The 911,147-nt window shown below is 67.9% G+C and carries 803 protein-coding genes, 8 tRNA genes, 1 other RNA gene, 8 pseudogenes and 2 riboswitches (2 of these 822 only partly in view); of the genes and pseudogenes, 399 read left to right on the forward strand and 421 right to left on the reverse strand.

Going from position 1 to position 911,147, the window contains the following annotated elements; all coding sequences use genetic code 11:
- Window positions 1-1,143: the 3' portion of an NAD(P)/FAD-dependent oxidoreductase gene (locus OU996_RS01045; RefSeq protein WP_267583835.1), read on the forward strand. It extends 165 nt beyond the left edge of the window; only the last 1,143 of its 1,308 coding nucleotides appear in the window; its start codon lies beyond the left edge, outside the window; its stop codon occupies window positions 1,141-1,143.
- A 332-nt stretch (window positions 1,144-1,475) separates the two neighbouring features.
- On the opposite strand, the gene OU996_RS01050 is transcribed toward OU996_RS01045, so the two are convergent.
- The 3 genes from OU996_RS01050 to OU996_RS01060 form a co-directional block, all read right to left on the reverse strand.
- Window positions 1,476-2,660, reverse strand: coding sequence for a M20 aminoacylase family protein (locus tag OU996_RS01050; protein WP_267583836.1), 1,185 nt, complete (start codon window positions 2,658-2,660; stop codon window positions 1,476-1,478).
- A 232-nt stretch (window positions 2,661-2,892) separates the two neighbouring features.
- Window positions 2,893-3,804: an NAD-dependent epimerase/dehydratase family protein gene (locus OU996_RS01055; RefSeq protein WP_267583837.1), complete on the reverse strand. Its 912-nt coding sequence runs from the start codon at window positions 3,802-3,804 to the stop codon at window positions 2,893-2,895.
- Complete coding sequence (locus tag OU996_RS01060) at window positions 3,801-4,697, reverse strand: polysaccharide deacetylase family protein (RefSeq protein WP_267583838.1); 897 nt, start codon at window positions 4,695-4,697, stop codon at window positions 3,801-3,803. The genes OU996_RS01055 and OU996_RS01060 overlap by 4 nt, the downstream gene beginning before the upstream one ends.
- A gap of 97 nt (window positions 4,698-4,794) precedes the next feature.
- Between OU996_RS01060 and OU996_RS01065 the strand changes: the two genes are divergently transcribed.
- Window positions 4,795-6,258, forward strand: coding sequence for a 4-hydroxyphenylacetate 3-hydroxylase family protein (locus tag OU996_RS01065; protein WP_267583839.1), 1,464 nt, complete (start codon window positions 4,795-4,797; stop codon window positions 6,256-6,258).
- On the opposite strand, the gene OU996_RS01070 is transcribed toward OU996_RS01065, so the two are convergent.
- A complete protein-coding gene (locus OU996_RS01070) occupies window positions 6,255-6,791 on the reverse strand; it encodes a MarR family winged helix-turn-helix transcriptional regulator (RefSeq protein ID WP_267583840.1) in 537 nt (178 codons plus the stop codon). The two genes, OU996_RS01065 and OU996_RS01070, sit on opposite strands and share 4 nt — an antisense overlap.
- 159 nt (window positions 6,792-6,950) lie before the next feature.
- Here OU996_RS01070 and OU996_RS01075 point away from each other — a divergent pair, with 159 nt between their 5' ends.
- The 4 genes from OU996_RS01075 (at window position 6,951) to OU996_RS21370 (ending at window position 12,431) form a co-directional block, all read left to right on the forward strand.
- Entirely contained in the window at window positions 6,951-8,450 is a 1,500-nt protein-coding gene (locus OU996_RS01075; RefSeq protein ID WP_267583841.1) for a 4-hydroxyphenylacetate 3-hydroxylase family protein, read from the forward strand.
- A gap of 9 nt (window positions 8,451-8,459) precedes the next feature.
- Window positions 8,460-9,455, forward strand: coding sequence for a succinylglutamate desuccinylase/aspartoacylase family protein (locus tag OU996_RS01080; protein ID WP_267583842.1), 996 nt, complete (start codon window positions 8,460-8,462; stop codon window positions 9,453-9,455).
- A 234-nt stretch (window positions 9,456-9,689) separates the two neighbouring features.
- The gene (locus OU996_RS01085; protein ID WP_267583843.1) at window positions 9,690-10,556 is read left to right on the forward strand and encodes an ABC transporter substrate-binding protein; all 867 of its coding nucleotides are present in this window, start codon (window positions 9,690-9,692) and stop codon (window positions 10,554-10,556) included.
- A gap of 117 nt (window positions 10,557-10,673) precedes the next feature.
- On the forward strand, window positions 10,674-12,431 hold the full coding sequence (locus OU996_RS21370; RefSeq protein WP_324290718.1) for an amino acid ABC transporter permease/ATP-binding protein: 1,758 nt from the start codon (window positions 10,674-10,676) through the stop codon (window positions 12,429-12,431).
- A gap of 16 nt (window positions 12,432-12,447) precedes the next feature.
- Here OU996_RS21370 and OU996_RS01100 read toward each other — a convergent pair whose 3' ends face one another.
- Entirely contained in the window at window positions 12,448-13,038 is a 591-nt protein-coding gene (locus OU996_RS01100) for a helix-turn-helix domain-containing protein (protein ID WP_267583844.1), read from the reverse strand.
- A gap of 225 nt (window positions 13,039-13,263) precedes the next feature.
- Here OU996_RS01100 and OU996_RS01105 point away from each other — a divergent pair, with 225 nt between their 5' ends.
- Genes OU996_RS01105 through OU996_RS01120 form a run of 4 tightly spaced genes read left to right on the forward strand, consistent with a single transcriptional unit; the run spans window position 13,264 to window position 19,103 of the window.
- Window positions 13,264-15,324 (forward strand): hydantoinase/oxoprolinase family protein, encoded by a 2,061-nt coding sequence (locus tag OU996_RS01105; protein WP_267583845.1) that lies wholly within the window; start codon window positions 13,264-13,266, stop codon window positions 15,322-15,324.
- Between the two features lie 9 nt (window positions 15,325-15,333).
- Window positions 15,334-17,112, forward strand: a complete 1,779-nt coding sequence (locus OU996_RS01110; RefSeq protein WP_267583846.1) for a hydantoinase B/oxoprolinase family protein — start codon at window positions 15,334-15,336, stop codon at window positions 17,110-17,112.
- 15 nt (window positions 17,113-17,127) lie between these two features.
- A complete protein-coding gene (locus OU996_RS01115) occupies window positions 17,128-18,360 on the forward strand; it encodes a M20/M25/M40 family metallo-hydrolase (protein WP_267583847.1) in 1,233 nt (410 codons plus the stop codon).
- 11 nt (window positions 18,361-18,371) lie between these two features.
- Window positions 18,372-19,103, forward strand: a complete 732-nt coding sequence (locus OU996_RS01120; RefSeq protein WP_267583848.1) for an SDR family NAD(P)-dependent oxidoreductase — start codon at window positions 18,372-18,374, stop codon at window positions 19,101-19,103.
- Window positions 19,104-20,404: 1,301 nt separating this feature from the next.
- Here the strand turns inward: OU996_RS01120 and OU996_RS01125 are convergent.
- Entirely contained in the window at window positions 20,405-20,626 is a 222-nt protein-coding gene (locus tag OU996_RS01125) for a hypothetical protein (RefSeq protein WP_267583849.1), read from the reverse strand.
- A gap of 18 nt (window positions 20,627-20,644) precedes the next feature.
- Window positions 20,645-22,279 (reverse strand): histidine--tRNA ligase, encoded by a 1,635-nt coding sequence (hisS, locus tag OU996_RS01130; RefSeq protein ID WP_267583850.1) that lies wholly within the window; start codon window positions 22,277-22,279, stop codon window positions 20,645-20,647.
- 148 nt (window positions 22,280-22,427) lie between these two features.
- Between hisS and OU996_RS01135 the strand changes: the two genes are divergently transcribed.
- Together OU996_RS01135 and OU996_RS01140 are read left to right on the forward strand one after the other, a co-directional pair.
- The gene (locus OU996_RS01135; RefSeq protein ID WP_267583851.1) at window positions 22,428-25,853 is read left to right on the forward strand and encodes an acyl-[ACP]--phospholipid O-acyltransferase; all 3,426 of its coding nucleotides are present in this window, start codon (window positions 22,428-22,430) and stop codon (window positions 25,851-25,853) included.
- Window positions 25,850-26,476 carry a TetR/AcrR family transcriptional regulator gene (locus OU996_RS01140; protein ID WP_267583852.1) on the forward strand — a complete coding sequence of 209 codons (627 nt, stop codon included), beginning with the start codon at window positions 25,850-25,852 and terminating at the stop codon, window positions 26,474-26,476. The genes OU996_RS01135 and OU996_RS01140 overlap by 4 nt, the downstream gene beginning before the upstream one ends.
- 65 nt (window positions 26,477-26,541) lie before the next feature.
- On the opposite strand, the gene OU996_RS01145 is transcribed toward OU996_RS01140, so the two are convergent.
- The 5 genes and pseudogenes from OU996_RS01145 to pip all read right to left on the reverse strand — a co-directional run bounded on the left by OU996_RS01145 (window position 26,542) and on the right by pip (window position 30,278).
- Entirely contained in the window at window positions 26,542-26,862 is a 321-nt protein-coding gene (locus OU996_RS01145; RefSeq protein ID WP_267583853.1) for a YbaB/EbfC family nucleoid-associated protein, read from the reverse strand.
- 12 nt (window positions 26,863-26,874) lie between these two features.
- Window positions 26,875-28,802, reverse strand: a pseudogene (locus OU996_RS01150) (DNA polymerase III subunit gamma/tau).
- Window positions 28,803-28,907: 105 nt separating this feature from the next.
- Window positions 28,908-29,123, reverse strand: a complete 216-nt coding sequence (locus OU996_RS01155; protein WP_267583854.1) for a hypothetical protein — start codon at window positions 29,121-29,123, stop codon at window positions 28,908-28,910.
- A 26-nt stretch (window positions 29,124-29,149) separates the two neighbouring features.
- Window positions 29,150-29,248: signal recognition particle sRNA small type (ffs, locus tag OU996_RS01160), an RNA gene on the reverse strand.
- 76 nt (window positions 29,249-29,324) lie between these two features.
- Window positions 29,325-30,278: a prolyl aminopeptidase gene (gene pip / locus OU996_RS01165; RefSeq protein WP_267583855.1), complete on the reverse strand. Its 954-nt coding sequence runs from the start codon at window positions 30,276-30,278 to the stop codon at window positions 29,325-29,327.
- A gap of 203 nt (window positions 30,279-30,481) precedes the next feature.
- Between pip and OU996_RS01170 the strand changes: the two genes are divergently transcribed.
- Together OU996_RS01170 and nudC are read left to right on the forward strand one after the other, a co-directional pair.
- Window positions 30,482-30,904: an HIT domain-containing protein gene (locus OU996_RS01170; RefSeq protein WP_267583856.1), complete on the forward strand. Its 423-nt coding sequence runs from the start codon at window positions 30,482-30,484 to the stop codon at window positions 30,902-30,904.
- Entirely contained in the window at window positions 30,904-31,866 is a 963-nt protein-coding gene (nudC, locus tag OU996_RS01175) for an NAD(+) diphosphatase (protein WP_267583857.1), read from the forward strand. Before OU996_RS01170 ends, nudC begins: the two co-directional genes overlap by 1 nt.
- Window positions 31,867-32,078: 212 nt before the next feature.
- Here the strand turns inward: nudC and OU996_RS01180 are convergent, their stop codons facing one another.
- Genes OU996_RS01180 through dsbD form a run of 3 tightly spaced genes read right to left on the reverse strand, consistent with a single transcriptional unit; the run spans window position 32,079 to window position 35,124 of the window.
- On the reverse strand, window positions 32,079-32,756 hold the full coding sequence (locus OU996_RS01180) for a L,D-transpeptidase (RefSeq protein WP_267583858.1): 678 nt from the start codon (window positions 32,754-32,756) through the stop codon (window positions 32,079-32,081).
- Between the two features lie 4 nt (window positions 32,757-32,760).
- On the reverse strand, window positions 32,761-33,378 hold the full coding sequence (locus OU996_RS01185; protein ID WP_267583859.1) for a DsbA family protein: 618 nt from the start codon (window positions 33,376-33,378) through the stop codon (window positions 32,761-32,763).
- A 36-nt stretch (window positions 33,379-33,414) separates the two neighbouring features.
- Window positions 33,415-35,124: a protein-disulfide reductase DsbD gene (gene dsbD, locus OU996_RS01190; RefSeq protein ID WP_420712667.1), complete on the reverse strand. Its 1,710-nt coding sequence runs from the start codon at window positions 35,122-35,124 to the stop codon at window positions 33,415-33,417.
- A 256-nt stretch (window positions 35,125-35,380) separates the two neighbouring features.
- Between dsbD and OU996_RS01195 the strand changes: the two genes are divergently transcribed.
- The 3 genes and pseudogenes from OU996_RS01195 to OU996_RS01205 form a co-directional block, all read left to right on the forward strand.
- The gene (locus OU996_RS01195) at window positions 35,381-36,043 is read left to right on the forward strand and encodes a response regulator transcription factor (RefSeq protein ID WP_267585546.1); all 663 of its coding nucleotides are present in this window, start codon (window positions 35,381-35,383) and stop codon (window positions 36,041-36,043) included.
- Entirely contained in the window at window positions 36,040-37,422 is a 1,383-nt protein-coding gene (locus tag OU996_RS01200; RefSeq protein ID WP_267583861.1) for an ATP-binding protein, read from the forward strand. Before OU996_RS01195 ends, OU996_RS01200 begins: the two co-directional genes overlap by 4 nt.
- 189 nt (window positions 37,423-37,611) lie before the next feature.
- Window positions 37,612-37,896: pseudogene (locus OU996_RS01205) on the forward strand (IS3 family transposase); the annotation flags it as partial.
- A gap of 437 nt (window positions 37,897-38,333) precedes the next feature.
- Here OU996_RS01205 and OU996_RS01210 read toward each other — a convergent pair.
- The gene (locus OU996_RS01210; RefSeq protein WP_267583862.1) at window positions 38,334-39,452 is read right to left on the reverse strand and encodes a 2'-deoxycytidine 5'-triphosphate deaminase; all 1,119 of its coding nucleotides are present in this window, start codon (window positions 39,450-39,452) and stop codon (window positions 38,334-38,336) included.
- A gap of 103 nt (window positions 39,453-39,555) precedes the next feature.
- A riboswitch (SAM riboswitch) is annotated at window positions 39,556-39,636 on the forward strand.
- Between the two features lie 48 nt (window positions 39,637-39,684).
- Here OU996_RS01210 and OU996_RS01215 point away from each other — a divergent pair.
- The 4 genes from OU996_RS01215 to argE all read left to right on the forward strand — a co-directional run bounded on the left by OU996_RS01215 (window position 39,685) and on the right by argE (window position 44,211).
- The gene (locus OU996_RS01215; protein ID WP_267583863.1) at window positions 39,685-40,893 is read left to right on the forward strand and encodes an O-succinylhomoserine sulfhydrylase; all 1,209 of its coding nucleotides are present in this window, start codon (window positions 39,685-39,687) and stop codon (window positions 40,891-40,893) included.
- A 102-nt stretch (window positions 40,894-40,995) separates the two neighbouring features.
- Complete coding sequence (apaG, locus tag OU996_RS01220; RefSeq protein WP_267583864.1) at window positions 40,996-41,388, forward strand: Co2+/Mg2+ efflux protein ApaG; 393 nt, start codon at window positions 40,996-40,998, stop codon at window positions 41,386-41,388.
- Between the two features lie 148 nt (window positions 41,389-41,536).
- Complete coding sequence (locus OU996_RS01225) at window positions 41,537-42,988, forward strand: TrkH family potassium uptake protein (protein ID WP_267583865.1); 1,452 nt, start codon at window positions 41,537-41,539, stop codon at window positions 42,986-42,988.
- 59 nt (window positions 42,989-43,047) lie between these two features.
- Window positions 43,048-44,211, forward strand: coding sequence for an acetylornithine deacetylase (argE, locus tag OU996_RS01230; RefSeq protein WP_267583866.1), 1,164 nt, complete (start codon window positions 43,048-43,050; stop codon window positions 44,209-44,211).
- A 254-nt stretch (window positions 44,212-44,465) separates the two neighbouring features.
- Here argE and OU996_RS01235 read toward each other — a convergent pair whose 3' ends face one another.
- From OU996_RS01235 to OU996_RS01250, 4 genes are read right to left on the reverse strand one after another with little or no spacing between them, the layout of a single operon-like run.
- Window positions 44,466-45,464 carry a biotin-dependent carboxyltransferase family protein gene (locus OU996_RS01235; protein WP_267583867.1) on the reverse strand — a complete coding sequence of 333 codons (999 nt, stop codon included), beginning with the start codon at window positions 45,462-45,464 and terminating at the stop codon, window positions 44,466-44,468.
- Complete coding sequence (locus OU996_RS01240; RefSeq protein WP_267583868.1) at window positions 45,457-46,326, reverse strand: 5-oxoprolinase subunit B family protein; 870 nt, start codon at window positions 46,324-46,326, stop codon at window positions 45,457-45,459. Before OU996_RS01240 ends, OU996_RS01235 begins: the two co-directional genes overlap by 8 nt.
- 13 nt (window positions 46,327-46,339) lie before the next feature.
- On the reverse strand, window positions 46,340-47,731 hold the full coding sequence (locus OU996_RS01245) for an acetyl-CoA carboxylase biotin carboxylase subunit (RefSeq protein WP_267583869.1): 1,392 nt from the start codon (window positions 47,729-47,731) through the stop codon (window positions 46,340-46,342).
- A 2-nt stretch (window positions 47,732-47,733) separates the two neighbouring features.
- Window positions 47,734-47,973, reverse strand: coding sequence for an acetyl-CoA carboxylase (locus tag OU996_RS01250; RefSeq protein WP_267583870.1), 240 nt, complete (start codon window positions 47,971-47,973; stop codon window positions 47,734-47,736).
- Between the two features lie 150 nt (window positions 47,974-48,123).
- Between OU996_RS01250 and OU996_RS01255 the strand changes: the two genes are divergently transcribed.
- From OU996_RS01255 to OU996_RS01315, 13 genes are all read left to right on the forward strand, one after another.
- Complete coding sequence (locus OU996_RS01255) at window positions 48,124-49,086, forward strand: LysR family transcriptional regulator (RefSeq protein ID WP_267583871.1); 963 nt, start codon at window positions 48,124-48,126, stop codon at window positions 49,084-49,086.
- A gap of 87 nt (window positions 49,087-49,173) precedes the next feature.
- Window positions 49,174-49,899 carry a LamB/YcsF family protein gene (locus OU996_RS01260; protein ID WP_267583872.1) on the forward strand — a complete coding sequence of 242 codons (726 nt, stop codon included), beginning with the start codon at window positions 49,174-49,176 and terminating at the stop codon, window positions 49,897-49,899.
- A gap of 118 nt (window positions 49,900-50,017) precedes the next feature.
- On the forward strand, window positions 50,018-50,977 hold the full coding sequence (locus OU996_RS01265; RefSeq protein ID WP_267583873.1) for a helix-turn-helix domain-containing protein: 960 nt from the start codon (window positions 50,018-50,020) through the stop codon (window positions 50,975-50,977).
- A 43-nt stretch (window positions 50,978-51,020) separates the two neighbouring features.
- A complete protein-coding gene (locus tag OU996_RS01270) occupies window positions 51,021-52,400 on the forward strand; it encodes an aspartate aminotransferase family protein (protein WP_267583874.1) in 1,380 nt (459 codons plus the stop codon).
- 388 nt (window positions 52,401-52,788) lie between these two features.
- Window positions 52,789-54,813 (forward strand): hydantoinase/oxoprolinase family protein, encoded by a 2,025-nt coding sequence (locus tag OU996_RS01275; RefSeq protein WP_267583875.1) that lies wholly within the window; start codon window positions 52,789-52,791, stop codon window positions 54,811-54,813.
- A 4-nt stretch (window positions 54,814-54,817) separates the two neighbouring features.
- Window positions 54,818-56,767, forward strand: a complete 1,950-nt coding sequence (locus OU996_RS01280; RefSeq protein WP_267583876.1) for a hydantoinase B/oxoprolinase family protein — start codon at window positions 54,818-54,820, stop codon at window positions 56,765-56,767.
- A gap of 128 nt (window positions 56,768-56,895) precedes the next feature.
- Entirely contained in the window at window positions 56,896-57,999 is a 1,104-nt protein-coding gene (gene torT, locus OU996_RS01285) for a TMAO reductase system periplasmic protein TorT (RefSeq protein WP_267583877.1), read from the forward strand.
- 144 nt (window positions 58,000-58,143) lie between these two features.
- Complete coding sequence (locus OU996_RS01290) at window positions 58,144-59,694, forward strand: sugar ABC transporter ATP-binding protein (RefSeq protein ID WP_267583878.1); 1,551 nt, start codon at window positions 58,144-58,146, stop codon at window positions 59,692-59,694.
- Window positions 59,691-60,728, forward strand: coding sequence for an ABC transporter permease (locus OU996_RS01295; RefSeq protein ID WP_267583879.1), 1,038 nt, complete (start codon window positions 59,691-59,693; stop codon window positions 60,726-60,728). Before OU996_RS01290 ends, OU996_RS01295 begins: the two co-directional genes overlap by 4 nt.
- Window positions 60,721-61,734 (forward strand): ABC transporter permease, encoded by a 1,014-nt coding sequence (locus OU996_RS01300; RefSeq protein ID WP_267583880.1) that lies wholly within the window; start codon window positions 60,721-60,723, stop codon window positions 61,732-61,734. Before OU996_RS01295 ends, OU996_RS01300 begins: the two co-directional genes overlap by 8 nt.
- Entirely contained in the window at window positions 61,734-62,615 is an 882-nt protein-coding gene (locus OU996_RS01305) for an FAD binding domain-containing protein (protein WP_267583881.1), read from the forward strand. Before OU996_RS01300 ends, OU996_RS01305 begins: the two co-directional genes overlap by 1 nt.
- 18 nt (window positions 62,616-62,633) lie before the next feature.
- Window positions 62,634-63,107, forward strand: coding sequence for a (2Fe-2S)-binding protein (locus tag OU996_RS01310; protein ID WP_267583882.1), 474 nt, complete (start codon window positions 62,634-62,636; stop codon window positions 63,105-63,107).
- A gap of 14 nt (window positions 63,108-63,121) precedes the next feature.
- The gene (locus tag OU996_RS01315; protein WP_267585547.1) at window positions 63,122-65,461 is read left to right on the forward strand and encodes a xanthine dehydrogenase family protein molybdopterin-binding subunit; all 2,340 of its coding nucleotides are present in this window, start codon (window positions 63,122-63,124) and stop codon (window positions 65,459-65,461) included.
- A 195-nt stretch (window positions 65,462-65,656) separates the two neighbouring features.
- On the opposite strand, the gene rbsK is transcribed toward OU996_RS01315, so the two are convergent.
- The 7 genes from rbsK to deoC form a co-directional block, all read right to left on the reverse strand.
- Complete coding sequence (rbsK, locus tag OU996_RS01320; protein ID WP_267583883.1) at window positions 65,657-66,574, reverse strand: ribokinase; 918 nt, start codon at window positions 66,572-66,574, stop codon at window positions 65,657-65,659.
- A 44-nt stretch (window positions 66,575-66,618) separates the two neighbouring features.
- Window positions 66,619-67,695 carry an aldose 1-epimerase family protein gene (locus OU996_RS01325; protein WP_267583884.1) on the reverse strand — a complete coding sequence of 359 codons (1,077 nt, stop codon included), beginning with the start codon at window positions 67,693-67,695 and terminating at the stop codon, window positions 66,619-66,621.
- Window positions 67,692-68,687, reverse strand: a complete 996-nt coding sequence (locus OU996_RS01330) for an ABC transporter permease (RefSeq protein WP_267583885.1) — start codon at window positions 68,685-68,687, stop codon at window positions 67,692-67,694. The genes OU996_RS01325 and OU996_RS01330 overlap by 4 nt, the downstream gene beginning before the upstream one ends.
- Before the next feature lie 14 nt (window positions 68,688-68,701).
- Window positions 68,702-69,652, reverse strand: a complete 951-nt coding sequence (locus OU996_RS01335) for an ABC transporter permease (protein ID WP_420712737.1) — start codon at window positions 69,650-69,652, stop codon at window positions 68,702-68,704.
- Window positions 69,653-69,672: 20 nt separating this feature from the next.
- Window positions 69,673-71,169: a sugar ABC transporter ATP-binding protein gene (locus OU996_RS01340; protein ID WP_267583887.1), complete on the reverse strand. Its 1,497-nt coding sequence runs from the start codon at window positions 71,167-71,169 to the stop codon at window positions 69,673-69,675.
- A gap of 138 nt (window positions 71,170-71,307) precedes the next feature.
- Window positions 71,308-72,354, reverse strand: coding sequence for an autoinducer 2 ABC transporter substrate-binding protein (locus tag OU996_RS01345; protein ID WP_267583888.1), 1,047 nt, complete (start codon window positions 72,352-72,354; stop codon window positions 71,308-71,310).
- A gap of 78 nt (window positions 72,355-72,432) precedes the next feature.
- Window positions 72,433-73,131 (reverse strand): deoxyribose-phosphate aldolase, encoded by a 699-nt coding sequence (gene deoC / locus OU996_RS01350; protein ID WP_267583889.1) that lies wholly within the window; start codon window positions 73,129-73,131, stop codon window positions 72,433-72,435.
- Between the two features lie 120 nt (window positions 73,132-73,251).
- Between deoC and OU996_RS01355 the strand changes: the two genes are divergently transcribed.
- From OU996_RS01355 to hisG, 3 genes are all read left to right on the forward strand, one after another.
- Window positions 73,252-73,947 carry a DeoR/GlpR family DNA-binding transcription regulator gene (locus tag OU996_RS01355; protein ID WP_267583890.1) on the forward strand — a complete coding sequence of 232 codons (696 nt, stop codon included), beginning with the start codon at window positions 73,252-73,254 and terminating at the stop codon, window positions 73,945-73,947.
- A 137-nt stretch (window positions 73,948-74,084) separates the two neighbouring features.
- Window positions 74,085-75,203 (forward strand): ATP phosphoribosyltransferase regulatory subunit, encoded by a 1,119-nt coding sequence (locus OU996_RS01360; protein WP_267583891.1) that lies wholly within the window; start codon window positions 74,085-74,087, stop codon window positions 75,201-75,203.
- The gene (hisG, locus tag OU996_RS01365; RefSeq protein WP_267583892.1) at window positions 75,200-76,174 is read left to right on the forward strand and encodes an ATP phosphoribosyltransferase; all 975 of its coding nucleotides are present in this window, start codon (window positions 75,200-75,202) and stop codon (window positions 76,172-76,174) included. Before OU996_RS01360 ends, hisG begins: the two co-directional genes overlap by 4 nt.
- A gap of 120 nt (window positions 76,175-76,294) precedes the next feature.
- Here the strand turns inward: hisG and cysG are convergent, their stop codons facing one another.
- The 5 genes from cysG to OU996_RS01390 all read right to left on the reverse strand — a co-directional run bounded on the left by cysG (window position 76,295) and on the right by OU996_RS01390 (window position 80,418).
- On the reverse strand, window positions 76,295-77,794 hold the full coding sequence (gene cysG, locus OU996_RS01370; RefSeq protein ID WP_267583893.1) for a siroheme synthase CysG: 1,500 nt from the start codon (window positions 77,792-77,794) through the stop codon (window positions 76,295-76,297).
- A gap of 90 nt (window positions 77,795-77,884) precedes the next feature.
- Window positions 77,885-78,382, reverse strand: coding sequence for a TIGR00645 family protein (locus OU996_RS01375; protein WP_267583894.1), 498 nt, complete (start codon window positions 78,380-78,382; stop codon window positions 77,885-77,887).
- Between the two features lie 120 nt (window positions 78,383-78,502).
- Window positions 78,503-79,234, reverse strand: a complete 732-nt coding sequence (locus OU996_RS01380; RefSeq protein ID WP_267583895.1) for a hypothetical protein — start codon at window positions 79,232-79,234, stop codon at window positions 78,503-78,505.
- A gap of 141 nt (window positions 79,235-79,375) precedes the next feature.
- Entirely contained in the window at window positions 79,376-80,029 is a 654-nt protein-coding gene (gene msrA, locus OU996_RS01385; RefSeq protein WP_267583896.1) for a peptide-methionine (S)-S-oxide reductase MsrA, read from the reverse strand.
- An 89-nt stretch (window positions 80,030-80,118) separates the two neighbouring features.
- Window positions 80,119-80,418, reverse strand: a complete 300-nt coding sequence (locus tag OU996_RS01390; RefSeq protein ID WP_267585548.1) for a hypothetical protein — start codon at window positions 80,416-80,418, stop codon at window positions 80,119-80,121.
- A 285-nt stretch (window positions 80,419-80,703) separates the two neighbouring features.
- Here OU996_RS01390 and ccoN point away from each other — a divergent pair, with 285 nt between their 5' ends.
- From ccoN to OU996_RS01430, 8 genes are all read left to right on the forward strand, one after another.
- Window positions 80,704-82,380, forward strand: a complete 1,677-nt coding sequence (ccoN, locus tag OU996_RS01395) for a cytochrome-c oxidase, cbb3-type subunit I (RefSeq protein ID WP_267583897.1) — start codon at window positions 80,704-80,706, stop codon at window positions 82,378-82,380.
- A 10-nt stretch (window positions 82,381-82,390) separates the two neighbouring features.
- Window positions 82,391-83,149, forward strand: a complete 759-nt coding sequence (ccoO, locus tag OU996_RS01400; protein ID WP_267583898.1) for a cytochrome-c oxidase, cbb3-type subunit II — start codon at window positions 82,391-82,393, stop codon at window positions 83,147-83,149.
- Window positions 83,150-83,160: 11 nt separating this feature from the next.
- Complete coding sequence (locus tag OU996_RS01405; RefSeq protein WP_267583899.1) at window positions 83,161-83,316, forward strand: cbb3-type cytochrome c oxidase subunit 3; 156 nt, start codon at window positions 83,161-83,163, stop codon at window positions 83,314-83,316.
- 4 nt (window positions 83,317-83,320) lie between these two features.
- Entirely contained in the window at window positions 83,321-84,205 is an 885-nt protein-coding gene (gene ccoP, locus OU996_RS01410; protein WP_267583900.1) for a cytochrome-c oxidase, cbb3-type subunit III, read from the forward strand.
- Between the two features lie 241 nt (window positions 84,206-84,446).
- A complete protein-coding gene (ccoG, locus tag OU996_RS01415; RefSeq protein WP_267583901.1) occupies window positions 84,447-85,907 on the forward strand; it encodes a cytochrome c oxidase accessory protein CcoG in 1,461 nt (486 codons plus the stop codon).
- A gap of 11 nt (window positions 85,908-85,918) precedes the next feature.
- On the forward strand, window positions 85,919-86,416 hold the full coding sequence (locus OU996_RS01420; RefSeq protein ID WP_267583902.1) for a FixH family protein: 498 nt from the start codon (window positions 85,919-85,921) through the stop codon (window positions 86,414-86,416).
- A gap of 9 nt (window positions 86,417-86,425) precedes the next feature.
- Window positions 86,426-88,867, forward strand: coding sequence for a cbb3-type cytochrome oxidase assembly protein CcoS (gene ccoS, locus OU996_RS01425; protein WP_267583903.1), 2,442 nt, complete (start codon window positions 86,426-86,428; stop codon window positions 88,865-88,867).
- Window positions 88,864-90,045: a hypothetical protein gene (locus OU996_RS01430; protein WP_267583904.1), complete on the forward strand. Its 1,182-nt coding sequence runs from the start codon at window positions 88,864-88,866 to the stop codon at window positions 90,043-90,045. The genes ccoS and OU996_RS01430 overlap by 4 nt, the downstream gene beginning before the upstream one ends.
- A 3-nt stretch (window positions 90,046-90,048) precedes the next feature.
- Here the strand turns inward: OU996_RS01430 and phnX are convergent, their stop codons facing one another.
- From phnX to OU996_RS01445, 3 genes are all read right to left on the reverse strand, one after another.
- A complete protein-coding gene (gene phnX / locus OU996_RS01435) occupies window positions 90,049-90,846 on the reverse strand; it encodes a phosphonoacetaldehyde hydrolase (RefSeq protein ID WP_267583905.1) in 798 nt (265 codons plus the stop codon).
- A 26-nt stretch (window positions 90,847-90,872) separates the two neighbouring features.
- Window positions 90,873-91,988 carry a TIGR03364 family FAD-dependent oxidoreductase gene (locus OU996_RS01440; RefSeq protein WP_267583906.1) on the reverse strand — a complete coding sequence of 372 codons (1,116 nt, stop codon included), beginning with the start codon at window positions 91,986-91,988 and terminating at the stop codon, window positions 90,873-90,875.
- 121 nt (window positions 91,989-92,109) lie between these two features.
- Window positions 92,110-94,038 (reverse strand): hypothetical protein, encoded by a 1,929-nt coding sequence (locus OU996_RS01445; protein WP_267583907.1) that lies wholly within the window; start codon window positions 94,036-94,038, stop codon window positions 92,110-92,112.
- Between the two features lie 323 nt (window positions 94,039-94,361).
- On the opposite strand from OU996_RS01445, the gene OU996_RS01450 reads away from it, so the two are divergent.
- From OU996_RS01450 to OU996_RS01460, 3 genes are all read left to right on the forward strand, one after another.
- Window positions 94,362-95,708 carry an aspartate aminotransferase family protein gene (locus OU996_RS01450; RefSeq protein WP_267583908.1) on the forward strand — a complete coding sequence of 449 codons (1,347 nt, stop codon included), beginning with the start codon at window positions 94,362-94,364 and terminating at the stop codon, window positions 95,706-95,708.
- Between the two features lie 194 nt (window positions 95,709-95,902).
- Window positions 95,903-98,392 carry an ATP-dependent helicase HrpB gene (gene hrpB / locus OU996_RS01455; RefSeq protein ID WP_267583909.1) on the forward strand — a complete coding sequence of 830 codons (2,490 nt, stop codon included), beginning with the start codon at window positions 95,903-95,905 and terminating at the stop codon, window positions 98,390-98,392.
- Window positions 98,393-98,607: 215 nt separating this feature from the next.
- Window positions 98,608-98,820: a hypothetical protein gene (locus OU996_RS01460; protein ID WP_267583910.1), complete on the forward strand. Its 213-nt coding sequence runs from the start codon at window positions 98,608-98,610 to the stop codon at window positions 98,818-98,820.
- A gap of 4 nt (window positions 98,821-98,824) precedes the next feature.
- Here the strand turns inward: OU996_RS01460 and OU996_RS01465 are convergent, their stop codons facing one another.
- Window positions 98,825-100,144, reverse strand: a complete 1,320-nt coding sequence (locus OU996_RS01465; RefSeq protein ID WP_267583911.1) for a hemolysin family protein — start codon at window positions 100,142-100,144, stop codon at window positions 98,825-98,827.
- A 163-nt stretch (window positions 100,145-100,307) separates the two neighbouring features.
- Here OU996_RS01465 and aroC point away from each other — a divergent pair, with 163 nt between their 5' ends.
- From aroC to OU996_RS01480, 3 genes are all read left to right on the forward strand, one after another.
- Entirely contained in the window at window positions 100,308-101,420 is a 1,113-nt protein-coding gene (gene aroC / locus OU996_RS01470; protein ID WP_267583912.1) for a chorismate synthase, read from the forward strand.
- 81 nt (window positions 101,421-101,501) lie between these two features.
- A complete protein-coding gene (ribB, locus tag OU996_RS01475) occupies window positions 101,502-102,809 on the forward strand; it encodes a 3,4-dihydroxy-2-butanone-4-phosphate synthase (RefSeq protein WP_267583913.1) in 1,308 nt (435 codons plus the stop codon).
- A 134-nt stretch (window positions 102,810-102,943) separates the two neighbouring features.
- Complete coding sequence (locus OU996_RS01480; protein ID WP_267583914.1) at window positions 102,944-103,762, forward strand: DUF1194 domain-containing protein; 819 nt, start codon at window positions 102,944-102,946, stop codon at window positions 103,760-103,762.
- Between the two features lie 15 nt (window positions 103,763-103,777).
- On the opposite strand, the gene OU996_RS01485 is transcribed toward OU996_RS01480, so the two are convergent.
- From OU996_RS01485 to dxs, 3 genes are read right to left on the reverse strand one after another with little or no spacing between them, the layout of a single operon-like run.
- On the reverse strand, window positions 103,778-105,094 hold the full coding sequence (locus OU996_RS01485; RefSeq protein ID WP_267583915.1) for a class I SAM-dependent RNA methyltransferase: 1,317 nt from the start codon (window positions 105,092-105,094) through the stop codon (window positions 103,778-103,780).
- A gap of 3 nt (window positions 105,095-105,097) precedes the next feature.
- Window positions 105,098-105,904, reverse strand: coding sequence for a TlyA family RNA methyltransferase (locus OU996_RS01490; RefSeq protein ID WP_267583916.1), 807 nt, complete (start codon window positions 105,902-105,904; stop codon window positions 105,098-105,100).
- Between the two features lie 6 nt (window positions 105,905-105,910).
- Window positions 105,911-107,851, reverse strand: coding sequence for a 1-deoxy-D-xylulose-5-phosphate synthase (gene dxs, locus OU996_RS01495; protein WP_267583917.1), 1,941 nt, complete (start codon window positions 107,849-107,851; stop codon window positions 105,911-105,913).
- A gap of 265 nt (window positions 107,852-108,116) precedes the next feature.
- On the opposite strand from dxs, the gene OU996_RS01500 reads away from it, so the two are divergent.
- From OU996_RS01500 to OU996_RS01510, 3 genes are read left to right on the forward strand one after another with little or no spacing between them, the layout of a single operon-like run.
- Window positions 108,117-109,424 carry a hypothetical protein gene (locus OU996_RS01500; RefSeq protein ID WP_267583918.1) on the forward strand — a complete coding sequence of 436 codons (1,308 nt, stop codon included), beginning with the start codon at window positions 108,117-108,119 and terminating at the stop codon, window positions 109,422-109,424.
- Between the two features lie 14 nt (window positions 109,425-109,438).
- Complete coding sequence (locus OU996_RS01505) at window positions 109,439-110,026, forward strand: protein-S-isoprenylcysteine O-methyltransferase (RefSeq protein ID WP_267583919.1); 588 nt, start codon at window positions 109,439-109,441, stop codon at window positions 110,024-110,026.
- Between the two features lie 13 nt (window positions 110,027-110,039).
- On the forward strand, window positions 110,040-110,291 hold the full coding sequence (locus OU996_RS01510) for a DUF1272 domain-containing protein (RefSeq protein ID WP_267583920.1): 252 nt from the start codon (window positions 110,040-110,042) through the stop codon (window positions 110,289-110,291).
- On the opposite strand, the gene OU996_RS01515 is transcribed toward OU996_RS01510, so the two are convergent.
- The 3 genes from OU996_RS01515 to OU996_RS01525 all read right to left on the reverse strand — a co-directional run bounded on the left by OU996_RS01515 (window position 110,288) and on the right by OU996_RS01525 (window position 112,046).
- Window positions 110,288-110,713: a DUF1284 domain-containing protein gene (locus OU996_RS01515; protein WP_267583921.1), complete on the reverse strand. Its 426-nt coding sequence runs from the start codon at window positions 110,711-110,713 to the stop codon at window positions 110,288-110,290. The genes OU996_RS01510 and OU996_RS01515 overlap by 4 nt on opposite strands.
- A 25-nt stretch (window positions 110,714-110,738) precedes the next feature.
- A complete protein-coding gene (locus tag OU996_RS01520) occupies window positions 110,739-110,999 on the reverse strand; it encodes an exodeoxyribonuclease VII small subunit (RefSeq protein ID WP_267583922.1) in 261 nt (86 codons plus the stop codon).
- A gap of 117 nt (window positions 111,000-111,116) precedes the next feature.
- On the reverse strand, window positions 111,117-112,046 hold the full coding sequence (locus OU996_RS01525; protein WP_267583923.1) for a histone deacetylase family protein: 930 nt from the start codon (window positions 112,044-112,046) through the stop codon (window positions 111,117-111,119).
- Between the two features lie 264 nt (window positions 112,047-112,310).
- Between OU996_RS01525 and OU996_RS01530 the strand changes: the two genes are divergently transcribed.
- The 3 genes from OU996_RS01530 to OU996_RS01540 all read left to right on the forward strand — a co-directional run bounded on the left by OU996_RS01530 (window position 112,311) and on the right by OU996_RS01540 (window position 115,751).
- Entirely contained in the window at window positions 112,311-113,300 is a 990-nt protein-coding gene (locus OU996_RS01530; protein WP_267583924.1) for an L-threonylcarbamoyladenylate synthase, read from the forward strand.
- A gap of 147 nt (window positions 113,301-113,447) precedes the next feature.
- Window positions 113,448-114,848 carry a cell wall hydrolase gene (locus tag OU996_RS01535; protein WP_267583925.1) on the forward strand — a complete coding sequence of 467 codons (1,401 nt, stop codon included), beginning with the start codon at window positions 113,448-113,450 and terminating at the stop codon, window positions 114,846-114,848.
- A gap of 156 nt (window positions 114,849-115,004) precedes the next feature.
- Window positions 115,005-115,751, forward strand: a complete 747-nt coding sequence (locus OU996_RS01540; protein ID WP_267583926.1) for a carbonic anhydrase — start codon at window positions 115,005-115,007, stop codon at window positions 115,749-115,751.
- 118 nt (window positions 115,752-115,869) lie between these two features.
- Here the strand turns inward: OU996_RS01540 and OU996_RS01545 are convergent, their stop codons facing one another.
- From OU996_RS01545 to OU996_RS01570, 6 genes are all read right to left on the reverse strand, one after another.
- Window positions 115,870-116,352 carry an ATP F0F1 synthase subunit B gene (locus OU996_RS01545; protein WP_267583927.1) on the reverse strand — a complete coding sequence of 161 codons (483 nt, stop codon included), beginning with the start codon at window positions 116,350-116,352 and terminating at the stop codon, window positions 115,870-115,872.
- A 10-nt stretch (window positions 116,353-116,362) separates the two neighbouring features.
- The gene (locus tag OU996_RS01550; RefSeq protein ID WP_267583928.1) at window positions 116,363-116,977 is read right to left on the reverse strand and encodes a F0F1 ATP synthase subunit B; all 615 of its coding nucleotides are present in this window, start codon (window positions 116,975-116,977) and stop codon (window positions 116,363-116,365) included.
- Window positions 116,978-117,049: 72 nt separating this feature from the next.
- Window positions 117,050-117,277: a F0F1 ATP synthase subunit C gene (locus OU996_RS01555; RefSeq protein WP_013169186.1), complete on the reverse strand. Its 228-nt coding sequence runs from the start codon at window positions 117,275-117,277 to the stop codon at window positions 117,050-117,052.
- 65 nt (window positions 117,278-117,342) lie between these two features.
- Window positions 117,343-118,092, reverse strand: coding sequence for a F0F1 ATP synthase subunit A (locus tag OU996_RS01560; RefSeq protein ID WP_267585549.1), 750 nt, complete (start codon window positions 118,090-118,092; stop codon window positions 117,343-117,345).
- 141 nt (window positions 118,093-118,233) lie between these two features.
- The gene (locus OU996_RS01565; protein ID WP_267583929.1) at window positions 118,234-118,611 is read right to left on the reverse strand and encodes an AtpZ/AtpI family protein; all 378 of its coding nucleotides are present in this window, start codon (window positions 118,609-118,611) and stop codon (window positions 118,234-118,236) included.
- A 286-nt stretch (window positions 118,612-118,897) separates the two neighbouring features.
- Window positions 118,898-122,350 (reverse strand): chromosome segregation SMC family protein, encoded by a 3,453-nt coding sequence (locus OU996_RS01570; protein ID WP_267583930.1) that lies wholly within the window; start codon window positions 122,348-122,350, stop codon window positions 118,898-118,900.
- Between the two features lie 299 nt (window positions 122,351-122,649).
- Here OU996_RS01570 and OU996_RS01575 point away from each other — a divergent pair, with 299 nt between their 5' ends.
- The 3 genes from OU996_RS01575 to OU996_RS01585 all read left to right on the forward strand — a co-directional run bounded on the left by OU996_RS01575 (window position 122,650) and on the right by OU996_RS01585 (window position 125,041).
- The gene (locus OU996_RS01575; protein ID WP_267583931.1) at window positions 122,650-123,201 is read left to right on the forward strand and encodes an Lrp/AsnC family transcriptional regulator; all 552 of its coding nucleotides are present in this window, start codon (window positions 122,650-122,652) and stop codon (window positions 123,199-123,201) included.
- A 118-nt stretch (window positions 123,202-123,319) separates the two neighbouring features.
- A complete protein-coding gene (locus tag OU996_RS01580; protein ID WP_267583932.1) occupies window positions 123,320-124,318 on the forward strand; it encodes a DMT family transporter in 999 nt (332 codons plus the stop codon).
- A 78-nt stretch (window positions 124,319-124,396) separates the two neighbouring features.
- Window positions 124,397-125,041 (forward strand): methyltransferase family protein, encoded by a 645-nt coding sequence (locus OU996_RS01585; RefSeq protein WP_267583933.1) that lies wholly within the window; start codon window positions 124,397-124,399, stop codon window positions 125,039-125,041.
- Here OU996_RS01585 and OU996_RS01590 read toward each other — a convergent pair.
- Entirely contained in the window at window positions 125,038-126,105 is a 1,068-nt protein-coding gene (locus tag OU996_RS01590; RefSeq protein ID WP_267583934.1) for an FUSC family protein, read from the reverse strand. The genes OU996_RS01585 and OU996_RS01590 overlap by 4 nt on opposite strands.
- A 144-nt stretch (window positions 126,106-126,249) precedes the next feature.
- On the opposite strand from OU996_RS01590, the gene OU996_RS01595 reads away from it, so the two are divergent.
- A complete protein-coding gene (locus OU996_RS01595) occupies window positions 126,250-127,437 on the forward strand; it encodes a site-specific DNA-methyltransferase (RefSeq protein ID WP_267583935.1) in 1,188 nt (395 codons plus the stop codon).
- Between the two features lie 5 nt (window positions 127,438-127,442).
- Window positions 127,443-128,048, forward strand: a complete 606-nt coding sequence (locus OU996_RS01600; protein ID WP_267583936.1) for a glutathione S-transferase family protein — start codon at window positions 127,443-127,445, stop codon at window positions 128,046-128,048.
- A 57-nt stretch (window positions 128,049-128,105) separates the two neighbouring features.
- On the opposite strand, the gene OU996_RS01605 is transcribed toward OU996_RS01600, so the two are convergent.
- Both OU996_RS01605 and mutY read right to left on the reverse strand, forming a co-directional pair.
- Window positions 128,106-128,294 carry a CsbD family protein gene (locus OU996_RS01605; RefSeq protein ID WP_267583937.1) on the reverse strand — a complete coding sequence of 63 codons (189 nt, stop codon included), beginning with the start codon at window positions 128,292-128,294 and terminating at the stop codon, window positions 128,106-128,108.
- Window positions 128,295-128,395: 101 nt separating this feature from the next.
- Entirely contained in the window at window positions 128,396-129,493 is a 1,098-nt protein-coding gene (gene mutY / locus OU996_RS01610) for an A/G-specific adenine glycosylase (RefSeq protein ID WP_267583938.1), read from the reverse strand.
- Between the two features lie 115 nt (window positions 129,494-129,608).
- Here mutY and OU996_RS01615 point away from each other — a divergent pair, with 115 nt between their 5' ends.
- Both OU996_RS01615 and OU996_RS01620 read left to right on the forward strand, forming a co-directional pair.
- Entirely contained in the window at window positions 129,609-130,136 is a 528-nt protein-coding gene (locus tag OU996_RS01615; protein WP_267583939.1) for a DUF721 domain-containing protein, read from the forward strand.
- 103 nt (window positions 130,137-130,239) lie between these two features.
- Entirely contained in the window at window positions 130,240-130,923 is a 684-nt protein-coding gene (locus tag OU996_RS01620) for a DsbA family protein (protein ID WP_267583940.1), read from the forward strand.
- Window positions 130,924-131,231: 308 nt separating this feature from the next.
- Here the strand turns inward: OU996_RS01620 and OU996_RS01625 are convergent, their stop codons facing one another.
- Complete coding sequence (locus tag OU996_RS01625) at window positions 131,232-131,750, reverse strand: VOC family protein (RefSeq protein WP_267583941.1); 519 nt, start codon at window positions 131,748-131,750, stop codon at window positions 131,232-131,234.
- Window positions 131,747-133,042: a PA0069 family radical SAM protein gene (locus OU996_RS01630; protein ID WP_267583942.1), complete on the reverse strand. Its 1,296-nt coding sequence runs from the start codon at window positions 133,040-133,042 to the stop codon at window positions 131,747-131,749. Before OU996_RS01630 ends, OU996_RS01625 begins: the two co-directional genes overlap by 4 nt.
- Before the next feature lie 118 nt (window positions 133,043-133,160).
- Here OU996_RS01630 and OU996_RS01635 point away from each other — a divergent pair, with 118 nt between their 5' ends.
- Window positions 133,161-133,787 carry a glycosyl transferase gene (locus OU996_RS01635; RefSeq protein ID WP_267583943.1) on the forward strand — a complete coding sequence of 209 codons (627 nt, stop codon included), beginning with the start codon at window positions 133,161-133,163 and terminating at the stop codon, window positions 133,785-133,787.
- Between the two features lie 15 nt (window positions 133,788-133,802).
- On the opposite strand, the gene moaB is transcribed toward OU996_RS01635, so the two are convergent.
- The 4 genes from moaB to OU996_RS01655 form a co-directional block, all read right to left on the reverse strand.
- A complete protein-coding gene (gene moaB, locus OU996_RS01640; RefSeq protein WP_267583944.1) occupies window positions 133,803-134,381 on the reverse strand; it encodes a molybdenum cofactor biosynthesis protein B in 579 nt (192 codons plus the stop codon).
- Window positions 134,382-134,393: 12 nt separating this feature from the next.
- Window positions 134,394-135,287: a neutral zinc metallopeptidase gene (locus tag OU996_RS01645; protein WP_267583945.1), complete on the reverse strand. Its 894-nt coding sequence runs from the start codon at window positions 135,285-135,287 to the stop codon at window positions 134,394-134,396.
- A gap of 109 nt (window positions 135,288-135,396) precedes the next feature.
- Window positions 135,397-136,059, reverse strand: coding sequence for an alpha/beta hydrolase (locus tag OU996_RS01650; protein ID WP_267583946.1), 663 nt, complete (start codon window positions 136,057-136,059; stop codon window positions 135,397-135,399).
- Between the two features lie 62 nt (window positions 136,060-136,121).
- Complete coding sequence (locus OU996_RS01655) at window positions 136,122-137,054, reverse strand: ring-cleaving dioxygenase (RefSeq protein ID WP_267583947.1); 933 nt, start codon at window positions 137,052-137,054, stop codon at window positions 136,122-136,124.
- 203 nt (window positions 137,055-137,257) lie between these two features.
- Here OU996_RS01655 and OU996_RS01660 point away from each other — a divergent pair, with 203 nt between their 5' ends.
- Window positions 137,258-138,211 (forward strand): LysR family transcriptional regulator, encoded by a 954-nt coding sequence (locus tag OU996_RS01660; RefSeq protein ID WP_267583948.1) that lies wholly within the window; start codon window positions 137,258-137,260, stop codon window positions 138,209-138,211.
- Here the strand turns inward: OU996_RS01660 and OU996_RS01665 are convergent.
- A complete protein-coding gene (locus OU996_RS01665) occupies window positions 138,201-138,647 on the reverse strand; it encodes a MarR family winged helix-turn-helix transcriptional regulator (protein ID WP_267583949.1) in 447 nt (148 codons plus the stop codon). The two genes, OU996_RS01660 and OU996_RS01665, sit on opposite strands and share 11 nt — an antisense overlap.
- Before the next feature lie 178 nt (window positions 138,648-138,825).
- Here OU996_RS01665 and OU996_RS01670 point away from each other — a divergent pair, with 178 nt between their 5' ends.
- Together OU996_RS01670 and OU996_RS01675 are read left to right on the forward strand one after the other, a co-directional pair.
- A complete protein-coding gene (locus tag OU996_RS01670; RefSeq protein ID WP_267583950.1) occupies window positions 138,826-139,845 on the forward strand; it encodes a sugar-binding transcriptional regulator in 1,020 nt (339 codons plus the stop codon).
- A 152-nt stretch (window positions 139,846-139,997) separates the two neighbouring features.
- On the forward strand, window positions 139,998-141,332 hold the full coding sequence (locus OU996_RS01675; RefSeq protein ID WP_267583951.1) for an NAD(P)H-dependent oxidoreductase: 1,335 nt from the start codon (window positions 139,998-140,000) through the stop codon (window positions 141,330-141,332).
- Between the two features lie 24 nt (window positions 141,333-141,356).
- Here the strand turns inward: OU996_RS01675 and OU996_RS01680 are convergent, their stop codons facing one another.
- From OU996_RS01680 to OU996_RS01695, 4 genes are all read right to left on the reverse strand, one after another.
- Window positions 141,357-141,638 (reverse strand): hypothetical protein, encoded by a 282-nt coding sequence (locus tag OU996_RS01680; RefSeq protein WP_267583952.1) that lies wholly within the window; start codon window positions 141,636-141,638, stop codon window positions 141,357-141,359.
- Window positions 141,639-141,749: 111 nt separating this feature from the next.
- Window positions 141,750-142,199 (reverse strand): GtrA family protein, encoded by a 450-nt coding sequence (locus tag OU996_RS01685; protein WP_267583953.1) that lies wholly within the window; start codon window positions 142,197-142,199, stop codon window positions 141,750-141,752.
- Window positions 142,196-143,938 (reverse strand): ArnT family glycosyltransferase, encoded by a 1,743-nt coding sequence (locus OU996_RS01690; RefSeq protein WP_267583954.1) that lies wholly within the window; start codon window positions 143,936-143,938, stop codon window positions 142,196-142,198. The genes OU996_RS01685 and OU996_RS01690 overlap by 4 nt, the downstream gene beginning before the upstream one ends.
- A 53-nt stretch (window positions 143,939-143,991) precedes the next feature.
- Window positions 143,992-145,053, reverse strand: a complete 1,062-nt coding sequence (locus OU996_RS01695; RefSeq protein ID WP_267583955.1) for a glycosyltransferase family 2 protein — start codon at window positions 145,051-145,053, stop codon at window positions 143,992-143,994.
- A 136-nt stretch (window positions 145,054-145,189) separates the two neighbouring features.
- Here OU996_RS01695 and OU996_RS01700 point away from each other — a divergent pair, with 136 nt between their 5' ends.
- Window positions 145,190-146,056: a ChbG/HpnK family deacetylase gene (locus OU996_RS01700; RefSeq protein ID WP_420712671.1), complete on the forward strand. Its 867-nt coding sequence runs from the start codon at window positions 145,190-145,192 to the stop codon at window positions 146,054-146,056.
- Window positions 146,057-146,059: 3 nt separating this feature from the next.
- Here the strand turns inward: OU996_RS01700 and OU996_RS01705 are convergent, their stop codons facing one another.
- The gene (locus OU996_RS01705) at window positions 146,060-146,485 is read right to left on the reverse strand and encodes a DUF983 domain-containing protein (protein WP_267583956.1); all 426 of its coding nucleotides are present in this window, start codon (window positions 146,483-146,485) and stop codon (window positions 146,060-146,062) included.
- A gap of 228 nt (window positions 146,486-146,713) precedes the next feature.
- Between OU996_RS01705 and OU996_RS01710 the strand changes: the two genes are divergently transcribed.
- The gene (locus OU996_RS01710; protein ID WP_267583957.1) at window positions 146,714-146,923 is read left to right on the forward strand and encodes a hypothetical protein; all 210 of its coding nucleotides are present in this window, start codon (window positions 146,714-146,716) and stop codon (window positions 146,921-146,923) included.
- A gap of 6 nt (window positions 146,924-146,929) precedes the next feature.
- On the opposite strand, the gene OU996_RS01715 is transcribed toward OU996_RS01710, so the two are convergent.
- The gene (locus OU996_RS01715; protein WP_420712738.1) at window positions 146,930-147,583 is read right to left on the reverse strand and encodes an exopolysaccharide biosynthesis protein; all 654 of its coding nucleotides are present in this window, start codon (window positions 147,581-147,583) and stop codon (window positions 146,930-146,932) included.
- Between the two features lie 373 nt (window positions 147,584-147,956).
- Here OU996_RS01715 and OU996_RS01720 point away from each other — a divergent pair, with 373 nt between their 5' ends.
- Entirely contained in the window at window positions 147,957-149,228 is a 1,272-nt protein-coding gene (locus tag OU996_RS01720) for an Hsp70 family protein (RefSeq protein WP_267583959.1), read from the forward strand.
- Here the strand turns inward: OU996_RS01720 and OU996_RS01725 are convergent.
- Window positions 149,205-150,593 (reverse strand): aldehyde dehydrogenase family protein, encoded by a 1,389-nt coding sequence (locus OU996_RS01725; protein ID WP_267583960.1) that lies wholly within the window; start codon window positions 150,591-150,593, stop codon window positions 149,205-149,207. The genes OU996_RS01720 and OU996_RS01725 overlap by 24 nt on opposite strands.
- Window positions 150,594-150,800: 207 nt before the next feature.
- Here OU996_RS01725 and OU996_RS01730 point away from each other — a divergent pair, with 207 nt between their 5' ends.
- On the forward strand, window positions 150,801-152,276 hold the full coding sequence (locus OU996_RS01730; protein ID WP_420712672.1) for a diguanylate cyclase domain-containing protein: 1,476 nt from the start codon (window positions 150,801-150,803) through the stop codon (window positions 152,274-152,276).
- A gap of 9 nt (window positions 152,277-152,285) precedes the next feature.
- Here the strand turns inward: OU996_RS01730 and OU996_RS01735 are convergent, their stop codons facing one another.
- Window positions 152,286-152,705 (reverse strand): VOC family protein, encoded by a 420-nt coding sequence (locus OU996_RS01735; RefSeq protein ID WP_267583961.1) that lies wholly within the window; start codon window positions 152,703-152,705, stop codon window positions 152,286-152,288.
- A gap of 179 nt (window positions 152,706-152,884) precedes the next feature.
- Between OU996_RS01735 and OU996_RS01740 the strand changes: the two genes are divergently transcribed.
- Window positions 152,885-153,658 carry a ferredoxin--NADP reductase gene (locus OU996_RS01740; protein ID WP_267583962.1) on the forward strand — a complete coding sequence of 258 codons (774 nt, stop codon included), beginning with the start codon at window positions 152,885-152,887 and terminating at the stop codon, window positions 153,656-153,658.
- 37 nt (window positions 153,659-153,695) lie between these two features.
- Here OU996_RS01740 and OU996_RS01745 read toward each other — a convergent pair whose 3' ends face one another.
- Window positions 153,696-154,001 (reverse strand): hypothetical protein, encoded by a 306-nt coding sequence (locus OU996_RS01745; protein WP_267583963.1) that lies wholly within the window; start codon window positions 153,999-154,001, stop codon window positions 153,696-153,698.
- Window positions 154,002-154,161: 160 nt separating this feature from the next.
- Between OU996_RS01745 and OU996_RS01750 the strand changes: the two genes are divergently transcribed.
- Together OU996_RS01750 and OU996_RS01755 are read left to right on the forward strand one after the other, a co-directional pair.
- Window positions 154,162-154,650: a GNAT family N-acetyltransferase gene (locus OU996_RS01750; RefSeq protein ID WP_267585552.1), complete on the forward strand. Its 489-nt coding sequence runs from the start codon at window positions 154,162-154,164 to the stop codon at window positions 154,648-154,650.
- An 82-nt stretch (window positions 154,651-154,732) separates the two neighbouring features.
- The gene (locus tag OU996_RS01755) at window positions 154,733-156,271 is read left to right on the forward strand and encodes a hypothetical protein (protein WP_267583964.1); all 1,539 of its coding nucleotides are present in this window, start codon (window positions 154,733-154,735) and stop codon (window positions 156,269-156,271) included.
- Between the two features lie 49 nt (window positions 156,272-156,320).
- On the opposite strand, the gene ahcY is transcribed toward OU996_RS01755, so the two are convergent.
- From ahcY to OU996_RS01785, 6 genes are all read right to left on the reverse strand, one after another.
- Entirely contained in the window at window positions 156,321-157,727 is a 1,407-nt protein-coding gene (ahcY, locus tag OU996_RS01760) for an adenosylhomocysteinase (protein ID WP_267583965.1), read from the reverse strand.
- Between the two features lie 219 nt (window positions 157,728-157,946).
- Window positions 157,947-158,234 carry an HPr family phosphocarrier protein gene (locus tag OU996_RS01765; RefSeq protein WP_267583966.1) on the reverse strand — a complete coding sequence of 96 codons (288 nt, stop codon included), beginning with the start codon at window positions 158,232-158,234 and terminating at the stop codon, window positions 157,947-157,949.
- Window positions 158,231-158,632: a PTS sugar transporter subunit IIA gene (locus tag OU996_RS01770; protein ID WP_267583967.1), complete on the reverse strand. Its 402-nt coding sequence runs from the start codon at window positions 158,630-158,632 to the stop codon at window positions 158,231-158,233. Before OU996_RS01770 ends, OU996_RS01765 begins: the two co-directional genes overlap by 4 nt.
- 165 nt (window positions 158,633-158,797) lie before the next feature.
- Window positions 158,798-159,247: an HPr kinase/phosphorylase gene (locus OU996_RS01775; RefSeq protein ID WP_267583968.1), complete on the reverse strand. Its 450-nt coding sequence runs from the start codon at window positions 159,245-159,247 to the stop codon at window positions 158,798-158,800.
- A 2-nt stretch (window positions 159,248-159,249) separates the two neighbouring features.
- Window positions 159,250-161,127, reverse strand: a complete 1,878-nt coding sequence (locus OU996_RS01780) for a sensor histidine kinase (RefSeq protein WP_324290719.1) — start codon at window positions 161,125-161,127, stop codon at window positions 159,250-159,252.
- 7 nt (window positions 161,128-161,134) lie between these two features.
- Complete coding sequence (locus OU996_RS01785; RefSeq protein ID WP_267583969.1) at window positions 161,135-161,833, reverse strand: response regulator transcription factor; 699 nt, start codon at window positions 161,831-161,833, stop codon at window positions 161,135-161,137.
- Window positions 161,834-162,085: 252 nt separating this feature from the next.
- Here OU996_RS01785 and OU996_RS01790 point away from each other — a divergent pair, with 252 nt between their 5' ends.
- From OU996_RS01790 to OU996_RS01800, 3 genes are all read left to right on the forward strand, one after another.
- Window positions 162,086-162,871 (forward strand): HugZ family protein, encoded by a 786-nt coding sequence (locus OU996_RS01790; RefSeq protein ID WP_267583970.1) that lies wholly within the window; start codon window positions 162,086-162,088, stop codon window positions 162,869-162,871.
- A 140-nt stretch (window positions 162,872-163,011) separates the two neighbouring features.
- The gene (locus tag OU996_RS01795; RefSeq protein WP_267583971.1) at window positions 163,012-164,604 is read left to right on the forward strand and encodes a phosphoenolpyruvate carboxykinase (ATP); all 1,593 of its coding nucleotides are present in this window, start codon (window positions 163,012-163,014) and stop codon (window positions 164,602-164,604) included.
- A 34-nt stretch (window positions 164,605-164,638) separates the two neighbouring features.
- Entirely contained in the window at window positions 164,639-165,148 is a 510-nt protein-coding gene (locus OU996_RS01800; protein ID WP_267583972.1) for a DUF3016 domain-containing protein, read from the forward strand.
- An 18-nt stretch (window positions 165,149-165,166) separates the two neighbouring features.
- Here the strand turns inward: OU996_RS01800 and OU996_RS01805 are convergent, their stop codons facing one another.
- On the reverse strand, window positions 165,167-166,603 hold the full coding sequence (locus OU996_RS01805; protein ID WP_267583973.1) for a sodium:proton antiporter: 1,437 nt from the start codon (window positions 166,601-166,603) through the stop codon (window positions 165,167-165,169).
- A 223-nt stretch (window positions 166,604-166,826) separates the two neighbouring features.
- On the opposite strand from OU996_RS01805, the gene recR reads away from it, so the two are divergent.
- Complete coding sequence (recR, locus tag OU996_RS01810) at window positions 166,827-167,432, forward strand: recombination mediator RecR (protein ID WP_267583974.1); 606 nt, start codon at window positions 166,827-166,829, stop codon at window positions 167,430-167,432.
- Here recR and OU996_RS01815 read toward each other — a convergent pair.
- From OU996_RS01815 to OU996_RS01840, 6 genes are all read right to left on the reverse strand, one after another.
- Window positions 167,429-168,805, reverse strand: a complete 1,377-nt coding sequence (locus tag OU996_RS01815) for an AmpG family muropeptide MFS transporter (protein WP_267583975.1) — start codon at window positions 168,803-168,805, stop codon at window positions 167,429-167,431. The genes recR and OU996_RS01815 overlap by 4 nt on opposite strands.
- 88 nt (window positions 168,806-168,893) lie before the next feature.
- The gene (locus OU996_RS01820) at window positions 168,894-169,814 is read right to left on the reverse strand and encodes a transglutaminase family protein (protein ID WP_267583976.1); all 921 of its coding nucleotides are present in this window, start codon (window positions 169,812-169,814) and stop codon (window positions 168,894-168,896) included.
- 9 nt (window positions 169,815-169,823) lie between these two features.
- Entirely contained in the window at window positions 169,824-172,328 is a 2,505-nt protein-coding gene (locus OU996_RS01825) for a circularly permuted type 2 ATP-grasp protein (RefSeq protein WP_267583977.1), read from the reverse strand.
- A 107-nt stretch (window positions 172,329-172,435) separates the two neighbouring features.
- Window positions 172,436-175,747: a DUF2126 domain-containing protein gene (locus tag OU996_RS01830; RefSeq protein WP_267583978.1), complete on the reverse strand. Its 3,312-nt coding sequence runs from the start codon at window positions 175,745-175,747 to the stop codon at window positions 172,436-172,438.
- Window positions 175,748-176,005: 258 nt separating this feature from the next.
- On the reverse strand, window positions 176,006-179,197 hold the full coding sequence (locus OU996_RS01835; RefSeq protein ID WP_267583979.1) for an efflux RND transporter permease subunit: 3,192 nt from the start codon (window positions 179,195-179,197) through the stop codon (window positions 176,006-176,008).
- Window positions 179,198-179,302: 105 nt separating this feature from the next.
- Window positions 179,303-180,592 (reverse strand): efflux RND transporter periplasmic adaptor subunit, encoded by a 1,290-nt coding sequence (locus OU996_RS01840; protein WP_267583980.1) that lies wholly within the window; start codon window positions 180,590-180,592, stop codon window positions 179,303-179,305.
- Between the two features lie 400 nt (window positions 180,593-180,992).
- On the opposite strand from OU996_RS01840, the gene OU996_RS01845 reads away from it, so the two are divergent.
- Both OU996_RS01845 and OU996_RS01850 read left to right on the forward strand, forming a co-directional pair.
- Window positions 180,993-181,352 (forward strand): hypothetical protein, encoded by a 360-nt coding sequence (locus OU996_RS01845; protein WP_267583981.1) that lies wholly within the window; start codon window positions 180,993-180,995, stop codon window positions 181,350-181,352.
- Between the two features lie 223 nt (window positions 181,353-181,575).
- Window positions 181,576-181,665: transfer RNA gene (locus tag OU996_RS01850), tRNA-Ser, on the forward strand.
- A gap of 180 nt (window positions 181,666-181,845) precedes the next feature.
- Here OU996_RS01850 and OU996_RS01855 read toward each other — a convergent pair.
- The 6 genes from OU996_RS01855 to OU996_RS01880 form a co-directional block, all read right to left on the reverse strand.
- Window positions 181,846-182,409: a terminase small subunit gene (locus OU996_RS01855; RefSeq protein ID WP_267583982.1), complete on the reverse strand. Its 564-nt coding sequence runs from the start codon at window positions 182,407-182,409 to the stop codon at window positions 181,846-181,848.
- Between the two features lie 161 nt (window positions 182,410-182,570).
- A complete protein-coding gene (locus OU996_RS01860; protein WP_267583983.1) occupies window positions 182,571-186,044 on the reverse strand; it encodes a DUF927 domain-containing protein in 3,474 nt (1,157 codons plus the stop codon).
- Window positions 186,045-186,145: 101 nt separating this feature from the next.
- A complete protein-coding gene (locus OU996_RS01865; RefSeq protein ID WP_267583984.1) occupies window positions 186,146-186,616 on the reverse strand; it encodes a hypothetical protein in 471 nt (156 codons plus the stop codon).
- A gap of 108 nt (window positions 186,617-186,724) precedes the next feature.
- Window positions 186,725-186,907 carry a helix-turn-helix domain-containing protein gene (locus OU996_RS01870; RefSeq protein WP_267583985.1) on the reverse strand — a complete coding sequence of 61 codons (183 nt, stop codon included), beginning with the start codon at window positions 186,905-186,907 and terminating at the stop codon, window positions 186,725-186,727.
- A gap of 107 nt (window positions 186,908-187,014) precedes the next feature.
- Complete coding sequence (locus OU996_RS01875; RefSeq protein WP_267583986.1) at window positions 187,015-187,674, reverse strand: hypothetical protein; 660 nt, start codon at window positions 187,672-187,674, stop codon at window positions 187,015-187,017.
- 342 nt (window positions 187,675-188,016) lie between these two features.
- On the reverse strand, window positions 188,017-188,235 hold the full coding sequence (locus OU996_RS01880) for a hypothetical protein (protein ID WP_267585786.1): 219 nt from the start codon (window positions 188,233-188,235) through the stop codon (window positions 188,017-188,019).
- Window positions 188,236-188,243: 8 nt separating this feature from the next.
- Between OU996_RS01880 and OU996_RS01885 the strand changes: the two are divergent.
- A pseudogene (locus tag OU996_RS01885) lies at window positions 188,244-188,537 on the forward strand (ATP-binding protein); the annotation flags it as partial.
- Between the two features lie 38 nt (window positions 188,538-188,575).
- Here OU996_RS01885 and OU996_RS01890 read toward each other — a convergent pair.
- Window positions 188,576-189,358, reverse strand: a complete 783-nt coding sequence (locus OU996_RS01890) for a LuxR C-terminal-related transcriptional regulator (protein WP_267583987.1) — start codon at window positions 189,356-189,358, stop codon at window positions 188,576-188,578.
- Window positions 189,359-189,490: 132 nt separating this feature from the next.
- On the opposite strand from OU996_RS01890, the gene OU996_RS01895 reads away from it, so the two are divergent.
- Both OU996_RS01895 and OU996_RS01900 read left to right on the forward strand, forming a co-directional pair.
- Window positions 189,491-190,093, forward strand: coding sequence for an acyl-homoserine-lactone synthase (locus OU996_RS01895; RefSeq protein WP_267583988.1), 603 nt, complete (start codon window positions 189,491-189,493; stop codon window positions 190,091-190,093).
- The gene (locus OU996_RS01900; RefSeq protein WP_267583989.1) at window positions 190,053-191,345 is read left to right on the forward strand and encodes a cytochrome P450; all 1,293 of its coding nucleotides are present in this window, start codon (window positions 190,053-190,055) and stop codon (window positions 191,343-191,345) included. Before OU996_RS01895 ends, OU996_RS01900 begins: the two co-directional genes overlap by 41 nt.
- 162 nt (window positions 191,346-191,507) lie before the next feature.
- Here OU996_RS01900 and OU996_RS01905 read toward each other — a convergent pair whose 3' ends face one another.
- From OU996_RS01905 to OU996_RS01920, 4 genes are all read right to left on the reverse strand, one after another.
- On the reverse strand, window positions 191,508-191,756 hold the full coding sequence (locus tag OU996_RS01905; protein WP_267583990.1) for a hypothetical protein: 249 nt from the start codon (window positions 191,754-191,756) through the stop codon (window positions 191,508-191,510).
- Window positions 191,757-192,496: 740 nt separating this feature from the next.
- Entirely contained in the window at window positions 192,497-193,312 is an 816-nt protein-coding gene (locus OU996_RS01910; RefSeq protein WP_267583991.1) for an oxidoreductase, read from the reverse strand.
- 114 nt (window positions 193,313-193,426) lie between these two features.
- Window positions 193,427-194,428, reverse strand: coding sequence for an NADP-dependent oxidoreductase (locus tag OU996_RS01915; protein WP_267583992.1), 1,002 nt, complete (start codon window positions 194,426-194,428; stop codon window positions 193,427-193,429).
- A 93-nt stretch (window positions 194,429-194,521) separates the two neighbouring features.
- On the reverse strand, window positions 194,522-195,310 hold the full coding sequence (locus OU996_RS01920) for an SDR family NAD(P)-dependent oxidoreductase (RefSeq protein ID WP_267585554.1): 789 nt from the start codon (window positions 195,308-195,310) through the stop codon (window positions 194,522-194,524).
- A 110-nt stretch (window positions 195,311-195,420) separates the two neighbouring features.
- Between OU996_RS01920 and OU996_RS01925 the strand changes: the two genes are divergently transcribed.
- Together OU996_RS01925 and OU996_RS01930 are read left to right on the forward strand one after the other, a co-directional pair.
- Entirely contained in the window at window positions 195,421-195,984 is a 564-nt protein-coding gene (locus tag OU996_RS01925) for a TetR/AcrR family transcriptional regulator (RefSeq protein ID WP_267583993.1), read from the forward strand.
- 181 nt (window positions 195,985-196,165) lie between these two features.
- Window positions 196,166-196,922 (forward strand): annotated as a pseudogene (locus OU996_RS01930) (IS5 family transposase).
- Window positions 196,923-197,404: 482 nt separating this feature from the next.
- On the opposite strand, the gene OU996_RS01935 reads toward OU996_RS01930, so the two are convergent.
- The 5 genes from OU996_RS01935 to OU996_RS01955 all read right to left on the reverse strand — a co-directional run bounded on the left by OU996_RS01935 (window position 197,405) and on the right by OU996_RS01955 (window position 202,401).
- Window positions 197,405-198,733 (reverse strand): LLM class flavin-dependent oxidoreductase, encoded by a 1,329-nt coding sequence (locus OU996_RS01935; RefSeq protein ID WP_267583995.1) that lies wholly within the window; start codon window positions 198,731-198,733, stop codon window positions 197,405-197,407.
- 88 nt (window positions 198,734-198,821) lie between these two features.
- Window positions 198,822-199,112, reverse strand: coding sequence for a hypothetical protein (locus OU996_RS01940; RefSeq protein ID WP_267583996.1), 291 nt, complete (start codon window positions 199,110-199,112; stop codon window positions 198,822-198,824).
- Window positions 199,113-199,180: 68 nt separating this feature from the next.
- Window positions 199,181-200,656, reverse strand: coding sequence for a sodium:solute symporter family transporter (locus OU996_RS01945; protein WP_267583997.1), 1,476 nt, complete (start codon window positions 200,654-200,656; stop codon window positions 199,181-199,183).
- Between the two features lie 43 nt (window positions 200,657-200,699).
- Entirely contained in the window at window positions 200,700-201,200 is a 501-nt protein-coding gene (locus OU996_RS01950; RefSeq protein WP_267583998.1) for a flavin reductase family protein, read from the reverse strand.
- 142 nt (window positions 201,201-201,342) lie between these two features.
- Window positions 201,343-202,401 carry an LLM class flavin-dependent oxidoreductase gene (locus OU996_RS01955; protein ID WP_267583999.1) on the reverse strand — a complete coding sequence of 353 codons (1,059 nt, stop codon included), beginning with the start codon at window positions 202,399-202,401 and terminating at the stop codon, window positions 201,343-201,345.
- A 451-nt stretch (window positions 202,402-202,852) separates the two neighbouring features.
- Here OU996_RS01955 and OU996_RS01960 point away from each other — a divergent pair, with 451 nt between their 5' ends.
- Together OU996_RS01960 and OU996_RS01965 are read left to right on the forward strand one after the other, a co-directional pair.
- On the forward strand, window positions 202,853-203,719 hold the full coding sequence (locus OU996_RS01960; RefSeq protein ID WP_267584000.1) for a LysR family transcriptional regulator: 867 nt from the start codon (window positions 202,853-202,855) through the stop codon (window positions 203,717-203,719).
- A gap of 254 nt (window positions 203,720-203,973) precedes the next feature.
- Window positions 203,974-204,606 carry a tyrosine-type recombinase/integrase gene (locus OU996_RS01965; protein ID WP_267584001.1) on the forward strand — a complete coding sequence of 211 codons (633 nt, stop codon included), beginning with the start codon at window positions 203,974-203,976 and terminating at the stop codon, window positions 204,604-204,606.
- 104 nt (window positions 204,607-204,710) lie between these two features.
- Here OU996_RS01965 and OU996_RS01970 read toward each other — a convergent pair whose 3' ends face one another.
- The 3 genes from OU996_RS01970 to OU996_RS01980 form a co-directional block, all read right to left on the reverse strand.
- Window positions 204,711-207,188 (reverse strand): hypothetical protein, encoded by a 2,478-nt coding sequence (locus tag OU996_RS01970; RefSeq protein WP_267584002.1) that lies wholly within the window; start codon window positions 207,186-207,188, stop codon window positions 204,711-204,713.
- Window positions 207,189-207,350: 162 nt separating this feature from the next.
- Window positions 207,351-208,829 carry a hypothetical protein gene (locus tag OU996_RS01975; RefSeq protein WP_267584003.1) on the reverse strand — a complete coding sequence of 493 codons (1,479 nt, stop codon included), beginning with the start codon at window positions 208,827-208,829 and terminating at the stop codon, window positions 207,351-207,353.
- Between the two features lie 339 nt (window positions 208,830-209,168).
- On the reverse strand, window positions 209,169-210,182 hold the full coding sequence (locus tag OU996_RS01980; protein ID WP_267584004.1) for a hypothetical protein: 1,014 nt from the start codon (window positions 210,180-210,182) through the stop codon (window positions 209,169-209,171).
- Between the two features lie 488 nt (window positions 210,183-210,670).
- On the opposite strand from OU996_RS01980, the gene OU996_RS01985 reads away from it, so the two are divergent.
- From OU996_RS01985 to OU996_RS01995, 3 genes are all read left to right on the forward strand, one after another.
- Window positions 210,671-211,051: a hypothetical protein gene (locus OU996_RS01985; protein ID WP_267584005.1), complete on the forward strand. Its 381-nt coding sequence runs from the start codon at window positions 210,671-210,673 to the stop codon at window positions 211,049-211,051.
- A 7-nt stretch (window positions 211,052-211,058) separates the two neighbouring features.
- On the forward strand, window positions 211,059-211,799 hold the full coding sequence (locus OU996_RS01990; RefSeq protein WP_267584006.1) for a hypothetical protein: 741 nt from the start codon (window positions 211,059-211,061) through the stop codon (window positions 211,797-211,799).
- A gap of 605 nt (window positions 211,800-212,404) precedes the next feature.
- Window positions 212,405-213,466: a hypothetical protein gene (locus tag OU996_RS01995; RefSeq protein WP_267584007.1), complete on the forward strand. Its 1,062-nt coding sequence runs from the start codon at window positions 212,405-212,407 to the stop codon at window positions 213,464-213,466.
- 117 nt (window positions 213,467-213,583) lie between these two features.
- Here OU996_RS01995 and OU996_RS02000 read toward each other — a convergent pair whose 3' ends face one another.
- The 6 genes from OU996_RS02000 to OU996_RS02025 form a co-directional block, all read right to left on the reverse strand.
- A complete protein-coding gene (locus OU996_RS02000; RefSeq protein ID WP_267584008.1) occupies window positions 213,584-213,970 on the reverse strand; it encodes an Ivy family c-type lysozyme inhibitor in 387 nt (128 codons plus the stop codon).
- A gap of 744 nt (window positions 213,971-214,714) precedes the next feature.
- Entirely contained in the window at window positions 214,715-215,752 is a 1,038-nt protein-coding gene (locus OU996_RS02005; RefSeq protein WP_267584009.1) for a hypothetical protein, read from the reverse strand.
- Window positions 215,753-215,769: 17 nt separating this feature from the next.
- A complete protein-coding gene (locus OU996_RS02010; RefSeq protein ID WP_267584010.1) occupies window positions 215,770-218,025 on the reverse strand; it encodes a S8 family serine peptidase in 2,256 nt (751 codons plus the stop codon).
- A 44-nt stretch (window positions 218,026-218,069) separates the two neighbouring features.
- Window positions 218,070-218,759, reverse strand: coding sequence for an N-acetylmuramoyl-L-alanine amidase (locus OU996_RS02015; RefSeq protein WP_267584011.1), 690 nt, complete (start codon window positions 218,757-218,759; stop codon window positions 218,070-218,072).
- Between the two features lie 498 nt (window positions 218,760-219,257).
- On the reverse strand, window positions 219,258-222,149 hold the full coding sequence (locus OU996_RS02020; protein ID WP_267584012.1) for an N-acetylmuramoyl-L-alanine amidase: 2,892 nt from the start codon (window positions 222,147-222,149) through the stop codon (window positions 219,258-219,260).
- Window positions 222,150-222,181: 32 nt separating this feature from the next.
- Window positions 222,182-222,886, reverse strand: coding sequence for a hypothetical protein (locus OU996_RS02025; RefSeq protein ID WP_267584013.1), 705 nt, complete (start codon window positions 222,884-222,886; stop codon window positions 222,182-222,184).
- A gap of 851 nt (window positions 222,887-223,737) precedes the next feature.
- Here OU996_RS02025 and OU996_RS02030 point away from each other — a divergent pair.
- From OU996_RS02030 to OU996_RS02055, 6 genes are all read left to right on the forward strand, one after another.
- On the forward strand, window positions 223,738-224,226 hold the full coding sequence (locus OU996_RS02030) for a hypothetical protein (RefSeq protein WP_267584014.1): 489 nt from the start codon (window positions 223,738-223,740) through the stop codon (window positions 224,224-224,226).
- A 49-nt stretch (window positions 224,227-224,275) separates the two neighbouring features.
- On the forward strand, window positions 224,276-225,055 hold the full coding sequence (locus OU996_RS02035) for a S1 family peptidase (protein ID WP_267584015.1): 780 nt from the start codon (window positions 224,276-224,278) through the stop codon (window positions 225,053-225,055).
- On the forward strand, window positions 225,048-227,210 hold the full coding sequence (locus OU996_RS02040; protein ID WP_267584016.1) for a S8 family serine peptidase: 2,163 nt from the start codon (window positions 225,048-225,050) through the stop codon (window positions 227,208-227,210). The genes OU996_RS02035 and OU996_RS02040 overlap by 8 nt, the downstream gene beginning before the upstream one ends.
- Window positions 227,211-227,381: 171 nt before the next feature.
- Window positions 227,382-228,650, forward strand: a complete 1,269-nt coding sequence (locus OU996_RS02045; protein WP_267584017.1) for an endonuclease/exonuclease/phosphatase family protein — start codon at window positions 227,382-227,384, stop codon at window positions 228,648-228,650.
- Between the two features lie 277 nt (window positions 228,651-228,927).
- Complete coding sequence (locus OU996_RS02050; RefSeq protein ID WP_324290721.1) at window positions 228,928-229,533, forward strand: ArdC family protein; 606 nt, start codon at window positions 228,928-228,930, stop codon at window positions 229,531-229,533.
- 171 nt (window positions 229,534-229,704) lie between these two features.
- A complete protein-coding gene (locus tag OU996_RS02055) occupies window positions 229,705-231,255 on the forward strand; it encodes a hypothetical protein (protein WP_267584018.1) in 1,551 nt (516 codons plus the stop codon).
- A 257-nt stretch (window positions 231,256-231,512) separates the two neighbouring features.
- On the opposite strand, the gene OU996_RS02060 is transcribed toward OU996_RS02055, so the two are convergent.
- Window positions 231,513-232,568, reverse strand: coding sequence for a hypothetical protein (locus OU996_RS02060; protein WP_267584019.1), 1,056 nt, complete (start codon window positions 232,566-232,568; stop codon window positions 231,513-231,515).
- 836 nt (window positions 232,569-233,404) lie between these two features.
- Here OU996_RS02060 and OU996_RS02065 point away from each other — a divergent pair.
- The gene (locus tag OU996_RS02065) at window positions 233,405-233,836 is read left to right on the forward strand and encodes a hypothetical protein (RefSeq protein WP_267584020.1); all 432 of its coding nucleotides are present in this window, start codon (window positions 233,405-233,407) and stop codon (window positions 233,834-233,836) included.
- Between the two features lie 910 nt (window positions 233,837-234,746).
- Window positions 234,747-234,932 carry a LexA family protein gene (locus OU996_RS02070; protein ID WP_267584021.1) on the forward strand — a complete coding sequence of 62 codons (186 nt, stop codon included), beginning with the start codon at window positions 234,747-234,749 and terminating at the stop codon, window positions 234,930-234,932.
- 698 nt (window positions 234,933-235,630) lie between these two features.
- Here OU996_RS02070 and OU996_RS02075 read toward each other — a convergent pair.
- Complete coding sequence (locus OU996_RS02075) at window positions 235,631-236,644, reverse strand: DUF5681 domain-containing protein (RefSeq protein ID WP_267584022.1); 1,014 nt, start codon at window positions 236,642-236,644, stop codon at window positions 235,631-235,633.
- Window positions 236,637-237,989 carry a site-specific DNA-methyltransferase gene (locus OU996_RS02080; protein WP_267585555.1) on the reverse strand — a complete coding sequence of 451 codons (1,353 nt, stop codon included), beginning with the start codon at window positions 237,987-237,989 and terminating at the stop codon, window positions 236,637-236,639. Before OU996_RS02080 ends, OU996_RS02075 begins: the two co-directional genes overlap by 8 nt.
- A 454-nt stretch (window positions 237,990-238,443) precedes the next feature.
- Between OU996_RS02080 and OU996_RS02085 the strand changes: the two genes are divergently transcribed.
- On the forward strand, window positions 238,444-239,031 hold the full coding sequence (locus OU996_RS02085) for a hypothetical protein (protein ID WP_267584023.1): 588 nt from the start codon (window positions 238,444-238,446) through the stop codon (window positions 239,029-239,031).
- A gap of 526 nt (window positions 239,032-239,557) precedes the next feature.
- On the opposite strand, the gene OU996_RS02090 is transcribed toward OU996_RS02085, so the two are convergent.
- From OU996_RS02090 to pxpB, 3 genes are read right to left on the reverse strand one after another with little or no spacing between them, the layout of a single operon-like run.
- Complete coding sequence (locus OU996_RS02090) at window positions 239,558-240,328, reverse strand: LamB/YcsF family protein (protein WP_267584024.1); 771 nt, start codon at window positions 240,326-240,328, stop codon at window positions 239,558-239,560.
- Window positions 240,329-240,340: 12 nt separating this feature from the next.
- Entirely contained in the window at window positions 240,341-241,372 is a 1,032-nt protein-coding gene (locus tag OU996_RS02095; protein ID WP_267584025.1) for a biotin-dependent carboxyltransferase family protein, read from the reverse strand.
- Window positions 241,372-242,121, reverse strand: coding sequence for a 5-oxoprolinase subunit PxpB (gene pxpB, locus OU996_RS02100; protein WP_420712739.1), 750 nt, complete (start codon window positions 242,119-242,121; stop codon window positions 241,372-241,374). Before pxpB ends, OU996_RS02095 begins: the two co-directional genes overlap by 1 nt.
- A 327-nt stretch (window positions 242,122-242,448) precedes the next feature.
- On the opposite strand from pxpB, the gene OU996_RS02105 reads away from it, so the two are divergent.
- From OU996_RS02105 to OU996_RS02150, 10 genes are all read left to right on the forward strand, one after another.
- Window positions 242,449-243,093 (forward strand): urea carboxylase-associated family protein, encoded by a 645-nt coding sequence (locus OU996_RS02105; protein ID WP_267584027.1) that lies wholly within the window; start codon window positions 242,449-242,451, stop codon window positions 243,091-243,093.
- Window positions 243,093-243,902: an amino acid ABC transporter ATP-binding protein gene (locus OU996_RS02110; RefSeq protein ID WP_267584028.1), complete on the forward strand. Its 810-nt coding sequence runs from the start codon at window positions 243,093-243,095 to the stop codon at window positions 243,900-243,902. Before OU996_RS02105 ends, OU996_RS02110 begins: the two co-directional genes overlap by 1 nt.
- Window positions 243,899-244,558: an amino acid ABC transporter permease gene (locus OU996_RS02115; RefSeq protein WP_267584029.1), complete on the forward strand. Its 660-nt coding sequence runs from the start codon at window positions 243,899-243,901 to the stop codon at window positions 244,556-244,558. Before OU996_RS02110 ends, OU996_RS02115 begins: the two co-directional genes overlap by 4 nt.
- Before the next feature lie 13 nt (window positions 244,559-244,571).
- Complete coding sequence (gene speB / locus OU996_RS02120) at window positions 244,572-245,522, forward strand: agmatinase (protein WP_267584030.1); 951 nt, start codon at window positions 244,572-244,574, stop codon at window positions 245,520-245,522.
- A gap of 101 nt (window positions 245,523-245,623) precedes the next feature.
- Window positions 245,624-246,424: a transporter substrate-binding domain-containing protein gene (locus tag OU996_RS02125; protein WP_267584031.1), complete on the forward strand. Its 801-nt coding sequence runs from the start codon at window positions 245,624-245,626 to the stop codon at window positions 246,422-246,424.
- Between the two features lie 85 nt (window positions 246,425-246,509).
- The gene (locus OU996_RS02130) at window positions 246,510-247,181 is read left to right on the forward strand and encodes a GntR family transcriptional regulator (RefSeq protein ID WP_267584032.1); all 672 of its coding nucleotides are present in this window, start codon (window positions 246,510-246,512) and stop codon (window positions 247,179-247,181) included.
- Window positions 247,182-247,190: 9 nt separating this feature from the next.
- Window positions 247,191-248,123 (forward strand): dihydrodipicolinate synthase family protein, encoded by a 933-nt coding sequence (locus OU996_RS02135; protein WP_267584033.1) that lies wholly within the window; start codon window positions 247,191-247,193, stop codon window positions 248,121-248,123.
- Window positions 248,124-248,136: 13 nt separating this feature from the next.
- Complete coding sequence (locus OU996_RS02140; RefSeq protein ID WP_267584034.1) at window positions 248,137-248,916, forward strand: SDR family oxidoreductase; 780 nt, start codon at window positions 248,137-248,139, stop codon at window positions 248,914-248,916.
- A 27-nt stretch (window positions 248,917-248,943) separates the two neighbouring features.
- Complete coding sequence (locus tag OU996_RS02145; protein ID WP_267584035.1) at window positions 248,944-249,930, forward strand: hydroxyacid dehydrogenase; 987 nt, start codon at window positions 248,944-248,946, stop codon at window positions 249,928-249,930.
- A complete protein-coding gene (locus OU996_RS02150; RefSeq protein ID WP_267584036.1) occupies window positions 249,927-251,177 on the forward strand; it encodes a Zn-dependent hydrolase in 1,251 nt (416 codons plus the stop codon). Before OU996_RS02145 ends, OU996_RS02150 begins: the two co-directional genes overlap by 4 nt.
- 18 nt (window positions 251,178-251,195) lie before the next feature.
- Here OU996_RS02150 and OU996_RS02155 read toward each other — a convergent pair whose 3' ends face one another.
- From OU996_RS02155 to OU996_RS02165, 3 genes are read right to left on the reverse strand one after another with little or no spacing between them, the layout of a single operon-like run.
- On the reverse strand, window positions 251,196-251,855 hold the full coding sequence (locus tag OU996_RS02155; protein WP_267584037.1) for a flavin reductase family protein: 660 nt from the start codon (window positions 251,853-251,855) through the stop codon (window positions 251,196-251,198).
- Window positions 251,856-251,912: 57 nt separating this feature from the next.
- On the reverse strand, window positions 251,913-253,274 hold the full coding sequence (locus OU996_RS02160; RefSeq protein ID WP_267584038.1) for a sigma-54-dependent transcriptional regulator: 1,362 nt from the start codon (window positions 253,272-253,274) through the stop codon (window positions 251,913-251,915).
- A complete protein-coding gene (locus tag OU996_RS02165; protein WP_267584039.1) occupies window positions 253,274-255,121 on the reverse strand; it encodes a sensor histidine kinase in 1,848 nt (615 codons plus the stop codon). Before OU996_RS02165 ends, OU996_RS02160 begins: the two co-directional genes overlap by 1 nt.
- 206 nt (window positions 255,122-255,327) lie before the next feature.
- Here OU996_RS02165 and OU996_RS02170 point away from each other — a divergent pair, with 206 nt between their 5' ends.
- From OU996_RS02170 to OU996_RS02185, 4 genes are all read left to right on the forward strand, one after another.
- Entirely contained in the window at window positions 255,328-256,710 is a 1,383-nt protein-coding gene (locus tag OU996_RS02170; protein ID WP_267584040.1) for a dicarboxylate/amino acid:cation symporter, read from the forward strand.
- 206 nt (window positions 256,711-256,916) lie between these two features.
- Window positions 256,917-258,692 (forward strand): N-acetylglutaminylglutamine amidotransferase, encoded by a 1,776-nt coding sequence (locus tag OU996_RS02175; RefSeq protein ID WP_267584041.1) that lies wholly within the window; start codon window positions 256,917-256,919, stop codon window positions 258,690-258,692.
- A 37-nt stretch (window positions 258,693-258,729) separates the two neighbouring features.
- Complete coding sequence (gene ngg, locus OU996_RS02180; protein WP_420712740.1) at window positions 258,730-260,466, forward strand: N-acetylglutaminylglutamine synthetase; 1,737 nt, start codon at window positions 258,730-258,732, stop codon at window positions 260,464-260,466.
- Window positions 260,466-261,626 carry an osmoprotectant NAGGN system M42 family peptidase gene (locus tag OU996_RS02185; RefSeq protein WP_267584042.1) on the forward strand — a complete coding sequence of 387 codons (1,161 nt, stop codon included), beginning with the start codon at window positions 260,466-260,468 and terminating at the stop codon, window positions 261,624-261,626. The genes ngg and OU996_RS02185 overlap by 1 nt, the downstream gene beginning before the upstream one ends.
- 15 nt (window positions 261,627-261,641) lie before the next feature.
- On the opposite strand, the gene OU996_RS02190 is transcribed toward OU996_RS02185, so the two are convergent.
- From OU996_RS02190 to OU996_RS02200, 3 genes and pseudogenes are all read right to left on the reverse strand, one after another.
- Window positions 261,642-264,605 (reverse strand): DUF3443 family protein, encoded by a 2,964-nt coding sequence (locus OU996_RS02190; protein ID WP_267584043.1) that lies wholly within the window; start codon window positions 264,603-264,605, stop codon window positions 261,642-261,644.
- 128 nt (window positions 264,606-264,733) lie between these two features.
- A pseudogene (locus OU996_RS02195) lies at window positions 264,734-264,886 on the reverse strand (carboxymuconolactone decarboxylase family protein); the annotation flags it as partial.
- A gap of 42 nt (window positions 264,887-264,928) precedes the next feature.
- Window positions 264,929-265,411: a hypothetical protein gene (locus OU996_RS02200; RefSeq protein WP_267584044.1), complete on the reverse strand. Its 483-nt coding sequence runs from the start codon at window positions 265,409-265,411 to the stop codon at window positions 264,929-264,931.
- Window positions 265,412-265,497: 86 nt separating this feature from the next.
- Between OU996_RS02200 and OU996_RS02205 the strand changes: the two genes are divergently transcribed.
- Window positions 265,498-267,120 (forward strand): ABC-F family ATP-binding cassette domain-containing protein, encoded by a 1,623-nt coding sequence (locus OU996_RS02205; protein ID WP_267584045.1) that lies wholly within the window; start codon window positions 265,498-265,500, stop codon window positions 267,118-267,120.
- Here OU996_RS02205 and OU996_RS02210 read toward each other — a convergent pair.
- A complete protein-coding gene (locus tag OU996_RS02210) occupies window positions 267,117-268,493 on the reverse strand; it encodes a PQQ-dependent sugar dehydrogenase (protein WP_267584046.1) in 1,377 nt (458 codons plus the stop codon). The two genes, OU996_RS02205 and OU996_RS02210, sit on opposite strands and share 4 nt — an antisense overlap.
- 230 nt (window positions 268,494-268,723) lie before the next feature.
- Between OU996_RS02210 and OU996_RS02215 the strand changes: the two genes are divergently transcribed.
- The gene (locus OU996_RS02215) at window positions 268,724-269,200 is read left to right on the forward strand and encodes a hypothetical protein (RefSeq protein WP_267584047.1); all 477 of its coding nucleotides are present in this window, start codon (window positions 268,724-268,726) and stop codon (window positions 269,198-269,200) included.
- Between the two features lie 97 nt (window positions 269,201-269,297).
- The gene (locus tag OU996_RS02220; RefSeq protein ID WP_267584048.1) at window positions 269,298-271,556 is read left to right on the forward strand and encodes a putative bifunctional diguanylate cyclase/phosphodiesterase; all 2,259 of its coding nucleotides are present in this window, start codon (window positions 269,298-269,300) and stop codon (window positions 271,554-271,556) included.
- A gap of 37 nt (window positions 271,557-271,593) precedes the next feature.
- Here the strand turns inward: OU996_RS02220 and OU996_RS02225 are convergent, their stop codons facing one another.
- The 3 genes from OU996_RS02225 to OU996_RS02235 form a co-directional block, all read right to left on the reverse strand.
- Entirely contained in the window at window positions 271,594-273,177 is a 1,584-nt protein-coding gene (locus OU996_RS02225) for an efflux transporter outer membrane subunit (RefSeq protein WP_267584049.1), read from the reverse strand.
- 103 nt (window positions 273,178-273,280) lie between these two features.
- Window positions 273,281-276,460, reverse strand: coding sequence for an efflux RND transporter permease subunit (locus OU996_RS02230; protein ID WP_267584050.1), 3,180 nt, complete (start codon window positions 276,458-276,460; stop codon window positions 273,281-273,283).
- Between the two features lie 11 nt (window positions 276,461-276,471).
- The gene (locus tag OU996_RS02235) at window positions 276,472-277,728 is read right to left on the reverse strand and encodes an efflux RND transporter periplasmic adaptor subunit (RefSeq protein WP_267585557.1); all 1,257 of its coding nucleotides are present in this window, start codon (window positions 277,726-277,728) and stop codon (window positions 276,472-276,474) included.
- Between the two features lie 198 nt (window positions 277,729-277,926).
- Between OU996_RS02235 and OU996_RS02240 the strand changes: the two genes are divergently transcribed.
- Window positions 277,927-278,577 carry a TetR/AcrR family transcriptional regulator gene (locus OU996_RS02240; RefSeq protein WP_267584051.1) on the forward strand — a complete coding sequence of 217 codons (651 nt, stop codon included), beginning with the start codon at window positions 277,927-277,929 and terminating at the stop codon, window positions 278,575-278,577.
- 4 nt (window positions 278,578-278,581) lie between these two features.
- Here OU996_RS02240 and OU996_RS02245 read toward each other — a convergent pair whose 3' ends face one another.
- The 10 genes from OU996_RS02245 to OU996_RS02290 all read right to left on the reverse strand — a co-directional run bounded on the left by OU996_RS02245 (window position 278,582) and on the right by OU996_RS02290 (window position 288,505).
- Window positions 278,582-279,616 carry an Ldh family oxidoreductase gene (locus tag OU996_RS02245; protein WP_267584052.1) on the reverse strand — a complete coding sequence of 345 codons (1,035 nt, stop codon included), beginning with the start codon at window positions 279,614-279,616 and terminating at the stop codon, window positions 278,582-278,584.
- A 4-nt stretch (window positions 279,617-279,620) separates the two neighbouring features.
- A complete protein-coding gene (locus tag OU996_RS02250; RefSeq protein WP_267584053.1) occupies window positions 279,621-280,658 on the reverse strand; it encodes a trans-3-hydroxy-L-proline dehydratase in 1,038 nt (345 codons plus the stop codon).
- Between the two features lie 195 nt (window positions 280,659-280,853).
- A complete protein-coding gene (locus OU996_RS02255) occupies window positions 280,854-281,954 on the reverse strand; it encodes a cis-3-hydroxy-L-proline dehydratase (protein WP_267584054.1) in 1,101 nt (366 codons plus the stop codon).
- A 150-nt stretch (window positions 281,955-282,104) separates the two neighbouring features.
- Window positions 282,105-283,106, reverse strand: coding sequence for a 4-hydroxyproline epimerase (locus OU996_RS02260; RefSeq protein ID WP_267584055.1), 1,002 nt, complete (start codon window positions 283,104-283,106; stop codon window positions 282,105-282,107).
- A 10-nt stretch (window positions 283,107-283,116) separates the two neighbouring features.
- Complete coding sequence (locus tag OU996_RS02265; RefSeq protein ID WP_267585558.1) at window positions 283,117-284,355, reverse strand: NAD(P)/FAD-dependent oxidoreductase; 1,239 nt, start codon at window positions 284,353-284,355, stop codon at window positions 283,117-283,119.
- 208 nt (window positions 284,356-284,563) lie between these two features.
- Window positions 284,564-285,460, reverse strand: a complete 897-nt coding sequence (locus OU996_RS02270) for a dihydrodipicolinate synthase family protein (RefSeq protein ID WP_267584056.1) — start codon at window positions 285,458-285,460, stop codon at window positions 284,564-284,566.
- A 41-nt stretch (window positions 285,461-285,501) separates the two neighbouring features.
- On the reverse strand, window positions 285,502-286,227 hold the full coding sequence (locus OU996_RS02275) for an amino acid ABC transporter ATP-binding protein (protein ID WP_267584057.1): 726 nt from the start codon (window positions 286,225-286,227) through the stop codon (window positions 285,502-285,504).
- Between the two features lie 8 nt (window positions 286,228-286,235).
- Window positions 286,236-286,889, reverse strand: a complete 654-nt coding sequence (locus OU996_RS02280; RefSeq protein ID WP_267585559.1) for an amino acid ABC transporter permease — start codon at window positions 286,887-286,889, stop codon at window positions 286,236-286,238.
- A gap of 45 nt (window positions 286,890-286,934) precedes the next feature.
- A complete protein-coding gene (locus OU996_RS02285; protein ID WP_267584058.1) occupies window positions 286,935-287,597 on the reverse strand; it encodes an amino acid ABC transporter permease in 663 nt (220 codons plus the stop codon).
- Window positions 287,598-287,689: 92 nt separating this feature from the next.
- Window positions 287,690-288,505: a transporter substrate-binding domain-containing protein gene (locus OU996_RS02290; RefSeq protein ID WP_267584059.1), complete on the reverse strand. Its 816-nt coding sequence runs from the start codon at window positions 288,503-288,505 to the stop codon at window positions 287,690-287,692.
- 324 nt (window positions 288,506-288,829) lie between these two features.
- Between OU996_RS02290 and OU996_RS02295 the strand changes: the two genes are divergently transcribed.
- From OU996_RS02295 to mdoH, 6 genes are all read left to right on the forward strand, one after another.
- Window positions 288,830-289,516, forward strand: a complete 687-nt coding sequence (locus OU996_RS02295; protein WP_267584060.1) for a GntR family transcriptional regulator — start codon at window positions 288,830-288,832, stop codon at window positions 289,514-289,516.
- A gap of 106 nt (window positions 289,517-289,622) precedes the next feature.
- The gene (gene glgX, locus OU996_RS02300; protein ID WP_267584061.1) at window positions 289,623-291,686 is read left to right on the forward strand and encodes a glycogen debranching protein GlgX; all 2,064 of its coding nucleotides are present in this window, start codon (window positions 289,623-289,625) and stop codon (window positions 291,684-291,686) included.
- On the forward strand, window positions 291,683-293,458 hold the full coding sequence (gene treZ, locus OU996_RS02305; protein ID WP_267584062.1) for a malto-oligosyltrehalose trehalohydrolase: 1,776 nt from the start codon (window positions 291,683-291,685) through the stop codon (window positions 293,456-293,458). The genes glgX and treZ overlap by 4 nt, the downstream gene beginning before the upstream one ends.
- On the forward strand, window positions 293,458-296,088 hold the full coding sequence (gene treY / locus OU996_RS02310) for a malto-oligosyltrehalose synthase (protein ID WP_267584063.1): 2,631 nt from the start codon (window positions 293,458-293,460) through the stop codon (window positions 296,086-296,088). Before treZ ends, treY begins: the two co-directional genes overlap by 1 nt.
- A 126-nt stretch (window positions 296,089-296,214) precedes the next feature.
- Window positions 296,215-297,741, forward strand: a complete 1,527-nt coding sequence (locus tag OU996_RS02315) for a glucan biosynthesis protein (protein ID WP_267584064.1) — start codon at window positions 296,215-296,217, stop codon at window positions 297,739-297,741.
- On the forward strand, window positions 297,729-299,879 hold the full coding sequence (mdoH, locus tag OU996_RS02320) for a glucans biosynthesis glucosyltransferase MdoH (RefSeq protein ID WP_267584065.1): 2,151 nt from the start codon (window positions 297,729-297,731) through the stop codon (window positions 299,877-299,879). Before OU996_RS02315 ends, mdoH begins: the two co-directional genes overlap by 13 nt.
- An 82-nt stretch (window positions 299,880-299,961) precedes the next feature.
- On the opposite strand, the gene OU996_RS02325 is transcribed toward mdoH, so the two are convergent.
- Together OU996_RS02325 and poxB are read right to left on the reverse strand one after the other, a co-directional pair.
- The gene (locus OU996_RS02325; RefSeq protein ID WP_267584066.1) at window positions 299,962-300,228 is read right to left on the reverse strand and encodes a DUF2188 domain-containing protein; all 267 of its coding nucleotides are present in this window, start codon (window positions 300,226-300,228) and stop codon (window positions 299,962-299,964) included.
- Window positions 300,229-300,286: 58 nt separating this feature from the next.
- On the reverse strand, window positions 300,287-302,020 hold the full coding sequence (gene poxB / locus OU996_RS02330; RefSeq protein WP_267584067.1) for a ubiquinone-dependent pyruvate dehydrogenase: 1,734 nt from the start codon (window positions 302,018-302,020) through the stop codon (window positions 300,287-300,289).
- Window positions 302,021-302,271: 251 nt separating this feature from the next.
- On the opposite strand from poxB, the gene OU996_RS02335 reads away from it, so the two are divergent.
- The 7 genes from OU996_RS02335 (at window position 302,272) to OU996_RS02365 (ending at window position 308,786) form a co-directional block, all read left to right on the forward strand.
- Window positions 302,272-303,711 (forward strand): sensor histidine kinase, encoded by a 1,440-nt coding sequence (locus OU996_RS02335; RefSeq protein ID WP_267584068.1) that lies wholly within the window; start codon window positions 302,272-302,274, stop codon window positions 303,709-303,711.
- Between the two features lie 2 nt (window positions 303,712-303,713).
- Entirely contained in the window at window positions 303,714-304,367 is a 654-nt protein-coding gene (locus tag OU996_RS02340) for a response regulator transcription factor (protein ID WP_267585560.1), read from the forward strand.
- A 123-nt stretch (window positions 304,368-304,490) separates the two neighbouring features.
- Window positions 304,491-304,847: a response regulator transcription factor gene (locus OU996_RS02345; protein WP_267585561.1), complete on the forward strand. Its 357-nt coding sequence runs from the start codon at window positions 304,491-304,493 to the stop codon at window positions 304,845-304,847.
- Window positions 304,848-305,058: 211 nt separating this feature from the next.
- Entirely contained in the window at window positions 305,059-305,574 is a 516-nt protein-coding gene (locus tag OU996_RS02350) for a Dps family protein (RefSeq protein WP_267584069.1), read from the forward strand.
- Window positions 305,575-305,683: 109 nt separating this feature from the next.
- Window positions 305,684-306,190 carry a redoxin domain-containing protein gene (locus tag OU996_RS02355; protein ID WP_267584070.1) on the forward strand — a complete coding sequence of 169 codons (507 nt, stop codon included), beginning with the start codon at window positions 305,684-305,686 and terminating at the stop codon, window positions 306,188-306,190.
- A complete protein-coding gene (locus tag OU996_RS02360; RefSeq protein ID WP_267584071.1) occupies window positions 306,187-306,741 on the forward strand; it encodes a DsbA family protein in 555 nt (184 codons plus the stop codon). Before OU996_RS02355 ends, OU996_RS02360 begins: the two co-directional genes overlap by 4 nt.
- A gap of 134 nt (window positions 306,742-306,875) precedes the next feature.
- Entirely contained in the window at window positions 306,876-308,786 is a 1,911-nt protein-coding gene (locus OU996_RS02365; RefSeq protein ID WP_267584072.1) for a PAS domain-containing sensor histidine kinase, read from the forward strand.
- A gap of 30 nt (window positions 308,787-308,816) precedes the next feature.
- Here the strand turns inward: OU996_RS02365 and OU996_RS02370 are convergent, their stop codons facing one another.
- Window positions 308,817-309,701, reverse strand: a complete 885-nt coding sequence (locus OU996_RS02370) for a LysR family transcriptional regulator (protein ID WP_267584073.1) — start codon at window positions 309,699-309,701, stop codon at window positions 308,817-308,819.
- 186 nt (window positions 309,702-309,887) lie between these two features.
- On the opposite strand from OU996_RS02370, the gene OU996_RS02375 reads away from it, so the two are divergent.
- From OU996_RS02375 to OU996_RS02395, 5 genes are all read left to right on the forward strand, one after another.
- Window positions 309,888-311,075 (forward strand): MFS transporter, encoded by a 1,188-nt coding sequence (locus tag OU996_RS02375; RefSeq protein ID WP_267585562.1) that lies wholly within the window; start codon window positions 309,888-309,890, stop codon window positions 311,073-311,075.
- A gap of 131 nt (window positions 311,076-311,206) precedes the next feature.
- Entirely contained in the window at window positions 311,207-312,349 is a 1,143-nt protein-coding gene (locus tag OU996_RS02380) for an HlyD family secretion protein (protein ID WP_267584074.1), read from the forward strand.
- Window positions 312,346-313,980, forward strand: a complete 1,635-nt coding sequence (locus OU996_RS02385) for an MFS transporter (protein ID WP_267584075.1) — start codon at window positions 312,346-312,348, stop codon at window positions 313,978-313,980. Before OU996_RS02380 ends, OU996_RS02385 begins: the two co-directional genes overlap by 4 nt.
- 145 nt (window positions 313,981-314,125) lie before the next feature.
- Entirely contained in the window at window positions 314,126-314,956 is an 831-nt protein-coding gene (locus OU996_RS02390; protein ID WP_267584076.1) for a helix-turn-helix domain-containing protein, read from the forward strand.
- Between the two features lie 307 nt (window positions 314,957-315,263).
- Window positions 315,264-316,106: an alpha/beta fold hydrolase gene (locus OU996_RS02395; RefSeq protein WP_267585563.1), complete on the forward strand. Its 843-nt coding sequence runs from the start codon at window positions 315,264-315,266 to the stop codon at window positions 316,104-316,106.
- A 53-nt stretch (window positions 316,107-316,159) separates the two neighbouring features.
- Here OU996_RS02395 and OU996_RS02400 read toward each other — a convergent pair whose 3' ends face one another.
- The gene (locus OU996_RS02400; protein WP_267584077.1) at window positions 316,160-316,795 is read right to left on the reverse strand and encodes a DUF1109 domain-containing protein; all 636 of its coding nucleotides are present in this window, start codon (window positions 316,793-316,795) and stop codon (window positions 316,160-316,162) included.
- Window positions 316,792-317,349 carry a sigma-70 family RNA polymerase sigma factor gene (locus OU996_RS02405; RefSeq protein WP_267584078.1) on the reverse strand — a complete coding sequence of 186 codons (558 nt, stop codon included), beginning with the start codon at window positions 317,347-317,349 and terminating at the stop codon, window positions 316,792-316,794. Before OU996_RS02405 ends, OU996_RS02400 begins: the two co-directional genes overlap by 4 nt.
- A 209-nt stretch (window positions 317,350-317,558) precedes the next feature.
- On the opposite strand from OU996_RS02405, the gene OU996_RS02410 reads away from it, so the two are divergent.
- The 4 genes from OU996_RS02410 (at window position 317,559) to OU996_RS02425 (ending at window position 320,008) form a co-directional block, all read left to right on the forward strand.
- Window positions 317,559-317,843 carry a DUF2282 domain-containing protein gene (locus OU996_RS02410; protein ID WP_267584079.1) on the forward strand — a complete coding sequence of 95 codons (285 nt, stop codon included), beginning with the start codon at window positions 317,559-317,561 and terminating at the stop codon, window positions 317,841-317,843.
- Between the two features lie 84 nt (window positions 317,844-317,927).
- Entirely contained in the window at window positions 317,928-318,779 is an 852-nt protein-coding gene (locus OU996_RS02415; protein ID WP_267584080.1) for a DUF692 domain-containing protein, read from the forward strand.
- Between the two features lie 7 nt (window positions 318,780-318,786).
- Window positions 318,787-319,557 carry a DNA-binding domain-containing protein gene (locus tag OU996_RS02420; RefSeq protein ID WP_267584081.1) on the forward strand — a complete coding sequence of 257 codons (771 nt, stop codon included), beginning with the start codon at window positions 318,787-318,789 and terminating at the stop codon, window positions 319,555-319,557.
- Window positions 319,550-320,008 (forward strand): DoxX family protein, encoded by a 459-nt coding sequence (locus OU996_RS02425; protein ID WP_267584082.1) that lies wholly within the window; start codon window positions 319,550-319,552, stop codon window positions 320,006-320,008. The genes OU996_RS02420 and OU996_RS02425 overlap by 8 nt, the downstream gene beginning before the upstream one ends.
- 8 nt (window positions 320,009-320,016) lie before the next feature.
- Here OU996_RS02425 and OU996_RS02430 read toward each other — a convergent pair whose 3' ends face one another.
- Entirely contained in the window at window positions 320,017-320,862 is an 846-nt protein-coding gene (locus OU996_RS02430) for a fumarylacetoacetate hydrolase family protein (protein WP_267584083.1), read from the reverse strand.
- 332 nt (window positions 320,863-321,194) lie between these two features.
- On the opposite strand from OU996_RS02430, the gene OU996_RS02435 reads away from it, so the two are divergent.
- The 4 genes from OU996_RS02435 to OU996_RS02450 all read left to right on the forward strand — a co-directional run bounded on the left by OU996_RS02435 (window position 321,195) and on the right by OU996_RS02450 (window position 326,864).
- Window positions 321,195-322,469, forward strand: coding sequence for a glycosyltransferase family protein (locus tag OU996_RS02435; protein ID WP_267584084.1), 1,275 nt, complete (start codon window positions 321,195-321,197; stop codon window positions 322,467-322,469).
- A 94-nt stretch (window positions 322,470-322,563) separates the two neighbouring features.
- Window positions 322,564-323,805: a glycosyltransferase gene (locus tag OU996_RS02440; protein WP_267585564.1), complete on the forward strand. Its 1,242-nt coding sequence runs from the start codon at window positions 322,564-322,566 to the stop codon at window positions 323,803-323,805.
- A 3-nt stretch (window positions 323,806-323,808) separates the two neighbouring features.
- Window positions 323,809-324,927, forward strand: a complete 1,119-nt coding sequence (locus OU996_RS02445) for a glycosyltransferase family 4 protein (protein ID WP_267584085.1) — start codon at window positions 323,809-323,811, stop codon at window positions 324,925-324,927.
- The gene (locus OU996_RS02450) at window positions 324,924-326,864 is read left to right on the forward strand and encodes a glycosyltransferase (RefSeq protein ID WP_267584086.1); all 1,941 of its coding nucleotides are present in this window, start codon (window positions 324,924-324,926) and stop codon (window positions 326,862-326,864) included. Before OU996_RS02445 ends, OU996_RS02450 begins: the two co-directional genes overlap by 4 nt.
- Here OU996_RS02450 and OU996_RS02455 read toward each other — a convergent pair.
- From OU996_RS02455 to OU996_RS02490, 8 genes are read right to left on the reverse strand one after another with little or no spacing between them, the layout of a single operon-like run.
- Entirely contained in the window at window positions 326,840-327,361 is a 522-nt protein-coding gene (locus OU996_RS02455) for a class I SAM-dependent methyltransferase (protein WP_267584087.1), read from the reverse strand. The genes OU996_RS02450 and OU996_RS02455 overlap by 25 nt on opposite strands.
- Before the next feature lie 15 nt (window positions 327,362-327,376).
- On the reverse strand, window positions 327,377-328,576 hold the full coding sequence (locus tag OU996_RS02460; protein WP_267584088.1) for an ABC transporter permease: 1,200 nt from the start codon (window positions 328,574-328,576) through the stop codon (window positions 327,377-327,379).
- Window positions 328,573-329,571: an ABC transporter permease gene (locus OU996_RS02465; protein WP_267585565.1), complete on the reverse strand. Its 999-nt coding sequence runs from the start codon at window positions 329,569-329,571 to the stop codon at window positions 328,573-328,575. Before OU996_RS02465 ends, OU996_RS02460 begins: the two co-directional genes overlap by 4 nt.
- A 6-nt stretch (window positions 329,572-329,577) precedes the next feature.
- Window positions 329,578-331,521: an ABC transporter substrate-binding protein gene (locus tag OU996_RS02470; protein WP_267584089.1), complete on the reverse strand. Its 1,944-nt coding sequence runs from the start codon at window positions 331,519-331,521 to the stop codon at window positions 329,578-329,580.
- A gap of 7 nt (window positions 331,522-331,528) precedes the next feature.
- Window positions 331,529-333,403 (reverse strand): ABC transporter ATP-binding protein, encoded by a 1,875-nt coding sequence (locus tag OU996_RS02475; protein ID WP_267585566.1) that lies wholly within the window; start codon window positions 333,401-333,403, stop codon window positions 331,529-331,531.
- A 31-nt stretch (window positions 333,404-333,434) separates the two neighbouring features.
- A complete protein-coding gene (locus OU996_RS02480) occupies window positions 333,435-335,174 on the reverse strand; it encodes a 2Fe-2S iron-sulfur cluster-binding protein (RefSeq protein ID WP_267584090.1) in 1,740 nt (579 codons plus the stop codon).
- Window positions 335,175-335,181: 7 nt separating this feature from the next.
- Window positions 335,182-335,697: a cyclic nucleotide-binding domain-containing protein gene (locus OU996_RS02485; RefSeq protein ID WP_267584091.1), complete on the reverse strand. Its 516-nt coding sequence runs from the start codon at window positions 335,695-335,697 to the stop codon at window positions 335,182-335,184.
- The gene (locus OU996_RS02490; RefSeq protein WP_267584092.1) at window positions 335,694-338,426 is read right to left on the reverse strand and encodes an ABC transporter transmembrane domain-containing protein; all 2,733 of its coding nucleotides are present in this window, start codon (window positions 338,424-338,426) and stop codon (window positions 335,694-335,696) included. The genes OU996_RS02485 and OU996_RS02490 overlap by 4 nt, the downstream gene beginning before the upstream one ends.
- Before the next feature lie 103 nt (window positions 338,427-338,529).
- Here OU996_RS02490 and OU996_RS02495 point away from each other — a divergent pair, with 103 nt between their 5' ends.
- Entirely contained in the window at window positions 338,530-339,543 is a 1,014-nt protein-coding gene (locus OU996_RS02495) for a polysaccharide lyase (RefSeq protein ID WP_267584093.1), read from the forward strand.
- 26 nt (window positions 339,544-339,569) lie between these two features.
- Here OU996_RS02495 and OU996_RS02500 read toward each other — a convergent pair whose 3' ends face one another.
- The 3 genes from OU996_RS02500 to OU996_RS02510 form a co-directional block, all read right to left on the reverse strand.
- Window positions 339,570-340,922 (reverse strand): nucleotide sugar dehydrogenase, encoded by a 1,353-nt coding sequence (locus OU996_RS02500; RefSeq protein WP_267584094.1) that lies wholly within the window; start codon window positions 340,920-340,922, stop codon window positions 339,570-339,572.
- 101 nt (window positions 340,923-341,023) lie between these two features.
- Entirely contained in the window at window positions 341,024-342,280 is a 1,257-nt protein-coding gene (locus OU996_RS02505; RefSeq protein WP_267584095.1) for an ATP-binding protein, read from the reverse strand.
- The gene (locus OU996_RS02510) at window positions 342,277-343,032 is read right to left on the reverse strand and encodes a response regulator (protein ID WP_267584096.1); all 756 of its coding nucleotides are present in this window, start codon (window positions 343,030-343,032) and stop codon (window positions 342,277-342,279) included. The genes OU996_RS02505 and OU996_RS02510 overlap by 4 nt, the downstream gene beginning before the upstream one ends.
- Window positions 343,033-343,233: 201 nt before the next feature.
- Between OU996_RS02510 and OU996_RS02515 the strand changes: the two genes are divergently transcribed.
- Window positions 343,234-344,457 (forward strand): efflux RND transporter periplasmic adaptor subunit, encoded by a 1,224-nt coding sequence (locus OU996_RS02515; RefSeq protein WP_267584097.1) that lies wholly within the window; start codon window positions 343,234-343,236, stop codon window positions 344,455-344,457.
- A 7-nt stretch (window positions 344,458-344,464) separates the two neighbouring features.
- Entirely contained in the window at window positions 344,465-346,471 is a 2,007-nt protein-coding gene (locus tag OU996_RS02520) for a MacB family efflux pump subunit (protein ID WP_267584098.1), read from the forward strand.
- Window positions 346,472-346,477: 6 nt separating this feature from the next.
- Here OU996_RS02520 and glyA read toward each other — a convergent pair whose 3' ends face one another.
- The 3 genes from glyA to OU996_RS02535 all read right to left on the reverse strand — a co-directional run bounded on the left by glyA (window position 346,478) and on the right by OU996_RS02535 (window position 349,937).
- Entirely contained in the window at window positions 346,478-347,737 is a 1,260-nt protein-coding gene (glyA, locus tag OU996_RS02525) for a serine hydroxymethyltransferase (protein WP_267584099.1), read from the reverse strand.
- 33 nt (window positions 347,738-347,770) lie between these two features.
- Window positions 347,771-348,745 carry an aminotransferase class IV gene (locus OU996_RS02530; RefSeq protein ID WP_267584100.1) on the reverse strand — a complete coding sequence of 325 codons (975 nt, stop codon included), beginning with the start codon at window positions 348,743-348,745 and terminating at the stop codon, window positions 347,771-347,773.
- Window positions 348,746-348,905: 160 nt separating this feature from the next.
- On the reverse strand, window positions 348,906-349,937 hold the full coding sequence (locus tag OU996_RS02535; RefSeq protein ID WP_267584101.1) for a DUF2778 domain-containing protein: 1,032 nt from the start codon (window positions 349,935-349,937) through the stop codon (window positions 348,906-348,908).
- Window positions 349,938-350,392: 455 nt separating this feature from the next.
- On the opposite strand from OU996_RS02535, the gene OU996_RS02540 reads away from it, so the two are divergent.
- From OU996_RS02540 to OU996_RS02550, 3 genes are all read left to right on the forward strand, one after another.
- Window positions 350,393-350,812 (forward strand): Hsp20/alpha crystallin family protein, encoded by a 420-nt coding sequence (locus OU996_RS02540; protein WP_267584102.1) that lies wholly within the window; start codon window positions 350,393-350,395, stop codon window positions 350,810-350,812.
- 14 nt (window positions 350,813-350,826) lie between these two features.
- Window positions 350,827-353,289 carry an endopeptidase La gene (gene lon / locus OU996_RS02545; protein ID WP_267584103.1) on the forward strand — a complete coding sequence of 821 codons (2,463 nt, stop codon included), beginning with the start codon at window positions 350,827-350,829 and terminating at the stop codon, window positions 353,287-353,289.
- 129 nt (window positions 353,290-353,418) lie between these two features.
- Window positions 353,419-354,852, forward strand: a complete 1,434-nt coding sequence (locus OU996_RS02550; RefSeq protein ID WP_267584104.1) for a phospholipase D-like domain-containing protein — start codon at window positions 353,419-353,421, stop codon at window positions 354,850-354,852.
- Between the two features lie 178 nt (window positions 354,853-355,030).
- Here OU996_RS02550 and OU996_RS02555 read toward each other — a convergent pair whose 3' ends face one another.
- Window positions 355,031-356,065, reverse strand: a complete 1,035-nt coding sequence (locus OU996_RS02555; RefSeq protein ID WP_267584105.1) for a glutamine synthetase beta-grasp domain-containing protein — start codon at window positions 356,063-356,065, stop codon at window positions 355,031-355,033.
- A gap of 460 nt (window positions 356,066-356,525) precedes the next feature.
- On the opposite strand from OU996_RS02555, the gene OU996_RS02560 reads away from it, so the two are divergent.
- On the forward strand, window positions 356,526-356,711 hold the full coding sequence (locus OU996_RS02560; protein WP_267584106.1) for a DUF2735 domain-containing protein: 186 nt from the start codon (window positions 356,526-356,528) through the stop codon (window positions 356,709-356,711).
- Window positions 356,712-356,847: 136 nt separating this feature from the next.
- On the opposite strand, the gene OU996_RS02565 is transcribed toward OU996_RS02560, so the two are convergent.
- From OU996_RS02565 to glpD, 9 genes are all read right to left on the reverse strand, one after another.
- A complete protein-coding gene (locus tag OU996_RS02565) occupies window positions 356,848-357,774 on the reverse strand; it encodes a glutaminase (RefSeq protein WP_267584107.1) in 927 nt (308 codons plus the stop codon).
- A gap of 211 nt (window positions 357,775-357,985) precedes the next feature.
- Window positions 357,986-359,491, reverse strand: a complete 1,506-nt coding sequence (gene glpK / locus OU996_RS02570; RefSeq protein WP_267584108.1) for a glycerol kinase GlpK — start codon at window positions 359,489-359,491, stop codon at window positions 357,986-357,988.
- A 192-nt stretch (window positions 359,492-359,683) separates the two neighbouring features.
- Window positions 359,684-361,432 (reverse strand): ABC transporter substrate-binding protein, encoded by a 1,749-nt coding sequence (locus OU996_RS02575; RefSeq protein WP_420712741.1) that lies wholly within the window; start codon window positions 361,430-361,432, stop codon window positions 359,684-359,686.
- Window positions 361,433-361,495: 63 nt separating this feature from the next.
- Window positions 361,496-361,801, reverse strand: coding sequence for a DUF2160 domain-containing protein (locus OU996_RS02580; RefSeq protein WP_267584110.1), 306 nt, complete (start codon window positions 361,799-361,801; stop codon window positions 361,496-361,498).
- Between the two features lie 10 nt (window positions 361,802-361,811).
- Window positions 361,812-362,588 carry a carbohydrate ABC transporter permease gene (locus OU996_RS02585; protein WP_267585567.1) on the reverse strand — a complete coding sequence of 259 codons (777 nt, stop codon included), beginning with the start codon at window positions 362,586-362,588 and terminating at the stop codon, window positions 361,812-361,814.
- Window positions 362,589-362,617: 29 nt separating this feature from the next.
- Window positions 362,618-363,520: a carbohydrate ABC transporter permease gene (locus OU996_RS02590; protein WP_267585568.1), complete on the reverse strand. Its 903-nt coding sequence runs from the start codon at window positions 363,518-363,520 to the stop codon at window positions 362,618-362,620.
- A complete protein-coding gene (locus OU996_RS02595; protein WP_267584111.1) occupies window positions 363,520-364,617 on the reverse strand; it encodes an ABC transporter ATP-binding protein in 1,098 nt (365 codons plus the stop codon). Before OU996_RS02595 ends, OU996_RS02590 begins: the two co-directional genes overlap by 1 nt.
- 12 nt (window positions 364,618-364,629) lie before the next feature.
- Window positions 364,630-365,703, reverse strand: coding sequence for an ABC transporter ATP-binding protein (locus tag OU996_RS02600; RefSeq protein ID WP_267585569.1), 1,074 nt, complete (start codon window positions 365,701-365,703; stop codon window positions 364,630-364,632).
- The gene (gene glpD, locus OU996_RS02605) at window positions 365,600-367,300 is read right to left on the reverse strand and encodes a glycerol-3-phosphate dehydrogenase (RefSeq protein WP_267584112.1); all 1,701 of its coding nucleotides are present in this window, start codon (window positions 367,298-367,300) and stop codon (window positions 365,600-365,602) included. The genes OU996_RS02600 and glpD overlap by 104 nt, the downstream gene beginning before the upstream one ends.
- Window positions 367,301-367,631: 331 nt before the next feature.
- On the opposite strand from glpD, the gene OU996_RS02610 reads away from it, so the two are divergent.
- Together OU996_RS02610 and OU996_RS02615 are read left to right on the forward strand one after the other, a co-directional pair.
- Window positions 367,632-368,846, forward strand: coding sequence for a M24 family metallopeptidase (locus OU996_RS02610; protein WP_267584113.1), 1,215 nt, complete (start codon window positions 367,632-367,634; stop codon window positions 368,844-368,846).
- A gap of 121 nt (window positions 368,847-368,967) precedes the next feature.
- Window positions 368,968-369,885: a LysR substrate-binding domain-containing protein gene (locus OU996_RS02615; protein ID WP_267584114.1), complete on the forward strand. Its 918-nt coding sequence runs from the start codon at window positions 368,968-368,970 to the stop codon at window positions 369,883-369,885.
- Between the two features lie 640 nt (window positions 369,886-370,525).
- Here the strand turns inward: OU996_RS02615 and OU996_RS02620 are convergent.
- From OU996_RS02620 to OU996_RS02650, 7 genes are all read right to left on the reverse strand, one after another.
- Complete coding sequence (locus OU996_RS02620; RefSeq protein WP_267585570.1) at window positions 370,526-371,722, reverse strand: carboxymuconolactone decarboxylase family protein; 1,197 nt, start codon at window positions 371,720-371,722, stop codon at window positions 370,526-370,528.
- Between the two features lie 86 nt (window positions 371,723-371,808).
- Complete coding sequence (locus OU996_RS02625; RefSeq protein ID WP_267584115.1) at window positions 371,809-374,007, reverse strand: xanthine dehydrogenase family protein molybdopterin-binding subunit; 2,199 nt, start codon at window positions 374,005-374,007, stop codon at window positions 371,809-371,811.
- Window positions 374,008-374,020: 13 nt separating this feature from the next.
- Window positions 374,021-374,488 (reverse strand): (2Fe-2S)-binding protein, encoded by a 468-nt coding sequence (locus tag OU996_RS02630; protein WP_267584116.1) that lies wholly within the window; start codon window positions 374,486-374,488, stop codon window positions 374,021-374,023.
- A gap of 31 nt (window positions 374,489-374,519) precedes the next feature.
- Window positions 374,520-374,906: a c-type cytochrome gene (locus OU996_RS02635; protein ID WP_267584117.1), complete on the reverse strand. Its 387-nt coding sequence runs from the start codon at window positions 374,904-374,906 to the stop codon at window positions 374,520-374,522.
- A gap of 228 nt (window positions 374,907-375,134) precedes the next feature.
- A complete protein-coding gene (locus OU996_RS02640) occupies window positions 375,135-376,376 on the reverse strand; it encodes a flavin monoamine oxidase family protein (RefSeq protein WP_267584118.1) in 1,242 nt (413 codons plus the stop codon).
- 108 nt (window positions 376,377-376,484) lie between these two features.
- Entirely contained in the window at window positions 376,485-377,180 is a 696-nt protein-coding gene (locus OU996_RS02645; protein ID WP_267584119.1) for a RibD family protein, read from the reverse strand.
- Between the two features lie 61 nt (window positions 377,181-377,241).
- Window positions 377,242-378,309, reverse strand: coding sequence for an NAD(P)-dependent alcohol dehydrogenase (locus tag OU996_RS02650; RefSeq protein ID WP_267584120.1), 1,068 nt, complete (start codon window positions 378,307-378,309; stop codon window positions 377,242-377,244).
- A gap of 322 nt (window positions 378,310-378,631) precedes the next feature.
- Between OU996_RS02650 and OU996_RS02655 the strand changes: the two genes are divergently transcribed.
- Entirely contained in the window at window positions 378,632-379,840 is a 1,209-nt protein-coding gene (locus OU996_RS02655; RefSeq protein ID WP_267584121.1) for an MFS transporter, read from the forward strand.
- A 111-nt stretch (window positions 379,841-379,951) separates the two neighbouring features.
- Here the strand turns inward: OU996_RS02655 and OU996_RS02660 are convergent, their stop codons facing one another.
- The 4 genes from OU996_RS02660 to OU996_RS02675 form a co-directional block, all read right to left on the reverse strand.
- The gene (locus tag OU996_RS02660; protein ID WP_420712679.1) at window positions 379,952-382,201 is read right to left on the reverse strand and encodes a molybdopterin cofactor-binding domain-containing protein; all 2,250 of its coding nucleotides are present in this window, start codon (window positions 382,199-382,201) and stop codon (window positions 379,952-379,954) included.
- A gap of 11 nt (window positions 382,202-382,212) precedes the next feature.
- Entirely contained in the window at window positions 382,213-382,659 is a 447-nt protein-coding gene (locus OU996_RS02665) for a (2Fe-2S)-binding protein (RefSeq protein ID WP_324290723.1), read from the reverse strand.
- Window positions 382,660-382,843: 184 nt separating this feature from the next.
- Window positions 382,844-383,152 carry a hypothetical protein gene (locus OU996_RS02670; protein ID WP_267584123.1) on the reverse strand — a complete coding sequence of 103 codons (309 nt, stop codon included), beginning with the start codon at window positions 383,150-383,152 and terminating at the stop codon, window positions 382,844-382,846.
- A gap of 113 nt (window positions 383,153-383,265) precedes the next feature.
- Window positions 383,266-383,724 carry a cyclophilin-like fold protein gene (locus OU996_RS02675; protein WP_420712680.1) on the reverse strand — a complete coding sequence of 153 codons (459 nt, stop codon included), beginning with the start codon at window positions 383,722-383,724 and terminating at the stop codon, window positions 383,266-383,268.
- Between the two features lie 292 nt (window positions 383,725-384,016).
- On the opposite strand from OU996_RS02675, the gene OU996_RS02680 reads away from it, so the two are divergent.
- From OU996_RS02680 to OU996_RS02695, 4 genes are all read left to right on the forward strand, one after another.
- On the forward strand, window positions 384,017-384,910 hold the full coding sequence (locus OU996_RS02680) for a LysR family transcriptional regulator (RefSeq protein ID WP_267584124.1): 894 nt from the start codon (window positions 384,017-384,019) through the stop codon (window positions 384,908-384,910).
- A 164-nt stretch (window positions 384,911-385,074) separates the two neighbouring features.
- On the forward strand, window positions 385,075-386,193 hold the full coding sequence (locus tag OU996_RS02685; protein WP_267584125.1) for an alpha/beta hydrolase: 1,119 nt from the start codon (window positions 385,075-385,077) through the stop codon (window positions 386,191-386,193).
- A 113-nt stretch (window positions 386,194-386,306) separates the two neighbouring features.
- Entirely contained in the window at window positions 386,307-386,501 is a 195-nt protein-coding gene (locus OU996_RS02690; RefSeq protein ID WP_267584126.1) for a hypothetical protein, read from the forward strand.
- 79 nt (window positions 386,502-386,580) lie between these two features.
- Window positions 386,581-387,138, forward strand: coding sequence for a flavodoxin family protein (locus tag OU996_RS02695; protein ID WP_267584127.1), 558 nt, complete (start codon window positions 386,581-386,583; stop codon window positions 387,136-387,138).
- Window positions 387,139-387,226: 88 nt separating this feature from the next.
- Here the strand turns inward: OU996_RS02695 and OU996_RS02700 are convergent, their stop codons facing one another.
- Complete coding sequence (locus OU996_RS02700; protein WP_267584128.1) at window positions 387,227-387,820, reverse strand: TetR/AcrR family transcriptional regulator; 594 nt, start codon at window positions 387,818-387,820, stop codon at window positions 387,227-387,229.
- A gap of 85 nt (window positions 387,821-387,905) precedes the next feature.
- Here OU996_RS02700 and OU996_RS02705 point away from each other — a divergent pair, with 85 nt between their 5' ends.
- From OU996_RS02705 to OU996_RS02720, 4 genes and pseudogenes are all read left to right on the forward strand, one after another.
- Window positions 387,906-389,024 carry an efflux RND transporter periplasmic adaptor subunit gene (locus OU996_RS02705; RefSeq protein WP_267584129.1) on the forward strand — a complete coding sequence of 373 codons (1,119 nt, stop codon included), beginning with the start codon at window positions 387,906-387,908 and terminating at the stop codon, window positions 389,022-389,024.
- Window positions 389,021-392,185 carry an efflux RND transporter permease subunit gene (locus OU996_RS02710; protein ID WP_267584130.1) on the forward strand — a complete coding sequence of 1,055 codons (3,165 nt, stop codon included), beginning with the start codon at window positions 389,021-389,023 and terminating at the stop codon, window positions 392,183-392,185. Before OU996_RS02705 ends, OU996_RS02710 begins: the two co-directional genes overlap by 4 nt.
- Before the next feature lie 368 nt (window positions 392,186-392,553).
- A pseudogene (locus OU996_RS02715) lies at window positions 392,554-392,916 on the forward strand (Mu transposase domain-containing protein); the annotation flags it as partial.
- Window positions 392,867-393,196 (forward strand): hypothetical protein, encoded by a 330-nt coding sequence (locus tag OU996_RS02720; protein ID WP_267584131.1) that lies wholly within the window; start codon window positions 392,867-392,869, stop codon window positions 393,194-393,196. The pseudogene OU996_RS02715 and the gene OU996_RS02720, both read left to right, overlap by 50 nt.
- Here the strand turns inward: OU996_RS02720 and OU996_RS02725 are convergent.
- The 3 genes from OU996_RS02725 to OU996_RS02735 form a co-directional block, all read right to left on the reverse strand.
- Window positions 393,167-393,243, reverse strand: a tRNA-Arg gene (locus tag OU996_RS02725). The genes OU996_RS02720 and OU996_RS02725 overlap by 30 nt on opposite strands.
- 115 nt (window positions 393,244-393,358) lie before the next feature.
- Window positions 393,359-394,699 (reverse strand): glycoside hydrolase family 2 TIM barrel-domain containing protein, encoded by a 1,341-nt coding sequence (locus tag OU996_RS02730; protein ID WP_267584132.1) that lies wholly within the window; start codon window positions 394,697-394,699, stop codon window positions 393,359-393,361.
- The gene (locus OU996_RS02735; RefSeq protein WP_420712681.1) at window positions 394,692-396,245 is read right to left on the reverse strand and encodes a sensor histidine kinase; all 1,554 of its coding nucleotides are present in this window, start codon (window positions 396,243-396,245) and stop codon (window positions 394,692-394,694) included. Before OU996_RS02735 ends, OU996_RS02730 begins: the two co-directional genes overlap by 8 nt.
- A 678-nt stretch (window positions 396,246-396,923) precedes the next feature.
- Here OU996_RS02735 and rpmH point away from each other — a divergent pair.
- From rpmH to OU996_RS02765, 6 genes are all read left to right on the forward strand, one after another.
- Window positions 396,924-397,058, forward strand: a complete 135-nt coding sequence (gene rpmH, locus OU996_RS02740) for a 50S ribosomal protein L34 (RefSeq protein WP_013165198.1) — start codon at window positions 396,924-396,926, stop codon at window positions 397,056-397,058.
- 63 nt (window positions 397,059-397,121) lie between these two features.
- Window positions 397,122-397,532, forward strand: a complete 411-nt coding sequence (gene rnpA, locus OU996_RS02745) for a ribonuclease P protein component (protein ID WP_267584133.1) — start codon at window positions 397,122-397,124, stop codon at window positions 397,530-397,532.
- Window positions 397,522-399,339, forward strand: a complete 1,818-nt coding sequence (gene yidC, locus OU996_RS02750; protein ID WP_267584134.1) for a membrane protein insertase YidC — start codon at window positions 397,522-397,524, stop codon at window positions 399,337-399,339. Before rnpA ends, yidC begins: the two co-directional genes overlap by 11 nt.
- A 9-nt stretch (window positions 399,340-399,348) precedes the next feature.
- On the forward strand, window positions 399,349-400,023 hold the full coding sequence (gene yihA, locus OU996_RS02755; protein WP_420712742.1) for a ribosome biogenesis GTP-binding protein YihA/YsxC: 675 nt from the start codon (window positions 399,349-399,351) through the stop codon (window positions 400,021-400,023).
- 180 nt (window positions 400,024-400,203) lie between these two features.
- Window positions 400,204-401,277, forward strand: a complete 1,074-nt coding sequence (locus tag OU996_RS02760; RefSeq protein ID WP_267584136.1) for an NAD(P)-dependent alcohol dehydrogenase — start codon at window positions 400,204-400,206, stop codon at window positions 401,275-401,277.
- 194 nt (window positions 401,278-401,471) lie between these two features.
- Complete coding sequence (locus tag OU996_RS02765; RefSeq protein ID WP_267584137.1) at window positions 401,472-401,906, forward strand: hypothetical protein; 435 nt, start codon at window positions 401,472-401,474, stop codon at window positions 401,904-401,906.
- Window positions 401,907-402,143: 237 nt separating this feature from the next.
- On the opposite strand, the gene OU996_RS02770 is transcribed toward OU996_RS02765, so the two are convergent.
- The 10 genes from OU996_RS02770 to OU996_RS02815 all read right to left on the reverse strand — a co-directional run bounded on the left by OU996_RS02770 (window position 402,144) and on the right by OU996_RS02815 (window position 411,303).
- Window positions 402,144-402,470, reverse strand: a complete 327-nt coding sequence (locus OU996_RS02770; RefSeq protein WP_267584138.1) for a helix-turn-helix domain-containing protein — start codon at window positions 402,468-402,470, stop codon at window positions 402,144-402,146.
- A 172-nt stretch (window positions 402,471-402,642) separates the two neighbouring features.
- On the reverse strand, window positions 402,643-403,107 hold the full coding sequence (ptsN, locus tag OU996_RS02775; protein ID WP_267584139.1) for a PTS IIA-like nitrogen regulatory protein PtsN: 465 nt from the start codon (window positions 403,105-403,107) through the stop codon (window positions 402,643-402,645).
- Between the two features lie 73 nt (window positions 403,108-403,180).
- A complete protein-coding gene (hpf, locus tag OU996_RS02780; protein ID WP_267584140.1) occupies window positions 403,181-403,813 on the reverse strand; it encodes a ribosome hibernation-promoting factor, HPF/YfiA family in 633 nt (210 codons plus the stop codon).
- 468 nt (window positions 403,814-404,281) lie between these two features.
- A complete protein-coding gene (gene rpoN / locus OU996_RS02785) occupies window positions 404,282-405,853 on the reverse strand; it encodes an RNA polymerase factor sigma-54 (RefSeq protein WP_267584141.1) in 1,572 nt (523 codons plus the stop codon).
- A gap of 75 nt (window positions 405,854-405,928) precedes the next feature.
- Entirely contained in the window at window positions 405,929-406,870 is a 942-nt protein-coding gene (gene lptB / locus OU996_RS02790; RefSeq protein ID WP_267584142.1) for an LPS export ABC transporter ATP-binding protein, read from the reverse strand.
- 171 nt (window positions 406,871-407,041) lie between these two features.
- Window positions 407,042-407,761 carry an LptA/OstA family protein gene (locus tag OU996_RS02795; RefSeq protein ID WP_267584143.1) on the reverse strand — a complete coding sequence of 240 codons (720 nt, stop codon included), beginning with the start codon at window positions 407,759-407,761 and terminating at the stop codon, window positions 407,042-407,044.
- Window positions 407,762-407,854: 93 nt separating this feature from the next.
- Window positions 407,855-408,670, reverse strand: coding sequence for an LPS export ABC transporter periplasmic protein LptC (lptC, locus tag OU996_RS02800; protein ID WP_267584144.1), 816 nt, complete (start codon window positions 408,668-408,670; stop codon window positions 407,855-407,857).
- Window positions 408,671-408,836: 166 nt separating this feature from the next.
- Window positions 408,837-409,469, reverse strand: a complete 633-nt coding sequence (locus tag OU996_RS02805; RefSeq protein ID WP_267584145.1) for a ribonuclease D — start codon at window positions 409,467-409,469, stop codon at window positions 408,837-408,839.
- Window positions 409,470-409,529: 60 nt separating this feature from the next.
- Complete coding sequence (gene ubiA / locus OU996_RS02810) at window positions 409,530-410,480, reverse strand: 4-hydroxybenzoate octaprenyltransferase (protein ID WP_267584146.1); 951 nt, start codon at window positions 410,478-410,480, stop codon at window positions 409,530-409,532.
- Window positions 410,481-410,514: 34 nt separating this feature from the next.
- On the reverse strand, window positions 410,515-411,303 hold the full coding sequence (locus OU996_RS02815; RefSeq protein WP_267584147.1) for a hypothetical protein: 789 nt from the start codon (window positions 411,301-411,303) through the stop codon (window positions 410,515-410,517).
- 163 nt (window positions 411,304-411,466) lie between these two features.
- Between OU996_RS02815 and OU996_RS02820 the strand changes: the two genes are divergently transcribed.
- From OU996_RS02820 to OU996_RS02830, 3 genes are all read left to right on the forward strand, one after another.
- Window positions 411,467-412,240: a 16S rRNA (uracil(1498)-N(3))-methyltransferase gene (locus OU996_RS02820; RefSeq protein ID WP_267584148.1), complete on the forward strand. Its 774-nt coding sequence runs from the start codon at window positions 411,467-411,469 to the stop codon at window positions 412,238-412,240.
- Window positions 412,241-412,467: 227 nt separating this feature from the next.
- Window positions 412,468-413,589, forward strand: coding sequence for a carboxylate-amine ligase (locus tag OU996_RS02825; protein WP_267584149.1), 1,122 nt, complete (start codon window positions 412,468-412,470; stop codon window positions 413,587-413,589).
- A gap of 201 nt (window positions 413,590-413,790) precedes the next feature.
- Window positions 413,791-415,161 (forward strand): glutamate--cysteine ligase, encoded by a 1,371-nt coding sequence (locus tag OU996_RS02830; RefSeq protein ID WP_267584150.1) that lies wholly within the window; start codon window positions 413,791-413,793, stop codon window positions 415,159-415,161.
- Between the two features lie 617 nt (window positions 415,162-415,778).
- Here the strand turns inward: OU996_RS02830 and OU996_RS02835 are convergent.
- Entirely contained in the window at window positions 415,779-416,663 is an 885-nt protein-coding gene (locus OU996_RS02835; RefSeq protein ID WP_267584151.1) for a LysR substrate-binding domain-containing protein, read from the reverse strand.
- 122 nt (window positions 416,664-416,785) lie between these two features.
- On the opposite strand from OU996_RS02835, the gene OU996_RS02840 reads away from it, so the two are divergent.
- Window positions 416,786-417,205 (forward strand): DUF1127 domain-containing protein, encoded by a 420-nt coding sequence (locus OU996_RS02840; protein WP_267584152.1) that lies wholly within the window; start codon window positions 416,786-416,788, stop codon window positions 417,203-417,205.
- 206 nt (window positions 417,206-417,411) lie between these two features.
- Complete coding sequence (locus OU996_RS02845; protein ID WP_267584153.1) at window positions 417,412-418,473, forward strand: LLM class flavin-dependent oxidoreductase; 1,062 nt, start codon at window positions 417,412-417,414, stop codon at window positions 418,471-418,473.
- A gap of 238 nt (window positions 418,474-418,711) precedes the next feature.
- Here the strand turns inward: OU996_RS02845 and OU996_RS02850 are convergent, their stop codons facing one another.
- Complete coding sequence (locus OU996_RS02850; RefSeq protein WP_267584154.1) at window positions 418,712-420,112, reverse strand: glutamine synthetase family protein; 1,401 nt, start codon at window positions 420,110-420,112, stop codon at window positions 418,712-418,714.
- A gap of 204 nt (window positions 420,113-420,316) precedes the next feature.
- Here OU996_RS02850 and OU996_RS02855 point away from each other — a divergent pair, with 204 nt between their 5' ends.
- The 10 genes from OU996_RS02855 (at window position 420,317) to OU996_RS02900 (ending at window position 431,004) form a co-directional block, all read left to right on the forward strand.
- Window positions 420,317-421,492: an ABC transporter ATP-binding protein gene (locus OU996_RS02855; protein WP_267584155.1), complete on the forward strand. Its 1,176-nt coding sequence runs from the start codon at window positions 420,317-420,319 to the stop codon at window positions 421,490-421,492.
- Between the two features lie 10 nt (window positions 421,493-421,502).
- Window positions 421,503-422,408: an ABC transporter permease gene (locus OU996_RS02860; protein ID WP_267584156.1), complete on the forward strand. Its 906-nt coding sequence runs from the start codon at window positions 421,503-421,505 to the stop codon at window positions 422,406-422,408.
- Entirely contained in the window at window positions 422,408-423,226 is an 819-nt protein-coding gene (locus tag OU996_RS02865; RefSeq protein ID WP_267584157.1) for an ABC transporter permease subunit, read from the forward strand. Before OU996_RS02860 ends, OU996_RS02865 begins: the two co-directional genes overlap by 1 nt.
- Window positions 423,227-423,379: 153 nt before the next feature.
- Window positions 423,380-423,592, forward strand: a riboswitch (cobalamin riboswitch).
- Window positions 423,593-423,698: 106 nt separating this feature from the next.
- Window positions 423,699-424,748, forward strand: coding sequence for an ABC transporter substrate-binding protein (locus OU996_RS02870; RefSeq protein WP_267584158.1), 1,050 nt, complete (start codon window positions 423,699-423,701; stop codon window positions 424,746-424,748).
- A complete protein-coding gene (locus OU996_RS02875; protein WP_267584159.1) occupies window positions 424,745-425,782 on the forward strand; it encodes a FecCD family ABC transporter permease in 1,038 nt (345 codons plus the stop codon). Before OU996_RS02870 ends, OU996_RS02875 begins: the two co-directional genes overlap by 4 nt.
- A complete protein-coding gene (locus tag OU996_RS02880) occupies window positions 425,779-426,561 on the forward strand; it encodes an ABC transporter ATP-binding protein (RefSeq protein WP_267584160.1) in 783 nt (260 codons plus the stop codon). The genes OU996_RS02875 and OU996_RS02880 overlap by 4 nt, the downstream gene beginning before the upstream one ends.
- A gap of 122 nt (window positions 426,562-426,683) precedes the next feature.
- Window positions 426,684-428,534, forward strand: coding sequence for a DNA mismatch repair endonuclease MutL (gene mutL, locus OU996_RS02885; RefSeq protein WP_267584161.1), 1,851 nt, complete (start codon window positions 426,684-426,686; stop codon window positions 428,532-428,534).
- A gap of 23 nt (window positions 428,535-428,557) precedes the next feature.
- The gene (locus OU996_RS02890; RefSeq protein ID WP_267584162.1) at window positions 428,558-429,856 is read left to right on the forward strand and encodes an NAD(P)/FAD-dependent oxidoreductase; all 1,299 of its coding nucleotides are present in this window, start codon (window positions 428,558-428,560) and stop codon (window positions 429,854-429,856) included.
- Between the two features lie 8 nt (window positions 429,857-429,864).
- Entirely contained in the window at window positions 429,865-430,389 is a 525-nt protein-coding gene (locus tag OU996_RS02895) for a DedA family protein (protein WP_267584163.1), read from the forward strand.
- 96 nt (window positions 430,390-430,485) lie between these two features.
- Window positions 430,486-431,004 carry a macro domain-containing protein gene (locus OU996_RS02900; RefSeq protein WP_267584164.1) on the forward strand — a complete coding sequence of 173 codons (519 nt, stop codon included), beginning with the start codon at window positions 430,486-430,488 and terminating at the stop codon, window positions 431,002-431,004.
- Between the two features lie 82 nt (window positions 431,005-431,086).
- Here OU996_RS02900 and OU996_RS02905 read toward each other — a convergent pair whose 3' ends face one another.
- From OU996_RS02905 to OU996_RS02940, 8 genes are all read right to left on the reverse strand, one after another.
- The gene (locus OU996_RS02905) at window positions 431,087-431,506 is read right to left on the reverse strand and encodes a mannan-binding lectin (RefSeq protein WP_267584165.1); all 420 of its coding nucleotides are present in this window, start codon (window positions 431,504-431,506) and stop codon (window positions 431,087-431,089) included.
- A gap of 484 nt (window positions 431,507-431,990) precedes the next feature.
- Window positions 431,991-432,179: a hypothetical protein gene (locus tag OU996_RS02910; RefSeq protein ID WP_267584166.1), complete on the reverse strand. Its 189-nt coding sequence runs from the start codon at window positions 432,177-432,179 to the stop codon at window positions 431,991-431,993.
- 4 nt (window positions 432,180-432,183) lie between these two features.
- The gene (locus OU996_RS02915) at window positions 432,184-432,474 is read right to left on the reverse strand and encodes a BrnT family toxin (protein WP_267584167.1); all 291 of its coding nucleotides are present in this window, start codon (window positions 432,472-432,474) and stop codon (window positions 432,184-432,186) included.
- Between the two features lie 75 nt (window positions 432,475-432,549).
- Window positions 432,550-433,569, reverse strand: coding sequence for a ketol-acid reductoisomerase (gene ilvC / locus OU996_RS02920; RefSeq protein WP_267584168.1), 1,020 nt, complete (start codon window positions 433,567-433,569; stop codon window positions 432,550-432,552).
- Window positions 433,570-433,583: 14 nt separating this feature from the next.
- Entirely contained in the window at window positions 433,584-434,243 is a 660-nt protein-coding gene (locus tag OU996_RS02925) for a TetR/AcrR family transcriptional regulator C-terminal domain-containing protein (RefSeq protein WP_267584169.1), read from the reverse strand.
- Between the two features lie 94 nt (window positions 434,244-434,337).
- Window positions 434,338-435,282: a DMT family transporter gene (locus OU996_RS02930; RefSeq protein ID WP_267584170.1), complete on the reverse strand. Its 945-nt coding sequence runs from the start codon at window positions 435,280-435,282 to the stop codon at window positions 434,338-434,340.
- Window positions 435,283-435,370: 88 nt separating this feature from the next.
- Window positions 435,371-435,886 carry an acetolactate synthase small subunit gene (gene ilvN, locus OU996_RS02935; RefSeq protein WP_267584171.1) on the reverse strand — a complete coding sequence of 172 codons (516 nt, stop codon included), beginning with the start codon at window positions 435,884-435,886 and terminating at the stop codon, window positions 435,371-435,373.
- Between the two features lie 172 nt (window positions 435,887-436,058).
- Complete coding sequence (locus OU996_RS02940) at window positions 436,059-437,819, reverse strand: acetolactate synthase 3 large subunit (protein WP_267584172.1); 1,761 nt, start codon at window positions 437,817-437,819, stop codon at window positions 436,059-436,061.
- A gap of 336 nt (window positions 437,820-438,155) precedes the next feature.
- Between OU996_RS02940 and dapB the strand changes: the two genes are divergently transcribed.
- The 3 genes from dapB to OU996_RS02955 all read left to right on the forward strand — a co-directional run bounded on the left by dapB (window position 438,156) and on the right by OU996_RS02955 (window position 440,001).
- Window positions 438,156-438,962, forward strand: a complete 807-nt coding sequence (gene dapB, locus OU996_RS02945) for a 4-hydroxy-tetrahydrodipicolinate reductase (RefSeq protein WP_267585575.1) — start codon at window positions 438,156-438,158, stop codon at window positions 438,960-438,962.
- Window positions 438,963-439,032: 70 nt separating this feature from the next.
- The gene (locus OU996_RS02950; protein ID WP_267584173.1) at window positions 439,033-439,656 is read left to right on the forward strand and encodes a 2,3-bisphosphoglycerate-dependent phosphoglycerate mutase; all 624 of its coding nucleotides are present in this window, start codon (window positions 439,033-439,035) and stop codon (window positions 439,654-439,656) included.
- A gap of 27 nt (window positions 439,657-439,683) precedes the next feature.
- Window positions 439,684-440,001, forward strand: a complete 318-nt coding sequence (locus OU996_RS02955) for an SMR family transporter (RefSeq protein WP_420712743.1) — start codon at window positions 439,684-439,686, stop codon at window positions 439,999-440,001.
- Between the two features lie 23 nt (window positions 440,002-440,024).
- Here the strand turns inward: OU996_RS02955 and OU996_RS02960 are convergent, their stop codons facing one another.
- Window positions 440,025-440,915 carry a bifunctional helix-turn-helix domain-containing protein/methylated-DNA--[protein]-cysteine S-methyltransferase gene (locus OU996_RS02960; protein WP_267584175.1) on the reverse strand — a complete coding sequence of 297 codons (891 nt, stop codon included), beginning with the start codon at window positions 440,913-440,915 and terminating at the stop codon, window positions 440,025-440,027.
- A gap of 73 nt (window positions 440,916-440,988) precedes the next feature.
- A complete protein-coding gene (locus OU996_RS02965; protein ID WP_267584176.1) occupies window positions 440,989-441,531 on the reverse strand; it encodes a DUF2244 domain-containing protein in 543 nt (180 codons plus the stop codon).
- A gap of 154 nt (window positions 441,532-441,685) precedes the next feature.
- Here OU996_RS02965 and nth point away from each other — a divergent pair, with 154 nt between their 5' ends.
- Entirely contained in the window at window positions 441,686-442,489 is an 804-nt protein-coding gene (gene nth, locus OU996_RS02970) for an endonuclease III (RefSeq protein WP_420712744.1), read from the forward strand.
- A gap of 7 nt (window positions 442,490-442,496) precedes the next feature.
- Here the strand turns inward: nth and OU996_RS02975 are convergent, their stop codons facing one another.
- Complete coding sequence (locus OU996_RS02975) at window positions 442,497-443,174, reverse strand: sulfate transporter family protein (RefSeq protein WP_267584178.1); 678 nt, start codon at window positions 443,172-443,174, stop codon at window positions 442,497-442,499.
- A 262-nt stretch (window positions 443,175-443,436) separates the two neighbouring features.
- Between OU996_RS02975 and OU996_RS02980 the strand changes: the two genes are divergently transcribed.
- Complete coding sequence (locus tag OU996_RS02980; RefSeq protein ID WP_267584179.1) at window positions 443,437-444,792, forward strand: flavin monoamine oxidase family protein; 1,356 nt, start codon at window positions 443,437-443,439, stop codon at window positions 444,790-444,792.
- Window positions 444,793-445,106: 314 nt separating this feature from the next.
- On the opposite strand, the gene pheT is transcribed toward OU996_RS02980, so the two are convergent.
- From pheT to OU996_RS03015, 7 genes are all read right to left on the reverse strand, one after another.
- Window positions 445,107-447,512: a phenylalanine--tRNA ligase subunit beta gene (gene pheT, locus OU996_RS02985; protein WP_267584180.1), complete on the reverse strand. Its 2,406-nt coding sequence runs from the start codon at window positions 447,510-447,512 to the stop codon at window positions 445,107-445,109.
- Window positions 447,513-447,533: 21 nt separating this feature from the next.
- Entirely contained in the window at window positions 447,534-448,094 is a 561-nt protein-coding gene (locus tag OU996_RS02990) for a hypothetical protein (RefSeq protein WP_267584181.1), read from the reverse strand.
- Window positions 448,095-448,158: 64 nt separating this feature from the next.
- Window positions 448,159-448,704: a hypothetical protein gene (locus OU996_RS02995; protein ID WP_267584182.1), complete on the reverse strand. Its 546-nt coding sequence runs from the start codon at window positions 448,702-448,704 to the stop codon at window positions 448,159-448,161.
- Window positions 448,701-449,801, reverse strand: a complete 1,101-nt coding sequence (gene pheS / locus OU996_RS03000) for a phenylalanine--tRNA ligase subunit alpha (RefSeq protein ID WP_267584183.1) — start codon at window positions 449,799-449,801, stop codon at window positions 448,701-448,703. Before pheS ends, OU996_RS02995 begins: the two co-directional genes overlap by 4 nt.
- 256 nt (window positions 449,802-450,057) lie before the next feature.
- Entirely contained in the window at window positions 450,058-450,426 is a 369-nt protein-coding gene (gene rplT, locus OU996_RS03005; protein ID WP_013165152.1) for a 50S ribosomal protein L20, read from the reverse strand.
- Between the two features lie 33 nt (window positions 450,427-450,459).
- Entirely contained in the window at window positions 450,460-450,660 is a 201-nt protein-coding gene (gene rpmI, locus OU996_RS03010; RefSeq protein ID WP_152304301.1) for a 50S ribosomal protein L35, read from the reverse strand.
- A gap of 244 nt (window positions 450,661-450,904) precedes the next feature.
- Window positions 450,905-451,747 (reverse strand): SH3 domain-containing protein, encoded by an 843-nt coding sequence (locus OU996_RS03015; RefSeq protein WP_267584184.1) that lies wholly within the window; start codon window positions 451,745-451,747, stop codon window positions 450,905-450,907.
- Between the two features lie 285 nt (window positions 451,748-452,032).
- Between OU996_RS03015 and OU996_RS03020 the strand changes: the two genes are divergently transcribed.
- Window positions 452,033-452,839 carry an undecaprenyl-diphosphate phosphatase gene (locus tag OU996_RS03020; protein ID WP_267585576.1) on the forward strand — a complete coding sequence of 269 codons (807 nt, stop codon included), beginning with the start codon at window positions 452,033-452,035 and terminating at the stop codon, window positions 452,837-452,839.
- A gap of 81 nt (window positions 452,840-452,920) precedes the next feature.
- Here the strand turns inward: OU996_RS03020 and OU996_RS03025 are convergent, their stop codons facing one another.
- The gene (locus OU996_RS03025; RefSeq protein ID WP_420712745.1) at window positions 452,921-453,877 is read right to left on the reverse strand and encodes a complex I NDUFA9 subunit family protein; all 957 of its coding nucleotides are present in this window, start codon (window positions 453,875-453,877) and stop codon (window positions 452,921-452,923) included.
- 435 nt (window positions 453,878-454,312) lie between these two features.
- On the opposite strand from OU996_RS03025, the gene OU996_RS03030 reads away from it, so the two are divergent.
- The 11 genes from OU996_RS03030 (at window position 454,313) to OU996_RS03080 (ending at window position 466,784) form a co-directional block, all read left to right on the forward strand.
- A tRNA-Leu gene (locus OU996_RS03030) sits at window positions 454,313-454,397 on the forward strand.
- 163 nt (window positions 454,398-454,560) lie between these two features.
- Window positions 454,561-455,763, forward strand: a complete 1,203-nt coding sequence (locus OU996_RS03035) for a tyrosine-type recombinase/integrase (RefSeq protein ID WP_267584186.1) — start codon at window positions 454,561-454,563, stop codon at window positions 455,761-455,763.
- A 93-nt stretch (window positions 455,764-455,856) separates the two neighbouring features.
- Window positions 455,857-456,543: a hypothetical protein gene (locus OU996_RS03040; protein ID WP_267584187.1), complete on the forward strand. Its 687-nt coding sequence runs from the start codon at window positions 455,857-455,859 to the stop codon at window positions 456,541-456,543.
- A gap of 133 nt (window positions 456,544-456,676) precedes the next feature.
- A complete protein-coding gene (locus tag OU996_RS03045) occupies window positions 456,677-456,904 on the forward strand; it encodes a helix-turn-helix transcriptional regulator (protein ID WP_267584188.1) in 228 nt (75 codons plus the stop codon).
- A 16-nt stretch (window positions 456,905-456,920) separates the two neighbouring features.
- Entirely contained in the window at window positions 456,921-457,400 is a 480-nt protein-coding gene (locus OU996_RS03050) for a helix-turn-helix domain-containing protein (RefSeq protein ID WP_267584189.1), read from the forward strand.
- Between the two features lie 3 nt (window positions 457,401-457,403).
- Window positions 457,404-458,507, forward strand: a complete 1,104-nt coding sequence (locus tag OU996_RS03055; RefSeq protein ID WP_267584190.1) for a tyrosine-type recombinase/integrase — start codon at window positions 457,404-457,406, stop codon at window positions 458,505-458,507.
- Window positions 458,508-458,611: 104 nt separating this feature from the next.
- Window positions 458,612-460,444, forward strand: coding sequence for a type I restriction-modification system subunit M (locus OU996_RS03060; RefSeq protein ID WP_267584191.1), 1,833 nt, complete (start codon window positions 458,612-458,614; stop codon window positions 460,442-460,444).
- Complete coding sequence (locus OU996_RS03065) at window positions 460,441-461,823, forward strand: restriction endonuclease subunit S (protein ID WP_267584192.1); 1,383 nt, start codon at window positions 460,441-460,443, stop codon at window positions 461,821-461,823. The genes OU996_RS03060 and OU996_RS03065 overlap by 4 nt, the downstream gene beginning before the upstream one ends.
- Window positions 461,820-462,938, forward strand: coding sequence for a Fic family protein (locus tag OU996_RS03070; protein ID WP_267584193.1), 1,119 nt, complete (start codon window positions 461,820-461,822; stop codon window positions 462,936-462,938). Before OU996_RS03065 ends, OU996_RS03070 begins: the two co-directional genes overlap by 4 nt.
- 120 nt (window positions 462,939-463,058) lie before the next feature.
- Window positions 463,059-466,292: a type I restriction endonuclease subunit R gene (locus OU996_RS03075; RefSeq protein WP_267584194.1), complete on the forward strand. Its 3,234-nt coding sequence runs from the start codon at window positions 463,059-463,061 to the stop codon at window positions 466,290-466,292.
- Window positions 466,293-466,379: 87 nt separating this feature from the next.
- Entirely contained in the window at window positions 466,380-466,784 is a 405-nt protein-coding gene (locus OU996_RS03080) for an Arm DNA-binding domain-containing protein (RefSeq protein ID WP_267584195.1), read from the forward strand.
- On the opposite strand, the gene OU996_RS03085 is transcribed toward OU996_RS03080, so the two are convergent.
- The 4 genes from OU996_RS03085 to OU996_RS03100 all read right to left on the reverse strand — a co-directional run bounded on the left by OU996_RS03085 (window position 466,781) and on the right by OU996_RS03100 (window position 473,726).
- Window positions 466,781-467,920, reverse strand: coding sequence for an acyltransferase family protein (locus tag OU996_RS03085; RefSeq protein WP_267584196.1), 1,140 nt, complete (start codon window positions 467,918-467,920; stop codon window positions 466,781-466,783). The two genes, OU996_RS03080 and OU996_RS03085, sit on opposite strands and share 4 nt — an antisense overlap.
- A 151-nt stretch (window positions 467,921-468,071) precedes the next feature.
- Window positions 468,072-471,395 (reverse strand): error-prone DNA polymerase, encoded by a 3,324-nt coding sequence (locus OU996_RS03090; RefSeq protein WP_267584197.1) that lies wholly within the window; start codon window positions 471,393-471,395, stop codon window positions 468,072-468,074.
- Between the two features lie 38 nt (window positions 471,396-471,433).
- Window positions 471,434-472,900, reverse strand: coding sequence for a Y-family DNA polymerase (locus OU996_RS03095; protein WP_267584198.1), 1,467 nt, complete (start codon window positions 472,898-472,900; stop codon window positions 471,434-471,436).
- On the reverse strand, window positions 472,872-473,726 hold the full coding sequence (locus tag OU996_RS03100) for an ImuA family protein (protein ID WP_267584199.1): 855 nt from the start codon (window positions 473,724-473,726) through the stop codon (window positions 472,872-472,874). The genes OU996_RS03095 and OU996_RS03100 overlap by 29 nt, the downstream gene beginning before the upstream one ends.
- Window positions 473,727-474,071: 345 nt before the next feature.
- On the opposite strand from OU996_RS03100, the gene OU996_RS03105 reads away from it, so the two are divergent.
- The 3 genes from OU996_RS03105 to OU996_RS03115 all read left to right on the forward strand — a co-directional run bounded on the left by OU996_RS03105 (window position 474,072) and on the right by OU996_RS03115 (window position 477,957).
- Complete coding sequence (locus OU996_RS03105; protein WP_267584200.1) at window positions 474,072-476,129, forward strand: DEAD/DEAH box helicase; 2,058 nt, start codon at window positions 474,072-474,074, stop codon at window positions 476,127-476,129.
- A gap of 326 nt (window positions 476,130-476,455) precedes the next feature.
- On the forward strand, window positions 476,456-477,508 hold the full coding sequence (locus OU996_RS03110; RefSeq protein ID WP_267584201.1) for a sensor histidine kinase: 1,053 nt from the start codon (window positions 476,456-476,458) through the stop codon (window positions 477,506-477,508).
- Between the two features lie 71 nt (window positions 477,509-477,579).
- The gene (locus tag OU996_RS03115; RefSeq protein ID WP_267584202.1) at window positions 477,580-477,957 is read left to right on the forward strand and encodes a response regulator; all 378 of its coding nucleotides are present in this window, start codon (window positions 477,580-477,582) and stop codon (window positions 477,955-477,957) included.
- A 46-nt stretch (window positions 477,958-478,003) separates the two neighbouring features.
- Here the strand turns inward: OU996_RS03115 and OU996_RS03120 are convergent, their stop codons facing one another.
- The 3 genes from OU996_RS03120 to OU996_RS03130 all read right to left on the reverse strand — a co-directional run bounded on the left by OU996_RS03120 (window position 478,004) and on the right by OU996_RS03130 (window position 484,435).
- A complete protein-coding gene (locus OU996_RS03120) occupies window positions 478,004-481,096 on the reverse strand; it encodes an autotransporter outer membrane beta-barrel domain-containing protein (RefSeq protein ID WP_267584203.1) in 3,093 nt (1,030 codons plus the stop codon).
- Between the two features lie 926 nt (window positions 481,097-482,022).
- Window positions 482,023-483,429, reverse strand: coding sequence for an aminotransferase (locus OU996_RS03125; RefSeq protein ID WP_267584204.1), 1,407 nt, complete (start codon window positions 483,427-483,429; stop codon window positions 482,023-482,025).
- 307 nt (window positions 483,430-483,736) lie between these two features.
- Window positions 483,737-484,435, reverse strand: a complete 699-nt coding sequence (locus OU996_RS03130) for a GntR family transcriptional regulator (protein WP_267584205.1) — start codon at window positions 484,433-484,435, stop codon at window positions 483,737-483,739.
- Between the two features lie 227 nt (window positions 484,436-484,662).
- Between OU996_RS03130 and OU996_RS03135 the strand changes: the two genes are divergently transcribed.
- Window positions 484,663-486,075: an FAD-binding oxidoreductase gene (locus tag OU996_RS03135; RefSeq protein WP_267584206.1), complete on the forward strand. Its 1,413-nt coding sequence runs from the start codon at window positions 484,663-484,665 to the stop codon at window positions 486,073-486,075.
- A gap of 25 nt (window positions 486,076-486,100) precedes the next feature.
- Here the strand turns inward: OU996_RS03135 and mqo are convergent, their stop codons facing one another.
- Genes mqo through fumC form a run of 3 tightly spaced genes read right to left on the reverse strand, consistent with a single transcriptional unit; the run spans window position 486,101 to window position 489,501 of the window.
- Complete coding sequence (mqo, locus tag OU996_RS03140) at window positions 486,101-487,612, reverse strand: malate dehydrogenase (quinone) (protein ID WP_267584207.1); 1,512 nt, start codon at window positions 487,610-487,612, stop codon at window positions 486,101-486,103.
- Window positions 487,613-487,626: 14 nt separating this feature from the next.
- Entirely contained in the window at window positions 487,627-488,004 is a 378-nt protein-coding gene (locus OU996_RS03145) for a hypothetical protein (protein WP_324290752.1), read from the reverse strand.
- Window positions 488,005-488,040: 36 nt separating this feature from the next.
- A complete protein-coding gene (fumC, locus tag OU996_RS03150) occupies window positions 488,041-489,501 on the reverse strand; it encodes a class II fumarate hydratase (RefSeq protein WP_267584209.1) in 1,461 nt (486 codons plus the stop codon).
- 481 nt (window positions 489,502-489,982) lie between these two features.
- Here fumC and OU996_RS03155 point away from each other — a divergent pair, with 481 nt between their 5' ends.
- Complete coding sequence (locus tag OU996_RS03155; RefSeq protein WP_267584210.1) at window positions 489,983-492,865, forward strand: autotransporter outer membrane beta-barrel domain-containing protein; 2,883 nt, start codon at window positions 489,983-489,985, stop codon at window positions 492,863-492,865.
- A 127-nt stretch (window positions 492,866-492,992) separates the two neighbouring features.
- Here the strand turns inward: OU996_RS03155 and OU996_RS03160 are convergent, their stop codons facing one another.
- The 3 genes from OU996_RS03160 to OU996_RS03170 form a co-directional block, all read right to left on the reverse strand.
- Entirely contained in the window at window positions 492,993-495,188 is a 2,196-nt protein-coding gene (locus OU996_RS03160) for a methyl-accepting chemotaxis protein (RefSeq protein WP_267584211.1), read from the reverse strand.
- Window positions 495,189-495,350: 162 nt separating this feature from the next.
- Window positions 495,351-496,820, reverse strand: a complete 1,470-nt coding sequence (hydA, locus tag OU996_RS03165; RefSeq protein ID WP_267584212.1) for a dihydropyrimidinase — start codon at window positions 496,818-496,820, stop codon at window positions 495,351-495,353.
- A 27-nt stretch (window positions 496,821-496,847) separates the two neighbouring features.
- Window positions 496,848-498,119: a Zn-dependent hydrolase gene (locus tag OU996_RS03170; protein WP_420712684.1), complete on the reverse strand. Its 1,272-nt coding sequence runs from the start codon at window positions 498,117-498,119 to the stop codon at window positions 496,848-496,850.
- Between the two features lie 423 nt (window positions 498,120-498,542).
- Here OU996_RS03170 and OU996_RS03175 point away from each other — a divergent pair, with 423 nt between their 5' ends.
- The 11 genes from OU996_RS03175 to mmsB all read left to right on the forward strand — a co-directional run bounded on the left by OU996_RS03175 (window position 498,543) and on the right by mmsB (window position 511,400).
- The gene (locus OU996_RS03175; protein ID WP_267584213.1) at window positions 498,543-499,277 is read left to right on the forward strand and encodes a FadR/GntR family transcriptional regulator; all 735 of its coding nucleotides are present in this window, start codon (window positions 498,543-498,545) and stop codon (window positions 499,275-499,277) included.
- A gap of 11 nt (window positions 499,278-499,288) precedes the next feature.
- Window positions 499,289-501,055, forward strand: coding sequence for an IlvD/Edd family dehydratase (locus OU996_RS03180; RefSeq protein WP_267584214.1), 1,767 nt, complete (start codon window positions 499,289-499,291; stop codon window positions 501,053-501,055).
- Between the two features lie 20 nt (window positions 501,056-501,075).
- Entirely contained in the window at window positions 501,076-501,999 is a 924-nt protein-coding gene (locus OU996_RS03185) for a dihydrodipicolinate synthase family protein (protein WP_267584215.1), read from the forward strand.
- Between the two features lie 106 nt (window positions 502,000-502,105).
- Window positions 502,106-503,032, forward strand: coding sequence for a Gfo/Idh/MocA family protein (locus OU996_RS03190; protein WP_267584216.1), 927 nt, complete (start codon window positions 502,106-502,108; stop codon window positions 503,030-503,032).
- 12 nt (window positions 503,033-503,044) lie between these two features.
- Window positions 503,045-504,850, forward strand: coding sequence for an IlvD/Edd family dehydratase (locus tag OU996_RS03195; RefSeq protein ID WP_267584217.1), 1,806 nt, complete (start codon window positions 503,045-503,047; stop codon window positions 504,848-504,850).
- Complete coding sequence (locus tag OU996_RS03200; protein WP_267584218.1) at window positions 504,837-505,760, forward strand: SMP-30/gluconolactonase/LRE family protein; 924 nt, start codon at window positions 504,837-504,839, stop codon at window positions 505,758-505,760. The genes OU996_RS03195 and OU996_RS03200 overlap by 14 nt, the downstream gene beginning before the upstream one ends.
- Window positions 505,760-506,683: a 2-dehydro-3-deoxygalactonokinase gene (locus tag OU996_RS03205; protein WP_267584219.1), complete on the forward strand. Its 924-nt coding sequence runs from the start codon at window positions 505,760-505,762 to the stop codon at window positions 506,681-506,683. The genes OU996_RS03200 and OU996_RS03205 overlap by 1 nt, the downstream gene beginning before the upstream one ends.
- Window positions 506,680-507,345, forward strand: a complete 666-nt coding sequence (locus tag OU996_RS03210; RefSeq protein ID WP_267584220.1) for a 2-dehydro-3-deoxy-6-phosphogalactonate aldolase — start codon at window positions 506,680-506,682, stop codon at window positions 507,343-507,345. Before OU996_RS03205 ends, OU996_RS03210 begins: the two co-directional genes overlap by 4 nt.
- A gap of 88 nt (window positions 507,346-507,433) precedes the next feature.
- Complete coding sequence (chvE, locus tag OU996_RS03215; RefSeq protein ID WP_267584221.1) at window positions 507,434-508,531, forward strand: multiple monosaccharide ABC transporter substrate-binding protein; 1,098 nt, start codon at window positions 507,434-507,436, stop codon at window positions 508,529-508,531.
- 68 nt (window positions 508,532-508,599) lie between these two features.
- Window positions 508,600-510,216, forward strand: coding sequence for a multiple monosaccharide ABC transporter ATP-binding protein (gene mmsA / locus OU996_RS03220; RefSeq protein WP_324290725.1), 1,617 nt, complete (start codon window positions 508,600-508,602; stop codon window positions 510,214-510,216).
- Complete coding sequence (gene mmsB / locus OU996_RS03225) at window positions 510,213-511,400, forward strand: multiple monosaccharide ABC transporter permease (RefSeq protein WP_267584222.1); 1,188 nt, start codon at window positions 510,213-510,215, stop codon at window positions 511,398-511,400. The genes mmsA and mmsB overlap by 4 nt, the downstream gene beginning before the upstream one ends.
- A gap of 174 nt (window positions 511,401-511,574) precedes the next feature.
- Here mmsB and OU996_RS03230 read toward each other — a convergent pair whose 3' ends face one another.
- The 18 genes from OU996_RS03230 to OU996_RS03315 all read right to left on the reverse strand — a co-directional run bounded on the left by OU996_RS03230 (window position 511,575) and on the right by OU996_RS03315 (window position 533,893).
- Window positions 511,575-511,940 carry a thiol-disulfide oxidoreductase DCC family protein gene (locus OU996_RS03230; protein ID WP_267584223.1) on the reverse strand — a complete coding sequence of 122 codons (366 nt, stop codon included), beginning with the start codon at window positions 511,938-511,940 and terminating at the stop codon, window positions 511,575-511,577.
- A complete protein-coding gene (locus OU996_RS03235) occupies window positions 511,937-512,926 on the reverse strand; it encodes an NAD(P)/FAD-dependent oxidoreductase (RefSeq protein WP_267584224.1) in 990 nt (329 codons plus the stop codon). Before OU996_RS03235 ends, OU996_RS03230 begins: the two co-directional genes overlap by 4 nt.
- Window positions 512,923-513,387: a DUF3429 domain-containing protein gene (locus tag OU996_RS03240; RefSeq protein ID WP_267584225.1), complete on the reverse strand. Its 465-nt coding sequence runs from the start codon at window positions 513,385-513,387 to the stop codon at window positions 512,923-512,925. The genes OU996_RS03235 and OU996_RS03240 overlap by 4 nt, the downstream gene beginning before the upstream one ends.
- Before the next feature lie 197 nt (window positions 513,388-513,584).
- A complete protein-coding gene (trxA, locus tag OU996_RS03245) occupies window positions 513,585-513,905 on the reverse strand; it encodes a thioredoxin (RefSeq protein ID WP_267584226.1) in 321 nt (106 codons plus the stop codon).
- 75 nt (window positions 513,906-513,980) lie between these two features.
- Window positions 513,981-517,415 (reverse strand): double-strand break repair helicase AddA, encoded by a 3,435-nt coding sequence (gene addA, locus OU996_RS03250; protein ID WP_267584227.1) that lies wholly within the window; start codon window positions 517,413-517,415, stop codon window positions 513,981-513,983.
- On the reverse strand, window positions 517,412-520,465 hold the full coding sequence (gene addB / locus OU996_RS03255; RefSeq protein WP_267584228.1) for a double-strand break repair protein AddB: 3,054 nt from the start codon (window positions 520,463-520,465) through the stop codon (window positions 517,412-517,414). The genes addA and addB overlap by 4 nt, the downstream gene beginning before the upstream one ends.
- Before the next feature lie 22 nt (window positions 520,466-520,487).
- On the reverse strand, window positions 520,488-521,222 hold the full coding sequence (locus tag OU996_RS03260) for a nucleotidyltransferase family protein (RefSeq protein ID WP_267584229.1): 735 nt from the start codon (window positions 521,220-521,222) through the stop codon (window positions 520,488-520,490).
- Window positions 521,219-523,060, reverse strand: a complete 1,842-nt coding sequence (gene tsaE / locus OU996_RS03265; RefSeq protein WP_324290726.1) for a tRNA (adenosine(37)-N6)-threonylcarbamoyltransferase complex ATPase subunit type 1 TsaE — start codon at window positions 523,058-523,060, stop codon at window positions 521,219-521,221. Before tsaE ends, OU996_RS03260 begins: the two co-directional genes overlap by 4 nt.
- Window positions 523,061-523,064: 4 nt before the next feature.
- Window positions 523,065-525,683: a sensor histidine kinase gene (locus OU996_RS03270; RefSeq protein WP_267584230.1), complete on the reverse strand. Its 2,619-nt coding sequence runs from the start codon at window positions 525,681-525,683 to the stop codon at window positions 523,065-523,067.
- A gap of 189 nt (window positions 525,684-525,872) precedes the next feature.
- Window positions 525,873-526,850: a cysteine synthase A gene (cysK, locus tag OU996_RS03275; protein ID WP_267584231.1), complete on the reverse strand. Its 978-nt coding sequence runs from the start codon at window positions 526,848-526,850 to the stop codon at window positions 525,873-525,875.
- A gap of 160 nt (window positions 526,851-527,010) precedes the next feature.
- Window positions 527,011-527,454: an RrF2 family transcriptional regulator gene (locus OU996_RS03280; RefSeq protein WP_267584232.1), complete on the reverse strand. Its 444-nt coding sequence runs from the start codon at window positions 527,452-527,454 to the stop codon at window positions 527,011-527,013.
- 67 nt (window positions 527,455-527,521) lie between these two features.
- Window positions 527,522-528,007, reverse strand: a complete 486-nt coding sequence (gene dut / locus OU996_RS03285) for a dUTP diphosphatase (RefSeq protein WP_267584233.1) — start codon at window positions 528,005-528,007, stop codon at window positions 527,522-527,524.
- Window positions 528,007-529,236 carry a bifunctional phosphopantothenoylcysteine decarboxylase/phosphopantothenate--cysteine ligase CoaBC gene (gene coaBC, locus OU996_RS03290; RefSeq protein WP_267584234.1) on the reverse strand — a complete coding sequence of 410 codons (1,230 nt, stop codon included), beginning with the start codon at window positions 529,234-529,236 and terminating at the stop codon, window positions 528,007-528,009. The genes dut and coaBC overlap by 1 nt, the downstream gene beginning before the upstream one ends.
- A gap of 239 nt (window positions 529,237-529,475) precedes the next feature.
- Window positions 529,476-529,697 carry an amino acid transporter gene (locus OU996_RS03295; protein WP_267584235.1) on the reverse strand — a complete coding sequence of 74 codons (222 nt, stop codon included), beginning with the start codon at window positions 529,695-529,697 and terminating at the stop codon, window positions 529,476-529,478.
- Window positions 529,698-529,709: 12 nt separating this feature from the next.
- Window positions 529,710-531,278 (reverse strand): 2-polyprenylphenol 6-hydroxylase, encoded by a 1,569-nt coding sequence (gene ubiB, locus OU996_RS03300; RefSeq protein ID WP_267584236.1) that lies wholly within the window; start codon window positions 531,276-531,278, stop codon window positions 529,710-529,712.
- Between the two features lie 4 nt (window positions 531,279-531,282).
- Complete coding sequence (ubiE, locus tag OU996_RS03305) at window positions 531,283-532,056, reverse strand: bifunctional demethylmenaquinone methyltransferase/2-methoxy-6-polyprenyl-1,4-benzoquinol methylase UbiE (RefSeq protein WP_267584237.1); 774 nt, start codon at window positions 532,054-532,056, stop codon at window positions 531,283-531,285.
- Between the two features lie 138 nt (window positions 532,057-532,194).
- Window positions 532,195-533,220, reverse strand: a complete 1,026-nt coding sequence (locus OU996_RS03310; protein ID WP_267584238.1) for a L,D-transpeptidase — start codon at window positions 533,218-533,220, stop codon at window positions 532,195-532,197.
- Between the two features lie 145 nt (window positions 533,221-533,365).
- On the reverse strand, window positions 533,366-533,893 hold the full coding sequence (locus OU996_RS03315) for a hypothetical protein (RefSeq protein ID WP_267584239.1): 528 nt from the start codon (window positions 533,891-533,893) through the stop codon (window positions 533,366-533,368).
- Window positions 533,894-534,092: 199 nt separating this feature from the next.
- On the opposite strand from OU996_RS03315, the gene OU996_RS03320 reads away from it, so the two are divergent.
- From OU996_RS03320 to OU996_RS03350, 7 genes are all read left to right on the forward strand, one after another.
- Complete coding sequence (locus OU996_RS03320) at window positions 534,093-534,635, forward strand: GNAT family N-acetyltransferase (protein ID WP_267584240.1); 543 nt, start codon at window positions 534,093-534,095, stop codon at window positions 534,633-534,635.
- A gap of 3 nt (window positions 534,636-534,638) precedes the next feature.
- On the forward strand, window positions 534,639-535,556 hold the full coding sequence (locus OU996_RS03325; RefSeq protein ID WP_267584241.1) for a DMT family transporter: 918 nt from the start codon (window positions 534,639-534,641) through the stop codon (window positions 535,554-535,556).
- Between the two features lie 97 nt (window positions 535,557-535,653).
- A complete protein-coding gene (locus OU996_RS03330) occupies window positions 535,654-536,871 on the forward strand; it encodes an ABC transporter substrate-binding protein (protein WP_267584242.1) in 1,218 nt (405 codons plus the stop codon).
- 50 nt (window positions 536,872-536,921) lie between these two features.
- A complete protein-coding gene (locus OU996_RS03335) occupies window positions 536,922-538,844 on the forward strand; it encodes an ABC transporter permease (protein ID WP_267584243.1) in 1,923 nt (640 codons plus the stop codon).
- On the forward strand, window positions 538,841-539,596 hold the full coding sequence (locus OU996_RS03340; protein WP_267584244.1) for an ABC transporter ATP-binding protein: 756 nt from the start codon (window positions 538,841-538,843) through the stop codon (window positions 539,594-539,596). Before OU996_RS03335 ends, OU996_RS03340 begins: the two co-directional genes overlap by 4 nt.
- A complete protein-coding gene (locus tag OU996_RS03345) occupies window positions 539,593-540,291 on the forward strand; it encodes an ABC transporter ATP-binding protein (protein ID WP_267584245.1) in 699 nt (232 codons plus the stop codon). The genes OU996_RS03340 and OU996_RS03345 overlap by 4 nt, the downstream gene beginning before the upstream one ends.
- 149 nt (window positions 540,292-540,440) lie before the next feature.
- Window positions 540,441-540,854, forward strand: coding sequence for a MarR family winged helix-turn-helix transcriptional regulator (locus OU996_RS03350; protein ID WP_267584246.1), 414 nt, complete (start codon window positions 540,441-540,443; stop codon window positions 540,852-540,854).
- A gap of 16 nt (window positions 540,855-540,870) precedes the next feature.
- Here the strand turns inward: OU996_RS03350 and OU996_RS03355 are convergent, their stop codons facing one another.
- Window positions 540,871-541,620 carry an aspartate/glutamate racemase family protein gene (locus OU996_RS03355; protein WP_267584247.1) on the reverse strand — a complete coding sequence of 250 codons (750 nt, stop codon included), beginning with the start codon at window positions 541,618-541,620 and terminating at the stop codon, window positions 540,871-540,873.
- A 194-nt stretch (window positions 541,621-541,814) separates the two neighbouring features.
- Between OU996_RS03355 and OU996_RS03360 the strand changes: the two genes are divergently transcribed.
- Window positions 541,815-542,507 (forward strand): hypothetical protein, encoded by a 693-nt coding sequence (locus tag OU996_RS03360; RefSeq protein WP_420712685.1) that lies wholly within the window; start codon window positions 541,815-541,817, stop codon window positions 542,505-542,507.
- 13 nt (window positions 542,508-542,520) lie between these two features.
- Here the strand turns inward: OU996_RS03360 and OU996_RS03365 are convergent.
- A tRNA-Gln gene (locus OU996_RS03365) sits at window positions 542,521-542,595 on the reverse strand.
- Window positions 542,596-542,751: 156 nt separating this feature from the next.
- Between OU996_RS03365 and OU996_RS03370 the strand changes: the two genes are divergently transcribed.
- Window positions 542,752-542,828: transfer RNA gene (locus OU996_RS03370), tRNA-Pro, on the forward strand.
- A 212-nt stretch (window positions 542,829-543,040) separates the two neighbouring features.
- Here the strand turns inward: OU996_RS03370 and OU996_RS03375 are convergent.
- Entirely contained in the window at window positions 543,041-546,568 is a 3,528-nt protein-coding gene (locus tag OU996_RS03375) for a glycosyltransferase (protein WP_267584248.1), read from the reverse strand.
- A 495-nt stretch (window positions 546,569-547,063) separates the two neighbouring features.
- Here OU996_RS03375 and OU996_RS03380 point away from each other — a divergent pair, with 495 nt between their 5' ends.
- Window positions 547,064-547,996 (forward strand): amidoligase family protein, encoded by a 933-nt coding sequence (locus OU996_RS03380; protein ID WP_267584249.1) that lies wholly within the window; start codon window positions 547,064-547,066, stop codon window positions 547,994-547,996.
- Window positions 547,997-547,999: 3 nt separating this feature from the next.
- Here the strand turns inward: OU996_RS03380 and OU996_RS03385 are convergent, their stop codons facing one another.
- Window positions 548,000-548,539: a ferritin-like domain-containing protein gene (locus tag OU996_RS03385; RefSeq protein ID WP_267584250.1), complete on the reverse strand. Its 540-nt coding sequence runs from the start codon at window positions 548,537-548,539 to the stop codon at window positions 548,000-548,002.
- A gap of 100 nt (window positions 548,540-548,639) precedes the next feature.
- Window positions 548,640-549,260: a carbonic anhydrase gene (locus OU996_RS03390; RefSeq protein WP_279315235.1), complete on the reverse strand. Its 621-nt coding sequence runs from the start codon at window positions 549,258-549,260 to the stop codon at window positions 548,640-548,642.
- A 171-nt stretch (window positions 549,261-549,431) separates the two neighbouring features.
- Between OU996_RS03390 and OU996_RS03395 the strand changes: the two genes are divergently transcribed.
- Window positions 549,432-550,343, forward strand: a complete 912-nt coding sequence (locus OU996_RS03395; protein WP_267584251.1) for an MBL fold metallo-hydrolase — start codon at window positions 549,432-549,434, stop codon at window positions 550,341-550,343.
- Between the two features lie 17 nt (window positions 550,344-550,360).
- Here the strand turns inward: OU996_RS03395 and OU996_RS03400 are convergent, their stop codons facing one another.
- Window positions 550,361-551,146, reverse strand: coding sequence for a DUF1499 domain-containing protein (locus OU996_RS03400; RefSeq protein ID WP_267584252.1), 786 nt, complete (start codon window positions 551,144-551,146; stop codon window positions 550,361-550,363).
- 10 nt (window positions 551,147-551,156) lie between these two features.
- Entirely contained in the window at window positions 551,157-551,864 is a 708-nt protein-coding gene (locus OU996_RS03405; RefSeq protein ID WP_267584253.1) for an HAD family hydrolase, read from the reverse strand.
- A gap of 46 nt (window positions 551,865-551,910) precedes the next feature.
- On the opposite strand from OU996_RS03405, the gene OU996_RS03410 reads away from it, so the two are divergent.
- Window positions 551,911-553,296, forward strand: a complete 1,386-nt coding sequence (locus tag OU996_RS03410) for an extensin family protein (protein WP_267584254.1) — start codon at window positions 551,911-551,913, stop codon at window positions 553,294-553,296.
- 101 nt (window positions 553,297-553,397) lie between these two features.
- Window positions 553,398-554,780, forward strand: a complete 1,383-nt coding sequence (locus OU996_RS03415; RefSeq protein ID WP_267584255.1) for an aminotransferase — start codon at window positions 553,398-553,400, stop codon at window positions 554,778-554,780.
- A gap of 250 nt (window positions 554,781-555,030) precedes the next feature.
- On the opposite strand, the gene OU996_RS03420 is transcribed toward OU996_RS03415, so the two are convergent.
- Window positions 555,031-555,633, reverse strand: coding sequence for a L,D-transpeptidase (locus OU996_RS03420; protein WP_267584256.1), 603 nt, complete (start codon window positions 555,631-555,633; stop codon window positions 555,031-555,033).
- A 294-nt stretch (window positions 555,634-555,927) separates the two neighbouring features.
- Between OU996_RS03420 and OU996_RS03425 the strand changes: the two genes are divergently transcribed.
- Together OU996_RS03425 and corA are read left to right on the forward strand one after the other, a co-directional pair.
- A complete protein-coding gene (locus tag OU996_RS03425; protein WP_267584257.1) occupies window positions 555,928-556,158 on the forward strand; it encodes a hypothetical protein in 231 nt (76 codons plus the stop codon).
- Window positions 556,159-556,377: 219 nt separating this feature from the next.
- Window positions 556,378-557,352 carry a magnesium/cobalt transporter CorA gene (gene corA / locus OU996_RS03430; RefSeq protein WP_267584258.1) on the forward strand — a complete coding sequence of 325 codons (975 nt, stop codon included), beginning with the start codon at window positions 556,378-556,380 and terminating at the stop codon, window positions 557,350-557,352.
- Between the two features lie 18 nt (window positions 557,353-557,370).
- Here the strand turns inward: corA and OU996_RS03435 are convergent, their stop codons facing one another.
- On the reverse strand, window positions 557,371-558,120 hold the full coding sequence (locus tag OU996_RS03435; protein WP_267584259.1) for an SDR family NAD(P)-dependent oxidoreductase: 750 nt from the start codon (window positions 558,118-558,120) through the stop codon (window positions 557,371-557,373).
- 100 nt (window positions 558,121-558,220) lie between these two features.
- Window positions 558,221-558,847 (reverse strand): pyridoxamine 5'-phosphate oxidase, encoded by a 627-nt coding sequence (gene pdxH, locus OU996_RS03440; protein ID WP_267584260.1) that lies wholly within the window; start codon window positions 558,845-558,847, stop codon window positions 558,221-558,223.
- Window positions 558,848-558,920: 73 nt separating this feature from the next.
- Between pdxH and OU996_RS03445 the strand changes: the two genes are divergently transcribed.
- The 8 genes from OU996_RS03445 (at window position 558,921) to OU996_RS03480 (ending at window position 565,387) form a co-directional block, all read left to right on the forward strand.
- Window positions 558,921-559,382, forward strand: a complete 462-nt coding sequence (locus tag OU996_RS03445) for an RT0821/Lpp0805 family surface protein (RefSeq protein ID WP_267584261.1) — start codon at window positions 558,921-558,923, stop codon at window positions 559,380-559,382.
- Between the two features lie 111 nt (window positions 559,383-559,493).
- Window positions 559,494-560,459, forward strand: coding sequence for a J domain-containing protein (locus OU996_RS03450; protein ID WP_267584262.1), 966 nt, complete (start codon window positions 559,494-559,496; stop codon window positions 560,457-560,459).
- Between the two features lie 163 nt (window positions 560,460-560,622).
- Window positions 560,623-561,438 (forward strand): enoyl-ACP reductase FabI, encoded by an 816-nt coding sequence (gene fabI, locus OU996_RS03455; protein ID WP_267584263.1) that lies wholly within the window; start codon window positions 560,623-560,625, stop codon window positions 561,436-561,438.
- 39 nt (window positions 561,439-561,477) lie between these two features.
- Window positions 561,478-562,068 carry a hypothetical protein gene (locus tag OU996_RS03460; RefSeq protein WP_267584264.1) on the forward strand — a complete coding sequence of 197 codons (591 nt, stop codon included), beginning with the start codon at window positions 561,478-561,480 and terminating at the stop codon, window positions 562,066-562,068.
- Window positions 562,065-562,655 (forward strand): histidine phosphatase family protein, encoded by a 591-nt coding sequence (locus tag OU996_RS03465; protein ID WP_267584265.1) that lies wholly within the window; start codon window positions 562,065-562,067, stop codon window positions 562,653-562,655. The genes OU996_RS03460 and OU996_RS03465 overlap by 4 nt, the downstream gene beginning before the upstream one ends.
- Window positions 562,656-562,682: 27 nt before the next feature.
- Window positions 562,683-564,062: a leucyl aminopeptidase family protein gene (locus OU996_RS03470; RefSeq protein WP_267584266.1), complete on the forward strand. Its 1,380-nt coding sequence runs from the start codon at window positions 562,683-562,685 to the stop codon at window positions 564,060-564,062.
- Window positions 564,063-564,146: 84 nt separating this feature from the next.
- Complete coding sequence (locus OU996_RS03475) at window positions 564,147-564,494, forward strand: MarR family transcriptional regulator (RefSeq protein ID WP_267584267.1); 348 nt, start codon at window positions 564,147-564,149, stop codon at window positions 564,492-564,494.
- Between the two features lie 41 nt (window positions 564,495-564,535).
- The gene (locus tag OU996_RS03480; protein WP_267584268.1) at window positions 564,536-565,387 is read left to right on the forward strand and encodes a C40 family peptidase; all 852 of its coding nucleotides are present in this window, start codon (window positions 564,536-564,538) and stop codon (window positions 565,385-565,387) included.
- Window positions 565,388-565,390: 3 nt separating this feature from the next.
- On the opposite strand, the gene OU996_RS03485 is transcribed toward OU996_RS03480, so the two are convergent.
- The 5 genes from OU996_RS03485 to OU996_RS03505 form a co-directional block, all read right to left on the reverse strand.
- Window positions 565,391-568,084 carry an HAD-IC family P-type ATPase gene (locus OU996_RS03485; protein ID WP_267584269.1) on the reverse strand — a complete coding sequence of 898 codons (2,694 nt, stop codon included), beginning with the start codon at window positions 568,082-568,084 and terminating at the stop codon, window positions 565,391-565,393.
- A gap of 254 nt (window positions 568,085-568,338) precedes the next feature.
- Window positions 568,339-569,130, reverse strand: coding sequence for a DUF2076 domain-containing protein (locus tag OU996_RS03490; protein WP_267584270.1), 792 nt, complete (start codon window positions 569,128-569,130; stop codon window positions 568,339-568,341).
- A gap of 26 nt (window positions 569,131-569,156) precedes the next feature.
- Window positions 569,157-569,879 carry a Bax inhibitor-1/YccA family protein gene (locus tag OU996_RS03495; RefSeq protein ID WP_267584271.1) on the reverse strand — a complete coding sequence of 241 codons (723 nt, stop codon included), beginning with the start codon at window positions 569,877-569,879 and terminating at the stop codon, window positions 569,157-569,159.
- Between the two features lie 33 nt (window positions 569,880-569,912).
- Window positions 569,913-570,701, reverse strand: coding sequence for an anti-sigma factor family protein (locus OU996_RS03500; protein ID WP_267584272.1), 789 nt, complete (start codon window positions 570,699-570,701; stop codon window positions 569,913-569,915).
- On the reverse strand, window positions 570,685-571,239 hold the full coding sequence (locus OU996_RS03505; RefSeq protein WP_267584273.1) for a sigma-70 family RNA polymerase sigma factor: 555 nt from the start codon (window positions 571,237-571,239) through the stop codon (window positions 570,685-570,687). Before OU996_RS03505 ends, OU996_RS03500 begins: the two co-directional genes overlap by 17 nt.
- 134 nt (window positions 571,240-571,373) lie before the next feature.
- Here OU996_RS03505 and OU996_RS03510 point away from each other — a divergent pair, with 134 nt between their 5' ends.
- Complete coding sequence (locus OU996_RS03510) at window positions 571,374-572,504, forward strand: ROK family protein (protein ID WP_267585581.1); 1,131 nt, start codon at window positions 571,374-571,376, stop codon at window positions 572,502-572,504.
- Between the two features lie 53 nt (window positions 572,505-572,557).
- Here the strand turns inward: OU996_RS03510 and OU996_RS03515 are convergent, their stop codons facing one another.
- The 6 genes from OU996_RS03515 to OU996_RS03540 all read right to left on the reverse strand — a co-directional run bounded on the left by OU996_RS03515 (window position 572,558) and on the right by OU996_RS03540 (window position 578,272).
- On the reverse strand, window positions 572,558-572,992 hold the full coding sequence (locus OU996_RS03515) for a low affinity iron permease family protein (RefSeq protein WP_267584274.1): 435 nt from the start codon (window positions 572,990-572,992) through the stop codon (window positions 572,558-572,560).
- 85 nt (window positions 572,993-573,077) lie between these two features.
- Entirely contained in the window at window positions 573,078-573,938 is an 861-nt protein-coding gene (locus tag OU996_RS03520; protein ID WP_267584275.1) for a glucose 1-dehydrogenase, read from the reverse strand.
- Window positions 573,939-573,972: 34 nt separating this feature from the next.
- Entirely contained in the window at window positions 573,973-574,167 is a 195-nt protein-coding gene (locus tag OU996_RS03525) for a DUF3008 family protein (RefSeq protein ID WP_267584276.1), read from the reverse strand.
- 92 nt (window positions 574,168-574,259) lie between these two features.
- Window positions 574,260-574,766 (reverse strand): ferritin-like domain-containing protein, encoded by a 507-nt coding sequence (locus tag OU996_RS03530; protein ID WP_267584277.1) that lies wholly within the window; start codon window positions 574,764-574,766, stop codon window positions 574,260-574,262.
- 399 nt (window positions 574,767-575,165) lie between these two features.
- Window positions 575,166-576,086, reverse strand: a complete 921-nt coding sequence (locus OU996_RS03535; protein ID WP_267584278.1) for an endonuclease/exonuclease/phosphatase family protein — start codon at window positions 576,084-576,086, stop codon at window positions 575,166-575,168.
- Entirely contained in the window at window positions 576,083-578,272 is a 2,190-nt protein-coding gene (locus OU996_RS03540) for a VTT domain-containing protein (RefSeq protein ID WP_267584279.1), read from the reverse strand. Before OU996_RS03540 ends, OU996_RS03535 begins: the two co-directional genes overlap by 4 nt.
- A 199-nt stretch (window positions 578,273-578,471) precedes the next feature.
- Between OU996_RS03540 and OU996_RS03545 the strand changes: the two genes are divergently transcribed.
- Window positions 578,472-579,659, forward strand: coding sequence for a M20 aminoacylase family protein (locus OU996_RS03545; protein WP_267584280.1), 1,188 nt, complete (start codon window positions 578,472-578,474; stop codon window positions 579,657-579,659).
- Between the two features lie 14 nt (window positions 579,660-579,673).
- A complete protein-coding gene (locus tag OU996_RS03550) occupies window positions 579,674-580,909 on the forward strand; it encodes an MFS transporter (RefSeq protein WP_267584281.1) in 1,236 nt (411 codons plus the stop codon).
- Here the strand turns inward: OU996_RS03550 and OU996_RS03555 are convergent.
- Window positions 580,906-581,664, reverse strand: coding sequence for a sulfite exporter TauE/SafE family protein (locus OU996_RS03555; RefSeq protein WP_267584282.1), 759 nt, complete (start codon window positions 581,662-581,664; stop codon window positions 580,906-580,908). The two genes, OU996_RS03550 and OU996_RS03555, sit on opposite strands and share 4 nt — an antisense overlap.
- A gap of 120 nt (window positions 581,665-581,784) precedes the next feature.
- Window positions 581,785-582,756, reverse strand: coding sequence for a transaldolase (gene tal, locus OU996_RS03560; protein WP_267584283.1), 972 nt, complete (start codon window positions 582,754-582,756; stop codon window positions 581,785-581,787).
- 303 nt (window positions 582,757-583,059) lie between these two features.
- Here tal and OU996_RS03565 point away from each other — a divergent pair, with 303 nt between their 5' ends.
- The 3 genes from OU996_RS03565 to OU996_RS03575 are packed head-to-tail and all read left to right on the forward strand — an operon-like array spanning window position 583,060 to window position 585,042.
- Window positions 583,060-583,899 carry a hypothetical protein gene (locus tag OU996_RS03565; protein WP_267584284.1) on the forward strand — a complete coding sequence of 280 codons (840 nt, stop codon included), beginning with the start codon at window positions 583,060-583,062 and terminating at the stop codon, window positions 583,897-583,899.
- A gap of 10 nt (window positions 583,900-583,909) precedes the next feature.
- Window positions 583,910-584,521 (forward strand): chromate transporter, encoded by a 612-nt coding sequence (locus OU996_RS03570; protein ID WP_267584285.1) that lies wholly within the window; start codon window positions 583,910-583,912, stop codon window positions 584,519-584,521.
- Complete coding sequence (locus OU996_RS03575) at window positions 584,518-585,042, forward strand: chromate transporter (protein WP_213755003.1); 525 nt, start codon at window positions 584,518-584,520, stop codon at window positions 585,040-585,042. The genes OU996_RS03570 and OU996_RS03575 overlap by 4 nt, the downstream gene beginning before the upstream one ends.
- An 18-nt stretch (window positions 585,043-585,060) precedes the next feature.
- Here OU996_RS03575 and OU996_RS03580 read toward each other — a convergent pair whose 3' ends face one another.
- The gene (locus OU996_RS03580) at window positions 585,061-585,762 is read right to left on the reverse strand and encodes a TIGR00266 family protein (RefSeq protein ID WP_267584286.1); all 702 of its coding nucleotides are present in this window, start codon (window positions 585,760-585,762) and stop codon (window positions 585,061-585,063) included.
- A gap of 185 nt (window positions 585,763-585,947) precedes the next feature.
- On the opposite strand from OU996_RS03580, the gene OU996_RS03585 reads away from it, so the two are divergent.
- Both OU996_RS03585 and OU996_RS03590 read left to right on the forward strand, forming a co-directional pair.
- Complete coding sequence (locus OU996_RS03585; RefSeq protein WP_267584287.1) at window positions 585,948-586,274, forward strand: hypothetical protein; 327 nt, start codon at window positions 585,948-585,950, stop codon at window positions 586,272-586,274.
- Between the two features lie 182 nt (window positions 586,275-586,456).
- Window positions 586,457-587,131 (forward strand): YoaK family protein, encoded by a 675-nt coding sequence (locus OU996_RS03590; RefSeq protein ID WP_267584288.1) that lies wholly within the window; start codon window positions 586,457-586,459, stop codon window positions 587,129-587,131.
- Window positions 587,132-587,152: 21 nt separating this feature from the next.
- On the opposite strand, the gene OU996_RS03595 is transcribed toward OU996_RS03590, so the two are convergent.
- Together OU996_RS03595 and OU996_RS03600 are read right to left on the reverse strand one after the other, a co-directional pair.
- Window positions 587,153-587,500: a hypothetical protein gene (locus OU996_RS03595; RefSeq protein WP_267584289.1), complete on the reverse strand. Its 348-nt coding sequence runs from the start codon at window positions 587,498-587,500 to the stop codon at window positions 587,153-587,155.
- Window positions 587,501-587,634: 134 nt separating this feature from the next.
- Window positions 587,635-588,228: a DUF6101 family protein gene (locus OU996_RS03600; protein WP_267584290.1), complete on the reverse strand. Its 594-nt coding sequence runs from the start codon at window positions 588,226-588,228 to the stop codon at window positions 587,635-587,637.
- 220 nt (window positions 588,229-588,448) lie between these two features.
- Here OU996_RS03600 and OU996_RS03605 point away from each other — a divergent pair, with 220 nt between their 5' ends.
- The 5 genes from OU996_RS03605 to lpxK all read left to right on the forward strand — a co-directional run bounded on the left by OU996_RS03605 (window position 588,449) and on the right by lpxK (window position 592,635).
- On the forward strand, window positions 588,449-589,276 hold the full coding sequence (locus tag OU996_RS03605; protein WP_267584291.1) for a 3'(2'),5'-bisphosphate nucleotidase CysQ: 828 nt from the start codon (window positions 588,449-588,451) through the stop codon (window positions 589,274-589,276).
- 68 nt (window positions 589,277-589,344) lie between these two features.
- Complete coding sequence (locus OU996_RS03610; RefSeq protein ID WP_267584292.1) at window positions 589,345-589,581, forward strand: DUF4170 domain-containing protein; 237 nt, start codon at window positions 589,345-589,347, stop codon at window positions 589,579-589,581.
- 17 nt (window positions 589,582-589,598) lie between these two features.
- On the forward strand, window positions 589,599-590,333 hold the full coding sequence (locus OU996_RS03615) for a lysophospholipid acyltransferase family protein (RefSeq protein WP_267584293.1): 735 nt from the start codon (window positions 589,599-589,601) through the stop codon (window positions 590,331-590,333).
- Window positions 590,326-591,621 carry a 3-deoxy-D-manno-octulosonic acid transferase gene (locus OU996_RS03620; protein ID WP_267584294.1) on the forward strand — a complete coding sequence of 432 codons (1,296 nt, stop codon included), beginning with the start codon at window positions 590,326-590,328 and terminating at the stop codon, window positions 591,619-591,621. Before OU996_RS03615 ends, OU996_RS03620 begins: the two co-directional genes overlap by 8 nt.
- 3 nt (window positions 591,622-591,624) lie before the next feature.
- The gene (gene lpxK / locus OU996_RS03625; protein WP_267584295.1) at window positions 591,625-592,635 is read left to right on the forward strand and encodes a tetraacyldisaccharide 4'-kinase; all 1,011 of its coding nucleotides are present in this window, start codon (window positions 591,625-591,627) and stop codon (window positions 592,633-592,635) included.
- Window positions 592,636-592,653: 18 nt separating this feature from the next.
- Here the strand turns inward: lpxK and OU996_RS03630 are convergent, their stop codons facing one another.
- Both OU996_RS03630 and xseA read right to left on the reverse strand, forming a co-directional pair.
- Complete coding sequence (locus OU996_RS03630; protein WP_267584296.1) at window positions 592,654-592,878, reverse strand: DUF2093 domain-containing protein; 225 nt, start codon at window positions 592,876-592,878, stop codon at window positions 592,654-592,656.
- Window positions 592,879-592,967: 89 nt separating this feature from the next.
- Window positions 592,968-594,584 (reverse strand): exodeoxyribonuclease VII large subunit, encoded by a 1,617-nt coding sequence (xseA, locus tag OU996_RS03635; protein ID WP_267584297.1) that lies wholly within the window; start codon window positions 594,582-594,584, stop codon window positions 592,968-592,970.
- Window positions 594,585-594,838: 254 nt separating this feature from the next.
- Here xseA and OU996_RS03640 point away from each other — a divergent pair, with 254 nt between their 5' ends.
- From OU996_RS03640 to OU996_RS03655, 4 genes are all read left to right on the forward strand, one after another.
- Entirely contained in the window at window positions 594,839-595,783 is a 945-nt protein-coding gene (locus OU996_RS03640; protein ID WP_267584298.1) for a glycine--tRNA ligase subunit alpha, read from the forward strand.
- A gap of 32 nt (window positions 595,784-595,815) precedes the next feature.
- On the forward strand, window positions 595,816-597,135 hold the full coding sequence (locus tag OU996_RS03645; RefSeq protein WP_267584299.1) for an MFS transporter: 1,320 nt from the start codon (window positions 595,816-595,818) through the stop codon (window positions 597,133-597,135).
- Window positions 597,136-597,239: 104 nt separating this feature from the next.
- A complete protein-coding gene (gene glyS, locus OU996_RS03650) occupies window positions 597,240-599,510 on the forward strand; it encodes a glycine--tRNA ligase subunit beta (protein WP_267584300.1) in 2,271 nt (756 codons plus the stop codon).
- Between the two features lie 396 nt (window positions 599,511-599,906).
- Window positions 599,907-600,071: a DUF3096 domain-containing protein gene (locus OU996_RS03655; protein WP_267584301.1), complete on the forward strand. Its 165-nt coding sequence runs from the start codon at window positions 599,907-599,909 to the stop codon at window positions 600,069-600,071.
- 68 nt (window positions 600,072-600,139) lie between these two features.
- Here OU996_RS03655 and OU996_RS03660 read toward each other — a convergent pair whose 3' ends face one another.
- Complete coding sequence (locus tag OU996_RS03660; protein ID WP_267584302.1) at window positions 600,140-600,532, reverse strand: DoxX family protein; 393 nt, start codon at window positions 600,530-600,532, stop codon at window positions 600,140-600,142.
- A 294-nt stretch (window positions 600,533-600,826) separates the two neighbouring features.
- Here OU996_RS03660 and ppdK point away from each other — a divergent pair, with 294 nt between their 5' ends.
- From ppdK to OU996_RS03685, 5 genes are all read left to right on the forward strand, one after another.
- On the forward strand, window positions 600,827-603,505 hold the full coding sequence (gene ppdK / locus OU996_RS03665) for a pyruvate, phosphate dikinase (RefSeq protein WP_267584303.1): 2,679 nt from the start codon (window positions 600,827-600,829) through the stop codon (window positions 603,503-603,505).
- A 132-nt stretch (window positions 603,506-603,637) separates the two neighbouring features.
- Window positions 603,638-604,066, forward strand: a complete 429-nt coding sequence (locus OU996_RS03670) for a MerR family transcriptional regulator (protein ID WP_267584304.1) — start codon at window positions 603,638-603,640, stop codon at window positions 604,064-604,066.
- Window positions 604,002-604,415 carry a carboxymuconolactone decarboxylase family protein gene (locus tag OU996_RS03675; RefSeq protein WP_267585582.1) on the forward strand — a complete coding sequence of 138 codons (414 nt, stop codon included), beginning with the start codon at window positions 604,002-604,004 and terminating at the stop codon, window positions 604,413-604,415. The genes OU996_RS03670 and OU996_RS03675 overlap by 65 nt, the downstream gene beginning before the upstream one ends.
- A gap of 128 nt (window positions 604,416-604,543) precedes the next feature.
- Window positions 604,544-605,098: a cysteine hydrolase family protein gene (locus OU996_RS03680; protein ID WP_267584305.1), complete on the forward strand. Its 555-nt coding sequence runs from the start codon at window positions 604,544-604,546 to the stop codon at window positions 605,096-605,098.
- A gap of 69 nt (window positions 605,099-605,167) precedes the next feature.
- Window positions 605,168-605,503 (forward strand): GIY-YIG nuclease family protein, encoded by a 336-nt coding sequence (locus tag OU996_RS03685; protein ID WP_267584306.1) that lies wholly within the window; start codon window positions 605,168-605,170, stop codon window positions 605,501-605,503.
- A gap of 178 nt (window positions 605,504-605,681) precedes the next feature.
- Here OU996_RS03685 and mutS read toward each other — a convergent pair whose 3' ends face one another.
- Window positions 605,682-608,426 carry a DNA mismatch repair protein MutS gene (gene mutS, locus OU996_RS03690; RefSeq protein ID WP_267584307.1) on the reverse strand — a complete coding sequence of 915 codons (2,745 nt, stop codon included), beginning with the start codon at window positions 608,424-608,426 and terminating at the stop codon, window positions 605,682-605,684.
- Window positions 608,427-608,515: 89 nt separating this feature from the next.
- The gene (locus OU996_RS03695) at window positions 608,516-609,019 is read right to left on the reverse strand and encodes an MmcB family DNA repair protein (RefSeq protein WP_267584308.1); all 504 of its coding nucleotides are present in this window, start codon (window positions 609,017-609,019) and stop codon (window positions 608,516-608,518) included.
- Window positions 609,020-609,177: 158 nt separating this feature from the next.
- On the opposite strand from OU996_RS03695, the gene OU996_RS03700 reads away from it, so the two are divergent.
- Together OU996_RS03700 and OU996_RS03705 are read left to right on the forward strand one after the other, a co-directional pair.
- Window positions 609,178-609,783 (forward strand): chromate transporter, encoded by a 606-nt coding sequence (locus tag OU996_RS03700; protein WP_267584309.1) that lies wholly within the window; start codon window positions 609,178-609,180, stop codon window positions 609,781-609,783.
- Entirely contained in the window at window positions 609,780-610,310 is a 531-nt protein-coding gene (locus tag OU996_RS03705) for a chromate transporter (RefSeq protein ID WP_267584310.1), read from the forward strand. Before OU996_RS03700 ends, OU996_RS03705 begins: the two co-directional genes overlap by 4 nt.
- 5 nt (window positions 610,311-610,315) lie before the next feature.
- On the opposite strand, the gene OU996_RS03710 is transcribed toward OU996_RS03705, so the two are convergent.
- Window positions 610,316-611,773, reverse strand: a complete 1,458-nt coding sequence (locus OU996_RS03710) for an MATE family efflux transporter (RefSeq protein WP_267584311.1) — start codon at window positions 611,771-611,773, stop codon at window positions 610,316-610,318.
- Between the two features lie 209 nt (window positions 611,774-611,982).
- On the opposite strand from OU996_RS03710, the gene argB reads away from it, so the two are divergent.
- The 4 genes from argB to dapE all read left to right on the forward strand — a co-directional run bounded on the left by argB (window position 611,983) and on the right by dapE (window position 616,150).
- On the forward strand, window positions 611,983-612,873 hold the full coding sequence (gene argB / locus OU996_RS03715; RefSeq protein WP_267584312.1) for an acetylglutamate kinase: 891 nt from the start codon (window positions 611,983-611,985) through the stop codon (window positions 612,871-612,873).
- A 161-nt stretch (window positions 612,874-613,034) separates the two neighbouring features.
- Window positions 613,035-613,751 carry a pyrimidine 5'-nucleotidase gene (locus tag OU996_RS03720; RefSeq protein WP_267584313.1) on the forward strand — a complete coding sequence of 239 codons (717 nt, stop codon included), beginning with the start codon at window positions 613,035-613,037 and terminating at the stop codon, window positions 613,749-613,751.
- Between the two features lie 81 nt (window positions 613,752-613,832).
- Entirely contained in the window at window positions 613,833-614,675 is an 843-nt protein-coding gene (gene dapD / locus OU996_RS03725; protein ID WP_267584314.1) for a 2,3,4,5-tetrahydropyridine-2,6-dicarboxylate N-succinyltransferase, read from the forward strand.
- Window positions 614,676-614,923: 248 nt separating this feature from the next.
- Window positions 614,924-616,150, forward strand: coding sequence for a succinyl-diaminopimelate desuccinylase (dapE, locus tag OU996_RS03730; RefSeq protein ID WP_267584315.1), 1,227 nt, complete (start codon window positions 614,924-614,926; stop codon window positions 616,148-616,150).
- 4 nt (window positions 616,151-616,154) lie between these two features.
- On the opposite strand, the gene OU996_RS03735 is transcribed toward dapE, so the two are convergent.
- Window positions 616,155-616,496 (reverse strand): porin, encoded by a 342-nt coding sequence (locus tag OU996_RS03735; RefSeq protein ID WP_267584316.1) that lies wholly within the window; start codon window positions 616,494-616,496, stop codon window positions 616,155-616,157.
- Window positions 616,497-616,633: 137 nt separating this feature from the next.
- Between OU996_RS03735 and OU996_RS03740 the strand changes: the two genes are divergently transcribed.
- The 3 genes from OU996_RS03740 to OU996_RS03750 all read left to right on the forward strand — a co-directional run bounded on the left by OU996_RS03740 (window position 616,634) and on the right by OU996_RS03750 (window position 617,942).
- Window positions 616,634-617,092 (forward strand): NUDIX hydrolase, encoded by a 459-nt coding sequence (locus tag OU996_RS03740; RefSeq protein WP_267584317.1) that lies wholly within the window; start codon window positions 616,634-616,636, stop codon window positions 617,090-617,092.
- A 43-nt stretch (window positions 617,093-617,135) separates the two neighbouring features.
- A complete protein-coding gene (locus tag OU996_RS03745) occupies window positions 617,136-617,519 on the forward strand; it encodes a TIGR02301 family protein (RefSeq protein ID WP_267584318.1) in 384 nt (127 codons plus the stop codon).
- 144 nt (window positions 617,520-617,663) lie between these two features.
- Window positions 617,664-617,942, forward strand: a complete 279-nt coding sequence (locus tag OU996_RS03750) for a hypothetical protein (protein WP_420712688.1) — start codon at window positions 617,664-617,666, stop codon at window positions 617,940-617,942.
- A 3-nt stretch (window positions 617,943-617,945) separates the two neighbouring features.
- Here OU996_RS03750 and OU996_RS03755 read toward each other — a convergent pair whose 3' ends face one another.
- From OU996_RS03755 to OU996_RS03815, 12 genes are all read right to left on the reverse strand, one after another.
- Window positions 617,946-618,422 carry a GNAT family N-acetyltransferase gene (locus tag OU996_RS03755; protein ID WP_267584320.1) on the reverse strand — a complete coding sequence of 159 codons (477 nt, stop codon included), beginning with the start codon at window positions 618,420-618,422 and terminating at the stop codon, window positions 617,946-617,948.
- A gap of 101 nt (window positions 618,423-618,523) precedes the next feature.
- Window positions 618,524-618,763, reverse strand: coding sequence for a 30S ribosomal protein S21 (gene rpsU, locus OU996_RS03760; RefSeq protein ID WP_213755039.1), 240 nt, complete (start codon window positions 618,761-618,763; stop codon window positions 618,524-618,526).
- A 210-nt stretch (window positions 618,764-618,973) separates the two neighbouring features.
- A complete protein-coding gene (locus tag OU996_RS21375) occupies window positions 618,974-619,594 on the reverse strand; it encodes a DUF1330 domain-containing protein (RefSeq protein WP_324290727.1) in 621 nt (206 codons plus the stop codon).
- A gap of 22 nt (window positions 619,595-619,616) precedes the next feature.
- Window positions 619,617-620,336 (reverse strand): orotidine-5'-phosphate decarboxylase, encoded by a 720-nt coding sequence (gene pyrF / locus OU996_RS03775; RefSeq protein ID WP_267584321.1) that lies wholly within the window; start codon window positions 620,334-620,336, stop codon window positions 619,617-619,619.
- 19 nt (window positions 620,337-620,355) lie between these two features.
- Window positions 620,356-620,937 carry an NADPH-dependent FMN reductase gene (locus OU996_RS03780; protein ID WP_267584322.1) on the reverse strand — a complete coding sequence of 194 codons (582 nt, stop codon included), beginning with the start codon at window positions 620,935-620,937 and terminating at the stop codon, window positions 620,356-620,358.
- A 70-nt stretch (window positions 620,938-621,007) separates the two neighbouring features.
- Window positions 621,008-621,763, reverse strand: a complete 756-nt coding sequence (locus OU996_RS03785; RefSeq protein ID WP_267584323.1) for a class I SAM-dependent methyltransferase — start codon at window positions 621,761-621,763, stop codon at window positions 621,008-621,010.
- Between the two features lie 125 nt (window positions 621,764-621,888).
- Window positions 621,889-623,028 (reverse strand): molecular chaperone DnaJ, encoded by a 1,140-nt coding sequence (gene dnaJ / locus OU996_RS03790; RefSeq protein ID WP_267584324.1) that lies wholly within the window; start codon window positions 623,026-623,028, stop codon window positions 621,889-621,891.
- Between the two features lie 199 nt (window positions 623,029-623,227).
- On the reverse strand, window positions 623,228-625,123 hold the full coding sequence (gene dnaK, locus OU996_RS03795) for a molecular chaperone DnaK (protein WP_267584325.1): 1,896 nt from the start codon (window positions 625,121-625,123) through the stop codon (window positions 623,228-623,230).
- A gap of 226 nt (window positions 625,124-625,349) precedes the next feature.
- The gene (locus tag OU996_RS03800; RefSeq protein WP_267584326.1) at window positions 625,350-626,582 is read right to left on the reverse strand and encodes an HlyD family secretion protein; all 1,233 of its coding nucleotides are present in this window, start codon (window positions 626,580-626,582) and stop codon (window positions 625,350-625,352) included.
- Window positions 626,575-626,988, reverse strand: coding sequence for a hypothetical protein (locus tag OU996_RS03805; protein ID WP_267584327.1), 414 nt, complete (start codon window positions 626,986-626,988; stop codon window positions 626,575-626,577). The genes OU996_RS03800 and OU996_RS03805 overlap by 8 nt, the downstream gene beginning before the upstream one ends.
- Window positions 626,989-627,076: 88 nt before the next feature.
- A complete protein-coding gene (locus tag OU996_RS03810; protein ID WP_267584328.1) occupies window positions 627,077-628,003 on the reverse strand; it encodes a sugar phosphate isomerase/epimerase family protein in 927 nt (308 codons plus the stop codon).
- Window positions 628,004-628,166: 163 nt separating this feature from the next.
- Entirely contained in the window at window positions 628,167-628,553 is a 387-nt protein-coding gene (locus tag OU996_RS03815; protein WP_267584329.1) for a VOC family protein, read from the reverse strand.
- Between the two features lie 249 nt (window positions 628,554-628,802).
- Here OU996_RS03815 and OU996_RS03820 point away from each other — a divergent pair, with 249 nt between their 5' ends.
- From OU996_RS03820 to OU996_RS03830, 3 genes are read left to right on the forward strand one after another with little or no spacing between them, the layout of a single operon-like run.
- Complete coding sequence (locus OU996_RS03820) at window positions 628,803-629,492, forward strand: glutathione S-transferase family protein (RefSeq protein WP_267584330.1); 690 nt, start codon at window positions 628,803-628,805, stop codon at window positions 629,490-629,492.
- On the forward strand, window positions 629,468-630,634 hold the full coding sequence (gene queG / locus OU996_RS03825) for a tRNA epoxyqueuosine(34) reductase QueG (RefSeq protein WP_267584331.1): 1,167 nt from the start codon (window positions 629,468-629,470) through the stop codon (window positions 630,632-630,634). The genes OU996_RS03820 and queG overlap by 25 nt, the downstream gene beginning before the upstream one ends.
- Before the next feature lie 11 nt (window positions 630,635-630,645).
- Window positions 630,646-631,527 (forward strand): NAD-dependent epimerase/dehydratase family protein, encoded by an 882-nt coding sequence (locus tag OU996_RS03830; protein WP_267584332.1) that lies wholly within the window; start codon window positions 630,646-630,648, stop codon window positions 631,525-631,527.
- Here OU996_RS03830 and OU996_RS03835 read toward each other — a convergent pair.
- Window positions 631,515-632,198 carry a TetR/AcrR family transcriptional regulator gene (locus OU996_RS03835; protein ID WP_267584333.1) on the reverse strand — a complete coding sequence of 228 codons (684 nt, stop codon included), beginning with the start codon at window positions 632,196-632,198 and terminating at the stop codon, window positions 631,515-631,517. The two genes, OU996_RS03830 and OU996_RS03835, sit on opposite strands and share 13 nt — an antisense overlap.
- A 558-nt stretch (window positions 632,199-632,756) precedes the next feature.
- Between OU996_RS03835 and OU996_RS03840 the strand changes: the two genes are divergently transcribed.
- Complete coding sequence (locus tag OU996_RS03840; RefSeq protein WP_267584334.1) at window positions 632,757-634,640, forward strand: potassium transporter Kup; 1,884 nt, start codon at window positions 632,757-632,759, stop codon at window positions 634,638-634,640.
- Between the two features lie 262 nt (window positions 634,641-634,902).
- The gene (locus OU996_RS03845; protein WP_267584335.1) at window positions 634,903-635,976 is read left to right on the forward strand and encodes a UPF0104 family protein; all 1,074 of its coding nucleotides are present in this window, start codon (window positions 634,903-634,905) and stop codon (window positions 635,974-635,976) included.
- A 9-nt stretch (window positions 635,977-635,985) separates the two neighbouring features.
- Here the strand turns inward: OU996_RS03845 and OU996_RS03850 are convergent, their stop codons facing one another.
- The gene (locus tag OU996_RS03850; RefSeq protein WP_267584336.1) at window positions 635,986-636,690 is read right to left on the reverse strand and encodes a hypothetical protein; all 705 of its coding nucleotides are present in this window, start codon (window positions 636,688-636,690) and stop codon (window positions 635,986-635,988) included.
- Between the two features lie 36 nt (window positions 636,691-636,726).
- Window positions 636,727-637,731, reverse strand: coding sequence for a polyphosphate kinase 2 (gene ppk2 / locus OU996_RS03855; RefSeq protein ID WP_267584337.1), 1,005 nt, complete (start codon window positions 637,729-637,731; stop codon window positions 636,727-636,729).
- A 115-nt stretch (window positions 637,732-637,846) separates the two neighbouring features.
- On the opposite strand from ppk2, the gene OU996_RS03860 reads away from it, so the two are divergent.
- From OU996_RS03860 to OU996_RS03895, 8 genes are all read left to right on the forward strand, one after another.
- Entirely contained in the window at window positions 637,847-639,196 is a 1,350-nt protein-coding gene (locus OU996_RS03860) for an ATP-binding protein (RefSeq protein WP_267584338.1), read from the forward strand.
- Between the two features lie 148 nt (window positions 639,197-639,344).
- The gene (pstS, locus tag OU996_RS03865) at window positions 639,345-640,382 is read left to right on the forward strand and encodes a phosphate ABC transporter substrate-binding protein PstS (protein ID WP_267584339.1); all 1,038 of its coding nucleotides are present in this window, start codon (window positions 639,345-639,347) and stop codon (window positions 640,380-640,382) included.
- 239 nt (window positions 640,383-640,621) lie between these two features.
- Complete coding sequence (gene pstC, locus OU996_RS03870) at window positions 640,622-641,593, forward strand: phosphate ABC transporter permease subunit PstC (RefSeq protein WP_267584340.1); 972 nt, start codon at window positions 640,622-640,624, stop codon at window positions 641,591-641,593.
- Window positions 641,594-641,602: 9 nt separating this feature from the next.
- The gene (gene pstA, locus OU996_RS03875) at window positions 641,603-642,436 is read left to right on the forward strand and encodes a phosphate ABC transporter permease PstA (RefSeq protein WP_267584341.1); all 834 of its coding nucleotides are present in this window, start codon (window positions 641,603-641,605) and stop codon (window positions 642,434-642,436) included.
- Window positions 642,437-642,444: 8 nt separating this feature from the next.
- Window positions 642,445-643,266, forward strand: coding sequence for a phosphate ABC transporter ATP-binding protein PstB (pstB, locus tag OU996_RS03880; RefSeq protein ID WP_267584342.1), 822 nt, complete (start codon window positions 642,445-642,447; stop codon window positions 643,264-643,266).
- 19 nt (window positions 643,267-643,285) lie between these two features.
- Window positions 643,286-643,999 carry a phosphate signaling complex protein PhoU gene (phoU, locus tag OU996_RS03885; protein WP_267584343.1) on the forward strand — a complete coding sequence of 238 codons (714 nt, stop codon included), beginning with the start codon at window positions 643,286-643,288 and terminating at the stop codon, window positions 643,997-643,999.
- 31 nt (window positions 644,000-644,030) lie between these two features.
- The gene (gene phoB, locus OU996_RS03890) at window positions 644,031-644,732 is read left to right on the forward strand and encodes a phosphate regulon transcriptional regulator PhoB (protein ID WP_267584344.1); all 702 of its coding nucleotides are present in this window, start codon (window positions 644,031-644,033) and stop codon (window positions 644,730-644,732) included.
- A 251-nt stretch (window positions 644,733-644,983) separates the two neighbouring features.
- On the forward strand, window positions 644,984-646,387 hold the full coding sequence (locus OU996_RS03895; protein WP_267584345.1) for a hypothetical protein: 1,404 nt from the start codon (window positions 644,984-644,986) through the stop codon (window positions 646,385-646,387).
- A gap of 21 nt (window positions 646,388-646,408) precedes the next feature.
- Here OU996_RS03895 and OU996_RS03900 read toward each other — a convergent pair whose 3' ends face one another.
- Together OU996_RS03900 and OU996_RS03905 are read right to left on the reverse strand one after the other, a co-directional pair.
- Window positions 646,409-647,506 carry a bifunctional transcriptional activator/DNA repair enzyme AdaA gene (locus OU996_RS03900; RefSeq protein WP_267584346.1) on the reverse strand — a complete coding sequence of 366 codons (1,098 nt, stop codon included), beginning with the start codon at window positions 647,504-647,506 and terminating at the stop codon, window positions 646,409-646,411.
- 92 nt (window positions 647,507-647,598) lie between these two features.
- Window positions 647,599-648,363 carry an SDR family oxidoreductase gene (locus tag OU996_RS03905; RefSeq protein WP_267584347.1) on the reverse strand — a complete coding sequence of 255 codons (765 nt, stop codon included), beginning with the start codon at window positions 648,361-648,363 and terminating at the stop codon, window positions 647,599-647,601.
- A 134-nt stretch (window positions 648,364-648,497) separates the two neighbouring features.
- Here OU996_RS03905 and OU996_RS03910 point away from each other — a divergent pair, with 134 nt between their 5' ends.
- Complete coding sequence (locus tag OU996_RS03910) at window positions 648,498-649,418, forward strand: LysR family transcriptional regulator (RefSeq protein WP_267584348.1); 921 nt, start codon at window positions 648,498-648,500, stop codon at window positions 649,416-649,418.
- Window positions 649,419-649,442: 24 nt separating this feature from the next.
- Here OU996_RS03910 and OU996_RS03915 read toward each other — a convergent pair whose 3' ends face one another.
- The gene (locus OU996_RS03915; protein WP_324290729.1) at window positions 649,443-650,810 is read right to left on the reverse strand and encodes a polyhydroxyalkanoate depolymerase; all 1,368 of its coding nucleotides are present in this window, start codon (window positions 650,808-650,810) and stop codon (window positions 649,443-649,445) included.
- A gap of 159 nt (window positions 650,811-650,969) precedes the next feature.
- Here OU996_RS03915 and OU996_RS03920 point away from each other — a divergent pair, with 159 nt between their 5' ends.
- Window positions 650,970-652,367 carry an ActS/PrrB/RegB family redox-sensitive histidine kinase gene (locus tag OU996_RS03920; RefSeq protein ID WP_267584349.1) on the forward strand — a complete coding sequence of 466 codons (1,398 nt, stop codon included), beginning with the start codon at window positions 650,970-650,972 and terminating at the stop codon, window positions 652,365-652,367.
- A gap of 117 nt (window positions 652,368-652,484) precedes the next feature.
- A complete protein-coding gene (locus OU996_RS03925) occupies window positions 652,485-653,033 on the forward strand; it encodes an ActR/PrrA/RegA family redox response regulator transcription factor (protein ID WP_267584350.1) in 549 nt (182 codons plus the stop codon).
- 49 nt (window positions 653,034-653,082) lie between these two features.
- Here OU996_RS03925 and OU996_RS03930 read toward each other — a convergent pair whose 3' ends face one another.
- Both OU996_RS03930 and OU996_RS03935 read right to left on the reverse strand, forming a co-directional pair.
- Entirely contained in the window at window positions 653,083-653,922 is an 840-nt protein-coding gene (locus tag OU996_RS03930) for a class I SAM-dependent methyltransferase (RefSeq protein ID WP_267584351.1), read from the reverse strand.
- An 84-nt stretch (window positions 653,923-654,006) separates the two neighbouring features.
- Complete coding sequence (locus OU996_RS03935) at window positions 654,007-655,005, reverse strand: adenosine kinase (RefSeq protein ID WP_267584352.1); 999 nt, start codon at window positions 655,003-655,005, stop codon at window positions 654,007-654,009.
- A gap of 174 nt (window positions 655,006-655,179) precedes the next feature.
- On the opposite strand from OU996_RS03935, the gene OU996_RS03940 reads away from it, so the two are divergent.
- The 6 genes from OU996_RS03940 (at window position 655,180) to OU996_RS03965 (ending at window position 662,458) form a co-directional block, all read left to right on the forward strand.
- Window positions 655,180-656,730 (forward strand): lipid II flippase MurJ, encoded by a 1,551-nt coding sequence (locus OU996_RS03940; protein ID WP_267584353.1) that lies wholly within the window; start codon window positions 655,180-655,182, stop codon window positions 656,728-656,730.
- 125 nt (window positions 656,731-656,855) lie between these two features.
- Complete coding sequence (trpS, locus tag OU996_RS03945; protein ID WP_267584354.1) at window positions 656,856-657,887, forward strand: tryptophan--tRNA ligase; 1,032 nt, start codon at window positions 656,856-656,858, stop codon at window positions 657,885-657,887.
- A gap of 155 nt (window positions 657,888-658,042) precedes the next feature.
- Window positions 658,043-658,537, forward strand: coding sequence for a universal stress protein (locus tag OU996_RS03950; protein ID WP_267584355.1), 495 nt, complete (start codon window positions 658,043-658,045; stop codon window positions 658,535-658,537).
- Window positions 658,538-659,844: 1,307 nt separating this feature from the next.
- Window positions 659,845-661,077 carry an MFS transporter gene (locus OU996_RS03955; protein ID WP_267584356.1) on the forward strand — a complete coding sequence of 411 codons (1,233 nt, stop codon included), beginning with the start codon at window positions 659,845-659,847 and terminating at the stop codon, window positions 661,075-661,077.
- Between the two features lie 205 nt (window positions 661,078-661,282).
- Window positions 661,283-661,819, forward strand: a complete 537-nt coding sequence (locus tag OU996_RS03960; RefSeq protein ID WP_267584357.1) for a hypothetical protein — start codon at window positions 661,283-661,285, stop codon at window positions 661,817-661,819.
- Between the two features lie 213 nt (window positions 661,820-662,032).
- Entirely contained in the window at window positions 662,033-662,458 is a 426-nt protein-coding gene (locus tag OU996_RS03965; protein ID WP_267584358.1) for a DoxX family protein, read from the forward strand.
- Window positions 662,459-662,523: 65 nt separating this feature from the next.
- On the opposite strand, the gene OU996_RS03970 is transcribed toward OU996_RS03965, so the two are convergent.
- From OU996_RS03970 to OU996_RS04055, 18 genes are all read right to left on the reverse strand, one after another.
- Window positions 662,524-664,359, reverse strand: coding sequence for a tetratricopeptide repeat protein (locus tag OU996_RS03970; protein ID WP_267584359.1), 1,836 nt, complete (start codon window positions 664,357-664,359; stop codon window positions 662,524-662,526).
- A 147-nt stretch (window positions 664,360-664,506) separates the two neighbouring features.
- The gene (locus OU996_RS03975; RefSeq protein ID WP_267584360.1) at window positions 664,507-664,935 is read right to left on the reverse strand and encodes a phage holin family protein; all 429 of its coding nucleotides are present in this window, start codon (window positions 664,933-664,935) and stop codon (window positions 664,507-664,509) included.
- Window positions 664,935-665,282 (reverse strand): hypothetical protein, encoded by a 348-nt coding sequence (locus tag OU996_RS03980; protein WP_267584361.1) that lies wholly within the window; start codon window positions 665,280-665,282, stop codon window positions 664,935-664,937. The genes OU996_RS03975 and OU996_RS03980 overlap by 1 nt, the downstream gene beginning before the upstream one ends.
- 79 nt (window positions 665,283-665,361) lie before the next feature.
- Window positions 665,362-666,099 (reverse strand): tRNA (guanine(46)-N(7))-methyltransferase TrmB, encoded by a 738-nt coding sequence (gene trmB / locus OU996_RS03985; protein ID WP_267584362.1) that lies wholly within the window; start codon window positions 666,097-666,099, stop codon window positions 665,362-665,364.
- An 86-nt stretch (window positions 666,100-666,185) separates the two neighbouring features.
- Window positions 666,186-667,379: a methionine adenosyltransferase gene (metK, locus tag OU996_RS03990; RefSeq protein WP_267584363.1), complete on the reverse strand. Its 1,194-nt coding sequence runs from the start codon at window positions 667,377-667,379 to the stop codon at window positions 666,186-666,188.
- A 125-nt stretch (window positions 667,380-667,504) separates the two neighbouring features.
- Entirely contained in the window at window positions 667,505-667,912 is a 408-nt protein-coding gene (locus OU996_RS03995; protein WP_267584364.1) for a helix-turn-helix domain-containing protein, read from the reverse strand.
- Between the two features lie 107 nt (window positions 667,913-668,019).
- Window positions 668,020-669,630 carry an apolipoprotein N-acyltransferase gene (gene lnt / locus OU996_RS04000; protein ID WP_267584365.1) on the reverse strand — a complete coding sequence of 537 codons (1,611 nt, stop codon included), beginning with the start codon at window positions 669,628-669,630 and terminating at the stop codon, window positions 668,020-668,022.
- Window positions 669,631-670,863: a transporter associated domain-containing protein gene (locus OU996_RS04005; protein WP_267584366.1), complete on the reverse strand. Its 1,233-nt coding sequence runs from the start codon at window positions 670,861-670,863 to the stop codon at window positions 669,631-669,633.
- Window positions 670,864-670,870: 7 nt separating this feature from the next.
- The gene (gene ybeY / locus OU996_RS04010; protein WP_267584367.1) at window positions 670,871-671,389 is read right to left on the reverse strand and encodes an rRNA maturation RNase YbeY; all 519 of its coding nucleotides are present in this window, start codon (window positions 671,387-671,389) and stop codon (window positions 670,871-670,873) included.
- Window positions 671,386-672,543, reverse strand: coding sequence for a PhoH family protein (locus tag OU996_RS04015; protein WP_420712691.1), 1,158 nt, complete (start codon window positions 672,541-672,543; stop codon window positions 671,386-671,388). The genes ybeY and OU996_RS04015 overlap by 4 nt, the downstream gene beginning before the upstream one ends.
- A gap of 35 nt (window positions 672,544-672,578) precedes the next feature.
- Window positions 672,579-674,003: a tRNA (N6-isopentenyl adenosine(37)-C2)-methylthiotransferase MiaB gene (gene miaB, locus OU996_RS04020; protein ID WP_267584368.1), complete on the reverse strand. Its 1,425-nt coding sequence runs from the start codon at window positions 674,001-674,003 to the stop codon at window positions 672,579-672,581.
- A 226-nt stretch (window positions 674,004-674,229) separates the two neighbouring features.
- Complete coding sequence (locus tag OU996_RS04025; protein WP_267584369.1) at window positions 674,230-675,012, reverse strand: lysophospholipid acyltransferase family protein; 783 nt, start codon at window positions 675,010-675,012, stop codon at window positions 674,230-674,232.
- A gap of 9 nt (window positions 675,013-675,021) precedes the next feature.
- The gene (locus tag OU996_RS04030) at window positions 675,022-675,450 is read right to left on the reverse strand and encodes a Fur family transcriptional regulator (protein ID WP_267584370.1); all 429 of its coding nucleotides are present in this window, start codon (window positions 675,448-675,450) and stop codon (window positions 675,022-675,024) included.
- Window positions 675,451-675,524: 74 nt separating this feature from the next.
- Window positions 675,525-676,016 (reverse strand): ribosomal protein S18-alanine N-acetyltransferase, encoded by a 492-nt coding sequence (rimI, locus tag OU996_RS04035; protein ID WP_267584371.1) that lies wholly within the window; start codon window positions 676,014-676,016, stop codon window positions 675,525-675,527.
- Window positions 676,013-676,696 carry a tRNA (adenosine(37)-N6)-threonylcarbamoyltransferase complex dimerization subunit type 1 TsaB gene (gene tsaB / locus OU996_RS04040; RefSeq protein ID WP_267584372.1) on the reverse strand — a complete coding sequence of 228 codons (684 nt, stop codon included), beginning with the start codon at window positions 676,694-676,696 and terminating at the stop codon, window positions 676,013-676,015. The genes rimI and tsaB overlap by 4 nt, the downstream gene beginning before the upstream one ends.
- Window positions 676,697-676,960: 264 nt before the next feature.
- Window positions 676,961-677,515, reverse strand: a complete 555-nt coding sequence (locus OU996_RS04045) for a NifU family protein (RefSeq protein WP_267584373.1) — start codon at window positions 677,513-677,515, stop codon at window positions 676,961-676,963.
- A 328-nt stretch (window positions 677,516-677,843) separates the two neighbouring features.
- Window positions 677,844-678,263 (reverse strand): ASCH domain-containing protein, encoded by a 420-nt coding sequence (locus OU996_RS04050; RefSeq protein ID WP_267584374.1) that lies wholly within the window; start codon window positions 678,261-678,263, stop codon window positions 677,844-677,846.
- Complete coding sequence (locus tag OU996_RS04055) at window positions 678,241-679,296, reverse strand: GNAT family N-acetyltransferase (protein ID WP_267584375.1); 1,056 nt, start codon at window positions 679,294-679,296, stop codon at window positions 678,241-678,243. The genes OU996_RS04050 and OU996_RS04055 overlap by 23 nt, the downstream gene beginning before the upstream one ends.
- A gap of 756 nt (window positions 679,297-680,052) precedes the next feature.
- On the opposite strand from OU996_RS04055, the gene OU996_RS04060 reads away from it, so the two are divergent.
- Both OU996_RS04060 and OU996_RS04065 read left to right on the forward strand, forming a co-directional pair.
- Window positions 680,053-681,183, forward strand: a complete 1,131-nt coding sequence (locus tag OU996_RS04060; protein ID WP_267584376.1) for a type III PLP-dependent enzyme — start codon at window positions 680,053-680,055, stop codon at window positions 681,181-681,183.
- Window positions 681,184-681,307: 124 nt separating this feature from the next.
- The gene (locus tag OU996_RS04065; RefSeq protein ID WP_267584377.1) at window positions 681,308-681,901 is read left to right on the forward strand and encodes a GNAT family N-acetyltransferase; all 594 of its coding nucleotides are present in this window, start codon (window positions 681,308-681,310) and stop codon (window positions 681,899-681,901) included.
- Between the two features lie 273 nt (window positions 681,902-682,174).
- Here OU996_RS04065 and OU996_RS04070 read toward each other — a convergent pair whose 3' ends face one another.
- Window positions 682,175-682,948 (reverse strand): glutathione S-transferase, encoded by a 774-nt coding sequence (locus OU996_RS04070; RefSeq protein WP_267584378.1) that lies wholly within the window; start codon window positions 682,946-682,948, stop codon window positions 682,175-682,177.
- A 349-nt stretch (window positions 682,949-683,297) separates the two neighbouring features.
- On the opposite strand from OU996_RS04070, the gene OU996_RS04075 reads away from it, so the two are divergent.
- A complete protein-coding gene (locus tag OU996_RS04075) occupies window positions 683,298-684,524 on the forward strand; it encodes a polyhydroxyalkanoate depolymerase (RefSeq protein WP_267584379.1) in 1,227 nt (408 codons plus the stop codon).
- A gap of 233 nt (window positions 684,525-684,757) precedes the next feature.
- Complete coding sequence (locus OU996_RS04080) at window positions 684,758-686,185, forward strand: homospermidine synthase (protein WP_267584380.1); 1,428 nt, start codon at window positions 684,758-684,760, stop codon at window positions 686,183-686,185.
- Between the two features lie 63 nt (window positions 686,186-686,248).
- Here the strand turns inward: OU996_RS04080 and OU996_RS04085 are convergent, their stop codons facing one another.
- Window positions 686,249-686,494, reverse strand: a complete 246-nt coding sequence (locus OU996_RS04085; RefSeq protein ID WP_420712692.1) for a hypothetical protein — start codon at window positions 686,492-686,494, stop codon at window positions 686,249-686,251.
- 80 nt (window positions 686,495-686,574) lie between these two features.
- Here OU996_RS04085 and OU996_RS04090 point away from each other — a divergent pair, with 80 nt between their 5' ends.
- Together OU996_RS04090 and OU996_RS04095 are read left to right on the forward strand one after the other, a co-directional pair.
- Entirely contained in the window at window positions 686,575-688,188 is a 1,614-nt protein-coding gene (locus OU996_RS04090) for a gamma-glutamyltransferase family protein (RefSeq protein ID WP_267584381.1), read from the forward strand.
- Window positions 688,189-688,432: 244 nt separating this feature from the next.
- Window positions 688,433-689,110, forward strand: a complete 678-nt coding sequence (locus OU996_RS04095; protein ID WP_267584382.1) for a L,D-transpeptidase — start codon at window positions 688,433-688,435, stop codon at window positions 689,108-689,110.
- Between the two features lie 244 nt (window positions 689,111-689,354).
- On the opposite strand, the gene OU996_RS04100 is transcribed toward OU996_RS04095, so the two are convergent.
- The 4 genes from OU996_RS04100 to OU996_RS04115 are packed head-to-tail and all read right to left on the reverse strand — an operon-like array spanning window position 689,355 to window position 691,992.
- A complete protein-coding gene (locus OU996_RS04100) occupies window positions 689,355-689,861 on the reverse strand; it encodes a tyrosine phosphatase family protein (RefSeq protein ID WP_267584383.1) in 507 nt (168 codons plus the stop codon).
- A complete protein-coding gene (locus OU996_RS04105) occupies window positions 689,858-690,550 on the reverse strand; it encodes an HD family hydrolase (protein WP_267584384.1) in 693 nt (230 codons plus the stop codon). Before OU996_RS04105 ends, OU996_RS04100 begins: the two co-directional genes overlap by 4 nt.
- A 9-nt stretch (window positions 690,551-690,559) precedes the next feature.
- Window positions 690,560-691,144 (reverse strand): DNA-3-methyladenine glycosylase I, encoded by a 585-nt coding sequence (locus tag OU996_RS04110; RefSeq protein ID WP_267584385.1) that lies wholly within the window; start codon window positions 691,142-691,144, stop codon window positions 690,560-690,562.
- Entirely contained in the window at window positions 691,141-691,992 is an 852-nt protein-coding gene (locus tag OU996_RS04115) for a YgfZ/GcvT domain-containing protein (RefSeq protein ID WP_267584386.1), read from the reverse strand. The genes OU996_RS04110 and OU996_RS04115 overlap by 4 nt, the downstream gene beginning before the upstream one ends.
- 227 nt (window positions 691,993-692,219) lie before the next feature.
- Here OU996_RS04115 and OU996_RS04120 point away from each other — a divergent pair, with 227 nt between their 5' ends.
- The 8 genes from OU996_RS04120 (at window position 692,220) to OU996_RS04155 (ending at window position 698,295) form a co-directional block, all read left to right on the forward strand.
- Window positions 692,220-692,636: an Ohr family peroxiredoxin gene (locus OU996_RS04120; protein ID WP_267584387.1), complete on the forward strand. Its 417-nt coding sequence runs from the start codon at window positions 692,220-692,222 to the stop codon at window positions 692,634-692,636.
- Between the two features lie 352 nt (window positions 692,637-692,988).
- Entirely contained in the window at window positions 692,989-694,131 is a 1,143-nt protein-coding gene (locus tag OU996_RS04125; protein ID WP_267584388.1) for an alpha-D-ribose 1-methylphosphonate 5-triphosphate diphosphatase, read from the forward strand.
- 5 nt (window positions 694,132-694,136) lie between these two features.
- Window positions 694,137-694,829 (forward strand): DUF1045 domain-containing protein, encoded by a 693-nt coding sequence (locus OU996_RS04130; protein ID WP_267584389.1) that lies wholly within the window; start codon window positions 694,137-694,139, stop codon window positions 694,827-694,829.
- 3 nt (window positions 694,830-694,832) lie between these two features.
- Complete coding sequence (locus tag OU996_RS04135) at window positions 694,833-695,447, forward strand: DapH/DapD/GlmU-related protein (RefSeq protein WP_267584390.1); 615 nt, start codon at window positions 694,833-694,835, stop codon at window positions 695,445-695,447.
- A 107-nt stretch (window positions 695,448-695,554) separates the two neighbouring features.
- Window positions 695,555-696,535: a signal peptide peptidase SppA gene (gene sppA, locus OU996_RS04140; RefSeq protein WP_267584391.1), complete on the forward strand. Its 981-nt coding sequence runs from the start codon at window positions 695,555-695,557 to the stop codon at window positions 696,533-696,535.
- A 76-nt stretch (window positions 696,536-696,611) separates the two neighbouring features.
- Window positions 696,612-696,905, forward strand: coding sequence for an integration host factor subunit beta (gene ihfB, locus OU996_RS04145; protein WP_183188827.1), 294 nt, complete (start codon window positions 696,612-696,614; stop codon window positions 696,903-696,905).
- A gap of 33 nt (window positions 696,906-696,938) precedes the next feature.
- Window positions 696,939-697,325: a LapA family protein gene (locus tag OU996_RS04150; protein ID WP_267584392.1), complete on the forward strand. Its 387-nt coding sequence runs from the start codon at window positions 696,939-696,941 to the stop codon at window positions 697,323-697,325.
- Between the two features lie 10 nt (window positions 697,326-697,335).
- On the forward strand, window positions 697,336-698,295 hold the full coding sequence (locus OU996_RS04155; protein WP_267584393.1) for an ornithine cyclodeaminase family protein: 960 nt from the start codon (window positions 697,336-697,338) through the stop codon (window positions 698,293-698,295).
- A 395-nt stretch (window positions 698,296-698,690) separates the two neighbouring features.
- Here OU996_RS04155 and cysW read toward each other — a convergent pair whose 3' ends face one another.
- The 3 genes from cysW to cysP form a co-directional block, all read right to left on the reverse strand.
- Window positions 698,691-699,596 (reverse strand): sulfate ABC transporter permease subunit CysW, encoded by a 906-nt coding sequence (gene cysW, locus OU996_RS04160; protein WP_267584394.1) that lies wholly within the window; start codon window positions 699,594-699,596, stop codon window positions 698,691-698,693.
- 2 nt (window positions 699,597-699,598) lie between these two features.
- Window positions 699,599-700,420 (reverse strand): sulfate ABC transporter permease subunit CysT, encoded by an 822-nt coding sequence (gene cysT / locus OU996_RS04165; protein ID WP_267584395.1) that lies wholly within the window; start codon window positions 700,418-700,420, stop codon window positions 699,599-699,601.
- A gap of 121 nt (window positions 700,421-700,541) precedes the next feature.
- Window positions 700,542-701,567 (reverse strand): thiosulfate ABC transporter substrate-binding protein CysP, encoded by a 1,026-nt coding sequence (cysP, locus tag OU996_RS04170; RefSeq protein ID WP_267584396.1) that lies wholly within the window; start codon window positions 701,565-701,567, stop codon window positions 700,542-700,544.
- A 243-nt stretch (window positions 701,568-701,810) separates the two neighbouring features.
- On the opposite strand from cysP, the gene OU996_RS04175 reads away from it, so the two are divergent.
- The 5 genes from OU996_RS04175 (at window position 701,811) to OU996_RS04195 (ending at window position 707,069) form a co-directional block, all read left to right on the forward strand.
- Window positions 701,811-702,545, forward strand: a complete 735-nt coding sequence (locus OU996_RS04175) for a phosphoribosylanthranilate isomerase (RefSeq protein ID WP_267584397.1) — start codon at window positions 701,811-701,813, stop codon at window positions 702,543-702,545.
- Window positions 702,542-703,774, forward strand: coding sequence for a tryptophan synthase subunit beta (gene trpB / locus OU996_RS04180; protein ID WP_267584398.1), 1,233 nt, complete (start codon window positions 702,542-702,544; stop codon window positions 703,772-703,774). Before OU996_RS04175 ends, trpB begins: the two co-directional genes overlap by 4 nt.
- Window positions 703,771-704,622, forward strand: a complete 852-nt coding sequence (gene trpA, locus OU996_RS04185; RefSeq protein WP_267584399.1) for a tryptophan synthase subunit alpha — start codon at window positions 703,771-703,773, stop codon at window positions 704,620-704,622. The genes trpB and trpA overlap by 4 nt, the downstream gene beginning before the upstream one ends.
- Before the next feature lie 138 nt (window positions 704,623-704,760).
- Window positions 704,761-705,699 (forward strand): acetyl-CoA carboxylase, carboxyltransferase subunit beta, encoded by a 939-nt coding sequence (gene accD, locus OU996_RS04190; protein WP_267584400.1) that lies wholly within the window; start codon window positions 704,761-704,763, stop codon window positions 705,697-705,699.
- 8 nt (window positions 705,700-705,707) lie between these two features.
- Window positions 705,708-707,069, forward strand: a complete 1,362-nt coding sequence (locus OU996_RS04195; protein WP_267584401.1) for a bifunctional folylpolyglutamate synthase/dihydrofolate synthase — start codon at window positions 705,708-705,710, stop codon at window positions 707,067-707,069.
- A gap of 151 nt (window positions 707,070-707,220) precedes the next feature.
- On the opposite strand, the gene infC is transcribed toward OU996_RS04195, so the two are convergent.
- The gene (infC, locus tag OU996_RS04200; RefSeq protein ID WP_267585587.1) at window positions 707,221-707,757 is read right to left on the reverse strand and encodes a translation initiation factor IF-3; all 537 of its coding nucleotides are present in this window, start codon (window positions 707,755-707,757) and stop codon (window positions 707,221-707,223) included.
- 321 nt (window positions 707,758-708,078) lie between these two features.
- Here infC and OU996_RS04205 point away from each other — a divergent pair, with 321 nt between their 5' ends.
- On the forward strand, window positions 708,079-708,858 hold the full coding sequence (locus OU996_RS04205) for an alpha/beta hydrolase (protein ID WP_267584402.1): 780 nt from the start codon (window positions 708,079-708,081) through the stop codon (window positions 708,856-708,858).
- A 17-nt stretch (window positions 708,859-708,875) separates the two neighbouring features.
- Here OU996_RS04205 and rsmD read toward each other — a convergent pair whose 3' ends face one another.
- Together rsmD and OU996_RS04215 are read right to left on the reverse strand one after the other, a co-directional pair.
- A complete protein-coding gene (rsmD, locus tag OU996_RS04210) occupies window positions 708,876-709,433 on the reverse strand; it encodes a 16S rRNA (guanine(966)-N(2))-methyltransferase RsmD (protein WP_267584403.1) in 558 nt (185 codons plus the stop codon).
- A 16-nt stretch (window positions 709,434-709,449) separates the two neighbouring features.
- Window positions 709,450-711,723, reverse strand: a complete 2,274-nt coding sequence (locus tag OU996_RS04215; protein ID WP_267584404.1) for a pseudouridine synthase — start codon at window positions 711,721-711,723, stop codon at window positions 709,450-709,452.
- Between the two features lie 150 nt (window positions 711,724-711,873).
- On the opposite strand from OU996_RS04215, the gene OU996_RS04220 reads away from it, so the two are divergent.
- Window positions 711,874-712,302 carry a nucleoside deaminase gene (locus OU996_RS04220; protein ID WP_267584405.1) on the forward strand — a complete coding sequence of 143 codons (429 nt, stop codon included), beginning with the start codon at window positions 711,874-711,876 and terminating at the stop codon, window positions 712,300-712,302.
- 24 nt (window positions 712,303-712,326) lie between these two features.
- On the opposite strand, the gene OU996_RS04225 is transcribed toward OU996_RS04220, so the two are convergent.
- A complete protein-coding gene (locus tag OU996_RS04225) occupies window positions 712,327-713,349 on the reverse strand; it encodes a polyprenyl synthetase family protein (protein WP_267584406.1) in 1,023 nt (340 codons plus the stop codon).
- Window positions 713,350-713,591: 242 nt separating this feature from the next.
- Between OU996_RS04225 and OU996_RS04230 the strand changes: the two genes are divergently transcribed.
- The 8 genes from OU996_RS04230 to OU996_RS04265 all read left to right on the forward strand — a co-directional run bounded on the left by OU996_RS04230 (window position 713,592) and on the right by OU996_RS04265 (window position 721,717).
- On the forward strand, window positions 713,592-713,816 hold the full coding sequence (locus tag OU996_RS04230; protein ID WP_267584407.1) for a DUF2007 domain-containing protein: 225 nt from the start codon (window positions 713,592-713,594) through the stop codon (window positions 713,814-713,816).
- A gap of 14 nt (window positions 713,817-713,830) precedes the next feature.
- Window positions 713,831-714,625 carry a tRNA1(Val) (adenine(37)-N6)-methyltransferase gene (locus tag OU996_RS04235; protein WP_267585588.1) on the forward strand — a complete coding sequence of 265 codons (795 nt, stop codon included), beginning with the start codon at window positions 713,831-713,833 and terminating at the stop codon, window positions 714,623-714,625.
- Between the two features lie 108 nt (window positions 714,626-714,733).
- Window positions 714,734-715,627, forward strand: coding sequence for a S49 family peptidase (locus OU996_RS04240; RefSeq protein ID WP_267584408.1), 894 nt, complete (start codon window positions 714,734-714,736; stop codon window positions 715,625-715,627).
- 24 nt (window positions 715,628-715,651) lie between these two features.
- Window positions 715,652-715,843 carry a hypothetical protein gene (locus tag OU996_RS04245; RefSeq protein WP_267584409.1) on the forward strand — a complete coding sequence of 64 codons (192 nt, stop codon included), beginning with the start codon at window positions 715,652-715,654 and terminating at the stop codon, window positions 715,841-715,843.
- A 143-nt stretch (window positions 715,844-715,986) separates the two neighbouring features.
- A complete protein-coding gene (locus tag OU996_RS04250; protein ID WP_267584410.1) occupies window positions 715,987-717,192 on the forward strand; it encodes an efflux RND transporter periplasmic adaptor subunit in 1,206 nt (401 codons plus the stop codon).
- Between the two features lie 109 nt (window positions 717,193-717,301).
- On the forward strand, window positions 717,302-719,239 hold the full coding sequence (locus OU996_RS04255; RefSeq protein ID WP_324290753.1) for a MacB family efflux pump subunit: 1,938 nt from the start codon (window positions 717,302-717,304) through the stop codon (window positions 719,237-719,239).
- A 196-nt stretch (window positions 719,240-719,435) separates the two neighbouring features.
- Complete coding sequence (gene purD, locus OU996_RS04260; RefSeq protein WP_267584411.1) at window positions 719,436-720,707, forward strand: phosphoribosylamine--glycine ligase; 1,272 nt, start codon at window positions 719,436-719,438, stop codon at window positions 720,705-720,707.
- 56 nt (window positions 720,708-720,763) lie between these two features.
- Window positions 720,764-721,717 (forward strand): patatin-like phospholipase family protein, encoded by a 954-nt coding sequence (locus tag OU996_RS04265; protein WP_267584412.1) that lies wholly within the window; start codon window positions 720,764-720,766, stop codon window positions 721,715-721,717.
- A 4-nt stretch (window positions 721,718-721,721) separates the two neighbouring features.
- Here the strand turns inward: OU996_RS04265 and OU996_RS04270 are convergent, their stop codons facing one another.
- Window positions 721,722-722,060, reverse strand: a complete 339-nt coding sequence (locus OU996_RS04270) for a YnfA family protein (protein WP_267584413.1) — start codon at window positions 722,058-722,060, stop codon at window positions 721,722-721,724.
- A 14-nt stretch (window positions 722,061-722,074) separates the two neighbouring features.
- On the reverse strand, window positions 722,075-722,965 hold the full coding sequence (locus OU996_RS04275) for a 4-(cytidine 5'-diphospho)-2-C-methyl-D-erythritol kinase (RefSeq protein ID WP_267584414.1): 891 nt from the start codon (window positions 722,963-722,965) through the stop codon (window positions 722,075-722,077).
- A gap of 194 nt (window positions 722,966-723,159) precedes the next feature.
- On the opposite strand from OU996_RS04275, the gene rimP reads away from it, so the two are divergent.
- The 9 genes and pseudogenes from rimP (at window position 723,160) to pnp (ending at window position 734,241) form a co-directional block, all read left to right on the forward strand.
- Window positions 723,160-724,011: a ribosome maturation factor RimP gene (rimP, locus tag OU996_RS04280; protein ID WP_267584415.1), complete on the forward strand. Its 852-nt coding sequence runs from the start codon at window positions 723,160-723,162 to the stop codon at window positions 724,009-724,011.
- Window positions 724,011-725,630: a transcription termination factor NusA gene (gene nusA / locus OU996_RS04285; RefSeq protein ID WP_267584416.1), complete on the forward strand. Its 1,620-nt coding sequence runs from the start codon at window positions 724,011-724,013 to the stop codon at window positions 725,628-725,630. Before rimP ends, nusA begins: the two co-directional genes overlap by 1 nt.
- 42 nt (window positions 725,631-725,672) lie before the next feature.
- Window positions 725,673-726,452, forward strand: a complete 780-nt coding sequence (locus tag OU996_RS04290; protein WP_267584417.1) for an RNA-binding protein — start codon at window positions 725,673-725,675, stop codon at window positions 726,450-726,452.
- A gap of 66 nt (window positions 726,453-726,518) precedes the next feature.
- Window positions 726,519-729,287 (forward strand): translation initiation factor IF-2, encoded by a 2,769-nt coding sequence (gene infB / locus OU996_RS04295; RefSeq protein ID WP_267584418.1) that lies wholly within the window; start codon window positions 726,519-726,521, stop codon window positions 729,285-729,287.
- Window positions 729,288-729,436: 149 nt separating this feature from the next.
- Entirely contained in the window at window positions 729,437-729,856 is a 420-nt protein-coding gene (gene rbfA / locus OU996_RS04300) for a 30S ribosome-binding factor RbfA (protein WP_267584419.1), read from the forward strand.
- Window positions 729,853-730,917: a tRNA pseudouridine(55) synthase TruB gene (truB, locus tag OU996_RS04305; RefSeq protein ID WP_267584420.1), complete on the forward strand. Its 1,065-nt coding sequence runs from the start codon at window positions 729,853-729,855 to the stop codon at window positions 730,915-730,917. The genes rbfA and truB overlap by 4 nt, the downstream gene beginning before the upstream one ends.
- A 138-nt stretch (window positions 730,918-731,055) precedes the next feature.
- Window positions 731,056-731,349 carry a TM2 domain-containing protein gene (locus OU996_RS04310; RefSeq protein WP_267584421.1) on the forward strand — a complete coding sequence of 98 codons (294 nt, stop codon included), beginning with the start codon at window positions 731,056-731,058 and terminating at the stop codon, window positions 731,347-731,349.
- A gap of 234 nt (window positions 731,350-731,583) precedes the next feature.
- A complete protein-coding gene (rpsO, locus tag OU996_RS04315) occupies window positions 731,584-731,853 on the forward strand; it encodes a 30S ribosomal protein S15 (RefSeq protein WP_267584422.1) in 270 nt (89 codons plus the stop codon).
- A 241-nt stretch (window positions 731,854-732,094) separates the two neighbouring features.
- A pseudogene (gene pnp / locus OU996_RS04320) lies at window positions 732,095-734,241 on the forward strand (polyribonucleotide nucleotidyltransferase).
- A gap of 112 nt (window positions 734,242-734,353) precedes the next feature.
- Here pnp and OU996_RS04325 read toward each other — a convergent pair.
- A complete protein-coding gene (locus tag OU996_RS04325) occupies window positions 734,354-736,369 on the reverse strand; it encodes a methyl-accepting chemotaxis protein (RefSeq protein WP_267584423.1) in 2,016 nt (671 codons plus the stop codon).
- Between the two features lie 174 nt (window positions 736,370-736,543).
- Here OU996_RS04325 and mbfA point away from each other — a divergent pair, with 174 nt between their 5' ends.
- Window positions 736,544-737,500, forward strand: a complete 957-nt coding sequence (mbfA, locus tag OU996_RS04330) for an iron exporter MbfA (protein WP_267584424.1) — start codon at window positions 736,544-736,546, stop codon at window positions 737,498-737,500.
- Window positions 737,501-737,506: 6 nt separating this feature from the next.
- Here mbfA and OU996_RS04335 read toward each other — a convergent pair whose 3' ends face one another.
- From OU996_RS04335 to OU996_RS04360, 6 genes and pseudogenes are all read right to left on the reverse strand, one after another.
- Window positions 737,507-738,508, reverse strand: a complete 1,002-nt coding sequence (locus OU996_RS04335) for an asparaginase (protein ID WP_267584425.1) — start codon at window positions 738,506-738,508, stop codon at window positions 737,507-737,509.
- Between the two features lie 67 nt (window positions 738,509-738,575).
- The gene (locus OU996_RS04340; protein ID WP_267584426.1) at window positions 738,576-738,929 is read right to left on the reverse strand and encodes an antibiotic biosynthesis monooxygenase family protein; all 354 of its coding nucleotides are present in this window, start codon (window positions 738,927-738,929) and stop codon (window positions 738,576-738,578) included.
- Window positions 738,930-738,933: 4 nt separating this feature from the next.
- Window positions 738,934-740,259, reverse strand: a complete 1,326-nt coding sequence (gene glcF / locus OU996_RS04345; protein ID WP_267584427.1) for a glycolate oxidase subunit GlcF — start codon at window positions 740,257-740,259, stop codon at window positions 738,934-738,936.
- 3 nt (window positions 740,260-740,262) lie between these two features.
- Window positions 740,263-741,522: an FAD-binding protein gene (locus OU996_RS04350; protein ID WP_267584428.1), complete on the reverse strand. Its 1,260-nt coding sequence runs from the start codon at window positions 741,520-741,522 to the stop codon at window positions 740,263-740,265.
- Between the two features lie 3 nt (window positions 741,523-741,525).
- Window positions 741,526-742,941 (reverse strand): 8-oxoguanine deaminase, encoded by a 1,416-nt coding sequence (locus OU996_RS04355; protein WP_267584429.1) that lies wholly within the window; start codon window positions 742,939-742,941, stop codon window positions 741,526-741,528.
- A 139-nt stretch (window positions 742,942-743,080) separates the two neighbouring features.
- A pseudogene (locus OU996_RS04360) lies at window positions 743,081-744,578 on the reverse strand (FAD-linked oxidase C-terminal domain-containing protein).
- A 249-nt stretch (window positions 744,579-744,827) separates the two neighbouring features.
- Between OU996_RS04360 and OU996_RS04365 the strand changes: the two are divergent.
- Window positions 744,828-745,226: a hypothetical protein gene (locus OU996_RS04365; RefSeq protein ID WP_267584430.1), complete on the forward strand. Its 399-nt coding sequence runs from the start codon at window positions 744,828-744,830 to the stop codon at window positions 745,224-745,226.
- 19 nt (window positions 745,227-745,245) lie between these two features.
- On the opposite strand, the gene OU996_RS04370 is transcribed toward OU996_RS04365, so the two are convergent.
- Window positions 745,246-745,944 carry a hypothetical protein gene (locus OU996_RS04370; protein ID WP_267584431.1) on the reverse strand — a complete coding sequence of 233 codons (699 nt, stop codon included), beginning with the start codon at window positions 745,942-745,944 and terminating at the stop codon, window positions 745,246-745,248.
- Between the two features lie 373 nt (window positions 745,945-746,317).
- Here OU996_RS04370 and OU996_RS04375 point away from each other — a divergent pair, with 373 nt between their 5' ends.
- Window positions 746,318-747,625, forward strand: coding sequence for a DUF3422 family protein (locus OU996_RS04375; protein ID WP_267585591.1), 1,308 nt, complete (start codon window positions 746,318-746,320; stop codon window positions 747,623-747,625).
- A 237-nt stretch (window positions 747,626-747,862) separates the two neighbouring features.
- Here OU996_RS04375 and OU996_RS04380 read toward each other — a convergent pair whose 3' ends face one another.
- From OU996_RS04380 to ileS, 6 genes are all read right to left on the reverse strand, one after another.
- Window positions 747,863-748,837 (reverse strand): hypothetical protein, encoded by a 975-nt coding sequence (locus OU996_RS04380; protein WP_267584432.1) that lies wholly within the window; start codon window positions 748,835-748,837, stop codon window positions 747,863-747,865.
- A 257-nt stretch (window positions 748,838-749,094) separates the two neighbouring features.
- The gene (locus OU996_RS04385) at window positions 749,095-750,495 is read right to left on the reverse strand and encodes a M16 family metallopeptidase (protein WP_267584433.1); all 1,401 of its coding nucleotides are present in this window, start codon (window positions 750,493-750,495) and stop codon (window positions 749,095-749,097) included.
- Complete coding sequence (locus OU996_RS04390; RefSeq protein ID WP_267584434.1) at window positions 750,492-751,856, reverse strand: M16 family metallopeptidase; 1,365 nt, start codon at window positions 751,854-751,856, stop codon at window positions 750,492-750,494. Before OU996_RS04390 ends, OU996_RS04385 begins: the two co-directional genes overlap by 4 nt.
- Window positions 751,857-752,135: 279 nt before the next feature.
- On the reverse strand, window positions 752,136-752,798 hold the full coding sequence (locus OU996_RS04395; RefSeq protein ID WP_267584435.1) for a hypothetical protein: 663 nt from the start codon (window positions 752,796-752,798) through the stop codon (window positions 752,136-752,138).
- Window positions 752,799-752,889: 91 nt separating this feature from the next.
- A complete protein-coding gene (gene lspA, locus OU996_RS04400) occupies window positions 752,890-753,378 on the reverse strand; it encodes a signal peptidase II (protein ID WP_267584436.1) in 489 nt (162 codons plus the stop codon).
- A gap of 22 nt (window positions 753,379-753,400) precedes the next feature.
- The gene (ileS, locus tag OU996_RS04405) at window positions 753,401-756,475 is read right to left on the reverse strand and encodes an isoleucine--tRNA ligase (protein ID WP_267584437.1); all 3,075 of its coding nucleotides are present in this window, start codon (window positions 756,473-756,475) and stop codon (window positions 753,401-753,403) included.
- 133 nt (window positions 756,476-756,608) lie between these two features.
- Between ileS and OU996_RS04410 the strand changes: the two genes are divergently transcribed.
- Window positions 756,609-757,073 carry a hypothetical protein gene (locus OU996_RS04410; protein WP_267584438.1) on the forward strand — a complete coding sequence of 155 codons (465 nt, stop codon included), beginning with the start codon at window positions 756,609-756,611 and terminating at the stop codon, window positions 757,071-757,073.
- 95 nt (window positions 757,074-757,168) lie between these two features.
- Here OU996_RS04410 and OU996_RS04415 read toward each other — a convergent pair whose 3' ends face one another.
- A complete protein-coding gene (locus OU996_RS04415) occupies window positions 757,169-758,230 on the reverse strand; it encodes a zinc-dependent alcohol dehydrogenase family protein (protein WP_420712695.1) in 1,062 nt (353 codons plus the stop codon).
- 114 nt (window positions 758,231-758,344) lie between these two features.
- Between OU996_RS04415 and OU996_RS04420 the strand changes: the two genes are divergently transcribed.
- Window positions 758,345-759,256: a LysR family transcriptional regulator gene (locus OU996_RS04420; protein ID WP_267584439.1), complete on the forward strand. Its 912-nt coding sequence runs from the start codon at window positions 758,345-758,347 to the stop codon at window positions 759,254-759,256.
- Here OU996_RS04420 and OU996_RS04425 read toward each other — a convergent pair.
- From OU996_RS04425 to OU996_RS04435, 3 genes are all read right to left on the reverse strand, one after another.
- The gene (locus tag OU996_RS04425; RefSeq protein ID WP_267584440.1) at window positions 759,253-760,203 is read right to left on the reverse strand and encodes a bifunctional riboflavin kinase/FAD synthetase; all 951 of its coding nucleotides are present in this window, start codon (window positions 760,201-760,203) and stop codon (window positions 759,253-759,255) included. The two genes, OU996_RS04420 and OU996_RS04425, sit on opposite strands and share 4 nt — an antisense overlap.
- 59 nt (window positions 760,204-760,262) lie before the next feature.
- Window positions 760,263-761,141, reverse strand: a complete 879-nt coding sequence (locus OU996_RS04430; protein WP_267584441.1) for a TIGR01459 family HAD-type hydrolase — start codon at window positions 761,139-761,141, stop codon at window positions 760,263-760,265.
- A gap of 105 nt (window positions 761,142-761,246) precedes the next feature.
- Entirely contained in the window at window positions 761,247-762,065 is an 819-nt protein-coding gene (locus OU996_RS04435; RefSeq protein ID WP_267584442.1) for a Crp/Fnr family transcriptional regulator, read from the reverse strand.
- 225 nt (window positions 762,066-762,290) lie between these two features.
- Here OU996_RS04435 and OU996_RS04440 point away from each other — a divergent pair, with 225 nt between their 5' ends.
- From OU996_RS04440 to OU996_RS04450, 3 genes are all read left to right on the forward strand, one after another.
- Entirely contained in the window at window positions 762,291-763,346 is a 1,056-nt protein-coding gene (locus OU996_RS04440) for a sensor histidine kinase (protein WP_267584443.1), read from the forward strand.
- A 144-nt stretch (window positions 763,347-763,490) separates the two neighbouring features.
- Entirely contained in the window at window positions 763,491-764,864 is a 1,374-nt protein-coding gene (locus OU996_RS04445) for a dihydroorotase (RefSeq protein ID WP_267584444.1), read from the forward strand.
- A gap of 73 nt (window positions 764,865-764,937) precedes the next feature.
- Entirely contained in the window at window positions 764,938-765,249 is a 312-nt protein-coding gene (locus OU996_RS04450) for a hypothetical protein (protein WP_267584445.1), read from the forward strand.
- A gap of 10 nt (window positions 765,250-765,259) precedes the next feature.
- Here OU996_RS04450 and truA read toward each other — a convergent pair whose 3' ends face one another.
- From truA to rpsA, 3 genes are all read right to left on the reverse strand, one after another.
- Window positions 765,260-766,012, reverse strand: a complete 753-nt coding sequence (gene truA, locus OU996_RS04455) for a tRNA pseudouridine(38-40) synthase TruA (RefSeq protein WP_267584446.1) — start codon at window positions 766,010-766,012, stop codon at window positions 765,260-765,262.
- Between the two features lie 186 nt (window positions 766,013-766,198).
- Window positions 766,199-769,138, reverse strand: coding sequence for a DNA polymerase I (polA, locus tag OU996_RS04460; protein ID WP_267584447.1), 2,940 nt, complete (start codon window positions 769,136-769,138; stop codon window positions 766,199-766,201).
- Between the two features lie 806 nt (window positions 769,139-769,944).
- The gene (rpsA, locus tag OU996_RS04465) at window positions 769,945-771,651 is read right to left on the reverse strand and encodes a 30S ribosomal protein S1 (protein WP_267584448.1); all 1,707 of its coding nucleotides are present in this window, start codon (window positions 771,649-771,651) and stop codon (window positions 769,945-769,947) included.
- A gap of 781 nt (window positions 771,652-772,432) precedes the next feature.
- Here rpsA and OU996_RS04470 point away from each other — a divergent pair.
- A complete protein-coding gene (locus tag OU996_RS04470) occupies window positions 772,433-774,019 on the forward strand; it encodes an EAL domain-containing protein (RefSeq protein ID WP_267584449.1) in 1,587 nt (528 codons plus the stop codon).
- Between the two features lie 4 nt (window positions 774,020-774,023).
- Here OU996_RS04470 and OU996_RS04475 read toward each other — a convergent pair whose 3' ends face one another.
- The 5 genes from OU996_RS04475 to aroA all read right to left on the reverse strand — a co-directional run bounded on the left by OU996_RS04475 (window position 774,024) and on the right by aroA (window position 779,853).
- The gene (locus tag OU996_RS04475) at window positions 774,024-776,369 is read right to left on the reverse strand and encodes an SIR2 family protein (RefSeq protein ID WP_267584450.1); all 2,346 of its coding nucleotides are present in this window, start codon (window positions 776,367-776,369) and stop codon (window positions 774,024-774,026) included.
- Between the two features lie 163 nt (window positions 776,370-776,532).
- On the reverse strand, window positions 776,533-777,345 hold the full coding sequence (cobF, locus tag OU996_RS04480) for a precorrin-6A synthase (deacetylating) (protein WP_267584451.1): 813 nt from the start codon (window positions 777,343-777,345) through the stop codon (window positions 776,533-776,535).
- A gap of 3 nt (window positions 777,346-777,348) precedes the next feature.
- On the reverse strand, window positions 777,349-777,867 hold the full coding sequence (locus tag OU996_RS04485) for a carboxymuconolactone decarboxylase family protein (RefSeq protein ID WP_267584452.1): 519 nt from the start codon (window positions 777,865-777,867) through the stop codon (window positions 777,349-777,351).
- Between the two features lie 13 nt (window positions 777,868-777,880).
- A complete protein-coding gene (cmk, locus tag OU996_RS04490; protein ID WP_267584453.1) occupies window positions 777,881-778,507 on the reverse strand; it encodes a (d)CMP kinase in 627 nt (208 codons plus the stop codon).
- Window positions 778,504-779,853, reverse strand: coding sequence for a 3-phosphoshikimate 1-carboxyvinyltransferase (gene aroA, locus OU996_RS04495; RefSeq protein WP_267584454.1), 1,350 nt, complete (start codon window positions 779,851-779,853; stop codon window positions 778,504-778,506). The genes cmk and aroA overlap by 4 nt, the downstream gene beginning before the upstream one ends.
- A 186-nt stretch (window positions 779,854-780,039) precedes the next feature.
- Here aroA and OU996_RS04500 point away from each other — a divergent pair, with 186 nt between their 5' ends.
- From OU996_RS04500 to OU996_RS04510, 3 genes are all read left to right on the forward strand, one after another.
- A complete protein-coding gene (locus tag OU996_RS04500; RefSeq protein ID WP_267584455.1) occupies window positions 780,040-780,432 on the forward strand; it encodes a TIGR02300 family protein in 393 nt (130 codons plus the stop codon).
- A gap of 156 nt (window positions 780,433-780,588) precedes the next feature.
- Window positions 780,589-780,664, forward strand: a tRNA-Ala gene (locus OU996_RS04505).
- Window positions 780,665-780,799: 135 nt separating this feature from the next.
- Window positions 780,800-781,216: a DUF2177 family protein gene (locus tag OU996_RS04510; protein WP_267584456.1), complete on the forward strand. Its 417-nt coding sequence runs from the start codon at window positions 780,800-780,802 to the stop codon at window positions 781,214-781,216.
- 4 nt (window positions 781,217-781,220) lie between these two features.
- Here OU996_RS04510 and OU996_RS04515 read toward each other — a convergent pair whose 3' ends face one another.
- The 3 genes from OU996_RS04515 to OU996_RS04525 are packed head-to-tail and all read right to left on the reverse strand — an operon-like array spanning window position 781,221 to window position 783,263.
- The gene (locus OU996_RS04515) at window positions 781,221-782,042 is read right to left on the reverse strand and encodes a DUF1295 domain-containing protein (protein WP_267584457.1); all 822 of its coding nucleotides are present in this window, start codon (window positions 782,040-782,042) and stop codon (window positions 781,221-781,223) included.
- 16 nt (window positions 782,043-782,058) lie between these two features.
- Window positions 782,059-782,715, reverse strand: a complete 657-nt coding sequence (locus OU996_RS04520) for a ChrR family anti-sigma-E factor (protein WP_267584458.1) — start codon at window positions 782,713-782,715, stop codon at window positions 782,059-782,061.
- Window positions 782,712-783,263 carry a sigma-70 family RNA polymerase sigma factor gene (locus tag OU996_RS04525; protein ID WP_267584459.1) on the reverse strand — a complete coding sequence of 184 codons (552 nt, stop codon included), beginning with the start codon at window positions 783,261-783,263 and terminating at the stop codon, window positions 782,712-782,714. Before OU996_RS04525 ends, OU996_RS04520 begins: the two co-directional genes overlap by 4 nt.
- Before the next feature lie 219 nt (window positions 783,264-783,482).
- Here OU996_RS04525 and OU996_RS04530 point away from each other — a divergent pair, with 219 nt between their 5' ends.
- From OU996_RS04530 to OU996_RS04540, 3 genes are read left to right on the forward strand one after another with little or no spacing between them, the layout of a single operon-like run.
- On the forward strand, window positions 783,483-784,844 hold the full coding sequence (locus tag OU996_RS04530; RefSeq protein WP_267584460.1) for an NAD(P)/FAD-dependent oxidoreductase: 1,362 nt from the start codon (window positions 783,483-783,485) through the stop codon (window positions 784,842-784,844).
- Window positions 784,841-785,746, forward strand: a complete 906-nt coding sequence (locus OU996_RS04535) for a DUF1365 domain-containing protein (protein ID WP_267584461.1) — start codon at window positions 784,841-784,843, stop codon at window positions 785,744-785,746. Before OU996_RS04530 ends, OU996_RS04535 begins: the two co-directional genes overlap by 4 nt.
- Window positions 785,736-786,956 (forward strand): class I SAM-dependent methyltransferase, encoded by a 1,221-nt coding sequence (locus OU996_RS04540; protein WP_420712696.1) that lies wholly within the window; start codon window positions 785,736-785,738, stop codon window positions 786,954-786,956. The genes OU996_RS04535 and OU996_RS04540 overlap by 11 nt, the downstream gene beginning before the upstream one ends.
- Before the next feature lie 68 nt (window positions 786,957-787,024).
- On the opposite strand, the gene OU996_RS04545 is transcribed toward OU996_RS04540, so the two are convergent.
- Together OU996_RS04545 and OU996_RS04550 are read right to left on the reverse strand one after the other, a co-directional pair.
- On the reverse strand, window positions 787,025-790,723 hold the full coding sequence (locus OU996_RS04545; RefSeq protein WP_267584462.1) for an autotransporter domain-containing protein: 3,699 nt from the start codon (window positions 790,721-790,723) through the stop codon (window positions 787,025-787,027).
- Window positions 790,724-790,886: 163 nt separating this feature from the next.
- The gene (locus OU996_RS04550) at window positions 790,887-791,105 is read right to left on the reverse strand and encodes a hypothetical protein (protein WP_267584463.1); all 219 of its coding nucleotides are present in this window, start codon (window positions 791,103-791,105) and stop codon (window positions 790,887-790,889) included.
- A gap of 224 nt (window positions 791,106-791,329) precedes the next feature.
- Here OU996_RS04550 and gnd point away from each other — a divergent pair, with 224 nt between their 5' ends.
- Genes gnd through OU996_RS04565 form a run of 3 tightly spaced genes read left to right on the forward strand, consistent with a single transcriptional unit; the run spans window position 791,330 to window position 794,704 of the window.
- Entirely contained in the window at window positions 791,330-792,310 is a 981-nt protein-coding gene (gene gnd / locus OU996_RS04555) for a phosphogluconate dehydrogenase (NAD(+)-dependent, decarboxylating) (protein WP_267584464.1), read from the forward strand.
- A 13-nt stretch (window positions 792,311-792,323) separates the two neighbouring features.
- Window positions 792,324-793,865, forward strand: coding sequence for a glucose-6-phosphate dehydrogenase (gene zwf, locus OU996_RS04560; protein ID WP_267584465.1), 1,542 nt, complete (start codon window positions 792,324-792,326; stop codon window positions 793,863-793,865).
- A complete protein-coding gene (locus OU996_RS04565) occupies window positions 793,862-794,704 on the forward strand; it encodes a Cof-type HAD-IIB family hydrolase (protein WP_267584466.1) in 843 nt (280 codons plus the stop codon). Before zwf ends, OU996_RS04565 begins: the two co-directional genes overlap by 4 nt.
- A 51-nt stretch (window positions 794,705-794,755) precedes the next feature.
- Here OU996_RS04565 and OU996_RS04570 read toward each other — a convergent pair whose 3' ends face one another.
- The 6 genes from OU996_RS04570 to OU996_RS04595 form a co-directional block, all read right to left on the reverse strand.
- On the reverse strand, window positions 794,756-796,591 hold the full coding sequence (locus OU996_RS04570; protein ID WP_267584467.1) for a monovalent cation:proton antiporter-2 (CPA2) family protein: 1,836 nt from the start codon (window positions 796,589-796,591) through the stop codon (window positions 794,756-794,758).
- Between the two features lie 279 nt (window positions 796,592-796,870).
- Window positions 796,871-797,161 carry a formate dehydrogenase subunit delta gene (locus OU996_RS04575; RefSeq protein WP_267584468.1) on the reverse strand — a complete coding sequence of 97 codons (291 nt, stop codon included), beginning with the start codon at window positions 797,159-797,161 and terminating at the stop codon, window positions 796,871-796,873.
- On the reverse strand, window positions 797,151-797,999 hold the full coding sequence (gene fdhD, locus OU996_RS04580) for a formate dehydrogenase accessory sulfurtransferase FdhD (protein WP_267584469.1): 849 nt from the start codon (window positions 797,997-797,999) through the stop codon (window positions 797,151-797,153). The genes OU996_RS04575 and fdhD overlap by 11 nt, the downstream gene beginning before the upstream one ends.
- Before the next feature lie 13 nt (window positions 798,000-798,012).
- Window positions 798,013-800,868 (reverse strand): formate dehydrogenase subunit alpha, encoded by a 2,856-nt coding sequence (fdhF, locus tag OU996_RS04585; protein ID WP_267584470.1) that lies wholly within the window; start codon window positions 800,866-800,868, stop codon window positions 798,013-798,015.
- 11 nt (window positions 800,869-800,879) lie between these two features.
- Window positions 800,880-802,436, reverse strand: coding sequence for a formate dehydrogenase beta subunit (locus OU996_RS04590; protein ID WP_267584471.1), 1,557 nt, complete (start codon window positions 802,434-802,436; stop codon window positions 800,880-800,882).
- Entirely contained in the window at window positions 802,433-802,906 is a 474-nt protein-coding gene (locus OU996_RS04595) for a formate dehydrogenase subunit gamma (RefSeq protein WP_267584472.1), read from the reverse strand. Before OU996_RS04595 ends, OU996_RS04590 begins: the two co-directional genes overlap by 4 nt.
- A 238-nt stretch (window positions 802,907-803,144) precedes the next feature.
- Between OU996_RS04595 and OU996_RS04600 the strand changes: the two genes are divergently transcribed.
- From OU996_RS04600 to OU996_RS04615, 4 genes are all read left to right on the forward strand, one after another.
- Window positions 803,145-804,677 carry a YifB family Mg chelatase-like AAA ATPase gene (locus OU996_RS04600; RefSeq protein WP_267584473.1) on the forward strand — a complete coding sequence of 511 codons (1,533 nt, stop codon included), beginning with the start codon at window positions 803,145-803,147 and terminating at the stop codon, window positions 804,675-804,677.
- Window positions 804,678-806,307: 1,630 nt separating this feature from the next.
- Complete coding sequence (locus OU996_RS04605; RefSeq protein WP_420712746.1) at window positions 806,308-807,180, forward strand: GNAT family N-acetyltransferase; 873 nt, start codon at window positions 806,308-806,310, stop codon at window positions 807,178-807,180.
- Between the two features lie 201 nt (window positions 807,181-807,381).
- Window positions 807,382-807,804, forward strand: a complete 423-nt coding sequence (locus tag OU996_RS04610; RefSeq protein WP_267584475.1) for an Hsp20 family protein — start codon at window positions 807,382-807,384, stop codon at window positions 807,802-807,804.
- Window positions 807,805-807,850: 46 nt separating this feature from the next.
- Window positions 807,851-808,135 (forward strand): DUF1150 domain-containing protein, encoded by a 285-nt coding sequence (locus OU996_RS04615; RefSeq protein ID WP_267584476.1) that lies wholly within the window; start codon window positions 807,851-807,853, stop codon window positions 808,133-808,135.
- A gap of 111 nt (window positions 808,136-808,246) precedes the next feature.
- Here the strand turns inward: OU996_RS04615 and gshB are convergent, their stop codons facing one another.
- The 3 genes from gshB to rsmI form a co-directional block, all read right to left on the reverse strand.
- Window positions 808,247-809,188: a glutathione synthase gene (gshB, locus tag OU996_RS04620; protein WP_267584477.1), complete on the reverse strand. Its 942-nt coding sequence runs from the start codon at window positions 809,186-809,188 to the stop codon at window positions 808,247-808,249.
- Window positions 809,189-809,293: 105 nt separating this feature from the next.
- Window positions 809,294-809,695 (reverse strand): YraN family protein, encoded by a 402-nt coding sequence (locus OU996_RS04625; RefSeq protein ID WP_267584478.1) that lies wholly within the window; start codon window positions 809,693-809,695, stop codon window positions 809,294-809,296.
- The gene (gene rsmI / locus OU996_RS04630) at window positions 809,661-810,563 is read right to left on the reverse strand and encodes a 16S rRNA (cytidine(1402)-2'-O)-methyltransferase (RefSeq protein ID WP_267585594.1); all 903 of its coding nucleotides are present in this window, start codon (window positions 810,561-810,563) and stop codon (window positions 809,661-809,663) included. Before rsmI ends, OU996_RS04625 begins: the two co-directional genes overlap by 35 nt.
- Before the next feature lie 194 nt (window positions 810,564-810,757).
- Between rsmI and OU996_RS04635 the strand changes: the two genes are divergently transcribed.
- The gene (locus OU996_RS04635) at window positions 810,758-811,981 is read left to right on the forward strand and encodes a penicillin-binding protein activator (RefSeq protein WP_420712747.1); all 1,224 of its coding nucleotides are present in this window, start codon (window positions 810,758-810,760) and stop codon (window positions 811,979-811,981) included.
- Here the strand turns inward: OU996_RS04635 and hemW are convergent, their stop codons facing one another.
- Genes hemW through rph form a run of 3 tightly spaced genes read right to left on the reverse strand, consistent with a single transcriptional unit; the run spans window position 811,982 to window position 814,516 of the window.
- Complete coding sequence (gene hemW, locus OU996_RS04640; protein WP_267584480.1) at window positions 811,982-813,157, reverse strand: radical SAM family heme chaperone HemW; 1,176 nt, start codon at window positions 813,155-813,157, stop codon at window positions 811,982-811,984.
- Window positions 813,150-813,800: an RdgB/HAM1 family non-canonical purine NTP pyrophosphatase gene (rdgB, locus tag OU996_RS04645; protein WP_267584481.1), complete on the reverse strand. Its 651-nt coding sequence runs from the start codon at window positions 813,798-813,800 to the stop codon at window positions 813,150-813,152. The genes hemW and rdgB overlap by 8 nt, the downstream gene beginning before the upstream one ends.
- Window positions 813,801-813,802: 2 nt before the next feature.
- A complete protein-coding gene (gene rph, locus OU996_RS04650; RefSeq protein ID WP_267584482.1) occupies window positions 813,803-814,516 on the reverse strand; it encodes a ribonuclease PH in 714 nt (237 codons plus the stop codon).
- Window positions 814,517-814,664: 148 nt separating this feature from the next.
- On the opposite strand from rph, the gene hrcA reads away from it, so the two are divergent.
- Both hrcA and grpE read left to right on the forward strand, forming a co-directional pair.
- A complete protein-coding gene (gene hrcA / locus OU996_RS04655; RefSeq protein ID WP_267584483.1) occupies window positions 814,665-815,765 on the forward strand; it encodes a heat-inducible transcriptional repressor HrcA in 1,101 nt (366 codons plus the stop codon).
- A gap of 79 nt (window positions 815,766-815,844) precedes the next feature.
- Window positions 815,845-816,453, forward strand: a complete 609-nt coding sequence (gene grpE, locus OU996_RS04660; RefSeq protein WP_267585595.1) for a nucleotide exchange factor GrpE — start codon at window positions 815,845-815,847, stop codon at window positions 816,451-816,453.
- A gap of 7 nt (window positions 816,454-816,460) precedes the next feature.
- On the opposite strand, the gene OU996_RS04665 is transcribed toward grpE, so the two are convergent.
- The 9 genes from OU996_RS04665 to hisB form a co-directional block, all read right to left on the reverse strand.
- Window positions 816,461-817,423 carry a hypothetical protein gene (locus OU996_RS04665; RefSeq protein ID WP_267584484.1) on the reverse strand — a complete coding sequence of 321 codons (963 nt, stop codon included), beginning with the start codon at window positions 817,421-817,423 and terminating at the stop codon, window positions 816,461-816,463.
- Window positions 817,424-817,531: 108 nt separating this feature from the next.
- The gene (locus OU996_RS04670) at window positions 817,532-818,176 is read right to left on the reverse strand and encodes an alpha-ketoglutarate-dependent dioxygenase AlkB family protein (RefSeq protein WP_267584485.1); all 645 of its coding nucleotides are present in this window, start codon (window positions 818,174-818,176) and stop codon (window positions 817,532-817,534) included.
- A 1-nt stretch (window position 818,177) separates the two neighbouring features.
- Entirely contained in the window at window positions 818,178-819,137 is a 960-nt protein-coding gene (gene coaA / locus OU996_RS04675) for a type I pantothenate kinase (protein WP_267584486.1), read from the reverse strand.
- A gap of 132 nt (window positions 819,138-819,269) precedes the next feature.
- A complete protein-coding gene (locus tag OU996_RS04680) occupies window positions 819,270-819,605 on the reverse strand; it encodes a phosphoribosyl-ATP diphosphatase (protein WP_267584487.1) in 336 nt (111 codons plus the stop codon).
- A complete protein-coding gene (gene hisF, locus OU996_RS04685) occupies window positions 819,602-820,396 on the reverse strand; it encodes an imidazole glycerol phosphate synthase subunit HisF (protein ID WP_267585596.1) in 795 nt (264 codons plus the stop codon). Before hisF ends, OU996_RS04680 begins: the two co-directional genes overlap by 4 nt.
- A 26-nt stretch (window positions 820,397-820,422) precedes the next feature.
- Window positions 820,423-821,157, reverse strand: coding sequence for a 1-(5-phosphoribosyl)-5-[(5-phosphoribosylamino)methylideneamino]imidazole-4-carboxamide isomerase (gene hisA, locus OU996_RS04690; RefSeq protein WP_267584488.1), 735 nt, complete (start codon window positions 821,155-821,157; stop codon window positions 820,423-820,425).
- On the reverse strand, window positions 821,154-821,813 hold the full coding sequence (gene hisH, locus OU996_RS04695) for an imidazole glycerol phosphate synthase subunit HisH (protein WP_267584489.1): 660 nt from the start codon (window positions 821,811-821,813) through the stop codon (window positions 821,154-821,156). Before hisH ends, hisA begins: the two co-directional genes overlap by 4 nt.
- Window positions 821,813-822,295: a DUF2628 domain-containing protein gene (locus OU996_RS04700; protein ID WP_267584490.1), complete on the reverse strand. Its 483-nt coding sequence runs from the start codon at window positions 822,293-822,295 to the stop codon at window positions 821,813-821,815. The genes hisH and OU996_RS04700 overlap by 1 nt, the downstream gene beginning before the upstream one ends.
- 2 nt (window positions 822,296-822,297) lie before the next feature.
- A complete protein-coding gene (gene hisB, locus OU996_RS04705; protein ID WP_267584491.1) occupies window positions 822,298-822,891 on the reverse strand; it encodes an imidazoleglycerol-phosphate dehydratase HisB in 594 nt (197 codons plus the stop codon).
- Between the two features lie 130 nt (window positions 822,892-823,021).
- On the opposite strand from hisB, the gene hslV reads away from it, so the two are divergent.
- Together hslV and hslU are read left to right on the forward strand one after the other, a co-directional pair.
- On the forward strand, window positions 823,022-823,570 hold the full coding sequence (gene hslV, locus OU996_RS04710) for an ATP-dependent protease subunit HslV (protein ID WP_267584492.1): 549 nt from the start codon (window positions 823,022-823,024) through the stop codon (window positions 823,568-823,570).
- Between the two features lie 140 nt (window positions 823,571-823,710).
- Window positions 823,711-825,021 carry an ATP-dependent protease ATPase subunit HslU gene (hslU, locus tag OU996_RS04715; RefSeq protein ID WP_267584493.1) on the forward strand — a complete coding sequence of 437 codons (1,311 nt, stop codon included), beginning with the start codon at window positions 823,711-823,713 and terminating at the stop codon, window positions 825,019-825,021.
- 72 nt (window positions 825,022-825,093) lie between these two features.
- Here hslU and OU996_RS04720 read toward each other — a convergent pair whose 3' ends face one another.
- The 4 genes from OU996_RS04720 to OU996_RS04735 are packed head-to-tail and all read right to left on the reverse strand — an operon-like array spanning window position 825,094 to window position 828,115.
- Entirely contained in the window at window positions 825,094-825,459 is a 366-nt protein-coding gene (locus tag OU996_RS04720) for a helix-turn-helix domain-containing protein (RefSeq protein WP_267584494.1), read from the reverse strand.
- On the reverse strand, window positions 825,456-826,106 hold the full coding sequence (locus OU996_RS04725) for a Smr/MutS family protein (protein ID WP_267584495.1): 651 nt from the start codon (window positions 826,104-826,106) through the stop codon (window positions 825,456-825,458). The genes OU996_RS04720 and OU996_RS04725 overlap by 4 nt, the downstream gene beginning before the upstream one ends.
- Window positions 826,103-827,380 (reverse strand): murein transglycosylase A, encoded by a 1,278-nt coding sequence (locus tag OU996_RS04730; RefSeq protein WP_267584496.1) that lies wholly within the window; start codon window positions 827,378-827,380, stop codon window positions 826,103-826,105. The genes OU996_RS04725 and OU996_RS04730 overlap by 4 nt, the downstream gene beginning before the upstream one ends.
- A gap of 12 nt (window positions 827,381-827,392) precedes the next feature.
- Window positions 827,393-828,115 (reverse strand): Tim44/TimA family putative adaptor protein, encoded by a 723-nt coding sequence (locus OU996_RS04735; RefSeq protein WP_267584497.1) that lies wholly within the window; start codon window positions 828,113-828,115, stop codon window positions 827,393-827,395.
- A gap of 373 nt (window positions 828,116-828,488) precedes the next feature.
- Here OU996_RS04735 and secB point away from each other — a divergent pair, with 373 nt between their 5' ends.
- The gene (gene secB / locus OU996_RS04740) at window positions 828,489-828,956 is read left to right on the forward strand and encodes a protein-export chaperone SecB (protein WP_267584498.1); all 468 of its coding nucleotides are present in this window, start codon (window positions 828,489-828,491) and stop codon (window positions 828,954-828,956) included.
- Between the two features lie 14 nt (window positions 828,957-828,970).
- Here secB and dnaQ read toward each other — a convergent pair whose 3' ends face one another.
- Genes dnaQ through OU996_RS04765 form a run of 5 tightly spaced genes read right to left on the reverse strand, consistent with a single transcriptional unit; the run spans window position 828,971 to window position 832,638 of the window.
- The gene (gene dnaQ, locus OU996_RS04745) at window positions 828,971-829,687 is read right to left on the reverse strand and encodes a DNA polymerase III subunit epsilon (protein ID WP_267584499.1); all 717 of its coding nucleotides are present in this window, start codon (window positions 829,685-829,687) and stop codon (window positions 828,971-828,973) included.
- Window positions 829,680-830,291 carry a dephospho-CoA kinase gene (gene coaE, locus OU996_RS04750; RefSeq protein ID WP_267584500.1) on the reverse strand — a complete coding sequence of 204 codons (612 nt, stop codon included), beginning with the start codon at window positions 830,289-830,291 and terminating at the stop codon, window positions 829,680-829,682. The genes dnaQ and coaE overlap by 8 nt, the downstream gene beginning before the upstream one ends.
- Window positions 830,288-831,133 carry a shikimate dehydrogenase gene (locus OU996_RS04755; protein WP_267584501.1) on the reverse strand — a complete coding sequence of 282 codons (846 nt, stop codon included), beginning with the start codon at window positions 831,131-831,133 and terminating at the stop codon, window positions 830,288-830,290. The genes coaE and OU996_RS04755 overlap by 4 nt, the downstream gene beginning before the upstream one ends.
- The gene (locus OU996_RS04760; RefSeq protein ID WP_267584502.1) at window positions 831,130-831,750 is read right to left on the reverse strand and encodes a Maf family protein; all 621 of its coding nucleotides are present in this window, start codon (window positions 831,748-831,750) and stop codon (window positions 831,130-831,132) included. The genes OU996_RS04755 and OU996_RS04760 overlap by 4 nt, the downstream gene beginning before the upstream one ends.
- An 18-nt stretch (window positions 831,751-831,768) precedes the next feature.
- Window positions 831,769-832,638, reverse strand: coding sequence for a pyruvate, water dikinase regulatory protein (locus OU996_RS04765; RefSeq protein ID WP_267584503.1), 870 nt, complete (start codon window positions 832,636-832,638; stop codon window positions 831,769-831,771).
- Between the two features lie 322 nt (window positions 832,639-832,960).
- Here OU996_RS04765 and hemE point away from each other — a divergent pair, with 322 nt between their 5' ends.
- The 4 genes from hemE (at window position 832,961) to OU996_RS04785 (ending at window position 836,466) form a co-directional block, all read left to right on the forward strand.
- Window positions 832,961-833,989 carry a uroporphyrinogen decarboxylase gene (gene hemE, locus OU996_RS04770; RefSeq protein ID WP_267584504.1) on the forward strand — a complete coding sequence of 343 codons (1,029 nt, stop codon included), beginning with the start codon at window positions 832,961-832,963 and terminating at the stop codon, window positions 833,987-833,989.
- Between the two features lie 13 nt (window positions 833,990-834,002).
- Entirely contained in the window at window positions 834,003-834,428 is a 426-nt protein-coding gene (hemJ, locus tag OU996_RS04775; protein ID WP_267584505.1) for a protoporphyrinogen oxidase HemJ, read from the forward strand.
- A 249-nt stretch (window positions 834,429-834,677) separates the two neighbouring features.
- Window positions 834,678-835,943 (forward strand): transcription termination factor Rho, encoded by a 1,266-nt coding sequence (rho, locus tag OU996_RS04780; RefSeq protein ID WP_267584506.1) that lies wholly within the window; start codon window positions 834,678-834,680, stop codon window positions 835,941-835,943.
- Between the two features lie 58 nt (window positions 835,944-836,001).
- Window positions 836,002-836,466 carry a hypothetical protein gene (locus OU996_RS04785; RefSeq protein WP_267584507.1) on the forward strand — a complete coding sequence of 155 codons (465 nt, stop codon included), beginning with the start codon at window positions 836,002-836,004 and terminating at the stop codon, window positions 836,464-836,466.
- Between the two features lie 330 nt (window positions 836,467-836,796).
- On the opposite strand, the gene OU996_RS04790 is transcribed toward OU996_RS04785, so the two are convergent.
- Complete coding sequence (locus OU996_RS04790) at window positions 836,797-838,815, reverse strand: thioredoxin domain-containing protein (RefSeq protein ID WP_267584508.1); 2,019 nt, start codon at window positions 838,813-838,815, stop codon at window positions 836,797-836,799.
- 73 nt (window positions 838,816-838,888) lie between these two features.
- Here OU996_RS04790 and mnmE point away from each other — a divergent pair, with 73 nt between their 5' ends.
- The 5 genes from mnmE (at window position 838,889) to OU996_RS04815 (ending at window position 844,826) form a co-directional block, all read left to right on the forward strand.
- The gene (gene mnmE, locus OU996_RS04795; RefSeq protein WP_267584509.1) at window positions 838,889-840,259 is read left to right on the forward strand and encodes a tRNA uridine-5-carboxymethylaminomethyl(34) synthesis GTPase MnmE; all 1,371 of its coding nucleotides are present in this window, start codon (window positions 838,889-838,891) and stop codon (window positions 840,257-840,259) included.
- A 202-nt stretch (window positions 840,260-840,461) separates the two neighbouring features.
- Window positions 840,462-842,318 carry a tRNA uridine-5-carboxymethylaminomethyl(34) synthesis enzyme MnmG gene (gene mnmG, locus OU996_RS04800; protein WP_267584510.1) on the forward strand — a complete coding sequence of 619 codons (1,857 nt, stop codon included), beginning with the start codon at window positions 840,462-840,464 and terminating at the stop codon, window positions 842,316-842,318.
- Window positions 842,319-842,365: 47 nt separating this feature from the next.
- On the forward strand, window positions 842,366-843,019 hold the full coding sequence (gene rsmG / locus OU996_RS04805) for a 16S rRNA (guanine(527)-N(7))-methyltransferase RsmG (protein ID WP_267584511.1): 654 nt from the start codon (window positions 842,366-842,368) through the stop codon (window positions 843,017-843,019).
- A 31-nt stretch (window positions 843,020-843,050) separates the two neighbouring features.
- Window positions 843,051-843,896, forward strand: a complete 846-nt coding sequence (locus OU996_RS04810) for a ParA family protein (protein ID WP_267584512.1) — start codon at window positions 843,051-843,053, stop codon at window positions 843,894-843,896.
- A gap of 12 nt (window positions 843,897-843,908) precedes the next feature.
- Window positions 843,909-844,826 carry a ParB/RepB/Spo0J family partition protein gene (locus OU996_RS04815; protein WP_267584513.1) on the forward strand — a complete coding sequence of 306 codons (918 nt, stop codon included), beginning with the start codon at window positions 843,909-843,911 and terminating at the stop codon, window positions 844,824-844,826.
- Between the two features lie 23 nt (window positions 844,827-844,849).
- On the opposite strand, the gene holA is transcribed toward OU996_RS04815, so the two are convergent.
- From holA to OU996_RS04835, 4 genes are all read right to left on the reverse strand, one after another.
- Complete coding sequence (gene holA / locus OU996_RS04820; protein WP_267584514.1) at window positions 844,850-845,875, reverse strand: DNA polymerase III subunit delta; 1,026 nt, start codon at window positions 845,873-845,875, stop codon at window positions 844,850-844,852.
- Window positions 845,876-845,879: 4 nt separating this feature from the next.
- Window positions 845,880-846,455, reverse strand: coding sequence for an LPS assembly lipoprotein LptE (locus tag OU996_RS04825; RefSeq protein ID WP_267584515.1), 576 nt, complete (start codon window positions 846,453-846,455; stop codon window positions 845,880-845,882).
- Window positions 846,442-849,054: a leucine--tRNA ligase gene (gene leuS, locus OU996_RS04830; protein WP_267584516.1), complete on the reverse strand. Its 2,613-nt coding sequence runs from the start codon at window positions 849,052-849,054 to the stop codon at window positions 846,442-846,444. Before leuS ends, OU996_RS04825 begins: the two co-directional genes overlap by 14 nt.
- Before the next feature lie 118 nt (window positions 849,055-849,172).
- Entirely contained in the window at window positions 849,173-850,960 is a 1,788-nt protein-coding gene (locus OU996_RS04835) for a sensor domain-containing diguanylate cyclase (RefSeq protein ID WP_267584517.1), read from the reverse strand.
- A gap of 155 nt (window positions 850,961-851,115) precedes the next feature.
- Here OU996_RS04835 and OU996_RS04840 point away from each other — a divergent pair, with 155 nt between their 5' ends.
- A complete protein-coding gene (locus OU996_RS04840; protein WP_267584518.1) occupies window positions 851,116-851,796 on the forward strand; it encodes a YggS family pyridoxal phosphate-dependent enzyme in 681 nt (226 codons plus the stop codon).
- Window positions 851,797-851,799: 3 nt separating this feature from the next.
- Here the strand turns inward: OU996_RS04840 and OU996_RS04845 are convergent, their stop codons facing one another.
- A complete protein-coding gene (locus OU996_RS04845; RefSeq protein ID WP_267584519.1) occupies window positions 851,800-852,366 on the reverse strand; it encodes a L,D-transpeptidase family protein in 567 nt (188 codons plus the stop codon).
- A 181-nt stretch (window positions 852,367-852,547) separates the two neighbouring features.
- Between OU996_RS04845 and OU996_RS04850 the strand changes: the two genes are divergently transcribed.
- From OU996_RS04850 to arfB, 3 genes are all read left to right on the forward strand, one after another.
- On the forward strand, window positions 852,548-853,234 hold the full coding sequence (locus OU996_RS04850) for a response regulator transcription factor (protein ID WP_267584520.1): 687 nt from the start codon (window positions 852,548-852,550) through the stop codon (window positions 853,232-853,234).
- A gap of 69 nt (window positions 853,235-853,303) precedes the next feature.
- On the forward strand, window positions 853,304-853,795 hold the full coding sequence (locus OU996_RS04855) for a cyclic nucleotide-binding domain-containing protein (protein WP_267584521.1): 492 nt from the start codon (window positions 853,304-853,306) through the stop codon (window positions 853,793-853,795).
- A gap of 20 nt (window positions 853,796-853,815) precedes the next feature.
- On the forward strand, window positions 853,816-854,247 hold the full coding sequence (gene arfB, locus OU996_RS04860; RefSeq protein ID WP_267584522.1) for an alternative ribosome rescue aminoacyl-tRNA hydrolase ArfB: 432 nt from the start codon (window positions 853,816-853,818) through the stop codon (window positions 854,245-854,247).
- 19 nt (window positions 854,248-854,266) lie between these two features.
- On the opposite strand, the gene OU996_RS04865 is transcribed toward arfB, so the two are convergent.
- Window positions 854,267-854,491 (reverse strand): DUF1674 domain-containing protein, encoded by a 225-nt coding sequence (locus tag OU996_RS04865; RefSeq protein ID WP_267584523.1) that lies wholly within the window; start codon window positions 854,489-854,491, stop codon window positions 854,267-854,269.
- 168 nt (window positions 854,492-854,659) lie between these two features.
- Between OU996_RS04865 and htpX the strand changes: the two genes are divergently transcribed.
- Window positions 854,660-855,658 (forward strand): zinc metalloprotease HtpX, encoded by a 999-nt coding sequence (gene htpX, locus OU996_RS04870; RefSeq protein ID WP_267584524.1) that lies wholly within the window; start codon window positions 854,660-854,662, stop codon window positions 855,656-855,658.
- Between the two features lie 136 nt (window positions 855,659-855,794).
- Window positions 855,795-855,870 (forward strand) — tRNA-Thr (locus OU996_RS04875).
- A 109-nt stretch (window positions 855,871-855,979) separates the two neighbouring features.
- Here OU996_RS04875 and OU996_RS04880 read toward each other — a convergent pair.
- Both OU996_RS04880 and OU996_RS04885 read right to left on the reverse strand, forming a co-directional pair.
- Window positions 855,980-856,324, reverse strand: a complete 345-nt coding sequence (locus OU996_RS04880) for a hypothetical protein (protein WP_267584525.1) — start codon at window positions 856,322-856,324, stop codon at window positions 855,980-855,982.
- A 112-nt stretch (window positions 856,325-856,436) separates the two neighbouring features.
- Complete coding sequence (locus tag OU996_RS04885) at window positions 856,437-857,357, reverse strand: diguanylate cyclase domain-containing protein (RefSeq protein ID WP_267584526.1); 921 nt, start codon at window positions 857,355-857,357, stop codon at window positions 856,437-856,439.
- 166 nt (window positions 857,358-857,523) lie between these two features.
- On the opposite strand from OU996_RS04885, the gene OU996_RS04890 reads away from it, so the two are divergent.
- The 3 genes from OU996_RS04890 (at window position 857,524) to OU996_RS04900 (ending at window position 858,472) form a co-directional block, all read left to right on the forward strand.
- Window positions 857,524-857,805: a hypothetical protein gene (locus tag OU996_RS04890; protein ID WP_267584527.1), complete on the forward strand. Its 282-nt coding sequence runs from the start codon at window positions 857,524-857,526 to the stop codon at window positions 857,803-857,805.
- Window positions 857,806-857,846: 41 nt separating this feature from the next.
- The gene (locus tag OU996_RS04895; protein ID WP_267584528.1) at window positions 857,847-858,314 is read left to right on the forward strand and encodes a hypothetical protein; all 468 of its coding nucleotides are present in this window, start codon (window positions 857,847-857,849) and stop codon (window positions 858,312-858,314) included.
- A 71-nt stretch (window positions 858,315-858,385) separates the two neighbouring features.
- Window positions 858,386-858,472: transfer RNA gene (locus OU996_RS04900), tRNA-Leu, on the forward strand.
- 52 nt (window positions 858,473-858,524) lie between these two features.
- Here the strand turns inward: OU996_RS04900 and OU996_RS04905 are convergent.
- From OU996_RS04905 to OU996_RS04945, 9 genes are all read right to left on the reverse strand, one after another.
- Window positions 858,525-859,598: an ABC transporter ATP-binding protein gene (locus OU996_RS04905; protein ID WP_267584529.1), complete on the reverse strand. Its 1,074-nt coding sequence runs from the start codon at window positions 859,596-859,598 to the stop codon at window positions 858,525-858,527.
- Complete coding sequence (locus OU996_RS04910) at window positions 859,595-860,395, reverse strand: ABC transporter permease (protein ID WP_267584530.1); 801 nt, start codon at window positions 860,393-860,395, stop codon at window positions 859,595-859,597. The genes OU996_RS04905 and OU996_RS04910 overlap by 4 nt, the downstream gene beginning before the upstream one ends.
- Before the next feature lie 4 nt (window positions 860,396-860,399).
- Window positions 860,400-861,278, reverse strand: a complete 879-nt coding sequence (locus tag OU996_RS04915; RefSeq protein WP_267584531.1) for an ABC transporter permease — start codon at window positions 861,276-861,278, stop codon at window positions 860,400-860,402.
- 229 nt (window positions 861,279-861,507) lie between these two features.
- Entirely contained in the window at window positions 861,508-862,467 is a 960-nt protein-coding gene (locus OU996_RS04920; RefSeq protein WP_267585597.1) for an ABC transporter substrate-binding protein, read from the reverse strand.
- 448 nt (window positions 862,468-862,915) lie between these two features.
- Window positions 862,916-863,230 (reverse strand): NIPSNAP family protein, encoded by a 315-nt coding sequence (locus tag OU996_RS04925; RefSeq protein WP_267584532.1) that lies wholly within the window; start codon window positions 863,228-863,230, stop codon window positions 862,916-862,918.
- Between the two features lie 7 nt (window positions 863,231-863,237).
- Window positions 863,238-864,722, reverse strand: coding sequence for an aldehyde dehydrogenase (locus tag OU996_RS04930; RefSeq protein WP_267584533.1), 1,485 nt, complete (start codon window positions 864,720-864,722; stop codon window positions 863,238-863,240).
- A 10-nt stretch (window positions 864,723-864,732) separates the two neighbouring features.
- On the reverse strand, window positions 864,733-865,791 hold the full coding sequence (locus tag OU996_RS04935; RefSeq protein WP_267584534.1) for an LLM class flavin-dependent oxidoreductase: 1,059 nt from the start codon (window positions 865,789-865,791) through the stop codon (window positions 864,733-864,735).
- Between the two features lie 21 nt (window positions 865,792-865,812).
- Window positions 865,813-867,627, reverse strand: coding sequence for an alpha/beta fold hydrolase (locus OU996_RS04940; RefSeq protein WP_267584535.1), 1,815 nt, complete (start codon window positions 867,625-867,627; stop codon window positions 865,813-865,815).
- Window positions 867,620-868,225, reverse strand: a complete 606-nt coding sequence (locus OU996_RS04945) for an amino acid synthesis family protein (RefSeq protein ID WP_267584536.1) — start codon at window positions 868,223-868,225, stop codon at window positions 867,620-867,622. Before OU996_RS04945 ends, OU996_RS04940 begins: the two co-directional genes overlap by 8 nt.
- A gap of 147 nt (window positions 868,226-868,372) precedes the next feature.
- Between OU996_RS04945 and OU996_RS04950 the strand changes: the two genes are divergently transcribed.
- Window positions 868,373-869,068: a GntR family transcriptional regulator gene (locus OU996_RS04950; RefSeq protein ID WP_267584537.1), complete on the forward strand. Its 696-nt coding sequence runs from the start codon at window positions 868,373-868,375 to the stop codon at window positions 869,066-869,068.
- A 152-nt stretch (window positions 869,069-869,220) separates the two neighbouring features.
- Complete coding sequence (locus tag OU996_RS04955; RefSeq protein ID WP_267584538.1) at window positions 869,221-870,261, forward strand: SDR family oxidoreductase; 1,041 nt, start codon at window positions 869,221-869,223, stop codon at window positions 870,259-870,261.
- Between the two features lie 15 nt (window positions 870,262-870,276).
- Here OU996_RS04955 and aguA read toward each other — a convergent pair whose 3' ends face one another.
- From aguA to OU996_RS04980, 5 genes are all read right to left on the reverse strand, one after another.
- Complete coding sequence (aguA, locus tag OU996_RS04960) at window positions 870,277-871,368, reverse strand: agmatine deiminase (protein WP_267584539.1); 1,092 nt, start codon at window positions 871,366-871,368, stop codon at window positions 870,277-870,279.
- A 3-nt stretch (window positions 871,369-871,371) separates the two neighbouring features.
- Entirely contained in the window at window positions 871,372-872,262 is an 891-nt protein-coding gene (gene aguB / locus OU996_RS04965; RefSeq protein WP_267584540.1) for an N-carbamoylputrescine amidase, read from the reverse strand.
- 37 nt (window positions 872,263-872,299) lie between these two features.
- The gene (locus OU996_RS04970) at window positions 872,300-872,638 is read right to left on the reverse strand and encodes a DUF2794 domain-containing protein (RefSeq protein WP_267584541.1); all 339 of its coding nucleotides are present in this window, start codon (window positions 872,636-872,638) and stop codon (window positions 872,300-872,302) included.
- Between the two features lie 662 nt (window positions 872,639-873,300).
- Entirely contained in the window at window positions 873,301-874,389 is a 1,089-nt protein-coding gene (gene hemH / locus OU996_RS04975) for a ferrochelatase (RefSeq protein ID WP_267584542.1), read from the reverse strand.
- Between the two features lie 121 nt (window positions 874,390-874,510).
- Complete coding sequence (locus OU996_RS04980; protein WP_267584543.1) at window positions 874,511-875,215, reverse strand: glutathione S-transferase N-terminal domain-containing protein; 705 nt, start codon at window positions 875,213-875,215, stop codon at window positions 874,511-874,513.
- Window positions 875,216-875,751: 536 nt separating this feature from the next.
- Here OU996_RS04980 and OU996_RS04985 point away from each other — a divergent pair.
- Window positions 875,752-876,561: a pyrroline-5-carboxylate reductase family protein gene (locus OU996_RS04985; RefSeq protein WP_267584544.1), complete on the forward strand. Its 810-nt coding sequence runs from the start codon at window positions 875,752-875,754 to the stop codon at window positions 876,559-876,561.
- A 502-nt stretch (window positions 876,562-877,063) separates the two neighbouring features.
- Here the strand turns inward: OU996_RS04985 and OU996_RS04990 are convergent.
- Both OU996_RS04990 and acnA read right to left on the reverse strand, forming a co-directional pair.
- A complete protein-coding gene (locus OU996_RS04990) occupies window positions 877,064-878,002 on the reverse strand; it encodes a DUF1223 domain-containing protein (protein ID WP_267584545.1) in 939 nt (312 codons plus the stop codon).
- A 254-nt stretch (window positions 878,003-878,256) separates the two neighbouring features.
- The gene (gene acnA, locus OU996_RS04995) at window positions 878,257-880,941 is read right to left on the reverse strand and encodes an aconitate hydratase AcnA (protein ID WP_267584546.1); all 2,685 of its coding nucleotides are present in this window, start codon (window positions 880,939-880,941) and stop codon (window positions 878,257-878,259) included.
- A 216-nt stretch (window positions 880,942-881,157) separates the two neighbouring features.
- On the opposite strand from acnA, the gene ccmA reads away from it, so the two are divergent.
- From ccmA to OU996_RS05040, 9 genes are all read left to right on the forward strand, one after another.
- Window positions 881,158-881,805, forward strand: a complete 648-nt coding sequence (gene ccmA / locus OU996_RS05000) for a heme ABC exporter ATP-binding protein CcmA (protein WP_267584547.1) — start codon at window positions 881,158-881,160, stop codon at window positions 881,803-881,805.
- On the forward strand, window positions 881,805-882,476 hold the full coding sequence (gene ccmB, locus OU996_RS05005; protein WP_267585598.1) for a heme exporter protein CcmB: 672 nt from the start codon (window positions 881,805-881,807) through the stop codon (window positions 882,474-882,476). The genes ccmA and ccmB overlap by 1 nt, the downstream gene beginning before the upstream one ends.
- A gap of 387 nt (window positions 882,477-882,863) precedes the next feature.
- Entirely contained in the window at window positions 882,864-883,418 is a 555-nt protein-coding gene (locus OU996_RS05010) for a F0F1 ATP synthase subunit delta (protein ID WP_267584548.1), read from the forward strand.
- Window positions 883,418-884,950 carry a F0F1 ATP synthase subunit alpha gene (gene atpA, locus OU996_RS05015; protein ID WP_267584549.1) on the forward strand — a complete coding sequence of 511 codons (1,533 nt, stop codon included), beginning with the start codon at window positions 883,418-883,420 and terminating at the stop codon, window positions 884,948-884,950. The genes OU996_RS05010 and atpA overlap by 1 nt, the downstream gene beginning before the upstream one ends.
- A 26-nt stretch (window positions 884,951-884,976) precedes the next feature.
- Window positions 884,977-885,858 (forward strand): F0F1 ATP synthase subunit gamma, encoded by an 882-nt coding sequence (locus OU996_RS05020; RefSeq protein ID WP_267584550.1) that lies wholly within the window; start codon window positions 884,977-884,979, stop codon window positions 885,856-885,858.
- Window positions 885,859-885,890: 32 nt separating this feature from the next.
- Window positions 885,891-887,324: a F0F1 ATP synthase subunit beta gene (gene atpD, locus OU996_RS05025; protein ID WP_267584551.1), complete on the forward strand. Its 1,434-nt coding sequence runs from the start codon at window positions 885,891-885,893 to the stop codon at window positions 887,322-887,324.
- A 71-nt stretch (window positions 887,325-887,395) separates the two neighbouring features.
- Complete coding sequence (locus OU996_RS05030) at window positions 887,396-887,812, forward strand: F0F1 ATP synthase subunit epsilon (RefSeq protein WP_267584552.1); 417 nt, start codon at window positions 887,396-887,398, stop codon at window positions 887,810-887,812.
- Window positions 887,813-887,894: 82 nt separating this feature from the next.
- Window positions 887,895-888,575 (forward strand): thiaminase II, encoded by a 681-nt coding sequence (gene tenA, locus OU996_RS05035; RefSeq protein ID WP_267584553.1) that lies wholly within the window; start codon window positions 887,895-887,897, stop codon window positions 888,573-888,575.
- A 101-nt stretch (window positions 888,576-888,676) separates the two neighbouring features.
- On the forward strand, window positions 888,677-889,402 hold the full coding sequence (locus OU996_RS05040) for a GntR family transcriptional regulator (RefSeq protein ID WP_267584554.1): 726 nt from the start codon (window positions 888,677-888,679) through the stop codon (window positions 889,400-889,402).
- Between the two features lie 98 nt (window positions 889,403-889,500).
- Here the strand turns inward: OU996_RS05040 and infA are convergent, their stop codons facing one another.
- Window positions 889,501-889,782: a translation initiation factor IF-1 gene (gene infA / locus OU996_RS05045; RefSeq protein WP_183188718.1), complete on the reverse strand. Its 282-nt coding sequence runs from the start codon at window positions 889,780-889,782 to the stop codon at window positions 889,501-889,503.
- A 138-nt stretch (window positions 889,783-889,920) separates the two neighbouring features.
- Window positions 889,921-891,459, reverse strand: coding sequence for a DEAD/DEAH box helicase (locus OU996_RS05050; protein ID WP_267584555.1), 1,539 nt, complete (start codon window positions 891,457-891,459; stop codon window positions 889,921-889,923).
- A gap of 390 nt (window positions 891,460-891,849) precedes the next feature.
- Here OU996_RS05050 and OU996_RS05055 point away from each other — a divergent pair, with 390 nt between their 5' ends.
- From OU996_RS05055 to OU996_RS05075, 5 genes are all read left to right on the forward strand, one after another.
- Complete coding sequence (locus tag OU996_RS05055) at window positions 891,850-892,107, forward strand: BrnT family toxin (RefSeq protein WP_267585600.1); 258 nt, start codon at window positions 891,850-891,852, stop codon at window positions 892,105-892,107.
- Entirely contained in the window at window positions 892,049-892,327 is a 279-nt protein-coding gene (locus OU996_RS05060; protein WP_267584556.1) for a BrnA antitoxin family protein, read from the forward strand. The genes OU996_RS05055 and OU996_RS05060 overlap by 59 nt, the downstream gene beginning before the upstream one ends.
- Window positions 892,328-892,334: 7 nt before the next feature.
- Window positions 892,335-893,078 (forward strand): class I SAM-dependent methyltransferase, encoded by a 744-nt coding sequence (locus tag OU996_RS05065; protein ID WP_267584557.1) that lies wholly within the window; start codon window positions 892,335-892,337, stop codon window positions 893,076-893,078.
- 97 nt (window positions 893,079-893,175) lie between these two features.
- Window positions 893,176-893,448, forward strand: a complete 273-nt coding sequence (locus OU996_RS05070; RefSeq protein ID WP_213755292.1) for a type II toxin-antitoxin system Phd/YefM family antitoxin — start codon at window positions 893,176-893,178, stop codon at window positions 893,446-893,448.
- Window positions 893,449-893,463: 15 nt separating this feature from the next.
- Window positions 893,464-893,679: a type II toxin-antitoxin system RelE/ParE family toxin gene (locus OU996_RS05075; RefSeq protein ID WP_267584558.1), complete on the forward strand. Its 216-nt coding sequence runs from the start codon at window positions 893,464-893,466 to the stop codon at window positions 893,677-893,679.
- Window positions 893,680-893,804: 125 nt separating this feature from the next.
- On the opposite strand, the gene metW is transcribed toward OU996_RS05075, so the two are convergent.
- Entirely contained in the window at window positions 893,805-894,437 is a 633-nt protein-coding gene (gene metW / locus OU996_RS05080; protein ID WP_267585601.1) for a methionine biosynthesis protein MetW, read from the reverse strand.
- 50 nt (window positions 894,438-894,487) lie between these two features.
- Window positions 894,488-895,657, reverse strand: a complete 1,170-nt coding sequence (metX, locus tag OU996_RS05085; protein ID WP_267584559.1) for a homoserine O-acetyltransferase MetX — start codon at window positions 895,655-895,657, stop codon at window positions 894,488-894,490.
- 183 nt (window positions 895,658-895,840) lie between these two features.
- Here metX and OU996_RS05090 point away from each other — a divergent pair, with 183 nt between their 5' ends.
- From OU996_RS05090 to OU996_RS05100, 3 genes are read left to right on the forward strand one after another with little or no spacing between them, the layout of a single operon-like run.
- Window positions 895,841-896,776, forward strand: a complete 936-nt coding sequence (locus tag OU996_RS05090; protein WP_420712748.1) for a chorismate mutase — start codon at window positions 895,841-895,843, stop codon at window positions 896,774-896,776.
- Between the two features lie 49 nt (window positions 896,777-896,825).
- Window positions 896,826-897,944, forward strand: a complete 1,119-nt coding sequence (gene hisC, locus OU996_RS05095; RefSeq protein WP_267584561.1) for a histidinol-phosphate transaminase — start codon at window positions 896,826-896,828, stop codon at window positions 897,942-897,944.
- Entirely contained in the window at window positions 897,934-898,869 is a 936-nt protein-coding gene (locus OU996_RS05100; RefSeq protein ID WP_267584562.1) for a prephenate/arogenate dehydrogenase family protein, read from the forward strand. The genes hisC and OU996_RS05100 overlap by 11 nt, the downstream gene beginning before the upstream one ends.
- 396 nt (window positions 898,870-899,265) lie before the next feature.
- Here OU996_RS05100 and OU996_RS05105 read toward each other — a convergent pair whose 3' ends face one another.
- Both OU996_RS05105 and OU996_RS05110 read right to left on the reverse strand, forming a co-directional pair.
- Window positions 899,266-899,913 (reverse strand): hypothetical protein, encoded by a 648-nt coding sequence (locus OU996_RS05105; RefSeq protein ID WP_267584563.1) that lies wholly within the window; start codon window positions 899,911-899,913, stop codon window positions 899,266-899,268.
- 438 nt (window positions 899,914-900,351) lie between these two features.
- On the reverse strand, window positions 900,352-901,842 hold the full coding sequence (locus OU996_RS05110; protein WP_267584564.1) for a CoA-acylating methylmalonate-semialdehyde dehydrogenase: 1,491 nt from the start codon (window positions 901,840-901,842) through the stop codon (window positions 900,352-900,354).
- A gap of 129 nt (window positions 901,843-901,971) precedes the next feature.
- Between OU996_RS05110 and OU996_RS05115 the strand changes: the two genes are divergently transcribed.
- Window positions 901,972-902,883 carry a LysR family transcriptional regulator gene (locus OU996_RS05115; protein WP_267584565.1) on the forward strand — a complete coding sequence of 304 codons (912 nt, stop codon included), beginning with the start codon at window positions 901,972-901,974 and terminating at the stop codon, window positions 902,881-902,883.
- 14 nt (window positions 902,884-902,897) lie between these two features.
- Here OU996_RS05115 and OU996_RS05120 read toward each other — a convergent pair whose 3' ends face one another.
- From OU996_RS05120 to OU996_RS05130, 3 genes are all read right to left on the reverse strand, one after another.
- Window positions 902,898-903,881, reverse strand: coding sequence for a tripartite tricarboxylate transporter substrate-binding protein (locus tag OU996_RS05120; protein WP_267584566.1), 984 nt, complete (start codon window positions 903,879-903,881; stop codon window positions 902,898-902,900).
- A gap of 91 nt (window positions 903,882-903,972) precedes the next feature.
- On the reverse strand, window positions 903,973-905,028 hold the full coding sequence (locus OU996_RS05125) for an aldose epimerase family protein (protein ID WP_267584567.1): 1,056 nt from the start codon (window positions 905,026-905,028) through the stop codon (window positions 903,973-903,975).
- Between the two features lie 66 nt (window positions 905,029-905,094).
- A complete protein-coding gene (locus OU996_RS05130; RefSeq protein WP_267584568.1) occupies window positions 905,095-905,559 on the reverse strand; it encodes a MerR family transcriptional regulator in 465 nt (154 codons plus the stop codon).
- Between the two features lie 76 nt (window positions 905,560-905,635).
- Between OU996_RS05130 and OU996_RS05135 the strand changes: the two genes are divergently transcribed.
- Window positions 905,636-907,951 carry a heavy metal translocating P-type ATPase gene (locus OU996_RS05135; RefSeq protein WP_267584569.1) on the forward strand — a complete coding sequence of 772 codons (2,316 nt, stop codon included), beginning with the start codon at window positions 905,636-905,638 and terminating at the stop codon, window positions 907,949-907,951.
- On the opposite strand, the gene OU996_RS05140 is transcribed toward OU996_RS05135, so the two are convergent.
- Entirely contained in the window at window positions 907,948-909,507 is a 1,560-nt protein-coding gene (locus OU996_RS05140; RefSeq protein WP_267584570.1) for an AAA family ATPase, read from the reverse strand. The genes OU996_RS05135 and OU996_RS05140 overlap by 4 nt on opposite strands.
- A 122-nt stretch (window positions 909,508-909,629) precedes the next feature.
- Here OU996_RS05140 and OU996_RS05145 point away from each other — a divergent pair, with 122 nt between their 5' ends.
- Window positions 909,630-910,682, forward strand: a complete 1,053-nt coding sequence (locus OU996_RS05145; RefSeq protein ID WP_267584571.1) for a threonine aldolase family protein — start codon at window positions 909,630-909,632, stop codon at window positions 910,680-910,682.
- Between the two features lie 175 nt (window positions 910,683-910,857).
- Here OU996_RS05145 and OU996_RS05150 read toward each other — a convergent pair whose 3' ends face one another.
- Window positions 910,858-911,147, reverse strand: partial view of a PLP-dependent aminotransferase family protein gene (locus OU996_RS05150; RefSeq protein ID WP_267584572.1) — the final stretch only. The gene runs 1,096 nt beyond the window's last position; 290 of the gene's 1,386 nt are visible here — the last part of the coding sequence; the start codon falls outside the window, past its right edge; its stop codon occupies window positions 910,858-910,860.

A 911,147-nucleotide genomic window follows, 5' to 3' on the forward strand; every position in this document is an offset into this window, starting at 1 on the left:
GGGCTCGACGTGGTGGTGATCGATGGCGGCCGCCTCGGCGAGGGCGGCTCCACCCGCTCCGGCGGCATGGTGTCGAGCGGTCAGAAACTGGTGGTGGGCGGCGCCATCAAGGGCATCGATCCCGAATTGTTCGACCGCATGATCGGCGACAGCATCTCGTCCTTCGACTATCTCCAGACCCTGATCCAGGGCGAAGGGCTCGATGCCGACCTCGCCATCACCGGCCGCTTCTTCGGTGCCCATGCCCGCTCGCTGGTCGAGCCGACCTGGCGGAACGGACGGATCCTCGCCGAGAAGACCGGCGTGAACGTGCATTTCTACGACCGCGGCACCCAGCGGCAGGTGATCGGTTCCGATTACTACCATGGCGGCATGGTCGTCGACGAATATGGCGGGCTGCACCCCGGCAAGTACCACCGGGCGCTTCGCGAGCGCGCGCGCAAGGCCGGCGCCAAGCTGCGCTCGCATGCGAAGGCAGGGCCGGTACGCGATGCCGCCGACGGGCTGAAGCTCGTGCCGACCGAACGCGGCGACATCCTCGCCCGCCATGTCGTCAGCGCGACCAATGGCTATACCCGCAAGGACGGTCACCCCGAGCTCGCCCGGCGCATCGTCCCGGTGAAGAGCTATCAGATCGCCACCGAGCCCCTGCCGCCCGATCTTATCGAAACCCTGATCCCCAAGGCGCGGATGATCTCGGACACCCGCCGCGACGTGATCTATAGCCGCCCCTCGCCCGATGGCAGCCGCATATTGTTCGGCTCGCGCCCCGGATTCTTCGAGCGCGACGACCGCGAGGCGGCGCCGGCGATCTATGAGCGGATGACGGAGATCTGGCCGGAACTGAAGGCCTACAAGATCACCCATGCCTGGAGCGGCTTCGTCGGCATGACGGCGGACAAGGTCGCCCATATGGGCACGCGCGACAATTCGGACTTCGCCGCCGGCTGCAACGGCAACGGCGTCGCGCTGATGTCCTATCTCGGCTACCAGACCGCGCAAAAGATCCTCGGGCGCCAGAACCAGCCCACCGCCTTTGATCGCGACCAGTTCACCGCGGTGCCGCTCTATTCCGGCAATCCCTGGTTCGTGCCCATCGTGGCGGCCTGGTATCGTCTGCGGGATTGGTCCGAGCGCCGCTGAGGCGGACAGATCAGGCATTGTATATCCAGCACCAGATCCGACAATGACGACAACAAGATCGCTGCTTTGCGACGTTGCTCAGTCTTCTGAGCACGGCAGCGTGCTCTAGCGAAAATGGCGCACCCGAAGAGATTCGAACTCGTACCACCTCGGCATTTTATACATTCGAAGCGACCTCAGATTTCGCTCAAAAGCGAGTGTCAGAAACGGTTGAGACATGCCCATGACTCAACCGACTCTCCCATACACCTGCAATGGGAACTTCTTCAGGGGTCTACGACTGACGCGCGGAGCTGCGAGGCCGGCTACCCGATGGATGTTTCACCAACCGTTTAAAAATTGATGCGCCGCTCGCCCGCTGACATGCCAAGCACCCGCTCCGTGAGGCGGACCCAGTAGGAGGCGCCGATTGGCAGCAACGCGTCATTGAAGTCGTAGCCCGCATTGTGCAGGCCGATGCCGGCGCCGCTGCCGAGCCAGAGATAGGCCCCCGGCCTTGCTTCCAACATGTAGGCAAAATCCTCCGACGCCATCGAGGAGGCGGGATCGGGGATGACATTGTCAGCCCCCACGGCGTCGCCGGCAGCGGCCTGCGCCAGCGCGGTCTCGCCGGCCGTGTTGACGGTCGCGGGATAGCGGTAGTCGTACCAGACCTTTCCTTCCGCGCCATGAGCGGCGCAAATGCCGTGGGTGATGGCCCGTAAGCGCTCTTCCACCCGCGCCCGCACATGGGGGCGAAAGGTGCGAACCGTGCCGCGCAGCACGACCTCTCCGGGAATGATGTTCCAGGCATCGCCACCGTGAATCTGCGTGACGCTCACCACGGCGGACTCGTTCGGATCGACACTCCGGCTGGTAATGCTCTGGAGTGACGAGATGATTTCTGCCGCCACCAGTACCGGGTCGATGCCCAGATGCGGCATGGCACCGTGGGCACCCGTGCCGGTTATCGTCACTTCGAACACGTCGGACGCCGCGAGCATCGGGCCCGGCTTGCCGGAAAACGTCCCGAAAGCCTGTCCCGGCCAATTGTGCAGGCCGAAGACTTGGCTCATGGGGAATTTCTCGAACAACCCCTGTTCGACCATCACCTTGCCGCCGCCGGCCATCTCCTCGGCCGGCTGGAAGATAAAGTGCACCGTCCCGGCGAAATTCCGCGTCTTCGCCAGATGCTGCGCGGCTCCCAACAGCATGGCCATGTGGCCGTCATGGCCGCAGGCGTGCATCTTGCCCGGCACCGTCGAGCGATAGGGCAGATTGGTCGCCTCCTGGATATCGAGCGCATCCATGTCGGCGCGCAGCCCGATCGATGGCCCGCTTTCACGCCCGTGCAGCGTGGCGATGATGCCGGTGCCGGCCAGTCCCTGCTCAAAGGGGATACCGAAACTCGCCAGCTTCTCCGCCACAAAGGCCGCGGTACGGTGCTCCTCGAAGGCGGTCTCGGGCATAGCGTGAAGGGCGCGCCGCCACGCGGTCATCTCCGGGTGAAGCGTCACGATCTCGTCGACGAGTGGCATGTGAACCTCGTTGGTCGGTGTCGCCGCTTGCACGCAGGGCCGGATTTTGCGGTGCGATAATGGGGCGGCCCGGCTCATCTGCCAAGATTATTTGCATCCTGCGCAAGTCTCTTGTTGGCACCGTGCAATCGGGAGGATCTGGAAAAGCGCAGCCGATGCAGCGCGATCATCCCCGGCCTGTCCTGCGGATGGCTCGGGCGGTTCTACGCCCGCTCGATGACCGGCTCGCCAGCTACGATGTCGGGGTGATCGCCGGCACGATCGGCCGCGCCAGCGCGGTCAACGCTTCGGCAATGTCGACCGAAGGCGCATAGCCCAGCAGCGCGGCGGCGCGGGAGATATCCAGCGGGCCGACCCGGCCATCATCATGGCGGCCGCGATCGGCAATGACCGAGAGCGCCGGGGCCGGCAGGCCGGCCAGCAGCAGGCGAACCACCTGTTCCTCGGAGAGATAGGTGCCGCCGGTAATGTTCACTGGCGTGAAGCCTTCCCGGACCGCCGCCACCGCGAGGCACACCGCGCGTGCCGCGTCTGACACATGCACGAATTGCCGCATGTTGGAGCGCGTGTCGGTGACCTCGATGGGTGCGCCGTTCCTCACCGCGTCGAGCGTCTGCGAGATCAGATAGGGCGTCACGCGTTCCGCACCGAACACCGAGGAAATCCGCAGCGCGACGACGCCGATGCCGAAGCTTGCCGCATAGGCGCGCAGCACGCTTTCCGCCGCAAGCTTGCTCGCGCCATAGGCGTCCGCGGCCCCGCACGGGGCATCCTCCGGCACCGGATCGCGCGTGTCCGCTTCGGCATAGACCGCGTTGGAGGAGAGAAAGACAAGGCGCGCGGTGCCCGTCCGCCGCATCGCCTCGACGATGTTGAGCGTGCCCATGACATTCACGTCGAACATCAGCGCCGGATCGTCGGTGGCCAGCATGGCGCCGGAGATGGCGCCGCCATGCATGACGATGTCGGGCGCCAGTTCGCCCATCAGCGCGACCACCGCCGCGCGGTCGCGCAGGTCGAGCGCCCGCACATCGGGGCTGGCTCTGAGATCGCTGCCCGTAACAGCGTAACCCGCCTCCCGCAGCCGCGCGATAACCTCGCGGCCGATAAAGCCATTGGCGCCGGTGACATGGACCCGCTTCATGGCATTGGATGCTCCTGGCGCCAGTGAGCGGCGATCTCCGCGCTGGTGCAGATCCACACGCCATCATGGGTGGCGACATGGTCGAGGAAGCGCATCAGCCCGGTGATGCGGCCGGGCCGGCCGATCAGTCGGTCATGCAGCGCCAACGACATCAGCTTCGGTGCCGTGGCACCCTCCGCATACATCACGTCGAAGCAATCGATCATGTAGCGGGCGAAGTCATTGCCGGTGGAGAAACCGCTGTTCTCGTTGAACCGGTTGTCATTGGTCTCGAACGAATAGGGGATCACCAGATGCGGGTGACCGCCGACCTGCAGCCAATAGGGCAATTCGTCGTTCAGCGCGTCGCGGTCATAGACGATGCCGCCATGCTCGACCAGCAGGCGCCTTGTGTTGGCGCTCGGGCGCCCTGTCATCCAGCCTGTCGGGCGCAGGCCGGTGACGCGCTCCAGCGTCTCGATGGCGAGGCGGATGTGCTCGCGCTCCTGCGCTTCCGGCATGAGCTGATAGTCGAGCCACCGATAGCCATGCGAGACCAATTCATGACCGTCGGCAATGAAGGCGCGGGTGAGTTCGGGATTGGCCTCGGCGGCCTTGGCCACCGCCAGCAGGCTGATCTTGATGCCGCGCTCGCGGAACAGCCGCAGCAGGCGCCAGCCGCCGATGCGCGAGCCATATTCGAACACGCTCTCGACCAGCGGACTGCGCAGGCCCTCGAGAGCGGGCTGGCCGATGTCGTTGAGCACGCCCTCGGACTGGCCGTCGCCTTCCAGAAGCGAGCGCTCGCCGCCACCTTCAAAGTTCAGATTGATGTTAAGCGCAATCCGCGCGCCGTTCGGCCAGTTCGCCTGCGGGGGATGCTCGCCATAGCCACGAAAATCGCGTGTCGACATGCGTTCTCCTTATCGCTCGGCGAGCTATGCAAGTTAGTTGCGTATTACGCAATTTGCGTGTTAGCCACAAGGGAGGATCGTGAAGGGAGTCCCCATCATGCGGGTACGGAACGGTGCGGCCTATATCCGCGGGCTTAACGACGGCCGGCGCGTGCTGATCGATGGCGAACCGGTAGCGGATGTCACCACGCACCCTGCGTTCCGCAATGCGGTCGCGTCCTTCGCCGCGCTTTACGACTACCAGGCCGACCCGGCGAACCTCGAACGCATCACCATTGCGGCCGGAGACGCGCGCGTTCACCGTGCCTGGTCGCTGCCGCGCTCTCATGCCGAGCTGGTGACTCGCCGGCACGCCATCGCCGAGTGGTCGGCGCTCAATCTCGGCTTTCTCGGCCGCTCGCCGGACCATCTCGCCAACACGCTGGTCGGCATGATGATAGGCCTGCCGGCGATGCGCGCCTTCGACGCTCAGCGTGCCGATGCCTTCGCGGCTTACGTCGACGACGCTCGCGAGCGCGATCTGTTCGTCACCTATGTCATCCAGAACCCGCAGGCCAACAAGGCAAGGGCGGCGTCCGAGCAGGCCCGCGACGTGGTCGCCCACATCGTGTCGCAGGATGCCGAGGGCATCGTCGTCAGCGGCGCCAAGATGCTCGGCACCAGCGCGGTGATGGCGGACGAGATTTTCGTCGGCACCATCCAGCCGCTGCGGCCGGGCGAGGAACGTTATGCGCTGAGCTTCGCCGTGCCGGTCAGCCATCCCGGTGTCGCGCTGCTGTCGCGCCGGTCCTATGAGCAGGCGGCCGCGTCGGATTTCGACTACCCGCTCTCCAGCCATTTCGACGAAAACGACGCCGTGGTGTTCTTCGACAATGTCCGGGTGCCGTGGAGCCGGGTGTTTGTGTGCGGCAACATCGCCGCCGCCGCCGCGCAATGGCATGGCACGCCGGCCCATGTGATGCAGAACTACCAGTCGCAGATCCGGCTGATGGTGAAGATGCGCTTCCTCGCCGGGCTGGCGCGCCGCATCGCCGAGGTCAACGGCTCGATCGATATCCCGCAGATCAGGGGCGTGCTCGGCAAGCTGGCGGCGCAGGCCTCGCTAGTGGAGGGCATGCTGGCTGGCATGGAGGCGGAGGGCCGGATGGTCGGCGACTATTTCGTCCCGTCCTCGCATTTGCTCTACGCCGCACAGACGCTGACGCAGGAACTCTACCCGCAATTCGTCCTCGCCATCCGTGACCTCGCCGGCGGCGGCGTGATCATGCTGCCATCCTCCGAGCGCGACATGATCAGCCCGCATACCAAGGAACTGGTCGAGGCGACGCAGATTTCGTCGGTAGCCGAACCGCTGGAGCGGGTTCGCCTGTTCAAGCTGGCATGGGACGCGCTCGGCTCGGAATATGCCTCGCGCCACATGCAGTACGAGATGTTCTATGGCGGGGCCTCCTATGTGAACCACGCCCATATGTTCCGCACGTTCGACTGGGCGGAGGCGCGACGGCTGCTCGACGGCGCTCTGGCGCCAGCCGCGGCACGCGCGGCCACCCGCGCCGCCTAGTCCGGCTTCCGGCGCGCCTTGGCGAGGGCCCCGTCGCAGGATGACAGCAGCCCGCGCGTCAGCCGCGCCAGCGTATCGACGTCGCGAGAGCCCAGCGTGCTGAACAGCACGTCGTTCACGCTCACCTGCAGCGGAGCAATGTCCTGCAGCATGGCCCAGGCCTTCGGGGTGAGCACCAGCATCACCCGGCGCCGGTCAACCGCATCGGGACGTTTCTCCAGCAGCCCCATCGCGACCAGCCGGCGGGTCTCAGTGACCACGAACGGCACGCTCACCCGCAGCCGCTCGGCGAGATCGCCGACAGTCACGGCATCGCCGAGATGGGAGAGCGTCATCAGAATATTGTACTGCGGCGGCGTCATGCCCATGGCGCGGGCGATGCCTTCGCGGATTTCCTGCAGCCGCGCGGAAAAGTCGACGAGATCGCGCACCAGTTCGCGGAACGGGCGGTCACTGCCATCGACCAGCAGCGCGGACCGCGAGGTGGTGAGGGGCGCCGCCTGAAGCGCCGTGGCCTGCTTGTCTTTCGCCATCTGTCCCACCCGTCTGCGCCGACCCCGGCCTGCTTTAACGCAAGCGACGGGCGCCAGCAAAGTGCCCGCCAGATGGGCAGTCTTGCCTAAAAATAGATAATTGACAAAGCTAAGTTAGTTAGCAAATTTACAAAGCGTCAACGATGAAAGTGGGCGGCCATGTCGAAGTCAGCCGAGAGTCATCTGCGCAGCCTCAATGATGGGCGATGCATCTACATTGATGGCGGGCGGGTGGAGAATGTTGCCGAGCACCCGGCCTTCCGCAACGCCGCCGGATCGGTGGCCCGGCTGTACGACTTTCAGGCCCGGCCGGAAAACATCGAGAAGATGACCATTGCTGCCGGCAATGGCGCGCGGGTGAGCCGCACCTGGCAGTTGCCAACCTCCTATGACGAACTCGTTGCCCGCCGCGAGGCGCTCGTCGCCTGGGCCGAGCTGCATCACGGCTTCATGGGGCGTTCGCCCGACCATGTCGGCTCGACCCTTGCCGGCATGTATATGGGCCTCGATGTCTATGCGGCGCACCCCGGCGGCCGGCCTGGCGTGGTGAGCGACTATTATCGCTACGCCAGCGAGAACGACCTCTACATCTCCTATGTCATCATCGACCCGCAGGGGGATCGCTCCCGGGCCACCAGTTCGGAGGGCAATGCCGATCTGGCAGTTGCCATCGTCGACGAGGATGCCGGCGGCATTACCGTCCGCGGCGCCAAGATGCTCGGCACCGGGGCGGTGCTGTCCAATGAGGTGCTGGTCACCACGCTGCGCCCGCTGAAGGACGATGAAGGACGCTACGCCTTCACCGCCGCCGTGCCGATGAACCTGCCCGGCATAAAGCTCTTGTCGCGACGCTCCTATGAGGGGGCGGTGTCATCCTCGTTCGACTATCCGCTTTCCAGCCGGTTCGATGAGAACGACGCGCTGCTCTATTTCGACGATGTGAAGATCCCGTGGGATCGCGTCTTCGTGCATCGCGACACCCGTGCGCAGCTGGCGCAATGGCACGACACGCCGGCCCATGCCTACCAGAACTACCAGGCGGAGATCCGCCTGCTGGTGAAGCTGCGCTTTCTGGTCGGGCTGGCGCGCAAGATCACCGAGACGATCGGCACGGTCAACTTCCCCCAAGTGCGCGAGACGCTCGGCGAACTGGCTGGCCATGTCGGCATGATCGAGGCGTTCGTCTACGGCATGGAGGCCAAGGGCCGTCATCGCGGCCCGTACTTCCTGCCGGATGCCGGGCTGATCTATGCCGCGCAGGTGCAGTCGCAGCTGCTCTACCCCAAGATCATCCACTTCCTGCGCGAGCTTTCCGGCGGCGGCGTGCTGATGCTGCCGTCCTGCGTCGGGGATTTCGACCATCCCGACATCGCGCCTCTCATCAAGCGCACGCAGTACTCCCCAAGCCTGAGTTCGCCGGAGCGGGTCAAACTGTTCAAACTGGCGTGGGATGCCGTGGGCTCGGAGTTCGCCTCGCGCCACGCGCAATATGAGATGTTCTATTCCGGGCCGCGCACGGTCACCACCGGCATGGCCTTCCGCACCTTCGATTGGGACAGGGCCACCGGCGCCGTGGACGCGATGCTCGGCAGCTACGACACGCCGGCCATGGCGAGCCCGGCCCCCGTCACCACCCCGCTTGCCGCGCTGGCGCGCTGAGGACCATTCATGGACGCTCTCGTTATCGAAGGCATCACCGTCGCCCCTGGCACCTGCGTGCGCGCTCCCCTGCCGGCGCTCGAACTGGCGGACGGCACGGTGGTGAACCTGCCGCTGCTGCTCATCAACGGCGTAAGGCCGGGGCCGCGCCTCTATATCGGCGCCGGCATCCATGGCGACGAGGTCAACAGCATCGCGCTGGTGGCCAAGGCGCTGGCAACCGTCGATCCGCAGCAGCTCAGCGGGAGCATCGTGTGCGTGCCGGTGCAGCAGCCGCTCGCCCTTCAGGCGGATCATCGCCTGCCGCTGTCGCAATTCCTTAAATCGCCCCTCGATCAGGTGCCGGCCGATGCCTGGACCTGCTTTCCCGGCGACGCCAATGGCAATATCGCGCAGGTGATGGCGGCCACGCTGTTCCGGCTGATCACCCAGTGCGACTACGCGCTTGACGTCCACACCCCGACCCGCGGCGGCAAATATGTGCCGATCGCCATCCTGCCGCATCACTCGCTCGGCACCCATGCCGCCAGGGCGGAAGAGATGGCGCAGGCCCTCGGCACCGGCTGGATCATGCGCGGCGAGCACGGCATGTACATCAGCGACGGCATTCTCTGCGTCGAGGCGACCAAGGCCGGCGTGCCGTGCTTCACCTTCGAGATCGGCGAGGGTGGGCGGCTGGACGCCGAATTCGTCGACATCGGGGCCCAGTGCGTGCTGAACCTGCTGCGCTCCTTCGGCATGATTCCGGGCGAGCGTGTGCCGCCGGCGCAGACCCATGTGATGCGCGACTTCCTCGGCATACGCGCCACCCATGGCGGGCTGCTGATCACCGAGGTCGCGCTCGGCGAGGCGGTCACGCAGGGGCAGGTGCTGTGCCGCATCTTCAATGTCTATGGCGACGAAGTGGAGGTGGTCACGGCGCCGGAGGACGGACTGTTCGTGCGCGCCACCACGCTCGGCACCGTCTCACGCGGCGAACGTGTCGCCACGCTCGGACTGGTTTGACGGTTCCCCGCCCGGGCCTGCCGCTTTGATACGCAGTTTGGCGAAGCAAGCGGATCGATGGGCAAAAAAGCGCCAATCGCCACGCGGGACCGTGGCGGATCTCCCGAAACAAGCTGGCACGTGAATTGCTTATATTGCGTGCCATGCAAGAATACTTGCGCACAGATAAATGAAATTGCGGCCTGCTCCAGCGGGTGCAGCGGTTTGCCTCAGCGATAACAACGGAGTCGGGAAATGAGCGTTCGCCTATCCTTCACGTTCGCAGCCGCAATTACCGCGAGCCTGCTCGTCGCCAACGTCGCCTCGGCGGCCATGGATCCGGCCTGCGAGCCGGCAAAGCTGGCCAGCAAATATCCGGGCCTCGTGGGCAAGACCGTCAAGTTCGGTGCTGATCCGCAGACGCCGCCCTACGTCGCGCGCGACGGCGCCGACTTCAATAAGATGAGCGGCATCGCCGTCGACATGGCCAAGGAAGTCATGGATTGCGCCGGCGCGAAGTACGAGTTCGTGCTCGGCGCATGGTCCGGCATCCTGCCCGCCGTCATTTCCGGCCAGATGGACGCCATGTGGGACGACCTCTACTATAAGCCCGATCGCGCCAAGAACATCGACTTCGTGATGTATATGGGCGCGGGCACCGGCGCCCTCGTGCCGGCCGGCAATCCCAAGAAGGTCATGGCGCTGGGCGACTTCTGCGGCAAGACCGTCGCCTATGGCATTGGCAGCATCGAAGAGGCTGCCACGCTCAAGCAGCAGGAAACCTGCAAGGCCGAAGGCAAGGCCGCTATCACCACGATGCCGTTCCAGGATCTCGCCGCCGGCCTGCGCCTGCTTGAGAGTGATCGCACCGACATCCTGCTGTGGGATCTTGGCTACGTCGATTTCATGGCCGCCGCCAACCCGACCAAATATACCCGCGCCTTTTCGATCGTCAGCGGCTTCCAGATCGGCGTCGGCGTCAAGAAGGGCAATGATGATCTGGTGAAGGCCATCTATGACGGCATCAAGATCATGCAGGCCAACGGTACTCAGAAGAAGATCTTCGCAAAGTACAACACCGACGCGGCGCTCCAGATTCCGGTCGAGATCAAAACCAAGTAACTGGGGCGCGTCCCGCGCATCATTCCACGCGACATGCCGGGGCGGCTCCGTCCCGGCACGTCTCCGTCAGGCAGCTGCACGTCAATGGGCGGCCTTCCGCAAGCGGGGCACTCGGATATGACACGACTTGGAAACGCCGCTCTCGCCCTGGCGACGGCCCTGTTTGTCAGCCTCGTGCCGGCGATGGCGCAAGCTCCGACCGGATCGAGCATCGAGGACATGGCGAGCGGCCTGAGCGCGGCCGATCCCTATGCCGCCATGGCGTTCGGCTGGTTCTGGGAGTTCCTGTCCTACTGCACCTCCAGCTTCCTGTGGGAGGGAGCCTGGGTGGCGGTCCAGATCACCGCCATCTCCATGACCCTCGGCCTGATGCTCGGCCTCGTGCTGGCGCTGATGCGGCTGTCCACGCTGAGCGTCGTGCGGGGGGTGTCGTGGTTCTACATCTGGATCACACGCGGCACCCCACAATTGCTGCAACTGGTGTTCATCTTCAACGCGCTGCCCTTCGTCGGGTTGAAGTTCGACAGCTTCACCACCGCCGTCATCGGCTTCTCGCTCAATCAGGCGGCGTTCAGCGCCGAAATCATCCGCGGCGGCATCCTTTCGGTGAACCGCAACCAAGCGATCGCCGCGACCTCGCTCGGCATGGGCCCGTTTCTGGCCCTGCGCCGGATCATCCTGCCGCAGGCGATGCGCGCGATCCTGCCCGGTGTCGGCAACGATACGATCAGCATGCTGAAGCTGACCTCGATCGCCTCGATCGTGTTCGTCAACGAACTCACCTTCCGCTCGCAACAGATCGTCGGCCAGAACAACAAGTTCTTCACCGTCTTCGCCGCGACCTCGCTGATCTACCTGATCCTGGTGAGCATCATCTCTCTGGCGCAGGGCTGGGCGGAGCGGCGCTTCGACCTGGAGAAGGACCAACGCACCGACACGGCCTTCGGCCGCATGCTCGGCTTTCGCCTGAAGGCCGAGCCCGCGCCTGCTGCGGCGCCCGTCGCGGTGGATGGGCCCGCGGGGGACACGCTCGCGGCCGTTCCCGCCGGTTCGGACGACCTGTTCCGCACGCTGGTGAACGCCGATGCCGACCCCGTGCCGCGCGGCGAGCCGCTGGTGGTCTGTCACAACGTGCAGAAGGAATACGGGACCAACAAGGTGCTGAACGGCATCGACCTGACGGTCAATCGCGGCGAGGTTGTCGTGCTGCTGGGGCCGAGCGGCTCGGGAAAGAGCACGTTCCTGCGTGCCATCAATCATCTGGAATCAGTGGACTGGGGCTCCATCACAGTCGGCGGCGCGTATGTCGGCTACCAGCTGATGCCCGGTGGCCAACCGCGCCCGACCGGTCGGCTGGCAAAGGCCCGGGCGGACGCCCGCATCTCCATGGTGTTCCAGCACTTCAACCTGTTCAACCATATGAGTGCGCTGGAAAATGTCATGGAGGCGCCGATCCGGGTGTTCGGCATCAAGCCGGATGTCGCCCGCGATATGGCAACCCGTCTGCTCGGCGAGGTCGGCCTGCAGAACCACATCAATCACCTGCCGCACCGGCTCTCCGGCGGCCAGCAGCAGCGCGTGGCGATTGCCCGCGCGCTGGCGATCTCGCCGCGCCTGATGCTGTTCGACGAGCCGACCTCGGCGCTTGATCCCGAGCTGGTCGGCGAGGTGCTCGGCGTCATGCGCAAGCTCGCGGATGCCGGCATGACGATGGTGGTGGTGACGCACGAAATCCGCTTCGCCCGCGATGTCGCCGACCGCGTCGTCTTCATGGATGGCGGCGTGGTGGTGGAGCAGGGCACGCCGGAACAGGTGATCGACAACCCGACGCATGAGCGCACGCGCCGCTTCCTGCGCGCCGTCAATCCACCATGAGCGGGCGGGCGATCCCTCAGAAGGTGGGCGGGGTGTTGATCCAGATGACCCGGCAGTTCTCGTCGCCAGAGGCGCGATAGCTGTGGGTGCGGTCGGACAGGAAGAAGAAACTGTGTCCCGTAGGCACCCGGTATTGCTCGCCCTCGACGATGAGTTCGAGTTCGCCCGTCAGCACATAGCCAACCTCTTCACCGGCATGCTGGAACGGGCCGCACATCGGCCCCTTGGCCGGCATTTCCAGAAGCAGGCCCTCAAGCTGGCGATGCTGGGCGAAGGGCGTGAGGATTTCAGCGGTGCTGCCGTCGCCTTCTTCGGCGGCGCGGGTGTAACGCGGCCGGTCGTTCGGCCCGTAGACCGTGCAGATCTCGTCTTCCTTGGGGTCGAGCAGCGCGGCGACATTGACGTTCAGCGCCTTGCACAGCCGGTGAAGCGTGCTCAGCGAGGGCACCACCAGGGAGTTCTCGATGCGCGACAGCAGGCTTTCCGAGCAGCCGGCAGCCGTGGCCAGGTCCTTCAACCGCAGCCGGTGCAGACGGCGCAGATAGCGCACGCGAGGACCGACCGCTGGCAGGGTCTCATCGCTGTGGTCGATCTCGCTATTTGCCATTGTCACACCGCCCTGTTTCCAAGCCGCTGTTGCTGCCGCGTCCCTGGAGACGTGCTGAACAGGATTCGCTCTGGGCACGCCCTGTCCTCCTTAGCAGAACCCCCGCCGCTTGTGCAAAACGCAAGCGCAGATCCTATTTTCGCAAGCTGTTAAAATTAGTTGCATAATACGCAAGTCACTTGCATAACCGAGTCAGCAGATCGCGGGGGAGGATAAACGATGCGGATGTCGATCGACGTGGGCGGCACCTTCACCGACTTGATGGTGGATGTTCCCGGCAGCGCCGCCACCATGTTCAAGTCGCCGACCACCTATCCCGATCCGATCGGCGGCATCCTCGGTGCGGTCGAACTCGCCGCCGGCGCGCGGGGCGTCAGCGTCCGGGATCTGCTGGCACAGACTGAAATCCTGTTCCACTCCACCACCCGCGCCATCAACGCCGTCATTACCGGCAATGCCGCCCGCACGGCGCTGCTGGTGACGCAGGGCCACCCGGATATCCTGCTTATCCGCGAGGGTGGGCGTACCGACCCGTTCAACTACCGCAATGCCTATCCCGCGCCCTACATTCCGCGTGCGCTGACGTTCGAGATTCCCGAGCGCATCTGGGCCGATGGCCGCGTGCATGCGCCACTGGATGAAGCCGCCGCCCTCGCCGTGATCGAGCAGTTGAAGGCCAGGAAGGTTGAGGCCGTCGCGGTGTCGCTGATCTGGTCGATCGTCAATCCCGTCCATGAGCGGCGTCTGGGCCAGATGCTGGCCGAGCACCTGCCGGGCGTTCCCTACACGCTGTCGCATGAACTCAATCCGACGGTGCGCGAGTATCGCCGCACCTCGTCCTGCGCCATCGACGCCTCGCTCAAGCCGATCATGAGCGACTATCTGCGCACGCTGAAGGCGCGGCTGGAAGAGCGCGGCCTCAAGGGCCAGATCTTCGCCGTCACCTCGCAGGGCGGCCTCGTCGATGTATCGGATCTCGCCGAACGTCCCATCCTGGCGCTGAATTCCGGGCCGGCCATGGCCCCGGTCGCCGGCCGGCATTTCGCCGAGCTGGAGGGCGCCACCACCGCCATCGTCACCGACGCTGGTGGCACGACTTATGATGTCTCTCTGGTCAAGGACGGCGCACTGCCCTGGACCCGCGAGACCTGGCTCGGACCGATCTATCAGGGCAACCTCACCGGCTTTCCCTCGGTGGACGTGAAAAGCGTCGGCGCCGGCGGCGGCAGCATCGCGCGCGTCGATAGCGCCGGCTTGCTCCATGTCGGCCCTGAAAGCGCGGGGTCGACCCCCGGCCCGGTGTGCTATGGCCGCGGTGGCACCAAGCCCACCGTCACGGACGCCGCCGTGGCGCTCGGCTATATCGACCCGACCTTCTTCCTCGGCGGCCAGATGAGTCTGGCCCTGCAGACCGCGCGCGACGCGATCCAGACCGAGGTCGCCGGTCCGCTCGGCATCAGCGTGGAGGAGGCGGCGCTCTCCATCCTCGACCTCACCACCGAGGGCATGGTCAACGCCATTGAGGACATCACCGTCAAGCAGGGCATCGACCCGCAGGAGACCGTGATGATCGGCGGCGGCGGGGCGGCCGGCATCAATGCGGTGCTGATCGCGCGGCGGCTTCGCTGCGACACCATCATCTTCCCCGATGTCGGCGCGGCGCTCAGCGCGGCCGGCGCGATGATGTCGGAACTGACGACGGAGTATTCCCAGATCGGTTTCATGAAGACGACGGCATTCGACGCTGAGCGCGCCACTTCCATCATCGCCGATCTGGTCAGCCGGGCGCAGGCCTTCTTCGAGAAGGCCGGTCCCAATGCCCGCGACAAGCGCATCGATCTTGCCATCGAGGCGCGCTATCCCTCGCAGGTGTGGGAGATCGACGTGCCCCTGCGCGGCGCCACTTTCGAAACCGACGCTGATGTCGCCGCGCTGATCGCCGACTTCCACGCCCGCCATGTCGATCTGTTCTCGTTCCGCGACGACGGTGACGCCGTCGAGATCATGAGCTGGCGCGCTCTCGCCCGTTGCCGTCTGTCGGATGCCACCTCGATCCGGCTGGCCGACGACGCGCAGGAAACAGACGCCCTCGCGCACCGCCCGATGTTCTTCCGCGAGACCGGGCTGATCGACGCGCCGGCCTACCGGCTGGAACATCTGCCGGCGGACACCGAGGTGCATGGCCCGGCCATCGTCGACAGCAACTTCACCACCATCGTCATCAATCCCGGTGCCCGGGCAGTGCGGCGGCCCGGCGGCCATCTCGTGGTTCACAGCGCGGCATAGGAGCAGGACATGAACATCCAGGCACCGGCTCCGGCCGCCACCAAGTTCGACGGGGTGAAGCTCGCCATCATGCAGAAGCGCTTCGACGGCGTGACCCGCAAGATGGCCAACACGCTGCTGCGCACCGCCCGCTCCGGCGTCATCAATACCGCCCGCGACTTTTCCTGCGCGCTGGTCACCGCCGATTGCGAATTGCTGACGGCTGCCGACAGCTACCCGATCCACGTCATCGGCGGCGCGGATCTGATGGCGCGGGCGATGCTCGACATCCACCCGGACGTGAAGCGCGGCGACGCCTTCCTGCACAATTCGCCCTATCACGGCAATTCGCACGCTGCCGACCACACGATCCTCGTGCCGGTGTTCGACGACAATGACGTCCACCGTTTTACCGTCGTGGCCAAGGCGCACCAGGCCGACTGCGGCAACTCGCTGCCCACCACCTATATGGGCAATGCGCGCGACGTGTATGAGGAAGGCGCGCTGATCTTCCCGGCGGTGAAGGTGCAGTCCGACTACGTCGACAATCGCGACATCATCAATATGTGCCTGATGCGCATCCGCGTGCCGGAGCAGTGGCGCGGCGACTACCTCGCCATGGTCGGTGCCGCCCGCATCGGCGAGCGCGAGATCGTCCGCATGGGCCGCGAACTCGGCTGGGACGCGCTCACCGAGCACGCCGCCCAATGGTTCGACGTCACCGAGCGTCAGATGGTCGAGGTCATCTCCACGATCCACTCCGGCAGCGCGCGCGGCACCTGCACGCATGATCCGCTGCCGGGAACGCCGGCGGGCGGCATCCCCGCCAATGCCGACGTCACCATCGACGCCGCCAATGGCCGCATCATCGTCGACCTCACCGACAATATTGACTGCCTGCCGGTCGGCGTGAATCTCAGCCACGCCTGCGCCCGCACCGCCGCGCTGGTCGGCGTGCTCAACAGCCTGCCTCGCCCGGTGACGCCGAACGCTGGCAGCCTGCGGCGCATCGAGGTGCGGTTGCGGGAGAACTGCGTCGTCGGCATTCCGCGCCACCCGCATTCCACCTCGGTCGCCACCACCAATCTCGGCGATCGCGTCTCCAATGCCGTGCAGCTCGCCATGGCCGCTATCGACCCGAGCGTCGGCATGGCGGAAGGTGGCGCGGCGTTGCCGCCCTCAGCCGGCGTCATCTCCGGCCACGACCCGCGCAATGGCCACGCCTTCGTCAATGAGGTGATCCTGGCGGCCGGTGGCGGGCCGGGCACGCCGGTGCAGGATGGCTGGCTCTCGCTGTTCTGCATGGGTAATGCCGGTATGCCCTTCTATGACAGCATCGAGATCGACGAGATGCTGCACCCGATGATGATCGAGACCCGCACGATTCTCATCGATAGCGAGGGCGCTGGCACATTTCGTGGCGCGCCGGGCATCAAGACCGCGTTCCGGCCGATCGATTGCGATTTCGAACTCGGCTTCTGCAGCGACGGGACGGTCAATCCTTCGCTGGGCACCTGCGGCGGCGGCAATGCGCTGCCCGCCAGCCAGTATCTGGAATCGGACGCCGGCGAGGTGGTGCATCTCACGACCTCCGAGCATGTCCATGTGCGCGTCGACCAGCGCGTGGTGTCGCTCTCCAATGGCGGCGGCGGCTTTGGCGTGCCTGGCGAGCGCGACCCGGCGCGCGTCGCGGTCGATGTGGCGGAAGGCTGGGTCAGCGTCGGCCGGGCGCGCGACATTTATCGCGTGGCGCTCACCGCCGAGGGCAAGGTCGATGCGGCGGGCACCGCCGCGCTGCGGGCCGGCTGAGGGTTGGATATGAGCGTGCGGGATCAACTGGCGCGGGCCGCGCGCGCGGATGGCGACAGTCTCGTCGCCATCACCAAGCGCCTCTTGGCAAGGCGCAGTGAAACGCCGCCCGGCGACACCAACGCCATGGCCGACGAGGTGGTGGCGATCCTCGACGATATGCCGGCCATCGAAATCGAGCGCCACCCCAGCGCCGACCCTGTGATGAACCTCGTCCTGCGGCTGCGCGGGGGCAGGCCGGGCCGCCGACTGATCTTCAACGGCCATATGGACACCTTTCCGCTCGGCGACCGCGCGGCATGGTCCACCGACCCGGATGGCGAGGTCCGCGACGGCAAGCTCTACGGCCTTGGCGTCTCCGATATGAAGGGCGGGCTGGCCGCCATACTGTTCGCGCTGCGCCATCTCGCCGCCCACCGCGACGCGCTTCCTGGCGAGGTCGTCGCCACCTTTGCCGGCGACGAGGAGACCATGGGCGTGCTCGGCTCCAAGCTGCTGCTCGACACCGTCCCGCATGCCCGCGGCGACGCCATGATCAGCGCCGATGCCGGCTCGCCCCACGTGCTGCGCTTCGGCGAGAAGGGCATGATCTGGCTGAAGCTGTCCGCCAAGGGCAAGGCGGCCCACGCCGCCCATGTCCATCGCGGCGAGAGTGCCATCGAGAAGCTGGTCGACGCCATCGCCGCGCTGCGCGCGCTCCGGGCCCTGCCGGTCGATGCGCCGCCGGCGGTGCTGGACGCTATCGCGACATCAAGCGCGGCGTCCGAGGCACTGTCCGGTGCCGGTGAAAGCGACGTGCTGCGCCATGTCACCATCACCTTCGGCACCATTTCCGGTGGGCGGCTTTCCAACCTCATCGCCGACCATGCCGAGGCCACCGCCGATGTGCGCCTGCCGGTCGGCATCAGCGTCGCGCAGGTGGAGGCCGAGATCGTCAGGCTGGCGACGCTGCACGATGTGGGCGTGGAGATCACCCGTCGCTACGAGCCGAGCTGGACCGATCCCGGCCATGAGGTCATCGGCCTGCTCAAGGCCAATTGCGCGGCGATCCTCGGCATCACCCCGATGGTGAACATGCGCGTTGGCGCGTCGGATGCCCGGCATTATCGCGGTGCCGGCGTGCCGACCGTGGTATGCGGCCCGACCTCCTACAATATGGGCGCGGCCGACGAGCATGTCGTGATCGACGAACTGGTGGCGCTCGGCGAGATATTCACCGTCACCGCCTTTGATTTCCTCAACGGCTAGAGGCCAGCATCATGTCCGATCTTAGGGGCAAGACCGTGCTCATCACCGGCGCGGGCTCCGGCATCGGGCGCGCCCATGCGGTGCATTTCGCCGGCATCGGCTGCAACGTCATCGCCCACGACATCACCCCTGCCGCCCTCGCGGCGACGCTCGGCGAGCTGGGGGAGGCCGGACACAGCGCGATCGCCTTCGCCTGCGACATGCTGGAAGTCGAGCGTTTCGAGGACGGCATCCGTGCGCTGGACCAGACGCACCCGATCGACGTGCTGATCAACAATGCCGGCATCGCCGGCGACGGCGCAATTGAGGAGGTCGATGCGCCGTTCATCGACCGCGTTTTCCGGGTCAATGTCGGCGGCACCATCTCCGCCACGCGCGGCGTCATCGCCGGCATGAAGCTCCGCCGCGCGGGACGCATCGTCAACACCTCGTCGAACTGGGGCGTGGTCGGCCACGCCAATTCGTCGATCTACGCCGCCTCCAAGGCCGCGATCATGGGGCTGACCAAGTCCTGGGCGCGCGAATTCGCGCCGTGGGGCATCACCGTCAACGCTATCGCGCCCGGTGGCATTGAGACGGCGCTGCTCGAGACGAGCCCCGAGCGCATCGCCCGCATCCCGCTGCGCCGCCATGGCCGACCTGTGGAGGTCGCCCAACTCGCCGCTTTCCTCGCCTGCGATGCCGCCGACTACATCACCGGTTCGGTGGTCAATCTGAACGGCGGCGAAGACATTGTGGGGTGACGCTGTGGGTGTGCGATCTCCAAGGCGATGAAGTCGTCAAATCGCACTCGACAGCGAATGTCGGAATCGGTTGAGACCTGCCCGGGGATGACGGCATTCTGGGAGGGGGACGCGCGGGGACGGAACGGGTACCCAACCTCGGGGGCGACGCCGCCACCCTTAACGACGTCATGGCCGGGCTTGGCCCGGCCATCCACGACTTGGCTCGCCGCGCACGGCCCCAAGTCGTGGATCCCCGGATCAAGTCCGGGGATGACGGCGTTGGGGCGGGGACGGCGTGACCAAGGCGGCACGCGATCCCGGATCGGCCTTTGGCCGTCCGGGATGACGCTTCACAAAGATGTCGTCATCCCGGCCGGAGGCGTAGCCGGAGAGCCGGGATCGTCATCCGTTGGAGAGCCTGCGGCGGGTACATCGGGCAAGCCGGAGCGCGATCCCGGCTCGGCCTGCGGCCGTCCGGGATGACGGTTACAGGCGCCGCGATGGGCGGAGGCGCCGACGCACCGGCGCGGCGAAGAGCTTTCTAGGAAAATAAACCTAGACAGATCCACCAATCTCCGTCATCCTGCCCGCACCTGTCCTCACCGAGGGGTGCGTCCGGAGCGGCCGGCGTGGGGGATGGGGGCGGTGGCGGCGTCGGCGGGAGTAACGCACCCGGTGGCGTCGCGGCCCAAGTCGGGTGTTCCCGTGCGGCGTAGCGCCGTTCACGGGCGGGATGCTACGCGCCTTCAAGCGCGTGGGCGCCGCCTTCAGTGGAGGATAGCAAGTCTGACTCCTCCAGGGGCCTCCCGAAGCAAGCCATAAAACACCGCGTGCGGGGCGCCGGGAGCGGCGTGTCGGTTGGCTGAGTGAAGGCTTGCACCACCTTTCAAAACAAAGGTGCAGGCGGCCGCCGTTGGCGTCCGCCCCGGTGCCCCGCGCGCCCTTCCAAGGGCGGATGGGAACGGTGCAGAGCCCCGGCCGCGACAGCGGTGCGGGGGTTTTGGTGCGGAGGTGTCCATTCGTCATCCCGGCCCCTCGGGTCTTGCCTTTGGCAAGCCCAAGGGCAGGCTCCGCGAAGCCGGAGAGCCGGGATCGCATGACGCGCTCATCACCACCTGCACGACGTCAGGACCGGACTTGACCCGGCCATCCACGTCTTCCCGCCGTCGCGCCCGGCCCCAAGTCGTGGATCCCCGGATCAAGTCCGGGGATGACGGCATTCTGGGAGGGCGACCGCGTGACCAGGGCGGCACGCGATCCCGGATCGGCCTTTGGCCGTCCGGGATGACGGGGAGTGTTTCCGGGCGCCGGCGCGCCTTCTACTCGCCCCGGCGCCGGCCGTTCAGCCGGTTGAGGACATCGAGGAACACCGAAATGAAGAAGAACGAGGCGAGGAACATGATGACGGCGTAGAGCGCAAAGCTCTCCGCCACATCGGGATAGCGCCCTTCGAGATAGCTGACCGCGAGGAAGCCCGCCACCGCGCCGAGGCCGCCGGCAAGCGCGCCGCTGGTGCGAGGGTTGAGCGGAAACAGTGCCATGGTGCGGCCCTCCCCGTCTCAGCCCAGCGCCGCGCCATGCGGCACGCCGTGATGGTCGAGCACCTCGATGACCTTCGCAACCAGCTCGGCCTCGGCGCAGGAGAACTGCGCCGGGCGGCTCTCGCGCCATTCCGCATTGTCGGTGATGGCGGCGGCGGCCTTGGCGCCCTCGATCAGATCCTTGATCTGGACCGTGGGGCGAGGGTTGCCGGCTTCATCAACGGCGTTCCGCTCGTCCGAACCCTGAATGACGACGCATGGAGAGTTCCGCCGGTCGGCATATTTGAACTGGTTGCCGAGATTCTTCGGGTTGCCGAGATACATCTCGGCGCGGATGCCGCTTTTACGCAACTGCGCCACGAGGCCCATATAATGGGCCGTCTGGTCGCGATCCATGACCACCACCACGACCGGGCCGAACTCGGGTTTGGCCTCGGTTTTCAGATAGGAGAGCGCAGAAGCCAGGCGCGAGACGCCGATGGAGAAACCGGTCGCCGGCACCGCCTCGCCGCGGAAACGGCCGACCAGCCCGTCATAACGCCCGCCGCCGCCGACCGAGCCGAAGCGCACCGGGCGGCCCTTCTCGTCCGAGACGGTGAAGGTCAGCTCGGCCTCGAAGACCGGGCCGGTGTAGTATTCGAGGCCGCGCACGACGGAGGGGTCGATGCGGATGCGCTCGCGGCCATAGCCTGAAGCCTCCGCAAGAACGGCAATCTCGGCCAGTTCCTCAATGCCCTTCCGCGATGTTTCGTAGTTTCCGAAGAGGGTCATTAGGCTATCGAGAACACCCTTGTTGCTCTCACGGAACGAGCCACCATAGCCTTTGTGGTGTCCACCCTCGGCCGCACCAGTAACATCCTCAAGCGGCGTGACATCACCGGACTGGAGGGCCACGAAACTGACGACGGTATCAATAGCCTCGTCATCCAGCCCGGCACCCTTGGTGAAGTCGCCGCTCTTGGCCTCGGGGTTCTCCCAGCGGCCTTCGCCGAGCAGGTCGCGCACGCCGTCAATGCCCACCTTGTCGAACTTGTCGATGGCACGCAGCACGGTGAGCCGGCGGCCAGCATTCTCCTCGCCGCCGAGGCCGATGGCCTCCAGCACGCCGTCGAGCACCTTGCGGTTGTTGACCTTGATGACGAACTTGCCGGCCAGCCCAAGCGCCTCCAGCGTGTCGGCCATCATCATGCAGATCTCGGCGTCCGCCGCGACGGTGGGGGCGCCCACCGTGTCGGCGTCGAACTGCATGAACTGGCGGAAGCGGCCGGGGCCGGGCTTCTCGTTGCGGAACACCCAGCCCGCCCGGTAGGAGCGGAAGGGCTTGGGCAGCTTGTCGAAATTCTCCGCCACATGGCGGGCGAGCGGGGCGGTCAGGTCGTAGCGCAGCGAGAGCCACTGCTCGTCATCGTCCTGGAAGGAGAACACGCCCTCATTCGGCCGGTCCTGATCGGGCAGGAATTTGCCGAGCGCGTCGGTGTATTCGATGAAGGGGGTTTCCAGCGCCTCGAAGCCGTAGAGCTCATAGACCTTGCGGATGGTCTCCAGCATGGCGCGCGTGCCGCCGAGCTCGGCCGGCCCGCGATCGGCGAAACCGCGCGGCAGGCGGGCCTTGGGTTTGCTCGCCTTGAGTTTGCTGGGCTTGTCCGTGGCCATGGCACCGTCCTTCAAAAGTCTCGGCGCGGTTTAGAGGACGCAGGCGCGGGCGGCAAGACGGCGACTGGCGGCAGCGGAAGTCAGTCTTGACGGTATGTTCCGTTTTATGTAAGTGATCGTTCACTAACAAAATGCGGGAGGCTCCGCCTTGTTCACCCGGCTGATGACGTCACGGCGCTTCGCGCCGCTTTTCTGGTGCCAGTTCTTCTCCGCCTTCAACGACAATTTCGTGAAGAACGCCATGGCGCTCCTCATCCTCTACGGCCTCGCCTCCACGGCAGAGACCGGCGGGGCGCTGGTGACGCTGGCGGGCGGCGTGTTCATCCTGCCCTTCTTCCTGTTCTCCAGCCTCGGCGGGCAACTGGCCGACCGCTACGACAAGGCACTGATCGCCCGCCGGCTGAAATTCGCCGAGATCTGGATCGTGCTCGTCGCCTCCTCCGGCTTCGTGCTCGGCTCGCTGCCGCTGCTGTTCCTCGGCCTGTTCCTGATGGGCACGCTGAGCGCGCTGTTCGGGCCGGTGAAATACGGCATCCTGCCCGACCATCTCGCCCGCGATGAGCTGGTCTCCGGCAATGCGCTGGTGGAGATGGCGACCTTCGCCGCCATTCTCGCCGGCACGGTGGGCGGCGCCATCGCCGTCACCCACACCCATGACTGGGCGGTGGCCGGCTTCACCTTCGTCTTCGCGGTGATCTGCTGGCTGAGCGCGCGGGCCATCCCGCACACGGTGGAAGGCGCGCCCGATCTCAAGATCGACCACAATATCTGGCGCAGCACGGTGGCGCTGATTTCCGAGCTGCGCGCCACCCCCGCCATCTGGCGCGGCACGCTGATCGTCTCGTGGTTCTGGCTGGTCGGCGCGGTGGTGCTGGCGCTGCTGCCGACGCTGGTGAAGGAAGATGTCGGCGGCACGGAAGGCGTCGTCACGCTGTTCCTGCTGCTGTTCACCGTCGGCGTCGCCATCGGCTCGACGCTGGCCGCCAAGCTGTCGGAAGGGCGCATCCTGCTGGCGCTGGTGCCGTTCGCCGGCTTCGTCATGGCGGGCTTCGCGCTGTTCCTCGGCGCGCATTTCGCCGCGCTGACGCCGGCCGCCGCGCCGATCGGCTGGTATGATTTCCTCACCTCGGATGTCGGCCTGCTGGCGGCGCTCGGCCTTGTCGGCCTCGCCGCGGCGGGCGGTGCCTTCGTCGTGCCGACCTTCGCCTTCGTGCAGGCGGAAGCGGGCGAGGATCGCCGCGCCCGCGTCATCGCCGGCAATAATGTGCTGAACGCCGCCTTCATGACGGTGGGCGCGGTGGTGGTCGCCGGTCTCCAGGCCGCCGGCGTCGGCCCGTCGGCGCTGCTGGCGCTGATCGGCGTGACGACGCTCATCGCCGCCCTCCTCACGGCGCGGGCCTTCCGCGGCCATGTGCTGCGCGACCTGATCCGCCTCGTCTTCCGTGTCGCCTTCCGCGTGGAGGTGAAGGGCGCCGAGCATCTGAAAGCCGCCGGGCCCGGCTCGGTCATCGCCATCAACCATGTGAGCTTCCTCGACGCGCCGCTCATTATGGCGCTGCTCGACCACGACCCGATCTTCGCGGTCGATGCCGGCATCGCCGAGCGCTGGTGGATCAAGCCCTTCCTCAAGCTGGTCCGCGCCTTCCCGCTCGACCCCACCCGTCCGCTGGCGACGCGCGACCTCATCCGCCTCGTCCAGCAGGGCGAGCGGCTGGTGATCTTCCCGGAGGGGCGCATCACCGTCACCGGCTCGATCATGAAGATCTATGACGGCTCGGCGCTGGTGGCCGACAAGGCGAAGGCCCCCGTGGTGCCGGTGCGCATCGAGGGGCTGGAGCAGACCTATTTCTCCCGCCTCACCCCGGACCAGACGCGCAAGCGCCTGTTCCCCAAGGTGCGCGTCACCATCCTGCCGCCGCAGCGTATCGAACTCGACCCGGAACTGTTCGGCCGCAAGCGTCGGCGCGCGGCGGGCGCGGCGCTCTACGACATCATGTCGGACCTCATCTTCGAGACCTCGCACACCGACCAGACCATCTATCAGGCGGTGAAGGAGGCAGGCGAGCGGCTCGGCATGGGCCGCCTCGTGGTGGAAGATCCGCTCGGCACCGCGCTCACCTACCGCAAGCTGGTGCTCGGCGCGCGCATCCTCGGCGACAAGCTGGCGGCGGTCACGGAACGCGGCGAGAAGGTGGGCGTGCTCTTGCCCAACGCGGCGGGCATCGCCGTCGTGCTGATGGGCCTGTCCCGCCATGGCCGCGTGCCGGTGATGCTGAACTACACCGCCGGCGCCGTGAACCTCGTCGCGGCCTGCAAGGCGGCTCAGGTGAAGATCGTCGTCGCCTCCCAGGCCTTCATCGACAAGGCGCGGCTGGAGGCGGAGGTGGCCGAGCTGTCGAAGCATGTGCGCGTGCTGCTCACCGAGGATCTGCGCGCCCAGGTCACCGGTGCCGACAAGTTTAAGGCGCTGCTGCCGCTGCCCGACCCCAAGCCCGCCCATCCCGACGAGCCGGCCTTCATCCTGTTCACCTCGGGCTCGGAGGGCAGCCCCAAGGGCGTCGTGCTCTCCCACCGCAACATCCTGACCAATGTGGCGCAGGTGGCGGCGCGGATCGACTTCTCGCCGGCCGACATCATGTTCAACGTGCTGCCGGTGTTCCACTCCTTCGGCCTCACCGGCGGGCTGATCCTGCCGATGGTGTCGGGCCTGAAGACCTATCTCTATCCCTCGCCGCTGCACTACCGGATCATCCCGGAACTGGTCTACGCCACCAACGCCACGGCCATTGTCGGCACCGACACCTTCCTCATGGGCTATGCCCGCACGGCCAATCCCTATGATTTCCGCTCGCTGCGCTTCGTGGTGGCCGGCGCCGAGCCGGTGAAGACGGAAACGCGGCGGGTGTGGATGGAGAAGTTCGGCCACCGCATTCTGGAGGGCTATGGCGTCACCGAATGCGCGCCGGTGCTGGCGGTGAACACGCCGATGTTCAACCGCGCCGGCACGGTCGGCCGGATGCTGCCGGGCATTGAGCATGTGCTGGAGCCGATGACGGGCATCGAGGAGGGCGGGCGGCTGCGCGTGCGCGGGCCGAACATCATGCTCGGCTATATCCGCGCCGAGGCGCCGGGCGTGCTCGAACCGCCGGAGCAGGGCTGGTACGACACCGGCGACATCGTCGCGCTGGACGAGGAGGGCTTCGTCGCCATTCGCGGCCGCGTGAAGCGCTTCGCCAAGATCGCCGGCGAGATGATCTCGCTCGCCGCCATCGACGCCATGGTGGCCGCGCTGCGCCCGGATGCGGAGCATGTCGCGGTGGCTATTCCCGACGCCAAGCGCGGCGAGCGTATCCTCTTGCTCACCACCGCCACCGATCTCACCCGCGCGGCCTTGCAGGCGCATGGGCGCGAGATCGGCGTGACCGAGCTGATGATCCCGGCCGAAATCCTGCCGATGGACAGCCTGCCGCTGCTCGGCACCGGCAAGGTGGACTTCACCAAGGCGCGCGTCATGGCGCTGGAGATGATCGCCGCCCGCAACGTCACGGCGGGTGGGGCTGGAGGCCCGGCATGAGCCTTCGCCCCGCGCGCCCCGTCGCCCGCCCCGCCTCCACCGCGCCCCGGCGCGGCCGGGATGGAACGGAGACGCGCGCGCGGATCGAGGCGGAGGCGCTCGCGCTGTTCGCGGCCAAGGGGGTGGACGGCACCTCGGTGCGCGACATCGCTCAGGCGGCCGGCCTGTCGGAAGGCGCGCTCTACCGCCACTTCCCCTCCAAGGAGGAGCTGGCGCGCGAGCTGTTCCTGTCCCGCTACGCCACGCTCGCCCGCGACATCAGCGCGGTCGATGCGGGCGGCGGCACGCTGGCGGAGAAGGTCGCGTCAGTGGTGGGGCTCGCCTGCCGGCTGTTCGATGCCGAGCCGGCGCTGTTCGCCTATCTGCTCATCCACCAGCACGACCATCTGCGCTACGTGCCGGACACGCCGGAGGGCAATGTGGTGGAAGCGGTGGCGCGGCTGATGCGCGGGGGGGGATTGTCCGGCGAGGGCGCGACCCTCACCGCTGCCATGGCGCTGGGCTGCGTGGTGCAGCCGGCGGTTTTCGCGCTCTATGGCCGCCTCGACGGCCCGCTCGCACCGCGCGCAAACGAGATCGCGGGCGCGGTGATGGCGCTGGTGGAGCGGGCCAAGGCCGACTGAAGCGCCGGGTTGTCCGACGCTTCACATCATGATCGCGAGGCGCCGGCCTGGCCGGCGCCCGCGGCTCAGAACAGCTTCATGCCGGGCGGGATCGGCAGGCCGGCGGTGAGCGCCTGCGTCTTCTCTTGGATCAGCCGCTCGCCCTTGGCACGGGCTTCCGTGTGGGCGGCGACGATGAGGTCTTCGAGAATCTCGGCCTCGTCGGGGTTGAGCAGGCTCGGGTCGATGCGGATCGCCTTCAGCGCGCCCTTGGCGGTGAGGCGCACCGTGACCATGCCGCCGCCGGAGGCGCCGTCCACTTCGATGCTCTCGAGCTCGGCCTGCATCTGTTCCATGCGGGCCTGCATCTCCTTCACCTTGGACATCATGCCGAGAAGGTCTTTCATGCGAGGCTCCCTTTAGAAATCGAGGTCATCGTCCGGCCCGGCATCGTCGCGCGCGGCCATCATTTCGTAATCGTCCAGCGAGCCCGGCGGCGGGCCCTCATCGGCGACCTGCGTGCGCACATCCACGACCGAGGCGCCGGGGAAGCGGGCGAGCACCGCCGCCACCAGCGGGTCGGCGCGCACATCGGTGAGCAGCGTTTCGCGGGCGGATTTGGCCTGCTCGGCCAGTGTCGCCTCACCCTCCTCGCGGGAGAGCGCGACCAGCCAGCGCTTGCCGGTCCAGTCGGAAATCTTGGTCTGAAGCTCCTGCACCAGCGCCATGGAGGCGCCCGGCGCGAGGGAGAATTCCAGCTTGCCGTCCTCGAAGGAGACCGGGCGGACCTGGTTCTCCAGCGCGAACTTGGCCTTGAGGTCGCGCTTCTGCGTCGCCAGCGCCACAAGATCGGCGAGGGTGTTGACCCCGACGCTCGGCTTCGCCTCCGCTCGTCCCACGGGCTGCGGCGTGCCGCGCGCGGCGACCGACAGGTGGCTCGCCGCCACAGGCGCCGAGGATGGCGCGGCGCTCGGGGCAAAGCGCGGGGCCGCCATGGCGGTGGCCGCCGAGCCGCCGGAAGATCCACCATCCGACGATCCACCGCCCGACGATCCGCCGCCACCGGCGGGCGGGCGGGCGGGCGCATCGTCCGCGCTATCGCGCAGGCGGCGCAACGCCTCGTCGGGGGTCGGCAGGTCGCTGGCATAGGCGAGGCGCACCAGCACCATCTCCGCCGCCTGCATGGGCTTGGCCGCCTGCTGCACCTCGGCGAGACCGCGATTGAGCATCTGCCACGCCCGCGAGAGCACGCGCATGGACAGGCCATTGGCGAACTCGCCCCCCCGCATGCGCTCGGCCTCGATCAGCGAGGGATCGTCCGCCGTCTGCGGCAGGATTTTCAGCTTGGTGACGAGATGGGTGAACTCGGCGAGGTCAGTCAGCACCACCGCCGGGTCGGCGCCGCTGTCATATTGCTCGCGCAGCTCGGTCAGCGCCTGGCCGATATCGCCCTTCATCAGCGCCTCGAACAGGTCGATGACCCGCCCGCGATCGGCAAGGCCAAGCAGGGAGCGCACCTGCTCGCCATGCACCGTACCGCCGGCATGGGCGATCGCCTGATCGAGCAGCGAGAGCGCGTCGCGCACCGAGCCTTCCGCCGCGCGGGCGACGAGGCTCAGCGCCTCCACATCGATGCCGACGCCTTCCGCGTCGCAGATGCCGCGCAGGTGCCGCGCCATCGTCCCGGCATCGACGCGGCGCAGGTCGAAGCGCTGCGTGCGCGAGAGCACGGTGACCGGCACCTTGCGGATTTCGGTGGTGGCGAAGATGAATTTCACATGCTCGGGCGGCTCCTCCAGCGTCTTCAACAGGCCGTTGAAGGCGGCGGTGGAGAGCATGTGCACTTCGTCGATGATGAAGACCTTGTAACGCGCCAGCACCGGCTTGTACCGGGCCGCCTCGATGATCTCGCGGATGTCGCCAATGCCGGTGTTGGACGCTGCGTCCATCTCCTGCACGTCGACATGCCGGCTTTCGATGATGTCGCGGCAATGCCGGCCGAGCACGGGCATGTCGAGCGTCGGAGCGCCCCCCCGGCGGGACCGTCCGCCGGCTCATAGTTCAGCGCCCGGGCGAGGATGCGGGCGGTGGTGGTCTTGCCGACGCCGCGCACGCCGGTGAGGATATAGGCCTGCGCGATGCGGCCCGAGCTGAAGGCGTTCTTCAGCGTGCGGACCATCGCCTCCTGGCCGATCAGGTCGGCGAAGGTCTGCGGCCGGTATTTGCGGGCGAGCACGCGATAGGGCGTCACCGCGCCACGCACGCTCTGCGGGGCCTCGCCGAGATCGAAGCCGGGGGAGGCGTCGATATCGTCGGTCGCCGGAAGATCAGGGCTGTCCGCGCTCATGGTCCCTCGCTGCTGGCCCCTTCATATCATCGCGGGGAGCCGATAGGGCAACCGCGCCGGGAGCCGGGTGGGGAAAAATCGGCGCGGGCCGGAGAGGGCCGGCGCTCAGCCACTGATGGACGCGCGGCGTGACAGCCGCCACAGCGCATAGGCGCCACCGAGCGACAGCGCGGCGATGGCGGTCACGATCGCGCCGTCGAGGAAGGTGTCATGCGGCAGCCGGGTCACGGCGGCGAGGCCGGTGAGCAGCACAACAGCGATGCCGCCGCGCGCCGCGCCGAGGTTGCCGCGGCGCTCGGAGATACGCTCGCCGCTCGCCATGGCCGCCTCGTCCGTCATGCGGGAAGGGTGGGAGGCTGGACAGAGACCCGAGACCGGGCTCGTTGGGGCTGCTTCCTTCCGGACCTGACCCGGTTGGCGAGTGGCTCGTCCACCGCCAACCTCCCGGCGCCTATATCGGGCAGATGCGCGGGCGATGCAAGACCCCACGCGCCGAACCGTCCCCACCCGCCGAACCGGGATTCACCCGGCGAAGTGGTCCGTCGCCCGTATCAGCCGGTCGAGGATCCCCGGCTCGCAATAGGCGTGGCCAGCGCCCTCGATGAGGTGGAATTCGGCCTGCGGCCAGGCCTTGTGCAGCTCCCAGGCGTAGCGGGCGGGACAGGGCATGTCGTAGCGGCCATGCACGATGACGCCGGGAATGCCGGCGAGCTTGTGCGCATTGTTGAGGAGCTGGCGGTCCTCCAGCCAGGCATCGTGGAAGAAATAGTGGTTCTCGATGCGCGAGAAGGCCAGGGCGAAATGCCCGTCATGCCAGGGCGCGGTGAAGGCGGGGTTGGGCAGGAGCGTGATGGTCTCGCCCTCCCAGATCGCCCAGGCCTTGGCGGCCTCGATCTTCACCGCCTCGTCCTCGTTGGTGAGCAAGGCGCGATAGGCGCGGATCGGGTCGGCGCGTTCGGCGTCGGTTTTCAGCGGCGCGAGGAAGCGTTCCCATTTGTCAGGGAACATCTCGGAGACGCCGAAGCGGTAGTACCAGTCGAGTTCCGGGCGGGTGACGGTGTAGATGCCGCGCAGGATGAGTTCCGAGACCCGCTCGGGATGGGTCTCGGCGTAGGCGAGCGCCAGCGTCGAGCCCCAGGAGCCGCCGAACACCTGCCACTTCTCGAAACCGAACGTCTCCCGGAGACGCTCGATATCGGCCACGAGATGCCAGGTCGTGTTGTTGGTGAGGTCGGCATAGGGCGTCGAGCGCCCGCAGCCGCGCTGGTCGAACAGAACGACCTCGTAGCGCGCGGGGTCAAACAGCCGGCGATAATCCGGCGAGATGCCCGCGCCCGGCCCGCCATGCAGGAACACGGCCGGCTTGCCGCCCTTGGTGCCGACCCGCTCGTAATAGATCGCGTGGCCGTCGCCGACATCGAGCATTCCGCTGTCGAAGGGCTCGATGGCGGGGTAGAGGGTGCGCAGTTCGCTCATGTCGGCCTTCGGGATGGTGTCGGGGTGGAGGAATCAGCCGGGGTTAGTGTAGCGACAGGTCGGCCGATGCGATAAATTACTATAATACCAACAAACTCATCCTTTCGCCGTGGCATCGCCCGGCTGGCGCGGCTATAGCTCCCCGGCCGGCTCGGGCGTGCGCCGGTGGGTCTCGCCAGAGCGAGCACGAGCGAGGGCATGGCATGAGCGAGGCATCCGGGTTCCGGCTCGATCCACGGCTGGAGGCCGACACGTTCCCGGTCGGCGATCTCAGCCTTTGCACCGTGCGGCTGATGAACGATGCGCGCTTTCCCTGGCTGATCCTCGTGCCGCGCCAGCCGGACCTCGCCGAGCTGATCGACCTCGACGACGCGGCGCGGGCCCGGCTCACCACCGAGATTGACGCGGCAAGCCGGGTGCTGAAGGCGGCGACCGGCTGCGACAAGCTGAATGTCGCGGCGCTCGGCAATATGGTGCGCCAGCTCCACATCCATGTGATCGCCCGCTTTACCACCGACGCGGCCTGGCCCGGCCCGGTATGGGGCGTGGGGCAGCGGAAGGACTATGCGGCGCCGCAGGCCATGGTGCTGGCCGGCCGGCTGCGCCGCGAATTGGGGTGTGCCTGATGGCGACGAACAAGCTCGGCCTCTGGCCGCATCTCGGCTATGTCGGCAACCGGCTCAACCGCGCCAGCGAGCGGCGCAGCGAGGCACCGACGCTGCTGCGCGACGAGCGCAGCCGTGTGTGCCTGATCTCCGGCGAGAGCATCGTGCTGCAGCGCCGCCGCGAGGCGGGGGAAGGCGCAGGCGCCTATGACGCGCTGTTCGGCATCAGCCACGCCATTTCGCTCGGCGGCAGGCTCAGCGAGGCGTGCCTGCTGGGTCTTGCCGATGACGTGCCGCATTTCGTGCTTCCGCTGCACCCGGCGGCGCTCGACCAACTCACGACGCGCGACGATCTCCTGGTGACCGACCTGCGCAGCATCGCCGTGCAGGATCTGGTGTCGGCGGAGCAACTCGGCGAGCTCGCCTGCGCCAAGTCGATGCTGGCCTGGCACGCGCGGCGGACCTTCTGTTCCAATTGCGGCCATACGCTCGACGTGGTCGAGGGCGGCTGGCGGCGCGAATGCCCGCATTGCGGCGCGCAGCATTTCCCGCGCACCGACCCGGTGGTCATCATGCTGGTGGTCGATGGCGACGAGTGCCTGCTCGGCCGCTCTGCCCGCTTCGTACCGGGCATGTGGTCCTGCCTCGCCGGCTTCGTCGAGCCGGGCGAGACCTTCGAGCAGGCGGTGCAGCGCGAGACGCTGGAGGAGGCGGGCATCCACACCCGCGCGGTGCGCTATCTCGCCTCCCAGCCATGGCCTTTCCCGATGTCGGTGATGATCGGCATGCATGCGCAGGCCCTGTCGCGCGAGATCACCATCGACCCGAACGAGCTGGAAGCCGCGCGCTGGTTCCACCGCGACGAGGCCGCGCTGCTGCTGACCCGCACGCATCCGGACGGCCTCACCGCCCCGCCCGCCATGGCGATCGCCCACCACCTCATCCGCGCCTTCGTGGAAGGCCGCGACCCGCCGGTGGGGTGAGGCGCAAGCTGACCGGCTCGCGCGTCATCCCCACCCCTCACACCGTCATCCTCGGGCAGGTCTCAAACGATTTCGACACACTCTGCTAAGCGAGATATGAGCAGCGTTTACTGGCAAGAAGCCGCGCAGCGATCCAAGTTCGAATCCGCTCCCTCCGCCATGTTTTCTGCATAAGCCTTTGTTATATAGAAATTTCATGAAGATATGCGGGTTCAGTTGGCGGGCAGGACCACGACCTTCGTTCCGTCAGGGATGCGCTGACTGAGATCGATCACGTCCTGGTTCATCATGCGGATGCAGCCGGATGAGACGGCCTCGCCGATCGACCACGGCTCGTTGGTGCCGTGGATCCGGTAGAGCGTATCCTTACCGTCCTTGAACAGGTAAAGGGCACGGGCACCGAGCGGGTTGCTCTCGCCGCCCGCCATGCCGCCCGCCCATTTCTCGTATTTCTCCGGCTCGCGGGTGATCATGCTGGGCGTCGGCGTCCATCGGGGCCAGGCGCGCTTGTGGGCCACCTCGGCAGTGCCGCTGAACTGCAACCCCTCGCGGCCGACGCCGACACCGTAGCGCAGCGCCTTGCCGTTCTCCTGCACGAGATAGAGGAAGCGGTTTTCCGGATCGACCACCAGCGTTCCCGCAGGCTGGCCAGTTGGATCGACGACCAAAGTGCGCCGGTTGCGGTCCTTCATCTCGCCGGCCGGCACGCCCGGCACATGGAAGCCTCCATCGTCCAGCGCTCCGTAGCGGGGGGAGAAGGGCGAGGCCGCGGGGAGCGGAGCGGGCTCGGGCCGGCGTGTGGCGCAGGCGGCGAGCGCGAGGGGAAGAAGCAGGATCACGCCGCGCCGAGATACGCTGCACAGCGTCTGACGGTCATTTCTGCGCTGCATCAAATCACTCCGCCGCCTGGCGACGACGCGCTTCGGCGAAGGCTTCCTTGAAGCCGGCATAGTCCAGCGTCGAGGTGCGGAACGGGCCGATGAGATAGGTCGGCGTGCCCTGCAGGCCAATCGATTCCGCCTGGGCGAGGTTACGTTTGAGCAGGGTGGATATCTCGCCAGCATGGGCCTTGAGATCGGCATTGAGCCGGTCGATATCGACGCCCGACGCGCGAACCGCTACCGCCATCTGCTCCTTGCTGACGCCGCGCCCGGGGATCGCCATCAGCGCGTGATGGACCTTGTCGTAGCCGCCCTGGTACTTGGCCGCGAGAGCCATCTGCGCGCCATAGACCGAGGCTTCGGTCAGGATCGGCCAGTCCTTGTAGACGAGGCGGATCCGTCCGTCCTCCTTTACCGCGCGCTCCAGGTCCGGCGCGGCCTTCTTGCAGAAGGGGCAGTTGTAATCGAGGAAGGCGACGACGGTGACGTCGCCCTTCGGGTTGCCGGCCATCGGCGCGGCGGGATCATGCAGGATCGCCTCGACATCGACGCCCTGCGCGAGGAGTCGAGATCCGCCGAAGGCGCCGATGGCGAGCAGGCTGGCGAGCGTGAGGAATTGACGGCGCTGCATGAGAGCTCCTGGTTTCGGGGATGGGGGCAAAGAGAGTCAGACGCCGGCAGCGTCGAGCCGCCGGAGCATGGCGTCGACGGTGACGGGGCCGACGATGCGGGAGCCGGGGATCTCAAGTCCCCGCGCATCGACGAAGAACAGGACGGGGGGCCCGACCACGCGGAACCGCGCCATCAGGGAGCGGGTCTCAGCGTTACTTTTGGTGACATCGACGGTGACCTTCGGCAGGTCACTGAGCCGCGCGCGTAGCTCGGGCGTCGCCATCACCCTCGCATTGGTCTTGCAGACGGTGCACCAGTCCGCGCTGAAGTCGACAAGAATGGGGCGTTCGGGCGTCGCACCGTCGGCCGCGGCGAGGAGCGCGCGGTCGAAACGGGTCGACGAGTCGACGGTGACGAAGGCCTCCGCCGCCGGGCGGCGGGCCTCCGCAACGTCTCCGAAGGCCAGCGGGCGAAGCGGATCCTGTGCCCCGCCGGCGGCGCCGATGATCAGCGTCGCGCCATAGAGCACGGCTATTATACTGCCGCCGCGGGCGAGCCGCGCGGCCGGGTTGCTCGATGTGGTTAGCCGGTCGAAACCGCCGAAGAACGCCGCTGCCCCTACCAGAAGCGCACCGAGCATCGCCAGCGTCGCCGGTGCCGGGAGCAGACGTCCGGCCAGCAGAATGGCGACAGCGAGGAAAACCGTGCCGAATACCTGCTTGGCCCGCTCCAGCCAGATGCCGCCGCGCGGCAGCACGCTCGGGCCGAACAGGCCGACCAGCATGAGCGGCAGGCCCATGCCGAGGCCGAGCATGAACAGCGCGCCCGCACCGGTCAGGGCATCGCCGGTCGTCGCAGCATAGAGCATGGCGCCGGCCAGCGGCGGGGTCACGCAGGGCCCGACGATCAGCGCCGAGCCGAAGCCGAGTGCTGCAGCGCCCGCGACGGAGCCAGTGCCGCCGCGCCCGGCCAATCGGGCGGAAAGCCCGGTGGGCAAAGCGAGATCGAACAGGCCGAACATGGAAAGCGCCAGCGCCACGAAGAGCGCCGCCATAACGCCCAGTGCCAACGGAGTCTGCAGTGCTGCCTGCAGGTTCGCGCCCGACCAGCCGGCCACCGCGCCGACCAGCCCATAGGCGCCGGCCATGGCGAGTACATAGGCGCCGGTGAGCGCCAGGCTGCGCCGCCGTGTCAGGGCGCCGCCCGAGCGGGTGAGCATGCCGGCGAGAATGGGGATCATCGGGAAGACGCAAGGAGTCAGCGCCAGCAGCAGGCCAAAGCCGAGAAAGGTCAGCAGCGTCCAGGCGAGACTGCCGGAGAACAGCGCGGCGATGCCGTCATCGTCGCCCATGGCATTCGCGCCGGATGCCGATGCCGGCTCGATTGCCGCCGGAGCCGAGCCACTCCCAACCGATGCGTCCCGCATGGCAGTGATCAAACCGGGCGGCGCCTCCGTTATGTCGAGGCTCGCAAGATCGATCAGGCGCGACTGCGGCCGAAAGCAGATGCCCGTCTCTGAACAGCCCTGATAGCTGACCCGAAGCTGGCCGGCACGGGCGAGAGCGCCGGCGCTGGCTTCGACATCGTGCCGGAAAATCTGCGCACTGCCGAAAGTGGGATCGTCCTTGGCTCCGCCCGCCGGACGATCGAGTCGTATCGGCACCCCGTCCAGCGTCGCCTCCAGGCTGTCGCGATAGAGGTAGTTCCCCGGCGCCACGTTCCAGCGCAGCAGCAGCGCGCCGGAGGGCGACCGTGCGGCCTTCATTGTGAAGGGTTCTGCGGTAGCCTGCGGGGCGAAAAGCGCGGTGACATTTGCCGTCTCGCCGGACGCGGCGGCGGGTAGCGACAGGCACGCCAAGCCGAAAACCGCCGCGCGGATTGCCCGCGCCAGTAATTGCCATGTCATCGCGTCACCGCTCCTTATTGGTCGCGGCGCAGCGCTCTTATCCTCACCTTAAGCCAGCCTTAAGCTGACGGTGCAGGCTGGAAGTTCGGGGCGGAGTCGAGATGAACAGGGCGTGATGCGCATACTTTTGGTGGAAGACGACGCCGTTCTGGCCGATGGCATCCGCGCCGGGCTGATGATGGCCGGGCTCACGGTAGATCACGTCGAAAGCTGTGCCGATGCGGCCGCAGCGCTCCGCGTCTCGCGTTTTGATGGCGTCGTGCTCGACCTTCAGCTTCCGGACGGCTCGGGGCTTGATGTTCTGGCAAGCTTGCGCGGGCGGGAGGATCCGACCCCGGTCCTGCTTCTGACCGCTCTCGACGAGACGGCTGACCGGGTGCGCGGGCTTGACGGCGGCGCCGATGATTATCTCGGCAAGCCCTTCGATCTCGATGAACTTGCCGCCCGACTGCGCGCCCTGGCTCGGCGGGGCACCGGGCGCGCGAGCCCGCTGCTGACCCATGGCGCCCTTGCGCTCGATCCCGCCAGGCTCACAGTGAGCCTCAGCGATACGCCCGTTCCGGTGTCGCGGCGGGAATTCGCGGTTCTGTCCATGCTGATGGAGCGGCCCGGCGTAATCCGCTCCAGAAGCGAACTGGAGGAGCGCCTCTATGGCTGGCAGGAGGAGGTCGAAAGCAACACTGTGGAAGTCTATGTGCATAATCTGCGCATCAAGCTCGGTCGCGACGTGATCGAGACGGTGAGAGGCCTCGGCTATCGGCTTCGAGGAATGGCATGAAGTCGCTGCGAGGCCGGCTCTTTCTCATCCTTCTGGCAGCCACGGGGGTCATCTGGCTGTGCGCGATCGCCTGGATCAGCATTGGCAGTCGCAGCGAACTGGAACATGTACTCGACGCCCGCCTGCAGGAAGCGGCCCGCATGGTCCACTCGCTGGCCATGGCGACGGGTGCCGATGATGCGACGGCGAGCGAGCGGGCCCCGCCCGCGCCCGCGCTGCTCCCATCCGATGCCGGCTATGAGCGGCAGCTGTCCTGCCAGATCTGGGCGTTCGACGGACGCCTGATTGCCCGTTCCTCCGGCGCGCCGAATGAGGCATTGACCGGCGAGAGCGCCGGCTTTTCCAACCGGCAAATCAAGGGCGAGACCTGGCGCGTCTACACGATCGAGGATCCCGCGAAAGGGGTCAGGGTCGTCGTCGGCGACCGGATCGGGCTGCGCGACCGGTTGGTGCACGACCTTGTCGCCGGGCTCGCCGCGCCAGCCCTGCTGGCTTTCCCGCTGCTGGGGCTGCTGATCTGGCTCTGTCTCGGGCAAGGCCTTCGCCCCCTCAGCAAGGCCGCGGAAGACATAGCCTCGCGGGAGGGCGACGACATGCGCCCTGTTGCCCCCAAAGAGGCGCCCAGCGAGATTCAGCCGCTGATCGGCGCGCTGAACGGGCTGTTCGCCAAGGTGGAGGCTGCGCGCGCCCACGAGCGCGAGATAACCGCCTTCGCCGCGCATGAACTGCGGACGCCGCTTGCGGGACTGAAGACGCAGGCCCAGGTCGCCCTTGCCGCCGGCGACGGCGATCTACGCGAGAAGGCGTTGCGGCAGATCATAGTCTCGGTCGACCGGACCAGTCGCCTTGTCCGGCAACTCCTCGCCCTCGCGCGTCTGGACGCAGGCGCGGCCGGCACGCCCGCCGAGACAGGGCTCGGTGCCCTCATCCGCGACCTCGTGGAGGCGGTGCCGCATCCGCCCGGCGTGGTCACCTTGATCGATCCCGACTTCGCTCGCAGCGAACGGCAGGTGGACCGGGACACCCTATCACTCGTGCTGCGAAACCTGCAGGAGAACGCCGTCCAGAACATGACCGACGGCACCATCCACTGGCGCCTCAGAGGGGAGGACCAGCTCGTGATCGAGGATGAGGGCCCGGGCATTCCCGTCGAGGAACTCGGCCTCGTGCGGCAGCGCTTCTATCGCGGCCGCAAGGCGGCCGGCTCCGGCTCGGGACTCGGCCTTGCCATCGCGGATGCCGCCACTCGTCGTCTCGGCGCGACCCTGGCCATCGCCAACCGCACAGACCGTACCGGCGTGCGTGCCGTGATCGAACTTGGGCGCGAAACCAATCCAATATCCCGAAATGATGAGGGACCACTTCGGCCACGCAGATAGCAAGGTACATCACGCTCAGCGGCGTCGAGGACGTAGATATTGGTGCAGTTGTGACGAATCGGGCCCCCGCTTTCGCGGAAGCTCAGGCCTAAGTGGCCTGCTGCCGGTTTCGTGGACACCGAGATAAGGTGTTCACCGGGAATGTAACGACGGAGGTTCAGCCGCGAGTTCAAGCTTGAGGCTGTAAGACTATGCGACGCTCTGGACGTCTCCCGGTCGGGCTTTCATGCCTGGCTCAACCGCAGCCCCAGTGCGCATGCCCGGCGCGATGACGTGCTCGCGACGGCGATCGACCGGAGCTTCAAGAGCAGCGACCGAACCTATGGCGCGCGACGCGGCTGGCACGATGTGCTGGCGGAAGGGTTCTCCTGCGAACTGCATCGGGTCGAACGGATCATGCGGGAGCATGGGTTGCGGACCCGGCCGCGCCGTCGTGGGCTGCCGAAGGATGGCAGCGTGCGGGCCGCCGCGTCGCTCAGCCCCGTCGAGTTCGAGGAGCGAGCTAAATTAGCTTAACCTCATCTCCACGAAACCGGCAGCAGGCCAGACGTCCCGTACCTGCATCCCAACATCGCCGAGCTCTATCGCCGCAAGGTCGAGAGGCTATCCGAGGCCCTCGACCTTCCGCAGGACCGCTACGAGGCGATCGACGCCATCCGCCAACTCGTCACCCGTGCCGTGCTCACGCCCGGTGCGAGGCGTGGGGAAGTGCAGGCCGTGCTGCATGGCGACGTCGTCGCTATTGCGGACTGGGTATCGCAGGAAGCAGACACACCTCGCAAAGCCGGTCACCGCACCCATCGCGCCCGCACTCTCGCGCGACTGTCGGAACCGGTGCCGGCACGGGCTTGGCCCGGGGATCCACGACTTGGGCCGGGATGACGAAAGGACGGGAGGGACGGAATGACGCCTCAGTCGCGCGTCCAAGGCAGGAAGTGCTTGGAGAGCTTCAGCCCCTGCGCCTGGTAGTTCGAACCGAGGCTTTCGCCATAGAGGGTGCGGGGGCGCTCGATCATGCGCTCATAGACCAGACGCCCGACGATCTGGCCGTCCTCCAGGATGAACGGCACCTCGCGCGAGCGCACCTCAAGCACGGCGCGCGCGCCGGTTCCCCCGGCGGCGTCATGGCCGAAGCCGGGATCGAAGAAGCCGGCGTAATGCACGCGGAACTCGCCGACCAGCGGGTCGAACGGCACCATTTCGGCGGCATGGCTCGGCGGCACATGCACGGCCTCCTTGGAGGCGAGGATGTAGAAGGCGTCGGGGTCGAGCACCAGTTCGCGCCGGCCGCGCGTCACCAGCGGCTCCCAGAAATCCTCGACCTCGCAGGCGGCGCGCTTGTCCATGTCGATCACCGCTGTGTGCCGCTTGGCACGGAAGCCGAGCAACCCGCCAAAGCCGGCGCCGGACAAATCCACGCTCACCGCGATGCCACCGCCCACCGTGTCCGGCGTCGCGCTGTCGACCAGCCGGTCGGCCGTGTTGAGGGCGGCAAGCGCGGCCTCGTCGAGGCGCGCATCGCCCCGCCGGAAGCGGATCTGCGACAGGCGCGAGCCGCGCCGTACCAGAATGGGGAAGGTGCGCGGGCTGATCTCCAGATAGAGCTTGCCCTCATAGCCCGCCGGCACCACGTCGAAGGCGCGCGAGCGGTCGGCGATGACGCGGGTGAACACGTCGAGCCGGCCGGTGGAGCTTTTCGGATTGGCCGAGGCAGCGATGTCGGAAGGCAGCGCCAGCGCCTCTTCGAGCTCGACCAGATAGACGCAGCCGGTCTCCAGCACCTCGCCCCCGGTGAGGTCGAGCTTGTGCAAAGCGAGCCGCGCCAGTCGGTCCGCCACGGTCTCGCTCGGGCCGGGCAGGAAGCTCGCGCGGATGCGCCAGGCGGTCGGGCCGAGGCGCAGATCGAGGCTGGCGGGCTGGACCTGATCGCCGTCGAACGGGCGCGCAAGGCGGATGGCGCCGCGCTCGGCCAAAGCCTCGATGGCATGGCCGGGCAGGATGCCCTCGCCGCTCAGACCGGAAATCCCCACGCCGTTCGCTCCGCTTCTCGCCACGCGCGGCCCAGCCTCGCGCAAGTCCCGTTCGGTTTAACGGACGCGCCCCTTGACGCCAAGCCGGGTGCGGGAGTAATCCCGCCGGGAACGTGGTCATTTGAGCCGGCCGGCTTGCCGCCACGCTAAATAAGGTTGCTAAAAAGGTCGGGGCCGCGCAGCGCATGCGCGTGGGCGTTCCCGGTCTGTCGAGAGATAGCGGAGCCGCCCGATGAGCCAGACCGACAAGCTTTCCCCCGCCGAGATCGCCCAGCTTCGTCCCGATACCCGCCTCGTGCAGGGCGGCATCCTGCGCTCGCCCTTCGGCGAGACCGCCGAGGCGCTCTATCTGACGCAGGGCTATGTCTACGACACCGCCGAGCAGGCGGAGGCCCGCTTCAAGGGCGAGGATCCCGGCTTCATCTACACGCGCTATTCCAACCCGACGGCGGCGATGTTCGAGACCCGTCTCGCGCTGCTCGAAGGCGCCGAGGTGGCGCGCGCCACCGCGTCCGGCATGGCGGCGGTGACCGCCTCGCTGCTCTGCCAGCTGAAGAGCGGCGACCATGTGGTGGCGGCCCGCGCGCTGTTCGGCTCCTGCCGCTATGTGATCGAGGAATTGCTGCCGCGCTTCGGCGTCGCCACCACGCTGGTCGACGGCACGGACCTCTCCGCCTGGCAGGCGGCAGTGCGGCCGGAGACGAAGGTGTTCTTCCTGGAGAGCCCGACCAACCCGACGCTGGAACTGGTCGACATTGCCGGCGTCGCGGCGATCTCCAAGGCGGCGGGCGCCTGCCTCATCGTCGACAACGTGTTCGCGACCCCCATGCTGCAGAGCCCGCTGACGCTCGGCGCGGATGTGGTGGTCTATTCCGCGACCAAGCACATTGACGGGCAGGGCCGGTGCCTCGCCGGCGTCGTGCTGTGCTCGGAGAAGTTCCTAACCGACCATCTCCAGACCTTCCTGCGCCAGACCGGCCCGTCCGTCTCGCCCTTCAATGCCTGGGTAATGCTGAAGGGGCTGGAGACGCTGCCGCTGCGGGTCGAGCGGTCGCAAGCGACGGCGGGCGCGCTGGCCGACCGGCTGGCCGCGCAGGGCAAGGTCGGCAAGGTGATCTACCCCTACCGCGCCGATCACCCCCAGCATGAGCTGGCCAAGCGCCAGATGCGGGGCGGCGGCACGCTCGTCACCTTCGAGATCGAGGGTGGCAAGGCCGGCGCCTTCCGCTTCCTCAACGCGCTGAAGGTGGTGCGCATCTCCAACAATCTGGGCGATGCCAAGAGCCTCGTCACTCATCCGGCGACCACGACGCACCAGCGCTTCAGCCCCGAGGCGCGGGCCGAGATGGGGATTTCCGACGGGATGGTGCGCCTCTCCGTCGGCCTGGAACATGTGGACGACCTCACAGACGACGTCACCCGCGCGCTCGCCGCCGTCTGATCCCCTGGCAAAAGGCCGCGGCCGACCATTTCGTGACCGGCCGCGGCTTGTCTTGCCCGGGCTCCGCCTTTCATAAAGACACGACAACAGCGGAGGATCGGCATGTATCGGGCGACGACGAGAGGCGTTCAGGTGACGGTGACGCCGCGCTTCGCCCCGGAACGTTCCGATCCGGAGCGGGGCCAGTATTTCTGGGCCTACACGGTGGATATCCTTAATCTCGGCGTCGACACCGTTCAGCTGCGAGCCCGGCGCTGGATCATCACCGATGCGCTCGGCCGTGTGCAGGAAGTGCGCGGCGCGGGGGTCGTCGGCGAGCAGCCGGTGCTGCCGCCCGGCGGGCATTTCGAGTATACGAGCGGCGTGCCGCTGCCGACAGCGACCGGCATCATGGAAGGCAGCTACGATATGGTGACGCAGGCCGGAGAGGCCTTCGACGCCGCCGTGCCGCCCTTCTCGCTCGACCTGCCCGGTCTCGCCCGCACGCTCAACTGAGTGTCGGCACCGGCGCGGCGCTGCTTCCGGCAGGCCGGCGAAGCGGCTATGGTGCGGGCAGAGTGACGGCTTACCTGTCGCCGAACCGCCGCCCCGTCCCGCTTTCGCCGCCGAGCCCTCCCGCCTTGAGCAACGGTCTGCCCCACCCGTGATCGACCTGCGCCCGATCGCCGCCATTCTGGGCGTCCTGCTCGCCGTGCTGGGCACGACCATGATGATCCCCGCTCTGGTGGATCTGATCGCCGGGCAGCGGGATTTTCTCGTCTACGCCGCCACCGCCGTCATCACCGCCTTTGTCGGCCTCTCCCTCTGGCTCGCCGGCCGCTCCGGCGAGGTCGAGCGGCTCGGCATCCGCCAGGCCTTCGTGCTGACGGCGGCGAGCTGGGTCGTGCTCTCGGCCTTCGCCGCTGTCCCGTTCATGTGGGCGGAGACGGATCTGAGTTTCACCGACGCCTATTTCGAGGCGATGAGCGGGCTCACCACCACCGGCGCGACGGTGATCTCCGGTCTCGATGACCGCCCGCCCGGCGTGCTGATCTGGCGCGCCTTCCTGCACTGGTATGGCGGCATCGGCATCATCGTCATGGCGATGGCGCTGCTGCCCATGCTGCGCATCGGCGGCATGCAGCTCTTTCGCGCCGAATCCTCCGACAAGTCCGAGAAGGTGCTGCCGCGCGCGGCGCAGATGGCCAAGGGCATTCTCGGCAGCTACCTGCTGCTCACCTTCGCCTGCGCGCTGACCTATGCCTTTCTCGGCATGAGCGTGTTCGACGCGGTGGCGCACGCCATGGCGACGATCTCGACCGGCGGGTTCTCCACCCACGACGCCTCCATCAGCTTCTTCAAGAGCCCGGCCATCGACTATGCGGCGATCATCTTCATGATCTCCGGCTCGCTGCCCTTCGTGCTCTATGTGCGGGTGCTGGCCGGCGACTTCAGCCGCATCTTCGCCAATGCCGAAGTGCGGCTGTTCTTCGCTCTGGTAGCGATTTTCACGCTGATTTCGACGGTCCAGCAGGTGAATGGCGGCATCGCGGTGGGCGAGACGGCGCTGCGCCAGGCGCTGTTCACCGTGGTGTCGCTGATGTCGACCACCGGCTTCGTCGCGGTGGACTACACCCATTGGGGCCCGCCGAGCGACGCGCTGTTTTTTGTCGTGCTGTTCCTCGGCGCCTGCACCGGCTCGACCGCCGGCGGCATGAAGACCTTCCGCATCGCCATTCTCGGCTCGGCTCTGGTGCAGCATCTCAAGCGCATCATCTACCCAAGCGGGGTGTTCCCGGCGCGCTATGGCGGCAAGCCGATCGGCGACGATGTGGTCGCCTCGGTTCTATCCTTCGCCTTCCTGTATCTGACGAGCTTCCTCGTCATCGGCATTGCCATCAACGCGCTGGGCTTCGATCTCATCACGTCCCTCTCCGCCAGCATCACCGCACTGGCCAATGCGGGGCCCGGACTCGGGCCTGTTGTCGGTCCGGCGATGAACTTCGCCGGTCTGCCGGACAGCGTGATCTGGCTGCTCTCCTTCGCCATGCTGCTCGGGCGGCTGGAATTGTTCACCGTTCTCGTGCTGATCCTGCCGAGTTTCTGGCGGCGCTAGTTGGGCGGTGCAGCAAAGCCCTTTATGCTAGCGACCTGACCGCTACGGGGACCGCCTTTATGCTTGCCGCACGAACGACGACCGAGGAACTGCTCGCCTACCTCGTCGCCTTCGACACCACGAGCCGCAACTCCAACCTCGCGCTGATCGATTTCGTGCGCGACTACCTCGCCGCCTATGGCGTGGAGAGCGTCATCATTCCCGAGGAGAGCGGGCAGAAGGCCAGCCTGTTCGCCACCATCGGCCCGAAGGGCGTGGGCGGCGTCTGCCTTTCCGGCCATTCCGACGTGGTGCCGGTGGACGGCCAGCCCTGGACCACCGACCCCTTCACGCTCACGCCGCTCGATGGGCGGGTCTATGGCCGCGGCTCCTGCGACATGAAGGGCTTCATCGCCACCTGCCTCGCCATGGTGCCGCAGATGACGGCCACAAAGCTCGCGACGCCGATCCATCTTCTGGTGTCCTATGACGAGGAGATCGGCTGCACCGGCGTGGTTCCGGCGGTGCGCCGGCTCGGCGTCGATCTGCCGCTGCCCCGCGCCTGCATCGTCGGCGAGCCGAGCTCGATGCGGGTGGTGGACGCACACAAGTCGGGCATCGCCTATAAGACGACGGTGACCGGGCGCGAGGCGCATTCCTCCATGCCGCAGCTCGGCGCCAACGCGATCTTCGCCGCCGCAGAGCTGATCGGCGAGCTCGACCGCTACCGCGCTGAACTGATCGCGGCCGGCGACCCGAGCGGGCGCTTCGACCCGCCCAGCACCACGCTACAGGTCACGGTGATCGAGGGCGGCACCGCCGGCAACATCGTGCCGCGCCAATGCGCGATCCGCTGGAACGTGCGTGGCCTGCCCGATTTCGACGAGGAGACGCTGCTCGCCCGCTTCAAAGCCTTCGCGGAAGGCACGGTGCTGCCGAAGCTGCTGGCCTCGGCGCCCGAGGCCAGCATCACCACCGATTTCATCTACAAGGTGCCGCCGCTGGCGCCGCAGACAGGCTCGGAGGCCGAGCTTCTGGCGCTGCGCCTCGCCGGGCAGAACCGCACCTACACCGTCGCCTATGGCACGGAGGGCGGGCATTTCCAGGCGCAGGGCATCCCCACCGTGATCTGCGGGCCAGGCTCCATCGACCAGGCGCACAAGCCCGACGAGTTCATCGAGGTCAGTCAGTTGCGCGCCTGCGAGCGGTTCCTCAGCGGGCTGATCGCCGAGTGCGTGGGGTAGGGTCTTTCTAAAGCCGGGGATTCCGGACGGCCAAAGCCCGATCCGGGATCCCCCGGGGGCAAAGCTGCGCTGACAGAGGCTGCATCCGTCATCGCCGAGCAGGTCTCAACCGACTCCGACACCTGCTCTTGAGCAAGGTGGGGGATGTCTCTGATCCCTTCATCGGAAGGCTGCTCCTAGTTAGATCAACGCCGAGCGCACCGGCGTTGGGCAAGCCGTAGCACCTTAGACATGATAGCGGCCAGCCGCAGCGTTCACCGACCCTGTAACGGCAGCAACAGGTCCAGTTGCTTGAGCCGCATCGTTTCTGCCGCACGCGCCTTGAGTGCGTCCTTCAGCGTCACGGCGGCGAAACGCACGGGCTGGTGCGGCTGTAATTGCCCGATCAGGTCCATGTCGGCCGAGATCACCGTGCCGATCATGAAATAGCCGCCCCCCGACACCGCGTCGCGGTGCAGCACGATCGGCTCGGTGCCACCCGGCACCTGTATCGAGCCATAGGGATAGCAGCTGTCGACAATGTTGGACGGGTCGGAACCGGCACCGAAAGGCTGCTTGCGCGGGACGAAGTCGAGCTTTCGACCGCCGCGGAAGCGGTAGCCGATGCGATCCGCCTCGGGAGCCACCTTCCAGCTATCCTCGAAGAAACCGGCCTGCGCCTCTTCGGTGATGCGGTGCCAGTAGAGGCCCGGCACCACCCGGATCTCCACGCCGCTTGCGTGAACCGGACGGCGGCCTGATGCCGGCAGCGTCGCGCCCTCATGCCCTGTCGCCGTCGGTGCTCCCAGCGGCACAACATCGCCCGCCTTGAGTGCGCGGCCCTCAAAGCCGCCCAAGGCGCCGAGCGCATAGGTCGAGCGCGAACCGAGCACCTCGGGCACGTCGATGCCGCCATTGATGGCGATATAGGCGCGCGCGCCGGCTTTGAGGAAGGCGAAGGACAGCACCTGCCCGGCCTTCACCGCGAAGGCGGTCCAGAGCGGCTGCTCGACGCCATCGAGGCGGGGCGGCAGCTCGGCGCCGGTGATGGCGACGAGCGCGTCGGCGGAGAAACGCAGTTCCGGGCCGAGGAACACCGCTTCCAGCCCCGCCGCGCCGTCGGGATTGCCGACCAGACGGTTCGCGGCGATCAGCGCGAAGCGGTCCATCGCACCGGAGAGCGGCAGACCGAGGTGATAGTAACCCGGACGGCCGAGATCCTGCACGGTTGTGGCAAGGCCGGCTTTGACGACCTCGAAGGAGCGTTCAACCATGGAGGGCCTCCAGCAGCTTGGCGTTCGTGCCGTCGGAATCTGCGGTGAAGGCGTCCAGCGAGAACGGCACCGGGACGATCCTTGGCTCGAAACGCCCTTCGTCGATGGCCGCGACTGTGGCGTCGTACTCCGCGCGTTCAATGGCGCGAAACTTGATGATATCGCCCGGGCGAAAGATCATCAGATGTTTGAGATAGCTGATCTTTCCGCTCGGGTCGTAGATCGGCATCGGGGTGACACCGAACATCTGGTAGCCGCCGGCGCCGCGCACCGAATAGATGCAGCCGAAGCAGCCGCCATGGCCGATGGTGAGGCGCGGCGTGTCGGTGCGCGGACGCAGATATTTGGGCACTTCGATCTGCTTGGCCCGTTCCACCAACTGGTACGTGAAAGGCAGGCCGGCGACGAAGCCGACCATGGATACGAACCATGGCGCGGCCGCGTGGGCCGCGATGAAGCTCGCCACGCTCTCGTACTTGTTCACCCGTGCCGCATATTGCAGGTCGGTGGAATTCGGATCCTGATGGCGTTCGCGGAAACGCATCAGGGTCTCGTTGGTCCACGGATCGTCATAAAGCACCGGAATTTCGATGATCCGGGTGGCGATGGTCTTCTCCGCGCGCTCGGCCGCGGCCTCGAAGCTCTTCAGCTCGGCCATCAGGTCGTGCGGTGCAATGATGTCGGGGTCGAACTTGATCTGGAACGATGCGTTGGCCGGGCAGATCTCGGTGACGCCGGCGATGTTCGCCTCGCGCACCGCATTGGTCATGGACAGGCTCTTGAAGAAGGCCTCCAGGGACATTTCTTCGTCGACCTCGACGAAGATGTGCTCGTCGCCGCCGAATGAATAGCGCGTCTGCATCGCGGTCGATCCCTCAGGCTGGAGTGGCAATGATGGGTAAGGCAGGCACGGCCAATGGCGCGCTCGCCAGCCATTCTTCCAGCCAGCGTGTATGAACGGTGCCGGTCTTTACCGCTGGATGGGTGGCAAGCGCGCGGTGCAACGGCGCCGTGGTGGGTAGCCCTTCGATCGTCAACTCTCCGAGCGCCCGGTCGAGCCGAACGATGGCGGCAGTACGGTCCTCGTCATGGGCAATGAGCTTGCCGAGCAACGAGTCGTAAAAGGGCGGAATCGTGTAGCCGGCATAGAGCAGCGTATCGAAGCGCACGCCAAAGCCACCCGGCACGGTAAGCGCGCTGACCGTGCCGGGCGAGGGCCGGAAATCGGCGGCCGGATCCTCGGCGCAGATACGCGCCTCGATCGCATGGCCCTTGAGCACGATGTCTTCCTGGTTCAGCGCCAGGGGTTCGCCCATCGCGATGCGGATCATCGCCCGCACGAGGTCCACACCCGTCACCATCTCGGTCACGGGATGCTCGACCTGAATGCGCGTGTTCATCTCGATGAAGAAGAACTCGCCGGTGGTGTCGTCGAACAGATATTCCAGCGTCCCGGCGCCGCGATAGCCGACACGCTCGGCAAGGCGCACCGCCGATGAGCACAGGGCCCTACGCTGCTCGCGCGTCAGGCAGGCGGCGGGAGCCTCCTCCCATACCTTCTGCCGGCGCCGTTGCAGCGAGCACTCGCGCTCGAACAGATGAATGGCGCGCTCCCCGTCCCCGAGCACCTGCACCTCGATATGGCGGGCGCGGCCGATGAAGCGTTCGAGATACAGTCCGCCATCGCCGAAGGCGGCACGGGCCTCGCCGCTCGCCTGCGGGAACTGAACGGACAGCTCAGCCTCGTCGCAGGCGACGCGGATGCCACGTCCGCCACCGCCGGCGGCCGCCTTGATCATCACCGGATAGCCGATGCGCGCGGCTTCCGACGTCGCGGTCTCGAGATCGGCGACCACGCCTTCGGTGCCGGGCACAGTCGGCACGCCGGCGGCCTGCGCCTCCTGCCGGGCGCGGGCCTTGTCGCCCATCTGGCGGATCGTCTCGGGCTTCGGGCCGACGAAGACGAGACCCGCTTTCTCCACCATCTGCGCGAAGTCAGCATTCTCGGACAGGAAGCCATAGCCGGGATGCACCGCGTCGCAGCCGCTCTCCAGCGCCGCCTGCACCACCGCCTCCTTGTTGAGATAGGATTTGGTGGCGTGGGCCGGGCCGACCGGGGCAACGGCATCGGCGAGCCTGGCGGCAAGCATGTCGCCATCGGCCGCGCTGACCGCCTGCACCGTTCTCAGCCCCAGCTCACGCGCCGCACGGATGATGCGCACCGCGATCTCGCCGCGGTTGGCGATGAAGATCGTCGAGATGCCCATGGTCAGGCGTCGAGATCGTAGAGCGGCTGGCCCGCCATTACCGCGTCCTCGTTCTCCACATGGAAGGCGGTGAGCGTGCCCGCCTCTTCGGCGACGACCGGCGTGAAGGACTTCATCACTTCGATGAGGCCGATCGTGTCGCCCACGGCGACCGCATCGCCCACGGACTTGAACGCCGGCTCGCCCGGCGCGGCCGACCGGTAGAAGGTACCCGGAAGCGGTGCCTGTATCGTCTTCGCCATCACGGTGCGTCCATTCAAACTGCGGATCATCGATGGCCGAAGAGTTGCAAAAGACGCTGCGAACGAGAAATAGCATTAAGGAATTTGGGACATCAGAAATTCAGATAGCATCGTGAAACCTAGCCTCGCCGGCTGGCTTCGAGGACCGCCATGTCGATTTCGCTGAAGCAGATCCGCTACTTCGTCGCAGCCGCCGAAACCGGGCGGATCAGCCAGGCCGCCGTCGAACTGAATGTCTCGCAGTCTGCGGTCACCGCCGCGATCCAGCAGCTGGAGGGGATGCTGGGGGCGCGGCTGCTCGACCGGACTCCCACAGGGGTGAGCGTGACGCTTGAGGGCAGCCGTTTTCTGTCCCAGGGACGTCAGATCCTGACAGCGGTGGCCGAGGCGGTGCGCGACGCCCGCCATTCGACCGACGAGATTTCCGGCACGGTCCGCGTCGGCGTGACCTATACCGTCTCCGGCTATTTCCTCCCGCGCCATCAGATGCGCTTCCAGTCGAGCTTTCCCGGCATCTCCATCGAATTGTTCGAGGCGCCGCGCTCGGTGGTGGAGCAGGCTCTGGTCGACGGGGCTCTGGATGTCGCGGTTCTGCTGGTTTCCAATCTCAACAACCGCGAGGATCTCGCCAGCCAGCTGCTGCTGCGCTCGGCGCGCCGGCTGTGGCTGGCGCCGTCACATCCGCTGACCCGGCCGGAGCGGGTCTCCCTCGCCGATGTGGCGCGCTACCCTTATGTCATGCTGACCGTCGACGAGGCCAAGCACACGGCCCTGCGCTACTGGACCGCGCTGGGACTTGAGCCCCGCACGATCTTCCGCACCTCCTCGGTGGAGGCCGTGCGCTCCATGGTCGGCGGAGGCATGGGGATCACCGTGCTGTCCGACCTGATCTACCGGCCGTGGTCGCTGGAGGGGCAGCGTATCGAACTGCGCGATCTGGCCGACGAGGTGCCGAGCATGGATGTGGGCCTGGCATGGCGGCGCGACGCCAGCTTTACCGCGGCGACGCGGGCGTTCTGCGATTTCCTGCGCTTTGCCGTGGCCGGCGACAGTGCCGGCCGTTCGGCGTCTTCGGACGAGTCACGCGGTCGGACGGGTGCCATCGAAATTTAAGATATCCGCTTCCGTTTAATACGATTTGACGCTTACCACCTGGCGTCGTCACGCTTCGCCGGTCATCAGGCAAGTGGAGCGCGGGGCATGGGTGTCGTCATCAATTGCGACATGGGCGAGGGGTTCGGCCTGTATCGCTGCGGCGACGATGCCGGCATCATGCCGCATATCAATATCGGTAACGTCGCCTGCGGTTTCCATGCCTCCGACCCGATGGTGATGCGCGAGACGGTGCGTCTGGCTGTCGCGAATGGTGTGGCGGTGGGCGCGCACCCGTCCTTTCCGGACCTGCAGGGCTTTGGCCGTCGCGACATGGCGATGACGCGGGAGGAACTCGCTGCCTGCGTCCTCTACCAGATCGGCGCGCTGAAGGCGTTCCTGGACGATGCCGGCCTGAAGCTCAATCATGTGAAGCCGCACGGTGCGCTCTACGGCGCCGCGATGCGCCGCGAAGAGGTGGCGCAGGCCGTGGCCGACGCCGCCCTGGTTTATGGCGTCCCGGTGATCGGCATGGCCGGCACGCTGCACGAAGAAGTCTATCGCAGCCGAGGCCTCGCCTTCGTCTCGGAATACTATGCCGATCTCGACTACGATTCCGCGGGCGCGCTGCTGATCACCCGCGCGCATGCGGCGCGCGATCCCGTGGAGGCGGCGCGGCGGGCGGTGCGGATGCTGACGGACGGCAAAGCGACCACCATCGACGGCCGTGACTTCGACATGAAGGCCGATACGATTTGCATCCACTCCGACACGCCGAACGCGGTGGAGTTGGCGCGCGTCTTGAAAGAGTCGGTGCGGCCTTGGCTTGCCTGACCCCATCCTCACCTGCGCGTCGCGCCCAGGGCGCGGCGGCGGCGTGCGGGAGCCGTGCCTGTTGAACCCACCGCGGCGCGTCCGGAAGACGTCCGCATTTGGATCGGAGGAGCGTGACATGCGTGCCAGCTACTCGACCAATCAGGCGGCGCCGATGCAGAGGCGCCAGTTCTGGCAGACGGCCGTCTCCAGCACATATTTTCCGCTCGATCTGCGGTTCGCCTCCGGAGACACTTTCACCGGCAGCCTCGGCGCCTGGTCGCTGGGACCGATCTCCGTCTCGCGCAACGTGTCCGACGGGCTGCTCTATCGCCGTCATGAGCGCCACCTGGTCGCCGAACGCGAGGAAAGCTATCTCATCACTGTCCCCGAACTGGCCGAGATCCGTTTCGAGCAGGACGGGCGGCAAGTGCAGTGCCGGCCGGGTGCCTTCCTGATCGAGCGCAGCCATCTGCCCTATGAGTTCAGCCACAGCGATCCGGCCGCGCTCTGGGTGATGAAGGTGCCGAGCGCGGTGCTGCGGGCCCGCATTGCCCGGCCGGAGCGCCTTGCCACGCTTCAGTTCGACGCCAGCCGCGCCGTGGGCGCCATGTTCGTCGATATGCTGCGCCTGACCGGGGCGCGCATTGATGAGATGGACGAACCAGCCCGCGCGCTGCTTGGCAAGCAGCTCGTCGATCTGCTCGCCATGGCGATCGAGGCGGACGAACGGGTGCTCGCCGGGAACTCCTCGACGGTGCGCAACGCTCATCTGCACCGCTGCGAGCATTTCATTCGCACGCGGCTCGGCGACATGCGGCTGTCGCCGCAACTGGTGGCCGAAGGTTGCGGCATCTCCGTGCGCTATTTGCACCAGATCTTCGAGGCCGAGGGCATTACCGTCGGCGCCTATATCCGCAACCAGCGGCTGCTCGCCAGCGACGCGATGCTGCGCGACCCGCATTGCCGCAAGTCGATTTCCGAAATTGCCTATGAATGGGGCTTCGGCGACCAGGCTCAGTTCAGTCGCAATTACCGCGCCCGCTTCGGCTGCACGCCGAGCGAGGCGCGTGCCGTTTCCCGTTCTCCCGCAAACTGATCGCGGGAGCCCATCGTCTCCGTCCTGCCCGAAGGTTCCGAGCATGCTGTCGAACTCGCTGCACAGTCTGGACGTCGCCCATCACATTCATCCGGTCACCAATCTGCGCCGGCATGAACGCCAGGGGCCGATCGTCATCGACCGCGGCGCGGGCATCTATGTCTATGACGACGAGGGCCGCGAATATCTCGAGGCCATGGCGGGGTTGTGGAGCGTCGGTGTCGGCTTCGGCGAGCCTCGCCTTGTCGCCGCGGCGACAAGGCAGCTGGAGAAGCTGCCCTATTACCATGTGTTCTCGCAAAAAGCGCATGCGCCCTCGGCGCTGCTCGCCACCAAGCTGGCAGAGATCGGTCCCGCGGGGCTCGATCGCGTCTTCTTCACCAATTCCGGCGGCGAGGCCAACGACACCGTCATCAAGTTCGTCTGGTATTACAACAACGCGCTGGGCCGGCCGGAGAAGAAGAAGTTCATCTCGCGCGAAGGCGCCTATCACGGCATCACCATTGCCGCCGCGAGCCTCACCGGGCTCGCTGGAAACCAGAAGGGCTTCGACCTGCCGCTGCCCTTCGCTCGGCACGTATCGCGCCCACACTATTACCGTAACGGTCTGCCGGGGGAGAGCGAGGCCGCCTTCGTGGAGCGGCTTGGCCAGGAACTCGAGGACATGATCCTCGCGGAGGGACCGGAGACGGTCGCCGCCTTCATCGGCGAGCCGCTGATGGGCGCGGGCGGGGTCATCGTACCGCCCGCGGGATATTGGCAGAAGGTACAGGAGATCTGCCGGAAGTATGATGTCCTGGTCATCGCCGATGAAGTGATCAACGGCTTCGGCCGGCTCGGCACGATGTTCGGCTGCGAAGCGCTTGGCATCGCGCCGGACATTCTTGTCTGCTCCAAGCAGATCACTTCCTCCTACCAGCCGCTCGCCGCCATCCTGATGAAGGACGACATCTTCCAGCCCATCGCGGATTATTCCGAGAAGCTCGGCGTGTTCGGTCATGGCTACACGACGGGGGCTCATCCGGTCGCGACGGCCGTGGCGCTGGAGAACCTCGCCATCATCGAGGAGCGCGGCCTCGTCGCCCGCGCCGCCGCCATGGGCGAGTATATGCGCGCCGGCCTTGCCCGCTTCGCCGACCATCCGCTGGTGGGCGAGGTGCGCGGCATGGGCCTCATCGCCGCGGTGGAGCTGGTGGCGGACAAGGCGACCAAAGCGCGGTTCGACCCGGTCGGCAAGGTCGGGCTGCGGCTGTTCGACCGCGCGCACGATCACGGCCTGATCATCCGCGCCATCGGCGACTCGATTGCCTTCTGCCCGCCGATGATCATCACCGAGGCGGAGATCGACGAGTTGTTGCGCCGGTTCACGCTCACGCTCGACGACATCACCAGCTGGGTCAACGCCGGCATGCCGGACGCCTGATCCCCGCACGCGTGCATCTGCCGCCATCTGCCACGAGCGTCCCCGGGGATGCTTCCGCCTGCCATCCGACGGGGCGGCGGGGCCCTGCGCTCGTCCTGGATTCCCTCGCCACGGGTATGTCGCCATGCGCCTTGAACCATATGACAGCGCCCAATCAATAGGCAGGTCTGGCGGTCGCCTGGAAGATGGTCGTTCTGCGCTCTGTGGCGCAAATCTTTCTGCACTCAGCGTCAAGAACCCCAGCCGCAAAGCACGTCTAATCCCGTCGACTGCTCCGACATTCCGCCGCTGGCCGACTGGGGACGAGGGTTGGGATCACCGATCCAACCGCTCGCTCGCCGGGATGTGGCGCGCGGACAGGGGAGCGCGTGCGAAAGGAAGCGCTGCCGTGCAGAATCTCCGCGTGGCCGTCGACGTCGGCGGCACCTTCACCGACATCTGCATCATGGATGAGGCGACCGGCCTCATCCGTATCGAGAAGACGTCCTCCACCCGCGATCCCATCGACGGGATCATGAGCGGTGTCGAGAAAGCCGGTATCGACCTTTCGCAGGTCGCGCTGTTCTCGCATGGCACCACGGTGGCCACCAATGCGCTGATCACCCGCCGACTGCCCCGCGCCGCCGTGGTGTCGACCAAGGGCTTTCGCGACGTCATCGAGATCCGCCGCGCCAACAAGGAAGACCTCTGGGACGTCTACAAGGACGTGGTGCCACCCTATGTGCCGCGCCGCGACCGGCTCACCGTGCCCGAGCGTATCGACGCGGCCGGACGCATCGTCGAGCCGCTGGACGAGGACGCCGCCCGCGATGTCGCCCGCATCCTGAAGAAGCGCGGCGTCGCCACCATCGCCGTGTGCTTCATGAACGCCTATCTCAACGGCGCCAACGAGCAGCGCATGCGCGAGATACTGAAGGAGGCGATGCCGGATATTCCGGTCTCCATCTCATCGCAGGTGCTGCCCGAAATCTTCGAGCACGAGCGCTTTTCCACGACCGTGGCGAACGCCGTCGTCAGCCCCGTGGTGGTCGACTACACGACAAGGCTCGGCGAGCGTCTGGCCGATGGCGGCTACACCCGCGACCTCCTGCTGCTGCACACCGGCGGCGGCGTGATGACGCCAGCCAGCGTGAAGGATTTTGCCGCCCGCCTCGCCGGATCGGGCATCGCGGCGGGGGCCATCGCCAGCCGCTACATCGCCGGTCTGTGCGGTTTCCCCCACTCCATCGGCCTCGATATGGGGGGCACCTCCACCGACGTGTCGCTCGCCTATAATGGCCAGTCGCGCGTCACCAAGGACTGGCATATCGAGTTCGGTTACCCGATCCGCTTTTCCTCCATCGAGGTGCTCACCATCGGCGCCGGTGGCGGCTCGCTGGCCTGGACCGATCCCGCCGGCGGCCTGCGCAATGGCCCCCAGTCGGCGGGCGCGTTTCCCGGTCCTGCCTGCTATGGCAACGGCAACACGCAGCCCACCAACACCGACGCCAATGTCACGCTCGGCCGCCTCGGCACCTCGCTGGCCGGCGGCAAGGTGCAGCTCGATCCGGAACTCGCCCGCCATTCGGTGGAGGAAGGCGTCGCCAAGCCGTTCGGCCTTGGCTTGCACGAGGCCGCGGACGCGATCGTCCGGGTCGCCAATGCCAACATGTCGGATGCGGTGCGGCTGATCTCGATCTCGCGCGGCTACGACCCGCGCGATTTTGCCCTCGTCGCCTTTGGCGGCGCCGGTGCGCTGCACGGGGTCGATGTCGCCCGCGAACTCGCCATTCCCGTGGTGATCGTGCCGCCCAATCCCGGTGTCACCTCGGCCCTGGGTTGTCTGCTGGTCGACATGCAGCACGATTTCTCGCAAAGCTGCATGGTCGCCGCCGATGAGGCCGACCCGGCCGCCATCGAGGCCCAGTTCGCCGCGCTGGAGCGCGAAGCGATGGAGCGGCTGACGCATGAGGGCGTCACTGAAGCCGACATCGTACTGCAGCGCTCCATCGACATGATGTATCGCGGCCAGTGGCGATCCCTTGCGGTCAATGCGCCGCGCCCGATCGGCGCCATTGCCGATCTGGTCGACCACTTCCACGCCGAACATAAGCGTGAATACAACTTCCGCCGTGACGACGCGCCGGTGAGCTTCTTCCGCCTCAATCTCAAGGCGATCGGCGTCGTGCCCAAGGCAGAGCTGGCCGTGCATACGCCCACCGGCGCCACACCCCTGCCCTCCTCCCACCGCCGCGTCTGGTTCGACGGCGAGGGTCTCGACACGCCGGTCTACGACCGCGACGAACTGCCCTGCGGTTTCGTCTTCGAGGGGCCGGCCATCGTCGAGCAGCTCGATTCCACCACCGTCGTCCCGCCGGGCGCGCGCGCCGAAGTCGACAAGTTCCTCAACATCATCATCCGTGTGAAGGGCTGAGACGATGGCCGAGCTCGACCCCGTGACCTTCGAGGTCCTCAAGAACTCCTTCATCACCAGCGTCGACCAGATGGGCGAGCAGATCCTGCGGACCTGCTACTCGTTCGTGATCTACAATCACGACTTTTCCAGCGCCCTGCACGACGCGAACGGCGAATGCGCCGCCCAAGGCAATGCGGACATCGCCGTGCATGTCGGCACGCTGCACTTCACCTGCAAGGAAGTGATGCGCCACTTCGCAGGCGACATGCACGAGGGCGACGTCTACGCGATCAACGACCCCTATGCCGGCGGCACGCATTTCTCCGATGTGCGCCTCATTCGGCCGATATTCGCCGACGGCAAGATCATCGCCTTCTCGCAGTCCAACGGCCACTGGTCGGATGTTGGCGGCTCGGTGCCCGGCTCGTTCGACGTCTCCGCCAAGGAGATGTTCAAGGAAGGGCTGCGCATCACCCCGGTGCGGCTGTTCGACAAAGGCCGCTTCGTCAAGGACGTGGCGCACCTCATCGCCTCCAACACCCGCGATCCCGCCTCGATCATCGGCGACATCCAGGCGCAGGCCGAAGCGACCGCCGTGTGCCAGCGCGAGATCCTGCGCCTCGTCGGCAAGTACGGTCGCGAAACCGTCGAGACCGGCTTGTCCGCTGTGCAGGACTATGTCGAGCGCTCGGCACGCGCGCGCATTGCCGCGCTGCCGGACGGCGAGTGGGAGACGGTCGACTTCATCGACCGTGATCCGGCGGGCGGTGAGGGGATGATCCCGATCCACATCAAGCTCACCATCAAGGGCGACAAGGCGATCTATGATTTCACCGGCAGCCACCCGGTGATCGGCTCCATCTACAATTCCGCCTTCGGCACCACCTTCTCGGCAGTGGCGGCGGGGATGAAGACCTTCTTCCCTGATCTGCCGCTCAATTCCGGCTTCTACCGCTGTTTCGAGATCATCGTTCCCGAGGGTTCGATCGTCGACGCGCAATGGCCGGTCGCGGTGACGGGCTTCCTGATGCCGTTCGAGAAGATCATGAACTCGATCTACGAGATGTGGTCGAAGCTCATGCCCGAGCGGGCGCTCGCCTGCGCGTTCAACCTCGAATATCTGCTCACCGGCGGGCGGGATGCGCGCACGCCCGACAAGCCGATCTTCATGTTCTACGACTGGCTGCCCGGCGGCTGGGGCGGGCGCAACGGTAAGGACGGCGCCAATGTCACGACCGCGTGCTTCGGCACCGGCATGATGGCCCAGCCGGTCGAGGGACAGGAACGGGCCAACCCGATCCTCACCACCGAATGCGAGATCCTCAAGGATTCGCCCGGCCCCGGCAAATGGCGCGGCGGCGCCGGCGTGGTGAAGACCTCGCTGATGCTGGCGGCCGAGAAGACGGTCATCTCCTACATCTGCGACCGCGAACGCGCGGTGGTCTGGGGCATCGAAGGCGGCCTGCCCTCCATGCCGCACGGGCTCACGCTGAAGCGCGCGGGTGCGGACACGGAGGAGCGGCTCGGCTCGATCTTCTCCGATGTGCCGATCGGCGAGGGCGACGTGTTCTCCCGTCCCACGGCCGGCGGCGGCGGCTTCGGCGATCCGCTCGATCGCGAACCGGCGCGGGTGCTGGAGGACGTGAAGGACGACTACGTCTCGGTCGAACGGGCCGCCAAGGATTATGGCGTCGTCATCCGCACCATCGATGCCGAGCTGTGCGAGTACGAGGTGGACGCGCCGGCGACCGAGGGCTTGCGGGCCACGCAGCGGAGCATGCGCGTCGACGAAGCGCGCATTGACCCGGAAGCGGTGGCCGCGCGCTACCGGGCCGGCGAAATCGACGCGATGGACGCCATCCGCCGCCACGCGGTGATCCTCGACTGGGGCACCGGTGCGCTGCTGCCGGAGTCCACGCGCCAGTTCCGCGAGGTCTTCGAACGCCGTTCGCTCGCCAATTGGAGACATTGATCCTCGTCGCCGCCCTCGGGCGGTGGAGCGTCGCCTGCGCCGCTCTTGCGGCGCCAGACAGTGCTTTCGGAGGGGTGGGCGAGAGCGTCCACCATCCTCTGCCAAAACCAACCAGAGGAAAAAGAACCATGTTCACCGCCACCACCCGCCATCCGGTCCTTTCGCGCCTGAGGCGCCGGACCCTCGCCGGCGCCGCGCTTCTCGCTTTCGCCGCCACCTCGCTCTCCCCGGCAGCGGCGGAGACCAAGTGGTTCCCGATGAAGATCTATGACGCCTCGTCGGGGACGCCGAAGGCGGCGGAGTACACGCCGCTCGCAAAGGCCGCTAAGCCCTACAATATCTGTGTGCTGTTCCCGCACATGAAGGACAGCTTCTGGGTCGCGGTTGCCTATGGCATCGTCAAGCAGGCCGAGACCTCGAACGTGAACATGAATCTCTACGAGGCCGGCGGCTACGAGAACCTGCCCAAGCAACTCTCGCAGTTCGACGACTGCATGGCCGCGAAGGCCGATGCCATCATCGTCGGTGCCATCTCCGGCGCCGGGCTGATGAAGAAGTTCGAGGAGGCCAAGGCCAAGGGCATACCGGTGGTCGGCGTCACCAACCCGCTGCCGCCCAACGCGCTGCCGGCCGCCAACTATGTCGACTTCGTCGCCATGGGCGAGGTCACCGGCGAGGGTCTGCTCGCGCAGACCAAGCCCGGCGAAAAGCTGAACATCGTCACCTTCCCTGGCCCGGCCGGCTCGGGCTGGGCCGAATCCTTCAACGAGGGCTTCAAGAAGGCCGTGGCGAAGAACCCCGACGCCAAGATTCTCGGTGAGAAGTTCGGCGATTCCGGCGTGGCCGTGCAGCTTCAGCTGATCCAGGACGCGCTTCAGGCCTATCCGAGCATCAACGTCATCTGGGGCACGGCGCCGACCGCCGAAGCCGCCATCGGCGCCGTTGCCGAGGCCGGTCGCGCCGACATCAAGATCGTCTCGTCTTACGAGAACCAGGCCATGCTCGACGCGCTGAACCGTGGCGACATCCTGGCCTTCGCCACGCAGTACCCGGTGGGTGAAGGGGCGATCGCGATCGACCAGGCGATCCGGTTGATCGAGAAGAAGCCGGTGATGTCGCTGGTGCAACCGGTCGCCGCGGTGATCGACAAGACGACCGTTCCGAACCTGCAGATGGATCTCGTGCTCGCACCGGCAAGCTGGAGCCCGGTCTATTCCGTCAAGGCGAAATGAGCGGAGCCGGCGTTGCCGAAGCGCGGCGATCCTCCCCCTCTCCGCGACGGGAGAGGGGGAGAGGCCGTGCCTCGCAGGAGCTGACGAACGCCGGAAAACGCGAATGGCACGGCCTCTGCAGCGCAGGCGGCCGAAGGAGAGCCGATGGACACCAGCGCAGAACTCCCGCGGGCGGCCGCTGCCGGTGCGTCACTGCTGGAGCTGAAGGGCATATCGAAGCGCTTCACCGGCGTGCGAGCCCTCGATCATGTCAGCCTTGATGTGCGCGCGGGCGAATTGCAGGTGCTGTTCGGCGAGAACGGTGCCGGCAAATCGACACTGATCAACATCATCGCGGGAACCTTCCCGCCGGACGAGGGCAGCATCCACTTCGACGGCGCGGAGATCCGCCACCTCTCGCCGCAGCGGGCGCGCGCGATCGGCATCAGCCCGGTGTTCCAGGAGTTCTCACTGGTGCCGAGCCTCACCGTCGAAGAGAACCTGTTCCTCGGCCGCGAGGCGTCGATCGGCGGCGTGCTGCGGGCTGGGGCAATGCGCAAGAAGGCCCGCGCGTTGATCGACGAACTGGGCTTCGACCTCCATCCGGGCCGGCGCGTTGACGACCTGTCGCGGGCGCATCAGCAGATGACGGAGATCGCCAAGGCCCTGCTCGGCAAGGTGCGCCTGCTCATCCTTGACGAGCCGACCGCCTCGCTGACCGATCGCGAGACCGGCCGCCTGTTCGAGCTGATCGCTCGGCTGAAGGCGCAGAATGTCGGCATCATCTACGTCTCCCACCGCATGCGGGAAATCCGGGCGCTGGCCGACCGGGTGACGGTGCTGCGCGACGGGCGGCACATCCGCACCCTCGACGCCGCGCGGGTGACCGATGGGGAGCTCGTCGAACTGATGACCGGCCGACGGATCGACGTGCTGTTCCCCTCCATTCCGCATGCGCCAGCCGAGGTGAAGGTCGATGTTGAGGGTCTTACCCTCGCCGACGGCTCGGTGCGCGACGTGAACTTCTATGCGCGCGCCGGCGAGATCACCGGCATCGCCGGCCTTGTCGGCTGCGGCAAGTCGGAACTGGTGCGGGCGATCTATGGTCTCGAGCCGGTGGTCGGCGGCATGGTGCGCATCGACGGCACGCCTTACGAGGCCGCGACGCCGCACGCGAGCCTCCAGCGCGGCGTGGCCTATTTCCCGGCCAACCGGGTCACGGAAGGTCTCGCCCTGTCGCGTCCCATCCGTGAGAACACCTCGATGACGGCGCTCGACCTGCCCCGGCTCGCCCGGTTCGGCATCATGCGCCGGGGCCAGGAGCGCAGTCTCGTGGCAGCCGCCATGGAGCGGCTGAAGCTGCGCCCGCCCAATATCGAGCGGTCCGCCGGCGCGCTGTCCGGCGGCAACCGCCAGAAGGTGATGCTGGGCCGGGCCCTGACCCGCGACCTCCAAGTCTTCCTGTTCGACGAGCCGAGCGTCGGCATCGATGTCGGGGCCAAGCTCGAGGTCTATGAGTTCATGAAGCAACTGGTCGAGGCGGGGGCGGCGGTCATTGTGGTCTCGTCGGAGCTGCCGGAGGTGCTGGCACTCTCCAACCGCCTCTACGTCATGCATCACGGCCGGATCGCCGCCGAACTGGCGGGCGCGGAAAAGACCGAACAGAACGTGCTGGCCTCCTTCTTCAAGGACCATCTGGCGACGGAGGCGGCATGAGCGCGCAGGCCTTCTCCCACGCGCCCGGTGGAGACGCGCGGCCCGGCATCGCCGCTGCCTTTGGCCGCCGCGTTCTCGGCCGCATCGGCTTCCTGCCGGCACTGCTCGTGCTGGTCGTCGCCGGCATGTCGGCCCTCGACCCGCAATTCTACGGGCCGATCAATATCCTCAACATTCTCCGCAATGCCGCGCTGCTCACCATCATCGCCTGCGGACAGGCCATGGTGATTATCGTCGGCGGCTTCGACCTCTCGGTCGGCGCGGTGGTGGCGCTGGCAAGCGTGGTCACCGCCAAGGCCATGGCCATGGCAGCCCTCGCCTTCCCCGGCAACGACGCGCTGATCATCGCCTGCGGCGTCATCGCCGGGCTCGGCAGCGGCGCGGTTGTAGGCCTGATCAATGGCCTGTGCGTCGCGCGGCTGAAAGTGTCCGGCTTCGTGGTCACGCTCGGCACCATGTCGGCCACCGCCGGTGTCGCCTTGATGATCACCTCCGGCATCCCGGTTTACGGCATGCCGCCGAGCTTCGTGAAGGAATTTGGTCGCGCCCAGTTTCTTGGCCTGCCGACAACGATCTACATCGCCCTGGCGGTGCTGCTGATCATGGTGCTGGTGCAGCGCCGCACACTGTTCGGCCGCTATGTCTATGCCATTGGCGGCAATGCCGATGCGGCGGTGGTGTCAGGCGTGCGCATCAAGCGCCATATCGTCGGGGCCTACATCCTGTCGGGGGTACTGGCGGCGCTTACCGGCCTCCTGCTCACGGCGCAGGTGGGCTCTGGTCAGGCGAGCTTCGGCGGCGATCGCATGATGCTGCAATCCATCGCCGCGGCGGTGATCGGCGGCGTCAGCCTGCGCGGCGGCATGGGACGGGTCGAGATCGTCGCGGTCAGCGCGCTGTTCCTCACCATCCTCGGCAATGCGCTGAACCTGCTCCACATCGATTCGCGTCTGCAGCCGGTGTTCCTCGGCGTCATCATGGTGGCGGCGGTGGCGCTGGACGAGCTCGGCCAGCGGAGGAAAGCCCTTGTCTGATCTCGATCTGTCGGCCGCACCGGCGACCGCCTCCGGGGCCCGGCGCCTCGCCGTCCAGGCCCTGTTGTGGCAGGCGGCAGTGCCTATCGCCCTCGTCCTGCTGCTGCTCGGCTTCGCAGCCGTGGAGCCGACAGTGCTGACCCCGGGCAATCTGGTGAACATTGTCCAGCAGGCGAGCTATCTCGCCTTGTTCGCCATGGCGCAGACGGTGGTGATCCTCACCCGCGGCTTTGACCTCGCGCTCGGGCCCACCGTCTCCATGGTCAGCGTGGGCGCCGCGCTTGCCATGGCCGGCACGGTGGCCAGCGGCTATGATCCGGTAGCGGTGCTGCTCATCGGCCTCGCCGCCGGCTTCGCACTCGGCGCCGCCTGCGGCCTGTTCAACGGCCTTGTCGTCGCCTGTCTCCGTGTCAGCCCCTTTGTGGCGACGCTCGGCAGCTACAACATCGCCATCGGCATCGCCACCACGCTGTCGGCCGGGCGACCGGTGCAGGGCGTGCCCGACCTGTTCTCGCACCTGCTTTACGGCGCCAGCGTGTTCGGCGTGCCCGCGGCTGTGCTCATCACACTCATTGTCGGCGCCACCCTCCATCTCGTGTTGACCCGCACCGTCTACGGCCGCGAGCTCTACATCATCGGCACCAATCCACGCGCAGCGACGGTAGCTGGCCTGCCGGTCAAGCGGCTGCTGGTCGCCACCTATGTGCTGTGCTCGACTCTGGCGGCGCTGGGCGCGCTGATGATGACCGCACGCACCGGTTCGGGCGAACCCAATCTAGGCGGCTCGCTGTCGCTGCAGGCCATCGCCGCTGCCGTGGTGGGCGGCACCAGCCTTGCCGGCGGGCGTGGCGGCGTCGGCACGGCGGTAGTCGGCGCGCTGTTCGTGACCATCCTGTCCAACGGCATGAATCTCACGCGGATCGACGGCTATGTGCAGATGGTCGTGCTCGGCGCCATCGTCATCATTGGCGTGGTCCTCGACCGGTTGCGGCTGGAGCGACGCTGATGCGCGAGAATGGTCGCGACATGGTGCCGAACAGGGCGGCGTTCTTTCCCTCGCTCTATGTGGCTTCCTCGCTCGATGACGCTCTCGCCGCCCTCGCCGAGCGCGGTGTGGAGGGTTCGCCCTTCGCGGGCGGCACCTGGATCATGCGGGCGCCGCTGCGCCACGAGCGGCCAGGGCGGGCCTATGTCGGCCTCGGCCGCGTCGCGGAACTGAGCCGGATCGAGAAGGAGGACGGCCATATCCGCCTCGGTACAGGTGTCACCCATGCCCACCTCGCGGAAAGCCTGCGTGACCTGCCGGATATGCAGGTGCTCGCAGAGGCGGCCGGCCGCTCCGCTAACCCGGCGGTGCGCCGGATGGCGACGCTGGGCGGCAATCTGTGCACAGCCAGCTTCTCGGCCGCCGACCTCGTCCCGGCACTGCTGTGTCTCGACGCCGAGGTCGACATCGCCTCGCCCGCAGGCGTGGAGCGCCTGCCGCTGGAGCGGTTCCTCGCCCGTCGCCCTTCGCTTGAAGCCGGGCGGTTGCTGACGAGTGTGCGAATCCCACGCTCGCTCGGCCGCAGCGCGCATGCCCGCCTGCCGCTTCGCAAGGCGGGCGACTACCCGACCGCCATCGTCAGCCTGTCGGTGGAGCGTGAGGCGGCCGGGCGCGTCACCAAGGCGCGTGTCGCCGTCGGCGCCGTCGAGGCTGTTGCCCGGCGCTGGCCGCGCCTCGAAGCCGCGCTCATCGGCGCTCCGCTCGACGCCGCCTCGGCCCACCGCGCGGCGACGGAACTTGCCGGTGAATTCCACGGGCGCGACGGCATCGATGCGCCCGGCTGGTACCGCATCAGCGTGCTGCCGACCCTCGTCCGACGGGCGGTCGCGGCGCTTCACTGATCAACACGGGAGGTCCTGATGCCGATCGACATGACAGTCAATGGTGAGGCGAGACGTACCGCCTGCGATCCGCTGACCCCGCTCATCGATGTGCTGCGGGACGAGTTCCACCTCACGGGCGCGAAGCCCGTGTGCCGCGAAGGCTTCTGCGGCGCCTGCACGGTGCTGGTGGATGGCACGCCGACGACGTCCTGCCTGACCCCGGCCGCTCTGCTCGAGGGGCGCGATGTCGTCACCATCGAAGGCATGTCGGCCGGCGACCGCCTCAACGCCGTCCAAGCGCAGCTGGACCTGAACGACGCCGTTCAGTGCGGCATGTGCTTTCCCGGCATGGTGGTGACCCTGACCCATTTTCTCGATCACAGCCCCCGGCCGAGCCGCGATGACGTTCGCGCCGCGCTCACCGGCAACATCTGCCGCTGTACCGGCTATGAGCGCATCGTCGAGGCGGCGCTGGCCGTCGCCGGCGCCCGCATGGAGATGCCCCGGTGACCGTCGATGCCGTGATGGAGTTTCGCCGCCGCGATGCCCGCGACAAGCTGACCGGGCGCACGCGCTACACCATTGATCGCGCGGCTCCGGGCATGCTGCACGCCGCCGTACTGCGCGCACCGGTCGCGTCGGGGCGGCTCGTGAGGCTCGACACCTCGAAGGCCGCCGCGCTGCCGGGCGTGCGTGCCCTGGCGACCGCCGCCGACGCGCCGGGTCGCGTGGGAATCGGCATCGCCGATCATTCGCTCTTCGCCGAGGATCGCGTGCGCTATGTCGGCGAACCGCTTGCCGCCGTGGCCGCGGACACACCGGAGCAGGCACTGGCGGCGCTTGCGGCGATCGAGGTCGAGATCGAGCCGCTGCCGGCCGTCGTCACCATGGAGGAGGCGCTGGCACCCGATGCCCCGCTCGTCCACCCGCACTGGCAGGACTATGAGATTCTGTTTGAAGGCGGCGCCCGCGCCGGCAATGTCGCCTGGGAGGCGACGGTCGTGCGCGGTGATGTCGACGCCGCCTTCGCCCGGCCGGATGTGACGATCATCGAGAGCACATTCCGCGTTGGCCGGCAGAACCACATGGCCTTCGAGCTGCGGGCAGCCGTGGCGCGCTATGAGGAAGGCCGCTTCCATATCGAGACATCCACGCAGGTGCCGTGGACCGTGCGCATCGCGACCGCGCGATTTCTCGGCGTGCCCGCCTCGCATGTGCGGGTCACCGTACCGCCGGTGGGCGGAGCCTTCGGCCTCAAATTCGACATTGCCATCGAACCCTTCGCCGCGCTTCTGGCGAAGAAGAGCGGCCGGTCGGTGCGGCTGGCCAATTCGCGCGAAGAGGAAATGCTCACCTGCCTGTTCCGCGAGAATGCAGAGATCCGCATTCGTTCCGCGGTGACGCGGGAGGGCGAGATCGCCGGTCGCGAGGCGGTGGTGCTGATGGATTGCGGCGCCCATGGCGGCGAGCAGATCTTCCTGACCACCATGACCGCCCACACGCTGGGCGGCAATTACCGGCTGGGTGCGGTCCGCCTCGCCTCCCGTGCCGTCTACACCAACACTCCGCCCAACGGCGCCTTCCGGGCCTGCAACGGGGTCTACAACACCTTCGCGCTGGAACGGCACACCGACGAGATCGCCGCCGCCCTCGGCATGGACCCGCTCGAGTTCCGCCGGCGCAATGTGCTCGGCGACGGCGATCTCGGCGCCACCGGCCAGGTTTTCGAAGGTGAGGTGCTGCGCCCGATGCTGGCGCGCATGGACGCCCTGCGCGCGCGCCACGAGCCGGCTCGCGCCGAGGATGGGCGCCTTTACGGGCGGGCGACGACCGTCGGCACCTGGTTCGTGTTCACGGGGCCGTCGGCGGCAACGGTCAACATGAATGCCGATGGCAGCGCCACACTCGTCACCTCCGGTGTCGAGATCGGCTCCGGCTCGATGATGCAGAGCCTGCCGCAGATCGTCGCCGGAGCCCTCGGCATCCGCCCGGAGGATGTGGTGGTTCGTCAGGCCGACACCGATGCCTCGGGCTACGATGTCGGCGTCGGCGGCGGCAGGCAGACCGTGTCGCTCGGCGCCGCCAGTCTCGCGGCGGCGGAAGACGTCCGGGGAAAGCTGTTGGCCGTCGCGGCGCAGATGCTGGATGCCACCCCGGACGACTTGGTGATGGGCAATGGACGGATCGAGATCGCCGGGCCCAATGGAACCGGCTTCAGCATTGCCGAGGTGACCGCACGGGCGCAGGCCCTGTCGGGCCCGGTCGGCGGTACCGGTAGTTCCACCCGCAAGGGTGTACCCGCCCTGCCGGGCTGCGTCGCCGGCCACTTCATCGACGCACTCGATATTCCGGTCTTCGCTGTCCATGACTGCGATGTCGCGGTGGATCCCGATACCGGCCATGTCGAGGTGTTGAGCTATCGCGTCGTGCAGGATGTGGGGCGGGCGCTCAACCGCAGCGCCATTGGCGGCCAGATCCAGGGTGGCGTCGTGCAGGGGCTGGGCTATGCGCTGCACGAGGAGGTGTCGATCGACGCCTGCGGCCGTGTCCGCCAGGCGGGCTTCGAGACCTACCGCGTGCCGCTCGCCGGCGACGTGGTGCCGGTCGAGATCGACCTGTTCGAGGGCGCGCCATCGCTTGGACCGCTGGGCGTCAAGGGTGCAGGCGAGGTGCCGATCCTCAATGTAGGGGCGACGGTGGCCTGCGCGGTGGCAAACGCCACGGGCCTTCGGGTGCAGGAGCTCCCGCTGACGCCGCCGCGCGTCCTCGCCCTGCTGCTCGGCCGCGAACCGGAACTCACCTTCCCCCATATCCTGCAAGCGTGGGTGGACAATCTGGTGCTGCCCCACAGCGGAAGGGAATGATCACGGCGCGATCCGCGATGGCGTTCCAGCCTGCGTCGCTCGCGGGCAAGCGCGCCTATCTCATATTGCTCGGCGGTGGAGGGCAAGAAGGGGGTGCCGCTGATGTCGACTCCGCTTACCGGCTCGAAGGAGGTGGCCTAGCTGACATAGGGCGCGAGGCCATTGGACCTGGGATAACGGCACCACTGCGCCCCCTCACCCCGGAAAGCGCGACCGGAACTCGGCTTCGGTGGCGTAGGAGCGCTGGGTGCCGCGCCGGGTGATGGAATCGGCGGCGTATTTGGCCGCCTCGCCCAACGCGGCGAAGACCGGCAGGCCCTGGGTGTGGAAATGCGCGAAGGCGCCGATGAAGGCGTCGCCCGCGCCCGTCGTGTCGACCGGCGCGACCTTGACCGGGGCGACGCGCGTCACCTCATCGCCGGTCACCAGCAGCGCGCCGCGCCCGCCCATGGTGACGACCACCGTGCCGATGCCGCGCCCGGTGAGCGACTTCGCCGCCGCTTCCACCTGCGCCTCGGTATCGACCGGCAGGCCGGTCAGCGTGGCGAGTTCGGTCTCGTTCGGCGTGAGGAAGGCGAGATCGGCGAGGCGGGACACGTCGAGGTCCGGCAAGGCGGGCGCCGGCACCAGAAGCGTCGGCACGCCCCACTCCTTTGCCCGACGGACGGTGTGGTAGACCGTCTCGACGGGGATTTCGAGCTGCATCAGGATCAGCGCGCAGCCCTTGAGCAGGGGGGCGGCGGCGTCGACATCGGCGGGCGAGAGCTGCGCATTGGCGCCCTTGACGATGAGAATGGAGTTCTCGCCCGAGGGCTCGACAAAGATCGGCGCAACGCCGGACGGCGCGCCGGGCGTGCGGATGACATGGGTGGTGTCGATGCCGTTGCGCTGGAAATTGGCGAGGGTCGCGTCGGCGAACGTATCCTCGCCCACCCGCGTCACCATCACCACCTTGGAGCCGAGTCGCGCGGCGGCGATCGCCTGATTGGCGCCCTTGCCGCCATGGCCCATCTCGAAGCTCGGCGCCTCCACCGTCTCGCCGCGCAGCGGCATGTGGTCGACATAGGTGATGAGGTCCATCATGTTGGACCCGACGACGGCGATCTTCGACATCTCAACTCCCCTTCCCGCCCCTTGCCGGGACGGCCTTGTTGCATTCAGCCGGCCAGCATCGCGGTGAGCGCCGCGCACTCGCCCGCATCGAGATGGCCGAGCTCGACGCTGTAGCGCACGGTCGCCCCGGCGGGCAGGCGGATGACGTTGCCCTTGGCCTTTTCAGCCGCATAGCCCTCCGGCTCGCAGGTCGAGGGCAGCGCGAAGGCACAGACCGACTGGTCATGCCCGGCAAGTATCCAGCGCACCGTCTTCGGGAAATCCGCCGGCTTGTAGCGCGTGAGGAAGGCGTCGCCCTCCGGCCGGCGCAGCAGCTGGGTGGTCGTGCCGGCGGCATCGGTGGCGAGATCGCGCAGATAGAACACCTGCTCGGGATCGAAACCGTCGTCCCGGCGGATGACGCGGCTGGCGGAAGGGTCGGTGGCGAGCGCCTCGATGCGGGCGAGATAGGCCGGGTTCGCCGTGACATGAGCCGGCACGGCGCGGCGGACCGCGGTGTGCTCCGCGTCGAAGGGCGCCTGTTGCAGGATCTCGCCGCCCTCGACGAAGGCGTAGTTCACATGCGCCATGTACATCAGGTCCATGGCGTCGCCGGCGGAGAGGTTGGTCACCTCCATCGCCATTTCGAAGCGGGCGTCACTGGCGTGCAGCGTCACGCTCGGGCGGGCCTCGTAATGGGCGCCGAAGCCCATGGCGTAGTCGTACGCGCCGAACAGCCGCATCCACGGGCCCCGCGCATCGCTTCCCACCTCGATGCCGGCTGAGTCCATCGGCGCGCAGGGCATCTCGCCATGAGCGGGGTGGCTGTCGGTGGGGCCGGGCACGCCGTTGCGCAGCAGGCCGGAATGAAAGGCGAAGCAGCCATAGGTCTCGGCGATGGTGCGCACGGGGCGCGGCGCCTTGAAGATGCTCTGCATGGTCAGATCGACGCCGTCGAACGCGGCGGACCAGATCATCTGGCCGAGATAGGGCAGCACCACGAGGGAGCCGCGCGCATTGGCGAGCCGCACCGCCTCGACGCCGGTCTTGTAGCGGAACAGGCGGGCGGTCAGCCCTTCATGCTCGACGGCGAGGGTTTCCCCCTCGCCAAAAGCGCGGCGGTCGAGATGAAAGCGGGTCATGCGCGGTTCCTGAAGGCGTTCAGCACCATGACGAGCAGCAGGAAGCCGCCCCAGATGAAGTCGATCAGATGGTTGGAGAAGCGCATCATCTGGAAGCCCGAGGCCAGCAGCATGAGCGCGATCACCGCGATGGAGATGCCGAGCACCGTGCCCCGGCCACCGGCCGGGTTGGTGCCGCCGAGCACGCAGATCAGCACGGCCTGCAAGAGGTAGGAAGTGCCGTAATCCGACTTCGCCGCATTGGTGCGGCCGGACAGCATGATGCCGGCGAGCGCGGCGAGCGTGCCGCTCAGCATGTAGGAGGCGAGCACCATGCGGTCGCTCTTCAGCCCGGCGAAGAGGGCGGCGCGCGGGTTGGTGCCGATGAGGAACAGGTTGAGGCCGAAGGAGGTGCGCGTGAGCAGCACCGCGATCACCATGGCCACCGCGACGAAGATCAGCAGCGGCACGGCGATGCCGAACAGCTTGCCATTGCCGATCAGCCCCCAATAGGCAGGAAAGCCGACAATGGCCGGCCCGCCGGTCAGCACCATGCACAGGCCGGTGAACACCTGCCCCGTGCCGAGCGTGGCGAGGATCGGCGTGATCTTCGCCCGCGTGATCAGCAGCCCGTTGAGCGCCCCGGCGACCAGCCCGACGCCCAGCGCCAGCATTACGCCGGCGGCGACGCGGGCGATCTCCCCGGCCATGCCGGCGGCGGGATCGCCGGGAAAGAGCTTGGTGAAGAACACGCCGGCGAGGATGCCGGCGAGATTGGCGATGCCGATCACCGACAGGTCGATGCCGCCGGTGAGCATGGCCAGCATCATGGCGATGGCGACGATGCCGAGCTCCGGGAAGATGAAGCTGATCGACTCGAAATTGTAGTAGCGCAGGAACTTGGTCGGTTCGAGCCAGCTCATCACCGCGAAGATCACCACGGTGATGAGGATGAGCTGGAGGATGTTGTTGTCGCGGTTGATGACGCGCGAGAGGTCGAACTGCTTGTTCATCGGGCCGGTCTCCCTCACGCCAGCGTCTTGCGGTCGCGCCAGGCGGTGAGCGCCGTGGCGACGACGATGACGCCGCCCACCACCACGCCCTGCCAGGTATTGTCGATGCGCATGATGATGAGGCTGTTCTTGATCAGCACCAGCAGGAACACGCCAAGCAGCGTGCCGAGCACCGAGCCGCGCCCGCCGAAGATCGAGGCGCCGCCCAGCACCACCGCGGCGATCACGTCGAGCTCATAGCCGACGAAGTCGCGGGGATTGGCGAGCCAGATCATCGAGGCGTGCAGCAGCCCGGCAAAACCCGCCAGCGCGCCGGCGAGGCCATAGGCGACATAGACCGTGCGCCGCGTGTTGAAACCCACGCGCTTGGCCGATTCCGCGTCGTCGCCATAGGCGAAGATCGAGCGGCCGATCATGGTGCGGGTGAGGAACGCGAACACCAGCGCGGCGATGGCGAGATAGACGAACACCATCACCGAGAGCTTGGCCCCGCCGATCTCCACGCTGGAGCGGCCGAAGGCGATCAGCGCCGGCGGCATGCGGTCGATATTGACGATGGAGGTGCCGACGAGCCCCAGCAGCAGCCCGCGCACCACCGAGGCGGAGCCCAGCGTGACGATCAGCGGGATCATGCGGAAGGTGTGGATGAAGAAGGCGTTGGCGAGGCCGCAGACCAGTCCGATCAGCGTCGCCCCGATGAAGGGCAGCAGGACGCCCTCGTGACCATAGGCGTTCATCGCCAGCACGGTGAGGTACATCGCCGCCGCCGCGAAGGCGGGGAACGACACGTCGATGCCGCCGGAGACCATGACCACCAGCACGCTCAGCGCCATGATGCCGATGATGACATTGGCGCGCAGCAGGTTGAACAGATTGTCGGCCTGCCAGAAGGCGGGGTTGATCAGGCCGATCAGGATCATGATCGCGACAACGATCAGGAAGACCGCCGTCTCGGAGCGGCGCATCAGCTTGGCGAGGAGGTTCATCAGCGCAGCGTCTTCAAGCGGGTGTGGATGTCGTCCTCCTCGAGGCCGCGCGGGTCGAGATCGTCGACGATCGCCCCGCGATGCATGAGGAGGATGCGGTTGCAGTTGTGCAGCAGCTCCGGCACGTCGTCGGAGATCATCAGCACCGCCAGACCATCGGTCACCGCGAGGTCGCGGATGCGCCGGTGGATCTCGGCCTTGGAGCCGACATCGACGCCGACGGTCGGTCCGTTGAGGATCAGCACGCGCGGGCCGGTGAGCAGCCAGCGACCGATGATGACGCGCTGCTGGTTGCCGCCGGAGAGCTTGCCGACCTGCTTGTCGACATCGGTGGTGGCGATGCGCATGTCGTCCACCGTGCGCTCGGCCAGCGCGGTCATCGCGTCATCGGAGAGGAACGGCCCGCGCGTCGCCCGCTCGATGGCGCTCGCCACCACATTGCGGGCGATGGACTGGCTCATGAACAGCCCCTCGGACAGCCGGTCCTCGGGCACATAGGCGATACCGGCCTCGACCGCCTCGGGCACGCTTGTGAGCGCGAGCGCCCGCCCGTCGAGGGTGATGGTCCCACGATGCTCCGGCTCCATGCCGAACAGAGCGAGCGCAAGCTCGGTGCGGCCGGAGCCGAGCAGGCCGGAGAGGCCGACGATCTCGCCGGCGCGCAGCTCGAGCGAAACGTCGCGCACGGCCTCGCCGACGCTCAGCCCCTCGACGCGCAGACGCGGCGCGGCGGCGGCATCGCCCGCCCACACATAGCGTTCATGGCCGAGATCCTGCCCGGTCATGGCGCGGGTGATGCGGGCCTCGGTGAAATCGGTCGTCGGGCCTTCCTCGACCTTGCGGCCATTGCGGAACACGCAGATGCGGTCGGAAATCTCCAGCATCTCGCGCATCTTGTGGCTGACGAAGAGCACGGCGATGCCCTTGGCGCGGATCTCGCGCACCAGCGTGAACAGCCGGTCGACCTCGCGCCCGGTGAGCGCCGTGGTCGGCTCGTCCATGATGAGCAGGCGGGTCTGGCTCATCAGCGCGCGGGCGATGGCGACGATCTGCCGGTCGGCGGTGGAGAGGTCGCCGACGCGCGCCTCGAGGTCCATGGCGACATCGAGCCGCGCCAGCGCCTCGGCGCCGAGCCGGCGGCATTCGGCCGGGGCGATGAAACGGCAGCCTTCGCTGAGCAGCCGGCCCATGGCGAGATTCTCGGCCACGGTAAGGCTCGGGAACAGCGAGAAGTCCTGATAGATCACCTGAATGCCGGCGGCGATGGCCGCGCGCGGCGAGAAGCCGGTGACCGGCGCGCCGTCGATCAGCAGCGCGCCCTCGTCGAAATCATAGACGCCGGAGACGATCTTGATCAGCGTCGACTTGCCCGAGCCATTCTCGCCGGCAAGGCAAAGGATCTCCGCCGGGTCGATGCGGAAGTCGATTCCGTCCAGCGCCTTCATGCCGGGAAAGCGCTTGGTGACGCCACGCAGTTCGATCAGGGGTTCGGCCATGAGACGTGCTCTGGGAAGGGACAGGGACGGCCGGGAAAGCTCCCGGCCGCTCACGGAGCCTGAGGCTCCGTGGATCGCTCAAGCTGGGCACCCTCTGCCGGGCGGCGCGGCCAAGGCCACCCGCCCGGAAAAGGCGCGTCAGAACTTGTACTGGCCCATGTTTTCCTTGGTCACGCCGACCCAGCCCTGACCATAGAGCAGGTTGGGCGCCGCGCCGGCCGGGGTGGTGAGCTTCTCATAGCCCTTGAGGCCGAGATTGAGGCCGGCCTTGATCTCATCCTTCTTGCCCGAGAGCGCCATCACGGCGAGCTCGTTCATGGCATAGCCGGCGACCGCCGGATCCCAGAACTGGATATACTGGATGTCGCCATCGGCGAGATACTTGCCGGCGACGGACGGCAGGCCGGTGCCGGAGAAGAACACCTTGCCCTTGAGGCCGCGCTCGGCGATCAGCCGGCCGGCGCCCGCCGAGGTCGGCATCGGGCCGCCAATGATGCCGTTCACGTCCGGGTAGGTGGTGAGGGCTTCCGACAGGCGGTTATAGTCGGTGTTGGCGTCGTCATAGGTTTCGAGGCGTTGGGTGGCGAGCGCCATGTCGGGGAAGTGCTTCTTCTGGTACTCGATGGCGCCGTCGATCCACTCGTTCTGCGACTGCGAGGTCAGGCTGCCGACCGTGGCGAGGTACTTGCCCTTGCCGCCGGTGTACTTGCCGAGCACTTCCATGAGCTGGGCGCCATAGGCCTTGTTGTCGAAGGCTTCGAGAACGTAGTCGGCGTTCTTCAGGTTCGAGGCTTCGTGCGCGATGACGACGATGCCGCGATCGCGGGCCTTCTTCAGAACGGGCTCCACCGCCTCGACCGAGAAGGGCACGATGCAGATGGCGTCGACGCCCTGGGCGATCAGATTCTCGATCAGCTGCACCTGCGCGGCGGCGTCGGCCTGGCTGGGGCCGACCTGCCACACATCCATGCCGGTGTCGGTGCCGAACTGCTTCACCCCGTCACGCATCCGGTCGAACCAGGCGATGCCGTCGACCTTGACCACGGTGGCGATGGAGAACTTCTTGCCGGTGGCGGCGGCAGTGATGTCCTTGCGCACCTGGCTGGTGTCGACCACGCCATCGGCGAGGGCGGGCAGCGCGAGCAGCGACAGCCCGGCGGCGAGGGTGAGTAGGGTCTTTCTCATGGATGTCCTCCCAGACATGCGTTTGATCTTGAGATCGCTCGTGATCGTGTGGCGTTCGATCTTGTGGCGTTGAGTCGGTCAGTAGCCCGCCGTAGCCGGGGCGGCGCCTCCGACAATGGCGAGGCTGGCACTGGCGCCGATGCGGGTGGCGCCGGCATCGATCATCGCCCAGGCGGTGGCGGCATCGCGCACCCCGCCGGAGGCCTTCACGCCCATCGCCGGGCCGACCACCCGACGCATCAGCGCGATATCGGCGACAGTGGCGCCGCCGGTGGAGAAGCCGGTCGAGGTCTTCACGAAATCCGCGCCGATCTCGCGCGAGAGGCGGCAGGCCGCTTCCTTCTGCGCGTCGGTCAGCAAGCAGGTTTCGAGGATGACCTTGAGCACGGTCCCGGTCGTGGCGGCGCGCACGGCGGCGAGGTCGCTCCGGCAGCGCGCGAGGTCGCCCTCGATCAGCGCGCCAATGTCGAGGACCATGTCGATTTCCTGCGCCCCGGCGGCGATGGCGAGCGCGGCTTCCGCCGCCTTGGCGGCGGCACCGCCCGCGCCGAGCGGGAAGCCGATGACCACGCAGGTCTTCACCGGGCTGCCGGCGAGGCGGCCGGCGACGAAGGCGGCATGGACGGCGTTGACGCAGACAGAGGCGAAGCCATGGGCGAGCGCCTCGTCGCAATGACGCGCCACCTCGGCCCGCGAGGCCTCGGCCTTGAGGATCGTATGGTCGATGAAACCGGCCAGCGCGCGCGGATCCCGCGGCGCCTGTGCATTTTCTGCCATTGAATGTCTCGATCTGGCGTAATTTGTTATAATTATCACAAATTTTGTTGCGAACATTTCATGCGTCCCTTGACGAGTCAAGGCCGAGCGTCGATGGAAGTGAGGGCGACGGGGGAAGCTGTGAAAAAGTCCGAACGCATCCGGCAACTGGATGAGCGGCTGCGCGCCGCAGGCGTGCTGCATCTGCGCGACGCCGCCGAGCATCTCGGCGTCTCGGAGATGACGGTGCGCCGCGACCTCGCCGCCTCACCCGATCTGTTCAGCTATTTCGGCGGCTACATCCTGCCCGCCGGCGGCGAGCGCGCCTCGACCTACCGGCTCGATACCGAAGCCGATGCCCATGCCGAGGCGAAGGAACTGGCGGGCCGTGCGGCGGCGCGGCTGGTCGAGCCCGACGACACCATCTTCATCGACTGCGGCACCACCACGCCGCGCATGATCGACCACCTGCCCGTCACCGGGCGGCTCACCGTCATCACCTATGCGATGAACATCGCCGCGCGGGTGGCGGGGCGGCCCAATACCAGCCTGATCCTGCTCGGCGGGCTGTTCCACGCCTCATCGCAGACCTTCTCCGGCGAGGAGGCGCTGCGCACGCTGGAGCGGCTCGGCATCAGCAAGGCGTTCATCTCCGCCGGCGGCGTCCACGCCCAGCACGGCGTCACCTGCTCGAACTTCCACGAGGTGCCGATCAAGCAGGCGGTGCTGGCGCGGGCGGGCGCGGCCTATCTGGTGGTCGACACCAGCAAGCTGGACAAGATCAAGCCGGCCTATTTCGCCCGGCCGGAGCAGTTCGCGCGGGTCATCACGGATTAACCCAGCCGGCGACGGCGCGCGTGGCGGGCTGGCAACCATGTCATGCGCCGTGCATGGACCGGGCCCGCCCCCTTTGCTAGAAGCGCGCGGCGCGCCCGCCGGGCGCTCCTCGACTGATCGCAGCGGACCAGAGCCCCATGCCCGCCGAAATGAGCCACGCCGACGACTTGCTCGCGCTCTATGCGCGCGCCGGATTCGCGCGTGTCGAGCCGCCGGTGCTCCAGCCGGCCGACGCCTTTCTCGACCTCTCCGGCGAGGAAATGCGGCGGACCATGTTCATCACCACCGACCCGGAGGGGCGCGAGCTCTGCCTGCGGCCGGACCTCACTCTGCCAGTGTGCCGCCTCTACATCGCCGACGGTGCCGCCCAGCCGCGCGATTTCGCCTATCTCGGCCCGGTGTTCCGCTCGGATGTCGCGCAGGGCGAGCTGTTGCAGGCGGGCGTCGAGTCCTTCGGCCGCACGGATCGCGAGGCCGCCGATGCCGAGCTTCTGGCGCTGGGACTGGAGACGGCCGCGCTCTGGGGCGTGATCGACCCGACCATCCGCCTCGGCGATGCCGGTCTGTTCGCAGCGCTGCTCGACGCGCTCGACCTGCCGCCCGGCTGGCGGCGCCGGCTGATGAAGGATTTCGCCCGTTCCGGCGATCTGCGCGCCGATCTCGAGGCGCTGAAGCAGCGCCCGCAAGCCGGCGGCGTCTCCGCCCATGCCGGCGTGCTCTCGGCGCTGGCCGGCTCCGACCCCGCCGCCGCCCGCGCGCTGGTGGCGGACCTGCTGTCCATCGCCGGCATCACCACGGTGGCCGGCCGCACCGTCTCGGAAATCGCCGAGCGTTTCCTGGAGCAGGCCGCGCCGGGCGACGCGGAGGGGCTGGCGCCGGAGAAGGTCGCAGTATTGGAGCGCTATCTCGCCATTCAGGGCAATCCCGACGCCGCCGCCGGCGCGCTGCGGGCGCTGGCCGACGAGGCCGGGCTGGACCTTGCCGCCGCGCTCGACAGCTTCGAGAGCCGCACCAATTTCATCGCCGCGCAGGGCATCGAGCCCGAGCGCCTGTCCTTCGCCGCCGCCTTTGGCCGGCCGCTCGACTATTACAGCGGCATGGTGTTCGAGCTGCACGAGAATGGAAACGGCGCGCCGCTGGTCGCCGGCGGGCGCTATGACGGGCTGCTCGCCCGGCTCGGCGCGCCCGGTCCGGTGCCGGCGGTCGGCTTCGCCGTGTGGCTCGATCGCCTCGACGCCGTGGAGGCGCGCCAATGACTACCCCGCTGATCGTCGCCGTGCCCTCCAAGGGCCGGTTGCAGGAAAACGCCACCGGCTTCTTCGGTCGCGCCGGCATGACGCTGAACCAGTCGCGCGGGGCGCGCGACTATCGCGGCACACTGTCGGGCGTCGAGGGGGTGGAGGTCGCCTATCTCTCGGCTTCCGAGATCGCCAGCCAGCTCGCGGCGGGCGCCGTGCATCTCGGCGTCACCGGCGAGGATCTGGTGCGCGAGAGCATTCCCGACGCCGATTCAAAGGTTTTGCTGGTGGAAGGCCTCGGCTTTGGCCATGCCAATGTCGTGGTGGCGGTGCCGCAGGCCTGGATCGACGTGCGCACCATGCGCGACCTCGACGATGTGGCGACGCATTTCCATGCGAGCCGCGGCCGGCGCATGCGCGTGGCGACCAAATATCTCACCCTCACCCGCGCCTTCTTCGCCCGCCACGGCATCGTCGATTACCGCATCGTCGAAAGTCTGGGCGCCACCGAGGGCACGCCGGCGGCCGGCACGGCGGAGCTGATCGTCGACATCACCACCACCGGCTCGACGCTGGCGGCGAACGCGCTGAAGGTTGTGGATGACGGGGTGATCCTGCGCTCCGAGGCCAATCTCGTCGCCTCGCTCTCGGCCGACTGGAACACGGGCGCGCGGGCGGCGGCGCGGGCGCTGCTCGACCGGGTGACCGCCGCCAAGCGCGCGGCCACCATGCGCGAGGTGAAGACGCGCTTCACCGCCTGCGACAGCCTGGTGGTGAGCGAGGCGGTGCGCCGCTTCCGCTGCACCGCGCCCTTCGGCGCGCCGACCTCGTCCGGCATGGTGACGCTGCACTGTCCGCCTGACACGCTGCACGGCCTCGCCGTGTTCCTGCGCGAGAAGGGAGCGTCGACGGTGTCGGTTGGTCCGCTCGACTATGTGTTCGCGGCCGAGAACCCGCTCTACGCCAAGCTGGAAGCCAAGATCGGGTAGCATTCCCTCAATTCAGCCGTCGTCCCGGACGGCCGGCAGGCCGATCCGGGACCGTATGCCAATCCTGAGCACGATCCTGGCTCTGCGCTACGCTTCGGCCGGGATTACAGCAAAGGGCGGTCAGCCCTGCGCCGCCTGCGCGTCGTCCACGCCGTCGAGGGCGGCGAAGGCGGGGGCTTCGCCCAGCGCGTGGCCGAACAGGACGAGGCAGGGGCCGGTGGCGCCGTCGGAAACCGCCTGCTCGAGCGCGGCGGCAAGCGTGCCCACCGTCGCAGGCACCTGCCGCTCCTGCGGGCGGGTGGCAGCGAAGATGGCGATGGCCGGCGTCGCCGGATCGAGCCCGGCTGCCATGGCCTTGGCCGCGAGTTCGGCCCAGGTGCGCTGGGGCATGTAGACCACCGTGGTCGCGGCGGGGTCGGCGAGCGCGCCCCAGTCGAGATCGCGCGGAAGCTTGCCGTCGCGCGCATGGGCGGTGACGAATTGCAGCCGGCGGGCATGGTCGCGATGGGTGAGCGAGGTGGCGAGCCGGCTCGCGGCGCCCTGCGCGGCGGTGATGCCGGGCACCACCTCGACCGGCAGGCCGGCCTTGCGGGCTTCCGCGATTTCCTCGCCGGCGCGGCCGAACACCATCGGGTCGCCGCCCTTGAGGCGGACCACGCGCTTGCCTTGCTTCGCCAGCGCCACCATCAGCGCGTTGATGTCGTCCTGCTTGCAGGAGGGCTTGTAGCCGGTCTTGCCGACCAGCATCTTGCGCGCCTCGCGCCGGGCGACATCGAGCACCGCCGGGGCGACGAGATCATCATAGAGCACGACATCGGCCGATTGCAGCACCCGCACGGCCTTCAGCGTCAGCAGTTCCGGGTCGCCCGGCCCGGCGCCGACCAGCGCGACCGAGCCGCGCGGGGAATCGCTGCGCCCGGTCTGTGCATCGGCGAGCAGATCGGCCTTCAGCGCCTCGGAGGGCTCCTCCTCGGGGGCTTCCAGCGCCGCGCCGGTGAAACGCTCCCAGAAGCGTCGGCGGCCCTGATAGGACAGCTCCAGCGCCTGCACCGCCGGGCGCCACTGGCGCGCCGCCTCGGCCCAGCGCTTGAAGCCCTGCGGGATCACCGCCTCGATCTTGGCCCGCACCGCCTGCCCGAACACCGGGGCAGCGCCGTCCGTGGAGATACCGACCACCAGCGGCGAGCGGTTGACGATGGCGCCGAAGGCGAAGTCGCAATAGGCGGGCTTGTCGACGACATTCACCGGCACGCCGGCGGCCTGCGCGGCGGCGCGGAAGCGGGCGCAGTCGTCCTCTTCCTCCAGCGCGCCGATGGCGAGCGCCGCGCCGACCAGATCCTCCGGCGCCCAGTCCCGGGCGATCAGCGTGATCGCGCCGGCGGGCGGGGCGCTCGCGAGCGCCAGCAGATCCTCGCAGAACTCGGCGGCGTAGACGAGGAGCTCGGCGCCAGCCGCAGCAAGCAGTTCCGCCTTCCAGGCGGCGGCTTCCGAGCCGCCGGCCAGCACGACGCGCCGGCCTTCCAGCGTGAAGAACACCGGCAGGCGCGCCAGCGGCGCCATGCGCGCCCCATTCGGGGCGGCGCGGCGGGACGGGGCGGGCGGCGGCGTATCGGTGCTCATGGCGGGTCGGTCGGGCTCGCGAAGGGAATGGCGCTTATTACACAGACTTTACGTCCATTGAAATCAATAAACGTGTATCGTCCGGTAAATTCAGTGACCCTTTTCCGACAGCCGGTCGGTCCAGGCCAGCACCACGCCGGAGACGACGAACACCATGTGGATGATGACCAGCCACATGAGCTGCTTCTCGTCCACGCCCTTGTCGAGATTCATGAAGGCCTTGAGCAGGGCGATGGCGGAGATGGCGACGATGGAGGCGAGCAGCTTCTGCTTCAGCCCGGCGAAATCGACCTTGGTCATCCATTCCGGCCAGTTTTCATGGCCCTCGGCGTCGATGCGCGAGACGAAATTCTCATAGCCTGAAAAGATCACGATGATGACCAGGCTACCGGTGAAGGTCAGGTCGATCAGCGCGAGCAGGCCGAGGATGATGTCGCTCTCGTCCGAGGCATAGGCATGGGTGACGAAGTGGAACAACTCATGGCCGAACTTGAACAGCAGCACCAGCAGGGCAATGACGAGGCCGATATAGAACGGCGCCATGATCCAGCGGCTGATGAAGATGAAGCGTTCGATGAGCTTCTGCATGGGGCGGGTCCATTCCCTTTCGCGACTGCGAGAGGGGTGACACGACGCCCGCCCGGCGGCAAGGCCCATGGGCGAACGCCGGCCTTCCATCGGGCCGGCGCCGCGTCTCAGAGCCCCCCCTCAGCGCGGCGGCATCTTCTGGTAGGTGTTCTTGAGGTCGTCCTGAATGACCGTTGCCGTGCCGTTGGCGGTGAGCAGCAGGTCGGCGTCGGGCGTGCGCGTCCCATAGCTCCAGCCGGCGGGCAGTTTCAGCTTGGCACCGAGTCCGGGAAGTTCGGCATAGGTGAGCGTCGGGTCAACGATCTGCGCGTAGGACTGCATGACATAGACCGCCCCGTCCGGCGCGGTGAGGGTGAAGACCGGCTTGCCGGCCTCGAAGCGGTAGGTGGTGTCGCGCTCGATGGTCTGCTCGCTATAGGCCGGCCCCATGGCCTGATGCAGAGACAGCCCCACCTCGGCGCGCTTGGCCAGCGTGATGCCGCCGATAGTGATGACCTCGCCGGTCTTGGTGGCACCGGTGGCGATGATGTCGTCCATGATGAAATGGCGCGGGCCGTTCATTACCACGGCGAGCGTCTCGAACTGTCGGAAGAGCTGGAGACGGGTGAGCGCCTCCCATTTATCGGCCGGGCAGGCGTCGAAACCGAGCGTGTTGTAAACCGAGGCGCGCAGCCCCTCGCGCGTCACATGGATGGGCACAATCTCGCAATAGCGCGCATCGCGCAGCGTCGCGGGCAGCTGCGGCACAGGTGGCGCGGGCGACTGGGCATGCGCGGACGGGGCGGCGAACGGGAGAGCCGCCACGAGGGCGGCGAGGAAAAAGCGGGGTGTCAGGCGGCAGCGGTCGGTCACGGCGGTCCCTCGCGGGTGGGTCTCAATGACCACAGATTACGTCCCCCGCCCCGCTCGGCGGAAGATGCCGCAGGCGATGCGATCAACAATCGACACCCCCTCGGGAAGGCCGGGCGGCGGGTGCGCCGCCGCCCGTTCGCGTCAGGCAGTGACGCCGGTGCCGATCGGGCAGGAGACGCCGGTGCCGCTGAGCGCGCAATAGCCGTTCGGGTTCTTGGCAAGGTATTGCTGGTGGTAGTCCTCGGCGAAATAGAACTCCGGCGCCTCGACGATCTCTGTGGTGATCGGCGGGTAGCCCTTGGCCTTCAGCGCCACGTCATAGGCGGCGCGGCTCGCCTCAGCGGCGGCCTTCTGTTCGGGCGAGGTGGTGTAGATGCCCGAGCGATAGGTGGTGCCGACATCATTGCCCTGGCGCATGCCCTGCGTCGGGTCGTGGATCTCCCAGAACAGCTTGAGAAGCTGCTCATAGCTCACCTGATCGGGATCGAAGACCACCAGCACCGCCTCGGCATGGCCGGTGAGGCCGGTGCAGGTCTCCTCATAGGTCGGGTTCGGGGTGATGCCGTTGATGTAGCCGACGGCGGTAACCCACACGCCGGGCGTCTGCCAGAACTTGCGTTCCGCGCCCCAGAAGCAGCCGAGGCCGAAGATCGCCGTCTCCAGGCCCTCGGGATAGGGGCCCTTGAGCGGGCGCTTGGTGACGAAATGATGGGTGGCGGTGGGAAGCGGGCGCGACCGGCCGGGCAGCGCCTCGGCGGGGGTCGGCATTTCGGGACTCTTCTTGAAGAAGAACATGGCGCGTCCTCGCGGTGGATGACGCCAATGTAAGTAGCGCGAGCGATTTTTGCGAGGGTCGGGGCCGCGCGGCCGATTCGCGAAAGGCGTCAGCCGGCGCGCGGGCGGCCCAGCAGCATGAGCATCAGGCCGATCACCGCCAGCACGAGAAAGAGCGGCGCCTGAAGGATCGGCGCGATCACCAGATCCCATGTACCGACCGGCAGCCTGTCGCCGATCCATTGCTGGAAGGCGGCGAGGCTCTCCTCATGGGTGGCGAGCCAGGTGACGCCGAGCGGGGTGGCGACGAGCTCGGCCGAGGCGATGGAGCGCACCCCGTCCAGCACCAGCGCGACGAAGCCGCCGGCCATCAGCCAGATGCCGAGAAAGCGCAGCAGGAAGCGGATCATGCGCAGCACGTCGACCTCATCGCCCCAGAGCTCCGCGCGCCCACACGCGCGCTGTCCCCTCTTAGACGCCCGCGCCGGGCGCGGGCAACCCCATGGCGCGCCCGCATCGAAAACCCCTGCTGCGGCGCGGCATTGCGCCGCCGCCTCGCGCGTCCGTGAAGACACCTAGCCTTGACCTGCATCAAGGCCGCGACCTTTCCGCAGCGCGAAAGCTCCAGCCGGAAAAATGGAGTCGTTCCAGGTCTGATGTGGGCACGCCACCAGGATCCGGGCGAGGAGGGTCTGATGTCGCAGCAAAGCAGCGTCGCCGGGGGCGCAAAGAAGAGTCTGACATTCGGCGAGGGTGGCCTTGCCGTCGTCTTCGCCCTTCTCGCCCTATCGAGCATCACCGTGGCGGCCAAGGCGCAGGACAGCGCCTATGCCTTCCACGCCTATCTCTCCGCCTTTGCGAGCCTGGCGACAGTGTTCGTCATCCTCAACCGCTACATGGACCGCCCGGCCGCGCTGCCGGCGCTGACCATTGACGGCAAGCCAAACTACAATTTCGGCCCGGTGAAGTTCGCGACCATCGCGGCTGTGTTCTGGGGCATTGCCGGCTTCCTGGTCGGCGTCGTCATCGCCTTCCAGCTCGCCTTTCCGGTGCTGAATTTCGACCTGCCCTGGACCGCCTTCGGCCGGCTTCGCCCGCTGCACACCTCGGCGGTGATCTTCGCCTTTGGCGGCAATGTGCTGCTGGCGACCTCCTTCTATGTGGTGCAGCGCACCTCGCGCGCCCGGCTCGCCGGCTATCTGGCGCCGTGGTTCGTCGTGCTCGGCTATAACTTCTTCATCGTCATCGCCGGCACGGGCTATCTGCTCGGCATCACCCAAGGCAAGGAATACGCCGAGCCGGAATGGTACGCCGATCTGTGGCTGACCATCGTGTGGGTGACCTATCTGCTGGTCTTCCTCGCCACGCTGTGGCGCCGGCAGGAGCCGCACATCTATGTGGCGAACTGGTTCTACCTCGCCTTCATCGTCACCATCGCCGTGCTGCATCTCGGCAATAATGCCAGCATCCCGATCTCGGTGTTCTCGCCCAAATCCTACATCGTCTGGGCCGGCGTGCAGGATGCGATGGTGCAGTGGTGGTACGGCCATAACGCGGTCGGCTTCTTCCTGACCGCCGGCTTCCTCGCCATCATGTACTACTTCATCCCCAAGCGCGCCGAGCGGCCGGTCTACTCCTACCGGCTGTCGATCGTGCATTTCTGGGCGATCATCTTCCTCTACATCTGGGCCGGCCCGCATCACCTGCACTACACCGCCCTGCCGGACTGGGCGCAGACGCTGGGCATGACCTTCTCGATCATGCTGTGGATGCCCTCCTGGGGCGGCATGATCAACGGCCTGATGACGCTCTCCGGCGCCTGGGACAAGCTGCGCACCGACCCGGTGCTGCGCCTGATGGTGGTCTCGGTCGCCTTCTACGGCATGTCGACCTTCGAGGGTCCGCTGATGTCGGTGAAGGCGGTGAACTCGCTGAGCCACTACACCGACTGGACCATCGGCCACGTCCATTCCGGCGCGCTGGGCTGGGTCGCCTACATCTCCTTCGGCGCGATCTACTGCCTGGTGCCGTGGCTCTGGCAGAAGCGCGAGCTCTACTCGCTGCGCCTCGTCAACTGGCACTTCTGGATCTCCACCATCGGCATCGTCTTCTACATCTCGTCGATGTGGGTGGCGGGCATCCTGCAGGGCCTGATGTGGCGCGCCTACACCTCGCTCGGCTTCCTCGAATACTCCTTCATCGAGACCGTCGAGGCGATGCACCCCTTCTACATCATCCGGGCGCTGGGCGGCGTGCTGTTCCTGATCGGCGCCCTGCTGATGGCCTTCAACATCTTCATGACCATCCGCCAGCCGGGAACCGTCGAAGCCGACACCGGCGTGCGGACCCCGTCCCTCGTGCCGGCTGAGTGAGGACAGACACATGGCTGAACTGGCCGCATCCCCCAAAAAGTCCCTCTGGGCCAAGCACGCCTTCTTCGAGAAGAACTCGATCTGGCTGATCATCGGCATCCTGCTGGTGATCTCGGTCGGCGGGCTCGTCGAGATCGTGCCGCTCTTCTACCTCAAGAGCACGATCGAGACCGTCTCCGGCGTGCGCCCCTACACGCCGCTCGAGCTCGCCGGGCGCAACATCTATGTCCGCGAGGGCTGCTACAACTGCCACTCGCAGATGATCCGCCCGCTGCGCGACGAGGTGGAGCGCTACGGCCATTACTCGCTTGCGGCCGAGAGCATGTATGACCACCCGTTCCAGTGGGGCTCCAAGCGCACCGGGCCGGACCTTGCCCGCGTCGGCGAGAAATATTCCGACGAGTGGCAGCGCCAGCACCTCGCCGATCCGCGCTCGGTGGTGCCGGGCTCGATCATGCCGGGCTACCCGTTCCTGGAAAAGACGCCGCTGAAGTACGAGAACATCGGCGAGGACGTCGCGGTCAACGCCATCCTCGGCGTGCCCTACACGGACGAGATGAAGGAAAAGGCGATCGCCGACCTTCGCCTCCAGGCGACCCCGGATGGCGACGTGGCGGAGCTGCAGAAGCGCTACCCCGGCGCCCATGTCCGCGACTTCGACGGCAACCCGAAGGAACTCACCGAAGCCGACGCGCTGATCGCCTATCTCCAGGCGCTCGGCACCATGGTCGACTTCAAGCTCTATGACGACAAGGCGAATATTCGCTGAGGGAGATGGACATGAACGAGACCTATCGCGCCCTCGCCGAATTCGCCCAGACCTGGGGGCTTCTCTACTTCGTGGGCCTCTTCCTCTGCGTGCTGGTCTATGCGCTCTCGCCCTCGCGCAAGGCGCAGTTCGACCACGCCGCCCGCCTGCCTCTGAGCGAGGACTGACATCATGGCCGATATTCACAAACCCGATGTGGACGCCATCAGCGGCGTCGCGACGACCGGCCATGAGTGGGACGGCATCCGCGAGCTGAACACCCCCCTGCCGCGCTGGTGGCTGTGGGTGTTCTACATCACCATCGTCTGGTCCGTGGCCTATTGGGTGGTGTACCCGGCCTGGCCGATGGTCAGCTCCTACACCAGCGGCGTGCTCGGCTGGAAGTCGCGCGATGCGGTGCAGGTGCAGCTCGCCGACCTCGCCGCGCAGCGCGCCGTCTTCGCCGACAAGCTTCAGGCCGCCTCGCTGGAGCAGATCGAAAGCACACCGGAGCTCCTGGCCTTCGCCCGGGCCCAGGGCCGCGCGGCCTTCGGCGACAATTGCGCTCCCTGCCACGGGGCGGGCGGCGGCGGGGCCAAGGGCTACCCGAACCTGAATGACGACGACTGGATGTGGGGCGGCTCGCTGGAACAGATCCAGCAGACATTGATCCACGGCATCCGCTCGGCGGACCCGGACGCGCATATCGGCGACATGCCCGCCTTCGGCCGTGACGGTATCCTGCAGCGCCCGGAGATCGTCGCGGTGGCGGACTATGTCCGCTCGCTCAGCAACCTGCCGGTGCCGGTCGGCGTCACACCGGACCTCGCCAAGGGCAAGGAGCTGTTCGAGGCGAACTGCGCCGCCTGCCACGGCGCCGACGGCAAGGGCAATATCGAGCTCGGCGCGCCGAACCTCACCGACGGCATCTGGCTCTATGGCTCCGACCGCAACAGCGTGATCGCCACGCTGACCAATGGCCGCGGCGGCATCATGCCGGCCTGGGGCACGCGCCTCGATCCGACCACCATCAAAGCGCTGACCGTCTATGTCCATGCGCTGGGCGGCGGCCAGTAGAGACCTTTCCGATCCGGTGGCGACACCTGATCGGAGACCGGCATGCCGGCGCGCGCAGAAGGGCGCGCGCGGCCTGACAAACTCCCGGATCGGTCCAGCGGACCGTCCGGGAGGACGGCGTCGAGGAGCTTGGCACACCGTGGCGTGCCGCCGCATAAGCATTTTCCCGCCCGTCATCGACCGGATCGAAGGCGTAGCTTCGAAGCCCTAAAAGAAGCTGTCGCCGTGCCCGGGGAAGACGATGAACGTGGCAACCAAACCGCAAACCGTGGACACCGAGATCGACGGACCGCTCTATGAGGCGCGCCGCAAGATCTACCCGATCGCCGTCCACGGCACCTTCCGCCGCATCAAGTGGACGCTGCTAGTCATCACTCTCGGCATCTACTATCTGCTGCCCTTCCTGCGCTGGGACCGCGGCCCGAACGCGCCCTCGCAGGCGGTGCTGGTCGATCTGGTCAATGGCCGCTTCTACTTCTTCTTCATCGAGATCTGGCCGCAGGAAATCTATTACGTCACGGGTCTGTTGATCCTGGCCGCGCTGGTGCTGTTCCTGATGAACGCCGTCGCTGGCCGGCTCTGGTGCGGCTATCTCTGCCCGCAGACCGTGTGGACCGACCTGTTCCAGGCGATCGAGCGCATGGTCGAGGGCGATCCGCGCCAGCGCCGCGAGAAGCTCAAGCACGCCTCGCGCACGCAGCGCGCCTTCGAGGCCGCCTCCAAGCACTTCCTCTGGCTGATGGTCGCGTGGTGGACCGGTGGCGCCTGGGTGCTCTATTTCGCCGACGCGCCGACGCTGACGATGCAACTCCTCAAGGGCGAGGGGCCCGCGGTCGCCTATCTGTGGATCGGCATCCTCACCTTCACCACCTATGTGCTCGCCGGCCACATGCGCGAGCAGGTGTGTACCTATATGTGCCCCTGGCCGCGCATCCAGGCGGCGCTGACCGACGAATACGCGCTCAACGTCACCTATCGCTATGACCGGGGCGAGCCGCGCGGCTCGTTCAAGAAGACCGAGGCGCTGAAGCGTGATGGCCTGCCGGCCGGCGACTGCATCGACTGCCGGCAATGCGTCGCCGCCTGCCCGACGGGCGTGGATATCCGCCTCGGCAGCCAGCTCGCCTGCATCCAGTGCGGCCTTTGCATCGACGCCTGCGACACGGTGATGAAGAAGGTCGGCCGGCCCACGGCGCTGATCGCCTACGACACCGAGATGAACGTTGAGCGCCGCATGAAGGGGCTGGCGCCGATCACCCGCATCTTCCGCGCCCGCACCGTGCTCTATCTCGCGCTGATCGCGCTGATCGGCGGCATCATGCTCTACACGCTCGCCGCGCGGACCACGGAAAGCGTCTCGGTGCTGCATGATCGCAACCCGCTCTTCATCCAGCTCTCGGACGGCTCGATCCGCAACGCCTACACGCTGCGCATCGTCAACAAGCTGAACCAGCCGCGCCGCTTCGCCATCTCGGTGGCAGGCGTACCGGACGCGCGGCTCGAGGTCGCGGGCGGGGTGAGCACGATGGTCAATGACGCGCCGGTGGTCGAGGTTGGCCCAGACCAGACCTATGAGTTGCGCGTGCTGGTCTCGACCCACGCCAAGCTGCCGGCCAATGCCTCGCTTGCCGCGACCTTCACCATCACCGACATCGCCGCCGGCCAGGCGAGCACGGCGCCCGACCACTTCAAGGGCCCCTGAGGAGAACCGCCATGGCCTATGACGCCACCGATGCCGCTGGGACCGCCGGCCGTCCGATCACCGGGCGCACCGTGCTCGCCATCTTCCTCGGCTTCTTCGGCATCGTCTTCGCCGCCAATTTCTTCCTGGTCCGCGCGGCGGTGACGAGCTTCGGCGGGGTGGAAACGGAAAGCTCCTACAAGGCCGGCCTCGATTTCCGCCGCGATAGCGAGGCCGCGGCGGCGCAGGCCCGGTTGCGCTGGCAGGTCGACGCCCATGTCGAGCCGTCCCGCGTCGTAGTGAGCGCGCGCGACGCCATGGGTCTGCCGCTCGCCGGCGTCGATCTCGCCGTCGAGCTGCATCACCCGACCAACCGCAAGCTCGACATGGTGCTGACGCCGAGCGAGGTCACCGAGGGTCAGTGGACCGCGCGCGGCGACATTCCGCCCGGCCAATGGGAGCTGGTGATCGACTTCACCCGCGGCGGCGAGCGCGTCTACCGCTCGATGAACCGCATCGTCGTGCATTAGGGCACTCGCATGGGCGCGCAGGTCATCGCCTTTCCGCGTGCGGCCGAGCCGGCACCGGCTCCCGCTGCGCCGACACCGGATGAGGCGCCGCGCGATTTCTCACTGTTCCTGCGCGAGGAGCCCGGCGGCGGGGCGGAGATGGCCTTCGCCATTGAGGGCATCGACTGCGCCGCCTGCATCGACGAGATCGAGGACGCGGCCGAGGCGCTGGACGGTGTTGTCCGCGCCCGGCTGAACTACACCGCCCATCGCCTCACTGTCGGCTGGACGGCGCGCGAGAAAGCGCGGCCCGACGCGGTGCTCGATGCGCTCGGCCGCATCGGCTATCGCGCCTACCCGTTCGAGGCGGACCGGCTGGAAGCCATCGAGCACGCCAATGCCCGCCATTTGCTGCGCTGCCTCGCGGTCGCGGGCTTCGCGGCGATGAACATCATGCTGCTTTCGGTCTCGATCTGGTCGGGTAACGCCACCGACATCACCCCGGAGACGCGCGACCTGTTCCATTGGCTCTCGGCGGTGATCGCGCTGCCGGCCGCCGCCTATGCCGGACAGCCCTTCTTCCAGAGCGCACTGCGGGCGCTGAAGTCGCGCTCGCTCAACATGGACGTGCCGATCACGCTCGGCGTCATGCTGGCGCTCGGCGTCTCGGTCTTCGAGACGCTGAACCATGCCGAGCATGCCTATTTCGATTCCGCCGTGATGCTGCTCTTCTTCCTGCTCACCGGCCGCTATCTCGACCACGCCATGCGCCGCAAGACGCGGGCCGAGGCCGGCAATCTCGCTGCGCTGAAGGCGGTGAGCGCGCGCCGTTTTGCCCCCGATGGCAGCCTCGTCACCGTTCCCGCCGCCGCCGTGGTGGCGGGCGACGAAGTCCTGGTGAGCGCGGGCGAGCGGGCGCCGGTCGACGGCATCGTCGTCTCCGGCCGCGCGGCGGTGGATGAGAGCCTCGTCACCGGCGAGACGCTGCCCCGCCCGGTGGAGGCCGGCGCCACGGTCCATGCCGGCAGCCTCGTGCAGGACGGCGCGCTGCGGCTGCGGACCACGGCGGCGGGCGAGGACACGTTTCTCGACGAGATCGAGCGGCTGCTCGACAAGGCGGCGACGGCGCGCGGGCGCTACGTGCGCCTTGCCGACCGGGCGGCGCGGCTCTACGCGCCGGTGGTCCACGCGACCGCGCTTCTGTCGCTGATCGGCTGGCTCATCGCCGGTGCCTCGCTGCACCAGGCGGTGCTGATCGCCGTCGCCGTGCTCATCATCACCTGCCCCTGTGCGCTGGCGCTGGCGGTGCCCGCCGTGCAGGTGGTCGCCGCCGGCACGCTGATGCGCCACGGCATCCTGCTCAATTCGGGCGACGCCTTCGAGCGGCTGGCCGAGGTCGATACCGTCGCCTTCGACAAGACAGGCACGCTCACTTTGCCGGAGCCGAGCGTCGCCAACGCCGCCGACATTCCTCCCGACCTGATGGACGCCGCGGCGCGGTTGGCGCTCGCCAGCACCCACCCGCTCGCCCGCGCCATCGCCGCCCTGCGGCCGGACGCCGTGCCGGTGGCGGCGGCGCGCGAGACCTCCGGCTTCGGCCTCGAGGGCACCATCAACGGGCGGATCGCGCGGCTCGGCAGCCCGGCCTTCTGCGGCTGCGCCGACGATGCCCCACATGCGGCGGACACCTCGCTGGTGGCGGTGCGGCTCGGCGAGCGCACGGCCGTGCTGGAGATCCGCCAGGCGCTGCGGCCGGATGCGCAGGCGGTGATGAGCCGGCTGAAAACCTCCGGCGGGCGACGTGGCGCGGGCCTGCATGTCGTGGTGCTTTCCGGCGATCGGGAGGAAGCCGTCGCTCCCGTCGCCGCCACGCTTGGCGTCGTCGACTGGTGGTCGCAGACCCGCCCGGCCGGCAAGATCGCCGTGCTCGACGGCCTCGCCAAAGAGGGCCGCCGCGTGCTGATGGTCGGCGATGGCCTCAATGACGCGCCTTCGCTCGCCAGCGCCCATGTCTCGCTCTCGCCAATCACCGCCGCGGACGTGACCCGCGCCCATGCCGACGCGGTGTTCCTCGGCGACCGGCTCGCCCCGGTCGAAACCGCGCTGGCCGTCGCCGCCAAGGCGCGCGCGCTGATGCGCGAGAACCTGTTGATCGCCGTCGTCTACAACCTCATCGCCGTGCCGCTCGCCATTTCCGGGCTAGTGACCCCGCTCATCGCCGCGCTCGCCATGTCCGGTTCCTCGGTGATCGTCACGCTCAACGCGCTGCGCGCCCGCACCGGCATCAAGGGGGGCCCGATGACCATCCTGCTCTATCTGGTCCCCGCAGCCCTCGGCCTCGGCCTCATCGGCCTGCTCGCCTTCCTGTGGTCGCTGCGCAGCGGGCAATATGACGATCTCGACGGCGCCGCGCTGCGGGTGCTGAACGATGACGACCTCGCCCCGCCGGCCCAAGGCCCGAGGCGGCCATGAGCGCGGGCGACCTGTTCGGCAGCGAGGCGGAGGGGCTACGCGCCGGCCGGCTCGGCTGCGCCTGCCCGGAGGACGCGCCGCTGGCGCTGCGCCGCCGCGCCGGGGCGCTGCCGCTCGCCGCCGGCTTCGCCCTCGTGGTGCTGGCGCAGGCGCTCACCCTCGGTGCCCTGCCGCTGGCCGGCGCCATGCTGGCGCCCACCCACGCGCTCGGCGGGCGGATCCCCGCCGCCGGCCTGCCGCTCGCCGCCTTCCTCGCCGGGGCGGCGCTGGCGAGCCTGCCCGCCAGCCTGCTGCTCGACGGCTTTGGCCGCCGCGCCGGCTTCGCGCTGGGGGCGAGCCTCGGCGTCGCCGGCGGGCTCATCTGCGCCTATGCGGTGATGGCGGCGGCCTTTCCGCTGCTGGTCGTCGGCGCCTTCTGGCTCGGCGCCGCGCAAGGCTTCGGCATGTTCTACCGCCACGCTGCCGCCTTCGGCGCGGAAGCCGCCGGCCGGCCGGGAGCGGTCGCCCGGCTCATCGGCGCCGGCGCGCTGGCCGGGCTTGCCGGCCCGCTGCTGGCCGAGCGGGCGGAAGCCTTGTTCGTGCCCTACAGCTTCGCCGGCACGCTGATCCTCGCCGCCCTCGCCCAGCTCGGCGCGCTCGCCTTCGCGGTGATGCTGCCGGAAGCGCGGTTTTCCCATGCCGACTTCACCGTCGAGGCCACCGCCTCGCGCGCAGCGCCCCCGGCTTTGGCCTGGCGCGCGCTTGCCGTGCCGACGCTGATCGGGGCGATGGCCTGGGGAGCGATGACCTCGGCCATGGCCGGGGCGCCGCTGGCGCTGGTTGGCTGCGGCGTTGGCGTGCCGCTGGTCTCCGGCCTCGTCGCCTGGCATGTGGTGGCGATGTACGCCCCGGCGCTGGCCGGTGGTGCGCTGGCCCAACGGCTCGGCGCCGCGCGGCTGGCGGCGCTGGCGCTCACACTCTGCCTTGGTGCGGCCGCGATGGTGCGGCTGGCGCCCGATGCGCTGGGCATCGGCGCGGCCTTTCTCTGCGTCGGCGCCGGCTGGTCGCTCGCCATGTGCGGAGCGACGCTGATGCTGCATGAGGCGGGTCGCCCGACCCGCCTGCAGCTCGCCGCCCATGACGGGCTGATGCTGGCCGCCGCGCTGGCGGGCGTGCTCGTATCGGGCGCGCTCGCCTGACGATCAGGGCCGCAGGCCGGCGGCGAGGCGCGCCTCAATGGCGTCGAGCACCGGCAGCAGGTCCGCCACCGTATCGATGACGAAATGCGCGCCCGCGCCCGCGAGCTTGTCGGTGGCGCGCTTGCGCAGCGCGGCGCGCTCATCCGGCGAGAGCCGGTCGAGCTCGGCCTTGGAGAGGCCCGCCGCATTGCCGGAGAGGGCGAGACCCACCGTCCAGGTGCCGGCGGCCAGCCCCTCGGCGATGCCCGGCTCGGTATCGTCGAGCTTCACACAAGCGCTCGGCGGCCACACGCCGATATCGGCGAAGGTGCGGTACATCATCAGCGGGCTCGGCCGCCCCGCCGCGAGATCGCCAGCGCACACCACATTATCCGGCGCATAGCCGGCGCTGGCGGCGAGCGGCATCAACTTTTCCATGATCGGGCGGGTATAGCCCGTGGTGGAGCCGATCTTCATGCCGCGCCGGCGGGCTTCGGTCACCACGTCGAGCAGGCCGGGGATGAGGTCGGCGTGGCGCGGGATGACCTCGACATTGAGCGGCTCGAACACGGCGAGCACGCGGTCGACATCAGCCTCGGTTGGGGCGGAGCCATGCGCCTCCTGCCAGCGCGGTGCGATGGCCGGGCTGTAGATCAGGCTCGCCACATGGTCGCGCTTGGGCAGGCCCATCGGCCCGCGCGCCTCCTCGATGGAGACCGCCACGCCGAATCGCGCGAAGGCTTCGACAAAAGCGCCCATCGGGGCGCGGGAGCCGAAATCAACGGCCGTGCCGGCCCAGTCCAGAATCAGCGCCTTGAGCATGGTCCAGTCCTCAAAAGGTGAGACGATCAGCCGAACAGCTCCGCCACCGCTTCCTCGGCGATGGCAAAACCGGTGGAAGCGCCGGTGCCGCTGGTTACCACCACGAGGCGGATGTCGTCATGCGGCCGGTCGATGAAGGCAAGCCGGTCGCTCGCCGAGGCATAGGTGCCGATCCAGCGTTCCGTCACTTGCGGCCGGCGCCCGAACAGCGCGGCATATTCGTCAAGGATCAGCTCATCGACGAACTCCGGCGCGAAGGGATCGGGCGTGGCGCCGTAATGATGGCTATCGCCGACCACCAGCGAACCATCGGCCGACTGGACGACGATGAGATGAACGCCATGCTCCAGATGCGCGGCCTGCTCCACGGCAAGCCGGCGCTTCAGCGGCTCGGCCTCGGGAAGCTCGGCATAGCCGAGATAGCGGCCGAGCGAGAGGTCGGTCATCACCGAGCCGGGCAGCGAGCCGAGCGCGGGATCGCTGACGCGCAGCATGTGCAGCTTGCAGCGGGTGACGCCGTAGAGCTTGAAGCGGTCCTCGAACAGCGTGTGGAAATCATCGCCCGGCGCGACGACGATGCGCGCCGCGGTGACGGTGCCGCCGGAGGTGTGGACCTTGCCCGGCTCCACCCCGGTCACCGCCGTCTCGCGGCGGAAGGTGACGCCCTGCCCGGCGAGCCAGGCGGCGAGCTTGGGGATGGCGTGGCGCGATTCTACCCGCATGTCGTGCGGGCTCCACAGCGCGCCGGAGAGCTCGCCGGTCAGCGCCGGCAGGTGGTCGCGGGCCTCGTCCGGTGTCAGCAGTTCGCAGCCCTCGCCCATCTCGGTGGCGCGGAAGGCCTCCAGCACCGGCATAGCCTCGGCGCGGCGCCCGGCGACCAGCAGGCCGCGATGGATCACCTCGATGCCGGCCTGAGGCGCGATCTCGGCCCAGATGTCGCGCGAGCGCACAGCGCGGCGCCAGCATTCGCCGCGCTGCTGGCCGGTGACGGTGACGAAACCGAAATTGCGGATCGAGGCGCCATTGGCCTGCGCATCACGGTCGATCACCACAACCTTGAGGCCCCGCCTCAGCGCCGCGATCGCGTGACCCAGACCAACGACTCCCGCGCCGACAATAGCGAGATCATAGCTGTGCGACATGGGAAGCATCCGGCAGAGCTGCAAAGGGAAAGACGGCAGAGGGGAAGGCGGGAGGTGGGAACAGCCTCATAGCGCGTTCGCCGCCGGCGCGCTACGCGATCAAGGGCCGAACCTCGCGGGTTCAGTTGGCGGCGGCCGAGGTCTTGCGCATGGGCAGGCCGAGCGCGACCAGATCCTCGCGCACCTGGCGGGCGATCTCGGCGCGCGGGAAGAAGCGGGCGACCATCGCGTCGGTGTCGGCGGCCCAGAGCGGCGCGACCTCGGTAAGACGGCGTATGTCCGCGCGCGCGGCGTCCTCCTCGCCGGCGAGATGGGCGGCGAGCGCGCGGGCGAGCAGACCCGGCGCAAAACCCTCGCCCATCAGCTGGTCGGCGGCGGCGGCCGCGCCCGGCGCATCGCCGCGCAGATAGGCGGCGATCACCTGGTAATAATCCACCGAGGGCGGCATGCCCGGGGCGATCCTGGTGGCGCTCGCCAGCATTGCCTCCCCCCGCTCGACCTCGCCGAGCAGGATAAGCTGCCCGCCGAAGTCGGCGAGCACGTCGACATCATAGGGATTGAGCGCCAGCGCCGCCTCGCCGGCGGCCAGCACCCCGCCACGCTCGCCGCGGAAGAAATGCACATGCATCAGCACGCGCTGGGCGAGGGAACTGGTCGGGGCAAGTTCCACCGCCTGCTCGGCAGCGGCCAGCGCCCGATTCGCGGCGGGCTTAGGCGAAGCAGCGGGGGCAGCGTTGCGGATCTCGTCGAGCGTCAGCTCGGCCAGCAGCGCATAGCCCAGCGCGAAGCCGCGATCGGCCGCTACGGCGGCTTCGAGGCAGGCGCGCGCCCGCTCGTGCTCCTCCGGCCGGTAGGAGCGCCAGTAGGAATAGGCGAGCAGCACGCAGCCATAGGGACCGGCACTGGCGGGGCCGCCCGCCGCCATCACCTGTGCCCGCGCCCGCGCCTGAATGACGCCATAGGGCTCGGCGATCGCCGCCATGATGTCGCGCACCAGCGCGACCTCCGAGGCGGTGACGTCGCCGCCGCGCTTCAGGCTGTCGAACTCGCGCGACCAGACGATGGTGCCGTCGCACATGTCGGAGAGCCGCAGCAGCAGCGAGATGCTGCCATCGTCATGGTTCTCCACCAGCCCGCCGAGGGCGAACACCGAATGCGGCGAGTTGCTGCCCGGCCCGCAATCGAGCGCGGGACGCACATCCGGGCTCGCCAGCACGTCCAGCAGGTCGAAATGGGCGAGCGCGTCGCGCACCCGCACCTCCAGCGCGCGGGCGGTGAAGTCGCCGCTGGTGACGGCGCCGGCCGAGCCGGTGATCTCGCTCGGCGGCAGCGGCTTGCCACCGGTGGAATCGAAGGCGCGCACCTCGATCATCGGCATGCCCAGCCGGTTGGCGCGCTCCACCGGCTTCAGCGCGGCGCTGGAGACAAGCGCGCGCCAGCCGACGGGATCGACCATGTCGACGGTGAAGGCGGTGACGAGCAGGACCGCGAGCAGGAAAAGCGTACCGAGGGCGACGAGCCGCGGCAGGCGGCGGCGGGCGCCCGGCGCGCCAGCGCTCTCGGGCAACGCGGGAGAGAGGGGTGCGTCGGAAGGAGCCCCATCCTCGGTTTCTGCGGCTGGCTCGGTCTCGGGCGCGAGCGGCGCCTCGCTGCCCCGCCGAAGCACGAATTGCGGTACATAACTACCGCGCGGCACGGCGATTTCGATCTCATCGCCCGCCCCCGCCCCGGCATAGTAGCGCTCCAGCGCCCGGCGCAGCCGGGTGGCCTCGACGCGGACGATAGGATCGGTCTGCGGGTCGAAGGAGGCGTCGCGGCCCAGCGCCTCGACCGCGATCGTGTAGCCCTTGATGGCGTCGGCCCGGCCCTGCAGCGTCGCCTCGACGATGAAGCGCAGGATGGTCGACAGTTGCGGGGAGGAGCGCAGTTCTTCCGATTCCAGCACCTGCGCCAAGGCCCGGCGCACCGCCTCGGGCGGCGGCTCGACCGGCGCGTCGCCGCCGGTCGCCACCGGCGTGGCCGCGCTATCGGCTGTGGGGCTATCGGACATCAGGCTGTCCTGTGAACGGAATGCACGCACCCGGTAGGCCAGCGGGATGCGCTTGTCGACCAAATAACGTGACGCTGGGTGACTGTAACGCCCCGTAAGGCAAGTTCATGACCACCCCTGCCGCGTCGCCCGCACGGCGGGGCACATAGCGAGGCACATGACGAGGAAGGAGGGCGCGGCGGGGTGCCACGGGGCCGTTGGGCGCCACGCCAGAAAGGAAAGTGATCACATCATAATTATTTCTCGTGAGCGCGGGCGTGCTCAAGCATTATACATGATCAAAAGCGCGGCCCCCACCTATGGACCGTCTACCGGAGCTCATCATGTCCGTCGCCTATGATTACGATCTCGCCACCACCACCCCGAACGACCTTGAGGCGTTCTGGATGGGCTTCACCGCGAACCGCGCCTTCAAGCGTCGCCCGCGCATGGTCTCCAAGGCGAAGGACATGCACTATTACACGCCGGAGGGCCGGGCGATCCTCGACGGTTCCGCCGGCCTGTGGTGCTCCAATGCCGGCCACAACCGGGCGCCCATCGTCGCCGCGATCCAGAAGCAGGCGGCGGAGATGGACTTCGCCCCGACCTTCCAGTTCGGCCACCCGCTCGCCTTCAAGGCGGCCTCGCGCATTGCCGAGCTGGCGCCGGGCGATCTCGATCACGTGTTCTTCTGCAACTCCGGTTCGGAAGCCGGCGACACCGCGCTGAAGATCGCGCTGGCCTTCCATGCCGTGACCGGCAAGGGCACCCGCACCCGCCTGATCGGCCGCGAGCGCGGCTATCACGGCGTCGGCTTCGGCGGCATCACGGTCGGCGGGATCTCGCCCAACCGCCGCTTCTTCGGCAGCCTGCTGGCGGGCGCCGACCACCTGCCGCACACCTATGACCGCGAGAAGCAGGCCTTCTCCAAGGGCGAGCCGGAATGGGGCGCCGAGCGCGCCGAGGCGCTGGAGGGCATCGTCGCCCTGCATGACGCGCAGACCATCGCCGCCGTCATCGTCGAGCCGATGGCTGGCTCCACCGGCGGCCTGCCCGCGCCCAAGGGCTATCTCAAGCGCCTGCGCGAGATTTGCGACAAGTACGGCATCCTGCTGATCTTCGACGAGGTCATCACCGGCTTCGGCCGCCTCGGCTTCCCCTTCGCCGCCGAGCGCTATGGCGTGGTGCCGGACATGATCACCTTCGCCAAGGGCGTGACCTCCGGCGCGGTGCCGATGGGCGGCGTGATCGTGCGCAAGCACATCTACGACACCTTCATGAACGGCCCGGAGCATGTGATCGAGCTGTTCCACGGCTATACCTATTCCGGCCATCCGCTGGCCTGCGCCGCCTCGCTGGCGACGCTGGACGTCTACCGCGACGAAGCCCTGTTCGAGCGCGCCCGCGCCATGGAGCCGACCTTCGCCGACGCGGTGATGACGCTGAAGGGCAAGCCCGGCCTGCTGGACATCCGCACCGTCGGCCTCGTCGCCGCCTTCGACATGGCGCCGAAGCCCGAGACGCCCGGCAAGCGCGGCTATGAGGCGATGGAGCATGCCTTCCACGAGGAGAGTCTGATGTTCCGCGCGACCGGCGACACCATCGCCGTGAGCCCGCCGCTCATCATCAACGAGTCGCAGATTGGCGAACTGGTCGAGAAGATCGGCAAGACCATCGACGCGGTGATGTGAGGCCGGCAGGCCTTCACGTCATCCCGGCCCTCTATGAAGATGTCATCCCGGCCGCGCCAAGCGCGCGCCGGGATCGCTCTCCGGCCTCTCCCACGCGATCCCGGATCTGGCCTGACGGCCATTCCGGGATGACGTTTGTTGGATGCCCCGGACGCAGCGACGTCCGGCGCACATTTCTGCTATGAGCGGGCGCCATGCGCGCCTTCGACCAGCCCCTCCCCATTGACGATGCCCTGCCCGCACTGGCGGGCGTCCTGCGCGCGCGCAGTTCCGCCGTGCTGGTCGCCCCGCCCGGCGCGGGCAAGACGACGCGCGTGCCGCTCGCCTTGCTGGATGAGCCGTGGGTCGCCGGCCGCAAGATCCTCGTGCTGGAACCGCGCCGCATCGCCGCCCGCGCCGCCGCCGAGCGCATGGCCGCGACGCTGGGCGAGAGCGCCGGCCAGACCGTCGGCTACCGTGCCCGCTTCGGCTCCAAAGTGGGGCGTGCGACCCGCATCGAGGTCATCACCGAGGGCATCTTCACCCGCATGATGCTGGACGACCCGGAGCTGTCCGGCGTCGCCGCCGTGCTGTTCGACGAGTTCCACGAGCGCAGCCTCGACGCCGATCTCGGCCTTGCCCTCGCCCTCGACGCCCAGGGCGCGCTGCGCGAGGATCTGCGACTGCTGGTCATGTCCGCGACGCTGGACGGCGCCCGCGTCGCCCGGCTGCTCGGAGCCGAGGCGCCGGTGATCGAAAGCCTCGGCCGCGCCTTTCCGATCGAGACCCGCTATCTCGGGCGCGACCCGCGCGCGCCGATCGACCGGCAGATGGCGGAGGCGGTGCAGCACGCGCTGGCCAGCGAGGCCGGCTCCATCCTCGCCTTCCTGCCCGGCGCCGGCGAGATTCGCCGCACCGAGCGCGTACTGCACGAGGCGATCCGCGACCCCTCGGTCGACATCGCCCCGCTCTACGGCGCACTTGATCCGCGCGAGCAGGACCGCGCCATCGCGCCATCGCCGGCCGGGCGGCGCAAAGTGGTGCTGGCGACCTCCATCGCCGAGACCAGCCTCACCATCGAGGGCGTGCGCGTCGTCATCGACAGCGGCCTTGCCCGCGTGCCGCGTTTCGAGCCGGGCTTCGGGCTGACGCGGCTGGAGACGGTGCGCGTTTCCCGTGCCGCCGCCGACCAGCGCCGTGGCCGCGCCGGCCGCACCGCGCCGGGCGTGTGCCTGCGGCTCTGGAACGAGCCGGAAACGGCGAGCCTTCCGGCCTTCGCGGCGCCGGAAATCCTCGCCGCCGACCTCTCCCGCCTCGTGCTCGACCTCGCCGTCTGGGGCGTGCGCGAGCCCGGCGCGCTGGCCTTCCTCGATCCGCCGCCCGATGCCGCGTGGCGGGAGGCGCAGGCGCTGCTGCGCACGCTCGGCGCGCTCGATGCCGACGGGCAGGCGAGCGAGCGCGGCCGGGCCATGGCGCGCCTGCCGCTGGAGCCGCGCCTCGCCCGCATGGTGATCGACGGCGCCGCGCGGGGCGCCGGGCTCATGGCGGGGCGCATCGCCGCCATCGTTTCGGAACGCGGACTGGGCGGGGATGGCGTCGACCTCGCCCACCGGCTGGACGGCTTCGCACGCGAGAGCGGACGGCGGGTGGAGGAAGCCCGGCGCCTCGCCGAGCGCTGGGCGCGCGAAGCCGAGGGCCTCGCCAGCCGAACGCCACATCATGATACCTCGCTCTTCGCTCCTTCCCCCGCCGCGCTGCTGGCGCTGGCCTTTCCCGACCGCGTGGCGCGGGCCCGCGGCGACGGGCGGCGCTTCGTGCTGGCCAATGGGCGCGGCGCGGCGATGGACCCTGCCGCAGCGCTCGCCCGCGCGCCCTTTCTCGCCGTGGCGGAGCTGACCGGCACGGCGGATGAGGCGCGCATCCTGCTCGCGGCGGAACTTACCGAAGCGGAGCTGGAAGCCGAGTTCGGCGACGCCATCACGCAGGCCATTGAGACCAGTTTCGATGCCGCCGCCGGTGCCCTGCGGGCCCGGCAGGTGCGCCGGCTTGGCGGGCTGGTGCTCGCCGAGCGCCCGGCGGCAGTGAAAGCCGGGCCGGAGACCGCGCGGGCGCTCGCGCAGGCGGCGCAGTCACGGGGGCTGGAGCGGCTCGGCTGGTCGGATCATCAGCGTCAATGGCTCGACCGGGTGCGCTTTCTCCATGCCCGCCTGCCGGAGACTTGGCCGGATCTGTCCTGGGAGCAGATGGCAGAGGGCGTGGAGGACTGGCTGGCACCTGAGCTCGACGGACTGACCAGCCTCGGCCAGATCGACGCCAGCCGGCTCGGTCAGGCGTTGCAGGCCCTTCTGCCCTGGGAACTCGCCGGACGGCTCGACGCGGAGGCGCCGACGCATATCGAAGTGCCAACGGGTAGCAAAATACCGGTCGATTACGCCGCCGAGGGTGGCCCGATGCTGAGCGTGCGGGTGCAGGAGCTTTTCGGCCTCAAGACCCATCCGAGCCTCGCGCAGGGCCGGGTGCCGCTGACGCTGGCGCTGCTCTCCCCCGCCCACCGGCCGATCCAGCTCACGCGCGACCTGCCGGCCTTCTGGGCCGGCTCCTGGCGCGACGTGCGCGCCGACATGCGCGGGCGCTACCCCCGCCATCCCTGGCCGGAAGACCCGGCCCATGCCGAGCCGACCCGCCGCGCCAAGCCGCGGAGTTGAGGCGCGCCGCTGAGCCACGTCGGCCCAGCCGGCGTTGCATCGAATCCTGAACGATCCGGCTGCAAAGCATTAACCACGGAGGCAGTAACCGCCCCGCCAAACGGCGTGGAGCGAGCGATTTAACGCGCGGTCAACATCTGCGGCGCAGGCTGAACCCACAACAAAATCTGTCCGAAGACAGATAGCGGCAAAGACAGCGCAAGCAGAGTAGGCCCATGAGAGAGCTGGTTGACAGGGAGCTGATCGGTCGCGACATGCGGCGGCGCGCAGCGGTTGCCCGCCGCGGGCACAGCACCGGCCTGGAATACGGGCTGATCGCCGCCGCACTCGCCATCGCCATCGTCACGGTGGTCGCCGGGCTCAGCGCCCGCTATGGCGGGGAGGCGAATGCCGCCGCCACGATGACCGTCGACCGGGCGGCGCGCTGAGGCGTCAGCCCATGACCGGCGCGCGCCGGCGCGGCACAACGGCGCGGCCGACGAGGATCTTGTCCACCCGCCGCCCATCCATGTCCACCACCTCGAAGCGCCAGCCCAGCGTCTCGAAGACGGCGCCTTCCTGCGGCAGCTTCTTGAGCTCGTGCAGCACGAAGCCCGCCGCTGTGTGGAAACCGGCCTCCTGCGGCAGCCGTATGCCAAGCACCTCCGCCAGTTCGTCCACCGGCGTCGATCCCGCGACCAGATAGCTGCCATCGGCGCGCTCGACCACGTCGGGCTTCACCTGCCCGCCCTCGTCGAACACGACCGAGCCGGCGATGGTGTCGAGCAAGTCCGCCGGTGTCAGCACGCCGACCATCGAGCCATATTCATCGACGACCAGCGCCAGCGGGGATTCCGAGTGGCGCAGCACCTTCATGGCGTCGAGCGCGCCGGCGGTCTCCACCAGCACCGCGCCCGGCTTCACATATTGGCGCGGATCCGGTGTCTCGCCGTTCAGATAGGCTTCCAGCAGGTCGCGAATGTCGATGACGCCAGTGGCCTCCTCCGGCGTGCCCTCGCAGGCGGGCATGCGGGTGTGGCGTGTCTCGCGAATGGTCTGGCGCACCGCGTCGGGGTCATCCGTCAGGTCGATCCAGTCGACCTCGGTGCGCGGCGTCATCACCGCGCGGACCGGGCGATCGGCGAGGCGCATGACGCCGGCGATCATCCGCCGCTCATCCGGGTCGATCACGCCGGCGGTCTCGGCTTCGGCGACGATGGCGCGGATTTCCTCGTCGGTGACGTTGCCGTCCTCGCCCTTGCTCTGCTCGCCCAGCAGCCGCAGCACGGCGCGCGAGGAGATGTCGAGCAGCCACACCGCCGGCGCGGCAACGCGCGACAGTACCATCATACCGGGAGCCACGAGGGTCGCCAGCTTCTCCGGGCTCTGCAAGGCCAGACGCTTGGGAATGAGCTCGCCGAGGATCAGCGAGATATAGGTGATCGCCGCTACCACCAGCGAATAGCCGAGGCCATCGGCAAGGCCGGGCGACAGGCCAAGGTCGCGCAGCCATTCGCCGAGCCGGCCGCCCAGCGTCGCGCCGGAAAAGGCGCCGGCGAGGATGCCGATCAGCGTGATGCCGATCTGGACGGTCGAGAGGAATCGGCCGGGATCGGCCGCGAGGGACAGCGCGATGCGGGCACCGCGCGAGCCTTTATCCGCCATGGCCCGCAAGCGCGCGGGACGGGCCGAGACCACTGAGAGCTCGGCCATGGCGAGGACGCCGTTGATCAGCACAAGCAGGACAACGACGGCGATTTCAAAGAGAGGCATTGGGTCCGTGAGGGTAAACTATGCCCCCATTATGGGGCAGCGCCGCCGCCTTGACCATGGCGCCGCCGCAATTTCCCGTGCCCGGCCGTGCGGATGACGCGGTTTGACGCCCGCGCGCGCTGGGCCTAGAAGCCCTCACCCCCTCCCAGTCCGGGCCCCGTCCATGTCGTTCAACACCTTCGGCCAGCTGTTTCGTGTCACCACCTTCGGCGAAAGCCATGGGCCGGCGATCGGCGGGGTGGTGGATGGCTGCCCACCCGGCATCCGCTTCCGGCTGGAGGAGATCCAGGACGCGCTGGACAAGCGCCGCCCCGGCCAGTCGCGCTTCACCACCCAGCGCCGCGAGCCGGACGAGGTGAAGGTGCTCTCCGGCACGCTGCCGCAGGAAGATGGGTCGCATATTACCACCGGCACGCCCATCGCCCTGCTGATCGAGAATGTCGACCAGCGCTCCAAGGACTATGCGCAGATCGCCGAGAGCTACCGGCCCGGCCATGCCGACTACGCCTATGACGTGAAATATGGCCTGCGCGACCATCGCGGCGGCGGGCGCTCCTCCGCCCGCGAGACCGCCGTGCGCGTCGCCGCCGGAGCACTGGCCGCCAAGGTGCTGGAAGGCGTCACCCTCACCGGCGCGCTGGTGCAGATGGGCGAGATCACCATCGACCGCGCCCAGTGGGACAGCGCCGAGATCGGCCGCAACCCGTTCTTCTGCCCGGATGCGCAGGCCGCCGCGCGGATGGAGACCTATCTCGACGGCATCCGCAAAAGCGGCTCCTCGGTCGGCGCCGTCATCGAGGTGATCGCCGAAGGCGTGCCCGCCGGCCTCGGCGCGCCGCTCTATGGCAAGCTGGACGCGGAGCTGGCGGGGGCGCTGATGAGCATCAACGCGGTGAAGGGCGTCGAGATCGGCGAGGGCTTCGCGAGCGCCACCCTCACCGGCGAGGACAATGCCGACGAGATGCGCATGGGCAATGACGGCAGGCCCGTCTTCCTCGCCAACCATGCCGGCGGCATTCTCGGCGGCATCTCGACCGGCCAGCCGGTGGTGGTGCGCTTCGCGGTGAAGCCGACCTCGTCCATCCTCACGCCGCGCAAGACGGTAACAAGATACGGCGACGACGCCGAGATCATTACCAAGGGCCGGCACGACCCCTGCGTCGGCATTCGCGCCGTGCCGGTGGGCGAGGCGATGGTCGCCTGCGTGCTGGCCGATCACCTGTTGCGGGCCCGCGCGCAGGTCGGCACGCCGCCCGCATGGCCCTTTCCGCGCTGAGGCGACGACCACTATTCAGTATTACTGAAAGGGTCGCGGTTTTTCATTGCTAGTGAATTTCGCCGCGCCTATGCTCGGGGCATGAAGCTTGCGGATTGGCTTGCCCTGACAGGAACGACGCGCAGCGCCTTCGCGCGCAGCGTCGGTCTGTCGCCGGCCAGCATCACCGCCCTGTGCAACGACCAGCAAGCCTGGGTCTCCCGCGACGTGGGCAGCCGGATCGCCGCCATGACCGGCGGCGCGGTCACGCCCAACGATTTTCTCGGGATCGATAGCGTCGAGATGGCAATGATGAGCGACAATCTGCAGGCCCGCGTTCAGGCGGCAATCGAGGCGTTCGCGCGCGGCGAGATGCTGGTGGTGACGGATGATGACGACCGCGAGAATGAGGGCGACCTCATCGTCGCGGCGGTTCACGCCACCCCCGAAAAGCTCGCTTTCATCGTCCGCCACACCTCCGGCATCGTCTGCACGCCGCTGCCGGCCGAGCACGCCAAGCGGCTGCGGCTGAACCCGATGGTGACGGATAATGACGCGCCGCACGCCACCGCCTTCACCATTTCCGTTGATTACCGGCACGGCACCACCACCGGCATCTCGGCCGAGGACCGCACCGCCACGGTGCGCGGGCTCGCCAACCCCAATGCCGGCGCGGCGGATTTCGTGCGGCCGGGCCATATCTTCCCGCTGATCGCCAAGGAAGGCGGGGTGCTCATGCGCTCGGGCCATACCGAGGCGGCGGTCGACCTGTGCCGGCTCGCCGATCTCGAACCCGTTGGCGTCATCTGCGAGCTGGTGAATGACGATGGTACGGTGATGCGGGGACCGAAGGTCACCGACTTCGCCGCCCAGCACAACCTCACCCGCATTTCGGTGGCCGATCTCATCGCCTATCGGCAGCTGCGCGAGAAGCTGGTGACGCGCACCGCCGAATTCACCGCCCCGACAGCGGTCGGCGACATGCACGGCATTTCCTATGTCACGCCCTTCGAGCCGGTGAACCATATCGCCCTCGTCCACGGCAAGATCGGCGACGGGCGCGACGTACTGGTACGATTGCACCGCGCCGACCCGATCGGCGACGTGTTCACCGGCGGCAGGGCGATCCGCGCCTCGCTGGAGCGCATCAAGGCCGAGGGGCGCGGGGTTCTGGTCTATCTGCGCGACGGCACCACGGGCGTTCCGGTGAACTCGGTGGGGCCGGACGGCAACGCCGCTGACAGCGCGCGGCTGCGCGACGAGAGCTGGCGCGAGGTCGGTCTCGGGGCGCAGATCCTGCGCGATCTCGGCATTTCCTCGATCCGGCTGCTGGCGTCCCGCGCGCGCACCTATGTCGGTGTCGCCGGCTTCGGCATCGAGATCACCGACACCGAGGTGCTGGACGCCTGACCCCGCTCACGCGAATGGCATCGCCGGGGGAGGTAAGGGCCTGAAATTTCAGCTTTGGGCTGCCCCGTCCCCGTGTCACCCTTTCGCTGACGCGTCTCTGACACGTCGTGTTCCCGTCATGGACGGAGGTCGCGATGGCGTGCGTGAGGTTGTGGACGGCGACGATGGGGCTCGCCTGCGGGCTCGCTTGGTGCGTTCTCGGCGCACCGGCGCGGGCGCAGGGTGCCGAGCCGGTGGATGTCGAGCTGGTGCTCGCCGTCGACATCTCCTACTCGATGGACCTCGACGAACTCGCGCTCCAGCGCGATGGCTATAGCCGGGCCGTCACCTCGCCGGAATTCCTCAACGCGCTCAAGCTCGGCCCGCATGGCCGTGTCGCCCTGGCCTATGTCGAATGGGCGGGGGCGGAGGAACAGAAGCTGGTGGTCGACTGGACAGTGGTCGGCGGGGCCGCGGATGCCGCCCGCTTTGCCGAGGCGATCCGCGCCGCGCCGCTGCGGCGGGTCTACCGGACTTCGATCTCCGGCGCCATGGAGTTCAGCGCCGATCTGCTGGACCGCAACCGATTCAAGGGGTTGCGACGGGTCATCGACATTTCCGGCGACGGCACCAACAATCAGGGACCGATGGTCGAGCCGACGCGCGACGCGGTGGTCAAGCGCGGCATCACCATTAACGGGTTACCGCTGATGCTGAAGGAGCCGGCCGGCTCCATGCTCGATATCGGCCAGCTCGACATCTATTATGAGGACTGCGTGATCGGCGGGCCTGGCGCCTTCGTCATTCCCGTGCGCGGGGCGCACCAGTTCGCCGACGCGATCAAGACCAAGCTGGTGTTGGAAGTCGCCGGCGTCGTGCCCCCGAAACCGGCGATGTTCCACCGCGCGGCGGATCAGAAGCGGGTGTCCTGCACCATTGGCGAGCGCATGTGGATGGAGCGCTGGGGCAATTGAGGTATTAAAACACCCTCAACGCCGGAATACCCCGACCAGCTCGACATGGGCGGAATAGAGAAACTGGTCGACCGGGGTGACGCTCTCCAGCCGAAACCCCTTGTCGGTCAATATCCTGGCGTCACGGGCGAAGCTCACGGGATCGCAGGAGACGCCCACCACGAGGGGCACCTTGCTCTGGGCGAGCTGCTGGGCCTGCGCTTCCGCGCCCTGGCGCGGCGGGTCGAACACCACGGCGTCGAAGTTCTTGAGTTCCAAGGGATAAAGCGGGCGGCGGAACAGGTCGCGCACCTCGCCGGTGACGGGCTTCAGACCGGAGACGCCGCGCGTCGCGCGGTTGAGCGCGTCGATGGCGGGCTCGGAATATTCATAGGCGCTCACCCGCGCCTTGCGGGCGAGGCGCAAAGCGAAGGTGCCGACGCCGCTGAACAGATCCGCGACGCGGGCCGCGCCCTTCGTCGCCTCCAGAACCAGCCCGGCCAGCGTCTCCTCGCCGGCGGCCGTGGCCTGAAGGAAGGAGCCGGGCGGCAGCGTCACGCGGGCGGAACCCATTGAAATCATGGGCGGTTCGCGCTGGAGCACCAGTTCGCCATGGCGGGTGAGACGGGCAAGGCGGTGCTCCCCGGCGATCTCGGCGAGGCGCGCGACCAGCGCCGGCTTCAAGGGGCCGCTGCCGCGCACATCCATGTCGAGGCCGGTGTCCGTCGCCGTCACCTGAATGTCGAGCGGCTTGGCGAGCGGCGCCAGGATCTGCGCCACCGCCCAGGCCGCCGGCAGCGCGCCGTCGAGGCCGGGGGCGAGGATGGGGCAGGCATCGATGGCGACGATGGCGTGGCTGCGCCGCCCGGCAAAGCCCACCGCCAGTATATCATTACCGCGCCCGGCGCTGCCGCCGGTGGAGCGGGCATGGAACACGGCGCGGCGCCGGCCCTCGCCATGGGCGGGGATCAAATCCTTGATCTCGGTCGATAATCCGGCGCGGGCCAGCGCCTCTTCCACCAGCCCGCGCTTCCAGTCATGGTATTTTGATACTTCCCAATGCTGCAGCGCGCAGCCGCCGCACTGGCCGACATGGCGGCACACCGGCGCGACCCGCTCCGGGCTCGGCTGGAGGATGGAAAGGAGCTTGCCGCGATCCCCGCTCACCTCCGCCTCGACCACCTCGCCGGGCAGCGCCAGCGGCACATAGACCGACCCGTTTTCGGTCGGCGCGACACCGTCGCCGCGCTGGCCGAGATGGTGGATGGTCAGTGCAGTGAGGTGACCAGTCGGTGCAGTGTGTGCGGGTTCGGTGGCCGGTGAGGCCAGTGTGTGTCGCGTGCCGCGCGCCATGACTCAGCCCTCCCCCTGCCGGGCCACGAGATCACTGGCCACGAGATCACTGGCCACGAGCTGACTGGCGACGAGTAGGAATTCCTCATTGCCGTCGCCGCCGAGAATCGGCGAGGCGAGCCGATGGCTCACCCGCCAGCCGAGCGCGGTCAGCCGCGCCTCGATCCGCTCGACTGCCGCCTGCCGGGCCTCCGCGTCTTTCACGATGCCGCCCTTGGAGAGCTTGTCGCGGCCGACCTCGAATTGCGGCTTCACCAGCGCGACGAGATCGGCGCCGGGCTGGGCATGGGCGAGCGCGGCCGGCAGCACGGCGTCGAGCGAGATGAAACTGACGTCGATGGTGACGATGCCCGCCGCCGGCAGATCGCCGGGGGCGAGGTCGCGAATATCGGTCGCCTCGCGCGAGATGACGCGGGGATCACCCCTTAGCCGGCTGTGGATTTGATCACGACCGACATCCACGGCGTGGACGCGGGCGGCGCCGCGCGCCAGCAGCACCTCGGTAAAGCCGCCGGTGGACGCGCCGACATCCAGCGCCTCCCGGCCGGTCACGTCGAGCCCGGCGGCGTCGAGCGCGGCGACGAGCTTGAGGCCGGCGCGGGAGACCCATTCATAGGCTTCCTGCGCCTCGATCACCGCGTCGCTGGCAATGGTCTCGGAGGGCTTGGCGAGAACCCGGCCGGCGACCCGCACGAGGCCGGCGGCGATCGCGGCCTGGGCGCGGGCGCGGCTGTCGAACAGGCCGCGCGCCACCAGCACCCGGTCGGCCCGGTCGCGGGTGGGCGCGGCGGGCGGCTCGTGCGTGGACATCCGCGCTCAACCGCGCAGCAGAGTGAGGCGGGCTTCCTCATCGGCCCCAAGCGCCGCGAAGACGCCGCGCATGATGCCATCAGCATCGAGACCGGCCTGCTTCATCTGAACCGCCGGCGAATCATGGTCGATGAACAGGTCCGGCAAGGCAAGGCTGCGCACCTTCAGCCCCCGGTCGAGCGCGCCGGCTTCCGCCAGCAGCGTGAGCACATGGCTGCCGAAGCCGCCAATCGCGCCCTCTTCCACCACCATCAGCACCTCATGCTCCCGCGCGAGACGCAGCACGAGATCGCGGTCGATCGGCTTGGCGAAGCGGGCATCCGCGACCGTGGCGGACAGGCCGAAGCCAGCGAGCTGCTCGGCGGCGTTGAGGCAGGCGGCGAGCCGGGTGCCGAGCGAAAGCAGCGCGATCTTCGAGCCCTCGCGCAGCACGCGGCCCTTGCCGATCTCCAGGGGAATGCCGCGCTCGGGACGCTCCACGCCGACGCCCTCGCCACGCGGGTAGCGGAAGGCGATGGGGCCCTCATCATAAGCGGCGGCGGTGGCGACCATATGCACCAGCTCCGCCTCGTCGGCGGCGGCCATCACCACCATGCCCGGCAGGCAGGCGAGCATTGGCACGTCAAAGGCGCCGACATGGGTGGCGCCATCCGCGCCGACCAGCCCGGCGCGGTCGATGGCGAAACGCACCGGCAGGCGCTGGATCGCCACGTCATGCACGATCTGGTCATAGGCGCGCTGCAGGAAGGTCGAGTAGATCGCGCAGAACGGCTTGTAGCCTTCGGTCGCCAGACCCGCCGCGAAGGTCACCGCGTGCTGCTCGGCGATGCCGACATCGAAGCTGCGCTCGGGGAAGGCCTGGCCGAACAGATCGAGCCCGGTGCCGGCCGGCATGGCAGCGTTGATGGCGACGATCTTCTCGTCGCGCTTGGCCTCACTGATCAGGCTCTCGGCGAAGACGCTGGTATAGGTCGGGGCGTTGGAGACCGCCTTGCGCTGCGTGCCGGTGGCGACATCGAAGCGCTGCACGCCGTGATATTTGTCGGCCGAGGCCTCGGCGGGGGCGTAGCCCTTGCCCTTCTGGGTGACGACATGGACCAGGATCGGCCCGGTCTCGCTGTCGCGCGCATTGCGCAGCACGGGGAGCAGATGGTCGAGATTGTGCCCGTCGATCGGCCCGACATAGTAGAAGCCGAGTTCCTCGAACAGCGTGCCGCCGGTCCAGAAGCCGCGCGCGAACTCCTCCGCCCGCGCCGCCTGCCGGCCGAAGAATTTCGGCAGGTTGCCGGCGAGCTGCTTGGCGGTCTCGCGCAGCGAGCGGTAGGTGCGCCCGGAGATCAGCCGGGCGAGATAGGCCGACATGGCGCCGACGGGGGGCGCGATCGACATGTCATTGTCGTTGAGGATGACGATGAGGCGCGAATCCATGGCGCCGGCATTGTTCATCGCCTCATAGGCCATGCCCGCCGACATGGCGCCGTCGCCGATGACCGCGACCACATTGCGCGGCGCCGCGCCCGCCGCCTTCGCCGCCTCGAGATCGCGCGCCACCGCCATGCCGAGGCCGGCGGAGATCGAGGTGGAGGAATGGCCGGCGCCGAACGGGTCGTACTCGCTCTCGGTGCGGTTGGTGAAGCCGGAGAGCCCGCCGCCCTGGCGCAGCGTGCGGATGCGCTCGCGCCGGCCGGTGAGAATCTTGTGCGGGTAGCACTGGTGGCCGACATCCCAGATCAGCCGGTCGTTCGGCGTGTCGAAGACGTGATGCAGCGCCACGGTCAGCTCGACCACGCCGAGGCCGGCGCCGAGATGCCCGCCGGTGACCGATACCGCGTCGATCATTTCCGCGCGCAGCTCGGCCGCGAGCTGCGGCAGCTTGTCGTCCGGCAGACGTCGCAGATCGGCCGGCAGGCGGACGGTATCGAGAAGCGGCGTGGAAGGACGGGTCAAGGACGTCTCCGGTAACGGCTCATCCTAGGCAGATGCGATGCCGTGGACGAAGTTCAAGGGCATACACAAAGCCCCAAGCAGGCGCAACGCGCGGCGCCCGGCGGCTATGCAGGTGCCGAGGGGGATCGGGCGGGGTGTGGGCGGGCTCTGGCCCGCGGCGCCGTGCGATCGTTACACGGCAAAGCCGAGCAAGAGTGTGGAGACGAAACGGCGTCCCGTCACAAATGTTGGATCGGACCGAACGGTTCGGCTAGAACCGGGACGCATGAACGACGTGGTTAACGAAGCGGCGGACGGAGCGGCGGACCGGGCGGCCTCCGGGGCGAGGGCCGCAGGCGGCCCGGCGCCGCGCGTCGGCACGCGCCGCCTCGTGCTGTTCCTGCCCGGCCATGACCCGACGCCGATGGATTATCACCATGGCCGTTTCGCCAACCAGGCGGGGCGCTTCGCCAAGCTGTGGTCGTTCAAGGTGGAGGTCGCCCCGCGCGGCGATGACGGCACCCGCCCCTTCGCCCGCTGGGACGTGACCACCGAGGGGCCGAACTGGCGCAGCCAGACCGATTACCGCATCCTGTGCTGGGACGACATCGTGCGCGCGCTCGACGACCGGCCGGACCCGGTGCGGCTGTGGCGCGGCCTGGGCGGGCTGACCGATTTTCTGTTCGGCGGCGCCGCGCGCGGCTATTTCCGCGCCAGCCCGCGCTACGGCTTCTTCTTCTTCTTTCCCTATGTGATGGTCTGGCTGTTCGCGCTGGGCGGGCTCATCACCGGCGGCCTCGCCTTCTGGCTGCTCGCCGGCGTGCTGGGCACCATGCTCGCCGCGCTGGCCGGCGTGGTGGCGGGGGTGGCGACGTTTTTCGGCCTGTTCCGCTGGCCCGGCCGCTTCTGGCGGCTGCATCAGGCGCTCGATGACTGGGATCTCGCCCGCAACTACCTGCATGACGCGACGCCGAGCGTCGATGCGCGGCTCGACGAGTTCGCCGGCGTGCTGGTGACGGCGGCGCAGACCGGCGCCTATGACGAGATCGTGCTGGTCGGCCACAGCCTCGGGGCCACCCTCATGCTCGGCGTGCTCGACCGCGCGCTCGACCGCGACCCGCATCTGGCCGACGGGCCGGCGCGGCTGTGCCTGATGACCTGCGGTGCCACCATCCCCAAGCTCGCCCTGCACGCGCGCGGCGAAAAGGTGCGCCGGCAGGCGGCCCGCGTCGCCGGCACGCCCGGCCTCATTTGGGTCGAGTATCAGGGCCGGCACGACGCGATCAATTTCTACAAATTCCACCCGGTGACGCTGCGCACCGCCGGCTTCGAGCGGATCGAGGGCAGCCAGCCCTTGCTGCGCAACGCCAACATCAAGCACATGCTCTCGCCGGAAAAGCTCAAGCGCGTGCGCAAGCGGCCGATGCGGGTGCATTACCAGTTCCTGCTGGCCAATGAGCGGCAGGCCTCCTACGACTATTTCATGGTCGCGCTCGGCCCGCTGGCCTTTGCCGACCTCACCGCGCGCGCCGAAGGACCGCTGGGCCGCTTCGCCCAAGACGGTAGCCTGATCGATGGCGCGCTGATTGCCTGAATGACGGGAACTCCATGAACCTCATCCTCGCCGCCAAGATCGTCTGGGCCATCGGTGTGATCGGCTGGTACGTCATCCGCCTGCCTTTCGAGCGCAAGGTGAAGCGCGAGCGCGTGGTCGATGCGCGCGACCGGCTGCGCGAGCTGATCCTGCTCTCCTGCTCGACGCTGGGGCTGGGCATCGTCCCGCTGTTCTGGGCGACCTCGCGGGTGTTCGACGGCGCCAACTACCCCTATTCGCCGGTGCAGTTCGCGCTCGGCACGCTTGCCTTCATCGCCGCGCTCTGGCTGTTCCGCCGCACCCACAAGGATCTCGGCAAGAACTGGTCGGTAACGCTGGAGATCAAGGACAGCCACAAGCTGATCACCGGCGGGGTCTACCGCTATGTGCGGCATCCGATGTATTCCGCCTTCTTCCTGTGGGCGATCGCCCAGCTCATCCTGATCCCGAACTTCATCGCCGGCCCGGCCGGGGTGATCGGTTTCGGCATCCTCTACCTCTTCCGTGTCGGCCGCGAAGAGAAGATGATGCTCGACACCTTCGGCGAGGAATACCGCGCCTATAGCGCGCGTACCGCCCGCCTGCTGCCGGGTGTCTACTGAACGGGAGATAACGGTGCTGGAACTGCGTCCGAACTGCGAGTGCTGCGACCGCGACCTGCCGGCGGAGACCCGCGAGGCGATGATCTGCACCTTCGAGTGTACGTTCTGCGCGGCGTGCGCGGGCGATGTGCTCGGCGGCACCTGCCCCAATTGCGGCGGCGAGCTGGTGCGTCGCCCGGTGCGCCCGCCGGGCCCGCTGGCGCGCAACCCGGCCTCCACCGTGCGGGTGTTCAACCCGGATTGCCGGGCGGCGAAGGCCAGCTAGACCGGCGCCCCGGAAAGCCGCGTGCGGGAAAAACCGCTCGCCGCGATGCCGGAACACAGCCCGTCCCACTGGCAGGCGGCGCAGGCGGCGCGGATCGTCCCGGCGGCGAAGTTTTCGCGCAGGCGGGCGATTGTCGGGCCATCGAGCGGGATCGTGTCGCCGGGCGCAAGCGACTGCCCGAGCGCGGCGGCGACCGCCTCGCGGGCGAGCGCATCGCGCGTGGTGATGCGCGGTTCACGGCAATGATGGCCGCTGTCGAGCATCGGCGCGCAGATGTCGTCCGGCCCCTCGACCAGCACCGCGCCCTCCCCCGCATTCAGCCGGGCGACGATGGCGCTGTACTGGGCGACGAAAGCGGGGGTGTAGCCCCGCCCGACATAGGTGAGCAGGCACAGCAGATGATGGGCGCGCAGCCTTATCATGCGTGGCTCAGGGGGCCGGCAGGGCTCACTCGCCGTCGAGCGGCACGGTGCCGGTGGCGCGGCCGTCGGAGCCCTGCGTGATCTTTTCGACCCGCGCCTCGGCGTCCTTCAAGAGCGCGTCGCAGCGGGCCTTCAGCGCCTCGCCGCGCGCATAGAGGGCGATGGATTCCTCCAGCGGAACGTCGCCCTTCTCCAGCTTGCCGACGATGGATTCGAGCTCGGCCAGCGCCCGCTCGAAGCTCAGCCCGCTGACATCGGCGAGGTCCGGGGTGGTCGCTGCGCTCATCCGAGCCTCCTGATCCTTGTGAGTCGGCCCCTTATACAGGCTCGCGCCCGCCAACTCACCCCCGGCGGCGGCGCCCGATAACGCGCGTCAGCCGCGCATGAGCGCGATTGCGGGGCTTCAGCCCCGCATGAGCGCCATGACGTGCGCCGAGGCCGAGCGGGCGAGGCCTTCGAGGTCGTAGCCGCCCTCCAGCACCGAGACCAGCTTGCCGCCGCACTGCTTGTCGGCAACGTCCATCAGCTTCTTGGTGACCCAGCTGAAATCGTCTTCCAGCAGGTTGATGTTGGCCAGCGGGTCGCGCGTATGGGCGTCGAAGCCGGCGGAGAGGATGATGAGTTCCGGCCCGAAGGCGGTGAGGCGCGGCAGGATGCGGCTCTCGAACGCCTCGCGGAACGCCTCGCCGCCATCGCCCGAGCGCAGCGGCGCGTTGACGATGTTGTCCGTGGTGCCGCGCTCGCCGACCGAGCCGGTGCCGGGAAACAGCGGCATCTGGTGGGTCGAGGCGTACATCACGCTCGGATCGGAGAAGAAGATCTCCTGCGTGCCATTGCCGTGATGCACGTCGAAATCGACGATGGCGACGCGCCCGATGCCGTGCACCTTCTGCGCGTGGCGGGCGGCGATGGCGACATTGTTGAACAGGCAGAAGCCCATGGGCGTGCGCGTCTCGGCATGGTGGCCGGGCGGGCGCATGGAGACGAAGGCGTTCGACACCTTGCCGGACAGCACCTCGTCGACCGCCAGCACCGCGCCGCCGACACCGCGCGAGATCGCCTCGAAGGTGCCGGGCGACATCACCGTGTCGCCGTCGATGCGCACCAGCCCCTCGGTCGGCACGGCGGCTTCCAGCGCCTCGACGAAATCCTCCGGGTGGACGCGGATGATGTCCTCGCGCGCGCCGAGCGGCGCCTGCTCGCGGGCGAGCGTGGCGAAGGCCTCGGCCTCGAAGACGCGGTTCAGCACCCGCACGCGGTCCGGCCGCTCGGGATGGCCGGCGGGGGTGAGGTGGTCGAGGCAGGCATCATGCGCGATCAGCAGCGTGGTCATGGCATTCCTTGGGGCGCGTTGCCGTTTGGCGTCGGCTTCTTGTCGGTGACGGTCCGGCCGGGAATGAGCTCATTCCAGTTCCAATGATGGTGGACGATATGCCACGTCGGCAGCCGCGACCAGCGGGGCAAGGGGGGACCGGCGGATTTTTCCCGTCCTCGCCGCGCCTTGCCTCGCCGCGCCGTGCCTCGCCACCTTGCCCGGCACCGCGCCGTTGACCGCGACCCGGCGCGGGCCTATCGAGCCCGCCAGACCGGAGAGACCATGACCACGCCCCCGCGCAAGACCCGCCATTTGCCCGCCGATGCCGCCGGCATCGCCGAGGCCGCGCGCGTGCTCATCACCGGCGGGCTGGTCGCGCTACCGACCGAGACGGTCTATGGCCTCGCCTGCGATGCCACCGACCCGCGCGCCGTGGCCAGCCTCTACGCCGCCAAGGGCCGCCCCTCCTTCAACCCACTGATCGCCCATGTGCCGGATGTGGCCCATGCCCGCCGCGTCGGCCATCTCACCCAAGCCGCCGAGGCGCTCGCCGCGCGCTTCTGGCCGGGGCCGCTGACGCTGGTGGTGCCGGCGATCCCCGAGGCGACGAGCGAACTGGCGCGCGCCGGGCTCACCAGCGTCGCCATCCGCGTGCCCGCCCATCCCGTGGCGCAGGCGGTGCTGCGGGCGGCCGGGCGCCCCATCGCCGCGCCGAGCGCCAACCGCTCCGGCCATGTCTCGCCGACTTCGGCCGACCATGTGATGGCCGATCTCGACGGGCGGATCGACCTCGTGCTCGATGCCGGCCCGAGCCGGGTCGGCGTCGAATCCACCATTCTCGATTGCACCGGCGACGTGCCAGTGATGCTGCGGCCGGGCGGCCTCGCGCGGGAGGCCATCGAGGACGCGCTCGGTGCCCCGCTCGCCGCCCGCGCGCCGGTGGCGGAGGACGAGGACGCCCCGCTCGCGCCCGGCATGCTCGCCTCGCATTACGCGCCGAATGCGCGGGTGCGGCTCGACGCCCATGATGTGCGCCCCGGCGAGGCGCTACTGACCTTCGCCGGCGCTCGCCCGCCGGGCAGCGAGGGCGCGCTGGCGCTGGCCGATCTCAGCCCCTCGGGCGACCTCACCGAGGCTGCCGCCTCCCTCTTCGCCCTGCTGCGGGCGCTCGATGCCAGCGGCGCGACGGGCATCGCGGTCGTTCCCCTGCCCGGCCACGGGCTGGGCGAGGCCATCGCCGACCGCCTTCGCCGCGCCGCCGCCCCGCGCTGAGGCCGGCGTCGAGCCCAACGCAGAGCGGCTGTCTCTCCGGAATTAACCGTCGAGCAAGGTTAATACGCGACAACCATAAGCATGCGGCCGCGCCGGCTTGCCTGTGGCGAGGCGGTCACGCGTCGGGGGTTTGCGTAGGCGTTGCTCATGTCGGGTTCCACCAGTCGTCGCCGGTTTCTCCGCGGTCCGCTCCGGTCCGGGCTGCGCTGCGCCCTGCTGGCGGGGCTGATGGTGGCGGGCGGCAGCAGCGCCATCGGGCTGCAGGACATTGCCGGCCGCCTCGCCCACCAGCCGGGCGTTGCCGAGCGCGCGCGCCTCTCCATTCTCGCCGGGCCGGTGCACACGCTGAAGGCCGCCGCCTTCGCCTGGCCCGCCCGCTCATCGCTCATCACCGGTTCCGCCATCGCCGAGCCGCCGCCCGAGGCGCCGCTGGCGCTGGTGGTCGAGCGCGGCCACAAGGGCGACCGCCTGCCGGTCGAGATCACCGACCCCGCCGACCCCTTCGCCAGCGCCGGCCAGTCCACCGGGCCGGGCCTTGTCGGCAGCGGCACGGGCACCGGGACCGGGACCGAGCTGCTGGCGACCGCCGGCAGCGGCATCGGCACCGGCACCGGCCTGCCCGTCACCACCCTCGCCGGGCTCGGCACCGACCCGGCCGAGACGGAAGAGGCGAGCGCCCCGCGCGATCTCGCCGCGCTCGACCATGCCGGCGTCGATTCGCTCTCCGCCGGCGACCCGACCGGCGACCCGAGCCAGCTGGAGCGCGCGCTGGCCGCCGACGCCCCCCGCACGAGCTTGGACGAGGGGATGGGTGGCAGCCTCGGCGACCTCACCGCCGGCGAGCTGGGCGGTGAGCTCGGCCGCGACCTGTCCGGCGGGCTCGATCTCGACGACGAGGTCGCCGCCGACGCCGCCCTGCCGCTCTACCGGCAGGCCTCCTATGTGTTCGGCTACGACACCGCCGCGCTGCCGCCGCAGCCCTTCCTGCATCAGGACGGCCTCGCTTTGCCGCTCAGCCCGCCGGCGCCGCCCGTCCCGCCCGGCGGCACCACGACGGCGGCCAAGAGCGAGGGCGCCGACGGCTCGCGTCTCGCAAGCGGCCCGAGTCCGGCCGAGCGGCTCGGCCTCACCGGCAAGCGCCGCGAGCGCTCGGAGAAGTGCCTGGCGGAAGCGGTGTATTTCGAGAGCCGGGGCGAGCCGCGCCGGGGTCAGGTGGCGGTGGCCCAGGTGGTCATCAACCGGGTGTTCTCCGGCTATTACCCCGCCGACATCTGCCGCGCGGTCTACCAAAACGCCAACCGCAAGCTCGCCTGCCAGTTCACCTTCGCCTGCGACAACATCAAGGACGTGGTGACCGAGCCGCGCCTGTGGAAGCAGGCGCAGGAAATCGCCGCCGAGATGCTGGACGGGCTGGTGTGGGACGACAAGGTCGGCCGCGCCACGCATTACCACGCCCAGTCGGTGCGCCCGAACTGGCTCAGCGAGATGCGCAAGCTCGACCGCATCGGCGAGCACACCTTCTACCGCCCCCGCCGCTGGACCAGCTGAGCGGGCGCGAGGGGGCGGGCGACGACAGCCCCGCACCAGCCCCGCGGATGACCCTAGGAGCCGCGGCGGCGTGACCGGGCGATGAGCCATCGGCACGCCGCGCGCGTCACCAACGCCGTCGACCCCGTGGGGCGCGGCTCTCCTGGGATCTCCGCCATGTGCCAAGACTGCCAAGACCTCAGCGCGGGGCTCTCGCGCCGCCATCTGCTCCGCCACGCGGCCACCAGCGCCGCGCTCGGCTCGGCGGCCCTGGCCAGCGGCGTGCTTTTCGGCTCCAGCGCCGCCACGGCCACAACCGCCGCCAGCACCCCCGGCCCAAGCCATGCCGAGGTGGTCGCGGATCTGGCCGCCGGCAATGCCCGCCATGCCAAGGGCATCCAGACCTGCACCGACTTCATCGCCAACCGGGCTGCGCTCTCCAAGGGCCAGCGCCCGATCGCCATCGTCGTGGCCTGTTCCGATTCGCGCGTCGCGCCGGAATATGTCTTCGACCAGGCGCCGGGCCGGGTGTTCGTCGTCCGCGTCGCCGGCAATTTCGTCGACGAGGACGGCCTTGCCAGCATGGAGTACGCCGTCGGCCATCTCGGCGTGCCGGTGATCATGGTGCTCGGCCATTCGAGCTGCGGCGCGCTGACCGCCGCCGTCGAGGTGGAAAAGTCTCAGGCCAAGCTGCCGGGCCATTTGCCGGCGCTGGTGGCGAATCTGGCCGCGCCGGTGCGCGCGGCACTCGCCAGCAAGCCGGCGGACCCGGTGGCCGCCGCCATCCGCGAGAATGTCGCCTATACGATGAAAAAGCTCGGCACCGAGCATTCCGAGGTCGCCACCGCCATTGCCGAGGGCAAGGTGAAGGTGGTCGGCGGCGTCTATGATCTCGCCACCGGCCTCGTCGCACCGGTCGGCTGACGGGGCGGCCGCTGCACTGAAGCGGGCGGCGTACCTATCGGGCGCCCCCGTCCCAAACGAAAATGCCCGGCACGAGGCCGGGCATTGATCGTGTGGTGGTGAGGACGCGGAGCCCGGCTCAGTTGAGCTTGGACTTGACCTCGCCCAGCGCCTCGGCGGTCACGCGCTCGGCGGCGTCGCCGACGAGCTGGGCGGTGAGCAGCGTTTCCGCCGCCTTCACCGCCGCCTCGGCGGCCGCGGCCTTCACATCGGCCAGCGCCTGCGCCTCGGCCTGGGCGATCTTCTGCTCGGCCATCTTGGTGCGGCGGGTGATGAGATCGTCGAGCTTCTGCTTCGCCTCGGTGGCGAGACGCTCGGCCTCGGCGCGCGCCGTGGTGACGATGGCTTCCGCCTCCGCCTCGGCCTCGCGCTGGCGGCGCTTATACTCGGCGACGAGCTTCTGCGCCTCTTCCTTCAGCCGGCGGGCTTCCTCGAGCTCCTGGCGGATGCGATCGCCACGGGCGTCGAGCTTCGCGGCCATGCCGGAGAAGGCGCCGGCGCGGATCACGAGCCCCATGAAGATCACGAAGGCGACGGCGACCCAGAGTTCCGCTGTACCCATTTCCGCGACCTCAGCTCTTAGTGGCCTGATCGACCGCCGCCTCAACCGCCTGCGGGGCGGGGACGGTGCCGATCAGCTGGTGGACGATGGCGCCGGCCGCGTCGACGGCGATGCCGCGGACATTGGCCATGGCCGACGTCTTGGTGGCCGCGATCTGTGCCTCGGCCGCCGCCAGCTTGGCGGCAAGCTCGGCCTCGAGCGCCTTGCGGCGCGTCTCGGCTTCACCCGCCAGCGAATCGCGGGTTTCGGTGGCGATGCCCTGCGCCTTGTTGCGGGCGCTGGCGAGCGCCTGCTCATAGGCGGTGGCCGCCGCCTCGCTCTCGCCCTTCAGCTTGCCGGCCTCCTCAAGGTCGTCAGCGATGCGATCGTGACGCTCTTCGAGAATGGTGGCGATGCGCGGCAGGGCGATGCGGCTCATCAGCAGGTAGAGCGCGCCGAAGGCGATCGCCAGCCAGATGATCTGCGAGGGGAAGGTGTGGGCGTCGAAGGGCGGGAAGCCCGCGCCGTGCGCCTCGCCCGGCGGGACCTGGATTTCGACGCCGTGGCCGGACGCCGCGCCATGCGCCGCGGGCGTTTCCGCCTGGGCGATGACGAAGGTGCCGGCCGGACCCTGGGTCTCGGACATGGTTCAGGCTTCCTCGATCAAAACGGACGGGGCGCGCCGGGTGGGCGCGCCCGCAACCAACCGCAGGATGCGTCAGACCACGAAGAGCAGGACGAGGGCGACGACGAGCGCGAAGATGCCGAGACCTTCCGCGAGCGCCGCGCCGATGAAGGCGCGGGCGAACTGGCCATCGGCCGCCGACGGGTTGCGCAGGGCGCCCGACAGGAAGTTGCCGAAGATGTTACCGACGCCGATGGCGGCGAGGCCCATGCCGAGACAGGCGAGACCGGCACCGAGGAACTTGGCGGCGATCGGATCCATGGTCTTCTCCTATTGAATTCGCAAGATTGAGTTGAAGGCTGGATGAGTGTCCCGCGACGCGCCGGTCAGTGACCGGGATGGAGCGCGTCGTTGAGATAGATGCAGGTCAGCACCGCGAAGACGTAGGCCTGCAGGAAAGCGACAAGGAACTCGAGCGCGGTCAGCGCCACCACCATGGCGAGCGGCAGGGTCGCGCCGAGGATGCCGGCGACGCCCGTGGCGCTCATCATCACGATGAAGCCGGCGAACACCTTCATGGCGATGTGGCCCGCCAGCATGTTGGCGAACAGACGCAGCGACAGGCTGATCGGGCGCGAGAGGAAGGAGATGACCTCGATCACGACCATGAAGGGCAGCAGGAAGGCCGGCACGCCCGACGGCACGAAGAGGTGGAGGAAGTGGGTACCGTGCCGCACGAAGCCGTAGACGATGACCGTCAGGATGACGATCAGCGCCAGCATGGCGGTGACGACGAGATGGCTGGTGACCGTGAACGTGTACGGGATCATGCCAACGAAGTTGGCGACCAGCACGAACATGAAGAGCGAGAAGACCAGCGGGAAGAACTTCATGCCCTCATTGCCGGCCGTGGACCGGACCATCGAGGCCACGAATTCATAGGAGACTTCCGCCAGCGACTGCAGCCGGCTCGGCACCAAAGTGCGCCCGCGCGTCGCGAAGGTGAGGAAGAAGAACACCAGCGCCACGATGCCGAACATGAAGGCCGCGGAGTTGGTGAAGGCGAGCTGCACGCCGCCCGGCGCCCCCAGATCCACGATCTTGATGATCTGGAACTGATGGATCGGATCAATCACGCTGCCACTGGCCATGCCGGTCGCTGCCCTCAACACGCGGCGCCTCAGAAGCGCCCGTCCCCGCCTAAAGGCACCGTCCGCAAGGCCGGCACCGTCGAAATATGCTGCCGATCCGCCGGATGGCCGATCGCCCGAAACCCGTCAACCGCCGTGCGGCGGCTTTTTGCGGCCCGTCTCGCCGGCGGCGCGCATCATGTTGAAAATGCCGGCCCCGAAGCCGAACAGCAGCAACACGATCATGCCCCACGGCGCGGTGCCGAAGAGATAGTCGACGCCCCAGCCGAGGCCGGCACCGACCAGTACACCGGCCACGAACTCAGCCCCCAGGCGGAAGGCCAATGTCATGCCCGCCGTCGCCGACGTCCGATTAGGCGTCGCCGCCTTCTCCTCAGCCCGGCGTTCGGCGCGCACCTTGTCGATGGCGCTGCCAAGTCCGCTCAGCCTGCCGGAGAGCTCGGCATCGGAGAGGTCCGGCTCCCCCGAGCTCTTCTGGCCGTCCGTTTTGCGTCGGTCGTCCATCGATCTGTGCTCGGGCTTTGCCGGAGAAGGATTTCCCATCCCCGAAACCGGGCGCACCATAGTGTTCGGCCCTAGGGGTGTCAAGGATGTGAAGTCATCTTTTAAGTGACTGTAAACACAACGAAAATCGGAAAGGTGGACGCTCTGTCGCAGGCAATCCCATGCCGCGGCGCACCAAGGGAAGCCGTCTTGTGGTGTTTGGCATACCAGAGCGCGGAACCCAATACGGCAATCGCCGCAGCGCCGGCACTGTCCACGGCGACGTGGCGTGCCCCGTGGCGCCCCATCAGCTCGCCTCGCGGAAGCTCTCGGCGGTGGCGAGATCGACCGAGACCAGCTTGGAAATGCCACGCTCGGCCATGGTGACGCCGAACAGCCGGTTCATGCGGCTCATGGTGATCGGGTTGTGGGTGATGGTGAGGAAACGCGTCTCGGTGAGGCGCTGCATCTCGTCCAGCAAGTTGCAGAATCGCTCGACATTGGCGTCGTCGAGCGGCGCATCCACCTCATCCAGCACGCAGATCGGCGCCGGATTGGTAAGGAACACCGCAAAGATCAGCGCCATGGCGGTCAGCGCCTGCTCGCCGCCGGAGAGCAGCGAGAGCGATTGCGGCTTCTTGCCCGGCGGCTTGGCGATGATGTCGAGGCCGGCTTCCAGCGGATCGTCCGAATCGGTGAGAATCAGCTGCGCCTCGCCGCCGCCGAACAGCGTGCCGAAAAGCTGGCGGAAATGGCCGTCGACCACGATGAAGCTGGCCTGAAGCCGCTCGCGGGCCTCGCGGTTGAGGCTGTAAATGCCCTGGCGCAGGCGCTTGATCGCCTCGGTCAGATCCTCGCGCTCGGCCGACAGGCCCTGCTGGCGGGTCTCGACCTCGGAGAGTTCTTCCTCGGCGCGCAGATTGACCGCGCCGAGCCGCTCGCGCTCTCGCTTCAGCCGGTCGAGATCGGCCTCGACGCCCGTCGCCTCCGGCAGCGGCGAATCACCGTCGAGCCCGGCAATGGAGCGGGCGCTGTCGGGCGGGCCGTCCAGCATGTCGGCGATCTCGCGCACCAGATCCTCGCGGCGCTGGCGGCTCGCCTCGATGCGCGCCTCGGCGCGGGCGCTGGCCTCGCGGGCGCTCGCGAGCGCATCAAGCGCGGCACGGGCGTTCCGGTCGCTGTCCGCCTGCGCGCTCTCGGCGGCGGCGAGACGGTCGCCGCAGTCGCGCCGGGCGATCTCGGCCTTGGCGATCTCGTCGAGCAGCGCGCGGCGGCGGGCGGCAAAGCGCGCGGGAGCCTCCTCCAGATCCTCACGCTCGACGGCGACTTCCTCGATGCGCGCTTCCAGCGCCGCGACCCGCTCGCCGGTGCCCTCGGCGCGGGCGCGCCAGCCGCGCTGCTCCTCGGCAATGGCGGCAAGGCGCCGGGCGCGCTGCTCGCGCTCGCGGGCGAGGCCATCGGCGCGGGCGCGCAGCTCGGCCAGCACGGCGCGGTCCTGCGCGACGCGGGCACGGGCCTCGGCCAGCGTCGCCTCGCTCTCGACCGGCGGGGCGACCTCGGCCAGCTGCGCCTCGATCTCCTCGCCGGCGATCAGCGCCGCCTCGCGCTCGGCCTCGGCACGCTCAAGATTGGCGGCGAGCGCGGAGAGCCTGGCGGCCTGCTCGGCGGCCTGACGCTCGGCGCGGGCGAGTTCCTCGCGCGTCGTCTCCATGGAGCGGAGCGACTGGCGGCGGGCCTCGCGGGCGGCGTTCTCGCGCGAGCCGGCGGCGCGCAGGGCGGATTCCACCGCCTCCAGCGCCTTGCGGCGGCTCGCCACCTCGGCGCGGGCACCGATCAGTTCGGCTTCGATGTCGGCGAGGCGGTTGCGCTCGGCGAGGCGCCGGGCGGCGGCGGTGGGCGCGTCGGCGGCGGCGGTCAGCCCGTCCCAGCGCCACAGGTCGCCCTCGCGCGAGACGAGGCGCTGGCCGGGCATGAGCTTGGGGGCAAGCGCCGCGCCATCGGCCCGGTCAACCACGCCGATCTGCGCGAGGCGGCGGGCGAGCACGGCGGGCGCCTCGACATGGGCGGCGAGCGGGGACACGCCCGCGGGCAGCGGCGCATCGCCATCCGATGGCACCAGCGCCCAATGGACGGGCGAGGACGGGTCGGCCGGGGCATCGAGATCATCGCCGAGCGCCGCACCCAGCGCCGCCTCATAGCCGCGCGCGGCGCGGATCGAATCGAGCACCGGCGCCCAGCGGCGGGGCGTGCCCACATCGAGGAGCTTGGCCAGCGTGCGGGCCTCGGTGTCGAGGCGTTGGGCGGCGCGCTCGGCCTCGGCCAGCGGACGGCGGGCATGGTCGAGCGCGGCGCGGGCCTCGGCATGGGCGGCTTCCGCCTCCTGCGCGGCGATTTCCGCCTCGGTGAAGGCTTCCTGCGCCATCTCCGCGCGGTCGCGCAGCTCGTCGAGCCGCTCCGTGCCGGCGAGCCCTTCCAATTGCCGGTGCTGCTCGGTGAGCGTGGCGACATCGCGGGTAAGCCGGGCGAGGCGGTCGCCGGCCTCGCGCCGCGCCCGCTCCAGCGCGCCGCGCCGTGCGGCCTGCTCGGCATGGGCGGCGGTCGCCTCGGCGAAGGCGCGCTCGGAGGCGGCGAGCGCCGCGGCGGCCTCCTCGCGGGCATACACCGCTTCCTCATCCTCGATGGCGACGGCTTCCTGCGCCGCCGCCAGCTCCTCCGCCTCGTCGGTGAGGCGGGCGAGCACGCCCTCGGCGTCGGCGGCGAGCGCGCGCTCGCGCTCCATGTCGCCGGCGAGCTGGGCGAGGCGGCGGTCGAGTTCCTCGCGGCGGATGCCGGCGCGGGCTTCCTCGCGCTCCAGCTCGCCGCGCGCCAGAGTGAGGCGCTGGAGCGTCGCGGCGGCTACCGCATCGGCCTCGCGAAGCGGGGGGAGTTCATGAGCGGCGACAGCGGCGGCGCGGGCGGCCTCGCCCTGCGCGCGGGTGGCTTCCGCCACATCGCGCACCGCGAGATCATGGGTGCGGGCGGCCTCGTCCAGCGCGCCGACGGCCTCCAGCCAGCGCAGCCAAAGCAGCGTCGCCTCGGCCTTGCGGATATCGCCGGAGACCACGCGGTAGCGGCTCGCCTGGCGCGACTGGCGGCGCAGCGCGTCGAGCTGGCCGGTGATCTGGCCGATCACATCGTCGAGCCGGGTGAGGTTGGTCTCGGCGGCGCGCAGGCGCATTTCCGCCTCGTGCCGGCGGGCATGCAGGCCGGCGACGCCCGCCGCTTCTTCCAAGAGGCGCCGGCGGGCGGCGGGCTTGGCGCCGACGATCTCGCCGATCTGTCCCTGCCGCACCATGGAGGGCGAGCGCGAGCCGGAGGAGGCGTCGGCGAACAGGATCTGCACGTCGCGCGCGCGCACTTCGCGGCCATTGATGCGGTAGGCCGAGCCGGATTCGCGCTCGATGCGGCGGGAGATTTCCAGTAGATCCGCATCGTTGAACACGGCGGGGGCGGAGCGGTCGCCATTATCGACGGTGAGCACCACCTCGGCGGAGTTGCGCGCGGGCCTCGTGGTGGAGCCGCCGAAGATGACGTCGTCCATCCCTTCGGCGCGCATCGCCTTGTAGGAGCTTTCGCCCATCACCCAGCGCAGCGCCTCGACGAGGTTCGACTTGCCACAGCCATTCGGGCCCACCACGCCCGTCAGGCCGGGCTCGATGAGCATCTCGGTCGGCTCCACGAAGGTCTTGAAGCCGGTGACGCGCAGCCGGGTGAATTTCATGCCCCCAGCGTGCCGCGCGGCACCCACAAGTTCAAGTGTTTCGGCAGGCGCGATCCACGAGATGTTGGGATTTTGCCGCCCGATTCGTCATCGCCGAGCTCGGCCGGGGGATCCACGCCTTCGACCGCACGCGCCAAGACGTGGATGGCCGGGCCAAGCCCGGCCATGAGGGTCGAACCCGCGCCCGCCATTCAGGTCAGCCTCCCTGACCAAAGTTGAGTTGCGCCGCGCCATCCCCTGCCGTCATTCTGCCTTGAGGCGACCGATCCTGCCGCTAATGACGCAAGGGGAGGCAGAGCATGCGCGTACCGACGCTGGATATGTTCGATCTACGCATTCTCCGGGAATTGCAGGAGGATGGGCGCCTGACCAATCAGGAACTCTCCGAGCGCATCGGCCTCTCGCCCTCGCCGTGCCTCAGGCGCACCCGCCGACTTGAGGAGGAAGGGCTGATCGCCGGCTATGAGGCGCGGCTCGATGCCTCCCGGCTCGGGCTCGGGGTGATGGCCTTCATCCATGTGCATCTGGAGCGGCAGGTGGAGGAGGCGGCGCGCGACTTCGAGGCGGCAGTGCTGGCGCTGCCGCAGGTCGTCGCCTGCTACAGCGTGACCGGCGACAGCGACTACATGCTGCATGTGGTGTGCGAGGATCTGGAAGGCTTCGCCCATTTCGCCCATGCCATCCTGATGGGCCTGCCGGGCGTGCGCGGCGTGCGTTCCTCGCTGGCGCTGAAGCGGGTGAAGGAGCGCGCCCGCCTGCCGCTCGATCATCTACGCGCCCTCCCCGCCGCGCCGGAAATCCCTGCCGAGAAAACGGGCAGCGAAAGCGCGAGCGCAAAAAAGCGGCCCTGACGGCAGATTCTGCCGCGCGAGGCTGCGCCGCCTCCCGAGAACGCAAGGACATGCCGGGGTAGGTCAACTACACTGACCTAGTTCGGCTGATTGTCCTTCACCATCCGGGAGACGCGTCATGGCCTTCGTCGCAGACACGCTCACGCCTCTGGTGTCCCGCACCGCCCGCCCGGTGCGTCGGCAGCTTTCCGCCTCCCCCACCGCGCTGGCCACGCTCGCCCTCGCCGGCGCCGCGCTGCTGTGGTCCGGCAATTTCCTCGCCGGGCGGCTTGCCGCCGACATTTTGCCGCCCGCGACCTTCTCCGCCGCGCGCTGGCTGCTGGCGCTGGCCCTGCTCGCCCCCTTCACCTTCCGCGAGATCGCCGGCCAGCGGGCGGAGATCCTGCGCCGCTGGCCGCTCTGGCTGGCGGCGGGGGTGCTCAACATCGCCGTCTTCACCGTGCTGATCTATGCCGGTCTTGCCCATACCAGCCTGGTCAACGGCTCCATCATCGGCTCGGCCGCGCCCATCGTGGTCGGGCTGCTGGGCTGGCTGATCCTCGGCGAGCGCACCAGCGCCCGCTCGCGCCTCGCGCTCGCCGTCTCCAGCGCCGGTGTCGCCTTCATCGTGCTGCGCGGGGATATTGGCACGCTGGCGCGGCTGGACTTCCACGGCGGCGATCTCGTGCTGTTTCTCGGCATCAGCGCCTTCGCGCTCTATGCGGTGCTGCTGAAGCGTTTTCCCGGTGGGCTGTCGGCGGCGGCGGCGCTCACCGTGAGCATTCCCTTCGGCCTCACCGCCCTCGCCCCGGTCGCCGCGTGGGAACTGGCGACCACGCCGCTCGCCCTTGAGATGCGCGATCTGGGAACGGCGGGGCTGCTCATCCTCTATGTGGCAAGCCTGCCGACGCTCGGTTTCGTGCTGTGGGCGAAGGGGGTGAGCGTGCTGGGCCCGACGCGGGCGGGGCAGTTTCTCCAGCTCATGCCGGTGTTCGGCGCGGGGCTGGCGGTCGGGGTGCTGGGCGAGGCGCTGCACCTCTATCACGCGCTGGGCTTCGCGCTGGTGCTGGGGGGTCTGGCGCTGCGCGACCGGCGGCTACCGGCGCCGCTCTACAACCCCGCATCGCGCGTGGCGTAAAATCACGCCCCGCCGCCTGAAAAAAGCCGGCATGGGTCATGATAGGTTTGGAAAGACTCTAAACCCGATTGGCGACAGATGAGTGACACACCCAAGGCCGCGCCGCTTCTCGACATCGGCGCTGTCCAGCACATCCGCAAGCTCGTGATGTTTGCTCTGGGGGCCGCGTCGTTCAGCGTGCTGCTGTTCAGCCACTCGCTCTGGCCGGACGCCAATGAGGACGGCCTGCACGAGATCATCGAGACCATCGGCTTCGGGCTGCTGCTGGTCGCCATCATCGGCCGCACCTGGAGCTCGCTCTATATTGGCGGGCGCAAAAAGAGCGAAGTGGTGGCGCTCGGCCCCTACTCGATCTGCCGCAACCCGCTTTATGTCTTCTCCTTCATCGGCGCCGCGGGCGCCGGCGCGCAGTTCGGCAATGTCACGGCGGCGCTGGCCGCCACGCTGCTGACCGTGCTGGTCTTCTCCATCGTGGTGCGCAAGGAGGAGCGGTTCCTGAGCGAGAAATTCGGCGAACCCTATCTCGCCTACAAGGCGCGGGTGCCGCGCTTCATCCCGAATTTCCGGCTCTGGCAGAATGTCAGTACGCTGGAAATCAACACCCACCTCGTGGTGCGCACCTTCCTTGACGCCTGCGTGTTCCTCGCCGCCATCCCGCTCGCCGAGGGCGTCGAGATGGCGCAGGCGCAGGGCTGGCTGCCGGTGCTCTGGCTGGTGCCCTAGACCGCACCCGGCCGCGGCGCGAAGACGCGCTGGGCCAGCCGGTCGATCATCAGCGCAATGAGCGCGAAGGCGCAGCCGACCGCCATGTCGATCAGCCGGGCGATCATGTCATGCGCCGCCCCGGCAACGCCGCCGTTGATGAATTCCAAGAGCAGCATGATGAAAACGGTCAGAGCGGCATTGCCGAGCGCGCCGTGATATTGCTGCGCCGGCCAGCGAACCAGGGCCGCGACCATCATCGCCGCGAGAACCGCCCCAGTTGAGGGGAACAGCCAGCCGATGCCAAGCGACAGAGCGACGCCGAGCACGGTGCCGAGCATAGTCTGACCCATCAGCTCCCGGCTCGCCAGCGAATCCTCGCGCAGCACCAGCACCACGGCGAGCAGCGCCCAATAGGGCCGATGCAGGCCAAGGGCGGTGCTGGTGAAAAAGGCCGCCGGGATGGTGATGGCGACGGCACCGGCGAACACCCAGCGTTCGCGCTTGGTGGCCCGCAGCCGCAGCAGCAGGCGCCACAGCGACGGCGCGGTGCAGGGCCGCCAGACGCCGACCACGAGATCCCAGGTGATCGAGACCACCCAGGCATAGATAATGAAGACCCCTACCGCGACCGCGTCCACCGACTGTAGCGGGGCGTAAAGCGCACCGATGGCGAGCGTCAGGCAGGCGAAGCGGGCCGAGATCGCCACACTCTGGTGCAGGCTCTCCACCAGCGCATAGACGACCCCCACCAGCGCGAAGGCCAGCATGGTAAGCACCATATGCCCGGCGACCAGCGTGCCTAGGCCGGTGCCGAGCAGCACCACCACGCCGCCCACGGCCATGGCTGCGAGCCGCTGGCGGGCCGTGCCGCCCGTATCGAGCGCGGTGGCGAGGATGCAGATGACCAGGGCGTAGATCAGCCAGACATCGTTGCCGATGATCAACCCCAGACCAACCGGCGCCATGACGGTCAGCGTAAAGCGCACCGAGCGGGCGATCAGCCCGTCGCCATGCCAGCGGCCGGGCGGGGGCGCGGGCGGGGCGGCGGGGGATGGCGCGGCAGGTTGCGCGGTTTCAGCCAAGCGAGCGGCTCCGGCAGACGTGGTTGACGCTTTATGGGCGGGACGGGACGAAACTTCAGGTGGCGCTTTACCCCGTCTTTACCCTGACCAGCGGAGATTGTGGAAATCAGTTCTGTTGCGTCATCGAGCGTCGGGTAGCCGTCCATGAAGGTGGTTCGAAATGGGGAGGCCCGCCGGGCATCCCGCGTCAGTCTCGTCCATTCCGCCCCGGCGGGTGGCGCCAACGCCGGCGGTTTGCCCCTCGACACCATCCTGCGCGGCGACTGTGTCGCGGAGCTGGCAAAGCTGCCGCCGCGCTCGGTCGACATGATCTTCGCCGACCCGCCCTACAATCTCCAGCTCGGCGGCGAGCTGAAGCGCCCGGACGAGAGCCGGGTCGACGCGGTGGACGACGACTGGGACAAGTTTGAGAGCTTCGCCGCCTATGACGCCTTCACCCGCGCCTGGCTTCTGGCGGCGCGCCGCGTGCTCAAGCCCACCGGCACGCTCTGGGTGATCGGCTCCTATCACAACATCTTCCGCGTCGGGGCGATGCTGCAGGATCTCGACTTCTGGATCCTCAACGACATCGTCTGGCGCAAGACCAACCCGATGCCGAATTTCCGCGGCCGGCGCTTCACCAACGCGCATGAGACGCTGATCTGGGCGGCGCGCGACCCCGGCGGCAAGGGCTACACCTTCAATTACGAGGCGCTGAAGGCAGCCAATGAGGATGTGCAGATGCGCTCCGACTGGCTGTTCCCGATCTGCTCCGGCCATGAGCGGCTGAAGGACGAGACCGGCCACAAGGTCCACCCGACGCAGAAGCCCGAGGCGCTGCTGGCGCGGGTGATGCTCGCCGCGTCAAAGCCCGGCGACGTGATCCTCGACCCGTTCCTCGGCTCCGGCACTACGGCGGCGGTGGCCAAGCGCCTCGGCCGCCACTTCATCGGCATCGAGCGCGACGCGACCTATGCCGATGCCGCGCAGGCGCGCATCGACGCGGTGGAGCCGCTGCCCGAGGCCGCGCTCGCCCCGGCGCCCTCCGCCCGCGAGGCACCGCGCATCGCCTTCAACGCGCTGATCGAGCGCGGCATGCTGGCGCCCGGCACCTTCCTTACCGACGCCAAGCACCGGGTGCGGGCACTGGTGCGCGCCGACGGCATGCTGTCGCTGGAGACCGCGCCCGGCCTCGGTCAGGTCGGCTCGATCCACCGCGCCGGCGCCATCGCGCAGGGGCTGGAAGCCTGCAATGGCTGGACCTACTGGCACATTGAAACCCGCGAAGGGCTGCGCCCGATCGATTCGCTGCGCGCCGCCGTGCGCTCGGAAATGGCGATGGCGGCGGAGTGAGCGGCGTGATCACGCTTTATGACGTGCCGGACTCCGGCAACAGCTATAAGGTCCGGCTCGCCGCCGCGCATTTGGGCGTGAGCCTGAAGCGGGTCACCATGTCCGCGCGCGACGGCTCGGCCGGCCGCCCGGACTTCCTCGCCAAGAACCCGATCGGCAAGCTGCCGACCGTGGAGCTGGAGGATGGCCGCTTTCTCGCCGAATCGAACGCGATCATGCTCTACCTCGCCGAGGGCAGCCCGCTGGTGCCGGCGGACCGCTACGGGCGCGCCAAGGTTTATGAGTGGATGTTCTTCGAGCAGTACAGCCATGAGCCGGCGCTGGCCGTGCGGCGGGCGCTGCTGACCTATGAGGAGCGGGCGCATCTGGCGACGCCGGAGCGGCTGGCGCAGCTTCTGGACGCCGGCAACCGCGCGCTGGGCGTGATGGAAACGCGGCTCGCCGGCGCCGACTGGCTGGCGGGCAACGCCTTCAGCGTCGCCGATATCGCGCTCTATGCCTACACCCACACGGCGGAGGAAGGCGGCTATGATCTATCCGGCTTCCCCGGCGTGCAGGCCTGGCTCGCTCGCGTCGCCGCCCTGCCCGGCCATATCGGGCTGATGGACTGAACCAACAAAAAGGCCGCCCGGTGGGGCGGCCTCGTCGTTTCCAGGATGGGTGGCGGCTCAGAGATTGCCGGCCTTCTTCACCGCATCCTTGATCTCGCCCTTGGCCTGCTGGCCCTCGCCCTTCAGCTCCTGGGCCTTGCCCTCGGCCTTGAGACGCTCGGAATCGGTCATGTTGCCGATGCCCTGCTTGACGTTACCCACGGCTTCATTGGTCATGCCCTTGGCCTTGTCGGCGGTGCTACCCATGATGCGTTCTCCTGTTTCTTCCGCATGTTGCGGTCGGCGGGATAACGCGGCGGGTGGGCGCGGGTTGCGCTGATCACAGGTATGTCATTGGCGGGCCGGGCTCAGAGCCGGGCGAGCACCTTGCGCATCACGCTGGGAAACGCCTCCGCGTCGAACCCCGCCGGCGCCACCCAGCGATGGCCAGCAGGCGCCGGCGTGCCGGCCGGCAGATCGGCCCGCCAGACCGTCAATTCCAGCGCGAAATGGCTGAAGACGTGGGTCACGGGCGCGTTCAAGGCACGCCAGCTCGCGTTGAGCGGCGCATGGGCGGCGGGGTGGGCAGGAGCGTCCCCCTCCCATGGCGTCGAGGGCACCTCGCTCATGCCGCCGAGCAGCCCTTGCGGCGGGCGCGAGCGCGTGAGCACCGCACCATCGGCCCGCACGGCGAGGAAGGCGACGCCCTGCCGGGTCGGGCGCGCGGCCTTGGCCACCTTGAGCGGGTAGCGCTCCGGTTCGCCTTCCGCCCGCGCCGCGCAGGGCTCGCGCCATGGGCAGAGCGCGCAGGCGGGCTTGCGCGGGGTGCAGAGGGTGGCGCCGAGATCCATCATCGCCTGCGCGAAATCGCCGAAGCGGGCGTCGGGGAGCAGCGTCAGGCCGAGCGCCCGCAGGCGGGGCTTTGCCTTGGGCAGCGGGATCTCCACCGCAAAGAGGCGGGCGATGACGCGCTCCCAATTGCCGTCCACCGGCGCGGCCGGGCGTTCATAGGCGATGGAGGCGATGGCGGCTGCCGTATAGGGGCCGATGCCCGGCAGTTCGAGCAGCGCCGCCTCGGTATCCGGGAAATGTCCGCCATGGCGCTCCGCCACCGCGCGGGCGCAGGCGTGCAGGTTGCGGGCGCGGGCGTAATAGCCGAGCCCCGCCCAGGCGGAGAGCACCTCTTCCAGCGGCGCGGCGGCAAGGTCCGCCACCGTCGGCCAGCGGGCGAGGAAGCCCTCATAATAGGGCCGCACCGTCACCACCGTGGTCTGCTGCAGCATGATCTCGGAGAGAAACACCCGGTAGGGATCCTGCCGCAGGCCCGGCGCAGCGCGCCAGGGCAGCGTGCGCCGGTGCCGGTCATACCAGGCGAGCAGCAAGGCAGGATCGGGCCGCGCCGCGGGGGCTGGCTCGGTCACGGAGGCGGCGGCGCGGCGGGTGGCTTTATCGGGACGGGCGGGCATGCGATGTTTGGTTCCGGCGGCGCCAAGGTGGGCCGTGCCGATACGCCCGGCAAGCCCCGCCGGACCGCCGTCCCTTGAATTGATGTCCCACCGCCCTCACTGACCGATCGCCCTCATGCCCCCGCGCCGCGCACCACAGCCGCTTGCCGACCTGATCGACGCGACCATCGCCGAGAGCTGCCGCCAGCGCGGCCTCGCCTCGGTGGAAATCGTCACGCGCTGGGCGGACATCGTCGGCGAGGCGCTCGCCGCCCGTGCGGTGCCGATCAAGCTCGCCTGGCCGAGCCGGCAAGACAGCCCGGAGCCGGGCGTGCTGCACATCCGGGTCGAGGGCGGCTATGCCATCGAATTGCAGCATGACGCGCCCGTGGTGATCGAGCGGGTGAACCGCTATTTCGGCTGGCGCTGCATCGGCCGGCTGGCGCTGCGCCAGGGGCCGGTGCCGGTGCGCCGCCCCGTGCGCCCGCGTTTCATTGAGCCGGGCAGCGCGGAATGCGCAGCGGTGGCCGGGCGGCTCGGCGCTTTTGAAGATCCCGCGCTGGCCGAGGCGCTGGCCCGGCTCGGCGCGCTGGTCGCCCGCCGGCGCGCGGCGACGCCCACGCAGCCGGCGCCGGGGGTGCGGCCAATCTTCACGCAGCGGTGACAAGGCGCCTGCCTGCCGTACCGTTGCCATGATCGCGCGCTGCCTGTAGGCGCTAGAGCTCAACGCTGGCCGAGAGGGCCGGCCTTCCCCTCGGAGACCATCCATGATCGATCGCCGCCGCCTCCTCGAAGGGTTGGGTGCCGCCGCCCTCACCGCCGCCGCGCTGGTGGCGCTGGCGAGCCCGGAAAGCCTCGGCGCCGAGCGCTTCTCCTTCATCGGGCGCGCCGAAGCGCAGACCGTCGACATGGCGCAGCTTATGGCGCCGGGCGCCCTGCCCGACAACGTGCTCGGCAAGGCCGACGCGCCGGTGACCATCGTCGAATACGCCTCGATGACCTGCGGCCACTGCGCGCATTTCCACGAGACCACCTATCCGGTGCTCAAGGAGAAATACATCGACACCGGCAAGGTGAAGTTCATCCTGCGCGAATTCCCGCTCGACATCGTCGCCAAGGCCGCCTTCATGCTCGCGCGCTGCGCCGGCGACGGGAAGTACTACCCGATGACCGACACGCTGTTCGAGACCCAGAAGAACTGGGCCTTCACCAACAACCCGGCGCAGGCCCTGCTCGCCATCGCCAAGCAGAGCGGCATGACCGAGCAGCAGTTCAACGCCTGCCTCTCCGACCAGGCGCTGGCCGACAACATCAACAAGATCGCCGAGCGCGGGGCGAAGGATTTCGGCATCGATTCGACGCCGACCTTCTTCATCAACGGCAAGAAGGTCTCCGGCGCGATGAGCCCGGAAGAGCTCGACAAGGAACTCGCCCCGCTGCTGGCGCAGTGACGCCACGGGGCCGCGCCGCCGCAGCCATGAGGCCCGGCGGCGCCAACCCGCCCTGAATGCGAGGCCGCGGCGGGGTAGCCCGCCGCGTTGGCTTATTTGGAAGCTGCATGAGCCTCTCGGGGATTTAGCCGCCCCGGCCTTTACCTCCCCTCATCCCCGGGCTTGACCCGGGGATCCAAAACCCAGCGCCACGCGCGACTGCGGCAAGGCTGGATGCCCGGGTCAAGCCCGGGCATGAGGGCGGGCGTGACGGTCGATATCAGGGCGCGAGGCGCCCCACGTGCCCGGCCTTTTTCAACATCGGGCCCCTACTCCGGCAAGGTGAGCCGTCCGTCGGGGCCGAGGGCGAAGCCGGTATTGTGGGCGATCTCCCAGGGATGGCCGTCGGGGTCGGCGACATAGCCGGCATAGCCGCCCCAGAAGGTCGCCTGCGCGGGGCGCAGCGCCCGCCCGCCGGCGGCCACCGCGCGGATCAGCGTCGTGTCCACCTCGGCGCGGCTCGCCCGGTTGCAGGCCAGCACCACGCCGCCGAACTGACCGGCCCGGCCAGCGATCATGCCGGCATCGGTGGCAAGCTCGTGGCGCGGGTAGAGCGAGAGCACCACCGTGCCGCAGGCGAAAAAGGCGACGCCCTCGGCCTGCCGCACCCGGCGCTCGAGCCCCAGCGCCTCATAGAAGGCGATGGCGCGAGCGAGCTCGGCGACGCCCAGCGTCACCAGCGAGAGCGCCAGCGGCGGCACGGCACGCGCCGTGCCCGCCCCCACCGTGGCGCCCTCGGTCGCCTTGAGCGCGGCGACCTTCAGCCCCTGCATCGCCGCGCCGATCATGCGCTCTCTCCGAATAGCGACAATTGCTCGCCCTTCTGCGGCGGGCGGTGGAAATGGCGCGTGGTCAGCCGCAGATGGCGCCGGTTGAGGCCGAGCCGCTCGCTGGCGATCTCGAAGCGGCGGGCGAGCGTCCAGGCATAGGGCCCGCTGCCGGTCATGCGCTGGCCAAAGGCGGAGTCATATTCCTTGCCGCCATGCAGTTCCTTGAGCAGCGACAGCACATGACGGTAGCGATCCGGGAAATGGGCGAGCAGCCATTCCTTGAACAGGTCACGGATTTCCAGCGGCACGCGCAGCATGACATAGCCGGCCTCCTGCGCGCCCGCCGCCACCGCGGCGTCGAGGATGCGCTCCATCTCCGCGTCGGTCACGGCGGGAATGACCGGCGCGACCAGAACAGCCGTCGGCACCCCCGCCTCGCTGAGCCGGCGCACCGCCTCGAGGCGCCGCTGCGGCGTGGCGGCGCGCGGCTCCATGATGCGGGCGAGCTTGTGGTCGAGCGTGGTGATGGACAGCGCGACCTTGACCAGCCCGCGCTCGGCCATGGGCGCGAGAATGTCTAGATCGCGCAGCACCAGCGCCGATTTCGTGACAATGCCGACCGGATGGCCGAAATCGCGGAGCACTTCGAGGATGCGGCGGGTGAGGCGCCATTCCTTCTCGATGGGCTGATAGCCGTCGGTGTTGATGCCGAGCGCGATGGTGCGCGGCTCATAGCCGGGCTTCGCCAGTTCCTTGGCCAGCAACTCGGGGGCGTCGGGCTTGGCGAACAGCTTGGTCTCGAAATCGAGCCCAGCGGACAGGCCCTGATAGGCATGGGTCGGCCGGGCGAAGCAGTAGACGCAGCCATGCTCGCAGCCGCGATAGGGGTTGATCGAGCGATCAAAGCCGACATCGGGCGAATCATTGCGGGTGATGATGGTGCGCGGCTTTTCCACCGTCACGCTGGTGCGGAAGGCCGGCAGATCATCGAGGCTCTGCCAGCCATCGTCGAAGGCTTCGCGCGCCGTCGGCTCGAAGCGGCCGGCAGCGTTGGAGAGCGCGCCGCGTCCGCGCCGGCGCTCGCCCTCGACAAAGCGGGCCTGCGGCGGCACGGGAGGCGCAATGTCGATCTCGGAAAGGCCGGTGAGGTCGCGCCCCGCCGCCTCGCAGGCGGCGCGCTCAGCGGCCTCGCGCTCCTCCACCAGCCGCCCGAGATGACGCGGCGTGGCGCGGGACTTGCGCGCGGGCGGCGCGCCGGCGGTAACCGCGGCAGGACGGTCCGGAGAGGGGGAGGAGGTGCGCTGTTCCATGGGTGATTTTTAGTCTCCTCATGAGAACATATCAAGAACATATGTCGAAAAGTGACGGAGGGCGCTATACGCCCCGGATGTGGTGCTATAGGCAGAACGTCGCTCGCCCAAAACCCTTATGCGCCAATCCATAGCGCGTTCCGTCGAGGTGCTCTGCCGCGTGATCTCGATCGTCATTCCCACGACCGAAACCGCCAGTTTCCTCATCCCGACCCTCGCCGCGCTGGTACCGGGCGCCGCCGCCGGCGTGGTGCGCGAGGTTCTGCTGGTGGATGGGCGCGAATCGGCGGATGTGGCGGAGATCGCGGACGCGGCAGGCTGCGAATATCTGCGCGGCCCGGCCGATCTCGGGGCACGCCTGCGCCTCGGCGCGGCGACGGCGCGCATGCCCTGGCTGATGTTCCTCCAGCCGGCGGGCCTTGCTCAGGAAGGCTGGACGCGCGAGGTGCGCGGCTTCATCGACCAGGTCGAGCGCATGGGCGCGCTGGACCGTCGCGCGGCGACCTTCCGCTTGGCACTGGACGGGTTCGGCGTCGCCCCCCGGCTGAAGGAAGCGGCGGCGGTGGCGCGCTATGCGCTGACCGGCCGGGCGCGGCCCGAGCAGGGGCTGCTGATCCATCGCCGCTTCTATGAAGCGCTGGGCGGTCATGAGGCGGGCGGGCAGTCCCCGCGCCGGCTCGCCGCCCGCATCGGGCGCGGAAGGCTGGTGCTGCTGCGCTCGCAGATGCTGCTGCCGGAAGGCTGAGCCTCCCGCCAGGTCTCAGGAGGCGCGCAGCTTGCCGCGCTTCAGGTGCTCGTCGAGCCGGGGCAGGATTTCCACGAAATTGCAGGGCTTGTGACGGATGTCGAGCTGCTGGGCGAGGATACCGTCCCAGCCATCGCGGCAGGCGCCGGGCGAGCCGGGCAGGCAGAAGATGTAGGTCGCGTTCGCCGTGCCGGCGGTGGCGCGGCTTTGCAGCGTCGAGGTGCCGATCTTCTGGAAGGAGATCATGTGGAACACGGTCGAGAAACCCTCCATGCGCTTCTCGAACAAGGGTTCCACCGCCTCCGGCGTCACATCGCGGCCGGTGAAGCCGGTGCCGCCGGTGGTGATGACCACGTCGATGGCCGGATCGGCGATCCACGCCGCTACCCGCCCGCGAATGGCTTCTACGTCATCCGTCACGATGGACCGGGCGGCGAGGCGATGGCCGGCACCCTCCAGCCGCTCCACCAGCGTGTTGCCCGAGCGGTCATCGGCCAGCGTGCGGGTATCGGAGATGGTGAGCACCGCGATGGCGAGCGGGATGAAGGCTTTCTCGGAAAGGGCCTTGTCGGACGTCTCGCTCGCGGCGCTCATGCGGCCTGATCCTCAGATGCTGCGGCTGTCGAAGGCGTTGCACTGCTTCATCGAGCCGGTGTCCAGTCCCCGCTTGAACCAGCGCGTGCGCTGGGCGGAGGTGCCGTGGGTAAAGCTGTCGGGCACGGCATAGCCCCGCGCCTGTTTCTGCAACCGGTCATCGCCGATGGCGGAAGCGGCGTTCAGCGCCTCCTCAATATCGCCGTCCTCAAGAATGCGCCACTGTGCGTTCGCGTGATGCGCCCACACGCCGGCGAGGCAGTCGGCCATCAGCTCGACGCGGACGGAGAGCGCGTTCGCTTCAGTGCGCGAGACCTGGCGCTGGCGCTGCTGCACCTGCGCGAGAATGCCGAGCTGGTTCTCGACGTGATGGCCGACCTCATGGGCGATGACATAGGCCTGCGCGAAATCGCCGGGCGCGCGGAAGCGGCGCTTCATCTCCTCGAAGAAGGCGAGGTCGATATACACCTTCCGGTCGGTCGGGCAGTAGAACGGGCCCATCGCCGACTGGGCCGTGCCGCAGGCCGAGCGGGTGCCGCCGGTGAACAGCACGAGGCCGGGCGGGCGGTAGGTCTGGCCCTGCGCCTTGAACTGCTGGGTCCACACATCCTCGGTCTGGGCGAGCACGGCGCTGACGAACTGACCTTCCTGATCCTTGGGCGGGGTGCGGCTCGCAGATGGCTGCTGCGGCGCGCTCTGGCTCGTCTCGCCGCCCCCCATGAGGATTTCCGCGCCGCCGATCAGCACGGCCGGGTTGATGCCGGTGGCCCAGGCGATGAGGCCGACAATGATCAGCCCGCCAATGCCGAGCCCGCCACGCCCGCCCGGCAAGCCGCCGCGAAATCCGCCGCCGCCCCCGCGCCGGTCTTCCACATTGCTGCTGCGCCGGAAATCTTCCCACCGCATGGCCATCCCTCCCGCAAAGCGCCACGGCGCGGTGCGATGGTGATGCACGCGCGCCGTGGCGGCAATGCGCGGGAAGGCCGGCGGTTCCGTGGGGAACCGCCGGATCGTGTCAGGCGCGCGGTTTGCCGAGAGCGGCGAGCCAGTCGCGGGCGAGCGTCAGGTCGGCCTGCGACAGGCCATGGCCGACGGGAAGCGTGCGGTGGTCGAGCCGCGCGCCGGCCTCTGTGAGCTGGCCAGCGAGGCGGGCGGCATTCTCCTCCGGCACGATCGGGTCCATGCCGCCCGAAAGCAGCAGGACCGGCGCGCTGGCGAGATCCTCCGCCGGCGGCTCGGCCAGCGGCACCATGGCGCGTAACAGCACTGCGCCCGCGAGCACGCCCGGCTGGGTGAGGAGCGTCGCGGCGGCGATGTTGGCGCCGTTGGAAAAGCCGACCGCGATGGGGGCGGCCAGCCCATAGGCGGCGCGGGCTTCCGCCACGAAGGCGGCGAGTTCACCCGCGCGCAGGCGCACATCCGCCTCGTCGAACACGCCCTCACGCAGGCGGCGGAAGAAGCGCGGCATGCCGCCTTCCATCACCTTGCCGCGCGGGGAGACGAGCGGCGCGTCCGGCGCGATCATGCGGCCGAGCTGGATCAGGTCGTTCTCGTCGCCGCCCGTGCCGTGCAGCAGCAGCAGCGGCGTGGCAGCAGGATCGCGGCCGGCCTCGAAGCGGTGGAGGAAGGAGAGTTCGGCGTTCGCGGATGCACGGGACAGCGGAGCGTTGACGCTCATGACGGCCTCCTGGCGGGAAAAGGGGCCCGCCCGCCGGAAGTGGCGGGCGGGGAGAGGTGGGATCAGGCGATTTCCGGCAGCACGGCCTCGATCTGGGCGCGGCGGCTCTCCAGGAAATCCGGGAGCTTCAGCGCCTGGCCGAGCTGGGCGGCCGGCTCATCGGCGGCGAAACCGGGGACGTCGGTCGCGATCTCGAACAGCACATGGCCGGGCTCGCGGAAGTAGACGGACCGGAAGTAATTGCGGTCCTTCTGCTCCGTGGTGCGGATGCCGTGGTTCTCCTGCAGCTTCTTCACCATGGCGAATTCGGCCGCATCATCCGCCGCGCGGAACGCGATGTGATGCACCGAACCGCCACCCATGCGGGCGGGGAGGAAGCCGCCGGCCTCGTGGATATCGACGATACCGCCGATCTCCGTGCCCTCGGCCTTGAAGCGCACCAGCGAGCCCTCCCGGCCGATCTCGGTGAAGCCGAAGATGTCGGTAAGGATGGCGCCGGTGGGCGCGGCCTCGGCCAGCAGGAGATTCACCGAGTGGAAGCCGCGAAGGGCGTGCTCGGCCGGCACCTCCGTGCCGAGCCAGGCCGGCTCATTCTCGGCGCCGGTGACACCGACCAGCGCGAGGCGCATGCCGTGCGGATCCTTGAAAGACAGCACGGTCTCGCCGAAGCGCTTGATGGGCGCGCTATGGGCGACGCCATTCTCGACGAAGCGCTGCGTCCAGTAGCCGATCGAGGCGGCCGGCACGCGGAACGCGGTCTCCTGCGTCTCGCCGACGCCGAGCCGGCCGGGCGCCACATGGTCCCACGGGAAGAAGGTGAGGATGGTGCCAGGCGAGCCCGCCTCATCGCCATAATAGAAGTGATAGGTGCCGGGATCGTCGAAATTGACGGTCTTCTTCACCAGGCGCAGGCCGAGCGTGCGGGTGTAGAATTCGACATTGCGGCGCGCATTGCCGGCAATCGCCGTAACATGATGGATGCCATTGCGGTTCATGATCTTGCCCTCTCAGGGAGCGCCAACCGCGCTCTGTTGGGACAAGAGATAAACCGGCACCCGCGCAATGCCATCTACTTTCGTTTGCGTTGACGCAATGACGACTTGGCTGCTATGGTGTGCCCACGCTGAATTGTCGTTTTTCCTTCGTGCGCAACGCTTTGCGGGCGGGGAGCCGAGTTGCCGCACGGACGGAGGGCCCCATGGCCGAGCCATTCAAGAACCTGGCCTGGGACGATTTCCGCCTGATCAAGGCGGTAGCGGACGCCAAAGGCCTGCCGGCGGCGGCCGCGTCCATCGGGGTGAACCATTCCACCGTGTTCCGCCGGCTGAAGCAGATCGAGGAACAGCTCGGCTCGCTGCTGTTCGAGCGCCACCGCACCGGTTACGCCCTGACCCCGGCCGGCGAGGAACTGGTGGCGCTCGCCAACCGGCTCGACGAGGAGATCACCTCGGTCGGCCGCAAACTCGCCGGGCGAGAGCCCGCTCCCTCCGGCGAGTTGCGGGTGACGACGCCCGATTCGCTGCTGATCCATCTCCTGATGCCGATGCTGGCGACCTTCCGCGAGCGCTACCCGGAAGTGCGGCTCGACATCGTGCTGAGCAACCAGCCGCTCAACCTCTCCAAGCGCGACGCCGATGTCGCGGTGCGCGCCACCGACCACCCGCCGGAGAACCTCGTCGGCCGCCGCGTCGCCCGCATCGCCTGGGCGCTCTATGGCCGGGCGAGTGACTTCCCCGACCCGGCAGCGGTGAAGCTGGAGGAGCTGGAAGCGCGCAACTGGGTCTCGCTCGGCGATACGCTCGGCACGCTGAAGGCGGTGAAGTTCGTGCAGGAGAACGTCGCCCCCGACCGCGTCGCCTACAAGATCAACAGTGTGCTCGGGCTGGCGGAAGCGGTGGAAAGCGGGGTCGGCATCGGCCACCTGCCCTGCCTCATCGGCGATGCCCGCCCTGCCCTGGTGCGGCTCGGTCCGCCCAATGACGATTATGCGGCCGATCTCTGGCTGCTGACCCATCCGGATCTGCGCCATTCGCCGCGCGTCCGGGCGTTTCTCGACTTTCTCGCGGTGGAGATCGGCCGGCACCGCCGCTTCATCGAGGGTGGGGCCGGTCATCAGGCCGAACTGCCGGAGGCGGCCGGCCTTACGGCTTGACGCGCGCCAGCAGCGTGTTGCGCATCCGCGTCAGCTCGCCGGTCAGCTCGGCGATGGCGGCGGGGTCACGATCGAGGCAGATGCCGATCTCGGTCGGCACGCCCTCCGCCTCCGCGCGCAGCGCCCGGCCCTTGTCGGTAAGGAAGATGCGCACCTGCCGCTCATCGGCGGCGTCGCGCACGCGGCGCACATGGCCGGCGCTTTCCAGCCGCTTCAGCAGCGGGGTCAGCGTGTTGGTCTCCAGCAGCACCCGCTCGCCGATCTGCCCGACGGTCAGGCCATCCTCGGTCCACAGCGTCACCATGGCGATGAACTGCGGGTAGGTCAGCCCCAGCCGGTCGAGAATCGGTTTGTAGACGCGGTTGAAGGCGTGGTTCGCCGAATAGACCGCAAAGCAGATGAAGTGATCGAGCTTCAGTGTTTCGTCGTTGGACATCGGCGACCGGAGACCTCTTCGCCGGGGGCGGCGAATGTGCGCATCAGCGTGCCTCGCGCGCGATGCAACCACAAGCGGGATTCTGCGTAACACTGCGGCGGTTGGAGGCGCGGGCTATTTGATGAAGGGCGCGGCGTCCTCTATAGCAGGGTGAACTCATGTCTCCGGGGGAATGCGAATGTCGGGAGGGGCTGCTACGACCAAGCCGACCGGCATGGCCGAACCCGCCGCCGGCGATCTCAGTGCCACGGGGCGCCGCTCGGCCCGGCTGCGGCTGCGCGCGGCCTGGATGTACTATGTCGAGGGCATGACGCAGAGCGCCATCGCCGACGCGCTCGACATTGGCCGCGTGACCGTGGTGCGCCTGCTCGCCGATGCCCGCCAGCTCAACGAGGTGAAGATCTCGCTCAGCCGCGAGATCGCCGAGCTGCCGCGGCTTGAGATGGGCCTGCAGAAGGCCTTCGGCCTGCGCGAGGCGGTGGTTGCCCCGCTTTCCGGCCCGCTCGCCGACCCGACCAGCGCCATCGGCGCCGCCACCGGGCAGGTGATCTCCGACCTCATCCGGCCCGACATGAAGATCGGCTTCGGCTGGGGCCGCACCTTGATGCGCGCGCTCGGCTTCATCGACGAGAAGGCAGTGTCGAACCTGCAGGTGATCTCGCTGCTTGGCGGCATCACCAAGGCGCGCCAGTACAACCCCTCGGAATTCGCCTGGCAGCTCTCGCGCATTTTCCAGGCCGATTGCCACCTCATCGCCGCCCCGGCCATCGTCGACAGCATCGAGACCAAGAAGGCGCTGATCGAGCGCTGCGGCCTCGGCACCGTCTACAATCTCGCGCGCGAGATGGACGCGGTGGTGCTGAGCGTCGGCGAGATGGAGACGGAAAGCACCTCGCTGCGCTTCGGCTTCTTCTCACAGGCCGACTGGGCCTCGCTGATCGCCGCCGGCGCGGTGGGCGACGTGGTCTATAACTTCATCGACATTGACGGGCGTCCGGTCGACCACCCCGTGAACAGCCGGGTCATGTCGATCCCCATCGAAACGCTGCAGGCGACGCCCGAGCGCATCCTCACCTCCGGCGGACCGGGCAAGACCGCGGCGGTGCTCGGCGCGCTGCGCATGCTGCGGCCGACCGTCTTCATCACCGACGAGGTCACGGCCGCCGCCGTTCTGCAGGCGGTGGGCGCCGAGGACTGATCGGGACGACGGATCCAGAAGACTGTTCCATCTTGCGCTCGACCTATTTGCCTCCGGCGAAATGTCGAGTACCGAAGACCATTGACGAGTACCAAGACTCCCATGCGCCGGCCTTAGCGTCGGCGGCTGGGCCGGATGGAAGGGTTGAGCGTATGCTCGGGGCTAGCGGCATCGTGCGGTCAGGCTTCGCCGCCGAACTGGAACAGTGGACCGCCAAGCACGGGCCGGTGACCATCGGTCTCGCCGGCGCCGGGCAGATGGGCACCGACCTCATCGTGCAGGCCGCGCTGATGCCGGGCGTGCGCATCGGCGCCGTGGTCGAGCTCAACGCCCAGACTGCGATCGACGCCGCGCTGATGGCCGGCCATGCCCGCGAGGACATCGTCTCCGTCGGCACAAGCGGGCAGATCGACCGCGCCATCGAGACCGGCAAGTTCGCCATCACCGACGACTACCGCGCCATGTGCGCGGCCGGGCATATCGACGTGGTGATCGATGCCACTGGCAGCCCGAATATCGGCACGATCGTCTCGCTGGAGGCGATCCGCAACGGCAAGCATGTGGTGCTGCTCAGCGTCGAGGCCGACATCACCATCGGCCGCTTCCTCAAGCAGGAAGCGCGCAAGGCCGGCGTGGTGCTCACCGGCGCCGCCGGCGACGAGCCCGCCGCCACGGTGGAGCTGATCGGCTTCGCCCAGTCGCTCGGTTTCGAGATCGTCTGCGCCGGCAAGGCGAAGAACAACGCCTTCAAGCCCGACGCCATCCCCGACGAGTTCGAGGAGGAGGCGAAGGCCCGGAACATGAACCCGCGCATGCTGGTCGAGTTCGTCGACGGCTCCAAGACCATGGTGGAGATGGCCGCGCTGGCCAACGCCACCGGCCTCGTGCCGGACGTGCCGGGCATGCACGGCCCGGCGGCGGATCGCGACGTGCTGGCGCAGGTGCTCTGCACCAAGGAGGATGGCGGCATCCTCTCGCGCTCGGGCGTCGTCGACTTCACCCTCGGCAAGGGCGTGGCGCCCGGCGTGTTCTGCATCGTCAAGCCGCGCCACCCGCGCGTGATGGAGCGCATGGCGGACCTCAAGGTCGGCCCCGGCCCGTGCTTCGCGCTGATCCGGCCCTATCACCTCACCAGCCTTGAAGTGCCGCTCTCGGCGATGCGCGCAGTGATGCACCGGGCGCCCGACATGGAAGTGCTCGACCATCCCGTGGCCGAATGCACCGCGCTCGCCAAGCGCGACCTCGCCCCCGGCGACGTGCTCGGGCGGATCGGCGAGTATGATTATCGCGGCTACACGATGGGCTGGCGCGACGCACGCGACAGCCTCGCCCTCCCCCTCGGCCTTGCCGAGCGCGCCCGCGTGGTGAAGCCGGTGCGCAAGGGCGAGCGGCTGACCTATGACAATTGCGTGCCGGACGACCAGATGATCGTCACCCAGATCCGCCGCCGCCTCGACCAGGCCGACGCGCAGTTCCTGGCGGCCTGAGAGCGGCTCGTGCCGGGCGCCGCCTCAGGCGTTGCCCGGCCGGGAGGTCGCGAGCGCGGTGAAATGGGCGTCCGCAAGGCGCGCCTCGGCTTCCGCGAGGGCTTCCGCGAGCTGGCGCACCTGCGCGGGATCGAGCACGAGCTGGAGCGCGGGCACCGGTTCGCCGGGCTTGGGCGCGCTGGTGCCGATCTCGATGCGCAGCCCCACCTTCTCCGTGCCGAACAGGGCGGTGGTGAAGGCCTGCATCGGCCACACCTTGAGATGCCCCTTGTCGTCCTTGTCCCAGTCGTCGAAACGGCCGGCCATGTAGCTCTCCTCACCTGATGATCGGGCGTACCTGAACGGCACCCGGCTTTGCTCCCGTCTAGCATCAAATCGGGCGCGCGCGACAGGGTTGGTGCGGTGACGACGTGAAGCTCAGGAAGCTGGCGGGGCAGCGCGACCGCTCTCGCGGAAGGTCCAGATGGCGTTGCCGGCATAGTGCCAGAGCACGAGAAGGCCGGTGACGAGGATCTGCGCCGGCAGATAGGGCGCGCCGAGCGGGCCGGTGAGCAGCGCCATCAGCGCGGCATTGATGAGGAGACCGAGGCCGGCGACGGTGAAGAACTTGCCGGCCGCCTCGACATGCCCCTTGCTGGACCGGAAGATGACGCGCCGGCTGAGCTGGTAGTTCACCAGCCCGCCGGTCAGGAACCCCGCGGTGGAGCCGAGCACGGGGCCGGTGAGGCCGCCCTGCACGAGGCCGATCAGCACCGCGTAATGGGCCAGCGTGCCGAGCGCGCCGAGCGCGGCGAAGAGCACGATGTGGCGGGCGCGGGCCAAAAGCGCCGCGCGCGTCGTCACCCCCTGCGGGAGCGCCCCGCTCACGGTTTGGCCTTGGCCACCTGCGGGCCAACCGCTTCCTGCAACGACACGGCAGGCGCGTTGAAATCGATGCCCCAGCCGTCATCATCCGGGATCTGCACCGGCAGCTCGATGGGCGGGTTCTTGCCGCGCACGTCGAACACGCTCGCCATCGGCACGCCCATGCGGCTGATCGTGGCATAGGTCAGGCCCGGCACGTTGTCGCAGCCGACATTGCGGGCGGAGATGACGAAATCGGCGTCGTCCCAGTCCTCGACCATCTCGAATTCCGGGCCGAGATGGGTCGAGACCTGCACGTCCTCGGCGCAGACCGCGACCTTGTAGTGCAGCGGTGCCTTGCCCGGCGCGGCGGCCGCTTCCTGCGCGAGGCCGTGCAGCAGGGTGAGGCTCGCCTCCTCCAGGCTCGCGCCCCAATAGTCGCCCTCGAAGCGGCCCCAGGCGCCGGCGGTGCCGCCAACGAGCTGGTTGTAGCCGACATACTGATACGGATGCAGCCGGGCGAAGGTGTCGGCGTTGAAGCCGAACAGCCCCACGGCAAGCGTGGCGAAGGCGATGCCCGGAAGCGGGCCGGCCGCCGCCAGCATCCGCCAGGCCGCCGTGAGGCCGAAGGCGGCGAGCACGGTGACCGGCGGCAGGACGAAGAGGAAATGTCGGATGCCGTTATAGAGCGGGGGATGGTCGATGAGGGTGAACACCACCGGCACGGCCACCGCCAGCATCACCGGCAGTACAGCGAGCAGCCGGCGCGGGTGGCGCGCCAGAAGGTTCGCCGTCCCGTCGCGGCGCACCTCGCGCGCGAGGCGCAGCAGCGCGACGCCCGCCATGGCCAGCGCGGCGACGAGGCCCATCAGCGTGATCTCGGGTAGCTTGATCAGCAGATATTCCGACATGTAGGTCGGCGGCAGCTGGTCGATCGGCAGCGTCTCGCCATTGAACAGCGTCTTCAGGTCGAAGGCGAAATTGTTGAAGGCGCCCATCGCCGTGAAGAAGTTGCTCGGCGGCAGCACCGACCACGGCCAGGTCACCGCCATGATGGCGAGCGCGATCAGGCCGGAGACGATCAGACGCGGCAGCAGGCGCACCGGCAGCCACGGGTCGCGCAGCAGCGCGGTGCCGACGGCAAGCGTCACCATCAGATAGAACACGGCGAAGACACCGCCGACGCGCAGGCCGAGCGCGCAGCCGACCGAGACGCCGAGGCCGACCACCAGCCGCCAGCTGGGCAGTTCCGGCAGGCGCGCGCCGAGCGCGGCGATGCAGTAGAGGCTCCACACCATCATCGCCGCGAAGGGCACGTCCTTGGTGTGGGTGAACATCGCCCCGCCATACATGCCGGTGACGGCAAGCATCAGCACGGCGAGGATGCCGGCCTTCTCCCCGCCCAGCAGGCGGGCGAGGCGCCACACGCCGATCAGCCCGACAAAGCCGAAGCTGGCCGAAAGCAGATGCCGCCATTCATAGAGCGGCAGCGGCACATAGGGCTGGAGCCCGGCGGCGATCAGATCGAACAGCCCGCCATAGAGGTAGAGGTTGATGTAGTGGAAGGCGCTCTCGTCGGAGAAGCCGCTGGCATACCAGTTGAGCAGAAGCTGCCCATAGGCATGCTGCACCGGCTCGTCATTGCTGACGCCATAGTCGCGGAAGGTCAGCAGGATGAAGGCGGCGATGCCGGCGAAGACGGTGAGGCTCGCCACGCGGGTCAGGGTGGCCGAGCGCCATAGGCGCGCCAGCCGTGAACGCACCGGCGCAAGGCGCGACCTCTCGGCCGCGGCCGACGGAAAGGACGGGGAAACACTCACGAGATACGACCGTCCGGCACGAGCGAGGGGGTCTGCGCACCGTGATCAGCGGCAGCATGAGCGAAGGCGGCCGGCGTCAGGGCGGCGGAGCCAAGCGCCGCCGGCGTGAAGCCGATCTCGTCGGCGATCAGGTAAAGCGGACGGCGCTTCACCTCGGTGAAGATGCGCCCGATATACTCGCCCATCACGCCGAGGCTGATGAGCTGGACGCCCGAGACAAACAGCATGCTGACCATGATGGTCGGAAAGCCCGGCGTGCGCACGCCGAACACGAGCGCCTCGCCGATCAGATAGATCCCGTAAAGGCCCGACAGGCCGGCCAGCAGCACGCCGATGAAGGACCAGACGCGCAGCGGCACCATGGAGAAGGAGGACAGCCCGTCAAAGGCGTAGCGCAGCAGCCGCAGCAGATTGAACGAGCTGACGCCGCCGGCGCGCTCGGCCACCTCGAACTCGATCTCTTCCTGGCGGAAACCGACCCAGCTGGTGATGCCCTTCATGAAGCGGTTGCGCTCGGGCAGCGCGTTGATCGCGTCGACCACGCGGCGGTCGAACAGGCGGAAGTCGCCAGCGCCCTCGGGAATGTCGACCTCGGAGAGGGCGTGGAAGAAATGGTAGAAGCCGCGCGTCAGCAGGCGGCGGGAAAAGGGATCGGTGTCGCGCGAGCGGCGCACGGCGATCACCATCTGGGCGCCCGCGCGCCAGCGGGCGATCATCTGCGGGATGACCTCCGGCGGGTGCTGGAGATCGGAATCCATCAGCACGACCATGTCGCCCACCGCGGCACGCAGGCCGGCGGCCATCGCCGCCTCCTTGCCGAAATTGCGGGCGAAGCGCATCGCCTTCACGGTGGGGTCGGCGCGGCCGAGTTCGATCAGCGTGGCGAAACTGTCGTCGCGGCTGCCGTCATCGACGAAGATCAGCTCGCGCGCGATACCGGGCTCGGCATCCAGCACGGCGCAGAGCCGGGCATGGAGCGCGCGCAGGCAGCTCGCCTCATTGTACACGGGGACGACGATGGAGATCAGGCGAGCTTCCGCAGGGTGCATGTCCGGCATGTTTTCGTCGCTGGTTTTACTTGACGCCTACCGTCAGGGAAGGCCACCTGTCAAATCTCTAGAGCAGTTTTGGCTGTTCTGAAGCTTGCGAAGACGTAAAATCGGATTGTGAAGTTTGTTAGGCGTGACGAAACCCATGGATGATGACGGCACAGCAATAGTAGTTTGCGCCGATGATTACGGTTTGAGCATGGGCGTTTGTGATGCAATTGAGCGCCTGATCGTTCAGCGGAGGCTTTCCGCGACCGGGGCGATGACCGGCATGGCGGGCTGGCGGGCCCGCGCGGGCGATTTCCGCGCGCTCATTCGCCAGCACCCGGCCGATGTCGGCCTGCATTTCACGCTCACCGGCCAGCGCCCGCTCACCCCGGCGCGGGGGCTGGCGCGGGACGGGCGCCTGCCGGAAATCGGCCCGCTGATCCTGCGCGCCTTCGCCGGCACGCTGCCGCGCTCCGCCATTCAGGACGAACTGCGCGCCCAGCTCGACGCCTTCGAGGATGAATGGGGCGCGCCGCCCGATTTTCTCGACGGCCACCAGCACGCCCATGGCCTGCCGGGCATCCGCGAGATCGTGGTGGAAGAACTTTCCCGCCGCTATGGCGGCGCGGATATCTGGCTGCGCAATTGCCGCGAACCGGCGGCCTGGGCGCGGCGGCGCGGGCATGGTTGGCGCAAGGCGCTGCTCATCGGCACGCTGACCGCCGGCACCGCCCGGCGCGCCGCCGCTGCCGGCATTGCGTCCAATGACAGCTTCCGGGGCCTGTATGATTTCGGGCCGGAGCCCGGCTTTCGCACGGTCTTCCGCGCGGCGCTGCAGGGGCCGGGGGAGCGGGTGCTGGTGCACTGCCATCCCGGCACGGTGGATGAGGAACTGCGCCGCCTCGATCCGCTGCTGGAGCCACGCGAGCACGAGTTAGCCTATCTCACCTCCGACGCCTGCGCCGAGGATCTCGCCACCGCCGGGGTTCGGCCGGCGCGCTTCCGGGAGACCGGCGGGCGCTGAGGTTCAGCGGCGCGGCGCTTCCGGCGCGGCGTCTCCCACCACCTCGGGCCGGTCGGCGGCGGCGAGGCGGCCCTCCTCGGCCTTGTAGTAAAACTGGCTCGCCACCAGCCAGCCCTTGAGCGGGCGCAGCGGCGGGATGCAGGTCAGCAGCAGCACCGGCAGTGTGGTGAAGAGGTGGACCCAATAGGGCACCTGATAGGCCACCTCCAGCCAGATGCCGAACAGCACGGCCGGGATGCACACGAAGCAGATGACGAAGAAGGCCGGCCCATCCGCCGGATCGGCGAAGGAATAATCGAGCTCGCAAACCTCGCAGCGCGGCGCCAGGGCGAGGAAGCCGTCGAACAGATGCCCCTGCCCGCAGCGGGGGCAACGCCCCTTCACACCGGTCTCAAAGGGCGACAGCCTCGGCCATTCGCGCGCGGACATGCTGGTCTCTCCCGTCATGGGCGGCGGCGCGTCCCATCGGCGCCGCCTTGGAAATGCGCGCGGGACGCCATCAAGTCAATAAATGACTGCAAACATTTATACAGTCAATTTGCATTCAATAGCGTCATGTATGGATCAGCGGCTTCCGCTACCGCAAGGGCGACGTTAACCAATTGCGGCGAATCTTGGCGGGCATCGAATGGTCGATTCGCCCCGCACGAGTTTCGTATGAGTAACGTCATCCCCTTCCCGGCCCGCCTCCGTGAGCCCGAGCCGAACGACTTCGACATCGACCTGTTCACCGCCGTGGACGTGGCCATTCGCGACCTGCGCGACATCGCCCAGCGGCTGCGCGGTGACGTCACCGGGCAGGAGCAGGCGGAGGAATGCATGCTCATGCTCGCCCGCGCCCTGGAGAGCGCCCGCCTGAGCGGCTGAGGGGCGTCAGGCGATGAAGCTCTTGACGAGGTAAAGGGCGGTCTGCAGGAACGCCCAGATGACGCCCGAGACCACGCCGAGCGATCCGAACGCCAGCGCCATGCCGGCGAGGATCCAGATGCCGTCGCGCTCCAATATGCCGAGCGCGAGAATGCAGATGGCGAGCGCCGGCAGCATGTTGCCAAGCGGAATCGGCAGCACCAGCACGATCGCCAGCACGAAGCACATGATGCCGATGACATATTCGGCCGGCGGATGCGCCAGCGCGCCGAAGCGCGGCTGAAGCAGACGCTCCGCCTTGGCGAGCCAGGGCACCGCCTTGTCGATGAAGCTGGCGAAGTCACTGCGCGCGATGGACCGCCCGGCGATCACCCCCGGCAGCCAGGGCTGCATGCCGAGCGCGAGCTGCGCGGTGAGGAAGATCAGCGGCGCGCCGAGAATGGTCGAGGTGCCCGGCGGGGTCGGCAGCACATTCGGTAGCGCGAAGATCAGCATCAGCGGCCCGAAGGCCCGCTCCTGCATGGCGTGCAGGAGATCGCCCACCGCGATACGCTCGCGGCTGGTGTCGTTGGCGATGCGGCTCAGCACATCCGACAGGCGCACGGTCTCGTCCGTCGCACCCGCCGAATCGTCCGGCGTTTCCGGTGCGGGCTCGCGCACCGTCGTGTCGTCGGACGAGAAATCGCTGGGCAAGGCGAACCAACTCCTCACGGATGCCCGATCACCGGGCTCCACGTCGGCTTCAGATAGGCGCCGATTGTGACGTTCACCAGAAGGCGGGCGCAATTTCCGCCGACGTCAGGTCCAGCTGAACAGGAAGGCGCCGACCGCCACCAGCAGGATCACCACGGCGGCGATCGAGTGCTTCATGGTCCATTGATGCATCGTCATGGCACGCTCCCTTTTCCGCCCCCGGTGTGCCGCCTCCTCAACCTGACGTCAATTGATCAATCGCTCCGAAGCAGCTAGCGAGGCTGCCCTCACCGACCACCCGCGCGGCCGCCATGCCCGCATCTGCAGCTCAGGAGTTCCCATGGCGTTCTGCGGCCTCGATTTCGGCACCTCCAACACCACGCTCGGCCTGTGGCGGGCCGGCGCGCCGGCGCTCGCCCCGCTGGAGGACGGCAAGGTGACGGTACCGAGCGCGGTGTTCTACGATCCCGCCGGCACGCTCTCCATCGGCCGCGACGCCATGGCGCGCTATGTCGCTGGTGAGAATGGCCGGCTGATGCGCAGCCTCAAGGCGGTGCTCGGGAGCCCGCTGATCGAGGAGAAGACGCAGATCGGCCGTCGCGCCATCGGCTTCCGCGATGTCATCGGTGACTTCCTGAAGACGGTGAAAGCCCGCGCGGAAGCGAGCACGGGGGCCGTTCTCGAACAGGTGGTGCTCGGCCGGCCGGTGTTCTTCGTCGATGACGACGCGGCCGCCAATCGCAAGGCCGAGGAGGCGCTGCGCGCCATTGCGGAGGGGGCGGGCTTCTCGGCCATCTCCACCCAGTTCGAGCCGATCGCCGCCGCGCTGGATTATGAGCAGCAGGTGGGCGACGAGCAGATCGCGCTGATTGCCGATATTGGCGGCGGCACCTCGGATTTTTCCATCGTCCGCCTCGGCCCGCAGCGCGCCCGCAAGGCCGAGCGCGACGACGACATTCTCGCCAATGACGGCGTGCGCATCGGCGGCACGGATTTCGACCGCTATCTGTCGCTCGGCACGCTAATGCCGCTGCTCGGCTTCCGCAGCCCGATGAAGCGGGCGGGTCGGGATGTCCCGAGCGGCTATTTCCACGAGCTCGCCACCTGGTCGAGCATCAACCGGCTCTACACCGCTAAGACCCTGCGCGAGCTGACCGAGGTGCGGCGCGAGGCGGCCAACCCGGCGCTGGTCGAGCGGCTGATCCGCGTGGTCGAGGAGCAGCGCGGGCATACGCTGGCCATGGCGGCGGAAGAGGCCAAGATCGCCCTCACCGACGCGCCGCGTGCCGAGATCGAGCTGAACTGGCTGGAGGCCGGCCTCTCGCTCGGCATCACGCCGGAGGAGCTTGAGACGCATACCAGCGCGCTGGCCGAGCGCATCGCCGGGCGCATCGCGCTTTGCCTCACCCAGGCCAGCCTCGCGGGCGACGCCATCGATGCGCTGTTCCTCACCGGCGGCTCGACGCGCCTTGCCCATGTGCGCACCGCCATCATCGCCGCCCTGCCGGACGCGCGGGTGGTGGAGGGCGACACCTTCGGCTCGGTCGGCACCGGCCTCGCCATCGAGGCCGCGCGACGGTATGGCGGCTCAACCGTGCCGCAGGTGAAATGACTTCGGCCGGGTAAGCATCTCGAAGCCGATGCGCGAGAGCGTGGCGCCCCGCCCGGTGTCCTTCACCCCGGTCCAGGCGAGGCCGGGATCGAGATAGTCGCAACGGTTCATGAACACGGTGCCGGTCTCGATCTCGTTGCCGAGCGCCTCGGCGGTCTCCACATCGGCGGTCCAGATCGAGGCGGTGAGGCCGTAGACGCTGTCATTCATCAGCGCCAGCGCCTGCGCGTCGTCCGTCACCTTCATGATGCCGACCACCGGGCCGAAGCTCTCCTGCGTCATCACCGACATGGAGTGATCGACACCGGTGAGCACCTGCGGGGCGAGATAGGGCGTGCCCGCGCGGTTGGCGGGGAAGCGGGCGGGGTCGATATGGGCGGTCGCGCCCTTGCCCACGGCCTCGGCGATCTGGCCGCGGATCAGGTCGGCGAAGCGGCCCTGCGCCATCGGGCCGAGCGTGGTCGCCTCGTCCAGCGGGTTGCCGAGCACATAGCCGGCGGTGAGATCGACAAAGCCCTCAATGAAGCGGTCATAGAGGCTCTCATGCACATAGATGCGCTCGATGCCGCAGCAGCACTGGCCAGAATTGTAGAAGGCGCCGTCGACAAGGTTCTCCACCGCGAAGGCGAGGTCGGCATCGGCGCGCACATAAGCGGGATCCTTGCCGCCGAGCTCCAGCCCGAGCGGGGTGAACGTGCCCGCCGCCGCACGCTCGATGGCGCGCCCGCCTTCCACCGAGCCGGTGAAATTGACGAAATCGACCGCACCCGAGCCGATGAGGCGGGAGGTCTGGTCGTGTGTCAGCACGAGATTGGTGAACAGGCCCTTGGGCAGGCCGGCGCGGTCCATCGCCATCTGGAAGCGCTCGCCGACCAGAATGGTCTGTGCCGCGTGCTTCAGCAGCACCGCATTGCCGGCAATGAGCGCCGGGGCGATGGTGTTGACCGCCGTGAGATAGGGGTAGTTCCACGGCGCGACGACCAGCACGATGCCGAGCGGGTCGCGCTTCACATAGCGGCGGAAGCCGTCGCGCGCATCATGCGGCACGACCGGGTCGAGCGCGCCGCGCGCCGCCATCTCCACCACGTAGCGCACGCGCTCCTCGAAGCCGCGGAACTCGCCGCCATTGCGCACCGGCCGGCCCATCTGCTGGGCGAGCTCGGGCACGATCTCCTGATTCATCGCCAGCATGGCGTCGAGGAAGCGCAGCACATGGGCGGAACGCTCGGCGATCGGCACCTGCCGCCAGTCGCGCTGGGCGATGCGGGCCGCCTCCAGCGCGGCGGCAAGGGAGGAATCGCTGGCGGCCGGGCGGCGGGCCAGTTCGGTGCCGTCGATCGGGGAAATGCAGACGATATCGCTCATGAACCTGCCCTCGCTGGTCATCTGCCTATAGCGCGGCGCCCCTTCACCCGTCCATCAGCGCCGATAGTGGCTGCTGGAGCATAGGCAAAACCTATCAAGATGCGTCTGCGGTGCCTTGGTAGTGCCGATTTCGCGCGGATGTTCGCTATATCTGAGGGTCATCGCTGAACACCGGCACCCGTCCGCCGGCACGCATGATGGTCGCTGATGCTGAAACTCTCTCCCGATATGGCGACCGCCGACACAACCGACGCCCGCACCGACGCCATGATGTTCGACCTCGCGCCGATCTCTCTGTGGCTTGAGGATTTCAGCGCGGTGAAGGCGCTGTTCGAGCAATGGCGGGCCGAGGGGGTGATCTCGCTGCGTGAGCATCTGCGCGGGCGACCGGAGCGGGTGGCGGAGTGTTCCCGGCGCATCCGCGTGCTCAAGGTGAACCAGCGCACGCTCGACCTGTTCGAGGCCAACAGCCTCGACCACCTCGTCGCCCATCTCGACAAGGTGTTCCGCGACGACATGCTGAAGACCCATATCGAGGAGCTGTCGCAGCTCTGGGACGGGCATCGCAGCTTCGCCAGCCATACGGTGAACTACACCCTGTCGGGGCAGCGCCTCGACATCCAGCTCAAGGGCCAGGTTTTGCCCGGCTATGAGGAGAGCCTGGAACGGGTGCTTCTCGCGGTGGAGGATGTGAGCAGTCGCGAAACCGCGCGCCGGCAGGCGGCGCAGGCGGAAATCTATGCGCGCGGCCTGTTCGAGCATTCGCCGGTTTCGCTCTGGGTGGAGGATTTCTCCAGCATCAAGCACCTGCTCGACGATGTGCGCCGCCGCGGCATCACGGATCTGCGCGTCTTCACCGACGTCCACCCCGAATTCGTCGAGCGCTGCATCAGCGAGGTGCGCGTCATCGACGTGAACCAGCACACGCTCGACATGTTCGGCGCGGCGAGCAAGTCCGACCTGATCGCCCATATGGGAGCGGTGTTCCGCGACGAGATGCACCGGCATTTCCGCGAGCAGCTCATCGAATTGTGGAACGGCAAGCTGTTCCACCAGCGCGAGGTGGTGAACTACACGCTTGGCGGCGACGAGCTGCATGTGCATCTGCAATTCTCGGTGCTGCCGGGCCGCGAAGAGGACTGGTCGCTGGTGCAGGTCGCGCTCACCGACATCACCGCGCGCAAGAAGGCCGAGGCCTATCTCGAATATCTCGGCCAGCACGATGTGCTGACCAAGCTCTACAACCGCTCATTCTATGCCGACGAGTTGAACCGGCTGGAGCGCAAGGGGCCCTTCCCGGTCACCATCATCATGGTGGACCTGAACAATCTGAAGCTGGTCAACGACCAGCTCGGCCATGCCGCCGGCGACACGCTGCTGCGCCGGGCCGGCGAGGTGCTGGCCAAGGCGGTGGACCGGCCGAGCTGCGCCGCCCGCATCGGCGGCGACGAGTTCGCCATCCTCCTGCCGGGTGTCGATGTCGCGGGCGGGCAGGCGGCGATCGAGAATATCGGCAAGCTGATCGAGCTGAACAACCAGTTCTATTCCGCCACCACCCTCTCGGTGTCGATGGGCATGGCGACAAGCCTCGCCGGCGAGCGGCTGGAGCAGGTGGTCAAGCGCGCCGACTTCGCGATGTACCAGCACAAGCGCGGACAGGGCGTCGCGACGCCCGACGCCTGAGATGAGGCTTCAGGCACGGATGGTGAGGTGCTCCAGCGCGGCCAGATGCACCACGCAGATCTTGTTGCCCTCGGGATCGCGGAAATAGGCGCCGTAATAGTCGGGCGCATAGCTCGGGCGCAGGCCCGGCTTGCCCTCGTCGATCCCGCCCGCCTCGATCGCCGCCTGCCAGGCCGCGTCGACCGCTGCCGGAGACGGGGCGGCGAAGCTGACCTGCGTGCCATTGCCCCAGGTGGCTGGCAGCCCGTTGAACGGCAGTTGCACGAAGAATTGTGGCCAGCGGCTGCCCGGCATCACCCACATGGCGCCATCCGGCCCGCCATCGGAGGGCTCGTCCACGCGCGTGAGCCCGAGCGGGGACAGTACCTTGTCGTAAAAGCCGGTGAGGAGGGTGAGGTCGCGGGCACCGAGGATGATGTGGCTGAACATTGATCTGACTCATGGAAGGGGAGCAGAAGGCGGCCAAGGTGATGTGGCGCGCCCGCTCTCCACCGGCAAGGCCTGCGTTCAGAAGGGTCGACAGGCCGGCGATTGCGCAGTAAAGGGTGCCCCAGGGAATTACATGGACTTCCGGTTTGTTTGGAAGTTTTCACTTAGACGGTTTGTAAATGAGCAACCTGCATCACGAACGCGTCCTGTCGGTGCATCACTGGACGGACAATCTGTTCACCTTCACCACGACGCGCGACCCGGCGCTGCGCTTCAAGAACGGGCAGTTCGTGATGATCGGGCTGCCGGTCGACGGCAAGCCGCTGCTGCGCGCCTATTCCATCGCCAGCGCCAATTACGAGGAGACCCTCGAGTTCTTCTCCATCAAGGTGCAGAACGGCCCGCTGACCTCGCGTCTCCAGCACCTCAAGGTGGGTGACGAGGTGATCGTCGGGCGCAAGCCGACCGGCACGCTGCTGGTGGATTATCTCGTCCCCGGCCGCCGGCTCTATCTGCTCGCGACCGGCACGGGCCTCGCGCCCTTCATGAGCCTGATCAAGGATCCCGAGACCTACGAGGCTTACGAGAAGGTGATCCTCGTGCACGGCGTGCGCACCGTGGGCGAGCTCGCCTATCAGGACTTCATCGAGAACGAGCTGCCGGACAACGAGTTCTTCGGCGAGTTGGTGCGCGAGAAGTTGGTCTATTACCCGACCGTGACGCGCGAGCCCTATCGCAACCAGGGCCGCATCACCGACCTCATCACCTCGGGCAAGCTGTTCGAGGATCTCGGCCTGCCGCCGCTCGACAAGGAAGACGACCGCGTCATGCTGTGCGGCAGCCCGCAGTTGCTCGACGATATGCGCGTCATCCTCAAGGAGCGCGGCTTCGAGGAAGGCTCGACCACGGAGCCGGGCGACTTCGTGATCGAGAAGGCCTTCGTCGAGAAGTAAGCTGCGTCGAGACGTGAGTGCCGGAACCGGCGCCCGCTCAGCGCAGGCGCCGGTTCGGATCCCACGCCGCCTCGCGCTCGCGGGCAGCCTCCTCGGGCGAGAGGATGCGGTATTCGGCGTCGATCACTGTGGCGCCGCCCGCCGGGCGCTTGCGACCGCCGAACAGGCGGTAGGCAATGCCGGCGATGGCGATGACCGGAAAGACCACGAGGAACACGCTCGCCGCCACCAGCGCCAGCGCAATGCCGACGGCCAGAGCCACGGCGACGACCACGGCCACCTGCCACCAGCTCACCCGCCGGACGGTGAAGCGCATACGGTCGAAGGGATCGCTCGAGTTCATCCTTTTGGTCTTTCCTCCTGGGCGGTACTGCCGCTTTTCCCGGATATGGGGGCCAATGGCCGACATTCCAGCGCCCATCCTATAGAATCCCACCGCGGCCGGAATCGGGCGTATCCGCGATCACCCTGCGGCAGGCGCCGCCCGCGCCGGGAGAGACATGATGATCCTGCGTGACGCCACCGCCCACGACCTGCCGGGCATTCTCGCCATCTACAACCATGCCGTGCTGCACTCGACGGCGATCTGGAACGACACACCGGCCGACCTTGCCAACCGCAGTGCCTGGCTGGCGGACCGCCGCGCCAAATCCTACCCGGTCATCGTCGCGGCCGAGGGCTACGAGGTGCTCGGCTATGCAAGCTTCGGCGATTTCCGCCCCTTCGACGGCTTCCGCATCAGCGTCGAGCACTCGGTCTATGTCGCCGAGCACGCGCGCGGGCGCGGCCTTGGTGGCAAGCTGGTGGAAGCGCTGTTCGAGCCCGCCCGCGCCATCGGCAAGAAGGTGATGATCGGCGGCATCACCGGCGGCAACACCGCCTCCCTCGCTTTGCACACCCGCCTCGGCTTCACCGAAACCGGCCGTATGCCGGGCATCGGCACCAAGTTCGGCCAGCGGCTGGATCTGGTGTTCATGCAACTTGAGCTGTGATTTCGCCAGATTAAACTTTAAGTTGCATATTCTATTATGACGCGTCTAGCATGGGGCCTTGGTTGGGAAGGGGCGCCCTGTCATGAATCCGCTGAACGCAACGAACTATGACGAAGTCGTCGCGCTGCTGGTGGCATTGGTCTTGCCATTCATAGTCATCAAGATCAGGAACAACCTCCGGCGCGAACGCTATTCCCTTGTGCAAGAAATCGCACAGGCCTTCGGATTCGAGACTGATACATCGCCGTCCTTCGAGTTTGTAAAGTCGAAGTATGATGGGAGAAGTCAGGAGTTCTCTTCCTGGCAGATCTATCTCAGCGCCATCCCTTATGTCGTCCTCTCGACGATAGGGCTCTCCGTCATCTTCACACCACTGGGCGACGTGGTGACGAAGGATCAGGCCCCGAAGATCGGGCCAATCCTCCTTCTCGCCGATGGGCTTAGCTGCTGGCCCGACTGCACGGCGGCGCAGGACGGCAAGCCGGCTATGGCATCGATGACCGCCGCTGACGTCGTTCAGGCACAGTCCGGCGCGGCGCCGCCAGCGCCAGCGCCTCAGGCCCCTGCCTCAGCCCCGACAAATGGCACGGGTGAGGGCAGCCTGGTCGCCCCCCAGCCTTGTCCCTATGGCACGACCTCCTGCCAGATGATGCGCAGCCTCACCGTGGTCGCCTTCACCTTTGCCGGCGCCATCCTGTTCTCGCTGACCTACCTGCTGCGCGCGGTCACGAATTTCGAGCTGGGACCGCAGACCTTTCTTCGCGTCACGATGAACATGCTGTTCGCCGTGGTCTGCGTGATCGCCCTCTGGCGCATCGCGCCGGCGGTGCCGAGCTTGTCCGCGGCGAGCGGGCTCTGGTACGGCATCGCCTTCCTGATCGGCTTCCTGCCGGATCTGGGCCTGCGCCTGCTGGTTTCCAAACTGTCTCTGCCCCTGAAGGGCTACCGCAGCGATCTACTGGAAAAAACACCCGTCGTACCGCTCGAAATGATCGACGGCATCGACTCCGCGACCGCCTTCCGGCTGCAGGACCAGCAGATATTCGACGTCCAGAACCTTGCAACGTTCAACCCCATCATGTTGCACGTCGAGACGCCATTCGGCTTCTATGAGGCGATCGATTGGGTCGCGCAGGCGCAGCTTTGCACCATCGTCGGCCCCGATGGCTTCGTCGCGCTCCGCTCGCGCAACATTCGCACCATCTTCGATCTCGAGCGGGCCACCATCGATCCGCGAGCGACCCCGGCGATCCGCCGCGATCTGGCTCAAGTCATCTTCAAATGGTCGTCCGAGCGTTTCGCCGAGCCCGAAGATCCGCGTGTCGCCGCAGACGGTGTCGGACAGCAGCAGAACCAAGCGGCAGACCTCGCAGCAGCCGCCGTGCCTCCCGCGGCTGCTGCCGGCGCGCCGGCGCCCGACGACGCACAACGGCCCTCGCCTGCGCGCGCGACGACGGCGACGACGAGCCGCTTTGGCGACGCGGACCTGATCCATCTCTTCGAGGTCATGGTGGACGATCTGCACGTCCATCGCCTGCGGCAGATATGGGAGCTGGTCGGAACTCGGCTCGGCGCGCGCTATACGCATCTCGCGCCTGTGACGCCGGCGCAACCGGCATGAAAAAGGGCGCCTCGCGGCGCCCTTTCCGTTTCCGGCCGAGGCCGATGGATCAATAGCGGTAGTGATCCGGCTTGAACGGGCCCTCGACGGGCACACCGATATAGTCGGCCTGCTCGGGGCGCAGCTTGGTGAGCTTCACGCCGAGCTTCTCGAGGTGCAGCGCGGCGACCTTCTCGTCGAGGAACTTCGGCAGGGTGTAGACCTTCTTCTCGTACTTGCCCGGGTTGGCCCAGAGTTCGATCTGCGCCAGCGTCTGGTTCGCGAAGGAGGACGACATCACGAAGGAGGGGTGGCCCATGGCGTTGCCAAGGTTCACCAGACGGCCTTCCGACAGCAGGATGATGCGGTTGCCCGATGGGAACTCGATCTCGTCGACCTGCGGCTTGATGTTGTTCCACTTGAAGTTCTTGAGACCCGCGACCTGGATCTCGTTGTCGAAGTGGCCGATGTTGCAGACGATGGCCCGGTCCTTCATCTGCCGCATGTGATCGACGGTGATGATGTCCTTGTTGCCGGTCGCGGTGACATAGATGTCGGCGCGCGAGAAGGCATCCTCAATGGTCGCCACCTCATAGCCTTCCATCGACGCCTGCAGGGCGCAGATCGGATCGACTTCGGAGACGATGACGCGCGCGCCGGCCTGGCGCAGCGAGGCGGCCGAGCCCTTGCCGACATCGCCGAAACCGGCGACGAAGGCGACCTTGCCGGCCAGCATCACGTCGGTGCCGCGACGGATGGCGTCGACCAGCGACTCACGGCAGCCATAGAGATTGTCGAACTTCGACTTCGTGACGCTGTCATTGACGTTGATCGCCGGGAACAGCAGCTTGCCCTGCTCGGCGAGCTTGTAAAGGCGGTGCACGCCCGTGGTGGTCTCCTCCGAGACGCCCTTGATCGAGGCGGCGACCTGCGCGAACCAGCCCTTCGGCTTCTCGGCGAGCAGCTTCTTGATGAGGGCGAAGAAGATCACCTCTTCCTCGGACTCGGCCTGGTCGAGGAAGGCGGTGTCGCCATTCTCGGCGCGCAGGCCGTGATGCACAAGCATGGTGGCGTCGCCGCCATCGTCGAGGATCATGTTCGGCACGCCGCCGTCATGCCAGTCGAACAGCTTGGCGGTGAAGTCCCAGTACTCGACCAGCGTCTCGCCCTTGAAGGCGAAGACCGGCGTGCCGGCGGCGGCGATGGCGGCGGCGGCGTGGTCCTGGGTCGAGAAGATGTTGCAGGAGACCCAGCGCACATCCGCGCCGAGCGCCTTCAGCGTCTCGATCAGCACGGCGGTCTGGATGGTCATGTGCAGGGAGCCGGCGATGCGCGCGCCCTTGAGCGGCTGCGACGGGCCATATTCCGCACGGATGGCCATGAGGCCCGGCATCTCGGTCTCGGCCAGATCGATTTCCTTGCGGCCGAAATCGGCGAGGCCGATGTCCTTGACGATGTATTCGCTGGCGAGGGCCATGAAAGCTCTTCCTGACGGGTGACGGGTTCGGCATGCGGTTTACCAGCTACAGCCTGGCATAGCAATAACGACATAAAGATGTCTTTATGTCGCGTGACGAACCCACGGGATCAATCGCGGTTTTACCGGCACGACGATACCCGCGCTATGCGAGACGCTTCCAGTCTGGAGGGATTGGCGATAGAGGCGGGGGACGGGCGCCGGCCGGGCGACGGGCTGCTACTCGTCCTCGCCGAAGCGGTCGGCAATGAGATGGGTCAGCGCCTCGATCACGGCCTGCGCCTCCCGCCCGGAAGCGGCGACCTCGATGGAGGTGCCCGGCGCGGCGGCCAGCATCATCAGGCCCATGATGGAGGTGCCGCCGACCGTCTCGCCGCAGCGCGTGACGCGCACATCGGCGTCGAAGCGCTCGACGGTCTGCACGAATTTGGCGGAGGCGCGCGCGTGCAGGCCGCGCTTGTTGACGATGGCGAGCTCACGCGTGAGGGCGACCGACGTGTCCATCATTTGCCCGCGAGCACCCGGCTGGCGATGTTGATGTATTTGCGCCCGGCATCCTGCGCCTGCACCACCGCCTCGGCCATCGGCAGCTCGCCGCGCACGGTCGCGAGCTTGACCAGCATGGGCAGGTTGATGCCGGCGACGACCTCGATGTCGGGCGAGGTCATGACGGAGATGGCAAGGTTGGAGGGCGTACCGCCGAACATGTCGGTGAGAATGACCACGCCGCCGCCGCTGTTTACGGCCTCGACTGCGCCGACAATGTCGTTGCGGCGCTGCTCGATATCGTCGTCAGGGCCGATCGTGATCGTCTCAAGCTGGGATTGCGGTCCCATGACGTGTTCAAGAGCTGAACGGAATTCGCTGGCCAGGCGTCCGTGCGTTACAAGTACGAGACCTATCATTCTGCTCCGCCGCGCCCGCCTACGGCACAAGTGCATCTCTGCGCGGGACCTCCTGAATGATCAATTCAGAAGCACCCCTCTTTATGGGGCGCTCATCATCGTTGCAGCGCACACGAATGGCAAGGGCGTAGGGGCAGAAAGTCGAAGCATATTCGGGTGATTGACCTAGAGGGGCGCCGGATCGCTGAGCAGGCACGCAAGAACCTGCTGGAGCGCATCCCCCGCGCGCAGCACCGGCAGGCGCGCAACCTCAACGTCGCAAATCACGCAACGGCAGGCTTCCGGAGCCGGCAGGCGAGCCGCGTCGGGCGCGTCGAGATCGACCACGAGGTGGAGGGGCGCCTCAGCGACATGCGGCAATCGGCGCAGGCCCGCGCCGCGAATTTCGATCATCCCTGCCAGAGCGTGCGGCGCGGCGGCGACCAGCCGGCCCTCGCGTGCGTTCACATGCACCCGGTCATCCGCCACGAGTTCGGTCGGCGGCACCCGACCCGAACCGCCGGCGAGGATGAGGGCGAAAGCAAGATGCGACTTGCCTGTCCCGGAGGCTCCTCGGATCAGCACGCCGCGCCCGCCGACGCTGACACAGGAGGCATGGAGCGTCGGGTTCTCCATGGTCAGGCCGCTGGCAGATGCACGATGAAGCGGGCGCCGGCCGGCCGCGGCCCCGCCCCGTCATCCGCCGCCTCGATCACCGGCTTGCGGGCGCGGCCCTTGGCCTTGCCTTTCGCCTCGCCCGAGGTCGCCGGCCGGTTCTCGGCCCAGATCCTGCCGGCATGGGCATCGACGATCTGTTTGGAGATCGACAGGCCCAACCCTGAATTCTGGCCGAAGCCCTGCTCCTCGGGACGATCCGTGTAAAAGCGCTCGAAGATGCGCCCGAGGGCATGGGGCGGAATTCCCGGCCCGTCATCGTCGACGATGATTTCCACCGCGTCTTTCAACCTTCGGCAGGTCACCCGCACCTCGCCGCCCTTGGGCGAGAAGGAGCGGGCATTGTCGATGAGGTTGTTGATGACCTGGCCGAGGCGGGAATCGTGGCCGAGAACAATGAAGCCGCCAGTGACGCCAGCCGACGGCTCGAAGGTGAGGTTGACGCTCACCCCGTCGCCCCGCCTCACATCGTTATGCACGCTGGTTACGGTGGTGAGCAGGCGGGTGAGATCGACCGGCTCGGCCTCCTGGCGCTGCAGCTCGGCATCGAGCCGCGAGGCATCGGAGATGTCGGTGATGAGTCGGTCGAGCCGCTTCACATCGTGCTGGATGACCTCGAGCAGCCGCGCGCGCGACGTGTCGCTCTTGGCGAGCGGCAGCGTCTCCACGGCGGAGCGCAGGGAAGTGAGCGGATTCTTCAGCTCGTGCGACACGTCCGCCGCGAAGCTCTCGATGGCCTCGATGCGCGAATAGAGCGCGTCCGTCATGTCGCGCAGCGCGCCGGACAGATGGCCGATCTCGTCCGAACGGCGGGTGAAGTCCGGGATCTCGACGCGCGAACGGGTACGCCGGCGCACGCGCTCGGCGGCATCCGCCAGCTTGCGCACTGGGCCGGCGATGGTGCTGGCGAGCAGCAGCGAGACCACCACCATCACCGCCATGGCGACCAGGAAGACGCGCACGATGACGAGCCGCTCGGCGGCGACCGCCTGCTCGATCTCCTCGCTCTGGGTCGAGAGCAGCAGCGCGCCCAGAACGGCCCGGAAGCGCTGCACCGGCACGGCGACCGAGACGATGACCTGGCCGCGGTCATTCACCTGCACCGCATAGGCATTGCGGCCCTCGAGCGCGGCGGCGACTTCCGCATAGCCCTTGCCGTTATTGGGGCCGAGATCCTTGTAGAGCGGCAGATCCCCGCGCTCGAACCAGAGCTTGAGCCGGTTCCAGGTCTTTTCGAACCAGTTCGGCCGACGCTCGGTCGGCGCCGACATCTCGAAGCGCAGGATCTCGCCCTTGGAGTAAAGCGAGCGGGAATCGAGCAGCAGGCCACCATCGCGGTCATAGATGCGCGCGCTGGTGCCGGTCGGCTCGACAAGGCGCTTCAGCACCGGGGCGACGCGCTCGGGATTGATGGGGAATTCCAGCGGCGCGAAGCCGTCCTCGCCGGGACCGTAGCTCTCGCCGGCCCGCAGCTCCAGAAGCCGCTCGGGGTCGATGGTGATGGCGTTGGTCTCGACCTGCGCGGAGCCGGCAATGGCGGCGGCGATGATCTCGCCCTGCACCAAAAGGCTCTGAATCCGCGCGTCGATCAGCCCCGCCCGAAACTCCGACAGATAAAGGATGCCCGACACCAGCGCGCACATGCCGACGAGATTCAGCAGGACGATGCGGCGGGTAAGGCTGGAGAAGCTCTGGAAGGCGACGAAATTGCGCAGCCGCCCGGCGGCGCCGATGAGGCCGGCGACCCGCCCCTTGCGCGGCGCGTCGTCGTCCGGGCCCTCGATGCCGTCGCGCGGATCCTCGTCCTCGGCCGGGGGCCGGTTGGATGCGGGATCGAGCAAGAGGCCGCTACTCCTTGAAGCGGTAGCCGACGCCGTAGAGCGTCTCGATCATCTCGAAATTGTCGTCGACCACTTTGAACTTCTTGCGCAGGCGCTTGATGTGGCTGTCGATGGTGCGGTCGTCGACATAGACCTGATCATCATAGGCCGCGTCCATCAGCGCGTTGCGGCTCTTGACCACGCCGGGCCGGGTCGCGAGCGCTTGAAGGATCAGGAACTCGGTGACGGTGAGTGTCACGTTCTCACCCTTCCAGGTGCAGGTGTGGCGCTCGGGATCCATGCGCAGCTGGCCCCGCTCAAGCACCTTGGCACTGTCGGTCTCGCGCGGCAGCGTGCCGTCCTTGGGCGAGACGCGGCGCAGCACCGCCTTCACCCGCTCGACCAGCAGGCGCTGGGAGAAGGGCTTCTTGATGAAGTCGTCGGCGCCCATCTTGAGGCCGAACAGCTCGTCGATCTCGTCATCCTTGGAGGTGAGGAAGATCACCGGCATGTCGCTCTTCTGGCGCAGGCGGCGCAGCAATTCCATGCCGTCCATGCGCGGCATCTTGATATCGAAGATGGCCAGGTCCGGCGGGCTGGTCTTGAAGCCGTCCAGCGCGGTGGCGCCATCAGTATAGGTCTGGATGCGGTAGCCTTCCGACTCGAGGGCGATCGACACGGAGGTGAGGATGTTGCGATCGTCGTCGACGAGAGCGATGGTCGGCATCTGGACACTTTCCTGTTCGGCGGCGGTAGTTGAAGCAGCCTGCGGGTGAACCGTGCCGCCGTGGCCATAATGTGACAGGCAAACTGATTCAACAGAAATAGCGCGTTTCACGCCAGATAGCCAATCGCGCGGACCGCCGCGCCCGCGCTCCCCCTCCCGCGCGATGCCGCAGGCGTGGCTTGACGAACGGCAAGCGCCGGGGGCACGACTGTCCCCCGCCCCGCCAACCACCTATGGCAACGGAGGAATTTCATGGCCGCCCGCTCGTCCGCCACCCCGGCTTCCGCGACAGCCCCCACCCTGTCCTTCGATGCACCCGCCGCCACGCGCCGGTTGCTGCGCGAGGCACGGATCGGCGCGCTGGCGACTCTCGACGCCGAGGGCGGCCCCTATGCCTCGCTGGTGCAGGTCGCGACATTGCCGGACGGCACGCCGATCCTGCTGCTATCCACCCTGGCGCGGCATACGCGCAATATCCTCGCCGACAGCCGGGTGTCGCTTCTGATCGATGAACGGCGCTCCGGCGACGAGCTTCAGGGCGCGCGCGCCGGTTTGATGGGGTGTGCAGTCAGGCTAAGTGAGGCCGATGAGATCGAGATGGCGCGGCGCCGGTTCCTGGCCCGCCACCCCGACGCGGCGATGTTCGTCGGCTTCGCCGATTTCGCCTTCTACCGGGTGGAGGTGACGAGCGCGCACCTCGTCGCCGGCTTCGGCCGCATCACCGATGTCAGCCGCGACGACCTCATCCTCGACACCTCGGACGCGGCGGAAATGCTGGCGGCGGAGGAGAGCGCGGTCGCCCATATGAACGAGGACCACCGCGACGCCATCACCCTCTATGCCCTGCACCTCATCGGCACCGGGCCGGGCGACTGGCGGATGATCGGCATCGACCCCGCCGGCTGCGACCTGATGTCCGGCACGGAGGTGCGGCGCCTCGATTTTCCCCGCCGGGCCACCACGGCCCGCGCGATGCGGGAAATCCTTGTGGAACTGGCCACCAAGGCCCGCGGCGCGCCGGTGGATTCGTCCCAATAGGCGGGCGCGCCGGGCCCGGCCTTAACCTATGACCATCGCTTGGGCCCGGTTTCGTCACACAATCGACCCGGAAGATCGGCGAAAAACGCGCCTGGGCGCACCCGGTGCCCCTGTATGTCCCGCGTCAGGAGGAGCCGACCTTGCAACAGTCTGGCACGCGTAACGAGCAGCACGGCCTTGAATCCCTTGGGCTTGACGGCACCGGCAAGCTGTTCTGGAACCTCAACGAGGCCGCCCTTTACGAGCGCTCCATCGCCCGCGGCGAGACCCGCCTCTCGGCGACCGGAGCGCTGGTCGCCGACAGCGGCGCCCACCGCCATCTGAGCGAGGCCGACCGCTACATCGTCCGCGAGGCCGACACCGAGGAGAGCGTGGACTGGGAGAGCGCCAACGCCCTCCTCCGCGACGCCTTCGACGCCTTCCGGGCCGATTTCCTTGCCCATGCGAGCACGCGCACGCTGTTCGCGCAGGATGTGATGGCCGACGACGTACCGGTGCGGGTGCTGACCGAGCACGCCTGGCACGCGCTCACCCTGCGCAACCTGCTGCGCCCGCTCGATGCGCAGGCCATTGCCGGCGCCACGCCGCGCCTCACCCTCCTCTGCGTGCCAAGCTTCAAGGCCGAGCCGGAGAAATACGGCGTGCGCAGCGCGACCGTCATCGCCGCCGATCTCGCCGCCGGTCTGGTGCTGATCGCCGGCACCGCCCATGCCGGCGAGATCCGCGCCGCCCTGCTCACCGCGCTCGGCCAGATGCTGCCCGACAGTGGCACGCTGCCGCTCTGCGCCGCCGCGAGCGCGGACGAAGCGGGCGATACAGCGCTGTTCGTCGGCCTTCCCGGCACCGGCAAGTCCGCGCTCGCCAGCGCGGATGGCCGGGTGCTGATCGCCGATGGCGGGCTCGGCTGGCGCGCGGAAGGCATCCGCGCGCTGGAGAGCGGCGCCTATGTGCGGGCCGATCACCTCAGCGCCGAGGACGATCCGGCGCTGTTTGCCGGGCTCGCACGCTTCGGCACCGTGCTGGAGAATGTCCCGCTCGACCCGGAGAGCCGCGTGCCGCTGCTCGGCGCCGACAGCCCGGCGGAAAATCCCCGCGCGGCCTTACCGCTCGCCGCGATCCGCGCCGCCGCGTCCACGGGGCACGCGCCGCGCGCGCTGTTCCTGCTCAGCTGCGACACGACCGGCATCCTCCCGCCCATCGCCCGGCTGACCCCAGCACAGGCGATCTATCATTTCCTGTCCGGCTACAGCGCCCGCCTGCCCGAGAGCGCGGCCGGCATCGAGGAAGCGCAGGCCAGCTTCGCCGCCGGCTTCGGCGCCCCCTTCCTCGCCACGCACCCGGCCCGCAGCAGCGCGCTGCTGCGTCCGCTGGTCGCGCAGGAAGGGATGACCTGCTGGCTGGTCAATACCGGCTGGATCGGTGGCAAGGCCGGCACCGGGCGGCGCGTGCCGCTGGAGACCAGCCGCCGTCTGGTCGCCGCCGCGCTCGACGGCACGCTGGAGGCCGGCGAATGGCGCACCGATCCGCATTTCGGCTTCATGGTCCCGAAGGCCATCGAGGGCGTCGATGCTCGCCTGCTCGACCCCGCCCGCAGCTGGGCGAGCCGCATGGACTACGCCAAGACCGCGCGCCAGCTCGTCATCCGCTTCAGCAACAACTTCGCCCGCTTCGAGGGCCTGGTCGATGACGAGGTGCGCGGCGCCCAGCCGAGCTTGGCCATCGCCGCCGAATGATGGCAGCATGGGCCTCCCGCAATGGAGGCCCGCCATGCGCCACGCCGCCCGTGCTCTCATTCTCGCCGCCATCGGTCTCGCGCCCGCCCTCGCCGAGGCGGGGACGGCGCGTGTGAGCTTCATCGCGCCGGAGGGCTACACCGACGGCAATCTCGGCTGGGCACCGGTGGACCAGCGCCTCACGCTGGAAGGGCTCGCCCGCATCGTCGAGCGGCTCGCCACCACGCGGCTGCCGCCCGGCGACGCGCTGGAGGTGAGCGTTCTCAATCTTAACCTCGCCGGCATGATCAACCCGCTCGCCTCACGCACCGGCACGCTGCGGGTGATGCGCGAGGATACCTGGCCGTCGATCAAGCTCGCCTACACGCTGCGCCGGGACGGGCGCGTGCTCGCGCGCGGCGAGGAGACCATCCGCAGCCTGAACTATCTGATGGACCCGGTGGCGGTGCGCTCGGTCGATCCGCTGCGCTTCGAGAAGGCGCTGCTCACGCGCTGGTTCACCACCACCCTGCGCCCCTATCTCGCGAGCGAGGCGCAGGGCTGAGGATGGGCGCCGCCCGGCTCAGAGGAAATAGAGCCAGGTCAGCAGCGCGAAGCAGGGCATCAGAAAGATGAAGGACCACGCCATGTAGCCGAAGAAGCTCGGCATGGCGACGCCGCGGCTCTTGGCGATGGCGAGCACCATGAAGTTCGGCGCGTTGCCGATATAGGTGAGCGCGCCCATGAACACGGCACCGGCCGAGATCGCTTCCAGCGTTACCGCATATTTCGTCATCAAGAGCTGCGGGTCGCCGCCGGCGAGGTTGAAGAAGACGAGATAGGTCGGTGCGTTGTCGAGGAAGCCGGAGAGCAGGCCGGTCATCCAGAAATAGCCGGCATTCACCGGCTCGCCCGCCGGATCGGTGACGAGGGCGACCAGCGGGGACAGCGCGCCGTTCGAGCCGGCCTTCAGGATGGCGATCACCGGAATGATGGTGAGGAAGATCGCCGCGAAGAGCTTGGCCACCTCGCGGATCGGCTCCCAGTCGAAGCCATTGCGCTCGCGGATGAAGGCCGGGGTGATCCAGAGCGACACGCCGGCAAGCGCGATCAGCGTGACATCGCGCACGATGGAGGGCAGCGCCACATGGGTGCCGAGAATGTCGAACTCGATGCCGGGCTTCCACAGCGCGCTCATCAGGATCGCCGCGATCACGCCGCCGAGCAGCGGGATGTTGCGCTTGCCGCGCAGGCCAAGGCTCTCCGTCTCCGGCGTCGGATCGGCCTTGGGCGGCAGCTTCTCCTCGCGTGAATAAAAGTAGCGGTCGAGCAGATAGAAGGCGGGAAGCAGCACGGCGGCGAGAACGGCCGTGTCGTGGAACAGGTGCCGCGTCGTCCAGAAGAAGTCGACGCCCTTGAGGAAGCCGAGGAACAGCGGCGGGTCGCCGAGCGGCGTCAGCGAGCCGCCAATGTTCGACACCAGGAAGATGAAGAACACGACGATGTGGACGTTGTAACGCCGGTCGTCATTGGCCCGCAGCAGCGGGCGGATCAGCACCATGGAGGCGCCGGTCGTGCCGATGAAGCTCGCCAGCACCATGCCCGTGGCAAGAAGGCCGGTATTCACCGCCGGGCTGCCACGCAGATTGCCGGTGAGCAGGATGCCGCCGGAAATGGTGAAGAGCGAGAACAGCAGGATGATGAAGGGGATGTATTCCAGCGTCGCGGCGTGGACGACCTCATAGGTCGCCAGCCCCGTGCCATAGACCGCGACGAAGGGCACGAGGAAGGCGAGCGCCCAGAACAGCGCCACCTTGCCGTAATGATGGTGCCAGAAATGGCCGGCCAGCAGCGGCAGAATGGCGATGGAGAGCAGCATCCCGACAAAGGGGATGCCCCAGAGCAGCGGCAGGGTAGCGCCTTCGATGCCCGCGCCCGGCGCGGCGAAGGCGGGCGCCGCGCCCATGAACAGGAGGGCGGCGGACAAGGCGGCGGTGGCGGCGGCTTTCGTCGTCGGCATCGGTCTTCCCTGCGGCTTGAATGAAGTGATACCCCGGTTAGCAACGCCCTCCCCCGGTGTCGAGCAAAACCGGATTTCGCTGGTGCCGATGTGATCACGCGCGTCGGCCGGGGCAGAGAGCCGCCGCCGGGGTGTGCGCGGCGGGTTGGCGGGGGCGACCGGGCTGCGCTAGAGGTGAGCTGTGCCCACCCCTGCCGCGCCGATCCGCGGCGATGAGGATCCCATGCCCCGCGCCGTCGCCGGTCCCGAGATCGAACGCCTCATCCAGCTGCTCGCCCGCGTGCCCGGCCTCGGGCCGCGCTCGGCCCGGCGCGCGGCGCTGCAGCTCATCAAGAAGCGCGAGCAGTTGATGAGTCCGCTCGCCGGGGCGATGCAGGACGTGCTCGGCAAGATCGCCACCTGCCGGGTCTGCGGCAATCTCGACGTGCGCGACCCCTGTTCGGTCTGCACCGACGAGACCCGCGACCCGACGCTGCTGATCGTGGTGGCGGATGTCGCGGACCTGTGGGCGCTGGAGCGGGCGGGTGCGCTCAATGCCCGCTACCATGTGCTGGGCGGCACGCTCTCCCCGCTCGACGGCGTCGGGCCGGATGAGCTGAACCTCAAGACGCTGATGGCCCGCGTGCAGGTAGGCGAGGTCAGCGAGGTGTTGCTGGCGCTCGGCGCCACGGTGGATGCGCAGACCACCGCCCATTACGTCACCGAGCTGCTGCGCGAGAGCGGCGTGAAGGTCACCCGCCTCGCCCAGGGCGTGCCGGTGGGCGGCGAGCTCGATTATCTCGACGAGGGCACGCTGTCGGCCGCCATCCGCGCCCGCACCAGCCTCTAGCTGGTCGCGGCCAGCGTGCGGAAATGCCCGCGCGCCTGCAGATAGGCGAGCAGGATGAGGCTCGGCACGGCAGCGATGAGCGAGCCGGCGAAGAACCAAAACCAACCCAGCTCCGTCGCCACATAGCCGGCCGAGGCGGCGAGATAGGTCCGCCCGGTTGCCGCCAGCGCAGTGAGCAGGGCGTATTGCGTCGCCGTGTGCAGCGGGTTGCGGCACAGGCCCGAGAGATAGGCGACGAAGATCACCGTGCCGATGGCGCCGGTGAAGTTCTCCGCGACGATGGCGATCGACAGGGCGGTGTAGTCATGCCCCTGCGTCGCCAGCCAGGCGAAGGACAGGTTCGAGGCGCTCTGCAGGATGGCGCCGATCCACAGCATGGTGGGAAGCGGCAGGGCCCGCGCCGCCATGCCGCCGACAATGCCGCCGACCAGCGTCGCGCCGAGGCCGAGCCCCTTCACGATGGCCGCGTAATCGGTGCGGGTGAAGCCGAGGTCGATGACGAAGGGCGCGGTCATGGCGCCGGCAAAGGCGTCGCAGAATTTGTAGAGCACCACAAAGGCGAGGATGGCGATGGCGAGCGGCTGGCCGAGAAACTCGGTGAAGGCGCTGATCGCCGCGCGCAGCACGCGCTTCACCGGCGACTCGGCCGCCTGCGCCGCTGTCTCGCGCCCCGCCGTTGATGTGGGCTCACCGGAGCACAGCGTGGTGACAAGGCCGATGCCGACGCAAGCAGCCATGGCGAGATAGCCCCAGCGCCACGCGGCCGCGGCGTCGAGCCCGAAGCCGTCCTGGATGAAGGTCACGAGGAACAGCGCGCCGGCGGTCGAGACCAGCATCCCCACCCGGTAGGCGAAGACATAGGCGGCCATGCCGGCGGCCTGTTCGGAGAGGTCGAGGCGCTCGACGCGGTAGGCGTCGATCACGATGTCCTGCGTCGCCGAGGCGGCGGCGACCAGCAGCGCGGCAAAGGCGACCAGCCACGGCGCAGCGCGTGGATCGACGCTCGCCAGCAGGCAGATGGCCCCGGCGAGCAGCAGCTGGGCGAACACCATCCAGCCGCGCCGCCGCCCGAGCCAGCGCGAGAGCAGCGGCACGGGCAGCGCGTCGACCACCGGCGCCCAGAGGAACTTGATGGCGTAGGGCGTGCCGACCAGCGCGAACAGGCCGATGGTGGTGAGATCGACCCCCGCCTCGCGCATCCAGATCAGCAGCGTCGAGCCGGAGAGCGCCAGCGGCAGGCCGGAGGAGAAGCCGAGCAGCAGGATGGCGATGACGCGCGGGCGCAGATAGACGGCAAGGCCCGCGAGTACGCCGGTCGCGGGTGGATCCGCCGCGTCGGGTGGGCCGGCCGGGTGGCGGGCAGCGTCGGTCATGGCGATGGCGCATCCGTCGAACCGCCCGATTCGCCCCGGGCCGGGTGTCCTCTCTAGCGCGGAAGGGGAACGCTGTCGCGCGCGCCCCTCACGCCTGCGGCGCGGCGGGCGGGCTCGCCACGGCGGGCTTGTCCGGCACCGGGATCACATCCACCGCCACGCTCAGCTTCTGCCGGCCCGAGCCGAGCAGCACGCCGCCGATCGGGGCGACATCGGCATAGTCGCGCCCGACCGCCAGCACGACATGGTCGGTCGAGACGCGCAGCGCGTTGGTCGGATCGAGCCCGACCCAGCCAATGGCCGCGCCGCACCACACCGCGACCCAGGCATGGGTGGCATCCGCGCCCTGCAGGCGCTCCTTGCCGGGCGGCGGCTCGGTGCGCAGGAAGCCGGAGACATAGGCCGCCGGCAGGCCGAGGCCGCGCAGACCGGCGATCATGATGTGGGCGAAGTCCTGGCAAACGCCGCGCCTTATGGTGAAGGCCTCCAGCGCCGGGGTGGAGACGTCCGTGGCGCGTGAATCGTAGGTGAATTCCTCATAGAGCCGGTTCATCAGCTCGACCGCGCCGGCCAGCATCGGGCGTCCGGCGGGGAAGCTCTCCGCGGCCCAGTCGGTGATGGGCGGGCTCAGCGGGACCAGCAGGCTGGGAAAGATGAAATGCGCCGGCGAGGCGGGCGAGACATCGAGCACGGCGGCGGAGGCGCTGCGCACCGCTTCCCACGCCGGCGAAGCGTCCTCGTCCCAGCCAGTGGCCGGGGTCACCTCGACGCGGGCGCGGGTATGCACCTTGAAATCGGTGTGCGGCGTCTCGATGCGGATATGCACGACCCGGTTGCCGAAGAAGTCGCGCGTGTCCGTCCACTCCACCGGCTCGGGCTCGACGGTGAAATGGCTCGCCACCACGCGCTGGCCGAGCCGGTCCACCGGCACCATGCGCACGACATGGCGGGCGACCGGCACCGGGAAGGCATAGGAATAGGTCGTGGTCTGGTGGATGTCGTAGAACATGGCCCGATCCTACGCCAAGAGATCCCAGGGCGTCTCGATCGGCAGGCGATGAATGAAATAACGCTCGGCCACCTCGTTGGAGAGCTCCATCAGGTGCGCCTCCACCTCGCGCAGCCGGGCATCGTCGAACTCGATGGCATCGAACGCCTTCATGGAAGCGGCAAGGCGCGCGGCGAGGCGTTCTTCGGGCGGGGGCGGCTCGTCGCCGAGATGGCCGGGCAACTGGTCGAGATGAGCCATGATGGCGTCGATCTGGTAGGCGAGCGAGCGCGGGTTCACCGGCTCCAGCAGCACGAGATCGAGCACCGGGGCGCGGCTTTCCACCATCACATAGCGTGAGCGGTAGGTAATCTGGCTGTCGCAGAGTTCCAGCAACACGTCGAGCGTGCCGGCGGTCGGCTCCTCGCCCAGCGCGCGGGCGAAGCGGCAGGTGGCGATGGCGCGCTCGATGCGGCGGCCAAGATCGAGGAAGCGCCAGCCCGCCAGCCGGTTCATGTTTTCCGAGGCGAGACCGGAAAAGGCGGCGAGCGCGCGCAGCGCACGGTCGGCCCGCTCATAGGTGTCCGGCTCGGCGGCGGAGAGCCGCTCATTGATGAGCACGACGAGGTCCGCCAGCGTGCGCCACGCATCCGGCGACAGCCGGTCGCGGATGACGGAGGCGGATTGCCGGGCGGCTTCGATGAGGTTGGGCACCGCGCCCGGCAGGTCGCGGCGGGTGAGCGCGGCGAGCGCGTGGCGGGCGGGGCGCACGCGACCGAGTTCGTCCGGCACCGCGCCCCAGGACTGCAGCAGCGCCATCAGCTTGGCGACCGAGGAACCGCCGCCCTCGGCCGAGGAGGACAGCCGGCCGACCAGCGTGCGCAGCAGGCGCAGCGTCATCTCGGCGCGTTCGACATAGCGCCCGAGCCAGAAGAAATTATCCGCCGCTCGGCTGGGCAGCGGGCCGGTCTGCCGCTTGATCTCGACGCGGTCCACTGCCGGCAGCAGCGTGGTCTGCTCCACCGGCGTGTCGTCGAGCACCCACACATCGGCCGAGCGGCCGCCGCCCTGCATGGTGACGGCGCGAGCGTCGAGAGTGTCGGAGACGCGGCAGAAGCCGCCGGGCATGACCTTCCAGCCGTTTTCCGTCGCCGCCGCGAAGATGCGCAGGATGAAGGGTCGCGGCTCCAGCTTGCCATCGTGCCAGACCGGCATGGTGGACAGGCGCGCCGCCTCCTGGCCGACGAAATCGACGCCGCGCGCGCGGATCGCCGCCTCCAGCCGGGCGCGGCCTTCCTTGTCGAGATCGGCGCCGATGGTCGAGCCCTGGTCGAGCACGCCCGGCAGCGTGCGCCGGAAGGCGGGGGAGATGACCAGATCGTCCAGTTCGTCGAGCACGCGCTCGCGCTCGGCCTCCTGCCCACACCACCAGGTAGCGACATTGGGCAGGAGCAGATTCTCGCCCAGCACGCGCTTGCCGAGGCGCGGCATGAAGCCCATAAGCGCATTGGCCTCGACGACGCCCGCGCCGACCGCATTGGCCACCGCGACGCCGCCCGAGCGGATCGCCTGCACGAGGCCGGGAATGCCGAGCCGGGAGCGCGGGTTCAGCTCCAGCGGATCGGCATAGTCGGAATCGAGGCGGCGCAGCAGCACGTCGACTCGCTTCAGCCCGGCGACGGTGCGCACATAGACGAGGTTGTCGCGCACCGTGAGGTCTTCGCCCTCCAAGAGCACGAAGCCGAGATAGCGCGCGAGATAGGCGTGCTCGAAATAGGTCTCGTTCAGCGGGCCGGGGGTAAGCAGCCCCACCCTGCCCTCGCCCGAGCGGTCGAGCCGGGTAAGGCCGGCGCGCAGCGCCTGGAAATAGCCGGCAAGCCGGACAACGTTGAGCGAGCGCGACAGGTCCGGCAGGGCGCGGGAGATGGCGATGCGGTTTTCCAGCGCGTAGCCGGCGCCGGACGGCGACTGGGTGCGGTCGGAGATCACCCACCATTGCCCGTCCGGGCCACGGCCGATATCGGCGGCATAGATGCGCAGGAAGCTCCCGCCATGCGGATCGACGTCGACCAGCGGGCGCAGGAAATCCGGGCTACCCATGATCGCCGCCGCCGGCAGCGCGCCGGACTGGACGAGATTGCCGGGCCCGTAAATATCGCCCAGCACGCTTTCCAGAAGCTGCGCGCGCTGGATGATGCCGTGCTCGATGGCGCGCCATTCCGCGCCGTCGATGACCAGGGGCAGGTGGGAAATCGGCCAGGGGCGCTCGCCGCCATTGGGATCGTCATAGACGCGGTAGAACACGCCGGAGCGGTAGAGGTGCCGGTCGGCCGCCTGGAAGCGGCGCTGCACTTCCTCGACACCCATTTCCGCCAGCGCCGCCAGCAGCGCGTGCCAATGCGCGCGCGGGCGCCCGTCGGCACCGACGAGTTCGTCGTGGACCCCGGGGAGCGGCTTGTATCCCGCCAGCAACGCGTCGACCGCTTCCTCCTCGAAGCGGCGGGTGAGCGCCTGCGGGTCACTACGTCTGGGCATGGGCTCCTCTATGCGCGCCCGAGCTTGCCTGAGGCAAGCCGACGGCGGTGGCGATGCGAGGCTTCACCACAGAAAGGCAACCGGGCCGGCAGCGTGCCGGCCCGCACTCACAGGCGCGGCGGGCGCCTGAGGTCGAGTGTCGCGGGGAATTCGCCCGAAGGCTCTTCCGGCGGCACGAACAGATAACCGGGCGTGTGGCCGAAATCCTGGAAGCGCGCGAGGCGGCGCGCCTGTGCCTCATAGGAGTTCACCGGGAAGGTATCGTAGTTGCGTCCGCCCGGATGCGCCACATGATAGACGCAGCCGCCCAGCGAGCGGTTGGACCACAGATCGACGATGTCGAAGGTCAGCGGGGCATGGACGGGAATCGTCGGGTGCAGACCCGACGCCGGCTGCCACGCCTTGAAGCGCACGCCGGCGACATATTCGCCGAAGCGGCCGGTCGGCAGCAGCGGCAGGCGCCGTCCATTGCAGGTGACGACGTGGCGGATCGGGTTCAGCCCCTGCACGCGGGCCTGAAGCCGCTCCACCGAGGAATCGACGAAACGCACCGTGCCGCCGACCGCGCCCTCCTCGCCGAGCACATGCCAGGGCTCCAGCGCCTGGCGCAGCTCCAGCGAGACGCCGCCATGCTCGACCTGCCCGTAATAGGGGAAGCGGAACTCGCGCTGCGCCTCGAACCAGAGCGGGTCGACGCGGTAGCCGGCGCGGCCGAGATCGTGGATCACGTCCATGAAGTCGGCCCAGACGAAGTGCTCGAGCATGAAGCGGTCGGCGAGCGCCGTGCCCCAGCGGGCGAGCGGGCCCTCCTGCGGCTCGCGCCAGAACCAGGCGATGAGCGCGCGCAGCAGAAGCTGCTGGGCAAGGCTCATGCGCCAGTCCGGCGGCATCTCGAAGGAGCGGAACTCGACGAGGCCGAGGCGGCCGGTCGGGCCGTCCGGCGAGAACAGCTTGTCGATGCAGATTTCCGAGCGGTGGGTGTTGCCCGTCACATCGGTCAGCAGGTTGCGGAACAGCCGGTCGACCAGCCAGGGCGGCGGTGTCGGCCCCTTGCCGGGGGTCGGCACGTTGGCCATGGCGATTTCCAGCTCATAGAGCGAATCGTGCCGCGCCTCGTCGATGCGCGGGGCCTGGCTGGTTGGGCCGATAAACAGGCCGGAGAACATGTAGGACAGCGAGGGGTGGCGCTGCCAGTAGGTGACGAGGCTCTTGAGCAGGTCCGGCCGGCGCAGGAACGGGCTGTCCGCCGGGGTGGCGCCGCCGACCACCACATGGTTGCCGCCGCCCGTGCCGGTGTGGCGCCCGTCCACCATGAACTTCTCGGTGCCGAGCCGGGAGAGGCGGGCCTCTTCATAGAGGTCGCGGGTGATCTCGACGCAGGTCTTCCAGTTGCTGGCCGGGTGGACGTTCACCTCGATCACGCCCGGATCGGGCGCGACGCGGATGACGTTGAGCCGCGGATCGACCGGCGGCGTGTAGCCCTCGATATGCACCGGCAGCTTCAGCTCGGCCGCCGTGACCTCGACGGCGGCGAGCAGCTCCAGATAATCCTCGAGCCGCTCGGTCGGCGGCATGAACACGCAGAGCCGCCCGTCGCGCGGCTCGATGGCGATGGCGGTGCGGACCGAGCCGGTGCCGGTGAGCACCTGGTTCACCTTGTCCTGCTGGCCCTCATCGACCGTCATGCGGCGGTAGAGCTGGTGCAGCGATTCCGCGTCCGGCAGGTCGCCGGTGATCGCCATCGGATCGGCCGGATGGACATAAGGATAGGCGGCCGGCGGCACCCAGGGCAGCGCGGCGAGCGGCAGGCGGAAGCCGACCGGGCTGTCGCCGGGCACGAGGAACAGCTTGCCGCGCCGGAAGCGCCACTTCTCGCTGACCCAGCTGCGCGAGGAGCGCGCCTGCCAGCGCTGCACCGGCAGCACATAGCCGGTAGCCCGGCCCAGGCCGCGCTCGAAGACGCGGGCGATGCGCGAGCGCTCTTCTGGGTCGTCGAGCTTGGAATCCGCCGTGGTGACATTTTCCGGCAGGTCGCCTTCCTTGAGGATCCAGTGGCCGGGATCCTCGAAGGCGGGCTCGACGAAGTCGGTGCCGAGGCCGAGGCGGGTGGCGAGGTTCTCGGTGAAACCGCGCGCCTCATCGACCGTCGCGCCGGAAATGTTCTCGGTCGCCACCAGCGCCGGGTCGCGCCAGATCGGCTTGCCGTCCTTGCGCCAGTAGAGCGAGAAGGTCCAGCGCGGCAGGCTCTCGCCGGGATACCACTTGCCCTGGCCGTAATGCAGCATGCCGCCGGGCGCGAAGCGCTTGCGCAGGCGGCGGATCAGGTCATCCGCCCGCATCCGCTTGGTCGGGCCGACGGCGGAGGTGTTCCACTCGGCGCCCTGATAGTCGTCGATGGAGATGAAGGTCGGCTCGCCGCCCATGGTGAGGCGGACATCCTGCGCGGCGAGATCGGCGTCCACCTTATCGCCGAGCGCGTCGAGCGCGGCCCAGGCCTCGTCGGAGAAGGGCAGCGTCACGCGCGGCTTCTCGGCGACGCGGGTGACCCGCATGTCGAACTCGAAGGCGGTCTGCGTGCCTTCCGGCGCGGTGAAGCCGCCAGTGATCGCGGCGGCGGAGACATAGTTGGGCGTCGCGCAGAGCGGCAGATGGCTCTCGCCGCAGAGCAGGCCCGAGGTCGGGTCGAAGCCGATCCAGCCGGCGCCGGGCAGGTAGACCTCGCACCAGGCGTGCAGGTCGGTGAAATCGACCTCCGTGCCGGTCGGGCCGTCCAGCGCCTTCACATCCGGCTTCAGCTGGATGAGGTAGCCCGAGACGAAGCGCGCGGCGAGGCCGAGGCGGCGCAGGATCTGCACCAGCAGCCAGCCGGAGTCGCGGCAGGAACCCGCCGCGAGCGCCAGCGTCTCGTCCGGCGTCTGCACGCCCGGCTCCATGCGGATGACATAGCCGACGCGCTGCTGGAGCTTCTGGTTGAGCTCGACCAGGAAATCGACGGTCGCCACCTCGCCCTTCGGCCGGACCGACTCGACATAGGCGTCGAGCTCCGGGCCACCGGCTTCCGGCTCGAGATAGGGGATCAGTTCCTTGGCGAGCGCGGGCGGATAGGTGAAGGGCAGCGTCTCCGCGAACTCCTCCACGAAGAAGTCGAACGGGTTGTAGACCGTCATATCCGCGATGAGGTCGACCTCGACGCGGAACTCGGTGGTCGGCTCCGGGAAGACGTAGCGCGCCATCCAGTTGCCGAACGGATCCTGCTGCCAGTTCACGAAGTGGTTGGAGGGCGTGACCTTGAGCGAATAGCTCTTCACCGGCGTTCGGCAATGCGGCGCGGGGCGCAGCCGGATGATCTGGGGGCCGAGGGTCACCGGCTGGTCGTATTTATAGGCGGTGACGTGATGCAGGCTGGCGAAGATTGTCATAGGCACCCAACTGGACAGCGGACCCGTACGCGGCGCTTGACCGGCGCCGGGGCGCCGGAGCGAAAAGCCTCGCGCCCGACAACCGGCACGACGCCTCCGGCCTCTATGACGCAGGAATCGTGCCGCATGGGCGGGCGAGGCCAAGGATAACGCAGCGTCGCGCCAGCCCGCAGCCGAGAGCGCCCGCGACGACGACGCAGATCAGCAACCGCCTCAGGAAGCGCCAGTTGCCTGCCGCTTAATGAGGCGCTGGTCACCTCACGCGGCCGGGTGGGGCGCGGCGGGGGGCTCGCCCGCCGGCGGCTCATGGCCGGCCGGGGCCGTGTCCTTGCGCTTGCCGCGCCGCTCCTCGAAGCGCTGCAGCACCGCGTAGAAGGACGGCACGAACAGAACCGCGAGGCAGGTCGAGGCGAGCATGCCGGAGAAGACCGCGATGCCGATCGACTTGCGCGAATTGGCGCCCGCGCCCGTCGCCAGCACCAGCGGCAGCACGCCGAGGATGAAGGCGAAGGAGGTCATCAGGATCGGGCGGAAACGCAGCCGTGCCGCCTCCACCGCCGCGTCCATGATCTCCATGCCCTCCGCCCGTTTCTCGCGGGCGAATTCGACGATGAGGATCGCGTTCTTTGCGGAGAGAGCGATCAGCAGGATGAGGCCGATCTGGGTATAGAGGTTATTGGCGACGCCGAGGCCGGTGAGCGCGCCGACCGTCCCGAGCAGAGCCAGGGGCACGGCGAGCAGCACGGAGAGCGGCAGGATCCAGCTTTCATACTGGCCGGCGAGCACGAAATAGACCAGCAGAATGGCGAGGCCGAAGACGTAGTAGACCTCGTTGCCGACCACTTCCTCCTGATAGGACATGGCGCTCCACTCATAGCCCGTGCCCGGCGGCAGGGTCTGGCTCGCCACCTGCCCCATCACGTCGAGTGCCTGGCCGGAGCTGAAGCCGGTGGCCGCTGCGCCGACGATGGTGGACGCCGGGTAGAGGTTATAGAGCGTGATCAGCGGCGGGCCGAAGGCCGGCTCCACCTTGGCCAGCGTGCCGAGCGGCACCATCTCGCCCGAGGGCGTGCGGATCTTGAGGTTCAGGATCTCTTCCGGCGTGCGGCGGAAATCCGCCTCGGCCTGGATATAGGCCTGGAAGGTCTGGCCGAACTGGTTGAACTGCGTGACATAGGTCGAGCCGACATAGCCCTGCACGGTGGAGAACACCTGGCCGACGGTGACGCCCAGCGTCTCCGCCTTCACGCGGTCGATCTGCAGGAAGAGCTGGGGCACATTGGCGCGGAACGAGGTGCTGAGGCGCTGCAGCGAGGACTGCGACGAGGCGTTCTGCACGATGGCCTGCGTCAGGCCCTGCAGCTCCATGAAGTCGAAGCTGCCATTCTTCGATTCCACCATCATGGTGAAGCCGGAAGCGTTGCCGATGCCCTGAATGGGCGGGGGCACCAGCACGAAGGTCGCGGCCTCGTCGATCTGCTGCAGCTCGCGATTCAGCGTCTCGTAGATATAGAGCAGGCCCTCGCCCGCCTTGTCGCGCACGTCCCAGTCCTTGAGCATCACATAGGCGACGCCGGCATTGGGCAGGGTGGCGTTGTTGTCGAGCACCGACACGCCGGAGATGGCGATGACGTTTTCCACGCCCGGCGTCTTGCCGGCGATGGCGGAGATCTTCTCCATCACCTCGGTCGTGCGCTCGAGCGAGGCGGCGTCGGGAAGCTGCGCGCCGATCAGTACATAGCCCTGATCCTCGGTCGGCAGGAAGCCGGTGGGCACGCGGGTGAGGCCCCAGATGGCGACGCCGATCAGCACGAGGGCGACGGCGGTGGTGAGGTAGCTCACCTTCACCATGCGGCGGATGAGGCCGGCATACCAATGCTCGGCCTTGTCATAGACCGCGTTGAAGCCGCGATAGAACAGATTGCGCTTCTCCGGCGGCACCGGCGGGCGCAGCCAGAGGGCGCACTGGGTCGGCTTCAGCGTCATCGCGTTGATCGCCGAGATGAAGGCGGTGGCGGCGATGACGAGGGCGAATTGCTGGTAGAGCTGACCGGTGAGGCCGGGCATGAAGGCGGCCGGGATGAACACCGACATCAGCACCAGCGTGATGCCGATGATTGGCCCGAACAACTCGTCCATCGCCTTCTCGGCGGCGAGACGGCCGGGTAGGCCCTTCTCGATATGCCGCGCCACGCCTTCGACGATAACGATGGCGTCGTCGACCACGATGCCGATGGCGAGCACGATGGCGAACAGGGTCGACAGGTTCACCGTGAAGCCCATCGCCGACATGGCGGCGAAGGTGCCGATGATGGTGACCGGCACCGTGGTCGCCGGCACCAGCGTCGCGCGCCAGTCCTGCAGGAAGACCAGGATGACGATGAGCACGAGGATGCCAGCCTCGAACAGCGTCTTGTAGACTTCCTTCACCGAGGCGTTGACGAACACCGTGGTGTCGAACGGCACCTGATAAGCGAGGTCCGGCGGGAAGTTCTTGGACAGCTCGACCATCTTGGCGCGGACTTCCGTCGCCACCTGCAGCGAGTTGGCCTCCGGCAGCTGGTAGATGCCGAGCGCCGCCGCCGGCTGGCCGTTGAAGGTGAAGACCTGGCTATAGGTCTGCGCGCCAAGCTCAACCCGCGCCACGTCGCGCAGCCGGGTGATGCGGCCGCCATCGGCATTGCTGACCTTGACGATGATGTTCTCATAGTCGGCGGCGTCGTTCAGCCGGCCGGCGATGTTCATCGTGTACTGGAAGTTCTGGCCCTTCGGCACCGGCGGCATGCCGACGACGCCCGAGGCGACCTCCTGGCTCTGCTGCTGCACGGCATTGACGACGTCCTGCGGCGTCAGGCCGCGCGCCTGGAGCTGGTTCGGGTCGAGCCACATGCGCATGGCGTACTGGCCGGCGCCAAACACGTTGACATTGCCGACGCCGTTGAGGCGGGCGATCTCGTCCTGCAGGTTGATGATGCCGAAATTCGCCAGGAACAGGCTGTCATAGGTGTTGTTCGGCGAGTAGAGCGTGACGAATTGCAGGATCGCCGTAGACTTCTTCTGCGTGGTCACGCCTTGCAGCTGCACCGCCTGCGGCAGCGACGACATGGCGATGGCGACACGGTTCTGGACGAGAACCTGCGCGAAGTCCGGGTCCGTGCCGATCGCGAAGGTCACGGTCAGCGTGTAGGTGCCGTCCGAGGCGCTGGTCGACTGCATGTAGAGCATGCCCTGGACGCCGTTGACCTGCTGCTCGATCGGCAGGGCCACCGTGTCCACCAGCGTGCGCGCGCTCGCGCCCGGATAGAGCGTCGTCACCTGCACGGTCGGCGGGACGACGTTGGGATATTGCGCCACCGGCAGCGTCAGCAGCGCCACGCTACCGATCAGCACGAAGACCAGCGCCAGCACATTGGCGAGAACCGGCCGTTCGATGAAGAAACGTGAGATCATGGCGCGGGCCTTGGGTTCGGTCGGGACGGAGCAGCGTCAGGTATCGGCGGCGTCAGGCGTGATCGGGATGCGCGCCGGGGGCGAGGCCGCCGGCGCGGAGCAGGCTCACGGCGCGGGCTTGGCCGCAGGATTGGCCGCAGGATTGGCCGCAGGATTGGCCGCAGGATTGGCCGCCGGCGCAGGGGTGGCGGCCGGGCTGGCCGCGGGCGCGGCGGGGTTCACCGTCGCGGCCACCGGCGCGGCCTGCGTCAGCTGCGGATCGACCTTGGCGCCGGGAATGGCGCGCTGGATGCCGCCCACCACCACGCGGTCATCGGCCGAGAGGCCCGACTCGATCACCCGGTACTGGCCCATCTGCTGGCCGGTGGTGACGATCTTCTGCTCGACCACATTGTCCTTGTTGACGACCAGCACATAGCTGCCCTGCTGCGCCGTGCCGACGGCGGTGTCGTCGACCAGCAGCGCGTCGGGGATCTTCTGCGCCGGAACGCGCACGCGGATGAACAGGCCCGGCAGAAGGCTCAGATCCTTGTTGTCGAACAGGCCGCGCACCAGCAGCGTGCCGGTGGAGGGATCGACCTCGGGCGCGACATAGTCGAGCCGGCCCTTGTGCGGGTAGGCGTCGCCCTCGTTCTGCAGGCCGATATCCACCTCGACCTGCTTGACGTCCTCGATGGTGCGCCCGCGCGCGGCCAGCGCTTCCTTGATGCGCAGAACCTGGTTCTCGCCAATGTTGAAATAGGCGTAGATCGGGTCCATCTGCACGATGGTGGCAAGCGTGGTCGGCTGGCCATGGCCGACGAGCTGGCCGACATCGGCCAGATGCCGGGTGACGATGCCGTCGAAGGGCGCGATCACCGTGGTGTAACCGAGATTGATCTGCGCGATCTCGATATTGGCCTTGGCGGCGTCGACCGAGGCCTGCGCCTGGTCCATCGCCGCGCGCGCCTTGTCGACGGTCGCCTGCGAGGAGAAGTCCTGCTGGCCGAGCGTCGACTGGCGGCTGTACTCGGCCTTGGCGTTGATGAGCTGGGCATTGGCCGAGGCGAGCTGCGCCTTCGCCTGGTCGAGATCAGCCTGATAGGTGTCCTGCTGGATCAGGAAGAGCCGGTCGCCCTTCTTGACCACCTTGCCGTCCTGATAGTCGATCGACATCAGGAAGCCCTCGACGCGGGCAACGAGATCGACACTGTTGATGGCGGCGGTGTTGCCGGTGAATTCGAGGTAGCGCGTGACCTCCTGCTTCAGCGGCTGCACCACGCTGACCTTGGCCGGCGGCGGGGGGACGTATTTGTTCTCGTCCGTACAGGCCCCCAGAAGCCCGGCGAGCGCCGCCACACCGAGGATGCCGGCCATCCTGGCCGCTGGCACCGACAGACGCATAGCCGAGATCATCACATTCCCCTCGCGAGCCCACACTCGACGGCAGAAATATACCGGTCGCATTAGGCTTGTCTAGTTGTACGATTATTCTTCGCCAACACAGTAAATACGTCACACAAGCATAGTCTTACGGTCGTAAAAACCGCGAGGCTCCAGCTATCCGGCAGCCATGTCCCGCCCGACTCAGCCGCGCCGATGGTCCTGTCATATCCCCGCCCGCTTCTATACGCGCGCCCAACTCGCGCGGTCGAAAGCGGCCGGGCGCGCCGCGGGCGCAACGACCGACTAGGCGGCGACGTGCGCGGGTTGTACTGGTAAGGAGCGGCCGTCGACGCAGCCGGTGCGGGCGACCGCCCGGTGCCGCCGGTGCCGCCGACGTCCGTCACCTGATTTGCCGTGCAAGGGAGCCCGCATGACGACCCCCGCCGCGACCCGCGCCACCCTGGCCCTCGGGGCCGCCCTCCTGCTTGCCCTCGCCGCCTTGCCCGCGCGCGCCGCCGACCCCGCGCTCAAGCTGCACCAGGGGGACATCTTCACCGATCCGGTCGGCTCGGTGATGGGGGTGTCGATCACCAACGGCACCAACGCCACCATCGGCTCGGCCGTGGTGACCTGCACCTTCACCGCCAAGGGCAAGGCCGCCGGTTCGGCCAGCACGACGATCTTCAACATCGTGCCGGGCGACAAGGGGCAGGACCAGGTTCACCTCATGGGCGCGAGCGCCGACGCCGCGACCTGCTCGATCACCGCGACGACGCCGGCCGGCAACTGAACGCGACACAGGGCGCGCAGCAAGGCGGTTCGGACCGGCCGTCGTCCTTGCGTCGACGGCCGTCTTGGGCGCGCCCAATCGCGAAGTTGCGGAAAAGCCAGAGCCGCCCCACGCTTTGCACGGGCGCCCGCTTGCCAGAGCGACACTCTTCGCTATATTCCGCGCCTTCTCGACGGGCGACGCCAGCGCCGCCCACGAGACGGCGGGCCCTATGCCCGCCGACGGAGGGGTGGCCGAGTGGTTGAAGGCGCACGCCTGGAAAGTGTGTATACGGGAAACCGTATCGCGGGTTCGAATCCCGCTCCCTCCGCCAAAATTTTTCCCTAATATCTTGAAACATCAGGATATTTTAGATCGTAAATTTCACTTACCCCACCGCATACCCCACTCATCGACAGGCATTGCAGCGAATTGGGGCGAACGCCCGCGAATAGAAAGGGCGGCTAGCCTGTGGCCGCCGCCCTGTTGTCTGGATCGATGATGGAGCTGATCGTCAGTCGTCATCATTATCTCGGGGAGGATTGGCGACAACAGGCAGAGCAGTGCCCTGACACTGCTTCACGAGCAGAGCGATGGGGTTCTCCGTGTCGCCCTGCACACGCATCTTGTCGTTCAGCATACCCATGTGGCGCATCAGCAGTTCGAGGGCGCCCTTCTTGTCGGAGAGCTTCAGCTTCTTGATGGTCCCAACCAGCGCACCATCTTCACGCTGCTCGATCGCATCAAGGCCAGCCAGGGCGGCGGCTGTGTCGTCGTCCATCTCGTGGAGCGGCTTCATCGTGCCGTCCGCGTTGAACGCCTTGCGGATGTCGAGAAAGGCGAGGCGAGCGACTTCCTTCAGCACGCGGTCCTGAGTGATCTCGGTACGAGCCGACCGCTCCGCCATGGCGGCCTGAATCCGCACTGCAACCGGAGTTTTCCGGATGAGCTGCCGTCCAATATCCGCCGCCGTGTTTGGGCTGTAGCCGGCCCGGCGTGCCGCCTGGGTGGCATTGAGATCAACGAGATACTCTTCAGCGAAACGCTGCTGCTTGGCCGTCAAACTGCTGCGGGTCATGAGACGTCTCACTTATATCGTATTTTCGCGGGGAACAGGGGGAACAAGGGGTACGCAACTGATATCGTTGTCGAATTTCTGTTCCCCATGCATTTCCGACTTGGGGAACAAGGGGAACAGATTGGATGACTGCAAGACGCCGCTTGCTAGCGCCTGCGAGCCTACGCCTCCGCGTCTTCCATGATTGTCGATCGGAGCACGTAGCAGCGTACAGACTGCTTAAATCCCGGTAGCCGGTACTTGGTTTGGGCCTTCCCGTCGCTGCCAACCTTGAGAAATCCGCGCTTTGCCAGGACTTTGGTGACAAAAGACGCGTCCATTCCGGCGCAGATGTCGGTTTTCCATGCCTCTGGCAGGACGATGTACTCGCAGCCATTGCTGGCATTACCGACCCGATATCCCACCCGATTGATCACGCGCGTTTCGGCATGGTCTCGCACATCCACGATCGGTTCGAACCGCGAGGCGCCGTGCAGTTCGATGAAGTGGCGCACCTGTGCGATGGCGTTCCGCTCTTCCGCTGGCTCGATACCGCCACGCTGATCCAGCCAGTTGCGGAAGCACTGCGCCGCCGCCCGCATAGCCTCGCCTTCCGGCCAAGGCAGGATACCTGCCTCGCGCGCGATTTCACCAGCAGCAGCAACCAGGCCGAATCGGGCTGCGACCCGACTGATCTGTCCATCCGCTCCATCAGGACAGTGGGTGCGGACAAACTGATCGCAGAAGGCGCGCGCATCTCGCTGCACATCGTCGAAGCGCTCCACGACCATCTTGAGAAAGGCGCGACTGGCGTGACCGTAATGTCGGGCGGCTGAGGCCTTCAAATGACGGGAGAAGCCGTCGGCAGTGTCGAAGCCGTGCAGATCCTCGAACAGCCCGAGACCGCCGCCGGCATCGGCAGGGATGTCGACGATCCTCACCTCCTGGCCGGCAGCCGCACGACGACCGCGGCCATCCTCAGCGAGTTTATCGGCAAGGCTGATCTCACCGCTCGACAGGAACAGGACGCGCCAACTCGCGGCAGACCGCGCTTCGCCGGATCGTCCAGCCCGCGACTTCCCCGTGCCATTTGCCAGCATGTAGGCGACCGAGCCGGCCTCAGGACCATCGACTTGGCCCATCTCGTCGAGGCAGAGCAGCGCATCGCAATGAAGTGCGGCAACGCCTTCGAGACCGTTCGTGGTAGCGCGCCATGTGCGCAGAAATCCGTTGAGGCCACCACCGCCCCAAACCGATCCGCCGACCACGAGCGCGGTGCTCTTTCCGGTTGAGGATCCGCCGCGCAGATGGAAGCCGCCTCCCTCAGCATCGAGCGGATAAAGCAGCGGCGCGGCGAACGCCGCCGAGATGGCCAGCCCGAGGCGAGAGTTACCGACCGCGTACCGGGCGACGTCTCGTTGCCAGTGCGAGAGACTTCCGGCTGTGCGGAACGGATGATCAGGCGGCACGGCCGTCTGCAACAGCAACTGTTCGCTGGCGGAGCCAGAGTCTATCGCCTGGTCAACAGTGACATAGGTCCGACCGTGCCAGCCGGTGCGCGACACGCACCGGGCCTTCTGCTTCGGGCGCTGGGTACAGATAAATTCGTGAAGGTGCTCTCGCGCTTTGTTGCCGGGCGCCGGGATCAATCCCATGCGCAGCAATTCGCGCCGATACTCCGAACCATCACCCGCCAACAACTCCATGGGCATTGCCCATTCGCTGGAGCGACCATCGCGGTCGAGAACGCGCAGAAGTCGACCCCAATTCCGGCCATCCGCGTCACGCGTCTGAGCAACAACGGTCAATGGCGAGCAGAACCAGCGATATTCACGCCGCGACTCGCCCATCTCTTTAAATTCGCAGAGCTTGAAGACGCCTGTCGAGTCCGACTTGAATAAAGGTAATACCTCCTCGGCAGCGAGCACCACTTCAGGGTTCAACACGGCATCAACAGTACGCTTTTGCCGCTCGTCGAGGTGAAAACGGATCACTTCAGCATCAGTTTTTATCAGGTCAGCCAATGCCTCAGCGGTTACCCCCGCATCGAAAGCATCGACGATACCCCACCCGTCGTCAGGGGGAGGCGCATCCCCCAAAATGCCGCCAGCAACGCGGGTGAGATCGAGCGCCTTCACATTGCCTGCGCCAGCCCTGGCGGATTGATCGGCGATCATATCAGCCCAAGCCTGGCCCTCGCGGCCAATCGTCGGCACCAGGATGATCGACCTGCCGATGATAGGACTGAAGTCCGTCAATGCGGGCGACTTGGTATCGTGCGCCGTCGTGGTCGCCACCATTTCCGGCATCAGCATCGTTGCCGCCTGAACCGACCATTCGTCGGGGCAGATCAGCACCGGTGCATCAGGACGCGATAGGATCGCCGGCAAGTTGAACATTGGCCGAGGCGCCGGCATCGGCTTCATGCGCCATGCCGCCCGCTTGCCCGGCCCCAGATCGCAATAGGTGATGTGCGCAACGTGCTCCGGCTCGACATCGGACGCTCGCCAGCGGGCGACATAGCCCACAAGCTGCCGGGCGGCATCATAATAGGGCCACGCCCGCTGCGGCTCGCCCCATGCGGGATGCTTGAACCCCATGGCCGGCGCATCGGCAGGCACGGGAACAATCGGCACTCTGGTCGGCGTGGAGGCGGGCTTGCTATCGGCAGGCTTGGGCTTCCTGTCAAAGCTCCCATCCAGATCTACGAGAACACAATCTTCAATGCGATCCGGCCCTATCGGACTTCCAAAGCCAGCGTCGATCTGGCGATTTATGACGTCCAGCACATCTCGCTGCGACCAACGTCGCTTCGGATCGCCGTTGATCATCTGCATCCCGGCTGCGAGCAGGGCGCGCTCCGCATCATCGCGCGCGATTTCGCCCGAGGCGATTCGCTGGCCGACTTTGTAAGCGGCGCTCGCCAATGTGTCCGACTGAGTGCCGGGCGCGGCGCAAGCGATGCGATCGCATTCGGCATCCAACGCCGCTCGCCCCCAGGCCGTGGTTACCACTGAAGGAGCAGCGATGGTCGATGTGGAAACGGAGACAGTCGAAGGCGTGGCATCGAAGGGCTGAGCGTCGATGATGGGAGCGCAAGCGGCCAGGAACTCGGCGACCTGTTGCTCGGTAACGGGCACAAGCTCATCGCGGTGCCGAGTTTCCGGCGAGCCCGCAGACCACTGATACTCGGCGCCGCTCGGGTGCTGGCCAAGGGCGACGAACTGTTGTCCGCGCCCCAGCACCTCAACGGCGCCATGCTCGCCACGGATCGCCAGCTTGCGAGGTTCGCCCCCTGCCGCCCGATACAAAAGGAGGAACCTATGGCTGTCGCTCCGATAGCGCACGGGCGCATTGCCCAGCATGTCCGTTGCTAGCCGCCACACCGCTTCGGCAGTTGCCTCGTCGTCGATATCGGCATCAATTACAGAGAGCCCGTCAGCGAGAATGCCGGTATTGAGCGCGGCATCCGATATGGCGGCATCAGGGCCAACGCACGCCGGTGGATTCAGCCGGGCGCGATCGGGCCACTTGGCTTCCACCGGCGCCTTCTCGCCGGTCTTTACCGGGATAGGGCGGAAGCCCTGCGCCCAGACATTCCGGCGTCGCTGTAGGATGTCGCCGAGGTGGGGCGGGTTGGATATTGCCGTGGTCATTTGAGGCAAGCCTTCGACGCGAACCGCAGCTTTGCAGCGCGCGCTAGGAGTTCAATCGGTGTCGCGCTGGGGATGGCCGGAATATGTCCAGCCATTCAATGTCAGCGCGGAGCGATAGGAGGCGGGAAGACCGTGATAAAACCGTAGAAGCCCCTGCGCTGGCAGAATTCGAGCGCAATTGAGACGGCAGTATCGCGCGACATACGCTCAACGATCGGCTGCCATGTCCCCAGTGTCGTTGCCACTAATGCAGACCAGCTGCTGTCGCTATCGACGACAGGCAAGATTACGATCGCTGCCCAGACGGTTTTCTTGGGATCTCGCACCAGGCATTTGATCGTTACAAGGGCTTCCACCCCCGTTGCTGCAAGCTGGTCGAGCTTACAGAAAGCGTGCTGAACCGCGGCTTGGAACGTCCGCTTCTCTAAGGAAGAGTGCTTCGAGCTGAAGCTCCACCGATCGGCCCCACTGAGAGCAGCGTGGGGCGCGACGTGCAGTTTACACTGGGGATCTGCCTCGGGAAGGATTGCACCGAACTGCCGAACAAGATCGGCTTCTTGCAAGTCGATCACGGCTGGGATTTTTTCCCATGGGATGCATCCGCCAAGATCGTCCTGATTACCCCGCTCCGTGCTGCAACGCGGGCGGGGCTTTAATCTGTGTTCCATGCCCGCCTCCCGTCACTTGCTCGGGACGCGGGAGGGAAGATTGGCGACGAATGCTTCCAGGTCACTGCGAAGGATGATCGTGCGTGCGCCGAGCTTCTTGGCCGGCAACCGCCCAGATTTGATCATGTCGAAGATCGTCGTGCGGCCGATGCCACTGGCCTTTACCGCCTCGGGGATCGAAAGAGAAACCGTCATGTCTGTCTCGCATCGTTGGCGAGCCGGCTGGATACGCGCCGGCTCGCAGGGAACGATGCAGAGAGTGGCGCAATTCAAATCGGAGACGTGAACGGAAAGGCCAGAAACTATTTCCGGCCTTTGAGAGCAGTCATCACCCTGCTCGCCCGAGTCCTGATCGTGCTTTCAGCGGGACTGCCGGTAGCGTCAGGATCAAGGTGGTCGCGAATTAGCTTTTCTATGCCCGCCTGGCCGCGGTCGGGCAAACCGTCAGGATGATTAGCTCTCACGATGAGGGATATCAACGCGCCCTCCCAATCGTATTCGCGCGGTCGACCTACGCGCTTACCACCCTTAGGTGCCATATCAGTGGTGGCTGTGGAAAACATCGCACAGGCCTCGACCTCCTCCTCATCAAGGCAAACCCCCTCAAACACAAAAGAAATATACTCGCCTCTCCACCCCCTTTGGATAGAAATTATTTCTCTTGTGTCGACAATATCAATCTCAATGCGAGATTTTTTCCATTCAATTTTTGGATCAAGAGAAATTAGCAATTCAATCCCATTTATCTCTCTATCATCAAAACTCCATGAATCTCTTTCATTAATCGTTGGCGGTAAGCCATCATCGATTGATTTTGGTGAGTGTATGCCGACGTAACCCGAGTTCGCGTAAACCCTCAACTCTCTGCTTGATATATAGCTTTTCAATAACCTCCTAGAGTGTTCAATCGGCTGAGAATTTCTATTGAACATCCTGACGGCTTCCTCTAGCGGGATTTTCATGACGTCGTTATATCCACTTTTTCTTTGTCATCTTTCAGCACTTTCCGCCCGACAGGGCCGTAGCGCGGCTCACATTCTCACCGCACCTTTGGAGCAATGCTCACTCTAGCTGGCCAGCGCTTGCCCCGCTCATCAAGCGCAGCATCGATCATCCGCTTGAGTCTCAGAATTTCGTCGAAGGTCAAACGCCTTGCTGCGTCAAAGCCATCTCCATTCTCGCCCGCGAGCCATTCGAACTACATCTCGATCTGCGAAAATAAGCATTCCGGCGCGATCCGCCGCCTGGAAACGATGAAGCGGAATTCCAAATCGTCGACACCAGAACAGTGGCGAAGGGTGATGTCAGCCATGGACGCCTCCATGAGCTGCGAGGGCGACTTCCGCGCTTGCCACCGCTTGGAACACGCCGGGCTCCTCGAAGGCCAGAGCGTCACGGATCGCATCGGTGCAGAGGAACGCCGTGACGGCCCCCACCAGCGCAAGTGGCGCGTTCTGCTTGCGGATCGCGAGCACCTTGCGGTGGAAGACTGCGAACACCTCGCAATCAGCCTGATTGGGCACCTGGATAACTGCCGTTCCCCTCGGCGGGCGACCAGCTCCTCTTCCAACTCATCAGCCGCCTCGATGAACAGACCTCGGTCATCGTCATCACCAACCTCGCCTTCGGTGAATGGCCGTCCGTCTTCAGCGACGCCAAGATGACCACCGCCCTTCTTAACCGCCTGACACATCACTGCGAAATCGTAGAGACTGGCGACGAGAGCTGGCGCTTAAGAATCGCACCTGACCGCCCCCCCAACGGGTTCCCCCGGTGGGCGCACAGGCGCCTCCCGTCCCCTCCTATGCGCCACTCCGCGGGATAGGATGTCAGCCATACGACGATCGGATGTAGCCCCATGGGTCAGATGTCGATCAATCCGCGATAGATTGCGATGGCGACCGCGTGGGTGCGGTTCTCGGCGCCGAGCTTGCGCATCGCATTTCGCATATGCGTCTCCGCCGTCGCCTCAGAGACGCCCATGATGTCGGCGGTTCCGGAGGTCGTCTTGCCGCGGGCCGCCCAGGCGACCACCTCCCGCTCCTTGTCTGACAGGGGTGCCGGTTCGGTCGCGGCGCGCACCGCGCTGCCCCCAAAAGTCGATGAGCGCGGCCGAAAGTCGGCCCGCTTCAGCTCCACCGCCCGCTGCATCCAATAGATCATCACCACATGGAGCTCGTGGCGCTTGAGCTTGAACGTCGTCATGAACCGCTGCAGTCGGTCCTTCCAGAAAAGAACGACCAGGCAGGAGTAAAGGCGACCGATCTCATCGGTGAAATGGAACGGAATGACCAGCCCCTCCGACCAGCGATGATCGGCGGCAGCCTCCATGAGCTTGACCGCGCCGGGCTTTCTGACCCCGAGCTGCGGAGGGAGCGCGAGCGAGCCCCAGGAGAACGGCATATTGCTTCTGCGGGCGCTGGCGACCCACAGATCGGAATGAACGAACCGGTTGCCCTGATAGTCGGCCTCCCAGGCCTTGCCGGATGTGCCGTCGGTAAACGGCATGTCCAGGTGCGGATGGCCGGTGTCCATGAAATTGAAAGCCGCAAAGCCGTAGTTTTCGATAATTGTCTGCAGCGTCGTGCGAAGTTCGTCATAGCTCTCGCACGCCTCGATCGCACTGATGCTCTCTTCGATGTGCATGAAGTGCCCAAACTCACGGATTCCCGTGATTGCCCGCTTTGAGTGTGTCCAACACCTTGTCCCGCATTGAAGCATCAGGGGGCAGGTGCCGATATGCAACGTCCGGGCCGAAGATTACACGCTGTCATCTTTATGGAAAATGACGACCCAGAAAGTTTTCAGGCATTCAGCCGCTTCCGGCATTTCTATTTTGTAGAACAGTTGGGCTGGCCTCTTCGGGCTGATGACGGTCACGAGAGGGATGAGTTCGATGGCGGGGACGCCATCTACTGCGTCCTTTTCGAAGAGAATGAGGTCATCGGCGGCTGGAGGGCGCTTCCAACTGAAGGTCCCTATCTCGGCGCGACCGTCTTCCCGCAGCTCGCCACGCTGGCGAGCTATCCGCGGCGACCGGATGCATGGGAGGTGACGCGCCTCGGCGGCACACGGCATCAGGCGCTGACCTATGGGCTCATGTTCCACTTCGCGCAGCAGAAACAGGCTCACGCCCTGGTGGCGGTCGTCGACACCGCCCATGAGCGGCTCCTGCGCCGGCTGGGCATCCGGACACGGCGCTACGGACCGCCCCAGCAGGTCGGGTTCACGACACACGGCCGCTCCATTGAGGCGGTCGCCGGTGAGATCCCGATGGAAGATCAGGACCCGGGCGTCATCAACCGGTTTCTCATGCGCAACCACACGGTGGACATAGCCGATGCAACACTGGCTCTCAGATCTGCAAGCATTCCGTCGTGACGCACTCGGCCTGTTGAGCGAGAGGGGGCGCAGCGCCACCGAGCCTTTCGTCCGGCTGCGACTGGCTCCATTCCCGGTTTACCTTGTCACGGATCCCGATCTGGTGAAGCCCATCTTGAAGATGGATGAGGTCGAGATCGACAAGGGTCGCCTCATCTACAAACTGCGCGCCATCGTCGGAAAGAGCTCGCTGACCACGAGCGGGCCGGACCAGAAAGAACGCCGGGCGACCCTGCACAGGCAGATCGCCCGGGGGACCGCATCCACCTATGTGCCGCAGATATCGGCTCTGGTGCGCGGGACCTTCGCGCGTCTCCTCCGCGAGGACAGCTTCGACGCCCATCAGGTCAGCGCCGCGCTGGCCCTCCGCATCATCGCCAATGTGCTGTTCGGCGAGGGCGTGCTGTCGAGCGGCGATGAAGCGGCCCTGCTCAACGCCGTTAAGCTCGTCGAGGACGACCTCGCCGAAGGCATGTTCCGGATTGGTCCACCGGCGCCCTGGACCTGGTTCAGCAACCGCCGGCGGCTGCGCACCGCGCGGACCATTATGGCATCCGTGGTGCGGCGGACCCGGGCAAGAGCCACCGCGAGCAGCCTGCTCGCGTCACTGAACGGACTCGGCCTCTCGGACCGCGACCTCGAGGACGAGGTGCTCATGATCCTGCTCGCGGGACACCACACGACCGGCAGTGTCGCGGCCTGGCTGCTCTACCATATCGCCGCCGATGCCGAGCTGGCCCGGTCTCTCGCCAAAGAAGCCGCACGCTGCACCGGTCCCGGCGGTGAGCTCCGTGCCAGCGACCTGCCGACAGCGTCGGTCAGCCTGGGTGTGGTCCGCGAAGTTCTCCGGCTCTATCCGGCGGCCTGGTGGTTCTCGCGGGAGGTTAAGGCCAGCAAGGTCGAGATGGCCGGTCATACCTTCCGGCGCGGGACTTCTCTCCTGATCAGCCCGTGGCACATGCACCGCGACGCCCGCTTTTGGCCGGAGCCGGAGCGCTTTGATCCCTCAAGGCAACCGACCAGCCGGGCCTATATTCCATTTGGTGCGGGACCGCGGGCCTGTGTCGGCCTGGGCATGGCCATGCTCGAGCTTCAGGTCATCGCGCTCGAACTCGCGGCGGCCTTCGAGGCCGACGTACTGATGCGGGCGCCACCTGACGCTCCGAAGCCGTCCATCACATTGGTACCGCCGACCCTCACCTTGTCGCTGAAACCGCGATGCCCCGTCGCCCTGGGTAGCGCCGCCGCATGAAAGCACGACTAAACCAGGGGGAAAACGACATGGAACCGCAGGAACTTCTGCGAAGGGTCTCGGAACTGAGAACCGCAATCCAGGACCACGCCGTCAAGGCACCGGCTTGGGGTGTTGCCGCCTACCTGATGGCGATGGCCGAACAGGAGGTCATCTCGGCTTTCATGAATGCAGCGGGCCCGGCTGTTGCCGAAGACCGTGCAGGAAGGCGTCGAGTTCCTCCAGCTGCGAACCGGTCGCACCCCGTGCAACCAGATCAGCGCGAATGAGGGTCAGCGCGCGTTGGGCCGTGTCGGCCAGGGACGGATCGCGGGCGAGTATCGCACGCGAATGCCGGATGACGCAGTCAACGACGTCTTCCGGCCAAGGCGATTGGGATGATTCGAAGGCGGCGATGGGTGGGGAGCTCATGATCATCCCCGACCATATCACGACCTTTCCGTCCAGTGCCCTTCGGTTGACCGGCCGACGCCCGTCCGCACAACCTACGGGACGCAATCAGCGCTAAGGGCCACCGCGGCTACACTATGCCATCGTGATGAGGCTTCACCCGCTCGTGGCACTGCGCAACCAACTCAACCTTTGCCGCCAAGGTTAGGAAGGCGTCTTCGGCCCTCAAAGGTCAACGGGAGGCTGAAATGGTCAGCAGCTGCGCAGCCCGGAGAAAGTCGACTCCACCAGCACGGCATCAGCTTTGCCGAAAAACAGGTGTTTTGCGGCAGGGGCCACGTCTGCATATCAATGCGCTACGGTCGCCTGCGGAACTGCGCGAAAATCCCTGCCGAATTGGCTTGATGACCAGCAACGACGGTCGAGGGGTTTTCGGCAGCTTGGTGGTGCTCTGCGTGGACCGTTTAACCCGCACCCGAGGGGGAATGTTCACCTCCGCACGTGACTAAGGGACCGACCACGCGGTCGCCACACAGGGTGAGCAGAACCCGCCGACCATTCCTGGGCAACCTCGCCGCCGCTCTTACGCCCCCAAACGGCCTATCAATACCTGGTTGCGAACGTCGGCTTTGCGCCCCGCCTTCTCGGCCATTGATCGAGCAACGGCCTCGGCCCAAAAGCGGTCATTAGCAAGGCTCCCCGCCCGGTCCCGGTATTTTACAATATGACCAGCACAAAGCAGGCGCGAAGCTTCAGCTGCCTCAACTGGGCAGGCCGAATTGCTGGCGCAGCGCCTTGTCGAAGAGCCACGCGGGCATGAGGCGACGCAGCAGGCTGACCTGTTTCGCCACTTTGCCGACGGGGTAGCGCAGCCTGTAGCGCGGCGCCGTGGCAGCCCGAAGCACCGCCTCCGCCACATCTTCGGGTGTGACCGCCGTCGGCAATGCCTTCTCGATGAATCCACGCACCCAGGCGCGGCCACCATCATACTCCGGCTTCTTGGCGTCGGGCTCCAGCGCGCTCTGGTCGAAATTGCCGGTCACCGTGCCGGGCTCAATCAAGCTCACGCGGACATTGAAGGCGCGGACCTCGTGATCGAGCGACTCGGAATAACCCTCAACGGCGAACTTGCTTCCGGCATAATGGGCCGAGTACGGCGCGGGGATGAACCCGAGCGCGCTGCTGAGATTAATGATGCGGCCCTGCGCGCGTTCCCGCATCGACGGCAGCACCGCGTTGATGACCCGGACAACGCCGAACAGATTGACGTCGTAAAGGCGCTGAACCTGCGCGACTGACGATTCCTCGGCGCCCCCGAACATGCCGACGCCGGCATTGTTGACGAGAACATCGATGCGCCCCGTGCATGCGAGCACCTGCGACACGAGGGCGGCGACGGAAGCGTCATCCGTGACGTCGCAGGCCAGCATCGTAACCTCGCTGGGGGCGGTTCCGCCCGGTTTGCGGCTGGTGCCGAAGACGGTGAAGCCGGCCCGCGCCAGGGCTTCGGCGCTCGCCCGGCCGATACCGGACGACGCCCCCGTCACAAGAGCGGTTTTCGGAAAGTGTGAGGACATAGCTGCTGATCCGATTTGCGGGACGAGGGAACGGGTCCGTCATCGCGGCCCCAATAGGCACCGCCGGCCGGCGCCGCAGGGCCAGCCATGCGTCAGGGTGGGGTTGCGCGGCCGTCACGTCAGCTGGACGACGACCTTGCCTTTGGACCGTCCGGTGTCGAGATAGGCCAAGGCTTCGTTGGTGGCCTTGAACGGGAAGATCCGGTCCATGACCGGACGAATGGCCCCGGCCTCGATCAGCGCCGTGATCTGGCTCAACTGCCCGCCATCCGCCCGCATGAACAGGAAGGAATAGGCGAGCCCTCGGCCTTTTGCCTTCCGGCGAATGCCGAAGCTCAGAAGGCGCATGAGCTGCCGCAGGCCCCAGTTTAGCCCCTTCTGCCGGGCGAAATCGGGGTCCGGCGGGCCGGAGATGGAAATCAGCTTCCCGCCGGGCTTCAGCACGTTCAGGGACTTCTGAAGCGTGTCGCCGCCGAGGCTGTTCAGGACGACATCGTAACCTGACAGGACGTTCTCGAAGTCCTGGGTCTTGTAGTCGATCACAACGTCGGCGCCGAGGCTTCGGACCAGATCCACATTGGCGGTGCTGGTGGTCGTCGCGACCGTCGCGCCGAGATGCTTGGCCAGTTGAATGGCGAATGTCCCGACGCCGCCCGAGCCCGCGTGGATGAGGATCTTCTGCCCCTTGCGCAAACCGGCGCGGTCGACCAGGGCCTGCCAGGCGGTGAGCCCGACCAGGGGGATGGACGCCGCCTCCTCCATGGTCAGGTTGTTCGGCTTCAGCGCGAGATCGTCCTCATGGATAGAGATCCGCTCCGCGAAGGTTCCGACCCGGCCATCGCGCGGGCGGGCATAGACCTCGTCGCCCGCCTTGAAGCGGCGGACCTTGGCACCGACCCGCGCGACGACCCCGGCCATGTCGTGTCCCAGAATGAAAGGCGGGCGATAGGTAAGGAGGGGCTTGAAGGCGCCGTCGCGGATCTTGGAATCGAGAGGGTTGAGAGCTGCGGCGTGGATGTCGACCAGGACATCCTCATCCCCCAGTTCCGGCTCCGGCCTATCGCCGAAGCGCAGGGCGCCGCTCTTCTTGTATTTGTCGAGGATGAAGGCCTTCATGATGGTGTGCTCTCTGGGTTCCTGCGGGTGGCCCGCCACCGGTCGGAGGGCCGGGACTGTTGCCGGGAAGCCGGACCGTTGGCGGGCAAAGGCTCAGGCGGCCGTGCGGTAACGCGCCGCCGCGTGTTCCTGGCGGGTGTTCGGCAGCATGGCCTGACGCGCGGCCTGATAGGCGGTCCACTGCTCCACATCGGGCAGCGGCGGGATGGTGACGGCCTCGCGGCGGTCGAAGCCGACCAGCGCCGCGTCGACCAGTTCTTCGACGTCCATCACCCCGGCCATGGCGTCGACGTCCGCGCCGACGTGACCCCAGATTTCGGTACGCGTGGCGGCGGGAAGTACCGCCTGGACATAGACGCCCTTCGGGCCGAGCTCGAGGCTGAGCCCCTGCGACAGGAACAGCGCGAAAGCCTTGGTGGCGCCATAGACCGTCATGGCGAATTCCGGCGCCAGCCCGACCACCGAGCCTATGTTGACGATCGCGCCCGCGCCGGCCTGAGCCAGACGCGGCGCGATGGCACTGGCTAGCCGCAGGACGGCGGTGGTGTTGAGGGCGAGCAACTGCGCGACGGCGTCGGTGCTCTGCTCGATGAAGCTGCCGCCAATGGCCGTTCCGGCATTGTTGATGAGGATGCCGATGCGGGCGTCGTCGCGCAGGCGAGCCTCAACGACCGCGAGGTCGGCGGGCTGTGTCAGGTCGGCCGTGACGATGTCGATCGCGACGCCGGTCTCGTCACGCAGGCGAGCCGCCAGGGCCTCCATGCGCGCCGTGTTGCGGGCAATCAGAACCAGATCATGCCCACGGCGGGCGAAACGCTCGGCATAAGCCGCGCCAATGCCGGTGGAGGCGCCGGTGATAAGAACGGAGGGGTGTGCGGCCATGGGTTGCTCTCTCTTCAATTCGTGGCCATATACATGATGAACATCATGATTGATTTTAAATATGACGATCATCATGTAACTGTCAATGACGGGCGTCGGAGGAATCTGAAATGAAGGTGAGCCGCGAGCAGATGGCGGAGAACCGCCGCCGCATCCTCGACGCTGCAAGCTCGCTGTTTCGCGACAGGGGGTTCGACGCCGTCAGCGTGGCCGAGGTGATGAAGGCCGCCGGGCTTACCCATGGCGGCTTCTATGGGCATTTCAGTTCAAAGGACGATCTGGTCGCGCAGACCCTGGCCCATGTCCTCGCGGCGGACGCCGGCGGGAACACAGAAATCCGCGCCTACCTCGAGGCCTATCTGTCGCCGCGCCATCGCGACAACCCGGCCGCGGGTTGCCCGACGGCGGGACTTGCCGCCGCCATCCGCCACCAGTCACCCATGGCACGCGAAGCGATGACGGAAGGGTTGCGCTCGCAGATCGGACGCATCGCGACGTCGCTCCCGCTGGCGGATCCGGCCGGCCGGCGTCAGGCAGCGATTGGAAGCTGGGCGGCGATGGTCGGGGCGGTCATCCTCGCCCGCGCCATCGATGACCCTGCTCTTTCCGACGAGATCCTGGAGCAGACCCGCGCCTGGATCGAAGCGGGGATCACGGATGGGGCAGCCTTGTAATTCCAAGGCCTGCAACGAAGTTAGATTGCATCCTCGGCTAGCAGTAGACGACCACCAACTTGATGTGGACTTCGAAGCGGAAGTTTCGAAGGTAGCCTTTTGGTCAGCTTAGGCAGTGGCCCCATAAATTTGCCTGCCGGCTAGGAGCGTGATTCAAGCTCTCTCGATAGGGGAGAGAGCGATGCGCCGCCACGAATTGACGGACGAGGAATGGGCGATCATCGCGCCGCTGTTGCCAAACAAGCCGCGCGGGGTTGCGCGGGTGGATGACCGCCGGGTGATCAACGGCATCCTCTGGCGGTTCCGCACCGGGGCGCCATGGCGAGACGTGCCGGAGCGCTATGGCCCGCGCACAACCCTCTACAACCGTTTCGTGCGCTGGCGGGCGGCCGGGGTCTGGGACCGGCTGCTGGAAGCGGTGTCCGCTGCCTATGACGGCGACATCATCATGATCGATAGCTCTTGCGTTCGCGTCCACCAGCACGGCGCCGCTATCAAAAAGGGGCGACGACGATCGTTGCATGGGACGCTCCCGGGGCGGCCTGACCACCAAGATCCATGCCCTGGTCGATGCTGAAGGCAGGCCGATCCACCTCCTGCTCACCGCTGGCCAGGCAGGCGATGCACCGGCCGGGCGGGAGCTGCTGGCCCGGCTCTCACCGGGCGGCATCCTGCTCGCCGACAAGGCCTATGACACCGACGCCATCCGCGCCGAGACAGCGGAGCGAGGCGGATTTGCCAATGTGCCGCCTCGCACGATCCGCAAGCGCAGCTTCGCCTTCAGTCCGTGGCTTTATCGCCAAAGGAACCTCGTCGAGCGCTTCTTTAACAGGATCAAGCAGATGCGCGGCCTCGCCAGCCGCTACGACCGGCGCCCAGACAACTTCCTCGCAGCCCTCAAGCTCGCAGCCGTCCGCATATGGATCAATGCGTTATGAGTCCGCTGCCTAGCCCTCGGCAATTCACCGGCGCGATATGTCGGCCTCTTGCTTGAAGTCCTCAATAGCGGAAAATCTCCCACCGACCCCGAAGCCGTATGTCAGCAAAGCGCCCTCATTCCGGACGCTCCGGCGAACTTTGCCGTCGCCTGATAGCGGACGTTGGCGCCGACTGCAGAGACGACGGCTTTGCGCCTCCATCTTGGTCATTGCCCCTAGTAGCCGCCGCAGCCAGAAACGGACATTAGCGAGTCGGGGCACCTTGGCGCCAGAACCGGACATTCGATGCGTGCCCGACTGCGGGCGCTCATACCTCAGCGTGACCATAACTAACGCGCAATCATATGGCCAAGATGCGTATAAGCGATGACATCATCGCGGGACCGTTTGGGGCTCCGCAAGGTCACGTTTATCGGCCTGCCCTTCTAAGGCAGGCCGTCGCGCCGTCACGCAGTTCCACCTTTCGCCCGACAATTACTGAATCAATGCTCCAGCAAATTCTCGCGCAGCGTGGTGCCTTGATAACGCGTTCGCATACGCCCGCGCCGCTGCAGTTCCGGCACGACGAGATCGACGAACTCCTCGAAGCAGCCTGGCGTATAGGTGGCCGCCAGCATGAAGCCATCGGCGCCGCCATCGTCCATGTAGTGCTCGATCTGGTCGGCGATATCGGCCGCTGTTCCCACCGCAACCGGCATGCCCATGCCCTGTGCGTATATCATCGCCGCCTCCTTCACCGTCACCGGCGCCCCGCCCTTGGCGTAGATGATCGAATCGAACAGGCCCTGAATGCCAGGCACCTCAATGTTCTGCACGATGGCGTCGGGTTCGAATTTGGAGAAGTCGAGGCCGAAATGGCCGGACATCCAGGCCAGTGCGCCCTCGGGCGGAATGCAGGCGTGGATGCGCTCATATTTCTCCTGCGCCTCGCTGCGGGTTTCCGCCACCACGGTCTGCAGGCCATAGATCAACTTCACCGAGCCGGGGGCGCGGTTGTACTTTCCCGACAGGCGCTCGTTGAGATCGCTGGCGTAGCCCTTCATCCGCTCGACATTGGGATGCACGGCGAAGATCGCCTCGGCATGCTTGGCGGCGAAGTCGCGGCCCTGGCCGGAGGAACCGGCCTGCCAGAGCACCGGCCGCCCCTGCGGCGAGGGGGCACAGAAATGCCGGCCATTGCACTTGTAGTATTTGCCCTCGTGGGAGACGACCTTGACCTTCGAGGGGTCGGCATAGATGCCGCTCGCTTTGTCGGCGATGATCGCGCCGGGCTCCCAGGAGTCCCAGAGCTTGTAGCAAAGCTCCATATACTCCTCGAGCCGCTCATAGCGCCCGCTGCGGTCGGTCATTGGCTGGCCATAGGCGTCCCACTCACTCTTCGAATAGGAAGAGACGATGTTCCACGCCACCCGGCCGGAGGAGAGGTGATCGAGGCTGGAGAGGCGCCGGCACATCGAGTAGGGGTGCTCGAAGGCGGTGGACAGCGTAACCCCGACGCCGAGATGCTTTGTCGCTCCAGTGATGATCGGCACGATGGTCGAGGGCTCGTGGGTCGGGCATTGCACCGCCCATTTCACGATGGCGTCGGAACTGTCCTCATGGGTGTTGTAGGGCGCCAGCTCGTCGGCGATGAACATGGCATCGAACAGGCCGCGCTCCATGGTCCGCGCCATGTGCTGCCAGTATTCCGGGCGCGCGAAGTTCCATTCGACCTTGTCGCGCGCGTGCCGCCACATGCCGGTGGCGTGGCTGTTCACGCCGTGCTGGATGAAGCCGAGAAGATGGGCGTGCTTCTTGGTCGCTGTCGTCATGGTCGGGCCTCGCGCCTGGAAGGTCATGAAACGGGCATGGCCGTGGGGTGACGGCCATGCGTAATTGTCGGAGGGCGGGTGCCCGGCGTCAGACGCTCGGGCGCTCGACGAAGAAGGCAATCCCGATGCCGGCGGCGGTGCCGAGCACCAAAAGCGGCCCGGCATAGATCCACATCGGGGCTACGCCGGCGAGCGCGATGAAACCCGCCGACAGCACGACCGAGACGGCGGCCACACCGACATAGTTATAGTCCGGGACCTCGGTCGGCTCCGGCTTGCCGCGCCTGTATTCGAGAACCGCGTTGCGCACGCCGCGCGAAAAGCCGGCGAGGAACAGGAGAGTCGCCACGATGCCGAGGACGACAATGAGCGTGTACATGTTCGATCCTTCCTAGGGGTTGGGTGACAGCCGCCGCGCGGCGTTCCGGCGCAGCGGCGCGGCCTGTCTCACTCGGCGCTCGGAACCGGGCTGGCGATTTCGTCGCGCACGCGGCGCAGGCCGGTGACGTCGAAATCCTTGCCGCCCAGCACGCCGAACACGACCACGGTGAGGCCGCCAATGGCGACGATGGAGAGCGTGCCCGCCAGCTCGCCGACGAACTCGTAGATCGGCATGCCGATCGCGATGGAGGCGACGATGCCGCCGACAAAGCCGAGCGTGTTGGTCCGCGGCCAGAGAATGGCGAAGACGAGCGGCAGCAGGATCGAGGTCTTCAGGGCGTAGGTGGTAAGCACCAGCGTGGTGAAGTCGACGCCCGACAGCACGATGATGGTGGCGACAAGGCCGCCCAGCAGCACCGAGACCTTGGTGATCGGGAACAGCAGGCGCTCCGAGATGCTGGGGAAATAGCGCTTCACGATGTCCACCGCGACGATCGAGGACAGGGCCGAGGAGGCGCCGTCAATGGTGGAGTAGCAGGCGGCGAGAATGACCAGCACATAGAGCAGGACAAGGGTGAGCGGCAGCCCGATATGGGAGACGATGTAGGGTCCCACCGCCGCGATGTCGCCGCCGAAATCGGCCGGCGTCAGGCCATAGGCGATGCCGACGAGGCCGAGCATGCCGAGGCAGATCGGGATCGGGTAGAACAGCGCGCCGGCCCACAGGAAGGTGCGGCCGACATCCCGGCTCTTGATCGCCCACACCTTCTGCCAGAAGGTCTGGTCGGAGACGGTGGCCGCCAGCAGGCCGAAGGCGAGGGTGATGCCAAAGCCCGCCGCCGCCTCGGGACGCAGCACCGAGAGATATTCCGGCCCGGCGGTGTTGACCGCGCCGAACACCGCATCGGCGCCGCCGGGAACAGTGGCGAACACCGCCGCGACGACGATCGCCGCCGGCACGGTGATCATCAGCGTGTTGAGCGTGCCGGTCATCACGCTGGTCCACAGACCGCCGAAATAGGAATAGGTGAGCACGCAGACGATGCCGACCACGGTCGCCACCCGCCAGTCGATGCCGAACACGGTGGAGACGACCAGCGAGGTACCCTTCAGGTTGATCAGGATCTCAAGAATGATGCCGAAGATCATCGTCAGGGTGACGATGCCGGTGGCCACCTTGGACTTGGAGAAGCGGTACTGGATGAACTCCGAGATGGTGTAGCCCTCGGGCATGTTCTTGCGCAGCACCCGCGCGAACGGGATCATCGCCATAACCGCGAGGCCGTTCGGCACCACGAACCAGAACAGGCCGGACAGGCCCCACTGGAAGGTCATGGCCGAGCTCATCATCACCGCCATGGCCCAGGTCCAGACCGAGATGACGGAGGCGACGCCGAAGCCGAAGCCGACGCGCCGGTCGGCGATGATGAAGTCGTGCGTGTTGCGCACGAGCAGCATTTTCACCGCATAGGAAAGCGCCAGCGAGAACAGCCCCAGCCCGATCATCGAGGCGAAGCCGAGCGTCGGCGTGAGACTCGGCATAGACGCAAATAGTGATTTGTCCATTGCGATATTCTCCGCAGGTTTAGAGGCTGTGGTGAAGGCGGTGGTAGTTTCTCTTGCAGTAGAGAAGCGGTTCGCCATCGCTGGATGCTTGCGCGTCGGTGACGTCGCACAGCACGATGGAGTGGTCGCCCGAAGGGATGATCTGCGCCACGCTGGCCGCGATCTGTCCGATGGCGCCTTCGAGCACCGGGGCGTGGCGGATGGCCGGGGACAGGGGGACGTCGCCATAGCCCTCGCCCTCGCCGACGCGGCGGGCGAAGCGCTCGGACAGGATCTGCTGCTCGGCATGCAGCACCGAGATGCCGACCGGCAGCCCCGGCCGTAGCCAGGCATGGCTGTCGCTGCCGCGCGACAGGCAGAACAGCACCCGCAGCGGCGCGAGCGACACCGAGGTCACGGAGGTCGCGGTGAATCCGTGCACGCTCTCGCCGCGCCAGAACGAGACGACGCAGACGCCGGAAGCGAGCCGGCTGAAGACATCCTTGAAGCCCCGGGTGATGTCGTGGGGATGTTCCGTCATCGTCCGCTCCCCCCGGCGCGCAGCGGCGCCGGCGCACCGCAAGCGAGGGCAGGTCGGGCGACGACGCTTGGGTGGGGCGAAGCAAGGGACACGGGCAGCCTCATCTGATTGTAGGTATTATCTATAGATTTTATATAAAAATTTATTTCAGGGCGATTTCAAGCGGCCGTGACGTCCGGAGCGGGCGGATGACGTGCTTCATGAACGGCCCGGCATCGCGCATCGGGTCGTCGAACTGGCAGACGATGCGGTTGACCCCGAGCGCTTCCAGCCGGGGAATGCGCTGGCGGATATCCTCGAACGAGCCGATCAGCCCAAGTTCAAAGCCGGCATTGGAATCGACCATCTGGTCCTCGCTGAGCGCGGCCCAGGCGGCCGCGCCCGAAGCGCCGATCACCTCGCGGAAGAAGGCGATGGTGTCCGGGTTGCGGCGCGCCACCACCGATTTCCACCGCTGCCGCGCCTGTTCCGTCGTGTCGGTGGCGATGACATAGGCATTGGCGGCGATCAGCAGCTCGCGGCCCCAGCGATTGGCCTCCTGGCGGGCATTGTCGATGTGCCGCTTGAGGTCGTCGTCGCCCATGCCGTTGAGAAACAGGCAGTGCCCCCACTCCGCCGCCATGCGGATGGCGCGATCGGAATGGCCGGCGATCCACACTTCCGGCAGGGCGGCGGGGTCGAGCCCGTAATTGGGCGGCTCGCCGATCCCGGCCTCCGCCGTCCCGCCGGCGACGTTGGCCTCGGCGGGCGGGTTGAACAGCCCGTGCAGCGAGCGCAGGAACTCGGCGGCCCGGTCATAGCGGCCATCATGGTCGAGCCAGTCGACGCCCGAGAGATCGAATTCCTCCCGCCACCAGCCGCAGACGATGTTCATGCCGAGCCGCCGCTCGGAGATGCGGGTGAGGGTGTCCAGCATGCGGGCGACCAGAAAGGGCGAGCGGAAGCCCGGCTTCACCGCGCCGCACAGACCGACCTTGTGGGTGACGGCGGCGATGGCGGCGAGGATGGTCCAGGCATCGGCGACGCTTTCGCGCGGGCCGTGGATGCAGTTGAGCAGGTTCTCCGAGGCGTAGAGAAAATCGAAGCCCAGCGCCTCGGCCTGCTGCGCGATGGCGAGGCAGGCGGCCACGTCCGGCCCGGTGGGCGCGTCCCGCGAGCGCAGCCATCCGCCATAGACCGGAAGCCAGATGCCGATTTCCATGTGTCCACTCACCCATTTCCCTGCGACGCGCGCGCCCGGCGCGGTGGGGGCGACGAACCTCGTCCGTCCGCTCCCCTCGCGGCTGCTGAGCTGTGCCCCTGGAATGGCAAGCGGCGCGCCAAGAAAGCGAGACGGGCCTAGAAATAATGAAATGCCGTCAATTTAGGCTGACATGACCGATAATAGTCAGTGAGTTGATTATCTTAGGTGCATAATAGGGCGGATCATATATTCAGTTCATGTGCGCGGAATACTATTAATAGCTCGGCGTCGACATCATCGTTCCTGCTGGGGAAGATGAGCCGGGCTCATCGTGTCGCGCCGGGCTGATCGATTTGGCAGCACCGGCGTCGACCGTGTGGGCCGAATTTGAACGCGGCCGCCATACCCGGGGCGGGCGGTCCGGCACAGCGCAGCCGGCGAGGAAGACGGGCGTGACCGGAGATCTGGCGTGACCTTCGAGCAGATGAAGATCTTTCTGGAGGCGGCGCATTACGGCAGCTTCACCCATGCCGCCGAGCGGCTCGGCATCACCCAGTCGGCGGTCAGCGTCTGCATCAAGAAGCTGGAGGAAAAGCACGAGGTCGCCCTGTTCGACCGGACGGGGCGACGGCTGGTGCTCACCGAGGCGGGGCAGGTGCTGCTGAGCGAGGCGGAGCGCATCCTGCGCGATGTGGATCTCACCATACTGCGCATCGAGAGCCGGCGCCCGCTCGACGCCTTCGCCATCGCCGCCTGCACCGGTCATGCCTATGACCACTGGATGCCGGAGATGGCGGCGGCCGGCGGCGAGGACTTTCCGTCCCTGCGCCTGCTGCGCGCCGGGGGCGACGACGTCACCGCGCTGGTGATGCGCGGCAGCGCCGATGTCGGCATCACCAATGTGATGCCAAGCCACCCGCAGTTCCGCCTCGCCCGCGTCTTCGCCGACACGCTGATCGTCTGCGCCCACCCGACCCTCGCCCGCCGCCTCCCGGCGGAGGCCGGCTGGCGCGAACTGGCCGATTACGCCCCGCTGGTGTGGGAACAGAGCGACCTGACGCCGACGATCACCGCCGGGCTGACGGCGCAGCGACTCGACCCCGCCCTGCTTCTCAACCCGAAGCTGCGGCTGACCTCCAGCATGGCGGTCATCTCGCAGCTGAAGGGCGGGCGCCATCTTGCGATCCTACCCGAGCGGGCGGCAAGCGCCCACATCGAGGCCGGCCGGCTGGAGCGCATCGGAAGCCTTGCCATCCCCCTTCCCTACTGGATGTTCGCACTGCGCGAGCGCGACATGGACGCGCTCGCCGCCCAGATCGCCCGCTTCGTGAGCTGATGCCGACAGCCAAGCAGAGGACGGGGGGCGCGTGACTGTTTAAGATGGGTCGGTTCCGAAACGACTGTTGAGCGCTGACGCATGTCTGTGTTCCCGGAAACGGACTTCGCCAATGTCTCAGATCAGTCAGTTCCTGCCCTCGACATTCATCGGCGATATGTCCACTTCTCGCTTGAAGCACCCAATAGCGGACGGTCTGCCACCTGCCCCTTCCTATTTCTCTATTGGCCATGGTGGCCAAAAGGAGAAATGACGTGGGTATCTCAAAGTACGACCCAGCCGCCAAAGGTCGGCTAGCCTGGAATGCAGGCAAGCAGGTCGGCGCCAAGCGCGCGCTCAAAGTGAAGCAAATCTGGTTGATCCGGTTTTTCCTCGATCGCGAAGCGCGGATGCGGGACCGGGCATTGTTCGACCTCGCGATCGACAGCAAGCTTCGCGGTTGCGACCTCGTCAAGATGAAGATCGGATCGCTTGTTTCCGGCTCGGCAATACGGGCCCGATCAATGGTGGTCCAGCAGAAGACCGGCCGGCCCGTCCAATTCGAGATCACCGCAGACACGAGGGCAAGTCTGCTCGCGTGGCTCGAACGCCGTGGTGGCAGTATCGACGACTACGCGTTCCCGAGCCGGGTCAACCAAGAAGGGCACCTCAGCACTCGACAGTACGCGCGGTTGGTCGATGAATGGGTTACGGCGATTGGACTACGCCCCGAGGAATACGGAACGCATTCGCTCCGCCGTACCAAGGCCGCCCTGATCTACAAAGCTACCGGCAATCTCCGAGCTATTCAGATTTTGCTTGGACACACCAAAATCGAAAACACCGTTCGATACCTCGGTGTCGATATCGATGATGCGCTTACGCTTGCCGAGACAACGGAAATCTGACCCGCGCGGCCTCGCTGAACATGGCGAGGCCGTGTTCAGCAACGCGCCCCGAATCCGGTCTTAGCAGCCAGTTTCTGGGTATCCTGCAAGCGGTCGCGCCTGATCTAGATTTCCTTTTGAGCGCGTGCGCGTTTTACCGCCAACGCGCGCGATCGCTTGTAGCGCACCGCTGCCACCTCATCCGAACTCATTCCTAAGATCGCCTGCTGGGTGGCATCCGCCAATGTGGTGAAGTCGAAAATATGCTGGTTGGCTTTCAGGTAGGCGGCGCGTGCGCCACCCGCCTCTTTCCAATCATGTGAGAACGGTCCATCGCCAAAGAGCTCGATCCCGGTCAGCACGATCAGCGGACTCGGTCGAACTTGCGTCCATCCCCATTTCGCTACGGCCCGCAGTCCTTTGATTTCTGCTGGGGAGAGCTCGTCCTTAAGGCATGCCGCCACCAAATAAGAACCCGGAAGCAAGGTCGCCAGTTCGCGAAGGCGCGCCATATCCTTGGGTCGGAACGACTCGCTCGCGAAGCTTTTGCATTCCCCGACGATGGTGATGGGATCGCGCGCTGCCTTTGCCACCCGGTCCTTTCCGTACCAACCGAAAAAGTCGGTTTCGCTTTTGCCCCCGGCATGGGTCAGCTCAAGTCCCGTTTCGTAGGTAAACTCGTTCATGCCTCCCAGCTCGTGTTCAATGAACCGCAGAGTCAGCGCAACCGCGTAACCACCCCTAGCATAGCCGGGCGTGGCAAACGGGCCAACAACCCGGTATTTGAATAGTTTTGGGTCAGGATTGCCCTGGGGAAAGGGGAATGGTTGGATGCAGCGTGCGCACGAAAGCTGCGTTCCTACATCGTCCAGGCTGTACCAGTTCTCCTGCGTGCAGTGCGGGCAGCGAGGCGCCAAGCCGAGCTGGAGCAGGCCATCCGCGACAAGACGATCGAGTGTTTTCCACTTTCCGAAGATCTTCTTTTGGACGGGGCCGAGCACCTTAGCCCAATCCTGCACCGCGGCGGTCTTGTCGGAATACTCATCGGCAGAGCCATCTGCCCACTCCGTGCGGCTGCGCGCCATACGATTGAGCAGCTCGATGATCGTCTTCTCGCCGAATACGCGCGACCCGTTCAGTCCGCCGACCGAGGCGATGACCTGCTCGGCTACACGTCCGGCATCAGACGGCACGGCGACGATGTCGCGTGCCTTAAGCCACGATTGGATTGCCTGTTTGGGAGAGGCAAGATGAAGGTCGGAATCATCGTGAGCATAGCGATGGAAGGTGACATAGCCTTCTCGCGAGACGAACTGATCGCCCATGCTGCGCACGGGATAACTGTCCCTGCAACCGAATGTGGCAGCGGGCAGAGCTTCGGCAATCCGCTTGTCTGCACGATACTGCCGAACCTTAACTACATTGACGAAACTCGCACCGTTGCCCCTCGCGGTCACCTCGAAATCCGGTGCCTGCACCGGGAATTGCAGCGTGATCGAGTCTTTGCCGCTGGGCGTGAGCTGCACTTGGCGCGACTTAAGTGAAATGGTGCTTGCGCCTGAACGCCAGATCGGTTCATCCGCCTCAGACTCCCGCCATATATCCTGATACCACCCCTGAACGCTGACACTATGTTCCGGTAAGCCCGCGGTGGATAGATCGAGGCGCATAAGCACCGCCTCCATGTCTAGAGACCGCGCGACATGGATCGCGGTGCGAATCATCACTCCGTTCGGATTCGTCGGCAGCAGCCGGTGATTGTTCCGGATATCGCGCAGAATGAAGTCGCGAGACTGCTCCAGCCAATTCACATTCACTGGAATCACATCGCGCGTGAACAGGCGAAAATTCCAGAAATCGATGAGGTCAGTCCCGCTGGTCGGATCAAAGATGAAAATCGACGGATCAGACTGGTCCGCATGACGGATTTCGGCACCACGCACTGTGTAGAATAGCGGATACCCCGCCATCCCCTCGGCAAGCTCCAGCCACGTGTCAAACGACGGCGGCTTCAGTTTGGCGACGAATGCCTGCCGGTAGTTTTCCTCGATATAGGCAAGCCGCTCGTCGGCCGGGAAATAGCCAAACGCGGCTTCGAAAAATGCGGTGTCTTTCGTTGAACCTTTCGAGAAGTGCAGGATTTCCGGATCAGTCCGCTTCTGGAACTGAAATTCGTCGGTGAAGAGTTGGCGGTAGATATGGGATATATTGGTTCCGACATTGAGGTCTGCCGCCATCCCATGATCCTCACGAATGAGATCATCGAAATTGTAGAAACGTTTGTGGGCTGACCATCTCGGCTCTTCACTGACGCCAATCGCATCAAGCTGTCCCGATTTGGTCTGCACGAGCAAATCCGGCTCGAAGAAACGGATGTAGCCCCGGCTGATCTGCTGCGGCTGCGCCGACAGCGGATTACTCGACCACGCGGCTGGAAGCCGTTTCATGATGGGGATGATGGGACACATCACACCGCCCCACATTGTTGTCGCCATGCGCATCACGCTCCGAATCGATGCGATGTCGCGGGGATCGACGAGAAAGCCGAGCCGGATCGGGCGGAGGGCAATATCGGCGGTAACTGGCTCCAGGCTGTCTTTCATTCTCATTACGCGTCAGCCTGCCACATTCGGCGCCCCCTATTTTCGCGCTGCGTTAGAGCATCGGTTGAGGTTTTCCTGCAATTAAATAATCTTCGTCTTATCGCCCGTTATTTAATTTAGAGGGAGTGATCAACGGGAGAACGTAGAAGATCTTGCCGCGATCTATGTAGCAAGACACTTCCCCCTACCCTTGACCTTCATGTCCTTAGGCCAGATGCCTTTGATTTCCAACCTGTAGTATTCCACCATCGCGCTTGACGTCGCCCTCTTCCTTCCACGCTCACACATTGGGAGTTCACGGATGAGCATGAGGTAGGCAAAGCACTCGGCCGCGTAGACCGCCTTGGCGAACAGCTCATACTCCTCGTCGGTCTGGCTGATGATCGGACGATGGGCGGCCTTGCCGCGTAGGGTGAACGCCTCGGCAACCCAGGCCGCGAGGTCATCCCCCACTACCTTGTCGCCAAACGTGGCCTTCAACTCCGCCACGAGCCTCACGAATCTGTCCGCATTCTGCTCCTCGGCTATACGCCTCAGAGAGTTCTTAAGCCTCCCCAGCAGCTTTTCATAACCCAGCCTGATGGCGTGGCGGGAGAGCAGGCTGGCGAGCGCGACCACATGTCTCTCCTCCATTGCTTGCTTTGCAGCGGCTCCAGGCGTGCTCTCGATCCACTTGGTAGCGTTGAGCAGACGATTGGGAGACATGACATCATCAAGAGAGAACGCGTCCATCATTGCGGACGCTGCACCCTCCCACCTGTCATTGCGCGCGAACCATTCAACAAGACAATCTACGAAGGCTGTCCTCTCGTCATCATCGTGCAGAAGCGCGTAAGAGCCATGAAGTCGAGCATCCGTTACGGGCGCTCGCTTGCGGCCCTCGTAGTAATAGACCGAGAAGTCTGGAGGGTTGTTGCCCTCGTGGGCCTCCTTGATCCACTCATCATGCGACAGGTGCGACACGATTTGCTCGCCCGCTGTGAAGACATTCAAGGATAGGCTTGATAAGAAGCGCAGAAAGGTAATGACCCGACGGCGCATCTCCTGAAGCGGCTGCAACTCGTCAAACTCCAACTCAACGACAGGCCAGACCTCCTTGGCATAGTCACTGTCCATTGAACCAGATGCATTGTAGTAGATGCGAACGCGCCCGCCCATGACGGTGGCATCCACCGCCATGTGATCCTGTTCAGCACCAAACTTGTTGTTCGCCATACCATCAAACGTAGAACGGTGGCGCATTAAGTAATCCGCACCCGGCACGCGAAAGACCGTCCGTCTCGTCCGATACTCGGGAAGCCAGGGTTCCCAGCCAACAAGTGCGGTGTTGACGAGAATCGTTTGATGGTAGGTGGTTAGGTCGGTGTGGCCAAGCTGACCACTCCCACCGGGAACAAGGTCATAGAGCGATGCCGTCCAGTTCTTCTCTGTTCGCGCGATCAGGTGTGTCTCGTCGGCGACGTGGAAAAACTCATCGAAGCGCACGAGGCTGAGACGAATGTCGCCATCTTTAATCATGAAGGTGCCACCCACCCGAAGGGGCAGCTTCGGCTCTTCGACGCCCTCGACAACAACGACTGGCTGCTCGACCGTCACTTCCGCGTAAAGCGCGCGACCCTCTTCGACCTCAATGTAGCTCACGCCTTAACGGTTCTCTCTGGGCACAAATTGGGGGCTGGCACAGAGAAATCCGACCAACACCGACGAATGCTAGCCGATTAACGAGGGGCAGAAAACATGTCATCGCGGAGCGAGCGCTTATGGTAGCAACTGGGGCGTTTTCGGCCGCCTGTTCATTTCCGTCGAGATTTGACCCTGGATTCCCACTGAGAACTGACCCGGGCTGATGGCCGCCGCCGGTCAGATTACACCCACATTCCATGCCCTCCCCTGACCAGAGGCAATGAGAACATCGGCCAATTCTCGATGGAAAAACTCCCGTTTAAAAGATCAAATCTCGATGTAATTCGATAGTCATCCTCATGCCGCAGCAACATCTTCCGCATCAACTTGTGCAGCTATGGGCAGCCCAACTGCAACATAGTACGATGGCATCCCAAGACTCGCGAAGAGGCAAACACGAGCTGCATGAAATACTTCGCCATTCCAACTTATTTTACCGACCTCAATCTCATGAAGGTTCGTTGATGCAGGCGTCTGCTGCTTCCATAAGCACCCGACATGATTGAAATGCCCTGTTACAGGTGTCTCCGGAGCATAATCGGTCCGCACAAAATCCGCCACGGTCGGGATGAAGGGATCACTTCTAAAATGATGCATCGCATATACGTGCGCTATCTTAGCAATCATCTGGGAAAAACGTACCATATCCACAGATTGTGTCGAAAAACTTTCCACTGCGTACTTTTCAAGCACATCTCGTTTCGCATTAATATTGTACAGTCTAAAATTAAAAGGTTTATCAACGTTTATAGGAGTATTACTGAACACCGGAGCAGGGAATAAAAACGGCATCACCAGAATAGTCGGATGGTGAACAGTCGAAAAAAATTCCTCTTCGGTCTTTACGGTTCCAAGATCGACAGGAAACACGTTTCTCTCTATCACCCCCTTTTTACCTGATATCGAGAACGCCTTGCGTATAGGATCAAACATTTCTGTCGCGATAGAACTTTCGTAAACTGCAGTAACATGTTGGCAATCGGGACACGAAGAATCTGGCAACTCGAGACCAGCACCAAGAAATTCAGGAATAACGTGCTCGCTAGACAGCTTAATGGCAGCTCCATCAGTATCTCTATCACGACCGCAATATACACACCGCTTAAACGGATCGAGTTTTCGTCTTTTTTTGACTACAGGAAACGCCTCTAGGTACTCTCCTACAAATTGGCCTTCCCCATACATGCGGAACGCGCCACCCTGTTTGGGCTCATAGTCAGTCGTTCCGACGGTCGGTAGACCCTTCAAATTAAACCAAGCGAACTTTACGTATCTTCCTTGATTTTCAGGGGTAGAAGGGTCTCCGCGCATTTTATCTCACCTTGAAGCGACGCCGTGCGGGATGCGCCGGCCCATGTGCTGATATCCGCATCAAGATCAGGCTACCATCTATGTCTGTATGGGACCAAGGGGCATCGGCATCTGACAGCTTTAATATGGAAACGATGGAGCCCGTAGCCGAGCCACATTGACCGCTAATTCTCACTAGAACAAAATGCGAACATTCGCATCCACGGGCATACAATACGGGCCGGGCATACCCTGTACGGGGTTGTTTGCGAGAACCGCCAGCATCGTTGGCCGCACGCGCCAAGCTGCCCGTAGATAGCCCTTTAGCGCCATCCTTAAGCGCATGCGCTGCGGCTACTGCGTAAAGCACAAGGCGTCAGGCCCGATCCGCAGCGAAAGGCACGCGATGGAGTGGCGGCGGATAGCCCGCAATCGATGACCTGGCTCTCGTTGCCCTGCCCGGCTCATGGTACCGTTCCCATACGACATCAAATGGCGGCAGGGACCATATGCGAACCAAATGGTTTCGACGGAACATCGCCTGCCTAGTGGTCGCCCTTAGCGTGCTCGCGTTTAATCCGCCGCCCGCTTCTGCCGAAACCAAAGAGCAGTGGGCGGAGCTTGTGGAGATCGCCCAAACGCAACTCATGGAATGCGGCAAGGGCGAAGGTCTGAGACTTTATAATGCCAATATAACGAAGCAAGAATTCCTAAACTCCCTACTAATTACGTGCAACGATCAGGCTGCTAATTTTCACAACGAATATTTGAACGCACTTCGCCTGAGTTACTCCGATAGCGAAGCACGCAAGAAAGCCGCCGAACTCTTTAAGTTCATTTTTACGGGCATGGTCGATACGCGGGCCAATCGCCCTAGGTCGGCCAACTAGGCACGTCATGACGGGAAAAATCGGCACGCGCTATGGCAAGCACCACGATCTGGCGAAGCGGCCTAAACCTGCGCCCATAACGACTTGCTACATTTGCGGTGAGCCGCTGGGGGACCGCCCCACTAACCGAGATCACATTCCGCCGGATCAAATCCTACCCGCATCGATACGGCGCAAGTACGCTATAAACTTCGTGACGAGAAAGGTGCATCTGGCCTGCAATGACTCGTTCAAGCTAGACGAAGAATACTTCGTGCATTGCCTCATCCCCTTCGCCCCAGGTACCGAGGCTGGCGATGCCATTTGGCGAAAAGCCGTCACCGAATACAGAGCGGGCAAGAACCGACCTCTGGTGAACCTCGTTTTGTCGCAGGCCAAAGAACGGGTCGGGGACGTTTATTTGCCGCCCGACAAAGTGGCGCTTGATTACGATCTTGATCGCTTTGAACGGGTCGTCTCCAAGATCGTGAGGGGGCTGTACTTTTGCGAGACCGAAACTGTTATCGATCCGTCGACATCAATGACGGTGTTCGTAATTCCGCCCGGCAACGACCCACCGGATCATTACAAGGAAATGCTCAAGCACCCAGCCGAGAGCAAGGGCAATCATCAAGGGGTGTTTGCATATTGGTACGTGGCGTTCGATAGCGGGGTGCATTATTGGGCGCTGCTGCTATGGGACAAGGTCATCATAACGGCTATTTTCAAGGTCGACCCGCCCCCTGCCGCCGACGCAACCGAGCCGTGAGGGCCGCGTGATCCCCCGTGGCAATCAAGGCTGTCAGATAGCCCGCCGACCGCCAATTGTGGGGCGCCGAGCGGACTCTGGGTGGGGTGCATCGTCAGACGGAAGCCACGTTGTGGTCGCGGAATTCGTGCCGTCTATGCAAGGATAACACGCGACTCGGCTGGTCAAGAAAGTGGTCAATGTACCTGCATTACAAACCATTCCGAAACTTCCTACGAAAGTTCTCGCTAGAGTCGAGCATGCCGCTTATATGGAACTACTACCAGCACTTAAGTGCAAAACTTCCGTTGCCAACTGGTGCACAAATTACAAACAGCATGGGCGTAGCTCTTCCTGTAGCGAATTTTATACATAAATGGGACTTAGCGCTCCTAGCAAGAGAGTGCATTCTCAATTCTCAGGGGTCATCAATTATGCGATGGCCTGATATCCATACATCCATAAATTTCATTCGCGACATCGAGGATTCATCGACTAGGTTGTACGGCTTCGAGCAGACCGTTTTTCGTGACCTTCATCCTCTACTGCACAGTCAATTTCCTTGGCAACACCCCCCTAGTAGCCGCAGCTTCCACAGGTATCGTCGAATATTCGGAAACGAGGCGATGGATGCCATTGTCGAGCGCGAAACAGGTTTGCCGGTCTCGCAGCAGTATAAGCTAGGCTTAGCGATAGCGGGACATTTCCTCCGGGAATACGGCATGTCTACGGCGCAGGATTATACTCGTCTCGGCATATCAAAGGAATCGTCTGCGGCATTTTATCAGAGAATATCCGTCGATATCGCTCCACTAAGGCAACAGATAAAATCACTTCAATCATATGACGCGAGTTGGCGATATGCATTCAATCCGCTGCAAGTTACCCCACTAATTCGATTTGACGCGACCCATCCCGAGCGGGTCATATGCCCTATTCCAGACTACCTATTGCGTCGAGTGTCAGAGTCACTTTTCTACGATATTGCAGGAGCGCAGGACATCGGGAATGCTTACGGCGCCTCCTTTGAAACATATGTCGGGGAGGTGCTGCATGCTATATTCAGCGATAATTCGTATATAATAGATGCGGAGCGAGAGTATTACGACGGCAAGAACCGGAAGGACGGGGTAGACTGGCGCCTATCGGACGCTTCTGCGACGATATTTATCGAATGCAAGACTAAACGATTGAGACATGATGCGAAGTTCATGACCGCCCCGGCCGCTCTTGGCGAGGATCTGGACAACATGGCGAAATATATCGTCCAGCATTACAACAATATAATCGATGCCCTAGACGGTAAAACACATTGGATTCCGGATGGCAAACCGATATTTCCGTTGATTATAACGCTTGAGAACTGGTGGATAATTTTACCAGACACTATCGCCGCACTGAAAACACGAATTCTAGCTCGACTCACTGAAGCACAAATCAATCCTAAGATATTGGATGACCTTCCGTGTACGATCATGTCTATCGCCGAATTTGAAATTTCATCCCAAGTCATGAAGCAGACGGGACTTCTAGAATATTTCCGAAATAAGGTATCTAAGTATATCGATTATGACATAACGGGCTTTCAGAATCACTGCTTTCCCGATCAGGTTCGCGCGGTGGACAAGCGGATATTCGCGGATGATTTTTCCGAGCTAATGAAACTATCCCCTAGGTCACCCCAATGATGCCGGAGCGGGTAGAATCTCATCGCTCAATCACGGGCCCGCAACATCCTTTCGGAGGACACCCCGTGGTATCTTGCGACCATGTTTGCGACCGCCAACCCAATTGTCGCGGTATCCCTAAAACGCGCTGGCGAGCGCCTGGAGTTGGGCTGCATTTGGCCCACCGAAGACGCGAGCCCCGTTTGGCGTCATCAACACTCCATAAGCCCGGGTGCTGTCGGGGCTGAATAGAACCTGCATATGGTTGTCACTGCAATTATGTGGCTGGCATATCGAAAACACTTCGAACCGAAGGCCACGCGCGACAACTGTCACTGAGGGCGCGGTCACACCGTTGTCGAGCCAAGGCTCGGTCTTGCGCAGCGCGGCAATCATCCGATTGAAGGCGCTGCGGTACGGGTCTGTCTTAACGACATTGAAAAGATACCGCCCCTCTTCGGCCATCGCTGGCACTGCCGACAAAACGAAACTTGCGGCGCAAAGACCGGCGAGAATTAAGCGCACGAAAAGCCCCTATCATCCGTTCCCCGGCGTCACGATTGAAAGCGCGCCGTTCAGTCTCAGCGTCTCTAGCCCGTATGGCAAGCCACAATGCCACTAGGCGGCAAAAAGCCCGCTGACCGCCATTTCCGGGGCCGCGTAAGCGTCTATCGCGCTCCAAGCTTGCTTTTCAGGAACGAACGGACTGACCATCAGATGATGCCGGCTCGTCCAAGCTCGCTTGCCAGCTTGGCGACGAACACCACGGCGAAAATCCAGAAGGTAAACGAGCGGCGACCACAAGAGACGCCTATGCAGCGCTCTCGGATTGAAATCATCGAAATTCTCGTACCGCTGAACGGTAAAATTCGGTTCATGGTCGTCATACTGCTTTGGAGAAAGAAAGACTATCTCCCAAAATTAGGACATATACAATCCAGATAATAGATCCGACGATCGAAACCATCCAAAACTGCCTCTCCACCTTGCTCTAAGACTTCAAGCCATACAACAGCTTCTCCATGCCATTTATCCTCAGAAATCGCTTCGCGATCGCGGAACCCAGCACGTCACGAGTCCGGTCCACGTAACGCGAAATCTCCTCGACCTCCTGTTCGGTCCCCAGGACGATGCAGCCCTCGGTGATGGCCTCCCCCGCATCGACGGAGTAGGCGACCTTTCGCAGCCATCGCCCACCCAGGCGAGACCCTCTCGGAGGTCGTTCCCCAATCGCTCCTCGCGGCAGTTGACGCACATCTGCCCCCCCGTTCAAACGAGCGCGGACAGGATTGGGGCGAACCGGGCCGCGACCTTCGCGAAACCCGCATCGGTGGGGTGGAGCTCATCCGCCCAGTCGTCGACGTTGGGCAGGGCGCCTCGAATGTCCGCATGATAGGCATGTCGGAACACGCCTCCGTCGTTGTTGCCGCCGCAAAGATGCTTCTGCATCTCGTTGAGGCGATCGATCATCCGCGCGACGATCTCCCTCTGCAGCACTGCATCGGCGATGCCCAGGCGCCCGAGGGGACCCGCCAGCCATTCGTCCCGATTCGCCCAAAGCGGATCCCTGGGATCGTCCTGGGCGAGCGCCGGAATCGCCCGATCGTAGCCGTGGCACACGACCGAAATCCTGTCGCCGAACTCACGCCCGACCGTCTCGAAAAGCTGGCGATAGTTGCGCTCGACGGCGGCCAGGCGTTCGTTGAAGGCGTCCGTGGAGACGTACCAGCTTGCGGGACGACCCGGCTCGAAGCGGCGAACGACCTTCTCGATGACGGACCGACCGTCCGGATCCGAGCCGACTATGTCGTTGCCGGCGCCCGAGAACATGAATATCTTCGGCACTGCGTTGCGACGGATCGCCTCCAGGTACTCCCGTTCGGTCGCGAGCATGTTCTGAACCGTGTCACCGGCGGCGGCGACGGACCAGACGAGATAGCGGTCGTCGACCTGGTCCACGACGTCCGACAGCATGATCGGGAACTCGAACCACGAGTCGCCTTCCGCCGTCACCAGCGGAAGCTTCTCCCCGAACGCGCGCCGCCTATCGAACCTCAACTGCCGCCTGAGCCGGGAGACGCCATTGGCCCAGTTCATCGCGAACGCGCCCTGTACCCGGAACTCGTCGATGGGTTCTAGCACGACCTTGTCGCGATCGATCTGGAGAACCGGTGCGAAAGGTCGGGAACGCCTGCGATCGCCGATGAAATAGCGCCGGAGCTCGACGTCGGGGATGGTCGGGTCCGCGAGCTTCTCTTCGAGTTCCCGAAACGTGATCGGGGTCGGCGCCTCGTCGGAAGCGGACATCTGCGGGGTTCCCGTCGTCATGTCGGGGCGAGTTCCGAATCGAGGTCGCCAGTGACGACCAAGGCGAAGTCTTGGGGCTGCTTGAGCAGGTTAGTGGCAACAATCTGGAAGAGCCAAGTGCCGGGCTTCGGATCGTCGACCCTCACGATCTCCACGTTGTTGTCCACATCCGGAAGCCCGATCGAGTGGCGCATTCGATCGTTGCCGATGAATTTGCGGCGATCCGGCGACTCGACGAACAGGTTCAGATTATTTTGAAGGCCGCGGCCGGGCGCGTCGGTGTAGGCTAGGCAGATGCGCAGTTGGCGCTGGCCAGACTTGACTTCGAGGGCGTAGCGACGCCGCTCGCCTGTCCGTGTGAAGCGACCCTTTCCTTCTCCAAGGGTGTCGACGAACGACAGCGCGAATGTCGGGGCGGTCGGGTGGGGGATCGTTGACGGCATATCCACGCAACCGAAGCCCTGGTCGAAGTTGGCAGGATGGAGCACGCCGGGAAGGTTACTCGCGTTGGCGTCCGCTCCAGACAGGCGCCGGGTCCCATTAACGATCGTTGCGCGCACCAGCGCCGATGAGGAACCGTGCTCGTGAGCCTCCCTGTAGAACTGGCGCGTTGCCGCTGCACAACCCGCCACCAGCGGTGCGGCCATGCTGGTCCCGCCCATGAATGCGTAGCGAGGGTTCGCCTGGTAGGCTCCCCAGAATGCGTTCAGAGGAGCCTTAGCCGATCGGCATGACAGAATGTCGGTGCCGGGCGCCACGACATCTGGCTTAATGCGGCGGTCGTCTGAGGGACCGCGACTTGAGAACGCGGCGAGGCATTCCGGGTTGCCTGAGATGCGTTCCTGCGCGATCGGCGGGTCGGGGAAATCCCGTCCCCATACATTTCCCCAGGTCATTGCGCTGTAGCCGCCTGCCGTTCGGTCGCTTCGGCTTGCTCCGACGGTGAGCGCATTCTTGGCGGTTCCAGGCGCTCCGATCGACAACCAGTCGACGAAGCCGACCTCGGCGTTGAGCCGGCCTGCAGCCTGGCCTTCGTTGCCCGCGGCGAAGACCACGAGCATGTCGGGGCGCTTCGCGGCGAACTCGTCGACCTCGCTCGAACTGATCGTATACGTCGATGCGGTACTCGCCCCCCAGCTGTTATTGTGGACGCGGGCGCCGAGTTGATAGGCTTCTTCGAACAGGTCAGCGAGGTGGATTGGCAGGCCGCCCAGGCCGCCCCTAGAGTCGAGCAGGGACTGGAACACGATCTCGGCGCGCGGTGCCGTCCCGCACAGGGCACCACTGGACGCTTGGCCGTCGCCGGAACAGGAACCCGCGACGTGGGTGCCGTGCCCGTTGGGATCGTCCGCCGTAGACCGACCGCGTGCAATCACGTGCTTTAGGCGCCCGACGAAGTCCGGGTGCGTATCGTCAATGCCGGTGTCGGCAATGCCCACGATCTCCCCGCTACCGTCGTACGGCATCCGAACCGCGCCGCCCTGACCGGCCAGACCGATCAGTCGGCGGGCATGGTCATTCCATAGTTTCGGCGGGTGGAATTCCTCCAGCCGAGCCACGCCGACCAGGGCTGCGATCTCGCCCAGCAGCGGGGAGTTCTCAAGCGCGTAGAAGCGGATCTTCCGCTCTGCTGAACCGGCGATAGCAACCTTATGCTCATCCAGCCAATCGATCACCTCCGGAACATCGTCGGTTCGGTGCAGGAGCAAGTCGAAGGTGAGCATGCGCACCTCCGACGGCATAAACGGGGGCGGCGGTGCCAGCATGTCCGCCTGGGTGTCCTTGGTCGGGACCGTCTGCATGCCGTCGTACATAATCGCTTGGGCGACGAACGGCAGCGATCGAACGGACTTTACCTGCTCCGGCTGGAGCCGCGCCGTGTAGAAGCCGTTGCCTTGCGCCTCCAACAGTTCGACCTCGATCCCACCGAGCTGCTGCCGGTATTCCTCCAGGAATGGTCCGGGGATCTCGATCAGAAAGACATTGGGCTTGGAGAAATCGATTTCGCGGGATGGCGCGAAGGTGCGGTCCGAGAAGACTGTCGATCGGGGGCGCCCTTGGACGCGGGTCCCGAGGCCAGGGGTCTCCGGTTCACTACGCGACTCCGCATCGATGGGCTGGACGATCAACCCCTGCGTCCGTAGCTCGACTATCTGGTTGTCGTCCGCTTCGCCTATAACGAAGCCCTCGGTGACGACTGGTCGCGAGAGGATGCGCTCGGCCTCGTTCCGCTCCCCCTCATGCATGAAATGGGCAATGACGCGCTTGCGCATGGCTCAAACTCCAGTACCGGACCGGCGTTGGCGGTTTTCCGATGTCAACCCACGGGGACGGCAACGAATCGCTGGAATGCCGCGACGACCGCTTGCGCCAGGGCATCCTTGCGTTCGGCCCCGCGCTCGGCGTCCGCACGGTTGTCGCCGAAGAAGGGCTCGATCAGGACGCCGGGCATCCTCGGCGCGTTGACGCTCTCCCCGCCGCGTTCGCCGGGGCGCCTGAGCAGGATGCCCCGGTCACGCAAGCCAAGCGCATCCAGCATGGAGCGCTGCATGACGCGCGCAAAGGCCTCCGCCCGGGGGACCAGCCCATAAAGCGTTTCCGTGCCGTGACCGGCTCCGCCGGACGCGTTGAAGTGAAGTTCGCAGACGGCGTCGGCGCGCCAGTCGTTCACCTGCGCATAGGCGCCCGCGATGCCGATGCCGTCCCGGAAGAACGTGCGGCTCGCGATGCCCGAGGCCTGGCAGATGGCCGCGATCCGCTGGGCGAGGTCCTTGTTCCAAGGATACTCCGACATGTTGATCGGAGGTCCCGCGACCGCACCCGCCGCGATCCGCGTGTGGCCGACGACAATAGCAAGCCGAGGCCCCGTCGCCAGGGGAGACATTTCCGGATCGGAATGCGGCAAAGCCTCTCTTGGACTGGCGCGGTCGATCGCGTCGTCCGCCTCTTCCTGATGCGCCCGCAGCGCCTCGAAAGCCTCAAGTCGTTGCTCGTCCCCTTCGCTCATACGCCCCTCCCGGATTGAGTGAAACACGGTTGCTTCGCGACTTCTCGCCGATTTCGATCATTCCTTGTGATTCAGTTCAGTCAAGTTAAGCGGGGCTTCATACCGTGTCTCGACCGCAATCTTATTTTGCCGAACAAGCAACGGCGTCCTGAGTGTTAGGACGATCCGTAACTGGTCTGGCCCTCGCCTCAGTAAAGCGCGAAACGACGCAATCTGCACGCGAAATTTCCAGCTGACGTTGGGCGATCGAGAGCCGGCGTGCGCAGGCAGCACGAGGTGCTGCCTGCGGCCGGTTCGGCTTGCCCTGCGGAGCGCGCTGTCAGGACCAATGCTGTATCCTGAGCAGCGCCTCGGGGCGACGCACCTTGATGTTGCGCGCGGGCGCCGAGATTGAAGAAATGGTAAGCCGCGCATGCGCGGACGCGCGCCGCTACCGGGACGGATCGCTTATCTCAGCAATGTCGGGCCTCGAGTTGGCGAAGACGCGGCGCCCCTACCTCAGACGACCCCCATCTCGATCAGCAGGGCGCAGGCGTCGCCATACCATTTGGCCGCCCGGTCGAGATGGTCGCCGGTGACCTTCAGCCCCCAGGGATTTGCGTCGGTCGAGCGTAGGCCCCCGGAGTTGTAGGCGGCGGCGACGAGGATCGGGTCGAAACCCGTCTTCCTCAGCCTCACGCGGATCTCGGCCGCGCCGATGTCGATGTTGGCGGGATACCCATAGAGCGGGTTGGCGGCCGGCGGGGGCATCGGCCGATCGCGATAATGCGGGGCCACGACGAACGGATCGTAGGCCAATCCGAACCTGGTCCCATGATCCCTGATGACCCATCGCGCGGTTGTGGCCAGCGTCTGCATGGGTCCGGCAGAGTAGTCCCCGTCGTCGGGCGGGTTCACGTCCCGGTTCTCGACGTGCGGTTCCCAGCGAAAGCTCCTCGGTCCGGTGAAGCCGTGCCTTGCGTGGACGTGGCTCTCCGTGGCGATCGTCGTCAGCACGAGGGCAGGTGGCAGCCCATGCTTGGCGCTCGCGTCGAGCACCTCGCGGCCCATCAGGTCCATGATCGATCGCATCGTCCTGAGGCTTTCCTCCCAGCGCGGCCGGGAGACGACGCCGGCGTCGCGGATCGCGATGCCGCGGGCGTCGAAGAGCCATTCCCTGCGTCCTCCCTCGAAGCGATGCCATTCGCTCGGCTCGATCTCGACGAAGGCCTCGGGCTGAAGCGCATCGCCGGCCCGCGCGGCGGTCGCGAGGGGGGACTGGGGGTAGTCGGCCGCGACGGCGACCCGTTCGTGGTCAAGACGGATCGCCGTCGCGGCCAGGTCGAGCAGCAATTGCGACGGGTTTCGAAGCGGCGCCGGTCTCGGATCGGCCTTCATCCAGCGCTTGTTCGCCGTCACGCCCGTCGCGTAGGCCTCGAAGTGCAGCATGTCGAGGCGGCCCACGAGCCCGATCTGCTGGCCGGCCCTCACGTTCGAGCCCAAGGCCAGTCCGAGTGTCCTGAGCGAATGGGGCTCCACCTCGCCGTAGTTCGCGACATAGCCTTCATGGGCAACGAGCAGCGCGTTGGTGCCCTCGTAGAAATCGTAGAAATTGACGATCCTGCCCTCCTCGATCGCAACGACGGGGTCGCCTTGCGAGCAGAAGAGATCGAGGCCGACGTGATACCGGCCACCGGCGCGATCAGCCAGGAAGCGGCGTCCGCTCCTCGCCCCGGAAACGCCGCCGTTCGCCAGCAGCGTGTTCACCTCCATCGCCTGCGGGTGACGCGTGATCAGCGGCCAGTATCTCGTCAAGGCGGCGGAGCGGGCGAACAGGACAGGGTCCGCCTCGGGGATCGGCCGCGCCTGCGCGGTCGCGGCCGCCTCCAGGGCGTGCGCCTCGAAGTGGCGATCTATTTCGAGCATGACGTCGTCGCGCGCCGCGGCTGCGATCCCCGAACCTGCGGAGGCGCTTGCCCGGGCGGGGCGGGCGGGCACGGCCATGCGCCTGCGGTGGGCGGCCACGAGTTCCGTGAACTCCCTCCAGCGGTCGGAGCCCGAACGGAGGACGCGGGGACAGTTCTTTCCCGTCCAGTCGAAATGCTGCTTCAGCCCGGCCGGCACGGCGATCCCGAGCTGGGTCGTCAGCTCCGCGCAGAGCTGGGCCGCCCGATCGTAGGCGAGCGCCTCGACCATATCCGGGTTCATGCAGATCTCGATGGCGACGCTGGAGGCGTTGGCCGGACCGGCGTGGTAGCCCATCTCGTTGACGGGAAGGTGCTGGTAGATCGACTGGTCGTCGACGGTGAAATGCCAGGATACCTGCCGACGGACCGCATCTGCGCCGCGTATGTAGCGGTTATGGGCCTTGGCGCCTGCGCCCGGTGACGTGTTGTCGGTGTTGTGGATCGTGATGCTCGTCGCGCGGATGCGCGTACCGGGTCGCGTCGGGAAACCCACCGGGAGGAAATCCTGGATAACGGCCGGCCCGGTGGCGAGCGGCTCGGCGCGAACGTCCCGATCGGCGGCCATTGCCTCGAAAGCGAGCGCCGGGCCGCGGCGACGCTTCGCGCTGGCTCGCTTGCCGCGCGGAGCCTCCCCGTCACCGGACGTGGCCCCGTCGAAGCGACGCTGGTCGGGCAGGGGCAACTCGGCGTCGCCGTCGCGGCCTCGCTCGCCGGACGTGCGCACCTGCGCGTCGGCAAGTCCGACCCGCGCCGGCCACCGGGTCGGATGCAGCATGTATCCGCAGCAAAGCAGCGATTGCCTCGAACTCCGGATGACGCCGCGATCCGTCCGGCGCCCGCCGTCGAGCCTCGCGGGACCCTTCCCCGCGAAGAAGGCCCAGCGATAGCCGAGGCCCGCATCCGGCGAGTTCCGGCCCTGGGCGGAGAAGTACTTGAAGCCGACCACCTTGGGGGAGAACGACGACAGGTCGTCCCCCTTCTCGTCCAGGTAGGAGAGGAAGACGCAGGCGTGCCCGCTGCCCGATTCCCGATTGAAGTTCATGAAGTCGCCGGGACGGAGGTCCGCGAACGGCACGACGCGCCCGATCCCGAAACGCTCCAGAGCGTGCGCCGTGCCGTTCGACCCGGTTCCGGCATACATGAAGACGTGGGCGCGGATGGAGGTAGGCGTCCCGCTCCGCCAGGAGGCGGCCGGCAGCTTCGTGAACGGGGCCTTGTCCCGGCTGGTACCGTACCAGCCCTGCATGGCCTCGACGATCACCTCCATCGCGGCGGCGACGCACATGGTCAGCGGAACGTGGTTCGCCGGGATCACCTCTCCGTCGCCGTAGACGAGGTCGTGGGTGAAATAGCTGCCGATGTCATACCCGCGCCCTCCATGGTCCCGGAAAAGCCGGTCGCCCGCGGCGAGGATGTCGTCGTTGAAGCCATCGCTGCGGATCATGGAAATCTGCCCCCGGACGCGTCGACGCGCCTTCAGTTGAACCTGCCTCGTTCCTTGTCGGCAATGGCGGCGCCAGAGATCAGCCGATTGCGCTCGTTGCCCCAGGCCTGGATCATCTCCGTCCGAACCGCGTCCAGGAACGCCAGCCCCTGAAGGTCTCGCAACGCCGGCGCACCGGGAGCCTTCGCGAGTTCCTCGCGCGTTGTCGAGGCGATCCGGGCATACGTGAAGGCCCGGGTCGCGGCGTCGCTCTCAGCGCCCGGTGGCCCGCAAACGCCCCCGATGGGAGCGCGCGAGCTGACGGTGGCCGTGCGGATCGTGACCCCGTCCCGGAAAAGGAAGCAGTAGGGCTCCTGCGAGCTCCCGCCCAGGACGCTCTTGGGCTCGATGACGAAACCGGAGACGGCGAACTGGGCGTTTGAGGCTCTCCAGATCCTCGCCTCGACGTGACGAGCGCACGCGACCATCGAGGAGGCACGGGCATCCCTGCAGGCCGTGACCGTCCAACGCGCGAGGCGGGCGGCGTCCGGCAGAAGCAGCGTGACGGCCGCCGACGCGCCGAGCTCGGTGTATCGACACCTGAGCGTATCGATACCGGTCCAGTTCGCCAGTGTCACGGGCGCACAGTCCCCTCTCATGTACTGGCCGCTCGCGAGGCGGGTGGCGAACCTCGCCTGGGTTTGCGCCAGCAGGGACGCGTCCGTCTGCGCAGCGGCGGCGGTGGTCAGGGCCAGCATGAGCGGCACGCCCATCAACCACCACTGCCTTGGCCGACGCATGGGTAACTCCAAGTTGTAGCGGAAGTCGCAGGTGCAGGCTCTCACAGCCCACTCGAAATATCAACAAGTCGAATCGGGGCGCAGAAGTGCGCGTGCGCGTTCGGAACTTTGGCGTCTACGCCAACGGTAAATGTTCCGGCCAGTCTAACGCAGAGGCAATAACACAACCTCATCGTTCGGGTGCTTGAGGATGGGCGCCGGCGGCGGCGTGTGCTGCCGGCTGCGGAGCGCGGGAACGCGGGAACGCGGGAACGCGGGAACGCGGAGTCAACCAACGCTGAGGGAAGCGGCCACAGGAAAAGAACTGCACCTTCCAAAATGGATAGGGCATTGGCGTTATTAGTACATATAAATAATCATTAAATATAATTGAATGTTCCGGTAACAACGTATTATCGCTTTTTCTTGATCAATTTTATATCAAATTTCTAATCGTCTCAATATCTATACTTTTTTCTCATTATAGATTTTATAAAAATCGATTATCCATAATTTATTTCACGATTTAAAATATTATATGATGACTTAGACGCATAATTAGCTCGCCGCACTCAATCATCTCAAAGGTTGGAGAGGTATTGTGCGAATGAACATGTTTGCGCCTGTGAGATATTCGAGGGCAGAAACACTGGCTCGCAAGGCGGACGAACAGGCCTTTACAACCGAGCAGCGGTTACGGTTTCATTCCGGCTTAAAGGCCGCCGGGTTTGAAGGATCCATTCCGTAGGACTTTTGATCGGCAACCATTTGGCCTTGCACCAGTTGCGGTATCTCCATATTCTGCCCTAGTTTTCGGGGGAGAGGGTAACATGCGGCGTCATGTTGTTTTACTTGGCTTTACGTCGTTATTTTTAAGTGCCTGCGCTTCGGTCGATGTCCGTCCCGTGACAAGCCCGAACCAGGCGGGCATCAGGTACTGGCGCCCCGAAGTGTTGCTAGCCCTGCAGGAAACGAAAGATAAAGAAGGCCGCGTCAGTTGCGACGTCAAAACGTTTACACTTCCTGACAAAAGCGAAGAATACGCCATAACGACCAACGCTGGCATGGGTACGGCTAAATCCACGCCGACTCTATACGAAGGATGGCGGCTGGACGGGCTGCAGTCCGACATCGATTCCAAAGCCGCCGATAATATTACTGCCGTGGCAAGTCTCCTGAAAGCCTTGCCTCTGTCTCCGACCGTCAGCAGCTCGGGAAACACGAAGACCGCGCCATCGTCAAAATGCGAAGGCGTCTTTCGTATCGAGTACGATTCCGCAGGTCAGGTTCTTCGATTCCGGCGGATCGAAATCATTTAGTCAAATCGCGCTATTTCTGTTCTATCTATAGCAATGATGGAGGACTGCCATGCATTTCTCAAAGTGCGTTATAGGCATTGCGCTGGCCGCCGCGGCCGTGATGGGGCATTTCACTCCAGCGTTTGCATTCGAAATGATAGAGCCCGAAGATAAACCAGCATCCGTGCAGGTAATAGGCGGACAACCGGCATCCAACAGCGAATGGCCGGCGACACTCTACTTTACGACCCCAGACGGCGCCTGCACGAGTACGGTTGTCGGGCCACGAGCCGTGATCACGGCCGCGCACTGCGTGGACGACGGACAAACCGGGACAATCCGTTTGAATGGTAGAACCGCAGGCGTTCGCTGCGAACATCATCCGGGTTACGCCGCGAACCACCAACTCGATGTTGCGATGTGTCTGGCTGCGGAAGACCTGACGCTGCCGAACGGGGCGCGGTTCGAGCGCCTCAATAATGATCCGCAACAGCCCGCAATTAGGAGCGGCGTCGTGCTGCTTGGTTATGGCTGCCGGCGTGTCGGAGGTGGAGGAGCCACCGGCTCCTTGTACGTTGGAGATACGACGGTCGACAACTTCTCCGCAGATTACATCGTAACGAAAGGCGTGGCAGCGCTTTGCTTTGGTGACAGCGGCGGAAGCGCCTATCTGAAGACGTCCTTGCGTAGGCGCATCATCGGGATCAATTCCCGCGGCGACATTTCGGAAACGTCGTATCTTACCAATGTCGCGTCTCCGTCCGTCATCTCGTTTGTCGGAGATTGGTCGAAAGGCAAGAACGCGCCGGTATGTGGGGTGGGCGCGCAGGCGGGTATCTGCCGTGATTGATAGCAAGCGATACCTATACGCGTTAATGGCCGTTTCGGCGGTCAATGCCATGGGGGATGCGCATGCCGACGTCCTGGTACGCAGAACCAAACAAGCATCGCCTGAGCTTGTGCGAACCATAGCGGAAGTCGGCCGCGAAGAACAAACCCTGCTGCCGGCGGGCGCGTCGATCCTCGAGGCCGTCAGGTCTCGCTGTAACACCATCGACACAACCTATCTTGGCATTTTGACCCAAAAAAATCCGACGTTGATCGGCAAGTCTCTGTCAAAGCCTATGGACGGAGACCTCACCCTCACCTTTCCGGCATGTGCACGAGCCCCCGAAGCAGGCCCTCAGCAAGTGCCTGAGGGAGCGACGCTCGGAAAACTCGCGCTAGACCACGGAATCTCGTTCCCCATATCCGGCCGGCCGGTATTCCTCTCCAATTTCATCTCGCTCGACCCCGCGGCCGAGGGAGGCGCCCTTGCCGTCGAGGCAAAAGCCCGCCCTGCTGGAGAGGGTCCGGCATTCGATTTTGTGTTGGTGCAAGCGGCAGACGGGATTGGCGCAAATGGTGAAAAGAGACCGGTCAATAAAAAGGACGTCCTATTAGGTGTCGATAATGCCATCTCTTTCGTCCAGCTGAACGATGGCGCCAACCCCGACCGGCTAAAGGCCGGGTCCGTAATCCAGCTTCCTGGGACTTTGCCGGTGTGGTCGGAGTTGCCGCTCGCAGCTGGAATTTCCAAAGAGGCGGCTCTCTCGCGGATCGCGATGGCATTGGCGAGCGATGGCTCCCCACCGAATAATGTGACGGTATCCCCGGCCGCATCCCTGGTTACGCCGAACAACGACTATACCTGCGCTGTTGAATCCTCGTCGCAATGGCCGTTCGACAAGGAAGCAGTGCTTAACCAGCTGGCTGTCAACAAGACCCGGTATCCGGACGGTCAATTCGTTTCGCAGACCATCCTCGTCGCCGATACGGGCTTCGACTTCGTCGACGGTACGGGAATTCAGTTTCCGAAGACGGCACTGAGGAAGCTGGTCCCCTTTCCGGCTGCCGCAGGAAGCGACCCAGGCGCCATGACCGGCCCGCTGTCCGTCGACGGGATCAATCTCACGGCCAGAAGGAATTCGCCGCAGACGAGTACGGCCGATACCTACCGTTTCCACGGCGTCGGAGTAGCAGGCGTCGCCATCGGAGGGCGCACGTTTGAGGCCGAACGGCAGTTGATGTCCTCTCCTATCGGCCTCGGCTTCGCTAGCGTTACCTCGCCAAGCGATGGCCATATCAGCCCGACTGTGCTTTCGGACGCGCTCAGCTACATAATAAAGGACCGTCAGATATCGGTCATGAACGCCAGTTTCACGATCAATGGCCGCATCCCAGGCGTCGAACAGCTTATAAAAGATGTGGCATCTCGCGTCGTTCTCGTCGTCGCGGCGGGGAACGCAAACAATGAGCTTGGAAGCACCGAGTCCTGGCCTGCGATGTTCGGCGGAGATCCCGGCAATGCAGCAGGCGGTATTGTAATTACCGTAGCAGCTCATGATCGCGACGGGACCAAATCGCCGTTCAGTTCTTGGAGCGCGGACCGCGTCGACCTTCTGGCTCCGGGCTGCGGTATCCCGTCCTATTCGTCCAACGGCACCGCCGTCATGGACTCCGATTGGGCCGGCACCTCATTTTCTGCGCCGCTCGTGAGCTTCGTCGCTGCCTGGCTGGGGGCCTACAACCTCAATACAAGAGAGATAAAGGCGCGGATGATCTCGTCGGTAGACGCCAGCGACGCATTGGACGACGTCTCTTATTCGCGCGGGACGCTCAACATCCCTCGTGCCCTTGCATTTGGGTTCAACCGGTATGACGTGATTGTCGGCGGCAAAAAGAAGACCATCCTATCAAAGGACAACAAAGAAAACGGCATTGTCAAATTATGTGGAAAGGAATTCTATCTCTCCTCTCTGAGCAAAGTCGCAAAAGGCACTGCGACACTCCATGTGTGGCCCAAGAATCCCGATAAAGAACATCCTGAGATGATGAAACGATTGCCTCTTTGCAATCGGAAAACCGACGATGCATTTTCTCTCAATGTAACCGACTTCCGCACCGGCGAAATAGCAGAGGTGTCCCTCGACAATTTGATCGACTTCACATCGGCTTCCCGTTGAGGTGGCAATCGTATTTCGATTGACACAGAAATATGCTCGCCTGAAACAGGTAATTATTTTTCCTCTGGTGGTGAAATCGTATCTACTTGATTGCGAGAACCGGCGAGTCGGAAGTATCGTTCGACTGTAGGTGTTATCCTTGGCTTCAATCCGGAGCTGGAGTTGCGCGGTATGTTTCGTTGGATCACTCGTTTTGCACTTGTGCTGCTCGGGGCGGCTTCCGCCGACGCGCGAGAGGCCACCGTCGCGACATGGAATCTCGGATGGCACTTGTCGCAGGATCAGGCGGCGACGTGGATCGCGAAGTGCAGTGCGCCCTTTGCGAAAAACGCTCAAACGGGCCTTTGGGAACCCGCAGCGGCGGGAACGCCGGGATGGGAGCTCAAATGGGGCCGCGATGCCCCGATCTTATGGGATATCGGCAATTGGCCACCCTGCGATGTGTTTCAGTCCAATTTTGACGTGGTCCCCGTCACCGCAGCCGCCTATGAAAAACGCGCCGATCAGGTACGCTTGCTGCTTGCCGATAAAGTTAAGGCCGACATCATCGCGTTTCAGGAAGTCAGCGGCGAGCAGGCGATCCGCGATGTTTTGCCGGACGGCGGCAAGGATTATCTCGTCTGGTCGTTCGACGGCTTTAAAATTCAACGCCTTGGCTTCGCCTGGCGCAAGGAGCTCGGCCCTGCGAGCCTCTGCGCCGAAGAAACGACCATCAGCCTTCCGCAATTCGCTCCCAAGGATCAGGTGCGGCCAGGGCTTTCACTTGGGCTGACGATCGGCGGCAAAAAACTGCGGCTGCTGAACGTTCACTTGAAATCGTCCTGCGTCACGCCGGTCGAGGCTGAACCCGGAAATCCCCGCGGAGCTCTGGCCGGCGACGATCCGGCTTGCCAGGTACTGCAGCAGCAGGTCTCGCCGCTCGAAGCGTGGATAGAGACGGCCGGCGACGAATCCGACTACTTGATCATTCTCGGCGATTTCAATCGCGCAATTTGGCACGAGCTCCATCGAGACGAGCAGGTGCGCACCGATGGCTCCGACCCGGTGGGGCCGCTCGCGTCACCGGTCAGTGTCAATAGCCTGATCGAAGAAATAAACGATGGAAAGCCGGTCAGCAGTAAATTGACCGTTCTTGAAGAGCATTGCCCGCTCGATGCCTCTACACAAGCCGCATGCGTCACGGCCGAGAATCCTGAAGACAAGGCAGCTTGGCGGGCTTCGACGAAAACCCTGGCGGGAGTCAACAGCCTCGGTTGCCGTAACCCCGTCGGGCTCGACCACATCGTGCTTGGCCCCGGCCTCACCGCCGGACAAGCCGCCGTCAAGGTGCCCTTGGGTCGCCAGGGCCGTACGTTGCCGGCAAACCAGACGCATCCAAATCCGCTGCTTGCTCTTTCGGACCACTGCCCGCTCGCAGCCGTTGTCCATTTTCCGGACTAGAGCGACGTGTCTTCCGCCTTTGGCGCGATTCTTGGCGCAGCGGCTGGCAAGAGTGCGCGTTAAATTCGGCGATGCTATGCAGCAAGCCACGTCGTCTCCGACGGCGTCACGACGCCTCCGCCATGCGAAGTATGTGAACGGCGCGCGTCTCGATGACAGCGCGTATGGTCTGGAGAATACTGTGCGCAATCCCCTCTTCGGCAAAGGTTGCCAGGAGGCCGTCCGCTTCGCTCCGGATGCGTTCCGCTAATTGCGTTAGGTCCCCAGTCAATAGCCGTTGCGCGCCGCGCGTGTTGGCGAGCGGGCCATTCCGTTCCTGAAATCCTACACCCTGTTCAATGTCGCGCAGATTGAGGGACTACCCGACCGTGTCCAAACGCCTGCCGCACCGCCACCGAACCTCTTTGAACGCATCGGCCACGCCGAAACCTTCTTCACGGCCTGGGGCTCGGCCATCCGCCACGGCGGCAACCAAGCCTATTATAGCGGCGCATCCGATCATGTGCAGATGCCGCCCTTCGAAGCGTTCCGCGATGCCGAGAGCTATTACGCCACCCTCGCGCATGAACATATCCACTGGACCAAGCACGCCGACCGCCTTGACCGCGATTTCGGACGCAAGCGCTTTAGCGACGAATGCTACGCCCGCGAGGAACTGGTCGCCGAACTCGGCTCCGCCTTCCTCTACGCCGACCTGAACCTCACGCCCGAGCCCCGTGAGGACCATGCCAGCTATATCGCGAGCTGGCTCAAGGTCTTGAAGAACGACTCCCGCTTCATCATCAACGCCGCTGCCCATGCGCAGAAGGCCGCCGACTTCCTGCACCGTCTGCAGCCCGACGCCGCCAGCCCCGAGGCGGACGGGACCAGTTTAGCCGCGTGAGCCCAACGCTTTCCCAAACTCGTTCTTTCACCCGCCAAAGGAGACTACCCATGACCACCCAGACCATCACCATCCATCCGGTCCGCATTGAACTCGACATTCACGCATCGGGCATCTGGACAGGTACGGTGGATTGGCCCAGCTTGATGCCGAGGCGGGCGGGAAAAACGCATGCGGATCCAGCTGGACATGTTCGCGGTGGAGCTGGGAGCGGCGATATTGCTGCAGTTCGAGACACCGGACGGAGCCGTCCGTGTCCTAGCAGACGGCGGCGAAGCCAAGTATCACATAGACACGAAACTTGCGGACGCCATGGCGTCGTTCGACGGAAAGATTCCGAAAACCCATATCGACCTGATTGTCGGCACCCACTACGACGCCGACCACCTGGCCGGGCTGGTCGACATTGTCCAGAACAGCACGATCTCCATCGGCGAGGCCTGGCTACCACCAGTCGCCAACGACACCGAACCGAAGACAGGTCTCGCAGCGCCGGGCGACGCGCAACTGCTGGCGCTACAATTCGCCGGAGACGACGGCGAGAGGGTGCTGCGAGACTACCTCGCCAGCAAGGCCCGAACTTGCGCCCGGTTTGCGCAGGCGGAGCGGTGGGGCGACGAATTCCGTAGCCTGACAAGAGACGACGATGAAAGCGACATCGACAAGTTCGTTTCATGGACAATCGGACGCCCGGATGGCGACGTTCCGGACCTGGCTTTGTTCGAATGGCATCTCAGGGATGCGAGCCGAACCCTGGGCCGCGACACAGGCGACCACGCGGAAGCAGTATTCGACGATTTGCCCGAGCAGGAAGAAGACGCCGATCCCTTCTACCGCCGCCGGTGGGTGCAGAGCCCTGAAGCCTTGGCAAAGTCCTGGTCTGATTTCAGCGATCGCGCCGAAGTCGAGGCGCCAGCGCTGGCGCTGATCCGCGCTTCCGCCGCCAAGGATGCAATCAATGCGACCTCTCTTAAGGCCCTGGTGGACGCCCTGAAGAAAAGGCGCACGCCGATCGCCTGCCGTACCATTAAGGACGGGCAGCCCCGGCGATTCGTCTGGTCGAAGATTGACAGGCGCTTCCTGCCCGGAGCGCAGATCGCCTCGGACGGCCCGGAGCTGCTGCTACTGGGCCCATCCGACGGCCTCGTCAAAAAACACTGGAGGCGGCTCCCGATTGGCGACTATGTCATGAAGGTCGCCTACGCGGCGCTCCCAATCGAGCCGATCACCCCAAGCAACCAGTTAAGCTACATTATGCGGATGGATTTCGGAGAGGCGCGGATCCTGATCTCCGGCGATGCCGGCTGCGTAGACTTCAAGCCCTCTCCTCGCGCGGACTATCATCCGGAGCTTATAGCGGCGCTCTCGCCGCTCCATGTTATCCAGGTCGCACATCACGGTGGTCACAACGCCCACTTCTATCGCTGCCTCCTTGCGGCAGACTACCAGTCTCAGACCGCTCCATCCTACCTGCTGCTCTCCCACGGCACGTACGACAAGCACCGGCCATCAGCGGTCTTCGCCAAGTTCATTGAGACGGTTCGCAGGGACGGAGACGACGTGCAACTGCTCTTTACCTCTACCCCGGAAGCAGCGAAGGTGAAGGACTTCAAAGCGTTGTTCGCGCCCGTGGTAGGAACCGCCGCGCAGGCCGGCGATGTGAAACTGGTCTTCGATGGTAGCGCGTGGGCGGTCGCTGCTCACGCGGTCGAAGTTCCCTAAGCTTTCAATCCGTCACACTTGACCAAGTCGAGATGTCCGTCGCGCCAAGCGCGCAGCGCGGCCGGCTGACTACAGCTCGGCCGCCAAAAGCGTCGGATAGAAGCGATAGTGTTGATTTCCAATGAGATTGGACCCGTCTCACGGGGATTTTTCCATCGCGAACTGACCCCTGCTTTCACTGTCTCTCGCCATCAGCGCGGGAGACGTGGAGTGATCTACATGGAGTTATTGCGTCTTGCGGCGCTGGCAATAAGGGCTCACTTGATAAAGTCGCTCGGATTGACGTTTACGTTAAGTTTGAAAGCGTTGATTAGCCGAGAGATGGCACCCTCGCGAGGGCGGTATTTTATCGTGGCCCTCTGAGTCGTTCCTGACTCCGAGATTTCGTAACCAAATTCACCCTCCGCCACATAACCGGCATCGCTTAGTTCTTGGAGCATGTGGGGTAGATCGCTCGCATCTGTTAGCTCCGGCACTCCAAACGGGTGACCAATCACTGGGGCACGAGAAACGTGATTAAGAATGAGGTCTCGATCACCCACGCCTCGATCAATGACCGCGAGCGCTGTTTGATCAGGCGAAGGGTAAAAATATTGATAGATGTTGAGCCGCTCAAGAAGTTGCTTGACATCACCGATATCGCGGCCAGAGGATAATAGGCCCCAATCATCCTCTTGAAGTTCGTATAGAGGAATAGGGCAAACTCCCAAGGACCTGTCCGCAGCGATGTTATCGATCGCTAGTAGGTCTTGGAACGAAATGATGCCCTCTCCCTTGCCGGTGACGGCATTGAAGATTTTCTCCCAATCGAGTTGTGCGGACTGTTGCACAATCTCGAATATATGGGAAAGCGGCGGAATCTCGATGTGCTTGATGGCCTGAAAGATCGGTGCAAACGTTGGTCCCGCTACGCTCGCTATGTGCTCCTGCTGCTTCTCTGTAGGCTGAGATGCCATAGCAGACATGGTAGCCATCAAGCTTGGCACATCGACTTGGGCTTCCGCAGTAGTCTGAAACAGGCGCCGGGCAATATCTCCTAGATCAAACACCACAGGCCGCACGATCAGGACGTTGACATCGGGCATCGTCGCTTGGATGTCGACCTGCATCATCGCAGCGATGCGTGGATTGTGTTCGGCCGCAACGACGATGACCCTCTTTGCTGCGTCGTCGACGGCGATGACCAAGGCCGTGTGCTCCACACCAGAAACGCCTGTAATTGTTTGGTGTTCGCGAGGATCTGCGCCGAGCGCTCGGCTAAAGGACGACCAGATTGGAAAGTCGGCAGAGATGGCCAAGGCACGCTCCATCATGCGGGAGTCCGCGCGAGATATTGTTCTTTCAACACGGTAATGTACAGATTCTCATGTGAACAAAACGGGTACTTTGCACAGGGCTTACGATGGATTGACACGGTGTTAAAGAAAAGGTCGTGGTTACGGTCATAGCAGGTGGGATTCTCGCCGGCCTTGGCTGGATAGGAAGCAGCCTCCTGGAAAAGGATGAAAACATTACTGCCGAGATGGAATGGACTAACGTCGCCAATCCGCTTTTTGGAGTGGGTTATTGAAGGAAGGCGTGTCGAAATTAATAGCATAATGTTAATTTCCGTCGAGATCTGACCCAGACGTTCCATCGGCCAACGACCCAGGCTGGCTATTTGAAGAACGCTTACAATTAAGACGAGGGACAGTGCCAATATGGGTCAATACGCGATGGAAAAACCCTCACCTAAAGGGTCATATCTCGACGGAAATCAACAGCTACGCCATAAAGGCGTACATCGCTCCGGTCGCGCAGCGATCATTTCAGCCTATCGATGAGATCCGCTATAATTTCAAGCGGCCGGCTGAATTCAAGGATATGTTCGCCTGGACGCAGTATTTTGAACTCATGCGGGATTCGTTGCGCGCCTCCAACTATCCGCCGTTCAGCGTGTCAAAGAGCTTTAAGTCGCAGTTTTAACGTCGCCAGCTCCGCCGCCGAGCACCATGTTTACACTGCCGACTGAGACCTGATCCGTACCGTCAATCGATTGAGGCTCCACCCTGAGAGACGTTCGATAACCCGCAATTCGGTAATATAACCCCACTCTGAAACAATATTATGTACTGGTCTATTTCTAGGATCAAAATTGTTGGGGATGTGCATGATTAACCGGTTTTTAAATACCGTAATCAGTATTTCAGTTATCATTGCCGCTACTCACGGGCCTGTAGCCGAAGCAGCATCGTGTACCGTTGCTGATTTTTCCGCTGATCTATTCGTAGAACGATGGAACCAAGAAATCGCAAGCCTGACCATCGGAACTTGGCGTCTCGAGAAATACGGAGGCTTGGGATTTATTCGCCAAAATCTTGATGGTCCGGATCTTACGCTTTCCGTTCAAATAGACAAAAATCGATGTATAACCAAAATTCAAGTGACTTCGCGGCGAGACGGTGACGGCTTTGCTGCTCAAGTATCCTGGGTTAAAATAATTAAGATCACAAACCCTACAATTACGAATGATATCCGTAAGAATATCTATAGGATTTTGAACATGGACGAAGTCAATGCCGGAGGAGCTCACACTCATTAAAATATTACATATGAATTTTGGGAAGATAATGAAATAAACAAATTTGTGATACGCCCTGTAGATTAGTCGAATTTAGACATTATGAATGAAAATTCGTCGCTACGTATTTCGCCTGAGCTTGTATTGAATGATACGCTTAGAATCCAACACAACCCGATGCCTTCCGTTGCAGGTTTGAATACGAGCGTGAATGAGCCTGCCTCATCTCTAGGTATTTTATAAACAGGGCTGAAAGGAAACGTCTGCGTTCCAATTTTGTGATCAACATTTAATATATACTGATGGTTAGGTACGACGATGCCCGGCGTTCCCCCAGCGACCTGTTCGGCTGCAGTCACAACGAGATCGACTCCCTTGAAAATGGCGTCTGAATCTCCAGTATTTAAAAAAACAAAGTCGAGCGATAAAGCGCGATTCGTTTTGGATCCGGCAGGGGATGAAAAGTTCGCACCTTCCTCCCGTCAAATTTGCAGCTCATGGGGCTTTCGATAAAATAACCGTCGCTATCATTTGAGAGATTCAACGCAACAATTGTTGTCGTAGTAATTAAGTAGCCGCTGCAGCATAACATTATCTCTTTCCATAAACTTACTATGGCAGTTATTATTGTTACAATAACTATTAGAACAGCCACGACGGGGTTGTTTTTAATGCGGGCAAGCCAAAGATCGCTTAGCGATTTTTCTTCTTTGTCCTTAACTTGCATCGACGGTCCTCTGGAGGGTTGGAAATGACACATTAGATCATACAACCTACCTCAATCACGCCATTTACGTCACTGCGTTTCCATTCTCCCTTCCCTTATGGCTTTCGCCGACGCGTTCCAAGCCTCGATGGTTTTCCCAGAAAGGTGTTCAAATTCCGCGGCCGGGCCGCCTTCCTATCCCTGTAGGCGCGCGATCCGGCCGCAGTGCCACTGGTCGGCAGTTCCGCGCCCTGTGGCTTCCCCTCCCTGGCTAATGACCATCTGGACCGGCCGCTCGACTTTAACGAGCTGATGATCAAGCACCCCGCATTGACTGTTGCCGTGCGGATCGCTGGCGAAAGCATGATCAATGCCGGCCTGTTTACAGGCGACATCGCCATCTTCAGCTGACCGATCTCTGGGGTATCTCGCACAGGCTGACCATCCGGCTCGGGAAATTCGACGATCGGTTTTGGCTTGGGCCCTCGCTTTTGGACCGACTTCACCTTCAGACTATCAAGACCCCATCGCGATGGGCTTGTGGGTGAGTTTGCCTCCAACTTTCACCAGGTCGCCAGAGGACTTTGCTCTGTCTTTGGCTGGCCCGCCTTGGCCACCTCACGGCCAAGCGCGTCCAATCCTGGTGCGAGCGCCCCAGCGGCTCCGCGTAGTCGGCGAAGCTCAATGCCACTCGCGATTGAGATACTGTCCCAATCATAATCGCGGTGGCCTTTCGGCGCCGGCTGCTGAACGGCCAACAGGTGGAGGAGATAGGATTGGAGACTTCCGACGTCATCGGCAGACAGCACAGCGGAGGCGCGCTGCTGGCAGAATTTCACCAACATGCGCGCGAAGTTGGAACGGGGCATCGTGGATTACTCAGGCACGTTTGGAGGCCAGTCCTTAGAGGGGACGGCCGTTTGGCAAATCCGGCTGCGCCGGAGAAGAAGCCAATGGTGGTGTCGCTCCCGACGGCTAACCTCTGCGCGTATCCTCCGCGACCACGAGTCGATGCAAGGCCTTGCGGGTAGAGAAATCGGAGGCCGCCATCCAAAGCTCGGGTCTGCTCGACGTCTTTGTGGACAGAGAAAAGGCGTGCACCATTAGCCCTATCGCGGCGCGGCATTAATCCGATCGATCCAATGGTCGACGAGGTGCTCTAGCGCTCCGTCAGGCTCAGCCCGACTGACTTGATCCACGTCGATCCGACCATCCTTGAAGGCCACTGTCAGATCGACCCCGAAGCCAAGGATCGCTCCGGCCCTATCGACGCTGTGGAATCGGTATCCGCGTGGCAGATTGTAGCCAAGGGATTGCCAGGCACGATAAACCTCCTTGAGCAGTGCGCGTTTTGCGTATGTCTCGTAGCGGAACATCCGATTGGTAAACTCGGTGTCGCTAAGCCGGAAGCGCTTGGGCACAAGCTGATCGAACGCGACGGCGAAGAGTAAGGCGCCGCCTGGTTGGCCTGAGGGGTTGCCAACCGTCGGCGCGAGCCGACGATCAAGTTCATCCTGCATGATGAGCACATCACGGAAACGTAGGTGCTCCTCAAGCTTCTTCTGCTCATTCTCATCGACGGGGCCAACGACACGAAAACCGACGCGTTCGTCGATTACCACATCGTCGGGATGCGGCAGGAAGAACGGCGGCTCTTTGCCGGCGGCGAGCGCTGTTTGCATGGCGCTAGACGTCATCTCTTTATAGTTTTTCGCCTGTTCGATTTTTTCGCGGAGATAGATCGCCTCCTGTCGTTCGGTCGCCTGCGCCAGCTGGAGCGCGAGGCGTAGAGAGCGTGGATCGCCTTTGAGGGCCGACGCATTAAGCGCCCGAACCAAGGCCTGAGGCGTTGAAATCTCACTGACCGTATCGCCTTCGCGAATCCGGACGGTGCGCTGCATGCCTTCAAGGATTGCGCGATAGGTCGGCAGATCCGCTGGTGAAAGGTCCGTGCTCTTGGCGCGAGGACGTCCGCTAGGATTGCCGGATGTGCCCTTCTGGAAACGGCTATGCTCAGGCGGCTTGCCATAACCTACTCCGTAAGCGACGTCCGCCTTCATGCGGCCGACGGCCTCGTTGGAAAGGGTCTTCGCTTTCTTCCCGCTCTCATCTCTGTCAGCCATGACGGGACCTCCGGCTGGAAGACCGGACAGGGCGCTTTGGTGCTTCCCCTTCTGGTTGCGCCGAGCTTGGCGCCCGCTCGAGGGCGATATCCTCGAAGGAATGTCCGGTACTATCGAGCGTGGCGCGCTTACCCGTGAAGGCTTCCCAACGAGCGATTATGGTGTCGCAATAGGCCGGATCAAACTCCAGGACACGGGCAACTCGGCCGCAAGTCTCGGCGGCCATGAGTGTCGAGCCAGAGCCAGCGAAGATATCGAGCACCGTTTCGCCACGGCGCGAGCAGTCTCGTATTGCATCTGCGATGAGTGCGACCGGCTTCACGGTCGGGTGCATCGCCAGCTCCTCAGCCCTGTTTCCGCCGAGACTGCTGATGCCCGCATAATCCCAAACATTGGTGCGGTAGCGGCCCGTTTCCCCAAGCCCGAAGCTATTGGTGTGGGGACGACCACCTACCTTGAAGACGAAGATCAGCTCGTGCTTGGAACGGTAGAAGGTGCCCATGCCGCCATTGGTCTTGTTCCAGACGCACAGATTCTTCAGTTCCGAGAAAGCGACCTCGCCGGCATTCAGCATCTCGCGCATGTGGCGCCAGTCCATGCAGACGAAAGCGATAGCGCCATCCTTGGCCACTGCGGCGGCATTCCCCAGCGTCGTCGTCAGGAAAGCGGTGAACTCAGGCGCCGTCATCTCTCCGGACGCGAAAGCGAATTCGCGATGGCGCACGGTGCCGAGCCCACTCACGTGACCATCGATCGGGACGTTGTAGGGAGGGTCGGTGAAGATCAGGTCGATCTTCGCACCATTGACGAGCCGCTCGACATCGGGTCGCGACTGGGCGTCGCCGCACAGGAGGCGATGGCGGCCCAAGCACCAGAGATCCCCGGTTCGTGTAACCGCCGCGGACGTTACAGGCGGCACGTCATCAGCCGCGTCCTGAGTATCGGTTGCGGACTCACGCGCACGGTCGAGCGTGAAATCCACTTCAGCCAGGGAGAAACCGGTGATGGTGACGTCGAACTCAAGGTCGATCAGCGCCTGCAGTTCGATGGCGAGGATCTCCTCGTCCCACCCGGCATTCAGCGCGAGTTTATTGTCTGCCAGCACATAGGCCCGGCGCTCCTCGGCGGACAGATGCGACAGTCGCACCACCGGTACGGTCCCAAGCCCAATCTGCCTGGCGGCAAGCACGCGTCCATGTCCGGCAACGATCTCATCGTCGTCGCCGACGAGCACGGGATTGGTGAAACCGAAGCGCCGAATGCTCTCGGCAATCTGAGCGATTTGCTTCTTGGAATGGGTCCGGGCATTGCCCGGGTAGGGACGCAAAACCCCGATGGGTCTCATCTCGATGGTGGGTGCAGAAGTGTTCACAAACGTCGCTCCAGCGCTGCTGCTTCGATCGTGCCAAGGGAAATCGAAGAGAACAGTGAGGGAACGCGAGGTGATTGCAAGTGCCCGCAAACCCATGACAGGGCTGGAAAAAGCCCTCGAAAACGGCTTTCAAATTCCGCCGGTTCTTAAAGGGCTCTTAAAGGCCTCTTACAGACCTCTTCAAAGCTCTTAGGACCAAACAGGCTTCCAAATCGTCGCCTTCGGCAGCGATCACGAACGCGTGATATCTGCTCCCAGCTTCGCCAACGGGTCTGCTCCCAATGCGGGTCGCATGGAATCGCATCACACGGAAAACGAGTCGCCAGCCCAATACCTTTTTACCTCCAGGGACTCGGATATCGACTTCGACAGGAAATCGAGCATTGCTAGCCCTACGCGTTATCCACGAAGCGTCGGAAGCAATGCTATGGCGACCCTTAACGTCGAAGGCCTCGCGCTCCAGGTGATATATGCCGCCATTGATGGGGGAGACATCCACTACGAGATTAGTCTCCAGTGGAACGGCCAATCCGTGCTCAACACCGATATATTGAAGCGAGAGGCATTCAGGGTCGGGCACCCGCTGGGGTGGGTTTCTGCCCTAAACGGAGAGCCGTGCTCCCTCCTTCCATTTCTGCGGAAAGTCGTCGACGAGGATGAGGCCGACTATTTCGAGACCATGGACTTGAGTCTCATTATCGCCGCCTACCCCCGCTCGGATTTCCCATTTCTGCCATCCCACTGGCGTCTTATCCCTAAGGACACAGATGACGCGACAGGAGTCGACCAGGCGGCAGTTGTCGCGGCAGGACCCGCACCCGAAGACTTCATCGAACTGATGATCTTCGTGGATGCCTTTAATTTTAAAGGGGCGCCGTATCCATCGGGAATAGGGGCAGGCATCAGGATGTCGCCGACCCGCAAGGATCTGTCGACATTCCATGACGACTTGAAAACAGAGTACGACGCTTTCCTCACGTCCTACGATGCCGTGGACGTGCATCGCTATCTGTAAAGCAGCGCCGACGCGAGCGCAGCGGTGTTGCCAACATCAGCCGGCGCGATGAGATCACTCCCTGCGGCACGCTGCGCCCTCACCGCAAAGACGTCTCGTCAACCGGACCAGACCTCCTGCAAAAGCGCAACGGGGAACCGCTTCGCGACAGTCACTTGAACGGAAACGTCAATGCGGTCCCGGTGCGGCGCCGGCATGATCCGCGCTCAAGCAATTCCGTCCCGGATAATAACAATCGAATCCCGCACGGCGACAATGCGGCTTCCCTGTTTGGGTTGCGAATGGCTTTCAACCAAGGAACCGCGTGTCCGACGATTTAGACCCAACTCACTGAAAGAACGGGATTCTCTGCGCGCCGTGCCGTGCGGGCTGACGTTCCTTGTTTTCTCCCGTAACAGGGAACCTCGCAGAGACAGGTTCGCCGACGACTACTCCCTCCGCCAAATCAGCCCCACACCAGACACGCGCCGACGTGCATCCGGTGGCCGGCTATGCGGCGGCTGAATGACCGCCGGCGTTCCCCCCGCTACAGCCACTCGCCCATCGGCCGTACCTCATAGCCCGCGCCGATCAGCCGGGCCTTGACCGCGCGCGCCATCGTGACCGCGTCGGCGGTGTCGCCGTGGACGCACACCGTGTCGGCGCGGACCTTGATGCGGGTGCCGTCGAGCGCGGTCACCTCGCCGCTCTCGACAATGGCGAGGATGCGCGCGGCCGCCGCCTCGGCATCGTGCAGCACGGCGCCGGGGAGCTTGCGGGAGGCGAGGTTGCCATTCGCGGCATAGGCGCGGTCGGCATAGATCTCGCGGGCGAGCTTCAACCCCATGTCCTCGCCGGCCCGCTCGGTCGGAAGGCCCGGCATCACCACGAAGATGAAGTCGCGGTCCACCGCGCGGATGGCGCGGGCGACGGCGCGGGCGAGATCGATGTCCTCATTGGCCATGTTGCCGAGCGAGCCATGGGTCTTCACATGGGTCAGCCGCTGGCCCTGCGCCGCCGCCAGCGCCTGCAGCGCGCCGATCTGATAGATGAGCTGCTTCTCGATGTCGGCCGGGCTCTGGCCGAGGATGGGCCGGCGGCCAAATCCCCACAGATCCATGAAGCTGGGATGGGCGCCGCAGCCAACGCCGCGCGCCTTGGCGCCGGCGAGCGTGTCGGCCATCACCAGCGGATCGCCGGCATGGAAGCCGCAGGCGATGTTGGCGGAGGTGACGATCTCCAGCATCGCGGCGTCGTCGCCGAGCGCATAGACGCCGAAGCCTTCGCCCATGTCGCAATTGAGGTCGATCTTGGTCATGGCAGGCTCCGGTCAGAAGGGCAGCGGATCGAGCGCCGAGCAGACGCCGCCGACGAGGTTGTGGGCGAGAAGACGTTCGCTGGAAAGCTCCGCGCCCGGCAGGGGCGGCTCGCTCATCGCTCGGGGGAGCCCGGCAATGAACCGCTCCTGTGCCTCAGCCGCGGCCTGTGCCTCCATGGCGCTGATGGCGGTGAAGCGCAGCGCATCGCCGGGGCGCGCCTGGCCGAGCCGCCAGAGGTCGGGGCCGATAACGGTGGCGATCTTCGGGTAGCCGCCGGTGCTCTGCCGGTCGGCCAGCAGCACCAGCGGGCGGCCATTGCCGGGCACCTGGATCGAGCCGTTCATGATGCCGTCGGAGACGATGTTAAAGCCGGCCGCGTGCTCGATGGAGGGCCCGTCGAGCTGCGCGCCCATGCGGTCGGCCTTGTCGGTGACGCGGTACTCCGAGGCGAGGAAGGTGGCGATGCCGGCGGGAGTGAAGAAATCGTCCTGCGGGCCGAGCACGACGCGGATCGGGCCATGTGCGCGCGGGCGATGGGTCTCGGGCAGCCGAAGCCGCGGCCCGGCGGGCGTGCCGTTGAGCGGCAGGAGGTCGCCCGTGCGCAGCGCGCGCCCTTCGAGACCGCCGATAGCGGAACGTGAATGGGTGGAGAGGCTACCGAGCGTCGGAGCGATGGCAAAACCGCCGGCAATGGCAAGATAGGCACGCATTCCCGTGCGCGCGGCGCCGATGTCGAGCCGGTCGCCGGGGAACAGCGCGTGCGACTGCCAACCCTCCACCGGACGATCATTGATGCGCAAAGGCATGTCGGCACCTGTGAGGGCGAAGCGCGCTGGCCCCTCCTCCACCACGGCGGAGAGGCCGAGCATGGTGAGTTCCACCGCCGCCATGCCGCGCGGATTGCCCACGAGCAGGTTCGCCGCCTGCAGCGCGAGCGTGTCCATCGCCCCCGAGGCGGAAATGCCGAAGCGCTGGTAGCCGAAACGCCCCATGTCCTGAAGGCTGGAGAACAGGCCCGGCCGGTCGATGCGCAAAGCCGCCATCACGCCGCCTCCGGCTCGGCGATGAGCGCGCCCTGCTCCGCCGCGCGGCAGAGGGACTCGTACTCGGCCGCGGCAATGGAGACGAAGCGGATCGTGTCACCGGCGGCGAAGAGGAAGGGGCGCTCCGCGCGGGCCGGGTCGTAGGAACGCACCGGCGTCTGGCCGAGCAGATGCCAGCCGCTGGGGATTTCCAGCGGCGGGGAGATCGCCGCCTGCCGCCCGCCAATGGAGATGCTGCGCGGCGGGGTCTTCAGGCGCGGATCGGTGCGCCGGCTGGTGTGGATGGGCTCGGGCAGGCCGCCGAGATAGGCGAAGCCGGGCGCGAAGCCGATCATATAGACGCGGTAGTTGGCGCCACTGTGCAGACCGATCACCTCATCGGTCGTGAGCCCGTGCAGCCGCGCCACCGCGTCGAGATCGACGCCATGGGCGCCGCCATAGAGCACCGGCACGCGCCACACCGTGCCGCCCGCCTCCTCCGCATCAGCATGAGGTGCGAGACCCAGCACCGCCGTGCGTAGTTCGTCGCGCGACAGAATGAGCGGGTCGAACAGCACCAGCGCCGAGCGATAGGTCGGCACCACCTCGCGCAGGCCCGGCAGGCCGAGCGCCTCGAGCGCCGCCGCCAGCGCGATGACCCGCCGGTTCACGTCCTCGTCGATGGCATCGCCGAACTCGATGACCAGCCCGCTCTCGCCGGCATCGAGCAGGCGGGGGGCCTCAGGGGCTAGAGAAGTGGCGGTCGTCATCATGCACGTTCTTCCGTCAGCGGGCGGGAGTGAGCGCCCCTCTTTTCCAGATATGTGCCAAGCCGCCAAGGCCGGGCGGGAGGCGGGTCGGTGGAGGCCCTCAAATGGCAGCGGCGGCAGAAGGTTGCGGCTCCGTCGGCGGCCCGCTCGGGTGCGGCGGTACGCCGGCCCCACCCACGCAGGCGCCGCCACAGTGCTCAGCTTTCAGGCATCAGCTGACTAAAAATGCCGCTTGCATTCCATCGGTATACCCAAAAATATCAATGTGTTAGATGACCATGACGGCACGACGTTGGGTCAAGGCGCGCCTGCCCCTCGGCGGCCGGCGTGAAGCGTGAGGATGCGATGGACTATCGGCTCGACGACTCCCTCGTCCTCGCCGCCGGCACCGGCAAGGCGGTGCGGATGCGCGCGGGGCAGCGGCTGAAGCTGACCAACCCCTTCGGCACGCAGGCCATCGACTTCTGGGCCTTCACCCAGGCCGACATCTACGAGTTCACCTCGATGGACAATTTCCGGTCCGTCCATTCGACCGTGCATGTCACAAGCGACACGCCGCTGGTCAGCACGAAGCGCCGGCCGCTGGTGTCCATCGTCGAGGACACCTCTTCGGGCCGGCACGACACGCTGCTCTGCGCCTGCAATGCCGACATCTACCGCCAGCTTGGCGTCACCGGTTATCACCGCTCCTGCGCCGACAATCTGCATAAGGGGCTGGCGGAACTCGGCATCCGCTTCCCGGTCACCCCGGCACCGGCCAATTTCTTCATGTGCGTGGATGTGCGGGCGGACGGCTCGCTCGACCGGCTGCTGCCGGCCTCCAAGCCCGGCTCCTACCTCGTGCTTCAGGCCGAGGCCGACATCATCATGGCCTTCTCCTGCTGCCCGCAGGACATCACCCCGATCAATGGCGAGGACCGCACGCCGCGCGACTGCCTGATCGACATTTTCTCCCCGGCGGGGAGCGCCTGATGGCCGGCGAACCGCTCATCCGCATCCGCGACCTCACCAAGAGCTTCGGCGCGCATCAGGTGCTGAAGGGCGTCTCGCTGGATGTCCATGCCGGCGAGGTGGTGTCGATCATCGGTGCCTCCGGCTCCGGCAAGAGCACCTTCCTGCGCTGCATCAACGTGCTGGAAACACCGAGCGGCGGCACGATGGATTTCGGCGACGTCCATTTCGACTATGAGGAGGGCGCCCGCCGCGCCCCCACGGCCGCGCAGCTGCGCGAGCTGCGGGCGCGCATCGGCATGGTGTTCCAGAGCTACAATCTCTGGCCGCATATGACGGTGCTGGAAAACGTCATCGAGGCGCCGATCCGGGTGAAGGGCGAGCCGCGCGGGGAAGCCATCGCCAAGGCGGAAGCTCTGCTCGCCCGCATCGGCCTCGCCGAGAAGCGCCACGCCTACCCCTCAAAACTCTCCGGCGGCCAGCAGCAGCGCGTCGCCATCGTCCGCGCGCTGGCCATGCAGCCACGCCTGATGCTGTTCGACGAGGTGACCTCCGCGCTCGACCCGGAGCTGGTCGGCGAAGTGCTGGCCTTGATGGCGAGCCTTGCCGGCGAGGGCATGACCATGCTGCTCGTCACCCACGAGATCGGCTTTGCCCGCGAGGTATCCAACCGCGTGATTTTCTTCGACCAGGGCGTGATCGCCGAGGACGGGGCCCCCCGCGAGGTGCTGCGCCAGCCCAAGAGCGAGCGGCTGCAGCAGTTCCTGCGCCGCGTGCTGCATGAGGATGCCTATGCCGCCCCGGCGGCGGTGCAGGGAGCCCGGCCATGATCGCGACCTGGTGGGAAGGCTTCGCGCCCTATGTTCCCGGCTTCCTCAGCGCCAGCTGGATCGTGCTGGTGCTCTCCATTCTGGCGATCATGGTGAGCTGGCTGTGCGGCCTCCTCGCCGCGCTCGGCAAGGTCTCGCGCTTTCGGGCGCTGCGCGAGGCGAGCGGCTTCTACATCTGGTTCATTCGCGGCACGCCGACGCTGATCCAGATCTTCATCATCTATTTCGGCCTGCCGCAGCTCGGGCTGCGCCTCTCGCCCTTCAGCGCTGGCGTAATCGCGCTTGGCGTCAATGGCGGCGCCTATGTCGCGGAGATCGTCCGCGCCGGCCTGTCCGCCATCCCGAAGGGCCAGACAGAGTCCGCGCAGGCGCTCGGCATGGGCCGCTGGCAGATGATGAGCCGCATCATCCTGCCCCAGGTCTTCCGCGTGATCCTGCCGCCCGTGACCAACGAGGCGATCACCATGGTGAAGAACACCTCGCTGCTCTCCACCATCACCGTCGTCGAGCTCACGCTCTACTCGCAGACGATCATCGCCACGACGTTCCGCCCGTTCGAGTTCTACATCGCCACCGCGGTCATCTACCTCGTGATGACCACCCTCATCTCGCAGGCCGCGGCCCAGCTCGAGCGGCATTACGCCCGCTCGCTGTGAAAGGACATTCAAGATGAGCGTGCTGCCCATCGACTCGCTGGAAACCCCGCGCTTCTGCGGCGTGCCAACCTTCATGCGGCTGCCGCAGGCGACGACGCTGAAGGGTCTCGACGCGGCCATTCTCGGCCTGCCGTCGGATTCCGGCGCGCCGTTCCGCACCGGCGCGCGCTTCGCACCCAATGCGGTGCGGGCGATGTCGATCATGCTGCGCCCGATCAACCCCTATCGGAACATCAACGTGTTCGAGACGCTGGCCTGCGCCGACGCGGGGGATGCCGCCGTCGTGCCCGGCTATGAGGAAGAATCGCTCGAGCGGCTGGAGCTCGCCGTGCGCGCGGTGGTCGAGGCGGGCGTGACGCCCTTCGGCATTGGCGGCGACCATTCGGTGACGCTGGCGGCGCTGCGTGCCGTGGCCGCCACCCACGGGCCGCTGGCGCTGATCCAGTTCGACTCGCATTCCGACACCTGGGACAAGTATTTCGCCGGCAAAAAGTATAGCGCCGGCACGCCGTTCCGCCGCGCGGTGGAGGAAGGCATCGTCGATCCCTCGCGCTCGATCCAGATCGGCATGCGCGGCTCGCTGTTCAAGGCGGATGACGTCAGCCAATCGGTCGAGCTCGGCTATGAGGTGGTCACCACCGACGAGATGTTCGCCATGGGCATCCCCGCGCTCGCCGCCCGCATCGCGGAGCGCACCGCCGGCGCGCCGGCCTATCTCACCTTCGATCTCGACTTCGTCGATCCCGCCTTCGCCCCGGCCGTGCAGACGCCGGAAGCGGGCGGCCCCAGCGCGCGCGAGGCGCTCGACCTGTTGCGCCGCATCGAGGGCGTGAACCTCGTCGGCGCCGACGTGGTGGAGCTGTGCCCGCCCTATGACCAGCCGGCCCAAACCACCGCGCTGCTCGCGGCCACCGTCATGGCCGAGCTGCTGGCGCTGCGCGCGGCCGGTGTCGCCCGGACGTGAGGCTATGTGAAATCAGGCGGGCTCACCCCCGCTTCGAGCGGACCGGCTGCGCACCCGCGCGCCGTTGACGACCGACAGCAGACGACAGAGGGGATAAAACAATGCGTCTGACACTTCTTCCCGTGCTTGCCGCCGCTCTCGTCGGCGGCCTCCTTGCCGGCAGCCTCACCACGCCGGCCGGCGCGCAGGAGCTGGAGCTCATCAAGCCCGGCACGCTGCTCATCGCCACCGAAGGCACCTACCCGCCCTTCTCCATGCGCGCCCCCGACGGCGAGCTGGACGGGCTCGAAATCCGCGTCGGCAAGGAAATCGCCCGCCGGCTGAACCTCAAATATGAGCCGGTCATCATCAAGTGGGAGGCGCTGCTCGTCGGCCTCGCCGCCGACCAGTACGACTTCGCCTCCGACGCGATGGACATCACCGCCGAGCGCCAGAAGCAGGTGATGTTCGCCGATGGCTGGCTGGAATCGGGCGGCCGTGTGGTGGTGAAGAAGGATTCCGCCATCAAGACGCCCGCCGACATCAAGGGCAAGACGGTGGGCGTGCTGGTCTCCTCCACCTGGCTGAAGCTGGCCGAGGAGCGCGGCGCCGTGGCCAAGAGCTACAAGGCCGAATCCGACGCCATCCAGGATCTGGTGAACGGCCAGATCGACGCGGTCATCACCGACTCCATCGCCGCCGCCTACGCCATCGAGGCGTCCAAGCTGCCGCTGGTGCTGGTGCCGGACTATCTCAGCCACATCCAGAAGGGCTTCCCCTTCAAGAAGGGCAAGCCGAACCTCGTCAAGGCGGTGAACAAGGCGCTGGCGGACATGATCGCCGACGGTACTTATGCCAAGCTCACCACGCCCTTGATCGGCTATTCGCCTGCGCCGAAGGATCCGATCAAGACCCAGTTCTGATCGCCCTTCGTGCCTGCGCCCGGCCGGTCCCCTTCCCGGCCGGGCGCCCCCCGCCAAAGGCCCCGGCCGTGCCGCAGAGTCGTCCATGCCCCTGACCGCCCGCCCGACGCCCGTCGCCGATCCGCGCGAGGAAAGCCTCGGCCAGAAAGCCTATAATGACCTCCTTGACCGGCTGATCCGCCGCGAGATTCCCGTCGGCTCGGTGCTGCAGGAGCGCCGCCTCGCCGAGGCGCTGGCGATCTCCCGCACCCCGGTGCGCGACGCGCTGAACCGGCTGGAGAGCGAAGGTTTCATCACCCGCAAGCCCGGCGGCGTGCTGGTGGTCAAGGAATTCTCCACCCGCGAGCTGATCGAGACGCTGCATGTGCGCCAGATCCTGGAGATGGAAGCGGTCGGCCTCGCCACCGGCCGCGTTCCCCTGGCGGAACTGGACATGCTGGAGGCCGACATCCGCGCGTTGCTCGACGATCCCACGCCGAGCGCGGAGGCGGACTGGGCGCTGGACAGCCGGCTGCACGGCCTGTTCGCCAGGCGCAGCGGCAATGCGGTGCTGGCCAAGCAGATCCACGACCTGCGCCTGAAGACGCACATGTTCAACATGGACCGCGTGCCCGAGCGCTTCGAGATCGGCCACCGCGAGCATCTCGCCATCATCGACGCGCTGCGCCGCGAGGACCGCGAGGCGGCCCGGGCTGGCGTTCATACCCACATCGAAAACGTGAAGCAGAGCATCATCGAGAAGCTCCGCGCCATCTGAGGAACGATCATGGCGGTCGACACGATCAACGAGACTACACGGGGCGTCTACATCATCGCCCCGACCCCGTTCACGCCAACGGGGGACATCGACTTCGACAGCACGGACTCGCTGATCGACTTCTATCTGGAATGCGGCGTCACCGGCATCACCATCCTCGGCGTGCTCGGCGAGGCGTTCAAGCTGGCGCCGACCGAGGCGAAAGCGTTCCTCACCCATGTCATGAAGCGCGTCGATGGCCGCAAGCCCATCGTGGTCGGCGCCTCGAACCCCGGCACCGACAATCTCGTGCGCTTCGCCAGGGAGGCGATGGACCTCGGCGCCGCCGGTCTGATGATCGCGCCGCAGCCCTTCCTCAAGACCGACGATCAGGTCTTCGGCTATTGGGCGGAGGTGCTCACCCGCCTCGGGCCGGATGTGCCAGTCTGCTATCAGGACTACCCGCAGACCAGCAACACGGTGAGCGCGGTTTCCGTGCTGCACCGGCTGATCGACGCCTTCCCGAACTTCGTCATGCTCAAGCATGAAGAGGGCTCGGGCCTGTCCAAGATCACCAAGATGCGCGAGCGCTCCGACAAGGGCGAGGGCCGGCGCGTCTCCATCCTCGTCGGCAATGGCGGGCTGTACCTGCCGCAGGAGCTGCGCCGCGGCGCCGATGGCGCGATGACGGGCTTCGCTTACCCCGAGATGCTGGTTGGCGTGGTCGAGAAGTTCCATGCCGGCGACGTGGAAGGCGCGGAAGACCTGTTCGACCTCTATTTGCCGATCCTGCGCCATGAGCAGCAGCTCGGCTTCGGCCTCGCCGTGCGCAAGGAAGTGCTGAAGCGGCGCGGCATCATCGCCTGCTCCGACACCCGCCATCCCGGCCCGAAGCTGACGGCGCGCGACCATCAGGAGCTGGGCGAGCTGATGGCCCGCCTCCAGCGCAAGCTGCACGGCTGATCGGGAGGGCATCATGGATCTCGGACTTCACGGACGCACCGCGCTGGTGCTCGGCGCCAGTCGGGGGCTTGGCCTTGCCAGCGCGCAGACGCTCGCCTCCGAGGGGGCGAGCGTCATCCTCGCCGGGCGCAATGTGGCGGCGCTGGAAGAGGCTGCCGCCGGCATTCGTGCGAGCGGCGGCAGCGCGCGGGTACAGGCGCTCGATCTTGCCGACCGGGCGGCGCTTGAAGCGGCGCTGGACCTTCTCGCCAGCGAGCCCATCGACATCCTCGTCAATAATTCCGGCGGCCCGCCGCCCGGCCCGGTCGCCAGCGTCGCGCCGCAGGTCTGGAGCGCGCAGTTCGAGACCATGGTGAACGCGATTTTCCTCGTCACCGCGCGGCTCTTGCCTGGGATGCGGGCGCGCGGCTTCGGGCGCATCGTCAACATCGTCTCGTCCGGTGTGGCGCAGCCCATCCCCAATCTCGGTATTTCCAACGCGCTGCGCGCCTCCATCGTCGGCTGGGCCAAGACGCTCGCCGCCGAAGTCGCGGCCGACGGGGTGACGGTGAACTCCGTCCTGCCGGGCCGCATCCATACCCAGCGGGTGGATGAGCTCGACGCCGCCGCCGCCGGGCGCACCGGCAAAAGCGTCGACGAGGTCGCCGCCGCCTCGCGCGGCACCATCCCGATGGGCCGCTACGGCACGCCGCAGGAATTCGCCGATGTGGTGACCTTCCTCGCCAGCGCCCGCGCCAGCTACGTCACCGGCTCGACCGTGCGGGTCGATGGCGGCGCGATCCGCGGCATCTGAGGCAACGCGAACCCGATGAGCGCCTCGATGAGCGCCTCCTGCCTGATCCTCCAGCGCATCCATGCCGCTGGCCCCAACCTCGTGGCGGCGGCCGGCCACCCGGTGCGGCTCGCCACCTCGCTGGGGCGGGCGGCGCTCATGGAGGATGTGCGCGATGTGGCCGCCCTCATCACCCGCGACGCGCCGATCGACGCCGCGCTGATGGACGCGGCGTCGGGCCTCAAGGTCATCGGCGTGCATGGCGTCGGGGTGGATGGGATCGACCTTGCCGCCGCCACCGCGCGCGGCATCGCCGTGGTCAACACGCCCGGCGCCAATGCGCGCTCGGTGGCCGAGCACGCGCTGGCCCTCGCCTTCCACCTCGCCAAGCAGATCGGGCCGGGCGACCGAGCCGCTCGCGCCAGCGACGGCACGTTCAAATACCGCGCGAGCTTCATGGAGCTGGAAGGCGCCATTTTCGGCGTTGTCGGCTTCGGCGCCATCGGCCGCGAGACCGCACGCCTCGCGCGCGCGCTCGGCATGGAGGTGGTGGTCTGGACCCGGCGGGCGGACGATCCGGCGGTGGCGGAGGCGGGCTTCCTCCACGTGGCCGATCTCGGCCGGCTGCTGGAGCAGGCCGACATCGTCTCGCTGCACCTGCCCGGTGGTGCGGGCACGCGCGGGCTGATCGGCCGGGCCGAGCTCGCCCGCATGAAGCTCACCGCCTTCCTCATCAACACGGCGCGCGGCGCGGTGATCGACGAGGCGGCGCTGGCCGAAGCGCTGATCGCCCGCCGCATCGGCGGCGCCGGGCTCGACGTGTTCGCCCGCGAGCCCCTGCCACCTTCCTCACCGCTGATCGGGCTCGACAATGTCGTGCTCACCCCGCATGTCGCCGGCTCGAGCGAGGCGGCGTTGCGGCGCACGGCTACCGCTCTGGCCCGTCAGGTGGTGGATGTGCTGGCCGGCCAGCGCCCGCCGCATCTGGTGAACCCCGAAGCGTGGCTGCGCGCCCCCGCCGGGCACGGCGCATGATCGCCCAGGCCATTTCCCTCGCCGAAACGCTGTTCGAGGAACTGCGCGCCCATACCACCGACGCACCCGGCATCACCCGCGCCGCCTATGGCGAGGGCGAGGAGTTTGCCCATGCGCTGGTCAGGCGCGTCGGCGCCGAGCTGGGCTTGAGCGAGGCAGTGGACGCTGCCGGCAATCTCTATCTGACGCTTCCTGGCACCGACCCGGCGCTGCCCGGCTGGATCATCGGCTCGCATATCGACAGCGTGCCGCATGGCGGCAATTACGATGGCGCCGCCGGGGTTCTGGCGGGCCTCGCCGTGGTGAAGGCGCTGCGCGATACGGGCCGGACGCCGGCGCGCGATCTCACGGTGATGGTGATCCGCGCCGAGGAAAGCACCTGGTTTCCGGTTTCCTATCTCGGCAGCCGCGCCGCCTTCGGCCTGCTGCCGCCCGAGGCGCTTGAGACGACGCGCGCCGATACCGGCCAAACCTTGCGCGCCCATATGGCGGCACTCGGCTTCGATCCCGAGGCGGTCGCCGCCGGGGCGGCGCATCTCGATCCCGCGTATATCCACGGCTTCATCGAGGTGCATATCGAGCAGGGGCCGGTGCTGGAGCGGGCGAATGTGCCCCTCGGCCTCGTCACTGGCATTGCCGGCTCGTTCCGCTACCGCAAGGGGCGTTGCCTCGGTGCCTACGGCCATTCCGGCGCGGTGCCGCGCGCCTACCGGCAGGACGCAGTGGTCGCCTTCGCCGATCTTGTCGCTGCGCTGGAGACGAGTTGGGACGGTCTGGAGCGCGACGGGCTGCGCGCCACCCTCACCTTTGGCGAGGTCGGCACCGATCCGGCGCAACACGCCTTCTCCAAGGTGCCCGGCGAGATCGGCTTCTGCCTCGACGTGCGCAGCGAGAGCCCCGCCGTGCTGGGGCGCCTTCACGATGAGCTGATGGCCCATGCGGCGGTGATCGCACAGCGGCGCGGCGTGGTGTTCGATTTCGGCGAGAAAACGGGAAGCACGCCGGCCCTTCTCGACGCCGCGCTGCGGGGCCAGTTGGCGGCGGCCGCCGCCCGCGCGGGCATTGGCGCGGTGGAGATGCCGAGCGGGGCCGGGCACGACACCTCGGTCTTCGCCAATCGCGGCGTGCCGGCCGCACTCATCTTCGTGCGCAACCAGAATGGCAGCCACAATCCCGAGGAGGCGATGCGGATCGAGGATTTCGCCCAGGCCGTCCGCCTTCTCCTCGCCGCGCTGCTGGCCGACTGAAGGCACGCCCGCCCAAGGTCAGACCGTCGCCCGCCCCTCAAGGCCGGCCTGCGCCTGCGCATCCGATCCGGGCACGCGCATCTCGAAAATGTCGCGCACCACCGTGTAGTCGAAATAGCCGAGCCGGGCGATCGGCTGGATCGAGGCGATGTCCAGCCGCCCGTCGGGCAGGATCACGCTATCGTCGATATGGATGGTCTCCACCTGCGCGAAGACGATGTCGATGCTGCCGGCGGGCGAATTGCCCTTCAGCCGGTGCGTGCTGAGATAGCGGCACTCGAACTTCACCGGGCTCTCCCGCACCATGGGAATCGGCGCGTTATCGGCATAGTCGCGGGTGACGCTGAGCCGGTCGAACTCGCTCTCCTCCGGCGGCAGCGCCATGGCGCTGATATTGACCGCCTCGCGCAGCGCGTAGGTCGCCATGTTCCAGACGAACCAGCCGGTCTCCTCGGCATTGACCACCGTGTCCTTGCGCCGGCCGTCCGGGTACTGGTTGGCCGAGAACATCACCATGGGCGGATCGAAGGTCAGGTTCTGCCACTGGCTATAGGGCGCGATGTTCTCGACGCCCGAGCGGCTGACGCTGGACAGCCAGCCGATGGGGCGCGGCACGGTGCAGCTCTTGAAGGGCGAGAAGGGGAGCGGGCTCGGCTCCCGCTGCGGGCAATATTTCACGCGTCAGCACTCCTGCGAGGGGGCCCACGCCTAGCAAGGATCGCACCGCTCATTGCCCTAGCGGTCGCTCTCATAGGCCGCGCGCGCGATGCCGTAACGGGCGAGCTTGTCGTAGAAGGTCTTGCGGGGGATGCCGAGCGCCTCGATCGTCGCGCGCACGTCGCCGCCATGGCGCTCCAGCGCCTCGCGGATGAGGTTCGCCTCGATCGTGCCGAGCCGCTCCGGCAGGCTCTGGCCGGGCCGACCGGTCGCAGCACTGGCGGGCGGGGTTGCTTCGTCGAGGCCCAGCGCCACGCGCTCGGCGAAATGCACGAGTTCGCGCACATTGCCCCCCCAGTCGTTCTCGACCAGATGCCGTTCTACCGCCCGGCCGAGCTTTGGCACCTCGCGGCCATATTTGCGCGCGGCACGGGCGAGGAACTGGGCAAAGAGCAGCGGCACGTCGCGCCGGCGCTCGCGCAAGGGCGGGATGCGCAACGTCACGACGTTCAGCCGGTAGAACAGGTCGGCGCGGAAATCGCCGCGCGCCTGCGGGTCGGCAAGGTCGATCTTGGTCGCCGCCACCACGCGCAGATCGACCGGGCGCAGCTCATTGGAGCCGAGCGGGGCGATCTCGCGGGTCTCCAGCACGCGCAGCAGCTTCACCTGCGCGCTGACCGCCATGCTCTCCAGCTCGTCGAGAAAGAGCGTGCCGCCGCTGGAATGCTCAATCCGGCCGATGCGCTTCTTCTGCGCGCCGGTGAAGGCGCCGGCCTCATAGCCGAACAATTCGCTCTCGATCACCGTCTCCGGCAGGCCGCCGCAATTGAGCGCGACGAAGGGGCGGGTGCCGCGACGGCCGAGCCGGTGCAGCAAATTCGCCACCACCTCCTTGCCGGTGCCGGTCTCACCCAGGACGAGCACATCGACGTCGACATCGGCAAGGTCGCGGATCATCTGGCGCAGGCGCAGCATGGAAGGCGTCTCGCCGATCAGCGCGCTGTCGCCCTCGTCGGCAGCGGCGAGAGCCCGCAGGCGGCGGTTCTCCATCACCAGCGCCCGCTTTTCCAACGCCCGGCGCAGCGTCTCGGCGAGGCGCTCGCCGGCATAGGGCTTGGCGATGAAGTCGTAGGCGCCCTCGCTCATCGCCTCCACCGCCATGGCGATGTCGGCATGGCCGGAGATCAGCACGACGGGAATGTCGGCATCGAGCGCGCGGATATGGCGGAACAGCTCGATGCCGTTCATGCCGGGCATGCGCACATCAGTGACGACGACGCCGGGAAAATCCGGGCTGAGCCGGTCCAGCAGCTCGGCCGCGGCGGCGAAGGGCGCAGCGCGCAGGCCGGCGAGCTGCAGCGCCTGCACATTGGCGTCGCGCAGATCCTCGTCATCATCGACAAAAGCAACGTCGACGGCGGACAGGTCGATCAGGCTCATCAGGGGGCCCTCCGCAGCACGATGGTGAAGACGCAGCCCTCACCGGGCCGGCAGGCCGCCGTGAGCGTGCCGCCGAACCGGGCGACGATGTCCTGACAGATGACGAGGCCGAGCCCGAGGCCCTTCGCCTTGGAGGAGCGGAACGGCGTGAACAGGCCCGCGACCTGTGCCTCGCTCATGCCCGGCCCATTGTCGGTGACGGTGATGACCACCGAGTCCCCCTCCGCCCGCACGCCGAGCGAGAGGGCCGGCGCGATCGAAGAGGCCGGCGGCGCGCCCGCCAGCGCCTCGATGGCATTGCGCATCAGATTCACCAACACCTGTTCCAGCTCCACCCGCCGGCCCATCACCCTCAGTTCCGCCGGGATCGCGGTGACGACCGGGCGGATGCCGGACTGGCGCAGCGGCGCGTCGAGGATCATCAGCGCGCCGGAAATGACATCCGCCAGCGGCGTCGGCTCGACCGCGCCGTCGCCGCGCCGGGCGAAGCCGCGCAGCGTGTCGGTGATGGCGCCGACCCGTTCGGTGAGGCCAACGATACGGACAAGCGCGCCCTCCGCCCCCTCCGGCGCGCCGCGCTGGAGGAAAGCGCGGGCATTCTCCGCATAGGTGCGGATGGCGGCGAGCGGCTGGTTGATCTCATGGGCGACGCCGGCGGAGACCTGACCGAGCGTCGCCAGACGGTTCGCCTTGCCGAGCTCCTCACGGGCATCCGACAGGCGTTCCTGGGCGCGGGCGCGCTCGGCCATTTCCTCCATTAGCCGCGCATTGGCACCGGCGAGCTCCGCCGTGCGGGCCTCCACCCGCTGCTCCAGCTCGGCCTTGACGCGGGCATCGGCGAGGCGGCGCGCCAGCGCCCGGCGGCGGCGGCGCATCAGCTCCGCGGCAAGGCCGAGGCTGGGCATCAGCAGCAGCGCGGCGATGAGCTGGAGCCCGGCCCGCTCCGTGCCGATGGCGCGGTCGACCGGCAGCAGCACATCGAGCGTCCACCCGGTGGTCGGCACGGCTGTGCGCGCCTCGACAAAGCGCCCGCCGAGGCCCCTCGCCTCCACGAGATCGCCGCGCCGGGTGAAGGGCAGCGGGGCGAGCGGGGCGGCGCCGAATTGCAGCGAGCGGCGGATCTCCGCGACCTCCGTCGGCGGGAGCGGCTGCTCGACATGGAAGCGCCAGGCCTCGACGGTCGAGAGCAGCACGACACCCCGGCGGTCGGTCACATAGATCTGCCCGCCCAGCGCCTTCCAGTCGGCCTCGACCTGGGGAAACTCGACCTTGACCACGAGGACGCCGAGCGCGCCTGCCGCCCCATCGACGCGGCTGGTGATGTAGAGGCCGGGCCGGTTACTGACCGTGCCGAGCGCGAACTGCTCGGCCCCACCCTCCGCCATCGCCTTTCGGTAATAGTCGCGGAAGGAATAATCGCTGCCGACGAAGCTCGACGGCTCGTCCCAGTTGGAGGCGGCGATGGCGACGCCGCGCGTGTCCAGCAGGTAGATGACGGAAGCGCGGGTCTCGCGGGCGATCGCGGAAAACTTGGTATCGAGCGCATGGGGATCGCCCCCCGCCAGCGCGCGCCGCACATCCGGGTCGCGGGCGAGGATGAGCGGGACGGCCCGCTGCTTCTCCAGCTCGCCGCGCAGCACGGCGATGGCCAGCGTCGCCGCATTCTCCGCCTGCGCGCGCACGCCGGCCACGGCGCGGCTGCGCCCGAGATTGGCCGCGCTCACCAGCGCCACCGCGACCAAAGCCAGGGCGATCGCCGCGAAGACCAGCCATGGCCAGCGCGCGGGCGGCTCGCTCGCGCCGGTCAGCGGGGCATCGGGATCGGCAGGCGGGAGGGCATCGGCCATGCCGCATCTTGCGCGAATTTCCGCATTGATCAAGCGGATCATGTGCGGATTTCCGCACAATTCCTCCTGAGACCACGGCTAGCAATCTCTTCAAATCATTGATTTAACTGAATTTTATTCTGCGGAACCGGACTGGCACGGGGGTTGCGAACGGGGATGCGCATTTTCGCCAAAAGCAAAAACACACCCTGTCTTGGAGGACACCCATGGCGCTCATTCTGCAGCCGGCTGCCGCCGGAACCCGTCCCGCACCCGCCGCCCCGAAGAAGTTCTACCAGCAGCTCTACTTCCAGGTGCTGCTCGCCATCGCGCTCGGCATGACGGTCGGGCATTTCTGGCCGGACACGGGCGCGGCGCTGAAGCCGCTCGGCGATGCCTTCATCAAGCTGGTGAAGATGATCATCGCCCCGGTGATCTTCCTCACCGTCGCCACCGGCATTGCCGGCATGAGCGACATGCACAAGGTCGGGCGCGTCGCCGGCAAGGCGATGCTGTACTTCCTGTGCTTCTCGACGCTGGCGCTCATCGTCGGCCTCATCATCGGCAATGCCATCCAGCCCGGCACGGGCCTGCATATCGACCCGGCGACGCTCGACACCAAGGCGGTGCAGAGCTACGCCGCCAAGGCGCATGATGCGAGCATTGTCGGCTTCCTGCAGAACATCATCCCGGACACGGTGGTCGGCGCCTTCGCCTCCGGCGACATCCTGCAGGTGCTGTTCTTCTCGGTGCTGTTCGGCACGTCCCTCGCCATGGTCGGCGAGCGCGGCAAGCCGGTCACCGACTTCCTGCAGAACCTCACCGCCCCGGTGTTCAAGCTGGTGGCGATCCTGATGAAGGCGGCGCCCATCGGCGCCTTCGGCGCGATGGCCTTCACCATCGGCAAATACGGCATCGGCTCGGTGGCGAACCTCGCCATGCTGATCGCCACCTTCTATCTCACGGCAGCGGTGTTCATCCTCGTCGTGCTCGGCGCGGTGTGCCGCTACAACGGCTTCTCGATCCTCGCGCTGATCCGCTACATCAAGGAGGAAATCCTCCTCGTCATCGGCACCTCGTCTTCGGAAGCCGCGCTGCCGAGCCTGATGGAGAAGATGGAAGCGGCCGGCTGCAAGCGCTCGGTCGTCGGCCTCGTGGTGCCCACCGGCTATTCCTTCAACCTCGACGGCACCAACATCTATATGACGCTGGCGGCGCTGTTCATCGCGCAGGCGATGGACATCCACCTGTCGCTGCAGGATCAGGTGCTGCTGCTGCTGGTCGCCATGCTCTCCTCCAAGGGCGCGGCGGGCATCACCGGTGCCGGCTTCATCACGCTCGCCGCGACGCTTTCCGTCGTCCCCGCCGTGCCGGTGGCCGGCATGGCGCTCATCCTCGGCATCGACCGCTTCATGTCGGAATGCCGCGCGGTGACCAACTTCATCGGCAACGCGGTCGCCACCGTCGTCGTCGCCCGCTGGGAAGGCGAGTTCGACGCGGCCCGCTTCAAGGCGGCGCTGGCCGGCAAGCTGCCGGAGGACGTGTCCGACCTTGCGGCCGAGGATGAACGCGTCCTGCCCCCGCATGCGGCTCCCGCCCCGGCGGAGTGACGCCTCTCCCTTAACTCACGCCATGAAAAACGGCCCGGCCCGCAAGGTCCGGGCCGTTTGCGTTGGCGGGCCAGAGAGACCCAATAAGGTTTAATAGTACCTTTTTCTGAACGATCCGCGGACCGGGGTGTTGTCTCCACCGATGCGCGCCCGACGCGGTACGGCTGTGCCGACGCTGGGCGCTCCCACAGGAGACCGAACCCAGCATGTGTGGAATCGCCGGTGATATTCGCTTCGATGGTGGCCCCGCCGACACGCGCGCCGTCGCGTCCATGATGGATGTGCTGGCCCCGCGCGGGCCGGATGGCGCGGGACTTCAGGCACGCGGCAGCATTGCCTTCGGCCATCGGCGGCTCAAGATCATCGACCTTTCCGACAAGGCCGCGCAGCCCATGGTGGATGAGGAGCTGGGTCTCACCCTCACCTTCAATGGCTGCATCTATAATTACCCGGAACTGCGCGCCGAGCTGGAAGGGCGCGGCTACCGCTTCACCTCGTCGGGCGACACCGAGGTGATCCTCAAGGCGTTCCACGCCTGGGGCGAGGCCTGCGTGGAGCGCTTCCACGGCATGTTCGCCTTCGCCATTCTCGACCATGCGAGCGGGGCGGTGACGCTGGCGCGCGACCGTTTCGGCATCAAGCCGCTCTATTACGCGGAAGGCGACAGGCGGCTGCGCATCGCCTCAAGCCTGCCGGCGCTGCTGGCGGCCGGCGACATCGACAGCTCGATCGACCGGGCGGCGCTGCACAACTATATGAGCTTCCACGCCGTGGTGCCGCCGCCGCGCACCATTCTCAACGGCGTTCGCAAATTGCCGCCGGCCACGCTGCGGCGTTACGCGCCGGACGGCGCCTTCACCGAGCGCGTCTATTGGCGCCCGCCGCATCAGCGGCGCGAGGGGGATTCCGATCTTTCCATGCAGGACTGGCGCGACCGCGTGCTGGACGCGCTGCGGACCGCCGTGCGCCGGCGCATGGTGGCGGATGTGCCGGTGGGCGTGCTGCTCTCGGGCGGGGTGGATTCCTCCATCATCGTCGGGCTGCTGGCGCAGGAAGGTCAGGCGAACCTTGCCACCTATTCCATCGGCTTCGAGGAGGCGAATGGCGAGAAGGGCGACGAGTTCGTCTATTCCGACCTGATCGCCAAGACCTTCGGCACCGACCACCACAAGATCTTCGTGCCCTCCTCGGATCTGATGGGCGCGCTGCCGGACACCATCCACGCCATGTCCGAGCCGATGGTCTCCTACGACAATATCGGCTTCTACCTGCTCTCGCGCGAGGTCTCGAAGACCATCAAGGTGGTGCAGTCCGGCCAGGGCGCGGACGAGGTGTTCGCCGGCTATCACTGGTACCCGCCGCTGGCCGACAGCACCGATGTCGTTGGCGATTACGCCCGGCTGTTCTTCGACCGCAACCACGCGACGCTCGCCCGCCAGCTGTCGCCGGACTGGATGGCCGAGACCGACGCCAGCCGCGATCTCGTCGCCGCCCATCTGACGGCCGAGGGCGCCGCCACGCCCGTGGACCGCGCGCTGCGGCTCGACAGCCAGGTGATGCTGGTCGACGACCCCGTCAAGCGCGTCGACAACATGACCATGGCCTGGGGGCTGGAAGCGCGCGTGCCCTTTCTCGACCATGAGCTGGCCGAGCTCGCCGCGACCATCCCGCCGGAATTCAAGCTGGCGCAGGGCGGCAAGGGCGTGCTGAAGGAAGCCGCCCGCCTGGTCGTGCCGCATCAGGTGATCGACCGGCCCAAGGGCTATTTCCCGGTGCCACAGCTCAAATACATCTCCGGCCCCTATCTCGACATGGTCCGCGACGTGCTCGGCTCGCAGGCGGCGCGCGAGCGCGGCCTGTTCCGGGCGGACTATCTCGACACGCTGCTCGCCGATCCGGTCTCCCACATCACGCCGCTGCGCGGCTCCGAGCTCTGGCAGGTCTCCCTGCTGGAGATGTGGCTCCAGTCGCACGGGGTCTGAACCGATGCGCGATGAAACCATGACGGGTGCCTCCATGATGAACGCCACGCGCTCCGCCCCGCTGCCGGCTGACGCCGCCACCGGGACTCTCCCCGCCTGCGCCTTCGACATGGGCTGGGGCCGGCTGATCTTCGGCCAGACCTTCACCGAGATGCCCGAACTCATCGCCACGCTGCGCGAGGAAGGGCCGGACCGGCGCGACATCGCGGTCTATGTGCAGGATCCGCATGTGCTGCTGGCGCAGGCGCCGCAGGAGGTTTTCCTCGACCCCTCGCACACCTACCGGCTCGATCTCGCTGCGCAGCCATCCGCCGAGCGCGCCATCTCCGGCTTCACCATCCGCGCCCTCGCCTCCGACATGGACGCGCAGGCGGTGAACCGCATCTATGCTGCGCGCGGCATGGTGACGGCGCCGCTGGAATTCTTCCGCGCCGCGCGCGATCCCGACCCGCTGACCTATCTCGTCGCCGAGGACGAGGCGAGCGGGCGCATCATCGGCACGGTGACCGGCGTCGATCATGCTCGCGCCTTTGGCGATGCCGAGCGCGGCGCCTCGCTCTGGTGCCTTGCGGTCGATCCGCAGGCGCGCCAGCCCGGCATCGGCGAGGCGCTGGTGCGCCGGCTCGCCGCGCAGATGGCGGAGGAAGGCGCGACCTTTCTCGACCTCACCGTGATGCACGACAACGCGCAGGCCATTGCGCTCTATGAGAAGCTCGGCTTCGCGCGCGCGCCCTATTTCACGGTGAAGCGCAAGAACCCGATCAATGAGCGGCTGTTCGCCGGGCCGGACCCGTCGGAGGGGTTCAATCCCTACGCCCAGATCATCATCAACGAGGCGCGCCGGCGCGGCATCCTCGTCGAGGCGACCGACCCGGCGACCGGCTTCTTCCGCCTGACCTTCGGCGCCCGTTCGGTGCGCTGCCGCGAGAGCCTGTCGGACCTCACCTCGGCGGTCGCCATGTCGATCTGCGACGACAAGAGCGTCACCCGCCGGGTGGTGGCGGAAGCGGGCGTGCGCGTGCCGGAGCAACTCAGCACGAGCGCGCCGATGGAGGAGATCGTCGCCTTCCTCAAGCGCCATGGGCGGCTGGTGGTGAAGCCCGCGCGCGGCGAGCAGGGGCGCGGCGTCAGCGTCGGCATCACCTCGCTCGATGCGATGGAAGCCGCCATCGGCGAGGCCCGCAGCGTGTCCGACGAGGTGCTGATCGAGCAATGCGTCGAGGGCGAGGATCTGCGCCTCGTCGTCATCAATTACCGCGTGGTCGCCGCCGCCATCCGCCGCCCGGCTCTGGTGGTGGGCGATGGGCGCAGCACCATCCGCGCGCTGATCGAGACGCAGAGCCGGCGCCGCGCGGCCGCCACATCCGGGGAATCGCGCATTCCGCTCGATGCCGAGACCGAGCGCACCGTGCGCGACGCTGGCTACAGCTTCGACGCAGTGCTCGACGCCGGGCAGGAGCTGAAGGTGCGCCGCACCGCCAATCTGCACACCGGCGGCACCATCCATGACGTGACCGATAGGGTCCATCCCCAACTGGTGGAAACAGCCATCAAGGTCGCGCGGGCCATCGACATCCCCGTCGTCGGCGTCGACCTGATGGTCACGTCGCCCAGCGCGCCGGACTATGCCTTCATCGAGGCCAATGAACGGCCGGGCCTCGCCAATCACGAGCCGCAGCCGACCGCCGAGCGTTTCATCGACCTGTTGTTCCCGCTCGCCATTCCCGCCGGCGTGCGGCAGGTGCTGGAGGCGCCCACGGGGCGAGCTGATTGATGAGCCGGCTGAAGATCGACGCCGACTACCTCGCCAAGGTGCTGCGCAAGCTGCTGAGCATCCCGAGCCCCACCGGCTATATCGACACCATCGCCCGCTTCGTGGCAAAGGAACTCGCCGGCTTCGGGCTTGAGGTCGAGCTCACCCGCCGCGGCGCCATCCGAGCGATCCGGCCGGGCGGCACCCCGCTCGGCGCGCGGGCGCTGGTCGCCCATGTGGACACACTCGGCGCGCAGGTGAAGAACCTGAAGCCGAATGGCCGCCTCGCCGTGGTGCCCATCGGCACCTGGTCCGCCCGCTTCGCGGAGGGCGCGCGCGGCACGGTGTTCACCGAGAAGGGCGGCTATCGCGGCACCATCCTGCCGCTGAAAGCCTCCGGCCACACCTTCAATGAGGAGGTGGACCAGCTTCCCATCGGCTGGGACTTTGTGGAAATGCGCGTCGACGCGCGCGCCCGCAATGAGGGCGATCTCGCCCGGCTCGGCTTCGAGGTCGGCGACATCATCGCCATCGACCCGCAGCCGGAATTCCTCGACAGCGGCTTCATCGTCTCGCGCCATCTCGACGACAAGGCAGGCGTGGCGGTGATGCTGGCGGCGCTGAAGGCGCTGACCGAGGAAGGCGCGCAGACGCCGGTGGACATTCACTGGCTGTTCTCGATTGCGGAAGAAGTCGGCGTCGGCGCCTCGGCGCTGCTGACGCCGGATGTCGCCTCCCTCGTCGTTCTCGACAATGGCACCACGGCGCCCGGCCAGAACTCGGACGAGTTCGGCGTCACCATCGCCGCCGCCGACCAGAGCGGGCCGTTCGACTATCACCTGACCCGCAAGCTCACCGAGCTCTGCCGCGCCAACGACATCCGCTACCAGAAGGACGTGTTCCGCTATTACCGCTCGGATTCGGCCAGCGCCGTGGTGGCGGGAGCGGATGTGCGCACGGCGCTCATCACCTTCGGCGTCGATGCCTCGCATGGCTATGAGCGCATCCACATGCACGCGCTGCGCTCGCTGGCCGAACTGGTGACCGCCTATGCGCAGAGCCCGGTGGAAATCACCCGCGACTTCCAGCCGACCGCGCCGATCCGCGGCTTCACCCACCAGCCGACGCGCGAAGCGGTGCAGGAAATCCCGCCGGAGATGGAGGACGAGGAGCCGGCGTGACCGGCTCCTGTCACCTCAGAAGCGAATGGTCAGCGAGCCCTTGATAGCATTGTCGGTGGCGGAGGAGGCGAGCTGGCCGACATAGGACAGGCCGAGGCTGAAATTCTCGCTCGGCTTGTAGGCGACGCCGAGGTCGATCAGCGCCGCATTCTCCGCGATGGGCACGCCCGCCACCGTGAAGGCCTCGCTTCCCGCGAAGGCCGCCGTGGCCTCCGGGGTGAGGTCGCCAAAGGCGAGCTGCCAGCCGAGCGCCGCCGTCACCGCCAGCGGCTTGCCATTGGCGAGGGTGAACAGGTGGTTGAGCCGCAGGCCGAGCACGCCATAGCTGGTGGCGAAGGTCTCCGACTCGCCCAGAAGTGCCGCCCCACCGCCGGTCTCGGTGAAGCTGTCCGTGTCGAGATGGACATAAGCGAGGCTGGCGAAAGGTTGCAGCGTCGTCGCGCCGAGATGGATGTCGTAGCCGACCTCGCCGAAGACCTGCGTGGTGGCGCCGTCATAATCGGCGGTGAGGCCGTTGACGAGATTGCCGAAGGCGACGGTGCGGCTGGTCGCGATGTCGTGCCAGCTATAGCTCGCCCCGACGCGCAGGCCGAGGTCACCGAGCCGCGCGCCGCCATAGACGCCGATATCATAGCTGTCGACCGAGGCGGAGGAGGCCATGTCGTCCACGTCAATATCGGCGTTCTCATAGCCGCCGACCAGGCCGAGGCGCGTCTGCCAGCTGCCGAGATCCACCGGACGGTCGACACCGAAGATGAAGCCGTCGAGCGAGCGCGAGACGGGCGCGGCGTTGCCGTCGCCATCCGTGTCGCCCCAGGCCCCGAAGGCCTGGCCCCAGACGGTCGCCTGCGAGCCCGGCAGCAGCGGCTGCGCCGGGGCGGGCGTGCCGGCGGGCTCGCCCGGTACGGCGAAGCTCTGGCGCAGGCGCGAGAGCGCGGCATCGCGCAGATAGAAGGATTGCTGCTGCAGGCTCGATTGCAGCGAGGCGTGGATCTCGCCGGCGAGGCTGTTCAGCGCGGCGGGCGCGGTGGAGAGATCGAGGCCCGAGAGGGCGACGTTCACCGGGCTGTCGACGGAGAGCGCGTCGGCCACCGTCGCCACCGCCATTTCATTCGGCGTCAGCGCGGCGCTTGTGTAGCTCACCGCGCTGCGCGTGAGGTCGATGGCGAAGGAGGAGGCCGAGGTCGAGAGCGATGCCAGCAGGAACGGGAATTCCGCGCTGAGCGAGCCGAAGCTGGGGCCGGTGATGCTGCCGAACCCGCCGGTGACGGTGCCGGTGGCGGAGACGATGGTGTAGTTGCCAATGCCAAGGGTGGCGGTGTCGATCCGCGAAAAATTCAGGCTGATGTCCTCGAAGTTGATGTCGCCGAACACCACCAGCCGGTCGCTCACGCCCGGCGCGCCGAGCTCGACGGACAGGGTGGAGTTCGCCCGCATCGTCACATCGCCAATGACCGTCAGCGTGCCGATGGAATTGCCGGGGGCGACGATGGCCCCGTTCCCTACATCGAGGCTGCCAACGATGATGCCGGTGCCGCCGAGCGTGGCGTGCTGGGCGACACTCAACGCGCCCGGCAGGATGCCGTTCACCGAAAGGGTCATGTCCTTCACCGTGATCGGCAGCGTGCTGCTGAACAGGTTCACGCCGTTGAGCGTCAGGTGATTGGTCTGGCCCTCGATCCCGTAGAAGCCGATCTGCGCCGTCTCGGTTGACGACAGCGAGCCATTCAGCGTCACCGAGCCGTCGACGATGAGTTCGGGCGAGCCGATGTCGAGATAGGTCGACTCGCCCAGATTAATGGCGCGGCTTGACACGAAGCTCGGCCCGAGCTGCATGGACCCGAACACGATGACGCCGGCGCCCGGCAGGCCGAGCTGGCTGTCATCGGTGAAGACGGTCTCGCCGGCCGCGATGCTGGACACCGGCAGGAAGCCGATGCGCCCGTTCAGATAGTCATAGGCGACCGTGTAATAGAGGAAGATCTCATTGCCGGTGTTGTAACCGAGCGTGCTGCCATGCTGTGGGGCGTAGTCGTAGGATCCGAGGCTGGACGAGAAGGACATCACCCCGTCGACACCGATCGTCACCGGCCGGGGAGCCCGGCCAGTGGTCGACGAGTCCGGCCCGCCCGTCGCCTCGGTCTCGAAGGTCGCGTTGCCGGCGCCGGAATCAAACACGCTCTGCAGGCAGCCCGTCGAGTTCGCGGCGGTGAAGCAGGTCTGGATGCTCTTGGTGTTCCAGGCCAGCAGGCCGATATTGCCGCCCGTCGTTCCCTGCGAGGCAAAGTTCGCGAAGCTGTAGCCGGCGGTGTTCTCCGCCGTCAGGCCCACGACCAATACCGGCGAGCTTGTGCCCATCACCCGGTCGGCCTGAAAGATGAAGCCGTTGGCGTAGCTGCCGGAAAGCTGCGCGAGCGGGTTGAAGACATCCTGGCCGCCGGAATAGGCGACGCCCATCACGCCGGTCTGATCGACGTTCCAGCCATAATTGTTGGGATTGGTGTGCTGGGAGATGGCGCGATAGCCCGCGCAATTGAGATTATAGCTGTTGCAGGTGAAGTCGGTGATGACGCCGAAGGCGATCTGCTGGGCCGTCCCGAGCGTGAGGACGTTGCCGTCGCTGTCCTTCGCGCCGGGAAAATAGACCGTCGCGTAGCCGACCTTGCCACTGATCTGGTTGCCGCTGGAATAGCCGTAGCTGAAGTTCATCGCGGACAAGCTGTAGCTGCCGGGCGTCAGGCTTTGTTCCAGCAGGTAGAGGCCGGTCGAGCCCGTATCGACGAGAACATGATTCACATCGTTGTTCGGATCGCCGATGGCCACGTTCACAAAATAGAACGGGTTGTAATCGACCCCGCTATGGCCGGACTGGATGAAGGGATGAAGGGGGATCGTGGCGCTGTCCTGCGCCATCGCCACGCCACCCGTCACCACGCTCAGAAAGACCCCGCACCCGCCGACAAGCCCCCAGCTCCGCACCCGCGACCTCCCCGCTTGCCGCCCACGCGGCCCCCCGGCCACATTGTCTCCCAATATACCACCGGGTACCGTAACGGGAAGCCGCGCTATCAGGTTCGGCAATATCCGTTCACGGTCATTTACCGCCCTCACCCCACCTGGAACGCCGCGTCCACCGGCACCTGAAGCGCGGTCACCAGCGCGTTGGTCTGCGCGGCCATGCCGATGATGGCGAGGAGATGCTGGTGCTGCGCGTCGCTCATGCCCTTGGCCCTGGCGGCGGCGGTGTGGGAGTGGGGGCAGGCACGTCGCTTCGCGGAGGGCGGGGGCGCCTGTCCAGCCGCTCAGCGCCCGAACCAGCTGCGCACGCGCTCACGCGCACGCTCCACCAGCCGGAAGATGGCGGTCGCCCGCGCCCAGGCGATAAGGGTGGCGCGGATGGCGATGAGACGCACCATCAGAAAGGCGAACCAGCCATAGGTCATCAGCTTGGCCTCGCCGGCGCGGTAGATGCGCTCGACGAGCACGAAGCTGGCGAGATAGGCGAGCACCAGCGTCACGAGCCCCGTGCGGGCGTGCCCTTCCGCCATCCAGAACAGCGCGACGAATTTCAGCGGCTCGGCGAAGCAAAAGGGAATGGCGAGCAGGATGAGGATGGCGAGGCGCGGCAGGCCCGCCACCCAGCGCTCGAAGCGCTGCATGACGCGCAGGCCCGCGACCCAGCGCAGCAGCGGGCGGTAGAGCGGACGCGCCGCCTCGTCGACGAGGACGAGCACCGTCAACACAATGTCGAGCGGCAGGCGCAAAAGACGCAGCAGGCGGTTCATCCGCCTGCGATAGCACGGGCGCGCTTTCCTTGACGCGCCAAATGGCCTAATCGCCCCCAAGCACTTCTTCAGGACGCCCCCTCGACATGATCCGCCTCGACTCCATCGGCAAGCAGAACGGCAAGCAGATCGTCTTCATCGAGGCCTCCGCCTCGCTGCTGAAGGGCGAGAAGATCGGCCTCGTCGGCCCCAACGGCGCCGGCAAGACCACGCTGTTCCGCCTCGTCACCGGGCAGGAAGCCCCCGATGAGGGCCAGGTCTCGGTCGATCGCGGCACCACCATCGGCTATTTCAGCCAGGATGTCGGCGAGATGGCCGGCCAGTCCGTGCTCGCCGAGGTGATGGACGGCGCCGGCCCGGTGAGCGCCATCGCCGCCGAGCTGCGCGAGCTGGAAGCCGCCATGGTCGATCCCGACCGCGCCGACGAGATGGACGCCGTCATCGAGCGCTATGGCGAGGTGCAGGCCCGCTTCGAGGAGCTGGACGGCTATTCGCTGGAAGGCCGCGCGGCGGAAGTGCTGGCCGGTCTCGGCTTCTCGCAGGAGATGATCGACGGCGATGTCGGCCGCCTCTCGGGCGGCTGGAAGATGCGCGTCGCGCTCGCCCGCATCCTGCTCATGCGGCCGGATGTGATGCTGCTCGACGAACCCTCCAACCATCTCGACATCGAGAGCCTGATCTGGCTGGAGGCGTTCCTGAAGAATTTCGACGGCGCGCTGATGATGACCTCGCATGACCGCGCCTTCATGAACCGCATCGTCACCAAGGTCGTCGAGATCGAAGGCGGCGCGCTTATCTCCTATTCCGGCAATTATGATTTCTACGCCCAGCAGCGCGCGCTGGCCGAGAAGCAGCAGCAGGCGCAGTTCGAGCGCCAGCAGGCGATGCTGGCCAAGGAAATCGCCTTCATCGAGCGCTTCAAGGCCCGCGCCTCGCATGCCGCGCAGGTGCAGAGCCGGGTGAAGAAGCTCGACAAGATCGAGCGAGTCGAGCCGCCGCGTCGGCGCCAGTCGGTCGCCTTCGATTTCCAGCCGCCGCCGCGCTCGGGCGAGGACGTGGCGAGCCTGAAGAACATCCACAAGGCCTATGGCGCCCGCCGCATCTATGACGGGCTGGACTTCCATGTGCGCCGGCGCGAGCGCTGGGCGGTGATGGGGGTGAACGGCGCGGGCAAGTCCACCCTTCTGAAGCTGATCGCCGGCGAGACGACGCCGGATGAGGGCACCGTCGCGGTCGGCGGCAGCGTGAAGATGGGCTATTTCGCCCAGCACGCCATGGAGGTGCTGGAAGGCGAGCGCACCGTGTTCGAGACGCTGGAGGACGCCTTCCCGCAGGCCGGACAGGGCTCCCTGCGCTCACTCGCCGGCTGCTTCGGTTTCTCGGGCGACGATGTCGAGAAGAAGTGCCGCGTGCTCTCGGGCGGCGAGAAGGCGCGCCTTGCCATGGCGCGCATGCTCTACGACCCGCCGAACTTCCTCGTGCTCGACGAGCCGACCAACCATCTCGACATCGGCACCAAGGAAATGCTGATCGCCGCGCTGGCCGATTATGAAGGCACCATGCTGTTCGTCAGCCATGACCGGCACTTCCTCGCCGCGCTGTCGAACCGCGTGCTGGAGATCACGCCGGACGGCATCCACCAATATGGCGGCGGCTATACCGAATATGTCGCCCGCACCGGCCAGGAAGCGCCGGGGCTGCGCAACTAGCCGCCGCTGTCCGTTGCCGCGCCGGCTGCCTGGCCCTGCTGCGGGCGCAGGCGCCAGACGACATTGCCGACATCATCGGCGACCAGCAGCCCGCCGCGCCGGTCGAGACGGACGCCGACCGGGCGGCCCTGCGCCTCGCCATCGGCGTTGAGAAAGCCGGTCAGCAATTCCTGCGGCATGCCGGACGGCTTACCATCGGCGAAGGGCACGAAGATCACCCGGTAGCCGGCACGCTCGGAGCGGTTCCACGAGCCGTGCTGGCCGATGATGGCGCCGTTCTGGAAGCGCTCCCCGAAGGCCGGGTTGTCGACGAAGGTCAGACCCAGCGACGCGGTGTGGGCGCCCAGCGCGTAATCCGGCTTCAGGGCGCTCGCCACCAGTTCGGGGCGCTGCGGCTGCACGCGCTCATCCACGTGCGGACCGTAATAGGAATAGGGCCAGCCATAGAAGCCGCCCTCGCGCACGCTGGTCATGTAGTCGGGCACGAGATGGTCGCCGATCTCGTCGCGTTCGTTTACCGACACCCAGAGCTGCCCGGTGGCGGGGTTCCAGTCGATGCCGACCGGGTTGCGCAGCCCCCCGGCGAAGACCCGGCTCTGACCGCTGGCGGTGTCGATCTCCAGCACGGCGGCCCGGTTCTCCTCCTCCGCCATGCCGTTCTCGGCAGCGTTGGAATTGGAGCCGACACCGACATAGAGCTTGGAGCCGTCCTCGCTGGCAATGAGGCTCTTGGTCCAGTGGTGGTTCCGCCCGGCCGGCAGGTCCGCGACCTTGGTGGCCGGCGCGGTGATCTCCGTCTCGCCTTCCCCGTAGGGGAAGCGCACCACCGCATCGGCATTGGCGACATAGAACTGGTCGCCGACCAGCGCCATGCCGAAGGGCGAGGTGAGACCGGAGAGGAAAGTCGTCTTCATCTCGGCCGTGCCGTCGCCATCGGCGTCGCGCAGCAGTGAGATGCGGTTGGCGCTCGGCACTTTCGCGCCGGCCCAGCCCATCACGATGCCCTGCACCCAGCCGCGAATGCCGCCGCTCTTGCCCTCGGGCTTGGGCGGGGCATTGCTCTCGGCCACCAGCACGTCGCCATTGGGCAGTTCATAGAGCCAGCGCGGATGATCAAGCCCGCGCGCGAAGGCGGTGATGGTGAAGCCTTGGGCGGGCGTCGGCGCCGCGCCCTCGGGCCAACCCACCGCATCGGCGACCTTCAGCGTCGGGATGAGCGAGGTGTGCGGCTCCGGCAGGGTGGGGTTCGGCCCGTATTCGGCGCTCTCGGACAGGCTGGGCGCCTCGCTGCAGGCGGCGAGGGCGAGCAGGCAGGCGCTGGCGAGCAGCGGCGGGGCGAAGCGGGACGGGATCGGACGCAGACGGGCGGGCATCGGGCACTCCGGGAAGGTCATGTGTCGTGGGTCAGGGGGTTAAGCCCCACTGCCGGTGGACGTTCCAAAATCGCCGGCCCGCGCCCGGCCGGCCGAGGGGTCTCCGCCAGCCCGCTACCACTACGGAACGGGCCTGCCCCGGTGCCGTTGTCCTCCCGCCGCGCACTGACGCGCGATGCCCATAAAGGCCGCGACGACCAGCCGGTCAGTCCATGCCCAGGAGGATCGCCATGACCACCATGACCGCCATCACGACCACCATCACCCTCCCGTCCCGCCTGCGCGCCGCCAGCGCCGGCCTACTCGCCCTCACCCTGCTCGGCGGCGCCACCGGCGCGCTCGCCGGCCCGTGCGCCGAGCGCATCGCCACGCTCGACAAGCAGCTCGCCACGACGGATGCCGGCTCGGGCCCGACCAACTCCCCCGCCGCCCCCACCACCGCGCCCGATGCCGGCGTGCCCAAGGCCGGCGAGGCGCCGGGCACTGGCGGCACCGCCGGCATGAACGAGGCGCTCGGCACCCGCGCCGCCTCCCCGGCCGATGTGCGGGCGCAGACCGCCGGCAGCGGCACGGCGGCGCAGGGCCAGTCCTCCACCGCCGGCGCGCTCAGCGACGCGATGAGTCGCGCCAAGCAGGCCGACCAGTCCGGCGATAGCGCCGCCTGCACCAAGGCGCTGGACGAGGCCGAGGCGATGCTGCGCGGTTAGAACCGCTCCAATCTTTCGTATGGAAATACCGCGCGTGACGTGTACCTAATAGCCCCTGTCAACCGTGGCGCGCGGTTGGCAGGGGCAGGAGTATCGCGTGGTGGACGCGACGATCGAGCCGCCGGGCATGGCAGGCGGGATGGTGTCGGCGGGCGGGACAACCGCCAGCGGCCTGCTCTCGGTCATGAGCGGCTTCATTGCCGGCCTGTTCCATCAGCGCCCCTTCGCGGAGGATCTCGCCCCGCTCCTCGCCCGCCTCGGCGCCGACCTCGCGCTGAGCCGCGCCGCCCTGTTCGAGGTTCATAGCAGCGCGGCAGCCGGGCTCTGCGTCACCTGCCGGGTCGACTGGGCGCGCAAAGGGCTCCCCCTGCTCGCCGGCAATACCCACCCGCCCGTGCGACCGGACGAGGCCGACGCGCTCCAGCGCGACTGGGCGGAACGGCGCACGCGCGGCGAGGTGATCGAGGGCCGCACGGACGACCTGACCGGCTATTTGCGCGCCTTCTTCGAGGCGGCCGAGATCGTCAGCTTCTACACCCTGCCGGTGATGGTGGACGGGCGCTGGTGGGGGCATTTCTGCGTCAGCTCGGACGAGCCCGCGCGCCTGTGGACGGGGGAGGAACGCGCCGGCCTGCAGGCGCTCACCGAACTTATCGCCCTCGCCGTGGAACGCTCGCACGGGCGGCGCGCGCTCAGCGAGGCGACGCGCCTTGCCATGCTGGCGGCGGCGCTCGACGGCATCGTCACCATCGACGAGGCCGGGCAGATCGTCGACTTCAACCCGGCGGCGGAAGCCATGTTCGGCTACAGCCGCGCGGACGTGACCGGCCGCTTCCTCGGCGACACCATCATCCCCACCCATCTGCGCGACGCGCACCGCGCCGGCATGGCGCGCTATCTGGCCGGCGCGAACCCGCACATTCTCGGGCGCCGCATCGAGGTCGAGGGGGCGACGCGCGGCGGGCGCGTCTTCCCGATCGAACTCACCGTGACGGAAATCCGAACGGGCACGCGGCGGCTGTTCACCGCCTATCTGCGCGACATTTCCGACCGTCGGCGCGCGAAGGAGGCGCTGGAGACACTCGCCTATAGCGATACCGTGACCGGGCTGCCGAACCGCGCCGGTCTGGTGCGGCTGATGCGGCAGCAGGGCGAGACGGTCGGCGGGGCGCTGGTGATGCGGATGTCCGACCTCGCCATTCTCGGCGCCTCGCTGGGCGAGGCTTTCGCGCAGCAGATGATTGCCGCCATCGCCGCGCGGCTGAGCGGCCATCTGCCGGCGCAGGCGCATCTCGGCCGCACCGGCGAGAACGAGTTCGCCATCATCTTCCCGACGGGCATGGCCCCCGAACGTCTCGGCCGGCAGTTCGAGGCGCTGATGCACGCGCCGCTGGAGGTGGAGGGACGGCGCTTCTATCTCGACGCCAATCTCGGGCTCGCCGCGCGGGCCGGGCGCATCGAGCAGAGCCTGCGCGACGCGGAAATGGCCTGCCGGAGCGAGCGCGCCGGGCGCTGGCGGGTGTTCGACGATTCCCTGCGCGCCGACCATCAGCAGCGCCTCGCCATGGAAATCGCGCTGCGCGAGGCGCTGGCGGCGGGCGGGGACGAGATCTACCCGGTGTTCCAGCCGGTGGTGGAAAGCCGGAGCGGCCGGGTGCTTGGCTTCGAGGCGCTGGCGCGCTGGCGCTCGCCGCGCCTCGGGCAGGTGACGCCCGGCGCGTTCATTGCGCTGGCGGAAACCGCCGGCCTGATCGACCGGATCGGCGAGCTGATCCTCGAGCGCGCGCTCGGCGCCTGTGCCCGCTGGAACGCCGCGCGCGCAGCGCTCGGGCAGGCGCCACGCTTCATCGCGGTCAACCTCGCCGCCTCGCAGCTCACCGTGCCCGACCTTGCCGAGCGGATCGCCGCGCGGCTGGCCCGCCATGGGGTGCCGGGCGCGATGCTGCATCTGGAACTGACGGAAAGCACCCTGCTCGCCCAGCCCGATGCCGCGGCGCAGATGATGCACCGGCTGAGGGCGCTGGGCTGCCGCATCGCCATCGACGATTTCGGCACCGGCTATTCGAGCTTCAGCTATCTCCAGCACCTGCCGGCCGACGTGCTGAAGATCGACCGCGCCTTCATGACGGAACTCGCCACGCAGCCGCGCGCCCGCAAGATCCTCGGCGTCATGATCGACCTCGCCCATGCGCTGGGCATGTCGGTGGTGGCGGAAGGCATCGAGACGGTGGAGGCGCTGGCCGTGCTTGAAGGTCTCGGCGGCGACGCGGTGCAGGGCTTTCTCACCGGCCACCCGATGCCGCTCGAGGCGGCGCTGGAGCATCCCGACGGCATCGCCTGGGCGCGGCAGGGTTGACCCGCCGCGCCCGAAGGCCCTCAGTTTGCGAAAGCGTTCAGTGCGCGAACGCCTGGTCGACGCCCTGGTTCTCGGGATCGCGCGGCTTGAGGCCGGTCTTGTCGAGCGAGACGAGGCGCGGGGCCATGTCCTTGTCGACGATGACCGGCGTGCGGTCATCCACCGTGCCCGGCCAGCCACCGCCCAGCGCCTTGTTGAGCGAGACATAGTCGGTGGCGATGGCGACGCGGCTCTGCAGCAGCGTGTCGTCGGCCGAATAGGAGGAGCGCTCGGCGGTCAGCACGTCGAGGAAGCTCGACGAGCCGCTCTGGTAGAGCGTGCGCGAGAGCGAGGCGGCCTCGCGGTAGGACTTTGCCGAGGAGTCGAGGCTGCGGTATTTGACGCGCTCCTGCTGCAGCGAAACGCTGGCGTTCTCGACATCCTGAAGGGCGGTCAGCACCGCCGCGCGGTAGGTCAGGAAGTACTCGTCGCGCTGCGCCTGCGCATAGTCCACCGCCGCCTTGAGCTGGCCGGCGTTGAAGATCGGGATGCTCACGCTCGGGCCGAAGCTCCAGCTGATCGACGAGCTCTTGGCGAGGTCACCCACTTTGGCGGCCGAGGTCGACACCTCGCCGGTGAGGCTGACATCGGGATAGCGCGCCGCCTCGGCCTGGCCGATCTTGGCGGTGTATTGCGCATATTGCCGCTCGGCGAGGCGGACATCGGGACGCGACAGCAGCACATTGGCCGGCACGCCGCGCGGCACGGCATTGCCCGGCGTCGGGATCGGCGCGCTGCGCTTCATCACGTCGTTGAGCGCGCTCGGCGGCTGGCCGAGCAGGATGGCGAGCTGGTGCACGGTCTGCTGGTAGCTCGACTCCAGCTCGGGAATATTCGCCTCGGTGCTCGCGGCCTGCCCCTCGGCATTGGCGACATCGACCGCCGACGCGGAGCCGACCTGCAGCTTGGTGCGGGTGAGCGCAGCGGTCTCGCGCTGCGAGGCGGCGGTGCGGCGGGCGAGTTCCGCCCGCGCCTGATAGCCGCGCGCCTCGACATAATAGGTCGCGACATCGCCGATCAGCGTCAGCAGCGTGTTGCGCAGCGTCTCCTCGGAGGCGTCCAGACCATAGGTCGCCGCCTCGGCCGCGCGGCGGTTCTCGCCGAACAAGTCGAGCTCCCAGCTCGCATTGGCGCCGAGGTTGAAGGTGTCGAACGGCCCGGAGACCGTCACGTCGCCGGTGTCGGAGACAGTGCTGCCATTGTCGGCGCGGCTGTAGCTGCCCGAGCCGGTCAGCGTCGGGGCAAGCGCGGCCATCGCCTGCTGGCGGGTGGCGCGGGCCTGCCGCACGCGGGCCTTGGCGGTGGCGACGTCGAGATTGCCGGCGACCGCCTGATCGACCAGCCCGTTCAGCGTCTTGTCACCGAGCTTTTCCCACCAGCGGCCGAGCTGCGGCGGCTTGTTGTCGGCCTCGTCCCCGGTGACGGAGACCGCCGGCTTGGCCGCGCCCCATTTGGCCGGGAGCTGGAGGGACGGGGCGCTGTAGTCCGGGCCGACGGCACAGCCGCCGAGCAGGCCGGCGACGAGCAGCGCGCCGGCAAGGCGCGACGCCTGAAAGGGACGGGAGGCGGTCGGGATGGTCATCGGCACACCTGATAGGCGGGAGAACAGCGCGGGACGGGAGGGGACGGCCGGCCGGGAGGCGCCCGGCCGGAAGCAAAGGAGGAACGGATCAGCGCGCGAAAGATCAGCTCGCATGGGCATCGCGCGCCTCCCCGGCCGGGGGCGGGCTCGCCGCGCCGCCATCGGGCGCGGACCCCGCCGCCGGCTCCGGCTTCTTGCCGGGGAAGATGCGGCGCACCGTTACGAACAGCAGCGGCACGAAGAACACGCCGAGCACGGTGGCGGCGATCATGCCGCCCATCACGCCGATGCCGATGGCGTTCTGCGCCCCCGAGCCGGCGCCGCTGGCGATGGCGAGCGGCGTCACGCCGAGGATGAAGGCGAGCGAGGTCATCAGGATCGGGCGCAGACGCTGGCGTGCCGCGTCCAGCGTCGCCTCGACCAGCCCCATCCCATGGGCCTGCCGCTCGATGGCGAACTCGACGATGAGGATGGCGTTCTTGGCCGCGAGGCCGATGGTGGTGAGCAGGCCGACCTTGAAATAGACGTCGTTGGTCTGGCCGAACATCGTCGCGGCGAGCAGCGCGCCAAAGATGCCGATCGGCACCGACATCAGCACCGCGAAGGGGATCGACCAGCTCTCATAGAGCGCCGCGAGGCAGAGGAAGACGACCAGCAGAGAGATGGTGTAGAGCGCCGCCGCCTGATTGGACGAGAGCCGCTCCTGATGCGACAGGCCGGTCCACTCATGGCCATAGCCCGCCGGCAGCCGGCCGATGATGTCGTCCATCGCCGTCATGGCGTCGCCCGAGGAAATGCCGGGCGCCGCCTGGCCCTGGATCTCCACCGCCGAGGAGCCGTTGAAGCGCTCCAGACGGGGCGAGCCATAGGTCCAGTGGGTCGAGGCGAAGGAGGAGAACGGCACCATGGTCCCGGAGGCGTTGCGCACCTCCCACTTGGCGAGGTCTTCCGGCTGCATGCGGAATTCGGCGGCCGACTGGAGATAGACCTTCTTCACGCGGCCACGGTCGAGGAAGTCGTTCACATAGCTGCTGCCCCAGGCGGTGGAGAGCGTGTCGTTGATGTCGGCCAGCGACACGCCGAGCGCGCTCGCCTTCTCCTGGTCGATGTCGACGACGAATTGCGGCTCGTCCTCCAGCCCGTTCGGGCGGGTGGCGACGAGGCGGTGGTCCTGCGCCGCCATGCCCAGCACCTGGTTGCGCGCGGCCATCAGCTTCTCATGGCCGCCGCCGGTGATGTCCTGGAGATAGACGCTGAAGCCGCCCGTATTGCCCATGCCCTGAATGGCCGGGGGCATGAGGGTGAACACCATGGCGTCGCGCACATGCAGCTTGGCCATGGCGCGCCCGGCGACCGCCTGCGAGGACAGGGTGGGCGACTTGCGCTCATCGAACGGCTTCAGCCGCACGAAGGCGATGCCGAGATTCTGGCCCTGGCCGCTGAAGCCGAAGCCGTTGACGCTGAAGACGCCTTCGACCGCGTCCTTCTCATCCTCGAGAAAGTGGCGGCGCACCGTGTCCAGCACCTTCTCGGTACGGTCCGAGGTGGCGCCGGCCGGCAGCTGCACCATGGTGATGAGGATGCCCTGGTCCTCTTCCGGCAGGAAGGAGGACGGCAGGCGCACGAACATCCAGCCCATCGCCACGGCAATGGCGACGAAAATGGCGAGAAAGCGCCCGCTGCGCGCCACCACCCCGGCCGTGCCGGTGCGATAGGCCCGCGTGCCGCGCTCGAAATTGCGGTTGAACCAGCCGGCGAAGCCCGTCTGCTTGGCCCCGTGCTGCACCGGGCGGAGCAGCGTGGCGCAGAGCGCGGGGGTGAGGATCAGCGCCACCAGCACCGACAGGATCATCGCCGAGACGATGGTGACGGAGAACTGGCGGTAGATCACGCCCACCGACCCGCCGAAGAAGGCCATGGGGATGAACACGGCCGAGAGCACGGTGGCGATGCCGACCAGCGCGCCGGTGATCTCGCCCATCGACTTGCGGGTCGCCTCCTTGGGGGAGAGCCCCTCCTCCTCCATCACGCGCTCGACATTCTCGACCACGACGATGGCGTCGTCGACGAGCAGGCCGATGGCCAGCACCATGGCGAACATGGTGAGCGTGTTGATCGAGTAGCCGAACAGCGCCAGCACGCCGAAGGTGCCGAGCAGCACGACCGGCACGGCGAGCGAAGGAATGAGCGTCGCCCGGAAGCTCTGCAAGAAGACGAACATCACGATGAAGACGAGGACGATGGCCTCGGCCAGCGTGCGCACCACTTCCTCGATGGAGAGCACGACGAAGGGCGTGGTGTCGTAGGGATAGACGACCTCGACGCCTTCCGGGAAGGTCGGCTTCATCCGCTCCAGCGCCGCCTTGACGCGCTCGGCGGTGGCGATGGCATTGGCGCCGGTGCCGAGATTGATGGCGAGGCCGCCAGCCGGCTTGCCGTTGTAGCGCGAGGACGTGGTGAAGCTCTCCGCCGCGAGCTCGACATCCGCGACATCGTTGATGCGCACCAGCGAGCCATCCGTGGTGCTCTTGAGGATGATGTTGCGGAACTGCTCGGGCGTCTGCAGGCGCGAGCGCGCGGTCACCGTGGCGTTGAGCTGCTGGCCGCTGCGGGCCGGCAGGCCGCCGAGCTGGCCGGCCGAGACCTGCGTGTTCTGCGCCTCGATGGCGCTCGTCACGTCGCCCGGCATGAGCTGGTACTTGGACAGCTTCTCCGGGTCGAGCCAGATGCGCATGGCGTAGGACGAGCCGAACAGCGTGGTGGAGCCCACGCCCTCAATGCGCTTCAGCGTGTCGTTGAGGGTCGAGTCGACATAGTCCGACACGTCGGTGGACGACAGGCGCCCGTCGGTCGAGACGAAGCCGATGACCAGCAGGAAGCCGTCCGAGGCCTTCTCGACCGAGATGCCGTTGGTCTGCACCACGCTCGGCAACTGCGCCGTGACCAGCTGCAGCTTGTTCTGCACCTGCATCTGCGCGATGTCGGGATCGGCGGCGTTGGTGAAGGTGAGCGTGATCGTCGCCTGACCGGTCGAGGTCGAGGTCGCCGACATGTAGTCGAGATTGTCGATGCCGGTCATGCCCTGCTCGATGACCTTGGTCACCGAATTCTCGACGGTCTGCGCGTCGGCGCCGGGATAGGAGGCGGTGACGCTCACCGTGGTCGGGGCGATCTGCGGGTATTGCGCGATCGGCAGGGTGTTCAGCGCCAGCACGCCGCCGAGCATGATCAGCAGCGCGATGACCCAGGCGAAGACCGGGCGGTCGATGAAGAAACGGGACATGGAGCGCGCTTTCAGTTCGCCGTGGAGGTGCCGGCGCCGGCGGCGCCCGTGCGGGCCTCGCCTTGCGCGACGGCTTCGCTGGCGGCCGGGGCGGCACTCTGCTGGCCGCGCTCGCGCACCTCGCCGGTGGTCTCGTCGACCACCACGTCGACCGGGGTCACGTCCTGGCCGGGGCGGGCGAACTGGCTGCCCTCGACGATGACGCGGTCGCCATCCTTGACGCCGCTATCGACCAGCCAGTTATTGCCGACGCTGCGCCCGACGCTGAGCACGCGCTGCTCGACCTTGTTGTCGGCCGTGACCACCAGCGCCACCGGCTCGCCCTTGGTGTTGCGCGTCACGCCGCGCTGGGGAACGAGGTAGCTGTTGGGGGCGACGCCTTCCTCGATGATGGCGCGCACATACATGCCGGGCAGCAGCAGCCGGTCCGGGTTGGGGAACTGCGCGCGCACGCCATAGGTGCCGGTCGTCGTGTCGACATAGGCGGAGGTGAATTCCAGCGTGCCCGGCAGCGAATAGAGCTGGCCATTGTCGAGCTTGAGCCGCACCTGCACGCTGTCGCCGCTGATCTTGATGCGCCCGTCGCGGATCGCCTGCCGCAGGTTGAGCAGATTTGTGCTCGACTGGGTGACGTCGACATTGATCGGGTCGAGCGTGCGGATGGTGGTGAGCACTGTGTCCTGGCTCGCCGTCACCAGCGCGCCGGGGGTCAGCGTCGACTTGTCGATGCGCCCGCCGATGGGGGCGGTGATGCGGGTGTAGTCGAGGTTGATGCGGGCGGTGTCGACATCGGCCTTGGCCCCGGCGACCTCGGCCTTGGCCTGGGCGAGCGAGGCGACGGCGTCGTCATAGTCCTGTTTGCTGACGGCGTTCTGCTTGATCAGGCCCTCATAGCGATCGACCTTGGACTGGGCGCTTGGCACCGCCGCCTCGGCCTTCTGCTGGCTGGCGACCGCGCTGTCATAGGTGGCCTGATAGCTCGCCGGGTCGATCTGGTAGAGCGCGTCGCCCGCCTTGACCTCGGCGCCCTCCTCGAAGATCCGCTGCTTGATGATGCCGCCGACCTGCGGGCGCACCTCGGCGACCAGCGAGGCGACGGTCCGGCCGGGCATCTCGGCGGTGATCGCCACCGATTGCGGGTGCACCGTCACCACGCCGACCTGCGGACGCCCCTGCGTGCCCGGACCGCCCGGCCCGGCGGCCTGCTGCTGGCTGTCGCAGCCGGCGAGGAGCGTGGTGGCGATGAGGCCGACCCACAGCCCGGCCAGCCGGCGGCGGCGGGACGCCGGGGAGCAGGAAGCGGCGAAAGGCACGGCGGACGTAAGGCGGATCGGTGAGGCCACAGGAGCCCTCGCTATTTAAGAAACTTAAGAGTATCTATATTTAAGAACGGCGGCGCTGTCAAACCAGCGTTTCCATTTCCGAGCGTTGCTCTAAGTTTCCAGGAAGCATGGCAGAGACGAACAATGACACTCGGCGCCCTACCTCCATCTTCAGCCAAGCTTCGCGGCCGACCGAAAGTCATTCCTGACGATCAACAAAAGGAAAGGATCGTCGCGCAGGCGTTCGACCTGTTCTGCGATCGCGGCTACAGCGGCATGAACATGGACGAGGTGGCCGCGCGTTGCCGAATATCCAAGAAGACACTGTACCGCCTGTTCCCCAGCAAGCTGGAGCTGACCGGCGCCATCGTCGACGCGCACCGCCAGTCGATGATCGACATTCGCCCGGAATGGGACCGCCTGCCGCTGGTCGAGGCTCTGCAGCACATGTTCCGCGTCGACATTGACGAGGAGGCAGACCGCGCCCGCACCGCCTTCGTGCGCGTGGTGATGGTAGACAGCGTGGCTTTCCCGGAGCTGCGTTCGCTGGTGGAGACGCGCGGGCGCGATTCCACCCACGCCATGATCGCGGACTGGCTGAAACGCCAGCAGGCGCTCGGGCGGGTGGATGTCGAGGATGCGGCCGTGTCGGCGCGGGTGCTGCTCGACGTCGCCTTCGGCACGCTGGCGGCAGCGGCCGGCCATAGGTGGGAATGGCCGGCCTTCCCGGACTGGCGGGTCTATCTGCGCCGCGCCTTCACCCTCATCGCCAAGGGGCTGGAACCGCGCTCCTGATCATTCACTCGCGCAGGGCGACAAGCTCGCGGTAGAGCGCGGCCGGGACAGTGACGCCCTCGGCCCGCGTGCGCGCCCGCGCCGCGTAGCGGCGCTCGGCCGGCAGCCGCACGCCGGGCTGGGCCTTGGCGAGGGAGAAGATCTCCCGCGCCTCGCCAAGGCGGGCGGGCAGATCCTCCACCCCGAACACCGCAGGATCGAGCGCGATCAGCAGCTCGCCGCCGAGCGGGGGCCCGCCATCGCCATTCTCCACCGCCCGCGCCTGCCGGCTGGTGAGATCGCCGATCAGCGGGCCGGCGACCAGCTCCACCATCAGCGAGAGCGCGAAGCCCTTATGGCCGCCAAAGGGCAGCAGCGCGCCCGTGAGCGCCGCCGCCGGATCGGTGGTCGGTGCCCCGTCCGGGCCGATGGCCCAGCCCTGCGGGATCGCCTCGCCCGCCCGGTGCTTCAGCTCCACCTCGCCGCGCGCCGCCGCGCTGGTGGCGAAATCGAAAATGAACGGCCGGCGCTGCGGGCCCGGCCAGCCAAAGGCCAGCGGGTTGGTGCCGAGCAGCGCCGTGGTGCCGCCCGGCGGGGCGACGCAGCACTGGCCGATGGTGAAGCACCACGCCGCCAGCCCCGCCTCCACCACCGGCTCGATATCCGCCCAGAGCGCGGAGAAATGGTAGCACTCATGGATCGCCAGCGCGGCGATGCCGGTGCGCCGGGCGGCGGCGATCAGCGCGGGCACGCCGGTCTCCACCGCCAGCGGGGCGAAGCCGCGCCGCGCCTCGACGCGCAGCACCGCCGGCGCCGCCTTGACGAGCTCCGGCAGCGCCTCGCGCGCGGCCTTGCCGCTGCGCACCGAGGCGACATAGCCGATCAGCCGGTAGAGCCCGTGCGAGCGGCACTCATCGGCCTCGGCGCGGGCGATGGAGCGGGCGATGGCCTGCGCATGAGGCTCGCTGAGACCCGCCGCGCGCAACGTGCCGTGGCAGAGGGCGTGGACCTCATCGAGCGAAAGGCGGACGGGGGCGGCTTGGGTCGTCTGGTCGGTCACACGTTCAATCCTGCGTCCAGACCGGCCAGGTATCGGCGAGCCGATAGCCGGTCGGCCAGGGGTCGGCAGGATCAAGCATGAGCTGCGACAGATGCGTGACGAAGGCACGCCCCATGATCGAGGGAATGATCGCCGGCCGCCCGCCCAGCGTGGTCGTCGCCTCGATCCGGCATTCGAAACGGGAATCGATGATCGAGCGGCCGATGAAGGTCTCGCCGACGCCGAGCTGCCCCTTGGCGTGCAGCACCGCCATGCGGGCCGAACAGCCGGTGCCGGTGGGCGAGCGGTCGATCTTGCCGGGCCTGATCGCCACCGCGTTCGCCCCCTGCTTCACCCCATCCTCCACCTCCACCGGCGCGGCGAACTGGCAGAACGAGATGTGGTTCCAGTCGGCGTTCTCCGGGTGCTTGAACCCGAGCTGGCGGTTCGCCGCCTTGACGATGCGCATGCCGGTCTCGGCCAGATCCTTCGCCTCGTCCGGGCGGATGGAAAAGCCGAGGGCATGGGCGTCGACGATGACGAAGCTGTCCCCGCCATAGGCGGTGTCGACGGTGAGCGTACCGAGCCCCTCCACTTCCAGCTGCGCATTGAGCTTGTCGGCGAAGGAGGGATGGTTGGTCACCTTGATCCGCTCGGCCTTGCCGTCCCGGCAATAGGCGGTCGCCTCGATCAGCCCGCCCGGCGCCTCCAGCACCATATGGGTTTCCGGCTCGACCATCGGCACGATGCCGGTGTCGAGGAGCACGGTGGCAACGCAGATCGAGTTGGAGCCGGACATGGGCGGGGTGTCCTCCGGCTCCATGATGATCCACGCGGCGACCGCCTTGGGGTTCTTCGGCGGCACCAAGAGGTTCACATGGCGGAACACCCCGCCGCGCGGCTCCTGCAGCACGAAATTGCGCAGCGTGTTGTCGCTGGCGATGAAGCGCGACTGCGCCCACACGGTATCGCCCGGCGGGGGCGCCACCCCGCCGACGATGACATCGCCGACCTCGCCTTCCGCATGGCAGCCGACAATGTGGATGACCTTGGATGAGCGCATGGCGGGCCTCTCGGGTGGGCGGGACCGTCCCCAGCACCGTCATGGCCGGGCTTGGCCCGGCCATCCACGTCTGCTTGCGACGGCGATCAAGTCATGGATCCCCGGGCCAAGCCCGGGGATGACATCGCGCAGCGGGTGCCTCTCTTGTCCCGGACCAGCGACGCCGCAGGCGGAGCGCTGAGCCGGGACACGGGGTCAGATCACCACCACCGGCTCGCCGAGCGCGGCGAAGATGGGTTCGATGCCGAGACCCGGCGTGTCGGGCGCGGTCATGAAGCCGTGGTCGCGCTTGGGCGCGCCTGTGGCGATGTCGACCGTGCCGTAGCTGTTGAAGTCGGTCGCCGAGAAGCAGAACTCCTCCGGCGTCGAGCGGGCGAGATGGGCGATGGTGGCGGTGACGATGTCGCCGCCCCAGGTGTCCTCGATGGTCATCGGCGTGCCCGAGGCGACGCAGATGTCGCGCATCAGCCGCGCCTTGGTCAGGCCGCCGACCTTGGAGATCTTCAGGTTGATGATGTCCATGGCGTCGTCCGCCAGCGCCTTCATCAGCGTGCCGACGCCGTCGATCACCTCGTCGAGCACGAAGGGCCGCGCGGTGCGGGCGCGCACCGACAGGCACTCCTCATAGGTCGGGCAGGGCTGCTCGATATAGACATCGAGGTCCGCCACCTCGGCGCAGATGCGCGCGGCTTCCGCCCGCGTCCAGCCGGTATTGGCGTCGGCCACCAGAATGTCGGAGGGGTCGAGAATCTCGCGGGTGGCGCGGATGCGGTCGATGTCCTGGTCGGCATCACCACCGACCTTGAGCTGGAACTTGGTGTAGCCCTCGGCCTTGTAGCCGGCGATCTTCTTCGCCATCACCTCCGGCGCCTCCTGCGAGATGGCGCGGTAGAGGGCGATCTTTTCCTGCGCCGCGCCGCCCAGCAGCTTGTAGACCGGCAAGCCCGTGACCTTGCCGAGAATGTCCCAGCAGGCGATGTCGATCGGCGCCTTCACATAGGGGTGGCCGCGCAGCACCGCATCCATGTGGCGGTTCAGCACGTTGAGATCGGTCGGGTCGAGACCGATCACCTTGGGGCCGAGTTCCTCAAGGCCGGCGCGCACACCATGGGCATAGGCTGGAAGGTACGCCGAGCCGAGCGGGCAGCATTCGGCATAGCCGGTGATGCCGGCATCGGTCTCGACCGCCACCACGGTGGAATCGAACACCTCGATGAAATTGCCGTTCGACCAGTTGTAGCGGCCTTCCCGAAGCGGGAGCCCGACCTTGTAGGCCTTGATGCCGGTGATCTTCATGGTGGTTTCCGTTGTCTCGACGTCATCCCCGGGCTTGACCCAGGGATCCACGTCTTCCGAGGAAGAGGTCGTCTTGCGAGGGCGAGGTCGTCTGCAGCCGAAGTCATGGATGGCCGGGCCAGGCCCGGCCATGACGGGGAACCGGGAGGCTCACACCACCACGAAGCCGTGGGCCAAGGGGTCGCGGTCGTCGATGAAGATGGTGTTGTAGCCGGTCATCCGCGCCCAACCGCCGATGGAGGGGATGATGGCATTGCGCTCCCCCACCTTCACGGCGGCCTCGACGCGGCCCTTGAACAGCGAGCCGATGATGCTCTCATGCACGAAATCATCGCCCACCCGGAGCTGGCCGAGGGCGGCGAGCTGCGCCATGCGGGCGGAGGTGCCGGTGCCGCAGGGCGAGCGGTCAATGGCCTTGTCGCCATAAAACACCGCGTTGCGCGCCTGCGCTTCCGGGTGACGGGCCGCGCCGGTCCACAGGATGTGCGAGAGGCCGCGGATCTCCGGCTTCTCGGGATGGACGAACTCATATTTGGCGTTCAGCGCCGTGCGCAGGCCGGGGCTCATGCCGACGAGCTGGCCGGCGGTGAAATCGGCCATGTCGCGGAAGGCCGGCTGCGGCTCGACGATGGCGTAGAAATTCCCGCCATAGGCGACATCCACCGTCACCTCGCCGATCTCCGGGCACTCGGCGGTGAGGCCCTGCGCGTAGAGGAAGCCGGGCACATTGGTGATGCGCACCTCCTCCACATATTGGCCGACCTGCGTGTACTCGGCCTTCACCACGCCGGCGGGGGTGTCGAGCATCAGGACGCCCGGCACCTTCGGCGTGACGAGGCCGTGCTCGATCGCCATGGTCACCGTGCCGATGGTGCCGTGGCCGCACATGGGCAGGCAGCCCGAGGTCTCGATGAACAGGATGGCGACGTCGCAGTCCGGCCGCGTCGGCGGGTAGAGGATGGAGCCCGACATCATGTCGTGGCCGCGCGGCTCGAACATCAGCCCGGTGCGGATCCAGTCGAACTCTCTCAGGAAGTGGGCGCGCTTCTCGATCATGGTCGAACCGGTGAGGTTCGGCCCGCCGCCCGCCACCAGACGCACGGGATTGCCGCAGGTGTGGCCGTCTATGCAGAAGAAGCTGTGTCGCGCCATGTGGGTCTCGTCAGAAGCGTGTCGGGCGGAAGGGGGAGAGATCAAGCGACAGCGGCCGCCCGGTGGCAAGCTCGGCCACCAGCCGGCCGGTCGCCGCGCTCTGGGTCAGGCCGAGATGGCCATGGCCGAAGGCGTGGATGATGCGCGGATCGGCGCTCGCCCGGCCGATGACGGGCAGCGAATCCGGCAGCGACGGGCGAAAGCCCATCCATTGCGTGCCGCCCGTCGTCTTCAGCCCCGGCAGGAAGGCCGCGGCCTTGGTCAGCATGGCCTGCGAGCGCTTGTAATTGGGCGGCGCCTTCAGCCCGCCCAGTTCCACCGCCCCGCCGACGCGGATGCCTGTGGAGAGCGGGGTGACGACGAAGCCATGCCCGCCAAAGGTGAGCTGGCGCCGCACATCGAAGGCACCGGGCGGCAGCGTGGTGTTGTAGCCGCGCTCGGTCTCCAGCGGCACGCGGTCGCCCAGCGCCGCGGCGAGCGGGCGCGACCAGGCGCCGCCGGCGAGCACCGCCTGCGCGGCGTTGATCGTCGTGCCGTCGGCGAGGCGCAGGCTGACGCCGGAAGTCTGCGCCTCGACACCCACCACCTCCCCGCTGACGATGCGCGCGCCGCGCGCCATCACCTGCTCGAACAGAGCGAGGGCGAAATGATAGGGGTCGGCCACCGTCTTCCAGTTCGGCGTCAAGGTGCCGGCGACGAAGCGCGGAGCAAGGCCCGGCTGCAGCTGCGCGAGGCGCTCGCCGCGTACATGCTCGAAGGCGATACCCTCGGCCGCCCGCGCCTCCCAGCCCGGCTGCGCGGCGGCAAGCTCGGCCTCGCTCTCATAGAGCTGGAGATTGCCATCGGCGCGCACATGGGAGGCGAGGCCGGCGCCCGCCACCATCTCAGCCATGGCGCTGGCGGCAAGGCGCATCATCGCGCTCTGCACGGTCAGCGAATGGGCGTAACGGTCCGGCAGGCTGGCGCGCCAGAAACGGATGAGCCACGGCGCGATGTTCAGCGCATAGGCGGGCGGAATGGCGAGCGGCCCGAGCGGATCGAGCAGCCATTTCGGTGCCTTGCGCAGAATCCCCGGCGAGGCCAGCGGCAGGATGTCGGTGAAGGCAAAGGCCCCGGCATTGCCGAAGCTCGCCCCCTCGGCAATGCCGCCGCGTTCCACCAGCACGACCGAGCGACCGGCCGCCTGCAAATGGAAGGCGCAGGCGAGGCCGACAATGCCGGCGCCGATGACGGCGATGTCGTCGCTCATGGAGGGAACGCTCACGGGTATGCTCGCGGGGACAGGCTCGGGCATGAGATGGCGGGACCGGCCCACCTCCTCGACGTCATCCCCGGGCTTGACCCGGGGATGACGTCGAGGAGGTGGGCAAGCGGCAGGCAAGTCGTGGATGGCCGGGTCAAGCCCGGCCATGACGGCGCTCGGGGTGGGAGGCTCGCCCCACCCGGATCGCCTCGGTTCACGCCGCCTTGGCGAGCGCCGGGCGGTTCGCCAGCGCGTCCGCGACGATCTTCTCGACCAGGGCGCGCTGGGCGCCTTCGAGCGGCAGGCGGGGGGCGCGCACGCGCTCGGTGGTGCCGGTCACGATCGCCTCGACCAGCTTCAGGTTCTGCACGAGGTAGCTGGACACATCGAGGTCGAGCAGCGGGCGGAACCAGCGGTAGAGCACCAGCGCCTCGTCATAGCGCTTCTGCTTCATCAGCCGATAGAGCGCGACGGTCTCTTCCGGGAAGGCCACCACGAGGCCGGCGACCCAGCCGACCGCGCCGACGGCGAGCGCCTCATAGGCGAGGTTGTCGACGCCGGTGAAGATGTCGAAGCGGTCGCCGAAAGCGTTCTGCAGGTCGATGGTGCGGCGGATGTCGTCGGAAGACTCCTTCACCGCGACGAAGCGCTTGTCCTTGGCGAGCTCGGCCATGATTTCGACCGTGACATCCACCCGATAGGCGACGCGGTTGGAATAGATCATCACCGGCAGGTCGGCGGCCTGCGCGATCGCCGAGAGCGTGCCCACCGTCTCCTTCGGGTTGGTGTGGTAGACGAGGCTCGGTACGATCATCAGCCCGTCCGCCCCGGCGCTGGCGGCGCGCTTGGCAAGGCTGGCGCAGTCGCGCGTCGCGGCGTCGGCAATGGTCATAAGAACCGGGCGACCGCCAGCCACGGATTTCGCGGTCTTCAGCACGGCGAGGCGCTCGTCATGGGAGAGCATCGGGCCTTCGCCGAGCGAGCCATTGACGATGATGCCGTCGACGCCGGAGGCGATCTGGAACGCGAAGCAGCGCTCCATCTCGGCATGGTCGAGCGTGTCATCGGCGTTGAACTTGGCGGTTACGGCGGGAAAGACGCCCTGCCACATGGGAAGCACTCCTGAATCGTTGAAAGGGATCGTCCGGGTCGTCAGAGGACGGATTTGAGGAAGGCGACGGTCTCGGGCTCGCGGGGAGCGCCAATCACCTGCGCCGGCGGGCCGATCTCGTGGATCCGGCCCTTGTGGAAGAAGGCCACGCGGTTCGAGACCTCGCGGGCAAAGGCGATTTCATGGGTGACCACGATCATCGTCATGCCCTCGGAAGACAGGAGCCTCATCGTGTCCAATACCTCGCCGACAAGCTGCGGGTCGAGAGCCGAGGTCACCTCGTCGAACAGCATGTAGTCGGGCGACATGGCGAGCGCGCGGGCAATCGCCATGCGCTGCTGCTGGCCGCCGGAAAGCCGGGAGGGATAGACCTTCAGCTTCTCGGCAAGGCCGACATGGGAGAGCTTTTCCACCGCGATGGCCTCGGCCTCGGCGCGTGACTTGCCGAGCACCTTGCGCGGGGCCAGCATCACGTTTTCCAGCACCGTCAGATGAGGGAAAGCGTTCCACTGCTGGAAGACGATGCCGATCTTGCGGCGCAGCTTGTTGAGGTCGGTGGCGCGCGCATGGACATCGGTGCCGTCGACGAGGATGTGCCCCGCATTGATCGGCTCCAGCCCGTTGATGCACATGAGCAAAGTCGACTTGCCCGAGCCCGACCCGCCGATGACGGAGACGACCTCGCCCTTCTCGACGGTCATGGTGACGCCCTTGACCACGTCCAGCGCGCCGAAGGATTTGTGAACGTCCTTGATCTCGATCGACATGGGTTTTCTCAGTCGTTTTCGCGCCAGCGCTTCTCCAGCCGCGCCCCGAGGCGGGCGATGGGGAAGCTCATCAGGAAATAGATCAGCCCGGCGATGGAGAGCACGAAGAGCGGCTCCTGGATGCGGGTGACGATGACCTGCGAGGAGCGCAGGAGCTCGACCACGCCGATCCACCACACCATGGCGGTGTCCTTCATCACGCCGAGCGTCAGGCCGATCCAGCTCGGCAGGGCGACGCGCAGCGCGATGGGGAAGACGATGGCGGTGAGATCCTGCGTCCAGCTCAGGCCGAGCGAGCGGGCGGCGCGCCGGGTGGTCGGCGGCACGGCGAGGAAGCCCGAGCGCACGATCTCCGTGCAGTAGGCGCAGGTGTAGAGCGCCAGCACCACGCAGCCGACGGTGAAGGAATCCCAGCGAATGCCGATGATGGTCTTGAACGAGTTGGCCAGCACCAGCTGGATCAGCAGCGGGATCGAGCGGAACACGTCGAGCACGATGCCGATGGGCAGGTTCACCCACCACGGCGCGATGGCGCGGATGACGCCGAACACGATGCCGAGCAGCGTGCCGCCCAGCACCGCCCAGAAGGTGAGCGCCAGCGTCACCCCGGCGCCCTTCAGCATGAACATCAGGTCGTTCAGCGAGAAGGAGGTGTCGAACAGCCCGGCGAAGAAGGTGGAGATGGAGGAGAACATCGGCGGATCTCCTCAGTAGCGGAACAGGCGCCACGCCAGCAGGCGGGCGGAGAGGGTGACGAGCTTGGCGAGCAGGTAATAAATCACCGCCGCCAGCGCGAAATATTCGAAGGTGCGGAAGGAGCGGACATTCAGCTCCTGCGTCACGCCGGTGAGGTCGTTGTTCAACCCGACGATGACGCCGAGCGAGGTCATCAGGATCGCCCAGACCATCTGGTTGGTGAGGGGATAGAACACCACGCGGAACATCTGCGGCAGCACGATCAGCCGGAACGCCTGGATCTGCCCCATGCCGAGCGAGCGGGCGGCGCGGATCTGCGTCGGCGGCACGGCGCGCAGGCCGCCGCGAAAGGTCTCGGCGAGATAGCCGGCATTGTTGAAGGTGATGCCGGCGAGCAGCGCCGGGAAGCTGTCGAGATGGATGCCGAGCGAGCCGAGGCCGAAATAGGCCATGTAGATCTGGAACAGCGCCGGCGTGTTGCGGGCCAGCTCGATCCAGCCCGTGGCGAGGCCCCGCAGCACGCGGTACTTCGAGCCCGAGCCCAGCGCCAGCAGCACGGCGAAGAACACGCCGAGCAGCATGGAGAGCACGGCGACCTCAAGCGTCACCAGCGCGCCCCACAGCATGTCGGGCAGCGCACGGAACGCCGGCAGCCAGTGAAAGGTGTAGTTCATCGCGGGGTGCTCGTGGTCGGCAGGCGATGGGTGAGAGTTTCAGGCGTCATCCCGGACGGCGGGCCGTCCGGGATGACGCCTTGGTCGCAGGCTCAGCGATAGACGCCGGGCACGGTCAGGTCGGGCGCGGTGCCGAGGCCGATCCACTTGTCGTAGAGCGCCTTGTAGCGGCCGGTGCGGACCTGCTGGTTGATGAACAGGTTCAGGTAGTTGATCAGGCCCTGCTCGTTGCGCAGGGCGATCAGCGCGACATAGTCGATGTCATAGGGCGCATCGCCGCCCATCATCAGGCCCTTGAACTTGCCGTCCTTCACGGTCGCGGCGGCGACGGTGGAGGTGACCACCGTGGCGTCGATCTGGCCCTGCGCCAAAGCGAGGAACACGTCGGCCTGGTTCTGGTAGGCACGGAAGGTGGTGCCGGCGCCCCAGGCCTTCACGTCTTTCTCCAGCGCCAGCGCCTCGAAGGTGCCGGAGACCGAGCCGGTCTTCTTGCCCTTCAGGTCGGCGTAATCCTTGATGCCGAGCCCGTCCTTGGTCAGCACCACCATCTTGAAGGCGAAATAGGGAATGGTGAAGCCGGCGGTCTTGGCGCGCTCCAGCGTGTCGGAGGTCGAGGCGACGCCGACATCGACGCGGCCGGAGACCAGCGCGGGAATGCGGTCGGGGAACGGCGTCTCGACGATCTCCGCCTTCACGCCCAGCGCCTTGGCGAGGTCGTTGCAGTAATCGACGTCGAAGCCGATCGGGGTGTTGCTGGCGTCGCGCGAGCCCATGGGCGGGAAGTCGAGCACCACCGCGCAGCGCAGCGTGCCGGAAGCGATGATGTCGTCGAGCTTGTCGGCCTGCGCGGGCAGCGCGCAAGCGAGCGTGAGTACCGCGGCGGCGAGTGCGCCGAATGCCTTGGCCATGACGGCTCTCCTTTTGGAAGGTGTCCCGTGATTCTGGGCCGCCCTCGGCGGGTGGAACGCGACCTCGGGGCTCTTCCCGATGGCTACGTCCCTGGCTCGTCAGCGGCGGCGGAGGGAGCTTCCAATTTTTGGATCCAAGTTGCAATATCCTTTTTACAGCATACGCTGCGAATTTCTTGGGCATGGCGCCCGGCTGCCCGCCGGCGGGGCTCTGGCTTCCAGGGCCTTGAGATTGCAGTGTTGGCAAAATCATCAGGCCGCTCGAATCGCGGCCGGCAGCACAGACACGGCGAAAGCCTGGCAACAGGCGCCGGAGGGGATCAGGTGAAGGTCAAGGCAACGGACATCGCCCAGATGGCATCCGCCTCGGACGTGATCTTCGAGGCGCTGCGCGAGGCCATCGCCAAGGGCGACCTCACCGAGGGCCAGACGCTCCGCCAGGACCACATCGCCAAGATGTTCAATGTCAGCCGCATCCCGGTGCGCGAGGCGCTGACCCGGCTGGAGGAACAGGGCCTCGTCTCGACCCAGCGCTACCGCGGCGCGGTGGTCGCCACCCTCTCCATCGACGAGGTGCGCGAGATCTTCGAGTTTCGCGCGCTGCTGGAGCCGGAAATCCTGCGCTATTCGGTCGAGCGCATCTCCGCCGCCGGGCTGGAGACCGCCAAGCGCTACGCCCAGGCCTTCTCCACCGAGCCGGATTCCTCGCATTGGGGCGAGCTGAACCGGCAGTTCCACTACACGCTCTATGAGGCGGCCGGGCGGCCCTATTATCTGCAGACCATCCGCACCGCGCTCGACCGCGTCGACCGCTACCTGCGCGCCCAGCTCGTGCTCACCGACGGCATGGCCCGCGCCCGCCGCGAGCATGAGGGCATTCTCGACGCCTGCATCGCCCGCGACGCCGACACTGCCGCCCGCCTCACGCGCGAGCATATTCTCGGCGCCTGCGCCTCGCTGGTCAGCTTCCTCGAGCGCACCCGCGCGGCGCGGGACGACGCGAAGGGCTGAGCCGGCCCGGCGGACGCGGCGAAAATTCTGAGGCATGGCGGAGGAACGCGGGGCGGGGCGGCGTCGTTGACAGGCACCTTTCACCTGAAACGAGTACCGCCCCCGCATGCGCACGGTCCTGCCCGGCTCCGCCTTTCCGCTCGGTGTCACGGTTGACAGCACCGGCACCAATTTCGCCTTGTTCTCCGACAACGCGACCGGCGTCACGCTCTGCCTGTTCGACCGCTATGGCGAGACCGAGGTCGAGCGGATCGACCTGCGCGAATGCACCAACGGCGTCTGGCACTGCCATCTGCCCGGCGTCGGGCGCGGGCAGGTCTATGGCTGGCGCGTGCATGGCCCCTGGGCGCCGGAAGCCGGCCACCGCTTCAACGCCAACAAGCTGCTGCTCGACCCCTATGCGCGCATGCTGGTCGGCAACATCAAATGGGACGACGCGCTCTATGGCTACACGATCGGCGCGGGCGACGACGCCGACCTCGTGATGGACGCGCGCGACAGCGCCCCCTTCATGCCCAAGGCGCGCGTGGTCGCCGGCACGCCGATGGCCTCAACCGGCCATCCCCGCGTCTCCTGGGCCAAGACCGTCATCTATGAAGGCCATGTGCGCGGCCTCACCATGCGCCACCCGATGATCCCGGAGACGATCCGCGGCACCTTCACCGCGCTCGGCCAGCCGGAATTCGTCGACTACATCGCCAAACTCGGCGTCACGGCCGTGGAACTTCTGCCGGTCCACGCCTTCGCGCAGGACCGCCACCTCGTCGATGCCGGCCTGTCCAATTACTGGGGCTACAACACGCTGAACTTCTTCGCCCCGGAGCCGCGCTATCTCGGCGAGGACGGGCTGGAAGCGATCGGCGAGGCGGTCGACCGGCTGCACCAGGCCGGCATCGAGATCATTCTCGATGTGGTCTACAACCACAGCTGCGAGGGCAATCATCTCGGGCCGATGCTCTCCTTCAAGGGCATCGACAACGCCTCCTACTACCGGACCCTGCCCGGCAATCCCCGCTACTATGACGACATGACCGGCTGCGGCAATTCGCTGAACACCGATCATCCGCGCGTGCTGCAAATGGTGATGGACTCACTGCGCATGTGGGCCGGCACCTACGGCATTGACGGCTTCCGCTTCGATCTCGCCACCACGCTTGGCCGCCGCCCCACCGGCTTCGATCCCGGCCACGCCTTCTTCAACGCCATCCTTCAGGATCCCACCCTCGGCGGCCTGAAGCTGATCGCCGAGCCGTGGGACATCGGCCCCGGCGGCTACCAGCTCGGCGCCTTCCCGCCCGGCTTCTCGGAGTGGAACGGCGACTACCGCGACAAGGTGCGCGAGTTCTGGTGCGGCTCGGAAGGGCTGATCGGCGCCTTCGCCACGCGCTTCGCCGCCTCGCAAGACATCTTCTCGGAAGGCCGGCGCCGGCCGTGGTCGAGCGTGAACTTCATCACCGCCCATGACGGCTTCACCCTGCACGACCTCGTCACCTACAACGACAAGCACAATGACGCGAATGGCGAGGGCAACCGCGACGGCCACGACGACAATAAGAGCTGGAATGGCGGCGTCGAGGGCGAGACCGACGATGAGGGCATCAACGCGCTGCGCCGCCGCCAGAAGCGCAATCTGATCGCCACGCTGTTCCTCAGCCAGGGCGTGCCCATGCTGCTGGCGGGCGATGAGCGCTCCAACTCGCAGGGCGGCAACAACAACGCCTATTGCCAGGACAATGAGATCGGCTGGGTCGACTGGTCGAATGACGACCCGGAACTGCCGGCCTTCGTCGCCCGCCTTGCCGATCTGCGCAAGCGCCACTCCTCGCTGTCGCGCCCGGAATTCCTCACCGGCGCACGCAACGAGATGGGCCAGCCGGATGTCGCCTGGTTCAACACCGCCGGCGAGCGCATGCGCGAAGAGGACTGGGCCAACCCGCACTCCAAATGCATCACCGTGCGCCTCGCCCCGGTGATGCCCGACGAGCCCTCGCTCGCCATCATGCTCAACTCGTCGCATGTCGATGTCGAGGTCGTCGCCCCGCCGGTGCAGTCCGGCGGCTGGGAGGCCGTTCTCGCCACGGGCGACGATCTTGAGGGTGGCCGGCTCGGCGGCGGGCAGGGCTTCACCCTGCCGGCGCGCACCCTGCTGGTCTGGGAATGGCGCGCATGAGCGACACCCCGCGCCGCCACATCTCCCGCCACTTCGGCCCGGAGCTGACCGCTTCGGGCGCCCGCTTCCGCCTCTTCGCGCCGGACGTGCCGGCGGTGGACCTTGAGATCGAGGGGCGCGCGCCGGTCCCCCTCACCCGCACGGATGACGGGTTCTTTGCCGGCGAAGTAGACGGCCTCGCCCCCGGCGCGCGCTACCGTTTCCGCATCGGTGAGCAGACGGTGCCCGACCCCGCGTCGCGCATGCAGGCGGACAACGCCGATGGCTGGAGCGTGCTGGTTGCCCCGCCCGCGAACCTTCCCCGCGCCTGGTCGAAGCCGTGGCACGAGGCGGTGATTGCCGAGGTGCATGTCGGCACGGCGACGCCGGCCGGCACGTTTGCCGGCCTCATCGAGCGGCTCGACCATTACCGCGACGCCGGCTTCACCGTCATCGAGCTGATGCCGGTCAACGATTTCCCCGGCCGGCGCAACTGGGGCTATGACGGCGTGCTGCTCTACGCGCCCGACCGCGCCTATGGCACGCCGGATGATCTGCGCGCGCTGATCGACGCCGCCCATGCGCGCGGCCTCGGCGTGATGCTGGACGTGGTCTACAACCATTTCGGCCCGAGCGGGAATTACCTGCCGCTCTATGCCAAGAGCTTCTTCCGCGAGGACATCTCCACCCCCTGGGGCCCGGCGATCGACCTTGAAAACCCGCTGGTGCGGGACTTCTTCAGCCAGAACGCCGCCTATTGGCTGGCTGATTTCGGCTTCGATGGCCTGCGCTTCGACGCGGTCCACGCGCTCGCCACCGACGGCGCGGAAACTTTCCTGCGCGAACTCGCCGGCGCCTGCCGCGCGGTACGGCCCGATGCCTTCCTCGTGCTGGAAAACCACGACAACATCGCCGAATGGCTGATCCGCGAGGACACGCTCTACACCGCGCAGTGGAACGATGACTGGCACCACGCGCTGCATGTGCTCGGCTCGGGCGAGACCACCGGCTATTACGCGCCCTATGCGACGGACGCCTCCGAGGCCGCCGCCCGCGCGCTCGGGCAGGGCTTCGTCTATCAGGGCGACCCGTACCCCGATGCGGACGGCCATCCGCGCGGCACGAAGTCCGATCACCTGCCGCCCGACGCCTTCGTCAGCTTCGTGCAGAACCACGACCATATCGGCAACCGCCCGCTGGGCGACCGGCTCGCCGGCACGCTGCCGGCCGAGCGGCTCGCCGTGCTGCGTTTCGTGCTCATGCTGTCGCCGGAAATCCCCATGCTGTTCCAGGGCGAGGAAGCCCTGCTGCCGACGCCCTTCCCGTTCTTCTGCGACTTCGAGGGCGAGCTGGCCGACGCGGTGCGCAAGGGCCGGAAGGCCGAGTTCGGCGATTTCTTCAAAGCCCATGGCGAGGCGGAATTCCCCGACCCGCTGGACGAGGCGACCTTCCGTTCCGCTGTCATCACAGATGAGGCGCTGAGGAGCGAGGCCGCGCGGGCGGCGCTGGCTGCCTTTGCCGCGCTGGCGGAGGCCCGCCGCCGCCTCGTCTGGCCGATCACCGCCACGCCCTATCGCGGATCGGCGGTCGAGCGCAGCGGCGACGCCCTGCTCGCCCGCTGGCGCTATGAGGGCGGCGAGCTCGTCATGGCGCTCAACCTTCAGGACAGCCGCAGCACCATTCACGCCCCGTCCGAACCGCCTGACGCCCGCGTCGGCTCCATGGCCCAGCCCGCCCCCGGCCTGCTCGCCCTCGGCCCCGTCGCCGCCGCCTTCTGGAGCTTGCCCGCCTGATGACGACGATGCCCGCCCCGATGCCCGCCCCTTGGCCCGCCCTCACCGCCACCTACCGGCTGCAGTTCCACCGCGACTTCCCGTTCAGCAAGGCCGAGGCGCTGGTGCCCTATCTCGCCCGACTCGGCATCAGCCATCTCTACGCCTCGCCCATCACCGCGGCGGTGGCGGGCTCGACCCATGGCTATGACGTCGCCGACCCCACACGGGTGAACCCGGAGCTCGGCGGCGAGGAGGGGCTGCTCAGCCTGTGCGCGGCGCTGGAGCGCCATGGCATGGGGCTCATCATCGACATCGTGCCGAACCACATGGCCGCCTCTACCCAGAACCCGTTCTGGCTCGACATGCTGGAAGGCGGCCCCGACAGCCCCGCCGCCCGCATTTTCGACGTCGCCTGGGAGACGGGCCGGCTGGTGCTGCCCGTGCTCGGCGATCCGCTTCAGGCGACCATCGAGGCCGGGCAGATCACCCTCGCGGTCAATGAGGCACGCGGCGGCATCGACGCGGTGGTCTATGGCGAGCAGCGCTTCCCGCTAAGGCAGGAGAGCATCGCCGAACTGGTCGCCCGCCTGCCGGCCGCCGTCCACATCGCGGCTGCGGCGGGGAGCACGGACACATCGGACTCATCGGCCAATCCGCTGGACACACCGGCCTCATCGTCCACCACACTGCACTCATCGTCCACGCGGTTTCAGGGCGGCCGGATCGACCTGTCCGGGCTCGATCCGGTAACCCGGCTCGCCTTCGATACGGTGCTGGCGGAGGCAGATATTACCTCCCTGCTTGAGGCCCAGCACTGGCGCCTCGCCTGGTGGCGCACCGCGGCGCATGACCTCAATTACCGCCGCTTCTTCAACATCACCGATCTCGCCGGCGTGCGCGTCGAAGACCCCGAGGTGTTCGAGCTGGTTCACCGCCTGCCGCTCGATCTCGTCCGCCGCGGCCTCGTTCATGGCCTGCGCGTCGACCATATCGACGGGCTTGTCGATCCCGCATCTTATTGCGATCGCTTGCGAAACGCCGTCGGACCGGACGTGCTCATCGTCATCGAGAAGATCCTCGAACCGGGCGAGACGCTGCGCGACTGGCCGATCGACGGCACCACCGGCTATGAGCGGCTGAACGACATCAATGGCCTGTTCGTCTCTAGCGAGGGCTATGCCGCCTTTGAGGAGGCGCTGCGTCAGCGGCATCTTGTTACCGGCACCGCCACCACCCGCCTCGCCAGTGCCAAGGAGCAGGTGCTGGAGGCGAGCCTTTCCACGGAAGTGGAGACGCTGACCACCCTCGCCCGCGACGGGCTCGATGCGGAGATGAAGGCGGGCGACCTGACCGAGACCGCGATCCGCAACGCCGTGGTCGCCCTTCTCGTGCATTGCCCGGTCTATCGCTCCTATGCCACCGAAACGTTTTCTCCTGAAGATTCAGCCATTTGGCAGCAGATCAGCGACGCCGTCGCGGCGGCGGAAGACCCGCTGACCACGGCCGCGGCGCAGGTGCTGCTCGCTCGCATGGCCGCGCCGCGGAACGACAGCGATCGGCAGTTCCGCGTCCGCTTCCAGCAGCTCGGCGGCCCGGCCATGGCGAAGGGGTATGAAGATACCGAGCTTTACCGCACGCCGATCCTGCTCTCCGTCAATGAGGTCGGCTCCAGCCTCGACCACCCCACCCGTTCGGGCGAAGAAGTTCACGCCATCTTCACCGCCCGCGCGGTGGAAAAGCGTCGCGATCTCAACCCGCTAGCGACACACGACACCAAGCGCGGCCCCGACACCCGCGCCCGTCTCGACGCGCTGAGCCAACGCCCGGCGCTGTGGCTGAACTTCCTGGCGACGCAGGAGACGGTGCTCGGCAATCTGGTGGTAACCGAAGACGGGCGGATGATGCCCGACGCCATCGATCAAGTGCTTATCCTGCAAACGCTTTTGTCGGCCTGGCCGATCTCGCCCGAGCGCATGGACGGCTATCTCACCAAGGCGCTGCGCGAGGCCAAGCGGCACTCCAACTGGGAGACGCCGGACGAGGCCTATGAGGCCGCCGCCAAGGCGTTCAGCGCCGCCATCCTCAGCGAGGAACGCGGCGCCCCGGTGCGGCAGGCGCTGGAAGCACTGGTGGAGGCGCTCGCGCCCGCCACGCGGCTCGTCAGCCTCGCCCAGACCGCGCTCCAGCTCACCCTGCCGGGCACGCCAGATATCTATCAGGGCACGGAATTCCGCGATTTCTCGCTGGTTGATCCCGATAATCGCCGCCCCGTCGACTGGGAGCGCCGCAGCGCCGCACTGGAAGCCGGCGCAGGCGATGACAGCGATGCCGATGCCGAGAAGCTGGTATTTTCACACCTCCTGCTGAATCTGCGCCGCGCCAACCGCGCCCTCACGGAGGGCGACTACCGCCCGCTCGACCTGCCCGCCTCCGATTGGGGCTGGTTCGGCTTCGAGCGGCGCCAGGGCGATCAGGCGGTGCGGGTTATCGTGCCCACCCGCCTGCCGCCGGAGACCACCGATGCCCTCGCCCTCCCCGCCCCGGCGGAGCCCGGCTGGCGCACGCTGGAGGGCGAGACGCTGGAGCCCGGCACCGCCCCGATTCCCCGCGACGCTCGCTATCCCCTTGTGATCCTTCACAAAGGCTGATCCCACCCGCGCCGCGCACGCGAACCACGGCGCATAAAGCCGGTTGGCGATGGAACCGGGCACCGTCTTGCGGCTTGTCGAGGTTGCACCGCACCAACGGTGCGCGGGCAGCGAGCGAGGGTGAGAATGCGGCGGCGCGACGTTCTTCTGGGAGCGGCCATTCTGGCGGTAACAGGTTCCGGCATCTGGCCCGCGACCCGCGAAGACGCGGAGGCGCAGGCCGACAAGCCCACGCGCTTCGACGCCCAGACCGTGCGCCAGCTCGCGCGCGAGCTGGCCGCGCGCCCCTATGCCAACCCCGACCGGCAATTGCCCAAGGAACTCAACGACCTCAGCTACGACCAGTACCGCAATATCCGCTTCAACCCGGACCGCGCGCTCTGGCGCGGCCAGGGCACGCCGTTCGAGGCGCAGCTGCTGCATCGCGGCTTCCTGTTCCGCGACAAGGTGGAGATCTACACGGTCACCCAGGGCGAGGCGCGCCGCGTCGAGTATGCGCCCGGTCTGTTCCGCTTCGAGCATGGGCTGCAGCCGCCCGACCCCAAGCTGGACCTTGATTTCTCAGGCTTTCGCCTGCACAGCCCGATCAACCGGCCGGACTATCTGGACGAGGTCGCTGTGTTCCAGGGCGCGAGCTATTTCCGCGCCCTCGGCAAGGAACAGGTCTACGGCACCTCGGCGCGCGGCCTCGCCATCAAGACGGCGGACGCCGGCGGCGAGGAATTCCCCATCTTCAAGGCGTTCTGGATCGAGGAACCCCGCGCGGGCGTCGATTCCATCGTCGTCCACGCCCTGCTCGACAGCCCGAGCTGCGCCGCCGCGCACCGCTTCACCATCCGGCCGGGCACCTCGACCGTGATGACGGTGGAGATGACGCTGTATCCCCGCACCGATGTCGACAAGGCGGGTCTCGCCTCGCTCACCAGCATGTTCATGTTCGGGCCGAATGACCGCGACGGCATCGACGATTTCCGCCCGATGGTCTGCGACGCCGACGGCCTCGCCATCGTCACCGGCACTGGCGAGCGGCTGTGGCGCCCGCTCTCCAACCCCAAGCGGCTGCAGATTTCCTCTTTTGAATCAACGAACATCCGCGGCTTCGGTCTGATGCAGCGCCAGCGTTCCTTCTTCGACTATCAGGATCTGGAGGCGCGCTATGAGCGGCGCCCCAGCGTCTGGGTCGAGCCGATCGGCGATTGGGGCGAGGGCGCGGTGCATCTGGTGGAAATCCCCACCCCGGAGGAAGTCCACGACAACATCGTCACCTATTGGCGACCGAAGGAGCCGCTGCGCAAGGGACGGGAGTATTATTACACCTACCGCCTGCATTGGGGCTGGGACAGCCCGGACCGGCCGGAACTCGGCCGCTTCGGCCTCACCCGCGTCGGCGGCAATGCCGAGCGCCGCCAGTTCGTGCTCGATCTCGTCGGCGACAGTATCAAGAACCTGCCACCGGAAGGGCTCTCCGCGCGCGTCACCGCCGGCACCGGCACGATCTCCAATGTCGTGCTCCAGCGCCACCCGGACATTGAGGGCTGGCGCATCGCCTTCACCTTCGAGCCCAAGGGCGCGGATCTCGCCGAGCTGCGCGCGGAAATGCTGCGCGGCGAGGAAAAGCTGGCCGAAAGCTGGGTTTACCGATGGACGGCGTGACGCTGGAGCGCGCGCCGGCGCTCGGCCACGACGCCCCGGCGGCACTGGCGGATGCCCTGCCCCCCGAGGCCCCGCTCGCCATGCCCGTCCAGTCGCTCTGGCAGGCACCGCGCGCGTCCCATCCCCCGGGACCGCGCCTCGCTTTGTGGCTGCGCCGGGCCTTCGTCTTCCTCGGCGCCGCCGTCCTGACGATGTTCGCCGCGCATGAGATGTATCTCGTGCTCGATGTTGGCGGGCTGACGGTGCTGGAAGGCGTGGTGCTGGCGCTGTTCGTCGTGCTGTTCGCCTGGATCGGCTTCTCCTTCACCAATGCGCTCGGCGGGGCGATGGCGATGCTCGGCCGCCGCGTCGATCCGCTCGGCATTGCCACGGCGACGCCCGCCCCGCTGACGCAGCGTACCGCCATTCTCATGCCGACCTATAATGAGGCGCCGGCGCGCATCTTCGCCGGGCTGCAGGCGACCTATGAATCGGTGGAGGCGACCGGGGCCATCGACGCTTTCGACTTCTTCATCCTCAGCGACACCACCGATGCCGATGTGTGGATCGCCGAGGAAGCCGCCTTCCTCGCCTTGCGTGAACGCACCGGGGGGCATTCCCGCCTATTTTACCGCCGCCGGCCGAAGAACATCGACCGCAAGGCCGGCAATATCGGCGAATGGGTGACGCGCTTCGGCGGGGCCTATGAGGCCATGCTGGTGCTCGACGCCGACAGCGTGATGACCGGGGACTGCATCCTCGCCGTCGCCGGCGCCATGGAGCGCCACCCCCATGTCGGGCTGATCCAGACACTGCCGGTCATCGTCGGCGGGCGCACGCTGTTCTCCCGCATGCAGCAATTCGCCGGGCGGCTCTATGGCCCGATGCTGGCGGAGGGCCTCGCCTGGTGGCACGGGCCGGACAGCAATTACTGGGGCCACAACGCCATCATCCGCACCCGCGCCTTCGCCGGCAGCGCCGGGCTGCCGCATCTGAAGGGCCGCAAACCCTTTGGCGGACATATTCTCAGCCATGATTTCATCGAGGCGGCGCTGATCCGGCGCGGTGGCTGGGCGGTACATATGGTGCCCTGGCTGAAGGGCTCCTATGAGGAAGGCCCGCCCGCCCTCACCGATCTCGCCGTGCGCGACCGGCGCTGGTGCCAGGGCAATCTCCAGCACGCCGCCGTGCTGCCGGCGCGCGGGCTGCACCCGGTGAGCCGCATCCATCTGCTGACCGGCATCGGGTCGTATATTACCGCCCCGCTCTGGCTCATCATGCTGATCGCCGGCCTGATGACCGCGCTGCAGGCGCGCTTCGTGCCGCCGGATTATTTCCCCTCTGAATTCTCGCTGTTCCCCAACTGGCCGGCGCAGGATCCCATTCGCGCCGCCTGGGTGTTCGTCGGCACGATGGGCGTGCTGCTGCTGCCGAAGGTGATCGCCTACCTCGTCATGCTGACCGACCCGCCGACCCGCCGCGCCTTTGGCGGCGGCATCCTCGCCTTCTTCGGCATGATCGGCGAGACGCTGATCGCCGGCCTTGCCGCCCCCGTCATGATGCTCGCCCAGTCCTCGGCGGTGGCGACCATCCTCGCCGGCCGCGATGGTGGCTGGAATCCGCAGCGGCGCGATGACGGCACGGTGGCGCTCGGCCCGACGCTGCGCCATTTCCTGCCGCACACCCTGTTCGGCATGGCGCTCGGCGGGGCGGCGCTGGCGATCTCGCTGCCGCTGTTCCTGTGGATGCTGCCGGTGGTGCTCGGCCTCGTGCTCGCCGTGCCGCTGGTGGTGTGGACCAGCACGCGCTGGCCGCTCGTCTTCCGTGCCATATTGACGATACCGGAGGAGCGCGCCCCGCCGCCGGTGCTCACCCGCGCCTTCGTGCTTGCCCGGCAGCTTGCGGCCGAGGCGGGCGAGGAAGAAGCCGTGCAGCGGCTCGCGGGCGACCCGGTTCTGCTCGCCGCGCATCGGCGAATGCTGCCGGCAGCTGAACGCCCGCCGGGCGACTATGCGCCCGAACGCCTCGTCGCCCGTGCCAAGGTGACGGATGCCGCCCGCCTCGACGAGGCTCTGCGCCTGCTCACCCCGCGCGAGAAAGCAGCAGCACTCGGCGACGGGCCCGCGCTCGACCGGCTACTCGCCCTCGCCCGCGCCTGACGACGCTCATGAAAACGGGGGCCAACGCCCCCGCTTATAGGTATCATTACACCCAAATTCCGGCACCCTGCGGCGCCTGCTGTCAGCCTCTGGCGGCCCAGTTCGGATCGGTGTCGGAGACCTCGGTTTCCGGCCGGTCGAACCCCTGCGCGGTCTCCTCGTGCCAGGCGCCCTGCGCATCCTGATAGAGGATCGGGCGCGTCTCGCCGGGCATGGACTGGCGGGCGGCGGCGTCGCGGGCGGCGTTCAGCGCCGCTTCATGGGTCGGGTGCGTCTCGGAGAAGACATCGCCGAGCTTGTAGGCCCATCCCCCGTCATGTTCGACGATCTCGTAGCGAATATGGGTCATGGTGCAATCCTCCTGGCAGGGAGAACCCGCGCGCGGCGGCGCGGGTTCCGGCCCACTCTCAGCGGCGCAGCAGATTGGTGCGGGCGAGATCGAGCACCTCGTCGCCGCGCCCGCTCATCACCGCGCGGATCATCCAGAGGCCGAAGCCCTTGGCCTGCTCCAGCCCGATGGTCGGGGGCATGGAGAGTTCCTGCGTGGCGGTGACGACATCGAGCACCGCCGGCCCATCATGCGCCAGCACGCCCTTGACGGCGGCCGGCAGGTCGCCGGGATCCTCCACCCGCACGCCGTGAATGCCCATGGCGCGGGCCATCGCCGCGAAATCGGGATTGTCGAGATTGGTGCCGATCTCGACGAAACCATTCGCCTTCATCTCCAGCGCAACGAAGCCGAGCGTGCCGTTGTTGAAGATCACCACCTTCACCGGCAGCTTCTGCTGGGTCAGCGTGATGAGGTCGCCCATCAGCATGGTGAAGCCGCCATCGCCGGAGAGCGAGACCACCTGCCGGCCGGGATAGGCCGACTGGGCGCCGATGGCGTGCGGCAGCGCATTGGCCATCGAACCATGCACCAGCGAGCCGAGAAGACGGCGCTTTCCGTTCATCTTCAGGTAGCGCGCGGCCCAGATGGTCGGGGTGCCGACATCGAAGGTGAACACCGCATCCTCCGCCGCCGTCTCGCTGACCAGCCGCGCGAGATATTGCGGGTGGATCGGCGGGCGACCGGCCGTGCCGGTGGCGAGGTCGTCGAGGCCGCCCCGCACCTTGCGGTATTTTTCAACCATCGTGTCCAGATGGGTGCGGTCGGCCTTGGCGGCGAGTTTCGGCAGCAGCGCGTCGATGGTCAGCCCGACATCGCCGACGAGGCCGAGATCGAGCTTGCAGCGCCGCCCGAGCTGTTCGGGCCGCACGTCGATCTGCGCGATGGTAATATCGGAAGGGAAGAACTGCTTGTAGGGAAAGTCCGTCCCCAAGAGCAGCAGCACGTCGCAATCATGCATCGCCTCATAGCCGGAGGAGAAGCCGATGAAGCCGGTCATGCCGACATCATAGGGATTGTCATACTCAACGAATTCCTTGCCACCGAGCGCATGGACGATGGGGCTCTTGAGCTTTTCGGCCAGCGCCATCAACGGCTCATGCGCCCCGGCGCAGCCGCGCCCGCAGAACAGGGTGACGCTGCCCGCATTGTTGAGCAGATGGGCCAGCGCATCGATCTCGCCCTCGGCCGGCACCACGCGCGGAGCGGGCGGCAGCAGGCCGGCATTGGGCGCGCTCTTGCGGGCCGGCGCCGGCTTCAACGCCACATCGCCGGGGATGACCACCACCGCGACACCGCGCTTGCCGACGGCGGCGCGGATGGCGTTCTCCAGCACATAGGGCATCTGCTCGGGGCTGGAGACCAGCTCGCAATAGACGCTGCATTCCTGGAACAGGTTCTGCGGGTGGGTCTCTTGAAAATAGCCACCGCCAATCTCCTGCGAGGGGATCTGCGCGGCGATGGCGAGCACCGGCGTGCGGCTGCGCTGGGCATCGAACAGGCCGTTGATGAGGTGGAGATTGCCCGGCCCGCAGGAGCCGGCGCAGACCGCGAGCTGCCCGGTGAGCTGCGCCTCGGCGGAGGCCGCAAAGGCCGCCGTCTCCTCATGGCGCACATGCACCCAGTCCAGCGCGCCGGTCTCGCGGATGGCCTCGGTGAGCCCGTTCAGGCTGTCCCCGACGACGCCATAGATGCGCCGGACTCCGGTCTGGTGAAGCGTGGAGACGATGAGATCGGCGACGTTGGCGGCCATGTTTTCACCTCGTTGAACCGAGCGCCTGCTCACGGCGAAGGCGCTCACCTGCCTCGACACCCCCACTCTGACGGTTTTGGCGGCAGGTTCAATGCAACCTGGAGCAGATGAGCGATACGTTCATCCAAGAGTGACATACCTATGTATACGCAGCGCCGCCGGGGAAGCTGGTAGACTGGCGCCATGTGCTTGCGCGTTCGACCCTGCTCCGCCACCGGCCACGATTCCGCACGCGCGGCGAGAGCGTGCGCATGACGCCGCTCGCCCTCGCCCACGGCGCCCGCTCGGCACTGATTCCGCTGCTCGCGGGGCTCCTGGGCCTTGCCATCTTCCTCGTGGACACGCTGACCCCGCTCGATATGGCGGTGGCGGTGCTTTATGTCGCCGTGGTGATGCTGCTGGCGGATGTGCTCACCACGCGCGGCATCCTCGCCGTTGGCGGGCTGTGCATCGTCCTCACCTCGATCAGCTTCCTCACCGTCCATAATGTCCGGTTCGAGCCGGAGGCGGTGGCGCGGGCCTGCGTCGCCATCTCGGCGATCATCGTCGCCACGCTGCTGTCGCTGCGCAACCGGCGGGCCAGCGACTCGCTGCGCGACCAGGCGGCTTTGCTCGACCTCACGCATGACGCGATTCTGGTGCGCGATGCCGACGATACCATCCTGTACTGGAACCGCGGCGCCGAGGAGCTTTATGGCTGGACCGCGGCGGAAGCGATCGGCCACCGCACGGCCGAGCTGCTCCGCACCGGCTTTCCGCTCTCGCCCGAAGCGGCCATAGCCGAACTGGAGCGCGACGGGCGTTGGGAGGGCGAGCTGCGTCACGCCCGCAAGGACGGCTCGCGCGTGATCGTCGCGAGCCGCTGGGCGCTGCGCCGCGACGCGCAGGGCCGTGTTCAGACGATCATGGAGACGAATAACGACATCACCGCGCGCAAGGCCGCTCAGGACCGGCTGGACAAGGCGCAGAGCGAACTGACCCATGTGACCCGCATGGCGACGCTCGGCCAGCTCACCGCCTCCATCGCCCATGAGGTCAACCAGCCGCTCGCCGCCATCGTCACCAATGGGGAAGCGTGCCTGCGCTGGCTGCGGCGGCCGGAGCCGGATGTCGGCGAGGCGCTGGCCTCGGTCGAGCGGATGATCGCCAATGGCCGCCGCGCCGGCGATGTGGTGGCGCGGCTGCGCGCCCTCTCGCGCCGGCAGTCCGGGCGGCACGAACGGCTCGATCTCAACGCGCTCGTCACCGAGAGCCTCGCCCTCATCGAGCGCGAGCTGGCGCGCCATAAGGTCACCGTCACCCTTGATCTCACCGAGAGACTGCCCGCCGTGGCCGGCGACCGGGTGCAGTTGCAGCAGGTGGTCATCAACCTCGCCATCAATGCCGCCCAGGCGATGGAGGACACGCCGCGCCCCCGCCGGCTATTGCTGCGCTCAGGGATAGAGGCCGGTCTCGACGGCCCGGTGGTGCGGGTCTCGCTCACCGATAGCGGGAGCGGCGTGGACGATGAGGGGCTGACGCACCTTTTCGAGCCATTCTACACCTCCAAGCCCGACGGCATGGGCCTTGGCCTGTCGATCAGCCGCTCGCTCATCGAGACCCATGGCGGACGCATCGACGCCACCCGCAATGCCGAGCGCGGCATGACGTTCGCGATTATCCTGCCCGCCGTGAAGGAGCCCCGCGCGTGAGCCTGAACCCTCCCCCGCGCAGCCCCCGCCCCGCATCCGCCGATCCGCTGGTGATCGTCGTCGATGACGATGCGGGCCTGCGCGAGGCGCTCTCCAGCCTATTCCGTTCCATCGGCCTGAAGGTCGAGCTGTTCGGCTCGGCGGCCGAATTCCTCGCCGCCGCCCTTCCCGACGTGCCGCGCTGCCTCGTGCTGGATATTCGCCTGCCCGGCGTCAGCGGCCTCGACTTCCAGTCGCAGCTGGTCCGCTCGGGGATGCACATGCCGGTGATTTTCATGACCGGCTATGGCGATATTCCGATGACCGTGCGGGCGATGAAAGCGGGCGCCGTCGACTTCCTCACCAAGCCGTTCCGCGACCAGGACATTCTCGACGCGGTCGCCGCCGCCATCGAGCAGGACAAGGCCCGTCGGCAGGCCGACCAGGCCGTGGCGGGGGTGCAGCAGCTCTATGAGACGCTGACATCACGCGAGAAGGAGGTGATGGCGCTCGTCACCTCCGGCCTGATGAACAAGCAGGTCGCCGGCGAGATCGGTCTCAGCGAGATCACGGTGAAGATCCATCGCGGCCATGTGATGCGAAAGATGGGCGCCCGTTCGCTCGCCGACCTCGTGCGCATGGCGGAAACGCTCGGGCTCTCGGGGGCGAAAAGATAGGCCCGGCAAACCTTGATATGATTTCTTTCCACCGGCGGGGGCGCCATAAAGACGAAGGTTCGGCACGAGGCCGTGGGGCAGCGACCGCCGCGCTGAAAGGATTTCATCGTGCGCCAATTTCCGATGGTCGCGATCATTGATGACGACGAGTCGGTTCGCGTGGCGACCGCCAGCCTCGTCCGATCGCTGGGCCTGCTCTCCCGGACCTTCGCCTCCGCCGAGGATTTCCTGCGCGCCGAGGCCGAGGAAGCGCCCGATTGCGTCATCACCGATGTGCAGATGCCCGGCATGAGCGGCGTGGAGCTGCAGGCGACGCTGCGCGCCCGTGGCCGGTCGACGCCGCTGATCTTCATCACCGCTTTCCCCGAGGACCGTATCCGCCGTCAGGTCACCGAGGCCGGGGCGGTCGGTTTCCTCGCCAAGCCGTTTGACGGCAGCGAGATGATCGCCTGCCTCGACGCGGCGCTCGGCACGCACTGACCCCTCTCTCCTCCCCCGCCCACCTCGCGCCGGCACCTTGTGCCGGCGTTTTTGTTGGTGCCCGCTTTGGCGGGGCACACCCAAGTATGAGATCGGCACCCCTAGAGCCGATTTCGGGCCGCCGGCAGGACGCCTAGCCTGTGTCGTGTCAGGGCCGGGGCGGTGTCATCCGCCGCCCGGCGCCGCACGATCCGCTCCCGGAGTAAGACCCATGACCGACACGGCAAAGACCCGCCAGATGGCGCCGCTGCGCACCCCCACCGACCTCGGCGCGGATGCCACGCGCGACATCGCCGCCGCCCTCACCGGCGTGCTGGCCGACATGTTCGCGCTCTATCTGAAGACCAAGAACTTCCACTGGCACCTGTCCGGCCCGCATTTCCGCGACTATCACCTGATGCTGGACGAGCAAGGCGACCAGATCTTCGCCACCACCGATGCGCTGGCCGAACGCGTCCGCAAGGTCGGCGGCACCACGCTGCGCTCGATCGGCCACATCTCCCGCCTGCAGCGCCTGTCGGACAATGACGCCGATTACGTCACCGCGCCGGACATGCTGGCCGAGCTCGCCGAGGACAACCGCCGGCTCACCGGCTTCCTGCGCGCCGCCCATGCGGTGTGCGAGGAATATAATGACGTCGCCTCCACCAGCCTGATCGAAGTCTGGATCGACGAGGCCGAGCGCCGGAGCTGGTTCCTCTACGAGACCACGCGCTCCAATCATTGACCGGCGGCGGCCGGTCCCGGCCGCCCCGTCCCCTCGCCATGCGGGCGACCCCGCACCACCCAAGAGTCCGCATCACCCAAGAGTCCGCACCACCCCATAGGAGGCGTGCATGACTGCGCTCCACACCCACGGCGCCACCGCGCTCGCCGCCGGCGTCGCGGCCCCCGACTTCACCTTGCCCTCGACGCCGGACCAGATGCTGTCCCTGTCGGACCTCGCCGGCTCCCCGGTCATCCTTGCCTTCTACCCGGCGGACTGGAGCCCGGTCTGCGGCGACCAGATGGGCCTCTATAACGAGATCCTCCCCGAGTTCCGCCACCATGGCGCGCATCTCGTGGGCATTTCGACCGATGGCGTGTGGTGCCACGCCGCCTTCGCCCATGATCGCGGCCTGCATTTCCCGCTGCTCGCCGATTTCGAGCCGAAGGGCGGCGTGGCGCAGAGCTATGGCGTCTATCGCCCCCATGAGGGCACCAGCGAGCGCGCGCTGTTCGTCATCGACGGCGCCGGCGTCATCCGCTGGAGCTACGTCTCCCCCGTCGGGCTGAACCCCGGCGCCGACGGCATCCTCACCGCCCTCGAGGCGCTCGCGCCGCAGAAGGAGACCCCCGCATGAGCGCGCAGGGAAACATAGTCCATGGCACCCTCACCCCGCCGGTCGGCCCGCATGACCATGCGCAGGGCCCCGCCGACGCCCCGGTGACCCTCGTCGAATATGGCGACTATGAATGCCCCTATTGCGGCGAGGCTTACCCGGTCCTCAAGGAAGTGCAGCGCCTGATGGGCGATGAGCTGCGCTTCGTCTTCCGCAATTTCCCGCTGGCCGAGGCCCATCCGCACGCGGTGCAGGCCGCCGGCATGGCGGAAGCGGCGGCCGGCATCGGCCAGTTCTGGCCGATGCACGACCTGCTCTATGAGCACCAGGACGCACTCGACACCGCCAGCCTCGCCCGCTACGGCGCCGCCGTCGGCCTCGACGCCGCCAGCATCCGCGCGACGCTGGAGGGCAGCCATGACGCGACCGTGCGCCGCGACTTCATCGGCGGCGTGCGCAGCGGCGTGAACGGCACGCCGAGCCTGTTCATCAACGGCGAACGCTATGACGGGCCGCGCGAGGTCGACATCCTCGTCGACCTGCTGCGCGCCGTCGCCCGCGCAACCGCCTGACCGGACAGGCCGGCGCTGGCTCTCCCTAGGGAAACCTATACTTTGAGATAGAGAAACCATCCGCGGGCAGAGCATGACGGCGTGCGCGGACGCGTTATTATCGCGCACGCTGCAATTGGGACTGATCGATCAGCATGCGACGGGGGACGACGCCGGACTCGCGCGCCGCACGATGCCGCTATGCAGGTGCTTTTCTGCTGGCGGGCACGATCTTCGCCATCGACACCTTCACCACGCTCGGCAGCGCGGTGGCGGTGCTCTATGTGCTCGTGCTCATCATCGTCGGCGAAGGCGGCTCGCGCCGTGCCATTCTCAGTGCCGCGGCGCTCTGCGCGATCCTGACGCTCTCCAGCTTCGCCTTCATGCACGGCCTGCATGGCCATCTCGATGCCTCGCTCCGCCTGCTCATCAGCCTCGCCGCGCTTATCGCCACCAGCTTCCTCATGCTGTCCCGCCATGCCGACCAGCGGGCGCTGGAAGGCCAGGCGGAACTGCTCGACGTCACCCATGACGCGATCTGCCTCAGCGACGCGGCGGGACGGGTGATCTACTGGAATCGCGGTGCCGAACGGCTCTATGGCTGGAGCTTCGACGAGGTTCACGGGCGTGACGCGCATGAACTGCTCGCCACGCGCTTTCCCCAGCCACGCGAGGAGATCGAGGCCAGCCTCGCCCTCACCGGGGCGTGGGAAGGCGAGATCACCCAGACGACCCGCGAGGGGCGCGAGGTCCGGGCGCTCAGCCGCTGGCTGCGCCGTGCCGATATCGGCCGGCGCGGCGGGCGCACGCTGGAGAGCAATACCGACATCACCACCCGCAAGATCGCCGAGGAGGCGCTGCGCCGGAGCGAGCGGCGCTACCGCACCATCTTCGAGAATCTCGCCGTGGCGATCTGGGAGCACGACCTGCGCCCGATGAAGGCGGAATTGGACGGCTTGCGGGCTCAGGGCATCGACGACCTGCCGGCCTATCTGGCGGATCATCCCGACTTCGTGCGGCGCATGCGCAATTCCGTGCGCATCATCGACGTGAACACCACGGCATTGCGCATGATGGGGGTCGGCTCCAAGGAGGAGTTCTTCACCTCGCTGCACGAATTCCTCGAAGACGACGTCGCCCGCTTCGCCGGCTTCCTCATCGCGCTCGACGCCAATGTGCCGACCTGGGAGGCGGAAGCGACGCTGCGCACCCGCGCCGGCGACCTGCTGCGCGTCATCGTCGCCTTCAACTTCCCGCCCGATGGCGCGCTGGACTGCGTGCAGGCCAGCGTTCTCAACATCACCGAGCGCGTGCGGGTGCAGGAGACGCTGCAGCGCATGCGCGACCAGCTCGACCATACGCGGCGCGCGGCGACCGTGGGTGAGGTCTCGGCCTCCATCGCCCATGAGATCAACCAGCCACTCGCCGCCATCACGCTTCATGCCGACGCCGCCAGCCGCTGGATGGACCGCACCCCGCCCGATCTTGACGAGGTGCGCGCCTCGATCGGCGAGGCCGCCATCGCCGCGCGCCGCGCCTCCGAGGTGGTGCGCCGGGTGCGCTCCTTCATGAGCAAGGTGGAGCCCGACCGGGTGCCGCTCGAGCTCGACCCGCTGATCGAGGAAGCGATCCATCTCGTGCAGCCGGAACTCGCGGCCCATGCCGTGGCGCTGCAGCCGTCGCTCGCCGCCCCCGGCGCGCTGGTGCGCGGCGACCGCATCCTGCTGCAGCAGGTGCTGATCAACCTCATGGTCAATGCCGCGCAGGCCATGGCCGGCAGCGGCAGCGCCGAACGGCAGATCCGGCTCACCACCAGCCGCACGGCGCGCGGCATCGCCATCGAGGTCAGCGACACCGGGCCCGGTTTCACCACGGAGGGCGCCGCCAAGGCGTTCGAGCCCTTCTTCACCACCAAGGCCAACGGCATGGGGCTGGGCCTTGCCATGTGCCGCACCATCATCGGCGCGCATGACGGCGAGATCGCCCTCGTCCCGGCGGACGAGACGGGCGGCGGCGGGCGGGTGGCGATCCGGCTGCCGGCGCTGGTGGCGGGCCTCGCCGAATAGGTTCAACCCTGCCGTGTCAACCTTGCCGCGTCAGCCTTGCCGCGCCAGCCAGGCGCCGAGTGCGTCGATGAACAGGCGCACCTTCGCCGGCACCAGCCGCCGCGTCGGGTAGACCGCCCAGATGGTCAGCGGCTCGGTCTGCGCATCCGCGAGCGTGATGTCGGTCAGCCGTCCACTCGCCAGTTCCTCGCGGGCGTGCCAATGCGACAGATAGGCGATGCCGAGGCCGCCGACGCAGGCTTCCTGCACCGCGTCGAGCGAATTGGCCGAGAAGCGGCCGCGCACGCTCATTCGCCGCCGCCCGCTCTCGGTACGGAACACCCAGTGCGGGGTGACGCTGGAGGTGAGGCAGGTATGCGCGGCGAGATCGTCGAGCCGCTGCGGCGCGCCGGCGCGGGCGAGATAAGCGGGCGCCGCCAGAAGCAGCCGCGGGCTGTCGGCGACCTTGCGGGCGATGAGGCTGCTGTCGGCGAGGTCGGCGATGCGGATACCGATATCGAGCCCCTCGGCGACGATGTCGACCACCTTGTCGCTGAGCTGCAATTCCACCTCGATGCGCGGATGGGCCTGCATGAACTCGACGACAAGCGGGGCCAGCACCTTGCGGCCGAAGGCGAGCGAGGCGCTGACGCGCAGCAGCCCGCTCGGCGCCGCGCTGCGCCCGCGCAGGCTGGCGAGCGCCGCCGCCTGATCCTCGACCAGCGTCTGGGCGTGCGGCAGGAAAGCCAAGCCGTCATCGGTGAAGGAAAGCGAGCGGGTCGTGCGCTGCACCAGCCGCACGCCCAGCTCCTGTTCGAGCTTGGCCAGCAGGCGGCTTGCCGCCATGGGCGAGAGATGCAGCCGCCGCGCCGCCCCCGCCAGACTCCCGGCGGCGGCAAGCTCGACCAGCAGCGTGACGGCGGCGAGATCCAGCATCCCCTGACCTGTTTCAACGGCGTGTAACGCAATCCGTTATAGTCGTGTATCTGAACAAGACACTATAACGTCTGGCGCGCTAGCTCTATCTCCAAGGCCGAAACAGCGACGCCGCCGCGCGGGATTCCCCATCCCCGGCGCCCGGTCCAGGAGAACCCCATGTCCACCCCGAACACTGCCCGCGAGATGGCGCCCGCCCCGGCGACCGCCGGCGAGGCGACCCTCGGCACCGGCACCACCTTCGCGATGGCCGCCGCCGCCGGCCTCGCGGTCGCCAACATCTATTACAACCAGCCCATGCTCGCGGTTATCGAGCAAGACCTGCCGGGCGCGCTCACCGCGGCGATCCCGACAGCGACGCAGCTCGGCTATGCCGCCGGCCTGTTCCTCATCGTGCCGCTCGGCGATCTGATCGAACGCCGCAGCCTCATCGTCGGCCAGTTCGTCCTCATCGCCCTCGCCCTTGCCCTCGTGGCCATGGCCCCGAGCGCCGGGCTCATCCTCGCCGCCTCCTTCGCCGTCGGCCTCGGCGCGACGGTGGCGCAGCAGATCGTGCCGCTCGCCGCGCATCTGGCCGCGCCGGAGCGGCGGGGCGCCACCGTCGGCACGGTCATGGCGGGGCTGCTCACCGGCATCCTGCTCAGCCGCACGCTGGCGGGGCTGGTCGCCACCCATGCGGGCTGGCGCGACATGTTCTGGCTGGCTGTGCCGCTGGCGCTCGCCGCCGCCGGGCTGATGGCGCTGATCCTGCCGCACAGCGCACCGGATTCGACGCTCAGCTATGGCCGGCTGCTGCGCTCCATCGGCCATCTCTGGGTCGAATTCCCCGCCCTACGCCTCGCCGCCCTGACCCAGGCCGCCCTGTTCGCTTCCTTCACCGCCTTCTGGACCATCCTCGCCTTCCGTCTGGAGCAGCCGGAATTCGGTCTCGGCGCGGATGTCGCCGGCCTCTTCGGCCTGATCGGCGCCGCCGGCGTCCTCGCCGCCCCCCTCGCCGGCCGTTTTGCCGACCGGCATGGCCCGACGCATGCCGTTGTCGCCGGCGCGGTCATCACGCTGGCGTCGTGGATCGTGTTCGGCCTCTGGGGCTCGCTCGCCGGACTGATCGTCGGCGTCGTGCTGCTCGATTTCGGCCTGCAGGGGGCGCTGGTTTCCAACCAGCACATCGTCTTCGCCCTGCGCCCGGCCGCGCGGGCCCGGCTCAACACCGTGCTGATGGGCTCGATGTTCCTCGGCGGCGCGGTCGGCTCGGCAGTGGCGACGCTCGCCTGGCAGCGCGGCGGCTGGGAACTGGTCAGCCTCGCCGGCCTCGCCTTCGCCGCCATCGGCGCGGCAATCCAGCTCTGGCAGGTCGTCGTCCGCCACGCCCGGTAAGGCCGGGCGATTTTCCGGCCGCACGGCGCGCCGGCGAAGTGGCATCCCGGAAGGGGCGTCCGGCGAGGCCGTCATAATGCGAGGGCCGGGCCGGGTGGTCCGGCCCTCGTCATGTGAACGGACCTGCTGCCATGCCTGCCGCCGACACGCCCCTTCGCGAGACACCGTCCCCCAGCCCGCCGGCGCCCGCGCATGTTGTGAGGGCCGGGCTGAAGCGGCTCGCCATCCCGCTGCTCGCCATCCTCATCATCGGCGCGCTGCTGGCCTTCGCCAATGGCAACTGGGCGCAATGGGCGAGCAACCGGCCGACGCAGAGCACGGACGACGCCTATGTCGAGGCCGACGTCTCCACGCTGAGCGCCCGCATCACCGGCAATGTGTTGAAGGTTCTGGTCGACGACTACCAGACCGTGAAGGCCGGCCAGCCGCTCGTCGAGATCGACCCTGCCGACTATCAGGCAAGCCTCGCCGGCGCACAGGCGAGCGTCGATGGCGCAGCGGCGGCGCTTGCCAACCTCGCCAATCAGGAAGAACTCCAGCGCGCCCTCATCGTGCAGGCACAGGCGCAGCTCGTCTCGGCCAAGGCCGTCGCCACCGAGATGGAGGAAGAGTTCGACCGCCAGCAGGCTCTCGTGGATGGTGGCATCGCCGGGACGCAGCAGCGTCTCCAGCAGGCCACCGCCAACCTCGCCAAGGCGAATGCCGATGTGCGCGAGGCGGAGGCCGCCATCGAGGCGCAGAAGCGCCAGCTCGACGTGCTTACCGGCGAGGAAGGCGCGCTGCACGCGGCTCTCGACGGTGCGAAGGCCAGCCTGCAGACCGCCGAGCTCAAGCTCGGCTACACCACAGTGGTCGCGCCGTTTGACGGCACGGTCAGTGCCCGGCTGGTGCAGGTGGGCGATTATGTGAACATCGGCACCAACCTCATCGCCGCCGTGCCGATCCCTAACGTCTATGTCCGCGCGAACTTCAAGGAGACCCAGCTCACCCATGTCGCGCCCGGCCAGCGGGTGGACGTGACGGTGGACACTTTCCCCGGCCAGCCCCTCACTGGCCATGTGGAGCGCGTCTCCCCGGCGAGCGGCGCGGTCTTCGCCCTGTTGCCGCCCGACAATGCCACGGGCAACTTTACCAAGGTGGTGCAGCGCATTCCCGTGCGCATCGCCTTCGATCCCGGCCAGCCGCTGGTGGCGCGGCTGCGTGCCGGCATGTCGGTGGAGGCGCGCATCCATGTCGAGGAACACGTCGCCTCAGCCACTCCGGCTGCGCCATGAGCACCACCGCTCGCCCCTTGGCCGTGTTGTGGGGCCGGCTCACCGGCCGCACCGGGCTGGTCATCAGCGGCCCCTTGCTGTCGCCCGACGCCAAGCCGCTGATCCAGCCGGTGCTGGCGGCGGCGGCGGTGCTGCTCGGCTCCTTCATCGTCGGCTTCGACACGCGGCTCTTTTCCATCGGCCTGCCGGATCTGCGCGGCGCCTTCGAGCTGAGCTTCGACCAGGGCGCCTGGCTGAGCACGGTCGCCACGGCGCCGCAGATCTTCATCGCGCCCGCCGTGCCCTGGCTCGCCGCCACCTTCGGCGTCGGGCGCGTGCTGTTCTGGCCGAGCCTCGCCTATGCGCTGCTCTGCTTGATCATCCCGTCGGCGCAGGGCTTCGAGATGCTGGTCGTGCTGCACGCGCTGCGCGGGCTGCTGCTCGGCGTGTTCATCCCGGCCACCATCATGATCATCTTCCGCCGGCTGCCGATCAGCTGGTGGGTGCCGGCCATCGCCATCTACTGCTTCCGCCTCGCCTTCTCGCAGAGCGTGGGCGTCGCGCTGGTGGGCTTCTATGTCGAGCATCTCGGCTGGCAGTGGGTGTACTGGCAGGACGTCATCCTCGCCCCGCTCATCGGCCTGCTGATCCGCGCCGGGACGCCGCCGGCCCGCATCGATATCGGCCTGCTGGAGCGGGCGGACTGGGGCGGCATGGCACTGCTCGGCACCGGCTGGGCGCTGATCTATATCGGCCTCGACCAGGGCAACCGGCTCGACTGGCTGCAATCCGGCCTGATCCTGACACTACTGACGGCGGGCGCCGTGCTGGTCATCGGCTTCTTCATCAATGAGCAGCTGGTGGCCAACCCCTGGGCCAGCCACACGGTCATCGCCAGCCGCAACGTGCTGCTCGCCTTCCTCGCCATCCTCTGCTTCGACGTCGCCAGCATCTCCAACAGCTATCTGGTGCCGAACTTCCTCGTGGCGGTCGCCGGGCTGCGGCCGGAGGAGATCGGCGGGCCGCTGGTGCTCGGCACCGCCGTGCCGCTGGTCCTGCTCATGCCGGTGGCGGTGATGGCGATAAGGCGTTTCGACGCCCGCCTCAGCCTCCTCATCGGCTTTGCCGCCTTCGCGGTAGCGGGCGAGCTGGGCACGGCGATCACCCATGAATGGTCGCCCTGGACCTTCCTGCCCATCCTGCTCATCCAGTCGGTCGGGCAGGCCTTCACCTTCCTCGCCGCCGTCGTCTACATCCTCGCCAATTCCGACCCGAAGCTCTCCACCTCGGTCGCCGCCCATGTGCAGGTGCTCCGGCTCGGCGGGGCGGAGATGGGGCTGAGCCTGATGGCGACACTGCTGCGCCAGCGCGAGCAGTTGCACTCCTACCTCATCGGCCTCCACGTCCCGGCATCGAGCGGGACGGTGGACGGAGCGGTACAGGGCCTCGCGGGCAGCTTCAGCGGCGCGGGCGGGTCGAGCCAGATCGCCACCGCGCGCGGCATCGGCACGCTCGCCCAACTGGTGGCGCGCGAGGCCAATGTGCTCGCCTATATCGACGGTTTCCGGGTCAGCTACTGGGCGGCGCTGGCCGGCCTGCTGGTCGTCGCCTTCATGGGCGCGGCGCCCAAGGGACCGCTGGCACCGCGCTGATGCGGTAACAAAACACCTTAATACATACCAAGGTATCTGTATGTCACACTCATCATATAGGCGGCGGAACCCAGCGTAGAATGGAGCTTCCCGCCCCAAAAACTACTCTCTGATCACACCGCATGAGGATCAGGGAGTTCCCGCCATGTCGCTCCACGTCGCTCCGCTCGCCACCACCTCGCTGCCTTTCACCGCCTATCCGTCCCACGCAGCCCAGCGTCCCGGCCGCGATCGCCTGTCGGTCGAGCTCGGCCATATGGGCGTCGTGGTGGCGATCTCCACGCCCGGCGCCCGGCGCGAGCCGGCGGACGACGCAAGGCTCCGCCTCGAAGTGCCGCCCGCCGCCTTCGACCGCTATCTCGGCCTGTTCACCGACGGCGCACGCGCCGCGCTGGCGAGCGCAAGCGACCCGGTGGTGCGCCGCCTCTCCCGCGCGCTGGACGAAGCCGAGCGCACCGAGAGCAGTGAACCGGCCACCCGCGACTTCGGCGGGCTCTACGCCGATGCGCTGCGGCTCGCCATCGTCGCCCGCCTTGCGGGCAGCGACGCTGAAGACCTGTCGGGCGCTCCCCACTTCATCGCTCCCGAGCCGCAGGTCGACGCCGAGGCCCCCGTCCGCGAACCGCGCCGGCCGAAGTCCGGCCTGCCGAAATGGCGCTTCAAGCGCGTCGCGGCCTATGTCGAGGAGCATCTGGGCACCAGCATCACGCTCGCCGACATGGCTGGCGCCGCCGGGCTCAGCCGGATGCATTTCGCCGCCCAGTTCCGTGTGCTGACCGGGCTGCGGCCGCACGAATATCTGCTGCGCCAGCGCATCGAGCGCGCCCAGCAGATGCTGGTGGAGACCCGCGACCCGCTGGTGGAGATCGCCCTGGCGGTCGGCTTCCAGACGCAGGCGCACTTCACCACCGTGTTCCGCCGCTTCGTCGGCGACACCCCGTATCAGTGGCGCGCGGCCAATCGCAGCCACGGCTGAGACCGGCCTCATACCTGAGGATGATACCGCACATCCTCAGGTGTGCCGCCACGACACCCTTCGCCGGATTGTCGGCCACGGCCCGCGCTCTACCTTGGCGTCCCACCGCCCGGCCCGCTCCGCGACCTCCTTCACCGACCGCACCGGGAGCCGAACCGTGACCAATCTTCACCTTGCCCTGCCCACTGCCTCCCGCCGCGACATTCTCGCGCTCGGCGCCGGTGCCGTCGCCCTGGCGGCGCTGCCGAGCCTGCCGGCCTTCGCCGCCAATGCGGCGTCCACCTCTTCCTCTTCCGCTGAAAGGACCATGACCATGGGTTACGTCACCACCAAGGACGGCGTTGAGATCTTCTACAAGGATTGGGGTCCGAAGGACGCCCAGCCCATCGTGTTCCACCACGGCTGGCCGCTCTCGGCGGACGACTGGGACACGCAGATGATGTTCTTCCTGGCCAATGGCTTCCGCGTCGTCGCCAGCGACCGTCGCGGCCATGGCCGCTCGTCGCAGGTGAGCGACGGTCACGATATGGACCATTACGCCGCCGACGTCTCGGCCGTGGTCGAGCATCTCGACCTGAAGGACGCCGTCCATATCGGCCATTCCACCGGCGGCGGTCAGGTCGCCCGCTATGTCGCCCAATACGGCATTCCGCAGGGCCGCGTCGCCAAGGCTGTGCTGGTCGCCGCCGTGCCGCCGATCATGCTGAAGACCGAGGCCTATCCGGGCGGCCTGCCGATCGAGGTGTTCGACGGCTTCCGCGCCGCGCTCGCCGCCAACCGCGCGCAGTTCTTCCTCGATGTCGCCGCCGGCCCGTTCTACGGCTTCAACCGCGAGGGCGCGAAGGTCTCGCAGGGCGTGATCAACAATTGGTGGCGCCAGGGGATGATGGGCGCCGCCAAGGCGCATTATGATGGGATCAAGGCCTTCTCCGAGACCGACCAGACGGCCGACCTCAAGGCCATGACCGTCCCGACCCTCGTGCTGCAGGGTGATGACGACCAGATCGTGCCGTACAAGGAGGCCGCCGAACTGCAGGCCAAGCTGCTGCCGAAGCCCACGCTGAAGATCTATCCGGGCTTCCCGCACGGCATGCTGACCACCCATGCCGACGTCATCAACCCGGATATCCTCGCCTTCATCAAGGGCTGATCCCCGCCCCCGCGATGACGAAAGGCCGGCCCTCAAGGCCGGCCTTTCTGCGTTTACCAGCGCAGGAGGCGGCGACCCGCCACATAGCCGGTGGCGCTGACGATCAGAATGGCGAGGCCATACCAGGTGGCGATGAAAAGCGGACTGTCATCCGGGCAATGCAGCGCGTAGACCGCAGCGCCGATAGCGCCCGCCGCCAGCCCGGCCGCGGCACCGGCCAGGCCCGGATCAGCCGGAGCCGTTCCCCGAAGCGCCCAGAGGATCGCGACCAGAGGCGCCACCGATACGAGCGGAATGAAGAACAGGCAGAAGCTGGCGTGCAGCCCTTCCAGACACTCCATCCAGCGCGCGCGCGGCAGCACGACGAGTTCGGCCGACACGGCCAGAAGCAGCAGGCCGAGCGGAAGAAGCAGAAGCCGCAGGCGCGGGCGCAGCTTCAGACCCGGTCGACCGACACGGAACAGCATCCAGCCTGCGAGGACCGCGAGCAGGAGCGTGAAGCTGATCTTGAACAGGACACGGCTGGTCTCCACGGCACTGGCCAGGTCCGGCCGGAGGCCGATGGTGCCTCCCAGAAGCGCCAACGCCGCTGCCGCCCCACCCGCGAGGGCGAGCGCAAGGCTCGCGCCGAGGTGCGTGCGCACCGGGGAATCCTGCGCCAGCAGGCTGATCAGCTCGTCGGTTTTCACGCCTCGTCACTCCGGTAAAGCCGCGCCAGCGTCTTCAACGCACGATGCAGCGCCACGCGCACGGCCCCCTCACTCATCTGCAACCGCGCCGCCGTCTCGCGCACGCCCTCGCCCTTGAGCGAGATGGAGCGCACGATGTCGCGTTGCGGATCCTTGAGCTGCTCCAGCAACTGTTCCACGTCGATCCGGTCGCCGGGATCGGCAGCCGTGTCGGCTTCCAGTATCTCCATGACGTCGTCGATCGGCGTCGTCGCCTCCCGGCCCCGTCGCCGCAGGCTGTCGATCAGCTTGTTGCGCACGATGGTCGAGAGCCACGGCCCGATCGGCCGGCCGGGATCCCACGTCCCACGCTTGAGGTGCACCGCCAGCAGCACCTCCTGCACGACATCCTCGACGTCACTCTCCGAGGCGCCGAAAGCCCGGCAGCGGCGGCGGGCGATGGCGCGCAGATGCGGCGTCACTGCCGCGAGAAGACGATGATAGGCGTGGCTGTCACCGGCATTCGCCCGGCGCATCCATTCCGCCCACTCCGCTTCCCGGCTCGCTTGCGTCACGTCATCCCCAATACGCGGGCGTCTGGCACATTGTTACAGGCCCATGAACATTATGTGGAGCCGAGGCCGCGGGCTCCGGCAGGAGCCGTCAGGACCAGCGGAATCCGTCGCGTCGAAAAAAGATTCGCGGTGCCAGTGTAACGACGGATGGGGTGCCCGCGTAGCTGTGGTGTCGGCCCGCCGTGGCCGATCCCAACGGAGAACATCCCATGAAGAACAGCGTCGCCACGTTGGCGCTGGCGGGTTCGCTCGCCACCGCCATCGCCACCCTTGCTGCGCCCACCGCTCACGCCGCCGCCGACAAGGAAAAGTGCTTCGGCGTCGCGCTGAAGGGGCAGAATGACTGCGCCGCCGGGCCCGGCACCACCTGCGCCGGCACCTCCAAGGTCGACTACCAGAAGAATGCCTGGAAGCTGGTGCCCGCTGGCACCTGCACGACCATGAAGACGCCGAACGGCATGGGCTCGCTGAAGGCCGGCCCGGCGCCGACCTGATCTCGCCTCGCGACACAAGGCGGCGCGGTCCTGGTGCCAGATGCACGACCGCGCCGCGCCCTTCACCGCCCTGAGGAGGCGCCCGTGATTCCGAGCATTCTTCCCCCGCGCCCCGGCGTCGGCTTCAAGCCGGAGCACTTCGCCGCCATCACTGCCGAGCGCCAGCCGCTCGGCTTCTTCGAGGTTCATGCGGAGAATTACATGGGCGCGGGCGGCCCGCCCCATGCGCAGCTCACGCGGCTGCGGGCCGATTACGCCCTGTCGATCCACGGCGTGGGCCTCTCCATCGGCTCGATGCAGCCGCTGGATCGGGACCATCTTAGCCGGCTGCGCACCTTGTGCGCCCGCTACGAGCCCGAGAGCTTTTCCGAGCATCTCGCTTGGTCGAGCCATGACAGCGTGTTCCTCAACGACCTGCTGCCCCTGCCCTATACGCAAGCAACGCTGGAGCGCGTTGCCGATCACATCGACCTCGTGCAGGAGACGCTCGGCCGGCCCATGCTGCTGGAGAACCCGGCGACCTATGTGAGCTTCGCCGCCAGCACGATCGAGGAGACCGATTTCCTCGGGCAGCTCGCGCGGCGCACCGGCTGCGGGCTGCTGCTCGACGTGAACAATGTGCTCGTCGCCGCCACCAACCATCATCTCGACCCACGCGCCTATCTCGCCCGCTTTCCGCTGGCCGAGGTGCGGGAGATCCATCTCAGCGGCCATGCCGCGACGGTGGACGACGATGGCGCGCCGCTGCTGATCGACAGCCATGACACGCCGGTGACGGACGAAGTCTGGGTGCTCTATGCCGAGGTGATCGCCCGTACCGGTCCCATCGCCACCCTCATCGAATGGGACAATGACGTGCCGGACTGGCCGGTGCTGCGCGCGGAAGCGGAAGCGGCGGACGCCCTGCTGACGCGATCCCGGCGGCGGGCGGCGTGAGGCGGCCATGAACCTTGATCCCGGCATCGCCCAGGCGGCCTTCGCCGCCGCCCTCGCCGACCCGGCGCAGCCGGTGCCCGACGGGTTGACCGCGTGGCATGGCGGAACTCCCGCGCGGCGCTTCGCCGTCTATCGCAACAATGTCACGGTCAGCCTGATGGAGGCGCTCGGCGCCCGCTACCCGGCGGTGAAGGCGATTGTCGGCGACGATTTCTTCGCCGCCCTCGCCCGGCTCTATGTCAGCGCCCATCCCCCGCGCTCGCCGCTGATGATGACCTATGGCGGTGAGTTCGCGGATTTTCTCGCCGGTTTCGAGCCAGCGCAAAGCCTGCCCTATCTGCCGGATGTCGCCCGGCTGGAAGATGCCCGCAGCCGCGCCTACCACGCCGCCGACGCCGCCCCGCTCGATCCGGCCTCACTTGCCGGGCTGACGCCGGAGCAAGTGGCGGGGCTGCGCCTTACCCCACACCCCGCGCTCGCCCTCCTGCGCTCCCCCCATCCGGTGGTGACGATCTGGGCGATGAACGCGGGGGAGATCGCGCCCGCCCCGATCGAACACTGGGACGGCGAGGACGCGCTCGTCACCCGCCCCCACCTCACCGTCGAGATCCACCGCCTGCCGCCGGGCGCCGGCGCCTTCATTGCCGCGCTGACTGAGGGCCTCACCCTCACGGAGGCCGCCGCGCAGGGGGCACAGGCCGCCGCCGCCTTTAACCTGTCCGCCACGCTCGCGCTCACCCTCGCCAGCGGCGCCGTCACCGGAGCGTCCCATGACTGAGATTGCCCGCCTGCTCATGACCGGCCGCGCCCTCGCCGGGCGCATCCCGCACGATCTTATCGCGCTGATCGCGCGGCTCTCCATCGCCGGCGTGTTCTGGCAGTCCGGCCAGACCAAGGTTGAGGGCTTCATGGTGACCGACAGTGCGGTCTTCCTGTTCGAAAACGAGTACCAGCTCCCCCTCGTTAGCCCCGTCATCGCCGCACATCTCGCGGCGCTGGCCGAGCACCTGTTCCCGGTACTGCTGGTGCTCGGCCTCGCCAGCCGGCTCTCCGCGCTGGCGCTGCTCGGCATGACGCTGGTGATCCAGCTTCTGGTCTATCCCGGCGCCTGGCCGACCCACGGCACCTGGGCTGCCTGTCTGCTCATCATCCTCGCCCATGGGCCGGGCCGGTTCTCGCTCGACCATCTCCTCGCCCCGCGGCTCGGCCTGAGGCCGGCCGCCGCGTGAGCGAGCGTTCAGCGCGCCGGCACCGCCCGCTGGCGCTGCTCGCCAAGGCCGGCGATGAACAGGTGCATGGTCTGGCCGGCCTTGAGATAGACCGGCGGCTTATGGCCGAGCCCGACACCGGGCGGCGTGCCGGTGGTGATGATGTCGCCCGGCTGGAGGCTCATGAACTGGCTGATATAGGAGACGATGAACGGCACGCTGAAGATCATGGTGCGCGTCGAGCCGTTCTGGTGGCGCCGGCCATCAACCTCCAGCCACATGTCGAGCACGTGCGGGTCGGGGATCTCGTCGGTCGTCACCAGCCACGGGCCGATGGGCCCGAAGGTGTCACAGCCCTTGCCCTTGTCCCACTGCCCGCCGCGCTCCAGCTGGAAGGCGCGTTCGGAGACGTCGTTGACGATGCAATAGCCGGCGACATGCGCATAGGCGTCCTCGACCGCCACATATTTCGCGGGCTTGCCGATGATGATGCCGAGCTCGACCTCCCAGTCGGTCTTCTCCGAGCCGCGCGGGATTTCCACATCGTCATTCGGCCCGACGATGCAGCTCGTCGGCTTCATGAAAAGCACCGGCTCGTTTGGAATGGGCATGCCGGCTTCCTCGGCATGGTCGGAATAATTGAGGCCGACGCAGACGAACTTGCCGATGCCGCCCACCGGCGCGCCAAAGCGCGGGGATCCCTCCACCGCCGGCAGCTCGGCCGGATCGAGCGCGGCGAGGCGGGCGAGGCTCTCCGGCAGCAGCGCCTCGCCAGTGATGTCGGCAATAAAGTCCGAGAGACCGCGCAGCACGCCGGAGCCATCCACCAGGCCCGGCTTTTCCTGGCCGACCTCACCGTAGCGAACGAGCTTCATCCCGGCGTCTCCTTGCTGTGTGATCCTGTCTGCGCACATCGATCGCCGCCCGCGCGGGGAAAAGCAACCGTCGCCGTGCGAAGTCGAAACGCCGGCACACATCCGCGCAATGGGCGGTTATCGTCCCGCCGCGCGGTTTCGCTGACGCCGCTGTGCAGTGCCGCGCGGACACGCTGATAAAATGTTTAGCAGTTATGCAAGGCGCGGTTTCCCGATAGTCTCGACAGCAGCCGGCCCCTCGTCTTACGATCATTCTTAATCTCGGAATGGATCATCGCCGTCTCGCTGGGTGCAGGCCGGGCAGCCGCGACGATCCTCTATTGGGTATATTGATGGAACGCGCACCCGTCCCCGCTCCCCAGCCTGAGCTCTCCCGGCCGGGCCGCGGAACGCCGCGCATCCTGATGTACAGCCACGACACCTATGGGCTGGGCCATATCCGCCGCTCGCGCGCCATCGCCAATGCGCTGGTCGCCGCCCATGGCGACCTCTCGGTGCTCATCATCTCCGGCTCTTCGCTCGCCGGCAGCTTCAATTTCGCGCCGGGCATCGATTTCGTGCATGTGCCGGGCGTCGCCAAGAGCGAGAATGGCAGCTACGCAAGCGCCAATCTCCGGCTCGACGTCGCCGAGGTCACCGCCATCCGCGAGGCGCTGATCCGCCAGACGGCGGAATCCTTCCGGCCGGACATCTTCATTGCCGACAAGGAGCCAGCCGGCTTTCGCGGCGAGCTGCTGCCGAGCCTGAAGCTCATGGGCAGCATGGGCACACGCCGCATCATTGGCATTCGCGACGTGCTGGACAGCCCGGAGGTCATTCGCGCCGAGTGGCACGACAAGGGCGCCATCCGCGCCATGACCGATTATTACGACGACGTGCTGGTCTATGGGGCGGAGGAGTTCTACCGCCCGCTCGACGGCATCCCCATGCCGGCCGACCTGCATTCGCGCATCGTCTATACCGGCTATCTGCGCCGCTCCGTGCCGGGCGGGGCCTCGGCAATGCGCTACCCGCGTGCCACCAAGGGCCCCTTCATCCTCGTCACCACCGGCGGCGGCGCTGACGGCGCCGGGCTGATCGACTGGGTGATCTCCGCCTATGAGGCGGCGCCGGACATTCCGCTGCCTGCCGTCATCACCTTCGGCCCCTTCCTGTCGAACAAGCAGCGCGGCCAGTTCATGGAGCGCATCGAGCGGCTGCCCAAGGTCGACGCCATCACCTTCGATCCCAAGATCGAGCGGCTGATGAGCCGGGCCACCGCCGTGGTCGCCATGGGCGGCTACAACACGTTTTGCGAGATCCTCTCCTTCGACAAGCCGGCGCTGCTGGTGCCGCGCTCGCGCCCGCGCCAGGAACAGCTCATCCGCGCCACGCGCGCCGAAAAGCTCGGCCTCGTGCGCATGCTGGTCGATCCGGTGGAAGCCGGCGAGGCCGAGCGCGACCCGCTGGTGATGGCACAGGCGCTCACCGCCCTGCGCGACCAGCCGCCCCCCTCGCAGGCCAACATGCCCGGCGTGCTCGACGGCCTCACCCGCATCGCCGACCATCTCGGCCCGCATCTGGGGGCGCAGGCGGAGCGCGCCGCGTCGCTCGGCGTCGGGGGCTGACTTGCTCGAGCGTTCCCCGCCGGGAACGGCGCGCCCGGAGGGTGCCCGGCCCACCGAATCTGCCCCGGATGCCACGCCCGGCCCGCGCCTCGCCATCGTGCTGAAGGGCTATCCGCGCCTCTCCGAAACCTTCATCGCCCAGGAAATCCTTGAGCTGGAACGGCGGGGCTTCGCCTTCGACATCTGGTCGCTGCGCCGCCCGACCGACCGCTACCGGCACCCGATGCATGAGGCGATCACCGCGCGGCTGCTCTATTTGCCGGAATATCTGAAGGACGATCCGCGCCGCGTCCTCAAGGGTCTCATCCATGCGGTGCGCCGCTTGCGCTTTCGCGAGCTGATGGGCGTGTTCCTACACGACCTCCTGCGCGACCCGACGCCGAACCGGATGCGGCGGCTCGGGCAGGCCTGCGTGCTCGCGCGCGAGCTGGACCCCGCTATTGGCCATCTGCATGTGCATTTTCTGCACACGCCGGGCTCGGTGACGCGCTACGCCGCGCTGCTGACCGGGCGCAGCTTCTCCTTCTCCGCCCATGCCAAGGACATCTGGACCACCCCGGAATGGGAGCGGCGCGAGAAGATCGCCGATGCCGCCTGGGGCGTGACCTGCACCGCCGATGGCTGGCGCGAACTGACCCGCGTCGCGGGTTCATCCGCTGGCAAGGTCGAGCTGGTCTATCACGGGCTTGATCTCGAGCGCTTCCCCGCCCCGCCCGTGCGCGACCGGCAGGCGGATGGCAGCGATGCCGCCGACCCGGTGCGGCTGGTCGCGGTGGGCCGCGCGGTGGCGAAAAAGGGCTTCGACACGCTGCTCACCGCGCTCGGCGGCCTGCCGCCCGCGCTCAACTGGCGGCTGGTGCATATCGGCACCGGCCCGCTCATTGCACCCCTGAAGGAGCAGGCGGAGCGGCTCGGCATTGCCGGACGCATCGAGTGGCGCGGCAGCCAGGCGCAGACGGCGGTGATCGCTGCGCTGCGCGAGGCCGATCTCTTTGTGCTGCCGAGCCAGCCGGGCGAGGATGGCGACCGCGACGGCCTGCCCAATGTCATCATGGAAGCCGCCACGCAGGCCCTGCCCATCGTCTCCACCCGCTTTGCCGGCGTGCCGGAATTCGTCACCGATGGCGAGAACGGTCTGCTCGTGCCGCCGGCCGACGCGCCCGCGCTGTCGGCGGCGCTGGCGGCGCTGATCGCCGCCCCTGACCGGCGGCGCGCACTCGGAGAGGCGGCACGGGCACGGCTCGTCGCCGATTTCACCTTTGACGCCGGGATCGACCGGCTGGAGACCCGGATGCGGCAGTCGGCGGGCGCGTCTGCCGCCCCAGCCCGCGCCTGAGCCATGCGCTGCCTGTTCCTCGCGCCGCTGAAATCGCCAGACCACCCGGTGCCCTCGGGCGACCGGACCATGGCGCGGCTCTTCCTCAAGCTGCTGCGCCAAATCGGTTATGAAGCGGAGCTGGCCTCCCCTTTCCGCAGCTTCCATACCGACCCGGCACGGGTGGACTGGACGGCGCTGGAGCGGGAAGCGGCGCAGGAGGTGGAGCGCATCCTCGCCGCCACCCGGCCGTCGGAGATCGCCTGCGTCTTCACCTACCACGTCTATTACAAGGCGCCGGACCTGATCGGCCCCGCCCTCGCGGCACGGCTGGGCGTGCCCTATGTGATCGCGGAAGCCTCCCGCGCCCCGAAGCGCGCGGCGGGCCCCTTCGCGGAAGGCCACCGGCGGGCGGAGGCGGCGATGGACGCCGCGACGCTTATCCTCACGCCCACAGCCGCCGACCGCGAGGTGCTGGACCGGCTGCGCCCGCCGTATCAGCGTGTCGTCGATCTCAAGCCCTTCCTGGATCTCACCGACTGGCCGCTGGCTGGCGCGCCTGCCGCGCCGCGCGGCGCCGGGCCGGTCCGCCTCGTCACGCTGGCCATGATGCGGGCGGGCGACAAGCTTGCCTCCTACCGTCAGCTGGCGCAGGCGCTGGCCGGCGTCGAGGCGCCCTGGACCCTCGACATCATCGGCGACGGCCCCGCCTGCGCGGAGGTCGAGGCGGCTTTTGCTCCCTTCGGCGCCTGCGTGCGCTTCCATGGCGCGATCACCGACCGCGCGGCGCTCGGGGGCCTGTTCCACGCCTCCGACCTGTTCGTCTGGCCGGGCGTGAACGAGGCGTTCGGTGCGGTGTATCTGGAGGCGCAGGCGCATGGCCTGCCCTGCCTTGCCGGTGGCTATGGCGGCATCGCCGATACGATGATGCCCGGCACCACCGGCCTCATCACCCCCGCCGGCGACATCCCCGCCTTCCGAGCGGCGCTGATCGACCTCATCGCCGCCCCCGCCCGCCGCCGGGCCATGGGTGAGGCCGCCGCCCGCTTCATCGCGGCCGAGCGTGACCTGCCTGAAGCGGCGGCGACGCTTCAAGCGGCGTTCCGCGCCAGCGATGTACCCCTGCCGGAGGACCGCGCATGACGACACTCCGCATGACGACGCCCCGCGTGATGATCGCCGTGACGCACCTGCTCGGCGTCGGCCATCTCGCCCGCATGGCGGCGGTGGGACGCGCGCTTAGCGGCGCGGGCTGGGCGATAACGCTGGTCTCGGGCGGACGCCCCGCCGCGACCGTCAACACGCAAGGCTGCACCCTCGTCCAACTTCCCCCGGTTCATTGCGTCGGCACGGATTTCGCCACCCTCTATGCCGCGCCCGGAGTGCTGGCGGATGCGGCCCACTTCGCCGCGCGGCGCGAGGCGCTGCTGGCCGCCTTCGATGCGGCGGCGCCCGATGTGCTGATCACCGAGCTCTACCCGCTCGGCCGCCGCTCGCTGGCGTCCGAGTTCGACGCCCTGCTCGCCCATGCCCAGAGCCAGACGCCGCGCCCGGTCATTCTCGCCTCGATCCGCGACGTGCTGAACCCGCCCTCGCGGCCGCAGCGGGCTGAACAGGCGCTCGCCAAGCTCGGGGCCTTCTATGACGGCGTGCTGTTTCACGGCGCCACCGGCGTCGTGCCGCTCAGCGCCTCCTGGCCCAGCACGCCGGCGCTGGAACGGCGGCTGATCGAGACCGGCTATGTGCATGACGGCGCGCGGGGGACAGAGGCCGCGGGCACGGACGGCACGGACGAGATCCTCGTCTCCGGCGGCGGCTCGGCGGCCGGCCTGCCGCTCGCCCGTCTGACGGTGGAGGCGGCCCGCCTGATGCCGGAGCGGCGCTGGCGCCTGCTCATCGGCGCCGGCGTCTCGCCGGAAGCCTTCGATGCGCTCGCCACCCTTGCCCCGCCGAATATGGTGGTGGAGCGGGCGCGGCCGGATTTCCCGGCCCTGCTCGCCCGCGCGGCACTGTCCATCAGCCAGGCCGGCTACAACACGGTGCTGGACCTCGCCGCCGCCAATGCCCGCGCCATTCTCGTGCCCTTCGCAGAGGGGGCCGAGAAGGAGCAGACCCTGCGCGCCGGCGAACTCGACCGGCGCGGCCTTGCCCGCGTGCTGGCGCTGGAGACGCTGACGACGCCGGCATTGACCGAGGCCGCCCGCGATCTCCTCGCTGCCCCCCGGCCCGACTGGTCCGCCATCGGCCGCGACGGCGCCGCCCGCACCGCGACCGTCCTGAACGACCTTCTCGCCCACCGCGACCGGGTGGAGGCGGCCTGGCAGCGGCTCGACGGTGTTCTCGCGCAGGCCCGCGCGGCCGGGCGCATCCTCGATTTCTGGTGGCGCGACGATGACGCAGTGGCGCCGACACCCGCGCTCGACGCGCTGCTCGCCCGCGCCGCGCGCTGGCAGGTGCCGCTCTCGCTCGCCGTCATCCCCGCCCGCGCCACCCCGGCGCTGGCCGCGCGGCTGCGCGAAGAGCGCCGGGTGACGGCGCTCGTGCATGGCCTGGCCCATGAGAACCACGCCCCGCCCGATCAGAAGAAGGCCGAATTCGGCGCGCATCGCCTTGCCGAGGTGATGGCCGTCGAAGCCCGCAGCGCCAGCGAACGGATCGAGGCGATGTTCGGCGCGCAGGCGCGGCCAGTCTTCGTGCCGCCCTGGAACCGCATCGCGCCGGCGCTCGTGCCCATGCTGGCGGACGAGGGCTATGCCGCGCTTTCCACCTTCAAGCGCCGCACCACGCGTGAGGCCGCGCCGGGGCTTGTCGCGCTCAACACCCATTGGGATCCGATTGACTGGAAGGGCGGCGGCGGGCTCGCCGACGAGGTCGGGCTGATCGACCTCATGGCCGGCCTCATCACCGAGGAACTGGCATCACCGCCGGGCACGCTGGAGCCCATCGGCCTGCTCACCCACCACCTCGTGCATGATGGCTGGATCGACCGTTTCATCGACACGATGATCGGCCGGCTGCTGGATTCAGGGGTCGCGCGCTTCGTCGCGCTGGGCGATCAGCTTGAGACCGGACGCCGGTAGAGATAGTAGCGCCCTTCCCGCGCCCCCGGCGGCAGCTTCACCGTCTCAAAACCCTCAAGCGCCAATGGCAGGTCGGACATGATGAGCCCGCCCGGCGCGAGGAGCGGGGGCAGCAGACGGGCGCACATCGCCGCCACCGCGCGGTTGCTCTCACGGTCGAAGGAACCGAGATCGGCATTGGCCAGCACCACCCGCCCGGCAAGGCCCAGGGCGAGCGGGGGCAGCGTTTCTTCGATCTCGCCGAGGAGGAGATGCGCAGGGTCCGGCTGGCAGTCGGGATAAGCCTTGTTCACCCGGTCGAAAACAAAGATCTCCCGGTCCGGCAGATGGCGGCGCAGGTGATCGAAGGTGCGCCCGAGGCCGAGGCCGAACTCCACCACCGGGCCGGGAAGAGCGGCGATGGCGTCGAAGGCATAGGCAAGGCAGGCGTGCTGCGCCTCCAGCCGGAACAGCGTCTTCTCAAGGCGCGACAGGCCAGACGTCGAGGTTTCGGACATGCGGTTTCCCACACCTCAGCGATAGGGGTCGGCCGCGTCGCGCAGGCCGTCGCCGAGGAAGTTGAAAGCGAGGATCACCGCGATCACCGGCACCACCGGCAGGATCAGCCAGGGGTAGAGCACGACGATGTTGATGTTCTGCGCCTCGTTCAGCATCACGCCCCAGCTGGTGATGGGCGGGCGCAGGCCGAGGCCGAGGAAGGAGAGCGCGGTCTCGCCGAGGATCATCGAGGGAATGGCGATGGTCGCCATGGCGATCAAGTGGCTCATGAAGCCGGGCACCAGATGCCGGAAGACGATGCGCGGCGTGCGCGCGCCCATGAGCTGGGCGGCGACGACATAATCATCCTCGCGCAACGACAAGAGCTTGGAGCGCACGGCGCGGGCGAGCCCGGTCCAGTCCATCAGCCCGAGGATCACCGTGATGCCGAAATAGACCACGATCGGGCTCCAGCTCGGCGGCATGATGGAGGACAGCGCCAGCCAGAGCGGGATATGCGGCAGCGACTGCACGACCTCAATCACCCGCTGCACCAGGAGGTCGAACAGCCCGCCATAATAGCCGGCGAGACCGCCGATCACGACGCCGAGCGTGAAGCTGACGGCGATGCCGATGAGGCCAATGGTCAGCGAGATGCGCGCCCCATAGATGAGGCGCGAGAGCATGTCGCGGCCCAGCCGGTCGGTGCCGAGCAGGAACAGCGTGCCGCCCTCGCCCGGACACATCAGGTGCCGGTTGCCCTCGATCATCCCCCAGAACTGGTAGCTGTCGCCCCGGCAGAAGAACCGCACGGGGTACACGCGGCTGGTGTCCTCGGTATAGGTCCGGCGCAGCGTGTCCATGTCGAGCTTGTAGTTCAGCCCATAGGTGAACGGCCCGACGAAGCTGCCCTGATGGAACAGGTGGATGGCCTGCGGCGGGCTGCGGATGAAGTCGGTGTGGCGCTCCTGGTAGTTATAGGGCGCGAGGAATTCGCAGATCAGGATCGCCGCGTAGAGCACGGCGAGGAAAATGCCGGAGGCCAGCGCCAGCCGGTGGCGCTTGAACTTCCACCACATCAGCGTGAGCTGGGAGGCGAGCGTGACCCGCTCCTGCTCGGGGGTCATCGGCTCCATCGCCTTGGGGTCGAAGGCCCCGGTGGCGACGTAATGCGGCAGCGGCGCGCCGGCGGGCGGCAAGGTGGACGAGAGTTCCGGGGCGGCGGGCGCGCTCATTTCGTGCTGCCCCCCTGAAGCCGGATGCGCGGGTCGAGGAAGGCGAGCGCGATGTCGGAAATCAGCACGCCGACGACGGTGAGGCAGGACAGGAACAAGAGGAAGGAGCCGGCCAGATACATGTCCTGGCTCTGCAGCGCGCGCAGCAGCAGCGGCCCGGTGGTCTGCAGCGAGAGCACGACGGCGGTCAGCTCCGAGCCCGAGACGATGCTCGGGAGCACGTCGCCGATGTGCGAGACGAAGAAGTTGAGCGACATGCGCAGCGGGTATTTGCGCAGCGCCTTGCCCGGCGGCAGGCCCTTGGCCTTGGCGGTCACATAATACTGCTTCTGCAACTCGTCGAGCAGGTTGGCGCGGATGGCGCGCACCATCGTCCCGGTGCCGCCGGCGCCGATGATGATGACGGGAATCCACAGATGCGCGAGGATCGACTGCGCCTTCGCCCAGCTCATCGGCTGGTTGAAATAGACCGGGTCCATCAGCCCGCCAATGGAGAGGCCGAACCACACATTGGCGAAATACATGAAGATCAGCGCCAACAGGAAGTGCGGCACGGCGATACCGAGCAGCCCGAGAAAGGTCAGCCCGTAATCGCCCCAGCTATATTGGTGCGTGGCCGAATAGATGCCAATCGGGAAGGCGACCGCCCAGGTCATCAGGATGGTGCAGACCGAGACCAGCACGGTGAGCGCGAGGCGCTCGCCCACCACGTCGCGCACCGGCATTTCGTACTCGAAGGAGTAGCCGAAATCGCCCTGCACGAAGCCGGTGACCCAAAGGAAGTAGCGCTCGATGGCCGGCTTGTCGAAGCCGTATTCGCGCTTGAGGAACTCGATGCGGCTGGTGTCTGCCTTCTCGCCCTGCGCCGCCATTTCCGCGACATAGGTCTCGAAATAGTCGCTCGGCGGCAGCTCCATCACGGTGAAGATCAGCGCGCTGGTGACCAGCAGCGTCGGGATCATGATGAGCATGCGGCGGAGGATGTAGCGCAGCAGCATGGCTCAATCCCTGGTCACGTCGAGCGTGGAGGTTCCGTCGTCGAACCAGAAGGTATCGGGCATGTACATGCCGAAATAGGCACCCGGCTCGAAGCTGTAGATGCCGACCTCGGGCACGTTGCGCAGCTGGTCGCTGACGATCACCGGCTGGGAAATGCGGTTGACGATGCCGATGGTGAACACCTCGTCGGCATTGATCTCCAGCATCCGCGTCCAGATGGCGGCGCGCTCCGCGCTGGTGATGGACTGGCGCCACTTCTTCGCGAGGTCGATAAGCTCCTGCGCCGCCGGCAGAGCGGGCTTCTCGCCCTCGCGGCCCGCACTGTCGACATACTGGCCCCAGAGCGGCCACTGGAACTGCATGGAATTGGTCGGCGCCAGCGCGTCGGGCGACATGTCCGGGCCGGGAATGGCGTTGTCCATGCCGGGCCACACCGCCATGGTCACATTGCCGGCGATGACACCGCGGCGCAGCAGGTCGCGCTGCGTGCCGCGCACGAAGAGGCGGATGCCGACCTTGTACCAGTCATGGGCGACCAGTTCGAGGATGTCGGTCTCCTCCATGTTGTCGCCGGAGGTCTCCACGGTGATCTCCGCCCGCCGCCCGTCGGGAAGCAGGCGGAAGCCGTCGCTGTCGCGCTTGTCGAGGCCGGCGGCGTCGAGCAGCTTATTGGCCAGCGCCGGGTCGTATTGCGACCAAGCCTGATCATAGGACTGCTTGTAGAGCGGGCTGCCGGGTATGACCGTGTTGGCGCCCTCATGGCCGAGGCCGAAGAAGATCACCTGGTTGATGTCGTGCCGGTTGATGGCCACCGAGAGCGCCCGGCGCACATCGACATTGCGCAGCAGCGCGCGCCACGCCTCGTCCTTCACATTGAGATTGGGCACCAGCGCCACGAAGGCGCCCTCGCCGCGCTCCCAGAGCCGCACCTTGTAGTGACCGCGCGCCTCCGCCGCCTTGAGGAAAGTGTAGTCGGCGAAGGAGATGTAGCGTGCCTGGAGATCCGATCCGCCCGCCGTCACCTTGGCCGGGATCAGCGAGGAGGTGCCGATCGACATGGTGATCTCGTCGATATAGGGGAGCTGCCGGCCCTCCTCGTCCACCCGGTGATAGAACGGGTTGCGCTTGAAGATGAAGAACTCCGCCGGCGGATCGGTCTTCGGGATCCACGGCCCGAGCAACGGCAGCTCCGGGTTCTCCGGCCGGTAGGCCCGCGCCATGCGGTCATGCAGCGCCGTCCAGTCCTTCACCCGCTCCAGCTTGATCAGCGCCGAGAGCTTCAGCGGATCGGCATATGTCTGGTGGAACTGCTTCATGTAATGGGCGGGCATGGCGATGACCAAAGGCTGCGCGCCCGCCAGTGCCGGCAGGAAGCCCGGATTGGGCATTGACCAGCTGTAGCGCACCGTGGTGGCGTCGATCACCTCGAAGCGGGCGGCCTCGCCCTGCACCACCATCTGCATGGGTGGCCCGCCGGGGCTGAGCCGGTCATTATTAGCGACATCCTCCCACCAGTAGCGGAAGTCCTCCGCCGTGAAGGGCTGGCCGTCCGACCAGCGATGGCCCTTGCGCAGATGCAGGGTGAAGATGCGCCCTTCCTGCACATCCACGCTTTCGAGGATGTCCGGCACGAGGTTGCCCTGGGTGTCGAACACCACGAGGCGCGCATAGCCGTAAATGGTGATGAAGCGGATGTCCCTCTGGTCGCCCATCAGCATGCGCAGCGTGCCGCCATAATGGCCGGGCGTGCGGCCCATGGCCGGCAGGTCGATAACGCGCGGGTTCTCCGGCAGGCGCTCGGCGAGCGGGGGAAGCTGCCCCTCCAGAATGGCGCGCACGAAGACCGGCGGCTCCTTGGAGAGGTCGCGTCCGCGCGCCTGCGCCGGGGCGCTCGTCAGCGCCGCGAGAAGGGCAAGCAACAGGCAAAGGGGAAGGCACCGCCGCATGTCGCCCTCACGCCGCCGTCAGGTCGCGGGCGGTGCAGTCCTGGTCGGCCAGCACGCAATGGCCGCCGCCGAGGTCGATCAGCCCGAGACGCCCCGCACCCGCCGGGCGGAACTCCTCCGGCCAGCTCGACGGGTCGGAGGCGCCGCCGGTGGGCACGCAGGTGGCGAAATCCAGCCGCCGGTCGAGATCGGGCAGCGGCACGGCCTTGAGCAGGGTGCGCGTATAGGGATGCGCCGGCCGGTGGAAGATCGCCTCGCGCGGACCGATCTCGACGAGGCGCCCGCGCGCCATCACCGCGATACGCGCGGCCATGTAATGCACCACCGCCAGATTGTGCGAGATGAAGAAATAGGTGAGGCCGAGCGAGCTTTGCAGGTCTTTCAGCAGGTTCAGCACCTGCGCCTGCACGGAGACGTCGAGCGCCGAGACCGGCTCGTCGCAGATGATGAGGTCCGGGTTGAGCGCGAGGGCGCGGGCGATGCCGATGCGCTGGCGCTGGCCGCCGGAGAAGCTGTGCGGGTAGCGGCTGAGAAAGCGCGGATCGAGCCCGACGCATTCCATCAGCTCCACCGCCCGGCGCTTCTGCTCGGCCTCGGTGCCGCGGTTCTGGATGATCAGCGGCTCGCGGATGATGTCGAGCACGGTCATGCGCGGGGAAAGCGAGGACACCGGATCCTGGAAGATCATCTGCATGCGCGGGCGGAAATCGCGCAATTGCCGCTCGCCGAGGGCCAGCACGTCGACCGGCCCGGACCCGTCGTTGAACACGACCGAGCCGCCATCGGCGCTGCGCGAGCGCATGATCATGTGGCCGACCGTCGTCTTGCCCGAGCCGCTCTCGCCGACCAGCCCGAGGCATTGGCCGCGCGCCACGTCGAAACTGACATCCTCCACCGCGACCACGCGGTTGTTCTTCGCACCATAGCTCTTGCGCAGGTTGCGCACGGTGAGCAGCGGCGGGGTATTGGCGTTGGTCTCGCGGCGGCCGAAGCCCTTTGGCAGGACGGGGGCCACCTCGCGCAGTGCCACCAGCCGCTCGCCCGGCTTCATGTCGAAATCCGGCGAGGCCTTCAGCAGTGCCTTGAGATAGGGGTGCTCCGGGTGGCGGAACACGTCATCCACCGTGCCGGCTTCCATCACCTGCCCGCGATAGACCACCACAACCTCGTCCGCCATGTTGGCGACGACGCCGAGGTCATGAGTGATGAGGAGGATCGCCATGCCCATCTCGGCCTGGAGATCCTTCATCAGCTTGAGCACCTGCGCCTGGATGGTGACATCCAAAGCCGTGGTCGGCTCATCGGCGATGAGCAGCGCCGGCTGGCAGATCAGCGCCATGGCGAGCATGGCGCGCTGGCGCAGGCCACCGGACAGCTCGAACGGGTACTGGTCATAGGAGCGGTGCGGGTCGCGAAAACCCACCAGCCCCAGCATCTTCTCCGTCGCCGCCCGCGCGTCGCGGCGCGGATGCGGGCGGTGGAGCTGGAGCGCCTCCTCGATCTGGTTGCCGATGGTGTGGACCGGCGAGAGCGAGGACATCGGCTCCTGGAAGATCATGCCGATCCGCCCGCCGCGCAGCTTGCGAATGGTCCGCCCGTCGCGCGAGAGGGTGGCGATGTCCAGCGTCTTGCCGCCGGGGGCGGGGTCGGCGAACAGGATGCGCCCGCCCTCCACCACGCCGTTGCGCGGCAGCAGGCCCATGATGGCCTGCGAGATCACGGTCTTGCCCGAGCCGCTCTCGCCGACCAGCGCCACGGTCTTGCCGGCCGGCACGCGCAGCGACACGCCCTTGACCACCTCGGTGAGCTGGCCATGGGTGACGAAGGAAATCCTCAGATCCTCGATGCGCAGCACATCCGTGCCCGCCCCCGCGGACGGCATCACACTGAGATCTCCCCCCGGCCTTGCCACGCTAGCTCCTCGCCGCTCCGAGCATGCCGAGCATTACCCCGCCGGCCATGACCGCGTCGAGCGTCGCCGCATCCGGCACCGCATAGGCGGTCACGCTCATGCCGTTGGAATCCACCGTCACCTCCCGCGGCTGCAGCCGCGAAAAATCGAAGCCCGATGCCTTGGCCGTCTCCGCCGAGACCACATAGTCGGCCAGGAACTCCTTCGAGGCCGATTCCAGCGCGAAGGACACCGCCACCGTATTACCGATGGCGCGGATGAGATTGTCATCCAGCCCGTCGCCGACGCGGGCCAGCACGATGGAGCCGGTATGCACGCCGATGCCGGCGCGGATCGGGATCGGCAGCACGCCGCGCATCTCCGAGTTCAGCAGATCGAGCACGCGCGCCATGTCGCGGGCGGCGCGCAGCGCGGCGCGGGCACCGCTTGCCGGTTTGTCGGAGGCGTCGAACACCGCCATCAGCCCGTCGCCGAACATCTGGTCGATGCGCCCGCCATGGCTCTCCACTGTCTGCGTCATCTCGGCGGAGAAGCGGTTGACCAGAACGGCGATCTCATAGGGCAGGCGGTTATGGGTGAGCGTGGTGAAGGCGCGCACATCGAGCACCAGCACAGTGGCATCGCGCTCCATCGCCCATTCGCGCGCTTCCGCGTCGAGATCGCCGCCAAAGCGATGGCCGAGCACCGGCATGAGCACGCGCACCGACAGGCTGTGCGCCGGGCGAATCTGGCAGGCGAGGCGCACCGAGCTAGGCGCGCCGATGCTCGCCAGCACCGCGCGCTCGGCGCCGAAGGGCTCGGGAAGTGCGTCGGCGCCGGCGAGGATCTGCACCCGGCAGGTCGAGCAGCGCCCACGCCCGCGGCAGGTCGAGGGATGCGGGATGTGATGCATCCGGCTCGCCTCCAGCACCGAGGTGCCGGAGGGCACGTCCACCGGGCCGTAGCCGCGATAGGTGATGGTGATGGTGTTGCCGACCCGCCGGCGGATGTAGAACATGCCCATCAGCCCGACAAAGGCGAGCGCGAAGCCGGCGACGCCGCTGGTAAGCATCATGTCGATCCGGTCGAGCCCGGCCTGCTGCTCGGGCGTGCGTGGCGCCGGCGGGCCGGCCTGCAAGGCCTCGCGCCCGGCGGCGATGAAGCCGGCCATGGCGAGGAACGGGATCAGCACCGCCAGCACGAGCCCGGCGACCCGCGCGCTGCGGTACCAGTGCTGGTAGCGCAGCGCATGGTGCAGGCCAATCACCCCGTGGCTCCACGACATGACGAGCAGCATGGACTGCGAGAACACCGCCGCCGGAAACATGCGGGCCAGCACGCCTTGATAGCCGATATCGCCGCCGAACCAGGAACCGGCGACGCGGGTGTTGACGATGTGACCGACGATCAGGAACGGAATGGCGAGGCCGGAGACGATCTGCCACGCCTCGTCCTTCGGCATCCGCCAGGTGCGGCGAAGCGTGATGCGGTAGGCGGACAGCACCATGTGGATGGCGACCGAGCCATAGAGCAGCACCGTGCCCGGCCAGGACTGCCATAGCAGCCAGCGCCATTGCTGGGCATATTCCATCGCCCCGACGCCGAAGATGCCCACGGCGTGGTTCAAGAGATGCGTCAGCACGAAGGCGAACAGCACGATGCCGGACCAGAGCCGCGCCATGCACGCCCAGGGGAGATCGCGCAGATCTCCGCGCGTTCCAATCGCCGCCTCGGCTGGGGGAGTGGTCGAGGTCAGCGCCATGGAGCGGTCAATGCACCGGCGATGTCGCTGGGGCGGCGAGGTGACGGCCGGCATCGGCCGCCGGCGTGCCCTTGGGCAGGCGCTGGACCAGCTGGGCGCAGATGTTGTTGAGGTCCATGATCTGCCGGCCGAGCTCGCGCATCACCGCATGGTTGAAGGGCTGGGATTCGTGCAGCAGCTGCAGGAAGGGCTCGCGGTCGATGCGCAGCGCCGTCACTGTCGTCTCGGCGGTGATGGTGGCCATGCGCACCTGGTCGCACAGCACGCCCGCCTCGCCCAGCAGCGCGCCGCGCACATGCTCGGCGAAGTCGATCACGCCGGCGGACGTGTTGAGCGACACTTTGAACTGGCCGTCCAGCACGATGTAGACCGCGTCCGAGGCATCGCCCTGCGCATAGATCACCTCACCGGGATGGAACACCACCCGGTCGGCGATCATCGCCATCAGCTTGAGCTTGGCGGTCTCGACATTGTGGAACATCCGGAACTTCTGGAGGGACCGGACCTCGTCCTCGATGGTCATTTCACAGCCTCCTTGGGAACGGACGCCGCCTGCGGCGCCGGCTCCCTCTCCTCGGGTGATGCCGCCTCGGCACCTCCCTTGCGGTCGGTACCGGTGAGTTTCGCTCCTTCGAACGTCATCACCAGATCGAACGCACCAAGTTCATCATCGTTCGACTGCGTGGCAATGACGGTTTTCCCGGACATCGCCTCGAAAATATTCTCCATGATCATATGCGCCTCTCCGGCTCCGAAGCTAGAGAGGGCGCCGTCGAGGATGAGAATATCCGGCCGGCGCAACATGGCGCGGGCGAGCTGCACCGTCACGCGCTGCTGCGGCGAGAGCAGACGCCCGCCCGGTCCCGCCTCCTGATCGAGGCCGCGCGCGACCACGAAGGTCTCGAGATCGAGCTCGTCCAACACCTGCGCGGCGGCGGCGACGATCTTCTCGCGCATATGCACCTTGCCGTAGCGGATGCGGCCGAACAGCAGGTTGTCGCGGATCGAGGCCGCTGGCATCAGCCGGCCGGGATCGTAGAACTCGATCTGGTCGGCATCCGCCGCCGGCAGGAATTCGCGGAAGCTCGCCCGCGCCCGCAGCACGCGGGCGACCAGCTGGTCGTCGATCAGGTTCAGCCGGTGCTGCGGCTCGACATACATCAGCGCGTAGCCGATCAGCTTGTCGCGCAGCTCCGGCGAGAACTGCCGGCGCTGGCCGCGCTGCCAGGTCTGCTGGAGCTGCGGCCACAATTCGCCCAGCTCCGCCTCGTCGATGAAGGAGTAGCGCTCGCGCAGCGGGTTGCTGGCGGCGAGGCCCTGGAAGGCTTCCGCCACCGTCTCCACCATCTTCAGCCCGATGGCGGTCAGCGGGCCGACCAGCGCCTCGGCGGCGATGATCGAGCGCACGAACGGGTCATGCGCCAGGTTCTCCGGCGCGAAGCGCGAGCCGATGGACACGCCGAACAGCAGGTTCACGCCGATCGAGGCACTGGTGTTGAAGTGGTCCGGCATGAAGGTCTCGACAAAGCCGCCCATGCCCTTGGCCTCGACACGCGCGAGGATCGCCCCGCGTGCCTCCAGCAGCCGCGCCGCCACCGCCGGGTCGAGATTATCGCCGAGCTGGCTGCTCATGCCGACGCGGAAGATGTCGTCATAGCCGCGCACGACGCGCAGCGCGGCGACGATGGCGGCGTTGAGCGCCTCCGGCCCCTCGATGCCGAAGCCGCGATAGTCGATCCAGTCGGCCTCGGGGGAGACGGTGGGGTTCTCCGTCATCCGCGCCTCGTCGCGCCAGTAGCGCGCCCAGCTGTCCTTCGGCTCCTCCTCCGGCGGCGTGGCGCGGCGCAAAGCGAGGCAGAGATTGTCACGGATGGTGCCGGACATGATGTAGGGCTCGCCGGAGACATAGAGCAGCGCCGAGCTCGCCTCGGCGTCGTTCATCGTGCCGATCTCGTGGCTGCCGAGGGTGGCGCTGCCCTGATAGTCGGTGATCTGCCGGCCGAGCACCTTGGGGATCACGTCCCGCGCGCTCCCCGTGGGCCCGACCAGCGCGACGCGGGCCGGGCGGGCAATGGCGGCGGACATGCGGTCCACCTGCACGATGCCGCGCCCATTGACGACGCGCAGGCCGACCAGCGTGATCGGCGCGTCAGCGGGGATCGGCGCCGGCAGCTCGGCCGGCTCCTTCGGCATCAGGAATTCCTTGGAGAAGGCCCCGACCACCTGTTCATACTTCACCGTCACATCGGCGCGCTGCTGGTCCCAGTCGATCAGTTCCTTGATCGGGGTCGGCAGGTCGCGATAGGCGGCGATGACGGCGACCAGCTGGCCGATGTCGAGCTTGCCCTGCAGCGCGAGATAGCCGCCCAGCGTGTAGAAGATGAAGGGCGTGAGCTGCGCGAGCAGGTTGTTGAGGTACTTCACCGCGAATTTGCGGCGGTAGAGCCGCAGGCGGATGTCGAACAGCGTGCCGAGCCGCTTGCCGATCTCCGAGGCGGTGTAGCCGGTGACGCCGTAGACATGCAGGGCGGGGGCCGCCTCCACCATCTCGCCGATGCGCCCGGCGAGCACGCGCGACTCGATCTGACGCATCCGCCCGAGGCGTATCTGCTCGCGCCGCAGATGCGGGATGACGATGCCCTGCACGAGGATGAGCGCCAGCGCCAGCGTGCCCAGCCACAGATTCTGCGTCAGGATGAACGCCATGGCGGTCAGCGCCTGCGTGCCGAGAAAAGCCGGGGTGATGAAGGCCTCGCCGAAGAAGCCGCCGATCGGCTCCACCTCGTCCTTGATCATCGAGGTGACCTCGGCCGATTTGGTGGTGCGCACATCCTCCGGGCGGAAGCGCATGGCGAGCGCAAACAGCTCGAAACGCAACCGCCGCAGCATGCGCTCGCCGAGCACGCCCTTGCGGATGTTGATGACGTATTTGAACCAGCCATTGATCAGCGTGAGCACGAGGAAAACCATGCTCAGCGCGAACAGATAGGGCACCTGCGCCAGCATCAATCCGTCGGTGACGTGCCAGCTCCAGCCGCCGAGAAAATCGGGCAGCGACAGGGTGATGTCGAACAGGCGCGCCGAGGTCTCGCCATGGGCGAAGACGTCGCCCTGAATGGCCTCGTTGACGATGCGCTTGGGGACGTCGAGCGACCACCAGTAGAACGGTAGGGAGAACAGCACGAAACACAGCACGATCAATTGCTCGCGCCGGCTGTGCCGCCAGACGTAACGGAAGAAGTTACCGGCCAAGGCCTTTACGCCTTTCCTAGGAAGAGCTTAAGATTCTAACCGTCATAAATAGTCAGCCCTCCTGACAAGCGCACGCGCCATCACGAAATGATGACAGGCTAGCATGAAGTCCCTGCGCCCGCTCGCTTTTCGCTCGTCCCGCCACCACCTCGCCGGTCTCGTCGCACTGGCCATGCTGGGTTCGGTATCCCTTTCCTCCGCCGGCAGGGCCGCCGGGGCGGATGGGCAGAACATCATCCTCTATGACGGCTTCGAGGGGACCGACTTCGCCCCCGCCGGCGGCCTCTATTACAAGAACAACCGCGAGCAGGGCGCCGGCACGCACACGTTCCAGTCCGAGGTCGTGCGTTCCGGCAAGGGCGCCGTCGATCTGTCGGTGCGCCCGCAATGCCCGCCGGACAATGAGCTGTGCAGCGAGCGCGCCGAGGTCTGGGAGAAGCCGGACATCCTCGTGCGCTATGGCGACCCGGTCTGGTACGCCTTCTCGATGAAGATGGCGGAGCCGATCCCGCCCGAGCGTCACCGCTATGTCATGGCGCAGTGGAAGCGCGAGATCGATCCCGGCGCCATGGGCGATTACAGCCCGCTGCTGGCGCTGCGCCTCATGGAGGGGCGCCTCGCGGTCACCATCGACACCGACACCGGCGCCTATGCCCCGCGCGGCACGGCCGAGCGCCCCTCGGGGTGCCGTCCGGGCGAGGCGGTCACCACAGCGCCGGACGAGTACAACCAGTTCCGCGCGCTGGTCGCCATCGAGCCGGGCGGGCCCGACGCGGTCGCCAGCGGCTTTGGCGGCTGCACGCCCGACCTCATCGTGACGCCGCGCGGCGGCACCCTGCCCGCGCTCGCCTCCGGCTGGGTGGATTTCGTCTTTCTGGTGAAACCCGGCCCCAAGGGCGACGGGCGCATCGAGATCGTCGTCAACGACCAGTGGATCGCCACCATCACCGGCAAGATCGGCCATGAGGGGCCGCAGCTCGGCGAGCACCTGTACTTCAAATTCGGTCCCTACCGCGCCGGTCGGGACAATATCTGGCGCATCTATTACGACGAGTTCCGCCGCGGCCCGGCCTGCACCGATGTCGCGCCGGGCGAGACCTGCGCCAAGGTGAAGTGAGCGCCAGGGCCGCGTGAGCGGAGCCCCTACGCCTTGACCAGCACCGCCGGGGCAAGGTTCAGGCGGGTGAAGACGTTGCGCGTGTCGACAATGACCCGCGCGTGCTGCGCCACCAGCGCATAGTCCACCTCGTCATGATCGGTGGCGACCAGCACCGCGTCGACGCCCTTGACGAGATCGACGGTCAGCTTCTGCGAGGCCTTGCCGTTGAGCTGCGCGTGGCGGCGGGTCGGCGGCAGGGCGGCGACGAAGGGGTCGTGGAACTCGCACACCCCGCCGCGCTCGTCGATCAGCTCCATCAGCTTCAGCGCCGGGCTTTCGCGGACATCGTCGACATTCTTCTTGTAGGCCGCGCCAAGCACGAGGATGCGCGCCCCGGCGAGCCCTCGCCCGGCATGGCGGTCCAGCGCCTCGGCGAGACGGTCGACGACGATGTAGGGCATGCGCGTGTTGATCTGGCCGGCGAGCTCGATGAAGCGCGTCTCAATGTCAAATTCGCGCGCCTTCCAGGTCAAATAGAACGGGTCGATGGGGATGCAGTGCCCGCCAAGGCCGGGGCCGGGATAGAACGGCATGAAGCCGAACGGCTTGGTCGCCGCCGCCTCCATCACCTCCCAGATGTCGATGCCCATGGCGCCGTAGACGCTCTTCAGCTCGTTCACCAGCGCGATATTGACCGAGCGGAAGATGTTCTCGGTCAGCTTGGCGGCCTCGGCCACCTGCGTCGAGGACACCGGCACCACCTTGCTCACCAGCGGGCGGTACAGCGCCTGCGCCAGTCCCCCGGCCACCGCCCCGTCGCCGCCCACCACCTTCGGAATGGTGGCGGTGGAGAAGCTGGCATTGCCGGGATCCTCGCGCTCGGGCGAGAAGGCGAGGAAGACATCGCGGCCGGAGACCAGCCCGCCCGCCTCGAGGATCGGCTTCACCACCTCCACCGTCGTGCCGGGCCAGGTCGTCGATTCCAGCACCACGAGTTGGCCCGGCCGCAAGGTGCGGGCAATGGCGCGGGCGGTGTCGGCGACGAAGGACAGGTCCGGCTCGCGCTGGCGGGTCAGCGGCGTCGGCACGCAGATGATGATGGCGTCGCACTCGGCGAGGCGCTCGAAATCGGTCGTCGCGGTGAAGCGGCCGGTGGCGAGCGCGCTCTCCATCCGCGCGGCGGGAATGTATTTGATGACCTGCCGGCCGGCGCCGATCTCGGCGACCCGGCGTGCGTTGATGTCGAGGCCGATGACGGGGAAGCCCGCCTCCACCGCCACCAGCGCCAGCGGCAGGCCGACATAGCCGAGGCCGATGACGCCGATCACGGCGCTTTTCGCCTCGATGCGCGCGGCAAGCTGCGCGGCGACATCGGCGGCCGGGCTGTTCTCGTTCATGCGGCAGGCTCTTTCGGCGGGACGGAGAGGACCGTTTGATCCTCTAGCCGCCCCGCGCGCCCCGCACAATCTCCCCCACGCCCGCCCCGGTCAGGCGCGGGTCACGCCTCGGTGCGCAGCGGAAAGATCGCCGTCTGAAGCAGGCCCGGGCTGAGATTGCGCAAGGTGAGCGTGCCGCCATGGCGGGCGACGATCTCATGGGCGATGGCGAGGCCGAGGCCGGCGCCGGGTGTGGGCGCGCTGCGGGCGGGATCGATGCGGAAGAACGGCTCGAAGACGCGCGGCAGCAGCGCCTCGGGAATGCCCGGCCCGCGATCCTCCACCTCGACCATCGCCTCCGCAGCGTCGACATGCAGGCGGACCGTCGCGCCCTGCCCGTGGGTGGCGGCGTTGATGATGAGGTTGCGCAGCGCCCGCCGCAGCGCCAGCGGCCGGCCGGTGATGGTCGCCGGCACCTGCACGGCGAGTGTCACCTTCATGCCGAGCACGGCGAGCTCGGTCGTCACCTCTGACACCAGCGTGTCGAGCCGCACCGCCTCGCCGGCGCCGCCGGCGACCTCCTCGCGCACGAGGCGGATGGCGCTGTCGGCGATGCGGTCGAGTTCGTCGAGATCGGTGACCCAGGCGGCGCGCTCGTGATCGGGCAGGAACTCGGCGCGCAGGCGCATCCGCGTCATCGGCGTGCGCAGATCGTGCCCGGCGGCGGCGACGAGACGCATGCGGCTCTCCATCGCCTCCTTCAGACGGGCGGAGAGGCGGTTGATCGCGGTGGCGGCGGCGCGCACCTCGCTCGGGCCCTTCTCCGCCAGCGGCGGCAATTCGCCGTCCGGCCCGATGGCGGCGGCAGCCTCCTGCAACAAGGCGAGCGGCCGGGTCAGCCGGCGCACCGCCGCGACGACGACCAGCGTGGTGCCAAGCGCGATGATCACCACCCAGCCGACGAACACCCATTCATTGCCGCCATGCGGGGGCGGCATCGGCAGGGACATCACGATCCACCGCCCATTGGGTAGCCGGGCCGAGAGCACGGGCCAGGTCTCGCCCGGCACATCGGTCACCCGTATATCGGTGGCGATGCCGCGCCGGTTCATGGCGGCGGCGATGCCGTCGGGCGGGCCCGGCACCTGCGGGCCGGCGACCGGCGCATCGACGAGGCGGGCATTACCGAGGTTCGGCATGGCGTCCGGCGTGCGGGCTGCGAGGTCCATCAGCAGCGCGATCTGCCCGGCCACCGCATCGTCAAATTCGCGGATGGGCGGCGGCGGCAGCAAGGCGAGCGAGAGGACGGTGGCGAGCGCCACCACCGTCAGCACCGCCCCGGCCAGCAGCGCGGTGACGCGGGTGCGGAAACTGGTCATTCCGCCTCGCCATCCTCGCCGGCGACAATCTCCACCCGCGCGGCGAGCTGGTAGCCGCCATTGCGCAGGGTCTTGATGATCTGGAAATTGCCGGCATCGCCCAGCTTGCGGCGCAGCCGGCTGATCAGCACGTCGATCGAGCGGTCGAAACCGCTGGAGCCGCGCCCCTGGGTGATGTCGAGCAGCTGCTCGCGCGAGAGCATCCGGCCGGGCCGCTCGACAAAGGCGAGCAACAGGTCGAACTCGGCGCCGGTGAAGATGATCTCCGTACCTTCGCCGTCCCACACCCGGCGCAGCGTCGGGTCGGCGGTGAAGCCGGCGAAGCGCAGCCGGCCGGGCCGGGGCTCGCTGGTGGTTTCCTCGCGCAGATGGGTGCGCCGGAGCACGGCACGGATGCGCGCCACCAGCTCGCGCGGGTTGAACGGCTTGCCGAGATAGTCGTCCGCGCCGATCTCCAGCCCGATGATGCGGTCGACATCCTCCTTCAGCGCGGTCAGCAGGATGATGGGGATGTTGGACTGGGTGCGGAAGGAGCGGCACAGATCGAGGCCGGACGTGTCCGGCAGCATCAGGTCGAGCACCACGAGGTCGAAGCGCCCATTGGCGAGCTGGCGCTCGGCCTCGCGCCCGGTCTCGGCCAGCGTCACGCGAAACGCCTGGCCGGTGAGGTAGCGTCCGAGAAGCTTGCGGATCTCCTGGTCGTCATCGACCACGAGAATGTGCGGGCCGGTCTCGGCATCGGCTCTGTTCATGTCCGTCATGGCCCCTCTGTAGCCGGACGTGTCGCCCATTGCCGGAGAATTTCGCAAACCAGCGTTGCCAACGCCGCGATCGCAATCTTCAGCAATAATATCGCCTCCGGTGCGAACACACATCCATGATGGGAACTACGCGAGACACGCATCGTGCCTATCTGTTCGGCTCGTGACCGACCGGAGAGACCACGCAGCCTCATGTCCCGCCCCTCGAAGATCCTGCTTGCCGCCCTTGTCCTGGCTCTGCTTGCCGGTGGCTATATCGCCGCGCGCTACACGGCACGCGATCCGGCGGCGAGCCTGGTGACGGCGCCCGTCACGCGCGGCGACATCGAGGTGGCCGTGCTCGCCAGCGGCACGCTGAAGCCGGCCAACCTCGTCGCCGTCGGCGCGCAGGCGTCAGGCCGCATCACCCGCGTGCTGGTCAAGCTCGGCGACACGGTGAAGGCGGGCGACCTCCTGGCCGAGATCGACTCGGTCACCCAGATCAACTCGCTGCGCACCTCCCAGGCCTCGCTCGCCGATGTGCGGGCCCAGCTCGCCGAGAAGGAGGCGGTGCTCTATCGCAACCAGATGATCCTCAAGCGCCAGAGCGAGATGGTCACGTCCAAGATCGTCTCGCAGGCCGATTACGAGGCAGCGGAAGCGGATGTGAAGGCGACGCTGGCGCAGATCGAGGCGCTGAAGGCGCAGATCGTCGAGGCGGAAGTCGCGGTCGAAACCGCGCAGGCCAATCTCGGCTATACCCGCATCACCGCGCCGAGCGACGGCACCGTGCTCGCCATCGTCAGCCAGCAGGGCCAGACGGTGAATGCCAGCCAGTCCGCCCCCACCATCGTGGTGCTCGGCCAGCTCGACCGGATGCTGGTGCGGGCGGAAATCTCCGAGGCCGACGTGGTGCAGACCGCCCCCGGCCAGCGGGCCTGGTTCACCATTCTCGGCGACCGCGACCGGCGCTACGAAGCGGATCTGCTGTCCATCGAGCCGGCGCCGGTCTCGATCAAGAGCGATGAGAGCTTCAGCAGTTCCACCACCAGCAGCACCTCCTCCTCCAGCTCGTCCAGCTCCTCGTCATCGGCCATCTATTACAATGGCGTGCTGGAAGTGCCGAACCCGGACGGGCGGCTGCGCACCTACATGACCGCCGAGGTCCACATCGTCACGGGCGCGGCCAAGGGCGCACTGCTGGTTCCCGCCATGGCGCTCGACGCGCGCGGAGCGGACGGGCTCTATGCGGTGCGCGTGCTCACCCCGGCCGGGCAGGTCGAGACGCGGCAGGTTGCCATCGGTCTCAACGACAAGACCTTTGCCGAGGTGCGCTCAGGCCTCGGCGAGGGCGAGCGCGTGGTCACCGGCGACACGGCGAACCTGCCGGTCGCGACGGCGCGCATGCCCGGCCCGCCGCCCGGCGGCGGCATGTGAGATGGCCATGGGAAAGCTACCGAACGACGCATCCCCCGCGGGGACGCCTCAGCCGGGCGAGCCGTTGATCGTGCTCGAAGGCCTGCGCCGCGACTTCCAGGCCGGCGAGGGCACGATCACCGTGCTCAAGGACATCAACCTCACCATCCACGCCGGCGAGATGGTGGCCATCGTCGGCGCCTCGGGCTCGGGCAAGTCGACGCTGATGAACATTCTCGGCTGCCTCGACCGGGCGAGCGCCGGGCGCTACCGCATTGCCGGCACGGAGACGTCGAGCCTCGGAGCAGACGAGCTGGCGGCGCTGCGGCGCGAGCATTTCGGCTTCATCTTCCAGCGCTACCAGCTCCTGTCCGAGCTGACCGCGCTGGGCAATGTCGAGATGCCCGCCATCTATGCCGGCCGCTCGGCGCAGGAGCGGCAGGAGCGCGCCAGCGCCCTGCTCGGGCGGCTCGGCATGGGCGACCGGCTGCGGCACCGGCCGGGCCAGCTTTCCGGTGGCCAGCAGCAGCGCGTCTCCATCGCCCGCGCGCTGATGAACGGCGCCGACGTCATCCTCGCGGACGAGCCGACCGGCGCGCTCGACCGGCAGAGCGGCGAGGAAGTGCTGAAGATCCTCGGCGAGTTGCACGCGGAAGGCCGCACCGTCATCATCGTCACCCACGACATGAGCGTCGCCAACCGCGCCGAGCGCATCATAGAGATCAGCGACGGGGCGATCATCGCCGACCGCCGCACCCGGCCGGATGCGCCCATCGACCACCCGGCCGCGCCACCGGCGCGGGTGCCGCGCGCTTCCCTGTCCTGGCGCAGCACCTTCGGCCAGTTCGGCGAAGCGTTCCGCATGGCGCTGCGCTCGATGAACGCGCACCGCCTGCGCACCGCGCTCACCATGCTCGGCATCATCATCGGCATCGCCTCGGTGGTGTGCGTGGTGGCACTCGGCGAGGGCTCGCGGCAGGTGGTGCTGTCCAACATTGCCGGGCTCGGCACCAACACGATCGAGATCTTCGCCGGCAAGGATTTCGGCGACACGCGCTCGGGCAAGATCACCACGCTGGTGGTGGCGGATGCGCGCGAACTCGCCCGGCAGCCCTATGTCGCGGCGGCAACGCCCACCGTCTCGACCTCCAGCACGGTGCGCTTCGGCGCCAAGGAGGCGAGCGCGCTGGTCAACGGGGTGAGCGAGCAATATTTCGCCGCCAAGGGCACCAAGCTCGCCACCGGCCGCTTCTTCGACGCGCAGAGCGTGGCCGAGCGGGCGCTCGATGTCGTCATCGACGAGAACACCCGCAAGGCGCTGTTCGACGAGCTCGGTCTCTCGCCGCTCGGGCAGGTGATCTTCATCGGCACCGTGCCGGCGCGGGTGGTCGGCGTCACCCAGACCCAGCAGGGCGGCTTCGGCTCCAGCCAGAACCTCTCGCTCTATCTGCCCTATACCAGCGTGCAGACGCGCTTCCTCGGCTCGACCTCGCTGCGCTCGATCACGCTGAAGGTGCGCGACGAGGTGGAGAGCGCCTATGCCGAGCAGGCGGTGACCACCTTCCTCACCCAGCGCCACGGCACCAAGGACTTCTTCATCATCAACACCGACGACATCCGCCGCACCATCACCGCGACCACGCAGGCGCTCACCTTGCTGATCGCCGCCATCGCGGTGATCTCGCTCATCGTCGGCGGCATCGGGGTGATGAACATCATGCTGGTCTCGGTCTCCGAGCGGGTCGGCGAGATCGGCGTGCGCATGGCGGTGGGGGCGCGCCAGAGCAACATCCTCCAGCAGTTCCTCACCGAGGCGGTGGTGGTGTGCCTGCTCGGCGGCGTGCTCGGCATCGCGCTGGCGCTCGCCTTCGGGCTGGCCTTCAGCTTCGCCGGGTTCGGCTTCAATCTGATCTACTCCACCACCTCCATCGTCGCGGCGGTGGCCTGCTCGAGCCTGATCGGCATCGCCTTCGGCTTCCTGCCGGCGCGCAGCGCCTCCAAGCTCGACCCGGTGGTGGCGCTGGCGCGGGACTGAGGCGGTTCAGTAGATCGGGAAGCGGGCGCAGAGCGCGCGCACCTCGTCGTGCAGGCGCGCCAGCAGCGCCGTGTCCTGCGGCGCGCGGCAAATGGCGGCGATCCAGCCGGCGATGGTGGCGAATTCGGCCGTGCCGAAGCCGCGCGCCGTGCCGGCATTGGACGAAAGCCGCAGCCCCGAGGGCGCCTCGGGCGGACGCGTGTCGAACGGGATGAGGTTCTTGTTGACCGCCAGCCCCGCCTTTTCCAGCGCCTTGGCGGCGACATCGCCGGTGACGCCGAGCGGGGAGAGATCGACCAGCATCAGCCCGCAATCGGTGCCGCCGCCGACGAGACGCAGCCCGTGCGCCGCGAGTTCGTCCGCCAGCGTGCGGGCATTCTCCAGCACGGCGCGGTTATAGGCGGAAAATTCCGGCCGCAGCGCCTCGCCGAAACAGGCGGCCTTGCCGGCGACCGCATGCATCATCACCGAGCCCTGCACGCCCGGGAAGATGCCGTAATTGATCCGGTCGGAGAGGTCGGGATCGTTCCACAGCACCAGCCCGCCGCGCGCGCCGCGCAGCGACTTGTAGGTGGTCGAGGTCACGACATGGGCGTGCGGCAGCGGGTCGGGATAGAGACCGCTCGCCACCAGCCCGGCGAAATGCGCCATGTCGACCATCAGCAGCGCGCCCACCTCGTCGGCAATGGCGCGCATCCCCTTGAAATCCAGCGCGAAGGGGTAGGCCGAGCCGCCGGCGACGATCATTTTCGGCCGGTGGTCCAGCGCGAGCTGGCGCAGCGCGTCGAGCTCGATGCGCTCGCTCTCCCGGCTCACCCCGTAGCGCACGATGGTGTAGTCGCGCCCGGTCAGCGTCGCCGGGTGGCCGTGGCTGATATGCCCGCCCGCCGCCGTGTCCATGGACAGGATGGTGTCGCCGAGCTTGAGCAGGCCGAGAAACACGCCGGCATTGGCGTTGGAGCCGGAATGGGGCTGCACATTGGCGAAGCGCGCGCCGAACAGGCGCTTGGCCCGTTCCAGCGCCAGCGCCTCGATGGCGTCGGCGAATTCGGCGCCGCCGTAATAGCGCGCATAGGCCAGCCCCTCGACCGTCTTGTTGGTCAGCACCGAGCCCTGCGCCTCCAGCACGAGGCGGGAGACGATGTTCTCGGAGGCGATCAGTTCGATGCCATCCCGCTGGCGGGCCAGCTCGCCATGGAGCGCGGCCGCGAGCTCGGGATCGGCGGCGAGGCCGTCGGTGAAATAGCCGGCGTGAAGCGTGGACATGCGAAAACCCTATGCGGCGGGACCGCGCCCTTCCTACAGCGTCGCCGGCAGCTCGGCGAGCGGATCGGGATCGCCGGCGAACGGGGCGGCGAGTTCGCGACGCACCGGCGTCATGTGCCAGCCGGCCTCATGGCGCTTCCAGTATTCCTCGCGGATCAGCGCCGAGATGGGGCCGGGCCGGTCATTGCCGAGGATGCGCACGCCTTGCGCCGTGCCGATGCGGGCGACCGGCATGACGCCGCCCGCCGTGGTGGCGGCAAACACCTCGTCGGCGTTCTCCAGCATGTCGCGCGTCACCGGGGCGATCGCCGCCTCGATGCCGAGTTCGGCGCAGATATCGAGCACCGAGCGGCGGGTAATGCCCTGCAGGCTGCCGCGGTCCGGCGTGACGATCCGCCCGTCCTGCACGATGAACACGTTGAAGCCCGGCCCCTCGGTGACGAAGCCCTCCGCGTCGCACAGCACCGAGGTGTCGTAATTGTTCGCATGGGCCTCCAGCACGCTGGTGGTGAGGTCGCTCCACTGGAAGTTCTTCACCGTCGGATCGACGCTGGCATCGGGGATACGCGGGTTGGAGGCAATCATCAGATGCGCCCCGCGCGCCTGCACCTCGGGCGGGATCACGTCGATCCACGGCGCGGCATAGGCCATGAAATGATTGTCGCAATCGGCCGGCCGGCGCGAGCCTCGCACGCGCGGGCGCCCGCGCAGCGTCATCATCGAGACATAGGCATCGTCGAGCCCGGCGAGCGCCACGCAGCGGTGCAGCACCTCTTCCATCTGCTCCCGGCTCTCGGCCGGCGCGAGCTGGCGCGCGGCCATGGCGCGGTGGAAGCGGTCGAGATGATCGGCGAGGCGGAAGAAGCCGCCGCGATAGACATGGACGACGTCATAGACCACATCGGAGCGGCTGAAGCCCCAGTCGGTCACGGGCACCGCCGCCTGCGCCAGAGGCACGAAGCGGCCACGCACATAAGCGGCGCCTTCGCTGAAATCGGGTTCGCTCACGGCTCGGCCTCCTTGCTGCACCGCACAAGCATCGCAGCAGCGGGGGGGCGGTTTCAAGAGCCGGCGAAGCGATTCCTGATTCGACCAAAGACGCGCGGCGTCGCAGTACCGCGCGGGGTGGCGCGGGAATGTCGGCGCGGACGCGAAGACGGCTAGGAAATCAGCTCTTCTTGCCGGTCAGCCAGGAGATCAGCGGGCTTACCGGCTCGGCCGACTTCGGCATCGCCTCGACCACGATCACCTCCTGCACCTCGCCCTTCTTGAAGGCGGCGAGGAAGGCGTCGTAATCGGCGAGCGAGATGCAGCCATTGGAATCGCCGCGCGGCCCGAGCAGATAGGGGTGCAGCAGGAAGCCGGTGCGGCCATACATCTTGCCGTCGCCCACGGGCAGCAGGCGCACCGCCTCGGTACCGTGGAACAGCGCCTCGCGCATCCGCAGCTTGTAGCGGTTGGGCGGGGTCGGGCCGTACATCTTCACATGGACGTAGCGCACGTCATCGAATTTGTCGCCATAGCCCGAATGCGCCTCAAGCTTCTTGCCGTTCGGCAGATAGAGCTTGCGCGCCTTGATGTCGTAGACGGCGAACCGGTCCTCGGGGGTCGGGTAGCGCAACTCGTCCTTGGCCAGCGGCTGCGTCTCGGCCGGGGTCTCGGGCGCGGCTTCCGGCGCCTCATCCTCGGGCAGCGAGGGCGGCAGCATGGCCATCTGCACCGGCGCGTCCGGCTTCTTGGGCGGCAGCGGGGCGAGGCTCAGCTCATCCTCAGCCGAATCGCCGGGGGTGACGCCGCCAGCGAAGAGCGGCTTGGTCGGCGGCAGCGGCACGGTGACGACGGTCTCGACGCTCGGCGCCGCGGCGGAGGGAGCATCCGGCGCCGGCACCGGCAGCGCGGCCATCACGGTCGGGCGCACCGGCATGATCTCATGCCGGAACAGCCAGTCCTTGGGCTGGGCGATCTCGCCGGAGGAATAGAAATTGCGGATGTCGGTCACGCTGTAGAGCGGCGCCGCCACCGGCACATCCTCGACCTCGACCGCGAAAGGCGCGGGAGCCGCCGGCTGCATCCGCAGCTCGGGCTCGACGCGCGCCGCATCGGCGGGGGTCGGCACGAAGGCGCTGGACACCCAGGCGGCGGCCACCGCCACGGCGACGAGGCTGGCCGAGCCAAGGATGAAAGTTCCGACAAGCCGCATCAGGCGTCTCTACTCACATAGCGATACAGGCGACGAGCAGGCCCGGCCCGGGTCACCCCCGGACTGTACAGGTCATCCACGGTCGCGAACAGCCCCCGTCTGTGTCGGCCATCGACATTGCGGGAAGCTGATCACGCCAAGGCTAGAACTGTTTGGGTAATATTTCATTAATGCCCCAGCGGCAATGCCGCGCCGACTACCGCCCGGCACAGTTGGCTGCCATGCGGCGCGCGCGGAGCTCTGCCGCGAGATGGCCATAACTGGCGCGGCCCCGCCGCGCTGGCGCCATAACTCGCGCGCCGCCGCGCATGATCGCGCGAATTGCCGAAAGGCCGCCTCGCCAGCGCCTGCCGTGCCGCCGGCGTGCCTTTCTCTGGCAGCGGCGCGATCCGATCCCATATCAGCGCAGAGGCGGCCCCCAAGCGACTTACGACGGGATCGCCCAGGAGAACCTCATGACGAATTCTGACCCCCGCGCCTGGATGTGGTCGGACGCGATCGAGATGCTCAATCGCGCCGAGCGCATGCACCGCGAGATGTTCCAGCCGGCGCGGCGGACGGAGGCGCCGGTGCGCCACCGCGCCCCTTGCTGGGAGCCGCCGGTCGACGTGCTGGAGACCGAGCGCGAGCTGATCGTGCTCGCCGCCCTCCCCGGCGTCGATCCCGAGCGGATGACCGCGACCATTCAGAACGGCGTGCTGACCATTGCCGGCGAGCGCATCCTGCCGGCCGAGTTCCACCGCGCCACCATTCACCGCATGGAGCTGCCGCAGGGCCGCTTCGAGCGCCATCTCGGCCTGCCCGCCGGGCGCTACGAGGTCGCGCGCCCGCGCGTCGTCAATGGCTGCCTCGCCATCGTGCTGCGCAAGCTGTGAGAGGGGGAGAAATCATGAGACATCCCGACTTCAGGAACGTCCCCTTGCGCATGGCCGAGACGGTCGGTGGCTCCGGCGCCGGCCATGGCGGCGCGGCTGCCAGCGCCAACGGCGCCAATGGCGCCACCGTGCCGGCCGACCAGCTCATCATCCTGCCGGTGCGCAGCCTCGTGCTGTTTCCCGGCGTGGTGATGCCGGTCGCGGTCGCCCGCCCCGCCTCAATCGCCGCCGCCCAGCAGGCCGCCCGCGAGGGCCGGCCGGTCGGCATCCTCATGCAGCGCGACGCCGCGACCGAGGAGCCAGGTCCGACCGAGCTGCACCGCATGGGCGTCGTCGCCAACATCCTGCGCTACGTCACCGCGCCGGACGGCACGCATCATCTGGTCTGCCAGGGCGAGCAGCGCTTCCGCGTCGACGAGTTCGTGCGCGAGAAGCCCTTCATCACCGCGCGGGTGACGCGGATCGACGAGGCGGTCGAGCCGAGCTCGGACATCGAGGCGCGCTTCGTCCATCTCCAGGCCCAGGCCAGCGAGGCGCTGGAACTGCTGCCGCAGGTGCCGCCGGAGCTGATGGCCGCCGTGCGCGGGGCGAACTCGCCCTCGGGCCTCGCCGACCTCGTGAGCGCCTATCTCGATATTTCGCCCGACGAGAAGCAGGAGATGCTGGAGACGGTCGACATCGTCGCCCGCATGAACAAGGTCTCGCGCCTGCTCGCCCACCGTATCGAGGTGCTCCGGCTGTCGCAGGAGATCAGCAAGCAGACCAAGGCGTCGCTGGATGAGCGCCAGCGCGAGGTGCTGCTGCGCGAGCAGATGGCGGCGATCCAGAAGCAGCTCGGCGAGGATGGCGGCAACAGCCAGGAGATCGCCGATCTCGATGCCGCCATCACCGAGGCCGGCATGCCCGCCGATGTCGAGCAGATGGCCCGCAAGGAACTGGGCCGGCTGCGCCGCATGCAGGACGCCAGCGCCGAATACGGCATGATCCGCACCTATCTCGACTGGCTGATCGCCCTGCCGTGGAAGCTGCCGGAGACCCCGCCGATCGACATCGCCGAGGCGCGCCGCGTGCTCGACGCCGACCATTTCGGCCTCGACAAGATCAAGCGCCGCATCGTCGAATATCTCGCCGTGCGCAAGCTCGCGCCGAACGGCAAGGCGCCGATCCTGTGCTTCGCCGGCCCGCCCGGTGTCGGCAAGACCTCGCTCGGCCAGTCGATCGCCCGCGCCATGGGCCGCAAATTCGTCCGCGTCTCGCTCGGCGGCGTGCATGACGAGGCGGAGATCCGCGGCCACCGGCGCACCTATGTCGGCGCGCTGCCGGGCAACATCATCCAGGGCATCCGCAAGGCGGGCACCCGCGACTGCGTGATGATGCTGGACGAGATCGACAAGATGGGCTCCGGCATCCAGGGCGACCCCTCGGCCGCCATGCTGGAGGTGCTCGACCCCGAGCAGAACGGCACCTTCCGCGACAATTATCTCGGCGTGCCCTTCGACCTGTCGCGCGTCGTCTTCATCGCCACCGCCAACATGCTGGACACCATCCCCGGCCCGCTGCGCGACCGCATGGAGATCATCACCCTGTCGGGCTACACCGACAGCGAGAAGCTGGAGATCGCCCGCCGCTACCTCGTGCGCCGGCAGCTCGAAGCGAACGGGGTCACGCCGGAGCAGGTGGAGATCGAGGACGACGCGCTGCGCGGCCTCATCCGCGCCTATACGCGGGAAGCGGGCGTGCGCAATCTCGAGCGCGAGGTCGGGCGCGTCGTGCGCCATGTCGCGGTCGACATCGCCGAGGGCACGGCGGATCACGCCCGCATCACCGCGGATCGGTTGCCCGAGCTGATCGGCCCGCCGATCTTCGAGGACGAGGTGGCGCTGCGCGTCTCCTCCCCCGGCGTCGCCACGGGCCTCGCCTGGACGCCGGTGGGCGGTGACATCCTGTTCATCGAGGCGACCAAGGTGCCCGGCCGGGGCGGGCTCATCCTCACCGGCCAGCTCGGCGACGTGATGAAGGAAAGCGCGCAGGCGGCGATGAGCCTGGTGAAAAGCCGGGCGGCCGAGTTCGGCATCGACCCGGCGGTGTTCGCCAGCAACGACGTGCATGTGCATGTCCCGGCCGGCGCCACGCCGAAGGACGGGCCGAGCGCGGGCGTCGCCATGTTCACCGCGCTGGTCTCGCTGCTCTCCGGCCGCACCGTGCGCAAGGACACGGCGATGACGGGCGAGATCTCCCTGCGCGGTCTCGTCCTGCCGGTCGGCGGCATCAAGGAGAAGGTGGTCGCCGCCGCACGGGCCGGCCTCACCCGCGTCATGCTGCCGGCCCGCAACCGGCGCGACTATGACGACATCCCCACGGATGCGCGCGAGCGGCTGGAGTTCATCTGGCTGGAGCGCGTCGACGAGGCCATCGCCAATGCGCTGGAGCCGGCGGCGGACACCACGGCCGGCGAGCCCCTGCGCGCGGCGAGCTGAGACAGCTGATGGCCGGCGCCCGGTCTGTAACGGGCGCCGGACGGCACGGCAGATGACGGCGCGGAACTTACCGGCTACAGCCTAGAGCGAGGGCCCCATGCCCCGCCTCGCGCCGCACCGGGATCGCGCATGTACACCTTCTGGTCGACCTACTGGCCGCACATCTTCCTGGTCGTCTCGACCCTGATCGGCGTCGTCGCGGCGATCCATGCCGCCATGACCAAGGACGATGTGCGCGCCGCTATTGGCTGGGTCGGCGTGATCCTGCTCTCGCCGGTGATCGGCGCCTTCCTCTATCTCGTTGCCGGCATTAACCGAATCCGCAAGACGGCGGCCGGGCGGCGGCGCGCCAGCCAGCACCGGCGCCCCCATCACGAACGCCCGCCCATCGCCATCTCGCTCTCGCCGGGCCTCTCGGCGATGAAGCGGCTGGGCGACCGGGTGAGCACCCATCCGCTCACCACCGGCAATGCGGTGCGCCTGCTCGACAGCGGCGACGAGGCCTACCCGGACATGCTGGCGGCGATCCGCACGGCGCGGCGCCACATCGCCATGTCCACCTACATTTTCGACAATGACGCCATCGGCGTCGAGGTCGCCGACGCCCTCATCGCCGCCCAGCGCCGCGGCGTCGCCGTGCGCGTGCTGATCGACGCCATCGGCGCGCGCTATTCGCGCCCCTCCATCGTCGGCAGGCTGCGCCAGGGCGGCGTGACCACGGCGCTTTTCATGGGCAATCTCATCGGCTTGCGCCTGCCCTACGCCAATCTGCGCAGCCATCGCAAGATGCTGATCGTCGATGGCGAACTCGGCTTCACCGGCGGTATGAACATCCGCGCGCAGTTCACCAGCCGCTATGCCGGCGACGATCCCGCGCGCGACACGCATTTCCGCATCGAGGGCCCGGCGGTCGAGCAGTTGCTCACCGTGTTCTACGAGGACTGGTCCTTCACCACCGGCGAGGTACTCGACGGCGCCGCCTGGGCGGAGGCGCCGGAGGGCCCGCCGCGCGGCGAGGTGGCGGTGCGCGTGGTGCCCTCGGGGCCGGACCGCAACATTGCCTGCGCCCACAACATCATCATGGGCGCGCTCGCCATGGCGCAGAGCCGGGTGCGCATCTGCTCGCCCTATTTCCTGCCCGATCAACAGCTGATCGGCGCGCTGGCGGTGGCCGGGCGGCGCGGCGTGGAGGTGGATATCGTCATTCCCTCCGCCAACAACCTCAAGCTCGTCGATTACGCGATGACCGCGCAGCTCGACCAGGTGCTGGAAGGCGAATGCCGGGTCTGGCGCGCCGGCGGCATGTTCGACCATTCCAAGCTGATGGCGGTGGACGGCGCCTGGGCCTATGTCGGCTCGTCCAATCTCGATCCGCGCAGCCTCAGGCTCAATTTCGAGCTGGATCTTGAGCTCTACCACACCGCCATCGCCGGGGCGGTGGAAGCGCGCATTGGCGCGATGGTGGCGACAGCGACGCCGGAGACCTTGGCGACGCTGGGCGAGCGCCCTTTCCTCAAGCGCCTGCGCAACCGCGCCATCTGGCTCGCCTCGCCTTATCTCTGAGGCCGCCGGACGCGCGCCGGGCGGCAACGAACAGCCGGATCAAAAACAAAAAGCCAGCCCCGAAGGGCTGGCTTGAGGGGAGACGCGTTGCGTCTCGGGAGCTTGTCGGAGCCCGCGAGGGCTCCTGAAGTCCACCGGAGGAAAGCGCCCGAGCGAGTGCCGGGCGCCAACCTCGCGATCACGCCGCCGCGACGGCTGCGGTGGGGACTTCCGAAATGGTCTTCAGGATCTGCGAGGCGATGGCGTAGGGGTCGCCCTGGGAGTTCGGGCGGCGATCCTCGAGATAGCCCTTGTAGTCATTGCGCACGAAGCTGTGCGGAACGCGGATCGACGCGCCACGATCGGCCACACCGTAGGAGAACTTGTTCCACGGGGCGGTCTCGTGCTTGCCGGTCAGACGCAGGTGGTTGTCCGGACCGTAGACGTCGATGTGCTCCTTCCAGTTCTTGCTGAAGGCGGCCATCAGAGCCTCGAAATACTCCTTGCCGCCGACTTCACGCAGATACTTGGTGGAGAAGTTGGCGTGCATGCCCGAGCCGTTCCAGTCGGTGTCGCCGAGCGGCTTGCAGTGGAACTCGATGTCCACGCCATACTGTTCGGTCAGGCGGAGCAGCAGGTAACGGGCGATCCACACCTCGTCAGCGGCCTTCTTGGAGCCCTTGCCGAAAATCTGGAACTCCCACTGGCCCTTCGCGACTTCCGCGTTGATGCCTTCGTGGTTGATGCCGGCCTCGAGGCAGAGCTCGAGATGCTCTTCCACGATCTCGCGGGCAACGTCGCCGACATTCTTGTAGCCGACGCCGGTGTAGTACGGGCCCTGCGGCGCGGGATAGCCATGCTCGGGGAAGCCGAGCGGACGGCCGTCCTTGTAGAAGAAGTATTCCTGCTCGAAGCCGAACCAGGCGCCTTCATCGTCGAGAATGGTGGCGCGGGTGTTGGTCGCGTGCGGGGTGACACCATCGGGCATCATCACTTCGCACATAACCAGGGCGCCGTTCTTGCGGGCCGGATCCGGGTAGACCGCGACCGGCTTGAGCACGCAATCCGAGCTGTGGCCTTCGGCCTGCTGGGTCGACGAGCCGTCAAAGCCCCACAGCGGGAGTTCCTCGAGCGAGGGGAAGTGGTCGAATTCCTTGATCTGCGTCTTGCCACGCAGGTTCGGCGTCGGCTTGTAGCCGTCGAGCCAGATATACTCGAGTTTGTACTTCGTCATTGCGTATCTCTCACAAGCTTAAGACCGGTGCCGCAGGCCCCCCGGTCACTTCGCCGGCCGCGCGAGAAGTCGGTCGACCGCCAACGGCTGCCAACTACAAGCAGGAGGCGTGCCAACTCCCGCGAACGCGCGCCAGGATGGGTGGTCGCGCGGATCACGAGCGCGCGACAGGGGAACGGTCGGCGGCCCCGTTACCGGCGACGCGGAGCCGGGCACCGGGAAAACGCGCCTTGCGCCCGCAGGATAGCGCCCGCACGACACCAGCCTCGCGAAAGCCCACGCAACCAAACTGCCATCGTCGCCGTTAACGCACGGGATAAGTCCGGCAATCTCGGCACTGCACAATTTCTGATCTTCTTGTGATCGCAAAATGTGCATTTTGCACCTACGCCATGCCGAACGTGCTATTATGCCGTCAAGGGCTGATGCGGGAACGCGCAGCCGAACAAGGAGAAACAGGATGAGTGCCAGCGTTCATCGCGAGAGTGCGACGATCTACCAGTTCCCGGTCGGCGGGCGGGCCGGCGCAACCAGCCGTTCCGCGGATGACCGCGCCCGGCGCGAAGCCACCCAGGTGCCCGCTATCTGCTTCGGCAGCTGGTATCATGAGGACGCGATCAAGGAAGATAAGGGACGCAAGAACTGAGACCGGTCCGCGTGCCCCTCATGAGACAGCCACGCGCAGCGCGTTCACCAGCAGCGATTCCCAGAGGGCCGGCGACCTGACGTCCGGCCCTCTTTGTTTCTGACGTGCCGTGTGATGACGGCGGCCACCGAACCGCTCAGCCGAAGATCGACCAGCCCATGCGCTGCGTCAGCAATTCCAGCGCGATGCGCCCGAGATGGGAATTGCCGCTGGCGTCCAGCCCCGGCGACCATACCGCGATCGACGCCCGGCGCGGCGCCACCGCCAGAATGCCCCCGCCCACCCCGCTCTTGCCCGGCAGGCCGACGCGATAGGCGAACTCGCCCGAGCCGTCATAATGGCCGCAGGTCAGCATCACCGCATTGATGCGCCGCGCCCGCTCCGGCGACACCACCGAATAGCCGGTCGACGGATTGCGCCCACCATGGGCGAGGAACCGCCCGGCCATGGCGAGCTGGCGGCAGGTCATCGCGATCGCGCAATGGTGGAAATACACGCCCAGCGTGTAATCGACCGGGTTCTCCAGAACGTCGAACGCCTTCATGTAATTGGCCAGCGCCCGGTTGCGGAAGCCGGTTCGCTGCTCGGACGCCGCCACCTTGTCGTCGATGGAGATGTTGGTGTCCTCGGCGATGAAGTGCAGGAAGCGCAGGATCTCGCCCAACGCCTCGCGCGGCTGGTGGCCGGAGAGGATGGCGTCGGTGACGGCGATGGCGCCGGCATTGATGAAGGGATTGCGGGGAACACCGTGCTCGGCCTCAAGCTGCACGATGGAGTTGAACGGGCTGCCTGACGGCTCGCGCCCGACCCGCCGCCACAGACGGTCGCCGATCTTGCCGAGCGCCAGGGTGAGGGTGAAGACCTTGGAGACGCTCTGGATGGAAAACGGCACGTCGCAGTCGCCGGCGGCGGCGACGGTGCCGTCCGCGTCCACCACGGCGATGCCGAAGGCCGCGGGATCGACATTGGCGAGCTCGGGGATATAGGTCGCCACCTCGCCGCGATCGGGGCGGGCGCGCATCTCCTCAGCGATCTCACGGACGGTCTGGGCGAGGTCGGGCACGGGCGGGGGGATTCCTCAGGCAGCTGGGCAGGGTTTCGGCAGGGCGGCGGACGTCACCGCGTCCTTGCAATAGCCAAGCCGCGCCGCAACCGCCAGCCCGCACGCCGTCGGCGCGACGCGCCGGACGGCTGGCCTCACCCGCACACACTGGCCTGACACTCCACCTCACTGCACTGACAATCCACCGCCCGCGGGCGGTGAAAACCCGGTGTCAGGGCATCGTCAGGCGGCGCACCGCGTCCTGCCAGCCGGCGAGCTTGGCGGTGCGGGTCTCCGGCGCCATGGTCGGCATGAAGCGCCGGTCGAGCCGCCAGCTATCGGCGAAGCGCTCCGGCGCCGGCAGGATTCCGGCTTGAAAACCAGCGAGATAGGCCGCGCCCAGCGCCGTCGTCTCGCGCACCACCGGCCGGTCGACCGGCGCCGCGAGGAGATCCGAGAGGCGCTGCATGGCGAGATTCGAAGCCGCCATGCCGCCATCGACGCGCAGCACGGTCGCCCGCGCCGACGCCTTGCCGCTCGCCTGCTTCCAGTCGGCGCGCATCGCCTCCAGGAGGTCAGAGGTTTGATAACAAACGCTTTCCAGCGCCGCGAGGGCGAATTCCGCCCGCGTGGTGGCTCGCGTCAGGCCGAAGATCGCGCCGCGCACATCCGGGTTCCAGTGCGGCGCGCCGAGGCCGACAAAGGCCGGCACGAGATAGATCTGCTGGGCCGGATCGGCGGTCTCGGCCAGCGCCTCGCTCTCGGCCGACGTGCCGATGATGCCGAGCCCGTCGCGCAGCCACTGCACCGCCGCGCCGGCAACAAAGATAGATCCTTCAAGGGCATAGGTACGCTTGCCGGCGATTTGATAGGCGATGGTGGTGAGCAGCCGGTTGGACGAGGCGACCGGCGTGTCACCGGTGTTGAGCAGAACGAAGCAGCCCGTGCCATAGGTCGACTTGATCATGCCCGGCTGGAAACAGGCCTGGCCGACGGTGGCCGCCTGCTGGTCGCCGGCGATGCCGCCAATGGCAATGGCGCCGCCAAAGAATTCCGGCCGCGTGGTGCCGAAGGCGGCGGCGGAATCCTTCACCTCCGGCAGGATCGAACGCGGCACCCGCAGGAGCGCCAGCATGTCCTCGTCCCATTCGCCGGTGCGGATGTTGAACAGCAGCGTCCGCGCGGCATTGGTCGCATCGGTCGCATGAACCTCGCCGCCGGTAAGCTTCCACAACAGCCAGGAATCGACCGTGCCGAAAGCGAGCTCGCCCCGCTCGGCGCGCGCGCGAGCGCCCGGCACATGGTCGAGGATCCAGCTGATCTTGGTGCCGGAGAAATAGGGGTCGAGGATGAGGCCGGTGCGCTCGCTCACCATCGGCTCATGCCCCTCGGCGCGCAGCTTGGCGCAGAGTTCGGCGGTGCGGCGGTCCTGCCAGACAATGGCCCGGTAGATCGCCGTGCCGGTGCGGCGGTCCCACACCACGGTGGTCTCGCGCTGATTGGTGATGCCGATGGAGGCGATGTCGGCGGCACTCGCGCCGGCCTTGGCGATGGCCTCGCGGCAGGTGGCGAGCGTGGTCTGCCAGAGATCCTCCGCCTCATGCTCGACCCAGCCAGATGCCGGGAAGTGCTGGGGAAACTCCTGCTGCGCCATGGCGGCGATGGAGGTGTCTGGCCGGAACAGGATGGCACGCGAGGACGTCGTGCCCTGATCGATCGCAAGCAGATAGGAACTCATGACGTCACCTCGAAGGCTGCGGGCGCATCGGAGCCCGGCGCCTGCCGACGCGCAAGGGGGCGGCAGCAAGCGAGCCGGCACGCAGGGCGGCACCATCTGCCATGATCGGAAGGAAAAGTCGCGGGAGAGCCCGCCCTAAAAGGCGGCGCCCTCTCCCCATGCGGGGAGAGGGCGTGCGTCACGTCAGACGGCTCAGTTCTTGGTCGGCGGGGTAGCCGGCCAGGACTTGATGAGGGCGTCGTAGTCGATGGTCTCGCCCTTGGGCTTTTCGTTGGCGAGCTTGGGCTGGGGGGCGAGGTTGCCTTCCTTCTTGGCGAGCTCGACCCAGTACTCCATCGGCTTCTTGGCGTTCAGCTTCGGGCCACATTCGCCCTGCACGCCGGAACGCTCCAGGCGCTCCATCACCGAGTCCTGCGCCGCCGCCAGCGCGTCCATCGCCGCCTGCGGGGTCTTGGCGCCGGACGAAGCGTCACCGATGTTCTGCCACCACAGCTGGGCGAGCTTGGGGTAGTCCGGCACGTTCGAGCCGGTCGGCGACCACTGCACGCGCGCCGGCGAGCGGTAGAACTCGACGAGGCCGCCGAGCTTGGGCGCCCGCTCGGTCATCGCCGGCGACCAGATATCGCTCTCACGGATGAAGGTCAGGCCCACCATGCTCTTCTTCAGCGACACGGTCTTCGACGTCACGAACTGGGCGTAGAGCCAGGCCGCCTTGCGCCGGTCCACCGGGGTGGACTTCAACAGCGTCCAGGAACCCACGTCCTGGTAGCCGAGCTTCATGCCGTCCTTCCAGTAGGCGCCCTTCGGCGAGGGGGCCATGCGCCATTTCGGCGTGCCGTCGGCGTTCATCACCGGCAGGCCGGGCTTCACCATGTCGGCGGTGAAGGCGGTGTACCAGAACATCTGCTGGGCGATGGTGCCCTGCGCCGGCACCGGGCCGGCCTCGGAGAACGTCATGCCGAGCGCCTGCGGCGGCGTGTACTTCTTCAGCCACTCGATATACTTGACGATCGAGTAGACCGCCGCCGGGCCGTTGGTGTCGCCACCGCGCTCCACCGAGGAACCGGTCGGGCGGCAGCCTTCCATGCGGATGCCCCATTCGTCGACCGGCTTGCCGTTCGGCAGGCCGCGATCGCCATTGCCGGCCATGGACAGCCACGCATCGGTGAAGCGCCAGCCGAGCGAGGGATCCTTCTTGCCGTAGTCCATGTTGCCATAGACCTTGACGCCGTCGATCTCCTTCACATCGTTGGTGAAGAAGTCGGCGATGTCCTCATAGGCCGACCAGTTGACCGGCACGCCGAGATCATAGCCATACTTGGCCTTGAAGCGGGCCTTGTAGTCCGGGTTGGTGAACCAGTCGTAGCGGAACCAGTAGAGGTTGGCGAACTGCTGGTCGGGCAGCTGGTAGAGCTTGCCGTCCGGGGCGGTGGTGAAGCTGAGGCCGATAAAGTCCTTGAGGTCCAGCGTCGGCGAGGTGACGTCCTTGCCCTCGGCGGCCATCCAGTCGGTCAGCGGCACGGCCTGCTTGTAGCGGAAATGCGTGCCGATGAGGTCGGAATCGTTCACCCACGCATCGTAGATGTTCTTGCCCGACTGCATCTGCGTCTGGATCTTCTCGACCACGTCGCCTTCCTGGATGAGGTCGTGGGTGAGCTTGATCCCGGTGATCTCCGAGAACGCCTTGGCGAGAACCTTGGCCTCGTATTCATGGGTGGTGATGGTTTCGGAGACGACGTTGATCTCCATGCCCTTGAAGGGCTCCGCCGCCTTGATGAACCACTGGAGTTCCTTCAGCTGCTCGTCCTTCGACAGCGTCGAGGGCTGGAACTCGCTGTCGATCCACTTCTTCGCCGCCGCCTCATCCGCGCGCACCGGCGCGGCAAAGGCCAGCAGCGCCATGGCGCTGGCGGCCACCATCAATTTCGTTCGGCGTGTCATTGTCTTCATGGCTTCCTCCCATCTCATTCGAGAATGTCGCGGCCTGCCGCCGCTTTGCGAGCGTCACACGAGGCGGAACACCGCCAGTGCGTAGACAAGGCAGAGCGCGAGCGCCCAGCCGAGTTCGGGCCCCACCAGGGCGAGCCAGGCGAGATTGATGAAGGCGCTGCCGAGCAGCGTGATGAACAGCCGATCGCCGCGCGTGGTGGGAATACGGAGCACGCCGACACGGGCACGCTCCGGCCGCCGCACTGCGATCACGGTGAAGATGATGAGCACCGTGGCGATCAGCGCGAAGAACACGCCGGTCTGCCAGGTCCACGCCATCCAGGCGGTGTTTTCAGTGAGGCGGGTGCTGAAATCGTCCATGCCGGCCTCCTCACACCCGCCCAAGGGCGAAGCCCTTGGCGATGTAATTGCGCACGAACCAGATCACCAGCGCACCTGGGATGATGGTGAGCACGCCCGCCGCCGCGAGCAGCCCCCAGTCCATACCGGCCGCCGAGACCGTGCGGGTCATCGTCACCGCGATGGGCTTGGCGTTGGTGGCGGTGAGCGTGCGGGCGAGCAGCAGTTCCACCCAGGAGAACATGAAGCAGAAGAAGGCGGCGACGCCGATGCCGCTCGCGATCAGCGGCATGAAGATCTTCACGAAGAAGCGCGGGAAGGAATAACCGTCAATCGCCGCCGTCTCATCGATCTCGCGCGGGACGCCGGACATGAAGCCTTCGAGGATCCACACCGCCAGCGGCACGTTGAACAGGCAGTGCGCCAGCGCCACCGCCCAGGGCGTGTCGAAGAGGCCGATGGCGGAATAGAGATTGAAGAAGGGCAGCGCGAACACCGCCGGCGGCGCCATGCGGTTCGACAGCAGCCAGAAGAACAGGTGCTTGTCGCCCACGAAAGTGTAGCGCGAGAAGGCGTAAGCGGCCGGTAGAGCAAGGCTGATCGAGATGATGGTGTTCAGCACCACATAGGTCAGCGAGTTGATGTAGCCCGAATACCAGCTCGAATCGGTGAAGATCTTGATGTAGTGCTCGAAGGTGATAGCCTGCGGCCACAGCGAGACCGTGGTGTTGATCTCGTAATTGGTCTTCAGGCTCATATTCACGAGCCAGTAGATGGGCAGCATCAGGAAGACGAGGTAGAGCACCATCACGAAGGTGCCGCCGCGCGAGGAGGAGTTCACGACGCGATCTCCCGGGCCGGGCGCTCGGTGCCGGCGTGGGTCATCACGGTATAGAAGACCCAGCACACGGCGAGCACGATGAGGTTGTAGACGAGGGACATCGCCGCCGCCTTGCCGAGGTCGAACTGACCCAGGGCGAGCTTGACGAGGTCGATGGACAGGAAGGTTGTGGCGTTGCCCGGGCCGCCGCCGGTGAGGACGAAGGGCTCGGTGTAGATCATGAAGCTGTCCATGAAGCGCAGCAGCACGGCGATCAGCAGCACGCGCTTCATCTTCGGCAGCTGGATGGTGGTGAAGACCGCCCAGCGCGAGGCACCGTCGATGCGGGCTGCCTGGTAATAGGCGTCGGGGATGGACTTCAGGCCGGCATAGCAGAGCAGCGCCACGAGGCTCGTCCAGTGCCAGACATCCATCACCACCAGGGTGAGCCAGGCCGAGAGCACGTCGCCCGTGTAGTTGTAGGGAATGCCGATCGCGTTCAGCGCCCAGCCGGCGAGGCCGATATCGGCGCGGGCGAAGACCTGCCAGATCGTGCCAACCACGTTCCACGGGATCAGCAGCGGCAGGGCCATCAGCACCAGCGTCGCGGCGACCTTCCACCCGTCGCGCGGCATGGAGAGGGCGACGAGGATGCCGAGCGGCACCTCGATGGCGAGGATGACGGCGGAGAACAGCAAGTTGCGCCACAGCGCGTCGAAGAAGCGCCCGCCGAGCTCGGTCGAGGGATCGAGCAGTTCCTGGAACCAGCCGAGACCGTTCCAGAAGAACTGGTTGTTCCCGAACGTGTCCTGCACCGAGTAGTTCACGACCGTCATGATCGGCACGATGGCCGAGAAGGCGACGATGAAGAACACCGGCGCGACGAGCAGCCAGGCGCGGTTGTTCAGTGGCTTTTCCATCATGCGCCCCCTTCGCCCGCGACCAGAGCGCCGTCGGCATAGATGTGAATCTGCTGCGGATCGAGAACCAGCCCGGCCTCGCCGCCGCTGACGCTCACGCCTTCCGGCACCCGCACGGCGGCGGGCTGGCCGGCGATCTCGACGCGTGCGATGCGGCTGCGGCCAAGGTCGTCAATGCGCTTGACGCTCACCGGCAGTCCGGTGCCCGCCGGGGCGAGATGGGCGAATTCCGGCCGCACGCCGAGCTCGATCCGCGCCCCCGCCGGCAGGGCCGGGTAGGCGCGCGCGAGATCAACGGTGACGCCCTGCGCCCCGCCGATGCGGGCGGTGCGGCCATCCACGCTGGCGGCCAGCACATTCATGCCGGGCGAACCGATGAAGTGGCCGACAAAGGTGTGGGCCGGGCGGATGAACAGTTCTTCCGGCGTGCCAGTCTGCACCACCGCGCCGTCATGCATAACCACCACCGTATCGGCGAAGGTTAGCGCCTCCGTCTGGTCGTGGGTGACGTAGATCATGGTGAGATCAAGCGCGCGGTGCAGTTCCTTCAGCGAGGAGCGCAGCTGCCACTTGAGATGCGGATCGATGACCGTCAGCGGTTCGTCGAACAGAATGGCGGCGACGTCCGAGCGCACGAGGCCACGGCCCAGCGAGATCTTCTGCTTGGCGTCGGCGGTGAGGTTCTGCGCCTTGCGGTCGAGCACCGCGCTCATGTCGAGACGGCCCGCGATCTCCTCGACGCGCCGGTCGATGTCGGCGCGCGGCACGCCGCGATTCTTGAGCGGGAAGGCCAGGTTCTGGCGCACCGTCATCGTGTCGTAGACGACGGGGAACTGGAACACCTGCGCGATGTTGCGCGCCTCGGTCGGCAGGTGCGTCACGTCGCGCCCGTCGAACAGGATGCGCCCGTTCGTCGGCGTCACCAGCCCGGAAATGATGTTGAGCAGCGTGGTCTTGCCGCAGCCCGAAGGCCCGAGCAGCGCATAGGCGCCGCCCTGCCGCCAGACATGATTGATTTCCTTCAGCGCATAGTCCTGCGGCCCCTGCGGGTTGGGGCGGTAGGCATGGGCGAGATGGTCGAGGGTGATGCTGGCCATCGCGCGTCTCCGTCAGGCTGCCGCGTCGAGAGCGCGGCCGGCGCGCGCGCCGGTGGAATCGAACAGGAGGATTTCGTTGGGGTCGACGAGCACATCGACCGCCGCTCCCGGCTCCAGCGAGCGGATACCCGGCAGAAGGGCGATTAGCGGCGTGTGCCCCATCTCCATATGCAGATAGGTCTCCGAGCCGGTGATCTCGGCGACGGTAACGCCCGCGCGCAGGCGGAAGCGCGCACCAGGAACCGCACTAGCGGGTTGAGCGTGCCCGTCATGTTCCCCTCCCGCTTCGACCTGCAGATGATGGGCACGGACGCCGATCGTGTAGCGGCCATCGGGCACCTCGGCGAAGGCACCGGTGACCGGGATGGACGCGCCGGTCTCCAGTTGCACCGCGCCCGCGCTCTTGGTGGCGGTGAGAGTGTTCAGCGGTGGATCGGAGAAGACGCCGGCGGTGGCGAGGTCGCCCGGGCGGCGATAGACCTCGGCGGTCGGGCCGAACTGGGTGAGGCGCCCCTCCAGCAGCGTCGCCGTGCTGCCGCCAAGCAGCAGCGCCTCCATCGGCTCGGTCGTGGCATAGACGAAGACGGCGCCGGTCGAGGCGAAAATACGCGGCAATTCCTCGCGCAGTTCCTCGCGCAGCTTGTAGTCGAGATTGGCGAGCGGCTCGTCGAGCAGCACGAGATCGGCCCGCTTCACCAGCGCGCGGGCAATGGCGCAGCGCTGCTGCTGGCCGCCGGACATTTCCAGCGGGCGGCGCTGGAGATAGGGCGTGAGCTTCAGGAGCCGCGCTGCCTCAGCGACGCGCGCCTCGATCTCGGCCTTGGGCAGGCCGGCGACGCGGAGCGGCGAGGCAATGTTCTCGTACACCGTCAAGGCGGGGTAGTTGATGAACTGCTGGTAGACCATCGCCACCGAGCGCTTCTTCACGGTGAAGCCGGTCACGTCCTTGCCATCCACCAGAACGCGGCCGGAGCTCGGCGCATCAAGGCCGGCCATCAGCCTCATCAGGCTGGTCTTGCCGGACAGCGTGGCGCCGAGCAGCACGTTGAGGCTGCCGCGCTCCAGCTTTAGCGACACATCGCGGATATGGGTGACACCGCCGACAACGCGGCTGACATTTTCGAGTTGAAGCGTCACGACTGCCCCCCCGCACAGTGGCCGGCATGGGGCGCACCAGCGCCTTCTCGTGCATGAAGGCATCGAGCGCTGCAATCTGCTCGGCCGAGAAGCGCAAGCCCAGCTTGGAGCGGCGCCAGAGAACGTCCTCGGCCGTGCGGGCCCATTCCTCGCGCATCAGGTAAAGCACCTCCGCTTCAGTGAGATCGGCGCCGAACACCCGGCCGAGATCGGCCGCGCTGCGTGCCCCGTCGAGCAGGCGCAGGGCCCGCGTGCCATAGGCGACGACCAGTCGGCGAGCCAGACGTTCGTCGAGCCAGGGATGGGCGCGCTTGATCTGCGCAACGATGCGCACCGGTTCACCCACCGGGAAATCGCCGCCCGGCAACGGCTCCTTGCCGGTCCAAGACACTTTGGACGCGCCGGGCAGGAAGGCGCCGAGCTTTTCCAGCGCGTGCTCGGCAAGGCGGCGATAGGTGGTGATCTTGCCGCCGAAGACGGACAGCAAGGGGGGCCGCCCCTCGCCCTCTTCCATCTCCAGCACATAGTCGCGCGTGGCTTCCTGCGCCTTTGAGGCCCCGTCATCATAGAGCGGGCGCACGCCGGAATAGGTCCACACCACCTGGTCCGGGGTGATCGGCGCGCGGAAATACTCGCTGGCGGCGGCGCAGAGATAGGCAATTTCCTCCGCGCTGGCGACCGGCTGGGCCGGGGTCTGGCCAAAATCGCGGTCGGTGGTGCCGATCAGCGTGAAGTCGTGCTCATAGGGCACGGCGAAGATGATGCGACCGTCCGCGTTCTGGAAAATATAGGCCCGGTCGTGGTCATAGAGCTTGGGCACCACGATGTGGCTGCCTTGCACGAGGCGGACATTGGCCGGAGAGTTCACCCGCACGACCTGCGCCAGCACCTCATGGACCCACGGCCCGGCGGCATTCACCAGAACGCGCGCCCGGACAGTGGAGCGCTCGCCATCCTGCTCGACCTCGATCTGCCAGTGATCCGCGCCGCGCGTGGCGCCAATGACCCGGCAGCGCGGCCGAATGTCCGCGCCGCGCTCGGCAGCGTCGAGCGCGTTGAGCACAACAAGGCGGCTGTCCTCGACCCAGCAGTCGGAATACTCGAAGCCGCGGCTGAAGCCCTCGCGCAGCGGCTTGCCGGTCGGGTCGCGCGTCAGGTCCAGCGTGCGTGTGGCGGGCAGCAGCTTGCGACCGCCCAGATGGTCATAGATGAACAGGCCGAGGCGCAGCAGCCAGGCCGGGCGTAGACCCTTGTGGTGCGGCAGCACGAAGCGCAGCGGCCAGATGATGTGCGGGGCGATCTTCCAGAGCACCTCGCGCTCCATGAGCGCCTCGCGCACCAGCCGGAACTCGTAATGCTCGAGATAACGCAAGCCGCCATGGATCAGCTTGGTAGAGGCGGAAGAGGTCGCGCCGGCGAAATCGCCCTTCTCGAACAGCACGATAGACGCGCCGCGGCCGGCCGCGTCGCGGGCAATGCCGCAGCCATTGATCCCGCCACCGATGATGGCAAGGTCATAAAGCGGATCGAGCGTGCGAGCGTCCACGCGGCGTCTCCCAAGGCCTGGCTCCTTTAGGTCAGGAGCGCTTTCGTTTTTATCTTCGCATTGACGCTAACTGAAACCTCAACTGCCCGCAATGGGCAAAAATCCGAAAGAATCGAACTTTCGTTTAGGTGCAATGCAACAGAAACATGGGAAGGCGCCATGAACCGGGGCGAGGCTGGGGCTTGCGGGAATGAGGCGGGAAGCGGCGACAAACGTCAGCCCGCGAAGTGGCATAAATTTTCGAAATGCCCTCATTGCGCCAATAAATTACCCCTAGGCGGCATCCGCCGTTAGCGTCTCGCAACACCCTCGCCCAGGCTGGAGCGCTGCGATGACCGACGACATGCTGCATGTGATGCAATGGCATAATGGTGAGAAGGAATTCTCTCCCTTCTCCGATGCCGAAATGAAGCGTCGGCAGTCAGCCGTGCGCGGCTGGATGGCGGAAAACAACGTCGATGCGGCGCTGTTCACCTCCTACCACGGCATCAACTACTATTCCGGCTGGCTCTACTGCTCGTTCGGTCGTCGCTACGGCATGGTGATCGACCACGAGAAGGCGACGACGATCTCGGCCGGCATCGATGGTGGCCAGCCCTGGCGCCGCAGCACCAGCGACAACGTCACCTACACCGACTGGCGGCGGGACAATTTCTACCGCGCGGTGCGCCAGCTCACCCCGGGTGCGCGCCGCATCGGCATCGAGTTCGATCAGGTGAGCCTCGATTTCCTGCGGCAACTCGAGGAAGCGCTGCCCGGCGTGGCGTTCGTCGACATCAGCCAGCCCTCCATGTGGATGCGCACCATCAAATCGGCGGAAGAGCAGAAACTCATCCGCGAGGGCGCGCGCATCGCCGATGTCGGCGGGGCGGCCTGCGTGGCGGCGGTGAAGGCCGGTGTTCCCGAGCACGAGGTCGCGCTCGCCGCGACCGGCGCCATGGTGCGCGAGATCGCCAAGTCCTTCCCCTTTGTCGAGCTCATGGACACCTGGACCTGGTTCCAGTCCGGCATCAACACCGATGGCGCCCATAACCCGGTGACCAACCGGGTCGTGCAGTCCGGCGACATCCTTTCGCTCAATACCTTCCCAATGATCTTCGGCTACTACACCGCGCTGGAGCGCACGCTGTTCTGCGACCATGTCGACGATACGAGTCTCGACATCTGGGAAAAGAACGTCGCCGTTCACCGGCGCGGCCTCGATCTTATCAAGCCGGGCGCCAAATGCAGCGAGATCGCGCTGGAGCTCAACCACATGTACCGGCAATGGGATCTGCTGAAGTACCGCTCCTTCGGCTATGGTCACTCCTTCGGCGTGCTCAGCCACTATTATGGCCGCGAGGCCGGGGTGGAGTTGCGCGAGGACATCCACACCGAGCTCAAGCCCGGCATGGTGGTCTCGATGGAGCCGATGGTGATGCTGCCGCAGGGGCTGCCCGGCGCCGGCGGCTATCGCGAGCACGACATCCTCATCGTCACCGAGGATGGCGCGGAGAACATCACCGGCTTCCCCTTCGGCCCCGAGCACAACATCATCCGTAACTGAGGATGGGGGAGCGGCGACCACCGGGTCGGCCGCTCTCCAGCTCCGGCCCGACAGCCATTGTCGCCGCCCCGGCGATATGAAAGGCTTATGCGCATTCCCAATCCATCAGCGATGGATATGCATGCGCGCCATCACCAATTTCCAGACCGATCTCCTGCGCGCCTTTGTCTGCGTCGTCGATCTCGGCGCCTACACCCGCGCCGGCGAGGCGCTCGGCCGCACCCAGCCCGCCATCTCGCTGCAGATCCGCCGGCTGGAAGAACTGGTCGGCGCCCCGCTGATCCGGCAGGTTAGCCGCAACCTGCAACTCACCGGCGAAGGGGAGGTGCTGCTCACCTATGCGCGCGAGATCCTGCGGCTGAATGACGAGGCCGCCTCGCATTTCAACCGGGCGACGATCACCGGCGTGATCCGCGTCGGCCTGCCCAATGACTATGCCGTCGCCTTCCTGCAGGGCGTCATCACCGATTATACGCGCCAGCACCCTGAGCTCATGCTCGAGCTGCATTGCGGCTGGTCTGCCGAGATCCTCGATCGCCTGCGCGCCGACGAGCTCGATCTCGCGGTCGCCATGGTCAACAATGAGGACACGCGCCACCTCTCCCGCTCCTGGGTCGAGCGGCCGATCTGGGCGGCGGCGGACGACGCGCGGCTCGACACCAACCGTGGCATTCCCCTGGCTGCCCATCCCGAAGGCTGCGTCTACCGCGCGCGGATGATCCAGGCGCTCGATGCAGCACGGCTGCGCTGGCGTGTGGCCTATTCAGGTGCGGGCATTGCCGGGCTGCAGAACGCGGTGGTGAGCGGCCTCGGCGTCAGCGCCCTTACACGCTACACCCTGCTGCCGGGGATGCGCGTACTGGACGAGGCCGACGGCTTCCCGCCGCTGGCAGAGATCCGCGTCGGGCTGTTCTACAAGCACCCCAGGCTTTCACCCGCGGGCATCAATCTGGTGAACCACATGATCGCGCAGCTCGACGAAGCCGGCGTCTCTGCGCCAGGCATTGCCGCCGGGCGCGACCGGTTGGAGCGGCGATAGCCGTCGCGAGCTTCGCGCAGGCCAGCATCACTGACGAGGAAGATGGTTCGCAGTTTTGTACCGAAGTGGCGCGCCCGAATATATTCGGACTCCCACCCCATATTCGTTGTTTATTTTTGCATATTTTAATATGATTGATTTATCATGCCTTAGTCTAAAATTGGCGTAAATTTTATCATCTATAATCTAACAAATAAATAAAAATACTATGAATTTTTCTATAAATCATTTAAATATTATATATTATACTTGAGCCCGGCAAAGAGAGAAAGTGAACATCTAACTGAGCCGAAATAGGCACTCGCGCTCTGGCGAAGTGGGTAACGATCTACGTCAGACCTTCCGGTCGCTAGCTAAATCATCTGGATTTTCCGAGTTTGACGGCCGCTTATTGATGAAACACGCGATTCCGGGAGTGAATGCGGCTACATTTCTCTGCATCACTGGAGGGGATTGTCAAAGATCAGGGGCTCGGCGCGGCCGTTGCCGAATCTGGCGCGCAATAATTCCGTAAAGGCGGGATCTTCCAGACTGCAAGTGTAGTGTCACCACCGCCTCGGTAGTGCCGCGACTGCGCGCGAAGCAAGCCCTGAACGGCGCTTTAACCTCGTAGGAGGCCTCTCATAAGGGTGCGCCGACCTTATTCATCTGGACCCGTCGTATCTGTCACCTTCTCCATCCAAGTGACCACCTTGCCGTCGAGTTCCTCAGCCACGGCCAGATGTGACATGGCCTGATCGGCGCTGGCCCCGTGCCAGTGGCGCACATTCGGCGGAATCCAGACCAGATCGCCGGGCACTACCTCCTCAATCGGCCCGCCTTCTTTCTGAACCCGGCCACGTCCGGAAATGATGAACAGCGTCTGGCCCAGCGGGTGCGTGTGCCACGCCGTGCGAGCGCCCGCCGTGAAGTTCACCGTCGCGCCGCTCACGCGCGCCGGCGCATCGCCGCGGAAATTGCCAGAGACGCGAACGTCACCGGTGAAGTAGGCCGACGGTCCTGGTGTCGAGGGCGCATTCTTGGCGCGGACGATCTTGAGATCGGCATCGGAAGCGGGTGCCGGCTGCGCCGTCGCGGCGGTGCGGCTGTCGAAAACACGTTGCAGTACGGCCACCGCCGATACGGCGCGCGGCCATCCGGCGTAGAAACCGAGATGGGCCACCGTCTCGGCGGCCTCGTCGCGCGTCAATCCGTTATCCATCGCCCGATTGGCGTGGAAGGGAAGCTGCTCGGGTTGGCCGATGGCGATCAGCGCCGCCATGGTGACAAGGCTGCGGTCGCGCGGGGTAAGCTCGGCACGCTGCCACAGATCGCCGAACAGCACCCGGTTGGTGAGTTCAGCCAGCTCGGGCGCGGCCGGTGCGATGGCTGTGTCGACGGCCACCTTGCGGGCGGCTTCCGCGGCGGCCTCCAGTTCGATGCGCGGTGCCTGGCTGGGAGCCACGGGCCCTATTCCGCGCTCGTCATAGACGCGCTTGACCTCGATCACGGCCGAGATCGCGTTCGGCCACCCCGAATAGAAGGCGAGTTGGGTAATGACTTCGCCGAGCTCCGCCGGGGTCACGCCATTGTCGAGGGCGCGGGCGGCGTGGACACCGATCTGGGCGGTCTTGCCGGTGGCGATCAGCGCCGTCACGGTGACGAGACTGCGGTCACGCGGTTTGAGGGAATCCCGCACCCAGACCTCGCCGAACAGCACATCGTCGGTGAAATGCCCGAGTCCCGGGGCGACCTGATAGACCGCCTCGGGTGCCACTCGTGCCCGGCGCACCTCCTCGGCAGCGACAGCCGTGGTGGCGAGGGCGGACAGGGCAAGACTGGCAGCGGTTTTTTTCATCATGAAGGCTCCGTAAAGCCCGCATCGGCGATAGGTCGGCGATAGTCCCGACGGGCCGATGCGGGCGATGGCCTGCGGTCGCAGGATCAGCTCAGGTTGAGATCGGCATTCTTCAGCGGAAGCTGGCGCACCCTCTTGCCCGTGGCGGCGAAGATGGCGTTCAGCACGGCAGGTGCCGCCACCGCGATGGTCGGCTCGCCGACGCCACCCCAGAAACCGCCGGACGGCATGGAGATCACCTCCACCTCCGGCATCTCGTCGAGCCGCAGCACGTTGTAAGTGTCGAAGTTCTCCTGCTCGATCCGCCCGTCCTTCACCGTGCATTCGCCATGGATCATGGCGGAGAGCCCGTAGACGAAAGAACCGCCGACCTGGGCCTCCACCTGCTGCGGGTTCACCACATGGCCGGGGTCCGTCGCGGCCACGATGCGATGCATCTTCAGCTGGCCATTGGTGACGGAGACTTCCGCAGCGGCGGCGACATAGCTGCCGAACCCCATGATCTGGGCCACCCCGCGCGCGCGGCCCGGCGCGGGAGGCGTGTCCCAGCCGATACCCTTGGTCGCCGCTTCCAGTACGGCGAGATGCTTGGGATGATTGCGCATCAGTTTCCGCCGGAAGGCGAGCGGATCCTGCCCCGTAGCGGCGGCCATTTCGTCGATGAAGCATTCCATGTAGACGGCGTTCTGATTGAGATTCACGCCGCGCCAGAAACCCGGGCGGATGTGGGGGTTGCGCATGGCGAATTCGATCAGCACATTGGGGATGGTGTAGCCGAGATGCCCTTCCGGGCTGTCGGGCAGAAGGCCCTGATAAACAAGCGGGTCGCCGTTGCTCGTCATGATCTGGGGAGCCGCGAAGCTGGCGATCGACTGGCCGGCGATGCGCATGTGCAGCGCCTCGACATTGCCCTGTGCATCGAGCGAGGCGCGGAACCGGGCCTGCGTCACCGGGTGGAACCGCCCCTGGAGCATGTCCTCCTCGCGGGTCCACATCATCTTCACGGGCGTACCGGGCATCGTCTTGGCGATCAACGTCGCCATCCGCACATACTCGCCCGACAGGCGCCGGCCGAAGCTTCCGCCGATCCGCATCACATGCACGTCGCAGGCTTCGGGCGCGAGGCCGGAGGCGTTCACCACGGCGGTCAGCGCCACGTCCGGCGCCTGAGTCGGCACCCACGCCTCGCAACGCTCCGGCGTCCAGCGCACGGTCGCGCTGATCACTTCCATCGGCGCGTGGTTCTGATAGGGGAAGCCGTAATCCGCTTCAATGATCCGTGACGCACGCGACAGAACCGCGGGGGCATCACCTGAGCGGTTGCCGACGAAGGCTTCGGGGGCCGCAAGGGCCTCGCGCAGCATGGCCGAAATCGTGTCGCTGGAGACCTTCGCGTTGTCGCCTTCGTCCCATTCGATGGGCAGGGCGTCGAGCGCGGTCTTGGCACGCCAGAACGTGTCGGCGACCACCGCCACCGTCTCGTCGTCGACCTTGAGAACCTGCTTGACGCCGCGCATGCCGGAAACCGCTGCGGCGTCGAAGCTGCGGAGCTTGCCGCCATGGACGGGGCAGGCCTTGGGAATCGCGACCACCATTCCCGGCATCCGGATGTCCATGCCGTAGACCAGCGAGCCGTCCAGCTTGTCCATCGTGTCGATGCGCTTCAGCGGCTGGCCGGCGATGGTCCAGTCCTTCGGATCCTTCAGCGCGATGTCGGCGGGCGGCGTGATGCCGTTGGCGCTCGGGGCGATGGCGCCATAGGTCGTGGAACGTCCGCTGGAGGTGTGGCTGATAACGCCCTTGGCGGCGCGGCATTCCCCGGCCGGCACACTCCAGCTTCGGGCGGCGGCCTCGATCAGCACGGCGCGCGCCTGCGCACCGCCGAGCCGCAGATAGTCATGCGAGCCGCGGATGGAGCGCGAGCCGCCGGTCTGCTGCGCTTTCCACACCATGCCGCGGGCCTTGTTGGCCGCGGGATTGACCATCTCGTAGCGGACCTTGTCCCAATCGCAGTCGAGTTCCTCGGCGACGAGCTGGACGAGACCGGTGAGCGCGCCCTGTCCCATCTCGATACGGGCGACGCGGATGATGACCGTCTCGTCGGGCTGGATCACGACCCAGGCATTGACCTCCCGCGCCGTCGTCTGCGCCACGGCGCCGAACGGCAGGGGAAAGGTAAAGCCGAAGGTGAAGGCGCCGGCAGCGGCCGCGGCACCTCCGAGGAATTTACGGCGCGAGACACGCGCCTGACGGTTGGCATCCGAAGCCGATAGTGTCGCGCTCATGGTGTGCTCCCCCTCAACCGCGGTTCGCGGCCATGCGCGTGGCGGCGAGCTTCACGCCCGCCAGCACGCGCGTGTAGGTTCCGCAGCGGCAGATATTGCTGATCTCGGCACGGATATCCTCATCGCTTGGGTTCGGATTCTGCGCGAGCAGCGATGAAGTGGCCATGATCATGCCGACCTGGCAGTAGCCGCACTGGGCGACGTCAAGTTCGGCCCAGACCTGCTGCACGGGATGCGGGCCCTGCGCCCCGAGGCCCTCGATCGTGACGATCTTCTGATCCTCGGTGACGGCGCTTATTGGAAGCGCGCAGGAGCGCGTGGCGACGCCGTCGACATGGACCGTGCAGGCGCCGCACTGGGCGACGCCGCAGCCATATTTCGTTCCGGTCAGGCCGACATGGTCGCGAATGACCCACAGAAGTGGCGTGTCATCCTCGACCTCGATCTCGACGAGCTTTCCGTTGACGTTGAGCTTGGCCATCGTGCACTCCCGGCTGAGGTGATGGGGCGGGTCAGTTGGTCTGCGGCGGACTCTGCAGATAAGCCGTGAGCGCTGCGCGGTCGGTGGCACTCGTCACCGAGATCGTCATGGTGCTCCCCTTCACCATGGCGCGCGGATTGGTGAGGAAGGTGTCGAGCTGCGCCGCGTCCCAGGTGATGCCAAGGTCGCGCATGCCCTGCGAGTAGCGCGCGCCCTCGACGCTGCCAGCCTTGCGGCCAATCACGCCGCTCAGGCTGGGGCCGATGCGGTTCTGTCCGGGCTCAAGGGAATGGCAGGAGGCGCAGCGTGTGCGGAACAGGCGTTCTCCGGTCGCCGCGTCCTGTGCGCCGGCCGGAGGGGCGAGCACCGAAAGGGCGAGAGTCGAGCAGGCAAGTACGGCGAGGAATCGAGAGGACATCCTGTCTCCGGCAAGGTTCGCTATCGTCGGGGCCGGACGGTGGCGAGCGCCACGCAGGCCTTAGAAGACTGAATCTTACGCAGAGGGATGAGGAGGGATTAGCCAGACTCTCTCGCATGGCGCTATGTGGGAGATTCATCAATCCCACCATCAACTTATCGTTATTGACCAAGGCTGACGAAGTATGGGAAGTGCGACTTCGGAAGCACTTGCGATGGGCGGCATCTGTTATCGTTCACGACTGAAGGCTTCCGCCACCTCGTCTGCGGCGCGAATTCCACTCAGCAGCGCGCCATGTGCGGTCGAGAAGTCCGTGGGATGCGTCGCCTCGCCGGCGAAGAATAACCGATCTTCATAGGGACTCGCCAACCTGGCGCGCGCGCTTCGGTGGCCGGGCAAGGCATGGCTGTAGCCGCCGCCAATGGAAGGTGTCGCGCCCCAGGAGGAAGCCAGAGCCGGGCGCAACGCGCGGCGCACTTCCCCGCCGAAGAGGGCCGCGAGCTGGTCGATGGCATGGGCGAAGGCGACCGGCGTTCCCTCGTCACGCACGCGGCGGGCGCCGGCGCCGCCGAGGAAGCACTCGATGACGGGGAACCCGAAGGGCCGGATGTAATAGGTGCCCGATGCCGGATCGTGGAGGTCGCCCTGCACATGGGTCTCCGCCTCGAATGGCGAGGGACCGATGATCTCCAGAAACAGCTTCTCGTTGCAGCCCAGCGGCAGATGCGCCGCCGCCGCGCGCCAGGGGTCCAGCGCGGCCGGCCAGCGGATCGCGTCGCCGGCGAGCATATGGGTGGAGACGGTGAGGATCGCCGCCCGGCAGCGCAGCGTGCCGCGCGGGGTGACGAGTTCAACGGCCGGTCCGTTGATGTCCAGCCGTTCCAGCGGCGTCGCCAGATGCAGCGCCACATCGGCAGGGAAGCGGGAGGCGATCAACGTGCCGTAGCCCGCCGGCAGGCGCCAGTTAAGCGCGGTCGAGGCGCTGTCATAGGCGGCGTAATCGGCGGCCGAGATGCGCTCCAGTTCGTCGCCGCTGATATAGCCGCTCAAGGCCTGGAGATAGGCGAGCCAGCGCTCGCCCGGCGCCACGGCGTCAATGGCCCGGTCGCTGGCCGGCGGATACTCAAGGAGCCGCTGGCTCCAGGCGTCAAAAGCCGCGCCGGCGGCTTCCCACTCCGCCGGGGGCGCGCCGAGATCGCCGAATTGCTGGTCCCAGGCGCTGCGCCGCCGGTCCACGACGAAACCGGCGGCCTCGGCGATCCGTGTCCACGGATTGCGGTCGGCCGAATGCAGCCAGCCGCAGCCAAGGTCGAGCGGCAGGCCGCTCATCAGGACGGTCGAGGCGCGCCCGCCAAGACGCGGCAGGGCCTCCAGCACGACAACCGACAGGCCGCGGCCGGCAAGCCGCCGGGCGGCGCCGATGCCGGCCGCGCCGGCCCCGATGATGGCGATGTCGCAAGCGTGGGTCATACGGGGATGCTAGAGCATTTTCGAGCGACGTGGATTTCTGTTCACGGCAAGAAAATGCGTCAGGCCAATAATTTAGAGCCCTGTTGGTGAGCTGGAGCTCACCAAGCTCTAGGCCAGTTTCACCGCATAGCGAAGATGCACCACGCCGTGATCGAGCGTCTCGGCACTGAGGAGCGACAGCGTCACCTTGCCGGCGAGCCCGTTCGGGCCAGCGTCGACGATGGCCTCGCTGCCCGGCCGGGCATCGAGCGCAGGCGCGATGAGCACGCTGAACTCATCGACGAGGCCAGCGGCGAACAAGGCGCCATTGGCGCGCGCGCCACCCTCCACCGCAAGGCGTCGGATGCCGAACTCCCGCGCCAGAATCTCCAGTGTCGCGGCGAGGTCGATCTCATCGCCCTCGGCGATGATGTAGGAAACGCCATCGGCTGCGAGTTCGGCGAGGTGGCTGTCCGGCACATCCCGGCCGAGCAGGGCGATGGCGTGGTCGCCGCCGACGCTCGATCCCTTGAAGTGCACCTTGCCGGAAGGATCGAGCGCGATGGCATAGCTCGCCGCCCGCGTCGCGACATGGAGCGGGCGCGCGACCGCGCCGGCCATCGCCGGCGGATGCGGCACGCCCTTGGCCATCTCGGCCATGGTCACACGCCCGACCAGCCAGGCGTCGGCTTTCAGCGTGCCGTGGACCTGCTCATAGAGCCGACCCCAATCGGCGCGGCCACCCTGCGGGCTGGCGGTGAACCGGCTCGGGTGCAGGCGCCCGTCGAGCGAGGTTTCCATCAGGCAAATGACATAGGGCTTCATGGGGCGCACCTCGGACGAAGGGACCGCCGGCGATGGCCCGCCAGCGGTCGGGAAACGGGTCTCAGGCCGCGACCGGAGCCGGCAGCGTGGCCATGTCGATGACGAAACGATAGCGCACATCGGCCTTTTCCAGCCGCTCGAACGCCGCGTTGATGTCCTCCATGCGGATCATCTCGACATCGGGAAGAACGCCGGCCTTGGCGCAGAAGTTCAGCATCTCCTGCGTTTCCGCGATACCGCCAATGGGCGAACCGGCGATGCGGCGTCGGCCGAGCAGCAGCGGCACGGTGCTCGGCTCGGCCAGCGGGCCGATCTGGCCGACGATCACCAGCGTCGCGTCGACATCGAGCAGCGGCACATAGGGGTTGATATCGTGCTTGACCGGCACGGTGTCGATGATGAGATCAAAGCTACTGGCGGCCTGCGCCATGGCATCCGCGTCGCTCGACACCAGCAGGCGGTCGGCGCCCAGCGCCAGCGCGTCGGCTTCCTTATCCTTGGTGCGGCTGAGCACCGTGACGTCCGCGCCCATGGCGGCGGCGAGCTTGACCGCCATATGGCCGAGCCCGCCAAGGCCGACCACGCCGACGCGGCTGCCCGGCCCGACATTCCAGGTGCGCAGCGGCGAATAGGTGGTGATGCCGGCGCAGAGCAGCGGGGCGGCCTTGGAAAGGTCCAGCCCTTCCGGCACGCGCAGCACGAACTCCTCGCGCGTTACGAGGTGCTTGGAATAGCCGCCCTGGGTCAGCGCGGTCGGCTCGCAGGAAAAGCGGTCCGTGTCGCTATAGGTCTGGACCGGCCCCTTGCGGCAGAGCTGCTCGAGACCCTTCCGGCACTGATCGCAGCTTTGGCAGGAATCGACGAGGCAGCCGACCGCCACATGGTCGCCGATCGCGTAATGCTTGACCTCATTTCCGACGGCGGTCACGCGGCCGATGATCTCGTGGCCGGGCACCAGCGGGTAGCGGCTCCAGCCCCAGTCATTGCGCGCCTGATGCAGGTCGGAATGGCAGACGCCGCAGTAGAGCACCTCCATCGCTACATCGTTCGGCCGCAGCTCACGCCGCTCGAAATCATAGGGACTGAGCGGGGTCGTCTCCGAGCGCGCCGCATAGCCAACGGTCTTCATGGGCTTCTCCTGTGCCGGGCCGCGCCGCCGCGGGTGCGCGGCGCCGGGATACCACGCCTGAAGTAGGGCGCGCCGCCCGTCAGGTGTAGAGCCGCCGCGACGCTAGCTCTCATGAAGGGCGTTCATCAATGCAAGCCGCGCATGCGAGGCTGGTGGCGCTGGCCGCCGATTGATGAGGCTCCCTCATCACGCCATGCGCCCTCCGGCCGGTAGTCCCCGGCACGTCTGCCCCCTAGCCTCGATCGATCCTGCACCACCGCGCCTCCCGCCACGCTGTTGCTCCGTGGCGGCTGGCGCGCGCGCCCACTTCACTGGAATGATCATGTTGACTCACGATACGCCTGTCGCCGACGGCATGGTGGAGGCGGCGGCCTCCCCTGCCGCGAACTGGGGCGCGGTCTTCGCGCTCTCGCTCTGCGTCTTCACCCTCATCGCCTCCGAATTCATGCCGGTGAGCCTGCTCACCCCGATCGCCGCCGAGCTGCGCGTCACCGAAGGACAGGCCGGGCAGGCCATCGCCGTCTCCGGCGCCTTCGCCGTGGTGACGAGCCTGTTCATCACCGCCATCGCCGGCGGGCTGGACCGCAAGATCCTCCTGCTGATCCTCACTGGCCTGATGATCCTCTCCGGCGCCATCGTCGCTACCGCCCCGACCTACACCGTGCTGATGATCGGGCGCGCGCTGATCGGCATCGTCATTGGCGGCTTCTGGTCGATGTCGGCGGCGACCGCGATGCGGCTCGTGCCTAGCCATCAGGTGCCGCGCGCGCTGGCCATCCTCAATGGCGGCAACGCGCTGGCGACCGTGGTCGCGGCCCCGCTCGGCAGCTTCCTGGGCGGCATCATCGGCTGGCGCGGGGCGTTCTTCTGCGTCGTGCCGATCGCCGCGCTGGTGTTTGTCTGGCAGGTCGTCAGCCTGCCCACCATGCGGGTCGCACCGTCACCAGGCTCCGGGCACGTCTTCCGCCTGCTGCGCCGGCCCGTCGTCGCGTATGGCATGGCGGCGATGAGCCTGTTCTTCATGGGGCAGTTCACCCTGTTCACCTATCTGCGGCCGTTCCTCGAAACGGTGACGCGGGCGGACCTCACGACCCTCTCGCTCCTCCTGCTGCTGATCGGGGTCACCGGCTTCATCGGCACGCTGCTGATCGAGCGCTTCGTGAAGACGGGCCTCTACCGCACGCTCATCGTCATTCCCGCGCTGATGGCCCTCATCGCGGCGGCGCTGATCGGGTTCGGCACCTCGCTGATCGTCACCGCCGGCCTGCTCGGTGTCTGGGGCCTGCTCGCCACCTCGGCGCCTGTCGGCTGGTGGACCTGGCTGGCGCGGACGCTGCCGCGCGATGCGGAGGCCGGCGGTGGGCTGATGGTCGCCATGGTCCAGTTCGCCATCACGTTGGGCGCCACGCTCGGCGGCCTGCTGTTCGACACGAGCGGCTACGCGGCGACCTTCGGTGCCGCCGCCGCGCTTCTGGCGATTGCCGCCGGGCTGGCCCTGCTGACCGGCCGGCGCGCCTCGGCCCCCATTTGACCCCACCGGCCGGACCGCCAAAAAGCAGCAGCCGCCCTCGTCGTGACGGGGGCGGCTGCATCTTCCGGTGCCGGTGTTCGCGGGGCTTTGGCACCGAAAGCCAAGGATGGGTCAGCCCGCAGTTCCGGTGAGCTTGGCGCGCGAGAGCGGCAGGCTGCGGATGCGCTGGCCGGTCAGGACCGAGGCGGCGTTCACCACGGCGGGCGGCACACCCGGCAGGCCCGGCTCGCCGATGCCGCCCATGGGTGCGCCGCTCTCGACGATGCGCACATGCACCTTCGGCATCCGCTCGGGCGGCAGGATCGGGTAGCCGTCATAGTTGCGGGCACGCGGCACGCCGTCCTCGTAGATCACCTCCTCGAGCAGGGCCGACGAGAGACCGAGCGCGACCGCCGAATTCACCTGCGCCTCGATGATCGCCGGATTGACGATGCTGCCCGGGTCGATCGCCACCCAGACATGGTGGACGACGACCTCGCCGTCCTTGAGCGACACCTCGGCGATGGTCGCGACCTCGCTGCCGAAGGGCGAGGCCATGGCAACGCCGCGGGCACGGCGCGTGCCGTCCTCGGCAGTGAAGGGCCCACGCTTCCAGCCGCCGGAGAGCGCGGCCACGGCCTCGATCAGGTTGCGATGGCGGGGGCTGTCGGCGAGAAGGCGCCGGCGCAGCTCATAGGGATCCTGCTTGCCGGCATCCGCCATCTCGTCGAAGAAGGTCTCGTAGAAGAAGTCGTTCATGGAATGCCCGACCGAGCGCCAGAAGCCGATGATCGCGGGATCATCGACATGGATATGGCCGACACGGCGGTTCGGGATCGCATAGACCTTGCCGGCGATGCCTTCGACGGCGGAGCTGTCCACCTTGTCGTCCGTGCGGCCGAACCAGCGGCCGGTCGCGCCCTCCCCCACCGCCACCGCGCTCAGCGCGACGGGCAGGCCGCTGGCGTCGAGGCCGGCGCGGAAGCGGGCGACGCTCATCGGCCGGAACGCATCGCGCAGGAACTCTTCCTCGCGCGACCAGATCACCTTCACCGGTCGCCCCGCGGCTTTCGCCAGCCGGATCGCCTGCTGGTAGGGATTGGCGGTCTGGTAGAGGAAGTGCCGGCCGAAGAAGCCGCCGAGGATCGGCGAGTGGATCATGACCTTTTCGGGCGAAAGGCCGGCCACCTTGGCGGCATCGCCCTGAAACATCTCCGGCGCCTGATTGGGCGCCCAGACCTCGAGCGTTCCATCCGCGTTGAACCGGGCAATGGCCGAGGGCGGCTCGAGCTGCGCATGGGCGAGATGCGGCGCATCGAAGCTTGCCTCGACGATGCGGGCCGCGCCCGCCAGTGCCGGGCCGACTTCGCCATGGGTCTCGAAGGCAAGGCCTTCGCCCGTGCGCGACTGGAGATCGGCGCGGTGCTGTTGCGAGGAATAGTCCGCCGGCATGACGCGGGCCGTGCTGTCGGGCTTCGCCTCGTCCCAGTTCACCTGAAGCGCCTCGACCGCCCGGCGGGCGCGCCACCAGTTGGTGGCGAGCACCGCGACCGCCCCCGGCAGACGGTGAACCGAGTGAACGCCCGGCATCGCCCTGACCTCGGCCTCATTGGCGAGGGCGCCCGGCTCCTGGCCGAGCCGCGGCGCATGCTGGACGGCACCGTGCAGCATGTTGTCGACCTTCAGGTCGATGGCATAGTGTGCCTTGCCGGCCGACTTGTCGCGAATGTCGATCCGGGCCACCGGCTTGCCGATCCAACGGAAATCCTCGCGCGAGCGAAGGGGGACGTCCGTCGGCACCGGCAGAGCAGCGGCCGCCGTCGCTAGATCGCCATAGGGGATCGAGCGGCTGGAGGCGGCGTGGATCACACGGCCGGGCTGCGTCGAGAGTTCCGCCAGCGGCACGCCGAGTTGGGTGGCGGCAGCCTGGAGCAGCATCCGGCGCGCGGCGGCGCCGAGCTTGCGCATGGTCTCGTAGCTCATACGCACCGACATGCTGCCGCCGGTGAAGCGGTAGCCGCCGATCAGCGTGTAGTCCGGGCCGGGAGGCGCGCCTTCCACGACGAACTGAGTGGGATCGACGTCGAGTTCCTCGCCGACGATCTGCGCCATGGCGGTGAAAATGCCCTGGCCGCCCTCGATGAAGGCGCTGCGGAACAGCACCGTGCTGTCCGGCAGGATCTGGATATAGGCGTTGACCCGCGTGCCCGGCACGATAGCGGGCGCGGCCTCCTGCGCGAAAGCGCGTCCGCCGGCCGGAAGGGCGACGCCCAGCACCAGGGCGCCGAGCGAAGCGCCGAGGAAGCTGCGCCGCGAGAGATTGAGGGGCAGGGCGTCAGGCTTGCGGGCCGCCGCCTTGATGAGTGGGCTCATTTCATTCATCGCGCCGCTCCTCAGGCCTGCGCCGCGTGCCGGACGGCCGCGGCGATCGCGTTATAGGTGCCGCAGCGGCAGAGATTGATCATGGCCGCAGCGATGTCCTCATCGCTCGGCTTGGGGGTCTGCTTGAGCAGCGCGGTGGCCGCCATGACTTGGCCGGACTGGCAGTAGCCGCATTGCGCGACCTGCTGCGACACCCACGCCTCGACGACCTTCTGACCCACCGGATCCTGCGTCACCGCCTCGATGGTCATGATCTGGCTGCCCGCGACCGCCTCGACCGGCGTCACGCAGGAACGCGTAGCCTGACCGTCGACGAGTACGGTGCAGGCGCCGCACTGGGCAAGACCGCATCCATATTTGGTGCCGGTCATGCCAAGTTCATCGCGCAGCACCCAGAGCAGCGGGGTATCGGGCTCTATATCTAGCCGATGCAGTTGCCCGTTAATGGTGATGTCCACCGTCATTCTCCGTGCAAGAGGGCGCCAGACCCGCCCGCACGCGGTGCGACCTCCGAGAGGTCTCCACCCGCGCGGCAGCCGTCATGGCTTCCGTTTGGTCTGGTTCCAAATCTACGCGGTGGCCGCCCGGCGCATTAGAGGCCGGCTTTGCTTGTCGCGATGAGCCCGGCTCATGAATGAGCGGTCAGAGCGGCCGCACGACCACCCGCTCCATCGGCCCGGCGCAGAGCGACGTGCTGTCGCCTCTCATGCCAGAATCTGACACATCGTCGTCCGCCACGAGGCCGGCATTCACCGCCACATCGTCGCCGGCATCGAAGCTTTCCGGCGCGCGAACCACAACCGGCGCGCCGGTATCCTGCGCCAAGCGGTCGCCCGCTGCGCTGTTGGGGAAGCACTGGACGAAGACGAGCCCGAGAACGAGGGCCGCGAGCAGGTAGCTCGTGCCGATGCGCCGATCATCGACGATATAGCGGTCGGGTTCATAGGACATGCGGTTCCTCATGAATGGTCAGCGGCCCCCCAGCCGAAAATGGCGATCCCTCCCGTCTACGGATGAGCAGCACCGTTCGTACGCCGCTCGCCGAGATGTGAGCCGGGTGGCGCTCAGCGCCGCGCCGTGGCCGTCAACGGAAATTGCCCGCGTGTAAGCAGTGGCTTGATCCCGCCGTCGAGTCGACCAAGGCGGATCAGCCCCCGTGAATAGTGATAGCCGGCATGATAGAAAACGAGATTGCCCCAGGGCGCGTAATAGGCCAGATCGCCAGGCGCCTCATTGCCGAAGGCGCCGCTGCCTGCCTCTGTGAGCTTGCGCGGCAGATAGGCGATCTTCTCATTGGTCGAGTAGTCGTCGATCTCAAGGGTCAGCGGGAGCATCGAGGCGAAGTCGCGCGCTGACGGGTTGTCGAGCAGCGTCGCCGTGAACACCTGTCCGCTGAAGGCAAATTCGACTTTCATGAACGGCTTCTCCGCTGCCTGGCCCCACGCGGGGCCAGACGCACCAATCGCGCGCGCGGACATACCGGCCACACAGGCTCCGAGCACCATTCTGCGCGTCATGACCATGATCACTGTTCCAATACACGGGCGTATAGGAGCCCACGACATGGCACTTGTTCGCCGTGTCTGACGCTAAGGTAGCGAGACTGCCGGGCGTCCGTTAGCGGTGGGCTGCCGCATGGAGACATGAGGGCGATTCATCAATCGTCCGCGTCGCTATCATGGGGTTTGCATCGTCGGCTTGTGGAGAGAGTTGATGAAGTCGTGACAGGAGGAGTGGCGCTCGATGCCGAGCTGCACCTATCGGCCCCTTGTTCTTACGATATAATCGATCTGCTCTTATGAGAGGTGATCATGGATGGCACGCGAGAACATCAATGACCTTCTGGCCTTCATCGCTGTCGCCCGCGAACGCAGTTTCACGCGGGCAGCCTCGCGCATGGGGGTGTCGCAGTCGGCCCTCAGTCACACGATCCGCCAGCTCGAAGCTCGGCTCGGCGTTCGCCTGCTGACGCGTACCACCCGCGCCGTCTCGCCGACCGAGGCCGGCGAGCGCCTGCTGCAAGGCATCGGCCCGCACTTCGACGAGATCGAGGCCCAGGTCGACGCGCTGAACGATCTTCGCGACACACCCGCGGGGACCATCCGCATCAGCGCCTCGGACTACGCCATCAGCAGTATACTCTGGCCCAAAATCCGAACGTTTTTGCCGAAATACCCCGATATCAAAGTCGAACTGATGCTCGACAATGGCCTCACCGACATCGTGACCGAGCGCTACGATGCCGGCGTACGCATGGGCGAACAACTCGCCAAGGATATGATCTCGGCCCGCATCGGCCCCGACTTCCGCTTTGCCGTGGTCGGAACCCCCGCCTATTTTGCGGAGCATCCGGCCCCGGTACACCCGCAGGATCTCGTCCAGCACCGCTGCATCAACTACCGTTTCCAGACCTCCGGCGGCCTGTGGGCCTGGGAGTTCGAAAAGGACAGTCGGGAGCTGAAGATACGGGTCGACGGCCAGCTTGCCTTCAACAACATCTTCCATGTCCTGGATGCGGCGCTCGCCGGCGCTGGCCTTGCTTTTGTCCCCGAGGAGATCGCCCTCGACCATGTCCGTGCGGGACGGCTCGTCTCGGTGCTGGGTGACTGGTGCGCTTATTGGGATGGTTTCTATCTCTATTACCCCAGCCGGCGTCAGTCCTCGCCGGCTTTCGTTGCCCTTCTTGATGCCTTGCGCCACCGCTCGTAATGCCGATCCGGCTTGTGCTTCAGCAAAGTCAGGGTTGATACAGATCAATTGATTGATGAAGGGGGCTCATAACCTCTAGCCAATCCATGGGTCTACTTCCTGCCTCCGGGGCGTACCACATTTGTAGGACGCAGAGCCGTCCACGGCTCGCAATGGAGGCTCCTATGGATAGGCACGTAAAAGACGAGACCGCTACGACCAATGCCACGGGCGGACAGATCGACCGCCGCGACTTGCTCAAGATGACCGGCGTGGGCATGGCCACCGTCGGCGTGATGTCCCTCCTCGACACGTCATCGGCCAGCGCACAGGACATGTCGCGCGGTGCCGCAAATTTCTACACCAGCGACAAGGTCACGCTTGAGAAGGTCACCTTCAAGAGCCAGTACCAGATGGACGTCGCGGGCAACCTGTTCGTTCCGAAGGACATGAACCGGAGTGCGCGCAACCCGGCGATCATCGTCGGCCATCCGATGGGCGCGGTGAAGGAGCAGAGCTCCAACCTCTACGCGACCAAGATGGCGGAGCAGGGCTTCGTCACGCTGGCCATCGATCTGCCCTTCTGGGGTGAGAGCGCCGGGCAACCGCGCAACATGGTCTCGCCGGACCTCTATGCCGAGGCCTTCAGCGCCGCGGCCGATTATCTCGGCACCCAGGCCTTCATCGATCGCAACCGCATCGGCGTCATCGGCATCTGCGGCAGCGGCAGCTTCGCCGTCAGCGCAGCCAAGATCGATCCGCGCCTGCGCGCCGTGGCGACGGTCTCCATGTACGACATGGGATCCGCCAACCGCAACGCGCTCAACCATTCGCTCACTGTTGAGCAGCGCAAGGAAATCATCGCCGCTGCCGCCCAGCAGCGTTACGCCGAGTTCACGGGCGGGCCGACCGAATATACGGGCGGCACCGTGCTCAAGCTGACGGCCGACACGCCCGAGATTCAGCGCGAGTTCTACGACTTCTACCGCACCAGCCGTGGCGAGGTGACACCAAAGGGGGCCTCTCGGCAGACCACGACCAGGCCGACCCTGACCAGCAACGTGAAGTTCATGAACTTCTACCCGTTCAACGACATCGAGACGATCTCGCCGCGTCCGATGTTGTTCATCAGTGGTGATCAGGCGCATTCGCGAGAGTTCAGCCAGGACGCCTACATGCGGGCGGCCGAACCCAAGGAACTGGTCTGGGTGCCGGGAGCCGGCCATGTCGATCTTTATGATCGCGTCGACCTGATCCCCTTCGCCAAGCTCACCAGCTTCTTCAACCAGAATCTGGCCGCCTGACGGGCGGAATCCCCTGCCTCAAGGCTCCCGCTTCATCCCTCTCCTCCTACCGGCAGGACGCGCCCCGCGCGTCCTGCGAAGCCTCGGGCAGCCGTTCCACCGGACGGCTCGGTATGCCGATCGCCAGCGATGATCAGGGCGCCCTTCAGGTCGGCGCCGGCCTCGTCATCGACGCCGGCTGTGATCCGGTAATCGTCGGCAACCTCGCCGCCGCGCGGGTCTTCGAGCAGGGCGGACCCGGCTGGCGGGCACATCTGACAGCCCCCGAACTGCGCCGCCGCCTGGGTCTTCCCGCCGTCGCCAACTGAGCGCGAGGGCGCCCTGCATCGCAGACGCGCCCGCGCGGTCCGTCACCAAGCACCGTTCATTCCCATCCAGGATGTCGCCATGAAAATCGCCATCGTCTTTGACAGCAGCTACGGCCACACCGCCAGGCTGGCGCGCCACGTTGCCGAGGGTGTCGCCCGCGTTCCGGGCGCCGAGGCGACGTTGTTTCCCGTCGCCGACGGCCCCGTCGACTGGACGGCACTGGCGGCGAGCGATGCCATCATCTTCGGTTCGCCGACCTATAACGGGCTCATATCAGCCCGCCTGAAGCAGTTCATGGAAGAGGCGACCGGGACCGCCTGGAGACCGCAGGCGTGGCGCAACAAGATCGCCGCCGGTTTCACCAATTCCGGCGCCCTGCACGGGGACAAGCTGAACTCGCTGGTCTCGCTGGCGCTGTTCGCCGCTCAGCACGGCATGATCTGGGTGGGGCTTGATCTCTTTCCCGGCAAGAGCCCGGATGAGCTCAACCGTCTCGGGGGCTGGCTCGGCGCGATGGCGCAGTCGGACGACGCGCCAGCGGATGTCACGCCCCCCGACAGCGACCTGCGCACGGCAGCTTATCTCGGCCAGCGCGTTGCCGACATCACCGCTCAATTCCTGAAGGGCAAGGCCTAACGGGTGGGGGTATGGGCGGCTTCGGTTGGCGCGGCCGTCAGCGCCCCCCGGCCGCGGCGCATGCCCGCTCATACTGTCATCGGCGCGGTCAAGACCGAGTGTCGCCCGGTGGTGACGCGGCCAGCACACTCTCGGCCGCCGCGTCGAGGAAGCGCTTCGACAGCTGTTCGTCATTGACCGTCCGAGCGAGCAGCAACGCGCCGACCATGGTCGACAGAAGGGCCATCGCCTTGCGGTCGCGCGCGTCATCATCGGACGTACCGATCCAGCCTCCCACCATCTCAAGATAGTCCTTGATGCCGGCTTCGAACGAAGCCTTGACGCCCGGCCCCTGCCGCGCCGCATCCGAACCGAGCGCGACCACCGGGCAGCCATCCGCCCTTTCGGCGCAGTGACCCATGTTGAGATAGAAGTCGACCACGGCTGCCAGCGGATGATCAGGAGCGGAGTTGGCGGCATCGGACCACATCGCCAGGGCGCTTGTCAGCGCACGCCGGGAGGCCTGTGCTGCCAGATCGTCCTTGGAGTCGAATTGCTTGTAGAACGCGCCCTGCGTCAGTCCGGCACCCGCCATCAGATCCTTGAGGCCGATCCCGTCAAAGCCACGCTCCCGGAAAAGGCGACTCGCCACGTCGATCACCGTCTGCCGATTTTCCTCGGCCTGAACGCGACTGACCCGCATTGACGTCTCCTAAAAATAGATTGCGAATGACATCTATATTGATTATAGCGGTCAAATACAATCTAATTATGGTGAGGCGACGGGTATGAAGAAGAAACCCGCTATTGTGCTCGCAGGGGTTCTGACCGTGGCAATAGGGGCCGCCGGCGGCGCCGCGTTGTCCCTTTGCGCGCCGAAAGCGGCTGTCGTGAGCGATCCGAGGCAGGCCGCGCCGATCGTCAGACTGGCGACAGCCGCTCCGGCAACCAGCTCCGAGCGCGCCTTCACGGGCATCATCGGAGCGAGGGTGCAGAGCAATCTCGGCTTTCGCGTTCCCGGCAAGATCGTGGAGCGGCTCGTCGATGCCGGTCAGCAGGTCAAGGCGGGTGAGCCATTGATGCGCATCGACGAAGCCGATCTGCGTCTCGCCTTGACCGCCCGGCGCAACGCGGTCGCCGCCGCCCGCGCGGTGTTTGTGCAGGCGAGCGCGGATGAAAAGCGCTATGCGGCCTTGGTCAAAGGTGGGCTAGCGGCGACCCCGCAACGCTACGAACAGGCCAAGGCGGCGCTGGATACGGCGGAGGCTCAGCTGGCTTCCGCGCAAGCAGAAGCAGAGGTGGCCGAGAACGAGGCGACCTATTCCACGCTGGTGGCCGGCGCCGACGGGACGGTGGTGGCAACGCTCGGCGATCCCGGACAGGTCGTCGCGGCCGGACAGACGGTGGTGCAACTGGCCCATGCCGGCCCCCGCGAGGCGGTGGTCGCGCTCCCAGAGACGATCCGTCCGGCCCTGGGCTCCCAAGCCGAAGCAAGCGTCTATGGAAGCGACGGGCAACAGGGCAAGGCGCGCTTGCGGCAGATTTCCGATGCCGCCGATGCCCAGACCCGGACCTATGAGGCCCGGTATGTCCTTGATGGCGATGCTGCCTCAGCCCCGCTTGGCTCGACGGTCACGATCAAACTCACCAATGGCGAGAGACAATCGGAGGTCACGGTTCCCATCGGCGCGGTGCTGGACGATGGCAGTCGCACGGGAGTTTGGGCTCTCGACCGTCAGTCGTCGACCGTCCACTTCCTTCCCATCGAGATCAAGCGGCTGGGAGGGGAAACCGCTGTGGTGACAGGCGTCCCGCTGGGGCAGGAGATCGTCGCCCTCGGCGCTCATCTGCTGAAGGATGGCGCAACCGTCCGAACCAGCGCACGCGCAGAGGCGGCGAGCCGATGAGCTTCAATCTTTCGGCGATTGCGGTTCGCGAGCGCGCCGTCACCCTGTTCTTCATTGTTCTTCTGGCGGCTGCGGGCGTCTACGCCTTCGTCAAGCTCGGCCGCGCGGAGGATCCCTCCTTCACCATCAAAACCCTGACGGTGACCGTGGCATGGCCCGGTGCGACCGCGCGCGAGATGCAGGATCTTGTCGCGGAGCCGCTTGAGAAGCGCATCCAGGAACTGACCTGGTACGACCGTGTCGAGACCATAGCGCGCCCCGGTTTCGCCTATCTGACGGTCACGCTGCGGGACAGTACGCCCCCTTCGGCCGTCGAGGAGGAGTTCTATCAGGCCCGCAAGAAACTGGGAGATGAGGCCCGCAACCTGCCGCCCGGCGTACTCGGTCCCTTCGTCAACGACGAATTTTCTGATGTGAGCTTCGGTCTTTATGCGCTGAAGGCCAAGGGTATGCCGATGCGTGAGCTGGCTCGGCAGGCCGAAGTGATCCGTCAGGATCTTCTGCATGTGCCGGGCGTCAAGAAGATCAATATTCTTGGAGAACGTCCCGAGCAGATCTTCGTGGAATTCTCCTATGCCAAGCTCGCAACGCTTGGCGTATCGGCCCAGGACATTGCCAGCGCCCTTCAGCGCCAAAACACCGTCACACCCGCGGGCTCGATCGATACCCGGGGCCCGCAGGTCTTTATCCGCTTCGACGGCGCCTATGACAGCATCGAGGCAATTGCCGACACGCCGATCGTCGCCGGCGGACGAACGCTCAAACTGTCCGATGTGGCGGAGGTCCGGCGCGGATATCAGGATCCGGAAACATACATCATCCGCCATGAGGGGGAGCCCGCCATCATGCTTGCGGCGGTGATGCAGCAGGGCTGGAACGGGCTGGATCTCGGCAAGGCGCTGGAAGCGCGCTCCAGCGCGATCGCCGAGACGCTGCCGCTGGGCATGACACTCAGCAAAGTCAGCGATCAGGCCGTCAACATCGACGCCGCGGTCGGCGAGTTCATGCTGAAATTCGCGATGGCGCTCGGTGTCGTCCTGTTCGTCAGCCTGATCAGCCTGGGCTGGCGCGTTGGCATCGTCGTGGCGCTTGCTGTGCCGCTGACGCTTGCCGTCGTCTTCCTCATCATGCTGGAGACTGGCCGGTTCTTCGACCGGATCACGCTCGGCGCGCTGATCCTGGCGCTTGGCCTTCTCGTCGATGACGCCATCATCGCCATCGAGGTCATGGTGGTGAAGATGGAAGAGGGCATGGACCGTATTCAGGCGGCCGCCTACGCCTGGAGCCATACGGCAGCGCCCATGCTGTCCGGTACGCTCATAACGATCATCGGCCTCATGCCGGTTGGTTTCGCCAGCTCGAGCGCGGGCGAATATGCCGGCAACATCTTCTGGGTGGTGGGTTTCGCGCTGATCGTGTCTTGGATCGTGGCCGTGGTTTTCACCCCCTATCTGGGGGTCAAGATGCTGCCGGCCATCAAGCCGATCGAGGGTGGCCATCATGCCATCTACGCCACGCCGAACTACCGGCGCCTGCGCGGCGTGATCAAATTCACCGTGCGTCACAAGTTCATGACCTGCACCGTCGTGGCCGTCGCCATGGCATTCTCCGTCCTTGGGATGGGGGCGATGAAACAGCAGTTCTTCCCGACCTCGGATCGCCCCGAGGTGCTGGTCGAGGTGCGCATGCCGGAAGGCACCAGCATCGAGGTGACGACGGCCGCGGTGGAGAAGATCGAGCGATGGCTGATGGACCAGCCGGAGGCGACCATCGTCACCAGCTATATCGGCCAAGGCGCTCCGCGTTTCTTCTTCGCCATGGCGCCGGAACTGCCGGACCCGGCCTTTGCCAAGATCGTCGCGCTGACCCCCGACGCCGTGGCGCGCGAGACACTGAAGCATCGGCTTCGCGCTGCGATATCGGAAGGCCTGGCCCCCGAAGCCTTCATTCGCGTCACGCAGCTCGTCTTCGGACCCTACACCCCGTTTCCGGTCGAATTCCGCATCATGGGTCCTGACCCGGCGGAGTTGTACCGTATCTCCGGGGAAGCCCTCGACATCATGAAAGCCATTCCGGATGTGCGGCAGGCAAACCGGGACTGGGGCAATCGCTCGCCTGTTCTGCGCTATATACCCGATCAGGACCGACTCAATCTGATCGGCCTGTCGCCCGCCGAGGCCGCGCAGCAGATGCAGTTGCTGCTGACCGGCATCCCCGTCACTCAGGTTCGCGAAAACATCCGCAACGTGCCTGTGGTGGCCCGCAGCGCCGGCGACAATCGGCTCGATCCCGCTCGGCTCGCGGACTTCTCGCTGATGAGCCGGGACGGCCGCCAGGTGCCCCTGGACCAGATCGGTCGCTCGGAAATCCGGTTCGAGGAGCCGATCCTGAAGCGTCGCGATCGCACCCCGATCATCACGGTCCGCGCCGACATCAACGAGGCGACCCAGCCGCCGGAGGTTTCGCGGCAGGTGATGAAGGCGCTGCAGCCGCTGATCGCCGCGCTGCCGGTCGGATACCGCATCGAGATGGCCGGAAACATCGAGGAATCGGTGAAGGCCAATGTCGCGCTGGCGAGGATTTTCCCCGCGATGATCGCCGCCATGCTGATCGTCATCATCCTGCAGGTTCGCAGCCTGTCGACGATGACCATGGTGATGTTGACGGCACCGCTCGGTCTTGCCGGCGTGGTTCCGACGTTGCTCCTCTTCAATCAACCCTTCGGCTTCAATGCGATCCTCGGGCTGATCGGGCTGGCCGGAATCCTGATGCGCAACACCTTGATCCTGACGGAGCAGATCAAGGAAAACAAAGCCGCCGGGTTGGACGACTATCATGCCGTGATCGAAGCGACGGTCCAGAGGACGCGCCCGGTTATTCTGACCGCACTGGCGGCCGTGCTCGCCTTCATTCCCCTCACGCATTCGGTGTTCTGGGGGTCGATGGCCTATACGCTGATCGGCGGTACGGCGGTGGGCACGGTGCTGATCCTGCTCTTTCTGCCCGCGCTCTATGCTGCGTGGTTCGGCATCAAGGCGACGGCAGATGAACCCATGATGCACGGCGGGCCGCTGAACGTGCCAACGATCCCGCCGTCCGATGGAGCGCCTGTTCCGTCGGTTGTCCCACCGATTGCCGCCTGCGCCCCCGACCGCAGCTGACGGAGGGAGTGCAGGCGGCCTGCGGTCGCGACGAGGGCGATGCGGGTCTTGATCAGTCGACGAGCGTCGGGTCTCCAACCGACCAGGGGAGGCCATCGCCGCGATCAAGTGTGCGGAGCAGCGCCATATCAACCGCTCGCGGATGGCAGCAAAGAGCTCCTGCCAACCGACCCCATCGCCGCCAAGGCGCTCTACCTGATGCGCGCGCCCGGCACGTCGAGCAAGAGCCGCCGGGTCGCAATATTCGTCGAGCGCGTCGTCGCGGAACTTGGGACGCTGCGGGGCTTCCGACTGGCGACCGGTTCACGGCGGCCTCGACCTCAATAGCGAACGAAGGCGTTCAGCGTCTCTATCTCCTGGGTCTCAGGCTCGCCTACGCCAAAGCCCATACCCATCCCGAACTGCGTGAGCGAACGGTCTGGGGGGTGTTCGAGACAGAGGGGGTGAGACTCGTTCCCTATCGCGGCCGATTCGATGGCTTCCATGCCGGGCCGGCCTCGTGTCCAAGACCTGCCTCGTTCGCTTCGATAACAACCGCTACTCCGTCGCGGCAAGTGCGTGGGGTGACCTGTTAAGACCCGTACCTATGGCGAGCGGATCGAGCCCGCCAGGATGGCAGGCCCGTAGGCGAGCCACCCCGCTGCTTCGGGCGCGATCAGACAATCTATGATCCCTGGCACTATGTTCCTGTCCTGGCGAGGAAGCCTGGCGCTTTGCGCACTGGGGCGCCGTCATCTCGTCAACAAGCTCGAAGCCGAGGCCTGCGCTGGCCGGCAGGGTCGCATGGCCGCGCCGTCATCGATCATCTGGAACGCCGGGGAGTATCACCGCGATCATCTGCGTGCGCTCGCTCAGCGAGTCGAGGTGGTGGGCAAGTCGGAGATTCGGCCGATGGGGAACAACTCGGATCTACTGCGCATGCTTGCTGCCGCATCAAGCGTAGGAGCGGCGGCGAACGGCGTTCGCAGTTTTGTACCGAAGTGGCGCGCCCGAAAGGATTCGAACCTCTGACCCCCAGATTCGTAGTCTGGTGCTCTATCCAGCTGAGCTACGGGCGCCCGGCTTCCCGGAGGAAGCGTCTCGCGGCAGGTTTGCTGCGGCGAGGGCCCGTCTGCTAACCCGTTTCGTCGGAGGATGCAAGACGTCTCGGCGACATACGCGCTTGTCCACAGCTTAGCGGATCGCGACGGGCAGATTGGCGGTGGCGGCGGCGCCGCGGCCGTCGAGCACCTCGACGAACAGGCGGTAATGGCCGGCCGGGAGGTTGCCGATGCGCGCGCCGGTGGGGCCGGCGGCGCTGACGGCCTCAGGATAAGCCTTTGGCAGATCTTCCTTATCGCCACCAATGCCGCGCACGGCGCTCTCCGCCATGACAGTCCAGCGGACGTCCAGCGGGTCACCATCGGGGTCGATCGCATCGAGGGTCACGGCGCCCCCTTCCGGCCCCCAATCGGCGAAGGGGGCGCTGGGATTGCCGGCGACGCGGAGCGTGGCGATGCGGGGGGCGTGGTTGCCGCCCGGCGCTGGGGCGCCCCAGGATTCCGCCATGGATTCAAGGGGTTCGGTCCATTCGCCTGACGGCAGGAACAGGCTGTGGAAGGTCGGCGTCACCTCCTGCTTCTGCCCCCAGAGAAACGTGATCGCGCCGGCCTGCTGATCGGCTAACGCCTTGAGATAGCGCCGGAATTGGATCGCCTTCTGGGTCGAGGAGGGCTCGAACGGGGCGCCCCAGGGGGTGGTCGCGGCCTGCCATTGGCCCAGCGCCCCCATCTCGGCGATGACGATGGGGCCGGTCCAGCCCTGCTCCCGCGCCCGCGTTGCGACGGAAAAAAGCGCGTCGCCATAAGAGTTTATGCCGAGCACGTCGATGCTCGGGGCGGCGTTGCGCAGCGCCGCCGCCTTGTCGTTACCGACTTCGGCGAGCACCGCCATGGTCGGGTGATCCGGGTCCACGCCCTTGACCATGCTCGCGATTTTCTCGATCTCCGGCCAGACCGGGGCAGGATCGGCCAGATCCACCTCGACCTCGTTGCCGATGCCCCACATCAGCAGCGCCGGATGATTTTTGTATTTATTCACAATAGCTTGCAGCTCATTCCGCTGGCGGGCGACAAACACCGGGTCGCCATAATCGGCGCCCTGCCGGGGCTGGCCGACCCAGAGGCCGACAATGACCTTCAGCCCCGCCTTCTCAGCCTCATCCAGCAACGCGCCGGGGTCGCCGCCATAGGAGCGAATGGTCGTCGCACCCAATGATTTCAACAGGTTGAGCCGCCCCTCCCCGGCCGCGCCGCGCACCGCGAAGGGCGCGCCGTCGACGCGAATCTCCGCCCCCGCGACAGTCACCTCGGCGGCCTCAGCGGCGTGGAGTGTCAGTGCAGTGAGGTGGACGATCAGGCCAAAGAGGACAAGCGGACGACCAATGAGACCAAGCCGGCGCCGACCGATCGACGCCCCGCCCGGCCCCTCGGCCGGAGCACGCCCCCGCGCCTCGTCCCCCCGCCGCTCAGCCATGCGACCGGGCGGCGCGGTGGGCTTCGAGGTCGACCGGCCGGTCGGGCACGCGAAGCTGGAAGGTCGCCCCGATCGTGCCGGGCACGAGCTGGATGCCGCCGCCATGGGCCTGCATCAGCTCGGCGGCGATGGCGAGGCCGAGGCCGGTGCCGCCGCGCCGGGCGGAGCCCTGGAACGGCTCGAACAGATGCGCCTGCGCCCGCTCGGGCACGCCGGGGCCGGTGTCGGCCACCTCGATAATGGCGACGATGCCCTCGCGCCGGCCGGTGATGCGGATCTGGTCGCGGGCAGGGTCATTGGGGGCGCGGGCGGAGAGCGCCTCCATGGCGTTGCGCGAGAGGTTGAGCAGCACGCGGAACAGCTGGTCGGGGTCGGCATCCACCTTCATGCCGCGCTCGATGGACGCGACCCAGCCGATGGCCGGCGCTTCCTCGCCGCTGCCCCCCAAGCCCAGCGTGTCGCGCACCTCAGCCACCAGCGGGGCGAGCGCCACCATGCGGCGCTCCGGGGCGGGCTCCTGCGCCTTGCCGTAAGCGAGGGTGTGCTCGCAATAGGCGATGGCGCGGTCGAGCGCGGCCTCCAGCTTCGGCGCGAAGCGCTGCACCGCCGGGTCGCGTATGTCGGCGAGGCGGTCGGAGATGAGCTGCACGGAGGATAAGAGGTTGCGCAGGTCGTGATTGATCTTGGAGACGGCGAGGCCGAGCACGGCGAGGTGGTTCTTCTGCTGCAGCGTCTCGGTGATCTGCCGCTGCATGTCGACGAATTCGCGCTCGGCGAGGCCGATCTCGTCCATGCGCTCGGCCGGGCCGAGGGCGGGGGCAGGAACGGCCGGGTTCTCGCGAAAGGCGATCATGCGCTGGGTCAGCCGGCGCATCGGCCGCACAAACATCCAGGCCAGGCCGAGATAGACCAGCGCGCCGGTGAGCGCGGCGATGACCAGCGACACCAGCAGGATGTTGCGGGTGAAGCGCAGCATCGCCTTGCGCAACGGGGTCTCTTCCAGAACGATCTCGACGAAGCCGCCGCCGCGCGGGGGCGTGCCGACCACGCGGATGATCCGCCCGTCGGAGGCCATCAGCGTCTCGAAGGCCTGCGCCACCGCCTGCACCGGGTCGACGTCGCGCAGGTCGACATGCAGGTCGACCTCGGGCGGCATGTCGCTGGAGGCGAGCAGGCGGCGTGTGTCGTCGCGCTTCAGCGCCACGGTGATGGCGCCGACGCTGCCCAGCAGCTCGCGCGTGAGCTGGGGCGGGATCATGCCCTCGGGCGCGGCGTCGAGCACCAGCGCCGCCGTGCGCGCGCCGGCGAGCCGGTCGGACAGCCAGTTCACACGGAAGGCGGCGATGGACGGCACGATGATGAGAATCTCGGCCATCAGCACGAAGGCGAGGGTGAAGGCCAGCAGCTTGCCGGACAGGCCGAGATAGCGCGGGATTGGCGGGCGGTTGCCGCGGGACGCGTTCCGGGCGGGGCGCGCGAGATCGCCGGCCGCCCGAGGCTCGGGCAGGCGCGCCGCGTCGCTCACGCGTTCCAGCCGGTCTTCCATCCGTCCCTTTCCCGGGCAAACCGCCAAGGGCTCGCCTGTCGATACTACACCGCCCGGCCGCCAATGCCGCGCGTCAATCCCGGCGAGGTTTCCGGCGAGGATTCACAGCCAGCGCCCACGCTCGAATCGCGCGCGCAGCACAAGGCGGGAATGCGGCGCCGGCACGGCACGTCCCGATTCATCAACCGCTACGAAATGAATACGTCGCGGTGCCTGGACTGGATGCCGGCCGCTCGCTCCCACGCGCTCCTGACGATCCGCGCCAGTACGCCCGCGCCGACCGGCCCCGTTCGGCATCATTTATGGCGTCTGGCCCGGCACGCCAGAGTCGCCCCGGCATTTTGTCTCCCGTCTTCCACCAATGCCCGGTCGGGACCGGCCTGTGCGCTCAGGGGTGCCGCCCCAGCGTTGCGCGGAGGTTGCACGCGGCGCATCGCCCCCGGCTTCCCGTCCCACACGCCGGTTCCGCGTTCGGCGTCGCCGATGGCTGGCGAGAGGGTGTCAGTTGCAGATTGACTTGGCGCAGCGCGGACCCTATAAGCCCGCCAACCTCGGCTGCCCAGCGGTCGGGCTGTTCCCCGCATGTGCGCGATTGCGCCGCGACTGGTTTCGCGGCCGGCCGGATGCGAAGGGGCATTCCGGTCCGGGCAGCGTCAACGAAACAGCGGAGAGATACCCGTGAAGCGCACTTATCAACCGAGCAAGCTCGTGCGCGCCCGCCGGCACGGCTTCCGTGCGCGCATGGCGACCCGCAACGGCCGCAAGATCATCAATGCCCGTCGGGCTCATGGCCGCAAGCGCCTGTCCGCCTGATATCGTTCTGCGGCCCCACATGGCTGGGGCGCGCCGCCCTGCGGCCTGAGGATCGGCGCCTTCATGCACCGGCTCGTCAAGCGCAAGGACTTTGTGGCCGCAGCCTCCGGGCTGCGCGCCAATTCCGGCCCCCTGCTGCTGCAGGGCCGTGATCGCGCCGATACGGCGCCGCCCCGCATCGGGCTCACCGTCACCAAGAAGCACGGCAATGCCGTCGAGCGGAACCGCATTCGCCGGCGCCTGCGCGAAGCTGTGCGCGACGCCCTGCCGCGCGCGGGGCGCGACGGTTTCGATTATGTGATCGTCGCCCGGCGCGCCGCGCTGGCAACGCCCTTTTCCGACCTCATCAACGACATAGAGCGGGGCATTACCCGCCTCCACTCAGGAAGCCGGCGCCGGCCGGCTGCCGCGACGCCTGCGCCCGCGCCGCTGCCCGAGGCCGCGCCGACAGAGAGATCTGCCTATGACCAGTGAAAACCGCAACATGATCGTCGCCATCGTCCTGTCGATGGCGGTGCTGATCGCCTGGCAGTTCTTCTCCGGCGTTCCAAAGATGGAGCAGCAGCGGCAGGCGGAGCAGCTCGCGGCCCAGCAGCAGGCGGCCCAGACCGCCGCGCCGGGCTCGACCGCCCCGACGCCGGGCGGCGCCACCGCCCCCACCACCGGCACGGGCGCGCCGGGCACGCTCACACGCGCCGAAGCGCTGGCCCGCGCCCCGCGCGCCGTCATCGATTCGCCGCGCCTCATCGGCTCGGTCAACCTGCGCGGCGGGCGCGTGGACGACCTGTCGCTCAAGGATTACCACGAGACGGTGGACCGGCAGAGCCCGATCATCGTGCTGCTCTCGCCCTCGGGCGGGCCGACGCCGTTCTACGCCGAATTCGGCTGGGTGCCGGGCGCGGGCTCGACCGTGAAGGTGCCGGACGCGCAGACCGTGTGGAGCGTCGCCGACGGCGCCAAGCTCACCCTCGACACGCCGCTGGAACTCACCTTCGACAACGGCGCCGGCCTCACCTTCCGCCGCACCATCTCGATCGACCCGAACTACATGTTCCACGTCGTCGACAAGGTGGAAAACGCGACCGCCGAGCCGGTGGCGCTGCACCCCTATGGCCTGGTCTCGCGCCACGGCACGCCGCACACGCTCGGCTACTACATCCTGCATGAGGGCCTGATCGGTGTGACCACCGAGGGCGGCCTGCACGAGATCAAGTACAAGGACATCGCCGAGCGCAAGACCGAGAGCTTCGGCTCGACCGGCGGCTGGCTCGGCATCACCGACAAGTACTGGGCGGCGACCGTCATTCCCGGCGCGGCCGAGAAGGTGCAGGCCCGCTTCTCCGCCAGCCAGTCCGGGCAGGATCTCGCCTACCAGACCGACTTCCTGGGCGATGCCGTCACCGTCGCCCCCGGCGCCACCGCCGAGACCGACGCCCGCCTGTTCGCCGGCGCCAAGGAAGTGCGCGTCGTCGACGGCTACCAGACCGCCTACAACATCGACCGCTTCGACCTGCTGATCGACTGGGGCTGGTTCTACTTCATCACCAAGCCGCTCTTCCTCGTCATCGACTGGATCTATAAGGGCGTCGGCAATTTCGGCGTCGCCATCCTGATCGTGACGGTGCTGCTCAAGGGCATCTTCTTCCCGCTCGCCAACAAGAGCTACGCCTCGATGGCGAAGATGAAGGCGGTGCAGCCGGAGATCGCGGCGCTGCGCGAGCGCTATGGCGACGATCGGGTGAAGCTGCAGCAGGAGATGATGGAGATCTACAAGAAGGAGAAGATCAACCCGGTCGCGGGCTGCCTTCCGATCCTGATCCAGATCCCCGTCTTCTTCGCGCTCTACAAGGTGCTGTTCGTCACCATCGAAATGCGGCACGCGCCGTTCTTCGGCTGGATCAAGGATCTCTCGGCGCCCGACCCGACGACCATCTTCAACCTGTTCGGCCTGATCCCGTGGGATCCGGGCGCGGTGCCGGTGATCGGCCACTTCCTGATGCTCGGCGTGTGGCCGATCATCATGGGCATCACCATGTTCGCGCAGATGAAGCTCAACCCGGCCCCGCCGGACCCGACGCAGAAGATGATCTTCGACTGGATGCCGCTGGTCTTCACCTTCATGCTGGCGAGCTTCGCCTCGGGCCTGGTCATTTACTGGGCGTGGAACAACACCCTCTCGGTGCTCCAGCAGTCGATCATCATGCGCAAGAACGGCGTGAAGATCGAACTCTGGGACAATGTGAAGAGCCTGTTCGTCCGCAAGAAGCCGAAGGCCGGCTAGGTGGCGGACATCCCCGAGACCCAGGACGACAACACCTCCGGCGGCGCCTCGCCGGAGGAGATCGAGGCCGGCCGCCGGCTGTTCGCGGGCGACTGGCAGTTCCTCACGGCGGCGCCGACGATCGAGACGCTGCCGCCGATGCGCACCATCGAGATCGCCTTCGCCGGCCGCTCCAATGTCGGCAAGTCGAGCCTGATCAACGCGCTGACCGGCCGCAAGGCGCTCGCCCGCACCTCGGTGACGCCCGGCCGCACGCAGGAGCTGATCTTCTTCGGCCTCGGCCCGGAACTCACCCTGGTCGACATGCCCGGCTATGGCTTCGCCAAGGCGCCGAAGGACAAGGTCGACGCCTGGACCGCGACCATCCACGCCTATCTGCGCGGCCGGGCCAACCTCGCCCGCGTCTTCGTGCTGATCGATTCCCGCCATGGCCTGAAGCCCATCGACCGCGACGTGCTGGACGGGCTCGACAAGGCGGCGGTGTCCTATGCCGTCGTGCTGACCAAGGCGGACGAGCTGAAGAAGGGCGAGCTGGAAGCGCGCATCGCCGAGACCGAGGCCGGGCTCGCGCGCCGGCCGGCGGCCTTCCCGACGGTGTTCCCGACCTCCTCGCGCGAGGCCACCGGCATCCCCGAACTGCGCGCCGCCGTGGTCCGTCTGATGGCCGAGCGCGGCATCGCCTGAGCCGCGCCCCGCGGGTTCCGTCGCCCGCGGGACCAAACCCCTTACCGGGATAAGGTGCCGGCTAAATTAATGCGCCAAATCACGGCGCGCCGGCCGGATTTGTTCGCCGGCGATTGATCGCGGTCATACCCTCCGGTGGTCGAGCCTCCATAGTGCGGCTCGACCACCGGAGGATTACGCATGCCCAAGATGAAAGCCGCCATCTTCGTTGAGCCCGGCCGCATCGTGCTGGACGACAAGCCTATTCCCGATATCGGCCCGCTCGACGCGCTGGTGCGCATCACCACCACGACGATCTGCGGCACCGACGTCCACATCCTCAAGGGCGAGTACCCGGTCGCGCGCGGCCTGACCATCGGCCACGAGCCGGTCGGCATCATCGAGAAGCTCGGCTCGGCGGTCACCGGCTACACCGAGGGCCAGCGCGTCATCGCCGGGGCGATCACCCCGTCGGGCTATTCCTATGCCTGCCTGTGCGGCTGCGGCTCGCAGGATGGCGCCGGCACGAAGCACGGCTTCAAGGCGACCGGCGGCTGGAAGTTCGGCAACACCATCGACGGCACGCAGGCCGAGTATGTGCGGGTGCCCGACGCGCTCGCCAATCTCTCGCCGATCCCCGACGGGCTGACCGACGAGGAAGTGCTGATGTGCCCGGACATCATGTCCACCGGCTTCTCCGGCGCCGAGAGCGGCGCGGTGCAGATCGGCGACACGGTGGTGGTGTTCGCCCTCGGCCCCATCGGCCTGTGCGCGGTGGCCGGCGCGAAACTCAAGGGCGCCACCACCATCATCGGCGTCGACACGGTGCCGAGGCGGCTGGAAATCGCCCGTCAGCTCGGCGCCAGCCACATCGTCGACTTCAAAAATGGCGACGTGGTCGAGCAGATCATGGCGCTGACCGACGGGCGCGGCGTCGATGTCGCGATCGAGGCGCTAGGCACGCAGGCGACCTTCGAGTCGGCGCTGCGGGTGCTGCGTCCGGGCGGCACGCTGTCCAGCCTCGGCGTCTATTCGAGCGACCTGACGATCCCGCTGAGCGCCTTTTCCGCCGGGCTCGGCGACAACAAGATCATCACCACGCTCTGTCCGGGCGGCAAGGAGCGGATGCGCCGGCTGATGGACGTGATTTCCTCCGGCCGCGTCGACCTCAAGCCGCTGGTCACGCACCGCTTCAAACTGGACGATATCGAGGCCGCCTATGACCTCTTCTCCCACCAGCGCGACGGTGTGCTGAAGGTGGCGATCACGCCCTGAACCCTGCGGCGGCGCGGGCTAGCGGCGCGTCTCGGCCGTTATCCCCTTGCCAATGCGCGGCGACCACGCGGCCGCCGCGCGCCCCCAGCAAAACCGTTCCGTCTCGCGTTGATTGTCGAGCAACGAACGGCGAGACTGCGCGTTATCGGGCGATGGGCACCATGCCACATCGGTCTCATAGGGAAGATTGCGTCATGAAAATCTTGTCGGTCCTCAGGGTCGGGCTCCTCGCAGTGGCAGCGCTCATCGGCGCCGTATCCATGGCGAGCGCCGCTGACGGCACCATCAGCATCCGTATCGTGAAGGCCGGCTTCATTGTCGGCGGTTCCGGCGGCGATGGCGTGCTGACGTTTCAGGGCCGCAAATATCCGCTCTCGGTCGGCGGGCTGAGCTATGGCCTGACCTTCGGCGCTTCCGAGACCCGCCTGCGCGGCACGGTCAAGAACATCCGCCAGGCGTCTGACGTGTCCGGCGTCTATGCCCAGGGCGGTGCGGGCGCCGCGCTCGGCAAGGGCGCGCAGGTCGTCATCCTGACGAACCAGAACGGCGCCGTTCTGGAGCTCGGCGGCGAGCAGAAGGGCCTCATCGTCAGCCTCGATCTGAGCGGGCTGGCTCTGTCGCTCAAGTGACGCTGTCCCTCTAGGCGCGCAGGCTCGACAGCCTGCGCCCTACCGCCTTCAGACCAGCACATCGCCCGTCGATGGTGCTGGTCTCGGCGCAGGCTGCGCCTGATGACGCGAAAGAGCCGCACAAGGCGACGCGGCCGCCGGACCTTCTGTGGTTGAACGCCCGGCTGCTTTCCACGGGGGCCGGCTATCATGCTGCGCCGCCGTCATCGCAAGATGCCCGCCTAGCGCCAACCGCCCTCACCCATCATTGGCGCTGCTGAGATTCTCGGTGGCGATGTAGCCGCCCTTTTGCTGGCGCAGGCGCAGGCCTTCGCCCCCGCCGGTGCTCGCCTCGCCGGCGGCGAGGAAATCGACGCCCGCGGCCTCCAGCGCCCGGCGCAGCCGCGCGGCCTCGCCCGGATCGGCGTCGACGCCCGGCTCGTGCCCTTGCTCGAATTCCTTCAGCCACGCGACCGGCACATGGGCGCGCTCGGCAAGCTCGGCCGGCGACCAGTTGAGCAGCGCGCGCGCCGCCCGGCAGAGCGCCGGCGAGAGGGAAAGCTGGGACGGCAGGGTCTCGGGCATCAGGCGCTCCTCGCAAGGCACCGACGGCGCATCCACGCACCATCCGGTCACCCCTTTGAGGTAGGGCGAGCGAGGGCCGATTGCAGCCCCTGTTCGGCGGCGGCCCGTGGGTTCCGCTGCACATCTGCGTGCGTTTGCGGTGCCCGCGGCGGCCGCACAGGCCGGGGGCGGCTCAGGCCGCGTCGGTCGCCGGGGTGCCGGTGAGAATGGCGTAGATCGCCGCCGCGTCGCGCGAATTGCGCAGCTTGCGGGCGGTCTCGGCATCGCGCAGCAGGCGGGCGACGCGCGCCAGCGCCTTGAGATGGTCGGCGCCGGCTGCCTCGGGGGCGAGCAGCAGGAAGATCAGGTCCACCGGCTCGCCGTCCAGCGCCTCAAAGTCGATCGGCTTGTCGAGCCGGGCGAACATGCCGAACAGCCGGTCCATCTTGGCGAGCTTGCCATGGGGAATGGCGATGCCATGGCCGACGCCGGTGGAACCGAGCCGCTCGCGCTGGTTCAGCGTGTCGAAGATCTGCCGCTCGTCGCGCCCCAGAAGCTCCGCCGCCTTGGCGGACAGCTCCTGAAGCGCCTGCTTCTTGCTGGAGACCCTGAGAGCCGGGAAGACGGCGGAAAGCGCCAGAATGTCGTTCAAGGCCATTGCGGGATCCGGGTCGTGGCGAGAGGAAGCGCGCGGGCCACGCCGGCCGCGCGCGCTTCTGAAGGAGAACGGCTCAATGAAGGTCTTCCGCCGGGGCGCCGGGTCGGGCGGCGCCGTTGGCGACCGGCACGGGCTCGGGCGGATCGACCCAGCCGACATGCCCGTCCGCACGCCGGTAGACCACATTGATGCGGCCATGGCCGGCATGGCGGAACACCAGCACCGAGGCGCCGGTGAAATCGAGCTCCAGCACCGCGTCGCTCACCGCGAGGCGGGGCAGGTTGGTGGTGGCTTCGGCGACAACCGTCGGGCTCCAGCCCTCCAGCGCCTCCTCCTCATCCTCCTCGTCGGGGACGGAGAGCACGGTGAGCGGGGCGGTCTCAATGAGGCTGGACGACGCCTCGCCATTGGTCGGGCGACGCTTCACCCGGCTCTTGTAACGGCGCAGCCGCGCCTCGATGCGCTCCACCGCCGCGTCGGCGCTGGCGTAAGGATCCTGCGCGCCGGCATGGGCCTGGAGGATGGTGCCGCTGTCGAGATGCAGCGCGCAGTCCGACCGGTAGCCCGACCCGTCACGGCACACCGTGACATGGCCCGACCAGCCTCCGTCGAAATATTTCTCCATCGCGACCGCGACCCGTTCGGCGACCCGTTGCCGGAGCGCCTCGCCCACATCGATGTTCTTGCCTGAAACCCGCAGCGGCATCGTGACTCGTCCCTCTGCTGGGGCATGTTCGCGCCGGCCTGATGATGCTGGCCCCGCGATCTGCCCGAACCCCCTACTTGCCCGGCCGGTGCCTTAAAGAGGTAGGAGCCGGAAGGGAAAGTGTCAACGAGGGCGGTGGATAGCTTGCCGGGCACGGGCGCGGCGAAAGGGTGCGCGGCGCCCCTCCTGCAAGGCTGACGCAAGCTCGCGGGCGGGATGGCGGCGGGTGGGGGGTGATTCCGGGGGTGACCGGAAGCGGCGTTCGTCGGACGCCCTCCCCCCAAGCGCCGTCATGGCCGGGCCTGGCCCGGCCATCCATGACTTCCCCCCGCCGGGCTCGGTCCCAAGGCGTGGATCCCCGGGTCAAGCCCGGGGATGACGGTGTTTTGTGGGATTGACCGGAGCCAAGGGGCAGCGGCCGTCGGCATCGGGACGCTTGCGCCAGGACGGCGCCCCGTCCCTCCCCGCTCAGCCGGCGGCGGCCTGTTTTTCGCGGCGGCGCTGCACCGAGGAGGGGATGCGCATCGCCTCGCGGTACTTCGCCACGGTACGGCGGGCGATGTCGATGCCGGCCTCGCGCAGGCGCTGCACCAGCGTGTCGTCGGAGAGCACGTCGTCCGGGCTCTCGGCGTCGATCATCTGCTTGATGCGGAAGCGCACGGATTCCGCCGAATGCGCCTCGCCACCATCGGCCGAGGAAATGGAGGACGAGAAGAAATACTTCATCTCGAAGATCCCGCGCGGCGTCGCCATGTATTTGTTCGAGGTGACGCGCGAGACGGTCGATTCATGCATGCCGATGGCGTCGGCCACCATGCGCAGGTTCAGCGGGCGCAGATGCTGCACGCCGAGCGTCAGGAAGGCGTCCTGCTGGCGCACGATCTCGGTGGCGACCTTGAGGATGGTACGGGCGCGCTGGTCGAGCGAGCGGGTCAGCCAGGTCGCGGTCTGCATGCACTCGCTGAGGAAGGCCTTTTCCTTCTCGCCGCGCGCGGTCTTCTGCACGCGGGAATAATAGGCCTGGTTCACCAGCACGCGCGGCAGCGTCTCGGAATTCAGCTCCACCAGCCAGTTCTCGGTGGTGCCGCGCACGAACACATCCGGCACGATGGGCTGGATGATTCCGCCGCCAAAGGCAAGGCCCGGCTTGGGGTTCAGCCGGCGCACCTCCGCCACCATCTCGGCGAGGTCTTCCTCGTCGACCGCGCAGACCCGGCGCAGCGTCGCGAAATCGCGGCGGGCGAGCAGTTCGAGATGGCCGAGCAGCGCGGCCATGGCGGGGTCGTAGCGGTTGCGCTCCTTGAGCTGGAGCGCGAGGCATTCGGCCAGCGAGCGCGCGCCGATGCCCGGCGGGTCGAAGCCCTGAATGACCGCCAGGACCTGCTGCACCACGCTCAGCGGCGCGCCGAGGCGCTCGGCGACAGCGGCGAGATCGGCAGATAGATAGCCGGCTTCGTCGATCAGGTCGATCAGGTTGGTGCCGATGAGGCGCTGCACCGGATCGACGATGGCGAGGCTGAGTTGGCCTTCCAGATGGTCGGCCAGCGTGGTCTGGGCGGAGACGAAGGCTTCGAGATTATAGTCGTCGCCATCGCGCCCGCCGGAGCCGACGCCGGACCATTCCGAATAGGCGGCGCCGTCGAGCCCGGTGGGCGGGCCGGCGGGCTCGCGCCCGGCATCGTCCGGGAACACGTTCTCAAGGCCGGTGTCGAGCCGGTCCTCAATGGCGCTGCGCGAGGAATCGAGCCGCTCCTCCAGCCAGTCGGCGGTGTGGCCTTCCTCATTGGTGGCGAGGCGGCTGTCGGCATCGCCATGCACGCCGCTCTCGGCGCGCTCATTCTCGGCGATGCTGTCATCCTCGCGGCGCTCACCCTCCGGCTCGGCCTGCCGCTCCAGCAGCGGGTTGCGCTCGAGCTCGGCCTCGACATAGGCGATGAGATCGAGATTGGAGAGCTGCAGCAGCTTGATGGCCTGCATCAGCTGCGGCGTCATCACCAGCGACTGGGTCTGGCGGAATTCGAGGCGGGGCCCTAGCGACATGGCATGTCCCCGCGGCAGGCGGCAGGAACGACGCTCAGATCGACCCGCAGGGAGAAGGACACCGGGGCACTCATCTCAGAGACGGAACTCCTCGCCGAGATAGAGCCGGCGCACCTCGGGGCTGGCGACGATCTCGTCGGGCGAGCCCTCCATCAGCACCGTGCCGGAATGGATGATGTAGGCACGGTCGATCAGCCCGAGCGTCTCGCGCACATTGTGGTCGGTGATCAGCACGCCGATGCCGCGCTGGGTGAGGTGGCGCACCAGCGCCTGAATGTCGCCCACCGCGATCGGGTCGATGCCGGCGAAGGGCTCGTCGAGCAGCATGAAGGTCGGGCGCGTGGCGAGCGCGCGGGCGATCTCGACGCGGCGCCGCTCGCCGCCGGAAAGCGCGATGGAGGGCGACTTGCGCACATGGGTGACGCGGAACTCCTCCAGCAGGGCGTCGAGCTCGCGCTCGCGGGCCTTGCGGTTGGGCTCCACCACCTCGAGCACGGCGCGGATGTTGTTCTCCACCGACAGGCCGCGAAAGATCGAGGCTTCCTGCGGCAGATAGCCGACGCCGAGACGGGCGCGGCGGTACATGGGCAGATGGGTGACGTCGTGGCCGTCCAGCTCGATGCGGCCGGCATCGGCCTTCACCAGCCCGGTGATCATGTAGAAAATCGTGGTCTTGCCGGCGCCGTTGGGGCCGAGCAGGCCGACCGCCTCGCCGCGCCGCACATGCAGGCTTGCCTCGCGCACCACCTTGCGCCCGCCATAGGATTTGGCGAGGCCGACGGCGCTGAGCAGGCCGAGTGCCGGGGGCGGAATGTCGCCCAAGGTGAGGCCACCCTCACCGGCGTGGATCGGCGTGGCGGAGAAGCCGGCGCCAGGGCCGGAGCCGTTGCCGGCCGGGCCGCGCATCTGCTCCGGCTGGCGCGCAGCGCCCGATCCGTGCCGCAACGCCAGGTCCGGCGGCGCCTCGCGACGCGGTGCCTTGCCGTTCCGGCCGCCCAATCCTGAGAAAAAACCCACGCTACCCTCCGTGGTGAGCCCACCACAGGAAGGTGATAAACGCTTGAAGCCGCGCTGGCAAATGGACGAATGCAAAAAGCGGGCCGAAAGCCCGCCTGCCATCATTCGTGGTAAAAGCAAGACCGCACACGCGGCTGCGGCGCTGTGTCCCGAAAGGCGGAGGCGGGGGCCTTACGGCTTGGGCGCTGGCTTGGCGCCGGGAGTCGCGCCCGGCTTGGGCGCGGCATTGTCGAGCTGCTTCACGCTGTTCGGCACGATCAGGCTCTCGACGCGCCCGCCCTCGAAGCGCGAGGTGCCGGAGGCGAGATCGACGGTGAGCTTGCGGCCGCGAATGACGTTCGGCCCCTGCGACAGCACCACCGGGTTGCCGGTGAGGGTGATGGTGTTGGACGCGGTCTCGAACACGCCCTGGTCGCCGGTCGCGGTCTGCTCCTTGGTGGTCACCACGACCGAGCCGTTGATCTCCAGCCGGCGGATCGAGGAGGAACTGATCGGGCTGCCGGCGGCGAGCGCCTCGCCATTGGCGGGGGTGCCGGCCGCGGGCTTGGCCGGGGCCGCGGGTTTGGCGGGCGTCGCACCCGCCGGCGCGGTCGACGCGCCTGTACCCGAGGCTCCCGTACCCTTGCCGTCATAAAACACCACCAGCTCCTTGGAGCGCATCGTGGTGTCGCCCTGCTGCACGACGACATTGCCGGAGAAGATCGCCTTCTTCGTCTGGTCGAGCACTTCGAGGCTGTCGGCGGCGATGCTGATCGGCTGGTCGCGATTGGTGGCGAAGCCCTGCAGCGCGTTCGGCACGTTGCGCGACTGCGCCAGCGCCGCCGGCGCGGTGGCGGCGAGCAGGAGAAGGGCAGCGGCGGCCGAACAGGCGGAGCGGGACAGGGCGATCATGGGTTCATCTCTAGCCGCGCCGGCCGGCGCATTCAATGGCCGCGCATGGCATCGGCGCGTATTCCGGCAAGGACTTCGGCAGGGACGGGACGCTCACGGCAGCCCGGCCGTGGTGCCGCGCAGCGGCGGCATCGCCGGGACCGGGCCGTCGTCGGGGCTTGAGGCCGCGCCCTGCTGGCCGGCGCCCTCCGGCTGGGCGTCATCGCCCTGCGGCAGGCGAAAATTCAGCCGGACATTGCCGGTGAGCAGCGCGCGCGCGGTCTTCTGCGACACTTCCATGCGGTCGGCGGTGAGCTTGCCGTCGAGATAGGTGAGCTGCACCGGCTTGTCGGAGACCAGCGTGCCGCCCTTCACGTCGATCAGCACGGTGTCGAGCAGCCCGCCATAGCCGGCCGAGGTGGAGAAGTTGATGCCGCCGCCCAGCGTCATCTTCTCGGTCTTGGTGTCGTACTGCCCGGTATTGGCGTCGAGATTGGCCCAGCCCTGGTCCGCCAGTTCCAGCTTCGCCTTGATGGTGTTGAGGTCGATCTGGTTCGGCTGGGTGAGATCCTGCGAGGCCGATTCGGCGGTGACGCTGTAGCCGCGATTATCCTGCGTGAAGCCGTGCAGCTTCGGGAATTCCATCATCACCCGCGTGCCCGACAGCGAGACGCGGCCGAGATCGAAAGGCAGGTCGACGGCGAGGGAGAAGGGGTCGAGATAATTGACCGCCAGCGTGAGGCCGAGCGCGGCGACGACGCCGACCGGCAGGGCGCGACGCAGGAAGCGCACGCGCCGGCTATGGCGGCTCGCCCGCACGAAATCGGCGTCGGAGCGACGCTGGTCGTCGCTCGACGGCCCGCGCTGGGCAAAGCGGCCCTTCGGCTCCGCGGCACGGACGTGCCTGGGGGGGTCGACGTGACTGTTCATCGGCGCATGCATTCCCGGCGGCCGGCTCCCCTCCGACCGCTTGTGAAGATGGCGACTTCCACCCCCCGGTGCAAGTTCGGTCAAAACCGGGTGTCGGTTAGACCCGGCGAATGCGGCACGGATGAGAAGGCGGGCCCCGCAAAAGCGCGCGGCGCCTGCCTTCCGGTCACGAATGCGAGAAAATGTCCTCGTCCGGCCAGCCGGCCAGATCGAGCGCGGCGCGGGTCGGCAGGAAGCCGAAGCAGGCTTCGGCAAGGCCCAGGCGATTCTCCCGCAGCAGCATGGTGGTGAGCTTGGCCTGCAGCGCGTGCAGATACAGCACGTCGGAGGCGGCATAGACGAGCTGCGCGTCGGACAGCGTCTCCGCCGCCCAGTCCGAGCTCTGCTGCTGCTTCGACAGATCGACGCCGATCAGCTCGCGCGTCAGCTCCTTCAGCCCGTGCCGGTCGGTATAGGTGCGGGCGAGGCGCGAGGCGATCTTGGTGCACCAGACCGGGTTCACCGTGACGCCGAACGTCTTGCCGAGCACGGCGACATCGAAGCGGGCAAAATGGAAAAGCTTCACCACCGCCGGATCGGTGAGCAGCCGCGCCAGATTGGGCGCGCTGCCCGGCCCGGCGCCGTGCGGGATCTGCACCACATCGGCGGTGCCGTCGCCCGGCGAGAGCTGGACGACGCAGAGCCGGTCGCGATGCGGGTTGAGGCCCAGCGTCTCGGTGTCGATGGCGACGACCGGGGCGACGTCGGCGGTGTAGCGGGACAGGTCGACCAGGTCGCCGCGGTGCAGGCGGATGCTCATCAGGCAGGACTTTCGTGAAGACGCTGCGTCATTAACACCGCCAGCCGCCGGCGGGCAACCTCAGGCCACCAGCGCGTCGAGCGCGAGGCCGGCGAACAGCAGCAGCCCGGCGTCGCGGTTGGAGCGGAACAGCCGCAGGCACAGGTCGCGGTCGTCAATGTCGAGCCGGGCGATCTGCTGGGCGAGATGGCCGGCGAACAGGGCGAGGCCGACATAGGCCGCCGGTCCCGCCCCCGCCTGTCCGAGCGCGAGGCCGATGAGGGCGGCCGCGCCCGCATAGAGCGGCACCAGCCAGGCGCGCGTTGCCCCGGCGAACAGGCGGGCGGAGGACTTCACCCCCACCGCCTCGTCATCCTCGCGGTCCTGATGGGCGTAGATCGTGTCATAGCCGACCACCCAGAGCACGCTGCCGGCATAGAGCAGCAGTGCCGCCGGGGGCAGATCCTCGATGAGCGCGGCAAAGCCCATCAGCGCGCCCCAGGAGAAGGCGAGGCCGAGCACGAGCTGAGGAATCCAGATCACCCGCTTCATCAGCGGGTAGATGGCGACAACGCCGAGCGAGGACAGCGCGACCAGAATGGCGAAGCGCGGCAGGCAGAGCAGCACCACCAGCCCGACCAGCGCCTGAAGCACCAGAAAGGCGAAGGCGCCGGCGAGCGTGACCTGGCCGGAGGGCAGCGGGCGCCCGCGCGTGCGCTCCACCCTTCCGTCAATGTCGCGGTCGAGAATGTCGTTCCAGGTGCAGCCGGCACCCCGCATCGCCACCGCGCCGAGGGCGAACAGCGCTAGCAGCGCCACCGCCCGCAGCGGATCGACCGGCGCGCCGTGATGGACGGCGAAGGCGGCGGCGAGCGCCACCGACCACCAGCAGGGTATCAGCAGCAGCCAGTTGCCGATCGGCCGGTCGGCACGGGCCAGGCGCAGGAAGGGGCGCAGGAAGGACGGGGCGTGGCGGTCCACCCAATTGCCCGACGCGGCATCGGCGGGGATGAGGCCGGGAGCGGGCGTCATGCGGGGCCGTCCTTTCGCGAGTCGCCGGGCCGGATCAGCGCAGCGCGTCGCCGCCCAGCGTGTCGAACACGCCGCCCTTGGCGGTGGCGGTGCTCGGCAGGCCGCTGGAGAGGCCAAGCCCCTGCGAGACCGCGCCCTGCGGCGGGGGACCCGCCGGGCCGCCCTTCTCCTGCATGGCCGCCGCCTGGCAGACCTTGTCGCGGACCGAGGTCACGCTGCCGGCATTGTCCTTGAGGCCCTTGATGGCCTCGTCCGGAACGCCGCATTTCGACTTGTTGGCGACCAGGTAATTGTAGAATTTCTGCTGCGAGGTGACGAAGTTGCGGAACAGCGGGCACAGCTCGGAGGCCGGCATCTTCTTGCTCGCCGCCTTGCGCAGCACCTCATTGCGGTTTTCAAGGTCGCCGCGCAGCTTGGTCACCTGGGTCTGGCACTCATTCATGTCGGCCGCGCTCGGGCCGGCGGGCGCGCCGCCGCCCGGCGCCATGCCGGGGCTACCCAGACCGGGCATCGCACCCGGCATGGCGGGCGCTGCGCCAAATCCGTCACCGCCGCCGAAACCGGGCGACACCATGATGGAGGAGGACGGCCCGCTCATCGGGGCGGGTGTCGCCACGGGGGCCGTGGCCGGGGCGGCGGTCGGCGTGGACGGAGCGGGCGCCGGCGTGGCGCTGCTGTCGGTGCTGGTCGCGTCCGTATTGGCCGGCGCACCGATCCACTGGGCAGCCGCCGGCCCGGCGCACAGCACGGCGAGCAGGGCGCCGGTAAGCAGGGCGGCGGGCAGGTGGCGCGTGGCGCGCTCGGGATATGTCGACCGTCTCATGGAGCCTTCCGCTCGTGCAGACTTCGTGACCCAGCGTGATACAGAGGCCCCGAGGATTGGGCAATATCACGGCGGGGCGCGCGAATTAGCACGTCTCCTCAGGGTGTCGCCAAGCCATAATGGGTGCCGATACGCCCTTCTGTGCGCTATATACGGTCAAATCATGGCCCGCCCCGACACCGACACCCCCGACCAGCCCTATGATTTCCGTGCCCAGCGCCTTTTCGTCGAGGCGCCGCTCGGCGTCGACGAGGTCGTGCGGCTCGACCGCGAGCGGGCGCATTACGTCGCCGACGTGATCCGCCTCGCCGTCGGCGGGCACATCCATCTGTTCAACGGGCGCGACGGCGAATGGCGCGCGGTGCGCGAGGCCGGTGGCAAGCGCGAGGCGGTGCTGCGCTGCGAGGCGCGGCTGCGGGCCCAATCCCCCCTGCCCGATCTCGACTATTGCTTCGCCCCGCTCAAGCACGCCCGGCTCGACTACATGGTGCAGAAGGCGGTGGAGATGGGCGCCGGCCGGCTCCAGCCGGTGATGACCCAGCACACCCAGGCGACGCGGGTGAACACCGAGCGCATGCACGCCAATGTGATCGAGGCGGCCGAACAATGCGGCATCCTCGCCCCGCCGGTCGTGCTGGAGCCGCTGAACTTCACCCGCTGGCTGGCCGGGCTGGAGGCCGGGCGCACGCTGGTGTTCTGCGACGAGGCGGCCCCGCTCGCCGATCCCCTCGCCCCGCTGCGCGCGGTGGTGGACGGCCCGCTCGCCGTGCTGATCGGCCCGGAAGGCGGCTTCGACCATGCCGAGCGCCGCCAGCTTCAGGCGCGGCCGGGCACGCTCGTGCTCTCGCTCGGCCCGCGCATCCTGCGCGCCGACACCGCCGCCGTGGCCGCCCTCGCCCTGATCGAGGCCGCGCGGCAGGCCCGCGCGGCCGCCTGAGGCGCTCCCGCCGCACCACGGGAATGTGTAAATACTGACAATTACGTAATGGTTCCGCGTTGTCTTGAAATTTTATAATAAAATAACGGAATATTAGGCAATAGAGGCCAGTCATATTCCGGTCTCACTTCTCCACCATCTAGGCGCCGGGATGCGGCGGCCTGATTCTGCGCCGGCTAAGCTGCGCGGACGCGCCGGATCCTTGATTTTCCGTGGAGACGGACGCCATGTCAGAAGATTACCGTATCGGCATCGAGGAAGAATATTTCATCGTCGACGGCGCCACCAAGAGCGTATTGCGGCGCATGCCGACCGCCTTCATGGACAAGGCACGCGATGCGCTGGGCGAGCGCGTCTCCGGCGAGATGCTGCAGTCGCAGATCGAGGTGATGAGCCGCCCGCATATCAGCGCCGCCGAGGCGAAGACCGAGCTGAGCGCCCTGCGCCGCACGCTGGCCGATGTCGCCGGGGGATTCGACCTGTCCTTCCTTGCTTCCGGCACCCACCCGACCGCCTCCTGGCAGGGCAGCAAGCGCGCGCCAACGCACCGCTATGACGGGGTGATGCACGATCTGCAGATGCTCGGCGAACGCAACATGCTGTGCGGCCTGCATGTCCATGTCGAGTTGCCGGACCCGGACACGCGCATCGACGTGATGCGCCGCATCCTGCCCTTCCTGCCGGTCTTCGTTGCCCTCTCGACCTCGTCGCCCTTCTGGGAATCCAAGCGCACCGGGCTGATGGGCTACCGCCTCGCCGCCTATGACGAGCTGCCGCGCACCGGCCTGCCGGAGCTGTTCGAGAGCGCCAAGGACTATCAGGACTATATCGACGCGCTGGTGGCGGCGCGGGCGATTCGCGATTCGAGCTATGTGTGGTGGACCATCCGCCCCTCGCAGAAGCAGCCGACGCTGGAACTGCGCGCGCCCGACAGCTGCACGCGGGTCGAGGATTCCGTCGCCATCGCCGCGCTGTACCGCGCGCTGGTGCGCCATCTCGTGCGCAACCCGAAGGTCAATGCCGGCATCGACGCGGTGGAGCGCGCCATTGCGGCGGAGAACAAGTGGCGCGCCCAGCGCTACGGCATCCATGGCAGCTTCGTCGATCGCAGCGCCCGGCAGGCCGTGCCGGTGGCGCAGGCGGTGGAAACGCTGATCGACATGGTGACGGACGACGCGCAGGCGCTGGGCAGCCGGCAGGAGCTTGAGCACCTGCGCACGATTCTGAATGGCGGCACCAGCGCCGACATCCAGATCGCCGTCTACCAGGAAGCCGCGCACCGCACCGGCGACCGCACGCAGGCACTGCGGGCGGTGACGACCTGGCTGACCCACGCCTCCGCGCAATAGGCACACACGCAACAAGGGCGCGTCGCGGCCCGTCCAACGGCGCCCCGACCTTCATGCAACATCTTGTCGGAAATTGCATTTCTCTGAAAGGTCATTGCACCGGCGCATTCCCCGGCGCGGATCGGTAGTTACGGCGATTTGCGTCCCGGAGCGGCCTGTGTATGGTCGCGCGCCTTTATGCCCTGCCCCGCCGGAGTCCCCATGACGCGCGACCAGATCGACACCCAGCCTATCGAGAGCCGCGACGAACTCGTCGCCTGGCTGGAAGCCGGCTGCAAGGACACCAGCCAGTTCCGCATCGGCACCGAGCACGAGAAATTCCCCTTCACGCTGGATGGCCACGACCCTGTTCCCTATGAGGGGCCGACCGGCATCCGCGCGCTGCTCGAGGGCATGCAGGCGCTCAATGGCTGGGAGCCGATCATGGAGGGTGAGGCCATCATCGGTCTTGCCGACACGGTGGGCGGCGGGGCGATCTCGCTGGAGCCGGGCGGGCAGTTCGAGCTGTCCGGCGCGCCGCTCAAGACCATTCACGAGACCTGCGCCGAGGTGAACGGCCATCTCGAACAGGTGCGCGCCGTCGCCACGCCCTTCGGCTTCGGCTTCCTCGGCCTCGGCATGAGCCCGAAATGGACCCGCGCGGAAACGCCGGTGATGCCCAAGGGCCGCTACAAGATCATGGCGAACTACATGCCGAAGGTCGGTACGCTCGGCCTCGACATGATGTTCCGCACCTGCACCGTGCAGGTGAATCTCGACTTCGCCTCGGAAGCCGACATGGTGAAGAAGCTGCGCGTGGGCCTCGCCCTCCAGCCCATCACCACCGCGCTGTTCGCCAATTCGCCGTTCACGGAAGGCAAGCCGAACGGCTTCCTGTCCTTCCGCTCGGAAATCTGGCGCGACACCGACAAGGATCGCACGGGCATGCTGCCCTTCGCCTTCGAGGAGGGCATGGGCTTCGAGCGTTACGTCGACTACGCGCTCGACGTGCCGATGTATTTCATCAAGCGCGGCGACAGCTATATCGACGTCGCCGGCTCGTCCTTCCGCGCCCTGCTGGCCGGACGGCATCCGGCGGTGCCGGGCGAGACCGCCACGGTGTCGGACTGGGCCAATCACCTCTCGACCATCTTCCCCGAGGTGCGGCTGAAGCGTTACCTCGAAATGCGCGGCGCCGATGGCGGGCCGTGGCGCAATCTGTGCGCCCAGCCGGCGCTGTGGACCGGCATCTATTACGACACGGCCGCGCTCGATGCGGCGTGGGAGCTCTGCAAGGGCTGGAGCGCGGACGAGCGCCAGGCGCTGCGCGATGCCGTGCCCCGGCTCGGCTACAAGGCCGAGGTGGCCGGCCGCCCGGTGCTGGATGTGGCGCGCGACATGGTCGCCATCGCCCGCGCCGGCCTTGCCCGCCGCGACTACCGCGACAGCCAGGGCCGTGACGAGACCCGCTTCCTTATCCCGCTGGACGAGAGCCTTGCCGCCGGCCGCACGCCGGCCGAGGATCTGCTCGCCCGCTATGAGGGACCGTGGCAGCGCTCGGTCGAGCCGATCTTCGACGAACTGGCCTATTGAGCCGGGACGGCCGAGGCGAGCGCATGGGAGCGGCGCGCTCCCGTGCCGGGACGTGCGCCGTATCGCGCGGAAGGCCCGTCCGGCTACCGACACCCCGGCTGCTCGCTTTGAGCAGGATCAAGGTGCATCTGCACGCACGGGTTTAATGCTTCCCTATCGTCCGCCGGGTTTCCCATCGGGACCGGCGCTCCTGCGCCTCAACGCCGAGGCGCGCGGCGCTGGATGGGGCCCGGACACCCTCGGACGACCCTTGAAGCCCCCGGGCGCTGTGTCTCAGCACGCCCTCGCCGGTGACGCGGCACCCTTGCGGGACGCTTCAATCTCAAGCCGGCGGGCGGGCCGGCTCACCTCAGGCGGGCGCGAGCCCGCCTTTTCCTTTCGGGGCAGATGCTGGCTGGGGGAGATGATGGGCCATCGGCCCGCCGCTCCTTTGTCGGGAAGCCGGGGCTGCCCGCCCTCCCACCGTCATCCCCGGGCTTGACCCGGGGATCCATGACTTTCCGGCTGAGGACGTTGGCGCCGCCACGCATGGGGGCGGTCGCACGACGGGCAGACGTGGATGGCCGAAGCCCGGCCATGACAGCACTCAGCGGCGTCCGGGACGCCGGCGAGGGCCCTCACTCCGCCGCGATGGCAGCTTCGGAGATGTTGTCGAGGCCCTGGATGATGTGGTTGGCGAGCGCGTCGGCCAGCGGGGAGGCCTCGTGCCGGTTGCGCACCAGCCCGATGCGGCAGGGCGCCAGCGTCGGGAAACCTTCCGCCGGGCCGAGCACCCGCATGCCTGGGCGCAGGCCCGATTCCGGCAACACGGAAATGGCAAGGCCCGAGAGCACGGCCGCCGAGACGGCGGTGGAGTTCGACGAGGTGTAGAGGATGCGGAAGGGCCGGCCGGCGGCCTGGAGCATCGAGATCGCCTCGAGCCGCCAGTTGCAGCTCTGCCGGCCCAGCGCCAGCGGCACCGGATCGTCGAGATGCACGGAGTGGCGGGTGGAGCCGATCCAGAGCAGCTGCTCGCGCCGGATGATCTCGGTGTCGCGGTTCAGCGTCTCGCAATCGGTGATGATGGCGAGGTCGAGATCGCCGGTGTCGATGCGGTCCACCAGATCGGAGGACGGATCGCAGACGACGGTGAGTTCGACATTGCAATGGGTGTGGGCGAACCGCGCCATGATCTCCGGCAGATAGCGGTCGGCGTAATCATCGGGCACGCCAAGGCGCACACGGCCGGACAGTTCCGCCGAGGCGAGGCTGGCCACCGCCTCATTGTTCAGCTTGACGATGCGGCGGGCATAATCGAGCAGCCGCTCGCCCTCGTCCGTGAGGCGCGAGGCGCGCCCATCACGTGCGAAGATCGGTTTGCCGACCCGCTCCTCCAGCCGCTTCATCTGCATGGAAACGGCGGACTGTGTCTTGTGGACCACATCAGCGGCTTTCGTGAAACTGCCGGTTTCAGCGATCGTGATGAATGTTCTTAATTGATCAATATCGAGCAACACGGACATGGGAGCGCCTCTGAGCGGGTACCATCAATCAGAATGATAACTCGGATGAAAAACATTCGCTAGTGTGATTGATGGCACCGCGACATAACACTGTTGCCGCGAACGGAGAGCGTCGAGATCGGGTGGGCGACAGGCTCATCACCCTTTCTTATCACCCAGCGCTCTCGCTGCGCGGCCGACAGATGGAGAGGAAGATGTCGTATATCGGCGAAGTTCGCAGGTCCGCCTTCGCGTCATTCGGCGCCGCCGCAGCCACCGGGCTCATCGGCGCCGTCATGGGTAGCTACAAGTTCATCACGGCGGTGGCGCGCCGCCGTCACCTGATCCAGCTCGGTGAGTTCGACGACCGGATGCTCAGCGATATCGGCCTCACGCGGGCCGATCTGCGCGACGCCGCGTCCGGCCCGCTCTGGCAGGATCCGACCTCGGTGCTGGTGGTCCGCTCGGTCGAGCGCCGGGCCAGCCGCCGGGTCGCAGCGCGCGGAAATTTGTCGATCGGCGCCGCCAAACGCGGCCGCGACGACCTGATCTCCTGCGAATGAGTGTGCAGCCCATTCGGAGGATTACCGGCGACATCGACCCCCTCGTGTCGCCGACTTGAAGCCCGCTGGTTCGTCCAGCGGGCTTTTTTTATCAATGCAGCCTTGCAGCGCGGAAAGCCCTACCTTGCAGCCACGCGGATGCGCGCGGCGCCTCTTGGGTCCATATGGGGGATGCCGGCATCGGAGCCGGCAGGAAGGCGCGGACCATGGCACAGCATCTCGAATTCGGCCTCGACACCTTTGGCGACGTGACGCGCGGGCCGGATGGCGCGCCGCTCTCGCACGCGCAGGTGATCCGCGATCTCGTCGAGCAGGCGCAGCTCGCCGATGAGGTGGGGCTCGATTTCTTCGGCGTCGGCGAGCATCACCGCGACGATTTCGCGGTCTCCGCCCCCGAAGTGGTGCTGGCCGGCATTGCCACCAAGACCAGCCGCATCCGCCTCGGCTCGGCGGTGACGGTGCTGTCCTCCGACGACCCGATCCGCGTGTTCCAGCGCTTCGCCACGGTGGACGCGCTGTCGAACGGGCGTGCCGAGGTGATCCTCGGGCGCGGCTCCTTCACCGAATCCTTCCCGCTCTTCGGCTTCGAGCTGAAGGATTATGAGACGCTGTTTTCCGAGAAGCTCGATCTGTTCGCCGCGCTGGCGCGCGACAACAGCACGCCGGGCGGCGTCACCTGGAAGGGCTCGATCCGCCCGCCGCTGAAGGGCCAGCACGTCTTCCCGCCGACCGAGAGCGGCACGCTGAAGACCTGGATCGGCGTCGGCGGCAGCCCGGAATCGGTGGTGCGCGCGGCGCGCTACGGCCTGCCGCTGATGCTCGCCATCATCGGCGGCAATCCCGCCCGCTTCGCGCCCTATGTCGATCTCTACCAGCGCGCCACCACCCAGCTCGGCGGCACACTGCAGCCGATCGGCGTGCATTCGCATGGCTATATCGCCGAGACCGACACGGCGGCGCGCGAGGAATTCTTCGCCGATTACAAGGTGATGCATGACCGGATCGGTCGTGAGCGCGGCTGGCCGGCCTATGGCCGCGACGCCTTCGAGCAGGAGATTGCACACGGCTCGCTCTATCTCGGCTCGCCCGAGACGGTGGCGCGCAAGATCGCCAAAACGGTGCGGACGCTCGGCCTGTCGCGCTTCGAGCTGAAATACAGCGCCGGCCCGCTGCCGCAGGCGCGCCTGCTGCGCTCGATCGAGCTCTATGGAAGCGAGGTCGCCCTGCGCGTGCGCGAGCTTCTGGCGCAGGAGACGGTGGAGGCGTGAGGGCTTGAGCCCGCGGAACCCGTCATCCCGGAACGGCCGCCAGGCCGTATCCGGGATCGCGTGGTGATGGCGGCAGGCGATCCCGGCGGCGCGCCGTCATCCCCGGGCTTGGCCCGGGGATCCACGACTTACCTTGCGCCCAATTCATCATCAGAAGGCATGGATGCCCGGGCCAAGCCCGGGCATGACGGCGTTCTTGGGGCCCCGTCGGGATTATCTCCCAAAGAGCCGGCACGCCTCAGACGTTCAGCAGCAGGAACTCGCGCTCCCAGGGCGAGATCACCCGCATGAAGGTGTCGAACTCGGTCTGCTTCACCGCCGTGTAGGTCTTCACGAAGGACGGGCCGAGCACGGTGGCGATCTCTTCTGAGTATTGCAGCGCCGCGACCGCTTCCAGCAGCCCGCGCGGCAGCTCGAAATCGAGGCCCTTGGCGTCGGATTCGAGCGGCTCGGTCGGGCGCAGGCCCTCAACGAGGCCGAGATAGCCGCAGGCGAGCGAGGCCGCGATGACGAGATAGGGGTTGGCGTCGGAGGACGGCACCCGGTTCTCGACACGCCGCGCCGCCGGCGAGGACGGCGGCACGCGCAGGCCGGCGGTGCGGTTGTCATAGCCCCACTGCACGTTGATCGGCGCCATCGAATCGCGCGTCAGCCGGCGGTAGGAGTTCACGTAAGGCGCGAGGATCGACATCACCGCCGGCAGATAGCGCTGCTGGCCGGCGATGAAGGAGAAGAACTCCGGCGTCGGGTCGCCATCCTTGTCGGAGAAGATGTTCTTGCCGGTTTCCGCATCCACGATGGACTGGTGGATGTGCATGGCCGAGCCAGGCTCGTCGGCGATGGGCTTGGCCATGAAGGTGGCGTAGATCTTGTGCGCCAGCGCCGCCTCGCGGATCGTTCGCTTGAACAGGAACACCTGATCGGCCAGGGCGATGGGGTCGCCATGGAGCAGGTTGATTTCCATCTGCGCCGCGCCGTCCTCATGGATCAGCGTGTCGATCTCGAGGCCCTGCGCCTCGGAATAGTCGTACATGTCCTCGAACAGGGCGTCGAACTCGTTCACCGCCTGGATCGAATAGGACTGGCGGCCGATCTCCGGCCGGCCGGAGCGGCCGATCGGCGGCTTCAGCGGGTAGTCGGCATCGACATTGGGCTCGACGAGATAGAACTCGATCTCGGGCGCCACGACGGCCTTCCAGCCCTTCTTGGCGTAAAGCTCGACGACGTTCTTCAGCACCTGGCGCGGGGCCAGCTCCACCGGGCGCCCGTCGCGGTGATAGGCGTCGTGGATGATCTGCGCCGTCGGGTCGGTCGCCCAGGGCACGATCGCCAGCGTGGAGAAATCGGGCTCCATGACGAGGTCGCTGTCGACCACGACGGAGTCCACGAGGTTGTCATAAGGTGGGTAGTCCCCGGAAATCGTCTGGAAGAACACCGAGAGCGGCAGGTTCATCACCGGACCGGACAGGAACTTCGACACCGGCATGATCTTGCCGCGTCCGACGCCGGCGAGGTCCGGCACCGCACATTCGATCTCGGTGATTCCGCGTGCGGCCATCCAGGCCTTGGCTTCCTCGAGCGAGGAAACGCCGCGGGTGGACGTGACGGCGTCCGTGTCGGGACGCTTCTTCTTGGCCATGATTCACCATCCTGATGCGCTGTCTGCGCCTGTAAGAGGCAACCATGCCCCTGCAAGCGCCGTCAAGGCGGCGCGCGCGAGGAAGCGCACTGCTCGTTTACGGGCATGGTAAAATTGTTCGCATTGTGCCGTTGAGCCGCCGCACGAAGCCGGATAGCGTCGCGTCAGGGCCGGGTCATACCGGCGGGGAAAACGGGGCCAAGCATGAGCACAGGCGTCGCCGACAAGACGCAGAAGACCATCGGGGGCATCCGCCGAAAATTCGCCCCCTGGACCGACCCGCAGGCCACCCCGCTCATCCGCTACCAGAACGTGACCAAGCGCTTCGGCGAGTTCGTGGCGATCGACAATCTCTCGCTCGACATTTACGAGCGCGAATTCTTCGCCCTGCTCGGCCCGTCCGGCTGCGGCAAGACCACGCTGATGCGCATGCTCGCCGGCTTCGAGGAGCCGACCAGCGGCCAGATCACCCTCGCCGGGCACGATCTCGTCGGCACGCCGCCCTATAAGCGGCCGGTCAACATGATGTTCCAGTCCTACGCGCTGTTCCCGCACATGAACGTGTGGGACAACATCGCCTTCGGCCTGCGCCAGGACGGCATGGCCAAGGACGCGGTGGCGCACCGCGTCGAGGAGATGCTGAAGCTGGTCAAGCTCAGCCAGTTCGCCAAGCGCAAGCCGCACCAGCTCTCCGGCGGCCAGCGCCAGCGCGTCGCGCTGGCCCGCTCGCTCGCCAAGCGCCCGAAGGTGCTGCTGCTCGACGAGCCACTCGGCGCGCTCGACAAGAAGCTGCGCGAGGAGACCCAGTTCGAGCTCATGGACATCCAGATGGAGCTCGGCATGACCTTCCTGATCGTGACCCACGATCAGGAAGAGGCCATGACCGTGGCCGACCGCATCGCGGTGATGAACCATGGCAAGCTGGTGCAGGTCTCCCCGCCGGCGGTGATGTATGAGCAGCCGGCCTCGCGCTATGTCGCGGAGTTCGTCGGCGACGTGAACATCCTCGACGCGACGGTGGAAGCGATCGAGCCGCACCTCATCACGCTGCGCTGCCCCTCCGCCCCCGACATGCGCTTCAAGGTGGCGCAGGAGTGCCCGGCCCGCGTCGGCGACAGCGTGTCGCTGGCGTTCCGCCCGGAGAAGCTGCGCGTCGAGCTCGACCCGCCGGCCGATCCCACGGTGAACTGCCTCACCGGCACGATCTGGGACATCGGCTATCTCGGCGACCTGTCGATCTACCATGTGGAGTTGCCCAATGGTCAGCGCGTGAAGGCGGCGAAGCCCAACCTCACCCGCATGGTCGAGCGGCCGATCTCCTGGGAGGACAAGGTCTATGTCTCCTTCGCGCCGGATGCCGGCGTGGTGCTGACGAGCTGAGGGGACGATCATGGCGGACAAGGCAAGGGGGCGCTGGCTGGTTCTCGCCATCCCCTATCTCTGGCTCGTGGCGCTGTTCCTCGTCCCCTTCCTGATCGTCTTCAAGATCAGCCTGTCGCAGGACGCCATCGCCCAGCCGCCCTATGTGCCCACCTTCGACCTCGCGGCCGGATGGGACGCCTTCAAGGACGCCTTCAGCGAGCTGTCCTTCGACAATTACGGCTATGTGCTGAGCTGGGACAATGACTTCATCGAGGCCTATGGCTCCAGCCTCTGGATCGCCGGCATCTCGACCGTGCTGCTGCTGATGGTCGGCTATCCCATCGCCTACGCCATGGCGCGGGCGCCGAAATCCATCCGCCCGACGCTGCTGATGCTGGTGATCCTGCCGTTCTGGACCTCCTTCCTCATCCGCGTCTATGCGTGGATCGGCATCCTGTCGCCGGAAGGGCTGCTCAACCAGCTTCTGTTCGCGCTCGGGCTGATCGACGAGCCGCTGCAGATCCTCGCCACCGACACCGCGGTCTATATCGGCATCGTCTATTCCTACCTGCCTTTCATGATCCTGCCGCTCTATTCGGCGCTGGAGAAGATGGACGAGACGCTCCTGGAAGCCGCCGCGGATCTTGGCTGCCCGCCCTTCGCCGCCTTCTGGAAGATCACCTGGCCGCTCTCGCTGCCGGGCGTGTTCGCCGGCTGCCTGCTCTGCTTCATCCCGGCGGTGGGCGAGTTCGTCATCCCCGACCTGCTGGGCGGCTCCGACACGCTGATGATCGGCAAGGTGCTGTGGACGGAGTTCTCGGTGAACCGCTCCTGGACGGTGTCCTCGGCGGTGGCGGTGCTGCTCCTGATGGTGCTGGTGATCCCCATCGTGTTCTACCAGAACGTCCAGGCCCGCGAGATGGAGAAGCGTTGATGAGAAAAGGCCTCTCCTGGTTCAACGTCACCTCCATCGTGCTCGGCTTCGCCTTTCTCTATCTGCCGATCCTGCTCTTGGTGATCTACTCCTTCAACGCCTCGCGCATGGTGACGGTGTGGGCGGGCTTCTCGACCCACTGGTACGTCCAGCTGTTCCAGAACCAGCAGCTGCTCGACGCCGCCTGGGTGACGCTGCGCGTCGCCTTCATCACCGCGAGCGTCGCTACCGTGCTCGGCACGCTGGCGGCCATCGCGCTCACCCGCTACGGGCGCTTCTATGGCCGCACGCTGTTCTCCGGCATGGTCTATGCGCCGCTGGTGATGCCGGAAGTCATCACCGGCCTGTCGCTGCTGCTGCTCTTCGTGGCCGTCAGCATCGACCGCGGCTTCTGGACCATCACGCTGGCGCACATCACCTTCACCATGTGCTTCGTCTCGGTGGTGGTGCAGTCGCGCCTCGTGACCTTCGACCGCTCGCTGGAGGAAGCCGCGCTCGATCTCGGCTGCCCGCCCTTCAAGACCTTTTTCGTCATCACCCTGCCGATCATCCTGCCGGCGGTGGTGTCCGGCTGGATGCTGGCCTTCACCCTGTCGCTGGACGATCTGGTCATCGCCAGCTTCACCACCGGCCCCGGCGCGACCACGCTGCCCATGCGCATCTATTCCCAGGTGCGCCTCGGCGTGACGCCGGAGATCAACGCCGCCTGCACCATCCTCATCGGCATCGTCACCGTGGTGGTGATCTTCGCCTCCATCCTGACCAAGCGGCAGGAGATCGAGCGCCAGAAGGCGGAGCGGCTGGCGGCGGCGGGATAAGGACCGCCGCGTCGCTCAACACTAACTGAGACGGCGGCGCGCTATTGATACATTATATCTTTTAGGATAGCGTCCCCTCGGTCGCGTCGGCGATGTGACGCGGGTGGGGAGGCACCAGCCTAGGGGTGCTTGACGATGCGCCCCCTCTCCGTGTCAGATCGACCCGATCGAGGTTCTCCGGGTGTTCGCGCCCGGAGCTAAGAGGGAACCCGGTGCGGCGCTCTGCGCCAAGACCGGGGCTGCCCCCGCAACTGTAAGCGGCGAGCCCTCCACCCATCGTCCACTGGCGCGCACGCGCCGGGAAGGCCGGGTGGAGCCAGCGTTGACCCGCGAGCCAGGAGACCTGCCTCGAATCGCGAACCACCATTCGGGCGGGGTGCTCCGAAGGTTGCTGGCCATGCGCGGGCCCGAAAGGCCGCGCGGGCGCTGGTGCCCTTTGCGCGGCTCGTCTTCCTGACCAGGAAGCGACAACATGTTCAGAACGAATACCAACCTTTTCCGCCAGTCCCTGCGGGGCGGCCTTCTGGCGCTCGGCCTTCTCGCCGGCCTCGGCCTGCCCGAGACGGGCATGGCCGGCACCACCTACCCGCTGACGCTGGAGAATTGCGGAGCCAAGGTGGTGATCGACCACGCCCCGCAGCGCGTCGTCAGCATCGGCCAGGCGCAGACCGAAATCCTCTACGCCCTCGGCCTCGGCGACCGCGTGGTCGCCAGCGCGCTGTGGTTCAGCCCGGTCGCCAAACCCTATGAGGCGGTGAACGCCAAGGTGAAGCGCCTCGCCGACAATGATCCGAGCTTCGAGGCGGTGGTCGGTCAGGAGCCGGACCTCGTCGTCGCCATGTATGAATGGCACATCGGCCCCAACGGCATCATCGGCAAGCGCAGCCGCTTCGATGCGGTGAAGGTGCCGGTCTATGTCTCGCCCACCGACTGCGTTGGCAAGGACAATAGCGGAGCCGGCGACGGCGTGCGCACGCAGATGTACACGACCGAGCTGCTCTACCGGAACATCCGCGAATTCGGCGCCATCTTCGACGTCGCCGACCGGGCGGACGCGCTCATCGCGGAACTCAAGGCCCGCGAGGCGGCGGCGGTCGCGTCGGTGGCGGCGCTGAAGGCCAAGAACGTCTCCATGGCCGTCTGGTTCTCCAGCAAGGACATCAAGGGCGACGCCTTCCTCGCCGGCAAGAACGGCGTGCCGGCCTATCTGATGGCCGAGATCGGCGCGCGCAACATCATCACCACCGAGGAGGAATGGCCGCTGGTTGGCTGGGAGACCATCGCCGCCAGCGATCCCGACGTTCTGGTGCTGGTGAAGATGGACCGCCGCCGCTTCCCCGCCGACGCCATCGAGGCCAAGCTGAACTTCCTCGCGACAGACCCGGTCGCCAGCCAGCTCGCCGCGGTGAAGAACAACCGCATCGTCATCGTCGATGTCGGCGCCACGCGGCCCGGCATGGACACGGTGGACGGTCTGGAAGCCATCGCCACGGCGGTGCAGGGCTTCGGTCTCAGCCATTGAGCCACCTGGTCGTAGGGCCTAACTGGCCGGCGCGGATTGCCGTCGCCGGCCTCGCCGCCATCGCGCTGGTGCTCGCCGTCGCGCTGGCGGTGAGCGTCGGCGAGATGCCGATCCCGCTTTCCGTCGCCCTCAAGGCGCTCGGCAACGGGCTGTTCGATCTCGGCTTTCCGGTCGGGGCGATCCAGCAGGGGGTGATCTTCGAGTACCGGCTGAGCCGGGCGCTGATGGCCGCGCTGTGCGGCGGCGCGCTGGCGCTCTCGGGCGCCATCCTGCAGGCGCTGCTGCGCAACCCGCTGGCCGAGCCCTATATTCTCGGCGTCTCGGCCGGCGCCTCCACCGGGGCGGTCTGCGTAATGATCCTCGGTCTTGGCGGGGCGACGCTCGGCGTGTCCGGCGGCGCCTTTCTCGGCTCGGTGGCCGCGCTCGGCCTTGTCGGCCTGCTGGCCGCCGGGGCCGGCGGGGCGAGCGACCGGGTGATCCTGGCCGGCGTCGCCGGCTCGCAGCTGTTCAACGCCGCCACCGCCACCATCGTCACCACGCTCGCCAGCGCGGAGCAGGCGCGCGGGGTGATGTTCTGGCTCCTGGGCAATTTCGGCGGCGTGCGCTGGCCCGATCTCTGGGTCGCCGCGCCGGTGGCGCTGGCCGGCTTCGTCATCTGCATGGTCCACGCCAAGGCGCTCGACGCCTTCGCCTTCGGCGCCGATGCGGCGGCCTCGCTCGGCATCGCGGTCACCCGCGTGCGGCTGGTGCTGCTCGCCACCACCGCGCTGCTTACCGCCACCATGGTCGCCATCGTCGGCACGGTCGGCTTTGTCGGGCTGGTGATCCCCCATGCCGCCCGCTTCCTCGTCGGCCCCGGCCATGCCCGGCTGCTGCCGGCCTGCCTCGTCATCGGCGCGGTGTTCATGATCCTCGCCGATGTGCTCTCGCGCATCCTCGTGCCGCAGCAGATCCTGCCGATCGGCGTGGTGACGGCGCTGGTCGGCGCGCCGGCCTTCGCCATCATCCTCCACCGCGCGAGGCGTCCGGCATGACCCTCGCGACGCATGAGGTGCGCTGGAGCGCCGGCGGCAAGCTGATCGTCGACGGGGTGAGCCTTGAGGTCGCGCCGAACCGTGTGCTCGGCCTGATCGGGCCCAATGGCTCGGGCAAATCCAGCCTGCTGCGCCTGCTGTGCCGGCTGCGCAAGGTCTCGAGCGGCGTGGTCACGCTGGACGGGCGAGACATTGGCGACCTCGGCCGTCGCGACCTGTCCCGCCGCCTCGCCTTTGTCGAGCAGCAGGCGGCGACCGAGGTGGCGCTCACGGTCTGCGACGTGGTGCGGCTCGGGCGTACCCCGCACCGGGCGGCTTTTGCCGCGTGGAGCGCGCGCGACGAGGCGGCGGTCGAGGCCGCGCTTGCCCGCGTCGGCCTCACCGAGCGGCATGACCAGTTGTGGCACACCCTGTCCGGCGGGGAGCGCCAGCGGGTGCATATCGCCCGCGCCCTGGCGCAGGAGCCGCGCGAGCTGATCCTCGACGAGCCGACCAACCATCTCGACATCCAGCACCAACTCGGCATTCTCGCGCTGGTGCGGCGGCTGGGCCTCACCTGCATCGTGGCGCTGCACGACCTCAACCTCGCCGCGCTGTTCTGCGACCGGATCGGCGTGCTGTCAGGCGGACGGCTCGTCGCCTGCGGCCCGCCGGCCGAGGTGCTGACCCCCGCCCTTATCCGCGCCGTGTTCGGGGTGGAAGTGGCGATCCGCGAGGGCGCGCAGGGGCGCCGTTACATCGATTACATGCTGGACGAGGCCCTGCCGGACGGGCTGTAGACGCCCGCCAACACGGCGCCGGGGAACGTGGATGCAGCCTCGCCCCCGCGCGGCGCCACCCCTGCTATAATCCCGGACGAGCCACGCCCCCGAATCGCCGGCCCCGCCACACTGGACCCGCCATGCCCCTGCGCCTTCTGCCCTCCACCCTGGTCGACCGCATCGCGGCGGGCGAGGTGGTGGAGCGCCCGGCGGCGGCGCTGAAGGAGATCGTCGAGAACGCGCTCGACGCCGGCGCAACGCGCATCGAGATCGTTATCGACGGCGGCGGGCGGCGGCTGTTGCGCGTCACCGATGATGGCTGCGGCATGAGCGGGGATGACCTTGCCCTCGCGGTCGAGCGCCACGCCACCTCCAAGCTCGACAGCGAAGACCTGCTCACCATCGCCACGCTCGGCTTTCGCGGCGAGGCGCTGCCTTCCATTGGCGCGGTGGCGCGGCTCGCCATCACCAGCCGGCCGCGGGGCGCCGACAGCGCCCATGAAATCCGCGTCGAGGGCGGGGTGAAGGGGGCGGTGAAACCGGCCGCGCTCGGCCATGGCACGCGGGTTGAGGTGCGCGACCTGTTCTTTGCCACCCCGGCGCGGCTGAAATTCCTGAAATCCGAGCGGGCCGAGACCGCGGCGGCCGTGGATGCGGTGCGGCGCCTCGCCCTCGCCCGCCCGGAGGTCGGCTTCACCCTTGTGACCGATGACCGGGCGCCGCTCACCTGGCCCGCCCGCAGCGCGGACCCTGCCGGCCGCCGCGCCCGCATCGCCGATGTGCTCGGCCATGAGGTCGGGCAGAACGCGCTCGACATTGACGGACGGCGCGAGGGTGCCCGGCTCGCCGGCCTTGCCGGGCTGCCAACCTTCTCCAAGGCGAACTCGCTGTCGCAGTACCTGTTCGTCAATGGCCGTCCAGTGCGCGACAAGCTGCTGATCGGCGCCATCCGCGCCGCCTATGCGGACCTGTTGCCCTCCGACCGCCACCCGGTGACGGCGCTGTTCCTCGATCTCGACCCGCGCGAGGTCGATGTGAACGTACACCCGGCCAAGACCGAGGTGCGCTTCCGCGACCCCGGCCTCATCCGCGCGCTGATCGTGCGCACGCTGATGGACGCGCTCACTTTGGCCGTGCCGCGCACCGCCACGACCGCCGCCGACCGGCTGGCGCAGTTCGCCCGCGCCGACACCATGGACGGCTACAGGCCGCAGCCCCGGCCGGGCAATTATGACTGGACCAGCTCCTGGGCCGCGCCCGAGGGGGCCTCCAACAGCGCGCCCGCCGGCTTCAACGAGTCCCCCGCCCGCTTCGATTTCGGCGGAAACACAAGCGGCGGGCTCGCGCTCGACCTCGCCCCGCAGGCCGATGCGCGGGCGGCCCATCTCCCCGCATCGCCGGATGTGATGGAGCGCCCGCTCGGCGCGGCGCGGGCGCAGCTGCACGAGACCTACATCATCGCCCAGACCCGCGAGGGCGTCGTGGTGATCGACCAGCACGCCGCCCATGAGCGCATCGTCTATGAGAAGCTCAAGGCCGCCATGGCGCGCGACGGGCTCACCCGGCAGATGCTGCTGGTGCCGCTGGTGGTCGATCTCGACCCGGCCGAGGCGGCGCGCCTCGCCGAACGCGCGGAGGCGCTGGAAAAGCTCGGCCTCGTCATTGAGCCCTTTGGCCCCGGCGCGCTGCTGGTGCGCGAAGTGCCGGCGCTGCTCGGGGATGCCGACGTGCCGGCGCTGGTGCGCGAACTCGCCGAGCACGCGGCGGAATGGGACGACGCCCTGCCGCTGGAGCGACGCCTCCTGCATGTCGCCGCCACCATGGCCTGCCATGGCTCGGTGCGCGCCGGCCGGCGGCTGCGGGTGGAGGAGATGAACGCCCTCTTGCGCGAGATGGAAGAGACGCCGAACGCCGCCCAGTGCAATCACGGCCGGCCGACCTTCGTCACGCTCGCGCTCGCCGATATCGAACGCCTCTTCGCGCGGCGCTGAGGCCGGGCTATGCTCACCCCATAATGGCGTTCGACACTGATCCCCCCGACTCCGGTCACCCGAAAAGCTGGTACGCCGCCACCGCGCGGCACCTAGCCCCCTTCCCCAGCCTTGCCGGCACCGTGACTGCCGATGTCTGCGTCATCGGCGGCGGCTATACGGGCCTCTCCGCCGCGCTGCATCTGGCGGAAGCCGGGCTCGACGTGGTGCTGCTGGAGGCGGCGCGCGTCGGCTCCGGCGCCTCAGGCCGCAATGGCGGGCAGATCCATACCGGCCAGCGCCGCGATCAGGACTGGCTGGAGGCGCAGGTCGGGCTCGATGATGCCAAGGCGCTCTGGCGCATGGCGGAGGAGGCGAAGGCGCTGCTGCACGCGCTGATCGCCCGCCACCGGATCGAGTGCGACGTACGGCCGGGCCTCATCGTCGCCGATCACAAGCCCGGCTATGTCGCCCATAGTCACGCCTATGCGCGCAAGCTCAACGAAGTCTATGGCTACCCGCACGCCGCCCCGCTCTCGCGCGAGGAAATGCGGGCGCTGGTTGGCTCCGATGCCTATTTCGGCGGGATGATCGACCATGGCGGCGGGCATCTGCACCCGCTCAACCTCGCCCTCGGCCTCGCCCGCGCGGCGGACAAGGCCGGCGTCCGGCTGTTCGAGAATTCCCGCGCGGTCGGCATCGACGAAGGCGGGCCCAAGGTGCAGGTGAAAACCGCCGGCGGGCTGGTGGCCTGCGACTTCGTGCTGGAATGCGGCGACGGGTTGCAGGACGGGCTCGACCGACGGGTCGACACCCACGTCATGCCGATCGCCAACTACATCGCCGCCACCGAGCCGCTCGGCGCGCGCGCCGGTGACGTCATCGCCAATGACGCGGCGGTGGCCGACAGCCGCTTCGTGGTGAATTATTATCGCCTCTCGGCCGATGGGCGCCTCCTGTTCGGCGGCGGGGAGAGCTATACGCGCCGCCTGCGCCCGGACCCCGGCGCTTTTGTTCGGCCCTATATGCTGAAGATCTTCCCGCAGCTCGCCGATGTGCGCATCGATTATGGCTGGGGCGGCATTCTCGGCATCACCATGAGCCGGCTGCCCTTCGTGCGGAAGCTCTCCCCCCGCGTGCTCACCGCCGCCGGCTATTCCGGCCAGGGCGTGATGCTCGCGCCCTATTTCGGCAAGCTGCTGGGTGACGCGATCAAGGGCCAGCTCGGCCAGTTCGACCTCTTGGCGCGCCTGCCCGTGCCGCCCTTCCCCGGCGGACCGGTGATGCGCTGGCCGCTGCTGGTCGCCGGCATGAGCTATTTCGCCCTGCGCGACCGGCTGTGAGACGCTGAGTGCTCGACCTCCACGCCTATGCCCAGCTGGCACTCAGCTTCGTCATGGCGCATGCCCATTACGCGCCCTATGTCGCCTTCATGCTCGCCTTCTGCGAGTCACTGGCCCTCGTCTCGCTCGTCGTGCCCGCGACCTTCGTGCTGCTCGGCCTCGGGCCGCTGATCGCCGCCGGCGGGGTGCCGCTCTTCCCGGTCTGGGCGGCGACCGCAGCGGGCGCGGTGCTGGGCGATACCGTGTCCTACTGGGTCGGCTTCTATCTCAAAGGCACCGCGCGCGAGCGCTGGCCGCTTAACCGCTTCCCGCAGGCGCTGGCGCGCGGGGAGCGGTTCTTCCTGCGCTTCGGCACCTGGAGCGTGTTCCTCGGCCGCTTCTCCGGCCCGCTGCGCGCCTTCGTGCCGCTGGTGGCCGGCATGTTCGCCATGCCGCATTTCCTGTTCCAGATGGTGAACATCACCTCGGCCATGCTGTGGGCGCTGCTGCTGCTCGGCCCCGGCGCGGCGGCGGTGAAGGCGCTCGGCTGGTAGGGCGCCCCTCGCCGCAGGGTTGCGTTTTCTCAACGACACGCGCGGCAGGCCGGCCGACAGATGCTTCCAAGAGCAATCAAGGTTCTGGAGTATCCGATGGCACTGATTCACGAAATCGCGGGCGACATCCTGCTCAGCGACACCGCGCTCATCGCCCATGGCGTGGCGCCGGGCGACCATTTCGACAGCGGCCTCGCTCTGGCGCTGCGCGAGCGCTACCCCTCGCTCGCCAAGGATTTCCGCCATGAATGCCGGATCAGCCACCCCAAGGCCGGCGGGATCTGGGTCTGGGCCGGCGCGGGCGAACATGGCGCGGTGCGCATCGCCTGCCTGCTGACGCAGGAGCCGGCGGAGAACCCCACCGGCCATCCGGGCAAGGCAACGCTGGAGAATGTCGGCCACGCGCTCAAGGCGCTGGCGCGCTACGCGCAGGACGAGAAGATCGCCAGCCTCGCGCTTCCCCGCCTCGCCACCGGCGTCGGTGGGCTCGACTGGGCGGATGTGAGGCCGCTGGTGGAGCACCATCTCGGCGCGCTCACCATCCCGGTCTATGTCTATACGGTCTACCACAAGGGCCAGAAGGCCACCGAGCCGGGGCTGCCGGCGGCGGCGTGAGACTTGGCTGGGTGAGACTTGGCCCCGGGATCAGGGTCGGGCCACACCCGACCGGATCCCGGAGCCGGAATGCGACCCGCGATCAGGGCTGCTCGATGTTCGGTGTCCAGGGCTGGGCCGTGCCGGTGCAGCCGCAAACAGACATCTCGCCCGGCTTGGTCGTCGACCATTGACCGTTCCATTTGGTGCCCGCGAAAGCCGCGGCGCATTTGGTCGGCGCTTCCGCATTGCTGAAGATCGGGCCGGCATTCAGCCCGCCCTTGGCATCCATGATCGTGAAGCTGGTGCCGTTGACGGTGTTGGTTCCAGAACAGATCGACATCTGCCCGGCCACCTTGGTGACCCAGGCGCCATTGAAGGTCAGCTTGCAGGCTTGCGGACAGAGCGTATCCGCCTGCCCCTGGTTCATGATTGGCCCTGCCTTCATATCGAAGTCAGCCAGCGCCACGGCCGGCGACGTCAGTATAATGGCTACCGCGATCAGTGTTTTCGGTGAGAACATGCGCCACTCCTCGATGATCTATCTTTAGGAACTGCGGTTGTTGGTTATTCTGAATAAATCTCCACCAGTCTTTTCGACATGACTCTGCAGTCACCCTCTTCACGAAAAGGGCGCGGATGAGTACTGCAATCTGACGGCGGAGTTTGGTAGAGAACAACATTCATCGCGCATGACATCTGGCGCGTTACCTACGCAGACCCAAAGTCAGCACGCGATCAGCCTATACATGTTATGATTTTACCTCAATCCAAAAACACAACCTAAACGCGAATATCTCGGCACGCTCGTCGGTTCTTGGCGGTGGGACAGCGGGCAGAGGGAAGAGCGTCGCCCGTCCGGGATGACCTCAATGACGGCCGTGCGCGCAAGGCGGGCCCGAAACACGCCGCTCGCCGGACACATGACGCAGGAACGCGTTACTGAGAAACACAAAGGGCGACCCTTGCGGTCGCCCTGCTTGATCGTCGCAGCTGACTAAGACGCGCTACTCAGCGGCTTCCTTCGGCGGTTTGCCCGCCTTCATCTCACGCCGCGCCTTGGCGGGGAGGACGAGATCGAACTCCGCAAGTTCAGCCTCGGTAGGCCAGGCCATGTCCTTGTCCCACGCCCAATGCGCGCGGATTTCCTCGTCCGACATGGCGCGAAATTTCTCCCAGTCGACCGTCTTGGCCAACCGGTCAGCCTCCTCCAACTGCTTTTTGGTAGGCATTACGCTCCACCTCGTTCGCGTATCGGAAGGAAATGGCGCGCCGCCGGCGACCTCGCCATGTCCACGCGCACAGTAACACATCCTCGCCGAACGCCGCGATGGTTTCAAAGCGCGGCTCCCCCCGCTCGCCGCGTGAGGGACGTTCAAGGCGCAGCCTTCCATCGAAGAGGAGAGCCGCAAGCGGGAGCGGCAAACCGTGTTTCGCACGGTTCGCCGCGTCCTTGTCGTCATCCCACTCGAAATCGTCCGTCTCGCCCATTGTCGTCCCACCCGACTCGCAGCCGAGTCAGGATGCAACAACGACGGTTATGAGTACGAGCGAATCACTGAGGGCTCAGTTCTTCGCCTTGTCGACCAGCTTGTTCTTGCCGATCCACGGCATCATGCCGCGCAGCTTCTCGCCGACCTGCTCGATCTGGTGGGAATCGTTCAGGCGGCGGATGCCCTTGAAGCGCGAGGCGCCGGCCCGGTATTCCTGCATCCAGTCGGAGGTGAACTTGCCGGTCTGGATGTCGGTCAGCACGCGCTTCATCTCGGCCTTGGTCTCGGCGGTGATGATGCGCGGGCCGGAGACGTACTCGCCCCACTCGGCGGTGTTGGAGATCGAGTAGTTCATGTTGGCGATGCCGCCCTCATAGATGAGGTCGACGATCAGCTTCACTTCGTGCAGGCACTCGAAATAGGCCATTTCCGGGGCGTAGCCGGCTTCCACCAGCGTCTCGAAGCCGGCGCGGATCAGCTCGACCAGACCGCCGCAGAGCACGACCTGCTCGCCGAACAGGTCGGTCTCGCACTCTTCCTTGAAGGTGGTCTCGATGATGCCGGAGCGGCCGCCGCCGACGCCCGAGGCGTAGGAAAGCGCGAGGTCGAGCGCGTTGCCCGAGGCGTCCTGGTGGACGGCCACGAGGCAGGGCACGCCGCCGCCCTTCTGGTACTCACCGCGCACGGTGTGACCGGGGCCCTTCGGCGCGATCATGACGACGTCGACGGTCTTCTTCGGCTCGATCAGGCCGAAATGCACGTTGAGGCCGTGGGCGAAGGCGATGGCGGCGCCGTCACGGATGTTGGGGGCGATCTCGTCGCGGTAAATGTCGGCCTGCAGCTCGTCCGGGGCGGCCATCATCATCAGGTCGGCCCACTTGGCGGCCTCGGCGACGGTGAGCACTTTAAGGCCGTCGGCCTCGACCTTGGCGGCGGTCGCCGAGCCCGGCTTCAGGCCGATGGCGATTTCCTTGGCGCCGGAATCCTTGAGGTTCAGCGCATGGGCACGGCCCTGCGAGCCATAGCCGATGATGGCGACCTTCTTGCCCTTGATGAGGTTCACATCGGCGTCGCGGTCGTAATAAACGCGCATGGGGTTCTCCTGTGTCACGCGTCGGGTCGGGCGGGCCGGGATGCCCCGGTGCCGTAGAGGGTGAGAAACTGGTCGGTGGCGCGGGCGGCATCGCGCTCGATCTCGGCGGCGGACAGCGCGAGGCGGTCATCACCGAGCAGCAGGCGGATCTGCACGTCGCGGCCGACAAGGCCGAGGAAGCTGCGAAAGGCGGTCTCGGTGTCGTCCACCGCGATCAGCCCGGCCTCGCGGCCCGCTTCCAGAAGAGGTTTCAGCCGCTCGCCAATGGCGAAGCGACCATTCGCCAGCATGATCGCGCCGAGCTTGGAATCGCGGGCACCGGCCTGCGCGATGGCGAAGCGGTTGAGGGCGATCGAGGTCGGGCTGGAGATCACGCCGAGCCAATTGGCGGCGAAGCGGATGAGGCTTTCGCGCAGGGCGGAGACATCGAGCCGCGTGCGGTCATAATTGCCGGCGCGCACCTTGGAGGCCTGCCAGCGCACAGTCGCACTGAGCAGCCCGTCGCGGTCGCCGAACCATTTGTAGAGGCTTTCCTTGGAGCAGGAGGCACGCCGCGCCACAGCCGTCATGGTGACGTCCCCGCCCTCCTCGACCATCAGCGCGAGCACGGCGTCGAGCACGGCCTGCTGCCGCTCGGTGAAGCTCGCGCTGGTCGGGTCGGGGGTCGATGCCATGGCTGGCGGGGGCTCCGGAAAGTCCGTACCGTACGTTACGGTTCTCCTATAGGAGCGCCGGCCCCGGCGCAAGCGGCACGTCGCGAATTCCCGGTCAGCGCCGCAGCAGACGGCCGATCCGCGCGCGCCAGAGGGTCGGCTGCGCCGAGGCCAGCGCCACGCCGGAGGCCGCGAGCGCCATGCCGACCCAGGCGAGCGGCGGCATCGCCTCGCCGATCAGCACGAAGGCGATGAGCGCCGAGCAGGGCGGCACGAGGAAGAACAGCGCCGAGACCTTGGACACCTCGCCGGCGCGGATCATCGCCAGATAGAGCGAGATGGCGATCAGCGAATTGCCGATCACGAGATAGGCCAGCGCCGCCACGAAGGAGGGCGACCAGTCGACATGGCCGTCATCCAGCAGCAGCGCCAGCGGCAGGGTGCAGACGAAGCCCACCGCATATTGCACGCAATTGGTCACCAGCGGGTGCTGGGCGACGCCGTAGCGCTTCTCGTAGAGCGAGGCCGAGGACATGGCGAGCAGCGCGCCAACCGCCAGCAGGATCACGCCGGGCGAGGTGACCTCGATGGAGGCGCGCGAGGCGATGACGAGGCCGGCGCCGGCAAGGCCGAGCAGCAAACCGCCCCAGCGCAGCAGCCCCACCTTTTCGCGGGCAAAGGCCGGCGCGGCGAGACCGACGACGATGGGCTGCATTGAGACGATAAGCGCCAGCGCCCCGGCGGAAATCCCGTTCAGGAAGGCGAAATAGCTCAGGTCGAAATACAGCACCTGAATGAGGAAGCCGACCACGACGAGGTTCACCCAGGCGCGCGGCGTCGCCGGGAGCGCGGGGCGGAACCAGACGAGCAGGGGCAGCAGCACCACCAGCACCAGCCCGTAGCGCATGGCGAGCAGGGTGAAAGGCCCGGTCGAGAGCAGGCCCACCTTGGCGACAGCGAAGCCGCCGGACCACAGCAGCAGGAAGAGTAAGGGCGCCACCTGCAGCCACAGGGGCTTGCCGGTGGTGGATGCCGGCAATGTACCCGCGCTGTCGCTCACGTCTGTCGCCTTCCGCTCTCATCGGGAACGGAGCATCCGGCACAGAGCGCCGCAGGGCACCCCGGGGGCGCCCCGCGAAGCGGCATCTTCACATGCCATCGGGTCCGCGGCCAATAGCGGCGACGCCGGTGCGGGAGACTTCCACCAGGCCGAGCGGCTCCAGCAGCGAGACGAACTGGTCGATCTTCTCCGGCTTGCCGGTGATCTCGAACACGAAGCTCTCCAGCGTCGTGTCGACCGTGCGGGCGCGGAAGCTGTCGGCGATCAAGAGCGCTTCCTGGCGGATCTCGCCCTTGCCGCGCACCTTGATGAGGGCGAGCTCGCGCTCCACCGCCTTGCCGACCACGGTGAGGTCGACCACGCGATGCACCGGCACCAGCCGGTCGAGCTGGCTCTTGATCTGCTCGATGATCGGCGGCGCGCCGGTGGTGACGACGGTGATGCGCGAGAGCTTGGAATCGTGGCTGACCTCGGAAACGGTCAGGCTGTCGATGTTGTAGCCGCGCCCGGAGAACAGGCCGACGATGCGGGCAAGCACGCCCGGCTCGTTATCGACCAGCAGAGAAAGGGTGTGGCGTTCGACGGGTTCGGTGACGGGGGGCATGGGGCACTCTGAAAAGGGGCGCTAAGGCTGTCGGTGAGCTTCCTGGCCGTCATCCCCGGGCTTGGCCCGGGGATCCACGACTTCAATTCGCGCCAGCATAACCGGCGCTCCAGCGAAAGGCGTGGATGGCCGGGCCAAGCCCGGCCATGACGTGGTTAGGCGCGAAGCGCCGTCACACTAGCATCTTGCCTTCCTCGCTGATCGCCTCGTCCAGCCCTTCGGGATGATCGGGAAGGATCATCTCGTTATGCGGCTTGCCCGAGGGGATCATGGGCAGGCAGTTCTCCATCTTGTCGACCAGGCAGTCGAACAGCACGGGGCGGTTGACGCTGATCATCTCGTGGATCGCGCCGTCGAGGTCGCCCGGCTTGGAGCAGCGGATACCGACCGCGCCATAGGCCTCAGCGAGCTTCACGAAGTCCGGCAGCGACTCGGAGTAGGAGTGCGAGTAGCGCCCGCCATGCAGCAGATCCTGCCACTGGCGCACCATGCCCATATATTCGTTGTTCAGCACGAAGATCTTCACCGGCAGGTTGAACTGCAGCGCGGTGGAGAGCTCCTGCAGGCACATCTGGATCGAGGCCTCACCGGCGATGTCGATGACAAGGCTTTCCGGGTGCGCCACCTGCGCGCCGATGGCGGCGGGCAGGCCGTAGCCCATGGTGCCGAGGCCGCCGGAGGTCATCCAGCGGTTCGGCTCCTCGAAGTGGAAGTGCTGCGCCGCCCACATCTGGTGCTGGCCGACCTCGGTGGTGATGTAGACGTCCTTGTCCTTCACCTGGTCGTACAGCGCCTTGACGGCCTGCTGCGGCTTGATGATCGAGGAGGAGGGCTGGAAGGCGAGCGACTTGCGCGCGCGCCACTTGTCGATCTGCGCCCACCAGCCGGCGATGGCCTGCCGGTCGGGCTCGGCCTTCATGCCGCGCCAGACGGTGAGCATGTCCTCGAGGACGTGCTTCACATCGCCGATGATCGGCAGGTCGACCTTGACGTTCTTGTTGATCGAGGACGGGTCGATATCGATGTGGATCTTCTTCGAGCCCGGCGAGAAGGCGTCGAGACGGCCGGTGATGCGGTCGTCGAAGCGCGCGCCGACGCAGACCATGACGTCGCAATCATGCATCGCCATGTTGGCTTCATAGGTGCCGTGCATGCCGAGCATGCCCAGCCACTGCTTGTCGGCCGCCGGATAGGCGCCGAGGCCCATCAGCGTCGAGGTGACCGGATAGCCCGTCAGGCGCGCGAACTCGCGCAGCAGGCGGCTCGCCTCGGGGCCGGAATTGATGACGCCGCCACCGGTGTAGAAGATCGGCCGCTTGGCCTTGGCCAGCAGGTCCACCGCCGCCTTGATCTTCTCCGGGTCGCCCTTGAGGCGCGGCTTGTAGGTTTTGTGCTCGATGTTCTCCGGGCCGACATAGATGCCCTTGGCGAACTGCACGTCCTTCGGGATGTCGACGACGACCGGGCCGGGACGGCCGTTCTGCGCGACATAGAACGCCTCGTGCATGACGCGGGCGAGGTCGTTCACGTCACGAACGAGATAATTGTGCTTGGTGCAGGGCCGGGTGATGCCGACCGTGTCGCACTCCTGGAAGGCGTCCGAGCCGATGAGGTGGGTCGGAACCTGGCCGGTGATGCAGACCAGCGGGATCGAGTCCAGCAGCGCGTCGGTGAGGCCGGTCACGGCATTGGTCGCGCCGGGGCCGGAGGTGACGAGGACGACGCCGACCTTGCCGGAGGACCGGGCATAGCCCTCCGCCATGTGCACCGCGCCCTGCTCGTGGCGCACGAGCACGTGGCGAACCTGGTTCTGGTGGAACATCGCGTCATAGATCGGCAGCACCGCGCCGCCGGGATAGCCGAACATGTGCTCGACACCCTGATCGATCAGGGCCTGCATCACCATTTCGGCGCCGGTCATCTCGCGCATCATGGTCGTTTCCTCTTGTACTCGTCGACTGTCGCTAGGATCGAAGGGGGCCAGAAAATCAAAAGGCCCCGGAGGGGGCCATTTTTCGCGCGTCACCGGTGAGCGGAACTGCCGTCAGGCAAGCTCCGCGGCGACGCGCCGTCCTACGATAAGGATAATATTCTTGCGCATTGGAGCGCCACTCCTTCGTAAAGTTGCGCGACCTGTACAGGGGCCCGCCCCGAACGTCAAGCGCCGTGCAAGTGAACGCATAGAATGCCCGCGATTCAAGCACTTTTCGTGACGGTGGAAGGCCGCTATACGCGGTGCAGTGCAGCGAGAGGGCGTGAGATGACGCAGATGCGGCTCGTCGTGGTGGGCGCGGGTGGGCGCATGGGCCGCGTGGTGGCTCGCGCCATCGCCGAAGCCCCGGACCTCGTGCTCGCCGGTGCCTGCGAGCCCGAGGGCTCGGAATTTGTCGGCCGCGATGTCGGCGAACTCGCCGGCCTGCCGCCGACCGGCATTCTCGTGACCGATGATCCCCTCGCCGCCTTCGTTGCCGCCGACGGCGTGATCGACTTCACCGTGCCGGCGGCGAGCGTGGTCCATGCCGGCCTCGCCGCGCAGGCGCGCATCGTCCATGTCATCGGCACCACCGGCTTCTCGCCGGAGGACGAGGAAAAGATCACGGCGGCCTCCCGCCATGCGGTGATCATCAAGTCCGGCAATATGAGCCTCGGCGTGAACCTACTGGCCGCGCTGGTGAAGCGCGTGGCGCGCACGCTGGACGAGGACTTCGACATCGAGGTCGTCGAGATGCATCATAACCGCAAGATCGACGCCCCCTCCGGCACGGCGCTGCTGCTGGGCGAGGCGGCGGCGGAAGGACGCGGCGTCACGCTGTCGGAGAACGGCGTGTTCACCCGCCACGGCTTCACCGGCGCGCGCGAGGCCGGGCAGATCGGCTTCGCCACGCTGCGCGGTGGCACGGTGGTGGGCGAGCACAATGTGATCTTCGCCGGCCCGCATGAGCGCATCGAACTCGCCCACAAGGCCGAGGATCGCGGAATCTTCTCCCGCGGTGCGCTCGCCGCCGCCCGCTGGGGCCGCGGGCGCAAGCCGGGCCTCTATTCCATGGCCGACGTGCTCGGCCTCGGGGATTTCTAGTTCACCGAACTCAGTTCCTCGCCGTTAGTCCATCGTCCTCTTGCCGCTTCCGACCGCACGGAGAATCCCGATGTCCGACCGCCTTCTCGTCCTCGTCCGTCACGGCCAGAGCGAGTGGAACCTCAAGAACCTGTTCACCGGCTGGCGCGACCCGGACCTGACGGCGCTCGGCGTCGAGGAGGCCAAGCGCGCCGGCAAGCGGCTGAAGGACGATGGCTACCAGTTCGACGTCGCCTTCACCTCCGACCTCTCCCGCGCGCAGAAGACGCTGGACCTCGCCCTCGCCGAGCTCGGCCAGACCGGCCTGCCGATCACCCGCAACCTCGCGCTGAACGAGCGCGACTATGGCGAGCTGTCCGGCCTCAACAAGGATGACGCCCGCGCCAAATGGGGCGAGGAGCAGGTGCATATCTGGCGCCGCTCCTTCGACGTGCCCCCGCCCGGCGGCGAGAGCCTGAAGGACACAGTCGCGCGCACCCTGCCCTATTACGTGCAGGAGATCCTGCCCGAGGTGCTGCGCGGCAAGCGGGTGCTGGTCGCCGCCCACGGCAATTCGCTGCGCGCGCTCATCATGGTGCTGGAGAAGCTCTCCCCCGAGGGCATTATCAAGCGCGAGCTGGCGACCGGCGTGCCGGTGATCTACCGGCTGAACGCGGACTCCACCGTCGCCAGCGTCACCGACCTTGCCGGCTGAGGGGTGGGATCGCTCCTCACCTATGGATTGCTGCTCGTCGCGATCGCCGCCGAGGTGATCGCGACGACGGCGCTGGCGCGCTCGGACGGGCTGACCCGGCTGGTGCCGAGCCTCATCACCATCGTCTTCTACTGCTTCGCCTTCTGGTGCCTCGCCATCGTGCTGCGCACCGTGCCGACCGGCATCGCCTATGCGGTGTGGTCGGGCTTCGGCAGCGTGCTGATCACGCTGATCGCCTGGGTCTATTACGGCCAGAAGCTCGACGTGCCGGCGATGCTCGGGCTTTCGCTCATCATCGCCGGCGTGCTGGTCATCAACCTCTTCTCGAAGACCGCCGCGCACTGAGCACCCGGCTTAGCGCGGCCCGCTCACCCCTGCCACGCCTTGCAGAGCTGGCCCGCCTCCCAGCCGAGGATCGCCCGCTTGCGGGTGAGGCCCCAGTGATAGCCGGTGAGATCGCCATTCTTGCCGAGCACGCGGTGGCAGGGAACGACGAAGGAGATGGGGTTCCGGCCGATCGCCGCGCCGACCGCGCGGGCGGCTTTGGGCCGCTCGACGCAGCCGGCGATGGTGGAATAGGTGGTCGCCTTGCCGAGCGGGATGCGCATCAGCGTCTCCCACACCTGAACCTCGAAATCCGTGCCGATGAAGACGATGCGCAGCGGGTCGTCCGGGCGCCAGGTGCCCTGGTCGAAGATGCGCGCGGCATAGGGGGCGGTGGCCAGCGGATCCTCGATATAGAGCGCGTTCGGCCAGCGCCGGCGCATGTCAGCCAGCGCGGCGTCCTCCTCGCCGTCATCGGCGAAGGCGAGGCCGCACAGGCCGCGCGGCGCGACCATGGCGAGCGCCGTACCGAAGGGCGAGGCATGGAAGCCGTAGCGCACCACGAGGCCGGCACCGCCGGTCTTCCACTCGCCGGGCGACATGGATTCATGCACCACAAACAGGTCGTGCAGCCGGCCGGGGCCGGACAGCCCGACCTCATAGGCGGCGTCGAGCACATTGTCGGATTCGGTCAGCACGCGCCGAGCGGCGTCGATCGTCACCGCCTGCAGGAAGTCCTTGGGCGTGAGGCCGCACCAGCGGCGGAACAGGTCGGTCAGCGCGCGCGGATGGACGCCAGCGGCACGGGCGATCTCCTCGACCTCCGGCTGGTCGCGGAAGCGCAGATTCACATATTCCACCGCGCGCCGGACGATCTCATAATCGGCGGCGGCGATCTCCAGCGGGTGGGCGGCGTCGAGATTGGGCGCGAGCACGGGCGTTCTCCTTCTGCTGGGCCCATCCGAGCATGCGCGCGCGGGGGCGAGCCACCCGATTTCGACGCGCGCATCAGAATGAGGAGCGTACCACGCCGCGCTTGGCCTGCGAGAGGGCGAGGGCGAGGCCGTTGGCGAGTTCCTCGCGCTGCGCCGTGTGCAGAAAGCCGCCGACCTCGACCGGTTCGCCGCGGGTTTCCAGCGTGAGGCGCTGCAGCCCGTAATCCTCATGCAGCTCGCGGTGCAGCCGGGTCCAGAGCGGGTTCATCTGCGCCTCGCGCCAGCGCCCATCCGGGGCGATCTGGCGGATGGTGACGAGGCTGGGCGTTACGGTGATTTCCTCACTCGCCCGCGCCGCGCGGAAATTCATCCGAAACGCCCACCAAATGGCGAGCACGTCGATCCCGAACAGGCCGAAGACCGGCCAGGCGCCCATGAGCAGAAAGGCGGTACCGCAGACGAAGCTGATCGCCGCCACAATGGCCATGACGATGAGAAAGCCGCGCTGGTCGAGCGAGCGATACGGCGTGAGCCGCACCTGGAACAGGGTCGGCTCGCCGTCGCTTGCATCATCGGCCCAGGCGGCCCTGTCGGAAGCGGGATTGGCAGCACTCATCACGGCGCATTATAGGTCGGAAATGGCTGACGACGACAAGGATTCGCCCCTGCGGCAGGGCGGCGCGGGCGCGGGCGCCAAAGGGCGCGCGGCAAGCGGCGCGAGCATCATTGCCGCCTCGGGCGCGGCACGGCGCGTGCGCGCCGCCAAAGCCGTGGGGACCAAACCGGCAGCCAAAGCATCGAAGGCGAAGGCAGCGGGAAAACCCAGCGCGAAGGCTAAGGCCAAGGCCGAGCTTGAGAAACAGGTAGAGAGCCGGCCCGCCCGGCGTCGCGCCGTGGCCAATGCCGCCGCCGCCGCGCTTGGCGGGGCCTTCGCGCCGTGGAGCGCTGAGGAGGTCGAGACCGCCTTCGCCCGCTTCGAGGCGACGAACCCCGAGCCGGTGGGCGAGCTGGAGTATCACGATCCTTTTACCCTGCTGGTCGCCGTCGTGCTCTCCGCGCAGGCGACCGACACCGGGGTGAACAAGGCAACGCGCGGGCTTTTCGCCACCGCCCCGACGCCCGCCGCCATGGTCGCACTCGGCGAGGAGGGTGTCGCCCGGCACATCCGCACGCTCGGCCTCTATCGCGGCAAGGCGAAGAATGTGGTGGAGCTTTCCCGGCTGCTAATCACCGAGCATGGCGGCACCGTTCCGCCCGACCGCGCGACGCTGGAGACACTGCCGGGCGTCGGCCGCAAGACGGCGAATGTCGTGCTCAACATCGCCTTCGGCCTGCCGACCATCGCCGTCGACACGCATCTCTTCCGCGTCGCCAATCGCACGGGCCTTGCCGCCGGCAAGACGCCGCTGGAGGTCGAGCTGGGGCTGGAGAAGGTCATCCCCGACCGCTTCAAGCTCCACGCCCATCACTGGCTGATCCTGCACGGGCGCTATGTCTGCAAGGCGATCCGGCCGGACTGCCCCTCCTGCCTCATCGCCGATCTCTGCCGCTGGCCGGAGAAAACGACGACCTGACAAGCTCTTACCGGCGCGCGTAAGAGCGCGAGCGGGTGAACCGCTTGTGCAGGCGCACCATGAAGATGGTGGCGAAGACCGGGGTGATGAGGTTGAGGATCGGGATCGACACCACGACCGCGATGATCAGCCCCGCCATGAAGATGCCAAGGGCATGATGCCGGCGCACCAGCGCCACTTCGTCCTCGCTGCGGTAGCGCATGGCGGCGAGCTGGAAATATTCGCGACCCAGCAGATAGCCATTGGCGATGTAGAACACGACGATGTTCACGCCCGGCACCAGCAGAAGCAGCAGGGCGACGAGGTTCACGCCGACCATGACGCCGAAGAACTTGATGGACAGCCAGATCGAGCGGCCAACCGGCAGCGCGGTGCCCTCGGTCTGGTCGAGGAACTCGGAGCGCTCCACCTGCCCGGCGACATCGTCGAGGAACAGGCCAGCGACCAGTGAGGTGACCGGTGGGACCAGAAACACCGCGCCGATGGCGATGCCAACCACGCTGAGGATTTCCAGCGTGAGCTGCGCCCAGGGCATGTCGAGTGTGACGAAATAGGTCAGCGCGTAATAGGCGCCGATGCCGAGCGCGACCAGCAGCGCAATAGCCAGCGCGATGGAGCGCAGCAGGACGCGGCGATAGTCGCGGGAGAAGGTCAGGGCGAAGGCCCTGAGCGCATCCTGAAACATGGCGATTCTCTCCGCGACCTTCTGTTTTACAATGTTACGTAACTGCGACACTGCTTCACCTCAAGCCCCGCCCGGACAGCTGCGGCAGGTGGCGCCGATTCTCCGCTTGCCTTTTCCGATGCGGTCGGTGAGTCCCGATTCGTTCCGGTACGAACAAAACATGATTCACGGCAGGTACTTAGCCGGAGCCCATCGCCCGCGCTTGGGGCCTCCGCCCGGCCCGTGCTAGAGCAAAGCTGAGTTTTCCGGGGTTCTCTCAGGCATGACGTTCGCTCCCTCGCGCGGCCTCTCCCGCCGCCGGCTGCTCGCCGGAGGCGCGGCGCTGCTCGCCGCCCCCGCACTGGGCCCGGCCCTTGCGCAAGGGGTGAGCGACGCGGATGTCGTCATCATTGGCGGCGGCGCGGCCGGTATAGCGGCGGCGCGCAAGGTCGCGCAGGCCGGGCGCAGCCATCTGCTGCTGGAGGCCGGCCCGGCGCTCGGCGGGCGGGCGCGCACCGAGACCGCCTTCGGCCTGCCGGTCGATCTCGGCGCGGCAAGCTTCGGGCGCGACCCGGAGGGCCTTTCCGCCGCCGCGCGGGCGGACGACCTGCCGCTCACCACGCTCGCCGGCGAAAGACTGTTCGTCGACGGGCATGATGCGCGCGAGAGCGCCTATGACGCCTTCGCCGCCGCGCTGGGCCGCGACCGGCGGGAAATCGTCACCGCGGCGGATGCCGGGCGCGATGTCGCCGTCGCCCGCGTGCTGCCCCCGCCCGGCCCGTGGTCGGCGAGCGCCGGGGCGTGCCTGGGGCCGCTTGGCCTCGGCAAGGAGCTCGACGCGCTCTCCACCCTCGACCTCGCGCTGCGCGCGGTGGTGCCGGACGATCTCTCCAGCCCCATCGGTGTCGGCGCGCTGCTGGAAGGGCTGGGCGCCCGGCTTAACCGGCAGACCCATGCGCCGGTAAACCTCATCACCAATAATGGGCGGTTCCATACGGTGAGCGTCACCGGCCAGCGCGCGACCATCCGCGCCCGCGCCATCGTGCTCGCCGTGCCCGCGCCGGTGATCGCCGCCGGGGCCATCCGCTTCAACCCGGTGCTGCCGCCGCGCCTTCTCGCCGCCTTCCGCGCCTTCCCGGCCGGGGCGCTGGAGCAGGTGGCCTTCCTGCTGCCGGGCAACCCGCTCGGCCTCCAGCCGGACGAGCGTGTGCTCGCCACCCGGCCGGACGCGCTCGCTCCCACCGCGCGGCTGCGCGGGCGGGTGAACGGCACGGACCTGCATGTGCTGACCTTTGGCGGCACGCCGGCCCGGCAGATCGCCGAGAAGGGCGAGGCGGCGGCGCTGACGCTGGCCCGCGATTTCCTCACCCGCGCCTTTGGCGGCGGGGCGGGCGCCACGATCAGCGAGGTCGTGGCGTCGCGCTGGACCGGCGACCCGCTGATCCGCGGCGCCATCGCGAGCGCCATGCCCGGCCAGGGGAGCTTGCGGCGGCTGTTCACCGAGCCGGTGCAGAACCGCATTTTTCTGGCGGGCGAGTATGCCGCGCTGGAAGACTGGGGCACGCTGGCGGGCGCCTGGGCGTCCGGTGAGATCGCCGCCGCCAAGGCGCTGCGCGTGCTCGGCGACGGGCCAGCGTAAAGCCCCCACCCGCGCCACGCTCCCCGGACCAGCCGCGCGCCGCGCGGCGCCGATCCGGGGCCCAGGAGAGACTCCGGCGCAGCCGGCAAAACCCCTCGCATTCAAGAGCCAAAGAGTCTTTCGCTGGATCCCGGCTCGGCGCTCCGCCTGCGGCGTCGCTGGGCCGGGACACGGGGACGGCTACGGCCGGCCTAGGCCGCGCCCCTCGTCATCCCGGCCGCAGGCGCAGCCGGAGAGCCGGGACCGCTCCCCGAATGGCAGACGATCCCGGATCGGCCCTGCGGCCGTCCGGGATGACGGTCAGTCCTGCCGCATCACCCGCGCAGCGTGGCGCCGGTCTTCTTGGCGACATCGGCGACGATGCGGGTCGCGACCGCCTCGATCTCCGCATCGGTCAGCGTCTTCTCGCGCGGCTGGAGCGTCACGGAGAGCGCCACCGACTTCTTGTCGGCCTCGATCCCCGGCCCCTCATAGACGTCGAACACGTTCACCGCCGTGATGAGCTTGCGGTCGACGCCGGCCGCCGCCTTGACGATGTCGCCCGCCGCCACGCTGCGCGCCACGACGAAAGCGAAGTCGCGTTCCACCGGCTGGAAGGCCGCAAGGTCAAGCAGCGGCTTCACCCGCGTCGCCTTGGCCTTGGGCTCGGGAATGCGGTCGATCAGCAGCTCGAAGGCGACGAGGGGCCCATCGGCATCCAGAGCCTCCAGCACGGAGGGGTGCAGCTCGCCGAAATGGCCGATGGCGTTCGGGCCAAGGCGGAAGGTGCCGGAACGGCCCGGATGGAACCAGGCCGGGGCATCGGTCGAGATCTGCAGATTGGCCACCGGCGCGCCGCAGGCGGCGAGGAGGGCCAGCGCGTCCGCTTTGGCATCGAACGCATCGACGCTCGCCACCTTGCCCGACCAGTGCCGGCCGGCACCCGTGGGCTTGGCGGAGGCGCGGCGCAGGCCGGTCGCGGCGATGAACTGGTCCTGCGGCCGGTCGCCCTTGAAGATCTGCCCGACCTCGAACAGCGCCACATCGCCAAAGCCGCGATCGGCATTGGTCTGCGCCGAACGGATCAGCCCCGGCAGCAGGCTCGGGCGCATATCGGAGAGGTCGGAAGCGATGGGGTTGGCGAGCGCCAGCGCATCGCTGCCGCCGCCGAAAGCTTCCGCCTGCGCCTTCGGCACGAAGGACCAGGTGACGGCCTCGACGAGGCCGCGCGACGCCAGCGCGCGCTTGGCCTTGCGGGTGCGCAGCTGAAGGGTGGTCAGCACCGGCTTGCGGGCGGTCTCGTCGCGCGGGAAGGGCAGCGAGGGCACGCGGTCGAGGCCGGCGATGCGGATGACCTCTTCCACGAGATCCGCCTTGCCCTCGATGTCGCCGCGCCAGCTCGGCGGCGTCACGCGCACCGTGCCGCTGGTGCCTTCCACGGTGAAGCCGAGGCGGGTCAGCGTCGCCACTTGCTCGGCGTCATCCGCCACCAGGCCGGTCAGCTTCTCGGTGAGGCTGAGCGGGAACTCGATGATCCGCCTGGTATCGGGAATGGCACCCGCCAGCACGATCTCCGAGGGCTCTCCGCCGCACAGATCAAGGATGAGCCTGGTCGCCAGTTCGAGCCCCGGCACGGTGAAGGCCGGGTCGATGCCGCGCTCGAAGCGGAAGCGCGCATCGGAGTTCAGCCCGAGCTTGCGGCCGGTCTGGGCGATGTTGATCGGCTCCCACAGCGCGGATTCGACGAGCACGTCGACGGTGGATTCATCGCAGCCGGATTCCTCGCCGCCCATGACGCCGGCGAGCGATTCCACCGCCTTGTCATCGGCGATGACGCACATGGTCTCATCGAGCGCATAGGTCTTGCCGTCGAGCGCCAGCAGGCTCTCGCCCGCCACGGCGCGGCGCACAACGAGGTTGCCGTGGACCTTGCCGGCATCGAAGACGTGCAGCGGCCGATTGCGGTCGAAGGTGAGGAAGTTGGTGACGTCCACCAGCGCGTTGATGGGCCTGAGACCGATGGCGCGCAGCTTCGTCTGCAGCCAGTCCGGCGAGGGGCCGTTCTTCACGCCGCGAATGAGCCGCAGCGCGAAGGCCGGGCACGGGGCGCCCTCGGCAATCGTCACCGACACCGGGCACGGGAAGCTCCCCGCCACGGGCGCGATGGGCGTCTCGACCAGCGTGCCGACGCCGGCGGCAGCGAGGTCACGGGCGATGCCGAAAATGCCGAGCCCGTCGGCCCGGTTCGGCGTCACCGCGATCTCGATCACCGGATCGCCGAAGCCCGCCCAGTCGACATAGACCGCGCCCACCGGCGCATCGGCCGGCAGCTCGATGATGCCGTCATGGTCCTCGGAAAGCTGAAGCTCGGCAGCCGAGCACAGCATGCCCCGGCTCTCGACGCCGCGAATGGTGCCGACGCCGAGCGTGATGTCCTTGCCGGGAATATAGGTGCCAGGCGGGGAGAACACGCTCTTCAGCCCCGTGCGCGCATTCGGCGCGCCGCACACCACCTGCACCGGCTCGCCCGCGCCGGTATCGACCATGCAGACGCGCAGCTTGTCGGCGTTGGGGTGCTGTTCGGCGGAGACGACATAGGCGATGGAGAAGCCCTTGAGCTTGGCCGCCTTGTCCTCCACGCCCTCGACCTCGAAGCCGATGCGGTTCAGCGTGCCGGTGACATCCTCAAGCGTGTAGTCGCCGGACAGGTGCTCACGCAGCCAGGAGAGGGTGAATTTCATGATAGATACCGCCGATCTTTTCTACACACGCCTACGGTGAAAAAAACCAGATATTATTTGGGCAGCCACAGCAATAACTAAAGCGCCAACAGACCAGCTAAACATATTATACAATTGCTGTATATTATCAGATTGCTCTTGGAATTTCTCATCAATTCTTTGTTTTATATGCTCAATATCTTTGTTTAAAATAACTAATTCCATTGCTTTGGCTGGATTAGATATAATTATATCTTCCATATTTTTTATTTTTGATTTTAGCTCAACTACAGAATTGTTAATATCTACGATCAATACTTTTGTTCTGTCGTTATCTGGCAGATTTTCTACTTTAGATAGAAGATTGTCGATTCTATTAGAAATATCATTGTATTTACTTATTATCTCATTTGACTGCTCTTCAAATGCCCTATTTACCTTGTCGGCATTATCAATCGTATTGTCCAAATTTTTTAACGTTGAAAAAAAGAACGGCGCTATTGTTGCCAATGCAAAAACAATGGCCACAGAAGAAATAAATGGCGCCATAAAATCAAAAAGGCGGACCAAAGGTCTGATAATATTATAACGCTCTGAAGACATGCATCAACCTATCAAGCCAAGAGCCCTAACGTTCCGCTTGTTCATATGCACCGACATCGCAGGCCTACCGGTAGCCCTTCTCGTCCGCCCCCTCGCCCGACCAGGCGAGAGCCTCGTCATCGGCGGCGACCAGGAATTCGATGCCGACATTGCGCTTCTTGCCGACATCCTCCGGCGCGATGCGGTAATCGCGGATCTTGCCCTGGCGGTAGGACATGTCCGCGCGCGACTTGTGCAGCGCGAGCTTGGCGCCGGCCTCGACGGCCTTGATCGCGTCGTCCTCGGGCACGATCCAGAAGCCCGTCCAGAAGAAACGCTCGCCATCGGCGGTGACGCCGCGGTCGTTCTCGCAGACGAAGTGGAGTTCGCGCACGCCACCGCGGGTCGTGCGCGTGACGGCGGATGGCTTTGATGCACCGGAGGCCGTGCGCCCCGAGGAAGCGCGGGCGGTGGGGCTACGGGTGGCGGGGCCGCGCTCGTCCAGCACCTCCTGGCACAGGGCGGCAAGGTCCGCGACGCCGCGCGCCTCGGCATTGGCGAGGAGCTGCTTGATCTGGGATGTCTCCATCCCGCGCAGGCGTTCGGTCGACCAGACGGGGGGCTTGATCACGCGCTGAGGCCCCCGGCGAGGGTCGGGAAGTCGAGCGGGCGGAAGCCGTAATGGGCGAGCCAGCGCGCATCCGCCTCGAAGAAGGCGCGCAGATCCGGCATGCCGTATTTCAGCATGGCGATGCGGTCGATGCCCATGCCCCAGGCGAAGCCCTGATACTCATCCGGGTCGAGCCCGCAATTGCGCAGCACATTCGGGTGGACCATGCCGCAGCCGAGGATTTCCAGCCAGTCCGAGCCCTCGCCGAAGCGGATCTCACCGGGGCGGGAGCGGTCGCACTGGATGTCGACCTCCATGGACGGCTCGGTGAAGGGGAAGAAGGACGGGCGGAACCGCATCTTCACATTATCGACCTCGAAGAACGCCTTGCAGAACTCCTCGAGGATCCACTTCAGGTGGCCGAGATTGGAGCCCTTGTCGATGACGAGGCCCTCGACTTGGTGGAACATCGGCGTGTGGGTCTGGTCGCTGTCCGAGCGATAGGTGCGGCCGGGGCAGATGACGCGGATCGGCGGCTTCTTGGACAGCATGGTGCGCACCTGCACCGGGGAGGTGTGGGTGCGCAGCACGAGGCGCGAGCCATCCTCCTTGGTGGGCAGATAGAAGGTGTCGTGCATCTCGCGCGCCGGATGCCCCTCGGGGAAGTTCAGCGCGGTGAAATTGTGGAAGTCGTCCTCGATGTCGGGCCCCTCGGCGACCGAGAAGCCCATATCGGCGAAGATGGCGGTGAGTTCGTCGATGACCTGGCTGATCGGGTGAACGCGGCCGAGTTCGGCGCTCGCCTCGCGCACCGGCAGACTGACATCGACGCGCTCGGTCTCCAGCCGCTTCGCCAGCGCGGCGGCCTTGAGGTCGGCGCGGCGCGCGGTGAGGGCGCCGTTCAGCCGGTCCCGCAGGCCGTTGATCGCCGGGCCGGCGCTCTTGCGCTCGTCCGGGCTCATGCCGCCGAGGCTCTTCAGCAGCTCGGAGACCGAGCCCTTCTTGCCGAGCGCGGCGATGCGCACCGCCTCCAGCCCCGCCTCGTCGGCGGCGGCCGCGACGGCGGCAAGAAGCTCCTGCTCCAGCGTGGCAAGGTCGGGAAGCGTGGCGACGGACATGGCGGATCCTCGAAACTGGGCGACGTCATCCCCGGTTTGGGCCGGGGATCCACGCCTTGCGGGCGCGGACGACAGGCAGGAGTGGCCGGGCCAGGCCCGACCATGACGGCGTAAAGCGGGGACGATCAGGCGCGCTTATAGCCGGACGCGTTTGAGCCGCAAAGCCACGCGATGCAGCAAGGCCGCATGAACGCGAAAAGCCCCAACGCTTGCGCGCGGGGCTTCCCAGATTTCGGTCCCGACAGAGACGGGAAGGTCAGGCGGCCTGCTTTTCCAGCGCGGCCTTGGCCTGCTCGACCAGCGCCGCGAAAGCGGCGGGCTCGTGGATGGCGATATCCGAGAGCACCTTGCGGTCGACCTCGATCCCGGCCTTGCCGAGACCGTCGATAAACCGGCCATAGGTGAAGCCGAGCTCGCGGGTGGCCGCGTTGATGCGCTGGATCCAGAGCGCGCGGAAATTGCGCTTCTTCACCTTGCGGTCGCGATAGGCGTACTGCTGCGCCTTCTCGACCGCCTGCTTCGCGACGCGGATGGTATTCTTGCGGCGGCCGAAATAGCCCTTCGCCGCCTTGAGCACTTTCTTGTGCTTGGCGTGGGAAGTTACGCCGCGCTTGACACGTGCCATGGGATTTTCTCCTGGTCCTGGCTAAGGCTGGCGTCAGCCGTTGGGCAGATAGAACTTGCGAACATTGAAGGCATCACGCTCGGACATGACCGTGGTGCCGCGCTGATCGCGGATCTGCTTGTTGGTGCGCTTGATCATGCCATGGCGCTTGCCCGCCTGGGCCATGATCACCTTGCCGGTTCCGGAGAGCTTGAAGCGCTTCTTCGCTCCGGACTTGGTCTTCATCTTGGGCATTTGGCTCGATCTCCACGGCCGGCGACGCTCCCGCTGAGGAGAGGTTCCGGCTCAAGCTAGTGTGAGCATTCGAACCGCCACGGCAGCCCTAGTGGCCGGGCAGTTCGGGAAGGTCGCACCCTCTACAGGAGCGGACCGATTATTTCAAGTGTGCGACGGCACCGCGATGCGCAAACCCGGACCTCGCGGCCCGGGCCTGCCCTGTCAGCCCCTCACAAGGGGGCGTCGATCCTTCCAGCACGGCTCAGTTGTCGCACATGGACAGCTTCGGGTTACGCTCGCAGGGGCTGCCGCCCTGCTGCTGGCGCGGCTGCTGGCCCTGAGGCGGGTTGCGCGGCGGACGCTGCTGCTGTTGCGGCGGCGGCGCGGAAGGCTGCGGCTGGGCGCGCGGCGGGCGCTGCTGCGGCGGCTGCGCCTGCGGCGGAGGACCGCCCTGCGGCGGACGCTGCTGAGGCGGCTGTCCCTGCGGCGGGGGGCCACCCTGCGGCGGGCGTCCGTTCCAGTTGCCCTGCGGCGGCGGGCGATAGCCCGGCCCGCCATAACCGGGCCCCCCGTAACCGGGACCACCATAGCCGGGTCCGCCATAGCCAGGACCGCCGTAACCGGGTCCGCCATAGCCGGGACCACCCCAGCCACCGGGCGGGGGCGGACGGTAGCCCGGACCGGGCGGCGGACCATAGCCGGGACGCGGCGGAGGCGAGCCCCAGCGGTCATAGCTCGAATACCAAGACCGGCCGCGATAATAGCGGCCCCAATAATCGCCGAAGCTGAAGGCAACGATGGGCACACCGACGGTCGGGGCATAGGGCACGAACTCCACCCGCCGTCCGCCATAGTCATATTCGAGGTAGCGCGCCGCGATCCAGCCGCGGGCGCCGCGCCAGTCCACGTCACACCAGCTGTAATCGTCGAGACAGCCATAGATGCCGAGCGGCGTGCCGCCCTCAAGCACCACCACCACCGGATAGCCGGTGCTGGGGCCCGCCCGCAGATTGACGTCAGTGGTGACGAATCCCCGCTGCTGGGCGAAAGCCGACCCGCCGAGCGCCAGCAGCAGGAAAGCTGCGCCCGCCAAAACCCTCTTCATCTGAAATCTCTCCCAACGTTGCATAAGCCTACAACGCCGACCGGGGATTAAAGGAGCCCTGCTCTGGGGCGGAATCGTGTTCGCGCAAGGGCAGGCCTGCGCCGGGGCGCGATTCTTCCAACTCCACGCTCCTAGCGCGAGCGTGGCGCGGGGAAAAGCCGCCGCGCCTCCCTTTGCGGCACGTTGATTGTGGCGGGCGAAGCGGACAGGATGCGCGCCATCCGTTACCGGACCCGCCCGGCGCCTTGCGCCCTCCCCGCCTTCCTCGCCCGGAACATCGCCTCCATGTCGTTCGGCACGCTGTTCGAAGCCTTCCTGCTTGGCCTTCTCGAAGGCTTCACCGAATTCCTCCCGGTCTCGTCCACCGGGCACATCCTGCTCGCCGGGCATTTCCTCGGCTTCGAGAGCCAGGGCAAGGTGTTCGAGGTGGTGATCCAGCTTGGCGCGGTGCTCGCCATCATCACCGTCTATTTCCAGCGTTTCCTCCAGGTTCTGGTCACGCTGCCCTCCAGCCCGCGCTCGCGCAATTTCGTGCTGGGTATCCTCATCGCCTTCCTGCCGGCGGCGGTGATCGGCGTGCTGCTCCACAGCTTCATCAAGGAAGTGCTGTTCGAGACGCCGGCGCTGATCTGCGTGATGCTGATCCTCGGCGGCATCGTGCTGCTCTGGGTCGACACGCTGAAGATCAAGCCGATCTATACCGACGCCATGGCCTTCCCGCCGCTGCTGGCGCTGAAGATCGGCTTCATCCAGTGCCTCGCCATGATCCCCGGCACCTCGCGCTCAGGCTCCACCATTGTCGGCGGGCTGCTGCTCGGCGCCAGCAAGCCGGCGGCGGCGGAATTCTCCTTCTTCCTCGCCCTGCCGACCATGGCCGGCGCCTTCGCCTATGACCTCTACAAGAACCGCAACCTCCTGAACGCCGATGACGCGCTGCTCATCGGCGTCGGCTTCGTCGCGGCCTTCATCTCGGCGGTGATCGTGGTGCGCGGCCTGCTCGCCTTCGTCTCCAAGCATGGCTACACGCCGTTCGGCTGGTGGCGCATCGCCGTCGGCGGCATCGGGCTGGTGGCGCTCGCCCTCGTCGGCTGATCCGGCACACCACATTGGCAACGAAAAAGCCGCCGGGAGGGCGCTCCCGGCGGCTTTTTATTGGTCAGGCGGGCGAACCGCTCAGGCGGCTTCCGGCCGCGTGAACTGGCCGGCCTTGCGGAAGCGCCAGAGATAGCCCGGCAGCACCGCGCCCAGCGCGGTCGGGGCGATGCCGAGACCCTCGAGCGTGCGCCCCTCGGCGATCGCCGCTTCCGACACCACATTGTCGACGCCGAGCAGCTTCACCTGGTCACGGGTCAGCATCGGGTTGGGCAGCAATTCGAGGAAGCGGGCCTGAATGCTCGCGAGCGCGGAGGGCAGCGGCAGCAGCAGGCGCTTGCGGCCGATCTCCTTGAGGGTGATTTCCAGAAGCTGCTTGAAGGTGAGCACTTCCGGCCCGCCGAGCTCATAGACCGTGCCCGCGCGCGCCTGCTCGTCCACCACCTTGGCAAAGGCGGCCGCAACATCGCCGACGAAGACCGGCTGGAACTTGCTGTGCCCGCCATCGATCAGCGGCAGCGCCGGCGCGAGACGCGACAGCGCGGCGAAACGGTTGAAGAAATTGTCCTCGGGGCCGAACACGATGGAAGGGCGCAGCACCACCGCGCCCGGCACCGCCTCGAAGGTCGCCGCCTCGCCCGCCGCCTTGGAGCGGGCATAGCTCGATTCGGAACCGGCATCCGCGCCGATGGCCGAGCCATGGACCAGCCGGGCGCCGACTTCCTTGGCCGCCAGCGCCACCTGCTTGGCGCCGAAGCTCTGCACCGCCTCGAAGCTCTGCCGGCCGCTCTCATGCAGGATGCCGACGAGGTTGATGACCACATCCGCCCCTTCGGCCGCGCGCAGCACCGAGGCGGGATAGCGCAGATTGGCCTGCACCGGCATGATCTGCCCGACCGCGCCGAGCGGCTGGAGATGGCCGGCAAGATCGGGCCGGCGGACGGCGACGCGGATGCGCCAGCCCTGCCGCGCCAGCGCGCGCACCACATGGCGCCCGACGAAGCCGGAGCCGCCATAGATGGTGACGAGCCGGTCCATCGGCGCGGCGCGGCGCGAAAGCTCGGCCTCGCTCTCCAGCGGCAATTCGTTGGCTTTGGCGGCGTCGACCATCTGGCGTTTCTCCCGGCCCGGCAAAAGGGATGCGCGACGATTACCGCGCCGCCGCGCGAGCGTCCAGCCGGCAGGTGTGCCCGGTCGACCAAATACAAGCACGAATAGCCGAGCTGTCTGTGCTGTCTGTGTTTGTACGGAGGATGATCACGCTCGGATGGCTTCCGCGGCTCAGTCGGTGCGTTAATCGTGACGCGACCCTTTCGCGCCTCCCCCGCCTCGAAATCCCCGCACAGGGCCGGCCCTGCGTCCTCCCCATGGCCGGCATGAGATTTCCTCAAATGAGGGCGGGACAGCGTGAAACCCACGTTGACAAGACAGATGCCACCCGACTATGTGTCGCCGCCATGCCGCAAGGCATAAGCCCAGGTGGCGGAATTGGTAGACGCGCTGGTTTCAGGTACCAGTGGGTAACACCGTGGAGGTTCGAGTCCTCTCCTGGGCACCATCTGACCCTTTTACCAAGGTCAGGCACTTCCGAAAAACGTTGAAAATGCTGGATTTCCCGAGCCGAGAGGTTCCGGGAGGATCCAGCTTTTTCCGTTGGAAGCCGGCACATTTGGGGGTATTTTTGGGGGTATCGCAGGAAAACCCCATCTGAGCCCGCCCCCATGGCGCTTACCGAGCTAGCCATCCGCGCCGCCAAACCCACCGCGAAGCCCTACAAGCTCGCCGACGGCGGTGGCCTCTACCTCCTGGTGAATCCGACCGGCTCACGCCTCTGGCGTCTGAAATATCGCGTCGGAGGGCGCGAAAAGCTCCTCGCCATCGGCCCCTATCCCGACGTGACACTCGCCAAGGCCCGCGAGCGGCGCACGGAGGCGCGACGGCAGCTTGCGGATGGCATTGACCCGTCCGCCCTGAAGAAGGAAACGCGGCAGAAGGCCAAGGCCGCCGTCACAAACACCTTCCGCGCTATCGCTGAGGAGCATCTGACCAAGCTAGAGCGCGAAGGCCTCGCCGACATCACGCTGAACAAGAGGCGGTGGCTTCTGGGTTTCGCCTATCCCAAGCTCGGCGAGCGGGACGTCGCCACCATCACAGCGAAAGAGCTTCTAGAGGTGCTCCGCACCATCGAGGAAACAGGGCGGCATGAGACGGCGCGACGGATGCGGGCCGCGCTCGGCGCCGTGTTCCGCTTCGCCATTGCCACCGCACGGGCGGAAAACGACCCTACCTTCGCCCTGCGCGACGCCCTGACGACACCGAAGGTCACGCACCGCGCGGCCGTGACGACTCCCAAGGGGCTTGGCGTGCTGCTTCGCGCCATCGACGGCTACGAAGGCCAGCCGGCAAGCGCCGCCGCCCTGCGTCTGCTTCCGCTGCTATTCCCGCGCCCCGGCGAGCTGCGGCTTGCAACATGGGCGGAGTTCGACCTCGACAAGGCCATATGGTCGATCCCGGCCGAGCGCATGAAGATGCGCCGTCCCCATCGCGTGCCGCTGCCGCCGCAGGCGCTCGCGGTCCTGCGCGATCTGCAACGCCTCACCGGCAACCAGACCTTTGTCTTTCCGGGCATCGGCGCCGGGCATAAGCCGATCAGTGAGAACACCCTGAATGGCGCGCTACGCCGGCTCGGCTTCTCCTCCGACGTTGCCACTGCTCACGGCTTCCGCGCCACCGCGTCGACGCTGCTGAATGAAAGCGGCCTCTGGAATCCCGACGCCATTGAGCGCCAACTTGCCCATGCCGAACGCAACGAAATTCGGCGCGCCTATACGCGCGGCGAGCACTGGGAGGAGCGCCTCCGCATGATGAACTGGTGGGCTGACTACCTCGACCGAATCAAATCATCAGCCGAAACAAAGGCCTAAACCACCGCATGTGGACAGCGCCGAGCCCCATGCCCGCTACATCTTGTTTGACGCTATAATACGCCTTCGGATTCCAATGATCGGTGGGCGTGAATGGCAAATCTCGAACATTGGGCGAAGGCGGACGCCCTCAACATCTACCAGATTGCGCTTCTCCTGGAGGAGATCGACCCCGCACCTCTGGAGCGGCTAGGGTATCAATGCCTCTCGGAGAGAACGCGCGATCAGACATCTGTCCATGTGGTAAACCTCAAGAACGCGGTGCTAACGGACAAGCTTCGTCCGGTGCTTCGCAGCTATGACAGTTTCGGCGATCACGATTGGACATTGACCCTAATCGGAACGCCGGAGCTGAAAGTTTGGCTCTGGACGCGAGACCTGCACGGAACTGTTTTCGGCGCCAGCGCGAAAACAAAGCCGCTTCTGTCAGCCTTCAGCCGCTTCTATGCGCAGAAGCTGGATGCCGCCGTCGCCGCATGGCAGGCAGTTACCTCGGAACCGCACCGGTTGCGCGGCAGATCCCCTAAGCAGGCGCTGGAAGGCTGGCTAACGGAGAACGCCAAGGAGTACGGCCTCCTGAACCGCGACGGGACGCCGAATCGAACCGGCATCGAGGAAATCGCCAAGGTAGCCAACTGGAATCAGAAGGGCGGCGCACCATCCACCCCTACCCTTCCGGCGGAACCCACCCCCTCCTTCGGTGGAACCTTCGGCAAGGTTCTGGCAAGCCCTCCCTTGGTTAGCGGGAACCTGGGGGATGATGACGACATACCCTTCTAGAGGCTCCGGCCGCTAAGCAGGCCCCTCCTTTAAGCCTTTGTAGGGCTGAAGTTTTCTACAATCTGCCCGGCTATTTTCGCCCGGCGCATCGGCTCATGTTCCGTTTATGTTCCAACGAACGGAGACGGACGCCATGAGCGCCATTAAGACCGAGACGACCGCGACCACCGCCCGCGCCACGCTGATACGGCTGGAGCAGGTCAAGGCCCGCACCTGCCTGAGCCGCAGCACCATCTATGCCTATATGCGCGAGGGCCGCTTTCCCGAGCCTATCGCCCTTTCCGACCGCTGCGTCGCGTGGATCGAGAGCGAAATCGACGCCTGGATCGCCGAGCGCATCGCCAGCCGCCGGAGCGCCTGAGCGGATGCCGGCGCGGATGAAACGGCCGCAGCGACGCCTTCCCGTTCAGCGGGTAAAGCAGGCCGCCACCTATGACGTCGCCGAGATCGCCCGCCTTCTCGGTAGCCACCGCAACACGGTGCGGCGGTGGCTGAAGGACGGACTCCAGCCCATCGACGACGCACGCCCCGTCCTGGTACGCGGCGCCGAGCTGAAGGCATTCCTGACCGAACGGCAGAAGGCGCGACGGCAGACCTGCGCGCCGGACGAATTCTTCTGCTTCCGCTGCCGCGCGCCGCGACGGCCCGCCGCCGGCATGGTGGATGTGAGCCACCGCACCGCGACCGTCGTCGCCCTCGCTGGCCTGTGTGCCACCTGCGGCACATCCGTGCACCGGACGATACGCCGCGCGGCGCTGCCGTCGCTGGCTGAAACCTACGACCTTCAGACGCTGGCACCGGAGAGACTGAACGGGTGTTCCGCCCCCAGTCTGAATGGTGATCGAAAAGGAGGTTAGACGATGGCTCGGATCAATGCCGGCAACGAACGCCTGAAACGTGAGTATATTCATTTTCTGAAGGACGCGCGAGGCAAGAGCGAGGCGACCCTCGACATGGTGCGCAAGGCGCTCGTGCGCTTTGAGTCCAGCACCGGCTGGCGCGACTTCAAGACCTTCCGTCCCGAACAGGCGAAGGCGTTCAAGCAGCGCCTCGCCGAGACGGACAGCATGCGCAGCGGCGAGCCCCTGAGCGCGGCGACGCAGACCGCGACGCTCACCGCCGTCAAGGAGTTCTTCCTCTGGCTGGCGTGGCGCCCTGGCTTCAAGTCCAAGCTGCACATGGCGGATATCGACTATCTCAACCCGTCGCGAAAGGACGCGGCGAAGGCCAAGGCGCCGAAGCTGCGCGACTATCCGAGCCTCGAACAGATTCGCGCCGCCCTTGCCGCCATGCCGGCGGAAACGCCCATTGAGCGGCGCAACCGCGCCCTCCTCGCCTTCGCCATCCTCACCGGCATGCGCGACTGCGCCATGGCCTCACTGTCCCTGCGAGACCTCGACCTCACCAAATCCCCACCTCTGGTACGGCAAGACCCGAACCGCGTGGAAACCAAGTTCGCCAAGGCCATCGCCACCTACTTCCTCCCGCTCGGCGATGACCTTACCGCCATCGTCACGGTGTGGGTGCGCGAGCTGCGCGAGGTGCATCTGTTCGGCCCCACCGACCCGCTATTCCCCCGCACCCGCATCGGACAGGGGGCGGACCTCGCCTTCGCGCCGCAGGGCATCGAGCGGGCGCATTGGAGCGACGCCTCGCCGATCCGCGCCATCTTCAAACAGGCCTTCACCCGCGCCGGCCTACCCTATTTCCCGCCGCACTCCTTCCGCCACACGCTCGGCCACCTCGCGCAGACCATGTGCCGGACGCCTGAGCAGCTGCGCGCCTGGAGCCAGAATCTCGGCCACGAGAACATCGCCACCACCTTCAACAGCTATGGCAAGATCGACCCGCACCGGCAGGGCGAGGTGATCGGGGCGATGGCTATGGAAACCCCGCAAGCCGCTGCGCTGGCGCGGGAAATGGCGGCTTTGCTGGTGCGACATGGAGGATGGTGCGGTGGATGATCCGTGCGGCATTGCTTACGCAGCCGGAGTTGGATTTTATCCGATGAGCGGCGGGCATCAGAACGACTCACCGCCCATCAGTGCTTACGGGGCCAATAACGCGAATGACAGACCAGTCCCTCAAAGACGCGCTTCTCGCCAAGCTGACGGAATTGGGCGGTTCCGCTGGCAATGGTCGGTTGCGCGAGGCGCTGCAATGGAGCGAGGCGACCTACACGGCGGTGAAGGACGAGCTGGTGATGCAAGGCCTTCTCCTGCCGGGGCGCGGACGCGGTGGCTCTGTGGCGCTCCCCAACCAGCAGGAGACGCCCCGCACGGCGGAAGCGGAAATGACTGACGCACCCGCCGCGCCACCGCCTCCGAAGCAGCCCCGTACGAATGGCAACGGCAAGGGCGGCGATCTCGGCTTTGAGGCGGAGCTGTTCAAGGCGGCGGACAAGCTGCGCGGCAATATGGAGCCGTCGGATTACAAGCATGTCGCGCTCGGCCTGATATTCCTCAAGCACATCTCGGACAGCTTCGAGGCCAAGCGCGCCGAGCTCCTCGCCGATTATCCCGAGGGTGCCGAGGACCGCGACGAATACGCCGCCGACAATGTGTTCTGGGTGCCGCCCACGGCGCGCTGGTCGCATCTCCAGGCCAACGCCAAGCAACCCTCGATCGGCAAGATGATCGACGAGGCGATGCTCGCCATCGAGAAGGACAATGAGAACCTCAAGGGCGTGCTGCCGAAGGAATATGCCCGCCCCGCGCTCAATGCCGTGATGCTCGGCGAACTGATCGACCTCGTCTCCAATATCGCGCTCGGCGCGCAGAAGGGCGAGGCACGCGACGTGCTCGGCCGCGTCTATGAGTATTTCCTCGGCCAGTTCGCGGGCTCGGAAGGCAAGCGGGGCGGCGAGTTCTACACGCCGCGTTCCGTCGTGCGCGTGATGGTCGAGATGATCGAGCCCTATAAGGGCAGGGTCTATGATCCGTGCTGCGGGTCCGGCGGCATGTTCGTGCAGTCGGAAAAATTCGCGCTGGAGCATGAGGGGCGCATTGGCGACATTGCCGTCTATGGGCAGGAGTCCAACTACACCACGTGGCGCCTGTGCAAGATGAACCTCGCCGTGCGCGGCATTGATGCGGACATCAAATGGAACAGCGAGGGCAGCTTTCACAAGGATGAGCTGCGCGACCTGAAGGCGGATTACATTCTCGCCAACCCGCCCTTCAACATTTCCGATTGGGGCGGCGAGCGGCTGCGGGAAGATGCGCGCTGGGCCTATGGCACCCCGCCGGCCGGCAACGCCAATTTCGCCTGGGTGCAGCACATCGTGCATCACCTCGCGCCGGCAGGCGTGGCGGGCGTGGTGCTGGCCAATGGCTCCATGTCGTCAACGCAGAACACTGAGGGCGCCATCCGGCAGGCGCTGATCGAGGGCGTGAAGGGCGCTCCCGGCGTGGTCGACTGCATGGTCGCGCTGCCGGGCCAGCTGTTCTATTCCACGCAGATTCCCGTCTGCCTGTGGTTCCTTGCCCGCGACAAGTCGAACGGCATCGCCCGCAACGCCAAACTGCGCGACCGGCGCGGCGAGGTGCTGTTTATCGACGCGCGCAAGCTCGGCCATATGGTGGACCGCACGCGCAAGGAATTCTCCGACGCCGATATCGACCGCATCACCCGCGCCTATCACGCCTGGCGCGGCGAGGGCGAGGCGGGGGCCTATGAGGACGTGCCGGGCTTCTGCAAGTCAGCCACGCTGGAGGAGATCAAGGCGCACGGCTATGTGCTGACACCTGGACGCTATGTCGGCGCGGCGGATGTCGAGGACGACGAGGTGCCGTTTGCGGAGCGGTTCGGGGCGCTACGGGAGAAACTGGAGGAGCAGTTTGCGGCGAGCGATGGATTAACAAGTGCTATCCGGGAGAACCTCATGAGGATTGTCGTATGACAGCCTCCAATCATGTCGTTCATATCCCGAGCGAGGCAAAATGTTGGTCGATTCTAGCAAATTGGTCGCGATTAGACGATTTATGCGATGGGGTATTTGACTGTCCACATACAACGCCGAAACTAACATCGGTGGGGCCCTTTGTAGTTCGCTCCCAAGATGTGCGCACTGGTATCTTCAGGCTTGACCAAGCAGGACGCGTTTCCGAAGAGACTTATTTGGAGCGCATAGACAGGGCAGAACCACGTCCTGGGGATATTCTATTCAGTCGTGAAGGAACATATTTCGGCAATGCAGCTGAAGTGCCCTTGGGAATTCGCGTCTGCTTAGGACAGCGTATGGTCTTAATTCGACCCAAGCGATCAGAGTTAGATTCTCGATTTCTTCGCTTTTGGCTGAATTCCGGGCTGATGGCCAGACATATTGCAGGGTTCAAAGACGGCTCGGTCGCCGAACGGTTAAATATGCCTACGATCCGAGCGCTACCAGTGCCTCGGCTCACCCTGGACCGACAGAGGACAATAGCCGCGATTCTCGGCGCGCTCGACGACAAGATCGAGCTGAACCGGCGGATGAACGAGACGCTGGAGGCGATGGCGCGGGCGATCTTCAAGGATTGGTTCGTCGATTTCGGCCCAACCCGCACCAAGATGGCCCTGCGCGGCGAAGACCCGCAGAAGGAAAACGTCGCGCGCGCGCCCTACCTCGCGCCGGATATCTGGTCCCTCTTCCCCGACCGCCTCGACGATGACGGCAAGCCGGAGGGGTGGACCACGTCCACTATCGGACAGGAAGTCGAAGTTGTCGGTGGATCAACACCCAGCACGAAAGAGGCTGCTTTCTGGAGTGGTGACATCGCCTGGGCAACGCCCAAAGACCTCTCATCGTTGAGCACGCCAGTGCTGCTTAGTACGGAACGGAAGATTACAGAGGCTGGCCTGTCACAGATTGGCTCTGGCTTGCTGCCCGCCGGCACGGTGCTTCTCTCATCGCGAGCACCGATCGGCTACATGGCAATCTCTCAGATACCCGTTGCGGTCAATCAGGGGTTCATTGCGCTGATCTGCAACAAGCGTCTGTCCAACGTCTTCGTCTGGCTATGGACGCAAGCCAACATGGAGACGGTCCATCAGAACGCGAACGGATCCACCTTTCAGGAAATCAGCAAGGCTAATTTCCGGCCGATTGAATTGACAGTCCCGGCGCCTCAACTCCTGCGGGCATTCGATCAAGCCGCTAGGCCGCTGTTTGATCGGATTGTCGCCAACGATAAGGAAAATCGCACCCTCGCCGCCACCCGCGACCTCCTCCTCCCCAAGCTCATGTCCGGCGAAATCCGCGTGCGCGACGCCGAGACGCTCGTCGAGGCGGTGGCATGAGCGCCGTCCTGTATCATCAGGGCCGTTTCCCCCCGCCGACGCTGGACTGGCCGCAGCTTCTGCCGCTGATCGGCCCGGCCAATGCCGCCATCGCCCGCTATGCCGGGCTGTTGCAGGGTATTCCCAGCCCGAACGTGCTGCTCTCGCCCATGACGGTGCAGGAAGCCGTGCTCTCAAGCCGGATCGAGGGCACGCAGGCCACCATGGGCGAGGTGCTGGAACTGGAGGCGGAAGGCGGGCCGCTCGACGAGAGCACGCCGAAAAAGGCCGATATCCGCGAGGTGCTGAACTATCGCGCCGCCCTTAACGAGGCGACGCGGCTGCTGGAAACCCTGCCGCTATCCCAGCGCCTCATCCGCGACACCCACCGCGTGTTGATGCAGGGCGTGCGCGGCCGCTCGAAAGACCCGGGCGAATATCGTCGCATCCCGAACTGGATCGGCACCGACGGCTGCACCATCGAGCAGGCCCGCTTCGTGCCCGCCCCGGCGGACAAATTGCCAGGAGCCATGGATGCCTGGGAGGCCTATCTCCACGCCGACGCGCCCGATGTGCTGATCCAGTTGGCTATCGCGCATGCGGAGTTCGAGGCCATCCACCCTTTCCTCGACGGCAACGGCCGGCTCGGCCGCCTGCTGGTGCCGCTGTTCCTGTTCAGCCGTGGCTTGCTGGCGCGCCCCAACTTCTATCTGAGCGAATATCTCGAAAGCCATCGCACCGAGTATTATGATCGCCTGCTGGCGATTTCGCGTGATGGCGACTGGACCGGCTGGTGCGGCTTCTTTCTGCGGGCGCTGATCGCGCAGGCCGAGACCAACCAGAACCGCGTGCAGGCCATCCTCGCCCTTTATCAGGCGCGCAAGGACTGGATCGCCGAAGAAACGCACTCCCAATATGCGGTCCGTGCGCTCGACTGGATGTTCCAGCGCCCGATCTTCCGCGCATCCGATTTTCGCGACGCGGCCGGCATTCCCCCGCCGACGGCCACGCGGATCATCCGGATATGTCGCGACAACGGGCTGCTGCGGGAATTGCGAGCCGGCAGCGGACGCCGAGCCGCCGTTCTGTGCTTTCCCGAGCTGCTGAATCTGGCGGAAGGGCACAATGCGTTTTGAGGATCACCCATGCCAAGCTAGAGGATTTGCCGATCATAAATCTAAAAATATGATCGACAAAAGCCTTTGCCGTGCACCCATGAGCCACAACCGCCTCTCATGGCGCGCGGGAGGCCGATAATGGCGTATCTCTCCGAAGCCGCGCTTGAACAGGCCGTGCTCGGCTATCTCGGCGGGCTCGGCTATACGCTGGCGACCGATGCCGAGATCGGCCCGGACGGCAAGGCCCCTGAACGCGAAGCTTATGCCGACGTCATTCTCGCCCCGCGCCTGACCGCCGCCATCGCCCGGCTCAACCCCGCGATCCCGCTAGAGGCGCGCGGCGATGCGCTGCGCAAGGTGCTTGCCACCGAGCGCCCCTCGCTCATTGAGGAGAACCGCCGCCTGCACCGGCTGATGGTGGAGGGGGTCGACGTCGAGTTCTATAGCGAGGACGGCACGATCCGGGGCGACAAGGTCCGGCTGATCGACTTCGACGACGTCGCCGCAAATGATTGGCTCGCCAGCGCGCAGTTCACGGTGATCGAGGGCCGCACCCACCGCCGGCCGGACGTGGTGGTGTTCGTCAACGGCCTGCCGCTCGGCGTGATCGAGCTGAAGGCACCGGGCGGGGAGAACGCCACGCTCACCGGCGCGTTCAACCAGCTACAAACCTATAAGGGACAGATTCCCTCGCTTTTCCGCAGCAATGCCGTGCTCGTCACCTCCGACGGCATCACCGCACGCATCGGCTCGCTCACCGCCGACCAAGAGCGGTTCATGCCCTGGCGCACGACGGACGGCAAAGTGATCGCCGCCAAGGGCCAGCCGGAGCTGAAGGTTCTGATCGAGGGGATTTTCGAGCCCCGCCGCTTGCTCGACCTGCTGCGCGATTTCACCGTGTTCGGTGAGACGGGTTCCGGGCTGGCGAAGATCATTGCCGGCTATCACCAGTTCCACGCGGTCAAGCGCGCGGTGGGCTCCACCATCCGCGCGCTGGCTCTGAACAGCGGACGTCCCGCCTCATCAACCACCGAATCCGTTGGCTTCCACGAGGAGCCCACCGCCTATGGGCTGCCGGGAGTCGACGGTTATTCCAAAGGGGACAAGCGGATCGGCGTGATCTGGCACACGCAAGGCTCCGGCAAGAGCCTGCTGATGGCGTTCTATGCCGGACAGCTGGTGCGCCACCCGGAGATGGAAAACCCGACCATCGTCGTCATCACCGACCGCAACGATCTCGACGACCAGCTGTTCAGCACCTTCTCCATGTGCCGCGACCTGATCCGGCAGACGCCGATCCAGGCCGACAGCCGCGACGACCTGCAATCGGCTCTGAGCCGCGCCTCCGGCGGCGTGATCTTCACGACGATTCAGAAATTCGCCCCCGTGGCGGGCGAGACGACCTACCCGATGCTCTCCGACCGGCGGAACATCGTGGTCATCGCCGACGAGGCTCACCGGAGCCAATACGGCTTCAGCGCCCGGATCGAGCAGAAGACCGGTGTCATCTCCTATGGCTTCGCGAAATATCTGCGCGACGCGCTTCCGAACGCATCGTTCATCGGCTTCACCGGGACACCGATCGAGACGGACGATGTAAACACGCGCGCCGTGTTCGGCGACTACATCGACATTTATGACATCAGCCGGGCGGTGGAAGACGGCGCCACGGTGCCGATCTATTACGAAAGCCGCCTCGCCCGCATTGAGCTTCCCGAGGAAGAGAAGCCGAAGATCGACAGCGAAGTCGATTATCTCACCGAAGACGACGCGCTCACCGAACAGGAGAAGTTCAAGCAGCAATGGTCGACGGTTGAGAAGCTGGTCGGCTCCGAGAAGCGCCTCGCCTTGATCGCGGACGATCTGGTGCAGCACTTCGAAGACCGCGTCGCCGCCTTGGACGGCAAGGCGATGATCGTCTGCATGAGCCGCCGTATCTGCGTGGCGCTCTATAACCACATCGTACGGCTTCGCCCCGATTGGCACAGCGACGATGACGCTGAAGGCGCGATCAAGGTTGTGATGACCGGTTCCGCATCCGATCCGCAGGGATGGCAGGCGCATATCGGCTCCAAGGCGCGCCGCGATCTTCTCGCCAAGCGCGCGAAAGACCCCAAGGATGCGCTGAAGCTGGTAATCGTCCGGGATATGTGGCTGACCGGCTTCGACGCACCGTCGATGCACACGATGTATGTCGACAAGCCGATGAAGGGCCACGGCCTCATGCAGGCGATCGCACGCGTGAACCGCGTGTTCCGCGATAAGCCAGCCGGCCTTGTGGTGGACTATATCGGCATCGCGCAAGATCTGAAGAACGCGCTCGGCCAGTATTCCGGGCCAGACCAGCGTCAGGCGGGCATCGAAGCGGCCAAAGCAGTCGCAATTCTCCTAGAAAAGTATGAAGTCGTGAAGGCGATGTATCACGGCTTCGACTATGAGCGCGGCTTGGCAGGCAGCCCCCATGAGCGCCTCGTCATTCTCGCCGAAGCCATCGAGTGGATATTAACTCGGCAACACGAAGCGGCGGCGAGGGAAACCAGCGAAGATGCGAAACGCCGAGAGAATCGCCGCTATCAAGATGCTGTCCTCGCGCTCTCCAAGGCCTTCGCTCTAGCCTCTGGATTCGACGAGGCGCGCGACATCAGGGATGAAGTCGGCTTCTTTCAGACCGTGCGCGCCGCTCTCGTGAAGTCGGACGAAGGTTCCGGGAAAAGCGCGGTTGATCGCGAATTTGCGATTCAACAAATCCTTGATCGGGCTGTCGTTTCGACCGAGATCGTCGACATCCTCGCCGCCGCCGGGATAACCACGCCTGACATTTCGATACTGTCGGACGAGTTTCTCGCCGAGGTTCAGCAGCTGGAAAAAAAGAACCTGGCGCTGGAGGCCTTGCGGAAGCTCCTTAACGACGAAATTCGCTCCCGCACCAGGACGAATGTCGTCGAGAGCAAACGCTTTTCCGAGCGCCTGGAGGCGGCAATTGCCCGCTACCACACGAACGCCATCAGCACCGTCGAAGTGTTGCAGGAACTGATAGCCCTCGCCAAGGACGTTCGCGCGGCACGCAGAAGGGGCGAAGATGAAGGGCTCTCACAAGACGAGATTGCCTTCTATGACGCGCTTGCCGAAAGCGAGAGCGCAGTCGAGCTGATGGGCAATGACTCCCTGAAGGTCATTGCCCATGAACTCCTCGTGAGTCTCAAGGGGAGCATCTCCGTCGATTGGTCGCATCGTGAGAATGCCCGCGCTAGAATGCGCGTGCTGGTGAAGCGGGTGCTACGGAAACATGGCTACCCGCCCGATCTGCAGGACGCGGCAGTGCAAACGGTTCTTCGGCAAGCGGAAGCGCTGTCGGCAAGCTGGGCGACATAGGAGCCCTTGAAGAGAGCGTAGCCTACCCTTGCGGGGCGGCAGGATCACGTCAATGGGGGTATTTTTGGGGGTATCCCGTAAAGCGTTGTGATAAAATTCTATATTTATCAGTATATTGTCAAAATCAGTCGAGTCCTCTCCTGGCACCATCTGACCGTCCGAGACGGTCCTGAGACGACCGAAAAGCCGCTGAAACCAAAGGGTTTCGGCGGCTTTTTCGTTTGGGACAGTCCGACGCGATCCGTTGGCATCCAACGGTTTTTTGGTATCGGCGAGGCCAATAAATGGCCCTCACGGACACGGCCTGCAAAAACGCCATGGCCACGGACACAACAAAAACGGTCCGATAGCGGTGGGCTCCACCTTTTCGTCAGCCCCTCGGGCGGCCGGTTGTGGCGTATGGCCTACCGGTTCGACGGCAAGCAGAAGCAACGTTCTTTCGGAGCCTACCCGGCTGTGTCGCTCAAGGACGCCGTCGCCTCGTTCGGCTAAGCGTCCCTCCCCCGGCCCAGCGAAAGCGTACGCCCGACCTGGCGCACCCACCAGTGATCGAACATGGCCACCGGCACGGCCAGAGCCAATGTTCCGGCACCGGTGACGGCGAAGGTCGCCCCGATCTGCAGCAACCCCTGCCCTTCCAGGGCCAGATAGGTAAGGCTGGAGACCGAGCAGATCACCAGAACCTGACAGAGATAGATGCCGAAGGAGAGAAAGCCCAGGGTGCGCCCGACCCGTCCCGACATGGCGGTTCGTACGAAGGTGGCGCGACGGAACAGCAGCAGGGCCAGGCACGCCATCAACGTGTGCAGGATCACCCGCAGCCGCAGCGGATCCATCGCCGTCAAAGGTCCGAGCCCGCTATAGAGGCCTTCGGGCCGCCCGCTCATGATGTTCTCGTGATACCCCCCCAGCAGCACGATCAGCACGAGAGCCAGGGCGATCTTGGCGCCGCGCCAATCGGAATGCGGGGTTCGGTCCCGCAGTGCCAGAGCGACGCCGACAATGAAGGGCGCGAGATAAGGGCTGAGCCACAGCGTCCCGAGGCCGATCACAGTCAGGCACGCCCATCGGCCGCGCGGCAGCTTGGCCACAACGAGCGCCGAGGCGAGCACCAGAAAGCTGCCGGCGAACTCGTAGACCATCGTCCACAGGCTGGAATTGTAGAAAGACTGGCCGGTGAAGAAGGTCGTCGCGCCCTCCCACAGGCTGTGGGGGATTTCCAGCCATCCCGCGCTCGGCCAGGCGTAGAACCAGCCGAGCCAGACCGACGGCACCATGGCCGCCGCCTCGCGGTTCGCGAAACCGGGACCGGCCATGACGAGGCCGGCCATCAGATTGGTCAGGATCACCGGCCCCGCCAGACGCGGCCAGCGCTTGAGCGCCGACGCGGCGGCCAGCCGCGCGCTGCCGCTGCGCAGCACATTGAGCGACAGCACATAGCCGGACAGCACGAAGAAGACGATGACCGCCGCCGACCCGTTCACCAGTGCGAAGGCCGGCGTGCCGAAAAGGGTGACGGCCTGATCGGGATAGGTCATGCCGTGAAGCTGCGGCGTGAAGCCGAGCATGGTGTGATGGAGCAGCACGACCAGAGCCGCGATGCCGCGAAGCGCTTCAAGCTCCGCCAACTTTCCCCGCGCCGTCATGATGTCCCGTCTTGCGCTGCCCCAAGGACCGACCTCTGACGGACGGCACGCGCCCTGTTACCAGCGCAGCGCGGGCGCGGACAAGTACCGCAAGGCCCCCGCTCCGGCCGCCACGGCATAGCCCCCGTGGCGCTTAGTGGAAATCCCGTGATTTCGGCAGGACGCGGACCTGCCGCGGGTGGCCGTGCGTGGAGCGGCGGCCGGCCAGCAAATGGCCCTCGGCGGGGGCCGGCTTCACCCGCTCGTCGATGCCGGGGTCGACCTGCGGACGGGCAAGCGGGTAGGCGCCCTTCTGGCTGGGATCATCGAACAGACGGGCGAGTTCACGGGTGCGGTCATGCACCCGCTCGGCCATCACATGGATAACGCCCTCCTTGCTCTTCTGCACCCTCCCCTCCACCACGACGAGGCGCGCACCCATCACCTGCGCCCGATAACGCTCGAACAGCCGGGCCCAGAGCAGCACATTGACGATGCCGGTCTCGTCTTCCAGCGTCATGAAGATGGCGTTGCCCTTGCCCGGCCGCTGGCGCACCAGCACGATGCCGGCGGTGCGGATCAACGTGCCGTCCCGCCGTGCCGCAATATCCGCGCTGCTGGCGATGCCCTCGGCGCGGAAGATCTCGCGCAGCATGCCCATCGGGTGGCCCTTCAGCGAGAGCCTTGTGGTCTGGTAGTCCACCGCGATCTGCTCGGGCAGCGGCATGAGGGGAAGCTGCGCATCCGGCTCGGGCCCGAGTTCGCGCGCCTGCGCCGCCGCAAACAGGGGCAGCGGCGTGTCATCGGGCAGGCGGCGAACGATCCACGCCGCCGCGCGCCGGTCGAGCCCCAGTGAGCCGAACGCATCGGCATCCGCCAACCGGCGCAAAGCCCCGGCGGGCAGGCGCGCGCGCAGGGAGAGCGTCTCGATATCGCGATAGCCCGCGCCTCGCGCGGCGGCGAGCTGCTCCGCCCATCTTTCGCTGAAGCCGTCGATCTGCCGCAGGCCGATGCGCAGGGCCAGCGCGCCGTCGGCCCGGCGCTCCAGCCTATTGTCCCAAAAGCTGTGATTAATGTCGGCGGGGCGGATTTCCACGCCATGCTCGCGCGCATCGCGCACGATCTGCGCCGGGGCGTAGAAACCCATTGGCTGGGAATTCAGCAGGGCCGCCGCGAACACGGCGGGATGGCGGCATTTGATGAAGGCGGAGATGTAGACCAGCTTGGCGAAGGAGGCGGCATGGCTTTCCGGGAAGCCATATTCGCCGAAGCCCTTGATCTGCTCGAAGCAGCGCGCCGCGAAGGCCGGGTCATAGCCGCGCGCGCTCATGCGCTCGATCAGCAGGGTCTGAAACTGGCCGATCGTCCCCATATTGCGGAAGGTCGCCATGGCCCGGCGCAGCTTGTTGGCCTCGACCTCGGTGAACTCGGCCGCGACCATGGCGAGCTTCATCGCCTGCTCCTGGAACAGCGGCACGCCCTTGGTGCGGGCGAGTACCTCCCGGAGTTCATCGGGATCATGCGGCGGCTTGGGCGAGGGGTAGGTCACCTTCTCGCTCCCCTCGCGCCGGCGCAGATAGGGATGCACCATATTGCCCTGGATCGGACCGGGGCGGACGATGGCGACCTGGATGACGAGATCATAGAGCCGGCGCGGCTTCATGCGCGGCAGCATGTTGATCTGCGCCCGGCTTTCCACCTGGAACACGCCGATGGAATCGCCCCGGCAGAGCATGTCGTAGACATCGCTCTGCTCGCGCGGCACGTCGGCCAGCGCGTAATCGACGCCCTCATGGTCGCGCATCAGGTCGAACGCCTTGCGAATGCAGGTGAGCATGCCCAGCGCCAGCACATCGACCTTCATCAAGGCGAGCGTGTCGATGTCGTCCTTGTTCCACTCGATGAAGGTGCGGTCCTCCATTGCCGCCTTGCCGATCGGCACCATGGCGTCGAGCCGGCCCTCCGTCAGCACGAAGCCGCCGACATGCTGCGAGAGATGGCGCGGAAAGCCGAGCAGCCGGCCGGCGAGTTCCACCGTGCGGCGGATCGTCGGGTTGTCGGCATCGAGCCCGGCCTGGCCGATCTGACCTTTCGCCACCATGTCGCCCCAGCTCCCCCAGACCAGGCTGGAGAGCCGCGCGGTCACATCCTCGGTGAGGCCGAGCGCCTTGCCGACATCGCGCAGGGCGCTGCGCGGGCGATAGGAGATGACGGTGGCGGCGATGCCCGCCCGCATCCGGCCATAGCGCTCATAGATGTACTGGATCACTTCCTCGCGCCGTTCATGCTCGAAATCGACGTCAATATCGGGCGGCTCCCGTCTTTCGCGGGAAATGAAGCGGGCGAACAGCAGGTCGCTCTCGGCCGGGTCCACCGCGGTGATGCCGAGCACGTAGCAGACGGCGGAATTGGCCGCCGAGCCGCGCCCCTGACAGAGGATGCCCTCCTTCTCGGCGAAGCTGACGATGTCGCGGATGGTGAGGAAATAGGGCGCGTATTTCAGCTCGGCGATCAGCGCCAGCTCGTCCCGGAGCTGCTTTTCCACCTTGGGCGGCACACCATCGGGATAGCGGATGGCGGCGTGCTGCCAGGTCATATGCTCCAGCCAGGCTTCGGCCGTGTAGCCGGGCGGAACCGGCTCCTTCGGGTATTCGTATTTCAGTTCACTGAGCGAGAAATCGAGCCGGGCGAGGAAGTGGCGCGTCTCCTCCACCGCCTCCGGCGCGTCGCGGAACAGGCGGACCATCTCGGCAGGCGGCTTGAGGTGGCGCTCGGCATTGGCCTCCAGCTTCCGGCCGGCGGCCTCGATCGTGGTGCCCTCGCGGATGCAGGTGAGCACATCCTGCAGATCGCGCTGGGACGGGTGGTGATAGAGCACATCGTTCATCGCCAGCAGCGGCACCCTGGCGCCCGCGGCCAGCGCCTTCAGCCCCGCCAGCCGGCGGCGGTCGTCGCCCCGCCGCGGCATGTCGGCGCCGAGCCAGAGCGAGCCGGGCGCGGCCTCCGCCAGCGGGGCGAGATACCTCGCCAGTTCCTCCAGCCGGCGGGGGGGCATAAGGATGAGCGAGAGGCCCCCCGCGTCCGTCAGCAGGTCGTCGAGGGTGAGGAGGCAGCTTCCCTTCTCGGCGCGCATATTGCCGGCGGTGAGGAGCTGGCACAGCCGGCCCCAGCCGGCGCGGTCCTGCGCATAGGCGATCACATCCGGCGCGCCATCGGCGAAGACGAGCCGGGCGCCCACCGCGAGCTGGAAGGGGAAGATGGCCTCCGGCGCGCCGATCTCCTCGCGCCACACCTCCTCCGCCTCCTTCAACGCGGCATAAGCCCTCACCACGCCCGCCACGCTGTTGCGGTCGGCGATGCCGATACCGGCATGGCCGAGGTGAAGCGCCTGCGCCACCAGATCGCTGGCGTGCGAGGCGCCGCGCAGGAAGGAGAAATTCGTCGTGACCGCCAGCTCGGCATAAAAAGCCGTGTTCATGGAGAGATCCTCATGAACCCGCCCTCATGAACCCTTCCTCATGGAAAAAGCCCATGGACGAACCAGCGCGGGGCGCCCGGCTCGCGCTCATAAAGGCCGAGGCGGAACAGCCAGAAGCGCCGGCCCTTCTCGTTCTCCACCCGGTAATAGTCCCGCGTCGGCGCGCCCCGCCGCCACCACTCGGCGGCGATGCGCTCCGGCCCCTCGGCATGAACCACCTCATGCAGCACGCGCCGCCAGCGGAAGCGCAGCGGCGGACCATCCGGCACTTCCGCCAGCGCCTCGATCGGCTGGGGCGGGTCGAACATCATCAGCGGGCGTGAAGGGAGTTCCTCCGGCATCGGAACGGCGGGCGGCGCCGGATCGGCCGCCGGCACGAGGCGGGCGGCACGGTCGGGATCATGGGTGTCGCGCATCATGAAGCGCAGCACCCGGTCCCGGCCGAGCCGCGCCGCTAGCCGGTCGACCAGCGCGCTCACCTCTTCCTCCTCGATGGCGCGCCCGTCGAGGCTCACCTGCGCGGGCGCCAGGGTTTCGGCCCGCAGCACGGCGAGGCGGATCAGATCGAAACCGAAGCCGGGATCGAGCGGATCGGCCAGCGCGTCGAGCTTTTCGTGAAACAGCCGGCAAAGGGAGGAGGGGTCGCGCGCGGGGCGCGCCGTCTCCACCGCGATGCGCCGCACCGCGCCATCCGCGCGGAAGAAGGAGGCCTCGAAGGCCCGCCCGCCTTCGCCGCGCGCCTCCAGCATCAGCGCGAGATCGTCGATCAGCAGGCCCAGCGCGCCCCCGACATCCTCGGCCCGGCCGATCGGTTCGGCAAAGCGCCGCTCGGCGATGCAGGCCGGCAGCGGGCGGCGCGGGGTGATGCGCACATCCTCATGGCCGAGCGTGCGCCGCAGCCGGGTCAGCAAGCCCTCGCCGAAGCGCGCAGCAAGCGGCGTGCCCGGCCGCGCGGCTAGGTCGCCGATGGTCCGCAGCCCCGCGCGCGCCAGCCCGGTCACGCTCTCCTCCGGCAGGTCCAGCGCGGCGATGGGGAGCGGGCCCACGCATTCCGCCTCGCGACCGATGGGCACCACGCCACCCTTGCCGCACCGCGCGAGGGCGCGCGCCGCCTCCGGTGTGCCGGCCACCACGGCGTGGAGCGTCAGCCCGTGACGCTGGAGATGCTCCATGACATGCCGGCGCATCGTTGCCTCGCCGCCGAACAGATGCGTGCAGCCGGTGATGTCGAGTACCAGCCCATCCACACCGTCCAGCGCCACCAGCGGGGTCCAGCGGTCGCAATCATCGGCGATCCGCTCGAGAAAGCCGGCATCGGCGCGTGGGTCATGGTCGGCGACCGCGAGGGCGGGAATGCGCGCGCGGGCATCCGCCAGCGTCAGGCCGGGCGCCAGACCCACGGCCCGCGCCTGCGCGGAGATGGCGGACAGGCGCAGCGCGCCTTTCACCCGCTCGACGAAGACCAGCGGCAGCGCGTCATCCGGCGCGCTGGAAGGGCCGGACATCCCCGGTCGCCTCGCCCTGTGCCACCGTGCCCTGTCGAGCCGGTTTGCCGGCAGGAACGGGAACCACAGCGCGAGATAGCGGGGCGATGTCGCGGAAGGAACAGCTCTCATGGTCCCACTCCAGATTCCAGGCATGACCGTTGAGGCCGCCGCGATGGCGCAGCAGCGTGACGGCGAAGGCGGGGGCGCCCGGCGCGTCCGCCGCCAGCGGGGTGGAGAGGATCGGGCGCACCAGCCAGCGGGTGACGGCGACACTGGCCGAGGGCGTCGGCGCCATGCGCAGCAGGAAAAAGGTGACGCCGGAAACGCCCGCCCGAAGCGCCAGTCGCCGCGTGGCGGTGAGGTCCAGCGCCTTGGGCTCGCCCCATGGCTCCAGCAGCACCGCCCCGAGCGCGGGGCAGCGCACCGCGTCACCGGCCGCCCGCAGCGCCTGTTCCGGGTCACGTGCCCGCACCAGAATGAGCCGCGCCGGGTCGAGCCCCAGGCCTCTCAGCCCATGCGCGTCGAGGCGGCCCGCCTCTGAATCGATAAAGTCCTGCCGCACCCAGACGATGGGACGCATCGGGCGCTTGCTCTGCGGCGGCTCCTCGCCCGGCCTCTGCGCCGCCCGCAGCGCCAGCGCCAGGGAGAAGCCGGAGGCGGCCGGCATGTCGGCGCCCTCCGCCGCATAGATCTCATGCAGCGCCCCCCGTGCGAGCGTGTTCGCCAGCACGCCGTCAGGCCCCGCAGCGCCCAGGCTGAAGGCTGATGAAGCGCCGGGCAGACGCTCCGCCTCCAGCCCGGCGAGCATCTGCCTCAGCGCGGAAACGTCGTGTGACCCGCGCATATATGTTCCTCTTTTGTTCTTTTAAGACGACTCAAACCGGACCGAGAGTCAAGCGCACGATCCGGGGACGAGCCCCCCGCGACGGGCGCCATGGTCAGCCGCGCCGGATGAAACGGGATCGTCCTCCAGCCCGGCATTGCCGGAGCCCATGTTGAGGAACCGGCCTTGCTGTCGGCACTCCTGGCCGAGGCGTCACGCGAACAATGCCCACCGCCGTGCCAGCCACAGCCATGGCTGTGGCATCTGGGCGCCCGGCCTATTAAGAAGGGCGTTCCACATACTTTCCGACGGCTCCCTTCGACGCCTGACGAGACTGCGAGATAGGCGGAACCAGCCGTGCCCTTCATGACGACGAATCCGGCGCTTGCGCGCGCTTTGGCCGAACGCGATTACGATAAGCCGACGCCGGTGCAGCTGGCCGTGCTGGCGCCCGAGGCGACCGGCCGCGACCTTCTGGTGTCCGCCCAGACGGGTTCCGGCAAGACGGTGGCCTATGGCCTCGCCATGGCCGAGACGCTGCTCGGCAGCGCGGAGAGATGCGAGCCGGCGAGCGTGCCGCAGGCGCTGGTGGTGGCGCCGACGCGCGAGCTTGCCTTGCAGGTGCAGCGCGAATTCGCCTGGCTCTACGCGGCGACCGGCGCGCGCATCGTCTCCTGCGTCGGCGGCATGGATCCGCGCCAGGAGCAGCGCCTGCTCGCCCAGGGTGCTCATATCGTCGTCGGCACCCCCGGCCGGCTGCGCGATCATCTCGAGCGCGGGCGGCTCGACATCTCCGCGCTGCGCGTCGCCGTGCTCGACGAGGCCGACGAGATGCTCGACCTCGGCTTCCGCGAGGATCTCGAATTCATTCTCGACGCCACCCCGCCGGAGCGGCGCAGCCTGCTGTTCTCGGCCACCATGCCGCGCGGCATCACCGCGCTCGCCAAGCGCTACCAGCACGACGCGCTGCGCATCGAGGTGGCGAGCGCCGAGGGCGGCCATGCCGATATCGAATACCGCACCATGCGGGTCGCGCCGACCGAGATCGAGCACGCCGTCGTCAATGTGCTGCGCTTCTACGACACGCCGAGCGCCATCGTGTTCTGCAACACCCGCGAGGCGGTGCGGCGCATCCACGCCATGCTTCAGGAGCGGCAGTTCTCGGCGGTGGCGCTGTCGGGCGAGCTGAGCCAGAACGAGCGCAACCACGCGCTTCAGGCGCTGCGCGACGGCCGGGCGCGGGTGTGCGTCGCCACCGACGTCGCCGCGCGCGGCATCGACCTGCCCAATCTCGGCCTTGTCATCCATGCCGACCTGCCGAACGACGCGGAAAGCCTGCAGCACCGCAGCGGCCGCACCGGCCGGGCGGGCCGCAAGGGCGTGAGCGTGCTGCTGGTGCCGCCCTTCCGCCGCCGCCGCACGGAAGAGCTGATGCGCGGGATTGGCGTCGCCCCCGTCTGGTCGGGGGCGCCGACCTCCGAAGAGATCCGCAAGCTCGACCATGAGCGCATGCTGGGCGACGCGGTGATCACCGAGGCGCCGAATGAGGAAGATGCGGCGGCCGCCCAGACGCTGCTCGCCGCCCATTCGCCCGAGCATCTGGCCGCCGCGCTGGTGCGGCTCTACCGCGCCGGCCTGCCGGCGCCGGAGGAAGTCGCCGATCCCGGCGAGCCGCGCGCCGGACGCGAGCGCCAGGATCGCAGCTTCGAGCGCAGCTCCGAGCGCGATTTCGGCCGCGGCTCGGAGCCCGGCGGCACCGCCTGGTTCCGGCTCAATATCGGCCGCCGCAAGAATGCCGATCCGAAATGGCTGCTGCCGCTGATCTGCCGGCGCGGAAATGTGACGCGCAAGGATATCGGCGCCATCCGCATCTTCGACGAGGAGACCGCCTTCGAGGTCAACCTCGCCGCCGCCGACCGGTTCGGGAAGGTGGCCACCAAGGCGAATGGCGACGATGTCGTCATCGAGGCGTTGCCCGGCCAGCCGGAGGGCCGGCCGACGCGCGCCCCGCGCGGCAAGCCGATGCGTGATCTGCCCCCGCGCGATCTGCCGCCCACGGAGGCCCCCCGCGGCAAACCGTTTCGTCCGGCGCCGGATCGATCGGCCGATAGCCGCGCCGAGCCCGGCAAGCCGGCGTTCGAGAAGCCCCGCGAGGCCAAACCCTACGAGGGCAAGCCCTATGGGGCCAAACCGCGCGAAGACAAATCCCGCGAGGACAAGCCACGCGAGCCCAAGCCCTATGGCAAGCCCGCCTTCGAGAAGCCGCGCGAGGCCAAACCCTATAAGGCCAAGCCGGCGGCGCCTGGCAAAGGCGAGCGTCCCGCAAAGAGCGAGCGTCCGGCGAAGGGCTGGAACCCGCTGGAAGCCACGCCCAAGGGAAAGCCCAAAGGCAAGCCCAACGGCAAGCCGCCGCGCCGCCCCTGACGGCGCCTCCCGTCCCTCTCGGGATCGGCCCGTCATCGGGGCGTTCACGGGCCGGCGGGGCCGGTGATCCTCGCACACCGGTCCTGCGGCGGAAATCGCGGGCCGGATGCAGGCGCCTCACACGCGGCCGCAGTGGTGTGCCGGGCCCGCTAGCCCGGTCGGCCCTGTGGCAAGCTGACCCGCATCTGCACGTTTAATTGCGGACGCCAGGCACAACCCTCATGATAGGGTGTGACTGAGCGTCAGCCTGACAACCGGCATTTTGACGGCGTTCCTGCCGAGTGATGGCTCGCCCCGCGAGTTTTCGGCCCATGAGGGCCATTGCCGTGACAACCGAACCGACGGGCGCTTTCGAGGCGGCGAGCACCATTGCCGTTGTCGTCTCGTCGCACGAGCCCCTGCTGTTCCTGACAGCGGATCAGACGATCATCGCGGCGAGCACCTCGTTCTGCCGGTCCTTCGCAATCGAACCGGCGAACCTTGCCGGGCAAAGGCTGGGCGATCTCGGGCAGGGCGAATGGGCGCTGCCCAAACTCGCCTCCCTGCTGAAGGCCACGGCCTCGGGCAGCGCGCAGATCGACGCCTATGAGATCGACCTCGAGCGGCCGGACCAGGAATCGCGCCGGCTCGTCGTCAATGCGCGCCGGCTCGAGGACGGCGACACGACGCGCACCCGGCTGCTGCTGGCGATCACCGACGTCACCGACATCCGCGCCGCCGCACGGCTGAAGGATGATCTGGTCCGGGAAAAGGCCATCCTGATGCAGGAAATCCAGCACCGGGTGGCCAACAGCCTGCAGATCATCGCCAGCGTGCTCATGCAGAGCGCGCGCCGCGTCCAGTCCGAGGAAGCGCGCGGCCACCTGCACAACGCCCATCACCGCGTCATGTCGATCGCCGCGGTGCAGAAGCAGCTCTCGAGAGCCACGGCGGGCAAGGTCGAGCTGCGCACCTATTTCACCCAGCTCTGCGAGAGCCTCGGCGCCTCGATGATCGCCGACCCGGACCGGCTCTCCCTGTCGGTGACCGTCGATGAGAGCGCCGTGGAGGCGGATGTCTCGATCAGCCTGGGCCTCATCGTCACCGAGCTGGTCATCAACGCGCTCAAACATGCCTTCCCCGAGCAGTCGGCGGGCCGGATCGCCATCGACTACCGCTCGGACGGCAAGGACTGGTCGCTCGCCGTTTCCGATAATGGCATCGGGCTGCCCACGGGCGCCGATGCGCCGAAAGCCGGGCTCGGCACCGGCATCGTCGAGGCGCTCGCCCGCAACCTCAAGGCAACCCTCACGGTGAGCGAGGGCAACCCCGGCACCGTCGTCACCGTGCATCAGGATGGCGCCTCCCGGCGGCACCGGAGCGATCCAGCCCCCGCCTAGGAACCAATCGGGCGGGCAAACGCTATGCTATCAGCCGATGAGTTTTCCGGCCCACACCAGTCGAGTATGTAATGTTCAAGGGCGAGGCCGTCGTCCTCATCGTCGAGGATAATACGATCATCCGCATGAGTGCCGTCGACCTCGTGCAGTCGGCGGGCCATCTGGCGCTGGAAGCCAGTTCCGCCGACGAGGCCATTCACATCCTCGAATCGCGGGATGATATCGACCTCGTCTTCACCGATGTGCAGATGCCGGGAACGATGGATGGCCTCAAACTGGGCCATTACATCCGCAACCGCTGGCCGCCGGTGAAGCTGATCGTGGCCTCGGGCGAGGCGGTCATCGACGAGAGCGCCCTGCCCGCGGGCAGCCGGTTCTTCGCCAAGCCCTATCACGACCACGCCATCACCGACGCCATCGCCCGCCTGCTGGCGAACGAAGCGCTGTGACGGCGTTCCGCGGCCGGTCCCCATTCCCGAGCCCCCGCCGCCTGTCTCAGAACCTCATCGAGAACTGCACGGTGAAGGCGTTCTGGGTGGCGTCGCCGGCGAACTGGCCGCTATAGGACGCGCCGAGCTGCGCGGTGTCGGAGAGCGCGTAGCGCAGCCCCGCCTCCAGAAGCAGCGAATCCTCGGCGATCGGCACACCGGCGGCGGTGAAGGGCGTCGAGCCGCTGGCGAATTGCAGCGTGGCGGCGGGCGTGATGTCGCCGAAAGCGTGCTGCCAGCCGAGCGTCGCGTGCGGCGTCAGCGTGCGCCCGCCCACCTCCAGCGTCGTCGCGATGCGAAGACCCAGCGTGGAATAGAGCGTCTCCATGCTGTCGGTGGACACGGAAAGGGCCGCCGACCCACCACTCTCGGTGAAATCAGCCCCGCTGACATGCACATAAGCGAGGCTGGCGAAGGGTTCGAACGCATAGGCGCCGATGGCCATGTCATAGCCGACCTCGCCGAAGATCTGCGTCGTGCCGGTGGTATAGTCGGCCTCCAGCGCCTGCCACAGGCCGGGGAAGGACACGGTGCGCGAGACCGACACATCGTTCCAGGCATAGGCCGCGCCGCCCCGCAGGGCGATCGCCCCGAACTGCGCGCCGGCATAGACGCCGATGTCGTAGCTGTCCATCGAGCCGGACGCGTTGCGGTCGTCCACATCGAACCAGGACTGGCTGAAGCCGCCGAACAGGCCGGCCCGCACATTGGGCGCCAGTTCAATGTCGGCGCCCATCAGGAAGCCGCCAATACTGTTGGAGATGCTGGCGGCGTTGCCGTCCGACGAGGTGTCGCCCCATCCGCCATAGCCCTGCATCCAGAGGGTGGGCGTGAGGCCCTCGCCCAGCGCCGCCGTCTGCGGGCCGGCGCCATAGGCGAGGGGGGAGACGCCCGGCGCGGTGAGCGCCTGCCGCAGCCGGTCGCCCACCGCCTCGCGCACATAGATCGACTGCTGCTGGATGACGGTGCTGACCGAGGCATAGGCCTCGCCCGAGAGCGCATCAAGCGCGCCGGTCACCGCGCCCTGGGGCAACAGCAGTAGCGCGTCGAACACCTCATTGCCGAAGCCGAGCCCCTGCACCGTGCCGGCGACGCTCGCATGGTTGGCGGTCTGCGCCAGGCTGGCGAATTGCGTGCCGGTATAGGTCAGCGTCAGATAGACGTTCTGCGCGTCATAGCTGAGCGAGGGCGTGAGGAAAGCATAGTTGCTGGTAACGCCGCTGAACGTGCCGCTCACCGTGTCGGCGCTGGTAAGGATCGTGTAGGTGGTGTTCGCCGCATAGGAGCCGGGCGCCGCGACCACCTGAACGGCGCTGCCGGCGGAGAGCGTCACCGTGCCGGTCGCGGTGATCAGGTCATGCGCGCCGGTCGGCGTCGCATCGACCCGGTAGACCGAGCCCCCGTTGAAGGCGACCGGCCCGTTCACCGTGAGGGTGCCCGGCGAATTGCCCGGTGCGACGATGCCCGCCGCGAGCACGGTGAGGTTACCCACCGCGCCATTACCGGAGAGTACGGCACCATTTCCCAAAGCGACCGAAGCGGACGACAGCGTGTTACCGCTCAGCTGGATGCCGCTGCCGAGAGCCGTGATGCTGCCGCCATAGGCACTGCCAAAGGTCACGGTCCCGCCGCCCTCAAGTTGCAGGACGCCGGTGCCGCTGATGACGTTGGTGAGCGTGACATCGTCGGAACGGTTGATCGCCAATATGGCGTTGTTGACGATGGCGCCGGCCAGCGAGCCGGTCGTGCCGCCGTCGCCGAGCTGGAGCGTGCCCTCCATGATGGTGGTGGTGCCGGAGAGGGTGCTGTCGCCGGTCAGAACCAACGTGCCCGCCCCGGTCTTTGTGAGGTCACCCGTGCCGGAGAAGGTGCCGGCATAGGTGGCGTTGGTCGTCTGCGCCAGCGTGAGCGCATTGCTGCCCAGACTGACATCGGACGGCGCGCTGTTGCCGGACAGCTGCTGGAGAGCCGTCGCGCCCACGCGCTGCGACAGGTCGAGGTTGCCGCCATTGAGCGTCCAGCTGGGGGCGCCCGGCAGGTTGCCAATGCCGTTGAGGACGAGCGTCCCGGCGGTGACCGTGACGGCTCCACCGTAGGAGTCGCTTTCCGCGGAGAGGATCAGCGAGCCCTCGCCCGTCTTGGTGAGGGAGCCGGTGCCGGACAGCTCGGCGGCAATGATCAGGGAGGTGCCGGAGGCAGGAGAGAGCGTGCCGGCACCCTGCATATCGAGCTGTTCGGACAGCACGAAGGTCGCCGTCGTCTCAAGCGTGCCGCCGTCGAGGATAAGGGGACTGCCGGCGCCGAGCACATTGCTGGAGATCGACAGGGCGCCGCCGTTGATCGTCCAGCTTCCGACACTGAAGATTGGTAGGCCGGTGAGCGTCCAGGTCGCGCTTCCCGACTTCACGAATGTGCCGAAGCCATTGATGAGGCCGGTATCAAGGCTGGCCGCGCCACTCCCGCCGAGAACGAGCGTGTCGGACGCGCCGGCATGGGAAATGCCGCCGGACAGGCTCGGGGCCGCATCGGGCGTTGCATTGAGCGTCAGGGAATTCGTGCCGCCGGTGAAACTGATGGCGAATGCCTGGCCGCTCGCCCCGTTGCTGCCACCGGCGATCTGCGCCGCCCCTGTCAGGGCGATCGCCAGATCGGCGCCGATGACACCCGCGCCGGCCGGGCCGGAACCGTTGCCGCCCGACGCGGAGCCGCCGCCGCCGCCATAAATGCCCGCCGCACCGGCGCTGCCATCCAGATTGACCGTGAGATTGGAACCCGTGATGCCCGCCCCCCCGGACCCCGGTGTCCCGGAGGCCGCGGCGCCAGCCGTCACGCTACTGCTGATGTTCAGCGTTGTATGGCCGGCCATATCGACGATGGCGATGCCGTTGCCGCCATTGGCGGGGTGGGTGCTGAACCCATCGACCGCGCTTCCGCCGGAAATGGACCCGGCGATATTGAATATGTTGTCGCCGGTGCCGTCGCGCACGACAAGGCCGCTGCCGCCGTCCCCGGAGCGGTTCAGGCTGGCGCCCCCTGAACCGCCCTGAATGTTGGCCGAACTTGTGATGGTGATGAGGTTGTTTCCGGTCGGCTGGAACACGAGCAGCCCTGTTCCGCCATTGCCGCCGCCCCCTGCCTGGTCGCCGAATGACCAACCGCCATTTCCGGCCGTGATAACGGCAGTGACGCTCCCGCCGCCGCCGGTGAGGCCCGTGATGACGGCGCCAAAGCCACCTCCCCCGCCGCCGCCGGTATAATTCCTGAGAGAGAGATCAAAAGGGCCGCCGTTCCCGCCGTTCCCGCCGGCAATAGAGATGGCAGGGAGCCAGGCGAAAGTCCCGACAAAGCCGTGAGCGCCACCGCCACCGCCACCGTTCGCAGAACCGGTGGTCAGCCCGGTCCCGCCGTTTCCGCCGTTCGCCCCGGCTTCCAGGCCGCCCTCTCCCCTATTCGGCTCTTCGAAGGGATACCCCTGTCCACCAACGCCGCCGATTGCACCAGCGCCGCCGCCGCCGCCGCTCGCACCGGATGTCATGCCGGTAACGCCCTCCCCGCCGAGAGAGAGAATGCTGGCGCTGCCCCCGAGCACGCCGTCGCTGCCCGCGCCGCCATCGCCATCCGCCGCCCAGCCGGGCGTGCCGGCGGCTCCCATGAGAAGGGCGCCAGCGACGGAGCTGAGGAGGGTCTGGCGGAGCGCGTGCACAGGGTGAGGGAAGGCACGCATGATGGCCCACACACACGGCATGGATGGATCCCGCAATTCAACGACGCCCCACCATTTCCTAACGTAAACGGCAACACCCAGATACTAACAAATTTGAAATGATAGGTCGGACTGCACGACCCCCGGCGACCGAGGCCCGACCATCCGATTTCATGCACCGGGCCGCGCACGCCATTGGCCATCGCCAGCGGGCGCAGATGCGGATTGGACCAATGCCCGCCGTGCGATCGGCAAAAGAAAGGCCCCGGATCTGACGTCCGGGGCCTGTACCTCCCAGAGCTCCGGCGGTGCCGGAAATAGCCTCAGTGGGTCTTCGCCAGCATGCCCTCGCGCGCCAGCTCTTCCGCCACGGCGTCCACCGCCTTGCTAAGGCCGGTGACGAGTTCGTCGATATGGGCGCTGGAAAGGGTGAGCGGGGGCGACATGGCGATCATGTTGCCGAGCGGCCGGACGATGACGCCCTGCTCATAGGCCTTGGCGACGATGCGGGCGCCGACCTTCAGCGACAGGTCGAAGGGAAGCTTCGTGGCGCGGTCGGCCACCGTTTCCACCGCGAGCATCAGGCCGAGGCCGCGTATGTCGCCAACGATCGGGTTGTCACCGATCCGGGCCTTGAGCGCGGCCAGAAGCTCGGTGCCGGCGCTGGCGGCGTTGCCGACGAGGTTCTCGCGCTCGACGATGTCGAGATTGGCCAGCGCCGCCGCCGCCGCCACCGGATGGGCGGAATAGGTGAAGCCGTGCGCGAAGGAGGCCACCTCGCCTGACGTGTCCTTGAGCACGTCCCAGATACGGGTGGAGATCACGCTCGCCGAGATCGGCTGGTAGCCGGAGGACAGGCCCTTGGCCATGGTCATGATGTCCGGCCGGATGCCGAAATGGGTGGTGCCGAAGGGCGCGCCGAGCCGGCCGAAGCCGCAGATCACCTCGTCGGCGATCATCAATATGTCGTAGCGGTCGAGCACCTCCTGCACCGCCTGGAAATAGCCGGCGGGCGGGATCAGCACGCCGCCCGTGCCCATCACCGGCTCGGCGATGAAGGCGGCGACGGTGTCCGGCCCTTCCTTCAGGATCAGCGCCTCGAGTTCATTCGCGAGATGGGCGGCGAAGGCCGCCTCGCTCATGCCCTCCGGCTTCTCGCGGTACTGGTCGACCGAATGGGTGCGGAGGATCTGCGGCAGCGGCAGGTCGAAGAACTGGTGGCAATTGGTCAGCCCGGTGAGGCTGCCCGCGCCGATGGTGACGCCGTGATAGGCGCGGTTGCGCGAGACGATCTTCTTCTTCGCGGGCTTGCCGCGCATGTTGTTGTAGTACCAGACCAGCTTGATGTTGGTGTCGTTGGCGTCCGAGCCGGAATTGCCGAAGAACACCTTGCTCATATGCTCCGGCGCCCAGCGCAGCACGCGGTCGGCGAGGCGGATCGAGGGCTCGTTGGCGATCGACGTGAAGGAATGGAAGAACGGCAGCGTCTGTGCCTGCCGGGTCATCGCGTCGACGATCTCCTGCCGGCCATAGCCGACATTCACGCACCACAGGCCCGCGGCGCCGTCGAGATAGCGCCGGCCCTTGCTGTCGGTGACATGCACGCCGGCCGCCGAGGCCATGATGCGCGGGCCATTGGCGAGGTGATCGCCAATGCTGGTGAAGGGGTGGAACAGGCTGCGCTGGTCCATCTCCTCAAGCGACATGTTGTGGTGCGGTTCGAGGCTCATGCGCAGGCTCTCCGGCTGGGACGGCAGGGGGAAGCGGATGAGGCGACCATAAAGTGTGATCACTGATCTCGCAATGAGGAGGAGATAGACGTCGGACGCCATGTCATCGGCGGCGGATCGAAGGCCCCGGCAACTGGCGGAACAGGAACCCGCCCAAGACTTCCGACGTGACAGACGACGACGCCCTCGCCACGCCGGCCCGAGCGCCGAGGCGATCGCGGCCGCGCGGGCGGCGTTTTCGGTATGGGGAGCGATGAACGCGGAAGGCCGCGCGGTGCGGGCTCAGGCTCGGCGGAGGCCCGCCGGCTCAGGCGCCGGTCGGCGGGGTGGGGGCGGCGTCGGCGAAGACCGCCGTCCGCTTGAGGAAGGCGGCGCCGCCGGCGACATCGGTCTCCATCGCCGCGCGGGCGGCGCGCCCATCGGCGCGGCGCAGCGCGGCGATCACCGCCTCATACTGGTCAGTGTCGAGCTGGCCGCGAATATCGGCCGCGTAATGGCGCATGAACGGGCCGATCTGCAGCCACAGCCGCTCGATCAGGTCTTCCAGCGCCGGGGCGCGCGCCGCCTGAAAGACGGTGAACTTGAACTGCTGATTCAGTTGCAGGTAGACATCCGCATTGTTGGCCTGCCCCGCCTCGTTCAGCCCGCTGGCAATCCGCGTGAGCGCCTCGATCGCCTCGGGCGTGATCAGCCCCGCCGCTTTCTCGGTGGCGACGCCTTCCAGCAACATGCGCAGCTCGATCAGCTCGTCGAACTGCGCGCGCGTCAGCAGCGGGATGGAGATGGTGCCATTGGCGAGCGCCGTCACCGCCTTCTCCGCCGCAAGGCGGGCGAAGGCGGCGCGCACCGGCATGGTGCTGACGCCGAAGGCGGCGGAGATGGCGCGCACGGTCAGCTTCTGCCCCGGCGCGAAGCGCGCGGCGATGATGGCGGACCGCAACTCGCGGTGGACCCGCTCATGCAGCGGATCTCTCTCCAGCTTCTCGAAAACGACCTGTTCCGTCATGCGATGGGAGCGGCGCGCGGCGCCTCTTTGCCTGGATCGTGAAGAGGAGGGGGCGAGGGTGTGATCACTAATCTAGTTACTTTCGCCGGCCGGCGCCACGTCGGCGCCGGGGGACGGGGTCGCTCGCCCCGGCCGCCCCGCAAATCCATGGATGCCGGGCGCGGCGGCGGGTATAGAGCGCCGGCGTGGTCGGGCGCGGGTGGTGCGCCGCAGGGAGCGAGACGGGGATGGATCGGATCGACGGCGTTCTCGGCAGCCTGCCGGGCGAGCTCTACACCAGCGACCCGGATGTGACGGCGCGCTACCTCACCGATTTCCGCCGCTTCCGCACCGGCGCGACGCGCGCCGTGCTGCGGCCCCGCACCACCGCCGAGGTGCAGCGCATTGTCGCCCTCTGCGCCGCCCATGGCGTGCCCCTCGTGCCGCAGGGCGGCAACACCTCCTATTGCGCCGCCGCCACCCCCTCGGCCAGCGGCGAGGAACTGGTGTTGAGCCTCGAGCGGCTGAACGCCATCCGCGCCATCGATCCGGGCAATCTCTCCCTGACCGCCGAAGCCGGCTGCGTGCTGAGCGTTCTGCAGGAAGCGGCGGATGCGGCCGGGCTGATGCTGCCGCTCGATCTCGGCGCGCGCCAGTCCTGCCAGATCGGCGGCAACCTCTCGACCAATGCCGGCGGCATCTCGGTGCTGAAATACGGCATGGCGCGCGATCTCGTGCTGGGCCTCGAGGCGGTGCTGCCGGACGGGCAGCGGCTCGACGTGCTCCAGCCGCTGCGCAAGAACAACACCGGCTATGATGTGAAGCAGATGTTGCTCGGCGCCGAGGGCACGCTCGGCGTCATCACCGCCGTCTCGCTCAAGCTGGCGAGGAAGCCCGCCCAGACCGTCACCGCCTTCCTCGCCATCGACAATATCGACGTGCTGACCGACATCCTCGCGCGGGCGCAGATCCTCACCGGCGAGAACATCACCTCCTTCGAGTACATCTCGCACCATTCGCTCGCTTTGCTGCTCGCCGCGCAGCAAGAGCTGCGCCATCCGCTGGAGACGCCCAGCGCGCATTACGTGCTGATGGAGGCGCAGAGTTGCTCGCCCGTGCTCGCGCTGGAGGACGCCGTCGGCCAGTTGCTGGAGGAGCTGATGGGCGAGGGTCAGGTCACCGACGGCACGCTCGCCGCCAGCGCGCAGCAGCGCGACGCGCTCTGGTATCTGCGCGAGCATATTCCGGAGGCCGAGGTCGCCAATGGCGGCTCGGTCAAGCACGACGTCTCGGTGCCGACCTCGGCGCTCCCCGCCTTCATCACCCGCGCCTCCGCGCTGGTGGAGACGCAGAGCGAGGGCGGGCGGCTGTCGATCTACGGCCATGTCGGCGACGGCAATGTGCATTTCAACGTGGTCGCGCCCGAGGGCGCCGCGCCCGCCACCTACAAGCCGTGGTTCGAGCGCGAGGTCTCCCCGCGCCTCTACGATCTCGCGGTCGCGATGGGCGGCTCCTTCGGCGCGGAATATGGCATCGGAATCATCAAGCTGGACCTCTTGGACCGCTATGGCGACCCGGCCAAGCGGCACATGATGCGCGCCATCAAGGCCGCGCTCGATCCGGCCAATCTGATGAACCCCGGCAAGGTGGTGCGGGCCTGAGCCACAAGGGCGGCCCGCACCGCTGTCAGATGTTCTCGATCTTCAGCACCGGCGCGGTGTCCGCGCGGGCACGCCGGCAGGCGTCGGCGTCCACCTTCAGGTCGATGCCATAGGTCGGGATCATCGCCTTCAGCGCCGGCAGCCAGCCATCCGCCGTTAGTTTGTCGGCAAAGCAGCTCTGCAGCACCTCCATGGCGATGAAGGCAGCGGTGGAGGCGCCCGGCGAGGCGCCGAGCAGCGCCACCAGCGACTTGTCCGCCGCCGGGATCAGCTCGGTGCCGAATTCCAGTGCGCCGCCCAGCCCTTCCAGCCCCGGCCCGCGATTGGGCTTGATGACCTGCACGCGCTGGCCGGCGACCGCCTCGGCCCAGTCGGCGCGGGCGGCCTGCGGGTAGAACTGGCGCAGCGTGCCGAACTGGTGCGCCGAGCTCTGCAGCACCTGGCTGATGAGATATTCGGTCAGCGCCATGTTGTTCTTGGCGACATCGAGAATGGGCAGCAGGTTGGACGGCGTGATCGACTCGACGAGATCGGTCATCGAGCCGTGCTTGAGGAATTTCGGCGAGAAGCCGGCATAGGGCCCGAACAGCAGCGATTTCTTGCCGCCGATGATGCGGGTGTCGAGATGCGGCACCGACATGGGCGGCGAGCCGCTCGCCGCCTTGCCATAGACCTTGGCCTCGTGCCGCGCGCTCACCGCCTCGACATCGCAGCGGAGCCAGATGCCGCTGACCGGAAAGCCGCCATAGCCCTTGCCCTCGGGAATGCCGGACATCTGCAACAGGTCGATGGAGGCGCCGCCCGCGCCGATGAACACGAACTTGGCCGAGACGCTGCTGCGCGTGCCGTCATAGGTGTCGGCGACAGTGACGCGCCAGCGCCCGTCCGCCTCGCGCTCCAGCCCGACGACCTGCCGGTTGTAATGCACCTCGAAGCCGCTCTGCGCGGTGAGCTGGGCGACCAGAAGATGGGTCAGCGAGCCGTAATCGACATCCGTGCCGGTGATGATGCGCGTCGCCGCGATCGGCTCGCCCGGCGTGCGGCCCTCAATGATGAGCGGCGCCCATTGCGCGATCTGCGCGGGATCCTCGCTGTACTCCATGCCGTGATAGCAGTGATGCGCCGACATCTCGTTGAAGCGCGCCTTCAGGAAGGCGACATTCTCCGCGCCCCAGACGAAGCTCATATGCGGGCAGGGATGGATGAAGGCGCGCGGGTCGGGAATGGCGCCCTTGCGCACCAGATGCGCCCAGAGCTGGCGGGAGATGTCGAACTCGGTGTTGACCTCCAGCGCCTTGGAAATGTCGACGCTGCCATCGGCGCGCTGCGGCGTGTAGTTCAGCTCGCAATTGGCGGCATGGCCGGTGCCGGCATTGTTCCAGGCCTTGGAGCTCTCCTGGCCGCAATCATCCAGCGTCTCGAACATGACGACGCTGAGCGCGGGGTCCAGCTCCTTCAGCACGGTGCCGAGCGTGGCGCTCATGATGCCCGCGCCGATGAGCACGATGTCGGGCGTGTCGGTGGTGTGGATCGGCATGATGGCGGCTCCTCTCAGGGCGCGGGCGTGGCGGGAACGAAGCCGAGATCGGTGCCGTCCTCATAGACGACATAGGCGCGCCGCCACGGATCGGTGCCGATCAGCCGCCATTTATGGCCGGTGCCGGTGTTGTCCTGCGCCAGCAGCACGTCGCCCGGCCGGATGGTGAAGGTGGCGCCGGACTTGGTCTCGAATTCCAGCGTGCCGGAGAGGGTGAGCACGTAGCGCGGCACCGGATCCTGGTGCCACTCGAAGGAGCCGCCCGAGGCGGTCTCGCGGAACGAGATGTTCCGGGCGGCCGAGGCCTTGCCGATGAAGTCGCCGCGCTCGCCCTCGGTCATCGCGATGCTGCCTTCCTCGAACAGCGAATTGCCGTCCGGCCCGGTCCACATCCTCACGCATCGGATCATCGTCACTCTCCCGCTGTCTTACGCGCCCGCAAGGCCATGGCCGACCATGCCGAGGGGCTTGATGGTCTCATCGAAAAGCGCGGCATCCACCTTGCCGGAGGCGAGCGCCGCCTCGCGCAGCGTGGTGCCGTCGGCGATCGCCTTCTCGGCGATATGGGCGGCGTTCTGGTAGCCGATGACGGGCGACAGCGCGGTCACCAGCATGACGCTGCCGGCAACATAGTCGGCGATGCGCGCCCGGTTCAGCTCCGTGCCCTCGACCGAGAATTCGCGGAACTTGCCGCAGCCATCGGCGAGGATGCGCGCCGAGTGCAGGAAATTGTTGATGATGACCGGGCGCATGGCGTTCAGCTCGAAATTGCCCTGGCTGCCGGCGATGGCGACCGCGCTGTCATTGCCCATCACCTGGATGGCGATCATCACCATCGCCTCGCACTGCGTCGGGTTGACCTTGCCCGGCATGATCGAGGAGCCCGGCTCGTTCGACGGCAGGATCAGCTCGCCCAGCCCGCAGCGCGGCCCGGAGGCGAGCCAGCGCATGTCGTTGGCGATCTTCATCAACGCCACGGCGAGGCCGCGCAGCGCCGCATGGGCGCGCACCATGGCGTCGAGCGAGCCCTGCGCGGCGAATTTGTTCGGCGCGGTGACAAAGGGCTTGCCGGTGAGGCTGGCGATGGCGGCGGCGACCTCGGCGGAGAAGCCCGCGGGCGCGTTCAGCCCGGTGCCGACCGCCGTGCCGCCGACGGCGAGTTCGTAGAGCCCCGCCCGGCTCGCGGCGATGTCGGCCATGGCGGCGCGGATCTGCCCGGCCCAGCCATGCCATTCCTGCCCGACGGTGAGCGGCACCGCGTCTTCCAGATGGGTGCGGCCGATCTTCACCACGTCCATCCAGCCCTCGGCCTTGCGCTCGATGGTGGTGGCGAGGGCGTCGACCGCCGGCAGCAGCACCGCGTCGATGGCCTCGACGGCGGCGATGTGCATGGCGGTCGGAAAGGTGTCGTTGGACGACTGGCCCATATTCACGTCGTCATTCGGGCCGATGGGCTTTTGCGAGCCGAGCGTGCCGCCGAGCAGCTGGATCGCCCGGTTCGAGATCACCTCATTGACGTTCATGTTCGACTGGGTGCCCGAGCCGGTCTGCCAGACATAGAGCGGGTAATGCTCGTCCAGCGCCCCGGCGATGGTCTCGTCGGCGGCGCGGATGATGGCGTCGCGCTTCCAGCCGGGCAGGCGGCCGGCGCTTGCATTCACCAGCGCGCAGGCTTTCTTCACCGTGCCATAGGCGTGGTAGACCGCCTTCGGCATCCGGTCGTCGCCAATGTTGAAATGGTGCAGCGACCGCTCGGTCTGCGCGCCCCAGTAGCGGTCCGCCGGCACCATCACCTCGCCCATGCTGTCGAACTCGCGCCGCTGGCCGGAGGCCGTGATGCCGACCGGCAGGTCGAGAAGCGTCGGGGGCTGCTGAGCGTTCTCGGCCATCGGGCGGCTCCTCAGGAGAATGGAGATGTCGCGTCGGGTGGTGACGTGGCTAAGGGTCGGGGCGTCCGGTCGGGCGGGTCCGCGGATGACAGCGGGGCCCGTTACCGTGAAGTGGGAGGCTTTACCCAGGCTGGATACAATAAGCAGTACTGACCTGAATTCGCATTTCCTCTAGGTCACGCGCAGAAATAGTGAATTATCAGCGGCCACCCGCTCGCATGGCGGCCGTGGCGCCACGATGCCCGGCCGCACCGGGGCCGGTCTTTCGCCATCGCACGCGAGGGCAAGACGGAACGAGATGGACGGCGTGACGGCGCTGCGCTGCGCCATAGCATGGCGCGATGCAACCTAAAAAAGCCATCGCTGATTTTCCCAACGACAGATAGTGTTGCCGAACCCGAACAGGGGTGGCAGGGCGGACATCATGAAAATTAGGTCGACAGGGCGTGACGCAGCGTCAACAAGGCGCGGCGTAGCGCGGGTGCGCGCTCAAACCCTCATGGTCGCCGGCCTCGGCGTCGGGGCCCTCGCACCGGGCGCGCAGGCGGCGCCACTGCCCACCGTCTACCAGACGCTGGATTTCGGCAGTAACGGCACGTTTCTCACCGGTATTCGCGGCGACAATATTGTCGGCAATTACACCATTCCCGGCTCAACGGAGACCGGCGGCCTCTATTACAACATGACGACGCAGACCTGGTCGGCCATGCCGGAAGCGACCAGCAATGGCGCGAATTTCCCCGGCGCCATCGGCTCCTCGCCCTATGGGCCGAGCTTCGGCAATCCCGGCGGCGTGCTGCGCGTGGTCGGCAGCTACCAGACCTCGGCCTCGGCGCCCTATGACCTCAGCTATCTCTATGACGGCGCCAACGCGCCCGGCCAGCAGATCACCACGCTGGTCTATCCCGGCTCGGATACGCTGTTCACCATCGCCCACAGCACCTTCGGCAACCGGGTGGTCGGCAATTACGACACGCGGCTCGCGACCGGCAACGCCTTCATCTACGACATCGACACCGGCACCTACACCACCAACAACATCCCCGGCGCGGTGAGCACCACCGCCTATGGCGTCTATGGCGACAAGATCGCCGGCGGCTATGGCGAGGTGCTGGTCGACGGCGTCGTCCACGCCGAGCACGGCTATATCTACGACCGGACCAACGGCACCTATGTCACCTATGACCACCCCGGCGCGGTGGCCACCCATTTCGAGGGCATCACCGGCGCGGGGCGCTCGGGCGAGTACAATCTCGTGGTGAACTGGGTCACCGCCGACGGCGTGGTGCATCCGGCGGTTCTGCATGTCGACGCGCTCGGCAACGAGACCTGGTACGAGATCGACATCCCCGGCAATGTCGTCTCGTCGAACTCGGCCTATGGCGACAATGTCGTCGGCATCTATGTCGATTCCACCGGCATCCACGGCTATCTCGCCACCATTCCCGGCATGTACAACCCGATCCGCAACACCGGCACAGTGGCCTCGAGCATCGACAATGACGCCGTGCTGTCCGGCATCATCGGCGACGACATCATCAATAGCGGCACCATCTCGGTGAGCGGCAATGGCGGCGTCGCCATTCGCGGCGACACCTATGGCGTGCTGACCAATAGCGGCACGGTGACCGCCAGCGGCATCGCCGGCGCGGCGGTGGAGATGCACGGCGCCTATGGCACGCTGCTCAACACCGGCACGCTGCAGACCACCGCCGCCGCCGACGCGCTGCGCACCGGGGCGGACGCCTATGGCAGCGTGATCGTCAATACCGGCATCATCGACGGGCGCCTCGCCGCCACGGCGGGCGATGCCAAGCGCTTCGAGAACAGCGGCTGGTTCGGCGTCAGCGGCGATGGCGTGGCCATCACCCATCTGTTCCGCGGCACCTTCGTGCAGACATCCGTGGGCACCTACGCGATGCGGGTGACGGATTCGCGCACCGACGCCTTCGAGATCACCGGCATTGCCCGCCTCGCCGGCACGCTCTCCGCCACCTTCCAGACCGACCAGATCGCCCCGAGCTACACCGTGCTGACGGCGACGCAGGAGATCACCGGCGGCTTCGAGACGCTGACCACGCAGGGCCTGCCCGCGCTCTACGCGGCGAGCCTTGCCAGCACCACCAACCTCGTCACGCTGAATGTCGCCGCCGACCTCTCGGGCCTTGGCACCACGGCGAACCAGCGGGCGGTCGGCACCGCCCTAGACGGGATCATCAACACCCCGACCGGCGGGCTGCTGACCACCCTGCCGGAAGCCTTCAGCCCGCTCTACGATCTCACCGCCGCCGAGTTGCCCGGCGCGCTCGCCGCGCTGTCGGGCGAGGCCTATGCCAGCGAGCAGACCGTGCTGATCGGCGACAGCCTGTACAGCCGCAACGCCCTGCTCGGGCGCCTGCGCCAGGGCGCCTATGCCGGCACCAGCGGTCCCACCGCCGCGCTCGGCTTTGGCGGCCCGGCGCTGGCCTATGCCGCCCCCGCAAGCAGCACCGTGCCCTTCCCGGTAAAGGCGACCCCCACCCCGGCCCCCAGCTATGACATGGCGCTGTGGGCGCAGGCCTTTGGCGGCTGGAGCGATTATGACGGCGGCAGCAGCAACGCCGATGTCGATGCCAGCCTCGGCGGCTTCATCACCGGCGCGGATGTGAAGGTGACGGACTGGATCCTCGGCGCGGCGGTCGGCTACAGCCAGTCCAGCGCCGATACCGACGCGCTGGCGAGCTCATCCGATGTCGACAGCGTGCTGGTGGCGCTCTATGCCGGCACCACCGCCGGCCCGTGGAAGCTGCGCCTCGGCGCCAGCTACGCCTTCAACCAGATCGACGCCTCGCGCACCATCGCCTATCCCGGCTATGCCGCACCGGCGAGCGCCGATTATGACGGCGGCACCGCGCAGGTGTTCGGCGAGGTCGGCTACGGGTTCGGCGTCGGCACGCTGGCGCTGGAGCCCTTCGCGGGCCTTGCCTATGTGCATCTGAGCACCGACGCCTTCACCGAAACCGGCGCCACCGCCGGCCTGTCCGCCGATTCCACCTCCACCGGCGTCGGCTATTCCTCGCTCGGCCTGAGGGTCGCGACGCGGCTGGAGCTGACGAACGGCATGGTGCTGGAGCCGCACGCCTCGCTCGCCTGGCAATATGCCTTTGGCGACATCACCCCGGAAGCGCAGATGACCTTCATCAGCGCGCCCGGCGCGAGCTTCACCGTGGCCGGCATCCCGCTGGCGGAGAACACCGCTTTGGTGGAAATCGGCGCGGATCTCAGGATCAGCGAGCAGTTCCATCTCGGCGCGTCCTATGTCGGCCAGTACGCCGACAGCGTGACCGTGAACGCCCTTCAGGCCAGCCTGACCTGGAAGTTCTGAGGGGCGGTTTTGAGGGGGCGGCGCGGGACAGCCTCCCCGGGACGCTGCCGGCGCCCATGACGAAACTCCCGGAGCGAACAAGGCGCCCCGGGAGTTCGACAAGCCTCTGCGAGTGCTCAGCGCCGCGTCAGGCTGCACGAACCGTTTCGAGGAACTCCTCCATCACCGCGCGCAGCGTCTTGGACTGCTGGGCGAGACCTTCGGCCGCGTCCTGCACCTGCGTCGCGGCCCGCGTGGAATCGGCGGCGGCGTTGTTGATGCCGACGATGTTGGTGGCCACCTGCTCCGTGCCCTGCGAGGCGCGGCTCACATTCTGCGCGATCTCGCGGGTGGCGCTGCCCTGCTGCTCCACCGACACGGCAATGGTGCCGGCGATGCTGTTGATCTGCCCGATCACATCGGTGATGACCACGATGGCGGTGGACGACCCCGCCGTCGCCTCCTGGATCTCCTTGATCTGGGATTCGATCTCCGTCGTGGCCTGGGCGGTTTGCTCGGCCAGTTCCTTCACCTCGGACGCGACCACCGCGAAGCCCTTGCCGGCATCGCCGGCACGCGCCGCCTCGATGGTGGCATTGAGCGCCAGCAGATTGGTCTGGCCGGCGATGTTGCGGATGAGATCGACGATCTGCCCGATCCGGCCCGCCGAGAGCGAGAGGGTATGCACCTTCGTCGCCGTGGCCTCCGCCTCGCTCGCCGCGGTCGCGGCGATCCGGGCGGAATCGTCGACCTGCCGCTTGATCTCGGCAATGGACGAGGCCAGTTCCTCCGCCGCCGAGGCGACAGTCTGCACGTTGGACGCGGCCTCCTCGGAGGCGGCAGCCGCCGTGCCGGACTCACCGGCCACCCGGTCGGTGGCCGAGGTCATGGTGCGGGCCGCGCCGGAAAGCTGGGTGGTGGCCGAACTCACGCCATTGACCACCTCGCCCATGGCGTTTTCAAAGCCTTCGGCGAGCTTGAGCATGGTGGCGCGCCGCTCCTGGTCCTGCTGAACACGGCTGGCCTCCACGTCGAGCGCCTGCTGCCGGGCCTTCTCCTCGATGCCGAGGCGGATTTGGTCGACGGCGCGGGAGATGTCGCCGATCTCGTCCTTGCGGTCGGCACCGGCGATTTCCGCCACATGCTCTCCCGCCGCCATCCGGCGCAGGGCCGCGGTGAGGCGGGAGATCGGGCCGGAGACGCCGCTCGCCACGAAGGCCATCGCCAGCAGGGCGCCGACGGTGACAGCGGCCGCGGAAACCATCTGCCAGAACAGGTCGACGCGGCCACGCTCCTCCAGCGCGGCGCGCAGGCTGATCGCCTCCGCCATCACCAGCGCCTGCGGCACCGAGATGATCAGCGACCAGGTCGCGCCGGTGCGCCCGAGGGCAATCGGCGCATAGACCTTCAGCACGTCGCGCTCGCTGTCGACCTTCACCACCGACTGTCCGTCGCGCAGGATGGTCATGTCGTTGGCCGCGTCCGGCTCGATGGTGCCAAAGGCATCGCCAATCGCCTGCGGTTTGGCGCTGGACGCCACCACGAGGCCGGCATTCGTCACGATGGAAACCGTACCCTTGCCGTCATAGATCGACCCATCGACCTTTTCGGCGAGGCGCTGCACGAAAGAGAGGTCGAAATCGGCGCCCGCGACGCCCGCGAACACCCCGCCCAGCGTGATCGGCACCGACATGGTGGCGAGGAAGACCGGCTTGCCCTGAACGATATAGGGCAGCGGCGCGAGGATGCTCTCCTTGCCATTGGTCTGCGGCCCGATGAACCAGCCGCCCTTCATGACCCCGTTGGGATGCAGGTCACGGCTGTCATATTCGACCAGTGGCTGGAGCGCGATCTTGCCGGCCGCGTCGCGCGTCCAGTAAGGCAGCGCCCGCCCCGTCGCGTCGGACCCGACATCCCTGCGGTCGGCATGGCCGGCGTCATTGCCGTCGAGCGCGCCCGGCATCCAGGCGCTGTACGTTCCGTTGAAGCGCGGATTGTCCTTGAGCACGCCGAGCAGCATGGCGTTGAGCTGCGCCCGGCGCTGCTCAACAGCCGAGCCGGCGTCCTCGGGCTTGCTGGCCACAACCTCCAGAGCGCGCGCCATGTTGCGCGCGGCATCGAAGGCCGAATCGACCTCGGTCTGCACGATGCCCGCCTGTGTCGAGGCCAGTCGCTGCAAGGATTCCTGGCTGAGGCGATCGAGTAGATTCTCGACATTTCCCGTGACGAAATTCGACGTCTGCGCTGCGGAATAGATTCCATAACCCACAAGCGCGCCGGTCGCCGCCAGCACGCACACAGCAGAAAGCGATATAATCTTGAATTTTACTGAATGAATATTCACCGGTCTCGTGTCCTCTTGCCTCTGTCGCGGCGGACACTCACGGCCGGGGCTTGCGCGGGGCTGACCAAAAGCCGGTTTGAGGCGGGAATACGAAGTACTACTAAGGGCACCTCGCCGGCGGCAACCCGGCACCTTCCGGGCCGGACAGGGCTGTGCCCGGCCTCACACCCCGATCGGCATCCGCGCGGGGTCGCGCGTCACGGCGCGCGGGGCGACCAGCGCTTTCCAGGTGGAGAGCGCGCGGTTCACCGCCGGAAAGGCCGGGCGGGGGATGAAGCGCCCGCGTCCGGGGCGCGGGGCCTCGTTGCGGCCATGGGCATGCACCACCTCGCCGCGTGACAGGGTGAAGCGCGGCAGGCCGCGCACCTCAACCCCCTCGAACACGTTGTAGTCGATGATCGAGGCCTGCGCGCTGGCACGGATGGTCTTGCCCGCCCGGGGGTCGAGCACCACGAGGTCGGCATCCGCCCCCGGCACAATCGCGCCCTTCCTCGGATAGAGGTTGAGGATGCGGGCGATGTTGGTCGAGGTCACCGCGACGAATTCGTTGGGCGTCAGCCGCCCGGTCTCGACACCCTTGGTCCACAGCACCGGCATCCGGTCCTCCAGCCCGCCTGTGCCGTTGGGAATGCGGGTGAAGTCGCCGAGGCCCATGCGCTTCTGCGCGGTGGTGAAGGCGCAATGGTCGGTCGCCACCACCTGCAGCGAGCCCGCCGAGAGCCCCGCCCACAGGCTGTCCTGATGCGCCCTGTCGCGGAAGGGCGGGGACATCACCCGCTGCGCCGCATAGTCCCAGTCGGGATGGGCATAGACGCCCTCATCGAGCGTCAGATGCTGGATCAACGGCTCGCCATAGACCCGCATCCCCTTCTGCCGGGCCCGGCGGATCGCCTCATGCGCCTGCTCGCAGGAGACATGCACGACATAGAGCGGCACGCCGGCGGCATCGGCGATCATGATGGCGCGGTTGACCGCCTCGCCCTCCACCTCCGGCGGGCGGGAATAGGCATGGGCCTCCGGGCCGCGAATGCCTTCGCTGAGGTATTTCTGCTGGAGCGCGGCGACGATGTCGCCATTCTCGGCATGGACGAGCGGCAGCGCGCCGAGCGCGGCGCAGCGCTGGAAGGAGGCGAACATCTGGTCGTCATCGACCATCAGCGCGCCCTTATAGGCCATGAAGTGCTTGAAGCTGTTCACGCCGCGCGCGACCACCGCCTCCATCGCCTCGAAGATCGGCTGCGACCAGCCGGTGACGCACATATGGAAGGAGTAGTCGATCGCCGCCTGCCGGCTCGCGCGGCCCTCCCACGCATCGAGCGCGCCGATCAGGTTCTCCGAATCGGGAATGACGAAATCGACCACCAGCGTCGTGCCGCCGGTTGCCGCCGCCCGCGTGCCGCTCTCCCAGGTCTCCGCCGCCGTCGTTCCCATGAACGGCATTTCCAGATGCGTGTGCGGGTCGATGCCGCCGGGCATGACATAGGCGCCGGAGGCATCGAGCACCGTGTCGCCGGTGAGGTTGTCGCCGATCGCGGCGATCCGCTCGCCCTCGATCAACACATCCGCCTGATAGGAGCGGTCGGCGGCCACCACGGTGCCGCCCTTGATGACGATGGATGTCCCGTTCGACATGGCGCTTCCTTCCCTCAGACCACTTGCTCAGACCACTTCAGCGGTGGCGAGCGTCGCATGCAGCAGCACGTCGGCGCCGGCCTTGGCCCATTCCGGCGTGATGGTCTCGTCCTCATTGTGGCTGAGCCCGTCGACGCAGGGGCAGAAGATCATGGCGGAGGGCGCGACCTTGGCCATCCAGCAGGCATCGTGCCCGGCGCCCGAGACGATGTCGCGGTGGCTGTAGCCGAGGCTTTCCGCCGCCGCCCGCACCCGCCCGACCAGCACCTCGTCGAACGGCACCGGGTCGAAGCTATTCACCAGCGCGATGGAAATCCCCAGCCCCATATCGGCGGCGATCTGCTCCGCCCCCGCGCGGATCGCGTCCGCCATGGCGTCGAGCGCGGCGAGGTCCGGGTGCCGGATGTCGACGGTGAACACCACCTTGCCGGCGATGATGTTGCGCGAGTTCGGGAAGTGGTTGAGCTGGCCCACGGCGCCAACACCGAGCGGGGCGTGCGCCCAGGCCACCTTGTCCACGAGCTCGGTGATGCGCGCCGCCCCGAGCCCGGCATTGAGCCGGCGCGGCATCGGCGTCGAGCCGGTATGGGCGTCGCGCCCGGTGAGCGTGATCTCCAGCCAGCGCGTGCCCTGGCCATGGGTGACGACGCCGATATCGCGGCCTTCCGCCTCCAGGATCGGCCCCTGCTCGATATGCAGCTCGAAATAGGCGTGCGCCCGGCGCGTGCCGACGGGTTCGTCGCCCTTGAAGCCGATGCGCGCCAGTTCGGCGCCCAGCGTCAGCCCCGCCGCGTCCTCGGACGCATAGGCGTCCTCCAGCGTCATCACACCGGCATGGACGGCGGAGGCCACCATGGCGGGGGCGAAGCGCGAGCCCTCCTCATTGGTCCAGTTCACCACCTCGATCGGGTGTTTGGTGCGGATGCCCATCTCGTTCAGCGTGCGCACCACCTCCAGCGCGCCGAGCACGCCGAGCACCCCGTCGAACTTGCCGCCGGTCGGCTGGGTGTCGAGATGCGAGCCGAGCATCACCGGCAGCGCGTCCGGGTCGGTGCCTTCGCGCCGGGCGAACATCGTGCCCATTTCGTCGATGCCGAGCGTCAGCCCTTCAGCCTCGCACCAGCGCTGGAACAGGAGGCGCCCCTCGCGGTCGGCATCGGTCAGGGTCTGGCGGTTATTGCCGCCGCGCACACCCGGCCCGATCTGCGCCATCGCCATCAGGCTGTCCCACAGGCGGGCGCCATCGGTGCGCCAGTTGCTGGTCGAGGGGGGCGTCCTGTCGGTCATCCGGGCGGTCATCATCGTCTCCTGCTCATCACGCGGGCACTGCGCCGGTCGCCCCGATCCTACACGCAAGGCGCTGGCACGGGCGGGGCCGGAAGGGGCGGCGCGGACAGGCAGCTTTCATACCAGCCGGCCCGCGACATTCCGCTTTAGAAAAGTCAAACAGTATGACTATTCAGCCGGGAGGCGCTGTGGCATAGATTCGCCGCCGGCAACCGCCCATCAGAGGCGCGACGGCCAGTCGCAGGAGAGAAACGCCAGTCGGGCCCTCGGCCCCCGCCATCCCCCTATTACCCGCGCCGCCGCCGGGGCGCCGCCCCCATGCGGTGTGCCATCCCCTGAATCCGCCCAAGCGAATCCGCCCCAAGCGAACCTGCCCAAAGCGAATCCGCCCCAAGCGAACCTGCCCAAAGCGAAACGCCCGATGCGAGCCTGCTCATGAACGCGCCGAACGCCTCGCAGATCATCGTCATTCCGGCCCGTCGCGCCCATTCCAACCATGCGGAAGTGGCGCGCACGATCGGCATCGACATCATCGCCGGGCGCTATGGCGAAGGCGCGAAGCTGCCGGGCGACGCGGAGCTCACTGTGCTGTTCGGCGTCTCCCGCCCGGTGCTGCGCGAAAGCGTGAAGACGCTGGTTGCCAAGGGGCTGCTCTCCACCAAGGCGCGGGTCGGCACGGTGGTGCGCGGCCGGGCCGAATGGAACATGTTCGACCCGGACGTGCTCGCCTGGCATCTCGACGCCGGCATCGACAAGCGCTTCCTGCGCGATCTCTCGGAAATCCGGCTGGCCGTGGAACCCCGCGCGGCCGCGCTGGCCGCCGAACGCCGCACCGAGGAAGAACTCGACGTGCTGCGCCAGGCGGTCGCCCGCATGAAGACCGAACCCGGCGCCTCGGACGGCTTCGCCGAGGCCGATCTGACCCTGCATGTCGGCGTCGCCACCGCCTCCGGCAACCCGTTCATGCGCTCCATCGGCGCGGTGATCGAGGCGGCGCTGCGCGCCTCCTTCGTACTCTCCGCCCCCGGCAGCGCGCGCGAGCACGACATCGCCGTCGCTGCCCATGAGCGCATCGTCGAGGCCATCGCCGATCAGGACAGCGAAGCGGCCGCCGCCGCGATGATGAATGTGATTTTCAACGGCCTGCGCCGCCACGGCGCGGCGGGCTGAGGGACGACGCGATGAGCGACGACAGCAGCAACAACTCCACGAAGAAGCCCGCTTCCGGCGCGAAGACTTTGCGCAGTCAGGCCTGGTTCGGCCGGCAGGACAAGATGGGCTTTTATTACCGCTCCTTCCTGAAGAATTCCGGCCAGCCGCAGGACCGGTTCGACGGCCGCCCGGTCATCGGCATCTGCAACACCTGGTCCGAACTCACCCCCTGCAACATCCATTTCCGCGACCTTGCCGAGCATGTGCGGCGCGGCGTGCTGGATGCGGGCGGCTACCCGCTGGAATTCCCCGTCTCCTCGCTCGGCGAGGTGACGATGCGGCCGACCGCCATGCTGTTCCGCAACCTCGCCTCGATGGATGTGGAAGAGGCGATCCGCGCCCACCCGCTCGACGGCGTGGTGCTCTTGATGGGCTGCGACAAGACCACCCCGGCGCTGCTGATGGGCGCGGCCTCCGCCGACCTGCCGGCCATCGGCGTGTCCGGCGGGCCGCAGCTGCGCGGCGTCTATCGCGGGCAGATCATCGGCTCGGGCACCAACATCATCTCGATGAGCGAGCAGCTGCGCGCCGGCGAGGTGACGCTGGAGCAGTTCCATGAGGCGGAAGCGGGCATGAACCGCTCCTCGGGCTCCTGCATGACCATGGGCACGGCCTCCACCATGGCCTCCATGGTCGAGGCGCTCGGCATGAGCCTGCCGGAAAACGCCGCCATCCCCGCCGTGGATGCGCGCCGCAACCTGCTCGCCCGGCTCTCCGGCCGGCGCATCGTCGAGATGGTGAACGAGGATCTCAAGCCCTCCGACATCCTCACCCGCGCCGCCTTCGAGAACGCCATCCGCGCGCTCGCCGCCATTGGCGGCTCGACCAATGCGGTGGTGCATCTGCTCGCGCTCGCCGGCCGGGTCGGCATCGACCTGACGCTGGCGGATTTCGACCAGCTCGGCCGCGACATTCACTGCATCGTCGACCTGATGCCGTCCGGCCGCTTCCTGATGGAAGACTTCTACTATGCCGGCGGACTGCCCGCCGTGCTGCGCACGCTGGGCGAGCGGGGCCTGCTCAACAAGGATGCCGGCACGGTGAACGGGCGCAGCATCTGGGACAATGTCGCGACCGCCCCGACCTGGAACCCCGAGGTCATCACCCCCTTCGACGCGCCCTTCAAGGCCGAGGCCGGCATCGCCATCCTGAAGGGCAACCTCGCCCCCGATGGCGCGGTCATCAAGCCCTCCGCCGCCTCCCCGCACCTCATGGTCCACACCGGCCGCGCCGTGGTGTTCGAGAGCGTCGAGGAGATGCACCATGCGGTCAATGACGAGGCGCTCGACATCGACGCCTCCTGCATCATGGTGCTCAAGCATTGCGGGCCCAAGGGCTATCCGGGCATGGCCGAGGTCGGCAACATGCCGCTGCCGGCCAAGCTGCTGCGCGAAGGCGTGCGCGACATGATCCGCATTTCAGACGCCCGCATGTCCGGCACCGCCTATGGCACCGTCGTGCTCCACGTCGCCCCGGAGGCGACGGTGGGCGGCCCGCTGGCGCTGGTGAAGAACGGCGATCTCATCACGCTCGACGTGCCCGCCCGCTCGCTGCATCTGCATGTCGCGCCCGCCGAGCTGGACGCCCGCCGAGCCGCCTGGGTGGCGCCGGAGCCGCACGCCACGCGCGGCTATCAGCGCCTCTATATCGACCATGTGCTGCAGGCCGACCGCGGCGCCGATTTCGATTTCCTCGTCGGCCGCTCCGGTTCGCCGGTGCCGCGCGACAACCACTGAACGTGTCCAAGGTGCCCACCATGCCCGCGTCTCCCCGCTATTCCGGTGTCTTCCCGGTCGCTCCCACGGTGTTCGACACTGACGGCCGGCTCGACCTCGAAGGCCAGAAGCGCGCCGTCGATTTCATGATCGACGCCGGCTCGCACGGGCTGTGCATCCTCGCCAATTTCTCCGAGCAGTTCGTCCTTACCGATGATGAGCGCGACCAGGTGATGCGCACCGTGCTCGAGCACGTCGCTGGCCGCGTGCCGGTGATCGTCACCACGACGCACTTCTCCACCTTCGTCTGCGCTGAACGCTCCAAGCGCGCGCAGGAGATGGGCGCGGCAATGGTCATGGTCATGCCGCCCTATCACGGCGCGACCTTCCGCGTGCCGGAGGCGCAGGTCTATGAGTTCTACAAGGGCGTGTCGGACGCGATCGACATTCCGATCATGGTGCAGGACGCCCCCGTCGCCGGCACGCCGCTGTCGGTGCCGTTCCTCGCCAGGATGGCGGCCGAGATCGAGAACCTCGCTTATTTCAAGATCGAGGTGCCGCAGGCCGCGGGCAAGCTGTGGGCGCTGATCGAGGCCGGTGGGGCGTCCATCGAGGGCCCGTGGGACGGCGAGGAAGCGATCACGCTAATGGCCGATCTCGACGCCGGGGCGACCGGCGCGATGACCGGCGGCGGCTACCCGGATGGCATTCGCGCGATCATCGACCCCTATGTCGCCGGCGACCGGGAGGCGGCGGTCGACGCCTATATGCGCTGGCTGCCGCTGATCAATTACGAGAACCGGCAGGCGGGTCTGGCCGCCGCCAAGATCCTCATGCAGGCGGGCGGGGTCATCAAGCACGACACGCTGCGCGCCCCGCTCCCCCCCGTCCACCCGGCGACCCGCGCGGGGCTCTTGGAGATCGCCGGGCGGCTCGACCCGCTCGTGCTGCGCTGGGGGAAGTGATGGGCGAGATCAGCTTGCACACACCGGCCACAGGGCTGCACACATTGGCCCCTTCGGCCTCATCGTCCACCTCACTGCACTCATCGTCCAGTCGGGAGGCACGCTCATGAGCCCCATCCGTCTCGCTCTTGTCGGCCTCGGCAAGATCGCCCGCGACCAGCACCTGCCGGCCATCGCCGCGACGGACGGGATCGAGCTCGCCGCCATCGCCAGCCGCAACGCGTCGCTCGATGGGGTGCCGCATTTTACCTCTCTGGAGGCCCTGCTCGCGAGCGATGTCGCGGTGGATGCGGTGGCGCTCTGCACCCCGCCGCAGGGCCGGCGCGAGCAGGCCGCGCTGGCGCTAAGTGCTGGAAAACACGTGCTTTTGGAGAAGCCGCCGGGCGCCACGGTGAGCGAGATCGGCCCGCTCAATGAGACCGCGCGGAAGAACGGGCTGACGCTTTTCGCCACCTGGCATTCGCGCTTCGCCCCCGCCGTCGAGCCCGCCCGCGCGCTGCTGGCGAAGCGGCATATTCATACCGTCTCCATCATCTGGAAGGAGGATGTCCGCGTCTGGCATCCCGGCCAGGACTGGATCTTCGCGCCGGGCGGCCTCGGGGTTTTCGACCCGGCGATCAATGCCTTGTCGATCCTGACCCGCATCCTGCCCAACCCGGTCATCGTCACCGGCGCGGAACTCGCCTTCCCCGCCAACCGCGCCGCACCCATCGCGGCGACGGTGGAGATGGTCAGCGGTAAAAATATACCGATCCGTGCCGATCTCGACTTCCTGCAGACCGGCCCGCAAAGCTGGGACATCCGCATCGAGACCGATGCCGGCGAGGTCGTGCTTTCATCAGGCGGCGCCCGGCTCACAAAGGACGGCGTGGTGCTGAGCGATCAGCCCGAGGCCGAATATGCCGGCATTTACAAGCACTTCACCGGGCTGATCGAGGCCGGCCATTCCGATGTCGACCTCAGCCCGCTGGCGCTGGTGGCCGACGCTTTCCTGCTCGGTCGGCGGGTCACCGTCGACGCCTTCGACTATTGAGGAGCCGCGGTGATGCACGGCAACGCCCCCAAGACCGACCGCCCGCTCCGCTCGCGCGCCTGGTTCGACAACCCCGACAATATCGACATGACCGCGCTCTATCTGGAGCGCTATTTGAATTTCGGGCTGAGCCAGGAGGAGCTGCAATCGGGCCGCCCGATCATCGGCATCGCCCAGACGGGATCGGACCTATCCCCTTGTAATCGCCACCATCTTGAACTCGCCAAGCGCACCCGCGAGGGCATTCGCGAGGCCGGCGGCATCGCCATCGAGTTCCCCGTCCACCCCATTCAGGAGACCGGCAAGCGCCCCACCGCCGGGCTCGACCGCAACCTCGCCTATCTCGGTCTGGTGGAGGTATTATATGGCTACCCGCTGGACGGCGTGGTGCTCACCATCGGCTGCGACAAGACCACACCCGCCTGCCTGATGGCGGCGGCGACCGTCAACATCCCCGCCATCGCCCTCTCCGTCGGGCCGATGCTGAATGGCTGGTACAAGGGCCAGCGCACCGGCTCCGGCACCATCGTGTGGAAGGCCCGCGAGCTGCTGGCGGCCGGCGAGATCGACCATGCCGGCTTCGTCAAGCTGGTGGCTTCTTCAGCGCCCTCAACGGGTTACTGCAACACCATGGGCACGGCGACGACGATGAACTCGCTCGCCGAGGCGCTAGGCATGCAGCTTCCCGGCTCCGCCGCCATCCCCGCGCCCTACCGCGACCGGCAGGAAATCGCCTATCTGACCGGGCTGCGCATCGTCGAGATGGTACGCGAAGACCTCAAACCCTCCGACATCCTGACCCGCGACGCCTTTCTCAACGCCATCCGCGTTAACTCCGCCATTGGCGGCTCGACCAACGCCCCCATCCACCTCAACGCGCTCGCCCGCCATGTCGGCGTGGAGCTGTCCATCGACGACTGGCAGACCCATGGCGAGGACATCCCGCTGCTGGTGAATCTGCAGCCCGCCGGCGAGTATCTCGGCGAGGATTACTACCATGCCGGCGGCGTGCCGGCGGTGGTCAACCAGTTGATGGAACAGGGACTTATCGCCGAGGACGCGCGCACGGTGAACGGGCGCACGCTGGGCGAGAACTGCAAGGGCAAGGCCATTGAGGACGAGGCGGTGATCCGCCCCTATGGCAAGCCGCTGAAGGAAAAGGCCGGCTTCCGCGTGCTGCGCGGCAACCTGTTCTCCTCCGCCATCATGAAGACCAGCGTGATCTCCCCCGAGTTCCGCGTGCGCTACCTCTCGAACCCCAACGACCCCGAGGCCTTCGAGGGCCGCGCCGTGGTGTTCGACGGGCCGGAGGACTATCACGCGCGCATCGACGATCCCGCGCTCGCCATCGACGAGACCTCGATCCTGTTCATGCGCGGCGCCGGCCCGGTCGGCTATCCCGGCGCGGCGGAAGTGGTGAACATGCGGGCACCCGATTACCTCATCAAGGCCGGCGTCCACGCATTGCCCTGCATCGGCGATGGCCGCCAGTCCGGCACGTCGGGCTCGCCCTCCATCCTCAACGCCTCGCCGGAAGCCGCCGTCGGCGGCGGCCTCGCGCTGCTGCGCACCGGCGACCGGGTGCGCATCGACCTGAGGCGCAACAGCGCCAACATGCTGATATCCGACGAGGAATTGGCGCGGCGCCGGGCCGAGCTGGAAGCGGCCGGCGGCTATGCCTACCCCGCGCACCAGACGCCCTGGCAGGAAATCCAGCGCGGCCTTGTCGGCCAGATGGAGACCGGCGCGGTGCTGGAGCCCGCCGTGCGCTACCAGCGCATCGCGCAGACCATGGGGATGCCCCGTGACAACCATTGAAGCCGTCGCTCCCGTCACGCGCAGCGCCGAGACCGTGCCGGTGCGGATATTGGACGCCGCCCGCTGCCATCTCGGCGAAGGCGCGGCCTATGACGCCGCCAGCGACACCGCCTGGTGGTTCGACATTCTCGGCCGCACCCTGCACGAGGCGCCGCTATCCACCCACCGCATCGCCGTCCACGCCCTGCCGGTGATGGCGAGCGCGCTGGCCATGGTGGACGATCAGCGCCAACTCCTTGTTGCGGAAGACGGTTTGCACCTGCGCGACATCGCCACCGGCCATCTCGAGCGGCTCGTCGCCATCGAGGCGGAGGACGCTGGCACCCGCTCCAATGATGCGCGCGTGCATCCGTGCGGCACGTTGTGGACCAGCACGATGGGCCGCCGGGCCGAAAAGGGCGCGGGCAGCATCTACGCCTTTCGCGACGGTGCTATCACACCTCTGTTCACCGGCCTCACCATTCCCAACGCCATCTGCTTCAGCCCGGACGGAACCACCGGCTATTTCGCCGACACGGCCGAGAACCGGCTCTACCGCGTGCCGCTCGACCCCGCGACCGGCCTGCCGACGGACGCCCCGACCACGCTCACGCGCCACACCGGCCCTGGCGGGCTCGACGGCGCCGTGACCGATGCGGAAGGGCTTATCTGGTGCGCCATCTGGGGCGGCGGCGGCGTCAACGTCTATTCCCCGGCCGGGGCGCTGGTGCGCCGCGTCACCGTCCCCGCCCGCCAGCCGAGCTGCCCCGTCTTCGTCGGGGAGAGGTTTGATCGGTTACTTGTTACCTCCGCCTGGGAGAATATGGGCGCGGCGCTGCGTGCCGCCGATCCCGGCCATGGCCAGACCTTCCTGCTCGATGTCGGCGCCCGCGGCCGGCCCGAGCCGCGCGTGCGGCTGGGAGGCGTCTGATGGCGGTCTCGCATGTCGTCGTCGACTGGGGCACGTCGAGTTTCCGCCTGTGGGCGCTCGACCGCACGGGCCGCGTGCTCGGCGAGCGGCGCAGCGCGCAGGGGCTCACCGTCGCAACGACGGAAGGCTTCGAAGCGGTACTGGAAGACCATCTCGCCGCCCTTGGCATTCCCGACGGCGTGCCGGTGATGATGTGCGGCATGGTCGGCTCGCGCACCGGCTGGGTCGAGGCCGCTTATATTGACACGCCCGCGCCTCTGGACGGGCTGGCAGCGCGCGCCATTCATGTGCCCTCGCGCCGACGCCTCATCCGCATCCTGCCCGGTGTCGCCCAGCGCGACCCCGCCCACCCGGACGTCATGCGGGGCGAGGAAACGCAATGCCTTGCCTTGGCCGTGGAAGGCTTCAGCGGCCTCGCCTGCCTGCCGGGCACCCATTCCAAATGGGTGGCGCTGAAGGACGGTGTGCTCTCCGGCTTTGCCACCTTCATGACCGGCGAGCTGTTCCAGCTGCTGCGCACGGGCTCGGTCATCACCCACGCCGTGGATGGGGCGGGCGCGGTGGCGCCGGGCGCGGCCTTTGGCGAGGGCGTGGAAGCGGCCTTCGCCGCGCCGGAGACGGCGACCAATCTGTGGTTTGAACTGCGCGCCCGCTGGCTGCTGGCGGGCGCGAAGCCCGACGCCACGCTGGCCCGTCTGTCCGGCCTGCTGATCGGCCTCGAACTCGCCGGGGCTGCCCGCCGGCTCGGCGCGCTTGACGGCGCCGTGCTGATCGCCAGCGGCCCCATCGCCGATCTCTACGATGAGGCGCTGGCGCTCGCCGGCGCGGGCAGCGTGAGCCGGCGCAACGCCGAAGCCTGCGTGCGCGAGGGCCTGCATGCCGCCGCGCTCAATGCCTTCCACCCTGAAGGAGCGACATCATGACCGCCTCATCCCGCGTGCCATGGCCGCACCTCTCCCGCTCGCTGGTCGCCATCCTGCGCGGCCTGAAGCCGGAGGAAACCGACGCCATTGTCGGCGCGCTGATCGAGGAAGGGCTGGAGGCGATCGAGATCCCTCTCAACTCGCCCGACCCGTTCCGCTCCATCGAGCGGGCGGCCAAGCTCGCCCCGGCGGGCGTGCTGATCGGCGCCGGCACGGTGCTGGAAACTGCTGAGGTAGATCGGTTGCATGATACCGGCGGACGGCTGATGGTCAGCCCGAATGTCGACCCGGCGGTGATCGCCCGCGCCGCCAGCCACGGCATGGTGACGATGCCGGGCGTGCTCACCCCGACCGAGGCGCTGGGGGCCGTGAAGGCCGGCGCGTCGGGCCTGAAGTTCTTTCCGGCCAATCATCTCGGCCCGTCGATCATCCAGGCCATCACTGTCGTGCTGCCACCCGGCACGGTGGTCGGGGCGGTCGGCGGCGTCGGCGAGGCCGAGTTCGCTGCCTATGGGGCGGCCGGCATCCGCACCTTCGGCCTCGGCTCCAGCCTGTACCGGCCGGGCGCCAGCGCCAGCGAGGTTCGGGCGAAGGCGCGGGCGATCATCGCCGCCTATGACGCCGCCTTTCCCCGCGCAGAGGAGACACCGCGCGCCGTCTGACGACGCGCCGATGCAACGCGGTTCCCCCGCCAAGAAACCGGCACGCCCAAGGCGGCCAGCACCATCAACCACTCCCTGGGAGATCACTATGAAACGCCTGACGGAACGCCTGACCCGCCGCCAGATCACCGCCGCCCTCTCCGCCGTCGCGCTCAGTGCGGCGGGCCTCGCCTTCGCCGCACCGGCGAGCGCGCAGGAAAAGGCGACGGTCGGCATCGCCATGCCCACCAAGTCCTCCGCCCGCTGGATCGCCGATGGCGACAACATGGTGAAGGTGCTCAAGGAGCGCGGCTACAACACCGATCTGCAGTACGCCGAGGACGACATCCCCAACCAGCTCTCGCAGATCGAGAACATGGTGACCAAGGGCGCCAAGGTGCTGGTGATCGCCTCGATCGACGGCACCACACTGTCCGACGTGCTGAAGCAGGCGCATGACAAGGGCATCAAGGTCATCGCCTATGACCGCCTGATCCGCGAAACGCCGAATGTTGACTACTATGCTACCTTCGACAACTTCCAGGTCGGCGTGCTGCAGGCGCAGTCTCTGCTCAAGGGCCTGGGCTATCCCGAGAACAAGGGACCGTTCAACATCGAGCTGTTCGGCGGCTCGCCGGACGACAACAACGCCTACTTCTTCTACGATGGCGCTCTCTCGGTGCTGAAGCCGCTGATCGACAACGGCACGCTGAAGATCCCCTCGGGCCAGACGGGCATGGACAAGGTCTCGACCCTGCGCTGGGACGGCGCCACCGCCCAGGCGCGCATGGATAACCTCTTGAGCGCCTACTATTCCGACAAGACGCTCAACGGCGTGCTCTCGCCCTATGACGGCCTGTCCATCGGCATCCTCTCCTCGCTCAAGGGCGTGGGCTATGGTTCCGGCAAGATGAAGATGCCCGTCGTCACCGGCCAGGACGCGGAAGTGCCGTCGATGAAGTCGATCCTCGCCGGCGAGCAGTACTCGACCATCTTCAAGGACACGCGCGAACTCGCCAAGGTGACCGCCGACATGGTCGACGCCACGCTGTCGGGCAAGCAGCCCACCGTGAACGACACCAAGACCTACAATAACGGCGTGAAGGTGGTGCCTTCCTACCTCCTCAAGCCGGTCGTGGTCGACAAGAGCAACTGGGAACCCGTGCTGATCGGCTCCGGCTACTACAAGCCCGGCCAGATCAACTGACGCGCCACGTCGCGGCCCGTGCCGGCTCCGACCGGCGCGGGCCCCATCTCGATCAAGGGAGTGCGGTCATGAACGCGCATCTGCACGCTGGTGCCCGCCCGCAGGCGGGCCCGTCCTCCGACGCCCCGGCGCTTCTGGAAATGCGGGGCATCAGCAAGAGCTTCGGCGTCGTGAAGGCGCTGAGCGAGGTGAGCTTCACCGTGCGCCCCGGCGAGATTCATGCCCTCGTCGGCGAGAATGGCGCGGGCAAGTCGACGCTGATGAAGGTGCTGAGCGGCGTCTACCCGCACGGCTCCTATGAGGGCGCCATCATCTATGACGGCGAAGAACGCCGCTTCGGCGACATCACCGATTCCGAAGCGCTCGGCATCATCATCATCCATCAGGAACTGGCGCTGATCCCGCTGCTGTCGATCGCCGAGAACATCTTCATCGCCAGCCCGCCCGGCCGCTTCGGCATCATCGACCGGGGCGCGGTGCACCAGCGCACCAAGGAACTGCTCGCCAAGGTCGGCCTCGACGAGGCGCCGGACACGCTGGTCACCAATATCGGCGTCGGCAAGCAGCAACTGGTGGAGATCGCCAAGGCGCTATCGAAGAAAGTGCGCCTGCTGATCCTCGACGAACCCACCGCCAGCCTGTCGGAAAAGGACAGCGCGGCGCTGCTCGACCTGTTGCTGGAGTTCAAGGCGCATGGCATCGCCTCGATCCTGATCTCGCACAAGCTCAACGAGGTCTCCAAGGTCGCCGACCGCATCACGGTGCTGCGCGACGGGCGCACCGTCGACACGCTGGACTGCCACGAGGGCGCGGTCGAGGAAGACCGCATCATCGCCAAGATGGTCGACCGCGACCTCGAGCACCGCTACCCCAAGCGCGAGCCCAAAGCCGTCGCCGCCATCGGCGAGCCGATCTTCAAGGTCAGCAACTGGTCGGCCTATCACCCGCAACATGCCGACCGGCAGGTGATCAAGAATGTCGATTTCGAGGTGCGGCGCGGCGAGATCGTCGGCATAGCCGGCCTCATGGGCGCCGGGCGCACCGAATTCGCCATGAGCATCTTCGGCCGCTCCTGGGGCCAGAAGATCACCGGCCGGGCGGAGCTGGACGGGCGCGAGCTCGACCTCTCCAATGTGCGCGCCGCCATCGATGCCGGCCTCGCCTATGTCACCGAGGACCGCAAGCATCTCGGCCTGCTGCTGACCGAGGACATCCGCAAGAACGTCACGCTCGCCAACCTGCCGGCCATCGCCTCGGCGCGGGTGATCGACGAGATGAAGGAATTGCGGGTGGCCACCGATTACCGCGGGCGCATGCGCATCCGCTGCCACAGCGTGTTTCAGGAGACCGGCAAGCTCTCCGGCGGCAACCAGCAGAAGGTGGTGCTGTCGAAATGGCTGTTCACCGACCCCAAGGTGCTGATCCTCGATGAGCCCACGCGCGGCATCGATGTCGGCGCAAAGTACGAAATCTACTGCATCATCAATGAGCTGGCGGATGCCGGCAAAGGCGTCGTGGTGATCTCCTCGGAGATGCCGGAACTGCTCGGCATCTGCGACCGCATCTGCGTCATGAACGAGGGCGCCTTCGTCGGGGAATTCCCCGGCTCGGAGGCCACCCAGGAAAAGATCATGCGCGCGATCATGCGCAAGGCAGAGCCGCGCACCACGGAGACACGGGCATGAGCGACACCGCGCTGAAGGACAAGCCGAGCCACGCCGGCTTCATCAAAAACAATCTGCGCGAATACGGGATGATGATCTCGCTCTTCGCCATCATGATCTTTTTCGAGGTGGTGACGAACGGCACGCTGATGCGCCCGCTCAACCTCACCAACCTCGTGCTGCAGAACAGCTACATCGTCATCATGGCGCTGGGCATGCTGCTGGTCATCGTCACCGGCCATATCGACCTGTCGGTCGGCTCGGTCGCCGGCTTCATCGGCGCGGTGGCGGCGGTGCTGATGGTGAAGTTCGGCGTCCACTATATCCCCGCAACGCTGATCTGCCTCGCGCTCGGCGGGCTGATCGGGGCGGCGCAGGGCTATTGGGTGGCCTATTTCAAGATCCCGTCCTTCATCGTCACGCTGGCAGGCATGCTGGTGTTCAAGGGACTGGCCCTCGCCATCCTCGCCGGCCAATCGGTCGGCCCCTTTCCCACCGAGTTCCAGAAGCTCTCCTCCGGCTTCATCCCGGAACTGGTGCCGGATGCCGGCGCGCTCTACCCGACCTCGCTCGCGCTCGGCGCGCTGCTGGCGCTTGCTCTGGTGTGGCTGAACTTCCGCGGCCGCGCGCGGCAGGAAGCGCACCATATCGAGACCGAGCCCTACAGCTTCTTCGTGCTGAAGAACGTCGTCCTCCTCGCGATCATGGTGTATTTCGCCTATCTCATCGCCTCGCATCGCGGCCTGCCCAATGTGCTGGTGATCATGGCGGCGCTGATCGCGCTCTACGCCTTCATCACCACCCGCACGACGATCGGCCGGCAGATCTACGCGGTCGGCGGCAATGAGAAGGCGGCCAAGCTCTCCGGCATCAAGACCGAGCGGCTGACCTTCCTGACCTTCGTGAATATGGGCGTGCTGGCGGCACTGGCCGGCCTCGTCTTCGCCGCGCGGCTCAACACCGCGACGCCGAAGGCCGGCCTTGGCTTCGAGCTGGACGTGATCGCCGCCTGCTTCATCGGCGGCGCCTCGGCCTATGGCGGCGTCGGGCGCGTCGGCGGCGCGGTGATCGGCGCGCTGATCATGGGCGTGATGAACAACGGCATGTCGATCCTCGGCATCGGCATCGACTACCAGCAGGTCATCAAGGGCCTCGTCCTGCTCGGCGCCGTCTGCCTCGACGTTTACAACCAGAAGCGCGCCTGACCCGCAAAGAGGCGCCGCGCCCCGCGCGCGGCGTCTGGCCCGCCGGCCGCTTTCGCGGCACACTGCCGCTGCGGCAGGGGGGCGGCGCGCCGGCTGGAGTTTCCGGAGTGTCGCCGATGTGCCGCTCACGGCGCTGCGCGCCCGCTCTGGCATTCCCGAAGCCGGGCTCGACGTCTAGCGCGGCGCCGCTGGCTCGAAGCTGCGGGCAAGGCGTTGAAGAAGGGGTCGTAGATGGAGAAAGCCGCGATAGGCCACCTCCAGCCCCGCCAGCACCAGCCGGTTGCGCGCGGCAAGGCCGAGCGGGCGCAGCAGCGGGATCTGCCGCCACATGGCGGCGAAGGCGGCGGCACCCTGATAGAGCACGCCATCCTCCTGCGCGTGGAAGCGCGCAAGCATCGCGCCCCGGTCGCGCGGGCAAGTCCCGTCACCATGCAGATCGACGAAGGCGATGCGGTTGGTGCGGTCGAGCCGGCGCATCGTCGCGATTTCCCGCCGGCAGAGCGGGCACTGCGAATCGTACCAGACGGTGACGCGGCTCATGACAGCCCCGCTTTGATGCGGTCGGCCAGCGACAGCGCGGCGAGGCATACCTCCTCGATCCGGCTGGTCAGCGCCCAGTCGCTGGTGGCGGCAAGGCTAGACGCCACATCATACCAAGGGCCGGAGCGCGGCGTGGAGGCCACGAGCGCCGAGCGCCAGCGATGCGCCCGCACCAAGGCCGGGGCGCCCAGATCCACCGGCAGCGTGCGGCGCAGCGCCTCCAGCAATACGGGCTCCAGCGCGGGGCCGGTACTCGCCTCATGCAGCGCCGACCAGGGGCTGCGCGTATGAGCAACCAGCGTCGTGTGGGCGGCGTTTCGGCCGGGCTTGGAACTGTCCACCCACACAGAACGGATCGGCCCATCCTGCACCTTGGCGGCGATCCACGGCGCCGGCCAGGGGCTCTCCCACGCGACCATCAGCGCATGGCGTGGCTTCATCGCGCCCTGCGGCAGCGTGTCAACCGGCACCGCCGGACCGAACAGCGCCCGCGTCTGGTGAGGCGGGGCGGTGGAGACCACCAGATCGAACCGGCCGAGCGGCACGCCGGCGGGGGACGCAAGATCATACCCGCCGCCCTCTCGCCCGCCGACCGCCAGCGGGGCCACCTCGGTCCCGACCTGTATGTCGAGCCCCGTGGCGAGGTGCTGGGCGATCGCGTTCATGCCGGGCACACCGACCAGATGGCGCTCAGTCCACAGGCGCGGCCCGATGATCCGCCCGCCGGCGAGGTTCACCACCGGTCCCGCCCATTCCGCCACCACGCCCGCCGCGCGCAACGGCGCCAGCCAGGCGTCGAACTCCGGCGTGCGGCAGGTGAAGCAGGGCGCGCCATGGTCGAAGTTGAAGGAGCCTTCGCGGCGGGTGGAGGTGCGCCCGCCCAGCCCCCGGCCCTTTTCGAACACGGTGATGGCTGCGACGTCCCTGAGCGCATGGGCCAGCGTCAGCCCGCCGACCCCGCCGCCGATGATCGCGATCCGGCTCATGCGAGCCTCCCGGCGGCAAGGGCGGCCAGCGCGAGGCAGGCAAGGGTGACGACGGCGCTGATCGCCGCGCGCAGATGCCAGAACCAGAGCGGCCACAGCCCCACGCGCCAGAGCTGGCGGTCCACCCCCGCCAGCGCCGGAAACAGCACGGCGAAGAGCAGGAAGCCCGGCGTCGGCGGCAGCAGCGCGCCGAGCCAGCCCAGCAGCGCCGCGCCATTGCTGGCGATGAGCAGCCTTATGCCGAAGCGGTGCGGCTCCAGCAGCGCCGCCGCCCAATGAATGCCGGCGATGAAGGAAGCGATCACCGCCGCATAGATCGGCACGACGGCGAGCGCGGCCCCGCCGCCCGAGGCGAGGTCGACGATGCCCCCGAGAAAGGGCAGCGTGCCCGCTCCCGCCAGCAGCCAAGCGAGACGGGTAAAGGCGGGTGGTGGCGCGGCGGCTACGGTACGCGTGTGCATACGGGAGATACGCAGCAGCCCCCCGCATGGATGCCCCCGTCACGCGGCAGAGACACGCGGCGGGGATGCGCGACCGTTCACGCGGTCAGCGGCGCCGGCTGACAGGCGGCACGCACGAAAAACCCCGGCGCGGCGGAGCGGGCCGGGGTTTTCGCAATGCGGGTCGTCACGGCACGGTCAGAGCGGCGACAGCCGTCTCAGATCGAGCTGTTGATCCACTGCAGCATCTTGGCCTTCGGCGCCGCGCCGACCTGGCGCGCGGCGATCTGACCGTCCTTGAACAGCAGCAGGGTCGGGATCGACATGATGCCGTACTTCGACGCAGTGTTCGGGTTCTCGTCGACGTTCAGCTTGACGATCTTCACCTTGCCGTCCAGCTCGCCGGACACTTCGTCGAGCACCGGGGCAACCATGCGGCAGGGGCCGCACCACTCGGCCCAGAAATCGACGATCACCGGCCCGGACGACTTCAGCACGTCGGCCTCGAAGCTGCTGTCCGACACTTTTTCAACGCTCATGGCGCATACCTCTATACGGGAATTAACAAGTTGCCCCCAACGTAGGTAGCCGCCCTAGCTTGCGTCAAGGCAGCGTCACGGCGACGTGACGCCGTCCCCAGCCTGCGCCAGCGCCACGGCGTCCAGCGTGAAGGCACGCGGACCCGCCGTATAAACCAGAACGGCGCCGATCTCCTTGCCCGGAAACAGTTTCCTCAGCAGCCGGGCATAGACCGCGACCTGCCGCACATGCGCGGCCGGCAGGTCAGCCGCGCGCGCCGGGACATGCCGATCGGTCTTGAAATCGGCCACCAGCACGCGGCTTTCCGTCACCGCGAGCCGGTCGATTCGGCCGGAGACCGGCGTGCCGTCCTCCAGCGTGCCGACAAGGGGCACCTCCGCCTGCCCGCCAGCGGCGAAGAGCGGGGCGAGTTCCGGCAGGTCCAGCACCGCCAGCACCTCGGCCAGCAGCGCCTCGCGGGCGGCCTCCGGCAGATCCGAAGCCGCCGCCAGCAGGCGCCGGCCGGGTGCCGCGCGCTCATGTGCCGGCACGCCGGCAAGGGCGGCCATCAGCCGGTGCAGCAGCTCGCCGCGCGCGCGCGCCGCTTCCATCGCCTGCCGGTCCGGCGGAATGACGGGCCCGGCCGAAGAGGCGGACGGCGACGCGGAGGGCCGCAGCGCCGGGCGCGGCATCGCCATCCCCGCCGGGGGCGCCGCGAGGCGACGGGCGAGGTCAAGCTCCGCCGCGTCGGGGGCGGGCGTAGCCTCGGAAGGGACGTTCACGCTGCCGGGCAGCGCCTCGTCGGGCGCGCGCCAGCGCTTCACCGTGCCCTCGAAACCGAGGGCGGGATGCTCCACCGCGTCGGGCGCCAGCGCGTCATGGACGAGGTTGTACCAGCATTCCGCCGGCCGGGCGCGGTTGCCATCCGCCCCGCACAGCACAAGCGCCGTCTCCGCGCGGGTCAGCGCGACATAGAGCAGGCGGCGCTGCTCGTCCTGCTGGGCGGCATCCTCGGCCTGCCGGGCGGCGGCGATGGCGGGGGTGTCGCGCTTCTTCGAGGGGGCGTGGACGGCGATGCGTCGCCCATCCGCCCGCTCCACGCGGACCAACCCCGCCGTGCGGCGGGTCATCGGCCCGCCGGTGGTGTCGGCGAGGATCACATAGGGTGCCTCCAGCCCCTTGGCGCCGTGCACGGTCATCACCCGCACCTCGTCACGCCCGGCTTCCATGTCGCGCTTGGCCTCGGCGCCGCCGCGCCGCAGGAAGGCAAGGAAGCCAGCGAGCGAGGGCGCCTCGACGCTCTCATAGGCGCGGGCGAGCGCCAGCATCTCGTCGAGCGCATCCGCCGCCTCCGGCCCGAGCCGGGCCAGCATGGCGGCGCGCCCGCGCTCGCGGCCAAGCACGCGGGCGAAGAAATCGAAGGGCCGCAGCCGCCGGGCTTCGACACGCAGCCGCGCCAGCCGCTCCACCGCCGCCGCCCAGCGCGGGTTCTCCCCCGCGCGGGCCCGCAGCGTCTCCTCGAGCCGGCCCGTGCGCCCCGGACAGAGTGCCATCAGATCGTGGTCGTCAAAGCCGAAGAGCGGGCTTTTCAGCGCGCAGGCCAGCGCCAGTTCGTCATCGCGCGCCAGCAGCGCGTCGCCCAGCGCCATCAGGTCCATCACCGCGATATGCTCGGCCACCACCAGACGGTCGGCGCCGGCGACCGGCACATGCGCCTGCTTCAGCTCGCGGATGATCGCCTCGAACAGCCCGTCGCGCCGGCGCACCAGAATGAGGAAGTCCCCCGGCCGCGCCGGGCGCGCGCCATGCCGCCCGCTCAGGGGGAAACGCTGCGCGATGCGGGCGGCAATGTGGCTGGCAATGTTGCGGGCGAGCCGCGCCTTGGGATCGTCGGCCGCCGGGGCGTCCAGCGGGCGCTGCCAGGCGTCGATGTCCACCGCCTGCGTCGGTGCCTCCGGCTCCCACAGCTCGACCAACGCCGGCAGCGCGTCGTGGATCGCCTCATGCACCGGCCGCACATTCTCCGCGGACAGGCCGCGATGCGCCGCCGGCTCGGTGAACACCGCATCCACCGCCGCCAGAATGCCGGGCGCCGAGCGGAAGGAGTGCTTGAGCGGGATATGCGCGAAGCCGCTGCCGCCGGCGCGCTCGAAATCGCGGCGGACCGTGTCGAAGCGGCGCGGGTCCGCTCCCTGGAAGGAGAAGATCGACTGCTTCTCGTCGCCCACCACGAAGAGCGAGCGGCCGATGCCGAGCGGATCGGGCCGCGCGCCCTCGCCGGCGAAGAACTCGGCGACCAGCGGGCGGATCACCTCCCATTGCTCGGGGCTGGTGTCCTGCGCCTCGTCGAGAAGCACATGGTCGATGCCCTGATCGAGCTTGTAATGCACCCAGGCCGAGGCGCCGGAGGCGAGCAGCCGCCGGGCATTGTTCACCAGATCGGCGAAGTCGAGCACGCCACGCGCGGCCTTGGCCCGCTCATAGCGCCGGATCGACTCGCGCCCGAGGGTGAGCACGGCGCGGCTGCGCTGATAGGCGCGGGCGGCGGCGAGCAGCTTGGCGAGCGGGGCCACGCGGTCGCGCTCGGCGAGCAAGGCGGGGTAGCGTTCGCGCACCTTGGCCGGGCCGAACTGGCTCTCGCCATAAGCCTCGCCATCATCCTTCAGGAAGACCGAGGCATAGGCATCCGCCGCCGCATCGGCCGGGGCGGCATCGGCAGCGAGCAAAGCGCGGCCGCGCCGCGCGCAATTGCCGCCTTCCTCGATCAACGCTTCGCCCAGCCCGCGCCACGCGCCGCGGGACAGCAGCGCCTCATCGACGATGCGCCGCTCAACATCGCGCGGGTCGATCGGCCCGGCGAGGCCGACGGCATCGGCCAGCTCCGCGTCGCTGGCTTCCAGCGCCTGCGGGTCGGCGACCACCGCCTCGATGATCTCGGTGATGCCGGCGTCCGACACCTGGTCAACGAGAAGGCCCAACGCCTCGCCGAGCGCGCTCGCCGGCGCACCGGCGGCCTCCAGCACGACCTCGGAACGCAGGCGGGCGAGCAGTTCCTGGCGGCTCGGCTCGTCCAGTTCGCCAAAGCCTGCCGGCACGCCGGCCTCGAAGGGGAAGGCGTGCAACAGCGCGCCGCAAAAGGCATGGATGGTCTGGATCTTCAGACCGCCCGGCGTCTCCAGCGCCTGCGCAAACAGCCGGCGGGCGCGGGCGCGGCGCAGCGCATCCACCCGCCCGCCATCGGCGGCGATGATGGCGGCATCGAGCGCCGCATCGTCCAGCGTCACCCAGCGGCGCAGCTCGTCCAGCACCCGGTTCGCCATATTGGCGGCGGCGGCCTTGGTGTAGGTGAGGCAGAGGATGCGACCCGGCGGCACGCCGCGCATCAAGAGCCGGATCACCCGGCGCGCCAGCACATGGGTCTTGCCCGAGCCGGCATTGGCCGAGACCCAGGCGGAGATGGCCGGGTCCGAGGCACGGGACTGGAGCTCGGTAGCCGCGCGCAGCGCCGGCGTGGCGGGAAGTCCGCTCATTCATCGCCCTCCCCGGCCGTCGACCATTCCTTCACCCGCGCGAGATGGTCGTAATCACCGAAGCGTCCGCGAAACATCGGTCGCGCCAGCGAGGCATAGCCGACGGAGGGGTTCTCGAAGGCGGCGATGAGCTGTTCCAGCCGCGCGCGCGTTTCCTGCGCCAGCAGGGCGGCGGTCGTGTCCTTTTCCACGCCGCGGGTCTCCTTCACCTCGGTGACGCCGAGGCGGACATAGACCAGCCCCGCTGCATCTTCCGCCGGCACGTCGCGGAAGCCGCCTTCCGCCGCCATGGCGGCTTCCAGCGGCAGTTGCGGCGAATAGCCGGCCGCCACCTGCTTGGCGCTCGGCACCACGCCGGTCTTGAAGTCGACGATGGCGAGCCCACCGGCGCGCAATTGCTCGATGCGGTCGGCGCGGCCGGTCAGGGTGAAGCGCCCGCCCGCCAGCGGCAACCGTCCGCCAATCTCGGCGAAGACGCGCCGCGCCTGCGGCCGGCGCCCACGCTCCCAGGCGAGGACGCGCGGCACCAGCCGCTCGAAGCGCGCCCACCACAGCGCATATTCCGCCGGAAAGGCTTCGAGCGGGGCAAAGGCGTGCCGGCCATAGTCGCGCAGCACCGCTTCGGCATCCGTCGGCAGGGCCTCGGGAAAATCGCGCGCGAACGCGCCCAGCGCCTCGTGAATGGCGCTGCCGCGCTCGGCCGCGCCCGGCTCCTCGTCGAAACCGTCGAGCGGGACGAGGCGCAGCACATGGCGGGCATAGATGGTGTAGGGGTCGCGCAGCCAGGTCTCGATCTCGGTCACGCTGAGCCGCGTCGGCCGCAGTGCCAGATCCGGGGCGGGCTGCGGACGCTCGATGGGTTTCACGCGCGGCGCGGTGTCGATGAGGCCGGCGAGCCGCCGGAAGCGGTCGCCCCGCGCCAGCGCCGCCGCCCAGCGCTCCGGGCCACTGACGGCGGCGAGGCGCTGGAGGAAGCGCGAGGGCACGGTCGGCGCGCCGCCCATCTTGCGCGGGCGGGAGAGGATGAGTTCGGGCGCGCCGCAGGCCTGCACGAAGTCATGGGCGGAGAGGCCGATGCGCCGCTCCGGCGCCTCCAACCCCAGCGCCGCCCGCATTGGCCGGCTGAGCCAGGGGTCGGTGCGCACCGTGCTCGGCCAGGTCTGCTCGACAAGGCCGGCCAGCACCGCGCGGTCGGCGTGGACCATGCGGGCTTCCAGCGGACCGAAGATGCGCAGCCGGGCACCCAGGACCAGCGGCGGGCGCACCGGCCGGTCGGCCAGCAGCAGCGGCAGCGCGGCGGCGTAGTCGGCAAGGCTCATTGCCGGGGCGAGGCCCGCCCCTTCCGCCATCGCCTCGAAAGCGCCGGCAAGGTCGGCGAGCGCCGCCTCCTCGGTAAGCGTCCCGCCATCCGGCCCGCTCCACGCCGCCTCGATGGCCGCGCGATGCGCCGCGAGCAGGGTGGCGAAGGGATGGGTGCCCGCGTTGAGGGATGCGAGAGGGCCGAGGGCGGCGGCGAGCTGGGCGGCCAGCGTCGCGGCGCGAGCGCGCGTTCCCTCGTCCAGCGCCGCGCGCGGGTCGCTGCGGTGGTGCTGCGCCGGATCGAACCCCTCCACCGCCGCGCGCAGGCCATCGGGGCCGGCGGCCGGGCGGGGGCCGCGCAGCACCATGAGTTCGAGCGCATCGGCGGCGGCGTCGAGCTCGGCGGCGGCAAGGCCGAAGCGCGCCAGCGTATGACGCAGCAGCGCGGTGAGCGGCACCGGCGCGAAGCCTTCCGCGCAGGCATCCGCCACCAGCCGGGCAAAGCGGCCGGGCACGCTTTCCGACAGCGGCTCGCCGGCGGAATCGTCGATGGCGACGCCGAAGCGCAGCAGCTCCGCCGCCACGCGGCGCGCGAGGTCGCGGTCGGGCGTGATGAGCGCGCCGGTGGCGCCGGGCGTCTCCAGCACCTCGCGCAATGCGACGGCGATGGACAACGCCTCCTCGCGCTGATCCTCCGCCTCGATCAGGCTGAGGCCGGCAAAGGCGGCCTCCATGGCGGGGCCCGGCAAGCGTTCGTCCAGGCTCGCCCAGGCTTCGGTGGTGGCGACCGGGCGCAGCGCCTCGGAGAGCAGCGCCTCGCGCCCATGCGGGGCGGGCTCCGCGAGGCTGATAACGCTCGTGCGCGGGGCGCGCATATGGCGCTCCAGCAGCAGGGCGAGGCCGAATTGCGGGTGGCTGGCGGCGGGCGCCTCCTCATCGCCGAGTGCCGCCCAGGAGCGCTCGTCGAGATGGGTGTCGAGGCCCGGCAGCACGACACAGCCGCGCGGCAGGCGGGCGACGGTGGCGAGCAGGCGCCCGGTCGCCGGCATCGAGCCAGTCGAGCCCGCCGCGATTACCGGCCCCGCATCCGGCAGGCTGGCAAGGCGGGCGGCCTCGGCGGCGATCAGCGTGTCGCGCCGCACGCTGGCATCGACCTCGCCGCGCTCGGCCAGCAGCGCCGGCCAGAAATTACGGGCCACCTTCAGGAAATCGAGCGCCATGTCCCAATAGGCATCGTGCTCGCCGGGCACCAGCGTGTCGAAGCGCGACCACGGCACTTCCTGCGCCGCCATCTCGTCGATCAGCTTGCCCAGCGCGTCGGCCAGCGCCAGTTCCGCACCGGGACCGGCGGCGACAGCGACGCGGCCATCATCGGCGCGCAGTGCCCGGCGCCAGGCGGCGACGAGATTGGCGAGCGCGAGGCGCCGCGTTGTCGGGGGCACGGCGCGCGGCGGGCCGGTGAAGCTCTCGGCGAAGGCGAGCGCATCCTCGTCGACATCGCCCAGCGGCACGATGCGCGGCAGCAGCGTCACCCCGCCGGGCATGCGCGCGGTCAGCGCCTCGGCCAGCAGGCGTCCGGCGCGGCGGGTCGGCAGGAAGATGGTGGCGGAAGCGAGCGCCAGCGGGTCATGGCCGGGGGCGAAACCCTCGATCAGCCGTCCGTCGAGCAGCGCATCGGTCAGGGTCGGCAGAAAAGGCGCCGAGGGCGGGATGGTAAAAAGGCGCGGCGGACGGCGCAGCACGTCGGTCATGCGGCGTCATCCCACCTTTGGCTCACGCCGTCGAGCGGCGGATGGCTTCCTCCGCCTCGGCGATGGCCTCGGGCGTGCCGACATGCATCCATGTGCCTTCCATCCGCATCCCAAAGAGCCGCCCCTCCTGCGCCGCGCTGCGGAACAACCGGGCCAGCGAGAAGGCGCCGTCGGGCGCGCCCTCGAACAGGCGCGGCGACAGCACCGCCGCCCCGGCATAGACGAAGGGCGTCACCAGCCGCTCATGGCGCGGCTCCAGCCGGCCCTCGCGGTCCATGGTGAAGTCGCCCGCCCCGTCATAGCCGATGGACGTCGCGGTCGCCGCGAGCAGCAGGCGCGCATCCATGGTGGCGGGATCGAAGCCGGCGGCAAGCTGGACGAGGTTCGTCCGGATGCCCTCGATCCAGATGGTGTCCGAGTTGATGGAATAGAAGGGCTCCGCCCCGAAGAGCGGCAGCGCCCGGACGATGCCGCCGCCGGTATCGAGCAGCGCGTCGCGCTCGTCGGAGAGGATGAGCGCGGGCGGTCCGCTGCGGCGGGCGAGATGGGCTTCGAGGATGTCCGCCTTGTAGTGCAGGTTGACCACGGCGGTCTCGACCCCGGAATCCGCGAGCCGGTCCAGCACATGATCGATGAGCGGCGTGCCATCCACCTCGACCAGCGGCTTCGGAATGCGGTCGGTCAGCGGGCGCATGCGTGTGCCGAGGCCGGCGGCAAGCACCATGGCGCGGCGGATCGGGGAGGCGGGAGACGTCATGGATGCGGTGTCGGGTTGGTCGGCGCGTCGGGCGGCAACTCAGGCGGAAGATCAGGGGTCTCGGCGGAGGCGACGGGATCGGGCGCGCCCAGCTCTTCCGGCGTGACCGAGGTGGATGACGGGGCGATGACATCCGCCGGCGGGGCAGCGCGGGCGGCCTCGGCGGGCGGCGGGGGAACCGGCGCGGGCGGTGGCGCCGCCGGCGCGGGCGCCTCGCGCGCCAGGAAAGAGGGCGGGGCCGCGGCACGGGCGGCGCGGATCATCTCGGCCGGCACCTCGCCCTCGGGCGGGGGCACATGCTGGGCGAACCAGGCCCGCAGCGGGGCAAGATCGGTGAAGGCGAGGCTGCGCTGGAGATAGAGCCAGATGCGCGGAATGTGCCTGAGATAGCCCGGCTTGCCGTCGCGGTGGTTCAGCCGGGCGAAGATGCCGAGGATCTTGGTCGCGCGCTGCGCGCCCATCACCGCATAGGAGGCGGCGAAGGCCTTGAGGTCGAAATCCGGCGCCTCGGCCCGGCGCGCCTTGAGGTAACGGCCGAGCAGCGCCAGCTCCAGCTCCTCCGGCACATCGACACGCGCATCCTGAGTGAGCGAGACCACGTCATAGGCCGGTGGGCCCATCAGCGCGTCCTGGAAATCCAGGAGGCCGATCTGCTCCAGCCCGTCGCGCTCCTCGATCCACATGAGGTTCGGCGAATGGTAGTCGCGCAGCACCCAGGTCGGCGCCTGCGCCAGCGAGGCGGCGAGCGCCTGCGTCCACAGCCGGCGAAAGCTGGCGCGCGCGAGCGGACCGGCCGGCGGCAGGCCGCGATGCGGCAGATACCAGTCCAGCAGCAGCTCGACCTCGATCAGCATCGCCTCAATGTCATAGGGCGGGATCACATGGTCGATGCCCGGCGCGACGGGCAGCGTGTCGGGCAGCTCGCTCGCGTGCAGGGCGGCAAGCACGTCCACCGCCACCTCATAGCGCTCCGGCATGGGTGCGGGCGGGGTGCCGGCGAGCACGCCCTCCTCGCCGAGATCTTCCATCACCAAGAGCCCCGCCTCGAGATCGGCGGCGTAGATGGTGGGGGCCGAGAAGCCGAGCCCCTTCAGCCCGCGCGCCAGCGCGACGAAGGGCTTCACGTCCTCGGCGATATGGGCAATGGCGCTGTAGGGCTTGCCGTCGCGCACCGGCGGTCCGTCCGGCCGGCGCGGCGCGTTCATCAGCACGGCGTTGCGGCGCGAGCCGACGAGGCGCTCATAGGTGCGGGTCGAGGCATCGCCCTGCAAATGGCGGCGCTGGGCCGGGCCGAAGCCGGCAGTGTCGATCAGCGAGCGGATGGCGCGCATGCGCTGCAGCGCGCCGGCGAGCCTTCCATGGCCGAGCAGGCGCACCCGGCGGCGCTGCTCCGGCGCGTCCGGCGGGATGCTGATGCGCAGCTCCAGCCGGTTGGCCGGCAGCGCGCCCTCGCCGGCCCGCTCGGGCCACTCGACCAGCGTCACCGCGCCGTCGGTCAGGTCGTACCAGCCGATTTCCTCAAGCTCGGAGGAATCGCCGAGCCGGTAGAGATCGGCATGCACCACGCGGTGGCGCGGCAGGTCATAGGTCTGGATCAGCGTGAAAGTCGGGCTCGGCACTTCCAGCAGCGGATCCTGCGCCAGCTCGCGGATCAGCGCGCGGGCGAGCGTCGACTTGCCGGCGCCGAGGTCGCCTTCCAGCGCCACCACATCGCCCGCCTGAAGCAGGGCGGCGAGGTCCATGGCGAGGCGGCCGGTGGCGTGCTCGTCCGGCAGCACCACCTCCCAATGGGCGACGGCCGGGGCGGCGACGGGGGCGGTGCTGCGGGGATCGGCCATGGCGCTACTCCGCCGCGATCCGGCCGGTGCCGGCTTCCAGGGGGAACGTACAGGTGACCAGCGTGCCGCCGCCCGGCGCCGGGCTCAGGGTGATGGTGCCGCCATGCAGCGCCACCAGCGAGCGCACGATGGACAGGCCCAGCCCCGCGCCGCGATGGCGCGAGCCGGCGGTGTGGCTCTCGAAGCGGTCGAACACGCGCTCGGCCAGCTCCGGCGGCACGCCCGGCCCCTCGTCGCGCACGCGGAAGATCACCTCGCCCTTGCCGCGTTCGGCCGAGAGCGTGACGGTGGTGCCTTCCGGCGCGAAGCCGACGGCGTTGGACAGCAGATTGTAGAGGATCTGCCGCACCCGCTTGGCATCAGCGCGGAAGGTGCCGGAGGCGCTGCCGGGCTCGATGGCGAGGCGGATGCCGCCCTCGGCGAGGCGGTCGCGCACCCCCTCGGCCGCCGCCTCCATGGCCGCGCGGACCTCCACCTCGGTGACATCGAGCGTCATCGCCCCGGCGTCGATGGTGGCGAGGTCGAGAATGTCGTTGATGATGGCGAGCAGCGCCGCGCTGGATTCGGTGATGTGGCCGACATAGGCGCGCTGGCGGGTGTTGAGCGGGCCGACGCCGGCATCGTCGAGCAGCTGGGCGAAGCCGATGATGGTGGTGAGCGGCGAGCGCAGCTCATAGGAGACGTGGCTGACAAAGGTGCTCTTGAGGTGGTCGGCCGCCACCAGCGCCTCGTTGCGCTCCACCAGCGCGCGCTCGACATGCACGCTGTCGGTCACGTTGCGCAGCGTCACCAGCGTGCCGCCATCCGGCAACGGCTGGGTCGAGCCGTCGAGAATGGCGCCGTCGCGCCGCTCCATGCGGAATTCGGTCGGCAGCCGCGCCTCGATGCCGGTGACGGCGGCGCGCAGGCGCGCCCAGACCTCCGCGTCCCCGCCGAGCGCGCGGCAGGCCTCGGCCACCTTGTCGATATGCGGATGGGCGGCGAGCAGCGCGGCGTCGAGCTTCCACAGCCGGGCGAAGGCGGAATTGCTGAGGCCGAGCCGGCCATCGCTGCCGAACACCGCGACCGCCTCGGCCAGCGCGTCCAGCGTCTCGCTCTGGATGCGGATCAGCGCATTGTAACGGCTCTCCAGCGCGAGCCGCTCGGTAACCTCGTCGAAGAGATAGGTGACGCCGCCTTCCGGGTTCGGCGCGGTGACGACGCGCAGCGTGCGCCCGCCCGGCAAATGCCACCAGTGCTCGCGCGGCTCGATGGCGCGGTAGGCGCTGTGCAGTTCCTCGCGCCACAGGCGGAAATCGGCCTGCTCCGGCAGGCGTCGGGCGGCGCGCAGCCGGTCGAGCACCGCCGGGTCGGTCGGCCGGTCGTCGAGGAAGCCGGGATCGAGCTCGAACAGGCTGGCATAGGCGGCGTTGTGGAAGACGAGGCGCTGGTCGGCGCCGAAGATCGCCACGGCGGTGGCGAGCTGGTCGAGCGTGCGGCGATGCGCGCTCACCACATGGGCAAGCTCGGTGCGCACGCTCTCCGCCTCGGTGGCGTCGAGCGCGATGCCGGCGACGCCCGCGGGGGTGCCGACCTCCAGCACGTCGAGCACGCGGCGGCTGCCGGCGACCACGACGGGCATGCGGGCGGCGAAGGGCGTGCCATTGGCGCGGGCCTGCGCGGCCTGCGCACGGGCTTGCTGATCGATGAGATGCAGGCCGCGCTGGGCGGCCTCGTGCCCGTCGCGCGCCTCCACCGCATGGACATAGGCCGCATTCACCCAGCGCAGCTGCCCGTCGGCGGAGCCCATCCAGGCGGGGGCCGGCAACGCGTCGAGCAGGCGGCGCAGCGCGGCGGTCTCGGCGTCGAGCGCGCGGTAGGAATCGCTGAGCCGGGCATGGTCGAGCCGCACGCCGGTAATGTCGCGCAGGCGCAGGATCACCGCGGAGCCAACCGGGCGGCCATCGGCCTCGATATGGCGGCCATCCTGCGTCGCCAGCGTCAGCGCCAGCGGCATGCCCGACGCCCGCAGCCGGTCGACGCCCGCTTCAAGCTCACGCGCCGAGGACGGGGCAAGCCAGGCGCCATAGGCGAGGATGCGGGTCGGCGCGGCGACGCCGGTAAAGGCGGGCGTGTTGCCGATGATCTCCGGATCGGCCCCCGGCTCGCGCCAGACCACGACGATCTGCGGCTCCGCCATCAGCAAAGCGCGCCCTTCCTCGATCCGGGCCTCCAGCCGCGAGATCTCGCCAAAGGCAAAGCCCTCGCGCTCGGCGGCGAGCCGGCGGAAGCGCACATGCACGATGGCGGTGGTGGTGGCGAAGGCGATGAGGCCGAGCACGAGAGCGAGCGCGATCAGCGCCTCCGGCTCCAGCGCAGCGACCGCCGCCAGCAGCCCGGCCACGGCATCGGGCGTCGTCGTGCCCGTCTGCGCGGCAAGACCGCCAGCCGGCAGGGCGACGAGCAGCACGGCAAGCACGCGGCGCATGAGGCGCGGGCCGCGCTTCGGGCGCGGCGCGGAAGCGGCGGAAAACAGCGGCAGGTCGTGTTCCGGCTCCGGCGAGGCGGCGTACAGGCCGAACACGGGCGCGCGGGGCGCGGACGCATGCTGCGCCGGGCGCGGCTCCGCACCGTTCCCGTTCATGGCCTGGTCTCTGCCGGCCGGCTGCGCCATCCGCGCCCGTCCCCCCTTGCCGACTGTCGATTCCCGGTGCGTCACGTACCGGTCGCGCCGCCTGCCGCGCAACCGAATCACCGAGACTTTACCCAAGCGGGAGTCGCACTAGAAGGGCGGCGACCGAAAGCGGTGCCGCCCTCTGGGGATGGCGGGGGATCAGAGGCCTTCAAACAGCGGCGTGGAGAGGTAACGCTCGGCGAAGGACGGGATGATGACGACGATGGTCTTGCCTTCATTCTCCGGGCGGGCGCCCACTTCCAGCGCCGCCGCGATGGCCGCGCCGGAGGAGATGCCGACCGGAATGCCCTCAAGGCGGGCAATGGCGCGGGCGGTTTCGAAGGCGGTCTGGTTGCCCACGGTCACCACCTCGTCGATCACCGCGCGGTCCAGCACCTCCGGCACGAAGCCGGCGCCGATGCCCTGGATCTTGTGCGGGCCGGGCTGGCCGCCGGAGAGCACCGGGCTGTCCTCGGGCTCGACCGCGACCATGCGAAGGCTCGCCTTGCGGGGCTTCAGCACCTGGCCGATGCCGGTGATGGTGCCGCCAGTGCCGACGCCGGAGACAACGATGTCCACACCGCCCTCGGTGTCGTTCCAGATTTCCTCCGCCGTGGTGCGGCGGTGAACGGCCGGGTTCGCCGGGTTGCGGAACTGCTGCGGGATGATGGCGTCCGGCAGATCCTTCACCAGTTCCTCGGCCTTGGCCACGGCGCCGCGCATGCCCTGCGCCGCCGGCGTCAGCACCAGCTCGGCACCGAGCAGGGCCAGCATCTTGCGCCGCTCCACCGACATGGATTCCGGCATGACGAGGATCAGCCGGTAGCCATGGGCGGCGGCGACGAAGGCCAGCGCGATGCCGGTATTGCCCGAGGTCGGCTCGACCAGCACGGTGCCCGGACGGATGAGGCCGGCCTCTTCCAGAGCCTGGATCATCGACACGCCGATGCGGTCCTTCACCGAGCCGATCGGGTTGAAGAATTCGAGCTTGGCGAGGATGCGGGCCTTCACGCCACGCTCGGCGGGCAGCCGGTTGAGCTGCACCAGCGGGGTATCGCCGACGGTCTCGGTGATCGAGCTATAAACCTTGCCGCGCCCCACCTTGGCGGGAGCGGACGTGTTGACGGCCTCGGCCATGAACGTCTCCTGCGAAGACGGGGGCCGGAAGCCAGGAGCCTGGAACCGGCAGTCGCCCGCCACGTTGCTTGTTGCGCGGGTCCGCTTTGCGCCGCCCGCTCGTTGAGCTATGGCTAGCCTATTCACGACGTTGTGTCGAGGATATAAATAATTAACAAAATTAAATGGTGAAATCGATTCCCTCGGGCAATCCCTTGCGCAGCGTGTCCTGCGCGGCCGCCCGGCAGAGATCCTCCACCGTCACCCCGTCCAGCGCCGATTCAAAGGCCCGCTCGGCCTCGGCCACCGCCGGCTGCACGATGTCGCGGACGATGGCGGGCGCGGTCTCCAGCGCCTCGTCGGCCTCCGCCTCCACCACGCGAACCACTTCCGCCACGGTGATGCGGCGGCGCTCACGGGCGAGCTCATAGCCACCGCGCGGGCCGCGCACGCCCTTCAGCACGCCGGCATGGACGAGGGCCTGCAGCACCGGCTCAAGATGACGGGGCGGAAGGTCGTGCCGCGCGGCCAGCGCCTTGGCGGCCACCGGCATGCCGCGCGCGTGCAGCGCGACGTCGACGACAGCGGCGATGGCGAGCAGGCTCTTGTCGGACAGGCGCGGCATGGCTCTCGTCGGTTCGGGCGGCAGGACGGGCGCGAGGCAGCGGCCGCAAAGGGCCGGCACGCCTTGGCTAACCCGTTATCGCCGCCGCGTCGAGACCCGTGGAGCCGAATCCACCGCTACCGCGTGTTGTTTTATCCAAATTCCCAACGACAACCGGATGAACCCGCGTCACCGGCGCCACCACCATCTGCGCGATACGCTGGCCGCGGGCGATCTCCACCGGCTCGGCGCCGAGATTGACCAGGATCACCTTGACCTCGCCGCGATAATCCTCGTCCACCGTGCCCGGCGCATTCAGCACCGTCAGCCCCTGCTTGAGGGCCAGCCCCGAGCGCGGGCGCACCTGCGCCTCGAAGCCCGCCGGCAGGGCGATGGCGATGCCGGTCGGCACCGCCGCGCGGGCGAGCGGGAGAAGCGTCAGCGGCGCGTCCTCGGGCAGGGCGCAAACGAGATCGAGCCCCGCCGCCCCGTCGGTGGCATAGGCCGGCAAAGGCAGGCCCTCGCCATGGGGCAGCACCGCGATGGGCAGGTCGAGAAGAGCGGGGGCTGTCATCAGGGGGTCTCCGGTCCGAGAAAGGCGGCGATGCGCGCCACCAGACGCTCGGCCACCTCCGCCTTGGAGGCGGCGGGCCAGGGCTCGCCACCCTCCGCGCTGATGAGATGCACCTCGTTGCGGTCGCCGCCCATTACCCCGCCCTCGATCCCGCTCTGGGCCGAGACGTCATTGGCGACGATCCAGTCGCAACCCTTGCGGGCGCGCTTGGCGGTGGCATAGGCGACGACATTCTGCGTCTCCGCCGCGAAGCCGACGACGAGGCGCGGGCGCCCCGCGCTGCGCTGGGCGACGCCGGCGAGAATGTCGGGGTTCTCGGTGAGAGCGAGCGCCGGAAGCGCGCCGCCGTCCTTCTTCATCTTCTCGCCCGCCTCGCTCGCCACCCGCCAGTCGGCCACCGCGGCGGCGAAGATGGCGGCATCGGCCGGGAGCGCGCCTTCCACCGCCGCCAGCATCTGCCGGGCGGTCTCGACGTGATGGACGATGACGCCCACAGGGTCCGGCAGGTTCACCGGGCCGGCCACCAGCGTCACCCGCGCGCCGGCCCGGGCGGCGGCGGCGGCGATGGCGTGGCCCTGCTTGCCGGAAGAGCGGTTGGCGATGTAGCGCACCGGGTCGATCGGCTCATGGGTCGGACCGGAGGTGATGAGCAGGTGCCGCCCGGCAAGCGGGCCGGGCGCGGCGGGCGCGAGCAGCGCCCCGGCGGCCGCGACGATCTCCAGCGGCTCGGCCATGCGCCCGGCCCCGGCCTCGCCGCGCTCGGCCATCTCCCCCGCATTGGGGCCAACGAAATGGATACCGTCTGCCCGGAGCTGGCCGACATTGCGTGATGTGGCCGGATTCGCCCACATCAGCGGGTTCATGGCGGGGGCCAGAAGGGTTGGCCGGTTGCTCGCCAGCAGCACGGCACTGGCGAGATCATCGGCGAGGCCATGCGCCATCTTTGCCATGAGGTCGGCGGTTGCTGGCGCAACGATGACGAGGTCCGCCTCGCGGGAGAGCCGGATATGGCCGATATCCTGCTCCGCCTCGCGGTCGAACAGCTCGGTGAACACTTGGCTATGCGCCAGCGCGCCGGCCGCCAGCGGCGTGACGAAATGCTGCGCGGCCGCCGTCATCACCACGCGCACCCGCGCGCCGCGCTCCTTCAGCCGGCGGATGAGGTCGAGGCTCTTATAAGCGGCGATGCCGCCGCCGATGATGAGCAGAACCGTCTTGCCTGCGAACATGCCGATGTCCCCGGGGGAAGTCGCCTTGCGCTATAGCGCGCTCCGCCCGCCGCGCACAGGGGCAGGCGGCCAGCACGGCGAAAGCCGGCCGTAACAACGCTCAACGACGACAGCGTTCGGGCGTCACTCCGCCGGGCCGATATGAGGACGGCGGTCACGCGAGGCGACCAGATAGACAATGCCGCCGACGATGAGGGCGCCAACCGGCATGATCAGCAGCAGCAGAAAATCCGCAGTCGTCATGACACAAGGCTCCCGAGAAGACGCCGTGCGAGAAAATGTAGGGCGATGCTGCCCGTGAGGCAAATCACGCTGATGGCGGCGATGCCAAGGGCGGGTGCCGCGCCACCGTTCAGGACCGAGACAATCGGGCCAACGCCGCCGACGGCCATCACCGCGATGGCGACCACGTTCAGATAGGTTGCGGACAGTTTCGTTCGCTCATTGTGAACGAGGCTCACGCGGCACCTCCCTCAGAACAGCAGATGCCCCGCCAGCAGCCCGGCGATGACCCACAGCGCGATGGTCATCCAGCGATTGCCGCGCCCTTCCGCCCGGCCGATGGCCTCCATCGTCTCCGGCGCCAGCGCGATGCCGTCGCGGGTGGCGGCGTCGAGCTGGGTGGCGATGCGCTGGCCCTGCGCGATCAGTTCCGGCAGCGTCTGCAGCGAGCGGCCGAGCGCGCCGAAGCCGTCCGCCACTTCTTCCAGCCGCCCGGCCGGGCCGAGATTGCGCTCGATCCAGGTGCGCACCACAGGCTCGGCGGTCTTCCACATGTCGAGACGGGGATCGAGATTGCGGGCGACGCCCTCGACGACGACCATGGTCTTCTGCAGCAGCAGCAGCTCGGGCCGCGTCTTCATGTCGAACAGCGCGGTCACCTCGAACAGCAGGGTCAGCAGCTTCGCCATGGAGATCTGGTCGGCGGGGCGGGAGTGGATCGGCTCGCCAATGGCGCGGATCGCCTGCGCGAAATCCTCCACCGAATGGTGCGGCGGCACATAGCCGGCCTCGAAATGCACCTGCGCGGTGCGCAGCCAGTCGCGGGTGATGAAGCCGTAGAGGATTTCCGCGAGGAAGCGGCGTTCCTTGTGGCCGAGCCGGCCCATAATGCCGCAATCCACCGCCACCAGCCGGCCCTGCGGATCGACGAACAGGTTTCCCGGATGCATGTCGGCGTGGAAGAAGCCGTCGCGCAGCGCGTGGCGCAGGAAGGACTGCATGACGATGCGCCCGAGTGCGGGCAGGTCATGCCCGGCGGCGCGCAAACCCTCGGCATCGTTCAGCTTCACGCCGTCGATCCATTCGGTGGTCAGCACCTCGCGGCCCGTGCGGTCCCAATCGACCGCCGGCACGCGGAAATCCTCTTCCGCCTCCGTATTCTGCGCGAGTTCGGAGAGCGCGGCCGCTTCCAGCCGCAAATCCATCTCCATGGCGACGGAGCGCGCGAGCGTGTCCACCACCGCGACGAGACGCAGGCGCCGCCCCTCCGGCGAGGCCCGCTCGCCGAGCCGCGCGGCACGGTAGAAGGAGGACAGGTCGACCCGGAAGCGCCGCTGCACATCCGGGCGTAGAACCTTCACCGCAACGCGACGCGTTGTGCCATCGGCGCCCAGCACCGTGCCCTGATGCACCTGCGCGATCGAGGCGGCGGCGAGCGGGCCGCTCAAGGTCGCGTAGACTGCGCCGGTCGGCCGGTCGAAATTGCGCGCGATGGTCGCGTCCGCCACGGCCTGTGGAAAGGGCGGCATCCGGTCCTGCAGGAGTTCCAGGTCGTGGGCGAGCTGCGGGCCGACCACATCCGGGCGCGTGGCGAGGAACTGGCCGAGCTTCACATAGGACGGACCCAGCCGGGACAGCGCGGCGCCGAGGCGCTCGGCGCTGGAGGCGGGCCCGCGCCGCTCCACCAGCCGCGCGAGACGGAACAGCGGCTCGGAGCCAGGAGGCAGCAGGTCGGGGTCGATGCGCGAGAGCACGCCCTCGCGCGCCAGCACGAAGCCGGCATGGGCGAGGCGGAGAAAATCACCGAGGGGAGTGGCCACCGGCTCAGATCCGCACGCCGGCGTGCAGGCAGACGATGCCGCCGGTCAGCGGCGTGTAGCCGACGCGCTTCAGCCCCGCCTCGCGCATCATCTGCGCGAACAGCTCGGGCGCGGGAAAGCGGCGGATCGATTCGACGAGGTACTGGTAGGATTCGGCGTCGCCGGTGACCATCTTGCCCATGCCGGGGATCAGCTTGAACGAATAGGTGTCGTAGATCGCGTCCAGCATCGGCACGTCGACGCGGGAGAATTCCAGAACAAAGCATTTACCGCCGGGCTTCAGCACGCGGCGCATCTCGGAGAGCGCCTTGTCCATGCGCGGCACGTTGCGGATGCCGAAGGCGATGGTCGTGGCGTCAAACGAGCGGTCGGCGAAGGGCAGGCTCTCGGCATTGGCCTCGACGAATTCCACCCGCTCGGCGAGGCCCAGCGACGCGGCGCGCTCGCGCCCGACACCGAGCATCCCGCCATTGATGTCGGCAACCGTGGCGCGCGTGCCGGCCCCGCCCGCCTCGACCGTTCGGAACGACACGTCGCCCGTGCCGCCGGCGACATCGAGCAGCGCGAAGGGCCGGTCGGTCTTGGGCGGGCGCAGGCGGGAGACCAGCAGGTCTTTCCACACGCGGTGCAGGCCCATCGACATGAGGTCGTTCATCAGGTCGTAGCGGCGCGCGACCGAGTGGAACACCTCGTCCACCATGCGCTGCTTCTCGCCCAGCGGCACGGTGCGGAAGCCGAAATGGGTCTCGCCGCCGCTCTCAGCCTCGCTACCCGCCATGTGCCGCTCCTGCTCGCGCTCGCAAAATCGCGCGGACCCAAAATCGCGCGGACCATAGCGGAGGGACCGGCCGGCTCCAAGCGCCGGGCGGGGGCAGGAGCCATGCAGACGGGGGATGGCCGGATCAGATGCAGCGCATCAGATCACCCGCACGAGCGCGCCGACACGCACGCGCTCATAAAGATCAGTCACATCCTCATTGCGCAGGCGGATGCAGCCGGACGACACCGCCTGGCCGATGGTTTCCGGCTCATTGGTGCCGTGGATGCGGTAGAGCGTGTCGCCGAGATAGAGCGCGCGGGCGCCGAGCGGGTTTTCCGGCCCGCCTTCCATCACCCGCGGCAGGTCCGGGCGGCGGGCGATCATCTCCGCTGGCGGGCGCCATTCCGGCCATTCACGTTTGTTGCTGATGTGCTGCGTGCCGCTCCAGGCAAAGCCTTCCTTGCCGACGCCGATGCCGTAGCGCAGCGCCGTGCCATTAGCCTGCACGAGATAGAGATAGCGCGCGCCGGTATCGACGATGATGGTGCCGGGAGGATCGGCGCTGGAATAGCGCACCAGCTGCTTGTTGTATTTGGGATCGACGCCCTTGCCGCCGCTGGCGCTGCGGTGGATCGGCAGAGGCGGGCCGTCCTCGTCATAGGAGTTCTCGACATCATAGCCGCCCCCCGGCGCGACGGCGGCGGTGCGCGTCGCGGACGGACGGGTGGGCGCGGCGCCCACCGCGCCGGGCGGCAGGACGACGTCCCCGCCAGCATAGGTCGAGGCCGGATAGGCTGGGCCGGCCGAGGTCGTGACCGTGATGGTGCCACGCGGGGCCGCAGTGGTGCCGCCCGTCCCGCCACCGACCACGCGCGCGGTGCCGCCATAGCCGGCGCCAACATCGACGCTCGGGCGCGGACCGGCATAGCTCGGGGGATAGACGCTCGCCGCGCCCGGCTGCCAGCCGGAGCCGCCCCAGCTATTGGTTGCGGGGCGGGCGCGGGCGGGCGCCGTGCCGCTGCGCTGGCCGGAATAGAGCTGGTAGGAGGAGGCGAAGCCCTCCATGCCGCTTTGCGCCTGCGCGGCGCCTGTGGCCGCCAGCAAGAGCAGGGCGGCGCTGCCGGTCAGGACGCTCCCGCGCAGCGCGGCGGTGAGGCGGGCGAGGCACGAATCAGCGCGCATAGGGGGCAATCCGGCACCAGGGAATGAACCACAGGTTGGTTCCCCATGGTTAATTTCCGGTTAGTGCCGAATTACCGCCGCGCCAGCGCGGGCGCGGCCCGTTCTCAGGGCAAGGTCAGCTCAGATGCGCTTGGCTCAGCCGCTCTCAGGGGCAGCGCACATAGACCATGGTGCCGTAGCGGCCGGCCACTTCCGGGTCCATCCACTTCAGCACCAGCACCTGCCCGTCGAAGCGCACCACCTCGCGGTCGGTCTGCGAGCCCGGCGGCTCGTCCGGCAGGCCGATATAGATCGGGCCGGGCGCGACCTGCTTCGACACCACCTCGGAAGGCTGCGACTGGTCGGCGAGATACATCATGAAGCCGCCCGAGGGGCCGGCGCTGATGACATAAGGCTGGCGGCAGCCTTCGCGGGCCTGCGCCTCGGTGCGCGCCGCGTCCTCCGGCCGGTGATAGGCGGCGAGGCCCCATTTGCCGATGACCTGCTGCGCCGTGATGGGCGAGGTGAAGCGCGGCATGGCCGGCTCCATCGGCTGCGGCGCCGATGTCTGATTCGTGGCCGAGCAAGCCGCGGTCAGCGCGGCGAGCGCCGTCAGCCCGGCCAGATTGACCAGGCGGCGGCGGTCCATCAGGCGGCTGGTGGGGCGGCTATCGGGGAGACGGGCAAGCTTCATCGACGACTCCGGGACGGACGGGTGCCGGTACAACGCTCGAGGGTCCGGCATGGGCCCATCACATTCAATTCGTGCACCAGCATACGGATTACGCTTTACGCGGAAAGACCTTGCGAACATAGTCCGCCCGCGCCGCCGCGTCGAATTCTACACGCAGTCCCGCCCGATTTTTTACGACGCCGGTGGCCGGAGTGCTGTCGTGACCGCCTTTCACCTGCGCCCGGCCGAGGATGCCGATGGCGATGCCATTGCCGCGCTGATCGAATCGGCCTTCGCGGAATATCCCGGCTGCATCTTCGACCGCGCCGCCGAATTCCCCGAGCTCGACGCCATCGCCCGCCATTTCGCCGCCCGCGACGGCCTCATCTGGGTGGCCGAGGATGAGGCGGGCGTCATCGGCTCGCTCGCCATTGCCCCCACCGGCGATACCGACGCCCCGCCCGGCGCGCTGGAGATCACCAAGGTCTATGTCGCCGCCCGCGCCCGCCGCCGGGGCATTGCCCGCGCGCTGATGGACGCCGCCCGCGCCGTCGCCGGGATGCGCGGCGCGCCGGAAATCCGGTTGTGGACCGACACGCGATTCACCAACGCGCACCGCTTCTACGAGGTCTGCGGCTTTCGCCGGCAGGGCGAGCCGCGCGAATGCCATGACCTCTCCGCGACGTGGGAATATGCCTACCGCCTCCCCCTCCGCGCCGGCGCGCCGGCGGAACCGGGCGCCGTCCCCGGCCGGGCGGACTGATCCATGATCCGCTTTCCCTCCGGCGCTGGTGTCAAGCTGGCCCTGCTCGGTCCCGCCATGGCGGCGATTGCCGGCATCGGCCTGCTCTCCATCATGGACGCCGTCATCAAGCACGCCTCGGCGAGCCATTCGACGCCGCAGATCGCGGCCATGCGCTATGTCTGCGGCACGCTGATCGCCTTCGCGGTGTTCCGCGCGCTGCGCACGCCCTGGCCGAGCCGCGCCACGCTGCGCCCGCATATGTGGCGCTCGGTGGTAGTCGCGGCGACGGCGCTGAGCTTCTTCTACGCCCTCGCCGTGCTGCCGCTCGCCGTGGTGCTGGCACTCTCCTTCACCGCGCCGATCTTCATCGCCCTGTTCGCGGCCCTGCTGCTGGGCGAGCGGCCGGACCGCACCATCATTTTCGCCCTCGTGCTGGGCTTTGCCGGCGTGCTGGTCGTGCTCTGGCACGAGGTGGAGGGCGCGGGGGCCGGCAATGCCTGGGGGTTGGCGGCCGCGCTCACCTCGGCCGTGACCTATGCGCTCTCCATGGTAGCGCTGAAGAGCCGGGCCGCGCATGACCCGCTGCCGACCATCGTACTGCTGCAGAACCTGCTGCCCGCCTTCATCATCGTGCCGCTGGCGGTGCCGAGCTGGACCGCGCCGGCGCCGTCCGAACTCGGCACCTTCCTCATCATTGGCGCGCTCGGCACGGGCGGCCATCTGCTGATGGCTTCGGCCTATAAGCGCGCGGATGCCAGCCGGCTCGGCGTGTTCGAATACACCGCCTTCATCTGGGCGGTCGGCATCGGGTTCTTCGCCTTCGCCGAGGTGCCTTCCATGAGCACGCTGGCGGGCGCCGCGCTGATCGTCGGCGGCGCGCTCATGGCGTCCCGCCGCCCCTCATCGGCGCCCGAGCCAGACGTCGAGATCGGGCCGTAAGGGACGAGCCTCCTATAACGGGGCTGGACGTGAGGCGGGCGGGCGATACCTTGTCGCCGGGTTTCAAAGCGTGGGGCAGATGATGATGCGCGGCAGGATGGTTCGGACGGTGCTGCTCGGCGCGGCCCTCGCGCTCGGCGCCCCCTTGGGTTTCACGGCGCCAGCGGGTGCGGCCGAACCGATCCGCATCGGCGAGCTCAACAGCTACAAGGCGCAGCCGGCCTTCCTCGAGCCCTACCGCAAGGGCATGGAGCTGGCGGTCGGCCAGATCAACGCCGCCGGCGGCATCGCCGGGCGCCCGCTCGAACTCATCACCCGTGACGATGGCGGCAATCCCGGCGACGCGGTGCGCGTGGCCGAGGAACTGGTGACGCGCGAGAAGGTCGACGCGCTTACCGGCACCTTCCTCTCCCATGTCGGGCTGGCGGTCGCCGGCTATGCCGCCAAGCGGCAGGTGTTCTTCCTCGCCGCCGAGCCGCTCACCGACAAGATCACCTGGTCGGACGGCAACCGCTACACCTTCCGCCTGCGCGCCTCGACCCACATGCAGGTCGCCATGCTGATGCCGGAGGCGGTGGCCGCCAAGCGCAAGCGCTGGGCCATCGTCTACCCCAATTATGAATATGGCCAGTCGGCCGCCGCCACCTTCAAGAAGCTGCTCAGCGCCGCCCAGCCCGATGTCGAATTCGTCGCCGAGCAGGCCACCCCGTTCGGCAAGCTCGATGCCGGCCCGGTGGTGCAGGCCATCGCCGATGCCAAGCCCGACGCGGTGTTCAACGTGCTGTTCGGGCCGGACCTTGCCAAATTCGTGCGCGAGGCCAACACACGCTCGGCGCTGGACGGCGTGTTCGTGGTGAGCCTCCTGTCGGGCGAGCCGGAATATCTCGACCCGCTGAAGGCCGAGGCGCCGGTCGGCTGGGTGGTGACGGGCTATCCCTGGTACGACATCGCGCTTCCCGCGCACAAAGCCTTCCTCGACGCCTATCAGGCCGCCTATGGTGAGCCGCCGCGCCTCGGTTCCGTGGTCGGCTATGCGACGATCAAGTCGCTCGCCGCCGGCTTCGCCAAGGCAAGCGCGGCGGGCGGCATCGACGCCGAGCGCATGGTGGCCGCCTTCAAGGGGCTGGAGGTCAGCGGGCCGTTCGGGCCGTTCATCTACCGCGCCAGCGATCATCAGGCGACCATGGGCGCCTTTGTCGGCACCACGGCGGTCAAGCACGGCACGGGGGTGATGACGGGCGCGCGCTATATCGACGGTGCGAGCGTGCTGCCGTCTGACGCCGAGGTGAAGGCGCTGCGCCCCGCCGCCGACTGACCACGCTCGACGGACGCACAACGACTGAAAGCGCCGGGGAACCCGCCATCATGTCTTTCGAGGCGTCGTTTCAGGCGTTCTCCGCCGAATGGCCGCTGGTTCCCGCCCTGGCCTTTCAGGCGATCAACGGGCTGGCTTCCGCCTCCACCTTGTTTCTGGTGGCGGCCGGCCTGTCGATCATCTTCGGCGTCACCCGCATCGTGAACATGGCCCACGGCTCGTTCTACATGCTCGGGCTGTATGTCGCGGTGACGCTGGCGCCGATGATGCCCGGCCCCCTCGGCTTCTGGGGCGCCGTGCTGGCGGCGGCGCTGGCCATGGGGGTGCTCGGCGCGCTGGTCGAGTTCACCGTGCTCCGGCGGATCTACCGCGCGCCCGAGCTCTACCAGCTGCTCGCCACCTTCGCCCTGCTGCTCATCATCAACGACGCCGCGCTCTGGCTGTGGGGACCGGAGGACATTCTCGGGCCCCGCGCGCCCGGCCTGACCGGGGCGGTCGACCTGCTCGGCCGGCGGCTGCCGCAATACGACATTCTGCTCGCACTCATCGGCCCCATTGTCCTGACTGTCCTCCACACTGCACTGACTTACACCCGCTTCGGCCACCTCATCCGCGCCGCCACGCAGGACCGCGAGATGGTCGCCGCGCTCGGCATCAACGAGGCGCTGCTGTTCACCGCCGTCTTCGCGCTGGGGGCGGGACTGGCAGGGCTGGGTGGCGCGTTGCAAATGCCGCGCGAGCCCGCCAACCTGTTGATCGACCTGACAGTTCTGGGCGACGCCTTCGTCGTCGTGGTGGTCGGCGGCATGGGTTCGATCCGCGGCGCCTATCTCGCCGCGCTGCTGGTGGCGCAGATCAAGGCGCTGTGTACCGCCCTCGGAATCGTGGAGATTGCCGGCTTCGCCTTCAACATGAGCAAGCTGACGCTGGTGGCGGAATTTCTCGTGATGGCCGTTGTACTTATCCTGCGCCCGCACGGTCTTTTCGGTGTTTTGATACCTCCGTCGGCCAGCCGCGCCCATGTCGAGCCGCCGCTGCGCCCGCTCGCCGGCAGAGGACGATTCACGTTCATTTTCATAGCGTTAGGCCTTGCCGCCCTGCCCTTCCTCGGCGGCGCTCTCGCCTATGCGCCGGTGCTGGCGCTCGATGTGATGATCGCCGCGCTGTTCGCCGCCTCGCTGCATTTCCTCATGGGGCCGGGCGGCCTCGCCTCCTTCGGCCACGCCGCCTCCTTCGGTCTCGGGGCCTATGGCGCCGCCTTTGCCGCCACCGCCTTGGGCCTTGACACGCCTACATCTTTCGCCGTCGGCATCGCCGTCGCCGCCCTCGGCGCGGCGCTGGTGGGCGGGCTCGCGGTGCGGCTGGAAGGCGTCTATTTCGCCATGCTGACGCTCGCCGTGGCGCAGATCGTCTGGTCCGTGGTCTATCAGTGGGAGGATGTTACCGGCGGCTCCAACGGGCTGTTCGGCATCTGGCCGCAAGCGCCGTTCGACACGCGCACCGGGCTCTATCTCGCCGCTCTCGCTATCGTGGCGGCCGGCGTCATGCTGTTGCGGATACTAGCCTTTTCGCCCTTCGGCTACGCCTTGCGGGCGACACGGGATTCCGCCCGGCGGGCGGAAGCGAGCGGTATTTTCGTACAGCGGGTGCGCTGGCTGGCCTTCATCGTGGCGGGCACGCTGGGCGGCGCGGCGGGCGCGCTCTTCGCCTTCGCCAAGGGCTCGATCTCGCCGGAAACGATCGCGGTCAGCCGCTCCATTGACGGACTGGTCATGGTGCTGCTCGGCGGCGTGCAGAGCCTCGCCGGCCCCCTGCTCGGCGCCGCCGGCTTCACCCTGCTGCAGGACACGGTAATGCGTGAAACCGAGTATTGGCGGGCACTTATGGGCGCGCTCATCCTGCTGATCGTGGTCGCCGTTCCCGGCGGCATCGCCGGCGCGGTCGCCCTGCTGCGGCGCGGGGGCGGGCGATGAGCGTGCTCGCGGTGGAGAATCTCAGCAAGGCCTATGGCGGCGTGCGCGCGCTCGACGGGGTGAGCTTCACCCTCGCCGCCGGCGAACTGCTCGCCCTGATCGGCCCCAATGGCGCGGGCAAATCCACCTGCTTCAACATCGTCAACGGCCAGATCCGCGCCGATTCCGGCCGGGTGTGGCTGGGCAAGCATGATGTTACCGGCGCCTCGCCCCGCCGCATGGCGCTGGCCGGCGTCGGGCGCACCTTCCAGGTCGCGCAGGTCTTCGGCTCGATGACGGTGCGCGAGAATGTGCAGATGGCGCTTCTGGCCGCCGCTCGGCAGATCTTCCGCTTCGCCCGCCCCGCCGCCACGCGGATGCGCAGCGAGGCCGACGGGCTGCTCGGGCAGACCGGCATGGCCGCGCTGGCCGACGCGCCCGCCGCCACGCTCGCCTATGGCGACGTGAAGCGCCTCGAACTCGCCATGGCCTTGGCCGCACAGCCGAAACTGCTGCTGATGGACGAGCCGACCGCCGGCATGAGCGTGACGGAGCGCCTGGCCCTGATGGCGCTGGTGCGCGACCTCGCCAAGCGGAGCGGTATTTCTGTACTGTTCACCGAGCATTCCATGGACGTGGTCTTCGGCCATGCCGACCGGGTGATCGTTCTGGCGCGCGGCGCCCTGATCGCGGAGGGCACGCCGGACGTGGTGCGGGCCGATCCCAACGTCGCCGCGCTCTATCTCGGCCGGCGCGGCGGAGGCCGGGCATGAGTTCCCCGATCCTGGACATCGAAGGTCTTGAGGCGTGGTACGGCGCCGCGCAGATCCTGTTCGACCTGTCGCTCACCGTGGGGCGCGGCGAAGCGGTGGCGTTGATCGGACCGAACGGCGCCGGCAAGAGCACCACGCTGAAGGCGATCCTAGGGCTGGTGCAGCGCCGCGCGCGCCGGCTTTCTCTGGAGGGGCAGGATATTACCGCCCTGCCCACCTTCCGCATCGCCCGATCCGGTGTCGGCTATGTACCCGAAGACCGCCGCATCTTCACCGAACTCACCGTCGCGGAAAACCTCGCCATCGCCCGCCGCCCGCCACGCCCCGGCATGGGCGGAAGGGTCTGGGACGAGGCCGCCGTCTTCGCGCTGTTTCCGAACCTCGCGACGATGCGCGATCGGCCGGGCGGGCAGATGTCCGGCGGCGAGCAGCAGATGTTGGCGGTGGCGCGCGCGCTCGTCAGCAACCCCGCTTTGCTTCTCCTCGACGAACCCTCGGAGGGCGTCGCCCCCATTATTGTCGATCAGATGATGGAGGCGATCGCATCCATGAAGGCGCAGGGACTGTCCATCCTCATCTCGGAACAGAACAGCGACCTGACCGACGCCATCTGCGACCGCAGCTATCGCATCGATCATGGCGGCCTGAGCGACGGGTCCATCCCGGCGGCTCCGAACCTCGCGACCGAGCCCTGACCAATTCCTGTGCATCATCCTGTAATTTAACGATGTTCCGGCTTCGAGATTTGCGAGCCGGCTCATTCATGCTGAGATGCATCACACAGATCAGGGACGAGATGATGGCCGGACGACGCGGGGGCAGCGAGACGACGGACGACGCCCCGATGGCGCCCTATCGTCTCGACGACCAGTTCGGCTTTGTCCTGCGCCTCGCCGCCCAGCGCCATGCCGGGCTGTTCGAGGCCGGCATGATCGAAGGACTGACAGCTCCCCAATTCGCGCTACTCGTGCGGCTGCGCGAGGTCGGCCCCTGCTCGCATCAGCGCCTTGGCCGCCTGCTGCATCTCGACCTGCCCACCGTGAAGGGCGTGATCGACCGGCTCACCGGCCGCGGCTTCGTCCTGAGCGCCGACGACCCGCTCGACAAGCGGCGCCAGGCCGCCGGCCTCACCGAGCGTGGCCTCGCCGTTGCCGACGCCGCCATAGAGGCGTCGCGGGCCATCACCCAGCGCACGCTTGAGCCGCTCACCCCCGGTGAAGGGGCGCAACTGGTTGCCCTGTTGCAGAAACTGACGTAGCGGGCGTCAACGCCCTTCAGGGCTGGCGCGGCGCGAACTCCGCCAGCAGGCCCGCATAGGGCTTCGCACGCGGCGGGGCATAGGGCCCGGCCTTCGAGGTGGCGAGGCCGGTGCGCACCAGCCCCTCGGCCAGCGCCACCGCGCTCGCCACGCCGTCGATCACCGGCACGCCATGTTCCTCGGCCAGCGCGCGGGCGAGGTCCGCCATGCCGGCGCAGCCGAGCACGATGGCCTCGGCCTTGTCCGCGGCGACGGCACGGCCGATCTCGGCGGAGATTCGCGCGCGCGCGTCCGAGGCCGGGTCTTCCAGCTCCAGCACCGCCACTTCCGAGGCACGGATGGCGCAGCAACGCGCCAGCAGCCCGTAGCGGGCGAGGTTGGCCTCGATCACCGGCACGGAGCGTGACAGCGTCGTCACCACGGCGAAGCGATGGGCGATCAGGCTGGCGAGATGAAAGCCCGCCTCGCCAATGCCGACCACGGGAGCCCGCGCCAGCGTGCGGGCGGCATCGAGGCCGGTATCGTCGAAACAGGCGATGATATGGGCGTCGACAGCGCCCGCCTCACCCGCTTCGGCCTTGGCTATGGCACGCAGCAGGCCCGGCAGCGCCAACGCATCGTCATAGAAGCCCTCGATCGAGGCCGGGCCCATGCTGGACGTCGCGGCCATGATCTGCGTGCCCGGTGACGCCACGGCCCGCGCGGCGGCGGCGGCCTTCTCGGTCATGGAGGCGGTGGTGTTGGGATTGACGAGATGGATGCGCACGGGAAACGCGCCTGTCTGGAAAAGGATCGCCCGCTTCTAGCATGGGGCCTCACCGGGCAAAGGACTATTTGAAGGACCGCATCTCCGAGCCGAGCCACCGAAGAATGGGGACGCGGCGCGACGGGATTGCCAGCTCGCCTCAGGGGCGGGCACAACAGAGACCCTCCCATTGCCCCTCCCACGAGGCCCCCGTCGTGATCTCTTCAGCGCTCCGATCCGGTCTTGCCGCCGCCCTCCTCGTCCTACTTACGGGACCGCTGGGTGCGCAGGAGCCCCCGCTGCGCGCCTGGCCGGACACCGCCACCGCCCGCCTCGGCGCGCTCGCCCTGCTGCAGACCCTCAATGCCGAGCTTCTCAGCAACCCCAGCGCGACGCTGACGCTGGACCGCTGGTGCGCCGCGCACCGGCTGGCGCCGGCCGGCGCGAAGATTGTCGCGCAACGGGTGACGGGCGCCGACAAGCCGGCCACCGACGCCATCCGGCAGATGCTGGGGGTCGGCGCGGAGGAGCCGGTGCGCTATCGCCGTGTGCGGCTGGCCTGCGGGGAGCGCGTGCTGTCGGAAGCCGACAATTGGTACGTGCCCGCGCGGCTCACGCCGGAGATGAACCAGCAGCTCGAGACCACCGACACCTCATTCGGCCGGGTCGTGCAGCCGCTGCGCTTCCGCCGGCAGACCCTCGCCGCGACGCTTTTGTGGCAACCGCTGCCCGAAGGATGGGAGATGGACGCGCCGCTGCCCGCGCCAGGCACGCAGCCACTCGCCATACCGGCCTTTGTGCTGGAGCACCGCGCCGTGCTCACGTTGCCGGACGGCCGGGCCTTCAGCACGCTGGTCGAGAGCTACACGGCGAACGTTCTGGGCTTTGCCTGGCGGGACGGATTGTGAGCGGCGCGGCCGATGGCTGGGGCGGGAGGATTCGAACCTCCGCATGGGGGAATCAAAATCCCCTGCCTTACCGCTTGGCGACGCCCCATCAGCCGGCTGGCGCGGGGCGGACATAGCCACAGGACGGCGCCGCTTTCAACCATCCCTCGGTCCGCGTCATCCACAGGCTGGGCACGATCCACGATTTCACGACCCGCTGCCCTTGCTACCCGGCTCATTCGCATGTTAGAGGCTCGCGCCGCGGCGGAGTGTAGCGCAGTCTGGTAGCGCACCTCGTTCGGGACGAGGGGGTCGCAGGTTCAAATCCTGCCACTCCGACCATCCATTCCCGAGACTTCAACAAGTCGGACCACCGCGCAGCCTCCTCCGGGAGGGCCCCCACGGGGGCAGAGACCAGATCGGCATGATGGATGGGCTGCGAGGACGTGACGCGCTCGCGAACCACGTTGCATCGCCGTGCGGCCTCTTCCGCGCCCGCCGGGCTCGGAAGCCTTGAATCCCCCACGCCGGCGGCAACGGGCCGGTGGACGCCTTCAGCCCAGTTCCGCACGCATCGACCGTCCGGACATCACCGCGGCATCGATCGCGCCCACATAGCTGTCGATCATCGCGTCGAAGCTGAACTTCGCGAAAGCCTCGGTAGCCGCGCGCGCCATCTGCCGTGAGGCCAGCTCATCGTCGAGGAACAGGCGCATCGCCGCGGCAAGGCTCTCAGCGGTGACCACCCCCTCGGCGTTACGCTCAACCACGATACCCGCGATCTGCTTTCCCTCGCCGCTCGACAAAACCCAGGGGCAATTGCCAATGTCGGAGGCGATAACAGGCTTGCCCTGCGCCAGGAACTCAATGAGCACGAGAGGCATAGACTCGCCCGGGAACCAGCTCGGCAGAAGCCCGACATCGCTGAGGGCGATATAGTCCGCGAGGCGGCTCGTATGAGCCACGCGATGAACGCCATCCGGCAATGGCATGGCGTCGATCTCACTCGCGACCGGGCCGTCCCCTATCAGCAACAGATGCGCCCGATCACTATTGGGCACATGCTGGCGCAGCCATGCGAAGGCCTCCATGGCCACCAGCCAGCCCTTGCTGGCGATCGCCCGGCTGGCAAGCGTGAACACCACCGCGTCGTCGGGGATACCAAGCGATTGGCGCGCGAGCGGGCGGGTCGACACGGCCGTGAAGCCGTTGGTAATGTTCACCGTCGCTCGTGGCGTCACATAACCCTGACTGAAGACCCGCTTGTTCTTCGCAGCCGTCCACACCCAGAGCGCGACATGGCGCTCAGCGGCGGTAAAGACCTCCTGATGGTCGTCGAACTCCTCGAGGTTATCGAGAACGTTCTCGTGGCAGCCATGCATGATGACGGTCCATGGCGGGCGCTCGCTGTCAGCCAGCGCATCCATCGTCCGCGCCATCCACCGGTCGGCCCACCAGTGCCCGGTCACCACGCGTTCCAGATTGTAGTCCCGCATGATGGCGGGCAATCCGCGCGCCTCGATCTCGGCCGCCGACAGGACGGGGACGTCCGGGGCAATCGCCGAGAGCACCGCCTCGTGCGCAGGCTGGTGACCGGTGGTGAACAGCACGGCTGGCGACCCCTTTTCCAGCCAGCCGCTGACGAATCGCGCCGCAAACATCTGTGCGCCACCACCTGAAAGATCGCCGACGCCATAGAGCACGCCCGGCGGCCGAGGCCGTGCGGCACTTTCCGGCACCCGCCCCGCTGGCAGAGGCTCGGACCAGCCAAAGCGCGCAGCCTCCCCCGCCAGCCGCTGGGCAAAGGCCGCATCGCGCGCCTCGTCGGGACCGTAGAGATGGCGCGTCAGCGCGTTCGTATCGGCCAGTTCCTGGAAGTAGAGATGGGTGCCTTCGATCCGGTGAGTGACCGTCTCATCGTGGCGGCGATGATAGTTGACCGCCTCGTGGACATAGGCGATGCGGCCGCCATGAATGGCGGCGAGGTAGAAGGCCCAGTCGCCGGCCAGCCGAAAATCGACGGCGACCGCCGCCGCGCGCCGCGCCGAACCGCGCCGCACCACGACGCCGCTGGCATTGGGAATGCAGTTCCCGCGCCCCAGCGCGGCATTGACCTCGAGGCGGGCGGGAATATCGAAGGAGGCCTTCCACCGCCCGGGCGCAATCGAATCGAGATAGGCGGTGGCATAGTCACCCACGATCTCGCCTTGCGCGTTCATCGGAATCGACCGGCCATGGGCGAGCCGGATGCCTGACGCCGCGAAGGTTGGAACGATCTTCGCGAGGAAGTCGGGCTCGCACACATCGTCGGCCTCGGCGATCCAGAGCAGGTCGCCGGTGGCGGTCTTGATCACTTCCGACCAAGCCCTGAAGACGGATCCGCTATTCGTCTCCGCCCGGAGGACGCGGGCCAGCGGATGCTCGCGGGCAAAGGCCTCCAGCATCGGTACGGTCTCGTCCTTCGAGGCGTCGTCTCGCAGGACGATCTCGACATCCTTGAAAGTCTGATTCGCGATCGAGCTAAGCCGCGGCTCCAGATATTTGGCCGAGTTGTAGGTCGGCACCAGAACAGAGACGCGTGGCGGGATACCCGCAACCCGCCGCAGCGTCAGCAGTATCTCCATGCACGCCCGATCGGTCGTGTAGAGCGCCTCGACCCGCTCGCGCGCCACGTGGCCGCAGCTCTGACGCACGGCATCATCATCCAGAAGCGCCTGGACGGCGGCGAAGAAGGCGGCCTCATCACCCAGTGTGACAGCCCGACCGGCGGGAGGGAGGCCCTCGGGCACCACCATGGCATGAATGCCGCCCGCCTCACGAAAGATGACGGACGGGACGAAGGCGAGGGCCGCTTCCAGGCAGACCAGTGGGAACGGATCCTCGCTGGAGGTGAGCGCGAAAACATCGGCCAGCTGAAGCAGTTCGCGAAAATCCGAGCGCGTGCCGATGAACTCGACCCGATCGGCCACCCCGGCCATCTTGATCAGCTCGCGTATGGCCTCGAGGTCTTCGCCGTCACCAATCCAGATGAAGCGCACGTCGCCGGTGATGGCCGTCGCCATGCGGACGAAGGTCTGCGGCTGCTTGCGCCAATGCACGGTGCCACAGCCCATGACGATTTTGGCATCGCTTGGCCACCCCATCGAGGCTTTCAGCCGGGCCTTTTCGGATGCGCGTAGCGGCGCCGTAAGACCATTGTGGTCGATAAAGCAGGAGCGCACGCTCAAGCGGTCGTCCGCGAAGCCACGCGCGCGCAGAAATTCGGCGACGGGCTCGCCGTCACAGAGAACGTGATCAACCCTCTCGCGCAGGAGCAGCTCTTCAAGCGGGAAGCGGTCGGCGACTTTCTCCAGCTCATGGACGAACGCCAGGCGCGGCGAATCGTAGGGGTCAATCTGGCAGTATTTTCCCGAGGCGATTGAATTGATGAAGGTGAAAGCAGGAGCCGCACCGACGAATTCGCGTACCTTCGCCCGCTTGTTGTCGGTCGTATCTTCATCCCAATCAGACTTATCGAGCCGAAGAACGGGGGCAATCTGCCGAAAGGCCTCGAATCTCGGTCCATCCTCGAGGCAAATGATACGGACGTCATAGTCCGTATGGTTCTGAAACCACCGGGCGATCACTTCGAGCACAGCCGGAGCACCGGTAAGGCTTGCGTCATGCGACACAAACACGGCGATCGGACCGGTTTTAGCTGCGTAATGCACGGCAGGGCCCGCCACCGGCGCAGAGACAGCGTTCGCTTGCGGCAGCTCGTCGCCGAAGGAAATGCCGCGACGTTCGAGTTCGACGACGATCGCTGCGGGAGGCAGCGCGGCGACTTCGATTATTCCGTACTGCAAGAAATGAAGCAGCGGATTGAGGCCTGCGGCGGCCACGTCCGGGCGGCAGTCAAGATACGTGCGCGTATCGAAATGAGGGCCCGGATTTCGCCCTTCGCGCGCGCCATGCTGGATGTAATGTTCGACCGGGTTGGCACCGGCTTCAGCAACGTCCGGATAATTATCTAAATACCAATTTTTGTCAAAAAATGCAGAAGCTTCAAATAATTGCTTCATGAATTCGAATTTATATTTCATACTTGAATTACCAGCACCACACTAGGCGTTTTACTTAAAAAATCTGAGTAAAGGTCGAAGGTATTTCTTCTCAAATGCCTTGAACGACATGGGCCAATAGAAATAAATCCACGGCGCGAATGTGGTTGCCTGCGATTTCTGGTTCGCTCTGTGCGCACGAAGGACGGCGGCACTTTCCGCCAAAAGCAGATGAAGCACCTCGACCTGCCGCTGCAAATCAGCGGGCGAGCGGGTCGCCACCGCCGACGGAACCGGAGAGGCTACCGCAACTGACGTGGCTGAATCCGAGCGTGTCAACGGGAATTCTCCACGGATAAGATCGAACACGGCACTATATAGCGAGCGATGCAAGTTCATTTCAATGAAGGCCGCCCATTATACCGCTGGATTCACCCGTCAAACACATCGTCCTTCTGTAGCAACCCCCGCCCACGGACGCGATGAAGGTTGACGTTACGTCTGGAAAAAGCCGGGTGTCGTGCCCAGATAGGGCGAATGAAAGCCGCGCCCCGGGTCGAGCCCGGTTCTCTCCTCGCCTTCGATGCCTTGCCCCGCCCGCTTGATTCGGCTGGGCGGCCGCGCCGCGTCGGGATCGAGGTCGAGTTTACCGGCCTCTCGGAGCGCCGGGCTGCGGGCGTGCTGGCGGCGCATCTGGGTGGGCGGGTAGAGGAGGAAGACCCCTTCGCCTTCCATCTGCTCGACTCGGCGCTGGGGCGCATCAGCGTCGAGCGCGACCTGCGGCACATCCATCCGCACCGGCCCTATCGGCACCCCGCGCCCTGGCTGCGCCCGCCGGCCTCCACCCTGGTCGCGGCCTCCCTTGGCCCGATCATCCCGCGCGAACTGGTGACCGAGCCCTTGCCGCCGGAAGACCTTCCGTCCGTCGACGCGGCTCTCGCCCGGCTACAGGCCGCGGGCGCCGGCGGGGACCGCGCCACGCTGGCGGGTTCGCTCGGGCTGCACCTCAACATCGTCCCCCCCGATCCGGCGCCAGCGACGATCCTGGCGCTGCTGCGGGCCTATCTGCTGCTGGAGGACGAATTGCGCGGGGAGATCCTGCCGTCCGGCCTGGCGCGGCTCTATGCGCCGGAGCCGTTCCCGGCGGCCTATCGGCGACATGTGCTCGATCCCGCCTATGCACCGGACCTGCCGGCGCTCTGCGATGACTATCTGGCCGCCAACCCGACGCGCAAGCGCGGGCTCGACATGCTGCCCTTGTTCCTGGAACTGCTGGGAGAGCGTGTGGCCGGGCGCATCACCGACAAGGTGAAGCCGCGCCCCGTGCTGCATTATAGGCTGCCCGTGGCACGCCTTGGCGTACCCGGCTGGAGTCTCGCCGGGGATTGGAACCGGTGGGTGCGGGTCGAGCGGCTGGCCGCAGACACGGAGGCCCTCGCCGCCCGCACGGCAAGGGCGCTGCAGCGGTAGATATTAGCCGGCGAGCACGGCGGGCAGGCGACCCGAGCGGCGCACACGCTGCTCGGCGAGGCAGCGCTCGGCGAGCACCTGAAGCGCGGCGGTAGCGCGACGGCGGCTGCTTAGATTCTCATGCAGCAGGCGCGCACTCTCCACTCGGCCGCCCTGGCGCAGCCAGCCGATCACCGTCTGATAGCGCGTAAGGCTGTAGGCCGCGACCGCCTCGACCGCGCCGATGATGGCGGTGTCCAGCACATGATAGCTGTCGATCTCGTCATTCAGCTCGTCGGCGCTGATGAAGATCCCGTCGATCGCCGGGGATTCGACCAGGCACGGCGTCGCGCCATGCAGGCGGAACACATCGTCGACGCGCTCCATATAGGCCTCGGAGGCCTCGACCCATGTCTGCATCTCGTCCTGCAGGCGGACGTCGGAGAGCTTGCCGGCGAGGATCGGCAGGGCACGCTGGATCCGACGCTCGGTGTAGCGCAGTTCGGCGAGGGCCTGCAGAAGGAGGTCGTCGAGCGATTTGATGTCTTTCGTGAGCAACCCCATCGCGTCTCTCCCAATGCATTGATTGGCAGGACAGAGCCTGCAACCCGCCTAACGCGGATTGCCGGCCGGAGTTCCACATGGGGAGGGGTCGGAGTCCGGCTCAGGCCGGGCGGAACACGCCGTCCTCATCCAGCCGTTCCAGCACCCCGGTCGCCACCGCGAAATAGGCGCCGTGCAGCACCAGCCGGCCATCCTCCAGCCGCTCGCGGACCCAGGGGAAGGTCTCCAGATTGCGCAGCGAGAGCTTCACGCACTGGTGTTCGAGAATGCGGCGCTGCTCGGCCGGGTCGCTGGAGAGGTTGAGCGCGATATCGCGGGCGGGGGTGGCGATGCGGATCCAGTCCGGCAGGAAATCCTGCGCTGCGTCGGGCGCGCCGTCGATCAGCGCGCCGGCGCCGCCGCACAGCGCGTGGCCCATCACGACGATCTCGCGCACCTCCAGCACCCGCACCGCGAATTCGAGGGCCGCGCTGGTGCCATGGTGGTGGTGGTCGGGCGTAGAATAGGGCGGTACGATATTGGCGACGTTGCGCACCACGAACAGCTCGCCCGGCCCGGCGTCGAAGATCATGCTGGGATCGACGCGGCTGTCGGAACAGGCGATCACCAGGGTCTGCGGGCGCTGGCCACGCGCCGCCAGCTTCTCGAACAACGCCTTACGCTCCGGCCAGGAGGTCGCGCGAAACCGGCGATAGCCGTCCACCAGCTGATCCATCGTCATCCCTCGCTCACGCACGCCGCCTGCGCTCCTTAAAGGCGTGTCGCGCAGGAGGCAATCCTGCCGCATGGAGAGACGGTCGGCCCGCAAAGCATAAGGCGACGCCGGTGCCTCGACAGCGGCCATGGGCTGGGCTAGGGCGACAGCGCGGGCAAGCTAGAAGGAGCCACGCGCATGGCCGAGGACATCCCGTTCGACCGCCGCTTCGACGCCATCGCCGGCGTGGCTGACGAAGTGGCGCCTGGCGTGCGCCGCGTGCTCGCGCCCAATGCCGGGCCATTCACCTTCACCGGCACCTGCAGCTACATTGTCGGGCACGGCGAGGTGGCGATCATCGATCCCGGCCCGGACGATCCCACCCATGTCGCCGCGCTGCTGGCGGCGGTGCGCGGGGAGACCGTCACCCACGTCATCCTCACCCACACCCATCGCGACCATAGCGGCGCGCTCGCCGCCATCGTCGCCCACACCGGCGCCGCGACCTATGGCGAGGGCCCGCACCGGGCGGCGCGCGCGCTGCATGCGGGCGAGGTCAACACGCTCGACGCCGCCGCCGACCGCGCTTTCCTGCCGGATGTCGCGCTGGCCGATGGCGCCCGCATCGCCGGGCGCGGCTGGGCGCTCACCGCGCTGGCGACGCCCGGCCACACCGCCAACCACATGGCCTTCGCGCTGGAGGATGCCGGGCTCATCTTCGTCGGCGATCATGTGATGGCGTGGTCGACCTCCATCGTCGCCCCACCAGATGGGGCGATGAGCGACTACATGGCCTCGCTGCACCGGCTGCGGGCGCGGCCCGAGACCTTCTACCTGCCGGGCCATGGCGGGCCGGTGCGGGAGGGGCACGCCTTCGTCGAGCGCTATATCCGCCATCGCGAGGCGCGCGAGACCGCCATCCTGCGGGCGCTGGCGCGCGGGCCGATGAGCATCCCGGAGATCGTGCGCGCCATCTATATCGGCCTGAACCCACGCCTGTTCTACGCGGCGGGGCTGTCAACGCTGGCGCATCTGGAGGATCTGGTCGGGCGCGGCGAGGTGCTCACCGAAGGGCCGGCGGCCTTTGACGGCACGTTCCGGCTCGGCTGAAGGCACGACGGCGCGCGTCAGCGGCGCGCGCGGCCCTGTGCGTCGGCGAGTTCCGCAAGAAGCTGGTCGATGCGCCGGGCATTGGCGCCGAAATCGCGATCCGAATTGCGCGAGACCGAGCGCATGTCGATGCGCGTGCCCTCGGCGGTGCGGCGCAGGCGGATGACAACATCGTCGCGCAGGCCGAAGGGCAGGCTGCGCGCCACCGCCTCGATGCGTCCCTCGCGCTGGCCGCCGCGCGGCGGCACCGCATCGACCACCAGCCATTTGTGGCGGGTCACCAGACCCATCAGCGCCTTGTAGACGTCATCCGGCGGCACATCGACGATCATCGGCTTGATGCCGGGATAGGCGTCGCGCTGCTCGGCGCTGGCGCTCGCCCCCGCATAGGCGAGGTTGTTGGCCGCGCGCGAGCGCAGCTGGCCGAGCGTCTGGAAGGTCGGCGGGTCGTCCATGTCGGTGGTGATGTCGTGCAGCGCCGGCAGGCCGACGCTGAGCGCCGCCACCGTCGCGGTCGGGGCGATGAGAAGCAGCGCCAGCGCCGCAGCCCCGATCACCCGGCCAAGGCCGCGCAGCCCCTCGTTCCAGATGACGACAAAGCCGGCGAGCGCCAGCAAGAGCGCCAGGGCGGACAGGCCGACACCCGCCAGTACCGCATAGACCGCGCTGCGGAAATCCAGCGTCTCGGTGGCGTAGAGGCCGAGCGCGATCGCCGTCACCGGCAGGGCGAAGACCGCCGCACGCAGGCTCCACACGGCGAGCTTGGAGACGCGCTCCTCGACATAAAGCCGGCGGCGGATCATCGCGGCGCCCTCACACGCATTCCAGCATCAACTCGGCGAGGTGCTCGACCGAATCGACGATGAGGTCCGCCTCATCGGCAAAGCCGTCCACCGGCTGCGGGCCGCAGCGCACCAGGATGGCCTGCGCCCCCGCCGCCTTCGCCGTGTCGAGGTCATGCTTGGTATCGCCGACCAGCGCGATCTCGCTGGGCTTGAGGCCGGTGAGGGAGGCGAAGGCCTCCACCATGCCCGGCGCGGGCTTGGAGCCGAAGCCGGAATCATGGCCGTAGACCGCGCTGAGCAGCGCCGTCAGCCCGAGGATCTCCGCCTGGATGCGGGCATTGGCCTCGCCGTCATTGGTGGCGATGCCGAGCGGCAAGCCAAGCGCGTGAAACCGCGCCAGCGTCTGCGCCGGGCGTCCGAGCGGGGTGAGGTAGCGCCGGCCTTCCTGCACGAACAGCCGGTCCACCTCGCGGAAGAAGGCAAGGTCGGCCTCGCGCCCCAGCGCCTTGGCCCAGGCGGGGCCGTATTGGCGCGAGGAACCGGCGATCAGCGGCGAGCTCTGCAGGAAGCGCCGCTCGGCGGGAATGTAGTGGCTGACGGCGTGAAGCGCGGCGAGCCCGACATCGTCCTCGCCCGCCAGCGCGGCCATCACGGCACCGGCGGCCGGGCCCCAGGTACGGTCGAAATCGACCAGAGTACCGTCCTTGTCGAACAGAATGGCGCGTGGAGCGTTCACGGTAAGTCGATGCCCGGCCGAACAGAACAGAGAAGGGCCTGATAGCATGGATTTTCCGAGGCTCCCATCGCGCCGCACGCGCCTGACCTCGCATGCCGCCATCCTTGCCGCCATCGCCCTGATGCTGGCGACGCCGGCCGCCGCCGATCCGCTGAAAGAGATCGGCAGCGGCTTCGACGAGGCGGGCCGCGCGCTCAACCGGGAGGTCGGCGCGTGGTTCAGCGACGGCAAACCCGCCCGCACCACGCGCCGCCGGCTTCCGGCCACCGCGCCGCTGCCCCTGCCGCGCCCGGCGGAAGGTGGCCCGGCCGCCAGCGCCGCTCTTCCCACGGCGCCACCTGCGGCGGCGGATGCACCACCGGCCGCCGCCGAGCCGGCACCCACGGCTACTGCGCCAACACCGCCTACGGCGCCCGGCGCCGTGCGTGTCGCGGCACTTCCCGCCCCCGGCGTGACGCGCGAGGCGGTGAAGCCGACGCCGTCCGACCGGACGGAGGCCCAGACCAGCACCGAGGCTGCGGCGCAGGACACGTCGTCCCCTCAGGCGCCCGCGACACCGGACGCCACGGGTCGCGCCGCGACGGCTCCGGCCGAGATCCCACGCCCGACGCCCCGGCCGGCCGAGCCCGAACCGGACCGCGTCGCCGCTTTGCCGCCCGCCGAGGCCGCACCCGCCGAGAGACCCTCCGCGGGCGCGAGCATCCCCACCATCTGCCCGGAACTCTCCGCGCAGGATCTCGGCGCGTTCACCCCGATCACCGTCACCGCGACGGATCCGGCCTGCGCGGTGGACCGGGGCGTCAGCCTCACCTCGGTGCGGCTGAAGGATGGCCGGACCATTCCGCTCCAGCCCGCCGCCGTACTCCGCTGCGAGATGGCCGCCTCGGTCGCTCACTGGCTGCGCGACGAGGTCGACCCCGCCGCCGCGACGCTCGGCTCGAAACTGTCGGGCCTCATGGTCGCCGCGTCCCAGCAATGCCGCCCGCGCAACCGCGTGGCCGGCGCCAAGATCAGCGAGCACGGGCGCGGTAACGCCATCGATGTGCGGGGCCTGATGCTGGAAGACGGCCGGCGCGTGGTCATCGGCACCCCCGAGGGCGGCAAGGAGGAAGCCATGCCGCTGGCCTTTCGCGAGAGGCTGAAAATGGGGGCCTGCGCCGACTTCACCACCATTCTCGGGCCGGGCTCGGATGGCTATCACGAGCAGCACCTGCATCTCGACCGCGCCGAGCGGCGCAGCGGTGCGGTGCTCTGCCAATGGGCCGTCGCCGGCCCGCCCCCGAAAGCGCCCGGCACCGCCGCGCCGCAGAACACGCCCACTGGGGAGACGCCAACTCCTGCCGCCCGCCCGGCCCAGGCGCCGGGACGCGAGGGCGCCGAACCGGACGAACCGGATGAGGAAGGCCCGGCGGACGAGGCGCCCACGCCGTGACCGAATAAGGCCGGCCGTAGCGGCATGATGCGAAGGGCGCGCTTCCGGGCGAGGCGCGGAAGCACTAGGCTGGTCCCATAGACCTTCCTGGAGCCGCGCCCATGTTGACCAACCTGCAGACTCGCGATGTCGAGACGCTGATCCACCCCTACACCAACCTCGCCGCCTTCCGCGAGGCGGGGCCGCTCATCCTCGACCACGGCAAGGGCGTGTGGGTCCACGACGTCGAGGGCAAGCCCTATCTCGAGGGCATGGCGGGGCTGTGGTGCACCGCGCTCGGCTACGGCAATGAGGAACTGGTGGAAGCGGCGGCGACGCAGATGCGCAAGCTGCCCTTCACCCACATTTTCGGCGGCAAGAGCCACGACCCGGCGATCGAGCTCGCCGAGAAGCTCAAGGAGATGGCGCCGGTGCCGATCTCCAAGGTGTTCTTCACCTCCTCGGGCTCGGAGGCCAACGACACCCAGATGAAGCTCGTCTGGTACATGAACAACGCGCTCGGCCGGCCGAAGAAGAAGAAGATCATCGCCCGCATGCGCGGCTATCACGGCGTCACCATCGCCTCGGCCTCGCTCACCGGCCTGCCCGGCAACCATAACGACTTCGACCTGCCGATCGCCGGCGTGCGCCACACCACCTGCCCGCATTATTACCGGCAGGCCGAGGAGGGCGAGACCGAGGAGGCCTTCGCCACCCGCCTCGCCGCCGATCTCGAGGCGCTGATCCTCGCCGAGGGGCCGGAGACGGTCGCCGCCTTCATCGCCGAGCCGGTGATGGGCGCGGGCGGCGTCATCGTGCCGCCGAAGACCTATTACCCGAAGATCCAGGACGTGCTGGCCAAGTACGACGTGTTCTTCATCGGCGACGAGGTCATCACCGGCTTCGGGCGCCTCGGCACGGCCTTCGGCAGCGAAGCCATGGAGATGAAGCCGCACTCCATCTCCATCGCCAAGGCGCTGTCCTCGGCCTACCAGCCGATCGGCGGCGTCATGATCCCCGAGGACATGTACCAGGCGATGCTGGACGAGAGCCGCAAGCTCGGCAGCTTCGGCCATGGCTACACCTATTCCGGCCACCCGGTCGCCGCCGCCGTGGCGCTGAAGACGCTGGAGATCTATGAGCGCGAGAGCATCTTCGAGCGCGTGCGGGCCAAGATCCCGCAGTTCGTCGCCCGCCGCGCGGCGCTGGAGGATCACCCGCTGGTCGGCGAGGCGCGCGGCGCGGGCATGGTTGCCGCCATCGAGATTGTCGCCGACAAGAAGACCAAGCACCAGTTCGACCCGAAGCTCGGCCTGGCCGCCAAATGCGTCGCCTTCGCGCAGGCCGAGGGGCTGATCGTGCGCAACGTGTTCGGCGACGCGGTCACCATCTGCCCGCCGCTGGTCATCTCGCCCGCCGAGATCGACGAACTGTTCGACCGGCTCACCCGCGCGCTCGACAAGACGCTCGACTGGGCGGTGAGCCAGAAGCTGCTGGCGGCCTGAGGCCGGCTTCCCACCTTGCCGTCATCCCGGACGGTCCGCAGGACCGCTCCGGGATCGCGGGAAGGAAAAGAGCGGCCCGCGATCCCGGCTCTGCGGCTTCGCGGAGCCTGCCCTTGGGCTTGCCGAAGGCAAGACCCGAGGGGCCGGGATGACGGCGGACCGGCGGAAGTCGCGATCCCCGCAAATAAAAAGGGCGCTGCCAGCGGCAGCGCCCTTTTTATATTCGTTGGGCTAAGTGCCGAGCGGAGGCTCAGAGCACCACGACTTCGGTGCCCTGCGGCACGCGGCTGTAAAGGTCGATCACGTCCTCATTGAGCATGCGGATGCAGCCCGAGGAGATCGCCTGCCCGATATATTCCGGCTGGTTGGTGCCGTGAATGCGGAACAGCGTGTCCTTGTTGCCCTGGTAGAGATAGAGCGCGCGAGCGCCCATCGGGTTGTGCGGGCCGGGGCCGACGAAGTTCGGGATACCCGCAAGGCGCTGCTTGATCTCGGGGGTCGGGGTCCAGGTCGGCCATTCGGCCTTGCGGCCCACCTTGGCCTCGCCCTTGAACGCCAGGCCTTCTTCGCCGACGGTCACGCCGTAGCGGATGGCCTTGCCGTTGTCCTGGACGAAGTAGAGATATTTCTTCTCGGTATCGACCACGATCGTGCCCGGCTTCTCGGCGCCGGCGTAATCGACGATCGAGCGCTGGTAGATGTCCGGCGGCAGGACCTTCTGATACGGCGCGTTGGCCAGAAGCTGCTTGTCCCGCGGCGTCAGCGACGCCGTCGGCGCCGGCTCACGCTCGACGCTGGTACAAGCGCCAACGAGAAGCGCAAACAGGATGATACCCGCCCCGCGCAAATTCATTTCTCAATGCTCCGAATCAATTGCACGCGCCAAGCGTGCGGCTTCACCCTTGACTGTCGATTAACCGAACTTGGTTCCGCCTTGAAGGGGCCACATGAGTGACCGTGCAAGGCGGGCAAAAAATGTTGCGCAAAAAGCTCACTTCTTCTGGAAGACATCCAAAATCGCCGGCAAAACCCCTCCGTAACGTCAAGAGCCTTACCGGCGACCCCGATTTTGCTTATTTTTGTCGCAGTCGACGGTCAATTCGTCGGCAGCCACCCGGCGAGCGGGTGGATCACCTTGGAGGAAGTCATGTCTACCGAAGACAAGCCGGCCCCCCAAAGCCGGCCGAGTGACCGCTGGGACCGCGCGGAGCAGAGTGCTCACTGGCGCGAGATCGGTATTTCCGCGGTTGCCGCCGCGGCGCGTTATGCGTCTGACAAGAAGACGGTATCCGATGCCCCCAATACGGGTGCGGCGCGGACCGATGGTGGTGATGCCAAAGTCGTAACGCTTCGCGACATCGAATATTTCGCGGCCTGATTGCCACCGGCCACCGGCCGGGACGAGCTCGTCCGCACCCCTCCCCCCACGCACCGACATCGTTTCCCGCCGTCGTCAGGCTGCGGGCGACCCGATGACGCGTCGCTGCTATAGGGACGGCTGAAACCGGCTGCGGCCTTCCGGGATTACCGGGAAGCCGCAGCCGGCCGTTCCATGGCGCCGCCCGCCATCGTCGCCGGCCTTTCCGGGGAGAACCGCATGATCACCGCCTATTGCGTGCGCGAAGGCGCGCTCACGGGAGTGCCCGTCGCGCCCGATGGCACGCTGCCGCCCGACACGATCTGGATCGACGTGCTGCGCCCCTCCGAGACGGAGGACGATCTGGTCGAATCGGCGCTCGGCATCGCCATCCCCACGCGGGACGAGATGATCGAAATCGAACCCTCGAGCCGGCTCCGGCTGGAGAAGGGCGCGATCTACCTGACCGGCAGTCTCGTCTGCAACTCGGAAGACGAGCGCCCGACACTCTCCGCCGTCACCTTCATTCTCGCCCGCCACCGGCTGGTCACGCTGCGCTATGACGAGCCCAAGCCCTTCCGGCTGGTCACCGCCGAGCTCGGCCGCGCCTGCCCGGCCGACATGACCGGCGAGCGGCTGCTGATGGAACTGCTCGACACCATCGTCGACCGCGCCGCCGACATCATCGAGCGCCTCGCCGCCCAGATCGAGGCGCTGTCCGAGCGCATCTTCGACCGCGAGGCCCGCACGGATCAGAACCAGCGCTACCGCGCGCTGCTGGCGCGGATCGCCCAGCTCGGCGACCTCGCCTCCAAGGTGCGCGAAAGCCTCGTCAGCATGGCCCGCATCTTCACCTTCCTCGCCGCCGAGGGCGAGCTGAAGGCGATGTCCAAGGACCAGAAGACGGCGCTGAAGAGCCTCCAGCGCGACGCCACCTCGCTCACCGACCATGTGAGCTATCTCGGCGACAAGATCACCTTCCTGCTCGACGCCACGCTGGGCCTCGTCAGCATCGAGCAGAACAACATCATCAAAATTTTCGCGGTGCTCTCGGTGGTGCTGATGCCGCCGACGCTTATCGCCTCGATCTACGGCATGAACTTCGAGCACATGCCCGAGCTTGCCCTGACATGGGGCTACCCGGCGGCGCTGATCGCCATGCTGATCGCGGCGATCGTGCCCTACTGGATCTTCAAATGGCGCCGCTGGCTGTGAGCCGGCAGGCCCGCACGCTCAGACGTGCTGGCCGCCATTGATGTGGATCTCGGCGCCGTTGAGGTAGGACGAGGTCTCTGTGCACAGCACATAGATGATCTTGGCCACCTCGTCGGGCGTGCCGAGCCGCTGCATCGGGATCTGCTCGACGATCTTCTCCGTGCCGGGCGAGAGGATCGAGGTGTCGATCTCGCCGGGCGCGATGGCGTTGACCCGCACGCCGAGCGGGCCGAAATCGGCCGCCATCTCGCGCGTCAGCCCGGCCAGCGCCGCCTTGGAGGTGGCATAGGCCGCGCCCGCGAAGGGGTGTACCCGCGAGCCGGCGATGGAGGTGACGTTCACCACAGCGCCATGGGTGCGCTTCAGCTCTTCCAGCAGGCCGCGCGCCAGCAGGATGGGGGCGAAGAAATTGACCTGGAAGACCTTGTGCCAGGCCTCCTGCGGCGTGTTGAGCGTGCTCAACCGCGCCCCGCCCGCCCCCTTGGGCGAGATGCCGGCATTGTTGACCAGCGCGTGCAGCTCGCCATTCTCCAGCCGGCTCTTGATCTCGTCGACCGCGCGCAGCGTGTCCTCGGGATTGGAGAGGTCGACCTGGATATGGTCCTCCGGCCCCATCTCCCACGGGCAATTCTCCGGGAAGGCATGGCGCGAGCAGGTGATGACCCGCCAGCCGGCGGCGGAGAACCGCTTGACGGTGGCGTGGCCGATCCCGCGCGAGGCGCCGGTGAGCAGCAAGGTACGGCGAGGCTGGTTGGAACCCTTGGTCATGGGGGCAGTCTTAGCTCAGCTCGGGGCGGGTGTCAGGACAATAGCGCGGCCGGGTGACGTCCGTAGGATGCCGGACCCCGCATCGCAGCGAAGAATAGGCTCAGGGATAGAGCCGCGTCTTGCTCCAGCCGTCCACCTCGGGCGTCGCGCGCTCGAAGACCACGCGGTCATGCAGGCGGAACGGGCGATCGTGCCAGAATTCGATCTGCACCGGGCGGATGCGGTAGCCGTTCCAGTGCGGCGGGCGGGGCACCTCGCCGAGGGCGTGCTTGGCGGTGAACTTCGCCACCGCCGCCTCCAACGCGAAGCGCCCTTCGAGCGCGCTCGACTGCTGGCTCGCCCAGGCGCCGATCTGCGACAGACGCGGGCGGCTGGCGAAATAGGCGTCAGCCTCCGCCGCGCTCACCATCTCCACCGGCCCACGCACCCGGATCTGCCGGCGCAGCGACTTCCAGTGGAACAGCACCGCCGCCTTCGGCGTGCCGGCGAGCTCGCGGCCCTTGGCGCTGTTGGAGTTGGTGAAGAACACGAAGCCGCGCGTGTCACGGGCATTGAGCAGCACCATCCGCACATCCGGCAGCCCGTCAGCATCGACGGTCGCCAGCGCCATGGCGTTGGGATCGTTAGGTTCGCTGGCCCTTGCCTCCGCGAACCAGTCCTCAAAGAGCTGGAACGGCTCGGCAGCCTGCGTGAAATCACCGGATGTTAACTCTTCAGGCGCTTCCATAAGGGCAGTCTCGATAAGTGGACCCGAGGGCCCGACGATGTTCCTAAGGCGGCGACGGACGGCATCATCCGCGATGATGCGCATTCCGGCTCCATATACGCACGCCGGCGCGCTTCGGACAGCGGCTTGCTCCGTCTCCTTCGTCGCGGTCGCTCTGTTGCTCGCCGGCTGCTCGGGCACCTCCGCGCTCGATCCCATCGCCACCGGCTCGATCAGCGCCCCCCCGGCCGCCTATGCCGCCGAACCCGTGCCCAAGGGCGTCGCCCCGGAGGACTGGATGGCGGCGCGCAAAGCGCTCGCCGAAGCGCTGGTCGAAAAGGACGCCGCCCCGAGCGTGCCGTGGGAGAATTATGTCAGCGCCACGCGCGGCACCGTCACCCCGCTCAGCAAGACCGCCGATGCGGGTGGCGGCCATTGCCGCGAATTCCTCATGAGCTTCGTCAAGGAGAGCGGCGAGGAATGGCTGCAGGGCGCGGCCTGCCGCACCAAGACCGGCTGGAAGGTCGATCAGGCCCGCCTGCTCGAGCGCAGCTAGCCCACATCCCTTCATCCGGCCGCACCCGCCTTTTGCCGCGCGCCGTTGCAGAGCGGCAACACGTCTCCTACATGACGCAGAGCCGGAACCGCCGGACGAGACGTATCATCCATGCGCGACCCCTATGACATCCTCGGCGTTGCCCGCAGCGCCGACGCAACCGAGATCAAGCGGGCTTTCCGCAAGCTCGCCAAGAAACTGCACCCCGACGCCAACCCGGACGATCCGGAGGCGCCGGACAAGTTCGCCGAGCTGAACTCCGCGCACGAAATTCTCTCGGACCCGGACAAGCGCGGCAAGTTCGACCGCGGCGAGATCGACGCCGAAGGCAAGCCGAAGGGCTTCGAGGGCTTTCCCGGCGGCGCCGGCGGCTTTCGCCGGGGTGGCGGCGGCTTCCAGCAGGGCCCGGCGGGCGAGACGATCTTCGAGAGCTTCTCCTTCGGCCAGGAGGGCGCGCGGCGCTCCGGCCATGGCCCGCATGACGCCGGCGGTTTCGACGACGTGCTCTCCGACATTCTGAGCGGCCTTGGCGGCGGGCGCGGCCGGTCGCGGGGGCGTGGCCGGGCGGAGACGCCGCGCGGCAATGACATCGACATCACCGTGCCGGTGCCGCTGGAGACCGTGGTCGAGGGCGGGCCGGTCAAGGTCCACTTGCCCAATGGACGGGTGATGGAGGTCAAGATCCCCGCCCGCGTCGCCGAGGGCCACCGCATGCGCATGAAGGGGCAGGGCGAGCCCAGCGCCTTTGGCGGCACGCCGGGGGACGCCTATGTCGTCGTCGCCTACGCCCCGCACCGCCTGTTCAAGGTGGAAGGCGCGGATCTGCGCGCCGACGTGCCGCTGCCGCTCGCCCAGGCGGTGCTGGGCGGCAAGCTGCGTGTGCCGACGCTGAAGGGCGAGGTAGAGCTCTCCCTCCCGGCCTGGACCGATTCGGGGCGGACCTTCCGCCTGCGCGGCAAGGGCCTGCCCAAGCCCGATGGCGGCGACGGCGATCTTCTGGCCACCGTCCGCATCGCCCTGCCGGCCGAGCGCGACTCCGAGCTCGAAGCGCTGCTGCGCAAGCGCAGCGGGGCTTGAGCGGGCGAGCGGCACCCACCTGCCGCTACGTCGGCCACGCCTGCGTCTTTCGCGGCCGCATGTCCGACTGTAACCGCTCGCTTGAGCGCGTCTTGCCGCTGTGCGATAGGAACCCCTCGCCACCGCAAGGTGGGACGACAGGACGGAGCACGGTGTGACGGGCATGGCATCGGTTGGGTTGATGAACGGCAAGCGCGGGCTCGTGATGGGTGTCGCCAATAACCGTTCCATCGCGTGGGGCATCGCCAAGGCCGTCCATGCTCAGGGCGCGAAGCTGGCCTTCACCTATCAGGGTGAGCCGCTGAAGAAGCGCGTCGAGCCGCTCGCCAATGAGCTGGACGCCGCCATTGTCGGCCATTGCGATGTTACCGACCCCGCCACCATCGACGCGGTCTTCGCGGAGACCGAGCGCCAGCTCGGCGGGCTCGACTTCCTCGTCCACTGCATCGCCTTCTCCGACAAGAGCGAGCTGGACGGGCGCTATGTCGACACCACCGCGGACAACTTCAGCAAGACCATGCTGATCTCCTGCTACAGCTTCACCGCCGTCGCCCAGCGCGCCGAGAAGCTGATGACCAATGGCGGCTCCATGCTGACGCTGACCTATTACGGCGCCGAGAAGTGGATGCCGCATTACAACGTCATGGGCGTCGCCAAGGCGGCGCTGGAGGCGAGCGTGCGCTACCTCGCGGCCGATCTCGGCCCGAAGAACATCCGCGTCAACGCCATCTCCGCCGGTCCGATCAAGACGCTGGCCGCTTCCGGCATCGGCGACTTCCGCTACATCCTGAAGTGGAACGAGCTGAACGCGCCACTGCGCCGCACCGTCACTATCGACGAGGTCGGCGATACCGGCATGTATCTGCTCTCGGATCTCGGGCGCGGCGTCACCGGCGAGATTCACCACGTCGATGCGGGCTATCATGTCGTCGGCATGAAGAACCCCGAGGCGCCGGACCTGACGCTGGATCGCGACTGATCCGCACGCGCCGCCCGAGCCCCGGTTAAGGAGACAGCGATGACCCAGCCTCACCCCGCTCCGACCCTGGCTTTTCCGCGTCTTGCGGTCCTGGCGACGGCGCTGGCCCTCGTCGGTGGGCTCGCCTTGTCCTCGGGCGCGCAGGCGCAGACCTCCCTCACCGTGCAGCCCCCGCCAGGTCCGCAGGATCGCGGTGTGCCGCCGACGCTGGAGCAATATCCGCTCCTGCCGCGCATTTTCGGGCCGGGCGGGGCGATCTTCCCCGGCTATGTCTCGCCGATCGACCAGAACGAGGATAGCCGCGTCTCGCTGCTCACCGGCGGCGGCGGGCGGATGGTGTTCGCGGCCGGCACGGCCGACACGCGCTGCCAGACCGAGCAGGCGCCGACCATCACCATTCTCAGCGCCCCGGCCGGTGTGAAGCTCTCGACCGACTATGGCAACTTCACCGTGGACGCGGTGCAGGCGGGCTCCTCCTTCTGCCTCGGCCGCGTCATCCAGGGCACGCGGGTCTTCGTCACCGGCCGGCTGCCGCGCGGCGGCGCCACCGCGACGCTGAAAGTCTCCTACCCGCAGGTGGGCCGGCTCGGCCGCAGCTACACCCACACCGTGACACTGCCCGCCCGATGAGCCGCTGCCGCATTTTCCTTGTTCGCCATGGCGAAACCGACTGGAACCTCGCCGGGCGTCTCCAGGGCCATCACGACATTCCGCTGAACGATCTCGGCCGCGAGCAGGCGGCCAACACCGCGCGCGTGGTCGACCGCCTCGCCGGCGGCGCGGCCGGGCTCGACTATGTGGCGAGCCCGCTCGGCCGAACCTCGCAGACCATGGCGATCCTGCGCGCCGAGCTCGGCCTGCCGCCGGACGAGTTCCGCCGCGACGCGCGGCTGAAGGAAATCGGCTTCGGCCGCTGGGAAGGCTATAGCTGGACCGAGCTGCGCCGCCGCGATCCCGCCAGCGTCGCCGTGCGCAAGACCGATCCGTGGAACTTCGTGCCGCCCGGCGGCGAGAGCTACGCCATGCTGACCGAGCGCGTTATGGGGGCGATCAACGAGATCACCACCGACAGCGTGGTGGTGACCCATGGCGGCGTCGTGCGCGCCATGCTGCATGTCCTCGCCGGCATGCCGCCCGAACAGGCGGTGGACCTGCCCGTGCGCCAGGGCGCGGTCTACATGGTCGAGAACGGCGCGTTTGAACTCGCCGTCGCCTGACGGCCGCCCGCACAAGAGGGGAACACCATGGCCGCCACGCTGATCACCGCCTCGGAGGCCGCCAATCCCCGCCCGATCTGGTGCGTGACGCCGCAGAACTGGCGCGAGGTGGCCAAGGGCCTGCCCGCCCCGGCGCTTGCCTTCGGCGAGGCGACCGGCTTCAAGGCCGAGCCCGGATCGCTCCTCATCCTGCCGGCGGCCGATGGCAGCATTGCCGGCGTGCTGTTCGGCTGCGAGGACGCCCCGCGCGACCCGCTCTCCTTCGGCAAGCTCGCGACGTCCCTGCCGGCCGGCGACTACTTTCTGGAGCGCGCCCCGGCGGACCCGCGCCTTGCCGCGCTCGGCCTGCTGCTCGGCGCCTACCGCTTCACGCGCTACCGCAAGCGCAGCCAGCCGGCCATCCGCCTCGTCGTGCCTGATGGCGTCGACAAGGCGGCGCTGGAGCGCACGGCGGAGGCGGTGACGCTCACGCGCGATCTCGTCAACACCCCTGCCAACGACCTCGGCCCGGCCGAGATCGAAGCCGCCGTGCGCACGCTGGCCGCGCGCTTCGGCGGCAGCGTCCGGGTGACGGCGGGCGATGATCTGCTCGCCGCCAATTTCCCGATGGTCCATGCCGTCGGCCGCGCCAGCCCGCGCGCGCCGCGCCTGATCGACCTCTCCTGGGGCGACGAGGACGCGCCCAAGGTCACGCTGGTCGGCAAGGGCGTCGCCTTCGACACCGGCGGGCTCGACATCAAGCCGTCCGCCGGCATGCTGCTGATGAAGAAGGACATGGGCGGCGCGGCGAGCGCGATCGGCCTCGCCCAGATGATCATGGGCCGCAACCTGCCGATCCGGCTGCGCCTCATCGTGCCGGCGGTGGAGAATGCGGTGTCCGGTGCCTCCTTCCGGCCGGGCGACATCCTGCCCTCGCGCAAGGGCCTCTCGGTCGAGATCGGCAATACCGATGCGGAGGGCCGGCTGATCCTCGCCGACGCGCTGGCGCTGGCGGATGAGGAAGCCCCGGAGCTGCTGATCGACTTCGCCACCCTCACCGGCGCCGCCCGCGTCGCACTCGGCCCGCAGCTTCCGCCCGCCTATACGGATGACGAGACGCTGGCCGCCGACCTCGCCCGCCATGGCGCGGCCGAGGCCGATCCGCTCTGGCGCATGCCGCTGTGGCGGCCCTATGCCTCCATGCTCGACAGCCCGATCGCCGATCTCAACAACGCGCCGGGCGGCGGGTTTGCCGGCTCCATCACCGCCGCGCTGTTCCTCCAGCGCTTCGTCGAGCGGGCGGGGAGCTGGCTGCATCTCGACATCTACGCCTGGAACCCGTCCAACCGGCCGGGCCGGCCGGAAGGGGGCGAGGCGCAGACCATACGCGCCCTCGACGCGCTGCTGACGGAGCGTTACGCGCGTTAAGGAATTGTTGGCCCGCCCGACCGCATGGTACGAACAATCCGCAGCCGTAACGATTAGCGTTACGGGGCCAACGAGGTTCGGACCATGGCGGTCGAGTTGCGCCCATCGCAGGCGCTGCGCCTGCTGCACGAGCTGTCGCTCGCGCAGGTGCGCGACGACGCGCCCGACCTCAGCCCGCGCCAGCTCGCCATCCTGCTCTGCGTCTATCTCGAAGCCCCGCCGCACACGGTGCGCGGCCTCGCCGCTCGCCTCGGCGTGACCAAGCCCGTCATTACCCGCGCGCTCGACACGATGGGCGCGCTCGGCCTCGTCTCGCGGCGCCGGGACGAGGCGGACAAGCGCAACGTCATCATCCAGCGCACGGTTGACGGGGCGCTGTATCTGGAAAAGCTGGGCGATCAGGTCGTCGCCGTCGCCCGCCATCTGCGCTGAGCGCGCCGCCGCCCGCCAGCCCTCTCCGCCGAGGACCGCCCGTGACCGAACTCGACCCGCGCCTCACGCCCGCCCGGCCGGACCTCGCCGCCACCCACCTGCGCGGCCTCATCGAGGCGCCGCGCTATGTGGAGGGCACCACCTACCGCGTCGTCCATCCCGCCGCGCCGGTGCGCAAGGAGCCCTCTCCCGAGGCGCCGCTGACCACCGAGGCACTGTTCGGCGAGACCGTGACGATCTACGACCTCACCGAGGAAGGCTGGGCCTGGGGCCAGCTCGATGGCGACGGCTATGTCGGCTGGCTGCCGGCGGAAGCGCTCGGCCCGGTGGCGGCGCCCGCCACCCACAAGGTCGCGGCGCTGCGCACCCCTGTCTTTGCCGGTCCATCGATCAAGCTGCCGCCGCAGGGCCTGCTCTCGCTCGGCAGCCGGGTCATCGTGATCGAGGCGCGCGAGCGATTCAGTCTCACCGCCGAGGGCGGTTTCATCTTCAGCGCCCATCTCGCGCCGTTGGATGTGGTGGAGGGCGATTTCGTCGCGCAGGCCGCGCGCTATCTCGGCGCCGCCTATCTCTGGGGTGGGCGCTCCAGCCTCGGGCTCGACTGTTCGGGCCTCGTGCAGATGGCGCTCACCGCCTGCGGCATCGCCTGCCCGCGCGACAGCGACATGCAGGAAAAGGCGCTCGGCGCCGCCCTTGCCTTCGACGGGGATCTCGCCACGCTCCGGCGCGGCGACCTGCTGTTCTGGCCCGGCCATGTCGGCATCGTCGAGGACGGACAGACGCTGCTGCACGCCACCGCCTTCTTCATGTCCGTGGTGCGCGAGCCGCTCGGGGCGGCGCTCGCCCGCATCGAGGCCAGCGGCACGCCCCTGCGCAGCGTGCGCCGGCTCTGAACCTCACAGCTCGTCGCGGAACAGGCCGAGCCGGCGCAGCGCGGCCTTCTCGGCTTCCAGCACGACCATCAGCAACACGCCGACGCCCACCACCATCACCCCGTCGAGGAAGCTGACGGGTCGCGTGTCGAACACCGCTTGCAGCGGCGGCGCGTAGGTAAAGGCGACCTGCGCCAGCGTCACCCCCGCCAGCGCGACCAGCACCGCGCGCGTGCCGAGCGCCCCGCGCCAGGTGAGCGACGTCGTGTGCAGAAAGCGCACATTGAACAGGTAGAAGATCTCCATCACCACGATGGTGTTCACCACCAGCGTGCGCGCGGTGGCGAGATCCTGCCCGCGCGCCAGCGCCAGATGCAGCATGGCGAAGGACGCCAGCATGAACAGCAGCGACACCAGCGCGATGCGCCAAAGCATGAAGGGCGTGAGCAGGCTTGCCCGCGCCGGGCGCGGCGGGCGGGCCATCGTGCCCGGTTCGGTCGGCTCGAAGGCCAGCGCAAGGCCCAGCGTCACGCTGAGGATGAGGTTCAGCCAGAGGATCTGCGCCGGCGACATGGGCAGCGTCGCGCCAATGAGGATGGCGACGACGACGCCCAGCACCTCACCGCCATTGGTCGGCAGGGTCCAGGCGATCATCTTGCGGATGTTGTCATAGACCGTGCGTCCCTCCTTCACCGCCGCGACGATGGAGGCGAAATTGTCGTCGAGCAGCACCACCTCAGCTGCCTGCTTGGCGGCTTCCGTGCCCTTGCGGCCCATGGCGATGCCGACATCGGCCTGTTTGAGCGAGGGCGCGTCATTCACCCCGTCGCCGGTCATCGCCACCACCGCGCCGGTGGTCTGCAGCGCGCGCACGATGCGCAGCTTGTTCTCCGGGCTGGTGCGGGCGAACACGGTGGTCTCCTGCGCCCGGCCGATGAGGGCGTCATCCTCGGTGGCATCTACCTCCGCGCCCGTCATCACCCGCGGCTCGGCGCCAAGCCCGAGCTGGCGGGCGATGGCCTGGGCGGTCGCCCCGTGGTCGCCCGTGATCATTTTCACGCCGATGCCGGCGGTCTGGCACTCGGCAATGGCCGCCATGGCCTCGGCACGCGGCGGGTCGATGAAGCCGACCAGCCCGAGGAACTCCATGTCCTCAAGGTCGCTCAAGGCAAGGCGACCGCTCCCGGAGTCGAACAGCCGCATCGCGGCAAAGCCGAGCAGCCGCTCGCCCTGCCGGGCCGTCGCCTCGATGGCGGCGTTCCAGCGTGTTTCCTCCGCCCCCGCGCAGAGCGCGAGCACCGCTTCCGGCGCGCCCTTGACGAAGATGACCGCCTCGCCGGACGGCCCGCGCGCCAGCACCGCCATGAAGCGATAGGCGGCATCGAAGGGGATGGCGTCGAGCCACTGCCACGCCCCGCGCTCCACGGCCGGCACCAGCCCGCCCTTGACGGCGAGCGCCACCAGCGCCGCCTCCATCGGATCGCCCTCGGCGTGCCAGACGCCCCCCTCGGCGCGCAGATGCGCGTCATTGCACAGCAGCCCGCAGCGCAGCAGCGCCTCCACGGCGGCGCCCGACGCCTCCGGCCCGCTCAGCTCGCCCTCTGGCGCGTAGCCGATACCGGAGACGTCAATGGCGGCCACCGCTGCCGCGTCGCCGGGCACGAAGAGCCGTCGCGCCGTCATCTCGTTGCGGGTGAGCGTGCCGGTCTTGTCCGAGCAGATGATCGAGGTGGCCCCCAGCGTCTCCACCGCCGGCAGGAGACGGATGACCGCGTTGCGCCGGGCCATGCGGCGCACGCCGATGGCGAGGGTAATGGTGATGACCGCTGGCAGCCCCTCCGGCACCACGCCGACCGCGAGCGCCACCACCGCCATCAGCGCCTCGCTCCAGCCATAGCCGCGCAGCAGCACGGCAATGAGGAACAGCACGCCGCCGGCGATCAGCACCGCCCCGGTGAAGCGGCGGGCAAAGGCGTCGATCTCGCGCAGCAGGGGAGTCGCCATAGGCTCCACACCCGCCATCAACCGGCCGATGCGGCCAATCTGGGTGCGGGCGCCGGTGGCAACGACGATGCCGGTGCCCTGCCCCGCCGCGACCGTCGTGCCGGAGAACGCCATGGAATGCCGGTCACCAAGCGCCGCCTCGGCCGGGGCGGGCGCCTCATGTTTCTGCGCGGCGAGCGATTCGCCGGTGAGCATTGCCTCGTCGATCAGCATGCCGCGCGCTTCGATCAGCCGCGTGTCGGCCGGTACGCGGTCGCCGGCTTCAAGCAGCACGAGGTCGCCGGGCACGAGATCGCGCGCGGCGATGCTCTGGCGCTGGCTGGCGCGGATGACGTTGGCGTGCGGCGCGACCATGTTGCGGATCGCCCGCAACGACTCTTCGGCCCGCCCCTCCTGCACGAAGCCGACGATGGCGTTCGCCAGCACCACCGCGATGATGACGCCGGCATCGACATAATGGCCGAGGATCAGCGCCGCGACCGCGCCAGCCAGTAGGAAATAGATCAGCGCATTGTTGAACTGGGCGAGGAAGCGGCGGAGCGGCGAAGGCCCCTTCGGTTCGGGCAGCGCGTTCGGCCCATGCGCGACGAGGCGGCGGCGCGCCTCCTCGGCGGCCAGGCCGGTGATGGGAGCCTCCAGCCGCGCGGCGACGTCGGCATGGCTCAGCGCGTGCCAGCGGGCCTCCGAGGCGTGCGTGGGATCGGCGAGGGTCATGGCGGTGGCGCCTTCCGTTCCATCAGCGGGATGCGAACGCTAGCGGGTGAGTCCGATGGGACAACCGGACTTTCCCGGATGCGCGCGGAAAGCTGGCTCACCCCCAACATGGCGCGTGTTGCCGCCGAACCAAGGGCGGAACGAAAGATGGCGCGCGGCGCGGCGCGAAAAGGCGCCGGCCGGCGATGCACGAAAAAAGGGGCCGGCGTGAGCCGGCCCCAAGGAGAGGATCCACGGGGGATCCGAGGGAAGGGTCAAATCTCTTCGTCGCCGCCGAACCAGCCGCCGCCGTCGAACCAGCCGCCTTCATCGGAAGCGTTGATGTCATCGGCGCCCGCATCGGCCGCATTGTCGGCGGGAGCATCCGCCGGAGGCTCGGCCGGGGCTTCAGCGGCTTTCGCCTCGCCGCCGGAGAGCATGCTGGAAATGGCGCTGCCTAGAAGCACGCCGCCCGCCACGCCCATCGCCGTCTGCGCCGCGCCGGCGAGGAACCCGCCGCCACCGCCGCCGAAGCCCGGCCGGCCGAAGGCGCCGGGCTGCTGGGCCATGCCCGGCTGCCCCATTCCGGGAGCACCCATGCCGGGTTGGCCATAGCCGGGTTGGCCCTGTGAGGGAGTTCCCGGCTGGCCGACGGGGGCGCCGCCCCAGGCGGGGGAGGAGGCCCCCGCCGCAGCCCCGGCGCCCGAGCCGAAGGCGGTGCTGCTCGTGCGCGGCATGGACGGAACCGAGCCGCGCCGGGCCGGCGGAGCGCCCGAGCCGAACAGGCTGCCGAACAGCCCGCCGGAGCTGGCCGGACGCGACTCACTGGCCTGACGCTCCACCTCTTCGGCCTGACGCTCCAGCTCCTCGATGCGCGCCTGTGCCTGCTGCAGGGCGTAGTCCTGCATGACAATGGTCTGCGCCATCAGATAGGGCGCTGCCGGCTGACGGGCGATGCGTTCGGCGATGTAGCCCTCGGCCTGCCCGTCGCGCGGGGGCGAGCGGCGTTCCGCCTCGACGAGCTTTTCGAAAAGCCCATCAATGGCTTGGCGATCCTGATCGTTCATCACGGATACCCTCGATTCGTCCAATCTCACTCCCGCTCGCCGGTGAGGTTGAGCAGAAGCTGGAAGATGTTGACGAAGTTGAGATAGAGCGACAGCGCGCCGAACACAGCGAGCTTCTGCTGCGATTCCGCGTCGAAATTATCGGCGTACTGCTCCTTGATGCTCTGCGTATCCCACGCCGTCAGACCAACGAACACAAGAATACCTACCACGGAAACGATGAACTGCAGCATCGTCGAGCCGAGGAAGATGTTGACCACGCTGGCGATGACTACGCCGATCAGACCCATGATCAGGAATGAGCCGAATTTCGACAGGTCACGCTTGGTGGTATAGCCATAAAGACTGGTCGCACCGAACATGGTTGCGGCGATGAAGAAGGTCCGCGCGATCGAGGTGCCGGTGAACACCAGGAAGATCGACGCCATGGACAGACCCATCACCGCGCAGAACGCCCAGAACATGGACTGCGCCGCGCTGGCCGACATCGACTGGATGCGGAACGAGAAGAACAGCACGAAGCCGATCGGGGCCAGCATCACCACCCACTTCAGCGGGGTGGAGAAGATCGGCACGTAAAGCGCCGGCGTGGTGCCGACGATGAAGGCCACGGCGCCGGTGATGACGAGGCCGAGCGCCATATAGTTGTAAACGCGAAGCATATGCTTGCGCAGGCCCTCGTCGAAGACGGCCTGATCGATGCCGCGCGAGGCGGTCTGCCACTGATAGCCGAAATTCGGCGTGTTCATGTCTCTCTCCATCGAGAAATCAACCCATTAGGGTCAGTAGAGCGAGCGCGCCAAAGCGGCGGCTGCCCGATCGAGTTCGCGGGTCTCGCCCTGGGCGACCAGGGCATAGGCGACCTCCCCGACCTGCCAATAGGCGGCGCTGAGATCTTCCCGCGGAACAGTGGTGGCCGGCACCACGTCGAAGCTGCCCGGCCGGACGGCGAACAGCGACACGGCGCCGAAATCCTTTGTCTTCACAGCGACTTCCACGCTCGGCCCGAAGGCCGACGGGAAGACCTGGACGTCCGAGACCTGCCAGTCCTCCGGCAGTTGCGGAACGACGATGGCGGTCGCGGCACGGATCTCCGCCGGGTCATAGGCGGCAGAGCCGGGCTGCGAGTTCATGCCGGCGCGCAGCTGAGTGGTGCGGTGCGCGCGCACAGCTTCCTCCAGATAGGCCGGCGGCAGATCGGACGCGACGACGCGGCTAACCCCGAGCGGGCCGAACTGCCCATGCGCCAGCCAGCCTGCGCCGATAAGCAGCGCGACCGAGGCGGCCAGACGCAGCCGGCGTATCCAGCGCTCGCGCGACAGTGCCCCTTCCAGCCGGCGCGCGGCGTCAGCGGTGGCCAGTCGCGCCGGGGCGCTCATCATTGAGCGCGGCGTATCCGCCAGCGCAAGGCGCAGCTCGTCGCGAATGCGCAAATCCGCCATCACCCGCGACGCCTCCGCCGGATGAGCGCTGAGATAAGCCTCGACGTCGATGCGGCGGGCGACGTTCAGCTCGTCATCAACATAGGCCTGCAGGTCGTCGTCGGAGACCGGATCAAGCGGACGGTTCATCCGCACCTCCTACAAGTCGCAAATGGGTCGGGCGCACCACCCCGCCCTCCTCCATCGCCCGCAAACTGGCGCGGGCGCGGGATAGGCGGGACATCAGCGTGCCCACGGGAATGCTCAGCGCGGCCGCCGCCTCGGCATAGCCAAGGCCTTCAATCGCCACGAGATGCAGCGCGGCGCGCTGCTCCTCCGGCAACTGCATGAAGGCCTCGCGCACCTGGGCGAGACGCACATGATGCTCCTGCGCCGGCTCGCCCGCCGGCTCGGCAAGCTCCAGCACACGGCGGCCGCGCTCATCCTCGGCACGCCGCGCCCGGCGTTTGTCGATGAAGGTATTGTGCAGAATGGACAGGAGCCAACCGCGCAGCCCCTTCGCCGCCGCGCGCTCGGGCGAGAAGCTGCCGCGCTTCTCATAGGCGCGGACCAGCGCGTCGTGGACGAGATCCTCGGCATCGGCGTCATCGCGGGTGAGCGAGCGCGCATAGCGTCGCAGCACCCCCAACTGGGCCGGCACGTCGAACATGGCCTGATCGCGCTTCATGTCGAGTATACGGAGCCCCGTGGCGGATTATTCCCACCCTTGCACGAATTTTTCGCGACCGCCGGGCAGGGAACGCCAGGCCGTTCCATCCGTTCTCCCGCAGCATCAATCCGGGCGGAGTGTGACGAACCATGATGGCTGAAAAATCCCGTGCCGCCGTTCCCGCCAAAGCCGTCCCGCCCGCCGTCTCGCATGGCGCGTCGACCCTCTCGGCGGTAACGATCGACGCCAGCAACAGCCAGCTTCGCGAAGAGGACGGCTTCCTCGGCGACAGGGCGCGGCGGGCGGCATTCTTCGCGATTCTCGACCGCTGGCGCGCGGTGGCGGGCGTGGAAGACCCGCTCGGCGAGGAACCGACCTCGGCTATCTCCAAGCGCCAGATCGATGATTTCCTGCGCGAGGGTAACGCGGTCGAGCAGGCCATCGTGCTGAGCGCGGTCGAGGAATACGCTCAGGAGCTCTCCACCGTCGTGCGCCGGCTGCTGCGGACCAGGGAGTGGCGGGGCACCGAGCGCATCGCGGTCGGCGGCGGATTGAAGGCCGGGCGGTTCGCGGAGGTCGCCATCGCCCGCGCCGAACTGATCGCCCGCGCGCAGGATGTGCCCATCGAACTGCGCCCGATCCCGCACCATCCGGATGAGGCCGGGCTGATCGGCGCGGTGCATCTGGCGCCAAGCTGGATGTTCGCCAGCTTCGGCGAGATCCTCGCGGTCGATATTGGCGGCACCAACATCCGCGCCGGCATCGTGCGCTTAAGTCTTGATAAGGCTGAGGATTTGTCGAAAGCGAAGGTACGCACCAGCCAGATCTGGCGCCACGGCGACGAGGATCCCAAGCGCGAGCATGCGGTGGAGCGGCTGGTTGACATGCTTAAGGAGCTGATCGCAGAAGCGGAGAAGGAGGGGCTGTCGCTGGCGCCTTTCATTGGGGTGGGGTGCCCGGGTTTGATCGAATCCGATGGGTCGATCGCCGCCGGGGCGCAGAATTTGCCGGGGAACTGGGAGAGCTCGCGCTTCAACCTGCCGGCGGCGCTGTGGGAGGCGATCCCGGAGATCGGCGGCCGCGAGACCACCGTCGTGATGCATAATGATGCGGTCGTTCAGGGACTTAGCGTCGTGCCCTTCATGCAGGACGTCGCCCATTGGGGCGTGCTGACCATTGGCACCGGGTTGGGCAATGCCCGTTTCACAAATCGCAGCCGGCCGAACGACGAAGAAAAAACCGCTGCCACGCGAAGTAAAGCGAAAGAAAAGGCGAAGGGCTGAGCCAACCGCCGGCACAGCCTCTCACCGGCCTCGCGCCCTGTGATCCCCATCCGTCATCGGTCCGGCGGGGCCGGGTCGCCATCGGCGGTCGCGCCGCTCTCCCGCTCGCGGCGGGCGAGTTCCTCATATTCCCGGCGAATGCGCTCAAGCGCGGTATCGTCCAGCTCCTCGAGATCGAGCAGGATGCGTCGCGCGCGGCCATTCGCGGCGATCAGCTCGTCGATCTTGATGTGAAGCGCGGCGGTGTCCCGGTTCTGGCTGTTCTGAATGACGAACACCATCAGGAAGGTGATGATGGTGGTCGAGGTGTTGATCACCAGCTGCCAGGTATCGCCAAAGCCGAAGAGCGGCCCGCTGGCGCCCCACAGCACGATCAGACCGAGCGCGCCTGCGAACACCACGGGCTTGCCGGTCTGCAGCGAAATCCATTGCGCGAAGCGGGTGAAGAGGGAGCGGCGCGGAGCGCCGGACGTGCTGCGGGGGCTCATGAACATCCACTCGGCCGTCCCCATGACGGTGCCGAGATGAACGCCGCTACGCCGCCCGCGTTCCCGCCCGGATCATCCGCCCGCGTCAGATCATCGGCGCGCCGCCGGTCACCGCGATGGTGGCGCCCGACACATAGCTGGAGAGCGGGTCGGCCAGCATGACATAGGCGGTCGCGAGTTCCGCTGGCTGGCCCGGCCGCTTCATCGGCACCTGCTCGCCAAAATGCTTCACCTTTTCCGGCGGCATGGTCGAGGGGATCAGCGGGGTCCAGATCGGACCCGGCGCCACCGCGTTGACGCGGATGTTGCGCGGCGCCAGCATCTGCGCGAGGCCGGCGGTGAAGTTCTGGATCGCCCCCTTGGTGGTGGCATAGGCCAGCAGGTTCGGGCTCGGCTTGTCGGAATTGATCGAGGCCGTGTTGATGATCGAGCCGCCCTCCGCCATGTGCGGCACCGCAGCCTTGCAGATATAGAACATGGCGTGGATGTTGACGCGGAAGGTCAGCTCCCACTCCTCGTCCGAGATATCCTCGATCGTCTCGAAGCTTGCCTGATGGGCCGCGTTGTTGACGAGAATGTCGATGCCGCCGAGCTCGCGCTGCGCGGTCTCCACCAGCTCCCGGCAGTGTTCGGCGTGCTGGATATCGCCGGGCACGAGCACCGCGCGCCGGCCGGCCTCCTCGACCAGACGCTGCGTCTCGGCCGCGTCGTCGCCCTCATTGAGGTAGGAGATGACGAGATCCGCCCCCTCGCGCGCATAGGCGAGGGCGACGGCGCGGCCAATGCCGCTGTCGCCGCCGGTGATCAGCGCGCGCTTGCCCTGGAGCCGGCCGGAGCCCTTATAGCTCTCCTCGCCATGGTCCGGGCGGGGCTGCATGCTGGCAGTCATGCCGGGCATGGGCTGGGGCTGTTCGGCGAAAGGCGGCGTCGGGTAATGGGCGGTCATTGCGGGTCTCCTCGGATGGTCGGGTGGTCTGGCCTCAGGATTTGCGGTCGTCGGCGTGCTCGGGTTTGCCCTTGCGGGGCGTGGCGGCGAGATCCTCAAGCTGGCGCTCGCTCATCGACTGCTCCATCGACTTCGAGGCACCCTTGAGCGCGCTTTCCGGCGCGTCGCCGCGTTTGGCTGCAAGCGCGGCCCCGGCCGCCTTCTGCTGGGCCTTGGATTTGGCGGGCATGGCGTGGGCCTCCTCCGCTGAATCAGCGTTCTGCAATCCGAACGGTTTGGCGGGAGAGCAAACCCTCCCGCCGCCGTCATCTGCCCCCTGCCTTACTCGGCAGCACGCAGATTGACCTTCGATTCAGCGAGCTTGGTCAGCTTGGAATCGGCGTTTTTCTCTTCCGCGAGGGTCTTTTCGAGAATGCTCGCGCAGTCCGGCCGGCCGAGCTGCCTGGCCCAGGCGACGAGGGTACCGTAGCGGGTCATCTCGTAATGTTCGACCGCCTGTGCGGCGGCGACCAGGGCGGCGTCGAGCACCTGCTTGTCGGCCACCTCGCCGGCGACCTCCTCGGCCTCGTCGATGATCCCGTCAATGGCCGGGCAAGTAACGGACTTCGCCTCTACACCATGAAGCCGGAAAACTTCTTCCAGGCGCACGATGTGATTCTTGGTCTCGGTGAGATGGCCCGTGAAATCTGCCTTGAGCTGCGGATCGGTTGCCTTGTCGATCATCTTCGGCAGCGACTTCACGATCTTGTTTTCGGCGTAGTAAATATCGCGGAGCTGATGGACGAACAGATCGTCCATTGTCTGGATGTCCTTGGAAAACAGACCCATGGTATTTTCCTCCTGAATGGCTTGGTTTTACCGCCATCGCACGCGGTATTAGGTGCGCGTACCGGCAGCCTCTGGGAGAACAACACGTGAGGCGACGGCCCGTTCCCGGATTTTATTAACCGTAATCTCCGCGGGACCGGAACACCGCGACAGGCTGCACACACCGCACCGGATGACCAGTCAGTGCAGTCAGGTGGACGATGTGTACGAGGAGGTGGACGATGTGTGCAGGCAAGCGCGTCTCATTCACCCCCGCCGCACGCGGCTCACCGCCCCCTTCACATCTGCGTCGGCGGCTGCTCGGGGCCGGGGGTCGGCGGCGCGTCGGGAAAGGGCGGCGCGGGCGGCGGGTCGCTGATGACGGGCAGCCGGGGGTCGCGAATGGCGGGCACCGCCGGGTCACGCACCGGCGGGCGCACCGGGTCGCGGATCGGCTCGGGAATCGGGATTGGTCCCGGCATCGGCGGGACACCGGGCGGACCTCCCGGCGGGATCGGCGGGGGAGACGGGTTGTCGGGAGTCAGTTGCGGCGCCATGGACTGAGCCTCCGGTCTGCCACCAGTCCGGGGCAACGTCCCCCTCGCCCGCCGGTTCCCACACTGCGGCGCCCGGCGGCAGGCGGATCTCGGCGATGACGGGCAAATGGTCGGAGGCGAAACGCCCCTGCGGGTCGGTCCAGGCCCGCGCGATCATGCCCTCATGGCTGCCATAGATGCGGTCGAGCCGCATCACCGGCCAGCGGGCGGGGAAGCTGCGCAGCTCGGTGCGCTCGGGCAGCACGCGGGTCAGCGTGCGCGTCACCAGCCCGAAGGAGAACCAGTCATTGAAATCGCCCATCATCAGCGTCGGCAGCGGCCGGCGGCGCCTGGCCATGGCGGCGAGCGTCATCACCTGCCGGCGCCGCTCCAAAATCGCCAGCCCGACATGGACGGCGACGACATGCAGCGGCCCTGCCGGCGTCAGCACCTCCGCCTCGATGGCGATGCGCGGCTCGCGCCGGCGCACGGAGAGGTCGTGCAGCTCGACGCCCCGCGTCGGCCAGCGCGAGAACAGGGCATGGCCGTAATGCCCGTCCGGCGCGAGGATGGTGCGGGCCTCGGTGAAATGGCCGATGCCGAGCCCCTCCAGCGGCGCAAGGCAGGCAACGTCGCGCCCGCGCGTGTCGATCTCCTGAAGGGCAAATATATCCGGCTTGTGGCGGGCGATCAGCGCGGCGATGCGGTCGAGGTCGAAGGCGCCATCCGGCCCGACACCGCCATGGATGTTCCAGCTCATCACCTTCAGCGTCGCGACGGAGGGGCGGGGCTGCGCGGCGTTCACGCGCTGCCTCGCATCCGCGCCACCAGCATTTGCAGGCCGAGCGAGACCAGGATCCACAGCACGACGAAGCCGGCCAGCATGGCGACGCTGCCGAGCGAGGGTTGGCTGATGACATCGACGATCTGCCGGCCGAGCGCGGTCAGCACGACCAGGCCGGGCAGCAGCCCCAGCGCGGTGCCCGCCGTGTAGTCGAGGAAGCGCACGCCCGCCGCGCCAGCGACGAGGTTGACCACGGTGAAGGGCGCCACCGGCACCATGCGCACCGTCGCCACCGCCAGCACGCCGCTCTCGGTCAGGCGGCGGCGGATGCGGTTGATGCGCGGGCCGATGAAGCGGCGCACGAGACCGGAGCCGAGCCGGCGGCCGACGCCATAGGTGGCGAGCGCGCTCGCCATGGCGCCGATGCCGGCGATCAGCGCCCCGGCCCAGCCGCCGAACAAGGCGACGGTGGCGACGATGAGCACCGAGACCGGGAAGATGAGGAAACCGCCAACGATGAAGACGCCGATCATGAAAGCCGGGGCCCAGGGCCGGTCAGCGATATTGTCCAGCGCGGCGATGATGCGCTCGGGTTCGGAGAGCGGGGAATAGGCCCAGGCGATCAGCAGCCCCACTACCACCAAAGCAGCGACGCCGAGCGCCACCAGCCAGCGTTTGCGCGGGTGGCGGGCGGCCTCCTCCGGGCGCTCCTCATAGATCGGCTCGACGGGATCGGCGAGGGAATCGATGCCGATCATCATGTCCGCCTCGCCCTCGCGCGGGACGGGCACGAGGCTCCGCCCGCCGCCGGGCGGGGCGCCGTCGATCACGGCCAGAAGCGAGCCGGCGCGCGCAATGGCCGTGCCGACCTCGGCGGCGGAGAGGCCGAGATGTTCGCCGAGCATGCGGTTGCGCACCGCCAGCACGGCCGCGCGTTCATCCTCGTCATCGGCGTCGATCACGAGGTCGCACTCGCTGTCGAAGCCCATGGAGCGGTTGCACAGATTGGCCGAGCCGATGCGCAGCAGCCGGTCGTCGACGATGGTGACCTTGGAATGCACCATGATCGGCGCCGAGGCCCCGTCGCCCTCACCTGCCACCTGTGGGAAGAAGAAGCGCACCCGCTCGGCCACGCCCGAGGCATCGAGGCGCTGGAGCACGCGGGCCCGTCCGGCGCCCATGGACTGGTGCTCGAACCAGCTGCGGTAGCCCTGCGGCACGACGATGACGGCTTCGAGCGCGGGCCGCTCGCGCAGCCGCCCGATCAGCCGCTCGGTGAAGCGCTCGCAGGTGAAGAACTGGTTCTCGATGTAGAGCTGACGCTCGGCGCTGTCGATCATGTCGAAGAACAGCGCCTCGACCTCGCGCACCTCGGGCTCCGCCTCGAAGGCGGGCAGGGTGCGGGAAATGCCGATGCCGATGTCGCGGAAATCCGGCGCCAGCCCCTCGGGCCAGTGCTCGGTGGTCACGCGGCGGCGGGGCGGCGGCAGGCGCTCGCAGGCGGCGCGCTTCCAGCGGTCGCGGAACAGCCGGCCGAGGGCGGAAGCGGCGGCGCCGTCCACCGCCATCTGCACATCGTGGAACGGCGCGTAGGCGGCGCCCGTCGGGTCGATCCGGCGCGGATCGTCCGGCACATGGTCGCTGGTGTCCCAGCGCCGGCGGGTGAGGTCGAGCCCGCCGGAAAACGCCATGGCGTCGTCGATCACCACGATCTTCTGGTGGTGCGAGGCGCCGAGCGGGAGCGAATCATCAAGGCACAATTCGATCTGCGGCGGGGTCGACCACAGGAAGGAATAGATCGGCGTCAGCTCGCGCTCGAAGGCGAACAGCACGGAATAGTCCCACAGCAGCAGCCGCACGCGCAGGCCCGGATTGCGCGCCACCAGCGCCGAGAGGAAGGCGGCGAGCGTCTCCGGCAGGCCATCATCGGCGCTGCCCTCCGGGCCGACCAGCTTCATGCGGCTGTCGAGATCCCAGCCGGCGATGTGGATGGTCTCGCGCGCCTCGACCAGCGCCCGGCGCAGCGCGCCGAAATAATTCGCGCCATCGGCGATGATTGCGGCGCGCGGGGCGTGCTCGACGCACCAGACATTGCGGCCCGGCCGCAGCACCGGCCCTTCCGACAGCGGCGCGGGCGGGGCGGCCTTGACCGGCGTCGGGCGCTCGGCGAGCGCGTTTTCCATCATGTCTTCGGCGAGTTGCGGCATGGTGGTCGGGTCTCCGGGTCGCGCGGGGCGGCGCCTGATTCCCGCCGTCAACCGCCGCCGCGCGCCAAGGTTCCCCCGCGCAGTACCGCCCTGCAGACAGGACAGACCGGTCCTGCGCAAACGCCGCGCCCGCGCGCTTGTCTCGCCCGCCCGCCCGCGCCATACAGGCGGCGGGCACCCGTCGAGGGCGAGCGGACGCATGAGCGAGCAGCAGTCACAGGCCGGCATTGTTCCTGCGCTCGCGGCGCAGGCCGGGGAACTCACCCAGTGGCGGCGCACGCTGCACGCCATGCCGGAAACCGCCTTCGAGGAGCACCGCACCAGCGCTTTCATGGCCGAGAGGCTGGAGAGCTTCGGCCTGCCGGTCGATCGCGGCCTTGCCGGCACCGGGCTGGTGGCGACGCTGCACGGCGCGCGCGGCGCCGGCCCCTCCATCGGCCTGCGCGCCGACATGGACGCGCTCGACATTCTGGAAGCCACCAACCTGCCTTATCGCTCGGACACGCCGGGCAAGATGCACGCCTGCGGCCATGACGGGCACATGACCATGCTGCTCGGCGCCGCCCGGCATCTGGCGGCGAACCCGGATTTCGCCGGCACGGTGCATTTCATCTTCCAGCCGGCCGAGGAGAATGAGGGCGGCGGCAAGGTGATGGTCGAGCAGGGCCTGTTCGAGCGCTTCCCGATGGATCAGGTCTATGGCCTGCACAACTGGCCGAACGCCCCCTTCGGCACGGTGCTCGGCCGGCATGGCCCGATGTTCGCCGCCTTCGACATTTTCGAGGTGAAGGTGATCGGGCGCGGCGCCCATGCCGCCATGCCCCAGCGCGGCATCGACCCGGTGCTGGCGGCCTCGCTCATCGTCGCCCAGCTGCAGAGCATCGTCGCCCGCTCGGTGAGCCCGCAGGAGGCGGCGGTCGTCACCGTCACGCAGATCCATGGCGGCGACACCTGGAACGTCATCCCCGACGAGGTGGTGCTGCGCGGCACGGTGCGCACCTTCGCCAAAGAGGTGCGCGATCTCGTCGAGACGCGCTTCCGCGCGGTCGTCGAGGGCGTCTGCGCCGCGCAGGGAGCACACGCCGAAATCCGCTATGAGCGGCGCTACCCGGCGACGGTGAACTGGCCGACCCAGCTGGAGACCGCCTTCGCCGCCGCGCGCGCCACGGTCGGCGCCGACAAGGTGGTGACGGATTTCGAGCCGATCATGGCAGCGGAGGATTTCGCCTACATGCTGGAGGCGGTGCCCGGCGCCTATGTGTGCCTGGCCAGCGGGCCGGGACCGAACCTGCACAACGCCGCCTATGACTTCAACGACGCGCTGCTGCCGATTGGCGCCAGCTACTGGGTCAACCTCGTCCATTCCCTGCTGCGCCCGGCGGCCTGAGCCCGAGATCTTCCATGAGCGCCACCGCCGCCGCCCCGCACCGGCCCCCCGGCGGGCGCAGCCTGTTCATCACCGGGCTCGGCGTCGGGCAGGTGATTTCCTGGGGCACGCTCTATTACAGCTTCCCGCTGATCGCGCAGGCCATGGGCGTCGAGCTCGGCTGGTCCAAGGCCGAACTCTATGGCGCGGCAACGCTCGGCCTCGCGCTCGCCGGCCTCGTCGCCTACCCGGTCGGCGCCGCCATCGATGCCGGCCATGGACGGCTCATCATGACCGGGGGCTCGGTGCTGGCGGGGCTGCTGTTCATGCTGTGGTCCCAGGCCGACAGCATGGCGCTGTTCTACCTCGCGGTCGCCGGCATCGGCGCCATGCAGGCGGCGACGCTCTATGACCCCGCCTTCGCCGTGGTCGCGCGCCGCGTTGGCCCGCTTCAGGCGCGCGGCGGCATCACCGCGCTCACCCTGTGGGGCGGCTTCGCCTCCACCGTGTTCATCCCGCTGGTGCAGCTCCTCCTCGACGCGGTCGGCTGGCGCGACACGCTGATGATCCTCGGCGCGATCAACATTCTGGTCGCGGCGGTGGTGAACTTCGCGGTGATCGACCCGCGCGCCGATGCGCCGATCGCCCCGCCGCGCACCGCGACGGAGGCGCCGGCGACCTCCGCCATCGCCGAGGTGATGCGCCAGCCCGCCTTCTGGGCGCTCGCCATCGCCTTTACCGCCTATGCGGTGACGTTCTCCGGCTTCACCTTCCACGCCTACCCGCTGCTGATCGAGCGCGGCTTCGACACGCATACGGTGGTGAGCGCCATCGCCATCATCGGCCCGGCGCAGGTGACCGGGCGCATCGCGCTCTGGGTGCTGGCGCCGCGCGCGCCGATGCGCGTCGTGGGCGCGCTCGCCGTCGCGGTGTTTCCGGTGGCCTTTCTGGCGCTGGAATTCATGCCGCCGGACTTCGTCTGGGTCGCGCTGTTCGGCATGGTGTTCGGCGCGGTGAACGGCATCACCACCATCGTGCGCGGCCTGGTCGTGCCGGAGATGCTGACGCGGCGGGCCTATGGCGCGGTGAACGGGGCGCTGGCCGTGCCCGCCACCATCGCGCGGGCGCTGGCGCCGGTGGGCATGGCCATGCTGTGGACCCTGACCGGCTCCTATGACGCGGTGCTCACCGCCATCATCCTCGCCTCGCTGGTGGTCGCTGCCGGCTTCTGGAGCGCGGTGTTCCTGACGCGGGACACCGCCGCCTCCTAGATCCCGAGCATGCCGCGCGTGCCGTCCCACAAGAGCTTGAGCGAGAGCAGGAACAGCGCGCCGACGATCAGCCGGTAGAACAGCTTCTCCGGCAGCCGGCGTGTCACCCAGACGCCGGCGAAGGTGGCGAGGATGGCCACCGGCATCAGCGCGGCGGTGATCTTGAGATTGGACGGGTTGAGCTGGCCGAGCGCCCAATAGGGCGGCAGCTTCATCGCGTTGATCGCGGCGAAGGCGATGGTGGTGGTGCCGGCATAGACCATTTTCGGCAGGCGCTGCGGCAGCACATACATCTGGTAGGGCGGCGCCCCGCCATGGGTGACGAAGCTGGTGAAGCCGGACACCGCGCCCCAGAACAGGCCGCGCGGCACATCGGCCGGGCGCGGCGTCGCCCCGACAGTGCCGAACCAGCGCACGAGACAAAAGGCGAGGCCGATCAGCCCGACGATCACCTCCACCATCGCATCGGTGACGATGGAGGCGGTCGCCCAGCCAATGCCGATGCCGATGGCGGCGGCGGGGATGACGATGGCGAGCACGCGGCGGGAGAATTCGCGCCGGTAGGCCCAGACGCCGAACATATCGCTGACCACATAGACCGGCAGCAGCAGGCCGGCGGCGGCGATGGGCGGCATGACCAGCGCCATGATCGGCACGGAGAGCGTGCCGATCATCGGCACGCCACCCTTGCCCATGCCGACGCAGAAGGCCGCGAGGACGGCGGCGGCGGCAAAGGCCGGATCAATGAGGAGCATGGGCGGCAACGCAGGCTGAGGCGGGCGGGAGCCCTCCTCCTGAACGAAACGAGGAGGGCAGGAGCCCTCCTCTCGGGTGCAATGAGGCGAGCGGGAGCCCCCTCTATCAGGCGACCGTTATCAGGCGGCCTTCGCGCCTTCCAGCCGCTTGGCGACCTGCCCGCGCAGCGTGCGCAGATCCTTGACGAACTGGCGGATGCCTTCCGAGAGCTTCTCGGTCGCCATCGCGTCCTCGTTGAGGGCGAAGCGGAAGGCCTTCTCGTCGAGGACGATCTTGGCGGGAGTGACGTCGATCTTCGCCGGGTCGAGCTTGCGCTCCAGCACGCCCTCATCCTTGGCGAGGTCGTCGAGCAGCGAGGGGCCAATGGTCAGCCGGTCGCAGCCCGCCAGCGCCTCGATTTCGCCGGTGTTGCGGAAGGAGGCGCCCATCACCACGGTGCGGATGTCGTGCGTCTTGTAATAGGCGTAGATCTCGCGCACCGACTGCACGCCCGGATCGGTCTCCGAGGTGAAGGGGCCCTGACCGGCCTTGACGTGCCAGTCGAGGATGCGACCGACGAAGGGCGAGATGAGGAAGGCGCCGGCATCGGCCGCCGCCACCGCCTGCGCCATGGAAAAGAGCAGCGTCAGGTTGCAGTCGATGCCTTCCTTCTGCAGCACCTCGGCGGCGCGGATGCCTTCCCAGGTCGAGGCGATCTTGATGAGGATGCGCTCGCGGCCGACGCCGCGCGCCTCGTAATCGGCGATGAAGCGGCGCGCCTTGGCGAGCGTCGCCTGCGTGTCGAAGGAGAGGTCGGCGTCCACCTCGGTGGAGACGCGGCCGGGCACGATCTTGGAGAGCTCGGCGCCGAAGTTCAGCGCCAGCCGGTCGCAGGTGGCGTCCACCACCGCCTCGGTGGCCCCGCCCTGGGTCTGGCCCCATGCGATCGCCTCGTCGACCAGCGGCGCATAGGCCGGCATCTCCGCCGCCTTGAGCAGCAGGGTCGGGTTGGTGGTGCAGTCCTGCGGCTTGAGCCGGCGGACCGTCTCGATGTCGCCGGTATCGGAGACGACGACGGTCATGGAGCGGAGTTGGTCGAGCTTGGACGGCATGGGACAATCTCTCTTCTTGCGGCTACCCGTGAGGGGCGTCGGCGACGGCGGATGGTCGGGCGGGTTGGACCATAAAGCGGTCCCCCGGTTCAAGCTGTGTTTGGCCTTGCACCGTCCCGGCGACGCTCTTGTGACACGTCGCGACTAGGCGTAAATCCTAGCGGTCTTCACAACCGGATGAAACCATCCGGCGGGACGGTCCGCGCGGATCGCTTCGGCGATTTGGCACAGCCCTCCCCCGTGTCATGATACCAGGCTCGTAATCCCCCTGCCGGCCTCGGACCGGCGCGTGCGAGGCGTTCGATGGACGATATTCACTACCGTGAATACAAGATCCTGCTGCGGCCGGAGCGTTTCTTTGACCCGCACCAGTTCGAGGTCTACTGGCACAAACTGGGCCTCATCGCCCCCGAGTTCAAGGTCGGCGTGGCCACCAACAAGGACGGCTTCAAGCGCCATGTGCGCGAGGTGCTGTTCTACGATACGCCGGATTACAATCTTTACCGGCACGCCTTCATCCTGCGCAAACGCACCTTCTACACCGATGGCTGGCCCGACCCCGAGCACGAGCTGACCTTCAAGTTCCGCCATGCCGACTTCGATACGGCGGCGGGCATCGACGTGACCCCGCATCTGAGCGGCACCGCCAACATCAAGTTCAAGGAAGAGCTGCTGCCGCTGAAGGACAGCCTCGGCGGCATGCGCTCGCTCTACTCGCATAATTGCGTGCTGCTCTCGCCCGGCCTCATCCTCGACGAGGGGCTGGAGCGCATCTCCCGCGTCTTCCCGGCCATTGGCGAGCGCTGCGACTCGCATAATGACGACAAGGTCTCGCTGGTGAACAACCTGCCGGTCGAAGAGGTGCAGGTGAATGTCGGCTCCTTCGATTTCGGCCACGGGCTGATCGCCAAGGCGACCATCGCCGTGTGGCGCGACCGGGCGACCGAGAGCTCGATCATCGGCGAATTCGCCTTCCAGGCGAAATTCGACCGCTACGACCAGCTCCACGCCAAGGCCCGCACCCGCTCCGAGGAGTTTTTCAAGGCGATCCAGAACGAGGCGCCGGAATGGGTGCAGCTCGGCACCACCAAGACCTCGCTGGTCTATAATTTCGGCAAGCAGCTCGCGGAAAGCCACGAGTGAGCATGCGCGGATGAGCGGCACAATAGAGCCCGCCCCGGCGGAGGATGCCGGCGGCTACAGCCTGCCGCGCGACGTCTCGCTGTGGGAGATCTTCGTCACCTTCCTCGTCATCGGCGCCACCAGCTTCGGCGGCGGCGTCGTCGCCTATCTGCGCGCCGGGCTGGTGCTGAAGAAGCGCTGGCTCGACGAGGAGCACTTCATGTCGGCGCTGGAGATCTCGCAGGCGCTGCCGGGGCTCAACGCGACCAATATGAGCATCATCGTTGGCGACCGGCTGCGCGGCGTGCCCGGCTCGATCATCGCCTTTCTCGGCATCACCCTGCCCGGCGCGGCGCTGGTGATGCTGCTCGGCGTGCTCTACGCCTCGAACGCCCATAATCCCTATGTCAACGCCGCTTTGGTCGGCGTCGGCGCGGCGGCGGTGGGGATGCTGACGGCGGTGACCGTGCAGATCGGCCGCAAGCAGTTCGGCGGGCTGATCGACGCCGCCATCATCGCCATCACCGTGCTGATGGTGAGCGTGCTGCACATCTCGCTGGTCTGGGTGCTCATCACCGTCGGCCCGGCGGCCGTGTTCATCTATCGCCCCCGCAAGGACGTGCCACCGGAGACCGGCGAATGAACGAGAACCTCTCCGTCCTCGCCGTGTTCTCGCTGCTCTCGGTGCTCGCGGTCGGCGGCGGCGCGGCGGTGCTGCCGGAAACCAAGGCGCTGGTGGTCGACGCCCATCACTGGCTGAATGACGACCAGTTCCGCGACATTTATGGCCTCGGCCAGGTGGTGCCGGGCCCGAACATGCTGATGGTGATGGTGATCGGCTATCACGTCACCGGCTATACCGGCGCGCTGCTGGCCTTTCTCGGCTTCTTCGTGCCGGCCGGCGTCATCTCCTGGGGCGCCTCGCGGGTGTGGGACCATTTCGAGGGCTCGCCCTGGCGCGCCTCGCTGCAGAAGGGCATGGCGCCGCTGGTGGTCGGGCTGATGGCGGCGGGCGCGATTTCCATCGCCAAGACGGCGATCGACGGCGCGCTCACCGTCGCCATCGCGGTGGCGGTGTTTCTCGGCGTGTATTTCGTCAAGAAGGTCAACCCCGCCTTTTTCGTGCTCGGCGGCGGCGTGGTCGGGCTGGCTTTGCTGAGTTGACCGGCGCCGCCGGCCATCTCACCCCTGCTTGGCCGGCAGGTAATGGCTGATCGTGTGGGCAAGGCCCGGCGCGGTCAGCGTCTGCAGCCACACCTTGCCGGGGCCGGACAGCTTCACCAGGAACAGCCCGTCGCCGCCGAACAGCGCGTTGCGCACGCCGCGAATGGCGGTCATCTCGAAGGACACGCTGTCCTCGAAGAAGCCGATATGGCCGGGATGCACCATGAGGAACTGGCCGGGCTGGAGATCATAGGTCACGATCTCGCCGCCGACCTCGATCCAGGCCTTGGCGTCCCCTGAGAGCCGCTGGAGGATGAAGCCCTCGCCGCCGAACACCGCCCCGCCGAGCGTCTGCTGGAAGGCGGAGGCGATCTCCACCCCCGGCGTGCCGCAGACGAAGCCGTGGCGGTGGACGAGATAGCCGCGCTCGCGCGTCACCTCGACCTCGATGATGGTGCCCGGCAGCTTGGCGGCGAAGGCCACATTGCCCGCCCCGCGCTGGGCCGCGAACTCGGTCATGAACAGGCCGCCGCCCGCGACCGCGCGGCTGACCAGCCCGAACAGGCCGCCGCCACCGCCCCCGCCGACCGCGGTCGAGGTGGTCATGGCGATGTCGCCGGACATCCAGGACAGCTGGTCGGGCACGCCGACTACCCTTTCGCCGGCCTCCAGATAGATTTCCAGCACGGGCAGGGTGGTGCCGATGATCTTCGAGCGCATGGCGTTACCTCCGGCGCGTCAGGGCGCGTTTGCACGTGAGCATACGGGACCGGACGGGGCGAAATCCAGCCGGCCCAGCGGCAACCATGTTCAAGAAATTTTTGCCTTGGCATGGACTTAGGCGTGCCGGCCTGCCCGGCTCGTGGTAATTTGCTCCCGTCTGGTCACATTCTCGGGAGCGTTCCATGCGGAACCGTTTCGCGGCCTTCTCCTCATCCCTGCGCAAGAACCTTCTCGGCCTCGCTGTCGGCGCGGCCACCCTCGCGGCCGCCGGCCTTGGCGGCACCTCGGCGCAAGCCGCGGTCGCCGGCCCGGCGCTCGGCACCGCCGTGCCGTCCATCCAGCTCACCGAGAATGTGCGCTGGGTCTGCGGCGTGTGGCACTGCTGGTGGCGCCCCAACTGGACCTATGGCACCGTGCCGCCCTATGCCCGCGCCTGGGGCCCGCCGGAGCGTCCCGGCTGCTTCTGGCGCCGCAATTGGGGTGGCGGCTGGACCCACGTCTGCCCCTGATAGGCGCTGTCCCTGATACGCGCTGCCCGTGATCCCCGGATCGCGTCCGGCCTGATCCGGCTCACCCCGGATCGGCCGGATGAAGCGGTATCGCCGCCTGCCCGCCCGGCGCCGTGCGCGCCGCCTTGCATCGAAAGGGGCGCCTCGGGCGCCCTTTTCTGCGCCGAGCTGAATCTCCCGCCATGCCCACGGCCTATCGCCCGCTCATCTTCGCCAGCCTCGCCACGCTGATCGCCGGCTTTGTCGACGCCGTCGGCTATGCGCATCTGGGCGGGCTGTTCCTCTCCTTCATGAGCGGCAACAGCACGCGCCTCGGCATCCAGATCGCCAACGCCCATTGGGATCTCGCCGGGCTCACCGCCACCGTCATCGCCAGCTTCGTGGCCGGCGCGTTCCTCGGCACGCGGGTGGCCGACGCGACGGGCGACTGGAAGCTGGTGAGCATTCTCGGTGTCGAAGTGGCGCTGTTCGCGCTGGCGGCCGGGCTCACCGCTGCGGGCCTCGGCGTGTCCTCGCTGGTGCCGGTGGCCGTGGCGATGGGCATGCAGAACAGCGTGCACCAGATCATCGCCGGCGCCGATATCGGCAAGAGCTTCGTCACCGGCGCGCTGTTCGGCCTCGGCCAGTCGCTGGCGCGGCTGTCCAAGGGCACGAGCAAGCCGGCCGAAGCCATCGCCTATGCGGGCTCCTGGGGCTGTTTCGTCGTGGGTGCCGGCATCGGCGCCCTGATGCTGGATGCCGCCGGCCTCAGCCGGGCGCTGACCAGTGGTGCGGTGCTGCTGGCCGGGCTATCGCTGACCGCCTGGGCCTTTCACGGCCACCTCATCCATCCGGTCGGCCGCTCCGGCGGTGACTGAACCGCTCCTGCAGGTCGGCCGCTACTGCAGCCCGATGGCGTCGCGCGCGGCGGCGACCTCTTTCTGGCAGACATCCTCATTGCCGGTGGCGGCGGCGGCGCGCGCCCGCTCCAGCGCCTTCTGCGCGATTTCCGGCTTCACGCCGTCGCCGATCTCCGCCTCGACCTTGGCCATGCTGGACGGCGAGGGATCATGGCTGAGCAGCGCCGCGTCGCTCTCCGGCGCCGGCGGGCCGCCGGCGGCAAGATCGGCGATCATCCGGTCGAGTGCCGCCTGCGTGTCGTCGGCGGCCTGGGTGCAGGGGCTGGCGGAGGCAACGGTCGAGGCCAGCAGCAGGGCGGCGAAAGCGAGGGACAGCCTGTTCGTCATGATGGGTCTCGAACGCGACGGCGCAGCAACGCGCGGGGTGACGGGATGGCCGTGTCATGTCGCGCCATTGCAGCAGCACCATGGCGGGCCGATCGGGCGGCCATGGGAGTGCCATGCGAGTGCCGATGGGCCGCTCAGTCCCGCGCGATCAGCTCGCGCTCGCCGCGATGCACGTCGAGATCACCGAGCGGACGGCCGGCGGCGCGGCGGCGCAGCATGGTCGGACGGCGGTGCTTGAGCGCGCCGCGCCCGCGCCGGCGCAGCCGGGGCGTGGCGACCGTGACGCGCCCGATCATGCCATAGGCCGGGCGGCGGGTGCCGTCGGCTTCCGTCACCAGCATGGGCAGGCCGAGCGCCGCGCTCCAGCCGCGCCATTCGGCGACGACATCGTCGATATGCGGCGCGGAATAGAGCGTCACCGACAACGCCGGATCGGCATGGACCAGCACGATGGCGACGCCCTCATCCTCGCCCTGCGGGTCGAGCAGCGCGACCGCGAGGCCCTGATAGGCCGCGAGCGGCAAGGTCAGCTTCATCGGCACGCTGGCCGTGCGCCGGCGCAGCACCAGATGGTCAGGATGCAGCTCCACCCGGCGCACGCCATTATCGGCGGGGGGGTCGATCGACTGGAACACCAGCGGCCAGTCGGTCGCCGCCCGCGGGCGTTCCAGGCAGACATAGGGAAAGATCGGCTCGGCGGCTCTCGCCGCCGCTCGAAATGGACGCATCATCGTAATCCCTGCCGGTTTTCAGGCTCTGACGGCCCCGGTCGTATCGGCAAGCTAACGTTCGACCCCTCGCTTCCGGCTTAAGGGACATGGTTGACCGTTTCTTCGCGCCGGCAGCACCGTCACTTCCGCCCGCTATGCTTGACGGAAGCTTGCCGCGCGGGGCCTCCATGCTCATCTGGCGGTTGCCAGCGCCCGCCACTGCGCTTAAGCCCCCGGCATGAGCGAGAACGCCGCCGACCGCCCAACCCCGCCGCAAGCCCATCGGGCTGACCCGCTGGCCAACCCGGCCGTCGCGGCAGGACACCTCGCCGAAGCCGTGGTCGCCGCCGGCGCGGTGGCGGTCGCCATGTTCCGCGATGGGGTGAAGTCCTGGTCGAAGCACAATGACTCGCCGGTGACCGAGGCGGACCTCGCCGTCGACCTCATGCTGCGCGAGCGGCTCAGCCTGCTCGGCCCGGATTATGGCTGGCTGTCGGAAGAGACGGTGGACGAGCCCTCGCGCCTCACGCGCCGCCGGGTCTGGATCGTCGATCCCATCGACGGCACCCGCGCCTATATGGCCGGCGGGGCGGACTGGTGCGTCGAGGCGGCGCTGGTCGAGGATGGCCGGCCCATCGCCGGCGCGCTGTTCGCCCCGGTGACGGAAGAACTGTTCATCGCCGTCCGCGGCGGCGGGGCGACGCGCAACGGGCGGGCGATCGAGGCCTCGCAGGCGCCGAATCTTGCTGGCGCGCGCGTCGACGGGCCGGTGCCCTTCCTCAACCATATCGACCGCGCGGGCACCGCCCACCGGGTGCAGCGCATCCGCTCGCTCGCCCTGCGCATCGCCCGCGTCGCCACCGGCGAGCTCGATGCCGCCTTCGCCTCGCCCAATGGTAACGACTGGGATCTTGCCGCCGCCGACCTTTTGGTGCACGAAGCAGGGGGACGCCTCACCACCCTCGACGGGCTTCCGCTCGCCTACAACGCTCCGATACCGCGCCATGGGGCGCTGGTGTCGTCCGGCGCGCTGCTGCATCCCTCGCTGATGGATGCGGTGCGCTGAGGGCGCGGCGACGGAATCCTGAGCGGGCGAGCCACCCCGATCGGAAACAACGGCAGCAGACTGGGCTCATGACCACCCCTCAGCTTCTTCATCTGGTTTTCGGCGGCGAACTCGAAAGCCTTGACGGCGTCACCTTCAAGGATCTCGACAAGCTCGACGTCGTGGGCATCTATCCGAGCTACGCCACCGCGCATGCCGCCTGGAAAGCCAAGGCGCAGCAGACGGTGGACAACGCCCAGATGCGCTATTTCGTCGTCCATCTGCATCGCCTGCTGGATCCCGAGACCAGCCCGGCCGCGCGCTGACGCTGCGGCCCCGGACAATGTGGCGTAGACTGCGCACGTCGCAGACAGTGCGGACCGTGCTCGGCCGGAGCATGGCCGGCTATCTGCGTCTCGTCTGGCGTACCCAGCGCGTGGTGATGGAGCCGGCCAATCTCTATGATCTGGCCGATGCCCAACTGCCGATGATCCTGACCTTCTGGCATGGGCAGCATTTCCTCACCCCGTTCCTGGTGAAGCCGTATCACCGGGCCCGTGTCATGATCTCGCGCAGCGCCGATGCCGATGTGAACGCCATCGCCGCCGAGGCGCTGGGCATCGGCACGGTGCGCGGCTCGGGCGCGCAGGGGCGGGATTTCCGCGTCAAGGGCGGGTTCAACGCGACGCTGGAGATGATCCGCCATCTGTCGGAAGGCACCAATGTCGCGATGACCGCCGACGTGCCGAAGATCTCGCGCATCGCCGGGCTCGGCGTCATCACCATCGCCAAGCATTCCGGACGGCCGATCTATCCCGTCGCCATCGCCACCTCGCGCCGCATCCTGGCAAAGAGCTGGGACCGCGCGGCGATCCATCTGCCCTTCGGCCGCGCCGCCGTGGTGGCCGGCGATGGCGTGCTGGTGCCGGCCGATGCCGGCCCGCAGGAGCTGGAGGCCGCCCGCCGCGAGCTGCAGCGCCAGCTCGAGGAAGCGACCGCGCGCGCCGAGGCGCTGGTCGGGCGACCCGCACCGGCCAGGGCCGGCCGGGATGCCGGCGCCGGAACGCCCAATGGCTAAGGCCCGCTCGACCTTCCTCATCCGCGGCTATCGGCTGGCGACCTGGCTGGCCACGCCCTTTGTCCGGCTGATGCTGATCGGCCGGCTGAAGCGCGGCAAGGAGGAGCCGGCGCGGCTGCGCGAGCGCTTCGGCCGGGCCGGGCTGCCGCGCCCCAAGGGGCCGCTCGTGTGGGTGCATGGCGCGAGCGTCGGCGAGATGCTGGCCGTGCTGCCGCTGATGGACAGGCTGCGGGCGCGCGGCTTCAAGGTGCTGCTGACCTCGGGCACGGTGACCTCGGCCCGGCTCGCCGCCTCGCGCCTGCCGCCGGACATCGTGCACCAGTTCGTGCCACTGGATTCCCCGCTCTTCCTGCGCCGCTTCCTCAAGCACTGGCGGCCGGACCTCGTGCTGCTGGTCGAATCCGAGCTGTGGCCGAACCTCCTGATCGAGGTGAATGCCCGGCGCACGCCGCTGGTGCTGGTCAATGCGCGCATGTCGCCGAAATCCTTCGCCAACTGGCAGAAGGTGGGCGGCAGCGTCGGCGCGCTGCTGGCGCGGGTCGATCTGTGCCTGGCGCAGGCGCCTGACGATGCAGAGCGGCTGCGCGGCCTCGGCGCGCCGCGCGTGGCGGTGACTGGCAATCTCAAATTCGATTCCCCCCCGCCGCCGGTCGATCTCGTCGCCTTCGACCAGCTCCGCGCCGCCTCCACCGGGCGCACCGTTTTCGTCGCCGCATCGACCCATCCGGGCGAGGAGGAGGTGCTGATCGAGGCGCATCAGCGCCTCGCGGCGGAAATTCCGAACCTGCTCACCATCATCGCCCCGCGCCATCCCGAGCGCGGGCTGGAGGTCGCGCGCCTCGCCAATGAGGCCGGCTGCCCGGCGGTGCTGCGCAGCGACGGCTATCTGCCCGACCGGGGCACCGCGATCTATGTCGCCGACACGATCGGCGAGCTTGGCCTGTTCTACCGGCTCGGCGCCGTCGCCTTTCTCGGCGGTTCACTGGCCCGCAAGGGCGGGCAGAACCCGATCGAGCCGATCAAGCTCGACATGGCGATCCTGCACGGCCCGCACACCACCAATTTCAGCGATCTCTACAGCGAGCTCGACGCCAATCGCGGCGCGGTTCCGGTGGAGGACGCCCGCGCGCTGGCCGCCACCGCCTTCACCCTGCTGAAGGACACCGCGGCGCGCAAGCGCATGATCCGCGACGGGCAGGCGACCATCGACAGCTTCGGCGGGGCGCTGGGGCGCACGCTGGTCGCCATCGACCCCTATCTGGTGCAGATCCGGCTCGAGAGGCGCTGAGCGATGCAGGCGCCGAAGTTCTGGTGGCAACGCGACCCCACGCTGGCGGCGCATCTGCTCTCGCCCCTCGGCGCCCTCGTCGGCGGGGTGACGCTGGCGCGGCTGCGCACGGCCGGCACCGCCATCGGCGTGCCGGTGATCTGCGTCGGCAACCCGACGGTGGGCGGGGCCGGCAAGACGCCGACGGTGATCCAGCTCGCGCGGCGGCTGTTCGCGCAGAAGCACACGCCGGTCATCGTCACGCGCGGCTATGGCGGGCGCGAGCGCGGGCCGCTGCGGGTCGATCCGCGCGGCAGCACCGCCGCCGATGTCGGCGACGAGCCGCTGCTGCTTGCCCGCGCCGCGCCGACCTATGTGGCGCGCGACCGGCTGCTGGGCGCGCAGATGGCGGCGCAGAGCGGCGCCGACATCGTGCTGATGGATGACGGCTTCCAGAACCCCGCCATCGCCAAGACGCTCTCCATCCTCGTGGTCGATGCCGGGGTCGGCGTCGGCAACGGGCTGTGCCTGCCGGCGGGCCCGCTGCGCGCGCCGCTGCGCCCGCAGCTCGACCGGGCGCAGGCGCTGCTGATCGTCGGCGAGGGCGCGCCGGGCGAGCGCGTGGCGCGCGACGGCTATGCGGCGGGCATCCATGTGCTGCGCGGGCGCCTCGCGCCGGATGCGCACACGGTCGCCCGGCTGTTCGGCCGGCGCGTGCTGGCCTATGCCGGCATCGGCCGCCCGGCGAAGTTCTTCGACACGCTGCGCACGCTCGGCGTGCTCACCACGGTCACCCGCGCCTTCCCGGACCACCATGTGTTCACGGCCAGTGAGATCGCCGAGCTTCAGGTGCAGGCGGCGCGCGCGGACCTGCTGCTCGTCACCACGGAAAAGGACGCGGCGCGGCTCGCCAGCACCGAGGCCGGGCGGGGATTGCTGGAAATGAGCGAGGTTCTGCCGGTGCGGCTGGCGCTGGAGCCGAGCAGCGCCAAGACGCTCGACCGGCTGATGGCGAGCGCGCTGCGCGTCGACTGAGCGGGCCTCCGCCGGAATTCAGCTGGACTTGAGCCGATCCGGGTGCAGGCGCGCCAGCACCGCCTGCGGCGTCGCATAGGCTTCCTGCAGATCGACGCTCCAGTAGCGGAGTTCGTCGAGCGGGATGGACTGGCCGGTCACGGCGCAGCGCACGAAGGTGCCCGGACGCACGACCCGGAAGTCGCCGTCGAGATAGCGCACCTCGGCTTCGCCGGAGGCAGAGAAACGTTCAAAGCGGTTCATGCTTCCGCTCATGCGGTTGGTCGGCTTTACCCGACAATAAGGATCGGCCGCCCTTCCCGCAAGCGAGGGGGCAACCGGCGAAAAAAGCTCTAATTGCCGAACAAGGTGGGTTGGCGGGTCGCGTCCGGCAAGGAGCGTGACGGCTTTGCCTTGCGCGGGGCGCGCGCGGGCGGCGGCGTACCGGGGTCGGACGGGGCAAGCCCTTCCCCGGCGGTCGCCGCCACGCGGCCGTCGCGGAACTCGATCTCCAGCGCCTGCCCGGCGCTGACCGCCGCGGCGGCGTGGAGCGGGGTGCCCGCGCCATCGCGCACCAGCGCGAAGCCGCGTTCCAGCACGCCCTTATAGGACAGCGCGTCGAGCAGCCGGCTGGCGCGCTCCAGCCGCCGCTCGCGGTCGAGCCGGCTCTGGAGGTGGCAGCGGTGCAGCCGGTCGAGCAGGCCGGCAAGCCGGTCGCGCCCACGCTCCAGCCGGTTGCGCTGGGCCTGCGCGGCAAGGCCGAGCCGGGCCTCGATGCGGGTGAGGCGACGGCGGTGCTCGCCGGTATTGCCGGTGAGCGAGCGCGGCAGGCGCGGGCCGACCAGCATCAGCCGCTCGCGCCGCCGCCCCAGCGCTGTCGCCAGCATCTGCGGGGAGAAGCGCGCTTCCGCGCGGGTGAGGCGCAGCCGATGCGCGCCGGCATTGGCTTTCAGCGCGCGCGGCAGGCGCCCGGTGGCGAGATCGAGCCGCTGGCGTGGGCCGGCGAGCAGCGCATCGGCGCTCGGCAGCAGGCGGCCGAGGGAGCGCAGATCGGTGCGCCGGCGCTCCGTGCCGCGCACCAGCGCGCCGGTAAGCCGGGCCTTGAGGCTCTCAATGCCGGCGATCAGCTCACCGCGCACCGGCACCGCCATTTCCGCCGCCGCCGTGGGCGTGGGGGCGCGCACATCCGCCGCGAAGTCGATCAGCGTCACGTCGGTCTCGTGGCCGACGGCGGAAATGAGCGGGATGGCGCTTTCCGCCGCCGCGCGCACCACCGCCTCGTCGGAAAAGCCCAAGAGGTCTTCCAGCGAGCCGCCGCCCCGCGCGACGATCAGCACGTCCGGCCGGGGAATGGGACCGTTGGCGGGAAGCGCGTTGAAGCCGCGAATGGCGGCGGCGACTTCCGCCCCTGACGTGTCGCCCTGCACCCGCACCGGCCAGACCAGCACATGACGCGGGAAACGGTCGGCGAGGCGATGGAGAATGTCGCGGATCACCGCGCCGGTCGGCGAGGTGACGACGCCGATGACGCGGGGCAGGAAGGGCGGGCGGCGCTTGCGCTCGGGCGCGAACAGGCCCTCGGCGCCGAGGCGGCGCTTGCGCTCCTCCAGCATCGCCATGATCGCGCCGGCGCCGGCGAATTCGAGCTGCTCGATGACGATCTGATAGGAGGATTTGCCGGGAAAGGTGGTGATGCGCCCGATGGCGACCACTTCCAGCCCTTCCTCGGGCCGCAGCTTGAGCCGGCCGAACACGCCCTTCCACACCACCGCGTCGATGCGGGCGTTCTGGTCCTTCAGCGAGAAATAGGCGTGGCCCGACGAATGCGGCCCGCGATAGCCGGAGATTTCCCCGCGCACCCGCACATGGCCGAACGCATCCTCCACCGTGCGCTTGAGCGCGCCGGAGAGTTCCGAGACGGTCCAGTCGGGGGCGTTGGAGACGGGCGATTCGGGGACGAGGTCGGGCATGGGGGAGTGATAGTCGGTTTTGCGGGAGGCGGGAACCGGGCGGCCGCCCACGTCATCCCGGCCGTGGGTCTACCGTCATCCCGGCCGGAGGCGCAGCCGTAGAGCCGGGATCGCTCTCCATTCTGCCCGCGATCCCGGATCGGCCTGCGGCCGTCCGGGATGACGTTGCGCGGTACAGGCCCCGCCACCTTGATCCCCGCCCCCGCGCGGCCTAGGTTGCGCGCGATTTTTCCCGCCAACCGCCGGCCTTCCCGATGATCGATCCCAAGCTGCCGCCGCATATGCGCCCCGACAAGTCGTTCCAGGGGCTCATCCTCGCGCTCCATGCCTTCTGGGCGGACAAGGGCTGCGTCGTGCTCCAGCCCTATGACATGGAAGTCGGCGCCGGCACCTTCCACCCGGCGACCACGCTGCGCGCGCTCGGGCCGCTGCCGTGGAAGGCGGCCTATGTGCAGCCCTCGCGCCGGCCGAAGGATGGGCGCTATGGCGAGAACCCCAACCGGCTGCAGCATTATTATCAGTATCAGGTGATCCTGAAGCCCTCGCCGCCGGACCTGCAGGAGCTCTACCTCGCCTCGCTGGAAGCCATCGGCATCGACCTCCGGCTGCACGATGTGCGCTTCGTCGAGGATGACTGGGAGAGCCCGACGCTCGGCGCCTGGGGCCTCGGCTGGGAGTGCTGGTGCGACGGCATGGAAGTCTCGCAGTTCACCTATTTCCAGCAGGTCGCGGGCTTTGAATGCGCCCCCGTCGCGGGCGAGCTGACCTATGGTCTGGAACGCCTCGCCATGTATGTGCAGGGCGTGGAGAACGTCTACGACCTCAATTTCAACGGCCGCGAGGGTGACGAGAAGGTCACCTATGGCGACGTGTTCCTGCAGGCCGAGAAGGAATATTCCCGGCACAATTTCGAGCACGCCGACACCGCCATGCTGTTCGAGCAGTTCCGCATGGCCGAGAGCGCGGCGGCGAAATACCTCGAGGCGGGCTGGGCGGATGAAGCCAAGACCCGCCACCTCATGGCGCAGCCGGCCTATGACCAGTGCATCAAGGCGAGCCATGTGTTCAATCTGCTGGATGCGCGCGGCGTCATCTCGGTGACCGAGCGCCAGAGCTACATCCTGCGGGTGCGCGAACTCGCCAAAGCCTGCGGCGCCGCCTGGCTCGCCACGGAAGCGGGCGGCACGCCGGCCGCCTGACCCTTTCCCCTCCCGCACCGGAGAGTGCCCCCGTGTCGGTGTCCAGTCTCGTCTCCGAAGGCTACCCCGACACCGGCCCGGTGGTTCCGACCCAACGACGCGCGCCGGTGCGCAGCCTGGTCGCGGGTGCGCTCGGCAATGTGCTGGAGTGGTACGACTTCGCCGCCTATGGCTTCCTCGCCGCCATCTTCGCCAAGAACTTCTTTCCCGACAGCGACGCCTTTGTCGGGCTGATCTCGGCCTTCGGCGTGTTCGCCGCCTCCTTCCTCATGCGCCCGGTCGGCGGCGTGGTGTTCGGCCATATCGGTGACCGCTATGGCCGCCGCCGCGCGCTGCTGATCTCCGCCGCGCTGATGACCGGCTCCACCGTCGCCATCGGCCTCTTGCCGACCTATGCGACACTCGGCGCCGCCGCGCCCGTGCTGCTGCTGGTGATGCGCCTGCTGCAGGGGCTGTCCATCGGCGGGGAATACACGACCTCGGCGATCTATCTCGCGGAAAACGCGAAGGCCGAGCGGCGCGGGCTCATCACCTCCCTCGCCGGCTGCGGCGCCTCGGCGGGCACGCTGCTCGGCTCGGCGGTGGGCGCGGTCACCGCGATGATGATGAGCACCGACGACCTCACCCAATGGGGCTGGCGCATTCCCTTCCTCGCGGGAATCCTGCTCGGCGGCTTCACGCTCTATCTGCGCCGCGCCTCGCTCGACGAGGACGAGACGCCCCCGGCCCGCGCGGTGACGGAGGGCCTGCCGCTGGCGCTCGCGCTGCGCACCGACGGCGCCAACATGCTGCGGGCGATGCTGATGAACCTGACGCTGGGCGTCAGCTTCTACCTGATCTTCGTCTACCTCACGACCTACATGCAGCAGGTGGACAACCTGACCGCGCGGCTCTCGCTGCAGATCAACACCATCTCCATGGTCACGGTGCTGATCCTCGCGCCGGTGTTCGGCGGGCTGTCCGACCGCATCGGGCGCAAATGGATGATCGCCAGCGGACTCATCGGCATGGTGCTGCTGTCCTGGCCGCTGTTCCGCCTGCTCGATTCCGGCACGGCGGAAGGCGCGCTGCTCGGCCAGATCGGCTTTGCCGTGCTGATCGCCATGTATGCCGGGCCGATCCCCTGCGCGCTGGTGGAGATGTTCCGTTCGGCGACGCGCTGCTCGGCGCTCTCGCTGTCCTACAATATCTCGGTGGGGCTGGCCGGCGGCACCGCGCCGATGGTCGCGGTCTATCTCGTCAGCCGCGAGCACTGGGACATGGGCCCGGCCTGGTATCTGATCGGGCTGTCCATCATCTCGCTGGCGGCGACGCTGACCATGACCGAGCGGCGCGGCGCGCCTCTGGGCTAACCGTCCCCTAACGCGCCCCTTGGCTAAACGCACTCCCCTCGCCCGGCGTGACGTGCTAGGGCGTGCGGACCTCATCCTGCCCCGCCACATCAGCCGACAGCGCCATGCCCGATCTCCTGCTCGAACTGTTCTGCGAAGAAATCCCCGCCCGCATGCAGGCGGCCGCCGCGGACAGCCTGAAGAAGCTCGTCACCGATGCGCTGGTCGAGCGCGGTCTGGTCTATGAGGGCGCCAAGGCTTTCGTGACCCCGCGCCGCCTCGCGCTCGCCGTGCACGGCCTGCCGGCGCAGCAGCCGGACACGCATGAGGAGCGCAAGGGCCCACGCGTCGGCGCTCCCCAGGGCGCGATCGACGGCTTCCTCAAGGCGGCGGGGCTGACCTCGCTCGATCAGGCGAAGATCGTCAGCGACCCGAAGAAGGGCGATTCCTACGTCGCCCATATCCACAAGCATGGCCGCCCGACGCCGGAGGTGATCGGCGAGATCGTGCCGGCCATCATCCGCGCCTTCCCCTGGCCGAAGTCGATGCGCTGGGGCAAGGCCTCCGCCCAGCCCGGCGCGCTGCGCTGGGTGCGCCCGCTGCAGTCGATCCTCTGCACCTTCGGGCCGGAGACCGAGGAGCCGGAAATCGTCGCCTTCGATGTCGACGGCATCACGGCGGGCGACGTGACGCGCGGCCACCGCTTCCTCAACCCGGGCCCGATCAAGGTCCGCCGGCTGGAGGACTGGATGGCCAAGCTTGAGGCCGCCCATGTCGTCGCCGACCGCGAGCGGCGCAAGGACATCATCCTCAACGACGCCAAGGATCTTGCGCTGGCGCAGGGGCTGGAGCTGGTCGAGGATGCGGGCCTGCTGGAAGAAATCTGCGGCCTCGTCGAATGGCCGGTGGTGCTGATGGGCGCCTTCGACCCGGCCTTTCTCGACGTGCCGGACGAGGTGATCCGCGCCACCATCCGCGCCAACCAGAAATGCTTCGTCTTGAGGGACCCGGCCACCGGGCGCCTCGCCAACCGCTTCATCCTGGTGTCGAACCTCATCGCCTCCGATGGCGGCGCGGCGATCATCGCCGGCAATGAGCGCGTCATCCGCGCCCGCCTGTCGGACGCCAAGTTTTTCTGGGAGACCGACAAGAAGACCAACGCAACGGTGTCGCTGGAAGACCGGCTGGCGAAGTTCGGCAATGTCACCTTCCACGAGAAGCTCGGCTCGCAGCTGGAGCGCATCCGGCGGATTGCCGTTCTGGCCCACGTCATCGGTCGCACGATTGGTGCAGACCCTGACCTCGCCGAACAGGCCGCGCTCTATGCCAAGAGCGACCTGCGCACCGAAGTCGTCGGCGAGTTCCCGGAAGTGCAGGGCCTGATGGGCCGCTACTATGCGGAGCTGGAAGGGCTCGACCCCGCCATCGCCGCCGCGGCGGAAGATCATTACAAGCCGCAGGGCCCGACCGACCGCGTCCCCACCGCCCCGGTCTCCGTCGCCGTCGCGCTGGCCGACAAGCTCGACACGCTGGTTGGCTTCTGGGCCATCGACGAGAAGCCCACCGGCAGCAAGGATCCCTACGCGCTGCGCCGTGCCGCGCTGGGCGTGGTGCGCATGGTGATCGAGAACAAAATTCGCGTTGAGCTGCTCGGCTTGATTGCTTTTGGCCTCATGGGCGTCGCTGGATCGGCAGCTAACGCTGCCGAGATTGCGGCTCTTCGCCAAGATCTTGGCGCGATTATTGATGACCGATCAAGCGTCGAAACATACGTAGCGAAGCTGGAAGATCGGCTGGAGCTTTACCGTCAAGCCGTCGGCATCTTTAAGGGAGCAGCTAATGGCACCTATGACAAAGCCATAGAGGTTGCCGAAGACCTCCTCGCCTTCTTCGCCGACCGCCTGAAGGTCCACCTCCGCGAGGCCGGGGCGCGGCATGATCTCGTCGACGCGGTGTTCGCCCTGCCCGGTCAGGACGACCTGCTGCTGGTGGTGAAGCGCGTCGAGGCACTGTCCCGCTTCCTCAGCTCCGAAGACGGCAAGACGCTGCTCGCTGGCACCAAGCGCGCGGCGAATATTCTGCGCATCGAGGAGAAGAAGGACGGCCATTCCTACGAGGGCGGCATCGATGCCGGCCTGCTGGCCGAGCCGGAGGAGCGCGCGCTCGCCGACGCGCTCACCGCGCTGCGCCCGCAGATCGAGGCGGCGCTGGCGGCGGAGGATTTCGAGGGCGCCATGGCCCTGATGGCCCGCCTGCGCGCGCCGGTCGACGCCTTCTTCGAGAAGGTCACGGTCAACGCCGAGGACGCCGCCCTGCGCCAGAACCGCCTGCGCCTGCTGGCGGAAATCCGCGCCCTGACCCGCACCGTCGCCGACTTCGACCGCATCGAGGGCTAGGGCGCGGGCGGGCGCCCCGCTGTCATCTGCCGTGCCGATGCCACCCCTCACACCGTCATCCCCGGACTTGATCCGGGGATCCACGACTTGGGCGCGACAGAAAAGACGTGGATGGCCGGGCCAAGCCCGGCCATGACGGCGTGCGGGGATGAACCGGCCGCACACCGGCACCATTACGCGGGCGGTCTTTCTGCCGGACCGGTGCCACACCTCACCACGTCATCCCCGGACTTGATCCGGGGATCCACGATTTTGGCACGACAGAAAAGACGTGGATGGCCGGGCCATGCCCGGCCATGACGATGCGCGGGCATGGGCACACAAGCCCACAGCCCCCCATCACGGAACCATCCCAACCGCCGGCCGTTCTAGGGTGACCTCACAGGAGTACCCCTTATGGCCGTCAGCTTTGTCGCCCTTCAGCCGATCGTCGCGCTGATCGCGGGCATCCTCATTCTGGTGATGCCGCGCCTGCTCGCCTACATCGTCGCGGTCTACCTGATCTTCATCGGCGTCATGGGCCTGCTCGGCTCGGGCGGGCTGGAGCGGCTGGGCCTGTAAAACAGGACGGCCCGGACCGGGCTCCCCCGAGCCGGTCCGGGCCGTGCGTCAGAGATGGCCGGCGCGGATCACGCCTTGCCGAGCAGCTTGTCGACGCTCCACGGGCCGGGGCCGGCGAAGGTCAGGTAGAAGAACACGAAGCAATAGAGCGCCGCGAGTTCGCCGCCATTGACGATGGGGTGGAAGTCCTTGGGCGCGTGGACGAGGAAATACGCCACCGCGGTCATGCCGGAGAGGATGAAGGCGGTCGGACGCGAGAACAGCCCGACCAGCAGCAGCAGGCCGCCGACCAGCTCGATGATGCCGGCAATGCCCGGCAGCGAGGTGAGGCTGACGCCGGTCATCTGCGTGGCGGGAAAGCCGAGAATCTTGGTGGTGCCATGCTGCAGCAGCAGCAAGGCGGACATCACGCGCAGCAGGCTGAGCACATGCGGCGCGAGTCGGTTCAGTGTTGCAATCATAGGATGCCCCTTGCGACGGATCGGTTTCCGGCCCGCACAGAGGTGCCTGATTGCCGACCCCGCGACAATACGTCCATCCGGTCACATTCTGGTGCGCTGCCGCTGGCCATGGTGCAGTGCAAATGATGGATTGAACGGGGCCCCTCAAACCGCTAGATCACTTTAGTGGGAGCGGTTTTGCACGGCGACGGCCGGGCGGACGAACCCTTTGACGGTGCTTAAATTTCGACTTCGGTTGAATGTCCACCACACGTTGAGGGCGCACCAGGTTGCGCCTCACCAAAGGACTCTGACATGACGAAATGGGTCTACACCTTCGGCGACGGCACCGCGGAAGGTACAGCGGAACTGCGCAATCTGCTGGGTGGCAAGGGCGCGAACCTTGCGGAAATGTCGAACCTCGGGCTGCCAGTGCCGCCCGGATTCACGATCTCGACCGAGGTCTGCACCTACTACTATTCTCACGGCAACAAGTACCCGGACGAACTTGCGTCCCAGGTCGAGGCAGCTCTCGGCCAGGTTGGCGCGCTCGCCAATCGCACCTTCGGCGATCCCGCCAACCCGCTTCTGGTCTCCGTGCGCTCGGGCGCCCGCGCCTCCATGCCAGGCATGATGGACACGGTGCTCAATCTCGGGCTCAACGACGTGACGGTCGAGGCGCTGGCGGCCTCCTCGGGCGATGCCCGTTTCGCCTATGACAGCTACCGCCGCTTCATCCAGATGTACTCGAACGTGGTGCTCGACTTCCCGCACCATCATTTCGAGGAAGTGCTGGACGGCTACAAATCCGACCACGGCTACACCCTCGACACCGACCTCACCGCCGATGACTGGAAGGACATCGTCGCGCGCTACAAGGCGCTGGTCGTCCACGAGCTCGGCCGCCCCTTCCCGCAGGACGCGCACGACCAGCTCTGGGGCGCCATCGGGGCCGTGTTCGGCTCCTGGATGAACCAGCGCGCCATCGTCTATCGCCGCCTCCACCAGATCCCGGAGAGCTGGGGCACGGCGGTGAACGTGCAGGCCATGGTGTTCGGCAATATGGGCGAGACCTCCGCCACCGGCGTCGCCTTCACCCGCAACCCGTCGACCGGCGAGAACGCGCTCTATGGCGAGTTCCTCATCAACGCGCAGGGCGAGGACGTGGTGGCGGGCATCCGCACGCCGCAGAACATCACCGAGGTCGCCCGCATCGAGGCCGGCTCCGACAAGCCCTCCATGGAGAAGGCGCTGCCGGAGGTCTACACCGAATTCACCCGCATCGCCGGTGTGCTGGAAAGCCATTACCGCGACATGCAGGATCTCGAATTCACCGTGGAGCGCGGCAAGCTGTGGATGCTGCAGACCCGCTCGGGCAAGCGCACCGCGAAAGCCTCGCTGCGCATCGCGGTCGAGCTCGCCAATGACGGCGTGATCACCCGCGAGGAAGCCATCGCCCGCGTCGACCCTGCCGCGCTCGACCAGCTGCTGCACCCGATGCTCGACCCCAAGGCCGACAAGAAGATCATCGGTTCCGGCCTGCCGGCCTCGCCCGGCGCCGCCTCGGGCGAGATCGTGTTCTCGGCCGACGAGGCGGAGCTGCTGAAGACGCAAGGCCGCAAGGTCATCCTGGTGCGCATCGAGACCTCGCCGGAAGACATCCACGGGATGCACGCCGCGCAGGGCATCCTCACCACGCGCGGCGGCATGACCTCGCACGCGGCGGTGGTCGCGCGCGGCATGGGCAAGCCCTGCGTCTGCGGCGCCGGCACCATCCGCGTCGACTATGCGGCGGGCACGCTGACCTCGGGCGGGGTGACGCTGAAGAAGGGCGACATCCTCACCCTCGACGGCGGCACCGGCCAGGTGATCGCCGGCGCCGTGCCCACCCTCCAGCCGGAGCTGTCCGGCGAGTTCGCCACCCTCATGGGCTGGGCGGACGGGGTGCGCCGGCTCAAGGTGCGGGCCAATGCGGAAACCCCGCTGGACGCGCGCACCGCGAAGAATTTCGGCGCCGAGGGCATTGGCCTCTCGCGCACCGAGCACATGTTCTTCGAGGGCGACCGCATCCGTTCCGTGCGCGAAATGATCCTGGCCGATGACGAGAAGGGCCGCCGCGCCGCGCTCGCCAAGCTGCTCGCCGCGCAGCGTTCGGACTTCCAGGAGCTGTTCGAGATCATGGACGGTCTGCCGGTCACGATCCGCCTGCTCGACCCGCCGCTGCATGAGTTCCTGCCGCACACCGACGCGGAAATCGCCGAGGTCGCGGAAGGGCTCGGGGTCAGCGCCGCCAAGCTCGCCGCCCGCAAGCGCGAGTTCGACGAGTTCAACCCGATGCTCGGCTTCCGCGGCTGCCGCCTCGCCATCGCCTTCCCGGAGATCGCGGAAATGCAGGCGCGCGCCATCTTCGAGGCCGCTGTGGCGGCGCAGAAGAGCACCGGCAAGCCGGTGGTGCCGGAAATCATGGTGCCGCTCATCACCGGCAAGCGCGAGTTCGACCTCGTCAAGGAGGTGATCGACGCCGCCGCCAAGACCGTCGAGCAGGAAACCGGCGACACGATCGAGTACCAGGTCGGTACGATGATCGAGCTGCCGCGCGCGGCGCTGAAGGCGGGCGAGATCGCGGAGACGGCGGAGTTCTTCTCCTACGGCACCAATGATCTCACCCAGACCGTCTACGGTATCAGCCGAGACGACGCCGGCACGTTCCTCGGCACCTACATCGCCAAGGGCATCTTCGAGGTCGACCCCTTCGTGTCGATCGACCAGGACGGCGTCGGCGAGATGGTGAAGATCGCCACCGAGCGCGGCCGCGCGGTGCGCCCGAACCTCAAGCTCGGCATTTGCGGCGAGCATGGCGGCGACCCCGCCTCGGTCGCCTTCTGCGAGGAAGTCGGGCTCGACTACGTGTCCTGCTCGCCCTTCCGCGTGCCGATCGCCCGCCTGGCCGCCGCGCAGGCCGCGCTGAAGAGCAAGGTCGCCTCGCAGGCGTGATCTGACGTGCCATGACATTGTCGCGGCCGGCCCGGCCGGCCGCGACAGACATCTGCGTAAAAGACAGTCCCGCTTGACTTCGAGCGCGCTCGAACCCCTAGCCTTGGCTGCGTCGTGGCGAAAAGGGCGATCATGAAGATCGGGGAACTGGCCAAGCTATCGGGATTATCGGTCCATACCATCCGCTATTACGAGCGGATCGGACTGCTGCCCTATGCGGACCGGAACCGTTCGAGCCAGCGCGATTACGATGCCTCCATCCTCACGTGGATCGCCTTTCTCGGTCGCCTGAAAACGATCGGAATGCCGATCCGCGACATGCTGCGCTATGCAGCCTTGCGGGAAGCCGGCGCCGCAACCGAAGCTGAGCGACGCGCGCTGCTGGAGCAGCACCGCAAGCGCGTGGCGCTTCATCTGGCCGAGCTTCAGGACTGCCTTCTCGTCCTCGACACCAAGATCGCCGGCTATGCCGGCCTGGAGCAGAGGATGCGGGATGATGACGCAACACAATTGCAGCGCAGACGACAGCCGGCTGGAGCGCGGGCGGCGCGCCCTCGCTGAGATCGACGGCGAGGCGGGCGAAAAGGTCGTCGCCGCGCTCACCGACATCGCCCCGGATTTCGCCACCTATCTGCTCGAGTTCCCCTTCGGCGACATTTATTGCCGTCCCGGTCTCGATCTGCGCGCGCGGGAAATCGCGACGATCGCCGCGCTGACCGCGCTCGGCAACGCCGCCCCGCAGCTGAAGGTCCATATCGCCGCCGGGCTGAATGTCGGGCTGACCCGCGATGAGATCACCGAGATCATCATGCAGATGGCCGTCTATGCCGGCTTCCCCGCGGCACTCAACGGACTGTTCGCCGCCAAGGAGGTCTTCGCGCCGCAAAGCGCCGCCAAATCGGGCGCATAGCCCGCTATCGCCGCCCGACCGCGCGATCCCGGATTGGGCCTGCGGGCCGTCCGGGATGACGCGAGACACCCGACGGCCGGGCTGACGCCCGGCCGTTTTGCGTTACCATCGCGCAGGGGAGGACCGCCATGCTGCCAGCCAATGCGGCACTGATCGTGATCGACCTGCAAAAGGCCATCGACCATCCCAAATGGACGGCGCAGGGCCCGCGCAACAACCCGCAGGCCGAGGCGACCATCGCGCGGCTGCTGGCGGCCTGGCGTGCGGCGGGCCGGCCGCTGTTCCATGTGCGCCATGAATCGACCGACCCCGGCTCGACCTATGCCGCGGACGGGCCGGGCACCCCGTTCAAGCCCGAGGCGACGCCGCTGCCGGGTGAGCCGGTGATCGCCAAGAACGTCAACAGCGCCTTCATCGGCACCAACCTCGAGGCTCGGCTGCGCGCGGCCGGCATCGGCACGCTGGTGATCTGCGGCGTCATTACCAATAATTCGGTCGAGGCCACCGTGCGCATGGCCGGCAATCTCGGCTTCGACGTGCATCTGGTGGAAGACGCCTGCTTCACCTTCGCCCGCCGCGACCATGCCGGCACGCTGCGCAGCGCCGCCGAGGTCCACGCCATGTCGCTGGCCAACATGGACGGCGAATATTGCCGCGTGGTGCGGGCGGCGGAGGTGATGTAGCCCTACCGCTGGCGTGCCGCTGCCCTTAAGCCTCACATCTGGCTCAAGGCGGTACATTTAGTGGCCGTCATGCCCGGGCTTGACCCGGGCATCCATCCCTTTGACCCTTCGGGCATGAAAGGCGGCTTCGTTTACATCCTGACCAACCGGCCGAACGGCACGCTCTATGTCGGGGTCACCTCGGACATCATCCGACGTGTCTGGGAGCACCGGGAAGGCGTGGCCGATAGCTTCACCGCGCGCTACGGGCTGAAGAGCCTCGTCCATGTCGAGCGCTTCGATGAGATCACTACCGCCATCCAGCGTGAGAAGACGCTGAAACACTGGTCACGGGACTGGAAGATCGCCCTCATCATCAAGGACAACCCGACATGGCGCGACCTCTACGACGAGATCACCCAATGAGTTGCGGCGATGGATCCCCGGGTCAAGCCCGGGGATGACGGCGTGTTGATGTTGGCCGTTGCTCGAGAAGCGGACGGGTAAATGACGGCGTATCTGGAGCGGACATAACCACTCGTCATGCCCGGGCTTGACCCGGGCATCCATGCTTTCGGCTCTTGCGGACGGCGCAGCGGTGCCCCTACCCGGCCTTCGCCGCCGCCTTCAGCTTGTACAGCGCCTCCAGCGCCTCGCGCGGGGTCATCTCGTCGGGGTCGATGCCGGCCAGCGTCGTCTTCACCGCTTCCGCCACCGGGTCCGCCTTGGCGGCCGGTGACACCGGCGCGGGCGGCGGGGCACGGTTGAGGGCGGCGAAAAGCGGGAGATCGTCGAGGATGCGCTGGGTCGGGGCGGCGCGGTCAGCGCTTTCCAGTTCCGTCAGGACGGCGCGGGCGCGCTCGACCACGGCGTGCGGCAGGCCAGCGAGCTTGGCGACCTGGATGCCGTAGGAGCGATCCGCCGCGCCGGGCACCACCTCATGCAGGAAGATCACCTCGCCCTCCCACTCCTTCACCTTCACCGTCGCGTTGACGAGGCGGGGCAGGCGCTGGGACAGCGCGGTCAGCTCGTGGAAATGGGTGGCGAACAGGCCGCGGCAGCGATTGCTCTCATGCAGATGCTCTAGGCTCGCCCAGGCGATGGACAGGCCGTCGAAGGTCGCCGTGCCGCGCCCGATCTCGTCGAGGATGACGAGCGAGCGCTCGGTTGCCTGGTTGAGGATGGCGGCGGTCTCGACCATCTCGACCATGAAGGTCGAGCGCCCGCGCGCGAGGTCATCCGCCGCGCCGACGCGCGAGAACAGCCGGTCGACCACGCCGATGCGCGCCGCCTTCGCCGGCACGAAGGCGCCGGCCTGGGCGAGGATGGCGATCAGCGCATTCTGCCGCAGGAAGGTCGATTTACCCGCCATGTTCGGGCCGGTGACCAGCCAGATGCGCCCGGCCCGCGCCCGCTCCGGCGGGGAGAGGTCGCAATCATTGGCGACGAAGGGCCCGCCATCCCGGCGCAGCGCCTGCTCCACCACCGGGTGGCGCCCACCCTCAATGGCAAAATCCAGCCCGTCATCGACCTCGGGGCGCACATGCCCCTCATCCACCGCCAGCTTGGCGAGGCCGGCGGTGACGTCGATCACCGCGAGCGCCTCGGCGCAGGCGCGGATGGCATCGGCCTTGTCGAGCACGGCGGACGCCAGCTCGTCGAACAGGCGCTGCTCCAGAGCGAGCGCCCGGTCGCCGGCGCTGGAGATTTTCGCTTCCAGCTCGGCCAGCTCGGTGGAGGTGAAGCGCATCGCCCCGGCCATGGTCTGGCGGTGCAGGAAGATGGCGTCGAAGGGCGGCTCGCGCAGCTTGTCGGCGTTCTGCTGGCTGACCTCGACATAATAGCCGAGCACCGCATTGTGCCGGATCTTCAGCGCCCGCACGCCGGTTTCCTCGACATAGCGGCGCTCAAGGGCGGCGACGACGCGCCGGCTCTCGTCGCGCAGCGCGCGGGTGGCGTCGAGGTCGCCTTCATAGCCCGGCCGGATGAAACCGCCATCGCGCCGGTTGAGCGGCAGTTCGTCATCGAGCGCGCTTTGCAGCGTCTCCGCGAGTGACGGATCGATGCCGGCGAGCACGCCGGCGGCCTGCGCGAGTTCGAGCGGGGCGGGCGAGGCGGCGATCAGCCCGGCCATCGCCGCGCCCTCGGCGAGCCCCCGGCCGATGGCGGCGAGGTCGCGCGGCCCTGAACGGCCCAGCGCCACGCGCGAGAGGGCCCGGGCAAGGTCCGGCGCTCCGGCGAGACGCGCGCGCAAAGCGGCCCGCAGGCTGGTCTCATTGGCCAGATGCTCCACCGCATCGAACCGATCGGCCACCCGCTTCGGGTCGGTCAACGGCTCGGCAAGGCGCCGCCCGAGCAGGCGCGCGCCGGCCGAGGTGACGGTGCGGTCGATGGCCGCGCACAGGCTCCCGGCGCGGTCGCCGGTGGTGGTGCGGAGGATCTCGAGATTGGCCCGCGTCGCCGGGTCGATGACCATGACGTCGGCCGAGGATTCCCGGCGGGGCCGGTTCAGCGGCGGGCGCGCGCCGAGCTGGGTACGCTCGATATAGGCGACGACGGCGCCGGCGGCGGCGAGCTCGGCGCGGGTGAAAACGCCAAAGGAATCAAGCGTCGCCACCTGGAAGAAGCCGGCGATGCGGCGCTCGGCGCTCGCCCCGTCGAAGCTGTCTTTCGGCAGCGGCGTCACGGCGGGCAGGGTGCGCCAGAGCGGCCGGAAGCCCGGCTCGTCATAGATCGCGTCGGGCACCAGAAGCTCGGCCGGCTCGATGCGGGCGAGGTCGGCGGAAAGGCGCAGCGCGTCGGTCTCGGCGACGCGGAAGGAACCGGTGGAGATGTCGGCGAAGGCCAGCGCATAGGCATAGCCGTCCTCGCCTTCGCCGCTTTTGACCCGCGCCAGCGCCGCCAGCACATTCTCGCGCCGCGCATCGAGCAGCGCGTCCTCGGTCAGCGTGCCGGGCGTGACGAGGCGGATAACGTCCCGTTTCACAACGCTTTTCGGGCCGCGCTTCTTCGCCTCGGCGGGGTCTTCCACCTGCTCGCAGACCGCGACGCGGTAGCCGGCCAGGATCAGCTTGTTGAGATATTCCTCGGCGCGCTCCACCGGCACGCCGCACATCGGGATGTCCTCGCCCTGATGCTTGCCGCGCTTGGTGAGCACGATGCCGAGCGCCCGCGAGGCGTGCTCGGCATCCTCGAAGAACAGCTCGTAGAAATCGCCCATCCGGTAGAACAGCAGGCTGCCGGGATTGGCGGTCTTGATCTCGATGTACTGCGCCATCATCGGCGTCACCCGCGCCTCCACGGCGGCGGCGGGCGTCTCGGCGGCGGCGGTGGGGAGAGGGGTGTTCATGGGATGACGCTGACAGAGGCAGGGGGCGGCTTTCAAGCCGCGCCGGCCCGGTGCGGCCGCTTATCCCCTCCTAGGTGAGCCGCCCGGCCTTACAACTCGATGCCGCGCAGCGCCTCCGGGTCCATCAGCCCCATCAGCCGCCCGGCGGCGGTGCGGGCGAGGCGGAGCGTCAGCGCCTTGCGGGTGGCGGCGGGCAGAGGGTGGGCGGGCGCCTCGCGCACAAGGCCCGCGCCGAACTGGTCGGCCAGCATCACCCCGGCATCTTCGGGGAGGATCTCCACCGGGAAATCCGGCCCGACAGCGAAGAACAGCCGGTCGCAATAAAGCCGGTACTCCGCCCATTTGCGGTCGGTGCGGAAGTCCATCACCGAGGACTTGATCTCGATCACCCAGACCTCGCCGCGCGAATCGATGGCGGCGATGTCGGCCCGGCGGCCGGAGGCGAGGACGAATTCCGGCAGCCCCACCAGCCCGCGCGCCGCGAGATAGCGCAACGCCCCGCGCTGGATGGCGCGCGCGGCTTCCGATTGCCGCCCGTCCACCGGCAGGGTGAGAGCCTCGCCCCCACGCGTATCGCCGCGCCTCTCGCTCATGGCGTGTACTCTATCCGTTCTCATGGTGCGATGGGAAGTGGGACGCCCGAACCGGCCGGACCCGAGCCGCCAAATCCATGCCGCGAAAACATCGCGGGCGCGGCTTATGCGCCGGAGGCGACTCGTCTATAGCGGGCGGGCTCACACGGGCTTGCGCCATGACCGAACGGCCCCTCCCCGCCTTCTCGACCGATGCGGCCCCGCCCGGCGTCCCGGCGCGCCCGAGCCCGAGCTGCGCGGCGCTGTTCCTCGGCTTCCTGTCGGTCGCGGTGGTGGCCTTTGGTGGCGTTCTGCCCATCGCCCGCCGGGCGCTGGTCGAGCGCCATGGCTGGCTCACGGCGGACGAGTTCACCGAGCTGGTGGGTCTCTCCCAGTTCCTGCCGGGGCCGAACATCATCAATCTGTCGGTGATTGTCGGCGCCCGCTTCCGCGGCGTGCCCGGCGCGATCTCTGCCTTTCTGGGTCTCACCGCCGTGCCGGCCGTCGGCGTCGTGCTCGCCGGGATGGCGTTCACCCGCTATGCCGATATCGGCGCGGTGTCCGACATGCTGGCGGGCCTTGCCGCCGCTGCCGCCGGGCTGGTGCTCGCCATGGCCGCGCGCATGGCCGAGCCGCTGTGGCGGCGCCCGCGCCCGCACACCGTCCTCATCGCGCTGCTCGCCTTTATCGGCATCGTCGCGACGCCGCTGTCGCTGCCGGTGATGATGCTGGTGCTCGCGCCACTCTCCATCCTGCTCTCCTGGTGGGCGGAGCGGCGTGCATGAACGACAGCAACCCGCTGGGCGCGCTGGCGCTGCATTTCCTCATCATCTCGCTCTTCGCCATTGGCGGGGCGAACAGCGTGCTGCCGGAGATCCACCGGCAGGTCGTGGACATCGCCGGCTGGATGACCGACGCGCAATTCGCCCAGACCTTCGCCATCGCGCAGGCCGCACCCGGCCCGAACATGCTGGTGGTGACGCTGATCGGCTGGCATGTCGCGGGCATCTGGGGCGCGCTGGTGGCGACGCTCGCCATGTGCGGGCCGACCTGCGTGCTCGCCTATGTGGTGGGCGGAGCGTGGCACCGCTTCCGCGAGGCGCATTGGCGCCGCGTGGTGCAGGGCGGGCTGATGCCGCTGACCATCGGGCTCATCGCTGCCTCCGGCGTGCTGCTGACCGAAGGCGCCGCCCGCACGCCCGCCACCGCCGCCTTCACCCTCATCGCCGCGCTGGTGCTGTTCTTCACCCGGCTCAGCCCGCTCTGGATGCTGGCCGCCGGCGGCGCTCTCGGCGCGCTCGGGTTGATCTGAACGGCTTAATCCGGCAGCGGCGCGGTCTCGATGGCGGCGGCGTCCTCGCCGCGCGAGAAGGCGGGGAGTTGCGCACCGGTAAGCGGCGCGGGCGGGGCCGGGGGCGGGGCGTTGCTGGCGCCAAGCCGGCGGACCACGGCGAAGGCGCAGATGAGCGCGGCGACGCCGAAGGCGACCGAGCCCGCCGCCTGCCCGCCGATCACCCCCTCCGCGCCATACCAGCGCCCGCCGAGCCAGACGAAGGGCATGGTGCCCAGCGTCGCCCGGCCCCAGTTGAACAGCGTCGAGAGCAGCGGCGCGCCGAGATTGTTGAAGGCAGCATTGGCGACGAACAGCGCGCCCATGAAGATGAAGCTGCCGGCGGCGTAGAGGCAGAAGAATTCGACCAGCCGCACGCCCTCATCCGACAGGCCGAACACGCTGGCGAGCAGGTGGCGCCCCAGCGCCATCAGCAGCCAGACCAGCGCCACATAGACGAGGATCAGCACCAGGCTGTCGCGCACCGCCTGCCGTACCCGATCATAACGCAGGGCGCCGACATTCTGGCCGATCACCGGGCCGATGGCGCCGGTGAGGGCGAAGATCGGCCCGAAGGCGACGGGGATCAGCCGGCCGATCACCGCCCAGGCGGCGACTGCCGCATCGCCATGCGGGGCGAGCGCGAAGGTGACATAGGCATTGCCGACGGGGGTGGCGATATTGGTGAGGATCGCCGGCAGGGCGATGGCCGAGAGCGGGCCGACATCGCGCAGGAAGGCGGCAAGGCGCGGGCGCTCGGCCAGCCCATGCACCTTCGCCACGGCGTAGAGCCCGTAGCCCGCCATGACGAGGCGCGCGAGCACCGAGGCGATGGCCGCGCCCTCGACGCCAAGCCCCAAAGCGAGAATCAGCAGCGGATCGAGCGCGGCGGTGGCGATGCCGCCGGACAGCGTGACCCACATGGAGCGGCGCGCATCGCCCACCCCGCGCAGCGTGCCGGACGCGGCCATGCCGATGCCGAGCAGCGGGGTCGAGGGCAGCACGATCAGCAGGAAGTCGCGGGCGAGTTCCTGCGTGCGCCCGGTGGCGCCGAGCAGGCCAAGCATGGGGGTGAGCAGCGGCAGCATCAGCGCCGTCATCGCCACGGTGGCGAGGGTCATATAGACGAAGCCGGAGGTGGAGAGCCGCCGCCCTTCCTGCGGGTCGCCGCTGCCCACCGCGCGCGAGACCAGCGCCGAGCCGGCGATCATCACCCCGATGGCGACCGAGGTGGTGAAGAACATCACCGTGCCGGCATAGCCGATGGCCGCCGCCAGCTCCTCCTCGCCGAGCAGCGAGATGTAGAACAGGTTCAGCAGATCGACGACGAATACCGCGACGAGGCCGATGGAGCCGGTGGCGGTCATCACCGCCACATGCCGCATGGTCGAGCCTTCGACGAAACGGGCCTTGATCGGTCGGGAGGAACGGGCGGGTTTACTCATGACATCTCGCTGTTGCCGGCCATCTATGCCACGGCGCGGCGGCCTCCAGATAGGCGGGGATACGCAACCATGCGATTGCGGCATTGCCGGCAGGAGCTACCCATGCCGCGCGGCGATTGAGAAGCGTCATCGAAATCGGCTAGAAGGGCTCGCCTTCACGCCCCGTGGGCCTCAGGCTCCGCCGTCGCCCGCCCGCACTGGAATCCGCCATGACCGACATCACCGACGACCACGCCAAGGCCCGCGTCCTCGTCCAGGCGCTGCCGCACATGCAGCGCTATGACGACGCCATCATCGTCGTGAAGTATGGCGGCCACGCCATGGGCGACGAGCAGGTGGCACGCGACTTCGCGCAGGATATCGTTCTGCTTGAACAGTCCGGCGTGAACCCGGTGGTGGTGCATGGCGGCGGGCCGCAGATCGGCGCCATGCTGGCCAAGCTCGGCATCAAGTCGGAATTCGCCGCCGGGCTGCGCATCACCGACAAGGCCACCGTCGAGATCGTCGAGATGGTGCTGGCCGGCTCGATCAACAAATCGCTGGTCGGCTTCATCAACGAGGCCGGCGGCAAGGCGCTGGGCCTCACCGGCAAGGACGGCAACATGGTGCGCGCGACCAAGGTCACGCGCTCGGTGCGCGATCCCGATTCCAATGTCGAGCAGGAGATCGACCTCGGCTTTGTCGGCGAGCCCTCCGCCGTCGACACCACCGTGCTGGACCAGATCCTCGGCCGCGAGCTGATCCCGGTGCTGGCGCCGGTCGCCACCGGCCTCGAGGGTGGCACGTTCAACGTCAATGCCGACACCTTCGCCGGCGCAATCGCCGGCGCGCTCGGCGCCAAGCGGCTGCTGCTGCTGACCGACGTGCCCGGCGTGCTCGACCGCGACAAGCAGCTCATCAAGGAGCTGACGATCGCCCAGGCCCGCGCGCTCATCGCCGACGGCACGATCTCCGGCGGCATGATCCCGAAGGTCGAAACCTGCATCTACGCGCTGGAGCAGGGCGTGGAGGGGGTGGTGATCCTCGACGGCAAGGTGCCGCATTCGGTGCTGCTGGAGCTGCTCACCGACCACGGCGCCGGCACACTGATCACGCGCTGAGGCACAGCCACGTCATCCCCGGGCTTGACCCGGGGATCCACGACTTTGGCCAGCAATGTGGGAGGGAAGTCATGGATGGCCGGGCCAAGCCCGGCCATGACGATGTCACGCACCCTCCTTTGCCCCTCGCCCGCCGGCCCGCTCTTCGCTATGGATGGCGCATGACCGCATCCTTCCGCACCGGCCCATCCGCGCCCCTCGATTTCTCCCATGTCGAGACCTGGGTGTTCGACCTCGACAACACGCTCTACCCGCCCGGCCTCGACCTGTGGCGGCAGATCGACATGCGCATGCGCAGCTACATCGCCGATTATCTCGGCCTGTCGCTGGACGACGCGTTCGCGCTGCAGAAGGGCTATTACCGCAAATACGGCACCTCGCTGCGCGGGCTGATGATCGAGCACGGCATGGACCCGGACCCGTTCCTCGCCAACGCCCACAAGATCGACCTGTCCTCGCTCGATCCGGCGCCGGAACTGGGCGAGGCGCTCGGCGCGCTGCCCGGCCGCAAGCTGGTCTACACCAATGGCTCGCGCGGCCATGCCGAGCAGATCCTCAACAAGCTCGCCATTTCCGAGCACTTCGCGGATGTCCACGACATTGTCGCCGCGGAATTCCACCCGAAACCTCAGGAGACCGCCTATCGCGGCTTCCTCGCCCGCTTCGACGTGGACCCGGCCAAGGCGGCGATGTTCGAGGATCTCGCACGCAACCTCGAAGTGCCCGCCCAGCTCGGCATGCGCACCGTGCTGGTGGTGCCGCCCGGCGAGGCGGTCAGCCCCGCCGACCGCGAAGCGTGGGAGCATGAGGGGCGCGACGGCACCCATATCGACGTGGTGACGGATGACCTGACCGCCTTCCTGCGCGCGCTCGCCTGACGCGGGCGCGCCTTCCCGCACTCTGCCGTTGACAGAAACCCGCCGCGACCGGACAAGACGCCCCGAACACGGGAGAGCCAGATGTCGAGCCAGCTTCAGAGCATCATCGAGACCGCCTTCGAGAACCGCGCCGAGGTCAATTTCGAGACCGGCGGCGCGATTCGCGACGCGGTGAACGAGGCGCTGGGTCTGCTCGACGCGGGCACGGCGCGCGTCGCCGAACAGGGGGCCGACGGCAACTGGACGGTGAACCAGTGGCTGAAGAAGGCGGTGCTGCTCTCCTTCCGCCTCAACGACATGAGCGTCATCCCCGGGGGCCCCGGCCAAGCCGTGTGGTGGGACAAGGTGCCCTCCAAGTTCGAGGGCTGGGGCGAGAGTGAGTTCCGCGCCGCCGGCTTCCGCGCCGTGCCAGGCGCCATTGTGCGCCGCTCGGCCTTCATCGCGCCGAACGTCGTGCTCATGCCCTCCTTCGTCAATCTCGGCGCCCGCGTCGATGCCAACTCCATGGTCGACACCTGGGCGACGGTCGGCTCCTGCGCGCAGATCGGCAAGAATGTGCATCTGTCGGGCGGCGTCGGCATTGGCGGCGTGCTGGAGCCTCTGCAGGCCGGCCCGGTCATCATCGAGGATGACTGCTTCATCGGCGCGCGCTCGGAAGTGGTGGAAGGCGTGATCGTGCGCCGGGGCTCGGTGCTCTCCATGGGCGTGTTCATCTCCGCCACCACCAAGATCGTCGACCGCGCCACCGGCGAGGTCTTCGTCGGCGAGGTGCCACCCTATTCCGTCGTGGTGCCCGGCTCGCTGCCCGGCAAGCCGCTGCCGAACGGCCAGCCCGGCCCCTCGCTCTACTGCGCGGTGATCGTCAAGCGCGTCGACGAGCAGACCCGCTCCAAGACGTCGATCAACGACCTGCTGCGCGACTGAGCGGCCATTGACCCTCCTTCGAGGCCCGGCCAATGGCCGGGCACCTCGGGATGACGCCGCGGGGCAAACCGCGTCACGCCGAGGCGCCGCCCGCAGGACGTCCTCGAAGCACGCAGGCCACGCTTGACCGTCATCCCGGCCGGAGCGTAGCGAAGAGCCGGGATCGTTCGCGACAGGCGGCGACGCTGCCGGGACGCGATCCCGGATCGGCCTTCGGCCGTCCGGGATGACGAGGAGAGGACACGAGCATGGCGACCATCCCGAATGGGCCCTCCGAGCCGGTCATCCATCCCCCCGCCGATCCCATCGAGATCCTGCGCACCCTTATTCGCTGCCCATCGGTCACACCGGCCGAGGGTGGCGCGCTCGGCTATCTCGACGCGCTGCTCAGCGGGGCGGGCTTCGCCACGCACCGGGTGAAGCTCACCGCCCCCGACACGCCGGACATCGAGAACCTCTATGCCCGCTTCGGCACGCGCGGGCCCAATCTGTGCTTTGCCGGCCATACCGACGTGGTGCCGCCCGGCGATCCCCAGCAATGGCGTTTCCCGCCTTTCGAGGGCGCGATCCATGACGGGCTGATCTATGGCCGTGGCGCGGTGGACATGAAGGGTGGCGTCGCCGCCTTCATCGCCGCCGGGCTCGATTTCGCCCGCGCCCATGGCAACGACCCCGATCACCCGGACCTGCCCGGCTCGATTTCCTTCCTGCTTACCGGCGATGAGGAAGGCCCGGCGATCAACGGCACGGAAAAGCTGCTGCGCTGGCTCGCCGACCGCGACGAGCGGCTCGACCATTGCGTGCTGGGCGAGCCCTCCTCGCGCGCCGCGCTCGGCGACATGGTGAAGATCGGCCGGCGCGGCTCGCTGTCCTGCACCCTCACCGTCCATGGCAAGCAGGGCCATGTCGGCTACCCGCATCTGGCCGACAACCCGATTCCGGGCCTCATCACCCTGCTCGGCGCGCTGATTGCCGAGCCGCTCGACAGCGGCAACGCGCATTTCCAGGCGTCGAACCTCGAAATCGTCTCGGTCGATGTCGGCAACCCCGCCTTCAACGTCATCCCGGCGCAGGCGCAGGGGCGGTTCAATATCCGCTTCAACGACCTCTGGACCCCGCAGACGCTGCAGGCCGAGATCGAGCGGCGGCTCGCTCGCACGGCGGGCAACAGCCTGCGCTGGAGCGCCGCGTTCGAGTTCCGCTCGTCCGACAGCTTCCTCACCGCGCCCGGCCCCTTCGTCGATCTCGTGGTCGAATCGATCGCGCGGACGACCGGCCAGCGGCCGGAGCTTTCCACCACCGGCGGCACTTCGGATGCCCGCTTCATCAAGGATTATTGCCCGGTGATCGAGTTCGGCCTCGTCGGCACCACCATGCACGCGGTGGACGAGGCAACGCCGGTGGACGAGGTGGCGGCGCTGACGCGCGTCTATGCCGGCATCATCGCCCGCTATTTCGCCGCGCTCGGCCGCTGAAGGTTCAGCGCGACTGAAGCGCCGGGGCGCGCGCGGCGGGAAGCCCGTCGGCGGGTCCGTTCTGCGTCGTGCTGTCGATCTGCACATAGCCGCCGAGCTTCAGGCAGGTCTGCGTGCCCTCCAGCCGCACGAAGCCGGCACCCTGCGCCGCGCAGAACGGATCGGTCGACGCGGCAGCCGGCGGGGCCGCGCTGGTGGTTTTGGTGGGGGAAGCCGCTACGCCGGGCGGTGTCTCGGCACGCGCCGGCAGGACGAGCGCCATCGCCAGGGCGAGCCCCGAAATGGCGAGCGCCATCCCTGTAACGGCGTGGGCGCCACGGCGGCGCAGATGCATCATCCGGCTCATGCGGCCTCCCGTTTCCAGCCATCCTCCGGCCGTCGATCCGGCGCGTGTGGCCTGAATCTTCCGCGCGAATTGCGGCCAATCCGCGCCGGCGGGCCTGCTATCGTCCGGCCTGAACCGATTCGCGTGAGAGCCTCGCCATGGTTGCCGTCGAGCGTCCCGTCCTCGCCACCAGCGCCGCCGTGTTCCGCGCCGGGCGCGTGCTGCTGGCGCGGCGCGGCCAGCGCCCCTCCATCGGCGTGTGGACGCTGCCGGGCGGGCGCGTCGAGCCGGGCGAGACGCTGACGGCGGCCGCCGCGCGCGAGGTGATGGAGGAAGTCGGCGTCGCCTGCGCGATCATCGGCGTTGCCGGGGCGGTGGACGTGATCCTGCGGGCGGACGATGGGAGCCTGAAGGCGCATTACGTCGTCGTCAGCCATGCCGCGCGCTGGGAGGCGGGCGAGCCCGCCATTGGGCCGGAAGCGGCGGAGGTCGGCTGGTTCGAGCCGGATGCGCTGCCCGCCGACATCACGCCGGGGCTCGGCGAAATCGTCGCGGCGGCGGCCCGCCTCGTCGCCGGCGCGCAGAGCGCCGACACCGGCGCCCGGCTCACCCCGTGACAACCCGCTTGACCTTGCCCGCGCGCCGGATCACCACAGCGCCATGACGATGTTCGCGCGCGCCTTTCTCATCCTCGCCGTGCTCGGCGCTGCCCCCGCGCGCGCCCAGAACGAGGGCGGCACGCCGCCCTATGAGGGCGAGTTGCTGCGGCTCGCGGAGATTCTCGGCGCGCTGCACTACATCCGCCCGCTCTGCGGCGCGGCGGAGGAGACCCGCTGGCGCGACGAAATGACGGGGCTGCTGCAGACCGAGGCGCCCTCCGAGGCGCGGCGCGGCCAGCTCATCGGCGCGTTCAATCTCGGCTATGAGAGCTACAAGCAGGTCTACCGGAGTTGCACCCCCTCGGCGGAACTGGCCAGCCAGCGGTATCTGGAGGCCGGCGCAAAGCTCTCGCGGGATATCGCCACCCGCTACGGCAGCAATTAGGCACCGTCCACGGGGCGTGCCTGTGCGCTTTTGGCCGCACCTGTCACCTTTTTGCCGCGCCATGTTAACCCTCCTTCAATTCTTGGGCAGATCGACCGGCGCTGCGTGCTAAGGTCCAAATCGAGCGTTTCGCTCAGCGGAGGAATGAGTTTGTCCGAGCTTCCGGAAACGCACGACATCGATGGTCCGGCCGATCAGGCGCAGGAGGACGAGCGTCACGCGGCGCTCGCCTATCTCGATGAGGCGTGGAACGAGGCGGTCTATGACGGCCTCGACGAAGATTGCCTGGCGCAGGCGGCGCTGTTCACCGCCATCCGCTCCATGGTCGCGACCTATGGCGAGGAAGCCGCCGCCGGCTTTGCCGAGCGCCTCGCCGAACGCATTCGCGCGGGCGAATACACCGTGCCGTTCAACCGGCAGTAAGCCTCAGGCTTTTTCGCGTTCGCGCCTGAAGATGTCGAGGCCATCGACATCTTCCTCGATCTGCACCCAGCCTCGCCGCAGATAATAGGGCGCGTTGGCGGCGGTGGCGCACAGATACAGGCGGGCATGACCGGCGGCGAAGGCGACATCGGTCGCATGGGTGAGCAGCGCCTGCCCGATGCCCCGCGCCCGCGCGGGCTCTTCGACCCACAGCGCGGCGATCCAGGGCGTGAGGCCCGGCCGCTCCTCGACATCGCTGGCGATCAGCGCGACCGTGCCGAGGAACTCCCACCCCTGGCAGGCGATAAAGCTGGTGGGTATAGCGGCCCGGGATGGCCCAAGGCTCTCGCTCAGCCGGGCCTTGAGCGCGGCGAAGGGCACGCCCTCATCCTTCCACCACGCCCGCCAGACCCGATCCGCCACGATCCCGGCAAAACCGGCCGCATCGCGCAAATCGACGATGGCGAAGCTGTCCGGCATCACGCGACCTCTCCGGCAGCCCCAAACGGCAAAAGCGCGGTGACCTCTGTCACCGCGCTTCGCGCAATCTCAAGTGCCGGACGGCCGGAAGGCCGAGCCGATCAGCGGGCGCCGGGGACGACCTTCGGCTTGGACGGCAGCAGACCCTCGCGCTGGGCGCGCTTGCGGGCCAGCTTGCGGGCGCGGCGAACAGCCTCGGCTTCCTCGCGGGCGCGCTTCTCGGACGGCTTCTCGTAGTGGCCGCGCAGCTTCATCTCGCGGAAAATGCCCTCGCGCTGCATCTTCTTCTTGAGCGCCTTGAGGGCCTGGTCGACGTTGTTGTCCCGAACGAGAACCTGCACGTGTCTTCCTCTTCGTGCTTCGCGGTATCGCGCATGCGTTGAATTTGGGCGACCGGGGCAGGCGCCCAAGGACACGGGCCACCGATCAAGGTGAGGGCACATAGCAGACCGCCGCGGCCTTGTCCACCGCTGCCGCGCCAAGCGCGCGCTCGCCAAGCGACTCAGCGCGCGGCACAATCGCCGCGCGCCATCCGGCCAGCGCGTCGCGGCTCAGGCGCCGTGAATGGCGATCACCTCGGCCACCGCCGCCTTGGCACGGAAACCGAACGCTTCCTGATATTCCGGCGAGTGGTAGCAGGCGAGCGCGGTCTCATAGTCCTTGAAGGCCAGCACCACATTGCGCGAGCGCGCGCTGCCATGCACCGCCTCATGCCGGCCGCCGCGCACGAGGAACCAGCCCTCATATTTGCGCACCGCCAGCGCATCGGCGGCGATGTAGGACTTGTAGGTCTCGAGGTCGTGCACATCGATGCGCATGACCCAATAGGCGGTGCCCGGCCCCTGGGCGGGGCCGTCGATCACGCCGGCCGCCGGCTGGTCGCCCTCATAGCCCTCGATGACGAGGTGTTCGCCTTCGGAATGGGCGAGGCGGTGGGTATAGGCCGCCTGATACGCGGGCGAGTGGAAGCAGGCGAGCGCGGTCTCATAGTCCTTGAACTCGACCACGACATTGCGGGCGCGGGAGGTGCCTTCCAGCGTCTCGAACGCCCCGCCCTGCGCGAGGAAGCGCCCGCCAAAGGCGGCAATGGTCGGGATGGCGCCCTGCAGATAGGGCTTGTAGCCCTCGGCATCGCTCACATCGAGGCGGCTGATCCAGTAGCCCTTGGCCATAGTATGTGTCCTTCGTGGCGGGTCAGGAGGCGGCGAGCGCCGCGGCAATCTCGGCCTGCACCGCGCGGGCGGCGCTCGCGGGATCGGGCGAGGCGACGATAGGCCGGCCGACCACGAGATGGTCGGCGCCGGCGCGGATCGCCGCGAAAGGCGTGGCGATGCGCTTCTGGTCGCCGGTGGCGGCGCCGTCCGGGCGCACGCCGGGGGTGACGATGGCGCCCTTGGGGCCGAGGATGCCGCGCACGCGGGCAGCGTCGGTCGGGGCGCAGACGATGCCATCGACGCCGATCTCGCGCGCCTGCGCCACCCGGCGGGCGACGGTCTCGTCCACGCCGGCGCCATAGCCGGCCTCGGCGAGATCCGCCTCGTCATAGGAGGTCAGCACGGTGACGGCGAGGATGCGTAAGGGGCTCGCGCCCTTGCCTTCCATCGCCGCGCGCATGGTCTGCGGGTAGGCATGGACGGTGGCAAAGCTCGCCCCCAGTGCGGCGAGGCTGGCGACGCCGCGCGCCACGGTGTTGCCGATGTCGTGCAGCTTGAAGTCGATGAACACCTTCTTGCCGTCGGCGATCAGTTCGCGGGCGAAGCCGAGGCCCCCGGCAAAGCCGAGCTCATAGCCGATCTTGTAGAAGGTCACGCTGTCGCCGAGCCGGGCGACGATGCTCTCGGCCGCCCCGACGGAGGAAAGGTCGAGCGCGACGATGAGCCGGTCTTTCGGATCGGTAAGGGGCGCGCTCGTCACAGTCTGTCTCCGCGGCTGGTCAGGCGCGCAGACCCGCCCTGAGCGCCGCCTGCTCGATAAGCGCAGTCATCAGCGCGCGCAACCTTTGCTGAGCGCGTTCGTCCTTGAGATCGCCATTCTCGGCGAAGGCGCTGCCCGCGCCGGCCACCATCGCCTGCTCGGCCAGCACCAGCGCGCTGAGCCCGAGAGCCAGCACCTGGCGCAGCATCATCGAGGCGCGGTAGCCGCCGAGCGCGCCCGGCGAGGTGCAGCCGATGGCGTAGACCGGCTTCTTGAAGGCGTCGCCCTCGCCCTTGGCCCGGCTTGCCCAGTCAATGGCGTTCTTCAGCAACGACGGCAGGCCGGCATTGTATTCGGGGGTGACGATAAACACGCCGTCCGCCTGCGCGAGTTGGTCGCGCAGCTGCTTCGCCGGACCGGGGACGCCCTCGCTCGCCTCAAGGTCGGCGTCGTAGATCGGCAGGGGGTAGTCGGCGAGCGAGATCAGCACCGGCTCGCAGTCGAGGCTGGAGAGTTCCTTCGCCGCCAGCGCCGCCAGCGCGTGGGAATAGGATCCCGTGCGGATCGAGCCGGCGAAGGTGAGGATACGGGGCGTGCGCATGGGGGAACTCCCGGTCGTCGCCCCGGACGCCAGACGCCAAGGGGCTGGAAGGAGGCGCGGCCTGAAGGGATCAGCCCGCGGCGGCGAGCGGCAGGTCGTGGACGAGCTTCACGCCCGCTTCATGGCCGCGATAGACCCATACCCGCGCCGGCGGCAGGTTCGCCCAGATGCGCGGGCTGACATGCGCCTCGAAGCGCGAGGGCGCCAGCGGCATGGGCGAGACCACGGCATAGGTGAACTGGATGAAGGGCGCGCGGGCGTGCGACAGCTCGAAGGCCTGGTCGAGCAGGCTGTAACGCTCCTCGACGGGCCGCGTGAACAACGGCAGGCTGGAGACCACCGCCGCCGCCTTGCCGGCGAGCCGACCGTCCAGCGTCGCCTTCATGCCGTAGGCGTCGCCTTCGATGATGGTGGCGCGGGGAAAGCGGGCACGCAGCAGCGTGCAGAATTCCGGGTTGTACTCGATGAGCACAAGCCGCTCCTCGGCCACGCCGCGGGCGATCAGCGCCGCCGTCACCGGGCCGGTGCCGGGACCGAGCTCGATGACCGGGCCATCGCCAGCGGGATCGACATAGCCGGCCATGGTGCGCGCCAGCGCGCGGCCGGAGGGCGAGAGCGCGCCGGTGCGCAGCGGGTTCTGCAGCCAGGACTGGAGAAACCGCACCTCGTCGGGGCGGGCATCGCCACCCACCTTGCGGCTCGCGGCGGCGTGCTCGCCGAGGGTGCGGTCGCCGATCTTGAGGTCGCGGAATTTGAGGGAGCGCAGCTTGCGGGCCTTGGCCTTCAGGCGGTCGGACTTCGAGGCGTCGGTAGCGCGGTCGAGCATGCGACTTTGATTCCATTCGGCCGCGAAGAAACGGCGCAGGGCCACGGGCGGAAGCGGCGTCAGACTAAAGTGGTTGCCCGACGATGTTAAGACCCTGCGATGACGGCGGCGTTACGCCACCCTCACTAATCCGCATCCCCGGCAAAGAAATCCTTTACCTTGGCAAAGAAGCCGCTCGATTCCGGGTGCGTCTCGCCGGAGCATTCCCGCTCGAACTCGGTGAGCAATTCGCGCTGACGTCGGGTGAGGTTCTGCGGCGTTTCCACCACCACCTGCACATACATGTCGCCGCGCGTGCGGCTGCGGAGCACCGGCATGCCGCGCCCGCCGAGGCGGAAGCGCTTGCCGGACTGGGTGCCCTCGGGAACCTTCACCTTGTGGGTGTCGCCCTCGATGGTCGGCACCTCGAAGGTGCCGCCGAGCGCCGCCGTGACCATGGAGATCGGCGCGCGGCAGAACAGGTCCGCGCCGTCGCGCTGAAAGAACTCGTGCGGGGCGAGCGACAGGAAGATGTAGAGATCGCCCGGCGGCCCGCCGCGCATCCCGGCCTCGCCCTCATTGGCGAGGCGAATACGCGTGCCATCCTCGACGCCGGCGGGAATGGCGACTTCGAGCGTGCGCTCCTTGGTGGTGCGCCCCGCGCCCGCGCAAGACGGGCAGGGATCCTCGATCACCTGGCCACGGCCCTGGCAGCTCGGGCAGGTGCGCTCCAGCGTGAAGAAGCCCTGCGCCTGGCGCACGCGGCCGGCGCCGCCGCAGGTGCGGCAGGTGGTGGGCTGCGTGCCGGGCTTGGCGCCCGAGCCGGAGCAGGTCTCGCAGACGATGGAGGTCGGCAGCCGCACCGTGGCGTTCTTGCCGGAGAAGGCCTCCTCGAGGGTGATTTCCATGTTGTAGCGCAGGTCCGCCCCGCGCTCGCGCCCACCGCGCTGGCCACCGCCGCCGCCGCGTCGCCCGCCGGCCATGCCGAACAGGTCGTCGAAAATGTCGGAGAAGGTCGAGGCGAAGTCCGCCCCGAAGCCGGGCCCGCCACCGCCGCCATTCTCGAAGGCGGCATGGCCGAAGCGGTCATAGGCCGCGCGCTTCTGCGGATCCTTCAGGCAGTCATAGGCCTCGCTGATTTCCTTGAAGCGGATTTCGGCCTCGGCATTGCCGGGATTCTTGTCCGGATGCCACTTCATGGCGAGCTTGCGATAGGCGCTCTTCAGCTCCCCGTCATTGCAGGTACGGGTGACTTCAAGCAGCTCGTAATAATCGGTCTTGGACATGGATGGTTGAGCCGTCGCACGGTTTGGACCGGATGAGGCAGCGCGCTCGCCACCCCGTTCCGGTCAAAGCAGCCGCTTCATGCAGGAATCCTGCCGCGTCCGAGCCTGAAGCCCCGGCGGGCGCCCACATCATCCGGCACTGCCAAACAGAGTTCCGCCCCCGGAATCGCTCCCGGGGGCGGCACGAACCTTGGAGCCGTCAGGCCGACTTCTTCTTGTCGTCGTCGACCTCGGTGAACTCGGCGTCCACCACATCGTCCTTCGGCGCCTCGCCGGCATCGCCGCCGCCCTGCTGGGAAGCGTACATCGCTTCGCCGAGCTTGAGGGAGGCCTGCGCCAGCGTGTTGGTCTTGGCGGCGATCGCCTCGGCGTCGTCACCTTCCAGCGCGGTCTTGAGCTCGGTGATGGCGGTCTCGATGGCCGCCTTCTCCGGCGCGCCGACCTTGTCGCCATGCTCGGCCAGCGCCTTCTCGGTCGAGTGGACGAGCGCCTCGGCGTGGTTCTTCGCCTCGACGACGGCACGGCGCTTCTTGTCTTCCTCGGCGTGCGCCTCGGCGTCCTTCACCATCTTGTCGATGTCGCTGTCGGACAGACCACCGGAGGCCTGGATGCGGATCTGCTGCTCCTTGCCGGTGCCCTTGTCCTTGGCCGACACATTGACGAGACCGTTGGCGTCGATGTCGAAGGCGACTTCGATCTGCGGCACGCCGCGCGGCGCCGGCGGGATGCCGACGAGGTCGAACTGGCCGAGGATCTTGTTGTCCGCCGCCATTTCGCGCTCGCCCTGGAAGACGCGGATGGTCACCGCGGTCTGCCCGTCCTCGGCGGTCGAGAAGGTCTGGCTCTTCTTGGTCGGGATGGTGGTATTGCGGTCGATGAGGCGCGTGAACACGCCGCCCAGCGTCTCGATGCCGAGCGAGAGCGGGGTCACGTCGAGCAGCAGCACGTCCTTCACGTCGCCCGCGAGCACGCCGGCCTGGATGGCGGCGCCGATGGCGACCACTTCATCCGGGTTGACGCCCTTGTGGGGCTCCTTGCCGAAGAACTGCTTCACCACTTCCTGAACCTTGGGCATGCGGGTCATGCCGCCGACGAGCACGACCTCGTCGATCTGCCCGGCCGAAAGACCCGCATCCTTGAGCGCCTTGCGGCAGGGCTCGACGGTGCGCTGGATCAGGTCGTCCACCAGCGCCTCGAACTTGGCGCGGGTGAGCTTCATGGTCAGGTGCTTCGGGCCCGAGGCATCCGCCGTGATGAAGGGCAGGTTGATCTCGGTCTGGGTGGCGGACGACAGCTCGATCTTGGCCTTCTCGGCGGCTTCCTTCAGGCGCTGAAGGGCGAGCTTGTCGTTGCGCAGGTCGATGCCCTGCTCCTTCTTGAACTCGTCGGCGAGGTAGCTGACGAGGCGCATGTCGAAGTCCTCGCCACCGAGGAAGGTGTCGCCATTGGTGGACTTCACCTCGAACACGCCGTCGCCGATTTCCAGCACCGACACGTCGAAGGTGCCGCCGCCGAGGTCATAGACCGCGATGGTGCCGGCCGACTTCTTGTCGAGGCCATAGGCCAGCGCGGCCGCCGTCGGCTCGTTGATGATGCGCAGCACGTCGAGGCCGGCGATCTTGCCGGCGTCCTTGGTGGCCTGGCGCTGGGCGTCGTTGAAATAGGCCGGGACGGTGATGACCGCCTGCGTGACCTTGGCGCCGAGATAGGCCTCCGCGGTCTCCTTCATCTTCTGCAGGGTGAAGGCGGAGATCTGCGAGGGCGAATACTTCTTGCCGTCGGACTCGACCCAGGCGTCGCCATTGTCGGCACGCACGATCTGATAGGGCACCAGGCCCTTGTCCTTCGCCACGGTCGGGTCGTCATACCGGCGGCCGATCAGGCGCTTCACCGCGAAGAAGGTGCGCTCGGGGTTGGTCACTGCCTGGCGCTTGGCCGGCTGGCCGACGAGACGCTCGCCATCCTCGGTAAAGGCGACGATGGACGGCGTGGTGCGGGCACCTTCCGCGTTCTCGATCACCTTGGGCGTGCTGCCTTCCATGACGGCGACGCAGCTATTGGTCGTGCCGAGGTCGATGCCGATGACTTTAGACATAATGTTTCTCCTTCCGGCAGGCCGGCCGGACCTTATTGAAGCACCCGGAGAGGAACAGCGCAGCGGCGAACCGCCGCCGTCCCCCGGGACCGGCCCCCATAGCAATTGGGTACGGCGCCATGCGCGCCGTTCGTGGCCGATATAGGGGGCGCCCGTTTCCGCCGCAAGAAGGTGCCGGCGGCGAAAATCGCGCGCTCGTGAAGCCGGCGCGCCATCCGGCCCGGTTTCAGTGCCCGCTAAACACCAGGATACGCAGCGGCACGATCACCGCCTGCAGCCGCAGAAGCAGCGCATGGACCGCCGCAACCGTGTCAACGACGTGAAGATAGACCGCCGTAAGCCCGCCGACCTCGCCGGAGGCGAGCCGTGCGTGATTGCTCGAATAGGCATTGGCGATGCAGCTCGAGCCGGGTGTCACGCCGGCAAGGCCGCCCTCATAGAGCGGCTCCAGCACCACCGTCAGCGTGCCCGGCGCGGCGACCTGCCGGGCGTCCTGCAGCTGCTCGGCGGCGCGCAGCTGCCCGGCGGCGATGGCGTCCTGCACATCCGTCACCACCATGGGGATGACCGTGAGCGGCTTCGACAGGCACACCGCCTCGGCCACCATGCCCGGCCGGAGCACCTGCGCCTCGATCTGGCCGAAGCCGGCGACGAGGCGCTGGCGACCGGCGCCTTCCGGGATCAGCACGCCGGCCGGGCGCAGCATCGGGCTGACGAGATCGCCGACCCGCAGGGCGAACTGCTCGACCTGACCGGCCGTGCCGGCGCGGATCACCGTCTTGTCGAGGGCGACCAGCGCCTCGGCCAGCGCCGCCTCGGCGCTCGCCTTCTGCGCGGGCAGAAGCAGGGTGGCGCGGGCCTGCGCCGCCTCGCGCGCGGCCAGCGCGGCGGCGACACCGCCCTCGCGGCCATCGACGACATTCTGCAGCCGCTCGATCTCGCGGACACTCACCACGCCGGCATTGCGCTGCTGAAGCTCGCGCCGCGTCTCCAGCTCATCGCGCGCCTGTTGCAGCGCTTCCTCGGCCTGGCGCAGCTGCCCCTCGGCGGCGGCGATGTCGGCGCGGGCGGCGACAAGCGCGGCCTCCGTCTCGACGATGCGCCGGCGTGCGGTCTCGGCCTGCGCCTTCTGGAGGGAATCGTCGAGCCGGAACAGTGGCTGGCCGGCCTCGACGCGGGCGCTCTGCCCCACCAGAACCTCGCTCACGCGACCGCCGATCTCCGGCACGATCGGCACGGCGCGGAAATAGGCGGTGACATTGCTCGAGGAGGGATGGTTGTAGAAGATCACCGCGATCAGCCCAACGGTGAGCATCAGGCAGGCAGTGATGCCCCAGCGCAGCTCATACCAGACCGAATAGAGCGTGATCTCATGGCCGAAGCGCTTTCCCTGCGCGTAGCGGCGGATGAGATAATCCGGGAACACCGTGACCAGCGAGCACAGCAGCAGCTCAAGCATGGTTGCGGCTCTCGGCGCTGTGGCGCTCTCCATGCAGGCCGGGCGCCGGGGCGTCCGCCGGCGGCGAGGTGCCCGCCAGCCGCTCCACCCCGCGGGCGATGCGGGTCAGCGGTGTGCCGAAATCGGGCAGATCGATGAAGGCGAGCAGCAGCGCGGCCACCCAGAACAGATGGATGTGGGTGAACAGCGCCAAGAGGCACAGCACCGCGACGATTTCCATCTGCAGCTTCTGCGCCTTGTGCGCCATGCGCTCGGGCAGCGAGTGCAGCGCCAGGAACAGGACGCCGCCGACCAGAACCGCGCCGATCAGCGTCACGGTCGCCACGCCGAGCAGGATGTCGGTCTCGCCCGGCGCAGTGATGAAGAAGGGAAGGTGGTCAGGCGTGACCGGAAGCGGCGATGACACGGCATGTCCCCATGAGAGCGGCCGACGTGGGTTTGACGACGATCAGTGCCACCTGAATACCGGCCTGTCCAGACTGCCCACAGGGTCTTCAGGCGACGATCGCCGCCGGGCTGCGGAAGCGGGCGGCGAGGGCCTGCAGCACACCGACCTGGTCCTTCAGCTCGCGCCAGTGGCGCGGTTCCAGCTCCATAACCGCGACGGCGCCGGCGGGCGGCTGCACCGCCTCGATCACCGCGTCCCAGTCGATGGAACCCCAGCCGATGGGAAGGTGCAGGTCGCCCTCGCCGAGCGCCACCGCTTCCGCCGGGTGGTAGGTCCACATCTCGGTCGGCCGGCCGAAGGAATCGTGCAGGTGGAAATGCGCCACATAGGGCGCGAGCTGCGCCATCTCGGCGATCGGATCGAGCCGCGCATCGGTGCAGCGAATATAGCCGTGGCTGACGTCGAGCGTCGCCCGCACCGCCGGATGCTCGATGGCCGACAATTCCCCGGCGAGCTTGGCCGGCGTCGCCGTCTCGCGCACGCCGCGAAAGCGGAAGATGTTCTCCACGCAGAGCAGCACGCCAAGGCGCGCCGCGTGGTCACCCGCCCGCACCAGCGCCTCGCGCTGGCGGGAATAGGCAACCTCGACATCGTCGGCCGGGTCCGAGACATGGCCGGTGTGCATCACGAGATGATGCGCGCCGATGGCGGCGGCGATCTCGATATTGGCGGCCAGCACCGCCTCATGGCGCGGCAGGCGCTCGGGAATGTCCATCAGGTTGATGGCGAGCGTGCCATGCATGGAATAAGCGAGCCTGCGGCCGGCGAGGGCGCGCACCAGGTCGTCCAGCCGGTTGGTCAGCAGGCGGCCGCCGACGATGAGGTGCCAGGCATAGGCCGGGAGTTCCACCAGATCGACGCCGAGGGCCTCGGCCTCGTCGAGATGCGCACCGAGATCGTCGAACTCGGGGCTGCCTTCGAGGATCGAATAGCCGCTGGCGCGGATGGGGGAGGCCGGCATATGCATCTGCATGCGTCGCTGTTCCTTCGACGGGGGCCCGCAAGGGCCGTGGGGCGGTAACGACGGAAGCAACCCTGAGGGGCCGCGCCCGTTCACGCTTGCGCCCGTTTTATGGCACACGCATTACACTGTGCCGAATCCGGCGTGTCGCCAGTAGCTTAGCCGGCATCACGGCTCACATGCGCGGCGTCATCCAGGCGAGAAACGCCCCGCCCGAATCACGCACAATGCCGATTCGCCCGACACCCGCCACGTCGAAGCCCGGCCGGATGATGCTGCCGCCGGCCGCCTCCACCTTGGCGAGCCGCGCATCGACATCATCCACCGCCACATAGGTCATCCAGTGATCGGGAATGCCGGCGAACTCGGCCGCCGCCAGCGTGAAGATGCCGCCGATGCGGCGCTCACCCTGGGTGATGATGGTGTAGTCGGCGCCGCCTTCCATCGGCATCGCCTCGAAGGTCCAGCCGAGGGTTTCCGCATAGAACGCCTTGGCCTTTTCCGGGTCGTGCGTGTTCAGCTCATTCCAGATGAAGCTGCCATGTTCGGGTTGGTTCGCCATTGGAGCCTCCTGAGAGCCTCACAAGCAAGGCTCTTACCGCCGCGCGCTCGGGGTGCGCCGGTGAAAACACCGCCGGCGCGTTAACGATCCTTACACCGTGCCACGAAAAATGCATGAACCTTACCCTGCGCACGGGCGGGGCGGGGTGCCATGTTGACGCCGCGATAACTTGCGATGAGGCGTCAACCCTTCTAGATCGGTCCTTCAGGCGGCGCCGTCGTCGGGGCGCGCCGAGGCTTTTCCCGGACAATGCAGCTTTATCATCATCCCTTCTGCGCGCATTCGCGCCTCGTCCGCCTCGCTCTCGGGGAGATGGGGATCGCGCCTGTGCTGATCGAAGAGCGGGCCTGGGAGCGCCGCCCCGAGTTCCTGATGCTCGACCCGGCCGGCGCCACGCCGGTGCTGGTGGAGGATGACGGCCTCGTCGTGCCGGGCGTCGACGCCATCAGCGAATATATCGACGAGACGCGCGGCCACGCCATGGGCGACCGCCGGCTGCTGCCGCCGGACATCTATGCCCGCGTCGAGGTGCGCCGCCTCGCCTCCTGGTTCAACCACAAATTCTACACCGAGGTGTCCGAGCCGCTGGTGCGCGAGAAGGTGTACAAGCGCTACATGCCGCGCGAGCTCGGTGGCGGGCCGCCGGACATGGCGGTGATCCGCGCGGCGCGGGCCAATATCCGCTATCATCTGCAATATATCGGCTGGCTGCTGAAATCGCGGAACTGGCTGGCGGGCGAGCGCATGAGCTATGCCGACCTTGCCGCCGCCGCGCATATCTCCTGCGTCGACTATCTGGGCGACGTGCCGTGGGACGAGGATGAGGGAGCGAAGATCTGGTACGCGCGCATCAAGTCGCGTCCGGCCTTCCGGCCGCTGCTCGCCGTGACCATGGCGGGGATGCCGCCGGCGCTGTGCTACGCGGATCTCGACTTCTAGACCCGGCCGCCGCCAAGGCGCTCATCGCTGCCCTCGCCCGCGAGGAAGGCTTCGACGCCATCGGTGTCGCCGCGCCCGATTCGATCCCCGAGGCCGCCCCCCGCCTCCAGCATTGGATCGCGCAGGGCCGTCATGGCGATATGGACTGGATGCCGGAGACGGCGGAGCGCCGCGCCTCCCCCGCCCATCTGTGGCCGGAGGTGCGCGCCGTGGTCATGCTCGGCCTCAATTACGGGCCGGACGAGGATCCCCGTGCCGTGCTGGCCGACCGCTCGACCGGTGCGATCTCGGTCTATGCGCGCGGCGACGATTATCACGAGCTGATCAAGGGCAAGCTCAAGCGCATCTGCTCGCGCTTCGTGCCGCGCGCCGGCGGGCCGGAGGCCGTCGCGGTGAAAGTGTTCGTCGATACCGCCCCCTTGATGGAAAAGCCGCTGGCGCAGGCCGCCGGGCTCGGCTGGCAGGGCAAGCACACCAATCTTGTCTCGCGGGCGAAAGGCTCCTGGCTGTTCCTTGCCGCCATCGCCACCACGCTGCCGCTGCCGCCGGACACGCCCGAGATCGACCATTGCGGCTCCTGCCGCGCCTGTCTCGACGCCTGCCCGACGGGCGCGTTTCCCGCGCCCTACCAGATCGACGCCCGGCGCTGCGTCTCCTACCTCACCATCGAGCATCGCGGACCGATCCCGCAGGAGCTGCGCGCGGGCATCGGCAACCGCATCTATGGCTGCGACGACTGCCTCGCCGCCTGCCCGTGGAACAAGTTCGCGCAGGCCGGCCACGAGGCGCGCCTCGCCGCCCGCGACGAGAACCGCGCGCCGCCGCTCGCCGAACTGGCGGGGCTGGACGATGCCGCCTTTCGCGCGCGCTTCACCAAGAGCCCGATCAAGCGCACCGGGCGCACCCGCTTCCTGCGCAATGTGCTGATCGCCATCGGCAATTCCGGGGACGCGACGCTTGTTCCGGCAGCGGAACGACTGCTCGACGATCCCGCCCCGCTCATTCGCGGCGCGGCGGTGTGGGCGCTGGCGCGGCTGCTTGACGCCGACGCCTTCGCCCGTCATGCCGCACGCCATGCCGGGGAGCCCGACGCCGAGGTGCGGGCCGAATGGCACACCGCCTCCCTGCCGCCCGCCGCCTAACGGACGCTCGCATGACCACGCTTCTCTGCCTCGGCTATGGCTATTGCGCCCGGCATCTCGTCGCCCGGCACGGGGCGTCCTTCGCCCGGATCCTCGGCACCGCCCGCGCGCCCCGGTTTGAGCCGGGCGTGGACATGCTCGCCTTCGACGGTGTGCCGAGCGATGAGCTGCGCGCGGCGCTGGAGACAGCCGATATCGTGCTCGCCTCCGCCGCGCCGGGCGAGGCAGGCGACCCCTTTCTCGGCCCGCTCGGCCCCGGCCTCGCCGCCGCGCGCCGAAAAGGCCCGCTGATCTATCTCTCAACCATCGGCGTGCATGGCGACAGCGGCGGCGCCTGGATCGACGAGGACGCCCCGCTCGACGCGGAAGCCCCGCGCGCGCGGCGGCGCGTGGCGGCGGAGGCGGCGTGGCGGGAGACGGGGCAGGCGGCTGGTCGTCCGGTCGCCATTCTGCGTCTCGGCGGCATTTACGGACCCGGGCGCAACGCGCTGCTCGACATCCGGGCCGGCACTGCCCGCTGCATCGAGCGGCCGGGCCAGGTGTTCAACCGCATTCATGTCGCCGATATCGCCGGGGCCATCCATGCGGTGGCGACGCAGGGTTTTGACGGCGTGGTGAATGTGGTGGACGACGAGCCCTCGCCTTCCTGCGCCCCGGTGCGCTTCGCCGCCGGGCTGCTGGGGGTGGAACCGCCGCCCGCCGTCCCCTTCGAGATTGCGGCGGCCACCATGTCGCCCATGGCGCTGTCGTTCTGGGCGGATAACCGACGGGTGCGCAACGACCGGCTGCACGCGCTGATCGGCGGGGCTCTCACTTACCCGACCTATCGCGAGGGGCTCACCGCCCTGCTGGCCGAGGGCGAAGGTCGCGCCGCGCCCCGTCAGCCCGGCTGATCGCTCGGGCAGCGCCGCGGCGCATAGGCGCGCAGGAAGGCCCCGACCGTGAAGTTCACCACCCGTTCGATCTCCTCATCCGAGGCGGAAATGCCGCAGAAGAAGGCCGGCAGCACGATGCGCGCATGGCAGCCGATGACGAACTGCCAGGAGGCGAGGTCCACATCGTCGATCGCCAGTTCGCCGGCGGCGATCTTGGCCCGCAGCCACTCGGAGAGCAGCGCCACCGCCCGCTCCTGCGCCGAGGCGTAGTAGAGCCGGCCGATCTGCGGCAGCTTTTCCGCCACGCCGATCACCATGCGCACCGTGGCGACATTGGCCGGCTGGATCATGGCGCGGATGTAGCGATGGCTCAGCGCCACCAGCGCCGCCTGCACGTCCTCGTTGGGGTCGAGCACGAAGCAGTGTTCGGCCGTCTGCTCGGACTGCTCGCGCACCAGAGCCGCGAACAGCTCTTCCTTGGAGGGGAAATAGACGTAGAGCGTGCCCTTGGAGACACCCGCCGCGCGGGCAATCTCACCCATGCTGGCGCCGTCGAACCCCTGCGCCAGGAAAACCTCGCGGGCGCCGTTCAGGATCTGCCGCGACTTGTCGCGCCCCTGCGGAACCGGCGCGGCGCAGCGCGGCGGGTCACAGGCGATGATCGGCGAAAGGGTGGGAAACACGTTCACGAGGCAGACCTGACTAAGCGCAAAACAACCGGAAAAAGGTTCAAAGTGCGATTGCGACACCATGCCACGAAGCGCCCCTCCTCCCAAGCGCCAGATCGCTTGGCCGAAAGTTTTTGACCGAACCGTTCAGTTTTGCTTGCCGACATCCCGCGCTGTGGGTAGAACGTTGCTCAGCCGCGGCGCTGGCTGAAGGTCCCCGCAAGCCTTCATCAAAGCCGGCACCGATGGTCGAGGGAGGAGGGTTAATTCCGCCCCCCAATCCTCCTCCCTCAGCCTCTCCGCCGGTGCCCCCGCACCGGCCTGCGGTCCAATGGCCCCTGTGCGGGCGCAAGTTGCGCCGCACATTCCGCCGGGATCGAGCGATCGGGTGGCCGTCGTATCGAGGCTCCCCCTTGGCGCGCGGACCAGAGCGGGGTAATGCTGCGCTGCCGTGCCCCGGCCGGTCTGCGCGATTGCGGAGCCTCATGACGTTTATATTCCCTGTTCGCCGACGGCATGGCCGCGCTGCGCGCCCGGCATTGGATGCGTGCGTCCGCGCGCAGGCGGCTCATCCCCGTCATGGCTAGCCCCGCCGCAACGACCGGGCGAACCTTGCCGCTCGCTGCCGAGCTGGCCGCGCTGGGCGTGGTGTTCGGCGATATCGGCACCAGCCCGCTCTACGCCTTCAAGCAGGGCCTGATCGCCGTCGGCGGCGCGGCGGTGACGGATGCCGAGGTGCTCGGCCTGCTCTCGCTGGTGACCTGGGCGATCATCCTGTCGATCACCATCAAATATGTCTCGCTGGTGCTGCGCGCGGACAATGACGGGGAAGGCGGCATTCTCGCTCTGGTGACGCTGCTCGATCTCCATCGCAGCGCGACCGGCAAGCGGCTCTTCCTGCTGATCGCCGGCCTCATCGGCGCCGCCATGCTGATCGGCGACGGCGTGCTGACCCCGGCCATGTCGGTGCTCTCCGCCATCGAGGGGCTCGAGGTCATCGCCCCCGCGCTCGACCACTGGATCGTCGCCGTCACCGTGCTGGTGATCCTGCTGGTGTTCTTCTCCCAGCGGGCCGGCACCGAACGCATCGGCACCTTCTACGGGCCGGTCATGCTGCTCTGGTTCGGCTCGCTCGCGGCGCTCGGCGTGTACGGCATCCTGCAGGCGCCGCAGGTGCTGTGGGCGCTCGATCCGCGCCACGGCATCGCCCTGATCAACGATCACATCTGGTTCGCCGGCGCCGTGCTGGGCGCCACCTTCCTCGCCATCACCGGCGGCGAGGCGCTCTATGCCGATCTCGGTCATTTCGGGCGCAAGGTCATCACCCGTGCCTGGCTGCTGGTCGCCATGCCGGCGCTGCTGCTCAATTATTACGGCCAGGGCGCCATCGTGCTGGTGAACCGCGACGCGGTGCGCAACCCGTTCTACGACCTGTCGCCCGACCTGTTCGACGTGCCGCTGCTGATCCTCGCCACGGCGGCGACGGTGATCGCCTCGCAGGCCATCATCACCGGCGTGTTTTCGCTGGCCAAGCAGGCCATCGAACTGGGCTACCTGCCGCCGATGCGCATCCGCTACACCAGCGAACACAACGACCAGCACATCTATGTCGGCCGGCTGAACTGGATCATGATGGTCGCCTGCGCGCTGATCGTCATCTCTTTCGGCTCGTCGGACCGGCTGGCCTCGGCCTATGGCATCGCGGTCGCCATGGCGATGGTCTCGACCACCATCCTGTTCGTCGCCTATGTGCGGCGCAGCTGGCACTGGCCGCTGCCGGTGCTCATCGTGCTCGCCGGCGGCCTTCTGGCCATCGACCTGTCCTTCGCCGCTGCCAATCTCACCAAGCTGCATGATGGCGGCTGGCTGCCGGTGACCATCGCCGCCATCGTGCTCATCATCATGGTGTCGTGGCGGCGTGGGCTGGAGGGGCTGGGCATTCAGCAGCGCCGCTTCACCGAGCCACTTGACGCCTTCATCGCCCGCGGCCGCCCGCCGGCCTGCGCGATCAGCCCGCGCACCGCCATCTTCCTGTCGCGCGGCGGGGCGGTGACGCCGGTCGCGCTCGGCCGGGTGTCGGACCTGCTGAACGTTCAGTTCGAGCGATCCGTCATCGTCTCGGTCTGGATCGCCTCGCGCCCGCGCGTGCCGGTGGACGAGCGCGTGCGGGTGCTGCCGCTCGACCCGTTCCATGTGCGGGTGGATGTGCGCTTCGGCTATATGCAGCAGATCGACGTGCCGGCGGTGCTCGGCCCGGCGCTCTACGCGCAGGGCATCGACCCCGACGAGGCGGTCTATGTCATCGGCCATGAGCGCATCATCCCGCCGGAGGACATACGCGGCGTACGCGACGTGCTGGCCCATGTCTTCGCCTTCCTGGCGCGCAACGCCGAACGCTCGGTGGACCGCTTCGGGCTGCCGCGCCCGCGTACCATCGAAATCGGCTACCCTGTTCGGTTGTGACGCGCGGAGCCATCAGGCCCGGGCAATCCGGCGCGAAGGCATCGGGCTTGGGCGATCACGCTGGCGCGAGCAGGGGCGCGCCGCCACGCCGTCGCCCCCATCTGTCCGCACAAGCCGCACGCCGCGTGGCCGTCATACCCCCGCCCATGCCGACATGCGGTAATGCGCCGCCCGGGCGCCTAAGCGGTTTCGCCCGGCCCTCGGGTCTGATAGGGCTGCGGCCAACCACCACGAACGCGGCAAAGATGATGGTGAGCGAGCGATGAAGGGGCTTAAGGCCATACTCGGATGGCTGCGCGGGCATTTGGGTTGGCACACGCTCGGCGTGGTCGCCAGTCTCGTCATCATCGGTATCGCTGCCGTGGTGCTCTACGAGATGCTCCGCAACATCCGTCCGGCCGAGGTGCTGGACGCGCTCACGGACACCGATCCGTGGCGGGTGGCGCTGGCTGCGCTGTTCGTGGCGGCGGCCTATTTCACCCTGACCTTCTATGACTGGTTCGCCCTGCGCACCATCGGCAAGCCGCATGTGCCCTACCGCACGGCGGCGCTCGCGTCCTTCACCTCCTATTCCATCGGCCATAATATCGGCTTCTCCGCCTTCACCGGTGGCACGGTGCGCTACCGCATCTATTCGGCGCACGGTCTCGGCGCGGTGGATGTGGCCAAGCTCTGCTTCGTCACCGGCCTCACCTTCTGGCTCGGCAATATCGCCATGCTCGGGCTCGGCATCACCGTCGAGCCCTGGGCGGCGAGCGCGGTCGACCAGCTTCCGGCCTGGATCAACCGTCTGATCGGCATCGGCCTGCTGGCCGGCCTTGCCGCCTATGTCGTCTGGGTCGGGCTGAAGCCGCGCCGCATCGGTGTCGGGCAGGGCCACTGGACGGTCACCCTGCCCGGCTGGAAGCTGACGCTGCTGCAGATCTGCATCGGCATCATCGACTTGGCCTTCTGCGCGGCGGCGATGTATGTGCTGATGCCGCAGACGCCCTATATCGACCCGATCGCGCTCGGCGTCGTCTTCATCTCGGCGACCCTGCTCGGCTTCGCCAGCCACGCGCCGGGCGGGCTCGGCGTGTTCGACGCGGCGATGCTGGTGGCGCTGTCGCAGTTCGAGACCGAGGCGCTGCTCGGCGCGCTGCTGCTGCTGCGCCTGCTCTATTATGTGACGCCCTTCGCGCTCGCCCTGGTCATTCTCGGTATTCGCGAGCTGCTGATGAGCCGGCGCAAGCGCCGCATTCCCCCACCCGCCGTATCGGTCGATCCGCTGGCCGAGCCGCCGGTGCTGGAACCCGAGGCGGCCGAGCCCGCGCCGCGCCGCGTGCTGAACGGCTGATACTGAAAACTAGCGCAGCAGGCCGGGCAAACCGGGAAGACCGGGCATCATGCCCTGCATGCCGGAGGGCAGGCGCGTGACCTTCACGCCCGCCGGCAGCTCGAACAGGGCGGCGCCCAGCGGCTCGCGCACCACCTCCGTTGCTTCGAACAGCACGCGCGGCTTGCCGCTGACCTCGGCCTTCGCCCGTAGCGCGATGCCGTCCTCGGTGATGCAGGCCTCGACCGGCGTGCCGCTGCGGTCCTCGCGCGTGCGCCAGACATGGCAGGTTTCGCCCGCCACCTTCTCGGTGCCGCCCCGCGTGCCTTCCCCGCCCGGATCGAAGGCGGCGAAGTCGGCCGGCAGCTCGACATCGAAGGCCCGGTTGCCCATGCCGGGGATGGCGACCAGCATCAGCATCCGGTTGCGGGCGAGATCGACGATGCCGGTCATGTCGCCGGGCATGTCGGCCTGCGTGACCTCCAGACGCATGCGCTCGCCGCTATGGGCGATCGTCATGCGGGCGTCCTGCGGGCCCTTGGCGACGAGGCGATAATCGACCTGCGGGCGTGGCAGAGGTTCGCCCGCACGGGCCCCCTCGTTCGGCATAAGCGGCAGGAAAGCGAAGGCGGCGCAGAGCGGCAAGGCCGCCCGTCGCACCGACGCCTTGACCTGATCGCGCGCCGCGCCACGCGGGGCCCTTTGCTGCCGGTGCTGGCCGTGCGCCCGCATCATGTCTTCGAATCCGCCTGTCATTCCGGCCTTGATACCTCAGAACGCCTGGCGTTCCAGAAAGGTCCGCCCATCCATCACGATGGCCGGATCGGGGACGCCGACCACGCGGTCGTCGCGCCCCTCATAGGGAAGATGCGACAGGATCTGCCGGATGGCGCCAAGGCGGGCGCGCATCTTGTCGTTGGAGAGCACGGCGGTCCAGGGCGCCGCCGCGCTGTGGCTCGCCTCGATCATGGCGTTGCGCGCCGCCGAGATGGCATCCCAGCGCGCGGGAGCGGAAAGATCCACCGGCGACAGCTTCCACTGCTTGAGCGGATCCTTATGACGCGCATGCAGGCGCTTGAGCTGCATCTCCCGGCCGATATCGAGCCAGATCTTGAACAGGCGTATGCCGTCATCCACCAGCATCTTCTCGAAAATCGGCACCTGATCGAGGAACTGTGCCGTCTGCGCCGGGGTGCAATACCCCATCACCGGCTCGACCACGGCGCGGTTGTACCAGGAGCGGTCGAACATCACGATCTCGCCCTTATAGGGCATGTGCGCGACGTAACGTTGAAAGTACCACTGCGCGCTCTCGATCTCGGTCGGCTTGTCGAGGGCGACCACCCGCACATAGCGCGGGTTGAGATGCTGCACGAAGCGATGGATCGTGCCGCCCTTGCCAGCGGCGTCACGCCCCTCAAAGACGATGACGATGCGCTCGCGGGACGTCTTCACCCACTCCTGCACCTTGAGCAGTTCGATCTGCAGCGCGCGCAACTCCTCCTCATACGCGCCGCGCTTGGGGCGGTCGGTGTAGGGGTAGTTGCCGCTGCCATAGGCGCGGCTGTCGATGATCTCCGGCAGCTCCGGCGCATCGACGGAGAACGTCGCCAGCGCGCGGGCGAGCCGGCTCTCCTCGCCGTCGATGCCCGACGCTGCGGTCCCGTTAGCCTTGGCCGCGCTCTTGGCGGCCTTCTTCTCCCCCTTGCGGGAGACGCGGGCAGGGTCCGCCTCCCGCCGGGACGCCTTGGCGGCCGTTTCCGGCTTCTTCGTCATATGGAAGCCTCGCAACTGTACAATAAGGCGCGGTCTCGTTCATGCTCGCGCGGGGACCGATTCAGTATCGGGCGGCGAGCATAGCGAATTCCCCCGGTCTCAGGAAACGGTCAGCATGGCCCGCGAACCCGCATCTCAAGCACCCGCGTCCACCGCCGAGGATACGCTCGGCGGGCGCCTCGCCGGCGCGCGTGGCACGCTGGGTGCGGCCGCGCTGGGGCTCGCCGGTGCGGTGTGGCTGGGCACGCTCGCGCCGACGCCCGCTTTTGTGATCGGCGCGCTGGTGCTCGCCGGCGCCCTGCTGCCTGGCCCCCGCCGGCCCGTGTCTGCCGCCCTGGCGCGGCTGGGGGCGCCTGGGGAACCCCGCCCGCTGCGCCTCGGCGCCGGCGAGGAGCGCCTGACCGCACTGGTGCGCGCGCTGCCCGAGGCCGCGCTGCTGCTCGACCCGCGCGGCACGGTGCTGGTCGCCAATGCCCGCGCCACCGGCATCGTCGCGAGCGTCAGGGTCGGCGATCCCGTCTCCTTCGCCGTGCGCGTGCCGGAAGTGCTGGAGGCGATCCGCGCCGCCGCCGCCGACGGCCAGCCGCGCCGCATCGAATTCGCCGAGCGCGTGCCGATCGACCGCTGGCTGCGCGCCGACATCGTGCCGATCCGCTCCGGCGAGGGCCGCGAGCGGGCCGACCGGCGCGCCACCGACGCGGTGCTGGTGAGCTTCATCGACCTCACCCAGCAGCGGCGCGTCGAGCAGATGCGCGTCGACTTCATCGCCAATGCCAGCCACGAGCTGCGCACCCCGCTCGCCTCGCTCTCCGGCTTCATCGAGACGCTGCAAGGCCCGGCCCGCAACGACACCAACGCCCGCGAGCGCTTCCTCAAGATCATGGGCGAACAGGCGCGCCGCATGTCGCGCCTTATCGACGACCTGCTCTCGCTCTCGCGCATCGAGCTGAACGCCCATTTGCGGCCGGAGACCGAGATCGACCTCGTCGCCATTGTCGGCCATGTGCGCGACACGCTGGCCCCGCTCGGACGCGAACGCGGCGTCGAGGTCGCCTTCGTCCATCCCGCCGGGCCGGTGACGGTGAAGGGGGACCGCGACGAGCTGTTCCGGGTGTTCGAGAATCTCGTCGAGAACGCGCTGAAATATGGCGCCACCGGCGGCAAGGTGGAGGTCGCCATTACCCGCGAGGGGGGCGATGCCCTTGTGGCGGTGCGCGATTTCGGGCCGGGCATCGCGCCCGAGCATGTGCCCCGGCTCACCGAGCGGTTCTACCGCGTGGACACCGCCCATTCGCGCGAGCAGGGCGGCACGGGGCTGGGCCTCGCCATCGTCAAGCACATCGTCGCACGCCACCGCGGACGGCTCGGCATCGAGAGCACGCCGGGCGAGGGATCGACCTTTTCCGTACGGCTTGCCGCACTCGCCGCGAGCGACGTGAAAGCGCGCGATAATTCAGCGGCTTAGGCTGTCATCAAGGCGTCACCCACCCGTCATACAACCGTGGCGCCGGGACGTTAGATAAGCCCGTGTCACCCATTTCCGCCGCCTCCGGCCAACGGAGCACCGGGCAAGGGCCCGTGTGCTGCTGGTCTCCCAGATCAGGAGAAGACCCTTGAAGCTCACCCACATCCTCGGCGCTGCGCTGTCGCTCAGCCTCACGCTGCCGGGCGCCGCCTTCGCGGCCGACATCAACGGCGCTGGCGCGTCCTTCCCGGCCCCGGTCTATCAGGCCTGGGCTGCGGCCTATAAGGAGAAGACCGGCACGGGCCTGAACTATCAGTCCATCGGCTCCGGCGGCGGTCAGAACCAGATCGTCAACCGCACCGTCGACTTCGGCGCTTCCGACGCGCCGATGAAGGACGACAAGCTCGAATCCGCCAACCTGCTGCAGTTCCCGACCGTAATCGGTTCGGTCGTCGCGATCTTCAACCTCGACGGCGTTTCCTCGCTGGTGCTCGACGGTCCGGTCCTCGCCGAGATCTACCAGGGCAAAATCACCAAGTGGAACGACGCCAAGATCGCCGCGCTGAACAAGGGCTCCAAGCTGCCTGACACCGCGATCGTCCCGGTCTATCGCTCGGACAGCTCGGGCACCTCGTTCGTGTTCACGTCCTATCTCGCTTCGGCCAATGGCGACTGGAAGTCCGCCGTCGGCGCGGCCACCTCCGTTCAGTGGCCGGTCGGCGCGGGCGCCAAGGGCAATGAAGGCGTTGCCGGCACCGTGAAGAACACCAAGGGCGCCATCGGCTACGTCGAGTTCATCTACGCCGCCGCCAACAAGCTGACCGCTGCCGATCTCGTCAACAAGGCCGGCAAGGTCGTGAAGCCCGAGACCAAGGCGTTCATGGAAGCCGCCGCCGCCGCCGACTGGAAGGGCGCGAAGAACTTCGCCGCCTCGATGATCGACACCGCCGGCCCGGGCGCCTGGCCGATCACCTCGGCCACCTACATCCTGCTCCCGAAGAACCCGACCAACGCCACGCAGTCGGCCGAGGCCATCAAGTTCTTCAACTGGGCCTACACCGCCGAAGGCGACGCCATCGCCGAGAAGCTTCACTACATCCCGCTCCCGGACTCGGTCGTCACCGACATCAAGAAGGCCTGGGCCGACGAAGTGAAGGCTGACGGCAAGGCTGTCTGGACCAACTGATCTTAATAGATCAACCGAAAGAGGGGCGGCCGTCGCGGCGGCCGCCCCTTCTCGTGAGCGCCGCCTGATAGTACCCGCGGCGAACTTCGCCGCCGTTGCCCGACCGACACCTCGCGGTCCGGCACGGCGACGCCGCCACGCCCCCGACATGACGCACGAGACGCCTTAGCGAGCCCCCGCGCGCACCACCGGTCCCCTCAGGGGTCCACGCCCGATGGCGCTGACAGGATCACAGGAACATGGACGCCACGCTTACCGGAAACCAAGCGGCCATGGTCGCCGCGCGCAAGCCGACCGGCCGCCTCAGCGACCCCATCTTCGTCGGGCTGCTGTGGACCAGCGGCATCTTCGTGCTGATCCTTCTCGGCCTGATCATCGCCATGCTGTTCGAGGGTGGTCTGCCGGCGCTGCGCGAATTTGGCATCAGCTTCCTGTGGTCGACGATCTGGAACCCGGTGACGGAGAAGTTCGGCGCCGGTGTGATGGTGTTCGGCACCATCTTCAGCGCCGTCATCGCGGTCATCATCGCGCTCCCGCTGTCCTTCGGCATCGCCTTCTTCCTGACCGAAATCGCGCCGCAGCAGCTTCGCCGGCCGATCGGCGTCGCCATCCAGCTCCTCGCCGCCATCCCCTCGATCATCTACGGCATGTGGGGCTTCTTCGTCATCGTGCCGCTGATGGCCGCCTATGTGCAGCCGCCGCTGATCGAATGGCTTGGCCCGATCCCCGTGCTCGGCGCGCTGTTCCAGGGCCCGCCGCTTGGCGCGGGCATGCTGACCGCCGGCCTCATCATGGCGATCATGATCCTGCCCTTCATCACCGCCATGTTCGTCGAGGTGCTGGAATCGGTGCCGCCGATGATCAAGGAATCGGCCTATGGCGTCGGCGCGACCACCTATGAAGTGTATCGCAATGTCTCCGTGCCCTATGGCCGCACCGCCATGGTCGGCGCGGTGATGCTCGGCCTCGGCCGCGCGCTGGGCGAGACAATGGCCGTGACCTTCGTCATCGGCAATGCGACGCGCATGTCGGTCTCGCTGTTCGCGCCGGGCGCCACCATCGCCTCGACCATCGCCAACGAATTCCCCGAAGCCTCCAACGGCTCGCTCAAGCTGCAGTCGCTGCTGGAACTCGGCTTCATCCTCTTCGTCATCTCCTTCATCGTGCTGGCGCTCTCGCGGCTGCTGGTCCGCTCGAAGCTCAAGGGCTGAGGAAAGTACATGTCATCGCTCGCCCGTCGCCGCGCCACCGACTACACCGTCAAGGTCATTTCCACCGGCTTCGCCGCGCTCTCGCTTGTCCTCCTCGCCTGGATCCTCTGGACCCTGGTGGCGCGGGGCCTGCCGGCCCTCGGCCCGCATGTGTTTACCAAGATCACCGCGCCTCCGGGCGCGGGCGGCGGCCTGCTCAACGCCATTGTCGGCTCGCTGATCCAGATCGGTGTCGCCCTTGTCATCGGCACGCCGATCGGCCTGATGTGCGGCACCTTCCTCGCCGAGCACGGCAAGAACACGCAGATCGGCAATGCCGTGCGCTTCGTGAACGACGTGCTGCTCTCGGCGCCCTCGATCCTGATCGGCCTGTTCGTCTACCAGCTCATGGTCGTGCCGATCGGCGGCTTCTCCGGCTGGGCAGGCTCCTTCGCGCTGGCGATCATCATCATCCCGGTGGTCGTGCGCACCACCGAAGACATGCTGAACCTGGTGCCGATCGGCCTGCGCGAGGCGGCCTTCGCGCTCGGCGCGCCGGCGTGGAAGGTGGTCACCCTGGTCACCTGGCGGGCGGCCCGCGCCGGCATCGTTACCGGCATCCTGCTGGCCGTGGCCCGCGCCGCCGGCGAGACCGCGCCTCTGCTGTTCACCTCGCTCGGCAATAATGGCTGGTCGCTGGACCTCAGCGTGCCCATGGCGTCTCTGCCGATCGCCATTTATCAATACGCCGCCAGCCCCTTCGAGGACTGGGTCGCCCTGGCCTGGGCCGGCGCGCTCATCATCACCGTCGGGGTGCTGACCCTGAACATTCTTTCCCGCCTCGTCCTGGCGAAGATGAAGTGAGACGGACCATGAATTTCGCTGCTGAAACGTCGATCGACATCGCCTCCGCCGTGAACCGCGCCACCGCGCCGTCCGCCGAGCCCAAGCTCAAGGTCGAGGGGCTGAACTTCTTCTATGGCGACAACCACGCCCTGAAGAACATCAATTTCGAGATCCCCGAGAAGCGCGTTACCGCGATGATCGGACCCTCGGGCTGCGGTAAGTCCACGCTGCTGCGCATCTTCAACCGCATGTACCAGCTCTATCCGGGCCAGCGCGCGGAAGGGAAGATCCTGTTCGACGGCGTCGACCTGCTCTCCAAGGATCTGGACTCCACCGTGGTGCGCTCGCGCATCGGCATGGTGTTCCAGAAGCCGACGCCCTTCCCGATGTCGATCTATGACAACATCGCCTTCGGCGTGAAGCTGCACGAGAAGCTCTCCAAGGCGCAGATGGACGAGCGCGTGGAGTGGTGCCTGCGCAAGGCGGCGATCTGGGAGGAGACCAAGGACCGTCTCCACACCTCGGCGCTCGGCATGTCCGGCGGCCAGCAGCAGCGCCTGTGCATCGCCCGCACCATCGCCGTGCGCCCGGAAGTGATCCTGCTCGACGAGCCCACCTCGGCGCTCGACCCGATCTCGACCTCGAAGATCGAGGATCTGATCGACGAGCTGAAGCAGGAATTCACCATCGTCATCGTGACGCACAACATGCAGCAGGCGGCGCGCTGCGCCGACATCACCTCCTTCTTCTATCTCGGCGAACTGATCGAGGTCGCCGCGTCGAACGAGATCTTCACCAATCCGCGCGAGGCCCGCACCCGCGACTACATCACCGGCCGCTTCGGCTGAGCCGGCAGAGGAGCCTCCCATGACCGAACATATCGTTTCGTCCTTCGACGCCGACCTCAAGGAGCTCAGCCGCCGCGTGGTGGAGATGGGCGGTCAGGCCGAGCGCCTCGTCGCGGATTCGGTCGAGGCGCTGGTCAAGCGCGACACCGAGCTCGCCCAGAAGGTGATCGTGCTCGACGGCCCGGTCGACCTGCTCCAGCGCGAGATCGAGGAAAAGGCCATCCTCACCATCGCCCGCCGCCAGCCTCTGGCCGGCGATCTGCGCGAGATCGTGGCCGCCATGCGCATCGCCAACGACCTCGAGCGCATCGGCGACCTCGCCAAGAACACCGCCAAGCGCGTGCTGGCGCTGACCGGCGAGTTCCACCCGCAGAAGCTGGTGCGCGGCGTCGAGCACATGTCCGGCATGGTGCTGGAGCAGCTCAAGATGGTGCTGGACTCCTATGCCAGCCGCGACAATGACCGCGCGCTGGAAGTCTGGCGCCGCGATGGCGACATCGACGTCCTCTACACCTCGCTGTTCCGCGAACTCCTGACCTATATGATGGAGGATCCGCGCAACATCTCGCTGTGCACGCATCTGCTGTTCTGCGCCAAGAACATCGAGCGCATCGGCGACCACGCCACCAACATCGCCGAGACCGTGAACTATCTCGCCACCGGTCAGCAGCTCACCGACGAGCGGCCGAAGCAGGATACCAGCAGCCTCACCTCGCTGCCCTTCCCGGCCTGAGCCGGCGTGACCGACGACCGGGGATGACGCCATGGCCACCAATATTCTGATCGTGGAGGATGAGGAGCCCCTCACCCTCCTGCTGCGCTACAATCTCGAATCCGAAGGCTATGCCGTCGACAGCGTCGGGCGCGGCGACGAGGCGGAGACCCGGCTGCGCGAGAGCGTGCCGGACCTCCTGATCCTCGACTGGATGCTGCCCGGCCTCTCCGGCATCGAGCTGTGCCGGCGCCTGCGGGCCCGGCCGGAGACCGAGCGCATGCCCGTTCTCATGCTCACGGCCCGTGGCGAGGAGACTGAGCGCGTGCGCGGCCTCGCCACCGGCGCCGACGACTATGTGGTCAAGCCCTTCTCGGTGCCGGAGCTCGTCGCCCGCGTGCGGGCGCTGCTGCGCCGGGCCAAGCCCGAGCATGTCTCGACGCTCTTGCGCGCCGGCGACATCGAACTCGACCGCGAGACAAAGCGCGTCCACCGCGCCGGGCGCGAGCTGCATCTCGGCCCGACTGAATTCCGGCTGCTCGAATTCCTCATGCAGTCGCCCGGCCGGGTCTATTCGCGCGAGCAGCTGCTCGACGGCGTGTGGGGCCAGGACGTCTATATCGACGAGCGCACCGTCGACGTGCATGTCGGCCGCCTGCGCAAAGCGCTCAACCGCCCGCGCCAGCCGGACCCCATCCGCACCGTGCGCGGCTCGGGCTACTCGTTCAACGAGATGTTCGCCCGCGCCCATTAGCGCGAGGCGGCGCAACGAAATGTTCGCCCGCGCCCATTAGGGCGGGAACCTAAATGACAAGCCGCCGCCCCGCGAGGGCCGGCGGCTTTTTCGTGGGCGCGCGAAGCCCGCGTGCCGGCCCCCCTACCGCGCTCCTGCCGCGTTGCCTCCCGTCGCCGGATATGGAACATCATCCGCCTTCCGCGACGGTGCGCGTTTCATTCGCTCCCTGCCGGCGCGGCCCTCCCGATGGAGAGCGGATGGTTACGTCAATGTCAGCGCCCGAGAACGCGCATCTGCCGCAGGCAGACGCAGGCGACGCCCGGCGCGCCGACCTCCTCGCCGCCTTCCTGATGGCCGGCCTCGCCACCGCCTTTATCGCCTTCACCGTCTGGCCGGGGCTGATGTCGTTCGACAGCCTCTATGCCTACCGCCAGTCCATCGAGGGGGTGGAGACGGCGCTCTGGCCGCCCGTGCATGACTATCTGTTCTTCCTCTTCCGGCACCTGCCGGGCAATCCCGGCGGTCTGCTGCTCTTCCAGTCCTTTGCCCTGTTCCTCTCGGCCAACCTCATCATCCGCCATCTCGCCCCATCGGCCAGGGTGTCGGTCCCGCTCATGGCGGTGTTCCTCGGCCTGTTCGTCGTGTTTCCCACGCTGATCGGCGCCCTGATCGTGCTGTGGAAGGACGTGACCGTCGGCACCTTCGCGGTGATGGCGGTCGCCCTGTGGCTGTCCGGCACGCGCCGCTTCTCCTGGGCGAAATTCGTCGCTCTGTTCGCCTGCCTCACCGCCTCCATCGCGCTGCGCTACAACGCGCTGCCGCTGGTGCTGCCCTTCATGCTGCTGGTCGTGTGGAAGCCCGCCGGTGCCGCCTCGACCGGGCGGCAACGCGTGGCGGCCGGTCTTGGCATCGTGGTGACGCTGGCTCTTGCCTATGCGAGCACGCTCTGGCGCCTGCCGGACCTGCAGCGGCTACCGTCGGTCGGGCCGATGATGACGAACATCCAGCTGTGGGACATCGCCGGCACCTCGATCTGCGCCGGGCAGTCCCTGCTGACCGATGTCATCACCCCCGGCGACCCGTTCACGGTGGAGGAGCTGCGGGCGCTGCACAATCCCCGCCATATCAACCTGACCTTCGACACGCCGCTGTGGAATGAGCGCCTCGGGCCCCGCTATATGTGGCGCCGCGTACCCGCTATCGAGCAGCGCTGGCGGGAAATTCTGGTCGCGCATCCCGGCTGCTATCTCGCCACCCGCCTTGCGGTGTTCGAGCAGCAAATGGGCCTGAACACCCCTGCCACCTATTACCCGACTCATGGCGGCATCGACGACAACCCCTACGGCTTCACCCTCGCCTTTCCCGAACGAGCGGCCCGCCTGATCCAGATGATCGTCGAAGGCGCCAACGCACCCTGGCGGCGCGGCTATGTCCTGGTCGGCCTTGCCGCCTTCTTCCTGCTTCCGGCGCTGTGGATCGACCGGCGGGGCGCTCTGCTGCCGCTGGTGCTCTATGCCGGCACGCTCGGTTTTCTGGGGCTGCTCTTCGTCGCCGCGCCGGCCGGGGATGCACGCTATATCTTCCCGCCCGGCGTGTTCGCGGCGCTGGTCATCGTCACCTCGCTGGCCTGCATCGCCCGCGCACGGGACAAGCGGACCGCCGCCGCGCCCTAGCTGCCGCCTCTGGCGGACGCCTCACCCCACTTGCTGCGGCCGGGTGCGGTACTGCGCCTCGATCTCCAGCAGCCGCTGCTTGCGCCAGAGGCCGCCGCCATAGCCGGTGAGCGCGCCATCCGCGCCGATGACGCGATGGCAGGGGATGATGAGGGCCAGCTGGTTGGCGCCGTTCGCCCGCGCCACGGCGCGGATCGCCGCGGGCGCGCCGATGCGCCGGGCGATCTCGGCATAGCTCACGCTCTCCCCCGCCGGGATGCGGCGCAGCTCGGCCCAGACGGCGCGGGTGAAGGCGCTGCCGTCGAGCGCCACGGGCGTCGCGAAATCGGCCGAGCGGCCCGCGAAATAGGCGCCCAGCTCGGCGCGGATCTGCTCGGTCGGCGCCGTACTGCCAATGCCGAGCGCGCCCTTCACGCCCTGGCGCAGCCGGGCGATTTCCGCCGGCAGGCCGCGCCGCTCGATGAATTCCAGCAGGTGCAGATGGGTGGGGCTGGAAATCGCGATCATGTCGCCGAGCGGCGTGCCGATCCAGTCCGCCAGCAGCCGGCCCTCGCCGGCGATGTCGCCGGGGGCGCAGCCGAGCAGCCGGGCGAAGGCGGCGCGGAAGGCGCTCGCCGACTGAAACCCCGCCTCCTGCTGCGCGGCGATGACCGAGCCGCCGAGCGCCAGCGTCTCAAAACCCTCGCGCAGCCGCCGGTGGCGGGCCATGTCGAGAAAGGTCATGCCGAAATGCCGCTTGAAGGCGCGCCGCACGGTGGAGAGGTCATAGCCCATGCGGGCAATGTCCTCCTCGCCGAAGCGGTAGGCCGGGCGGGCATCGAGCGCCGCGAGCAGGGCGGCGATCATCGGGTCGGCCTCCGCCGCCGGCTGGAGCGGGTGGCACCTCTTGCAGGGGCGGAACCCCGCCTCGATGCAGGCGCCGATGGTCGGGCGGAAGGTGCAGTTCTCGGCGAGTGGCTTGCGTGCCGGGCAGGTCAGCCGGCAGAAAATACCGGTGGTGGCGACGCAGACATAGACGCGCCCCTCATAAGTCGCCTCGCGCGCCAACAACGCCCGGTACAGCGTTGCCGGGTCCGGCAGCGTCAGGTCGAACAAATCATGCAGCGTGTCGGTCGCCATGATCGGACGCTAGCACCGCGCTTGTACCGGCGCCGCCGGAAAACGGGCGGTTATTTCCGCCCGTCCTCCCGTCCGTCCTCCCTGGCGGGCTCTCAGGTCCGCGTGATCGACAGGCCGCCATCGACCAGATGCGCGGTGCCGGACACAAAAGACGAATCGTCCGAGGCGAGATAGAGCACCGAGTGGGCCAGTTCCTCGGGGCGCGCGACGCGCTTCAGCGCATGCAGACCGGTGACGAAGGCTTGCGCCTCGGGCGTGTCATTGGCCTCGCGGTACATCTCCGTCTCCACCGCGCCGGGCAGCACGGCATTGACCCTCACCCCCTGCGGGCCGAATTCGGAAGCCAGCGCCTGGGTGAGGCCGATCAGCCCCGATTTCGAGGCGGCATAGGCGGCAAGGCCGGGGAAGGCCGTTGTGTAGCCGACAAAGGTCGAGGTGAAGATCACCGAGCCGCCGCCGGTCGTCAGCATCTGCGCGATCTGGTGCTTGGCACCGAAAAAGCCGCTGGTGAGGTTGGTCGCCAGCGTGTCCTCCCACCCCCCGGCCGAGACGCCGGTGCTCGGCCCCTTCTCGCCCAACGTGCCGGCATTGTTGAAGGCGATGTCGAGCCGGCCGAAACGCTCGGCCGCCAGCGCGACCAGTGCCTTGGCGTAGTCTTCCGAGCGCACGTCGCCCGCCAGCGCCACGGCCTCGCCGCCACCGGCGGCGATGTCGGCGACCAGCGTGTCGAGCTCGGCCTGGCGGCGGGCGCCGACCACGACCTTCGCGCCCTCGGCGGCGAACAGCCGCGCCGTGGCGCGGCCGATGCCGGAGCTGGCCCCAGTGACGATGGCTACCTTGCCGGTGAGACGAGACATGAGATTTCTCCGTGATTTCACGATGACCGCCGCCGGACGATCCCGGCCGGCCCGTTTCGCTGGAGAGTATGGCCCGCGCCCGGCGTTCGGATTAGACTGCCGACAATGGAATTCATGTCCGGGAAAGCCGAACGATGAAACTGGACGGCATCGCCGCCTTCGTCGCCATCGCCGAGGCCGGCTCGATCAGCGAGGCGGCGCGCCGGCTGCGCCTGTCGAAATCGGTGGTCAGTGACCGCCTCGCCCAGCTCGAGCAGCGTCTGGGCGCGCGCCTTGTGCATCGCTCGACCCGCCGGCTGTCGCTGACGGAGGATGGCGCGGCCTTTCTGGAGATGGCCTCGCAATCGCTGCGCGGGCTCGACGCGGCGGTCGCCACGCTGGCGGAGCGGCGCGGCACGCTGGCCGGCCCGCTGAGGATCTCCGCCCCGGTGACGCTGACCGCCCTGCATATCGGCCCGGCGCTCTACCCCTTCCTGCGCCGCCATCCGCAGATCGAGCTGAGCATCGAGCTTGATGACCGGGTGGTCGACGCGCAGGCGGAGGGCTATGACGGCGTGATCCGCCACGGGCCGATGCGCGACAGCCCGCTCACCGCCTGGCGCCTCGCCCGCAGCCGGCGCGTGCTGGTGGCTTCACCCGATTATCTGGAACAGCACGGCGCGCCGCGCGATCTGGCGCAGCTCAATGACCATCGCGGGATTTTCTACACCCATCGCGGCCTTGCCGACTGGCAGTTCGTGTCCGAAGCCGGCCGCGTGCAGGTGCGCGCCAGGGTCGGGCTGCAGGTGAATAACGGCATGATCATGCGCGACGCGGCGATGGCCGGGCTCGGCATCACCATGCTGCCGCTGTTCATCGCCGGGCCCGCCATCCACGCCGGCACGCTGCGCGTGATCGAGGTCGGCGCCGAGCCGGAAGCGGAATTCATCTATGTCGCGCATCCCGAAGGCCGCAATCCCACGGCCAAGCTGCGGGCGATGGCCGAGTGGCTTCGCGCGGCCTTCGGCGATCCGCCCTATTGGGAAGCCGGGATAGATGCCGAGCCGGGCACATAGCCAGACCGGCAGGGCGCGCTCACCTCACGAGGCGGGCGCGTCTGCCGGCGCGTTGTGGCCCTTGCGGGGCCAGTTGTGCGAGAGCACGAAGTCGGAGATGCGCGGGGCGATCTCGGCGCGGAAGCGCGAGCCGTTGAACACACCGTAATGGCCGACGGTCGGCTGGAGGTAATGCGCGCGCTTGTCGTCGGGAAGGCTCGAGCACAGCGTCTGCGCCGCCCGCGTCTGGCCGACGCCGGAAATGTCGTCGTTCTCGCCCTCGATGGTGAGCAGCGCGACATTGCGGATCTTCGACGTGTCCACCCTCGCGCCGCGATGGGTCATCTGGCCGGTCGGCAGCGCATGGTCGATGAACACGGTCTGCAGCGTCTGGAGGTAATACTCCGCCGGCAGGTCCATGACCGAGAGATACTCGTCATAGAACTCGCGATGCTTGGCGGCGGAATCGCCGTCGCCCTTCACCAGATGGCTGAACATGTCGGCATGGGCCTGCAGATGGCGCTCGAAATTCATCGCCATGAAGCCGTGCAGCTGCAGGAAGCCGGGATAGACCTGCCGCATGAAGCCGCCATTGGGCCAGGGCACGGTGGTGATGACGTTGCGGCGGAACCAGTCGATGCCGCGTTCCTTGGCGAAGTCGTTCACCGCGGTCGGGCTCTCGCGCGTGTCGATCGGCCCGCCCATCAGCACCATCGAGGCCGGCACGTCCGGGTCGCCCATCTCCTCCATGCGCGCCACGGCGGCGAGCACCGGCACCGCCGGCTGGCAGACGGCGAGCGCGTGAACGCCGCCGCCGAGATGGCGGAAGATGTCGATGACATAGTCGATATAGTCGTCGAGATCGAAGCGCCCGCCGCTCATCGGCACGTTACGGGCGTCCATCCAGTCGGTGATGTAGATGTCGTGGTTCGGCAGCAGCGTCTGCACCGTGCCGCGCAACAGCGTCGCGTAATGGCCGGAGAGCGGGGCGACGATCAGCATGCGCGGCTGCGGCCGGCGCGGATGGACCGGGAAGTCGCGCTGGAAATGCAGCAGGCGGCAGAAGGGCCGCTCCCACACCGTCTCGATATGCACGGGCACGCGGGTGGCGCCGACCACCGTCTCGGTGATGCCCCAGTCCGGCTTGCCATAGCGCCGCGTCGTACGCTCGAACATCTCGCAGGCGGCGGAGATCGACTTGCCGAAGCCGGTATGGGTCAGCGGGTTGGCCGGGTTGCGGTAGTAGAGCCGGTTGGCATCCACCAGCATGCGCAGCGGGTCGAGCGCCGCATGACCCATCTCATACATCCAGTAGAGCGGGCGCGAGAAGGCCGATGCCGCTTCCAGCGTGGCCTCCGGCGGCGGGGCCGCCTCGTCGAGATCCGTCAGATCGCCGAAGACGCCGATGGCCATGGATATCCTCCATCTCCGTGCCGGCGGGACTGTCCGCCGGTGACGCGATGAGTTGTGCGTTGCAGCATAAATAGGCTCTTTCGCCGCGCCGTCAAATCGGGGCCGCCCTCGCCCTTTCGTCGTATCTGCCTGTATAGAGGAAGCCGCGACGGGGAACACATGACGCTTTCGCTCGATCATCCCATTGGCGAACGGTTTTTCGGCCTCCGGCTGGACACCCTCATCCGCCTGCGCTGGCTGGCGATTTCCGGCCAGACGCTGGCGATCGTGGTGGTGCAATGGCTGCTCGGCTTCACCCTGCCGCTCGGCGCGTGCCTCGCGGTTGTCGCGCTCTCGGCTTGGCTGAACCTTGCATTGCGGCTGCGCAACCCGGGCGCGCGCCGGCTCTCCGATGTCGAGGCGGCCTGGCTGCTGGCCTATGACATCCTCCAGCTCGCCGCCCTTCTGTTCCTCACCGGCGGCCTCGCCAACCCGTTCGCGCTGCTGTTCCTCGCCCCGGTGCTGATCTCGGCCACCGCGCTCTCGCCGCGCACGACGATCCTGCTTGGCATCCTGGCGGCGATCTGCGCGGCGCTGGTCGGGCTGTGGCAGATGCCGCTGCCCTGGGCGACCGATGGCACGCCAATGGCGCCGGTGCTGCCGCCGCTCTACCTCGCCGCGATCTGGCTGGCGCTCGCCATCGCCATTGGCTTCATCGGCGTGCATGCCTGGCGGGTGGCGGAGGAAACGCGCGAACTCTCCGAGGCGCTCGCCGCGACCGAGCTGGTGCTGGCCCGCGAGCAGCACATTTCGGCGCTGGACGGGCTCGCCGCCGCCGCCGCGCATGAGCTGGGCACGCCGCTCGCCACCATCACCGTGGTGGCCAAGGAACTCGCCCGCGCCGTGCCCGCCGACAGCCCGCTCGCCGACGATATCCGCCTGCTGCGCGAGCAGTCCGAGCGCTGCCGCACCATCCTGCGCCGCCTCACCTCGCTGGAGGCGGGCGACGCGCCCTTCGACCGCATGCCGCTGTCGCACATCCTCGAGGATGTCGTCGCCCCGCACCGCAATTTCGGCATCGCCATCACCATCGCCGTGCCCGCCCCCGCCGGCGACGAGCCGGTGATCGCGCGCAATCCCGGCCTGCTCTACGGCCTCGGCAACATCGTCGAGAACGCCGTCGATTTCGCCGAGAGCGCGGTCAACGTCGTCGCGACCTGGAGCGAGACCGAGGTCGCCGTCACCTTCACCGATGATGGGCCGGGCTTCCCGCCCGAGCTGATCGATTCCATCGGCGCGCCCTATGTGACCAGCCGCGGGCGCAACCGCTGGCGGCGCGACGCTCCCGAGGCCGAGGAAGAGACGCGCCAGGGGCTCGGCCTCGGCGTGTTCATCGCCAAGACGCTGCTGGAGCGCTCCGGCGCCGAGCTGAGCTTCGTCAACCGGGCCGCGCCCGCCCATGGCGCCTCGGTCACCGTGCGCTGGCCGCGCGCCAAGATCGACATTTCGGAGGAAGGGGACGACCCAGCCTTGGACGAGGATGTCGTGGAGGATCCGGTTCCGCGCACCGGTTTGTGACACTGCCTTGACCTTGCGCAATGTGCGACAATTTTGCGCTGCCGAGCCTGGTCGTGTACGTTCGTAGAAAGACCAGAAAAAGATGTGGCGCCCGCCGTGGCGCATGGGAAGGCCCAGATGCTTGATATCACCTCGGATGCGCAGGACCGCTCGCTGCTGATCGTCGACGACGATCGCCCGTTCCTGCAACGTCTCGCCCGTGCGATGGAATCGCGCGGCTTCAACGTCACCACCGCCGAGACCGTCGCCGACGGCCTCGCCAGCGTCGAAGGCGCCGCCCCGGCCTATGCCGTGGTGGATATGCGCCTCGGCGACGGCAATGGCCTCGACGTCATCTCGGCGCTGAAGCGCCGCCGGCCGGAAGCGCGCGGCATCATCCTCACCGGCTATGGCAACATCGCCACCGCCGTCACCGCCGTGAAGGTGGGCGCGGTGGATTATCTGGCCAAGCCCGCGGATGCCGACGACATTTGCGCCGCGCTGAACGCGCAGGGCGACTACAAGCCCCAGCTGCCGGAAAACCCGATGTCGGCAGACCGGGTGCGCTGGGAGCACATCCAGCGGGTCTATGAGCTGTGCGGGCGCAATGTCTCGGAGACCGCGCGCCGCCTCTCCATGCACCGCCGCACGCTCCAGCGCATCCTCGCCAAACGCGCCCCGCGCTGAGGCTGATCCCGCGCCGTCCGCTCACGAGGCCGGGCGGCGCACCTTAGGTTCAGCCGCCCGGGCGGCGCGCCACCACGGCGCTGATCTCCGTCACCTCCTCGAAGCGCCCATCGGGCGCGAGAGATTCGAGCCGCGCCCGCAATTCGTCCGTGAAGGCGTCCAGCTGATCGCCCAGCACCGCCGGCGAGGTGCCCGAGCGCGACAGGGCAAGCCCGACAATATCCTCCGCCGACCGCTCGGTCCGCACGATCCGGGCGAGGCGCTCGACATCGGCGAAGGGCGAGGCGAGGAGCACCGCCTCATGCGGCGCCCAGGCGGATGAGCGGCGCAGCCGGCGCTCGGCCGCCCGCTCGGCCGCATAGCGCTCGCCCAATTCTTCCAGCATGGGCCGGTAGTCCGGCGCCGCCCAGAGGGCGCGGTCGCCCATCAGCACCACCGCGCCATCGGGCTCGATCATGCGGTCGAGACCGGCCAGCGTGGCCGGGCGGTCCATCCAGTGGAACGAGCGGCCCATCGTCACCATCCGAAAGCGCGGCAACGCGCCCGGCAGGTCGTAGGACGAGCCCTCCACCGTGGTGATGACCACGCCCGCCGCCGCAGCGCCCGCGCGCACCGCCTCAAGCATGGTCGGCTCGGGGTCCATCGCGGTCACCTCCAGCCCCAGCCGGGCAAAGGCGAGGGCGAGCGGGCCGGGACCACAGCCGAGATCGAGCACGCGGTCGGCGTAGCGCAGGCCGAGATGGCGGGCGACGGACGCGATCAGCTCGGCCGGGTAGGGCGTGCGGTAGCGCTCATAGAAGGCGACGGTCGACTGGAACCGCGCGGCGTCGAACGGCATGATCGGGGCGGGCACGGTCGGCGCGGCGACAGGCGAAAGAGCGGCATCCATCACTGGGCTCCTGCGTCAGCACAGAGAACCCCTAGCATCCGCCCCAATCATGTCGCTCGTTCGACAGGCCCGCCGGCCGCCCGCTCACACCCGCAGGCCGTGCTCCAGCGCGAGGTCGCGCAGGTTCTTCTCCGGGCGGGCGCCGATATGGCTGATGATCTCGGCGGCGGCGAGGGCGCCGAGCTTCAGCGATTCCTCGGGGGTGAAGCCACGGGCGAAGCCGTGCAGATAGCCGGCGGCGAAGAGATCGCCGGCGCCGGTCGTGTCCACCACCTGCGCCACCGGGAAGGCCGGCACGGTGACGAGATCGTCGCCCGCGACCGACAGCGCGCCCTTGGCGCTGCGCGTCACCACGGCGCGCTTGGCATCTTTGCGCAGGGCGGCGAGCGCGGCGTCGAACTCAGTCTCGTAGAGCGACATCAGCTCCGCCTCATTGGCGAACACCAGATCGACCGTGCCGGAGCGGATCAGCTCCAGGAACTCGGCCCGGTAGCGCCCGACGCAGAAAGCGTCGGACAGCGTCAGAGCCACGGTGCGGCCCGCTTCATGGGCGATGCGCGCGGCCGTGAGGAAGGCCTCCTTCGCCGCCGGCGGATCCCACAGATAGCCTTCGAGATAGGTGACGGCGGCGCCCGCCACGCTGGGCGCGTCGACATCGCCCGGCGTCAGATCCTGCGCCGCGCCGAGAAAGGTGTTCATGGTGCGCTCGCCATCGGGCGTCACCAGAATGAGGCAGCGCGCCGTGGTCGGGCCGCTGGTCGCGGCGGGCGTGGCATAGGCGACGCCGGCGGCGCGGATGTCATGGGCGAAGATGCCGCCCAGCTCGTCGTCGCGCACCTTGCCGATGAAGCCGGCGCGCCCGCCCAGCGAAGCGATGCCGACCATGGTGTTGGCGGCCGAACCACCGGAAATCTCCACGCCCGGTCCCATATCGCCATAGACCGCCTCGGCGCGCGGCTCGTCGATCAGCGTCATGCCGCCCTTGCGCATGCCGTGGCGGTCGAGGAAGGCCTCCTCGGAGCGGGCGATCACGTCGACGATGGCATTGCCGAAACCGATGACGTCGAGCTGCTGGGTGGTCATGGACGCCCTTTTCCTGCGCAGGGGAAAACAAGCTCCCGCGGGAGCGGGAAAGCCGGGCTCTCGCGGTAGCAGAGCGGGCGCCCCGCCGCAACGTTGCTGCCGCAAGGGCCGGGCGATTGGGCCGGGCCATTGCGGCGCTTTGCGCGCCACGGCGGGCCGTCTATTGCTAGCGCCATGGCCCTCCTGCGTCGCGCCTCCACCGTCGCCTCCCTCACCCTCGCCTCGCGGCTGCTCGGCTTTGCCCGCGACGCCGGGGTGGCGGCGCTGTTCGGCACCGGCGTGGTGGCGGATGCCTCAGTGGCCGGCCTGTCGCTGGCGCAGCTCGCCCGGCGCCTGCTCGGCGAGGGCGCGCTCAACGCCGCCGTGCTGCCGGCGCTGACCCCGGTGGATGGCGCGGCTCGCCGCCAGCGCGCGGGGGCGGCGGTGCTGATCTTCGCGGTAACCGGCCTCGCCCTCGCGAGCGCGCTGGCGGTGTTCATGCCGCAGGTGATCGCCGTTCTGGCGCCGGGCTTCCCGGACGACGGCGCGCGCGAGGCCGGTGCGGTGCTCGCCGGCCGGCTGACCGTGCTCGGCGTGCCGCTGGCGCTGACCGCCGGCACGCTGGCCGCGCTCGCCAATGCCGGCGGGGCGCTGGCCCGCCCGGCCATGGCGCCGGCCGCCGGCAATGTCGCGGTGCTCGCTTTGCTCGGCCTGCTCTGGCTCTCCGGCGCCCATGCCATGGCGATGGAGACCGCGCTGGTCTGGCTCTCCGCCGGGGTCATGGCCGGGGCGGTGACGCAGCTCGTTCTGATCTTCTTCGCCGTGCCCACCGGCACGCTGGCGCTGCCCTCGCGCGCGGCGCTTCGGGCGGCGCTGCCCATGCTCGCCGCCGCCGGGCCCAGCCTGCTCGCCGCCGGCCTGCCGCAGCTGCGCTTCCTCATCGCGGCGGCGGCGGCCTCCGGCATTCCCGGCGGCATCGCCGCGCTGTTCTACGCCACGCGCCTCGTCGAGCTGCCGCTCGGGCTGATCGGCGCCAGCGCCGGGGCGGTGCTGCTGCCGGCGCTCGCCGCGCGAGGCGGGGACGGCGAGGAGACGGGCACCCAGACGGGGGCGCAGACCGGCGCCCTCGGCGTCGAGGCGGCGCTGGCGCTCTCGCTGCCGGCGGCGCTCGGCCTCGCCGTGCTCGCCCATCCCATCGTCATCGTGCTGTTCCAGCGCGGCGCCTTCGATCCCGCCGCCGCCGAACTGACCGCGCAGGCGCTGGCGCTGCTCGCCCTCACCTTGCCGCTTCAGGCGGTGGAGAAGGTGCTCGCCGCCATCGCCTTCGCCGCCGGCTTCGGGCGGGACGTAACCCGCGCCGCGCTGATCGGCCTGCCGGTCGGGGCGCTGACGGGCTTCCTCGCCGCCGGTCCGCTCGGCCTTGCCGGCCCGGCGCTCGGCGTGCTGGCGGCGAGCGCGGTGAGTCTGGCGGCCCTCGCCGGGACGCTGATCCGGCGCGGCCTGCTGCGCCTGCCGGGGACGAACCGGCGCCGGCTGATCGGGCTGCTCGCCGCCGGCCTCCTCATGGCGGGCGCGGTGGGAACGGCCCGCCTGCCGCTGGAGGGAATGCTTGGGGGCGGGGGGCTTTACGCCATCGCGGCGCTGGCCGCCCTCGTGCTCGCCGGCATGCTCGCCTATGGCGCGGGAGCGGTGCTTTTCGGTGGCCTGTCACCGGCGGCGCTGAAGGCGGCGCTGCGCAAGCGCTAGAGCCGCCACGCTTCGCTGGCCCGGCAAGTGCTGGAGCGGGCACGCTTCGCTTGCCCGACTGGTGCCCGTATGCGATAGCGCCTCGCGCGCGACGATCACGCGAGCGCACGACAGGACGGCCCGACATGGAATTCAAGCAGCGCGTCTTTTCCGGCGTCCAGCCCACCGGAAACCTGCATCTCGGCAATTATCTCGGCGCCATCAAGCGCTTCGTCGAGCTGCAGGACAGCTATGACTGCATCTATTGCGTCGTGGACATGCATGCCATCACCGTCTGGCAGGATCCGGCCGAGCTGAAGAAGCAGATCCGCGAGGTCACCGCTGCCTTCATCGCCGCCGGCATCGACCCGACGCGCCACATCGTCTTCAACCAGAGCCAGGTCTCGGCCCATGCCGAACTCGCCTGGGTGTTCAACTGCGTCGCGCGCCTGGGCTGGCTCAACCGCATGACCCAGTTCAAGGACAAGGCCGGCAAGGATCGCGAGAACGCCTCGGTCGGGCTCTACGCCTACCCGAACCTGATGGCCGCCGACATCCTGATCTACCGCGCCACCCATGTGCCGGTCGGCGAGGACCAGAAGCAGCATCTGGAGCTGACGCGCGACATCGCGCAGAAGTTCAACAATGATTTTGGCCCCTCCATCGCCGCCCATGGCCTTGGAGAGAGCTTCTTCCCGCTCACCGAGCCGCTGATCGGCGGGCCGGCGGCGCGCGTCATGAGCCTGCGCGACGGCGCCAAGAAGATGTCGAAGTCCGACCCCTCCGACCTCTCGCGCATCAACCTCACGGACGATGCCGACGCCGTCGCCTCGAAGATCCGCAAGGCCAAGACCGATCCCGAGCCGCTGCCCTCCGAGGCGGACGGGCTGAAGGGCCGGCCGGAGGCGGAGAACCTCGTCGGCATCTATGCCGCGCTCGCCGGCTCGGAGAAGGCGGCGGTGCTCGCCGAATTCGGCGGCGGCCAGTTCTCCACCTTCAAGGCGGCGCTGGTCGATCTCGCGGTGGCCAAGCTCGGGCCGATCGGCGGCGAGATGAAGCGGCTGATGGACGATCCGGCGCATATCGACGCCATCCTGCGTGACGGCGCCGCGCGCGCCCGCGTCATCGCCGACGAGACCCTCGGCCAGGTGAAGGACATTGTCGGCTTCGTGCACTGAGCGCACGGGCCGCGTCGAGCGCGCGGCACGGCAACGCGCCGACCGACGGCGCGTGCCTCCTGCGGGCACGCCGCAGCTGTGGTAAGACCAAGGCGGCGAGAGGCGGCGCCGGTCGGGCGGACGCCGTCCCGCCCGATCCGCCCGCAGGAGCCCCCATGCCGCGCACCCGCCAGAGTTTCGCGCCCGGCCACCGCCGCAAGTTCCTGGTCATGGTCGACGGCACGCCGGAATGCGACCGCGCCGTGACTTATGCCGCGCGCCGCGCTGCCCGCACGCAGGGCGGACTGGTGCTGCTGGCGGTGCTGGAACTCACTGATGCGCCGGCGCAATGGCTCGGCGTCGCCAATCTGATGCGGGCGGAAGAGACCGACAAGGCAGAGATGCGGCTCGCCCACTATGTCGCCCGCGCCCGCACCGTTGCCGGCGTCGAGCCTGAGACGGCGATCCGCGAGGGAAGCGCCGCCGAGGCGCTGCATGCGGTGGTCGAGGCCGATGAAGACATCGCCATCCTCGCCCTCGCGAGCGCCGCCGGCCCCGACGGCCCCGGCCCCCTCCTCACCGCGCTCGTCTCCGGCCACTGGGCGCTGCCCATCCCCATCACCATCGTGCCGGGCACCCTGACCGACGCCGACATCGAGGCACTGGCGTAGAGGCGGGGCGATCCCGGCGCGGCCGGTGGCCGTCCGGGATGACCCACCCCTCCCTTCCACCGTCATCCCCGGGCTTGGCCCGGGGATCCACGTCTTGGCCGGGCGCGCCGGAAGGAAGTCGTGGATGGCCGGGTCAAGCGCGGCCATGACGGCATGCGAGTGTGTCGCGGCGCGTGGCTTGTCCGGGAAGCGTGGCGCCGGGATCGTCGGACAGAAGGCGGGACGCGATCCCGGCGCGGCCGGTGGCCGTCCGGGATGACCCACCCCTCCCTTCCACCGTCATCCCCGGGCTTGGCCCGGGGATCCACGTCTTGGCCGGGCGCGCCGGAAGGAAGTCGTGGATGGCCGGGTCAAGCCCGGCCATGACGGCCTGCGAGTGTGTCGCTTCGCGTGGCTTGTCCGGGAAGCGTGACGCCGGGATCGTTGGACAGAAGGCGGGACGCGATCCCGGCGCGGCCGGTGGCCGTCCGGGATGACCCACCCCTCCCTTCCACCGTCATCCCCGGGCTTGGCCCGGGGATCCACGTCTTGGCCGGGCGCGCCGGAAGGAAGTCGTGGATGGCCGGGTCAAGCGCGGCCATGACGGCATGCGAGTGTGTCGCGGCGCGTGGCTTGTCCGGGAAGCGTGGCGCCGGGATCGTCGGACAGAAGGCGGGACGCGATCCCGGCGCGGCCGGTGGCCGTCCGGGATGACCCACCCCTCCCTTCCACCGTCATCCCCGGGCTTGGCCCGGGGATCCACGTCTTGGCCGGGCGCGCCGGAAGGAAGTCGTGGATGGCCGGGTCAAGCCCGGCCATGACGGCCTGCGAGTGTGTCGCTTCGCGTGGCTTGTCCGGGAAGCGTGACGCCGGGATCGTTGGACAGAATGCGGGACGCGATCCCGGCTCGGCCGGCGGCCGTCAGCGTCATCCCGGCCGAAGCGAAGCGGAGAGCCGGGATCGCTGGAAGAATGCGGGGCGCGATCCCGGCCCGGCCTTTGGCCGGCCGGGATGACGTTGACGTATGGGGTGTGAGAGCGTCCGCGATGAGGCGAACGGCTCACTAAGCGCCCCCTCCATCACCATTGCTGATGACTATCCGCAAAACTATTTGTTTCCCTCGCGGCACGGGCGGGCCTATTCCACAGCATGGCGTGGTGTGAGCCGGGCCGCCGTGACGGTGATCGGACCGGGCGGCAAGGTGCCCCCGATGGCGCGCCCCGAGCGTGCCCCCATCCGCGCCGCGATCATCGTGCCTCGTCACAGCCCGCTCGCTTCACTGACGTGCCCTCCGCCCGATCCGTCCCCCTCCCGGTGAGTTCCGCCCGATGAGCCAGCCCCCCGCGCCGACCGCCCCGCTTGCCGCCCGCGCGCCGCTCCTGGTGGTGCTGTGCGGCTGCATGATCGCCATGCTGACCTTCGGGCCGCGCGCCTCCTCGGGCATCTTCCTGCTGCCGATGACCAGCGAATATGGCTGGGGGCGCGACACGTTCGGCCTCGCCATCGCCATCCAGAACCTGCTCTGGGGCGTCGGCACGCCCTTTGCCGGCGCGGTGGCGGACCGGTTCGGCGTGGTGCGCGTGCTGTGGGCGGGCGCGGCGCTCTATGCGCTCGGGCTGATCGCCATGGCCTATGCGGCGACGCCCGGCTCGCTGCACCTCTCCGCCGGCATGATGATCGGCTTCGGCCTGTCGGGCTGCTCCTTCAACATCGTGCTCGCCGCCTTCGGCAAGACGCTGCCGGAGAAGTGGCGCCCCATGGCGTTCGGCGCGGGCACGGCGGCCGGCTCCTTCGGCCAGTTCCTGTTTCCCCCGCTGGCGGCCGGGCTGAATGCGAGCATTGGCTGGCATGAGACGCTGATCGTGTTCGGCGTCACCATGCTGCTGGTCATGCCCTTCGCCACGGCGCTGGCGACGCCGAGCGCCGCCCCCCGCGCCGGCGAGGCGCGCCCGCAATCCATCGGGGCGGCGCTGGGCGAGGCGTTCCGCCACCCGAGCTACATCTTCCTGGTGCTCGGCTTCTTCACCTGCGGCTTCCAGCTCGCTTTCGTGACCACCCATCTGCCGGCCTATCTCACTGACCGCGGCCTGTCGCTGACCATTGGCGGCTGGACCCTGGCGGTGATCGGCCTCGCCAATATGGTGGGCTCGCTCTCTTCCGGCTGGCTGTCGAGCCGCATGTCGCGGCGCTATCTGCTGGCGGCGATCTATTTCGCCCGTGGCATCGCCATCGCCGTCTTCGTGCTGCTGCCGGCGAGCCCCGTCACCTCCATCGGCTTCGGCATCGTCATCGGCCTGCTCTGGCTCTCCACCGTGCCGCCGACCTCGGGGCTGGTGATGCTGATGTTCGGCACGCGCTACCTCGCCATGCTCTATGGCTTCGCCTTTTTCAGCCATCAGGTCGGCGGCTTCCTCGGCGTGTGGCTTGGCGGCCTGCTTTATGAGCAGCTCGGCTCCTACAACCTTGTCTGGTGGCTCTCCGTGGCGCTGAGCTTCGCCTCGGCCATCATCAACCTGCCCATCGTCGAGCGTCCGGTCGCCCGCGAGACGCAACCCGCCTGAGGCGCGGGCGATCCCGTGCGGCGGCATTTGCCGGACATTAACCGTCTTGCGCCATTCTGCGGTGCGGTGGTGCCGACAGCGTTGCGCGGTGGCCACAGGCGCCTGCCGCATGGCCCCGATCCGGGCCGCGCAGGGGTGCCGCGCCTTGACAAGACAGGGCTTCCGCGGCGCATCGTAAGCCTGTCAATGATCCGTGGAACCCTTCATGCGCGCTTCCTCCGCCCTTCTGGCCGCCGCGTCGCTCCTCACGCCCGCTTTGGCGCCGCTCGCGCCCGCGCAGGCCGGGGAGACGCTGACGGCGGTCGCGGCCCAGCGCTTCGTGGTGGGGCGCACCTTCTCCTATAGCTGCTTCGAGGGCACGGCCGGTGCCGGGCGCATCCTGCCCGACGGTTCGGTCGAGGGCACGGTGCAGATCCGCGGCAAGGGCAATGTCCGCTATGTGACGCTGCCGGCCGGCACCGTGCTGGTGAAGGGCGAGAAGGTCTGCGCCAAGATGAAGGGCCTCGCCTTCCAGCCCTGTTTCGAACTGGAGAAGACCAGCGAGCAGAGCTTCCGCGGCAACCTCGCCGGGGCGGAGCGCATGTGGTGCGAGTTCAAACGCGGCGGCAGCGGGCGCACGCGCCTCGCCGAGCGCAGCGCGCCGAAGGTGAGCGAGCCCGCCCCGGTCGCCGACCGCGCCCCGACCGTCGAGGTCACCGTTGCCAGCGAGCCGCTGCCGGCACTGCCCGACGACCGCCACTGAGCGGGTGGGCGCCGGGCTTCGGGCCCGAACGCCCCTCTCCCTGTTGCCCCGTGACCCGCGATACGCCGGCAGATCTCATTGCAACCGTGCAATGACGGAACGGTAATTGCGGCTATCGCCTTGCGCGGCACCGTCAGCTAGCACTTTGGACACACCGGCCTGACCGGCCTGATCGTCCACCTCACTGCACTGACCAGCCACGGGATTCTGACCATGATCGACACCCGCTCCGCGCCCTATGGCGTGTTCCTGCTCCGCGTCGCGCTCGGCGCCATGTGGGTCTCCCATGCCCTTCTGAAATATGCGGTTTTCACCATTCCGGGTTTCGCCGGCTATCTCGGCAGCCTCGGCCTGCCGGCCGGCCTCGCCTGGCCGGTGTTCCTCGCCGAGCTGACCGGCGGTTTGCTCATCATTTCAGGGGTTTACGCCCGCCACGTCGCCCTGCTGCTGATCCCGGTGATGGCCGGCGCGATGAGCGTGCACATCCCCAATGGCTGGCTGTTCTCCTCCACCGGCGGCGGCTGGGAATATCCCGGCTTCCTGATCGTAACCTCTTTTGCACTCTGGCTTATTGGCGACGGCGCCTTCGCCCTGCGCTCGCGCCCGCTGCTCTTCGTCGGCCGTCCCGCCACCGCCTGACGCTCCCAAAAGAAAAGGGCGGGCCGCCTTCCGGCGCCCGCCCTTTTTTCATTGTGATCAAATGGTTAGCCGCCGCCGTCGGGCTTCACCTCGGTCGGCGCCGGCGCGGCCGCGGGGGCCGGCGTCGCAGCTTCGGCCTTCTGCGTCGGCTCCGCCGGCGCCTCGGTCTTCTGCAATTCCGGCTTCTGATCCTTCAGCTTTTCCGCCTCATCGAGCCCGACCGCCAGCTTTCGGTCGATTTGCGCAAGCTCTTCCGCGTCCGGCTTCAGGTCTTTGGCGTGGCTCCACTTGAAGCGGGCCTCAAGTTTACGGCCTACCTTCCAGTAAGCGTCGCCAAGATGATCGTTGATCACCGTTTCATTCGGCTTCAACTCAACGGCGCGCTCAAGTTCACGCACCGCATCATCATAACGGCCAAGGCGGTAATAGGCCCAGCCGAGGCTGTCGATGAAGAAGCCGTCATCGGGGCGCAGCTCGACAGCCTTGCGGATCATGTCGAGCCCCGGCTCCAGATTGATGCCCTGGTCGACCCAGCTATAGCCCAGATAGTTCAGCACATGCGGCTGGTCGGGCTTCAGCTCCAGCGCCTTCTTCAGGTCCGCTTCCGACTTGTCCCACTGCTTGGTGCGCTCGTAACAGGTGCCACGGAAGTAGAAGAGCATCCAGTTATTGCCGGTGGGCGCCTGAAGCTGGGCGATGGCCTGCGAGTAAACCTCGGCGGCCTCGGCATATTTCTCGTTGGAACGCAGCACGTCGCCGAGCGCCATCATGGCGCGCAGATCTTTCGGGTTGGCCGCGACGACGCCGGTCAGGATCTTGCGGGCCTCGTCGAAATTGCCGGTCTGCTCGAGGTTGAGCCCCAGCTGCACCTCGGCATTGACCTTGAAGGGCGAGTCCTTGTCGACCTCCCGATAGAGCGCGATCGCCTCGTCATAGCGCTTCAGGCTCTCGAACAGATCGGCCAGCGTGATCTCGATCAGCGGGTGCGAGGGATCGAGCCAGTGGCCGAGTTGCAGGTAGATGAGGGCGAGATCCTCGCCGCCCTGCCGCCCCAGCGCCGCGCCCAGCCCGTACAGCACCTCGGCCGCGCCGCCGCTCGCCGTGGTGATGAGCGGGGACAGCGTCTTGCCGGCGTTCAGATCGGCCAGTTCCTGCGCGACCAGCGGGTCGTTCGGCACCAGCTTGTCGAACGCCTCATAGGTGTCGATGGCGAGCTTTTTATTGCCCGAGCGCGACGCCCAGCGGCCATAGGCATCGACCACCCGCAACGTCCGCGGATCGAGCTTCAACGCCGCCTCGAGCCGGGGGCCAGCCTCGCGCTTGGCGCCGGCTGCATCGAGCAGCAGACCGGCATGGAAGTCCTTGAAGCCGGCATACCATTCCGGCCCCTTCAGCTCGTCGATCGCGGTGACGCCGGCGCGCGGGTTGCCCGAGCCATATTGCGTCCAGGCCCCGAGCAATGTGGCGTTCAACTCGGCAATGGCGCCCTGGCCGCCCGCCCGGCGCAGATTGCTGCGGGCGGTGACGAACTGCTTGGACTTGATGGCGCGCACGCCGAGCACCAGCCGCGCCAGGGAGTGGTCGGGATCGATACGCACGATGCGCTGAGCGTAATCTACCGCCTCGTCAATATTGCCCTGCGACAACACCGCAAGGAAGGCCCGCTCCAGAATCTCGCCGCTGCGCGGGAAAGTGCGGGCCAGAGCGCGGTAATAGGCGGCGGCCGCGGGCGTGTCACGCTCGGCGGTGGCAAGGCGGGCGGCGAGATAATTACCGGCGGGTGCGGAGTGGGCAATGAAGGCGTCCGGGGGCGCCTCCGCCAGAACCGGTGTCGCGCCAAGCGCGGCAAGGGTCGCGAGAAGGGCCGCACCGGGCCGCAGCGACAAACGGCGGAACGTCAAGTTGGAAGCCTCCTGCGGCGCGCAAACAGAGCGGGCGAGGCTGACTCGCCCCGCTCACGAAGTGCCGGCAGATTGGTCCTTTTTGACGTCCCCTGCAACAATCCAGGACCGTCTCAGCGGGTCAGTTGCCGACTCCGCCCGACGCTTTCAGATGCGTCGGCCAAGAATAAGGCCGAGGAGTGCTGCTCCCGCGGCAACCGCGATCACAGTTGTGGAACCAACGGGACGCGGCGGCACGGCGGCGGGATCCACCGCGCCGATTGGTGGTGGAGCCGGGGCGCGGGCGGCAAAGCCGGCGACACGGCCATAGCTCGCCGTGCGGCGCGGCGAGCGCAGGCGCACATAGGCGATGAAGAAGAAGATCAGCGCCAGGATCAGACAGATGCCGGCAATGATGAAGCCGGCGACGATCGGATCATAACGGACCGCCAGCAGGATGTAGCAGGCGGTCAGGAAGGCGATGGCCGCCCCACCCAGCATGAGCGCACCGAGCGCGAAGAGCAGGCCGGTGATGGCCGCCCGCCGCGCCGTGTGGCGCAGCTCGACGCCGACCATGCCAAGCAGGAAGCGGAGCATCAGCGACCCCGCGTCAGCAGGCCGAGCAGGAACCCGACGCCCAAGGCGGCAGCGACGGCGCCGAGAGGGTTGCGCTCAATGGCGGAGGTGACATCGCCGCCAAGCTGGCTGGCGCGATCGCGGGCTTCGTCATAGGCCGCGCGGCCCTCGTCGAGCAGCTCGGCGGCGGTGGCCTCGGCCTTAGCCTTGCCTTCACGGACGCGGCTCGTCACCGCATCGGCGGCGGCGCCGCTCTGACTGCGGGCGAGCGTGGTGAGAGTGTCGGCCAGCTTCGCCACGTCGGCGCGCAGAACGGCCAGATCGTTGGTGAGCTTGGAGAAATCTTCCTGCGCGTTCGGTTCGGCCATGATGGTCTCCTTCGCCACGTCCCCGGGGAATGCGCCTGACAACGCCGACACGCCGGTGAGGTTCCACCTTACGCGGTAATCAGATGCGCCGGAACTCGTAATAGCCCGGGGTCCGCCCCTCGCGCTTCGCCTTGGCCTCATAGCGCGTGCCGGGCCAGCCGGCCCAGGGCTGGCGCCAGTCGTCGGCGCGCTCGGCGGTCCAGGCAAAGCGCGGGTCACCCGCAAGGCGCGACAGCGTCCAGGCGGCGTAGTGCTCGATATCGGTCGCGAAGCGGAAACGCCCGCCGGGGGCAAGCAGACGGGCGAAGCGCGCAATATTGTCGCCCCGCACGAAACGGCGCTTCCAGTGGCGGCGCTTCGGCCAGGGATCGGGATAGAGCAGATCGATCTGGTCGAGCGAGCCGGCGGGCAGACGGTCGAGCAGGGGAACCACGTCATCGCCATGCAGGCGCAGATTGTCCAGCCCGGTCTCGGCCACCGCCGCCGTCACCTTGGCGATGCCGTTGAGAAACGCCTCGGCACCGATATAGCCGATGTCGGGATTGGCGCGCGCTCGTGCCAGCAGATGCTCGCCGCCGCCGAAGCCGATCTCGAGCCGCACCGCCCGCACCGGTATGCGGAACAGGCTCGCCAGCGGGCGACCGTCCAGATCCGCCGGCCCGATGGCGAGCGAGGGCAGCTCCTGCGCCAGATGCGCCGCCTGCTGTGCCCGTAGCGGCTTGCCCTTGCGCCGGCCATAAAAGGCCAGCTCGCGCGGCGCGAGGGCGCCGTCGTCGCTCAGGTCGCCCGGCGGGGCGGGATCATCGGTCGGGGTCATCGGCGCGGGACACATGGCGTTCAAACGAAAGGGGCGGACGTTGCCGCCCGCCCCCTTATCGTCCCGAGGGGACGCGTGCAACCGGCTCAAGCAAGAGCCGACTTCAGCGCCGCGACGAGATCGGTGCGTTCCCAGGAGAAGCCGCCATCGGCTTCCGGCGCCCGGCCGAAATGACCATAGGCGGCGGTGCGCGCATAGATCGGCTTGTTGAGGCCGAGATGCTCGCGGATGCCGCGGGGGCGCAGATTGACCACCTCGCGCAGCACCTTCTCCAGCTTGTCCTCGGCGACGTTGCCGGAGCCGTGAAGGTCGACATAGATGGCCAGCGGATCGGACACGCCGATGGCGTAGGCGAGCTGGATGGTCGCGCGATCCGCGAGGCCGGCGGCGACCACGTTCTTGGCGAGGTAGCGCGCCGCGTAGGCGGCCGAGCGGTCGACCTTGGTCGGATCCTTACCCGAGAAAGCGCCACCGCCATGCGGGGCCGCGCCACCATAGGTGTCGACGATGATCTTGCGGCCGGTGAGGCCGCAATCGCCGTCCGGGCCGCCGATGACGAACTTGCCGGTGGGGTTCACGTGCCAGACGGTGTCGGCATCGACCCAGCCATCCGGCAGCGCCGTGAGGATGTAGGGCTCGACCAGCGCGCGCACGTCCTGCGAGGTCATGCTCTCGTCCAGATGCTGGGTCGAGAGCACGATCTGCGTCACGCCGACCGGCTTGCCGTTCTCATAGCGCACGGTGACCTGGCTCTTGGCATCCGGGCCGAGCTGCTTGGCGGCGCCGGAATGGCGCGCATCGGCCAGCACCTTGAGGATCTTGTGGGCGTAGAAGATGGGGGCCGGCATCAGCTCGGGGGTCTCGTTGACCGCATAACCGAACATGATGCCCTGGTCGCCCGCGCCCTCATCCTTGTTGCCGGCGATGTCGACACCCTGCGCGATGTCCGCGGACTGGGCGTGCAGCAGAATCTCGATATTCGCGTTCTCCCAGTGGAAGCCGTCCTGCTCGTAGCCGATCTCCTTGATCGCCTTGCGGGCGAGGCTGTCGATGAGTTCGGGCGTCACGGAGGAGGGGCCGCGGGTTTCGCCGGCGATGACGACACGGTTGGTGGTGGCGAGCGTTTCAGCGGCCACGCGCACCTGCGTCGGATCGAAGCCATTATCGACGGCAGCGCGGAAATAGGCGTCCACGATCTCGTCCGAGATGCGGTCGCACACCTTGTCGGGATGCCCTTCGGAGACCGATTCACTCGTGAAAAGATAGGCTTGGCGGGACACGCGTCGCTCCTCAATCAGACCGGCGCGCTCGCATCCGGCCCCAACTTATTCGCAAGAGGCCACGCGGCGGTCAAGATTTAAGGTCGAAAATCGTTCGGAAGAACGAACGCGATGCAAGCCTCACCTCAGGTTGCGCTCTCGCCGGCCAGAGCCTCGACGAGATCGACAATGCGGCGACGCACCTTAGCGTCAGTGATTTTGAGGAAGGCGCGGGTCAGCGAAATGCCTTCGGCGGTCGCGAGGAAGTCGGAAACATAGGCCGGGGAGGCGTCGTCGGCGAAGCCCTGCGCGGCCGGCTGGGCGCTCGGCGCGCCATCGAAGAAAAACGAGATCGGTACGCCCAGAACCGAGGAAATATGCTGAAGCCGGCTGGCTCCTATGCGGTTTGTGCCCTTCTCGTATTTCTGAATCTGCTGGAAGGTGATACCGAGATTCTCGCCCAATTTCTCCTGGCTCATGCCGACCATCATGCGGCGCATCCGAACACGGCTGCCCACATGCTTATCGATAGGGTTCGGAGATTTCTTGGTCATGAGCGTCCTCGACGACAAGCAAAAAGCACCTCTCCCGGGGGCGGAACCGGGGGAAGCGAACCTTGGCAAGGCCAGTCTAGGCAAAGCTCGCCACACCGTCGATCAATCTAAGCGTGTATAGTGCGCCGCCGCATACCAAGTGCTAGCAGAGCAGCACATATCAGGACACCGAGCGGTATCAAATTGCCGTGTCGGGCATAAATCGTCGCAGGAATTGGGGTCGGTAGCGTGCCATCAAGCACGCCGCGCACACCCAGAGGTAGTAGTCCGGTCGTCCGGCCCAGCGGGTCGACGATAGCGGAAATGCCGTTATTGGTGGCACGCACAAGCGGCAGGCCCTGCTCGACCGCCCGCAGGCGGGCCTGTTCGAAGTGCTGATAGGGCCCCGGCGTGAGGCCGAACCAGGCATCATTCGACACGTTGAGCAGGAAGCCGGGGCGAACGGGTGGCGTGCCCTCCGCCGCGGGAGGCAGCAGGTCGTCCGGGAAAATCGCCTCGTAGCAGATCAGCGGCACGGCGGGCGGCAGGCCGGGAATTGTGAAGAGGTGGCGGGCCTCGCCGGCGGTGAAGCCGCCGCGCAGGCGCGTCAACTGCTCCAGGCCGAAGCTCTCCAGCGTTTCCTGAAACGGCAGATATTCGCCGAACGGAACGAGGTGGACCTTGTCGGCGTCGCCGGCGAAGCCCCCGTCGCTATCAATGATCCGCAGGCTGTTGAAGGCTTCGGGCCGTCCGCTTGGCAGCATCGCGCCGAGCCGCACCGCGCCGGTGATCAGCACCGCGCCGGGCGGCAGCAGCGCGGCGATGCGTTCGCGCGCCTCGCTGTCGCGCTCCAGGAAAAAGGGGAAGGCCGATTCCGGCCAGAACAGATGCGTAACGCCCGCTAGCCCGCCCTGGCTCTCGCTGGTCGCGATGTAACGATCCATCACGCTGCGCCGCGCGTCGTAGCGGAACTTCTGATCCTGCGGCAGGTCCGGCTGCATGATGCGCAGCCGCGCGCCCGGCACGGTGCCGATTTCCGTCGTGGCCAGACGCCATTGCCCGGCGCCCCAGAGAACGGCGAGGAGCAGCACGGCGAGGCCAAGCGGCGCACGGCGCGCGACGTTCGAGCCGTCCCGGTCGAACAGCAGCGCGGGGGTGGCGAGGGTCGCCAGTGTCAGGAAGCACAGGCCGGGCAGGCCGATGACGGCACTCGCCTGCGCGAAGCGCAGATCATCGGCCAGTGCGTAGCCGAAATTGTTCCACGGAAAGCCCGTCAGCACATGGCCACGCAGCCATTCGGTCAGGGTCAAGGCGATCGCCAACACCAGCACGCGCTCGGCACCCCGGCTCCAGACGAGACTGGCGAGGCCGCAGCCGAGGCCGGTAAACAGAGCGAGATAGGCCGGCAGCCCGACCACGGCAAAGGGCATCAGCCAGACGAACATGTCCGCCTGGACCAGAAAGGCCATGCCGATCCACCACAGGCCGGCGATGAAGTAGCCGAGCCCGAACAACCAACCGGCGATGAAGCCGGCGCGGAAGCGGCGCCCGCGCCGCTCCAGCCGGGCGGCGTCATCGACCAGCCAGACAAGGACCGGCAGCGTCGCCGCCAGTATTGGCCACAGGCCGAAAGGCGGCATGGCCAGCGCCGAAAAGGCGCCGGCGAACAACGCGGCAAGCGCGCGGAGGCGAGCGGGCGCGGCCCGCAGCCGCTCCGGCATCAGCATGGCGGGAGACACTTAGGCGGCCGCATCCGGATCCTGGCGGCTCGCACCTCCCCGCGCCGCGCCCTGCTCGGCCGGCGGCGGCAGGCTGCCGGCCGACGCGCGCTCATCCCGCTCGGCGCGGGCGGCAGCGTTCCGGTTGGTGCCCGTGCCGCTGGGGCTGAGCCGCAAGCGCTTCACGCGGCGAGGATCGGCGTCGAGCACCTCGATCTCAAAGCCGCCGGGGCCCGGCACGATCTCGCCGCGCACCGGCACCCGGCCGGCGAGCGTGACCAGCAGGCCGCCGAGCGTATCGACTTCCTCGGCCTCCTCGCCGAGCGCGAAGGCGGGATCGACCAATTCGGCCACTTCCTCGAGGCCGGCGCGCGCATCGGCGATGAAGCTGCCATCGGCCTGCCGGGCGATCAGCGGGCCATCGTCGTCGTCATGCTCGTCCTCGATGTCGCCGACGATGACCTCGACAAGATCCTCCATCGAGACGATGCCGTCGGTACCACCATACTCATCGATCACCAGAGCAAGGTGGATGCGGCTCGCCTGCATGCTGGCCAGCAGCTCGATCGAAGGCATGGAGGGCGGCACGAAGAGCAGGCGGCGGATCAGCTTGGCGGCGCTGAGCGAGGTAGTGAGGTCGATGGCCTTGAGATTGAAGCTCGGCACGGTCTTGGAGGTGGGCGCGGCAGGCTCACGCTCGCCCCCCGGCGCCTTGGTGGCGGCCTCCCGGCGCGGCGTCATGGCGCGCTGGGTGAGATGGGCCACGAGATCGCGGATGTGGACCATGCCGACCGGGTCATCCAGCGTGTCGTCATAGACCACGAGGCGCGAATGGCCGGCATTGGCGAAGACAGTGAGCAGTTCGCCGAGCGAAATGTCCTTCTGCACCGCGACGATGTCGGCGCGCGGCACCATCAGATCGCCGATGCGCAGTTCCCGCAGGCCGAGCACGCTCTTGAGCATGGAGCGTTCGGTCGGGGTCAGGTCGGCCGCCGTGTCGATATTGGCCGCGAGCGCCTCGGCGAGGTCGGTGCGCAGGGAACCGGAAAAGCGCCGGCCGCCGATGAGCTGGCGCAGCCGGTCGAACAGGCCGCCGCGGCTATCGGCCGGGCGAAGATCGCCCGATCCGGTCGCGGGGGCGCCCCTACTCTGGGAGGCCCCGGTACTGGAACCGGTGCTGGAACCGGTACTTGGGCCGCTGGAGGAGCCTTCGCTGCCCGTGCTGGAGGCGGCGCTCGAAACTGGATCGGACATTGGTCTTTCAGTTCAGCTGTTGAACGGGGTCGGTATCGGCATAAGGATCGGGCACACCGAGGCCGGCAAGCACGTCGCGCTCCATGGCCTCCATCTCCTCGGCATCCTCGGCGACCTCATGGTCGAAACCCAGAAGATGCAGCGTACCATGGACCGCCAGGTGCTGGAGGTGGTCGGCGAAGGGTTTGCCTTCCTCCTCCGCCTCGCGCGTCAGCGTCTCATAGGCGATGGCGATGTCACCGAGATGGGGATCACCGCCCGCCCGTGCCATTTCGGGCGTGGGAAAGGAGAGCACATTGGTCGGGTAATCCTTGCCCCGCCAGTCCCGGTTCAGGGCACGGATCGCCGCATCATCGGTGAGCTTCACCGCGATCTCGGCGCCGTCAATGTCGAGCTCGAAGGCGTCGAGCGCGCCCGCACAGGCGGCACGGACGGCGTTAAGAACGAGGTCGGCCGCCTGGGGGTGAGCCTCCCAGGCGGGTGCTTCCACGAGGACTTCAACCTCGATGGTGAGGGCCTGCGTCATTGCGGCGGCGTCTCGACGGCGGCACGCGGCGGGTCCAGCACCGTCTCGGCCGGTGCGTCAGTGCGGGCGAGCGCGGCCGCCTGCGCCTCGGCGCGGGCCCGGGCGCCGGCGAGCTTGCCGTCATAGGCGGCGACGATGCGCCCGACCAGCTCATGGCGCACCACGTCGGCGGCCTCGAAATGGCAGACCTCGACACCCTCGACATTCTTCAGCAGCGCCACCGCCTCGCCAAGGCCGGAGGTCTGGCCCGGCGGCAGGTCGATCTGGCTGGGATCGCCGGTGACGATCATGTGCGAGTTCTCGCCCAAGCGGGTGAGGAACATCTTCATCTGCATCGAGGTGGTGTTCTGCGCCTCGTCGAGGATGACGCAGGCATTGGCCAGCGTGCGTCCGCGCATGAAGGCGAGCGGGGCGATCTCGATCTCGCCGGAGGTGAGGGCGCGCTCGACATAGGCGCGGTCCATCAGGTCATGCAGCGCGTCATAGATCGGGCGAAGGTAGGGATCTACCTTCTCCTTCATGTCGCCGGGCAGGAAGCCCAGCCGCTCGCCCGCCTCCACCGCCGGGCGGGAGAGAATGAGCTTGTCGACAACCCGCCGTTCCAGCAGATGGACGGCATAGGCGACCGCCAGCCAGGTCTTGCCGGTGCCGGCCGGGCCGACGCCGAACACCAGCGTGTGGCGCTTGAGGGCGCGAATATAGGCGTCCTGCGCGGCGGTGCGGGCGCGCACCGGGCGGCGGCGGAGCTGGATCTCGTCGAAGCTCTGGCGCTTGGTGGCCGGGTCGAATTCAAACAGGATGCCCTGGCTCGCGGCTTCCCGCAGCACGCCCTCGACATCGCCGGGGGCGATCTCGCCGCCCTTCTTCAGGCGGGCATAGAGCGTTTCCAGCACATGGCGCGCCTGATCGCAGGCATCGCGCGGGCCTTCCAACGTGACATGGTTGCCGCGCTGCTCGGCGACGATCTCCAGCCGCCGCTCGATGATGGCGAGGTTCTGGCCGTAATGGCCGAACAGCAGGCTGGCGAGGCGGTTGTCGTCGAATGCCAGCACGATCTGTCCGGTGGCGTTGTCCTGGGTCTCTGTCCAGCGGGCCTCGGGACGGCTCGGTTTCGGCGTCGGCGTTCCGCCGGCGTTGCTGCGGGGGGCTACCAAGGCACGGTCAGGATAAGAACCAGGTCGACGCACGCTCACGCCTCCACCTTCTCGCTCTGCCTTCGGAACTGGGATTCCACGCCGCTGCCGGCCGTGAAGAATTCGCCGCCGACGATGTCGCCGGAAAGACTCTTGGTGCTGACCTCGCGCACCACCACGCTCGCCAGCGTGCCGATCGCCTCCACGGGCGCCTCGACCACCACGGACTGCAGATAGGGCGAACGGCCAATGAGTTGACCGGGGAAGCGGCCAGGTTTTTCCAGCAGGATGTCGAAGCGCCGGCCGCGGCACGCCTCATCAAAGGCGGCCTTCTGGCGGTCAAGCAGCGCCTGCAGGGCGTAAATGCGGTTCGATTTTACCTCTTCGGGCAATTGATCGCCGAGCCCCGCCGCCGGCGTGCCCGGCCGCGAGGAATATTTGAACGAGAAGGCGCTGGCGAAGCCGACCTTCTCCACCAGGTCCATCGTGTCGGCGAAATCCTCGTCCGTCTCGCCGGGGAAGCCGACGATGAAATCCGAGGAAAAGGCGATGTCCGGCCGGGCGGCGCGCACCTTGGCGACGATCTCGAAGAACAGCTCGCGGTCATGCTTGCGGTTCATCGCCGCGAGGATGCGGTTGGAGCCGGACTGCACCGGCAGGTGCAGATAGGGCATCAGCGCCGGCATCTCGCGATGGGCGGCGATCAGCTCGTCATCCATGTCGCGCGGGTGGCTGGTGGTGTAGCGCACGCGGGCAATGCCGGGCACCTCGGCCACCTTGCGCACCAGCTCGGCAAGCCCCACCGGCCGGCCGGCGGCGTCGGGGCCGTGATAGGCGTTGACGTTCTGGCCGATCAGGGTGATCTCGCGCACCCCGCCATCAGCGAGGCGGATCACTTCGTCCAGGATCTTGGACAGCGGACGGGAGACCTCGGCGCCGCGCGTATAGGGCACGACGCAGAAGGTGCAGAACTTGTCGCAGCCTTCCTGCACGGTGACGAACGCCGTGGGGCCACGCTTGGCGATGGCGGCGCGGCTCGGCGGCGCCAGGAAATCGAACTTGTCCTCGACCGGGAACTCGGTCTCGACGATGCCGGCGCGCCGGTTGCCGCCGCGCGCCTCGGCCTGCGCGATCAGCTCCGGCAGCTTGTGATAGCTCTGCGGCCCGACCACGAGATCGACCGCGCGGGCGCGCTTGACGATTTCGGCGCCCTCGGCCTGCGCGACACAGCCGGTCACGGCGATCATCGCGCGATGGCCGGATTCCTCCTGGCCCTTCCGCAGCCGGCCGAGCTCGGAATAGACCTTTTCGGCCGCCTTTTCACGGATATGGCAGGTGTTGAGGATGACGAGATCGGCGTCGTCGGGCGTGTCGGTTTCGACATAGCCTTCCTTCGCCAGCGTGTCCGTCATGCGCTGGGCGTCATAGACGTTCATCTGGCAGCCGAAGGAGCGGACGTAAAGTTTGCGCGGCTCACTCATGCGGTTCGTTCGACCTGCCACGCGACGCCAAGGCGCCGGCGGTCATTTCCGTTGAAGCTGCGGGCACGCGCCAATCGCGCCCCTGAAAGGGCGCTCTCGCACATCGCCGCTCGCACCGAGGTCGAGATCGTCCACGTCTCCACAAAGAACGCCCTGCGTCCTGTGTAACGGGATTCCCGCCAAAAGGGAATGCGCGCGGCAGGCTGGTCAACGCTTTGGCGCGCCCTCAGCGCGGGCGGCCGGTGAGCGCGCCCGCCAGCATCCGCCGGACGCTCGCCTCGGCCTCGGCACTGGCGCTCTTGCGGTTCGCGCCATCAAGGGCTGGGCCGAAATGCAGTTCGACATCGATGGCGCCCTGCCGCAGCAGCGCCATCAGATGGGGCACCAGATCCATATCCCCATACCACGCCACCAGCGGGCGGCGGGCTCGCCCCAGCGGGATGCCGGCCTGCCCGATATAGGCGATGGCGAGCGGCTGGATCGTCGCCGCCGGCGCGTCCCGGCCCTCGCCTTCCGCCATGGCGTGGCGGGCAGCGCCGATCAACGCCGAGCGGAAAGGGAGTATTTTATTACCATCGCTGGATGTGCCCTCGGCGAACAGCACGACGGGATCGCCATCCTTCATCCGCGCCGCCATCTCGCCGGCGACCTTGGCCGTGGCGGTGCGCGAGCTGCGGTCGACAAAGACCGTGCGCTGGAGCTTCGCCAGCAACCCGATGCCCGGCCAGCGCGCCACCTCGCTCTTGGCGACGAAGCACAGCGGCAGCTGCGCGCCGAGCACGGGGATATCCAGCCAGGAGACGTGGTTGGACACGATCAGCAGCGGCCGGGTGGCGGCCGGCGCGCCATGAAGGGTGACCCGCACGCCGATCAATGCGAGCAGAATCCGGTGATAGATCAAGGGGATGACGCGGCGCGTCGGCAGGTTCAGGGCGATCGACAGCCATTGCAGCGGCAGGCCGATCAGGGTTACGAGCGCCACCGGCACCAGCACCAGCCAGGCGCGCATGAAGGTCGCTCAGCTTTTCTTGGTGTCGAGCGGCACGCCGTAGAGCTCCAGCCGGTGGCCGACCAGCCGGAAGCCGAGCTTGCGGGCGATCTCTTCCTGCAGAAGCTCGATTTCCTCCGAGCGGAACTCCACCACATGGCCGGAGCGCAGGTCGATCAGATGGTCGTGGTGCTCGTCCGGCACCGGCTCGTAGCGCGAGCGGCCATCGCGGAAATCATGGCGCTCGATGATGCCGGAATCCTCGAACAGCTTCACCGTGCGGTAGACGGTGGAGATGGAGATGCGGTCATCCACCGCCGCCGCCCGGCGGTGCAGTTCCTCCACATCGGGATGGTCCTGCGCGTCGGCGATGATGCGGGCGATGACGCGCCTCTGGTCCGTCATGCGCAACCCCCGGGTCACGCAGGCTTCCTCAATGGCGGTCAGCTTCTCGTTCATCTACGCCTGCACTCCGTCTGTGCTGCGTTATCGCGCAGGAAAGGTTGGCAGGGCAACCGATTCGTCCGCAGGATTCAGGCGATGTCCCGGCGCATGATGAGGGCGGCGACGGGGTTGCCGGCGGCGTCGCGGTAATAGCCCGCCCGACGGCCGATCTCGAAAAATCCTGATCGCATATAGAGTTGGCGGGCGGCGGCGTTGCCCTCCTCCACCTCGAGGAACACCGTGGTGAAGCCCTCCGCCGCCAGCGTGCCGAAGGCGCTCGCGATCAGCCTGCCGCCGATGCCGCGCCCCTGCCGGTGTTTTGATACCGCAACGGAGAGGATCTCGATCTCCGGCGCCACGCCGCTCAACAGTATGAAACCAATGAGCTTTTCGCCCTCGGTGGCGACCAGCGCGCGGGTCAGCCGGTTGGCCAGCAGGCGCTCGAACTCCGCCGCGTCCCAGCCGATGCGGAAGGCACCCGCATGCAGGCCCGCCAGCGCCTCGGCATCGCCGGGCACGGCCGTGCGCAGGCTGGCGTCGGGACGGCCAAGCCCGAGGAAATCGAGGAAGCCCCCGCTCATCGCCGTGCGATGCGCCCCGCCGTCTGCGGCTTGGCGTCGGCCTCGCGCAAATAGAGCGGGCGGGGCTCGGAACGGGCGGGATCGGCCACGCTGGCGAGCCGGGCGAGCCACACCGGATCGGGCGTAACCTCTTGATAAACCTCGACTGGCGGGCGCTCGCCGGGGGGCCAGGCGTCCATGAGCAGCGCCGCGCCGGAGCCGACCAGACGCACCGGGCCGATGGCGACGGCGCGGGCGGCGTCCTTCGCCGCCATTGCACGGGCGCCCACAAGAATGCGCCCGGAGGGGCCGATCATTTGCAGATAGACGTTGCCGTGCCTTGCATCGATGGCGGCGGCGACGGGGATGGTGTCGTCCTGCGCCAGCAGGGGCGCGGCGAGCGTCGACAGCGTGGAGATGCCGAGCACCGGGCGGCCCGTGGCGAGGCCGAAGCCGCGCGCGGCGGCGAGCCCGACCCGCAGCCCGGTGAAGCTGCCCGGCCCCACGGTCACGGCAAAAATCCCGATATCTGAGATATTTAGCCCGGAATCGGCGATCACCCCCTCGACCATCGGGATGAGCGCCTCGGCATGGCCGCGCTCCATCACCCGGCCGGCGCGGGCCAGCGTCATGTCGCGCGCCATGTCGTGCAGCGCGACCGAACATGCCTCGAGGGCGGTATCCAGAGCCAGAATCAGCATCGAAAATCCTTCACCGGCCCCACCATGCGCAGGTCGCGCGCGGGAAGAAAAGAGCGCGGGAACCGGTGGGCGAAACCGGTGACCAGTGAGTGCAGTCAGGTGGACGATCAGGCCAGTCTGTGCGGAAAAACCGGGGGCGGATGGCCGGTCAGGCCAGTCTGTGCGAGACCCACCGTCCCGCCGCCGCCCGTCCCCGATCAGACCCCCCGGTCCGACCCCTCGGCTGGCCCGGTCAGACCGGGCGCAGCTCACACGGGGCGCACCTCACACCGGACGGACTTCGACCACATCCGGCACGAAATGGCGCAGCAGATTCTCGATGCCGTTCTTCAGCGTCGCGGTGGAGGAGGGGCAGCCGGCGCAGGAGCCCTTCATCGCCAGGAAGACGATGCCGTCCTTATAGCCGCGGAAGGTGATGTCGCCGCCATCATTGGCCACGGCCGGGCGCACGCGCGTGTCGATCAGCTCGCGGATGGTATCGACCACCCCGGCATCCTTCTCCTCATAGAAGGCATCGTCCGCCGCATGGGAATGATCCTCGGGCAGGATCGCCTTGCCGGAGACGAAATGCTCCATGATGGCGCCGAGAATGGCGGGCTTGAGATGCGCCCACTCGCCACCTTCCTTGGTGACGGTGACGAAATCCGACCCGAAGAACACGCCGGTGACGCCCGGCACCTCGAACAGGCTCGCGGCGAGCGGCGAACGCGCCGCCTCCTCCGCGTTGCGCGCCTCGAAGGTGCCGGCCCCGAGCACGGAACGGCCCGGCAGAAACTTCAGCGTGGCGGGATTGGGGGTGGCTTCGGTCTGGATGAACATTTTTTTGGCGCTCCTTGCCAACCACGGTTCAAGGCCGCGGCGACGGGGATGGATCGCTTTTTAGATAGGCGGTCGCGGGGAGAAGGGGAAGGGGTGGGGGACGCGAGGGCAAGCGCATAAATCCGTGCTTTAAAACCCCGTCACTGGATGAGCTTTCCAGTATAATCATAAGTTCAATGCAGGATCAGGCAATAAAAAATCGCGCTAAGATCAACAAGCGGCTTCCAGTCAATGGGCGATGTGCCTGTAGATTGATGCTGGCGTGACCAGCTAGCCGAGGAACGGTGCTGATCGTCAGACGATCTTAAATTAAAAAAGCAGCAAGCGTTCACAACGCCAATACCATTTGACTTACTTGCGGCCTTTCGAAGGAATCGTCCACGTACATGAAAGACTGAGGCGGAGTGAAATTTTCGATCAGATCGCTCGGGTTAAGAGGCTCACTAAATTTGTGAATCTGCCCGACCTTAATAGCGAATGCCTTCGAGCGGCCGGAAAAATATTCGTCAAAAAACTGCTTCGAAATCCCTGCTGACGTTTGGGTGAGCGTCCATAGTCGCTCAGGCGATTCGCAAAGCACGCCCTCTACCTCGAACTCGCCAACGATACGGCCCACAGGTTTGGTCGCATACACGACGATAGTGCGAACGTCGGCATGTCTAAACATGCTTTTTCGAAATTCAAATTTCTTCGAACGGTCAAATATTTTGTCTGCATACTCCGGCTTAATTGATAACAAAACCTTCATTTAATTCACCAAGTTCGAGTATTCGAAGGAGCTGGCCGTCACTGAGTGGGCGAAAGTCCCAGCGAGGATATTCGCTTATTCCAACCTCATTGAGAAGGCGCTCTCGATTTGGACGCCGGGGTAGCGCCACATTGTACGTCATTCGCACGGCATATAGCCTCTCGCCGGAGAGGTACATAGTGCGAAGCTCCTCCTCCGAGAAAACGCTATGATTCAATGCAAATTCGACAAATGACTCAATCGTTGGGAAGTCACTTCGCGATTTAGTCTCTTCGACAATACATATTGACGATATTACGGACCTGTATCTAGCTAGTCCAGGGCGATCTGTTGTGCGATATATCGCGACTATATCGCCTCGTTTCATTCTTTTTAGTGATATTTTTCCTATATATACTTTATGAATTGTGTTGGTGTGAGCAACGTCCTGCTCTTCAGCGGGATTCTCTCCTCTAAGTATAGAGTCCGGGAATAGCTTGGTATGGTATTCAGGATAAATAGCCAAAAGCCAATTATTCTTATGATGAGTTTCAAAGCGCGGATACGATGAAATTATATCAATGAAATCATTGTCTAGATTACGGACAAGAACGTTCTCGTCTCCATTCGGTGTGTGCTTAACTGCAGAATTAACAAAACCATAGCGCTCAAAAAGCTTTATAAGAGCTTCATGTGTGTCAAATATCGTAACGTATACTTCTTGGGCCCCTTCAAGAATTGCATGGTCAAATATTCTCTTGAGAAGTCGTTCCCCGAGCTTAGTTCCACGCGCCTGAACTTTTAGCGTGCCAACCTTAAGTCGTTTTTTTGCAGGAAGCGGAGGCTCAACGTCGTTTATTGGCCCGTTCTCAATTTTTAAGTACAAAAATCCTCGAACGCGGCCGTCCGAGTCGTCAAATATGACGTAAGTTGGCTCATCAGCTTTCCGTTGAAACCAGTCAGAAAAATCCTGGTACTGCGCCTTCAAGCTGTCAAAAAATGGATCCTCCAGATCCACATCGCGAAACTTCATTTTGCGCAGAGTCTGACTCAAGTACCCCTCCCGCAGAATCGCGGCCACTAAGGCAATATCGGTTGTGTAACGGGCGAAAAGCAACCGAGTTTTGTTGCTAAATTCCCACAAACATCATGCAGCCGTGTTAAGTTTGTTCCTTTCCCCACGCACATCGCGGTTCAACGGGCATCCGCGACAAAAACTATGAGGTCAGTGGTCCGAAGCCGTCGCGGTCCACTTTACCTGCCCCGCCTAAGCGGCGGTTCCCTCAATCCTGATTTACGGTCGCCCTCCCCCCAAAAAAATCTCCCCCACCCGCTTGCATGTGACAGCGTTCCTCCCTAAATCCCTCCTCGCCCAATATTCGCACGTGCCTGTGGTCGCGTGCCGATCGGCGGAAGTCCGGACAAGAGGCCGGAAAGTCGCCAGTCAGATCGGTAGCCGGAGGCGAAACCGGCGCACCTCGCTCTCAGCGGGGAACGTGACTTGAAGCAACGACGTAGCGGGCTTTTTTGGTCTCTGTCGGCCCTCCAAAGGTCGGGAAACTGAAGAGGCACTACTTCTTGCCGGGCGTGCGGTCGGGTCTCCCGTACCAAGCGAAGGCATCGGACACGCGCTGGCGCTCTCCACACGCGCCGGCTCGCTTTCGTGCCACGGCTCCCTTCCATCCGGCCTTGCGGCAAAAACCGTGCGGCCGGCGAACGGATGCGCATTCCTGCCACTCCTGCGGCCCAATGGCGCCGCGGGCGGGTGTTCGCATCTCTGGGTCTTTGCTTCGGGTCTGTGGAGAGCGCCATGACCGACCGTATTCGCGAATTCCTGCGCAACCGACGCGAGGATGGTCCCTGCGTCGTCGTCGACCTCGAGGTCGTGCGCGCCAATTATGCCGCCTTCGCCCGCGCCCTGCCCGACACCCGCGTGTTCTACGCGGTGAAGGCCAACCCGGACCCGGCGGTGCTGAACGCGCTGGCCGAGATGGGCTCGTGCTTCGACTGCGCCTCGGTGAACGAGATCACCATGGTGCTCGCCACCGGCGCGGGCGCCGAGCGCATCTCCTTCGGCAACACCATCAAGAAGGAGCGCGATGTCGCGCGCGCCTTCGAGCTGGGCGTGCGGCTGTTCGCCGTCGACAGCGTGGAAGAGGTGGAGAAGGTCGCGCGCGTCGCCGCCGGGGCCCGTGTGTTCTGCCGCATCCTGTGCGACGGCGCCGGCGCCGAATGGCCGCTCTCGCGCAAGTTTGGCTGCGAGCCGGAGATGGCGGTCGACGTGCTCGAGCACGCGCACCGGCTGGGGCTGGAGGCGCATGGCGTCTCCTTCCATGTCGGCTCGCAGCAGAAGAATGTCGACGCCTGGGATTCGGCGCTGGCCTCGGCCGCGGCGATCTTCGCGGCCTGCGCCGAGCGCGGCTTCTCGCTGAGCCTGGTCAATCTCGGCGGCGGCTTCCCGGCCAAGTACCTGCAGGACGTGCCGGCGGCGGAAGCCTATGGCGAGGCGATCTTCCGCGCGCTGTCGCGTCACTTCGGCAACGCCATCCCGCAGACCATCATCGAGCCGGGCCGCGGCATGGTCGGCGCCGCCGGCCTGATCGAGGCCGAGGTGGTGCTGATCTCGAAGAAGGCGGACACCGATTCCGTGCGCTGGGTCTATCTCGACATCGGCAAGTTCGGCGGCCTCGCCGAGACGATGGACGAGGCGATCCGCTACCCCATCCGCACCCCGCGCGATGGCGATGCGGTGGAGCCCTGCGTGCTCGCCGGCCCGACCTGCGATTCGGCCGACGTGCTCTATGAGAAGACCCCGGTGATGCTGCCGGTGTCGCTCGCCATCGGCGACAAGGTGCTGATCGAGGCCACCGGCGCCTACACCACCACCTATTCGGCGGTGGCGTTCAACGGCTTCGAACCGCTGCGCTCCTACGTGATCTGAGGCGGGCTTTCACGCCGCCTGCCGTCATCCCGGACGCCGCCGCGCGTTTTTCCGGGATGACGCCGTGCCTCTCGCAATTCCCTTCACCTCTTTGCCCGGCCGATCCCGGGCGTTGGAGGCTGCCATGACCTACGTCGCCACCACCGCCGCCCCCGTGATCTCGCTCGAGACCGCGGCCGATGTCGCCCCGCGCGAGGCGCTGCTGGATCTCGCTTTCGGCCGCGCCGCGCGCCTCGCCAAGACCTCCGAGCGTCTGCGCGAAGGCCGTAAGCCCGCCGACGGCCTCGCCTTCGCCGCCCATGGCGCCGATGGACGGCTGATCGGCACGCTGCGCCTGTGGCATGTGACGGCCGGCCCGTCGCGCCCGGCGCTGCTGCTCGGCCCGCTCGCCGTGCATCCGTGGTTCCGCGACCGGGGCCTCGGCAAGGCGCTGATGACCACCGCCATCAACGAGGCGGCGCGGCGCGGCCATGGCGCGATCCTGCTGGTCGGCGACGCGCCCTATTATGCGCGCTTCGGCTTCGACGTGGCGCTGACCGACGGCCTGTGGCTGCCGGGCTCGTTCGACCGCGCCCGCTTTCTCGGGCTGGAACTCCAGCCCGGCGCCCTCACCGGCGCGCGCGGCCTCGTCAGCCCGACCGGCGACTTTGTTGAGGCGCCGAGCCTGACCGACCTCATCGCCCGCGCCACCGCCCCGGCGCTGAAGCGCAGCGCCTGAGGCTTTTCCCCGGACGGTCCCATGATCGTCCGGGAGCCCATCGCCGGCACCATCCTCGGGCAAGCCTGAGGATTCACGGTGACGGGGTCGAACCGGTTACCACCCCCATTCCCATCGGAGGGGCGCTGTCGAGCCTCGCTGTCTCCCCGCCGCCGCACCCGCGGCCGGGATTGACGGCGCGGCGCCCGCCCCTCCGTCCCCTTTCCCTGCCCTTTTCCCCATCGGACGGGATGGGGTCGAGCCACGCCTGTTCCCCGGCCGCTCCCGCCGGGTTCAGAACTCGACGTCGAGCTCCTCCATCTCGTCCGGTTCCACCAGCGCCTCGGCGGTCCAGTCCCGCAGCGGGGCGAAATCGAGCATGGTCCGGCAATAGGCCGCGGCGTCCGGCGGCAGCGCCACGTCATAGGTGTGAAAGCGCGTGCAGACCGGGGCGTACATCGCATCCGCAACCGTCGGGGCGGCGCCGAAGAGGTACGGCCCGCCATAGGTTGAGAGGCACTCGCTCCAGATGGCGAGGATGCGCGCAATGTCGCCCTGCACCCCCGCCCAGACCTTGAAGCCGGGGTGGCGCGCTTTGAGATTCATCGGCAGGGCCGAGCGCAGATTGGCGAAGCCCGAATGCATTTCGCCGGAAATGGCGCGGCAATGGGCCCGCGCTGCGCGATCCCTAGGCAGAAGCCCGGCCTCGGGGGTGAGCTCGTTGAGATATTCGGCGATGGCCAGCGTGTCCCAGATGCGCAGCCCCTCATGATCGAGCCGGGGCACGAGGAAGGACGAGGATTGCAGCAGCAGCTCGGCGCGGATGCTGGGATCATCCGCCGAGACGCGGGCCTCGGATATCTCCAGTCCCGCCATGCGGCAGAGCAGGTAGCCGCGCAGCGACCATGACGAGTAGTTCTTGCTGGAAATGGTGAGCACCGCCGCCGGCGCGGCGACCGGCGCCGACGCCGCCGCAGCCTTGGCCGGCCGGGCTTTCGCGGCGCTTCTGGCGCCGGTGGTCTTGCTTCCGGTGGTCTTGGTGGCGGCGGCTTTGGAGGCGGGCGGCATGAAATTGTTCCAGCTCGGCGGAGGGCAGGGCGCCGACCCCGCCGGATGATCGGTAACGGAACGGCAAACACTATTCGTGCCATCCCCGATAGCGGCCCTCATTGGGCGGGCCGGCAGCGCGTGAGGGCGCGGCACGGTGTTTGCCCCTCACCTGTCACCGGCCGGTCATCTTTCCGCTTGCCGGCCGCGCGCCGGCGCGCGAGCCTTGCCGGCTGGCTGCCCGTACCCGCTCGCCTGTCGCCGTTCACACGTCCCGCCGTCTGTGAGGACTTGCCGTGAAGCTCGCCTGCCCTGTCTCTCGTTACTCGGTCTCGTCCCGCATCCCCACGCAGTGTCCGGGCGCACCCGCATGATCTACGCCGCCTATCAGGCCCAGTCCGATCTGCTGGATCCGGTGCGGCTGGCCGCCCGGATGTCGCGCCGCTTTCTCGACACCACGCTGGGCGGCGTCGGCCTCGCCGACACGGCACTGCTGCGCAACCTCACCGCCGCGCTGGAAATGGTGGAGCGCACCGGCCTCAGCCATGCCCGCCCGTCCTTCGGCATCGACACGGTGAGCGTCGGCAACCGCGAGGTCGAGGTGCGCGAGGAGGTGGCGCTCGACCTGCCCTTCGGCCGGCTGATCCATTTCGCCAAGGACATCGACCAGCCGCAGCCGCGCCTTCTGGTGGTGGCCCCGCTCTCCGGCCATTTCGCCACGCTGCTGCAGGACACGGTGAAGACCCTGCTGCCGGAGAACGACGTCTACATCACCGACTGGACCAATGCGCGCGACGTGCCGCTGAAGGTCGGCTCCTTCGGCTTCGACGAATATGTCGCCCATGTCATCCGCTTCCTGGAGACCATCGGGCCGGGGGCGCACGCGCTCGCCGTGTGCCAGCCCTGCGTGCAGGTGCTCACCGCCGCCGCCGTCATGGCGCAGGAGGACAACCCGGCCCAGCCGCTGTCCATCACGCTGATGGCCGGGCCGGTGGATACGCGCGTCAACCCGACCAAGGTGAACGAGCTCGCCACCTCCAAGCCCCTCGACTGGTTCGAGAAGAACCTCATCGCCACCGTGCCGCCAGGCTTTGCCGGCGCCGGGCGGCGGGTCTATCCCGGCTTCATCCAGGTCGGCGCCTTCATGTCGATGAACATGGAGCGCCATGTGAAGGCGCATGTGGAGCTGTTCGAGAACCTCGCCATGGGCGAGCACGACAAGGCGCGCACCGCCAAGGCGTTCTATGACGAGTATTTCGCCGTGCTCGACCTCTCCGCCGAATTCTATCTTGAAACCATCCGCATCGTCTTCCAGGAGCACGATCTGCCGCGCGGCGTGCTGACCTATCGCGGCGACCCGATCGACTTCCGCGCCATCCGCCGCACCGCGCTGCTGACCGTGGAAGGCGAGCGCGACGACATCTGCGCGGTGGGCCAGACGGTGGCCGCGCAGGACATCTGCACCAGCCTGCGCCCGCATCTGCGCCGCCACCATCTGCAAGCCGGCGTCGGCCATTACGGCGTCTTCTCCGGCCGCCGCTGGAAGGGCCAAGTCTACCCGCTCGTGCGCAACCACATTCTGGCCGCGGATGCGTGAGGGGGCCCTTCTTACCTCTCCCCGATGGGAGAGGTCGCCGCGCAGCGGCGGGTGAGGGGCTTCTTGGCCCGACGGGTCGCGCCCCCTCACCCCAGCCCTCTCCCCGACGGGGAGAGGGAGTCTCCCCTCCCAACCGCCCCGTCACGCGGGCGTCACCATTGACGCGGCAGGCTGCGGTCCCCATGGTGCGCCCGCACTTTTGACCCGTTGAAACCAAAGGAGTCCCCCCGAGAATGTCGGTATGGCCGGTCTATGGAAAAATCGATGGTCCCATCGTGATGATCGGCTTCGGCTCGATCGGCCGAGGCACGCTGCCGCTGCTGGAGCGGCATTTCGATTTCGACAAGGAATGCCTCACCGTCATCGACCCGGTGGACGATCATCGCAACCTGCTCGATGAGCGCGGCATCCGCTTCCTGCAGCTCGCCATCACCCGTGAAAACTACCGCGAGGTGCTCGGTCCCCTGCTGACCGCCGGCGGGCGCGGCTTCGTCATCAACCTGTCGGTCGATACCGGCTCGGTCGACCTGATGAATTTCGCCCGCGAATGTGGCGCGCTCTATCTCGACACGGTGGTCGAGCCCTGGCTCGGCTTCTATTTCGACAAGGACGCCACCCCCGCCAGCCGCTCGAACTATGCGCTGCGCGAATCCATGCTCAAGGCCAAGCGCGCCAATCCGGGCGGGCCGACCGCGGTTTCCTGCTGCGGCGCCAATCCCGGCATGGTGTCCTGGTTCGTCAAGCAGGCGCTGGTCGACGTCGCCACCGAGACCGGGCTCGATTTCGAGGAGCCGACCACGCGCGAGGGCTGGGCGGCGCTGATGCACCGCGCCGGCGTCAAGGGCATCCACATCGCCGAGCGCGACACCCAGCGCGCGCGCGATCCGCGCGATTTCGGCACCTTCGTCAACACCTGGTCGGTCGAGGGATTCATCTCCGAAGGGCTGCAGCCGGCCGAACTCGGCTGGGGCACCCATGAAGGCTGGATGCCGCCGAACGGCTTCACCCATAATTTCGGCTCCGGCGCGGCGATCTATCTGATGCAGCCGGGCGCGGCGACCAAGGTGCGCACCTGGTGCCCGAGCCTCGGGGCGCAGCACGGCTTCCTCGTCACGCATAACGAGTCGATCTCGATCGCCGACTACTTCACCGTGCGCAACGGCGCGCAGGTCGCCTACCGGCCGACCTGCCACTACGCCTACCACCCCTGCAACGACGCCCTGCTGTCCTGGCACGAGATGTTCGGCAATGAGGGCAAGTTCTCCGGCGAGTGGTCGATCCTGACCGAGCACGAGATCGTCGACGGGCGCGACGAGCTCGGCGTGCTGCTCTATGGCCACGCCAGGAACGCCTATTGGTACGGCTCGCAGCTCACCATCGAGGAAGCCCGCGCGCTGGCGCCCTACCAGACCGCGACCGGGCTTCAGGTGACCTCGTCGGTGCTGGCGGGGATGGTGTGGGCGCTGGAGAACCCGGAGGCCGGCATCGTCGAGACCGACGAGATGGACTACCGGCGCTGCCTGGAAATCCAGAAGCCCTATCTCGGCACAGTGAAGGGCTATTACACCGACTGGAACCCGCTGGTCGGCCGCCCCGGCCTGTTCCCGGAGGATATCGACGAGAGCGATCCCTGGCAGTTCCGCAACGTGCTGGTGCGCTGATCGAAGAAACAAATGGCCGGGGAAACCCGGCCATTCTTTTAGGGGCGGTCGGCCAGACTGCCGTCAGCCCTCGACGAAGGGCTCGACCGACTTGGCCTTCACCACGAAGCGATAGATGCCGTACAGCGCCAGCAGCGCGAAGGCGCCCTCGAAGGCCAGCTCCACCATCCAGCTCGCATTGAACAGGGCGGCGATGGCCCAGCCGGCGGCGAGGCCCGCGCCGATGAGTTCGGCGCCGAGAAGGATCGCGGCGCTCAGCACCGTGCTCACATTGTCCCAGCGGATGCGTCGGCCCGTGCTCATCATCATGTTCCGTCTTATTCGGCGGTCGGCAAACTGCTATGCCACGGCGCGCGGGTCAAGCGGGGCCTGCCGCGGGGGACGACGCCATGGGTCACGGTTCCGTTCATGAGAGCGTGCGCGCGGGCGCCGGCATGGTGGCAAGCCCGCATCATCTGGCCACCGAGGCCGGCCGCGCGGTGCTGGAAGAGGGCGGCAACGCCATCGAGGCCGCGCTCGCTGCCGCCGCCGCCATCGCGGTGGTCTACCCGCATATGAACCATCTCGGCGGCGACGGCTTCTGGCTGATCCGCGACGCCAAGGGCCGCGTCGCCTATATCGAGGCGGCCGGCCCGGCGGGGGCGAAGGCGACCCCGGCCTTCTACCGCGAGCGCGGCTATGACGAGCTGCCGACGCGCGGGGCGCTGGCCGCCCTCACCGTGCCCGGCCAGGTCGGCGGCTGGAAGCTCGCCGGCGAGATCGCCACCGCGCTGGGCGGCAAGATGCCGGTGCGCCGCCTGCTGGAAGCCGCCATCGCCCATGCCCGCGCCGGCGCGCCGGTCTCCGCCTCGCAGCACCGGCACACCGCGCAGAAAAAGGCCGAGCTCGCTCCCGTGCCGGGCTTTGCCGCCACCTTCCTCGATGAGAAGGGCGAGGCGCCCGCCATCGGCGCCCTGCTGCGCCAGACGCGCCTCGCCGACACGCTGGAGCAGCTCGGCCGGGCGGGGCTCGGCGATTTCTACCGCGGCGACGTCGCCCGCGAGCTGGCGGCCGATCTCGACCACGCCGGCAGCCCGGTGACGCGCGCGGATCTCGATGGCTATGAGGCGGTGCGCCGCCCGCCGCTCACCGTCACCCTGCCCACGCTGCGGCTCTGGGGCTCGCCGCCGCCGACGCAGGGGCTGGCGACGCTGATGATCCTCGCTTTGTTCGCCAAGCTCGGCGTGACCGAGCCGGAGAGCTTCGCCCATATCCACGGGCTGATCGAGGCGACCAAGCGCGCCTTCCTCATCCGCGACCGCGTGGTGACGGATTTCAACCGGGTGAAGGAGGAGCCGGCGGAGTTCCTCACCACTCTCGCTCTGGAGCGCGAGGTCGCCGCCATCGACATGGGCCGCGCTCTGCCCTGGCCGCACAAGGCGGCGCCCGGCGACACGATCTGGCTCGGCGCCGCCGACCGGCACGGCACGCTCGTCTCCTACATCCAGTCGATCTACTGGGAGTTCGGCTCCGGCCTCGTTCTGCCGGGCACCGGCGTGCTCATGCAGAATCGCGGCACCAGCTTCTCGCTCGACCCCAAGGCGTTGAACCCGCTGGAGCCGGGCCGGCGCCCCTTCCACACGCTCAACCCCGGCATGGCCGAGCTGGCCGATGGCCGGCTCGTCGCCTTTGGCTGCATGGGTGGGGAAGGCCAGCCGCAGACCAATGCGGCGGTGATGAGCCGCTACGCCCTCCACGGCGTGCCGCTCGGCGACGCGGTGGCCCGCCCGCGCTGGCTGCTCGGGCGTACCTGGGGTTCGCCCTCCACCACGCTGAAGCTCGAAGATGGCTTCGACGGCGCCCTCGCCGAACGGCTGGAACGTGCCGGCCACGAGGTGGAGATGCTCGGCGCCGCCGAGGTCGACAGCTTTGGCCATGCCGGCGCCGTGGTCATCCACCCGACCAAGGGCGGCGTAGAGGGCACGCATGACCCGCGCGCCGATGGCGGCGCGGCGGGGATATAGGGGCCTCACGGCCCGGCGGACGCGCAACCGGTTCGCCGGGGCGAGGGTCGCACGGGCCGCGACGGGATCAGCCTACCGTCCCTGGTCCGACACCCGCCAGAATGGCCCGCCAAGTGCGGCGTTGCCGCCACAGGGGGGCGGGGAATCCGGCGCATAACGCCACCGTGAAGCCCGGATTAGGAGCAAAGCAACGGGCCGGGAGTATAGGGGAGACCTGCTGTCCCATTCCCGGTTGCGTTCCCCCATGCTCATCGATCGTCGTCTGTTTCTGCTTGCCGCCCCTGTCGCCCTCGCCGGCTGCACCACGACGGGAAGCCCGCGTGTCAGCCAGATGCTGCCGCCCGCGCTCGACCCGCAATATGTGCGGATGTACGGGGCGGTCACCGACGAGCCGTTCCCGATCCCGGCGGTCGACATCAGCCAGATCGACCCGCGCTTCCTGCGCCAGGAAGTGGCCTACAGCTCGCCCTACCAGCCAGGCACGATTGTGGTCGATCCCAATGAGCGCTTCGCCTATCTCGTCATGGCCAATGGCCGGGCGCTGCGCTACGGCGTCGGTGTCGGCCGGCAGGAAGGCTTCAATTTCCGCGGCGAGGGCATTATCGCCCGCAAGGCCGAATGGCCGCGCTGGACGCCCACCCCCGACATGATCGCCCGCGAGCCGGAGCGCTACGGCCCCTATGCCGGCGGCCTGGCGGGCGGACCGGACAACCCGCTGGGGCCGCGCGCGCTCTATCTCTACAAGAACGGGCGCGACACCTATTACCGCCTGCACGGCACGACCGAGCCGCTGACCATCGGCACCATGGTGTCCTCCGGCTGCATCCGCTTCATCAACCAGGACATCATCGACCTGTACCGCCGCGTGCCCACCGGCTCGCGCGTGGTGGTACTGCCGGCGACCGGCGGGGCGATGAGCTGAGGGACAAGCGCCGGCATACACGTCATCCCGGACGGCCGCAGGCCGATCCGGGATCGTGCCCGGTCAAAGACGTGGATCCCCGGGTCAAGCTCGGGGATGACAGCAAGCAACGGCATGGCGCCATACAGCGCGGGGAGCGATCCCGGCTCTCGCTTCGCTCGGCCGGGATGACGGCGGCGATAGGCGAGAACGTCATCCCGGACGGCCGAAGGCCGATCCGGGATCGTGCGCCGCAGAGGCGTGCCTACCCCAGCCGCAGCTCAAACGGCTCGTTCTCCATCGCCTCCCGGCCGCGACCGATGGCGGCGATGGCAGCGCTCATGCGGCCCTGCCTTCCGAGCGCGGCGTCGGCGAGCGACACCAGCAGCGCGTTCGGCGTGGCGATGGGCGAGGCGGCGCGCAGTTCGCGGGCGATCTCCACCTCGTCGCGCTCGGGCGCCAGCGCGCAGGCGGCGATATAGGCCGAGGCGGTCGAGCGGCTGACACCGAGATAGCAATGCACCACCAGCGGCGCGCGGCGCGGCCAGCGGCGGGCGAAGCCGAGAATGGCGTCGACATGCGCCTCGGAGGGGTGGATCAGCCCCTCCTGGGGGGCGAGGATGTCGTTGAAGCCGATGAAAAGATGATTGTCGGCCAGCACGCGCGCCGGAAGGGCGACGGGCGTGGCGACATTGATGACGCTCAGCACATGCTCGGCGCCGGTGCGCTCGACGGTCTCACTGAGGCGCGAGAGCGGGCAGACATGAATCATAGCGGGCTCCGAAGGTCAGGCGCGGCGAGGGTGGGCGGACAGGCGCCGGCCTCGCCCTCCAGCTCATGGAAGCGGGCGAGGAAGCGCGCGCTCGCCTCGCCGGCGCTCCAGGGGGTGAGATAATCCCTCTCCGTCGCCGGGTCGAGCGGGCAGGGCGCGCCGAAGAAGCTGCGCGCTTCGCTCACCGCGAAGCCGGCGAGGCGGGTGGCTTCGAGAAAGGCGCTGGCGCGGTCGGCATCCTTCACCCGCTTGACCAGCGCCGCCGGCCAGCGCGCGGGCAGGCCGAAGCGCAGGCTGACGGCGGCGAGCAGGCGCGCCTCCACTTCCTTGTAGTCGCCGCCCAGCACCGCCTTGAACGGGCTGATCATGTCGCCGACCACATATTCCGGCGCGTCGTGCAAAAGCGTCGCGAGCCGCCAGCGCGGGGCGAGGCTCACCCCGCGCGCGCTGGCCTGCCGGCGGGCGATCAGCTCGACCAGCACGGAATGCTGCGCCACGGAGAAGATGTGCGCGCCCGAGGTCTGCCCGTTCCAGCGGGCGACGCGGGCAAGGCCATGGGCGATGTCGGCGATCTCGATGTCGAGCGGCGAGGGATCGAGCAGATCGAGCCGGCGGCCGGACAGCATGCGCTGCCAGACGCGGGGGGGCTTTGAGCGCGGTGGTTTGGCGGGTGTACCGGGGGACGTCATCAATGCCCCTCAGGACCGCGCGCCATGGCGGTGGCAGGTCACCGTGTGGTCATCGACCATGCCGACCGCCTGCATGAAGGCGTAGACGATGGTCGGCCCGACGAAATTGAAGCCGCGCGCTTTCAGCTCCTTCGACATCGCCTGCGCCACCGGCGAGGTCACGAGCGGCGGGTCGTCCGGCTGGCGCGCATTGTCGAGGACGGGGCCGTTAATGCCCCAGAGCAGGGCGGAAAAACCCGGCCCGCGTTCCTGAATGTCCAGCCAGACCTGCGCCGAGCGGATGGTGGAGACGATCTTGGAGCGGTTGCGCACGATGCCGGCATCCTGCATCAGCGCCTCGACCTTGTCGGGTCCGTAGCCGGCTATAATCTCGGGATTGAACCCGTCAAACGCCGCGCGGAACCCCTCGCGCTTGCGCAGAATGGTGATCCAGGCGAGGCCGGCCTGGAAGCCGTCGAGGATCAGCTTCTCGAACAAAGCGCGGTCGTCATATTCCGGCACGCCCCATTCGGTGTCGTGATAGGCCATGTAGAGCGGATCGGTGCCGCACCAGGCGCAGCGTGTCACGCCGTCGGGATGGTGATGCACCCTCACGCCGCATCCTCCGTGCCGGGAATGGCGAAGCGCACCCAGCCCGGCCGCTCCGGCACCAGCGCGGCACCATCGGCCTCCACCACCTGCCCGGCGGCGCGGGCTTCCTCCAGCCGGTCGAGCCGGACAAGGGCGAGCGCGCGCCCCTCGACCCCGGAGCCGAGCCGGCCGATGGTCTTGCCCCCGGCGAGGATCGGCGTGCCCTCGGCGGGGGGTGCGCCACACAAGGCGACGGGGATGATGCGGGTGCGCGCCGTGCCGCGATGCTGCATGCGGCTGACGATCTCCTGCCCGACATAGCAGCCCTTGTCGAAGTCGATGCCGCCGAGCTGGTCCATGTCCGCCTCATGCGGAAAGGCGTCGCCATAGAGGAAATCGCGCCCGCCCTCCGGCACGCCGAGGCCGATGCGGTGGGCCTGCCAGTTTTCCTCCGGCACCATCTGGATCTGCGCCGCCTCGGCGGCCGGCAACAGGAAGCGCCGGCCGAGCGCGGGCAGGCGCGGATCGTCATAGGCGAGCGCGTCGACCAGCGGCGTCGCCCCGCCCCACGCCACCGCGACGGCCAAATCGTCCAGCGCGCCGATCTCCACCTTGGCGCGCAGCCGGTAGAGCTGGAGCCGCTTCAGCAGGTCCGGCAGAACCGCGCGGGGCACGTCGAGCCGGAAACCACCCTCGGTCGCCAGCACGATCATGTCGGCGACGATCTTGCCCTGCGGCGTCAACAGCGCCGCATAGCGCGCCGCGCCCGGCGCCTCGGGCGTGCGGGAGGTCAGCAGGTTGTCGAGGAAATGCGCGGCGTCGGCCCCGGCGATGCGGGCGACGGCGCGCTCCTTCAAGATGGCGATCGGCATGGCGGGCGTTCCGGTGGCGGCTCACGCGAGGGGTCGCCTCGACAGGTAAGCCCTGTGCCGCCCGCGGGCAAGCGAAAAGGAACAAAGGACGAACAATCCGGCGCCGTGCGTCGGCGCAACGAGCGTGCCCGCCAAGCTTGCCCACGGCTTGCCACCTGGCGCTGTCGCACCATTTCAACACGGGCGTCCTAGGCTGGGCGCAGCAACGGCATTCGAGGAGGAACACCATGTCCGGCACCGTCCTGTTCACCGGCACCGCCACCGCCATTGGCGGGCGCAACGGCCACTCGCAGACCAGCGACGGCTCTGTCTCGGTCGATCTCGGCATGCCCAAGGGCGGCACGCTGGAAGCCGGCAAGACGACGCCCGAGCACCTCTTCGCCACCGGCTACGCCGCCTGCTTCGGCTCGGCGGTCGAGGCGGTCGGCCACCAGAAGAAGCTCGACGTGACCGGCGCCGCCGTCACCGTCGCGGTGTCGCTGGTGAAGGGCGATGACGGCTACAGCCTCGCCGCCAAGCTCTCGCTCAAGGCCCCCGCGCTCTCGCCCGAGGAGACCCGCGAGGTGCTGGAAGCCGCGCACCAGATGTGCCCCTACTCCAAGGCCACGCGCGGCAACATCCCGGTGGAACTCAGCGTCGGCTGAGGGGGCGACGCTCCCCGGCCCCGCGACGGCTGAGCCGATCGGCCTCCGGCCGTCCGGGATGACGCCACCCCTCCCTTGTACCGTCATCCCCGGGCTTGGCCCGGGGATCCACGACTTGTCATCGGCGCACCCGGCGCAAGTCGTGGATGGCCGGGTCAAGCCCGGCCATGACGGCGGGCGGGGAGGCGGCGCATCCCTTACCCAACGCGACCGCCCTTGCCCCGCCCCGCTCTTCATGGAACCGTCACACCAACATGCGAGAGGCGGGCGATGGAACGCGCCTTTCGATCTCCTCCCTGCCGGGCCCCCTTTCCGGGACGGCCCGCATCCACGGCACCGGCGAGCACCTGTCATGGCTGAGACCGTCCTGACCCATGCCCGGCTCGTGCTGGAAGACCGGCTGGTCGACGGCACGCTGGTGATCGCCGACGGCATGATCCGCGCCATCGACGACGGCCCCTCGCGCCTTCCCGGCGCGGTGGATTGCGGCGGCGACTATCTCGCGCCCGGCCTCATTGACCTGCACACCGACGCGCTGGAAGGCCATTTCGTGCCGCGCCCCAAGGTGTTCTGGCCGGATCAGCGCGCCGCGGCGCTGGCGCATGACGCGCAGATGGCCGGCTCCGGCGTCACCACCGTGTTCGACGCGATCTGCGCCGGTGGCTTCGACCAAGCCAAGGCCGACCGGCGCGCGCTTTATGAGGTGATGCTGGACGCCGTGGATGAGGGGACCGCGCGCGGCCTGTTCCGCGTCGATCACCGCATCCATCTGCGCTGCGAGCTGACCGATCACGGCCTGCCGGAACTGGTCGACGCCGCGCTCGGGCGCCCGACGCTGGCGCTGGCCTCGCTGATGGACCACACGCCCGGCACGCGGCAATGGCGCAATGTCGAGCATCTCAAGGTCTATCTCTCCGGCATCGGCAAGGGCGGCGCCGATCTCGACCGCGAGGTGGCGGATCGGATCGAGCGGGCGCGCGGCGCGGTGGCCGGCAATTATGACCGCATGGTCGCGCTGTTTTCCGCCTCCGGCATCGTGCTCTCCAGCCATGACGACACCACCCCGGCCCATGTCGACGAGGCGCTGGCGGCGGGCTGCACCATCTCCGAATTCCCGACCACGCTGGAAGCTGCCCGCGCGGCGCATGCGGGCGGTCTCGCCACCATTGGCGGGGCGCCGAATGTGGTGCGCGGCGGCTCGCATTCCGGCGGCGTGTCGATGCGCGACCTCGCCGCGGAAGGGCTGCTCGACGCGCTCGCCTCCGATTATGTGCCGGCGAGCCTGTTGCAGGCGGCGATGGCGCTGACCCGCACGGTCGGCCTCACCGTTCCGGCGGCGCTCGCGCTGGTGACCGCCGCACCCGCCCGCCTCGCCCGGCTGGAGGATCGCGGCCGTCTGGCCCCTGGCCTGCGCGCCGATCTCGTGCGCTTCCGCATGGCCGAGGAGACGCCGGTGGTCGGCGAGGTGTTCAGCGCCGGGCGGCGGGTGTTCTGACGCGCATGAGCACCGCCCGCTACGCCGTCTATTTCGCCCCGCCGGCGGCCTCGCCGCTCTGGCGCTTTGGCTCCGCCGTGATCGGCTATGACGCGGAGAGCGGGCAGGATGTGCCTGCCCCGCCGCTGCGCCGTTTTGAGGCCGCGCGCTGGCGCAACATCACCAGCGAGCCGCGTCGCTATGGCTTCCACGGCACGCTGAAGGCGCCGTTCCGCCTCGCGCAAGGCCGCACCGAAGACGAGCTTCGCGCGGCCTGCGCGCGCTTTGCGGGGGAGCGCACGCGCTTTGCCTGCGCCGGGGTGAGCGTTTCCGCCATCAGCCGCTTCATCGCGCTCAAGCTCGCCTCGAACTGCGCGGCGCTCGACCGGCTGGCCGCCGGCGCGGTTGCCGCCTTCGACGCGTTCCGCGCGCCGATGAACGAGGCCGAGCGGGAAAAGCGGCTGCGTGCCCCGCTCACCCCGCGCCAGCGCGACCATCTGGATCGCTGGGGCTACCCCTATGTGCTCGAAGATTTCCGCTTCCACATGACCCTCACCGGCCCGCTGGAGGATGACGAGCGGGCGCTGGCGCTGGCCGAGCTGGAGGAGGTGTTCGCCGCCTCGGGGAGCGACGGGCCGCTGATCGTCCCGGAAATCGCGCTGTACCGGCAGGAGACCGGAGCCTTCCGCCTCATCGCCCGCTATCCGCTCGGGAGCTGACCCATGGCGAGCCTCGGCCTCACGCCGTCCATCGACCCCACCGCGGAAGTCACCCGCTCGACGCTCGGGCGCTACACCGAGGTCGGCCCGCGCACCAAGCTGCTGGAAGTGGCGCTCGGCGACTATTCCTATGTCGTGAACGATGCCGACATCGCCTATGCGCGCATCGGCAAGTTCACCTCCATCGCCGCCATGACCCGGATCAATCCGGGCAACCACCCGATGGAGCGCGCGAGCCAGTCGCATTTCACCTACCGAGCCTCGGCCTATTTCGAGGACGCCGCCGACGAGCCGGAGTTCTTCGCCTGGCGCCGCGCGCAGGGCGTCACCATCGGCCATGATGTGTGGATCGGCCATGGCGCGATCATTCTGCCCGGCCGTAGCATTGGCGATGGCGCGGTGGTGGCGGCGGGCGCGGTGGTGACCAAGGATGTCGCGCCCTACACCATCGTTGCCGGCGTGCCGGCAAAGCCCGTGCGGGCGCGCTTTGCCCCCGCCATCGGCGCGCGACTTCAGGCGCTCGGCTGGTGGGACTGGGACCATGCCCGCCTGCGGGCGGCACTGGACGATTTCCGCGCGCTGCCGATCGAAGCGTTTCTGGACAAGCACGCCGGCTGAGCCGCGCCCGCGCTGCGTCACCCCCCGCGACTTTTGCCGCCTTGCGCGGGGGCAAGCCGGCCTTTACCCCTGTCGCTTCCGAGGATCGACCGGCGGAGACGGGCACTATGGCTTATGGCGCGATCGAGGTGGACGAGCTGCTCGCCCGGCGCCGGCTGCGCCGCAAGCTGCTGACCTGGCGCATCTTCGCCTTCCTGCTGCTGCTCGGCGGCGGCGTGGCGCTGTTCGCCTGGTGGAGCGATGGCGATTTCCTGCCGCGCGCGCAGCCGCATATCGCGCGGGTGACCATTGGCGGCATCATTCGCAATGAGCGCGAGCGGCTGGAGATTCTCGAAGAGATCGGCAAGTCCGGCGCGCGGGCGGTGATCCTCTCCATCGACAGCCCCGGTGGCACGGTGGTGGGCTCGGCCGCGCTCTATGACGGGCTGCGGCGGCTTGCCGCGAAGAAGCCGGTGGTGGCGGTGGTGGATGGCATGGCGGCCTCCGGCGCCTATATCGCCGCCATGGGCGCCGACCACATCGTCGCGCCGCGCAATGCGCTGGTCGGCTCGATCGGCGTCATTTTCCAGTTCCCGAATTTCGCCGAGCTGATGAAGACGGTCGGCATCTCCTATGAGGAGATCAAGTCGAGCCCGCTCAAGGCCGCGCCCAACATGTTCGACCCGCCGAGCGAGGATGCGCGCGCCGCCGTGCGCTCGCTGGTCGAGGATTCGTATAGCTGGTTCAAGGAGTTGGTGGCCGAGCGCCGGCTCATCACCGGTGACAGGCTGGCGCAGGCTTCCGACGGACGGGTGTTCACCGGCCATCAGGCGTTGCCGCTGCGGCTGATCGACGAGGTAGGCGACGAGCGCACCGCGCGCGACTGGCTGGCCCGCGAGCGCGGCGTCTCCAAGGAGCTGCCGGTGCGCGCCTGGCGCACCCAGCGCGCGGGCGACGAGTTCGGCTGGCTCAAGGGCATGGTGGTTGGCGCCATGTCCCTGATCGGGCTTGAGGAACTGGCGACCACGGTGCTGCGCACGGCAAGCGAGGCGGCCGCGCAGGCCCGCCTTGACGGTCTGTTGGCCCTCTGGCACCCTCACGGCGGCTAGACGGGGCCAAGATTTTCCAAAATATGATGTTTTTGGATTTCCGACGAGCCGAAAACAACAAGGGGCCGGGGCGTCGATGATCAAGTCCGAACTCGTACAGCGGATTGCTGAAGCCAATCCGCATCTCTATCAGCGTGACGTCGAGAACATTGTGAACGCGATTCTCGACGAGATCGTCGCGGCGCTGGCGCGGGGCGACCGTGTCGAGCTGCGCGGTTTCGGCGCCTTTTCCGTCAAGGCGCGCCCGGCGCGCACCGGCCGCAACCCGCGCACCGGCGCGCATGTGGCTGTCGACGGCAAGGCGGTGCCCTATTTCAAGACGGGCAAGGAGATGCGCGAACGCCTCAATGATGGCGTCGATCTCGAGTAACACGCCCTGTCGCAACCTTCCCGGAGTGCCCCCGTGCTGCGCCGTATCCTGATGGTCGTCATCCTCCTGCCGCTCTCCGTGGCGCTGGTCATGCTCGCCGTGGCCAACCGGCAGAAGATCGGGCTGGTGGTGGATCCGTTCGGCGGCGCCTGGACGGTGGAAGCGCCGCTCTTTCTCGTCGTCTTCGCCGCGCTGATCCTCGGCGTGGTGATCGGCGGGGTCAGCGTGTGGCTCAACCAGGGCCGCTACCGCCGTGCCGCCCGCCGCAACGGGCGCGAGGCGCGCCGCGCCACCCAGCAGGCGGAGGATCTGCGCGCCAGCCTTGCCGCCCGCAACGCCGCGCCCGCGCGTCCGGCCGGCCTTGCTCTCGCCTCCGGTTCCGCCAGCCCGGCGCTGACCGACCGCCGCAGCGCCGCCTGAGCGCGCCGCGATGGAGGGGCTGCGCCTTGTGTCGGCCGAGGAGATCGGCCGGCTCCTCACCTTTCCTGCGCTGATCGACGCGCTCGACGCCGCCTTCCGGCGCCGCATCGTCACGCCGGTGCGCCATCATCACCATGTCGAGCGTCCCGGCGGCGACGGCACGCTGCTGCTGATGCCCGCCTGGAGCGCCGACGGCACGGAAGACGACGTGATGGGCACCAAGCTCGTCTCGGTCTTCCCCGGCAATAATGCGCGCGGGCTCGACAGCGTGATCGGGCTCTATGTGCTGAACTCCGCCGCCACCGGCGAGCCGCGCGCGGTGATGGACGGGCGCACGCTCACCGTCTGGCGCACCGCCGCCGCCTCGGCGCTCGCCGCGCGTTATCTCGCGCGGGAGGATGCCTCACGGCTCACCATCATCGGCGCCGGCGCGCTGGCGCCCTATCTCGCCCGCGCCCATGCGAGCGTCCGGCCGATCCGCACCGTGACGATCTGGAACCGCACGCTGGAGCGGGCCGAAGCGCTGGCGCAGACGCTGCGCACTGAGGGGTTCGACGCGCGCGCCGAGGCCGATCGCGGCACGGCCATCGCGGACGCCGACATTGTGAGTTCGGCCACGCTCTCCGCCGCGCCGCTGGTCGAGGGGCGCTATCTCCGGCCCGGCCAGCATGTCGATCTCGTCGGCGGCTTCACGCCGACCATGCGCGAGGCCGATGACGAGGCGATCCGCCGGGCGCGGGTCTATGTCGACACCCGCGCCGGGGCCGGCAAGGAAGCCGGCGACATCGTCATCCCGCTGGCGAGCGGCGTGCTGACGCCAGAGGGGATCCAGGGCGACCTGTTCGAGCTCGCCGCCGGCACCGCGCCGCGTCGTGGTGGGGCGGAGGAGATCACCCTGTTCAAATCGGTCGGCACCGCCATCGAGGATCTCGCCGCCGCCGAGCTGGTCTGGAAGGCGCTGAAGGGGTGAGGGCGCGCTCGCCTTACCCGTGTCCCGGACAAGCCACGCGCAGCGTGGCGCAGAGCCGGGACCCAGGGGAAACTCCGCGCAGCGGCAACACGGTCTTCGATTCGGCATAGGAGCGTTTCCAAGCAGGGCGAAAGACGCCTTCGGCGGGGTCCTGCGCTGGGTCCCGGCTCGGCGCTTCGGCTACGCCTCCGCTGGGCCGGGAAACGGGGGCGGCGGTTCCGCCAGAACCACGTCATCCCCGGACTTGATCCGGGGATCCATGACTTTGACCGGGTGCGTTCGCGGAAAGACGTGGATGGCCGGGTCAAGCCCGGCCATGACGGTGTGACGGGATCACGTCTGCGGGGAGCGCGCCTGCGGATGGCAGGCGCCCGCGCGGCCTTGATGCCCCGCCCTTAATGCCCCGCCTTCGCCGCCACCTTGGGCGTGGGCGCGCCGGTGAGCGCGGCGCGGCGGGCGTCGAGACGCTCGATGATCGCCTTGGCCACCAGCGTCACCAGCGCCACGGCGGTGAGGATCGTCGCGATGGCGAAGGCGGCGATGGCGCTGTTGTCCTGATAGAGCAGCTCGATCTGCAGCGGCAGCGTGTTGGTCTGGCCACGGATGTTGCCGGAGACCACCGAGACCGCGCCGAACTCGCCCATCACCCGCGCGTTGCACAGCGCCGCGCCATAGAGCAGGGCGAAGCGCACATTGGGCAGCGTCACCTGCCGCAGGATGCGCCAGCCGCCGGCGCCGAGCGTCACCGCTGCCTCCTCCTCTTCCGAGCCCTGCGCAATCATCAGCGGGATTAGCTCGCGCGCCACGAAGGGCGCGGTGACGAAAAGGCTGGCGAGGATGATGGCGGGAATGGCGAACATGATCTTGATGTCATGCGCCTCCAACCACGGGCCCAGGAGGCCCTGCGCGCCATAGACGAAGAGATAGGCGACGCCGGCGATGATCGGCGAGATGGAGAAGGGCAGTTCCACCAGCGCCACCAGGAGGTTGCGGCCGGGGAAATGGAACTTGGCGATGGCCCAGGCGGCGGCGATGCCGAAGCCGACATTGATCGGCACCACGATCAGCGCGGTGAGCACGGTGAGCCAGATGGCGTAGCGCGTGCTCGGGTCGGCGAAGGAGGCGGCATAGGCGCCAACGCCCTGGCGGAACGCCTCGGCGAAAATGGCGATGAGCGGGGCGACCAGAACCAGCGCGGTCACCGCCAGCACCGCGCCGATGAGCAGGCGGCGGGTGAGCGGGCCGTCGCCGACGCGGATGCGACCGGAAGGGCGGGAGGCCTTGGGGCGCGACGTGCTCATGCTCAGTCTCCCGTCCCGATGCGGCGCTGCTGCCAGAGCTGGATCATGTTGACGAGGAACAGCAGGGTGAAGGCGAGCGCCAGCAGCGTGGCGGCGATGGCGGCGGCGGCCGGGTAGTCATATTCCTCGATGCGGATGAAGGTCAGCAGCGAGACAACCTCGGTCTTCAGCGGCAGATTGCCGGCGATGAAGATGATGGCGCCGAACTCGCCGAGCGAGCGGGCAAAGCCGAGCGAGGCGCCGGTGAGGAAGGCGGGGAAGATCGCCGGGAAGATGATGCGCACGAAGATGCGCCAATCCGAGGCGCCGAGCGTCGCGGCGGCTTCCTCGACATCGGCGGCGAGATCCTCCAGCACCGGCTGGACGGTGCGCACCACGAAGGGGATGGAGGTGAAGGCCATGGCGGCGGCGATGCCGAGCGGGGTGTAGGCGACCTTGATGCCGAGCGCGGCGAGCGGCGCGCCGAACCAGCCATTGCTGACGAACAGCGCCGAGAGCGCGAGGCCCGCCACGGCGGTCGGCAGGGCGAAGGGCACATCGACCAGCGCGTCGAGCAGGCGCCGGCCGGGAAACTCGTAGCGCACCAGCACCCAGGCGAGCGCCAGGCCATAGATCGCGTTGAACACGGTGGCGAGCGCGGCGGTGTAAAGGGTGAGCTGGAAGGCCGCCGAGGTGCGCGCCCCGCTCATGATGGCGAGGTAGCGGTCGAACCCCACGTCGCTCGCCTGCCAGACCAGCGCGCCGAGCGGCAGCAGCACGATCAGGCTGAGATAGAACAGGGTGATGCCGAGCGCGAGCGGGAAGCCCGGTATGACGCGGTTCAACGGCGGTCTCCTGAACGGCGGTCTTCCGAACGGCTTATGGCCGGGACAAGCCCGGCCATTGCCGCATTAGGCGCGACATGTCCAGCGCGGAGGAGCGTATTTACGCCCCACCCGTGCCGTGTCACTGGCCGACGAACAGCTCGTCCAGCTTGCCGCCCGAGGCGAACTGGGTCTTCTGCACATTGGCCCAGCCGCCGAACACGTCCTCGACCTTGACGAGGCGGACCGGGGCGAACTTGTCCTTGAAGGCCTCGGCGACCTTGGCATCGACCACGCGGTTATTGGCCTTGGCGGCGACCGTCTGGCCCTCGGGCGAATAGAGGAAGGTCAGGTAGTCGGTGGCGAGGGCGCGCGAGCCGCGCTTGTCCACCACCTTGTCGACGACCGACACCGGGAACTCGGCGAGCAGGCTGACCGGCGGCACGACGACGACGAAGTTCTTGTCCTTGTAGGCGTCCCTGGCGCTGATCACCTCGGCCTCGAAGGTCAGCAGCACGTCGCCCTGCTCGCGCTCGACGAAGGAGGTGGTGGCGCCGCGCCCGCCCGTGTCGAACACCACGACGTTGGAGAGGAACTTCTTCACGAAGGCGTCGGTCTTGGCGGTGTCGCCGTTGAACTTCTCCAGCGCATAGGCATAGGCGGCCAGATAGGTGTAGCGGCCATTGCCCGAGGTCTTCGGGTTGGGGAAGACCAGCTTCACATCGTCGCGGACGAGGTCGTCCCAGCTCTTGATGTTCTTCGGGTTTCCGGCGCGCACCAGAAAGGCGGGGAAGGAGTACCAGGGCGAGGAGGCGTTGGGCAGGCGGGTCTGCCAGTCCTTGGCGACGAAGCCCTTGTCGACCAGGAACTGGATGTCGGTGATCTGGTTGAAGGTCACGACGTCGGCCTCCAGACCCTCGACGATCGAGCGGGCCTGCTTGGAGGTGCCGGCATGGCTCTGGTCGATCTTCACCTCGGTGCCGGTCTTGGCCTTATAGGCCGGCACGAACTCCTTGTTGATCGCCTCGAACACTTCGCGGGCGATGTCGTAGGAGGCGTTGAGCAGGGTGGTCGGCGCCTGCTGGGCGCGGGCGGCGCCCGGCGCGAGGGTGCCGAGGGCGAGCGGCGCCAGGGCGGCGGCGAGGACAAGGCGGCGCGACAGGCGCATGGCGGATCTCCCAATGCCGGCCCGCGGGCCGGATAATGCAAACTTAGTGCGTGAAATTATCTATTTCACAGATAAGTCTGAGTAGCATGTGAATTGCCGGCGCGGAAGGGGTAATTCGTCGCCGATGTCGGAAACGTGCAAGGCGGGCGACGCGCATGTACCGCAGCGGCCGGGCTGTGACGGCCCCGTCTCTCGCCAGCCCGGCGCGTTCCATGCTACTTGCAGGCGCTTGAGGAGGCGGCCGTGTCGCTTGAGATCAAAATCTGCGGGTTGAGCACGCCCGAGACGCTGGATGCCGCGCTGGCGGCGGGCGCCGACATGATCGGCCTGGTGTTCTTCGCTCGCAGCCCGCGTCATGTCGATGTTGCGCGCGCCGCCCGCCTCGCGGCGCAGGCACGCGGACGCGCCCAGATCGTCGCCCTCACCGTCGATGCCGACGACGACGCCCTCGCCGCCATCATCGACGCCGCCGCCCCGGACATTCTCCAGCTGCATGGCCATGAGACGCCGGAGCGCGTCAGCGCGATCCGCGCCCGCTTCGGCCGGCCGGTGATGAAGGCGCTGGGTATTGGCGGGCCGGAGGATCTTCCCGCTCTCACCGCCTATGCCCGCGTCGCCGACCGGCTGCTGCTCGACGCCAAGCCGCCCAAGGGCGCGGCGCTGCCGGGCGGCAATGGCGTTGCCTTCGACTGGAACCTGATCGCCGACCTCGACCTCGCCAATCTTGACCTTGCCAATCTTGACCGCGCCCGCTCCTTCATGCTGTCAGGAGGTCTGGACCCGGCGAATGTCGGCACCGCCGTGCGGCTCATCCAGCCGGGCGGCGTGGACGTATCCTCCGGTGTCGAGCAGGCCCCCGGCATAAAGGACTCCGCCCGCATCGCCGCTTTCGTGCGCGCGGCGCGAGAGGCTGCCCTCACGCCGGGCCCGGCCAGTGCGACGCCCACCCCACCCGCCAGAGAGACGAGCCCGCCGTGAACGTCCTGAACTCCTTCCGCACCGGCCCCGACGAGAACGGGCATTTCGGCATTTTCGGCGGTCGTTTCGTGGCCGAAACGCTCATGCCGCTCATCCTCGACCTGGAAAAGGCCTATGAGGCGGCGAAGGCCGACCCGGCCTACAAGGCGGAGATGGATTCCGGGCTCAAACATTATGTCGGCCGCCCGAGCCCGCTCTATTTCGCCGAGCGCTTCACCGAGCACCTGCGCAAGGGCGCCCCGGCCGGCAAGGGCGCCAAGATCTATTTCAAGCGTGAGGAGCTGAACCACACCGGCTCGCACAAGGTGAACAACGTGCTCGGCCAGATCCTGCTCGCCCGCCGCATGGGCAAGGAGCGGATCATCGCCGAGACCGGCGCGGGCCAGCACGGCGTCGCCACCGCCACGCTCTGCGCGCGCTACGGGCTGACATGCGTGGTCTATATGGGCGCCGTCGACGTCGCCCGGCAGGCGCCCAACGTGTTCCGCATGAAGATGCTCGGCGCCGAGGTGGTGCCGGTAACCTCCGGCTCCAGCACGCTCAAGGACGCCATGAACGAGGCGCTGCGCGACTGGGTGACCAACGTGCACGACACCTTCTACTGCATCGGCACGGTCGCCGGCCCGCACCCTTATCCGGGCATGGTGCGCGACTTCCAGTCGATCATCGGCGTCGAGACCCGCGCCCAGATGCTGGAGCAGGAAGGCCGTCTGCCGGACAGCCTGATCGCCTGCATCGGCGGCGGCTCCAACGCGATGGGCCTGTTCCATCCCTTCCTCGACGATCCGACCGTGCAGATCTTCGGCGTCGAGGCGGCCGGCCACGGCATCCCGTCCGGCCAGCACGCCGCCTCGCTCACCGGCGGGCGCCCGGGCGTGCTGCATGGCAACCGCACCTATCTCCTGATGGACGATGACGGGCAGATCACCGAGGCGCACTCGATCTCGGCCGGCCTCGACTATCCCGGCATCGGCCCGGAGCACAGCTGGTTGCATGACACCGGCCGCGCCACCTACATCTCGGCCACCGACGACGAGGCGCTGAGCGCCTTCCAGCTGGTCTCCAAGCTCGAGGGCATCATCCCCGCGCTGGAGCCGGCCCATGCGCTGGCCAAGGTTATCGAACTCGCGCCGACCCTGCCCGACGATCACCTGATGGTGGTCAACATGTCCGGCCGCGGCGACAAGGACATTCCGCAGGTGGCGGAAATTCTGGGGACTCGCCTATGACCACGCGCCCGATCACCCGGCTCGATCATCGTTTCAAGGCCTGCGCCGCCGAGGGCCGTGCGGCGCTGGTGACCTTCATCACCGCCGGCGACCCGGATTATGACACCTCGCTGAGCCTGCTGAAGGCGCTGCCGGGCGCCGGCGCCGACATCATCGAGCTCGGCGTGCCGTTCACCGACCCGATGGCCGACGGCCCCGCCATCCAGGCGGCGGGTCTGCGCGCGCTGAAAGCCGGGCAGACGCTCGCCAAGACCATCGCCATGGTCCGCGAGTTCCGCAAGACCGACGACACCACGCCGCTGGTGCTGATGGGCTATTACAACCCGGTCTATATCTATGGCGTCGACCGCTTCCTGGCGGACGCCAAGGCTGCCGGGGTGGACGGGCTCGTCGTCGTCGACCTGCCGCCGGAAGAGGACAATGAGCTCTGCCTGCCGGCGCTGAAGGCGGGCCTTGCCTTCATCCGCTTGGCCACGCCGACCACCGACGACAAGCGCCTGCCGGCCGTGCTCGCCCATACGGCGGGCTTCGTCTACTACGTCTCGATCAATGGCATTACCGGCGCGGCGACGCCCGACGCGAATGTCGTCGGCCAGGCGGTGGCGCGCATCAAGCGCCACACCGAGCTGCCAGTCGCGGTCGGCTTCGGCGTGCGCACGCCCGAGCAGGCGGCGGCGATCGCGGCGGGCGCCGATGGCGTGGTGGTCGGCTCGGCGCTGATCGACGCGCTGCGCGGCACGCTCGACGCGGACGACCACGCCACTGCCGGCACGGTGGGGGCGGTCACCTCCCTCGTCGGCCGCCTCGCCGATGCGGTGCGCGGCACCGGGCGCGCGGCGGCCGAATAGGCCCCCACCGCCCCTTTTTGCGGCCGCGCCGGCCCCTTCGCGCGCTTACCTGCCTTTTCATCGCCCTTGTCGGCGATTAGATGAGGGCGCGGCTGTCCATCGGGCAGCCGCCATCCCTTCCCGTCCGGAGCCACGCCGTTGAACTGGATCTCGAACGTCGTCCGCCCGAAGCTGAACAGCTTCCTCAATCGCCGCGAGGTGCCGGAGAATCTCTGGGTGAAGTGCCCCGAGACCGGGCAGATGGTGTTCCACAAGGATCTGGAGGCGAACCTCTTCGTCATCCCGGGCTCCAACTACCATATGCGGATGGACCCGAAGGCGCGGTTGAGCTCGATGTTCGACGGCGGCAAATGGTACGACATCGCCCTGCCGCAGGTGGTGGCCGACCCGCTGAAGTTCCGCGACGAGAAGCGCTACGCCGACCGCCTCAAGGACGCCCGCGCCAAAACCGGCGCGCAGGACGCGGTTAAGGTCGGCTATGGCAAGCTGGAAGGCCTGCCGGTCACCATCGCCGTGCAGGATTTCGGCTTCATGGGCGGCTCGCTCGGCATGGCCGCGGGCGAGGCTATCGTGACCGGGCTCGAGACCGCCGCCTCGCGCGGCACGCCCTTCATCATGTTCGCCTCCTCCGGCGGGGCGCGCATGCAGGAAGGCATCCTCTCGCTGATGCAGATGCCGCGCACCACCTGCGCCATCCAGGAACTGCGCGAGGCCAAGCTCCCCTACATCGTGGTGCTCACCAACCCGACCACCGGTGGCGTCACCGCCTCCTACGCCATGCTGGGCGACATCCAGATCGCCGAGCCGGGCGCGCTGATCGGCTTCGCCGGCCCGCGCGTCATCGAGCAGACGATCCGCGAGAAACTGCCCGAGGGCTTCCAGCGCGCCGAATATCTGCGCGACCACGGCATGATCGATCTCGTCGTGCACCGCCATGAGATGCGCGCGACGCTCGGCCGGCTCTGCCGGCTCTTGATGCGCGCCCCCGCTGTCGAGGTCGCCCGCCCGGCGGAAGCCCCCGCCGACGCCGCCCGTTCCGGCGAGGCCCCGGCTTTGCCCGCGCCCGCGAGCGCCTGAGGCCCGCCATGTCCGCCGCGCCACTTGCCGGCCCATCGGAGCGGCCTCCGGTCGAGGACATTTTCGAGCGGCTGCTGGCGTTGCATCCCAAGCTGATCGACCTCTCCCTTGACCGCATGTGGCGGGTGCTGGAGCGGCTCGGCCATCCCCAGCGTCGCCTGCCGCCGGTGATCCATGTCGCCGGCACCAATGGCAAGGGCTCGACCGTCGCCTTCATGCGCGCCGTGCTGGAGGCCGCCGGCAAGCGCGTGCATGTCTACACCTCGCCCCATCTGGTGCGCTTCAACGAGCGCATCCGCCTCGCCGGCCGCCTCGTCGACGACGCGACGCTGACCGACGCGCTGGCCCGCGCCGAGGTGGCCAATGAGGGCGCGCCGATCACCTTCTTCGAGATCACCACGGCGGCGGCCTTCCTGCTGTTTTCCGAAGTGCCGGCGGATGTGCTGCTGCTCGAGGTCGGCCTCGGTGGCCGGCTCGACGCCACCAATGTGATCGACGCCCCGCTGGTCTGCGTCATCACGCCGGTCTCCATCGACCATGTCGATTTCCTCGGCGAAACGGTCGCCGCCATTGCCGGCGAGAAGGCGGGCATCCTCAAGCGCGGCGTGCCGGCGGTGATCGCCCAGCAGCCGCGCGAGGCGCTGGCCGTCATTGAGCGGCAGGCGGGCCGGCTCGGCGTGCCGCTCACCGTCATGGGGGAGGGCTTCCAGGCCCATGAGGAAGGTGGCCGCCTGGTGGTGCAGGATGAGGACGGGTTGATCGACCTGCCGCGCCCGCGCCTCGTCGGCCCGCACCAGATCGGCAATGCCGGGCTGGCGGTGGAGACGCTGCGCATCGCCGGGCAGCGCGATCCGGCGCTGCGCCTGCCCTTCGCCGCCTTCGAGGATGGCATGCGCCAGGCGAACTGGCCGGCGCGATTGCAGCGGCTCGGGCCGGGCCCGCTCACCCAGCGCGCGCCCGAGGGTGTCGATGTCTGGCTCGATGGCGGGCACAATGCCGCCGGCGGGCAGGCGCTGGCCGCCGCGCTGGCGGATCTGGAAGACCGCGTGTCGCGCCCGCTGGTGATGATCGTCGGCATGCTCGGCTCGAAGGATTCCGGCACCTTTCTCGCGCCCTTCGCCGGGCTGGCGCGCGAGCTCATCGCCGTGCCGGTGCCGGGCGAGCACAAGGGCCAGCCGCCGGACGCCGTCGCGGCGGCGGCAAGCGCGCATGGCATCAGCGCCTCGACGGCGGTGAGCGTCGCGGCGGCGCTGGAAAGTCTGGGTATATCGGGGACGGTGTCCGCCGGCCCGGCGCCGCGCGTGCTGATCGCCGGCTCGCTCTATCTCGCCGGGGCGGTGCTGGCCGAGAATGGCAGCCTGCCGGATTAGGCAAGCCGCGGCGTTCTGGATGGGAAGCGCAGGCGCGCAGGCGTAGTGATCCCGGACCGGCCCCGCGGACCGGCCGGGATGACGCCATCGGCAATCGCCAGGGGCCGCCGGTCTCGCGCGGAGCCGGCGCCCGTCGACAGGCCGGCTCCGCTCAGCGCGGGGCCAGCACCATGATCATCTGCCGACCTTCGAGCGAAGGCTCCGCCTCGACCTTGGCGATCGTGGCGAGTTCTTCCTTCACGCGGTTCAGCAGCTTGTAGCCGAGTTCCTGGTGCGCCATCTCGCGACCGCGGAAGCGCAGGGTGATCTTCACCTTGTCGCCTTCCTCGAAGAAGCGGTGGATCGCCTTCATCTTCACCTCATAGTCGTGGGTGTCGATGCCGGGACGCAGCTTGATTTCCTTGATCTCGACGATGTGCTGCTTCTTGCGCGCCTCGTTGGCCTTCTTCTGGTTCTGGTACTTGAAGCGGCCGTAATCGAGGATCTTGCAGACCGGCGGCACGGAATTCGGCGCGATCTCGACCAGATCGAGGCCGGCTTCCTGCGCACGCAGAATGGCGTCCCGGGTCTGGATGACGCCGAGATTCTGCCCATCCTGGTCGATGAGCTGCACTTCGCGGATCCGGATGTCTTCGTTGACGCGCGGACCGTCCTTTTCCGGCGCGACGGGTCTCATGGGGCGACGAATGGCGTCTTCTCCTCTGCCATTTCAGAAAGTGCGTCTCATCGCGCCGCGAATTCTTGCCGGCCGGCTCGTTTCTGCGCGCGTAAAACGGTCGCAGAAGATCGTGACAAACCCGGCAGAAGTCAACGGCATGACGAAACGGAAAATACCCAAAGTTGCGCCTTGAGGGCAAAGTTGGGGCCCGGCGGGGCCGCGCGCGTGCCGAAGCTCTTGCGCCGCCGCCCGGCGCCTGTAGGGGAATGTGGCGTCGCCGGCACGAATCGCAAGAAGCTGTGCCGGCCAAGAGCCCCGCGACGGCGCGCCGTCCGAAGGACGAGGACCGTGATGACCGCCACCGACACGCCGCCCGACTTCCTCGACGTTGGCGCGGATGCCCGCCGCATCGCCCTGCGCCACACGCCCGGCACGCCAGATGCCGGCCCCGGCGTGCTCTGGTGCGGCGGCTATCTCTCGGACATGCGCGGCACCAAGGCCGAGCGCCTCGCGCAGTGGGGCGCGGGCGTCGGCCGCGCGGTGATGCGCTTCGACTATTCCGGCCATGGCGAGTCGGAGGGCGCCTTCATCGACGGCACGATCTCGCGCTGGGCGGAGGAGGCGCTTGCCGTGTTCGACCGCGCGACCACCGGCCCGCAGATCGTCGTCGGCTCCTCCATGGGCGGCTGGATCGCGCTGCTGCTCGCGCGCGCGCTCGCCGCGCGCGGGGAGAGCCAGCGCCTCGCCGGTCTCGTGCTCATCGCCCCGGCGCCGGATTTTTCCGAAGAGCTGATGTGGAACGCGATGACGCCGGAGATCCGCGCCGAGATCGAGCAGACGGGCGTGTGGTATCGGAAATCCGACTATGGCGAGCCGACCCCGATCACCCGCGCCTTCATCGAGGACGGCCGCCGCAACCTCGTGCTGGGCAGCCCCTTCGCCGTCGGGTGCCCGGTGCGCATCCTGCAGGGCGTGGCCGATGATGTGGTGCCCTGGCAGCACGCGATGAAGCTCGTCACCTGCCTCGCCGAGGACGATGTGGTCATCACGCTGGTGAAGGACGGCGATCACCGCCTCTCCCGCGAAGAGGACATTGCCCGCATCATCGAGGCGGTGGAGACGGTGGCGTAGCGGCCTGCGTCCGCGCCTCAGGGCGCGGCGCGCAGGAAGATGAGTTCGCTGGTGTCGTAGCGTCGGCGCTCCAGCTCCTCGAAGCCATCGGGCGCGGCGAAGGCGGCCTCGACCGATTCCTCGACGACGATCAGCGCCTCGGGCGCCAGCCAGCCGCCGTCGCGCGCGCTGGTGAGCGCCGCCACCGCGAGGCCGCGCCCATAGGGCGGGTCGCAGAAGACGAGATCGAAGGCGTCACTGGCGAAGGCGGTGCCGAGCTTGGTGGCGTCGCGCCGGAAGATGCGGGTGACGCCGCCGAGGCCGAGCGCCTCGACATTGGCCCGGATCAACCCGCGCGGCTCGGTCGCCTCATCGACGAAGACGGCGAATTTCGCCCCGCGCGAGATCGCTTCCAGCCCCAGCGCGCCCGTGCCGGCGAACAGGTCGAGCACGCGCGCGCCGTCCGCCGGGTCGCCATAGGCATGGGCGAGCACGTTGAACAGCGCCTCGCGCAGCCGATCCGAGGTCGGCCGCGTGGCGTTGGAGGAGGGGCCGCTAAGCGTGCGACCCTTGAAGCGCCCGCCGACGATGCGCACGGCTCAGCCTCGACGCTCAGGCGCGCGGGGGACGGCCGGGACGCCCGCCCGGCTTGCCACCCGAAGGCCTGCCACCCGAGGGCTTGCCACCGGAGGGGCGGCCACCCGACGGCTTGCCGCCGAAGGATTTGCCGCCAGAAGGCTTGTCACCGAAGGATTTGCCACCCGCCGGACGCCCGCCCGGCTTGTCGCCGAAGGACTTTCCACGCGGCTTGTCACCGAACGGCCGGTCACCGAACGATTTGCCGGCCGGGCGGTCGCCACGCGGACGATCCCCGGCGGGGCGCTCGCCGCGCGGCTTGTCGCCGAAGGAACGAGCGGGCCGGTCGGCGAAGTTCTTGGCGCCGTAATTGCGCGCGGGACGGTCACCCTCCTCGCGGCGCGGGCGCTCCTCGCGCGGCGCGCGCTCGGTGTCACCGCTGCCGGCCAGCTTGGCGAAGCGCGGACGGCGGGTGCGGTTCTCTTCCGACTTCACTCGCCCGCTGAACGGACGGTCGCTGTCGGCCCCGCGATAGGGACGCCCACCTTCAGGACGCGGCGCGCGCTCGCGGAACGGACGGTCACCCTCGGCGCGGGGCGCCCGCTCGCGGAAGGGACGGTCACCCTCGGCACGGGGCGCGCGCTCACGGAACGGGCGGTCACCTTCAGGACGGGGCGCACGCTCACGGAACGGACGGTCGCCCTCGGGACGCGGCGCGCGCTCGCGGAACGGACGGTCGCCCTCGGCACGCGGCGCCCGCTCGCGGAAAGGACGGTCGCCCTCGGCGCGGGGCGCCCGCTCGCGGAAGGGACGGTCACCCTCGGGACGGGGCGCACGCTCGCGGAACGGACGGTCACCCTCGGCGCGGGGCGCACGCTCACGGAACGGACGGTCACCCTCGGCACGCGGGGTGCGCTCACGGAACGGGCGGTCGCCCTCAGGACGGGGGGCGCGCTCACGGAACGGACGGTCGCCCTCGGCGCGGGGAGCCCGCTCACGGAACGGACGGTCGCCCTCGGCGCGGGGAGCGCGCTCGCGGAACGGACGGTCACCCTCACTGCGAATAGGGCGGTCCTCCGTGCTGCGGGCAGGGCGCTCGCTGCGGCCGCGGAAGGTGCGCTCGCCGCCGCGTTCCTCGTAGTCGGCGCGCGGGGCGCGGTCCTCGGCGTCACGCGGGCGGGAGGGACGCGGGCCGGCGGCCTTGCGGTCGCGGCTCGGGCCACGGCCGGGGCGCTCGGGGCGGCGCTCATCGCGGAACGGGCGCTCCTCCTCGGTGGGCGCCGGCTCGGTGGAGCGCACGCGCTGCACCAGCACCTTGCGGCCCTTGCGGTCGGCGACGAGGCCGGAACTCACGGTCTTGTCCGGGCCGGCCTCGGTGTCGATCGGGCGGCGGCGCGGGCGATCCTCGGCGCCTTCCACCTTGGCGTAGCGCGCCTTGGAGGGCTTGCGCGGCGCCTCGTCCTCGACCGCGTGGTCGAACACCGGGCCCTCGAAATCAGCGCCGGCGGCGGCGGCAAGCTCCGGGCCGAGCTGGTCCATGAGGATGCGCGTGCGCACTTCCTCCACCGCGCCCTGCACAATCTCGCCGAGCTGGAACGGGCCATAGGAAAGGCGGATCAGCCGGTTCACGTCGAGGCCGAGGCTGCCGAGAACGTTACGCACCTCGCGGTTCTTGCCCTCGCGCAGCGCCAGCGTCAGCCACACATTGGCGCCCTGCACGCGGTCAAGCACCGCCTCGATCGGCCCGTAATGCACGCCGTCCACCGTGATGCCGGCGATCAGCGCGTCGAGCTTGTCCTGGGTGATGTCGCCCTTGGCGCGCACCCGGTAGCGGCGCAGCCAGCCGGTCTCCGGCAGCTCCAGCACGCGGGCGAGGCCGCCATCATTGGTGAGCAGGATCAGACCCTCGGTGTTGAGGTCGAGCCGGCCGACCGAGACCAGCCGCGGCAGGCCGCCGGGCAGGATCTCGAACAGGGTCGGGCGCCCCTCGGGGTCGTAATTGGTCGTCACCACGCCCTTGGGCTTGTGGTAAAGATAGAGCCGCGTGCGCTCCTTCTCCGGCAGCTTCACGCCGTCCACCGTGATGGTGTCTTCCGCCGTCACCGTGCGGGCCGGGCTCTCCAGCACCTCGCCATTGACCGCGACACGACCGGCGAGGATCCATTCCTCGATCTCGCGGCGCGAGCCGAGGCCGGCGCGGGCGACGACCTTGGCGATGCGCTCAGCCTCGCGCGGTTCGGCCGGCGCCAGCGCGCGGGGGGCGCGCGGCACGCGATTCTGTTCCTTGCGGGGCGGGGTATTCTTGGGCATGGGATGCGGCCGTCCGGGGCTACGCGCCGGGCGAAAAGGCGCCGGGCGTCTCAAGCGATATCTGTAATGGGTCGCGGGTGCTAGCACGTCCGGGGCCGCGAGGCGAGCTTTTACGGGAGGACGCGCGCGGTGACGGGACGCTCGAGCTTCATGACACGAGCGCTGGACGAGGCGCGGGCGGCGGCCGCGCGCGGCGAGGTGCCGGTCGGCGCGGTGGTGGTGCGCGAGGGTGTGGTGATCGCCGCCGACGGCAACCGCACGCGCGAGCTGAACGACCCCTCCGCCCATGCCGAGATGCTGGCGATCCGCACGGCGGCGGCGGCGCTGGGCTCGGACCGGCTCACCGATTGCGATCTCTATGTGACGCTGGAGCCCTGCACCATGTGCGCGGGCGTCATCGCCTGGGCGCGGCTGCGCCGGGTCTATTACGGCGCAGCGGACCCCAAGGGCGGGGCGGTGGAGAGCGGCGTGCGCTTCTTCGCCCAGCCGAGCTGCCATCACCGGCCGGATGTCTATGGCGGCCTCGGCGAGAGCGAGGCGGCGGCCCTGCTGAAGGATTTTTTTGCCAGCCGGCGCTGACCCCGGCTTCCGGCGAAGTCGGGGTCAGTTCACCCGCGAGACGCAGAAATCCACCACGTCGACCAGCGCGCTGCGGGCAGGACCGGCCGGGAAGATGCCGAGCGCGTCCTTGGCCATGGCGCCGTAATGGCGGGCGCGCTCCACCGTGTCGGCAATGGCGCGGTGGCGGGCGAGCAGTTCGATGGCGTGGTCGAGGTCGCCATCGGCGATCTCGCCGCGCTCCAGGCAGCGGCGCCAGAAGTCCCGCTCGGTCTCGCTGCCGCGCCGGAAGGCCAGCACGATGGGCAGGGTGATCTTGCCCTCGCGGAAATCGTCGCCGACATTCTTGCCGAGCGCGGCGCCCGAGCCGCCATAATCCAGCGCGTCATCGACAAGCTGGAAGGCGATGCCGAGATTCATGCCATAGCTGCGGCAGGCGGCCTGTTCCAGCTTCGGCCGGCCGGCGAGCACCGGGCCGACTTCGCAGGCGGCGGCGAACAGCTCGGCGGTCTTGCCGCGAATGACGGCGAGATATTCGTCCTCGCTGGTCGCGGTGTTCTTGGCGGCGGCGAGCTGGGCCACCTCGCCCTCGGCGATCACCACGGCGGCGGTCGAGAGGATGTCGAGCGCGGAGAGGTTGCCGACCTCGATCATCATGCGGAAGGCCTGGCCGAGCAGGAAATCGCCCACCAGCACGCTCGCCTCATTGCCCCAGAGCATCCGGGCGGCGAGCTTGCCGCGCCGCATCTCGCTGTCGTCGACCACGTCGTCATGCAGCAGCGTCGCCGTGTGCATGAACTCGACCGAGGCGGCGAGCTTCACATCGCCCTCGCCCTGATAGCCGGAGAGATCGGCGGTCGCGAGCGTCAGCATCGGGCGCAGACGCTTGCCGCCGGAGGAGATGAGGTGCTGCGCGACCTCCGGGATCATCGTCACGTCCGAGCCGGTGCGCGAGAGGATCAGGGTGTTCACCCTGTCCATATCGGCCCGCACCAGGTTGACGATGCCCTCGATGGACGGGGCGGCGGAGACCTCGGCGGCGGGATTGAAAGGCAGGACGACGGCCACGGCGGACTTTCCGGTTGGTCGGTTATGGACGCCCATATGAAGGGCGGGCAGGTGTTCCGGCAAGTAGATGCCGACAAGTGGGCGCCGGCGGCACATTCGGCAAGCCCGCCCCGGCGACCGGGAAGGCGCGCACGCTCTGCCGGCCCCGGCATAGCGCAATTGGCGGGCGGACGGAAATACTCCGTCCGGCGCGACTGACGCAGCGTCAGGCGCCGGACACGCTTTCGTGCCACTATGGCGCCATGCGTGAACTGCTTCGGACCAACGACATCGTGCTGCTTTCCGCCGTCGAGGCGCTGCTTGACGGGGCCGGCATCGTCCATTTCGTGCTCGACCAGCATATGAGCGTGATGGAAGGCTCGATCGGCCTGCTGCCGCGCCGGCTTCTGGTCGGGGAGGACGAGATGCCGCGCGCCCGCACCTTGCTGCGCGAGGCCGGCCTCGGCGCCAAGCTGCGGGCCGAATGAGAGATGGCGGCGTGATGGACACCGACGCGGCGCCCTTTGCCGATATGCCCGCCGATCTGCGGGCGGAACTGACCGACGATGTCTTTCTCGACGGGCGGCTGCGGCTGTTGCAACCCGCGCGAGGCCACCGCGCCGGCCATGATGCGCTGCTGCTCGCCGCCAGCGCGCCGGGCGATGCCCGCATTGCGGTCGATCTCGGCGCCGGTGTCGGCACGGCGGGGCTCGCCTTGGCGGTCCGCGTGCCCGAGGTAGCGTTGACCTTGGTCGAGCTCGACCCCGCCACCGCCGCGCTTGCCCGCTGCAACGCCGCCCGGCAGGCGCCGGATCTTGCCGGGCGCGTGGGCGTCGTCGAGGCTGATGTGGCGGCGCTGGGACGGCCCGCGGGCCCGCCGCTCCCGGCAGCCGGCGCGGCCGACCTCGTGCTGATGAACCCGCCCTTCAACGACCCCACCCGCCACCGCGCCTCCCCGCATGAGCGTCGCGCGCTCGCCCACAGCGTACCGGATGCGGGGATGGAGATGTGGCTCAAGGCCGCCGCCCGGCTGCTCGCCCCGGCCGGGCGGCTGGCGCTGATCCACCGGCCGGAGGCCATCGAGGCGCTGCTGGCGGGGATGAAAGGCCGTTTCGGAGCCGTGACGATCCGCCCCGTGCATCCGCGCCCCGACGCGCCGGCGATCCGCCTGCTGATCGGGGCGATCAAGGGACGGCGCACCCCGCCGGCCTTTCTGCCGCCGCTGGTGCTGGCCGGTGATGACGGGCGCCCGAGCCTCAACGCCGAGCGCCTGCTGCGGGACGCGGGCGGGTTGTGACAGCGGCGGCGCTTGAGGCGCACCGCGTGAGGCCCCCCGCTTGAGGCTTGGCCCCTCGCACCCTATGTCAGAGGCAGATCACGACGGGTGGTGATCATCAGGGACATCATGGCCAGCTCATTTCTCGCCGACCTCCGCCGCCGCCTCGATCCCATCCTGCCCGCGCGGATGCGCGCGGGTGCCGCCATCGTTCCGGTGGTCCGGCTCTCCGGCGCCATCGGCATGGCGCGCCCGTTCAATCCCGGCCTGACCTTCGCCGGCATTTCCCGCACGCTCGACCGCGCCTTCGCGGTGAAGGGGGCCAAGGCGGTGGCGCTGGTGATCAACTCGCCGGGCGGCGCGCCGGTACAGTCGCATCTGATCTACCGGCGCATCCGCCTGCTGGCGGACGAAAAGAAGATCCCGGTCATCGCCTTCGTCGAGGATGTCGCGGCCTCCGGCGGCTACATGCTGGCCTGCGCCGCCGACGAAATCGTCGCCGATCCCTTTTCCATTGTCGGCTCGATCGGCGTGGTCAGCGCCGGCTTCGGCTTCGACCGGGTGATCGACAAGCTCGGCATCGACCGACGCGTCTACACCGCCGGCACGCGCAAGGTGATGCTCGACCCGTTCCAGCCGGAAAAGGCCGAGGATATCGAGCGGCTCAAGGCGATCCAGCAGGACATCCACGCCGCCTTCAGCGGGCTGGTGAAGCAGCGCCGGGGCGACGTGCTCACCGGCGACGACGACACGCTGTTCTCCGGCGAATTCTGGGCCGCGCCGCAGGCGCAGGAACTGGGACTGGTCGATTCCATCGGCGAGGTGCGCTCCTTCCTGCGGGCGCGCTATGGCGAGAAGGTGCTCACCCCGGTGATCGAGCCGCGCGCTGGCTTCTTCAGCCGCCGCCTGGCGGGCCTCTCCGCGCTTGGCGGGGATGCCGCCGGCGCCGCCGGGGCGGGCTTCGCCCAGTCGCTGGCCGCCCAGGCCGAGGAGCGCGCCCTGTGGGGCCGCTTCGGCCTGTGACGCCCGGCTGAGGGAGACAAACGCATGCCCCCCTTGTTCGTGCTCGCCCTCGGCGCCCTTGGCGCCGCCGCGCTGGTGAAGCGGCTCGCCGGTGAATCGCGCCGCGTCAATGCCGAGCTCGACGCGCAGCGCGCGGCGGATGCGGCGCGCGAGGCCGGCCGCGGCACGCTGCGCCGCGACCCATCCACCGGCGACTACCGCCCGCACGATTCCTGAAGCCGCCGCCCGCCGGCCGGAAAATGCCGAAATTTGGAGCTTTTCCAATTCGATAGGCTCTGCCTATCATTACCGCGAATTCACTTGGTACGCCTCCGCTTCGGCCTTATCCCGAAACGGTGGGAAAGGCGGGTGGATGCGCGATGCTTCAAAGGTCTGAAAGCGGCTGGAAGGCGGGAACGACGGTGCGGCGACGCGGGCGGTGGCGCTGGGTTGGCCTGGCCGTTCTCGTGGCGGCGTGCGCGGGCGGCTACTATTATGGCACCCGCGCCCAGGCGCCCGCCGCGCCCGAGTTCCAGACCGCCAAGGTCGAGATCGGCGACATCCAGACCAATGTCACTGCCATCGCCAATATGCAGCCCAAGACCTATGTCGATGTCGGCACGCAGGTCTCCGGCCAGCTCCGGGTGATCCATCCCGATGTCGGGGCGATCGTGAAGAAGGGCGACCTGCTCGCCGAGATCGACCCCACCGTCTACCAGACCCGCGTGAATGGCGACCGCGCCAGCCTCGACAATCTGCGCGCCCAGCTCGCCCAGGCCGAGGCGCAGCTCACGCTCGACCGGCTGCGCAACGATCGCGCCCAGGAGCTCTGGTCGAAGCAGGCCGGCAGCCGTGACGCGGCCGAGGCGGCCGAGGCCACGATGCGCATCTCCATCGCCAAGATCGACGCGCTGAAGGCGCAGATCGCCCAGACGCAGGCGACGCTCGACGGCGACCTGGCCAATCTCGGCTACACCAAGATCTACGCGCCGATGGACGGCACGGTGGTCTCGATCACCGCCCGCGAGGGCTCGACGCTCAACGCCAACCAGAGCGCGCCCATCGTGCTGCGCATCGCCGACCTGCAGACCATGACGGTGACGGCGCAGGTGGCCGAGGGCGACATTCCGAAGATCACGGTCGGCACCCCCGCCTATTTCTCGACGCTCGGCCTGCCGGACCGGCGCTGGGAGGGGGCGGTGCGGCAGATCGAGCCGACGCCGACCATCGTCAACGACGTCGTGCTCTACAATGTGCTGATCGACGTGCCCAACCCCGACCTGACGCTGATGACCAACATGACCGCGCAGGTCTTCTTCCGTCTCGGCGAGGCCAAGGGCGTGCCGCTGGTGCCGACCGCCGCCGTGCGCACCCGCCGCGACGGCACCGCGACGGTGCGCGTGATGACCCCGCAGGGGCCGCAGGAGCGCAACATCAAGATCGGCATCGCCAACCGCGCCATGACGCAGGTGATCGAGGGGCTGTCGCCCGGCGATACGGTCGTCACCGGCGCCGGCGCCCCCGGCGCGCGTCCGGGCGGACCGGGCGGCCAGCGCCCGCCCGCCATGCCGCCGCGCCTCGGCTGAGGAGGGCGGCATGAGCGAGGATGTGCCGGGAGAGATGAGCGGCGGGACCGAGGATCTGGCGCTGCGGCTCGACGCGCTGCCGGCCCCGGAGGCCGGGCAGGCAGTGCCGCTGCGCCCGATCATCGAACTGACCGATGTCAGCCGCATCTACCCGAATGGCGAGACAGTCGTGCGCGCGCTCGACCGCGTGTCGCTCGCCATCCATCCCGGCGAGTTCGTCGCCATCATGGGTCAGTCCGGCTCGGGCAAATCGACGCTGATGAACATTGTCGGCTGCCTCGACCGCCCCTCCGCCGGCGCCTACCGGGTGGACGGCGTCGATGTCGCGGAGCTCGATCCCGACCAGCTCGCGGCGCTGCGCTGCTCGACCTTCGGCTTCGTGTTCCAGCGCTACAATCTGCTGCCGACGCTGACGGCGGCGGAAAATGTCGAAATTCCTGCCATCTATGCCGGCACGCCACAGGAGCGGCGGACCTCGCGGGCGCATGAACTGCTCGACCGCCTCGGCCTTGGCGATCGCGCCGAGCACCGCCCGAACCAGCTCTCCGGCGGCCAGCAGCAGCGGGTCTCCATCGCCCGCGCGCTGATGAACGCCGCGCCGGTCATCCTCGCCGACGAGCCGACCGGCGCGCTCGATTCGCGCAGCGGCGAGGATGTGCTGGCCCTGCTCACCGAGCTGAACGCGGAAGGCCACACGGTCATCCTCATCACCCACGATCCCGATGTCGCCGCGCACGCCCGGCGCGTCGTGCGCTTTCAAGACGGCCACATCGTCTCCGACGAGCGGCGCGAGCCGGAACCCGCCCGCACGCCGCTGCCGGGAACGCGCGCCAGCAGCGGCGGCGGTTTTGCCCGCTTCGTGCCGGATCTGGCGGAAGCCGTGCGCATGGCCTTCGCCTCCATGGCGGCCAACGTGTTCCGCACGGCGCTGACGCTGCTCGGCATCGTCATCGGCGTTGCCTCGGTCATCACCATGCTGGCGGTGGGCGATGGCGGCAAGCAGAGCGTGCTGGAGCGCATTTCGCAGATCGGCACCAATCTGCTGATCGTGCGGCCGGGGGCGGCGGGCATCCGCACCAGCGGCGACAACGCGACGCTTCTGCCGGAGGATGCGGACGCGTTGCGGGTCATTCCCGGCATCAGCGCCGTCGCGCCCGAGCGCACCGGCCGCTACACGATGCGCTTCGGATCGGCCGATTATTACACCTCGGTCACCGCCACCAGCGCCGACTATCTCGACGCCCGCGACTGGGCGCTGGCGCGCGGGGTGATGTTCACCGCCGCCGATGTGCGCGCCTATGCGCCGGTGATCGTGCTCGGCCAGACCGTCGTTACCAACCTGTTCGGCGAGGATGATCCGCTCGGGCGCTATGTGCTGGTGAAGAACGTGCCCTATGAGGTGATCGGCGTGCTCGCCCCGCGCGGCGCCAATGCCTTTGGCCAGGATCAGGACGATGTGGCGCTGGTGCCGATCTCCACCGGCTTCGTGCGGGTGTTCGGCCGGCGCTTCGTCAACTCCATCACGGTGAAGGTGGAGAAGGCCGAGGAGATCCCGCAGGTCGAACAGGCCATCACCCGCCTCATCACCGATCGCCATCAGGTCGAGGATTTCCAGGTGCGCAACACGGCGCAGTTCCTCGAGACGGCGCTGGAGACGCAGAACACCCTCACCCTCGTGCTCGGCTGCGTCGCCGCCATCTCGCTGCTGGTGGCGGGCATCGGCGTGATGAACATCATGCTGGTGAGCGTGACCGAGCGCACCCGCGAGATCGGCATCCGCATGGCGACCGGCGCGCGCATGAGCAACATCATGCTGCAGTTCAACACCGAGGCGCTGGTGGTGTGCGGCGTCGGTGGGGCGGTGGGCGTCGGGCTCGGCATCGGCGTGGCGCTGCTGCTGGAATATCTCGGCGTCACCATCGTGCTGTCGCTGCTGCCGCCGGTGCTGGCCTTTGGCTGCGCCTTCCTCACCGGGCTGATCTTCGGCTACCTCCCCGCCCGCAAGGCGGCGGGCATGGACCCGGTGGTGGCACTCGCCTACGAGTGAACGGCGAACCTGCCGCGTCATCCCCGGGCTCGGCCCGGGGATACACGACTTTTAGCGCGCGGGGCCATGAGACGTGGATGGCCGGGCCAAGCCCGGCCATGACGGCGTTTGGCCAATGCCCGCCACACGAACCCTTGCCCCCCGCCGCCTGAACGTTTAGGCGAAGCGCAAGGTCGGGGTGCTGGAGGCTTGCCGCATGAATGTTCTACTGCTCGGTTCGGGTGGCCGCGAACACGCGCTCGCCTGGAAGCTGGCGCAGAGCCCGCTGCTCGGCCGGCTCTTTGCGGTGCCGGGCAATCCGGGCATTGCCGGGCATGCGACCTGCATCGACCTTCCGCTCGACGACCATGACGCCCTCGTCACCCTGTGCGGCGCGGAGAAGATCGACCTTGTGGTGGTCGGCCCCGAGGCGCCGCTGGTGGACGGCATCGCCGACCGGCTGATCGCGGAAGGGCTTCCGGTCTTCGGCCCGCGCCGGGTCGCCGCGCAGCTTGAGGGCTCGAAGCTCTTCACCAAGGAACTGTGCAAGGCGCACAACATCCCGACCGCGGCCTTCGGCCGCTTCACCGAGGTGGAGGATGCCCGCGCCTTCATCCGCGCCCAGGGCGCCCCCATCGTGCTGAAGGCCGACGGGCTGATGGCCGGCAAGGGCGTGATCGTCGCCATGACCATCGACGAGGCGCTGGACGGCGTCGACGAGGTGTTCGCCATGGGCGGGGCCGGCACCGAGATACTGATCGAGGAATTTCTGGAGGGCGAGGAAGTCTCGTTCTTCTGCCTCGTGGATGGCGAGACCGTGCTGCCCTTCGGCTCGGCGCAGGACCACAAGCGCGCCTATGATGGCGATCGCGGCCCCAACACCGGCGGCATGGGCGCCTATTCGCCCGCCCCGGTCTTCACCGCCGAGATGGAACGCCACGCGCTGCACGACATCATCAAGCCGACCGCCCGTGCGCTGGCCGATGCGGCGAGCGCCTATCGCGGCGTGCTGTTCGCCGGGCTGATGATCACCCGCGAGGGGCCCAAGCTCATCGAATATAATGTCCGCTTCGGCGACCCGGAATGCCAGGTGCTGATGCTGCGCATGGAAGGCGACCTGCTGCCGATCCTGCACGCGGTCGCCACCGGCCGGCTGGAAGACCAGCCGGTGCCGCTGAAGCCCGAGGCGGCGATCACCGTCGTCATGGCGGCGCGCGGCTATCCCGGCAGCTACCAGAAGGGCACGCGCATCGCCGGCATCAATGCCGCCGAGCAGATTCCCGGCGTGAAGGTGTTCCATGCCGGCACGAAGCAGGCGGGCAGCGATCTCGTCGCCAATGGCGGGCGGGTGCTCAACGTCACCGCCATCGGCGCCAATGTGGCGGAGGCGCGCGAGCGGGCCTATGACGCGGTCGCCCGCATCGACTGGCCGGACGGCTTCTGCCGCAGCGACATCGCCTGGCGCGCGCTGGGCAGCGACCCCACATAGGCGCGGCGCGGCACCGTTCACAGAATCGCCGCGTGACAGCGGCATGAGGTGAGGCCATGGACGAACATCCCGCCTCTTCCCGCGGCCGGCGCCATCCCCGCCCGGCCCCCGAACGTCACCATCCGCCCGGCGAGGCGCCCCATCAGGGCGTCATCGTCTCCGGCGAGAGCAGCGCAACGTCGGAACCGGCCGGGCCGCGCATCGCCGTGGCGTTGGGCTCGGGCGGGGCGCGCGGCCTCTCGCATATCGTCGTGCTGGAGGCGCTGGACGAACTCGGCATCCGCCCCTGCGCCATCGCCGGCGCCTCGATCGGCGGCTTCTTCGGCTGCATCTACGCCGCCGGCATGCCGGCCAAGGATCTGCGCCAGCTCGTGTCGCACACGCTGCGCAACCGCGGCGAGGTGATGCGCCGCCTGCTCGCCGCCCGCGTCGGGCGCATCGCCGACCTGTTCGGCGGCCTCGGCAATCCCGTGCTGGTCGATGCCGAGCGCGTGGTCGCCGGCTTCCTCCCCGATATGGTGCCGGAGCGCTTCGAGGATCTCGCCATTCCCTTCCAGGTGGTGGCGACGGATTATTGGGGTCGCTGCGAGAAGATGTTCGAGCACGGCCCGATCCGCCCGGCCATTGCCGCCTCGCTGGCCATTCCCGGCCTGATGCGTCCGGTGGAACTCGGCGGCCACACGCTGGTTGATGGCGGCGCGGTCAACCCGCTGCCCTTCGACCTCCTGCGCTCCAAGGCCGACATCGTGCTGGCCGTCGACATCACCGGCGGCCATGGCGCGGACACGCGCGGCGTGCCGCAGGCGCTGGAATCGATGTTCGCCACGCTGCAGATCATGGCCAGCGCCATTGTCGGCGAGAAGCTGAAATCCGGCGCGCCGGACATCCTCATTCGCCCGAATGTGCATGACTTCCGCGTGCTCGACTTCTTCCGCGTGATGGCCATCCTCAAGGCCGCCGAGCCGGCCAAGGATGAGGTGAAGCGCCGGCTTGAGGCCGTGCTGGGCTGAGGCGTCAGCCGCGCGGGCCGAACACCACGATGGCCGCGCCAAAAAGGCACACGGCGCCGCCGAGCAGATCCCACCAATCCGGCCGGAATCCTTCGACCGCCCATAGCCAGAGGAGGGAGGCCGCGACATAGACCCCGCCATAGGCGGCGAAGGCCCGCCCGGCGGCGCTCGCCTCGACCTGCGTCAGCGCCGTGCCGAAGGCGATGAGGCTGAGTATGCCCGGCACCAGCCAGAGCGGGTTCGCCCCGCTGCGCAGCACCGCCCAGAAGGCGAAGCAGCCGGCGATTTCCAGAAAGGCGGCAAGACCGAAAAGGAGGGGGGTGGGCACAAGCGCGGTGGTCATGGGCTCTCCCCGCCTCAGCCGATTACGGTGGATTTCACCCACCAGCCCGGCCGGGCGGCGGCGACCTGCTTGGCCGCGCGGGCGGCGGCGCGGCAATCGTCATAGAGCGCGAACATTGTCGCGCCGGAGCCGGACATGCGCACCAGCCTCACATCCGGCGTCCCGGCCAACGCCGCTTCCACCTCATCAAGCACCGGCGCGAGGGCGCGGGCGGGCGCCTCCAAGTCGTTCGGTTCGTTGGCGAGCCAGCCCAGCGCCGCCGCGCGGCTGGTGAAGGCGGGCAGCGGCGTCGCGCGTGCCCGTGTCGTGCCCGGCTCAAGCGCCAGCGCGCGGAACACGCCGGAAGTCTCGACCGGCACGCGCGGATTGACCAGCACGGCGCCGAAGCGCGGCAGGGCGACGGGGGTCAGGCTCTCACCGCGCCCGCCCATGAGGCAGGCCCGCCCCAAAAGGCAGGCCGGCACATCCGAACCGGTGGCGAGCGCCGCCGCCATGAGGCGCGGATCGCCCAGCGCCAACCCATTGGCACGGGCCAGCAGCCGCAGCGCCGCCGCTGCGTCGGCCGAACCGCCGCCAATGCCGGCTGCGACCGGCAGGCGCTTGTCGAGAGTGAAAGAACCGAGCCCAAGGCCGGGCACGCGGGTGGCGAGGTCGCGCGCGGCGCGCAGCACCAGATTGTCGGCCCCCGCCTCCAGCCCCGCCGCGCCCGGACCGGTGAGGCTCAGCGACAGCTCGTCTCCCGGCGCGAGGCTCAATCGATCGGCGACGCCGGCAAAGGCAACGAGGCTCGCCAGTTCGTGATAGCCGTCGGCGCGGCGCCCGAGCACGCGCAGCGACAGGTTCACCTTCGCGGGAGCGCGTTCGGTGGGCACGGCGGATGGCGTGGATGCAGGCGGGCGCAGCATGGTCCGCTTATGCGACGGCGGGCCGGACCTCGCAAGGCGGCGCTTCCGGCCCGTGCTTGCCAGCGACCGGCGTTTGGATGTATAAGACCGCCAATCCAAATATCTCACAACGACTTCTGGTCGGTTGAGAGTGGGTTCCGCCGCCGGAACCCGCTCTTTTTGCATTGCGGACCTGATAGGTTCGGACGGGACGGATGAGCGAACAGGACATCACTGCCGAACAGGCAAACGAAGCGGCTACCGCGCCGGAATCGCGCCTCGACGAGCCGCGGCTCGTGACCGAGACCGGCCCGGCCGCGCGAGTCGCCGGGATTGTCGGCCCGGTGCTCCAGGGCCTCGGCTTCCGCCTTGTGCGGGTCAGGCTCTCGGGCCGCGAGGGCATAACGCTGCAGATCATGGCCGAGCGGCCCGATGGCAGTTTCGGTATCGAGGAATGCGAGGCGGCGAGCCGTGCCATCTCGCCGGTGCTCGATGTCGAGGATCCGATCTCCGGCGCCTACACGCTGGAAATGTCCTCGCCCGGCATCGACCGCCCGCTGGTGCGCCTCAGCGATTTCGAGCGCTGGGCAGGTCATGAGGTAAAGGTCGAGATGGCCGTGCCGCTGGAGGGCCGCAAGCGCTTTCGCGGCACGCTGACGGGCGCGCAGAACGCCGAGGCGCTGGTGCGCCTGCCCGACGCCCCCGCCGACACGCCGGACCTGTTCGCCCTGCCGATCGCCGACATTGGCGAGGCCCGCCTCGTCATGACCGAGGCGCTGATCCGCGAGGCCCTGCGGCGCGACAAGGCGCTGCGCGAGGGCGCCGGCATCGACGAGGACGACATCGACACCGCCGATATCGGCGATGCGCTCGCCGACGAGACCGAGGGCGACGAGGATGCGGGCGAGGACTCGGCGGAGGGCCCCACCCCTCGCCTCATCCCGCCGAAGAAGATGCCGGTGCGCGGCAAGGTGAAGGCGAAGCCCGCCTTCAAGCCGAAGGGCGCCGCCAAGCCCGGCAAGAAGTCCAACGCCAAACGCAAATCTACCGCGAAGGAGATCCACTGATGGCAGTGGTCAGCGCAAACCGGCTCGAACTCCTGCAGATCGCCGATGCGGTCGCGCGCGAGAAATCCATCGACCGGGGCATCGTCATCGCCGCCATGGAAGATGCGATCGCCAAGGCGGCCCGCTCGCGCTACGGCGCGGAGACCGACATCCACGCCGAGATCAACCCGCGCACCGGCGAACTGCGCCTGGCGCGCCATCTCCTCGTGGTCGATCAGGTCGACAATCCTGCCATCGAGATCGACCTCGCCAGCGCCAACCGGCTGAACCCGGCCGCGCAGGTCGGCGATTCCATCGCCGACACGCTGCCGCCCTTCGATTTCGGCCGGATTGCCGCGCAGAGCGCCAAGCAGGTCATCGTGCAGAAGGTGCGCGAGGCCGAGCGCGACCGGCAGTATGACGAGTTCAAGGATCGCATCGGCGAGATCGTCAACGGCGCGGTCAAGCGCGTCGAATATGGCAATGTGGTCGTCGATCTCGGCAAGGGCGAAGCCTCGCTGCGCCGCGACGAGTTGCTGCCGCGCGAAGTCTTCAAGGTCAGCGACCGCATCCGCGCCTATGTCTATGATGTGCGCCGCGAGCCGCGCGGCCCGCAGATCTTCCTGTCGCGCACCCATCCGCAGTTCATGGCGAAGCTGTTCGCGCAGGAAGTCCCGGAAATCTATGACGGCATCGTCGAGATCAAGGCGGTCGCCCGCGACCCCGGCTCGCGCGCCAAGATCGCCGTCACCTCGCGCGATTCCTCGGTGGACCCGGTCGGCGCCTGCGTCGGCATGCGCGGCTCGCGCGTGCAGGCCGTGGTGAACGAACTGCAGGGCGAGAAGATCGACATCATCCCGTGGTCGCAGGACGTCGCGACCTTCATCGTCAACGCGCTCGCCCCGGCCGAAGTGGTCAAGGTGGTGCTCGACGAGGATAGCGAGCGTATTGAAGTCGTGGTGCCCGATGCCCAACTAAGCCTGGCGATTGGCCGTCGCGGCCAGAATGTCCGCCTCGCTTCCCAGCTTACCGGCTGGGACATCGACATCATGACCGAGGCGGAAGAGAGCGAGCGGCGCCAGAAGGAATTCGCCGAGCGCTCGAAGATCTTCGCCGAGGCGCTCGATCTCGACGAGATGATGGGCCAGCTTCTGGCCTCCGAGGGCTTCGCGACGCTGGAAGAGCTGGCGTATGTGCCGCTCAACGAGCTCGCCGGCATCGAAGGCTTCGACGAGGACACGGCGCAGGAACTGCAGAGCCGCGCCCAGAACTATCTGGCGCAGGTCGAGGCCGATCTCGACGCGCGCCGCCGCGAGCTGGGCGTCGCCGACGACCTGCGCGAGGTGCCGGGCGTGACCTCGGCCATGCTGGTGGCGTTCGGTGAGAACGACATCAAGTCGGTCGAGGATCTCGCCGGCTGCGCCACCGACGATCTCGTCGGCTGGACCGAGCGCAAGGATGGCGAAACCGTCCGCACGCCGGGCGCGCTGGAAGGCTTCGAGATCTCCCGCGAGGAGGCCGAGGCGATGGTGATGCAGGCCCGCGTCAAGGCCGGCTGGATCGACGAGTCGGAACTGGCGGTGGCTGGTGAGGACGCGGCGGACGGCGCGGCGGACGCCGAGGACGAGGCCCGGGCCTGATCGGCTCTGGCTGGGTCTGGGGCGCCGGGGACGGAGGCGGGAATGCCTGACGAGAACACGGCGCCCGGCACGGACGTGCCCGAGATTGGCGTGCCCAAGATTGACGTGCCTGAGACGAACGTGCCCAACGCAGATGCGGCTGCCGCCGGCACCGAGGTGCCGGAGCCGGAGCTGCCGGAAACCGATGCCGGCCCCGCGGCCGCGCGTCGCGAGACCACCCGGCAGTGCCTCGCCACCCGCGAGGTGATGCCGGTCGACCGGATGATCCGCTTCGTCGTCGGTCCCGACGGCGTGGTGGTTCCCGATATCGCCGCCCGCCTGCCGGGTCGCGGTGCCTGGGTCGCCGCCAATCGCGCGGCGCTGCGCCAGGCGATGAAGAAGAAGGCTTTCGGCCGCGCCTTTCGCGGCCGTGGCCGTGCCGAGGAGAGCCTCCCCGATCTGGTGGGGGCGCTGCTCGAAAAGGACGCGCTCGCCGCCCTCGCCCTCGCCAACAAGGCCGGGCGGGTGGTGACGGGCAATGCCAAGGTGGTCGAGGCGCTGCAGGCTGCGGCGCCGCGGCCGGGCATGAAGCAGGTGCCCGTCGCGGGGCTGATGCACGCGGCGGACGCGGCCGAGGACGGGATGGCGAAACTCGATGCGCTGGCCCGCCGGATCGGCGAGGCGGCGGGACGGGAAATCGCCCGCGTCATGGCCTTTCCGGGCGCGCAATTGGACTTGGCACTCGGGCGGGCAAATGTGGTACATGCTGCGCTGCTTGCGCATCCGACGAGCGCGGGCTTCCTCGCGCGTGTAAAAAGGCTCGAAGACTGGCGCGCCGACTAAGCCAGTCGCCGAACGATAAGTGACGCATTCACGCACGGGGCGGGAGTGCACAGGAACGGATACCGAATGACCGATACGAAGAACCCGGGCGAGAAGACGGTGGGCGTTGGCCAGGGTGCTGGCCAGGGGGGCAAGACCCTCACGCTCAAGCGACCTGTCGAGCAGGGCGTCGTCCGCCAGAGCTTCAGCCATGGACGGTCCAAGTCCGTCGTGGTCGAGAAGGTGAAGCGTCGTGTACTTGGCCCGGGCGACAAGCCCGAGGCGCCGGTCGCGGCTGCCCCTTCTCCGGCCCCGGCGTCGGCCCAGCCGTCCCGTCCCGCTCCGGCTCCCGCCGCATCGCCGGCCCGCCCCGCTCCGGCGGCGCAGACCGCGCGCCCGCCGCTGCGCAGCACCCAGCCCTCGCCGAACGCCAATCTCTCGGCGCCGCGTCCGGCCCCGCAGGGCCCGCGCCCCGGCGGCGTCGTGCTGCGTTCGCTGACCGAGGAAGAGGCCCGCGCCCGCACCGCGGCCCTGCAGGACGCCCGCGTCCGCGAGGTCGAGGAGCGCAAGCGCGCCGAGGAAGAAGCCCGCCGCCGCGCCGAGCGCGAGGCGCGCGAGAAGATCGAGCGTGAGGCCGCCGAAGCGCGCAAGCGCGAGGAAGAGGCCCGCCGCGCCGCCGACGACGAGGCCAAGCGCAAGTCCGAGGAAGAGGCCCGCAAGCGTTTCGGCGAGAACCAGCCGGCCGCCGCGCCCTCCGCCCCGGCGGCGCCGCGCGCCGCCCAGCCGGCCGCGCCCGCCCCCTCCACGGCCGCCACTCCCGGCGCGCCGCGCGTGGCGACCCCGCGCAGCCCGAACGCGATGGATTCCGAGGAAGACGATCGCCGTCCGGTCCGTCGTGGCCCCGGTGGCGCCCCCGCGCGTCCGGTCACCCCGCCCAAGCCGACCCGTCCGGCCGGCCCCGAGAAGAGCCGTGGCCGCCTGACCGTCGTCACCGCCCAGTCCTCCGAGGACGAGCGCCAGCGTTCGGTCGCCTCCTTCCGCCGCCGCACCCAGCGCATGAGCGGTCATCGCCATGTCGAGGCGAAGGAGAAGATCGCGCGTGAAGTGACGGTCCCGGAGACGATCTCCATCCAGGAGCTCGCCAACCGCATGGCCGAGCGCGCCGTCGACGTCATCCGCCTGCTGATGAAGCAGGGCCAGATGGTGAAGATCACCGATGTGATCGACGCCGACACGGCCCAGCTCATCGCCGAGGAACTCGGTCACAGCGTGCGCCGCGTCGCCGAATCCGACGTCGAGGAAGGCCTGTTCGATACGGCCGACACCGACGACGAGCTGGTGTCGCGTCCGCCGGTCGTGACCATCATGGGCCATGTCGACCACGGCAAGACCTCGCTGCTCGATGCCATCCGCAAGGCCAATGTCGTCTCGGGCGAGGCTGGCGGCATCACGCAGCATATCGGCGCCTATCAGGTGACCTCCCCGCTCGGCGGCAAGGTGACCTTCATCGACACCCCCGGCCACGCCGCCTTCACGGCGATGCGTGCCCGTGGCGCGAAGGTGACGGACATCGTGGTGCTGGTGGTGGCGGCCGATGACGGCGTCATGCCGCAGACGGTCGAGGCCATCAGCCACGCCCGCGCCGCCAAGGTTCCGATGATCGTGGCGATCAACAAGATCGACAAGCCCGGTGCCAAGCCCGAGCGCGTGCGCAGCGAACTGCTGCAGTACGAGGTTCAGGTGGAAAGCCTCGGCGGCGACACGCTGGAAGTCGAGGTCTCGGCCAAGGCCCAGACCAATCTCGACAAGCTGCTGGAGCTGATCACCCTCCAGGCGGAAGTGCTCGACCTCAAGGCGAACCCGAACCGCGACGCGGAAGGCACCGTCATCGAGGCCAAGCTCGACCGTGGCCGTGGCCCGGTTGCCACCGTTCTGGTCCAGCGCGGCACGCTGCATGTCGGCGACATCGTCGTGGCCGGCGCCGAGATGGGCCGCGTGCGCGCCCTGATCGACGACAAGGGCGCCAATGTCGCCGGTGCCGGCCCGTCCTTCCCGGTCGAGGTGCTCGGCTTCAACGGCACGCCGGAGGCGGGTGACCGCATCGCCGTGGTGGAAAACGAAGCCCGTGCCCGCGAGATCACCGACTATCGCCAGCGCCAGAAGCGCGAGAAGGCGGCGGCCCGTTCCGCCACCGTCCGCGGCTCGCTGGAGCAGATGATGAGCCAGGCCAAGACGACGGGCCGGAAGGAATTCCCGCTCATCATCAAGGGCGACGTGTCCGGTTCGGTGGAAGCGATCATCTCCTCGCTGGAGAAGCTCGGCACCGACGAGGTGCAGGCCCGCATCATCCACTCCGGCGCGGGCGGCGTGAACGAGAGCGACGTGACGCTGGCCGAGACGGCCGGCGCGGCGATCATCGCGTTCAACGTGCGCGCCAACAAGGAAGCCCGCGACGCCGCGGACCGTGCCGGCATCGAGATCCGCCAGTACAACATCATCTACGACCTTGTGGATGACGTGAAGGCGGCGATGGGTGGCCTGCTCGCCCCGGTGAACCGCGAGACCATGCTCGGCAACGCCCTGATCAAGGAGATCTTCGGCGTCTCCAAGGTCGGCAAGGTGGCGGGCTGCCTCGTCACCGACGGCATCGTCGAGCGCGGCCAGCATGTCCGCCTGATCCGCGACAACGTCGTGATCCACGAGGGCAAGCTTGCGACGCTGAACCGCTTCAAGGATGCGGTGAACACGGTGCAGTCCGGCCAGGAATGCGGCATGTCCTTCGAGAACTACCAGGACATGCGCGCCGGCGACGTCATCGAGTGCTACCGCGTCGAGGTCGTGCAGCGCACGCTGTGATCCACGACGCCCCGTTCGCGGGGCGTCGGCGCGTCTCCTGAGGGGACGCGACACTCCACGGGAAGGTGCGGTCCAAGCCCGCGCCTTCCGGTCGAAGCCGGCTCCGCCGGCCCGGTGCGCCGGGCGGGAGCCCTGAAGGTTTGTGCATCATGAAGAACAGAGCGAGCTCGGGTTCCGGCCCGAGCCAGCGCCAGTTGCGCGTGGGCGAACTGGTACGCCACGCCCTCTCGGACATTCTCGCGCGCGGCGACCTGCCCGATCCCGCGCTCACCAAGGTTCTGATCACCGTGCCCGAGGTGCGGATGAGCCCGGACCTGAAGATTGCCACCTGCTTTGTCATGCCGCTCGGCGGCAAGGACACCAAGGCGGCGATCGACGCGCTGGCGACCAACGCCAAGCCGCTGCGCGGCGCCATCGGCCGCCGCGTCGAACTCAAATTCGTGCCGGAACTGCGTTTCCGCATCGACACCTCCTTCGAGGAGGGCTCGCGGATCGACGCCCTGCTGCGCCTGCCCGTGGTGCAGCGCGACCTCGAGACCGACACGACCGACAGCGAGACCGACGAATGAACGCCCCGCTTGCCCCCAAGGCCCTCCGCGACGAAGCTCTCGGCGAGGACGCCGTTCTGGACGCGGCCCTCACCGCGCCGCACGCCGTGCCCGAAACGGCCGTCGCCCTCCCGACCGAGGCCCCCGCCGAGTTGCCCCCGCGCAAGCGCCGCCCCAAGCGCGATGTCGATGGCTGGGTGCTGCTCGACAAGCCGGTCGGCATGACCTCGACCCAGGCGGTCGGCGCGGTGAAATGGCTGTTCCAGGCCAAGAAGGCCGGCCATGCCGGCACGCTCGACCCACTCGCCTCCGGCTGCCTGCCGATCGCGCTGGGCGAGGCGACCAAGACCGTTCCCTTCGTCATGGACGGGCGCAAGGTCTATCGCTTCACCGTGCGCTGGGGTGTCGAGACCGATACGGATGACAGCGAGGGCAAGGCCGTCGCGGACTCCACCGTGCGCCCGGACCGCGACGCCATTCTCGGCATCCTCGACGAGTTCCGCGGCCAGATCGAGCAGGTGCCGCCCGCCTTCTCGGCGCTGAAGATCAATGGCGAGCGCGCCTATGATCTCGCCCGCGACGGCATCCAGGTCGAGCTTGCCGCTCGCACCGTGGTGGTGCATTCGCTGGAACTCGTCGAGATGCCCGACGCCGACCATGCGGTGTTCGAGACCGAATGCGGCAAGGGCACCTATGTGCGCTCGCTCGCCCGCGACATGGGCCGACGCCTCGGCACGCATGGTCATATCTCGGCGCTGCGCCGCACCCGCGTCGGCACCTTCGCCGAGGAGGAACTCGTTCCGCTCGCCGCGCTGCGCGCCTGGTCCGAGGAGCGCGACGACGCCGCGCCGCTGCATGTGCTGCGCCCGGTCTCGGTCGGCCTCGACACGCTTCCCAGCCTGCGGGTCTCTTCCACCGATGCGGCGCGGCTCGCCCATGGCCAGCCGATCATCCTGCGCGGGCGCGACGCGCCGATCCTCGAAGGGCCGGTAGCGATCACCGCCGGCGGGCGCCTCATCGCGCTCGGCGAGGCCGAGGCCGGCGAGATCTACCCCAAGCGCATCTTCCACGCCGGCAAGTAGGCCGCGCTCCTAGAAGACCCCTCATCGGCCCGGCCCCGCGCCGGGCCGATCTGCATCTGCAGCGGCCCGAGCGGGCGGCCCGCGTTGACGCCCCGCCTGTGGCGGATCACTCTACCGTCCATGACACATGAGGCGACCATGGGACTGACGACGCAGGACAAGATTCTGATCGAGACGCGCATCGCCAATGAGAGCCCGTCGGCGACCGCGGCCTACCTCCTGTGGTTCTTCCTCGGCTTCGTCTCGGCGCACCGTTTCTATCTCGGGCGGCCGGGCACGGCGGTGCTGCAGATCCTCAGCTACTTCCTGGTGATCGGCTTCATCTGGTGGATCGTCGACGGCTTTCTCATCCCCGGCATGATCCGCGACAAGCAGGCCGAGCTGCGCCAGCGCTTCGTCACCTCGGCGCTCGCCGAACAGCCCTATCTCTGAGCGGCGGCGCCGCTTTCCGGCCCGTGCCGCCCGCCGGCATCGGCTAGCCAACGGCGCGATTTCGTGTATGGTGCCGACGCGTTGCGGACAGGCGTCCGCGCGACCCGTCTGCTTTGACCGCGCTGGACGACATCCCGGCCCGGCCGAACGACGGACCCGGCAGGCGACCCCGGACAGGGCCTTGAGGCCCGTGCCGCGCCCGCTCTTTCTTCTAGACACTGAAAGGACCACCCGATGTCGATCACTGCCGAGCGCAAGCAGGCGCTCATCACCGAATACGCCACCAAGCCGGGCGACACCGGCTCCGCCGAAGTGCAGGTCGCGATACTCACCGAGCGCATCGCCAACCTCACCGGCCACTTCAAGACCCACGCCAAGGACAACCATTCCCGGCGTGGCCTGCTGAAGCTGGTGTCCCAGCGCCGTGGCCTCCTCGACTATCTCAAGAAGACCGAGGAAGGCCGCTACAAGGCCCTGATCGAGCGGCTGGGCATTCGCCGCTGATGCACGACGCGAGGCTCGCGCTGTAACGGCGCGGGCCTCGTGCCTTTGAAGACGGCGCGCGCGGATGGTCCGCCACGCCGACGACCGTAAAGGCGGCGGGCATGGGGCTCGCCGCGTCCGACGAGAAGCGGCGCGCCATGGCAGGATCGCCGGGGGCTCGCAGGCAGGTCCGCGTACCGGATCCTGCACCGAGCCTCTCGCCGTCTTGCCCTGGCCCCGTTTCGGAAAGCCAGAGACAAACATGTTCGATATTCACCGCGAGGAACTCGATTGGGGTGGGCGCACGCTCGCCCTCGAGACCGGCCGCATGGCGCGCCAGGCCGATGGCGCCGTGCTCGCGACCTATGGCGACACCACCGTGCTCGCCACCGCCGTTTCCGCCAAGGCGCCCAAGCCCGGCCAGGACTTCTTCCCGCTGACCGTGAACTACCAGGAAAAGGCCTACGCGGCCGGCCGCATTCCCGGCGGCTATTTCAAGCGTGAAGGCCGTCCGAGCGAGAAGGAGACGCTGGTCTCCCGCCTCATCGACCGCCCGATCCGCCCGCTCTTCGCCGAAGGCTACAAGAACGACACCCAGGTCGTCGTGACCGTGCTCTCGCACGATCTCGAAAACGACCCGGACGTGGTCGCCATGGTCGCCGCCTCCGCCGCGCTCACCTTGTCCGGCGTGCCCTTCATGGGCCCGATCGGCGGCGCCCGCGTCGGCTTCATCGACAATGAGTATGTGCTGAACCCGACCGTCGACGAGGTCAAGGAATCGGCGCTCGACCTCGTGGTCGCCGGCACCGCCGACGCCGTGCTGATGGTCGAATCGGAAGCCAAGGAGCTGTCCGAGGAAGTCATGCTCGGCGCGGTCATGTTCGGCCACCGTCACTTCCAGCCGGTGATCGACGCGATCATCCGTCTCGCCGAGAAGGCCGCCAAGGAGCCGCGCGAGTTCAGCGCTCCCGACCATTCCGCGCTCGAGACCGAGCTGCGCGGCCTGATCGAGGCGGACCTGCGCGACGCCTACAAGATCGCCCGCAAGCAGGACCGCTACGAGGCTGTCGGCGCCGCCAAGTCCAAGGCGAAGGCGCATTACGCCGCGCTCGCCGCCGAGGGCAAGGACGTGCCGGACGCCCAGACCCTTGGCGAAGTGCTCAAGGAGCTCGAGGCTAAGATCGTCCGCTGGACCATCCTCGACGAGGGGATCCGCATCGACGGCCGCGACACCAAGACCGTGCGCCCGATCGTCTCCGAAGTCGGCGTGCTGCCGCGCGCCCACGGCTCCTCGCTGTTCACCCGCGGCGAGACGCAGGCCCTGGTCGTCGCCACGCTCGGCACCGGCGAGGACGAGCAGTACATTGACAGCCTGGAAGGCACCTACAAGGAGCGCTTCCTGCTGCACTACAACTTCCCCCCTTCTCGGTCGGCGAGACCGGCCGCATGGGTTCGCCCGGCCGTCGCGAGATCGGTCATGGCAAGCTCGCCTGGCGCGCCATCCGCCCGATCCTGCCGCCCGCGCATGAGTTCCCCTACACGCTGCGGGCGGTGTCCGAGATCCTGGAATCGAACGGCTCCTCCTCGATGGCGACCGTCTGCGGCACCTCCCTGGCGCTGATGGATGCCGGCGTGCCGCTGCGCCGTCCGGTGGCCGGCATCGCCATGGGCCTCATCCTCGAGGGTGAGCGCTTTGCGGTGCTGACCGACATCCTCGGCGACGAGGATCATCTCGGCGACATGGACTTCAAGGTGGCCGGCACCGAGAAGGGCGTCACCGCCCTTCAGATGGACATCAAGATCGCCGGCATCACCGAGGAGATCATGAAGGTCGCCCTCGGCCAGGCGAAGGATGGCCGCGCGCACATTCTCGGCGAGATGAGCAAGGCGCTGACCGGCGCCCGCGCCGAACTCGGCGAGCATGCCCCGCGCATCGAGGTGATCCAGATCCCGGTCGACAAGATCCGTGAAGTGATCGGCTCGGGCGGCAAGGTGATCCGCGAGATCGTCGAGAAGACCGGCGCCAAGATCAACATCGAGGACGACGGCACCGTGAAGGTCGCCTCCGCCTCGGGCGAGTCGATCAAGGCCGCGCTGAACTGGATCAAGTCCATCGCCTCCGAGCCCGAGATCGGCCAGATCTACGAGGGTACGGTGGTGAAGGTGGTCGATTTCGGCGCTTTCGTGAACTTCTTCGGCGCCAAGGACGGCCTCGTGCACGTCTCGCAGCTCGCCAAGGAGCGGGTGGCGAAGCCCTCCGACGTCGTCAAGGAAGGCGAGAAGGTCAAGGTCAAGCTGCTCGGCTTCGACGAGCGCGGCAAGACCCGCCTGTCCATGAAGGTCGTCGACCAGGAGACCGGCGAAGACCTCGAGGCGAAGGGCAAGGCCGACGAGCCGGCCGCCGACTGAGGCCTTTGGGGGCGCCGGGCTTCCGCCCGGCTTCTTCCTCCTGACGGAATCGAAAAGGGCGGCCGCGCGGCCGCCCTTTTTGCTGTCTGGGGCATGTCGCCCGGTGCGTGCCTCAGGCGGCGCGCACCGTCTCGACGAAGCTGTGAACTTCCTGGCGCAGGGCGACCGCCTGCTGGGACAGGTCGCGGGCGAAGGACAGCACCTGATGGGCGGCGACCGAGGAGGCTTGCGCGGCCTTCTCCACCGCACCCATGCTGCTCGTCACTTCCTTGGTCCCGTTCGCCGCCTGCTGGATCGAGCGGGCGACCTCCGAGGTGGTGGCCTGCTGCTCCGCCATGGCGGCGGCGATGGCGGAGGCCGAGGCGCGCAGCTCCGCGATGGTCCGGCTGAAGCCGGTGATCGATCCCAGCACATCCCCGGTCGAGGCCTGGATGCCAGAGACGCGCTCGGATATGCCGGCGGTGGCGGTGGCCGTCTGGCCGGCCAGCGTCTTCACCTCCTGCGCCACCACGGCGAAGCCGCGACCCGCCTCGCCGGCGCGGGCCGACTCGATGGTGGCGTTGAGCGCGAGCATGTTGGTCTGGCCGGCAATGGTGTCGATCAGGCTGATGATGGTGCCGATCTGCTCCGCCGCCGAGCGCAGATGCGTCATCTGGCCACTCGTCGAATCGACCTCGGTGACGGCGCGTTCGGTCATGGTGGTGGACTGGTGCAGCCGCTCGCCGATCTCATGCGCCGAGGCCGACAGCTCCTCAATGGCGGCCGCGACGGCCTGCACGTTGGAGGTGGCGAGCTGGGCCGCCGCGCTGACCGAGGCCGCCTGGGCGGTGGTCTCGTCGGCGGTGGCGTTGAGGCTTTCCGAGGCGGTCTGCAGCTCGCTCGCCGCCGTCGCGACGGTGTCGACGACGGCGCCGACCGCCGCCTCGAACTGGTTGGCGAGTTGGTGCATCTCCTCGCGCCGACGCATCGCCGCCATATGCTCGGCCGCCTCGTTCTCCGCCCGCTCGCGCTCGGCCTCGGCCAGGCTATCGCGGAACAGGGTGAGGCAGCGGGCCTGGTCGCCGATCTCGTCGCGGCGTTCGGCATGGGGGATCTCGGCGGTGAGATCGCCACCCGACACATGCTCCATCGCCTCGCTGACGTCGCGCACCGGGCGGGCAATGCCGAGGAAGGAATAGATGGCGGCGGCAATGGCGGCGAGAATGGCGATAACGGAGAAGATGAGGATCTGCGCCATGCCCGTGGCCAGCGCTTCGTCCGAAGCGATCTGCGCCTCAATGGCCTGGTCGGTGCTCTCCTTGGTCACGTCGCTCAACAGGCGCGTCGCCTCCTCCAGCGCCGGCTCGCTGCGCTCGGCGACGAGCTTGGCCCGGCTCTGGATTTCCTCGATGCCTTCATTGATCGTCGTGACATATTCCGCGAAATCCTTGCGGATCGTCTCCATCGTGGCGGCGATCATCGCATTGCTGCCGAACTGCTCGCCGACATCCTTCATCACCTGCTCGGCCCGCGCCTGCATCGAGACGATCAGCGGGAGCTTGGTGGTGTCGCCTTCCAGAATGAACAGCGCGGCGGCGAGGTTGATGGCGTCGACGAGCTGGTCGAGCGGCTGCACATTGCTCGCCATGTCGGGCTGCTCGGCCTCCAGAAGCTGGCCATAGAGTGTCGAGAAGCCGGTGCGCACGCGCATGGCGAGGGCGCCGCGGCTGTCCACCGCATTGAGCTGGACCGCCTGCGACTTGCGGATTTCCGCCGAAACGGCGCCGACGTCGCGCAGCTTCTCCTTCAGCTTGCGGAACACCTCGCGATCATCGTCATGGGTCTCGAGTTCCATCAGCCGGTCGAGCCGGGACTGCGCGCCGGCAATGTCGACCTTCACCTTGCGCAGAAACTCGTCATTGCGCGGGTTGGCGAAAGAGAGCTGCAGGCGCGTCTCGTTCTGGCGGATATTGGCGAGCGCGATGGAGACCTGCTCGGCCTCCTTCAGAATCTGGCTCTGGCGGAGAGCGACCTCATCCGCCGCCTCAATCCCGCTGATGGCGATATGGCGGCTCAGGATTACGCTGGCGGAGAGAAGGATCAGCAGGCCGGACATGATGCCCAGCTTCCACGCGATCCCAAGGCGCATTCCCAACATCGGGGGACTCCTAAAATGGTGTTGCCCGGAGAAGACCCCAACTGGCTTGCTTGAGACTTGCGGATTGTCGGGTATCCCGTTGCCCGTAGGCCGGGCTGATGCCCATCGACAGGCATTGGACAGGAAGCGCGACTCATATTAGAATCATTCTAATATGAGGGGCCCATGAAGCGTTTCCACGACCTGTCCGAAGCCGAGATTCTGGCGCTCGCCATCTCCAGCGAGGAGGAGGATGCGCGCATCTATCTCCAGTTCGCCAACCGGCTGAAGGCCGATTACCCGGCCACGGCCGCCCTGTTTGAGCGCATGGCGCAGGAGGAACACGGCCACCGCCACGCCTTGCATGAGATGTTCACCCGCAAGTTCGGCGGCGAACTTCCCTATATCACCCGGCAGGACGTGAAGGGCTTTCTGAAGCGCGACCCGATCTGGCTGCTGGAGACGCTGCGCATCGACACGGTGCGCCGGCAGGCTGAAGTGATGGAGTACGAGGCGCAGCAATTCTACATCAAGGCCGCCGCCCGCACCCGCGATGCCGATACGCACCAGCTTCTGGCCGACCTCGCCGAGGCCGAGGGGAGGCATGAGACGCTGGCGCAGGAGCTCGGCGGGCAGATCGAGACCAGCGGCGCCAAGGAAACCGAGGACGCGGCGGCGCACCGCATCTTCGTGCTGCAGATCGTCCAGCCGGGGCTCGCCGGGCTGATCGACGGCTCGATCTCGACGCTGGCGCCAATCTTCGCCGCCGCTTTCGCCACGCAGGATAGCTGGGCCGCCTTCCTTGTCGGCCTTGCCGCCTCCATCGGCGCGGGCATCTCCATGGGCCTCACCGAAGGACTGTCGGATGACGGCGCCATTACCGGGCGCGGCAGCCCCTGGCCGCGTGGCATCGCCTGCGGGGTGATGACCATGCTGGGCGGGCTCGGCCATACCCTGCCCTATCTGATCCCGGATTTCTGGACCGCCACCGCCGTCGCCGGGGTCGTCGTCGCCATCGAGCTCGCCGCTATCGCCTATGTGCGCATGCGCTACATGGAGACGCCGTTCACCTCGGCCATCGTGCAGGTGGTGCTGGGCGGCATCCTCGTCCTGCTCGCCGGCATCTTCATCGGCTCGTCCTGACCTCGCTCAGGCAAAGGCGGCGAGCGCCTTCTGCAGCGTCGGCCGGTCCCAACCGGCGCGCAGCGCGAGCATGAGCAAGAGCCGCGCCTTCGGGCCGGGCAGGAAGCCGGCGGCGAGGGCGCCGCGCCCGATCAGGTCGATTTCCGAGCCGGGATAGCCATAGGTGCGCTCGAAGGCGGGGCCGGACAGCGTCCGGCTCGCCAGCACGACGGGAAGGCGCGCGGCAACCTCGCCGACGATCTCCGCCACCGGGCCGGGCACATGGCCGGCGCCGGCGCCCTCAATGACGAGGCCGGCAAAGCCGAGACCGGGCGTCGCGGCGATCAGCCGGCCGTCATCGCCCATGCCGATCTTGATGAGCGCCACCGCCGGCGCGTTCCCACCCGCGATGGCCAAGGGTGGCAGGTCGAGCGGGGCAACGCGGGTGAACAGGCGCACGCGCCCTTCCGCCACCAGCCCGAGCGGACCGCCATTATCCGAGGCGAAGGCCGAGGTGAGGCTGGTATGACCTTTGCGCACGAAGCGCGCGGCGTGGATCTCGTCATTCAGCACCACCAGCGTGCCGAGCCCGCGCGCCGCCGGGCTCGCGGCGACGAGGGCGGCGGCGAGCAGATTGGCGGGGCCATCGGCACCGGGCTGCTGGGGTCCGCGCATGGCGCCGACCACCACCACGGGTTTCGGCCCGCGCAGCAGCAGGTCGAGGAGGAAAGCGGTCTCCTCGATCGTGTCCGTGCCCTGAATGACCACGGCGCCGTCGATGTCGCCATCGAAGCCCGCTTCAATGGTGGCGGCGACGGAAAGGATGTTCTCCACCGTCAGCGAGGAACTGCCGACCTTGAAAGGGGAGCGCGCCTCGATCTGCGCCACCTCTGCAAGGCCCGGCACGGCGGCCACCAGCTCGGCGGCGCCCAGCGTCGGCGCGATGCCGCCAGTGCCCGAGCCGGTCATGGTGATCGTGCCGCCCAGCGACAGGACGAGGAGGCGCGGCAGGCGGGAAAGGGTGGCCATGGTCGTTCCGGCGGGTGCGTGAGCGTCGGCGTTCCTATAGCCCCGCGACGCCCGCTTGTCCCGCCCATCAGGGCGCCGGCGGATGAACGGCGCGGCTGTCGGCCGGCGCATCCTCCCGCGCCTCCATCCCGTAATCGCGCAGCACACCGGCGACACGGAGCCGGTAATTGGCGAAGACGCCGCCGCGTCCTTGCGTCTGCGCGCTGCGGTGCGACGGCAGGCAGCGCCAGGCGCGTACCGCCTCCTCGTCGCGCCAGAAGGAGAGCGAGAGCAGCTTGCCGGGCTCGGTCAGGCTCTCGAAGCGCTCCACCGAGATGAAGCCGTCGCGGCCAATGAGGTCCGCGCGCAGGGCGGCGGCCAGCTCCAGATAATGCGCCCGCTCGCCCTCAGCCGGCCAGACCTCGAAGATCACCGCGATCATCGGTTCACTCCGCCGCCACAGCCGGAAGAAGGGGGACCGGGAAGGGCGAGGGCCCGCCCGTCGCCCAATCCAGCAGTTCCACCGTATGCACGACAGGGATCGAGGTGCCGCCGCCGATCTGCGTCATGCAGCCAATATTGCCGGCGGCGATGATCTGCGGCTGGGTGCGCTCGATATTGGCCACCTTGCGGTCGCGCAGCTTCCCGGCGATTTCCGGCTGGAGAATGTTGTAGGTGCCGGCCGAGCCACAGCACAGATGCCCCTCGGCGGGCTCCAGCACGGTGAAGCCGGCCTTCGCCAGCAGCGCCTTGGGGGCGGTGCGCACCTTCTGCCCGTGCTGCAGCGAGCAGGCGGCATGATAGGCGACGCGCAGCCCGGCCGGGATCACCGGCACGGGAAGCTCGCGCTCCACGAGGAACTCGCTCACATCCTTCGCCAGCGCCGAGACCTTCGCCGCCTTCTCGGCATAGGCCGGATCGGTGCGCAGCATATGGCCGTAATCCTTGATCGTCGTGCCGCAACCCGAGGTGGTCACAAGGATCGCGTCGAGCCCCTCGCCCTGAATCTCGCGCCACCAGGCATCGACATTGGCGCGGGCATTGGCGAGCGCGGGCTCTTCCTTGCCCATGTGATGGGTGAGCGAGCCGCAGCAGCCCCCGCCGACCGGGCGGACGATCTCGACACCCATGCGCGTCATCAGGCGGATCGCGGCCTCGTCGATCTCCGGGCGCAGCACCGGCTGGGCGCAGCCATCGAGCAGCGCGACGCGGGCGCGGCGCGGACCCTTCGCCGGGAAGCGCCGCTCGCCCTCGCTCGCCGACCGCGTGGCGGGGCGCGACGGCGCGAGGCGCAGCATAGCGGCAAGCGGGCGCAAAGCGGGGATGGCGTCGAACAGGCCGGCGAAGGGTTTCGCCACCATCGCCCCGCCAATGGCGAGGCGGAACAGCCGGCGGCTCGGCAGCACGCGGGCGAGCAGGGCGCGGATCATCCGGTCGGCAAAGGGCCGCTCATAGGTCTTCTCAATATGATCGCGCGCGTGATCGACGAGGTGCATGTAATGCACGCCCGAGGGGCAGGTGGTCATGCAGGACAGGCAGGACAGGCAGCGGTCAATATGCTTGGCGACCTCGGGCGTCGCCGGCCGGTCATTCTCCAGCATGTCCTTGATGAGGTAGATTCTTCCGCGCGGCGAATCGAGCTCGTCGCCCAAGAGCACATAGGTCGGGCAGGTCGCGGTGCAGAAGCCGCAATGGACGCACGCGCGGAGAACCTGTTCAGACCGTGCCGTCTGCGGATCGGCGAGCTGGGCGAGAGAGAAGCTGGTCTGCATGGCCTAGACTCCCGCATACATGCGGCCGGGGCTGAGCACCCGCGCCGGATCGAAGCCGTGCTTCATCCGCGTCACCAGCGCCTTGGTGACCGGATCGAGCGGCTGGAACACCTCCTCGCCCGCCCGTGCGCCGGCGCTGGCGCGGATCAGCGTCGCGTGTCCGCCGCCCATTGCCGCAACGGCGGCACGAACCTCGGCGGTGCGCGGCGTGCCATCGGGCAGGGCGATCCAGACAAGGCCGCCGGCCCAGTCATAAAGCGCCCGCGCGCCGAGCGGTCGCAGCGCCGCCACCACGCTCGCGCCGGCCATGGGCGCGACCGAGACCCGCCAGATGGCGGGGCCAACGTCCAGCGTCTCGCCCGGAGCGAGCGCGAACGGCTCCACATCGCGCACCGTCCGCCAGAAGGCGCGGGAGGCGTCGGCGTCGAGGAAGGAGAGTTCGCCACGTCCGCCGAGCAGCGCCTCCAGCTTGCCGCGCCGGTGCAGGATGGAGGGCTTCACCCCCTCCAGCCGCAGCGCCGTCACCGCCCGGCCCGCCCCGGCCACCGCCGGCACAAGGCCGGCGATGTCGGCGGGCAGATGCGCGGCACCGGACACGTCGTAATAGGAGCCCATCGCCGCGCTCATGGCGCTGGCGGCAGCTGCGTCATCCAGCCCGAGGATGAGCAGCGTCTCCACCGTCTCCGGGCGCGGCAGCACCTTGATGGTGAGGTCGATGAACGCGGCAAGCGTGCCGTGCGAGCCGGAAAGGCCACGCGGCAGGTCATAGCCGGTGACGTTCTTCACCACCCGCCCGCCGGCCTTGAACGCCTCGGCGCGGCCGGAGACGGCACGCACGCCCAGCGCATGGTCGCGCGCGGCGCCCGCGCTCGGCCGTCGCGGTCCGGCGAGGTTGCAGGCCATCACCCCACCCAGCGTGCCGCCGCCCGCCGGCTGGCCGAGCAGCGGGCCATAATCCATCGGCTCGAAGGCCATCATCTGGTGGGAGGCCGCCACCAGCGCCTCGATCTCGGCGATCGGCGTGCCCGCCTTGGCGCTCAGCACCAGTTCTTCCGGCTCATAGAGCGTGACGCCGGTGAGCGCCTTCAGCTCCAGCGTCGCGTCGGTCTGGATGTGGCGCCCGAGCCCGGCCTTGGAGCCGGCGCCGGCGACATCGAGCGTGCGCCCGTTCGACACCGCCCAGGCGACGGCCTCCACCACCTCGGCCTCGTCGCGCGGGCAGAGCCGTTCAGTGGCGGTCGGCTCCTCAAGCAGGGCACTCATGGCTTACTCCGCGAGCGCGGCGAGCCGCGCGGCATGTCGGTTATGCTCGGCGACCACAGCCGGCAGGTCGATGGTGACGATCCGCCCCTGCGCCACCACCGGGCGGCCGTGGACCACGGTGAAGGCGGCAGGGCCGGGCGTGCAGAACAAGGCGGCGGCGACGGGATCGGACAGGCCACCGGCAAAGGCGACATCGTCGAGCCGCAGCGCGAAGAAATCCGCGCATTTGCCCGGCTCCAGCGAACCGATATCTGAACGCCCGAGCACCGAGGCGCCGCCCAGCGTGGCGAGTTCCAGCGCCTCGCGCGCGCTCATCCACTCCGCATCGCGGGAGGGATCGGAGGTCGAGAGCGTGGTGTCCGGCCCCTCGGGCGGGCGCAGGGAGATCTGCAGCCGCGCCAACAGCATGGCCTGGCGCGCCTCGGTCAGCAGGTTGTTGCCATCATTCGACGCCGAGCCGTCCACCCCGAGCCCGACCTTCACGCCGGCGCGCCGATAGGCTTTCACCGGGGCGATACCGGAGGCGAGGCGCATATTCGAGGACGGGCAATGGCACACGCCGACCCCGGCGCCGGCAAAGCAGCCGATCTCGTGATCGTTCACATGCACCGCATGGGCGAACCAGACATCGTCGCCCAGCCAGCCGAGTTCTTCCATGTAAGCGACCGGCCGCTTGCCGAAGCGCTCCAGCGTGTAGCGTTCCTCGTCGATGGTCTCGGCCAGATGGGTGTGCAGCCGCACGCCCTTGGCGCGGGCGAGAGCTGCGCTGTCGCGCATCAGGCCGGGCGTCACCGAGAAGGGCGAGCAGGGGGCCAGCGCGATCTGCAGGAGCGCGCCGGGCGCAGGGTCGTGATAGCGGGCGATAACGCGCTCAGAGTCGGCAAGGATGTCCTCTTCCCGCTCCACGCACTCATCCGGCGGCAGGCCGCCCTTGGACTGGCCGAGCGACATGGAGCCGCGCGAGACCATGAAGCGCATGCCGATCTCGCGGGCGGCGCCGATCTGGTCGTCGACCTTGCAGCCATTGCGGAACACATAGGCGTGGTCGAAGGCGGTGGTGCAGCCGCTGAGCGCGAGTTCGGCGAGGCCGACCAGCGTCGCCGTGCGCGAGGCCTCCGGCGTGCGCGCCGCCCAGAGCCGGTAATGCGCCTTGAGCCAGCGGAACAGATTGACGTTCTGCGCGGCGGGCAGATTGCGCGTCAGCGTCTGGTCGAGGTGGTGGTGGCAATTGACCAGGCCGGGCAGCACCACATGGCCAGCAAGGTCCATCACCATGTCGGCGGTGGCCGGCAGGGTCTCGCTCGGGCCGACCTCAACGATCATGCCGTCGCGGGCGAAAATCCCGCCGCCGGCGATCTCGCGCCGGGTGCCGTCCATGGTGACGAGAACGGTGGCATTGCGGACGAGAAGGGTGGTCACGGACCGAACTCCTTCCACCCGCCGTCATCCCGGACGACGCACCGCGTCGATCCGGGATCGCGAGCCGGTTGGCGATCCCGGCTCTGCGCGCTGACGCGCTCCGGCCGGGATGACGAATGTGGAGCCGACGGCCCGCGCATCAGAACCTCGGAATGTCGGGGAAGGGCAGCTTGCCGCCGGAGACGTGCATGCGGCCGAGTTCGGCGCAGCGGTGCAGCACCGGGAACACCTTGCCGGGGTTCAAGAGCGCATCGGGATCGAAGGCGCATTTCAGCCGCTGTTGATGGGCGAGGTCGATCTCGTTGAACATGGAGGGCATGAGGTCGCGCTTCTCGACGCCCACCCCATGCTCGCCGGTGAGCACACCACCCACCTCGACGCAAAGCAGCAGGATGTCGGCGCCGAAGGCCTCCGCCTTGTCGAGCTCGCCGGGCGTGTTGGCGTCGTAGCAGATCAGCGGGTGCAGATTGCCGTCGCCGGCATGGAAGACATTGCCGCATTTGAGGCCGTATTTCTCCGACATCGCCTCCATGCGGCGGAGCACCTCGGGCAGCGCCTTGCGCGGAATGGTGCCGTCCATGCAGAGATAATCCGGCGAGATGCGGCCGACCGCCGGGAAGGCCGCCTTGCGCCCGGCCCAGAAGGCGACGCGCTCCTCCTCGCTGGTCGAGGCGCGCAGCGTCTGGCAGCCGAGCGTGCCGGCGATCTGCGCGACGCGCTCGATGAGGTGGTTCACCTCCGCTTCCGGCCCGTCCAGCTCGACGATCAGCAGCGCCTCGACATCGAGCGGGTAGCCAGCGCCGAGAAAGGCCTCGGCGGCGTGGACCATCATGCGGTCCATCATCTCCATGCCACCGGGAATGATGCCGGCGGCGATGATGGCGGCGACGCAGGCCCCCGCTGCCTCGGAGGAGGGGGAAGCCCACCAGCACGGCGCGCGCTGTCTCAGGCTTCTTGAGGATGCGCACCGTCACCTCGGTGACGACGCCGAGCAGACCCTCCGAGCCGACGATGAGGCCGAGCAGGTCCAGCCCGCCGGAATCGAGGTGCTGGCCGCCGAGGCGCACCACCTCGCCGGTGATCAGCACCATCTCGACGCCCAGCACATTGTTGGTGGTGAGGCCGTATTTCAGGCAATGCACGCCGCCGGAATTCTCGCCGACATTGCCGCCAATGGTGCAGGCGATCTGCGAGGAGGGGTCGGGCGCGTAATAGAAGCCCTCATGCGCCACGGCGGTGGTGATGCCGAGATTGGTCACGCCCGGCTGCGCCGTCACGGTGCGGTTGGCGAAGTCGATGTCGAGTATGCGGTTGAACTTGCCCATGCCGAGCAGAATGCCGTCGGCCAGCGGCAGCGCCCCGCCGGAGAGCGAGGTTCCCGCCCCGCGCGGCACGACGGGAATGCCATTGGCGTTGGCATAGGCCAGAACCTGCGAGACCTGCTCGGTGGTCGAGGGCAGCACCACGGCGAGCGGCAGCTGGCGATAGGCGGTGACGCCGTCGCTCTCATAGGGGCGCATCTCGTTGAGGGAATCGATCACCCCCTCGCCCGGCACGATGGCGCGCAGATCGGCGATGATCTCGGCCCGGCGGGCCAGCACATCAGCCTTCGGTGCGGGCATGACGAGACCGGACATGGCGCTTCTCCCCTGACCACGTGCCGTTGAACGGACGTGCTTGCGGTTTCGACCCATTCTAGGGAATAGCGGCTCGGTACACCATGGTCAAAAAAAATGACCACGCATGCCATCACACCTTCGTCGCCCCGACCGATCCGGTGGCGCGCCCGCCCTTGCGCCGGATCAAGGCGGCGCCATGTGCTTCATTCTAGGCAGACAAAGCCAAGCGCGAGGGGGCACGCGCCCCGATAAAAGAGGAAACATCCCATGTCCGAGGTCGACACCGCCACGCTGCAGCGCATCCGCCTGCATCTCGCCCGCTCGCCGGAGTTCCCCGCCGGCAGCGCCCGCCATGGCTATGAGTTCCTCGCGCCGCTCGACGCCGCCGGCCATATCGACCTCGCGGCGTGGAAGGGGCTACGCGAGCGCTGCACCGTCACCCGCTTCTGGGGCCATGACGCGCCCGAGCACGGCCATCTCGTCCACCGCGCGGGCGGGACGCAGGGAGCGACCTGGGTGTTCGATTATGAGCCGGGGGCGAGCGAGGATGACGAGGCGGGCTACCGCTTCGGCGATCATGCCTTCGTGCCGGGCGAGTATGTGTCGGTGCGCGAGGAGGACGGCGACATGCACACTTTCGTGGTGTTCTCGGTGGTCGCCGCCTGAAAAGGGCGGGACGCGCGCCTCAGTTCGGCGCGCGGATCACCGCCGGCTCGGCCGCCGGCGTGGCGGGAGCGGCGGCAGTCTCGGTCGCGGACGGCGCCGTCACCGCCGCGGAGGGGGCGGCGGCTGCCGGGGTCGCCGGCGCGGGGGCGGCGACCTGCGGGGCCGGGCGCGGGGCGCGGGGGCGGGCCGGCTTCTCGATCATGGCGATCACCCGCAGGTGCAGCTCGGCCGCCTTTTCGATGTTGAAATGGGTGAGCTGCCCGGCGCCGGTGAGGTCGACATTGTCGACGCGCGGGCCGGACACCGCCTTGCCGGCGCCGCCAGACTGATAATAGTTCACCACCTTGCCGATCTTGGCCGAGGCGGTCTTCAGCGACACGGGATCGAAGGTGACGACCAGCGGCACGGGCACACCGGCGGCGCTCACCTTGTTGGCCATGTCGACCGCCGCGTCGGCGCCCAGCGAATGGCCGATGATGATGACCGGGGTCGGGCGGCGCTTGCCGGCCCGCGCATCCTCGATCGCGACATTGGCCAGCGTCTGCCAGTCGACATAGGAATGCACGCTCGCCTTGATGCCGCGCGCGTTGAGCTTGGCGGTCAGGTCGTCCATGCCGAAGGAGAAGATGTTGGCCAGCCCGCGCATCAGATAGACCCGCACCTGCGGGGCGTTGCGGTTCTGGCTCTGGGCGTTCGCGGCGGCCGGAAGAAACGTCATCAGCGCCGCCACGAGAGCGACGACGGCAAGAGCCCAAGACCGCGCGAACTTCATGTCCCGATTCCCGAATTGACCAACATTGTTCATGACTCCCGCGAACGCGGCAAATCAAACGAATTTTGTTCCGTTCTGACTTACCAACGCGGCTGATGCCGGCGGGCAACAGGCGGTGACGGGTAAACCCGCGCCGATGCCGCACGTCCCAGCCCCTTGCCAGAGCGGCGTGCGCATGCAACCGACTGGTACCGTCCAAAGTTCCACGCGCGGCGGCGGAGAGCCGGGACAGCGGGCGAACAGGGAGCCAGAGACCGTGACGACCAGTCCCTCCGCCACTTCCGGGCGCGCCGCCGGGCGCGGCGATGCCGGGCCGAGCCTGCCCAATGCCGGCGCTTTCTACGATCATCCGCTGCGCGCGCCGGTGCTCGCCGAGCTGCATGCGCGGCCCTTCGTGCCGGTGAGCACGCCGGCGCGCATCCTCCATGTCGCCTTTCTCGTCGACCGCGCGCAGGCCAAGGCCGACCGTGCCGCCTTCGCCGCGCTTTGCGTCGCGCGCGGCCAGTCGGGCCCGCACCGCGACGCCAAGCAGCACCGCGTGGCCTTTGGCGGCGCCGTGCTGCGCTGGGAACGCCATGCCGAGTTCACCACCTATACGTGGGAACTGCCGGCGGAGGATCTGACCGAGGGTGGCCTGCCTTTCCACCCCTCCTCCGGGAGCCTCGCCCGCACGCTGCTGCAAGTGCCGCAGCCCGGCCCGCTGCTGGTCGCGGTCGACCTGCAATTGGTGACCGACACCGCCGACGCGCTGCCGCTCGACCGGCTGTTCGACCGCTCCAGCCTCGCGCGCTCGGATGTCGAGGACGGCCTTGCCGAGATCGCCACCGATTTCCAGCCGGACCCGTCCGGCTTCGTGCGCATCCTCGTGCGCGACCGGGGCATGACGGATGATGCCGCCGGCGCGCTGATCCAGCGTGTGCTGGAGGTCGAGACCTACCGCACCCTCGCCTTGCTCGGCCTGCCGGAAGCGCAGCGCCTCGCCCCCACCGTGGCGCGGATCGAGAACGAGCTGAGCACGCTCACCCGCGAGATGCGCGACACCGAGGGTCTGGCGGCCAACAACAAGCTGCTGGACGCGCTCACCACGCTGGCCTCCGAGCTGGAGGCGGACGCCGCCGCCTCGCTGTTCCGCTTCGGCGCGACGCGGGCCTATGACGAGATCGTCGACGACCGGCTGCAGGCGATCGGCGAGCAGCCGATTTCGGGCCACCCGACCTGGCAGCAATTCCTCTCGCGCCGGCTGCAACCGGCCATGCGCACCTGCCAGGCCATCGAGCAGCGGCAGGCGGGGCTGTCGGTCAAGCTGTCAAGCGCCGCCAACCTGCTGCGCACCCGCGTCGATGTCGAGCTCGAGCAGCAGAATCGCGACCTGCTGCGCTCGATGAACCGGCGCGCGCGCATGCAGCTGCGCCTGCAGCAGACGGTCGAGGGCCTCTCGGTCGCGGCCATCTCCTATTACGTCATCAGCCTGCTGCATTACGCCCTCGAAGGTCTTCACGCGCGCTTCGAGGCGTGGGGGCTGCATGTCGATATCGGGCTGGTGACCGCCATCGCCGTGCCGCTGGTGGCGCTCACCATCTGGAGCGGCGTGCGCCGTATCCGCAAGGGCCACTTCGACGAAGAATGAGGCGCGGACAAGGGGCTCGCCCGCAGGCGGATCTCCGTCATCCCCCGGACTTGATCCGGGGATCCATGACGTTGCCGTTCATCCGACGGCATCCAGCACGTGGATGGCCGGGTCAAGCCCGGCCATGACGATGGGTAGGTTGAGCGCCCCAGAGGGACGAGGCGGGACGCGCTCCCGGCTCGGCCTTCGGCCGGCCGGGATGACGGTTCACGAGGCGGGCGGCGCGGACCGGCCGTGTTACTGCGCGAAGGTGCCGGTGGAGGGCGCGGGGGCGCCGATCCATTGGGTATCGCCGCTGCTCGCGGCAGGGGCGGCCGTAGCAGGCGCCGCCGCGGCGGGCGCGGTGGTGGCAGGAGCGGCGGCAGCCGGAGCGGCGGTGGCGGGAGCACTTGCCGCCGGTGTCGTCGGCACGGCGCGGACCGGGGCGGTCGCGGCCGGCGCGGCGGTGGCCGGAGCCGCCTGAACCGGGGTGGTCTGCGCGGCGGGCGCGGTACGGGGCGGCGTGGTCGCCGCTGCCGGGCGGGTCGCGGCGGGCGCCGCGCTGGTGGCAGGCGCCGGGGTTACCGGACGCGGCCGGGTCTGCTGCTGCGCCGGGCGCGGGCGCGCCGCCGGCTTCTCATTGGCGCCCTGCGGATCGAAGCCGACATAGACCACGTATTTGTCGAGCACGTCGGCGCTCGGGCGCGGGAAGCTGATGTCGTCAGCCACCAGGGCGAAATCGACCTGCAGCACGCTCGGCCCGATCTCCACCGGCACGGAATAGAACTTCGTCCAGATCGACTGCGGCGAGGGGCCCTCATGCACCACCGCGACGCGGATCGGCACGGTCACCCGGCCGGGCCCGCCCTTGGCACCGAGCAGCACGCGGCCCTGAATGCCCACGCGCATGGTCATGTCGGGCGAGCTGTAGCGGCATTCGCGCGAGAACTGGCCGAGCGTCGCCTGATAACGCACGCCGCCATCGCCCGGCTCTGTCACCTGATAGGCGGCCGCTCCGCCGCGCACCTCGACAGAGGGGCAGGAAAAGTCGGAAGTATCGCCGGCCGGCCCGGTCGCATTGGCCGTGGCTTCGACCGTGGTGGTCTGGATCTGCGAGCCGAACAGGCCCTGATTACCGGCATCGCCGGTCCCCATCGGGCCTTCATTACCGCCGCCGCCGCCAATGCCGGCACCGGCACAGCCGGCCAGCAACAGGCCAAGAGGGAGAAGCATCAGGGCGCTCCGAAGGCCCCGACCCTCGCCCCTCGGGCGGCTTAGGTTCAGCAGTTCAGCTCCACGCATACACATACTCCCCGCCGAGGCTGGTAAGACCGCCACGGCCCCGGCACAGCGGAGCCCGGCCCCTTCGACACATTCGACCGGCGGCTCTTATAGCAGGCGATCACGCGCGGGGGGAACATGCGCCGGAAGGAGTTTGCGTGGCAGGAAAACGCCGGCCGTGAGGCCGGCATTGCCGGAGATGAGAGGGCTCAGCCGCCCTGCGCGGGTGTGGGCGCAATACCCGTGGGCTTGCCGACCAGCGAGAACAGCAGCGCCGGGTTCTCGCGCAGCTTGGCGGCGACGCGCTTGATGTCGTCCAGCGTCACGGCGGCGACCAGCGCGTTGCGCCGGTCGATATAGTCGATGCCGAGATTGTCGATCTGCATCTGCAGCAGCTGGGAGGCGACTTTGGCCGAGCTGTCGAAGCGCAGCGCGAAGGAGCCGATGAGGTAGCTCTTGGCGTCCTCCAGTTCGGCCGGGCTCGGCCCGTCGGTCAGCAGCTTGAGATATTCCGCCCGGATCAGCTCGATGGATTCCGCCGCGCGGTCGTTCTTGGTGGCGGTGCCGCCGAGGATGAGGGCGGCATGGTCGAGCGGGGCGAGGTGGCTGTACACCGAATAGGCGAGGCCGCGCTTCTCGCGCACTTCCTTGAACAGGCGCGAGGAGAAGGCCGAACCGCCGAGCATGTGGTTGAGCACGAAGGCCGGGATGAAGTCCGGGTCGTCGCGCATCAGCCCGATGCCGCCGAAAATCACCGAGGTCTGCGGGACGTCGAGCTCCTTCACCACGGTGGTGCCGAGGCCCTGCGGCACGATGTCGGGCACGGGGGTGAGCTGGGCTTTGGCCGGGAGCGCGCCGAACATCTGGTCGAGCGCCGGGGCGAGCGTCGCCGCGTCGATGTCGCCGACCACGGCGATCTTGAGATTGTCGCGCGCCAGCGTGCGCGTGGCAAAGCCGGCGAGATCGGCACGGCTGATGGCCGGCACGCTCTCCAGCGTGCCGGCGACCGGGCGGCCATAGGGATGGTTGGGGAAGGCCGTCGCCGACCAGCCGAGGCTCGCCAGCGTCGACGGGTCGTTCAGCCGCCGGCGCAGGCCCGCGAGCTGCCCCTGGCGGATGCGCTCCACTGCCTCGTCGTCGAAGCGCGGGGCGCTGACCGCAAGGCGCATCAGCTCGAAGGCCGGGCCGATATTCTCCGACAGGGTGCGCAGCGAACCGCCGACGGAATCGCGCGAGGCGTCGAAGCGCAGCTCGATCGCCTTCTCCGCCATGCGGTCCTGGAAGGCGCGGGCGTCGAGATCGCCGGCGCCCTCGTCGAGCAGCGAGGCCATGAGATTGGCGGTGCCGGGCTTCTGCGCCGGATCCTGCGCCGCGCCGCCGATGAAGGCGACCTCCATGGCGACCAGCGGCAGGGTGGTGTCATGCACCAGCCAGGCCTCGATGCCGCCGGGGCTCACCACGCGCTGGATACGGGTGGTCTCCGACTGGGCGGGGGTGACGGGGGCGAGGGCAATGGTCATGGCGGCAACAACCGGGGCAAGGGCCTTGACGGCCTTGGAGAAACGGGCAGCAACGGGCGCGGTGGGGGACAGGCGCGCGAGCCCGCTCATGAACGCTTCTCCGGCTGGGGGGCGGCGGGCGGCGGGTTGGTCGGCTGCGGGGCGACCTGGCGCAGCTCGCTGGTCACGGCGCGGGCGGGGATCAGGTAGCGCCGGGCGACGTCGCGCACCTCCTCGGCGGTGACCTGCTTCACCATGTCGGGCCACAGCTTCACGTCCTCGGCGGTGGAACCGGTGGTAAGCGCGGCGCCGTAGATGCGGGCAAGCGTCGCCTGATTGTCCTGCGCATAGATGGCTTCGGCGACGAGACGGGTCTTGGCGCGCTCCAGCTCGGCGGCGTCCGGCCCGTCCTTGGCCAGTGTGCCGATCACCTCGTCAAGCGCGGTCTCCAGCGCCTCCATGGTGACTTCCGGGCGCGGGCTTACCGACACGCCGAAGCGCGTGGCATCGAGCGCGGTGGACTGATACCAGGCGCCCGCATTCGCGGCGATCGCCTTGTCGACTACCAGCGCGCGGTAGAGGCGCCCGGTGGCGCCGCCGCCCAGCACCTGCGAGAGCACGTCGAGGGCGACGCTCTCCTTCTTGTCCATGCGGTAGGACGGCACGAGATAGGTGCGCCCGAGGCTCGGCTGGCCGACACGCGGGTCCGCCAGCACGAGGCGGCGCTCGGCGCGCGGCGTCGGCTCCTGCGGTCGCTCGCGCAGCGCGGTGTCGGCGCGGCGCGCGACCTTGCCATAGGTGGCCTCGGCGAGGGCCTTCACCTCGGCCGGTTCGACATCGCCGGCGACGACGAGGATCGCGTTGTTCGGCGTGTAGAAACGCTCATAGAAGGCCAGCGCATCCGTGCGGTTCAGCTCGCGGATTTCGTCTTCCCAGCCGATGATCGGGTGGCCATAGGGATGGTTGACGAACATCGCCGCCTGCGCGGCTTCCGAGAGCTGCGCGGCCGGGTCGTTGTCGGTGCGCATGCGGCGCTCTTCCAGCACCACGTCGCGCTCGGGCAGCACCACCTCGTCGGTGAGCACGAGCCCGGTCATGCGGTCGGCCTCGAATTCCATGACGCGGCCGAGATGATCCTTGGCGACGCGCTGGAAATAGGCGGTGTAGTCCTGCGAGGTGAAGGCGTTCTCCTGGCCGCCCAGCGTCGCCACCACCTGCGAGAACTCGCCCGCCGGGTGCTTGGCGGTGCCCTTGAACATCAGATGCTCAAGGAAATGGGCGATGCCGGACTTGCCGCCGACCTCATCGGCCGAGCCGACACGATACCAGACCATATGGGTGACCACCGGCGCGCGGTGATCGGGCACGACCACGACCTGCATGCCATTGTCGAGCGTGAACTCGGCGACATCGCCCGCGCGGGCGGCCGTGGTCGAGGCGAGCGAGGCGGCAATCAGCATCACGGCGGACATCAGCTTTCCAGTCGACAGGGTTCCAGACGGCGAAGTTCCAGACAGCATGTGCGGTCACGGTATCCGATTTAAGCGTTGCCAGCGAAACCGGAAGGCCCGGCCGCCGCTTCAGGGTTGCAACTCTGCCACAGATCGCGTGGCGAGAATGCGCCGGCGGTTCAATCCCCTGTGAGCCGCGCGCCCGTGAGCGGCGCAGGGGGCCGCGAGCGGCGGGCCAAACGAAAACGCCCCGCCGGGGCGCGGCGGGGCGTGTTCAGCAAAGAAAGAGGGCGCGGGCACTCAATTGCGGTCGTTGTTCTTCTGCGTGCGGTCGAACCAGTTGGGCAGGTTCCAGCCCTTGTCCTCCGGCCGCTCGGCGACCACGCCATAGGGCGCGTTCGGCGCGGGGGTCTGCAGGCCCGGCGGCGGCTCGTACAGCCTCTCGCGTGGCGGCTCGCCGTTGAAGGTCAGCGGCTTCTCGGCCTGCTTGTTGCCCCAGCCGAGGAAGCCCATCTGCTTGGGCTGCAGCCAGTCCTCGCGGGAGGCGTTGTTACGGGCCATCGCCGGGCCGTTATAGACGGCGTTCGGGTTGGTACCGGCGGCGACTTCCTTCGGCGTCAGGGCACGCGTGGCCTGCTTGTCGCTGAAGATGGTCGGGGTCTTGGCGGCCTTCTCGGCGGCCTGGCGGCGGACGACGTCCTCGTCCTTTGGCCAGGCGGGATTCTGCGTGACGTCGTCGCCCGCGCGCGGGGGCGGCAGCACGTCGCCACTCGGCGGCACCACCAGCGGCGCGCGCTCGCGGTACTTGATGTCCGGCGGGGTCGGGGCGACGAGGCCGAAGCTGGTCAGCAGCTGCTCGGTGAAATTGTCTTCCTGCGCCGAGGCCGGCGCGGCGGCGAACAGAACGGCCGCGCCAAAAGCGCCGGCCATCAGGCGGGCGCGCATCGGAAGGGGTCGGTTCATCATCGTCTCCTGCGGCATCGGAGGCAGCCCATGCCCTGCCCCTGGGGCAGGCCTGCACAGCGTCGGCGGGTCTGATCTCACGTCAGGACGGCTATTTTACGGCGCCGCCGCGGAAGGAGTCATACAGAAGCAGGCCCACGCCGGCAACAATGGCCACGTCGGACAGGTTGAACACGTACCAGTAGAAGCCGAACGCGTGCAGCGACACGAAGTCGAACACCGCGCCATAGGCCGCGCGGTCGATGGCGTTGCCGAGCGCCCCGCCGATCAGCAGCCCGAGCGCGGCGGCCTCGATCCGCCGGTCGACCCGCGCCAGCCAGAACCAGAACAGCACGGCGGCCACCACCTTCAGCCCGCCCAGCACCCACCAGCCATCCAGCCCCTGCGAGAACAGGCCGTAGCTGATGCCGGTGTTCCACGCCCGCACGAGGTCGAAGAACGGCGTGACGGTGACGATGCCGTTCGGTCCGAAATCGACGCCATGCAGCACGGCAAGCTTCGAGCCCTGGTCGATCACCAGCGCGGCGAGGGCGAACAGCCCGCCATAGAGCGTGAGCGGGCCGGAAAAGCGCAGCTTCATCGCGGAACCCGCCACCCCGCCATCACTCGGCCGCCCGCCGCGCCGCCGCGAGCTCGCGCAGCGCCAGGGCGTCGCGCGGGGTCACGTCCGGGTATTCCGGGTCGCTGCCGACCAGCGGCGAGATCTTCCAGGAGCGGGCGCATTTATGGCCCTGCGCACGCGCCGGCACCACCGCCACGCCCGGCACGTCGTCGAGCCGGAACGCGTCCGCCGGGCCTTCGTCGGGCATCAGATGGGCGTCGGAGGTGATGCACACTTCCGCCAGCTCCACCGCGCTCACCGCCGCGAACAGGTTCGGGTCGGAGACATGGATGACCGGCGCCGCCTCCAGCGAGGAGCCGATGCGCTTGGCCGCGCGCTCCACTTCGAGCGCCCCGAGCACGACGCGCCGCACCTGGCGGATCTTCCGCCATTCATCGGCCAGCGTCTCGTCACGCCACTTGGCCGGCGTGTCCGGGAAGGTGACAAGATGGACCGAGCCGGTCTCGGAGGGGAAGCGCGCCAGCCAGGTCTCTTCCGCCGTGAAGGGCAGGATCGGCGCCAGCCAGACGACGAGGCGGTTGAACACCTCGTCGAGCACGGTCAGGCACGCCCGGCGCGTCACCGAGGAGATCGGGTCGCAATAGAGCGCGTCCTTGCGCACGTCGAAATAGAAGGCCGACAGTTCCGTCGTCATGAAGGCCGACAGCGCCGCGTGAACCCGCTTGAAGTCGAACGCCGCATAGGCCTCGCGCACGGTCTTGTCGAGCTCGGCGAGGCGGTGCAGCACCATGCGCTCCAGCGCCGGCATCTCGGAGAGCGCGATGCGCTCGGCCTCGCGGTAATGGTGCAGCGAGCCGAGCAGCCAGCGCAGCGTGTTGCGCAGCTTGCGGTAGGTCTCGACCGTGGTCTTCAGGATCTCCGGGCCGATGCGCAGATCGTCCGAATAGTCGGAGGCGCAGACCCACAGCCGCAGAATATCGGCGCCGGAGGACTTGATGACCTCCTGCGGGGCAACGACATTGCCGACCGACTTCGACATCTTGCGGCCCTGCTCGTCGAGCACGAAGCCATGGGTCAGCACCACGTCATAGGGCGGGCGCGCCCGCGTGCCGCAGCTCTCCAGCAGGGAGGAATGGAACCAGCCGCGATGCTGGTCCGAGCCTTCCAGATACATCACCCGGTCCGGCCCGCCTTCGAAGGCGCGGTTGACCTTCAGGTCGTCGCGCACTTCCAGCGTGAAGGCGTGGGTGGAGCCGGAATCGAACCACACGTCGAGGATGTCGTCGACCTTGTGCCATTCATTGGCGCTGTAGTCGGTGCCGAGGAAGCGCTGGGTGGCGCCTTCCTTGTACCAGGCATCCGCGCCCTCGCTGGCGAAGGCCGCGGCGATGCGGGCGTTCACCGTGTCGTCGCGCAGGATCTCGACATTGCCGTCGCCGGTCTCGCGCACGAAGACGGCGATCGGCACGCCCCAGGCGCGCTGGCGCGAGACCACCCAGTCCGGCCGGTTCTCGATCATGCCGGTGATGCGGTTCTGCCCGCTCGCCGGCACCCACTGCACGCCGGCGATGCCGCCCAGCGCGCGGGCGCGCAGCGTGTCGCCGTCTGTCGTCGAGCCATCCACCGCCGTGATGTCCTTGTCCATCGCGATGAACCATTGCGGCGTGTTGCGGAAGATGATCGGCGCCTTGGAGCGCCAGCTATGCGGGTACTGATGCTTCAGCCGGCCGCGCGCGATCAGTTTGTCGGCGGCGAGCAGGGCCTTGATGACGGCGTCATTGGCGTCACCGTCCTTGCCCTTGTCGTCCATGACGCGGGCGCCGGCGAACAGCGGGACGTGCTCGTAATAGCGCCCGTCCGGCCCAACCGTGTGCGGCACGTCGCCAAGCCGCTCGGCGATGTAGAGGTTGAAGTCGTCCGCGCCATGGCCCGGCGCGATATGGACGAAGCCGGTGCCGGTGTCGTCGGTGACGAAATCGCCCGGAACGACCGGCACGGGGAAGTCAAAATAGCCCGTCGTGCCCTCGACGCCGCGCAGCGGATGGGCGCAGACGAGATGGGTCGGGTCCACCTCCTTGCGGCGCTCATAGGCGGTGACGCGGGCGGCCTTGAACACGTCCTCGGCCAGCTTGTCGGCGAGGATGAAATGCTCGCCGACCTTCGCCCAATTGTCCGGCGCGGCCTCGGTCACCTCATAGACCGCGTAGGTCACGTTCTCCGAGAAGGCGATGGCGCGGTTGCCGGGGATGGTCCAGGGCGTCGTCGTCCAGATGACGATGGAGGCGCCCTCATAGGAGGGGAACAGGTGGATATCGTCCGCCTGGTCCGGCGCCTGCAGCCCGCCGCTCGCCGCCACGCGCTCGCGATAGCCGGTGACGGGGAATTTCACGAAGATCGTGGTCGACTGGTGGTCGTGATACTCGACCTCGGCCTCGGCCAGCGCGGTGCGCTCGACCACCGACCACATGACGGGCTTGGAGCCGCGATAGAGCAGGCCGTTCTCGGCGAACTTGATGATCTCGCGGGCGATCTGCGCTTCCGCGTCATAGCTCATGGTCACATAGGGGTGCGACCAGTCGCCCTCGACGCCGAGCCGCTTGAACTCGGCGCGCTGGATGTCGATCCAGCCCTGCGCGAAGGCGCGGCATTCCTGGCGGAACTCGACGACCGGCACCTCGTCCTTGTTCTTGCCCTTGGCGCGGTACTGTTCCTCGATCTTCCACTCGATCGGCAGGCCGTGGCAGTCCCAGCCCGGCACATAGTTGGAGTCATGGCCGAGCGCGCCCTGCGAGCGCACCACCACGTCCTTGAGGATCTTGTTCAGCGCGTGGCCGATATGGATGTTGCCATTGGCGTAGGGCGGGCCGTCATGCAGCACGAAGCGCGGCTTGCCGGCGCCGGCCTTGCGCTGCTGGCCATAGAGGTCGATCCGCTCCCAGCGCGCCAGCAGTTCCGGCTCGCGCTGTGGCAGGCCCGCGCGCATCGGAAATTCGGTCTGCGGCAGGAACAGGGTGGACGAATAATCGTGGCCCTGCGCCCCGCTCTCGCCGGCCTCGGTCGCGGCACTCTCGGTGGCACCCTTCGGGGTGCGCCCATCGCTGTTGCGGCTCGTCATGACGCGCTCCTTCACTCGCGCCCGGTTTAAGCGCAGCGCCGAAGCGGTGCAAGGGCGGGATGGGGCGCGGTAGGGCGCTCAGCTTATCGGGTGTCGTTTCATATAAGGTGATCGTATTGATTCGGAGATACAGATGCTCTTTCGTGTGACATTGGATCTGCATCAGATTGGCGACATACTTTACCCGGGCAATTTTGCTGAACCATATCTTCAGTTCCGGCCCGGTGGGCCATATCCGCCGGAGCCGTGGTTCACTAACCTTTTAATCGAGATTGCCTTGGAGAGTGCGCGAAAGGCTGCTCGGCCTGACGCACCTTCGCGCTTGCACAGTATATTTAGCTGCGAGACCATTGATGAGGTGCGTATTTTCAAAAACAAATATAGAGAAAATAACGGATATATATTCGGAATTGAACCTGAAAATAACAACATATCTACTTTTCGAGGAAATTCTACAGCAATTTCGACGCCTGTTGGGCCTACGCCCTATATTGAATACACGTCTGATTGGGCTAGAGATTACTGGACAAAAGAGCCGGACGGCATGGTTGAGGTATTGATCGGTGGCCCCGCCCGCGTAATTTCCGGCCCGTTGTAAGCTTTTGACCCACGATGCCGCGGCCCAACGCCCTACGCCGGCGCCACCTTGGCTCGGGCGACGCGCCCGCCCGCCCCCGCCTGTGGGGTCTACCGCTAATCCGGCGTCACCACGATCTTGCCAAAGGCGCCGCGGTCGAGATGGTCGAGCGCGGCCGGCAGCGCGGCGAGGGGATAGCGGGCGTCGATCACCGGCTTGATCCCGGATGTGTCCACCGCCCGCACCAGATCCTCCAATGCCCGGCGATGACCGACGCCGATGCCGTTGAGGGTGATCTGCTTCAGCATCAACGGGCCGAGCGGCAGGCTGGCCTCGAAGCCCTCGATGATGCCGATCTGCGCGATGCGCCCGCCAATCGCCGCCACCTCCACCGCGCGCCCGAGCGTCGCGCCGCCGGCAAGCGCGAGGATATGGTCGGCACCGCGCCCGCCCGTCGCGGCGCGTACCGCCTCCACCCAATCGCCCTGGGTGCGGTCGATGCCGATGTCGGCGCCGAGCGCCCGCGCGCGTTCCAGCTTGGCGGCGCTGCCGGAGACCACGATGGTGCGGGCGCCATGCGCGCGGGCGATGGCGAGCCCGGCCAGCGCGACGCCGCCCGTGCCTTCCACCAGCACCGTCTCGCCCGCCTTCAGCGCGCCGCGCTCGACCAGACCGAACCACGCGGTAAGGCCGGCGCAGGACAGCGTGCTCGCCTCGTCCGGCGCCAGCGTGTCGGGTGCCCGCACCAGCCAGTCCTCGGAAAGCGCCACATAATCCGCCAGCACGCCGGGATAAGCGCCGCCCAGTGACTGATAGGGCGGATGGGCCGAATCCCCCTCCGGCAAGCCGTCGATCCAGCCCGGGAAGAAGGTGGTGATGACCCGGTCACCGGGCGCGAAGCGGCGGGCGCCGGTGCCGAGCGCCGTCACCGTCCCGGCAAGGTCCGAGGCCGGCGTGAAGGGGAAATCGAGCGGCGCGCCCATGCCGTCAGCGATGATCAACTGGTCGCGGTAGTTAAGCGACACGGCGGCCATCTTCACCAGAACCTCGCCGGGGCCGGGCTGCGGCACCGGCACCCGGCGGAGCGTCAGCGCCTCGCGGCCGAAGCCGTCCATCTCCCAGCGGCGCATTAGACCCGCCCCTGCCGCTGCCCCGCCCGCGTCCATCTCGTCCACCATCGTCGGTCTTCCCAAAGCTTGAACCAACGACGAGCCTAGCGTTGAGATTTGCGATCCAGTTGCGATAGAATTTCCCGGCTTTGGCGATCATCTGGCGCCAATGGGAGGTCTTTCATGAGCGAGGTGCTGGCGGGCATCGACGTCTTCGTCGCGGTCGTCGAATCCGGCAGCTTCTCGGCGGCGGCCGGGCGGCGCGGCCTCACCCGCTCGGCGGTGGCCAAGACCGTGGCGCGGCTGGAGGCGCGGCTCCAGCTCCGGCTGTTCCACCGCACGACGCGCAGCCAAACGCTGACCGAGGATGGCCAGCTCTATTACCAGCACTGCCTGCGGGCGCTGGACGAGCTGCGGGTGGCGCGAACCGCGCTCGATTCCGGCCGGCACGCGGCGGTCGGGCGGCTGCGCGTCACCGCCCCGCTGCTGTTCGGCCGCCGCTGCGTCGCGCCGATCCTCGCCGAGCTCGTGGCGCGCCACCCCCGCCTCACCATCGACGTGCATTTTTCCGATGCGGTGGTCGATGTGCTGGCGGATGGCTACGACCTCGCCATCCGCAACGGCGCGCCGGGCGCGTTCCACGGCACCGGGCTGACCACCCGCACCCTCGGGCAGCAGCGCATGGTGGTCTGCGCCGCGCCGGCCTATCTCGCCACCCATGGCGCACCGGCCGGCCTCGATGACCTCAAGCACCATGCCGCCATCGTCTATGCGCGGGACGGCGGGGTGAAGCCCTGGGAGTTCCCGCAGGTGGACGGCCCGCCGCTGACGGCCACGCCACCGAGCCGCCTGCGCTTTGACGATCTGGAAGCCATCGCCGATGCCGCGACCGCCGGGCATGGTCTCGCCTGGCTGCCCTGCTGGCTGATCCGGGACCGGGTGGCGGCCGGCGCGCTGGTGCCGCTGCTCAAGGGGATGCCCGCTCGCATCTTCTCCACACAGGCGCTCTGGCCGACGGGCCCGCACATGCCGTTGAAGCTGCGCGTCGCGCTCGATGCGCTGGCCGCCGGGCTTCCCGGCAGCGCCGAACTCTAGGCCAGCGCCGCCTTGGCCCGCGCGCTGTCGATGTCCATCTGGGCGATCAGCGCGTCGATGCTGTCGAATTTCAGCTCGGGGCGCAGATAGGCGTGGAAGGCGACGGTCAGCACCTGGCCATAGAGGTCGCCGGAAAAGTCGAAGATGAAGGTTTCCAGCCGCGGCGCGCCGTCGTCGAAGGTCGGGCGGCGGCCATGGCTTGCCACGCCCTTATGCGTCACCCCGTCGATCGTCACCGTCACCGCATAGATGCCGTGGGCCAGCGTGGTGGCCGGATCGAGCCGCATATTGGCGGTGGGGTAGCCCAGCTCGCGCCCGCGCTTGTCGCCATGGATCACCTCGGCCTCGACCGCCCAGGGCGCGCCGAGCATATGGGCGGCCTGCTCGACGCGGCCCTGCGCCAGCGCGGCGCGGATGACGCTGGAGGAAATCTGCGCGCCCTCATCCAGCAGCGGCGGCACGATCTCGACCGGGAAGCCGTGGCGCTGGCCGGCCTCGCGCAGAAAGGCCGGCGAGCCGCCGCGGCCCTTGCCGAAATGGAAATCGTAGCCCGCCACCACCATGGAGACGCCGAGCCGGCCCACCAGCAGGTCGGCGACGAAGGCTTCCGCCTCCAGCCCGGCCATGGCGGCGTCGAAGGGCAGCACGATGGCGCCGTCGAGCCCGGTCTCAGCGAGGCGCCGCAGCTTCATCGGCTCCGGCGTCAGCCGGAACATCGGCTCGTCCGGGCGGAAGAAGGCGCGCGGGTGCGGCTCGAAACTCATGGCCAGCGCCGGCCGGCCGAGCGAGCGGGCCTGGTCGATGGCGGTGCCGATCACCGCGCGGTGGCCGCGATGCACCCCGTCGAAATTGCCGATGGCGATGACGGGACGGGCGAGCGCCTCCGGCAGCGGGCCGGCGGTGCGCAGCACGGGGAAGGCATGGGCAGAGGCGGGAGCGTGGGTCATGTCGCCCGGCACGAAAGAACAGGTGCCCCTTTAGTGGTCCCGCGCGGCCGGGGCGTCAATCACCACGAAAGCCGCGTCGTCACCGCCGCCGGCTGGCCGGGCCCGTCGGCCATCAGCCGAGCGAGGGCGGCGGGGTCGACCTCAGCGCCATGCTCCAGCCCGAGCTCGCCGGCATGAATGCCGGCGGCGACGAACAGGCAGTCAATGCCGAAGCCGAGCGCGCCGGCGAGATCGGTGCGCAGCGCGTCGCCAATGGCGATCATCCGCGCCTTGTCGGGCGGGGCGCCGCGCAGGCGCGTGGCGGTCGCTAAGGCGGTCTCGTAGATCGGCCGGTGCGGCTTGCCGCAGAACACCACCTCGCCGCCCAGCTCCGCATAGGCCTCGGCAATGGCCCCGGCGCACCAGATCAGATCGCCGCCGCGCTCGACCACGATGTCGGGATTGGCGCAGATAAAGGGCAGGTTGCGCGCCTTCGCGCTTTTCAGCGTGGCGGCATAGTCGGCCGGCGTCTCGGTAGTGTCGTCGAACAGGCCGGTGCAGACGATCAGCTCGGCGTCCTCGAGCCCGGTCTGGGTGAGGTTCAGCCCGTCATAGATGCCGAGGTCACGCTCGGGGCCGAGATGCCACATCTTCGTGCCCGGCCGGTCGCCCAGCAGCGACATGGTGACCATGCCGGAGGTGACGATGGCGTCATAGGCGTCACGCGGCACGCCCAGCCCGTCGAGGATCTGCGCCACCGCATCGGCGGGGCGCGGGGCGTTGGAGACGAGGATCACCGTCGTGCCCAACGCGCGGGCGCGCGCCAGAGCGTCGCCCGCCGGAGGGAAGGCGGCGACGCCGTTATGCAGCACGCCCCAGATGTCGCAGAGCACGACATCGTAGCGCGGGGCGAGATCGGCGAAGGCGGTGACGATCGGCGGGGCGGCGTGCGATTCCATGGCGCGCGTCGTGCCATGCTCCGGCCGGGTAGACAAGGCCCGGCGGGACACAAGAGGCATGCGGAGCGAGGCCGGCGGGGCCGCGCGCGAGCGCGTTCGCCGCGCTCAGGGCCGGAAGGACGGGCCGTTGGTGATGATCGACCCGCCGCCGGCGACCTCGTTGCCGGTCGGGTAGACGCCGCCGAGCACGTCGTCGAAATGCCGGCGCACCACGCCATGGCAGCCGCAGCTCATGGAGCGCAGACGCTGGGCATCGCGGATGTGCAGCCGCCCGCGCTTGGGCTCCACCGCGCCGCTGGCGCGCAAGTGCTGGATGACGCGGCTGATATAGGAGCGCCCGACCGCCAGCATGGCGGCGAGCTGTTCCTGGGTGAGGCGCACGCTGTCCTCGCCCGTCCGGTCGAGCGCGGCGATCAGCCATTTGGCGGTGCGCTGCTCGATGGAATGGGCGGCGTTGCAGGCGACCGACTGGAACACCTGCCCCAGCAAGCAGTCGGCATAGCGGGCGAACAGGTGGTGCAGCGCCGGCGAGGCCTCCTTGGCGCGGTCCAGCTCGGCTGTGTCGAGCCGCAGCAGCGGCCCGCCAAGCTGGACGACGGCCCGCGCATAGGCCGGCAGGCGCCCTTGGCTGACGATGCCGCCCACCGCCCCCTCGCGCCCGATCGTGGTCACCTCGACGGGACGCCCGTCGGCCAGCAGGACCATGAAGGAGACCAGCGTCGGCCCGCAGGGAAAATAGACATGGCGCACATCGTCGCCCGGCTCGTAGAGCACCGCCCCCGCCGGTCGGTCGAGCCGGCGCAACGCGTTGCGCAGAAGCGTGAAGTCGGCCGGACGCAGCGCGCCGAGCAGGTTGTTGCCGCCGGAGGACGGTTCGCTGAACGTGCCGTGCTGGGTGTCGTCGGCGGTGGTATCGCGCTTCATGGCGGGGCCCTGTTCCTCGGTGCGCGCGATTAACGCCCGACAGGCCCGCTTTGTTCACTAGGATGCAGATGAGCGGTGACGGGCACGGTAAAACTCGGCAGATTACGCGCCCGGGGAAGCCGACTCGTGGGGATATGCAGATGTGCCGACGTGACCACCTCGGGGCAACCGCCCTCCGCCACCCGTCGCAAAGCCGTGGCTGCGGGGCCGCGGCGCGGGCGCTGAATGGCTGACACGCCGCCGGGGCTGCCGGCGGAGTCCCTGTTCTGGCGGCTGGTGCGGTTCGCCCGGCCGCTGCGCGAACGGCGCTGGCTGGCGGATGCCTGCGGCCTCGCCATGTTCGCCTTCGCGGTTGCCCTGCGCTTCGCGGTGGACGACGTGCTGCCGCCGGGCTTTCCCTTCCTCACCTTCTTCCCGGCGGTGATCCTCACCACCTTCTTCTGCGGCCTGCGGCCCGGCATCCTCTGCGCGGTGCTGTCGACGCTGGCGGCCTGGGTGTTCTTCATCGGCCCGATGACCGACATGCAGATGAACGGCCAGGCTCTGCTGGCGCTCGGCTTCTTCGTCATCATCGCATCGATCGACATCACGCTGATCCACTTCACCTTCGGCGCGGCGGACAAGCTGCGGGCGGAACAGGCGGTCACCGCGCGGCTCTATGAAAACCAGCGCACCATGTTCCAGGAGCTGCAGCACCGCGTCGCCAACAACATGCAGTTCGTCGCCGCGCTGCTGACGCTGCAGAAGCGCAAGGTGAAGGAGGATGCCAGCCAGGCCGTGACCGCGCTCGACGAGGCGCGCGCCCGGCTCGACACCATCGCCCGCATCCACCGCCAGCTCTACGCGCCCGAGCGGCTCGACATGCCCACCGGCCAGTTCCTGCGCGAGCTGTGCTGCGATCTCGTCACCGCCTCCGGCGCCGAGGCGATCACCTGCGAGGTGGTCGCGCCCGACCTGCCGCTCAACGTCACCCAGCTCACGACGCTCTCCATGCTGGTGGCGGAGATCGTCACCAATTCGCTCAAACACGCCTTCGAGAAGGGCCGGCCGGGCGAGATCGTCATCCGCGTCACGCCACAGGAGGCCGGGCGCTACGAGATCGCCATCGCCGATGACGGGCGCGGCATGCCGGAGGCGGTGGAGAGCGTGCGCAACCGCGGCCTCGGCCTGCGCATCATTCAGGGGCTCGCCACCCAGCTCGGCGGCGAGGCGCAGTTCAGCCCCCGCCCGGCGCCGGAGCGCGGCACGGTGGTGCGCGTGCTGTTCGCGCTCACGCCCTGACGCCCGCGCGCCGCGACGCGCCGGACACGACATTGCGCCCATGCCTGCCGTTCACCTCCGGCGCGGAATGGCGTAAGAGCGCGTGACTTTGGCCGCAGGGCGAGGCTTGCGCGGGCCATCCATCATCACCGGCGAGGGAACATCATGACCGAGACGTTCGATCTTCTGCTCAAGGGCGGCACGGTGGTGAACCAGGACGGCATCGCCCTGCGTGACGTCGGCGTGCGCGCCGGCCGCATCGCCGGCATCGGTTCGTTCAACCCGTCGCAGGCGGGCGAGACGATCGACTGCACCGGCCTCACCATCCTGCCCGGCGTGATCGACACGCAGGTCCACTTCCGCGAGCCCGGCATGGAGCACAAGGAAGACCTGGAGAGCGGCTCGCGCGCGGCGGTGATGGGCGGCGTCACCGGCGTGTTCGAGATGCCCAACACCAACCCGCTCACCACCTCGGGCGACGCGCTCACCGACAAGATCCGCCGCGCCACCGGGCGCATGCATTGCGAGTTCGCCTTCTTCGTCGGCGGCACGCATGACAATGTGAAGGATCTGCCGGAGCTGGAAATGCTGCCGGGCGCCGCCGGCGTGAAGGTGTTCATCGGCTCCTCCACCGGCTCGCTGCTGGTGGCGGATGATCCGGGCGTGCGGGCGATCCTCAAGGTGATCCGCCGCCGCGCCGCCTTCCATTGCGAGGACGAGCCGCGCCTTGCCGAGCGCCGCGATCTGCGCGTGCCGGGCGATGCCTCGTCCCACCCGGTCTGGCGCGACGAGATCGCCGCGCTCACCGCCACGACGCGCCTCGTGAACCTCGCCCGCGAGGAGGGCAAGCGCGTCCATGTGCTGCACATCACCTCGGCCGAGGAAATCGAGTTCCTGCGCGGCCACAAGGATGTCGCCACCGTCGAGGTCACCCCGCACCATCTTACCATGGATGCGGACTGGTACGCCCGCCTCGGCTCGCTGGTGCAGATGAACCCGCCCGTCCGCGAGGCCCGCCACAAGGCGGCGCTGTGGCGGGGGCTGGCGGAAGGCGTCGTCGATGTGCTCGGCTCCGACCACGCCCCGCACACCCTTGAGGAAAAGGCCAAGCCCTACCCGGACAGCCCCTCGGGCATGACCGGCGTGCAGACCTTCGTGCCGATGATGCTCGATCATGTGAATGCCGGCCGCCTGTCGCTGGAGCGCTTCGTCGACCTGTCCAGCGCCGGCCCGGCCCGCATCTTCGGCATCGCCACCAAGGGCCGCATCGCGGTGGGCTATGACGCGGACTTCACCATTGTCGACCTGAAGCGCCGCGAGACCATCCGCAATGGCTGGATCGCCTCCAAGCCCGGCTGGACGCCCTATGACGGGGTTGAGGTCACCGGCTGGCCGGTCGGCACCTTCATTCGCGGCAATCGCGTGATGTGGGAGGGCGAGCTCGTCACCCCCGCTTCCGGCGCGCCGATCCGCTTCGTCGAGGCGCTCGGGGCCTCCACCGCCAGCCGCACGCCGAGCCTGCTCGAACGGCTCGGCTGAGGCATAGTCCGCCGGATCGGGAACCTTTTCCCCCTCGCCTCGTTGGCCGAGGCTGGGGGAGGAGGACTGCCTGTTGATCCTTGATCTATTCCGCCGCCGGGAAGCGTCATCGCCTGCGTCCCCGCGGCTCGTCATCGTCGCGGTGCCGGCCCTGGTGGACGTGCTCGAAGCGCTGGAAGCCGCCAAGGGCGGGCCGCTGAGCGAGGCTGAAGTCCTTGAGGTCCGCGACCGCGCCATCTGCGTGCGCGTCTCGCCGGGCGAAGCCGCCGACATCATCGCCCGCGAGCGCTTCCACATCGACCTCGCCACACCCTACGCCGACTGGTGCCGCTACCGTGCCGGGCGCCCGTCCTCTGTGCCGCGTTTCCGCCTCGCCGCGGAATAGCGAACGACGGTCAGTAGGTCACTTCCGCCAGATAAAGCCCGGCGGAGGGCGCCATCGGGCCGCAGCGCGTGCGGTCCCGCGCCTCCAGCGCCGCGCTCACATCATCGGCCGTCCACGCGCCCTCACCCACCTTCACCAGCGTGCCCACGAGGGAGCGCACCTGATGGTGCAGGAAGGAGCGCGCCTGCGCGTGGACGCGGATCTCCATGCCCGGCCCTTCGATCGGCACGGTCTCGACTTCCAGCCGGTCCAGCGTCTTCACCGGCGAGGCGGCCTGGCAGCCAATGGCGCGGAACGTCGTGAAATCATGCCGGCCGATCAGCCGCGCCGCGCCTTCGGCCATGGCGGCCGCGTCGAGCGGGCGCAGCACCCGCCAGGCCCGGTCGCGCTGAAGCACGAGAGCGGGCCGGCGGGCGATGATGCGGTAGACATAGCGCCGCCCGGTGGCCGAGAAGCGGGCGTGGAAATCCTCCGCCGCCCGCTCGGCCGCGAGCACCGCGACCGGGTGCGGGCGCAGATGCGCGTTGATCGCGTCGCGCACCGTGTCCGGCTTCCAGTCCTTGGTGAGTTCCACATGGGCCACCTGCCCGGTGGCATGGACCCCGGCATCGGTGCGCCCCGCGCCATGCACGGTCACCACCTCGCCGCAGAACCGCTCCACCGCGCGGGCGAGGGCGCCCTGCACGCTCTCCCCCGCCGCCTGGATCTGCCAGCCGACAAAGGGCGTGCCGTCATATTCGATGGTGAGCTTGTAGCGCGGCATGATGCTTTCCTGCCCGCTCTCTAGCGCCGGACGGCGGCGGCGTCATCCCGGACGGCCGAAATCCCCTTAACCCGTCATCCCCGGGCTTGGCCCGGGGATCCACGACGTTGGTCCCGACGCTCCCGGCAAAGACGTGGATGGCCGGGACAAGCCCGGCCATGACGGCGCATAGGCGGGAATCCCCCCTCAATGCGCCTCGTCCCAGTTCTCGGCGTCGCGGGCGTCGACCTTGAGCGGCACCTTGAGCGCCACGGCGGGGAGCGGGGCGCGTTCCATCACGGCGCGCACCACGGGGATGGTGGCCTCGATCTCCGCGTCGGGCACCTCGAAGATCAGTTCGTCATGCACCTGCAGCAGCATGCGGGCGGAGAGGTTGGCCGCCTCCAGCGCGGCTTCCATGCCCACCATGGCGCGGCGGATGATGTCGGCGGCCGAGCCCTGCAGCCGGGCGTTGATCGCCGCGCGCTCGTTGAAGGCGCGGATCGACGGGTTCTTGGCGTTGATATCGGGATAGTGGCAGCGCCGGCCGAACAGCGTTTCCACATAGCCATGGTCGCGGGCGAACAGGCGCGTCTCGTCCATATAGGCGCGGATGCCGGGGAAGCGCTCGAAATAGCGCTTGATATAGGCGCCCGCCTCCTCGCGCGGGATGGAGAGCTGGTTGGCCAGCCCGAACGCCGAAATGCCGTAGATGATGCCGAAATTGATCGCCTTGGCGCGCCGGCGCACCTCGGAGGGCATCCCCTCGATCGGCACGCCGAACATTTCCGACGCCGTCATGGCGTGGATGTCCAGCCCGTCCTGGAAGGCCTGGCGCAGCGCCGGCACCTCGGCGATCTCGGCAAGGAGCCGCAGTTCGATCTGCGAATAGTCGGCCGAGATCAGCTTGTGGCCGGGCGCGGCGATGAAGGCCTTGCGGATCCGGCGGCCTTCCTCGGTGCGCACCGGGATGTTCTGCAGGTTCGGCTCGGAGGAGGAGAGCCGGCCCGTGGTGGTGGCCGCCAGCGCGAAGGAGGTGTGGACGCGGTTATTGGCGTCGGCATAGCCGGGCAGCGCGTCGGCATAGGTGGATTTCAGCTTCTGCAGCTGGCGCCAGTCGAGGATGCGGCGGGGCAGCTCATGGCCCTGCTCGGCCAGCTCCTCCAGCACATCGGCGCCGGTGGACCAGGCCCCCGTCGGGGTCTTGCGCCCGCCGGGAATCTGCATCTTGCCGAACAGGATGTCGCCGAGCTGCTTGGGCGAGCCGGGGTTGAAGCTCTCCCCGGCCATGGCGGAGATTTCCGCCTCCAGCCGCGCCATGCCCTGCGCGAACTCGCCGGAGAGGCGCGAGAGCATCTGCCGGTCGATGATGATGCCGCGCGCCTCCATGCGGGCGAGCACAGTGACGAGCGGGCGCTCCAGCGTCTCATAGACGGTGGTCTTGCCCTCGGCCGGCAGGCGGGGCTTGAGCACCTGCCAGAGCCGCAGCGTCACATCCGCATCCTCGGCGGCGTATTCGCTCGCCCGGTCGATGGGTGCCCGGTCGAAGGTGATCTGCGCCTTCCCCTTGCCGCAGACCTCTTCATACTTGATCGGCGTGTGGCCGAGCCAGCGCATCGACAGCGGGTCCATGCCATGGGGCGAGGCGCCGGCATCGAGCACATAGGAGATCAGCATCGTGTCGTCGTAAGGCCCGACCTCGATGCCCCAGCGCTTCAGCACCAGCCAGTCATATTTCAGGTTCTGGCCGACCTTGAGCACGCCGGGATGCTCCAACAGCGGCTTCAGCGCGTCGATGGCCGGACCGATCGGGATCTGGTCGGGCAGCAGCCCCTCGCTGAACAGCCCGTCATCGCCGCCCTTATGGGTGAGCGGGATGTAGCAGGCCGCGTTCGGGCCAATGGCCAGCGAGATGCCGACGAGATCGGCGGTCAGTGGGTCGAGGCCGGTCGTCTCGGTATCCACCGCGACCACGCCGGCCTCAAAGGCGCGGATGATCCAGTCCTGCAACCGCTCCAGCGTGCGCACCGTCTCGTAGCGGGAGCGGTCGACCGGGGTGGCGGTGGCCTGCGCCTGCCGTTGGGCGGAGAGCGCGGCGGGGGTGAGCGCGGCCTCGCCCGCGGGCGTCGCGTCGACATCCGCCGGCGCGGCGGAGACGCCGGTGTCCGGGTCGAGGCCGGCGGTCACCAGCCCGCCCTCATGCCCGCCCGCCATCAGGCCGGAATCGGGCTCGATGGCGGCGATGTCGATCTCATAGGCCTCGCCGACGCGGCGGGTCAGCGTGGTGAATTCCATCGCCTTGAGGAAGGCGATCAGCTTCTTGCCCTCGGGCTCGACCACGGCGATGTCGTCGAGCGGCACGTCGAGCGCCACATCGCGCTTCAACGTCACCAGCTCGCGCGAGAGGCGGGCCTGATCGGCGAATTCGATCAGGTTCTCGCGGCGCTTGGTCTGCTTGATCTCGCTAGCGCGGGCCAGCAGCGTGTCGAGATCGCCGAATTCGGCGAGGAGCTGCGCGGCGGTCTTGATGCCGATGCCCGGCACGCCCGGCACGTTGTCGACCGAATCGCCGGCCAGCGACTGCACGTCGACCACCTTCTCCGGGACGACGCCGAACTTCTCCATCACCTCGTCGGGGCCGATGGCCTTGTCCTTCATCGGGTCGTACATGCGCACCCGCGCATCGACGAGCTGCATCAGATCCTTGTCGGAGGAAATGATGGTGACCAGCGCGCCCTTGGCCTTGGCCTGCTCGGCATAGGTCGCCATCAAATCGTCCGCCTCAAAGCCGGACTGCTCGACGCAGGCGAGGTCGAAGGCGCGCGTCGCCTCGCGGATCAGCGGGAATTGCGGGCGCAGATCCTCCGGCAGGTCCGGGCGCTGCGCCTTGTAGAGCGGGTAGATGTCCTTGCGGAAGGTCTGCTCGGACTTGTCGAACACAACAGCCAGATGCGTCGGCTTCGGCGAGAACCCTTGGGCCCGCACCAGCTTCCACAGCATGTTGCAGAAGCCCGCCACCGCGCCGACCGGCAGCTTGTCGGACGAGCGGGTGAGCGGGGGCAGCGCGTGATAGGCGCGGAAGATATAGGCGGAACCGTCGATCAGGACGACGTGGTCGCCGGCTTCCAGCGGGTCATGCTCGGGCATGGAGGGCTCCGTTACGGGCGCGCACGATGCCTCCCCCGCCGCGCCGGGGCAAGGGGGCGGGGGTGCGGGAGACGGGATGGCGGCGCGAAGGCTGGAAGCGCCCGCCCAGACGACGCCCAACCTTTCAGCCGGTCGTCCCGAGCACAGTAACAGCCGTCATCCCGGCCGGAGCGCAGCGCAGAGCCGGGATCGTCGACCGATCATGAACCGGGACGCGATCCCGGCTCGGCCTTTGGCCGTCCGGGATGACGGGCGCGGCACGACAATTCGAGCGGCAAGCGGGCCGCCGCGCCGCCTGTCCCTACGAACCACCCCCATCACACCGTCATGGCCGGGCTTGGCCCGGCCATCCACGTCTTCCCGCAGGCGCACCTGGTCGACGTCGTGGATCCCCGGGCCAAGCCCGGGGATGACGTTGTGAAGGCTGGAAGCGCCCGCCCGGACGACGCCTAACCTTTCCGCCGTCATCCCGAGCGCAGTAACAGTCGTCATCCCGGCCGGAGCGCAGCGCAGAGCCGGGATCGTCGACCGATCATGAGTCGGGACGCGATCCCGGCTCGGCCTTTGGCCGTCCGGGATGACGGGGATGGTAGCCACGCACAGCCCCCCATCACACCGTCATGGCCGGGCTTGGCCCGGCCATCCACGTCTTGCCACGGGCGCGCCCGGTCGACGTCGTGGATCCCCGGATCAAGTCCGGGGATGACGGCGTGAGGCGGCACCGTTCCCCGCATCCCGCAGGCCCAAAATGAAAACGGCCGGTGCGAGGCACCGGCCGTTTCCGTCGTCAGAGCGTGAGGGCTCGATCAGTCAGCCTTCTCGGAGGCCTTCTTGAGCGCGGCGCCGAGGATGTCGCCGAGCGAAGCGCCCGAGTCCTGCGAGCCGAACTGCGCCACGGCTTCCTTCTCCTCGGCGATTTCCAGCGCCTTGATGGAGACCTGCACCTTGCGCGCCTTGCGGTCGAACAGGATGACGCGGGCGTCGAACTTCTCGCCCACGGCGAAACGGTCCGGACGCTGGTCGCCGCGGTCGCGGGCCAGTTCCGAGCGCTTCACGAAGGTGGTCATGTCGGAGCCGGCGATCTTCACGTCGACGCCGCCATCCTTCACATCGATGACTTCGCAGGTGACGATGGCGCCCTTGCGGAGTTCGCCCGCGTCCTGGAAGGGGTCGCCGGCGAGCTGCTTCACGCCGAGCGAGATGCGCTCCTTCTCGACATCCACGTCGAGAACGACCGCCTTGATCACGTCGCCCTTCTTGAACTCGTCGATGACCTGCTCGCCCGGACGGTTCCAGTCGAGGTCGGAGAGGTGGACCATGCCGTCCACGTCGCCGTCGAGACCCAGGAACAGGCCGAACTCGGTCTTGTTCTTGACCTCGCCCTCGACGGTGGCGCCCGCCGGATACTTCTCGGCGAAGGCGTCCCACGGGTTCTGCAAGGTCTGCTTGAGACCGAGCGAGATGCGGCGCTTGACCGGATCGACCTCGAGGATCGCGACTTCCACTTCCTGCGAGGTGGCGACGATCTTGCCGGGGTGGACGTTCTTCTTGGTCCAGCTCATCTCGGAAACGTGGATGAGGCCCTCGATCCCCGGCTCCAGCTCGACGAACGCGCCGTAGTCGGTGATGTTGGTGACGCGACCCTTGAAGCGGGCCTGCACCGGGTACTTGGCCTCGATGCCCTCCCACGGATCGCCGAGGAGCTGCTTCATGCCCAGCGAGATGCGGTGCGTCTCGTGGTTGATCTTGATGATCTTCACCTTGACCGTCTGGCCGATGTTCAGCACTTCGGTCGGGTGGTTCACGCGGCGCCAGGCGATGTCGGTGACATGCAGCAGGCCGTCAATGCCGCCGAGATCCACGAACGCACCGTAATCGGTGATGTTCTTGACCACGCCGTCGATGACCTGACCCTCTTCGAGGTTCTGCACCAGCTCGTGACGCTGCTCGGCGCGGGTCTCTTCGAGAACCGTGCGGCGCGAGACGACGATGTTGCCGCGGCGGCGATCCATCTTGAGGATCTGGAAGGGCTGCGGGTTGTGCATCAGCGGGCCGACGTCGCGGATCGGACGGATGTCCACCTGCGAGCGCGGCAGGAAGGCCACGGCGCCGTCGAGATCGACGGTGAAGCCGCCCTTCACCTGGTTGAAGATCACGCCGGTGACCTTCTCGGTGGCGTTGAACGCCTTTTCGAGGCGGACCCAGCTCTCTTCGCGGCGGGCCTTGTCGCGCGACAGGACGGCTTCGCCCAGCGCGTTCTCGACGCGCTCGAGATAGACCTCGACCTCGTCGCCGACCTTGATCTGCTGGTCACGGCCCGGGCCGGCGAATTCGCGCAGCGCCACGCGGCCTTCGGTCTTCAGGCCGATGTCGATGATCGCGAGATCCTTCTCGATCGCGACGACAATGCCCTTGACCACCGCGCCTTCGGCCGGCTCGGTCTGGTTGAAGCTCTCTTCGAGCATCGCGGCGAAATCATCGCGCGCGGCGCTGAGGGTTTGAGTAGCGGACATCAATACTCCTGTTGCCAATGCGCCGGACGGGGTTGGGATCATTCCGCTCACCGCGGGCTTCGGGACCTGGCAGTTCCCGGAGCAGCCCCGCGAGGGGCCCGGCGCAATGGCCGTGGTGGTCGGAACGTAGGCGGTGACAACGGCCCGGCATCGCTCGGGAGGAGCGGGCCGCCGGGACCGTGAAACATCGTTATCTCGGGCCGGCCGCGGCGACATGGGATCGTCCGATCGGCGGCGGGCGCGATGCGCGTCGGGAGCGGGCTCGCCTCCAGCTTGCGGGAGACGCGCATCCCGCGCTCCCGGCCCGCCCGCGATCGCCCATAGTTGGGGCGCCCGGACGGGCGTTGCAATAGCGCAGGAACCGGCCCGGCGCAAGGCACAGCGCGGTGATCGGGCCGGCCCCGGCCTATCGCGACGCGACCGGGTCGGCGCTGCGGTTCGCGCTCAACCTGGCGCAAGGTCATGCGTACTTGTCCGCTTGGCCGCCGCGCCCGACCTGCGTACCAGCTCCGGGGCCCTGTCACACGACCTAAGCGCGCGCGATGCGATAAGGGTGGCCCGGCCGAGGCCGACGCGGGGCGCGGCACCAGCCTGACGCCAGCTTGCGCCCCTTAAGGTCGCCGCGCCGGAAACCGTGACAGGCCCGGCCGCCCGTTGGGCGCGCAATGTGGTAGGCTAGGGTTGGATTGCTGAGGTGACACGTTTCGCAGAGGGCCGAGAGAACGACCTTCAGCGACGCCGGTCTCTGTCCCGGTGGCGAAAGGCCGTGTGGAGAAAACGGGTGAAGCGCTGGCGCAGCCTGATGCTCGCGGTCGCCGTTGTCGGCATCGGCACGGCGGTGCCGCTGGCCGCGACGCTAATGGCGTCGTGGCGCCTTGCGGTGGAGAGCCGGCAGGCGGCGCTGGAAGGGCGCGCGGCCCATGCCATCGCCCATGCCGAGGCGGTCTATGCCGAGGCGGCGACGGCGCTGCGGGCGATCGACCGCACCGATTTCAGCCCCTGCTCGCCCGCCCATATCCAGCGTCTGCGCGAGATCACCCGGATGTCGCTGGCGGTCGACAACCTCGCCTATGGCGCGGGCGAGATCGTCGAATGCAACGCCTTCGGCCTCGTCATGCAGCGGCAGCCGCTCGCCGCGATCGACACCACGGCGCCGGACGGCATCGGCCTCTCCGTCAACTGGGTGCTCGGCGAATCCGGCGGACGACCGACGCTCATCATGCGGCTGGACGGGCATCACGCGCTGGTCGACCAGCGGCGCTTCGTCGGGCCGGTGGACAATGGCGACGTGATCGAGCTGAGCACCGCCTCGGGCCTGCGCCTCGTCACGGCGCACGGCACGGCCGGCATGGGCTCCCCCGGCCGGCAGATGGACCCGCCCGCGCCGCTCGACACGGACGGGCTGCGCGCCACCGTCCTCTCGCCGCACTGGATCGTCATCGCCCACACTCCGCCGCTCGGCTTCCTTGCTCATCTCGAGGCGCAGCGCGCGCTGCTGCTGCCGCTCGCTTTGGTGCTGGCGCTGCTGTTCGGCGCCGCCTCGGTCTGGGTGCTGCGCCAGCGGCTCTCGCCGCGCGGGGAACTGGCGGCGGCGGTGCGGCACCGCGAGTTCATCGCCCATTACCAGCCGATCATGGAGCTTTCGACGGGGCGCTGCCTCGGGGCGGAGGCGCTGGTGCGCTGGCGCCGGCCGGATGGCGAGCTGGAGCGGCCGGACCTGTTCATCCCGCTCGCCGAGGAGACCGGGCTGATCCTGCCGATCACCGACCAGATGATCGCCGCCATCATCACCGATCTCGGCCCCGTGCTGCGCGCCGACCCGTTCCTGCATGTCGCCATCAACATCTGCGCCGACGACCTGTCCTCCGGCCGGGTGCTCGGCGTGCTGGCGCGCCAGCTCTCGGGCACCGGCATCGCGCCCCGGCAGATCTGGCTGGAGGCGACCGAACGCGGCTTCGTCGACATTGACGGCACCCATGCGACGCTGGTGGAGGCGCGCCGGCGCGGCCATCTCGTCGCTATCGACGATTTCGGCACCGGCTATTCCGGCCTCAAATATCTCCAGCGCCTGCCGGTCGACGCGCTCAAGATCGACAAGAGCTTCGTCGACTCGCTCGGCACCCAGGCGCCGACCTGCCATGTCACCGAGCACATCCTCGCCATGGCGCGCGAGCTGCACCTCACCGTGGTCGCCGAAGGGGTGGAGCGGCCCGAGCAGGCCGCCTTCCTGCGCGAGCGCGGCGTCGAGATGGCGCAAGGCTGGCTGTTCGCCCGCGCCATGCCCGCCCCCGACTTCCGCGCCTTCTGCCGCGCCAACCGCGCCCAGTTCGGCGAGCCGTGCAAGGTGATACCTTTCGCGGCGGAGTGAGGGGCTATTGTTTGGCCGCTCGATTCAGGGTTGCCTCGACGTAGCGCAGATTGGAGAATCTTTGCTTTATATGGCTTGGCACTGACGCCAGTACCCCTACGGCATCCATCAATATCGAACGAAACGCTACCCTTTGATCTCTAGCAGCGCCTCCGCCCCATTTGTTTGATATCTCCGCAAATAGCCTCATTGTAGATAGCGGGTGATATAGATCATCATTCCGTCGACGCAGGACCGACGTCAGTAGTGACATGGCTCGTTTCTCTCGACTCAAGTTATCGGAAAACCCAAATTCGAGCGATATACTCAAAAGCAATTTTGCTTCATGCGTTTCTATCTGATACGTGTTATAGTTTGGCCTTCTCTTCGCCATACCATAAGCCGTTTCAACAAATTTAGACGCAATGTCGAAACGTTTCCCCGTCATGTTGGCGATGGAACGTTGAACTAGGAATAATGGATCCTTGGTGGCCACCTTAAGTTCACGACATTCGTCATAAAACTTGTCCATATGATTTTCGATGTATCGGTTATTACCAAAAATCTTTGAATATACTGAAAATTTGAGTAGACCACGCGTCAACGCGTCAAAATCTGTATCGTCATAAAGATAATCACTGATGTAACGCAATGCCCTCTTGGCTACATCGAGCGTCGTTTCTATGCCAACAGAATTTGACAGCACGAATTGAGCTAGCGCCGGCGAGCCGAATAGTATTTCTCCAGCTTCTATCCTAATAATATCTTGTAGATTTCCAACTGCATAGGCGTCTCTGATACGCTCATACGAACCGCTAAAATTGGACAATTCGGTAGCTACATGAAGTTTACTGAATCTACTGAATCCAGCCACAGTTAAAAGAGCCCCCAGCACGGTTAGATCAAATATATCTTTGGGGATATTTCGTAGACCATTAAGATAATTTTCTACTCGATCATGAAGTGCGCCGCCCTCGTAAAGACTAAGGACAACGTCTCTCATTTGTCCTTTACACTCATTCTCGATAAATTTCTTCTTACCATCGCTCGTAAGCTCCGCTTTAGAGCCCAAAAGTCCATTTACTTCTAGATACTTAACGATGTTAATTATTTCCGAATTTGACACCAAGTTAAGATCAATTTCAACAAATCGACGTTTACCGAGGCGCTCATCAATAACATGGCGCGACGTCTCAAACAGGGATGACCTGGCCGACGTTATAAGTCTTATATTTTTCTTACTGAGATCTAAGATTTGACTTATAATCCTATTATATCGACTAATGTCTTCTGCTATTATTAAATAATTATCCGTTGAGTTATTTATAAACGAAATAATATTACTAACATCTTCGGGTTCACCTAAAAGCTCAAATATTCTAAAACCGCCCAATGCGTGCGCAAAAGCGATTTGCCAAATAAATATTGTCTTCCCATTCCCTACACTGCTATGAATTACTACTGGGGCAGTATCTGAAAAATTACATGCTCTTGAGAGTTTTTCTTTCGCTCGAGCGATTGTATAAGACCCTACACCTCCATCTATATCGTTTCTGGAAAGTTTGTCGGCTTTTAAGAGCCCTCCAACTAAAAGACGATCAATATCCACCGCACTAATTTCCGCTTTATCTTTTACGTCAAAACGAAGCTCCTTCAAGTCAGATGGGCATTCAATGCTGCCGTCATAAGATCGTTTCAGCTGTATTTGGCCAAGTAATTTAGCGAAACCGTCAGTTCCAATTTTCGAAATATTCCCAAATCTCGCTAATCTGTTCTGAACTGGGCCGGTCATATTATCAGATTCGATAAAAAATATTTTCTTAAAACAAAGAGGTGGAAGGCTTCCAAGCAACCTTCTGATATCAACATCGCGCAATGAAAAACCGATAAAATATACGTTATCCGCAGAAAGTATATCGTCATTGAAACGATTAAACCAATGACCGCCGCGCAAAAACGGTGATGCATCGCGCTGGCTTTCAGTCAATAGGAATTGGCTTTTAAATGCTTCAGGAGACAACGATGTTACATGACCATACACGTGCACAATTTGAGTAACTTCAAGAGATGGTGGTTCAACTTTTTCCGAAATAACCTTATTTGTATATTTTTTTCCTATATTATTACAACAAATCTCAATTACATTATCGTAATTAGTGGTGTATATCCTATACCAAGGCTGTCCTATGATTATCTTCTGCGCGTCGGTTATCGTTCTACAATGAAAATTATCGTGTATTAAATTAATCAATGAATATTCGTCAAAATGACGAAGATATTCTTCGGACGCTGAATCTATGTCATAGTCACGTCGATCTGATATTTTGCATTCTTCGAGCATTAAATTCATAAGTTCCGTGGCGTCATTCATGGGACGTCCTGATGTCGAAATTGACGACTTCGAGAATCCCGCACCAAGGAACAAAATTGAATTACCGCGTCCAATCTTGCTTACGTCAACATCGACACTCATCGCCGCCTCATCTTAAATAAACAGCTGTTCGAATATCGTAGGAAGAACTGGTGGCCAATGTCTAGCCCGCCCGCGCGAGCCAGACATCCATCACCCAGCCGGCGCGGACCTTCACCGCCGCGCGGGCCGCGCGGATCGTCGCCGCCACCGCCGGCAGCGGGCCGGCGAGGAGGCGTTCGTCTTGCGTGCCGAGATTGGCCGCCCAGAACACCTCGCCTGCCCAGCCGCGCGCATGGAGCGCGGCAAGGCCCGTGCCGTCGTCGAGCAGCACGGCGAAGGCGGGGGCGTCCGGCGTTTCTTCCGCCACGCGCCGGCCGGTGGTGAGCAGCACCGGCGCGCCGACGCCGTTGAGAGGGATGCGGTGCGCGGCGCAGAGCAGCTGCAGGGCGGTGAGGCCCGGCTCGACCTCCAGCGCAAAGCCCTCATGCCCCTGCGCCGCCAGCACGTCAGCGGCGGCTTCCGTGACGCGCAGCGTCGAATCGTAGAGCATCGGGTCGCCCCAGACGAGCAGCGCCGCCGTCTCGTCAGGCTGCATGTCGCGGATCACCCGCGCGAACAGCGCGGCGCGCTCGCCATGCCAGGCGGCGACGCTGGCGCGGTAGGCGGCGCGGCCAACCTCGCTTTCCCCGGCTTCCTTCTCACCGTCACCCGGCAAGGCGGGGCGCACACGGCGCGGGCTCGCCAGCTCGACGAGGCGATGGCCGGGCTTGCCGAAGCGGGCGATCAGCGCCGCCCGGCGGGCCACCAGAGGCTGCGCCGCCTCGCCCTTGTCGAGCAGCAGGAACAGGTCGGCGCGGGCGATCGCCTCGGCGGCGCGGAAGGTGAGATGGCCCGCCTCCCCCATGCCGATGCCGATGACGAGCAAGCTGCGCATGGGTCAGGGCGCGGGCGGGGTGTCGGAAGCGTCGGCATCGCGGGCGGCGAAGACCCGCTTGGCGACCATCAGCGCGTTGAGCGCCGCCGGGAAGCCGGCATAGAGCGCCATCTGCATGATCGCCTCCACCACCTCCTCGCGGCTCGCGCCGCAAGTCAGCGCCGAGCCGATATGCACCTCGAGCTCGCGCTCGGCATGGCCGAGGCAGACGAGGCCGGCGACGGTGGCGATGAGCCGGGTGCGCAGATCGAGCCCCGGCCGGGCATAGATGTCGCCATAGCCGAACTCGAAAATGTAACCGGCAAAGTCGGGCGCGATGTCGGCGAGGCTCGCCATCACCTGCGCGCCCGAGCGCCCGGTGATGGCGGCGAGCAGGATTTCGCCGCGCGCCCGGCGGTCGTCCGGCAGCACCTCGGGCAGGGGGAGCGAGGCCGGGCGCGGCGCGGTGGACGCATCGGCCGGATTGGCCTCATTGGCCTGACTGGTCACCTCATCGAACCGCTTTTCACCCTCATCGGCCATCGCCAAAACCCCCTCAGCGCGGCCGGCGCCGCTCCGCGATGGCGAGCGCCGCCGCGACGCTCGCCGCGACATCGAGCGCGGTGTTGTCGATGATCTCGGCATCCGCGGCGGCGATCAGCGGGGCGCTGGAGCGCGAGCTATCGCGTTGATCGCGCTTGCGAATATCATCCAGCACGCTCTCCGGCGTCACGTCTTCCCCGCGCCCGACGAGCTCTTTGTGGCGCCGCGCGGCGCGCGCTTCCGGGGTGGCGGTGACGAAGATCTTCACCGGCGCATCGGGGGCGATCACCGTGCCGATGTCGCGCCCGTCCAGCACCGCCCCGCCCGGCTGGTGGGCGAATTCCTGCTGTAGCATCAACAGCTTGGCGCGAACTTCCGGGATCGCCGCGACGCGCGAGGCGGCCTCGCCGATCGGCCCGGCGCGCAGCGATTCGGGGTCGAGCGCCGAGAGATCCAGCGCCCCCGCCAGCGCGGCGAGGGTGTCAACATCTTCAAAATCAACGGCTTTTTCCAACGCCCCGGCACCGACCGCGCGGTAGAGCAGGCCGGTGTCGAGATGCGGCAGGCCGTAATGCGCGGCAAGGCGCCGGGCGATGGTGCCCTTGCCGGACGCGGCCGGCCCGTCGATCGCGATGATCACAGCGCCGCCTCGATCACCGCCCCCATGCCGCGCATCAGCGGCAGGAAGCTCGGGAACGAGGTGGCGATGAAGGAAATATCGTCCACATTCATGGGGTTAGCGGTGGCGAGCCCCATCACCAGGAAGCTCATGGCGATGCGGTGGTCCATATGGGTTTCCACCGTCCCGCCGCCGGGAACGCTGTCGCGGCCGGTGACGATGAGGTCGTCGCCCTCGATGCGCCAGGTCGCGCCCGCCTGCTCCAGCCCCGCCGCGACGGCGGCCAGCCGGTCGGATTCCTTCACCCGGAGCTCCGACAGCCCGTTCATCCGCGTCTCGCCGGCGGCAAAGGCGGCGGCGACGGCGAGCACCGGGTACTCGTCGATCATGGAGGGCGCGCGCTCGGCCGGTACATCGACGCCGGTGAGGCGGGAGGCCTTCACGCGGATGTCGGCGACGCTCTCGCCGCCCTCGACCCGTTCGTTCTCATAAGCGATGTCGGCGCCCATCTCCTTGAGCGTGATGAATAATCCGGTACGCAGCTTGTTGGTCATGACGCCCTCGACGACGATCTCCGAGCCCGGCACGAGCAGCGCCGCGACCACCGGGAAGGCGGCGGAGGACGGGTCGGACGGCACATGGATCGGCGCCGGCTTCAGCTCCGGGCGGCCCTTCAGCGTCACCTTGCGGCCATGCATGCCATAGGGCTCGACCGTCACCTCGGCGCCGAAATGGGTGAGCATGCGCTCGGTATGGTCGCGGCTCGCCTCGGCCTCGATCAGCACCGTCTCGCCGGGCGCGCCGAGCCCCGCCAGCAGCACGGCGGACTTGATCTGCGCCGACGCGACCGGGCTCTCATAGGTGATCGGCACCAGCTCGCGCGGGCCCTTGAGGGTGAGCGGCAGGCGCCCGCCCTCGGCGGCATCGACCACCTGAACGCCCATCTTTTCAAGGGGATCGAGGATGCGGCGCATCGGCCGGCGGCGCAGGCTCGCATCGCCGTCGAAGGTGGCGGTGATCGGGTTGCCGGCAACCACGCCCATCATCAGCCGCGAGCCGGTGCCGGCATTGCCGAAATCGAGCACGCCGGCGGGCTGGGTGAGGCCGCCGACGCCGACGCCGTTGACCCGCCACTCGCCCTCGCCGAGCCGCTCGACCGTGGCGCCGAGCGCGGCGCAGGCGCGGCCGGTGTTCAGCACGTCCTCGCCTTCCAGCAGGCCGGAGATGCGGGTCTCGCCCACCGCCAGCGTCCCGAAGATCAGCGCCCGGTGCGAGACGGACTTGTCGCCGGGCACGCGCACGCGGCCCGACAAAGCGGGCGAGCGGCGGGCAAGGGCGGGGACGGGCGCGGAGGCGTGGCTGCTCATGGAAGGGCCTTTCTGGCGGCGCGGCGGGCGGGCGGCCGGCACCGCGGCGTCCCCCTGTCGAATGCGCGCCCCTCCTAGCACGCGGGGGTCATCGGCGTCACGGGCGGCAAATGCGTGCTTGACTCCACAAGTTCCGCGGTTCAATGGGAGCACCCCTTCAATCACCACCTTCCGAGGTTCTGAACCGTGGTGAAAGCTGAACTTGGCACCAAGCGCATCTGTCCGGTCACCGGGCGGAAGTTCTACGACCTGAACAAGGATCCGGTGATCTCGCCCTATACCGGGCAGATCGTTCCGATCACGGCCCCTGTCACCCGTGGCGGGAGCCGGGCCGAACCCGTGCGCGCCACCGAGGAAGCCGAGGTCGAGGATACGGCCGAGGTCGAACTCGTGTCGCTCGAGGACGCCGACGAGGAAGCCACCGGCACCGCCAAAGTGGCGGCGACGGAGGACGACATCGATATCGACGACGAGGTCGAGACCGATGACGACGACACCTTCCTCGAAGAAGACGAGGACGGCGATGATGACGTGACCGATCTGATCGGCGACGGCATCGAGGACGACGAGGAAAGCTGAAACCCTGGGGATGGTGCAAAACTCTCCGACAAGGGTCTTGCAGTCTCATCCTCCATGTGGTTTACGACCATCCCGCCCCGGCCACTTGCCGGAGCGGCCGCCGGGTAGAAGACCCAAGCGCCTGTTTAGGCAGCGCGCAGCCCGGCAACCCCCGGTGGGGCCATAGCTCAGTTGGGAGAGCGCTTGAATGGCATTCAAGAGGTCGGCGGTTCGATTCCGCCTGGCTCCACCAAATCTCCCCGATCGCGCGCGATCGCTCTCAACACCCCTCCGTTTCTGACGTGCTTGCAACCGACGCCACGGGCCCGCGTTGATCCGTCGCGCCGGGCGGTCCGTATCCCCGGTCTGTCACCCGCGGGGAAACGCCATGGCGATCTACGTCCTTTCCTATCTCGCCACCGGGCTCGCGTTTCTCGCGCTTGATTCGGTCTGGCTCGGCACCATGGCGACGCGGATCTACCGGCCGCTGATGGGCGATCTGGCGCAGGACGGCTTCAGCCTCGCCCCGGCCGCCATCTTCTACCTGATGTACATTGTCGGCATCGTGATCTTCGCCATCCATCCCGCCATCGTGTCGGGCAAATGGACCACGGCGCTGGTCTATGGCCTGCTGTTCGGGCTGATGGCCTATGGCACCTATGACCTGACCAACCAGGCGACGCTGAAGAACTGGCCGACCGCCCTCACCGTCATCGACATGAGCTGGGGCACCTTCGCCACCGGCGTCTCCGCGACGCTCGGCTTTCTCGCGGCCCGTGGCCTCGGCCGCTGGATGGGCCTTTGAGGCTCTAGCGGGCCCGACCCGGCTTCTTCGGCGGACCGGGCCAGAAGCTGTTGACGCGGGCCATATAGGCGCGGAAAGCGTCGCCGCGCGAGCGCAGCATATGCGCCTCGGTCGGCGGAATGCCGGAGGCATGGACCAGCAACCAATACATCAGCGCCGGCCCGGCCAATGCCGCATAGCCGACGAGATAATCGCCGCCGGTGTCGATGGCGAAGAGCGGGTAGGCGACCCACGCCATCCATTCAAAAAAATAGTTCGGGTGCCGGCTCACGCCCCACAGGCCGGCGTCGCACACCTTGCCGCGATTGGCGGGGTCGGCGCGGAAGGCCGCGAGCTGGCGGTCGGCCAGCCCCTCGCCGGCCACCGCGACAACGATGACCAGCAGCCCCAGAACATCCCACACGCTGCCGAAGGGCATGGGCGCGTGCGCCGCCGCCATCACCGCGCCGGCGAGGACGAGGCCGCAAACCGCCTGAATCTGCAGAAAAAGGAAAAGTCGGCTCGGCGCCGACGGCCCCCATTCGCGCACCAGTTCCGCATAGCGCGGATCGTCGCCGCCCTTGAGCGTGCGGGCGAGGATGTGCGAGCCGAGCCGCAGCGACCACAGGCCGGCGGCGGCGGCCACCACGATCTGCCGGAGCGTGGGTGATTCGGGGGTGAGCGGCAGAAGCGCCAGCGTCACGGCGGTCAGCCCGACCGCGAAGGACCAGACGGTATCGACCCAGCCATGGCTGCCGGTGCGCCGCGCGAGCACCCAGGCGAGCGTCATGGCCAGCGCCATGACGCCGAGGGCGGCAATCAGAATGAGGAGGAGGGTGCCGGCCATCAGGGTCGGCTCCCGGTCAGATGCGCGCGATGGAAGTCAGCAGCCGGCCAAACATGCCGCCGATGCGCATCTCGCCTTCCATTGCGGTGAGGCAGATGCATTCGCCATCGGGATCGACCACGGGCTGGTGGTCGATCTCCGAATCCATCTCGCTGAGGTCGCCCGGCCGGTACTGGCCGAAACCGTCCGAGAAGGAGCCGGTGAGGATCTGGGTGAATTCCAGCCCGGTATGGCCGTGCTCGGGTAGCTTCCGGCCCGGCCCGACGCGCAGCAAAGTGAGCCGCGCGGAGCGGTCATGAGGCAAGGTGAGGGAACTTGCCCGCACCCCCGGACCGAGCCATCGCCATCGGCCCATCTCGCAGCCGCGCAGAGGGGCGGGCAGCGGGATGCCGCCGGGCAGGGTCGGCGCCGGCTTGCGCGGCGGGGCCGGGCGGCGCGGGGCCTGCGGCGCATCGATCTGCGCGAGAAGGCGGGCGAGCGCCTCCGGCTCCATCGGCTCAGGCGTCACCTGCTCCAGCAGGGCGCCGCCCATGGCCTCGAAGGTGCCGACGCGCGCCTGGCAGGCCGGGCAGCTGGCGAGATGGGTGGCGATCACGAGGCCAGGTGCGGCCGGCAGGCGGCCGGCGGCGTAGCGCAGCAGGGTTTCGTCGCTGGGATGATGCTGGATGCTCAAAGCTGACCCTCCAGCATGGCGCGCAGCTTGCCGAGGGCAAGGCGCACGCGCGACTTGACCGTGCCGAGCGGCAGGCCGAGTTCGCTGGCGATTTCCGAGTGGGGTTTTTCGTTGAAGAAGGAGAGGCGGACAATCGTCGCCTGTTCGGGAGAGAGGCTCTTCATGGCAATGCGCAGGCGTTCCTCGCGCTCGGCCCGTATCAGGAAGGTTTCGCCATTCTGGACGTCGTCGACCGTCTCTTCCGGCTCCACATCGGGAGCGGAGGTGGTCCGGTCGCGCCGCAGATAGTCGATCCGCAGGTTACGGGCGATGGTGAAGATCCACGTCGCCGCCCCGGCGCGTTGCGGATCGAAATAGGTGGCCTTGCGCCAGACCGAGAGCATGGCCTCCTGCGCCAGTTCCTCCGCCACGGCATTGGGGAGGCCCGAGCGCAGCAGAAACGCTTTCAGCCGCGGCGCGAAATGCTTGTAGAGCAAGGCGAACGCCTGTTTGTCGCGGTCAGACGCAATCAGGACGATCAGCCGGTCGAATTCTTCCCTATTCGGCATGGCGCCGCTCAAGGCAACATCCGTCACGATAGGGCTCCGCAACCCAGTGCGGCTTCCCGACAGTTTCGACCGATGGATGGCTGGCTCTGCATTCATGCCCCTCTTACGCCGCCGGTTCGGTGGCGGATCACCTTTTACCTCGGTGATCTATCGTCAACACGGTAGCGTATAGCGGAAACAACTTCGATCCTATCGCTTGCCTTGTCTGGGAGATCGCCGGTGACTTTGCGTATCGAGCCTGCATCGCTTTCTCCCGCGCGGCCGCGTCGACTGGACGTGGCGGTGGTGGGTAGCGGCGTCTCCGGGCTCTCCGCCGCCTGGCTGCTGTCGCAGGCCCATAATGTGACGCTCTATGAGGCCGAACCGCGGCTGGGTGGCCACGCCCATACTCGCGATGCCGCGGGGCTCGCGGTCGATACCGGCTTCATCGTCTACAACACCCCGACCTATCCCAACCTCACCGCGCTGTTCGAGCATCTGGGCGTCGGCACGCAGGCGACCGACATGTCCTTCGCCGTCTCGCTTGATGGCGGACGGCTGGAATATTCCGGCGCCAACCTGCCGGGCCTGTTCGCGCAGCGGCGCAATCTGGTTCGCCCGCGCCACTGGGCGATGCTGCGCGACCTGCTGCGCTTCTACCGCGAGGCGCCGCGCGACGCGGAGAGCTTCGAGGGCAGCCTTGCCGACTATCTCGACGCCAATGGCTACAGCCTCGCCTTCCGCGAGGACCATCTCTACCCGATGGCCGCCGCCATCTGGTCGACGCCGGCCGGCGAGGTCGGGCGCTATCCCTTCACCGCCTTCACCCGCTTCTGCGCGAATCACGGATTGTTGAAGCTCACCGGCCGGCCGATCTGGCGCACGGTGCGCGGCGGCAGCCGGGAATATGTGAAGCGGCTGCATGGCGCCATGCGCGGCGAGGCGGTCACCCGCACCCCCGTCGTGGCGGTGCGCCGCGACGCCCGCGGGGTCGAGGTGATCGACGGGGACGGCCATCACCGCCGCTTCGACGAGGTGGTGCTGGCCTGCCACGCCGATCAGGCACTGCGCCTCATCGAGGTGCCGACCGCGCGCGAGCGGGACGTGCTGGGCGCCTTCAGCTATTCGGTGAACGAGACCGTGCTGCATTCCGACCCGCGCCTCATGCCGGTGCGCCGCCGCGCCTGGGCGGCGTGGAACTATCTGGCGCAGCAGGAGCGGCCGGGGGCGCTCTCCGTCACCTACTGGATGAACAAGCTGCAGAATCTGCCCGGTTCGACGCCGCTCTTCGTCACCCTCAACCCGCTGACGGAACCGCATCCCGAGACCATCCACTACACCCAGAGCTACCGCCACCCGGTGTTCGATGGCCGCGCCATGGCGGCGCAGAAGCGGCTCTGGTCGCTGCAGGGCGAGGGCGGCGTGTGGTTCTGCGGCGCCTATTTCGGCGCGGGCTTCCATGAGGACGGGTTGCAGGCCGGCCTTGCCGTCGCCGAGGCGCTGGGCGGCGTGCGCCGGCCGTGGAATGTCGCGCAGGAGAGCGGGCGCATCCATGTCGGCCCCGCGCCCTTCCGCCAGTTCGGCGGCGGGGTGGCGGCATGAGCTGCGGCGACCAAGCCGGCGCGGCCCGCGAGACGGCCGCGCCCGAAGGTCCGTCACACGGCTCCGCGCTTTATGCCGGCGCGGTGATCCATGCCCGCCTGCGCCCGCGCAAGCACCGGCTGCGCTACCGGCTGTTCTCGCTGCTGGTCGATCTCGACGAGCTGCCGGCGCTCGACGGGCGGCTGCGTCTGTTCGCGCATAACCGCTTCAACCTGTTCAGCCTGCACGACGCCGATTACGGGCGCGGCGACGGCACGCCGCTCAAGACCTATGCCGAAGAGGTGATGCGCCAGGCCGGCCTCACTCCCGATGGCGGGGCGATCCGCCTGCTGACCATGCCCCGCCTGTTCGGCTATGCCTTCAACCCGCTCAGCGTCTATTTCTGCCATCGGGCGGACGGCACGCTCGCGGCCCTGCTCTATGAGGTGAACAACACCTTCGGCCAACGCCACAGCTATTTCATCCCGGTGGCGCCCGGCGAGGGCGCCGGCGGCACCATCCGGCAGAGCGCGGCGAAGTGCTTCTATGTCTCGCCCTTCATGGATATGGGGCTCGACTACGCCTTCCGCGTCGAGCCGCCGGGCGAGGCCTTCACGGTCGCCATCACCGCCCATGACCGCGAGGGCCCGGTCCTGGTCGCCGCCCACCGCGCGCATCGCCGCCCGCTCACCGACGGCACGCTGGCGCGGGCACTCTTTTCCTATCCGCTGCTTACGCTCAAAGTGATGGCCGGTATCCACTGGGAGGCGTTGTTCATCTGGGCCAAGGGGATAGGCTTGCGGCGACGCCCGCCGCCACCGGCGGACGCGGTCTCGCTTCCGGCCGCCCCGCTCCCAGCCCCGCTTGCCGCCGCCCCCCTCCCGTCCACTCCGCAGACCCCGAGGATCGTGCATGCTGACTGAAAGCGACCACGTCACGGCCACCGCCGAACCGGCGCGCAGCGATTCGTTCATCGGCCGTCTGGTGGTCGCGCGCCTGCTCGCCACCGTGACGCTGGGCCGGTTGCATGTGGTGCTTCCCGGTGGCCAGCGCCTGAGCGGGCGCGGCGCCGAGGCGGGGCCCGAGGCGACGCTGGTGCTGCACCGCTGGCGGGCCATACGCCGCCTGCTCGCCGGCGGCGATATCGGCTTCTCCGACGCCTACATCGACGGCGACTGGACCAGCCCGGACCTCGCCGCCCTGATCGAGCTCGCCGCGCTCAACCAGGCGCAGATGACCCGCACCATCGCCGCCATGCTGCCGCTGCGGCTGTGGAACCGGCTGAGCCACGCGCTGAACGCCAATTCCAAGCGCGGCAGCCGCCGCAACATCGCGTTCCATTACGACCTCGGCAATGATTTCTACCGGCTCTGGCTCGACCCCTCCATGACCTATTCCTCGGCGCTGTTCGAGGACCGCACCCAGTCGCTGGAGGCCGCGCAGCAGGCCAAGATCGCCCGCATCCTCGATCTGCTGGAGCTTGATGCGGGCGATAGCGTGCTGGAGATCGGCTGTGGCTGGGGCGGCCTTGCGGGCGCCCTGGGCGACGCCGGCGCGCAGGTGACCGGCCTCACTCTGTCGCGCGAGCAGCTCGCCCATGCCGAGCAGCTCATGATCGAGCGTGGCCTGTCCGATCAGGTGGATCTGCGCCTGCAGGACTACCGCGACGCGGAGGGTCGCTATGACCGCATCGTCTCCATCGAGATGATGGAAGCGGTGGGCGAGACCTACTGGCCGGTCTATTTCGGCGCGCTGCGCGAGCGGTTGAAGGAAGGTGGCGTCGCCGTTCTTCAGGTCATCACCATTGCCGAGGACAAGTTCGAGTCCTACCGCCGCGACCCGGACTTTATCCAGCGCCACATCTTCCCCGGCGGGATGCTGCCGACCAAGAGCGCCATTGATGGACTGGCGGCGGATGCCGGGCTGACGCTGGAGCGGGCCGACCATTTCGGCATGGGCTACGCGCTGACGCTGGCGGAATGGCGCCGGCGCTTCCACGCGGCCTGGCCGGAGGTGCAGCGCCTCGGCTTCAGCGAGCCGTTCCGCCGGCTGTGGGACTATTACCTCGCCTATTGCGAGGGCGGCTTCCGGGCCGGCGTCATCGACGTCGGCCTCTACAAGCTGCGCGGCTGACGCCCGCCCGCGTCAGCCTCCCGCGTTGACCGCCCGCCCGGCCCCGATGGGACCGGGCGGCGCAAGGGTCAGAAGCGGATGTTCAGCGAGCCCTTGAAGGTGTTGTCGCTGGCATCCGAGGCGAACTGGCCGCCATAGCTCACGCCCGCCCGCACCGTGTCCGACAGCGCGATATCGAGCCCGAGGCCGACCAGCGCGGTGTTCTGGGCGATCGGCAGGCCCGACACCTGGAAGGCGGCGCTGCCCGAGGCGAAGGCGAGGCTCGCGGTCGGGTCGACATCGCCGAAGGCATATTGCCAGCCAAGGCTCAGATAGGGCCGCGCCTTGGCCCCGCCCTTCAGTTCCACCTCGGTCGCGGCGCGGATACCCAGCGTCGAGTAGAAGACGTTCTCATCGGCGGCCGAGCCGGTCAGCGCCGCCGTGGAGCCGGTCTCGGTGAAGTCGTCCGAGGTGAGGCTCACATAGGCTAGGCCGGCAAAGGGCTCGACATAGGCGCCCGCGCCCGTGCTCGGCAGGCCGGGCAGCGCCTGCGCCACCGGCACGCGCCAGCTCAGCTCGCCGAAGAGCTGGGCGGTGGCGGCGTCGTAGCTGGAGGACGCCGCCCCGGCATAGCCAGGGAACACGATGCTCCGGCTCATCGACACGTCGTGCCAGGTGTAGGAAGCGCCGACCAGCACGCCGAGCGCGCCATAGCGCGCGCCGCCATACAGGCCGAGATCGTAATTGTCGCTGTCGGCCGAGGAGCCGCGATCATCCACATCGATGGTCGAGCGGCTGTAGCCGGTCAGCACGCCGAACCGCCAGGTGTCGCCGAGCGGGATGTCGGCGCCGGCGAAGAAGCCGCCCACATTGCTGTCGGCGCTGGCGGCGTTGCCATTGCTGGAATTGTTGCCCCAGGCGCCATAGCCCTGCGCCCACAGCACCGCGCCCGAGCCGGGCGTCAGCGCCGCGGTCTGCGGGCCGCTCGCCGCCGCGTCCTCGGCGAAGCCCTGGCGCACGCGCCCGCCCACCGCCTCGCGCAGATAGCTCGACTGCTGGGCGAAGATGGTCGTCACCGTGGCATAGGCCTCGCCCGACAAAGCGTCGAAGGCGATGGGAGCGTTGGTGGTCGAGATCGACAGCACCGCGTCATAAACCGGGTTGCCAAGGCCGAGGGTTTCCACGCCCGCGCCGGTCGCCTGCTGGTTCGGCGTCTGGCCGACGCTGGCGAAGCTGATGTCGTTGCGCGCCAGCGTCAGATAGACGTTGCTGGCGTCATAGCCGAGGATCGGGGTGAGGAAGGCGAAGTTGCTGCTCACCGTATCGAAGGTGCCGGTGAGGCCGCCGCCCGCCGTGAGGATGGTGTAGGTCGCGAGCGGCGTGACATAGCCGGCCTCCGCCACCACCTGCACCGTGCCGCCCGTGAGAATCGCGGTGCCGGTCGCCAGGATCAGATCGTGCGTGCCGTCGGCGGCGATGTCGACGACATAGGTCGAGCCGCCGCCGAAATCGACATTGCCGGCGACGGTGAGCGTGCCCGGCGAATAGCCCGGCGCGACGCTGCCGCCATTGCCCACCGAGAGGCCGGCAATGGTGCCCTCGCCGCTCAGCACGCCACCGCCGGTGACGGTGAAGGTGGAGCTGGAGGTCGAGCCTTCCGTCAGCACGAGGTCGGCGCCGGCCACGTCGATCGGCCCGGTATAGCCGGAGGCGCCGATGAAGTTCACCGTGCCAGCGAGAATGGTGACGGAGCCGCTGCCGGTAATGGTGCCGGGGAAGTCGTAAGTGCCGGTGCGGTTGAACACCAGCGCGGCATTGTTGACGATGTCGCCGGCAATCGCGCCGGTCGCGCCGCCATTGCCGATCTGCAGCGTGCCGGCATTGATGGTGACGACACCGGAGAAGGTGTTGTCGCCGGTCAGGGTCAGCGTGTTCGCCCCGTCCTTCACCAGCGAGCCCGTGCCGGAAATGACATTGGCGAAGACGAGATCGTCCGACCGGTTGATGGTGAACGTGGCGCCGCTGGCGATCGACACATCGGCGGCGATGGTTCCTGACGTGCCGCCATTGCCGACCTGCAGCGTCCCGGCCGAGACGGTGACGGAGCCGGTGAGCGTCGGGCTCTCGCCGGTGAGCACCCAGGTGCCGGTGCCGGATTTGGCGAGATTGCCGAAGCCGCGATAGGCGCCGGTGTCATTGACGCTGTCGAGGTTGAAAGTGCCGGAGGCGCTGCCGGTCAGCTCCAGCGTGTTGCCGCTGCTGGCATTGGTGACGATGCCGGTCACCGTCGCGGTGTCGGCGAGCACGAAGCGGTTGCTGCCCGTGCCCATGCTGACCGCGATGTCGCTGGCGGTCGCGGCGGCGATGGTGCCGCTGTTGATGACGGTGCTGTTGCCGTTACCGGTCAGCACGGCCGTCGTGCCGGTGGTCTCAACAGTCCCGCTATTGTCCAGCCGGTTGGTGGTGCCGTCGAGGGCGACAGCGAGGTCGGTCGCGCTGATGGTGCCGCTGTTGGTGACGTCGATGTCGCCCTGCGCGGTGGCGACCGTGGCCGAGCTGCCGCCGGAGGCGAAGCCGCTATTGGCGACGATGCCGTATGTGCCGGTGAGCGAGCCGGCATTGACCACGGTGATGTCGCCGAGCGGGGTTTCGGCGAGAATGCCGGCGTCGCGGCTGGCGGTGACGATGCCGGCCGCCTCGTTGGTGATCTCGACATCGCCCGACGTGTAGGCCGTGCCGCGCAGGCCGTTGAAGCCGTCGAGGGAGCCGGTCATCAGGATGTGCGCCGCATCGAGCGCGGGGTCGCCCGTCGCCGTTACCGTGCCGCTATTAGTGACGGTGACCTTGCCAGCCTCGGTCATGGCGTAGACGGCGTTGTCGTTGCCGGAGATCGCCGTCCCGGAATTGGTGATGGTGGTGTCGCCATTGTTCGACCAGGCCACCAGCGCCTGGCGCAGGGTCGCGGTGACCTGACCCTCATTGATCAGCTCCGCCAGCCCGTAATAGTCGATCACCCGTATGCCGGCCGAGTAGGCGTTCACGACGCCGGTGGCGGTGTTGGTGACGGACACCGTCTCGCGCGGGCCGTCCGTCGGCCCCCGGTAATTGCCGTCGGCATAGATGCCGCGGTCATTGGTGGAAGTGACCGTGCCGCTATTGGTGATGGTGACCGGGCCGAAATTTGTGGTCCCGCTAAGGCCGGCATTGCCCTGCCCCGTCGTGTCTGACGTCTGGGTGATGTTGCCGGCATTATCGATGCTGATCGAGCCGCCGTAATCGTTCCTCACCCAGATGGTGCCGAAGCCACCGGTGGAGGTCGCCACGACGTCGCTGCCGATGGTCACGGTGGCGTTGACCGTGACGGCGATCGACTGCGGCGGCGTGCTCTGATCGGTGCCGAACTGCATGACCAGCGCGCTGTAGGTCGTATTATTCAGTACCGTCGTGCCGGTCAGCGTGACGGTCTGGTCATAGTCGCCGGGCGTCAGCGGCGAGGCATAGGTGACGGAGACCGTCGAAAGACTGTCGACGGTCAGCGATCCTGTGCCCGGCACCATGCTCACGGTGACGGAGGTGGCGTCGCAATTGGTGAGCGTCGTGGTGCCCGTCACCGTGCAGGCGGTGGTGGCCAGCGCCGGGGCGCTCGCCAGCAGGCCGCCGGCCATCAGCATCGGGATCAGCGCCGCACCCGCCAGCAGGCGCCCCCGCCGGTGCGCCGATGCCGCGCGCGCAAAAATATCCCCACGCCGCATCTCCGTGCGCGCGCCATTCCCCGCCTTGACCGTCATGTCCTGCCCCGTTGCACCCGCGCCGGCCCTTTGGTGGGCATCGTAGCGCTCGACGCAACCTTACCGAGCGTTCAGCAGGCGGGAAAGGTAAAATGTGACTTAAGATCACTCGGCATTGCTAAAGCCTATCTCGCGCGAATCGCCGCGCGGGGGGCGCGGAGGCCTAGCGCCGCGCCTTCAGCAGGCGGCGATAGTCCTGCGTCAGCGCCTCGATATCCTGCGCGCTGAAGGGCCAGCTGCCCTCCACGATGCCCTGGCGGATCTCGTTGGCGAGCACCGGCCAGAACCGGTCGACCAGCGCCGGCACCTCCGCGTCGCTGACGCCGCGGGCGCGCAGATCGAGGGCACAGATGGCACGGGCGGTTTCTTCGGTCTTGTGCATGTCGCTCAATACCGCAGACGCCGCGGCGCGAACGTCCACTACTCGACAGTGGGGCCCCGTTTCTCAAGCCCCGTGCCCTTCATCGTCCACGATATGTTCAGCCAAGCGCGCGGAGGCGACATTTCAATTGTCGCACGGCCGGCTTAGGGTGCGCTCGGCCGGTTCCGCCGGCGTCAGCAGCCGTGCCGGCACAGCCGGCGGTGTCAACATTCGGAGGCAGGTCTATGCAGCTCGGTATCGTCGGTCTTGGCCGCATGGGTGGAAACATCGCACGCCGCCTCATCAAGGCCGGCCATTCCTGCGTGGTGTGGGACCGCAACGCCGCCGCCGTCGAGGCGCTGGCGGCGGATGGCAGCATGCCGGCGGGCGATCTCGCCGGCCTCGTCGCCCAGCTCGACGCGCCGCGCGCGGTGTGGGTCATGCTCCCGGCCGGCGGGCCGACGGAGAGCACCATCAACGAACTCGCCGGGATGCTGGCGCCGGGCGACGTCATCATCGATGGCGGCAACAGCTTCTACAAGGACGACATCCGCCGCGCCGCCAGCCTGCGCGAGACCGGCATCGTCTATATCGACGTCGGCACCTCCGGCGGCGTCTGGGGCCTCGAACGCGGCTATTGCATGATGATCGGCGGCGAAAAGGAAGCCGTCGACCGGCTCGACCCGATCTTCGCCGCCCTCGCCCCCGGCCTTGGCGACATTCCCCGCACCCCCGGCCGCGAGGCCCGCGACCCCCGGGTCGAGCAGGGCTACATCCACACCGGCCCGGCCGGCTCCGGCCATTTCGTCAAGATGATCCATAACGGCATCGAGTACGGGCTGATGCAGGCCTATGCCGAAGGCTTCGACATCCTCAAGAACAAGGCCTCGACCGAGCTGCCCGAGCACGAGCGCTTCACGCTGGACATGGCGGATATCGCCGAGGTGTGGCGCCGCGGCTCGGTCGTCTCCTCCTGGCTGCTCGACCTCACCGCCATCGCACTGACCAGCGACGAGAAGCTGACGGATTATTCCGGCGCGGTCGCCGATTCCGGCGAGGGCCGCTGGACGGTGGAAGCCGCCGTCGAGGAAGCGGTCTCGGCCGAGGTGCTCACCGCCGCGCTGTTCGCCCGTTTCCGCTCGCGCCAGGACCACACCTTCGGCGAGAAGCTGCTGTCGGCGATGCGCTTCCAGTTCGGCGGCCACTCCGAATTCAAGTCCAAGTGACCGCGTGACAGCCATGGGAAGCGAGACCGTCGTTCTCGGCCAGAAGGTTCTCGCGCCCGATGCGGCGCCGGCACCGGCCTCCACCTTCTTCATCTTCGGCGCCTCGGGCGACCTCACCAAGCGCCTGCTGCTGCCCTCGCTCTACAACCTCGCCAATGAGGGCGTGCTGGCCGACGACTTCGCCATTATCGGCGTCGATCATGTCGAGCGCAGCGAGGAGGAGTACCGCGCCTTCCTCACCGAGGAGATCGCCAAGCTGCCGGGCTCCTGCGACACCAGCGGCGAGACCTGGCGCTGGCTGATGAACCGCATCGGCTACATGGCCGGCGATTTCGAGGATCCCGCCACCTATGGGCGCATCCGCGAGCGGCTGGACGGGCGCGCCCAGCTCACCTGCAACGCGGTGTTCTATCTGGCGGTCGCCCCGCGCTTCTTCGCCACCATCGCCGAGCAGCTCGGCGCGGCCGGCCTCTTGAAGGAGGAACGCGGCTTCCGCCATATCGTGGTGGAGAAGCCCTTCGGCACCGACCTGCCCTCGGCCCGCGCGCTCAACCGGCGCCTGCTGTCCATCGCCAATGAGCGGCAGATCTACCGGATCGACCATTTCCTCGGCAAGGAAACGGTCCAGAACATGATGGCGCTGCGCTTCGGCAACGGCATTTTCGAGCCGATCTGGACCAAGGAATATATCGACCACGTGCAGATCACCGCCGCCGAGACGGTGACGGTGGAGCAGCGCGGCGGCTTCTACGACACCACCGGCGCGCTGCGCGACATGGTGCCGAATCACATGTTCCAGCTCCTCGCCATGACCGCCATGGAGCCGCCGAACTCGTTCGACGCCGACGCGGTACGCACCGAGAAGACCAAGGTGATCGAGGCCATCCGCCATATGCGCCCGAGCGAGGCGATCGGCGCGGCGGTGCGCGGCCAGTACCGCGCCGGCTTCGTCAACGGCCAGCCGGTGAAGGATTATCGCGCCGAGAAGGATGTCGACCCGGACAGCCGCACCGAGACCTATCTGGCGCTGAAATGCTTCGTCGATTCCTGGCGCTGGAACGGCGTGCCGTTCTATGTGCGCACCGGCAAGGCGCTGGCCAAGCGCCGCACCGAGATCGCCATCCAGTTCAAGCGCGCGCCGGGCGTGCTGTTCAGCCATCTGCCGACCGCGCTGAAGCCGAACATGATGGTGATTCACGTCCAGCCGGATGAGGGCGTGTCGCTGCGCTTCGCCGCCAAGGTGCCCGGCCGCAAGGTGCGGCTCTCCGACGTGCAGATGGATTTCAAATACACCGACTACTTCAAGGCGGCACCCAGCACCGGCTATGAGACGCTGATCTATGACTGCCTGTGCGGCGATCCCACGCTGTTCCAGCGCGCCGACACCATCGAGGCGGGCTGGGAAGCTGTGGAGCCGATCCTCGAAGCGGTAGCGGGCGGCGAGAACGACGTGCAGTTTTATGCCGCCGGCAGCGACGGCCCGGCCATGTCGGACGTGATGCTGGCGCAGGATGGCTTCCAGTGGCTGCCGCTCGAAAGGGACCGCGCGCGATGACCGACTTACGTGCCGACAAGCGGCCTTTGCCCTCGCGCATCCGCCTCATGGTGTCGGATGTCGACGGCACGCTGGTGAACCGCGCCAAGGAGGTCACGCCCGCCACGGTGGAGGCGGTGCGCCGCCTGCGCGCGGCCGGCGTCGCCTTCGCCGCCGTCTCCGCCCGGCCGCCGCGCGGCATGCGGCTCTTGAACGAGGCCCTCGGCCTCGACATTTTCGGCGGCTTCAATGGCGGCACCATCCTGCGCGGCGACTACAGCCTGGTCGAGGAGACGCTGATCGACCCGGTCGCCGTGCGCCAGGGCCTCGACATGATGGTGCCGCGCGGCGCCTCGGTCTGGGTGTTCGCTGACAATGAGTGGTATCTCACCGACCCCGACAATCCTTACGTCGCCGGCGAGACCCGCACCGTCGCCTTCCCGCCGACGCTGGTGAGCGATTTCGGCGACCATGTCACGCGGGCCGGCAAGATCGTGTTCTCCTCGACCGATTTCGACATGCTGGCGGCGAGCGAGCCCGAGCTGCAGGCGCGGGTCGGCGCCGGCGCCACGGCCCGCCGCTCGCAGGCGAAATATCTCGACCTCACCCCGCCCGGCACCGACAAGGGCTATGCGGTGCGTGCCTTCGCCCGGCATTACGGGGTGGCGGTGGAGGAGGTCGCGGTGATCGGCGACATGGCCAATGACCTGCCGATGTTCGGCACCGCCGGCCTTGCCATCGCCATGGGCAATGGCGCGCCGGAGGTGAAGGCGAAGGCCGACCTCGTGACCGTGACCAATGAGGAAGACGGCGTCGCCCACGCCATCGAGCACTTCGTGCTGCCCCGCGCGCCGGGCTGAGAGTGCGCAGGCGGACGCTTACGGCGCGCCCGCGCGTCGTTTGCGTGCCCGTCAGCCGGAAAACTCGGTCTCGTGCTTGAGCACGTCCTCGGCCTCGGGGTTGAGCGGCTGGGCGGTGCGCTCGGGGGCGACCAGCGGCTCCGGCTCGACCCCGACATGGCCGTCGGCGGTGACCAGCAGACGCTGGCGCAGCAGACGCTCCATGTCGCGCTGGCGCACATCCACCACCGTCGCCTGCGCGGTCTCGGCGTCGATGCCGGTGGCCTTCAGCGTCGCCTCGCCAAAGGCGAGCGCCGATTCGAAGGTCTCGCGCATCTCGAAGTCCACGCCCTTGTCGCGCAGGGAAATGGCGTGGGTGCGGTCATAGGCGCGCACATGCAGGCGCACCGTCGGCACATTGGCCTGCAGGATGTCGACGATGCGGTCGGCGGTCTCGCGCCGGTCGACGCAGATCGCCACCACTTGCGCCCGCTCGACGCCGGCGGCGCGTAGCACGTCGAGCCGCGTGCCGTCGCCATAATAGATGCGGAAGCCGAAGCGGCCGGCGCTCTGGATCATCTCGACATCATTGTCGATGATGGTGACCTCAAGCCCCTGCGCCAGCAGGCATTGCGAGGCGATCTGGCCGAAGCGGCCGAAGCCGACCACCAGTACCGCGCCATGCGCCTCGCTGAAATCCGCCTCCGGCGGCTCGTCATGGCGCTGGCGGGATTCGATGCGCTGGGCGAGGCGCTCGCCGATCATCGCCACGGGCGGGCCGAGCAGCATGGTCATGGCGGCGCAGGCGGCCAGCATGTCGCCCTGCCGGGCGGTGATGAGCCCGAGCCCGAGCGCCAGCGGGAACAGCACGAAGGAGAATTCGCCCGCCGGGGTCAGCAGCGTCGCCGAGCGCACCGCGTCAGCCTCCGATCCCTCGGAGACGCGGAACACCGTCCAGACCGACACCGCCTTCACCAGCGTGACCAGCAGCGTGCCGATGATGAGCAGCGGGGCATTGGCGAGCACCACGTCGAGATTCATCGACATGCCCACGCCCATGAAGAACAGCGCGACCAGCAGGCCGCGAAAGGCGTCGACATTGGCCTCCAGCTCGTGGCGGAAGCTCGATTCGGAGAGCATGACGCCGGCGAGGAAGGCGCCCATCGCCATCGACATGCCGACCGCCGCCATCAGCGCGCCGGCGCCGAGCACGACCAGCAGCGCCGCCGCCGTCATCACCTCGCGCGCGCCGGAGCGGGCGAGGATGCGAAAGAACGGGGTCAAAAGATAGCGCCCGGTGCCGATGACGATGGCGATGGCCGCGATCACCACCAGCACATGGCCGACCGACTGGCTGAAGCTCTGCGCCTCATGGTCGCCCGGCGCCAGCAGCGGCATGAAGGCGATGAGCGGCACCACCGCCATGTCCTGGAACAGCAGCACGGCGAAGGTGCGCTGGCCATAGGGCTGGGCGAGGCCGCCCTTGTCCTCAAGCAATTGCAGCGCGATCGTCGTCGCCGAGAGCGCGAGCGACAGGCCCGCGACCACTGCCGCCCGCCAGTCGAAGCCGTCGCCGGCAAAGCGCGTGAGGAAGGCGATGGCGATGCCAGTGAAGACGAGCTGCGCCGCGCCGACGCCAAAGATCGCCTTGCGCATGGCGAGCAGCCGGCTCACCTGCAGTTCGAGACCGATCACGAAGAGCAGCAGCACCACGCCGACCTCGGCCACGGTGATGATCCGCTCGGGGTCGTGAAAGGCACCGAGGCCCGAGGGGCCGATGGCGACGCCGGCGATGAGGTAGCCGACGATCGGCGACAGGCCGAGGCGCTTGGCGATCGGCACGGCGATGACGGCGGTGGCGAGAAAGATCAGCGCCCCGATCAGAAAACCCTGGCCTTCACCGTGCATCCAAGCCGCTCCCGCCGCGCCGCCCCACCCAACGGACCAGCCATGCCGCCGCCGGATGGCAGAAGCATGGTGCTTTCGGAAGGCTTCACCTCATTCGCGCGCGCTTTATGGGAGCATCTTTCGCGCGGCAGGGAAATCCCGGCGCGAACATCCCGGCGCCACCAGCGGGCGAAGCCGATAGCGGCCGGCGCCGGGACGGTCTCCGGTTACCCACACGACAACGCCCGGCACGGGGCCGGGCGCTGGAAATCGAGGATCGCGCTATGAGGGCGACGCGGCTCAGTGATGGGCGTGCGCGGTCGGGCCGGGGATGTCCTGCGTCGGGTGCGCGGCGGGAATCGTGTCGCGGCTGACCGGCGGCAACGTCTTCAGCGCCTCGAACACCAGCGGGGAGAGCCCCTCGCCGCCTGCCGCCAGATGGTCTTCCATCCGGGCGCGCATGCGCGGATCCCAGAAATCCTTGATGTGCTTGGCGATGCCGGGCACCGCCCGGTCGTGCTTCTGCACCTCGAAGAACTTGCCGATCTGGTTCGCCATGTAGACGAGACGTTCCATCGTATTAGCCGACATGGGCGATACGCTCCTGTTCTGCCCCGCCGACCGCGATGCGATGGGGGTGGGTAAACACTTCAAATCCGTCGTCGCGGGCGATCGCCGCGAGCGTGATGCCGGCCTTCTCCGCCGTGCGCACGGCGAGCGCGGTCGGGGCGGAGACCGCCACCAGCACGCCCGCCCCGAGCCTGGCGGTCTTCTGCACCATCTCGATCGACACGCGGCTGGTGAGCAGCACGATGCCGGCGCTGGCGTCACGACCCTGCCGGACCAGATGGCCGACCAGCTTGTCCAGCGCGTTGTGGCGCCCGACATCCTCGCGCACCGCGACCAGCCCGTCCTCCGGCTGCCAGAAGGCCGCCGCATGAACCGCCCGCGTCTGCCGGTTCAGCACCTGCGCCGGCGGCAGCGCCGCGATGGCGCGGGAAATCTCGTCCACCGTGAAGTGGCGCGTGGCGGTCACCAGACGCGCCGGCTTCACCGCCAGTTCAAGGCTTTCGACGCCGCACAGGCCGCAGCCGGTGGGACCGGCGATCTGCCGGCGGCGCGCCACCATCTGGCGCGCCCGCTCATCCTTGAGCCAGAGGCGCACTTCGATGCCAACCGCGCCATCCGCCTCGTCAAATTCCAGCGTCTCGATGGAATCGACATCACCGAGGTCGTCGATGACGCCCTCGGTGAGGCTGAAGCCATAGCCGAAATCTTCGATGTCGGCCGGCGTCGCCATCATCACGGCATAGGTGGAGCCGTTATGGACGATGGCGACCGGGGTCTCCTCCGGTATCGCGCGCTCGCCAGCCTGCGCCCCCTGAGGGCCGCAGGCGAGGCGGGACACGCGCAGGACCGGCGGGATCATGACCGGATCCCGCTCACTCCGCCGCGACAGCGATGCGGCGGCTCTGGCGGGCGAAGGCGTCGTAATCCTCCTGCCACTCGGACGGCCCGTTCGAGCGCGAGATCTGCACGGCGGTGACCTTGAACTCCGGACAGTTGGTCGCCCAGTCCGAGAAGTCCGTGGTCACGACGTTGGCCTGCGTCGTCGGGTGGTGGAAGGTGGTGTAGACAACGCCCGGCGCCACGCGGTCGGTGATCTCCGCGCGCAGCGTGGTGCCACCGGCGCGGCTGTCGATGCGGACCCAGTCGCCCTGGCGCACGCCGCGCTGCTCGGCATCGTGCGGGTGGATTTCCAGCACGTCTTCCGGGTGCCACGCCACATTCTCCGTGCGGCGGGTCTGCGCGCCGACATTGTAGTGGCTGAGGATGCGGCCCGTGGTGAGCAGCAGCGGGAAGCGGGCGCCGGTGCGCTCGTCGGTCGGCACATATTCGGTGACGACGAACTTGCCCTTGCCGCGCGCAAACCCGTTGATGTGCATGATCGGCATGCCCTCGGGGTTGGCGTCGTTGCACGGCCACTGGACCGAGCCCATCTCGTCGAGGCGCTTGAAGGAGACACCGGCGAAGGTCGGGGTCAGCGCGGCGATCTCGTCCATGATCTGCGACGGGTGGGTGTAGTTCCAGTCAAGGCCGATGGCCTTGGCCAGCATCTGCGTCACTTCCCAGTCGCCATAGCCATTCTTCGGCGCCATCACCTTGCGCACGAGCTGGATGCGGCGCTCGGCATTGGTGAAGGTGCCGTCCTTCTCAAGGAAGGTGCAGCCCGGCAGGAAGACATGGGCGTAGGTGGCGGTCTCGTTCAGGAACAGATCCTGCACGATCACCAGCTCCATGGCAGCGAGGCCTGAGGCGACGTGGTGGGTGTCCGGGTCGGACTGGAGGATGTCCTCGCCCTGGATGTAGATCGCCTTGAAGGTGCCGTCGACGGCGGCGTCCAGCATGTTCGGGATGCGCAGGCCCGGCTCGGCGTCGAGCGGACGGCCCCACATCGCCTCGAAGGTGGCGCGGGTCGCGTCGTCGGAGATGTGCCGGTAGCCCGGCAGCTCATGCGGGAACGAGCCCATGTCGCACGAGCCCTGCACGTTGTTCTGGCCGCGCAGCGGGTTCACGCCGACGCCGCGACGGCCGATATTGCCGGTCGCCATGGCGAGGTTGGCGATGGCCATGACGGTGGTCGAGCCCTGCGAGTGCTCGGTGACGCCGAGGCCGTAATAGATCGCCGCATTGCCGCCGGTGGCGTAGAGCCGGGCCGCGCCGCGGATCAGCTCGGCCGGGACGCCGGAGACCTTCTCGACTTCCTCGGGCGAGTGGCGCTTGTCGGCGACGAACTCGGCCCAGTCCTGGAATTCCTCCCAGTCGCAGAACTGGCGGACATATTCCTCGTTCACCAGACCCTCGGTCACCACGACATGGGCGAGCGAGGTGACGACGGCGACGTTGGTGCCCGGCTGCAGCGGCAGGTGGAAGTCGGCGGTGATGTGGGGCGAGCGCACCAGGTCGATGCGGCGCGGATCGACGACGATCAGCTTGGCACCCTGGCGCAGGCGCTTCTTCATGCGCGAGCCGAACACCGGGTGGCCGTCGGTCGGGTTGGCGCCGATGACGAGGATGACGTCGGAATCCTCGACCGAGTCGAAGTCCTGCGTGCCCGCCGAGGTGCCGAACGCCTGATTCAGGCCATAGCCGGTCGGCGAGTGGCAGACGCGGGCGCAGGTATCGACATTGTTGGTGCCGAAGCCGGCGCGGATGATCTTCTGGACGAGATAGGCTTCCTCATTGGTGCAGCGCGAGGAGGTGATGCCGCCGACCGACTTGCGGCCATAGGCGTCCTGGATGCGCTTCAGCTCGGAGGCCGTGTGGGAGATCGCCTCTTCCCACGAAACCTCACGCCACGGGTCGGTGACCTTGGCGCGGATCATCGGCTTGAGGATGCGGTCCTGATGGGTGGCGTAGCCCCAGGCGAAGCGGCCCTTGACGCAGCTATGGCCGCGATTGGCCTTGCCGTCCTTCCACGGGACCATGCGGACCACTTCCTGGCCGCGCATTTCCGCCTTGAAGGTGCAGCCGACGCCGCAATAGGCGCAGGTCGTCACCACCGAATGCTCGGGCGTGCCGATGTCGATCAGGCGCTTCTCGGAGAGCGTGGCGGTCGGGCAGGCCTGCACGCAGGCGCCGCAGGACACGCATTCGGAGGTCAGGAACGCTTCCGACTGGCCGGGCGAGACGCGGCTGTCGAAGCCACGGCCGGAAATGGTCAGCGCGAAGGTGCCCTGCACTTCCTCGCAGGCGCGCACGCAGCGATTGCAGACGATGCACTTGGCCGGGTCATAGGTGAAATACGGGTTCGACTCGTCCTTCGGCATGACGAGCTCGGAGGTGGGGGCGAAGTGGTTCTTGCCCTCCATGCCGTAGCGCACCTCGCGCAGGCCGACCGCGCCGGCCATGTCCTGCAGCTCGCAGTCGCCATTGGCGGCGCAGGTCAGGCAGTCCAGCGGGTGGTCGGAGATGTACAGCTCCATCACGCCCTTGCGCAGCTGCGCGAGGCGCGGGGTCTGGGTGTGGACCTTGATCCCCGGCGCCACCGGCGTGGTGCAGGAGGCCGGCGTGCCGTTGCGGCCCTCGATCTCGATCAGGCACAGGCGGCAGGAGCCGAAGGCCTCCAGCGAGTCGGTGGCGCAGAGCTTGGGGATCTGCGTCCCCATTTCCATCGCCGCGCGCATGATGGAGGTGCCTTCCGGCACCGTCACTTCCATGCCGTCAATGGTCAGCGTGACCATCTTGTCGGTCTTGGGGGCGGGCGTACCGTAGTCGATCTCATGGACGAGTGACATGTGCAGCGTCCTCATTCAGCGGCTTCGAGGCGGCGCGGGGCGCCAAATTCCTCGGGGAAATGGGTCATCGCGCTCAGCACCGGATACGGGGTAAACCCGCCAAGGGCGCAAAGCGATCCAAGCTTCATGGTCTGGCAGAGGTCGGTGAGCGTCGCGAGGTTGGCCTCGACGCGCTCGCCGGCGATGATGCGGTCCATCAGTTCGACGCCGCGCGTCGAGCCGATGCGGCACGGCGTGCACTTGCCGCAGCTCTCCACGGAGCAGAACTCCATGGCGAAGCGCGCCATCTTCTTCATGTCGGCATTCTCGTCGAACACGACGATGCCGCCATGACCGATCAGCGCGTCCTTCGCGGCGAAGGCCTCGTAGTCGAAGGGCAGGTCGAACTGCCAGGTCGGCACATAGGCGCCGAGCGGGCCACCGACCTGCGCCGCCTTGACCGGCTTGCCGGTCGCGGTGCCGCCGCCGATGTCGTTGATCAGCTCGCCGAGCGGAATGCCGAAGGCGGTCTCGAACAGGCCGCCATAACGGACATTGCCGGCGATCTGGATCGGCATCGTGCCGCGCGAGCGGCCCATGCCGAAATTGGCGTAGAACTCGCCGCCATCGGCCAGGATATGCGGCACGGCGGTCAGCGAGAGCACGTTGTTGATGACGGTCGGCTTCTGGAACAGGCCCTTATGCGCAGGCAGCGGGGGCTTGGCGCGCACCGTGCCGCGCTTGCCTTCCAGGCTGTCGAGCAGCGCCGTCTCCTCGCCGCACACATAGGCGCCGGCGCCCATGCGCACTTCCATGTCGAAGCTGTACTGCGAGCCGGCGATGTTCACGCCGAGCATGCCATGGGCGCGGGCGGCGGCGATCGCCTTCTCCATCGCCCAGATGGCGTGGGGATATTCCGAGCGGGTGTAGACATAGCCCTTGGTGGCGCCCACCGCGATGCCGGCGATGGTCATGCCCTCGATCAGCTCGAAGGGATCGCCTTCCATGATCATACGGTCGGCGAAGGTGCCCGAGTCGCCCTCGTCGGCGTTGCAGACGATGTACTTACGGTCGGCCTTGGCGTCCGCCACGGTCTTCCACTTGATGGCGGTCGGGAAGCCCGCGCCGCCGCGCCCGCGCAGGCCCGACTTCTTGACTTCCTCGATGATCTCCACCGGGCCGAGGGCCAGCGCCCGCTCGAGGCCCTTATAGCCGCCATGGGCGCGGTAATCGCTGTAGGAGGCCGGGTCGATGACACCGCAGCGCGCGAAGGTGAGGCGCGTCTGCTTGGCCATGAAGGGGTGCTCTTCCGGCTTGCCGATGCGCAGATCATGCGCGCCGCCTTCCTGGAAGCCGGCGGCGAACAGGCCCTCGACATCGTCGGCGCCGACCGGGCCGTAACCGATACGGCCTTCCGGGGTCACCACCTCGACCAGCGGCTCCAGCCACAGCATGCCGCGCGAGCCATTGCGGATGATCTCGACCGGCTGGCGGCGGGCGAGCGCCGCGGCCTCGATCGCCGCGACCACCTCATCGGCGCCGCAGGCGATGGCGCAGGCGTCCTTGGGAACGTAGATGCGAAGGGTCACGACTGCGCCTCCAGGATCAGGGCATCGAGCCGGCGCTCGTTCAGCCGCGCGACGATCTTGCCGTCCAGCATGGCCGAGGGAGCCGTGGCGCACAGGCCGAGGCAATAGATGGGCTCGACGGTGACGCGGCCATCGGCCGTGGTCTCGCCGAGCTTGCAGCCGAGCTTGTGCTCGGCATGGGCGGTGAGCGCGTCGCCGCCGGCGGCCTGGCACGCCTCGGCGCGGCAGATCTTCAGCACGTGGCGACCGGCCGGCTCATGGCGGAAATCATGGTAGAACGTCACGACGCCATGCACTTCGGCGCGCGAGACGTTGAGCTTCTCGGCGAGCATGGGCACGATGGCGTCCGGCACATGGCCGAACGTCTCCTGCACCGCATGAAGCATGGGCATGAGGGGCCCTTCGAGGTGCGAGAACTCCTCGATCACCGTGCGGGCGCGCTCCTCGCTCCAGGGTTCGTAATGCGGCATCTTCTCCCGGGCCTTCTTTTAGAATTTTCCAAACAGACATTCCTATGTCGTTGAAACGAAATCAATTCGGGTGTTCCGTGCCTTGATAGAATTTTTCTATCACTAAGGCACGGCCCCACGCCGCACCCGCCTCGCGGGCGCCATACGGCGTTCCCTAAATGTTCTTGACCGGTAGGGTAAAACCGCTAGATTTCCCTTGGGGCGCCTCAAAACGGCGCAAGGGCGACGGGGGCGCGGCATGGTCCAGCGCGTGGCGACGGTGGCGTTCGAAGGCGTCGAGGCGCGCCCGGTCGATGTTCAAGTTCAGGTGAGCCCGGGCCTGCCGGCCTTCAATCTGGTCGGTCTGGCCGACAAGGCGGTGACCGAGGCCAAGGAACGGGTGCGCGCCGCGCTCATCGCCTCGGGCCTCGCTTTGCCCGCCCGGCGCATCACCGTGAACCTCGCCCCGGCCGACCTGCCCAAGGAAGGCAGCCATTACGACCTGCCCATCGCGCTCGGCCTCATGGCCGCCATCGGCGCCCTCGGCACCGACGCGCTGGGCGGCTTCACCGTGGTCGGCGAACTCGCGCTCGATGGCCGCATCGCCCCGGTCGCCGGCGTGCTGCCCGCCGCCATGGGGGCCAATGCACGCGGCCACGGCCTCATCTGCCCGGAGGCCTGCGGGGCGGAAGCCGCCTGGGCGAGCCCGGACATGCCTGTGCTGGCGCCGGCCTCGCTCATGCAGCTGGTCAATCATTTCAGCGGCCGCCAGCTGCTCGGCCGGCCCGAGCCCCGGCTCGACGGCGGCAACGCCGCGCTGCCGGACCTCGCCGAGGTGAAGGGGCAGGAAACCGCCAAGCGGGCGCTCGAGATCGCCGCCGCCGGCCGGCACAATCTCCTGCTCTGCGGCCCGCCGGGCGCCGGCAAGTCGATGCTGGCGCAGCGCCTGCCCTCCATCCTGCCCCCGCTCGGCCCGGCCGAGCTGCTGGAGGTCTCGATGATCGCCTCGGTGGCCGGCGCGCTGCAGGGCGGCGCGCTCACCAATCGCCGCCCGTTCCGCGCCCCGCACCATTCCGCCAGCATGGCCGCCATGGTCGGCGGCGGCATGCGGGCGCGGCCGGGCGAAGTTTCGCTCGCCCATAATGGCGTGTTGTTCCTCGACGAGCTTCCGGAATTCGCCCCCGTGGTGCTGGATTCGCTGCGCCAGCCGCTGGAGACCGGCGAGGCGGTGATCGCCCGCGCCAATCACCGCATCGCCTATCCCGCCCGCTTCCAGCTCATTGCGGCGATGAATCCCTGCCGCTGCGGGCGCGCCGGCGAGCCCGGCCACACCTGCCGGCGCGGGCCCCGCTGCGCCAGCGAGTATCAGGACCGGCTCTCCGGCCCCTTCCTCGATCGCATCGACCTGCATCTCGACGTGCCGGCCGTCGCCGCCATCGATCTGGTGCGGCCGGGCCCTTCCGAACCGAGCGCGGCGGTCGCCGCCCGCGTGAGCGAGGCGCGCCAGGCCCAGCGCGCCCGCTTCCGCGCGCTCGGCCGCCCGGACCTGTCGACCAATGCCGAGGCGAGCGGGCCGATCCTCGAGGAGATCGCCGCCCCGGACGAGGCGGGCGCCGCTTTGCTGGCGGACGCCGCCCGGCTGATGCGGCTTTCGGCGCGCGGCTATCACCGCGTGCTGCGCGTCGCCCGCACGCTGGCCGACCTCGCCGGCGCCGAGAGCGTCGGGCGCACCCAGATCGCCGAAGCCCTCGCCTACCGCTCCGCCGCCGACCGCGCCGCCGCGGCGGCGTAAGGGGTGGTGTGGGGCTTGAGGAGGCATAAGGGGGAGCAAATCGACAGGCGTCATCCCGGACGGCCAAAGGCCGAGCCGGGATGACGCCTGCGGGATAGCGCTGTGATGGCCGGCGTCTGGCGGGAATGACACGGCGGGTTGGAGGATGATGGCCGGCACCGTGCCGGGAACGACCGTGGGACAGGGCGGCCCCTTGTCCCGGACAAGCCACGCCCGGCGTGGCGCCGATCCGGGATCCAGGGGAGACTCTTTGGCCGTACCCCTTCAACCGCCAAGGCCGTCACGCCGCCGCGCGCCAACAGAATGTCGGCCGAAGGCTTGTCCGCGGGAGCGGGGAGCGTCGCCTGTGGCGACTGTGATGGGGTCGACAGGCCGGGTGACGCGGCAGGAAAGTCCAGCCGAGAGCGGCCCACCTCTACGCCGTCACGCCCATCCACGACTCCCCGCCGCCGCACGCGGCCAAAGACGTGGATCCCCGGGTCAAGCCCGGGGATGACGGCGCGAAAGTGAGAGGGACGCGCGAGGGGCAAAGGCGTCATCCCGGACGGCCAAAGGCCGAGCCGGGATCGCGTGCTGCGAAAGTCCCCCAACGATCCCGGCTCTCCGCTTCGCTGCGGCCGGGATGACGGCCTACGGTATGGAGGGGGTCAGCGGCCAGCGTCGTGCCGGGGGTGGCCGCGGCACATGGCCGGCCTCCGTTTCACGGACAAGCCAAGCGGTGCGCTCCATGGTGGCGACGTCATGGCCGTCCCCGGACTCACCCAGGGATCAGCCGGCCATCCACGACTCCCCGCCGCCGCACACGGCCAAAGACGTGGATCCCCGGGTCAAGCCCGGGGATGACGGCGCGAAAGTGAGAGGGACGCGCGAGGGGCAAAGGCGTCATCCCGGACGGCCAAAGGCCGAGCCGGGATCGCGTGCTGCGAAAGTCCCCCAACGATCCCGGCTCTCCGCTTCGCTGCGGCCGGGATGACGACCTGCGGTATGGAGGGGGTCAGCGGCCAGCGTCGTGCCGGGGGTGGCCGCGGCACTTGGCCGGCCTCCGTTTCACGGACAAGCCAAGCGGCGCGCACCACGGTGGCGACGTCATGGCCGTCCCCGGACTCACCCAGGGATCAGCCCGGCCTTCCACGACTCCCCGCCGCCGCACGCGGCCAAAGACGTGGATCCCCGGGTCAAGCCCGGGGATGACGGCGCGAAAGTGAGAGGGACGCGCGAGGGGCAAAGGCGTCATCCCGAACGGCCAACGGCCGAGCCGGGATCGTGTCCCGCCTAGGCCCGAACGATCCCTGAGCTCCGCTTGATGCCGGCCGGGATAGCGGCCCCGCCACTCCCGCCGCCTGTCACATGCGCGTCCTAGAGATGTGATTCTTCTCGGGGGATCGATATAATCGACCGGAGCCGGGGGATTGTGATGACCGAGATGCTGGCCGACGCGACTGTCGAAACGGCGCCCGCTACCGCCGCCTCGGTCCTGCGGGCGCTGCTGAAGCCGGCTTTCCTCCGCCCTTCCGTGCTCGCCCCGGCGCTGCTCCGCCCGCTGCGCCCCGCCCGCGCCGCGTCCGTCCCCACCCCGTCGACCCCCGCCCCGTTGCGCCTCGTGCCGGCGGCGCTCGACCCCTCCCGCTTCATGCCGGCGCTGCGCTCCTATTCGGGCCTGCGCCACCGCGAGAGCCGTTCGCCCGGCGGGCCGGTGGTGCTCGGGCGCATCGGCGCGCTGGAAGTGCGCCTCGCGGTGACGGCGGCCGATGTGCGCCGCGCCCAGCGCCTGCGCTACGAGGTGTTCTACGAGGAGATGTCGGCGATCCCCGCCGCCGCCGCCCGCCTCGCCCGGCGCGATGTCGACGCGTTCGACGCCATTTGCGACCACCTTCTGGTGCTCGACCATGAGAATTGCCGGATGGTGCGCGGCCGCGCCGTGCCGCGCGTCGTCGGCACCTACCGGCTGCTGCGGCAGGAGATCGCCCAGCGCCATCGCGGCTTCTACACGGCGGGCGAGTTCGACATCGCCCCGCTGCTCGCCCGCCATCCTGGCCGGCGCTTCCTGGAGCTCGGCCGCTCCTGCGTGCTGCGCCCCTACCGCACCAAGCGCACGGTGGAGCTGCTCTGGCACGGCATCTGGGCCTATGTCCGCCAGCACGGCATCGACGTGATGTTCGGCTGCGCGAGCCTGGAAGGCACCGATCCGGCGGCGCTCGCCCGCCCGCTCGCCTTCCTGCATCACTTCGCCCCGGTCGACCCGGAATGGTCGGCCGACGCCCTGCCCCGCCACGCCGCCCGCATGGACCTCGTGCCGGTCGAAGGGCTCGACGCCAAGGCCGCGCTGAACGAGCTGCCGCCGCTCATCAAGGGCTATCTGCGGCTCGGCGCGCAGATCGGCCGCGGCGCCGTGGTCGATCACCAGTTCGGCACGACGGATGTGCTGATCGTGCTGCCGGTCGAGCGCATCAGCCCGCGCTATCTCGATCATTTCGGCGTCAATGGCGAGCGCCACGCCGCCTGACCGGCCGGCCGGTTGGTGATGCGGCCGGCGATCCCGACGGCGATGCATCGCGCGCGGCCTTTTCGTGCAGGGCCCTTTTCGCGCAAGGTCCGGCGCCGGTGATCTTGCGCGCCACGCCGCCCTCTCCCATATCTGAGCGCAACGGGACGCCGTCACCGGGTCCCATCACGCAAAGTCGCTTCAGACAAGGACTTTGGGAGCATGTCGCGTATTCCCTCGCTGTCGAGCCCCTTCCTGCTCGGCTTTGATGAGGTCGAGCGGGCGCTCGACCGCGTCATGAAAGGCTCGGACGGCTATCCGCCCTATAATGTGGAGCGGGTCTGCCTCACCGGGGAGCCGGACCGCCTGCGCATCACGCTGGCCGTCGCCGGTTTCACCCGCGAGCAGCTCGACGTCACCGTCGAGGAGAAGGAACTCGTGATCCGCGGCCGCCAGGTCGACGAGACCGAGCGCGTCTATCTTCATCGCGGCATCGCCGCCCGCCAGTTCCAGCGCACCTTCGTGCTCGCCGATGGCATGCGGGTTCTCGGCGCCGAGCTGAAGAACGGTCTTCTGTCGGTCGATCTCGTCCGACCGGAACCGGAACGCGTTGTCCGACGTATCACCATAGCGACCGACGAGTGAGGGAGCCCGAAGCCGGTCTCGACAGCTACGAAAGGAGTCGCGGACCATGACCAACGAATTCCAGATCGACGCATCGTCAGCCGGCGAAGCCCTGGCCGGAGCGCTGTCGCCGGAAGCCTTCGCCAATCTCGGCGACGGGCATATTGCCTATGTGAAGCCGATCCGGTCGGAACAGGCGGCCGAGATGTTCCCGCAGGCGCGCCTCGCGCCGGGGCTGCAGCTCTACACGCTGAATGCAGCCGACGGCACGCCGATCATGCTGACCGACAGCCGCGAGGCGGCGATCGCCTCCGCGCAGCAGAACGAGCTGGTGACGCTGAGCCTGCACTGATCGGTCAGTTGAGCTGGACGGATCGGCCTCATCGGCCTGATCGTCCACCTCACTGCACTGACAATCCACGGCCGGCCGAGGGAAAAAACCCGCGACCGGCCGTTCTGTTTGTCACCCGCGGCGGGCTTCGATCGCGTCCCACACCTTGGCCGCGAGGTTGCCGCCACCCAGCCGCTCGATAGCGCGCAGGCCGGTCGGGGCGGTGACGTTGATCTCGGTGAGATAGCCGCCGATCACGTCTATCCCCGTGAGCAGCAAGCCTTTTTCCCGCAGCGAGGGGCCGAGCCGCTCGCAGATCTCGCGCTCGCGCGGGGTGAGATCGGTCTCCTTGGCGGCGCCGCCCCGCACCATATTGGAGCGCAGGTCGCCCGCGCTCGGCACCCGGTTCACCGCCCCGGCGAAGACGCCGTCGATCAGGATGATGCGCTTGTCCCCGGCGCTAACCGCCGGAAGAAACTGCTGAATCACCCAAGGCTCGCGGAAGACCTGCGCAAACATGTCGTAGAGCGAGCCGAAATTCAGGTCGTCGCGGGTGAGGCGGAACACCGAGGAACCGCCATGGCCATAGAGCGGCTTGGCGACGATATCGCCGAACTCCTCGCGGAAGGCCTTGATTTCATTGAGATCCCGCGTGATCAGCGTCGGCGGCATCAGGTCCGGGAATTCGGTGACGAAGATCTTTTCCGGAGCGTTGCGCACATGGGCGGGGTCGTTGACCACCAGCGTGCGCGGATGCACCCGCTCCAGCATATGGGTGGCAGTGATGTAGTTGAGGTCGAAGGGCGGATCCTGCCGCATCAGGATCACGTCGAAGCTGGCGAGCGGCACCCGCTCGGCCTCGCCGAGGGTGAAATGATCGCCCTTCACATCGCGCACCTCGACCGGGTTCACCGTCGCGAAGGGCACGCCGTCGCGCATGGCGAGGCGGTCCGTCGTGTAATAGGCGAGGCGATGGCCGCGCGCCTGCGCTTCCAGCATCAGCGCGAAGCCGGAATCGCCGGCGATGTTGAGGCGGTCGATCGGGTCCGTCTGGATGGCGACGTTCAAGCTCATGGAAAATCCGCTTCAGGATCAAGGGCGCGAGGCGCCGGGTCGGCTCCTGATGTAGCCCCTCGCGGGGCGATGCGCCACGGCATTGCAGGCACGGGAGGGCCGGGATCACTCCGCCTCGAAGGCGCCCGCGATATGTTCCGGCGGCCGGCCGGGCGCGACCAGCACGACGTCCAGCCGCATGTCGAACCCGGCGAATTCGGGATGGTCGGCGAGGAAGATCTCCGCCGCACCGGCGATACGCCGGCGCTGGCGCACGAGGAGCGACTCTGCCGCGCCCGCCAGCGTGCGGCGGGCTTTCACTTCGACGAAGACGAGGAGATCCTGGCGGCGGACGATCAGGTCGATTTCGCCGCGGGCGGTCTTCACGCGGCGGGCGAGGACCGAAAAGCCCTGAGATTCAAATAGATTAGCGGCCGCGACTTCGGCTGCAAGGCCGCGCGCGAAAGCCGCCTGTCGGGCCGGTGTGGCCACCCTAGTCGTCCTGCTGGAGAGCGAGCGCGCGGGCATAGACGGCGCGGCGCGGCAGGCCGGTCGCCACCGCCACGGAGGCCGCCGCGTCCTTAACGGAGAGCGTCGCCAGCGCCCGGCGCAGCGCGGCATCGACATCGGCCTCGGAGGCCTCCTCGGCCAGCGGCGGGCCGATGACCAGCACGATCTCGCCCTTCGGCGCCCCGACCTCGGCGTAATGGCCGGCGAGCGCGTCGAGCGGGGCGCGCCGCACCTCCTCGAAGGTCTTGGTCAACTCCCGGCAGACGGCGGCCGGGCGCGGCCCAAGCCCGGCGGCAAGATCGGCGAGGCTTTCCGGCAGGCGCGGGCCGCTCTCATAGATTACCAGCGTCGCCGGCAGCGTCTTGAGCTCGGCGATGCGGGTCTGCCGCGCCCCGCTCTTGGGCGGCAGGAATCCCTCGAAGAAGAAACGGTCGGTCGGCAGCCCCGCCGCCACCAGTGCGGCCAGGCTCGCCGAGGCTCCCGGCAGCGGCACCACGCGGTGGTTGCCGGCAATGGCGGCGGCGACCAGCTTGTAGCCGGGATCGGAGACCAGCGGCGTGCCGGCATCCGACACCAGCGCCACCATGCCGCCCGCCTCGAGCCGGGCGAGAATGCGCGGGCGCATCTGCTCGGCATTGTGATCGTGATAGGCGACCAAGGGCGTTTCGATGCCGTAACGATCCAGCAGGCGCCGCGTCACCCGCGTGTCCTCGCAGGCGATGAGATCGGCGCCGGCGAGCGTCTCCAGCCCGCGCAGGGTGATGTCGCCGAGATTGCCGATCGGCGTCGCCACGATATGCAGGCCGGGCTGCGGGCGCGGCGCGGGAAGGCTCTGGCCGGCAAGGCGGAAGACGCGCGAACGTTCGACGGGAGCGGGAGTATCCATGCGGGGAGTGTAGAGCCGGCCTTCCCGGCGGAAAAGCAAGGGCATGGCGGTTTTTCGCCGGTGCGGAGGGTGGATATGTCGCCATTTGATTCCCGCGCCGCGCCGCATGAGGTGACAGGCAAGCGCCCCTCGCCTTACAACAGCGCACGGGCCGCATCAGGCGGGCCATGAGCAGGGCCGGGCACAGCACAGGCATGCAGGACGAGAGCACAGGGCGCCGCGGCGGCCTTTTCACCCGGGGCACCAGCCGGCGCGCCGTCCTTCTCGGCGCGGCGAGCGCCATCCTCGCCGGTTGCGGCTCGATGCGCGATACGGCGCCGCCGCAGGCAAGCCTGGCTCCGGTCGAGCCGGCCACGCCGCAGCTTCCGGCCAACGTGCTGGGCACCGGCACCACCAAGATCGGTCTCATCCTGCCGCTCGGCGCCAGCGGCAATGCGGCGGTGGCCGCGCAGTCGCTGCGCAACGCGGCGGAAATGGCGATTGCGGAATTCACCGGCGCCAATATCCAGCTCATCGTCAAGGATGATGGCGGCACGGGGCCGGGCGCACAGGCCGCGGCGCAGCAGGCGATCGACGAGGGGGCGCGGGCCATCATCGGCCCGGTCTTCGCCCACACCGTCGCCGCCGCCGGGCAGGTGGCGCGCCAGCGCGGTGTGCCGCTGGTCGGCTTCTCCACCGACACCAATGTGGCGACGCAGGGCGTCTATCTGCTGAGCTTCCTGCCGCAGACCGATGTTGACCGCGCCGTGCGCTACGCCGCCTCCACCGGCCGGCGCAGCTTCGCCGGGCTGGTGCCGGACAACGCCTATGGGTCGGTGGTCGAGGCCGCCTTCCGCGAGACCGTTCCGGTCGTCGGCGGGCGGGTGATCGGGCTCGAGCGTTACGCCACGGGCGGCAATGGCTATGCGGAAGCCGCCCGGCGGCTCGCCGGCTCGGCGGCGCAGGCCGATGCGCTGTTCCTCCCCGATGCGGCGGACGCCGTGCCGCAGATCATCCAGGCGCTCGACGCCGCCGGGGTGAACCTCTCCGGCAAGCAGCTCATCGGCACCGGCTTGTGGGACGACCGCAAGCTCTTCGCCGCGCCGTCGCTCACCGGGGGTATCTTCGCCGCGCCGGACCCGGCCGGTTTCCGCGCCTTTTCCCAGCGCTATCAGGCGCGCTATGGCCGCGAGCCGGTGCGCACGGCGACGCTGGCGCATGACGCGGTCTCGCTCATGGCGGCGCTGGTCGCGGCGCAGGGCGAGGCGGGCATCACCGATACGGCGATCCAGAACCCCTCGGGCTTCACCGGCGTGGACGGCATTTTCCGCTTCCGCGCCGATGGCACCAATCAGCGCGGCCTCGCGGTGATGCAGATCGGCGGCGGCACCACCCAGATCGTCAGCCCGGCCCCGCGCAGCTTCGCGCAGGCGAGCTAGTCACGCCGCGAGATCGGCGACGATGGCGTCGAGCACGGGAAAGCCGAGCGGCGTCACGCGCAGCCGGTCGCCCGGCATGTCCTCGACCATGCCCTCCTCGACCAGCGCCGCAACGCGGGCGGGATCGAGATCGCGCCCGGCAAGGCGCGCATAGCGCTGGCGGTCGATGCCTTCCTTAAGGCGCAGCCCCATCAGCAACAATTCGTCCGCCTGCTCGGGCAAGGACAGTGCTTCTTCGCTGACGATGGCATGGCCCTGCGCCTCGACGCGGGCCGCCCAGTCCTCGGGGCCGCGCAGGGTGGAGGTGGCGAGCCGCCCCTCCGGCGTGTCGATCCGCCCATGCGCGCCGGGGCCGACGCCGGCATATTCGCCATAGCGCCAATAGAGCAGATTGTGCCGGCTCTCCGCGCCAAGCCGGGCGTGGTTGGAAATCTCATAGGCCGGCAGCCCGGCCGCCGTGGTGGTCTCCTGCGTCGCGTCCCACAAGGCGCGGGCGAGATCGCCGTCGGGAATGGTCAGCTTGCCGGCCGCATGGAGCGCGGCGAAGGGCGTGCCTTCCTCGATGGTGAGCTGATAGAGCGAGAGATGCTCGCAGCCCTCATTGATGGCCCGGCGGAGTTCCGCGCTCCAGGCTTCCGGCGTCTGGTTCGGGCGGGCATAGATGAGATCGAAGGACACGCGCTCAAAGGCAGCGCGGGCCACCGCCACCGCCTTGAGCGCCTCATCCGCCGTGTGCATCCGGCCGAGCGCCTTGAGCGACGTATCCTCCAGCGCCTGCACGCCAAGCGAGACGCGGTTGACGCCCGCCGCCCGGTAGCCCTGGAAACGCCCGGCCTCGACGCTGGTGGGGTTCGCCTCCAGCGTTACCTCGGCTCGCGCATCGAGCGGCCAGGCGGCATCGATGGCGGAAAGGATCGCCGCGACGGTCGACGGCTCCATGAGCGAGGGCGTCCCACCGCCGAAGAACACACTCTGCGTGCGGCGCTGGCCGGTCGCCGCGCGCATATGGGCGATCTCGGCGCGAAAAGCGGCGACGAAGCGCGCCTGATCGGGCGGAGCATGGCGCACATGCGAATTGAAGTCGCAATACGGGCATTTGGCCTTGCAGAACGGCCAATGCACATAGACGCCGAAGCCGGGATCGACCGGCGGCGGCGATTGCCCGGTCTCAGTCAAACGTCGCCCCGAGGCAGGCCTTCGCGAGCGAGATGAAGGCACGGGCGCGGTGCGACAGGCCACGGCCGAGCGGCGGCAGGCCATGCTTCTCGGCGCCGCTCATCTCGCCGAAGGTGCGGTCATGGCCGTCCGGCTGGAACATCGGGTCATAGCCAAAGCCGGCGGGTCCGCGCGGCGGCCAGACCAGCGTGCCCTCGACCACGCCCTCGAAATCCTCGACATGCCCGTCGGGCCAGGCGAGGCAAAGGGCCGAGATGAAATAGGCGCGGCGCATGTCCGGTAGATTGGCGCCGGCGTCGCGCAGCTCGTCCTCGACCCGGCTCATCGCGGCGTAGAAGTCCTTTTCTGGCCCGGCCCAGCGGGCGGTGTAGAGACCCGGCGCGCCGCCGAGCGCATCGACGCACAGGCCGGAATCGTCGGCGAAGGCTGGCAATCCCGTGGCATTGGCGGCGGAAATCGCCTTGATGCGGGCGTTTTCCTTGAAAGTGAGCCCCGTCTCGTCCGGCTCCGGCAGGTTGAGATCGCCGGCCGAGACACACTCAATGCCATAGGGCGCGAGCAGGCCGCGCATTTCTTCCAGCTTGCCGGAATTATGCGTGGCGATGACGACGCGGCCGGTGAGGCGACGGGGACGGGGTTCCATGGTCAGGCGACCGCCAATTTCTGCAGATCGACGAGCTTGCCGATGCCCTTGCGGGCGAGGCCGAGCATCGCGGTGAACTCATCTTCCGTGAAGGGGGTCTTCTCGGCCGTGCCCTGCACCTCGACGAAGCCGCCGGTGCCGGTCATCACGAAATTCACGTCCGTATCGGCCTGCGAATCCTCCGCATAGTCGAGATCGAGGCGCGGATCGCCATCGACGATGCCGCAGGACACCGCCGCCACATGATCGCGCAGCGGAATGGTCGGGATCATGCTGCGCGACTTCATCCAGCTCAGGCAGTCATGCAGCGCGATCCAGGCGCCGGTGATGGAGGCGGTGCGCGTGCCGCCATCGGCCTGGATCACGTCGCAGTCGATGGTTATCTGGCGCTCGCCGAGCTTTTCGAGGTCCACCACGGCGCGCAGCGAGCGGCCGATCAGGCGCTGGATTTCCTGCGTGCGGCCGGACTGCTTTCCGGTCGAGGCTTCGCGGCGGGTGCGGTCATGGGTGGCGCGCGGCAGCATGCCGTATTCGGCCGTCACCCAGCCCCGGCCCTGCCCCTTCAGCCAGGGCGGCAGGCGCTCTTCCAGCGTGGCGGCGACCAGCACATGGGTCTCGCCGAACTTCACGAGGCAGGAGCCTTCCGCGTGACGCAGCACGCCGCGCTCGAAGCTGACGGCACGCATCTCGTCGGACGAGCGGCGGGAAGGGCGCATGGGAAACTCTCCTTGGCGTTGTGGCGCCCTTTTACGGGGGCGGGACAGGCCGCGCAATGACCGGCCCTCTCACCATCTCGGCCCAGCGCCTTGAATGGCGGCGCCGATTGCCGAAATATGGTGTCCGCATCTCTCAACAGGCAGCGCGATGGCCCTCGATTCCCTGCTCTCCGCTTCCGCCCCGCAGCTCGCCCGTCTCGACGAGCGCTCGCGGGAGATTTTCCGCCAGATCGTCGAGACCTATCTCGCCACCGGCGAGCCGGCGGGCTCGCGCAATATTTCGCGCCTCATCCCGATGACGCTGTCGCCGGCCTCGGTGCGCAATGTCATGGCGGATCTGGAAGCGGCCGGGCTCATCTACGCCCCCCACACCAGCGCCGGGCGCCTGCCGACGGAGCTGGGGCTGCGCTTCTTCGTCGATGCGCTGCTCGAGATCGGCGACGTCTCCGAGGAGGAGCGCAACTCGATCGAGACGCAGGTGCGCGCGGCGGCGCAGGGGCAGACGGTGGACGGGGTGCTGGCGGAAGCCTCGAACCTGCTCTCCGGCCTCACCCGCGGCGCGGGCGTGGTGACCAGCACCAAGAGCGACGGGCGGCTGAAGCATATCGAGTTCGTGCCGCTCGATCCGACGCGGGCGCTGCTGATCCTGGTGTCGGAAGACGGCGAGGTCGAGAACCGCCTCGTGCCCCTGCCCGCCGGGCTGCCTTCCTCGGCGCTGGTCGAGGCGACGAACTTCCTCAATGCCCGCACGCGCGGGCGAACCCTCGCCGAGCTGCGCAGCGAGGTGGAGCGCACCCTCGCCGCCCGGCGCGCCGAGCTCGACGAACTCACCGCGCGCCTGGTGGAAACGGGGCTCGCGAGCTGGTCCGGCGGCGACCGGGCCGACCGGCAGCTCATCGTGCGCGGCCAGACCCGTCTGCTGCACGATCTCCGGGCGATCGAGGATCTGGAGCGCATCCGCCTGCTGTTCGACGACCTCGAATCCAAGCAGGAGGTGGTCGATTTGCTCGGCCGGGCCGAGGAGGCGCAGGGCCTGCGCATCTTCATCGGCTCGGAGAACAAGCTGTTCTCGCTCTCCGGCTCCTCGACCATCGTCGCGCCCTATCGCGACGGGCAGGGCCGCGTGCTCGGCGTGCTCGGCGTCATCGGCCCGACACGGCTCAACTATGCCCGCATCGTCCCGATGGTCGATTTCACGGCACGGGTTGTGGGACGCGTGCTGAGCCGTTCGGGGTTTGACGCGGCTTGATTTTTGCGGCCCGGAACCCGATATGGCGGGCGACGATGGCGCCTGTCTGCGCCCGCCCGACATTTCCGACGAGGTACCGATGAGCGAAGACACCCGCAATCCGGCGGAACAGCCCGAGACCCTGGCGAGCGTTCCTCCCGAGGCGAGCGACGCGCCGGGTGCGCCGGAAGATATCGCCGCCCAACTCGCAGCCGACAATGAGCGCCTTCAAGGCGAGGTCGCGAGCTTGAAGGACAAGTTCCTGCGCGCCTTCGCCGAGGCCGACAATGTGCGCCGCCGCGCCGAGCGCGAGGTCGCCGACGCCAAGGTCTATGGCATTACCGGCTTTGCCCGCGACCTGCTGAACGTGGCGGATGATTTCGAGCGCGCGCTCGGCACCATCGATCCGCAGGCGCGCGAGCAGGCGGATGGCACACTGAAGACCCTGCTCGACGGCATCGAGTTGACCTCCCGCGCCCTGAACCATGCCCTCACCAAGCATGGCGTCGCCCGCATCGAGGCGGAAGGCACGAAGTTCGACCCGAACCTGCATCAGGCCATGTTCGAGGTGCCGAACCCGGACGTGCCCTCGGGCACGGTCGTGCAGGTGGTGCAGCCCGGCTACACGATCGGCGGGCGCGTGTTGCGCCCGGCCATGGTCGGCGTTGCCAAGGGCGGCCCGAAGGCCGCCCCCGCCGGCGAGGGCTGATACCCGATCAGCGCAGTTCGATGCCGTCGCGCAAGGCGCGCATGGCATCGAACTCGGTGCCGAACATCGCTTCCGGCGCCACGCCCACCATGCGCAGATAGCCGGTGCGGCCGAAACGCAGCCATTGTGCCACCTTCACCGGCTTGCCCGACTGCTGGTCGAACGCCTTGCCCACGAGCTCGAAGCCGGGCTGTCCGCCGATACGCAGCGGCCCACCGCGCTCGACCCGCAATTCCTTCACGCCCGGCACCGACGAGATTGCCCGCTTGGCGAGGCTCTCGCGGTCATCCTCGCGTATCTCGCCGCGCGCGGCCGAAATGATGAAGAAGGGCTGGCCGGCGACGTCCACGGCCTTGCTGTCGGCGCCCTCGCCGCCCTTGACCTTGGCGAGCAGCACGGCGGTGCCGCCCAGCACCTTGAGCACACGATAGCCCTCAAGATTGCCGATGGTGAAAGGCAGGCGGGCCAGAAGCTCCTCCTGGCTGGGCGGGACGCGCAGGGTCACGGTCTTCAGCGCCGCCTCGATCACCGCGTCGGGATATTTGGCGGAGGCCGTCTCGGGGAACTGGACCGTCACCATGGCGGTAAGATCCTTGCCACCGACCAGCAGGATCCACTTCTTCAGCGCCACCGGCCCGACACTCTGGAAACCGACGAGCAGCAGACCCTTCTCGCCACCGGGCAACGCCACATCGCGACGCTGCTCGATGGTCACGCCCTTGCTCTGCAAGGCCTCGGGCTCGAAGGTGCGGATGATGTCGGCATAGGCGGCCGGAGGCATTTCCAGCATCAGGATCGCTGCCTTGGCCTCGCGGTCCTCAAGGCCGGCGACACCGGGAATCTCGCTCATGCCGGGGGGTGGGGCGATGCCGATCAGACCCTGATTGGGAAACACGACCTGAGCCATGGCCGCGACGGGGGCGAGAAGAAGCAACAGGCTTCCGGCAAGGGCGCAGAGCTGACGGCGCATTCGGTATCCTTCGGCTGATGGCGGCTCGGACCGCCCGATCGCGGCCCCGGTCTTGGCGGGGCAGGCGAGGTTGGGGAGGATGACGTTGCTTTTATCCCTGTTCGAGCGTCAAGGCGGCGGAATCTCGCCGGCATCGCCCGGATTCACGCGCCGTAACGTCAGATTGATCCGGCCGGGCTGCTTCAGCAGGGTCGAACTGCCGGCGATAACGCGATCAATACCGTGAAAGGCGAGGCGGCTCGGCCCAGAGAGCACCAGCGCATCGCCCGATTCGAGGCGGATGGAGCGCGTGGCATCCTTGCGCGACGTGCCACCAATGCGGAACACCGCGGTATCCCCTAGCGAAAGCGACAGCACCGGAGCGGTAAACTCGCGCTCGTCGCGGTCCTGATGCAGCCCCATGCGGGCGCCGGGGGCGTACCAGTTGATCAGGCAGGCCTCGGGCGCGAGCGCCGTTTGCGCGAGTTCCGCCCAGGTGCGGGTGAGTACATCCGGCATGGCCGGCCAGGGCTCAAAGGTCTCGGGATGCGTCGGCTGGTAGCGATAGCCGGTCTCGTCCGAGACCCAGCCGAGCGGTCCGCAATTGGACATGCGCACCGAAAAAGGCGTCCCGGTGCGCGGCATACGGGGGGTGAACAGCGGCGCGCGGATGAGAATCTCCCGCAATTCCTCCGCCAGCGACTCCTGCCCTCCCCGGTCCAGCCACCCGGCCCACCACAGGCAACCGGGCGCGATCTCGACCGGCGCCGCCACGCTAGAGCTTCCTCAGCGCGACCGCCTCGACCTCGTGGTCGCCGCCCTTGCGCAGGATGAGGTCGGCGCGCTGGCGGGTCGGCAGGATGTTGTCGCGCAGATTTACGAGGTTGATGGTGCGCCAGATGCCGCGCGCCGTCGCATCGGCCTCGGCGTCGGAAATACCGGCATAACGGTGGAAATAGGCCGCCGGGTCGCGGAAGGCGGTCTCGCGCAGCCGCATGAAGCGCCGGACATACCAGCGCTCGAGGATCGCCTCGTCGGCGTCGATATAGATCTTGAAGTCGAAGAAATCGGAGACGAAGGGGATGCCCTTGCCATCCTTCGGCGGGCGACTGGTCTGCAGCACGTTCAGCCCCTCGACGATCAGGATGTCCGGCTGGTCGACCTCGACCATCTCATTGGGCTTCACGTCATAATGGAAGTGGCTGTAGAGCGGCGCGCGCACCGGGCGCCGGCCGGCCTTGATGTCCGACAGGAAGTGCAGCAGCGCCGGCAGGTCGTAGCTTTCGGGGAAACCCTTGCGGCCCATCAGCCCCTCTTCCTGGAGGACGGCATTGGGCAGAAGGAAGCCATCGGTGGTGACGAGGGCCACCTTCGGCGTGTTCGGCCAACGCGCCAGCAGCGCCTGCAGCACGCGGGAGGTGGTGGACTTGCCCACCGCCACCGAGCCGGCGACACCGATGATATAGGGCATCTTGCCGTTCTCTTCCGGGCCGAGGAATTTCTGCATGGCGCGGAACAGCTTCTGCGCGGCGCCCACATACATGGACAGCAGGCGCGAGAGCGGCAGGTAGATTTCCTCGATCTCGGCGATCGACAGCCGGTCATTGAGGCCCTGAAGCCGGACGATTTCCTCGGGCTTCAGCGGCTGCGGCGTGTCGGCGCGCAGCGCTGCCCATTCGGCACGCGAAAAATTGCGGAAGGGGGACAGGCCCCCCTCGTCGAGCTTCATGTCCATTGGCGCGTTTCCCGGTCATTCACCCGGACATTTTTGCCGCCGGGCGTTGGTAGACCGTATACCAGAAAGGAGCGCCCGGTGATACCGCGCCGGCAGGCGGACGAAACGCCGGCTGCCGCCGGCGTCATGCCGTCAGCCCTTCGGGCGGGAGGCCTTCTCTTCCAGCCCGGACTGGCCGGTCCGACGACCCAATTCCGCATAAACGTCGTCCAGTGGCACGCCGCGCGCCTGCAAGAGAACCGCGAGATGATAGAGAAGATCCGCCGCTTCGGAAACGACGGCTTTGGTATCGCCCGATACCGCCGCCAACGCGGTCTCGACCGCTTCCTCGCCAAGCTTCTGCGCGCATTTGGCGACGCCCTTGGCGAGAAGGGAGCGCGTGTAGGACGTTTCCGTCGATGCCGCCGCGCGCTGCGCGACAATGGCGGCGAGGTCCTCGAGGCTCACGCGCGGGCTCGTCTCGGTCATAGCTCACCCTCGGAACCCGCGGCATCGCGGACCGGCAGACCGGCCTGCGCCAGGCGCTGCTTGGCGGCACCGATGGTGAAGGTGCCGAAATGGAAGATGGAGGCCGCGAGCACGGCGGACGCCCCGCCCTCGCGGATGCCGTCAACGAGATGGTCGAGCGTGCCGACACCGCCGGAGGCGATCACCGGGACCGGCACGGCATCGGAGATGGCGCGGGTCAGCTTCAGGTCGAAGCCCTCGCCCGTGCCGTCGCGGTCCATGGAGGTGAGGAGGATTTCGCCGGCGCCGAGCGCCACGACTTCCTTCGCGTACTCCACCGCGTCGATGCCGGTGCGGTTGCGCCCGCCATGGGTGAAGATCTCCCAGCGGTCGGGCTCGCCCTCGGCCGACACCTTCTTGGCGTCGATGGCGACGACAATGCACTGCTCGCCGAATTTTTCCGCCGCCTCGCGCACGAATTCGCGCCGGTTCACGGCAGCGGTGTTGATCGACACCTTGTCGGCGCCGGCGTTGAGGAGCGCCCGGATGTCCTCCACCGTGCGCACGCCGCCGCCAACCGTGAGGGGCATGAAGCACTGCTCGGCGGTGCGGCTCACCACATCGATCAGCGTGCTGCGCGCCTCGACGCTGGCGGTGATGTCGAGGAAGCACAGCTCGTCCGCGCCCGCCGCGTCATAGGCCTTGGCGGCTTCCACGGGATCGCCCGCGTCGCGCAGATCGACGAACTTCACGCCCTTGACGACGCGCCCGTCCTTCACGTCGAGGCAGGGGATGACGCGAACCTTGAGCATGGAATCCCCGCTGGACCTTGCGTCGCTCATGCCGGAAGCCCCGCCACCAGCGCCAGCGCGGCGCGCGGGTCGAGCCGGCCATCATAGAGCGCGCGGCCGGTAATGGCGCCTTCGAGCTTGCGCGCGCGCGGCTCCAGCAGCGCCTTCACATCGTCCAGCGAGGCGAGGCCACCGGAGGCGATGACGGGAATCGAGATCGCCTCGGCGAGCGCTATGGTGGCGTCGAGATTCAGGCCCTTGAGCAGGCCGTCGCGGGCGATGTCGGTGTAGATGATGGCAGAGACGCCGGCATCCTCGAAACGCTGGGCCAGCTCCAGCGCGGTAAGGTCGGAGGTCTCGGCCCAGCCTTCCACCGCGACGCGCCCGTCCTTGGCATCAAGGCCCACCGCGACGCGGCCGGGATGGAGGCGCGCGGCTTCCTTCACGAAAGCGGGGTCACGCACGGCGGCGGTGCCGAGAATCACGCGGGTGATGCCCTTGGACAGCCAGCCTTCCACCGCCGCGAGATCGCGGATACCACCGCCGAGCTGCACCGGCATGGCGATGGTCTCGAGGATGCGCTCCACCGCCTGCGCGTTCACCGCCTTGCCGGCGAAGGCGCCGTCGAGATCGACGATGTGCAGATAGCGGAAGCCCTGCTCCTCGAACTGCGCCGCCTGCTGGGCGGGGTCATGGTTGAAGATGGTGGCGCGCGCCATGTCGCCCTGCTGCAGGCGCACGCACTTGCCGTCCTTGAGATCGATGGCGGGAAAGAGGATCACGGCGCCCACTTCAGGAAATTGGCGAGAAGGGCAAGGCCGAGGCGCTGGCTCTTCTCGGGATGGAACTGCGTGCCGGCGATGTTGTCGCGGCCGACCACCGCGGTGATCTTGCCGGCATAGTCGCTGGTGGCGATGAGGTCGTCCGGTCGTGCCACGGTGAGGTGGTAGGAATGGACGAAATAGGCGTCGAGGCCCTGCGGCCCGGTCGGGATGCCCGTCAGGATGGGATGGGGCCGCGCGAGCTCGAGCGAGTTCCAGCCCATATGCGGGATCTTCAGGGTGGGATCGGCGGGGGTGATCTTCACCACATCGCCCTCGATCCAGCCGAGCCCCTCCGTCACCCCATGCTCATGCCCGCGCGAGGCCATGAGCTGGAGGCCGACGCAGATGCCGAGGAACGGACGCCCCTTGTCGATCACCGCCTCGCTCAGCGCCTCGACGAGTCCCGGCACATTATCGAGCCCACGCCGGCAATCGGCATAGGCCCCGACGCCGGGCAGCACGATGCGGTCGGCGGTGCGGATCACGTCCGGGTCTGCGGTGACGAGCACCGTCGCGTTGCTGCCACCCTCGCGGGCGGCGCGCTCCAGCGCCTTGGCGGCGGAGTGGAGATTGCCCGATCCATAATCGATAAGGGCGACGGGGGCGGGCGGCATCAACGGCTTGCCTCCGGGAAGAGTCCAAGAATAGGCGCCCGGTCGGCGCGGGACGGCGGGTCCATCCGGCGCGGCAGGGATGTGCCAGAGAGGGTGGAGGCGCTGCCCATGCGGGCCGCGAAATAGCGCTGCTCGGCCGCCTCAAAATTCGGCGCGACCACGGCACCTATCTCCTCATGGCCGGTGCGGAGCAGCTTGGCCCGGCGCAAACCCGGCAGCAGCACCGCGACGGCGAGATTGGCGACGAGAAGAAGCACCAGCCCGTCATCGACATCCAGCGCGTGCAGACCGGCGGCAAAGCCGGCCTGAAGGGCGAGATAGCCGATCAGCGCCAGCCAGAGACCGTGCCGCAGCAGCACGAGCGGGGCGAGCAGCAGCGCGCTCCAGGCGAAGCGTTCCGGCACGAAGACCACCGCCTCCGCCCAGTCGCCGGTGCGGGCTTCCTCAAGCTCTTCCGGCTCGAAAACCGTCCAGACTGCCATGCTCAGCCTCCGAGGCTGCCCTTGGTCGAGGGGATTTCCCCCGCCGCTGCCGGATCGATGGCCACGGCCATGCGCAGCGCGCGCGCCAGCCCCTTGAAGCAGCTCTCGGCGATGTGGTGCGCATTGGCGCCATAGAGCGTCTCGACATGCAGGGTCAGACCCGCATTGATGGCAAAGGCCTGGAAGAACTCGCGCACCAGCTCCGTGTCGAACTCACCGATCTTGGCCACCGCGAATTCGGTGCGGAACACGAGGAAGGGCCGGCCGGAAATGTCGAGGGCGACGCGGGTCAGCGTTTCGTCCATTGGCAGATGCAGGCTGGCATAGCGGGTGATGCCACGCATATCGCCCAGCGCCTGCCGTACCGCCTGACCGAGGGCGATGCCGACATCCTCCACCGTGTGGTGGAAATCGATGTGCAGATCCCCCGTCGCCTCGATCTGCATGTCGATGCGCGAATGGCGCGCGAGCAGATCCAGCATGTGGTCGAAGAAGCCAACGCCGGTGGCGACAGATGCCTTGCCGGTGCCGTCGAGATCGACGGCGAGGCGGATCTGCGTTTCCTTGGTGGCGCGGGTGATGCTGGCCTGACGCATGATGGGGCTCCGAAAGAGCCGGCGTCTTAGCAGCTAAGGCGTAGCGGCGCCATATGCGTGGTCCATAGGCCGGCGGACGTTGCGCTGGCGTGGCGAGGCCTTAAGTAAGGGTTCTCGACCGGAGCCCCGCATGACGACCCATTCTCCCGACACGATCTACGGCACCACCATCGTTTCCGTCCGCTCCGGCGGGCGCGTCGCCATTGGTGGCGATGGGCAGGTGACGCTCGGCAACACCGTGATGAAGTCGAATGCGCGCAAGGTCCGCCGGCTCGGCAAGGGCGACGTGATCGGCGGCTTTGCCGGCGCGACCGCCGACGCCTTTACCCTGTTCGAGCGCCTCGAAGCCAAGCTGGAGCAGTATCCCGGCCAGCTCCAGCGCGCCGCCGTCGAACTCGCCAAGGACTGGCGCACCGACCGCTATCTGCGCCGCCTGGAAGCGATGATGATCGTCGCGGATGCCAACATCACGCTGGTACTCACCGGAACCGGCGACGTGCTGGAGCCGGAGAACGGCATCGCCGCCATCGGCTCGGGCGGGGGTTTCGCGCTTGCCGCCGCGCGGGCGCTCGCTGACAGCGGGCAGGAGCCGGAGGCCATCGTGCGCAAGAGCCTCGGCATCGCCGCCGAGATCTGCATCTACACCAACGGCAATCTGGTGGTCGAAACCATCGGCTAGGCCATGGGATGCGTCATCCCGGACGCCGAAGGCAATCCGGGATCGTTATCCCGCCCTGCACCAGGATCGGAATGCGATCCCGGCTCCACGCCCTTCGGGGGCAACCGGGATGTCGGCGCCAACGGAAAAGACCGGACGTCATGACCAATTTCTCCCCCCGTGAAATCGTCTCCGAGCTCGATCGCTACATCGTCGGCCAGCACAAGGCGAAGCGCGCCGTCGCCATCGCCCTGCGCAACCGCTGGCGCCGCCAGCAGCTGGAAGGCCATCTGCGCGAGGAGGTGATGCCGAAGAACATCCTGATGATCGGCCCCACCGGCGTCGGCAAGACGGAAATCTCCCGCCGCCTCGCCAAGCTCGCGGGGGCGCCCTTCCTCAAGGTCGAGGCGACCAAGTTCACCGAGGTCGGCTATGTCGGCCGCGATGTCGAACAGATCGTGCGCGATCTCGTCGAGATCGGCATCGGCTTGGTGCGCGAGGTCCGGCGCAAGGGCGTCGAGGCCAAGGCGCATCTGGCTGCCGAGGAGCGAGTGCTCGACGCGCTGGTCGGCGCCACCGCCTCGCCCGGCACGCGCGAGAGCTTCCGCAAGAAGCTGCGCGACGGGCTGATGGACGACAAGGAAATCGAGGTCGAGATCGCCTCCGGCGGTGGCCAGGGCATGCCGATGTTCGAAATCCCCGGCATGCCCGGCGCGCAGATGGGCGCCATCTCCATCGGCGACATGCTCGGCAAGGCCTTTGGCGGGCGCTCCAAGCCGCGCCGCGTCACCGTGCGCGACGCCCACCCTCTGCTGCTGTCGGAAGAGGCCGACAAGCTGATCGACCAGGACGCCATCGTGCAGGAAGCGATCCGCACCGTGGAGGAGAACGGCATCGTCTTCCTCGACGAGATCGACAAGATCGCTGGCTCCGAGCGGCGCGGCGGGGCGGATGTCTCGCGCGAGGGCGTGCAGCGCGACCTGCTGCCGCTCATTGAGGGTACGACCGTCTCGACCAAGCACGGCCCGGTGAAGACCGACCATATCCTGTTCATCGCCTCGGGCGCGTTCCATGTGTCGAAGCCCTCGGACCTGCTCCCCGAGCTTCAGGGCCGCCTGCCGATCCGGGTCGAGCTGGAAGCGCTGAGCCGCGAAGACTTCAAGCGCATCCTGACCGAGACCGAGGCGAGCCTGGTCAAGCAGTCGGTGGCGCTGATGGGCACGGAAGGGGTGACGCTGACCATCACCGAGGATGCGGTCGAGGCCATCGCCGATGTCGCGGTGCAGGTGAACTCGACGGTGGAGAATATCGGTGCCCGGCGGCTTCAGACGGTGATCGAGCGGGTGCTGGACGAACTGTCCTTCAACGCCTCGGACAAATCCGGTGAGTCCGTGACGGTTGACGGCGCCTATGTGCGCGAGCGGGTCGCGGACCTCGCCGGCAACGCCGATCTCAGCCGCTACATCCTGTGATTGGAAGGACGATTCGGAAGCGGAACGGCGGTTAACCCTGCACCCCGTTTCACGTGAAACGGGGCGAGCCCATCAGCCTGGCCGGCTGAGAATCTTCAGGCGGCCGAGCAGTTCCGCCACCGCCTCGGGCGGCAAGGTGGCGATCTCGCGGGCCAGCAGATTGGCGAGTTCGGTCGCTTCCGGCGAGAGGCCGGACGTATCGACGACGACGCGGGGATCGGAGATCTCCGCCAGCAGGCGCAAGGCCTCCGCCTCGTCCCAGATCACGTTGAAATAGGCCATGATGCGCTGGAGCATCATGAAGGTCGGCTGGCCGCGCTTGCCATGCTCCAGCGCGGAGAGATAGGCGGCCGAGACGCCGATCGCCTGCGCCATCTGTGACAGCGTCACGCCGCGCTCGGCGCGCATTTCCCGCATCCGGCGGCCGAAAGGGGTCATCGCAGCCCCTCCCGCGCCCGGCGCACGCGCACATAAAGCGCGCCCTCCCCGCCATGGCCGCGGGCCGCCGTCTCGAAGCCGAGCACCACGCCGCGCAGCTCCGGCGCTGCCAGCCATTGCGGCACCAGCCGGCGCAGCACGCCGCGCCCACCCTCGCCGGCCAGCACATGCATGCCGTCGCCCTTGCCGGTGATGACCAGCACCAGCGCGTGGCCCGACTGCTGCGCCCCGCGCAGAAAGCCGATGAGCCGCCCATGGGCGGCCGCCTGGGTCAGTCCATGCAAATCGAGCCGCGCATCGACCTCCGCGCCTCGCCCCAGCCTGCGGCGCAGCTTGGGCTCGAGCGGCGCCAAAGGGGTGATGGGCGGAGGGGCGGGTGGGGTCGAGCGGTAGGCCGGCGCGGAAGCGGGTTTCCGAGCCGGTGGCGGCGCGGGCTCCGGCTCCGGCATCACCGGCGCTGGAAGCGCCTCGGGCACGACAATCGGCATTTTCGGGCGCAGCGGATTGACCGAACGCGCCACATGCTCCCACAGCGCCTGCTCGTCCGGGCGTAGCCCACGCCGGCGGCGCGGGCGCGGCGGCGGTGCCGCGTCAGGTTCGGCAGTGGCACCGCCGGATGGCGGGCTTCCGGTCTTCTTGCGGCTCATGGCGCGGCCGTCGCGGTCTGCGGGATGACCGGGCGCGGCTTGGGGCGCGGCACCTTCACCAGTGTGGGATCGAGCGCGCGCGGCAGCAGGATGACGAACTGTCCGGGATGCTGGATGCGCCCGGCGACCCTGCCGGCCTCCTTGCCGGCGCCGAAGAAGATGTCCGCCCGCGCTGGCCCGATGATGGCGGAGCCGGTGTCCTGCGCCACCATCAGGTGGCGGAACGGCGCGATCTGCCCATCGGGGCCCGTGGGAAGGTCGGCAGCGATGAAGAAGGGCGTGCCATAGACATGAATGTTGCGGTCGACCGCGATGGAACGTCCCGCCGTGAGCGGTAGACCCTGGGCGCCGACCGCTCCATCTCCCGGCTTCAGCTCGGTCGCCTCGCGGAAGAAGACATAGGACCGGTTCTGCCGCATCAGCTCGCGCCCCTCCTCCGGGTGCGCGGCTATATAGGCGCGGATGGCGTCCATGGACATCTTCTCGCGCGGCACGAGATTGCGCTCAATGAGCAGCCGGCCGACCGGAGTGTAGGGCTGGCCGTTATGGCCGTCATAGTTCAGCCGGAGCACCGCTCCATCCGGCAGCTTCACCCGCACCGAGCCCTGTATATGAGCGAAGAAGGCGTCGGCGGGGTCTTTGATCCAGGCGACTTCCAGCCCTTTTCCCGCCAGCGCCCCGTCCTCGATCGCGCCGCGGTCGTGATAGGGCACGAGCGTGCCGTCCGCATCCCGGCGAAAGGCCTTGCCCTTGTTGGCGGGGGCGCCGTCCTTGGGGGGAGCTTCCACGATGAGATCGGGCGGGCGACGGTAGAGCGGCGTCGCATATTCGGCCGTCGGCGTGCGCGAGCCCTCGACCTCGGGCTCGTAATAGCCGGTGAGGAAGCCCTGCGGCTGCTCCAGCGGGGCGATGCGGAAGGGCACGAATTCCCGGCGGAAGAAGGCGCGGGCCGTGTGCTCGCGCGGATGCGCCGGGAGCCGCAGCGCGCGGGCGCAGGTCGCCCGCAGAGCTAGAAACACCGGCCGGGGCGGCGGCGCGCCCTCCGTCGTCTTGCGGATCATTCCGCAGCTCAGGCGGAAGGCGGTGAAGGCCGGCGCGACGGGATCGGTATCCCAGCCAGGAATCGCGGCGAAGCTGACGGGCTCCAGCACGGCCTGTGGGAAGAGCACCGGCGGCGCGTCAACGCTAGACGCCGCCTGAGCCTTTCCGGGAAAGGGCAGCAGGGCGGCTGTCAGCGCCAGAAGGAGGGTTAAGGCCGGAAGGGTCGCACGCACGCGACCATCTTCTCACGAAGCGGCTTCGGTGGCGACCAGCTTCCAGTTGGGATCGCGCGCGCCGAGATCGCGGGCAAAGGTCCACACATCGGTGACATCCGCCACCTGCTCGGCATCGCCGTCGATCACCGTGCCGGCGCGATCGCGCGTCGCCGAGATGAGCTGGGAGAGGAAGCGCACGGTGATCTGGGCGGTACGGCCCTTCACGCTCGCCTCGATGATCTCGGCCCTTTCGATGCCGACGAACTGCGTCTCCATCTTCTCACCGCGCTGCTCGCGCTCCTGGATGGCCGCGGCGAAGCCGTCATAGACCTCGCGCGCCAGCAGTTCCTTGAGCGTGCCGCGATCGCCCTGGGCGAAGGAGACCACGATCATCTCATAGGCCGCGCGAGCGCCGGTCAGGAAGTGCTGCACATCGAAGCCGCGTTCCTGCGCGGCGATCGCGTCAAGACCATTGGCCACCGCTGAGCCAAGCTCGGCCACCCCAGCCCAGCGGCGCGGAGAGCTCGGCGCTTCCTCGGGCTCGACCGGTTCCGGCACATTGGCGGGCTCGGCGGTGCCGGGAAAATTGACAACCTTGTCGGAGGCGCCCGCGGGCGCCTTGGCGGGATCGCGGCGCGAATAGGGGTCGTAGGGCGGCCGTTCGCGCCCGGTCCTCTGTCCCAGCACGCTGCGCAGCCGTATGAAAATGAACACGGCGAGGGCCAGGAAGATGATCGTATAGATGTCGAACACGTTACACGCCGCCGTTGATTTCGCTGCACCGGCGGGAGGCCGGCGGGCTCCGGAGTGAAGTTGGCTCAGCGCATCAGCGCCTTGCCCGTTCCCGTCTATGTACGACGTCCAACCGATTTCGCCAGTGTAGCGGATGCCGCAAGGTCATCCATTCCACCGCGAACACGGTCTTTTGTCGACATGCGCGCCTAGACTAGTCGAAGCGCGGGCAACGCGCCAACCCTGCCGCTCCCCGGCCTTCGCTCGCCTTGTGAGCACGCGGCAACCGTGTTAGCGACACGCGCCCTTTACCGAAGACCGATGCGGCGGCACGACCGGCCGCGCGGCACATTGGCCGGCGATGCGCCTCCCGCCGGCGACACGGAGATTCCTGATGGCCGAGACCGAAAACGCCGTATCGATGCCGACCCTGCAGGTGCTGACCCAATATACGAAGGATCTCTCCTTCGAGAACCCGGGCGCGCCGGAATCGCTGGCGGTGGGCGGCCAGCCGCAGATCGGCATCCAGATCAAGGTGGACGCCAAGCCCGTGCGCGAGGGTTCGGAGTTCGAGGTCGAACTGAAGATCGAGGCCAAGGCCGAGCTGAAGGGCAAGACGCTGTTCGCGCTCGAACTCGCCTATGCCGGTATCTTCCGCGCCCAGAACGTGGCGCAGGAGACCATCCACCCCTTCATCATGATCGAATGCCCGCGCATGCTGTTCCCGTTCGCGCGGCAGATCGTCGCCGACACGGTGCGCAATGGCGGCTTCCCCCCGCTGATGATCGACCCGGTCGACTTCGTCACGCTGTACCGCCAGCGCATGGCCAAGCAGCAGCCGAGTGGCGTGCTCGCTTCCTGACGCCTGACGCAGCTTCACGCGGCCGGGGCGGAATCGCTGCCGGCCGCGTAATCCTTCCAGATCGCCCCATCGCCCAGGCTGGCCACGAAGGCCGCATGGGCCGCCGCTTCTGCCGGATCGAGACGGGCAGGCAGAGGGCGCGGGCGCTCCCGCGGGGCGCCGATGACGAAGTCCGTGGTCTCCTCGCGGGTCTCCGCCACGGTAAGGCCGAGCGCCGTTTGCCGGCCACCGCACAGCTCCGCATAAACATCCGCCAGAAGCTCGGAATCGAGCAAAGCGCCATGCTTGGTGCGGCGTGAGCCGTCGATGCCATAGCGCGACATCAGGTCGTCGAGGCGGTTCGAGGCGCCGGGATGGCGCCGACGCGCGAGGCTCAGCGTGTCGATAACCCGGTCGAAGGTGATCGGCGGTCGGCCGATCTTCGCCAGCTCCGCATTGATGAAGCCGATATCGAAGGCCGCGTTGTGGATGACCAGCGGCGAATCCTCGATGAAGGCGAGGAACTCCTCCACCACTTGCGCAAAGAGCGGCTTGTCCGACAGGAATTCGGCCGACAGCCCGTGGACGTTGAATGCCTCGATCGGCATGTCCCGCTGCGGGTTCAGATAGACATGGTAGACCTGTCCCGTCGGGATGCGGTTATAGATCTCGACGCAGCCGATTTCGACCAGACGGTCGCCCGTCAGCGGGTTGAGGCCGGTGGTCTCGGTATCGAGAACGATCTCACGCAAGGTGGTCTCCTTCGGTCAGGCGCGCGACCAGCGCCGCGACTTCGGCACGGGCATGGTCGAGGCCCGGGCCGGTGTCGAGCAGATAATCGGCCCGGCGCCGCTTCTCCGCATCCGGCATCTGCCGCTTCAGGATCGACGCAAATTTCTCTTCTGTCATGTCCGGGCGTGCCATCACGCGGGCGCGCTGCACAGCTTCCGGCGCCGTGACGACGAGAACCGCGTCGGTCCGCTCCCGCGCACCGGTTTCAAACAGCAGGGGAATGTCGAGCACAGCGAGACGGGCGCCGGCTTGCGCCGCCTCGCTGAGAAAAGCCGCCTCGCGGGCCCGCACCAGCGGGTGAACGATGGTTTCCAGCCGGTGCATGGCCGCGTCGTTACCCAGAACGCGCGCGCCAAGCAGGGCCCGGTCGATCCGCCCCTCCACCGTCACGCCCGGAAAGGCCGCCTCGACGGGAGCGACGCCCTCCGCGCCATAGAGCGCGTGAACCGCCGCATCCGCGTCATGCACGGGAATGCCCAATTCGCGGAAAAACGCGGCCGTCGTCGTCTTGCCCATGCCGATGGAGCCGGTGAGACCCAGCCGGAACGGACCCTTGGCACTCATCGCAACTGGCCCTTGGCGGCAAGGTCGGCGATGGCGAGTGCGCGCAGCTCGGCCGTGACCTCCGGGCGCACACCGAACCAGCGCTCGAAGCCCGGCACGGCCTGGTGCAGCAGCATGCCGAGCCCGTCCACCGTCTTCAGTCCGCGCGCCTTGGCGGCGGCGAGAAGGGGTGTCTCCAGAGGCACATAGACGATATCGGTGACCACGGCATCGGGCGACAGCGCCGAGAGGTCGATGTCGAGCGGCGGCTGCCCCTTCATGCCGAGCGAGGTGGTGTTGACGAGCAAGCGGCAGCCATTGAGCCGGCCGGCAAGGTCGCGCCATTCGATTGGGAGCACGCGCGGACCGAACTGGTCGCGCAGAGCTTCCGCCCGCGCCAGCGTGCGGTTGGCCACCACGACGCGATCAACGCCGCGTTCCAGCAAGCCATAGACGACAGCACGTGACGCGCCGCCGGCGCCGAGAACCACCGCCTCCCCGAGCGCGCGCGCCCAGTCCGGCTCGGCGGCATCGAGATTGGCGAGAAAGCCCGGCACGTCGGTGTTGGCGCCGTGCAGGCGGCCATTCTCGAGCCAGAGCGTATTGACCGCGCCGAGCGCGGCGGCCACGGAATCGAGTTCGGCGGCGGCACGGAAGGCGGCTTCCTTGTGCGGCACGGTGACATTGGCACCGATGAGCCCGCTCGCGGCGAAATCCGCGAAAAACCCGTCGATGGCATCAGGCGCGACGTCACAACGCCCATACTCGCCATCAATCCCGTGCTGCGCCAGCCAATAGCCATGGATCAGCGGCGAGCGGGAATGGGCGACGGGATGGCCGATAATGGCCGCGCGGCGGGTCACAGCAGGTCTCCACGGGAACGCAGAAAGGCAAGAAGCGGTAGCAGCGGCAGGCCGAGAATGACCGAATGATCGCCCTCGATACGCTCGAACAGATGGATTCCGAGACCCTCGAGCTGATAGCCGCCCACGCTCGAGAGTACCGCGTCACCTGCGGCCGCGAGATAGGCATCGAGCGCGACATCGTCCAACACGCGCATGGTGAGATGAGCCGACTGGACCGTCTCGAACAGCACCTCACCGTCCCGCGCCACGGCGACGGCGGAATGCAGAGAATGGGTATGGCCCGCCAGCCGGGCCAGTTGGCGGCGGGCGGCGGCCCTGTCGGGCGCCTTGTGAAACGCCTCATCCCCCAACGCCAGCGTCTGATCGGCGCCGATCACCAGCCGTCCGGGCAGGAAAGCACTACCGGCCAACGCCTTGGCGCCGGCTAGATGGCCGGCAACCTGGGCCGGGCCGGCACCCGCGCGTACCGCCTCATCCTCCAGCGCGCGCTCATCCACCGCGACGGTGAACGCTTCATGCGGCAGGCCGGCGGCGGCGAGCAGCGCGCGGCGCGCGGCACTCTTCGAGGCCAGCACCAGCGAGTCGCCGCTGCGCCATAAGGCATTGTCCGTCATGGGTTTTTCGTCCTTTGGTCAGGCACCCGTGGCCTCGGACGCTTTGCGGCGATGTTCCTGCAGCAGGCCGATAATGGCCGCCGCCGTCTCTTCGATGGAACGGCGAGTCACGTCGATTACAGGCCAGCCATGGCGCGCGCATAGGCGCCGGGAAAAGGCGATCTCCTCGGCAACCGCATCGCGGTCGACATAGGCATCCGGCGAGGCGCTGGTGGCATTGAGGCCCAACAGCCGGTTGCGGCGGATCTCCACCACCCGCTCGGCGCTGGCGACGAGACCCACCACCAGCGGGCGCTTGAGCGCCGACAGGCCCGGCGGGATGGGAAGGTTCGGCACCAGCGGAATATTGGCGGTCTTGATGCCGCGATTGGCGAGATAGATGCTGGTCGGCGTCTTGGATGAGCGGGAAATGCCGAGAAGCACGACATCGGCGGCTTCCAGCCCGTCCGTGTGCTGGCCGTCATCATGCATGACGGTGAAATTCATCGCGTCGATGCGGCGGAAATATTCGCCATCGAGCTGGTGCTGGCCGCCGACGCGCGGCTCGGGCACACCGCCGAGATACGCCTGGAACAGCCGGACCACCGGGGCGAGGACCGAGAGAACCGGCACGCCATTGTTCTGGCAGTAGATTTTCAGCCGGTTGCGCAGTTCCGGGTCGGTCAGGGTGTAGAGCACGATGCCGGGAAATTCCTCGATGGCCTGAATGGCCTTGTCGAGCTGCCGGTGGGTGCGCACGAGCGGGTAGATGTGCTCGATCGGCTTCACGCTGTACTGCGCCGCCGCCGCACGGCCGACGCTGATCAGCGTCTCGCCGGTGGAATCCGAGACGAGGTGCAGGTGGTAATAGCTTTCCGCCTGACGGCCCGGATCAGTCACACCATTCATCCACAGGGCTGTGCATAGGCTGGGAACAAGCCATGGGTTGCCGACGTTAGCAAGCCCTGGCCTGTTGATGGCCCTGCTTTCCATCCACAGGTGCCCTGCCTGTGAGTCAAATCAAGGCAGGCTCCCTGAGTTATGGGGATAATCTGCCGCAGCCACACAAGCTCTTGAATCGAAAAGCGTTTACTCAGGCTTGCGGCGGCCTGTCCGGTGGGTTGGCTGGGGGCTTGTTGTGGCGAGCCCGGAACGCGTCTAATGCCCACGCCTAAACACCTACGACTCTCATTAAAATGAGATTCCTTAAGTAAGAAGGGCAGGGGACAGAATGGCTGAGCGGGTGGTGAAAGCGGTGCTGGACGGCCATGTCGCCAGCCGCACGCCAATCTGGATGATGCGCCAGGCGGGGCGCTATCTGCCGGAGTATCGCGCGGTGCGGGCGAGCGCCGGTGATTTCCTCACCCTCTGCTACACGCCCGCACACGCGATCGAGGTGACGCTCCAGCCGATCCGCCGCTTCGGCTTCGATGCGGCGATCCTGTTTTCCGATATTCTCGTCGTCCCGCACGCGCTGGGCTGCGACCTCACCTTCGAGCAGGGCGAGGGGCCGCGGCTGAGCACCGTGACGAACCTCAATGAACTCAATGCTTTGAGCACCGAGCTCGACGCCTCGAAGATCGACCGGGTCTATGAGGCGGTGGCGGGAATCCGCGCCAGACTGCCGGATGAGACGACGCTGCTCGGCTTCTGCGGCGCGCCCTGGACGCTCGCTACCTACATGATCGCCGGCCGTGGAACGCCCGATCAGGCCCCGGCGCGGCTCGCTTCCATGCGCGATCCCGCCTTCTTCACGGCGCTGATCGATAAGCTGGTGGAGGCTTCCGCGAGCTATCTGATCGGCCAGTTCCGGGCCGGTGTGGACGCGGTCCAGATCTTCGATTCCTGGGCCGGGGTGCTCGATCCGGAGGCGTTCGAGCAGTGGTCAGTCAGGCCGATCAGGCGGATTGTCAGTGCAGTGAGAGCAGAAGTTCCCGATGCCCGCATCATCGCCTTCCCGAAGGGCGCGACGCAGGCCGGGCTCACCTCGATGGCGCTGGCGAGCGGGGTGAACGGTGTCGGCCTCGACTGGACGGCGGACCGCCGGGCGGTGCGCTCCGCGCTGGGCGGGCGCTTCGCCCTCCAGGGCAATCTCGATCCGCTCGCGCTGATCGCGGGCGGTCCCGCGCTCGACCGCGCCATCGACACGCTGATGGCGGATTTTCGCGGCGCGGCGCATATTTTCAATCTGGGGCACGGCATCCGGCCGGAAACGCCGATTGCCCATGTCGAGCAGATGATCCGACGTATGCGCGGCTGAGGGGGGTGGCGCCATGGCCTATGACTGGATCAAGGCGCTGCATGTGATGGCGGTCATCTCCTGGATGGCCGGCCTGTTCTACCTGCCGCGCCTCATGGTCTATCACTGCGAGGCCGCGCCCGGCTCGGTGCAATCCGAGACCTTCAAGATCATGGAACGGCGCCTGCTGAAAGCGATCATGAACCCGGCCATGATCGTGACCTGGCTGGCCGGGCTTTACCTGGTCTGGGCGGGCGGCTGGTATGTCGCGCCGTGGATGCACGCGAAATTCGCGCTGGTGCTGGCGATGAGCGCCTTTCACGGGCGTTGCGTGGGCTGGGTCCGCGATTTCGCCGAGGATCGCAACACGAAGGCGGGGCGCTATTTCCGCATCGCCAATGAAGTGCCGACGCTTCTGATGATCGGCATCGTCATTCTGGTCATCGTTAAGCCTTTTTGAGCGCGCTTCTGCCGTCCTCGTGCGGGGGTTGCACCGAATCGCCGCTTTGCCTATGGTGCCCCTCGCTTCCGCTAAGCTGGCTGATGCTCCATTACTGACCGGTATCTCCCCGATGCCGGACGGGGTATCGGATGAGAGGCCGGCTCATTGCCGGCCGCGTCCACGGACCAGCGCCTTCCTTTCCTGCTTTATCCCGGCCAGTGTCTTCCGCCTTCGCCGGGGTCAATCCAACTTCCGAGGCCTTTTCCCATGGGGGAAATGAAGCTCCAGGACCTCAAGTCCAAAAATCCGGCCGAACTTCTCGCTTTTGCGGAGGAGCTCGAGGTCGAGAACGCCAGCACGCTGCGCAAGCAGGAGCTGATGTTCGCCATCCTCAAGCAGCTCGCCGCCCGCGAGACCGACATTATCGGCGAGGGCGTCGTCGAGATCCTCTCCGACGGCTTCGCCTTCCTGCGCTCGCCGGACGCCAATTATCTTCCCGGTCCCGATGACATCTATGTCTCGCCGAGCCAGATCCGCCGCTTCGGCCTGCGCACCGGTGACACGGTCGAGGGCCAGATCCGCGGCCCCAAGGATGGCGAGCGCTATTTCGCGCTGCTCAAGGTCAACACGATCAATTTCGAAGACCCTGAGAATATCCGCCACAAGATCAATTTCGACAATCTGACGCCGCTCTATCCCGACGAGCGCTTCAAGCTCGAAATCGAGGATCCGACGCGCAAGGATTTCTCCGCCCGCATCATCGATGTCGTGGCGCCGATCGGCAAAGGCCAGCGCGCGCTCATCGTCGCGCCGCCGCGCACGGGTAAGACGGTTCTCCTGCAGAACATCGCCCAGTCGATCACCACCAACCATCCCGATTGCTACCTCATCGTGCTGCTCATCGACGAGCGGCCGGAGGAAGTGACCGACATGCAGCGCTCGGTGAAGGGCGAGGTGGTCTCCTCCACCTTCGACGAACCGGCCGCCCGCCACGTCCAGGTCGCGGAAATGGTCATCGAGAAGGCCAAGCGCCTCGTCGAGCACAAGCGCGACGTCGTGATCCTGCTCGATTCGATCACCCGTCTCGGCCGCGCCTACAACACCGTCGTGCCGTCCTCCGGCAAGGTGCTGACCGGCGGTGTCGACGCCAACGCCCTGCAGCGCCCCAAGCGCTTCTTCGGCGCGGCGCGCAACATCGAGGAAGGTGGCTCGCTCACCATCATCGCCACGGCGCTGGTCGATACCGGCTCGCGCATGGACGAGGTGATCTTCGAGGAGTTCAAGGGCACCGGCAATTCCGAGGTCATTCTCGACCGCAAGGTGTCGGACAAGCGCGTCTTCCCGGCGATCGACATCACCCGTTCGGGCACCCGCAAGGAAGAACTGCTTGTGCCAGCGGACGTTCTGAAGAAAATGTACGTCCTGCGGCGTATCCTGAACCCGATGGGCACGGTCGATGCCATCGAGTTCCTCCTGGACAAGCTGCGCCAGACCAAGACCAATGGCGACTTCTTCGATTCCATGAACACCTGACGGGGCGCGGGCCCCGTCTTCCGGCCCGGCAGCGGCCGGAAGGATGGAGGGGACACATATGAGCGGGCTTCGCGGCATGCGGCTTCGGCAGCACCGGCTGCCCTCTCGGCTTTGTCCCACCCTGTCTACGGTTTCTGTCGCGGCGAGCCTCGCTCTGGCCGCGACGTTCTGGCTCGCGGCACCATCCATCGCGCTTGCCGGCATGGCCGAGCGCGAGCCTCCGGTGCCCGTGCTGTGGCTCTTAGTGATCGGCGCTGCCGCGCTGAGCTGGGTGATGGCGTGCCGGCGCTGGTGGCTGCCGCTGGCGATCTGGGTGCCCTCGGCGCTGTTCATCTCCAGCCTCATCGCTGACTTCGCCGATCCGGTGATCGGCCAGGCGGTGCGCGAGGAGCTGGGCGTCCTCTATATTCTCGAAGCCGACCTTGCCGGCGCGCTGCTGCTGGTGGTGCCGCTGATGTTCGCCAATATCCGCTTCACGCGGAAGGAAGAGCGCCCGCGCCGTCCCGGTTCGCGCTTTGGTTGAAAAAGGTGACCCGTTACGCCTCCAGATAGGCGTTTCGGAACCGAAATGATGGCCTTCAGAATTGACTCAGGACGCCCATTCGCGGGTTCGTCCGATACATCCTTCGCAAAAGGCGAGATGCCCGCCAGCGGTCAATTCTGAGCCGTTGAGCAGGGTGGGGTCGATTTCTCCCCAACTTATCCACAGGCCTACCCACAGGATGCTCACAAGGTCGCCCACAGGCTCCGCGCGCACGCCCTGATCGCGTCGGTGCGCCGCGTCCAGTCCTTCAGCGGAAGAATTGGCGGCGCACGACCAACACGCACGCCGCCCGTGTTCGATGTTCGGCCCTCAGGCCGAGGCTGTGTCGCGGACGGTGATGACCTCGGCCAATTGATTCGGCTCCGTCACCGGCAGCGAGCAGACCGTGCCGACGCAGATGAAGGCGGCCGGCTCGCTCACCGCCGCCGCCTTGGCCTGAGCCGGATGAGTGGCGGGGAGGGCGCCGGCGTCGGTGATGCGCTGGATCACCATGTCGGTGCGCGGCAGGCAGCGGGCGGCCTCGAACAGCGCCTCGGCCTGCGGCCCGTCGCCGACGATGACGATCTGCGGCCCGCGCAGGCGGGTGTCGAGCGCGTTGAGCAGGCCGGCATGGCCATAGAGCTGCGGCGCCGCACGCGGCAGCAGGCCGGCGAAGAGCTGGTCGGCCCGGGCGAGATAACCCGCGTCGCCGGTGAGCGTCGCGAGCTGCACGAGATTGCGGGCGATCAGCGCCTGCGGGTTGGTGACGGCATCGTCCGCCGTCGCCTGCGGGCGCACCAGCAGCCCCTCGGCATCATCGGCCGTGAGATAATAGCCGCCATCCTCCGCCGCGTGGTGGGCCTCCAGCGCCCCCTGCCAGGCGACCGCCTGGTTGAGATAGGCGGCCTCGCCGGTCGCCTGATGCAGCGCCAGTGCCGCCCCGATCATCGCCGCATAGTCGGAGGAGAGGCCGGGAAAGACCAGCTTGCCGGTGCGCCAGCTATGGCCGAGGCGTCCATCACGCACCATCGATTCGGCAATGAAACGGAAGGCACGGGCGGCCAGCTCCACCCATTCCGGCCGACCAAAGCGCGGCGCGGTGTTGGCGAGCGCGGCGATCATCAACCCGTTCCAGTCGGCCAGCACCTTGTCGTCGCGCCCCGGCGGGATCCGGGTCTCGCGCACCGTGAGCAGCTTGTCGCGCAGCATGGCGAGGCGGATCTCGTCGGCCGCGGAGCGCTCGACTTCCTTCAGACGATTCGGGATCGAAACGCCTTCCCAATTGCCGAAGGGGACGATGTCGTAATGCTTGGCGAAGAACTCGGCATCCGCCGCGCCGAGCGCGTCGAGCACCTGCTTGAGGGTCCAGACGTAATATTTGCCCTCATGCCCCTCCGAATCCGCGTCGAGGCTGGCGGCGAAGGCGCCGCCCTCGGTGAGCATCTCACGCTCCAGCCACCCCACTGTCTCCTCGGCGCGGGCGCGGAACAGGTCGGCCAGCGTCTCCGAATAGGCAAGACCGAGCAGGTCGAGGATCTGCGCGTTGTCGTAGAGCATCTTTTCGAAATGCGGCACCAGCCAGTGGTCATCGACCGAGTAGCGCGAATAGCCGCCGCCAATATGGTCGTAGATGCCGCCTTCGCTCATGCCGTCCAGCGCGTGCAGCGCCGCGTCGCGCAGCTTCTGCCGGCCGGTGCGCTCATAGCCGCGCCAGAGCAGCTCGAGGAAGGGCGTGTTGGGGAATTTCGGCGAGCCTTGGAGGCCGCCATGCACGGGGTCCATGATGCCGAGGATGCGGCCGGCGACGTCGTCCAGCTCATTAAGACCGATGGTCACCGCGCCGGCGGGCCGCGCCTTCTCGCGCAGCCGGTGCAGCAGCGCCTCGCGGTTCTGCGCGATGCGCGGATCGCCGGACTTATAAGCGTTGGCCATGGTCTTCAGCACGTCGGTGAAGGCCGGCTGGCCGTATTTCGCCTCGTTGGGGAAATAGGTGCCGCCCCAGAAGGGCGCTCCCTCGGGGTCGAGAAACATCGTCATCGGCCAGCCGCCCTGGACGCCGAGCTGCTGCAGCGCCGACATATAGATCTGGTCGACCTCGGGGCGTTCCTCGCGGTCGACCTTGATGTTCACGAAAAGCTCGTTCATCACGGCCGCCGTCGCCGCATCCTCAAAACTCTCATGCGCCATGACATGGCACCAGTGGCAGGCGGCATAGCCGATGGAGAGCAGGATCGGCCGGTTGGTCACCCGCGCCTCTTCGAAGGCGGCCGGCTCCCATTGCCACCAGTCGACCGGGTTGTCCTTGTGCTGGATGAGATAGGGGCTGGCGGCGTCCTTGAGGCGGTTCACGGGCGGTCTCCGGCGGCAGCTTGTCGGTTCGCGTTTGTGAGAGAGAGATAGGGCGTAGCGTGGGAGCGAGAAGGTGAAAAGCGGAATCGGTGGCGACAGTGTCGCGCGCGACACCATTGCCGCGGTGTCCTCCGGGACCGGCGGCGCGGTGGCGGTGATCCGCCTCTCAGGCCCGGCGGCGGGGGAGGCGGTACGCGCGCTCTGCGGTCGCCTGCCGGAGCCGCGCCGGGCGAGCCTCGCCATCCTGCGCGGTCCCGTCAGCGGCGAGCGGCTGGATGAGGGGCTGGCGCTGTGGTTCCCCGGCCCGCGCAGCGCCACCGGCGAGGATATGGCCGAGCTGCAGATCCATGGCGGGCGCGCGGTGATCGCCGCCGTGCTGGGCGCGCTCTTCGCCTTGCCCGGTGTGCGGCCGGCGGAGGCGGGCGAGTTCACCCGGCGCGCCTTCCTCAATGGGCGGATGGACCTCGCCAGCGCCGAGGGCCTCGCCGACCTGATCGCGGCCGAGACCGAAAGCCAGCGGCGGCTCGCGCTGGCCCACGCCTTCGGCCATCTCGGCGCGCGGGTCGACGCCTGGCGGCGCCAGCTCATCCAGGCCATGGCGCTGGTCGAGGCCGGCATCGACTTCTCCGACGAGGCCGATGTTCCCGCCGAGACCCGCGCCATGGCCCACCCGCCCATCGTCGCGCTGGCCGGGGAATTGCGCGCGGCCTTGGCCGACCGACGCGGGGCGCTGCTGCGCGAGGGGGCGGTGATCGCCCTCGCCGGGCGGCCCAATGCCGGCAAGTCCTCGCTGATGAACGCGCTCGCGGCGCGCGATGTCGCCATCGTCTCCGACGAGCCCGGCACGACGCGTGACGTGCTGGAGGTCGCGCTCGATCTCGCCGGGCACAAGGTTACCCTGCTCGACACGGCGGGTCTGCGCGAGGCGACCGGCAAGGTGGAAGCGGAAGGCATCCGCCGCGCCCGCGCCCGCATCGGTGAGGCGGATCTTGTGCTCTGGGTGCATGATGCGACGGACGGCCCGGCGCCTGAGGCGATCCCCGACGTCCCGGCTGGCGACGGCGCGGCGCGCTGGCTGCTCGCCAACAAGGCGGACCTCGCGCCAGCCCCGTTCGCCGCGACCGGCTGGGCGGCGCACGCCTTCACTGTGGCGGCGACGACGGGGGAGGGGCTACCCGATCTCATCGCTGCGCTGGGCGCCTTCGTTGCCGCGCGGGCGGAGGGAGCCGAGCATCCCATGCTGGTGCGCGAGCGCCACCGCGCCGGCGCGCAGGAGGCGCTCGGTCATCTCGATCTGGCGCTCGCGGGCTGGGATCAGCTCAGCGAGGAATTGCTGGCGGAGGAACTGCGCCTTGCCGCCCGTGCGCTCGGCCGCATCACCGGCGCCATCGGCACGGAAGATTTGCTCGACGTGGTGTTCCGCGAGTTCTGCATCGGCAAATGAGGGGCTCGTCGGAGGCGGATTGTCGACCCCGTTTCACGTGAAACAGGCGCTCCCGCCCAGACGATTCGTTAGCGAAATGTTTCACGTGAATCAGCCTCCCCAGCTTTTGCGGGGCCGCCCCGCGCGGGCGCTCGCTTGACGGGGGCGCCGAAGCAGGGCTTCTAGCGGCCATCCCATTCTCCTGCCGCGTGAGCCATGCCCGATGAGCGAGGCTGATCTTTCCTTTGATGTGGTGGTCGTCGGTGGCGGCCATGCCGGTACTGAAGCCGCTGCCGCCGCGGCGCGGGCGGGCGCCCGTACGGCGCTCATCACGCACCACCGTGCCACCATCGGGGCCATGTCCTGCAACCCAGCGATTGGCGGACTCGGCAAGGGCCATCTGGTGCGCGAGGTCGATGCGCTGGACGGGCTGATGGGCCGGGTGGCCGATCGGGGCGGCATCCAGTTCCGCGTGCTGAACCGCCGCAAGGGCCCGGCGGTGCGCGGCCCGCGCGCCCAGGCCGACCGCAAGCTCTACGCCCAGGCCATGCAGCGGGCGATCGATTCGCAGCCGAACCTATTCGTGGTGGAAGGTGAAGCCGACCGTCTGACGCTCAACGGCACGCGCGTCACCGGCCTCGTTTTGGCCGATGGCCGGGCCATCGCGGCCGGCGCCGTGGTCATCACCACCGGCACCTTTCTCAATGGCCTCATCCATATTGGCGACGAGCAGACCCCGGCCGGGCGCATGGGCGAGGCGCCGGCGCGCGGTCTCTCCGGCTCGCTGGCGCGGATCGGCCTGACGCTCGGCCGGCTGAAGACCGGCACGCCGCCGCGTCTTGATGGGCGCACCATCGACTGGGCGTCGCTGGAGATGCAGGCGGGCGACGACCCGGCTGAACCCTTCTCCATGCTCACTGCCGCGATCACCAACCCGCAAGTGGCCTGCGGCATCACCCGCACCACGGCGGCGACGCACCAGGTGATCCGCGACAACATTGCCCGCTCGGCCATGTACTCCGGCAACATCCAGAGCGTCGGGCCGCGCTACTGCCCGTCCATCGAGGACAAGATCGTCCGCTTTGGCGAGCGGGAAGGGCACCAGATCTTCCTGGAGCCGGAGGGGCTGGACGACCCGACCGTCTACCCGAACGGCATTTCCACCTCGCTCCCGGCCGAGGTGCAGCGCGCTATCCTCGCCACCATTCCCGGCCTCGAACAGGTGGTGATGGTCCGGCCGGGCTACGCGATCGAGTACGACCATGTCGACCCGCGCGAGCTGGAGCCGACACTGGAGACCCGCAAGGCGCAGGGGCTTTTCCTCGCCGGGCAGATCAACGGCACCACCGGCTATGAGGAAGCCGCCGCGCAGGGGCTGGTCGCCGGTCTCAACGCGGCGCGGCGCGCCTCGGGTCTCGACGGCGTGACCTTCGACCGGGCCGAGGCCTATATCGGCGTGATGATCGACGACCTGGTGACGCGCGGCGTGAGCGAGCCCTACCGCATGTTCACCTCGCGCGCCGAGTACCGCCTGTCGCTGCGGGCCGACAATGCCGACCAGCGGCTCACCGGGCGGGGCGATACGCTCGGGCTGGTGGGCACGGAGCGCCGGGCCCATTTCACCGACAAGCAGGCGGCTCTGGCGCGGGTGCGCGATTGGGCGCGCTCGGTGTCGATCACGCCGGGGGAGGGGGACAAGCACGGTCTCACCCTCAACCGCGACGGCCAGCGGCGCAGTGCCTTCGATCTTCTGTCCTACCCGACCATCGCTTGGGCCGACATTTGCCGCATCTGGCCGGAGGCCTCGGGTGAGGCGGCGGCGATTGGCGAGCAGGTGGAGATCGACGCGAAATACGCGGTCTATCTGCATCGGCAGGAGGCGGACATTGCCGCTTTCCGCCGCGAGGAACAGGCCGAGCTGCCGGAGCTGGACTATGCGGCGTTGGGCGGGCTCTCCAACGAGATCAAGGCCAAGCTGCAATCGATTCGGCCCCGTACCATTGGCCATGCGAGCCGCATTGACGGCATGACACCGGCGGCGCTGGCGCTGCTTGCGGCCCATGCGCGCCGCGCCCGCTAAGGCACGGGTCCAAGCGTATCTTGGCGGCATCTGCTAGGGTTGGGGCCATGAACTCGACCGATTCGGACCGCGCCCGCGCGCTGCGCCTGACCCCTGTTTCACGTGAAACAGAGGACCGCCTCGTCGCCATCGTCGCGCTGCTGGAGAAGTGGCAGCGCACCATCAACCTCATCGCCCCGGCGACGCTGCCGACGATCTGGACTCGGCATGTGGCCGACTCGCTCCAGCTCGTGCCGCTGGCGGGCGAGGGGGTGCGGCGCTGGGTCGATCTCGGCTCGGGTGGCGGCTTTCCCGGCCTCGTCGTTGCCGCCGTTCTGGCCGAGCGCGACGGGGTGGATGTGACGCTGGTGGAGAGCGACACGCGCAAAGCGGCCTTCCTGCGCGAGGCGGCACGCATCGCCGAGCTGCCGGCGACCGTGCTGCCGGCGCGCATCGAGCAGATCGCGCCGCAGATCGCCGCCGGTGTGGAGGTCGTCTCGGCCCGCGCGCTTGCGCCATTGCCGCGTTTGCTGGAGCTGGCGCACCCTTTCCTTGCACAGGGCGCGCGCGGCCTGTTCCTGAAGGGACAAGATGTTGATAACGAATTGACCGAGTCAGCTAAATCTTGGAGAATCGACGCCAGGATCACAAAAAGCCTGACGGACAAAAGCGGGCGCATCGTGATCGTCGAGGCGGCCGAGCCGCTGAAGCCGACGCATTGACCTTTCAAGCCGCGTCACCGGGATCGCAGACATGACCGACGAGATTCCGCTTGTTCCCGCCGTCCCGCGCGTGCTCGCGCTCGCGAACCAGAAGGGCGGGGTGGGCAAGACCACGACCGCCATCAATCTCGGCACGGCGCTGGCCGCCATTGGCGAGAGCGTGCTGGTGGTCGATCTCGACCCGCAGGGCAACGCCTCGACCGGTCTCGGCATCGACCGGCGCAGCCGCCGCGTTTCGACCTATGACGTGCTGACCGGCGACGCTTCCCTGCGCGAGGCGGTGCTACCGACCGCGGTGCCGCGCCTACATATCGCGCCCTCGACCATGGATCTCTCCGGCCTCGAGTTGGAACTGGCGGACCGGCGTGACCGCGCCTTCCGGCTGCGTGATGCCATTCGCACACTCAACGACGACGACTCGATTCGTGAGCGGAACGAACCCACCTACAGCTATGTGCTGATCGACTGCCCGCCCTCGCTGAACCTCATCACCGTCAACGCCATGGCGGCGGCGAACGCGATCCTGGTCCCGCTGCAATGCGAGTTCTTCGCGCTAGAGGGCCTGTCGCAGCTGCTGAAGACGGTGGAGCAGGTGCGGACCACGCTGAATCCGGGGCTTTCCATCCACGGCATCGTGCTGACCATGTTCGATGCGCGCAACAACCTCTCCAACCAGGTGGTGGAGGATGTGCGCCAGTTCATGGGCGACAAGGTCTATGAGACGATCATCCCGCGCAATGTGCGGGTCTCCGAGGCGCCGTCCTATGGCAAGCCGGTGCTGCTCTATGATCTCAAATGTGTCGGGTCGCAGGCCTATCTTCGTCTCGCATCCGAAATAATTCAGCGCGAGCGCGCTCTGCGCGCGACGGCGGCGTAAGGGGAGGCGGCGATGGCGATGGCCGAGGATGGCGGGCGCAACCGGCTCGGGCGGGGTCTCGCGGCCCTGATCGGCGACATGGCCGATATGAGCGATCTCGGCGGCGAGCGGGCCCGTTCCGCGCCGGCGGGGGGCGCTCGGCGCGTGCCGGTCGCCTTCATCAAGCCGAACCCGCACAACCCGCGCCGCACCTTCGCCGAGGAGGATCTGGAGGATCTCGCCGCCTCGATCCGCGAGCGCGGCATCATTCAGCCCATCGTGGTGCGGGCCGATCCGGCGAACCGCGAGCATTACGAGATCGTCGCCGGCGAGCGGCGCTGGCGCGCCTCGCAGCGCGCCGGGCTGCACGAGGTGCCGATCGTCGTCATCGAGGTGGATGACCGGCAGGCGCTGGAAATCGCCATCATCGAGAACGTCCAGCGCGCCGATCTCAACCCGCTGGAAGAGGCGGCGGGCTATCAGTCGCTCGCCGACCAGTTCGGCTATTCGCAGAACGATCTCGCCAAGGTGATCGGCAAGAGCCGCTCGCATGTGGCCAACACGATGCGCCTCCTGCGCCTGCCGGAGAGCGTGAAGGCCTATCTCGCCGATGGCCGCCTCTCCGCCGGCCACGCCCGCGCGCTGCTGACGCAGGACGACCCGGAGACGCTGGCGCGCGAGATCGTCGAGCGCGGCATGAATGTGCGGGCCATCGAGGCGCTGGCGCAGGAGCTCAACGAGGCCAAGGCGGAAGCCGCCGGCAAGCCGGCGCGCAAGCCGCGCACGCCTCCGGCGCTCGATGCCGACACGGCGGCGCTGCAGCGCCGGCTCTCCGACGAGCTCGGCCTCCAGGTCACGCTGCGCCATGATGGCGAGGCGGGCGAGATCCGCATCCGCTACGCCTCGCTCGACCAGCTCGACGAAGTCTGCCGCCGTCTCGCGAATGGCTGATCGACTAGGGCTGGGGGCCGGGCCTAGCCCCGCCGCGCCTGCGTCGCGAGCTGCAGCAGCGCGCGTTCGGCGATGGACGGGCCGAGCCCGGCATGGCGGCGGGCGGCCAGCAGCGCATCATCCAGCGTGAGCAGCGCGGTCAGCAGCCGCGGCACGGTCCAGCTGCGCAGCGCCTTCTCGACCAGCGGCTTGCGGCGGAAATGGATGGCGGGACGGGCGGATTCGACCGCGCGCTCAGGGCTTCCACCCTGCTCGATGGACAGCCGCATCTGGTGCAGCGACTGGCCGGCACGGCAGACCGAGCCAAGAATGATGTCGGCCCGCATCCCCTCATGCGTCGCCTTGGCGAAAGCCGTGCTCATCTCCGCCGGCTGGCCGGCAAAGGCGCTGTCGGCGATTTCGTCCAGCGCGAGGCTTGAGGCGTCGCCGACAATGGCGCGCACATGCTCGGTGGTGATGCGCGGCTCGCCGGCGGCGTAGAGCAGCAGCTTGGAAATCTCGCCGCGCGAGGCCATCCGGTCGCCGCCGAGCAGGCCCATCAGCTCGGCGCGGGCGTCGCGGTCGATGGGAATGTTCGCCTCGGCCGTCATGGTGTCGATGAGGCGCGAGAGGTCGCGGTCGCTGTCGGCGTAGCAGACGATGGCATTGGCGCGCGGTGAACCCTCGCACAGCGCCCGCAGGCCCGCCCCGCGCTTGAGATCGCCGGCCTCGATCACCACCACCGCGTCGGAAATCGGCGCCGCGAGCAGCGCCTCGACCGCCGGGACGATGTTGCGGCTGCCGGCGCGCAGCGAGATGACCCGCCGCCCGCCGAACAGCGCCACGGTGCCGGCCTCATCCACCAGCCGGCCGGGATCACCGGAAATTTCGTCGCCATCGAGCCGGATCAGGCCGAACGGATCGGTGGAGCCGTCCATCGCCTTGGCGAGATAGGCGCGGGCGCGCTCGCGCACCAGACCGCTATCGGGCCCGAACAGCAGCAGGACGGGGCGCACCGTGTCGATGCGCGAGAGCGTCGCCTCGACGTCGGCCGGGCGGACGGCAACCATCCGGTCAGCTCTTCGGCGGCGGAGCGATGAAGTAGGAAGCGAGCTGGCCGCGGATCATTTCGGCGGCGACGCGGGAGGCGCGGTTCTGCGCGTCGCGCAGGGCCCGCTCGCGGGCGAAGCGCTGGTAGCCGGAATCGATCGAGGCCTTGCCGAAGGCGGTGCCCGTGGTGACCGGCGTGGGCTTGGCGCCCGCCTTCACCGGCTTGGTGGTGTCGATGAGCTGCCAGTTGACGTCGACCGAGATCAGCTCGACTTCCGGCAGGCCGGTATAGGGATCGACCACCGCCGCCACCGAGCTGTCATTGACCTGGAGGATGAGCTGATAGGGTGCCCCGGCCGGGTTGCCGGCGCCGCCGGTCAGGTCGAAGATCAGGTCGTTGCGCACCTCATTGCCCACGCGGCCCGGCGCGAACACGATCTCGATCTGCCCGAACTTGTCGGCCAATTTGCTGCCGTCGCCGGTGTCCTCGGCATACATCGGCCGGAAGCACCCGGCCGTGGAGAGCGCGAGCAGACCGGCACAGGCAAGGCCCAGCAGGCGGCGGCGGGAGGGCAGGCGGGTCCGGTCAAGCGACGACATTCACGATCCTCTGCGGAACCACGATGATACGCTTCGGCGGGCGCCCGTCGAGAGCTTGAGCGATGAGGTCGAGCGCCAGAACGGCCTTCTCGACATCGGCCGGCGCGGCGTCCTTGGGCACGGTGATCTCGCCCCGGCGCTTGCCGTTGATTTGAATCGGTAGCGTAACGGTATCGTCGACCAGCAAGGCCGGCTCCACCGCCGGCCAGCCGGCGCTCGCCGCGAGGCCGTCGCGGCCGAGCACCGTCCAGCATTCCTCGGCCAGGTGCGGCACCATCGGGGCGACCACCGCCACGAGGAATTCCGCGGCTTCGCGCAGGGCGAAAGCGAGATCCGGGGTGACGCCGCCCTTGCGGGCGCTGACGATCCCATCGCCGAACACATTGGCGAAGCTGTGCACGCGGGCCACGGCGACGTTGAAGCGCAGGCGCTCCACATCCTCCGCGACCAGCGCCGCCAGACGGTGCGACGCGCGGCGCAGGGCCACCGATTCGGTGCCGAAACTTTCCGGCGTGGCCTCGCGGACGCCCTCAGCGAGCTCGACCGCGTCGCCGACGAGCCGCCAGATGCGCTGCACGAAGCGCCAGGCGCCCTCGATGCCGGCGCTGGTCCATTCGCTGTCGCGCTCGGGCGGGGTGTCGGAGAGCATGAACCAGCGGGCGCAGTCGACGCCATAGGTGTCGGCGACGATCTCCGGCGGCACCACGTTTTTCTTCGACTTCGACATCTTCTCGGGCGCGCCGACCGTGACCGGCTCGTCGGTCCCGACCTTCACCGCCGTGCCGTCCGCCCGCTTCTCGACTTCCTCGGGGAACAGCCACTTGCCGGCGCTGTCCTTGTAAGTCTCGTGGACGATCATGCCCTGCGTGAACAGGCCGGCGAAGGGCTCTTCGATGGAGACCCGGCCGATCTTCTTCAGCGTGCGCACGAAGAAGCGCGAATAGAGCAGGTGCAGGATCGCGTGCTCGATGCCGCCAATATACTGGTCGACCGGCAGCCAGTGGTCGGCCGCGCCCTTCTGAAGGGGCGCCGTGCCGGGCTCGGCCGCGAAGCGGGCGAAGTACCAGGACGAATCCACGAAGGTGTCCATCGTGTCCGTCTCGCGCCGCGCCGGCTCACCACAATGCGGGCAGGCGACGTGCTTCCAGGTCGGGTGCCGGTCGAGCGGGTTGCCCGGCTGGTCGAAGGTCACATCCTCCGGCAGGCGCACGGGCAGTTGGTCGGCAGGCATCGGCACCGGGCCGCAGCTGTCGCAATGGATGATCGGGATCGGGCAGCCCCAGTAGCGCTGGCGCGAAATGCCCCAGTCGCGCAGGCGGTAATTCACCGCGCGCTCGCCCACCGGCGCATTGCCAAGAATCCGGTTCTCCAGCTTCAGCGCCACCTTCTCCTTCGCCTCGGGCACGGAGAGGCCGTCGAGGAAGCCGGAATTGAACAGCGTGCCGTCGCCGTCATAGGGCGCGTCCGCCACCGAGAACAGCGCCGGGTCGGTGCCCGGCGGCAGCACGACGGGGGTGATCGGCAGGCCATATTTGGAGGCGAAGTCATGGTCGCGCTGGTCATGCGCCGGGCAGCCGAAAATGGCGCCGGTGCCGTATTCCATCAGCACGAAATTGGCGACATAGACCGGCACCGGCGCCCCGCCCAGCGGGTGAGCGACGGTGAGGCCGGTGTCGAAGCCCATCTTCTCCTGCGTCTCGATCTCGGCGGTCGAGGTGCCGCCGCGCCGGCATTCCTCGACGAAGGAAGCGAGCGCCGGATTGCCGGCGGCGAGCTGCTCGGTCAGCGGATGGCCGGGCGAGAGGGCGAGGAAGGAGGCGCCGAACAGCGTGTCCGGGCGGGTCGTGTAGACCTTGATCTCCTTCGAGAGAGCCTCCGGCGCGTTTTCGATGACGAAGCGGACATGGAGGCCTTCCGAGCGGCCGATCCAGTTGCGCTGCATGAGGCGCACCTTGTCGGGCCAGCGCTCCAGCGTGTCGAGCCCGGCGAGCAGTTCCTCGGCGGCATCGGAGATGCGGAAGAACCACTGGGCGAGCTTGCGCCGTTCGACCAGCGCGCCCGAGCGCCAGCCGCGCCCGTCGATCACCTGCTCATTGGCCAGCACGGTGTTGTCGACCGGATCCCAGTTCACCTCGCTTTCGCGGCGGTAGACATGGCCGCCCGCGAGGAACTCCAGGAAGATGCGCTGCTGCTCGCCATAATAGTCGGGATCGCAGGTGGCGATCTCGCGCGACCAGTCGAGCGACAGGCCGAGCAGCTTCAGCTGCTCGCGCATGGTGGCGATGTTCTCGTAGGTCCATTTGCCCGGATGAGTGTTGCGCTCGATCGCGGCGTTCTCCGCCGGCAGGCCGAAAGCGTCCCACCCCATGGGATGCAGGACGTTGAAGCCCTTCATCCGCTTGAAGCGGGCCACCACGTCGCCCATCACATAGTTGCGGCCATGGCCGATATGGATGCGCCCCGACGGGTAGGGGAACATCTCGAGCACGTAATATTTGGGGCGCGGGTCGTCATTGCGGGTGCGGTAGATGCCGCGTTCGTCCCAGATCTTCTGCCAGCGGGGCTCGGCCTCGCGGGCATTGTAACGCTCGGTGCTCATGATCGGCTTCTATGGGGCAGGCTTTAGGGGCGCAGGCTCGGGAAAGGGGCGGATCGGCGCGAAACCGATGGCCGGGGACTAGGCACGAACTGGGCCGCCGGGTCAACCGCCCGGCGCGTCAGCTACCCGGCCGAAGTCCGCCGCCGCGCCGCGCGCTGCCCGGCGCGCGCGCCGCCAGGCCGGGCTCGACCTTCTCCGCCAGCCGCACCCGGTTGCGGCCGCCATGTTTGGCCTCGTAGAGCGCCATGTCCGCCGCGACGAACAGGTCGGCGCGGGCGAGGTCGGCCCCCGGTGTGCAGGCCGCCGCGCCGACGCTGACCGTCACCCAGCCGCCGGGCAGGCCGGCATGGGGGATGGCGAGGCTCTCCACCGCGCCGCGCAGCCGCTCGGCGAGATCGCTGGCCGCCGCCAGCCCGCTGCCGGGCATCAGCACCGCGAATTCCTCGCCGCCAATGCGGGCGGCGACATCGGTGGCGCGCACCCCGCCCGCCAGCAATTGCGCGACGGCGCGGATGCAGCCATCGCCCTCGCGGTGGCCGTAACGGTCGTTGAAGGATTTGAAGCTGTCGATATCGATGAGCAGGATCGCCAGCGGCTGCTGGGCGTTCCATTGCAGCGCGAACACCGTGTCGAAGCTGCGCCGGTTGGCGATGCCGGTCAGCGGATCGAGGCTCGCCAGCGAGTTGAGCCGGCGGTTGGCGTTGCGCAGCGCGCCCTCGCGGCGGGTGAGTTCGCCGCTCATCGCCTCGAAAGCGGTGACCAGCGGCTGGAGCTCGACGATGCGGGTGTCGCTGCGTGTCTCGTCCTGCTCGCCCCGGCCGAAGCGGATCAGCCGCTCGGCCAGCACCTGCACCGGGCGGACGATGAGATGCGAGCCGGCGAGCCACAGGCTGATGAGCATGAGCATGCTGACGGCCAGCATGGCGAGGCCGGCGCGCCAGGTCGCCTGCTCGACCGGGCCCATGATGGTCGCCTGATCCATGCCGACGATGAGATGCATGTTGGTCTCGGCGAGCCGCGCATAGGCATAGACGCGGCGCACGCCGTCCGGCCCGTCGGCGACCAGCGTGCCGCGCGTGGAGGACAAAGCACGCGCCACCGCCGGCATGCCGATCAGGTTCGCGCCGATCTGCGCCGCGTCCTCGGGATAGGTGAGCATCGCCCGGCCCGACGGGTTCACCACGATCGCCTGCGAGCCGACGCCGAGATCGGTGAGCACGCTGTGCGGAAAAAGCTCGCTCATGCCGACGCGGCCGAGAAACATGCCGGCCATCGTACCGTCCGCTGCCTGGACAGGCTGGGCGGCGAGCACGCTCGGGGCGCCGATCACATAGTTGCGCTCCACCGCCTCGACCGAATAGAGCCCGTGGCTCGCGAGCTGGTAATAGCTGCGGCTGGACAGGTCGAGCCCGACGCCGCCTTGGGTGCTGCTGCAACGGACGATGCCGCTCGCATTGATGATGGCCACCGCCTCCAGCATTGGCGCCACCTGGACGACGCGTTCCAGCAACGCGCAGTCCTTCTGGCCACCAAAGCTCGAACCCTCGGGCGGCTCGTCGTCATCGGTCGAGCGCCGCAGGTCGATCGGCAGCAGCCAGGGATCGGCGGAGAGGGTGGCGAGCACCGCCCGCGCCGAGGTGAGCGTCTGGTCGTACCGGGCCATGCCGCGGTCCAGCATGTCGAGCACGCGCCCCTCGGCGGCGGCGAGATTGTCGGCGTGGAGCTGGACGATGCTGACCGTGCGCTCGGCAATCACCAGCAGCATGGCGCCCAGCGCGATGGCGGCGAGGCGCAGCCGCAGGCTTACCGAGCGCGTGCGGCGGCGCGCCGGTGCAGCCGTCGTGGCAGGTGGGGAGAGAGGGGCCGGCTCCGCCGGAGAGGCGGCGCGGTCCTGTGGCTGGTCCACGATGAGGTCACGTCCGGCAGTCGGTCCCGAGGATAACGGAATCTAGGGCGACTGCCGCGCCGGGACAAGGAAGCCGTGCGGGAGTTGTCGGGCGGGTATGTATTGACACGGGCGACGCGGCTGCCCATTCCGGGCGGACAGCCGTGGAGGACAGCATGGATAGCGGGCAGGCATCGGGTGTGACGGCGCGGCTCGCCGAGGTCCGGGCGCGGATCGCGCAGGCCTGCGTCGATGCCGGGCGTGCGCCGCAGAGCGTGAAGCTGATCGCCGTCTCCAAGACCTTCGGCGCCGAGCACATGGCTCCCGCGCTGGAAGCTGGCCAGCGCCTGTTCGGCGAGAACCGCGTGCAGGAGGCGAAGGGGAAGTGGCCGGCGCTGCGCGCGGCGACGCCCGATATCGAGCTGCATCTGATCGGCCCACTGCAGACCAACAAGGTGCGCGAGGCGCTCGGCCTGTTCGACGTGATCCATACGCTGGACCGGCCCTCGCTGGCGCAGGCATTGGCCAAGGAACTGCCGCGTCTGGAGCGTCCCGCCCCGCGCCTGCTGGTGCAGGTGAACACTGGCGAGGAGCCGCAAAAGGCCGGCATCCCCCCGCAGGAGGCGGATGCCTTCATCGGCGCCTGCCGGGAGGAGCATGGGCTCACGGTCAGCGGGCTGATGTGCATCCCGCCCGCCGACGAGCCGGCTGCGCCGCATTTCGCCCTGCTCGCCAAGATCGCAGCGCGCAACGGGCTCGATATGCTCTCCATGGGGATGAGCGGGGATTTCGAGACCGCCATCATGCTGGGCGCGACTCATGTGCGGGTGGGCAGCGCGATTTTCGGCGGGCGCTGAGCCTCAGCCGACCTTGATCGCGGTGCGCGGGGTGATCCGCGCCAGCAGCCAGCGCAGATCCCTCCGTCGGAAGGCGACGCAGCCGGCGGTGGGCTCGAATCCCGGCCGGGCGAGATGCAGGAACACCGCCGAACCGCCGCGCGTCTTGCGTGGGCGCTCATTGTGGTCGAGCACCACTACGAGGTCATAGAGCCCGTCGGTGCGCCACATCTCCTCATGCGAGGCGGCGAAGGGAAGGCGCACGGGGCGATTATAGCGCCCGTCGGCCGGGTCGTCGCACCAGCCGTCCTCCGGCCGGGTCCGCCGCACCGGCAGGGCGGTCGAGGGGCGCATCCCGTGATCGGCGCGGTAGCGCACCTCGCGCGCGTGCCAAATGCCGGCGGGCGTCACGCCGTCGCCCTCGCGCTTCAACGCGTGGATTCCGCTACGTCCGAGGGCGACCGGTATCCGGATGGCGCCGACGAGCAGCCAGCCGCGCGTCGGGGCTCCCGGACGCGGCACCACGCGTATCGCCCGCGTCTTCGAGGTGGATTTCGACAGGTTTTCGCGGCGAAGGGCCTTCTTATTCACGCCATTTCCGTTCACGATCACGTCACGTGCCCGCTGCCCTCTGGGGCAGGGGTCCACCGACTCTTGCCGAATGCCTCCGGCCTGCCTACTCGGGGACTGAACGGCAATCCATCCGACGCCGCCCGTATGGTCCAGCTTGGCCGGCCGGCGCGGCGCGAACAAGAGGTTCGGGGAAGCGGACATGGCGAATGCGCATCGAGTCCTGGTGGTCGAGGACGACAAGGATCTGCGGGACGCGCTGGTAGAACAGCTCTCGCTCTACGACGAATTCGAGATCGTTGCCGAGGAAACCGCGCAGGGCGCGATCAATGCCGTCGAGGCCAACCGCATCGATCTGGTGCTGATGGATGTCGGCCTGCCGGACATGGACGGGCGCGAAGCGGTGCGCAAGATGCGCCAGGGCGGCTTCAAGGCCCCGGTCATCATGCTCACCGGCCACGATACCGACAGCGACACCATCATGGGGCTGGAAGCCGGGGCGAACGACTACGTCACCAAGCCCTTCCGCTTCGCCGTGCTGCTCGCCCGCATCCGCGCTCAGATGCGCTCGCATGAGGCGAGCGAGGACGCGGTCTTCACCATCGGGCCGTACACCTTCCGCCCGGGCGCGAAGATGCTGGTGACGGAGCGCAACTCCAAGATCCGCCTCACGGAAAAGGAGACGGCGATCCTGCGCTATCTCTACCGCGCGGGGAAGAAGCCGGTGGCGCGCGAGATCCTGCTGCAGGAAGTGTGGGGCTACAATTCCGGCGTGACCACGCACACGCTGGAAACCCACATCTACCGCCTGCGGCAGAAGATCGAGAAGGATCCGTCCCACCCCAACCTGCTCGCCACGGAGGCGGGCGGCTACAAATTGCTGCCGTGAGCCGGGGCGGCGGAGCGATTCGCCGCGCCGGACCGAGTTCATCGTCTGGCCGGAGTCGAACGCGCCCGCATGTCCATCGAGGACGACATCGCCCTGCTTGAGACCGTCCCGATGCTGAACATGCTCGGTCGCGATGCCTTGCGGGCGATTGCCATCAGCGCCGATAATCGGCCGCTGAACCGGGGCGAAATCCTGTTTCGCGAGGGCCAGTTCGCCGAAGCCGCCTTCGTGGTGGCGAGCGGCACGTTGAGTGTGGCGCGGGAAGACGCCAGTCTCGCGCGGCGGCCCGGCCAGACCATCCAGGTCGGGCGCGGCGCGCTGCTCGGCGAAATGGCGCTGCTGACCGAGACCAAGCGCCCGGCGACGGCAATCGCGGTGGAGCCCTCGACCGTGCTGCGCATTCCCCGCGTCATCTTCATGCGCACCATCGAGGGCTATCCCGATGTCGCGGTGCGGCTCACCCAGGCGCTGACCGACCGGGTGCAGGGCACGCTGGCCGAGCTCGACGCCGTGCGCCGGCGGCTCGACGCGCTGGAGCCGGCGCCCCGCCGGCCGCGCTGAGCGATGAGCGCTGCCCGTCGATGATCCTCGTCACGCCCCGCATTTCGCTCGACGAGTCCGAGCTGGAGGAGAGCTTCATCCGCGCCTCCGGGCCGGGTGGGCAGAACGTCAACAAGGTGTCGACCGCCGTCCAGCTCCGCTTCGACATGCGTAGTTCCGGCTCGCTGCCGGAGGCGGTGAAGGAGCGGCTCGCCCGCATCGCCGGGCGGCGGCTCACCAATGACGGGGTGATCGTGATCGTGGCGCAGCGCTTCCGCACGCAGGAGCGCAACCGCGAGGACGCCGTCGCCCGCCTGGTGGAGATGATCCGCGAGGCGGCGGTGGTGCCGATCACCCGCCGGCCGACCCGCCCCACGCTCGGCTCGAAGCTGCGCCGGCTGGAAGGCAAGGCCAAGCGCTCCGGCATCAAGGCCGGGCGGCGCGACAAGCCCAGCATGGGCGGGGACGACTGAACCCCGGTTTGAGGCCGCCTCAGAAATCCGAAGCGATGCCCTTGTTCTCCCAATCGCCATAGCGCACCGGCTCGGGGCCCTCGCGCCCGTCGATCTCGCGCGGCAGTTCCAGCGGCGCCTGCGCGGCGCGGCGGGCGGCGGCCTCCGCCAGCGCGCGCTCGGCGGCCGGCGAGAGCGCGCGGCGCGGCGCGGCTTCAGTGGGCGACAGGGTCGGCGACGGGGATGGGGTTGTGTCCTCGGGCATGGCCCATTGGAACCATCGCGAGGCGGGAGGCGTCAAGCGCCGGCGCTCGCCTGTCGCTGCGGCATCCGCGCCCTCACGCGATCTTGCGCCCGCCATGATCGCTACCCATCCTCATAGGGAAAGTCGCGCGGGGTGGACCCGCTTGCGCGCGGCGCATGAGAGGAACCGATGAACTATTTCCGCACCGCCATCCTGCTGGCCGGCATGACCGCGCTCTTCATGGCCGTCGGCTTCATGATCGGCGGGCGTGGCGGCATGATGATCGCGCTGGTGGTCGCCGCCGGCATGAACATTTTCAGCTACTGGAACTCCGACCGCATGGTGCTCTCCATGTATGGCGCGCGCGAGGTCGACCGGACCAGCGCGCCGGAGTTCTACGGCATGGTGGAGGAGCTGGCGGCGCGCGCGCAGCTGCCCATGCCGCGCGTCTACATCATCGACAACCCGCAGCCCAATGCCTTCGCCACCGGCCGCAACCCGCAAAACGCCGCGGTGGCGGCGACGACCGGCCTGCTGGACGCGCTATCGAGGGAGGAAGTGGCGGGCGTGATGGCGCATGAGCTGGCGCACATCAAGCATTACGACACGCTGACCATGACCATCACCGCGACGCTGGCCGGCGCCGTCTCCATGCTCGCCAACTTCGCCATGTTCTTCGGGGGTAACCGCGAGAACAACAACAGCCCGTTCGGCGTGATCGGCACCATCGCCATGATGATCCTCGCCCCGCTCGCTGCGATGGTGGTGCAGATGGCGGTGTCGCGCTCGCGCGAATATGAGGCGGACCGGATCGGCGCAGAGATCTGCGGCCAGCCGCTCTGGCTCGCTTCGGCGCTCGCCAAGATCGCCAACGCCGCCCACCGCGTGCCGAACATGCCGGCCGAGCACAACCCGGCGACGGCGCACATGTTCATCATCAACCCGCTGTCGGGCGAGCGGATGGACAATCTGTTCTCCACCCATCCGGCGACCGAGAACCGGATCGCCGCCTTGCAGGCGCTGGCGCAGCAGATGGGCGGCGGTGGTTTCGCGCCGGCCGCTGCCGCCGGGGCGTCCTCCCCTGCGGCGCCCGGCGGCCCGTGGGGCGGGGCGCAGCCCAGCACCCCCGCGCGCGGACCGTGGGGGCGCCGTTCGTCGGGCTCCGCGCCACGCCGGCCCTGGGGTTGAGGCTTCCCGCGATGCTTCCGGCGGCGGGGTTTTCCCCATAACGGCGCCGCTGCGGGCGACAAGGCTGGAGCGAAGCTGGCCGCTCGTCGCCACGGCGCTTGAAAAAGCGGGGCTTCGCGGCTATCAGAAGCCGCGCGCCGCTTTAGCTCAGTTGGTAGAGCATCGCATTCGTAATGCGGAGGTCGTCAGTTCGAGTCTGACAAGCGGCACCACCTCCCCCTGACAATCCGACGGCCACGCCTGCGAGATGCTGCGTCCGCGCGCGAAAAAGGCGCGGACCGAAGCGATCCGCGCCTTCTGAACAGGCCGTCAGCCTAGCGATCAGCGCCGGACATACCAGCAGTCGCGGTAGCGGCGACCCCAGCGGTCACGACGCCAGCCGCAGACCCGGCGCCGCCGCCGCGGGCGCCGGTAGACCGGCGGGGGGCCCGGCGGACGACGGCCCGGCGGCGGACCGGGCGGACCCCATTGGGCCTGATCGATCGGGGTGCCGTCAGGCGCCTCGGCGACGACATCCAGAATGTCCGCGTCGGGCAGCGGGGCCCGCGCCTCGAGATCCTTGAGCTGGCTCAGTGGCGTCGCCCGCGCGGGCGCCAAGGCGAAGCCAAGGGTCGCGCCGGTGCCGACAAGGCCCGCCAGACCCATCATGAAACCACGTCTGTTCACATCATGCTCCCAACATACCGTCCCCAAGAGACGGTTCTGCCGACCGGATACTCAACGTCGAAGGTGGGCGAGCGGTTCCCTCTCACCGCAATGACGGGACCGCACCGGTATATCAGACGAGCTGCGGTGCGTACCATTCATGGCCGGAGCGGCCGGCGCGCTTGAGCCTGTACAGTGCCTCGTCGGCGTGGCGGAGCAGGTCGGACAGGTTGTCGGCGTCCGCCCGGTAGCGGCTGATGCCAATGGCGGCGCCAAGCCGGGTGGTATCCTCACCCACGGTGAACGGGCCTGCAAAGGCGGTCGCGATCGCCGCGCAGATCCGCTCGGTGTCGCCCGCCGCGTCCTCGTGCTCGACGAGAATGGCGAATTCGTCGCCGCCCAGCCGACACACGAAAGCCGGCGCGGCTGCGCCTTCCAGCCGCCGCGCGACCAGCGAGAGCACCATGTCGCCGGTCTCATGGCCGAACCGGTCGTTCACCGGCTTGAAGTGATCGAGATCGAGTATCATCAGCGTGAGGTCCGTGGGCTGCCGCGCCGTTGCCTCGGTCCAGCGCGCCTGAAGCGCGCGCCGGTTTGGCAAGCCGGTGAGAGGATCCTCAAAGGCGATGCGCCGCAACGCATCCTCCGCCAGCTTGCGGGCCGAGATGTCCTCGAAGGTGGCGATGGCGACGCCCGCTTCGTGCAGCAGGATGCCGCGATGCTGCACGGTGAGTGTCTTGCCGTTGGCGCAACGGACCTCGATCTCCTCTGGCGGAACCTCGGTGGTGCCGTGCTGGGCCGGATTCCAGATCTCGCGCCAGCGCATCCGTGCCCGGTCGCGTTTATCTTCCTGCGGGTAGGCGGCCTCGATCCAGTCATCCACGGTGGCGAAGGCGTCCTCGTGATAGCCGAAGGTCTTCGTGAAGGCGCGGTTGACGAAGCGGATCCGTCCATCCGGCATCGTCGCCCAGGAAAGCGGGGTCGGCACCGCGTCGAGGATGAGGTGGAGGTCCTCATGCACCCCGATCGTCGGCCGGTTTACCCTGTCGATCATTGCCGTCCTGCCCTACTGCTATTGCGTTCCGCCCCACGCGATCATAGGCCAGCGAGGCTTGACCGGCCATGGCGGGTTACCGTTGCGAACGCTTGTGCCGAATCAGGCGGTGCGCGATAGTCCGCCAACTCTGTGAGAGGTCGGCATGGTCAGGATTGTTTCGCTCGTGAAAGTCACTTTGGCGCTGGCTGTTCTGGCCCCTGCGCTGGTGGTCGCGTCACCGCCGGCCCGCGCCAACAATACCGGCGCCTTCATCGGTGGGCTGGTCGGTGGCGCCATACTTGGCTCCGCCGTGACAGCCGCGACCCAGCCGCGCTATTACGCGCCGCCGCCCCCGCCGCCGGCCTATTATCCGCCGCCGCCGCCGGTTTATCGGCCCGCCCCGGTCTATGGTCCCGGCTATTGCGGCGCGCCGCCTTATCCGCCCTGCCGCACGCCGGTCTATTGAGCGCCACCTGTTCTTTTCCTGCTGATGCGACGGGCCCCATCATGAGACATCCCACTCTCGCTGCACTCGCCGCCCTGGCGCTGCTCGCGCCCGGTGCCGCGTTCGCGCAGGCACCGGCCGCCCCGGCTACCTCCGCCGCGCCGGCGGAGACAACCGAACCGGTCGTGCCGGACCTGCCGCCGCCGGCGGACTGCACCTTCACCAAGGTCTACGTCTGCGATCAGGCCGGCTGCGGGCCGGACAAGGAACTCGGCACCGTCGACCTGCCGGCGCGGCTTCTGGTGCACTACCCCAAGCGCATCATCGCCAGCGTCTCCGACAGCGGCTTGCCCCATATCAGCGAGATCATCACCGCCTCCAGCGCGGGCGACAACATCACGCTTCAGGGCACGGACGGGCTTGTCGGCTGGGTGATGCAGCTGTCGCGGTCGGAGGCGGGGGCTTCGCTGACCATTGTGTCCAACGACAAGGTCATGACGTCCTTCGGCACCTGCAAGCCGGCGCCCTGACGGTTCTAAAATACCGTCGCGCAAGGTGCTTGCTCCGGCGGCGCGGGTGACTATAGTCCGCGCCGGTTTTGGCGGGTGTGGCGGAACCGGTAGACGCGGCGGACTCAAAATCCGTTTCTGGTGACAGAGTGTCGGTTCGAGTCCGACCACCCGCACCATCCCTTCGACATCAGGGATGGCCGCCCCCTCAGGCTGCGGCCTGTTCTCTCCTCAATCGACGAACAGGCGCGCATCCGTGGCGTCCCAGGCGAGGCGCACCCTCGCGCCGATTTCCGGCGTCTGCGGCAGTGCGGCGCTGGCGGCCGGCAGGCGCAGATTGACGCTCGCGCCCCAGCCGGTTGCCACCGTGAAATGGAAGGTCTCGCCGATGAAGGTGGCGTCCGCCAGCACGCCGTCAATGCCCGGCGCGCCGGCCTCGGCGAAGCGCAGCCGGTCCGGCCGGATCATCAGCGCCGCGTCATGGCCGGGCGCCGGGGTGCCGTGCAGGGGCTGGCCGGCGACGCGGCTGCCATCGGGGAAGACGATCTCCGCTCGGCCGCCGTCTCGGGCGGCGAGCTTGCCCTCCAGAAAATTGGAATGGCCGACAAATCCAGCCACGAAGCGGCTTTCCGGCTGCTCATAGAGCTCGCGGCCCTTGCCGATCTGCTCGATGCGGCCGTGGTTGAACAGGGCGATGCGGTCGGAGAGGCTCAGCGCCTCCTCTTGGTCGTGCGTCACATAGAGGATGGTGACGCCGGTCTCGCGGTGGATGCGGCGGATCTCGCCCTGGATCTCCTCGCGCAGCTTCTTGTCCAGCGCCGAGAGCGGCTCGTCCATCAGCAGCAGCGGCGGATCATAGGCGAGCGCGCGGGCGAGCGCGACACGCTGCTGCTGGCCGCCGGACATCTGCGCGGGCAGGCGCCCGGCGAAGTTTTCCAGCCGCACCAGAGCCAGCATCTCCTCGACCTTGCGGGCGATCTCCGCCGCCGGCCGGCGCCGCACGCGTAAGGGAAAGGCGACATTCTCGGCCACGGTGAGGTGCGGGAACAGGGTGTAGCGCTGGAACACCATGCCGATGTTCCGCTTGTTCGAGGGTTCAGCGAGGATGCTGCGCCCCTCCAGCCGCACATCGCCGCGCGTCGGCTCGAAGAAGCCGGCGATCATGTAGAGCGTCGTGCTCTTGCCCGAGCCGGACGGGCCGAGAAAGGTGACGAACTCGCCGCGCGCGATCTCCAATGAGACGTCATTGACGGCGGTGACGTTACCGAACGTCTTGGAAATATTATTGATTTCCAGAAAGGTCATGAGCGGGCGTCCTTGCGGAAAAAGGCGGCAAGCGCCATGAGGCCAGCGGTGAGCGCGATCAGCAGCGTCGAGACGGCGGCGATCACCGGGGACAAGTCCTGGCGCAGCGTGCCGAAAATGCGCACCGGCAGGGTCTGCAGGTCCGGGCTCGCCATGAAGATGGCGATCACCACCTCGTCCCAGGAAGCGAGGAAGGAGAAGATCGCCGCGCTGATCAGTCCGAGGCGGATGCCCGGCAGGGTGACGCGGATCTTCGCCTCCAATGGGCTCGCGCCGCAGACGATGGCGGCGGTCTCGATATCGCGGTCAAACCGTTCCAGCGCATTGGAAATCGCGATGATGGAGAAGGGTAGGGCGATCACCAGATGGGCGAGGACGAAACCCAGAAACGTGCCGTTGAGGTGCAGGCGCAGGAAGAAGGCGTATAATGCTACCGCCAGCACTACCACCGGCAGGATCATCGGCGTGAGGAACAGCGCGCGCAGCGCCGCGCGGCCGCGGAAGGTGCCGCGGGTGAGGCCGAAGGAGGCCATCAGCCCGATCAGCACCGAGAGCACTGTCACCACGGCGGCGATCTGGAAGCTGGTGAGGAAGGAGGCGAGCCAATCGGGATCGTCGAACAGCGCCTCATACCAGCGCAGCGTCCAGCCCGGCGGGGGGAATTGCAGCCATTGCGAGGAGCCGAAGGACAGGGCGACGATGAGCAGGATCGGTAGCAGCAGATAGGCGCCGACCAGCCCCGCAATCAGGATGAGGGCGACGCGCCAGGCGCCGAGACGGGCGAAATCGAGCAGCATGGGCCTAGCTCCTCGTCTCGCCGAAGCCGAAAAAGCGTAGCTGGATCATATAGATGGCCAGCGTGATGACGAGCAGCACCAGCGCCGCCGCCCCCGCCAGCCCCCAATCGAGCAGCGACTGCACGAGCTGGGCGATCAACTCCGCCAGCATCATATTGGCGGTGCCGCCGAGCAGCGCGGGGGTAATAAAATACCCAAGCGACATGACGAACACCATCAGCGCCCCGGCGGCGATGCCGGAGGCGGTGAGCGGCAGCATCACGCGGGTGAAGGCCTGCCACCGGCTCGCCCCGCACAAGGCGGCGGCCTGGAAGATGGCGGGGTCCATGGCGCGGATCGTGGCGTGCAGCGGCAGGATCATGAACGGTAACATGATATAGGTCATGCCGATGGTGACACCGACGAGGTTGTTGATCAGCGGCAGCGGCTCGGAGATGAGGCCGAGATTCATCAGCGTGCGGTTGATGATGCCGGTGCGCTGAAGCAGCACCATCCAGGCATAGGTGCGGGCCAGAAGGTTGGTCCACATCGACAGGATGACGATGGCGAAGAGCAGCCGCGACCAGACGCTCGGCGCGATGGCCAGGAACCAAGCCACGGGAAAACCAAGCAGAACCGTCACGACCGTGACCGTGCCGGCGACCAGAAACGTGTTGCCGAGCACCTTCAGATAGGTCGTGGAGGCGAAGAAGGCGGCGTAGTTCTGCAGCCCCGGCGTCGGCTCCAGCACGCTGCGCAGCAGCAGCGCCAGCACGGGAATGACGAAGACGACGGCCACCAGAACCAGCGCCGGCAGCACGGGCACGAGCCCCCGGCCGCGCCGTCGAGGCGTCGTGGAGGTAATATGAGGCCGCTCAGTCGCCGTCAGGTCGGTCACGGTCATCAGGGCTCGATCAGGCTCGCTCAGGGGCGGTTCGATGAGTGCAGTCAGGTGGACGATCAGGCCAGTGTGGCCAGCGCGGTGGCGTGTGAGACCAGTCGCGACAGGACCGTTCCGGGCATGAGGACCGGCTCCGCCTTGGGCGGGGCCGGTCGCCGATCACGTCTCTCGGGGGCGCCGCTTCCGGCGCCTGGCAGATCACTGCGTGTGGCGGGTCACTGCGCCTGCCAGATCACTGCGCCTGCCACGCGTACCAGCGCTTGCCGATCTCGTCGCGATGGGCGGCCCAGTAGCCCATGTCGAGATTGATCTGCGACGCCGTGTGCTTGTCCGGCAGGGTAGCGGCGATCTCCTTCGGCATCAGCGCGGCAGCACCGGTGTTGATCGGGGCGAAGCCGGTATCGGCGTCGAAGTTGGCCTGCGCCTTGGCGCTGCTCGCCTCGGCGATGAACTTCATCGCGGCCTCCTTGTTCTTCGAGCCCTTCGGCACCACCAGCATGTCGGCGGCGGTCAGGTTCTGTTCCCAGGAGACGCCGACCTTGGTGCCGCCCTTTTCGAGGGCGAACAGGCGCCCGTTCCAGAACATGCCGAGCGGCGCCTCACCGGAGGCGAGGAGCTGCTGCGACTGGGCACCCGAACCCCACCACACGATGTCCTTCTTGATGCTGTCGAGCTTCTTGAAGGCGCGGTCGAGATCGAGCGGGTAGAGCTTGTCGGCCGGCACGCCGTCGGCCAGCAGGGCGATTTCGAGCACACCCGGCGCCGACCATTTGTAGAAGGTGCGCTTGCCCGGGAAGGTCTTGGTGTCGAACAGGTCTGCCCAGCTCTTCGGGGTCTTGCCGCCGAAGGCATCGGGCGCGAAGCCGAGCACGAAGGAATAGTAGAAGCTGCCCACCGCATGGTCGGTGACGAAACGGGGATCCAGCTCGGCGCGCTTGACGATGGAGAAGTCGATCGGCTCCAGCAGGCCCTCCTTCGCCGCCACGGCGGCAAAATCGGCTTCGACGTCGACCACGTCCCAGGAGACATTGCCGCTGTCGACCATGGCCTTCAGCTTGCCGTAGTCGGTGGGCCCGTCCATCTTCACGGCGATGCCGCTGGCCTTGGTGAAGGGTTCCGCCCAGAACTTCTTCTGGGCGTCCTGCGTGGTGCCGCCCCAACTCGTGAAGACGATGGAGCCGGAGGCGGCCATGGCCACGCCAAGTCCCAGGCCGACCGCGATCGCGGTGGCGGCGAGGCCGAGCAGGCGGCGGGACGCGTGGTTGTGCGGTTTACGCGATGACGTCATGGTGTTCCCCTGTGGTTGCAGGCCGATGCCGGCAACACGCAGCGCTTTCGTGAGCGTCCGCCTGTCCTCGGTCACCGATGATTTTTCTGGTCGGAAGGCGTCGAAAGACTTTGCCGTCCGGAGGTGTGCCCCGGGCGGAGGAAGGCGGCTGTAAAGCCGCAGCAATGTCGACATCGAAATTTGATATCACTCGAATATATTTATCAATATCAAAATTATAACTGACGGAAGGTGAGCTTGCGCTTTCCGCACGGCATCCCGACTGCCTTCTATTCATCGCCGGATCTTTCCCTGACGTCATCGTCGAGCTCCAATCGCGGATCTGGGCCCGGCGCCGTGGGGGCCGCGCGGCTCAGTCGAGCGGCGAGAAAGGTGTCGGCAGGAGAATCTTGTTCTCCATGGTTTCGATCAGCGCCTGGATCTTCGGCAGGAAGACCTGCCAAGCGGGATCGGCATTCAGCCGCGCGCGGCGCGCCGCGCGGTCATCCAGGCTCGCATAGGCCCAGATATGGACGATCTCGTTGAGCGGGCCGATCTCGCTGGTGAAATAGCCGACGAGGTTGCCGAGATAGCTTTTCTGCAGGGCGATGCCTTCGTCCGCGACCAGCTTCACATAGGCCGGCACTGCGCCCGTCTTCAGCCGGTAGGTGCGCATCTCATAGAGCATGGAAGCCTCAACGCATGACGAAGGGATCGTCGATCGGCGCGTCGGAGGTGCGCAGCCAGACCGACTTGGTGCGGGTGTAATCGCGGATCGATTCCGCCCCGCCCTCGCGCCCGAGGCCCGACTGGCCATAGCCGCCAAAGGGCACGATGGGGGAGACGGCGCGGTAGGTGTTCACCCAGACGATGCCGGCCCGCAGCTTGCGGATCAGCCGGTGGGCGCGGGTAAGATCGCGGGTGAAGACACCGGAGGCGAGGCCGAACGGGCTGTCATTGGCTTTCGCGATGGCGTCCGCCTCATCGGTGAAGCCGATGACGCTGAGCACCGGGCCGAACAGCTCCTGCGCCGCGCAGGGCACTTCATTGCCGGCGCAGGCGAGGATGGTGGGCGCGTAATAATTGCCGGCTAAGAACCCGTCCGCGCGGGTGCCGCCGGTGACGAGGGTCGCCCCCGCCGCAAGGCTCGCGGCGACGACTTCCTCGATATGCGCGAGCTGGCGCGCGGTGGCCAGCGGGCCCATTTCGGTCGCGGGATCCTGCGGGTCGCCGATGCGGATGCGGCGGGCTTTCTCGGTAAGGATGGCGATGAGCTTGTCGCGCACGCTCTCCTCGACGAACAGCCGCGAGCCGGCGACGCAGCTCTGGCCGGAGGCGGCGAAGATGCCGGCCACCACGGCATTGGCCGCGCTCTCCAGATCGGCATCGGCGAACACCAGCACCGGCGACTTGCCGCCGAGTTCCAGCGTCGTAAAAGCGAGGTTCTCCGCCGTGTTGCGCACCACATGGCGGGCGGTGGAGGGCCCGCCGGTGAAGGCGACGCGCGAGACGAGCTTATGGGCGGTGAGCGTTCGCCCGCATTCCTCGCCGAAGCCGGTGATTATGTTGACGACGCCGGGCGGGAAGCCCGCCTCATGCACCAGCCGGGCGAAGGCGAGCAGCGGCGCGGGGCCTTCCTCGGACGCCTTCAGCACGACGGTGCAACCCGCCGCCAGCGCCGGGCCGAGCTTCACGGCGGAGAGGAAAAGCTGCGAGTTCCACGGCACCACGGCGGCGACGACGCCGATCGGCTCGCGGCGCAGCCAGGCTTCCATGTCCGGCTTGTCGACGGGCAGATGCGCGCCTTCCACCTTGTCGGCGAGGCCGCCGAAATAGCGGTAGTACTCCGCGACATAGCCGATCTGCGCCCGCGTCTCGCGGATGATCTTGCCGGTGTCGCGGGTCTCAAGCTCGGCTAGTTCCTGCGCATGGGCGGCCACGAGGTCGCCGAGCTTGATGAGCAGCTTGCCGCGCTGTGTGGCGGTGAGGTTCGCCCATGCCGGCGCCTCGAACGCCCGGTGGGCGGCCTCGACGGCACGGTTCACGTCGGCGCTCGTCGCGGCCGGCATCACCGCCCAGGGCTGGCCGGTCGCCGGGTCAAGGCTCTCGAAACTCGCCCCGCCCGGCACGAAGGCGCCGTCAATATAGAGCCGGAAATCGTCGCGCAGGGCGGGGGTCATCGGGGCTTCCTCACGCCGCCACGGAGGCGGCTTGCGCGAAGGCGGGCATCACCTCGCGGATGAACAGTTCGAGCGACTTCTTCTTGCGGGCATGGCTGATACCGGCGTCGATCCAGATGGAGAACTGGTCGAAGCCCAGCGCCTCGTAACCCTTGAGCCGGCTGATCACCTCGTCGGGCGGGCCGATGACGAGGTTCTTGCGCACCACATCGGGGGCGTATTGCGGGTAGGCGGCGCGCTCCTCGGGAGTGAGCGGGGCCATGATCGCCTGATGGATCGGGCGCTTATTGGCGAACCAGGCGGCGAACAGGCCGTACCAGGCGGAGAGGTCGTCGGCGAGCTGCTCGGCCTCGGCCTCGCTGTCGGCCACAAAAGCGTGCTGCAGCAGCATGATCTTCGGGCGCGGCACCTCGGGGTGGTTGGCGACGGCCGTGGAAAAACGCTCCATCAGGCTCGCCACCTCGCCATCGCCGGAGGCGAGCGGCGTCACCTGCACATTGCAGCCATTGGCCACCGCGAAATCATGGCTGTTGGGGTCGCGCGCGGCGATCCAGATCGGCGGGCCTCCAGCCTGCACCGGCTTGGGCGAGGCGGTGGAGGTCGGGAAGCTCCAGAACTGGCCCTCATGGGCGTAGTCGCCTTCCCAGAGCTTCTGCACCGCCGGCACCAACTCGCGCATGCGCAGGCCCGCGCCCATGGCGTCGAGGCCGGGCAGCAGGCGCTCATACTCGAACATATAGGCGCCGCGGGCGACGCCGAGATCGAGCCGGCCCTCGCAGGCGACATCCATCATCGCTGCCTCGCCAGCCAGCCGCACCGGGTGCCAGAACGGCGCGATCACATTGCCGGTGCCGAGGCGGATGGTGGAGGTCTTCGCCGCGAGATGGGCGAGCTGGATGAACGGGTTCGGCGCGATGGTGAATTCCATCGCGTGGTGCTCGCCGATCCACACCGTCTCGAAGCCGGCGGCCTCGGCGATCAGCGCCAGCTCCTCCAGCTCGTCAAAGAGCTGGCGGTGCGGGATGGCGGGATCGAGGCGCTCCATATGGACGAAGAGGGAGAACTTCATGGCGGGGATCCCGGTGCTGGTTCAGGCGTGGTCGAGAGAGGGCGTAGGGAGAGGGCGCGCGAGCGGATGAATCTGGCCACGCTCGGCATCGCCGACATAGATGCCGAACGCGTCCTCGCGCCGCTCGCGCACATAGCGCGCCACCATGGCACGGGTCGCCTCGTCCGGCAGGCGCGCGAAATCGATAGCGGTGAGCGGCACCAGAAGGGCGCCGGCCTCGGTGGCGGGCGTGCCGGCAAGGGCGCCCCGGTAATAGATCGACACGGTGGGCGGGGCGTCGGCGGTGGCCGCCGGGGTCTCGAACACCGCGAAGAGGAAGGACAGATGCCCCTCGACGCCGAGCGTGGCCAGCGCGCCGCGCAGGCTCTTCGGGTTCGAGGTGGGCTCGAGGCAGGTGCCGGTGGGCAGCGTAAGGCGCCCCTGCGCATCCTCCACCAGCAGCAGCGCGCCATCGGTCTCCAGTATGGCGCCGACGCGGGCCGGTTCGCCGCGCTTGGCGAGCGCCTGCGGACCGAGCGCGAAATCGACATAGGCGCCGCGGCAATAGCCGAGCGGGGCGGCATCATCGCTGCCGAAGCCCTCGACGCGGCCGATCAGGATCACATGGTCGCCCGCTTCCACCACCTCATGGCGGCTGCAGTCGAACCACGCCGCCGCGCCGGAGATCACCGGGCTGCCGGCCGGGCCGAGATGCCAGTCGGCGCCGGCGAACTTGTCGGGCGACTTCGAGGCGAACAGCGCCGACACATCCTTCTGCGCCGCCGCGAGGATCGAGACGGCGAAGTTGTCGGCGGCGGAAAACACCGGGTAGCTCGACGCGGTCCTGGCGATGCAGACGAGGATCAGCGGCGGGTCGAGCGAGACGGAGGAGAAGGAATTGGCGGTGAAGCCGCGCATCTCCCCGGCGGCGTTGCGCGTCGTCACCACGGTGACGCCGGTGAGGAAGCTGCCGAGCGCCTGCCGGAACGCCTTCACGTCGAAGGCGGGCGGAGCCGCGGTCCCGGCGCGGGCGCGTTCCACCTCGTCGATGAAGGCGAGGAGCCGGGCATTCACCGTGTCGGGATGGGTGAGGTTCATCATGTGCCGGGCGCCGGGCAGCACCTCGGCGCGGCCCTGCGGGGCGAGGCGGGCCATGGCGCGCGACATGTCCGGCGTCGAGTTCGGATCGCCCTCGGCGGTCATGAACAGAGCGGGCAGAGCGAGCCCGGCGAGGCGCTCGCGATGGGCGGCATCGGAGGCGGCGAACAGCCCATAGGTGCGGGCATAGCCAACCGGATCGCAGCCGGCGAGCAGGGCGGAGACCAGATGCGCCGAGGCTTCCAGCTCCACCGGCACCGGCGTGCCGAACCAGCGGGCGACCGCCGCCTCATGCGAGGCGCTGGTGTCGCCGTCGCTGAGGCTTTGCGCGCGGGCGAGCACGGCGGCGCTCTGCTCCGCGCTGCGGCAGAACACGGCGTTGAGCGCGGCGACGCCGAGCACGCGGGAGGGGTGGGCCAGCGCCGTCTCCAGCGCCACCAGCGCGCCCATGGAATGGCCGATCACCACGGCGGCGGGAAGGCCTAGCGCGTCCAGCACGGCGACGACATGGGCCGCGTAGTCGGAGAGCCGCGCATCTTCCGGCGGCAGCGAGGAGCCGCCATGGCCGGGCATGTCGAGGGCGATCACGTCATGGCGGGCAGCGAGCGCCTTGATCTGCGGGCCCCAGGCATCGAGCGAGAGGCCGACGCCATGGATCAGCACGACCGGCAGGGCGCCGGCCACGCCCTCGCGGCGGACATGCACCTGCGACGGGCGCCCGTCCCGGCCGGCATAGGCGAGGGTGCGCACCTCAGCCATTTCGCACTTCCACACCCTGGGTGGAGCCGAGCTCTTCCAGATCGAGATAACGGTTGCCGATGCGGTGATGCGGGCGCCCGCCAATCGAGGCGCCGAGCGCGACGACGATCTCGTCCGGCGCCGGGGCGTCGAGAATGGAGAACTGGATGGTGAGGTAATGCGAGCGGCGGCCCTCATCCAGCTTGTCCATCAGCGGGATGACGACGGGGGTGTTCGGCCCGCCGCGCGTATTGGTGAAGGCGAGGTAGCTCTTGGCGCCGACCGCCTTGCGGTAATGATTTCCGAAGCGCAGCGTGTGGATGAGCGCCGAGGCGTGCTCGACCTCGCCCGACGTGCCGACGATCGCCGCCTTGCCATAGCCCTCGACCACCTCGCCGCCGCCGGTGAGCTTCAGCACTTCCTCGGTCAGCAGCGCGCCGAGCTGGGGGGCGACATCGTGAATCTCCGGGCGGAGATCCTCGACGAAGCCGCGCCCGGCCCACGGGTTGGTCAGCACGGCCGCCGCCGCGAACAGGCGCAGCGGCACCGGCGCGGCGCGGCCGCCCTCGATCAACGTGGTCTCAGTGTAGGTGACGACCTTGCGGAGCTGCAGCGGCATCGGTGTTCCCAGTCAGAAGCGGGGTCGGCCGGCGCCTCGGAGCGGGCTGGCGCCTTGCGTTTCATATGATGGTATACCATAAGATTATCGAGTCAATTGTCATCCCGCGCCACTCGGGCGACAAGAGGTGTGGGAACGGAGACATCCATGGCGGGCATCGTGGACGCGAACGGCGCGGGCGAGGAAATGAAGGTCGAGCGCAGCGTCACCACGCTGCGCAGCCTGACGCTGGAGAAGATGCGCGACGCCATTCTCGACTTCCGCTTCAAGCCCGGCGAGCGGCTGGTCGAGCGCACGCTGTGCGAGCGGCTGGGGGTGAGCCGCAGCGTGGTGCGCGAGGTGCTGCGGCATCTCGAGGCCGAGGGGCTGGTCGAGACCATTCCCCATCAGGGCCCGGCGGTGACGCGGCCCGACCCGAAGCAGGCGGCGCAGATCTACGAGATACGCGGCCTGCTGGAGAGCGAGGCGGCGCGGGCCTGCGCCCTCACCGCGAGCGAGGCCGACATCGCCGCGCTCGGCGCGGTGATCGACGAGATCGACACCGCCTTCCAGACCGGCAGCCCGCGCGAGGTGCTGCGCCGCACGACCGAGTTCTACGAGAAGCTGTTCGTCGCCGCCGGCAAGGAAGTGGCGTGGGATGTGGTGCGCTCGCTCAATGCGCGCATCAACCATCTGCGCTCCATGACTATCGCGGCGGAAGGCCGCCATGCCGACGCCATCGCCGAGATGCGGGCGCTGCACGCGGCGCTTCTTCGCCGCGACGGCGAGGCCGCCTATGCGGCGAGCCGCGCCCATGTGGCGACGGTGGCCCGCCTCGCCAACGCCATTCTCGGCACGCTCTGAAGCGGCAGCCTTCCCGGCCGCCGGCTTTTCCGGCCCGTCGCGCTCTTGTGAGGTGTCCGCCGCTCCCTCGCCGCCCCATTTGGCCCGTAGCCTAGCGCGATGCGGTGCCGACAGGCGCCGCGCCGGGCGAATCACGGGAGGGCCGAGGCGGCATGGCGAGCGTTCTGGTTACCGGCGGCTCCGGCTTCATCGCCGGTCATGTCATCCTGCGGCTGCTGGCCGAGGGGCATCAGGTGCGCGCGAGCCTGCGCGACCGGCGCCGCGCCGCCGAGGTGCTGGCCATGATCCGCCAGGGCGGCGGCGGTCCCGGCGATGCGCTCACCTTTGCCGTCGCCGATCTCACCGAGGATGCCGGCTGGGCCTCCGCCATGGCGGGCATCGACCATGTGCTGCACGTCGCCTCGCCCTTTCCCGCCGGCGTGCCCGATGACCCGGACGAGCTGATCCGCCCGGCCCGCGAGGGCACGCGGCGGGTGCTGCGCGCGGCGCGCGAGGCGGGGGTGAAGCGGGTGGTCGTCACCTCCTCCTTCGCCGCCATCGGCTATGGCCATGAGGGGCGCGGCCCCGACAGGTCGCTCTATGACGAGAGCGACTGGACCGTGCCGGACGCGCCGGACGTGCAGCCCTATATGGCGTCAAAAACGCTGGCCGAGCGCGCGGCGTGGGAGTTCATGGCGCGCGAGGGCGGGACCATGGAACTGGCGGTGGTCAATCCCGTCGGCGTGTTCGGCCCGGCGCTGGGGCCGGACCTTTCCACCTCGCTCGCGCTGATCCAGGCGCTGCTGGCGGGGCGCATTCCCGCCATGCCGCGCATTCATTTCGGCGTGGTGGATGTGCGCGATGTCGCCGACCTGCATCTCAAGGCGATGCTGGACCCTGCGGCGGCGGGAGAGCGCTTTCTCGCCACGGCGGGCGGCAGCCTCTCCATCGCCGCCATCGCCCGGCTGCTGCGGCGCGAGTTCGGCGGGGCGGCGGCGCGCGTGCCGCGTGTGGAACTGCCGGACGTGCTGGTGCGCCTCGCCGCGCTCGCGCTCCCCATGGCGCGCGCCGCCGTGCCGCAGCTCGGGCGCAAGCGCGAGGGCAGCTATGCCAAGGCGCACCGCGTGCTCGGCTGGACCCCGCGCCCGGCGGAGGAAGCCATCCTCGCCACCGCGCAGAGCCTGATCGAACTCGGGCTGGTGACGCCCCGTTAGGACGTCCGCCCGCGACTAGCCCGCTTTGCCCGCCGGCTGCTGCTGGGTGATGCAGTGGATGTTGCCGCCGCCGAGCACGATCTCGCGCGTCGGCAGGCCGATCACCTCGCGGTCTGGGAACAGGCCGGCGAGGATGGCGCGGGCCGTCTCATCGGTGCGCGGGTCGAGCAGCGGCATCAGCACGAAGCCATTGCCGAGGTAGAAATTGGCGTAGGAGGCGCCGAGCCGCTCCTGCGCGTGGCGCTGATAGGCATTGTCGGCCGGGGCGTCCTCGATCGCCTCGTCCGGCGCGCGGTAGAGCGGGCCGGGCAGCGGCAGCTTGACGATCTCGATGCCGCGCCCGCGCGCATCCGTCCGGCCCGACAGGCGCTCAAAGGCATCGACCGAGATGGCGTGCTGCGGGTCCGCCGGGTCGTCGCACCAGGTCAGCGCGACGACGCCCGGCCGCACGAAGCAGGCGAGGTTGTCGATATGGCCGGAGGTCTCGTCATCGACGAGGCCGGCGCCGAGCCAGATCACCTTGGAGGCGCCGAGATAGTCGCACAGATGCCGCTCGATCTCCTCGCGGGTCAGCGACGGGTTGCGGTTGGGGTTAAGCAGGCATTCCTCGGTGGTAAGCACCGTGCCCTCGCCATCGACATGGATCGAGCCGCCTTCCAGCACCAGCGGCGCGTCATAGCGCGGGGTGCCCCCGATTTCCGCCATCTTGGCGGCGATCAGCGCGTCCTGGTCGCAGGGCGCGTAGAGCCCGCCCCAGGCGTTGAACCGCCAGTTCACCGCGCGCACGGCGCCAGCGGCGTCGGTGACGAAAGTGGCGCCGGAATCGCGGCACCAGGAATCGTCCGAGGACGCCTCGACCACCCGTACATTGGCGGGGAGCGCGGCGCGGGCGCGGGCCCATTGACCGGCGGAGGTCAGCATGGTCACCGGCTCGAAGCGGGCAATGGTGCTGGCGACCGCGACGAAGGCCGCCTGCGCCGGGGCGGCGCCCTGGCGCCAATTGTCCGGCCGCTCGGGCCAGATCATCCAGGTGCCGGCATGGGGTTCCCATTCGGCCGGCATGCGGAAGCCGTCGGCGGCGGGCAGGCTGGTGAGGATCTCGGCCATGGCTCAGGCCACCCCGCGCGCGGTGGTGCGCCCGTCCAGGGTCAGCACCGGTGCATAGAGCTCCGGCCGGCGGTCGCGGAACACGCCCCAGCTGCGGCGCTGCTGGGCAATGGCGTCGAGGTCGAAGGTGGCGGTGATGACGCCCTCTTCCGCGCGGCCGGCTTCGGCCACCTTGGCCCCGGTCGGGTCGGCGATGAAGGAGGAGCCGTAGAAGGTGATCTCGGTTCCGTTCCGGCCGGGCTCGGTGCCGACGCGGTTGGAGGCGATGAGCGGCATGAGGTTCGCCCCGGCATGGCCCTGCATCACCCGCTGCCAGTGCGCGGCCGAATCAAGGCTCGGATCCTGCGGCTCGGAGCCGATGGCGGTGGGATAGAGCAGCACCTCGGCGCCCATCAGCGCCATGGAGCGGGCGCATTCGGGGAACCACTGGTCCCAGCAAATGCCGACGCCGATGCGCCCGGCCGCCGTGTCCCACACCTTGAAGCCGGTATCGCCGGGCGAGAAATAGAACTTCTCGGTGTAGCCCGGCCCGTCCGGGATGTGGCTCTTGCGGTAGACGCCGCGCACCGTGCCATCCGCGTCGACGATGGCGATGGAATTGAACAGCGCCTGACCGGCGCGCTCGAAGAAGCTCACCGGCAGCACGACGCCGAGTTCCTTCGCCAGCGCCTGGAAATGGCCGATCAGCCGGTTGCCCTCCAGCGGCTGGGCGAGGGCGAGGAATTCGTGCAGCTGGTCCTGGCAGAAATAGGGGGTCTCGAACAGCTCCTGGAGCAAGATCAGCGTCGCCCCGCGTCCGGCGGCCTCGCGCACCAGCGCCTCGGCGCGGGCGATATTGGCCTCGATCTCCCAGCTGCAACGCATCTGGGTGGCGGCGACGGTCAGGCTGCGCATTCTGTTCTCCGGGGGAGCGACGCGGGGCGGGCGTGGTTCAGTTGACCACGCGCAGGGGTTTTTCCAACACCTGCAGCACGCGCGCAAGCTCGTGCCCGCGCTTGAGGATGAGGCCGGTCTGCGACACCACCGTGTAGGCGCCCTGCTTGCGGGCGAGGCGCGGGTCTTTCTCGATGCGGTAGATCGGCACCTCGGCGGCGCGGCGGAAGATGGAGAACACCGCCCGGTCGCGGCCGAAGTCGATGGCGTAGTCGCGCCACTCGCCAATGGCGACCATGCGGCCATAGAGGTCGAGAATGCGGTCGAGCTCGCGCCGGTCGAAGGTCACGCGCACATCACGCCCGACCGGCAGGCTTATGGGATCGGTGTCCGCCACGGGCGTCCTCCCGGTTCGCGCGCGAAGCGGCCCCCGCGCGTCATGCAGCCGTCATGATCGCCCCGCCAGCGGCGCGGTTCAAGCCGGCCATGGGGATTTTGCGGCGGGGGGAGCGTTCGGACCTTCCCGCGTCATCCCCGCCCTTATGCCGTCATCCCGGACGGCCGAAGGCCCGAGCCGGGTTCGCGGCTTCCAGCTCTTACGACGTCATCCCCGGACTTGATCCGGGGATCCACGACGTCGACCAGGTGTGCCCGTGGCAAGTCGTGGATGGCCGGGTCAAGCCCGGCCATGACGGTCCGTGGGGCGGGAGGTTGTCATCCCCGGACTTGATCCGGGGATCCACGACTTGGCCGGGCGCGTCGGTGGGAAGTCCTGGATGGCCGGGCCAAGCCCGGCCATGACGGTCCGTGTCATCCGGACGACGCATGGGGGGTAGGTCGTCATCCCGGACGGCCATAGGCCGAGCCGGGATCGCGGCTTCCAGCTCTTACGACGTCATCCCCGGACTTGATCCGGGGATCCACGACGTCGACCGGGTGTGCCCGTGGCAAGTCGTGGATGGCCGGGTCAAGCCCGGCCATGACGGTGCGTGGGGTGGGAGGCGGCCGGGATGACGGCGGAAAGGTTGGGCGCCGTCAGGGCGCCTTAGCCCCCGCCCCTCAACCAATCTCGGCCCAGCCGCGCAGTTCGCGCTTCACCACGGCTTCCAGCGTGTTCATGCCGCCGTCCGAGTCATTCAGGCAGGGGATGAAGTGGAACTGCTCGCCGCCGGCATGGTGGAAGATCTCGGCATTCTCGCCGGCGATCTCTTCCAGCGTCTCGAGACAATCGGCGACGAAGCCGGGGGTGATGACGGCGATCTTCTTCACGCCGGATTTCGCCAGCGCCTCGATGGTCTTGTCGGTGTAGGGCTGCAGCCATTCCGCCTTGCCGAAGCGCGACTGGAAGGTGACCTTCAGCTTGCCCTCGGGCCAGCCGAGCTTCTCGCGCACCAGCCGCGCGGTCTTGTAGCAGTAGCAGTGATAGGGGTCGCCCTTGTCGAAATACTCCTTCGGAATGCCGTGGAACGAGGCGATGACCAGCTCCGGCTCCCAGTCCAGCCCGGCGAGTTCGGTGGTGATCGAATTGGCGAGCGCCTCGATATAGGCGGGCTCGTCCGGCCAGGGCGCGGCGACGCGCAGCACCGGCTGCCAGCGCATCTTCTTCAACGCGTCGAAGGCGGCATCGGCCACGGTGGCGGAGGTGGCGGCGGCATATTGCGGGTAGAGCGGCACCAGCAGCAGCCGGTCGCAGCCCTGCTGCTGCAGCGCCTCGATGCGCGAGGCGACGGAGGGATTGCCGTAGCGCATCGCCCAGTCGACCACGAGCCGCCCGTCCAGCGGGCCGATGCGGGCCGCGAGCTGCTCGGCCTGCGAGCGGGTGATGGTGCGCAGCGGGCCCTCATTGCGCTCATTGTTCCAGATCGTCGCGTAGTCCTTGCCCTTGGCCTGCGGGCGGATGGACAGGATGATGACGTTGAGGATGAACCACCACAGCACGCGGTTGACCTCGATCACCCGCCGGTCGGAGAGGAACTCCTTGAGGTAGCGGCGCATCGACCAGTAGTCGGTGCCGTCGGGCGTGCCGAGATTGACGATGAGCACGCCGATCTTGCCGACCTTCACCGGCGGATGGCCCGGCGGCAGATGCGTGCCCGCGCCAGTCCCGGAGGCGACGGTGCCAGCCGGCACCGGAACGATCTTGTTCATCGGCATACCCTTCCTCGCGGCGGCCGGCGCGCGCCGGCCGCGTGTCCCGAGCTTATAGGCGAAAACGCCCGGCTGGCCATCACGGCCCGGCGAGCGCACGCCATCCCCGTGCTTCTACGGATCAGGGGCGCGGGGGGATTTCCAGCCCGCGCTGTACGGCGGGGCGGGCGAGGCCGCGCTCCAGCCAGGCCGGCACGTTCTTCAGCTCCTGATAGGCGACGAGATCGGCCGCGCCGTAGAAGCCGATGAGATTGCGCACCCAGCCGAGGCACGCCATGTCGGCGATGGTGTAGTCCGCGCCCATGATCCAGTCGCGGCCCGCGAGCCGGTCCTCCAGCACGCGGATGAGGCGCGCGCTTTCCTTGGCGTAGCGCTCGCGCGGGCGCTTGTCCTCGTAAGCCGCGCCGGCGAATTTGTGGAAGAAGCCGAGCTGGCCGAACATCGGCCCGAGCCCGGCCATCTGCCACATGACCCACTGGAGGGTCTCGTAGCGCGCGGCCGGGTCGGTCGGCAGGAACTGGCCGGTCTTCTCGGCGAGATAGATGAGGATCGCCCCGCTCTCGAACAGAGCGAGCGGCTTTCCGCCCGGTCCGTTCGGATCGAGGATCGCCGGAATCTTGCCATTAGGGTTCAGCGCGAGGAATTCCGGCGTCCAGGTCTCGTCCTTGCCGATATTGATGGTGTGCGCCTCATAGGGCAGGCCGGTTTCCTCCAGCAGGATGGAGATCTTCACCCCGTTCGGTGTGGGGAAGGAATAGAGCTGGAGCCGGTCCGGGTGCTGCGCAGGCCAGCGGGCGGCGACGGGGAAGGCGGAAAGATCGGTCACGCGGAGACTCCGGTGCGAGGAAGGATCGGGCCTTATCTAGGCACCCCCGCGCCGGGCGCCAGAGCGGGCGCGCCATCCCCGCCCCGTCATCCCGGCTCAATGTCCTTCCCGTCCCGTCATCCCGGCCAAGCGAAGCGCGCGCCGGGATCGGCTGCCGGATTTGTGCGCGATCCCGGCTCTCGCTGCGCTCGGCCGGGTGCGTCGGAGGGAAGTCGTGGATGGCCGGGCCAAGCCCGGCTATGACGGCGCGTGAGCGGAGGCCGTCATCCCGGACGGCCGAAGGCCGAGCCGGGATCGGGTGCCCGTCTTATGCCGGACAGCGATCCCGGCTCTCGCTGCGCTCGGCCGGGATGACGGCTGAAATGTTGGCCGCCGTTCGGGATGGGGCTTCCAGCCCTCACGCCGTCATCCCCGGACTTGATCCGGGGATCCACGTTTTCCGCGCCCGCCCTTTCCAAGCCGTGGATGGCAGGGCCAAGCCCGGTCATGACGTTGTATGGATTGAGACGCGGCGCGGCCATTGGGAGGGCAGGACGATGACGGACGACACGGGGCCGGGGCGGCTCGGGCTGATTGGCTGCGGCCAGCTTGGCGGGGCGATCGCCGGGGCGCTGCTGCGGGCGGGAACGGTGCCGCCGGAGCGGCTGATCGTCTGCAACCGTTCCGGCCCCACCGGCGCGCTGGCGGGGATCGCCGGCGTTGAATGGACCACCGATCCGCAGGAGGCGGCCGGGCGCTGCGGCACGCTGCTGCTTGCCTTGCCGCCGCAGGCCGGCCGCGCGCTGCGCCTGCGGGCGGAGCGCTGTCTCGTCGTCTCCGTCATGGCCGGCATCCCCCGTGAGCAGCTGCGCGCCCTCACCGGCACGGAAAGGCTGGCGCGGGCCATGTCCAACCCGGCGGCCGAGATCGGCATGGCCTATTCGCCGTTTTATGCGCCGGGTCTCAGTGCGGCGGACATCGCGACGGTGCGCGCGCTGTTCGGCGCTTGCGGGCTCACCGACGAGCTGCCGGAGGAGAGCCAGATCGACGTGTTCACGGCCATCACCGGCCCGGTGCCGGGCTTCGTCGCCTATTTCGCCGCCTGCGTGCAGGATTATGCGCAGGCGCAGGGCATCGCGCCCGAGGTCGCCCGTCGCGCCGTCGCCCAGCTGTTTCGCGCGGGCGGGGCGATGCTGGCGGACAGCGCCGCGCCGCCGGCGACCTTCGTGCGGGAGATGCTGGACTATGCCGGCACCACCGCCGCAGGGCTCAGCGCGATGGAGGCCTCGCCCCTGCGCGCCGCCATCGCCGAGGGGCTGGAGGCCGCCCGCCGCCGCTGCCTCACCATCGGCACGCCGGAGGGGTGAGGGCGGCGCGGCGCTGTTCTGGCCGATCACGCCAGCCCGCCGTCACGCCGTCATCCCGGACGGCCGAAGGCCGAGCCGGGATCGCGTTCCGGCTCATGAGCGGCCGACGATCCCGGCTCTCGCAGCGCGGAGCCTGCCCTTGGGCTTGCCGAAGGCAAGACCCGAGGGGGCCGGGATGACGGGTGAAACGTCGCGCGTCGCGGCCGTCACCCCGCAGCAATACGCGGCAATGAACGATCACGGGGTCGTTAACCGAAAACACAGCGCTGCCCGAATTCGGCCGTGGCGGTGCCAAGCGGCCTCTCCATATTCACATCATAGCGTCGGGCCGGTTCGCAGAGCGCATCGGTTTCCCAGCCCCCCAGCCCCCCGCGGCGTGATGCGGACCGGCCCGACGTTATGTTCTAGGTTCAATCCCCGAATTGCTCTCAGGGCTGGCTCGCGCCGGCCCTTTTTTCTGTCGTGGGTGGGGATGGAGGCGTGGTGCCGGGCCTCAGACGCGCTATTTCAGTGGGGCCAGCGCCGCGCCGAGGATGGCGCCGGGCTCGTTGAAGCTGCCGGCCTGCACGATCACCGCCACCTGGTCGGCCTTGAATTCGGGCGGGATCTTCAGCGGCGCCTCATAGCTCATCCGCGTGCCGTCCCAGTCGCCGAGCTTCACCCAGCCGCGCACCACATTGTGGTAGGTGACGTGGCTGCCCTCATTCTCGCCGCGGCCGATCTCGACATCCATGCGGCTCGCCACGGGGCAGAGCCACACTTCGGCCGGGCCCATGCCTTCCGGCGTCAGGCCGCCCGGCGCCTTGTCGACGGTGACATGCAGCGTGCCGCCACGATTTTCCACGGTGAGCGGCACGGTCGGGCCGGGCGCCTTGGCCAGCGCGCGCTCGATGCCGGCATGGTCGGAGCCGATCGCCATGGCGGTGCCGTTCACCACCACCTGCGGGGTGAACATCTTGCCGTCGCCGCGCTGCTTGGCATAGGCCTTCTGGCGCAGCGAATGGCCGTGTTTGGCCAGCGTGTCCTTCCAGCCGAGATAATCCCAGTAATCGACCGCCAGCGAGAGCACCAGCACGTCCGGCTGCTTATCGGCGAGCTCGCCCAGCAGCTTGTCAGCGGGCGGGCAGGAGGAGCAGCCCTGGCTGGTGAACAGCTCGATCACCGCGCGGGGCGCGGGGATGGCGCGGGTGGTCGCAGGATGAGCCTCCGTCCCGGTGGCGGGGCCGGCCGACGGCGTCGCGTCCTGCGCCCCCGCGGGGGCGACCAGCAGGGCGGAGACGAGAAGCGTGGGGGCGAGAAACGTGGCGGCGATCCCGGCCAGCGCCCGGCCGAGAGGGGCCTTGAGGCGCGCCGCGCCCGCTTGCCGGCATTCCGGCCCGTAGCCGTCGGCGCGCGAGGGCGCGGCGGCAAAAAGGCGAGGCGGGGCAGCGAAAACAGGCATGTCGCGGGGGCTGTCCTTCTGCGCTCCTCCGGCAGGAGCGGTTCAAGGCAATAGGACGGCGGGCGCGCCGGCACCAGTCACATTCGTTTGTCGCCGCCGCACGCAATGGTGAAGGCGCCCGAGCCGATAGCATGCCTGCGAAGCGGCGCCCCTGCCATGGACAGGGGGCCTCAGCCGGATGGGCCGCCGCAACAAAAAGGCCGGCGCCGGATTGCTCCGGGCCGGCCTTTTCAGCTCGTTATCAGGCGATCCGCTCAGGCCGCGAGATTGCGCAGCACGTAAGGCAGGATGCCGCCATTGCGGAAGTAGTCCAGCTCGTCCAGCGTATCGATGCGGCAGGTGAGCGGGACGTTCTTGATCGTGCCGTCGGCGAAAATCACCTCGGCGATCAGCGTCTGGCGCGGCTTGAGGTCGCCCTCGATGCCCTTCAGCGTGACGATCTCGTCGCCCTTGATGCCGAGCGACTGCCAGCTCTCGTCATTCTGGAACACCAGCGGCACGATGCCCATGCCGACGAGGTTCGAGCGGTGGATGCGCTCGAAGCTCTGGGCGACGACGGCGCGGATGCCGAGCAGCTTGGTGCCCTTGGCCGCCCAGTCGCGCGAGGAGCCGGTGCCGTATTCCTTGCCGGCGAAGACGACGGTGGGCACGCCTTCGCTCTTGTAGAGCATGGCGGCGTCGTAGATCGGCATGACCGTGCCGTCCGGCCAGTGCTTGGTGAAGCCGCCTTCCTTGCCGTCCAGCATCTGGTTCTTGATGCGGATATTGGCGAAGGTGCCGCGCATCATCACCTGGTGATTGCCGCGCCGCGTGCCGTACTGGTTGAAGTCGGCCGGGCGGACCTGATGGTCGCGCAGATAGGCGCCGGCGGGGCTGGCTTCCTTGATCGAGCCGGCCGGGGAGATGTGGTCGGTGGTGATCGAGTCGAGGAACAGACCCATCACCCGCGCCGACAGGATGTCGGTGACCGGCTCCGGCTCCATCTTCATGCCCTCGAAATAGGGCGGGTTCTGCACATAGGTGGAGCGGTCGTCCCAGGCATAGGTCTCGCCGGTGGGAATGGCGATCTTCTGCCAGTTCTCGTCACCCTTGAACACGTCCGCGTACTTCTCCTGGAACATCTTCTTGGTGACGTTCTCGCGGATGAACTTGGCGATTTCCTGGTTCGAGGGCCAGATGTCCTTGAGATAGACCGGCTGGCCGTCGGAGCCCGTGCCGAGCGGCTCGGTGGTGAGATCCACCTGCAGCGAGCCCGCAATGGCGTAGGCGACCACGAGCGGCGGGGAGGCGAGGTAGTTCGCCTTCACGTCCGGGTTCACGCGGCCCTCGAAATTGCGGTTGCCGGAGATCACGGCGCCGGCGACGAGGTCGTTCTTGTTGATCGCTTCCGAGATCGGCTCCGGCAGCGGGCCGGAATTGCCGATGCAGGTGGTGCAGCCGAAGCCGACCAGGTTGAAGCCGAGCGCGTCGAGATCCTTCTGGAGACCCGCGGCGTTCAGATAGCCTTCGACGACCTGCGAACCGGGCGCCAGCGAGGTCTTCACCCAGGGCTTGGAGGTGAGGCCCCGCGCCGCCGCGTTGCGGGCAAGCAGGCCGGCGGCGATCAGCACCGAGGGGTTCGAGGTGTTGGTGCAGGAGGTGATGGCGGCGATCGTCACGTCGCCATGGCCGAGCGTGTAGTCGGTGCCTTCCACCGGCACGCGCTTGCCGGTCTCGCCGGCCTTCTTGAACTCGCCTTCGAGCGCGGCGAGGAAGCCCTGCTTGGTGCCGGAGAGCAGCACGCGGTCCTGCGGGCGCTTCGGGCCGGCAAGCGACGGCAGCACGGTGGTGAGGTCGAGTTCCAGCACATCGGTGAACACCGGGTCGGCGGTGCCGGCCTCGCGCCACATGCCCTGCGCCTTGGAATAGGCCTCGACGAGCGCGATGCGGTCATCGGTGCGGCCGGTCTCGTCGAGATAGGCGATGGTCTCGGAATCGACCGGGAAGAAGCCGCAGGTCGCGCCATATTCCGGCGCCATGTTGCCGATGGTGGCGCGGTCGGCGAGCGAGAGGTGCTCGAGGCCGGGGCCGAAGAACTCGACGAACTTGCCGACGACGCCCTTCTTGCGCAGCATCTGCGTGACGGTGAGCACGAGGTCGGTGGCGGTGATGCCCTCGGTCAGCTCGCCGGTGAGCTTGAAGCCGATCACTTCGGGAATGAGCATGGAGACCGGCTGGCCGAGCATGGCCGCCTCCGCCTCGATGCCGCCCACGCCCCAGCCGAGCACGCCGAGGCCGTTGACCATGGTGGTGTGCGAATCGGTGCCGACGCAGGTGTCGGGATAGGCGACGGTCGCGCCGTCCTCATCCTTGGTCCACACGGTCTGGGCGAGATATTCGAGGTTCACCTGGTGGCAGATGCCGGTGCCGGGCGGGACCACGCGGAAATTGTCGAAGGCCGACTGGCCCCATTTCAGGAAGCGGTAGCGCTCCTGGTTCTGCTTGTACTCTTCCTCGACATTCTTGCCGAAGGCGGCGGCGTTGCCGAAGAAGTTGACGATCACCGAATGGTCGATGACGAGGTCGACCGGCACCAGCGGGTTGATGCGCTTGGGGTCGCCCCCGAGATTGACCATCGCGTCACGCATGGCGGCGAGGTCGACCACGGCGGGAACGCCGGTGAAGTCCTGCATCAGCACGCGCGAGGGACGATAGGCGATTTCGCGCTCGTCCTTACCGCGGTTGATGAGCCAGTCCTTGATGGAGATGATGTCGTTCTTCGTGACGGAGCGGCCGTCCTCGAAGCGCAGCAGATTCTCCAGCAGGACCTTCATCGAGAAGGGGAGGGCGGAAACGCCATCCAGTCCGTTCTTTTCGGCGTCCGGAAGGCTGTAATAGACGTAAGTCCGGTTTCCGACGGTGAGAGTTTTCCGGCTTTTGAAGCTGTCGAGCGACGTCACGGCAGACTGATCCCCGCTGATTGTGGCACGGATGCGAGAGGGCCTTGGAGGGATGAGGCCTGGCGGGCTATAGCTCGCGCGGCCCAGGCCAAGGGCGACGGCGCATCGTTCAGTTTTCTATATAGAGCCATTTCAAACACCGATCCTAGAGGCACGACGCGATGCATCGAAAAATTGTGCGTTGCGTCAGCTTCCCCAGCGGCGGGAGGGGGGCCGATGCGACTGGTCGTTGAAGGGCTCGGCTGCCGGCGTGGCGCCCGCCAGCTGTTCCAGCGCCTCGATTTTACCGTCGAGGCCGGCGGCGCGCTGGTGGTCACCGGACCGAACGGCACCGGCAAATCCTCGCTGCTTAGACTTTTGGCGGGCCTCGCCCGTCCCGAGGCCGGGCGCATCCGGCTGGAGGGCGCGCGCGAACCCGAGCATTTCACCGAGGAGGCGCATTATCTCGGCCATCTCGATGCTCACAAGGCCTCGCTCAGCGCGCGGGAGAACCTTGATTTCTGGCGCGCCATGCTCGGCCGGCCCGGCCTTTCGGTGAGCGCGGCGCTGGAGGAGGTGGGGCTCGGCGGCTTGGGGAGCCTGCCGGTCGCGGTGCTCTCGGCCGGGCAGAAGCGGCGCCTCGCGCTCGCCCGGCTTCTGGTGGCGCATCGCCCGCTCTGGCTGCTCGACGAGCCGACGACCGCGCTCGATGTGGAGGCGCAGGCGCGCTTCGGCGAGATCGCCCGCGCCCATGTCGCCGGCGGCGGGCTGCTGATCGCCGCCACCCATGCGCCGCTGGATTTTCCCGCCGCGCGGCTCGACCTTGGCGCCTACCGCCCGACGCGGGCCATGGTGGCGGCCGAGATCGGTTCGGAGCCGGAATGATGGCGCGCGCCTTTCTCGCCCTTCTGCGGCGCGACCTCCAGCTCGCCCTGCGCGCCGGCGGCGGCGCCGGTCTCGGCGTCGTGTTCTTCCTCGCCGTGGTGGTGGTGACGCCCTTCGCCATCGGCCCGGACCTTGCGCTGCTGGCGCGAATCGGTCCCGCCATTTTGTGGATCGGCGCGCTGCTGGCCTCGCTGATCGGCCTCGACCGGCTGTTCGCCGCCGATGCCGAGGACGGCTCGCTCGACGTGATGGCGATGCTGGAACTGCCGCTCGAACTCATCGCCGCCGCCAAGGGGCTGGCGCACTGGATTGCCACCGGCCTGCCGCTGGTGATCGCCGCGCCGATCCTCTCGCTTCTGCTGAACCTCTCCCCGGCCTCGATCGGCGCGCTGACGCTGACGCTGCTGGTCGGCACGCCGGCCATCACCTTTCTCGGGCTGATCGGCGCCGCCTTCGCCGCCGCCTTCCGGCGCGGCGGCCTGCTGGTCGCGGTGCTGGTGATGCCGCTGACCATTCCGGTGCTGATCTTCGCGGTGGCGGCGACCGGCACGGCGATCGGCGGCACGGTGCCGTTCGGCACGCCGTTCCGCATTCTCGCTGGGCTGTCGCTCGCCTGCCTGGTGCTCGGGCCCATCGCGGCGGCCGCCGCGCTGCGGGTGACGCGCGGCTGAGAAACAGTCGCGCGCCACGTTTTTCGCGACTCGTCAGGTATTTTGAATGCCAGAGCGGGCGCGACATCCGCCCGCAGGCGGGGTGCAGCCGCCTGTCAGGGGGCAAAAGGCGCGGTGCAGCAAAGCGCCGCACTCCTCACAAAGCCTTGAGATGCCGGGATCGGCGCCGCTTTGCGCCGTTTCGGGGCCGCTACGTCATTTGCCCCCCGCAATCCCTCACGTCCTCGTGTTGCAGCACGCAAAGAGGCGTGTTAGGGAACCGCCGACTTCATGGGCGGGTGGGGGAAATTCCATATCCGGCCTTGAGTTGGAACCCTTCCAGTCCGGAGGCCGGGGCCGCGCCATGGCGGCAGGTGCTCCCTTCCGGAAAGTCCCGAGAGAGGCACTGTGGCCGAGACCTACGTATCCGGAGTGGCAGGACGCTACGCGACGGCTCTGTTCGAGCTCGCGCGTGACGCCGGTGTCATCGATGCGGTGAAGGCCGACCTCGACAGGTTCGGCGCGCTGATTGCCGAGAGCGACGACCTCAAGCGCCTCGTGCGCAGCCCGGTCTTCTCTGCCGAGGAACAGGAAAAGGCGATCGTCGCCATCCTGGCCAAGGCCGGGATCGGTGGTCTCGCCGGCAATTTCTTCAAGACCGTGGCGGCCAATCGCCGCCTGTTCGCCGTTGAGGCGATCATGCGCGGCTACGACCAGCTCGTCGCCGCCGAGAAGGGCGAAGTCGTGGCCGAGGTCACGGTCGCCCAGCCGCTTTCCGAAACCCACGCCGCCACCCTCAAGCAGGCGCTCGACCAGATGACCGGCAAGCACGTCAAGCTCGCCGTCGTGGTCGACCCCGCGCTGCTCGGTGGCCTCAAGGTCAAGCTCGGCTCGAAGCTCATCGACGCCTCGCTCAAGACCAAGCTCAATTCGATCCGCACTGCGATGAAAGAGGTTCGCTGATGGATATCCGCGCCGCTGAAATTTCCGCGATCCTCAAGGAGCAGATCAAGAATTTCGGCCAGGAAGCCGAAGTCTCCGAGGTCGGTCAGGTTCTCTCCGTCGGTGACGGCATCGCCCGCGTCTACGGTCTCGACAACGTCCAGGCGGGCGAGATGGTCGAGTTCGAGAACGGCACGCGCGGCATGGCGCTGAACCTCGAAATCGACAATGTCGGTGTCGTCATTTTCGGCTCCGACCGCGAGATCAAGGAAGGCCAGACCGTCAAGCGCACCGGCGCCATCGTCGACGTGCCGGTTGGCCGTGGCCTGCTCGGCCGCGTCGTCGACGCTCTCGGCAACCCGATCGACGGCAAGGGCCCGATCGAGTCCACCGAGCGCCGCCGCGTCGACGTGAAGGCGCCGGGCATCATCCCGCGCAAGTCCGTGCACGAGCCGATGCAGACCGGCCTCAAGGCGATCGACGCGCTGATCCCGGTCGGCCGTGGCCAGCGCGAGCTGATCATCGGCGACCGCCAGACCGGCAAGACCGCCATCGCGCTCGACACCATCCTGAACCAGAAGCCGCTGAACGTCGCGGGCGCCCCGGAGAGCCAGAAGCTCTACTGCGTCTACGTCGCCGTCGGCCAGAAGCGCTCCACCGTCGCGCAGTTCGTGAAGGTGCTCGAGGAGCAGGGCGCGCTGGAATACTCCATCGTCATCGCCGCGACCGCCTCGGACGCCGCGCCGATGCAGTTCCTGGCGCCGTTCGCCGGCACCGCGATGGGCGAGTATTTCCGCGACAACGCGATGCACGCGCTCATCATCCATGACGACCTGTCCAAGCAGGCCGTGGCCTACCGCCAGATGTCGCTGCTGCTGCGCCGCCCGCCGGGCCGCGAAGCCTATCCGGGCGATGTGTTCTATCTCCACTCGCGCCTGCTCGAGCGCGCCGCCAAGCTCAATGACGAGAACGGCGCCGGCTCGCTGACCGCCCTTCCGGTCATCGAGACCCAGGCGAACGACGTGTCGGCCTACATCCCGACCAACGTCATCTCGATCACCGATGGCCAGATCTTCCTCGAGTCCGACCTGTTCTTCCAGGGCATCCGCCCGGCGGTGAACGTCGGCCTCTCGGTCTCCCGCGTCGGCTCCTCGGCGCAGATCAAGGCGATGAAGCAGGTCGCCGGCAAGATCAAGGGCGAGCTCGCCCAGTACCGCGAGCTGGCCGCCTTCGCCCAGTTCGGTTCCGACCTCGACGCCTCCACCCAGAAGCTGCTCAACCGCGGCGCGCGCCTGACCGAGCTGCTCAAGCAGCCGCAGTTCTCGCCGCTCAAGGTCGAGGAGCAGGTGGTGGTGATCTTTGCCGGCACCAATGGCTATCTCGACAACCTCCCGGTCGCGAAGGTTCGCGCCTATGAGGACGGGCTGCTGCTGCTCCTGCGCACCAAGCACGCCGACATCCTCGAGACCATCCGCACCTCCAAGGAGCTTTCCAAGGAGACCACGGCGAAGCTGACGGCGGCGCTCGACGCCTACGCCAAGTCCTTCGCCTGAGCCGGTAGAGCGGAGCAACAGGGCACATGGCCAGCCTCAAGGAGCTGCGCAATCGCATCGCTTCGGTGAAGGCGACGCAGAAGATCACCAAGGCGATGCAGATGGTCGCCGCCGCTAAGCTGCGGCGCGCCCAACTCGCCGCCGAGGCTGCGCGCCCCTACGCCGTCCGCATGGAGAGCGTGCTGGGCAACATCGCCGGCTCGATCTCCAGTGGCCCCGACGTGCCGCTGCTGCTGAGCGGCACCGGCAAGGAGCAGACGCATCTTCTCGTCGTGCTGACCGCCGAGCGCGGCCTGTGCGGCGCGTTCAACTCGTCGATCACCCGCCTCGCCCGCGACCGCGCCGTCGCGCTGATGAACCAGGGCAAGACGGTCAAGATCTTCTGCGTTGGCCGCAAGGGCAACGAGGCGCTGCGCCGCCAGTTCGGCAAGCAGATCGTCGAAGTTGTCGAGCTGCGCGCCAACAAGGGCGTCACCTTCGCCGACGCGCAGGCCATTGCCGAGAAGATCTCGGACATGTTCGCCGCCGGCGAGTTCGACATCGCGACCCAGTTCTTCAGCCGGTTCCAGTCGGTCATCTCGCAGGTGCCGACCGGCCAGCAGCTGATCCCGGCCACCTTCCCCGAAGCCGCGCCGGCGGCGAGCGGGGCGGCCGCGACCTATGATTACGAGCCCGACGGGGCGGAGATCCTTGCCGACCTGCTGCCGCGCAATCTCGCGGTGCAGATCTTCAAGGCGCTGCTCGAGAACGGCGCGTCCGAACAGGGCGCCCGCATGAGCGCGATGGACAACGCGACCCGCAACGCGGGTGACATGATCAAGAAGCAGACTTTGACCTACAACCGCACCCGCCAGGCGATGATCACGAAGGAACTTATCGAGATCATCTCCGGTGCCGAGGCGCTGTGAGGCAAGGACCAGGCACCGGAAGGACGACGAACATGGCTAATGTCGGACGCATCACGCAGGTCATCGGCGCCGTCGTGGACGTGCAGTTCGAGGATCATCTCCCGGAGATCCTGAACGCGCTCGAAACCACCAATAACGGCGCGCGCCTCGTGCTCGAAGTTGCCCAGCACCTGGGCGAGAACACTGTGCGCACCATCGCGATGGACTCCACCGAGGGTCTGGTGCGTGGCGCGGTCGTCACCGATACCGGCGCGCCGATCCTGGTGCCGGTGGGCGACGCCACGCTCGGCCGCATCATGAACGTCATCGGCGAGCCGGTGGACGAACTCGGCCCGGTGGTCGGCGAGACCCGCCGCGCCATCCACCAGCCGGCCCCGTCCTATGCCGAGCAGTCGACCGAATCTGAGATCCTGGTCACCGGCATCAAGGTCGTCGACCTGCTGGCGCCCTACTCCAAGGGCGGCAAGATCGGCCTGTTCGGCGGCGCCGGCGTCGGCAAGACCGTGCTCATCATGGAGCTGATCAACAACGTCGCGAAGGCGCACGGCGGTTACTCCGTGTTCGCCGGCGTCGGCGAGCGCACCCGTGAGGGCAACGATCTCTATCACGAGATGATCGAGTCCAAGGTGAACGTGGACCCGCACGAGCATAATGGCTCGGCCGCCGGCTCCAAGTGCGCCCTGGTCTATGGCCAGATGAACGAGCCCCCGGGCGCCCGCGCCCGCGTCGCCCTGACCGGCCTCACCGTCGCCGAGCACTTCCGCGACCAGGGCCAGGACGTGCTGTTCTTCGTCGACAACATCTTCCGCTTCACCCAGGCGGGTTCGGAAGTGTCGGCGCTGCTCGGCCGCATCCCCTCGGCGGTGGGCTATCAGCCGACGCTCGCCACCGACATGGGCGCGCTGCAGGAGCGCATCACCACCACGACCAAGGGTTCGATCACCTCGGTGCAGGCCATTTACGTGCCGGCCGACGATCTGACCGACCCGGCGCCGGCCGCCTCCTTCGCCCATCTCGACGCCACGACCGTGCTCTCGCGCTCGATCGCGGAAAAGGGCATCTACCCGGCCGTGGACCCGCTCGACTCGACCTCGCGCATCCTGTCGCCGCTGGTCATCGGCGAGGAGCACTACAACGTCGCTCGCCAGGTGCAGCAGACGCTGCAGCGCTACAAGGCCCTGCAGGACATCATCGCGATCCTGGGCATGGACGAGCTCTCGGAAGAGGACAAGCTCACCGTCGCCCGCGCCCGCAAGATCGAGCGCTTCCTGTCGCAGCCCTTCCATGTCGCCGAAGTCTTCACCGGTTCGCCGGGTAAGCTCGTCGACCTCGCCGACACCATCAAGGGCTTCAAGGGCCTGGTGGAAGGCAAGTATGATCACCTCCCGGAGCAGGCCTTCTACATGGTCGGCACCATCGAAGAGGCGATCGAGAAGGGCAAGAAGCTGGCTGCCGAAGCCGCGTGAGGCTGACCGCCCGGCGCCCCCTCGGGGGCGCGGGGCCCCGCCTTTGAGCTGACGCACCCGCTGGAGGACACATGGCCAACTTTCCCTTCGAGCTCGTCTCCCCCGAGCGCCTCGTCTATTCCGGCTCGGTCAGCGAAGTGATCGTGCCGGGCACCGAGGGCGAGTTCGGCATCCTCGCCGGCCATTCGCCCTTCGTCTCGACGCTGAAGCCGGGCATCCTGACCATCAAGGGCGACGCCGGGACGAAGAAGCTCTTCGTCCGTGGCGGCTTCGCCGAGGCCAACCCGCAGGGGCTGACCGTGCTGGCCGAGACCGCGATCCCGCTCGAGGAGATCAAGGCCGACCGCCTGGCGCAGATGATCAAGGACGCGCAGGAAGACGTCGAGGACGCCCGCGACGAGGCGACCCGCCAGCGCCGCCTCGCCTTCCTGGAAGCGCTGAAGTCCGCCGCCACCGCCATCGAGTCCGATGCGCGCACCGCGCATTGAGGCCTCGCCAGCGATAAGATGACGATGAACCGGGCCGCCTCGACAGCGGCCCTTTTCATTTGGCCCTCACCCGGAGGCTCCCATGAGTGATTTCAGCGGTTCGACCTTCAGCGCCCATGCCTGGGGCCGCAACCAGCCGATCTATGACGCCATCCGCACCATGCCGTTCAACAACGCGCTGGCCGACGGCACGCTCTCGCTGGAGCGCTTCCGCCACTACATGGTGCAGGACGCGCATTACCTCATCGCCTTCGGCCGGGGCCTCGCCATCGCCGCCGCCAAGGCCGACGACCCGGACGGGCTGGTGCAGTTCGCGGAAGGCGCCAAGGTCGCCGTGGTGGTCGAGCGCTCGCTGCATGCCGACTTCTTCCAGAGCTTCGGCATCAGCCCGGACGAGTTCGCCAGGACCGAAATGTCGCCGGTGTGCCACCACTACACCAGCTTCCTGATCGGCACCGCCCATGCCGAGCCCTATCCGGTGGTGCTGGCGGCGCTGCTGCCCTGCTTCTGGATCTATGCCGAGATCGGCCGCGACATTCTCGGCCGCGCCGTGCGCCCGAACCCCTATGATGCCTGGATCGACACCTATGCCGGCGAGGAGTTCCACGAGGCGGTGCGCGCGGTGATCGCCACGACCGACCGTGCCGCCGCCAAGGCTTCGCCCGACGTGCTCGCCCGGATGCACGAGGCGTATAAGCGCGCCTGCCAGCTGGAATGGATGTTCTGGGATTCGGCCTGGCGCGAGGCCGACTGGCCGGTCTGAACGGGCGCGCCCCGCTCCGGCGCGCGGTCTGTCCTGCGCGCCGCGAATGGCGCCGGGCGCCGCGACGTGGTTAAACTCGCGCAGCAGCCCTCGGGAGCCCGATGAACCACGTCACGCCCGATCTCCCCGCCCGCAGCCGGGGTTCCTCCGAAGCGCCGATCCGGGCCCGGATCCTCCAGGCGATCTTCGAGCGCCGTCTGCCGCCCGGCGAGAAGCTGACCGAGGACCGCCTCGCGACGTTGTTCGGGGTGAGCCGCACCGTGGTCCGGCAGGCGTTGGCGCGGCTCGCGCAGGACGGCATCATCGAGCAGCGGCCCAATCGTGGCGCCTATGTCACCGCGCCCACCCGCGACGAGGCGCGCCATGTGCTGGCGGCGCGTGCCGTGGTCGAGCCGGAAGTGGCGCGCAGCGTTGCCTGTGGCTGCTCGGCGGCGGGGCTTGCCCGTCTGCGCCATCATCTGGCGACCGAGGACGCGGCGCGCGCGGCCGGTGACGCCGGGACGCTGGTGCGGCTCACCGGGCAGTTTCATGTGGCGATGGCGGAGGAGGCGGGAAACCCGGTCTTCGTGCGGCTGCTGACGGAGTTGCAGGCGCTGAGCTCGCTGTCGATCCTGCTCTATGCGCGCGGCGACCATTCCGCCTGCCCGCCGAGCGAACATGCCGACATCGTCGCGGCGATCGCGGCGGGGGATGCGGAGCTGGCGGCGCGGCGCATGCGCGAGCACATCGCCCATGTCGCCGAGGATCTCGATCTGCGCGAGCCGGCGAGCCGGCCGGCGGGACTCGCGCACGCGCTCGGCCTCGCCCCGGCGGGCGAGGAGCGCTGACGTTCGAGAACCCGATCAGGGGAAACAGAGACGGCGTCCCGCGTGAGGCGGCGGCGCCCGGCGGTGTCACGCGCTCTGTGGCGTGACCCGCAAACCGCTCAGCGACGACGGCCCGGCGGGGGGCGGCGCTGGCCGGAACCGATCGGCGGGGTCGGGCCACCGGTCTTGTGGCGGAAGTTGATGCGTCCGCGCTCGAGATCGTAAGGCGACATTTCCACCACGACCCGGTCACCGACGATGGTGCGGATGCGGTTCTTCTTCATCTTGCCCGCCGCATAGGCGAGAATTTCGTGGTCATTATCGAGTTTGACGCGGAAATTTCCGTCGGGCAGCACCTCGGTGACGGTGCCGTCGAACTCGAGCAGTTCCTCTTTCGCCATTCCTGGCTCTCCTCGTACAGGCTTACGCACAGCGTGCCGTCAGGCACATAACCCGACGGCATCGCTTTGTCTCGCTTTGAGCGCGATCCGGGCCGATTCAATGCATCGGACCGGCGGATCAGGCTCCCGGGATGGGCGTCAGCGCGGACGGAACGAGGTGCGCGGGCCGCGCTGCTCGTTCACGCGGCCACCCTCGGGGCGCGCCCCTTCGGTGCGGGCGCGCTCGGGGCGGGGCCCCTCGTGACGCGGGCGCTCATGGCGGGCGCCATCCGCACGGCCGCCCTCGTGACGGGCGCCTTCCTGACGATGACCCTCGACACGGTGGCTGTCATGGCGCTGCGCGTCGGGACGCGGGCCGGCCGTACGGGCTTCGCCGGACGCCTCGCCCCGATATTCGGGACGCGGGCCACGGGCGAAGGGGCGCGCCGAACGGTCGCCCTCGCGCGGGGCGCGCGGGCTGTTCGACGGACGGCCACCGCGCGCCTCGCGCGGGCCACGGTCGGAGAAGCCCTCGCGCGGCTCGCTGCGGCGGCTCTCGCCCCGGCGATCCTCGGACGGGATGGTCAGGCGGATCAGACGCTCGATGTCGCGCAGGAAGGCGCGCTCCTCGCCGTCGCAGAAGGAGATGGCGATGCCCTCGGCGCCGGCGCGCGCGGTGCGGCCGATGCGGTGGACATAGCTCTCCGGCACGTTCGGCAGGTCGTAATTGATGACATGGCTGACGCCCGGCACGTCGATGCCGCGCGCGGCGATGTCGGTCGCCACGAGCACCTTGACCTTGCCATCGCGGAAGGCGGCGAGCGCCCGCTCGCGCTGCGGCTGCGACTTGTTGCCGTGAATGGCTTCGGACTCGATGCCGGCGGCCGACAGGCCCTTCACGATGCGGTCGGCGCCGTGCTTGGTGCGCGAGAACACCAGGGCGCGGTCGAGACCTTCATGGCCGAGCACCTCGACCAGCAGGTCCGGCTTGCCGGCGCGGTCGGTGAGGAACACCTTCTGGGCGATCTTGTCGGCGGTCTTGGCGACCGGGGTCACCGCGACGCGGACCGGATCGGTCAGCAGCGCGTCGGCCAGCTTCTCGATCTCGCGCGGCATGGTGGCCGAGAAGAACAGGTTGCGGCGCTTGGCCGGCAGCTTGGCGACGATGGAACGGATGGCGTGGATGAAGCCCATGTCCAGCATCTGGTCGGCTTCGTCGAGCACGAACACCTCGACCTGGTCGAGACGCACCGCGCCGTTTTCCATCAGGTCGACGAGGCGGCCGGGGGTGGCCACCAGCACGTCGACGCCACCGGCGATCGAGCGGGCCTGCCGGCCGAGCGGCACGCCGCCAATGGCGAGCGCGGTCGAGGGGCGCACATGCTTGCCGTACAGGCGGAAGCTTTCGAGGATCTGGCCGGAGAGCTCGCGGGTCGGGCTCAGCACCAGCGCGCGGGCGGCGCGGCGCTCGGGGCGGCGGCGCTCGGTGACGAGATGGTTGAGGATCGGCAGCGCGAAGGCGGCGGTCTTGCCGGTGCCGGTCTGGGCGATGCCGATCAGGTCATGGCCGGCGAGAACCAGCGGAACGGCCTGGGCCTGGATCGGCGTGGGGGTGGAGTGGTTCGCTTCCGCGAGGGCCTTCAGAATAGGCTCGGCGAGGCCGAGCTCGGAAAAGGTGGTCAAGTAGGATTCTTTCATGGACGATCCCGCCCGCGCGGCGGGGTGCCGGCGGTGCACGAATCACGGGGGGTCAGTGAGACACCCCGCGCAGCCTGGGACGTCGGCGATATGTGATGATGAGGGGCTGAAGACTGCCGCGGTTTAACCCCGGCGGACGTCGAGCAACGCGGCCCCGATACGAACATCATTCGTATGCGACGCCTATGTGGCGCAAATGCGTGGTGATTTCAAGGCGTCATCGAGCTGCGGTCTTATCCAGCCACCCATCCCCTCGCGCAGGACAGCGGCGCCAGGCCGGTTGCCGTCTTGCTCAGTGTACATTTTTATGTACACTGTTAGTCTTCGCTGCCGTCACGAAAGGCCGTTTCGGTCGAGTTCGAATGGGACGAGGAAAAAAGGAAAGCCAATATCGCCAAGCATGGCGTTGATTTCCAATATGCGGCGCTGATCTTTGAAGGGCCCGTCCTCTCCCGCCACGATCATCGCGTCGATTATGGCGAGGAGCGGCTGATATCGCTCGGCATGGTCGAGGATGAGTGTTTCGTGGTCGTGCATACGGAACGAAGCGGCGGCACGCGGATCATCTCCGCATGGAAAGGCGGAACCGATGAAAGACGATACTATGCGGAAGGCCTCGCTCGACACGCTGCGCAAGCGGGCGGATGAGGGCGAGCTGTTCCATGACGCGAACGCGCCGGCTGGCGAAACGCTCGGTCGCGATTTCTGGCTGGAGGCCAAGATCGTCGAGCCGAAGCGCCCGCCGCGTTCCGTGCATCTGAAACTCGATCCCGAGGTCTTCGCGTTTTATAAATCGCGCGGCAAGGGGCACCTCACCGCGATGCAGGAGGTCTTGAAGGCCTACGCTCTCGCGCATCGGCGTTCGTGATCGGCTCATGTTTCCCGATGTCGTCGACCTCCGCAGTTTCTATGCCCAGCCCCTCGGCGTGGTCACCCGCCGGCTGATCGGCCGCGCCATTCGTGGGCGCTTCGACAATGTGCGCGGGCTCTCCGTGCTCGGTATCGGCTATGCCACGCCCTATCTCGGTGTGTTCCGCGAGGAATGCGAGCGGGCGCTCGCCTTCATGCCGGGGGCGCAGGGCGTCACCCGCTGGCCTTCCGCCGCGCCGACGCTCGCCGCGCTGGTGCATGAGACCGAGCTGCCGCTGCGCGACGGCATGATCGACCGCGTCATCGCCGTGCATCTGCTGGAAATGACGCCGGATGCCGAGGACGTGCTGCGCGAGGTCTGGCGCGTGCTTGCGCCGGGCGGGCGGCTGCTCTGCGTGGTGCCGAACCGGCGCGGCATCTGGGCGCGGGTCGACAACAACCCGTTCGGCCATGGGCGGCCGTTCTCGCGCACCCAGATCACCGATTTGCTGCGCGGCGCGCTGTTCACCCCGGTCGCCTGGAGCGAGGCGCTGTATATCCCGCCCGTCCAGCGCAACTGGTTCCTGCGCGGCGCCGTGGCGTGGGAGCGGGCCGGGGCGAGCCTCGCTCTGCCCTTCGCCGCCGTTCATATCGTCGAGGCGACCAAGCAGGTCTACAAGCCGGTGCCGCTGAAGCGCCGGGCGAGCCGGCTGCAGGTGCTCCAGCCGGTGCTGGAGCCGGTGCTCTCCCCCGCCCGGCCGGACGGGTGACGCCCGAAGGGTTCTGACGGCGCTGGAGAGCGGACCGGAAAAGGACTATATTCGGTCCGTATCCCGTCCGATCTTCCTCATCTCCCGCGAGGCCGCCATGAAGCTGTCCGAACGCATCAAGCCGATCAGCTACCTCAAGGCCAACGCCGCCGAGGTCATCGCCAAGCTCGCCGAGCACCAGCAGCCGATGATCATCACCGTGAACGGCGAGGCCAAGGCGGTGCTGCAGGACATTGATTCCTATGAGGAGATGCAGGAGGCGATCGCGATGCTGCGGATCGTCCAGATGGGTCAGAAGGATATCCGGGAGGGCAACACGATACCCCTTGAGGAGGCGATGCGGCGCGTTCGCGACGGCTCGCTGGACTGAGCCGAGGCGCCGTCGATGCGCTATGAGGTGGAACTGACCCGTCCGGCGGCGCGTGATCTCAACGAGATCCGCCAGTTCATCACAGCGAGTGAATCCGCCGCCCGTGCGGAAGAGGTACTGACCGTGCTTCAGCAGAAGCTCGCCACCCTCGCGGAGATGCCGTTGCGCGGCAACGCGCCCAAGGAACTGGCGATCTTCGGCGCGACCGAGTTCCGCGAACTGCACCGCTGAATCAGGCCTACCGCATGATCTATGCGGTCCATGGCTCTACGGTTTTCGTCGTCGCCGTTACCGATGGCCGGCGCGACATGCAGGCCTTCCTGCAGCGGCGGCTCACTCCCTGACGGGGAACCCGCTCACCCCTTCCGCGACAGCAGGAACACCGCCTGCTCGCCGAGCAGGTTCCACACCGCCCAGGGCAGGTTCACCCGCACCGGGTGGCCGGAGGCGTCGAGCGCGGTCGCGGTCTCGATCTTCGCGCCCACCTCCTCCACCAGATCGACGAAGTCGCGGATGGTGCAGAAATGGATGTTGGGCGTGTCGTGCCAGCTATAGGGCAGGTTGTCCGTGCTCGGCATCCGGCCATTGATCAAGAGGTCGAGCCGCATCCGCCAGAAGCCGAAATTCGGGAAGGAGACGATGGCCCGCGTGCCGACGCGCAGCATCTGCTCCAGCACCCATTTTGGCCGGCGCGTCGCCTGGATGGTCTGCGACAGGATCACATAGTCGAAGGCGTTGTCCGGGTAGTCGGCGAGATCGACATCGGCGTCGCCCTGGATGATCGGCAGGCCGCGCGCCACGCCGGCATTGACCCCTTCGCGCGACAATTCGATGCCGCGCGCGTCGCAGCCGCGCGTGGTGGCGAGCAGTTCGAGCAGCTCACCGTCGCCGGAGCCGACATCGAGCACGCGCGAGCCGGGCTTCACCATGTCGGCGATCAGCAGCAGGTCGATGCGCTTGCCGGAAGCGGCGCGCGCGGCCTCGCGCATGGTGAGGTCGCGGTTCTTCAGTTCTTTCAGGGCGGTCTCGCGCGGCGACATCAGCTCACCCCCACGGCGCGGGCGGCGGCGTCGATGAAGCCGCGGGTGATGGCGAAGAATTCCGGCTCGTCGAGCAGGAAGGCGTCATGGCCCTTGTCGCTGTCGATCTCGGCAAAGGAGACCTGCGCGCCCGAGGCGTTGAGCGCGTGGACGATGGCGCGCGAATCCGCCGTGGTGAACAGCCAGTCGGAGGTGAAGGAGACGAGGCAGAAGCGGGTCTTCGCGCCCTTGAAGGCATTGGCCAGCACGCCGCCGTAGTCCGCCGCGAGGTCGAAATAATCCATGGCGCGGGTGACATAGAGATAGGAATTGGCGTCGAAGCGGTCGACGAAGGATTCGCCCTGGTAGCGCAGATAGGATTCCACCTGGAAGTCCGCGTCGAAGGAGAAGGTGCGCCCGGCGCGGTCCTGCAGGCGCCGGCCGAACTTCCGGTGCAGCGATGAGTCGGACATATAGGTGATGTGCGCGGCCATGCGCGCGACCGACAGACCCCGGCGCGGGCTGGTGCCTTCCGCGAGATAGCGCCCGCCGCGCCAGTCCGGGTCCGCCATGACCGCCTGGCGGCCGACCTCGTGGAAGGCGATGTTCTGCGCCGAATGGCGGGCGGCGGTGGCGATGGGCATGGCGGCGAAGACGCGCTCGGGGTAGCTCGCCGCCCATTGCAGCACCTGCATGCCGCCCATGGAGCCACCGACCACGGCGAGCAGGCGCTCAATGCCGAGATGGTCGATCAGCATGGCCTGCGCCCGCACCATGTCGCCAATGGTGACGACCGGCAAATCAAGCCCATAGGGCTGGCCGGTGGCCGGGTTGGTGGAGGACGGGCCGGTGGTGCCGAGACAGCCGCCCAGCACGTTCGAGGCGATGACGAAGAAGCGGTCGGTGTCGATCGGCTTGCCCGGCCCGATCAGCGTCTCCCACCAGCCGGGCTTGCCGGTGACGGGATGGACGTTCGCCGCGTGCTGGTCGCCGGAGAGTGCGTGGCAGATGAGAATGGCATTGGAGCGCGCCGCGTTCAGCGTGCCATAGGTCTGGTAGGCGATCTGGAACGGGCTGAGCTCGCCACCGGCATCGAGCTTGAGCGGCGTGTCCGGGCCGAAACGCGCCACCGGCGAGTGCGGCTGGTCCGCCTCGGCGCGGGCGGCTTCGACGATCGACCTCTCCAGCATAACCGTCCTCACCTCAGGCAATCGTCCAACCGGACGAATGGTTCGTTATACCGGACGATCCGATGAAGCCACAGAAGCCGCTTGTCAATATGGTCGAGACCGGCCGGCGCACCATAAAGCCCGGCGGCAAAATTTGTCTTGCACCGCGCACGCGCGGGGGTAGGAGTGCGGCCGATGAACGAGATGCCCAAAAGCCCCGCGCCGCAATCGCCGAGTCTTGCGCCGAGCCCTGCGCAGAACCCCGCGCCGGACGCGACGCCGGCCGTGCCCGGCGTGGATCTCGCCGTGCTGCGGGCGGAGATCGACCGCATCGACGCGGGGATGCACGCGCTTTTGATCGAGCGCAGCGAGATCATCGACCGGCTGGTGGCGGTGAAGCGCGCGCGCGCGGCCGAGGGCGGCTCGGCCTTCCGCCCGGCGCGCGAGGCCTCGATGATGCGGATGATCGTCGACCGGCATCGCGGCATTCTCCCGCTCGATACGGTCGAGGGCATCTGGCGCGTCATCATCTCCACCTTCACCTATGTCCAGGCGCCCTATGCCGTGCATGCCGACCTCGCCTCGGGCGAAGCGGCGATGCGCGACAGCGCGCGCTTTCATTTCGGCTTCACCGTGCCCTTCGTCGCCCATATGGGCGCGGCGGGCGTCGTCGCGGCGGTCGCCGGCTCCAAGGGCGATCTCGGCCTCGTGCCGGCCTTTGCCGCGCCCGGCGCCGGGGCGTGGTGGACCGCGCTCGAGGGCGAGCACGCGCCGAAGATCATCGCGCGGCTACCTTTCGTGGAGCGTGCCGACCACCCCGCCGGCCTGCCGGTGTTCTGCATCGCCCATCCGGTGACGGATGGCGCGGTGACGGAGGTGGAGACCTGGAGCCTGCATGTCGCCGGCTGGACCGCCCATGCCGCCCGCGCGCTCGCCCCGCTCGCCGAGGTGATCGCGGTGCCGGATCGCGGGCTCGACGGGGCGGCGCTGCTCGCCTCCATCCCGCTCGGCGGGGCGGTCGGGCTCGACACGGTGCTCGCCGCGCTGCGCGCCGCCGGCGCCTCGGTGCGCGCCGCCGCCCTCGTCGGCTCCCATGCGAGCCGCTATACCCATTCGCCGCAGCAGCCCGCGCAAGGCTGATCTGCCGCCTTCCCGATCTCCCTCCCGTCCGCCGCTCCCGGAGCCTGTCATGTCCGCCACCTCCCCCAGCCGTCCCGTCCCGCGCCCCGGCGTGCAGGCGATCGAGGCCTATGTGCCCGGCAAGGCGCAGGCCGGGGCCGGCGTGAAGGTGCATAAGCTCTCCGCCAATGAGAACCCGCTCGGCGCCAGCCCCAGGGCGATCGAGGCGTTCCGCGACGCGGCCGCGCTGGAGCTCTATCCCGACGGCGCCTCCACCCGGCTGCGCGCCGCCATCGGCGCGGCCTACGGCCTCGATCCCGCGCGCATCGTCTGCGGCACCGGCTCGGACGAGCTGCTCATGCTCACCGCGCTGGCCTTTGCCGGGCCGGGCGACGAGGTGCTCTATTCGCAGTACGGATTCCTGGTCTACCGCATCGCCGCCTTGGCGGCCGGCGCCACGCCGGTCATCGCGCCCGAGACCAACCTCACCAGCGATGTCGATGCGCTGCTGGCGGCGGTGACGGACAAGACCCGCGTGGTTTTCCTCGCCAACCCCAACAACCCGACCGGCACCTATCTGCCCTTCGATGAGATCAAGCGCCTGCAGAAGGGCCTGCCGCCGCATGTGCTGCTGGCGCTCGACGCGGCCTATGCCGAATATGTCCGGCGCAACGATTACGAGGCCGGCATCGAACTGGTCGCGACCTCACCGAATGTGGTGATGCTGCGCACCTTCTCGAAGATTCACGGCCTTGCCGCGCTGCGCGTCGGCTGGATGTACGGCCCGGCCGAGGTGATCGACGCCATCAACCGCATTCGCGGTGCCTTCAACGTCTCCGCGCCGGGCATCGCCGCGGCGGTGGCGGCGATCGAGGACGCGTCGCATGTCGAGCGCGCCGTCGCCCATAATGACCAGTGGCTGCCCTGGATGACGGCGGCGCTGACCGACCTCGGCCTCACCGTGACGCCGAGCGTGACCAATTTCGTGCTGGTGCATTTCCCCGACGCGCCCGGCAAGACTGCCCGCGACGCCGACGCCTTCCTGATGGAGCGCGGGCTGATCCTGCGGCGCATGGATTCCTACGGCCTGCCCGGCGCGCTGCGCCTGACCATCGGCACGCAGGAGGCCAACGAGCTGCTGGTCGCCACGCTCACGGAGTTTTTGGGGGCCGCCAGCCATGGTGCTTGATCCGCCGCTGCCGCGCCCGCTGATCGGCCGGCTCACCGTCATCGGCCTCGGGCTGATCGGTTCCTCCATCCTGCGCGCGGTCGATGTGCGCCAGCTCGCCGGCACCAGCGTCGCCTATGACGCGGCGCCCGAGGTGCGCGCCCGCGTCGCCGAGCTCGGCATTGCCGATGAGGTCGCCGCCTCCCCCGCCGAGGCGGTAAAGGACGCCGATCTCGTCATTCTCTGCGTGCCGGTCGGCGCCATGGGCGCGGTGGCGCAGGCGATCGCCCCGCATCTGAAGCCGGGCGCCATCGTCTCCGATGTCGGCTCGGTCAAGGGCGCGGTGCTCACCGCGCTGCGCGCGCATCTGCCGGAGGGGGTGCACATCATCCCCGGCCACCCGGTGGCGGGCACGGAATATTCCGGCCCCGATGCCGGCTTTGCCACGCTGTTCAAGAACCGCTGGTCGATCCTCACCCCGCCCGAGGGCGCGGATGAGGACGCGGTGGCGCGGCTTACCGCGTTCTGGGCGGCGATGGGCGCCAATGTCGAGGTGATGACGCCCGAGCACCATGATCTGGTGCTCGCCATCACCTCGCATGTGCCGCATCTCATCGCCTACAACATCGTCGGCACGGCGGCGGATCTGGAGAAGATCACACAGTCCGAGGTGATCAAGTTCTCCGCCGGTGGCTTCCGCGACTTCACCCGCATCGCCGCCTCCGACCCGACCATGTGGCGCGACGTGTTTCTCAACAACCGCGAGGCGGTGATCGAGGTGCTCGGCCGCTTCACCGAGGATCTGATCGCGCTGCAGCGGGCGATCCGCTGGGAGCAGGGCGAGACGCTGTTCAACCTGTTCACCCGCACCCGCGCCATCCGCCGCTCGATCATCGAGATCGGCCAGGAGACCGCCGCCCCGAACTTCGGCCGCGAGCCGGAGTGAGGGGAACGCTCCCTTTCCCCGAGGGGGAGAGGTTAAGGGGGCGTGGAGCCCGATTGACGAAACCGATCCCGGATCAGCCTGCGGCCGTCCGGGATGACGTCGTGCGAGGGGCGGACGAACTCCCCAGAACACCGTCATGGCCGGGCTTGACCCGGCCATCCACGTCTTTGGCGCTGAACGTAAGAAGTCGTGGATCCCCGGATCAAGTCCGGGGATGACGGCGTGTCGGGGGGAAGGCGCCCCTCTCAGCCCGTGGCAGGGATAATTCAATACAGATCGTCATCCCGGCCGGAGCGAAGCGGAGAGCCGGGATCGCGGTCCGTCCCTATGCTTGGGAGACGATCCCGGATCGGCCTGCGGCCGTCCGGGATGACCGCGTACTGGGGCGGGTGCCCCTCAGGCGTTGCTTTTGCCTTCGGGGTTGAGAAGCTGGGCGAGGCGCTGCGCGTCAATGCCGTTGATGCGCGCGCCGCTCAAATGCACAACGCCCGTGGCCGGGATGTCCCAGAGAGTGCCACGCTTGGCGAGAACCCGTGTCTCTCCCATCAGGACAGGCTCGCCTTCGGCGAGGGCGTTGAACGTTGTGAGCCCGATCACCACAATCTGACGGGGGCGCAGGGCGCGGACGATGCGCTTGCAACGCTGCAAGCTGAAGTGCTCGAGGTCTCGGCGCACGGGGGGTGGCAATCGCCGCCAGGCGGCCATTGAAGGCGCGCGGAAGAAATTGACATTGATACCGGTGCAGGCGGCGAGGAAGGGTTTATCCCAGATGCGTTGCAAACGGCGGGCAAGCGCCCAGTCCGCGTGACTATAGTCACAGCGGTTCGGCCATCCCGCCTGTTCTCCCTCTCGCAATCCACGTTTCGCATCCTCGGCGCTGCCGCCGGGTTGATAGCCGATGAACAAGATCTCGGCGTCCGAAACAGCTGGCCCATAGAGGATGCGATAGCCCAAAGCCTGATGACCCATCTCTCCCGCAACTTGAGCGTAGAGCTGGGCGGTCTCCTCATAGACGGCTCGGCAGATACGAGCGGCGTCATCCATTGCCTGCTTGCCGACCTCTATAAAAACCGAGTGGCCCGCAGAGTAGCGCGTCGGTGCGGGCGGCGAACACCCTCTCCCCGACGGGGAGAGGTGTAGGAGGCCGGCAGCCCGATTGGCGCGCGCGTTCCCGATGAAACGCCGTCATGGGCGGGACGGCTCAATAAAAGATCGTCATCCCGGCCGGAGCGAAGCGGAGAGCCGGGATCGCGGACCGTTCTCTGACGAGGAGACGATCCCGGATCGGCCTGCGGCCGTCCGGGATGACGCCGTGCGGGGGAGCGAACTTCCCAAAACGCCGTCATGGCCGGGCTTGACCCGGCCATCCACGTCTTGCCGCCAGGCGCGCGGTCGACGTCGTGGATCCCCGGATCAAGTCCGGGGATGACGTTGTGCAGGATGGCACACTCGCTCTCCCCCATGGGGAGAGGTAAGCGACCCTCAGCCCGTGGTCGGGATGACGAACTGGGCGCCTTCGCGGATGCCGGTGGGCCAGCGGGCGGTGGTGGTCTTCATCTTGGTGTAGAAGCCCACGCCCTCCATGCCATAGACGTTGCGATCGCCGAAGATCGACCGCTTCCAGCCGCCGAAGGAGTGGAACGCCACCGGCACCGGGATCGGCACGTTGATGCCGATCATGCCGGCCTTGGCGTCGCGGTCGAAGGCGCGGGCGCTATCGCCGTCGCGGGTGAAGATGGCGGCGCCATTGCCATATTCATGGTCGTTGACCAGCTTCAGCGCCTCGTCATAGCGGTCGACGCGCACCACCGAGAGCACCGGGCCGAAGATCTCTTCCTTGTAGATCTTCATGTCGGGGGTCACGTCGTCGAACAGCGTGCCGCCGAGGAAATAGCCGTTCTCATAGCCCTGCAGCTTGAGATCGCGGCCATCGACCACGAGCTTGGCGCCGGCGGCGACGCCGTCATCGATATAGCCGCGCACCTTGGCGAGGTGCTCCTTGGTGACGAGCGGGCCCATCTCGCTGTCCGGGTCGAGGCCGGGGCCGACCTTCAGGGCGCGCACCTTCGGCACGAGCTTTTCGAGCAGCGCGTCGCCGACGCCGCCCACCGCCACGGCGACCGAGACCGCCATGCAGCGCTCGCCGGCCGAGCCGTAGCCCGCGCCCATCAGCGCGTCGACGGTCTTGTCGAGATCGGCGTCGGGCATCACCACGAGGTGGTTCTTGGCGCCGCACAGCGCCTGCGCCCGCTTGCCGGCCGCGCAGGCGGTCTTGTAGACATATTCGCCGATGGCGGTGGAGCCGACGAAGCTCACCGCGGCGATGTCCGGGTGAACCAGCAGCGCGTCGACCGCTTCCTTGTCGCCCTGCACGACGTTGAACACGCCGGCCGGAAGGCCGGCTTCCGAGAGCAGTTCGGCCAGCAGCAGCGAAGTGGACGGGTCTTTCTCGGAAGGCTTCAGCACGAAGGCATTGCCGCAGGCCAGCGCCACCGGGAACATCCACATCGGCACCATGGCCGGGAAGTTGAACGGGGTGATGCCGGCGACCACGCCCAGCGGGTGGCGGGCCGAGAACACGTCGACGCCGCGCGCCACCTGCTCGGTGAAGTCGCCGCGCATCAGATGCGGGATGCCGCAGGCGAACTCGACCACCTCGATGCCGCGGGTGACCTCGCCCTTGGCGTCCTCGAAGGTCTTGCCATGTTCCTTGGTGATGGCGGTGGCGAGCGCATCGATGTCGCGCTCCAGCAGCGCCTTGAACTTGAACATGATGCGCGCGCGGGTCAGCGGCGGGGTGTCGGCCCAGGCCGGGAAGGCCGCGGCGGCGTTCGCCACCGCCTCGCCCACCGTGGCGGTGGAGGCCAGCAGCACCTCGCCGGACTGCGCGCCGGTCGAGGGATCAAAGACCGGGCCGGTGCGCCCCGCCGTGTTCACGACCTTGCCGCCGATGTAATGGCCGATGACCGCCATGGCGTTTTCCCTTCGGTTTGTCCGTTGACTGTGACGATGGTTGTGCTTGTGGAACGGGCGCACTTCAACGACGATGTTTCATCATCCGTTGTGCGGGCATAGGCTCAAGAGGGCTCAAGGGGGGCGGGTTTGGATTGGGATCACCTGCGCATCTTCCTCGCGGTCGCGCGCGCCGGGCAGATGCTGGCGGCGGCGCGCCAGCTCGGGCTCGACCATGCGACCGTCGGGCGCCGGCTCGGCGCGCTGGAGGCCGGCCTCGGCTCCAAGCTGATCGAGCGGCGCACCACGGGAAGCGCGCTCACCCCCGCCGGCGAGCGCCTGCTCGCCCATGCCGAGCGGATCGAGACCGAGATGCTGCAGGCGCAGGCGGCGCTGGGCAATGTCGACCTCGCGCTCGCCGGCACGGTGCGCATCGGCGCGCCGGACGGGTTCGGCACCTATTTCCTCGCCCCGCGCCTCGGCAAGCTGGCCGACGAGCATCCCGGCATGACCATCCAGCTCGCCCCCCTGCCGCGCAGCTTCTCGCTGCCCAAGCGCGAGGTCGATGTCGCCGTCACCCTGCAGCGCCCGACCGAGGGGCGGCTGGTGGCGCGCAAGCTCACCGATTACAGCCTGGGCGTGTACGCCACGCGCGACTATCTTGATCGCACTGGCCCGATCGTCCACCTCACTGCACTGACTGGCCGCCTCTTGGTGACCTATGTGCCGGACCTCGTCTACTCGCCAGCGCTCGACTATTTCGAGGCGTTTCGCGAGATCGAGGCGCGCCGGCTGGAATGCGCCAGCGTGGTCGGGCAGATGGAGGCGGTGCGTGCCGGGGCGGGGGTCGGCATCCTCCATGACTATGCCGCGCGGGCCCATCCCGAACTGGTCAGGCTGTTGCCGGAACTGAGTTTTCGCCGGTCCTACTGGCTCGTCACCCATGCCGACATCCACGAATTGCGGCGCATTCGCGAGGTGGAGGACTTCATCGCCGGTGCGGTGCGCGAGGCACGGGCGAGCTTCGTCACCGGCCCCGCGCCGGTCATGGCCACCTCGTAACGCCTTGACAGCGCTCAGCTCAGGCCGAATTCGGCGAGCTGCCGGCGGGTCTGGGCGATGTTCGTGGTGACGAAGTCGCCAAAGGCGGGCATCGGCAGATAGGCGCTCATCCAGTTATGCTGGAACAGCTTTGCCCGCCAGCTCGGCGTCCGGACCAGCCGGGCGATCAGCCCCGCCAGCCGCTCCCGCTGCTCCGGTGAGGACTCCGGCGGGGCGAAGATCCCCCGCCAGTTATCCATGCGCAGGTCCACCCCCATCTCGCCGAAGGTGGGAATGTTCACGCCCGGCAGGCGCTGCGACGAGGAGATGGCGAGCCCGCGCAGCCGGCCGAGGCTGATATCGAGCTGCAGCTCGCTGAGCCCGCCCACCGCGCAGTTCGCCTGCCCGCTGAAAATCTGCGCGCCGGTCGTCTCGCCCGGCGGTCGCGACACATAGGCGAGCCGCTGCGGCTCGATGCCGGCTTGCCGGGCAAGATCGGCCACCAGCAGGTGCTCCGTGCCGCCGCGCGGACCGCCAGCGAAGCGGATGGTGGCTGGCTCCAGCTGGAGCCCGATGGTCAGTTCCTTCAGCGTGTCGATATCCGAGTTCCAGGCCACGGCAAGGACGAGGTGCTCGCAGGCGATGCGCGCGATCGGCGCGCCCAGTACCAGCTCCAGCGGCGCGCGTTGCAGGATGCCGGCACCGATGAGGCTCGCGCCCGTCACCATGATCACATCATCCGGCCCGCGTCCAAGTTCGAGGAAGCGTACCAGCGCGGCGCTGGTTTCCGCCGGGGCGTAGACGGTATCGAGCTGACCGACGAGGCTTTCCGCGCGAAGCACCTCCCCGATCGCGGTAGCGCAGCGAGCCGCGCCGCCTCCGAGGGATGTGGGTACGAAGAGCGTCAGCCGTTCGAGCATTGGCGGGGAGGCGGCTGCCTGCGCGCGCGCGGCGCCCGTCGTGATCGTGCTACCAGCCAGGCCGGCGGTCAGTCCGGCGAGAAAGCCGCGTCGGTTCATGAAATGCCGCCCGGTAGCAGCTTGCCCCTGCTGCTCGCTCTACTTGCATAGCGTGTCGCGCAAGGTGGTGGAAGGTCAGACGAACCGCTCGCTACTTATTTACCTCGGCCCCGTTGCTCCACCGCAGGTTCCTCCCGCCGAAGCGGTACTGCGTCGCCTGGCTATAGGTCTCGCCCGGCTTCAACCACGGGGAGGGGAAGCCCGGCTGGTTCACCGCATCGGGAAAGGTCTGCGCCTCGAAGCACAGCCCGGCATGGGGGCCGTGGCGATGGCCGCCGAGCCCGTGCCGTGTCGGCTTGAGGTGGAAGCCGTCATAGAGTTGCAGCCCCGGCGCGTCGGTGAACACGTCAAGCTGCAAGCCCGACCGGGCGCTCGCCGCGCGGGCAGCGAAACGCGGCGGGCCATTGGGGGTGCCGTCCAGCGCGTAATTGATGTCGTAACAGGTGCCGCGCGCGTCCAATCGCTGCGGCGTGGTGAAGTCGAAGGGCGTGCCCGCCACGGGGGCGATGTCGCCGGTCGGGATGAGATCGGCATCGACCGGTGTGTAGTGCCGCGCGGCGATCTCGACCTCCAGCTCACGCACCGAGCCGGCCGGGTCGAGGGTGAAATAGGAATGGTGGGCGAGGTTCACCGGCGTCGGCGCGTCGGTGGTCGCGGTCATCGTAATGGCGAGCGTCGCGAGGGCCTCCAGCCGGTAGGTGCAGCGCACATCCAGCGTGCCCGGATAGCCTTCCTCGCCATCGGGCGAACGGCGCATCAGCGTCACCGCGTCGATACTGGCCGTCTCGATCCGCCAGTTCCGGTGCGAGAAGCCGCGCGCGCCGCCATGCAGATGGGTGCGCCCCGCCTCGTTGCGGCCGACATCGTAAGTGGTGCCGTCGAGGGTGAAGCGCCCGTCGCGGATCCGGTTGGCGACGCGCCCGCAGGTGGCGCCGAGATAGGGCGGGTTGGCGATGTAGCTCGCTGCGTCCTCAAAGCCGAGCACCACCCGGCGCAGCCGGCCGTCGATCAGGGGGATTTCCAGATCGCGTAGTGTCGCGCCCCAGCTCAGCACCCGCGCCCGCGTGCCATCCGGCCCGTGCAGCGTGACTTCCTCGATCGCCTCGCCATCCGGGCCCGTGCCCACCTGCGTGATCTGAGCGTCCATCCCTGTCATCCGTGCTGGCCCGGCTCGCGGTGGCCGGGCGATTCGGCGTCCAGTATGCCGCGCCCGTCAGTGCGTGGGCACCGCCGTTGCGGGGGCGTGATGATCGTGGCGGCAAAGATCGTGATCCGCCAGCGTCTCGATCACCCGGCACTGGTCAACCCGGCCATGGGCGCAGCCGGCGATCATCCGCTCCAGCTCCACCTTCAGCGCGGTGAGGCCGGCGATGCGCCGCTCCACCTCCTCCAGCCGGTGGCGGGCGATGGCGTCGGCGGCGGCGCAGGACTGGTCGGGATCGTCCTGCAGATGCAGCAGCGTGCGGATCGCCTCGATCTCGAAGCCCAGTTCGCGTGAATGGCGGATGAAGGCGAGGCGACGCAGATCCGCTCCGTCATAAGCCCGGCGGCCGCCCTCGGTGCGCGGCGGGCGGGGCAGCAGGCCGATGGATTCGTAATAGCGGATGGTCGGCACCTTCACCCCGCTCACCCGCGCCGCCTCGCCAATGGTGAAGGGGCCGTCCTCGCCTGCGCTCATTTTCCCGCTTGCTCCTCTAGTCGCTAGAGGAATTAGGGTGCCGTCCATCGCAGCACAAGAGGCGAGAGGTGATGCCATGGCCGCGCTGAAAACCCGCTACCGGATCGAGGGCATGGACTGCGCGTCCTGCGCCACCAAGATCGACACGGCGGTGCGCCGGCTGCCAGATGTGGCGGAGGTGTCGGTCTCGGTGACCGCCGGTACGCTGACCGTCGAGCATGACGGCGCCGACCTTGCCGTGCTGGAAAAGCGCGTCGCCGGCCTCGGCTATGGCATCGTACCGCTCGTGGGCGCTGCCGAAGCCCGCACGCGCGACACCCACCAGCACGGCCCCGGCTGCGCCGGGCACGATCATGACCACCATGACCACGAACATCATGGCCATGATCACGCGAGTCATGATCACGACGGCCACGGTCACGTTCATGGCGACGGTCACGATCATGCCGGCCACGCGCGCCCCCCCGCCGCGCCCGCCCCTGAAGCGTCCGACCATGCGCATAACCATCTCCCGACCGACCGGCCGTGGTGGCAGAGCGGCAAGGCGCGGCTGACGCTGGCTTGCGCCGGCGCGCTTGGCCTCGCTTACGGACTCGGCCATCTCATCCCGGCCTACGCGCACCTGTTCTTCATCGCCGCTCTGGCGATCGGGCTCCTGCCCATCGCCCGCCGGGCGGTGATGGCGGAGCTCGCCGGCACGCCCTTCTCCATCGAGATGCTGATGACCATCGCGGCCATCGGCGCGGTGATCATCGGTGCCAGCGAGGAGGCTGCCGCCGTGGTGGTGCTGTTCCTCATCGGCGAATTACTGGAGGGCGTCGCCGCCGGTCGCGCCCGCGCCAGCATCCGCGCGCTGACCGCGCTGGTGCCGAAGACGGCGCGGCTGATCGAGAACGGCACGACCCGCGAGGTGCCGGCCGAGAGCCTCACCATCGGTGCGCTCATCCTCGTGCGGCCCGGCGAGCGCATCCCGGCCGACGGGGTGGTGACGGAAGGCGTGGGCTCCGTGAACGAGGCGCCGGTGACCGGCGAGAGCGTGCCGGTGTCCAAGGGCGTGGGCGACACGGTGTTCGCCGGCACGGTGAATGGCGAGGCGGCGCTGACCATCCGGGCCACGACCGAGCCCTCCGACAACACCATTGCACGCGTGGTCCGGCTGGTGGAGGAGGCGCAGGAGAGCAAGGCGCCGACCGAGCGTTTCATCGACCGTTTCGCCCGCTGGTACACGCCCTTCGTGGTGCTGCTCGCCGCGCTCGTCGCCGTGCTGCCGCCGCTGCTCGCCGGCGCGGCGTGGGATGAGTGGATCTATAAGGGCCTCGCTATCCTGCTCATCGGCTGCCCCTGCGCGCTGGTGATCTCGACCCCTGCGGCGATCGCCGCCGGTCTCGCCGCCGGGGCGCGGCGCGGGCTGCTGATCAAGGGCGGCGCGGTGCTGGAGCGGCTGCGTCTCGTCAATGCGGTCGCGCTCGACAAGACCGGCACGCTGACCGAGGGCAAGCCGAAGGTGACGGACGTCATCGCCTTTGCCGGGGATGAGGCGGCGCTGATCGCCCGCGCCGCCGCGCTGGAGGCGGGCTCCAGCCACCCGCTGGCGAACGCCATCCTCAATGAGGCCGCCGCGCGCGGCCTGTCGATCCCGCCGGTAAGCGGGGCGGCGGCGCTGGGCGGCGAGGGCGTGAGCGGCACGGTGGAGGGCGCGGCGCTGTTCCTTGGTTCGCCCAAGGCGGCCGCCGCGCGGGCCCCGCTGACGGGGGAACAGCAGGCGGTCGTTTCCCGCCTGAACGAGGCCGGCAAGACCGTCGCCGTGCTGGTGGCGGACGGCGCGGTGGCGGGCCTTCTCGCTCTGCGCGACGAGCCGCGCGCGGATGCCGCCGCAGGCCTCGCGGCGCTGAAGGCGGCGGGCATCCGCACGGTGATGCTGACCGGCGACAATGAGCGCACCGCGCAGGCGGTGGGCGCCAGCCTCGGCATCGAGGTGCGTGCCGGGCTGATGCCGGCGGACAAGCAGCGCATCATCGGCGAGCTGAAACGCGAGGGCTTCACCGTCGCCAAGGTCGGCGACGGCATCAATGACGCGCCGGCGCTGGCGGCGGCCGATGTCGGCATCGCCATGGGCGGCGGCACGGATGTGGCGCTGGAGACGGCGGAAGCAGCGGTGCTGCACGGGCGCGTCGGTGATGTCGCGGCGATGATCGCCCTGTCGCGCCAAACCATGCGCAACATCCATGAGAACATCACCCTCGCGCTTGGGCTCAAGGCGGTGTTTCTGGTGACCACCATCATCGGCGTCACCGGGCTGTGGCCGGCCATCCTCGCCGATACCGGCGCTACCGTGCTGGTGACCGCGAATGCCTTGCGCTTGCTGGGCTGGAAGGGGAATAGCGCCGGTTAAGGCATGAGGCGCCGAGCCTCGGCCAACGTCGCATCCGTGCCGCCGGCGGTGGAGAGGCGGTGCCAGCCGATGCTGCCGCAATCGCGCGTCGCCTGCTGGGTGACGATGGCGGCGGTGGCGTCCGAGGCATCGCCCCGTCGCGCCTCGACGCGGGCGGTCAGCGTGTCGAGCGACGCCTCGAGCCACAGGCCGGTAAAGGCCGCGCCGGCCTCGCGCGCTATGTCTTCGATGGCGGCGCGTTCGTCGTCGCGCTGGTGGACCGCATCGACGATGACGCCATGGCCGGCGGCCAGCACCGCACGGGCGCGCTCACGGAGCACCGCATAGACGGCGGCGGTGGTCGCCTGCGTGTAGGCTTCCGGTGGCAGGCGGTCGAGTTCCCCCACCCCGGCGAGGCGCTTGCGCTCGACATCGCTGCGCAGATGCACCGCGCCGGGCAGCGGGCCGATCTCCGGCGCCAGCCGGGCGGCGAGCGTGCTCTTTCCCGTGCCGGACAGCCCGCCGACCGCCACCAGCCGGGCGGGGCGGGGCGCCAGCGCCGTCTCGGCATAGCCGAGATAGGCGAGCGCCTCGGCCTCAGCCGCCTGCTTCGCCGGGCCGTCGCGCAGCGCCAGCGCCGCCGCCGTCACCTGCGCGCGGATGCCGGCGCGCAAGGCGAGGAACAGCGGCAGGGCGGCCAGCCCGTCATAGGGCGGAGCATCGCCGCAGGCGGCGAGATAGCGGTTGAGCAGCTGGTTGGCCGCATTGGTCCATCCGCGCTGGCCGAGATCCATCAGCAGGAAGGCGAGGTCGTAGAGCCGGTCGGTGGTGGCCAGCGCCTCGTCGAATTCCAGCGCATCGAACAGCACCGGCACGCCGTCGATCAGCGCGATGTTGCGCAGATGCAGATCGCCATGGCCGCGCCGCACCTCGCCGGCGGCGGCGCGCGCGTTAAGCAGAGGGGACAGGCGCGCGATCGTGCCGGTCAGCGCCGCCGCAAGTGCCGCCACGCGGGGCGGGGCGAAGAGGTCCGGGCTCTCGCGCAGTCCGGCGACGATGCCGGTCGCGACCTTGGACAGTTCCGCCGCCGAATCGACTTTGGTGCGACGGGGCGCCCGCTCATGCGCGGCATGAACCGCCCGCGCCAGCGCGTCGATCAGCGCCGGGGTGAGGGCGTCGGGCGGCAGCCGGTCCAGCGTCGCGTGCTCGTCGAAGCGGCGCATATGCACCGCCCATTCGATGACGGTGCCCGCCTCGCCACCGAGTTGCAGCCGGTCGCCCAACCGGCGGATCGGCACCAGGCCGAGATAGAGGCCGGGCGCGTTCACCCGGTTCACATCCAGCTCGCGCATAGAGGCGGCGTGGCGCTTGTCCAGTGTCGAGAGGTCCATGAAGGGAAAACGCACGGCGCGCTTCACTTTATAGACGTCATCGCCTGCGAGGAAGACGGCCGCGCCATGGGTGTCGATCCGGGACACGGCGCCGGTCAGCCCATGCGTCGCCGGGTCGGCCAGCAGGGCGAAAATCGGCTCCTGATCGGCGACGACATGGTCGGGGGAAGCGGCGGGCGTGCTCATGGCGCCAGTCTAGCTCCCACCTGCCGCCCCGCCATCGGTAAGGTTGCGGCCAAAAGTGAGTGGGCGGCGGGTCGTGGCGGGGTTATGGATGCGCCAACGCTGTCAGCTTCAGGTCTCGCCTCGTGTCCGATACGTCCTCCGCCTCCCCGCCCTATTTCGCCAGCGACAATGGCGTGGGCGTCTCGCCTGAAATCCTCGCCGCGCTCGCCGCGGCCAATGAAGGCGCGATGTACTCCTATGGCGCCGACGCGATCACCGCGCGCGTCGAGCGGCGACTCAGCGAGGTTTTTGAGCGCGAGGTGGCGGTGTTCCTCGTCTCCACCGGCACGGCAGCCAATGCGCTGTCGCTCGCCACCTTCACCCCGCCCTGGGGCGCTGTGCTCTGCCATGCCGACGCGCATATCGAGAAGGATGAGTGCGGCGCGGTGGAATTCTTCGGCGCCGGCGCGCGCCTTGTGCATGTCGCCGGCGCGCGCGGGCTCATCGACCCGCAGGCGCTCGCCACTGCCGCGCAGATGAACAAGGGCGATGTGCATGGCGTGCAGCCGGCCTGCGTATCGATCACCCAGGCGAGCGAGCTCGGCACACTTTATTCACGCGATCATCTGAACGAGATCGGCCGCGTGAGCCGTGCCGCCGGGCTGACGCTGCACATGGACGGGGCGCGCTTCGCCAATGCGCTCGTCGCGCTCGACGTCACGCCGGCCGAGATGACCTGGAAGGCCGGGGTGGACGTGCTCTCCTTCGGCGCCACCAAGAACGGCGCGATGGGCGTCGAGGCGGTGGTGCTTTTCGATCCGGCGAAGGCGCAGGACATGGCCTTCCGCCGCAAGCGGGCGGGGCACCTCATGTCCAAGATGCGCTTCCTCGCGGCGCAGATGGCCGCTTATCTCGACAACGATCTCTGGCTCGCCAATGCCCGCCACGCCAACGCCATGGCCGGGCGGCTGGAGGCGGGGCTGCGCGCCATCGCCGGCATCGAGATCATCGAGCCGGCGGAAGCCAACATGCTGTTCGTGCGCCTGCCGCAGGCGACCATCGACGCGCTGCTGGCGCAGGGCTTCCGCTTCTACTCGGACCGCTGGGGCTCCGGCGTCATCCGCCTGGTCGCCTCCTTCGCGACCAAGGCCGAGGAGGTGGACGCCTTCGTCGCCGGTGTTCGCGCGGCGGTGTGAGAGCCTGATTGGACCTGCCTTCTGAGTGTCGTCATCCCGGCCGCAGGCGAAGCCGCAGAGCCGGGATCGTCCACCAGAATACGGATGGCGATCCCGGATACGGCCTGCGGCCGTTCCGGGATGACGCCAGTGGAACCTTCAGCGTACGTCTCTCGCGCCCTTTAAGGGCTCCGCCTCACATCACCGCCGAGACCACCTCCGGCGATTCCTCCAGCGCGTGGGCCATGAAGTCGAGCGCGGAGCGGATCTGCGCGCGGCTGGCCGGGCCACCGAGGCAGACGCGCACCGCCTCGGACACGGTGCCGCCGACGGTGAAGGCGTCGCTCGCCACCACGCCGATGCCGGTCGTGCGCATGTGGCCGACAAAGGCCGAGCGGGTCCAGGGTTCGGGAAGGTCGATCCAGAGATTGAAGGCGAGCGGGTCGGCGCGGAACGAACCGGCGGGCAGTATCTCGTTCGCCAGCG

Source organism: Ancylobacter sp. SL191 (assembly GCF_026625645.1).
Taxonomy (GTDB): Bacteria; Pseudomonadota; Alphaproteobacteria; order Rhizobiales; family Xanthobacteraceae; genus Ancylobacter.

What these genes read in the sequence shown, in the direction of transcription:
- OU996_RS01050 (WP_267583836.1), bottom strand. Translation starts at nt 2,660, where the DNA reads ATGCCACTCGTCGACGAGATCGTGACGCTTCACCCGGAGATGACCGCG.
- OU996_RS01055 (WP_267583837.1), bottom strand. Translation starts at nt 3,804, where the DNA reads ATGAAGCGGGTCCATGTCACCGGCGCCAATGGCTTTATCGGCCGCGAG.
- OU996_RS01060 (WP_267583838.1), bottom strand. Translation starts at nt 4,697, where the DNA reads ATGTCGACACGCGATTTTCGTGGCTATGGCGAGCATCCCCCGCAGGCG.
- OU996_RS01065 (WP_267583839.1), top strand. Translation starts at nt 4,795, where the DNA reads ATGCGGGTACGGAACGGTGCGGCCTATATCCGCGGGCTTAACGACGGC.
- OU996_RS01070 (WP_267583840.1), bottom strand. Translation starts at nt 6,791, where the DNA reads ATGGCGAAAGACAAGCAGGCCACGGCGCTTCAGGCGGCGCCCCTCACC.
- OU996_RS01075 (WP_267583841.1), top strand. Translation starts at nt 6,951, where the DNA reads ATGTCGAAGTCAGCCGAGAGTCATCTGCGCAGCCTCAATGATGGGCGA.
- OU996_RS01080 (WP_267583842.1), top strand. Translation starts at nt 8,460, where the DNA reads ATGGACGCTCTCGTTATCGAAGGCATCACCGTCGCCCCTGGCACCTGC.
- OU996_RS01085 (WP_267583843.1), top strand. Translation starts at nt 9,690, where the DNA reads ATGAGCGTTCGCCTATCCTTCACGTTCGCAGCCGCAATTACCGCGAGC.
- OU996_RS21370 (WP_324290718.1), top strand. Translation starts at nt 10,674, where the DNA reads ATGACACGACTTGGAAACGCCGCTCTCGCCCTGGCGACGGCCCTGTTT.
- OU996_RS01100 (WP_267583844.1), bottom strand. Translation starts at nt 13,038, where the DNA reads ATGGCAAATAGCGAGATCGACCACAGCGATGAGACCCTGCCAGCGGTC.
- OU996_RS01105 (WP_267583845.1), top strand. Translation starts at nt 13,264, where the DNA reads ATGTCGATCGACGTGGGCGGCACCTTCACCGACTTGATGGTGGATGTT.
- OU996_RS01110 (WP_267583846.1), top strand. Translation starts at nt 15,334, where the DNA reads ATGAACATCCAGGCACCGGCTCCGGCCGCCACCAAGTTCGACGGGGTG.
- OU996_RS01120 (WP_267583848.1), top strand. Translation starts at nt 18,372, where the DNA reads ATGTCCGATCTTAGGGGCAAGACCGTGCTCATCACCGGCGCGGGCTCC.
- OU996_RS01125 (WP_267583849.1), bottom strand. Translation starts at nt 20,626, where the DNA reads ATGGCACTGTTTCCGCTCAACCCTCGCACCAGCGGCGCGCTTGCCGGC.
- hisS (WP_267583850.1), bottom strand. Translation starts at nt 22,279, where the DNA reads ATGGCCACGGACAAGCCCAGCAAACTCAAGGCGAGCAAACCCAAGGCC.
- OU996_RS01140 (WP_267583852.1), top strand. Translation starts at nt 25,850, where the DNA reads ATGAGCCTTCGCCCCGCGCGCCCCGTCGCCCGCCCCGCCTCCACCGCG.
- OU996_RS01145 (WP_267583853.1), bottom strand. Translation starts at nt 26,862, where the DNA reads ATGAAAGACCTTCTCGGCATGATGTCCAAGGTGAAGGAGATGCAGGCC.
- OU996_RS01155 (WP_267583854.1), bottom strand. Translation starts at nt 29,123, where the DNA reads ATGGCGAGCGGCGAGCGTATCTCCGAGCGCCGCGGCAACCTCGGCGCG.
- pip (WP_267583855.1), bottom strand. Translation starts at nt 30,278, where the DNA reads ATGAGCGAACTGCGCACCCTCTACCCCGCCATCGAGCCCTTCGACAGC.
- OU996_RS01170 (WP_267583856.1), top strand. Translation starts at nt 30,482, where the DNA reads ATGAGCGAGGCATCCGGGTTCCGGCTCGATCCACGGCTGGAGGCCGAC.
- nudC (WP_267583857.1), top strand. Translation starts at nt 30,904, where the DNA reads ATGGCGACGAACAAGCTCGGCCTCTGGCCGCATCTCGGCTATGTCGGC.
- OU996_RS01180 (WP_267583858.1), bottom strand. Translation starts at nt 32,756, where the DNA reads ATGCAGCGCAGAAATGACCGTCAGACGCTGTGCAGCGTATCTCGGCGC.
- OU996_RS01185 (WP_267583859.1), bottom strand. Translation starts at nt 33,378, where the DNA reads ATGCAGCGCCGTCAATTCCTCACGCTCGCCAGCCTGCTCGCCATCGGC.
- dsbD (WP_420712667.1), bottom strand. Translation starts at nt 35,124, where the DNA reads ATGAAGGCCGCACGGTCGCCCTCCGGCGCGCTGCTGCTGCGCTGGAAC.
- OU996_RS01195 (WP_267585546.1), top strand. Translation starts at nt 35,381, where the DNA reads ATGCGCATACTTTTGGTGGAAGACGACGCCGTTCTGGCCGATGGCATC.
- OU996_RS01200 (WP_267583861.1), top strand. Translation starts at nt 36,040, where the DNA reads ATGAAGTCGCTGCGAGGCCGGCTCTTTCTCATCCTTCTGGCAGCCACG.
- OU996_RS01215 (WP_267583863.1), top strand. Translation starts at nt 39,685, where the DNA reads ATGAGCCAGACCGACAAGCTTTCCCCCGCCGAGATCGCCCAGCTTCGT.
- apaG (WP_267583864.1), top strand. Translation starts at nt 40,996, where the DNA reads ATGTATCGGGCGACGACGAGAGGCGTTCAGGTGACGGTGACGCCGCGC.
- argE (WP_267583866.1), top strand. Translation starts at nt 43,048, where the DNA reads ATGCTTGCCGCACGAACGACGACCGAGGAACTGCTCGCCTACCTCGTC.
- OU996_RS01235 (WP_267583867.1), bottom strand. Translation starts at nt 45,464, where the DNA reads ATGGTTGAACGCTCCTTCGAGGTCGTCAAAGCCGGCCTTGCCACAACC.
- OU996_RS01240 (WP_267583868.1), bottom strand. Translation starts at nt 46,326, where the DNA reads ATGCAGACGCGCTATTCATTCGGCGGCGACGAGCACATCTTCGTCGAG.
- OU996_RS01245 (WP_267583869.1), bottom strand. Translation starts at nt 47,731, where the DNA reads ATGGGCATCTCGACGATCTTCATCGCCAACCGCGGCGAGATCGCGGTG.
- OU996_RS01250 (WP_267583870.1), bottom strand. Translation starts at nt 47,973, where the DNA reads ATGGCGAAGACGATACAGGCACCGCTTCCGGGTACCTTCTACCGGTCG.
- OU996_RS01255 (WP_267583871.1), top strand. Translation starts at nt 48,124, where the DNA reads ATGTCGATTTCGCTGAAGCAGATCCGCTACTTCGTCGCAGCCGCCGAA.
- OU996_RS01260 (WP_267583872.1), top strand. Translation starts at nt 49,174, where the DNA reads ATGGGTGTCGTCATCAATTGCGACATGGGCGAGGGGTTCGGCCTGTAT.
- OU996_RS01265 (WP_267583873.1), top strand. Translation starts at nt 50,018, where the DNA reads ATGCGTGCCAGCTACTCGACCAATCAGGCGGCGCCGATGCAGAGGCGC.
- OU996_RS01270 (WP_267583874.1), top strand. Translation starts at nt 51,021, where the DNA reads ATGCTGTCGAACTCGCTGCACAGTCTGGACGTCGCCCATCACATTCAT.
- OU996_RS01280 (WP_267583876.1), top strand. Translation starts at nt 54,818, where the DNA reads ATGGCCGAGCTCGACCCCGTGACCTTCGAGGTCCTCAAGAACTCCTTC.
- torT (WP_267583877.1), top strand. Translation starts at nt 56,896, where the DNA reads ATGTTCACCGCCACCACCCGCCATCCGGTCCTTTCGCGCCTGAGGCGC.
- OU996_RS01290 (WP_267583878.1), top strand. Translation starts at nt 58,144, where the DNA reads ATGGACACCAGCGCAGAACTCCCGCGGGCGGCCGCTGCCGGTGCGTCA.
- OU996_RS01295 (WP_267583879.1), top strand. Translation starts at nt 59,691, where the DNA reads ATGAGCGCGCAGGCCTTCTCCCACGCGCCCGGTGGAGACGCGCGGCCC.
- OU996_RS01305 (WP_267583881.1), top strand. Translation starts at nt 61,734, where the DNA reads ATGCGCGAGAATGGTCGCGACATGGTGCCGAACAGGGCGGCGTTCTTT.
- OU996_RS01310 (WP_267583882.1), top strand. Translation starts at nt 62,634, where the DNA reads ATGCCGATCGACATGACAGTCAATGGTGAGGCGAGACGTACCGCCTGC.
- OU996_RS01315 (WP_267585547.1), top strand. Translation starts at nt 63,122, where the DNA reads ATGGAGTTTCGCCGCCGCGATGCCCGCGACAAGCTGACCGGGCGCACG.
- rbsK (WP_267583883.1), bottom strand. Translation starts at nt 66,574, where the DNA reads ATGTCGAAGATCGCCGTCGTCGGGTCCAACATGATGGACCTCATCACC.
- OU996_RS01325 (WP_267583884.1), bottom strand. Translation starts at nt 67,695, where the DNA reads ATGACCCGCTTTCATCTCGACCGCCGCGCTTTTGGCGAGGGGGAAACC.
- OU996_RS01330 (WP_267583885.1), bottom strand. Translation starts at nt 68,687, where the DNA reads ATGAACAAGCAGTTCGACCTCTCGCGCGTCATCAACCGCGACAACAAC.
- OU996_RS01335 (WP_420712737.1), bottom strand. Translation starts at nt 69,652, where the DNA reads ATGCGCCGCTCCGAGACGGCGGTCTTCCTGATCGTTGTCGCGATCATG.
- OU996_RS01340 (WP_267583887.1), bottom strand. Translation starts at nt 71,169, where the DNA reads ATGGCCGAACCCCTGATCGAACTGCGTGGCGTCACCAAGCGCTTTCCC.
- OU996_RS01345 (WP_267583888.1), bottom strand. Translation starts at nt 72,354, where the DNA reads ATGAGAAAGACCCTACTCACCCTCGCCGCCGGGCTGTCGCTGCTCGCG.
- deoC (WP_267583889.1), bottom strand. Translation starts at nt 73,131, where the DNA reads ATGGCAGAAAATGCACAGGCGCCGCGGGATCCGCGCGCGCTGGCCGGT.
- OU996_RS01360 (WP_267583891.1), top strand. Translation starts at nt 74,085, where the DNA reads ATGCCCGCCGAAATGAGCCACGCCGACGACTTGCTCGCGCTCTATGCG.
- hisG (WP_267583892.1), top strand. Translation starts at nt 75,200, where the DNA reads ATGACTACCCCGCTGATCGTCGCCGTGCCCTCCAAGGGCCGGTTGCAG.
- cysG (WP_267583893.1), bottom strand. Translation starts at nt 77,794, where the DNA reads ATGAGCACCGATACGCCGCCGCCCGCCCCGTCCCGCCGCGCCGCCCCG.
- OU996_RS01375 (WP_267583894.1), bottom strand. Translation starts at nt 78,382, where the DNA reads ATGCAGAAGCTCATCGAACGCTTCATCTTCATCAGCCGCTGGATCATG.
- msrA (WP_267583896.1), bottom strand. Translation starts at nt 80,029, where the DNA reads ATGTTCTTCTTCAAGAAGAGTCCCGAAATGCCGACCCCCGCCGAGGCG.
- OU996_RS01390 (WP_267585548.1), bottom strand. Translation starts at nt 80,418, where the DNA reads ATGATCCGCTTCCTGCTGCGCTTTCTCGGCATCTGGCTGATGGCCGGC.
- ccoN (WP_267583897.1), top strand. Translation starts at nt 80,704, where the DNA reads ATGTCGCAGCAAAGCAGCGTCGCCGGGGGCGCAAAGAAGAGTCTGACA.
- ccoO (WP_267583898.1), top strand. Translation starts at nt 82,391, where the DNA reads ATGGCTGAACTGGCCGCATCCCCCAAAAAGTCCCTCTGGGCCAAGCAC.
- OU996_RS01405 (WP_267583899.1), top strand. Translation starts at nt 83,161, where the DNA reads ATGAACGAGACCTATCGCGCCCTCGCCGAATTCGCCCAGACCTGGGGG.
- ccoP (WP_267583900.1), top strand. Translation starts at nt 83,321, where the DNA reads ATGGCCGATATTCACAAACCCGATGTGGACGCCATCAGCGGCGTCGCG.
- ccoG (WP_267583901.1), top strand. Translation starts at nt 84,447, where the DNA reads ATGAACGTGGCAACCAAACCGCAAACCGTGGACACCGAGATCGACGGA.
- OU996_RS01420 (WP_267583902.1), top strand. Translation starts at nt 85,919, where the DNA reads ATGGCCTATGACGCCACCGATGCCGCTGGGACCGCCGGCCGTCCGATC.
- ccoS (WP_267583903.1), top strand. Translation starts at nt 86,426, where the DNA reads ATGGGCGCGCAGGTCATCGCCTTTCCGCGTGCGGCCGAGCCGGCACCG.
- OU996_RS01430 (WP_267583904.1), top strand. Translation starts at nt 88,864, where the DNA reads ATGAGCGCGGGCGACCTGTTCGGCAGCGAGGCGGAGGGGCTACGCGCC.
- phnX (WP_267583905.1), bottom strand. Translation starts at nt 90,846, where the DNA reads ATGCTCAAGGCGCTGATTCTGGACTGGGCCGGCACGGCCGTTGATTTC.
- OU996_RS01440 (WP_267583906.1), bottom strand. Translation starts at nt 91,988, where the DNA reads ATGTCGCACAGCTATGATCTCGCTATTGTCGGCGCGGGAGTCGTTGGT.
- OU996_RS01445 (WP_267583907.1), bottom strand. Translation starts at nt 94,038, where the DNA reads ATGTCCGATAGCCCCACAGCCGATAGCGCGGCCACGCCGGTGGCGACC.
- OU996_RS01450 (WP_267583908.1), top strand. Translation starts at nt 94,362, where the DNA reads ATGTCCGTCGCCTATGATTACGATCTCGCCACCACCACCCCGAACGAC.
- hrpB (WP_267583909.1), top strand. Translation starts at nt 95,903, where the DNA reads ATGCGCGCCTTCGACCAGCCCCTCCCCATTGACGATGCCCTGCCCGCA.
- OU996_RS01460 (WP_267583910.1), top strand. Translation starts at nt 98,608, where the DNA reads ATGAGAGAGCTGGTTGACAGGGAGCTGATCGGTCGCGACATGCGGCGG.
- OU996_RS01465 (WP_267583911.1), bottom strand. Translation starts at nt 100,144, where the DNA reads ATGCCTCTCTTTGAAATCGCCGTCGTTGTCCTGCTTGTGCTGATCAAC.
- aroC (WP_267583912.1), top strand. Translation starts at nt 100,308, where the DNA reads ATGTCGTTCAACACCTTCGGCCAGCTGTTTCGTGTCACCACCTTCGGC.
- ribB (WP_267583913.1), top strand. Translation starts at nt 101,502, where the DNA reads ATGAAGCTTGCGGATTGGCTTGCCCTGACAGGAACGACGCGCAGCGCC.
- OU996_RS01480 (WP_267583914.1), top strand. Translation starts at nt 102,944, where the DNA reads ATGGCGTGCGTGAGGTTGTGGACGGCGACGATGGGGCTCGCCTGCGGG.
- OU996_RS01485 (WP_267583915.1), bottom strand. Translation starts at nt 105,094, where the DNA reads ATGGCGCGCGGCACGCGACACACACTGGCCTCACCGGCCACCGAACCC.
- OU996_RS01490 (WP_267583916.1), bottom strand. Translation starts at nt 105,904, where the DNA reads ATGTCCACGCACGAGCCGCCCGCCGCGCCCACCCGCGACCGGGCCGAC.
- OU996_RS01500 (WP_267583918.1), top strand. Translation starts at nt 108,117, where the DNA reads ATGAACGACGTGGTTAACGAAGCGGCGGACGGAGCGGCGGACCGGGCG.
- OU996_RS01505 (WP_267583919.1), top strand. Translation starts at nt 109,439, where the DNA reads ATGAACCTCATCCTCGCCGCCAAGATCGTCTGGGCCATCGGTGTGATC.
- OU996_RS01515 (WP_267583921.1), bottom strand. Translation starts at nt 110,713, where the DNA reads ATGATAAGGCTGCGCGCCCATCATCTGCTGTGCCTGCTCACCTATGTC.
- OU996_RS01520 (WP_267583922.1), bottom strand. Translation starts at nt 110,999, where the DNA reads ATGAGCGCAGCGACCACCCCGGACCTCGCCGATGTCAGCGGGCTGAGC.
- OU996_RS01525 (WP_267583923.1), bottom strand. Translation starts at nt 112,046, where the DNA reads ATGACCACGCTGCTGATCGCGCATGATGCCTGCCTCGACCACCTCACC.
- OU996_RS01530 (WP_267583924.1), top strand. Translation starts at nt 112,311, where the DNA reads ATGACCACGCCCCCGCGCAAGACCCGCCATTTGCCCGCCGATGCCGCC.
- OU996_RS01535 (WP_267583925.1), top strand. Translation starts at nt 113,448, where the DNA reads ATGTCGGGTTCCACCAGTCGTCGCCGGTTTCTCCGCGGTCCGCTCCGG.
- OU996_RS01540 (WP_267583926.1), top strand. Translation starts at nt 115,005, where the DNA reads ATGTGCCAAGACTGCCAAGACCTCAGCGCGGGGCTCTCGCGCCGCCAT.
- OU996_RS01545 (WP_267583927.1), bottom strand. Translation starts at nt 116,352, where the DNA reads ATGGGTACAGCGGAACTCTGGGTCGCCGTCGCCTTCGTGATCTTCATG.
- OU996_RS01550 (WP_267583928.1), bottom strand. Translation starts at nt 116,977, where the DNA reads ATGTCCGAGACCCAGGGTCCGGCCGGCACCTTCGTCATCGCCCAGGCG.
- OU996_RS01555 (WP_013169186.1), bottom strand. Translation starts at nt 117,277, where the DNA reads ATGGATCCGATCGCCGCCAAGTTCCTCGGTGCCGGTCTCGCCTGTCTC.
- OU996_RS01565 (WP_267583929.1), bottom strand. Translation starts at nt 118,611, where the DNA reads ATGGACGACCGACGCAAAACGGACGGCCAGAAGAGCTCGGGGGAGCCG.
- OU996_RS01570 (WP_267583930.1), bottom strand. Translation starts at nt 122,350, where the DNA reads ATGAAATTCACCCGGCTGCGCGTCACCGGCTTCAAGACCTTCGTGGAG.
- OU996_RS01575 (WP_267583931.1), top strand. Translation starts at nt 122,650, where the DNA reads ATGCGCGTACCGACGCTGGATATGTTCGATCTACGCATTCTCCGGGAA.
- OU996_RS01580 (WP_267583932.1), top strand. Translation starts at nt 123,320, where the DNA reads ATGGCCTTCGTCGCAGACACGCTCACGCCTCTGGTGTCCCGCACCGCC.
- OU996_RS01585 (WP_267583933.1), top strand. Translation starts at nt 124,397, where the DNA reads ATGAGTGACACACCCAAGGCCGCGCCGCTTCTCGACATCGGCGCTGTC.
- OU996_RS01595 (WP_267583935.1), top strand. Translation starts at nt 126,250, where the DNA reads ATGAAGGTGGTTCGAAATGGGGAGGCCCGCCGGGCATCCCGCGTCAGT.
- OU996_RS01605 (WP_267583937.1), bottom strand. Translation starts at nt 128,294, where the DNA reads ATGGGTAGCACCGCCGACAAGGCCAAGGGCATGACCAATGAAGCCGTG.
- mutY (WP_267583938.1), bottom strand. Translation starts at nt 129,493, where the DNA reads ATGCCCGCCCGTCCCGATAAAGCCACCCGCCGCGCCGCCGCCTCCGTG.
- OU996_RS01615 (WP_267583939.1), top strand. Translation starts at nt 129,609, where the DNA reads ATGCCCCCGCGCCGCGCACCACAGCCGCTTGCCGACCTGATCGACGCG.
- OU996_RS01620 (WP_267583940.1), top strand. Translation starts at nt 130,240, where the DNA reads ATGATCGATCGCCGCCGCCTCCTCGAAGGGTTGGGTGCCGCCGCCCTC.
- OU996_RS01625 (WP_267583941.1), bottom strand. Translation starts at nt 131,750, where the DNA reads ATGATCGGCGCGGCGATGCAGGGGCTGAAGGTCGCCGCGCTCAAGGCG.
- OU996_RS01630 (WP_267583942.1), bottom strand. Translation starts at nt 133,042, where the DNA reads ATGGAACAGCGCACCTCCTCCCCCTCTCCGGACCGTCCTGCCGCGGTT.
- OU996_RS01635 (WP_267583943.1), top strand. Translation starts at nt 133,161, where the DNA reads ATGCGCCAATCCATAGCGCGTTCCGTCGAGGTGCTCTGCCGCGTGATC.
- moaB (WP_267583944.1), bottom strand. Translation starts at nt 134,381, where the DNA reads ATGAGCGCCGCGAGCGAGACGTCCGACAAGGCCCTTTCCGAGAAAGCC.
- OU996_RS01645 (WP_267583945.1), bottom strand. Translation starts at nt 135,287, where the DNA reads ATGCGGTGGGAAGATTTCCGGCGCAGCAGCAATGTGGAAGACCGGCGC.
- OU996_RS01650 (WP_267583946.1), bottom strand. Translation starts at nt 136,059, where the DNA reads ATGAGCGTCAACGCTCCGCTGTCCCGTGCATCCGCGAACGCCGAACTC.
- OU996_RS01655 (WP_267583947.1), bottom strand. Translation starts at nt 137,054, where the DNA reads ATGAACCGCAATGGCATCCATCATGTTACGGCGATTGCCGGCAATGCG.
- OU996_RS01660 (WP_267583948.1), top strand. Translation starts at nt 137,258, where the DNA reads ATGGCCGAGCCATTCAAGAACCTGGCCTGGGACGATTTCCGCCTGATC.
- OU996_RS01665 (WP_267583949.1), bottom strand. Translation starts at nt 138,647, where the DNA reads ATGTCCAACGACGAAACACTGAAGCTCGATCACTTCATCTGCTTTGCG.
- OU996_RS01670 (WP_267583950.1), top strand. Translation starts at nt 138,826, where the DNA reads ATGTCGGGAGGGGCTGCTACGACCAAGCCGACCGGCATGGCCGAACCC.
- OU996_RS01675 (WP_267583951.1), top strand. Translation starts at nt 139,998, where the DNA reads ATGCTCGGGGCTAGCGGCATCGTGCGGTCAGGCTTCGCCGCCGAACTG.
- OU996_RS01680 (WP_267583952.1), bottom strand. Translation starts at nt 141,638, where the DNA reads ATGGCCGGCCGTTTCGACGACTGGGACAAGGACGACAAGGGGCATCTC.
- OU996_RS01695 (WP_267583955.1), bottom strand. Translation starts at nt 145,053, where the DNA reads ATGCCGGACATGCACCCTGCGGAAGCTCGCCTGATCTCCATCGTCGTC.
- OU996_RS01700 (WP_420712671.1), top strand. Translation starts at nt 145,190, where the DNA reads ATGGATGATGACGGCACAGCAATAGTAGTTTGCGCCGATGATTACGGT.
- OU996_RS01705 (WP_267583956.1), bottom strand. Translation starts at nt 146,485, where the DNA reads ATGTCCGCGCGCGAATGGCCGAGGCTGTCGCCCTTTGAGACCGGTGTG.
- OU996_RS01710 (WP_267583957.1), top strand. Translation starts at nt 146,714, where the DNA reads ATGAGTAACGTCATCCCCTTCCCGGCCCGCCTCCGTGAGCCCGAGCCG.
- OU996_RS01720 (WP_267583959.1), top strand. Translation starts at nt 147,957, where the DNA reads ATGGCGTTCTGCGGCCTCGATTTCGGCACCTCCAACACCACGCTCGGC.
- OU996_RS01725 (WP_267583960.1), bottom strand. Translation starts at nt 150,593, where the DNA reads ATGAGCGATATCGTCTGCATTTCCCCGATCGACGGCACCGAACTGGCC.
- OU996_RS01730 (WP_420712672.1), top strand. Translation starts at nt 150,801, where the DNA reads ATGCTGAAACTCTCTCCCGATATGGCGACCGCCGACACAACCGACGCC.
- OU996_RS01735 (WP_267583961.1), bottom strand. Translation starts at nt 152,705, where the DNA reads ATGTTCAGCCACATCATCCTCGGTGCCCGCGACCTCACCCTCCTCACC.
- OU996_RS01740 (WP_267583962.1), top strand. Translation starts at nt 152,885, where the DNA reads ATGAGCAACCTGCATCACGAACGCGTCCTGTCGGTGCATCACTGGACG.
- OU996_RS01745 (WP_267583963.1), bottom strand. Translation starts at nt 154,001, where the DNA reads ATGAACTCGAGCGATCCCTTCGACCGTATGCGCTTCACCGTCCGGCGG.
- OU996_RS01750 (WP_267585552.1), top strand. Translation starts at nt 154,162, where the DNA reads ATGATCCTGCGTGACGCCACCGCCCACGACCTGCCGGGCATTCTCGCC.
- OU996_RS01755 (WP_267583964.1), top strand. Translation starts at nt 154,733, where the DNA reads ATGAATCCGCTGAACGCAACGAACTATGACGAAGTCGTCGCGCTGCTG.
- ahcY (WP_267583965.1), bottom strand. Translation starts at nt 157,727, where the DNA reads ATGGCCCTCGCCAGCGAATACATCGTCAAGGACATCGGCCTCGCCGAT.
- OU996_RS01765 (WP_267583966.1), bottom strand. Translation starts at nt 158,234, where the DNA reads ATGATGGACACGTCGGTCGCCCTCACGCGTGAGCTCGCCATCGTCAAC.
- OU996_RS01770 (WP_267583967.1), bottom strand. Translation starts at nt 158,632, where the DNA reads ATGATAGGTCTCGTACTTGTAACGCACGGACGCCTGGCCAGCGAATTC.
- OU996_RS01775 (WP_267583968.1), bottom strand. Translation starts at nt 159,247, where the DNA reads ATGGAGAACCCGACGCTCCATGCCTCCTGTGTCAGCGTCGGCGGGCGC.
- OU996_RS01785 (WP_267583969.1), bottom strand. Translation starts at nt 161,833, where the DNA reads ATGCCGACCATCGCTCTCGTCGACGACGATCGCAACATCCTCACCTCC.
- OU996_RS01790 (WP_267583970.1), top strand. Translation starts at nt 162,086, where the DNA reads ATGGCCGCCCGCTCGTCCGCCACCCCGGCTTCCGCGACAGCCCCCACC.
- OU996_RS01800 (WP_267583972.1), top strand. Translation starts at nt 164,639, where the DNA reads ATGCGCCACGCCGCCCGTGCTCTCATTCTCGCCGCCATCGGTCTCGCG.
- OU996_RS01805 (WP_267583973.1), bottom strand. Translation starts at nt 166,603, where the DNA reads ATGCCGACGACGAAAGCCGCCGCCACCGCCGCCTTGTCCGCCGCCCTC.
- recR (WP_267583974.1), top strand. Translation starts at nt 166,827, where the DNA reads ATGCCCCGCGCCGTCGCCGGTCCCGAGATCGAACGCCTCATCCAGCTG.
- OU996_RS01815 (WP_267583975.1), bottom strand. Translation starts at nt 168,805, where the DNA reads ATGACCGACGCTGCCCGCCACCCGGCCGGCCCACCCGACGCGGCGGAT.
- OU996_RS01820 (WP_267583976.1), bottom strand. Translation starts at nt 169,814, where the DNA reads ATGTTCTACGACATCCACCAGACCACGACCTATTCCTATGCCTTCCCG.
- OU996_RS01825 (WP_267583977.1), bottom strand. Translation starts at nt 172,328, where the DNA reads ATGCCCAGACGTAGTGACCCGCAGGCGCTCACCCGCCGCTTCGAGGAG.
- OU996_RS01830 (WP_267583978.1), bottom strand. Translation starts at nt 175,747, where the DNA reads ATGACAATCTTCGCCAGCCTGCATCACGTCACCGCCTATAAATACGAC.
- OU996_RS01835 (WP_267583979.1), bottom strand. Translation starts at nt 179,197, where the DNA reads ATGATCTCACGTTTCTTCATCGAACGGCCGGTTCTCGCCAATGTGCTG.
- OU996_RS01840 (WP_267583980.1), bottom strand. Translation starts at nt 180,592, where the DNA reads ATGATCTCGGCTATGCGTCTGTCGGTGCCAGCGGCCAGGATGGCCGGC.
- OU996_RS01845 (WP_267583981.1), top strand. Translation starts at nt 180,993, where the DNA reads ATGACGACCCCCGCCGCGACCCGCGCCACCCTGGCCCTCGGGGCCGCC.
- OU996_RS01855 (WP_267583982.1), bottom strand. Translation starts at nt 182,409, where the DNA reads ATGACCCGCAGCAGTTTGACGGCCAAGCAGCAGCGTTTCGCTGAAGAG.
- OU996_RS01860 (WP_267583983.1), bottom strand. Translation starts at nt 186,044, where the DNA reads ATGACCACGGCAATATCCAACCCGCCCCACCTCGGCGACATCCTACAG.
- OU996_RS01870 (WP_267583985.1), bottom strand. Translation starts at nt 186,907, where the DNA reads ATGACGGTTTCTCTTTCGATCCCCGAGGCGGTAAAGGCCAGTGGCATC.
- OU996_RS01875 (WP_267583986.1), bottom strand. Translation starts at nt 187,674, where the DNA reads ATGAAAATCCCGCTAGAGGAAGCCGTCAGGATGTTCAATAGAAATTCT.
- OU996_RS01890 (WP_267583987.1), bottom strand. Translation starts at nt 189,358, where the DNA reads ATGCACATCGAAGAGAGCATCAGTGCGATCGAGGCGTGCGAGAGCTAT.
- OU996_RS01895 (WP_267583988.1), top strand. Translation starts at nt 189,491, where the DNA reads ATGGAAAATGACGACCCAGAAAGTTTTCAGGCATTCAGCCGCTTCCGG.
- OU996_RS01900 (WP_267583989.1), top strand. Translation starts at nt 190,053, where the DNA reads ATGCAACACTGGCTCTCAGATCTGCAAGCATTCCGTCGTGACGCACTC.
- OU996_RS01905 (WP_267583990.1), bottom strand. Translation starts at nt 191,756, where the DNA reads ATGAGCTCCCCACCCATCGCCGCCTTCGAATCATCCCAATCGCCTTGG.
- OU996_RS01910 (WP_267583991.1), bottom strand. Translation starts at nt 193,312, where the DNA reads ATGTCCTCACACTTTCCGAAAACCGCTCTTGTGACGGGGGCGTCGTCC.
- OU996_RS01915 (WP_267583992.1), bottom strand. Translation starts at nt 194,428, where the DNA reads ATGAAGGCCTTCATCCTCGACAAATACAAGAAGAGCGGCGCCCTGCGC.
- OU996_RS01920 (WP_267585554.1), bottom strand. Translation starts at nt 195,310, where the DNA reads ATGGCCGCACACCCCTCCGTTCTTATCACCGGCGCCTCCACCGGCATT.
- OU996_RS01925 (WP_267583993.1), top strand. Translation starts at nt 195,421, where the DNA reads ATGAAGGTGAGCCGCGAGCAGATGGCGGAGAACCGCCGCCGCATCCTC.
- OU996_RS01935 (WP_267583995.1), bottom strand. Translation starts at nt 198,733, where the DNA reads ATGACGACAGCGACCAAGAAGCACGCCCATCTTCTCGGCTTCATCCAG.
- OU996_RS01940 (WP_267583996.1), bottom strand. Translation starts at nt 199,112, where the DNA reads ATGTACACGCTCATTGTCGTCCTCGGCATCGTGGCGACTCTCCTGTTC.
- OU996_RS01945 (WP_267583997.1), bottom strand. Translation starts at nt 200,656, where the DNA reads ATGCCGAGTCTCACGCCGACGCTCGGCTTCGCCTCGATGATCGGGCTG.
- OU996_RS01950 (WP_267583998.1), bottom strand. Translation starts at nt 201,200, where the DNA reads ATGACGGAACATCCCCACGACATCACCCGGGGCTTCAAGGATGTCTTC.
- OU996_RS01955 (WP_267583999.1), bottom strand. Translation starts at nt 202,401, where the DNA reads ATGGAAATCGGCATCTGGCTTCCGGTCTATGGCGGATGGCTGCGCTCG.
- OU996_RS01970 (WP_267584002.1), bottom strand. Translation starts at nt 207,188, where the DNA reads ATGAAAGACAGCCTGGAGCCAGTTACCGCCGATATTGCCCTCCGCCCG.
- OU996_RS01980 (WP_267584004.1), bottom strand. Translation starts at nt 210,182, where the DNA reads ATGCGCGGAGACCCTTCTACCCCTGAAAATCAAGGAAGATACGTAAAG.
- OU996_RS01985 (WP_267584005.1), top strand. Translation starts at nt 210,671, where the DNA reads ATGCGAACCAAATGGTTTCGACGGAACATCGCCTGCCTAGTGGTCGCC.
- OU996_RS01990 (WP_267584006.1), top strand. Translation starts at nt 211,059, where the DNA reads ATGACGGGAAAAATCGGCACGCGCTATGGCAAGCACCACGATCTGGCG.
- OU996_RS01995 (WP_267584007.1), top strand. Translation starts at nt 212,405, where the DNA reads ATGGATGCCATTGTCGAGCGCGAAACAGGTTTGCCGGTCTCGCAGCAG.
- OU996_RS02005 (WP_267584009.1), bottom strand. Translation starts at nt 215,752, where the DNA reads ATGTCCGCTTCCGACGAGGCGCCGACCCCGATCACGTTTCGGGAACTC.
- OU996_RS02010 (WP_267584010.1), bottom strand. Translation starts at nt 218,025, where the DNA reads ATGCGCAAGCGCGTCATTGCCCATTTCATGCATGAGGGGGAGCGGAAC.
- OU996_RS02015 (WP_267584011.1), bottom strand. Translation starts at nt 218,759, where the DNA reads ATGAGCGAAGGGGACGAGCAACGACTTGAGGCTTTCGAGGCGCTGCGG.
- OU996_RS02020 (WP_267584012.1), bottom strand. Translation starts at nt 222,149, where the DNA reads ATGATCCGCAGCGATGGCTTCAACGACGACATCCTCGCCGCGGGCGAC.
- OU996_RS02025 (WP_267584013.1), bottom strand. Translation starts at nt 222,886, where the DNA reads ATGCTGGCCCTGACCACCGCCGCCGCTGCGCAGACGGACGCGTCCCTG.
- OU996_RS02030 (WP_267584014.1), top strand. Translation starts at nt 223,738, where the DNA reads ATGCGGCGTCATGTTGTTTTACTTGGCTTTACGTCGTTATTTTTAAGT.
- OU996_RS02035 (WP_267584015.1), top strand. Translation starts at nt 224,276, where the DNA reads ATGCATTTCTCAAAGTGCGTTATAGGCATTGCGCTGGCCGCCGCGGCC.
- OU996_RS02045 (WP_267584017.1), top strand. Translation starts at nt 227,382, where the DNA reads ATGTTTCGTTGGATCACTCGTTTTGCACTTGTGCTGCTCGGGGCGGCT.
- OU996_RS02055 (WP_267584018.1), top strand. Translation starts at nt 229,705, where the DNA reads ATGCGGATCCAGCTGGACATGTTCGCGGTGGAGCTGGGAGCGGCGATA.
- OU996_RS02060 (WP_267584019.1), bottom strand. Translation starts at nt 232,568, where the DNA reads ATGATGGAGCGTGCCTTGGCCATCTCTGCCGACTTTCCAATCTGGTCG.
- OU996_RS02065 (WP_267584020.1), top strand. Translation starts at nt 233,405, where the DNA reads ATGATTAACCGGTTTTTAAATACCGTAATCAGTATTTCAGTTATCATT.
- OU996_RS02075 (WP_267584022.1), bottom strand. Translation starts at nt 236,644, where the DNA reads ATGGCTGACAGAGATGAGAGCGGGAAGAAAGCGAAGACCCTTTCCAAC.
- OU996_RS02080 (WP_267585555.1), bottom strand. Translation starts at nt 237,989, where the DNA reads ATGAGACCCATCGGGGTTTTGCGTCCCTACCCGGGCAATGCCCGGACC.
- OU996_RS02085 (WP_267584023.1), top strand. Translation starts at nt 238,444, where the DNA reads ATGGCGACCCTTAACGTCGAAGGCCTCGCGCTCCAGGTGATATATGCC.
- OU996_RS02090 (WP_267584024.1), bottom strand. Translation starts at nt 240,328, where the DNA reads ATGACCAAGATCGACCTCAATTGCGACATGGGCGAAGGCTTCGGCGTC.
- OU996_RS02095 (WP_267584025.1), bottom strand. Translation starts at nt 241,372, where the DNA reads ATGGCGGCTTTGCGCATCGACCGGCCGGGCCTGTTCTCCAGCCTTCAG.
- pxpB (WP_420712739.1), bottom strand. Translation starts at nt 242,121, where the DNA reads ATGACGACCGCCACTTCTCTAGCCCCTGAGGCCCCCCGCCTGCTCGAT.
- OU996_RS02110 (WP_267584028.1), top strand. Translation starts at nt 243,093, where the DNA reads ATGGCCGGCGAACCGCTCATCCGCATCCGCGACCTCACCAAGAGCTTC.
- OU996_RS02115 (WP_267584029.1), top strand. Translation starts at nt 243,899, where the DNA reads ATGATCGCGACCTGGTGGGAAGGCTTCGCGCCCTATGTTCCCGGCTTC.
- speB (WP_267584030.1), top strand. Translation starts at nt 244,572, where the DNA reads ATGAGCGTGCTGCCCATCGACTCGCTGGAAACCCCGCGCTTCTGCGGC.
- OU996_RS02125 (WP_267584031.1), top strand. Translation starts at nt 245,624, where the DNA reads ATGCGTCTGACACTTCTTCCCGTGCTTGCCGCCGCTCTCGTCGGCGGC.
- OU996_RS02130 (WP_267584032.1), top strand. Translation starts at nt 246,510, where the DNA reads ATGCCCCTGACCGCCCGCCCGACGCCCGTCGCCGATCCGCGCGAGGAA.
- OU996_RS02135 (WP_267584033.1), top strand. Translation starts at nt 247,191, where the DNA reads ATGGCGGTCGACACGATCAACGAGACTACACGGGGCGTCTACATCATC.
- OU996_RS02140 (WP_267584034.1), top strand. Translation starts at nt 248,137, where the DNA reads ATGGATCTCGGACTTCACGGACGCACCGCGCTGGTGCTCGGCGCCAGT.
- OU996_RS02145 (WP_267584035.1), top strand. Translation starts at nt 248,944, where the DNA reads ATGAGCGCCTCCTGCCTGATCCTCCAGCGCATCCATGCCGCTGGCCCC.
- OU996_RS02150 (WP_267584036.1), top strand. Translation starts at nt 249,927, where the DNA reads ATGATCGCCCAGGCCATTTCCCTCGCCGAAACGCTGTTCGAGGAACTG.
- OU996_RS02160 (WP_267584038.1), bottom strand. Translation starts at nt 253,274, where the DNA reads ATGAGCCTGATCGACCTGTCCGCCGTCGACGTTGCTTTTGTCGATGAT.
- OU996_RS02165 (WP_267584039.1), bottom strand. Translation starts at nt 255,121, where the DNA reads ATGGCCGATGCCCTCCCGCCTGCCGATCCCGATGCCCCGCTGACCGGC.
- OU996_RS02170 (WP_267584040.1), top strand. Translation starts at nt 255,328, where the DNA reads ATGGCGCTCATTCTGCAGCCGGCTGCCGCCGGAACCCGTCCCGCACCC.
- OU996_RS02175 (WP_267584041.1), top strand. Translation starts at nt 256,917, where the DNA reads ATGTGTGGAATCGCCGGTGATATTCGCTTCGATGGTGGCCCCGCCGAC.
- ngg (WP_420712740.1), top strand. Translation starts at nt 258,730, where the DNA reads ATGAACGCCACGCGCTCCGCCCCGCTGCCGGCTGACGCCGCCACCGGG.
- OU996_RS02185 (WP_267584042.1), top strand. Translation starts at nt 260,466, where the DNA reads ATGAGCCGGCTGAAGATCGACGCCGACTACCTCGCCAAGGTGCTGCGC.
- OU996_RS02200 (WP_267584044.1), bottom strand. Translation starts at nt 265,411, where the DNA reads ATGAACCGCCTGCTGCGTCTTTTGCGCCTGCCGCTCGACATTGTGTTG.
- OU996_RS02205 (WP_267584045.1), top strand. Translation starts at nt 265,498, where the DNA reads ATGATCCGCCTCGACTCCATCGGCAAGCAGAACGGCAAGCAGATCGTC.
- OU996_RS02210 (WP_267584046.1), bottom strand. Translation starts at nt 268,493, where the DNA reads ATGCCCGCCCGTCTGCGTCCGATCCCGTCCCGCTTCGCCCCGCCGCTG.
- OU996_RS02215 (WP_267584047.1), top strand. Translation starts at nt 268,724, where the DNA reads ATGACCACCATGACCGCCATCACGACCACCATCACCCTCCCGTCCCGC.
- OU996_RS02225 (WP_267584049.1), bottom strand. Translation starts at nt 273,177, where the DNA reads ATGACCATCCCGACCGCCTCCCGTCCCTTTCAGGCGTCGCGCCTTGCC.
- OU996_RS02230 (WP_267584050.1), bottom strand. Translation starts at nt 276,460, where the DNA reads ATGTCCCGTTTCTTCATCGACCGCCCGGTCTTCGCCTGGGTCATCGCG.
- OU996_RS02240 (WP_267584051.1), top strand. Translation starts at nt 277,927, where the DNA reads ATGACACTCGGCGCCCTACCTCCATCTTCAGCCAAGCTTCGCGGCCGA.
- OU996_RS02250 (WP_267584053.1), bottom strand. Translation starts at nt 280,658, where the DNA reads ATGCGCTCATCCAAGGTCATCCACATTGTCGGCTGCCATGCGGAAGGC.
- OU996_RS02255 (WP_267584054.1), bottom strand. Translation starts at nt 281,954, where the DNA reads ATGAAGATCACCGGCATCAAGGCCTACAAGGTCGGGCTCCCGCTTCGG.
- OU996_RS02260 (WP_267584055.1), bottom strand. Translation starts at nt 283,106, where the DNA reads ATGGCGCGACACAGCTTCTTCTGCATAGACGGCCACACCTGCGGCAAT.
- OU996_RS02265 (WP_267585558.1), bottom strand. Translation starts at nt 284,355, where the DNA reads ATGAGCGACGACATCGCCGTCATCGGCGCCGGCATTGTCGGCCTCGCC.
- OU996_RS02270 (WP_267584056.1), bottom strand. Translation starts at nt 285,460, where the DNA reads ATGTGGCAGGGCGTCTTTCCCGCCGTAACCGCCAAGTTCAACGCCGAT.
- OU996_RS02275 (WP_267584057.1), bottom strand. Translation starts at nt 286,227, where the DNA reads ATGTCGATCGAGATCAAGGACGTTCACAAATCCTTCGGCGCGCTGGAC.
- OU996_RS02285 (WP_267584058.1), bottom strand. Translation starts at nt 287,597, where the DNA reads ATGAACTACACCTTTCACTGGCTGCCGGCGTTCCGTGCGCTGCCCGAC.
- OU996_RS02290 (WP_267584059.1), bottom strand. Translation starts at nt 288,505, where the DNA reads ATGGCCAAGGCATTCGGCGCACTCGCCGCCGCGGTACTCACGCTCGCT.
- glgX (WP_267584061.1), top strand. Translation starts at nt 289,623, where the DNA reads ATGCGCACGGTCCTGCCCGGCTCCGCCTTTCCGCTCGGTGTCACGGTT.
- treZ (WP_267584062.1), top strand. Translation starts at nt 291,683, where the DNA reads ATGAGCGACACCCCGCGCCGCCACATCTCCCGCCACTTCGGCCCGGAG.
- treY (WP_267584063.1), top strand. Translation starts at nt 293,458, where the DNA reads ATGACGACGATGCCCGCCCCGATGCCCGCCCCTTGGCCCGCCCTCACC.
- OU996_RS02315 (WP_267584064.1), top strand. Translation starts at nt 296,215, where the DNA reads ATGCGGCGGCGCGACGTTCTTCTGGGAGCGGCCATTCTGGCGGTAACA.
- mdoH (WP_267584065.1), top strand. Translation starts at nt 297,729, where the DNA reads ATGGACGGCGTGACGCTGGAGCGCGCGCCGGCGCTCGGCCACGACGCC.
- OU996_RS02325 (WP_267584066.1), bottom strand. Translation starts at nt 300,228, where the DNA reads ATGACCCATATTCGCTACGAGATCGTCGAACATGACGGGGGATGGGCC.
- poxB (WP_267584067.1), bottom strand. Translation starts at nt 302,020, where the DNA reads ATGGCCGCCAACGTCGCCGATCTCATCGTCTCCACGCTTCACCAGACC.
- OU996_RS02335 (WP_267584068.1), top strand. Translation starts at nt 302,272, where the DNA reads ATGACGCCGCTCGCCCTCGCCCACGGCGCCCGCTCGGCACTGATTCCG.
- OU996_RS02345 (WP_267585561.1), top strand. Translation starts at nt 304,491, where the DNA reads ATGGTCGCGATCATTGATGACGACGAGTCGGTTCGCGTGGCGACCGCC.
- OU996_RS02350 (WP_267584069.1), top strand. Translation starts at nt 305,059, where the DNA reads ATGACCGACACGGCAAAGACCCGCCAGATGGCGCCGCTGCGCACCCCC.
- OU996_RS02355 (WP_267584070.1), top strand. Translation starts at nt 305,684, where the DNA reads ATGACTGCGCTCCACACCCACGGCGCCACCGCGCTCGCCGCCGGCGTC.
- OU996_RS02360 (WP_267584071.1), top strand. Translation starts at nt 306,187, where the DNA reads ATGAGCGCGCAGGGAAACATAGTCCATGGCACCCTCACCCCGCCGGTC.
- OU996_RS02365 (WP_267584072.1), top strand. Translation starts at nt 306,876, where the DNA reads ATGCGACGGGGGACGACGCCGGACTCGCGCGCCGCACGATGCCGCTAT.
- OU996_RS02370 (WP_267584073.1), bottom strand. Translation starts at nt 309,701, where the DNA reads ATGCTGGATCTCGCCGCCGTCACGCTGCTGGTCGAGCTTGCCGCCGCC.
- OU996_RS02375 (WP_267585562.1), top strand. Translation starts at nt 309,888, where the DNA reads ATGGCGCCCGCCCCGGCGACCGCCGGCGAGGCGACCCTCGGCACCGGC.
- OU996_RS02380 (WP_267584074.1), top strand. Translation starts at nt 311,207, where the DNA reads ATGCCTGCCGCCGACACGCCCCTTCGCGAGACACCGTCCCCCAGCCCG.
- OU996_RS02385 (WP_267584075.1), top strand. Translation starts at nt 312,346, where the DNA reads ATGAGCACCACCGCTCGCCCCTTGGCCGTGTTGTGGGGCCGGCTCACC.
- OU996_RS02390 (WP_267584076.1), top strand. Translation starts at nt 314,126, where the DNA reads ATGTCGCTCCACGTCGCTCCGCTCGCCACCACCTCGCTGCCTTTCACC.
- OU996_RS02395 (WP_267585563.1), top strand. Translation starts at nt 315,264, where the DNA reads ATGACCATGGGTTACGTCACCACCAAGGACGGCGTTGAGATCTTCTAC.
- OU996_RS02410 (WP_267584079.1), top strand. Translation starts at nt 317,559, where the DNA reads ATGAAGAACAGCGTCGCCACGTTGGCGCTGGCGGGTTCGCTCGCCACC.
- OU996_RS02420 (WP_267584081.1), top strand. Translation starts at nt 318,787, where the DNA reads ATGAACCTTGATCCCGGCATCGCCCAGGCGGCCTTCGCCGCCGCCCTC.
- OU996_RS02425 (WP_267584082.1), top strand. Translation starts at nt 319,550, where the DNA reads ATGACTGAGATTGCCCGCCTGCTCATGACCGGCCGCGCCCTCGCCGGG.
- OU996_RS02430 (WP_267584083.1), bottom strand. Translation starts at nt 320,862, where the DNA reads ATGAAGCTCGTTCGCTACGGTGAGGTCGGCCAGGAAAAGCCGGGCCTG.
- OU996_RS02435 (WP_267584084.1), top strand. Translation starts at nt 321,195, where the DNA reads ATGGAACGCGCACCCGTCCCCGCTCCCCAGCCTGAGCTCTCCCGGCCG.
- OU996_RS02445 (WP_267584085.1), top strand. Translation starts at nt 323,809, where the DNA reads ATGCGCTGCCTGTTCCTCGCGCCGCTGAAATCGCCAGACCACCCGGTG.
- OU996_RS02450 (WP_267584086.1), top strand. Translation starts at nt 324,924, where the DNA reads ATGACGACACTCCGCATGACGACGCCCCGCGTGATGATCGCCGTGACG.
- OU996_RS02455 (WP_267584087.1), bottom strand. Translation starts at nt 327,361, where the DNA reads ATGTCCGAAACCTCGACGTCTGGCCTGTCGCGCCTTGAGAAGACGCTG.
- OU996_RS02460 (WP_267584088.1), bottom strand. Translation starts at nt 328,576, where the DNA reads ATGAGCGCGCCCGCCGCCCCGGAACTCTCGTCCACCTTGCCGCCCGCC.
- OU996_RS02470 (WP_267584089.1), bottom strand. Translation starts at nt 331,521, where the DNA reads ATGCGGCGGTGCCTTCCCCTTTGCCTGTTGCTTGCCCTTCTCGCGGCG.
- OU996_RS02475 (WP_267585566.1), bottom strand. Translation starts at nt 333,403, where the DNA reads ATGCCGTCCGCGGGGGCGGGCACGGATGTGCTGCGCATCGAGGATCTG.
- OU996_RS02480 (WP_267584090.1), bottom strand. Translation starts at nt 335,174, where the DNA reads ATGGCGCTGACCTCGACCACTCCCCCAGCCGAGGCGGCGATTGGAACG.
- OU996_RS02485 (WP_267584091.1), bottom strand. Translation starts at nt 335,697, where the DNA reads ATGACCATCGAGGACGAGGTCCGGTCCCTCCAGAAGTTCCGGATGTTC.
- OU996_RS02495 (WP_267584093.1), top strand. Translation starts at nt 338,530, where the DNA reads ATGAAGTCCCTGCGCCCGCTCGCTTTTCGCTCGTCCCGCCACCACCTC.
- OU996_RS02500 (WP_267584094.1), bottom strand. Translation starts at nt 340,922, where the DNA reads ATGAACGAGAACAGCCCGGCCGCCGATGTCGCCGCGCAGCTTGCCGCG.
- OU996_RS02505 (WP_267584095.1), bottom strand. Translation starts at nt 342,280, where the DNA reads ATGACCAGTTTCCGCACCCGCGTCACCGCGCTGCTGGCCGGGGCGGTG.
- OU996_RS02510 (WP_267584096.1), bottom strand. Translation starts at nt 343,032, where the DNA reads ATGAACAGAGCCGATGCCGAGACCGGCCCGCACATTCTCGTGGTCGAT.
- OU996_RS02515 (WP_267584097.1), top strand. Translation starts at nt 343,234, where the DNA reads ATGTCCCGCCCCTCGAAGATCCTGCTTGCCGCCCTTGTCCTGGCTCTG.
- OU996_RS02520 (WP_267584098.1), top strand. Translation starts at nt 344,465, where the DNA reads ATGGGAAAGCTACCGAACGACGCATCCCCCGCGGGGACGCCTCAGCCG.
- glyA (WP_267584099.1), bottom strand. Translation starts at nt 347,737, where the DNA reads ATGTCCACGCTTCACGCCGGCTATTTCACCGACGGCCTCGCCGCCGAT.
- OU996_RS02535 (WP_267584101.1), bottom strand. Translation starts at nt 349,937, where the DNA reads ATGCGGCTTGTCGGAACTTTCATCCTTGGCTCGGCCAGCCTCGTCGCC.
- OU996_RS02540 (WP_267584102.1), top strand. Translation starts at nt 350,393, where the DNA reads ATGACGAATTCTGACCCCCGCGCCTGGATGTGGTCGGACGCGATCGAG.
- lon (WP_267584103.1), top strand. Translation starts at nt 350,827, where the DNA reads ATGAGACATCCCGACTTCAGGAACGTCCCCTTGCGCATGGCCGAGACG.
- OU996_RS02550 (WP_267584104.1), top strand. Translation starts at nt 353,419, where the DNA reads ATGTACACCTTCTGGTCGACCTACTGGCCGCACATCTTCCTGGTCGTC.
- OU996_RS02555 (WP_267584105.1), bottom strand. Translation starts at nt 356,065, where the DNA reads ATGACGAAGTACAAACTCGAGTATATCTGGCTCGACGGCTACAAGCCG.
- OU996_RS02560 (WP_267584106.1), top strand. Translation starts at nt 356,526, where the DNA reads ATGAGTGCCAGCGTTCATCGCGAGAGTGCGACGATCTACCAGTTCCCG.
- glpK (WP_267584108.1), bottom strand. Translation starts at nt 359,491, where the DNA reads ATGAGTTCCTATCTGCTTGCGATCGATCAGGGCACGACGTCCTCGCGT.
- OU996_RS02575 (WP_420712741.1), bottom strand. Translation starts at nt 361,432, where the DNA reads ATGACACGCCGAACGAAATTGATGGTGGCCGCCAGCGCCATGGCGCTG.
- OU996_RS02580 (WP_267584110.1), bottom strand. Translation starts at nt 361,801, where the DNA reads ATGGACGATTTCAGCACCCGCCTCACTGAAAACACCGCCTGGATGGCG.
- OU996_RS02585 (WP_267585567.1), bottom strand. Translation starts at nt 362,588, where the DNA reads ATGGTGCTCTACCTCGTCTTCCTGATGCTGCCCATCTACTGGCTCGTG.
- OU996_RS02590 (WP_267585568.1), bottom strand. Translation starts at nt 363,520, where the DNA reads ATGGAAAAGCCACTGAACAACCGCGCCTGGCTGCTCGTCGCGCCGGTG.
- OU996_RS02595 (WP_267584111.1), bottom strand. Translation starts at nt 364,617, where the DNA reads ATGGCCAGCATCACCCTCGACCATCTCGCCCATGCCTACCGCCCCAAC.
- OU996_RS02610 (WP_267584113.1), top strand. Translation starts at nt 367,632, where the DNA reads ATGACCGACGACATGCTGCATGTGATGCAATGGCATAATGGTGAGAAG.
- OU996_RS02615 (WP_267584114.1), top strand. Translation starts at nt 368,968, where the DNA reads ATGCGCGCCATCACCAATTTCCAGACCGATCTCCTGCGCGCCTTTGTC.
- OU996_RS02620 (WP_267585570.1), bottom strand. Translation starts at nt 371,722, where the DNA reads ATGAAAAAAACCGCTGCCAGTCTTGCCCTGTCCGCCCTCGCCACCACG.
- OU996_RS02625 (WP_267584115.1), bottom strand. Translation starts at nt 374,007, where the DNA reads ATGAGCGCGACACTATCGGCTTCGGATGCCAACCGTCAGGCGCGTGTC.
- OU996_RS02630 (WP_267584116.1), bottom strand. Translation starts at nt 374,488, where the DNA reads ATGGCCAAGCTCAACGTCAACGGAAAGCTCGTCGAGATCGAGGTCGAG.
- OU996_RS02635 (WP_267584117.1), bottom strand. Translation starts at nt 374,906, where the DNA reads ATGTCCTCTCGATTCCTCGCCGTACTTGCCTGCTCGACTCTCGCCCTT.
- OU996_RS02640 (WP_267584118.1), bottom strand. Translation starts at nt 376,376, where the DNA reads ATGACCCACGCTTGCGACATCGCCATCATCGGGGCCGGCGCGGCCGGC.
- OU996_RS02645 (WP_267584119.1), bottom strand. Translation starts at nt 377,180, where the DNA reads ATGAAGCCCTATGTCATTTGCCTGATGGAAACCTCGCTCGACGGGCGC.
- OU996_RS02650 (WP_267584120.1), bottom strand. Translation starts at nt 378,309, where the DNA reads ATGAAGACCGTTGGCTATGCGGCGCGCTCGGAGACGACCCCGCTCAGT.
- OU996_RS02655 (WP_267584121.1), top strand. Translation starts at nt 378,632, where the DNA reads ATGTTGACTCACGATACGCCTGTCGCCGACGGCATGGTGGAGGCGGCG.
- OU996_RS02660 (WP_420712679.1), bottom strand. Translation starts at nt 382,201, where the DNA reads ATGAATGAAATGAGCCCACTCATCAAGGCGGCGGCCCGCAAGCCTGAC.
- OU996_RS02670 (WP_267584123.1), bottom strand. Translation starts at nt 383,152, where the DNA reads ATGTCCTATGAACCCGACCGCTATATCGTCGATGATCGGCGCATCGGC.
- OU996_RS02675 (WP_420712680.1), bottom strand. Translation starts at nt 383,724, where the DNA reads ATGGTCATGACGCGCAGAATGGTGCTCGGAGCCTGTGTGGCCGGTATG.
- OU996_RS02680 (WP_267584124.1), top strand. Translation starts at nt 384,017, where the DNA reads ATGGCACGCGAGAACATCAATGACCTTCTGGCCTTCATCGCTGTCGCC.
- OU996_RS02685 (WP_267584125.1), top strand. Translation starts at nt 385,075, where the DNA reads ATGGATAGGCACGTAAAAGACGAGACCGCTACGACCAATGCCACGGGC.
- OU996_RS02690 (WP_267584126.1), top strand. Translation starts at nt 386,307, where the DNA reads ATGCCGATCGCCAGCGATGATCAGGGCGCCCTTCAGGTCGGCGCCGGC.
- OU996_RS02695 (WP_267584127.1), top strand. Translation starts at nt 386,581, where the DNA reads ATGAAAATCGCCATCGTCTTTGACAGCAGCTACGGCCACACCGCCAGG.
- OU996_RS02700 (WP_267584128.1), bottom strand. Translation starts at nt 387,820, where the DNA reads ATGCGGGTCAGTCGCGTTCAGGCCGAGGAAAATCGGCAGACGGTGATC.
- OU996_RS02705 (WP_267584129.1), top strand. Translation starts at nt 387,906, where the DNA reads ATGAAGAAGAAACCCGCTATTGTGCTCGCAGGGGTTCTGACCGTGGCA.
- OU996_RS02710 (WP_267584130.1), top strand. Translation starts at nt 389,021, where the DNA reads ATGAGCTTCAATCTTTCGGCGATTGCGGTTCGCGAGCGCGCCGTCACC.
- OU996_RS02720 (WP_267584131.1), top strand. Translation starts at nt 392,867, where the DNA reads ATGTTCCTGTCCTGGCGAGGAAGCCTGGCGCTTTGCGCACTGGGGCGC.
- OU996_RS02730 (WP_267584132.1), bottom strand. Translation starts at nt 394,699, where the DNA reads ATGGCTGAGCGGCGGGGGGACGAGGCGCGGGGGCGTGCTCCGGCCGAG.
- OU996_RS02735 (WP_420712681.1), bottom strand. Translation starts at nt 396,245, where the DNA reads ATGGAAGACCGGCTGGAACGCGTGAGCGACGCGGCGCGCCTGCCCGAG.
- rnpA (WP_267584133.1), top strand. Translation starts at nt 397,122, where the DNA reads ATGCACCGGCTCGTCAAGCGCAAGGACTTTGTGGCCGCAGCCTCCGGG.
- yidC (WP_267584134.1), top strand. Translation starts at nt 397,522, where the DNA reads ATGACCAGTGAAAACCGCAACATGATCGTCGCCATCGTCCTGTCGATG.
- OU996_RS02760 (WP_267584136.1), top strand. Translation starts at nt 400,204, where the DNA reads ATGCCCAAGATGAAAGCCGCCATCTTCGTTGAGCCCGGCCGCATCGTG.
- OU996_RS02765 (WP_267584137.1), top strand. Translation starts at nt 401,472, where the DNA reads ATGAAAATCTTGTCGGTCCTCAGGGTCGGGCTCCTCGCAGTGGCAGCG.
- OU996_RS02770 (WP_267584138.1), bottom strand. Translation starts at nt 402,470, where the DNA reads ATGCCCGAGACCCTGCCGTCCCAGCTTTCCCTCTCGCCGGCGCTCTGC.
- ptsN (WP_267584139.1), bottom strand. Translation starts at nt 403,107, where the DNA reads ATGGCCTTGAACGACATTCTGGCGCTTTCCGCCGTCTTCCCGGCTCTC.
- hpf (WP_267584140.1), bottom strand. Translation starts at nt 403,813, where the DNA reads ATGCCGCTGCGGGTTTCAGGCAAGAACATCGATGTGGGCGAGGCGCTC.
- rpoN (WP_267584141.1), bottom strand. Translation starts at nt 405,853, where the DNA reads ATGTCGCTAGGGCCCCGCCTCGAATTCCGCCAGACCCAGTCGCTGGTG.
- OU996_RS02795 (WP_267584143.1), bottom strand. Translation starts at nt 407,761, where the DNA reads ATGATCGCCCTGTCCCGCTCCGCCTGTTCGGCCGCCGCTGCCCTTCTC.
- lptC (WP_267584144.1), bottom strand. Translation starts at nt 408,670, where the DNA reads ATGAACAGTCACGTCGACCCCCCCAGGCACGTCCGTGCCGCGGAGCCG.
- OU996_RS02805 (WP_267584145.1), bottom strand. Translation starts at nt 409,469, where the DNA reads ATGAGCATCCGCCTGCACCGCGGCGACCTGGTCGACCTGTCCCGCTAC.
- ubiA (WP_267584146.1), bottom strand. Translation starts at nt 410,480, where the DNA reads ATGACGCCCGCTCCCGGCCTCATCCCCGCCGATGCCGCGTCGGGCAAT.
- OU996_RS02815 (WP_267584147.1), bottom strand. Translation starts at nt 411,303, where the DNA reads ATGAGACGGTCGACATATCCCGAGCGCGCCACGCGCCACCTGCCCGCC.
- OU996_RS02820 (WP_267584148.1), top strand. Translation starts at nt 411,467, where the DNA reads ATGGCCCGCCCCGACACCGACACCCCCGACCAGCCCTATGATTTCCGT.
- OU996_RS02825 (WP_267584149.1), top strand. Translation starts at nt 412,468, where the DNA reads ATGTCAGAAGATTACCGTATCGGCATCGAGGAAGAATATTTCATCGTC.
- OU996_RS02830 (WP_267584150.1), top strand. Translation starts at nt 413,791, where the DNA reads ATGACGCGCGACCAGATCGACACCCAGCCTATCGAGAGCCGCGACGAA.
- OU996_RS02835 (WP_267584151.1), bottom strand. Translation starts at nt 416,663, where the DNA reads ATGTCCGTGTTGCTCGATATTGATCAATTAAGAACATTCATCACGATC.
- OU996_RS02845 (WP_267584153.1), top strand. Translation starts at nt 417,412, where the DNA reads ATGGCACAGCATCTCGAATTCGGCCTCGACACCTTTGGCGACGTGACG.
- OU996_RS02850 (WP_267584154.1), bottom strand. Translation starts at nt 420,112, where the DNA reads ATGGCCAAGAAGAAGCGTCCCGACACGGACGCCGTCACGTCCACCCGC.
- OU996_RS02855 (WP_267584155.1), top strand. Translation starts at nt 420,317, where the DNA reads ATGAGCACAGGCGTCGCCGACAAGACGCAGAAGACCATCGGGGGCATC.
- OU996_RS02860 (WP_267584156.1), top strand. Translation starts at nt 421,503, where the DNA reads ATGGCGGACAAGGCAAGGGGGCGCTGGCTGGTTCTCGCCATCCCCTAT.
- OU996_RS02865 (WP_267584157.1), top strand. Translation starts at nt 422,408, where the DNA reads ATGAGAAAAGGCCTCTCCTGGTTCAACGTCACCTCCATCGTGCTCGGC.
- OU996_RS02870 (WP_267584158.1), top strand. Translation starts at nt 423,699, where the DNA reads ATGTTCAGAACGAATACCAACCTTTTCCGCCAGTCCCTGCGGGGCGGC.
- OU996_RS02880 (WP_267584160.1), top strand. Translation starts at nt 425,779, where the DNA reads ATGACCCTCGCGACGCATGAGGTGCGCTGGAGCGCCGGCGGCAAGCTG.
- mutL (WP_267584161.1), top strand. Translation starts at nt 426,684, where the DNA reads ATGCCCCTGCGCCTTCTGCCCTCCACCCTGGTCGACCGCATCGCGGCG.
- OU996_RS02890 (WP_267584162.1), top strand. Translation starts at nt 428,558, where the DNA reads ATGGCGTTCGACACTGATCCCCCCGACTCCGGTCACCCGAAAAGCTGG.
- OU996_RS02900 (WP_267584164.1), top strand. Translation starts at nt 430,486, where the DNA reads ATGGCACTGATTCACGAAATCGCGGGCGACATCCTGCTCAGCGACACC.
- OU996_RS02905 (WP_267584165.1), bottom strand. Translation starts at nt 431,506, where the DNA reads ATGTTCTCACCGAAAACACTGATCGCGGTAGCCATTATACTGACGTCG.
- OU996_RS02915 (WP_267584167.1), bottom strand. Translation starts at nt 432,474, where the DNA reads ATGGGCGAGACGGACGATTTCGAGTGGGATGACGACAAGGACGCGGCG.
- ilvC (WP_267584168.1), bottom strand. Translation starts at nt 433,569, where the DNA reads ATGCGCGTTTATTACGACCGCGACGCCGATGTGAACCTCATCAAGGGC.
- OU996_RS02925 (WP_267584169.1), bottom strand. Translation starts at nt 434,243, where the DNA reads ATGGCATCGACCCCCGACCCGACCAGCGCGAGCTTCACCGAGCGGCAG.
- ilvN (WP_267584171.1), bottom strand. Translation starts at nt 435,886, where the DNA reads ATGCCCCCCGTCACCGAACCCGTCGAACGCCACACCCTTTCTCTGCTG.
- OU996_RS02940 (WP_267584172.1), bottom strand. Translation starts at nt 437,819, where the DNA reads ATGATGCGCGAGATGACCGGCGCCGAAATGGTGATGCAGGCCCTGATC.
- dapB (WP_267585575.1), top strand. Translation starts at nt 438,156, where the DNA reads ATGCGGCTCGTCGTGGTGGGCGCGGGTGGGCGCATGGGCCGCGTGGTG.
- OU996_RS02950 (WP_267584173.1), top strand. Translation starts at nt 439,033, where the DNA reads ATGTCCGACCGCCTTCTCGTCCTCGTCCGTCACGGCCAGAGCGAGTGG.
- OU996_RS02965 (WP_267584176.1), bottom strand. Translation starts at nt 441,531, where the DNA reads ATGAGTGCTGCCAATCCCGCTTCCGACAGGGCCGCCTGGGCCGATGAT.
- OU996_RS02975 (WP_267584178.1), bottom strand. Translation starts at nt 443,174, where the DNA reads ATGTTTCAGGATGCGCTCAGGGCCTTCGCCCTGACCTTCTCCCGCGAC.
- OU996_RS02980 (WP_267584179.1), top strand. Translation starts at nt 443,437, where the DNA reads ATGACGTTCGCTCCCTCGCGCGGCCTCTCCCGCCGCCGGCTGCTCGCC.
- pheT (WP_267584180.1), bottom strand. Translation starts at nt 447,512, where the DNA reads ATGAAATTCACCCTCTCCTGGCTGCGTGAGCACCTGTCCGGCGACTAC.
- OU996_RS02990 (WP_267584181.1), bottom strand. Translation starts at nt 448,094, where the DNA reads ATGTCTTCAGAGCGTTATAATATTATCAGACCTTTGGTCCGCCTTTTT.
- pheS (WP_267584183.1), bottom strand. Translation starts at nt 449,801, where the DNA reads ATGTCCGTCGCCACGCTTCCCGACCTTGCCACGCTGGAGCAGGAGCTT.
- rplT (WP_013165152.1), bottom strand. Translation starts at nt 450,426, where the DNA reads ATGGCACGTGTCAAGCGCGGCGTAACTTCCCACGCCAAGCACAAGAAA.
- rpmI (WP_152304301.1), bottom strand. Translation starts at nt 450,660, where the DNA reads ATGCCCAAGATGAAGACCAAGTCCGGAGCGAAGAAGCGCTTCAAGCTC.
- OU996_RS03015 (WP_267584184.1), bottom strand. Translation starts at nt 451,747, where the DNA reads ATGAAGAGGGTTTTGGCGGGCGCAGCTTTCCTGCTGCTGGCGCTCGGC.
- OU996_RS03020 (WP_267585576.1), top strand. Translation starts at nt 452,033, where the DNA reads ATGTCGTTCGGCACGCTGTTCGAAGCCTTCCTGCTTGGCCTTCTCGAA.
- OU996_RS03025 (WP_420712745.1), bottom strand. Translation starts at nt 453,877, where the DNA reads ATGGACCGGCTCGTCACCATCTATGGCGGCTCCGGCTTCGTCGGGCGC.
- OU996_RS03035 (WP_267584186.1), top strand. Translation starts at nt 454,561, where the DNA reads ATGGCGCTTACCGAGCTAGCCATCCGCGCCGCCAAACCCACCGCGAAG.
- OU996_RS03040 (WP_267584187.1), top strand. Translation starts at nt 455,857, where the DNA reads ATGGCAAATCTCGAACATTGGGCGAAGGCGGACGCCCTCAACATCTAC.
- OU996_RS03045 (WP_267584188.1), top strand. Translation starts at nt 456,677, where the DNA reads ATGAGCGCCATTAAGACCGAGACGACCGCGACCACCGCCCGCGCCACG.
- OU996_RS03050 (WP_267584189.1), top strand. Translation starts at nt 456,921, where the DNA reads ATGAAACGGCCGCAGCGACGCCTTCCCGTTCAGCGGGTAAAGCAGGCC.
- OU996_RS03055 (WP_267584190.1), top strand. Translation starts at nt 457,404, where the DNA reads ATGGCTCGGATCAATGCCGGCAACGAACGCCTGAAACGTGAGTATATT.
- OU996_RS03060 (WP_267584191.1), top strand. Translation starts at nt 458,612, where the DNA reads ATGACAGACCAGTCCCTCAAAGACGCGCTTCTCGCCAAGCTGACGGAA.
- OU996_RS03065 (WP_267584192.1), top strand. Translation starts at nt 460,441, where the DNA reads ATGACAGCCTCCAATCATGTCGTTCATATCCCGAGCGAGGCAAAATGT.
- OU996_RS03070 (WP_267584193.1), top strand. Translation starts at nt 461,820, where the DNA reads ATGAGCGCCGTCCTGTATCATCAGGGCCGTTTCCCCCCGCCGACGCTG.
- OU996_RS03075 (WP_267584194.1), top strand. Translation starts at nt 463,059, where the DNA reads ATGGCGTATCTCTCCGAAGCCGCGCTTGAACAGGCCGTGCTCGGCTAT.
- OU996_RS03090 (WP_267584197.1), bottom strand. Translation starts at nt 471,395, where the DNA reads ATGAACACGGCTTTTTATGCCGAGCTGGCGGTCACGACGAATTTCTCC.
- OU996_RS03095 (WP_267584198.1), bottom strand. Translation starts at nt 472,900, where the DNA reads ATGTCCGGCCCTTCCAGCGCGCCGGATGACGCGCTGCCGCTGGTCTTC.
- OU996_RS03100 (WP_267584199.1), bottom strand. Translation starts at nt 473,726, where the DNA reads ATGCGCGGGTCACACGACGTTTCCGCGCTGAGGCAGATGCTCGCCGGG.
- OU996_RS03105 (WP_267584200.1), top strand. Translation starts at nt 474,072, where the DNA reads ATGACGACGAATCCGGCGCTTGCGCGCGCTTTGGCCGAACGCGATTAC.
- OU996_RS03115 (WP_267584202.1), top strand. Translation starts at nt 477,580, where the DNA reads ATGTTCAAGGGCGAGGCCGTCGTCCTCATCGTCGAGGATAATACGATC.
- OU996_RS03125 (WP_267584204.1), bottom strand. Translation starts at nt 483,429, where the DNA reads ATGAGCCTCGAACCGCACCACAACATGTCGCTTGAGGAGATGGACCAG.
- OU996_RS03130 (WP_267584205.1), bottom strand. Translation starts at nt 484,435, where the DNA reads ATGACGGAACAGGTCGTTTTCGAGAAGCTGGAGAGAGATCCGCTGCAT.
- OU996_RS03135 (WP_267584206.1), top strand. Translation starts at nt 484,663, where the DNA reads ATGGATCGGATCGACGGCGTTCTCGGCAGCCTGCCGGGCGAGCTCTAC.
- mqo (WP_267584207.1), bottom strand. Translation starts at nt 487,612, where the DNA reads ATGCCGATCCACACCACCGACACGCCCGACATCGTGCTCATCGGCGCG.
- OU996_RS03145 (WP_324290752.1), bottom strand. Translation starts at nt 488,004, where the DNA reads ATGTGGACCGGGCCGGACGGCAATTCGCTGTTCGAGGAAGGCAGCATC.
- fumC (WP_267584209.1), bottom strand. Translation starts at nt 489,501, where the DNA reads ATGGCCGAGAACGCTCAGCAGCCCCCGACGCTTCTCGACCTGCCGGTC.
- hydA (WP_267584212.1), bottom strand. Translation starts at nt 496,820, where the DNA reads ATGTCGAACGGGACATCCATCGTCATCAAGGGCGGCACCGTGGTGGCC.
- OU996_RS03170 (WP_420712684.1), bottom strand. Translation starts at nt 498,119, where the DNA reads ATGACCGCCCGGATGACCGACAGGACGCCCCCCTCGACCAGCAACTGG.
- OU996_RS03175 (WP_267584213.1), top strand. Translation starts at nt 498,543, where the DNA reads ATGAACGCGCCGAACGCCTCGCAGATCATCGTCATTCCGGCCCGTCGC.
- OU996_RS03180 (WP_267584214.1), top strand. Translation starts at nt 499,289, where the DNA reads ATGAGCGACGACAGCAGCAACAACTCCACGAAGAAGCCCGCTTCCGGC.
- OU996_RS03185 (WP_267584215.1), top strand. Translation starts at nt 501,076, where the DNA reads ATGCCCGCGTCTCCCCGCTATTCCGGTGTCTTCCCGGTCGCTCCCACG.
- OU996_RS03190 (WP_267584216.1), top strand. Translation starts at nt 502,106, where the DNA reads ATGAGCCCCATCCGTCTCGCTCTTGTCGGCCTCGGCAAGATCGCCCGC.
- OU996_RS03195 (WP_267584217.1), top strand. Translation starts at nt 503,045, where the DNA reads ATGCACGGCAACGCCCCCAAGACCGACCGCCCGCTCCGCTCGCGCGCC.
- OU996_RS03205 (WP_267584219.1), top strand. Translation starts at nt 505,760, where the DNA reads ATGGCGGTCTCGCATGTCGTCGTCGACTGGGGCACGTCGAGTTTCCGC.
- OU996_RS03210 (WP_267584220.1), top strand. Translation starts at nt 506,680, where the DNA reads ATGACCGCCTCATCCCGCGTGCCATGGCCGCACCTCTCCCGCTCGCTG.
- chvE (WP_267584221.1), top strand. Translation starts at nt 507,434, where the DNA reads ATGAAACGCCTGACGGAACGCCTGACCCGCCGCCAGATCACCGCCGCC.
- mmsA (WP_324290725.1), top strand. Translation starts at nt 508,600, where the DNA reads ATGAACGCGCATCTGCACGCTGGTGCCCGCCCGCAGGCGGGCCCGTCC.
- mmsB (WP_267584222.1), top strand. Translation starts at nt 510,213, where the DNA reads ATGAGCGACACCGCGCTGAAGGACAAGCCGAGCCACGCCGGCTTCATC.
- OU996_RS03230 (WP_267584223.1), bottom strand. Translation starts at nt 511,940, where the DNA reads ATGAGCCGCGTCACCGTCTGGTACGATTCGCAGTGCCCGCTCTGCCGG.
- OU996_RS03235 (WP_267584224.1), bottom strand. Translation starts at nt 512,926, where the DNA reads ATGAGCCGGATCGCGATCATCGGCGGCGGGGTCGGCGGGCTGACGCTG.
- OU996_RS03240 (WP_267584225.1), bottom strand. Translation starts at nt 513,387, where the DNA reads ATGCACACGCGTACCGTAGCCGCCGCGCCACCACCCGCCTTTACCCGT.
- trxA (WP_267584226.1), bottom strand. Translation starts at nt 513,905, where the DNA reads ATGAGCGTTGAAAAAGTGTCGGACAGCAGCTTCGAGGCCGACGTGCTG.
- addA (WP_267584227.1), bottom strand. Translation starts at nt 517,415, where the DNA reads ATGAGCGGACTTCCCGCCACGCCGGCGCTGCGCGCGGCTACCGAGCTC.
- addB (WP_267584228.1), bottom strand. Translation starts at nt 520,465, where the DNA reads ATGACCGACGTGCTGCGCCGTCCGCCGCGCCTTTTTACCATCCCGCCC.
- OU996_RS03260 (WP_267584229.1), bottom strand. Translation starts at nt 521,222, where the DNA reads ATGACGTCTCCCGCCTCCCCGATCCGCCGCGCCATGGTGCTTGCCGCC.
- tsaE (WP_324290726.1), bottom strand. Translation starts at nt 523,060, where the DNA reads ATGGCCGATCCCCGCAGCACCGCCCCCGTCGCCGCCCCGGCCGTCGCC.
- OU996_RS03270 (WP_267584230.1), bottom strand. Translation starts at nt 525,683, where the DNA reads ATGAACGGGAACGGTGCGGAGCCGCGCCCGGCGCAGCATGCGTCCGCG.
- cysK (WP_267584231.1), bottom strand. Translation starts at nt 526,850, where the DNA reads ATGGCCGAGGCCGTCAACACGTCCGCTCCCGCCAAGGTGGGGCGCGGC.
- OU996_RS03280 (WP_267584232.1), bottom strand. Translation starts at nt 527,454, where the DNA reads ATGCCGCGCCTGTCCGACAAGAGCCTGCTCGCCATCGCCGCTGTCGTC.
- dut (WP_267584233.1), bottom strand. Translation starts at nt 528,007, where the DNA reads ATGACAGCCCCCGCTCTTCTCGACCTGCCCATCGCGGTGCTGCCCCAT.
- coaBC (WP_267584234.1), bottom strand. Translation starts at nt 529,236, where the DNA reads ATGTTCGCAGGCAAGACGGTTCTGCTCATCATCGGCGGCGGCATCGCC.
- ubiE (WP_267584237.1), bottom strand. Translation starts at nt 532,056, where the DNA reads ATGGCGGGTAGCGAGGCTGAGAGCGGCGGCGAGACCCATTTCGGCTTC.
- OU996_RS03310 (WP_267584238.1), bottom strand. Translation starts at nt 533,220, where the DNA reads ATGCGCGCTGATTCGTGCCTCGCCCGCCTCACCGCCGCGCTGCGCGGG.
- OU996_RS03315 (WP_267584239.1), bottom strand. Translation starts at nt 533,893, where the DNA reads ATGAAGCTTGCCCGTCTCCCCGATAGCCGCCCCACCAGCCGCCTGATG.
- OU996_RS03325 (WP_267584241.1), top strand. Translation starts at nt 534,639, where the DNA reads ATGATCCGCTTTCCCTCCGGCGCTGGTGTCAAGCTGGCCCTGCTCGGT.
- OU996_RS03330 (WP_267584242.1), top strand. Translation starts at nt 535,654, where the DNA reads ATGGTTCGGACGGTGCTGCTCGGCGCGGCCCTCGCGCTCGGCGCCCCC.
- OU996_RS03335 (WP_267584243.1), top strand. Translation starts at nt 536,922, where the DNA reads ATGTCTTTCGAGGCGTCGTTTCAGGCGTTCTCCGCCGAATGGCCGCTG.
- OU996_RS03340 (WP_267584244.1), top strand. Translation starts at nt 538,841, where the DNA reads ATGAGCGTGCTCGCGGTGGAGAATCTCAGCAAGGCCTATGGCGGCGTG.
- OU996_RS03345 (WP_267584245.1), top strand. Translation starts at nt 539,593, where the DNA reads ATGAGTTCCCCGATCCTGGACATCGAAGGTCTTGAGGCGTGGTACGGC.
- OU996_RS03350 (WP_267584246.1), top strand. Translation starts at nt 540,441, where the DNA reads ATGGCGCCCTATCGTCTCGACGACCAGTTCGGCTTTGTCCTGCGCCTC.
- OU996_RS03375 (WP_267584248.1), bottom strand. Translation starts at nt 546,568, where the DNA reads ATGAAATATAAATTCGAATTCATGAAGCAATTATTTGAAGCTTCTGCA.
- OU996_RS03380 (WP_267584249.1), top strand. Translation starts at nt 547,064, where the DNA reads ATGAAAGCCGCGCCCCGGGTCGAGCCCGGTTCTCTCCTCGCCTTCGAT.
- OU996_RS03385 (WP_267584250.1), bottom strand. Translation starts at nt 548,539, where the DNA reads ATGGGGTTGCTCACGAAAGACATCAAATCGCTCGACGACCTCCTTCTG.
- OU996_RS03390 (WP_279315235.1), bottom strand. Translation starts at nt 549,260, where the DNA reads ATGACGATGGATCAGCTGGTGGACGGCTATCGCCGGTTTCGCGCGACC.
- OU996_RS03395 (WP_267584251.1), top strand. Translation starts at nt 549,432, where the DNA reads ATGGCCGAGGACATCCCGTTCGACCGCCGCTTCGACGCCATCGCCGGC.
- OU996_RS03400 (WP_267584252.1), bottom strand. Translation starts at nt 551,146, where the DNA reads ATGATCCGCCGCCGGCTTTATGTCGAGGAGCGCGTCTCCAAGCTCGCC.
- OU996_RS03410 (WP_267584254.1), top strand. Translation starts at nt 551,911, where the DNA reads ATGGATTTTCCGAGGCTCCCATCGCGCCGCACGCGCCTGACCTCGCAT.
- OU996_RS03415 (WP_267584255.1), top strand. Translation starts at nt 553,398, where the DNA reads ATGTTGACCAACCTGCAGACTCGCGATGTCGAGACGCTGATCCACCCC.
- OU996_RS03420 (WP_267584256.1), bottom strand. Translation starts at nt 555,633, where the DNA reads ATGAATTTGCGCGGGGCGGGTATCATCCTGTTTGCGCTTCTCGTTGGC.
- OU996_RS03425 (WP_267584257.1), top strand. Translation starts at nt 555,928, where the DNA reads ATGTCTACCGAAGACAAGCCGGCCCCCCAAAGCCGGCCGAGTGACCGC.
- corA (WP_267584258.1), top strand. Translation starts at nt 556,378, where the DNA reads ATGATCACCGCCTATTGCGTGCGCGAAGGCGCGCTCACGGGAGTGCCC.
- OU996_RS03435 (WP_267584259.1), bottom strand. Translation starts at nt 558,120, where the DNA reads ATGACCAAGGGTTCCAACCAGCCTCGCCGTACCTTGCTGCTCACCGGC.
- pdxH (WP_267584260.1), bottom strand. Translation starts at nt 558,847, where the DNA reads ATGGAAGCGCCTGAAGAGTTAACATCCGGTGATTTCACGCAGGCTGCC.
- OU996_RS03445 (WP_267584261.1), top strand. Translation starts at nt 558,921, where the DNA reads ATGATGCGCATTCCGGCTCCATATACGCACGCCGGCGCGCTTCGGACA.
- OU996_RS03450 (WP_267584262.1), top strand. Translation starts at nt 559,494, where the DNA reads ATGCGCGACCCCTATGACATCCTCGGCGTTGCCCGCAGCGCCGACGCA.
- fabI (WP_267584263.1), top strand. Translation starts at nt 560,623, where the DNA reads ATGGCATCGGTTGGGTTGATGAACGGCAAGCGCGGGCTCGTGATGGGT.
- OU996_RS03460 (WP_267584264.1), top strand. Translation starts at nt 561,478, where the DNA reads ATGACCCAGCCTCACCCCGCTCCGACCCTGGCTTTTCCGCGTCTTGCG.
- OU996_RS03465 (WP_267584265.1), top strand. Translation starts at nt 562,065, where the DNA reads ATGAGCCGCTGCCGCATTTTCCTTGTTCGCCATGGCGAAACCGACTGG.
- OU996_RS03470 (WP_267584266.1), top strand. Translation starts at nt 562,683, where the DNA reads ATGGCCGCCACGCTGATCACCGCCTCGGAGGCCGCCAATCCCCGCCCG.
- OU996_RS03475 (WP_267584267.1), top strand. Translation starts at nt 564,147, where the DNA reads ATGGCGGTCGAGTTGCGCCCATCGCAGGCGCTGCGCCTGCTGCACGAG.
- OU996_RS03485 (WP_267584269.1), bottom strand. Translation starts at nt 568,084, where the DNA reads ATGACCCTCGCCGATCCCACGCACGCCTCGGAGGCCCGCTGGCACGCG.
- OU996_RS03490 (WP_267584270.1), bottom strand. Translation starts at nt 569,130, where the DNA reads ATGAACGATCAGGATCGCCAAGCCATTGATGGGCTTTTCGAAAAGCTC.
- OU996_RS03495 (WP_267584271.1), bottom strand. Translation starts at nt 569,879, where the DNA reads ATGAACACGCCGAATTTCGGCTATCAGTGGCAGACCGCCTCGCGCGGC.
- OU996_RS03500 (WP_267584272.1), bottom strand. Translation starts at nt 570,701, where the DNA reads ATGAACCGTCCGCTTGATCCGGTCTCCGACGACGACCTGCAGGCCTAT.
- OU996_RS03505 (WP_267584273.1), bottom strand. Translation starts at nt 571,239, where the DNA reads ATGAAGCGCGATCAGGCCATGTTCGACGTGCCGGCCCAGTTGGGGGTG.
- OU996_RS03510 (WP_267585581.1), top strand. Translation starts at nt 571,374, where the DNA reads ATGGCTGAAAAATCCCGTGCCGCCGTTCCCGCCAAAGCCGTCCCGCCC.
- OU996_RS03515 (WP_267584274.1), bottom strand. Translation starts at nt 572,992, where the DNA reads ATGAGCCCCCGCAGCACGTCCGGCGCTCCGCGCCGCTCCCTCTTCACC.
- OU996_RS03520 (WP_267584275.1), bottom strand. Translation starts at nt 573,938, where the DNA reads ATGACCGCCCATTACCCGACGCCGCCTTTCGCCGAACAGCCCCAGCCC.
- OU996_RS03525 (WP_267584276.1), bottom strand. Translation starts at nt 574,167, where the DNA reads ATGCCCGCCAAATCCAAGGCCCAGCAGAAGGCGGCCGGGGCCGCGCTT.
- OU996_RS03530 (WP_267584277.1), bottom strand. Translation starts at nt 574,766, where the DNA reads ATGGGTCTGTTTTCCAAGGACATCCAGACAATGGACGATCTGTTCGTC.
- OU996_RS03540 (WP_267584279.1), bottom strand. Translation starts at nt 578,272, where the DNA reads ATGCCGCAACTCGCCGAAGACATGATGGAAAACGCGCTCGCCGAGCGC.
- OU996_RS03545 (WP_267584280.1), top strand. Translation starts at nt 578,472, where the DNA reads ATGAGCGAGCAGCAGTCACAGGCCGGCATTGTTCCTGCGCTCGCGGCG.
- OU996_RS03550 (WP_267584281.1), top strand. Translation starts at nt 579,674, where the DNA reads ATGAGCGCCACCGCCGCCGCCCCGCACCGGCCCCCCGGCGGGCGCAGC.
- OU996_RS03555 (WP_267584282.1), bottom strand. Translation starts at nt 581,664, where the DNA reads ATGCTCCTCATTGATCCGGCCTTTGCCGCCGCCGCCGTCCTCGCGGCC.
- tal (WP_267584283.1), bottom strand. Translation starts at nt 582,756, where the DNA reads ATGCCGTCCAAGCTCGACCAACTCCGCTCCATGACCGTCGTCGTCTCC.
- OU996_RS03565 (WP_267584284.1), top strand. Translation starts at nt 583,060, where the DNA reads ATGGACGATATTCACTACCGTGAATACAAGATCCTGCTGCGGCCGGAG.
- OU996_RS03570 (WP_267584285.1), top strand. Translation starts at nt 583,910, where the DNA reads ATGAGCGGCACAATAGAGCCCGCCCCGGCGGAGGATGCCGGCGGCTAC.
- OU996_RS03575 (WP_213755003.1), top strand. Translation starts at nt 584,518, where the DNA reads ATGAACGAGAACCTCTCCGTCCTCGCCGTGTTCTCGCTGCTCTCGGTG.
- OU996_RS03580 (WP_267584286.1), bottom strand. Translation starts at nt 585,762, where the DNA reads ATGCGCTCGAAGATCATCGGCACCACCCTGCCCGTGCTGGAAATCTAT.
- OU996_RS03585 (WP_267584287.1), top strand. Translation starts at nt 585,948, where the DNA reads ATGCGGAACCGTTTCGCGGCCTTCTCCTCATCCCTGCGCAAGAACCTT.
- OU996_RS03590 (WP_267584288.1), top strand. Translation starts at nt 586,457, where the DNA reads ATGCCCACGGCCTATCGCCCGCTCATCTTCGCCAGCCTCGCCACGCTG.
- OU996_RS03595 (WP_267584289.1), bottom strand. Translation starts at nt 587,500, where the DNA reads ATGACGAACAGGCTGTCCCTCGCTTTCGCCGCCCTGCTGCTGGCCTCG.
- OU996_RS03600 (WP_267584290.1), bottom strand. Translation starts at nt 588,228, where the DNA reads ATGCGTCCATTTCGAGCGGCGGCGAGAGCCGCCGAGCCGATCTTTCCC.
- OU996_RS03605 (WP_267584291.1), top strand. Translation starts at nt 588,449, where the DNA reads ATGAGCGAGAACGCCGCCGACCGCCCAACCCCGCCGCAAGCCCATCGG.
- OU996_RS03610 (WP_267584292.1), top strand. Translation starts at nt 589,345, where the DNA reads ATGACCACCCCTCAGCTTCTTCATCTGGTTTTCGGCGGCGAACTCGAA.
- OU996_RS03615 (WP_267584293.1), top strand. Translation starts at nt 589,599, where the DNA reads ATGTGGCGTAGACTGCGCACGTCGCAGACAGTGCGGACCGTGCTCGGC.
- OU996_RS03620 (WP_267584294.1), top strand. Translation starts at nt 590,326, where the DNA reads ATGGCTAAGGCCCGCTCGACCTTCCTCATCCGCGGCTATCGGCTGGCG.
- lpxK (WP_267584295.1), top strand. Translation starts at nt 591,625, where the DNA reads ATGCAGGCGCCGAAGTTCTGGTGGCAACGCGACCCCACGCTGGCGGCG.
- OU996_RS03630 (WP_267584296.1), bottom strand. Translation starts at nt 592,878, where the DNA reads ATGAACCGCTTTGAACGTTTCTCTGCCTCCGGCGAAGCCGAGGTGCGC.
- xseA (WP_267584297.1), bottom strand. Translation starts at nt 594,584, where the DNA reads ATGCCCGACCTCGTCCCCGAATCGCCCGTCTCCAACGCCCCCGACTGG.
- OU996_RS03640 (WP_267584298.1), top strand. Translation starts at nt 594,839, where the DNA reads ATGATCGATCCCAAGCTGCCGCCGCATATGCGCCCCGACAAGTCGTTC.
- glyS (WP_267584300.1), top strand. Translation starts at nt 597,240, where the DNA reads ATGCCCGATCTCCTGCTCGAACTGTTCTGCGAAGAAATCCCCGCCCGC.
- OU996_RS03655 (WP_267584301.1), top strand. Translation starts at nt 599,907, where the DNA reads ATGGCCGTCAGCTTTGTCGCCCTTCAGCCGATCGTCGCGCTGATCGCG.
- OU996_RS03660 (WP_267584302.1), bottom strand. Translation starts at nt 600,532, where the DNA reads ATGATTGCAACACTGAACCGACTCGCGCCGCATGTGCTCAGCCTGCTG.
- ppdK (WP_267584303.1), top strand. Translation starts at nt 600,827, where the DNA reads ATGACGAAATGGGTCTACACCTTCGGCGACGGCACCGCGGAAGGTACA.
- OU996_RS03670 (WP_267584304.1), top strand. Translation starts at nt 603,638, where the DNA reads ATGAAGATCGGGGAACTGGCCAAGCTATCGGGATTATCGGTCCATACC.
- OU996_RS03675 (WP_267585582.1), top strand. Translation starts at nt 604,002, where the DNA reads ATGACGCAACACAATTGCAGCGCAGACGACAGCCGGCTGGAGCGCGGG.
- OU996_RS03680 (WP_267584305.1), top strand. Translation starts at nt 604,544, where the DNA reads ATGCTGCCAGCCAATGCGGCACTGATCGTGATCGACCTGCAAAAGGCC.
- OU996_RS03685 (WP_267584306.1), top strand. Translation starts at nt 605,168, where the DNA reads ATGCCCGGGCTTGACCCGGGCATCCATCCCTTTGACCCTTCGGGCATG.
- mutS (WP_267584307.1), bottom strand. Translation starts at nt 608,426, where the DNA reads ATGAACACCCCTCTCCCCACCGCCGCCGCCGAGACGCCCGCCGCCGCC.
- OU996_RS03695 (WP_267584308.1), bottom strand. Translation starts at nt 609,019, where the DNA reads ATGAGCGAGAGGCGCGGCGATACGCGTGGGGGCGAGGCTCTCACCCTG.
- OU996_RS03700 (WP_267584309.1), top strand. Translation starts at nt 609,178, where the DNA reads ATGACCGAACGGCCCCTCCCCGCCTTCTCGACCGATGCGGCCCCGCCC.
- OU996_RS03705 (WP_267584310.1), top strand. Translation starts at nt 609,780, where the DNA reads ATGAACGACAGCAACCCGCTGGGCGCGCTGGCGCTGCATTTCCTCATC.
- OU996_RS03710 (WP_267584311.1), bottom strand. Translation starts at nt 611,773, where the DNA reads ATGAGTAAACCCGCCCGTTCCTCCCGACCGATCAAGGCCCGTTTCGTC.
- argB (WP_267584312.1), top strand. Translation starts at nt 611,983, where the DNA reads ATGACCGACATCACCGACGACCACGCCAAGGCCCGCGTCCTCGTCCAG.
- OU996_RS03720 (WP_267584313.1), top strand. Translation starts at nt 613,035, where the DNA reads ATGACCGCATCCTTCCGCACCGGCCCATCCGCGCCCCTCGATTTCTCC.
- dapD (WP_267584314.1), top strand. Translation starts at nt 613,833, where the DNA reads ATGTCGAGCCAGCTTCAGAGCATCATCGAGACCGCCTTCGAGAACCGC.
- dapE (WP_267584315.1), top strand. Translation starts at nt 614,924, where the DNA reads ATGGCGACCATCCCGAATGGGCCCTCCGAGCCGGTCATCCATCCCCCC.
- OU996_RS03735 (WP_267584316.1), bottom strand. Translation starts at nt 616,496, where the DNA reads ATGAGCCGGATGATGCATCTGCGCCGCCGTGGCGCCCACGCCGTTACA.
- OU996_RS03740 (WP_267584317.1), top strand. Translation starts at nt 616,634, where the DNA reads ATGGTTGCCGTCGAGCGTCCCGTCCTCGCCACCAGCGCCGCCGTGTTC.
- OU996_RS03745 (WP_267584318.1), top strand. Translation starts at nt 617,136, where the DNA reads ATGACGATGTTCGCGCGCGCCTTTCTCATCCTCGCCGTGCTCGGCGCT.
- OU996_RS03750 (WP_420712688.1), top strand. Translation starts at nt 617,664, where the DNA reads ATGAGTTTGTCCGAGCTTCCGGAAACGCACGACATCGATGGTCCGGCC.
- OU996_RS03755 (WP_267584320.1), bottom strand. Translation starts at nt 618,422, where the DNA reads ATGCCGGACAGCTTCGCCATCGTCGATTTGCGCGATGCGGCCGGTTTT.
- OU996_RS21375 (WP_324290727.1), bottom strand. Translation starts at nt 619,594, where the DNA reads ATGGCCAAGGGCTACTGGATCAGCCGCCTCGATGTGAGCGATGCCGAG.
- OU996_RS03780 (WP_267584322.1), bottom strand. Translation starts at nt 620,937, where the DNA reads ATGCGCACGCCCCGTATCCTCACCTTCGCCGGCTCGATCCGCACGGGA.
- OU996_RS03785 (WP_267584323.1), bottom strand. Translation starts at nt 621,763, where the DNA reads ATGCTCGACCGCGCTACCGACGCCTCGAAGTCCGACCGCCTGAAGGCC.
- dnaJ (WP_267584324.1), bottom strand. Translation starts at nt 623,028, where the DNA reads ATGTCCAAGACCGATTATTACGAGCTGCTTGAAGTCACCCGTACCTGC.
- dnaK (WP_267584325.1), bottom strand. Translation starts at nt 625,123, where the DNA reads ATGTCTAAAGTCATCGGCATCGACCTCGGCACGACCAATAGCTGCGTC.
- OU996_RS03800 (WP_267584326.1), bottom strand. Translation starts at nt 626,582, where the DNA reads ATGCTTGAGCTGCTGCTGTGCTCGCTGGTCACGGTGTTCCCGGATTAT.
- OU996_RS03810 (WP_267584328.1), bottom strand. Translation starts at nt 628,003, where the DNA reads ATGCAGATGCATATGCCGGCCTCCCCCATCCGCGCCAGCGGCTATTCG.
- OU996_RS03815 (WP_267584329.1), bottom strand. Translation starts at nt 628,553, where the DNA reads ATGGCGAACCAACCCGAACATGGCAGCTTCATCTGGAATGAGCTGAAC.
- OU996_RS03820 (WP_267584330.1), top strand. Translation starts at nt 628,803, where the DNA reads ATGCAGCTTTATCATCATCCCTTCTGCGCGCATTCGCGCCTCGTCCGC.
- OU996_RS03830 (WP_267584332.1), top strand. Translation starts at nt 630,646, where the DNA reads ATGACCACGCTTCTCTGCCTCGGCTATGGCTATTGCGCCCGGCATCTC.
- OU996_RS03840 (WP_267584334.1), top strand. Translation starts at nt 632,757, where the DNA reads ATGGCTAGCCCCGCCGCAACGACCGGGCGAACCTTGCCGCTCGCTGCC.
- OU996_RS03845 (WP_267584335.1), top strand. Translation starts at nt 634,903, where the DNA reads ATGAAGGGGCTTAAGGCCATACTCGGATGGCTGCGCGGGCATTTGGGT.
- OU996_RS03850 (WP_267584336.1), bottom strand. Translation starts at nt 636,690, where the DNA reads ATGATGCGGGCGCACGGCCAGCACCGGCAGCAAAGGGCCCCGCGTGGC.
- ppk2 (WP_267584337.1), bottom strand. Translation starts at nt 637,731, where the DNA reads ATGACGAAGAAGCCGGAAACGGCCGCCAAGGCGTCCCGGCGGGAGGCG.
- OU996_RS03860 (WP_267584338.1), top strand. Translation starts at nt 637,847, where the DNA reads ATGGCCCGCGAACCCGCATCTCAAGCACCCGCGTCCACCGCCGAGGAT.
- pstC (WP_267584340.1), top strand. Translation starts at nt 640,622, where the DNA reads ATGGACGCCACGCTTACCGGAAACCAAGCGGCCATGGTCGCCGCGCGC.
- pstA (WP_267584341.1), top strand. Translation starts at nt 641,603, where the DNA reads ATGTCATCGCTCGCCCGTCGCCGCGCCACCGACTACACCGTCAAGGTC.
- pstB (WP_267584342.1), top strand. Translation starts at nt 642,445, where the DNA reads ATGAATTTCGCTGCTGAAACGTCGATCGACATCGCCTCCGCCGTGAAC.
- phoU (WP_267584343.1), top strand. Translation starts at nt 643,286, where the DNA reads ATGACCGAACATATCGTTTCGTCCTTCGACGCCGACCTCAAGGAGCTC.
- phoB (WP_267584344.1), top strand. Translation starts at nt 644,031, where the DNA reads ATGGCCACCAATATTCTGATCGTGGAGGATGAGGAGCCCCTCACCCTC.
- OU996_RS03895 (WP_267584345.1), top strand. Translation starts at nt 644,984, where the DNA reads ATGTCAGCGCCCGAGAACGCGCATCTGCCGCAGGCAGACGCAGGCGAC.
- OU996_RS03900 (WP_267584346.1), bottom strand. Translation starts at nt 647,506, where the DNA reads ATGGCGACCGACACGCTGCATGATTTGTTCGACCTGACGCTGCCGGAC.
- OU996_RS03905 (WP_267584347.1), bottom strand. Translation starts at nt 648,363, where the DNA reads ATGTCTCGTCTCACCGGCAAGGTAGCCATCGTCACTGGGGCCAGCTCC.
- OU996_RS03910 (WP_267584348.1), top strand. Translation starts at nt 648,498, where the DNA reads ATGAAACTGGACGGCATCGCCGCCTTCGTCGCCATCGCCGAGGCCGGC.
- OU996_RS03915 (WP_324290729.1), bottom strand. Translation starts at nt 650,810, where the DNA reads ATGGCCATCGGCGTCTTCGGCGATCTGACGGATCTCGACGAGGCGGCC.
- OU996_RS03920 (WP_267584349.1), top strand. Translation starts at nt 650,970, where the DNA reads ATGACGCTTTCGCTCGATCATCCCATTGGCGAACGGTTTTTCGGCCTC.
- OU996_RS03925 (WP_267584350.1), top strand. Translation starts at nt 652,485, where the DNA reads ATGCTTGATATCACCTCGGATGCGCAGGACCGCTCGCTGCTGATCGTC.
- OU996_RS03930 (WP_267584351.1), bottom strand. Translation starts at nt 653,922, where the DNA reads ATGGATGCCGCTCTTTCGCCTGTCGCCGCGCCGACCGTGCCCGCCCCG.
- OU996_RS03935 (WP_267584352.1), bottom strand. Translation starts at nt 655,005, where the DNA reads ATGACCACCCAGCAGCTCGACGTCATCGGTTTCGGCAATGCCATCGTC.
- OU996_RS03940 (WP_267584353.1), top strand. Translation starts at nt 655,180, where the DNA reads ATGGCCCTCCTGCGTCGCGCCTCCACCGTCGCCTCCCTCACCCTCGCC.
- trpS (WP_267584354.1), top strand. Translation starts at nt 656,856, where the DNA reads ATGGAATTCAAGCAGCGCGTCTTTTCCGGCGTCCAGCCCACCGGAAAC.
- OU996_RS03950 (WP_267584355.1), top strand. Translation starts at nt 658,043, where the DNA reads ATGCCGCGCACCCGCCAGAGTTTCGCGCCCGGCCACCGCCGCAAGTTC.
- OU996_RS03955 (WP_267584356.1), top strand. Translation starts at nt 659,845, where the DNA reads ATGAGCCAGCCCCCCGCGCCGACCGCCCCGCTTGCCGCCCGCGCGCCG.
- OU996_RS03960 (WP_267584357.1), top strand. Translation starts at nt 661,283, where the DNA reads ATGCGCGCTTCCTCCGCCCTTCTGGCCGCCGCGTCGCTCCTCACGCCC.
- OU996_RS03965 (WP_267584358.1), top strand. Translation starts at nt 662,033, where the DNA reads ATGATCGACACCCGCTCCGCGCCCTATGGCGTGTTCCTGCTCCGCGTC.
- OU996_RS03975 (WP_267584360.1), bottom strand. Translation starts at nt 664,935, where the DNA reads ATGCTCCGCTTCCTGCTTGGCATGGTCGGCGTCGAGCTGCGCCACACG.
- OU996_RS03980 (WP_267584361.1), bottom strand. Translation starts at nt 665,282, where the DNA reads ATGGCCGAACCGAACGCGCAGGAAGATTTCTCCAAGCTCACCAACGAT.
- trmB (WP_267584362.1), bottom strand. Translation starts at nt 666,099, where the DNA reads ATGACCCCGACCGATGATCCCGCCCCGCCGGGCGACCTGAGCGACGAC.
- OU996_RS03995 (WP_267584364.1), bottom strand. Translation starts at nt 667,912, where the DNA reads ATGACCAAGAAATCTCCGAACCCTATCGATAAGCATGTGGGCAGCCGT.
- OU996_RS04005 (WP_267584366.1), bottom strand. Translation starts at nt 670,863, where the DNA reads ATGTCCGATCCAGTTTCGAGCGCCGCCTCCAGCACGGGCAGCGAAGGC.
- ybeY (WP_267584367.1), bottom strand. Translation starts at nt 671,389, where the DNA reads ATGACGCAGGCCCTCACCATCGAGGTTGAAGTCCTCGTGGAAGCACCC.
- miaB (WP_267584368.1), bottom strand. Translation starts at nt 674,003, where the DNA reads ATGAGTGAGCCGCGCAAACTTTACGTCCGCTCCTTCGGCTGCCAGATG.
- OU996_RS04025 (WP_267584369.1), bottom strand. Translation starts at nt 675,012, where the DNA reads ATGCGCGCCTGGCTGGTGCTGGTGCCGGTGGCGCTCGTAACCCTGATC.
- OU996_RS04030 (WP_267584370.1), bottom strand. Translation starts at nt 675,450, where the DNA reads ATGAACGAGAAGCTGACCGCCATTGAGGAAGCCTGCGTGACCCGGGGG.
- rimI (WP_267584371.1), bottom strand. Translation starts at nt 676,016, where the DNA reads ATGAGCGGGGGCTTCCTCGATTTCCTCGGGCTTGGCCGTCCCGACGCC.
- tsaB (WP_267584372.1), bottom strand. Translation starts at nt 676,696, where the DNA reads ATGCTGATTCTGGCTCTGGATACCGCCCTCGAGGCATGTTCGGTCGCG.
- OU996_RS04045 (WP_267584373.1), bottom strand. Translation starts at nt 677,515, where the DNA reads ATGTTCATCCAGACCGAAGCCACCCCCAATCCCGCCACGCTGAAGTTT.
- OU996_RS04050 (WP_267584374.1), bottom strand. Translation starts at nt 678,263, where the DNA reads ATGAAGGTTTTGTTATCAATTAAGCCGGAGTATGCAGACAAAATATTT.
- OU996_RS04060 (WP_267584376.1), top strand. Translation starts at nt 680,053, where the DNA reads ATGACCGACCGTATTCGCGAATTCCTGCGCAACCGACGCGAGGATGGT.
- OU996_RS04065 (WP_267584377.1), top strand. Translation starts at nt 681,308, where the DNA reads ATGACCTACGTCGCCACCACCGCCGCCCCCGTGATCTCGCTCGAGACC.
- OU996_RS04070 (WP_267584378.1), bottom strand. Translation starts at nt 682,948, where the DNA reads ATGCCGCCCGCCTCCAAAGCCGCCGCCACCAAGACCACCGGAAGCAAG.
- OU996_RS04075 (WP_267584379.1), top strand. Translation starts at nt 683,298, where the DNA reads ATGATCTACGCCGCCTATCAGGCCCAGTCCGATCTGCTGGATCCGGTG.
- OU996_RS04080 (WP_267584380.1), top strand. Translation starts at nt 684,758, where the DNA reads ATGTCGGTATGGCCGGTCTATGGAAAAATCGATGGTCCCATCGTGATG.
- OU996_RS04085 (WP_420712692.1), bottom strand. Translation starts at nt 686,494, where the DNA reads ATGATGATGAGCACGGGCCGACGCATCCGCTGGGACAATGTGAGCACG.
- OU996_RS04090 (WP_267584381.1), top strand. Translation starts at nt 686,575, where the DNA reads ATGGGTCACGGTTCCGTTCATGAGAGCGTGCGCGCGGGCGCCGGCATG.
- OU996_RS04095 (WP_267584382.1), top strand. Translation starts at nt 688,433, where the DNA reads ATGCTCATCGATCGTCGTCTGTTTCTGCTTGCCGCCCCTGTCGCCCTC.
- OU996_RS04100 (WP_267584383.1), bottom strand. Translation starts at nt 689,861, where the DNA reads ATGATTCATGTCTGCCCGCTCTCGCGCCTCAGTGAGACCGTCGAGCGC.
- OU996_RS04105 (WP_267584384.1), bottom strand. Translation starts at nt 690,550, where the DNA reads ATGACGTCCCCCGGTACACCCGCCAAACCACCGCGCTCAAAGCCCCCC.
- OU996_RS04115 (WP_267584386.1), bottom strand. Translation starts at nt 691,992, where the DNA reads ATGCCGATCGCCATCTTGAAGGAGCGCGCCGTCGCCCGCATCGCCGGG.
- OU996_RS04120 (WP_267584387.1), top strand. Translation starts at nt 692,220, where the DNA reads ATGTCCGGCACCGTCCTGTTCACCGGCACCGCCACCGCCATTGGCGGG.
- OU996_RS04125 (WP_267584388.1), top strand. Translation starts at nt 692,989, where the DNA reads ATGGCTGAGACCGTCCTGACCCATGCCCGGCTCGTGCTGGAAGACCGG.
- OU996_RS04130 (WP_267584389.1), top strand. Translation starts at nt 694,137, where the DNA reads ATGAGCACCGCCCGCTACGCCGTCTATTTCGCCCCGCCGGCGGCCTCG.
- OU996_RS04135 (WP_267584390.1), top strand. Translation starts at nt 694,833, where the DNA reads ATGGCGAGCCTCGGCCTCACGCCGTCCATCGACCCCACCGCGGAAGTC.
- sppA (WP_267584391.1), top strand. Translation starts at nt 695,555, where the DNA reads ATGGCTTATGGCGCGATCGAGGTGGACGAGCTGCTCGCCCGGCGCCGG.
- ihfB (WP_183188827.1), top strand. Translation starts at nt 696,612, where the DNA reads ATGATCAAGTCCGAACTCGTACAGCGGATTGCTGAAGCCAATCCGCAT.
- OU996_RS04155 (WP_267584393.1), top strand. Translation starts at nt 697,336, where the DNA reads ATGGAGGGGCTGCGCCTTGTGTCGGCCGAGGAGATCGGCCGGCTCCTC.
- cysW (WP_267584394.1), bottom strand. Translation starts at nt 699,596, where the DNA reads ATGAGCACGTCGCGCCCCAAGGCCTCCCGCCCTTCCGGTCGCATCCGC.
- cysP (WP_267584396.1), bottom strand. Translation starts at nt 701,567, where the DNA reads ATGCGCCTGTCGCGCCGCCTTGTCCTCGCCGCCGCCCTGGCGCCGCTC.
- trpA (WP_267584399.1), top strand. Translation starts at nt 703,771, where the DNA reads ATGACCACGCGCCCGATCACCCGGCTCGATCATCGTTTCAAGGCCTGC.
- OU996_RS04195 (WP_267584401.1), top strand. Translation starts at nt 705,708, where the DNA reads ATGTCCGCCGCGCCACTTGCCGGCCCATCGGAGCGGCCTCCGGTCGAG.
- OU996_RS04205 (WP_267584402.1), top strand. Translation starts at nt 708,079, where the DNA reads ATGACCGCCACCGACACGCCGCCCGACTTCCTCGACGTTGGCGCGGAT.
- OU996_RS04215 (WP_267584404.1), bottom strand. Translation starts at nt 711,723, where the DNA reads ATGCCCAAGAATACCCCGCCCCGCAAGGAACAGAATCGCGTGCCGCGC.
- OU996_RS04220 (WP_267584405.1), top strand. Translation starts at nt 711,874, where the DNA reads ATGACACGAGCGCTGGACGAGGCGCGGGCGGCGGCCGCGCGCGGCGAG.
- OU996_RS04230 (WP_267584407.1), top strand. Translation starts at nt 713,592, where the DNA reads ATGCGTGAACTGCTTCGGACCAACGACATCGTGCTGCTTTCCGCCGTC.
- OU996_RS04235 (WP_267585588.1), top strand. Translation starts at nt 713,831, where the DNA reads ATGGACACCGACGCGGCGCCCTTTGCCGATATGCCCGCCGATCTGCGG.
- OU996_RS04240 (WP_267584408.1), top strand. Translation starts at nt 714,734, where the DNA reads ATGGCCAGCTCATTTCTCGCCGACCTCCGCCGCCGCCTCGATCCCATC.
- OU996_RS04245 (WP_267584409.1), top strand. Translation starts at nt 715,652, where the DNA reads ATGCCCCCCTTGTTCGTGCTCGCCCTCGGCGCCCTTGGCGCCGCCGCG.
- OU996_RS04250 (WP_267584410.1), top strand. Translation starts at nt 715,987, where the DNA reads ATGCTTCAAAGGTCTGAAAGCGGCTGGAAGGCGGGAACGACGGTGCGG.
- purD (WP_267584411.1), top strand. Translation starts at nt 719,436, where the DNA reads ATGAATGTTCTACTGCTCGGTTCGGGTGGCCGCGAACACGCGCTCGCC.
- OU996_RS04265 (WP_267584412.1), top strand. Translation starts at nt 720,764, where the DNA reads ATGGACGAACATCCCGCCTCTTCCCGCGGCCGGCGCCATCCCCGCCCG.
- OU996_RS04270 (WP_267584413.1), bottom strand. Translation starts at nt 722,060, where the DNA reads ATGACCACCGCGCTTGTGCCCACCCCCCTCCTTTTCGGTCTTGCCGCC.
- OU996_RS04275 (WP_267584414.1), bottom strand. Translation starts at nt 722,965, where the DNA reads ATGCTGCGCCCGCCTGCATCCACGCCATCCGCCGTGCCCACCGAACGC.
- rimP (WP_267584415.1), top strand. Translation starts at nt 723,160, where the DNA reads ATGAGCGAACAGGACATCACTGCCGAACAGGCAAACGAAGCGGCTACC.
- nusA (WP_267584416.1), top strand. Translation starts at nt 724,011, where the DNA reads ATGGCAGTGGTCAGCGCAAACCGGCTCGAACTCCTGCAGATCGCCGAT.
- OU996_RS04290 (WP_267584417.1), top strand. Translation starts at nt 725,673, where the DNA reads ATGCCTGACGAGAACACGGCGCCCGGCACGGACGTGCCCGAGATTGGC.
- infB (WP_267584418.1), top strand. Translation starts at nt 726,519, where the DNA reads ATGACCGATACGAAGAACCCGGGCGAGAAGACGGTGGGCGTTGGCCAG.
- rbfA (WP_267584419.1), top strand. Translation starts at nt 729,437, where the DNA reads ATGAAGAACAGAGCGAGCTCGGGTTCCGGCCCGAGCCAGCGCCAGTTG.
- truB (WP_267584420.1), top strand. Translation starts at nt 729,853, where the DNA reads ATGAACGCCCCGCTTGCCCCCAAGGCCCTCCGCGACGAAGCTCTCGGC.
- OU996_RS04310 (WP_267584421.1), top strand. Translation starts at nt 731,056, where the DNA reads ATGGGACTGACGACGCAGGACAAGATTCTGATCGAGACGCGCATCGCC.
- rpsO (WP_267584422.1), top strand. Translation starts at nt 731,584, where the DNA reads ATGTCGATCACTGCCGAGCGCAAGCAGGCGCTCATCACCGAATACGCC.
- OU996_RS04325 (WP_267584423.1), bottom strand. Translation starts at nt 736,369, where the DNA reads ATGCGCCTTGGGATCGCGTGGAAGCTGGGCATCATGTCCGGCCTGCTG.
- mbfA (WP_267584424.1), top strand. Translation starts at nt 736,544, where the DNA reads ATGAAGCGTTTCCACGACCTGTCCGAAGCCGAGATTCTGGCGCTCGCC.
- OU996_RS04335 (WP_267584425.1), bottom strand. Translation starts at nt 738,508, where the DNA reads ATGGCCACCCTTTCCCGCCTGCCGCGCCTCCTCGTCCTGTCGCTGGGC.
- OU996_RS04340 (WP_267584426.1), bottom strand. Translation starts at nt 738,929, where the DNA reads ATGATCGCGGTGATCTTCGAGGTCTGGCCGGCTGAGGGCGAGCGGGCG.
- glcF (WP_267584427.1), bottom strand. Translation starts at nt 740,259, where the DNA reads ATGCAGACCAGCTTCTCTCTCGCCCAGCTCGCCGATCCGCAGACGGCA.
- OU996_RS04350 (WP_267584428.1), bottom strand. Translation starts at nt 741,522, where the DNA reads ATGAGTGCCCTGCTTGAGGAGCCGACCGCCACTGAACGGCTCTGCCCG.
- OU996_RS04365 (WP_267584430.1), top strand. Translation starts at nt 744,828, where the DNA reads ATGTCCGAGGTCGACACCGCCACGCTGCAGCGCATCCGCCTGCATCTC.
- OU996_RS04370 (WP_267584431.1), bottom strand. Translation starts at nt 745,944, where the DNA reads ATGACGTTTCTTCCGGCCGCCGCGAACGCCCAGAGCCAGAACCGCAAC.
- OU996_RS04380 (WP_267584432.1), bottom strand. Translation starts at nt 748,837, where the DNA reads ATGCTTCTCCCTCTTGGCCTGTTGCTGGCCGGCTGTGCCGGTGCCGGC.
- OU996_RS04385 (WP_267584433.1), bottom strand. Translation starts at nt 750,495, where the DNA reads ATGAGCGGGCTCGCGCGCCTGTCCCCCACCGCGCCCGTTGCTGCCCGT.
- OU996_RS04390 (WP_267584434.1), bottom strand. Translation starts at nt 751,856, where the DNA reads ATGTCCGCCGTGATGCTGATTGCCGCCTCGCTCGCCTCGACCACGGCC.
- OU996_RS04395 (WP_267584435.1), bottom strand. Translation starts at nt 752,798, where the DNA reads ATGAACCGACCCCTTCCGATGCGCGCCCGCCTGATGGCCGGCGCTTTT.
- lspA (WP_267584436.1), bottom strand. Translation starts at nt 753,378, where the DNA reads ATGAAGCTGCGCTTTTCCGGCCCGCTCACGCTCTATGGCGGGCTGTTC.
- ileS (WP_267584437.1), bottom strand. Translation starts at nt 756,475, where the DNA reads ATGACGAGCCGCAACAGCGATGGGCGCACCCCGAAGGGTGCCACCGAG.
- OU996_RS04410 (WP_267584438.1), top strand. Translation starts at nt 756,609, where the DNA reads ATGCTCTTTCGTGTGACATTGGATCTGCATCAGATTGGCGACATACTT.
- OU996_RS04415 (WP_420712695.1), bottom strand. Translation starts at nt 758,230, where the DNA reads ATGGTGGACGAGATGGACGCGGGCGGGGCAGCGGCAGGGGCGGGTCTA.
- OU996_RS04420 (WP_267584439.1), top strand. Translation starts at nt 758,345, where the DNA reads ATGAGCGAGGTGCTGGCGGGCATCGACGTCTTCGTCGCGGTCGTCGAA.
- OU996_RS04425 (WP_267584440.1), bottom strand. Translation starts at nt 760,203, where the DNA reads ATGACCCACGCTCCCGCCTCTGCCCATGCCTTCCCCGTGCTGCGCACC.
- OU996_RS04430 (WP_267584441.1), bottom strand. Translation starts at nt 761,141, where the DNA reads ATGGAATCGCACGCCGCCCCGCCGATCGTCACCGCCTTCGCCGATCTC.
- OU996_RS04435 (WP_267584442.1), bottom strand. Translation starts at nt 762,065, where the DNA reads ATGAAGCGCGATACCACCGCCGACGACACCCAGCACGGCACGTTCAGC.
- OU996_RS04440 (WP_267584443.1), top strand. Translation starts at nt 762,291, where the DNA reads ATGGCTGACACGCCGCCGGGGCTGCCGGCGGAGTCCCTGTTCTGGCGG.
- OU996_RS04445 (WP_267584444.1), top strand. Translation starts at nt 763,491, where the DNA reads ATGACCGAGACGTTCGATCTTCTGCTCAAGGGCGGCACGGTGGTGAAC.
- truA (WP_267584446.1), bottom strand. Translation starts at nt 766,012, where the DNA reads ATGCCGCGCTACAAGCTCACCATCGAATATGACGGCACGCCCTTTGTC.
- polA (WP_267584447.1), bottom strand. Translation starts at nt 769,138, where the DNA reads ATGCCCGAGCATGACCCGCTGGAAGCCGGCGACCACGTCGTCCTGATC.
- rpsA (WP_267584448.1), bottom strand. Translation starts at nt 771,651, where the DNA reads ATGTCCGCTACTCAAACCCTCAGCGCCGCGCGCGATGATTTCGCCGCG.
- OU996_RS04475 (WP_267584450.1), bottom strand. Translation starts at nt 776,369, where the DNA reads ATGAATGACGCCACGGAACTTATGAATTTAATGCTCGAAGAATGCAAA.
- cobF (WP_267584451.1), bottom strand. Translation starts at nt 777,345, where the DNA reads ATGCGCAGCTTGCTCGTCATCGGCATCGGCATGGGGGAGGCGGGCCAT.
- OU996_RS04485 (WP_267584452.1), bottom strand. Translation starts at nt 777,867, where the DNA reads ATGGCCGATGAGGGTGAAAAGCGGTTCGATGAGGTGACCAGTCAGGCC.
- aroA (WP_267584454.1), bottom strand. Translation starts at nt 779,853, where the DNA reads ATGAGCAGCCACGCCTCCGCGCCCGTCCCCGCCCTTGCCCGCCGCTCG.
- OU996_RS04510 (WP_267584456.1), top strand. Translation starts at nt 780,800, where the DNA reads ATGGCGATCTACGTCCTTTCCTATCTCGCCACCGGGCTCGCGTTTCTC.
- OU996_RS04515 (WP_267584457.1), bottom strand. Translation starts at nt 782,042, where the DNA reads ATGGCCGGCACCCTCCTCCTCATTCTGATTGCCGCCCTCGGCGTCATG.
- OU996_RS04525 (WP_267584459.1), bottom strand. Translation starts at nt 783,263, where the DNA reads ATGCCGAATAGGGAAGAATTCGACCGGCTGATCGTCCTGATTGCGTCT.
- OU996_RS04535 (WP_267584461.1), top strand. Translation starts at nt 784,841, where the DNA reads ATGAGCTGCGGCGACCAAGCCGGCGCGGCCCGCGAGACGGCCGCGCCC.
- OU996_RS04540 (WP_420712696.1), top strand. Translation starts at nt 785,736, where the DNA reads ATGCTGACTGAAAGCGACCACGTCACGGCCACCGCCGAACCGGCGCGC.
- OU996_RS04545 (WP_267584462.1), bottom strand. Translation starts at nt 790,723, where the DNA reads ATGACGGTCAAGGCGGGGAATGGCGCGCGCACGGAGATGCGGCGTGGG.
- OU996_RS04550 (WP_267584463.1), bottom strand. Translation starts at nt 791,105, where the DNA reads ATGCACAAGACCGAAGAAACCGCCCGTGCCATCTGTGCCCTCGATCTG.
- gnd (WP_267584464.1), top strand. Translation starts at nt 791,330, where the DNA reads ATGCAGCTCGGTATCGTCGGTCTTGGCCGCATGGGTGGAAACATCGCA.
- zwf (WP_267584465.1), top strand. Translation starts at nt 792,324, where the DNA reads ATGGGAAGCGAGACCGTCGTTCTCGGCCAGAAGGTTCTCGCGCCCGAT.
- OU996_RS04565 (WP_267584466.1), top strand. Translation starts at nt 793,862, where the DNA reads ATGACCGACTTACGTGCCGACAAGCGGCCTTTGCCCTCGCGCATCCGC.
- OU996_RS04570 (WP_267584467.1), bottom strand. Translation starts at nt 796,591, where the DNA reads ATGCACGGTGAAGGCCAGGGTTTTCTGATCGGGGCGCTGATCTTTCTC.
- OU996_RS04575 (WP_267584468.1), bottom strand. Translation starts at nt 797,161, where the DNA reads ATGTCGGCTAATACGATGGAACGTCTCGTCTACATGGCGAACCAGATC.
- fdhD (WP_267584469.1), bottom strand. Translation starts at nt 797,999, where the DNA reads ATGATCCCGCCGGTCCTGCGCGTGTCCCGCCTCGCCTGCGGCCCTCAG.
- fdhF (WP_267584470.1), bottom strand. Translation starts at nt 800,868, where the DNA reads ATGTCACTCGTCCATGAGATCGACTACGGTACGCCCGCCCCCAAGACC.
- OU996_RS04595 (WP_267584472.1), bottom strand. Translation starts at nt 802,906, where the DNA reads ATGCCGCATTACGAACCCTGGAGCGAGGAGCGCGCCCGCACGGTGATC.
- OU996_RS04600 (WP_267584473.1), top strand. Translation starts at nt 803,145, where the DNA reads ATGGTCCAGCGCGTGGCGACGGTGGCGTTCGAAGGCGTCGAGGCGCGC.
- OU996_RS04605 (WP_420712746.1), top strand. Translation starts at nt 806,308, where the DNA reads ATGCCGGCGCTGCGCTCCTATTCGGGCCTGCGCCACCGCGAGAGCCGT.
- OU996_RS04610 (WP_267584475.1), top strand. Translation starts at nt 807,382, where the DNA reads ATGTCGCGTATTCCCTCGCTGTCGAGCCCCTTCCTGCTCGGCTTTGAT.
- OU996_RS04615 (WP_267584476.1), top strand. Translation starts at nt 807,851, where the DNA reads ATGACCAACGAATTCCAGATCGACGCATCGTCAGCCGGCGAAGCCCTG.
- gshB (WP_267584477.1), bottom strand. Translation starts at nt 809,188, where the DNA reads ATGAGCTTGAACGTCGCCATCCAGACGGACCCGATCGACCGCCTCAAC.
- OU996_RS04625 (WP_267584478.1), bottom strand. Translation starts at nt 809,695, where the DNA reads ATGCCCGCGCGCTCGCTCTCCAGCAGGACGACTAGGGTGGCCACACCG.
- rsmI (WP_267585594.1), bottom strand. Translation starts at nt 810,563, where the DNA reads ATGGATACTCCCGCTCCCGTCGAACGTTCGCGCGTCTTCCGCCTTGCC.
- OU996_RS04635 (WP_420712747.1), top strand. Translation starts at nt 810,758, where the DNA reads ATGCAGGACGAGAGCACAGGGCGCCGCGGCGGCCTTTTCACCCGGGGC.
- rdgB (WP_267584481.1), bottom strand. Translation starts at nt 813,800, where the DNA reads ATGGAACCCCGTCCCCGTCGCCTCACCGGCCGCGTCGTCATCGCCACG.
- rph (WP_267584482.1), bottom strand. Translation starts at nt 814,516, where the DNA reads ATGCGCCCTTCCCGCCGCTCGTCCGACGAGATGCGTGCCGTCAGCTTC.
- hrcA (WP_267584483.1), top strand. Translation starts at nt 814,665, where the DNA reads ATGGCCCTCGATTCCCTGCTCTCCGCTTCCGCCCCGCAGCTCGCCCGT.
- grpE (WP_267585595.1), top strand. Translation starts at nt 815,845, where the DNA reads ATGAGCGAAGACACCCGCAATCCGGCGGAACAGCCCGAGACCCTGGCG.
- OU996_RS04665 (WP_267584484.1), bottom strand. Translation starts at nt 817,423, where the DNA reads ATGCGCCGTCAGCTCTGCGCCCTTGCCGGAAGCCTGTTGCTTCTTCTC.
- coaA (WP_267584486.1), bottom strand. Translation starts at nt 819,137, where the DNA reads ATGGACATGAAGCTCGACGAGGGGGGCCTGTCCCCCTTCCGCAATTTT.
- OU996_RS04680 (WP_267584487.1), bottom strand. Translation starts at nt 819,605, where the DNA reads ATGACCGAGACGAGCCCGCGCGTGAGCCTCGAGGACCTCGCCGCCATT.
- hisF (WP_267585596.1), bottom strand. Translation starts at nt 820,396, where the DNA reads ATGCTCAAGGTTCGCGTCATCCCCTGCCTCGACGTGAAGGACGGGCGC.
- hisH (WP_267584489.1), bottom strand. Translation starts at nt 821,813, where the DNA reads ATGCCGCCCGCCCCCGTCGCCCTTATCGATTATGGATCGGGCAATCTC.
- OU996_RS04700 (WP_267584490.1), bottom strand. Translation starts at nt 822,295, where the DNA reads ATGGCAGTCTGGACGGTTTTCGAGCCGGAAGAGCTTGAGGAAGCCCGC.
- hisB (WP_267584491.1), bottom strand. Translation starts at nt 822,891, where the DNA reads ATGCGTCAGGCCAGCATCACCCGCGCCACCAAGGAAACGCAGATCCGC.
- hslV (WP_267584492.1), top strand. Translation starts at nt 823,022, where the DNA reads ATGACGACCCATTCTCCCGACACGATCTACGGCACCACCATCGTTTCC.
- hslU (WP_267584493.1), top strand. Translation starts at nt 823,711, where the DNA reads ATGACCAATTTCTCCCCCCGTGAAATCGTCTCCGAGCTCGATCGCTAC.
- OU996_RS04720 (WP_267584494.1), bottom strand. Translation starts at nt 825,459, where the DNA reads ATGACCCCTTTCGGCCGCCGGATGCGGGAAATGCGCGCCGAGCGCGGC.
- OU996_RS04725 (WP_267584495.1), bottom strand. Translation starts at nt 826,106, where the DNA reads ATGAGCCGCAAGAAGACCGGAAGCCCGCCATCCGGCGGTGCCACTGCC.
- secB (WP_267584498.1), top strand. Translation starts at nt 828,489, where the DNA reads ATGGCCGAGACCGAAAACGCCGTATCGATGCCGACCCTGCAGGTGCTG.
- coaE (WP_267584500.1), bottom strand. Translation starts at nt 830,291, where the DNA reads ATGAGTGCCAAGGGTCCGTTCCGGCTGGGTCTCACCGGCTCCATCGGC.
- OU996_RS04760 (WP_267584502.1), bottom strand. Translation starts at nt 831,750, where the DNA reads ATGACGGACAATGCCTTATGGCGCAGCGGCGACTCGCTGGTGCTGGCC.
- OU996_RS04765 (WP_267584503.1), bottom strand. Translation starts at nt 832,638, where the DNA reads ATGAATGGTGTGACTGATCCGGGCCGTCAGGCGGAAAGCTATTACCAC.
- hemE (WP_267584504.1), top strand. Translation starts at nt 832,961, where the DNA reads ATGGCTGAGCGGGTGGTGAAAGCGGTGCTGGACGGCCATGTCGCCAGC.
- hemJ (WP_267584505.1), top strand. Translation starts at nt 834,003, where the DNA reads ATGGCCTATGACTGGATCAAGGCGCTGCATGTGATGGCGGTCATCTCC.
- rho (WP_267584506.1), top strand. Translation starts at nt 834,678, where the DNA reads ATGGGGGAAATGAAGCTCCAGGACCTCAAGTCCAAAAATCCGGCCGAA.
- OU996_RS04785 (WP_267584507.1), top strand. Translation starts at nt 836,002, where the DNA reads ATGAGCGGGCTTCGCGGCATGCGGCTTCGGCAGCACCGGCTGCCCTCT.
- mnmG (WP_267584510.1), top strand. Translation starts at nt 840,462, where the DNA reads ATGAGCGAGGCTGATCTTTCCTTTGATGTGGTGGTCGTCGGTGGCGGC.
- rsmG (WP_267584511.1), top strand. Translation starts at nt 842,366, where the DNA reads ATGAACTCGACCGATTCGGACCGCGCCCGCGCGCTGCGCCTGACCCCT.
- OU996_RS04810 (WP_267584512.1), top strand. Translation starts at nt 843,051, where the DNA reads ATGACCGACGAGATTCCGCTTGTTCCCGCCGTCCCGCGCGTGCTCGCG.
- OU996_RS04815 (WP_267584513.1), top strand. Translation starts at nt 843,909, where the DNA reads ATGGCGATGGCCGAGGATGGCGGGCGCAACCGGCTCGGGCGGGGTCTC.
- holA (WP_267584514.1), bottom strand. Translation starts at nt 845,875, where the DNA reads ATGGTTGCCGTCCGCCCGGCCGACGTCGAGGCGACGCTCTCGCGCATC.
- OU996_RS04825 (WP_267584515.1), bottom strand. Translation starts at nt 846,455, where the DNA reads ATGTCGTCGCTTGACCGGACCCGCCTGCCCTCCCGCCGCCGCCTGCTG.
- leuS (WP_267584516.1), bottom strand. Translation starts at nt 849,054, where the DNA reads ATGAGCACCGAGCGTTACAATGCCCGCGAGGCCGAGCCCCGCTGGCAG.
- OU996_RS04840 (WP_267584518.1), top strand. Translation starts at nt 851,116, where the DNA reads ATGGATAGCGGGCAGGCATCGGGTGTGACGGCGCGGCTCGCCGAGGTC.
- OU996_RS04850 (WP_267584520.1), top strand. Translation starts at nt 852,548, where the DNA reads ATGGCGAATGCGCATCGAGTCCTGGTGGTCGAGGACGACAAGGATCTG.
- OU996_RS04855 (WP_267584521.1), top strand. Translation starts at nt 853,304, where the DNA reads ATGTCCATCGAGGACGACATCGCCCTGCTTGAGACCGTCCCGATGCTG.
- arfB (WP_267584522.1), top strand. Translation starts at nt 853,816, where the DNA reads ATGATCCTCGTCACGCCCCGCATTTCGCTCGACGAGTCCGAGCTGGAG.
- OU996_RS04865 (WP_267584523.1), bottom strand. Translation starts at nt 854,491, where the DNA reads ATGCCCGAGGACACAACCCCATCCCCGTCGCCGACCCTGTCGCCCACT.
- htpX (WP_267584524.1), top strand. Translation starts at nt 854,660, where the DNA reads ATGAACTATTTCCGCACCGCCATCCTGCTGGCCGGCATGACCGCGCTC.
- OU996_RS04885 (WP_267584526.1), bottom strand. Translation starts at nt 857,357, where the DNA reads ATGATCGACAGGGTAAACCGGCCGACGATCGGGGTGCATGAGGACCTC.
- OU996_RS04895 (WP_267584528.1), top strand. Translation starts at nt 857,847, where the DNA reads ATGAGACATCCCACTCTCGCTGCACTCGCCGCCCTGGCGCTGCTCGCG.
- OU996_RS04905 (WP_267584529.1), bottom strand. Translation starts at nt 859,598, where the DNA reads ATGACCTTTCTGGAAATCAATAATATTTCCAAGACGTTCGGTAACGTC.
- OU996_RS04910 (WP_267584530.1), bottom strand. Translation starts at nt 860,395, where the DNA reads ATGCTGCTCGATTTCGCCCGTCTCGGCGCCTGGCGCGTCGCCCTCATC.
- OU996_RS04915 (WP_267584531.1), bottom strand. Translation starts at nt 861,278, where the DNA reads ATGACCGTGACCGACCTGACGGCGACTGAGCGGCCTCATATTACCTCC.
- OU996_RS04920 (WP_267585597.1), bottom strand. Translation starts at nt 862,467, where the DNA reads ATGGCCGCCTCCGGCTCCATCGTCTTCACGAGTTGGGGCGGCACCACG.
- OU996_RS04925 (WP_267584532.1), bottom strand. Translation starts at nt 863,230, where the DNA reads ATGCTCTATGAGATGCGCACCTACCGGCTGAAGACGGGCGCAGTGCCG.
- OU996_RS04930 (WP_267584533.1), bottom strand. Translation starts at nt 864,722, where the DNA reads ATGACCCCCGCCCTGCGCGACGATTTCCGGCTCTATATTGACGGCGCC.
- OU996_RS04935 (WP_267584534.1), bottom strand. Translation starts at nt 865,791, where the DNA reads ATGAAGTTCTCCCTCTTCGTCCATATGGAGCGCCTCGATCCCGCCATC.
- OU996_RS04940 (WP_267584535.1), bottom strand. Translation starts at nt 867,627, where the DNA reads ATGGCTGAGGTGCGCACCCTCGCCTATGCCGGCCGGGACGGGCGCCCG.
- OU996_RS04945 (WP_267584536.1), bottom strand. Translation starts at nt 868,225, where the DNA reads ATGCCGCTGCAGCTCCGCAAGGTCGTCACCTACACTGAGACCACGTTG.
- OU996_RS04950 (WP_267584537.1), top strand. Translation starts at nt 868,373, where the DNA reads ATGGCGGGCATCGTGGACGCGAACGGCGCGGGCGAGGAAATGAAGGTC.
- OU996_RS04955 (WP_267584538.1), top strand. Translation starts at nt 869,221, where the DNA reads ATGGCGAGCGTTCTGGTTACCGGCGGCTCCGGCTTCATCGCCGGTCAT.
- aguA (WP_267584539.1), bottom strand. Translation starts at nt 871,368, where the DNA reads ATGGCCGAGATCCTCACCAGCCTGCCCGCCGCCGACGGCTTCCGCATG.
- aguB (WP_267584540.1), bottom strand. Translation starts at nt 872,262, where the DNA reads ATGCGCAGCCTGACCGTCGCCGCCACCCAGATGCGTTGCAGCTGGGAG.
- hemH (WP_267584542.1), bottom strand. Translation starts at nt 874,389, where the DNA reads ATGAACAAGATCGTTCCGGTGCCGGCTGGCACCGTCGCCTCCGGGACT.
- OU996_RS04985 (WP_267584544.1), top strand. Translation starts at nt 875,752, where the DNA reads ATGACGGACGACACGGGGCCGGGGCGGCTCGGGCTGATTGGCTGCGGC.
- OU996_RS04990 (WP_267584545.1), bottom strand. Translation starts at nt 878,002, where the DNA reads ATGCCTGTTTTCGCTGCCCCGCCTCGCCTTTTTGCCGCCGCGCCCTCG.
- ccmA (WP_267584547.1), top strand. Translation starts at nt 881,158, where the DNA reads ATGCGACTGGTCGTTGAAGGGCTCGGCTGCCGGCGTGGCGCCCGCCAG.
- ccmB (WP_267585598.1), top strand. Translation starts at nt 881,805, where the DNA reads ATGGCGCGCGCCTTTCTCGCCCTTCTGCGGCGCGACCTCCAGCTCGCC.
- atpA (WP_267584549.1), top strand. Translation starts at nt 883,418, where the DNA reads ATGGATATCCGCGCCGCTGAAATTTCCGCGATCCTCAAGGAGCAGATC.
- OU996_RS05020 (WP_267584550.1), top strand. Translation starts at nt 884,977, where the DNA reads ATGGCCAGCCTCAAGGAGCTGCGCAATCGCATCGCTTCGGTGAAGGCG.
- atpD (WP_267584551.1), top strand. Translation starts at nt 885,891, where the DNA reads ATGGCTAATGTCGGACGCATCACGCAGGTCATCGGCGCCGTCGTGGAC.
- OU996_RS05030 (WP_267584552.1), top strand. Translation starts at nt 887,396, where the DNA reads ATGGCCAACTTTCCCTTCGAGCTCGTCTCCCCCGAGCGCCTCGTCTAT.
- tenA (WP_267584553.1), top strand. Translation starts at nt 887,895, where the DNA reads ATGAGTGATTTCAGCGGTTCGACCTTCAGCGCCCATGCCTGGGGCCGC.
- OU996_RS05040 (WP_267584554.1), top strand. Translation starts at nt 888,677, where the DNA reads ATGAACCACGTCACGCCCGATCTCCCCGCCCGCAGCCGGGGTTCCTCC.
- infA (WP_183188718.1), bottom strand. Translation starts at nt 889,782, where the DNA reads ATGGCGAAAGAGGAACTGCTCGAGTTCGACGGCACCGTCACCGAGGTG.
- OU996_RS05050 (WP_267584555.1), bottom strand. Translation starts at nt 891,459, where the DNA reads ATGAAAGAATCCTACTTGACCACCTTTTCCGAGCTCGGCCTCGCCGAG.
- OU996_RS05060 (WP_267584556.1), top strand. Translation starts at nt 892,049, where the DNA reads ATGAAAGACGATACTATGCGGAAGGCCTCGCTCGACACGCTGCGCAAG.
- OU996_RS05065 (WP_267584557.1), top strand. Translation starts at nt 892,335, where the DNA reads ATGTTTCCCGATGTCGTCGACCTCCGCAGTTTCTATGCCCAGCCCCTC.
- OU996_RS05070 (WP_213755292.1), top strand. Translation starts at nt 893,176, where the DNA reads ATGAAGCTGTCCGAACGCATCAAGCCGATCAGCTACCTCAAGGCCAAC.
- OU996_RS05075 (WP_267584558.1), top strand. Translation starts at nt 893,464, where the DNA reads ATGCGCTATGAGGTGGAACTGACCCGTCCGGCGGCGCGTGATCTCAAC.
- metW (WP_267585601.1), bottom strand. Translation starts at nt 894,437, where the DNA reads ATGCGCGAGGCCGCGCGCGCCGCTTCCGGCAAGCGCATCGACCTGCTG.
- metX (WP_267584559.1), bottom strand. Translation starts at nt 895,657, where the DNA reads ATGCTGGAGAGGTCGATCGTCGAAGCCGCCCGCGCCGAGGCGGACCAG.
- OU996_RS05090 (WP_420712748.1), top strand. Translation starts at nt 895,841, where the DNA reads ATGCCCAAAAGCCCCGCGCCGCAATCGCCGAGTCTTGCGCCGAGCCCT.
- hisC (WP_267584561.1), top strand. Translation starts at nt 896,826, where the DNA reads ATGTCCGCCACCTCCCCCAGCCGTCCCGTCCCGCGCCCCGGCGTGCAG.
- OU996_RS05100 (WP_267584562.1), top strand. Translation starts at nt 897,934, where the DNA reads ATGGTGCTTGATCCGCCGCTGCCGCGCCCGCTGATCGGCCGGCTCACC.
- OU996_RS05105 (WP_267584563.1), bottom strand. Translation starts at nt 899,913, where the DNA reads ATGGATGACGCCGCTCGTATCTGCCGAGCCGTCTATGAGGAGACCGCC.
- OU996_RS05110 (WP_267584564.1), bottom strand. Translation starts at nt 901,842, where the DNA reads ATGGCGGTCATCGGCCATTACATCGGCGGCAAGGTCGTGAACACGGCG.
- OU996_RS05120 (WP_267584566.1), bottom strand. Translation starts at nt 903,881, where the DNA reads ATGAACCGACGCGGCTTTCTCGCCGGACTGACCGCCGGCCTGGCTGGT.
- OU996_RS05125 (WP_267584567.1), bottom strand. Translation starts at nt 905,028, where the DNA reads ATGGACGCTCAGATCACGCAGGTGGGCACGGGCCCGGATGGCGAGGCG.
- OU996_RS05130 (WP_267584568.1), bottom strand. Translation starts at nt 905,559, where the DNA reads ATGAGCGCAGGCGAGGACGGCCCCTTCACCATTGGCGAGGCGGCGCGG.
- OU996_RS05135 (WP_267584569.1), top strand. Translation starts at nt 905,636, where the DNA reads ATGGCCGCGCTGAAAACCCGCTACCGGATCGAGGGCATGGACTGCGCG.
- OU996_RS05140 (WP_267584570.1), bottom strand. Translation starts at nt 909,507, where the DNA reads ATGAGCACGCCCGCCGCTTCCCCCGACCATGTCGTCGCCGATCAGGAG.